Source organism: Burkholderia sp. AU18528 (assembly GCF_002223215.2).
Classification (GTDB): Bacteria; Pseudomonadota; Gammaproteobacteria; order Burkholderiales; family Burkholderiaceae; genus Burkholderia; species Burkholderia semiarida.
On the sequence record NZ_NKFC02000004.1, the window covers coordinates 903,300 to 1,812,948 of the forward strand.

Below are 909,649 nucleotides of genomic sequence, written 5' to 3' on the forward strand. Positions count from 1 at the left end.
ATTTCTGGAACCGGACGGGCGCCGAGCGTTTCATGGCGCTCAACAGCTTTTTCGAGCATCTCGGGCTGATCGCGGCACTCGTGCTCGCGACGGTGCTCGACGATGCGCGGCAATCGGCCGATGATGGCCGTTCCATTCGATGACGATGCAACAATCAGGAAATCCTTTGATGAAATCCATTCGTTCCCTGCTGCTCGCCGCGATGTTCGCGGGCGGTCTTGCCGGCGCGCCGACGGCGTTCGCGAAACCGCCGGTGCCGCCGGCAGTCACACCCACGGTGGCCGTCGGTCCGCAGTACGACACGACGCACGTGTGCGTCGCCCCCGAAGACTTCGACCGCTTCACCGACAGTTTCGTCGCGACGTTCGGCGGCAAGAAGTCGAAGGAGGGCGTGTTCCAGGTCACGCCGACGCCGAGCCAGACGATGTCGCAGCTCGTGCTGACGCCGGTCGGCACGATCTCGGTGTTCGGTTTCAAGACGCCGATCCCGTATCCGTTCTGCGAGGAGCGCACCGGCTATCTCGTCACCGACATGGACGTCGCGGTGAAGTCGGCGCGCGAGCACGGCGCCGACGTGATCGTCGACACGTTCCCCGACCCGATCGGCCGCGACGCGATCATCACGTGGGCGGGCGGCGTGAACATGCAGTTGTACTGGCACACGCAGGCGCCGCACTACGATGCATTGCAGACCATTCCCGAGAATCGCGTGTACGTGTCGCCGCAAAGCGTGCGCAAGTTCGTGCACGATTTCGTCAAGTTCTCGAAAGGCAAGGTGGTGTCCGACGACCCGAAGGCGCCGGGCATCGAAATCGGCCGGCCGGACGATACGTACCGCCGCATTCGCATCGAGTCGGGCTTCGGCAAGATGACCGTGCTGGTGACGGACGGCCACCTGCCGTACCCGTTCGGGCGCGAGATGACCGGCTACGAAGTGCCCGATCTCGCCGCGACGCTGAAGCAGGCCGAAGCCGCGGGCGTGACGGTGCTCGTGCCGCCGTTCAAGTCGGACGGGCGCGACGCGGCGCTCGTGCAGTTCCCGGGCGGCTACGTCGCCGAGATTCACGCGAGCGCGGCGCGATGAAGCACGAGGACACGATCCTTGCCGCGGTGGCCGGCTTCGTCGACACGCTGAGCTTCGTCGCGCTGTTCGGGCTGTTCACCGCGCACGTGACCGGCAACTTCGTGCTGATCGGCGCGGGCATCGCGGGCTTCGGCCAGGGCGTCGTGCTGAAGCTCAGCGTGTTTCCGGCGTTCGTGTGCGGCGTGATCGCGGCGAGCCTGATCGCGCGGTCGATGGCCGCGCGGCCCGCGTGGCACGGCATGCGCGTGCTGCACACGGTGCAGGCCGTGCTGCTGCTCGGCTTCTGCGCGGCCGGCGTGTGGGCGACGCCCGTCACGCAGCCCGACAGCCTGCCGGCGCTCGTGGCCGGCATCGTCGGCACGTTCGCGATGGGCGTGCAGAACGCGCATCCGCGCGTGATCGCGCGCGCGGGCGGCGTGCCGAACACGGTGATGACCGGCAACGTCACCCAGGCGATCCTCGACGTCGTCGACATGCTGTCCGCCCGCACGGCCGACGGTGCGCGGGCAACGGCGCGCGCGCGCTTCGCGAAGATGCTGCCGGCGATCGTCGCGTTCGCGCTGGGTGCGGCGGGCGGTGCGCTCGGGTTCCGCTACGTCGGGTTTCTGGCGTTGCTCGCGCCCGTGGGTGCGCTGGCCGTGCTTGCGCTGTGTGCGTCGCAGGCGGCCGGTACGACCACCCCGGAGCGCGCATGATCGAGCGGAGGCGAACGCGGTCCTGCAGCCGACGCGTCGAGCGGGCCGCGCGGTTGTCGATCGTCGCCGGGCTGCTGTTCGCGGGCGCCGATGCGGTTGCGGAAACGGCAGCCGCGTCGACCTCGACTACGTCGTCGGCGTCGACGCCTGCATCGACGTGCACCGTCAAACGCCCGACCGTCCTGTTCAACCGCTGGCAGGAAGACTGGTCGGTGCTCGCGAATCCGTGCGTGCCGCGCAAGCCGCTCGACGGGTTGAAGTACCTCCCGCTCGGCAACGATCCGCAGTCCTATCTGTCGCTCGGCGTGAACCTGCGCGAGCGGCTCGAGACCAACGACGCGCCGCTGTTCGGCATCGGCTCCGCGCAATCGGATACGTACGTGATCCAGCGCGTCGAAGTGCATGCCGATGCGCATCTCGGCCCGCACTGGCAGTTCTTCGTGCAATTGCAGGACGCGCGCGCGTTCGGCAAGAACACGGCGTCGCCCGTCGACAGGAATCCGCTCGATCTCGAACAGGCATTCGCGACCTACACGGGCGCGCTCGGCGGCGGCACGGTCAAGTTTCGCGTCGGCCGGCAGGAGATGGCGTTCGATCTGCAGCGCTTCATCGCCGCGCGCGACGGCCCGAACGTGCGGCTCGCGTTCGATGCGGTGTGGGCCGACTACGAATACGGGAAGTGGCGCTTCATCGGCTATGCAACGCAGCCGGTGCAGAACCGCAACGCGTCCGATTTCGACGACGTGTCGAATCGCGATCTCACGTTCAGCGGCGTGCGCTTCGAGCGGCAATCGGTCGGGCCGGGCGACCTGTCCGGCTACTGGTCGCGCTACAACCGCCGCAATGCGCGGTTCCTCGATGCGAGCGGCCCCGAGCATCGCGACGTGTGGGACGTTCGCTACGCGGGCACGCGCGGCCGCTTCGATTGGGATCTCGAAACGATGCTGCAGACCGGCACGGTCGGCAATGCCACGATCGGCGCGTGGGCCGTCGGATCGATCGCCGGCTACAGGCTCGACGCGCCGTGGTCGCCGCGCATCGCGCTGCAGGTCGATGCGGCATCGGGCGACCGGCATCCGCGCGACGGCCGCGTCGGCACGTTCAATCCGCTGTTTCCGAACGGCTATTACTTCACGCTGGCCGGCTATACAAGTTACGCGAACCTGATCCACGTGAAGCCGTCCGTGACGCTGAAACCGGCGGCGAACCTGTCGCTGCTCGGCGCGCTGGGCTTCCAGTGGCGCGAGACGACCGGCGACGCCGTCTATCAGCAGCCGAACATCCCCGTGCCGGGCACGGCAGGCAAGGGCGGCCTGTGGACGGGCATGTACGTGCAGTTGCGCGCGGACTGGACGATCGCCGCGAACCTGATCGGTGCGGTCGAGGCCGTGCACTTCCAGGTCGGCGACGCGATCCGGCAGGCGGGCGGGCTCAACGCGGATTACGTCGGTGTCGAGCTGAAGTACGGGTGGTGACGGCGGCGCGCGGCAACCCGCACGCGGCATGAAAAAGGGCAGCCCCGCGGGGCTGCCCTTCGTTCGTCCGGGGTCCGGGCCGGCCGTGCGACCGGCCCCGTTCGCGGTGGACGCGATGCGATTACAGGTTCGGCGACAGCGCGAGCGCGTTCGTCAGGTCGCCCATCGGCTGCGCGCCGTTCGCCTTCAGCGCGTCGTCGCGTTGCTGCAGGCCCGCGAGGCGCGGCAGCGAGAAGCGGCGCGTGATGAAGCGCAGGATCGAGCCCGTGTCGTACTGCGTATGATCGACGAAGCCCTTCTTCGCGAACGGCGACACGATCAGCGCCGGAATGCGCGTGCCCGGGCCCCAGCGGTCGGCGTTCGGCGGCGTCGCATGATCCCAGAAGCCGCCGTTTTCGTCGTACGTGACGATCACGACCATGTTCTTCCATTGCGGGCTGGCCTGCAGGTGCGCGATCACGTCGGCGATGTGCTGGTCGCCGGACGTGACGTCCGTGTAGCCCGGGTGTTCGTTCAGGTTGCCTTGCGGCTTGTAGAACGTGACCTGCGGCAGCGTGCCCGCATCGATCGCCTTGATGAACTCGGCGCCGTTCGCACCGCCGTCGAGCAGGTGCTGCGCGCGGCTCGCGGTGCCCGGCGCCTGGTTCGCGAAGTAGTTGAACGGCTGGTGGTGCGGCTGGAAGTTCGGCGTCGACAGGTCGGCGCCGTAGATCACGTTCGACGTGCCGTTCTGGCTCGCCTGCAGCGCCTGGCCCCATGCGCCCGCATACCACGCCCACGACACGCCCGCGTTGGTCATCAGGTCGCCGATGTTCGTCGCCGTCTGCGGCGGCATCGTCGACGGATTGGCCGGGTCGGCGAGCAGCGGGTCGCCGCCCGCGGCCGCCTTGTTGCCGCTCGGCTGATACGCCGGCTGCATCGTGTTGATGCCGTAGAAGTCGGGCGTGAGCGCGCCGTCGTTGACGAACTTCGGCGGGCCGCTCAGCGCGGAGGCCGGCGAGTTCGTCGCCACCTTCAGCGATTTGCCGTCGGCATTGAGCACGGCGATCTTGCCGGCCGCCGGGCTCTTGTCGGCGTTCGGGTAGTACGGTGCGCACGCGCAGATCAGGTACTGGTGGTTCAGGAACGAGCCGCCGAACGCGCCCATGAAGAAGTTGTCGGCCAGCACGTACTGCTGCGCGATCTTCCACAGCGGCAGCTTCGACGGATCGGCCGTGTAGTGGCCCATCGTCAGGCCGCCCGCGTCGGTCCATGCGGCGTACATGTCGTTCTTGCCGCCGTTGATCTGCATCTGGTCCTGGTAGAAGCGGTGCACGATGTCGCGCGTCGCGATGCTCATCGACTGGTTGAAGCCTTTCGGGTCGTCGATCGCGAACGGCGCGTTCGGCAGGTTCGCCGTCATCGCCTCGGTCACCGCCGGCGTGATGCCGGTCGCGGTCAGGCCGCCCCAGATCTTCGGCAGCGTCGCCATCGTCGAGCCGTCGCGATCCTTCTGCACCGAGTTCGCGGCCGTCGCGTTCTGCAGGCCGTTCGCGCCCGGGAAGTTGCCGTACAGGTTGTCGAAGCTGCGGTTTTCCGCGTAAATCACGACGACGTTCTTGACGGCCGACAGACCCTGCTGCGTGACGTCGTCGCCGCCGCAGGCGGTCAGGCCGAGCGCGGCCGCGAGGGCGATCGGCGTGTAGCGAATCCAGGCGTGCTTCTTCATGCGATGTTCTCTCTCATTCGTCGTTGGTCGCGTGTGGGAACCGGGGGCGGGAGGGCCGGCGCGCGAACCTCGCGGTATCGCCCGGCTGCGCGCATTATCTGGAACCGATTTGACAGCAGGGTGTAGGGGCGCTTTCAATTGACTGTCGGTGGAACGTCATTGAACGGTCACGGAACTGACATAAGCTCCGGCCGGTTGCCCACCGCTACCAGAACAACGACGATGCACACCCTTCTGAAATCCTGCGCGTCCGCGCGATCGCTGATCTCGGCCGCGGCTACGCTCGCGGTGGTCGGCGCGCTCGCGGCGTTCGCCGGTTGCGACGCGCGGCCCGGCACGACCGCATCGGCCGCGTCCGTCGTACCGGCGGCTCAGGCGGCCCCGGCCGCCCCGGCGGTCGCGCCGGCCACCCAGCCGCAGACGCGCGCGCAGGTGTTCGAGGGCGTGAAGCAGATGACGGCGCTCGGCAAGCAGTTGTTCTTCGATCCGTCGCTGTCCGGGTCCGGCAAGCTGGCCTGCGCGTCCTGCCACAGCGCCGAGCATGCGTTCGGGCCGCCGAATGCGCTGTCGGTGCAGCTCGGCGGCGACGACATGCACCGCACCGGCTTTCGCGCGGTGCCGTCGCTGAAGTACCTGCGCGGCATCCCGCCGTTCAGCGAGCACTTCCACGATTCGCCGGACGAAGGCGACGAAAGCGTCGACGCGGGTCCGACCGGCGGGCTGACCTGGGATGGCCGCGTCGATACGCGCGATGCGCAGGCGCGCATTCCGCTCACGTCGCCGTTCGAAATGAGCAGCTCGCCCGCGCGCGTGGCGAAGGCGGTGCGCGCCGCGCCGTATGCCGACGCATTCCGCAAGGCGTTCGGCGATCAGGTGCTCGGCGACGATCGCGCGACGTTCGATGCGGTGCTGCGCGCGCTCGACGCATTCCAGCAGCAGCCGGCGCTGTTCGATCCGTACACGAGCAAATACGACGCGTATCTGGCCGGCCACGCGCGGCTCACGCCCGCGGAGTTGCACGGGTTGCAGCTGTTCAACGACGAGAAGAAGGGCAACTGCGCGAGTTGCCACATCAGCCAGCGCACGCTCGAAGGCGGCCCGCCGCAGTTCAGCGATTTCGGGCTGATCGCGATCGCGGTGCCGCGCAACCGCGCGTTGCCCGTCAATCGCGACCCGCGCTTTTACGATCTCGGCGCGTGCGGGCCTGAGCGCACCGACCTGAAAGGGCGTGACGAATTCTGCGGGCTGTTCCGCACGCCGTCGCTGCGCAACGTCGCGCTGCGCAAGACGTTCTTCCACAACGGCGTGTATCACTCGCTCGAGGACGTGATGCGCTTCTACGTCGAACGCGACATCCATCCGGAGAAGTTCTATCCGGTCGTGCACGGCAAGGTGCGGATCTACGACGATTTGCCGAAGCGCTACTGGACGAACATCAACCGCGAGCCGCCGTTCGACCGCAAGCGCGGCGACCAGCCGGCGCTGAATGCGGCCGAGATCAAGGACGTGATCGCGTTCCTCGGCACGCTGACTGACGGATATCAGCAAACGGGCGCACCGGCGAAGCCCTAGGGTCTGTTTACATACGGAACGCACGTGCGTTGCCACGAGAACGGCCGCTCGCGAGGCGTGCGACGCCGCGAATACTGGACGTATTCGCAAGGAGCACAACGCGGCGAGCGGCCGTTCTCGTGGCAACCCCAAATTACAAAATCATTCCAGGGGAATGCCCGAAATCGCCCGCATGGCGGCGTCGCGCGTCACTTGTTTGGCTCGGCCAAACGGCGCTCCTTCCTCCTTGCCCTGCGAGCGATTTCGCGCATTCGCATGTGCGTTCCGTATGTAAACAGACCCTAGAAGGCATTCATCGCAGCACGCATGCTATGCTCGCTCGCTGACGGGCGTGGCGCGTGCCGGAGCGCCGGCCGCCGGAAGGCCGGCCGCCGGTTCGCCGGCATGCACCGCGCCGTTCGATCGAACATCCAAGGAGAAAAACATGTCGATGCGTGCATCCCTTTCCGTCGTCACGCGCGTGCTGGCCGGCGCCGCGTGCGCAGCCGCGATGCTGCCCGCCCATGCGCAGAACAACCTGAACTTCCTGAACGACACGCCGATCAGCTATTTCAGCAAGGCCGACCGCGCGTCGCTCTCGAAGGCGGTCGTGCAGGCGCGCGACGAAGGCAAGGACGGCGAAACCACGACGTGGCAGAGCAGCGGCCGCGGCACGCAGATCGACGCGAAGCTCACGCCGAGCACGACCGAGGCGGACGGCAAGACCTGCCGCGAAATCGCGACCGAAATCACGGCGAAGGGCCAGACGATGACGCTCAAGCCCGTCTACTGCAAGACGGCCGCGGGCAAGTGGCAGTTGCAGAAGCGCTGAGCACGCGCGTGACGAAGCGGGGCGGCGCGCCGCGCACGGTGTCATGCGGCGTCGTGATCCTCGATGCGGCCGGCCGCGTGTTCCTCGCGCACGCGACCGACACCACGCACTGGGACATCCCGAAGGGGCAGGGCGAGCCGGGCGAGACGCCGGCCGACGCCGCGCTGCGCGAACTGCTGGAGGAAACCGGCATCGAGCTGGACGCCGCGCGGCTGCTCGATCTCGGCCGCTTCGCGTACCGGCACGACAAGGACCTGCACCTGTTCGCGGTGCTGGCGGCCGAAGGCGAGATCGACCCCGCGCACTGCACGTGTACGTCGCTGTTTCCGAGCCGCCGCGACGGCTCGATGATTCCGGAGATGGATGCGTATCGCTGGACCGTGCCGGGCGACATCGATGCGTATGCGAGCCGCAGTCTCGCGCGGCTGTTTCGCACGAAGCTGTCGCTGGTGGAGCTGCATCGGCGGTTGTCGGGTGCGTGAACGGACGCTGCCGCGTTTCGCTTCGACTCACATGAAAAAACCGGCCCTGGAGCCGGTTTTTTCATGATCAGGCAACGGCGGTTTGCGAATCCGCATGCCGCCGCGCGGAACAGGCCGTCAAGCCGGCTTGCCCCAGCTGTCGCGCAACCCGACGATCCGGTTGAACACCGGCTTGCCCGGCTTCGAATCGACACGATCCGCAACGAAGTAGCCGTGGCGCTCGAACTGCACGCGCGTTTCCGGCGCGATGTCGCCGTTGCCCGGCTCGACGTACGCCTGCACGATCTTCTTCGAATCGGGGTTCAGCGCGTCGAGGAAGTTCGCGCCGCCCGCGTCCGGATGCGGCTCCTTGAACAGGCGGTCGTAGATCCGCACTTCGGCCGGCTGCGCGTGCTTCGCGCTGACCCAGTGGATGTTGCCCTTGACCTTGTAGTTGTTCGCGCCTTCCGTGCCCGACTTGCTGTCCGGGAAGTAGTTGCAGTGCACGGCCGTCACGTTGCCGTCGGCGTCCTTGTCGAAGCCCGTGCATTCGATCACGTAGCCGTAGCGCAGGCGTACCTTGTTGCCCGGGAACAGGCGGAAATAGCCCTTCGGCGGGTTCTCGACGAAATCCTCGCGCTCGATCCACAGTTCGCGCGAGATCGGGAACGTGCGCACGCCGCGGTCCGGATGATGCGGATGCACGGGCGCCGTGCAGGCTTCCTCGAGGTCTTCCGGATAGTTGTCGATCACGAGCTTCAGCGGATCGAGCACCGCGACCGTGCGCGCGGCCTTGTCGTCGAGGTCGTCGCGCAGCGCGCCTTCGAAGACGCTCATGTCGATCCACGAATCGATCTTCGTCACGCCAATCCGCTCGCAGAACAGGTGAATGCTCTCGGGCGTGAAGCCGCGGCGGCGCACGCCGACGATCGTCGGCATGCGCGGGTCGTCCCAGCCGTCGACGTGGCCTTCGGTGACGAGCTGCAGCAGCTTGCGCTTGCTGGTGATCGCGTACGTGAGGTTCAGCCGCGAGAACTCGATCTGCTGCGGCAGCGGGCGCGTGAACACGCCGGCTTCCGCGAGTTCGTTCAGCACCCAGTCGTACAGCGGGCGGTGATCCTCGAATTCGAGCGTGCACAGCGAATGCGTGATGCCTTCGAGCGCATCCGAGATGCAGTGCGTGTAGTCGTACATCGGATACACGCACCATGCGTCGCCGGTGCGGTAGTGGTGCGCGTAGCGGATCCGGTAGATCACCGGGTCGCGCATGTTCATGTTCGGCGAAGCCATGTCGATCTTCGCGCGCAGCACGTGCTCGCCTTCCTTGAACTCGCCGGCCTTCATCCGGCGGAACAGGTCGAGGTTTTCCTCCGGCGTGCGCTCGCGGAACGGCGACGGCTTGCCGCCTTCGGTCAGCGAGCCGCGGTTCGCGCGCATCTCGTCGGCGCTCTGGCTGTCGACGTACGCCTTGCCACGCTTGATCAGCAGCTCGGCGAACTCGTACAGCTTGTCGTAGTAGTCGCTCGCGAAATACTGGTGATCGACCGCGTCCTTGCGCCAGTCGAAGCCGAGCCAGCGCACCGCGTCGACGATCGAGTCGACGTATTCGACGCTTTCCTTTTCCGGGTTCGTGTCGTCGAAGCGCAGGTGGCACACGCCGCCGTAGTCGCGCGCGACGCTGAAGTTCAGGCAGATGCTCTTCGCGTGACCGATATGCAGATAGCCGTTCGGCTCGGGCGGGAAGCGCGTCTCGACGCGGCCGCCCCATTTGCCGGTGCGGTTGTCGTCGTCGATGATGTTGCGGATGAAATTGGAAGCCGCGGGGGCGTCGTTGCGTTCGGTGCTCATGCGGTTGGCGTCAGGGTTGTGTCGGCGCGTCGCGCCGGTTTAATCCTGTAATTCTACCTGACCGGGGTCCGTCCCGCGCGGCCTGCCGGTCGGCCGCGGTCCGTTCGCGATGCGTGTCGCAATATATCGAGTGTGTGTCGGCTGTAACACGACGTAAATCGGATTGCCCGCGCCGTTCGGCTTTTCCTATGATGGCTTTACCGATTCAACGCCGCCGGTCGCAATTTTGCGCGGTGGAAGGAAGCCAACAACCATGATGAAGAAGACCACTTTTCTCGTTCGTACCGCGGTGATCGTCGCGGCCCTGTCGCAACTCGGCGCATGCGCGATGACGCATACGCAGCGCAATGCCGGGATCGGCGCGGCCGCGGGCGGCGCGCTCGGCTACCTGATCACGGGCGGCCCGGTCGGCACGGTGGCCGGCGCGGCGGCAGGCGGCCTGGTCGGGGCCGGCGTACGCTGATCCACGCCGGCAGGCGCCCGCGATGCGGGCGCCCTGACCGCCGGCCGCGGTCGTGCGCCTGCCTGAACGCGTCACGACCCGCTCGAAGTTCAAGCACATCCCCCGGATTTTGACAGGCACCATCAGGGAGAGGCGGGTGTGCGACACTTCGTCGACGCTACTACATGACTCCATTCGTCGACGAATCCTTCCATGACCGACTCCGTCGTTTTCGTCTTGCCGGGTTACGCCAATTCGGGCTCGCTTCACTGGCAAAGCCGTTGGGAGCGCGCCGATCCGCGTTTCGTGCGGATTGCGATGCCGGACTGGAACCACGCGTTCCGCAATGGCTGGTGTCGTGCGGTCGAAGCCGCGCGCGGGCCCGTGCTCATCGCCGCCCATAGTCTCGGCACCCTGACCACCGCATGGTGGGCGACCCGCTACGCGCGGCCGGCCGCGCTCGCGAAAGTGCGCGGCGCATTGCTGGTCGCGCTGCCCGATCCTGCCGGGCCGGCGTTTCCGGCCGACGCGCACGGCTTCGGCCCGGTGCCGCACGAGCGAGTGCCGTTTCCGACCTGCGTCGTCGCGAGCAGCGACGATCCGTACGGTTCGCTCGCGTTCGCACGCGGCTGCGCGTACGCGTGGGGCAGCGCCTTTCACGACCTCGGCCCGCGCGGCCACATCAACGCGGACAGCGGGCTCGGGGAATGGCCGGAAGCGCGCGGCTGGCTCGAGGCGCTGGGGACGACGGGCCGACTGCCGGTCGTGGTTCACCGAATCGGACACATTTTTTAACCAAGCGCGAATTTCATGCGATGCGTCGCGGCGCGACGTGCGCCTTGCTGCGCGTCCGATTGTCTTGGGCGCGACGCGCAACCGACTGCGTGTTGTGACCAACCCCATGACTTTCTGATCGGCCGGGCCGATAAAGTGACGGCCTGTTCAATTCGATTGGAAGGAGGGGCCATGTCGAGCGGCGCAAGGCGGAATCAGCAGGTCGGTGGAAAAAATCGTCGGCGGCGAAACGAATCGTCGTCGACCTCTCGAGTCAGCGCGTGGAGGCGTTTGAGGGGGCAGCGAGGGTGTTCCGCTTCGATTGTGTGACGGGAGACAGCGAGCATCCGACCGATCGTGGGGCGTTCCGCATCAGGGAGAAATACCCGTCCTATCGCAGTCGTGCCTATAACGTGCAAATGGATTACGCGATGTTCTTCACGGAAGACGGCAAAGCGCTTCACCAGTACCACGGGCCGATGCCGCTGTCGCTCGTGAGAATGGCGCGCAATACCGTCAGCGACTGGTTCGGATCGCACGGCTGCGTGCGCCTGGCCGAGGCCGATGCGAAGCAACTGTTCGACTGGGCTCCGAGGGGAACCGTGGTGCAGGTATTATGAAGATCGCATCGGCAACGCGATTCGTGATCCCGTGTCTGGCGATGCTGGTCGGTCTGCTCGCCGGTTTCGGCTGGCGCAGCGTCGCCGACTGGACCGACAGCCCCATACGGATCGATCCCGGCACCGACTTGCTGAGCGTGCTGCCCGACGAGGTGATGTCACTGACCTTTACGACCGCCGCGCTGACGCTGACCGCGCAGCGCTCACAGCGCGCGGCGCGGTTCGCCGTGCAGGTGACTTATGCGGACGGCCGTGCCCCCCGGCAATGCGTGGCGTCGCCGGATCTGGCCGCGCATCTGGAGTCCCTTTCGACGATCGTCGCGCAACGACAGGTCGATCTGGCCGACGTCGCGCGCGAATTTCCACGGCAGATCGGGCGGCTGGATATCCGTGGTCGCATCGCGTCCGAGCCGCCGCCGGTCGTCTTCCTGGGCGCGGCGGATTCGGACGCGGTCGCCGTCGCCGTCGACGGTCTGTGGGCCGGGCACGGTGGCTACGCGGCAGTTGTGCGTTCGCCATCGCGCGCGGCGCTTGCGGCGCTGGCCGGCGGCTGCGATACGCTGGCCCGGCGCTGACCGGACGGCGGGCGCTCCCGTTCCGGCCCGCCGCCGCGCCGCTCAAATCGCCTGCTTCGCCTTCAACGCGGCGATCCGCTCGTCGTCGTAGCCGAGCATGTCGCGCAGCACGTCTTCCGTCTGCGCGCCGAGCAGCGGCGGGGCCGTGCGCGCGTCGGGCGGCGTCGCGCTCATCCGGATCGGGTTGCGCACGAGCTTCACGTCCGCGCCGCACGGATGCGGTAGCGACACCTGCATCCCGCGCGCGACCACCTGCTCGTTGTCGAACACCTCGCCGAGATCGTTGATCGGCCCGCACGGCACGCCGGCCGCTTCGAGCGCGCCAATCCAGTCGGCCTTGCCGCGCGCCTTCACCATCTCCGCGAGGATCGGCACCAGCGTGTCGCGATTGCGCACGCGCGACGGATTGGTCGCGAACCGTTCGTCGTCGGCCAGCTCGGGCCGGCCGCCGGCCTCGACGAACTTGCGGAACTGCCCGTCGTTGCCGACCGCGACGATGATCCAGCCGTCGCTCGTCTGGAACGTCTGGTACGGCACGATGTTCGGATGCGCGTTGCCCCAGCGCACCGGCGGCTTGCCGCTCGCGAGGAAGTTGGTGTTCATGTTCGCGAGCAGCGCGACCTGCACGTCGAGCAGCGCCATGTCGATGTACTGGCCTTCACCCGTGCGGTCGCGGTGCGCGAGGGCGGCGAGCACCGCGATCGTCGAATAGAGGCCGGTCGCGAGATCGGCGATCGCGACGCCGGCCTTCTGCGGGCCGCCGCCCGGCTCGCCGTCGCGCTCGCCGGTGATGCTCATGAAGCCGCTGATCCCCTGCACGATGAAGTCGTAGCCGGCGCGATGCGCGTACGGGCCGGTCTGACCGAAGCCCGTGACCGAGCAGTAGACGAGATCGGGCTTCACCGCGCGAAGGGATTCATAGTCGAGCCCGTATTTCTTCAACTGGCCGACCTTGTAGTTCTCGAGCACGACGTCGCTCTGCGCGGCAAGCTCGCGCACGATCTGCTGGCCCTCGGGCGTCGCGATGTCGACCGTCACCGAGCGCTTGTTGCGGTTCGCCGCGAGGTAGTACGCGGCCTCGGCGGTATCCGCGCCGTCCGCGTCCTTCAGGTACGGCGGCCCCCAGTGGCGCGTGTCGTCGCCGGCGCCCGGGCGCTCGACCTTGATCACGTCCGCGCCGAAATCGGCAAGGGTCTGCGCGCACCACGGGCCCGCGAGCACGCGGGTCAGGTCCAGCACGCGGATATGGCTCAGGGCACCCATCGTCGAATCGTCTCCTTTCATGGCGGGCCTGCGTTGTCGGGCAAGGCCGATTGGCATGCCGAGCATCTTAAGGCGAATCGGCCGCGCGGGTGGCCTGGAGCCTGTTATCAGCGGGAACAGGCTCCGACCAGTCGTCCGGATGGCCGAGCCGCCTCGCCGGCGCTTTGCCCGGAAGCCGGCCCCGATCCCGTATAATCGATCGTTTCCGAATCCATGCCGCCGCGCGCCCCGCCTGGAGCGCCGGCGTTTGAAGCCGTCTTTGCCAGACTGTCCCCGCACGCCATGAAAGCTGCCGAAATCCGCGAGAAATTCCTCAAATTCTTCGAATCGAAGGGCCACACGATCGTCCGCTCGTCGAGCCTCGTGCCCGGTAACGACCCCACGCTGATGTTCACGAACTCGGGCATGGTCCAGTTCAAGGACGTCTTCCTCGGCACGGACCCGCGCCCGTACTCGCGCGCCACGACGGCACAGCGCAGCGTGCGCGCGGGCGGCAAGCACAACGACCTCGAGAACGTCGGCTACACGGCGCGCCACCACACGTTCTTCGAGATGCTCGGCAACTTCTCGTTCGGCGACTACTTCAAGCAGGACGCGATCAAGTTCGCGTGGGAGCTGCTGACCACGGTCTACCAGTTGCCGAAGGACAAGCTGTGGGTGACCGTCTACCAGGAAGACGACGAAGCCTACGACATCTGGGCGAAGGAAGTCGGCGTGCCGACCGAGCGGATCATCCGGATCGGCGACAACAAGGGCGCGCGCTACGCGTCGGACAACTTCTGGACGATGGGCGACACCGGCCCGTGCGGCCCGTGCACGGAAATCTTCTACGACCACGGCCCGGACGTGTGGGGCGGCCCGCCGGGGTCGCCCGAAGAAGACGGCGACCGCTACATCGAGATCTGGAACCTCGTGTTCATGCAGTTCAACCGCGACGCGCAGGGCAACATGACGCGCCTGCCGAAGCAGTCGGTCGACACCGGCATGGGCCTCGAGCGTCTCGCCGCGGTGCTGCAGCACGTGCACAGCAACTACGAGATCGACCTGTTCCAGAACCTGATCAAGGCCGCCGCGCGCGTGACCGAGATCAACGACCTCACGAACAACTCGCTGAAGGTGATCGCCGATCACATCCGCGCGTGCTCGTTCCTGATCGTCGACGGCGTGATTCCCGGCAACGAAGGCCGCGGCTACGTGCTGCGCCGGATCGTACGCCGCGCGATCCGCCACGGCTACAAGCTCGGCCGCAAGGGCGCGTTCTTCCACAAGCTGGTGGCCGACCTCGTCGCCGAGATGGGCACCGCCTATCCGGAGCTGAAGGAAGCCGAACAGCGCGTGACCGACGTGCTGCGTCAGGAAGAAGAGCGCTTCTTCGAGACGATCGAGCACGGCATGTCGATCCTCGAGGCCGCGCTTGCCGACGTCGACGCGAAGGGCGGCAAGGTGCTCGACGGCGAGCTCGCATTCAAGCTGCACGACACGTACGGCTTCCCGCTGGACCTGACGGCCGACGTGTGCCGCGAGCGCGGGATGACGGTGGACGAGCCGGCATTCGACGACGCGATGGCGCGCCAGCGCGAGCAGGCGCGCGCGGCCGGCAAGTTCAAGGCCACGCAGGGCCTCGAATACTCGGGCGCGAAGACCACCTTCCACGGTTACGAGGAAATCGCGTTCGACGACGCGAAGGTCGTCGCGCTGTACGTCGACGGTTCGGCCGTCAACGAAGTGAAGGCCGGCCAGGATGCGGTCGTCGTGCTCGACCACACGCCGTTCTACGCGGAATCGGGCGGCCAGGTCGGCGACCAGGGCGTGCTGGCGAATGCCGCGACGCGTTTCTCGGTGGCCGACACGCTGAAGGTGCAGGCCGACGTGATCGGCCATCATGGCACGCTGGAGCAGGGCACGCTCAAGGTCGGCGACGTGCTGCGCGCGGAAATCGACGCGCATCGCCGCGCGCGCACGCAGCGCAACCACTCGGCCACCCACCTGATGCACAAGGCGCTGCGCGAAGTGCTCGGCGCGCACGTGCAGCAGAAGGGTTCGCTCGTCGACGCGGAAAAGACCCGTTTCGACTTCGCGCACAACGCACCGATGACCGACGACGAAATCCGTCGCGTCGAGCAGATCGTCAACGACGAGATCCTGGCCAACGCGCCGGGCATCGTGCGCGTGATGCCGTACGACGAAGCGGTGAAGGGCGGCGCGATGGCGCTGTTCGGCGAGAAGTACGGCGATGAAGTGCGCGTGCTCGATCTCGGCTTCTCGCGCGAACTGTGCGGCGGCACGCACGTGCACCGCACCGGCGACATCGGCCTGTTCAAGATCGTGATGGAAGGCGGCGTCGCGGCCGGCATCCGCCGCGTCGAGGCGATCACCGGCGACAACGCGGTGCGCTACGTGCAGGAGCTCGACGCGCGCGTGAACGAAGCGGCAGCGGCGCTGAAGGCGCAGCCGTCGGAACTCACGCAGCGCATCGCTCAGGTGCAGGAGCAGGTGAAGTCGCTCGAGAAGGAGCTGGGCGCGCTGAAGTCGAAGCTCGCATCGAGCCAGGGCGACGAGCTCGCGCAGCAGGCCGTCGAAATCGGCGGCGTGTACGTGCTGGCCGCGACGCTCGACGGCGCCGATGCGAAGACGCTGCGCGAAACGGTCGACAAGCTCAAGGACAAGCTGAAGAGCGCGGCGATCGTGCTGGCGGCCGTCGAAGGCGGCAAGGTCAGCCTGATCGCGGGCGTCACGCCGGACGCGAGCAAGAAGGTCAAGGCCGGCGAGCTCGTGAACTTCGTCGCGCAGCAAGTGGGCGGCAAGGGCGGCGGCCGTCCGGACATGGCGCAGGCGGGCGGCACCGAGCCGGCGAACCTGCCGGGCGCGCTGGCCGGCGTGAAGGGCTGGATCGAGGAACGGCTCTGATCGTTGCACGACCGACGCGATGCGGTCGCAATGACGACATCGCGTGAATCGAAAAACGACCCGATCGGCGGATGCCGGTCGGGTCGTTTTGTTTGTGCGGCCCATGCGCGTCGCTCGAGGCGGCGCGCGTGCGCACGGGTCACGCCGGCACGGTCGGGCTCGGCTGCGCCACGTTGCCGGACTGCCGCGCGGCGTCGGTGAGCGCATCGCGCAGCGCGGCGAGCGCCGCCGACGCATGACCGCGCCGCCACCCGAGCAGCGTGTCGATGCCTTCGAGTTCGGGAATCGTGTGCGCGGCGACGTTGCCTGTCTCGGGTTGCAGATCGAGCACCGAACGCGGCGCGACCGCGATGCCCGCGCCGGCCGCGACGCACGCGACGATCGCGTGATACGAGCCGAGCTCGAGCACGCGCGCCGGCTTCACGCCGTGCGCCGCATACCACTGCTCGACGTACTTGCGATACGCGCAGCCGCGCTCGAACGCGATCAGCGTCGGCAGGATCACGTCGCGCGGCGTACGCACCTGCGGATGGCCGCGCGGCGTGAGCAGCACGAGATCCTCACGGAAGATCGGCGCCGTCTCGAACGTGTCGGGCAGCGTGTCCGGCTCGGGCGGGCGCGCGAACAGCGCGGCGTCGATCTCGAAGTCGCGCACGCGGTCGATCAGGCACCCCGTCGTGCCCGTCACCAGTTCGAGCGACACGTCGGGCCATGCGTGGTGGTAGCGCGCGAGGATGGTCGGCAGCCGGCTCGCGGCCGTGCTTTCCATCGTGCCGAGCCGCAGCCGCCCGCGCGGCGTGTCCTCGCGCACCGCGTCGCGCGCCTCGTCGGCGAGCGCGAGCAGGCGCTCCGCATACGGCAGCAGCGTATGCCCGGCCGGCGTCAGCACGAGCCGGCGGCCGTCGCGCACGAACAGCGCCGCGCCGAGTTCCTCCTCCAGCTGCTTGATGCGCGTCGTGACGTTCGACTGCACGCGATTGAGCTTGGCCGCCGCGCGCGTCACGCCGTTCTCGCGCACGACCGCCCGGAAGATCGCCAGCGCCGACAGGTCCATGATTCTCTCCAGAGGATGAGTCGATTCTCAATTATTCATTTTTCGAGAACGTTTGGTCAAGCTAGGATGGATCCATTCCGATTTCCGATCGGCCGGCGCGCGACGTGCCGGCCCATGCCGCCATGTCCCGCTTCGATGCTTCGACCGCCGCCGCCCGCGCGTTTTCGTCCGACGAGGCCGACCGCCGCGCCCGCGCGGCCGCGCTCGCCTGCATGGTCGGCCTGGCCGTCGTGCTCGGTGTCGGCCGTTTCGCGTTCACGCCGCTGTTGCCGCTGATGCTCGCGGACGGCTCGATCGGGCTGAAGGCTGGCAGCTGGCTCGCATCGGCGAACTACGCGGGCTACTTCGCCGGCGCGGTCAGTTGCGCGGCGCTGCGCGTCGCGCCCGCGCGGATGGTGCGCTTCGGGCTCGCGGCGACCGTGCTGCTGACCGCGGCGATGGGCGTCGGCCACGGGTTGCCGGCGTGGCTCGTCGTGCGTTTCGTCGCGGGCGTCGTCAGCGCGTGGACGTTCGTGTTCATGTCGCAATGGGGGCTGCGGCGCCTGGCCGAGCTGCATGCGCCGGAATGGAGTGGGGTGATCTACGCGGGGCCGGGCGTCGGCATCGTGGCGACCGGGCTGATCGGCAGCGCGCTGGCCGGCCAGCGCGCGGCGGTGGGCTGGCTGGGCTTCGCGGCGTTGTCGGCCGTGCTGTCGGTCGCGATCTGGCGCACGTTCGGTGCGGCGCCGGCTTCGACCGCGGCCCCGCGCGCGCAGGCCATGCCGCCGGCCGCGGCGTCACATGCGGCGCTTGGCGCACCCGCCGCCCCGGCGGCGCGGGCCGGCACGCGAAGCCGTCGCGCGGACGCCGCGTGGCTCGTCATGCTGTACGGCGCGCCGGGCTTCGGCTACATCATCACCGCGACGTTCCTGCCGGTGATCGCGCGCGCCGCGCTGCCGGTCGGCTCGCCGTGGCCCGACCTGTTCTGGCCGATGTTCGGCGCGGCGCTGATCGTCGGCGCGATCACCGCCGCGCGGCTGCCCGGGCACTGGGACAACCGGCTGCTGCTGGCGGCCGGCTGCGCGACGCAGGCGCTTGGCATCGCGGCCGGGATCGTGTGGCCGAACGCGGCCGGTTTCTCGATCGGCAGCGCGCTGCTCGGCCTGCCGTTCACCGCGATCACGCTGTTCGCGATGCGCGAGGCGCGGCGCCTGCACGGCGAGCGCGCGGCCGGACTGATGGGCTACGCGACCGCGTCGTATGGCGTCGGGCAGATCCTCGGGCCGCTCGTCGCGGCGCCGCTGGCCGCGCGCTTCGGGTCATTTACGCCCGCGCTGTGGGTCGCGGCGGCCGCGCTGCTGGCGGGTGCGGCCGGTTTCGCGGCGACCGCCGCACGTGGGCGCCGGTCATCCTGACGCCAGCGGGGCCGGATCGTATCCGGCGCGGGCAAACTCGCTAGAATGAAGCCTTTCCCGCGCCGAGCGGGTGCCCGACGCGGCCTGCAGGCTACCGTCCGGCGCTCGCCATGCCCCATCGATGACCACCGCCGACTACCGTTTTTGCCCGCGCTGCGCGAGCCCGCTGACCGAGCGGGCCGATCCCGACCACGAAGGCGGCCGCATTCGCCAAGCCTGCCCCGACGATACCTGCGGCTACGTGCACTGGAACAACCCGCTGCCGGTCGTCGCCGCGATCGTCGAACTCGACGGCAAGATCCTGCTCGCGCGCAACGCGGCGTGGCCCGAGGGGATGTTCGCGCTGATCACCGGCTTCCTCGAAAACGGCGAGACGCCCGAGGACGGCATCGCGCGCGAGGTGTTCGAGGAAACCGCGCTGAAGGCCGAGCAGGTATCGCTCGTCGGCGTGTACGAATTCATCCGCAAGAACGAGCTGATCATCGCGTACCACGTGCGGGCGTCGGGCACGGTATCGCTGTCGCCTGAACTGCTCGAATACAAGCTCGTCGATCCGCCGCTGCTGCGCCCGTGGCGCGCCGGCACGGGCGTCGCGCTCGCCGACTGGATGCGCGCGCGCGGCCTCGATTTCGAATTCGTCGACCGGCCGGGGCAGTGACGGGCCGGCCTGCCCGCAGCGCGCCGTTCGCCGTGCCGCGTGCGATCGCGACGCGGCGCTGCGTTGCTGGCCGGCGCGCCGCGTGCTTCGGCCGCCGCGTGTCGTTCCAGTCGTCCCCATCGTCCGCATCGTTCCCTTCGCTTCCATCGTCCTGAGCGCCATCGCCATGTCCGACAAGCCGCAGCCCCGTCCGCGCGACGCCTATCGCCACTTCCTGCCGATCACGACCCGCTGGATGGACAACGACGTCTACGGGCACGTGAACAACGTCGTCTATTACAGCTACTTCGACACCGTCGTGAACGAGTACCTGATCCGCGCGGGCGTACTCGACGTCGAGCACGGGCAGACGATCGGGCTGGTCGTCGAGACGCAGTGCAACTATTTCGCGCCGCTCGTGTTCCCGCAATCGGTCGATGCGGGCCTGCGCGTCGTGAAGCTCGGCACGTCGAGCGTGCGCTACGAAGTCGGGCTGTTCGCGCAAGGCGATGCGTCGCCCGCCGCGCAGGGGCATTTCGTGCACGTGTACGTCGATCGCGGCACGCGCCGCCCGGTGCCGCTGCCCGACGCGCTGCGCGCCGCGCTCGAACCGCTCGCCGCCTGACGACGCGCGGTGCACGCGTTCGCGCTCCAGGCCTTCAACGGCCTCAGCTACGGCTTGCTGCTGTTCATGCTGTCGGCCGGCCTCACGTTGATCTTCAGCGTGCAGGGCGTACTCAACTTCGCGCATGCGAGCTTCTACATGCTCGGTGCGTACGTCGGCTACGGCATCGCGGCCCATGCGGGCTTCTGGCCCGCGCTCGTGCTCGCGCCGCTGGCGGTCGGGCTGCTCGGCGCCGGCTGCGAGCGCGTGCTGCTGCGCCGCGTGCAGGCGCGCGGCCATACGAGCGAACTGCTGCTGACCTTCGGGCTCGCGTACCTGATCGGCGAGGGCGCGAAACTCGCGTGGGGCCTCGCGCCGCTGCCGGCGCCCGTGCCGCCGCTGTTCGACGGCGCGCCGGCGAACGTGTTCGGTCTCGCGCTGCCGCGTTACCGGCTGTTCATGATGGCGATGTCCGCGACGATGCTGATCGCGCTCGGCGTGTTGCTGCGCGCGTCGCGCCTCGGGCTCGTCGTGCGCGCGGCGCTCACGCATCGCGCCGCGGTCGAGGCGCTCGGCTACGACGTGCCGCGCGTGATGACGGCGCTGTTCGGCGCGGGCACAGCGCTCGCGGCGCTGGCCGGCGTGATCGGCGCGCCGCTCGCGGTGATCGAACCGGCGCTGGCCGAGACCGTCGGGTCGGTCGTGTTCGCGATCGTCGTGATCGGCGGGCTCGGCTCGCTCGGCGGCGCGTTCGTCGCGTCGCTCGCGGTCGGCTTCGCGCAGACCTTCGCGGCCGCGAGCGACACGTCGCTGCGCGACCTCGCGCAATGGACGGGCCTCGCGTTGCCCGACAGCGTGGCCGCCGTGTCGATCGCGCAACTGGCGCCGCTCGTGCCGTACCTGCTGCTCGTCGCGGTACTGGTCGCGCGGCCGCGCGGGTTGTTCGGCGAGCGTGCCGATGCGTAGCCGCGCAGTGGCCAGATGCGCGCGCTGGGCGCTGTTCGCCGCCTGCTTCGCGCTGCCCGCGTGGCTGTGGCCGCACGGCGCGGTGCTCGGCTATCTCGCGCAGACGGCCGCGCTCGTCGTGCTCGCGCTGTCGTACAACCTGCAGCTCGGCACGACCGGGCTGCTGTCGTTCGGGCATGCGGCGTTCGCGGGCCTCGGCGCGTTCGCGGCCGCGCACTGGTTCAATCGCGTCGGCGGCCCGCTGCCGCTGTTGCCGCTCGTCGGCGGCGCGGCCGGCGCGGGCTTTGGGTGCGTCGCCGGGCTGCTGGCGACGCGCCGTTCCGGCACCGCGTTCGCGATGATCACGCTCGGGCTCGGCGAATGCGTCGCGGCGGCCGCATGGAGCGTGCCCGCGTGGTTCGGCGGGATCGGCGGCGTGCCGATCGACCGTGCGGGCGGCGCGCCGTGGGGCAACGGGTATTTCGGCGCGCCGGCGCACGCGTATGCGGTGATCGCCGCGTGGTGCATCGTGTCGGCGTGGGCGATGCATGCGCTCACGCGCACGCCGCTCGCACGGCTCGCGAACGCGGTGCGCGACAACCCGGCGCGCGTCGCGGCGCTCGGCACCGATCCGCGTCGCGTGCGGCTCGCGATGGTTGTCTGCGCATCGTTCTTCGCGGGTATCGCCGGCACGCTGACGCTGATCGACGTCGAGATCGCGACGCCCGACAGCGTGTCGATGGCGCGCTCGGCGACCGTGCTGATCGCCGCGGTGATCGGCGGCACCGGCGCATTCTTCGGGCCGGCGGCCGGCGCGGCCGTGCTGACCGCGCTGAGTATCGGCGTCGCGGCCGTGTCGCGCGCGTGGGCGCTGTATCTCGGCGTGCTGTTCGTCGCGATCGTCGTGGCCGCGCCGGGCGGGATCGCGGGTGTGGCACAGGCGCTCGCGCGGGTGCTGCGGCGCGGCGCGCCGGCGGTCGAGCGGTGGCGCGCGCTGTGCGGCGTCGCCGCGTGCGCGTTCTGGGGCGTTGCGATCGTCTGCGCGGCCGAGCTCGGTTATGCATGGCGCTTCGCGCAGGACGACGGCGCGCGCCTCGCGTTCGGCGCATGGGGCATCGACGCCGATACGCCGATCGGCTGGGCCGTCGCGGTTTCGGCTGCCGGCATCGGCACGCTGCTGTGGAGCTGGCGCGCGCGGCTCGTGCACGGCGCGGCGGTCGCCACGCGGGAGAACGCGCGATGAACGGCAACGCGATCGCGCTTCACGGCGTCGTGCAGCGCTTCGGCGCGCAGACCGTGCTCGACGGTGTCGACCTGAGCATCGCGGCCGGCGAGCGCCACGCGCTGATCGGGCCGAACGGCGCGGGCAAGTCGACGCTGTTCGGCGTGATCGCCGGCGCGACGCGGCCGACGCGCGGGCGCGTCGTGCTGCACGGTGTCGAACTGCGCGGGCGCGGGCCGGTCGTCGCGAGCCGCCTCGGCATCGGCCGCAGTTTCCAGCAGACGAGCGTATTCGCGCGCCTGAGCGTATTCGACAACCTGCGCTGCGCGGCGCGGCATGCGCCGGCCGAGCGGCGGCGCTGGTGGAACCGGCTGCGCGAATCGGCGTCGGTCGATCTCGCGGCCGCGCGCGTGCTGAACGACATCGGCCTCGACGCGCGGCGCGACACGCCGGCCGGCGAACTGAGCTATGCGGAGCAGCGCGCGCTCGATCTCGGAATCGCGCTCGCGAGCGGCGCGCGGACGCTGCTGCTCGACGAGCCGACGGCCGGCATGAGCCGCGCGCAGGCGGCGCGGATGATCGCGCTGATCCGTGCGACGACGCAGGGCCGCACGGTGCTGATGATCGAGCACGACATGGACGCGGTGTTCGGTTTCGCCGAGCGCATCACGGTGCTCGTGCGCGGCGCGGTCGTCGCGACCGGCGCGCCCGATGCGATCCGCGCCGATGCGCGCGTGCGTGCCGCGTACCTGGGCGAGGGCGCGACATGAGCGCCGTGCTCGACATTCGCGGGCTGCGCGCGTGGTACGGGATGCAGCCCGTGCTCGACGGCGTCGATCTCGCGCTGGCGCCGGGCGAGACGCTCGCGCTGCTCGGCCGCAACGGCTCGGGTCGCTCGACGCTCGCGAAGGCCGTGATGGGGCTCGTGCGCACGGCCGGCTCGGTGCGCGTCGCCGGTGCCGAATGCGTGGGGGCGCGCACCTTCGAGATCGCGCGGCGCGGCGTGGCTTACGTTGCCGAAAGCCGCGACGTGTTTCCATTGCTGAGCGTGCGCGACAACCTGCGGCTCGGTTTGCGCGGCGCGAGCGGCGCAGCCGAACGCACGGCGCTCGACCGCCTGTTCGAGCGTTTTCCGCTGCTGGCCGCGCGCGCGGAGGTGAAAGCCGGGCGGCTGTCGGGCGGCGAGCAGCAGGTGCTCGCGCTGGTGCGCGCGCTTGCCGGCCGCCCGCGCGTGCTGATCGTCGACGAACCGGCCGAAGGGCTCGCACCGCTCGCGGTCGACGAGGTCGGCGCGTGCCTCGCCGCGCTGCAGGCCGACGGCGTCGCGATCGTGCTGATCGAGCAGCGGCTGCAGCTCGCACCGCGGCTCGCGCGGCGCGTCGCGGTGATGGGGCGGGGACGGATCGTCTACGACGGCGCGCTCGACGGGCTGGACGACGAGGTCATGCACGCATGGCTGAGCGCGGGCTGACGGCGCCCGGTCGATTGTTCGGCAAACTCCGCCAGTCAATTCGCGTCGAGCCGCTTTATCGCTGCGGTGCGGCAACGTAAATTGCCAGTCAGGCCGGTCGCCATCGCAACGCAGCGATGCATCGACGCATCGTCGCGGCGACCGGCGCCATCCATCGAAGGTCTTCTGACTGAGGAATGAAATCATGAGCAAGCTGGCAGGCAAGGTCGCGATCGTCACGGGCGCATCGAAGGGCATCGGCGCGGCCATCGCGAAGGCACTGGCCGATGCAGGCGCGGCGGTCGTCGTCAACTACGCGAGCAGCAAGGCGGGCGCGGATGCGGTCGTGAGCGCGATCACCGAAGCGGGCGGCCGCGCGGTCGCGGTCGGCGGCGACGTGTCGAAGGCAGCCGACGTGCAACGCATCGTCGATACCGCGATCGACACGTATGGCCGTCTCGACGTGGTCGTCAACAACTCCGGCGTGTACGAATTCGCGCCGATCGAAGCGATCACCGAAGAACACTATCGCCGGCAGTTCGACACGAACGTGTTCGGCGTACTGCTGACGACGCAGGCGGCCGCCAAGCATCTCGGCGAAGGCGCGAGCATCATCAACATCAGCTCGGTCGTGACCAGCATCACGCCGCCGGCCAGCGCCGTATACAGCGGCACGAAGGGCGCGGTCGACGCGATCACCGGCGTGCTTGCGCTCGAGCTCGCGCCGCGCAAGATCCGCGTGAACGCGATCAACCCGGGGATGGTCGTGACCGAGGGCACGCACAGCGCGGGCATCATCGGCTCCGAGCTTGAAACGCAAGTGCTCGGCCAGACGCCGCTCGGCCGCCTCGGCGAGCCGAACGACATCGCGTCGGTCGCCGTGTTCCTCGCGTCGGACGATGCACGCTGGCTGACCGGCGAGCGCCTCGTCGCGAGCGGCGGGCTGCGCTGACCGGACCGTGCCGCCGCCCGGACCGCGGCGGTAGCGAAATCCCCGCACGCTGCGTCGAATCTGCTTCGGCAGATCGCGCGGCGTGTCGTCCATTGCCACGCAGCCTTCGCATTCGCTGCATGAACGGCACGTCTGCGATCCCGGTAGAGTCCCCCCTCTGATCCCGTGTCGCGGCGCGGCATAAAACCGTCATGCCGCGCGCGCGGTGACGCTGCGCGCCGCGCGCCGCGCCGACCGAAACCATCCTCCCGAATGCTGCGCATACGCCTGTCACGCAAGGCTGACGGGCGCATCCCGCCGTGCGCGGTCGGCTCGTCGTATGCCGTTCGCATGCGTGCCGCGCACATTCCCCATTCAAGTTGCGAATGTTTGCATCGCAACAATCCATTTCATTCGCGGCGATTGGAGCGGTATGGTGAACGCACGTTCGATATTCACCGACCGATGCCCATTCATCACGCGAAGACGCCATGAAAACGACTCACGATCGATCCGGCCGCGCGCCACGTGCGACCGCCGGCCGCGCGCCCGAAGGCGGCGGCGACCGACGCGACGCAGGCCTGCGCCTGCCGGCGAAGCTGGTGGGCCCGATCGTGCTCGGCACGCTGCTCAACGCGCTGAATTCGTCGATGATCGCGGTCGCGCTCGTGAGCATCCAGCAGGCGTTCGCGCCGGCCGACGCCGCGCACGCGCGCATCGATACGCTGTGGCTCGTGTCGGGGCTGTATCTGGCGACGGCCGCCGGCCAGCCGACGATGGGGCGCCTCGCCGATCGCTTCGGCGCGAAGCGGATCTTCTGCATCGGCCTTGCGATCGTGCTGTTCGCGTCGTCGCTCGCGCCGTTCGCGCCGACGCTCGGCTGGCTGGTCGCCTCGCGCGTCGCGCTCGGCATCGGCACGTCGGCCGCGTATCCGGCCGGCATGGCGATGATCCGCGCGTGGTCGCAGCGGCATGCGAACGGCGCGACGCCGACGGGCGGGCTCGGCGCGATCTCGATCGCGGCGCAGGTGGCCGTCGCGTTCGGCCCGCCGCTCGGCGGTGCGCTGGTGCAGTTCGCCGGCTGGCGCGCGATCTTCTGGATCAACGTGCCGATCGTGCTGGCCGCCTTCGTGTTCGCCTGGCTGTGGATCCCGGCCGACCCGGCCTATCGCGACGCACAGGCGCGCACCACGCTGCGCGCCACGCTGACGGAACTGGATCTGCCGGGCGTGGCGTTGTTCGTGCTGACGCTCGCGAGCCTGCTGCTGTTCCTGCAATCGGTGTCGCGCGAACCCGATTGGCTGCTGCTGGCCGCGACGCTCGTGCTGGCGCCGCTGTTGATCGGCCGCGAACGCCGGGCCGCGGCGCCGCTGATCGACATCCGGATGCTGGCCGACAACCGTCCGCTGCTCGGCACGTATCTGCGCTGCGTCGGCACCTATGCGGTGTTCTACGCGATCTTCTATGCGCTGCCGATGTGGCTGCAGGAGGCGAGGGGACTGTCGGCCGCCGACGCCGGCCTCGTGATGCTGCCGGTCGCCGGCATCGGCACGGTCACGACGATGCTCGCCACCCGCATCGTGCACCGCCACGGCGCGCGCCCCGTGCTCGTCATCGGTTCCGCGCTGCTCTGCATCGGCAGCGTCGTGATGAGCCAGCTGACGAGCAGCCTGCCGATCGCGGCGATCGTTGTGCTGTCGGTTGTGTTCGGTATTCCTAATGGTTTCAACAATCTCGGCAATCAGGCCACGCTCTACCAGAGCACGCCGCACGGCCGGATCGGTACGGCGTCCGGCCTGTACCGCACCGCGCAGTACGTCGGCGGCAGCCTGTCGTTCGCGCTCGTCGGTCTCGCGCTCGGCCATCCGGCGAGCGACCGCGGCCTGCGCGCGCTTGCCGTCGTCCTGGCGGTGATCAGCGTGCTGCTGTTGCTCAATGCCGTATCGAGCCGGCACCTCGACGCCGCCGTTTCTTCCGTTCCACAACAAAAGTGAGGGTGATACATGTCCATTCCGACGCTCAATCGCACCGCCGCGCTCGTCGCCATCGATCTGCAGAACGGCATCGTCGCGCTGCCGGTCACGCCTTATACCGGCGCGCAGGTCGTCGCGAAGACGGTCGGGCTGGCGGCGGCTTTCCGCGCGCGGGGGCTGCCCGTCATCTACGTGCACACGAGCTACCTGCCGGACGGCGGCGTGGCGCTGAAGGTGAAGACGGATGCGCCGTCGCAGCCGCCGAATCTCGATCCCGAATGGAGCGCGTTCGCGCCGGCGCTCGGCGTGTCGCCGTCCGACATCGTCGTGACGAAGCATCAGTGGGGCGCGTTCACCGGCACCGACCTGGACGTGCAGCTGCGTCGCCGCGGCATCACCGACGTCGTGCTGACCGGCATCGCGACCAACATCGGCGTGGAATCGACCGCGCGCCAGGCATACGAAAACAACTACAACGTCGTGATCGTGAGCGATGCGGTCAGCACGTCGTCGGCCGATGCGCAGACGTTCGCGCTGACCCAGATCTTCCCGAAGCTCGGGCAGGTCGCCGCGGCGGCGGACGTGGAGGCGGCACTCGAGCAGGCGCAGTCGCGCTGAAGCCGGCGATTCGTTCGGCGCGCTTTTTCACATACCAGTCGTTTACCGAGGAATGACGATGATCAAGACCGATGCATGGGTTCTCTACGCGGGCCCGGAACCGACCCGCCAGCAGCCGCCCGTCGCGGGCGAGCTGCGCCGCGAAACCTTCGAATTTTCCCCGCTCGAAGCCGACGAGGTGCTCGTCGAGCCGCTGTACGGATCGTGGGAAGCGAACCTCGACCATGCGCTGTCGCGCAATCCGGTCGACATCTGCCGCCAGCGCCGCGAGGACAAGATCGTGCTGGGCAACGGCGCGCTGGTGCGCGTCGTGGAGCGCGGACGCGCGGTCCACGCGCTGAAGGACGGCGAGATCTGCATGGTGATGCCGTTTGGCAAGCGCGACGAATACGGATTCGCCGAGCTCGTCTACGCGTACGACGCGCCCGGCACGATCGGCGTGATGGCGCAACGCACCAAGATGCGCGCCGACAACCTGGTGCCGGTGCCGACCGACAGCCGTCACTCGCTGCTGCAATGGGCGACCTACGGCCGCTACTTCACCGCGTGGGACAACTGGAAGGTCGCGTCGACGTGCTGGCGCTCGCAACTGCCGGACGTCGATCCGGCCGACTATCTTGTGTTCGGCTGGGGCGGCGGCACGACGCTGGCGGAGCTGCAGCTCGCGAAGCGCGAAGGCTTTCGCGTCGCGATGACGGCGAGCAACGACCGTCGCCTCGAGGATCTCGCGAAGCTCGGCATCACGCCGGTCGACCGGCGCAAGTTTCCGGATCTCGCGTACGACGAGGCGCGCTACCGGGCCGATCCGGACTACCAGGCACGCTACCGCGAGTCGGAGCGCGTCTTCGCCGAGACGATCGCCGAGCTGAGCGGCGGCCGCGGCGTCGCGATCTTCCTCGACAATCTCGGCGGCGCGCTGTATCGCGCGACGATGCGCGTGACGGGCCGCACCGGCATCGTCGCGACGGTCGGCTGGAAAACCGGGATGCGCCTGTGGAACCTGCGCGCGACGGAGTGCATCAACCGCCGCCTGCACATCCACACGCACGCGTGGCGCTACGACGACAGCATCACGATCCGCGACTTCCAGGAGTCGACCGGCTGGATCGGCCAGGAACCGACCGAAATCTTCGATTTCGACGACGTGCCGAAGCTTGCGTCCGATTACCTGAACGGAAAGATCGAGACGTATTTCCCGATCTATCGGATCAACGCGGTCTGAGCCGCCGGTCGCGCGTCATGCCTGCATCGTTGCATGATGATTAGTCATGCAAACGATGGCGGTGCATGGCGCGCCGTGCAACCTATCTGGCAGGAGAGCGCCATGGCTTCTGTGGAAACCGGGGAGGTCGATGCCGGCACGGCGTCGGACACCTCCAGCCGCGGGCCGCTCGGCGGCATTCGCGTGATCGACGCCGCGACGCTGTTTGCCGGCCCGCTCGCGGCGACGATGCTCGCCGACTACGGCGCCGACGTGATCAAGGTGGAACACCCGACGGGCGATCCGGCGCGCAAGTACGGCGCGCGTCGCGACGACGTGCCGTTGTGGTGGAAGGTGGTCGCGCGCAACAAGCGGGCGGTCACGCTGAATCTCGGCACGGCCGACGGCCAGCGGATCTTTCGCGAGCTGGCCGCGCAGGCCGACGTGGTGGTCGAGAATTTCCGGCCCGGCACGCTGGAGCGCTGGGGGCTCGGCTACGACGTGTTGTCCGCGATCAATCCGCGGCTCGTGCTGGTGCGGGTGACGGGGTTCGGCCAGTTCGGCCCGTATGCGCGCCGCCCCGGTTTCGGCACGCTCGCGGAGGCGATGAGCGGGCTGGCGGCCGCCACCGGCGAGGCGGACGGGCCGCCGCTGCTGCCGTCGTTTCCGCTCGCGGACACGGTGGCGGGGCTCACCGCCGCGTTCGCGATCATGACGGCGCTGAAGGCGCGCGAACGCACCGGACGCGGACAGGTGGTCGATCTCGCGATCATCGAGACGATGCTCGCGGCGATGGGCGCGCAGGTCGCGAGCTACGACCAGACGGGGCGCGTGCCCGAGCGCGCCGGCAACCGCTCGCCGAACAACGCGCCGCGCGGCGTGTATCGCACGTCGGACGGCAAGTGGGTCGCGCTGTCGACGTCGGCGCACAGCATCGCCGAGCGCGTGATGCGGCTCGTCGGCCGCGCGGACCTGATCGACCAGCCGTGGTTCGCGAGCGGCGTCGAGCGCGCGAAGCATGCGGACGAGCTCGACGCGGCGGTCGGCGGCTGGATCGGGCAGCGCACGCGCGACGAGGTGATCGACGCGTTCGAGCGCGCGGAGGCGGCCGTCGCGCCGATCTACGACGTCGCCGACGTGCTGCGCGATCCGCAGTACGCGGCGCTCGGCTCGATCGTATCGGTGCCCGACGCCGAACTGGGCGCATTCCGCACGCACAACGTGCCGTTCCGGCTGTCCGACACCCCCGGCGCGATCCGCTGGGGCGGGCCGTCGCGCGGCGCGCACAACGATGAAGTATTCGGCGCATTGGGCCTGGAATCGCGGGACCTCGCCGACCTGACCGAACGAGGTGTGATTTGAAACCGAGTGCAACCTGCCGCAGTTACCTGTACGTGCCCGCGCACAAGACGCAGGTGGTCGAGAAGGCCTACGCGAGCGAGGCCGACGCGATCGTGCTGGATCTCGAGGACGCCGTGCCGGCGAGCCACAAGGTCGACGCCCGCAAGGCCGCCGCCGACATCCTGGCGGGCGGCCCGCCGAAGCCGACCTACGTACGCGTGAACCCGATCGGGACGCCGTGGTGCCGCGACGACGTCGAGGCGATCGCGTTGCCCGCATTGCAGGCGCTGCGTTTGCCGAAATGCGATTTCCCCGCGCATATCCAGGAAGTCGCGGGCTGGCTCGACGCGCTCGGCAGCGACGCCGGGATCCAGATCCTGATCGAATCCGCCTATGGGGTGGAAACCGCTTATCAGCTCGCGACCGCGTCGCCGCGGCTCGAACGGATCGGGCTCGGCGAAAGCGACCTGCGCGCCGACCTGCGGATCGGCGTCGACAACTTCACGCTCGAAGTGTGCCGCGCGCGCTGCGTGGTGGCGTCGCGCGCGGCGGGGCTGAACGGGCCGATCCAGACGGTCTATCACACGCTCGGCGATCTCGACGGCCTGAAGGAATCGACGTTGCGCGCGAAATCGATGGGATTCGTCGGCCGTTTCGCGATTCATCCGTCGCAACTGCCGGTCATCAACGCGGTGTTCACGCCGTCGGACGAGGAAATCCGCGCGGCCGAGCGCGTGCTGGAGGCGGTCGATGCGGCGGACGATCAATCGTCGGTGTTCGTGCTGCCCGATGGCCGCGTGGTGGCGCCGCCGCTGATCGCGAACGCGCGCGTGACGCTGGCGCTGGCGACCCACCTGCGGCGCGATGGAGTCGCGGCATGAGCGCGCCCGATACGCTTTCCGCACCGGCCGTCGCCGCCAGGCCCACGAATCCGGACGGCATCGTCGGCGTGCTCGGCCGCTTCGCGTCGGCGGTGCGCGTCGACGGGCTCGATCGCACGCTGCGCGTGGAGGCCGCCGCCCGCGTGCTCGACCTCGTCGGCAACAGCCTGATCGCGCACGACGAACCCGTCGCGCAGTCCGTGCTGCAGGTCGCGCGGCGCTGGGGCGGGCACGGCCGCGCGAGCGTGATCGGCGCGGCCGACCGGCTGCCGGCCGCGAGCGCCGCGCTCGTCAACGGCACGCTCGCGCATGCGATGGATTTCGACGACTCGCACATGCTGTCGGTGCTGCATCCGAGCGCGTCGGTGATTCCGGCCGCGCTCGCCGCCGCGCAGGCGAGCGGTGCATCGGGCGCAGCGCTGCTCGATGCGATCACGGTCGGCACCGAGATCTGCATCCGGCTCGGCGTGGCGGCCTACAACGAGCGGCTCGGCAATTCGGTGTTCTTCGAGCGCGGCCAGCACGCGACGTCGATCTGCGGGACAGTGGGCGCGGCCGCGGCCGCGGCGATGCTGCTCGGGCTCGACGCCGCGCGGATCGCCGCGGCGCTCGGGATTGCCGCGAGCATGGGCGCGGGCCTGCTCGAGGCGAACCGCACCGGCGGCTCCGTGAAGCGGATTCACTGCGGCTGGGCCGCGCATGCGGGCGTGAGCGCGGCGGAACTGGCGGATGCGGGCGTGACCGCGCCGCCGACCGCGCTCGAAGGCCGCTTCGGCTTCTTTCACGCATGGTGCGGCGAGCTGGCCGACGTCGACGCGGTGCTGCGCGGCCTCGGTGACGACTGGGAGACGAGCCGGATCATCTTCAAGCCGTATCCGTGCAACCACTTCACGCATCCGGGCATCGACGCGGCGCTGCAACTGAAGGCGCAGGGCGTGACGGCCGACGACGTGGTGTCGGCCGAACTGCGGGTCGCGACGTCGACGCTGCGCACGATCGGCGAGCCTGCCGAATTGAAGGCCAGCCCGCCGAACGGTTACGCGGCCGCGTTCTCGGGGCCGTACACGATCGCGGCCGCGCTGCTCGGCGGGGGCGGGCTCGGCGTCTGGTTCGACGATTTCGACGATGCGCTCGTGCGGGACCCCGCGCGCCGCGCGCTGGCCGCGAAGGTGCGCTGCGTCGCCGATCCGTGGTGCGACGCGCGGTTCCCGCACAGCCTGCCTGCCGTGCTGCGCGTGACGCTGCGCGACGGGCAGACGCGCGAGGCGCGCGTCGAGTCGAGCAAGGGCACCCGTTCGCGGCCGCTGACCGAACAGGAACTCGTCGCGAAGTTCGTGCTCGCCGCGAGTTCGACGATCGGCACGCCGCGTGCGCTCGAGCTGCGCGACGCGGTGCAGGCGCTCGTCGACGACACGCCGCTGGATGCGCTGGCGGCGTTGACGTCCGACGTGCATCCGAACCGGAAAGGAGGAGAGCCATCTTGAACGCACCACGCTGGAAGAAGCGGCCGCCGGGCTCGAACTGGGGCGATTTCGGCCCGGACGATCAGCAGGGACGGTTGAACTGGCTGACGCCGGACAAGGTGCGGCAGGGCGTCGCCGAGGTGCGCGAAGGCCTGTCGTTCTCGCTGAGCCTGCCGCTCGACGTGCCGCGCGGCGGCGGGCTGAACGCGCGCCGTCGGCCGCCCGCGATCTTGCCGGCGCTGCTCGGCGGCAAGCCGTACTTCGGTTATCGCGCCGACGAACAGGTGGCGAACGCCACGGACGTCGTCTGCGACGATTCGTTCTGCATGCATTCGCAGTTCTCGACGCAATGGGACGGTCTCGCGCACGTCGGCGGCGTATTCGACGCGGACGACGACGGCGTGCCCGAAATCGTGTTCTACAACGGCTTCCGGATGGGCGAGCATCTGCGGGTGCCGCAGGAGGGCGACGCCACCGGCGGCGCGCTCGCGCTCGGCATCGAGGTGATGGCGCGCACCGGCGTGCAGGGGCGTGGCGTGCTGATCGACCTGCGGCATCACTTCGGCGACGCCCGCACGAAAGTGGGCTACGCGCAACTGATGCGCGTGATGGAAGCGGACGACGTGCACGTCGAGCAGGGCGACATCGTCTGCATTCACACCGGTTTCGCCGATCTGCTGCTGAACGACGAGCACGGTTCGCCCGCGACCGTCGCGAGCGCCTGCGTGCTGGACAGCAGCGACGCCCGGCTGCTGCAGTGGATCGACGAGTCGCGGCTCGCGGCGCTCGTGGCCGACAACCACGCGATCGAGGAGCGGCCGCGGCATGCGCAGCCGCTCGCGCGGCCGGGGGCGCTGATGCCGCTGCACGAGCTGTGCCTGTTCAAGCTCGGCATCCACCTCGGCGAGCTGTGGCACCTGACGCCGCTCGCGAACTGGCTGCGCGCGCATCGGCGAAACCGGTTCCTGCTGACCGCGCCGCCGTTGCATATCCGGGGGCTGGTCGGTGCGCCGGTGAACCCGGTCGCGACCGTTTGACGCGCAGGCCGCGGGCGCCGGCGCGCGCCCGGCCAGCGGGAACCGTTTCCATGCGTCGATCCGGGATCGTCGATTGAGCCGATTATCGAAAAAATGACTGAAAATCGGGTCGTTCAGATCGAAAAATAGAATCAATGGCGCGGGGTATATAAAAAATATTGAAACGTCAAGATTGGACTATTCTCATTTATTGCACTAAATATCAGGGGATTTCCCCATTGCGATAATCGCGAACCGGGGATGGCGATTAACCCGTTTAGTGGATGGTCACAATCATGAATCTACGTTCGATCGACTTGAACCTGCTGGTCATACTGGATGCGCTGCTGACGGAGAAACAGGTGACGCGGGCCGGGCTGAAGGTCGGTCTGACCCAACCGGCCGTCAGCAATGCGCTGTCGCGCCTGCGGTATCTGTTCAAGGACGAGATCCTGGCGCGCAGCACGATCGGGATGGAATTGACGCCGCGCGCGCAGGCGTTGATCGCGCCGGTGCGGCAAATCATGCAACAAATCGAAGAATTATTTGAATCGGATTATCAATTCAACCCTTTTACGTCGGAGCGTCATTTTACGATCCGGATGTCGGATCTCACCGAACTGCTTTTGCTGCCCGCCTTGCTGCGGCGCATGCGCACGACGGCGCCGAATATCAGCCTCGATGTCGTGCACCCGAGCGCGGCGAAGACGGCCGAAGCGCTCGAAGCCGGGCGGCTCGACATGGCGATCAGCGCGGGCCTCGAGCATTCCGGCTCGCTGTCGTCGGAAACCGTGTTTCACGACCGGATGGTGTGCGTGCTGAGCCGCAACCATCCCGATGCGGACAAGCCGCTGACGCTCGAACGGTTCCTCGCGCTCGACTTCCTCAACGTGTCGATCAACCCGGTCGACCACAGCCTGATCGACAACCTGCTCGCGAACATGGGCTGTACGCGCCGCATCGTGCTCAACGTGCCGCACTGGCTCGTCGTGCCGAACATGCTCGATGCGCTGCCGTACGCCGTGATCATGTCGGAGCGGCACGCGCTGAGCCTCGGCGATCCGCGTCTCGTGATCCGCGAACTGCCGCTCGCGATGGAACCCGTCACGTGGTCGCTGTACTGGCATCGCCGGTACGACGGCAGCAACGCGCACGGCTGGATGCGCCGCGCGATCCTCGCGGCCGCGGAATCCGTCGTGGACGACGTCACGGTGGACGCGTGCAGCGTGGGCTGAGCGCGATGTCGTGCGCCGCGGGCCGCTCGCGGTCAGCCGACGACGAGCAGCGGCGGCAGCGTCGCGACGTCGGGCTGCTCGTCGAGTCGCCACAGATAATCGAGTGCGGCCCGCATTCGCGCCGCGCTTCCGTGCCGCTGGCAATTCTTCGTGAACTTCGCTTCGTAGTCGGCGCGCTGCATCGGTTGCGTCGGTGAGCCCGGCAGATCGTCCACCTGCTTCGTATAGGTCGCGCCGTCGTCGCACACGGCCGTCACGCGATTCGGCGCATGCGCGGGATAGCGGGCCGTCAGCGCCGGGTCCGCGTCGACCGTGATTTTGCCGATCAGCGCGTGCAAGGCCGGGTCGCGCAACGCCGGGCCCGTATAGCTGCGGGTTGTGATGTCGCCGTCGAGCATCGCCCGCGCGACGATGTAGGGCAGGCTGTGGTCGGCGGTCTCGTGGGTCGACGGGGCCCATTTCTCCGGATCGCGGCCGGCCGTCACGTAGCCGACTTCGGTCGTGCGGACCTCGATGCGCCGAATGCGCCGCAGGTCGCCGACCTGCGCGGCGACCGCGAGCGCGGCCGGAATCGCCGTTTGCGTGAGCCCTTGCGCCGGATAGAACTTCACGAAGCACCGGCCGACCCGGAACGCGCCGTCGCGCCCGCCGAACGTGGCGGTGTCGAGCGCGAACGGCCCGGACACCTGCGCGAAAAACCCGGCCGCTCCCTCGAATATCGGCGCGGGGCCGGTGAGGCCGGCGCCGGCGAGTTCGGTCGAAAACACCGCGTTGCGCGCCGCGTCGGCGTCGGCGAGCGCCTTCCAGTTGGACAACTGCTGCACCCGCGTCTGGTTCAGCGCGAGATGGCTGTTGATCGACAGGTTGACCGCCTGCACGAGTTGCGGCGCGGGCAGGCCCATCAGCTTGCCCGCCGCGAGCGCGACGGCCGGCAGGCTGTAGCAGGTGTGATCCCAGCCGCGCGGGCTGACCGCGGCGGCGTCCATCAGCCGGCACGCGATCTCGTACGCGATCGCGATCGACAGGATCAGGTCGCGGCCGCTCGCGTGCCGCGCCTCGGCGACCGCGAGACACGCGGCGACGTTGTCGCTCGGATGGCCGGTTTCCTTGCCGGCATACGCATCGTTGAAATCGAAGTAGCGTAGCGCCGTGCCGGTCGCGAACGCGGCGAGATCGGCGCGCGTGCGGCGGTTCGTGCCGATCACGGTCGAGACGCCGCCGGGCGACGCGAGCGCCGCGTCGCGCGCGATCCGTACCGGCGCCTCATCGTGCGCGGCGATCGCGCAGCCCAGCGCGTCGATCAGATGCGCCTTGATCGTTTCGACGGTCGCCTCGTCGAGGTCGCGATACTGCAGCCCGGCTGCGTAGTCGGCGAGTTGCCGGGCGAGTTCCGGCTGGCCGGCGTTCTGCCTGTCGGCGGTCGCGGCGGCGCGGGCGCGAGCGAACGGCAGCGCGACGGCGGCGCCGGTCAGCGCGGAAAGAAAGTGGCGGCGATTCATGGTTCGGTCTCCGAATGTTTAAGGGGCGGGAAGGGGCGACGCTGTCAGAACGCCTTGCGCAGGCCGAGCGCGACGCCCGCGCTGCCGGAGCGGCCGGCCGCGAGCGAGTAGTGCAGAAAGTTGTAGTTGTCGTTGTCGAAATCGAGCGCGGCACGGTGCGCGTAGCCGGCCGCCAGGTACAGCGTCACCGTCTTCGACACGAAGTAGTTCAACTGCAGCGTGACCTGCTGCGGACTGACGGGCTGCGATGCCGGCGTTTGCGCATTCGCCGGATTCCGCGCGCGGATGTGTTCGTAATAGACGGCGCCGATCGCTTGCAGAAAATCGGTGATGCCATAGCGGACGCCGGCCCACCAGAACGTGAAGTTCGTCACGACCGACGGCGCGGCGATGTCGCTGTGCGCGTGCTCGACGCCGGCCAGCAGTTGCGCGCGCCCGAGCGGCACGAGCGCGGAAGCGGCGTAGCGGCGGAAGTGCGCGAAGCCGCCGGGCCGCGGCGTGTGGACGTCGTCGAACGCCGCGGCGAACGAGGACGCGCTGCCCGCGTAGTCGAAGCCCGCGCCGTACGCGGCGTTCGACTGGAACGCGCCCGCCGTGCCGCCGAACGCGTAGTGGGTTTCGAGCGTCAGCGCGCCGAGCTTCGCCAGATACTTGACGACGTTGTTCTCGCGATAATTGATGCCGACGATCGCGCCGTCCGGCTCGTACAGCGTCGAATAGGCGCCCGTCGGCGAATAGCGCTCCATGATGTCGAACAGCGTCGTGTACTGACGGCCGAGCCGCAGCGCGCCCCAGCGCTCGTGTTGCAACGCGACCCACGCGGAGCGGTCGAAGCCGCCGGCGCCGGCGCCGTTGGCGAGGTTGATGCTGCTTTCGACGCGAAACGCCGCCTGCCAGCCGCCGCCGAGATCCTCGACGCCCTTCAGGCCCCAGCGCGATCCGCTCTTGCCGCCCGACGCCATCCGCGCGAGCGACGCGGACGACTTGCCGTCGGGCCCGGCCTGGTTGGTGAGAAATTCGGTGTAGACGTCGGCGACGCCGTACAGCGTGAGGCTGGTCTGCGCGCAGGCGCCGGCCGATACGAGGCCCAGTCCGCACAATGCGGACATTCGCTTGCCCATGGGGCTGTCTCCTTGTTTTGGGGTTGTTGTTCGTCATGGGCGCCGCGCGGGTCGGCTCGCGCGGCGCGGCGTCGCTATCCGGGGCGGAAGGCGAACGGCGCGTGCCGTGCCGGGCCGCTCGCGTGCGTTGCGCGGCGCACGCGGGCGACGCCTGGCGGCTGGGTCACGCGGTCGGGCGTGCGCATCGTCGGTCAGCGTGCGCGGGCCCGCACGGCCGCGTCGCGCGCGAGTACGCGCGTGGCCTGTGCGACGCCCGCCGCGTCGACCATCCGGCCGTCGATGCGCAGCGCGCCGCGGCCGTTGGCGCGCGCGTCGTCGTACGCGGCGAGCACGGCGCGCGCGTCGCGCACCGCGTCGTCGTCCGGCCGGAACGCGCGGTTCAGCGCATCGACCTGCAGCGGATGAATGCAGGTCGCGCCCGCATAGCCGAATGCCGCGGACGCGCGCGCGATGCGCTCGAACGCATCGAGGTCGCGCAGTTCGTCGAGGCCGTCGAGCAGGCCGAGCGGCAAAACGCCGGCCGCGCGCGCGGCGATGATCAGCAACTGCTTCGGCACGCGCAGCACGTCGGCGCCGGTGCCGCTTTCGCAGTTCAGCGCGAAGTCGGCGCCGCCGAGCATCATCGCGACGACGCGCGGCGACGCACGCGCGATCCGCTCCATCGCCTGGAACGCACGCGGCGTCTCGATGATCGCGACGACGCGCGTGCCGCCGGGCGCGGCGCCGGCTTCATCCTCGAGCGTGGCCAGCAGTTCGTCGATCGCCTCGACGTGCGAGCCGCCGCGAACCTTCGGCAGCACGACGCCGTGCACGCCCGCCTGCACGGCCGCACGCAGGTCGGGCACCAGCAGGTCGAGCGGGCCGTTGGCGCGGACCAGCACGTCGTGGCCGGCGGCCCGCAACCTCGGCACGGCGTCGGCGAGGCCGTCTCGTGCGTCGCGCTTGCACGCGAACGGGACGCTGTCTTCCAGGTCGAGGATCAGCGCATCGGCCGCGCTGGTCGCGGCCTTCTCGACGAAACGGGGGACGTGGGCAGGCACGTAGAGCAGCGAGCGCCAGACCGGTTGGGAGGTGGGATTCATCGTTGTTCTCTAAAAATGAAAGTCACTTTTATTTTTGTGATCGATGGGGCCATTCGTCAAGATTATCGTTAACGCCTATATTTATGAGGAGTTGAAAGAAGTTGAACGAAGGAAGCGCTGCGGATTCATGTTGATGTCACGGCCATCCTGCGTATAATGAAAGTGACTTTCAATTTTTGTGAGCCCGGGCGCGCCGTTCGCGCCGCCCGGCACAGCGCGAGGCGGACATGAGCAAGGTGGAGACGACTAATCAGGCGGAAGGCGGCGTGGCCGCGGTCAATCGTGCGTTGACCGCGCTGCTGGCCTTCTCCGGCGCGCCCGGCGGGCTGATGCTCGCGCAGGTCAGCGACGCGACGGGGCTCAACATGAGCACGCTGCTGCGGATGTTCGAGTCCCTCGAACAATTCCGCTTCATCAAGCGCCTGCCCGACGGGCGCTACGTGTTGGGGCCGGCCGTGTTCCAGCTCGGCGTGATGTATCGCGAGTCGTTCCAGTTGCGCGAATACGTGATGCCGATCCTGTCGACGCTGTCGGCGCAGACCGGCGAGACCGCCGCGTTCTACGTGCGCGAAGGCGACCAGCGTGTCTGCCTGTTCCGCATCCAGGCGCAGCGCGCGGTGAGCACGCATCTGCGCGAAGGCGACCGCTTCGCGCTCGACGTCGGCGCGGCGGGGCGCGTGCTGCTCGCGTTTTCCGGCACGCGCGGCGGCGAGTACGAGAAGACGGCCGAGCAGGGCTATGCGGTGTCGATCGCCGAGCGCGATCCGGAGAGCGCGGCGATCGCGTGCCCGGCATTCGGTGTCGGCCGCGTGCTGAGCGGCGCGATTTCGCTCGGCGTGCCGCGCTATCGCTTCAACAAGAAAGTGCTGGCCGATTACCTGCCGCATGTGCAGGCCGCCGCCGCGGAATTGACGCGTGCGCTCGGCGGCGATCTGCCCGCGACGGGTGCGGCGTTTCCCGCGACCGACCGGCTCGGCGCATTGCTCGAGTAGCGCCGGCGCGCGACGCGCGCATGCCTGACTGACCGACAACTACCAGGAGACATCATGTCCGTACCCGACCCGCAGGCCGCTCGCGCGGCCGGCGCGCATCGTCGCGCGTCCACCGGCCCGATCCATCCGAAATCGTTCGATGCCAACGCCACCGGGCCGCTGTCCGGCGTGCGCGTGGTCGATCTGTCGCGCCTGATGGCCGGCAACATGCTGAGCGTGCAGTTGGCCGACTTCGGCGCGGACGTCGTGAAGGTCGAAAGCGAGCGCGGCGATACGTTGCGCGCGGTCGGCGCCGGCGGCATCAGCACGAACTGGAAGGTGTACGGGCGCAACAAGCGCAGCGTGTGCGTCGATCTGCGCACGCCGGAGGGCGTCGACATCGTGCGCCGGCTGGTGCGCGACGCGGACGTGTTCGTCGAAAGCTTCAAGCCGGGCGTCGCAGAGCGGATGGGGCTCGGCCCCGACGACCTGCTCGCGATCCGCCCGGAACTCGTGATCGCGCGGATCTCCGGCTGGGGACAGACCGGGCCGTATCGCCACAAGCCGGGCTTCGGCACGCTCGCCGAAGGCTATGCGGGTTTCGCGGCGATCAACGGGTTCGCCGATCGCGAGCCGGTGCTGCCGCCGATGTTTCTCGCCGACATGACGGCCGGGATGTCCGGCGCGCTCGCCGTGCTGGTCGCGCTGCATGCGCGCGGCGCGCAGCGGGCGGCCGGGCAGGTGATCGACGTGTCGCTGTTCGAGCCGCTGCTGTCGATCCTCGGGCCGGCCGCGGCGAACTACGTGATGACCGGCGAGATCAAGCCGCGCACCGGCAGCCGCTCGACGAACACCGCGCCGCGCAACGCGTATCGCACGCGCGACGGCAAGTGGCTGTGCCTGTCGAGTTCGACGCAGGCGATGGCCGAGCGGCTGTTCCGCGCGATCGGGCGCGCCGATCTGATCGACGATCCGCGCTATGCGACCAACGTACTGCGCGTGCGGCACGCGCAAGCGCTCGATGCGATCGTCGGCGAATTCATCGCCGCGCGCGATCTCGACGCCAATCTCGCGTTCTTCGAGGAGGCGGGCGTGACGGTCGGGCCGATCCAGGACATCGCGCAGATCGTCGCCGATCGCTACGTGATCGAGCGCGAGGCGCTGGTCGAGCTGCCCGACGACGACGTCGGCAGCCTGCCGATGCACAACGTCACGCCGCGCCTGTCGGGTACGCCCGGCGCCTTCCGCCGGCCCGCGCCCGCGCTCGGCGAACACAACCGCGAAATCCTGCAGCCGCTGCTCGGCGAGCACGAATACGCACGGCTCGCCGCGCTGGGCGTGATCCGCTCGCAGTAAGCGGGCCGCGCACCGGCAGAGACCGGATGCACCGCATAGTGGAGGAGGCACCATGAATCCGCGTTGGACCCACCGACCGCCCGGTTCGAACTGGGGCGATTTCGGCCCGGACGACCAGAAGGGGCGCCTGAACTGGCTGACGCCGGACGCCGTGCTGCGCGGCGTCGCGGAAGTGCGCGAAGGCCGCGTGTTCTCGCTGAGCCTGCCGCTCGACGTGCCGCGCGGCGGCGGACTGAACGCGAGACGGCGCCCGCCGGCGATCATGCCGGCGCTGCTGGGCGACAAGCCGTACTTCGGCTACCGCGCCGACGAACAGGTTGCGAACGCAACGGATGTCGTCTGCGACGACGCGTTCTGCCTGCATTCGCAGTTCTCGACGCAATGGGATGCGCTGTCGCACGTCGGCTCGCTGTTCGATCCGGCCGGCGACGGCGAAAAGACCCGCGTGTTCTACAACGGCTACCGGATGGACGAGCATATCCGCGTGCCGGAAGCGGGCGCCGCGCAAGGCGGCGCGCACGCGCTCGGCATCGAGGTGATGGCGCGCACCGGCGTGCAGGGGCGCGGCGTGATGGTCGACCTGCGCCGCCACTTCGGCGACGCGCGGCGCAAGATCGGTTTCGACGACTGGATGGCGGTGCTGCGCGCGGACGACGTGAGCGTCGAGCGCGGCGATATCGTCTGCGTGCACACGGGTTTCGCGGACCTTCTGCTCGCCGCCGACGCGCGCGGCGAGACCGGTGCGCCGCCAGCATGCTGCGTGCTGGACGGCGCCGACGAACGTCTGCTGAACTGGATCGACGCGTCGGGGCTCGCCGCGCTCGCGGCCGACAACCACGCGGTCGAGGAGCGCCCGCGCGACGCGCCGCCGCGCGCGCGGCCCGGCGCGCTGATGCCGCTGCACGAGCTGTGCCTGTTCAAGCTCGGCATCCATCTCGGCGAGCTGTGGCACCTGACGCCGCTGGCGGACTGGCTGCACGAACACCGTCGCAACCGCTTCCTGCTGACCGCGCCGCCGCTGCATCTGCGCGGGCTCGTCGGCTCGCCGGTCAATCCGGTCGCCACCGTGTGATTGCCTGCCGCGCGGCCCGCGCCGCGCGTTGATCGACGTCCCGCGCGGCGCGCGGGCGGACTACCGAGGACACGCCATGTCTGACTCTGTTGCGGCATCGCTCGCCGCGCGCATCGACCGCCTGCCCGCGACGGCGAGCATCTGGAAGCTCGTGCTGTTCCTGAGCGTGGGCGGCTTCTTCGAGGTCTACGACCTGTTCCAGATGACCTATCTGCCGCCCGGGCTGATTCGCGACGGCATCTTTCACACCGGCGCACGCGGCGTGCTCGGCATGTCCGACCAGGGCGCGCTCGGCGCGGCGACGTTCATCGGGCTGTTCGTCGGCGAGATGTTCGTGTCGCGCCTGGCGGACCGCTACGGGCGTCGCGCGCTGTTTACCGGCGCGCTGCTGCTCTATACCGTCGCGAGCCTGGCGATGTGCGTGCAGTGGAGCGCGATCGGCGTGCTCGCGTGCCGCTTCGTCGCGGGCTGCGGCGTCGGCGCGGAGCTGATCACGATCGGCGCGTTCCTGACCGAGCTGGTGCCGAAGGCGGTGCGTGGCCGTGCATTTGCCGTCTGCTTCGCCGTCGGGTATCTGGCCATGCCGGTGCTCGCGTTCGTATCGTGGCTCTGGGTCCCGCGCGATCCGCTCGGCTGGTCGGGATGGCGCTGGGTCGTGCTGCTCGGCGGAAGTGGCGCGGTGGTCGTCTGGTGGCTGCAGGCGCGCCTGCCGGAGTCGCCGCGCTGGCTCGTCGGCGTGGGCCGGGAAGCCGAGGCCGAACGCATCGTGGCGCGACTCGAACGGATCGTCGCGCGCGAATCGGGGCGGCCGCTGCCGGCGGTCCGGCCGCCGGCCGCCGACGTGCAGCCGGCGCCACGCGCGCCGTCGATGTGGGATGCGCGGCACCGCGGCCGCACCGCGATGCTGATCGCGTTCAACGGCTTCCTGAGCATCGGCTTCTTCGGCTTCAGCCAATGGCTGCCGACGCTGCTCGCCGCGCAGGGCGCGACCGTCGCGAAAAGCCTCGGCTATGCGTTCGTGATCGCGTTCGCGTATCCGGTGTCGCCGCTGGTCGCAGGCCTGCTCGCCGACCGGATCGAGCGCAAGTGGTTGATCGTCGCGTCGGCGTTCGGCGTCGCGCTGTTCGGCAGTGCGTTCGCGACGTCGGCGCAGGCGCCGTTCGTGATCGCGTTCGGCCTGCTCGTCACGCTGTCGAGCACGGTGCTCGCAAGCAACGGCACTGCGTACCAGTCGGAACTGTTTCCGACCGCGATCCGCGGGCGCGCGCTCGGCTTCGTGCATTCGATCGGCCGCCTGACCGGCGCGGCCAGCAGTTTCATCGTCGCGTTGCTGCTCGAGCGCGCGGGGGTGTCCGCGGTGTTCGCGCTGATCGGCGGCAGCATGCTGATCGTGATGCTGTCGATCGGCGCGTTCGGGCCGCGCACCAACAACCGGTCGCTCGACGATATCCCGGACGAGCAAGCTGACTCGGCCGTGGCGAACGGGCCGGCCGGCACGCTCGACGCGCTGCCGACGCGCCGTTCGTGACGGCCCGCGTGCGCTGGTGCGACGGCCGCTATGCGCTCATCGCCAGCGCGGTCGCGCCGACGTGCCACCGCAAGCATTCGACGACGAGCGCGTGATTGTCTTCGGAGCCGAGCCCCGCGATCGTCATCGCGCCGACGATGCCGGCGCCGGCGAGCCGCAACGGCACGCCGCCGCCGTCGAGCGCGTAATCGTCGTCGGACAGGCCTTGCGAGCGCAGCGACCAGCCGGCACGCCGAAAGCACGCGCCGACCGCGAGCGAACTCTGGCCGAAACGCAGCACCGTGTTCTGCCGGCGGCGGATCGCATCGCCGTCGCGCGCGTCGCTGCCGTCGAGCGCGCAATAGAACAGCGGCGCGTGCCCGCCGACGATGCCGACCGCAATCGGCAGTCCGCGTCGCGTCGCGAGGTTGACCGCGATTTCTCCGATGCGGCGCGCGACGGCTGCATTGAAGTGCGGCAGCGCCGGGTTCGACGCATCGTCGTCGAAGGCGTGGGGTTCGAGGCGAAAGGGGGGCGTCACCATGGCGGCTCCGTCGCATTGCCGGCGCTGCACGCGCGTGCCGGGCGTTGCATCGTCACGGGCCGCGCGCGGGCCCGTCTTCCGTTCGGTGCTTCGGCGTTTCAGTGCTTCAACGATGGGGCGCCGCGTCCAGCATCCACTCATGCGCGGGATCGTTCTTGAACGCCCACGCACGGCTTGGGCCCGCCATCACGTTCAGGTAGTACAGGTTGTAGCCGTGAGGCGCCACCACCGGGTGATAGCCGCGCGGCACCATCACGACGTCGTGGTTCTCGACCGCGCAGGCTTCGTCGAGGCTGCGGTCGTCCGTGTACACGCGCTGGAACGCGAAACCCTGCGGCGGATCGATCCGGTGATAGTAGGTTTCCTCGAGCGAGGTTTCGTCGGGCGCGGCGTCGCGGTCGTGCTTGTGCGGCGGATAGCTGCTCGAATGGCTGGCCGGCGTGACGACTTCGACGACGAGCAGCCGGTCGGCGGCCGGGTTGTCGCCCATCAGGATGTCGCATACGTAGCGCGTGTTGGTGCCTTGCCCGCGCACCGAGCGGCGCATCCGCTCGCCGTCGAGGCGCAGCACGCGCTTGTCGCCGCTCGCGTAGGGCGCGGTGCACAGCGCGACTTCCGCATCGCGCGTCGCGACCAGCGTCACCGTCTTGCCGCCCGGCACGTACAGCGCGTCCGGCGACACGTCCTCGAACACGCTGTCGCGCCTGCCGAGCGCGTCGTGGGTTTCGCCGTCGACTTCGGCGCGCACCGTGCCCGTCAGCACGACGACGCACAGTTCGCGCGTGCCGGTGTCGAGCGTCTCGGTGTCGCCGGCCTTCAGGCGCAGCGCGCGAAAGCCGACGTGTTTCCAGCCGGCCGATTCGGGCGTGACGTTGCAGATTTCGCGGTCGGCGGATGCCTTGACCAGCAGGGGAGAAATCGTCATGAGATGGGTCTCCGCAATAGGGTGGGGCGCGACCGCCCAGGCGCTTGCGCGCGTGCTCAAGCGCTCAACCGGTCGACGATCGCGCGCAGCGAGTCGTAGCCCTTCTTCGCATACGCATAGCTCGGCGCGACGGCCGGATCCTGCTCGGCCTCGACGACGAGCCAGCCTTCGTAGCCGGCGTCCTTCAGCGTGCGCAGCGTCGCGTCGTAGTCGAGCGCGCCGTCGCCCGGCACCGTGAAGGTGCCGTTGATCACGCCGTTCAGGAAGCTCCAGCCGTCGTTGCGCGCCTGGTTCACGACTTGCGGCCGCACGTCCTTGCAATGCACGTGCGCCACGCGCGATACGTGCTTCTTCAGCAGCGCCACCGGGTCGGCCGCGCCGCCGAAATACGCATGGCCGGTGTCGAACAGCAGGAACACCTTCGCCGGATCGGTCAGCGCCATCAGCCGGTCGACGTCGGCCGGCGATTCGACGTACGCGCCCATGTGGTGATGGTAGGCGAGCTTGATGCCGTACGTGTCGAGCAGGTGCGCGCCGAACGCGTCGAGGCGCGCCGCATAGCGCCGCCACGCTTCGTCGTCGACGAAACGCGGTCGCTTCGCCACCGGCGTGTCGATGCTGCCCTGGATCGTGCCCGCGCATTCGCCGTACACGACGACCTTCACGTCGTTGAATTGCAGCTTCGTCATGTGCGCGCGGCAGCGCTCGATCTCCGCCGCCACCGCATCGGCGTCCGTCATGCCCGGCGCGACTTCCGCGAGGAAGCCCGAATACCAGCCCGACACGCACACGAGCCCGAATTCGGCGAGCTTCGCCTTCAGTTCGGGGCCCGTCTTCGGAAACTTGTTGCCGAGCTCGAAGCCCGCGTAGCCGATCTCGGCGCCTTCCTTCAGCGCCGTTTCGAGCGGCGTCTCGCCGCCGAGCGACGGCAGGTCGTCGTTCATCCACGACAGGGGATTGATACCGATGCGGACGTTCCAGCTCATGACGTGCTTCCTTGGTTCGAATGTTGTTTTACCGGTGCGGCAGAGGCGCGGGGCAGGCGCGCTCAACGTCGCTGGCGCGTCTTCGCGTCGAGATACGCGCGGTGCGCCGCTTCGACGCCGGCGCGTCCGGATACCTGCGGCACCGCGACCTCCCACCACGCGCCGCCGTCGTCGGTCGTGCGATGGTGCGTGGTGTCGATCACGAGCACCTGGCTCTTCGTCGCCGCACGCGCGCGCTTCATTTCATCGCGCAATTCGCCGACGTCGCGCACGTGCACGGCTTCGGCGCCCATCGCGCGCGCATGCATCGCGAAGTCGATCGTCGAGCGTTCGCCGCCTTCGGGCACGCAGTCGTCGAGCATGTTGTTGAAGCTCGCGCCGCCGCAATGGCGTTGCAGCCGCTCGATGCAGCCGTAGCCGCGGTTGTCGAGGATCACGACGATCAGCTTGCGGCCGAGCATCACCGACGTCGCGAGTTCCGCGTTGAGCATCATGTACGAGCCGTCGCCGACGATCACGATCACTTCGCGCTCGGGGCGCGCGAGCTTCGCGCCGAGGCCGCCCGCGACTTCGTAGCCCATGCACGAATACGCATAGTCCATGTGGTAGTTGCCCGGCACGCCGCTGCGCCACAGTTTGTGCAGTTCGGCCGGCAGCGTGCCGGCCGCGCAGACGACGAGATCGTCGCGCGCGCTGTCGCGCCCCGCGTCGGCCGCGGAGTCGCGCACCGCGCCGATCACTTCCGCGTCGTACGGCAGCGTGTCCTTCGGAATCCGCGTGGTCAGCTCGGTCACGCGCGCGTTCCATGCGGCGGCCTGGTCGCGGTTCGCGGCGGTCCACGCCGCATCGGCGCGCCAGCCGGCCAGCGCGGCCGATAGCTGCCCAAGGCCCGTGCGCGCATCGGCCACGAGTTGCCGGCCGCGCTTCTTGCCCGCGTCGAACGGCTGCACGTTCAGGCTCAGCAGCGTCGCGTCGCCGTAGAGCGCGTGCGAGCCGGTCGTGAAATCCTGCAGCCGCGTGCCGACCGCGAACACGACATCGGCCTGCGCGGCCGCGCGGTTCGCGGCGGGCGAGCCCGTCACGCCGATCGAGCCGAGGTTCAGCGGATGATCCCACGCGAGGCTGCCCTTGCCGGCCTGCGATTCGGCGACGGGCACGCCGTGCGTGTCGGCGAACGCGCGCAGCGCGTCCCACGCCTGGCTGTACAGCACGCCGCCGCCGGCGACGATCAGCGGCTTCTTCGCGGCTTTCAGCACGTCGAGCGCGTCGGCGAGTTCGAGCGCGTCGGCCGGCGGCCGGCGCATCCGGATCACCGGCGGCGCGAAGAAATCCTCGGGCCAGTCGTACGCGAAGGTCTGCACGTCCTGCGGCAGCGCGAGACACACGGGCCCGCACTGCGCGGGATCGGTCATCACCTGGATCGCGCGCGGCAGCGCGACGAGCAGTTGCTCGGGCGACGTGATGCGATCGAAGTAGCGCGTGACGGGCCGGAAGCAGTCGTTCGCGCTGACGTCGCCCTGTTCGAAATCCTCGACCTGCTGCAGCACCGGGTCGGGCAGCCGCGACACGAACACGTCGCCGGGCAGCAACAGCAGCGGCAAGCGGCCGACGTGCGCGAGCGCGGCGGAGGTCAGCATGTTGGTCGCGCCGGGGCCGATGCTCGACGTCGCGGCCATCATTCGCTGGCGGAAATGCGCCTTCGCGAACGCGACGGCCGCGTTGGCCATCCCTTGCTCGTTGTGCGCGCGAAACGTCGGCAGCCGGTCCTTCTCCGCATGCAGCGCTTCGCCGAGACCGGCCACGTTGCCGTGGCCGAAGATCGCGAACACGCCGCCGCAATACGGCAGGATCTCGGTGCGCCCGTCGGGCTGGACGACTTCGGCGCGCAGGGCGGCCAGGTAGCGCACGAGTGCCTGGCTGACGGTCAGTCTTACGGTGGTGGTCATCGTCGATCGATAGAGAGGAGTCGGGTGGTCGTCACGAACACGGGGCATCAGGCCGCGGCGGCCCGCGCGGTGGCCCGGCGGCCGAGCCACGCGTCGACCAGTCGCGCGAAGTTGCCGGCCACTTCGTCGATCAGCGCCTGATCGTCGATCCGGCCCGCGAACCAGTTCAGCGACGCATCGGCCCACAGCGTGCGCCCGACCATGAAGCCCTTGACGATCGGGTTGGTCGCCGAGCGGAAGCTGTCGACCAGGTATTGCAGCGGCTGGTTCAGGCCGAGGATCACCGCGCCGCGGCAGTACGGGTCGCGCTCGGCGATCAGCGCGGCGAGCCGCGCCCAGCCGTCGGCGGTGAGCGGCGTGAGCTTCCACCATTCGGGCTTCACGCCGAGGTTGTAGAAGCGCGCGACCGTGCGCAGCACCGCGTCGTCCTCGGTGCCGGCCGGCGTGACCGCGCGCGGCGGAATCATTTCCAGCAGCAGCTCGTTGCCGCTCGCGCGCGTGGCTTCCCACAGTTCCAGCACGCGCTGCTCCTGCTCGACGCGCAGGTCGACGGGGTCGTCGGGGTGATAGTGAACGAGGCACTTCACGACCTGTTCGGTCGGCCAGTGCGTGAGCGACGAGCCGACCGAGCGCGTGTCGTCGAAACGCAGCGGCCGCGAGCCGGGCAGCTCGACCGGGCGGCCGACCCACCAGCCGCGCCCCGTGGCCGACGCGAGCGCGTCGCTGCCGTATGCGCCGCCGTCGATCAGCACGCCGACGTGGCCGGCGATCCCGCGATCGCGCTCGACCTGTTCGACCGCGCGCACGAGCAGGCGCTTCAACGTCTTGATCCGTGCTTCGTCCGCGCCGGCCTGCACTGCCAGCTCGTAGAACTGGCTGCGATGGTCGAACGCCATCACGCACAGGTCGTCCCAGTCGCGACGCGGCACCGTCACGCGATGCAGGTGCGCGAGCGTGCGATCGGCATCGACCGCCGGGTTGCGGCCGCCGTCGAACCAGTGCGCGAGTTCGGCCGGCGTCGGCATCGCGGCCGAGCATGCGTGGCGCGACACGACGATCGCGCCGCACGCGTTCGCGATGCGCGTCGATTCGGCCCAGTCGCGCCCGCGCAGCAGCCCCGACAGCAGGCCCGACAGGAACGCGTCGCCCGCGCCGAGCACGTTGAGCACCTCGACCCGCTCGCCGAGAAAGGTCGGCGCATCGTCGATGCGCGCGGGAACGTCGCCTTCGATCACGCAGCAGCCGAGCGCGCCGCGCTTGACCACCAGCGTCGCGTTCGTGATCGCGCGCACCGCCTGCAACGACGCGATCAGGTCGTGCGGCACGCCGCCCGCGATCAGGAATTCCTCCTCGGTGCCGACCAGCAGGTCGAATTCGCCGAGCACCTGCTGCAACTGCCGCGTCACCTGCGCGTCCGGCACATAGCGGTTTTCGCCGGCGCCGCGCGCGGTCAGCCCCCACAGCACCGGCCGGTAGTCGATATCGAGGATGCGCACGGCGCCGTGGCGGCGCGCATACGTCAACGCGGTCAGCGACGCCTCGCGCGTGCCCGGCGTCGACAGATGCGTGCCGGTGATCGCCAGCGCGCGGCAGCCGGCGATGAAGTCCTCGCTGATCTCGTCGGCGCGCACGGCCATGTCCGCGCAGTTCTCTCGCACGAACAGCAGCGGGAACGTGTCGCGATCCTTCAGCCCGAGCAGCACCAGCGCGGTCAGGCGCTCGCGGTCGGTCTGCAACTGGCTCGTGTCGCAGCCTTCGCGCTCGAGCGTCTCGCGCAGGAAGCGGCCCATCTGCTCGTCGCCGACGCGCGAAATCATCGCGGTCTTCAGGCCCAGCCGCGCGACGCCGAACGCGACGTTGCCCGACGAACCGCCGAGATACATCTGGAAGCTGCGCGCATCCTCGAGGCGGCTGCCGTACTGCTGGGCATAGAGATCCACGGCCACGCGGCCGAGGCAGGCGAGATCGATGGGGCGGTCACTCGGAAAGTTCAGGCTCATATCACGTGTCACGCTCGCGGCCGGCGTTCGGCGCTGCCGGCAGATTAGGGACCGATCCAGCGGCAGCTGTCCGCGGCACGTGCCGCACGACGCGAGGCTGCCTGCCGCCGGGAATCGGGCTACGGAACGGAGTCTAGACTTTTTGGAAATACAGTTCCCTAGGTGAAATCACGTAGAAATAAATTTCCAAATTTTCGAGGAAGTGATCTACAGTTTCATCCGGATGCTTCAGTCCCGATCGGACCAGATCGGACTCGGCCCGGCGGCGCGCAACGCGCCGTCTTCCGCCCCCGGAGATGAGGAGACAGATTGATCATGAAGACCAAGCTGATGGCCGTCGCGGCCGCCGCGATCCTGGCCGCGCCGCTCGCGCATGCCGAGAAGATCGGCGTGACGATGGCATCGTTCGACGACACGTTCCTGACCATCCTGCGCAACAGCATTGCCGATTCGGCGAAGAAGGACGGCGTGACCGTGCAGATCGAGGACGGCGGCAATGACGTCGGCAAGCAGTTGAGCCAGGTCCAGAACATGATCGCGCAGAAGGTCGACGCGATCATCGTGAACGCGGTCGATACCGACGCGACGCCGAAGATCACGAAGATGGTGACCGCCGCGAAGATCCCGCTCGTCTACGTGAACCGCAAGCCGGTCGATTTCGACAAGCTGCCGGCCGGCGTCGCGGTCGTCGCCTCCGACGAGAAGCAGTCGGGCACGCTGCAGGCGCGCCAGGTGTGCAAGCTGCTCGGCGGCAAGGGCGACATTCTCGTGCTGATGGGCGAGCTGTCCAACGAGTCGGCGCGCGCCCGCACCAAGGACATCGAGGACGTGATCGCGACGAAGGATTGCGCGGGCATGAAGATCGTCGACAAGCGCGAAGGCAAGTGGAGCCGCACGCAGGGCCAGGACATCACGATGAACTGGCTGAGCTCCGGGACGAAGTTCGACGCGATCGTGTCGAACAACGACGAAATGGCGATCGGCGCGATCAACGCGCTGAAGGCCGCGCGCAAGCTGACGCCGAAGACGGTCGTCGCCGGTATCGACGCGACGCCGGACGGGCTCGCGGCGATGAAGGCCGGCGAGCTGAAGGTGTCGGTCTACCAGAACGCGACCGGGCAGGGCGCGCAAGCGGTGGCCGCGGCGCTCAAGCTCGCGAAGAAGCAGCCGGTCGATCGCTACGTGAACGTGCCGTTCGAGCTCGTCACGCCGGAGAACATGAACCAGTACGCGAAGCACTGACCGGTTTTCCCGCTGAACTGCGCGGGCCCGGCGCGGCCGGGTTCGCGCGCGACTTTCGAGGAACGTCCATGTTTACAGCCAGGATCGCGCGCTCGATGGCCAGCGAAAGCGCGCCGGCCGCTTCGTCCGCCGCGCCCGGCGCGGCCATGGCCGACTGCGTGCTCGAGGTGCGCGGCGTCGGCAAGTCCTTTCCCGGCGTCGTCGCGCTCGATGGCGTGCAGTTCCGCGTGCGCCGCGGCACCGTTCATGCGCTGATGGGCGAGAACGGCGCCGGCAAGTCCACGCTGATGAAGATCATCGCGGGCGTCTACACGCCCGACCAGGGCGAAATCCTGATCAACGGCGAGCCCGTCGTGCTGAACGGGCCGCTCGACGCGCTCGATCGCGGGATCGCGATGATCCATCAGGAGCTCAACCTGATGCCTTACATGACGGTCGCGGAGAACATCTGGATCCGCCGGGAACCGAAGAACCGCTTCGGCCTGATCGATCACGCCGAGCTGCGCCGCCGCACGGCCGAGCTGTTCGAGCGGCTGTCGATCGACATCGATCCGGAAACCGACGTGCGCACGCTGACGGTCGCGAGCCGCCAGATGGTCGAGATCGCGAAGGCCGTGTCGTTCGACTCGGACGTGCTGATCATGGACGAGCCGACCTCCGCACTGACCGACAGGGAAGTCACGCACCTGTTCCGGATCATTCGCCAGCTGCGCGAGCAGGGCAAGGGCATCGTCTACATCACGCACAAGATGAACGAGCTGTTCGAGATCGCCGACGAATTCTCGGTGTTCCGCGACGGCAAGTACATCGGCACGCACGCATCGAGCGACGTCACGCGCGACGACATCATCCGCATGATGGTCGGGCGCGAGATCACGCAGATGTTCCCGAAGGAAGACGTGCCGATCGGCGACGTCGTGCTGTCGGTGAAGGATCTCTGCGTCGACGGCGTGTTCCGCGACGTGAGCTTCGAGCTGCGCGCGGGCGAGATTCTCGGTGTCGCGGGCCTCGTCGGCTCCGGGCGCTCGAACGTCGCGGAGGCGCTGTTCGGCGTCGTGCCGGCCACGTCGGGCGAGATCCGCATCGACGGCAAGCCGGTGCGCATTTCGACGCCCGCGCAGGCGATGCGGCACGGAATGGCGTTCCTCACCGAGGACCGCAAGGACTCCGGCTGCTTCCTGAATCTCGACCTGCTCGCGAACATGGAAGCGGCGGTGCTCAGCCGTCGCTACGTGAAGTTCAACTTCGTGCAGCACGCGCAGTTGAAGCGCGACTGCGAGGAAATGAGCCGGATGCTGCGCGTGAAGTCGCCCGGGCTGCACGAGACCATCCAGAACCTGTCGGGAGGCAACCAGCAGAAGGTGCTGATCGGCCGGTGGCTGCTCACGCAGCCGCGCATCCTGATCCTCGACGAACCGACCCGCGGCATCGACGTCGGCGCGAAGGCCGAGATCCACCGGCTCGTCAGCGCGCTCGCCGGCAAGGGCGTCGCGGTGCTGATGATCTCGTCGGAGATGCCGGAAGTGCTGGGCATGAGCGATCGCGTGATGGTGATGCACGAAGGGCGCATGACCGGCATCGTCGATCGCAAGGACGCCGACCAGGTCCGCATCATGGATCTCGCGTCGCGCTGAGCCGAAACAAGATTGGAGACAACTGAAATGGGCAACCTGAACCCGGTCGCGGATGCGCAGACCATGACACTCAAGTCGCGGCATGCGAAGTGGCCGCCCGAACTGAGCATCTTCCTCGTGCTGGTCGGCATCAGCCTGTTCTTCGAGATCGTCGGCTGGGTCGTCGTCGGCCAGAGCTTCTTGTTCAATGCCGAGCGGCTCGAGATCATCGTGCTGCAGATGGCCGTGATCGGCATCATCGCGGTCGGCGTGAACCTCGTGATCATCACCAGCGGGATCGACCTGTCGTCGGGGTCGGTCGTCGCGGCCGCCGCCGTCGTGTCGGCGAGCCTCGCGCAGGTGTCCGACTTCCCGCGCGCGGTGTTTCCGCACCTCACCGACCTGCCGGTCATCTGGCCGGTGCTGGCCGGCGTGTGCGTCGGGCTGCTGGTCGGCCTGCTGAACGGCACGCTGATCGCGATGACGGGCATCCCGCCGTTCATCGCGACGCTCGGCACGATGGTCGCCGCGCGCGGCTTCGCGAAGTGGTTCACCAACGGGATGCCGGTGTCGATGCTGACCGACCCGTTCGCGGCGATCGGTGCGGGCGCCAATCCGGTGATCATCTTCGTCGTGATCGCCGCGATCTTCCACGTCGTGCTGCGCTATACGCGCTTCGGCAAGTACACCTATGCGATCGGCGCGAACCGCCACGCGGCCGTCGTGTCGGGCATCAACGTCACGCGTCACCTGATCTTCGTCTATGCGATCGCGGGCCTCCTGAGCGGCATCGCGGGCACCGTGACGGCCGCGCGCGCGATCTCCGGCCAGTCGGGCATGGGCGTGATGTACGAGCTCGATGCGATCGCGGCCGTCGTGATCGGCGGCACGTCGCTGTCGGGCGGCCTCGGCCGCGTGACGGGCACCGTGATCGGCGTGCTGATCCTCGGCGTGATGACGTCGGGCTTCACGTTCATCCGCATCGACGCGTATTACCAGGAGATGGTGAAGGGCGCGATCATCGTCGCGGCCGTGATCGCCGACCAGTATCGCAACAAGAAGTCGCGCCGCTGAGCGATTCCGAAACTACCGAAACCACGAAACTGTCCGGGAAGAAGATGAAGATCGCGCTGGATCCCTACATGATTCGCCATCTGCCGCTCGACCGGCTGCCGCACGCGGTGGCCGAGCTCGGCTACGACCAGATCGAGCTGTCGCCGCGCAGCGACTTTCTCGACTGGTGGGTGATGCCGCGCGCGACGCGCGAACGCATGGCCGCATTCCGCCAGGCGATGCGCGCGAGCGGCGTCGGCCTCGCGTCGCTGCAGCCGATGTACCGCTGGGCGAGCCCGTTCGACGACGAGCGGCAGTGGGCCGTGCGCTGCTGGAAGAAGGCGATCGAGGTGGCGGTCGAGATGGAGTGCCCGCTGATGGTGTCGGAGTTCGGGCGCGGCGCGTCGCCCGAGCGCTCGGTCGGCGAGCGGCCGGGCGCGAACCCTCAGCCGCTGTGCGAGGCCGCGTGGTTCCGGTCGATGGACGAGCTGCTGCCGATCCTCGAGCGCGAGCGCATCGTGCTGTCGGTCGAGCCGCATCCGGAGGACTGGATCGAGCAGTTGCAGCCGGCGATCGACATCGTCACGAACATCGGCTCGCCGTCGCTGAAGCTGTCGTATATCGCGCCGCACACGTTCTACTACGGCGACGACATGGCCGCGATGATCGCGGCCGCCGCGCCGATCCTCGCGCACGTGCGCGTGGCCGACACGTTCGACCACCGCAAGAGCAGCCAGCTGCGCTACATCGTGAACCCGCCCGGCTCGAACCAGATCCGCGTGCACCAGCATCTCGACATCGGGCAGGGCGAGATCGACTGGGACGTATTCTTCCGCGCGCTCGGGGCCGCCGGCTTCGACGGCGTGATGTCGTCCTGCGTGTTCGCGTGGGAGGACCGCGCGGAAGCCTCGTCGCGCTACATGCGCGACACGATCCAGCGCTACGTCGATCGCCATTTCGACCGCACCGCGCGCTGACCGACGGATGACCGATTACCGACCGGCGCGGCATGGGCCGCGCCGCTGATGAACGAACCACCGGAGACAACTGCATGACCTTGCAAATCGGCGTGATCGGCTGCGGCGCGATCGGCCAGGACCATATTCGCAGACTGACCCGCACGCTGTCCGGCGCGCGCGTCGTGGCCGTCAACGACATCGATCCGCGGCAGGCGCGCGATGCGGTGACGAAATACGGGCTCGACGCCGAGATCTACGGCGACGGCCACGAAGTGGTCGCGGCCGCCGACGTGCAGGCCGTGCTCGTCACGTCGTGGGGGCCGACGCACGAAGCGTTCGTGCTCGACGCGATCGCGCACGGCAAGCCGGTGTTCTGCGAGAAGCCGCTCGCGGTCACGGCCGACGGCTGCATGCGGATCGTCGAAGCCGAGCTCGCGCACGGCAAGCGGCTCGTGCAGGTCGGCTTCATGCGGCCGTACGACGAAGGCTATCGCGCGTTGAAGCGCGTGATCGACAGCGGCGAAATCGGCGCGCCGCTGATGCTGCATTGCGCGCACCGCAACCAGTCGGTCGGCGAGCGCTACACGACCGACATGGCGATCACCGACACGCTGATCCACGAACTCGACGTGCTGCGCTGGCTGCTCGGCGAGGATTACACGAGCGCGCAGGTCGTCTATCCGAAGAAGACGCGCCATGCATCCGCGCATCTCGCCGATCCGCAGATCGTGCTGCTCGAAACCGCGAGCGGCGTGCGCATCGACGTCGAGATCTTCGTGAACTGCCAGTACGGCTACGACATCCAGTGCGAGGTGGTCGGCGAGCAGGGCATCGCGAAGCTGCCCGATCCGCCGGCCGTCGGGCTCAAGCATGCGGCGCGGCAGTTGGTCGAGATCATGACCGACTGGAAGGAGCGCTTCATCGCGTCGTACGACGTCGAGCTGCAGGCGTTCATCGACGGCGTGCGGCAGGGCGTGCTGACCGGGCCGTCCGCGTGGGACGGCTACGCGGCGGCGGTCGCGGCCGACGCGTGCGTGCGGGCGCAGAAAACCGGCGCGGTCGAGCCGATCGCGATGGCCGAGCGTCCCGCGTTCTATCGCGGCTGACCAGCGACCGCCCGCCGCTGACGTACCGGACCGACCGACATGACGATGAAGATAGGTTGCGCCCCCTGCTGCTGGGGCGTCGACGACGTGAACAACCCGCACCTGCCGCCGTGGCGGCACGTGCTCGCCGAGGCCGCGCAGGCCGGCTACTCGGGCATCGAGCTCGGGCCCTATGGCTACATCCCGCTCGACCTCGACGTGGTGAGCGCCGAACTCGAACGCCAGCGCCTGAGCATTACGGCCGGCACGATTTTCGACGATCTCGTGTCGCCGGAGAACCTGCCGAACCTGCTGCGCCAGACGCGCGACATCTGCGCGCTGATCACGCAGTTGCCGAAGCTGCCGACGCAGGACGGCCAGCGCTACGCGGCGCCGTACCTGGTCGTGATGGACTGGGGCCACGAGGAGCGCAACTACGCGGCCGGCCACGGCGATCGCGCGCCGCGGCTGTCCGACACGCGCTGGGCGCGGATGGTCGACCATATCCGGCAGATCGCGACGATCGCGCGCGACGAGTTCGGCGTGCGCGCGGTGATTCATCCGCATGCGGGCGGCTACATCGAATTCGCGGACGAGATCGACCGGATCGTTGCCGACATTCCGGCCGAGACGGCGGGCCTCTGTCTCGATACCGGCCACCTGTATTACTCGGGCATGGAGCCGGAAGCGTGGTTGCGCCGCCATGCGGCGCGTCTCGACTACGTGCATTTCAAAGACATCGACGCAGCCGTATACGACGCGGTGATGGGCGAGCACATCGCGTTTTTCGCCGCCTGCGCGCGCGGCGTGATGTGCCCGATCGGCGCCGGCGTGCTCGACTACCGCGCGATCCGCGAGGCGCTCGACGCCATCGGCTACGCGGGCTATATCACGATCGAGCAGGAACGCGACCCGCGCAGCGCCGGCACGAGCCTGCGCGACGTCGCGGCGAGCCGCGCGTTTCTCGCGTCAGCCGGTTTCGCATGACCCATGAACACGCACCAGGAACACCACCATCATGATTGACGGACAGATTCTGCTTGGACATTCGATTCGCTGGGGCATGGTCGGCGGCGGACTCGGCAGCCAGATCGGCTACAGCCACCGGTCGGCCGCGCTGCGCGACGGCAGCTTCCAGCTGGTTGCCGGCGCATTCGATATCGATCCCGAACGCGGCCGCCAGTTCGGCGTGAAGCTCGGCGTCGCGGCCGAGCGCTGCTATCCCGATTACGCGACGATGTTCGACGCCGAGGCGCGTCGCCCCGACGGCATCCGCGCGGTGTCGATCGCGACGCCGAACAACACGCACTTCGAGATCTGCCGCGCCGCGCTGAACGCGGGGCTGCACGTGGTCTGCGAGAAGCCGCTGTGCTTCACGACCGAGGAGGCCGAGGCGCTGCAACGGCTGTCGGTCGAGAAGAACCGGATCGTCGGCGTCGCGTACGGTTATTCCGGACACCAGATGATCGAGCAGGCGCGCGAGATGATCGCGCGCGGCGACCTCGGCGAGATCCGCATTGTGCAGATGCAGTTCGCGCACGGCTTCCACAGCGAGGGCGTCGAGGCCGCGAGCGCGGCCGCGCGCTGGCGCGTCGATCCGAAATTCGCGGGCCCGAGCTACGTGCTCGGCGACATCGGCACGCACCCGCTGTACATCTCGGAAGTGATGGCGCCCGAGCTGAAGATCCGGCGGCTGATGTGTTCGCGGCAGAGCTTCGTGAAGAGCCGCGCGCCGCTCGAGGACAACGCGTTCACGATCATGGAATACGACACCGGGGCGATCGGCTACGTGTGGTCGAGCGCGGTGAACGCCGGCTCGATGCACGGGCAGAAGGTGCGCGTGATCGGCTCGAAGGCGAGCGTCGAATGGTGGGACGAGCATCCGAACCAGTTGCGCTACGAAATCCAGGGGCAGCCCGCGCAGGTGCTCGATCGCGGGATGCCGTACCTGCATCCGCACGCATTGCGCGAAGACCGCATCGGTGCCGGGCATCCGGAAGGGCTGTTCGACGCATGGTCGAACCTGTACGCGCGCTTCGCGCTCGCGATGGACGCGGCCGATCGCGGCGACGCGACGGCATTGAAGACCATCCGCTTTCCGGACGTGCACGCGGGCGTCGAGGGCGTGCGCTGGGTCGAGAACTGCGTGCGTTCGGCCGATGCGGGCGGCGTGTGGGTCGACTATCGTTGAAGCGGGCAAGGCCGGCTGCGCCGCGTTTCGCCGCGGCGGCCGGCCTCGGTACACACCCCGATCTTTACGCCGCCGCGCGCGCGTTGGACAATCGGTTCCAGTCTTGCCGTGGAGCGTACGTCAACAGACCCTGGTGATGATCGAGCGCGTGGGAGCGAGCAGGTGGCACGGGCCGTGCCGCAAACGTGATTAAATTCGCCCTTCATGCATGTATCCAGTCGAGCCCCGGGCCGCGTCCGTCAGCCACGCGCGCGCATCGAGGCCGTCAACTTCGCGCTATCCGATGAGTTCATCCGAGAAACCTCCCGCCACCGTCGAGGCGTTCCTGCAGCACCTGACGCAGGAGTACGACAGCCTCAGCAATCGCCTGAAGGTGATCGCGCGCCACGTGGAAACGCATCGGGACCAGCTTGGGCTGGAAGGCATCCAGTCGCTTGCGGAGGCCTGCGGCGTCCAGCCGTCGGCCGTCGTGCGCTTCGCGAAGCACTTCGGCTTCTCCGGCTTCTCCGAGATGCAGCGGCTGTTCCGCGAAGGGCTCGCGCAGCAGATCGCGCCGGGGCGCGCATACAACCTGCGGCTGCGCGACGTGATCGAAGCCGGTTCGTCGAGCCTGCAGCCCGAACAGATCGCCGACGAATTCATCAAGGGCAGCATCGCCGGGATGCAGCAGTTGCGGCAGACGCTCGACTCGCAGGCGCTCGCGCGGGCCGTCGACCTGCTCGCCGATACGCAGGCGATCTGGATCGCCGGGTCGCGGCGCGCGTTTCCGATCGCCGTGTATCTGGACTATGCGCTGCAGCACACCGACAAGCGCATCGGGCTGTTCAGCGCGCTCGGCAGCATGCATCTCGGGCAGATCCGGTCGGTGCGCGAGGGCGACGTGATGATCGCGATCTCGTTCATGCCGTACGCGGACGAGACCGTGCAGGTCGCGCAGCAGGCCGCGCAGCGCGGCGCGCGGCTGATCGCGATCACCGACAGCCGGATGAGCCCGCTCGCGCGGGAGGCCGAGGTGACGCTGATGGTGCAGGACAGCGCGACGTTCGGGTTCCGCGCGCTGACCGCGACGATGGGCCTCGCGCAGAGCCTGTTCGTCGCGCTCGCGTACCGGCTCGAGCTGTCCTATATGCCGACCGCCGACGGCGCGCACGGCACGAAAGCCGGTTGATCTCGACGGGCTGCGCACCGCCCGCCGAACGGCTCGACGGGCTGCGCACCGGCCGGCTTACTTCGCGGTCGGCATTGCGAATTCGGCGCCCTTGCCGATGCTCGACGACCAGCGCTGCATCACCGACTTCTGGCGCGTGTAGAAGCGCACGCCTTCCTCGCCGTACGCGTGCATGTCGCCGAACAGGCTCTTCTTCCAGCCGCCGAAGCCGTGCCACGCCATCGGCACCGGGATCGGCACGTTGATGCCGACCATGCCGACCTGGATGCGCCGCGCGAATTCGCGCGCGATGCCGCCGTCGCTCGTGAAGCATGAAACGCCGTTGCCGAACTCGTGCGCGTTGATCAGGTCGACCGCTTCGCCGAAATCCTTCACGCGCACGCAGCCGAGCACCGGCCCGAAGATCTCTTCCTGGTAGATCCGCATGTCGGGGCGCACGTGATCGAACAGCGTGCCGCCGGTGAAGAAGCCGGCCTCGCGGCCCGGCACGCGCAGCCCGCGCCCGTCCACCACCAGTTGCGCGCCTTCGTTCACGCCCTGCTCGATATAGCCTTCGATGCGCTTGAGCGCTTCGCCGGTGACGATCGGGCCCATCTCGACTTCCGGCGACATCCCGTCGCCGATCACCAGCTTGCGTGCGCGTTCGGCGACCGCCGGCACGATCCTGTCGGCCACGTCGCCGACCAGCACCGCGATGCTGATCGCCATGCAGCGCTCGCCGGCCGAGCCGTACGCGGCGCCGATCAGCGCGTCGACGGCCTGCTCGATGTTCGCATCGGGCATCACGACGAGGTGGTTCTTCGCGCCGCCGAGCGCCTGCACGCGCTTGCCCGACTGCACTGCGCGCTGCTGCACGTACGCCGCGATCGGCGTCGAGCCGACGAAGCTGACGGCCTGCACGTCCGGGTGGTCGAGCAGCGCATCGACCGCGTCCTTGCCGCCCTGCACGACGTTGAACACGCCGGCCGGCAGCCCTGCCTGCGTGAGCAGGTCGGCGATGAACAGCGCGGCCGACGGGTCGCGCTCGCTCGGCTTCAGCACGAACGTGTTGCCCGTCGCGATCGCGACCGGGAACATCCAGCACGGCACCATGCACGGGAAGTTGAACGGCGTGATGCCCGCGACGACGCCCAGCGGCTGGCGCATCGTCCAGTTGTCGATGCCGGTGCTGACCTGGTCGGTGAAGTCGCCCTTCAGCAGTTGCGGCACGCCGCATGCGAATTCGACGATGTCGATGCCGCGCGCGACTTCGCCTTGCGCGTCCGAGAACACCTTGCCGTGCTCGGCGGTGATGATCGCCGCGAGCGTGTCGCGGTGCTCGTTCATCAGTTGCAGGAAACGGTGCAGCACGCGTGCGCGGCGGATCGGCGGCGTGTCGGCCCAGGCCGGGAACGCGCCGTGGGCGGCGGCGACGGCCTGCCGCACTTCGCTGTCGTCGGCCAGCGCCACGCGACGCACCGCGCGACCGAGCGCCGGATTGAGGACGTCCTGGAAGCGGCCGCTGCGGCCGGCGACGGGCGCGCCGTCGATGTAGTGGCCGACGTCGGCGTCGGACGTATACGCGGGAACCGTGGTCATGCGTGTCTCCTGGGGACGAGGGGGAACAGCGCCCAGTCTAGGGAAACCGGCAGGGCGGGAGAAGGCCGCCAAACTTGATTCACTGTTCAGAATTCTGAATAATCGGCGGATGAATCAGCAAAATGTCCAGGCGCTCTGGCCGCATATCCATTCGCTGACGGTGCTGGCCGCGGCGGGCAGTTTCACGGCTGCCGCGCAGCGGCTCGGCATCAGCAAGGCCGCGATGAGCCAGCGCATCGCCGATCTCGAAAAGGCGGCCGGCGTGCCGCTCGTGCGCCGCACCACGCGCAGCGTGCGGCTCACCGATGCGGGGCAGACGCTCGTCGACAGCACGCGCGACGCGTTCGAGTCGATCGGCCAGCATTTCGCGCGCGTGAAGGATCTCGCCGGCGAGCCGCGCGGGCTGCTGCGCGTGACGGTGCCGGTCGCGCTCGGGCGCCAGCAGGTCGTGCCGCACCTGCCGGATTTCCTGCGCCGGCACCCGGGCGTACAGATCGAGCTCGACCTGTCGGATCGCCTGCATTCGCTGACGCAGGAGGGCTTCGACCTCGCGATCCGCCATACGACCACCGCGCCGCAGACCCACGTCGCGTGGAAGCTGTGCGACACGCGTTCGCTGCTGGTCGCGAGCCGCGACTATCTCGACGCGCGCGGCGCGCCGCGCCACCCGGGCGAACTCGTCGATCACAGCTGCCTGTGCTACCTGCGCGAGAACGAGCCGGCCGCGTGGAGCTTCGAGCCGCACGGCCGCCGGCGCGAGCGCGTGAGCGTGCCGGTGCGCGGCAGTTTCGCGGCGAACAACAGCGAGGCGATGCGCGAGGCCGCGCTCGGCGGGCTCGGCATCGCGCTGCTGCCCGATTTCAGCGCGCGGCGCGATCTCGATGCCGGCCGCCTCGTCGCGCTGCTCGACGGCTGGCGGCCGTCGGGCGCGTTCGGCGACCATATTTTCGCGATCCGCCCGTACAGCCCCGTCGTGCCGAGCGCGGTGCGCGCGCTCGTGCGGCACCTGCGCGAACGGCTCGCGGGCGGTTTCTCCGGCGCATGAGCCGGATGCCGGCGGGCGCCGGGCCGTGGGCGCCCGGGCAGGCGCGGCGGCGCTGCGGTAAAATCGCGGCTTCCTCCCGCGCCAGGTGTGGCGCGTCATTCGAAGGTCGACAGCCGATGCAGATTCACAAGGAAGTGGACGCGCGCGGGCTCAATTGCCCGTTGCCGATCCTGCGTGCCAAGAAAGCGCTTGCCGATATGGAAAGCGGGCAGATCCTCAAGGTGCTCGCGACCGATCCGGGCTCGCAGCGCGATTTCGCCGCGTTCGCGAAGCAGACGGGCAACGAGATCGTCGAATCGACGACGCAGGACAAGACCTTCGTGTTCCTGATGCGCCGCCGCTGAAGGCGCGCATTCCCCATCCCGCCGCGGCAGGCTTCCGGCCGGCCGTGTCTTGCCGCTCCTTTCTGACAATTCTTAAACCTCGTCGCGCGACCGGCTGCGTATACTGAGCCGGCCGGTCGTCCGCTCCCAGCGGAGGCGCCGGCCACGGTACGTCGCACGGCGGGCTCGGGGGCCATGCCTGACGCTACCGTCGTACAACGGGGAGAGGACATGTCCTTCAGACCAGGGACCTTTGGAAGCCCGTCCGGAGCGGAAAGCATTGCGCCCGTGCGCACGTCGGAATTGAGCCGGATCGAGCTCGATCCGCAACAGGACCGCCACGCGCGTGCCGCGCTGGAGGCGTATGCGGATTCGGCCGCGGCCGAGATGCCGTGGCTGGCCGAGTGGCTAGACGAACGGCTGCGCGATGCCGCGCGGGACGACGGCTCGGGCCCGACCTACTGCGGCGCGACGATCGAGCGCGTGTTCGATCTGGCGCAGGCATGGGCGGCGGGCCAGCCCGACTACGCGGCCGGCGCGTGGGAGCGTGTGCGCGACCAGCTGCAGCGGATGCTTGCGCAACGGCCGCTGGCGGAGCCGCCGTCGCCGCGCGTGCCGACAGACGACTGTGCCGAGCCGGTGGCCGGCATCGCGGGCGCCGAATAGGCGTCCGGTTGCGCAACAGAAGGGATTATTCGAAGAAAGGGCGATAGTCCGCGCAATTTCTTGGCGAATTTCATACTACTATGATGAAATCGCCGGTTCGTCCGTGCCCCGTTTTTGAGATATTTAGCCGGGGTCGCCGGGGTGCGCAGGAGGCGCGAGCGGCGAACGACGGCTCGCCGGCCGGTATCCGGAACGCCGCGCGCATCCTGCGCGGCCGGGGCAGGCGCGGGAGCCGAATGGACGAACCGACTTCGATTTGCGGGGTGCTATGAGAATTGCTGTACTGGATGACGATCCGGCCCAGACGGATTTCGTCAGTCAAACGCTGACGGCCATCGGCCACACGTGCTACGCGTTCAAGGAAGGCAAGGCCCTGAAAAAGCGCCTGCAGCGCGAGACGTTCGATCTGCTGGTGCTCGACTGGAACGTGCCCGACATGTCCGGCGAGGAAGTGCTCAAGTGGGTGCGCGCCAACCAGACCGAGCACAGCCTGCCGATCATCTTCATGACGAGCCGCGACGACGAGGCGGGTATCACGCAGATCCTCAACGCCGGCGCCGACGATTACGTGGTCAAGCCCGTGTCGGGCCCGATCCTGCGCGCGCGCATCGGTTCGCTGCTGCGCCGCGCGTATCCGGTCAACGCCGAGGCGACCGTTCGCGAGTTCGACCAGTTCCGTTTCGACGTGAACCTGAAGCAGGCGTACGTCGGCGACAAGGCCGTGAGCCTCACGCAAAAGGAATTCGAGCTCGCGCTGCTGCTGTTCCAGCATCTCGACCGGCCCCTGTCGCGCGCGCACATTCTCGACCTCGTGTGGAAGCAGGCGACCGACATCCCGTCGCGCACGATGGATACGCACATTTCGATGCTGCGCACCAAGCTCGGCCTGCGGCCCGAAAACGGCTACCGTCTCGCGCCGATCTACGGGTACGGCTACCGGCTCGAACGGGTCGGCCAGGGGGAACCGGAGTGATCACGCGAATCGCGCCGCGCACGGCGAGCCTGCGTACGGCGGCGCTGCACGCAGCCTGCGCGGCGGCGTTGGCGTTCGCCGTGCAGCCCGCCGTCGCGCAGCCGCCCGCCGCCGCGGGAAAGATGGTCGTCTATCGCACGCAGGCGGGCGACACGCTGTACGACGTCGCCGCGCGCTACCTGCAAGGCGCGGACGACTGGCAACTGCTCCAGCAGATCAACGGCGTGCCGGCGCCGAAGCACCTGCAGCCCGGCATCGCGCTGAAGCTGCCGGTCGCGCGGCTGCGCAAGGAAAAGCTCACCGCACGCGTGGTCGCGGTGCAGGGCACGGCCGAGCGCGCGTCCGGCGGCGCCTTCGCGCCGCTCGCGAACGATGCGACGCTCGCCGAAGGCGACCGCGTGCGCACGGGCGCGAACGGCTTCGTGACGATCGAGCTGAGCGACGGCACGCACATGAGCCTGCCGCCCGACAGCCAGCTCGACCTGAAGTCGTTGCGCCGCACGGTGCTGACCGGCACGCTCGATCGCGAGTTCGAGCTCACGCGCGGCTCGGTCGACAGCGAAGTCACCCACCTGAAGAAACGCGACGACCGCTTCCAGATCCGCTCGCCGTCGGTCGTGGCAGGCGTGCGCGGCACGCGCTTTCGCGTGAACTACGACGCGGCCGGCAATGCGACGACGCGCGTCGAAGTGCTCGACGGCACCGTCGGCGTCGCGGGCGGCCGGCGGCCGGCCGACGCGACCCTCGTGCATGCGAATTTCGGCAGCGTCGCGACGTCGTCCGGCGCGGTCGGCGCGCCCGTCGAACTGCTGGGCGCGCCAACGCTCGCGCATCCCGACAAGGTGCAGGACGAGCCCGACGTCGCCTTCGACGTCGCGCCGCTCGCGCAGGCGCATGCGTATCGCGTGCAGCTCGCGCACGATGCGGGGCTGCTCGACCTGTTCCGCGAAACGCGTACCGATTCGCCGCGCGCGGTGTTCCGCGACGTGCCGAACGGGAATTACTTCGTGCGGATCGCCGCGATCGATGCGAACGGCCTCGAGGGGCGGCCGCGCACCTATGCGTTCGAACGCCGCGTGATGGGGCTCGACGCGAGCGCGTCGCAGGGCGCGGGCGGTTACGAGTTCCGCTGGTCGCCGAATGGCTCGGGCAAGAACGCGCGTTACCGCTTCGTGCTGTCGCGCTCGAAGGACCTGAGCGCGCCGGTCGTCGATCAGGTCGGCCTGCACGCGCGCCAGATCACCGTCGCGCACCTGCCGCCGGGCGACTATTTCTGGGCCGTGACCGTCGAGGATTTCGAAGGCGGCAAGTTCTACGAGAAGACCAGTCCGGTCAGCGCGTTCACGTTGTCGCGCTGACCCGCGGCGCATGAGACACGACTCCGTTTCTCCGCGGCGGCGCCTCGGCCGCCGCTTCCTGATCGAATGGATCGCGATCGGCTGCCTCGGGATCGCGGTGATCCTCGCATGCGCGCTCGGCCGCCTGTCGTCGAGCGTCGACGGGCTGATCTACGACCGGCTGCTGATGCTGCGCAGCCTGCCGCTGTCGCCCGACGTGGTCGTCGTCGACATCGACAACCAGAGCGTATCCGCGCTCGGTCGTTGGCCGTGGCCGCGCGACGTGCACGCGCGGCTGCTCGACACGCTCGCGCGCGCACAGCCGGCCGCCGTCGTCTACGACGTGCTGTTTACCGAGCCGTCGCCCGAGGATCGCGCGTTCGCGGACGCGATGAGCCGCGCGCCGACCTTTCTGCCGGTGCTGCTGAGCCCCGAGCAGGCGGACGGCGCGCGTTCCGTCGATCCGCCGGTCGCCGCGCTCGCCGCGCGTGCGACGGGGCTCGGCCATATCAATCTCGAAGTCGATCGCGACGGGATCGTTCGCAGCGTCGCGCTGTTCGAAAGCGACGGCCGCGTGCGCTGGCCGCAACTGATGGTGCCCGTGTACCGCGCGATCCAGGCCGGCCGGCTGCACCCGGTCGGCGGCGTGCCCGGCGCGAACGCGCACGACCTGTCGCGCGATGCGGCGGGCGAGGGCCGCTACCTGATTCCGTTCAGCCGCAACACGCCCGCGTATCCGACGCTGTCGTTCGACGACGTGCTCGAAGGGCGCGTGAAGCCCGACGCCCTGCGCGGCAAGATCGTCGTCGTCGGCGTGACCGCGTCCGGGCTGTACGATCGCTTCGCGACGCCGGTGTCCGGCGAGTTCGGTCCGCTCGCCGGCGTGTACATCCATGCGAACGTGCTCGACATGCTGGCGACCGGCAGCGCGATCTCGCCCGCGTCGCGCGCGGGATTGTTCATCGCGTCGCTGCTGCCGCTCGCCGTGTTGCTGGGCGGCTTCCTGATGCTGTCGCCGTGGCGCGCGCTGCTGCTGACGCTGAGCCTGGCCGCGCTCGCCGTGGTCGCGAGCGTGGCGCTGCTGTTCGAGGCGCGCATCTGGCTGACGCCGGCGCCGGCGATCTTCGGGCTGATCGCCGTCTACCCGATCTGGAACTGGCGGCGGCTGGAAATGACGATGTCGTATCTGCGTCGCGAGCTGCAGAAGCTCGCCGACGAGCCGCACCTGCTGCCCGAGGCGCCGCGCACGCGCAACGTCGGCGGCGACGTGCTCGAGCGGCAGATGGCGCTGATGGCGCAGGCCGCGCAGCGCGTGCAGGACATGAAGCGCTTCGTGTGGGACAGCCTCGACAGCATGCCCGAACCGATCTTCGTGACCGACCTCGCCGGTACCGTGCTGATCGCGAATCATGCGGCCAAACGCTACGGGTCGCGGCTCGCGCTGCCGCTGCCGGAAGGGCGGCCGCTGCGCATCGCGCTCGGCGAGCTGACGTTCATGAAGACGGTCGACGGCAACGCCGAGCACGACGCGGCGATCCGCGAGCACTGGCCGGCCGCGCTCGACCCGACGCTCGAGGCCGAGCACGACGCGATGGCGCGGGGCATCGAGGTGCGCGACCGGGACGGGCTCGACCATCTGCTACGCTACGCCGCGTGCACGAACGCGCAAGGTCGCGTGACCGGCTGGATCGCCGGCCTCGTCGACGTGACCGAGCTGCACGCGGCCGAGCGGCAGCGCGAGGAAGCGCTGCACCTGCTGTCGCACGACATGCGTTCGCCGCAGTCGTCGATCCTCGCGCTGGTCGAGATCGAGCGCGACCGCGTCGAGAGCGATGCGATGCGCGGGCTGCTTGCACGGATCGAGCGCTATGCGCACCGCGCGCTGTCGCTCGCCGACGAGTTCGTGCAACTGGCGCGCGCCGAGTCGCAGGCGTACCAGCTCGAGGTGACGAGCCTCGTCGACGTGCTGATCGATGCGAGCGACGAGGTGTGGCCGCAGGCGCAGGCGAAACACATCCGCATCGAGACCGACGTGGGCGCCGACATGTGCTGGGTGCGCGCGGACCGCTCGCTGATCACGCGCGCGTTCGTGAACCTGCTGAACAACGCGGTCAAATACAGTCCGTCCGACACGGTGATCACGTGTACGCTGACGGTCGAGCACGCAACGAAGCGGATGTTCTGTACGATTCGCGATCAGGGGTACGGCATCGCGCCGGAAGATCAGCGGCATCTGTTCGAGCGTTTCAAGCGGTTCCATGCCGGCGAGCGGCCCGAAATCTCGGGTTCCGGGCTCGGCATGGCGTTCGTGAAGACGGTCGTCACGCGCCATGGGGGCAGCGTGTCGGTCGACAGCGAAGTGGGTGTCGGAACCGCGGTGACGGTGTCGCTGCCCGCGATCGACGAGCCGTCCGCCTGACAGGGCCGGGCGCGACGGCAGGCATTTGGGGAAAGCCATGAGAAAGCAATGGGCGGCGGCCGCGCTGGCGGCGTCGCTGTTGGCGGGTTGCGCCGGCGTCACGAGCGGTGTGAGTGCGGTCGGGCAGCCGGATGCGTTCGCTTCCGGTGCGCACGGCTACGATTTCGTGCGGACGGCCGCGCAGGCGGGCGATGCCGAGTACCGGCAGATCGAGACGCTCGTGCGCGACGAGCTCGCGCGCCGCGGCTTCGATGCGCAGCCGCTCAAGGACGCGCGTTACCGGTTGTCGATCGCGTACGCGACCCAGCCGGCGGCGGTCGCGGCAAGCGCCGAGCGCTGCGGCGCGGCAAGCAGCGCCTGCGTGACGGTCGACGGGCCGGCGCCGCTTGCGCTGCCGTTCATGGGCCGCGTGTACCGCCACGTGCTGACGCTGCGGTTCGTCGATGCGAAATCGGGCGCCGACGTCTATCGCGTGTCGGCGTCGCTGCGCGATCGCGATCCGGGCACGCAGCAGGCCGCGCCGGCGCTCGTGAAGAGCGCGCTGGCGAAGGTCCCGTTCGGCGACGGCACCGGCTGGCTGGTCAAGACGAAAAAAGACGACGCGGGCGGCATGCCGGGCGTCGTCTCGGTGAAGCCGGCCGACGCGCGCTGAAGGCGCCGGCCGCAAGGTGAGGGCGGGCCCGCCGGGGCAGGCCCTTGCCGCGTTCAGACGGCCGGTTGGCCGCCGTCGCGGGTGCGCAGGTACGTTTCGAACTCCGCGCCGACTTCCGGGTGGCGCAGCGCGAATTCGACCGTCGCCTTCAGGTAGCCGAGCTTGCTGCCGCAGTCGTAGCGCGTGCCCTGATACTTGTAGGCCAGCACCTGTTCGTCGGCGAGCAGCGCCTGGATCGCGTCGGTGAGTTGCAGTTCGCCGCCCGCGCCCGGTTTCAGCGCGCGCAGGTGCTCGAAGATCCGCGGCTTCAGGATGTAGCGTCCGACCACGCCGAGGTTCGACGGCGCGACTTCCGGCGCCGGCTTCTCGACGATCGCCGACATCTTGACGATCGACTCTTCCCATTCCTTGCCGTCGACGATCCCGTACGATTTCGTCTCCGACGGCGGGATCTCTTCGACGCCGATCACCGAGCTGTGATAGTGGTCGAACACGTCGACCATCTGCTTCATCACCGGCGGGTTGCCGTCGAGCAGGTCGTCCGCGAGGATCACCGCGAACGGATTGTCGGCGACCAGCTTTTCCGCGCACAGCACCGCATGGCCGAGGCCGAGCGCTTCCGGCTGGCGCACGTAGAAGCAGTCGACATGGCTCGGCTTGATGCTGCGCACCAGCTCGAGCAGCTTTTCCTTGCCGCGCGCCTCGAGTTCGGCCTCGACTTCGTACGATTTGTCGAAGTGATCCTCGATTGCGCGCTTGCTGCGCCCGGTCACGAAGATCATCTCGGTGATGCCGGCAGCGATCGCTTCCTCGACCGCGTACTGGATCAGCGGCTTGTCGACGACCGGCAGCATTTCCTTCGGGCTCGCCTTCGTTGCCGGCAGGAACCGCGTGCCGAGACCGGCCACGGGGAATACCGCCTTGGTGACTTTCAACATGATCGAACCTTTATTCCTGTAATCGACTTGTCAGACGGTCTATGTTCACGTCCGCATTATAGTGAACGCAAATGACCTTACCCTTTGTTACGCAGGCAACCGATCGAGCTGAGCACGCAGTTTTTCGAGCGTGCTCTGGAATTCCGCGACGCGTTTTTGCTCCTGTTCGACCACGGCCGGCGGCGCTTTCGCGACGAAAGCCTCGTTGCCGAGCTTCGCGTTGCACTTCGCGATCTCGCCCGTCAGGCGCGTGATTTCCTTCGCCAGGCGCTCGCGTTCGGCCGCGACGTCGATTTCCACCTTCAGCACCAGCTTGTTCGGGCCGACGATCGCGATCGGCGCGCCGTGCGCCTGCTGGTCGAGCGACGCTTCGTCGGCCAGGATCTGCACTTCCGACAGGCGCGCGAGCGCCTGGACGTACGGCGCGAACGAGCGCAGGCGCTCGGCGTCGCCGGCGGCCAGCAGCGGCACCTTGGTGGCCGGCGACAGGTTCATCTCGCCGCGCAGGTTGCGGCACGCGTCGACGATCGCCTTCAGGTCGGCCGCCCACTGCTCGGACGCCTCGTCGAGCTTCTGCAGGTTCGCGATGGGGTAGGCCTGCGTCATCAACGACGCCTCGCCGTCGGCCTTGCCCTGCGGATAGCGGCCGGCGAGCGGCGCGACCTTCTGCCAGAGCGCTTCCGTGATGAACGGGATGACCGGATGCGCGAGGCGCAGCACCGTTTCCAGCACGCGCAGCAGCGTGCGGCGCGTCGCGCGCTGCTGTTCCGGCGTGCCGTTCTGGATCTGCACCTTCGCGAGTTCGAGATACCAGTCGCAGTACTCGTCCCACACGAACTTGTAGATGCTGCTCGCGATGTTGTCGAAGCGGTAATCGGCGAAACCCTTCGCGATGTCGGCTTCGGTGCGCTGCAGCAGCGACACGATCCAGCGGTCCGCCGCGGAGAAATCGAGGTAGCCGCCGGGGCCGCAGTCGCCCGCGCCGCACACTTCGGGCTTGTCGGCGCCGCAGTCATGGCCTTCGCAGTTCATCAGCACGAAGCGCGTCGCGTTCCACAGCTTGTTGCAGAAGTTGCGATAGCCTTCGCAGCGCGCGAGGTCGAAGTTCACGTTGCGGCCGAGCGTCGCCATCGACGCCATCGTGAAGCGCAGCGCGTCGGTGCCGAACGCCGGAATGCCGTCCGGGAATTCCTTGCGCGTCTTCTTCTCGATCGTGGCGGCCTGCTTCGGGTTCATCAGGCCCGTCGTGCGTTTCGCGACCAGCGTGTCGAGATCGATGCCGTCGACGATGTCGATCGGGTCGAGCGTGTTGCCCTTGCTCTTCGACATCTTCTGGCCTTCCGCGTCGCGCACGAGGCCGTGCACGTACACGGTGTGGAACGGCACCTTGCCGGTGAAGTGCGTCGTCATCATCACCATCCGGGCGACCCAGAAGAAGATGATGTCGAAGCCGGTGACGAGCACCGACGACGGCAGGAAGTGCTGCAGTTCGGGCGTTTCGTTCGGCCAGCCGAGCGACGAGAACGGCACGAGCGCGGACGAGAACCACGTGTCGAGCACGTCCTCGTCGCGCTTGAGCGCGCCCGCATAGCCCTTCGCCGCGGCCTGCGCACGCGCTTGCTCCTCGTCGCGCGCGACGAACACCTCGCCGTTCTCGCCGTACCACGCGGGAATCTGGTGACCCCACCACAGCTGGCGCGAGATGCACCAGTCCTGGATGTTTTCGAGCCACTGGTAGTAGGTGGTCGTCCAGTTTTCCGGCACGAACTTGATCTGGCCGCTGCGCACGACGTCGAGCGACGTTTCGGTGATCGACTTGCCCGGATTGAACGTGCCTTCCGGCGCCGGCTTCGTCATCGCGACGAACCACTGGTCGGTCAGCATCGGCTCGATCACGACGCCCGTGCGGTCGCCGCGCGGCACCATCAGCTTGTGCGGCTTCACCGAGTCGAGGAAGCCCTGCGCGTCGAGGTCGGCGACGATCGCCTTGCGCGCGTCGAAGCGATCGAGGCCGCGATACTGCTCGGGGCCGTTGTCGTTGATCTTCGCGTCCAGCGTCAGGATCTCGATCGGCGCGAGGTTGTGGCGCAGGCCGACCTGATAGTCGTTGAAGTCGTGCGCGGGCGTGACCTTCACGACGCCCGTGCCGAATTCGCGGTCGACGTAGTCGTCGGCGATCACCGGGATCTCGCGGCCCGTCAGCGGCAGCGTGACGAGCTTGCCGATCAGGTGCGCGTAGCGTTCGTCTTCCGGGTGGACCATCACAGCGACGTCGCCGAGCATCGTCTCGGGGCGTGTGGTCGCGACGGTCAGCGAGCCCGAACCGTCGGCGAGCGGGTAGCGGATGTGCCACAGGTGGCCGTTTTCTTCCTCGCTCACGACTTCGAGGTCCGACACGGCGGTGAGCAGCACCGGATCCCAGTTGACGAGGCGCTTGCCGCGATAGATCAGGCCCTGTTCATAGAGCGTGACGAACACGTCGCGCACGGCGGCCGACATCTTGTCGTCCATCGTGAAGTATTCGCGCGACCAGTCGGTCGACGCGCCGAGGCGGCGCACCTGGCCGGTGATCGTCGAGCCGGATTTCTGCTTCCATTCCCACACGCGCTCGACGAACTTCTCGCGGCCGAGGTCGTGGCGCGACACGCCCTGCGCGTCGAGCTGGCGCTCGACGACGATCTGGGTGGCGATCCCCGCGTGGTCGGTGCCGGGCACCCACAGCGTGTTCTCGCCGAGCATCCGGTGGTAGCGGGCGAGGCCGTCCATGATCGTCTGGTTGAACGCGTGGCCCATGTGCAGCGTGCCGGTGACGTTCGGCGGCGGCAACTGGATCGCGAAATCGGGGCGCGCCGGATCGAATGCCGGGGCGGCATAGCCGCGTTTTTCCCACTCGGGCCCCCATTGGGACTCGATGGTGTGGGGTTCGAAGCTCTTCGCCAGCGTGTTGTCGCTCATGGTGGAAATTTGCCGAAAAATGCGTGTTGGAGACTTGAACCCGACATTATAAATCGCCAGGCGTCGAGTGAGCCGTTCGCGGCCTGCGGTCAGTTCGTACGTGTCCAATTGCTGACGCGTGTTGCGAGCGCTAACTTGCGGGTCTGGCTGTGGATGTAAGTAGGGCCTTTTCGAGGTGCATGGGTGGAGTGACGCCAGCGGGCATGCGACGCTGTTCAATGGGCGCCAGCGCTACGACGCTTGTTATTTCAACGAGCCGGGGGCGAACTATCGCACTAGCCGCGCTTGTTTCTGGACGCTCAAATGAACGTTTTTCGGGCAGTCTGCGCCGTCGCGCTATGTTCGGCACTGTCTGCCGAAGCGGCCGATTCCGTCATGGCCGTGCGGCGCACCAATGCGGAGAATTACAAGGACAGGGCGTTGGCGGCCTGCCTGTCGATCGCTTACCGAGGATCGCCGGCAGGCAAGGATGCCGAAATGACCAAGAGTGCGTTCCTGGAATGGACTTATTACGATGACGAGAAGGGCGATCCGGCGGTCGAGCGCCTTGCTGAACACTATTTGCACCGCGATTACGGCAATCCCGTGGAAGGTTACGCCGGGGCCGAATTTGCTCTGCTGAAATGCCTGGACCTGTATCACGGCCCCGAGCTCGACGAACAAGTTCGCCGGTATGTCCGACATCCCGACTGGATCGGCGACAAACCCGCCAGGCGGCCCAGGAAATAACGCGGGTGACGGGCGCCGAAGCCGTCGCCGGCAGGAAAGTGGCATCGTCGGGACGCGATGCCACATCGGTCGGCCACGGCATTGCACGCGACGGACTTATAATGTCGGGTCCGCATTTTTCTCGCCCGTCAGCTGCCGCTCCATGCCCGATCTGCTCGCCAATCTGAACCCCGAACAACTCGCCGCCGTCACGTTGCCGAACGAACCGGCGCTGATCCTCGCAGGGGCGGGCAGCGGCAAGACCCGCGTGCTGATCACGCGCATCGCGTGGCTGATCCAGCAGGGCTACGCATCGCCGCCCACCGTGCTCGCCGTCACCTTCACGAACAAGGCCGCGCGCGAGATGATGGCGCGCCTGTCGGCGATGATGCCGATCGACACGCGCGGGATGTGGATCGGCACGTTCCACGGCCTGTGCAACCGGATGCTGCGCACGCACTGGCGCGACGCGGGCCTGCCGCAGACCTTCCAGATCCTCGACACGGCCGATCAGTTGTCCGCGATCAAGCGGCTGATGAAGGCGGCGAACGTCGACGACGAAAAGTACCCGCCGAAGAACGTCCAGTACTTCATCAACAACGCGAAGGAGCAGGGGCTGCGCCCGGACAAGGTCGACGCGACCGACAACTTCAACCGCAAGTTCGTCGAGCTGTACCAGGCGTACGACCAGCAGTGCCAGCGCGAAGGCGTCGTCGACTTCCCCGAGCTGCTGCTGCGCTGCTACGAACTGCTCGCGTACAACGCGCCGCTGCGCGCGCATTACCAGGCGCGCTTCCGGCACATCCTCGTCGACGAATTCCAGGACACCAACAAGCTGCAGTACGCGTGGCTCAAGATGCTCGCGGGCGGCGAGAACGCGATCTTCGCGGTCGGCGACGATGACCAGTCGATCTACGCGTTCCGCGGCGCGAACGTCGGCAACATGCGCGACTTCGAAGACGAATTCCGCGTGCGCAACCTGATCAAGCTCGAGCAGAACTACCGTTCGCACGGCAACATCCTCGACGCGGCGAACCAGCTGATCTCGAACAACGCGCACCGCCTCGGCAAGAACCTGCGCACCGACGCCGGCCACGGCGAGCCCGTGCGCGTGTACGAAGCCAGCACCGATTCGCAGGAAGCCGGCTGGATCGTCGAGGAAATCCGTTCGCTGATCAATACCGGGATGGCGCGCAGTGAAGTGGCCGTCCTGTACCGCAGCAACGCGCAGTCGCGCTCGATCGAGCACACGCTGATGTCGTCGGGCATTCCGTACCGCGTGTACGGCGGCCTGCGCTTTTTCGAGCGGCAGGAAGTGAAGCACGCGCTCGCGTACCTGCGCCTGATCGACAACCCGAACGACGACACCGCATTCGCACGCGTCGTGAACTTCCCGACCCGCGGAATCGGCGCGCGCTCGGTCGAGCAACTGGCCGACGCGGCGCGCCTGTACGGCTGCTCGATGGCCGCCGCGATTCCGTACGTGACCGGCAAGGCCGGCACGAGCCTCGGCGGGTTCGCGAACCTGATCGCGAAGATGCGCGCCGACACGCAGCACATGAACCTGCCCGACACCGTCGAGCACATCGTGCGCGCGAGCGGCCTCGCCGATTTCTACCAGGGCGAGCGCGAAGGCCAGGATCGCCTGGAAAACCTTCAGGAACTCGTGAACGCGGCCACCGCGTTCATCGCCGAGGAAGGCTACGGGCTCGACACGCCGGCTCGCTCGATCCCGCTGCGCGCGGGCGCGATCGCGGCGCCCGAGCTGGGCACGGCGACCGACGATCCGGCGCTCGACGTGCTCGATGCGGCGTCGCCCGCCGACCCCGCCCAGAACCCCGACACGATGACGCCGCTCGCCGGCTTCCTGTCGCACGCGTCGCTGGAGGCCGGCGACAACCAGGCGCAGGCCGGCCAGGACGCGGTGCAGCTGATGACCGTGCACGCGGCGAAGGGGCTCGAATTCTCGGCCGTGTTCATCACGGGGCTCGAGGAAGGGCTGTTCCCGCACGAGAACAGCGTGCTCGAATCGGACGGCCTCGAGGAAGAGCGCCGGCTGATGTACGTCGCGATCACGCGCGCGAAGGAGCGCCTCTACCTGTCGTTCGCGCAAAGCCGGATGCTGCACGGCCAGACCCGCTACAACGTGCGCTCGCGCTTCTTCGACGAACTGCCGGAGCACGTGCTGAAGTGGCTCACGCCGAAGGTCGAGGCCGGCTCGCGCTGGGGCGGGCGCTCGGACAACGCCGGTTACGGGCGCGACTGGTTCGCGCGCCCCGGCGGCGGCAGTCGCGAGCAGATCGTCGACGCGGCCGTGTCCGCGCCGCTGCCCGCGTTCGCGGACAAGCAGCGCGCGGCCGACGCCGGCTTCCGGGTCGGCCAGCAGGTATTCCATACGAAGTTCGGCGAAGGCACGGTCACCGCGCTCGAAGGCAACGGCACCGATGCGAAGGCGCAGGTGAAGTTCAAGCGCCACGGCGAGAAGTGGCTCGCGCTCGCGGTCGCGAAACTGCAGGCGGTGGAATGATGGACGTCGACCTGGGTGTTGCGCCTGCCGCGCGTCCGCTCGGCATTCTGGCCGCGCTGCCGGAGGAACTCGGCGACCTGATCGCCGCGATGCGCGCCGACGGCGCGATGAAGACGGTCACGCTCGGCCGCCGCGATTATCACGTCGGCACCGTGCACGGCGCGGCCTGCGTCGTCACGCTCGCGCGGGTCGGCAAGGTCGCGGCCGCCGCGACGGTCAGCGCGCTGATCCACGTGTTCGGCGTGTCGGGCGTGGTGTTTACCGGCGTCGCGGGCGGCGTGTCGCGCGCGGTGCGCGTCGGCGACGTCGTCGTGGCCGATACGCTGCTGCAGCACGATCTCGATGCATCGCCGCTCTTTCCGCGCTACGAGGTGCCGCTGCTCGGCATCACGCGTTTCGCGACCGACGCGGCGCTGACGGCCCGCTTGCGGGCCGCGTGCGCGCTGTTCGTCGACGAAGAGGGCGCGCGGTTCGCCGAGCGCTTCGGGCTCGCCGGCGCGGCGCTGCACGCGGGGCTCGTCATCAGCGGCGACCGCTTCGTGTCGAGCGAGCGGGAAGTGCTCGCGCTGCGCGACGCGCTGCCGGACGCGCTCGCGGTCGAAATGGAAGGCGCGGCGATCGCGCAGGTGTGCGCCGAACACGACGTGCCGTTCGCGCTCGTGCGCACGATCTCCGATACGGCCGACGACCACGCGACGCAATCGTTCTCGCACTTCCTGTCGGCGATCGCGGGCAGCTACTCGTCCGGCATCCTCAAGCGTTTCCTGACGCTGCATGCGACGACGGCGGCCTGAAGCCGCCGTCGAACCCTTCTCCATTCGAATCGGCCAGCCGCAGCGCGCGTGCCGCGGCCGGCCGGTTGTCATGCCTGCTTGCGTCGGCTGCCTTCGAGGTTCGGCAGAAATACCGTCAGCACGCCGATCAGCGGCAGGAACGAGCACACCTTGTAGACGAACGGGATGCTCGTCGCGTCCGCGAGCTGGCCGAGCACGGCGGCACCCACGCCGCCCAGGCCGAACGCGAAGCCGAAGAACAGGCCCGCGACCATCCCGACCTTGCCGGGCATCAGTTCCGTCGCATAGACGAGGATCGCGGCGAACGCCGACGCCAGCACGACGCCGATGATCACGGTCAGCACGCTCGTCCAGAACAGGTTCGCGTACGGCAGCAGCATCGTGAACGGCGCGACGCCGAGGATCGACACCCAGATCACGTACTTGCGGCCGATCCGGTCGCCGACCGGGCCGCCGATCAGCGTGCCGGCCGCCACCGCCGCGAGGAACACGAACAGGTGGATCTGCGCGGCCTGCACCGACAGATGGAACTTGTCGATCAGGTAGAACGTGAAATAGCTGTTGATGCTCGCGAGGTAGAAGTACTTCGAGAACACGAGCAACACCAGCACGCCGATCGCCCCCATCACGCGGCCGCGCGACAGCGTCGGGTGGCCGGCCGACGCGGTCTTCTTCTTCATCGACGGATGCTTCTTGTACCAGTGGCCGATCTGCGTGAGCACGATCATCGCGACGAGCGCGGCCGCCGAGAACCACGCGATGCTGTGCTGGCCGTGCGGAATGATCACGAGCGCGGCGAGCAGCGGCCCGAGCGCGGAGCCTGCATTGCCGCCCACCTGGAACACCGACTGCGCGAGCCCGTGCCGGCCGCCCGACGCCATCCGCGCGACCCGCGACGATTCGGGATGGAACACCGACGAGCCGCAGCCGACGAGCGCGGCGGCCACGAGCAGCATCGGGAAATTCGACGCCGCCGACATCAGCAGCAGCCCCGCGAGCGTGAAGCCCATGCCGACCGGCAGCGAATACGGCTTCGGCCGCTTGTCGGTATAGAGGCCGACGAGCGGTTGCAGCAAGGACGCGGTGATCTGGTAAGTGAGCGTGATCAGGCCGATCTGCGCGAACGACAGCGCGAACTGGCTCTTGAGCATCGGGTAGATCGCGAGGATCAACGACTGGATCATGTCGTTGAGCATGTGCGAGAAGCTGATCGCGCCGAGCACCGGGTAGACGGTGCGGGCAACGGGTGGTGCGGACGGCTGGGCGGCGGCTGCGCCGGCCCGGGAGTCGAGGCTGGTTTCCATGTGAGCTGAACGAGTTGAGGTGGCAGGCGCGCTCTGTTGGGGATCGGCGCGTGGGTTGATTCGTTGATGCGTCAATGAAGTGTAATGTGGCGTATCAAGAATGTCAGGCCAAGTTTTATCGCGAATCGGACATTCGTCGGACGGATCGGCTGCTGCGTGCTTTTTTGGACGGGTATAACGCTGGCGGCGCGTCCGCCCTTCGGCGGGGCCGCGCCGGGGCCCGGTGCGTGTTTTTCCGGACTCAAGAAACGGCGGTGGCGGCCGTAGAACGACCCAATGACGACACGCGCGCCGCGCCTGGCGCCGGCTACCCGCCGGGCGGGCGCAGGACGCGCGGCATGGCCTGCCATCGCGGGACAGCCGGACCGACCTTTCCGGCAGCGTGATCCATACGGGGATAGTTCGATGAAAGCAGCATCTTTGCATCCACAGCCCGGTGCGGCAGCCGCCGCATCCGACGTCGCCGCCGGTCGCGTCACGCGACGCGCGCGAGCGGCGCGCCGAGAGCGCCGGCCGTGGACCGTCAAGGCGACGTTGCGCGCCGCATTCGCGATCCTGCTGGCCGGTACGCTCGCGATCGGCGTGTTCTCGCTGTGGCAGATCAGCCGGCTGAACGCGTCGATCGCGTCGGTCTACGAGCAGGGCCACGTCGCGAGCCGGGCGGCGGCGGAGGTGCGGGCCGAGGTGCTGCGCGCGAGCCGCGCGCAGAAGATGCTGCTGACCGCGACCACCGCGAAGGAGCGTGACGAACTCGGCGCCGAAGTGAGCGCGGGGCTCGCGTCGATCGGCCAGGCGCTCGGCACGCTGCAGCGCTATGCGGATCCGGCCGACGCCGGCGATTCGGCGCGGCTGCGCGCGTTCTCGACGGCGGTCGGCACGTGGAGCGCGCATCTGCGCGATTTCGTCGCGCTGGTGCGCGCGCAGCCGCTCGACCTGTCGCAGATGAACTGGCAGGTCGGCACGCAGGACGTGTCGCTGCTGGTCGAAACCAGCAAGCTCGAAAAACTCGTCGCCGAACTCGTGAAGACGCGCGGCGAAAAGTCGAAGGCGACGCTCGATGCGTCCGCGACCATTTTTTCGTCGTCGTTCGCGATGATCGCGGCAATGACGGCCGCGCTGATCGTGCTGGCCGTCGCGATCGCCGAACGCGTCGTACGACGCCTCGCGTCGCAGCTCGGCGGCGAGCCCGCGCTCGCGAAGGAAATTGCCGCGGACATCGCGCGCGGCGACCTGACGCGGCCGATCACGCTCGGCCGGCACGATCGCGACAGCATGGTGCGCGCGCTGGCCGAGATGCAGACGGGGCTCGCGGCAACCGTGGGCGAGATCGCGGTGAGCGCCGAAGCCATCGCGGCCGCGTCCGGCGAGATCTCGACCGGCAATCTCGACCTGTCGCGGCGCACCGAGCAGCAGGCCGTCGCGCTCGAGCGCACCGCGGCCAGCATGGAGCAGCTCACGTCGACCGTGCGGCAGAACGCCGAGAACGCGCGGCAGGCGAGCACGCTCGCGGCCAATGCGTCGGCGGTGGCGGAGACGGGCGGGGAAGTCGTCGGGCGCGTGGTCGCGACGATGAGCGAGATCGACGACAGCGCGAAGAACATCCGCGACATCATCGGCACGATCGAGGGGATCGCGTTCCAGACCAACATTCTCGCGTTGAACGCGGCGGTCGAGGCCGCGCGCGCCGGCGAGCAGGGGCGCGGTTTCTCGGTGGTCGCCGGAGAGGTGCGGCTGCTCGCTCAGCGCTCGGCGACCGCGGCCAAGGAGATCCGGGAACTGATCGGCGCGTCGGTCGAGCGCGTGGCGAACGGTGCGGCGCTCGCGCACGACGCCGGCCGCACGATGGACGACGTGGTGCGTGCGGTCAAGCGCGTGACCGACATCATCGGCGAGATTTCGGCGGCGTCGGACGAGCAGAGCGCGGGGATCGACGAGATCGGCCGCGCGGTCACGCAGATGGACGCCGGCACCCAGCAGAACGCGGCGCTCGTCGAACAGGCGGCCGCGGCCGCGAACGCGCTCGACGAGCAAGCGCAGGCCTTGAAGGCGCTGGTCGGGCGCTTCCGCATCGCACACTGACCGTGCGGCGCGCCCCGCCGATTACCGCTTCTTCTGCTTGTCCGGATCGATGATGACCGTGCAGGTCGTGCCCGCCGACAGCACCACGTCGGCCGGCACTTCGTCGATCTTGATGCGCACCGGCACGCGCTGCGCGAGACGCACCCAGTTGAAGGTCGGGTTCACGTCCGCGACGAGGTCGCGGCTTTGCGGGTTGTCGCGATCGTAGATGCCGCGCGAGATGCTCTCGACGTGGCCCTTCATCACGCCGCCGCTCATCAGCCGCATTTCGGCCGGCGCGCCGATCTTCACGCGCGGCAGCTTGGTTTCCTCGAAGTAGCCGTAGACCCAGAACGAGTGGCTGTCGACGATCGCGAGCTTCGCCTGGCCGGCCACCGCGTAGTTGCCCTTGAAGGTCTGCAGGTTCGTGATGTAGCCGTCGACCGGCGAGACGACGCGCGTGCGTTCGAGGTTGAGCTTCGCGGCGTCGAGCGCGGCGAGCGCCTGCTGGTACTGTGCTTCGGCGCTCGATGCGCTGTGCGCCGCGTTCTCGCGGTTTTCCTTCGATACCACGAGCGCATCGAGGTCCGCGCGGCGGGCCGCATCGTCGCGGCGCATCTGCAGTTCCGCGCGGCGGGCGGCCACCGCCGCCTGCGCCTGCTCGACCGCGATCTGGTAGTGCGACGGATCGATCTGCATGATCAGGTCGCCTTTCTTCACGAGCTGGTTGTCATGCACGGGCAGCTCGACGATCGCGCCCGACACGTCCGGCGCGACGTTGACGATCTCCGCGCGCACGCGCCCGTCGCGCGTCCACGGATCGTCCATGTAGTGCACCCACAGCGAGCGCCCGATCAGGATCGCGACGAGAAGGATGACGGCGGTCGCGACGAAGCCGAAGAGTTTTCTGAGCATCATGATGGTTCGGAATCAACGGTAAACGGCAAGACTCAGTCCGCCGCAAATGCAGACGAGAAGGCAGGCCCTGAACAGCGACGGGTGCCAGACGAGACGGTAGAGGCCCGTGTAGGCGAGCAGGCGGTCGACGGCCCAGGTCGCGATCGCGCCGAGGACGAACATCAGCACCACCGTGGGCATGTAGGCATCGAGAATGGCGATTTCACGCGGCATCATGACGAGGCTCCTGGTTGGGGACGCACGGGGCGGTTGCGGTTGAGCGGCTCGAGCGGCGATTCCGGGTCGAGCAGCGCGGTCCGCACGAAATGCAGATGGCTCAGGATGCGCTGCAGCCGGTGGCGCTCTTCACGCGACGGCTCGACCGCGTCGAGCGTTTGCCGGGTCGCGTCGATCGCCGCATTGGTCGCGGCGAGCGTCGCGTCGAAGCGCGCGGCGCTCGGCTTCGAGAACAGCGCCGACAGCGCCGTGCGCATCGTCTCGATCGCGCGACGCCACGGCATCGTGCTCGCATAGCGCGGGTCGGGCGGCAGCGCCGCAAGCTCGTGACGCAGGTCGATCGTCGCGTTGCCGGCTTCGAGCACCGCGAACATCCAGCGCAGTGCGTCGCGCTGCACGTCGGGCTGGTCGGCCGACAGCGTATGCGCCTGGTACATCAGGTCGCGCGCGCCGCTTTCGAAGCGCGTGCGCAGGCCCGCGAGCCTTGCGTGGCCTGCCGCGACGACCTGATGGCGCAGATCGGCGAACAGCCGTTTCTTGAGCCACGGCGCGGTCGGCGGGAACAGTACCGCGAACGCGATCGCCGACACCAGCATCGACAGCACCAGTGCGAGCGCATCGTTCATGAAGCTCGTCGGGTCGTAGTGCGTGACGTTGTCCGGGCCGGCGAGGAAACAGAAGAAGATCAGGTAGCCCATCCCGTAGCCCGCGAGCTTCGGCTTCAACGACATGTAGATGCCGATGGCGAGCAGCGGCGCGAGCGCGACGCACAGCAGCGGGAAGCCGTCGATGTGCGGGTAGATGCCGAACATCAGCAGGAAACCCGTGCAGACGGCGAGTGCCGTGCCCATGCCCATCTGCGCGGCCATCGCGGTCGGGCGCGGCGCCGACGACGCGAGCGCGCAGGCCGACGCCGCCGTCAGCGTCATCGTCACGCCGCTTGGCCAGGCGGTCTCGATCCAGAACCAGCCGAGCACGAGGATCACGATCGCGGTGCGAATCGCCGCGATCGCCGTCGCCGTCGCGTTGGTGCGCGGCTCGTAGCGTTCGATCCAGCGTTCGCGCTCGTGCGTCGCGCTCGACAGCGACGCGTAGGTCGCCGCGTACTCGCGCAGGTCGGTGATGAAGCGGTACAGCAGCTCGGCGGCCGTATCGAAGTCGAGCAGCGGAAACGCCGGTTGCGTTTCGAGCGTCGCGCGCGTCGCGCGGATGCGGCGCGGCAGCGCGTCGCGCCACGCGAGCAGTTGCGCGGCCGCATGGCCGGCGTCGGCCGACGTGCGCACCGGTTCGCCGGCCGGCGTCAGCAGCAGCGGCGCGATCTCGCGGAAGTACGGCTCGATCGCGTCGATCGCGGCCTGCGCGCCGGCCGCATGCAGCCGGTTCATCAACTGGTGCAGCGCATGGAAACGGCTCGACGCGCTCATGAACTCGCTGTTCAGCCGCGCGAGGCGCCCGCTGCGCATCCGCGTGTCCGGATTCTCGAACACGGCCATGCTGCGCGCGGCCTCGAACCCGACCACGTCGGCGACGAAGCGCGTATGGATGGTTTCGATATGCGCACGGTCGAGCTGGCCCGAAAGCGTCGACGCGACGTAATCGACGAAGGTGCCGAAGCGCTTGCGTACCGTCGTGCGCATCTGCTCGCCCGTGTACTGCGGGAACACGAGTGCGCTGACGACGCCGGCCGACACGATCCCGACCATGATTTCGGCCACGCGCGTCAGCGCGCTCATGAACGCGCCGTCCGGGTGCTGCGACGCGGGCAGGCCGATCAGCGCGGTCGTGTAGCCGGCCAGCAGGAAGCCGTAGCTGCGGAAGTTGCGGTTGCGCGCGGCGCCCGCCGTGCACAGGGCGATCCACAGCGCGATCGCCAGCAGGAACAGTTGCGGCTGCTGCGGGAACAGCCCGACGAAGGTGAGCGTCGCGATCAGCCCGAAGATCGTGCCGGCGACCCGGTAGAAGCTCTTCGCGAGCACCGCGCCGCTTTGCGGCTGCATCACGATGAAGACGGTCGTCATCGCCGTTTTCGGCGCGGGCAGGTCGAGCCGCATCGACACGCCGGTCGCGATGAACGCGGCGAGCAGCGCCTTGAACAGGTAGAGCCACGCGGCGCCGTCGGTGCGGGCCCAGTCGCCGAACGCGGCGTACCAGGCCGCGAACGGGCCGCCGGCGGGCGTGGAAGCGGGGGAGGAGGCTGACATGGCGGCGCTCCGCGTTACCGTGCGTCCGGCGCGGCGGACGCGTCGGCGGTTGCGACCTGCGCGGGCCGGCCGACGGCGGCCGCGGGCTTCGTGCCCGATGCGGCGGCTGGCGCGGCGGCGCCGACGGCGGCTTCGTCCTTCGGCGGTGGGTCGCCCCGGCCGTCCGTGCCCGGTTCGACCCCGCCGCCGAGCGCGGCCATCAGCTGCGCGTGCGCGGCGAGGCGTTCCGCGTCGATGCGGGCGGCCGTCTCCTGCGCGCGCAGCAGTTGCTGTTGCGCGACCAGCACGTTCACGTAATCGGTCAGCCCGCGGCGGAAGCCTTCGCGCGACAACTGATAGCTGCGATTGTTGGCCGCCACCGAGCGCGCGGCGTCCTTCTTCTGCGTATCGAGCGAGCGGATCCGCACGACCTGGTCGGCGATGTCCTTGAGCGCGCCGACGATCGTCTGGTTGTAGCGCTCGACCGCCTGGTCGTAGCCGGCATTCGCGGCGCCGAGCTGCGCACGCAGCCGGCCGCCTTCGAAGATCGGCAGCGACAGCGCGGGGCCGGCCGTCCAGCCGCCGTTCATCGCGCGCAGGAAGTCGGTGAACGGCGCGGTCACGCCGAAGCCGCCGACCGTCGCGAGCAGGTCGATGTTCGGGTAGAACGACGCCTTCGCGACGTCGATGCCGCGCGCCTGCGCGTCGACCGTCCAGCGCGCCGCGACGACGTCGGGGCGGCGGCCGAGCAGGTCGGCCGGCAGCGCCGACGGCAGGCCGGCCGGCGCGTCGAGCGCGAGCTGCGGCCGCTTGATCGCGTCGCCGGCGCCCGGGCCCTTGCCGGCCAGCGCGGCGAGCTGGTGGCGCGCGAGCTGGATCGCTTCTTCATAGGTGTCGATCTGGCGCTCGTAGTCGGGCAGCGTCGATTCCGCCTGGCTCACGTCGAGTTGCGTGCCGATGCCGGCCTGCAGCCGCTTGCGCGCGAGATCGGCGAGCGAGCGCTGGCGTTCGAACGTTTCATGCGCGAGATCCAGCAGCGCGTAGTTCATCGACATGCCGACATACGCGCGCACCACGTTCACTTCAAGTTCGAGCTTCGCCGCCCGTGCGTCGGCGGCGGTCGCGTGCGCGGTGTCGAGCGCGCGTTCGGTTGTGTTCTTGTCCTTGCCCCACAGGTCGAGGTGGTACGACAGGCCGAGCGTGCCGGTATTGTTCCAGGTGTCGGCGTTCGCGAGCGGGCCCGGGCCGTAGTACACGTTGTCCGGCCAGTGCTCGCGCATCAGCGACAGATTGCCGTTGATCTGCGGCAGTTCGGCCGAACGGGCGACGCGCGCCATGGCCTGTGCTTCGCGCACGCGCGCTCTCGCCGCCGCCAGGGTGGGGTTGCCGGCCTGCGCGGCGGCGATCCATGCATCGAGCTGCGGATCGCGGTACGCGCGCCACCAGTCGGCGGCGGGCCAGCCCGCGTCGCGGTCCGCCGCGCGGATGGCCGCGCCGGCGTCGAGCGCGTTCGCTTCGATGCGCGTGGACTGGGTCCGGTTGTCGCCCATGCTCGCACAGCCGGCCATTATTAATGAGATTGCAAGAACCGCCAGTGCGAGCGTCCCTGTTTTTCCCCGAGACTGCACGATTTTCTCCCTTTCGGACATAGATGGGTCGGGGGGGATTATATTTTTCAGCGATTCCTGAATAAACCGGCAACGGCGAAACTCATTTTTACGAATCCTGGGATAATATTGGCTAGCGGATGTGCAACAATCCCTCCGCATTCAAACGGGTAGTGGGATGGATACGTTACAAAACATGCGGGTATTCGTCCGCGTGGTCGACGCGGGCAGCTTTACCGCGGCCGCCCAGCAGATGAATTCGACCACCGCCTACGCGTCGCGCGCGGTCTCGGATCTCGAGGCCCACCTGCGCACGCGTCTCCTGAACCGCACGACGCGCCGGATCGCGCTGACCGAGGCCGGCGAGCGCTATCTGCAGCGCTGCGAACAGATCCTCGCTTACGTCGACCAGGCCGAAGCCGAGGCCGGCGACGCGCATGCGCGCCCGTCCGGCAAGCTGAAGGTCCATTGCTTCACGAGCCTCGGCCAGCACTACCTGGTGCCGGCCATCTCGCGCTACCGCACGCGCTATCCGGACGTGCACGTCGAGCTCACGCTCGCGCAGCGCATGCCTGACCTGCTGGACGAGGGGTACGACGTCGCGATCGTCGTCGGCCGCGATCTGCCCGATTCGGGGCTCGTGTCGCAGCGGCTCGGCGAAAGCTACAGCGTCGTCTGCGCATCGCCCGGCTACATCGAGTCGCACGGCGTGCCGCAGCGGCCGGCCGACCTCGCGCAGCACGTGTGTCTCGGGATGGTTGCGCCGGGCTTTCACTTCGACGAATGGGCGCTGGCGGGGCCGAACGGCGACGAAGTCGTGCCGATCAAGGCGCCGCCGTTTCGCGTGAACGTCGCCGAGGCGCTCGCGGTGGCCGTGCGGGAAGGGATGGGCGTTGGCGGGCTGCCGCTCTATTCGGCGATCGGCTGGCTGCGCAGCGGGCACATCGTGCGCGTGATGCCCGAGTACCGGTCGCACGTGATGAACATCTACGCGCTGTATCCGTCGCGGCAGTACCTCGACGCGAAAATCCGGACCTGGGTCGATTTCCTGCGCGACGAGCTGCCGGTCACGCTCGAAGCGGACGAAGCGGCGCTCGAACAGTACACGCATGCGACATGACAGCGCGGTGGGCCGCAATCTGACGAGATTTGTCCTTCACGCAACATTTTTTTACGAACGCGTGTCGGACAGTTTGATACTGTTGGAATTAACGAGATACATCACACCGGAGTAGCGATGGATACGCACCTGATGATCGGCCTTGGCGTCCTGCTGGGCGCGGTTGCCGCCGCGGCGGCGAGCCGCGACCTGCTGCGTGCGATGAAGGCGAAGGCGCAAATGAAGCCCGTGCCGGTCCGTGTGCGCGAGCCGCGCCGCCCCGGCCGCTGATCCCGCCGTCACGCTTCTGGTCGGGAAGGCCGCGCCACGCGGCGGGCCGGGCTCGGCGCTCAGCCGAGCTCGACGACCTTGTCCCACGCGAACGCGGGGTTTTCCCATTCGCCGGTGCGCCGGTGAAAGTAGCCGCGCGGATTGCATACCACGCGCGTGCCGCTGTCCGTCACGTAATCGAATGACGTATGCGTGTGGCCGTGCAGCCACAGATCCACCGGCGGTCGCACCAGGTCCGCCATGTCCGTCACGAACCCCGCCGAAGCAAGATCGTCCGCATAGCGTTGCGCCAGCGAGCGCCGGTGCGGCGCATGATGGGTGACGACGATCGTCTTGCCCGCGAACGGCGCCGCCAGCTGCGCTTCCAGCCATGCGCGCCCTTGCCGGTGCAGCGCGATCGCGTCGGCCGGCGAGAAATCCCGGTCCGGTGCGTCCGGCGCACTCGCTGCCGCATGCAACGCCGCGTCGTGCGGCCAGGTTACCTGGATCAATCCCTTGAAATCGAGCATCACGCGCAGCGCGGCATCGATCGCGCGCGCGACGCTGGCTTCGTCTCGGCCGAACAGCGAGAAATCGGCCCAGAGCGTCGTGCCCAGCACGCGAAAGCGTTGCGCGGGATCGACGTAGACGCCGTTGTTCAAGTAGTGCACGTTGTCGAGCGCACGCGCCGCGTCGCGCATCGCCGTTTCCAGCGCGCCGAATTCCCCGTCGTAGTACTCGTGATTGCCGGGCACGTAGATCACCGGCACCGCGGGGTCGAACGTCTCGGCGGCCCAGCGCAGGCCTTCCGCGTGATTGTGGATGTCGCCGGCCAGCACGACGAGATCCGCGTCGGCATGCGCGATCGCGTCGGGCAGGTTGCTTTCGAGATGCAGGTCGGACAGGACGCGGACTTTCACGGGATTGGCTCCGGAGTAGGCGGCTTCAGCGCAGGACCTTGCCGGGATTCATCAGGCCGCGCGGGTCGAGCGCGGTCTTCAGCGTGCGCATCAGCGCCGTTTCGACCGGCGACTTGTAGCGTTGCGCGTCGTCGATCTTCAACTGGCCGATGCCGTGCTCCGCGCTGATCGTGCCGTGGTGGCGGTGCACGTTGTCGTAGACGATCCGGTTGATCGACGCCTGGAACGCGGCGAGGAACGCCTTCGCATCGCCGCCTTCGGGCATCTGCACGTTGTAGTGCAGGTTGCCGTCGCCGAGGTGGCCGAACGTGACCATCCGCGCGCCCGGCGCGGCCTGCTGGATCGCCGCGTCGGTCTCGTCGATGAAGCGCGCGATCGACGAGATCGGCACCGCGATGTCGTGCTTGATGTTGAGCCCTTCGTCGGCCTGCGCGAGCGGGATGTGCTCGCGCAGGTCCCAGAACGCACGCGATTGCGCGAGGTTCTCCGCGACCACCGCGTCGACCACGAGCCCGGCCTCGAACGCTTCTTCCATCAGCTTCTCGAACAGCGCGCGCGCATGTGCTTCGCTTTCGTTGTCGGACAGCTCCAGCAGTACCGTCTGCGCATGCGTTTGCGCGAACGGGTAGCGCAGTTGCGGATAGTGCTTGCCGACCAGCTGCATGCAGAAATCCGACATGAGCTCGAAGCCGGTCAGCAGCGGTCCGGCCGCGCGCAGCGCGAGCGCGAGGAAATCGAGCGCCGCGTGCGGCGATTCGAGCGCGGCCAGTGCCGTGACCTGCGCGGCCGGCAGCGGATGCAGCTTCATCACGGCCGCCGTGATAATCCCGAGCGTGCCTTCGGCGCCGATGAACAGGTCGCGCAGGTCGTAGCCCGTGTTGTCCTTGCGCAACCCGCGCAGCCCGTCCCAGATCTCGCCTTGCGGCGTCACGACCTCGAGCCCGAGGCACAGCTCGCGCGCGTTGCCGTAGCGCAGCACCGCGGTGCCGCCCGCATTGGTCGACAGGTTGCCGCCGATCGTGCAACTGCCTTCCGCCGCGAGGCTCAGCGCGAACAGCCGGCCGCCCTCGCGGGCGCGCGCCTGCGCGTCGGCGAGGATCACGCCGGCTTCGACGGTGATCGTGTTGTTGTGCGGATCGAGCGCGCGCACGCGGTTCAGGCGCGCGACGCTCAGCACGGCCTGGCTGCCGCTCGCATCGGGCGTCGCGCCGCCCGCGAGCCCCGTGTTGCCGCCCTGCGGCACGAGCGCGATGCCGTGCGTGTTGGCCAGCTTCACGAGTGCGGCGACTTCGGCCGTGTTCGCGGGCTTCAGCACCGCGCACGCCGCGCCCTTGTAGCGGCGGCGCCAGTCGGTGAGGAACGGTTCGGTATCGTGCGGATCGGTCAGCACGTGGTCGGCGCCGATCGCGTCGCGGCACGCGGAAACGAAAGCTTCGGAGGACATCATCACCTTGTCGCGTAAGGGTCAGGACGTGGCGCGCGGCTTTTTCGCCGCGCGCTTGAACGGCGCGACGTAAGCCAGCGCCGCGACGAAGAAGCCGACGGCAAGCGCGGTCTCGCACCAGCCCAGCGTCGCGGACAGCCCGCGATCGGACATGCCGCGCACGATGCCTTCGGCAAGATAGACGAGGATCAGCATGCTCGCCCACTGCATCGTATAGATGTTACGCCGCCAGACGCCGGGCAGCGCGAGCGCGAGCGGCACGGCCTTGAGCATCAGCGCGGAGCCGCCGGGGCGCAGCGGCGCGAGCCACAGCTCCCAGGCGAGCGACAGCGCGATCAGCGCGACGAGACACGCGGCGGCGGCCAGCGCGTAGTGCGGCCGGGCCGCGACGGCGGAGCGGGCGGGGGCGTTCATGCCGCCTCGGCGGCCTGGGCGCTGGAAAGGGCCGCGGCGGCGCGCGCGAGCCGTACGCCGAGCGCGGCCGCGAGCGCCTTCTCGTCCGCGGACAGTCCGCCGGGTGACGACCGATCGTGCTGCGCGACGTGCGACGCGCCGTACGGTGTGCCGCCGGTACGTGTCGTGCTGAGGGCGGATTCGGTGTACGGGATCCCGACGATCATCATCCCGTGATGCAGCAGCGGCAGCATCATCGACAGCAGCGTCGATTCCTGGCCGCCGTGCAGGCTGCCCGTCGACGTGAACACGCTCGCGGGCTTGCCGGTCAGCGCGCCCGACAGCCATTGCGGCGTCGTGCCGTCGAGGAAATACTTGAGCGGCGCGGCCATGTTGCCGAAGCGGGTCGGCGAGCCGAGCGCGAGGCCCGCGCATTCCTCGAGGTCGCGCAGTTCCGCGTAGGGCGGGCCGTCGGCCGGGATGTCGGGGGCGGTGGCTTCGCAGACGGCTGACACGGGCGGCACGGTGCGGACGCGCGCCTGCATGCCCGGCACGCTGTCGATGCCGTTCGCGATCGCGAGCGCGAGATCGCGCGTGGCGCCGTGGCGGCTGTAATAGAGGACGAGAATGTCTTTCATGGGCGACGGAGCCGCGTGCGGCCGCGCGCATGCCCGGTGCAGTCGGCCCCTGCTGGAATCGAGCGGCTATTATAGGGGCTGAAGCCGTCGCGCAGCGCGGCGGCGGCGCGCCGTGACGCGCGCGGCATCAAGAAGGAGAAGCCGTTTGCCGAAGTTGAGCGTTGATCTCGATACCATCAAGCGCCTCGCGCAGTTCGCGGCCCGGCGTAGCGCCGAGGATCGCATCCCGCAGGTGGCGGGCAGCCTGACCTTCACGACGCTGCTGGCGCTTGTGCCGCTGCTGACGGTCGCGTTCGCGTTGTTCACCGCGTTCCCGATGTTCGCGTCGTTCCAGATCTCGCTGCAGGGGTTCCTCGCCGATCACCTGATGCCCGCGCAGTTCAACATCCAGATCTTCAAGTACCTGAACCAGTTCGCATCGAAGGCCAAGGGGCTGACGACGGCCGGCCTGATCGTGCTCGTCGTCACGTCGGTGATGACGATGATGACGATCGAATCGGCGTTCAACCTGATCTGGCGCGTGCGCAAGCCGCGGCCGTTCGCGCAGCGCGTGCTCGCGTACTGGGCGCTGATCACGCTCGGGCCGTTGCTGTTCGGCGTGAGCCTGTCGATCTCGTCGTACCTGTTCACGCAATCGCTCGCGTTCACCGGCGCGGGGCCGTCCACGTCGATCGTCGAGTGGCTGCTCGCGCTCGCGTCGTTGCCGTTGACGGTGCTCGCGTTCACGCTGCTGTACGTGTACCTGCCGAACTGCGCGGTCGCATGGCGCGATGCGGTGATCGGCGGGCTGTTCGCGGCCATCGCGTTCGAGCTCGCGAAGCGCGGCTTCGGCTACTACGTCCGGCGCATTCCGACATATACGGCTGTCTACGGCGCGTTCGCGGCGCTGCCGGTGTTCCTGCTGTGGGTGTATTTGAGCTGGTTCATCGCGCTGCTCGGCGCGATGGTCGCGTCGGCGCTGCCGGCGATTCGGGTGGGCCAGTTCCACCGCATCCATTATCCGGGGAGCGACCTGCTCGACGCGCTCGAACTGCTCGCGCGGCTCGCCGAAGCGCGCGCGGCCGGCAAGCGCGGCTACACGGCGATGCGGCTCGCGACGATGCTGCGCTGCGACATGGAAACCGCGCAGCGCTTGCTGACGACGATGGAGGAGCGGGAATGGGTCGCGCGGCTCGAGGGCGGCGACGAGGCCACGCCGCGCTACATCCTGCTCGCGAACCCGGAGCAACTGACGCTCGCGCAACTGTTCGACGTGCTGGTGATCGACCGCGCGGAGTTGACCTACCAACTGGAGCGGCGCCGCAGCCACGTCGAAGGCGCGGCGCTGCTCGCGGTGCTGTCGAGCGACCGGTTCGACGTGACGCTCGCATCGCTGATCGCCGCGCACCGGCTCGCGGGCGGGCAGCCGGCCGGGAGCGCCGGCCCGGCGCCGCGCGTGGAGGATCCGCACGCGCGGCCGCCGCGGCCTGCGTGAAGGCGGGGCGGGCGGCTACAGCGGGATCTTGCCGGTGCAGATGTCCCTGAACATCACCCAGTCGCCCATCAGGCTGTAGATCGGGTGCCGGAACGTGGCCGGGCGGTTCTTCTCGAAGAAGAAGTGCCCGACCCACGCGAACCCGTAGCCGCACACGACCGCGGCCGGCAGCCACGGCCAGTGGCCGGTCGCGACCGCCATCGCGACGCAGCCGATCACGCCGAGCGAGCCGATGAAGTGCAGCCGCCGCGACGTCAGGTTCCGGTGCTCGTTCAGGTAATACGGGTAGAAGTCAGCGAAGCTGGCGAATTGCTCCGTATGCGTATGCGCCATGGCCGTCTCCTCGGGCCGCCGTTCACAAGGCCATTGTGCGGCGGGCGGCCGGCGTCCGCAAGCGGCGGCGGGCCGCCGCGCGGGCCCGTGCTTTCCTTTTGACATGCTTTCCGATAGGATCGAAAGAGATTTTGCATTCAAGCATGAGGGGACTACGATGCGCGTCAGCGATATTCTGAAAGTGAAGGGCAACACGCTGTTTACCGTGACGCCCGATAAGCCGCTGCGCGAAGCGGTCGATACGATGGCCGAACACGACATCGGTTCGCTCGTCGTGATGGAGTACGGCGATCTCGTCGGGATGCTGACGTTCCGCGAGATCATCCTGCGCCTGCGCGAAAATGGCGGCGCGATCGGCGACGTGCAGGTGCGCAAGGTGATGGACGAGCCGCTCACGTGCACGCCGGAAACGGACGTCAACGAAGTGCGCCGGATGATGCTCGAGCGTCACGCACGCTACATGCCGGTGCTCGACAAGAAGGTGCTGATGGGCGTCATTTCGTTCTACGACGTCGCGAAGACGGTTGTCGAGGCGCAGAGCTTCGAGAACCGGATGCTGAAGGCATACATCCGCGACTGGCCGGAATCGGAAGCCGAAGCGCACAAGCCGTGAATCACGCCGCGCCCGGCACGTCGATGCATGGGCGCCGCCATCCGGCACGCGGCGGCGCAGGCATGGCCTGCGCCGTTTTTTTTTCAACAACGACACGAGGCCCGCGCAGCTTCGCCCAGACGATGCGCGCGTATTCCGCATGAGCGATCACACGCAAGCCACTTCGGGGCGGCGCGACGAACGGCGCGCCCACGCATCGCAGTTCGACCTGCTGCGCGAGCGCCGCTTCGCGCCGTTCTTCACGACCCAGTTCCTCGGCGCGCTGAACGACAACGTCTTCAAGATCGGCTTCACGTCGCTCGTCACGTATCACACCGCACGGTTTTCCGGCGTCGATGCGAAGACGGCCGCGTTCCTGATTTCCGCGATCTTCATTCTGCCGTTCGTGCTGTTCTCGGCCACCTCCGGCCAGATCGCCGACAAATACGACAAGGCGACTCTCACGCGTTTCGTGAAATCGTTCGAGATCGTGCTGATGCTGGTCGGCGCGGCCGGCTTCGTCACGCACAGCGCGACGCTGCTGTATCTGTGCACGTTCATGATGGGCATGCACTCGACGCTGTTCGGGCCCGTCAAGTATTCGTACCTGCCGCAGCATCTCGGCGAACATGAGCTGGTCGGCGGCAACGGGCTCGTCGAGATGGGCACGTTCATCGCGATCCTGATCGGCACGATCATCGGCGGCGCGGCGGCCGGCATCGAAGGCAGCGGCGAACGCGTGCTCGCGGTGAGCGTCGTCGTCATCGCGCTGGCGGGGCGGCTCGTCGCGCAGCGCGTGCCGCCCACGCCCGCGCCGCAGCCCGACCTCGTGATCAACTGGAACCCGGTCAGCGAGACCTGGCGCAACCTGAAGCTCGCGCGCCAGAACCGCACGGTGTTCCTGAGCCTGCTCGGCATCTCGTGGCTGTGGTTCGTCGGCGCGACGTTCCTCACGTCGTTCTTCAATTTCGCGAAGGACGTGCTGTCCGCCAGCCCCGACGTCGTCACGATCCTGCTCGCGACCTTCTCCGTCGGCATCGGCCTCGGCTCGCTGCTGTGCGAGCGGCTGTCGCAGCGGCGCGTCGAGATCGGCCTCGTGCCGCTCGGCTCGATCGGCATCAGCGTGTTCGCCATCGAGCTGTATTTCGCGAGCCACGCGCTGCCGTCGCCCGGCCATCTGCTGTCGGTCGGCGAATTCCTGGCCGGTGCGCGCCACTGGCGGATTCTCGCCGACCTGTTCCTGCTCGCGATGTTCGGCGGCTTCTACAGCGTGCCGCTGTACGCGCTGATCCAGAGCCGCAGCGCGCCGACCCACCGCGCGCGGATCATCGCCGCGAACAACATCCTCAACGCGCTGTTCATGATCCTGTCGGCCGTGATGGCGATGGGGTTGACCAAGGCAGGCGTCGACATCCCGGGGCTGTTCCTCGTCACCGCGCTGCTGAACGTGGTCGTCGCGACGTATATCTACCTGCTCGTGCCCGAGTTCCTGCTGCGCTTCGTCGCGTGGGTGCTCGTGCACACCTTCTACCGGATTCGCCTCGTGCACGCGGAGCGGATTCCGGCGGAAGGGGCGGCGGTGCTCGTGTGCAATCACGTCAGCTACGTCGATGCGCTCGTGCTGGCCGCCGCGAGCCCCCGGCCGATTCGTTTCGTGATGGATCACCGGATCTTCAAGACGCGTTTCGCGAGCTGGGTATTCCGGCACGCGAAGGCGATCCCGATCGCGCCGCGCCACGAGGATCCCGCGATGCTCGCGCGTGCGTACGACCTGTGCGAGGCAGCACTGAAGGACGGCGAACTCGTGTGCATCTTCCCCGAGGGCAAGCTGACGAAGACGGGCGACATCAATACGTTTCACCACGGCATCACCGAGATCCTGAGCCGCACGCCGGCGCCGGTGATCCCGATGGCGCTGCGCGGGCTGTGGGGCAGCTATTTTTCGCGGCATGCCGATGCGCGGATGCCGCGGCCGATCAAGCGCGGCGTGATGAGCCGGCTGACGCTGGCGGTCGGCGAGCCGATCCCGGCGTCGATCGCGACGCCCGAAGCGCTGCAGGCGGCAGTGACCGAGCTGCGCGGCGCGCGGAAGTAGGCGGGGCGGCCGGGTGCGGGTTGCCGGTAACCGGTTGCCGCGCGGCGACGAGCGCGGCGAGCCGCACGGCCCGCCCGGCCCTGGTGCGGCCGAGCGACCGCAGGCCACGCCGCGGCCACGGCCTGCCCGGGTGATCTGAACGGTTCACACAGCCCGCGGGCCCGGGACGGCTGGCATAATAGCGGTTTACCTCTTTTTCGACCGGCAAACGATCGACCTGCCCGCGGCCCCGGCAGCGCATCGGTTTGCCCATTTCTCTTTGGGCGGTTCCATCATGTCCGGCAATACCCTCGGCACGCTTTTCACTGTCACGACCTTCGGCGAATCGCACGGTCCCGCGATCGGATGCGTGATCGACGGCTGCCCGCCGGGGATGGGGTTGACCGAAGCCGACATCCAGGTCGAACTCGATCGCCGCAAGCCGGGCACGTCGCGGCACGTGACGCAACGGCAGGAGGCCGACGAGGTCGAGATCCTGTCGGGCGTGTTCGAAGGCGTGACGACCGGCACGCCGATCGCGCTGCTGATCCGCAATACCGACCAGCGCAGCAAGGATTACGGCAACATCGTCGAGACGTTCCGTCCCGGCCACGCCGACTACACCTACTGGCAGAAATACGGCATCCGCGACTACCGCGGCGGTGGCCGCTCGTCCGCGCGCCTGACGGCGCCGATCGTCGGCGCCGGCGCGGTCGCGAAGAAGTGGCTGCGCGAGCGCTTCGGAGTCGAGGTGCGCGGCTACATGAGCGCCCTCGGCGAGATCGACGTGCCGTTCGTCGACTGGTCGCACGTGCACGAGAACCCGTTCTTCTCGCCGAACGCGGCGGTCGTGCCGGAGCTCGAAGCCTACATGGACGCGCTGCGCAAGGACGGCGATTCGATCGGCGCGCGCATCGACGTCGTCGCGTCGGGCGTGCCGGTCGGCTGGGGCGAACCGGTGTTCGACCGGCTCGATGCCGATATCGCGAAGGCGATGATGAGCATCAACGCGGTGAAGGGCGTCGAGATCGGCGCGGGCTTCGACAGCGTCGCGCAGCGCGGCTCGGTGCACGGCGACGAACTGACGCCGGCCGGCTTCGTCGGCAACCACGCGGGCGGCGTGCTCGGCGGGATTTCGACGGGCCAGGACATCACCGTGTCGATCGCGATCAAGCCGACGTCGAGCATCCGCACGCCGCGCCGCTCGATCACGAAGTCCGGCGAAGAGGCGACGGTCGAAACCTTTGGCCGCCACGATCCGTGCGTCGGCATTCGTGCGACGCCGATCGCCGAATCGATGCTCGCACTGGTGCTGATCGACCATGCGCTGCGCCATCGTGCGCAGTGCGGCGACGTCGAGACGTCGACGCCGAAGATCGCCGGCAGCGCGACCTGATACAAAGCAGGTGGGGGCGCGGCGCGTGTCGCCTCGTCCGGCAAACGATGAATGCAAGCGGGGCGCTGCGTGATGCAGCGCCCCGTTTCGTTTGCGGCGGTATGCCGTGACCCACGCAAAACGCGCCGCTCGTGGCGGCGCGTTCCGGTCGTTACATGTTCGGGTAATTCGGCCCGCCGCCGCCTTCGGGCGTGACCCACACGATGTTCTGCGTCGGGTCCTTGATGTCGCAGGTCTTGCAGTGCACGCAGTTCTGCGCGTTGATCACGAGCCGATCGCCGCCGTCGTCGTTCTTCACGAACTCGTACACCGCCGCCGGGCAGAAACGCGCCTCCGGCCCCGCGTACGTACGCAGGTTCACGTTCACCGGCACGCTCGCGTCCTTCAGCGTCAGGTGCGCCGGCTGGTTTTCCTCGTGGTTCGTGTTCGAGATGAACACCGACGAGAGGCGATCGAACGTCAGCTTGCCGTCCGGCTTCGGATAGTCGATCGGCTCGCATTGCGACGCCGGCTTCAGCATCTCGTGGTCCGCGTGCTGGTGATGCAGCGTCCACGGCACGTTGCCGCCCATCACCTTCTGCTCGAGCCCGACCATCAGCGTGCCCAGATACAGGCCCTTGGCCATCCACTGCTTGAAGTTGCGCGCGCGGTACAGCTCCGTGTACAGCCACGATTGCTTGAACGCGTCCGGGTACGCGTTCAGCTCGTCCGACTGACGCCCGGCCTGCACCGCGTCGAATGCCGCATCGGCCGCCAGCATCCCGGTCTTGATCGCCGCATGGCTGCCCTTGATCCGCGATGCGTTCAAAAAGCCCGCGTCGTCGCCGATCAGCGCGCCGCCCGGGAACACCGTCTTCGGCAGCGACAGCAGGCCGCCGGCCGTGATCGCGCGCGCGCCGTACGACACGCGCTTGCCGCCTTCGAGGAATGCGCGGATCGACGGATGCGTCTTGTAGCGCTGGAATTCCTCGAACGGCGACAGGTACGGGTTCGTGTAGCCGAGGCCCACGACGAAGCCGACCACCACCTGATTGTTGTCCATGTGATACAGGAACGAGCCGCCGTACGTATCGGACTTCAGCGGCCAGCCGGCCGTGTGGATCACGAGGCCCGGCTTGTGCTTGGCCGGATCGATTTCCCACAGTTCCTTGATGCCGATCCCGTACGCCTGCGGATCCGCATTCGCGTCGAGCTTGAACTTCGCGATCAACTGGCGGCCGAGGTGGCCGCGGCAGCCTTCGGCGAACAGCGTGTACTTCGCGTGCAGCTCCATGCCGAGCTGGAAGTTCTCGGTCGGCTCGCCGTCCTTGCCCACGCCCATGTTGCCGGTGGCGACGCCTTTGACCGAACCGTCGTCGTTGTAGAGGATCTCCGCGGCGGGGAAGCCCGGGAAGATTTCCACGCCCAGCGCCTCGGCCTGCTGGCCGAGCCAGCGCGTGACGTTGCCCAGCGAGATCACGTAGTTGCCGTGATTCTTGAAGTTGTCGGGCAGCGCCCAGTTCGGCGTCGTGACCGCGCTCTTCTCGGACAGGAACAGGAAGCGGTCTTCCGTCACCTCGACGTCGAGCGGCGCGCCGCGTTCTTTCCAGTCGGGAAACAGCTCGGTGATCGCCCGCGGGTCCATCACCGCGCCCGACAGGATGTGCGCGCCGATCTCGGAACCTTTCTCGAGCACGCACACGCCGATCTCGGCGCCTTTCTCGGCGGCCAGCTGCTTGAGCCGGATCGCCGCCGACAGCCCGGCGGGGCCGCCGCCGACGATCACGACGTCGTATTCCATCGATTCGCGCGGGCCGTATTGCTCGATGAGGCTTGCGGGGGTCATTGGCGTTCCTCTAACCGTTAGAATGCTTTTATTCGGGAGCGTATTGTCTGCGAAACGAAACGCTTGCCGCAACAACATGCAGGTAGATTAGCACGATCGTTCTATTTTTTGTGCTAGGGTAATGCCGCTCGGGCTGTGCCAGCCCGGGCTGGCGCAACGACATCGAAAGGGGATGTGCAAATGGGTCGATCGATCAATCTGGAAGGCAAGGTTGCGCTGGTCACGGGCGCGTCGAGCGGCCTCGGGCAGCGTTTTGCGCAGGTGCTGTCGCAGGCCGGCGCGAAGGTCGTGCTCGCGAGCCGCCGCGTCGAGCGCCTGAAGGAGCTGCGTGCGGAGATCGAGGCGGCGGGCGGTGCCGCGCACGTCGTGTCGCTCGACGTGACCGACGTCCAGAGCATCAAGGCGGCCGTCGCGCATGCGGAGACGGAAGCCGGCACGATCGACATCCTCGTGAACAATTCGGGTGTGTCGACGATGCAGAAGCTCGTCGACGTCACCCCGGCGGATTTCGAATTCGTGTTCGATACGAACACGCGCGGCGCGTTTTTCGTCGCGCAGGAAGTCGCGAAGCGGATGATCATGCGCGCGAACGGCGGCGGCAACGGCAAGCCGCCGTGCCGGATCATCAACATCGCGTCGGTGGCCGGGCTGCGCGTGTTTCCGCAGATCGGGCTGTACGCGATGAGCAAGGCGGCGGTCGTGCAGATGACGCGCGCGATGGCGCTGGAGTGGGGCCGCCACGGCATCAACGTGAACGCGATCTGTCCCGGCTATATCGATACCGAAATCAATCATTACCTGTGGGAAACCGAGCAGGGCCAGAAGCTGCAGTCGATGCTGCCGCGCCGGCGCGTCGGCAAGCCGCAGGATCTCGACGGGCTGTTGTTGCTGCTCGCGGCCGACGAGTCGCAGTTCATCAATGGCTCGATCATCTCCGCGGACGACGGCTTCGGCCTCGCGTGAGCGGATGACATTTCGCAACAAAGAAGACTGCAATGAGCGCAACAAGCGATTACTCTCCCGTTTTTGAGATGTCGATGCCGATCCGCTGGGGCGACATGGACGCGTTCGGCCATGTGAACAACACGGTCTATTTCCGCTACATGGAGCAGGCGCGGATCTCGTGGTTCGAGCAGCTCGGCATTGCGGGCGGCAACGGCGAGGGGCAGGGGCCCGTCATCGTCACCGCGTCGATGGAGTTCCTGAAGCAACTGCACTATCCGGGTGACGTGATCGCGAAGATGTCGGCTGCAAAGCCCGGCCGAAGCAGTTTCGACACCGGCTTCGAGCTCACGCGCGCGGACGATCCGCAGCATGTCTATGCACGCGGCAACGCGCGCTGCGTGTGGGTCGACTACGCGCTCGGCAAGTCGGTGCCGCTGCCGCCACTGCTGCGCGACACGATCGAGCGCGCGCTCGCGACGAAAGTCGGCTGAGCGCGGATACCGGCAGGCCTGCGCAAGGCCGCCGGTGGCGCGCCGTGCCCGATGTTTCCCCGGATCGGCCGCCGCGCGCGGCCGATCGTCATTCGCGCGTCGCGATGCTATGCAATGCGCGTTTACTGCCCGAGCAGGCGCTGCAGCAGTTCCGGCGTGTTGTTCGTCCCGTATTTGCGCATCAGCCGCGCGCGATAGATGTCGACCGTGCGTGAGCTGATGTCGAGCACGCGCCCGATCTGCTTGCTGGTCTTGCCGGTCGCGAGCTGGGCGGCGATCTCGCGCTCGCGCGGGGTCAGCTCCACCGCGACGCGGCGCGTCGCGCTCAAATCCTCGAAGGTCCAGACGCCCGCCGAGAGTGGCGCGGTGCGGTCGAGCGCGCGGCCCGTCACGTGGCACCAGAACAGCTCGCCGTCCGCGCGTTTCATGATTCTGTCATCCGAGTAGACGCCGTTCGCGACCATCACGCGGGCGATGCGCTCGCCGATGCGCTGGAATTCGTCCGTCGACGGGTAGAGCACCGCGTACGATTTCCCGATCAGGTCGGCCCGTGCGCAGCGGAAGATCGACGCGAGCGCGTCGTTGCAATCCTCGATCACCCGGTCGCGCGACAGCACGAGGCCGAGCGGCGCGAGGTGGAAGGCGGTCTGGTAATCGAGCTCGGGCATGGCGCAGGCAAGCGGAGGCAAATGCTTATGTATTTTTGCGTATTGTGCCGCATCGGCGTCACATCGTACCCTTTCAGGCATCTCGCGGCGGTGTGTCGCGACATAAAAACAGCGCGCTTCGACGCAGGCATCGCCGCGCATGCATAGAATGGTGCGGCGGGCTTGCGCCACGTGGCGCGTGAACCGGTTTTGCTGGTTTCCATAGAGGAAGGGACAACAGATGAACAAAGTCTATCCAAGCGCGGCTGCCGCGCTGGAGGGGATCGTCCGCGACGGACAGACCTTCGCGGTGGGCGGCTTCGGCCTGTGCGGCATTCCCGAGGCGCTGATCGCGGCGTTGCGCGATTCGGCCGTCAAGGGCATCACCTGCATCAGCAACAACGCGGGCGTCGACGGTTTCGGCCTTGGCCTGCTGCTGGAAACGCGCCAGATCAAGAAGATGATCTCGTCGTACGTCGGCGAGAACAAGGAGTTCGAGCGCCAGTATCTGGCCGGCGAGCTCGAGCTCGAATTCACGCCGCAGGGCACGCTCGCCGAAAAGCTGCGCGCGGGTGGCGCGGGCATTCCCGCGTTCTTCACGAATACCGGCTACGGCACCGTGATCGCGGAAGGCAAGGAAACGCGCCAGTTCGGCGATCGCCACTACGTGCTCGAGCCGTCGCTGACGGCCGACGTCGCGCTCGTCAAGGCGTGGAAGGCCGACAAGTCCGGCAACCTGATCTACCGCCGCACCGCGCGCAACTTCAACCCGATGTGCGCGATGGCCGGCAAGATCACCGTGGCCGAGGTCGAGGAGATCGTCGAGAACGGCGCGCTCGATCCGGACCACATCCATACGCCTGGCATCTTCGTGCAGCGTATCGTGCTGAACGCGACGCCTGAGAAACGCATCGAACAACGCGTCGTACGCGCGAAAGGAGACTGACATGGCCTGGAATCGTGACCAGATGGCCGCGCGCGCGGCGAAGGAACTGCAGGACGGCTTCTACGTGAACCTCGGCATCGGCCTGCCGACGCTCGTCGCGAACCACGTGCCGGAAGGCGTCGAGGTGTGGCTGCAGTCGGAGAATGGCCTGCTCGGCATCGGCCCGTCGCCGACCGAGGACGAAGTCGACGCCGATCTCATCAACGCCGGCAAGCAGACCGTCACGACGCTGCCGGGTTCGTCGATCTTCTCGTCGGCCGATTCGTTCGCGATGATCCGCGGCGGTCACATCAACCTCGCGATCCTCGGCGCGATGCAGGTCAGCAAGCAGGGCGACCTCGCGAACTGGATGATCCCGGGCAAGATGATCAAGGGGATGGGCGGCGCGATGGACCTCGTCGCGGGCGTGAAGCGCGTCGTCGTGCTGATGGAGCATGTCGCGAAGGGCGATCAGCACAAGATCCTCGACGAATGCAACCTGCCGCTCACGGGCGTCGGCGTGGTCGACCTGATCATCACCGATCTCGGCGTGATCGAGGTGACGCCGGCCGGGCTGAAGGTGCTCGAGCTCGCCGACGGCGTGAGCGTCGACGAGATCCAGGCGAAGACGGGCGCACCGCTCGACGTCAGTGCCGTGGCCTGACATTACCTCGTTGCGTCATCCTCGACGCCCCGCGTTCCCGACGGAACGCGGGGCGTTTTGTCATGACCGTATGTATCACGCAATCGCGCCGCCGCCGTCGATCAGCACCGTCGAGCCAGTCGCATAAGGCGTTGCCGCTAGGTACACGATCGCATTCGCGACATCCTCCGGCCGACCGACCCTGCGTGCCGGCAGCCGCTGCGCGGCGCCCGCATACATCGCGTCGCGTGCGTCGGGAGCGAGCTTGTCCCACAGCGGCGTCGCGATCAGGCCCGGCGACACGGTATTCACACGCACCGGCGCGAGCTCCAGCGCCAGCCCGCGGGCGAGCGCCTCGAGCGCCGCGTTGATCGCGCCTTGCAGGACCGACGACGCGCTCGGCCGCACGCTGAGGTAGCCCGACACGAACGTCAGCGAACCGCCGGGCGCGATATCGATCGCGCGGGCGATGCGGTAGGCGCCCCAGAACTTGCTGTCCATCGCCGCCTGCGCGTCGTCAAGCGGCAGCGCGCGGACCGGGCCTGTGGCCGTCTTCGCGGCAGAAATCACGACGTGATCGAACTGGCCGGCGCGGGCGCAGAATGCGTCGACGTTCGCCGTATCGATGATGTCGAGCGTTTCGGTTCGCACGTGCTCGCCCGGTATGGCGTCGATAGCGAACCTGCCCGGATCGCGCGACGCGATCGTCACGCGCGCGCCGCGTTGCGCGAATGCCGTCGCGGTGGCGGCGCCGATGCCGGAGCTTCCTCCGACGACGAGTACTTTCTTTCCGTGGAGCGGATCATTCATGAAGGTCTTTCCTGGGTGATGAGTTGAACGGCATCCGGTCAGATCGTTTCGGTTTCGCGCAGCGTCGACGGGCTATGCAGCGCGAAGCGCGCAATGTCGTCCTTGCGCATGAAAGCGACACCCGGGTGTGATCGCGCGTAGTGCAGGAAATCGTCCCACGCACGGACCATCTGCGGCGTGCCGCTGATCCGGTCGTGCGCACTGATCGACATCAGCCGCCGCCTGTGGCCGGCTTCCGCGTACAACTGGTCGAAATCGAGCTTGATCTGCTCGACGAACATCGTCGGCGAGTAGTTGCGGCCTTCGATCAGCAGGATGTCGTTGTTGCGCAGCGTGTACGGAACCACCGCGAAATCGCGACCATCGACGGTCTCGATGAACGGTTCGTCGCGACTGACGTCGTCGATGTGATACACGTAGCCGAGTTCGTGCAGCAGCGACAACGTATGCGGCCCGCGCCGCAGCCAGTTGCAGTTGTAGCCGGTCGGGCGCTGGCCGGTCACCGCTTCGACCATGTCGCGCGCTTCGGTCAGGAAGCGGCGCTCGTCGTCGCGGCTCATCGCGAATTGCGCGCGCCACGTCGGGCCGTGCGCGGCGGCTTCGTGGCCGCGCGACACGATCTCGCGCGCCAGTTCGGGGTGCCGGCGCGCGGCTTCCCCGATCATGTGCGACGTCACTTTCACGCCGTGTCGATCCCACAGATCGAGCAGGCGCGGAATGCCTTCCCGGTACCCATACGCGAACCAGGTGGCCGACGCGAGATCGATCGGCACCGACGGCGGAAACGCGACGGCCGGAAACGGGCTGTCCGCGCCGGTCGGAGGTTGTCCGCCCGCCTCGAACTGCATCGAGATCGAGATCACGAGCCGCGCGCCGTCCGGCCAGAACGGCGCGGCGCCCGGCGCCGCGGGCGCCGGCGTCGGCGCGGCGGTGGCAGGCAGGGGCGTGCCTGCGGCCAGCGCGACGCCGGCAGCGAGCCCGGCGCCGGCCTGGGCCAGGAACGTGCGGCGCGGCAGGGGTGTCGCGGGCGTGTCGTTATCGTGAGTCATCGTCCCCTCCGTCAGCCGACGAGCCCGAGCTGACGCATCAGCGTCAGGTTGTCCTCGATGTGCCAGTTTTCCGCGATCCGGCCGTGATCGATCCGGTAGATATCGGTCGCGATGAAGTCGATTGCCTGTCCGCGCCCGGCCGTTCCGTTGAATGCGCCGGTGAAATGCCCGCGGAAATGCAGGTGCACGACGACCCGGTCGCCTGCCACGATCATCTGTTCGATGTCGCAGCGCAGGTCCGGGATCGCGCCGCGCATCGTGCCGGAGGCCGCGATCGGCCCCGCGATGCCTTGTTCGCGGCCGGGCGGCAGGGTTTGGTCGGTGAAGTCGTCTGCGAGCGCCGCGCGGGCGAGGGCGGGGTCGCCGGTGTTCCAGAAGCTGCCGTAGCGGCGCGCGGCCAGGATTTGCGCGCGAGCCTGCGCGGCCGGCAAGCCTGCCGCGACGGTCAGGCTGTGCGGCGAGACGAGATCGGCGGCCTGGGACGCGGCGGGCCAGAGTGCCACGACGCAAGCGGCTGCCGCGAATGCGTGCGCGACGGGGCGGGCGGCCGAACGAAGGCGGATCGACATGATTTCGAGGGTCCTGTGAAGAGCGTCATGCGACGACGCGGAACAGGTATGGTAGGTTTCCGTTCTACATGCAAATACGGGCAAAAGGCGAATGGATTCTTCGAAAAAAGGAAAGATTGAAGCGAGGCTGGCACCATGACGCTCATCGACGATTTTCCGGCGCTCGATACCTTCGCGCGGATCGTGTCGGCCGGCAGCCTGTCGGCGGCGGCGCGCGAGCTCGACCTGTCGTTGTCCGTCGTCAGCAAGCGGCTCGCGCATCTCGAGTCGCGGCTCGGCGTGCGCCTGCTGCACCGGACGACGCGGCAGCAAACGCTCACCGACGACGGCGCGCAGTTTCACGCGCAGGTGCTGCGCATCCTGGCCGAGGTCGAGCATGCCGAAACGCTGATGCGCGATCGTCGCGGCACGGTCAGCGGCGTGCTGCGCGTGACGGCGCCCGGCGAGCTCGGCCGCCTGCGCATCGCGCCGCTCGTGGCGGCCTTTCAGCAGCGACATCCGCAATTGACCGTGCAGCTGGTGCTGACCGATGCGGTCGTCGATCTGCTCGCAGCCGACATCGACGTCGCCGTGCGAATCGGCAATCTTGCCGATTCGACGATGATCGCGCGCGAGCTGGCGCCGAATCATCGCGTGCTGTGCGCGTCACCGGGCTATCTCGCGGCGCACGGGCGGCCGGCTCATCCGGCCGAGCTCCGCGCGCACCGATGCATCGTGATGGGCGACCAGCCGCGTGCCGAATGGCGGTTCGACGGCGCGCAAGGCGACGTGGCGGTCGAGGTCACGGCCGCGCTGCTGACGAACGACGGCGGCGCGGCGCGCACGCTGGCGCTCGAAGGCGCGGGCATTGCATTGAAGTCGATCTGGGACGTCGGCGCCGATCTCGATGCCGGTCGGCTCGTGCGCGTGCTGCCGGCCTTCGAGGCGCCCGCGGCGCCGCTGCATGCCGTCTATCCCGGCGGCCGCCATGTGCCGTTGCGCGTGCGGACGTTCGTCGATTTCCTGCGCGAGCAGTTGCGTCACGCGTGGCGCCGCGACGCTTGAACCCGTCCCGGGCGGTGCGCCGGGCGCGTGGCGCCTCGTGATTCCGAAGCGGTTTACAATCGTTTGCATCGGGCGCCGCAAGCGTTGCCCTGCGCGTCGCCCCCGTTCGACAGGATGCCAACGATGCCAACGACCCCAGCGAATCCCGCGGTTCCCCGCCAGCGGCGCGTGCAGTGTGCAAGCGCGGCCGGCCTTCACCATGTCGCCTATACCGAGTGGGGCGATCCCGCGAATCCGCGCGTGCTCGTCTGCGTGCACGGCCTGACGCGCTCCGGGCGCGATTTCGACCGGCTTGCCGCTGCGCTGTCGGATACGTATCGCGTCGTCTGCCCCGATGTCGTCGGGCGTGGCCGGTCCGATCGGCTGGCCGATCCGCGGCTCTATGCGATTCCGCAGTACGTGGCCGACATGGTTACGCTGATTGCACGGCTCGACGTCGAATCGGTCGACTGGTTCGGCACGTCGATGGGCGGGCTGATCGGCATGGCGCTCGCCGGGCTGCCGGGTTCGCCGCTGCGCCGGATGATCGTCAACGACGTCGGCCCGCGCATCGAGCCCGATTCGCTGACGCGCATCGGCGAGTACCTCGGCGTGCAGCCGCGCTTTGCGACCGAGCAGGAGGGAATCGACTATCTGACGTCGCTGTCGCTGCCGTTCGGTGCGCTGAGCGCCGACGAGTGGCGCGAGATCAACGGGCCGCTGCTGCACGAATTGCCCGAAGGCGGCTGGACGATGCGCTACGACCCGCGCATCGCCGAGCCGTTCAAGGCGACGACGCCCGAGCTGGCCGCGCTCGGCGAGGCCGCGCTGTGGCGCGCGATCGAGACGACGGACGCGACGCTGCTCGTCGTGCGCGGCGAGACGTCCGACCTGCTGTCGCGCGAGACGGCGGATGAAATGGTGCGTCGCGGCCGGCATGTGACGCAGGTCGAGATTCCGGGCGCGGGCCACGCGCCGGCGTTCGTCAGCGCCGACCAGATTGCGCTCGCGCGGCGGTTTTTCGTCGAAGGCGACGCATAAACGCGTCATAATATGCGGTTCGGCGGCACGTGGGCCGTGCCGCCGCCCGATTCCTTACCCATCACGACCGGAACATTTCATGGCAGTCATTCGTCACCACGTCGGGGCCCGTCTCTCCGAAACCGCGATCCACAACGGTACCGTGTATCTGGCCGGCCAGATCGCCGAAGACACCACGCAGGACATCCGCGGCCAGACGCGCGAAGTGCTCGGCCACATCGATCGCCTGCTCGCCGAAGCGAACAGCGACAAGGCGCATCTGCTGTCGGTGCAGATCTACATCTCGGATCTCGCGAACTTCGAAGGCATGAATGCGGAGTGGGACGCATGGGTCGCACCGGGCAACACGCCGCCGCGCGCGACCGTCGAGGCGAAGCTCGCCGATCCGGCGCTGCTCGTCGAGATCGTGGTCGTCGCCGCGCAGCGGAGCTGAGCGTTATCCGACGATGACCGTATTCCGGCAGGCCGTGCCATGACCGAATCCGTTTCCGCTTCTCCCGTCGCGGCGCCGTCGTTCGACGACGTGCTCGCGTTCGTGCGCGAGCGGGCCGGCGACGCGCGCCTGTCGTCGGGCGAGCTGCTCGCCGATCACTCGGCGGGCACGGCGGCGATCATGCGCACGCTGAACGTCGATCCGCACGCGATGCAGGCCGCCGCGCTGTTCGTGCTGACGCCGCACCTGAGCGACCCCGAGCGCGAGCTGACCGAGCGTTTCGGCGACGAGGTCGCGCGGCTCGTGGCCGACGTGCGCAAGCTGTTGCGGCTCGGTACCGTCAGCCTGCGCGCCGCGCAGAACGCGAAGCCCGACGCCGGGCGCGACGCGGCGGAGGAGCGGCGCACGCAGATCGAGGCGCTGCGCAAGATGCTGCTCGCCTTCGCGCAGGACATCCGCGTGGTGCTGATCCGGCTCGCGTCGCGGTTGCAGTCGCTGCGCTACTACGCGGCCGCGAAGCTCGATCCGCCGCCCGACGTCGCGCGCGAGACGCTCGAGATCTATGCGCCGCTCGCGAACCGTCTCGGTATCTGGCAACTGAAGTGGGAACTCGAGGATCTCGCGTTCCGCTTCGAGGATCCCGTCACCTACAAGCGGATCGCGAAGCTGCTCGACGAAAAGCGCATCGAGCGCGAGGCGTACGTCACGCAGGCGATCGCGCGGCTGCAGCACGAGCTCGCGCAGGCGCACATCCAGGCCGACGTGAGCGGCCGGCCGAAGCATATCTACAGCATCTGGCGCAAGATGCGCGGCAAGGAGCTCGATTTCTCCGAGCTGTACGACGTGCGCGCGTTTCGCGTGATCGTGCCCGACATCAAGGATTGCTACGCGGTGCTCGGCATCGTGCATCACCTGTGGCAGCCGGTGCCGAAGGAGTTCGACGACTACATCTCGCGGCCGAAGCCGAACGGCTACAAGTCGCTGCATACGGTCGTGATCGGCGACGACGGCCGCGCGTTCGAAGTGCAGATCCGCACGCAGGAGATGCATCGTTTCGCGGAGTACGGCGTCGCCGCGCACTGGCGCTACAAGGAGGCCGGCGCGCGCGGCTATGGCGGCCAGTTCTCGGCGAGCGACAAGTACGACGAGAAGATCGCGTGGCTGCGCCAGTTGCTCGCATGGAAGGACGACGTCGAGGACGGCGCCGAAGTGTCGGGCGACCAGGCGTGGGCGCAATTGCGCGAGACGTCGCTCGACGACGACCACATCTACGTGCTGACGCCGCAGGCGCGCGTGATCGCGCTGCCGCAGGGCGCGACGCCGGTCGATTTCGCGTACCACCTGCACAGCGAGCTCGGCCATCGCTGCCGTGGCGCGCGCGTCGACGGGGCGATGGTGCCGCTGAACACGCCGCTCGCCAACGGCCAGACGGTCGAGATCGTTGCGGTGAAGGAAGGCGGGCCGTCGCGCGACTGGCTGAACCTGCAGCTCGGTTACCTGAAGAGTTCGCGCGCGCGGCAGAAGGTGCGTGCGTGGTTCAACTCGATCGAGCAGGAAGAAAACGTCGCGCACGGCCGCGCGCTCGTCGAAAAGACGCTGCAGCGCGAGGGCAAGACGTCGGTCAACCTGGACAACCTCGCCGCGAAGCTCGGCTTCAAGTCGCCCGAGGAACTGTTCTCGGTCGTCGGCAAGGAAGAGTTCAGCCTGCGCAACGTCGAGCACGCGCTGTCCGATGCGCCGCCGCCGGAACCGGCGCCCGAGGCGCCGGCCGATTTCGAGAAGCGCAGCAGCGGTGCGAGCGTCGCGCACGGCGCGTCGACCGGCGTGCTGGTGGTGGGCGTCGACGCGCTGCTGACGCAACTGGCGCGCTGCTGCCGTCCGGCGCCGCCCGATCCGATCAGCGGTTTCGTCACGCGCGGCAAGGGAATGTCGATCCACCGCAGCGACTGCCCGACGTTTCGCCGGATGGTCGAGCGCGCGCCGGAGCGCGTGCTGCAGACGACGTGGTCGGCCGACGTGCTGGGCGGGCGCGGCGCGTCCGTCTATCCGGTCGACCTGATGATCGAGGCGAGCGACCGGCAAGGGTTGCTGCGCGATATCTCCGAAGTGTTCGCGCGCGAAAAGATCAACGTCGTGGGCGTGAAGACCCAGAGCCGCCGCAATGCGGCGTTCATGCAGTTCACGGTCGAGGTATCGAATTCGGCGCAGGTGCAGCGCGCGTGCACGCTGCTCGGCGAGGTGCAGGGCGTCGTGCGGGCGGGGCGGAAGTCGTAATGGGGTTGGAACGGCGTCATTTTGCTGCGGCCGCATAAAACACTTGCCAAGCCGGCCGCCGCCCCATATAATCTCAGCTTCTCTAGGCTCGTAGCTCAGCTGGTTAGAGCACCACCTTGACATGGTGGGGGTCGTTGGTTCGAGTCCAATCGAGCCTACCAACGAATTGAGAATGCCCGGCCTCCGGGTGTTCGAAGCAGTACACAACTCAACGCGAACAAGGCGAATACGGTTATGACACCGCGAACGTTGACCGAAACCACTTCGGAGCGACGCTAGTCGAGGAACGTTTTCGCCCTTTCAGTTTGAGTGAAGTATCGAATGCGGCCCCTCGAAAGCGGGGCCGCATTTTTTTTGTCGCGAAATTTTCATGCGTGAGTTCGATCTCGCGTACCTGGTCTGCCGCCCACTGTCGGCATCACGGAGAGTGCTATGGTTTCGATACGCTTGCCTGACGGCTCAGTTCGACAATACGAGCATCCGGTGACAGTCGCCGAGGTTGCGGCCTCGATCGGTCCCGGTCTTGCGAAGGCTGCGCTTGGTGGCAAGCTCGATGGCGAGCTCGTGGATACGTCGACGGTGATCGACCGCGACGCGTCGCTCGCGATCGTCACCGACAAGGATGCCGACGGCCTCGACATCATCCGCCATTCGACCGCCCACTTGCTCGCGTATGCGGTGAAGGAACTGTATCCGGACGCGCAAGTGACGATCGGCCCGGTGATCGACAACGGTTTCTATTACGACTTCTCGTACAACCGCCCGTTTACGCCGGAAGATCTGGAAAAGATCGAAAAGCGCATGCAGGAACTCGCGAAGAAGGACGAGCCGGTCACGCGCCGTGTCGTGTCGCGCGACGAGGCGGCCGGTTACTTCCGCAGCATTGGCGAGAAGTACAAGGCCGAGATCATCGAATCGATTCCGCAAAGCGACGAAATCAAGCTGTACTCGCACGGCGGCTTCACCGATCTGTGTCGCGGCCCGCACGTGCCGTCCACCGGCAAGCTGAAGGTCTTCAAGCTGATGAAGGTCGCCGGCGCGTACTGGCGCGGCGATTCGAAGAACGAGCAGCTGCAGCGGATCTACGGCACGGCCTGGACGAAGAAGGAAGACCAGGACCAGTACCTGCACATGCTCGAGGAAGCGGAAAAGCGCGACCACCGCAAGCTGGGCAAGCAGCTCGACCTGTTCCACATGCAGGAAGAGTCGCCGGGCATGGTGTTCTGGCATCCGAAGGGCTGGGCGCTGTGGCAGCAGGTCGAGCAGTACATGCGCCGCCGCGTCAACGAAGCCGGCTATCTCGAGATCAAGACGCCGATGATCATGGACCGCTCGCTGTGGGAAGCGTCGGGCCACTGGCAGAACTATCGCGAGAACATGTTCACGACGGAGTCGGAGAAGCGCGACTACGCGATCAAGCCGATGAACTGCCCGGGCCACGTCCAGGTGTTCAAGCACGGCCTGCGTTCGTACCGCGATCTCCCGCTGCGCTACGCGGAATTCGGCTCGTGCCACCGCAACGAGGCGTCGGGTGCGCTGCACGGCCTGATGCGCGTGCGCGGCTTCGTGCAGGACGATGCGCACATCTTCTGCACGGAAGACCAGTTCATCTCGGAATCGATCGCGTTCAACACGCTGGCCATGAGCGTGTACAAGGATTTCGGTTTCGATCACATCGACATCAAGCTGTCGCTGCGCCCCGATCAGCGTGCGGGTACGGACGAGACGTGGGATCGCGCCGAGCAGGGTCTGCGCGATGCACTGACCGCCTGTGGCCTCACGTGGGAAGAGTTGCCGGGCGAGGGTGCGTTCTACGGCCCGAAGATCGAGTACCACATCAAGGATGCGCTCGGCCGTTCGTGGCAGTGCGGCACGCTGCAGCTCGACATGGTGCTGCCGGAGCGCCTGGGCGCCGAGTACGTGGCGGAAGACAACAGCCGCCGCCGGCCGGTGATGCTGCACCGTGCGATCGTCGGTTCGATGGAGCGTTTCCTTGGCATTTTGATCGAGCACCATGCTGGTGCAATGCCGGTTTGGCTCGCGCCGTACCAGGCAATTGTGCTCAATATCGCCGAAAGTCAGGCCGAATATGCGCAGTCTCTGGCCCAATCGTTGCAAAAACAAGGGGTTAGAGTGGCGGCCGATTTGCGCAACGAGAAGATTAGCTATAAAATACGCGAGCACACGCTGGAAAAGGTGCCTTATCTCCTCGTCGTGGGCGATAAGGAGCGTGATGCGCAAACGGTAGCCGTGCGTGCCCGTGGCGGCGTCGACCTTGGCGTTATGCCGGTCGAAGCCTTCGTTGAGCGTCTGCAGGAAGACCTGCGCTCGTTCAAGTAACCGCCCTGGCAGCGCGGCTCGTTTTTTTAATTTTTAGAGGAAACGTAACATCGCTACTGATAAGTCGTCGCACCGCATCAACGGTGAAATCACTGCGCCGGAAGTGCGCCTGGTCGGGATCGAGAATGAACCGCTCGGTATCGTAAAACTCGCTGACGCTTTCCGTAAATCGGAAGAACTGGATGTTGACCTGGTGGAAATCGCGCCGCAAGCGGTGCCGCCGGTTTGCCGTCTGATGGATTACGGCAAGTTCAAGTACCAGGAATCGAAGAAGCAGCACGAAGCGAAGCTGAAGCAGAAGGTCATCCAGGTCAAGGAAGTCAAGTTCCGTCCGGGTACCGATGACGGGGATTACAACGTCAAGCTCCGCAATCTCGTGCGCTTCCTCGAAGAGGGCGACAAGACGAAGATCACGTTGCGTTTCCGCGGCCGCGAAATGGCTCACCAGGAAATCGGTATGCGGATGCTCGAGCGTCTGCGCACGGATCTCGACGAAGTCGGCCAGGTCGAGCAGATGCCGAAGATGGAAGGGCGCCAGATGATCATGGTGCTCTCGCCGAAGAAAAAGAAGTAACGGGCCCGCGCGCATCGCGCGCAGGTTCGACAGTGGTTCGGCGCGTTGCCCGGTCAGGGCGGCGCGCCAGCAACGACGGCGGCTGCGCAAGCGGTTCGCCGTACACAAGTGGACTGGGTTTCGAAGGGCGGGTCAAGGGCGCAAGCCAACCGCACACCCATCGCCATCTAATAAACTGGAGTTGTTCGTCATGCCTAAGATGAAGACCAAGAAGAGCGCTGCAAAGCGCTTCGTGGTGCGTCCGGGCGGTACCGTCAAGCGCGGTCAAGCCTTCAAGCGCCACATCCTGACCAAGAAAACCACGAAGAACAAGCGCCATCTGCGCGGCGCAACGGCAGTTCACGATTCCGATCTGAACTCCGTCCGCGCGATGCTCCCGTTCGCGTAACCCCTCAACTGATACTCCAAGGAGAGAAACATGCCTCGAGTCAAACGTGGGGTAACCGCACGGGCCCGCCACAAAAAGATCATCAACCTGGCCAAGGGTTATCGCGGCCGTCGCAATAACGTCTACCGCATCGCCAAGCAGGCGGTGATGCGCGCTGGTCAGTACGCGTACCGCGATCGCCGCAACAAGAAGCGTGTGTTCCGCGCACTGTGGATCACGCGTATCAACGCGGCAGTTCGCCAGCACGACATGACCTACAGCGTGTTCATCAACGGCCTGAAGAAGGCGTCGATCGAACTCGACCGTAAGGTGCTGGCCGACATGGCGGTGTTCGACAAGGCTGCTTTTGCTGCGATCGTCAAGCAGGTGAAAGCCGCCGTTGCAGCCTAATTGCGAAATTAGCACTGCGTGGTTAGTTGCAGCGAGGTTCCGGTAGTCTCGGCCGCTGCAGCGAAAACGGGGCTCTTCCGAGCCCCTTTTTTGTTTGGTGGGTAGATTTTCTCGCCAAGACCGAATGACGTTGGAAATGATGGGATCTATGGATCTGGACCAGATTGTCGCCGACGCGCAGCAGTCCTTCGAACAGGCTGCCGACATCACCACGCTCGAAAACGAGAAAGCTCGATTTCTCGGTAAATCGGGTGCGCTGACCGAGTTGCTCAAGGGCCTCGGCAAGCTCGATCCCGAAACACGCAAGACCGAAGGCGCACGCATCAACGTCGCGAAGCAGCAGGTTGAAGCCGCGCTCACCGCCCGTCGCCAGGCACTGGCCGACGCGCTGCTGAATCAGCGCCTCACCGCCGAAGCGATCGACGTGACGCTGCCGGGCCGCGGCGCCGGCACAGGCAGCCTGCACCCGGTGATGCGCACGTGGGAGCGGGTCGAACGGATTTTCGGCTCGATCGGTTTCGACGTGGCCGACGGCCCCGAAATCGAGACCGACTGGTACAACTTCACGTCGCTGAACAGCCCGGAGAACCATCCGGCGCGTTCGATGCAGGACACCTTCTACGTCGAAGGCAAGGATGCCGACGGCCGCCAGCTGCTGCTGCGCACGCACACGAGCCCGATGCAGGTGCGTTATGCGCGCATGAACCGTCCGCCGATCAAGGTGATCGCGCCGGGCCGCACGTATCGCGTCGACAGCGATGCGACCCACTCGCCGATGTTCAATCAGGTCGAGGGGCTGTGGATCGACGAAAACATCAGCTTCGCCGATCTCAAGGGCGTTTATACCGACTTCCTGAAAAAATTCTTCGAGCGCGACGACATCCTCGTGCGCTTCCGTCCGTCGTATTTCCCGTTCACGGAACCGTCGGCCGAGATCGACATGATGTTCGAGCAAGGCAAGAACGCCGGCAAGTGGCTCGAAATTTCCGGCTCGGGCCAGGTGCATCCGACCGTGATCCGCAACATGGGCCTCGACCCCGAGCGCTACATCGGTTTCGCGTTCGGCAGCGGCCTCGAGCGCCTGACGATGCTGCGCTACGGCGTGCAGGATCTGCGGCTGTTCTTCGAGAACGATCTGCGTTTCCTGCGCCAGTTCGCGTAACGCTGCTCGCCGCGCCGACATGTGCCCGTGCATGCCCCCGCCGGATGTGTCCGACGGGGCCCGGGCGCCGATCTAACCTGTTTCGAACGTAGACATCCATGCAATTCCCTGAATCCTGGTTGAGAACCTTTGTCGACCCGCAGCTGACGACCGACGAGCTGTCGCACGCGCTGACGATGGCGGGGCTCGAAGTCGAATCGCTGAGCAAGGCGGCACCGCCGACGTCGAAGATCGTCGTCGGCCGCGTGCTCGAAGTCGTCAAGCATCCGGATGCGGACAAGCTCAATGTCTGCCAGGTCGACGCCGGCACCGGCGCGACGCTGAACATCGTCTGCGGCGCGCCGAACGTGGCGCCCGGCATCAAGGTGCCGGTCGCGCTGGTGGGCGCGGAACTGCCGCCGGCGGAAGAGGGTGGCAAGCCGTTCGCGATCAAGCTGTCGAAGCTGCGCGGCGTGGAGAGCCAGGGGATGCTGTGCTCGGCGCGCGAGCTGAAGCTGTCGGAAGACCACAGCGGGCTGCTGATCCTGCCGGAAGACACGCCGATCGGCCAGGACATCCGCGAGACCCTCAATCTCGACGACACGATCTTCGAAATCAAGCTGACGCCGAACAAGGCCGACTGCCTGTCGGTATTCGGCATCGCGCGCGAGACGGCCGCGATCACCGGCGCGCCGCTGACGCCGGTCGACATCCGCCAGGTGAACGTCGAGCTCGACGAAACGCTGCCGGTGCGCATCGCCGCGCCGGATCTGTGCGGCCGTTTTTCGGGCCGCGTGATCCGCGGCGTGAACGCGCGCGCGAAGACGCCGCAGTGGATGGTGGAGCGCCTCGAGCGTTCGGGCCAGCGCAGCGTGTCCGCGCTCGTCGACATTTCGAACTACGTGATGTTCGAGCTCGGCCGCCCGTCGCACGTGTTCGATCTCGACAAGATCCACGGCGGCATCGAGGTTCGCTGGGGCAAGCGCGGCGAATCGCTGAAGCTGCTCAACGGCAACACGGTCGAACTCGACGAAACGGTCGGCGTGATTGCGGACGACCGTCAGGTCGAAAGCCTGGCCGGCATCATGGGCGGCGACAGCACGGCCGTCACGCTCGATACGACCAACATCTACCTGGAAGCCGCGTTCTGGTGGCCGGACAGCATCCGCGGCCGCGCGCGCAAGTACAACTTCTCGACCGATGCGGCCCATCGCTTCGAGCGCGGCGTCGATTACGCGACGACCGTCGAACACGTCGAGCGCATCACGCAACTGATCCTCGAGATCTGCGGCGGCAAGGCCGGCCCGGTCGACGATCAGGCGGTGAACCTGCCGCAGCGCGCGCCGGTGAAGATGCGCGTGTCGCGCGCGAATCGCATCATCGGCGTGAAGATCGGCGCCGACGAGATCGCGAACATCTTCACGCGCCTCGGCCTGCCGTTCGAGCGTGAAGACGACGCGTTCCTCGTCACGCCGCCGTCGCACCGCTTCGACATCGAGATCGAGGAAGACCTGATCGAGGAAGTGGCGCGCATCTACGGCTTCGAGAAGATCCCCGCGCGGCCGCCGGTCGCGACGAGCGAAATGCGCGCGACCCACGAGACGCGGCGTTCGATCCACGACATCCGTCACGCGCTGGCCGCGCGCGACTACGCGGAAACCGTCAACTTCAGCTTCGTCGATGCGGAGTGGGAGCGCGATTTCGCGGTCAACGACAACCCGATTCGTCTGCTGAATCCGATCGCGAGCCAGCTTTCGGTGATGCGCACGACGCTGTTCGGCAGCCTGATCGCCGTGCTGCGCCACAACCTGAACCGGCGCGCCGATCGCGTGCGCGTGTTCGAGTCGGGCCGCGTGTTCGTCGCCGATCCGTCGGTGAAGGCCGGCGAGCTGGCGGTCGAGGGTCATGCGCAGCCGAAGCGCGTCGGTGCGCTTGCGTACGGTCCGGCACTCGACGAGCAGTGGGGCGTGGCGACCCGCGCGGTCGATTTCTTCGACGTGAAGGGCGATCTCGAAGCGCTGCTCGCGCCGGCGGTGGCACGCTTCGTGAAGGCCGAGCATCCGGCCCTTCATCCGGGCCGCAGCGCACGCATCGAGGTCGACGGCCGCGCGGTCGGCTGGATCGGCGAACTGCATCCGCGTCTGATGCAGAAGTACGAGCTGCCGCACGCGCCGGTGATGTTCGAGATCGACGCGGACGCGCTGATCGCACGTGCGCTGCCCGCGCCGACCGACGTGTCGAAATTCCCGCCGGTCCGTCGCGATATCGCCGTTGTCGTCGATCAGGCGGTCGAGGTACAGGCCCTTTTCGACGAAATGAAGAAGGCGCTTGCGGAAGACGCCTGCCGATTCGTTCAGAAGGTTGTACTCTTCGACGAATTTCGTGCAAAATCAAATACTTCCGGTGGCCTTGCCGCGAACGAGAAGAGCCTTGCCTTCCGCGTGACGCTGCAGGACGCGGCTGGCACGCTGCAGGACGAGGTCGTCGAGCAGGCGATCCAGACGCTGGTCGAGCGGATGGCGCATGCCGGTGCGCGTCTGCGCGGCTAAGGAGAGGGCCCGCCCTTTCACGGGCGGCTTTTTTCCATCGTAAGTTTTGATTCAACGCGCTGTATGGCAGATATGAACGACATGACCTCGAGTGAATTCGAAGCCCTCCTGACGGCGCAACGCAGCGCGATGAACCGCGACGCGTCGGCGCCGGCGTCCACCGAGACGCCGACGCTGACGAAGGCGGAACTGGCGGAGCTGTTGTTCGACAGCGTCGGGCTGAACAAGCGTGAAGCGAAGGACATGGTCGAGGCGTTTTTCGAAGTGATCCGCGACGCGCTCGAAAACGGTGAAAGCGTCAAGCTGTCGGGGTTCGGCAATTTCCAGTTGCGCGACAAGCCGCAGCGTCCGGGCCGCAATCCGAAGACGGGCGAGGCGATTCCGATCGCGGCCCGCCGGGTGGTAACCTTCCACGCGAGCCAGAAACTGAAGGCGCTGGTCGAAAACGGCGCGGAGTAACACGCGCCGGCGCCCCTGCGCGGCCCCGCGCATCCCTTACCGACGGTTAACCGACGATGACCACCACGGTTGAGAAAGTCGTTTTGCCTCCGATTCCCGCGAAGCGCTACTTCACGATCGGCGAAGTCAGCGAGCTGTGCGGGGTCAAGCCACATGTGCTGCGTTACTGGGAACAGGAATTCACTCAGTTGCGGCCGGTGAAGCGGCGCGGCAACCGGCGGTATTACCAGCATCACGAGGTGCTGCTGATCCGGCGGATTCGCGAGTTGCTGTACGAGCAGGGCTTCACGATCAACGGCGCGCGCAACCGGCTCGATTCGCCGGGCAGCGAGCGGGCCGCGGCGGAGCCGGTCGACTCCGACGCGCAGGCAAACGATGCGCGTGGGGCGGGCAAGCCCGGCGAAAACGTCGACGTCATCGCGTTGCGGCAGGCGTTGCTCGACGTGATCGACGGACTGAAACACGACTGAGTGCGCGCCGCGCAGGATGCATTGGAAAGCCCGGTTGGCGATCTGCCACCGGGCTTTTTTCATGCGGGCCGTGCTTGCTTGCGGATCAGCGCGACGCAAGCGGATTCTTCTGTCCGATGTCGACGACCAGCGTGCCGTCCGGCAGCATCCGCACCGAGCCCTGCGCGACCTGGCTGCGATAGTCGTACAGGTCGAACCGCATCGGCCCGGCCTCGGCCGAATTCCGGATCAGCGCGCGCACGTTCAGTTCGAGGACGTTGAACATCTTCATGTCGCCGCCTTCCATCCACATGTAGCTCGGCGCGTCGATCTGCGGCCGCTTCGGCACGGGCGCGCCCGCCGCGCGCCGGAACGTGAGACGCAGTCCATCGCGCTCGACGGTGGCCTGGGCGAGCTTGCCGTTCAGCACGGGCGGCGGGAACACGGTGTACTGGTCGAGCACGAGCGTGTCGCCGCGCAGTTCCGCGCCGCGTCGCCGCAACGGCGTCAGCGATGCGAGCTCGATGCCGAGCGAGCGCAGCAGCGTGGCCTGCGGGATGCCGAGCACCGACACCTGCGACGGCGTGAAGGCGAGATGCCGGTCGTCGAGCACCGTCAGCGAGCCCTTCATGTCGGTCGGCAGCCAGACACCCGGTACGTGATTCCACAGCTTGATGCCGCCCTGGACGCGCAGGTCCTGGCCGTCCGCGCTCAGTTGGAGGTCGTTCAGCGAGCGCGGCGAATAGTCGAGCAGGTAGTCGTTGAACAGCGCCGACATCGCCTTCCACGACTCGACGACCGTGCCGCCGAGAATGCGGATGTCGTACTGGTTCGGGTCGTCGAGATCGACGGGTTCGCCCGGGCGCTTCGACACGAGTTCCACGTCGAGATCGTCGACATGAAAGCCGATGTCACCGGACAGGTTGAAATCGACGTTGCGCAGATGGATCGTCGGGTTGCGGTTCGATACGTACCGTTCGTTGAACGGCGTCGTCGACGTGCGTCGCATCGCGACCTTCTGCATGCCGGGCCGCATCGCGTCCGCCGCGAGCGCGGACGCTTCCCAGTGCTGCCGCACGTCGCGCAGCGCATTCTGCTGCGCGGCGAGAAAACTGTCGTTCAGGCGCGCGGCCGCGTTGCCGAGCGCCGCGCCGCTGGCCGGGCCCGTATACGAAGGCATCCGGATCGTCATCGCGCCGCTTTCGTCGAAGTTGAAGTAGCCGGCCGATACCTGGTCGCGATAGTGATACAGGTCGAACACGAACGTCTGGTCGCGTTTCGACGGGTCGACCGGCCCGATCAGGATGTCCGCGTTCATCGGCATCGAGCGCATGAATTTCACGTCGCCGCCGCGGATGACCATCGCCTGCTGCGGCGCGTTCGCGGGCATCGCGAAGCCGGCATGCGTGCCGTCGTCGAGCTTCAGGTCGAGGCCGGCCGGCGTCACGCGCACGGCGGTGATCGTGAGTTTCAGGCGCGGCGGCGGCATCAGCTTGTCGACGGCCATCACGAGATCGTCGCCGGCGAGTTGCGCGATCGGTGTCTGAACCTTCAACAGGTCGGCCATTTTCACGTTGGCCGCGCGCATCACCGGCTGCGCGTCGAGGCCCGACACGCGTACGCCGGTCGGGTGGAACACGAGCTGGCTGCCGTCGCGGACCGCGAGCGTGCCGGTCAGCGAGAACGGTACCCAGCCGTCGCGCCGCATCTCGCCTTGCAGATGGATCACGCCGTCGCCGGCCGACACCGCGAGCTTGCGCAGCGGCGCGTTGCGATAGCCGAAGATGTAAGTGTTGAAGAGGGCGGTCAGCTTCGCGTTGTCGAGCGTGACCGTGCCTTCGTGCACGTCGATCTCGAAGCTGGTCGGATCGTCGAATACGATCGGCGCGCCGGCTTGCGTCGGCACGAGCGTGGCCGACAACTGATGGATGAAGAAGCCGAGATTGTTGACGACGCGGAAATCGACGTCGCGCAGGAACGTCATCGCGCCGTTCTGGCCCGAGTCGCGCAGCGTGAACGGGCGCGGCTGCGTGAGGCTGATCGACGCGAGCGACGGCACGGTGCGCGCGAGCTGCCGTTCGCGCGCGAGGCGCTCGGCCTTGGCGCGTTCGATCTTCGTGGATGCGATGGATGTGTTGCTGTCGCGCTGCGCGGCGGATTCCGCGCAGCCCGCGCAGAGCAGCGCGAGCGCCAGCGCGCCGCAGCCGAACAGGCGGGATGTCGTGTGCGACTGCGGGGCGGCCGTGCGTCGCCGGCCGGAAAACCAGTCGAAAATTGCCAAAGGCGAGCGATGGCCGCGCCGGACCGTATTCCGCATCGTCTGTCTCCATGTCTTGTCTTGATCGACGGCGGCGCGCCAGTGCCCGGCGCGAGCGTCGATGCCGTGCAGTGTGTCATAGCGCGCTAGAGCGGCGTCACCAAACAACGGGCGATCGCCCGCGGCGCGTCGAGCGACTGTCAGACAATGGAATCGGCGTGGAGGGGGCGCCGAATCAAACGCTCGTTTGGTTTGTTCCGGCGGTGGATCGGCATCTTTCGGGGCGAGCCCCGAAAACCTGCGGCCGGCCTTGGGCGGCGCGACTTTGACGGGATGAGCGCACCGTAGCGATTGGCCGTCAGGCGGTCACCGTCCTTTTCGATCGGGGGCGAATGTGCGTTGCCGGGGAGTCCGGGCATCGACGGATACGACAGACCACGACGGCGAGGTAAGATCCCGACGAGTGGCCGATTCGACATCACAACACGGCAGCCATCACGGGGAAGCGCCATGGACCTGAAGGAAGTCGACGTACTGGGTGCGGGGGTGGGCGATCACTGGTACTACGCGTCGAAGGCGAGCGCCATTCGCCGGTTTCTGGGCGCATCGGGCGCGAACCGGATACTCGACGTCGGTGCGGGTTCCGGCTTCTTCTCGAAGCATCTGCTCGAACGCACGCATGCGATAGAAGCATGGTGTGTCGATACGAGCTATGCCGACGACAGCGATGGCGAGGCGGCCGGCAAGCCGATCCACTTTCGGCGCGCCGTCGATCGATTCGATGCCGATCTCGTGTTGCTGATGGACGTGCTCGAACATGTTGACGACGATGTCGGGCTGCTGACGCAGTACGTGAAGGGCGCGCCCGCCGGCACCCGGTTCCTGATCACGGTTCCCGCGTTCCAGTTCCTGTGGAGCGGCCATGACGATTTCCTCGAGCACAAGCGCAGGTATACGCTCGGCGGCCTCGAGGACGTGGTTCGGCGTGCGGGGCTCGACGTCGAGCACGGCGCCTATTATTTCGGCCTCACGTTTCCGCTCGCGGCCGCATTGCGGCTCGGCGCGCGGGCACGTTCGCATCCGCGCGAGCCCGCGTCGCAATTGCGTCGTCATCATCCGTTCGTCAACGGCTTGCTCAAGACCCTCTGCCGCATCGAGTTGCCGATGTTCCGCTTCAATCGCGTTGCCGGCCTGACGGTCATCTGTGTCGCGCGCAAGCGGTGACGGCGACGGGGGCGGCGCCGTAGATTGCTCGCGTCGACGCCATCGCGCCAAAAAATTTCACGAGAACACGGACAAAATGCATGCGACCCGTTCTAAATCGGGAAACTGTCTGTTATAATTTTTTTCTTTCGGGGCGTAGCGCAGCCTGGTAGCGTACCTGCATGGGGTGCAGGTGGTCGGAGGTTCAAATCCTCTCGCCCCGACCAGACAAGAACCCGCGTCAGCTCAGGCTGACGCGGGTTTTTTCTTGGCCGTCGCTTTTTTGCACATCGCAGCGCGGCCCCGGTAAAATGCAAGGTTGATCCACGGAAAGCGCCGTGATTTAGCGGAAGAGGATTCCCCGAACATGACTGATCTTCGTCTTACCATGCGGTTCGCTGCAGTGCTCGCCACCGGCGCGCTCGTCGCCGGTTGCGGTACGTCGTCGCCCACGAAAGTGGACTACAAGAGCGATTCGAAATCGAAGGAAGCGTCGCTCGCAGTGCCGCCCAACATGCTCGACGAGACGGCCGATCAGCGTTCGCTGCCGCCCCAGGGCGGCGCGACTTCCCTGTCCGCGCTCCAGCAGGTCCAGCAGGCCGCGCCTGCGCTGGACACCGTCGCGCCGGCCGTGGCCGGCATGCATATCCAGCGCGACGGCACGGAAAGCTGGCTCGTGATCGACGGCAAGCAGCCGGCCGCGATCTGGCCGCAGGTTCGCCGTTTCTGGCAGGAGCAGGGCTTTCTGCTCGTGGTCGACCAGCGCGACAAGGGCGTGATGGAAACCGACTGGAACGAAACCCATCCGCAGATCAACGACGGCCTGATCCGCAGCGTGATCTCGAAGGCGATGGGCAATTCGTACGTGACGGCCGAGCGCAACAAGTACCGCACGCGTCTCGATTCGGCGCCGAACGGCGGCACCTATGTGTTCATCAGCCAGAAGGGCATGCGCGAGGCGATCACCGGCGCGAACAACGATTCGAGCAAATGGGAACCGAAGCCGAACGATCCGGCGCTCGAGACGGAATACCTGAAGCGGTTGATGGCCGTGCTCGCGCAGAACGAGCAGCGCGCGAAGAACGGCGAGGCTCCGATCGCGAACATCAAGGACAACGTGGTACCGAAGGACAAGAAGGCGGATACCGACGCGTCGTCGAAGGCTGCCGCGGCGATTGCGGCGCAGAACGTCTCGCGCACGTCGGCGCAAGGCAACGACGCGGCGGAAGCAGCCGTGCCGTCCGAAGTCACGCTCGGCGAGCCGTACGACCGATCGTGGCTGCACGTCGGTCTCGCGCTCGATCGCGCGAACTTCACGGTCGACGATCGCGATCGCTCGAAGGGCCTGTATTTCGTGCGCTATGTCGATCCGAAGGATTTGAGCTCGGCCGAGCAGGGCTTCTGGAGCCAACTGTTCCACGGCAAGAAGGAGAAGCAGGCGAAGCAGTATCGCGTCAACGTGAAGGCGCTCACGGCCGATCAGACGCGCGTCGCGGTCGTCGACGATTCGGGGGCGATCGACACGTCGTCGGCGGCTCGCCAGATCATGGGGTTGCTCGTGAATCAGCTTCGCTGATTCCGGCGTTTCCCGCACCCTTGAAAAGCCCGCCATTCGGCGGGCTTTTTTCATGGCCGCTCGCCGGCGCGGGCGCGCGTTCGGGTGGTTCGGCCCTGCCTCGTGACGTTACGTAACATCCGTCGCGTTACGGCGACAGAACACGTGTCACATTGTCGTCGATATAAAAATTATCCTTATGAATCAATGGGGTGAAGGTGGATTGGATGCTTGGCACGCAACCTGCTTTATATGTTCGAATCGTTAGAGCAGGGAGGATGGCGTCAGCGTCCGGAATGCGCCGCGAGCGCCTGAACAACGGTATCGACGCCTTTCAAATGCCGACGCGACGAGCGTCGGTCGACAGATGATGATCCGCGCCAGCGTGCGGATCTCGATGGCCCCGTCGCCTATCCTCGTAGGGCGACGGTTTCGCCCGCGCTTCTCTGAAGCGCGGGCTATTTTTTTTGTGCCGTCGTCATGCCTTATCGGCGTCGCCGGTGCGCGATGCGCGTATTCTCGGACTTTTTGAATGAAGGAGGCGGGAATGGCGGAAATCGCAGTCGTGGCGCTGATCGTGGCGAAGCCGGGCGCCGAGGAAAAACTGCGCGTCGTGCTCGAGGGAATCGTCGAGCTGACCCGCAACGAAGCCGGTGCGTTGCAGTATGACCTGCACCGGGATCTGAGGGAGCCCGCGCGATTCGTATTCGTCGAGCGTTGGGAGAGCGAGGAGGCGCTGGCCGCTCATGCGCGTTCCGCGCACATTCTCGCCTATCGCGAAGCGGCCGCGGACTGGATCGAGCGTTCCGAAATCCGCGTGCTGTCGAAACTCGTCTGAGCCGGAGTGCGGCGGAGTGGGGCGACCGGACGTGTCCGGTCGCGGCGGCGCGTCAGTGTGACGCGCTGGGTACGTCGAGGATCAGGATGATCGTCCAGTCGGCGTCGCCGTCGTGGTGATACTGGCGCTCGGCAACGATGAACGGTTGCTGCTTGCCTTGCGGGCCGAGGAACAGCACGTCGCCCTCCATCGGCAGACACTCGATCGGCGGCAGCGCGAGGAACGCGTCGTCCGAGCCGCGGGGCATCAGTTGCTTGATCTTGCGAGTGGCGGCTTCGGTCCACTCGATGTCGAGTTGAATGTTGCTCATGCTGTCCTCCGCACCGGGGTGCGCACGGGTGGAAAATTTCGGTGCGCGACTTTAGCACAGCGCGCGGGCGCCGCAACCAAAAAAGCCGAACCCGGTTGCCCGGATTCGGCTTTTCGCTGGAGCGGTGCCGCCGAACTTACTGGCTGGCAGCGTCTGCAGCCTTCGCCTTCTTGGCGGCCTTCTTCGCTGCTGCCTTGTGATGCGCAGCCTTCTTGCCGTGGTGATGCTCTTCCTGCGCCGCCGGCTGAGCCGCTTCGGCCGCTTGTTGCTGTTGCAGCGCTTGGGCGCGCTGCTCGATCTCGGCGATCTTGGCCGGATCGGTGATGGTCTGGATCTGCGTGCTCTCTTGCGCATACGCTGCGCCAGTCAGCGCCGACATCGCTACCAGGATAGCCAGGGACGTCTTCTTCATTGCTTTACCTCCGCTAAGTGGTGATGAACCCGAGTGTTGCCGTTTTGTCTGGCGACTGCAATCGAGTGCGTGTCGAGTGTAACAAAAGTGACGGATCAATGTGCACCGGATCGTCGCACGACGCAAGGCCCCGTTGAAGTCGCGCAACACTTCGCGTAGTTCGTCACGCGTCGGCCATCGAGGATGGTGCCGCGATTTTCGCGCCGATTTTGACGATGTCGTCAAAACCAGCCGAGCCAACGATATACGTGGAATTGCGCGATCCCGACCAGTTCGTGCAACGCCTGCTCGGCGTTGGCCACGTTGCGCCAGCGCGGCAGCCAGCCCGTTTGCGCGCGTCGGAGATTCGCATAAACGGGTTGTGGATCGATGCCGAAATGGCGGAAGTCGAGCAGGGCCCGGCGCATCTGGTACGACGACGTGACGAGAATGCGCGCGTCGTCACACTGTGGGCGTAGTATAGATGCAGTGAATTTCGCGTTTTCGTAGGTTGTGCGGCTGTTCGGTTCGAGCACGAGATCGGCCGGCGCCACGCCTTGCGCGACGAGCTGGCGCCCGTAGACGGCCGCCTCGGTGTCGCCGTGATGCTGCGGGTCGCCGCCCGACATCACCACGGTACAGCGTTCGGCCTGTTGCCGGCACGTGCGATAGAGCGCCGCAACCGTGCGGATGCGCGCGACGCCATCGGGCGGCGGCTGCAATCCGGTGTCGGTGCGGCGCGTGCCGGCGCCGATCAGGATCAGCGTGGTTCGCCCGTGCATGTCGGGATGTTCGACCGGCGTGACGCCGGCCTCGGTCCAGGCGATCAGCGGCGCCGCAAGCCAGCCCGTCGCCAGCAGCCAGAACAGCGCGACGGCGACGATCGAAATGGTTCTACGCTGCTTGCGGCAGAGCATGAAACCGATGAAGAGAAGTACAAATGAATCGAACAGAATCAATTTGATTGGGGTATGGTGTCTTTTTATGGAGGACTGACGATCTGGCCCTGACGCGACGCCGGAGAACGTCGGCCTCCAGAATCGGTGGCGGTTGGGGCGGGCGGAGACCCCGCCCGGCGCGCCGCTTCGCATTGTCGCTGCACTTTAAGAAAGAATCGAGATGGCCACGTATTCCAACGAAGCGGTGCTCGACGCATTGAGACGAGTGCAGTACCGCCAGGTACCGTGGGCACGCCGCCCGGGCGTGTTCGAGTATCTCCGTTCGCTCGGGCTGATGGACACGGTCCGGCAGAAGACCGTTGCCCCCGCACCGGGCTTCCATGCACCGGTCGACATTGCCGTACTGACCGACAGCGGTCGAGCCGAATTCTCGCGCCTCGAGCGCGAAGAGAAATTACTTTCCTGGACGGATCGCCGCATGGACGACTACGCGTTGAGCGAAGCGAGCGCCGTGGCGATTCTCGAAAGCCGTCTGTAGCGGTATTCCATCCCGCCCCGTGCATCGCCACGCGGGCCCGCGACGCAAAAAAAGCCCGTATCGCGAAGATACGGGCGTACCGGATACTTTTGCTGCTGCCACGCTGTGCTCATGGCAACGATGTTGACCCGCCGCATGCGGCGCAGTTCCCGGATGCGGACATTTTCTTTCGCGAAATCTCGAAATCGGCAGGACGTCTACGGATGGCGTGGCACGCCGGGCGACTGAGAGCCGATCCGCGCCCGCGCGTTGCTGGCGATGTCGCCGCGCAAGTCGCCGCGCGGCACGGTTTGCCGGCTGGACGGGTTGGCGGACGGCGGCTGGCGGAGGGTATTGCGGTGATCCTGCTGGCGATGGGGCGGCTTCACGCGATCGTCGGCATGGGCCGGAGCTGCGAGCGCCACGGAAACGACAATGCCGCATGCAACGAGCAGTGACATTGTTTTCATGGCGGGGCTCCCTTCAAGCCGTCCGTGCGGCCTGTTGATATGTCGCTAAGGTAAGCGTGGGAGTGCAGGCTTGCTGTAAATATTGGTAAATAGATGTTTCGCGGCACGACAACGGTAATCGACTGCAATGCATGCGGCGCAACAAGATCGCGTCGCAGAAAGAAACCGGGCGGCCGAAGCCGCCCGATCGAGCATTCGTTACGCCATCTTGACGGGCGCGCGCCAGGATTCCGGATTGGTCCAGAAGGCGCCGCGCAACCGATCGCGGCTCGGCGGCGCGGGTGGCTTCGCCGCGCTTGCGCCGATGCGTCCACGCAGCGAAATCTGCCGGCCGCTCGTGCCGAGTCGCTTCACGATTTCGGCGAGCGTACCGTCCGCCTGCCATTCGTCGAAGCGGCGGCGGCAGGTCGGCGGGGACGGATAGCGGCCCGGCAGTTTGGACCAGCCTTCGCCCGTCGACAGCACCCACAGCACGGCGTTGACCACCGAACGAGCTTCCACGCGAGGACGGCCGCGCCGCTCACTCCGTGCGGGTTCCGAGCAAAACAGACCCTCGACCAGCGCCCATTCGTTATCTCTCAAATCGTCGAACAGCATCATGTCCTCACCTCAGCGAAGCTAACTCCGGTGCGCTGCCCTGCGCCGCGCACTCTTCAAGCACTCGATCGTCGAGTGCCGGGTGGGGGCGTCCGGTTGGCCGGCAGCGGTGTTTCTGCTCTTCCGTCCGACGAAACCTGCACCCTGTGCGCAAGGTAATGCACGAAGCGTGCCATGTCGGAGGTGAATCCCTCGAGAGCCGCTTGGCAGCGAGCTAACGGCTAAGTCAGCTAGGGGCGTATAAGACGCCAAAATAACCCGTGAGCAAATCGGGACAATCACCAATCTTGTGCAATTCGCCCATGTCACGTGCGTTTGCGAACGTATTGCACCGCAGCGAAACATGGGCGAAGGACGCCGGATTCGTCACCGAAGCCGGTTTCGCGCATTAAAATCGCGCATCGATATCGACGATTGATGAGGTCAGGGGATGAACGTTACGCTGCGCCAGCTTCGCGTGTTCATCGAAGTCGCGCGGCTCAAGAGCTTCAGCCGGGCGGGTGACGAGATCGGGCTCACGCAGTCCGCGGTCAGCCGCTGCGTGCGCGAGCTCGAGGCCGAACTCGGGCTGAAGCTGATCGACCGCACGACGCGGGACGTGCAACTGACCGACGTCGGGGCGAACCTGATCGCGAGCGTGTCGCGCCTGCTCGACGATCTCGACGATACGCTGCGCGAGATCCGCGAGATCGGCGAGCAGCGCCGCGGGCGCGTGATCGTCGCGGCAAGCCCGACGATCGCATGCAGGCTGATGCCGCGCGTGGTGGCGTCGTGCGAGCGGCAGTTCCCGTTCGTGACGCTCGGCCTGCGCGACGACGTACAGAGCGACGTGTTGCGCAAGGTGAAGTCGAGCGAAGTCGATTTCGGCGTCGTGATCGGGCCGCTGACGGTCGCCGATCTCGTCTGCGAACCGTTGATGACCGATTCGTTCTGCCTTGTCGCGCGCGCCGACCATCCGCTCGCGGCGCGGTCCGAGGTGCCGTGGGCGGCGCTGGACGGCGAGCGCCTCGTGCTGCTCGACCATGCGTCGGGCAGCCGGCCGCTGATCGATGCGGCGCTGGCCACGCATCGCGTCAACGCGACGGTCATGCAGGAACTCGGGCATTCGGCGACCGTGTTCGGGCTGGTCGAGGCCGGTGTCGGCGTGAGCGTGCAGCCATGGCTATCGCTGCCGCTGCCCGCCGGCTCGACGCTCGTCGCGCGGCCGCTCACGCCGCGCACCGAACGCACCGTCGAGCTGGTGCGCCGCCGCGACCGGTCGTTGTCGCCCGCCGCGCAGGCGATCTGGGAGCTCGTGCGGCAGATGCCGGCGCGGGCCGAGGACCTCGATTGATGTGCATCGGCGTGAGCCGGCCCGGCTTGCCGGCCGGTACACTACGTGGATCGTGTTCGTTGGCGGTGGTTCTCGATGACGCATTCCGCAGGTTTTTTCCCGGTGAACGATGAGCCTGCGGCGCGCGCCGCGGTGCACGCGCTGCGCCCGTCGCTGATCCGCGAAGTCGCGAACGCCGGCTTCGGCGTGCCGGACGTGCTGCCGTTCTGGTTCGGCGAATCCGATCGCGTGACGCCGGATTTCATCCGTGACGCCGCAGCGGCGGCGCTGCGCGAGGGCGCGACCTTCTACACGCACAATCTCGGCACGGCGCCGCTGCGCGACGCGATCGCGGCCTATGTCAGCGCGCGTCACGGCGCGACGGCGGCCGGCACGGTCGCCGTGACGAGTTCGGGCGTGAATGCGCTGATGCTGGCTGCGCAGATGCTCGTCGGGCTGGGCGAGCGTGTCGTCGCGGTCACGCCGTTGTGGCCGAATCTCGTCGAGATTCCGAAGATTCTCGGCGCGCGGGTCGACTGCGTGCCGCTCGATTACGGCGACGCGGGCTGGCAGCTCGACGTCGGCCGGTTGCTCGCGGCGCTGACGCCCGATACGCGGATGCTGTTGATCAATTCGCCGAACAACCCGACCGGCTGGACGATGTCGCGCGACGATCAGCAGGCCGTGCTCGCCCATTGCCGTCGTCACGGCATCTGGCTGGTCGCCGACGAGGTGTACGAGCGGCTTGCATTCGGCGAGGGCGGTGCGCCGTCGTTCCTCGATATCGCGTCGCGCGACGAGCGCGTCGTGGTCGTGAATTCCTTCTCGAAGGCATGGGCGATGACGGGCTGGCGGCTCGGATGGCTGGTTGCGCCGACGTCGGTGATGGGCGAGCTGTCGAAGCTCGTCGAATACAACACGTCGTGTGCGCCGGGCTTCGTGCAGGCCGCGGCCGTGGTCGCGTTGCGCGACGGCGAGCCGTTCGTGCGGTCGTTCGTCTCGGCGCTGCGCGACGCGCGCGACCATCTGGTCGCCGCGCTGCGGACGTTGCCGGGCGTCGAGGTGCCGCCGCCGCCGGGCGCGATGTACCTGTTCCTGCGGCTGCCGGGCGCGGCCGATAGCCTGGCGTTCTGCACGACGCTGGTGCGCGAGGCAGGGCTCGGCCTTGCGCCCGGGCGCGCGTTCGGCCCCGAGGGGGAGGGGTTCGTGCGCTGGTGCTATGCGTGCGATCCGGCGCGACTCGACGCGGGCGTGGAGCGGCTGCGCCGGTTCCTGGCACGCGGCGCCGGCGCTCGCTGAAGCGGGGCCGGAGCGGGCATGCGGCCCGGGCGGCGGCCTGTTCCGCTCATCTTTACGCACCGGGCAATTTTGCGTAATATGGCGTTCAGTCACGCGGTTCCGTCGTTGAGCCGTGCTGTTCCGTCCGGTTTGGGCCTGGCCTGAAGTTGGTTCGCCGCCCCCGGTTCGTGCTCCCATCAATATGACCGATCAGAATCGGGCGAGCGCGTCTTCCGTTCCTTTCGTCTGTTTGTTGATCCGGTTCGTTTGACCACAGGGTCTGGCCTAGCTGCATGAATACCCAAGAGGCGAAGATCGTCCTCGAGACTGCTTTGATCTGTGCGCAGGAGCCGCTGAAGCTCGGCGATTTGCGCAAGCTCTTTGCCGACGGCGTGTCGGCTGACACGGTCCGCACGTTGCTCGAAGATCTGAAACAGGATTGGTCCGGTCGCGGTGTCGAACTGGTGGCGCTGGCGACCGGGTGGCGCTTTCAGAGCAAGCCGGCGATGCGTCATTATCTCGATCGCCTGCATCCCGAGAAGCCGCCGAAATATTCGCGCGCGGTACTCGAAACGCTCGCGATCATCGCGTACCGGCAGCCCGTCACGCGCGGCGACATCGAAGAGATTCGCGGCGTCACGGTCAATACGCAGGTGGTCAAGCAACTCGAGGATCGCGGCTGGATCGAGGTGATCGGTCATCGCGACGTGCCGGGGCGTCCGGCGCTGTATGCGACGACCAAGCAATTCCTCGACGATCTCGGCCTGAAGGCGCTCGACGACCTGCCGGCGCTCGAAGAGCCGGCCGCGAACATCGAGGCCGCGCTGCTCGCGCAGCAGGCCATGGATTTCGACGGCGACGTGCCGGTGACCGACGAGGCTGCGGCCGACGTGCCGCAGGCGCAGGCGGATGACATGCCCGCCGGCGAGTCGGCCGAGGTGCCGGGCGATGCCGTGGCCGACGTCGCGTCGACGCAGGAATTCCCGAGTCGCGATACGCTCGATGCTGATCGCGGGCACGCGGAACGGACGGAACAGGTCGGCGCCGAAGCCGTGTCGACCGATGTGCAGCCCGAGCCGCAGCGTGCGGATTCGAGCGAGGAAGATCGCAAGCCGGCCGCCGAAGCGGCTGCCGGAGACGGAGCGGAAGCGGCCGGCGACACGCCCGGCGAGGCCGATCAGGCCGACGCCCCCCGCTCCCGTCCTGCGGACGACGAGACGCTGGACGACACGTCCGACAGTCTCGCGGATGCCGTACGAAGCGCCAGTGCGCCCATCGGCGCCGACGCGCTGCCGGACGACGAAGCAGAACCCGAACAGCGTCGCGCCTGATCGCGGCCAACTTCTTGCCGCGCCCGCGCCGGGCGCGAGACCTGACATTTTGAGGTTGTTTTGACAGATATCCACGATATTGAATCGTCCGCGCCTGCCGTGCAGGCAGCGCGTGCCGACGATGCGCCGGAGCAGGATGCTTCGGCCGCGGGTGGCGACGAGCGTCCCCGCCGCGGTCTGCGGCGCGGTCCGCGCAGCCTGATCGCGCGGCGTCGCGCGGCGGCCAAGTCGAAGGGCGCCGAAGGCGAGCAGCAGGGTGCCGAGGGCGCGGATGCGCAGCCGGCCGAGGCTGCCGATGCGCAGCCGGCGCGTGCGCAGCGCAAGGAAGGCGCGGCCAAGGGCACTCGCAAGCCGGCCGGCAAGCGCGAAGGCGCGGCCAAGGGCGGCCAGGGCCGTCGCGGGGCATCGAAGGCAGAAGGTGGCTCGGCGAAACCCGTTGAAGGCGATGCGTCCCAGGACGAACTGTTCGCGTACGTGACGTCGCCCGCCTTCGATGCGGACAACTCCGCGGGCGGTAGCGGCGTACGTGCGCCGATGCTGCGCCGCGGGCGCAACCAGCCGGCGAACAAGCGCGTGCTGTCGCCGGACGACGACGCGCCGAAGCTCCACAAGGTGCTGGCGGAAGCAGGCATGGGTTCGCGCCGCGAAATGGAAGAGCTGATCGTCGCCGGCCGCGTGTCGGTGAACGGCGAGCCCGCGCACATCGGCCAGCGGATCATGCCGACCGACCAGGTGCGGATCAACGGCAAGCCGGTCAAGCGCAAGCTGCCGAACAAGCCGCCGCGCGTGCTGCTGTATCACAAGCCGACCGGCGAAATCGTCAGCCACGCGGATCCGGAAGGCCGTCCGTCGGTGTTCGACCGCCTGCCGCCGATGAAGACGGCGAAATGGCTTGCGGTGGGCCGCCTCGACTTCAATACCGAAGGTCTGCTGATGCTGACGACCTCCGGCGACCTCGCGAACCGCTTCATGCATCCGCGTTACAGCGTCGAGCGCGAGTACGCGGTGCGCGTCGTCGGCGAGCTGTCCGAAGGCATGCGGCAGAAGTTGCTGCACGGCGTCGAGCTCGACGACGGTCCGGCGAATTTCCTGCGTATCCGCGATGGCGGCGGCGAAGGCACGAATCATTGGTATCACGTCGCGCTGGCCGAAGGCCGCAATCGCGAAGTGCGCCGGATGTTCGAGGCGGTCGGCCTGATGGTGAGCCGGCTGATCCGTACGCGTCACGGCCCGATTCCGCTGCCGCGCGGCTTGAAGCGTGGCCGTTGGGAAGAGCTCGACGACGCGCAGGTGCGCAAGCTGATGGCGACCGTCGGGCTGAAGGCGCCGTCCGAGGAGAAGGGCAAGCGCGGCGCTGCCGGTCCGGCCGAGCGTCGCCAGCCCGATCCGATGCAGACGTCGATGGGCTTCATCAGCCGCGAGCCGGTGCTGACGACGCACGGGCAACTCGACCAGCCGCGTCGCGGCGGTGGCCGGCGCGGCGGCCCGGGGTTGCCGGGCCTGAGCGGCTACGGCAGCCTGCCGGTTGCGCCGTCGGGCTACGGCAATCGCACGGGCGGCGGCCGCGACGGCAACCGCATGGGGCGTGACGGCAACCGCGCCGGCGGCGGTCGCGATGTCGACGGCAATCGCGCGTCGTATGGCGCCGGTCCCAAGCGCGATGGCGCGGGCGGCAAGCGCGGCGGTGGCAAGGGCGGCGGCAATCGCAATCCGGGCGGCAATCGTGCCGACGGCGCAGGCAACGGCGGCCCGCGCGGCGGCCAGCGTCCGCAGCGCAGCCGCACGCGCAGCCGTTAAGTCGCTGTCGATTGGCGTCGTACGGCGGCGTAAAGCCGCCGGCTCGTCGGTCTGGCCGGCATCCGGCCGGTTGTGTCGACGCGACGCATTGTATTGACGGGGTTCGGCTGCATCGATGTCGCGTGCCGCGACAACGGCGATCACCGGTACGGCAGGGTGATATCGGTCGATCGGGCAGCCCGATTTCGCATTTTCGGTCCGTAAAGGCAGCCGACGCGCTGCTTTTACCGGCTGGCTTGGCGTTTGCGCCAAAAATCGCTATAATCGCGGAGTCGCTGGGCGTACGGATTCAATGTGCGGCTCAGGTGCGACCACCAGTAAGAAGATGGGCGTTCCGCCCATTTTTTTTTGCTGAAACGGTTAGGCATCTCGGGTAGCGCTTCCTGCGCCGGCTAAGGCGCGCGCCCGCGGGTGAATCGCGAGCGGCGGGCGCGAACACCTGAGAGGACACTGTGCAACTGACGGAACTGATAGAAACCACGGTCACCGGGCTCGGCTACGAGCTGGTGGATCTCGAGCGCACCGGGCGCGGCATGCTTTGCATCTATATCGATCAGCCTGCCGGCATCTCGCTCGAAGATTGCGAAAAGGTCACACGTCAGCTCCAGCACGTCTTGACGGTCGAAAACATCGATTACGAACGGCTCGAAGTCTCGTCCCCGGGGCTCGACCGCCCGTTGAAGAAGCTGGCCGACTTCGAGCGCTTCGCGGGCAGCGAAGCTTCCGTGACCTTGAAAAAGCCGCTGGACGGGCGCAAGACGTACCGGGGCATTCTGCACGCGCCGAATGGCGAAACGATCGGTTTGGAATTTGAGGGGAAGAAGGGCGAGGCAGCCATGCTGGATTTCACGCTGGCCGATATCGACAAAGCCCGCCTGATTCCGCAAGTTGACTTTAGGAGCCGCAAATAATGAGTCGCGAAGTGTTGATGCTGGTGGATGCGCTGGCGCGCGAGAAAAACGTCGACAAGGATGTGGTGCTGGGCGCCCTCGAGGCCGCGCTCGCTTCCGCTTCCAAGAAGCTGTTCGACGAAGGCGCCGAAATCCGCGTCCATATCGATCGCGAAAGCGGCGAGCACGAAACCTTCCGTCGCTGGCTCGTCGTGCCCGACGAGGCAGGCTTGCAGGAGCCGGATCGAGAGATCCTGCTGTTCGAGGCACGTGAGCAGAATCCCGACGTCGAAGTCGGCGAGTATGTCGAGGAACCCGTTCCGTCCATCGAATTCGGTCGCATCGGTGCGCAGGCCGCGAAGCAGGTGATCCTGCAGAAGGTGCGCGACGCCGAGCGCGAGCAGATCCTGAACGACTACCTCGAGCGCGGCGAAAAGATCATGACCGGCACGGTGAAGCGCCTCGACAAGGGCAACTTCATCGTCGAATCGGGCCGTGTCGAGGCGCTGCTGCGCCGCGATCAGCTGATCCCGAAGGAAAACCTGCGCGTGGGCGACCGCGTGCGTGCGTATATCGCGAAGGTCGACCGCACCGCGCGCGGCCCGCAGATCGAACTGTCGCGCACGGCGCCCGAATTCCTGATGAAGCTGTTCGAGATGGAAGTGCCGGAAATCGAGCAGGGCCTGCTCGAGATCAAGGCGGCTGCCCGCGACCCGGGCGTGCGCGCGAAGATCGGCGTCATCGCCTACGACAAGCGGATCGATCCGATCGGCACCTGCGTCGGCATCCGCGGCTCTCGCGTGCAGGCCGTACGCAACGAGCTCGGTGGCGAAAACATCGACATCGTGCTATGGTCGGAGGATCCCGCCCAGTTCGTGATCGGCGCGCTCGCGCCGGCAGCCGTCCAGTCGATCGTCGTCGATGAAGAAAAGCATTCGATGGACGTCGTCGTCGACGAGAACGAACTGGCTGTCGCGATCGGCCGCAGCGGTCAGAACGTTCGCCTTGCCGGCGAACTGACCGGCTGGCAGATCAACATCATGACGCCGGACGAATCCGCCCTGAAGCAGGGCGAAGAACGCGACCGGCTGCGTGCGCTGTTCATGGCGCGTCTCGACGTCGACGAAGAAGTTGCCGACATCCTGATCGACGAAGGCTTCACGAGCCTCGAAGAGATCGCGTACGTGCCGCTCAACGAAATGCTCGAAATCGAAGCGTTCGACGAGGACACCGTGCACGAACTGCGCAACCGCGCACGCGACGCGCTGTTGACGATGGCCATCGCGAACGAAGAAAAGGTCGAGAACGCGGCGCTGGATCTCAAGAGCCTCGACGGCATCACGCCGGAGCTGCTCGCGAAGCTGGCCGAACATGGCGTGCAGACGCGCGACGATCTCGCCGAGCTGGCTGTGGATGAACTGGTCGACATGACCGGGATGGAAGAGGATGCCGCTAAGGCGTTGATCATGAAAGCACGTGAACACTGGTTCCAGTGAGAAATGACCATGGCGCACTGATTTGATGGCGGCCGTATGGCCTGACCCGATGCTAACCGCAAGGAATCGGTCCTTGCACTAAGAGGAATGAATGGCGAGTAACAACGTAGCCCAATTTGCCGCGGAACTGAAAATGCCTGCTGGTGTGCTGCTCGAACAGCTGCAGGCAGCGGGCGTCCAGAAAGCGAGTGAAGACGATGCGCTGTCCGAAGCGGACAAGGCGCGTCTGCTCGATCATTTGCGCAAGTCGCACGGCGCAACCGACGGCGACAAGCGCAAGATCACGCTGACCCGCAAGCATACGTCGGAGATCAAGCAATCTGACGCGACGGGCAAGGCTCGCACCATTCAGGTCGAGGTTCGCAAGAAGCGTACGTTCGTCAAGCGCGACGACGTGGCCGACGGTGCGGAACAGGGTCAGGCGCAGGTTGCCGAAGCGGACGACGATGCGGAACTGAAGCGTCGCGAGGAAGAAGCGCGCCGCGAGGCCGAACTGCTCGAGAAGCAGGCGCAGGAACTGCGCGAGCGTCAGGAACGCCTCGAACGCGAGGAAGCCGAGCGTCGCGCCCGCGAGGAAGCGGCCGAGGCCGAGCGCCGTCGCGCCGAGGAAGAAGCGGCGGCGAAGCGTGCCGCGGCGGAAGCCGCCGCGGCGCAGCAGGCGGCAGCCCGGCAGGCCGCCGCGGCCGAGCAGGAAACGGCGCCGACGCAGTCCGCGCAGGACGAAGCGCGTGCAGCCGCGGAACGTGCGGCGCAGCGCGAAGCGGCGAAGAAGGCCGAGGACGCTGCTCGCGAGGCAGCCGACAAGGCGCGCGCCGAGCAGGAAGAGATCAGCAAGCGCCGCGCGGCGGCCGAAGCCGAGGCACGCGCGATCCGCGAAATGATGAACACGCCGCGCAAGGCCGTGGTCAAGGCAGTCGAGCCGCCGAAGCCGGCGGAACCGGCGAAGCCGGCCGAAGCGAAGGGCACGCTGCACAAGCCGGCGAAGCCGGAAGGTGCGCAGGCGCGTCCGGCCGTGAAGAAGCCGGCCGGCGCCGCGGCACCGGCCGCGACGCAGGCGCCGGCAGGCGCGGGCGACCGCAACAAGAAGCCGGGCGCAGGCAAGGGCGGCTGGCAGGACGACGCAGCGAAGCGTCGCGGCATCAAGACGCGCGGCGATTCGAGCGGCGGCGTCGACCGCGGCTGGCGCGGCGGCCCGAAGGGTCGCGGCCGTCACCAGGACAGCGCATCGTCGTTCCAGGCGCCGACCGAACCGATCGTCCGTGAAGTGCACGTGCCGGAAACCGTGTCGGTTGCCGATCTTGCGCACAAGATGTCGATCAAGGCCTCCGAAGTCATCAAGGTGATGATGAAGATGGGCCAGATGGTCACGATCAACCAGGTGCTGGACCAGGAAACGGCGATGATCATCGTCGAGGAGCTGGGCCACCGCGCGGTCGCCGCGAAGCTGGACGATCCGGAAGCGCTGCTCGTCGAGGGCGAAACCGGTACCGATGCGGAGCAACTGCCGCGTCCGCCGGTCGTCACGGTGATGGGTCACGTCGACCACGGCAAGACCTCGCTGCTGGATCACATCCGCCGCGCGAAGGTTGCCGCGGGCGAAGCGGGCGGCATTACGCAGCACATCGGCGCTTACCACGTCGATACGCCGCGTGGCGTCATCACGTTCCTCGATACGCCGGGTCACGAAGCGTTCACGGCAATGCGTGCACGCGGCGCGAAGGCGACCGACATCGTGGTGCTGGTGGTGGCGGCCGACGACGGCGTGATGCCGCAGACGAAGGAAGCCATCGCCCACGCGAAGGCGGGTGGCGTGCCGATCGTCGTCGCGATCAATAAGATCGACAAGCCGGAAGCGAACCCCGATCGCGTCAAGCAGGAGCTGGTCGCGGAAGGCGTCGTGCCGGAAGAATACGGCGGCGATTCGCCGTTCGTGCCGGTGTCGGCCAAGACGGGCGCAGGTATCGACGATCTGCTCGAAAACGTGCTGCTGCAGGCCGAAGTGCTGGAACTGAAGGCACCGGTCGAAGCGCCGGCCAAGGGCATCGTGATCGAAGCGAAGCTCGACAAGGGTAAAGGCCCGGTCGCGACGATCCTCGTGCAGTCCGGTACGCTGAACCGCGGCGATATCGTGCTGGCGGGTACGGCCTACGGCCGCGTCCGTGCGATGCTCGACGAGAACGGCAAGCCGACGAAGGAAGCCGGCCCGTCGATCCCGGTCGAGATCCAGGGTCTGTCGGAAGTGCCGGGCGCGGGCGAGGAAGTGATCGTGCTGCCGGACGAGCGCAAGGCGCGTGAAATCGCGCTGTTCCGTCAGGGCAAGTTCCGCGACGTGAAGCTCGCGAAGCAGCAGGCCGCGAAGCTGGAAAGCATGCTCGAGCAGATGGGCGAAGGCGAAGTGCAGAACCTGCCGCTCATCATCAAGGCAGACGTGCAGGGTTCGCAGGAAGCGCTCGTGCAGTCGTTGCTCAAGCTGTCGACCGACGAAGTGCGCGTGCAGATCGTGCACAGCGCGGTCGGCGGCATCAGCGAAAACGACGTCAACCTCGCGACGGCATCGAAGGCGGTCATCATCGGCTTCAACACGCGTGCGGATGCACAGGCGCGCAAGCTGGCCGAGGCGAACGGCATCGATATCCGCTACTACAACATCATCTACGACGCAGTGGATGAGGTGAAGGCGGCGATGTCGGGCATGCTGGCGCCGGAGAAGCGCGAAGTGGTCACCGGCATGGTCGAGGTGCGCCAGGTCTTCAAGGTACCGAAGGTCGGCACGGTCGCAGGCTGTATGGTCACGGACGGTATCGTCAAGCGCTCGTCGTCGGTGCGCGTGCTGCGCAACAACGTCGTGATCTTCACGGGCGAACTCGAATCGCTGAAGCGCTTCAAGGACGATGTGAAGGAAGTGAAGCAAGGCTTCGAGTGCGGTATGTCGGTGAAGAACTTCAACGACATCATCGAAGGCGACCAGTTCGAAGTCTTCGAAGTGACCGAAGTCGCGCGTACGCTGTAATCGTCGCGTATCGGCTCATGGGCGGGGCAGGCTTGGGCCTGTCCCGCCCATTTTCATGGTGGCGTGCCGAAAATGGCCGCCGCTTCATCCTGATAAACGGATCACGGATCGATCATGTCCAGGAAACGTACTTCCCCCAATCGCAACGTTCAGATCGCCGATCAGATTCAGCGCGATCTGTCCGAACTCATCATGCGCGAGGTCAAAGATCCGCGCATCGGTATCGTGACCATCCAGAGCGTGGAGCTCACGCCGGACTATGCGCACGCGAAGGTCTACTTCACGGCACTCACCGGCGATCCGGACAAGACGCAGGAGGCGCTGAACCACGCGTCGGGCCACCTGCACAACCTGCTGTTCAAGCGCCTGCACATTCATACGGTGCCGACGCTGCATTTCCATTACGACCAGACGATCGAGAAGGCCGTCGAAATGTCGCGCCTGATCAAGGAAGCGAACTCGACGCGCGCGAAGGACGACGACGAGGCCGATGCGCCTGCCAAGGACGATTGAGCTCGACCGGCCTATGACGAATGCAGCACCCCAACGTCCGCGCGTGCCCCGGCGCGTGCTGGACGGCGTTCTCCTGCTCGACAAGCCGGTCGGCCTGTCGAGCAACGATGCGCTGATTCGCGCAAAGCGCCTGCTTCTCGCGAAGAAAGCCGGTCACACCGGCACGCTCGATCCGCTGGCGTCGGGCCTGCTGCCGCTGTGCTTCGGCGAGGCGACCAAGTTCTCGCAGGATTTGCTCGACGCCGACAAGACCTATGAAGCGACGATGCGTCTCGGCCAGCGCACGGCCACCGGCGACGCGGAAGGCGACGTGATCGACACGCGGCCCGTCGAATGCGATCGTGCGGCGGTGGAAGCCGCGCTCGTGCGCTTCACCGGCGACATCGTGCAGGTGCCGCCGATGTATTCGGCGCTCAAGCGCGACGGCAAGCCGCTGTACGAATATGCGCGGGCCGGCCAGACGGTCGAGCGGGAAGGCCGCAACGTGACGATCCACGCGCTCGAACTGCTTGCCTGCGAGCTGCCCGACGTGACGTTTCGCGTGACCTGCAGCAAGGGCACGTATGTGCGCACGCTGGCGGAGGATATCGGCGAGGCGCTGGGTTGCGGCGCGCATCTGACGATGCTGCGTCGCACGGGCGTCGGCGCGCTGACGCTCGAGCATGCGGTGACGCTGGATGCGCTGTCGGACGCTACCGAGGCGGCGCGCGATGCATGGCTGCAGCCGGTCGATGCGTTGCTGTCGACGTTTCCCGCCGTTCGGCTCGACGACGCCTGCGCGAAGCGGTTTCTGCACGGCCAGCGCCTGCCGCTGTCGGCATTGGAGCCGATCGGCGCGGCCGAGGGCGAGCGCGTGCGCGTGTACGACGCAACGCGGTTGCTCGGCGTGGCACGCAAGGCGAATGGCGTGCTCGCACCGGAACGGCTTGTCGTGACGGCTCAATGACGCAGCAGCGCGCATGGCTGCACGCGGCGGAATAGGAAAAAGCCCGGTCGATTTCGACCGGGCTTTTTGTTTCGCGTGACCGCGCAGTGATGCGCTGCCGGGTAGTGCTCAGTGCGCCGCCGACGCCGCCGCACCGGCATCGCCGCCGCCCGCACGTTCGGGCTTGGTGATCCAGATCAGCGCGATCAGCAGCACGAAGATCACCGCCGAGATGTAGAACAGGTCGTTCACGCCGAGTTGCGCGGCCTGTTGCGTGGCCATGTTGTTGATGAGCCCGTGCGCCTGGTTCTGCGACAGCCCGAGATTGCCCATCTGCGTGACGGCCTGGTTGAACGTCGGGTTGTACGGGTTCGCCTGCTCGACCAGTTGCGCGTGATGGAAGTTGTTGCGGTGGTCCCACGCGGTCTGGAAGATCGACGTGCCGATGCCGCCGCACATGATCCGCACGAAGTTCGACAGGCCGGACGCCGCGGGAATGCGGTGGCCGGGCAGGCCGGACAACGTGATCGACACGAGCGGGATGAAGAAGCCCGCCATCGCGATACCCTGCACGAGCGTCGGCAGCGTCAGCGACCATTCGTCGACGCCCGTCGTGTAGCGCGAACGCATCCAGAAGCACAGCGCGAACGTCAGGAACGACGCCGTCGAGATGAAGCGCGGATCGGTGCGCGGCAGATACTTCCCGGTAAGTGGCGACAACAGGATGGCGAACAGCCCGACCGGCGCCATCACGAGGCCGGCGTCGGTCGCGGTATAGCCGATTTGGGTCTGCAGCCACAGCGGTAGCAGCACGAGATTGCCGAAGTACAGGCCGTATCCGATCGACAGCGCGACTGTCCCGCCGGTGAAGTTCCTGATGCGGAACAGCGACAGGTCGACGACCGGGTGCTCGGCGGTCAGCTCCCAGATCACGAAGAACGCGAACGCGATGACGGCGGTCAGCGCGAGCACGATGATGGTCGTCGACGCGAACCAGTCGAGATCCTTGCCCTTGTCGAGCATGATCTGCAGCGAGCCGACCCAGACGACCAGCAGCGCGAGGCCCACGCCGTCGATCGGCGCGCGACGCACGGCCGACTCCCGATTGCGATAGATCATCCACGTCGCGGCGGCGGCGGCGACGCCGACCGGGATGTTGACGTAGAAGATCCACGGCCACGAATAGTTGTCCGAGATCCAGCCGCCGAGAATGGGGCCCGCGACGGGTGCGATCAGCGTCGTCATCGCCCATAGCGCGAGCGCCATCGGTGCCTTTGCGCGCGGATAGCTCGACAGCAGGAGCGCCTGCGACAGCGGAATCATCGGGCCCGCGACCGCGCCCTGGAGCACGCGCGACCCGAGCAGGAACGGCAGGTTCGGCGACAGCCCGCACATCCACGACGAGATGACGAACAGGATGATCGACGCGAGGAACAGGCGCACTTGCCCGAAACGGTCGGTCAGCCAGCCGGTCAGCGGCACCGAGATTGCGTTCGCGACCGCGAACGACGTGATGACCCATGTGCCCTGGTCGGACGACACGCCGAGGTCGCCCGAGATGGTCGGGATCGCGACGTTCGCGATGGACGTGTCGAGCACGTTCATGAACACCGCGAGCGACACCGCGATCGTGCCGAGTATGAGTTGCCCGCCCTGCAGGGGCGGGTAGGAGGCGGGAGCCTGTGCCATGTCGGTTGCCTTTCCGAAGTCGGAACGGTTACATCATTTTCGCGGCGGTGCTCTGCTTCGCCGCGACCGGCGCCGATGCATTGCCGCCTGCGTTCTCGGCGATGATGCGCGCGATTTCGGCGTCGGCTTCGTCGCCGTATTTCGCGAACACGTTGGTCTCGTAGACGGTGTTCGGCGCGTTGACGAGCTGGTCGCCGCGTTCGTCCTTGATGTTGACGTCGACCTGCATCGACAGGCCGATGCGCAGCGGATGCTTGTCGAGATCCTTCGGGTCGAGCTCGATCCGCACCGGCAGGCGCTGCACGACCTTGATCCAGTTGCCGGTCGCATTCTGCGCCGGCAGCAGCGAGAACGCCGAGCCCGTGCCGGCCGAGAAGCCGACGACCTTGCCGTGGTACGTGACCGACGAGCCGTAGATGTCGGCCGTCATTTCGACCGGCTGGCCGATGCGCATGTGCTTCAACTGGACTTCCTTGAAGTTCGCGTCGACCCACACGGCATTGAGCGGCACCACCGACATCAGCGGGTTGCCGGGCGACACGCGCTGGCCGACCTGCACCGAGCGCTTCGCGACATAGCCGGTGACCGGCGCCGGCAGCACGTTGCGCGCGTTCGCGAGGTAGGCGTCGCGCACCTTCGCGGCGGCGGCCATCACGTTCGGGTGCGATGCGATCGTCGTGTTCGCGGTCAATGCGCGATTCGAGGCGAGCTGCTGCTGCGCGGCGTCGACCGATGCCTGCGCGGCCTTCACGGCGTCGCGGGCATGCGAGATTTCTTCCTGCGACACGGCGCCCGTCTGCGCGACGGCCAGGCGGCGGCGCAGGTCGTCCTGGGCCTTCGACAGGTCGGACTGGCGCAGCGCGACTTGCGCGCGGTACTGATCGTCGTTGACGAACAGGCCGCGCACCTGGCGCACGGTCTGCGCGAGGTTGGCTTCCGCCTGCTGCAGCGCGACCTGCGAATCGGCCGGGTCGAGCACGACGAGCGGATCGCCGGCCTTGACCGTTTGCGTGTCGTCCGCCTTCACGGCGATCACGGTGCCGGTGACCTGCGGCGTGATCTGCACGACGTTGCCGTTCACGTATGCATCGTCGGTGTCTTCATGGAAGCGGGCGACGAGGAAGTAATAGAGGCCGTATGCGATGGCCGCGATCACGATGACCGCGACGAGCAGCGTCATCATTCGCTTGCGCTTGCCGTTATTCTGCGGCTGCGCGCTGGCGGCGTTTTGTTGGTCGCTCATGGCGATTTTCTCCGTCCGTTATTTCGAGTGTCTGCGTAGTGGTGGCGCCGGATCAGTTGGCGGCCTGTTTGGTCGGCGCGGCGGCATCGGGTGCGGCGAGCGGCGTGCCGGTCGCGTCGAACCCGCCGCCGAGCGCCTTGATCAGGGCGAGCTGCATGTCGCGCCGGCGCATCTTCAGGTTGGTCACCGTCTGCTCCGAGGCGAGGCGGTTGCTGTCCGCCGTCAGCACCTGCAGTTGCGGCGACAGGCCGGCCTTGTAGCGGATGACCGCGAGATCGTACGCGCGCGTCGACGCGTCGAGCGCACGTTGGGCGTCCCCCATCTGGCGATCGACCGCGCGGATCGACGCGACCTGCGTCGCGACGTCGTTCAGCGCGCTGATCAGCGTCTGGTTGTAGTTCGCGACCGACAGGTCGAAGTCGGCATAGCGGCCCTTGAGCTGGGCGCGCAGCGCGCCGGCATCGAAGATCGGCAGGTGGATCGCCGGCCCGAACTGCGCCTGGCGGCTCGCGAAATTCAGGAATTTGCCCCAGCCGAACGCATCGAAGCCGAAACCGGCCGCGAGGTTCACGTCGGGGAAGAACTCGGCCTTCGCCTCCTTCACATCGTGCATCGCGGCTTCGACCTGCCAGCGCGCGGCGACGATGTCGGGGCGGCGCGACACGAGGTCGGCCGGCAGGTTGCCGGGCAGCGTGACGTCGCCGCTCGGGTTCATCACGGGCGCCGCGATCTGCAGCCCGCGATCCGGGCCCTTGCCGAGCAGCGCGGCGAGCTGGTAGCGCACCGTCGTGATCTGGCCGTCGAGGTCCGACAGCGAAGCCTGCGTCGTCGCGATGTTGCCGCGGGCCGTCTGGCGCTCGACGTTGGTGTCGAGGCCGGCCGATACGCGGCCGTCGGTGATCTTGCCGACCGTCTCGCGGTTGGTGATCTCGCGCTGCGCGATGTCGCGCAGCGCATAGAGCTGCGCGAGCGAGTTGTAGGTGCGCGCGACCGACGACGCGAGCGTGATGCGCGCCTGTTGCAGGTCGGCTTCGGCGGCCTTTTCCTGCGATACGGCCGTGTGCAGGCGTTCGCGGTTCTTGCCCCACAGGTCGAGTTCCCACGAGGCGCTCGCGAGCGCGTTGTTCTCGCTGTACCACTGGCCGCCGTACGGGGGCGGGAACAGCGCGTTCGACGAGTACAGTTCGCGCGTCCACGAATAGCTGGCTTCGGCCTTCGGCATCAGGTTCGAGCGCGACGACTCGATGTACGACGAAGCCTTCGCGATGCGCGCCTGTGCCTGCGCGATCGACGGATTGCCCTGCAACGCTTCGTCGATCAGCTTCGGCAACTGCGGATCGCCGAACTGGCTGGCCCAGTCGAGCGCGGGCCACTGGCCGCCCTGGGCCGGCAGGCTCTGGGCGGATTCGAATTGCGACGCGGGGGCAATCTGCTTGTCGCTCTTGATGCCGATGTAATTCGCGCAGCCCGCGAGCGCCAGCGCGGCGACCGCGGCGGCGACGGCGGCGCGGCACGACCCGGCGCGCACGGACAACGGGGAGGATTTCATCGCGCTAACCCCTGACTCGGAATGAATGATGGACACTGCAAGGATTTCCTTACATTAATCTGTCAAAAGTAATTGTTATGGCAACTATTACGTGACGCTACCGCCGGCCGTCTCGCAATAGTTGCTGAGAATGCGGCGCAGCATGCTCTTCAGGAACCCGACTTCTTCCGGCGTAAACCCGTCCAGCACCTGGTCGAGCACGCTGCGGAAAATGGGCGGCAGCCGTTCGGCCAGCGCACGGCCTTCGTCGGTGAGCTCGAGGCGCACGACGCGACGATCCTCGATGCTGCGCACACGCGACAGCAGGCCGCGTTTCTCGACCCGGTCGAGCAGGCGCGTGACCGCGCTGGCGTCGATCCCGTATTCGCGCGCGAGTTCGGCGGCCGTCGAGCACTTGCCGACCGCGATCATGAACAGCATGCTCGCCTGCGTGCCCGTGATGCCGAGTTCTTCCTGCGTGCGCTGCGTGACGAGGTTGGTCATCACCGACTTCACGCGGGACATCAGATAACCGACGCTATCGTTCATCTGATACGTAGACAGCGGCGAAACGGGCGGTGGGGTAGAAGAATCCGACATAAAACCCTGAAGCTGCAATAGTTGACTAGGCAGCAGTATAGGCACAATTGCTTGCCGCGGCAAATGTTAATCGAACGGCAAAACGCGTGCTGTGTCCCGCGAGAGTCCCTTGTCCGGGTAAGGTTTCTTCGCCGCACGGTGCCGGTGCGCCGGACCTTTGAGCAGTTCGGCAGCGCCGCGCGGCGCTCCCGTTTTGCTGCGTTGCAACGGGCGGGTCGGCTCTCGACACGCGCACGTGCTATAATTTGAGGCTTTCCAAGCTGCAACGCGCGCGCCCGTGAAAAACACGAGCGCGCGCGTTTGCGCGTTCAAACGATTTCCAGGTTTCTATGACCCGCGCCCTTCGCAATATCGCCATCATCGCCCACGTCGACCACGGCAAGACCACGCTCGTCGACCAACTGCTCCGCCAGTCCGGCACCTTCCGCGAGAACCAGCAGATTGCGGAGCGGGTGATGGACTCGAACGACATCGAAAAAGAGCGCGGGATCACGATTCTCGCGAAGAACTGCGCGGTCGAGTACGAAGGCACGCACATCAACATCGTCGACACGCCGGGGCACGCGGACTTCGGCGGCGAAGTCGAGCGCGTGCTGTCGATGGTCGACTCGGTGCTGCTGCTCGTCGACGCGGTCGAAGGCCCGATGCCGCAGACGCGCTTCGTCACGAAGAAGGCGCTCGCGCTCGGCCTGAAGCCGATCGTCGTCGTCAACAAGATCGATCGTCCGGGCGCGCGGATCGACTGGGTGATCAACCAGACCTTCGACCTGTTCGACAAGCTCGGCGCGACCGAAGAGCAGCTCGACTTCCCGATCGTCTACGCGTCGGGCCTGAACGGCTATGCGTCGCTCGATCCGGCCACGCGCGAAGGCGACATGCGCCCGCTGTTCGAAGCGATCCTCGCGCACGTGCCGGTTCGCCCGGCCGATCCGGAAGCCCCGCTGCAGCTCCAGATCACGTCGCTCGACTATTCGACGTACGTCGGCCGGATCGGTGTCGGCCGCATCACGCGCGGCCGCATCAAGCCGGGCCAGCCGGTCGTGATGCGCTTCGGCCCGGAAGGCGAGGTGCTGAACCGCAAGATCAACCAGGTGCTGTCGTTCAAGGGCCTGGAGCGCGTGCAGGTCGAGTCGGCCGAAGCGGGCGACATCGTGCTGATCAACGGCATTGAAGACGTCGGCATCGGCGCGACGATCTGCGCGGTCGACACGCCGGAAGCGCTGCCGATGATCACCGTCGACGAGCCGACGCTGACGATGAACTTCCTCGTCAACTCGTCGCCGCTCGCCGGCCGCGAAGGCAAGTTCGTGACGAGCCGCCAGATCCGCGACCGCCTGATGAAGGAACTGAACCACAACGTCGCGCTGCGCGTGAAGGATACCGGCGACGAAACGGTGTTCGAAGTGTCGGGCCGTGGCGAGCTGCATCTGACGATTCTCGTCGAAAACATGCGTCGCGAAGGCTACGAGCTGGCCGTGTCGCGTCCGCGCGTGGTGATGCAGGAGATCGACGGCGTGCGGCACGAGCCGTACGAGCTGCTGACGGTCGACGTCGAAGACGAACACCAGGGCGGCGTGATGGAAGAGCTTGGCCGCCGCAAGGGCGAAATGCTGGACATGGCGTCGGACGGCCGCGGCCGTACGCGTCTGGAATACAAGATCTCGGCACGCGGCCTGATCGGCTTCCAGAGCGAATTCCTGACGCTCACGCGCGGCACGGGCCTGATGAGCCACATCTTCGACTCGTACGCGCCGGTCAAGGAAGGCTCGGTGTTCGAGCGCCGCAACGGCGTGCTGATCTCGCAGGACGACGGCGCAGCGGTCGCCTACGCACTGTGGAAGCTGCAGGATCGCGGCCGCATGTTCGTGAAGCCGGGCGACGCGCTGTATGAGGGCATGATCATCGGCATCCACAGCCGCGACAACGACCTCGTCGTGAACCCGATCAAGGGCAAGCAGCTGACCAACGTGCGTGCGTCGGGTACCGACGAAGCCGTGCGTCTCGTGCCGCCGGTCCAGATGTCGCTGGAATACGCGGTCGAATTCATCGACGACGACGAACTGGTCGAAGTGACGCCGCAGTCGATCCGCCTGCGCAAGCGCTTCCTGAAGGAGCACGAGCGTCGCCGCGCGAGCCGCGAAGGCGCGGTCGACTGAGCATCGACCGTTCCCGAGCACGACGAAAAGGCTGCCTTCGGGCAGCCTTTTTCGCATCCGCGCATCGTGCAGCCGGATTGCCTGCAAAACACTGTTCCCGCGGGCCGCCGCAATCCGGCAAAACCCCGTCGCGCGGTGCTTTCACGCACATTTCGCCGCGAACTCCGGTATCGGTTCTGTGATATGCTGCGCGCACGCAAGTTTTAGGTCCTTCCAAGCAAGACTTGATTCGCAATCCGCTAAACGGTCAGGCCGTGTCGCGGAAGGTTGAGTAACCCGCTATTTCTCGAGAAGCTCGAAGAAAGGTGAGCGTAAAATGTCAGATGTAATGAAGCAGTTTCAGCTGAACTCCTATCTGTTCGGCGGCAATGCTTCGTACGTTGAAGAACTGTACGATGCATACCTCAACAATCCGGCGTCGGTGCCGGAGAACTGGCGAGAGTATTTCGACGCGCTGCAGAACGTGCCTGCAACGGACGGCTCGAACGCCAATGACGTCGCTCACTTCCCGATCGTCGAATCGTTCGCCGAGCGTGCGAAGGCCAATGCCTTCATCCCGCGCGAAAGCACCAGCAACCTCGCGACCGCACGCAAGCAGGTGCACGTCCAGTCGCTGATCAGCGCCTACCGCTTCCTCGGCTCGCAATGGGCCAATCTCGATCCGCTGAAGCGCCGCGAACGTCCCGCCATCCCCGAGCTCGAACCGGCTTTCTACGACTTCTCCGAGGGCGATCTCGACCAGACGTACAGCGCAAGCAACCTGTACTTCGGTTTCGACCAGGCGTCGCTGCGCGACATCGTCAAGGGTCTGCGCGACACGTACTGCGGCACGATCGGCGCCGAGTACATGTACATCAGCGATCCGGAACAGAAGCGCTGGTGGCAGGAGCGCCTGGAGTCGACCCGCGCGACGCCGTCGTTCTCGGCCGACAAGAAGAAGCACATCCTGAATCGCCTGACGGCCGCCGAAGGCCTCGAGCGCTACCTGCACACCAAGTACGTCGGCCAGAAGCGCTTCTCGCTCGAAGGCGGCGAAAGCTTCATCGCGGCGATGGACGAAGTCGTCCAGCACGCGGGCAAGAGCGGCGTGCAGGAAATCATCATCGGCATGGCGCACCGCGGCCGTCTGAACGTGCTGGTCAACACGCTGGGCAAGATGCCGGCCGACCTGTTCGCCGAATTCGAAGGCAAGCACGTCGACGACCTGCCGGCCGGCGACGTGAAGTACCACAAGGGCTTCTCGTCGGACGTGTCGACGGAAGGCGGCCCGGTCCACCTGTCGCTCGCGTTCAACCCGTCGCACCTCGAAATCGTGAACCCGGTGGTCGAAGGTTCCGCGAAGGCGCGGATGGACCGCCGCGGCGACGAGGACGGCCTGCAAGTGCTGCCGGTGCAGATCCACGGTGACGCGGCCTTCGCCGGCCAGGGCGTCGTGATGGAAACGCTGAACCTCGCGCAGACGCGCGGTTACGGCACGCACGGCACGCTGCACATCGTCATCAACAACCAGATCGGCTTCACGACGTCCGACCCGCGCGACGCGCGCTCGACGCTGTACTGTACCGACGTCGTCAAGATGATCGAAGCGCCGGTGCTGCACGTGAACGGCGACGATCCGGAAGCCGTCGTGCTCGCGATCCAGATCGCGATCGACTACCGGATGCAGTTCCACAAGGATGTCGTGATCGACATCGTCTGCTTCCGCAAGCTGGGTCACAACGAGCAGGACACGCCGGCCGTCACGCAGCCGCTGATGTACAAGAAGATCGCGCAGCACCCGGGCACCCGTGCGCTGTACGCCGAGAAGCTCGTGCAGCAGGGCGTGATCACCGCCGAAGACGCCGACAACTACGTGAAGGCGTACCGCAAGGCGATGGACGACGGCCACCATACCGTCGACCCGGTCCTGTCGAACTACAAGAGCAAGTACGCGGTCGACTGGGTGCCGTTCCTGAACCGCAAGTGGACGGACGCAGCCGACACGGCCGTGCCGCTCGCCGAACTGAAGCGCCTGGGCGAACGCATCACGACGGTCCCGGAAAACTTCAAGGTTCACCCGCTCGTCGAGCGCGTGATCAACGACCGCCGCAACATGGCGCGCGGCGACCAGCCGCTCGACTGGGGCATGGCCGAGCATCTCGCATTCGCGTCGCTCGTCGCATCGGGCTACTCGGTGCGCCTGACGGGCCAGGACTCGGGCCGCGGCACGTTCACGCACCGTCACGCGGTGCTGCACGACCAGAACCGCGAGCGCTGGAACGACGGCACGTACGTGCCGCTGCAGAACATCGCCGAAGGCCAGGCGAAGTTCACGGTGATCGACTCGGTGCTGTCGGAAGAAGCGGTGCTGGGCTTCGAATACGGTTACTCGACCGCCGAGCCGAACACGCTCGTGCTGTGGGAAGCGCAGTTCGGCGACTTCGTCAACGGCGCGCAGGTCGTGATCGACCAGTTCATCTCGTCGGGCGAAGTGAAGTGGGGCCGCGTGTCGGGTCTCACGATGCTGCTGCCGCACGGCTACGAAGGCCAGGGTCCGGAACACTCGTCCACGCGTATCGAGCGTTTCCTGCAGCTGTGTGCCGATCACAACATGCAGGTCGTCCAGCCGACGACGCCGGCGCAGATTTTCCATCTGCTGCGCCGCCAGATGATCCGCCTGTTCCGCAAGCCGCTGATCGTCGCGACGCCGAAGTCGCTGCTGCGCCACAAGGAAGCGGTGTCGGACCTGTCGGAACTCGCGAAGGGCTCGTTCCAGCCGGTGCTGGGCGAAATCGACGGCGGCATCGACGCGAAGAAGGTCAAGCGCGTGCTGGTGTGCTCGGGCCGCGTGTACTACGACCTCGTCGCGCACCGCCGCGAAGCGAAGGCGAACGACGTCGCGATCATCCGTATCGAGCAGCTGTATCCGTTCGCGCACAAGCAGTTCGAAGCCGAAATGAAGAAGTACGAGAACGCGACTGAAGTGGTCTGGGTGCAGGACGAGCCGCAGAACCAGGGCCCCTGGTTCTACGTCGAGCACCACCTGAAGGAAGGCATGAAGGAAGGGCAGAAGCTGGCGTACAGCGGCCGTCCGGCTTCGGCCTCGCCGGCGGTTGGCTACTACGCGAAGCACTACGAGCAGCAGAAGGCCCTGATCGAAGGTGCATTCGGCCGCCTGAAGAGCGCATCGATCGCGAAATAACCGACGTCAAGCGAAACGGGAAGGCGCACGGCGCTTTCCCGTTCCTTTTGGCCCGCCGGCGCGTGGCGCGCCGCACCGGCTGAAGGAATCGCACGAACCTCGTCATACCCCAGATTAAGCATCCAGGAAAATCACATGGCTATCGTAGAAGTCAAAGTCCCCCAGCTGTCGGAGTCGGTGTCGGAAGCCACCATGCTGCAGTGGAAGAAAAAGCCGGGCGAAGCAGTCGCGCAGGACGAAATCCTGATCGAACTCGAGACCGACAAGGTCGTCCTCGAAGTGCCGGCGCCGGCGGCGGGCGTGCTCGCGCAAGTGCTGCAGAACGACGGTGACACGGTGGTCGCCGATCAGGTGATCGCGACGATCGACACCGAAGCGAAGGCAGGTGCCGCCGAAGCCGCGGCAGGCGCCGCCGAAGTCAAGCCGGCGGCCGCGCCCGCCGCGGCCGCACCGGCTGCGCAACCGGCCGCCGCCACCGCATCGAGCTCGGCGGCTGCGTCGCCGGCCGCGGCCAAGCTGCTGGCCGAGAAGGGCCTGTCGACGGGCGACGTCGCGGGTTCGGGCCGCGACGGCCGCGTCACGAAGGGCGACGCGCTGGCGGCAGGCAGCGCACCGAAGGCTGCTCCGGCCGCCGCACCGGCGAAGACCGCCGCCGCGAAGCCGTCGCTGCCGGAAGTGAAGGTGCCGGCGTCGGCAGCGACCTGGCTGAACGACCGTCCGGAACAGCGCGTGCCGATGTCGCGCCTGCGTGCGCGTATCGCCGAGCGTCTGCTCGAGTCGCAGCAGACCAACGCGATCCTGACGACGTTCAACGAAGTGAACATGGCTCCGGTCATGGAGCTGCGTAACAAGTACAAGGACAAGTTCGAGAAGGAACATGGCGTGAAGCTCGGCTTCATGTCGTTCTTCGTGAAGGCGGCCGTCCATGCACTGAAGAAGTTCCCGCTGGTGAACGCGTCGATCGACGGCAACGACATCGTCTACCACGGCTACTTCGACATCGGTATCGCGGTCGGGTCGCCGCGCGGCCTGGTCGTGCCGATCCTGCGCAACGCGGATCAGCTGAGTCTCGCCGAGATCGAGAAGAAGATCGCCGAATTCGGCCAGAAGGCGAAGGACGGCAAGCTGTCGATCGAGGAAATGACGGGCGGTACGTTCTCGATCTCGAACGGCGGTGTGTTCGGCTCGATGCTGTCGACCCCGATCATCAACCCGCCGCAGTCGGCCATCCTCGGCGTGCACGCGACGAAGGAGCGCCCGGTCGTCGAAAACGGCCAGATCGTGATCCGCCCGATCAACTACCTCGCGCTGTCGTACGACCACCGCATCATCGACGGCCGCGAAGCCGTGCTGTCGCTCGTCGCGATGAAGGACGCGCTGGAAGATCCGGCACGCCTGCTGCTCGACCTGTAAGCCGAGTCTCACTGCATCGACCCGTTCTGCACGTTCGCGCCCACGCGCGAACGTGCAGGCGTACAAGTAGAAAGGATTGTCATGTCCAAGGAATTTGACGTCGTCGTGATCGGCGCCGGCCCTGGCGGCTACATCGCCGCGATTCGCGCCGCGCAGCTCGGCAAGACCGTTGCCTGTATCGAGAAGTGGAAGAACCCGGCCGGCGCGCTGAAGCTCGGCGGCACCTGCCTGAACGTCGGCTGCATCCCGTCGAAGGCGCTGCTGGCTTCGTCGGAAGAGTTCGAGAACACGTCGCATCACCTGGCCGACCACGGCATCACCGTCGACGGCGTGAAGATCGACGTCGCGAAGATGCTCGGCCGCAAGGATGCGATCGTCGAGAAGATGACGAGCGGGATCGAGTTCCTGTTCAAGAAGAACAAGATCACCTGGCTGAAGGGCCATGGCAAGTTCACCGGCAAGACCGATGCCGGCGTGCAGATCGAAGTGAGCGGCGAGGGCGAAGCCGAAGTCGTCACCGCGAAGAACGTGATCATCGCGACGGGCTCGAAGGCGCGTCATCTGCCGGGCATTCCGGTCGACAACAAGATCGTGTCGGACAACGAAGGCGCGCTGACGTTCGACTCGGTGCCGAAGAAGCTCGCCGTGATCGGCGCAGGCGTGATCGGCCTCGAGCTCGGCTCGGTGTGGCGCCGTCTGGGCGCCGAAGTGACGGTGCTCGAAGCGCTGCCGGCATTCCTCGGCGCAGCCGACGAAGCGCTCGCGAAGGAAGCGGCCAAGCTGTTCAAGAAGCAGGGCCTCGACATCCATCTCGGCGTGAAGATCGGTGACGTGAAGACGACCGCGAACGGCGTGTCGATCGCCTACACGGACAAGGACGGCAATGCGCAGACGCTCGACGCCGACCGCCTGATCGTGTCGGTCGGCCGCGTGCCGAACACCGACAACCTCGGCCTCGAGGCCATCGGCCTGAAGGCGAACGAGCGCGGCTTCATCGATGTGGACGACCACTGCCGTACGGCCGTGCCGAACGTCTACGCGATCGGCGACGTGGTGCGCGGCCCGATGCTCGCGCACAAGGCGGAAGACGAAGGCGTGCTGGTCGCGGAAGTGATCGACGGCCAGAAGCCGCACATCGACTACAACTGCATTCCGTGGGTGATCTACACGTACCCGGAAATCGCATGGGTCGGCAAGACGGAGCAGCAACTGAAGGCGGAAGGCCGCGAGATCAAGACGGGCAAGTTCCCGTTCTCGATCAACGGCCGCGCGCTCGGCATGAACGCGCCGGACGGCTTCGTGAAGATGATCGCGGATGCGAAGACCGACGAACTGCTCGGCGTGCACGTGATCGCCGCGAACGCGTCGGACCTGATCGCGGAAGCCGTGGTGGCGATGGAATTCAAGGCGGCGTCGGAAGACATCGCCCGCATCTGCCATCCGCACCCGTCGATGTCGGAAGTGATGCGCGAAGCGGCGCTCGCCGTCGACAAGCGCTCGCTGAACAGCTGAGCACGGTGTAGCGCCTGCCGGCCGTCGGCCGGCGCAGCCGTCTCATGACGAAGGCGGGCGGGGTTTCCCGCTCGCCTTCGTCCTTTCCGGTTTGCCCGATGAACGTCACCGAATACTACACGCGCGAGCTGACCACGCGCGGCTATCAGTCCGATCCCGCTCAGCGCGCGGCCGTCGATCGCCTGCAGCGCTGTTTCGACGAATGGGTCGAGTACAAGGCGCGCCGCTCGAACGCGTTCAAGAAGCTGATCAATCATCCGGATCTCCCGCGCGGCGTCTACATGTGGGGCGGTGTCGGCCGCGGCAAGAGCTTCCTGATGGACAGCTTCTACGCGGTGGTGCCCGTGCAGCGCAAGACGCGCCTGCATTTCCACGAATTCATGCGCGAAGTGCACCGCGAGCTCGAGGAGCTGAAAGGGCAGGCCGATCCGCTCGACGAACTCGCACGACGCATCGCGAAGCGCTACCGGCTGATCTGCTTCGACGAGTTCCACGTGTCGGACATCGCCGACGCGATGATCCTGTACCGGCTGCTCGATCGCCTGTTCAACAACGGCGTGCAGTTCGTGATGACGTCCAATTACGATCCCGACGACCTGTATCCGGACGGCCTGCATCGCGACCGCATGCTGCCGGCGATCGCGCTGATCAAGGAGAAGCTCGACGTGCTCAACGTCGATGCGGGCGTCGACTATCGCCAGCGCACGCTCGCGCAGGTGAAGATGTATCACACGCCGCTCGGCGCGGACGCCGATCGCGAATTGCGCCATGCATTCGGCAAGCTCGCGGCCGTGCCCGACGAGAGCCCGATCCTGCATATCGAGAAGCGTGAGCTCAAGGCGCTGCGCAAGGCGGACGGTGTCGTGTGGTTCGATTTCGCGACGTTGTGCGGCGGCCCGCGTTCGCAGAACGATTACCTCGAACTGGCGAGCCGCTTCCATGCGATCGTGCTGTCCGAGGTGCCGCAGATGTCGCCGCGGATGGCGTCCGAAGCGCGCCGCTTCACATGGCTCATCGACGTGCTGTACGATCACAAGGTCAAGCTGCTGATGTCCGCGGCGGTGCCGGCCGAGGCGTTGTACGTCGAAGGCCCGATGGCCAACGAATTCGCGCGTACGGTCTCGCGCATCGTCGAGATGCAGTCGAAGGAGTATCTCGAAACGCCGCGCCGTATCGTCGATACGTCGTTGACCTGAACCGGTTGCCGGTCGGGGAAGTGGCGGGGTTTAAACATCAATTTCGGTTAAATTTCGTCAATCTTCGGGTATTTTCGGATTTGTCTTATATTCATCGTTGAGGTGAGCGGATATTGTGGTGTCATGGTTATTAAGGCTGGAGATGTCCATGACACCGTATCGCGATTTGACCGACCACGAATGGCGCTGCGTCGCGCCGCTTCTGCCCGAAATGCAGCCGCGCACCGAGTTGCGCGGCCGGCCGTTAGCCAATACACGCGCCGTGCTGAACGGTGTGCTGTGGGTGATCTACAGCGGCGCAACGTGGTCGGCCATGCCGCGCCGTTACCCGTCGTATCAAACATGTCATCGCCGCTTCAAGGTATGGCACGAAACGGGCACGTTGATGAACGTGATGCGCGAGCTCTATGGCGACGCCGGCATGAATCTTTGCAATGAACTGTCCGCGCGGATGCGCAAGCACACGCAATCGAAGGCGGCGCAGGCGCGCAGCAACGCGGCGCCCGCATATCGCGCACCGGGCAGCTATGCACCGGATGCGATGAAGCACGCAGCGTGATGACCATCGGTTTCCGTTGTGCGCGCACCAAAAGCAATCGGCCTGGCGACGTCGTCGCAGGCCGATTTTTTATTGAGTCGTGCTAATCGCGCGTTCGGGCGCGTACCGCGTTATTGCTGGCGAACCCAGGTTTGTGACCGGCCCAGCAGCGACACGCCGATGTAGCCGCGCACCACGAGCTTCTGGCCGCCGTCTTCAAGCGTCATCTTGCACTTGTAGACCTTGCCGTTCTCCGGGTCGAGGATGTTGCCGCCGTCCCAGTGGTCGCCGTCCTTCTTCATCGCCTTGATGATCGTCATGCCCTTGATGAGCTGATCCTTGCGCTCGTCCGTGCACGCGGTGCAGCGACGATCGGGTGTATCGTTCGCGCCGAGTCCCTTGACGACCTTGCCCGTCAGCGAGCCGTCGCCGTCCTCGGCGATCTGTACCAGTGCCTTCGGTTGATGGGTGTTGTCGTCGATCGTCTGCCACATGCCGATCGGGCTGTCGGCCTGTGCGAACGTGGGCGCTGCGCTCGCGAGCAGGGCGCCGGCGATGGCGATTGCACGCAACGGGCGGGTCAGTTGAATCATTGTCTTCCTCCTTGTTTTGCATGTCTGTTCGATTCGCTCGCACGACCGTCTGCATGGGGCGGGCATGTTGCGAGCTTCGCCAGAATACGTGAAACAGCACGCTACGTTTGATAGAGGGGACTCTAATCGAAACAGCCGGCATCGCGCCGGCCGTTTCGTGGTTGGGGTGACCGATCAGTTGAGCTGATACGAGAACGCGGCGTTGATGCGCGGGCTGCGTGACGCGCTTTCGACCGGCGCATCGCCCACCGGTTTCGCGACGTTCAGATCGAGGCTGTAGTAGCGGCTGTCCGTGAGCCGCACGCCGACGGCGACCGACGACATGCGGTTCGGCGATGGCGTGCCCGCGTGCAGATACACGCGGGCCATGTCGTACGCGATGTACGGCGTGATCGATTTCAGATACGTCCAGCCCGGCGTGAAGCCGCGGTTGACTTCCAGCGACATCCCCCAGCCCGAGTCGCCCGACGTTTCGCCCGGCTGGTAACCGAGCGCGTAACGGGTCGAGCCGAACGATATCTGTTCGGACGTCGGCAGCGAGTCGGGACTGTATTGCCCGGTCAGCGAAACCGACGTGCCGATCCGGAACGGCCATTCGTTCGTCTGCGTGAACGTCGCGCCGGTGCGAACGAAAGTCAGCGAGATCGGGCTGTCCACCGAGGTCGTCGTCGTACCGACGGTAATGTCCTGCGCTTTCGATGCGCCGAGGATGTTGAAGCCCTTCGCGACGTTGACGCTCAGCTTCTGCACCTGTTTCGGCTGGACACTCGTGTAGTCGAGCTGCATCTGCAGCACGCGGACTTGCGAGCGCGTGTCGATGCTGTTGCCGTTGATCTTGCTCTGGTAACGATCTTCGTTGTGCGACGCATAGCCAGACACGGTGCCGAGCAGGCTGCGCTGGTTGTTCAGCAAGATCGGATAGGACGCCGAAAGACCGAGCTTCTCGTTCTTGACCGTGCGCTCGACTGACGACGGCAGGCCTGGGTTGTCGGTCGGCTTGCCGCGATACGTGCTCGCATCGAGACGCGTGATCAGGCCGCTGCTGCCGACCGGCAGCGCGCCGCTGAACGCGAAGTAGGTCTGCTTGTCGCGTCCCGGCGGTGCGAGCGCCGAGATGCTCAACTGCTCGCCGAACCGCGTAAGGCCGTTTTCGGTCGCGGTGATGAGACCCTGGACGCCCGGGTGGTTGAAGTCGACCCCCGTGCTGACGTTGAATGGCTTGCGATCGACTGCGAGCTCGAGCGTCGTCGCGCCGTCGGTGGTTTGCGGCGGCGGGACGTTCGCTTTCACCGTGAGGCCGGGCAGCAGGCCGAACGTGTTCACGTAGCGCTCGAACGTCGCCCGGCGCAGCGGACGATCGGCCGTGATGTGCGCGGCAATCGCGCGAATCTTCGGTTCCATCGCGCCGGGTTTGCCGGTGACCTTGACGTCCGACACATACCCTTCGACCACCGTGATGCGCACGACGCCGTTCTCGAACGTCTGCGCGGGAACGAACGCGAACGACAGCGCGTAGCCGCGTTCCTGATACAGCTTCGTCACGCCGTTGGCGGTTTCGATCAGCTCGCCGATCGTGATGTCCTTGCCGACGAGCGGCGTGAAGCGGCGCGTGATTTCCTCGAACGGTATCGACTTCACGCCTTCGACCTGGAACGTCTTCGGCGTCAGGTGCCGCGACAGCAGCTCCTGCAATTGCGGGGCCTGCGGCGCGACCTGAACGGTGACGTTCGGGCCCGTCTTCGGTGCGTTGATCTGGGGGAGGGAGTCGAGCGGGTTACCGCCGACGCGCGTTTGTGCCTGTGCCGTGCCTGCTGCCGCGATGGCGAGCAGCATCATCCATCTGTCGAGTCTGGATTTCATTGTTCTTCCTCGTAGGCCTTGCTTTTCGTCTTCTTTGTAATGCCGGCACGCGACACCAGGGTGTCGCGCGCCGCGTGCCGCCATGCCGGGCGTGTTGGTACGGCCGCGTCATTCGCTCCGGCTGCGATGACGCGACCGTCCTCCTTACTTGCCGACGCTACCCAGCGTACCCAGCAACCCCGTGACCGGCGCCAGCAGGCCCGTCGAACCGCTGCCGGACGATGCCGTACCCGACACGCTGCCGACCAGCGACGTGACGGGCGCGAGCGGGCTCGAGCCCCCGGACCCTGCCGCACTGCCCACTGCTCCGGTGACAGTATTCAGCAAACCGGTGACGGGCGCGAGAGGGTTTGCACTGCCTGCGCCACCCGTTGCGCCGCCGAGCGTGCCGGTGACCGTCGAGACGAGGCCCGTGACCGGTGCGAGCGGGCTGCTGCCCGAGCCGCCCGTTGCACCACCGAGCGCGCCCGTGAGCGAGCCGAGCGGCGTCGAGCCGAGACCCGACAACAGGCCGCCGAGCGGGTTCGTCGAACCGGAACCCGATGACGAGCCGTTCTGGACGGTTGCCGTCGAGCCGCCGACGAGGCTCGTGATCAGGCCGGGAATCGGTGCCGCGCCGTTCGGGCCGTTCGGATTGACGAGGCCGCCGGCGTTGGTCACGGTATTGCCGACCGCGGTCACGAGCTGGCCGACGTCGCCGACGAGCGGCTGGCTCGACGTTGCGCCGACCTGCTTGCCGGCCGAGCTGATGGCGCCGCCGATCTGGCCGAGCAGGCCCGAGACGGGTTGGCCGAGGCCGGTCGTTGTGCCGACCTGCTGCGTGACCTGGCCGGCGGTGATCACGAGCGGCGTGATCGCCGAGCTGATCGGCTGCGTGACCTGCTGCACGGCGCCCGACGACAGCGTCGAGCCGATCGTCGTGCCGGCGGCCGTCAGGCCGTTGGCGACCGTGTCCAGCACGGTGCCGACCGGCGTCGTGACCGGCGCGAGCGGTGCCAGCGGGCCCGTGCCCAGCGCCTTCACCGTGGAGCTCAGGCCGGACACCGTGTTGCTGGTGGCACCGACGACGTTGCCGAGACCGGCCACCGTGGTGCCGACCGGGTCCTTCGTCGAGCCGATCTGCCCGAGTCCGTTGCTCACCGCGTCGGCTGCCGCGCCGACGATCGTGCCGGTGCTCGCCAGTGTGCTGCCGACGCCCTTCGTCACGCCGTCGCCGAGGCCCGGCAGGCTGATGTTGCCGACCGTGCTGCCGAGGTCGCTGGCCGTCTGGCCGACCGTGCTGATGACGCCCTTGGTGCCGGTCGACGAGCCGCTGGTGCCGCTCGTGCCCGGCGTGCCGCTCGTGCTCGGGTTGTTGTTGTCGTTGCTGCTGGTCGGCGGCGAGCTGACGCCGCCGCCGCCGCAGGCGGCCAGCAGGCACGCCGCGGCGAAGGCGGTGAGGGGCACGCGCCACTGGCGCAGGGCGGCGGCCGTGATGGAACGTTGCTGGGACATGATGGACTCCTCGCTGTCTTTTCGATGAATGGATGTCGGATTACTTGCCGTGCGTGCCGCCGAGCAGGCCGCCGATCAGCGACGTGACGGGCGCAAGCAGATTCGACGACGAACCCGAGTTCGTGACGGCACCCGTGCCGCCGCTCAGTGCCGGTGCGCCAACCGTGCTGGTGACAGCGGGGACCGGAGCGGCAATCGGATTACCGCCGCCCGCTACGCTGCCGAGTGCGCCGGTGACCGCGGAGACGAGGCCCGTAACCGGGGCGAGCGGGCCGCCGTTGCCGCCTGCTGCGCCGCCGAGCGCGCCCGTCACGGTGGAGACCAGACCGGTAACCGGCGCGAGCGGACCACCGCTGCCGCCTGCTGCGCCACCCAGTGCACCCGTGACCGTCGAGACAAGGCCCGTGACCGGCGCGAGCGGACCACCGCTGCCGCCTGCTGCGCCACCCAGTGCACCGGTGACCGTGGACACGAGACCCGTGACCGGCGCAAGCGGGCCGCCGCTGCCGCCTGCTGCGCCACCCAGTGCACCGGTGACCGTGGAGACGAGACCCGTGACCGGCGCGAGCGGGCCGCTGCCGCCACCCGTTGCGCCGCCGAGGGCGCCGGTGACCGTCGAGACGATGCCGGTGAGCGGAGCGAGCGGGTTGGTCACGCCGCCGGTGCCGCCCGTGAGCAGGCCGCCGACCGCCTTCACGGTGTTGCCGGTCGACGAGACGGTGTTGCCGAGGCCCGTGGTGACCGGGTTGCCGCCCGTCGATGCGAGCAGGGCGCCGGCCTGGTTCAGGCCGTTGCCGACCGTGCCGAGCAGCGTGTTGACCGGTGCGCCGAGGCCGGTTGCCGAACCGATCGTCTGGGTCGTCTGGCCGACCATCGTCGTGATCGGCGTGATGGCCGAGCTGACCGTTTGCGTGACTTGCTGGATCGGGCCGGTCGACAGCGCGTTGGTGAGCGTGGTGCCGCCGTTCGAGACGGCGCCGCCGAGCGTCGAGACGAGGCCGCCGACGGCCCCCGTGACGGGCGCGAGCGGCGACAGCGGGCCGCTGCCGAGGCTCGTGACCAGGTTGCCCGTTTGCGTGACTGCGCCGCCGAGCTGATTGACCACGCCGCCGGTGCTGGCAACCGTGGTGCCGACCGGATCCTTCGTCGCGCCGAGCTGGCCGAGACCGCTGCCGAGGCCGTTGCCCAGGGCGGTAACCGCGCCGCCCACGCTTTGTACGATGCCGCCCGCGGCTTGCGTGGTGGCCGGATTGACGCCCGGCAGCGTCTGGCTGCCGATGACGGAGCCGAGGCCGGAGACGGTGCCGCCGGCATTCGTGATGATGTTGCCGGTGCTTGCGAGGACATTTCCCACTGGATTCGCCGATACACCCGACGTGCCGGACGTACCGCTCGTGCCCGAAGTTCCGCTGGTGCCCGACGTACCGCTCGTACCCGAGGTCCCGCTAGTGCCGGACGTGCCGCTCGTGCCCGAGGTGCCGCTGGTGCCGGACGTACCGCTCGTGCCCGACGTACCGCTCGAGCCATTGCCGCCCGACGTGGAGATCGTATCGCCGCCGCCCGAGCTCGAGCCGCCGCCGAGGCCCTGGCTGATGGAGCCGGAGCCGCCGCACGCGGAGAGGGAAAGCATGGCTGCAACGGTGGCCGCGATCAGAGTCGTCCGGAACACGCCATGAGGGATAACCTTAATGTCCATTTCGTCCTCGCATTAGAAGTGTGTTGTGAACTGCGTTGTGTTGAGTGGTGCGAGGACTACTCTGCAACTGTCGTGCCACTTCGATGCCCAACGGCTCGGCAACAGGTTTTAAACGAGGCAATTCCTTGTCGGAAAAGGAAGTTCCGGAAATTGAAAGATTGTTGAATCTGTTTAAGTGCAAGGGAATGAGAACGGTTTCGCCCGTTTCGTAACGTAACGTCACAACAATGGCGTTACGCGCGGGGCGTAACGCGGGGCCCACACGGGCTTGGTGGACGCAGCAATTGTTTTACTGGTGGATTAGGTGTGCACATCTAACCTATCGTAAATCCTATGTGTAAGTCGTACCGAAACGCCGTACAAATACGTTGTGCTCCTGGTCATTTTTTTCCGGCAGAGTGGTTAAAAGAGGTTGGAATTCAAATAGGATCGGATATAGAATCCGGAGCAGATGTAAGGGTATGTACGGTTCGGTACACTACGTTCGAGGAGGAGCGCTATCGCGAATGTTAACTTGCATCAAATCGTGAGCAATGCCCTTCGGGGCGACCTATAAAGAAAGCGCACCCGGTTGTCGTTACAGCAGATGTGGCGAACGGTCCGGGGCAAACGGCCAGATATGCGGGGACGTATACGTATAAAAGGCCAGAAAACGTAAATACAGGCACGAGGAATAAAATGAAAGCAATCATCAAGCGTTTCCTTAAGGAAGAAGACGGGGTTACCGCGATCGAGTATGGGCTGATCGCGGGTCTTATCGCTGTCGCGATCGTCGCCGGGGTGACGAACATCGGCAGCAGTCTCGGCAACATGTTCACCAATCTCGGCACGTGCGTGTCGTCTCCTTCGTCTACGAACTGTTCTGCCTCCGCGATTCGGGCAACCCCGACGACCTAAGCCGACTTCTTCTTTTCCGGAAGTCGTCGTGGCGCAGTAGCGGGCGGACTACCTCGGTAATCCGCCCGCCCTTGCATCTGCTGCGGATCGTGGTGCGATGGAACATCTCATTTTTAGCGGGATATTTCTGACCTGGGCTGGCTCGGTCGTGGTCAGCGATATTCGTTTCCGCCGTATTTCGAACACCCTTGTCGTGGCCGGATTAATCGGCGGGGTCGGCGCTGCATGCGTGGCCGCGAGTCCATTTGGCATTTCCGTGCATCAGGCAGTGGTCGGCATGCTGATCGGCCTGATCGGTTTGATGCCGTTTTTCCTTCTGCGCGTCATGGGCGCAGCAGACGTCAAAATTTTCGCCGTGCTCGGCATCTGGTGCGGTGCGCATGCGCTGCTTTGGCTCTGGGTGGCTGCCAGTCTGGCTGCAGGGCTGCACGCGCTCGTGCTGATGCTGTTGTCGCGCACGTCGCTCGGAGGCTTGTGGCGGCAGCGCGCGCCAGTGCTGGCAGTTGGCGGGTATCGCGCGACGCCTTATGCCGCATGCCTCGCGGTGCCGGCTGCCGCCTGGTTGGTCTATCTGGTCGCAATCGGGGGCGTGCGATGAAACGACAGAACGCATGCCGGAGATGGCGACGGCAACGTGGAGCGACAGCGGTGGAGTTTGCAATCGTGTTTCCGCTGTTCTTCGTGATTTTTTACGCGATTCTGAGTTTCGGGATGATTTTCCTTATTCAGCAGAGCTTGACGCTGGCTGCAAGCGAGGGCGCGCGTGCTGGGTTGGCTTATGCACCGGACCTCTCGACGCGCGTCGCGAACGCCAAGACGACCACGCAGAACGTTCTAGGTTGGCTGAACAGCAGTCCGCCCAACGTGGTGGCGCAGCAGTGCAACTACAACGGAACGCCTACGCCGTTGCTGTACTGCCTGACGGTCACGGTGAGCTATACGCCTGATAGCTGGATGACGATCATGCCGTTCCTCGGGACGATCATGACCAAACCACTGACGGGTACGGCAGTGGTGCAAATTCCGCAGTCGATGCTGTGAGTTGGGCATCATGATGCGATAGATCTGTCACGTGCAAATCGCGCGACAAGAAGAAACTGATTGGATTCAATCCGGCATCCATACGACAACATGGCCAACAACATAACGAAGATCATCGCGGGGCTGCTGATTGCGATCGCGGTTCTGCTCGGAATCTATGCATGGGTGCTTGGACGCAGCGTGTCAAGTCCCACGCCGGCACAGCCGATGGTGGCGGCAACGGCGGTGCCGATCGTCATTGCAACGCGTGCTTTGTCCGGTGGACAGCCGATCCCGGCCGATGCGCTGAAGATCCAGGCGACGGTGCCGGCACCGGCAGGCGCTTTCAGCGACCCCGCTGCGCTGGCTGGCCGCGTGCCGATTCGCGACATTCCGGCCTCGACCCCGGTCGTTGCGGATGCACTCGTGTCGGGGCTTGCCGAGGACGTGCAGCCCGGCGAGCGCGCGGTTGCGGTTCGGGTCGACGAAACGAACGCGGTCGGCAACCGCCTGCGGCCCGGAAATTTCGTCGACGTGTTCCTGAACCTGAAACGCGAAGTCGGCAGCACGATGCTTGACGGCGAGGTTTCGCAGACACAGGCGCGGCTTCTGTTGTCGAAGGTCAGGGTGCTGTCGTTCGGCGATGCGACCGCCGAGCGCGACAGCGGCAACAACAACGGTGGTAATGGGCAACCGACCGGCGCCCGCATCGCGGTGCTCGCGGTGCCGACCGCGCAGGTCGATGCGCTGACGCTCGGCGAGGCGACCGGCCGCCTGACCTTGGCATTGCGCAACCCGCGTGACGACGATCTTGCGCTGCAGACGGTCGCAGTACGTACGGATAACAAGCTGTCGCCGTCGGCGCTGGCCGCAGCAGGCGTCTCGCTGCAGCAACTGTCGGGCACACCGAGAACGCCCGTAGCCAGTACGAACCTGCCTCCGTTGCCGTCGCACCTGCCGCCGCCTGTACGGCCGAGCGGGGGGGGCGGCATCGAAGTGATTCGCGGCGGCCGGTCGGAAACGGTTGCTTATTGAACCAGGTCGACGGCCATCGATACCAGCGACGACAAGCAAAAGGCCGCGCGCCGGTCTACCAAACGATGAAAAACACTCTGATTGCATTCGCGATTGCCATCTGCATCATGACCTTCGCTTCGCTCGCAAGCGCGAGCGCTACGATCGAACTCGCCGTCGGCGCACAACGGCAGATTTCGGCGGGCCGCACGCTGCAGCGCGTCGCAGTCGGTGATCCGGCAATTGCCGACGTGCTGATCATGAAGGGTAGCCGCTCCGGTTCCGTGCTGCTCACTGCGAAGGCTCCCGGCGCAACCAACGTGATGCTGTGGGAGCGCGGGCACGATGAACCAAGGATCTGGAACGTCGCGGTGGTCGACGCGGCCGCGCAAGCCGTGCTCGACGGCGCTACGCCGCGCGTGAATGCATACGGCGGCACGGCCGTGCTGCAAGGCTCGGCCGCGTCGCTCGAGGCACATGCGCGTGCGGCCGCGGTCGGCAAGAACATGAGCGGCAAGGGCGCCGTGATCGACCGCTCGACGGTGCCCGGCAAGAGCGTCGTGCAAGTCGATGTGCGGGTCGTCGAATTCAGCCGTTCGGTGCTCAAGCAGGTCGGGTTCAATTTCTTCAAGCAAAGCAACGGCTTTTCGTTCGGATCGTTTTCGCCGGGCGGCGTGCAATCCTATAGCGGCGGGTCGGGCCCGGGGACCAGGGGATACGTTCCGACGCTCGGATCGCCAGTCGCGTCCGCATTCAACCTGGTCGTGAACGCGGCCGGACGCGGCATCTTTGCCGACCTGTCTCTGCTGGAGGCGAACAATCTCGCGCGCGTGTTGGCCGAGCCGACACTGGTCGCGCTGTCCGGGCAGAGCGCGAGCTTCCTCGCGGGAGGCGAGATTCCGGTGCCATCGCCGCAGGGGCTCGGTTCGACGGCGATCCAGTGGAAGCAATACGGCGTCGGGCTCTCGTTGACGCCGACGGTCTTGAGTCCGAGCCGGATCGCGCTGAAGGTCGCGCCCGAATCGAGTCAGCTCGACTTCGTGAACAGCGTGACGATCAGCGGCGTCGCAGTGCCCGGCATTACGACGCGCCGCGCGGATACGACCGTCGAACTGGGCGACGGCGAGAGCTTCGTGATTGGCGGGCTGATCGATCGCCAGACGATGTCGAACGTGAGCAAGGTGCCGTTGCTCGGCGATCTGCCGATCATCGGGTCCTTCTTCAAGAATCTGAGCTATCAGCAGAACGACAAGGAACTGCTGATCATCGTGACGCCGCATCTCGTTGCGCCGATTGCCAAGGGTGCAGTGTTGCCCGCGACGCCCGGCGAGTTGTCCGAGCAGCGCGACGGGCCGGTCTGGAAATCGTATCTGGGCGGAGTTGCGTCGCCCGACGCTGCTCCCGGATTTTCGAAATGAGTGGAATGTCTCGCGGCTTGCGATGCAACGCCACGCCTTGTGTAATCGGGGGTGTTCGACATGAATGCGCGAATTCAATCCTTGTGTGAACCCGCCGTGACCGACTATTTCGTTTGTGCGTCGCAGCATGAGGCACATGTCCGCTGGCTGGCCGATACGCTCGTATCGGCCGGCGCGGTCGAGGCCGCATCGCTCGATCCGGGTGTGCTGGCGCAACGCATTACGGGCCTCAATCCGACGCTCGTTTTTATCGATTTCTCCGACGGCAGCGCGGCGGCGAGCATTGCCGCGGCTGCGATTCGCGCCACGCATCCGGGGCTGCCCATTGTCGCGCTGGGTTCGCTCGCACAGCCGGAGAGCACGCTCGCTGCATTGCGCGCCGGCGTCCGCGATTTCATCGACGTGTCGGCTCCGGCGGAAGATGCTTTGCGCACCACGCGCGGGTTGCTGGAGAACGTCGGCGAGCCGGCGAGCCGCCACGGCAAGCTCGTTGCATTGCTCGGCGCGCGTGCGGGCATGGGGGTGAGCACGCTCGCGGCGAATCTGGCCGTATGGTTGCAGAAGCGCTCGGTGAGCCCGGACGGGAGCGGCGTGCCGAACGGCGGGACGCCGGCCGGTCGCCAGACCGCGCTCGTCGACCTCGGGTTACCAGCGGGTGATGGCGCGTTGTTCCTGAATACGCGCTGTGAATTCCATTTCATCGATGCGGTTCACAACCTGCGCCGCATCGACAGGACCTTCGTGAATACTGCGCTGACCCGGCATGAGAGCGGCGTTGCGTTGACGACGCTGCCGGCGGATCTTGGCGCGCTGCGCGACGTGTCGTACGCGTCGTGCGCCGGTTTGCTGAACCGGTTTCGCGCATTCTTCGATCAGCAGATCGTCGACCTCGGCGGTTTTTCGAATCGCGAATTCGTGGCACAAATCACGAGCTCCGCCGACGAAGCATGGCTCGTCTGCGATCAGGGCGTCGCGTCGATCGTATCGGCGGCCGATTTGCTCACCGGGCTGCGCGATGCGGGTGTCGAGACCGATCGCATGCGGCTCGTCGTCAACCAGTACGACCCCGCGCTCGATCTGACGCCCGGGCAGATCGCGGAGCGGCTAGGGCTGTCGCTGGCCGGCACGTTGCCGTCGCGCCGCGTCGCGATCGGTCATGCGGCCAACCAGGGGCGACTCATCGTCGATATGGCGGAGCGCGATCCGTACGTGCGCGCGCTCGAGTCGCTCGCCGCGCGGCTGCCGGGCGTGTCGATTCGTCCGGCTGCACCCGGTCCGGCGTCTGGATTGTCCGCGCTGAAGCGTTTCATTCAACCCTTGTCCAAGCGGTCGTAAGCGATGGCACACGACATTCAATTTGCCGACGGCGCAGCGCCGTTCTCCCAGACTCAGCAGTTCCACGACATCAAGAATGCCGCGCACGAACACTTGCTGACGCGCATCGAAGAATTGGGCGCCGAGTTCGGCAGATGGTCCCGCCAGGCGATCAACCAGTTCGTCGATCTCGAGATCGACAGCTTCGTGCGCCTGCGCCGCATTCCGCTCAATGAAAACGAGGTACGGACGATCGCGGAGGCGCTGACGAAGGAACTCGCGGGTTTCGGCCCGATCGAGGATTTGCTGGCGGACCCGGCGGTCGAGGACATCCTGATCAACGGCTACAACGACGTGTATGTGTCGCGTCACGGGATTCTTGCCAAGCTGCCGGTGCGTTTCACCGATAACGCGCACCTGTTGCGCATCGTGCGGCGGATACTCGCGCCGATCGGTCGCCGGCTCGACGAGTCGAATCCGATGGTCGATGCACGGCTGCCCGACGGCGGCCGCGTGAACGTCGTGATCGAGCCGCTGTCGATCGATGGTCCGGTCGTGTCGATCCGAAAATTCCGCAAGGATCCGCTGAAGCCGTCCGACCTGCTTGGTAACGGGACATTCAACGAAGAGATCAACACGTTGCTTCAGGCGGCGGTCGAGGCGCGCTGCAACATTCTCGTGTCGGGCGGTACGAGTTCCGGTAAAACCTCGCTGCTCAACGCGCTCGCGTTCCATATTCCGGAAATCGAGCGTGTCGTGACGATCGAGGATACGGCCGAGTTGTCGCTGAACCACCCGCACGTCGTGCGGCTCGAGAGCCGTCCGGGCGGGTTCGACGGCACCGGTATCGTGTCGATTCGCGACTTGCTGCGCAATACGTTGCGGATGCGTCCGGACCGGATCATCGTCGGCGAAGTACGCGGCGGCGAGGTGCTTGAAATGCTGCAGGCCATGAACACAGGCCACGACGGCTCGATGGGCACGGTGCACGCGAGTTCTCCACGCGAGTGTCTGTACCGTCTCGAGATGCTTGCCGGTTTTGCAGGTTTCCAGGGCACCGAGTCGAGCCTGCGTCGGCAGATCGCGAACGCCATCGACTTCATCGTGCAGATAGGACGCCTGTCGAACGGGCGGAGACGGATTCTGTCGATCACCGAAGTGACCGGGCTGTCCGACAACATCATCGCGACCCAGGAGCTTTACCGCTATGAAGCGCGTGTGACGCCGGAGGGCGAGGAAGTCGATCACTGGGAAACCCTGGGCATTCATCCGCATTCACCGAAGCTTGCGCGCTTCCGTCAGACGCTGACGAGCGGTGGGTTCGGCGATGCCGGATTCGGTGGCGGCGGCTTTGGCGGTGGCGGGTTCGGCCGCGGCGGCGGGGGCTTCAATGTATAGCGGGATGGTGTGGGCGCTGGCGCTCGCGATGCTGTGTGTCGCGGCTGCGATGATGCTGTGGCATCACGCGCAGACCCGGCGCGTACGGACCGACGCGAAGCGTTTCATCGACAGCCGGCTCGAGCCTGGCGCACGTGTCGACGCACCGGCGAAGCGTGCGCCGGCGGCTGGTGCAGTGCGTGCCGTACAGCAGCCGGGAGCGGCACGGCAGGTATCGTCGGATGCCTTTTGGGTGCACTGGTATGCGACCGCATCCGAATATCTGTCCAACCTCGCAAGCCGTGCGGGGATAGACGATGCGCGCGGCAAGGCGGTCGTCGCGCTTGCCGCGCTCGTTGCGGCTGCGGTCATCGCCGGCAGTCACGGCGGCATGCTGGCGTGTTGCGCGGCGATCATTTGCGGTAGCGCGATACTCGGTGTCTGGCTCGCGTCGCGGATCCAGCGGCGACGGCTGAAGATCGTCCGGCAGATCCCGTCGTTCCTCGACGGGATCGTGCGTCTCGTGACACTGGGCAACAGCGTACCGGCTGCTTTCCAGTCGTCACTGTTGACGACCGAGGAGCCGCTGCGCGGCTGTCTCGACGTCGTGTCGCGGATGCTGCGCGGCGGTATCGAGATCGACCGCGCCATGATGCACATCGCGAAGATCTACCGGACCGAAGAGTTTGAGCTCGTCGGGTCGGTGTTGCGTTTGTCGGTCAAATATGGCGGTCGTGCGGATGTGATGCTCGAGCGGATGGCCGTATTCATGCGCGATCTCGAGCAGGCCGAGCGTGAATTGACCGCGATGTCGTCGGAGACGCGGCTGTCCGCGTTCGTCCTCGTCATGCTGCCGATCGCAATCGGGAGCTTTGTCGTGATGACCAATCCGAAGTATCTGTACGGGATGTGGGGCGATCCGAGCGGGCGGTCGCTGCTCATGATCGCGTTCCTGGCTCAAGTGGTCGGCAGCATATGGTTGTATCGAATGGCTCGGCTCAGGTGACGCTATGACAGCAACTCAGATCGGGGCGATTGCGTTGGCCGTGGGCGCGCTCGGGGTGCTGCTCCTCGGGATGGCCGTGACGTTACGTGCGAATGCCGCGGCGCGGGCGGAACGAGCATTGGTCGATGCGCTGGATCGGCGAATGGCTGCACTGGAGGCGGCGAAAGCGCGGCCCGCGCAGGATGGCGATGCGCAGGCGAAAGCCAACGCGCGTCGCGGGCGGCGCGTCGAACGTTGGCTGGATCGCCTGTCGGCGGCAGGCATGCGCTGGCTGGACACCGGATTCGGCAAATATGCCGTCGCGGAAGAGGATCGTCGCCTGCTGGAGCAGTGCGGGTATGTCGATGCACGCACGCGTGGGCTATTTCTGAGCGCGCGGGTGGCATGCGGGATCGGGTTGCCGCTGCTGTTCGCGATTTTCGCGAGCGGGCGCATGAAAGGCAGTATCTGGATGGTCGGCATGTGCGCTGCCTTCGGGCTCGGCTTCATGCTGCCGAAACTCTACGTGCAGCGCCGCGCCGCGTCGCGGCGACAGCGCGTCGTCGACGAATTGCCGCTACTCGTCGACATGTTGCGCTTGCTGCAAGGCGTCGGCCTGTCGCTCGATCAAAGCCTGCAGGTCGTGACGAACGATTTTCGGGGGATGCTGCCGGTCTTGTCGTCGGAGGTGGGAATCGCGCAGCGTCAGTTCGCCGCGGGCCGTACGCGCGAGCAGTCGCTGCAGCGGCTGTCCAGTGGATTCGACAACGAGGATTTGCGCGCGATCGTGCGATTGATGATTCAGGTCGACAAGCATGGCGGTGCGGTGCAGGAACCGCTCAAGCAGTTCGGCGATCGTTTGCGCGAGACGCGTCGTGCGATGCTGCGCGAACGGATCGGCAGATTGACGGTAAAGATGACGGGCGTGATGGTGCTGACGCTGTTGCCGGCCTTGCTGATCGTGACGGCGGGACCGGGCATGCTGGCGGTGATGCGCGCGTTGTCGTCGCAGCATTGAAGGATGGAAGGACAGACGATGAAGCGAATCGGCGAAGCGGTAACCCGGGCGGGCATGCTGGCGGCGGCGCTGCTGCTCGGTGCATGCGCGACCAAGGAAAGCGGGTATGGCGTCGGCGCGCAGACCGAGCGTGCGGCACTGATGCAAGCAGCAGATCAGAAGCAGTCCGTGCCCGATACGCCGGGGATGTATCTCGGTCTGATTCAGCGCATGCAAGCGCAGGGACTCTATTACGCGTCGCTCGCGCACATCGATGCATATGACAAGACATACGGTGTCATGCCGGAATCGATCCTGTTGCGTGCGGACGCGCTGCGGATGACCGACCAGCCGGCCGCAAGTGCCGCTGTGTATGGACAATTGCTGAAGACGCCGCTCGCGGCACGCGGCTATCGCGGGCTGGGGTTGCTTGCGGGCGCCGCAGGCGATTTCAACCGTGCGGTGCAAGCGCTGACGCAAGCGTCGGAGCTCGCGCCGACGGATCCGTCGCTACTGTCCGACCTTGCTTATGCGAAGTTGCGCAGCGGCGACGTCGTCGGCGCGCGAGTGCCGCTGATGAAAGCTGCCGAACTCGATCAGCGCAATCCAAAAATCGTCAGCAACCTTGTGCTGTATCTGTTTGCGGCAGGACGTGCGCAGGATGCGCAACGGCTGATGAACCAGCAGCATCTGCCGCCGGAAATTCGCAAGGACATCAATGGTGATGCCGCGAAGATTGCCGCGGCAGTGCGTGCGCAGCAGCGCGCGATCGCGACGCCGCCGGTGGTGTCGCGGCCCGGCGCGACGACGGCGATCACGCCGATGGCGAACAACTTCGGTTACGACCAGACTGTGCCGCTGCTGCAACGGTTTGCGCAATGAACAGCTATCGGGGAACGATATGAACGACAACACACACAATCGAAGCGCACGCGCGGGGCGGATGGCGGCGCTGGCCGCTATCGTCTGCATCGTAACGGGTTCTGCTGCCGCATACGGTCAAGACGCCGTGACACTGGGTGCGTCCGAGGTCGGCCGCTCGACCAAAGACTGGCTCGCGATGCAACGCGACAACCGCGCGGCGGCTCCGACGCAACCTGTGTTCGGCGACGTCGCGTCGCTCGCGTACCAGCGCTATCTGGATTCGTTCAAGAACAAGATTCCGGATTCGATGAGTTCGCAGCTCGGCGCAGTGGGTGGCATGTCGGGCGGCGGGCAGGGCGCGCAATAAGCGGGATGACCATGCGCGCAGATCAATCGCACGCGGGGCGGCGGAGGAGCGCCGGCAGTCCCGGCGGAAGTCGCCAGCGCGGTGGCGTCGCGATCGTGGCGACGATCTGGGCGCTGGCCGCGATCATTATCCTGGGGGCGATCGACGTCGGTCATTTCTATGCCGAAAGACGCCGGATGCAAGCGGCGGCCGATCTGGCCGCGTTGTCGGCGGTCTCTCAGGTCACGACCGACTCGACTTGTCAGGCGGCGAGGACCGCAGCCAGTCAAATCGCGAACCCGGCGACGAATGCATTGCCGGCGGGTTCGAAAGTTTCCGTGTCGTGCGGCATCTGGACCGCGCCCCAGGGCAGTGGCAGCGCGCAGTTCACACCGGTGTCGGGTGACTCGATCAGCGGAAACCAGTGCGCGGGTCTATCGGCCGGAGCGGTCAATGGCCAGTCGATCAACGCCGTTTGCGTCACGGTGACCGAGCCGGTCGACGGGGTTTTTCGCGGTGGCGTCACGATTGGCGGATCTGCCATTGCCAAGAGCGTACCCACCGACACTTTTACGCTGACCACGTCGCTTGCAGCGTTGAACGGTGGATTGGCCAACCAATTGCTCAAGGCGCTGACCCGATCGAACGACAATGCGCTGAATCTTCAACTGGTCGACTATCAGGGGCTCGCACAAGTCAACTTGAAGCTGGCCGGCATTCTGGCCAATCTCCCGGTCGGCACCAGTACGGGCGTGCTGAACGGCACCGTGACGCTCGGTCAACTGGCCAATGCCGCGGTGCAGGCAGCGACGCAGCAAGGCGTGGCCGCGGCGAACCTGAAGGTGCTGAACGCACTGGTCATCGCCCTTTGTCCGGGCGGAGCCTGCGGCGGCCCGCAGATCGCGCTCGGTCAACTCGTTTCCGCCGCGACCGCGACGGGAAGCTCCGCCGTCAACGCCAGCGTCAATGCGCTCGGCTTGCTGTCGACGGCGTTGCAGATCGCGAACGGCACGAATTCCGTCGACATTCCGAGCGTCACGGTTCAGACGCCTACGGTGCTGTCACCGCTGCTGAACGTGACCGTCTCGGGTTCAGTCAAGTTGGGGGCCAATCCGCCGTCCACTGCGAGCGGTCAGCCCGGGCCATCGAATTGCGGAACATCCGATTGCACAACGAACACGTCGACCGCACAGGGCAACGTGTTCCTCAATACGTCGATCTCGCTGCTGTCGAGCTGCCCTACTGGCGGGTTGGTCTTTCCAGGTGGCAGTTGCCCGTCGGGTAGCGCGACGCCGCTTGCCGCCGTTCAATTGCCGATTACGGCATACGTGGCGCCCGCCACGGCCGGCTTGGCGTCTGTCAGTTGTTCTGCGAACGGTACGAAAAGCGCGACAGTGAACGTACAGACCGGCGTCGTCGCCGTCTATGTCGGTGGTTCTTCAAGTACGAAGATCAATCTCTCTGCGCCGTCGGGTTATTCGCCCGACAGCAGCGCGGCTCCGATTCAACTGGTGTCCGTCAATCTAAGCAGCCTGCTCAATCTGCTGAACCTTGGCGGGTTATCGTCCACGCTGGCGGTCTTGGTCAAGACCCTGACGCTCGGCATCGTCGACCTGAACGCAATTTCGGTCAACATCGGCCTGCGGCCCGGGCAAATGACGACAGTGCCCGTCGCTAACCAAAGTCCGACGCAGTTGCTGTTCTCGTATCCCGGGCCGCAGTCGTCCGCTGCGCCGAATCCGCCGGCGCCGTACACATTGGGCGTCGGAACGGACCAGTTTCTGTCGCCCGCAGTGACAGGCATCACGAATAATGGTCTGACCGTGTCGTTGACGCTGGGTGACAGTGGACTGCTTGCGGCGTTGAAGGCAGTTGGCATCGATCTGAGCGGAGTACTGAGTCAGGTGTTGAGTAAGCTGCTAGGTCCGCTTCTGAGCGCGCTCGGGAACACACTCGTTCCGCTGCTCCTGCAACCGATCGATTCGCTCCTGACTTCCGTCACGGGGCTCCTTGGCCTGAGCCTGGGGAATGCCTATGTCACCAACACACCGGATTCGATCAAATGCGGCGATCCCATGCTGGTTCAATGAACACCTGAACGTGCCGTTACCGAAGCAGGCGGTATGGCCGCCTGCATCCGGCTACTGGTCCGCCACGCCACGCAACCCGTCAATTACTGAAGCCGCACCCGAAACATGAGAACCACGCCCGCAATCGAAGAGCTCGACCTGTACGTCTGGGAAGGCAAGGCGGACATCGTCGACCGTGTCGCCCGATGCATGGCGAGCTTCGACGTCGAAGTGATCCGTGCCGACAACGCGACGGTCTCGCCCGAGCGCGCCGCGTTGCGGCGGTCGCTGGCGATCATCAGCGTGACGATGATCGAAGGCGGCGCGGCATTCCTGCGCGACTGGCAGGCCAACATCGGCATGCCGGTGGTCTGGGTCGGCGCCGCGCGCGACCACGACGCGTCGCAGTATCCGCCCGAGTATTCGCACATCCTGCCGCTCGACTTCACGTGCGCCGAACTGCGCGGCATGATCGGCAAGCTCGTCACGCAACTGCGCGCGCACGCGGCCGAAACGTTGCAGCCGTCGGAACTCGTCGCGCACTCCGAATCGATGCAGGCGCTGCTGCACGAAGTCGATACGTTCGCCGACTGCGACACCAACGTGCTGCTGCACGGCGAAACCGGCGTCGGCAAGGAGCGCATCGCGCAACTGCTGCACGAAAAGCATTCACGCTACCGGCACGGCGAATTCGTGCCGGTGAACTGCGGCGCGATTCCCGACGGCCTGTTCGAATCGCTGTTCTTCGGCCATGCGAAAGGGTCGTTCACGGGCGCGGTTGTTGCGCATAAAGGCTATTTCGAGCAGGCGGCCGGCGGCACGCTGTTCCTCGACGAAGTCGGCGATCTGCCGCTGTACCAGCAGGTCAAGCTGCTGCGCGTGCTCGAGGACGGCGCCGTGCTGCGGGTCGGCGCGACGGCGCCGGTCAAGGTCGATTTCCGTCTGGTCGCGGCGAGCAACAAGAAACTGCCGCAGCTCGTGAAGGACGGTCTGTTCCGCGCCGATCTGTACTACCGGCTCGCGGTGATCGAGCTGAGCATTCCGTCGCTGGAGGAGCGTGGTGCAGTGGACAAGATCGCGCTGTTCAAGTCGTTCGTCGCGCAGGTCGTGGGCGCGGAGCGGCTCGCCGAATTGTCCGATCTGCCGTACTGGCTCACGGATTCGGTCGCGGACAGCTACTTCCCCGGCAACGTGCGCGAACTGCGCAACCTCGCCGAGCGCGTCGGCGTGACGGTGCGGCAGACGGGCGGCTGGGATGCCGCGCGGCTGCAGCGGCTGATCGCGCACGCACGCAGTTCGGCCCAGCCGGTGCCGGCGGAGAGCGCGGCCGAGGTGTTCGTCGATCGCAGCAAGTGGGACATGAACGAGCGCAATCGCGTGATCGCGGCGCTCGACGCAAACGGTTGGCGGCGTCAGGACACGGCCCAGCAGCTCGGCATCAGCCGCAAGGTGTTGTGGGAAAAAATGCGCAAATACCAGATCTTCGACGAAGAGCCCGAGACCCGCGAAAGCGAGTAATTAATGAGATAAAATCGCGGTGAATTACAACGACTCGGGCGGGAATAAAACTTCATGAGCCATATGACGGGGTTGGGGCGGGTGAGCATGGTGCTCGCGATGGTGGGAGGCATGCACGGCGCGTTCGCGCAAGGGCTGGCAGGCAGCGATTCGTCGGCGGTGCAGCCGGCGTCGGCGCCGGTGGCCGCGATTCCGGTGATCGACTCGCAGGCTCAGACGTCGGTGCAGCCGCAGGCCGGCGAGACGACTGGGCCGAGCACGGTCGACGACTTGCAGCGGCAGATCCAGGCGCATTCGCTGACGGAAATGCGCACGAGCTACAACGGCAGCTATGGCGCGAGCCTGCTGTTCAACGTCAAGGACGGTGCGTACTTCGTCGCGCTGTTCCAGCAGAAGGCGTTCTGGCGCGTGATCAAGACTTACGACGAAACGCGGGCGGAAGCGATCTATCGCGATTTCTCGCGCCAGGCCGAGCGGCTGGCCGTCGACGAACTGCGGGCGGCGAAGCTGGAATCGCAGAAGGCGCAGATGGACAAGCAGATCGAAGTCGCGCAGAACCGCGCGCGGCGCCTGCAGGCGGACATCTCGATTGCCCGGCAGCAGCAGGCGGCGGTGGCGGATCGCCAGAAGAGCGTGCGGAGCGAAACGGCGGCGCTGCAGGCGCAACAGGCCCAGCTCCAGTCGCAACTGCGGGCGTTGCAGCAGCAGGTGCGTTCGCTGCAGCGCGAGGCCAACGCGGGCCTGCCGACGACGGCACGCTGAACGCGGTAGCGGCGGTGCGGCGACGTGCCGCGCCGGTCGTACAAGTGAAAAGGGCAAGCCGGTTGGCTTGCCCTTTTTGTTTTACTGGCCGTCCGGCACGATTCGCCGGCGGCGCGTCACGATGACCGGCCCGTTGCCGCCGCGGGAATCCGACGGTGCGGCGTTGCCGGATGCGTCGCCGGTATCGCGCGGCGCGCCGTAGCTTTCGCGCGGCTCACGCGGCGCGCCATAGCCTTCGCGCGGCTCACGCGAGCCGTAACCCTCGCGCGGTTCGCGCGAACCGTAGCCTTCACGCGGCTCGCGGGAGCCGTAGCCGCCGTCGCCGCGCGATTCGCGCGGGCCGCCGTGCGAGCCGTACGGGCTGTGACCGCCGCCTTCACGGCCGCCGGGGCGACCACCGGTGCGCGGGCCGCGGGGGCCGCCGCCCGGGCGCGAGCCGCCCGTGTCGAGCTGGATCGTGGAAATCGCACGCTTGTAGATGCCTTGCAGACCCACGGGGGTGCGCAGCATCACCAGATACTGGTCGAACGACTCGATACACCCCGTCAGACGAATGCCGTTGACGAGATAGATTTCAACACGCTTACGTTCCTTGCGCGCCGAATTGATGAAGTCGTTTTGCGGATGGGATTCTGCGGGATTGGCCATTGAGGTGCGGCAGGAGCCTGCGTCAGAGAATATGTTGTGCGTGTGTGTGGCGTGTTCGTCCACATGGTGTTTGGCGGAATTCTACCTTGTTCGATAGCGAAGCGCGCAGTCGTGATTGTGTCGAACCGTAACCCACTATAGACGTTCCCGCGCATTTTCGCGATTCGGCCGAACGGCGAAAGCCGTTCGGTTACGTCGCGTTACGACTCTCGCCGCCCCGTATCACCTTGGCGCGCACACCGCGCTTACATTGGTGGCGCGAGCCGGGCGGGCCGGCTTATCAGGGATGCGGAGCATGAACAAGAGGCAAGTGGCAGGGATGATCGGGAGCATGGCGTTGCTCGTTTCGGGCAGTGCAATGGCGGGCCATGTGGACCTGTCGGTCGGCATCGGCGTACCGGTCGCGCCGGTCTATGTCGAGCCGGCGCCGGTCTATGTGGCGCCGCAACCCGCCGTCGTCGCTTATCCGGGCTACGGGTACGGCTATTACGGCAATGACGACGACGATCGTTACCGCAAGTGGCGCAAGCACTACTACAAGCACCGGCATCGGCACCACGACGACGATGACGACTGAGCCCGACACCGGCCCCGCCAGCGCGCGTCAGAACGCGTAGTCGGGATTTTTCGGGTCGAATGCGGTGTCGTCGAGCGGCGTCGGCGCGATTTTCTCGATGACGATCCGCTCGAAGATCCTGCCGTCGTTGTCATAGGATTCGACGGTCCGGAAATAGGGTGCGTGCAAATCGAGCCCGAGCACTTCCTTTTTCGCATAGAACTGCGGCCGGCCGGTCGGCGTTTCGTAGGTGAGCGCGACGACGCGCACGCCGCCGATCGTCCTGGCTTCCACATCCGTCGGGCGCTGCACGCCGGCTTCCAGGTATTTCTTCCCTTCGGTCAGGTACAGGTTCGCGATGAATTCGGTGCCGAGATCCTTCACCTGATGATTCGACTGGGCGCGCGCCAGCGCGCCGTCGATCGCCGTCCACAGCGGAATCTTGCCGAGCAGGCCGCCGAGGTGGCCATACATCTCGTCCTTGCGCTGCGTCGTGTCGTAGATCGTCTCCTGTCCGGCATGCGCGCCGCCCGGCAGCCATTTCGCATACACGCGCAGCGGTTCGCGGGTCGTCTTCACGAGCATGCGGTCGGGCGTGTCGGACCATTTTCCGCTGATACGCTCCTGGCGCACCATCGTGAACTGGTAGGACGGATAGCCGTTCGGGCCGTTGCGGATGTAAAGCGGCACGGCGAGCGGGTCCAGCGCCTTGAAGAGCGCCGTGAGCGTCGCGTCGTCGAGTTGCGCGAGCGTGCCGCGCTGGGCCGCCGCGCGCAGCCAGCGCGCCTGTTGCGCGAGCGGCTCGTGCGTGACCTTCGCGAGCTCTGCCGGCAGCGCGACTTCCTGTGCCGCGCTCGCGGCGCCTGCCGTCTCCTGTGCGTGCAGTCCTGCCTGTGCGAGCGACAGCACGCCCGCGATGGCTGCCGCCGCGGCATGCCGCGCGCGGCGTTTCATTCCTTCGTTCATCGACGGCGTCTCCCGGAGCGATGGATCGTTCAGCTCTGCTTCGCGGCATTGAGTTTGGCGAGTTCCTCGTCGCGCAGCGCGCGGCGCAGGATCTTGCCGACGTTCGTCTGCGGCAGTGCGTCGCGGAACTCGACGAACTTCGGCATCTTGTAGCCGGTCAGGTTCTTGCGGCAGTGCGCGAGCACGTCCTCGGCCGTCAGCGACGGGTCGCGGCGCACGACGAACACCTTGATCCGCTCGCCCTGTACCGCGTCCGGAATGCCGATCGCCGCGGCCTCGCTGATGCCGGGATGCATCACGAGCACTTCCTCGATCTCGTTCGGATACACGTTGAAGCCCGACACGAGGATCATGTCCTTCTTGCGGTCGATGAGGCGGATGAAGCCGCGCTCGTCCATCACGCCGATGTCGCCGGTGGCGAGCCAGCCGTCGGCATCCAGCACCTTGGCCGTCTCGTCGGGGCGCTGCCAGTAGCCGCGCATCACCTGCGGGCCGTGCACGCACAGCTCGCCGGGCTCGCCGATGGCGGCCCAGGTGCCGTCCTCGCGGCGAAAGCGCACGAGGGTCGACGGCGCGGGCAGGCCGATGGAACCGCTGAACGCGGCCATGTCGTTCAGGTCCACGGGGTTCATCGTGACGATCGGCGAGCATTCGGTGAGGCCGTAGCCTTCGACCACCGGCCGGCCCGTCACTTGCTGGAAGCGCTCCGCGACCGCGCGCTGCATCGCCATCCCGCCCGCCATCGCGAGCTTGAGCTTCGAGAAGTCGCGCTTGCGGAATTCCTCGTTGTCGAGGAACGCGTTGTACAGCGTGTTGATGCCGGTGATTCCCGTGAACGTCTCGTGGCGGATGATCTTCATCACCATCTTCATGTCGCGCGGGTTCGCGATCAGGATGTTGCGCCCGCCGAGCCCCATGAAGATGAACGCGTTCACCGTCAGCGAATAGATGTGATAGAGCGGTAGCGGCGTGAGCACGGTTTCGACGTCGCCCGACACCTGGTCGGCGATCCAGGCCTTCGCCTGCAGCAGGTTCGCGATCAGGTTGCCGTGCGTGAGCATCGCGCCTTTCGCGACGCCGGTCGTGCCGCCCGTGTACTGCAGGAACGCGAGATCGTCGCGCGTGGTCGGCACCGGCTGCGGCTTGCCGCGCGCGCCGAGCGCGAGGGCGGAGCGCAGCCGGATCGCCTGCGGCAGGTGGTAGGCCGGCACGAGCTTCTTCACGTGCTTCAGCACGAAATTGATCAGGCGTCCTTTCGCGTTGAAGCCGTCGGCGAGCAGGTCGCCGAGCGCGGTGACGACGATGTGCTTCACCTGCGTTTCGGGCAGCGCGTCCTGCAGCGTGCGCGCGAAGTTCTCGAACACGACGATCGTCTGCGCGCCGCTGTCCTTCAACTGGTGCGCGAGCTCGCGCACGGTATAGAGCGGATTCACGTTGACGACGATCGCGCCGGCCTTCAGCGCGCCGAACAGCGCGACCGGATACTGGAACGTGTTCGGCAGCATGATCGCGACGCGGTCGCCGGGCTTCACGCCGAGGCTTTGCAGATACGACGCGAACGCGTCGACCTTCCGCGCGAGCGTGCGGTAGGTCATCGACGCGCCGGCGCTCACGTAGGCGACGCGCTCGGCGAAGCGGGTCGTGCATTCGTCGAAGAACTGCACGAGCGACGCGTATTGCGTGACGTCGATCTCGTGCGGGACGCCGGGCGGGTACGACGCGTACCAGATGCCGTCGGTGTTCGGCGGAAGCTGGGCCGAGGTGGGTGCTGCGGAAGATGACATGACGTGTCTCCGGTCTTGGCTCTCGGCGAGGGCCGCGCTTCGGCGCGTGCCCATGCCCCGTGCTTCGCGGCTGGCCGGCGCGGGCGTCTCGACGCCGCGCCTGACCGCGCGTATCAATCAAATCGTGAACAGGCAGCCGCGCGTTGGCCTCGCGCGCTCAGTTCGTGGAATGCAGCGTGGCCGTCTCGGCGGTCGTCGCCGCGCACGACTGCGGCAGCCCGAACGCTTCGCTTGCGCCCGCGTCGTCGAGCACGGCCGCGAAGATCGACAGTTGCGCGCTGTCGGGCATCGGCGCCTTCAGTGCGGCGACGATCAGCGACGACAGCCGCGCGATCATCTGCACGTCGTTCATCGTGCGGCCTTGCGAGAATTCGTCGATCAGGCTTTCCGTTTCGGCGCCCGCGAGCGCGCCGGACAGCGCGCCGATCGCGAAGTGCAGCCGCCAGCCGAGCTCGGTGCGCGGCAGATGCGGCAGCGCGCGCTGGAAGGCGTCGAAGAAGCGGCCCGCGACGCTCGCGTAGTGCGCGGTCAGGAAGTTGCGCACGAACGGCGAAGGGTCGGTGTATGCGCGGCCGATCAGCCGCAGGAACCCGGGCCCGCCGCGTTCGGGGTTGCGCGACGCCTTCAGCGCCGGAATGAACATCGCGCCGAGCACGTGCTCGCAGGTGATGTGCGCACCGAGCTGCGCGTCGAAGCGGTCGAGGATGCCGAGGCGTTCCTGGTTCAACTGATCGAGCCGGCGCGACAGCATCGCGTGGATCAGCGCCTCCTTGCTGCCGAAGTGGTAGTTGACCGCGGCGAGATTGACCGCCGCGCGCGACGTGATCTGCCGCATCGACATCGCCTCGAAGCCATGTTCGATGAACAGATCCTCGGCCGCATCGAGAATGCGGGCCTTCGTCCCGCCGGTCTGCCGCGTGCCGGATGACCGTGCCCCGGACGGCCGTCCCGAAGATGGCCGCCCCTCCTGACTTACTGCCATGTTCCGCCTCCCATGCCGGTTTCCCGGCCGCGAACAGGTGATTTTGATTGTTCGATTCAAACAGTCGTTTTTATTAAGATAAAAAAACGCGGGTGGAGGGGGCAAGCGCGGAATCTGGACCAATTCCTCTAGTTCGATGTGCGGGTGCGGAAAGCGCGGCACCGGCTCGCGGCCGGGCGGGGCGCGAGCGATGATGCGGTGCCGCAACACGCGGGTTCACCCGACGGTGCTACGCGTATTGACCGATTGCGTCATGTCGATGCCGCGCCGTTCGCGGCTGAACAGGATCAGCACGGCGATCGCGACGGCGACGATGCCGGCCACGAGCGCGAGCGCAAAGCCGTAATTGTTGCCGTTCGACACGGCGAGCGACGCCTGCATCGTCGCGTTGCCCGACGCGAGCAGGTTGCCGAGCTGGTAGACGACGCCGGGGAAGGTCGCGCGGATTTCGTCGGGCGAGATCTCGTTCAGGTGAACCGGTATCACGCCCCACGCGCCCTGTACCGAGATCTGCATCAGGAACGCGCCGGCGGCGAGCGCGATCGCGCCGCTCGAGAATGCCCACAGCGGCAGCACGGGCAGCGCGATCAGCGCGGCGATGAAGATCGCGCGGCGCCGGCCGATCCGCTCCGAGATCGCGCCGAACGCCAGGCCGCCGACGATCGCGCCGACGTTCAGCACGATCGTGATCCACGACACGGTATGCGGATCGAAGTGATGCTGTTCGCGCAGGAAGGTCGGATAGAGATCCTGCGTGCCGTGCGAGAAGAAGTTGAATGCGGTCATCAGCACGATCGCGTAGAGCGTGAGTTTCCAGTTCTGCTTCAGCGTGGCGCCGAGGCTCGGGCGCGCTCGCTTCTCCATCTGTTTCCACGCCGGCGATTCGGGCACGTGCGCACGCACGTACAGCACGAGCAGCGCGGGCAGCACGCCGACCATGAACATCCCGCGCCAGCCGATGTATTGGTAGAACAGGCCGAACACGACCGACGCGAGCAGATAGCCGCTCGGATAGCCGGCCTGCAGCAGCCCGGACACGACGCCGCGCGCGTGGGTCGGCACGGTTTCCATGGTCAGTGCGGACCCGACGCCCCATTCGCCGCCCATCGCGATGCCGAACAGCGCGCGCAGCACGAGCAGCGCGGTCAGGCTCGGCGCGAAGCCTGACGCAAGCTCGAGCAGCGAATAGCACGCGATGTTGACCATCAGCGTCGGGCGGCGACCGAAGCGATCGGCGAGCCGGCCGAAGATCAGCGCGCCGAGCGGGCGCATCGCGAGCGTGAGCGTGAGCGCGAACGCGACGGCGGGGATCGTCGACGCGAATTCAGCGGCAATGTCCTTCAGCACGAAAACCATCAGGAAAAAATCGAACGCATCGAGCGTCCAGCCCAGGTAGGCGGCGATCGTGACGTTGCGTTGCTCGCGGGTCCAGCTCATGTCCGGGTCTCCTCGTTGGCTTGCGCGCTCGCGACAGGCATGCGGATGCCGGCCCGCTCGCGCGCGATGCGGGGCGCACTGATCGAGTGTAGGCTTGCGCACCGCGCGACGTGGGGCGCGATACGCCCGAATCGGGAATAATCCCTACGAAATGCACTGTTTCGGAAACGGAAACGGCACCGCGCGAGGCACGCGACAGGTGCCTGTATCATTCTGGAAGGCTTTTTGTATCAGTTCTGTAATGCATTCGATGCGCATCGTCACCGAATCAGGAGTCCGGATGAACGACCATTCCGCCGCCCCGTTGCCCGCGCTCGAAACCGCGAGGCTGTGGCTGCGTCCACGTGTGCTGGCCGATCTCGATGCATGCCTCGAGATGGATCGCGATCCCGAGGTCACGCGGCATATCGCGGGCCCGTGGCACGACCCCGTCGAGCATCGCCGCTTCGTCACGCACCGGATCACGCGCGATTATCCGCCGGGCCTCGGTTACTGGTCGATCTTCGAGAAGGCCGCGCCCGAGGTGTTCGTCGGCTGGATCCTGCTGATTCCCGACTACAAGGACGGCTCGCGCGACGTCGAGATCGGCTGGCGGCTCGTGCGGGCGACGTGGGGGCGCGGCATCGCGAGCGAAGCCGCGGCGGCCGTCGTGCGGCACGCGTTCGATACCTTGCGCCTGCCGCGCGTGATCGCCGATATCGCGGAGGCCAACGGCGGCTCGCTGAACGTGGCGCGCAAGCTCGGCATGCGGCGTGTGAGCGTCGTGCACGATGGCATTCCTTACATTCGTCATCGCCTCGAACGCGACGATTTGCGCGCGTAGCGCGGCGTCGCGCACGTGGCGGATGTCGGAGATCGTCAACCGGATGCGTATCGCGGTCGTGATGGATCAACGGTTCGCGCGATCACGCGTAAGGCGCTGACGGGGCTCGAGGACGATCCGCCCCGACGCCGACTCGCCGCAGCCCGATCATTTCGCGGCGCTTGACGCACCGCCCGCGCCGCGCGTCGGCGCCGTCTATTGCGAAAGCGCGGCGCCGGCGCCGGCGCCGGTGCGCTCGATCATGCCGGCCACTTCCGCGGCCGTCGGCGCATAGGCGCCCGCATGCTCGCAGACGACGGCCGCGCACGCGGCCGCGTAGCGCAGATGCTCGGCGGCCGACGCGTCGGGCCGGGCGAGCTGGCTCGCGAGCCAGCCGCCGATGCTCGCGTCGCCACAGCCGACCGTGTCGGCGACCTCGGTCGGGAACGCGGGCTGGAACAGCACGGTATCGCGATGCAGCAGTTGCATGCCGGCTGCGCCGCGCGTGACGAGCATCGTCGCGTCGGGTGCCCATGCACGCAGTTGCGCGAGTGCGGCCGCTTCGTCGAGTTCGGGAAAGAGCCCGCGCAGGTCTTCGTCGGATACCTTGATCCAGTCGGCGAGCGCGCTCAGCTGGCGCAGCGTGTCGCGGTACGACGGCGTGGCCATCGGCGCGCGGAAGTTCGGATCGAACGAGATCCGCTTGCCGGCCGCCCGCGCGGCCTGCGCGAGTTCGATCAGGCGCGACGCGAGCGGCTCGCGCACGACGCCGAGCGAGCCGACGTGCACGATGTCGGCCGCGTCGAAGGCGCCGGCCGGCAAGTCGGCCGGATCGAACGCGAGATCGGCGCTGTTTTCGCCGATGAAGAAATAGTGGGGCGGCTGCTTCGACACGACCATCGCAAGTAGCGGTGCGCGGTCGACCTGCCGGATGAAGCGCATGTCGAGCCCCGCGTCGGCGCTCTTGCGCATCAGCTCGTCGCCGAAGGTATCGCGGCTGACCGTGCCGGCAAAGGCGGTCGGCACGCCGAGCCGCGCGCCGACGCGCGCGACGTTCCAGCACGAGCCGCCGGCGATGCTGCGCCAGTGCTGCGCGTCGTCGCGGATGAAGTCGGTCAGCGCTTCGCCGAACACGATCAGGCGGGGAAACGTCGTCGTCATGGGGAAACCTTGTGCCGCGGCATCGCACGCGGCCGTACAGCGGTTGATCTGAACAGGCGGGCAGTGCCGGCCGTCGCGCGCGCAGACGCGGCCCGGCACCGCCCGGCCTCGCGGGCGGGCGGCGCGGTCGCCGCGATCAGCGCGGGGAGCTCCAGCCCTTGTAGGTCTTCACGTTGTCGCGCGTGACGAGCGTCGGCTCGATCAGGATCATCGGATTGGCCGGCTTCTGGCCGTTCATGATCCCGTAGCCGACGTTGACCGCCTGCTGCGCCATCGCCCACGGATCCTGGCTCGACGACGCCTGCACGAGCGTGTTCGACTTCAGCGCCACCTCGATGTCGGGCGCGCCGTCGACCGACGTGATCACGATGTTCGGGCGGTTCAGCTGCTTCGCCGCGAGATCGGTGCCGATCGCCTGCGGGTCGTTGATCGTGAACACGCCGTCGAGCTTCGGAAAGCGCGTCAGGTAGCCCTGCATCGCATTCATCCCGCCTTCGCGCGAGCCCTTGCCGTCCTGGTCGCTCGACAGCAGCTTGATGCCCGGGTTCTTCGCGAGCACGGTCTTGCAGCCGTTCACGCGGTCGATCACGGCCGACACCTGCGGGCCGTTCTCGATGATCACGTTGCCCTTGCCGTTCAGCTTCTTCGCGAGGTAGTCGCACGCGAGTTCGCCGGCCTTCACGTTGTTGGTCTGCACGGTCGCGTTCGCGCCGGCCGCCGCGACGTCCACCGCGACGACCGTGATGCCGGCCGCCTGCGCCTTCTTCACCGCCGGCTCGATCGCCTTCGGGTCGGTCGCGTTGAGCAGGATCATGTCGACGTGCGCGGAGATGAAGTTGTCGATCTGCGTGAACTGCTTGTTCAGGTCGTAGTCGGCCGATACGGCCGTGACTTTCGCATTCGGGTTGAGCTGCTTCGCGCGCGCTTCGGCGCCCTTCACGATCGTGACGAAGTACGGATTGCCGAGCGACCCGACCGTGACGCCGATCGATTTCAGCGGCTTGTCGGCTGCCTGGGCGGCGGTGGCGCCGAAGGCGAGTGCGCAGGCGACGGCGGTCAGGGCGGCGGTGTGCTTGAACATGTCGTTGTGTCTCCGAGAGGTCTGTTGGCGAACGGGCGCAGGAGGACCTGCCTGCGCCGCGATGGTGGAACGGTAAGGAATGCGCGGTGAGGCAAGCGTGTCAGGTACGGGCCGAGTCGCGCTGGCGATAGCGGTCGAGCGCGACCGCGCCGATGATCACCAGCCCCTTGATGATGTACTGCCAGATGTCGGACACGCCGAGCAGCACAAGGCCGTTGGTCAGCACCGCGATGATCAGCGCGCCGATCAGCGTGCCGACGATCGAACCGACGCCGCCGACGAAGCTCGTGCCGCCGAGGATCACCGCGGCGATCGCATCGAGCTCGTACGACTGGCCGAGCTGCAGGCCGTTGGCCGCATACAGGCGCGCGGCCGACATCACCGCGCCGAGGCCGGCGAGCAGGCCCGACGCCGCATACACGAACATCTGGATCGCCCGCACGTTGATGCCCGACAGGCGCGCGGCTTCGGGGTTGCCGCCGACCGAATAGATGCGCATCCCGAGCACCGTGCGGCGCAGGATGAACCACGAGATCGCGATCACCGCGCACGCGATCACGACGAGCCACGGCACGCCTAGGATCGAGCCGTTGCCGATGAACGCGAACGGCAGTTGCGGATTGAACACGGTCGTGTCGTTGCCGATCAGGCGCGCGACGCCGCGTACGGCCGTCATCGCGCCGAGCGTGACGATGAACGGCGGCAGGCGCAGGAACGAGATCAGCCCGCCGTTGATCGCGCCGAACACGAGGCCGACGGCGAGCGCGAACGGCACGCCGAGCCAGCCCCAGCCGGGAATGGTCGACGCGATGAGCGCCGCGACGGCCGCGGCGGCGAGCACCGAGCCGACCGACAGGTCGATGCCGCCCGTCAGGATCACGAACGTCATGCCGGCGGCGAGCACGATGTTGATCGACGCCTGCTGCGTGACGATCGACAGGTTCTGCCACGTGAAGAAGCCGTCGGTCAGGAAGCCGAAGCCGACGCACAGGACCAGCAGCACCGGCAGCATGCCGGCCGTGCGGATCAGCGATTGCATGCGGGCGCGATGATCGGCGCCGCGCATCAGGGGCGTGCGGTTGGCGACCGGTTGGGCGGTCGCGGAAGCGAGGTTCCGCTGCTTGGTCGGGTTGATCATTTCGGTAGCCTGAAGGTAAGAGTGAAATGAAAAGGGCGGCTCAGTGCGCGTCGGCCAGTTCGGCCTGCGAGCCGGTGGCGAGCGCGATGATGGCTTCCTGCGTAATCGGCGTATGCGTGTGTCCGCCGAGTTCGCCCGCGATCTCGCCTTCGCGCATCACGAGCACGCGATCGGCGACGCCGATGATTTCCGGCAGCTCGCTGGAGATCACGATCACGCCCACGCCAGCGCGGGCCAGTTCGTTGATGATCCGGTAGATCTCGGATTTCGCGCCGATGTCCACGCCGCGTGTCGGTTCGTCGAGGATCAGCACGCGCGGCTTCGTCTCGAGCAGGCGCGACAGCAGCACTTTCTGCTGGTTGCCGCCCGACAGCGCGCCGACGTTGACGTTCGCGTGCGGGACGCGGATCGACAGCGATGCGATGGCGTCGCGCGCACGTTCGGCGCCGCGCGCGAGGTCGAGCGCGCCGAGCCGGGCATCGCGGTTGCACACCGAGATGTTGATGTTGTCGCGCACGCTCATGTCGAGGAACAGGCCCTGGCGCTTGCGGTCTTCCGTCAGGTAGACGAGGCCCGCGTCGATCGCGTCGCGCGGCGAGTGCGCGCCGAACGTGCGCTCGCCGAGCTTCACGTCGCCGCGCACGCGCGGCTCGGCCCCGAAGATCAGCCGCGCGAGCTCGGTGCGGCCCGCGCCGACGAGCCCCGCGATGCCGAGCACCTCGCCTGCGTGCAGATCGAGGCTGCAGCCGCGCACGCGCGCGCCGTCGGCGATGTCGCGGACCGACAGCAGCAGGTGGCCGGGGTCGTACGGTGCGTGTTCCTTCTTGTAGAAACCGGAGATGTCGCGGCCGACCATCATCCCGACGAGCCGGTCGGCCGACAGCGCCTCGCGCTCCAGCGTGCCGACGTACGTGCCGTCGCGCAGCACCGACACGCGATCGGACAGCTCGTAGATCTCCGCCATCCGGTGGCTGATGTAGATGATCGCGAGACCTTCCTCGCGCAACTGGCGGATCAGTCGGAACAGGTGTTCGGTTTCGCGCGACGACAGCGGCGTGGTCGGCTCGTCCATCACGAGGATCCGGGCGCGGGTGTGCACGGCGCGCGCGATTTCGACGAGCTGCTGTTCGGCGATCGACAGCGTGTCGACGAGCGTGTCGGGCCCGAACGGGGCGCCCAGGCGCGCGAGCACGTCCTGGCAGCCGCGCGCCATCGCCGCGCGGTCGATCGTGCCCCAGCGCCGGTTGCCGCGGCGCAGTTCGCGGCCGACGTAGATGTTTTCCGCGACGGTCAGGTTCGGCGACAGGCACAGCTCCTGGTAGATCACCGCGACGCCGGCATCGCGCGCGGCGAGCGGGCCGTCGATGTCGATGCGTTCGCCGTCGATCAGGATCTCGCCGCCGGCGTCGGCGCGGTATGCGCCCGACAGAATCTTCATCAGCGTCGACTTGCCTGCGCCGTTCTCGCCCATCAGCGAATGGATCTCGCCCGGATAGACGGTCAGGCTGACGTTGTCGAGCGCGCGTACGGCCGGGAACGTCTTGCTGATCCCGCGCATTTCGAGCAGCGGACGGGGCGACTCAGAACGCGACATGGTGGACCTCCTGCGAATCGGTGCGGGCGCCCTTGAGGATGCCGGCCCGCGGGGAGAAGTTGAAAAACATCGGCAGCGTGGCGGCGCCGATCGCGCCGGCGTCGGCGCCGAACGTGCCGCGTACGAGCACCGGCGTGCCGCGCGCCTCGGGCGCGGTGGCCACGAGCGCCGCGCGCAGGCGGGTCGTGACCGCGTCGAGCAGGCCCGCGTCGGTGTCGGCGTCGAGCACGACCACCGGCGCGTCGATCACGCACAGCACCGCGCGCAACGCCGGCGCGAGCGCGTCGACGCAGTCGTCGATCCATTCGTCGACGGCCGGCAGGCCGCGGGCGATGCATGCTTCGAGATCGGCGCGGTTCTCGACCGTCTCGCCGTGATGGCGCAGGTGGCGCACGAGCGCATGCAGCGATGCGCGTGCGAGCAGGATGTCCCACGGGCCGCGCGGCGGCGGCGCGGAGGCCAGCCGGCTCGGCGGCACCGGAATCACCGCGATGTCGCCCGCGTTGCCGGTCACGCCACGCAGGCAGTCGCCGTCGATCGCGATGCCGCCGCCGATCGCCGGCCCGATGAACAGGTAGACGAAGTCGTCGCACTGCCGGCCGTATCCGTAGAACAGTTCGGCGATCGCGGCCGCGTTGCCGTCGTTTTCGCCGAACACGGGCAGAGACAGCGTGCGGCCGAGGTCGGCCGCGAAATCGACGTCTTCCCAGGCGTGAAACGTGTCGGGCGCGAGACCGAGCTCGCGCATCCACGCGCCGAGGTTGTACGGCTGCGCGACGCCGACGCCGGTCAGGCGCGCGCGTTCATGGTCGGGGAGCAGGGCCTGCATCGCGTCGATGTCGCGACGCACGATTTCGAGCACGTCGGCGGGCGGGGGCAGCAGCGTGTCGTGCGAGCGGCGGCCGAGCACGTCGCCGGCGAAGTTGACGAGCGCCGTCTCGATGCGCATGCGGTCGAGATGGACGCCAATGCCGAACGCACCGCGCGGATCGAGACGGATCAGCGAAGCGGGTTGGCCGCGCTGGCCTTCGGTGCGGCCGGCGAACTGGATCAGCTTCGCGTCGGCGAGCGATGCGATGATGCTGCCGACCGCCGTACCCGTCATGCTCGCGAGACGGGCGAGATCGGCCTTCGATGCGCTGCCCGCGCGGCGCAGCGTCTTCAGCAGCAGGCGCTCGTTGTAACGGCGCACGTTGGCCGAATTGCTTCCCTGGCCGAAGTGCGGGCTTCTCATGGCGTCTCCTTCCATGGCGCGCCGTGCGGCGGCGCATTAAATAAATCACGTTGATTTATTTAACCGCGTGAGCGGCGACCTGTCAGCCTAGGGAAATCCCGGTTGCGGCCGGGAAGGCGCGCCGGGCAGGGCACACGCGGCTCGCCGCGAGGCCGGGAATTTCGAATTTGTCGGATGAATTTGCGGCTGGGTGCGCATCGCGATTGCCGCTCGGGCCTGCATGCGACGGCTAGCAGGCGCAGCCTTTCGAGTCCCCGCGCAAAGCGCGCAGGCGCTTTGCTTCCTGGGCTTGAAATGAAAAAAGGCCGGCTAGAAGCCGACCTTTTTTTAAAAATAGATGGTGCCCAGGAGAGGACTCGGTCACCCATGCGCGACCCCGGCTGCGCTTGCAAGCGCAGCCTTTCGAGTCCTCGCGCAAAGCGCGCAGGTGCTTTGCTTCCTGGGCTTGAAATGAAAAAAGGCCGGCTTAGAAGCCGACCTTTTTAAAAAACAGATGGTGCCCAGGAGAGGACTCGAACCTCCACGATGTTGCCACCGCTAGGACCTGAACCTAGTGCGTCTACCAATTCCGCCACCTGGGCACGTTTCGCTTGCTGCGATGCGAAAGACCGAAATTATAGCGCGCTGACTGAGCCTGTCAACATAATTTCATCCGCGACGATAAAAATATTGCGCCGCGAGGCCGTCACGCGCCGACCGGTTCCGCACGCTTCGCGGCGAAATTCCAGCGCTGCGCCTGGCTCGTATCGACGCGGGCGGGTAGCAGTCCAGCCGCCAGGAACGTATCGGCGATCTTCTGCTGTTCGCCGAAGTTTTGCGTGGTCACCGCGCGGACGAGGTAACTGCGTCGCGCATTCGCCCGCGCGATCGTCGCGGCATCGAGCCCCCAGATCGGTGCGAGCGTGTTCGCGGCCTCCTGCGGATGGTCGCGCAGCCACGCGCCGGCCAGCGACAGTTGGTTGAACAGAATCTGGACGACGTCGGGGCGCGCGGCGGCAAAGCTGCTCGATGCAAGGTAATAGCGCTGGTACGACGCGAGTCCGTTGCCGTCGGCCAGGATCCGCACGTCGGGATTCCGGTCGACCGACGCGACATAGGGGTCCCACGTGATCCATGCGTCCACGCTGCCGCGCTCGAACGCGGCGCGGCCGTCCGCGGGCGTCAGGTAATGGATCGCCGCCTCGGCGGGCGCGAGCTTCGCGCGTGCGAGCGCGGCAAGCAGCAGGTAGTGGCTGCCGGCCGCCTTGGTGACCGCGATACGCCCGCCCTTGAGATCGGCGAGCGTGCGCAGCGCGCTGTCCTGCTTGACGACGATCGCCTGGGCTTTCGGCGAAGGCGCCTCCTGTGCGACGTACACGAAACGCGCATGCGCGGCCTGTGCGAAGACCGGGACCGTATCGGCCACATCGGCACTGAAGTCGACGGCGCCGACATTGAGCGCTTCGGTCAGCGGCAATCCGCTCGCGAATTCATGCCATGACACGCGCAGGCCGAGCGGCGTCAGCGCCTGCTCGAGCGTGCCGCGCGTCTTGAGCAGCGTGATCAGCGTCGACGACTTCTGGTAGCCGATGCGCAAGGTGCCCGGCGCATTCTCGGCGTGCGCGCGGACGCCGGCGGCAGCGAGGCCTGCGGCCAGCATTGCGCGTGCGAATGCGCGGCGGTTCATCGAGGTCATGAAGGGTGCTCCTCGTTGGATGCGTTGAAAGCGAGGCGGCTAACGTACCAACGGGAGAGGGTGATTGATAACCGATATATTCTGCTATCGATCGGAGCGGCCGACATAAGGGCCGAAGACAGGCGCTTTGCTTCCTGGGCTTGAAATGAAAAAAGGCCGGCTTGGAAGCCGACCTTTTCGAAAACAGATGGTGCCCAGGAGAGGACTCGAACCTCCACGATGTTGCCACCGCTAGGACCTGAACCTAGTGCGTCTACCAATTCCGCCACCTGGGCACGTTTCGCTTGCTGCGATGCGAAAGACCGCAATTATAGCTGGTCCCGAGAGGCTGTCAACACAATTTCATCGGAGCCCCCAAAATATTCGCTCGCGCGCGATCGCCCGCTCGCACCTCGACGAATCGGAAGCGCCCAGTTGCGGCGAGGTTCCGGTCCCGTGGTTCCGTATCGACGCGAGCCGGCCCCGCGGTCCGTGGTCAGGACCGGCAATTCGGACCACGAACTATCGCATGTCGCGCTGCAGGTGATTCGTGTCGCGGGGATGTCGCTGCCGACCGCGGCCCTCTCGAACAACGGCGAGTTCAGGATCCGGAACGACGATCGCTTTTCCCGTGCACTCCACTGGATCTTCGCGGTCGTGATCCCGTGCACGATGGTGGCCGGATGCTCGCTGCTCTTCATTACCAGCCGGATGTCTGGCGTTTCGTGTCGACACGCAACGGGTTGCTCGCGTGCCGCCTGAGCCGATGAAAGGGAGGGCTGGCGCGCGACTGCGTACGGTACGGCCGGCGGCGTCCGCCGGGCAAACGAAAAAGGTCGGCTTTCTCTGACCTTTTTGAATGCCGGAAGCACTTTGCTTCTTGGGCTGGAAATGAAAAAAGGCCGGCTAGAAGCCGACCTTTTAAAAAACAGATGGTGCCCAGGAGAGGACTCGAACCTCCACGATGTTGCCACCGCTAGGACCTGAACCTAGTGCGTCTACCAATTCCGCCACCTGGGCACGTTTTGCAGGAGCTGCTTGCTGCAAAGAAGCGAAATTATAGCGCCCCAATTATCCCTGTCAACACTTTTTTGCGATGCATCGCAAACCGGCCGTCGCCGCGCCTGCGGGCGGCATTCCCGACATTTGGCGACACGGGCGGGTGATAGAATGACCCGCCGCCGTCAATATAGAACTGTCAGACGGACACCTCTATGTTGATGCCGTGCACCATCAGTCAACGCAACGAGAACAATCATCGACAAACCCTTGAGCAAATATCCGTACCCCATTCCGAGCCGTGAAGAAATTCTCGGCGTGCTGCGTACGAGCGACGCGCCGCTAGCCGCCAACGACATCGCCGAAGCCCTGTCGATCAAGCGTCAGGAGCGCGAGGGGTTCTTCCGACGGGTCGCCGCGATGGAGCGCGATGGCCAGATCCGCCTCGACAAGCGCGGCCACTATCAGTTGACCCATCCGTCGAATTTCGTCGCGGGGCGTGTGCAGGGGCATCGCGACGGCTACGGGTTCGTGATCCGCGACGACGGCCAGGACGACCTGTTCCTCCCGAACGGCGAAATGCAGAAGGTGATGCACAACGATCGCGTCCTCGCGCGGATCGTCGGCTACGATCGCCGCGGCCGCCCGGAAGGGCATGTCGTCGAAGTCACCGAGCGCGCGAACAAGCGCGTGATCGGCCGCCTGCTGAACGAGAACGGTGCGCTGATCGTCGCGCCGGAAGACAAGCGTATCGGCCACGATATCCTGATCACGCAGAACGTGAAGAAGGCGAAGGTCGGGCAGGTCGTCGTCGTCGAGCTGACCGATTTCCCGAGCCGCCATTCGCAGCCGCTCGGCCGTGTCGTCGAGGTGCTCGGCGATATCGACGATCCGGGCATGGAAATCGAGATCGCGGTGCGCAAGTACGGCGTGCCGCACGAATTCAGTCAGCCGGCGCTCGACGAAGCCGCCGCGCTGCCCGACAAGGTGCGGCCGGCCGACCTGCGTTTCCGCGTCGACCTGCGCGACGTGCCGCTCGTGACGATCGACGGCGAGGACGCGCGCGACTTCGACGATGCCGTCTACTGCGAGCCGGTCAAGGTCGGCCGCGGCGACGGCTACCGGCTGATCGTCGCGATCGCCGACGTGTCGCACTACGTCCAGCCGGGCAGCGGCCTCGATGCCGACGCGCTGGAGCGCAGCACGTCGGTCTACTTCCCGCGCCGCGTGATCCCGATGCTGCCGGAGAAGCTGTCGAACGGGCTCTGTTCGCTGAACCCGCAGGTCGACCGCTGCGTGCTCGCATGCGACATGGTGATCACCGCGCGCGGCGAGATCAAGGCATACCAGTTCTATCCGGCCGTGATCCATTCGGCGGCGCGCCTCACGTACACCGAAGTCGCCGCCGTGCTGTCGAACACGAAGGGGCCGGAGGCCGCGCGCCGCGCGGATCTGCTGCCGCACCTGCAGGATCTGTACGGCGTCTACAAGTCGCTGTTCGCCGCACGTCAAAAGCGCGGCGCGATCGATTTCGACACGACCGAGACCTACATCGTCTGCAACTCGCAAGGCAAGATCGAGCAGATCGTGCCGCGCCAGCGCAACGACGCGCACAAGCTGATCGAGGAATGCATGCTGGCCGCGAACGTCTGCGCGGCCGATTTCCTGAAGCGCAACAAGCATCCGGGCCTGTACCGCGTGCACGCGGGGCCGACGCCGGAGAAGCTCGAGAACCTGCGTGCGTTCCTGCGCGGCATGGGCCTGTCGCTCGGCGGCGGCGACAAGCCGCACGCGAGCGACTACGCGGCGCTGATGGCGCAGATCCGCGACCGGCCGGACGCGCAGATGCTGCAGCCGATGCTGCTGCGCTCGATGCAGCAGGCCGTCTACAGCCCGGACAACATCGGCCACTTCGGTCTCGCATACGAGGCGTACGCGCACTTCACGAGCCCGATCCGCCGCTACCCGGACCTGCTCACGCATCGCGCGATCTACGCGATCCTGTCCGGCAAGAAGTACGTGCCGAAGGCGCCGGAAGGCTTCGAGCTGAACACCGCGCTGTCGCCGCGCGCCCGCGCGATGCAGCAGGCCGACGACGAGGCGCGCGGCCGCTCGCGTTCGAACACGGCAATCTGGGAGGAGCTCGGCCTGCACTGCTCGGCGAACGAGCGCCGTGCGGACGAGGCGTCGCGCGACGTCGAGGCGTGGCTCAAGTGCTACTTCATGCGCGACAAGCTCGGCGAGGAGTACGGCGGGATGGTGAACGGCGTGACGTCGTTCGGCATCTTCGTGCAGCTCGACACGCTGTTCATCGAAGGGCTCGTGCACGTGACGGAGCTCGGCTCCGACTACTTCCAGTACGACGAGATCAAGAACGAGCTGCGCGGCGAACGCACGGGTATCCGTTATCGCCTGTCGGACCGCGTGCGCGTGCAGGTGAGCCGCGTCGATCTCGACGCGCGCAAGATCGATTTCCGCCTCGTGCGCGATACGCCGGTGAAAGCGCCGCGTCCCTCGCCCGCACCGGCTGCCGGCGTCGATCGCAACGGCAGCGGCCCGCGCGTGCGTGCGCTGCCGCCGGTGGAGGACACCGTGCCGCGTGGCAAGAAGGCCGCGAGCGCGCCGAGCGTCGCGGTGAAGGAAGCGCGCGCCGCACGTGGCGCCGCGAAGAAGAAGGGCGGCGGTGGCGGCGGCGCGCCGGCGAAGCCGACCGCGAAGAAGGCCCGCGCCCGCAAGAAGTACTGAGCGTTCAGGGCGGCGTGTGCGCACGCCCTGCAGTATCGAAAGACGCCGCGTTATCGGCCATCGGCCGGCCACGCGGCGCTTTCCTTTTCCATGGATCGCGGCTGCGCGAATCGCGCGGCCGCCTGTTTGATCGAAGGTTGTTCCAGTCATGTCACGTCTGAAGGTTCTTTACGGTTTTCATGCGGTGACCGCACGTTTGCGGCACGATGCATCGACGGTGGCGGAGGTGCTGTACGACCAGACGCGCCGCGACCGCCGCATGCAGGAGTTCCTGCACGCCGCGAAGGAAGCGGGCGTGCGGCTGATCGCAGCCGACGAAACGCGCCTGTGGGGCCTCGCGCATACCGAGCGCCACCAGGGCGTCGTCGCACGCGTCGAGGACATGCCGCTCGCGCAGAACCTGTCCGAGCTGCTCGACGGCATCAACGGGCCCGCGCTGCTGCTCGTGCTCGACGGCGTCACCGATCCGCACAATCTCGGCGCGTGCCTGCGGGTCGCCGATTCGGCCGGCGCGCACGCGGTCATCGCGCCGCGCGATCGCGCGGTCGGCCTGAACGCGACTGCCGCCAAGGTGGCGAGCGGTGCAGCCGATACCGTGCCCTACATCACCGTGACGAACCTCGCCCGTGCGCTGCGCGAGCTGAAGGAAGCCGGCGTGTGGATCATCGGGACGTCGGACGAGGCGCCGGCGACGCTCTACGAAACGAAGCTCGACGGCCCGGTCGCGCTCGTGATGGGCGCGGAAGGCGAAGGCATGCGCCGGCTCACGCGCGACACCTGCGACGAAGTGATGAGCATCCCGATGGCCGGCAGCGTGGAAAGCCTGAACGTGTCGGTCGCGAGCGGCGTGTGCCTGTACGAAGCCGTGCGCCAGCGGCGCGTGAAGGGCTGAGCCCCGGGCCCGCCCGTCCCGCGCGCGATGCGCGGGCGTCGAATCACCCAAGCGACGCGTGCCCCGATGCAAGGCGGCACGCGGCTACCCGGAACCCGCGACCGATGACCCTGTTTCGTGCCGGCATCTCCTGCGCCGTGCTCGGCCTGCTGGCGGCCTGCACGTCGCCGTCGCTCGTCGAGCGCGGCACCTACTACGCCGACACGAGCCTGCACGCGCGCGGCGCCGATTCGCGGATTCGCTTTCTCGTGATGCACTACACCGAAAGCGACGAGACGAAATCCTTGCGCACGTTGACCGGCGATTCGGTCAGCGTGCACTACGTGGTTCCGCCGCGGCCGCCCACCGAGCGCGGGATGCCCGTCGTCCACCAACTCGTTCCGGAAGCGCGGCGTGCATGGCACGCGGGCGTCAGCGAGTGGCAGGGCACGACCGAGCTGAACGCGGTGTCGATCGGCATCGAGAACGTGAACCGCGGCCCGCTCGACCCGCAGCAGCGCACCTGGCAGCCGTATCCACCCGAACAGGTCGACGCGCTGATCCGCCTGTCGAAGGACATCGTCGCGCGCTACGGGATTGCGCCGACGCGCGTGGTCGGGCACAGCGACATCGCGCCGCAACGCAAGATCGATCCCGGGCCGCTGTTCCCGTGGCATGCGCTCGCGCAAGCCGGCATCGGCGCGTGGCCGGACGACGCCACCGTTGCCGCGCGGCTCGGCGGCCGCGACCCGCACGCGCCGGTCGACGTGCGCGAACTGCAGCTCAAGCTCGCGCGCTACGGCTACGACGTGCCGACAGATGGCGTGCTCGACGCGCGTACGCGGCGCGTGTTCGCGGCGTTCCAGATGCATTTCCGGCCGTCCGACTACGCGGGCGACCCGGACGCGGAGAGCGACGCGATCGCGCAGGCGCTGCTCGACAAGTACTTCCCCGACGCGCAAACGACGGTCCCCGCTCCGGTGGCCGACACGCGCTGAATGCGCGGCGCATTGCACGCCGAAAAACGCGGGGGCGTCCCCGACTCCGGTAAACTGGCGGTTTTCAGCAATCCCGCAGCATTACCACGCCATGACTCAAGACGAACTCAAACGCCTCGTCGGCCAGGCCGCCGCCGATTACGTGATCCAGAACGTGCCGGAAGGCGCCGTGATCGGTGTCGGCACCGGCTCGACCGCCAACTGCTTCATCGACGCGCTCGCGGCCGTCAAGTCGCGCTATCGCGGCGCCGTGTCGAGCTCGGTCGCCACGACCGAACGCCTGAAATCGCACGGCATCAAGGTGTTCGACCTGAACGAGATCGACTCGCTGCAGGTGTACGTCGACGGCGCCGACGAGATCGACGCCGGCGGCGCGATGATCAAGGGCGGCGGCGGCGCGCTGACGCGCGAGAAGATCGTCGCGTCGGTGGCCGACACGTTCGTCTGCATTGCGGACGCGAGCAAGCGCGTGCCGGTGCTCGGCGCGTTCCCGCTGCCGATCGAGGTCGTGCCGATGGCGCGCACGGCGATCGGCCGGCGCGTGACCGCGCTCGGCGGCGTGCCCGTGCTGCGCGTGACGAAGGACGGCGCACCCTACATCACCGACAACGGCAACGAGATCATCGACGTGAAGGGCCTGCAGATCGCCGATCCGCGCGGTTTCGAGGCACAGGTGAACGCATGGCCGGGCGTCGTGACGGTGGGCCTGTTCGCCGAGCGCGGCGCGAATCTGTGCTTGCTCGGCACGGAAAACGGCGTTGAAACGATCGCTTATCCGGCTGGCTGAAACTGAATGAGAAGCAGTCCGTAACGGCGCGATATCGGTCGTCACGGATTGCATAGTTAAATCTTGTGGAAACCGGGGTCCGGCAGGCGCGGCGCGCTTCCCGGGCTTTTTTTTTAGCCGTATAAATCACCTCGTTCAAAAGAGGGATAACCCTGTCAGGTGTTTACCAGATAGCGAAATATCGTCGAACTCATCAACTTATAGATCATAAGAACAGAGTAGTAACCAGGGCCGGCGGAACTGCGGAGCAGGTGTTCGCAAATCGACGCACGGGGAGGTGTCATGGAGCAGGGCAAAGACCGGTCACTGGTCGCCAAAGTGATGGATGGGCTTGTCTCGGGTATCGTCGAGGACAAGTACGGCGGCATCTTGCCGCCGCAGGACGTGCTGTCGAAAGAATTCGACGTGAGCCGCACGGTGATGCGGGAGGCGTTGTCGATGTTGCTTGCGCGCGACATGCTCGACGTGCGTCCGAAAGTCGGGACGCGCGTGCGGCCGATGCGCGACTGGCGGATGATCGACGAAGACGTCGTGAGCTGGCGATTTCGGGCAAAGCCCGATCCGCAGTTCATGCGCGACGTCATCGAATTCCGGATGTTGATCGAACCACGCGCGACCGCGCAGGCGGCCGTGCGTGCGACGGCCGCCGACATCGCGGCCATTCGCGAAGCGTTCGATGCGTTCAAGGTGCTGCAGCCGGGCGATTCCGGCTACGACACGGCGGACGAGTTGCTGCATACGCGGATCGTCCAGGCAAGCGGCAACCAGTTCTTCCAGCAGATGGCGGCGATCGTGCGCGGCGCGGTGCGTCTCGTGAATCCGCGCGTCGTGCAGAAGGAAGGCGCGCACGACATCGCGGTGAAGGCGCATGCGCGCGTCGTCGATGCGATCGAGCGGCGCGACCCGCGCGAAGCCGAAGCGGCGTCGCTCGCGCTGATCGATTTCAGCGCGGACGAGATTTCGCGCGATTTCTCGGTCGACGTGCCGGTGCGGGCCTGACGGCGCGCGTGTCGTCCATCCGTGTGCCGCGGGGCCGTTTATCATGACGGCCGGCCGGCAGCGTGCCGGCAACCGCCATACGACCGACACGGAAGATCAGGATGAACGACAACGACCATCGCCCGGTGCGCTTCGGCATCGTCGGCGCAGGCAGCATCGCGCGCCGCTTCGCGCAGAGCCTCGCGCACGTGCCGGGCGCCACGCTCGCCGGCGCCTGGGCCCGCCGCGCCGACGCAACGGCCGCCTTCTGCGAGACATGCGGCGGCACGCCTGCCGCGAGCCTCGACGCGCTCCTCGCGAGCGATATCGACGCGGTCTACATCGCGACGCTCCATGACAGTCATGCGCAGTACACGCTGGCCGCACTGGCTGCCGGCAAGGCGGTGCTGTGCGAGAAACCCGCCGCGCTGAACGCCGCGCAACTCGACACGGTGCTGCACGCGGCGCGCGCTGCCGGGCGGCTCTTCATGGAGGCGATGAAGCCGCCATTCTTTCCGCTGTACCGTCAGTTGCGTGCGCACCTGCGTGACGATCCGATCGGCGAGATCCGGCTCGTGCGGGCGGGTTGCGCATCGTCGTCGGTGCCGGAGGCGCATTCCGTCTATCGGCTCGATCGCGCGGGCGGCGCGCTGCTCGACATCGGCATCTACGAGGCGTTCCTTGCCGTCGACTGGCTCGGCGCGGCGCGCGACGTGCAGACGCTCGGACGCGTCGGCGCGACGGGCGTCGACCTGTTCGCGAGCCTGAACAGCGTGCATGAGAACGGCGGGATCGCACAGCTCTTTTGCGGTCTCGACGTGATGGGGCGCGGCGACGCGCTGATCGCCGCGGCGGGCGGCCACGTGACGATACACGAGAAGTGGTGGAACCCCGCGCGTGCGACGATCCGCTACGCGGACGGGCGCACCGTCGAGCTCGATGCGCCGGTCGACGGCGGCGGGCTGAACTACGAAACCGAGCACTTCTGCGAGCTGCTGCGTGCGGGCGAGACCGAAAGCCCGATCATGACGCACGACCATTCGCGGCGGATGATCGCGATGACGGATGCGGCGCGCGCCGTGCTCGGCGTGCGCTATTCGGGCGAATAGACGGGAAGACGGGAAAGCGGGCGTCGGGCCGGCGAGCGCCGGCCCGGTGCAACCGCGTGGCTCAGTGCCGCGACGGCAGCGACAGGCGCTTTTCGTACCAGCGCTGCACCCATTCGAGGATCTGGCACAGGATCCAGTACACGGCCGCGGCGGCGAGATAGAGCGGCAGCGGCTGATAGGTCGCCGCGATCACTTCCTGCGCGCTGCGCAGCAGTTCGGTCACGGTGATCACGGACACGAGCGACGTGTCCTTGATCAGGCTGATCAGGCTGTTCGACAGGCTCGGCACCGCAATGCGCAGCGCCTGCGGGCCGATCACGTAGCGTAGCGTCTGCCCCCACGACAGCCCCAGACTGTACGCGGCGAGCCACTGGCCGCGCGCGATCCCGTTGATCGCGCCGCGCATGCTTTCCGACATGTAGGCCGCGACGTTCGCGGACAGCGCGATGACGCCGGCCGGCGTCGGGTCGAGCGAGATGCCGAGGCTCGGCAGCCCGTAATAAATGACGAAGATCTGCACGAGCAACGGCGTGCCGCGCATCAGGCTCACGTACGCGCGCGCCAGCCACGCGAGCGCGTTGACCCAGATGCGCTCGAAGCCGTCGAGCGCTTCGCTCTGCCGGATGCCCATCATCGCGAGCACGACGGCGCCAAGCAGGCCGAACACCATCGACAGCACGGCGAACTTGACGGTCAGCACGGCACCCTGGGCGAGCACCGGCAGCGATTGGACGAGCAGGGACGTTGTCGACATGGAATACGAAGCGAATGCGTGCGCGAAAGCGCAATCATAAACCGGACCGATAAAACAAAGGGCGGCATCGTTGCGGATGCCGCCCTTTCCGGCCCGCCGTCAGGCGGGAAATGCAGGCGTGCTTACTTGAGCGGTTTCGTCACGTCGATGCCGAACCACTTGTCGGAGATCTTCGTGAACGTGCCGTCGGCTTCGAGTTGCGCCATCGCGTCGTCGATCGCCTTCTGGAACTTCGGGTTGCCCTTCTTGAACGGGATGCCCGACGGGTTCGCCGAACCGACGTTCGCGCCCGGGCGCAGCGGCAGCTGCGAATTCTTCGTCAGGTACGCGAGCATCAGGCGGTCGTTGAGCGCCGCGTCGAGGCGCCCGGCCGCGAGATCGCGCAGGTACTCGGGCGCGCCCGGGTACGTCTTCACGTCGATGCCCGGCACCGATTTCGCCATGTCCATGTAGTTCGTGCCGAGCGCGACGCCGAGCTTCTTGCCCTTCAGGTCTTCCAGCGACTTGAATGCGCGCGTGTCGTCCTTGCGCTGGATCAGCTGCGCGGACGAGTACGTGTATGCGGGCGAGAAGTCGAGCGTTTCCTTGCGCTTGTCGGTGATGCCGACCTGGTTGACGATCACGTCGAACTTGCCGGCCTGCAGGCCCGCGATGATGCCGCTCCATTCGGTCGTCACGAATTCGGCCTTCACGCCGAGCTTCGCCGCGACGGCCTTCGCGATGTCGACGTCGAAGCCGACGAGGTCGCCTTGCGGGCTCTTCGAGTTGAACGGCGGGAACGTGCCTTCGAGGCCGACGCGCAGCGTGCCGCGTTGTTTGACCTGATCGAGGAGGTCGGCCGCATGCGCGGTTGCCGCGGCGAACGACATGCCGATCGCGCCGGCAACCAGCAGCTTCTTCAACAGCGGAAATTTCATCGTGTGTGTCCTTGCCCTGGTGGGGTCAATGGTTTTCATCATAAGACGATGATAGCAAAAATGCTATCGATAGCTAAATATACTTTGCTTATGGCTATATTACGCGCCGCGTTCGCTGGCGATCGCCTTCACGCATTCCGACACGAGCGCCGGGCCGCGATAAATGAAGCCGGTATAGAGCTGGACGAGCGCCGCGCCGGCCGCCAGCTTCGCACGGGCATCCTCGCCCGAGAAAATGCCGCCGACGCCGATGATCGGCACGTCGTTGCCGACTTCCGCATGCAGCTTGCGGATCACTTCGTTCGATGCGTCGAACACCGGGCGGCCCGACAGGCCGCCGGCTTCGTCCGCATGCGGCAGGCCCTGGACGGCCGCGCGCGACAGCGTCGTATTGGTGGCGATGACCGCTTCGATCTTGTGGCGCAGCAGCGTGTCGCCGATTTCCTTGACCTGTTCGTCGTCGAGATCGGGCGCGATCTTCAGTGCGAGCGGAACGAGCTTGCCGTGCAGGTCGGCGAGGCGCTGCTGCTTGTCCTTCAGCGCGGCGAGCAGCGCGTCGAGCTCGCCCGCGCCCTGCAACTGGCGCAGGTTCTTCGTGTTCGGCGACGAGATGTTGATCGTCACGTAGCTCGCGAACGGATACACGCGCTCGAGGCAGTACAGGTAATCCTCGGCCGCGCGCTCGATCGGCGTGTCGGCGTTCTTGCCGATGTTCAGGCCGAGGACGCCGCGATAGCGGGCGGCCTGGACGTTCTTCACGAACTGGTCGACGCCGTGGTTGTTGAAGCCCATCCGGTTGATCAGCGCTTCGGCCTGCGGCAGCCGGAACATTCGCGGGCGCGGATTGCCGGGCTGCGGGCGCGGCGTGACCGTGCCGACCTCGATGAAGCCGAAGCCGAGCGCCGCGAGGCCGTCGATGGCCGCGCCGTCCTTGTCGAGGCCGGCCGCGAGGCCGACCGGGTTGCGGAACGTGAGCCCCATCACGGTACGCGGCGCGTCGGGCACGCGCGCCGACAGCGCGCAGGCGAGGCCCGTACGGCCGGCCGCGCCGAGCGCGCGCAGCGTAAGGTGGTGAGCGTCTTCCGCATCCATCTTGAACAGGGATGCGCGGGCCAGCGGGTAGAGGGAACTGAACACGGGAATGGGGCGGACGGCCGGAATGAATGACAACCCGCTATTTTACCGGGAGTTGCGCGGCACGGGCGCGCTTCGCTTCGTAGCCGCCGCGGCGCACGTCAGCTCGACCCGGAATGCCCGCCCGGCAACGGCGCGCGCGCGAGCGCCGCGTCGACGGGCGGCAGGTCGACCCGTTCCGGATCGAGCGTCTTCCAGCGGCCGTCGATCAGCCCTTCGAGCGGATGGAAGTTCGCCTTGTAGGCCATCTTCGGGCTCTCGCGGATCCAGTAGCCGAGGTACACGTAGGGCAGCCCGAGGCTCTCCGCCTGCTCGATCTGCCACAGGATGTTGTAGGTGCCGTAGCTCGTGTGCCGGTCGTCGGGCTCGAAGAACGTATAGACCGACGACAGGCCGTCGCCGAGGATGTCGATCATGCTGACCATCCGCAGCTTGCCGGGTTCGCCGCCCGGCGCGTCGAGGTCGCGGAATTCGACGAGGCGCGAGTTGATCCGGCTTTGCAGCAGGAACTGTTCGTACTGGTCGCGGCTGTCGCGGTCCATGCCGCCGCCCGCATGGCGCGCGGACTGGTAGCGCATGTACAGCGCGTAGTGTTCTTCGTCGTAGTGCAGCGGCGACACCGTCGCGACCAGCGCGCGATGCCGTTTCCACATCCGGCGCTGCGTGCGCGTCGGCGCGAACGCGGCGACCGGCACGCGTACCGGCACGCATGCGCGGCAGCCGTCGCAGTACGGGCGGTACGTGAACACGCCCGAGCGGCGGAAGCCGGCCTTCACGAGCTCGGTGTAGATGTCGGAATTGATCAGGTGGCTCGGCGTCGCGACTTGCGAGCGCGCGATGCGGCCGTCCAGATAACTGCACGGATAGGGCGCCGTTGCATAGAATTGCAGCGCCGAAAGCGGTGAAAGCGGCAGCTCAGTCGGATGAGTCATGGGCAGCTCTCGATGCAGGGAAGGAGTGCCGCGCTAGCGCTCGGTCCCGGTGGGCGCCGCCGTTTCGGCGGGGCTCGTCAGCGCGGCGAGCACGCGCTTGTCGAAGTGCCACGGAATCGGCGGTTCGGCTACCGCGCGGCGCACGTGAGCGACAAAGGCCTTGCGTGCGATCTCGCGGCCGCCGAGCGACGCTAGATGCGACGTATTCTGCTGGCAGTCTATCATTTCCAGCCCGTGCTCGCGAAGGTGCGCGACGAGCGCGGCCAGCGCGATTTTCGACGCGTCGGTCACGTCCGCATACATCGACTCGCCGAAAAACATCCGGCCGAACGACACGCCGTACAGGCCGCCGACGCGGCGCCCGTCGTGCCACGTCTCGATGCTGTGCGCGTTGCCGGAGCGGTAGAGCGACGTATAGGCGTCGATGATCTCGGCGGTGATCCAGGTGCCGCGCTGCCCGCGGCGCGGCGCCTGCGCGCAGGCGCGCATTACGCCGGGAAAGTCGTGATCGACGCGCACTTCCCATTGAGGCTCGCGCAGCACGCGCTTGAGCGTCTTGCGCAGCGAAGGCGACACCTTGAATTCGGCCGGCACGAGGATCATGCGCGGGTCGGGGCTCCACCACAGCACCGGCTGGCCGTCCGAGTACCACGGGAAGATGCCGCGCAGGTAGGCGTCGATGAGGCGCGACGGCAGCAGGTCGGCGCTCGCGGCGAGCAGCCCGGGCGCACCCGTCGCGGGGCCGAGCGCGCGCTCGATGGGCGGGAACGGATCGTCCGGGCCGAGCCAGGGAACCATGGGGCGCGGCTCAGCCGTTGCGCAGCGAGCGGAAGATATCGCCGGTGTGCACGCCGTAGTCGCCGGCGGCGCGATCGGCGAAGAAGAACCGCAGGGTCTGGCTGACGGTCGGGAACGCGATCTCGTCCCACGGGATGTCCGCTTCGTCGAACAGTTTCACCTCGAGGCTTTCCTCGCCGGCTTCGAAGCCCGGGTCGGTGAGCCGTGCGAGGTAGAACAGGTGGACCTGGTGCACGTGCGGCACGTTCAGCAGCGTGAACAGGTTCTGCACCTCGACGCGCGCGCCGGCCTCCTCGAGGGTTTCGCGCGCGGCGGCTTCCGCGGTCGTTTCGCCCATTTCCATGAAACCGGCCGGCAGCGTCCAGAATCCGTAGCGCGGTTCGATCGCGCGGCGGCACAGCAGGATCTGGTCGCCCCAGACCGGCACCGTGCCGACGACGTTGCGCGGATTCTGATAATGGATCGTGCCGCAGTGATCGCAGACGAAGCGTTCACGATTGTCGCCCGGAGGAATGCGCGCGAGGACTTCGTGACCGCAGACGGAGCAGAATTTCATGTCGAGTGGAAGGGACGAGGTGATGCGAGTGTATCACCGGGCCGCGGCATTCTTGAACGCCTGCACATGCGGCGGCGTGTCGTGCGAAACGGCGGGTGCGCGAGCGAAGAGCGCGCGGCGCCCGGGCGCGCAAAAACAAAAAGCCCGACGCGAGGCCGGGCTTTTTGCGAAATTCTGGACGGTTGGTTGCGGGGGTAGGATTTGAACCTACGACCTTCGGGTTATGAGCCCGACGAGCTGCCAGACTGCTCCACCCCGCGTCCGTCGAAGAATTGAATTATAGGGGCTATCCCGAATGCGTGCAAGTGTTTTGTGACAATCGCATGGCGAGCGCTGGTGGGGCCGGTACGGGCAGGCACGTGCGCTAGAATCGAGCGGTTTGTGTCGTCATCCCGGCAGCGGCCCTGCGCGATCGCATCGGCGCCGTTGCGGTTCTCCTTACTGCATCGACGGATTCATGGACATCGCTCACGATCTGCAATCGATCGGCGCGCAGGAACAGGCGCTCGTGTTTCCCCATTTCGACCCGGCTCGCGCATGGGCGCTCGGCAACCGGATGCATGCGCTCGCGACGTCGCGCGGTCATGCGATCGCGATCGACATCGTCACGTTCGGCCAGCCGCTGTTTTACGCGGCGCTCGCCGGAGCCACGCCCGACAACGCCGACTGGGTGCGCCGCAAGCGCAACGTCGTCGCGCATTTTCGCCGCAGCTCGTACGCGATCGGCCTGCGCATGCAGCAGGCCGGCGCGACGCTCGCGGACAAGCACGGATTGCCGGTCGCCGAGTATGCGTCGCACGGCGGCTCGTTTCCGCTGACCGTCGCCGGCGCCGGCGTGATCGGCTCGATCACCGCGTCCGGGCTGCCGCAGCGCGCGGATCACGAGTTCGTTGTCGAGGCGCTGTGCGCCGAACTCGGCCACGACTACGCGGTACTGGCCCTCGCAAGGAGCTGAGCGATGCAACTGCCCGGCTACGCATGGCTCGCGATCGCGATCGTCGCGGAAGTGATCGGCACGTCCGCGCTGCGCGCGGCGGACGGTTTCACGCGCTTGTGGCCGTCGGTGCTCGTCGTCGCCGGTTACGGCGTCGCGTTCTACTGCCTGTCGCTCACGTTGCGCACGATGCCGGTCGGCATCATCTATGCAGTCTGGTCGGGCGCCGGCATCGTGCTGATCACGCTCGTCGCGATGCTGCTCTATCGTCAGGTGCCGGACGTGCCGGCGGTGATCGGCCTCGGGCTGATCGTCGCGGGTGTCGTGGTGCTGAACCTGTTCTCGAAGATGCAGGCGCACTGAGCGTGCGACTGCCGTTTGCCGGACGACCTTCATGACCGATTCCACTTCCGCCGCCGTTTCCGCCGTTTCCGCCGAATCCGCCCAGCCCGACGTGCGCGCGTATGTCGCGAACCGCATCGGCTTTCTCGAACTGAACCGGCCGAAGGCGCTGAACGCGCTGTCGGTCGGCATGATCCGGCTGATGCAGCAGGCGCTCGACGCGTGGCGTGACGATCCCGACGTCGTCGCGGTCGTCGTGCACAGCCCGCATCCGCGCGCGTTCTGCGCGGGCGGCGACGTGCGCTTCTTCCACGACGCGTGGCAGCGCGGCGACCGCGACGCGGTCGACACGTTCTTCATCGAGGAATACACGCTGAACCATGCGATCTTCACGTATCCGAAGCCGTACATCGCGCTGATGCACGGTGTCGTGATGGGTGGCGGCATGGGGATCTCGCAGGCGGCGCGGCACACGGGCGGCCTGCGCGTCGTGACCGATTCGACGAAGATGGCGATGCCCGAAACGCGCATCGGCCTGTTCCCGGACGTCGGGATGAGCTGGTTTCTCGCGCGTACGCCCGGCGCGATCGGCCGCTATCTCGCGGTGACGGGCGCGACGCTCGACGCGGCCGGCGCGCTGTACGCGCAACTCGCCGACGTCTATCTGCCCGATGCCGCGCTGCCGGCGCTGCTCGACACGCTGCGCGGCGCGCGCATCGACAGCGGCGCGCAGGCCGTCGCGTGCGTGACCGACGCGGCTGCCGCGCACAAGGTCGTGCCGACGCCCGATACGTCGGCGCTTGCCGATGCGCGCGCCGGGATCGACAGGCATTTCGCGCAACCCGACCTCGACGCGATCCTCGCGTCGCTCGACGCCGAGCCCGATTGCGCGGCGGTCGACGGGTGGATCGAGAAGGCGACCCATGCGATGCGCGAGCAGTTGTCGCCGCTGTCGATGGCCGTGTCGCTCCAAGTCGTCGAACGCGCGCGCGGCGCGACGATGGCCGATTGCCTGCGGCGCGATCTCGACCTCACGCGCTCGACCTTCGCGCACGGTGACGTGATCGAAGGCGTGCGCGCGCTGATCGTCGACAAGGATCATCAGCCGGTGTGGCGCTTCAAGTCGGCCGCCGACGTCGCGCGCGCCGACGTGCTCGCGATGTTCGACAGTCCGTGGACGCCCGACACGCATCCGCTGCGCAAGCTGAAGGACTGACGCCGATCGGGCTGGACAGCGCGGCCGACCGACGCGCGACACGGAAACGCAAAGGCCGCGTGCAGATGCACGCGGCCTTTTTCATGGAAGTCGGCTGGTCCCGAAGGACGCGTCGCCCGCGCCGGCGTTATTCGTCGCCCGCGTCGTCCGACATGAACGCGCGCATGAACACGAGCGCGCCGAAGCCCCACACCGCATTCGCCGCGAAGCCGGCCGCGAGCACGGGCAGCATGTTGCCCGACGGCCAGATGCCGCGCAGCGGATCGATCGCGAACACGCGGGCGGCCGTCAGCACGATACCGCCGAACACGAGCGCGCCGATCCACGATGCTTCGCGCTCGGGCGAGACGCGCAACAGCCACGCCATCGGAATCGCGCAGCACGCGCTGATCAGTGCGTTCGCGACAAATTCAGGAATGCCGAGCGGCGCGAACGGTTGTGTCGAGAAGCCGGTTGCGGCGATCAGGTCGGCCGTGTGGAGAAGGGCGAGCGTGGCCTCGCGGAAGAACAGGGCGGCCAGGAAGCCGGACAGGAAGGGCAGGATGACTTTCTGCATCGATGAGTGCACCGCAGGCGCGCACGGCCGGGGCCGGGCGCGCGGAGTTATTCGGATAGGTGCGCCATTATAGGGCCCGGCCGCGGCGATATTCGCTCCAGCGTCGCGCTAATCACGAAAGCGGAAAACCTAAGCTCAAAAAAATCGTTCCAAAGCCTGGTACCGATCCCTAGACTGATTTCCCAGAAACAGCCGTGCGATCGCGTCCTCGTCCGCTGCACGGCGTGACCGGCGAGCCATCCCGATTCGAATGCACACCATGCATGCGTCGCTCATCAGCGACGCGAGCAGGGCGATGTTTTTTTCAAATTTCGGCAGTGACAGTCAAGCAGGAGCAGCAGATGAATGTGTTCTGGTTTATCCCCACGCATGGCGACAGCCGCTATCTCGGCACGGCCGAAGGCGCGCGCGCCGCGGACTACGATTACTTCAAGCAGGTCGCCGTGGCGGCGGACACGCTCGGCTACGACGGCGTGCTGCTGCCGACCGGCCGCTCCTGCGAGGATGCGTGGGTCGTCGCGTCGAGCCTGATTCCCGCGACGCAGCGCCTGAAGTTCCTGGTCGCCGTGCGCCCCGGCATCGCTTCGCCGGGGCTCGCGGCGCGGATGGCCGCGACGTTCGACCGCCTGTCGGGCGGCCGCCTGCTGATCAACGTCGTCACGGGCGGCGATGCGGCCGAGCTGGAAGGCGACGGCCTCTTCGCCGATCACGACACGCGCTACGAGATTACCGACGATTTCCTGAACATCTGGCGCGGGCTGCTTGCCGCGTCGCACGACAACGGCGGGTTCGACTACATCGGCAAGCACCTGCAGTCGAAAGGCGGCAAGGCGCTTTACCCGCCCGTGCAGCGCCCGCATCCGCCGCTGTGGTTCGGCGGCTCGTCGCCGGCCGCTCACGCGATCGCCGCCGATCACATCGATACCTACCTGACCTGGGGCGAGCCGCCCGAGGCCGTCGCGAAGAAGATCGCCGACATCCGTGCCCGTGCCGACGCGCGCGGCCGCAAGATCAAGTTCGGCATCCGCCTGCACGTGATCGTGCGCGAGACCGAGGACGAGGCATGGCGTGACGCCGAGCGGCTGATCAGCCGGCTCGACGACGACACGATCGCACGTGCGCAGAAGGCGTTCGCGAACATGGATTCGGAAGGCCAGCGCCGGATGGCCGCGCTGCACGGCGGCAAGCGAGGCGGCCGCGAGGCGCTCGAGGTCTATCCGAACCTGTGGGCCGGCGTGGGGCTCGTGCGCGGCGGCGCCGGCACGGCGCTCGTCGGCAATCCCGAGCAGGTCGCGGAACGCATGCGCGAATACGCGGATCTCGGCATCGAGACGTTCATCCTGTCCGGCTATCCGCACCTCGAGGAGTCGTATCGCTTCGCCGAGCTCGTGTTCCCGCTGATCAAGGGCAAGGGCGTGGAGAGAGCGGCCGGCCCGCTGTCGGGGCCGTTCGGCGAGATCGTCGGCAACAACTATCTGCCGAAGACGAGCCAGAGCTGAGCGACGGAGGCCTGCGATGACAACGAAAACCTCGACGACGGGCGTCGCCGTGGCCGCCCGCGCGTGGCGCGGCGTCGCGCCGTGGCTCGTGCCGCTCGCGTTGCTGGTGGTATGGGAAGTCGGTGCGCGCACCGGGTGGCTGTCGACCCGCGTGCTGCCCGAGCCGGTGGCGGTCGTGCGCGCGGCGTGGTCGCTCGTGACGTCGGGCGAAATGTGGGCGAACGTGAAAGTGAGTACGTGGCGCGCGCTGTTCGGCTTCGCGATCGGCGGCGGCGTCGGCCTCGCGCTGGGGCTCGCGACCGGGCTGTCGAAGGCCGCCGAGGTCGCGCTCGACTCGACGATCCAGATGATCCGCAACATTCCGGCGCTCGCGATGATTCCGCTCGTGATCCTGTGGTTCGGCATCGACGAGAAGGCGAAACTGTTCCTCGTCGCGCTCGGCGTGTTCTTCCCCGTCTACATCAATACGTATCACGGGATCCGCTCGGTCGACGCGAATCTGATCGAGATGGCGAAGAGCTACGGCGTGCGCGGCTTCGCGCTGTACCGCGACGTGATCCTGCCCGGCGCGTTGCCGTCGATCCTCGTCGGCGTGCGTTTCGCGCTCGGGCTGATGTGGGTGATGCTGATCGTCGCGGAAACGATCTCCGCGCAGTCGGGCATCGGCTACATGACGATGAACGCGCGTGAATTCCTGCAAACCGACGTGGTGGTGGTCGGCATCCTGCTGTACGCGGTGCTCGGCAAGCTGGCCGATGTGCTGGCGAAATCGATCGAGCGCGTGACGCTGCGCTGGCACCCCGCCTATCAATCAGGAGCAAAGGCATGAGTGCGACGACTTCGGCGGCCGCCTACGGCCCGCTCGCCGGCGCAGACCTCGAGGCCGAGCTCGCGCAGGCCCGCGTCGCGGATGGCGACGCGCGCGATGCGGCGATCCTCGAACGCGACGGCAGCGCATCGGTCGTGCCGCTGGCACGGCGGCGCCCGGGCAGCCCGGCTCCCGACGACGCGGTCACGCTGTCGGGCGTCAGCAAGCGCTTCGGCGCCCGCACGGTGCTCGACAACGTCGAGCTCGGCATCGCGCGCGGCAGCTTCGTCGCGATCGTCGGCCGCAGCGGCTGCGGGAAGTCGACGCTGCTGCGTCTCGTCGCGGGGCTCGAGCAACCGAGCAGCGGCGCGCTCGTGACGCGCGGCGAGGGCGGCGGCGCGCTCGATACGCGGATCATGTACCAGGATGCGCGCCTGCTGCCGTGGAAGACCGTGCTGCAGAACGTGATGCTGGGGCTCGGCCGCGGCGCGCGCGACCAGGCCCGCGCGGTGCTCGACGAAGTCGGGCTGCTGGAACGCGCGAACGACTGGCCCGCGCAACTGTCGGGCGGCCAGCGGCAGCGCGTCGCACTGGCACGCGCGCTCGTGCACCGGCCGCAACTGCTGCTGCTCGACGAGCCGCTCGGCGCGCTGGACGCGCTTACCCGCATCGAGATGCATGCGCTGATCGAGCGCCTGTGGCGCGAACACCGGTTCACCGCGCTGCTCGTCACGCATGACGTGCAGGAGGCCGTCGCGCTCGGCGACCGCATCCTGTTGATCGAGCAGGGGCGGGTGGCGCTCGACCAGTCGGTGCCGCTCGACCGGCCGCGCGCCCGCGCGTCGGCCGCCTTCGCGGCGCTGGAGGACCGCGTGCTGAAACGCGTACTCGCCGGCGGCCACGGCGCGGGCGAGCACGACGCGGCGCATGAAGCAGACAAGGTTCGACCGGTCGGGCAGATCCGCTGGGCCGTTTAATTCCGGGCGGCTTCGGCCGCCCGTTCTGAGACTTTTTTCTTCGGAGCGATCATCCCGATGAGCATCACTGCAATCAACGTACGTAACCAGTTCAAGGGCAAGGTCAAGGAGATCATCCGCGGTTCCGTGGTCTCCGAAGTCGACGTCGAGACGCCGTTCGGCATCGTCACGTCGGTGATCACCACCCGTTCGGTGGACGAACTCGAACTGAAGGTCGGCGCCGAAGTCGTCGCGCTCGTGAAGTCGACGGAAGTCTCGATCGCGCGTCTCTGAGCGCGCGGGTCGCGCCTCGGTGCGGCGCCGCCGGGCAGCGTGCCCGCCGGCGCCGCATTGCATTTCGCGCGGCGCGTTTGCCACGGTATTCGGCTTCCGGGCGAAGTGCTAGGATGGAACGACACCGATGCCGGAGGCCAACGCATGACCCCCATCCTTTCCCCCGAAGCCATCGAGGCGCTGAAATGGATCGACCAGTTCGGCGACAGCCGGCCGGTTCCCGCCGCGTTCGACGACGTCGTCTACGCGTTGCTGAATGACGGGCTGATCTATCAGGCGACGGCCGACCGGGTCGATCTGACGGCCGATGGTCGGTCGTTTTTGTCCGACGAATACGATTGAGCGCGCGGCGCCGGCCGCGCGGGCGGCTTGGCGCGGCATCACCACGGAGCGTGCGATGGAACCGAGAGGGAGCGACCTCGGCGATTTCAGCGAGCCGTACCGCGGCTTCGAGATCGAGGTGAAGACCGAGCAGGTCTGGGACGGCGAGCGGGCGCACTATCGCGTGCTGCAGGGCGATGCCGTGCGGATCGACTGGCGGCTGGTCAAGATCGACGGGATGCTGCTCACCGAACGGCGCGTGATCGAGCGCGTGTTCGACGAGGCGCGCCGCGCGGTCGATGCTGAATTGGGCGGCCGGTAGTGCGCGTGTCGGGCGGGCAGGGCCGGTCTTGCGGTAAAATGTCGGGTTGTTCCGTGCCGTCTGGCCTGTACCCGAATTCCATGTCCGTTCCACCCTCGCTTCCTCCCCGCCGCGTATCCGTCGCGCCGATGCTCGACTGGACCGACCGCCATTGCAGGTCGTTCCATCGCACGCTGACGCGCAATACGTGGCTGTATACGGAGATGATCACGACGGGCGCGCTGCTGTTCGGCGACGCCCAGCGGCATCTTGCGTTCACGCCGAGCGAATCGCCGGTCGCGCTGCAACTGGGCGGCAGCGAGCGGGACGATCTCGCGCGCGCGGCGAAGCTCGGCGAGCAGTGGGGCTACGACGAGATCAACCTGAACTGCGGGTGCCCGTCCGAGCGCGTGCAGCGTGGCGCGTTCGGTGCGTGCCTGATGAACGAGCCGCCGCTCGTCGCCGACTGCGTGAAGGCGATGCGCGATGCAGTGTCGGTGCCGGTGACGGTCAAGCACCGGATCGGCGTCGACGCGGTCGAGGACTACGCGTTCGTGCGCGACTTCGTCGGCACGGTGGCCGAGGCCGGGTGCGAAACGTTCGTCGTGCATGCGCGCAACGCGATCCTGAAAGGGCTGTCGCCGAAGGAGAATCGCGAGATCCCGCCGCTCAAGTACGACTATGCGTATCGGTTGAAGCGCGATTTTCCGTCGCTGGAGATCGTGATCAACGGCGGCATCACGACGCTCGATGAGGTTGCGCGGCATCTCGAGCACGTCGATGGCGTGATGCTCGGCCGCGAGGCCTATCACAACCCGTACGTGCTGGCGGAGGTCGATGCGCGCTTCTACGGAGCGACCTCGGCGGTGCCGACGCGCGAAGAGGCCGAGGCGCAATTGATCGCGTATTGCGCGGCCGAGCTGAAGCGCGGCACCTACCTCGGCGCGATCGTGCGGCACGCGCTCGGGCTGTATCGCGGCATGCCGGGCGCGCGCGGCTGGCGTCGCGTGCTGTCCGACAACAAGAAGCTCGCACGCGGCGATCTGGCCGTGTTCGACGAGGCGCGTGCGCATCTGAACGCGGCCGAAGAAATTTTTGAAAAAAATGCTTTGCAAGATTCAAAAGACTTCGTATAATCTTGTTCTTCGCTGCTGAAACAAAACAGCGAAACGAAGCAAGCAGTATCAGTGGTGGCTGTAGCTCAGTTGGTAGAGTCCAGGATTGTGATTCCTGTCGTCGTGGGTTCGAGTCCCATCAGCCACCCCAACAAATTCAAGCAAAAAGCCCGGTTCGTTGAACCGGGCTTTTTGCTTTTCGGCGTTCGGATAGAGCCTCGGCGCGTCCTGCTCGCGGCGTCTTTAATGAAGCGGCATCCCGTATTCAACGAAGTGACCGCGATATCATGTCGGCCTCGCGCGCTTCGAAAGTGCGGTTGCGTAAATCGAGTCGCCCCGACGATATGGCTTCGATGTCGAGTATGAAATCGCGGACGAGGCGGACAGGTGTTGAAATCGGGCGCGCGATCGTGCGTGGTATTGACCGATGGCACCGCTTGTCTCGCATCGCCGACGGGGATGACGGAGATGGCGACGAGGCCTCGGGCCTGCTTCGTATCGCGCTTCCGTGTCGTTGCGCTGACAACGTTCGTACCCGTTTGCCCACGACGTTTTTCTTTCCCGCCTAAGGTTCCCGCGCGCCGTGCCGTTATCTTCTCTGGACAGCCCTCGTGCCTCGAATGCTGATCCGTTTTCTTGCCTGCTCGCGCCAAACGCGAGCAGGCTTTTTTCGTTTACGGCTGCGCATAACCGGCTGATTGGCGGAATCGAACAGGGGCTTGGCGCAAACCGACAAAGTGCAACAGTCTTGCATGCGTGTAATGTAGGACCTTCCTCGTGCCCTCATGCTTTGCAGGGCCGTTCGATCCCGATGACCGATGAAGGTGTCGGGATTTTTTTTGCCCGCACGCCGAGATCCCGACACCGCGCTGCATGAAATGCATCCCGCAAAGCACGGTATATTTTGCGATGACACATGCCGATCAAGAAAACCAGCACAAGGAGTTGCCGCCGATGCCGGGCACCCGGACCACACTGCGCGCCGCGACGGTGCACGACGCGAACCACATTGCTCGCCTGCACACGCTGAGCTGGCAAACCGCCTATAGCCATATCCTTCCGGCCGCCTATCTGACTGACGAGGTGCCGACGGAGCACGCGGTTCGGTGGCGCAAGTATTTCGATCGCGACGAGAGCGAGTGGGGCTTCGTGCTGATCGCCGAGTCGCACGGCGAGCCGGTCGGCTTCGTCAGCGCCGAGCGCCCCGTCGATCCGGCGCTTGGCGTGCTGCTCGACTGCCTGCACGTTCATCCTTCGCATCACGGCGGCGGCACGGGCAAGCGCATGATCGAAGCCGTTCGCGCGTGGGCCAGGTCGATCGGCGTGGGCAAGGTCCATCTGCAGGTGCTGGAGGGCAACGTGCGCGCGATCGGGTTCTACGAACACAACGGCTGGCGATTGGCCGGCGTCGAAACGTGTCGCCTCGGCCAAACGGAAGTCATTGACCGGATTTACGCGATCGAGGCTTGAACGCTTGCGGCTTCGGCGCGGGCGGCGGCACCCGGCCGCCATGGCATCGCGCGAGGGGAAAGCCGAACGGACATTGCGATCATTCGCCGCAATACCGCACAAGCAAATCGGCTTCGGTCTCGTGGATTTCGACGGGCAAGGTGGTCGCACCGGCATAGGCCAGATAGCGTGCGCGATGCTGGCCGTTACGGAACGACGCGACGCCGATTTTCGACAGGCCGGGAATACCGAGTAGCGTTCGCGTTCTCGTCTCGCGAAACGTGATGAACGGCATGTCCGGGATCCTGCTGCGGTTCGGATCGAGGAATTCGCGGATGCCGGCGGCTTTGCCGGGGGCCCAGTACTGAACCGACGGCAGTACGTAGTCGGTGGTGTCGCGATCGGCGCAGGCCAGCAATTTCTTCAGGTCGACCGTCACGACCCGATGCCGCGAGTCGTCGGACGAGAATATTCGCTTGAGGTGCGTGGAGGCATAGGGGGCGTGTCCAGGAAGCTGGACGATCCAGACATCTACGCCGCTTTGTTTTGCTTGAGCGAGCGTCATTATTTCCTCTGGTGGCGCGCGGTCGTTGTGATCCGAGTTTAGCAGCGCGACGACGGCCGCGGAGCAGGTCGACAACGGAAATGGCAAGGCGGGGCAACTTCCGGTGCCATCGGAAGGGCAAAAGGAATGAGAGCGGTCATATGGCTGCGGTCGATATCGACAGGTTGCGAGAATATCGTGATGCTGCCGGTGAAAATGAAGCACTGCGCTAAATTCACGCAAGATTCACACTGTGCCGCGAAGCCCGTCGGGTGCCGGGCGTCATAAAAATAGAGAGGGCGGATTGAGCGGAGAAGCCATGTCGTCGAAACTCGAGATCGAATATCTCGATTACTGTTTCACAGCAACGCTCGACATCACGGCGTCGGGCCGTACCGCCGTTGTCGACAGGCAACTCGAATCCGCGGTGCGAAGCAGGACGCTCGCGTGGATCGTGTTCGATCGCTTTCTGGAGCGCAATGATTTCGCCGATGCGGAAGACGCGCGCGCCAATATCATCGACTGGCTGGAGCGACTTGCCGATCCGAAGCCCGTCGCATCGACCGCGATTGCGAAGGCGAGCGCGGTGGCGACCGGCGCGGTGGCGGCAGATTCGTCGACGGCCGAAATCGTTGGCGACGCCGCTATCGAGATCGTCGGCGATGCCGCTGTCGAGATCGTCAGCAATCTCGACTGGGGCGATATGGTTACCGACTGGTTTTCCAGCGGCTCGTTGTAGTGAGGAACTCGTGTTTTCGTGACGCAGATCATTGCGCGCGTGAAATTCGTCGCAAAAAAATGAAGCGAAAATCACCTCGCGCCAAAAAATAGAATAATCCTGCTTTGACAATACCCGCGACTTACCGGAAACTGCGCGCGGTGCTGAAAAATTGAATTGAATTAAGACGGGATAAACCGCTGGATGGGCAGGCGAACGCTGTCGGCCGGCTCTTCGTCAGCGAAGTCCGCAAGCAATGCGTCGCGCTCGAACCATGACGGTATTCGTCGGCACGCGAGCATGCCGGTTATCGTCACATTGTCACCAAAGGGTGAGTTGCCGCACAGACCGTCGCGTGACCCGCGATCACAATTTGACCGGTTGACCGTTCTTCCCCGGCCCGGTCAACCGTTTCCCCGCTCGCTCGCGCAGGAGCGGGGGCTTTTTGCCCCCCGACGCCGGAAGGCTGCGTCGGCGGAACCGGACAGGCGTCCGGCGGGCTGCGCGACGGCATTCGTTCGCGTCCCCACATCCGTTCGCCTGATCCGTACGAATCGCTTTCCTCGTGCCTGAGCGAACCCTCAGGCCCATCGCCGGTTTTTGCCGGCGATGCCTTGATCCCGGCGGCGGGCAACATCGCTGCCGGGATGTTTTTTGCGTCGGATGGCGTGACGTCACATCGCGCGCCACGGGCATGGCGCTTCGCTCACCCCGCCTGTTCGACGCTGGTTTCCCATCCGTCGTAGTTTCCGCCGAGCGCACGTACCTCGCGATTGAGCGCGATCGTATGGCGCGTGATGTCGGCGAGCGCCATCGTGCCTTCGTGCGAAAACCGCACGGCCGACTTGCCGTCTTCGGTCGGCGCGACCGATTCGACCGGATAGCCTTTCGCTTCGGCCCAGTCCGCGAACTGGTGCGCGTCGCTCGGGTCGGGGAAGTACGCCCAGTGCATCACGCGCCGGCTCACGTCGGGGACGTCGCCTTGCTGCCGCAGCGCATCCAGCGTGCGCATGTCGCGCATGATCTGCCAGTCGTCGTCGGTCGGGTAGAGCGTCTGCCAGTAAGTGGCCTTGTCCGGGTCGTCCTGATGCGCGTACTGAAGTGCATAGGTCGTCTGGTCGGCCAGCGAATCGACGATCTCCGCGGCTGCCTCCTCGTCGAACGGCACGTAGAAAAGAAAATCCCGGTTGCCGTCGACGGTGATGCGGCCGACCTGCACGCCGCCTTTTGCGATGATCGCCGCGTCGAGCAGATCCTCGATCTTCGCGAGATCGGCGAATTCGTCGCCGGTCGGCAGGCCTTCGGGCGACGGGCGCGCGAACGGGACGCGCACGCTCAGCAGCGACGTGCGCGGATCGCCTTCGGCGATTTCCGCAAAGCCATGGTTGAAGCTGATGAAAGCCTGATGGTCGCCCATTCTGGCAGGGAAGGTTCCCCAGGCGTCGCTCATGTGTTTCTCCCGTACACGATTGTCTGTTGACGGTTGCAAAGCGTCCCAATGTATCATCGAAAATCGCGTTGGCCGGGCAAGCGCGCATGATCGCCGGCACGTGCGGGCCATGGTCGCGAGATCCGGCTGTCAGCCGCTTGCCGCGTGCAGGCGGCAGGCCGCAAAAATTCAAAGGAGATGCCGATGTCGACGTTTGCGGTGAATGGTGTACGGATCGATCCGCTCAGCGCGCGCGTGACGCACGTGCGCTGGGCGGCCGTGAACCCGGCCGATCGCTCGTGGGCGGAGACGCCGCGCGAGGCCCCGGTGGCGGACGTGGCGCGCGCGCTTGCGTCCGGTAACGATGTCCGCGCGATCTTCTCGGCATCGGATACCACCGCGATCGGGCCCAGGCTGAAACGCGTGCTGTATCGCGATGCGTCGGAAGGCATCGAGCTCGACATCGATGCAACGAGCGAGTCGCGCACGTTGCGCGATCTGCCGCAGATCTGACTGCGGGCCGTTACCCCAAACGAATCGAGCGAGCGCGTCCATGACCCTGTCCAGATTCTCCGTCGTCCCGTCGGCATTCGCGCTGTGTCTGACGCTTGCCGCCTGCCAGACCGCGTCCGGGCCGGCGCCCGTGCAACCGTCGCCGGAGACCGCGTCGACGACCGATCCTGCCTCGTCGTCGGCGGCCGCGCCGGATCGCGGCATGGGCCTCGCGCCTCGGTTGGCGGAGCAGACTCACCGGGCCACCGGTCAATGCACGACCAACGGTACCGTCAACGTATGCAATTGACCGATGTCGGCGCCGCGGCGCGTGATTCGCGCCATCGGTGTCGGAATCCTCGCATGCCGGCCGCGTCGATGGGCCGGCGGCCGTCGGCACGAGCGGGCGTGCAATGACCGACGAGCGGAAACCAACGGATTCCGGCCGGCACGTCGATCCCGACGCGGAAACGGTCATCGGTGCGTTGCCGGTCACGCTGGCAGTCGACAGCCGAAGCCTGAAAAGCAGGGCGATCGTGTGTGCGGGGCTGGCCGCGGCGAGCCTGTGCGGTTACGTGGCCGCGCCGGCGCTCTGGCCGGTGGCGGCGCTGGCCGCGTTGCTGGGGCTGGCTAGTGCGGCGTTGTTCGTGTCGTCGCGGCGCAGGATGGCGCTGCAGATCGACGAGACGGGCTTCCGGCTGATCGGCGCCGCGCGCGAAAAACCCGTCACGCCGTGGCGGGACGTCACCGAATTCCGGATCGTCAGCGTCGCCGGTAATCATTACATCGGCTACCAGTTCTCCGCGCATTCGTCGCGCACGAAGGTGCCGGGTGGCGTGATGCTGCCGATCGCCCGGTTTGCCGATTTTCCGCTCGGCGCGGTGGCCGGGTTGCTTGAAGCCTGCCGTCGTCAGTTCGGCCTGCCGGACGAGCAGGCCGAGCGAACGGGCCGATGACGCCCGAAGCCGCGTTGTCCCGCGCCCCTGTCACACGAGCAAACAAAAAAATCCCGGGCGCCATGTCGATTTTCGCCGGAGTCGTCCGTCGTAGCATCGGAGGCGTGCGCAACGCGCGTCCGTCCCGATTTTCGATACGACAACCGACTGAAGGAGCGACACCATGCCCACGTCCGTCAAGCCGATCCCGGAAGGGATGCGCACGCTGACCCCGCATCTGATCTGTGCGGGCGCGACCGCAGCCATCGATTTCTACAAGCGCGCATTCGACGCGACCGAACGATTCCGCCTCGCGATGCCCGACGGCCGGCTCGCGCATGCGTGCCTCGCGATCGGGGATTCGACGCTGATGCTGGTGGATGAAATGCCCGAGCACGGTGCGCTGGGGCCGAAGGCGCTGAAAGGCACGCCCGTCTGCCTGCATCTGTACGTGCCGGACACCGATGCGGCGATCGCGAAGGCGGTGGCAGCCGGCGCGACGGTCACGATTCCGGCCGCGGACATGTTCTGGGGCGATCGTTACGGGCAGGTCGAGGATCCGTTCGGGCATCGCTGGTCGCTGGCGACGCATCAGCGCGATCTGACACCCGAGCAGATCGCGGACGCCATGGCCAGCGCGCCGCCTTGCGGCAGTTGAACCGGCCCGCGTCGAACGACCGTGGGCGAGCGCGCTGCGCGGCGGCGCGATCTCGCCGCGGCCCGCGTGGCGCGTTCGCGGTCATGCGCCGGCCGTCTTGCCGTGCTGCTTGTGTTCGTACATCCGGCGATCGGCCGATGCCAGCAGGTCGGCGACGGTGCGATGGTGTGCGGGATCGTAGGCAACGTGCCCGACGCTGAACCGGATCGCGTAGCCGCGTGCGTCGGCGGCGTTGCGCTGCGCGAGCGCCTGCGTGACGCGCTCGACGGGCTCGGCGACGTCGGCCGGATCGGTGGCGCTCAACAGCACGACGAACTCGTCGCCGCCGAGCCGTGCGATGACGTCGCTGTCGCGCAGCGCGCCCGTCAACGTTTCGGCGAACGCCTTGAGCGCGCGGTCGCCTTCGGCATGGCCGAAGCGATCGTTGATCGCCTTGAAATCGTTCAGGTCGAAGAACAGCAGCACGGCATGACGGCCGACGCGATCGCACAGCCTCAGCACGTGGCGGGCGAGAAGCTCGAAGCCGCGCCGGTTCGTCAGTTGCGTGAGTTCGTCGGTGGTCGCGAAATGCAGCGCGGCGATCTCGCGCTCGGTCATGTGGGCGAGATCGCCCAGCAGCGCGAGTTCGTCGGGTTCGAGCGAGCGGGGCCGCGTGTCGATCAGGCACAACGTGCCGATGGGCGCGCCGTCCGGTGCGGCGAGCGGCCGGCCGGCGTAGAAGCGGATGCCGGGCGCGCCGGTGACGAGCGGATTGTCGTGGAATCGGTCGTCGTTCAGTGCGTCCTGGATCACCATCGTATCGGGCGCGAGCAGTGCGTGTGCGCAGAACGACACGTCGCGCGGCGTCTGTGCGGCGTCGAGGCCCGGATGACTTTTGAACCACTGGCGATTCTCGTCGACGAGGCTGACGAGGGCGATCGGGACGTCGAACAGCCGCCGCGCGAGACGTGTCAGGCGATCGAAACGCTCTTCGGGCGGCGTATCGAGGATCGAAAGCGAATGAAGCGTATCGAGCCGGGCCGCCTCGTCGGCCGATTTCGGTGCGATTTGCATGAGCGTTGCCTCTTGTCCCGGCCGTCGGGCCGGTGATGGGTCGTACGCGGAACAGTATCGCGCATTCGTCGATGCATCGCCACGCTGCATGTTCCGCCACGGCGGTGACCGGGTTCATGAGATTCGGTGTCGATGCCGTGAAAGGCGCGTGTCACCGGCCCGGGTTTCGCCCCGATGCGGAATCGGACAGGCGATAACCTCAAGGCGCGCGTCGCCGCGCCGTAAACAGGACAAGTCCAATCGTTCATCCCATCGCACCATGGTTCGAATCCTGTACGCGGGCTATCTCGCGTTCGCGCTGTATTTCCTTTACCCGCTGGTTCAGAACACACTGACGTTCAGTACCGGTTGCGTGCGCAGCGCGCTGCCGATGGGCGCCCACGGCTTGTCGGCGAATTCGGCAAGCGGTGCGGACGGGCACGCGAATCGCTGTGCGTCGAGCGCGCATGCCGGCGTCGCGACCGGCCGGGTGCCGGAGATCCATTGAGCATGGCGGCATCGCGCGTGACGGGTGCTTCGCGCGGCGGTGCACTGGCCATTCGGCCGAATTGAACATCGCGCCGCGCTCGCCGATCATCTGCACCACGGTGGCGGGAAGGCGAGCGGTCGAGCGTCGGGCGAAACCGCGTGCGGCGCGTCAGTAGCTGGAGCGGTACGGCGTGCCCTGATCGAAGCGGCTTTGCCAGTGCGTGAGGTAGCGCGACGCGAGTTGCGGATTGTTCCAGACCACGACGACGTTCTCGGAATTGCGGCTGGCGGCCGACGCACTGTAGTTGAACGAGCCTGTTTCGACGTGCTCGGCGTCGATCACGAGGTACTTGTCGTGATGGATCGCATAGGTGTCGATCGTGCGTGTCGGGATGCCCGCGTTGATGAGCAGGTTCAGTGCCTGCTTGCTGCTCTTTGCGCGGTTGCCCTTGTCGTCGACGACCACCGCGACATTGACGCCGCGGCGCTTGGCGGCAAGCAGTGCACGCGTGACGGGCGGCGACGTGAACGAGTAGGCGGCGACCCGGATCGAACTGCGCGCCGCGCCGATCGCTTTCAGCACGAGCGCCTCGGCGCCGCCGTCGGGCGAGAAGGCCGATTCGACGACCTGCGTCGCGGGGGCTTCATGAGTCGGAGCCGGCAACCATCGCGACACGAGATCGATCGCCTGCTGAAGCAGCGATTCGCTTTGCGTCTTGCCGAAGGCGGCGAAGGGTGTGGCGAGCAGGGAAGCGGCGAGACAGGCGGCAGCGAGGCGATTGCGCGACAACATGTTGGACAGCGAATGATTTCGAGACAGCGGGCCGTGAGTGTAACGCACGCGTGACGGCCCGGTCACGTGCGGATGCGAAGCGAGGGGCCACACGATGATCGGTAGGGGTGGAGAAGGGTGACGCAAAGTTGCATTGTGCGGTCGGTGTGCGATCGGCGATCAACGGACAGGAGTAGGCCCGACGATTGTGTGCGTTTTGCGTGTACCGTTGCAGAGCACGCGCGTGCGAGCAATGCGCGCGCCCGGTCGGACGGGCGCCCAATCAATGCGGCCCGCGGCTCAGGCGTACGTCTGGCGGGCATGCCGCTCGGGCATCCGCACGCAACGCATCGTCAATCCGCCGCTGCACGCGCCCCGGCTTCGTCGGGCGCGATCCAGCCGGGCCCGGGCTCGGGCTGCACGTCGCGAGCGTCGAGCGGTTCGCCGCAGGCCGAGCACACGGTGACCGCGTGCATCAGCTGCCCGCAGGCCCGGTGGCGCAATTGCACCGGCGGACCGTGGCCATCGTCCTTCCAGCGATCGCCCCACGCCATCAGCGCGAGCAGGGCCGGGTAGAGGTCGAGGCCCTTTTCCGTCAGCCGGTATTCGAAGCGCGGCGGGCGTTCCTGATACGCGCGCTTGACGAGCACGCCTTCGTCGACGAGCCGCGCGAGCCGTTCGGCCAGCACGTGGCGGGTCAGGCCGAGCTGGGCCTGGAACGCATCGAAGCGGCGGCAGCCGAGGAAGGCGTTGCGCAGGATCAGCATGGTCCAGCGGTCGCCCAGCACGGCGAGCGTGCGGGCGACCGAACAGTTCAGCGTGCCGACGTCATCCCATTTCATCGTCGAGTCTCTTGCCTCTTGCGGCGGTCTTGCGGCGGTTCAGCGAAATAGCGGGTTCGATTATAGAACCCGCCTTCGGTCGCAACGGGCGCAGCCGCGTTGACAACGGCCGGCGTCGTTGACAATAATGAGTTCCAATTTAGAACTTACTCGCGCGGCGACGCGCTTTCAACCCGGAGACAACCCGATGAATCCGCTTTCCCTGTCTGGCCTCGATCTGCTGCGTGCCGCCGTGTCGGGCGACGCGCCCCTCGCGTCGATTTCCGAGACGATCCCGATGCGTCCGCTCGACGTCGAGCTCGGTTACGTGAAGTTCTCGGCGCGAGCGGACGGCCGGCACCTGAATCCGCTGGGCGGCGTGCACGGCGGATTCGCGGCGACGGTGCTCGATTCGGTTACCGGGTGCGCGGTGCATTCGATGCTCGACGCGGGCGTCGGTTACGGCACCGTCGATCTGCACGTGAAGATGCTGCGGCCCGTGCCGCGCGACGTCGATCTGATCGCGGAAGGGCGGGTGATTCACCTGTCGCGGTCGCTGGGCGTCGCGGAGGGCACGCTGAAGACGCCGGACGACAAGATCGTCGCGCATGCGTCGGCGACCTGCTTCATCCAGCGGCCGCAGTAACGGAGTGTGGCCTCACCCTTGCCGGAGCGGGCGAAGGAGCGCAGGAGCGTGCCGGGCGGCACCGCAGGCCGCTTGTAAGCATGTGCCGCGCCCGTCTGAAGCAGTCGCTCCAATGTGATAGCGTTTCTGCTTTCCACCGACGCGACAGGAACAGCATGGAATACCGCACACTCGGCGATTCGGGTATCGAGGTCAGCCTGATCGGCCTCGGCACGATGACGTGGGGCGAGCAGAATTCGGAGCGCGACGCGCACGAGCAGATCGACTACGCGCTCGGGCAGGGCGTGACGCTGATCGACGCCGCGGAGATGTATCCGGTACCGCCGAAGCCCGACACCCAAGGCCGCACCGAACAATACATCGGCACCTGGATCGCGCGGCATCGCGCGCAGCGTGATCGCATCGTGCTCGCGACGAAGATCGCGGGGCCGGCGCGGCAGCCGCACAATCCACGCCATATTCGCGGCGAGGGCAACCAGTTCGACCGCAAGAACCTGACCGAAGCGCTCGACGGCAGCCTCAAGCGCCTGCAGACCGACTACGTCGATCTCTACCAGTTGCATTGGCCCGATCGCAGCACGACCACGTTCGGCCGGCCCGCGTATCCGTGGGTCGACGACGCGTACACGGTGCCGATCGAGGAAACGCTCGGCGTGCTCGCGGAATTCGTGAAGGCCGGCAAGGTGCGCGCGATCGGCGTGTCGAACGAAACGCCGTGGGGTGTCGCGCAGTTCCTGCGCGCGGCCGAAAGGCTCGGGCTGCCGCGCATCGCCAGCATCCAGAATCCGTACAGCCTGCTGAACCGCACGTTCGAGAACGGGCTGTCGGAGTTTACGCATCGCGACGGCGTCGGTCTGCTCGCGTATTCGCCGCTCGCGTTCGGCTGGCTGTCCGGCAAGTACGAGAACGGCGCGCGTCCGGCCGGCGCACGCATCACGCTGTTCGAGCGTTTCCAGCGCTACAGCAAGCCGCAGGCCGTCGAGGCGACGTCGCGCTATGTCGCGCTCGCGCGACGTCACGGGCTGTCGCCCGCGCAACTGGCGCTCGCGTTCGTCAACAGCCGCCCGTTCGTGCGCAGCAACCTGGTCGGCGCGACGTCGCTCGAGCAGTTGAAGGAGAACATCGGCAGCATCGACGTGAAGCTGTCCGACGAGATTCTCGCCGAGATCGACGCGTTGCACGAACGGCAGCCGAATCCGGCGCCGTAAGCGGCGCGCGGCCCGCGCGGCAGCGATGCCGCGACGGGCCGCATCGGGCGGTTTCGACGGCGCCGCGCCGCGCCGTCGTTGCTCGCGTCAGTGCATCTTCAGCCGCGTGCGTGCGACGAACAGCGCGGCGAGGCTCAGCAGCGCACATCCGATCAGATAGAGCGCCGGCGACAGCCGGTTGCCGGTCGCGCTGATCAGCCAGGTGATGACGAACGGCGCGAAGCCGCCGAACAGCGTGACGCCGGTGTTGTAGCTGACCGCGAGCCCGGTGGCGCGCGTCTGCGACGGGAACAGTTCGGCCATCAGTGCCGGCAGCGCGCCGCAGTACATCGCCTTCAGCGCGCCGATCCAGACCAGTGCGGCGAGCATCGTCGCGAACGACGCGTGGCGCGTGAGCCATGCGAACGTCGGCCACACGGTCAGGAGCATCAGCACGGCCGCGACCGCCATCATGCGGATCCGCCCGGTGCGGTCGGACAGATGGCCGACGACCGGCGTGACGAGCGTGAGCACGAAACCGGTCGCGAGCGTCGCCGCGAAGCCGGTCGATGCCGGCAGCCCGAGCTGCTTGATCGCATAGGTCGGCATGTACAGGATCATGTAGTTGATCGCGGTCGAGATCACGAGCACGCCGATCGACAGCAGCAGCCGCACCTTCTGGCCCGCGAACAGCTCGCGCACCGGGGCCTCGGAGCGTGCCTGCGTCTTGAATTCGACGCCTTCGTCGACGTAGCGGCGGATGTACAGCCCGACCGGGCCGATCGCCAGCCCGAACAGGAACGGCACGCGCCAGCCCCAGCTTTCGAGTTGCGCGGAGGTCAGCGTGGCCGTCAGCAGCGCGCCGAAGCCCGACGCGAGCAACGTCGCGAGGCCCTGGCTCGCGAACTGCCAGCTCGACATGAAGCCGCGCCGCTGCGGCGCGTGCTCGACGAGGAATGCGGTCGAACTCGCGAATTCGCCGCCGGCGGAAAAGCCCTGCATCAGCCGCGACAGCATGATCCCGAGCGGCGCGAGAATGCCGATCGATGCGTAGGTCGGCATCAGCGCGATCAGCAGCGTGCCGGCCATCATCATCGCGATCGACAGCAGCAGCGACGCCTTGCGGCCCGCGCGATCCGCGTACGCGCCGAGCACGAAGCCGCCGATCGGCCGGATCAGGTAGGACAGCCCGAACGTGCCGAGCGTCAGCATCAGCGACGTCGCTTCGCTCGTGGCGGGGAAGAACAGCTTGGCGATCGTCACAGCGAAGAAGCCGTAGACGATCAGGTCGAACCATTCGAGCGCGTTGCCGATCGACGCCGCGAAGATGATGCGCCGGATTTGCGCGGCGCTGGGGCGCGCGGCGTCCTGTGAGGTCAGGGTGGTCGTATTCATCGTGTGTGCAGGTCCCGTGAAAGGGGCGAAGCGCGTTACAGGGCGGCGCCGGCCGCGGCGGAGGCCGTGCGGCGAACGGGCGGCGCGTTCTCGCCGAGATCCCAGAAGAGGCCGGCCATCATCTGCAGCCCCTCGCTGACGACGCTCGCGAGCAGGTGCTCGTCGGGCGCGTGCTGCGAGCACGCCGGGTACGAGTGCGGCACCCACAGCGTCGGCAGCCCGAGCGTGTCGGCAAACACCTCGTTCGGCAGCGTGCCGCCGAGATTCGGCAGGATCGCGGGCTTCTTGCCGGTGGTGCGCGCGAGCGACGCGACGGCCCAGCGGACCCACGGATCGTCCGGCGGCACGCGCGTTGCCGGTGCGCCGCGTTCGACGTCGATCTCGATGTCGGCGAAGCCGTGCGCATCGAGATGCGCGCGCAGGTGTGCTTGCAGCGCTTCCCAGTCGGTGCCGACGACGAAGCGCAACTGGCAGTGCGCGTACGCGGCGGGCGGGATCGCGTTGACGGGATGCTCCGGATTGCCGGCCTTGAACGCGAGGATCTCGAACGTGTTCCAGCCGAACACGCGCTCGGCCGCGGACAGGCCGGGCTCGCCCCAGTCGGCGTCGAGCGCCGGGTCGCCGGGGCCGCCGCCGACGGAAAGATCGGCGAGCGCGTCGCGCACCGCGGCCGGGATCGGCGGCGGGCGCAACCCCTCGACGCGAATCGCGCCGCGCGCGTCGACGAGGCTCGCGAGCGCATGCGCGAGCACGATCGCCGGGTTGCGCAGCAGTCCGCCCCAGTTGCCCGAGTGATGCGCGCCGTCGCGGGCGCGCAGGCTCAGCTTGAAGTTGACCGAGCCGCGCGAGCCAAGAAATACCGTCGGGCGCGCGGCGGCAATGCGCGGGCCGTCGGACGCAATCAGCACGTCGGCCGCGAGCGCGTCGCGCTCCTGGTGGCACAGCGCGTCGAGGCCCGGAGACCCGGTTTCCTCGCCCATCTCGATCAGCAGCTTCGCATTGAAGCCGAGCCGGCCGCCGCGTGCTTCGAGCACGCTCGCCAGCGCGGCCAGGTTGATCGTGTGCTGGCCCTTGTTGTCGGCGCTGCCGCGGCCGTACCAGCGGTCGCCGTCGGCCGTCAGCGTCCACGGCGACAGCGGCGCGCGCCACTGCGCGTCGTAGCCGCGCACGACGTCGCCGTGACCGTAGATCAGCACGGTCGGCAGCGCGTCGTCTTCGTGGCGCGACGCGAGCAGGAACGGCCCGCCACCAGCGACGGGGTTGTCGACGATCCGCGACGTGAAGCCGAGGCGCGCGGCCTCGGGCGCGATCTCGTCGGTCAGATAGGCGCGCAGCGCGGCTTCGCTGCCGCTTTCCTGGCTTTCGGTGCGCAGGCCGACGCGGCGGCTCAGGGTCGTGAAGAACGCACCGGATTCGAACTGGTTCAGCGCGTGCTGGATGGCGGCGGTACGGCTCAAGTCGGGTCTCCTCGGTCGGGTTCGCCGTGCGCGGGCGCGCAGGCAGCGTGAAGTGCGATCGATTCTAGAAAGCCGGTTTTTTTGTCACAATGATCGAATTTCGAACCTTTCTTTGCCGAAAAGGCAAAGCAGCGCGGCCGGATGCGGCGCGGAGACAGAACGATGGCGGCTTTCCTGCATGGCCTGGCATTGCGATATTTCGTCGAGGTGGCGCGTACCGGGTCGATCAGCGACGCGTCCGCGCGGCTGCACGTGGCCGTATCGGCAATCAGCCGCCAGATCGCGAAGCTGGAGAGCGAGCTCGGCGCGCCGCTGTTCGAGCGGCGGCCGCGCGGGATGGCGTTGTCGGAGGCGGGAGAGCGGTTGCTGGCGTTCGCGCAGCGCAGCCTGCTGGAGGCCGAGCACGTGATGAAGGACATCGGCGGGCTCGACGCGCTGCACGGCAGCCTGCTGAAGATCGCGTGCTCGGAAGGGTTCGCGATCGATTTCCTGCCCGGCGTGCTCGCGAGCTTCAAGGCGCGCCACCCGGGCGTCGATTTCATCGTGTGGGTCGTGTCGCCGGCGGACGCGACCCGGCGCGTGCGCGACGGCGATGCGGACATCGCATTGACCTTCAGCCTCGCGCCGGAGAAGGGCGTGCGCGTCGACCACACCGAGCGCGCGCCGGTCTTTGCGCTGGTCCGGCACGATCATCCGCTCGCGGCGCGCGACGCGGTGTCGCTTGCCGATGTCGCCCGGTACGCGCACGTGCTGCCCGAGGCCGGCACGACGGTGCGGCAGCTGATCGACATCGCGTGCGCGCTCGACGGGCTGCTGCTCGAGCCCGAGCTGACGAGCAACAATACCGCGGCGATGTACGGCTACGCGCGGCGCACGGGCGCGGTGATGTTCACGGGGCTGTTGTCGGTGCGCGACCGCGCCGAGGCGGACGGCTTCGTCGTCGTGCCCGTGACCAATCCGCAACTGCGCGAACGCAGCATCCAGGTGCAGACGATGGCGGGGCGCGATCTGCCCGCGTCGGTGCGCGCGTTCCGCGACCATCTGATCGACGCGATGCAGGCCGCTTCGTCGCCGCCGATCGCCGCGCGAGGCCCGGGACGCCGGCCCGTGAGATAATCGTCAATCCGCCTTCCGCGCCCATGCGGCTTCTCGAGCCGCATCGCCCCTGTTCGACGCCAAATTGAAGAACCTGATTGTCACCCTCGATCGCGCCGGCGAGTTCGACGAGATCATCGACGTGCGCACGCCGCTCGAGTTCGCCGAGGACCATATCCCCGGCGCGCTGAACGCGCCCGTGCTCGGCAACGAAGAGCGCGTGCTCGTCGGCACGATGTACCGGCAGGTGTCGCCGTACGAGGCGACGCGCGTCGGCGCGGCAATGGTGGCGCGCAACATCGCGCGCCATCTCGACACGACGTTCGCTGACCGTCCGCGCAACTGGCGGCCGCTGATCTACTGCTGGCGCGGCGGCAAGCGTTCGGGCTCGATGACGACCTGGTTCAACCTGATCGGCTGGAAGGCGCGCCAGCTCGACGGCGGCTACAAGGCATACCGCCGGTCGGTGTGCGCGACGCTCGATTCGCTGCCTACACGCTTTCGCTACATCGCGCTCGTCGGCCATACGGGCTGCGGCAAGACGCGCCTGCTGAACGCGCTGCGCGACGTGGGCGCGCAGACGCTCGACCTGGAAGCGCTCGCGTGTCATCGCGGCTCGCTGCTCGGCGCGCTGCCGGGCAAGCCGCAGCCGGCGCAGAAGGGCTTCGATTCGGGGCTCGTCGAGGCGCTCGGACGCTTCGACCCCCAATGGCCGGTGTTCGTCGAGTCGGAAAGCCGCAGGATCGGGCTCGTGCAGTTGCCGATTGCGCTGATCGAGGCGTTTCACGCGGGACCGTGGGTTCAGGTCGAAGCCGCCCACGACGAGCGGATCGCGTTCCTTCTCGACGATTACGCCCATCTGTTCGACGCGCCGGACGCGTTCAAGGCGCAGCTTCATCGGCTGATCGGCCTGCACAGCCGCGAAGAGGTGACGCGCTGGAAGGGGCTGATCGATGCCGGCGCGCGAGCCGAATTGTTCACCGAACTGATCGACAGGCATTACGATCCCGCCTATGCGCGCACTTACCGCGCGACGTACAACAAGCCGAACCGGGCGCTGACGTTCACGTTCCGGCCCAACGCGGCCGACGTGCACGATCAGGCGCGCACGCTGCTGGCCGAACTCGCGCAAGCCGGGCTGCCCGCATCGGCCGCATTTGCGGCCGGCACGACATCCGAAATCGATAAAAACCACTCGACGACCATCACACGATGACGACCACACGCACCCAACCCAACCCGGCCCTCGGCTGGATGACCTTCCTGCTGATCGCGGTCGCGGGACTGTTCTACGTAAAATGGTTTCCGTACTACAACAAGGCGTTCGTTGCCGCCGAGCACCATTCGATCGGCCAGTCGATCCTGATGGGCACGTCGGCGGCCGCGCCCGAGCCGTCGCTGAAGGCGGCGCTCGACTACGCGTGGGCATACGGCAAGGCGATCTGGCAGGCGATGGTGCTGGGCCTGCTGCTCGGCTCGGCCGTGCAGGCGCTGCTGCCCGCGCACTGGGTGGCGCGCGTGCTCGGTCGCACGGGTTTCGGCAGCGTCGCCGCGGGCGGGCTGCTGTCGCTGCCCGGGATGATGTGCACGTGCTGCGCGGCGCCGGTCGTCGCGGGCCTGCGTGCGCGTCATGCGTCGCCGGGCGGCGCGGTCGCGTTCTGGCTCGGCAACACGGTGCTGAACCCGGCGGCGCTGGTGTTCATGGGCTTCGTGCTCGGCTGGCACTGGAGCGCGCTGCGCCTCGTGCTCGGCATCGCGATGGTGTTCGGGATCGGCTATCTGCTGAACCGCGTCGCACGTCCCGAAGACCGCAGCATCGACGATGCGCAGCTTGCCGCGCTGGCGGCCGAACAGGCCGCGGCCGGCAATCCGTTCGTCCGCTGGATGAAGCTGCTCGCACGCATGGCCGTGCGGCTCGTGCCCGAATACATCGTGCTCGTGCTGCTGCTCGGCGCCGCGCGCGCCTGGCTGTTTCCGCATATCGGCCCGGACATCGGCAATCAGCTCGGCTGGATCGTCGCATTCGCGGTCGCGGGCATGTTGTTCGTGATTCCGACGGCCGGCGAGGTGCCGATCATCCAGGCCATGCTGTCGCTTGGCATGGGCGTCGGTCCGGCCGCCGCGCTGCTGATGACGCTGCCGCCGATCAGCGTGCCGTCGCTCGCGATGCTCGCGCGTTCGTTCAAGCCGTACATGCTGGCGATCGTCGCGACGCTCGTCGTCGTATTCGGGATCGTGAGCGGCTTGCTCGCGATCGCGTTCGGGTTCTGACGCGCGCAACGGCGCGCCCGTCGCGCGCCATCGTCGTATTCACCCGGCGCCGCCGCTTCATGCGTGCGGCGCCCTTTACAAGAAGCAAACAGGAAAACGCATGACCCAACCGAAGATTCATCCTCGACTCGAAAAGGCGCTGACGCGCGGCGATCTCGCGATTCGTCAGGCCAATTCCGCGCGGGCGACGGCCGTGCTGCACGCACTCGGCACGATGATCATCGAGGCCTCCGCAACGATCGGTGTCGAGGCCAGCATCGACATTCCGCAGGGCGATCGCATTTACGATCCCGTCAACGGCCTGTGGCCGCAGAAGATGCTGGTGTCGTTCGACGGCCCGGTGGACGAAGCCGACAAGGAAGAGCTGCGCACGGTGTATCTGGTGGCCGACGATCCGGGCACGCAGTTCCGCGTGGAATGGCATCGCGCGGACGGCAAGCTCGGCCGCCACGAAGGCGGCCCGCTCGCGACCGTCGCGTTCCTGACCGACGTCGAAATTCCGTGGAGCGACGACGACGAGTAACGTCGTCGCATTTGGCCGGCGGCCGGTGCGTGGTGCCCGACGCGCCGGCCGTCAGCGCATCATCCGCCGCCGGAACAGCCACGCGGACAGCAGGAATCCGCCGACCGCGTAGCCGGCGAGCACCGCGACGTGCAGCGCGATGTCGGTCGCCGGCCGGCCGAGCATCGCGGGCCGGATCAGCTCGACCGCATTCGCGAGCGGCAGCGCCTGCGCCGCATGCTGCGCGATCGGCGGCAACTGCGTGATCGGGAAGAACACGCCCGATAGCAACAGCATCGGCGTCAGCACGAGCGTCTGATAGAACATGAAGAAATCGTAGGATGGCGCGAGCGCCGTGACGATCATCGCGATGCTGGCGAACGCGAGGCCGGCCAGCGCGATCACCGGCAGCACCGCGAGCATCGACGGAAAGCGTGCGTAGCCGAGCACGCCCGCGACGAGCATGATCGCGCCCCCCGACAGCATTGCCTTGCTGGCCGCCCAGACGATTTCGCCGAGCACGATGTCGCCGAGCGCGAGCGGCGTATGCATGATCGCTTCCCACGTGCGCTGCACGTGCATCCGCGAGAAACCCGAATACATCGACTCGAAGCTCGCGGACATCATCACGCTCGAGCCGACCGTGCCGGCCGCGAGGAATGCGATATACGACACGCCGTCGACATGGCCGAGCATCAGGCCGAGCCCGAAACCCAGCCCGAACAGATAGATCATCGGATCGGCAAGATTGCCGAACATCGACGCGAGCGCGAGCTTGCGCCACACGAGGTAATTGCGTCGCCAGACGGCGACCCAGTTGCCTGCATTGGCCGGCATTGCGATCGCGAAGCGTGATTCGCGCGGCGGGGCCGACGGCGTGGTGGCGGAATAGTTGCGGACGTCCATGGTCGTTCAGTCCTGCATCTCGCGGCCGGTGAGCCGCAGGAACACATCTTCCAGATTGGCCGGGCGATGCAGATAGCGCAATCCTGTGCGGCCCTTGAGGCGCGCGCTGAGCGGTTCGGGGTCGGTCACATAGCAGAACAGCGTCTCGCCGCTGATCTCGGTGCGCTTCGCGAAGGCCGACAACTCGTCGCGCAGCGCGGCCGGATCGGGCCCGTAGATCTCGATCACGTCGCAACCGATCTCCGATGCGATCAGGGCATGCGGCGCGCCTTCGGCGATCTTGCGGCCTTCCTCGATCACGCACAGCCGATCGCACAGACGCTCGGCTTCTTCCATGAAATGCGTGGTGATCAGGATCGTCTTGTCGCGCGCGAGCAGCGAACGCAGCCGCTCCCACATCAGATGCCGCGCCTGCGGATCGAGGCCCGTCGTCGGCTCGTCGAGCACGAGCACGTCGGGATCGTTGACGAGCGCGCGGGCGAGCGTGAGGCGACGCTTCATGCCGCCCGACAACTCGCCCACCTTCGCATCGGCCTTGTTCTCGAGCTTCGCGAATTCGAGCAGCGGCGGCACGAGCGCGCGTGCCGCCTGCGCCGACATCCCGAAATAGCGGCTGAACACGAGCAGGTTTTCCCGGACCGTGAAGTCCGGATCGAGATTGTCGAACTGCGGGACGACGCCGACGCGCTGGCGTGCATGTCGGGCACGCGATGGAACCGGTTCGCCGCACAGCGAAATGGTGCCGGCATCGGGATGCGCGAGGCCGAGCAGCATCTTCAGCGTCGTGGTCTTGCCGGCGCCGTTCGGGCCGAGCAGGCCATAGCATTCGCCGGCCTTCACGTGGAAGGACAGACCGTTGACGACGAGCTTGTCGCCATAGCGTTTTTCGACGTTGCGGAAATCGATCGGTGCGACGGACATGGGCGTCTTGTCGTTGTAAGCGGGCGTGTGCTGCTGCCCGGTGCGTGGCCGGTTTCCGAACGGATCGCGCGAATCCGTGTCACACGGGCGTGACCGAAGCGCACGATGCCGGCGCGACGCGGCTCGCTGGTGTACGAATGGGCCATTCTAGTGCATCGGCTGCGTCGCTTCAGGGCACGCCCGCCCGGTGCGATGCATGTGCGCACCGATCATGCACCGCATCATCGCGCACGCGCCACGCGTGGCGAATCAGCGTTTTCCATCTCTTGCGTCCTGGATTGCGGCGCACCATGATGAATGCGTCGGCTCGTTGTCGCGATAGGGAGGCTTCATGGCTAGCTACAACAAGATTTTGCTGTGTTACGATGGCACGCTCGAAGGGCGCAAGGCACTACGCTGCGGAGCCAATCTCGCAATGGACCTGAAGGCGGAAACGCATTTGCTGTCGGTCGTCGACATGCGTTCGAGCATTGCGCAAAGCGCCGGCTTGCTGACCGATGTCGCGTGCGGCCGCTTCGAGGAAACCGCGCGCGAAATCCTGCAGGAAGGCGTGAACTGGCTGCGCGAGCGCGGTGTGCAAGCCGAGGGCCATTTCGCCTTCGGTTATCCGATCGACGAAATCGCGAATCTCGCGTCGGAGCTGAAGGTCGACCTCGTCGTCGTCGGCCACCGGTGCCGCAGCGGATTGTCGAGATGGTGGATGGGCTCGGGCAATACGCAACTGCTCGATCGCGTGAACTGCAGCATTCTGGTGGCGTGTTCGTCGGCGGAAGAGCAGAAGGCCGAAATCGCGCGCGAGCGCGAGGCGGCCATGGCGACCGGCCAATGATCTAAAGACTGGATGACGACCTGACTGGCGATGCATGCCGGTCAGGCATCGCGCTGGATCGGCGGAGCGGGCGTCCAGCGCGGCCTGCTATGCATGCAGGTCGATCCCGGACAATTTCCACGAGAACAGCCCGAAGCGGTGAAAGATCGCCGCATAGCGCGTGCCGTCGGCGCCGCGCTGATACGTGACGACGAATTCATCGATATTTCGGTAGCCCGCGCTGGTTTGTTGCTGGCGCGGCGCTTGCGTTGCTTCGCTCGGGCTGGCCGGTGCGGCCGGCGCGGGGGCCGGCGACGATGCCGCCGAAGCGGCCGCGGTGCCGCCCGGTACGCCGTTACTTGCCGGCGCCGGATGGGCGGGTGGCGCGGCAGGCGCATTGCCCGCCGGTGGCTGATTCGACCAGTCAGGCGGCCGCTCGCCCGGATTGCCGCGCGGCGGCAATCCGCTCATCAACGCGGCGACGCCTTCCGGGGTCGCGTACGCATCGACGAGCGGGCCGATCAGCGCGGACCCGATCAGCGCGCCGATCACCGCGAACGGATTGTCCTTCTCTACGGCGTCGACGCGGCGCATCAATTCTTCCGTGACCTGCTGTTTCAGGCTGATGCGCAGCGACGGAAAGTCCACATATTCGCTGATCGCCTGCGCGTCGCGCGCATCGATCGCCGATTTCAGGCGGCCGAGCGCGAGATACGGCGACGCGTACCCATAGCCGAGCGCCGCAATGAAGGCGACGACGACCGCGACGATCAACAGGGGCTTGAGTCGCCATGCACGGCGCGACGAACCAGTCACGTTGCCTCCAGTGCCGGAAGGTTCCGCAATCAGAGACCGCCCGGCGTGGCCGATCGTTCCTCCGCGATGCAGCGATCGATCATCCGGCAAACGGCGTCGATCGTGCCCACCATGATCAGGCGCGAACGACCGTGATAGACGCGCACCGGCGCGCGACGCGCGGGTTCCGCGTGATTCAGGCCAGCGTTCAGCGATACGCGCGCGAACGCGGGGAGCGCTGACGGCAGCAGGGGCGCCTGCCGTTCGACTGCGACTTCTTCTTGCACGGGCGCCGCCGCGGACAGCGGAGCGCAGGGCGTGCGGCCGCGCAGATGACGCAGGCGACCGAATTGACGGAAAGGCAGCAGGCGGGCAAGGCGTTCCATGATGTTCTCCTAGCGAGACGGAATGTCAGAGTTCGCCCGAGCGGATCAGCCCGACGGCGATGCCTTCCAGCGCGAAATCCGCGCTGCCGGCCTTGACGAAGATGTTTTCGTAATCCGGGTTCTCCGCGATCAGCTCGAGGCCGCCGGGCCGGCGCATCAGGCGCTTGACCGTGACGTCGTCGCCCAGGCGCGCGACGATGATCTGGCCGTCCTTCGCTTCCGTGCGCTTCTGCACGGCGAGGAGGTCGCCGTCGAGAATGCCGGCGTCGCGCATCGACAGCCCGCGCACCTTCAGCAGGTAGTCGGGCTTGCTGGTGAACAGCGCGGGATCGCACGCGTAGTGCTGCGAGATGTGCTCCTGCGCAAGGATCGGGCTACCGGCCGCGACGCGGCCGACGAGCGGCAGCGACAGTTGCATCAGGCCGGCGTGCGGCAGCGTGAACTGATGCGGGGCGTCGTCGATCCCGAGCAGCCGGATGCCGCGCGATGCGCCCGCGGCCAGCTCGATCACGCCCTTGCGCGCCAGCGCACGCAGGTGCTCCTCGGCCGCATTCGGCGAGCTGAAGCCCAGTTCGGCCGCGATCTCGGCACGGGTGGGCGGGAATCCGGAGCGCTCGATCGCGCGGCGGATCAAGTCGAACACTTGCTGCTGACGGGCGGTGAGTTTGGTCATGGCTCAACTGTATGGATAGACAGTGAGCTGTATTTTTATACAGTACTTCGCGAATTTCAAGTGTTACTTGAGGTTCGACGCGATTGCGTCGATTCCGGCGCGATTTCGCGACGCCCGGACGCCGGTTTGTCCGCCGCAACCGTCCGTCCCGTATGCGTTAGCACTTTTGAGTATTAAAAAATGAGGAAGGATTATTTTTAATCATGTAACCCGTTCGATAGACTGGCCCGACATCGCAATACCGACAACACTGGAGAACCAAGGATGGGCAAGCGCAACACGGGGCTGGTGGGCGGAGTGGGCCGCCTGATCGCAACATTCGCGCTGGGCGCGGCGGCGGCGCTGGGCGTCGCGACGCATGCGCAGGCCGATACGACTTTCCTGAACGTGTCGTACGACCCGACGCGCGAGCTGTATCAGGATTTCAACCAGGCGTTCGGCAAGGAGTGGAAGGCGAAGACGGGCGAAACCGTCAACTTCAAGCAGTCGCACGGCGGTTCGGGCGCGCAGGCGCGCTCGGTGCTCGACGGCCTGCAGGCCGACGTCGTCACGCTGGCGCTGGCGTACGACATCGACGCGCTCGCGAACAAGGGGCTCGTGAACAAGGATTGGCAGAAGCGCCTGCCCGACAACGCGTCGCCGTACACGTCGACGATCGTGTTCCTCGTGCGCAAGGGCAATCCGAAGGGGATCAAGGACTGGGACGACCTGACCAAGCCGGGCATCTCGATCGTCACGCCGAACCCGAAGACGTCCGGCGGCGCGCGCTGGAACTACCTGGCCGCATGGGCGTACGCGCTGCACAAGCCGGGCGGCAACGAGCAGACGGCGAAGGACTTCGTCACGAAGCTCTACAAGAACGCGGGCGTGCTCGATTCCGGCGCGCGGGGCGCGACGACGAGCTTCGTGCAGCGCGGGATCGGCGACGTGCTGATCGCATGGGAGAACGAGGCGTTCCTGTCGGTCAAGGAATTCGGCACCGACAAGTTCGAGATCGTCGTGCCGTCGGTGAGCATCCTGGCCGAGCCGCCTGTCGCGGTGGTCGACAAGGTGGTCGACAAGAAGGGCACGCGCAAGCTGGCGGAGGCGTACCTGAATTACCTGTACAGCCCGCAGGGCCAGGAAATCGCGGCGCGCAACTACTACCGGCCGCGCTCGAAGAACGTGCCGGCTGAACTGACCAGGCAGTTCCCGAAGCTGAAGCTGTACACGGTCGACGACACGTTCGGCGGCTGGACGAATGCACAGAAGACGCATTTCGCGGACGGCGGCGTGTTCGATTCGATCTACAAGCCGCAGTAACGCACGCAGTCACACCATAACGACCAAGCGGCGCGCCACGACAGCGCGCCGCATCCCCGACGGGCCGCCGGCGCGATGCACTGCGCCGGCGTTTGCGTCGGACCCGTGAGCAGCATCGACCCAGCAAGAGCATCCGATGACGACGTACACCTTTCGCAAGCCGAGCGCGCTGCCCGGTTTCGGCGTGACACTCGGCATCACGGTGGCCTATTTGAGCCTCGTGGTGCTGATTCCGCTCGCCGCCACGTTCCTGAAGACCGCGACGCTGTCGTGGGACCAGTTCGTCACCGCCGTCACGTCGCCGCGCGTGCTCGCGTCGTACCGGCTGACGTTCTCGGCCGCGCTCGGCGGCGCGCTGATCAACGCCGTGTTCGGCTTTCTCGTCGCGTGGGTGCTGGTGCGCTACACGTTCCCGTTCAAGCGCCTCGTCGATGCGGTCGTCGACCTGCCGTTCGCACTGCCGACCTCGGTGGCCGGCATCTCGCTCGCGGCCGTCTACGCGACCAACGGCTGGGTCGGCCAGTATCTCGCGCCGCTCGGCATCAAGATCGCGTTCACGCCGGCCGGCGTGCTGGTCGCGCTGACCTTCATCGGGCTGCCGTTCGTCGTGCGCACCGTGCAGCCGGTGCTCGAGGATTTCGAGCGCGAGCAGGAAGAGGCGGCCGCGTGCCTCGGCGCGTCGCGCTGGCTGACGTTCCGCCGCGTCGTGCTGCCGGCCGTGCTGCCGGCGCTGCTCACCGGTTTCGCGCTCGCGTTCGCGCGCGCGCTCGGCGAATACGGATCGGTGATCTTCATCGCCGGCAACGTGCCGATGAAATCCGAGATCACGTCGCTCCTGATCATCACGAAGCTCGAACAGTACGACTACGCGGGCGCGACCGCGCTGGCGGTCGTGATGCTGGTGGTGTCGTTCCTGATGCTGCTGCTGATCAACACGCTGCAGTGGTATCTGCAGCGCAGGACGAGCAAGGGCGCGAGCGGTCCGGCGCCCGCCACCGTCACCGTCAACGCCGTCGCGGCAGGAGGCCAGCAATGAGCCAGGAGGCCACCGTCGTGCTGAAAACCCCGTCGTCCGCCGTGCGCGCCACGAAGCGGCTCGACCCTGTCAGCGAGTCGCGCGTCGTGCGCTGGCTGCTCACGGGCATCGCGCTCGCGTTCCTCGCGTTCTTCCTCGTCGTGCCGCTCGCCGCGGTGTTCGTCGAGGCGTTGCGCAAGGGCGTCGGCTTCTATCTCGAATCGCTGGCCGATCCCGATGCGTGGTCGGCGATCAAGCTGACACTGACCGTCGCCGTGATCGCGGTACCGCTGAACCTCGTGTTCGGCGTGTGCGCATCGTGGGCGATCGCGAAGTTCGAATTCCGCGGCAAGGCGCTGCTGACGACGCTGATCGACCTGCCGTTCTCGGTGTCGCCGGTGATCTCCGGCCTCGTGTACGTGCTGCTGTTCGGCGCGCAGGGCTGGTTCGGGCCGTGGCTGCAGGATCACGACGTGCAGATCATCTTCGCGGTGCCGGGCATCGTGCTCGCGACGATCTTCGTCACGTTCCCGTTCGTCGCGCGCGAGCTGATTCCGCTGATGCAGGCGCAAGGCACCGACGAGGAAGAAGCGGCGCGCGTGCTCGGTGCATCGGGCTGGCAGATCTTCCGCCGCGTGACGCTGCCGAACGTGAAATGGGGCCTGCTGTACGGCGTGATCCTGTGCAATGCGCGCGCGATGGGCGAGTTCGGCGCGGTGTCGGTCGTGTCCGGCCACATCCGCGGCGTGACCGACACGATGCCGCTGCACGTCGAGATTCTGTACAACGAATACAACTTCGCGGCGGCGTTCGCGGTGGCGTCGGTGCTGGCGCTGCTCGCGCTCGTCACGCTCGCGCTGAAGCTGATCGCCGAGCGTCATCTCGCCGCCGAACTGGCCGACGCCGTTCCCGCACATGCCGGCCCTGTCGGTGCCGTTTCGTCGAAATCGTAAAGAGGCAACCAGAATGGGTATCACCGTCCGTAACCTTCAGAAGCGCTTCGGCGATTTCACGGCGCTCGACAACGTATCGCTCGACTTCCCGCCCGGCGAACTGGTCGCGCTGCTCGGGCCGTCCGGCTGCGGCAAGACCACGCTGCTGCGCGTGATCGCGGGCCTCGAGCACGCGGACGCCGGCCAGGTCGTGCTGCAGGGGCTCGACGTCGCGTCGGTCGGCGCGCGCGACCGCCAGGTCGGCTTCGTGTTCCAGCACTACGCGCTGTTCCGCCACATGACCGTGTTCGAGAACGTCGCGTTCGGGCTGCGCGTGAAGCCGCGCCGCGAGCGGCCGTCGGAAGCCGCGATTCGCGAGAAGGTGCACGAGTTGCTCAAGCTCGTGCAGCTCGACTGGCTCGCGCAGCGTTACCCGTCCGAGCTGTCGGGCGGCCAGCGCCAGCGCATCGCGCTCGCCCGCGCGCTCGCGGTCGAGCCGAAGGTGCTGCTGCTCGACGAACCGTTCGGCGCGCTCGACGCGAAGGTCCGCAAGGAACTGCGCGGCTGGCTGCGTCGCCTGCACGACGACCTGCACATCTCGACGATCTTCGTCACACACGATCAGGAGGAGGCGCTCGAGGTGGCCGATCGGATCGTCGTGCTGAACCGCGGCCACGTCGAGCAGGTCGGCAGCCCGCAGGACGTCTACGATCATCCGCAAAGCGCGTTCGTGTACGAGTTTCTCGGCGCGGCGAACCGGCTGCCGGGCACGGTCGCCGGGCGCGGCTTCGTCGCCGACGGCGCGGCTGCGCCGATCGAGGTCGACGCCGATTTCGCGGGCCCCGCGAATGCGTACGTGCGGCCGCACGATCTGCAGCTGTGGCCGGCGGGCGAAGGGCACCGCGACGGCATCGCGGTGGACGTGCGGCGCGTGATTCCGCTCGGCGGTTCGGTGCGCGTGGAGCTGGAGGCACGCGCGGGCGGCGCGCTCGAGGCGGAACTCGACCGCGACGCCTGGCGGGCGCTCTCGCTGCAGGTCGGCGACGGCGCGACGGCCGTGCCGCGTGCCGTGCGGGTATTTCCCGCGCGTTGACGAGGCAATGTGGGGCAAAGGGCGGGATTCGCTCCGATTCGACAATCAAACAACGACAGCCTAAGAGGCATACCCATGAATTTTCAGCAATTGCGGTTCGTGCGCGAAGCGGTGCGCCAGAACATGAACCTGACCGAAGTCGCGAACGTGCTGTACACGTCGCAGTCGGGCGTGTCGAAACAGATCAAGGATCTGGAGGATGAACTGGGCGTCGACATCTTCATTCGGCGCGGCAAGCGGCTGACGGGGCTCACGGAGCCCGGCAAGGCCGTGCACCAGCTGATCGAGCGGATGCTGCTCGACGCCGAGAACCTGCGCCGCGTCGCGCGCCAGTTCGCCGATCAGGACAGCGGCCACCTCGTCGTCGCGACGACGCACACGCAGGCGCGCTACGCGCTGCCGAAGGTGATCCGGCAGTTCACCGAGGTGTTTCCGAAGGTGCATCTCGCGCTGCGCCAGGGCAGCCCGCAGCAGATCGCGCAGATGATCCTGAACGGCGAGGCCGATCTCGGCATCTCGACCGAGGCGCTCGACCGCTATCCGGACATCGTCACGTTCCCGTGCTATTCGTGGCACCACACGGTCGTCGTGCCGAAAGGCCACCCGCTCGTCGGCCGCGAGAACCTGACGCTCGAGGAAATCGCCGAGTACCCGATCATCACGTACGACCAGGATTTCACGGGCCGCTCGCACATCGACCAGGCATTCACGCAGGCGGGCGCCGTACCCGACGTCGTGCTGACCGCGATCGACGCGGACGTGATCAAGACCTACGTCGAGCTCGGGATGGGGATCGGCGTGGTCGCGGCGATGGCCTACGATCCGCAGCGCGACACGGGGCTCGTCGCGCTCGATACGCAGCACCTGTTCGAGGCGAGCACGACACGGGTCGGGCTGCGCAAGGGCGCATTCCTGCGCGCGTATGCGTACCGGCTGATCGAGATGTTCGCGCCGCACCTGAACGAAGCGGAAATCGCCGGGCTGTTGCGCGAAGCCGTCTGACCATTGCGCGTCGCGCGCCGTCCGGGCGGATGCCGCGGATGCCGCGCGACACGCGCCACGCTTACCTGGCCGTCCGACGCACCGGGCGGCGGCACGGGGAGGCGCCGTCACGATCGAAGCCTCGGCCGAGGTTTTCGATCCGGTGCTTCGCGCCAGACGGCGATCGATACACGTTCCCACGCCAACGGAAAAACAGGAACGACCTGCCGAACCTCGGCGCGGCACACGAAACCGGCAGTTTCCCCATTCACGCAACAGCGCCGTCCGACTCGCCGCTTCCGTCATGGTCGGCGACAGGTCGCGACGACGAATGCCCGCGCGCTGCGCGTCGATATCGTCGGCGCGAAGCGCGTTGTCCACGACGAACCGCGCCATCGTCGGCCGCTGCCCGCGAAGCGAGCGCTTCGGCGAGCCGCCGTCGCGAGTGTCGCATTTGCGCGTCGCGAAGCCCGCTCGCGCGCTCCGAATAAACCCTTAAATATTGATCAGACAGGTTGCGCGCCGAAGCGAATCGGTACAGCATAGCCTTCACTCCGCCGGCGTTCCGCTGGCGGTGGCGCGTCGACGACAGCACGCGCCAGGCAGTCGGCCGTCTGCCTCGCTTCCATTCCGTGGTACCGACAGCAGCATCGATGGCCATTGCCCGGGTAGTGTGGCGCAAACGTTTGCTCACATTAAAACAACAATCCGGCCTTCGGGCCGTCGCCAGGAGATGTGTATGAATGTCCGCTTTCGCCGTCGCTTCCTGACCGCCGCGCTCGCCGCCGTCGCGGTGGCCGCCGCACCGGTTGTCCACGCGCAGTCCGCGGCCAAGCCGAAGGTCGCGCTCGTGATGAAGTCGCTCGCCAACGAGTTCTTCCTGACCATGGAAACGGGCGCGAAGGAATACCAGAAACACAACGCGAACCAGTTCGACCTGGTCACCAACGGCATCAAGGACGAGACCGACACCGCGAACCAGATCCGCATCGTCGAGCAGATGATCGTGTCGAAGGTCGACGCGATCGTGCTCGCGCCGGCCGATTCGAAGGCGCTCGTGCCGGTCGTGAAGAAGGCCGTCGACGCCGGCATCGTCGTCGTGAACATCGACAACCGGCTCGATCCCGACGTGCTGAAGTCGAAGAACCTGAACGTGCCGTTCGTCGGCCCGGACAACCGCAAGGGCGCGCGCAAGATCGGCGATTACCTCGCGAAGCGGCTGAAGGCGGGCGACCAGGTCGGCATCGTCGAAGGCGTGTCGACCACCACCAACGCGCAGCAGCGCACGGCCGGCTTCCAGGACGCGATGAAGGCGGGCGGGATGAAGGTCGTGTCGGTGCAGTCGGGCGAATGGGAGATCGACAAGGGCAATGCGGTGGCCGCCGCGATGCTGAACGAATACCCGAACCTGAAGGCGCTGCTGTGCGGCAACGACAACATGGCGATCGGCGCCGTGTCGGCCGTGCGCGCGGCCGGCAAGCAGGGCAAGGTGCTCGTGGTCGGCTACGACAACATCAACGCGATCAAGCCGATGCTGAAGGACGGCCGCGTGCTCGCGACCGCCGACCAGTACGCGGCGAAGCAGGCCGTGTTCGGCATCGACACGGCGCTCAAGGCCATTGCCGAGCATCGCAAGCAGGCCGACATGTCCGGCGTGGTCGAGACGCCGGTGGATCTCGTGACGAAGTAACGCCGCACCGGTCCGGCCGCCGGCCTCAAGAATCCGGCGCGGCGGCCGTTATCCGGTGTGAGCGCGATCACGGCCACTGCATGCACATGCACTTGTGAGCGTCATACCCGCGCGCCGCGTGCGCGCGGCCGCAATCAGGATCGCGATGGAACCGACCTTCCAACCCTCCCGTTCAGCCCACCCCGTGCTGTCCGTCTCCGGCATCGGCAAGACCTATGCCGAACCCGTGCTCGCCGACGTCACGCTGACGCTCGATGCAGGCCAGGCGCTCGCGCTGACCGGCGAGAACGGCGCGGGCAAGAGCACGCTGTCGAAGATCATCGGCGGGCTCGTCGACCCGACTACCGGTACGATGCAGCTCGGCGGCGAGGCCTATGCGCCGGCGAGCCGCACGCAGGCCGAGGCGCTCGGCGTGCGCATGGTGATGCAGGAACTGAACCTGCTGCCGACGCTGACCGTCGCCGAAAACCTGTTCCTGAACCGCCTGCCGCGCCGCTTCGGCATCATCGATCGCGCGCGGCTGCGCGACGACGCGCGCGCGGCGATGGCGCAGGTCGGGCTCGACGCAGTCGACCCCGATACGCCGGTCGGCGCGCTCGGCATCGGCCACCAGCAGATGGTCGAGATCGCCCGCAACCTGATCGGCGACTGCCGCGTGCTGATTCTCGACGAGCCGACCGCGATGCTGACCGCGCGCGAAGTCGAGCTGCTGTTCGAGCAGATCGACCGGCTGAAGGCGCGCGGCGTCGCGATCGTCTACATCTCGCACCGGCTCGAAGAGCTCGCGCGCGTCGCCGAGCGCGTCGCGGTGCTGCGCGACGGCCGGCTCGTGCACGCGGGCGACATGGCGGCGACGACGTCCGACGGGCTCGTCACGCTGATGGTCGGGCGCGAGATCGGCGAACACATCGATCTCGGCGAGCGCCGTTTCGGTGCGCCGCGGCTCGCGGTGTCGGGCCTCACGCGCGGGACGGCCGTGCGCGATGTGTCGCTGGAGGTGCGCGCGGGCGAGATCTTCGGCATCTCCGGGCTGATCGGCGCAGGGCGCACCGAGTTGCTGCGGCTGATCTACGGCGCCGATACGCCGGACGCCGGGACGATCGCGGTCGGCCAGCCGCTGAAACCGGCGCGGATCGCGTCGCCCGTCGAGGCGGTGAAGCTGGGCATCGCGCTGATCACCGAGGATCGCAAGGGGGAAGGGCTGCTGCTGTCGCAGTCGATCACCGCGAACGTGTCGCTCGGCCAGCTCGACCGGCTCGCGCGCGGCGGCATCGTCGATTCCGCACGCGAAACGGCGCTCGCCGAGCAGCAGATCGAGGCGCTGCGGATCCGCACGCACGGCGCGGCGCAGGCGGTCGGCGAGCTGTCGGGCGGCAACCAGCAGAAGGTCGTGATCGGCCGCTGGCTCGCGCGCGACATGGGTGTGCTGCTGTTCGACGAGCCGACGCGCGGGATCGACGTCGGCGCCAAATTCGAGATCTACACTTTGATGGGCGCGCTCTCGCGCGAAGGCCGCGCGCTCGTGGTCGTATCGAGCGACCTGCGCGAGCTGATGCTGATCTGCGACCGGATCGGCGTGATGTCGGCCGGGCGCATGACCGCCGTGTTCGAGCGCGGCAACTGGACCCAGGATGCGCTGCTGGCCGCGGCGTTCGCCGGCTTCGGCCGCGAGACGCCGACCGCCGCCATGCAGCATCCGGACGCGGGGCAGGCGCGCGGCGCCGCTCCGGGCACTTCGACGACAGGACGACAGCAATGACCCAGCCTCCCGTATCCCCGACCGACGCAGGCGCGCAGCAGGACGTGACCGGGCGCCGCGCGCGCACGCTGTCCGGCACGCGGCTCGGCCTGTCGAACTATCTCGGGCTCGCCGGTGCGCTGGCCGCGATGATCGCGCTGTTCTCGGCGCTGAGCTCGCATTTCCTGACCTACGACACGTTCAGCACGATCGCGAACCAGATTCCCGATCTCGTCGTGATGTCGGTCGGCATGACCTTCGTGCTGATCATCGCCGGGATCGACCTGTCGGTCGGCTCGGTGCTGGCGCTCGCCGCGTCGATGGTCAGCGTCGCCGCGCTGAAGTGGCAGTGGGGGCCGCTGCCGGCCGCGCTGATCGGGATCGCGGTCGCGACCGCGACGGGCGCGCTGACCGGCGCGGTCACGGTCGGCTGGCGGATTCCGTCGTTCATCGTGTCGCTCGGCGTGCTGGAGGCCGCGCGCGGCCTCGCGTACCAGCTGACGAATTCGCGCACCGCGTATATCGGCGACGCGTTCGATTTCCTGTCGAACCCGATCGCGCTGGGCATCTCGCCGGCGTTCCTGATCGCGGTCGCGGTGATGATCGCCGCCCAGTTCGTGCTCACGCGCACCGTGTTCGGGCGCTATCTGGTCGGGATCGGCACGAACGAGGAAGCGGTCCGACTTGCAGGGGTTAACCCGCGGCCGTATAAAATCCTCGTATTCGCACTGATGGGCGCGCTCGCGGGGCTCGCGTCGCTGTTCCAGATTTCGCGGCTCGAGGCGGCCGATCCGAACGCGGGCGCGGGCCTCGAACTGCAGGTCATCGCCGCCGTCGTGATCGGCGGCACGAGCCTGATGGGCGGGCGCGGCTCGGTGATCAGCACGTTCTTCGGCGTGTTGATCATTTCCGTGCTGGCCGCGGGGCTGGCGCAGATCGGTGCGAACGAGCCGACCAAACGGATCATCACGGGCGCGGTGATCGTCGTGGCGGTCGTGCTCGATACGTATCGCAGCCGGCGTACGCGCGTGCGGTAAAAAGACAGACAGAACAGACCAGAGAGAAACGGGAAATGGCGACGATCAAGGATGTGGCGGCCATGGCGGGCGTGTCATTTACGACCGTCTCGCACGTGGTGAACAATTCGCGGCCGGTGTCCGCGGATGTGCGTGCGAAGGTCGAGGGCGCGATCCGCGAGCTGAATTACGTGCCGTCGGCCGTGGCGCGCTCGCTGAAGGCGCGGGCGACGGCGACGATCGGCCTCGTCGTGCCGAACAGCACGAATCCGTACTTCGCCGAGCTGGCGCGCGGCATCGAGGATCAGTGCGCGGCCAACGGCTATTGCGTGTTCTTCTGCAATTCGGACGACGATCCCGTGAAGCAGCGCAACTACCTGCGCGTGCTGCAGGAAAAGCGCATCGACGGGCTGATCGTCGCGTCGGCGGGCGAGGACGCGGTGCTCGCGCAGACGCTCGCCGATATCCATGCGCCGCTCGTCGTCGTCGATCGCAACATCGAGGGGCTCGCGGCCGATCTCGTGCAGATCGACCACGAGCGCGGCGCGTACCTGGCGACGCGCCACCTGCTCGAACTCGGGCACGCGAAGATCGGCTGCATCACCGGGCCGACCGACACCGCCGTCAGCGCGATGCGCGTGCACGGCTTCATCCGCGCGATGGCCGAGCGCGGGGTCGACATCGTGCCGGGCGCGATCGCGGAAAGCGATTTTTCGTGCCTGGGCGGCTATCACGCGGCGTCGCGGCTATTCGAATCGGTGCGGCCGAGCGCGATCTTCGCGGGCAACGACCTGATGGGCGTCGGCGCGCTGCGCGCGGCGGCCGAGCGCGGGCTGCGCGTGCCCGACGACTGCTCGATCATCGGCTTCGACGACATCGAATTTTCCCGCTACACGTATCCGGCGCTGTCGACGGTCGGCCAGTCGGTGCGCGCGCTCGGCGAAATGGCCGCGCAGACGCTGATCGAACGGATCGGCGGCGGTTCCACGGCCGTGCCAAGCCGTCGCCGCGTCGTGTCGCCGCGCCTCGTGCTGCGCGAATCGACGGCGGTCTATCGCGAGCCGGCCGCGCCGGGCGCTCGCGCATGACGGCGAGCGTAACGGGCGCCGGCCGCGTGACGGTGGTCGGCAGCCTCAACATGGATCTCGTCGTGCGGGCGCCTCGGCTGCCGCTGCCGGGGGAAACGCTCGCCGGACATGCGTTCGCGCAGGCGGCGGGCGGCAAGGGCGGCAACCAGGCCGTCGCCGCCGCCCGGCTCGGCGCGCAGGTCGCGATGATCGGCTGCGTCGGCGCGGATGCGCACGGCGCAGCGCTGCGCGCGGGCCTCGAGGCCGAGGGAATCGACTGCGCGGGGCTCGCGACGAGCGCGTCGGCGTCGACCGGCGTCGCGCTGATCGTCGTCGACGACGGAAGCCAGAACGCGATCGTGATCGTCGCGGGCGGCAACGGCGAGGTCACGACCGATACGATCGCGCGGCACGAGGCCGCGCTGGCGGCGGCCGACGTGCTGATCTGCCAGCTGGAGACGCCGCCGGACGCGGTGTTCGCGGCGCTGTCGGCCGGGCGCCGCCTCGGCCGCACGGTGGTGCTCAATCCGGCGCCGGCCGTCGCGCCGCTGCCGGACGGCTGGCTGCCGCTCGTCGATTACCTGATCCCGAACGAGGTCGAGGCGGCCGCGCTGACCGGGCTGCCGGTGCGCGATCCGGCACAGGCCGAAACCGCCGCGCGGGCGCTCCAGGCCGGTGGCGCGCGCAACGTGCTGATCACGCTCGGCGCGCGCGGCGTGCTTGCGCTGACGGCCGACGGCGCCGCGCGCCACTATCCGGCGCCCGTCGTGCAGGCCATCGACACGACGGCGGCCGGCGACACCTTCATCGGCGGCTTTTCCGCACGGCTCGCGGCCGGCGCGGACGTCGACACGGCCATCCGCTTCGCGCAACGCGCGGCGGCGCTGTCGGTCACGCGCGCGGGCGCGCAGCCGTCGATTCCGACGCGCGCCGAATTGGCCGACTAGGGCCGGATCCCCGGTTTTCCGGTTCCATCGCGCTGCCGGTCCGTCGCATGAGACGGCTGGCGGCGGCCCCGCAATGCTTGGCGTTTCCACTGGCCTTTGGCGATTCCCCATCCCGACCCGAATTCCGTCATTTATTCAGACTTATGAAATAAACAGACGAATAATTCGAAATAAACACGCTAAAACCATCAAGTTATGCGTCGTGCGGTCGTAAATGCACCAAGTGAAGCAATGCTTCGAGCCAACGGGCCAGGCCCGTTCATGACGACGCAACACAGGATGGATGATGGTGTTCAGGAACCTGACGATTCGGGCGCGCATCGGTTTCACGATGGCGTTTCTGGCGGTACTGCTGGCGGTCACCGGCGTGCTCGGTCTGCACGGGATGACGCGTTCGAACGATTCGACGCGCGAGATTTTCACGAACCAGATGCCGAGCGCGGTCGACGTGGCGATGGCGGAAATGTTCGCCGCGCGCGAGCGCCTCGCGCTCGACCGTGCCGCGCTGCTGGCCGGCACGCCCGACTCGGCGGCGGCCATCGAGCGCAGCCGCGCGATGCGGGCGCAATCGGACGCCTGGTGGCAGAAGTACCTTGCGCTGCCGCGCGACGCCGACGAGGACCGGCTCGCACAGGACGTCGTCGCCCGGCGCAAGGTGTTGCAGAGCAGTTGCGACGCGTTCGCGAGCGCGGTCGCGGCCGGCGACCACGAGCGGATCGGCGACGGCGCCAAGCAGCTTCAGGCGCGCTATACCGAGCTGGCCGCGGCCGGTGAAGCGCTGCGCGGCTTCCAGTTCACCAATGCGCAGGCGCGCTTCGATCAGGCCGAATCGGTGTTCGAGACGATGCGCGTGCTGTCGATCGTCGTGCTGCTGGTCGGCATCGGCGCTGCGGTGCTGTCGTGGCTGACGCTGAGCCGCGCGATCGGCCGCCCGATCGCCGACGCGCTGTCGCATTTCGACGCGATCGCCGCGGGCGACCTGCGCCGGCCGATCGTCGTGGACCGGCGCGACGAGATGGGCCAGTTGCTGGCAGGCCTCGCGAAGATGCAACGCGGGCTCGTCGACACGGTGCGCACCATGCGCGGCGGCAGCGAGTCGATCGCGACCGCGGCCCGCCAGATCGCGGCTGGCAACATCGACCTGTCGTCGCGTACCGAGGAACAGGCTGCTGCGCTGCAGGAAACCGCGTCCAGCATGGAGCAACTGACGGGCACCGTGAAGCAGAATGCGGACAATGCGCGTCAGGCAAGCTCGCTGGCGGCGAATGCGTCCGAAATTGCGAACAAGGGCAACACGGTGGTCGGCCAGGTGGTCGGCACGATGGGTGAGATCAACGACAGCTCGGCGAAAATCGCGGACATCATCGCGATCATCGAGGGAATCGCGTTCCAGACCAACATTCTGGCGCTGAATGCGGCCGTCGAAGCCGCACGGGCGGGCGAGGAAGGCCGCGGCTTCGCGGTCGTCGCGGGCGAAGTGCGCAGCCTCGCGCAGCGCTCGTCGAGCGCGGCGAAGGAAATCAAGGCGCTGATCGACGCGTCGGTGGAGCGTATCCGGACGGGCTCGACGCTGGTCGACGAGGCGGGACGCACGATGAGCGACGTGATCGGCGCGGTCCAGCGCGTGACGGACATCATGGGCGAGATCGCGGCGGCGTCCGAGGAGCAGAGCGGCGGGATCGACCAGGTGGCGCGCGCGGTCGCGCAGATGGACGAGGTCACGCAGCAGAATGCCGCACTCGTCGAGGAAGCCGCCGCCGCCGCGCAGTCGCTGGAGGAGCAGGCGGCCCGCCTGCGCGAAACGGCAGCGGTATTCCAGCTCGACGACGAGGCGGCACGTGCGGGCACCGTCGTTGCGGTTGCCGCACGTCATGCGCCGCGCGCGCCTTCCGCGCCGGCTGCTGCGCCCGCACCGGCTGCCGCGCGCGTCGAACGCGAGGCCGCGCCGAAACGCGCGAGCGCCGCGACGCCGGCGCGCAAGCCCGCCGCCGTGTCGGCCGCCCCCGCACCCGCGCCGGCAGCGGCGGCCGCCGGCGGCGACGACTGGGAGACGTTCTGATTCGCGTGCGCCGCGTATCTATCCCCATTTGGTGACGACGACGCCCGCGATCCGCGGGCGTTGCCGTTTCTGCGGCGGACGAAATGTGACGGCGCGGACGAGTCGATCGCTGATCGGCAGGTGTGCCGAGCGTCGCGCACCGAGAGATTCGCGGGAATGCGCTGCGTGCGCGTCATGTTCCCGCGTTCGTCGTACGGGTATGTCCGTAAGGGACTGCGAAAAAATTTGTAACGGTTCGCGCGGCGTGTCATCGCACGCGGCCGCTCGAACGTGAAGGGATGAAGGGAGAAGGTGGCGACGTCGGAGGTGTCCAACGCACGAGACGTTTCGGTGTTCGACGAGACGCGGCGGATGCAGTTTCTGCGGCTCGGGAGATCGATTGTAAAACGACGAAATGCGTTGTCCAAGCGGTGTTGTCGAGAATGACGAACTTCATACGAAGAGTTCGTGAAAAAAAATAAGAAAGGGTTTAGGATGAATTCGAACGCGCTTGCTTCTGCGCAGTCATACGAAGGCAGGCACGTCTTCAGACTCAGGCGAGGGAGGTAGCATGGATATTTACAGCAGCTTCGCGAACCGCTTCGAAAAAACGCGAGAGGAAGAGCTCTCGCTGGAGGAGTATCTCGCGCTCTGCAAGAACGATCCATCCGCGTACGCGACGGCTGGTGAACGCATGCTGGAAGCAATCGGGGAACCTGAACAGATCGATACCCGCAACGACCCGCGCCTGTCGCGGATCTTCGCGAACAAGGTCATCAAGGTGTATCCGGCATTCCGTGAGTTCTACGGAATGGAGGAGGTGATCGAGCAGGTGGTCGCGTACTTCCGCCACGCTGCGCAAGGTCTTGAAGAGAAGAAGCAGATCCTCTATCTGCTGGGCCCGGTGGGCGGCGGCAAGTCGTCGATCGCCGAGCGCCTGAAGCAACTGATGGAGCGCGTGCCGTTCTATGCGCTGAAGGGCTCGCCCGTCAACGAATCGCCGCTCGGGCTGTTCGACTACGACGAGGATGGTCCGATCCTCGAGGAACAGTACGGCATTCCGCGCCGCTACCTGAAAAGCATCCTGAGTCCGTGGGCCGTCAAGCGCCTGCACGAATACAACGGCGACATCCGCCAGTTCCGCGTGGTGCGCCGCTATCCGTCGATCCTGCGGCAGGTCGGCATCGCGAAGACGGAGCCGGGCGACGAGAACAACCAGGACATCTCGTCGCTGGTCGGCAAGGTCGACATCCGCAAGCTGGAGCAATACGCGCAGGACGATGCCGACGCGTACAGCTACTCGGGCGGCCTGTGCCTCGCGAACCAGGGTCTGCTCGAATTCGTCGAAATGTTCAAGGCGCCGATCAAGGTGCTGCACCCGCTGCTGACCGCGACGCAGGAAGGCAACTTCAAGGGTACCGAAGGTTTCGGCGCGATTCCGTTCGACGGCGTGATTCTTGCGCACTCGAACGAGTCGGAGTGGAAGGCTTTCCGCAACAACCGCAACAACGAGGCACTGCTCGACCGGATCTTCGTCGTGAAGGTGCCGTACTGTCTGCGCGTGTCGGAAGAGATCAAGATCTACGAGAAGCTGATCCGCAATTCGTCGCTGGCCGAGGCCGTATGCGCGCCGGGCACGCTGAAGATGATGTCGCAGTTCTCGGTGCTGTCGCGCCTGCACGAGCCGGAAAACTCGAGCCTGTTCTCGAAGATGCAGGTGTACGACGGCGAGAATCTGAAGGACACCGATCCGAAGGCGAAGTCGTACCAGGAGTATCGCGATTACGCGGGCGTGGACGAAGGGATGACCGGCGTGTCGACACGCTTCGCGTTCAAGATCCTGTCGCGCGTGTTCAACTTCGACACGAGCGAGGTCGCGGCGAACCCGGTGCATTTGATGTACGTGCTCGAACAGCAGATCGAACGCGAGCAGTTCCCGCCGGAAACCGAGCAGAAGTACCTGTCGTTCGTGAAGGACGTGCTCGCGTCGCGCTATGCGGAGTTCATCGGCAAGGAAATCCAGACGGCGTATCTCGAGTCGTATTCGGAGTACGGCCAGAACATCTTCGACCGCTACGTCACGTATGCGGACTTCTGGATCCAGGACCAGGAATTCCGCGATCACGACACGGGCGAGAGCTTCGATCGCGCCGCGCTGAACGCGGAGCTGGAGAAGATCGAGAAGCCGGCCGGGATCAGCAATCCGAAGGATTTCCGCAACGAGATCGTGAACTTCGTGCTGCGCGCACGGGCGGCGAACGCCGGCAAGAACCCCGTGTGGACGAGCTACGAGAAGCTGCGGGTCGTGATCGAGAAGAAGATGTTCTCGAATACCGAGGAACTGTTGCCGGTCATTTCGTTCAACGCGAAGGGCTCGGCGGAGGAGCAGCGCAAGCATGAGGACTTTGTGAACCGGATGGTCGCGAAGGGCTATACGCCGAAGCAGGTGAGGCTGCTTTGCGACTGGTACCTGCGCGTGCGCAAGTCGTCATGACACGCGCGGTATCGCGCCCGTACGGCGAGTCCGTACGGGCACTTTCAGAGGCGCCACCCGCATGACGGCAGACGGCATGCGCGGCGAGTGCCCCGGCAGATCGACTTTCGAGCGGGAGACCGGGAGTGCTTCATCAAATCATCGACCGCAGGCTGGCCGGCAAGAACAAGAGCATCGCCAATCGCGAACGCTTCCTGCGTCGCGTCAAGAACTACATTCGTCGTGCCGTCTCCGACGCGGTGCGCGACCGTAGCATCAAGGATATCCAGAGCACGCAGAGCATCACGATCCCGCGCAAGGACATCGCGGAGCCGAATTTCCGGCACGCGCCGGGCGGGCGTCGTGAATACGTGCACCCCGGCAACGAGGACTACGTGCGCGGCGACAAGATCCCGCGTCCGCAAGGCGGCTCGGGGGGCGGCGGCAGTCAGGCGAGCAACGAGGGCGAAGGGCAGGACGACTTCGTGTTCGAGCTGTCGCGCGACGAGTTCATGCAGTACTTCTTCGACGATCTCGAACTGCCGCGCCTCGTGAAGACGCACCTGCTGACGGTGCCGAGCTGGAAGAACGTGCGCGCGGGCTGGTCGGCGGAAGGCACGCCGAACAACATCGACGTCGTGCGTTCGCTGCGCAGCGCGCTCGGCCGGCGCATCGCGCTCGGCTCGCCGCTCGTCAACGAGTTGCGCGAGCTCGAGGCGCAGCTCGAAGCGCTGAAGAGCGACCCCGAAGACCGCCGCGCGGAAATCGCGACGCTCGAAGCCGAGATCCATCACCTGAAAGGGCGCATCTGGCGGATTCCGTTCATCGATCCGTTCGACCTGCGCTACATCAACCGCGTGAAGCAGCCGCAGCCGTCGAGCCAGGCCGTGATGTTCTGCCTGATGGACGTGTCGGGCTCGATGGACGAGCAGCGCAAGGATCTCGCAAAGCGCTTCTTCATCCTGCTTTACCTGTTCCTCAAGCGCAACTACGAGCGTATCGAAGTGGTGTTCATCCGCCACCACACGCGCGCCGAGGAAGTCGACGAGGACACCTTCTTCCATTCGACCGAAAGCGGCGGCACGGTGGTGTCGAGCGCGCTCGAATTGATGCGCAAGGTGATGGACGAGCGCTACTCGCCGACCGAGTGGAACATCTACGGCGCGCAGGCGTCCGACGGCGACAACTGGACTGACGATTCGCCCAAGTGTCGCAAAATCCTGGAAGAGGATATCCTCACGAAGACGCGTTACTTCGCGTATATCCAGGTCGCGCCGGAAGAGCAGAACCTGTGGCTGGAATACGCGCAACTGGCCCTGTCGCAACCGCATCTCGCGATGAAAAAAGTGGAATCGGCTGCGGACATTTACCCGGTGTTTCGCGAATTGTTCGAAAAGCAGGTGGAAATGTCATGACGAGCCGCCATCTGCACAACGAGTCGCGCGGCTACGAGCCGCGCCCTTCCGGCGACGACACGGCCGGCCCTGCCGCATCGCAGCAACGCGGGCAGGCCGAGCCGCCGCCGCCGGCCGCCGACTTGCCCGGTTCCGGGCAAAAGGAAGCGCGTATGAACGTTGCCGAACGCAAGCCGCTGCCGTGCCCGTCCGACTGGACGTTCGAATTGCTCGAGGAATACGACACGCACATCTCGCAGGTCGCCGAACAATACGAGCTCGACATCTACCCGATCCAGCTCGAACTGATCAGCGCCGAGCAGATGATGGACGCGTATGCGTCGGTCGGGATGCCCGTCAACTACCGTCACTGGTCGTTCGGCAAGCACTTTCTCGCGACCGAGAAGAGCTACCGCCGCGGGCAGATGGGCCTGGCCTACGAAATCGTCATCAATTCGAACCCGTGCATCGCGTATCTGATGGAAGAGAACACGATGACGATGCAGGCGCTCGTCATCGCGCATGCGGCGTACGGGCACAATTCGTTCTTCAAGGGCAACTACCTGTTCAGGCTGTGGACGGACGCGCACGCGATCATCGACTATCTCGTGTACGCGAAGAATTACGTCGCGGAATGCGAGGAGCGCTACGGCCTCGATCGCGTCGAGGAACTGCTCGACTCGTGCCATGCGCTGATGAACTACGGCGTCGACCGCTACAAGCGGCCGCAGAAGCCGTCGCTGTCGAAGGAAGCGGCGCTGCGGCGCGAGCGCGAGGCGTACCTGCAGTCGCAGGTCAACGAACTGTGGCGCACGCTGCCGGGCAAGAAGCCCGAACTGACGGAGGAGCAGGAAGACCGCTATCCGCCCGAGCCGCAGGAGAACCTGCTGTATTTCGCCGAGAAGAATGCGCCGCTGCTCGAACCGTGGGAGCGGGAGGTGATCCGTATCGTGCGCAAGATCGGCCAGTATTTCTATCCGCAGCGGCAGACGCAGGTGATGAACGAAGGCTGGGCGACGTTCTGGCACTACACGCTGCTCAATACGCTGTACAACCAGGGGAAGCTGGAAGACGGCTTCATGATGGAGTTCCTGCACTCGCACAGCAACGTGGTCTATCAGCCGCCAGTCACGAAGCCGTACTACAGCGGGATCAACCCGTATGCGCTCGGCTTCTCGATGATGAGCGACATTCGCAGGATCTGCGAAGCGCCGACGGAAGAGGACTACAAGTGGTTTCCGGAGATCGCGGGCACGCCGTGGCTGCCGGCGATGCACTACGCGATGCGCAACTTCAAGGACGAGAGCTTCATCGCGCAGTACCTGTCGCCGAACCTGATCCGCGAGATGCGGCTCTTCTCGGTGCTCGACGACGACATGCGCGATTCGCTCGAGGTATCGGCGATCCACGACGATTCCGGCTATCAGTACGTGCGGCAGGCGTTGTCGCGGCAGTACGACATCCATCACCGCGAGCCGAACATCCAGGTATGGGCCGTCAACACGCGCGGCGACCGCAGCCTCACGCTGCGCCACTTCATGACCGACAACCGCCACCTGTCGAACGACAGCGACGAAGTGCTCAAGCACATGGCGCGGCTCTGGCAGTTCGACGTGTACCTGGAAAGCGTCGACGAGGCCGGCACCGTGCGCAAGCGCTACGAGTGCCGCTACGTGCCGCCGGAGGTTCGCGTGTGATCGTCGCGGTCGAGCATGTTTGCATCCGACGCCAGCCTGCCGGCTGGCGTTTTCATATGACGAACGGGTGGCGGGAGAAAAATTTTCTACATCCGGACGAACCCGCAAAGCCTGTTACTTTACATTTCGCTAAAATCCCGTAGCGCCGTGCGCCGGAACCGGTGCCACGCGCGACCGCACGCGGCGGCCCCGGCCGTCTCGCCCAGAAAGTACTAAAAGGAACAGACCAACCCATGGACGTCCAGACCGACCAAGCTGCGCTGTCCGCGCATGACACCCGGCGGCGCGTGTTCGCCATCGTCGGCGCCTCATCGGGCAACCTCGTCGAGTGGTTCGACTTCTACATCTACTCATTCTGTGCGCTGTACTTCGCGCCGGCATTCTTCCCGAGCGGCAACACGACGACGCAGCTGCTGAACACGGCCGGCGTGTTCGCGGCCGGCTTCCTGATGCGTCCGATCGGCGGCTGGCTGTTCGGCCGCATCGCCGACCGTCATGGCCGGCGCGCGGCGATGATGATCTCGGTGCTGATGATGTGCGGCGGCTCGCTCGTGATCGCGGTGCTGCCGACCTATGCGCAGATCGGCGCGCTCGCGCCGGCGCTGCTGCTGGTGGCACGGCTGTTCCAGGGCCTGTCGGTGGGCGGCGAGTACGGGACGAGTGCGACCTACATGAGTGAAGTGGCGCTCAAGGGCCGTCGCGGCTTCTTCGCGTCGTTCCAGTACGTGACGCTGATCGGCGGCCAGCTGTGCGCGCTGCTGGTGCTCGTGATCCTGCAGCAGACGCTGTCGGCCGGCGAGCTGAAGGCATGGGGCTGGCGCATTCCGTTCGTGGTCGGCGCGGCGGCCGCGCTGATTTCGCTGTACCTGCGCAAGTCGCTCGACGAGACGTCGACGAGCGCGTCGCGCGACAAGAAGGACGCGGGCACGATCCGCGGCGTGTGGCAGCACAAGGGAGCGTTCTTCACGGTGGTCGGCTTCACGGCCGGCGGCTCGCTGATCTTCTACACGTTCACGACGTACATGCAGAAGTACCTCGTGAACACGGCCGGCATGCACGCGAAGACGGCCAGCAACGTGATGACCGTCGCGCTGCTCGTCTACATGCTGATGCAGCCGGTGTTCGGCGCGCTGTCGGACAAGATCGGCCGCCGCACGTCGATGATCCTGTTCGGCTCGTTCGCGGTGATCGGCACGGTGCCGCTGATGCATGCGCTGAAGGACGTGACGAGCCCGGTGGCCGCCTTCGTGCTGGTGACGGTCGCGCTGGCGATCGTCAGTTTCTACACGTCGATCAGCGGCCTCATCAAGGCCGAGATGTTCCCGCCGGAAGTGCGCGCGATGGGTGTCGGCCTGTCGTATGCGGTGGCGAACGCGATCTTCGGCGGCTCGGCCGAGTACGTCGCGCTGTGGTTCAAGTCGATCGGCAGCGAGGAAACCTTCTACTGGTACGTGACCGTGCTGTGCGCGATCTCGCTGATCGTGTCGTGGCGGATGCGCGATCCGAGCAAGGAAGGGTACCTGCGTCACGAGCCGTGATCGATTGCGCCGTGCGCGCATGTGCATCGTGACGAACGTCCCGCCAGCCGGCGGGACGTTTTCGTTGGTGCGCGCGATTCTGCCGGGGCGACGCGCGGTCGGGATCCGGTGCCGGAGCCTGGACAGGCGCGGGCATGAGCGTACGCCGTCATATCGATATGGAAATCGATTCGTTGCCTGTTGCGGGCGATTTCCTTACTCTGAACCTGTAGTTCGTGTGACACCTCCTTGACTGGGATTCGCGCCCGCTGCTTGCAGCGGGCGTTTTTTTGTGCGGCGGCAATGTGTTCTCGTAGCTCGCGCGCCTCATCACGAAACCCGCAGAGCAAAGCACCATTTGTTGGTTCGGATTCGCCGCACGCGCTGATACGTTAGCGGCTTCGCGACGACACACTTCGCCGCGATGTTTTTCGAACCGTGCCGCCGCGCGATCCGCGGCGGCCTCATAACAAATCAGGTCGTGCTCATGAAAATCAACACGCTCGCTACGTGGCTCGTCGGGGTCGCACTCATTACCGCAGGCACCGTCGCGCATGCGGACCGTCTCGACGACATCAGGAAGGCCGGTGTGCTGCGCGTCGCGACGTTCGACAGCAACCCGCCGTTCGGTTATGTCGACGCGAAAAGCAACCACATCGTCGGTCTCGACGTCGATTACGCGAAGGCGCTTGCCGACAAGCTCGGCGTGAAGCTGCAACTGCAGCCGACCAACCCCGCGAACCGCATTCCGTTCCTGACCTCCGGCAAGGTCGACCTCGTGCTCGCGAATTTCACGATCACCGACGAGCGCGCGAAGCAAGTCGACTTCAGCATCCCGTATTTCTCGTCGGGCCAGCAGTTTCTCGCGAAGAAGGGCGTGCTGAAATCGGCCGACCAGCTGAACGGCCTGCGCGTCGGCGCGGACAAGGGCACGACCAACGAAATCACGCTGCGCGAGAAATTCCCGAAGGCGACGATCGTCGCATACGACGACACGCCGTTCGCATTTGCCGCGCTGCGCGCGGGCAACGTGCAGGCCATCACGCAGGACGGCCCGAAGCTGATCGGCCTGCTCGCGAACGTGCCTGACAAGCAGAACTACGAGATCCCAGCGTTCACGATCTCGAACGACTACATGGGCGTCGGCGTGCCGAAGGGCGAGACGCGCCTGCTCGGCTTCGTCAACGACACGCTGAAGGGGCTCGAGGCGAGCGGCCGCGCCACGCAGATCTACGACGCATGGTTCGGGCCGACGACGAAGACGCCGCTCACGCGCATTTTCCGGATCGGCGACAAGACCTGACCGCTTCCGCACGCACGCCGCGACCGGCCGGAAGATCGGCCGCGCGGCGTTGTTCGTATACCTCCGATCGCGCGCTTCGTGCGCGCTTCCCAGCATGCTCGGGTTGGCTCCCAAATATCTGTCCTGGCTCTGGCAGGGCTTCCTGCTGACACTCGGCCTCGCGGCCGCGTCGGCCGTCGCCGCGACCGTCGGCGGGCTGCTGCTCGCCGTGATGCGGCATGCGCGCGGCAGGGCGCCGCGTGCGGCCGCCACCGCGTACGTGATTGCATTTCGCAACACGCCGTTGCTGGTGCAGTTGCTGTTCTGGTATTTCGGTGTCGCGTCGTTGCTGCCCGATACGTGGACGGCGTGGCTCAATGCGCGCCATGCGGTGAGCGTGGGCCCGTTCACGCTCGCGTGGCCGTCGTTCGAATTCGTGGCCGGGTGGGTCGGGTTGAGCGCCTATACGGCTGCCTTCGTCGCCGAGGAATGCGAAGCCGGCCTGCGCGGCGTGCGGCGTGCGCAACACGACGCGGCGGCCGCGCTCGGCCTCACGCCGATGCAGTCGCTGCGCTACGTGGTGCTGCCGCAAGCCGTGCGCATCGCGTTGCCGCCGTTGTTCGGCCAATACATGAATCTCGTGAAGAACTCGTCGCTCGCGATGGCGATCGGCGTCGCCGAGTTGTCGTATGCGTCGCGGCAGGTCGAGACCGAGACGTTCAAGACGTTCGCCGCATTCGGCGTCGCGACGCTGCTGTACGTCGCGGCGGTGGCCGCGATCGAAGCCGGCGCGTATGCGGCCACGCAATGGCGCGAACGGCTCGGAGCGGGGCGCTGACGATGGATCTTTCGCTGCTTTTCTCGAATCTGCCGTACCTGCTCGTCGGCGCGTTTCCGGACGGCCCGCTCGGCGGCGCCGCGCTGTCGCTGGTGCTGGCGCTCGCGTCCGCGATCGCGTCGGCCGCGCTCGGCGTGGTGCTCGGCGTCGCGATGGCGCTTGTACGCGGCCCGGCGCGCGTGCTGCTGCTCGCGTTCATCGGCTTCTTTCGCGCGATTCCGGTGCTGATGCTGATCTTCTGGACGTATTTCCTGATGCCGGTGCTGCTGCACATGGATGTGCCGGGGCTCGCGACGGTCGTGTGCGCGCTGGCGCTGATCGGTGGCGCGTATCTCGCGCATGCCGTGCATGCGGGGATCGTCGCGGCCGGCGACGGGCAATGGCAGGCCGGCCTGTCGCTCGGGCTCACGCGCTGGCAGACGGTGCGCTACGTGCTGTTGCCACAGGCGATCCGGATCATGACGCCGTCGTTCGTCAACCAGTGGGTCGCGCTCGTGAAGGACACGTCGCTCGCGTATATCGTCGGCGTGCCGGAACTGTCGTTCGTTGCAACGCAGGTGAACAACCGGCTGATGGTGTATCCGGCGCCGATCTTCCTGTTCGTCGCGGCGATCTATCTGGTGCTGTGCACGTCGCTCGACGGCGCGGCGCGGTGGTTGCTGTCGTGGCGGCCGCGGGGGCGGCGTGTCGAGAGCACGGCGGTTGAACGGATCAAATCCCTCCGATGATGTAATCCCGATACGCGGTTGCAAGGGAGCCGATTACTGGTCGCATGCCGATTCGAGTGACCCTGCTCCCGTTCCACGAATGCGATAGTCGAGGAAACACCGGACGGCAGTGCCAGAAACCGGTGAGCGGACGACAGGCGCGTGTCGGTGTGCCGGCCGGTCCTTGGTGGCGAGCAAATAGAAACTCACCGTGAACATTGCGACGAACGCGAGGCCCAGCCCGATCGACACAATGGTGGGGGGCAGCGATCGCGGAAACTCCTGTGGTAAGTGCGCCGATGCGGAAATGCATCGCCGGAGGTGCCGTATCTGGCCGCGCCGAGGAAGCTGATATGTGGCTGAAAGAAGGCTAATTTCAGGTCATGCGCCGATTCGCCCTCGCAATTCTGTCAGGGATTTTTGAGATGATGGGTGAGGTAATATTCGCGCGAATAGAGATCACCGGCTCGTCGCTTCTCGGCAACGCTTGACACTTGTTGACGCTGTTCGATCAGATTCCGTGCGATGTTCGAAGGCCGTGAGAGCGGATCGGACGAATCGCGAGTAGTTGCAAATCAGACAATTCAGCGAGCAGCCAATTTGCCAGAGGGAATGCAACAACAAATTGTGATTGATATACGCGGGCAAACAGTATCCCCCGCACAACGGACGGAGATTGTTCAAGGTATTGCTCAAAAGTCGAATGGCATAATTAGCCTGATTAATATTCAATTTAAGATAAAATGAGAACGATAGGCTTTCACGGTGGGCATACAATTTGTGAGCTTGGGCCGGCCCCTGATGTTAGATTGTTCTTCAAGTGTCTCGAACTGTATGCGGCACAAGATCATTCGGAACAAGATTGGAGCTTGTTAACGGATCGCCTATATCGCCGGTACCTTCGGAGGGAGGAGTTGGATAGCGCTCGCGCGTTGATGGCGAAAGCCCGCGAAATTTTTGCAGAAAAGCCAGCTGCAACGTCTGTTGAGTGGGATGCTGCAATGCTCGCAAATCCGGAGAAGAGCTGGCTGAATCCAGACCAATCGACACTGGCTGACGTATTTGGAAGGTTTTTTGAAAAATTCGTCGATGCCTGCGAGTCCGCAGAGTCATTCTTCGAGGCATTTAACATCTACCAGCCTGTTCGTGTTGTAATTTCAGATTTGTCTGGATTTACTCGAGATCAGAATAAACCTCTTTTTGAATACGACGCACTGGAAGGGGAGCCATTTTGGTTGAAATAATGACTCTCTTGGTTGAATTATGAAATAAAGGAATCGTCCGCAACGCGATTAAAAGAAGAGTTAGCGATCGCGTCCATTGCTAAATCGTCCAAGGTGATTACCATGATTTTTAGATCAAATTTTGACAAAAGGTATGGTCATCCCAATTTTGTGGTATCGCTGGATGGCGATTTTGAGTTCATGATAAGTGGCCTGTTTGAGTATTTTGAGGGCGAGATTCGACGAGGGGTGAGGTTCAATGCTGGTCAGACTATCCAGTTTGGCTGGATGATTTTGATGTTGAAAAAAGACGGACATGGCGATTTGGAGCTGTGGGAGCCAGATTTTCGTCGTATGCCAATAAATTGGGTGTTTTCGATAGACAAAACTTTCAAGGATTTGTATTTGCAAAGAGAGGTGTGCGATCAGGTGAATGTTGATCCGAATTTTCCATCCTTACTGGAGAGGGGGATTGTTTCTCCAGGATTTGGATCATGTCGAGAATTTTTTATAAACCGGGATTCATCGCAGAAAGGCGATTCAGGTTGGTTTTTTGTTGAGCGAGACAATAATGGCGGCGACGGAAAATTCTCCTCCTTGTTTGAGGTGGCGGTGAATTATCCGAGGGTTGTCCCATTCTTGGCCTTGCCATCTTGCACAATTGTTAAATATGTTGCGGGCAAGATCGAGGTAAGATTTCACGATCGGGTAATTTCTTCCTCGGAGAATAAATTCTTGCAAAGAATTTTGGATGGCTGGACGTCTGGTGGAACGTATCATTGAAATTTTTTGATGGGATGATTGTAAGTCCAAAAATGACATCGGGAAAGGAAAGGTAGCTGGGTAAACGAGAACGATACGATGAGATTAACGGCGCGCGATTACAATGATTCAGCCGCTGATGCGAGATCCGATCCAGGAATCTAGGCCGGGTTTGCACCTGCGTTGGAAGGAGCCCGACTTGATGGATTGGCTGCCTCGTAAAATGCGATTGCGTCGATGGCAAGGTGATAATTGAGCGAAAAATCCTGCCGTTATGGCGGATAGGGCTTACGATTAAGCCAGTCGTCAGTCACAGGTGCTCGCTCAAAATGGATTTGTTGAGCGATGCGGCATGCGAAATAAACAATAATCTGCGCGGGATAAAAGAAATGTTTCATATCCTTGGAATGGCCGGCATCACAGGGAAGGTTGTCTCGTCAAATGGAAAATAAGTACTTTGCAAGAGTAATTATTGATGTTTCGATATTTTTGGAATATTCTGGTGAGAGCGTCATTGATCTGGATGCATCCATGGAGTTACTGGAAAAAATCAGTAGCGGGTTGCAAGAGATGTCGGATTCTGAAAGAGCATCTTTGTCGAAAAGTATTCGCGAACTGGCACCGCAATACGGTTCGCGGTCGAGCTTCGTAACTGATCTCCCATCAAATTTGGGAATTTCGGAATAACGAGATCGGTATACCCACCACCATCACTGAATGGCCCGTATGTCACAATCGGCATGTAGGTGAATTTTAAATTGAGGCAGGCTAAGATCATCCTGATCAAATGAGGTGAAAATGGCGGGATCGATAGTTATTTCTAAAGATGTTCGCGTTCCGGTGAGTACGAGTCAGTTCGATTATTTGGTTGGCAGAATCGGTGATCAGTTTGGCTCGTCTGACATTTGGGTTAAGGATGAGGTTTGTCTTCCTATGGAAGAAGGAGGGATGAGCTTTATCTCAACGGAATCGTTGAATTCTAACGGGCTGTCAATTTTTCTGACGGCTGTGACGCGGGCTAGAACCGCTTCTCAGGCTGAGGATTCATTTCCGCTATACGAGAATGTGTGGGATCAATTGATTGAGAAGTTGCGGCAAGACACCCGGCTCGGAAATGCGGGGAATTGATTTAAACCGCGACTATAGTTGGGGCCCTGATGCGAATTGATGGCCAGTGCCATATCGATAACGGGGGATGTTTGCTGTCTATTCCCGTCAATCAAAAAATAATTAAATGAAAACGACCAGACGGCTGGCTGTTTTGCCAATCATTACTCTGATCACGCTTGCTGCGCAAGCACAACAGACCCCCACTCCGAACGACCAAGCCGCCGCTGCCCGCGCGAATGCCGAGCAGAATCAGCAAGTGCAGCAACGTCGCGACACCCAGCAGCGTGAGGCCACCGTGCAAGCGCCGGGCGTGCGCTCGGACGTGCCACGCCCGGAAGCCCATCCGGTGTTGCCCACGGAGACGCCGTGCTTCCGAATCGACCGCTTCACGCTCGACGTGCCCGACTCGTTACCGGCCACGTCAAAGGCGCAAGGCGCATCCACCTTGCCGATGGATCGCTTCGCCTTTGCGCGCGACTGGCTTGCGCACTACGCCGGCCAATGCGTCGGCAAGCAAGGCGTCGACCTGATCGTCAAGGGACTCTCGCAGGCCATCCTCGCACGCGGTTACATCACGACCCGCGTACTCGTGCCCGAGCAGGATTTGTCCACCGGCACATTGAAGCTTGCGCTGATTCCGGGCGTGATCCGCCACGTGCGTTTCGAGGACGAGAAGCTACGCGGAACGTGGAAGACCGCATTCCCGACGCGCGACGGCGACGTGTTGAACCTGCGCGACATCGAACAAGGGCTTGAGCAGATGAAGCGCGTCTCAAGCCAGGATGTGTCGATGCGGATCGCACCGGGCGATACGCCTGGCGAAAGCGATGTCGTACTCGACGTGAAGCGCGGCAAGCCATGGACCGTCGTCGCCTCCATCGACAATTCCGGCACGCGTGCGACGGGCAAACTGCAAGGCAACGTATCGCTTGGCATCGACAACCCGCTGGGCCTGAACGACATCCTCAACGTCGGCTTCAACCAGGATCTGGAATTCGGCGACAAGCGCTTCGGCTCGCACGGATGGAACGCGTTCTATTCGATCCCCTGGGGCTACTGGACCGGCACGCTCTCCGCCTACACCAACACGTACTTTCAACCACTTGCGGCCGTGAATCAGACGTTCGTTGCGAGCGGCAACATGAAGACGATCGATTTCAGGCTCAATCGTGTGCTGACGCGCAGCCGGAACGATGTGTTCGGCGCACAGGTTCGCCTGACGCGCCGTTTCGGCGACAGCTATATCGAAGGCACGACGATACCGTCGTCGCACCAGAACGCGACCTTTCTCGAACTCGGGTTGACTGACCGGCACTATTTCGGCTCGTCGCAGTTCGACGGCTCGCTTGCCTATCGTCAGGGCTTGGGCTGGCTCGGCTCGACCGATAGCATGTTCGCGGCAGAGGGAGGGCAGACGTACCGATTCAAGATGATCGTGCTCGATGCGAATCTGTCGACACCGTTTGCGATTGGGGCGCAGCCGTTCAAATACGTGACGACCTTTCATGGTCAGTACACCGGCAACACGGTTTCATACCTCGATAGCGTCACGATCGGCAGTCGTTATACCGTGCGGGGATTCGACGGTGAAACGCTGCTGGCGGCATCACGCGGGTTCTACTGGCGCAACGAATTGCAGGTACCCATCGCGCAGACCGGGGCATCGGCCTATGCAGGTCTCGACTACGGTCGGGTCTGGGGACCGGAGCCGGTTGCCTTGGTCGGCACGCAGCTCGCCGGTGCAGTGATTGGCTTCAAGGGCAGTGTCGCGACTCGGTTCGGCGGATACGGCTACGATCTCTTCGCGGGTACGCCTGTCTACAAGCCGTCGGGTTTTCCGACCGCGCGAGTGACGCTCGGTTTTCAGGTGACTGCTCAGTTCTGAAGACAATGAGCCAAGGTACTTCTCCGACACGTACACGTCGCAAGCCCGACGTTGCATATGCCCGTCTGGTCGAGATTGCCGCCGAACGGGGGCATACGCTTCTAACGCTCGAATGGCGAGGGCTGAAGTCCTACTATGAATTCCGCTGCGAATCGGGCCATGACTTCACGCGCATAGGCACTGTCGCGATGCGCGGCACGATAACCTGCCTCCAGTGCGAACAAGTGCGCGTGCAGCACCGCTTTCAGGAACTATTGAGTGAACGCGGTCTTGTTTGCCATGAAGGAACCTATCTCGGTCAAACGGCGCGGCAACATTTCACCTGTCGTTCTGGACACGAATGGACGACCGAGGCTCGCAAGATTCTAGACGGCCACGGGTGTCCGCGATGCGCAAAAATCGAGTTGGCCGCGTGTCTCCTACATTCCGATGGCTTGGAACGTCTTCATGAGGCGGCGGCGGAGCGCGGCGGTCGTTGTCTGACTGACACGTATATCGGTATCGCCGCGCATTACGAATGGGAGTGTGCCGAGGGCCATCGATGGACAGCCGTAGCTCACAGAATCGTCGACGGCGGATGGTGCCCGCACTGTGCTCGAATCAGGCATGGAGAACAGCAACGCGATCCGAACGGGCTCCAGCGATTGCAGGCCGCAGCGGCACTACGCGGTGGACAGCTTCTCTCGACGGAGTATCACGTGACAAATTCGAAGTACCGATTCCGATGCGCACGTGGACATGAATGGACGACGTGGGGGCATTTGGTGCTCGGCGGGGCATGGTGTCGGCATTGCGCCAATCTCGCGAAACGCCGAACGATAGAGGACATGCAGGCAATTGCCGCGGAGCGCGGTGGTCGATGCTTGAGTACCGAATATCACGGCAATCGAGTCAAATTGACGTGGCAATGCGCACACGGACATGTTTGGGACTCGATGCCGAACACGGTGGTCAATCGCGGTGCGTGGTGCCCGAACTGTTTTCGGTTGCGAATCACTCGGGATCCGGTATTGCGCCGGCGCTATGACCACGAGGGGATGTAGTGCGAGCCGCCTTCGGTATCAGGCGCAAGTCTGCTTTTACCCCGCGCCAAAACATCGGCTCAAGCCCGTGACCAGCGGACGGTGTAGAGAAGAGTGGCGGAGCACTTGACCGTACGCTCTTCCGCAACCACCAGGATCGTGTGCCCCCGAATCAGCTTCGCTCCGCCGAGTAGTGCGTATCGAAAACCGCACGCAGCGTCGACGGACCGGTCGCGAAATCGCCCCACAGCGGCCCGTCGTTCTGCGCGAACGCGAACGGCGTCGTCTTGATCGACGCAAGCCGGAAGCGCCATTGCGCGGCTTCCTGGCGGAACGCGGTGAGCTGCATGTCGGACAGCCCCGTCTGCGCGTTCGCGAGCGTGACGAGCGGATCGACCGGATCGTTCGCGACCCGCACCTCGAAATGCAGGTGCGGGCCGGTGGCTGCGCCCGTCATCCCGACCGACCCGATGCGCTGGCCCTGCTTCACCGTTTCGCCGACCTTCAGCCCGCGCGCGTACGCGGACAGGTGCGCGTAGTAGGTCGAATAGCCATCCGCATGGTCGACGATCACGTAGCGGCCATAGCCGCCCGGATCGGTGCCGACGAACGACACGACGCCATCGGCCGCCGCGTCGACCGGCGTGCCGCTCGGCGCGGCGAGATCGACGCCCGTATGGAACGCCATCGCCTGCGACAGCGGATGGATGCGCTCGCCGAAGAACGAGCTGATGCGCGTCCACTTGACCGGCATCGTGAACGCCGCGGCTTCGAGCGGCGAGCCGTCGAGCGTGTAGTACGCACCGTGTTCGGCGCCCGGCGCGTGGAACCAGATCGCGCCGAACGTGCGGCCGGCGACGCGCAGCTCGAGCGCGGTCAGGCGCGGCGTGCCGTCGTGCGTGTCGAACGCGAGGCGGTAATAGTCGCCGCGCTGCGCACTCGCGCGCATCGCGACCTTGCCGGTGACGAGATCGCCCAGCTGGATGCGCACTTCGGGCGGCACGTCGAGACGATTCAGCGTATCGGACAGCGTGAGCTCGATGTCGCCCGCGCGCATCCCTTGCCGGTGATCGGGCGACGCGAACTGGAACAGGCTCGCGTAGCCGAGCATGTCGTTGCGATGCGCGCTGAGCGGCGCGAACAGGCCCGGCTGCGGGCTGCGATCGTTGCGCTCGAGGTAGTCGTTGCGCTCGCCGAGCGTGCGTGCAAGCTCGCTCGTCACGAAATGCTGCGCGGTGGGAAACGGCGTATCGGACAGCACGCGCTGCGGCAGCGCGGCCGTGCCCGAGTCGACGGCGCCGGGCAGTTGCGATACGGCAGGCAGCGCGGCGGCGAGCCCGAAGGCGGCGAGGGCGCCGAGCACGGCGGCCGGCACGAGCGCGCGCACGAGGCGCTGCGCGCGGCCGGGCGCGAAAGCATCAGGGGTTGCGGCAGGCTTGACCAAAGGTGTCCACATCCAGGAAAGCGGTTCAAAGAGGTGTGGGCAGGAGCCGTCGGCGGTCCATGCGTCAGGGGGGCGACGGGCGTGCAACAAAACAGGCCCCGCCAGGGGCCTGTATCGTTCCCGTTCGACCCAACTCGCGGGGCGGGCCCCGCTTCGAACGGCGGCGTGCATGCCGGGTCGAACCCGGTTATCACGAAGACGCTAAAGAAAGATGACAGCGTCAGTCTACCGATGTTCCGCGAAACGTTAAAAATTTTAAAGAGGGTCAGCTCATTCGTTTCGCAGTGCGGTAAGTCGGGTTAAATCAGCATTTGTTACGACGATTTTCGTTAGTCCGGCAATTTTTGCGCGCGCCGGCGCAGCGCGGCCGACGTGCGGACGGCGTCGAAACCGGCGTCGAGCATCGCCTCGGCGTCGTTCCACAGGTTGCCGCGCAGCCGGTTGGTCCAGATCATCGACGCGAACACGCCTTCGAGCAGTGACACCAGATAGACGGCAGCCAGATGCACGTCGAGATCGGCGGCGATCTCGCCGGCTGCGATCGCGCGACGCAGCAGCGCCTTCGTGATCCGCAGCATCTGCAGCTCGAGCAGCATGCGGCGCCGCTGCAGCGCGCCGTTTTCCTCGCTCTGCTCGCACTTCGTATAAAGAATCACGAGCACGCGCTGCATCGGGCCTGGCTCGCCGCATTCCTGCAGGTAGTGCGACGCGGCGCGCCGCAGCGTCGCGAACGGCGGCAGGCCGTCGCCGGCGTCGAAACCTTCCGACGTGCGCGCGAACGCGCGGTCGCACATCGCCAGACAGACTTCCATCTTGTTGCGGTAATGGCCGTAGACGGCGCCCCGCGACATCCCGGCGGCCTCGGCCAGGTCCGCCATCGCGGTTTGCGCGACGCCTCGCTCGAGCAGCACGAGCTCGGCGGCGTCGAGGATCCGGTGCTTGATGGCGAGCGATTCTTCCCGGGTCTTGCGGGCCATGTCGTGAAATTCCTTACAGTTCGCTGTCGTTTTATTGAGACAGTGTGTCGGTCAGATTGAAGGAGCCTGTATTTAATCAGACATGACTGATTATAATCGGCCACCCTGAGCCGCCGCATTGTATCGGCGGCGAACGTTCCGAGGTCAGAACATGAATAACAAACGCACCCTGTGGCGCCGCACGCGGCTGGCGCCGTTCGCGCTCGCGGCCCTGCTGGCGGTGGGTGGATGCGGAAAGGGCGACGAGGACGCCGCGCCGGAGGCCGCGAAGCAGGCCGCCGTCGTGACGGTGCGCCCGACGGCGGTGCCGATGACCGTCGAACTGCCGGGCCGGCTGGACGCATACCGGCAGGCGGAAGTCCGCGCGCGGGTCGCAGGCATCGTCACCGCGCGCACCTACGAGGAAGGCCAGGAAGTGAAGCAGGGCGCGGTGCTGTTCCGCATCGATCCCGCACCGCTGAAGGCCGCCCGCGACGCCGCGCAGGGCGCGCTCGCGAAGGCGCAGGCCGCCGCGCTCGCGGCGACCGACAAGCGCCGCCGTTACGACGATCTCGTGCGCGATCGCGCGGTGAGCGAGCGCGACCACACCGAGGCCGTCGCGGCCGATACGCAGGCGAAGGCCGAGGTCGCTTCGGCGAAGGCGGAACTCGCACGCGCGCAACTGCAGCTCGACTACGCGACCGTCACCGCGCCGATCGCGGGCCGCGCACGGCGCGCACTCGTGACCGAGGGCGCGCTCGTCGGCCAGGACCAGGCGACGCCGCTGACGACCGTCGAGCAGCTCGATCCGATCTACGTGAACTTCTCGCAGCCGGCCGCCGACGTGGACGCATTGCGTCGCGCGGTGAAGAGCGGGCGCGCGACGGGCATTGCGCAGCACGACATCGCGGTGACGCTGCTGCGCGCGGACGGCACCGCGTATCCGCTGAAGGGCAAGCTGCTGTTCAGCGATCTCGCGGTCGATCCGACCACCGACACCGTCGCGATGCGCGCGCTGTTCCCGAATCCGGAGCGCGAGCTGCTGCCGGGCGCATATGTGCGGATCGCGCTCGACACGGCGGTCGACCAGCGGGCGATCCTCGTGCCGCGCGACGCGCTGCTGCGTACCGCCGACCGTACGTCGGTGCGTGTGGTGGGCGCGAACGGCAAGGTCAAGGACGTCGAGGTCACGGCCGACCAGATGAGCGGCCACGACTGGCGCATCACGCGCGGCCTCGCGGGCGGCGAGCGCGTGATCGTCGACGACGCCGCGCAGTTCGCGCCGGATACCACCGTCAAGCCCGTCGAAAAGGCGCCGCGGTCGAAGGCGGCGCCGGCAGCGGCCGCTTCGCGGGCGGCCGCCCGTCAAACCTGACCGGTTCAAACCAACATGGCACGTTTCTTCATCGATCGCCCCGTCTTCGCGTGGGTGATCGCCATCTTCATCATGCTCGGCGGCCTGTTCGCGATCCGCGCGCTGCCCGTGGCGCAGTACCCGGACATCGCGCCGCCCGTCGTCAGCATCTATGCGGCGTACCCGGGCGCGTCCGCGCAAGTCGTCGAGGAATCGGTGACCGCGCTGATCGAGCGCGAAATGAACGGCGCGCCGGGATTGCTGTATACGTCCGCGACGAGCAGCGCCGGGGCGGCGTCGCTGTACCTGACGTTCAAGCAGGGCGTGAACGCCGATCTCGCGGCCGTCGAAGTGCAGAACCGACTGAAGACGGTCGATGCGCGCCTGCCCGAGCCCGTGCGCCGCGACGGCATCCAGGTCGAGAAGGCCGCCGACAACATCCAGCTCGTCGTGTCGCTGACGTCCGACGACGGCCGGATGACCGACGTGCAGCTCGGCGAGTATGCGTCGGCGAACGTCGTGCAGGCGCTGCGCCGCGTCGAGGGTGTCGGCAAGGTGCAGTTCTGGGGCGCCGAATATGCGATGCGGATCTGGCCCGACCCGGTGAAGCTGGCCGGGCACGGCCTCACCGCGTCGGACATCGCGTCGGCCGTGCGCGCGCACAACGCGCGCGTGACGATCGGCGACATCGGCCGCAGCGCGGTGCCGGACAGCGCGCCGATCGCGGCGACCGTGTTCGCGGACGCGCCGCTGAAGACGCCGGCCGATTTCGGCGCGATCGCGCTGCGCGCGCGGCCGGACGGCTCCGCGCTGTTCCTGCGCGACGTCGCGCGCATCGAATTCGGCGGCAACGACTACAACTATCCGTCGTACGTGAACGGCAAGGTCGCGACCGGGATGGGCATCAAGCTCGCGCCGGGCTCGAACGCGGTGTCCACCGAGAAGCGCGTGCGCGCGACGATGGACGAGCTGTCGAAGTACTTTCCGCCGGGCGTGAAATACCAGATCCCGTACGAGACGTCGTCGTTCGTGCGCGTGTCGATGAACAAGGTCGTCACGACGCTGATCGAGGCCGGCGTGCTGGTGTTCCTGGTGATGTTCCTGTTCATGCAGAACCTGCGCGCGACGCTGATTCCGACGCTCGTCGTGCCGGTCGCGCTCGCGGGCACGTTCGGCGTGATGTACGCGGCCGGCTTCTCGATCAACGTGCTGACGATGTTCGGGATGGTGCTCGCGATCGGCATTCTCGTCGACGACGCGATCGTCGTCGTCGAGAACGTCGAGCGGCTGATGGTCGAGGAAGGGCTCGGGCCGTACGACGCGACCGTCAAGGCGATGCGGCAGATCAGCGGCGCGATTGTCGGGATCACCGTGGTGCTCACGTCGGTGTTCGTGCCGATGGCGTTCTTCGGCGGCGCGGTGGGCAACATCTATCGGCAGTTCGCGCTGTCGCTCGCGGTGTCGATCGGCTTCTCGGCCTTCCTCGCGCTGTCGCTGACGCCCGCGCTGTGCGCGACGCTGCTCAAGCCGGTGTCCGGCGACCATCACGAGAAGCGCGGCTTCTTCGGCGGGTTCAACCGCTTCGTCGCGCGGGCGACGCAGCGCTACGCGGCGCGGGTCGGCGCGATGCTGAAGAAGCCGGTACGCTGGCTCGTCGTGTACGGCGTGCTGACCGCGGCCGCCGCGCTGATGCTCACGCAACTGCCGACCGCGTTCCTGCCGGACGAGGATCAGGGCAACTTCATGGTGATGGTGATCCGCCCGCAAGGCACGCCGCTCGCGGAAACGATGCAGAGCGTGCGCGAAGTCGAGTCGGCCATCCGCCGCGACGAGCCGGCCGCCTATACCTATGCGCTCGGCGGCTTCAACCTCTACGGCGAAGGGCCGAACGGCGGGATGATCTTCGTCACGCTGAAGAACTGGAAGGCGCGCAAGGCCGCGCGCGATCACGTGCAAGCGATCGTCGCGCGCATCAACGAACGCTTCGCGGGCACGCCGAACACGACGGTGTTCGCGATGAATTCGCCGGCGCTGCCCGATCTCGGCTCGTCGAGCGGCTTCGACTTCCGGCTGCAGAACCGCGGCGGGCTCGACTACGCGACGTTCAGCGCCGCGCGCGAGCAACTGCTCGCGGCGGGCGGCAAGGATCGTGCGCTCACCGATCTGATGTTCGCGGGCACGCAGGACGCGCCGCAACTGAAGCTCGACATCGATCGCGCGAAGGCGTCCGCGCTCGGCGTGTCGATGGACGAGATCAACACGACGCTCGCGGTGATGTTCGGCTCCGACTATATCGGCGATTTCATGCACGGCACGCAGGTGCGGCGCGTGATGGTGCAGGCCGACGGGCGGCACCGGCTCGATCCGGACGACGTGAAGAAGCTGCGCGTGCGCAACGCGCGCGGCGAGATGGTGCCGCTCGCGGCGTTCACGACGCTGCACTGGACGCTCGGGCCGCCGCAGCTCACGCGCTACAACGGCTATCCGTCGTTCACGATCAACGGCTCGGCCGCGGCCGGCCACAGCAGCGGCGAGGCGATGAGCGCGATCGAGCGGATCGCCGCGAAACTGCCGGCCGGCATCGGCTATGCGTGGTCGGGACAGTCGTTCGAGGAGCGGCTGTCGGGCGCGCAGGCGCCGATGCTGTTCGCGCTGTCGGTGCTGGTCGTGTTCCTCGCGCTCGCGGCGCTCTACGAGAGCTGGTCGATTCCGTTCGCGGTGATGCTGGTCGTGCCGCTCGGCGTGATCGGCGCGGTGCTCGGCGTCACGCTGCGCGCGATGCCGAACGACATCTATTTCAAGGTGGGGCTGATCGCGACGATCGGGCTGTCCGCGAAGAACGCGATCCTGATCGTCGAAGTCGCGAAGGATCTCGTCGCGCAGCGCATGTCGCTCGTCGACGCGGCGCTCGAGGCCGCGCGCCTGCGGCTGCGGCCGATCGTGATGACGTCGCTCGCGTTCGGCGTCGGCGTGCTGCCGCTCGCGTTCGCATCGGGCGCCGCGTCCGGCGCGCAGACGGCGATCGGCACCGGCGTGCTCGGCGGCGTGATCACGGCGACCGTGCTCGCGGTGTTTCTCGTCCCGCTGTTTTTCGTGATCGTCGGCCGCCTGTTCGACGTCGGCCCGCGCCGGCGCGGCGGCGCGCAGCCGACGACGATGGAGGGTTCGCAACCATGATGTTCGCGCTGAATGTACGCGCCGCGCGGCGGCTTCCGGCGGCGCTCGCCGCCGCGCTCGCGCTCGCCGGGTGCTCGCTCGCGCCGCGTTACGAGCGCCCGGCGGCGCCGGTGCCGGCGACCTATGCGCCGGTCGACGGCAATACGACACCGGCCGGCGCGTCGGCCGCGGCGCAGGATACGGCGCTGCTCGACGACTGGCATGCGTATTTCACCGATCCGGCGCTGCAGGCGTGGATCGACGCGGCGCTCGCGAACAATCGCGACCTGCGGATCGCGGCCGGCCGGCTCGAGGAAGCGCGCGCGCTGTACGGCGTGCAGCGTGCGGACCTGATGCCGTCGGTCGATGCGAATCTCGGCTATGAACGCGCGCGCCAGTACGATCCGGTCGTGCGCGAAAGCGCGATCAGCGGGCTGTATCGCGCGGGCGTCGGCGTCAGCGCATACGAGCTCGACCTGTTCGGCCGCGTGCGCAACCTGTCCGACGCGGCGCTCGCCGAGTATTTCGCGACGGCCGACGCGCAGCGCACGGTCCGCATCGGCGTGATTGCCGAAGTGGCGGGCGCGTACGTTTCCGAACGATCGTTGCACGAGCAACTGGCGCTCGCTCAGCGCACGCTCGATGCGCGCGAGCGGATGGCCGCGCTCACGCAACGCCGCTATGCGGCCGGCACGAGCGATGCGATCGAGCTGCGCTCGGCCGAGATGCTGGTGGCGTCCGCGCGCGCGTCGCAGGCCGCGCTGCGGCGCGAGCATGCGCAGGCCGTACGGGCGCTGCAATTGCTGGCGGGCGACTTCGCGCGCAGCGTGCCCGGCGACGCGACCGCACTCGACGCGCTGTCGATCGCGCCCGTGGCGCCCGGTGCGCCGAGCGCATTGCTCGAACGGCGGCCGGACATCCGGCAGGCCGAGGCACGGCTGAAGGCCGCGAACGCGAACATCGGCGCGGCGCGCGCGGCGTTCTTCCCGCGCATCGCGCTGACGACGGACTACGGCTCGGTGAGCGACGCGTTCTCGAGCCTGTTCGCGGCTGGCACGAGCGTATGGACGTTCGCGCCGCGCATCACGCTGCCGATTTTCGCGGGCGGCCGCAATCGCGCGAACCTCGACGTCGCCAACGCACGCAAGGACATCGCCGTTGCCGAATACGAGAAGGCGGTGCAGACCGCGTTTCGCGAAGTGGCCGATGCGTTCGCCGCGCGCGACTGGATCGACCGGCAGCTCGCCGCCCAGCAGGAGGTATATGAGGCGGACGGCGCGCGGCTGAAGCTGGCGGAGCGTCGCTACGCGGGCGGCGTCGCGACTTATCTCGAACTGCTCGACGCCCAGCGCAGCACGTACGAGTCGGGGCAGGAACTGATCCGGCTCAGGCAGCTCAGGCTTGCGAACGCGATCGCGCTGTACCGCGCGCTCGGCGGCGGCTGGGCGCCGGCAACGGCGGAGGCCGCGGCTTCCGCGTGACGTGCGATTCGTCGCCCGACGCCGCGGCGTGTCGGGCGACTTCACGGCGGCCACGCGCTTCGACGTTCGGCCGCCGCTTCGACAGGGCGTACCGCCCGCCGTGCCGCCGATCGTCGTCGGCGCTTCCTTTCACCGTTCGGCGGACCGTCTCCGCGCTTTTCATTTCGCCCAATCCGGCATGCCAGCCGCGTTCCAGCGGCCGCGCGTGCATGCGGTTTCACGATCGGCAATTGACGATCGAATTAATCAATGAATTGGAATTAATGGCGGCGACAAAGTGTCGCGGTAAAACGTTTGTATGCTTTTCGCAATCGTTTGCGCGATAAATCCATGTCGATGGAATGCCGTCGTTAATTTCCTGTCAGTTGAAAATGGCGCGATATTCGCGTTGCGATATGACAACGGTGGCGGCTTTGGACAATGTTTTGTCTTTTGAATGGCGCTCCCATGCAAGCCAATGCAGGCAAGGGCTGGCGGCGCACCAGCGATTATCGGCAAGAAATTCCCTTAATCTTCAACCAGTTCCGAAAAATAAAAAAGGACTGCGGATGAAAATTCGATAATTGAAAATGAAAAGGAAAGAATGAGGGTTTAGAGGGGTAAATCGAACATTGTCAGGCGGATTTGACAATGATTTACAGAAATCTTTCATGGTTATCTCGATAATGCCGCCTCGTGACGGACGGGAGCCACCACACGCTGCCGTTTGCGTCCGCCACGTCATCCATTCCATTTGCACTCCTTACGGGAAACTTCATGAAAAAACCCATCCTGACCGCTGTCGCACTCGCGGCCCTGTCCACCTCGGCCTTCGCGGCGGGCACCGGCACGATCAACTTCACCGGCGAGATCGTCGCGGGCGCATGCGGCATCGACTCGGGCTCGGTCAACCAGACCGTGAACCTCGGCAAGGTGCCGACCAACGTGTTCAAGCAGGCCGGCGACAAGTCCACGCCGACCAACTTCGACATCAAGCTGACCGATTGCGACACCAGCGTCGCGAAGAACGCGTACTTCACGTTCACGGGTACGTCGAGCGCCGGCCAGCCGAAGCTGCTCGCCACGATCGGTTCGGCAACCAACGTCGGCATCCGCCTGCAGGCCGCGTCGGGCGAGTACCTCGACAACGGCGCCGAACAGAAGGCGCCGACGGTGCTGCAGAACGGCACGAACATCGCGCGCTTCGCGGCGATGTACGAAGCGACGGCAGCCGGCGTGACGCCGGGTACCGCGGACGGCGTCGCGAACTTCACGGTCCGCTACCAGTAAGCGTCCGTACCGGAGGAGGGAGGCGTGCATCCCTTCCTCCGTCATCTTTCCCCCGTTTTCCTTCTCCCTGGACTCCCGGTAGCGCCGCGTGCGAATCAGACATTCCTTCCTTTGCGTCTCCGTGCTGGTCGTCGGCAGCCAGAGCCAGGCGACGGAATTCAATTCGTCGTTCCTCGACATCGGCGGTACGAACAACGTCGACCTGTCGCAGTTCTCGCAGCCCGACTTCACGTTGCCGGGCGAATACATGCTCGACGTGCAGGTCAACGACCTGTTCTACGGGCTGCAATCGATCGAGTTCATCGCGCTCGACGCATCAGGCGCGGGCAAGCCGTGCCTGCGGCCGGAGCTCGTCGCGCAGTTCGGGCTGAAGCCGTCGCTCGTGAAGGATCTGCCGCGCTTCCAGGGTGGGCGTTGCGTCGACCTCGGCGCGATCGAGGGCGCGACCGTGCGTTACCTGAAAAGCGACGGGCGGCTCAAGATCACGATTCCGCAGGCGGCGCTCGAGTTCAACGATTCGACCTACCTGCCGCCGGCGCGCTGGTCCGAAGGCATTCCGGGTGCGATGCTCGACTATCGCGTGATCGCGAACACGAACCGCAACTTCGGCTCGGGCGGCGGGCAGACGAATTCGATCCAGGCCTACGGGACGGTCGGCGCGAACTGGGATGCGTGGCGCTTTCGCGGCGACTACCAGGCGCAATCGAACGTGGGGAACACCGCGTACGCGGACCGCACGTTCCGCTTCAGCCGGCTGTATGCCTTTCGCGCGCTGCCGTCGATCGAATCGACGGTGACGTTCGGCGACGACTACCTGAGCTCCGACATTTTCGACACGTTCGCGCTGACGGGTGCGTCGATCCGCAGCGACGACCGCATGCTGCCGCCGTCGCTGCGCGGCTATGCGCCGCTGATCTCGGGTGTCGCGCGCACCAACGCGACCGTGACGGTGTCGCAGGCCGGCCGCGTGCTGTACGTGACGCGCGTGTCGCCGGGCGCGTTCGCGCTGCAGAACATCAATACGAGCGTGCAGGGCACGCTCGACGTGGCGGTCGAGGAAGAGGACGGCAGCGTGCAGCGCTTCCAGGTGACGACGGCCGCCGTGCCGTTCCTCGCGCGCACCGGGCAGTTGCGCTACAAGGCGGCGGTCGGCAAGCCGCGCCTGTTCGGCGGCGCTGGCATCGCGCCGTTCTTCGGCTTCGGCGAGATCGCGTACGGGCTGCCGTTCGACATCACGGCCTATGGCGGCTTCATCGCTGCGTCGGGCTACACGTCGGTCGCGCTCGGCGTCGGCCGCGATTTCGGCGCGTTCGGCGCGGTGTCGGCCGACGTCACGCACGCGCGGGCGCGCCTGTGGTGGAACGGCGCGACACGCAACGGCAACTCGTATCGCATCAACTATTCGAAGCACTTCGACGGGCTCGATGCCGACGTGCGCTTTTTCGGCTACCGCTTCTCCGAGCGCGAGTACACGAACTTCGCGCAATTCTCGGGCGATCCGACCGCGTACGGCCTCGCCAACAGCAAGCAGCGCTATTCGGCGACGCTGTCGAAGCGCTTCGGCGACACGTCGACCTATTTCTCGTACGACCAGACGACCTACTGGGCGCGTGCGTCCGAGCAGCGGGTCGGCCTGACGCTCACGCGTGCGTTCTCGATCGGCACGCTGCGCAACCTGAACGTCAGCGTGTCGGCATTTCGCACGCAGAGCGCGGGCGCGAGCGGCAATCAGTTCTCGGTCACCGCGACGCTGCCGATCGGCGGCCGCCACACCGTCACGTCGAACCTGACGACGGGCAGCGGCAGCACCAGCGTGAACGCCGGCTACATCTACGACGATCCGGCAGGCCGCACGTATCAGGTCAATGCGGGCGAGACCGACGGGCGTGCATCGGCGAACGCGAGCTTCCGCCAGCGCACGTCGGCGTACCAGCTCACCGCGCAGGCATCGACGCTCGCCAATGCGTATGCGGCCGCGTCGCTCGAGGTCGACGGCTCGTTCGTCGCGACGCAGTACGGCGTGTCCGCGCACGCGAACGGCAATGCGGGCGACACGCGGCTGCTGGTGTCGACCGACGGCGTGCCCGACGTGCCGCTGTCGGGCACGCTTGCGCATACCGATTCGCGCGGCTACGCGGTGCTCGACGGCATCTCGCCGTACAACGTGTACGACGCGACCGTCAACGTCGAGAAGCTGCCGCTCGAAGTGCAGGTGACGAACCCGATCCAGCGCATGGTGCTGACCGACGGCGCGATCGGCTTCGTCGAATTCTCCGCCGCGCGCGGCAGCAATCTGTACCTGACGCTGACCGACCCGGCCGGCAAGCCGCTGCCGTTCGGCGCGTCGGTGCAGGACGCGGCGAACGGCAAGGAACTCGGCATCGTCGGCGAGGGCGGTGCGGCGTTCCTGACCCAGGTTCAGCCGAAATCCACGCTGGCGGTGCGGGCGGGCGAACGGACGCTCTGCACGATCGACGCACTGCCGAGCCAGCTCCAACTCGAAGGCACGCCGATTCCGGTGACGTGCCGGACGTCCGGCGAGTCGCATGCGGCGGCCGCGCGCGTCGAACGATGATTTCACGGATCCAGCGATGAACAATTCCTTTGCCCTTTCTTTCCCGCGGCGCGCGCTGTGCGCGCTCGCGACCGCCGGCGCGCTGCTCGCGGGCGCCGCCCATGCGGCGATCGTGCCCGATCGCACGCGCGTGATCTTCAACGAAGGCGAACAGGCCGCGATCGTGACGATCACCAACAAGAGCACGACGTATCCGTATCTCGTGCAGTCGTGGCTGGAGGACGCGAAGGGCAACAGGGTCACGTCGCCGCTGATGGTCGTGCCGCCGCTGCAGCGCATCGAGGCGAACGAGCGCAACGTGCTGCGAATCGCGAAGCTGCCGGGCGCCGAGCTGCCGGCCGATCGCGAAACGGTGTTCTATCTGAACATCCGCGAAGTGCCGCCGAAGACCGACACGCCGAACACGCTGCAGATCGCGCTGCATACGCAGATGAAGCTGTTCTACCGGCCGAAGGCCGTGCAGCCCGCCCGCGACGAGGACTGGACGCTGCCGATGACGCTGCGCGTCGACGCGGCCGCGCACAGGCTGGTGTTCGACAACCCGACGCCGTACCACGTGACGGTCGTCGACGTGAGCGCGGGCGCGCAGAAGACGCCGGTGCCGATCGACCCGGTGATGGTGAGCCCGATGAGCACGGCCGACGTGCCGTTCAAGGCGGCGACGCCGTCGACGCTGTTCGTCACGCATATCGACGATTACGGTGGCCAGGTGGCGGTCGAATATGCGTGCGACGCGGGTGTGTGCAAGAGCGTGAAGCGATGAGCGGGGGCATGCGTCAACGGGTGTCGCCGGCGGCATGGTTGCGCTGGGTCGTCCTCGCGCTGCTGGTCGCGGCGGTGCAGCCGGCGTGGGCGCTGCGCTGCCTGACCAACAGCGGCGCGACTTCGTTGACCGAGCCGATCGGCGGCGTGGCGTCGTACCCGACCGATGCGCCGGACGGCTATGTGATCTGGGTGTCGCCGGTGCGCACGACGTCGGGGTATTGCTACAAGGATCTGGGTGACGCCGGCAGCCTGAAGGTCGTCGACAACATTTACTTCTACGCGAATCCGAATCGCACGGACCCTGCCGCATGGGGGCTCGAGATCGGCATCCGCTACAAGGGCGTCGATTATTTCGACAAGACCAGCAATCGCGGCGGCGGGGTGTTTACCGGGTATGCGGTGCCGCCGTGCAGCCGGTACGACTTCGACCGCGGCCGTTGCCAGCGCACGAACATCAGCATCGACTACCAGGTCGTCGTGCGCAAGAAGGGCAACTGGGTCCAGCCGCCGAGCGATATCTACACGGTATTCCAGTTCGACGGCGAATTCGGACTGAATGCGTTCGGCACGAGTTTCCAGTACCGCCTGAGCGGCCTGCGCAACCTCAAGCCGACGCCGTGCTTCGTCGACGTGCTGGTGACGCCCGAACCGGGCATCGTCAATTTCGGACAGGTGCAGGCGGCCGGTAACGGCTTCCTGCCGGCGGTGCCGCGCAAGCGGTTCTCGTTGTCGTTGACCAAGAAGTGCAACGTCGCGGTGCGGGTGGACGGATATTTCGAAACGAGTTTTCCGGTCCAGAACGGTTTGCTGGTGCCGGCGAAGGACAGCAATTTCGGGGTCGGCATCGAGGACAGCCAGGGCAAGGCCATTCCGTTCAACCAGCAGTTCACGCTGGCTCAGTTCGCGTCCAACGTGATGAATCAGAGCGTGTTGATGGACGCGGTGCTGAAGTCGTTCGGTCCGCCGAAGATCGGACGATTCGACGCGACGGCGACGATTCGGTTGTTTATCTACTGACGGCGGCGGGCGCGGCCGAAGCGGCGGCACGCGGATCAAGGGAAACGCCGGCGTGTCGGCGTTTTTTCAAGCTCGCCGCCAGATGGTGCGGCCGGATGCGTCCCATCCGTCAAAACATGGATTCCGTCGATTGTTCAGACAAATCCCGACAACCGAAAGGGTCATCCTGTAATCGGATTGAGAATGATTTGCGTTTACGTTAAATTGCGCTATCTCGGAATTTGACGGAGCAGATCGATGGCGATGGCGGAAGTGCTCGACCGACCGGCGGCGGCAGCGGCGAACCCGTTCCTCGGCAGTTATCCGGACCTGCCGCCGCGCGCCGCGCCGCGTGCGCGCCGGGCGGCCGAGCCCCGTGCGCAGGGCGCGCTGCTCGATGTGCTGATCTCGCATCGCGCGATGCTCGTCAACGTCGCCCGCGGCTTCGTCGGCTGCGCGAGCCGCGCGGAGGACGTCGTGCACGACGTGTTCGTGAAGCTCGTCGAATTCCCGAACCAGGACGCGGTGCGTCAGCCGGTCGCGTACGTGACGCGGATGGTGCGCAATGCGTCGATCGACGCGTGCCGCCGGCAAAGCCTCGAAAACATCTATCACACGGAAGAGGACGACGGCTTCGACGTGCCGTCGCCCGAGCCGACGCCGGAAGCCGCGCTGATGACGCGCGACACGCTACGGCGCGTGTGGGCCGCGCTGGACGACCTGCCGGCGCGCAGCCGGGCCGCATTCGAGATGGTGCGGCTGCGCGAGGAGACGCTGCAGACCGCGGCGCGCGCGCTGAACGTGTCGCAGACGCTCGTGCATTTCATGGTGCGCGACGCGGAGCGCCACTGCGCGGAATGCCTTGACGCGTGCCATCGCGGCGTCGCCTGCCCGGTGTTCCTGGGCGGCCGCGCGCGGCGGCGGTAAAAAAACGCGCCGGCCAACCGTCTATCAGACAGGAGCGGCCCAATTCGCCGCTCCGCCTCCTTCAACCGCCCAGCGATTTCCGATCATGACGCAAGCCCCGACGCCTTCCGCCGACACCGACGATCTCGTCTATACGGTCGTCATCAACGACGAAGAACAGTATTCGATCTGGCCGACGTTCCGGCCCGTGCCGGCCGGCTGGCGCGAAGTGGGCGTGAGCGGCCCGAAGGCTGACTGTCTCGCGCACATCGAGACCGTCTGGACCGACATGCGCCCCGCGAGCCTGCGCCGCGCGATGGACGGCGAGCGCGCGACGCGCGCGTCGTGACCCGTTGCGCCGCATGCGCGGCGCGCCACCTGAAGAGGACGTTGCATGACCCTGCTTTCGTTGCCGACGCTCGACGACCTGCGTATCGAGCCGGGACTGCCCACCGTCGTGTCGCCGCGCGGCAACGACGGGATGTCGATCGACGAGGTCGCGCCGCTCGCGCGCGAGATCGCGGCCGACACGCTCGAGAGGGCGGGCGGCGTGCTGTTCACGGGCTTTCGCGTGCCGTCGATCGACGCATTCCAGCAATTCGCGGCCTCGTTCGGCGATCCGCTGATCGGCTATGAATACGCGTCGACGCCGCGCAGCCAGGTCGAGGGCGCGGTCTACACGTCGACCGAATACCCGCCGCACCGCGCGATTCCGCTGCACAACGAGCAGTCGTACACGCGCGAATGGCCGCTGCGCATCTGGTTCCACTGCGCGCTCGCCGCGCCGAAGGGCGGGGCGACGCCGATCGCGGACAGCCGCGCCGTGTATCGCGCGCTCGATCCCGCGCTCGTCGCGCGCTTCGAGAAGCGCGAGCTGCTGTATGTGCGCAATTTCGGGCAGGGCCTCGACCTGCCGTGGCAGCAGTCGTTCGGCACCGACGAGCCGGCCGAGGTCGAGCGGATGTGCGCGGCGCGCGGGATCGAATGCGCATGGCGCACCGACGACGACGGCGAATTGCTGCTGCGCACACGCGAACGCTGTCAGGCCGTCGCGCGTCATCCGCGCACGGGCGATCGCGTATGGTTCAACCAGGCGAACCTGTTTCACCTGTCGGCGCTCGACGACGACATGCAGGAAGCGCTCGTCGACGCGGTCGGGCTGGAGAACGTGCCGCGCAACGTGTATTACGGCGACGGCGAACCGCTCGAGGCCGACGTGCTCGCGCAGATCCGCGGCGTGCTCGACCAGCAGCGCATCGTGTTCCCGTGGCGCACCGGCGACGTGCTGATGCTCGACAACATGCTGACCGCGCATGCGCGCGACCCGTTCGAGGGGCCGCGCAAGGTCGTCGTCGCGATGGCGCAGAGTTATACGGTCCCGCGCGACCGAACGGAGGATTGATGACGCGTAGTACCGCCGCGCTTGCCGCGCGCGGGCTGTCGGTGGGATATCGCGACCATGTCGTGATCGACGGGCTGGACCTGTCGATCGCGGCCGGCCGCGTAACCGCGCTGTGCGGACCGAACGGCTGCGGCAAGAGCACGCTGCTGCGCACGCTGGCGGGCCTGCAGCCCGCGCGTGCCGGCCATGTCGAAGTGAACGGCCGGCCGCTCGCGTCGTTTCGCCGCCGCGCGCTCGCGCGCGAGCTGACGATGCTCGCGCAGTTCAACCAGATTCCGTCGGGCCTCACGGTGCGCGAGCTCGTCGCGTACGGGCGCTATGCGTACGGCGGCTTCCTGCGCGGCCTGTCGCGGGCCGATCATGCGGCGATCGACGAGGCGCTCGACACGAGCGGCCTCGCGGGCGACGCGGAGCGCGACGTCGGCGCGCTGTCGGGCGGCGAACGCCAGCGCGCGTGGATCGCGATGGCGCTCGCGCAGCAGGCGCCGATCGTGCTGCTCGACGAACCGACGACCTACCTCGACATTCATCACCAGCTCGACATCCTCGATGCGCTGCGTGCGCTGAACCGCGCGCGCGGGCTGACGATCGTGTGGGTGCTGCACGACCTGAACCAGGCGGCCGCGTACAGCGACGAGATCGTGCTGATGCGCGCGGGTCGCCTCGTCGCGCAGGGCACGCCCGACGCGATGCTCGATCCGGCGCGGCTGCGTGCGGCGTTCGGCGTCGAGATGCTGAAGCTCGCGCATCCGCAGACGGGCGCGCCGATGTGCGTGCCGGCCTACGGGCCGTCGACCGACGGCGCGCCGCAGGCGGCCGGCGTTTTCGACCGGGATCTCGCGGTATGACGACGTTCGCGATGCGCAAGCGCCTCGCGGCGACGGGCAAGCGGGCGACCGCAGGGCGGGCCGGCGCGATTGCGCTCGGCCTCGTCGTGCTGATCGCGCTGCTCGCCGCGCTACGGATCGCCCCCGATCTGCGCGTGTGGTGGGACGCGGCGCCCGGCAGCGATGCCGCCGCGCTCGCGCACGTGTTCCTGTTCGACCTGAATCTGCCGCGCGTCGCGGCCGCGCTCGTCGCGGGCGGCTGCCTCGGCATCGCCGGCGCGTTGTTTCAATCGCTCACGCGCAATCCGCTCGCGTCGCCCGACTTGCTCGGCGTGACGGGCGGCGCCCAGCTCGGCCTGCTCGCGGCGATGCTGGTGCCGGCGTTGGCCGGTGTCGCGTCGGTGCCGCTGCTGTTCGTCTGCGGGCTCGCTGCCGCCGCGTGCGCGATCGTCGCGGCGGGCGGCTGGCGCGCGACGCCGTTGCGGCTCGTGCTCGCGGGCAGCGTGTGCATGCTGCTGTTCGCGGCGCTGTCGACGCTCGTGCTTGCGTTCTTCGAGCAGAACATCGCGGGCGCCGCGCTGTGGACCAACGGCAGCCTGTACCAGCCGGGCGCGACGGGCCTCGCGCTCGCCGCGCGTTGGCTCGTCGTGCCGCTCGCCGCGCTGCCGTTCGTGATCCGGCCGCTGAATCCGCTTACGCTCGGCGACGATGCGGCGGCCGCGGCCGGCGTGCGCGTCGATGCGACGCGGCTTGCCGCGACGATCGTCGCGGTCGCGTTCACGAGCGTGGCCGTCAGCATCGCGGGCCCGCTGTCGTACGTCGGCCTCGTCGCGCCGAATCTGCTGCGCCAGATACGCGGCGCGCGCGCGGCGCGGCTCGGCGTGCTGGTGCCGCTGTCGGCGCTCGCCGGCGGCGCGCTCGTACTCGTCACCGACAGCGCGGTGCTCGCGTCGGGCCTCGACGCGACGCTGTCGACCGGCGTCGCGATCGCGCTGGTCGGCACGCCGCTGATGCTCGCGATGATCCGGCGCGGCGCCGCCTGGTCGGGCGTGCTGCATGCGGATGCCGAACGCGCGACGGGCGGCGGCTCGACGCGGCTCGTCGGCTGGCTCGAACGGCTCGGCTGGCCGCTGCGCACCGCGCTGTTCGTCGTGGCGGGCGTGCTGGTTGTTTTCGTCGGCGTGTCGGCCGGCCCCGAGTGGCTGTCGCCCGCGCGCTGGTCGGCCGCGCTGTCCGGTCACGATGCGCTCGCGCGCATGCTGATCGACCTGCGCATGCCGCGCCTGCTGTGCGCGCTGCTCGCCGGCGCGTTGCTGGCCGTCAGCGGCGTCGCGATGCAGAGCGTCGTACGCAATCCGCTCGCGGGCCCCGAAGTGCTCGGCGTCACGCAGGGCGCGGGGCTCGTCACGCTGTTCGCGCTGTCGACGTGGCCGCTGATGGGCCATGTGACGCTTGCCGCCGCCGCGCTGACCGGCGGCGGGCTGTCGCTCGCGATTACGCTCGCGCTGAATCACCGGCATCGCTACGCGCCGCTCGCGGTTGCGCTGACCGGCATCGTGATCGGCGCATTGTGGACCACGCTCGCGCAATGGCTGATCACGCAGGAAAGCGTGCAGCCCGCGCGCTTCGTCGTGTGGCTCGTCGGCGGCACGTATGGCCGCAGTTGGGGCGAGGTGTCGATGCTGCTGCCGTGGTGCGTGCTCGCGGTGCCGGTGTTCGCGTGGCTCGCGAAGCCGCTCGACATGCTCGCGCTCGGCGACGATCAGGCGGCCGCGCTCGGCCTGCCGGTGGCCGCGCTGCGGCCGCTCGCGCTGACGATCGCGACGCTCGCCGCGTGCGCGGCCGTCGCGGCGGTCGGGCCGGTCGGCTTCATCGGGCTGATGGCGCCGCACGTCGCGACGATGCTGGGCGCGCGCCGGCATCGCACACGGCTGTGGCTCGCGGCGGCGTGCGGTGCGCTGATCCTCGGCGTCGCGGATCTCGCGGCGCGCACGGTCGTCGCGCCGCGCGAAGTGCCGGCCGGCGTGCTGACCGCGCTGATCGGCGCGCCGTACCTGCTCGGGCTGCTGATTCTCGAGGGGCGCCGCGCCCGGCGCGCGGGGCGATGACGCCCGCGCTCGACGGCGCGCGCGCCACGCGCTTTTCGGCGTTCGCGCCGCAACCGTTCGCCGAACATCTCGACGTCGTCTGGCTCGGCATGCCCGACGATGCACACGTGCATGCGCCGGGCCGTATCGTCGTGCCCGTCGCCGAATTGCCCGCGCATCGCGACGCCGTGCTCGCCGCGATGGTCGACCATTACGGCGGTGATCCCGCGCAGCATGTGCGCGCGCTGATGTCGCAATGGAGCAAATACTATTTCGGCCGCGCGGCGCCGGCCGGCGTCGTCGCCGCGCTGACACTCGGCCGGCCGCTCGACATGACGCCCGAGCGCACGTTCGTCGCGCTCGACGACGGGATGCCGGCCGCGCTGTATTTCGCGAACGATGCGCTCGGCGCGCCGTGCGACGAACCGGAGCCGCGCTATGCGGGGCTCATCGCGCATCTCGGCGCGGTGATCGAGCGGCTCGCGGCGATGGGCCGCGTCACGCCGCGCGTGCTGTGGAGCAACGCGGGCAATCTGCTCGATTATCTGCTCGATACGTATCGTTCGCTGCCGTGCGCGGTGGATCCCGTCCGCGATGCGGACTGGCTGTTCGGTTCGACCTGCGTGCGCGGCGAACCGAATCCGCTGCGCCAGCCCGTGCGCGATGCGGTGCCGCGCTCGCCGCTGCTGCCGACGCCGTTTCGCGCGCGCCGCGTGTGCTGCCTGCGCTACGAAATTCCTGGAGAAACGCAACTGTGTGGAAGCTGCCCCCTGCTACTGACGATGGACGACGCGGCGCTGGCCGAGCAGGACGCGTGCCGGTGACGCACGCCGGCCGCCGTCACGCGCTCGGCACGCTCGCGGCGGCACTCGGCGCCGCATGCTGCGGCGCGCTTTCCGCATCGGCGGCCGCGGCTTCCGTCGCCGGCGATGCACGTGGTACACAGGGCGCCGTGTCGCTGGCCGGCAATCCCGTCGTGTCGCAGGCCAGCGCGAAGATGCCCGTGCGGCCGCAGCGCGTGGTCGCGCTCGACTTCATGTTCGCGGAAAGCGTGATTGCGCTCGACCTCGTGCCGGTCGGGATGGCCGATACCGCGTTCTACCCGGGCTGGCTCGGCTATCGCAGCGAGCAGCTCGCGCACGTGACCGACATCGGCTCGCGGCAGGAGCCGGGGCTCGAGGCGATCGCGGCGGTCAAGCCGGACCTGATCATCGGCGTCGGTTTCCGGCATGCACCGATCTTCGATGCGCTCGACCGGATCGCGCCGACGATCCTGTTCCAGTTCAGCCCGAACGTGTCCGAAGGCGGCGTGCCCGTCACGCAGCTCGACTGGATGCGCCAGATCTTCCGGACGATCGGTGCGGTCACGGGCCGCGACGCGCGCGCGCAGGCGGTCGAAGCGCAACTCGACGCCGGCATCGCGCGCAATGCGGCGCGGCTCGCGGCCGCGGGCCGCCACGGCGAGCGCGTCGCGCTGCTGCAGGATCTCGGCCTGCCCGACCGTTACTGGGCCTATACGGGCAACAGCACGTCGGCGGGCCTCGCGCGCGCGCTCGGGCTCGATCCGTGGCCGAAGAAGCCGACGCGGGAAGGGACGCTGTACGTGACGTCGGCCGATCTGCTGCGGCAGCGCGACCTGGCCGTGCTGTTCGTGACCGCGTCGGGGATGGACGTGCCGTTGTCGGCGAAACTCGATTCGCCGGTGTGGCGTTTCGTGCCCGCGCTGAAGGCGCACCGGATCGCGCTGATCGAGCGCAACATCTGGGGGTTCGGCGGTCCGATGTCGGCGCTGAAGCTGGCCGACGTGATGACCGATACGATGCTGAAGCTGCCGGCCGTGCGTTGAGCGCGCGGCGCGCGTCGAGCCACGGACGATGCTGCGTTTGACGGGCAGGGCGTTGCGACCGACCTCACGACGCGCGGTTTCCACCTTTCCTTTTCACCACGCGTCAGCAACATTCCCCGCTGAAACGACAATCGCCGACACACTGCCAATGAATGCAGCGTGCCGGCGATTTTTCTCGTCGACCGTCGTGTCGGGTTACGCGCTCAGCGCATCGACGCCATCCTGCGCACGCAGGCGCGCCGGTTGCGTATCGCTGACGATGCGTCCGTTGTCGAGCTTCAGCAGACGGTCGGCTAGATCGAAGTAGCGGTCGTCGTGCGTGATCACGATCACGGCCTTGCCGCGTGCGCGCAGCTCCGGCAGCAGTTGCTCGTAGAACACGGCCTTGAACGACGGGTCCTGATCGGCCGCCCATTCGTCGAACAGGTAGAACGGACGATCCTCCAGATACGCGACGACGAGCGCGAGCCGCTTGCGCTGCCCGGTCGACAGCGCGCGCGTGGAGAACGCGCCGTCGACGACCTTCACCTTGTGGTCGAGCGCGAGTTTCGCGACGAGCGCGTTGGCCCGCGCATCGGCCTGCGCGCGCGACGGGTCGTCGGGGTCGACGATGCCCAGCAGCGCATCGAACAGGTGAAAATCGTTGAACACCGCGCTGAAGCGCTGCCGGTAGGCCGCGCGCTCGCGCCAGCCGATCGTGCGGCCGTCGACCTCGATCGTGCCTTGCTCGGGCTCGTAGAGCCCCGTCAGCACCTTCGCGAGCGTCGTCTTGCCGCTGCCGTTGCCGCCGACGATGAACACGAGCTCGCCCGGCTTGATCGTCAGGTCGATCGGCCCGATGCTGAACATCCGTTCGTCGCGTTCGTGGAAATACGCATGCGTGACGCCGCGCAGCGTGACGGCGCCGGCCGGCGGCACGTCGGGCGCATCGGCCGCGGGCGGCACCGTGCGCAGCGCGCCGAATTCGGCCATCACGCCTTCGATCCGCGTGAGCGACACGCGCGCCGCGTTGACGGTCGGCAAGTTGTTCAGCAGGCCGTCGAGCGGCACGAGCATGAACAGGAACACGACGACGTAGCCGGCGGCCGCGGCCGGGTCGGCATGCACGCCGAGCTGCGGCCAGAACGACGCGACGCCGAGAAACACGTAGAACAGGAAGATGATCCAGCCGACCCCGACCGCATACGCGCTGAACGCGCGGCGGCGGTGGTCGCGCACCTCGCCGATCGCGGCGCCGAGCTGGCCGTCGACGAACTGGCGGGCGCGTGCATCGTGCAGCTTCAGTTCCTTCGCGCCAGAGAACAGCGAGCCGAGATAGCCGAACAGACGGTCCTGCGCCTGGCCGGCGGCTTCGAGCGCCGCGATCGCGCGGCGGTCGCCGGTGTGATAGCCGAGCGAGCCGGCGATGATCGCGGCCAGCGCCAGCAGGCACACGGGCCAGGACAGCCACGCCAGATAGCCGAGGCAGCCGAACACGATCGAGCCGTGCATGACCAGGTTCGGCAGCGCGAAGAACAGCATCGACACGTTGGTCGCGTCGTCGGTCAGCACCGACTGCACGGGCGCCGCGCCGATGCGCTCGATGTCGCGCAGTTCGGCCGCGCCGACGCGCCGCGCCAGATGCACGCGCAGCCGCGCCATCGTGTCCTGCGACAGCCGGGCGAACAGCGTGCCCGACACGATCCGCGTGACGAGCGCGATCACCGCGCACAGCGCGAAACGCCACGCGAGCGCCGCGTCGGCGGCGCCCGGTTGCGACAGCGCGCGGTTCAGCGTCGCGACGAGCAGCACGCTCGCGACGCCGTTCAGCACGCACGCGGTGAGCGCCAGCGTGAGCGACACGCGGCTTTCGCGCAGCAGCGCGAGGATCAGGCGCGCCGCAGGGCGGCCGGGGGAAGCGTCGAGGGACGGCGGGGAAGAAGGCTCGTGGGCGGCTGTCATCGGCAACGTCGGTAAAGGGAGGGCAGGCAATAACGCGAAAACGGCAAATCTGACGCGAAAGCGGCGGGCGGGGCGAGCCCCGTTGCGGCTTTCCTCCCTGATAGACGAACGGGCCGCGCAAATATTTAGTCCCATCGTCAAAAAAAGCGGTCGCACGCACTTTGCGCGCAAAACGGTAAAAAATCGGCTGCGTCGTTCGTCACACCAGTGAAGCCGCCCCTCGCGGCCCCGAGACTTGGCCGAAGCGGCCGGACCGAAGGACTTCACGCACATGACGAGTTTCCCGACTGCGCTGCATCACCGAATCCGCGAACTGGCGCGCCTCGCGCCCGACGCACCCGCCATCGCGGTGCCTTTCCAGAACGACCTGCGCCTGTCGCGCGGTGCGCTCGACGCACGTGCATCGCAACTCGCCCGGCAACTGCGCGCGGCCGGCGTCGGCGCCGAAGTGCGGGTCGGCGTGTGCGTCGAGCGTTCCGGCGAACTGTTCGTCGCGCTGCTGGCCGTGCTGAAGGCGGGCGGCGTGTTCGTGCCGCTCGATCCGCGCCATCCGGCCGCGCGCCTCGACTGGATCGTGCAGGATGCGCAACTGCGGCACGGCATCGTCGACGCCGCCGGCCGCGCGGCGCTCGGCACGCCGTTCGAACACGCGTTCGACGTGACGGCCGAAGCGTCGGGCGTCGCGCAGGTTCACGCGTTCGACGACGATGCCGTGGCCGTGCACCCGCGTTCGGCCGCGTACATGATCTATACGTCGGGCTCGACCGGCACGCCGAAGGCGGTGGTCGTCGAGCACGGGCCGCTTGCCGCGCACTGCGACGCGCTCGCGGCCGCGCTGCCGATCGAGGCGGGCGACCGTCTGCTGCATTTCGCGTCGGTCAACTTCGACGCCGCGCACGAATGCTGGCTCGCGCCGCTCGCGGTCGGCGCCGGCATCGTCGTGGCGCCGCCGCAGCCGTTCGCGCCGGACGCCGCGCATGCGCTGATGGTGCGCGAAGCAGTCAACGTCGCCGCATTTCCGCCTGCGTACCTGCGCGAGTTCGCAGCCGTCGCCGCACGCGACGGCGTGCCGCCGGCCTTGCGCGTGCTCGCGTTCGGCGGGGAAGCGCTGCCGCAGCAGGCATTCGAATTCGTGCGCCGCACGTTCCCGGCCGTGCGCCTGATCAACGGTTACGGGCCGACCGAAGCCGTGATTTCGCCGATGCTGTGGCCGGTGGAGCCGGGCGAGACGCCGGTGCTGGCCGCCGACGACGCGTATGCGTCGCTGCCGATCGGCCGCGCGATCGGCCCGCGCGTCGCGCGCATCGACGGCGCCGACGCCGACGGGGTGGGCGAACTGCTGCTCGGCGGCGTGTGCGTCGCTCGCGGTTATCACGGTCGCCCGGCGCTCACGGCCGAACGTTTCATTCCCGATGCGGACGGTGAGCCCGGCGCGCGCGTCTATCGCACCGGCGACCTCGCACGGCTGCGCGACGACGGCGCGTTCGACTATCTCGGCCGCCGCGACGATCAGGTCCAGGTGCGCGGCGTGCGCGTGGAGCCGGCGGAAATCGCCGCATGCCTGCGCTCGCACCCGGCCGTGGCCGACGCGGCCGTGCTGGCCGAAACCGCCAACGGGCCGACGCGGCTGATCGCGTGCGTCGCGCTGCGCGCGGCGGCCGACGATGCTGCATTGAAGGCGCACGTGGCCGCGCAATTGCCGGCCGCGTGGCAGCCGCACCGGTTCGTGCGTTGCGATGCGCTGCCGTACACGCTGAACGGCAAGCTCGACCGTGGCGCGCTGCGCGAGCGGATTGCCGCCCAGCGGATTGCCGCCCAGCAGGCTGCCGCCGCGCGCGACACGACGCAAGCCGCGGGCGATGCGCCGCGCACGCCGACCGAACAGCAGATCGCGGGCCTCTGGCAGACGCTGCTGAGCCTCGACGTCACGCCGTCGCGCGACGATCGCTTCTTCGCGCTCGGCGCCGATTCGCTCGCCGCGATGCAGTTGCAGGCCGCGATCCGTGCCGCCATCCGCGTGAACCTTCGGCTCGACACGCTGTTCGCCGATCCGGCGCTTGCCGAACTGGCCGAAACAGTCGATCGCGCGGAGCGCGAGACCGGCGAACCGCTGGCCACGATTGCCGCGCGCCGCACGCCGGCCGATGCGGCCGTATCGGGCGCGCCATACGTCGATCGCGCGGCATCGCTTGCCCAGCAACGCTTCTGGGTGCTCGCGCAGACGCGTGACGCGAGCGCCGCGTATCACATCGCCGCGCACTGGACGATCGACGGGGCGCTCGACCGCGACGCGCTGCAGCGCGCGCTCGATCACGTGATCGGCCGTCACGAAGCATGGCGCACGACGCTGGTCGACAACGACGACGGCGTCGTGATGCAGCGGATTCATGCGCATCTGCCGGTGTCGATCGCCGCCGTCGATCTGCGCGACCAGCCGCCGGCCGCCCGCGACGCGCAAGCCGCGCGTCTCGCCGAGCGCGACGCGGCCGCGCCGTTCGACCTCGCGCGCGGCCCGCTGCTGCGCGCGACGCTCGTCGTGCTCGCCGACCACCGTCACCGGCTGCTGCTGACCGCGCATCACGCGATCACCGACGGCTGGAGCTCGCGCTGCGCGTTCGACGAACTGTCGGCTGCGTATCGCGCCTATGCCGAAGGCCGCGAACCGTCGCTGCCCGACTTGCCGATCCAGTACGCCGACTACGCGGACTGGCAGCGCGACATGCTGGCCGGCGGCGAGGGCGAGCGCCAGCTCGACTACTGGCGCGGCGCGTTGCGCGACGTGCCGGGCCCGCTCGCGCTGCCGGTCGATCGCCAGCCGGGCGCCGCGCGTACGCTGCACGGCGCGCGCGTGTCGGTGCGCCTGCCCGATGCGGTCGCGGCCGACGTGCGGCAACTCGCACGCGACGCGCAGGCGACCGTCTTCACGGTGCTGCTGGCCGCGCTCGACGCATGGCTGGCGCGCGTGACCGGCGAAACGGACGTCGTCGTCGCGGTGCCGGTCGCGCATCGCCAGCGCCCCGAAACGCGTGCGTTGCTGGGCCTTTTCCTGAATACGGTCGCGCTGCGCGTGCGCGTGGCGCCGACGCTGCCGTTCCGCGCGCTCGTCGACGCGGCGCGTACCGCGGCGCTCGATGCGGTCGCGCATCAGGACGTGCCGTTCGAGCGCGTCGTCGATGCGGTGAAGCCGCCCGTCAAGCGCGGCGACGAATGGCTGCGCGTGAAGTTCGCGCAGCAGTTCGACGCCCGGCACGACAGCGTGCTGCCGGGCGCGACCGCGGTCGCGACGCCGGGGCCGGATCTCGCCGCGCGCTTCGACTTCGCGCTGGATTTCACCGACGACGCGAACGGGATCGAGCTGGTCGCGGCGTATGCGACCGACTGCATCGATGCCGACACCGCGCGCGCGTGGCTCGACAGCTATGCGGCGCTCGTCGCATCCGCCGCGCATGAACCGCACGCCACGACGGCCGCGCTGCCGTGCGATGCGTCGGCTGCGTCGCGTCAGCCGCGCGACGGCCGTGCGCTGCGCGTCGAACACGCCGACATCGTCGCCGCGTTCGCACGGCAGGCGGCCGCGTATCCGCATCGCGTCGCGCTTTCCGACGCATCGGCATCGCTGACGTTCGCCGAACTCGACGACGCGTCGAACCGCATCGCACGCGCGCTGGCGCAACGCGGCGTGGCCGCCGAAGCGGCGGTCGTCGTCTGCATCGAGCGTTCGGCGCGTTTCGTCGTCGGCCTGCTGGGCGCGCTGAAAGCCGGCGCGCTGGCCGTGCTGCTCGACCCCGCGCAGCCGGCCGCCCGCCTCGCCGCGGCCGCAGCCGACTGCGGCGCGCGCTGGGCGCTCGTCGCGCAGCCGGCCGCGTGGCCAGCCGGCATCGACGCGCAGCCGCTCGACGTCGACGCGCTCGCGCAGGACGCGACGCTCGCCCATGCGGCCGGCGTGCGCGTCGCGCCGCACCCGGAGCAGGGTGCGTACCTGATCTATACGTCGGGCTCGACCGGCACGCCGAAGGGCGTCGTCGTCTCGCACGGCGCGCTGGCCGATTACGTGCAGGGGATGCTCGACGAACTCGCGTTCGCGCCCGACGCATCGTTCGCGATGGTCTCGACGGTCGCGGCCGATCTCGGCCACACGACGCTGTTCGGCGCGTTGTGCGCGGGCCGCACGCTGCACCTGCTGCCGGCCGCGTGCGCATTCGATCCGGACCTGTTCGCCGACGAAATGCGCCGCCGTGAAGTGGGCGTGCTGAAGATCGTGCCGAGCCATCTGCAAGCGCTGCTCGACGCGCGCGTGCCGGCCGACGTGCTGCCGCGCCACGCGCTCGTGACGGGCGGCGAAACGCTCACGTGGGCGCTCGTCGCGCGCCTGGCCGCGCTCGCGCCGGCCTGCCGCGTGATCAACCATTACGGGCCGACCGAAGCGACGGTCGGCGCGATCGCGTGCGATACGGCGTCGATCGCCGCCGACGCGCGCGATCCCGCGAGCGGCGTGCCGCTCGGGCTGCCGCTGCCGAATGCGCGCGCGCTGGTGCTCGACGCGTTCGGCGCGTGCGTGCCGGCCGGTGCGACGGGCGAACTGTACCTCGGTGGGCCGGGCGTCGCGCGCGGCTACCTCGGGCGCCCCGCGCAAACCGCCGAGCGCTTCGTGCCCGATCCGTTCACGCCCGGCGCGCGGCTGTATCGCACGGGCGACCGCGTGCGGTTGCGCGCGGACGGCCGCCTTGCGTTCCTGGGCCGCATCGACGATCAGGTGAAGATTCGCGGCTACCGCGTCGAGCCGGGCGAGGTGAGCGCGGCCGTGCGCGCGGCCGGCCCGATCGCGCAGGCCGAAACGCTCGCGATCGAGCACGATGGCCGCCTGCGGCTCGCGACGTTCGTCGTGATGCGCGACGGCGCGGCGTTCGACGAAGCCGCGGTGCGCGCCGCGCTCGCCGCGACGCTGCCCGACTACATGGTGCCCGCACAGTTCGTCGCGCTCGCACGCCTGCCGGTGACGGCGAACGGCAAGATCGATCGCGCGGCATTGCGCGAACGGGCAGCGGTGCCGGTCGCGGCCGCGCCGGGCGATGCGCCGCAAGGCGCGGTCGAGACGGTGCTTGCCGACGTCTGGCAGGCCGTGCTGAAAGCGCCGAAGGTCGGCCGCGACGACAATTTCTTCGAGCTCGGCGGCGATTCGATCCTCGTGTTGCAGGTGATCGCCCGGGCGCGCAAGCGCGGCGTGCGCTTCACGCCGAAGCAACTGTTCGACGGGCCGACCGTCGCCGAACTTGCACGCGTCGCGAAAACGGACGACGCGGCCGGCGCCGCTCAACCTGTGGGCGCGGCGGTAGCGACCGCAACTGTCACGCCGGCCGCCACGCCGATCCTGACGCCCGCGCAACAACGCTTCTTCGCGCTCGATATTCCGCACCGCGGCCACTGGAACCAGTCGGTGTCGTTCGACGTGCGCGGTGCGTTCGACGCAGACGCATTCGCACGCGCCTTCGACGCGTTGCTCACCCATCACGACGCATTCCGCCAGCGCTTCGCACGCGGCGCCGACGGCACGTGGCACGCGAGCGACGCGGCGAAGCCGTACGACGCGCTGCCGTTCGTCGAAGTCGCCGCACGCGACGAAGCCGACGCGCTGGCCCGCTTCGACGCGCTGCAACGCCGTCTCGACCTCGGCAACGGGCCGCTCGCCTGCGCGTGCGCGGCGCGGCTGCCGGACGATTCGACGCGACTTTATCTCGCGATTCACCATGCGATCGTCGACGGCGTGTCGTGGCGCATCCTGCTTGACGACCTCGACACCGCCTACCGCGCGGCATGCGAACGCACGCCGGTTCGCCTGTCGCAGCCGGGCCTGCGTGCGGACGCCTGGGCGGCACGGCTCGCCCGCGCGGCAACGGAACCGGCGTCGCCGTTCTCGGGCGAAACCATCTATTGGGCTGGCATGGCGCAGGGCGAGGACATCGCGCCCGATCACCCCGACGCCGCGGCCACGAACGCCGATGCGGCCGTCGTCGTGCAGACGATCGACCCGGCATTGACCCGCGCCGCGCTGACCGACGCGCACGCGGCCTATCGCACGCAGACGATCGAACTGCTCGGCGCGGCGCTCGCATTGGCGCTGGCCGGCGCGCGCGGCGCCGCGTCGTGCCGGGTCGAACTCGAAGGGCACGGCCGCGAAGCGCTGTTCGACGACGCGGACGCCAGCCGCACGATCGGCTGGCTGACGAGCCATTACCCGGTGACGCTGCCGGTCACAGCAACGGCCCGCGACACGCTGTGCGCGGTCAAGGACACGTTGCGCGCGGTGCCGCACAAGGGGCTCGGCTCCGGCGTGCTCGCGCACTACGGCGATGCGGCCACGCGCACGGCGCTGGCCGCCGTGCCGCGCCCGCGCGTCACGTTCAACTATCTCGGCCAGTTCGACGCGCCGCGCGATGCGACGCTCGTCCCGCGTTTCGGCGGCACCGGCGTCGAGCGCGATCCGAACGGGCCGCTCGGCAATACGCTCGCGATCCATGCGTACCTCGACACGGATGGCGACGGCGCGCGCACGCTGAAGGTGCACTGGGTCTACGGTGCGCCGCAATTCCAACGCGCGACGATCGACGCGTTCGCCGCACGCTTCGCAAACGCGCTGCGCGAACTCGTCGAGGCATGCGCGTCACGCATCGCGCATCGCGGCGCCGGCGCGACGCCGGGCGATTTCCCGCTCGCGCAGGCCGCCGGCCTCACGCAGGCCGCGATCGAACGCGCACCGCTCGACTGGCGCGCGATCGACGACGTGTATCCGCTGTCGCCGATGCAGCAGGGCATCCTGTTCCATGCGCTGTTCGCGCCCGGCCACGCGAGCTACGTGAACCAGCTCGTCGCGACCGCAACCGCGCTGGACGCGGACAGGCTCGCGGCCGCGTTCGACGCGTCCGTCGCGCGTCACGACATCCTGCGCACGAGCGTGATGCCGGACGAAGCCGCGCCGCTGCAATGCGTGCATCGTCACGCGCGCATGCCGGTCGAGCAGCTCGACTGGCGTACGCGCGGCGACACGCTCGACGCCGAATTCGACGCGTGGCTCGCGGCCGACCGCACGCGTGGCTTCGACTGGCGCGAGCCGCCGCTGATGCGGCTCACGCTGATCCGCGTGACGGACGACGCGTGGCGCGTCGTCTGGACGCGTCACCACGTGCTGCTCGACGGCTGGAGCACCGCGCGCCTGCTCGCCGACGTGCTGCGCGACTATCGCGACCCGGATGCCGTGTCGCCGTTCGCGAGCCGCCCGGCGCTGCGCTATCGCGACTTCATCGCATGGCTCGGCACGCGCGAGCGCGACGCCGACGAACGCTTCTGGACCGAACGCCTCGCGCGCCTCGACGCACCGACGCTGATCGCGGAACGCACGGCCGATCGCGCGGAGGCCGAGATGGCCACGTGGCGCGCGCCGCTCGACGCCGACACGACGGCGCGCGTCGCGCAGACGGCCCGCGCGCTGAAGCTGACCGTCAACACGCTGGTGCAGGGTGCGTGGGCGCTCGCGCTGCAGCGGATGACGCACCAGCCGGCCGTCGCGTTCGGCGCGACCGTCGCCGGCCGTCCCGATGCGCTCGCGGACGTCGATTCGGTGCTCGGTCTCTTCATCAACACGCTGCCGGTCATCACCGCGCCGGCGCCGCAGCAACGCGCGGCCGACTGGCTGCAAACGCTGCAACGCGAGAACGCGGCGGCCGCCGAACACGCGCACACGCCGCTTGCCGACATCCAGCGCTGGGCGCGCGGATCGGGCGGCGCGTTGTTCGACACGCTGGTCGTGTTCGAGAACTATCCGGTGGACGACACGGCGCGTGATGCCGATCCGCGCGCGCTGGCGTTGAGCGACGTACGCAGCATCGAAGCGACCGATTTCGCGCTGACGCTCGTGATCGAAAGCGGCGCCGAACTGACGATCGACTACGGCTACGACACCGCGCGCATCGACGCACGTCAGATCGAGACCTGGCATCGCGCGTTCGCCTGCGCGCTCGACGCGCTGGCCCGTACGCCCGACGCGCTGCTCGGCACGCTGTCGATCGCCGACGATGCGACCCGCGACGCGCTGGCCCGCGCGCACGACACCGCACATGTCTGGCCGATCGAACGACGCCAGCCGCTACACCTGCAATTCGCCGACGCGGCACGGGCGACGCCCGACGCGATCGCGCTCGAATACGCGGACGCTCAAGGCCGCGTGCAGCGCGCGACCTATCGCGAACTCGACGCCGCCACGTCGCGCATCGCCGCCGCGCTGCGCCGGCGCGGCGTGCGGCCGGACACGCCGGTCGCGCTGTGCGTCGAGCGCTCGTTCGACATGGTGATGGCGCTCGTCGGCGTGCTGAAGGCCGGCGCCGCGTACCTGCCGGTCGATCCCGACTATCCGGCCGAGCGTATTGCGTACCTGCTGCGCGACGCGCGGCCGGCCGTCGCGATCACGCAGGCGCATCTGCGCGAGCAGGTCGAGGCCGCGCTGGGCGAGGGCGCCGATACGCGACTGCTGACGGTCGCCGACCTGCTGGCCGACGAAGCCGGCGATATCGATGGCGAAACCGCCGCGGTCGACGATGCGCAGCTCGCGTACCTGATCTACACGTCCGGCTCGACCGGCAAGCCGAAGGGCGCCGGCAACACGCATGGCGCGCTCGCGAACCGGATCGCGTGGATGCAGCACGCGTACCGGCTGACGCGCGACGACGTCGTGCTGCACAAGACGCCGTTCGGCTTCGACGTGTCGGTGTGGGAATTCGTGTGGCCGCTCGCGATCGGCGCGACGCTCGCGATCGCCGCGCCGGGCGACCACCGCGATCCGGCGCGTCTGGCCGCGGCGATCCACGCGCACGGCGTGACGGTGCTGCATTTCGTGCCGTCGATGCTCGCCGCGTTCGCCGCGCATCTCGACGATTTCTCGGCCGCCGCGCAATGCGACAGCGTGCGTCTGATCGTCGCGAGCGGGGAGGCGCTGGCGCCCGAACTCGTCGCGAAGATGGCGCGCCTGTTGCCGAACGCGACGCTCGTGAACCTGTACGGGCCGACCGAGGCCGCGATCGACGTGTCGCACTGGACCTGCGGCCCCGACGACGCGCAAGCGGTCGCGGTGCCGATCGGCCATCCGATCGCGAACCTGCAACTGCACGTGCTCGATGCCGCGTGGCAGCCGGTGCCGGCCGGCGCGACCGGCGAACTGTATCTCGCGGGCGCGGGCCTCGCGCGCGGCTATCTCGGCCGGCCGGCGCTGACCGCCGAGCGGTTCGTGCCCGATCCGTTCGTGCCGGGCGCGCGCATGTACCGCACCGGCGACCTCGCGCGCCGGCGCGCGGACGGCGCGCTCGACTACCTCGGCCGTGTCGACACGCAGGTGAAGCTGCGCGGCCAGCGGATCGAGCCGGGCGAGATCGAGGCGCTGCTGCGCGCGGCGCCGGGCGTGAACGATGCGGTCGTGATCGTGCGCGACGAGCAACTGATCGGCTATGTCGCGCGCGGCGACGCGGGCGCGCTCGACCGTGCGGCGCTGCTCGACGCGCTGCGCGCGCAACTGCCGGCGTACATGGTGCCGTCGCAATTGATCGAGCTCGACGCATTGCCCGTCACGCCGAACGGCAAGTGCGACCGCCATGCGCTGCCGGCGCCGGTTCGCGAAGCGGCCGAAGCCGTCGAGCTCGCGACCGATACCGAGCGTGCGCTCGCGGCAATTTGGCAGCGCGTGTTGCGCGTGGACGCGATCGGCCGCGACGGCGATTTCTTCCTGCTCGGCGGCCACTCGCTGCTCGCGACGCAGGCTCACGCGCAGGCGAACCTGCACTGGGGGCTCGCGCTGCCGCTGCGCACGCTGTTCGACACGCGCACGCTCGCGCGCTGCGCGCAAGCGATCGACGCGGCCTGCGCGGCGCGCGGCGAGACCGATGCGGCGAGCGCGATCGACGCGCTGCTCGGCGAACTGGAAACCCAATAAGGACGACGGATGACGAAGGTTCAACCCGACTGGCTCGCGCTCGCGACGCGTTTCGCGCAACTGCCCGACGCGCAGCGCGCGGTCTTCATCGACAAGCTCGGCGCGGCCGGCATCGACTTCCGCGTGCTGCCGATCCCGCCGCGCACGCCGCGCAGCGACCGCGTGCCGGCGTCGTTCGCGCAGACGCGTTTGTGGCTGCACGCGCGGCTGATCGATGCGCCGGACGCGTACCACATCACCGAGCGCCTGGCGCTGACGGGCCCGCTCGACGGGCATGCGCTGCGTCTCGCGTGCGATGCGCTGATCGCGCGCCATGAGGCGCTGCGCACCACTTTCGACGAAGCGAAGGACGGCGTCGCGCAAACGATCCACGCGCCGCTGCGCTGCCCGTGGCGCGAAACCGATCTCGAAGCGCTGCCGGACGCGCAGCGCGTGTCGCGCGCGGAAGCCGTCGCGGCGGCCGACGAAGCCGAACCGTTCGACCTCGGTACCGCGCCGCTCGTGCGTGCGCACCTGGTGCGCTTCGACGCGACGCATCACTGGCTCGCGCTCACCGTGCATCACATCGTGTCGGACGGCTGGTCGTCGGGCGTGATGCTGGAAGAGCTCGCGGCGTTCTATCGCGCGTATGCGTCGGGCGAGCCGGTGCCGCTCGCGCCGCTGCCGATCCAGTACGCCGACTACGCGTTGTGGCAGCGCCGCTGGCTCGATGCCGGCGAGCGCGACCGCCAGCTCGCGTTCTGGCGCGAGCGGCTCGATCCGCAGCGCGGCGTGCTGACGCTGCCGGGCGCGGCCGCACGGCCGGCCCGCCGCAGTGCGCGCGGCGCGCGTCACGTGTTTTCGCTCGACGCGCGCATCGGTGCGCAGTTGCGCGCGTTCGCGGCCGCGTCGGGCGCGACGCCGTTCGCGGTGCTGCTTGCCGCGCTCGACGCGCTGCTGGCGCGTGCGACCGGCGACGCGCGGATCTGCGTCGGCGTGCCGGCCGCGAACCGCGAGCGCGCGGAAGTCGCCGGCCTGATCGGCTTCTTCGTCAATACGCTGGCAATCGACGTCGACGTGCCCGCGCACGGCGATTTCTCGTCGCTGGTCGCGCGTACGCAGCGCGCGCTCGTCGACGCGCAGATGCACCAGGACGTCCCGTTCGAGCAGGTGGTCGACGCGCTTGGCGTGCCGCGCAGCGCGAGTCACCATCCGCTGTTCCAGGTGATGGCCGCGTATGGCGAACGCCGCGCGCTGCCGCCGCTCGGCGCGGCGTCGGCCGCGTTGCTGCCGTCGGGCACGCCGTCCGCGAAATTCGACCTGACGCTATCCGTCGAAGCGACGCCGGACGGCACGTTCGACGCGGCCTTCATCTACGCGCTCGACCTGTTCGACGCGGACGCGATCGCACGGCTGGCCGCGCGGTTCGTCACGCTGCTGACCGACGCGCTCGCGCGTCCTGACACGCCGATCGGCGATCTCGACTGGCTGCCCGCCGACGAACGCGCGCAGCTTTTCGCATGGAACGCGCCGGCCGGCGCGACCGATGCCGAGCCTTTCGTGCCGGTGCACGTGCGCATCGCCGCGCATGCGCACGCGCGGCCCGACGCACGCGGTGTCGCCGATATCGATCGCGCATTGACGCGCGGCGAAGTCGATGCGCGTGCGGCGCGCCTGGCGCGCCATCTGGTGGCGGCCGGCGTGCGGCCCGAGATGCGCGTGGGCGTCGCGCTGCAGCGCTCGGTCGATCTGCTCGTCGCGCTGATCGCGGTGCTGAAGTCGGGCGCCGCGTTCGTGCCGCTCGACCCGGCGCACCCGCGCGAGCGGCTCGCGCAGATCGTCGGCGATGCGAACATCGCGCACGTGCTGACCGACGCCGCGAGCGCCGCGTCGCTGCCCGAATTGCCGGAATTGCGCATCTGGCGCGCGGACGAAATCGATGCGCTCGACGAAGCCGCGCACGTCGCGCTGCCGGACGTGCTGCCCGGCCACGCGGCGTATGCAATCTACACGTCGGGCTCGACCGGCAAGCCGAAGGGCGTGATCGTCGACCACGCGTCGTTCGCGCTGCACTGCGCGGCGATCGCCGAGCGCTACGGCGCGGGCGAGAACGACGTGTTCCTGCTGTTCCAGTCGGTCAATTTCGACGGCGCGCACGAAGGCTGGTTTTCGCAATACATGTCGGGCGCCGCCGTGTCGGTGACGGCCGACGTGTTGTGGCCGCCCGCGCAGACCTGCGCGATGATGATCCGCGACGGCGTGACGATGACCTACGTGCCGCCGGGCTGCGCCGCCCAGCTTGCCGAATGGGCGCTCGCGCACGGCGCGCCGCCGACGCTGCGTTCGCTGACCGTCGGCGGCGAGGCGACGTCGCGCGAGGCGTTCGCGATGCTGCGCCGCGCGCTGCCGAACGTGCGCGTGGTCAACGGCTACGGCCCGACCGAAACGGTCATCACGCCGACGCTGTGGATGTTCCGTCCCGGCGACGATCTCGCGAAGCTCGGCGACGCCGCGTATCTGCCGATCGGCACGCTGGTCGGCGCGCGCACCGCGCACGTGCTCGACGCGCGGCTGCATCCGCTGCCGGTCGGCGTGATCGGCGAACTGTATCTGGGCGGCGAGGGGATCGGCGTCGCACGCGGCTACCTCGACCGCCCGGCGCTAACGGCCGAGCGTTTCGTGCCCGATCCGTACGGCGCGCCGGGCGCGCGGCTGTACCGTACCGGCGACCTCGTGCGGCGCCGCGCGGACGGCGTGTTCGACTTCATCGGCCGCGTCGATCATCAGGTGAAGCTGCGCGGCCTGCGCATCGAACTCGGCGAAATAGAGGCGCAGCTCGCCGCGCACGACGCGGTGCGCGAAGCCTGTGCGGTCGTGCACGGGCAGGGCGCGCTCGCGCAGCTCGTCGCGTACGTCGAGCTGACCGCCGAAGCGCGGGCGGCCGCGCAGCCGGTCGAAGCCGCGGCGCTCGACGCGCATCTGCGCCGCACGCTGCCCGACTATATGGTGCCCGCGCAACTGATCGTGCTCGATGCGCTGCCGCGCAACGCGAACAGCAAGGTCGACCGTGCACGGCTGCCGGCGCCCGTGCGTGTCGAACGCGCGTACGAGGCGCCGCGCGACGGCGACGAAGCCGCGCTCGCGGCGATCTGGTGCGACGTGTTGAACCTGGAACGCGTCGGTCGCGGCGATCATTTCTTCGATCTCGGCGGCCATTCGCTCGCGGCCGTGCGCGTCGCGACGCGCGTGGCCGAACGGCTCGGCCGCGACGTGCCGGTGCGCGCGCTGTTCGAGGCGCCCGTGCTTGCCCAGTACGCGCTGCAGGTGGCCGACGCGCCGCGCGCCGCGCAGTCGGGCGCCACGGCGCCGGGTATCGCCGTGGCCAAACCGGACGCGCATGGCGTGTGGCCGCTGTCGCCCGCGCAGCTCGGCCTGTGGTTCCTGTGGCGCGCGCAGCCGGACAGCGCCGCATACAACATTCCGGTCGCGCTGCGCGTGCGCGGCCCGCTCGACGTCGATGCGCTGCGCGCGGCGTTCTCGGATGCGGCGGCCGTGCATCCGGCGCTGCGCGCGCGGCTCGTCGCCCGCGACGGCGCGCTGCCGGGTCAGCGGATCGACGCGGACGTGGCCGTCGCGCTGCCGGTGATCGACCTGTCGGCCCGAGCCGATGCGCTGGCCCGCGCGGCCGCGCTGACCGACGAGGATGCGCTCGCGCCGTTCGACCTCTTGGCCGACGCGCCACTGTGGCGCGCTCGTGTGCTGCGGCTCGGTGCGAACGACCACGTGCTGTCGGTGACGATCCATCACATCGTGTCGGATGGCGAATCGATCGAGCTGTGGCTCGACGCGGTGCGCGCTCGCTATGTCGCCCGCGTGCAGCGCAGCGGCGCGCCGGCCGACGAAGCCGACCAAGCCGCCCGACCGGCCCTCCCGCTCGTGCTGCCCGCGCCGTGCCATCCGGCGCGCGTCGCGTACTGGCGCGACGCGCTCGCGGATCTGCCGTCGCGCGTGTTGCCGCAGCGCGCCGATGCGCCGGCCGTGCCGCAATGGCGCGCGGCCCGTATCGCGTTCGAATTCGACGCACAACTGATTCGCGCAGCGCGCGACGCCGCATCGGCCTCGCACGCGACGCTGCCGATGCTGCTGCACGCGGCGCTCAACACCGCGCTGTTCCGCGCGACGGGCGCGGCCGACCAGCCGGTCGGCGTGCTCGCGTCGACGCGCGAGCTCACGGGCGACGCGGCCCGCGCCGCGCTCGGCCTGTTCATCAACTCGGTCGTCGTGCGTACGCGGATCGACCCGTCGGCGCGCCGCGCGGACGTGCTCGCGCAAGTGCGCGACACGGCGCTCGCCGCGTATGCGCATGCCGACGTGCCGTTCGCCGACGTCGTGGCTGCGCTGCGTGCGCCGCGCGCCGCGCAGGCCAATCCGCTGTTCCAGGTGATGTTCAACTATCTGCGCCCGACCGGCGCCGCCGCACGCGACTGGGCCGGCCTGTCGCTGGCCGAATTCAACGACGTGCGCCATCGCGTCGTGTTCACGCTGGAGCTGGACGTCGTCGAGCATCCGGACGGCCGCGTGAGCGCCGCGTTCTCATATGCGGACGAACTGCTCGCGCGCGATTTCGTCGACGCGCTCGTCGAGCTGTATCACGACGAGGTCGCGCGTTTCGCCGGTGCGTCGGAGGCGGCGCTCGGCGCACCCGAGGCGCGCGCAGCCGTGCACGGTGCGTTCGGCACCCACGCTCACGCGGCAGCGCCGGTCGATGCAACGCCGTCGCATGCCGCCGCCGCGCTCGCCGCGCTGTGGTCCGACACGTTCGCGACGGCCGCGCCCGAGCCCGATGCCGACCTGTTCGAAGCCGGCGCGACGTCGTTCGACGTCGTGCGCTTCGTCGATGCGGCCGGCCGCGCCGGTCACGCGCTGACGGTCGCCGACGTGTTCGCGGCGCCGACGCTCGCGGCGCTCGCCGCGCGGCTCGACGCGCGAGCGGAAACGGGACAGGAGGCGCGCCATGCTGGCTGAAGTGCGTCCGGACGGATTCACGATGCTCGATACCTACCGGCTCGCGTTCGCGGACGGCCTGTTCGCCGTGCGCGACGGCGCGGAGATCCGTGTCGCGCACGGCGACGGCATCGGCGCGCAGTTGCTGCGCGCGCAGCTCGGCGACGACGGCGCGCTGCGCCTCGTCGCGTACAACCATCGCGCGGCGCCGGCCGACCAGCGGCGGGCGCTGCTGGCCGCCCTGGCCGCGGCGTTTTCGGACAGCGCGCGCCACGCGGCGGTCCGGCTCGACCCGGCTGCCTGGCCGGCCGTCGCGCTCGACGCGTTGCGCGCGAGCGGCGTCCTCGCCGACGGCGGCCGCTGCCTGCGCGACGGCTGGGCGCAACAGGCCGACCTGTGGCGCGTCGGCCCGGCTCTGCCGTGCGCGACGCTGCCGACGATCACCGACGGCCGGCGTCATCCGCGCCGGCCGCCCGCACCGCGCGGGGACGTCTATGCGCGCGACCTGCCGGCGCTCGGCGTGCACTTCACGCTGCGCGGCTGGCAGCCGGCCGAGGACGCCGAACGGCTCGCGCGCTGGTTCACGGAGCCGCGCGTGCGCGACGGCTGGCCGGGCGCCCAGCCTGACCAATGCGGTGCGCAAGGCCCGCAGGAAGCCGATCCGCACGTGACGCCGCTCGTCGGCTGTTTCGACGGTGAACCGTTCGCGTATTTCGAGGCGTTCTGGCTGAAGGAGGACGCGCTCGCGCCGCACGTCGCGGCGCGCGACTACGACCGCGGGCTGCGGATGCTGGTCGGCGAGTCGCGCTGGCGCGGCGCGCACCGCGTGGCCGGCTGGCTGCCGTCCGTCGTGCATTACCTGTTTCTCGACGACCTGCGTACCGAAGCGGTCGGCTGTGCCGTTCCGGCCGGCCACACGCGGGTTGCCGACCATCTCGCGCGGCATGGCTTCGCGCGGCAGCGCCGTCTCGCGCTGGCCGACGCGCAGCCGCTGTGGATGCGCACGCTGCGCGAGACGTTCTTCTCCGGCCGTCACGTCTGACGGGCCGGATTCACCGACAAGGGAGCTGAGACATGCAGAGAGAAACCGTATTCGACCTGATCGGCGTCGGCTTCGGGCCGTCGAATCTGGCGCTGGCCGTGCGCCTCGCGGAGCGCGGCGGCGCGCACACGCTCGCCCATTGCTTCATCGAGCGCCAGCCGGAATTCGGCTGGCATCGCGGGATGCTGCTCGACGACTGCCGGATGCAGATTTCGTTTCTGAAGGATCTCGTGACGATGCGCGATCCGAAGAGCCGCTACACGTTCATCAACTATCTGTTCGAACGCGGCCGCCTGAACGAATTCATCAACCTGAAGAATTTCTACCCGACCCGCGTCGAATTCCACGATTACCTGAGCTGGGTCGCCGACGCGTTCGACGATCGCGTCCATTACAGCGAGACCGTGCTGGGGATCGAACCGGTGCGCGGCGACGGCGCGAGGATCGACGCGCTGCGCGTGCTGTCGCGCGACGCGGCCGGCCACGAGCGTCAGCGCGTCACGCGCGCGCTGTCGATCGGCGTCGGCGGCACGCCGGCGATTCCGGATGCATTCGCCGCGCTCGGCCGCGACCGCGTGATCCATTCGTCGTCGTACCTGGCCGACATCGACCGGCTCGTCGCGTCGCCCGACGGCGAACGCCGCCGCGTCGCGGTGATCGGCGCGGGGCAGAGCGCGGCCGAGGTGTTCATCGACCTCGCGCGCCGCTTCCCGCACGTCGACGCGAGTCTCGTGATGCGCGCCGGCGCGTTGAAGCCGGCCGACGACAGTCCGTTCGTCAACGAAATCTTCAGCCCCGAATTCACCGACGTCGTCTATGCGCAGCCGCACGACGCACGTCGTGCGCTGCTCGAGCGCTATCGCGACACGAACTACGCGGTGGTCGACCGGCCGCTGATCGAGCAGATCTACGAAATGCTGTACCTGCAGCGCATCGACGGCACGCCGCGGCATGCGCTGCTCGCGAACAGCGCGATCGAGGCCGCGGTGCGCGCCGCCGACGGCCGCATCGAGCTGACGCTGCGCGACCGGATGAGCGGCGCCACGCGCGTCGAGCGTTTCGATGCGCTCGTGCTCGCGACCGGCTATCGCCGCGACACGCATTCGGCGCTGCTCGAAGGGCTCGCGCCGCATCTGGGCGATGCGCTCACGCGCGGCGACGTGACGCGCGACTACCTGCTCGCGACGCCCGAGCACTTCGCGCCGCGCATCTACCTGCAAGGCTGCTGCGAAGACAGCCACGGCCTGTCCGACACGTTGCTGTCGGTACTGGCGCGCCGCGCGGACGAAATCTGCGCGTCGCTCGAAGACGGGATCGCGTTCGCGCAGGACGACGGCGCGGCCCGGGCAACGCACGAAAAACGACCGAACAACGGGGTGAGCGCGGGCCGGATGGCTTTCGCTCTTTGACAAAGGCGCGGTCGGAGACCGCACGAAAAAGTGGAGCAGAAGAAGATGGAGTGGGCAACAGGCACGCGTTTGCGTGCGATCGCAGCCGCGGCAAGCGTGGCGTTCGGTACGGCGGCAGGGCACGCATACGCCCAGACGGCGCCGGCCGTGAACGCGGGCGCCGCGGCGTCGGCCAGCAGTGCGCAAAACGGCGCGACGGCGAATGCGTCGACCAGCGCGCAAAACGGCACGCTGCCGGCGATCACCGTCAACGCGGCCTCGGCAGGTGACGGCACGGTCGGGCTCGTCGCGAAGCGCAGCACGACCGGCACCAAGACCGACACGCCGCTCAACGAGATCCCGCAGACGATCAACGTCGTCACCGCGCAGCAGATCGAGATGACCGGCGCCACCGACGTGAACGCGGCGCTGCGCTACGTGCCGGGCTTCTCGTCGTACGGCTCGGACAACCGCTCCGACTGGTACGCGGCGCTGCGCGGCTTCACGCCGACCGCCTACGTGAACGGGCTGCAGGTGCCGAACACGATCAACCTCGCGAGCTGGCGCGTCGATCCGTACATGATCGACAGCATCAGCGTGCTGCGCGGGCCGACCTCGGTGCTGTACGGCGCGGGCGATCCGGGCGCGATCATCGACGTGCACACCAAGCTCGCCGACGGCGAGCGCGTGCGCGAAGCGGGCGTGCAGATCGGCGACTACGCGCGCAAGCAGTTCATGATCGACGTCGGCGACAAGCTCGATCCGGACGGCAAGTATGCGTACCGGTTCGTCGGCGTCGCGCGCGACGGCAACGCGCTGACGGGCCCGAACAACGACCAGCGCGTCGCGCTCGCGCCGTCGTTCCGCTGGCGCCCGGACGCGGATACGTCGCTGACGCTGTCCGCGACCTACCTGCAGGACTGGGGCGACATCTCGTCGAACTTCCTGCCCGCGCAGGGTACGGTGCTGCCGAACCCGAACGGCCAGATCAACAAGGACGTCTACGAAGGCGACGGCAGCTTCAACTACTACCGCAAGAAGCAGTGGTCGGTCGGCTACCAGTTCGAGCGCAACCTGACGCCGGCCTGGACGTTCCGCCAGAATACGCGGCTGATGCACCTGTCGCTCGACAACGGTTCGGTGTTCGGCAACGGCTTCGTCGACGGCAGCACGACCGACGTGTCGCGCTGGGCCGGCGTGTTCCAGATGAACTACAGCCGCTTCGACATCGACAACAACCTCGAGGGCCGTTTCGCCACGGGCCCGCTCCAGCACACGCTGCTGCTCGGCTTCCAGTACAACCGGCAGACCGCGACCGACAGCGAATGGCTGGCCGCCGCGCCGCCGCTGAACATCTACAACCCGGTGTACCAGCCCGTCACGACGGCGGTGTTCACGCCCGACGCGACGTTCCGCACCAACACGTACACGACGCTGAACACGTTCGGCCTGTACGCGCAGGACCAGATCAAGTGGAACCGCTGGACGCTGACGCTCGGCGGCCGCGAGGACTGGGTCAACCTGCGGCAGGACGACCGCGCGGCCGGCACGTCGACGAAGGCCGATGTGACGGCATTCACGGGCCGCGTCGGCCTCACGTACCAGGGCGATTACGGGCTGTCGCCGTACGTCAGCTACGCGACGTCGTTCAATCCGCTGATCGGCGTGAACCTGGTCGGCGGCGGGCTGCCGCAGCCGACGCGCGGCAAGCAGATCGAAGCCGGCCTGCGCTGGCAGCCGCCCGGCAAGAACCTGATGCTGAACGCGGCGATCTACCAGATCAACCAGACCAACGTGCTCACGTCGGCGCTGCCGAGCCAGGACCCGACCGGCACGAAGTCGGTGCAGACGGGCGAGGTGCGCTCGCGCGGGATCGAGCTGAGCGCGACCGGCAAGGTCACGCGCAACCTGTCGGTGATCGCGTCGTACGTCTATCAGGACGTGAAGAACGTGCAGGCCAACGACGTCTCGCTGAACAACTGGCCGGTCGATATCCCGCGGCCGCGCCAGATGGCGTCGCTGTGGACCGACTGGACGTGGCACACGGGGCCGCTCGCGGGCTTCGGCCTCGGCGGCGGCATTCGCTACCAGAGCGCGTCGGCCGGTGCGGCCGACAACTCGCTGACGGTATCGAGCGTCACGCTGTTCGACGCGGGCCTGCATTACGACATGCGTAACTGGCGCTTCGCCGTGAACGGGACGAACCTGTTCAACCGCCATTACATCAGCGGTTGCCAGTCGAACAACGTCTGCATTTTCGGGACCGACCGCACGGTTATCGCGACCGCGAAATACAACTGGTGACGTCGCGCGCCGCGGCTCGCCGGCCGGCCTTCGTGGCCGGCGCGGGCGGCCGCGGCGCCTTCGTCCGCTTTTCCACGACGCATCCATGCCGAAGAAAAATCTCGTCTACATCCAGTCGCTGCGCAACGGCGCGGCCGATCGTGCCGGCCAGCCGGTCGCTTATCGGGGCGGCACGCGCTACATGAAGGCGCCGCTCGAATTCCTCGTCGAGCGCCTGAACGATTCGCCGCTCGGCGAACGCTACACGCTCCAGGGCGTGATCGTCGACGACGACGAAGGCTCGCCCGCCGACCGCGCGAAAGTGGCCGACTACGGTTTCGCGCGCACCCCGGGCCGCCCGTGGATCCTGCCGGAAGGCCTGACGGTGCAGGGCAGGCCGGTCGACGAACTGTTCTGCACGATTGCGTCGACGTACCGGCGGCTGCCGCGCGACGCGCGCGAGCGCGTGGCCGGCAAACAGGCGTTCGAGCGCCGCGTGCTCGAACGCCTGCTCGAACTCGACGCCGACATCGTCGTGCTCGACGGGCTGCTCGTAATCCTCGACGAACTCGTGCGGCCGGGCGCGCGCTTTCACCGGCGCATCGCGAACATCCACCCGGGCATCACGGCCGACGATTCGCCATACCAGCGGCGCGGCGCGTGGGCGACGCTCGACGCGCTGCACGGCGCGCGCGGCGAACGCGTCGACTGGGCCACGGGCGCCACGTCGGCGGTCGAACCCGTGACGATGACGGGTGCGTCGTTCCACTACGTCGACAACGGTATCGATTCCGGCGAGGTGATCTGCGACGTGCTCGACACGCCGATCGCGCCGGACGACACGATTCTCGAACTGCGCTGGAACAACTTCCAGCGCAGCCTGTTTCCGGCGCTCGAGCGCGGGCTGCACGTCCTCGCCGACCGCCACGACGCGGGAGCATTGTGATGCAAGACACGCTGACGAAACCGGCCGGCGCCGCCGACGCGGTCGAAGGTGAAGCGGCCGCCGCGCTCGACGGCGCCGCGCAGGGGCAGGCGGGGGCCGTCGTCGAGCATGCGCTCGACGCATGGCGGCCCGACGACGCGCCCGACGCGCTGCTCGCGACGTTCGTCGCGCTGTTCAACACCGACACGCGGTACGACGCGGCGACGATCTCGGTGCCGCGCGGCGGCGCCGATGCGGCGGCCGTGGCGGCGTACGTCGCGCGTGCGGTGCGCGAGGGCGTGATCGACGGCGCGCAAGTCGCGGGCGACACGCTGCGGCTCACCGTGTCGCGCACGACGTTCTGGCAGAATCCGCGGCCGTGGCTGAAGGCGAGCGCGTCGGGCGGGATGCCGCTGCGCTACGCGATCACGAACGGCCATCGGCATCCGGTGCGGCCGCCGTCGCCGGCCGGCGAGATCTATGCGCGCCACATGCCGCAGGTCGGGATGACGTTCAGCCTGCGCACCGTCGACATCGATGCACACGCGGACCTGTTCAGCGGCTGGATGAACCTCGACCGTGTCGCGCACTTCTGGGACCAGCGCGGCACGCGCGACGAGCATGCGGCGTATCTCGCCGAACGGCTGGCCGACCCGCACATGCACCCGATGATCGGCTATTTCGACGACACGCCGTTCGGCTATTTCGAGTTCTACTGGGCGAAGGAGGACCGCCTCGCGCCGTTCTACGACGCGCACGACTACGATCGCGGGCTGCACCTGCTGATCGGCGATTCGCGTTTCCAGAGCGCGGGCAAGCTGCATGCGTGGTGGAGCGGGGTGCTGCACTACATGTTCGTCGACGAGCCGCGTACGCAGCGGCTCGTCGGCGAGCCGCGCGTGGATCACGTGCGGCATATCGCGTACATGCACCGGCTGGGGTTCTACACGCTGAAGGAATTCGATTTCCCGCACAAGCGCGCGGCGCTCACCGTGATCGAGCGCGATACGTTTTTTGACACTTTCCGGTTGCCTTGACGGGGCCGGGCACGCGGCGTCGCTGCGACGGTGCGCGCAGCCTTGCGATGCGCATGCATCGGCCGTCCGGTATATGGACCGCGCGGCCTGCGTCATGAAGAATGGGGCACTTCTCTCATCGACGACAGGCCGCCAGCATGAATCAGACATCCTCGACAACGTGGGACGCAACCGCGAGTTCGCCACCCGCCAAATTGACATATGCCGACATATGTCTAGAATGGGCGCATCGTACTTCCACGGAGTGGCTCATGCGCACCGTTTCCATTTTCAAGAACGCCCGTAACCAGGCAATCCGCATCCCGAAGGACATGGAGTTCGAGGGTGTCACGGAACTCGAGATCCGCCGCGAGGGCGATACGCTGCTGTTGCGGCCGGTACGTCCCACGTGGCTGTCGTTCGCGAACGAACCGCTGGCCGATGCCGATTTCCTTGCCGAACGTCCGGCCGTCATCGAGTCCGGTCGCTTCGATCTGTCCGGCGACGCCGACGCCCCGACGGAGTCCAACCGGTGACCACGCTCTACATGCTCGATACGAACATCTGTTCGTTCATCATGCGCGAGCGGCCACCCGTCGTGCTGTCGCGGTTGCAGTCGTGCGTCAACGCGCAGCACCGGATCGTCGTGTCGGCCGTTACCTACGCCGAGATGCGTTTCGGCGCGGTTGGCAAACGAGCGTCCCCGAAGCATGCGGAACTCGTGACGGCCTTCGTTTCCCGGCTGGATGGCGTGCTGTCGTGGGATGCCGCGGCAGTGGACGCCACGGCCGCGATTCGCGCGGCGCTCGCCGTACGCGGCACGCCGATCGGCGCAAACGATGCGTCGATCGCCGGGCATGCGATCGCGGCCGGTGCGGTGCTCGTCACGCACAACGGCCGCGAATTCGGCCGTGTCGCGGGGTTGTCGCTGGAGGATTGGGCGGCATGAACACGTCGGGCTGAAAGTGCGATGCCGTCGCCGCTGCTTGGCGCATCATGCGTGCGGCGGGGGCGAATCGACGAGAAACGCCCGGCGGAACGCGTCGAGATACCGTTCGGCGTCGTCGCTGAATTCGCCTGGCAGCAGCGCGAACGCGCGAGCGAGCAGATCCTGGCGGAGTGCCGCATAGGTTGCTTCGTCGGACAGCAATGCGCGGATGGCGTCGCGCGTTTGCGGCAGGGCGATGCGTTTCGCATCCCGCGCGAGCAACCCGGCCGCGGCAAGACCGGGCTGGAACGCATGTGTCTCGAGCAGATCGGCCGCCGCATCCCAGATGCGCTCGCGATTCCCGGCGTCATGATAGTGGCGCAGCAGAAACAGCAGGTCGTACGCGTCGCTGTTCTGGCGCGCGCGCCGATCTTTCCACGCGAGCAGCTTCAGCAGCGCGAGTGCGGGCAAACGGGCGACCGGCACCACGGTCCGCGCGTCGATCGATACCGGCTGCGCCGTGTCGACCGCTTCCTGGAAGCCGAGCACGTTCAGGACGAATTCACCGGCCGGCGGCCACGCGATTTCGCCCGGCGGCGCTTCGAGCGGCCCGAACGGCACGAGATCGAGCTCGGTGCGAAAGCCCGGCATGCCGCTTTCGAACAGCAGTTTCTGCTGTTGTTTCGGTGCTCGCGTGAATCGCCCGGTCGCGACGAGCGTATCGACGAGCTGCGCGTGGAACGGCCAGCTCACCGCGCATACGGCAACGTCGACGTCCCGCGTCGCGCGCGCCGGCCGGATGCCGTGGACATGCCACATCAGAATGTCGCGCGCGGTTGCGCCGGCCACGACGAAGGCCGCGTCTAGCTGCGCGCAGGTCGTGCCGACCGCTCGCAGCAGCGCGACCGCCGCCGGTTCGAGCGGCCGGCTCGCCTCGACTTCAAGCGGGCGGGTGGGTGAGGTATCGGTCATGGATTCGTTCGGCGGCAGCAAGGTTGCGGCTGTCCCCGGACGAGACGAGATCCGCATAGATCAGGAGCGGCGGCACGAGCGGCACATCCTGCTCGTGCCAGTCGAGCGCCGGCGAGCGCGGCCAGAACGCTTCGAGCAGCTCGACGTCGCCGTGCTCGTCCGGGCGCAGGCGCGCCTGCAGCAGCAGGCGGTTCGGCACGGCGCCGTGCGTATAGACGGTGATCGCCGCCGGCTTCAGATCGTGCGTCAGCAGATCCGCCGCCGCTTCGCCGCCGAGCCGCGCATCGAACGCGGCGAAATCGAAGCCGCGCCACCAGTCGGGTGCGATCGCGGCAAACCGCCGGGCCGGCAGTTTCGCGCGCAGGCGGCTCGGGTACAGCGCGACCCATTCCTGCAGGAAGCGCGGCCAGTCCGGCATCAGCCTTTCGCCGTTGCGCCGCTGCGCGACGAGGCCGCGCGCGATCAAGTCGTCCATCGCGAGATTGACCGTGCCGAGCGCGACGCCCGACGCGGCGGCGATCGCCCGGTACGGCTGGGCGACGAGGCCCGGCTGCGTCGCGAGCGCGAACATCACGGCGAGCCCCTTGGGCGTGGTCGCGCGCGACGCCTGACGGCGCGGCGTACGCGCAGGTTTCGGTCGGCCGGAGATCATCACGGTGGCCTCCGGCTGGATCAGGCTCGCATTGCCGGCGGTATCGAGAAACGGGATGTCGTGCTCGGTCAGGCGGGCTGCCAGTTCGGCAGAAAAATAAGGGGCGACCAGCATCAGCGGCCGCTCGCCCGGCACCGGTGGGCCGCCGCGGCGACGCAGCGCCGCGAGCGCTGCTTGCAGCGATTCGACGCCGACGCTCACGGCTGCCGGCATCTCGAAGGTGTGCCCGGCGATGTCGAAGCGGATCATGGCGTCGGCTCGCGCCTGGTACGCCTGCGGCACGCGCACGGGCCGCGCGGCGAAGCGCCGGGTCGCGCGTCCGAACGCGGCACAAGCCTCGTCGAGCACGTGCTGTTCCGGGATGGGGAGGGGGACGTTCGCGGGCATCACGGAGAATCGCTTGTTCACTGTTTTGTCAGCGTACACAAAAAATGTACAACCGTCAAAAAATGAACAAATCATTTCAACCCGTTGATGTAAAGAGATTATTCCGGGATGTTGGGCGACTGCCAACGATAACCTCCGTGTGAAAATCGAGCCGGAACACCCCGTGTCGGGCATGCCTGTCGCTAGCGGCAGTCGTTCGTATGGGATAGCCCATACGGGCGGCCGCGCTTTGCCCCGCGCCCTGCGTTCGACCGACAATCAACGGTTGCCACCGCGACAACTTTCCGTCTGTCCGGTTGTCGCTCAACGAACTATCCTTGCCTGCACGTTCCCCACTGGACAACAGGAGACGACACCGTGACGCACAGCGTGATCCCCGCAGGCCTTGCCGACGAAATGATCGAGATCCGGCATCGCATCCACGCCCACCCCGAACTGGGTTTCGAGGAATTCGCGACGAGCGATCTCGTCGCGGAGCAACTTCAATCATGGGGCTACACCGTGCATCGCGGGCTCGGCGGCACTGGCGTCGTCGCGCAGTTGAAAGTGGGCGACGGCCAGCAGCGCCTCGGGCTGCGCGCCGACATGGACGCGCTGCCGATCCACGAAACGACGGGCCTGCCGTACCAGAGCACGATCGCGGGCAAGATGCACGCGTGCGGCCACGACGGCCACACGGCGATGTTGCTCGCGGCCGCGAAGCACCTCGCGCGCGAACGCCGCTTCTCGGGCACGCTGAACCTGATTTTCCAGCCGGCCGAGGAAGGGCTCGGCGGCGCGAAGAAGATGCTCGACGACGGGCTGTTCGAGCAATTTCCCTGTGACGCGATCTTCGCGATGCACAACATGCCGGGCTTCCCGACCGGCACGTTCGGTTTCCTGCCGGGGCCGTTCATGGCGTCGTCGGATACGGTCGTCATCGACGTGCAGGGCCGCGGCGGACACGGCGCGGTGCCGCACCGCGCGATCGATCCGGTCGTCGTGTGCGCGCAGATCGTCGTCGCGTTGCAAACGATCGTGTCGCGCAACGTGTCGCCGCTCGACATGGCGATCGTCACGGTCGGCGCGATCCATGCGGGCGACGCGCCGAACGTGATTCCCGATCGCGCGCAGATGCGCCTGTCGGTGCGTGCGCTGAAGCCCGACGTGCGCGACCTGCTGGAGACGCGCATCAAGGAGGTCGTGCATGCGCAGGCAGCCGTGTTCGGCGCGACCGCGACGATCGACTACCAGCGCCGCTACCCCGTGCTCGTCAACGATATGGAGATGACGGCGTTCGCGCGCGGCGTCGCGCGTGAATGGGTCGGCGAAGCCAATCTGATCGACGGAATGGTGCCGCTCACCGGCAGCGAGGATTTCGCGTTCCTGCTCGAGAAGCGGCCGGGCTGCTACCTGATCATCGGCAACGGAGACGGGGAGGGCGGCTGCATGGTGCACAACCCCGGCTATGACTTCAACGACGCGGCGTTGCCGACCGGTGCGTCGTACTGGGTGAAGTTGGCCGAGGCGTTTCTGGTGTGACGGACGCGGCTAGACATGCAGCACCGGGCCGACCATCGGCTCGACTTCGTAGGGACCGAATGCGAGATGTACCAAACATTGGTATATGTTGGCCACATCTTTCGCTACCCCGCTGGATCTCACGTTGTGTTTTACCGTGAAACGGATGACGCGATCGATGTGATTCGGCTCCTGCATCAGCGAATGGACATCGAACGGCATCCGTAGCCGCGCACGTCGAATGCCGTAGTCGCTACAAAGCGACGCTCAATCCCCACAGGATGCCGCCTCGATGCAGGCGCGGCATTGATGCGTTCAGAACACGTCCCCGCTGAACAACGCAACGACCGCATCCGGATTCGACGGCCAGTACATGTGCATGTACGTCGCGACGATCGCGCCCGCGCGATAAACGGCTTCACCGCTGCCCGCCGCGCCATCGGGCCGCGCGGCGGTCGCGACCGGCACCAGCGGCGTATCCAGCCGCGAATAATGAAACGTATGCCCGCGCATCGGCCCCATGCGCGTATCGAGCTGCTGCATGCCGAGCGCCGCGAACCGGCGTTGCATCGTCGCGTGGCCCGGCAGCACGCCGAGCATCGGCGTCGTCGACCCATCCACATCGGTCAGCGATTCGCACAGATACACCATCCCCCCGCATTCCGCGACGATCGGCCGGCCGGCGGCCGCATGCGCGCGAATCGTCCGTGCGGTCGCGGCATTCCCGGCAAGCGTCGCCGCATGCAGTTCCGGATAGCCGCCCGGCAAAAACAGCGCGTCGCAATCGTCGGGCACGGGTTCGTCGGCGAGCGGCGAGAAGAATCGCAGCTCGGCACCGAGTGCGTCGAGCAACGCGAGATTCGCCGGATAGATGAACGAAAACGCCGCATCGCGCGCCACCGCGATCCGCTTGCCCGCGAGCGCGCGCGGCAGCGGCGCGGCCACGTCCGGTTCCGCGAATGTGACAGCAGGCGGCAACTCGGCGAGCGCGGTTTGCGCGAGCACGTCGGCCGCGCGGTCGAGCCGCGCATCGAGATCGTCGATATCGGCCGGCTGATGCAGGCCGAGATGCCGCTCCGGCAGCGCAATACCCGCATCGACCGGCACGTGCCCGAGCCAGCGCAGGTCGCCGGGTAACGCTTGTTGCAGCAACTCCGCATGCCGCGCCGAGCCGACGCGGTTGGCCAGCACGCCGTGAAACGGCAACCCCGGCCGGAACCGCGCGAGCCCGAAGGCGATCGCCGCGAACGTCTGCGCCATCGCCTTCGCCGAAATCACCGCGACGACCGGCACGCCGAACGCGGCCGCGAGATCGGCGCTGCTCGGCGTGCCGTCGAACAAGCCCATCACGCCTTCGATCAGGATCAGGTCCGCGTCGCGCGCGGCTTCGGCGAGCAGCGCGCGGCAGCCGGCCTCGCCGACCATCCCGAGGTCGAGCGCATGCACGGGTGCGCCGCTCGCGCGTTCGAGCAGCATCGGATCGAGAAAATCGGGCCCGGTCTTGAACACGCGCACGCGGCGGCCGAGCCGGCGGTGCAGCCGCGCGAGGGCGGCCGTCACCGACGTCTTGCCCTGGCCCGACGCGGGCGCGCTGACGAACAGCGCGGGGCAGGCCGGCATGCTCAGAATTCCACGCCGCGCTGCGCCTTCACGCCTTGCTCCTTGTACGGATGCTTGACGAGTCGCATTTCGGTGACGAGATCGGCCGCATCGATCAGCGCATCGGGCGCGTGCCGCCCGGTGACGACGACGTGCACCGACTCCGGTCGAGCCGTGAGCGTCGCGAGTACTTCGTCGAGCGGCAGGTATTCGTACTTCAGCACGGTGTTCAGCTCGTCGAGGATCACCATCGGGTAGTCGCCGCTTTCGATCATCCGGCGCGCCTCGTCCCAGCCTTTGCGCGCGGTCGCGATGTCGGCGTCGCGGTTTTGCGTGTTCCACGTATAGCCGTCGCCCATCGTCACGAAATCGCATTGTGCGACCGCACCGAGGAAGTCGCGCTCGGACGTGTGCAGCGCCCCCTTGATGAACTGCACGACGCCGAGCCGCATGCCGTGGCCGAGCACGCGCACGGCCATCCCGAACGCGGCCGTGCTCTTGCCCTTGCCGTTGCCGGTGTGGACGATCAGCAGGCCTTTCTCCTGCGTGGCGGCGGCCTGCTTCTTCTCGTGGCCGGCGCGGCGGCGTTCGGCCATCCGCTGATGGGATTCGGAATCGGTCTTCATCGGGAATCGTCCTGTCGAAAGCGAAACAATGGGTTCAAAGCGGGCCGGCGAGCGCGACCGTCACGCCGTCCCGGATGGATTTGGGGCCGAGCAGCCGGCCATGCGGCGCCGCGAGCCGCGCGCACGGCTCGGCCACGCCCGCGACGCCGAAGCGCGCCAGCACTGCGTCGGAAGGACCGCTCGCGGCCAGTTCCGGACGGCTCGCGAGTTGCGCCGCATCGAACGCGACGAGCGGCCAGCCACGGCGCGCGCACAGCGTGCGCAGCGCACGGGCGCGCGCCTTGTCGGCGAGCGTCGCGACGAGCGCTGGTTCGGCGCCCGGATGGCGCGCGAGCGCGGCGCGGATCGCGGCATCGAGTTGCGCGGGCGTGACACCCGCGCGGAAGCCGACGCCGAGCGCGACGCGCATCATGCGCGGCCGCCGAGCGCCGCGCGCACCGCCGGATCGTCGGCGAGCGCGGCTACACGGCCGATCACGACGATCGCCGGCGAACCGATGCCGGTTTCGCCGACGCGCGCGACGAGCGTATCGAGCGTCGCGAGTACGTGGCGCTGTTCGGCGCGCGTGGCGTTCTCGATCGCCGCGCACGGCGTGTCGCCGGGCAGGCCGCCGTCGCGCAGCGCCGCGGCGATCGCGTCGAGCCGGCGGATGCCCATGTAGATCACGATCGTCATGCGGGTGGCCGCGAGCGCGCGCCAGTCGGGCTCGTCGGCGCCCGCGCCGTGGCCCGTGACGAAGATCACGCCTTGCGCGTCGCCGCGGTGCGTGACCGGGATGCCGAGCGCGGCCGGCGCGGCGATGCCGGCCGTGATGCCGTTGACGACTTCCACCGGAAAACCCGCCGCGCCGAGCGCGATCAGTTCCTCGCCGCCGCGGCCGAACACGAACGGATCGCCGCCCTTGAGCCGTGCGACGCTGCGGCCCGCGCGCAGGTGCGCGAGCATCGCGGCGACGATCGTCTCCTGCGGCGTCGACGCATGGCCGCCACGCTTGCCGACGTGCTCGATCGACGCATCGGCACGCGCATGGCGCAACACGTCGGGGTTCACGAGATCGTCGACGAGCAGCACGTCGGCCGCGCCGATCGCGCGTACGGCCTTGAGCGTGAGCAGGTCGGCGTCACCGGGGCCGGCGCCGACGAGCCAGGCGCGGCTCATCGCGCGCGGCACGGCGCGCACCGTGTCGAAACAGTGGAACAGGGCAGGCGGGCGGCGCATCGGCGGCCGGCGGGCAGGCAGTGCATGACGGATCGGGCGAAACCCGCGCGGACGCGGGTGGAATGCGCACCCGATCCGTCCCCCGCGGATCGGGCGTTCGGCGAGCAGTGCGCTCGCCCCTTGCGTCGGCCGGTATCCGGGCTGGCCGCTTGCCAGGCCGCAGCCTTCCCGCCCGGCAGAAGGGCAGTGGCATCGCGGGCGGCCTGGGCGCACGCGCGGCAGAGCGCGTTGCGCGGGCGGCGTACCGTTGCGGGGACAGCACAGGCCGGGCGGATCTTCGCCTCCTGTTTCCCGTTTAACTGCATGCACGGAATGCGCATGCGAGCACCGAACGCGGCGCATACGATAGCACACGCGTGCGCCGCGCGAGCGGCCCCGGCGCGCCCGCTGCGCGGGGCGGCGGCACCATGCACGCGGTCAGAACTTGTACGTCGCCGTCAGCGTGAACGTGCGTGGCGCGCCGGGCATGATCTGCGCGACGCTCGTCGCATTCGCGTAGTAGTCGCGATCGGTCAGGTTGACGGCCGCCAGCGTCACCTCCAGGTCGCGCGTGCGATATCCGGCCTTGCCGTCCCAGCGCACGTAGGCGGGCAGTTCGAGCAGGTTGTCGCGATCGGCGTAGCGCGCACCTTCGTACACGAGCCCGAGTTCGGCGAAAAACCCGCGCAGCGGCGCATGGCCGACGAACAGGCTGCCGTTCGACGCCGACACGCCCGCCGACCGCTTGCCCGCGTACTTCAGTTCGGCGTCGACCACCCGCGCGTGTTGCCAGCCGATGCCGCCGCGGACGAACCAGTCGCCCGTGAGCCGGCCGGCGACGCCCAGTTCCATACCGCGATTGCGCTCGAGGCCGGTGAGATCGAAGAATCCCGGCCGAACCGGGTCGGCGACGCGGCGGTTGTACAGATCGAGCTGAAACAGCGCGAGCGTCGTGCTCAGCGCGCCGTCGCGCCAGTCGCTTTTCACGCCGATCTCGTATTGACGCGTGTATTGCGGGCCGAGATCGTTGGCGTTGCCGCGCGCGCCGGGCGTGATGCCGATCAGGTCGCCGCCGACCGGCGCGAAGTTCTTGCTGTACGACGCATACAGGCTGTGCGCGCTCACCGGCGACCACACGACGCCGAGCCGCGGGCTCCACGCCGTCGTCGTGCGCCGTGCATGCAGATCGTTCAGCGCGTTGGTCGAATCGACGTCGAAGCGTTCTCCCCGCACGCCACCGAGGAGCTTCCATGCTCGCCCGAAGTCGATGCGATCCTGCGCGAAGATCGCGTAATCGCTGACACGGTGGCGATTCATCGCATACGGACGCGGCGTCGAGCCGGCCAGGGCGAGACGATCCGGTCCGGTGATCGGGACCGGCGCCGCGTCGGCCTGCCAGAGCGTCGGGGCGCGTTTCTGCCAGCCGTATTCGATGCCGAACAGCAGGTGATGCACGCCCGGGCCGGTCGCGACCCTGCCGCCCAGTTCGACGCCGGTCTGCACGTTCAGATGCGTCATGTCCTGCAGGTAGCGCGCCCGTTGCACGCGCCGGTAGTCGCGCGGCTTCGTGACGTAGCTTTGCGTGACGTAGGTGTTGTCGAAAGTGCTGCGCAGATCCAGCACGCCCAGCGTATGGCGCAGTTCCCAGCCGCCATCGAACGCGTGCGTGAAGACCGAGCGCCAGTTCATGTTTTCGTCGCGGATCGTGTCGCGGCCCGCCGCGCCGAAGAAGGTCGCGCGCGGCGCGGACGGCAGCGCGTACGCGAGCGGCTTGCCGGCTGCATCGACCGCGGCGACCGACGCCGGCATGCCGCGATCGGGCACGCGCCGGTACGTGTCGTATTCGAACTGCAGCAGCCAGCTTCGCCGCGCGTCCTGCCATTTGATCGACGGCGCGACGTACTGGCGCGTGCCATCGACGTGGTCGCGGAAGCTGCCCGCGTGTTCGCGTCCGGCATTGAGCCGCACGCTCCATGCGCCCGACAGCATCCGGTTGAGATCGACCGACGCGCCGAGTCGTCCATAACTGCCGGTCGCCGCCGACACATGTCCGAAGTTTTCCGGCAGCGGCTGCTTGGTGATCCGGTTGATGACGCCGCCGCCGCTGCCGCGCCCGTACAGCGCCGCCGCCGGCCCCTTCAGCACTTCGACGCGTTCGATGTTGCCGAGACTGCGCACGTATTGCGCGTCGTCGCGCATGCCGTCGAGCAGCAGGTCGCCCGCGGCGGAAAAGCCGCGAATGCGGAACGAATCGAAGCGCGTGTCCGACGTATTGGACACACCCGGCACGCCGGCCAGCGCGTCGGCCAGCGTGCGGCCGCCATACGACAGCGTTTCCTCGACCGGCACGCTGTCGATCGTTTGCGGGACGTCGCGCGGATCGGTCGCGGTGCGCGTCGCCGTACTCACGCTTTCGGCGCGCGGATCGTTCGGATGACGGCGGCTGCGCACCTCGAGCGCGGGCAGTTCGTCGTCGAACTCGGCCGCCGGGGCAGGAAAGGAGGCAACGCCGGCGATCGAGCACAGCGACAGGGCGAGCACAGGAAAGCGCCGCCCGGATATCTGTCGTTTCGACATGGAAATTTAAGGATGACTGAGTGATTGCCTCACATTGCCGTTGCGCGGTGGTTGCGTTGTTATCGGGTGAAGTTTATCTCGCCCAGTTGAAAACGACAATCATTCGCGTTAGCTGCGCACCGCTCGCCTTGACGCTCCCGGCCCCGCCGCCTACACTCGCACGCGTTTTGGTGCTCGCGCGCGCCGCTCCGGCGCACGCAGTTAAACGGGAAACAGGGAGCCTGCCTGCACCGCAGTCGAGCCAACCTGTGCTGCCCCCGCAACGGTAAGCGAACGCGTCGCGCGCAAGCGCCACGCAGCGCCGCTTCGCCGCATGCCCTGCGCATGCGGACGACTGCCACTGGATGCCGCGCATCCGGGAAGGCGAAGCGGCGTGTTCGTCAGCCCGGATACCGGCCTAAACGTTGGGGTTCAGCGCCGCGGGGAGGCGGCGCATCGTCCACGGCCGCGGCAGGCCCGACGCCCGGTGTTTCCCGCTGTCACCTCCGATCCGCCGGCGCGCGAACGCGCCCGGCCGGCACGGCGAACGGCGCGACGCGGGCGGGGCAGGCGGCAGCCGTGTTGGCATTCACGATGTCGACCGTTCGCAAGGAAGCACCATGCCCGATTCGTTGTTCCGCCCGTCCCGCGGCTGTCCGGCCGGACTGCGCGGCGACCTTCGCGCGTACCGTCCCGTGAATGGCCGCGCCGCCACCGACGCGACGAGCCCGTCCTGATTCCCTCTTCGACACCGGACCTACCATGACCCTACGCAAGCTGCCCGTCACGATCGTCACGGGCTTTCTCGGCAGCGGCAAGACGACGCTGATGCGCCACATCCTGCAGCACGCCGAAGGCCGCCGCATCGCGGTGATCGTCAACGAATTCGGCGAACTCGGCATCGATGGCGAAATCCTCAAGGGCTGCGGCATCGGCTGCGACGAGGCTGACGGCGCGCAGGGCGAAGCAGCGGGCCAACTGTACGAACTCGCGAACGGCTGCCTGTGCTGCACCGTGCAGGAAGAGTTCTATCCGGTGATGGAAGCGCTCGTCGAGCGCCGCGCGGACATCGATCACGTGCTGATCGAGACGTCGGGCCTCGCGCTGCCGAAGCCGCTCGTGCAGGCGTTCAACTGGCCGACGATCCGCAACAGCTTCACGGTCGACGCGGTCGTGACCGTCGTCGACGGGCCGGCCGCCGCGAGCGGCCAGTTCGCGGAAAACCCGCAGGCCGTCGACGCGCAGCGCCGCGCCGATCCGAACCTCGACCACGAATCGCCGCTGCACGAACTCTTTGCCGATCAACTGTCGTCCGCCGATCTCGTGATCGTGAACAAGGCCGACCTCGTCGACGACGCCGAATTCGCGCGGGTCGAAACCGCGATCCGCGAAGAAATTCCGCCGCAGGTGAAGATCGTTCGCGCGACGCGCGGCGAGCTCGATCTCGCGATGCTGCTCGGCCTCGAATCGGCGTCGGAGGAAACGATCCACCTGCGTCACGACCATCACGGCTCGGCAGACGACGGCGATCACGATCACCATCACGACGATTTCGATTCGGTCGTGGTGTCGGGCGACGCCGGCACGCGCGAAGCGACGATCGCCGCGCTGCAGCGTGTGGTCGAAGCGCACACGATCTATCGCGCGAAAGGCTTCGCCGCGCTGCCCGGCGCGCCGATGCGGCTCGTGATCCAGGGCGTCGGGCGCCGTTTCGACAGCTATTTCGACCGCCGCTGGCAGGACGGCGAAACGCGCGCGAGCCGCTTCGTGCTGATCGGCGAGGATCTCGACGCGGCCGCGCTGCAACGCGCGTTCGACGCCGCGTGCGCGGCCGAGCCGCAACAGGCGTAACGCACGATGCATCTGCTGCGCACCACGCCGGGCGGCTTCGTCGACGATACGCAGGGCGTCGTCCGGATCGACCAGCAGCCGGCCGACATCGTGATCCTGAGTTCGGCCGACACGACGCTGTCGCTGCTCGCGAGCGTCGTGCCGCACTTGCCCGAAGGATTTCCGAGCGTGCGGCTCGCGAACGTCACGTTCCTGCGGCAGCCGGCGTCGGTCGATTTCTACGTCGACGACGTGTTGCGTCACGCGAAGACGGTCGTGATCGATCATCTCGGCGGCGAAGCATACTGGCCGTACGGGATCGAGCAGGCCGTGTCGCTCGCGTCGAAGCGCGGGCAGCAGCTCGCGATGTTCTCGGGCGACCTGCAGGAGGATCCGAACCTCGTCGCGAAGAGCACGGTCAGGCCCGACCTGTGCCGGCTGTGGTGGCGCTATCTGCGCGAGGGCGGCGTGCACAACGCCGACGCGCTGCTGCGCAGCATCGCGTTTCACACGCTCGGGTTCGGCGACGAGCCCGAACCGCCGCGCCCGCTGCCGGCCGCCGCGCTGTATCACCCGGCGCGCGACCGCGCGAGCGTCGACGACTGGCGGCCGCGCTGGACGCCCGGCGCACCGGTCGTCGCGATCCTGTTCTATCGCGCGCACTGGCAGGCCGCGAACACGGCCGTGTTCGACGCGCTGGCCGATGCGCTCGTGCGCGAAGGGCTCAATCCGCTGCCGATCGCGGTCACGTCGCTGAAGGACGCGGTGAGCCGCGAGGTCATCACGCAGCTGTGCGACACGCATGGCGTCGCGCTCGTGCTGAATACCACCGCGTTCGCGGCCGGCGCGATCGACAGCCCCGAGCACGACGTGCTCGCGGGCGACGCGCCGGTGCTGCAGGTGATCCTGTCCGGCGGCAATCGCGACGCGTGGCTCGCCGACAGCCAGGGCCTGCACGCCCGCGACATCGCGATGCACATCGCGCTGCCCGAGGTCGACGGGCGCATCGTCACGCGCGCGGTGAGCTTCAAGGGGCTCGCGTATCGTTGCCCGCATACCGAGGTCGACGTCGTGCGCTATCAGCCGGATGCCGAGCGGATCGCGTTCGTCGCGGCGCTCGCGCGCGGCTGGTGCCGGCTGCGCACGCTGGATAACGCCGACAAGCGCATCGCGCTGATTCTCGCGAACTATCCGCAAAGCGAAGGGCGGATCGGCAACGGCGTCGGGCTCGACACGCCGGCCTCCGCGCTGCGCGTGCTCGCGGCGCTGCGCGACGCGGGCTATACCGTGGCCGACCTGCCGCCCGACGGCGACGCGCTGATCGCGCGGCTCACCGAGGGCGTCACCAACGATCCCGCCGTGCGTACGCTGCGTCCCGCATTTCAGAGTTACGCGCTGGCCGACTACGTCGCGCGGTTCGCGCGGCTGCCGGCCGCCGTGCGCGATGCGCTGAACGAACGGTGGGGGCCGCCCGAAGCCGATCCGACGCTGCGGCAACGGCGTTTCACGATCGCCGGCTGGCGCGCGGGCAACGTGTTCGTCGGCATCCAGCCGTCGCGCTCGCGCGACGAGAACGACTACGCGAGCTACCACGATGCCGACCTCGTGCCGCCGCACGCGTATCTCGCGTTCTATTTCTGGCTGCGCGATGCGTATCGCGTCGACGCCGTCATCCATCTCGGCAAGCACGGCAATCTCGAATGGCTGCCGGGCAAGAGCGTCGCGCTGTCCGACGCGTGCTGGCCCGACCTGACGCTCGGGCCGCTGCCGCACCTGTATCCGTTCATCGTCAACGATCCGGGCGAGGGCAGCCAGGCGAAGCGCCGCGCGCAGGCCGTGATCGTCGATCACCTGATGCCGCCGCTCACGCGCGCGGAAAACTACGGGCCGCTGCAGGATCTCGAACGGCAGGTCGACGAATACTACGAAGCGCTGATGGTCGATGCGCGGCGCGCGAAGCTGCTGCGCAAGACGATCCTCGCGACGATCGCCGAGCATCGTCTGCACGACGAGCTGAGCGTGTCGCCGCCGCGCGATGCGGGCGACGAGGATGCGCTGCTCACGCGGGTCGACGCGTGGCTGTGCGAATTGAAGGAAGCGCAGATTCGCGACGGGCTGCACGTGTTCGGCGCGTCGCCGGTCGAGCGCCAGCGGCGCGACACGCTGCTCGCGCTCGCACGTTTTCCGGTTGGCGACGGCAAGGGCGAACGGGCGGGGCTGATCGGCGCGCTCGCGCGCGATCTTGCGCTCGGCGACGCGTTCGATCCGCTCGCGGCCGACTGGGCCGCGCCGTGGACGGGGCCGCGGCCGGCCATCCTGCAGACGCTTGACGCGTCGCCGTGGCGGCATGCGGGCGATACGCGCGAGCGGCTCGAACGGCTCGCGCAGCACTGGCTGGCCACTGTGTGCGGAACCGCTTCGGAGAATTCCGGTATCGACGTGCCGCCGCCCGGCGAATGGCCGCATACGCTCGCGGTGATCGAGCGCGTGCGGTCGACGCTGTTGCCCGCACTCGACGCGTGCGGCCGCGAGGAAATGCGTCAACTGCTGCGCGGGCTCGACGGGCGTTTCGTGCCGCCGGGGCCGAGCGGCTCGCCGTCGCGCGGCCGCCCCGACGTGCTGCCCACGGGCCGCAACTTCTACTCGGTCGATACGCGCGCGGTGCCGACGCAAGCCGCGTGGTCGCTCGGGCTGAAATCCGCGCAGCAACTGATCGAACGCCATCTGCAGGATCACGGCGACTATCCGCGCGCGATCGGGCTGTCGGTGTGGGGCACGGCCACGATGCGCACCGGCGGCGACGACATCGCGCAGGCGTTCGCGCTGATCGGCGTGCGGCCGAAATGGGCGCACGGCAGCCACCGCGTGACCGACTTCGAGATCCTGCCGATCGAGATCTTCGACCGGCCGCGCATCGACGTGACGCTGCGCGTGTCGGGCTTCTTCCGCGACGCGTTTCCGAACCTGATGCATCTGTTCGACGCGGCCGTGCAGGCGGTTGCCGCGCTCGACGAGCCGGAGGAGCTGAACCCGATCCGCGCGCGCATCGAGCGCGAACGCGAGAAGTGGGTCGCGCAGGGCATGGCGCCCGACGACGCGCGGCGCCGCGCCGGCTGGCGCGTGTTCGGCGCGCGGCCGGGCAGTTACGGCGCGGGCCTGCAGGATCTGATCGACCAGCGCCGCTGGCAGACCGACGCCGATCTCGCCGATGCCTACCGTCAATGGGGCGGCCACGCATACGCGCAGAACAGCGCGGGCGACGCGGCGGCCGACGTGTTCGGCGAGCGGCTCGCGACGATCGACGTCGTCGTGCAGAACCAGGACAGCCGCGAGCACGACATCCTCGATTCGAACGACTACTACCAGTTCCAGGGCGGGATGACGGCGGCCGTGCGCCATCTGTCGGGGCAGCAGCCGAGCATCTATCACGGCGACCATGCGAACCCCGTCGCGCCGAAGATGCGCACGCTGCGCGAGGAAATCGCGCGCGTGATCCGCTCGCGCGTCGTCAACCCGAAATGGCTCGACGGCGTAAAGCGTCACGGCTACAAGGGCGCGGCCGAGCTGGCCGCGACCGTCGACTACCTGTACGGCTATGACGCGACCGCGCGCGTGCTGTCCGATCACCAGTACGCACTCGTCGCCGACGCGTACCTGTTCGACGACGCCACCCGCGCGTTCCTCGAACGGCACAACCCGAAGGCGCTGCACGGCATCTGCGAACGCTTCGTCGAAGCGATGCAGCGCGGGCTGTGGCAGCAGCCGGGCCCTTATCGCGAGCGGATCGAAGCGGTCTGGCTCGCGAGCGAACAACGCCAGGAAGGAGGACCGCGATGACCGATCCGACGATGCACCGCGCCCGCGCGGTTTTTCCGTTTGCGGCGCTCGTCGCGCAGGACGCATTGCAGCAGGCGCTGCTGCTCGCCGCGATCGACCCGTCGATCGGCGGCGTGCTCGTCAGCGGCCCGCGCGGCACCGCGAAATCGACGGCCGCGCGCGGCCTCGCGGAGCTGTTGCCGGAAGGGCAGTTCGTCACGCTGCCGCTGTCGGCGAGCGACGAGCAGGTGACGGGCACGCTCGATCTCGCGCATGCGCTCGCCGAAAACGGCGTGCGCTTCCGGCCGGGCCTGCTGGCTCGTGCGCATCTCGGCGTGCTGTACGTCGACGAAGTGAACCTGCTTGCCGACGGGCTCGTCGATACGCTGCTCGACGTCGCCGCGAGCGGCGTGAACATCGTCGAGCGCGATGGCGTGTCGCACGCGCACGACGCGCGATTCGTGCTGGTCGGCACGATGAATCCCGAGGAGGGCGAGCTACGCCCGCAGTTGCTCGACCGCTTCGGGCTGATGGTCGAACTCGAGAACTGCTTCGACGCTGGGCAGCGCGAGCGGATCGTGAAGGCGCGTCTTGCGTTCGATCTCGATCCGGACGCGTTTCGCGCGCGTCATGCGGCTGCCCAGCGCGAACTCGCGGACCGGATTCACGCGGCGCGCGCGCGGCTGCCGGCGCTGGATTTCGACGATGCGGTTCATGCACGCGTCAGCGCGCTGTGCATCGATGCGGCCGTCGACGGGTTGCGCGCCGATCTCGTGATGCTGCGCGCCGCGCGCGCGCTGGCCGCGCTGGAGCAGGCCGACGCGGTGACGGTGTCGCACGTGGAGCGCGTGGCCGAAGCCGTCCTGCGGCACCGGCGCCATGCGGAGCCGCCGCATCAGTCGTCGCGCCAGTCGTCGCAACACGGCGGCGAACGCGACGATCGTTCGCCGCCGGATACGCGCCAGCAGCCCGGCGACCGATCGGGCGAAACACAGGCCGGCGCGTCGGCATCGCAGGGCGACTGGGGTTACCTGCCACCCGAACCGGCCGGGCTGCGCGACGTGAAAGGCGTGGTGCCGCTGCCGCTAAAAAAACGCTGAGCCATCGAGCCGGCGCCGCCGCGAACGCGATTCGCGGTCCTCGATGGCAATCAGGCGCAGCGGCGCGCGTGCCACGTACGTTGCGTGCCGGCACGGCCGTCGCGTGGCCGGCGACGCTCGCCGCGAAACGCGGCGACCCGCTGCGCCGCGACCATCTGCGCTTCGCGAAACGCGCGGGCACGCCGCACGCGCTGCATTGCTTCGTGCTGGATTGTTCGGCGTCGATGCTGTCGCACGAGCGGCTCGCGCTCGCGAAGGGGCTGATCGTCGCGTATTTCGATCAGGCCGCGCGTGAGCGTGCCGAAACCGCGCTGGTCTGCTTCGGCGGCAACGGCGCCGCGCGGCGCTTCGGCCCGGCCGTGCCGCGCTGGTGGAATGCGCGCTGGCTCGAGCCGGTCAACGGCGGCGGCGGCACGCCGCTGGCGGACGGCATCGCGGCCGCCGCGCAGTTGCTCGCCCGCGCGGCGCGCCGCGAGCCGGCCAGGCAGCGCTGGCTGTGGGTGCTGTCCGACGGGCGCACGCGCGAGATGCCGGCGAGACCGGCGGCAGCCGATCACGTCGTGTTCGTCGACTTCGACGATGCGGCCGTGCGGATCGGGCAGGGCCCGCGGCTTGCCGCGGCGTGGGACGCGCAGTGGGTGACGGCCGACGCGCTTCGCACGGATCTCGCGGGCTGATGGCCGCCCGGCGGTGCGCTATGATCACCGTTTCCGCTTCTGCTCCCTGGAAACTCCCGCCATGCAAGTATTGGTCGATGCCGACGCGTGTCCCGCCGTCATCAAGGACATGCTGTTTCGCGCCGCGCGTCGTGCCGAAATCTGCGTGACGCTGGTCGCGAACCAGTTTCTGCGCACGCCGCCGTCGCCGTTCATCAAGGCCGTGCAGGTGCCGGCCGGCTTCGACGTGGCCGATGCGCGCATCGTCGAGCTGGCGGAAGCCGGCGACCTCGTGATCACCGCCGACATCCCGCTGGCCGCCGCGGTGCTCGACAAGGGCGCGCATGCGCTCGACCCGCGCGGCAACTGGTTCAGTCGCGAAAACATCGAGGAGCGCCTGTCGACGCGCGCGATGATGGACCAGTTGCGTAGCGCGGGCATCGACACGGGCGGGCCGGCGCCATTCAGCGCACGCGACGGCAAGGCATTCGCATCGCAGCTCGACCGTTTTCTGGCGCGGCACGGCAAGCCGTAACGACACGTCGGCGCCCCCGCCGGGATGCAGGTTTGCGCCGACGCTGCTATCGTGTGGCGCGAACCCCCAGCACAGGAGCGCACGCGTGTCACCGACCCAACTTCTCGTTCCGACCTACACCCAGATGCTGCGCGCGCAGTCCGCGTGGCTCGACAAGGCCGTCGCGCACCGGCAAGCCGCGGGCGAGGAACCCGACGCGGCGATGACGCTGAGGCTGGCGCCCGACATGTATCCGCTCGCCGCCCAGGTGCGTTTCTCGTGTTTCCAGGCGATGGAGCCGGTCCACCGGCTGCGTGGCGAGCCGCTGCCGGCTGCCTTGCTGGCGCTGCGCGAGGCCGGCTGGAACGCCGATGCGCAACCCGGCTCGCCGGCCGACGCGCAGGCGATCATCGCCGGCACGCTCGCCTTTCTCGGCGCACTCCCGCCCGATGCGCTCGACGGCGGCGCGGCGCTGCCGATCTCGCTCGAGCTGCCGAACGGGACCGCGTTCGACATGACGGGCGAACAGTACGCGCGCGACTGGGCGCTGCCGCAGTTCTACTTTCACGCAATCGCCGCGTACGCGATCCTGCGCCATCACGGCGTCGAGCTCGGCAAGGCCGATTACGTGCCGCACATGCTCGCGTACGTGCGGCCGGGCACGATTCCGCAAGGCTGAGCGGGGCATCCCGGGGCGGCGCGAAGCGACATGACGCGCGCACTGTTCATCTGCAGCCGCAACCGGCTGCGCAGCCCGACGGCCGAAGCGGTATTCGCCGCGTGGCCGGGCATCGAGACCGATTCCGCGGGCCTCGCGCCCGATGCGGACGCGCGGCTCACCGCCGAGCAGCTCGACTGGGCGGACATCGTGTTCGTGATGGAGCGCGCACACAAGGCGCGACTGTCCGCGCAATTCGGCGCGCATCTGAAGCACCGGAAGATCGTCTGCCTCGACATCCCCGACCGCTACGCGTTCATGCAGCCCGAACTCGTCGCGCTGCTCGAACGCAAGGCCGGCCCGTTCCTGCGCGCGTAATCGCCGCGGTCGGTACCCGAGCCCGGGCCGGCGTCGAGCTCGGCGAAGCGGCTCGCTCGTGCACTCTGAAAAACAGTCGAGCCGCGGCAGTTCGATGATCTCGCGCGTCGGTACGCTCGCCCGAGCGTGTCGAGCCGGTCGACGGTGAATCACATGCAGCGCGCGATCTCGTTGCTCGCGCACGGCGTCAGGTTCGCCGGCACGTCGGCCAGGCCACCAACACGTGACGCAGCTTCGTCAGGCCGCCGAACCGCACCACGTAGTCGAGTGCGAGCCCCTCCGGCCGCGTTTCCTCCGCAAGCTCCCGCTGCGCGGCTTCGAGCGGCGTGTCGTGCGCCGCCCGGCGGCGACGGCATGCAGCCCGCAGCGCCGACGTGACCGGCCGTTCGTGACCGTTCCATGCGCCGCGGTCGCGCCCACGGACGACAGTTCACGCGTGCGTGTAGATTCCGCTGCGCGCGGGTTTCGCCCGGCGCGAATGGCGGCGCTTGTCAACGGCACGCCGGTGATGACGCGACGGCGCGGTGACGTGCCGGCGCGCGGGCGCGGGCCGCGCGGCCGGCCCCGCAGCATGCGGCGCGGCGCCCGGCATCCCGGTTTGTCCTTCGCCGAAGTGGAAAGTCTGGTTCTGCGCGTGCGCGACGCCCAGCGACGACACCAGCACGAAGGCCGCCAGCCACAACCGTTTCATGAATGTTCTGCCTTGTATGGATAGGGATGAAGGTTGCCCGCCAGCTTAGCGAAGCGCAGGGCGCCACCGCAACCGGCGAGCGTTCGGTGTCATCCCCACTTGCACGCGACGGCGTGATCCGGACGGCAAGCGGGTCCATCCGGGCTTGACAACATAATTCGCCAGTGTGAATATAAATTCACGCACAAGAATTATTCATCGAATCCGGACTGGCCGCGCGCAAGCACCGGCCCACCGGAACCGGCAGTCCGATCGACCGGAACCAGGAGCGAGACGCATGGCGGAACACGAGCAGCAGGGCGCGCTGGCGGGATTGCGCATCATCGATCTGTCGCGGGTGCTGGGCGGCCCGTACGCGACCCAGATCCTCGCCGACCACGGCGCGGAGGTGATCAAGGTCGAACCGCCTTCCGGCGACGAGACGCGCACGTGGGGGCCGCCGTTCGACGGCGACACAGCGTCGTACTTCCTCGGCGTGAACCGCAACAAGCTCGGCATCGCGCTCGACCTGACGCAGCCGGCCGATCGCGAGCGGCTGCTCGGGCTGCTCGAACACGCGGACGCGCTGGTCGAGAACTTCAAGATCGGCACGATGGAGCGCTGGGGGCTCGGTTTCGATGCGCTGCACGCGCGGTTTCCGCGCCTCGTTTATTGCCGCGTGTCGGGTTTCGGCGCGGATGGTCCGCTCGGCGGGCTGCCGGGCTATGACGCGGCGGTACAGGCGCTCGCGGGGCTGATGAGCGTCAACGGCGAAGCCGGCGGCGCACCGTTGCGCGTCGGTGTGCCGATCGTCGATCTCGTCACGGGGCTGAACGCGGCGCTCGGCGTGCTGATGGCGCTGCGCGAGCGCGATGCGAGCGGGCGCGGCCAGTTCGTCGAATCGACGCTGTTCGACTGCGCGCTGTCGATCCTCCATCCGCATACGCCGAACTTCTTCCATTCGGGCCAGGCGCCCGTGCGCACCGGCAACGCGCATCCGAACATCACGCCGTATGACAGCTTTCCGACGGCGGGCGTCGACATTTTCCTGGCGGTCGGCAACAACGGGCAGTTCGCCGCGCTGTGCGACGTGCTCGGCACGCGCGACTGGCTCGACGATCCGCGCTTCGCGGACAACCGCGCGCGCAGCCGGAACCGCGCCGCGCTGCGCACGCTGCTCGAAACGGCGCTGGCCGCGCACGACGGCGCGACGCTCGCCGAGCGACTGATGCACCGCGGCGTGCCGTGCGCGCACGTGCTCGCGCTCGACGCGGCGCTCGCCCATCCGCACGTCGCGCATCGGCGGATGAAGGTCGAGCTGGGCCGGCATCGCGGCATCGCGTCGCCGATCAAGCTCGGCCGCACGCCGGCCACGTACCGGCGGCCGCCGCCCGCGCTGAACGAACATGCGGCACAGGTGTTTGCGGATGACAACGGCAACGACGACAACCGCCGGACCTGACCGGCCTGGCCGCCGTCGGCCGTGCCGCCTTGCGGCGCACGGCCGCGCGCGCCGGCACACCAACAATTCGGACATCACGCCGGCCCGCGCATCGACACGCACCGACACGCGCACCGGCTGAAGAGGAGACGCATCATGCTCGCATGGATCGGCGCGATCGCCATCGTCGCGCTGTTCGGCCTGATCATCACGAAGCGGCTGTCGCCGCTCGTCGCGCTGATCGTCGTGCCGGTGGCCGCGTCGCTCGCGGCCGGCTTCGGCCTGCAGACCGGCAAGTTCGTCGTGCACGGCGTACAGAACATCGGCCCGATCGCCGGGATGTTCGTTTTTGCGATTCTATTTTTCGGTATCCTCACCGACGCGGGGATGCTCGATCCGATCATCGCCGGCGTGCTGCGCGTGATCGGCTGCCACCCGCCGCGCATCGTGATGGGCTCGGCGCTGCTCGCGCTGCTGATCCATCTCGACGGCTCGGGCGCCGTCACGTTTCTCGTCACGCTGCCCGCGATGATGCCGCTCTATACGCGGCTCGGGATGGATCGTCGCATCCTCGCGTGCGTCGCGTCGATGGCGGCCGGCGTCAATTTCCTGCCGTGGGTCGGCCCGATGCTGCGCGCGTCGGCCGCGCTGCACATTCCCGGCTCGGCGATCTTCACGCCGATGATCCCGGTGCAGATCGTCGGGCTCGTGTTCGTATTCGGCACCGCGTACGTGCTCGGCGTGCGCGAGGCGAAGCGGCTCGGGCTCGACCGCGCCGGCGCGGCCGCGCTCGCGATCGCACCGCGCGAGCTGACCGACGCCGAGCGCGCGTTGCGCCGGCCGGGCCGCTTCGGAATCAACGTCGCGCTGACGCTGCTCGTGCTCGTCACGCTGGTGTCGGGCATCGTCGACCCGATGGTGATGTTCATGCTCGGCACGGTCGCCGCGCTCGTGATCAATTATCCGGACGTGCACGCGCAGCGCGAGCGGATCGACGCGCATGCGAAGGCCGCGCTGATGATGGCGAGCGTGCTGCTCGCGGCCGGCGCGTTCACCGGCATCATGTCCGGCACCGGGATGCTGAAGGCGATGGCCGAGGTCGTCGTCGCGCACGTGCCGGTCGAGCATGCGCGCCACATGCCGTTCGTGCTCGGGCTGCTGTCGATGCCGCTCAGCCTGCTGTTCGATCCCGATTCGTTCTACTTCGGCGTGCTGCCGGTGCTCGCGGAGAGCGGCAAGCTGCTCGGCGTGCCACCGATCCAGATGGCGCAGGCCGCGCTGCTCGGCCAGATGACGACGGGTTTTCCGGTGAGCCCGCTCACGCCCGCGACGTTCCTGATCGTCGGCCTGACCGGCGTCGAGCTCGCCGAGCACCAGAAATTCACGATTCCGTTCCTGTTCGCCGCCACCGTGCTGATGGTCTTCGCCGCGGTCGCGACGGGCGTGTTTCCATTGTGAGCGGCGCGGCCGTTCACACTTGCCGGGAGAGCAGTCCATGCAGTTCGACCTGACCGACGACCAGCGCGCGATCGAAAGCGCGATCGAGAAAATCTGCGAGCGCTTCGGCGACGACTACTGGCTCGAACGCGATCGCGCGGGCGGGTTTCCGGCCGATTTCCACGCGGCGCTCGCCGAGGCCGGCTGGCTCGGCATCGCGATGGATCCGGCCTACGGCGGCGCCGGCCTCGGGATGACCGAGGCGGCGCTGATGATGCGCACGATCAGCGCGTCGGGCGCCGGGCTGTCCGGCGCGTCGGCCGTCCACATGAACATCTTCGGGCTGAATCCGGTGCAGGTGTTCGGCAACGATGCGCAGAAGGCGCGCTTCCTGCCGCCGCTGATCGCCGGGCGCGACAAGGCATGCTTCGCGGTGACCGAACCCGACGCCGGGCTCGACACCACGCACCTGAGCACGCAGGCGCGCCGCGACGGCGATCACTACGTGCTGAGCGGGCGCAAGATCTGGATCTCGACCGCGCAGGTCGCGAACAAGATGCTGATCATCGCGCGCACGACACCGCTCGATCAGGTCGCGAAACCGACCGACGGGCTGAGCCTGTTCTATACCGACCTCGACCGCTCGCGCGTCGAGGTGCGCGAAATCGAGAAGATGGGCCGCAAGGCGGTCGATTCGAACATGCTGTTCATCGACAATCTGCGCGTGCCGCGCGACGACCTGATCGGCAACGAAGGTGACGGCTTCCGCTATCTGCTGCACGGGCTGAACCCTGAACGGATCCTGATCGCCGCCGAGGCGATCGGGCTCGGGCAGGCCGCGCTGCGCCGCGCGACGCAGTATGCGTGCGAGCGCGTGGTGTTCGGCCGGCCGATCGGGGAGAACCAGTCGATCCAGCATCCGCTCGCGCAGGCATGGATGCAGCTCGAGGCCGCGTGGCTGATGGTGATGAAGGCCGCGACGCGCTACGACGCGGGCCAGTCGTGCGGCGCGGAGGCGAACGCGGCGAAATACCTCGGCGCGGAAGCGGCGTTCCAGGCGTGCCAGACGGCGATCGCGACGCACGGCGGGATGGGGTACGCGAAGGAATACCATGTCGAGCGCTACCTGCGCGAGTGTATGATTCCGAGGCTCGCGCCCGTGAGCCCGCAACTGATCCTGTGCTACATCGCGGAGAAGGTGCTCGGGCTGCCGAAGTCGTACTGACCGTACCGACCCGGCGGCCCGCCCGGCGCGCGGGTTCCCGTTCCGAATCAAGCGCTCGTCATGGACGTCAAACTCGTTGCCCGCACGCTCGACCTGTTCGAGCTGTTCGCCGCCGAACGGCGGCCGCTGCCGCTCACCGAACTCGCGCGCCTGCTCAACGTGCCGGCGTCGAGCTGCCTCGCGATGGCGCGCACGCTCGTGAGCCGCGGCTATCTGTACGAAGTGCGCAAGCGCGGCGGCTACTATCCGACGCGGCGCCTGCAGACGGTCGCCGCCGCGATCGACGCGACCGATCCGGTCGTCGACATCGTGCATCCGCACCTCGTCGCACTGCGCGACGCGAGCCGCGAAACAGCCGTGCTCGGCAAGATCCAGGGCGCGTCGGTCACGTACCTCGACGTCGTCGAATCGGAGCAGGCGATCCGCTATACGCGCCAGCCGGGCGAACTGCGGCCGCTGCATGCGAATTCGATCGGCAAGGCGATCTTCGCGGAACTCGCCGCCGATGCGCAGCAGGCGCTCGGCGCGCAACTGCCGTTCGAACGCTTCACCGACGCGACGGTGGCCGACCTGCCGGCGCTCGTCGGGCAGACCGCGCGGTTTCGCGAACTCGGGTGGGCGGAGAACTTCGGCGAAAGCGCGCCCGAACTGTCGGCGATCGCGGTCGCGCTGACGCTCGACGGCGACTGGTACGGGCTGTCGATCGTCGGGCCGACCGAGCGGATCCGCCAGCATCGCGACACGCATGCGGCGCTGCTCGTCGACGCGAAGGCGCGGCTGCTGGCCGAGCACGCGCGCGGGTAGGGCGCCGGCTGCGGGCCGTCGCCGGCGTGCGGTCCTGCCACGCCGGGAACGGCCCGCCGCGCGTCACGCGCGAGCGCGCCGCACCGTCACGACTTCACCCACACGCCGCCCGCGCTCGGGTTGTCGCCCTGCGTCCACCATTTCGCGCAATACTTCGCGCCCTGGTACGTCACGCACGTGCCGCCCTGGTACGCGGTCGTCGCCGACCACGCAGGCGTGCCGCCGCCGACCGGCTTCCACACGGCGGCCTGGCCGGGCACGTCGCCCTGCGTCCACCACTGCGCCTGATACGTCGTGCCCTGGTAGGTGACCGTCGCGCCGGCCGTATAGACCTGGCCGGCCGCCCACGGCGCACCCGGCTGAGGCGTGCCGCCGTCCGAGCCGCCGCCGTAGTTCGGGTCCTGCGTGACGCCCGCGCCCCACTTGCCGTCGAGCTTCCTGAAGATCGCCGCGAACGCGTACGGCTGCTGCGCGACGCCCGAGCAGGTCGGCGACGCATACGTGCCGCCGGACGGGCACGCCTGATCGCGGCCGACCGACCAGTTGCCGAAGAAGCCATAGCCGTTCGCGACCGCCGCGTTCAGCACGGTCTGCGCATTCGCGAGCGTGAAGGTTTCGCCCTGCACGTCGTTCACGCCGATCATCGGCGTGACGCCGACCATCTGCCACAGCTGCGCGTTGGTCTTCGGCTGGCCGGCGGACTTGAACGCCGTGTCGAGCTGCGAATACAGCGCCTGCGCGGCGCTGATCGCCGCGGCGCCCATGTCGATGTTCGCGGGGCCGTAATCCATCGCCATCACGTTGACCGCATCGAACGTGGTCTTGTTCGCGATGGCCGCGTTGACGACGTTCACGCCGTCCTGCGTGAGCCCGGTCGGCATCGTCGGCAGCGTCAGCGTCACGTGCAGCGGCTTGCCCTTCGCCGCGTAGTCGGCCTGCAGTTGCGCGACCGCCTGGAAGTTGCGCGCCACCGCCGCCGTATCCTGCTGCGACGCACCCTCGATGTCGAAATCGACATGCGTGAGGCCGTACGTATCGATCACCGTCTGGTATGCAGTCTTCAGCGCGGGAACCGTCGAGCACGCCTGCATCAGCGGCGTGCCGTTCGCGCCGCCGAACGACACGGCGACTTCGCCGCCTTTCGCGCGGTAGCTCGCGATCGACGTGGACAGCGCGGTCAGCAGGCCGCCGCTCGCGCCGTTGCCGATCGGCTGCACGCCGCCCCACGACGGCACGCAGCCGTTGCCCGCGACCACGAACGCGAGTGTGAACTGCTGGATGCCCTGGCGTACGCCGATCTGGTCGACCAGCGGTGTCGGATAAAGCGTCACGTCGACATACGGTGCATAGACGCCGGCACCGTGCGACACGCTCGCCATCGCGAGCAGACAACCCGCGGCAAACGCACGCGGAACGAAACGCGGCAACACATTGTTGTTCATTCTGTGTTCTCCAAGTGGAAGAGGGATACGCTGGCCTGCGTATCGCCGCCGGCGGGCAACGCAGGTGTCCCACCGGCGGCGTGCCTATCTTGGAGGATTCGCGTCGAATAGGGAATTTAGGTGTTCTTCTTTTTGCTATTCGATTCCCGATACGTAACGAACTTGCCGATTCGATCGCGTTTCGAAACGCGGGGCGGGCACTTTTTCCGACCGGTCGCGCGACGCAGTGCGCATGGACCGGTTCCAGAGAACCGGCGACGCGCCGGCATGCCGATTGCCGGTGCGCATGCATGCGCATTCACGCGAGCGTCGCCGGGGATGCGGTACGCGCCACGCCGCGCGCAGCCGCGTTCACCGATACCAGCGCGGCGTATAGACCCATTCGCGCGTGTTGCCGATCGCGAAACGCCGTGTCGTCGACGAGCCGACGATCATCATCGTGCGCATGTCGACCTGCTCGCCGCGCAGCGCGCCGAGCGTCGTCGTCGAGAGCGTCGCGCCCGGCCGGCCGATGTCGCGGCCGAGCACGACCACCGTATCGGCCGCGCGATGCGCGCGCACGATATCGAGCGCACGGTCGAGCTGCCACGGCCGCGCGCGCGAGATCGGGTTGTAGAACGCCATCACGAGATCGGCTTGCGCCGCGTGCCGCAGGCGCGTCTCGATCACGTCCCACGGCTTCAGGTTGTCCGACAGCGAGATCGCGCAGAAATCGTGGCCGAGCGGCGCGCCGGCCTGCGCGGCCGTCGCGAGCGACGCGGAGATGCCGGGCTCCACGCGCAGGTCGACCGTGGCCCATTGCGGGTCGCGTGCTTCGTCGAGCGCTTCGAGCACGGCCGCGGCCATCGCGAACACGCCGGGGTCGCCCGACGACACGACCGCGACGCGCCGGCCCTCGGCCGCGAGTTCGAACGCATGGCGCGCGCGCTGCATTTCCTCGCGATTGTCGGTGCCGTGCACGCGCTGGTCCGCCCGAAACGGGCCGGCCATGTTCACGTAGGTCGTGTAGCCGAGGATGTCGGTCGCGTCCGCGAGCGCCGCGCGCGCGGCCGGCGTGAGCCATGCGGCGCCGCCCGGGCCGAGGCCGAGCACCGTCAGGCGGCCGCGTGCGCGGCCGAGCGTGGCCGGATCGACCGGCTGCGATGCGACCGCGCACGCGAGACCGTTCGATGCGTCATGCAACGTATGCGTGACGCGCAATGCGCGGCCGAGCAGCGTGGCGGCCTCCGCGGGCGCGTCGCGGTCACGATCGCCACCGCTATCGACGAAACGCAGCGGCACGTCGAGCGTGCTCGCCGCTTCTTCCAGTGCGGCGTCGCCGATCGCCGACGCCGGCGCGACGATGGCCGCGAGCGCCAGCCGCGCGAGGCCTTGCGCGTCGAGCGCGGCTTCGATACGCACGGCCAGCGCTTGCGCTGCATGCACGGCATCCGCCGCCACGCCGACCACCACGCTGCGCGGATGAATCACGAGTTCGTCGCGCGCGCCGCGCCACGCATCGGGCGTCACGCGAATCGCATGCGCGGCCGCGGCATCGCGCGGCAACGCGACCCCGTCGAGCCACGGCGCGGCGCCGTCGATGCGCGTCGACGCGCCCGCGAGCAGGTCGGACACGAAGCGCTTGCCTTGCGCGAGGTCGGCGAGCGCATAGCCTTCCGGCGGATTGAGCACGCATGCGCCGAAGCGCAGTTCGCCGCTCGTCGTGATCGCCGGCGCGACGCCGACGCATGCGGCGATTTCACGCGCGATCACGTTGACGCCCGTCAGCCCGCCGAGCAGCGGCACGACGGCCGAGCCGTCCTCCGCGACCGCGAGCACCGGCGGCTCGACGCCCTTGTCGGCGAGCGCGGGCGCGAGGCAGCGGATCACGATGCCGGCCGCGCACAGCGCGACGATCGGCAAGCCGCGTGCATAGAGTTCGCGCAGGTGCGCGCCGAGTTCGTCGAACGACACGTCGGCGTCGACGCGCGAGGCAAGCCCGTGCACGCGGGCGCCCGGGTAACGCGCCTGGATACGCCGTGCGGTATCGAGCGCGCCCGCGCCGAGAATCACGATCGCGGGCGGCGTCGTCATCCTTGCCATTTTTCCCCCGGCACGACGAGCAGCGAGAAATACGGCGACGCCATCGGATCGACCTCGTCGAGCGGCACGATGCGCTGGTTCGCCATCGTCGCGCGCTCGACGTACAGCGCGCGCTTCGCGAGCCCGAGTTCGTCGAGCACGCGCCGCACCTTGTCGAAATTGCGGCCGAGCTTCATCACGACGGCCGCGTCGGCCCGCGCGAGCCGCTCGCGCAGTTCGTGCTCGGGCAGCACGCCCGACAGCACCGACAGGCTCTGGTTGCGATAGACGAGCGGCTGGCCGAGCACGGCCGTGCCGCCGAGCATCGCGCACACGCCGGGGATCACCTCGGTGTCGTAGCGCGGCGCGAGGCGGTCGTGCAGATACATGTACGAGCCGTAGAAGAACGGGTCGCCTTCGCAGATCACCGCGACGTCGCGGCCCGCATCGAGGTGCGCGGCGACGATCTCGGCCGCGGTGTCGTAGAAATCGGCGATCACCGTCTCGTAGCACAGCGGCGGCGGCAGCGCCTCGGTCGTCACCGGGTAGACGAGCGGCAGTTGCGTCTGCCCGTCGAGCAGGTGCGCCTCGACGATGCCGTACGCGTTGCCTTTCTTGCCTTTCGCGACGAAATACGCGACCACCGGCGCCGCCTGCAGCACGCGCAGCGCCTTGATCGTCATCAGTTCGGGGTCGCCCGGGCCGACGCCGACCCCGAACAGCCGTCCGCGCACCGTCGTCATTCGACCTCCGTTGCAAGCGCATTGACCGCGGCGGCGGCCATCGCGCTGCCGCCGCGCCGGCCGAGCAGCGCGACGTACGGCACGCCGCGGCTGTCGGCGTCGAGCATCGCCTTCGATTCGGCCGCGCCGATGAAACCGACCGGGAAGCCGAGGATCAGCGCGGGGCGTGGCGCGCCGGCGTCGATCATGTCGAGCAGATGAAACAGCGCGGTCGGCGCATTGCCGATCACGACGACGCTGCCCGCGAGATGCGGGCGCCACAGTTCGAGCGCCGCGGCCGAACGCGTGTTGCCCAGTTGCCGCGCGAGATCGGGCACCTCCGGCTCGCCGAGCGTGCAGATCACGCGATTGGCCGCGGGCAGCCGTGCACGCGTGATGCCTTCGGCGACCATCCTCGCGTCGCACAGGATCGGCGCGCCGGCCGCGAGCGCGGTACGGCCGGCCGTGCCGGCGCCGGCGGAAAAACGCAGGTCGTACACGATGTCGACCATCCCGCACGCATGGATCACGCGCACCGCGAGTTTCTCGAGATCGGGCGGGATCTGCGACAGGTCGGCCTCGGCGCGGATCGTCGCGAACGACTGGCGGTAGATTTCCTGCCCGTCGCGAATGTAGTCAAGCATCGGTGGTGTCCTGGGTGTGCCGCGCGTCCATGAGTCGGGCCGCGGCCTGGTCAATCGTCAGATGGCGCGCGAGCGGGGCGCCGAGGCCCGCGGCCGCGTCGCGCCGGTAAAGGTCGTAGTGCGCGGGCGCCACCGCGACGAGCGTATGCGCGGCGGGGTGCGGCAGCGCGCAGTGGCGTTCGCAACCGGTCAGATGCACGTCGAGCGGATGGCCGAGACGCGTGGCGAGCGCGCGCGCGTCGAGTTTCGTGTCGGCGTGCGCTTTCGCGCAGCCGGCGCTGCCGGTGCACGCGACGAGCGCCGCCAGCGGTTCGGACGACGCGCACACGAGGCCGAGCGACGCGAGTGCTTCGCGCATCGCGGCCGCACGCGCGTTCGGGACGCCGTGCATGAACACGCCTTGCCACGGCGTCATCGACAGCGTGCCGTCGCCGTCGGCTTCGGCCAGCGCGGCGAGCCGTTCCAGTTGCGCCGCGTCGAGCCGCCCGAGCGCGAATTGCGCGCCGACGCTGCAGCGCGCCGCGTCGCGCGACGGGTGTGCGCCGAAGCGCAACGCGGGGTCGGTGCGCGTGCGCCGCCAGTCGGCAAGCGCCGGATCGGCCGCGAGCGGGAAGGGCAGGTCGTGCTGCGCGCGTTCGAGCAGCGTGCGTTCGTCGCACGTCTCCAGCAACGCGCGCATCCGCGTGACCTCGGCCGGCGCGAGATCGAGGAACGCGCGCAGCAGCGCGCGAACCAGCGCGACGGCCTGATCGGGCGATACGTCGACCGAAGCCGGCCGGTCGCCGCGCGCAACCGGCGGACAGCCGGCCAGCCCCGCCGCGACACGCATCGCGCCGTCGCCGCGACGCCACGCCGCCAGCCAGATGTCGTGCGGATGATCAAGCGCCGCGACCGTTTCGCCGCCGTCGAGCTGGATCGAGAATTTCGGCGACAGTTCGCCGCGACGCGGCTCGCTCGCCAGCATGTCGAGCAGCGACTCGGCGAGCGCGCGGCTATCGACGAGCGCGGCCGGGTCGTGCCCGGCGAGCGGGCTCACCATCACGTTGCGGACGTCGTCGCTCGCCGCGAGCGCGGCTGCATCGAAGGTGGCGTTGTCGGCGCTTGCGCGGGGGCCGAGCCCCGCGTCGAGCAGCGCGTGCGCCAGCGCATCGGCCGCGCCGTCGCGAATGCCGCGCAGCTGGAGATTCGCGCGATTGGTCGCGTCGATCGCACCGGAGCCGTACAGGCGCGCGGCGGCGGCGATCGCGCGCGCCTGGCGCGCGTCGAGCCGGCCGCCCGGCAGCTTGATCCGGCACAGCCCGCCGTCGACGGCCGCGACCACGCGCACGAGCCCCGGGCAAGCCGACGGGCGCACGGCGGGCGACGCAGGAATCGAATCGGGAGCGGAATTCAACGGGATACCGGGACAGTGTGGCGCCGCGGCCAACGCATCGGTACACCCCGCCCGACGCCGACTGGCACGCACGCACTTTCTGGCCGGCAGGTCTCCTGGCTGACAGGTCGGCGCCGGCTCCCGGCCTTCCCGGTGAAACCAGTGGCATGAGGGGGAGATCGGCTCGCTGTCTACAGTTGCGGGGGCAGCCACAGCGGCGCTCGAGGCGCCCTGTGTTCCCTCTTCGGCCCCGAGGGGCACCGGCGAACGAACGGCCGTAGGATACCCGATTTCGGCCGCGATTCGCGACCGGCCGGCCGCTCGCGGCGGGCGAAGCGGGCAACGATCGGGCGCTGGCGGGCCGGCGGATGAAACGCCGGGTGGAACACGGTACCATGCCGTTTTTCGCAATGCGGACGGCTGCACCGGCGCTTTCACGGCCGCGCGGCGACACGATGGAATCGAACGATGGGGAAGGGTGCATGACGGCGTGGCTGACGGTAGTGGGCATCGGCGACGACGGTTACGCGGGGCTCGGACGCCACGCGCGGCGCGCGCTGCTCGACGCGACGCATGTGGTCGGCGCGAAACGGCATCTCGACATGCTGCCCGCCCGGCTGCGGGCCGCGCGCGAAGCTTGGCCGTCGCCGTTCGACCTGTCGGGGCTGCTCGCGCGCCGCGGCGCGCCCGTATGCGTGCTCGCGAGCGGCGACCCGATGCTGTTCGGCGTCGGCGCGACGCTCGCCCGCCAGCTTTCTCCCGACGAATGGCGCGTGCTGCCCGCGCCGTCGTCGCTGTCGCTCGCCGCCGCGCGCCTCGGCTGGGCGCTGCAGGACGTCGGCGCGGTGTCGCTCGTCGGGCGTCCGCTCGCGACGCTGGCGCGCCACCTGCTGCCGGGCCGGCGCCTGTTCGTGCTGAGCGCCGACGGCCGCACGCCGGCCGCCGTCGCGGCCGAACTCGCCGCACGCGGCTTCGGGCCGACGCGCGTCAGCGTGTTCGAGCATCTGGGCGGGCCGCTCGAGCGCCGTATCGACGGCCTCGCGCAGGACTGGAACGTCGACGAAACCGCCGCGCTCAATCTCGTCGCGCTGGACTGCCAGGCGGGGCCCGATGCGCCGCGCCGCGCGCTCACGCCCGGCCTGCCCGACGACGCATACCGCCACGACGGCCAGCTCACCAAGCGCGACCTGCGCGCGATGACGCTAGGTCGTCTTGCGCCGGCCCCCGGCGAACTGTTGTGGGACGTCGGCGCCGGCAGCGGGTCGATCGGCATCGAATGGATGCGCACGCATCCATCCTGCCAGGCGATCGCGATCGAAGCGCATGCGGAGCGGCAGCGCTTCATCGAACACAACCGCGATACGCTCGGCGTGCCGGGCCTGCAACTCGTCGCGGGCCGCGCGCCCGCTGCGCTCGCGGGGCTCGCCGCGCCCGACGCGATCTTCATCGGCGGCGGCGCAACGGCGCCGGGTGTGCTCGACGCGTGCTGGGCGTCGCTGAAACCCGGCGGGCGGCTGGTCGCGAACGCGGTCACGCTGCAGGGCGAGATCGCGCTCGCCGCGTGGCGCGATGCGCATGGCGGCACGCTCACGCGCGTGTCGCTCGCGCATGCCGAGCCGCTCGGCCGCTTCGACACGTGGCGGCAGCCGCTGCCCGTCACGCTGTACGACGTGCGCAAGCCCGACGCGACAGACGCGGCCGGCTCGTCGCATATGTCGAACACGTCGAACCCAATGGACGCGTGATGCGCGACGAAACCCCCGAACAGCCCGCGCCGCTACGCTTCGGCTACACGACCGGCAGCTGCGCGACCGCGACGTCGCTCGCGGCCGCGCGGCTGTTGCTCGCGGGTCACGCGGACGACGCGGTCGAGATCGTGCTGCCGAAGGGGCAGCGCGTGATGATGCGGCTCGAATTCTGCCGCGCCACGGCCGAGGGCGCCGAAGCCGGCACGATCAAGGATGCCGGCGACGATCCGGACGTCACGCACGGCGCGCTGATCTTCGCGCGTGTCGCGCTCGCGGCCGCGCCTGGCGTGCGCTTTCATGCCGGGCCGGGCGTCGGCACGGTCACGCGTGCGGGGCTGACGCTGCCGGTCGGCGAACCGGCGATCAACCCGGTGCCGCGCCAGATGATGACCACGCACCTCGAAGCGCTCGCCGCCGAACACGGCTACGCGGGCGGCTTCGACGTGACGATCGGCGTGGAAGGCGGCGAGGCGCTCGCGCTGAAGACGATGAACCCGCGCCTGGGCATCGTCGGCGGGCTGTCGATCCTCGGCACGACCGGCATCGTGCGGCCGTTCTCGTGTTCGGCCTATATCGCGTCGATTCATCAGGGCATCGACGTCGCACGGGCGAACGGCATCGCGCACATCGCCGCCTGCACGGGCAACGCGAGCGAGGACGCGATGCGCGCGCACTACCGTCTGCCCGACATGGCGCTCATCGAAATGGGCGATTTCGCGGGCGCGGTGCTCAAGCACCTGCGGCGCGCGCCGGTCGCGCGCCTGTCGATGTGCGGCGGCTTCGGCAAGCTCAGCAAGCTCGCGGCCGGCCATCTCGACCTGCACAGCCGCCATTCGAGCATCGATCTGCCGCTGCTCGCGCAGTGGGCGGCCGAGGCCGGCGCGAGCGATGCGCTGCAGGCCGCGATGCGCGCCGCGAACACGAGCCAGGAAGCGTTGAAACTCGCGCAGGCCGACGGCGTGCCGCTCGGCGATCTCGTCTGCGCGCATGCGTTGCGGGTGGCGCGCGACATCGTGCCGCCGTCGGTCGCGGTCGAGATGTTCGCGATCGACCGGCAGGGCCGTTTCGTCGGGGAGGCGCGATGAGCCCGCGCATCCTGCTGCTCGGCGGCACCGGCGATGCGCTGAAGATCGCGCGCGTGCTGGGCCCGCATCATGTCTACAGTCTCGCCGGTCTCGGCAAGACGCCAGACGATCTGCGCTGCGACGTGCGCGTCGGCGGTTTCGGCGGTGCAGCCGGGCTGACCGCGTATCTTCGCGACGCCGGCATGGGTCTCGTGATCGACGCAACGCATCCGTATGCCGCGCAAATCAGCGCGAACGCCGCGGCGGCAACGCGCGCCGCGGGCGTGCCGCTCTGGGCGCTGCGACGCGCGCCGTGGACGCCGCAACCGGGCGACGACTGGCGGATGGTCGACGACTGGGCAGGCATCGAGGCCGCGCTCGCGCCGTTCAGGCGCCCGCTGTTCACGCTCGGCCGCGAGCCGCTCGCACATCTCGACGCGATCCCGCCGCACCAGTTCTGGCTCGTGCGCTGCCTCGATGCGCACCCCGGCAACGCCCGCGCGCAGGTCGTCGCGGCGCGTGGGCCGTTCACGCCCGAAGGCGAGCGCGCGCTGTTCGCGCTGGCCGGCATCGACGTCGTCGTCAGCAAGAACAGCGGCGGCGCGGCCACCGAGGCCAAGCTCGACGTCGCGCGCGAACGCAGGCTGCCGGTCGTGATGCTGCGCAGGCCGCCGCCGCCCGATGCCGACCGCGCGTTCGACTCGGTCGCGGCGCTCGTCGACGCACTCGATCCGGCCGCGCGCGCGTGACGCAACGCAGCCGCTCATCCCACGAATTGACGGAGAAATTTCGATGACGGTGTACTTCATCGGCGCGGGCCCCGGCGACCCGGAGCTGATCACGGTAAAGGGCCAGCGCCTCGTGCGCACGTGCCCGGTGATCCTGTATGCGGGCTCGCTCGTGCCGGCCGCCGTGCTCGACGGTCATCGCGCGGAGCAGGTCGTCAACACGGCCGAGCTCGATCTCGACGCGATCGTCGCGCTGCTTGCCGCCGCGCACGCGAAAGGGCAGGACGTCGCGCGCGTGCATTCGGGCGACCCCTCGTTGTACGGCGCGATCGGCGAGCAGATCCGCCGCCTGAAAGCGCTCGGGATTCCATACGAAATCGTGCCGGGCGTGACGGCCACGGCCGCATGCGCGGCCACGCTCGGCGTCGAGCTGACGCTGCCCGGCGTCGCGCAGACGGTGATCCTCACGCGCTTCGCGGGCAAGACGACGATGCCGGAGGGCGAAGCGCTCGGCGCGCTCGCCGCGCATCGTGCGACGCTCGCGATCCATCTCGGCGTGCGCCATCTCGCGCGCATCGTCGACGAAGTGCTGCCGCATTACGGCGCCGATTGCCCGGTGGCGGTGATCTATCGCGCGAGCTGGCCCGACGAGGAGCGCGTGACGGGCACGCTGGCCGACATCGTCGGCAAGGTACAGGGCACGCAGATCGAGCGCACCGCGCTGATCCTGGTCGGGCGCGTGCTCGACGCCGAAGGGTTCGCGGATTCGACGCTGTACGCGAGCGCGGGCTGAGCGCGCCGGCCTTGGCATCGGCGCGCCCGGCCGGCAGGCCCGTCAGGCCCGGGCGATCTGCGGCATCTGCTTCGGCGCAAAGCCGGCCGCCAGCGCGAACAGCGCGATACACAGGCACGCCATCGCGATCCACGCGGGCGTGAGATCCGCCAGATGCTGGCGCACGATGCCGGCCGCGAACGGAAACAGGCCGGCGATCAGATAGCCGATGCCCTGCACGAACCCTGTCAGCGACGCGGCATCGGCCGGCGTGGCCGCGTGGTCGACCGTGACGATCAGCGACAGCGGAAACAGCGCGCCGATGCCCGCGCCGAGCAGCAGCGCGGCCGGCAATGCGAGCGCGTCGGGCGCGGCCAGCATCACCAGCAACCCGACGAGCAGCGACGCGATCGCCGCATGCAGCGCAGGCCGGCGATCGGGCAGGCGGTCGATCGTCGCGGAAACGGTCAGCCCCGCGACGACTTCCGCGAACGTCACGCCGCCGAGCAGGCTGCCCGCCGCGGTCGGCGACCAGCCGAGCCGTGTGTAGTATGGCGGCAGCCACGCGAGCACGAGCGTGTAAGCACCCGTCGCGATGCCGAAGAACAGTGCGAGCCGCCACGCCCGCGGCGAACGCGATGGCTGCGCACCCGATACCGACACCGGGCCGGAGGCAAGCGCGTCGCCGCCCCGGCTGGCCAGCGGCCAGGCCAGTGCGGCCAGCGCCGCCGGCAAAGCCCAGCCCGCGAGCGCGGCGAGCCAGCCCCAGCGCACCGCGGCGAACGGCGCGACGACGCTCGCGAGCACCGCGCCGCCCATGATCGACGTCGAATAGACGCCCATCGCGCCGCCGATGCGTGTCGCGAAATACGCCTTCACGAAGCCGGGTAGCAACGCCTGCACCATCGCGATCCCGACGCCCGCGCAGCACGCGCTCGCGAGCAGCAGCCATGCGTGCTGCGCCCCGACGCGCGACGCGCAGGCCAGCGCGATCAACGCGACGCCGAGCCACACGCCGCCCGCGATCCCGGTGAGGCGCTGCAGGCGCCGCGCGCTCAGCGCGCCGAGCCCCATCAGCAGGATCGGGATCGTCGTCAGCAGGCTCGCCGCGCCGTCGCCGATGCCCGTCGCGCGCTGGATCATGTCGAGCAGCGGACCGATCGCGGCAAGCGCCGGCCGCAGGTTCAGCCCGACGAGCACGATCGCGGCGAGCCGCCAGCCGGGGGAGGTGAAGCGATTCATTGCAAGGCCCTCGATATATCGGTGCGCGGCTGCCGGCGAGGCGCCGCGCGTTTTTCAGGTAAAGTATCTCGACATCAAGATATATGGCGATTTATCTTGACGTCAAGATAACTGGTGAGCCGAGGAGGGTTAATGGATCGAGCCGAGCACGCGCTCGCGCAATGGCGGGTTGAGCGCCCGGATCTCGACGCGACGTCGATGGTGGTGATGGGGCGGCTGCAGGAAGCCGCGCTCGTGATCGCGCGCGATCGTCTCAATCCGCTGTTCGCGCGCTACGGCATGCAGCCGGGGGAATTCGACGTGCTCGCGACGCTGCGGCGCAGCGGCGCGCCGTTCGCGCTGACGCCGACCGCGCTGTACGACGCGCTGATGATGTCGTCGGGCGGGATGACCGCGCGCATCGACCGGCTGCAGAAGGCCGGCTGGGTCGAGCGCCGGCCGAATCCGGCCGACGGGCGGGGGACGCTCGTCGCGTTGACGCATGCCGGGCGGGCGTTGATCGACGAAGCGGTCGTCGCGCATATCGATAACCAGCGGGCGGTGCTGGCTGCGTTGTCAGAGACCGAACAGGCGCAGTTGTCGCGGCTGTTGGGGAAGCTGCTGGCGGGGTTGGAAGCCGGAACGCCGGAAGGGGAGGAAGGGAACTCGCGTTGAACAATGCGTGATGGAAACGTACGCGGCGGGCAAAAAGTTCTTCGTGAATTCTCGTGGACGTCGCGTGTCGACCCATTGCGGTCGGTCGTAAGATCACGGTCCCTTCGTCGCTTCTTGAAGTACTTCGGTCATCCGACGGCCGGTCTTTTTGGTCGGGCATCGCCCAACACAGTGAACAGCTCCGCGGAACCTTGTCGACTCGGCGTACGCCGACTTCCGAGTCATTGGATTTGAGGAAGCCGCGTCAGAGAGAGATTGCGCCGGAAGCCGCTTGTATTGCCGCAGCAATCTCGTCTTCGCTGCGCCCCCCATTGATGGCAATGCTTTCCCCAAAGACAAAATGAGGAACCGAACGAACACCGGCATTCGCTGACTTGAACGCCTCCGCTTCGACGCGATGGTGCTGTTCAGGATCAAGAGCGATGGCACGCGCCTGATCGCGGTTAAAACCGTAGTCGGCGGCAATGTCAGCCAGCACATCCGCATCGGCGATGTTCTTCGCTGCGATGAAGTAGGCATCGGTGATTGCAACGGCGAGCCTGTGCTGCGTGTCACGCCCAGCGGCTGCCAGAATCACGGCATGAGCAGCCTGGGTCGGATAGGCCCAGAGCTGGCGACCAAGATCCAGGTCGAAGCCCGATGCGCGAGCTTCTCCCTCGGGGCGAGCAAAGGCGACCTTCGGATCGGTTATGCCGTAGCGCGAATGCAGCAAATCGGGAATATAGAGACCGCCTGACGGTGCATCTGGCAGCAGCAGGACTGGATGCTGCCGAATGTCAACGACCAGGTTGGGAAAACGCTCCGTCAGCACTTTGTCGAGACGGTGATGCCCGACGATGCACCACGGGCATGTGATTTCAGTATAGAGGTCTATTTGCATAACCCTGTTCTCGTGACCGGATCGCCGACAACGATTCGACCCTTCCCGCGAACGACGCGCGTTTCTTCACGTCGTCGCCGGGACACGTTGTAGCCCAGCTTCAAGGCTTCCTCGATGATGTGCCTTCAGGCCAGCCCGGTTGCACCGAAGCACCGAACGGCGCGAGGTTTTTTCCGGGCCATGAGGTCACGCAGCCTTCGCCAACAAGGCTTTGATGGCCGTTTCGGTGTTGGCGATTACGGCCTTCGCCGCATCGGGGCCGAAAACCGTGCCTTCGACACGCACCACTTCAACGTCGGTCAGGCCGATGAAACCGAGCAGGTGCAGCAAATAGCTGGTCTGAAAGTCGAACGGTGCCCATGCACCTTCCGAAAACACGCCACCGGCAGCGGTAACGAGATAGACCTTCTTGCCGGTCAGCAGCCCCTTCGGCCCAATATCGCCGTAACCGAAGGTGACGCCCGGCCAGGTGACGTGATCGAACCAAGCCTTTAGCTGCGACGACAGACTGAAGTTGATCATGCCCGAACCGAGCACGATCACATCGGCGGCCTTCAACTCATCGACCAACTCTTGCGCGACCTTCACCGCCTTGACCTGTTCCGGCGTGCGATCCGCGGGCGAGGCGACCCGACCCTGGATGTAGGCCGGTGCGATATGGGGCGGAGGATTCGCGGCAAGGTCGCGCACGGTCAGCGGGCCGCCCGCGCGGGCTTGGATGCCCTCTGCGATTTCGGTGGCAAAGCGGGTGGAAAGGCTGTCGGCCCCGCGCGGGCTGGACGTGACAAGCAGAGTGTGGCTCATAGCGGCTCCCAAGTATAAAATAAGAACCAAGTCGATTAAGTGACCTGACTTATGAATTCATACAAAGGATGGTATGGTTCCTGCCGTTTCCCCACAAGAAGGCACACGCATGTCACTTAGTCCCCCCGAGCTGCCTGCCGATATGCCTGCCCCTGACGCTGGCGGCTGCTTGGCAACTCGTGAAATCCTGGATCGCATCGGCGACAAGTGGAGCCTCTACATTGTCGCTATGCTGGCCGATGGCCCGCGGCGCTTCAACGAATTGAAGCGCCGCATCGAGGGCATTTCCCAGCGGATGCTGACACTGACCTTGCGCGGACTGGAACGCGACGGACTGATAACGCGAACGATGTATGCAACGATTCCGCCTCGCGTCGATTACGAACTCACCGACATGGGAAGAACGCTGTTGAAGCCTGTCATGGCGTTGGTCAATTGGGCGAGCGAGAATCAAGTCGCCATTGCCGAGGCGCATAAACGTTTTGACGAGAAGCCGGAGCCAGATCAGGTCTCGATTCAAGGCGTTGTCTACCAGCGTCGATAGACGAGTTTAGGCCGCAAGCTTGCGCAGACACAGCGGCGAAATTCAACTGCCAGCTCGCGTTGGGATCTGTCCCGACGCGGATCTTCGTTGGGTGCGCAGGCGCTGCATTTTGCGATCTATCCGACCAAGAGTCGGCCAGGGGCGATCGAAAACGTCTCATGGCATGACTTGGGTGTCCGTTCCCTGAACCAAACGGGACGCCTCGACGTCTCGCCGTCGACGCAAGCCGATGATGCTTCATGGCCGAATACCGACGGTCTCCCGGCGTTCCCCGGAGATCGGCAATGGTCAAAAAAAACCCGCCGCGCAATGCGGCGGGCGGCACAAATCATGGGCCGTGGCTCGCACGGCGCGTACCCGCGCAGCGGATCAACCCCGCGCCGGAATATTGAGCCCGCGCTCGACAGCCGGCCGCGCAACGAACGCGTCGAGCACCCGCTTCACGTTGCGGAATTCGCTGAAGCCCACCAGATCGCCCGCTTCATAGAAGCCAACCAGATTGCGCACCCACGGGAAGATCGCGATGTCGGCGATCGTGTACGCATCGCCCATCACCCACTGGCGGTTCGCGAGATGCGCGTCGAGCACGCCGAGCAGGCGCTTCGATTCGGCGACGTAGCGGTCGCGCGGACGCTTGTCCTCATAATCGCGGCCGGCGAACTTGTGGAAGAAGCCGACCTGGCCGAACATCGGCCCGATGCCGCCCATCTGGAACATCACCCACTGGATCGTCTCGTAGCGGCCCGCGAGATCCTTCGGGATCAACTGGCCCGTCTTGTCCGCCAGATAGATCAGGATCGCGCCCGATTCGAACAGTGGCAGCGGCTCGCCGTCTGGGCCGTTCGGATCGATGATCGCCGGGATCTTGTTGTTCGGGTTCAGCGACAGGAATTCAGGCGACAACTGGTCGTTCGTGTCGAAGCGCACGAGGTGCGGCTCGTACGGCAGGCCGGTTTCCTCGAGCATGATCGACACCTTGACGCCGTTCGGCGTCGGCAGCGAGTACAACTGGAGGCGGTCGGGATGCTGGGCCGGCCACTTTTGCGTGATCGGGAAGGCGGACAGATCGGGCATGAAGGTGCGTTCGTCGAAGTGAAAGATCCGCGCTGCGTTCGCGCCGCCGCGCTCGCGCACGGTTCGCGGCGCGGCGGCGGGGCGCAGCGCGCCGAAAGCGCCCACTGTAGCCGATCACCGGAATCGATGCAGGCGCCGGCTGCGCACGTGCCTGCGCCGCGTGGCCCGAAGCCGTCAGAAGTTGTGCCGGGGCCCGACCATCGCGGCCGTCGTACCGACGCCCGGCGCGACCGGCTGCCCATACATGAGCATCTGGTCCATCATGCGGCGATTGTTCACGTTGCCGAGCTGCGCGTAGACCTTCGTCCGCTTCGACGTGCTGTAGTCGGCCGCGAGGACGACCGCCGTCGACCGGTTTTCAGCATCGACCGCCTCGTCTGGTGCTATGATTTCGAGCGGTGCGGTGCCGCGTGAAAATGCGGACTAAGCCACTGATTTGTTATCGTTTTTAATGGAATGCCATCATGGCCCCAAAAAGAAAGGTGCTGTATGGGGTTGAACTGAAACCCCGCACGATTATTCGCCCCACGACCGAGGTCAAGGCTTCGACCGAAACCGAGAAAAGCGATGTCCTTCGAGCAGCCCGGAAAGTCATTTCCGAACACCGGGACGTGCTGATCGCATTGAAGGACCGCTGATTTGCTGGATCTCGATTACGTCATCACGATCCACGACGAAATCATTCGAGACCTCGGCGGTCTGAGCGGGTTTGCGCATGCCGGGCGTGGCGGTGTCGAAGCCGCCTTGCACCGGGTTGAAAATCACGTCCATTACGCCGGTCTCGACGACGTGTTCGGCATTGCGGCGACCTATGCCGTCGCGATCGCGCGCGGCCATGTATTCAATGATGCAAACAAGCGCACCGGGCTGACGTGTGCATTGACGTACATGGAGCGACAAGGCATCTCGATGCCCCGTTTGGCTGATCTCGAAGATCTCATGGTTGACGTTGCGGACGGCAGCGTCACAAGCGAAGAGCTGGCCGAGTATTTCAGTGCGGTCTGGGAAAGTTCGCTTTCTCGCTGAAGCGCCCCACTGATTCATTCTTCTGCGGTGCTGCCGCAGTAACTGCCCATCGGTCATTCCGCAGACTGTCGCTCGAAAGCATCACGCTCTCGCTGCTCATACGTTGACATATGACGTCTTAACAGCACTGACTGACATACCGGGGCTTCCTAGGCATGCTGTTACGGAAGCTTTTTGTCAGGGAAAGTCCCGCCCCGCATCCCGCGGTTTTTTGTTGACCGACATCGTATAACGCCGTCATGATTTCCTGACAAGAACGGTCCCATCCACCGACCGAAGTGAGGAGACATGAACACCACCCCGATCGCTCGCCGTGTCCGCCGGATCGCACTCGCACTGGGCTTCGCGCTGTCGGCCGCCGCGGCCGTTGCCGCCCCCGTATCGCTGAACATCGTCGACGTCGCAGGCAATCTGCAGCTCACGCAGAAGGCCATCGAGGCGTTCAAGGAGAAGAACCCGAGTCTCGTCGCGAACGTCACGTTCACGAACGCACCCGCGCCGCAGTTGCCGGGCAAGATCAAGGCGATGCAGGCGGCGGGGCGCGCCGACATCGATCTCGTGCTGACGGGCACCGACGCGCTGGCCGCCGGCATCGAACAGAACCTGTGGCAGAAGCTGCTGCCCGACAACGCGGCCGCGCTCCCCGGCGTGCTCGACAAATACGCGCCCGGCCCGCGCAAGATGCAGGATCTCGCGCAGGGCTTCGGCCTCGTAGTGACCTACATGCCGGCCGGCCCGCTGCTCGAATACAACCCGGCGAAGGTCAGCGACCCGCCGAAGACGCCCGAGCAGCTGCTCGCGTGGTGCAAGGCGCACCCGAACAAGCTGATCTATGCGCGCCCGGCGAACTCCGGCCCCGGCCGCACGTTCCTGATGGGGCTGCCGTACGTGCTCGGCGACAAGAATCCGCAGGACCCGATCAACGGCTGGGACAAGACCTGGGCGTTCCTGAAACAGTTGAACGAATGCGTGCCGTACTACCCGGGCGGCACGTCGGCGGTGATGAAGGAGCTCGGCGAAGGCACGCGCGACATGACCGTGACCGTCACCGGCTGGGATCTCAACCCGCGCGCGCTCGGCATCGTGCCGGCCGAATTCAAGATCCAGGCGTTCGACAACATGACGTGGGTCAACGACGCGCACTACATGGTGATCCCGAAGGGCGTGCCCAAGGAAAAGCTCGACGTGCTGTTCAAGCTGATGAACTTCCTGCTGGAACCGGCGCAGCAGGCGATGACCTACGACGACGGCTATTTCTATCCGGGCCCGGCGGTGAAGGGCGTGACGCTCGAGATGGCGCCAGCGCACAGCCAGGAAGTCGTGCGCAAGTTCGGCCGCCCCGAATACGCGAAGCTGCTCGCCGATCGTCCGCACGTGCAGCCGCTCAATGCGCAGGCGATGGTCGCCGCGTTCCAGAAATGGGATCGCGAGATCGGTTCGCAGAAATCGAAGTGACGCCTGAACCGGCGGGCGCCGCGGCGTCCGCGTCGATGGAGTTCGTGGAATGAAGCACAGTTTCGAACGGTTGCGGCTCGACGGCGTATGCCGCAGTTTCACCAATGCGCAAGGCGCGCAGGTCGCCGCGCTGGACGGGCTCGACCTCGAGATCCGGCGCGGCGAGTTCATCGCGCTGCTCGGCCCGTCGGGCTGCGGCAAATCGACCGCGCTGAACTGCATCGCGGGGCTGCAGCCGCTTACGCGCGGCGGTATCTGGCTCGACGACACGCGCATCGACGTGCTGCCGCCCGAGCGTCGCGGCTTCGGCATGGTGTTCCAGAACTACGCGCTGTTCCCGCACATGTCGGTGCTCGACAACGTCGGCTTCGGCCTCAAGATGCGCGGCGTGCCGAAGCAGGAAACGCGGCGGCGCGCGCAGCAGGCGCTCGAGCTCGTGCAGCTCGTCGGTCACGAAGGCAAGCTGCCCGGGCAGTTGTCGGGCGGGCAGCAGCAGCGCGTCGCGATCGCGCGTGCGATCGTGATCGAGCCGCCGCTCGTGCTGATGGACGAGCCGCTGTCGAACCTGGACACGAAGCTGCGCATCGAGATGCGCGCGGAGATCCGCCGCATCCACACGCAGCTCGAACGCGCGACGATCTACGTGACGCACGACCAGGACGAGGCGCTGTCGATGGCCGACCGTATCGTCGTGATGAAGGAGGGCGTCGTGCAGCAGGTCGCGTCGCCGAAGGACGTCTACACGCGCCCGCACAATCTGCATGTCGCGCGCTTCATGGGCTATCGCAACGTGCTGCCGTTCACGCTCGAAGGCATGGCCGGCGATTACGTGAACGTCGCGTCGGGCGGCGTGCGCCTCGCGGGCGTGCCGATGGCCGGCTTCGACGCGAAGGAGGTCGTCGTCGCGCTGCGCCCCGACGACATCGAGCGCGCGGAACAAGGCGCCGACAATGCATTCGACGCGACCGTCGAGACGGTCGAGTACGGCGGGCGCGACTCGCTGATCCGCGCGATCACGCCGTTCGGCGCGATCTGGGCGCGCGTGGCCGGCGAGTTCACGGAAGGCGAGCGCTTGAGGCTGCGCGTGGCGCCGGCGCGCACGCTCGTCTATGCGGGAGACGGGCAATGAACGGGCTGCGCCACGCGGCGCGCGCGGCGGCGTCCCGCCCGGAGGCCGCATGAGCACGCTCGCGACCGGCGGCGCGGCGCGCGACGCGAAAGCCTGGCTCGTCACGCCGGCGCTCGCGTTCATCGCCGCGCTGTTCATCTATCCGTTCGCGTACGGCCTCGTGCTGTCGTTCCAGCCGATGAACGGCGGCGGCGCGCTCGCGAACTACGTGCAGTTCTTCACCGACACGGCGATGTGGCCGACCGTGCTCGTCACGCTCAAGCTCGCGGTGCCGGCCACACTGCTCAACGTCGGCATCGCGGTGCCGGTCGCGTTCGCGCTGCGCCGCCATTCGCCGTACCAGAAGTTCGTCACGACGCTGCTCGTGATTCCCGTCACGCTCGGCACGGTGCTCGTCGCCGACGGGATGCTCACGTACTTCGGGCCGAACGGCTGGTTTCCGCAGGCGCTGCAGGGGCTGCACCTGTACACCGACGAAGTGCGCCTCACGCACAACTACTGGGGCGTGCTGCTGTCGCTGATCGTGTCGGGCTTTCCGTTCGCGTTCCTGCTGATGCTGTCGTACATCAGCGGCATCGACCCGACGCTCGCGCGCGCGGCCGCGACGCTCGGCGCGAACCCGTGGCAGCAGTTCCGGCAGATCTACCTGCCGCTGCTCGTGCCGGGGCTCACGATGGCCGCGTGCCTGTCGTTCGTGCAGGCGTTCTCGGTGTTCCCGTCGGCCGTGTTGCTCGGCGCGCCGGCCGGGCCGACGCGCGTGATCTCGATCGCGGCGGCCGAAGCCGCGTTCGAAAGCTACGACTATTCGCTCGCATCGGCGATCGCGATCGTGATGGGCTTCGCGCAGTTGCTGGTGGTCGCGTCGATGCTCGGCGCGCGCCGCTTCTTCTACACGGGTGCGGTAACGGGAGGCAAGGGCTGATGGCGACCGACAATCATGCCGCTCGCACGTGGCCGCCAAAGCACGACGCCCCCGATGCGCGGCCCGTCGATGCAAGGAAACCGCATCGGATGAAAAGCAATCTCGCCGGCCGCGCATGGAAGGCGCTCGTCTGGGGGCTGATGGCGTTCTTCCTGCTGAACGTGATGCTGCTGATCGCGACCGTCGCGGTGAACTCGGTCGCGACGCGCTGGTTCGGCACGCCGCTGCCGCAGGGCTTCACGCTGCATTGGTATGCGAAGGCATGGGAGGATTTCCAGCTCGCGAGCGTGCTGTGGGTGACCGTCGAGGTCGTCGGCGCGGTCGTGCTGCTGTCGATCGCGCTCGGCGTGCCGGCCGCGTATGCGCTCGCGCGCGTGCAGTTTCGCGGCAAGCGCTTCGCGCTGCTGGTGTTCCTGCTGCCGCTGATGGTGCCGCCCGTCACCTACGGGATCCCGATGGCGACCGTGATGTACAAGATCGGGCTCGCGGGCACGCTGCCGGGCGTGATCCTCGCGAATCTCGTGCCGGCGCTGCCGTTCGTGATCCTCGTGATGACACCGTTCATCGAGCAGATCGATCCGAACCTCGAAGCCGCCGCGCGCATCTTCGGCGCGAACACGTGGCGCTATTTCCGCTACGTGCTGCTGCCGCTGCTGGTGCCCGGCATGCTCGCGGCCGGGTTGCTCGTGCTCGTGCGCACGATCGGGATGTTCGAGCTGACGTTCTTCACCGCGGGCCCGAGCACGCAGACGCTCGTCGTCGCGCTGTATTACGCGGTGTTCTCGACCGGCGTGCGCGCGCCGCAGTCGATCGACGCGATGGCGATGATCTACATGGCGATCACGCTCGCGTGGGTCGTGATCGCGCTGCAGTTCGTCAGCCCGACGCAACTCGTGAGCCGCGTGAAGCAGGAACGGCAGTAGGCGAGGGCGTCGCACGATCGCGCGCGGCCGCCGTGCCGCCCAGCCGTCGTGCAATTGGTTACAAATGGATACCGCGCACGACACGCGGACGTTGCAGACTACGCGGCGTTCACCCGATCGACGGATATCCATGAAGTTTCAACTGCTGCTGACCCTCGCCGGCGCGTCGACGCTGCTGGCCGCCTGCAACCTGCTTCACGACGGTCCCGGATCGAGCGACGTCGACGCCGCCGTGCGCCGCGCGCTCGAAGCGGAAAACCACGGCGGGCTGAACGCGCTGTTCGGCCAGCCGCTGCCCGTATCGGCCGACGTCGTATCGGCGAAACCCGACGGCGACTGCAAGAAGCTCGGCGATCGCACGTACTCGTGCGACGTCGTCGTCACGTGGCGCAACGCCGATTACTCGCCGTCGCGCGCGAACCTGACCTTCGTGAAGGCGGCCGACGGCTCATGGCAGACGTCGGGCGTCGACGCGGCGCTCGTGACGGGCACCGCGAAGTCGCTGATCGACCATATCGGCAAGGCGTGGCCGGGCAATGCGGCGAGCGGCGCATCGGCGCCGCAGTGACGCGCCGGCGGCGAGCCTTCTTCTCCTTCCTCGCGTATGCGGCCCCATCCGCGCGGGCCGCGGCGACATGTTTTTGATGAAAGGGCGCGACCATCGCGCCTATCTTGATTTGAACGCATCCTCGGTATGCGGGCAGGGTTATAGGGAAAACCCTTATCTCAAGGTATAATTGCGGGCTGAGAGAAAGGTCAAGATCATGCCTGAACGTTTCCAAGCCCTTGAAAAATTTGTGTTTTCCCTCGTCGTGATGTCCGCGGTCGTGTGCTCGGCCTTCCTCGCGTACGAGCGTCACCCCGAGATCAAGATCGCGCTGCACGAAGGCGAGGCGCTGATGCGCGAGAGCGCCAAGTACTCGGTCATCTGTTCGCCGTCGAAGGTCGACCCTTGCGTCGAGATGTCCGCCTACTGAGCCGGCTTTCCGCTTTTCGGACTGGCCTGATATCGGCATCCTTGCCGGTCTGAACGCGTTGAAGTAGCGCCCATCAGATAGTCGGAAACCCGCCGCCAGACAGGGCCGAGGCACGAACCCTTCATGTGCCGGGTCGCTGGCGCAAGCAGCCCCGCATTCAGTCGGCCCCGCTTCGAGCAATCGAGCGGGGCCGTTCCGTTCGTGCGTGTCACACGACATGCCGCGGCTCGCCGCCGACGAACGCGGCGACGTTGTCCACGAGCTGATCGGCCAGCGTCTGCATCGCCTCGTCGCTCGCCCACGCGACATGCGGCGTCAGGATGAACGCCGGATGCGACAGGATCGCGTGAAACGGATGCGCGGCCGGCAGCGGCTCCTGCGTGACGACGTCGAACCCCGCACCCGCGATCTGCCCCGACTGCAACGCCTCGACGAGCGCGCTTTCGTCCACGAGCCCGCCACGTGCGGTATTGATCAGCAGCGGCCGGCGCGCCATCCGCGCGAATGCGCGGGCGTCGATCAGGTGCCGCGTCGCGGGCGTGAGCGGGCAGTGCAGCGTGATCACGTCGCTGTCGCGCAGCAGCGTGTCGAACGGTGCATGGCCGTCGCGCGCGGTGTCGCCGTGTGCCGCGAACAGCACGCGCATGTCGAGCGCCCGCGCGATGGCGGCCACCGCACGCCCGAGCACGCCGTCGCCGACGATCCCGAGCGTCGCACCGGCCAGGTCGCGAATCGGGTGATCGAAAAAGCAGAACTGTCCGCTGTCGAGCCAGCGCCCCGCGCGCACCGCGTCGCGATAAGCGACGAGGCTGCGGCGCAGCGCGAAGATCAGCGCGAACGTGTGCTCGGGTACCGTGCGCACCGCATAACCGCGAATATTGCTCACGACGATCCCGCGTGCCGCGCACGCATCGAGATCGACGATGTCGGTGCCGGTCGCGGCGATCGCGATCATCCGTATCTGCCGCGCATCGGCGAGGGCCGTCGCGTCGAGCCGCACCTTGTTCGTCACGACGATGTGCGCGTCGCGGATGCGCGCCGCGACCTCGTGCGCGGCCGTCCGGTCGAATGTCTGCAAGGCGTGCGGAAACGGAAATCGTTTCAGCACGGTCTGCGGCGACAGCGTCGCGCGGTCGAGAAACACGATCTTCGCGGGAGAAGAAACGGAAAACATGGCGGTCTCGCTGGCAAGCGCCCGATGGCGCGGAACGGCCCCGATTCTGCCGGCGGCGCGCGCGCCGTCGTTTGACCGTTGCGCGAGCGCGCTTTCCCGGACGGAAAGGCTGGCGCGTCCCGCTTGGCCGATACCGCGATCGCGCCGTCGCCCGCCTTTCCGTTTCGGAAAGGCAGGTTGACCATCGAGCGATTTTCGCCGGGCGCGAACGCCGTCATGATCGCCGTCATCGACAACGCGATTTCATCGGAGACAGTCATGACACGCCCCCTGGACGGCATCCGCGTGCTGGAACTCGGCCAACTGATCGCCGGGCCGTTCGCGGGCCGGATGCTCGCCGAATTCGGCGCGGACGTCATCAAGGTCGAGCCGCCCGGCGTCGGCGACCCGCTGCGCAAGTGGCGGCTGCTGCACGACGGCACGTCGGTCTGGTGGGCCGTGCAGTCGCGCAACAAGACCTCGCTCACGCTCGATCTGCGCACGCCCGAAGGGCAGGACGTCGTGCGCCGCCTCGTCGCGGAGACCGACGTGCTGATCGAAAACTTCCGGCCCGGCACGCTCGAAGGCTGGGGGCTCGGCTGGGACACGCTGTCCGCGCTCAACCCGGGGCTCGTGATGCTGCGCGTGTCGGGCTTCGGGCAGACCGGCCCGTATCGCGACCGCCCCGGCTTCGGCGTGATCGCCGAGGCGATGGGCGGGCTGCGCCACCTCACGGGCGAACCGGGCCGCACGCCGGTGCGCGTGGGCATCTCGCTCGGCGATTCGCTGTCGGCGCTGCACGGCGTGATCGGCGTGCTGCTCGCGTTGCGGCATCGCGAGCAGCAGGGCGGCAAGGGGCAGGTCGTCGACGTCGCGCTGTACGAATCGGTATTCAACATGATGGAAAGCCTGCTGCCCGAATATGCGGCATTCGGCGCGGTGCGCGGGCCGGCCGGCAGCAGCCTGCCGGGGATCGCGCCGACCAACGCGTACCGCTGCCGCGACGGCCGGTACGCGCTGATCGCCGGCAACGGCGACAGCATCTTCCGGCGCCTGATGGAACTGATCGGCCGGCCCGATCTCGGCAACGATCCGGCGCTCGCGCACAACGACGGGCGCGTCGCGCAGGTCGCGCGCATCGATGCGGCGATCGGCGAATGGAGCGCGCGCCACGACCTCGACGACGTGCTCGCCGCGCTGAACGACGCGCGCATTCCGTCCGGACGCATCTACGACGTGGCCGACATCGCGGCCGATCCGCACTACCGTGCGCGCGACATGATCGTCGACGCCGCGCTGCCCGACGGCACGCCCGTGCTCGTGCCGGGCATCGTGCCGAAACTCGATGCCACGCCCGGGCGCATCGAGCGGCCGGCCCCCGGGCTCGGCGCGGATACCGACGCGGTGCTCGAATCGCTCGGCATCGATGCGGCGACGCGCGACGACTGGCGCACGCGCGGCGTGATCTGAAACAGCCACCGGGACGAATACATGAACGCGCATCCGCAACGACTCCACATCCACGAAGTCGCGACCCGCGACGGTTTCCAGAACGAAGCGGCGTTCGTCGACACCGACGACAAGATCGCGCTCGTCGACGCGCTGAGCGCCTGCGGCTACGCGAAGATCGAGGTCACGTCGTTCACGTCGCCGAAGGCGATTCCCGCGCTGCGCGACGCGGAAGCCGTGATGCACGGCATCGCGCGCGCGCCGGGCGTCGTCTATACGGCGCTCGTGCCGAACGTGCGCGGCGCCGAGCGCGCGCTGTCGTGCGGCGTCGACGAGGTGAACCTCGTGATGTCGATGAGCGAGAGTCACAACCGCGCGAACCTGCGGATGACGCGCGAGCAATCGTTCGCGCAGTTGCGCGACGTGATCGACGCGGTGCGCGGCACGGGTGTCGCGATCAACGTGTCGCTGTCGACCGCGATGGGCTGCCCGATGGAAGGCGACGTGCCGGCCGAAACGGTGCTCGCGTGGATGCAGCGCTTCGCGGATCTCGGCGTGCACGGCTTCACGCTGTGCGACACGACGGGCATGGCGTTTCCGTCGCAGGTGCGCGACTTGTCCGGACGTGCGCGCGAGCGCTTCCCTGCGTTGCAGCTCACGCTGCACTTCCACAACACGCGCGGGATGGCGCTCGCGAATACGCTCGCCGCGCTCGACGCCGGCATCGACCGTTTCGACGCGTCGCTCGGCGGGCTCGGCGGCTGCCCGTATGCGCCGGGCGCGACCGGCAACGTCTGCACCGAGGAACTCGTGCACATGCTCGAACTCGACGGCTACGATACGGGCATCGACCTCGCGGCCGTGCTCGCCGCGGCCGCACGGCTGCCCGCGCTGATCGGGCATGACGTGCCGAGCCAGATCCTGAAGGCCGGGCGCCGCTCGGACCTTCATCCGCCGCCGCGCGCCGATGCCGGCGGCAAGCCCGCGCAACGCGCGTTCTCGTGAACAGCAACAGAAACATAAACAGGAGCGAATGCCATGGCGCTGATCGACCACCTCGATCATCTCGTGCTGACCTGCGTCGATCCGGAACGGACGAAGCATTTCTACACCGAGGTGCTGCAGATGCAGCTCGAAACCTTCGGCGCGGGCCGGCTCGCGTTCCGTTTCGGCAACCAGAAGATCAACCTGCACGTGCGCGGCGCGGAATTCGAGCCGAAAGCGCACGTGCCGGTGCCGGGCGCGCTCGACCTGTGCTTCATCGCGTCGGTCCCGCTCGACGACGTGATCGCGCACCTGCGGCGCGTCGACTGGCCGATCGTCGAAGGGCCCGTCGAACGCACCGGCGCGACGCAGAAAATCCGCTCGATCTACGTGCGCGATCCCGACCTGAACCTGATCGAGATTTCCGAGCCGATCTGACTTGCCGGGCTCGGTCGCCCGCGCGAGTGCCGGCCCGCCGCGCGCACGGCGTCGCAGTCCTTCGCCGAAAGCGGACAGGCACGCGCCGCGCCCGCCGATTCCGGATAGCCGTGCGCGGCCGCGCCGCGGATAATGGCGCAACGGCGTCGGCCCGACCGCCGCCTTCGCCGCGCGCACGGACAGACCTGCCGCGCGCATCCGCAACCCGATCCAGACGCTTCCCGAATGACGATCCTCTATCGCGGCATGGACCGTGCGGCGCTCGACGCCGCGTACCTGAACACGAGGGCTGTTCCCGATTTCCCCGCGCTGCTCGCGTCATGCCAGGCGCGCAGCGCGGCGCTGTACGCGGCGACGCCCGGCCGCCGCGACCTGCGTTACGGCGCGCAACCCGCGCAGCGCTTCGACTGGCTGCCGTGCGGGCAGCCCGACGCGCCGCTGTTCGTGTTCATCCACGGCGGCTACTGGCAACACTGCACGAAAGAGGATTTCGCGTATGCGGCGAGCGGGCCGCTCGCGTGCGGCTACGACGTCGTGCTCGCCGAATACACGCTCGCGCCGGTCGCGACGATGACCGATATCGTCGGCGAGATCGGCGCGCTGCTCGACCATCTCGCGGCCGACCGCGACGGCCTCGGCATCGCGGGGCGGCCGATCCATCTGAGCGGCCATTCGGCGGGCGGCCATCTGACGGCCATGCGTCGCGCGCATCCGGCCGTCGTGTCGGCACTCGCGATCAGTCCGCTCGTCGATCTCGAACCGATCGCGCTGTGCTGCCTGAACGACAAGCTGCAGCTCACCGCGCGGGAGGTCGACGCGTACAGCCCGTTGCGCCATGTCGGACCGGGCGCGGCGACCGTCGTGGCGGTCGGCGACGCCGAACTGCCCGAACTCGTTCGGCAGGCGGACGAATACGCGACGGCGTGCGAAGCCGCCGGCGAGCGGATCGCCCGCGCGTGGCTGCCCGGCATGCAGCACTTCGCGGTGCTCGACGATCTCGCGACGCCCGACGGCGCGATGCTCGCCGCATTGCACGCCATCGCGCCGCGCTAGCCGCGCCGTATCGTGCGTATCGCATGCGCACGGCCCGGCGTATGATCGGCGTCAGGCCGGCGCGATGACGACGTCCCCCGCACGGCCTTCCCAGGACCCCCGACATGGTGAACCCGCTTCATTTCGATCTGCAGTCGCTGCGCGTGTTCGCGCTCGTCGCCGAGCACGGCAGCCTGACGAAGGCGGCCGAACACGGCCAGCTCACGCTGTCCGCGGTCAGCAAGCGCATCGCCGAACTCGAAAGCGTGACCGGCAGCGCGTTGTTCGTCCGGCACGCGCGCGGCGTAGAGCTGACGCCCGCGGGCCGCGCGCTGCTCGATCATGCGGCGAAGGTGATCGAGCAGGTGAACCGGATGGCGCACGAGATGAGCGACTACGTCGCAGGCGTGCGCGGCCATATCCACGTATGGACCAACACGTCGGCGATCGTCCAGTTCCTGCCCGCCGATCTCGCCGCGTTCCTCACCGGCAACCCCGGCATCAAGGTGAGTCTCGAGGAGCGGCTGAGCCACGAGATCGTCGACGCGATCGCGTCGGGCAAGGCCGATCTCGGTGTATTCGCCGACAACGTGCCGGCGCCCGGCATCGACCGGCGGCTGTACCGGCGCGACGAGCTCGTGCTGCTCGTGCCGCGCGCGCACCGGTTCGCCGTGCGCGACAGCATCCGCTTCGCGGATACGCTCGACGAGGACTACGTGGGCCTGAGCGACGGCAGCTCGCTGCTCGCGCGCATGACCGACGCCGCGTTCGCGGCCGAGCGCTCGCTGAAGCTGCGGATCCAGGTATCGAATTTCGACGGCGTGAGCCGGATGATCGAGGCGGGGCTCGGCATCGGCGTGCTGCCGCGCGATGCGGTGACCGGCGAGCGCGCGGCGCGGCTCGGTGTCGTGAAGCTCGACGACGCGTGGGCGACGCGCACGCTATGGGTCGGCGTGAAGGCCGGCGCGGTGCTGACGACCGACGTCGCGAAGCTGTTCGATTTCATGTCGGCGCGCTGAATGCGATGAGGCGATGAAACGGCGACGCACGGGGCACGCGTGCGTGCGCCCCGTGCCGATCGCCGCGTCAAACCGGATTGATCTCGTCCTGGCTGCGCCGCGTGGTGAGCGGGCCGAGCACGCGCAGCGTGACGTCGACGATGCCGAGTGCGACCGAAATCACGCCGAACATCGCGCCCGCGCCGTAGTCGACGAGCACCGGCAGCAACACGAACGGCAGCGCGCCGCTGACGATGCGCGACAGCGCATAGGTGCTGCCGATCGCCGTCGAACGCACGCCGGCCGGGAAAATCTCGGCCTGGTACACGTGATACGCGTTGCTGAACACGTTGGACGCACACGTCGTCAGGAACCCGAAGCCGACGATCAGCACGGTATTGCCGGAATACGCGAAGCACAGCCCGAACACCGCGATCGACAGGATCGACACGATCACGAGCGTGCGGCGCTCGATCCAGTTGAGCAGCGGAATCGACAGCAGCGAGCCGATCGGATAGCCGATGAACGACAGCGCGATGAACAACGTGCTGTCCGTCACGTCGAAGCCGCGGCTTTTCACGACGGTGCCGGCCAGCGTGCCGAACCCGTAATAGCCGAAGCCCTGGAACAGGTGAAAGATCGCCAGCATCACGTAGCGCGCGCCGTACGGACGGCGACGCAGCAGCGCGATGCGCTCGCCGAGCCCGAGCGGCCGCTGCGGCTGGACCGGTTCCGCGAAATGCTCGGGCACGGGCACGCCGGCGCTTTGCGCGAAACGCCGCAGCGCCGCGTGCGCATCGGCCGTGCGGCCTTGCGCGAGCAGCCAGCGCGGGCTTTCCGGCAGCCGGTGCTGGACGAGCAGCACGTACACGGCGCCGAGGCTGCCGACCGCGAGGATGATGCGCCAGCCCGCGACGCCCGCCACATGCAGCGGGTTCAGCCACAGCGCGAGAAAGCCGACGAGCGGCACCGCGACATACGAAGTCGTGTAGGCCCACGCGGCGAGCCGCCCGCGCTTGTCCTTCGGCAGGATTTCGGACAGGAAGCTGTCGGCGACCGGATAGATCGCGCCGACGCCGATGCCGGTCAGGAACCGGCAGGCCACGAGCATGTCGGCACTCACCGAAAACGCACCGACCAGCGAGAACGCGCTGTACCACCCGAGCGTGAGCAGGAACGCCTTGCGCCGGCCGATGCGGTCGGCCAGGCTGCCGAGGCACATCGCGCCGACGAACATGCCGATGAACGCGGACGCCAGCAGCAGCTTGAAATCGGCGCTTTGCCGGCTCAGCCCGTATTCGTGCTGCAACGCGGAGCCGATCGTACTGACGAGAAAGATCTCGTACATGTCGAAGAACAGCCCGATGCCGATCACCCAGACGACGAAGCGGTGCAACGCACCGACCGGCAGATCGTCCATGAAATCGCCGAGCGTGACGCGGCGGGCGGGGAGGGTCGTTGCGTCGACGCCGGTGCCTGCGGAGGCAGCCGACGTGCGGGCGGATGCGCGTGCGCCCGCGTGGCCGTCGAGGTCGAGGGATTGGCTGTTCATCGTGTCTCCTGATTATCGATATGCGGTGGCGCGGGGCTGGCCGTTCTTAGCCGGCGTCACGCGTCGGCCGCACGATGCGACGCCAGGCATCGCCGGGCAGGCGCAAGAGGCGGCCATGCGGGCTGCGCCGATCGTCCGACACATGGTGGGCAAATCGGCGGCACGTGATAATTGAGGATGTTTCAAGCATCCTTTCCCGAGCAGAAAGGGTAGGGAGCGCGCGGTGGACACGATTCGCGCGGCAGGCCGTTGCAGCCTGCGTGGCGGGCGAGTGCGTATCGAAAACGATGCGCACCCGCGCCATCCGGCGAGGCCGGGAAAACCATGACGCCGGTGGCGTGGCCGCCGGCGCAACCGCCGCCGACGACCACACGGTCGTGCTCAATCGGCCGGCACGAACGCCGTCCCATGAAACACGCGCACGGGGTTCCCGCGCGCCAGCGCAAAGTGTTGCATCCGCCGCTGCCGGCGCGTGGCGGTCGGCCTCCCGCCGCACGCGCACCCGCAGCAATTCGTCGCGCGGGCCGCGGATTTGCAATGTCCTGTATCCGCCCCGACGGCCGATACAGTGCGATACACCGCCCGCGCGCGGCTTCGCTATAAAGCAGGCGTGACCTTTTTCGGAGCCCGTCATGTCTGCCACCCGGTTCAAAGGATCCTGCCATTGCGGGGCCGTCAAATTCGAAGTCAGCACGGCCATTGCGCCGGCCGTTCGCTGCAACTGCAGCCTGTGCCGCCGGCGCGGCGCGCTGATGAGCCCGATGTTCGCCGCCGCCAACCTGACGATCGTCGAAGGCGAGGGCGCACTGACGTGCTATCGCTTCAACACGCACACCGCACGTCACTATTTCTGCAGCCGGTGCGGCGTCTATCCGTTCCACCAGACCCGCAAGGACCCGGCATGCTGGCGCGTCAACCTCGGTTGCCTCGACGGCGTCGATCCGTACACGCTCGACGCGACGGTTGCCGATGGTGCGAGCCTCTCGGTCGTGGAGGACGCATGAAACGCTGGCTGATGATCCTGCTGTTTGCCGCGGGCGGGCTCGCGACCGAAATCGCGCATCCGGTACAGTGCACGTTGTTGTCGGTCAGCCGTCAGCACACCGGCAAGCGCCGCAAGCCGGGCTGAGCGCGGCGCGCGTCAGCCCATCGACCCCGATTATCATGCTTCCGATAAGATCGCATGCGATATATAATGCGATTGTCTGCGACCGTTCGCGTCGCTGGAGGAAGTCCATGAAACCGACCGAAACCCCGTCGCCCGCCGCGCCGAAGCTGTCCGAGTTCCTGTGCTTTGCGATCTACTCGGCGAATCTCGCGTTCGGCAAGGCGTACAAGCCGATCCTCGACGAGCTCGGCCTCACGTACACGCAATACATCACGATCATCGCGCTGTGGGAGCAGGACAACCAGACCGTCGGCCAGCTCGGCGAGAAGCTGTTCCTCGAATCCAATACGCTGACGCCGATCCTGAAGAAGCTCGAGGCAATGGGTTACCTGGAGCGGCACCGCGATCCGTCCGACGAACGCCAGGTGCTCGTCAGCCTGACGAAAAGCGGCCGCCGCGTGCGCGAGAAGGGGCTCGACATGAATCTGGTCGAAGCCACCGGGCTGAAGCCGGACGAGTTCGCGAAGGTGCAGAAGGCGATCGTCACGCTGCGCGGCAACCTGATCCGGTCGACCGAAGCATAAAGGCACTCAGGCATGACGAGCGGCCGGCGCGTGAATCGCGCCGGCCGCATTGTCACGCGTGCGCATCGCCCAGCACCAGCAGGTGCATGTCGCGCCGTACGACGAAACCGAGCGCGAGATAGCGCTCGATCGCCACCTGGTTCGTCGTGAGCACGTGCAGGAACGGCGTGTCCGATCGTGCGTCGATCGACGCAATCAGCGACCGGATCAACCTCGCCGCCAGCCCTTGCCGCCGAAACGCGGCATCCACGCACACGGCGCTGATTTCCGTATAGCCGTCCAACTGCATCCGCTCGCCGGCCATCGCGGCCAGCCGCCCTTCGCTGCGCACGCCGATGTAGCGGCCGAGCTCGAACGTGCGCGGACCGAACGGGCCCGGCTGCGCGGCGGCGGTCAGCGCAAGCATGTCCGGCACGTCGGCTTCGCCGAGCCGGACATGTTCCGATTCATGTGCCGGGTCGAACGTCCGTTGCCAGATCATTTGGAGCAGCGTCGCGCGCCGGATCACCGACCATCCCGCCGGTGGCGCGATCTCGTCCGGCGTGACGAGCGCGGCCGGCCCGTGTGCGGCGACCAGCGCGCGCAGCGCGTCGAACGACGCCGGGCTCGTGTCGGCGAGCGCGGCAAACGGTGCCACGGGCGCCGGAAACCGCCATGCGCGGTCATTGCCGAGCGCAAAGCGGTGCTGTTTGCCCGTCAGCGCGTTCCAGACAACGCGATCGAGCACGTGCGCATCGCTTGTCGCGTTTCCGGTCATGGCATCCGGCATCGGCGGCTCCTTCGTGAAAGATGGGGGTGCCGCACAGAATAATCGGGGATGGGCGGGGATGCAGGTTGCGGCAATGCAAATAAAAGCGCATGCGATTACATCGCATGCGCTTTATATGATGGACTTCAGCGACAGAATTCGCCGTACCACGCTCAATGCCCGAAATAGATCGAGCGCTCGGCCATGCGAATCGCGCCGCGGCTGCCGGACTGCGTGGCGCCGCCGGCATCACCGCCGTAACCGGCTGTCTGCGTATCGGCCGCGACGGCGCCATCGTCGCGAATCCTTTTCAGCGCCGCCTGGATATTGTCCGGATAGTGCGGATCGTTGGGGCGATTCGGCTGGTAGCCGGCTTGCTGCAACGCGGCCAGTTCGGCACGCACTTGCGCACGCGTGACGGTGCTTTCTCCGGCAAAAGCCGGCGCGGCGACGGCGGCCGACACGGCAACGAGCAGGGCGGCAATCAGTTGGGTCTTCATCATTCACCTCGACAGGGATTCAGGAATTCAGGGGGGCGCACCGCACGCCGGCCATCGGCGCCGTTCGCGCATTCGTTCAATGACCGAAGTAGATCGAGCGTTCGGCAACACGCATCGCCGGCCGGCTGCCCGACTGCGTCGCGGCGGCGGCATCGTTGCCGTAACCGGATGCCGATGCGTCGGCCGCCACCGCGTCGTTCGCATGAATGCGCGTCAACGCGGCCTGCAGGTCGTCCGGGTAATGCGGATCGTTCGCGCGGCCCGGCCGATAACCGGCTTGTTCCAGCTGGACGAGCTCGGCGCGTACTTGCGCGCGGGACACGACGGCTGCGTCGGCAAACGCCGGCGCGGCGGCAGAAGCGGAAACAGCGACGAGAAGGGCAGCGATCAGGCGGGTTTTCATCATTCACCTCGACAAAATGGAATCAGGAATAAAAGGACTCAGGGTTCACGTACCGGCGCGGTGCTCAGTGACCGAAGTACACCGAACGCTCGGCCACGCTTGCGACATCGCGGCGGCCGGATTGCGTCGCGGCGCCGCCGTCGCTGCCGTAGCCGGCAGCCGCTGCGTTGGCCGCGACGGCGTCGCCCGCGTGGATCCGCGTCAGCGCGGCCTGCAGATCGTTCGGGTAGGTGGCGTCGGTCGCGCGGTTCAGCGGATAGCCGGCTTGTTGAAGCTGTGCGAGTTCGGCGCGCACCTGCGCACGCGTCACGGTGGTTTCGTTGGCGAACGCCGGTGCGGCAACAGCGGCCGAAACAGCGACGAGCAGGGTAGCGATCAGTTGGGTTTTCATCATTCACCTCGATGGAAAAGGAATCGGGAATTCGGGAGGGCGGCGCTCGGCCGCCCGATGCAACGTTCAGACGATCCGGATGTCGACGTCGATGTTGCCGCGCGTCGCCTTCGAATACGGGCAGGTCTGGTGAGCGGCGTCGACGATGCGTTGCGCGACGTCGCGCTCGAGCCCCGGCACGCTCACGTTCAGCCGGGCCTGCAGGAAGTACGCGTTGCCCGCGGTGCCGAGATCCACTTCGGCATCGACCGCGAGGTCGGCCGGCAGCGTCACCTTCGCGGCACGCGCCGCAAGCTGCATCGCGCCGATGAAGCAGGCCGACCAGCCGGCTGCGAACAGTTGTTCCGGGTTGGTGCCGGTGCCGGCGCTGCCCGGCGACGACAACTGGATGTCGAGGCGGCCGTCGGAACTGCGCGCCGCGCCGTCGCGGCCGCCGGAAGTCGTATGCGTCTTGCCCGTGTACAGCACCTTGTCGATCTTGCTCATCATTTGCTCCGTCGGTTGGTTTGTCTCAGATGCGATTCGATCGCATGCGACGCAGTTTCCGCCTGACGACCATTCTCGTCAAGCGGATTCGATTAAATCGTATGCGATATTTTGTATTTCAATGTATCCGGATCGTGTAGCGCCTTTCCTGACAAGCTTTTCAGACGATCCAGCCCCCGATTGCACGGTGCGCCGACGTGCGTGCCGGATGCCGGGTAGGGCGCGCGAGAACACTTGCGGGACCGGATGCCGCCCCACACGTCCGGCCTGTCATCACGCCACCTCGATTTCGGCGATCACGACCAGGATCACGGCGGCGTTGGCCGGCAACTGGTGCTGGGAGAACGCCGAACGCGCATGTCCGGCCTTGGCGCCGAGCACGGCGGCGAACAGGTCGGACGCACCATCGATCACGGCCGGCTGTCCGAAAAAGCCGTCGGCAGAGCTCACGTGCCCCTCGACGCGCACGATCTTGCGCAGGCGATCGAACCCGCCCAGATGCTTGCGGATTTGCGCAAGCACGTTCAGTGCCGCCAGCCGCGCGGCATGCTTGCCGTCGTCGACGCTCAACTGCTCGCCGACACGGCCGGTATAAGCAAGCTTGCCGTCGGCGAGCGGCAACTGTCCCGACACGAACAGCAGGTTGCCGGCTTCGCCGACGGCCGTATAGCTGCCGAGCGGACTCGGCGGTTCCGGTAATGCGAGGCCGAGTTCGGCCAGGTTCTGTTCGACGCTCATGTCGTGCTCCTTGCGGTAAAAGGGATCGGGCGGCCGCATGGCCCGTGAATCACTGTAGTCACGCGGCCGAAGCCGGTAAATGCCGGCCGCGCAATTGAGTCGGGACGTCATGTAACGAATCGCGCCCGCCGCACCGGCTGGTTTCCCGCACGAGATTCATGCACACTCGTTGCTTCACCGCGTCCCCCATGGCCGAGACGGCAGGAATCGCCCCATGCAACGACAATTCGACGATCTGCTGCTGGGCAGCATCGAGCTGTTCTGTCTGGCTGCCGAGCTCGGCAGCTTCACGCTTGCGGCAAATGCGGCCGGCGTCACGCCGGCCGCGGTCAGCCGGTCGGTCGCACGGCTCGAGGAGCGTCTCGGCGTGCGCCTGTTCGTCCGCACGACGCGACAGATCCGGCTGACCGATTCCGGCCGGCGTTATTTCGAGCAATGCCGCGATGCGTTGTCGCAGCTCGTCGACGCGGAGCGCGAAGCCACGGGCCAGCAGGCCACGCCCGCCGGCCTGCTACGGATCAGCATGCCGACGCCGTACGGGCACTATCGCGTACTGCCGCTGCTGCCGGCGTTTCGCGAGCGCTACCCGGCGGTACGCATCGAAACTCACCTGAGCAACCGCAACGTCGACTTCGCCGAGGAAGGCTACGATCTCGCGATCCGCGGCCGCGCGCCGGCCGATTCGAGCCTGGTCGCGCGCAAGCTGGAGGACGCCGAACTCGTCGTCGTCGCGACGCCCGACTATCTGAAGCGCGCGGGCACGCCGACCGCGATCGCCGACTTGCACGCGCACGAATGCATCCAGTTCGAGCTGCCGAGCAGCGGACGGACGATTCCCTGGCTGTTCGACGACGGCGCCGATGAAATCGACGTCACGACGGCCGGCAGCTACGGCACGTCGGGCGACGTCCTGGCCGGCGTGACGCTCGCGCGCAGCGGCGCAGGGCTGTTCCAGACCTACCGCTTCATCGTCGAGCACGATCTGCGCGCCGGCACGCTCGTGGAAGTGCTGTCCGGCCTCGGCGGCCGGTCGCGGCCCTTCGTGCTGCTGTACCCGCATGCACGCTTTCTGTCGTCGCGCGTGCGGGTGTTCGTCGACTTTCTCGTCGAACAGTTGGCGCAGGCGCCTGCCAACCGGACAGCCGGCACACGCGGCACACGCGGCGGCGTATCGCGATAGACGCGCCGGCTCGCGGCTTCGACGCCGGTGCTCAATGCCCGGCGCTCTGACCGCCGTCCACGTGCAGGATTTCGCCGGTGACGAACGGCGCCGAATCGAGATACAGGATCGCACCGACGATATCGCTCATCTCGCCCATCCGGCCGACCGGATGCAGCGACGCGAGCGTCGCGTGCGTGTCGGCCGCATGCATCGGCGATTTGATGATGCCGGGCGACACCGCATTGACGCGAATGCCGGCCTTTGCATATTCGATCGCGAGCGACTTCGTCGCGGCATTCAATCCGCCTTTCGTCAGCGACGCCAGCACCGACGGTACATTGCTGTTCGCGTGATCGACCAGGCTCGTCGTGATGCTGACCACATGGCCCGTGCCGTGCTTCTGCATCGCGGCGATCGCACGCTGCGTGACGTGGAAGAAGCCGTTCAGGTTGACGTTCGTGATCCGCGCATAGTCGTCCGCGGTGTATTGCGTAAACGGCTTCGCGACGAAGATGCCCGCGTTGTTGACGAGCGTGTCGACACGGCCGAAATGTTCGATTGCCGCATCGACTACACGGTGCGCGACGGCCGGATCGCCGATGTCGCCCGCGACGGTGACGAGATCGGGACCGTGCGACGGGCCGATCGAACGGGACGTCGCGACGACACGATGGCCGCGTGCCCGGAATGCGTTGACCGTTTCCGCCCCGATGCCTTGCGATGCGCCAGTGACGATGATGACTTTGGATGCGCTCATGATGTACCTCGACAGGTGAATGGTGTTCGGCCTCGGTGCCGACCGGATCGATGAATCCGATGGGCAGACTGTAGGCGTGCCGGTCACGATTTCGAACACCCGCCATGGAGCAACAGTCTTGCGTCGCGGGAACAAATGACGGGAAAGGCGAGGTTCTGCGGCGATCGCCGCGCTGGAGTCGGGTACACCGCCGCGCCGGGTGCTCGCCAAGTCGGCGCGCTACGGGAGAATGTCGGCGCGGGGCGGGATCGTGCCTGATGGACCGATTTTCCGGGAGCTTGAAGCGTCGATTCGTTTGCCACGAAAACACGAGGTTGGATAACAAAATGCCTCTATCCGGATAACTTTTCTTATCACGATAGCACTATCGCAAATCCAAACTCACCACTTCAAAAACGCGTATGACGTCGAGCGCGTCGTCGAATCGAAGGGCAGGGAAGCGACCCGCCGTCACGCCGTCACGCCGTCACGCCGGCGCGTTCCTCCGCGCCAATAGCAGCGTCAACACCTCCGCCGTCGCGTGCGCGACATCGTGTGCGGTCGTATCGACCAGCGCATGCGCGCATTCGCGATACAGCGGGTCGCGCGTCCGGTACAGCGCGGCGAGCGTCTGCCGCGGTTCGCCCGCCTGCAGCAGCGGCCGCCGCCGCGTGTCGTCGCACGTACGCCGCCACAGCACATCGGGATCCGCATGCAGATAGATCACGCTGCCGCGCTCGCTCAGGCGTGCGCGGGTGTGCGGATTCAGGACCGAGCCGCCGCCGGTCGCCACGACCACGTTCGCGCGCTGCGTCAGCTCGTCGACGATATGCGCTTCGAGCAGCCGAAAGCCGCCTTCGCCGACCACGTCGAACAGCGCGGCGACCGAGCGGCCGGTGCGCCGCTCGATCTCGTCGTCGCTGTCGGCGAACGCCCAGCCGAGCGAAGCCGCGAGCGCGCGGCCAAGCGTCGATTTGCCCGCGCCCATCATGCCGACCAGAAACGCGCGCCCGCCGGCCGTCGCGACGGCGGTGCTCATAACCGTCGCGCGAGCGGCCATCCGGCCCGCGTCGCCAGGCACATCCGTCGCGCGCGCACCGCGTCCGACAGCGTGTCGAGCGCCGCGCCGGTCGACGCGTCATCGGCGTCGAGCAGCGCGCCGAGCACCTGCTCGTCCGGATCGCAGGCCGCGATGTGCTCGGCTGCATCCGCCGCGATGGTCCGCGGCGCGCGTTCAGGCGCCGCGTCGCGCTCGGGCCGCCGCCACCTGCCGTGCAGATCGCGCCATCGCACGACCAGCCCGTAGAGCAGCGCACCACCCGGCACGGCCGCGTCGTCGGGTGCCGCTGCCGGACCGTCGGCCGTCGTACACCGTGTGACCCAGCTCGCGAATTCGAGCAGCGACGCGTCGTGGGCAACCGTGGCCGCGTCGAGCGCCACGGCCACGCCGGCATCCCGCAGCCGGCCGAGCAGCGTCCGCACGCCGTCGTGCGCGCCGCCGCACGGCTGCAGCAGCACTTCCAGCTCGTCCTCGTGGCGGCATGCGAGCGCACGGTGCCGCTCGAGCGCGGCGGGCTCGAGCAGCGCCTGCGCCGCATGCCGGACGATCACGATCGCGCGATCGTCCCGCCGCTCGACGATCGCACCGATGCGGCGCCGGGCGCGCGCCACCGCGCAGCTCACGTGTCGCTCCCGAGCGCGCGCGCACGCATCACAGCGACCCCTGGAATTCGAGCACGCGCGTCTTGAATTCGTCGGGCACGGCCAGCGTCGTGTTGTTCGCGTAATCGAACATCACGTGCGTCGACACGCCGCGCGCGACGATGGTCTGGTCGTCGCGCTCCATCAGGTGTTCGAGATCGAAGCTCTTGCTGCCGAAGCGCACGATGCTCGAGCGGACGGTCAGGTTGTCGCCGAACTGGGCCGGTGCGAGGTACTCGCACTGCGTCTTCACCATGATGTGCGGCAGTTTCTCGGTGCGCGGCAGGCCGAGCAGATCGAACATGTAGCAGAGGTACGAATGCTGCAGATAGTCGTAATAGACGGGGCTGCTCACATGCCCCATCGAATCCGTATCGCGATACTTGACGTGAATGGGGGTTTCGTAATGCCGTTTCGACATGGTGACTCTCCGCAATGACTGGGTTGATTTATATTTTCGAGCCCGAATGGCCTGTCGGGCATCCGAAAATTAATCGAACGACTATCGGGCCGCCACTATCAGAACGAATAGCGAAGCGTGGCGGAAATCCGCATGCGGACGCATTCGCCGCTGCAAGATCACAGCCTGATTTCCGAGCGAAAACCCAATGAACGTTCCATTCGACACCCGCGAACAGGCATGACGACAGGATCCTCAATTATCGAATCCGACGCTTATTTACCTCATTCATAAGGTTATGAATTAGAAACTGATAACTATGTTAGTTGCGCGCCGAAAGCACCATTCAATACAGTCGCGCTGTAGTAAAAAGTCACGTTCATTATCGACAGGAGGGCAGTCCCCATGCATGCAAACGCCTGGACGACAAACCGCGACGCCGTGCTGCGCTTGCCGTCCCCTGCGGATCTGGCCGGCGCGCTGCCGCCGGCGTGGCGCGCGTCGCGCACCGTTCATACGACCCGCCGCGCGATCGTCGACGTGCTCGACGGCGCGGACGACCGGCTCGTGGTCATCGCCGGCCCGTGTTCGATACACGATCCCGACGCCGCGCGCGACTACGCGGCACGGCTCGCGCTGCAACGCGCGCGCTTCGCGGACGAGCTGGAAATCGTGATGCGCGTGTATTTCGAGAAGCCGCGTACGACGGTCGGCTGGAAGGGGCTGATCAACGATCCGCTGCTGGACGGCAGCGACCGGATCGACGTCGGACTGCATACGGCCCGCGCGCTGCTGTGCGACATCAACGGCGCGGAGATGCCGGCCGCGACCGAGTTGCTCGATCCGCTGTCGCCGCGCTACCTGGCCGATCTGATCGCCTGGGGCGCGATCGGCGCGCGCACCGTCGAGTCGCAGGTGCATCGCGAGCTCGCGTCGTCGCTGCCCATTCCGATCGGCTTCAAGAACGGCACCGACGGCAATGTCCAGGTCGCCGTCGACGCGATGCGCGCGGCGGCGCACGCGCACCGGTTCCTGTCGATCGATGCAGGCGGCCGGCTATGCGCGAGCGCGTCGCCCGGCAATCCGCATACGCACGTCGTGCTGCGCGGCGGACGCGAACCGAATTTCGACGCGGCCGCGGTGAACGCCGCCTGCGAACGCATGATGGCCGCGCACTTTGCACCGCGCGTGATGATCGACGTCAGCCACGGCAACAGTCGCCGCCAGTACCGGAACCAGCTCGCCGTCGGCGCGGAAGTCGCCGCGCAGGTGGCGGCCGGCGATACGCGCATCGTCGGCGTGCTGATCGAATCGAACCTGATCGAAGGGCGGCAGGATCTCGTGCCCGGCGTGCCGCCGCGCTACGGGCAGAGCATCACGGATGCGTGCCTGTCGTTCGCCGATACCGCGCAGTTGTTCGAGACGCTCGCGCACGCGGTGCGTACGCGGCGACGCGGCCACCCGCTGCCGCTCGGCGCCGAGTTCGCGCACGAGCCGCTGCTCGCCTGCTGCGCGTGAGCGGCCCGGCGCGACACGCTCAGATGGCGGCTTCGTCAAGGATGCGCGTCGCGTCGCCGGCCCACGCGTCGCGATAGCGGGCCAGCCAGTGCTCGGCCTGCGTGGGCGCCCCGGCGACGATCTCGCCGAGCGGCGCGAGATACATCGATTCATCGCGGCCCGCCGCATCCGTGCGCGCCCGCGCGCGCAGGCCGCGATGCGCGATCGCGAGCGCATCGGCCGCAATCGCGCGTAACGACCGGCCGCCGGCCGGCGTATCGAGCCCGGTACGCGGCACGTCGCGACGCAGCGCGAGCAGCGTACCGCGGTCGATCTCGGCAGCCAGCGTCCCGGCATCCGACAGCGCCGCCGGATCGTACAGCAGGCCGGTCCAGAACGCGGACAGCGCGACCATCATGTCGGGCGAGCCGGCATCGGCGCCGCGCATCTCGAGATAGCGCTTGAGCCGGACCTCGGTGAACACCGTCGTCAGATGGTCCGCGAAATCGCCCAGCGTCGGCGTCTCGCCTTCGAGGTGCGGAATGCGCCGCCGCATGAAATCGCGGAACGTGTGCCCGGTCGCGTCCGCATAACGATCGCCGCGCCGCACGAAATACATCGGCACGTTGTCGAGCAGCCAGCTCACGTAGCGCTCGAAGCCGAAGCTGCGCGACAGGAACAGCGCCGGCGCGCCGCAGCGATCCTCGTCGGTATCGAGCCACGTGTGCGCGCGCGTCGACAGCAGGCCCGACGGGCGGCCGTCGCGGAACGGCGAATTCGCGAACAGCGCGGTGGCGACCGGCTGCAACGCGAGCGACACGCGCATCTTGCGCGCCATGTCGCTTTCCGATGCGAAATCGAGGTTGACCTGCACGGTGCAGGTGCGCTGCATCATGTCGAGCCCGCGCGTGCCGACCCGCGGCATGTAGCGCCGCATGATCGCGTAGCGCTGCTTCGGCATCCACGGCAGCGCGTCGCGCGACAGGTGAGGGTGAAAACCGAGCGGCACGCAGCGCAGGCCGAGCGGATCGCATGCCGCGCGGGCCGCGGCGAGGTGCGCGTGCAGCTCGGCGTGCGTGTCGTGCAGCGTATCGAGCGGGGCGCCCGATAGTTCAAGCTGGCCGGCCGGCTCGAGCGAGATCGCGGCGCCGTCGCGCTGGATCACGCCGACGGTCTGCCCGGCATCGACGATCGGCGTCCCGTCGCCGCGCAGCCGCGCCAGCACCTCGGCGATGCCGGACGGCCCTTCATAACGCGCAGCCGCATGCGTCGCGCGGGAAACGACGAACTTCTCGTGCTCGGTACCGATCCGGAACTGCGCGGCCGGCTTGCAGCCGGCGGCCAGATGATCGGCGAGCTGCTGCTCGGAGACGATCGGCGTGTTGTCCGATCCGACGGCGTTCGACATCGACATCCTCCACAGGTCACATTGGGCGACCGACCGGCCGGTCGCACGGCGACTATAGCGACGTCGATGCGCGCGCAGTACTGGCAGGGGTGATAGGGGCGGTGCGAGGCCGCGCGACATTACGGCTGCTTGCGCTTCGCGAAGTAATGCGCGGGCGAATCGCCGAACGCGCGGCGGAACATCGCGATGAAATTGCTCGGCGTCGCATAGCCGAGCGCGTCGGCGATGTTGGCGACGCTGTCGCCGTTCGCCAGACGTTCGAGCGCATGCGTGAGCCGCGCCTGTTGCCGCCACTGCGCGAAGCTCGTGCCGGTTTCCGCGACGAACAGCCGGCTCAGCGTGCGGGCGGACAGCCCGGCCCACTCGGCCCACGCGTCGAGCGTGCGGCTGTCGTGCGGCTGCCCGAGGATCGCATTGGCGATCCGCAGCAACCGCCGGTCGTGCGGCATCGGCAAGTGCAGCGGTTCGTGCGGCGCGCGGCGCATCTCGTCGAGCAGCACGACGCTCATGCGCGCCTGTTCGATGTCGAGCCGGTCCTGGTCGGCCCACGACACCGCGCGCCGCACGAGCGCGCGCATCAGATCGGTGATCGCGATCACGCACGGCTGGTCGGGCATGCGGCGGCTCGCGGCCGGCGCGATCACGACGCTCCAGCCGCTCAACGCGCCGCTGATGCTGACCTTGTGCTGCTCGCCCGGCGGAATCCAGCCCGCGCGATGCGGCGGCAGCAGCCACGAACCGTGCGGCGTGCGCACGTGCGCGAACCCGCTTTCGACGCAGAACACCTGGCCGCGCAGATGGCTGTGCCAGTCGACCTCGCGCGTGCCGAGCTGGTAGGTATTGCTGCCGTCGTCCTCGCCCCAGACGGCGATCAGCGATGGGCCGTCCGCGCGTTCGCTCGGATCGGCGTCGGCGCGTTGCGCCGCGCGGGCGGGAGAGGCTTCTCGGATGGGCATGGCCGGAATTCATTATTTTTTGTCTAAACAACATTATCAGCTTTACCCGGGAGCGTCCAACAATGCGTGTCGTGTTCAAACCCAAACGAAGCAGAGGAACGCGATGCACGCAGCACTTGCTCCCTCGCCACGCGATGCCGTCGCGCGGCGCGTCCTGTCGCGCATGGCCGCAGTCGTGGCGCTCGTCATGCTCGGCGCATGCGCGAGCCGCGACGGGCTCACGCCGGCCGGCACGCTGCGCGGCGCCGATACGCTCGCCGCAGCGCGCAGCCTCGCGCATGCGCCGGCCGCCGACTGGCCGGCCGCCGACTGGTGGGTTGCGCTGAACGATGCGCAGTTGAATGCGCTGATCGACGAAGCGCTTGCCGGCAATCCCGATCTCGCGACCGCCGATGCGCGTGCGCGCGAGGCGCAGGCGCTCGTGATCGAAGCACAGGCTGCCCGCTTGCCGCATCTGGTCGGCCGCGCGGGCGCGAAAGGGGAACGCACGTCCGGCACGCAGTTCTCGAAAGGCGAGGGCGGCGGCGTCTTCAGCCACACGCGCGAAATCAATCTCGGCCTGAGCTGGGATCTCGATTTGTGGGGCGGCCGCCGCGCGGCGTGGGAAGCCGCGCTCGGCGAAGCGCGGGCCGCGCAGATCGATGCACGGGCCGCGCGCGTGCTGCTGTCCGTCAACGTCGCGCGTGCCTACGTGAATCTCGCCTATGCGTTCGATCAGCAGGACGTCGCGCGGGCCGAATACGAACGGGCCGACGAAGCACTGTCGCTGACGCGTCAGCGTGTCACGAAAGGCATCGACAACGTCGCGCAGCAGCGCCAGGCGGAAAGCGAAGTCGCGGCCGCGATGCGCGAGCAGGCACGCGCGGCGCAGGCGATCGACAGCGCGCGCATCGCGCTCGCGATCCTGCTCGGCGCAGGCCCCGATCGCGGCCTCGCGCTCGTGCGGCCCGCGCCACTGCCCACCGCCGCGCTCGCGGTGCCGGCCGACCTGCCGGCCGCGCTGCTCGGCCGACGCGCCGATCTCGTCGCCGCACGCTGGCGGGTGGAGGCCGCGAGCCACAACGTCGCGGCCGCCCGCGCGGACTTCCTGCCCGACGTGAGCCTCACCGCGCTGATCGGTCTCGCGACGCGCGGCGGCGCATCGCTGTTCCAGGCAGCGTCGCGCACCTACAACGTCAGCCCGGCCGTGAGCCTGCCGATCTTCGACGGCGGCGAACGGCGCGGCGTGCTGCGCAAGCGCGACGCGCAATACGACGTCGCGGTCGCCAGCTACAACAAGACGCTGATCGGCGCGATCGGCGAGGTGGCCGACGATCTCCACCGGCTGCATTCGCTCGCCGTGCAGGCCGATGCGCAGCAGCGCGCATTCGATTCCGCCACCGATGCATGGCGGCTCGCGGACGCGCGCTACCGCGCGGGCGTCGGCAGCTACCTCGACGCGCTCGTCGTGCGCCAGCAGCTCCTGATCGCGAGCCGCGAAGTCGCCGCGTTGCGCGCCCAGCGCGCGGACCAGTCGCTGCAGCTCGTTGCCGCGCTCGGCGGCGGCTTCCGCGCCGAGCCGGACGACGTCGCGCTCGCCGCCACTCCTTCCCACCGTCCTTGACATCGAACCATGAGCAGCGACAACACCCTGCAGACTCCCGCGCGGCCCGCAGCCGCCGATCCGGCCAGCGCCCGCCAGCAACCGTCGGCCGACCACACCGGCGCGCCGCGCGCGCCAGGCGGGTCGGACGCCCGCACGCAACCGGCACCGGGCGGCGCCGCACCGGCCACGCCGCCGCCCGCAAGACGCAAGCACCTCGTGCGTGCGCTCGTCGCCGCGTTCGCGCTCGGCATCGTCGGCTGGGGCATCTGGTACGGGCTCGTCGGCCGCTGGTACGAGTCCACCGACAACGCATACGCACAAGGCAACGTCGTCGAGCTGACGCCGCAGGTGACGGGCACCGTCGTGTCGATCGACGCGGACGACGGCGACCTCGTCCGCGCCGGCACGCCGCTCGTCCGTCTCGACGCGAGCGACGCGCAGATCGCGCTCGCGGCCGCGCAGGCCGACCTCGCGGCCACGGTGCGCAAGGTGCGCGGCCTGTACAGCAACGAGCGCGGGCTCGCGAACAGCATCGACGGCGCGCGCGCCGATCTCGACGCGCGGCGCACCGCGCTCGACAAGGCGAAGGCCGACTACCGGCGCCGCGAGGATCTCGGCCGCTCCGGCGCGATCTCGCGCGAGGAGCTCGCGCATGCGCTCGATACGCTGACGTCCGCGCAAAGCGCGTACGCCGCCGCGCAAAGCGCGCTCGCGACGTTGAGCGAACAGCACCAGACGAGCAAGGCGCTCGTCGACGACACCGCGGTCGCGTCGCATCCCGACGTCGAGGCCGCGGCCTCGCGGCTGCGCGCGGCCTATCTTGCCCGTGCGCGCACCGACATCGTCGCGCCGGTCACCGGCTATGTCGCCAAGCGCACGGTGCAGGTCGGGCAACGCGTGTCGCCCGGCGTGCCGCTGCTCGCCGTCGTGCCGCTGCGCGAGCTGTGGGTCGACGCGAACTTCACCGAAAAGCAGCTCGAGCACATGCGGATCGGGCAACCGGTCGAGCTGACGGCCGACCTGTACGGCGACGCCGTGCGTTATAAGGGCCGCGTGCAGAGCCTCGGCGTCGGCACCGGCAGCGCGTTCTCGCTGCTGCCCGCGCAGAACGCGACCGGCAACTGGATCAAGATCGTGCAGCGCCTGCCGGTGCGCATCGAGCTGACGGATCCATCGCAACTCGACGCGCATCCGCTGCGCATCGGCCTGTCGATGCACGCGCGCGTCGACCAGCACGACCGCAGCGGTGCGATGCTGTCGCGCCGCGCGCAGGACGCGCCGGTGTTCAGGACCGACGTGTACCGCGACGAGCTCGCGCGCGCCGACAGCCTGATCGCCGACGTCGTGCATGCGAACCTGCCGGCGGCGGTGCGTGCGGAGCGTGTGCGATGAGCGGCCCGATGCCGGCCGCGGACAGCGGTTTTCGCCCGTCGAGCGTCGCGCTGACGACGTTCGGCCTCGCGCTCGCGGTGTTCATGCAGGTGCTCGACGGCACCGTCGCGAACGTCTCGCTGCCGACGATCGCCGGCAACTTCGGCGTCAGCACGACGCAGAGCGCATGGGTCGTCACGACGTTCTCGGTCAGCAATGCGATCGCGTTGCCGCTGACCGGGTTTCTCGTCAAGCGTGTCGGGCAGGTCCGGCTGTTCGTGTGGGCGACGCTGGCGTTCACGTTCGCGTCGCTCCTGTGCGGCCTCGCGCAGAACCTGCCGCAGCTCGTCGCGTTCCGCGCGCTGCAGGGCCTCGTGGCCGGGCCGATGATCCCGACCACCCAGGCGCTGATGCTGTCGATCTACCCGCCGCAGCGGCGCGGCTTCGCGCTGTCGATGATCGCGATGGTCACCGTCGTCGCGCCGATCGCGGGCCCCGTGTTCGGCGGCTGGGTGACGGAACATTACTCGTGGCGCTGGGCGTTCCTGATCAATCTGCCGATCGGCGTGTTCGCCGCGATGTGCGTGCTCGCGCAGATGCGCGCGCGCGTCGAGACGACGGTCGCCGCGCGCGTCGACTATGTCGGGCTCGCCGCGCTCGTCGTCGGCGTCGGCGCGCTGCAGATCGTGCTCGACAAGGGCAACGAAGCCGACTGGTTCAATTCGACGTTCATCGTCGTGATGTCGGTGGTCGCCGCGTTCGGGATCGCGCTGTTCCTGATCTGGGAACTCAACGAGCCGAACCCGATCGTGAACCTGCGGCTGTTCGCGCATCGCAACTTCGCGGCCGGCACGCTGACGCTCGTGCTCGCGTACTCGGCGTTCTTCGCGGTCAACGTGATCGTGCCGCAGTGGCTGCAGCGCACGCTCGGCTATACGGCGTTCTGGGCCGGGTTGGCCGTCGCGCCGATGGGCGTGATCCCCGTGCTGATGACGCCGTTCATGGGCAAGTACGCGCCGCGCTTCAACATGCGCGTGCTCGTGTGCTGCGCGTTCGCGATCCTCGGCACGTCGTCGTTCCTGCGCGCGGGCTTCGTACCCGACGTCGACTTCACGCACATCGCGCTGATCCAGCTGCTGCAAGGCCTCGGCCTCGCGCTGTTCATCATGCCGATCAACAGCATCCTGCTGTCCGACCTGAAGCCGGACGAGATCGCCGCGGGCTCCGGCCTGTCGACGTTCCTGCGCACGCTCGGCGCGAGCTTCGCCGTGTCGATCACGTCGTTCCTGTGGGACCGGCGCGCGATCCTGCATCACGCGCAGCTCAGCGAACACCTGAGCAGGTTCGATCCGTCCGTTCGCGCCGAACTCGCGCAGCTGGGCGGCGGCGATCCGCAACGCGCGGCAGCGCTGCTCGGCAACCTGGTCGACGCGCAGGCGTACCAGATCTCGTTCAACGACGTGTCGTTCGCGCTCGGCTGCGTGTATCTCGCCGTGATCGCGGTGGTGTGGCTCGCCCGCCCGCCGTTCGGCCCCGGCGCTGCCGCGAAACGATGAAGCGGGTGCCGCGCGGCCCGTTCCGACCCATGCTGTTCAACTCGATGGAGACCGACCCGATGCCTACCCACCACGCTGGAAACGCGCCGTCCGCACTGGCGGCGCTCGCCGTGTTCGACGTCACGCAATTCCCGCTCGTCGTCGTGCGCAACGACGCCATTGCCTCCCGCGGCTACGCGCAGCGCTGGCTCGACGACATGCACGCGCTGATGCGGCACGGCGAGCCGTTTGTCATGATCTTTCCGCCGGCCCGCCCCGACGAGCCGCACGACGACCGCAAGGAGCGCGGCATGTGGCTCAAGCAGAACCGCGCCGCGCTCGCCGCGGTCTGCCGCGCGCTCGTGTCGGTCGAACCGGACCCGAACGAGCGTGAAGCGGCCATCGCGAACGCATCTGGCATCGAAAAGGCGTTCGGGATCCCGTTCGACGTGACGGCTTCGCTCGACGACGCGAAGCAGGCGGGTCGGCGACGTCTGACCGAGGCGGTCTAGCGCGGCCCGTTCGCGCGCAACGCCTCGAACCGGTTGCGCAAGTCCGCCTGATTGCAGATTCCAACTAATAAACGGGGTGGCTTGTATGAAAGGACTGGATTGTCTGAAATGGTTGGTACCCGGCGACACGGACGCGTCATGGCAGCGGATGACCGACGCGGCCGCCGGCATGGGGTTCGACAAGGTCGTGCTGATCGTGCTGCCGTTTGCCGGCGCATCGTTCGATCTCGCGCGCAAGTGGAGCAGCGGCGTGCCGGGCTGGACGGCGCTGTACCGGCAGCGGCAGTTCGACCGCATCGACCCGATGCTGCAGCATTGCTTCCGTTCGGCGCTGCCGCTCGTCTGGGACGGCGCGCTGTTCGGGCTGCCCGGGCAACGGCCATGCTACGAGGCGGCGGCCGCGTACGGCATGCGCAGCGGCGTCGTGTTGCCCGTGCGCGGCCCGAAGGGGGAGGTCGGCATGCTGTCGTGCGCGAGCGCGGACGATCTCGCCACCACGTGCGAGCGCTGCGACCGGCATCTCGCGGCGCTCACGCTGCTGCGCGACATCGCCTGCGAAGCGATCGCCGGCACGCGCTGCCACGCACCGCCCGACAGCGTGCCGCGTCTGAGTCGACGGGAGGTCGAGTGCCTGCGCTGGCATGCGGCCGGCAAGACCTCGTGGGAAATCGGCCACATCCTGAACGTGACCGAGTCGTGCATCAACTTCCACTTCATGAACATCCGCCGCAAGTTCAACGTGTCACGTCGGCACGAAGCCGTGCTGCGCGCGGTCGAGTGGGGGCTGATCAGCATCTCCGACGTGACCGTGCAGACCTGATGCCGGCGTCCCGTCGAGCCAGCGGTCGAGAAACGCGCTGAGCCACGCGGCCGTCGCGCGGTCGTGCCGACAGCCTTCGTTCGCCTGCGTCGCGAGATCCTGCGCGCCGGGCACCCCCAGCTTGTGCGCGGCCGCCGTGCTCCAGCGGCGCATCATCGGATAGCTCACTTCCGGATGGAACTGGACACCGTACGCGCGCGGCCCGTAACGGACGGCCTGGTTCTCGAAATGCTCGCCGGTGGCGAGGATCTCGAGCCCCGCGACGCGCTCGAAGCCCTCGCGATGCCACTGATACACGTGCGACGGCCATGAACCGAGCCGCCGGCCGGCCGGCGTCGCGGCGATCGGCCAGTAGCCGATTTCCGCGCGCCCGTCGCGATGCGCGTTCACGCGACCGCCCAGATGGCGGATCATCATCTGCGCGCCGAGGCAGACGCCGAGAAACGGCGCCGCCTCGCGCAGCGGCACGCCGATCCAGTCGATCTCGTCGCGGATCCAGCGATCGCCGTCGTTGGCGCTCATCGGGCCGCCGAACACCACGGCGCCCGCATGGTCGGCGAGCGTCGTCGGCAACGGATCGCCGAGCGGCGGGCGCCGGATGTCGAGCGGATGGCCGCGGGCGGCGAGCAGCCGGCCGATCCGGCCGGGGCTCGACTGTTCGCGATGCAGCACGATCAGGATCGGACGAAGGGCGGAATGCGTCATGTCGTGAGGTCGGTAGAAGGTCAGCCCGGCTGGCCGCGCAACGCGTCGAACGACACCATCACCTGTTCGCGGTAGGCGGGCCGTCGGCACAGGCGGGCGTACCAGGCCTCGACGTGCGGCAACGGCGGCCGCTCGACGTCGAGCGAGAAATAGCGGAACAGCGTCGCGCCGGCCGGGATGTCGGCCAGGCCCGGCGTCGCGCCGCCGAGAAACGGCTGGGTCGACAGCAGCCGGTCGAGCAGCCGGTAATGCGTCGCGCTGCGCGCGGCCTTGTCGCGCACGATCGCATCGTCGCGCCGCTCCGGCGGCGTTCGCACGAGTGCCCAGAACAACCCGGTCATCACGTCGGGTTCGAGCGCGGTCTGCGACCAGTCCATCCAGCGCTCCGCGCGCGAACGGGCGAACGTGTCGCGGCACCAGAACGGATTGTTCGGCACGCGCGCGGCCAGATAGCGCAGGATCGTGTGCGACTCCCACACGACGTCGCCGTCCCAGTCGATCACCGGGATCCGGCAGGTCGGATTCAGCGCCGCGAACGCGGGCGTCTGCAGCGAGCCGTGCTCGCCGCCGGCCGGAATATGCCGGTAAGGCAGGCCGAGCTCGCCGATGAGCCACAACACCTTCTGCACGTTGAACGACGTGCGGCGGCCCCAGACGGTCAGCATCGCGCGGCATCCTCGCAGGCGGCGGTCGACGCGCATGCCGCGTAGCGGTCGAGGCCCGCCGCCAGATCGGCGATCAGGTCGTCCGCATCCTCGAGTCCGATGTGCAGGCGCACGCCGCAACTGCCGGCCGGCCAGCGCGCCGCGAGGCCGTGCGCGTCCAGTTCGAACGGCAACGCGAGGCTCTCGTAGCCGCCCCACGAATAACCGAGCCCGAACAGCGCCAGATGATCGAGAAACGCGTCGATCGCGTGCGCGGGAGCCGGTTGCAGCACGATCGAGAACAGCCCCGACGCGCCACGGAAATCGCGGCGCCACAGCGCGTGGCCCGCGTCGCCCGGCAACGCCGGATACAGCACGCGCTGCACTTCGGCGCGCGTCGCGAGCCAGCTCGCGACCGCAAGCGCATTGCGCTGATGCTGCCGCAGCCGCACGCCGAGCGTGCGCAACCCGCGCAGCGCGAGATACACGTCGTCGGGGCCGGCGCACAGTCCGAGATCGCCATGCAGTTGCTTCAGCGCGGGCCATGCGCGCGCGTTGGCCGACACCGTGCCGAGCATCGCATCCGAGTGCCCGACCAGATACTTGGTGCCGGCCTGGATCGACAGGTCGATCCCGAACGCATGCGGCTGAAAGAACAGCGGCGTGGCCCAGCTGTTGTCCGCGAGGACCAGCGCACCGTGCGTATGCGCGAGCCGCACGAGCGCGGGAATGTCGTGCATGTCGAACGTGTAGGAGCCGGGCACCTCGACGTACAGTGCACGCGTGTTCGGACGAAACGCGGCTGCGACGGGCGTGCTGCCGTCGTACCACGTCGTCTCGACGCCGAGCCGCGCAAGCACGCCTTCGCATGCGTGACGCACCGGGCCGTAGACCGATGCGGTCATCAGCAGATGGTCGCCGGGCTTCAGGCACGACAGCAGCGCGAGCGTGCACGCGGACAGGCCCGACGGGCACAGCACCGCGCCGGCGCCGCCTTCGAGGCTCGTCACCGCGCGCTCGAGCGCGTCCGTCGTCGGCGTGCCGCGACGGCCGTAGATATACGGCTGCGTGCGGTTCAGCAGATCCGACACCGTCGGGCTGAGCACGGTCGACGCATGGTAGACGGGCGGATTGACGAAGCCGTGCCACGCGGCGCTGTCGCGGCCCGCGTGCGCGAGCCGCGTGTCGTCGTGCAGGCCGTCATGCGCGCCGTCGCGCGGCGGCGGCGGTTCGTCACGCTTCACGGCCATAGCGCACACCGTTCCCAGCGCGCGCCGGCGCGACGATAAGCCTGCCGCGCGAAACGGCGCGAACTGTCGGCTCGCCAGAACTCGACTTCGTCGGGGGCCAGCGCATACAGGTGCCAGTCGGGCGACACGAGCGCCGGATCGGCGGCCAGCCGTTCGAGCTGCGCGTCGATCGCACGCGTCAGGTCGGCCGGATCGTCGAGCCGTTCGCTTTGCCGTCCGGCCAGGATGCTCGCGCGCGACCGCTCGGGGCGGCTCGCGAAATCGGCATGGCCTTCGGCGTCCGGCAACCGCTCGACCGGGCCGCTCAGCCGGATCTGGCTCGCGATCGCGGGCCAGTAGAACGTCAGCGCCGCGAACGGCCGGTTCGCGAGCTGGCGGCCCTTCGGACTGCGCGCGTTCGCCGCGAAATGCCAGCCGCGCGCGTCGACATTCAGCAGCACGACGGAACGGGCATCGGGCCGTCCGTCCGGGCGGACCGTCGACAGCGTCGTCACCTGCGGTTCGAGCGCGCCGGCGGTCACGGCCTCGTCGAGCCAGCGTTCGAACTGCGCATGCGGCGTGTCGGCCCAGTGGTCGGCCGGCACGTGCGGCGCGGCATGCGCGAGGGTTTTCAGCGCCTTCAGGCGCGTGGCGATCGTATCCATGGCGATACTCACGCGATGCCGAATTGCGTCGCGCGGGCGATCAGCCGATGCGCGGCGAGATAGTCGGGGACTTCCGCGAGGAAGCCGTCGACGACGGCGGCGGCCACGCGGCGGCCGCCGGAGGCACGCCGCGCGTGATCGAACGCGTCGATCACGCGGCGGGCGAGGGCGACCTCGTCGGCCGTCGGCGTCAGCACGCGATTGACGACCGGCACGAATTGCGCGTTGACAATCGCTTTCGCCTGGTAGCCAAGGCCGCGCGACACGCGCATGTCGAGTTCCGCGCCTTCGTTGTCGGCATAGCTGTACGGGCAGTCGATCGCGGTCACGCCGACCGCCGCGCATTCGACGCGAAAGCGCGAGCGCACGTAGTCGAGCTCGCGGCCCGCACGGGTGCGCTCGGCGCCCATGTCGGCCACCATGTCCTCGGTCGCGACGAGCACGGCCGACACGCGCGGGCTCGAGCGCGCGATCGCCATCGTGTTCACGAGGCCGAGCGTCGTCTCGACGTTCGGCACCAGTTCGGTCGAGCCCGGCGCGATGTCGTATTCGCGCTCGAAGCGCGTGACGGCTTCGTCGAGCGCGACGACCTGCTCGGGCGTCGCGACGTACGACATCATCACGATGTCCGGGCGGCCGCGCATCGCGGCGCGCAGGTCGTCGATGCCGCCCGCGTCGAGCGGATTCACGCGCACGGACGCCAGCACGCCGGCATCGCGCCAGCCCGCGAGCACCCGCTCGCTCAGTTCGCGCGCGGCCGGGCGCCGGTCGGGCGGCGTAAAGGTTTCGAGTTCCTGGATCAGCACATCCGCACCGCTCGCGGTGCCGGCAACGAGCGCATCGTGATCGGCGCCGGCGAGAAACAGCCAGGAGCGGCGCAGGCGGGAAGGGCGTCGGTTCGTCGGTGTCATGCGTGGTTTCCTGTAAGGCACGCGGTGCGCGTGGCGATGGCGCGGGCGATCAGCCGGCGCGCATCATCTGGTTGAAGATGTTCTTGCGGTGCATTTCCTCGGTGCCGCCGACGCTCATGAAGCCCAGTGCGTCCGCCGCGAACGCGGCCACCGGCCCGGCCTGGTAGCCGAGGCTGCCGTACAGCCGCACAAGGCCGAGCGCGCTGTCGACGAGATCCTGAGCGCCGACGAGCTTCGCGATCGAGCATGTCATCAGCGCGTGCGGGTGATCCGTCAGCAACTGCGCGAGCGCGCCGCGCGCGAGCCACGTGCCGCGCTCGATGCCGATCTGCAAATCGACGAGGCGGCGCTGCACGTACTGGTGCACATCGATCGTGCTGTCGAAGCTGCGTCGCTCGCGGCAATAGCCGATCGCGTCGCGCAGATAGGGCGCCGTCACCTGGGCGGCGACGAGGCCGTAATAGAGCCGGCCGAGCGAGATGATGTCGATCAGGTTGCCGAGCCCGGCGCCCGGTTCGCCGAGCAGCTGCCCGCGCGTGATCGGACAGTCGTCGAAATGCAGCGCGCCGGTGGGCAGGTCGTCGAGGCCGAGCTTGCGGTCGGGCGGGCTCACCGTGATGCCCGGCTGGTCGCGATCGACGATCACGAGCGCGGTGTTGCGCCGGCCCGGCGTTTCGATGCGCGTGACGACGAGGATGAAACGCGCGAGCGGCGCATGCGCGATATTGAATTTGCTGCCGGTCAGCCTGTAGCCGTCTCCGTGCTCGGCGAGCGTCGTCGCGATGCTGCGCACGTCGGTGCCGGTGCCCGGCTCGGCAATCGCGGTCGCGCTCAGTTCGCCACGCAGGATCGCGCCGAAATAGCGGTCCTGCTGCGCGGCCGTGCCATACCGTTCGAGTGCGCGCACCATGCCGGCCTGCGCGATCACCGACAACAGCAGCGCCGGGCGGCGGATCGACGACGCAAGCCCTTCGAGCGCCGCGGAAAAGTGCCACCAGCCGTGACCGTCGCCGCCATACGTCTGCGGCACGATCATGTCCCACAGTCCTTCCTGCCCGAGCTTCATCCAGCCGGCTTCGTCGAATCCGGCGGGCGCGCGGCCGTCGCGTTCCACGGCGGCGGCGATTCCGGCGCCAATGTCGCGAAACCGCGCCCGCGTCGCGTGCTGCTCCTGCGTCCAGTCAAATGGCATCTGTCGTGTCTCCGGTCGAAGCGGCGCGGCCTTCGACGGCGCGCCAGCGATGACGACAAGGTTAAGGGGGCAGGGACAGCGCAGGTACTGGCAGTAGTGGTAGTTGCCGCGCCAATGACGGCGATGACACCGGCACATGGCGTGCCGGCTTCGCGTTGCCGGTCCATTGTTTCCGCACGACCAACTGTGAAGTCTTCTGCCAGGCATTTATCGGGTGGGCGGCCGTCCCGATAATCGATGCATAAGGTCAGGGCAGGGTACGCGGCGACCCGGTGGCGACGCGCCCGACCCGCAGGAAAAGGCGGAGGGCACGATGGATACGATGGCGCCCGAATGGGCGGCCTGCGTCACGGCCAGGCAGGATGCGCCGGCGCTCGGCGTCCGGCGCGTCTGGGACGCGCGGGACGGAACGCCGATCCTCCTGCGTGCGATCGAGCCCGGCGATCTCGACATCGAACGCGAACTGGTCGACCGGCTGTCGAGCCGCAGCCGCTACCTGAGGCTGATGTCCGCACGTAAGCCGACCGAAGACGAATTGATCCGATGGACCCGCATCGATCGCCGGCGGGAAGGCGCGGTGATCGCGACGATCCGCGCCGGCGGTCGCGAGCGTTTGATCGGCGTTGCACGTTATGCGATTGACGATGGAGCAACCGAGATCGTCGAATGCGCGATCGTGATCGACGACGCATGGCAGCGGCAAGGGCTCGGCCGTATGCTGCTGTCGAGCCTGATCGATCTCGCGCGGCGCTCGGGCATGCGGCAGATGGTCGGCACGATGCTGACCGAGAACGATGCGATGAAAGGCCTTGCGCGTTCCGTCGGATTCACGCTGTCGCGCCAGCCGGGGAGTGCATTCGTGACGGATCTGCGGCTCGACCTGGATACCGTTGGGGAGCCTGACGAAGGGCGCTTGCAGGCATCCGGGCCGTCAGGACACGCGGCAAATCACGTGGATTCACCCGCTCTTGCCGGATCGTAGAACAACGCAAAGAGCTCGGATTGCGACCCGACACCGAGCTTTGCGTAGATATGCTTTTTATGCGCACGCACGGTCTCGAACGAGATCGACAGCTTCTCGCCGATCGCGCGCGACGAGAACCCGCTCAACGACAACATCGCCACTTCGATTTCGCGCGTCGTCAACGCACCGCGTCCGCTCTTGCCGGTCAGCGTGCCGAAGCGCGCGTGCGGATCGGGCAGCTCGCTTTCCGTTGCACGCGGCGCCTCCTTCGCGGCGAACGTCTCGAAGCGCAGGCGCTGCTGCATCAACGACAGCACCCACGGCGTGTACAGCGTGAGCAAGGCTATCTCGCGCTCGTCGTACTTGCTCGTCTTGCCGAGCGAAAAACCCAGCGTGTGATCGCGATCGATCACGACGTTGAAATGCACTTCGTCGCCGACGATGTTCTTCTTGAAATAGCGCTGGTAGTACTCGGTCATCCGGAAGTTGTCCGGCGCGACGTCGGCCAGCGTGTAGAAGCCCGACGCCTGCGTTTCGAATGCGGCGAGATAGAACGGATCGAGCTGGTAGAGCGCGGCAAGGTAGTCCTGGAACATCAGGTCGATCTTGCCGTCCGGCATCGCCTGTTCGGCGAGCACGAGCGGCGCGCCATCGCGTGCGAAACGCAGCGCGACCCAGTTGTCGAAAGCCAGGTGCCGTTCGAGCACGCGCGTGAGGCGCGCCCAGAAATGCGGGCCATCGAGCGCGTCGATGGCCGAACCAATCTCTCGATGAAAAGCGAGATCTCGCCATTCGAGGTCCATCGTGTGCTCCGGTGAGGGTAACCCTGGTGGGGAATTTCTGGTCAAAAATAATAACCCGATAATCGACCTCACTTCGACAGGCGGCGGTGGAGGCTGCTTTGCTCGACGAAGCGTCGTATGCGCGATGCAATGGATACGACACGCGAATGAAAGGGTATTGGAAGGAGTGGGCTTCATGCAGGTAGAACTCGCACAACTCGCGCTGGTCGACGGCGACGTCGCACACAACACGCGCAAGGTGATCGACACGATCCGGCGCGTCGATGTGGCAGGCGGCACGAAGCTGGTCGTGTTCCCCGAAACGACACTGTCGGGCTTCCCCACGCGTGACAACGTCGCCGATGTCGCGCAGACGCTCGACGGTCCCGCGTTGTCCGCGGTACGCGATGCGGCACGACAGAAGGGCGTCGCCGTCGCGGTCGGCCTCGCGGAACGCGACGGCGGACGGTTCTACAACAGCACGGTGCTCGTCGACGATCAGGGCGAGCTCGTGCTGCGCTATCGCAAGACCCATCTGTGGGCGTCGGATGTCGGCGTGTTCACGCCGGGCGACCGTTTCGTAACCTGTCCGTGGAATGGCCTGACGGTGGGCCTGCTGATCTGCTACGACATCGAATTCCCCGAGACGGCGCGCGCGATCGGTGCGCTCGATGCCGATCTGTTGATCGTCACCAACGGCAACATGGATCCGTTCGGCCCCGTGCATCGCCGTGCCATCGCGGCGCGTGCGATGGAGAACCAGATGTTCGCGCTGATGGTGAATCGCTGCGGCTCCGGTGATGACGACCTGACATTCGCCGGCCAGTCCGCACTGGTCGATCCGTTCGGCGAGAGCAGGCTCGAACTCGGCCGGGACGAAGCCGTCGTGCAGACGAGCCTCGATCTGACGCGTCTCGAAGCAAGCCGCGAACACTACAGCTATCTGCACGACGCACGCGTGACGCTCGGTCTCGCGCCCATCGAGCAGCCGAACGGACGCCGCGCGCTGATGATCGACGCGCGCCGTCACCGCACCGGGTAATCCGTCTCACTCGCTGTTCCTCTGCGACATCGCGCGGGCGTCACGCCCGGCGGTGCCGGCTCATTCCATTGAAAGGCCTGCCACAGGCATTCGATCGGCCTCGAAGGCCCAGGAGATAACATGCAAGCGTCGTCATCCCACGAACCCGCGCGCCTGAAGCGCACGCTCGGCTTGCCCTCCGTGCTGCTGTTCGGCCTCGCCTATATGGCGCCGCTGATTGTCTACGGTACGTACGGCGTGCTCGCCAAGGCCAGCGACGACACGGCCGCGCTCGCGTACCTGCTCGCTCTGGTGGCCATTGCGTTCACCGCGCTCAGCTACGGCAAGCTTGCGCGGCTCTTTCCGGCGGCAGGTTCCGCTTACACGTACACGCGCAAGACGTTCAACCCGCATCTGGGCTTCATGATCGGCTGGGCGACGCTGCTCGACTATTTTTTCCTGCCGATGGTGATCTGGCTGATCGGCGCGGCCTATCTGAACGCGGCATTTCCGCATGTGCCGACGTGGATCTGGATCGTCGCGTTCATCGTGCTGACGAGCGGCCTGAACATCGTCGGCATCGAACTCGCGGCACGCTTCAACATCGTGCTGATGATCGTGCAACTGGCGATCGTCGCGATGTTCGTCGTGCTGTGCTGGCACTACGCGTCGGCGGCGGCAGGCGCGGGCGGTATCGCGATGGCGGAGCCGTTCTTCAAGCCGCATGTGCCGTTCGGCGCGACGATGGCCGGTGCCGCGATCGCCGCGTACTCGTACCTCGGCTTCGACGCCGTATCGACGCTGACCGAGGAAACGATCGATCCGAAAAAGAACATGCCGCGCGCGATCCTGCTGATTGCGCTGATCGGTGGCGCGATCTTCGTGATCGCTGCGTACACGATGCAGCTCGCACACCCCGGCGTCGAGTTCAAGGACACGGATTCGGCTGCATTCGAAGTCGCGAAGATGATCGGCGGCGACCTGTTCGTGACGGTGTTCCTGGCAGGCCTGATCCTCGCGCAGTTCGCGTCGGGCATCTCCGCGCAGGCGAGCGTCGGCCGGCTGCTGTATGCGATGGGCCGCGATGAAATCCTGCCGAAGCGGATCTTCGGGTTCATTCACCCGCGCTTCAAGACGCCCGCGATCAACATCACGCTGGCCGGCGTCGTCGGATTGATCGCGTTGAAGCTGGATGTCGCCACGTCGACGTCGTTCATCAACTTCGGTGCGTTCCTTGCCTTTACGGCCGTCAATCTGTGCGTGATTCGCGTGTACCTGTCGGGCAATCACGGCGACGAGCGCAGGATCGGCGTGCTCGGCGGCATCGTCTTTCCGGTGATCGGCGCGGTGGCCGATATATGGCTGCTCGTCAGCCTCGAGAAGACGGCGCTCGTGCTCGGCGTCGTGTGGTTCGCGCTCGGGCTCGTGTATCTGTGCTGGATTACGCGGCTGTTTCGGCAGGCACCGCCGGAAGTGGCGATTTGACGGGACGCGACGAAACCGATGACCAGCCGGCGCCCGGTTAGCTTACGCGGCCCGAAAGCGGACATCTCTATGTAGCCAAAAGCGGACATTTCTATCTAGCCGCTACAACGTGATGTCATACCCGGATTCAGATGTCGTAGCGCGAGCTAAATACAGATGTCGCATGTTTCATCGGCTTTCCATCCTTCAGCGTTGAAGTGCCAGGCCTGAAGCAGCAGGGCGCTTACGTTCACCCGCGGGCCTTCGCAGACCGCCGATTCGATTCAGATTGATGTGTTTGTGAAGCGACCTGCAAGATGGCTGCTTCGATATCAGCTTCCGTGAACGCACGCTGTTTCTTGGCACCGGGTAACGATGCCTTGGCTCGTACCGGTAGCCCTCGATTGGCTCGCGACGGGGAACCCGAGATCCGCCGGTTATCACGCTGCGCCTGAACCGCTTCAGCCACCTGCAGTGCGTGACTCAGACGCTTGTGCTCGATGATCGCGCCTTGATCGACCTCTGCCAGCTTGTCGTAAAGGCGACATCGCAATACCTCGCCATCGGTCCGTATTTCGACCCGGCCATCCGGGTACTCCCAGACGTCGATGTAGCGATGAATCAGCTTCCGATTCTCGAGCGTATCGTCCAACAGATACAGCACCCGGTCGTACAGCACCGTCAGCGACTTCGAAACTCGGCGCGTTTCGCGCCAGGTCAGCAATTGGTCCAGATTCTCGTCACCTCGCAGCGGCCGGTGCGCATTGAAGTCGCTGCGCGGTGGCTTGGCGAAGCGCGCGTTATACATGACGATGAAGGAGGGCACATAAGCATTGGCGTCGGCCACCGTGCTGATGCCGCGCAATCGCATCTCCTTGACCAGCCGGTCCTGCAGCGTCAGGTGTGCTCGCTCGACACGTCCCTTGGCCGAGCTGCTGTTCGCGCAGAACGTGTCGATGTTCAATTCATACATGGCCCGGCCAAACTGCGTCACGCTGCTGCCGGTCTTGCCCGCGGTTGCGCTGCGGAACACGCTGTACTTGTCGCTATAGAACGCCACCGGCTTGCCGTAACGCTCCAGATACGCCCGCGTGGCCTCGAAGTAGCTGAAGGTCGATTCGGTCGCCGTAAAGTGCAGATGCATCAACCGGCTCGTCGCGTCGTCGACGTACACCAGCAGCGTGCAGGCCGGCGCCCGTTCCTCGAACCATCGATGATCGCTACCGTCGATCTGGATCAGTTCGCCCAGGCAGGCCCGGCGCGCTCGCGGCTGGTAGACCTTGGGCGGCCGTTGCCGGCGCGGAATCCAGAGCCCAGCGTCTGTCATCAGCCTTCTGACCGTTTCCTTCGACAACTGCAGCCCATGGCACTCCCAGAGCTTCTCGCAGGCCAGCGTCGGCCCAAAATCGGCGTAGCGCTCACGAATCAGGCTCAAGGCGCGATGAGCGAGATCCTCAGGCAACTGATGGTTGCTGGCGTGGCCACGACGCTGCGAAACCAGCCCGACCGGGCCAGCGGCGCGATACCGGGCGACCAGCCGTTCAATCTGCCGTCGACTGATCCCAAGTCGCTCCGCGGCTCGCCAAGGCATCAGACGCTGCTCGATCACGGCTTCCACGACCTTCAGACGATCCAGCTCCCGCATGCTCATGGTGATCAGTCCAGGTTGGCCCACGATGCGCTCCGGCAGTTCGAACCGCCGCCAGCATGCGCCGAAACCCTCGAACTACGACATTTCAACTTTGCCCAGATGCGACATTACTACTTTGCTCTTACACGTGAACTATCGATAATTATGATTATGTCAAATACGATAAAGTCGACTGCACGGAGTGCTGCTAGCCAAGCATCCTCGCATTCGAACCTTGCACCTCCGCCCTTGCCTTGAGTAAAGCCGGCTACCAGTCCAGCTCATTCCTCGTCGTCCCGGCGCGGGCCGCGCGCCGGGACCGGTTGCCGCCTGGCGGTTTCCTCCCTGTCAGAACCGGTACGTCGCCCCGATCTGGAAGAAGCGGCCAAGGTCCGTGTAGAGCGACTGGTCATAGCCAGTGATGTCGGGCACGGCTTGCCACTCGACGTCGAACGGCGGCTTCTTGTCGAAAAGGTTCGTGATGCCGCCGTAAATCGTCCAATGCTTGAAGCCGCGATAGTTGAACATGAGGTTGAACTGGCTATACGACGCCACCGATCCCGTACCGCCGTCGCCGAATTCCGCGGCCACGGCGTTCGTATAGGGTCCCGTGTATTGCCAGGTCAGCGTGGTGGTCAGCTGCCGGTAGTCCCAGCTCAGGCTCGTGTTGCCCTTCCAGCGCGGGTTGCTCGCGCCGAACGGCTGCAGCAGCGCAAGGTTGTTGCCGGCGAAGTCCTGCGGTGCAGTTCCGGGGCTGTGCAGCTTGAAGTGCCACACATAAGCCCAGTCGCCTGCGAGCGTGAACGTGCCGTACTTCGTGCGTACCGCCTTGCGGAAGTTGAGATCGAAACCATCGGTGTCGAGCGCACCGAGGTTCACGAAATGCTGAACGAGGTAACGCACCGATCCGTCGGCGTTGCGCACGACGCGGGAGGGATCGTTGGCGACGAGCACCGCGTTCGGATCGTCGGTGCCGATGACGCCGTCGATGCGGACCTTATAGAACGCCGCGCCAATATCGGTCATCGCATCGGGCGAAAGCTGGAAGCCGATGTTGTAGTTCTTCGTGTGCTCGGGCTGAAGATTCGGATTGCCCGCGACTTGCTCCGTCGTGAAGTGCTTCGTCGGCACACCGCTCGGATCGTTCGGATCGACGAGGTTCTGGTGAGAGAGATAGACGGCCTGCGAGTTTTCGACGAGGGTCGGCGCGCGGAAGCCGCGACTGTACGATGCATACGTCGTGAGCATTTGCACCGGCTGGAAACGCAGCGCAAAACTCGGCGAAAACGCCCCGCCGAAGTCGCTGTAGTGATCGTAGCGGCCCGCCTGCGTGAACGTCAGGTTGCGCAGGATCGGAATGTCGACCTGGTAGAACGCGGCGGCGACGTTGCGCGACCCCTCCACCGTCTGCACGTTCGCGGGCGCGGATACGCCCTGCGACGCGAGCGTCTGCGGGTTGATCGTCGACGATTCGTGGCGGAACTCGGTGCCCAGGCCCAGGCCGACCGGGCCGCCGGGCAGCGTGAAGAGATTCGACGTCGAGGCCTTGGCTGTCACGCTGTCGATCTTCGAGATGGCCTGCTGATCGTCGTCCGTGAAAACGCCGTTCAGGCCGTTTGGCGTGGCGGCCGGGTTCGAGAAGTTGTAGGTGCCGTTCGCGAGCATGTTCTCGAGGCCCGCGACGTTGATCCGGTTGCGATACGTCGTATCGACCGTGCTCTGCGAATGGCCGTAATCGGCCGACCAGTCCCATGCGCCGAATCTGCCCGCATCGAACGAACCTTTGACGCCCGTGTTCGCCATCCAGAACGTCGATACCGTGTCCGCCCCCACGACGTTGCCCGGGAAGGTCAGGTTGATCGCCGTCGGCACGCCGAACGGGTTATAGGGGTTGCTCACCGGTACGGTGCGCGGCAGCGGCGAAACGGACCCGGTCGACGGGTTGTAGACGTTCGTCGTGCTTGAGATCGAGGCCGGTCCCTGCAACTGGACGGTTTCATCGCGGCTCACCCAGAAGCCCGCATAGGCCTGCGTGTTGTCGTCGATCTTGAAGGTGGCGCGCACCTTCGCGTTCAGGCGCGTCGTGGACGGAACGAGCGATGTCGACGCGGCCGGGTTGTACGTGCAATTGGTCGCGCTCGTCTTGCTGCCGGGCGGGCACGGCGAAAGCGGCACCTTGGAGCCGTCCGCCAGCGACCAGTACGATTGCTGGTTCGGCCCGAGCGGCGCTGCCAGCCCGCCGGGATATTGCGTGAAGTCTTGCGCCGACGTCATGTCGCGATCGCCGAGCGTCGAGCCCGAATCGCGGTAATAGCTGGCGGCCGCGGTGACGTTGAAGCGGTCCGAATTCAGATCGCCGAAGCCGGCCAGTACGCTGAAGTTACCCTGCCCGTCGCCCGGATGCTGCGCCTTGCCGAGTTGGCCGTCGATCTGCAGGCCCTGAAAGTTCTTCTTCGTAATGATGTTGACGACGCCCGCGATCGCGTCGGAGCCGTAGACGGATACCGCACCGGTCTTGACGATCTCGACGCGCTCCACCATGTTCAGCGGGATCGCGTTGACATCGAAGAACGTGTCGGTGAAGTTCACCGACTGCGCATAGTTCGCGACGCGCTGGCCGTCGACGAGCACGAGCGTGTATTTCTCGCTGAGCCCGCGCAACGCCATGCCGGCGCCGCCGGGGGCCGAGCTGTTCATCGTCGTCTGGCCCCAGCTGCTTGCGGAGTTGGCCGAGGTCGAACGCAGGAAATCGGCGACCGTCGTGTATCCGCTTTGCTGGATTTCCTTCGCGGTGATGACCTGCACTTCGGTGTGACCGACCTTGTCGGATGTGCGGATCAGCGAGCCCGTCACCTCGAACTTGTCGAGCTTCTTCACGCTCTGCCCGCCGGCGATGGCGCCAGATGCCGGCGCGGGCGCGGCGGCGGCAGCGCTGCCGGTTTGCTCGGCGGCGACGCTCCCGTCGACAGGCGTTGTCTGCGCGTAAGCGGAGGTACCCAAAGCCGCCGTCAACGCGACTTCAGCCCATACGATGCTGCGTATTGCCGATCCCAAAGCCGTTGGTTTCATAACACCCCTCTGTCGTCGCAAGGCCTGACCTTTTTGTATGCACGGAGATTCGCCGGCCTTTAAATAGCGCCGCCCCGCTTTCCTGATTCGTCACCTGGCGATCGCAACCATTCCGTTCGCCCGCTCATTTATTTCAACGTTATTTCTTCTGCCGACAAGCGGAATTAATTTGAAATACAAGAAACGGCATTCCCATAGAGTTAGGAGGCCTAATTACATGAATCGATCTTTCCGCGCACCGAACGGCTGCAAACAAGCTGCACCCTGGAACATTCGCACCATGGCGCCTCGTCAATTAGCGCGTACGCGTTGCCAGGAAAGGCAACCGCTCGTTGAATGACTGCTTTACGCCTTCACTTTGAAAGCCTTAATACACGGAATCTTCATTACCGTTTACTACCAAAGTTTTACGTTGGACGCGAACATAGCAGGACAGAATCTATGCGTCAAAAAATATTTGATGCCACATAACTTTGTTTAGGTGCATTGAGCGCACTCGGTTGGTGCCGAATGAAAGCGATATGGTTCACCAGCCGATACCGTTGTGTTGTCTTCCTTGTTTGGCTGCTTTTCACCCCCTCGCGAATGCGCCGCAATGGAGCACACGGCCGGTACTCGTCAGCCAAAACTTTTTTGTTTAGCAAAGAGCGGGCACTCATCCTGAGAACAGATCGGACTCTTGATGGAGCAGCCCTTCGCGCACGCGCGCGGCGTCGCGCACCGGCGAGTTGACAGCCTTCGTGTGGAACACCCGTCGCGACCATCAATCGGTCTCCAGATTCCCGGGCGTTTCCACGCGCTGCGCGTCGCGCTTCATCACCGCCGCATGCCGCCCGCGCCGGCCTATGGACACGACTACCCGAAACGCCACCGGCGCGAACACCAGCCCGAACACTGTCGCTGCCAGCACGCCCCCGAACGCGCCGGTTCCGATCGAACGCCGGCTTTCCGCACCCGCGCCGGTCGCCAGCACCAACGGCACGACGCCGAGCAGAAACGCCATCGACGTCATCACGATCGGCCGAAACCGCGCAGCCGCCGCCTCGACCACCGCCTGCCGCAGCGGCACGCCGCGCCCGACGAGCTCACGCGCGAACTGCACGATCAGAATTGCATTCTTCGCCGACAACCCGATCACGGTAATCATCCCGACCTTGAAGTACACGTCGTTCGGCATCCCGCGCGCGAGCGCCGCCGCCAATGCCCCCACGATGCCGAGCGGCACGATCGTCAGCACCGACAACGGAATCGTCCAGCTTTCGTACAGCGCGGCAAGCGCCATGAACACCGCGAGCACCGACAACCCGACCAGCAGCGGCGTCTGCCGCGCGGCGATCCGCTCCTCGCGCGCCGCGTCCACCCAGTCGTAGCCGATCCCGGACGGCAGCATCGCGGCAAGCCGCTCCATCTCCGCCATCGCCGCGCCCGAACTGGTGTGGGTCGCCGCCCGGCCGCTGACGTCGAGCGACGGATAGCCGTCGTAGCGATTCAGCATCACGGGGCCGACCGTCCAGTGCGGCGCGGCGATGGCCGACAGCGGCACCATGTCCCCCGTGCGGTTGGGCACCGTCAGCGCCATCAGTTGCGCGTCGGTCGCGCGTGCGGCCGGATCTGCCTCGATGATCACGCGGCGCATCCGGCCCGACGCCGGAAAATCGTTGATGTAGTTCGAGCCGAACGTACCGCCGAGCAGCCCCGCGATGCGCTCGAACGGCACGCCAAGCGCATACGCCTTCGCGCGATCGACGTCGAGCTCGATGCGCGGCGCATCGGGCAAGTCCTCGAAATGCACGGACGCGAGCGCCGGGTCCGCCTTCGCGCGCGCGGCCATCTGCTCGCGAGCGGCCTTCAGCGTGTCGAGCCCGACCCCGCCACGATCCTCGAGACGGAACGTGAAGCCGTCCGCGTGACCGAGGCCGGGCACCGATGGCGGCAGCGTCGCTTGTACGTCGCCGTCGAGAATCCCGTCGAAGCGCCGGTTGAGGCGATCACGCAACGTCATCGCATCGACGTCGCGCTGCGTCCAGTCCTTCAACTCGACGAATGCCATCGCGACGTTCTGTCCGCTGCCCGCGAAACTCCAGCCGATCACGCTCGTCACGTTCGCGACGGCCCGCTCCGCGCGCAGAATCGCCTCGACGCGCTGGACGACCGCCACCGTGCGCGCTTGCGTCGCGCCAGCCGGCAACTGGATCATCACCTGCAGTTGCCCCTGGTCTTCGGTCGGCAGGAAGCCGCCCGGCATCATCCAGGACAGCAGCCCGCACACGGCCACGAGTGCGGCATAGAGGCCCGCGACCGTGCCCGTGCAGCGTACCGCCGACACGGTCACGCGCCGATAGCCGGCCTCGGCCCGCGCGAACGCGACGCCGAAACGGTCGGCCAGGCGCGCGCCGAGGCTGCGTCGTGGCACGCGGGCGCCTTCGCGACGGCCGACCGGTTTCAGCAGATTCGCGCACAGCGCCGGCGTGAGCGACAGCGCCATGAACGACGACACGAGCATCGACGCGATCATCGACACCGCGAACTGCCGGTAAATGCCACCGACGCTGCCCGGGAAGAACGCCATCGGCACGAACACGGCCGTCAGCACCGCCGTCACGCCGACGATCGCCCCGCCGATCCGCTTCATCGCGAGGCGCGTCGCCTCGCGCGGCGACACGCCCTCCTCCATCACGCGGTGCACGCTCTCGACCACGACGATCGCATCGTCGACGAGAATGCCGATCGCCAGCACGAGGCCGAACATCGTGAATACGTTGATCGACAGCCCGAACGCCCACATCGCGACGAACGCGCCCATCAGCGTGACGGGAATCACGACGGTCGGCACGAGCGTGTAGCGCAGCTCGCGCAGAAACAGCCACATCACGCAGAACACCAGCACGACGGCCTCGACGAGCGTCAGCACGACTTCCCGAAGGGCGATCGTCACGAAATGCGCGCCGTCGAATGGAATCTCGACCGCGACGCCAGGCGGCAGTGTCTTCGACAGCTCGGCAAGCCGCGCCCGAATCGCGTTCGACGTCTGGAGCGCGTTGCCGCGCGGGCCGAGCTGGATCCCGACGGTGGCCGCCGGGCGGCCGTTCAGCCGGGAATAGAACGAATAGTCGTCGCGGCCGATTTCGACGCGGGCGACGTCGGCGACACGCACCACCGAACCGTCCTGCTTCGACTTCAGCACGATCCGGCCGAACTCCTCCGGCGACGTCAGTTGCCCCTTGACGACGATCGTCGCGGTGAGCTGCTGGCCGCGCTCGAACGGCGCATCGCCGATCGCGCCGGCCGTGACCGTCGCGTTCTGCACGCCGATCGCGGCGATCACGTCGTCGGCGCCGAGGTCGTATTCGCGCAACTTGTTCGGATCGAGCCAGACCCGCAGCGCCTCGTCGGCGTCCCACAGCTGGGCCGCGCCGACGCCCGGCGCACGCTTCAGTTCGCGCAGCACGTAACGGTTCAGATAGTCGCCGAGCTGGGCGGAGTCGCGCGTGCCGTCGGTCGACGTCAGCGTGACGAGCATCAGGAACGTGTTGGCGGCCTTGAACACGCCGATGCCCTGCTGCACGACCTGCTGCGGCAGCCGCGGCTCGACCTGCTTCAGCCGGTTGTTGACGTCGACGAGCGCGATGTCCGGATCCGTGCCGGGCGCGAACGTCACGTCGATCTCGAGATTGCCGTGACCGTCGCTGCTCGTTTCGTAGTACTGCAGCCCGTCGGCGCCGTCGAGGCTTTCCTCGATGATGCTGCCGACGGCGCCGTCGACCGTCTCGGTCGACGCGCCCGGATAGGCCGCCGTGATCACGACGCGTGGCGGCGCAAGGCGCGGATACTGCGCGACCGGCAATTGCGGAATGGCGAGCACGCCCGCGACGACGATCGCGAGCGCGACGATCCACGCAAACACCGGGCGGTCGATGAAGAACGACGGCATCGGCGTGCGTCAGCGAACGGTGCGGGCGCGCCGCGCCCGCTTCACGTCAATCATCCGCGTCCCCTTCCCGCTGCCGCGGCCCCGGTTCCGGCGCGAGCATCGACGACGCGAGCAGCGCCTGCGTATACGGGTGGGACGGCGCGTGCAACACGTCAAGCGTATCGCCCTCCTCGACCACGCGCCCCGCCTTCATCACGATGACCCGATGAGCCATCGCACGCATCACCGCGAGATCGTGCGTGATGAACAGATAGCTCAGTTCATACTTCTTTTGCAGATTCGTCAGCAGATTCAGCACCTGCTTCTGGATCGACACGTCGAGTGCGCTCGTCGGCTCGTCCAGCACCAGCAACTCAGGCTCCACCGCCAGCGCGCGCGCGATCGCGATGCGCTGGCGCTGGCCGCCGGAAAATTCGTGTGGATAGCGAAGCATCGCCTCGGCCGGCAGGCCGACCTCCTGCAGCAAGGCCGCGACGCGCGCGCGCCGCGCGGCGCCGGCCACCGTCGGCCGGTGCACGGCGAGCCCCTCGCCGACGATCTGCTCGACCGTCATGCGCGGCGACAGCGAGCCGAACGGATCCTGGAACACGACCTGCATGCGGCCGTACAGCGCGCGCCGGCCGCGTGTCGTGCGCAGCGACGCCAGTGGCATGCCGTCGATCTCGATGCCGCCCGACGCCGGCCGCTGCAGGCCGAGCACGGCCGCCGCCAGCGTCGATTTCCCCGACCCCGATTCGCCGACGATCCCGAGCGTCTCGCCGCGCCGCAGGCTCAGCTTCACGTCGTGCACGGCCCGGAACGCCGTCTTGCCGAACGCCGCGCGCCAACCCTTCGCCGCGATGCGGTAATCGACGGCAAGCTGCTGGACATCGAGGATCGTCCGCGCGTCGGCCGCGACCGGCTCGACCGCGCGTTGCGGCGCGCTGTCGAGCAGCCGGCGCGTGTACGCGTGCCGCGGCGCGGCGAACAGCGCGCCGGTCGTGTTCGTCTCGACGAGCACGCCCCGCTCCATCACGGCCACGCGCTGCGCGAAGCGCCGCACGAGATTCAGGTCGTGCGTGATCAGCAGCACGGCCATCCCGCGCGCGGCCGCCTCCTGCTCCTGCAGCTCGATCAGCAGGTCGACGATCTGCTGGCGCACCGTCACGTCGAGCGCCGTCGTCGGCTCGTCCGCGAGCAACAGCCGCGGCCGGCACGCGAGCGCCATCGCGATCATCGCGCGCTGCCGCTGGCCGCCCGACAACTGGTGCGGAAAACTGTCGATGCGCCGTTCCGGCTCCGGAATCCCGGTGCGCCGCAGCAGCGCGATGCCGCGCTCGCGCGCGTCGCCCGCTCGCAGCCCCTCGTGCAGCCGCAGGCTCTCGGCGATCTGCTTGCCGATCGTATACAACGGGTTGAGTGCCGTCATCGGCTCCTGGAACACCATCGCGATATCGGCGCCGCGGATGCCGCGCATCTGCTGCTCGGTCTTCGCGAGCAGATCCTCGCCGTCGAACAGCATCTGGCCCGACAGCGTCGCCTGCTGCGCGAGCCGCAGAATCGACAGCGCCGTCACGCTCTTGCCCGAGCCCGACTCGCCGACGAGCGCCACGCGCTCGCCGCGCGCGACCGCGAGGTCAAGGTCCTGCACGGCGGCTTTCGCGCCGAAGTGCGCGGAGAACTGGCGGATCTCCAACAATGGCGTCGTCATCGTTGCTCCCCGCCGAAGGCCGAGCCGCGCGCGCGCATGTCGAGCGCGTTGCGCAGCGCGTCGCCCATGAACGTGAGCAGCAGCAGCGTGACGACCAGCGCCGAGAACGCGGAAATCGAGATCCACCACGCGTCGAGGTAGTTCTTGCCTTCCTGCAGCAGCTCGCCGAGGCTCGGCGTCGGCGGCTGCACGCCGAGGCCGAGGAAGTCGAGGCTCGTCAGCGACAGGATCGCCGCGCTCATCCGGAACGGCAGGAACGTGATCACCGGCGTCAGGCTGTTCGGCAGCACGTGCCGCCACATGATCTGCCAGTTCGACAGCCCCATCGTGCGCGCGGCCTTCACGTAGTCGAGCGCGCGGTTGCGCAGGAACTCCGCGCGCACGTAGTCGGACAGCACGAGCCAGCCGAACATCGACAGCAGGATGAACAGCAGCCACAGCGACGGTTCGAAGATCGACGCGAAGATGATCAGCAGGTACAGGTCGGGCAGCGCGCTCCAGATCTCGATCAGGCGTTGCCCGACGAGATCGGTACGTCCGCCGTGGAATCCCTGCAGCGCGCCCGTCAGCACGCCGATCGCGACGCCCGAGACCGTCAGCGCGAACGCCATCAGCACCGACAGCCGAAATCCGTACAGTAGCCGCGCGAGCACGTCGCGGCCGAACTGGTCGGTGCCGAGCCAGTTGCTCGCGGACGGCGGCGCCGGGTACGGCCGCGACGCGAAATAATCGATCGTGTCGTAGCGGTAGCGGTTCGGCGGGTAGATCGCGAAGTTGCCGTGCGACTCGATCTTCGCGCGGATGTACGGATCGAGATAGTTGGTCTTCGCCGGGAAATCGCCGCCGAACTGCGTCTCCGGATAGTCCTTCACGATCGGGAAATAGAGGTGCCCGTCATAGCGCACCACGAGCGGCCGGTCGTTCGACAATCCGTCGGCCAGCAGGCTGAGTGCGAACAGCGTGGCAAAGATCACGAGGCTCCAGTAGCCGAGCCGCTGCGCGCGAAACCGCAGCCACGTGCGTCGCCACGGCGACGGCGACGCCGCGCACGCGACGGCGGCCGGATCAGTGGTCCAGGCGGCTGAACTGGATACGGGGGTCGACGAGGACATAGCAGATATCCGCGATAAGCTTGGTCAGCAGACCGATCAGGGTGAACAGGAATAGCGAGCCGAGCACGACCGGATAGTCGCGGCGGATCACCGAGTCGTACGACAGTTGCCCCATCCCGTCGAGCGAGAACAGCGTCTCGATCAGCAGGTTGCCGTTCAGGAACGCGCCGACGAATGCCGCCGGCAGCCCGGTGAGCAGCGGAATCGCCGCATTGCGCAGCACGTGCTTCCACAACACGTCGCGCTCCGGCGCGCCCTTCGCGCGCGCGGTCAGCACGTATTGCCGGCCGATTTCCTCGAGGAACGTGTTCTTCGTGAGAATCGTGACGATCGCGAAATTGCCGACGACCGACGCGGTGACCGGCATCGCGATGTGCCACAGATAGTCGAGGATCTGGCCGATCAGCGTCAGGTCGTCGAAGTTGTCCGACGTGAGCCCGCGCATCGGGAACACCTGCCAGAACGTGCCGCCGCCGAACAGCATCAGCAGCAGCACGCCGAGCACGAAGCCCGGCACGGCGTAGCCGGTCAGCACCAGCACGCTCGTCACGGTGTCGAACCGCGAGCCGTTGCGCACCGCCTTCGCGATGCCGAGCGGCACCGACACGAGATACGTGAGAATCACCGTCCACAGCCCGAGCGTGATCGACACCGGCAACTTCGAGCGGATCACCGCCCATACGCTGCGGTGCGCGAAATAGGATTGCCCGAGGTCGAACGTCGCGTAGCTTTTCAGCATCAGCGCGTAGCGTTCGAGCGGCGGCTTGTCGAAACCGAACTGCTTGCGGATCTGCTCGATCTGCTGCGGATCGACGCCCTGGCTGCCGTGGTAGCCGCCCCCGCCTCCGCCCGCGTCGCCTCCACGCGCGCTGCCGTGGCGCAACTGCGCGAGCACCTGCTCGACCGGGCCGCCCGGCACGAACTGCGTGACCGCGAACGTGATCGTCACCACCCCGATCAGCGTCGGAATCATCAGCAGCAGCCGCCTCACTATGTATGCCAGCATCGTTGCTCCCCCGTCAGGCCGCCGGAGCGGGTTGTGGTCGTGCGGCCGGCTTCTTCACGTACCAGTAGTCGACGATCCAGTCCTCGTACTGATAGGAAGCCGGCACGACCGCCGGATGGCCGAGCGTCGTCTTGTATGCGATCCGCGCGTTCGGCAGGTAGTACTGCGGGACCAGCACGTACAGGTTGATCAGCACGCGGTCGAGGGCGTGCGTGGCCGTCTCGAGATCGTCGAGCGTATCTGCCGTGAGCGCCGCGCGGATCAGCGCGTCGACGGCCTTCGACTTCACGCCCGGATAGTTCTCCGAGCCGGGCTGCGAGGCGGCCGCGCTGCCGAAGCGGCGCGTCAGCTCCGCGCCGGGGATCGTCACGGGCGAGTAGATATACGTCGTCATGTCGTACTCGAAATTGTCGAGCCGCTTCTGGTGGAGCGCGCTGTCGATCTCGTGCAGGTACGCATGAATGCCGAGCGTCGCGAGCGCCTGCGTGTACGGCAGGATCAGACGATCCATGCCGGGCTCGTCGTCGATGATCTCGATCGTCATCGGCGTGCCGTTCGCGTCGCGCAGCGCGCCGTCGCGATAGTGCCAGCCGGCCTGCGCGAGCAGGTCGCGCGCTTGCCGGAGGTTCGCGCGCAGCGAGCCGGGCGGCAGCGTCGACGGCTGTTTGACCATCGGGCCGAACACCTCCGGCGGCAACGTCGACCGGAACGGCTCCAGCAATGCGAGTTCCTTCGCGCTCGGCATGCCGGATGCCGCGAACGGGCTCGCCTCCCAGAAGCTGTTGGTGCGGCGATACTGCCCGTAGAACATCATCCGGCTCATCCAGTCGAAGTCGAATGCCAGCGCGAGCGCATGCCGCACGCGTACGTCCTGGAACATCGGCTTGCGCAGGTTCATCAGGAAACCCTGCATCTGCGCGGGGCCATCCGGGAATTCACCCTTCTTCAGCAGCCCGTTGCGGAAATTCTTGCCGACGTACTTGCGCGCCCACTGCGTCGAGCTGTACTCCACCCGCGCGTCCACGTCGCCGGCCTTGAACGCCTCGAGCGCCGTGTACTGGTCGAGGTACAGCTTGAAGGACACGCGTGCGAAGCGGAACATCCCGCGCCGCGACGGCAGGTTCGCGGCCCAGTAGTGCGGGTTGCGCACGTACGTGATCTGCTTGTCGTTCCTGCGCTGCTCGATCAGGTACGCGCCGCTCGCGATCGGCGGCACGTTCGCGATCTGGTCGAACGCCGGCCGCGTACCGTCCGCGCGCTGCCCCCACTTCGGCGAGAACACCGGCAGGTCGCCCGCGATCAGCGCCGCGTCGCGCTCCGCGTGCTGGAATTCGAAGCGGATCGCGTGCCGGTCGACCACCACCGCGCGCTTGATGATGGAGAACTGCGCGTTGTAGATCGGCGACGCCTGCGGGCTCGTCAGCGTGTCGAACGAATACTTGACGTCCGCCGCGGTGATCGCGTCGCCGTTCGAGAAGCGCGCGGCCGGATTGATGTGGAACGTGGCCGACAGCCCGTCGGGCGCCACCTCGACATCGTCGGCGATCAGCGCGTATTCGGACGCGAGCTCGTCCCAGCTGCGCTGCATCAGCGTGTCGAACATCAGGTTCTTGATGTCCGGCGCGGGCGAGCCGCGCACGAGGAACGGGTTCAGCGAGTCGTAGCTCTGCGCTGTGTCGTAGTTTTCGAAATTGAGCGTGCCGGTGTCCGGCGCGTCGGGATCGGCATAATCGAAATGCGCGAAATTGGTCGGGTACTTCGGCTGATCGTATTGCGCAATCGCCGACACCGCGAGCGCCGCACGTGGCATGGCGCTACCCGACACGAGCAGCACGACGCATGCGAACAGCGCCGCGCGCGGCACGCCTGTCCATTGCCATTTCAACAGTTTCATGGTCGGTCTGTCCGAAAGCGCGCGGGCGTGATGCCTGCGCGCGGTAGATGCCGGTGCAGGATGCCGCGTGCCACCTGCATCCCACTGGTTGTTCGTGCTGAAAACGCGCCTGCGAACTGCATCGCCGCACGTCCCGGTTGCAGGCCGTCGTGGCGCCAGGCGAAAAAGGGCCGCTCCAAAAAATGGGGAGGTGGACGTGGAGCGGCCGGTCTAAAGCCCATCCGTGCATCGCAATCGGCATCAGAACTTGTAGGTCGCGCCAACCTGCGCGAATCGACCGACATACGTGTACAGCGACGTGTCGTAGCCCGTCTGGTAGCTCGCGTTCATGAAAACCGGGTCGAACGGCGGCGCACGATTGAAGATGTTGTCGATGCCCGCGTAGATCGTCCAATGCTTGAAGCCGGTGTAGCTGACCATCAGGTTGAACTGGCTGTACGACGCCACGCTGTCCTGCATGTTCGGATATTGGCCCGGCGACAGGATGGCCTGGCTGTACGGTCCCGTGAACATCCACGTCAACGTCGCGTTCCATTGGTTGTGGTAGTTCCAGTTCAGACTCGTGTTGCCCTTCCAGCGCGGGAAGCTGCCGCCGAACGGCTCGTTCAGCGAACCGTTGTTGCCCGCGAAGTCGGTCGTCTCGCCGCCCACCGGCATCTTGAAGTGCCACACGTAGGCCCAGTCGCCCGACAGCGTGAAAGTACCGATCTTGGTCGACACCGATTGGCGGAAGGTGGTCTCGAAGCCGTCCGTATCGAGCGACGACAGGTTCATGTACGGCAGCACGACATACGCGATCGAACCATTCGGATTACGGATCACCTTCGACGGATCGTTCTGGTCCACCACCGTCTGGATATCTTCCGTGCCGATCACGTTGTCGATGTGGATCTTGTACCAGTCGAAGCCGAAATCGGTATTGCGGGTGGGCGACAGCTGGAAGCCGATGTTGTAGTTCTTGGTCCGCTCCGGCTGCAGCTTGCTGTTACCGGCCTGCACTTCCTCGACGAGGTTGTATGCGTTCGGATTGTTAGGATCGTTCGAATCGACCGCGCCCTGCGCGCCGTAGGTCCTCGACGAGGTGTTTTCGATCAGCGTCGGCGCGCGGAAGCCACGGTTGTACGAACCGTACATCGTCAGCTCGCGGATTGGCTGGAAGCGCAACGCGAAGCGCGGCGAGAACGCGCCACCGAAGTCGCTGTAGTGGTCGTAGCGCCCCGACTGGCTGAACGTCAGGTTCTTCAGGATGGGAATGTCGATCTGGTAGTAGACCGCCGCGACGTTGCGCTCGCCGTTGACCGATTGCAGCGACGGCTGGATGAGCGTGCCGTTCGCGTAGTCCGCGCCCGTCCCGATGTATTGGCTCTGGTGCGTGAATTGCGTACCGAGACCCAGGCCGACGTTACCCGTGGGCAACGTGAACAGGTTCGGCGTCGACAGCGTCGCATCGACGGCGTCGAGCTTCGTGATGGCCTGCGTCGACGTGCTTCCGTACAGCCCGTTCAACCCGTTCGGTGTCGACGATGGATTCGCGAAGTTGAATACGCCGTTCTGGACGATATTTTCGAGCGCGGCCGCGTTGATCAGGTTCGAATAGTTGTTCGACACCGTGTTCTGCGAATGCGTGTAGGACGCCGTCCAGTCCCAGTCACCCACGCGCGGCGTGCTGAACGATCCTTTCACACCCGTCGCGGCACGCCAGAAGTTGGAGCTCGTATGCACGGCCTGCGTGGCCGGGAATGTATAGACCAGCTTGGCCGGCACGCCAAACGGGTTATACGGGTTGCTGCCCGGCACGAGGTTCGAAATCGGGTTGAGACCGCCCGTCGCCGGATCATAGGTCTGCGTGCTGTTGCCGAGGCGGCCGACGAAGTTGTTCGTGACCGTCGTATTGTTGCTTTCCCAGAGATCGGCGAACGCCTGCATCGCGTCGCTGATCTTGAAGTCGGCGTGCACCTTCGCGCTCAGGCGTTCAGTCCACGGTGACAGCGACGATGCGTACGCGGTGTTGTTTGCGCAGACCGTGCCGGGACCGTTGACCTGCGCGACGGAGGTGCCCGGCACGGCCTGACCGCCGTTCGGACACGGGCTCAGCGGCACCTTCGCGCCGGTGGCCGGATTGCGCCAGTACGACACGCTCTGGTTCGACAGGCCGCCCGGGAAATTGGAGAAATCCTGGTTCTGCGTCATGTCGCGATCGGCGATCGAGATGCCGTTCGACTTGTAGTAGCTGAGCGCCGCCGTCACGTTGAAGCGGTCGGCGTTCAGGTCGCCGAAGCCGCCGAGGATGCTGAACTTCGTCGTGCCCTGGCCGCCTTCACCGTTCGTCGCACCGCCGTAGCTGCCTCCCAGCTCGAGACCCTGGAAGTTTTTCTTCGTGATGATGTTCACCACGCCCGCGATTGCGTCGGAACCATACTGAGACACCGCGCCTGTCTTGACGATTTCGATTCGGTCGATGATGTTCAGCGGCAGCGTGTTCAGGTCGAAGAACTGATCGCTGCCGTTCACCGCGAACGCATACGGTGACACCCGCATGCCGTCGATCAGCACCAGCGTGTACTTCTCGCTGAGGCCGCGCAATGCGATGCCTGCGCCGCCCGGCGCGAAGCTGTTCGTCGTCCCTTCGCTCCAGCTGCTTGCCGAATTCGCCGAGGTGCTGCGCAGGTAGTCCGCGACGCTGGTGTGGCCGCTGTTCTCGATGTCCTTGCTCGTGATGGTCTGAACCTGGTTGAAGCCGACCTTGTCGGCCTGCCGGATCAGCGAACCCGTCACTTCGAACCGCTTGATCTGCGCGACCTTCCCCTGTCCGTTCGCGCCGGGAGCGGCAGGCGTCGCCTCGGCTGCCGCACCGGATGCCGCTGCGCCCGTGGCGGCGACAGCGCCCGCCGTACCGTTCGCCTGCGCAACGGTCACGGGTGCGCCATTCGCGACCGCATCCGCGATCGATGCGGCGCCTGGCGCCGGCTGGCTCTGGGCAAACGCCGGCGGCACCAGCGCGGCCGTCAGCGCCAGTTCCGCCCAGACTATCCTCTTGATGGCCAACGCCAACACTCTCTGCTTCATCTCGTTCCCTCTCGCTCGTAGTAAGACCCCACCTGCTGTACGCCGGAACCTTGTGAATTCCTTGCGCGTCCTGGGCGCCCGTGTAACGGAACCCGCAATAGCCACCCTTCCGACCGCCACGACTCGAACGGATCGGCCTGGCACCCGTTCCGCCCGGCATCACCGTTTCTTTATATTTACTTCGTCATGCTTACTACATGTCATGATGGCACTTCCTGCTGCTTCCGGTTCGACATGCGGTGCCTGCCGCCTCCGCTAGAACAGCCTCGGCGTGCCGACCCAGACGATCACCGCTTCTTCGTCGGCCGTGTTGCGCCATGCATGCGGCATCGTCGATTCGTAGTGCGCGGTATCGCCCGCATTCAGCGTGAACGTGCAATCCTCGAGCGTCAGCGCGACCTGCCCGCGCATCACATAGACGAATTCCTCGCCCGCATGCGTCGTTATCTCGGACGGCGACTGCCCCGCCGGCATCCTGACGAGAATCGCGTCGAGCTTGCGGCCATCCACCAGGTTCGTCAGTCTGGCGAACAGGCTGGCCGAGTTCGCGAACTGGAAGTACTGCAGCGCGTTCCCGCGGCACACCGAACGCGCTTCCGTCGGCGTGTCGATGAAGTACTGCATCGTGACGCCCAGCGCGTGCGCGATCCGGACCAGCGACGTGATCGACGGCGTCGCGCGCCCACGCTCGACCTGAGACAGAAACGGCTTCGAAATACCCGCGATCCCGGCCGTCTCGTCAAGCGTGAGCTTCAGGCGCTGGCGCAGCGCCCGGATCTTGCGGCCCAGCGATACGGCGACCAGAACCGACTCATCAGGGGGCACAGTCATGGAAGTGCGGAGCCTCGCAGTCGAAACCGGTTTGATGTCGGCCATCCGTGGCCGATGCGATGACGCGGCCGACGCGGCGCGGCACCGTCGCCGCGCGCCCGCGAGTGTTTCGCCTATTTCATTCGTGTTACTAATTAATAACATTTCCCCTGTCTCTCTTCATGTCCGAACGTCAAGGACTTGTACTTCCATCGCGCCACGCTGCTCGTCGATTGCGTGCGCGTCGCATGCCGTCGCGGCTTTGCGTTGCGCTACCGGGACGCCACCGCCGTCCACAGCTTCGCCAGATCCGCCGACCCGTCGTTACCCTTCACCGTGCGCAGCACCTGGACCGCATGCGCCTTCTGGCCGGCCACGTAGTACGCCTCGCCGAGCCGCAGCCGCGCGGCATCGGGATGCTCGAGTCCGCCTTTCGCGATCACCTGCTCCATCATCGACAGCCCCTGCGCCGCATGGCCCGCGAACACCAGATTCATGCCGGCATCGATCGGCGCCACCGGGTTGGCGGCGTCCGCACCCGACTGCGCACGCTTGGCAGCCAGCGCCTGCAGCCGTTTCTCGCGCTCCGCCTGTGCATCCTTGCCCAGCACGCCGGACGCGAATCCCTGGTCGATCACCTGCCTGCCCTCGGCCGGCGTTCCCGCCACCAGCGCGAGCTGCGTCATCTCCATGTAGGCGTCGGCCGTCGTCAGCGAGCCCGTCGCCCTGCGCAACCGGTAGATGTCGAGGTCGAGCGACGACAGGTAACCGGGGCTGCCGCGAATGGCCGAGATCATGTCCTCCCAGTACGCGGGGCTCGGATGAAAAGCCACCAGCATGCCGAGCGCGTTACGATAGGCAACGGCGTCCTTGCTCTTTTGCGCACAGGTCGCCAGCATCTGCAGCTGGCCCTCGTCCGGCGCGTGGCCGGCCTTCGCCTGTGCCTCCGTGCTCGCCTTCAACTGGCTCACGACCTGGCCGCAATCGTTCGACAGGTAATACGACTGCGTGAGCAGCGTGCGCATGTCCGGATCCGTGCCGCCCGCCTTCAGGTAGCGCTGCGCGACGCGGATCGCCTGCGGATAGTTCTTCTGCTGGAAGTAGATTCCCGCGAGCGCCGCCGTCGTCCGCTGCTCGTCCGCGCCCGACAGGCGCCCCGAGTTCAGCACGGTTTCGTAGGCCTGCGCGGCCACGCCGGTATCGCCGGCCGCCATCGCCGCCGCGCCGCGCGTCGCTTCCGCCATGTAGGTTTCGTACGGCGTGCGGTTGGGCACGGCGGCCGCCTGCGCGATCTTGCCGAGCGCATCGCGATACCTGTGCGCGCGATACAGGTCCTGCGCCGCGGCCAGCGGCTTCGCCACGTCGGGCCGCAACGCATCGGCCGCCCACGCCGGCCGGCCGAGCACGCAGGCCGCACCGAGCGCCGTCAGCGCCATCATCCGTTTCCATCGTCGCTGGTTCATCGGTCCGCCTGTCCCGTCATTGCATGAACTGCTCGTTTCCGATCAGGCCGATCTTCGTCGCGCCCACGCGCTGCGCGGACGCCAGTACGGCCGCCACGTCCTTGTACGGCGCCAGCTTGTTCGCCCGCAGATGGATCTCCGCCTGCACGGGCTCGTGCGCGACCGCCGTCAGCTTCGCCTCGAGTGCCGCGCGGTCCGGCACCGGCGCGCCGTTCCACGTCGTCGTACCGTCGAAGTCAATGTCGATCTGCACCACTTCCGGCGGCGTGGCGGGCGGCGGCGGGTTGCCCACCGGCAGGTCCATCTTCACCGAATGCATCTGGATCGGGATCGTGATGATCAGCATGATCAGCAGCACCAGCATCACGTCGATCAGCGGCGTGGTGTTGATGTCGACCATCACGTCCGGCTCGCCGCCGCTCCCGCCCGAAGGCACGTTCATTCCCATCGTCTGCTCCTGTCGATGCCTGATCTGATCCCATGCGTCGTCGTCAATCGGAATCGGCGCGTATGCCGTTCCCATGCAAGGCTAACCACCCCGCGCCGGCGGTTCCGTAATGAACGACACCTTCGCGATACCCGCTCGCTCGCACATCGTGACGACCCGGCCGATGAACTCGTAGCGCGTGTTCTGGTCGCCCCGTACGTGCACGCTCGGCTGCGGCTGCTGCTGCGACACACCCTTCAGCTTCGCGAGCAACGCCGACGCATCCACCCGTTGTTCGCCCCAGAAGAAATCGCCGTCGCGATTCACCGCGATCTCGACGCTCTTCGGCGTGGTCTGCAGCGGCTGCACGACCTCCTTCGGCAACTGCAGCTGGATCGTGTGCGTGACGACCGGAATCGTGATCAGGAAGATGATCAGCAACACCAGCATCACGTCGACGAGCGGCGTCGTGTTGATGTTCGCGATCACCTCGTCGCTTTCGTCCTGCCCGACGTTCATGCCCATCGCGCGCCTCCGTCAGCCGGTCAGTTCACGAGCGACGCGGCGGGCGACGGCGCGCGCACCGCGCGCTTGCTCCCGGCCAGCAGCACGGTATGCAGCTGGGCGCCGAAGTTGCGGACGCGTTCCATCACCGACTTGTTGCGCCGGACGAGGAAGTTGTAGCCAAGTACGGCAGGTACCGCGACCGCCAGGCCGATCGCCGTCATGATCAGCGCCTCGCCCACCGGGCCCGCGACCTTGTCGATCGACGCCTGGCCCGCGATCCCGATCGCCGTCAGCGCGTGATAGATCCCCCAGACCGTGCCGAACAGCCCGACGAACGGCGCGGTCGAACCGACCGTCGCCAGGAACGCGAGCCCGTCCTGCAGGCGGTTCGACACGTTCGTGATCGAGCGCTCGACGGACACGTCGATCCACGTGTTGCGGTCCACGGCTTCGAGCAGCGCCTCGTCGTGATGCTCGCCCGCCTCGATCGCCGTTTCGGCGATGAAGCGGAACGGCGACGCCTCGTCGAGCAGCTTCGCGCCCTCGGCCAGCGACGGCGCGCTCCAGAGCTGCGCGTCCGCGATTTTCGCGCGGCGGTTTGCCCGCAATTGCTCGACGAACTTCGTGATCATGATGTACCAGCTGCCCATCGACATGATCACGAGCAGGATCAGCACGAAGCGCGCGACGAAGTCGCCGTTCTTCCAGAGCGCGCCGAGCCCGTACGGATTCTCGATCGCTTCGGTCGTAGCAGGCGCCGGTGGCGGGGCCGGCTCGGCCGCGGAAGGCGCCTGCGTGGGCGCCGCGGCCTGTTGCGACGCGTCGGATGCCGCCGCGGATCCGCTCGCCTGCGCGTAGGCGGGCTGCGGTGCAACGAGCCCGTCGATTGCAGCGACGGACATCAACAGGCTTGCCGCCAGCGCGGCCAGAGAACGCTTCGTCATACCCCACTCCAATTCTTTCGTTGAACTTACGATTAAGGTTCGAGCCGGTTTTCACCGGTCCGGCTCCCGCCGGACCGCCCACTGCATCAATTCAGGTTGAACGAGAACGGCACCTGCACCCGTACCGCCTGGCCTTGCGCCACGCATTTGAACCGCTTCACGGTGTTGTAGGCCGCACGATCGAGCACGGGGTCGGCCGACTGGGCCACGCGTTCGTTCGTGATGTTCCCTTCCGCATCCACGACGAACTCGATCGTCACGTCACCCGTGATGTTGTTTTCCTGCGCTTCCTTCGGGTACTGCATCGACGCGCGAATCGTGTCCGAATTCGGGCAGACGACACCTACTTCGTGACTGACCGGTTTGGCCGCCGGCGCGGGCGGTGCGATGACCGGCGCCTGCACGGCCGGCGCGGATGGCACCGGTGCCGACTGGTGCGTGATCGTCGCCTGCGGCGGCGCCTGCACCGGTACTTCCGGCGGCGGCACGAACGGCGGTGGCGGGGGCGCGAACTTCGGCGGCGGAAGCTTGACGACCGGCATCGGCGGGGGCGGCGGCGGCTTCACCGGCTCGATGATGCGGGTTTCGATCGGATGCTGGATCACCTGCACGACTTTCGTCGCGAGGCCGTTGAGCAATGCGTAGATCAGCACTGCATGCAACAGGAGGACGACTGCGATGCCGCCGAAACGGCGCACCGGATTCTGCTGCTTCTTGCCGAATTCCCGCGGACGGCCGAGCGTGGCCAGTCCGCTGTTCGAAGCAACCAGATGCTCTTCGACTTTCATGCCCACTATCCATCCCCCCAAGCGAATCGCCCAGTTTCGCGATGATGGCCGGCGCCGGAACCAGATCGGTTCCGCCTCCGCCTCAACCCGAAATTTCATTTTCAATGCAATTAGCAATCCGAATCGAAAGCATCGATTTCGGATCCGAATTCATTCAATTTCAAGGAATCGTTTCAACCACCACGGGATAGCCGCCCTATCCGGCGTCCGCCCCGCACCAGCGCGTTCAGGCAATTGTCAGCTTCGTCGGCGCAGGCGCGTTCTCGTATGACGATTGAATCTTCGTTACACGCCGACGTCAGCCAGGCCGTTCGTCTTGGGTGCAGAAGATAGCAAGGAAAAAATTTGGGCGTCAAACTTTATTTGATACCCAAATACAAAGTTTGGAGGCCTTACTCGAATAACAAGTTAGTAAGCTTCAACAAACATTTTCCATTAATTCGGTAATTATTTTGTAGGCTATCGCACTAATTCAGTGCCTCTCACAAATAATCACCGATTTAGTGCGGCGCACTGAATTGGCGCGTCTGGAATGAGCGCCGCCGGATGCGTCTGGTTGTCTCATGCAAGGATGGAAGCCGATTGACCGTTGTCACGCGGAGCCAGGGCCCGTTGACGCGATATTCCGAGGAGTCGCCCGCCGTTTATTTGAAAAGGATTCCGAATTAAAATAAGAAAACCTTTCTACCGGCCCGGTTTAAACGATCTTCTGCATAACGAATCTATTTTCCGAAACCGGATACCGCTGCGTCAGCGTGAATTCGTTACCCGCCCCTCTGCGCGCACGGGCATCTCCACTTCACCGAGCCCGGTGGGAAAAATGCCCGCGCATGCGTCATCGATGCACGGCCGGCATCGCTCAGGACAGCATCATCCCCTGCATACGATGCGAGAAATGCGCGCGCTCGGCCGTCTCCATCAGCGCCAGGAATTCGTCCTGCATCATGTGGATCAGCGCTTCGTGGTCGCCGGCCTCGAAATAGACTTCCGGCTGCTGCGCGAGGCGTTCCTCGAGGAACGTCTTCATCCCGTACGCCATGCACACGGGCGGCAGCGCGCCCATGTCGCAATCCTTGAACAGGTCGCGCAATTCGACCTCCCGGGCGAGCACGAGATGGCGTCCCGTCTTCACCCAGAGATCCGACAGACGCACGGCGTGCGTCGTCGGCAACACGGCGGCGACGTAGCCCTCGGCGTCCTCGAGGAGCACCGTTTTCGCGAGACGATCGCCGGGAATGTGCGCGGCGGCGGCCGTCTCCATGCTCGTATGGCTATAGGGGTGGTACACGACTTCGTACCGCGATGACTTCTGGCGCAGGCAATCCTGCAGGGTGGCTGAGACCGGCATGGCGCACCTCGTCTGGGCGAATCGGGCGAACGGCGTTCGCTCCGGATTCGTTCAGCATAGGTCGCATTCCGGCCCAATGGAAACACCCCTCGCACGCCCCCCGCCCCCCGGGCCGGCGCCTATCGTTTTCACCTGCTCCCCTGCCTCGCCGGCATGCGAAATCCGGACCCGGCATAGGCCGGCGGCCGTCGTTTCCTGTAGACCAATTCCACGCGGATCAGCCGTGGACGCGAAGCGCCCGGCAATTTGCCGATGTTTGGAAGCTCGACCGTTAGTTGCGTTTTTGAGGAAACCAGCGGGATATCGGCCGGGATGCGCGGGTCATGAAGCGCGCCCGGCCAATGCCCGCCATCGCGCCGGCAAACCACGCCGCCAAGGGCTTTCCCGCTGCCCTATACTGACCTGGCCGCCCACTATCCGAGGCGGAAACCGATTCCTGGAGCGATCATGCATTACCAGTTGATCTACGAACTCGTCGACGATTACCTGTCGCGCCGCGAACCGCTTCGTGCGGAGCATCTCGCGCTCGCGCAGGCGGCAACCGAGCGCGGCGAACTCGTGCTCGCCGGTGCGCTGGCCGACCCGGCCGACCAAGCCGTGCTCGTGTTCGAAGGCGATTCGCCGGAAGCGGCCGAATCGTTCGCGCGCGCCGATCCGTACGTGCAGAACGGCCTCGTGAAATCGTGGCGCGTGCGGCCGTGGCGCGTCGTGGTCGGCAAGCACGCGCCGCGGCCGGCGTGACGCCGCCCTACAGCCACCCTGCCCGCTTGAAACGCCACCACAGCGCGAGGTCGGCGGCGGCCATCACCGCGATGCAGCCGTAGAACCCGTATTTCAGGTGCAGTTCGGGCATGTTCGCGAAGTTCATCCCGTAGATGCCGGCGATCATCGTCGGTATCGCGAACAGCGCGGCGAACGAGCCGAGCCGCTTGGTCACCTCGTTCTCCGCGAGCGAGATCATTCCGAGGTTGACCTGGATCGCCGTGACGACCATCTCGCGCCGCCCTTCGATCGTTTTCACGATCCGCTGCAAATGGTCGTACACATCGCGGAAGTAGGCCGCCATCCCGCTGCAGACTTGCGGAACACGCCCGCCGGTGAGCTTCGCGAGCGGCTCCATCAGCGGCGCCGTGTGCTGGTACAGCAGCACGAGCCGGCGTTTCAGCGAATAGAGATCCTCGATGATCGCGCGCGACGACGCCGGCGTGGCCTTCGCGAAAATGCGGTCCTCGAGTTCCTCGAGTTCGGTGCCGAGCGTTTCGAGGATCGGGAAATACCGGTCGACGACCTGGTCCATCAACGCGTAGAACACGAACGCCGACCCCTCCCGCAGCAGATGCGGCTCCCGCTCGCAACGCTTGCGCACGTCGCGGAAATCGTGCTCGGTATGGTTGCGGATCGACAGCACGTAATTCGGGCCGACGAACACGTTCAATTCGCCGACCTTGAATTCGCCGTCCTCGTCGAGTTCGACCGTATGCAGCACCGCGAACAGCGAATCGCCGTATTCCTCGATCTTCGGCCGCTGATGGCCCTTGCGCGCATCCTCGAGCGCCAGCTCGTGCAACCCGAATTCCTCGCCCATCAGGTCGATTTCCTCGGGCGTCGGATCCTTCAGCGCGACCCAGACGAAGCATTCGGGCTTCGACACGTAATCGCTAATGGCATCGATGTCGATATCGGCCAGCTTGCGGCCGTCCTGGTAAGCAGCACAGTTGATCAGCATGTTGTTCACGATATTGCGGTTTGCGCATCAGTTTACCGGTTTGCTGCACGGACGGGCCGGCTTGCACGGCACGCCGATATTGGTCATGATCGGGCTGCGTGCATCGCAGCACGCGCTCCGTGCGCTTCGACAGGCTCGTCGGGCCTGCATTGCGCACTGCACAACGGCCGCGCGGCCCAATCGTCAAGGAGACAGACCTATGTGGTATTTCTCGTGGATACTCGGCATCGGCGTGGCGCTTGGCTTCGGCATCATCAACGCGATGTGGCTGGAAGCGGAAGTGTTCTCGCGCGGCGACACGTCGGGCCAGCGGTCGGGGAGCCGGCATTCGTGACGCACCTGGCGTTCTTCTGCGGTCACGCCGGCACCGGCAAGACCACGCTTGCGAAGCGGCTCATCGGGCCGCTGATGCGCGCGACCGGCCAGGCGTTCTGCCTGCTCGACAAGGACACGCTGTACGGCCGCTACAGCGCGGCCGCGATGGGGGCGCTCACCGACGATCCGAACGACCGCGACAGTCCGCTCTACCTGAAGCACCTTCGCGATGCCGAATACCAGGGCCTGCTCGACACGGCCCGTGAAAATCTCGCGCTCGGCATCGGCGCGCTCGTCGTCGGCCCGCTATCGCGCGAAGTGCGCGACCGGCGCATCCTCGATCGCGCGTGGCTCGGCATCGCGCCGGACGTCACGCTGACGGTCGTGTGGGTCCATACGTCGGAAGACGTCGCGCACCGGCGGATCGTCGCGCGTGCGAACCCGAACGATGCGTACAAGCTCGCGCACTGGGACGAATACCGGCAGCGCCGCTTCGTGCCCACCGGCCGCGAATGCGACGGCATCGTGATGTTCGACAACACCGCGCCGTCCGACGCGGACATCGACGCGCTGCTGTACCGCATCGTGCCGCCGCCGCAGCCGGCGACGATGGTCCCGCCGCTGCCGGCCTGATCCCGCGCCCCCGGCCCTTCCGCTTCTCCCCCAAAAAACAACGCCGGAAGCGCTGCTGCGCTCCCGGCGTCGTACGGCCCTCGTGCCAGTGGCTGGCGAATCGTCTGGTAACTACCGTCGGGCAACCGCGGTCAGGCAACCGCGTGCATGCGCTCCATCGTGCCGCCGTCGTACAGCTTGCCGAAACGATTCGACAGGAACGCCTTCAGCGACACCTTCTCCTGCGGGATGAAACCGCTCTGCGGCAGCTTCTTTTCGCGGAACAGATCCAGCACCGCGCACATCGCGCCGGCCGTCGTGATCTGGATCGCGCTCATGTGCATCCCGCACACATCCTTCGCGAAGATCTTGCGCGTGAACACGTCCTGAACCAGTTGGCCGTCCTTCACGCCCGTCACCGTGACGAACACGAGCACGACGTCCTGCTTCGTCGACGGCACCGCGCGGCGCATGATCGACTTCAGCGTGTCGCGGTCGGTCGACAGGCGCAGGTCCTCGAGCAGGAACTGCACGAGTTCGCGGTGGCCCGGGTAGCGCACCGACTTGTAGTCGAGCGTCTCGACCTTGCCCGACAGCGTCTCGCACAGCGTGCCGAGGCCGCCCGACGTGTTGAACGCTTCGTATTCGGTGCCGTCGAGCGAGAAGTGTTCGAGGCCCTCGAGCGGCTGCACCCACTGCTTGCGGCCGTCGCGGATCGCTTCGCACGGCTGGCAGTATTCGTTGATCAGGCCATCGACGCTCCACGTCAGGTTGTACTTCAGCGCGTTGGTCGGATATTCGGGCAGCGCGCCGACGCGCATCTTCACGTCGCGCACTTCGCTGAAGCCGTTCACGAGTTCGTGCGCGGCGATGCCGATGAAGCCCGGCGCGAGGCCGCATTGCGGCATGAACGCGCGGTCGGAGCCGTCGGCCAGCTCGCGGATCGCATGGGTGGCGCGCACGTCTTCGGTCAGGTCGAAGTAATGAACGCCGGCCGCCTTCGCGGCCGCGGCCACGTTGACCGCGAGGTAGTAAGGCAGCGCGTTGACGAGCGCATCGAAGCCCTTCACCGCTTCGCGAATCGCGTTCGCGTCGGCCGAATCGACCCGTTGCGTCGCGATGCCTTCGCGCGACAGCTTCGCGAGCGCATCCGCGTCGCGGTCGAACGCGACGACTTCGTAGTCGCCGGTTTCGCGCAGCATGTGAGCAATGGTGTGGCCGATCAGACCTGCGCCGACGATGGCGATTTTCATGCGCTTATCTCCTGATGATGGGTTTGGTGTTGTGAACGGCGTTGAGCCAATGAACACAGTGTAGGGACGCGCAAAATCAGTTCCAAGACGAAGAATGATGCGAAACGACCGATAATTTCGACGTTATGACGATAGATTTCGTCGAAACGACCGATTCACATAAAAATCGCGCATAGCCGCTGTCGCACGCCGGCCGTTGGCGGCGGCGCATCGCGAGGATGAAGACGACGCACGCCGTCGCACCGGACGCACGAACCGCACATGCATCTGGTACGACACGCCGGTCGAAGCTGAATACGAAAGGAGATTCTGGAAAGAAGCGCGCGAGGCGCGAAAGGACAACGGCGGGCGCCCGTGCCGATCACGAAGGACAGCGAAGGCCGATACGAATGCGTGCGGGCAGGTACCTCGGCTTCAATCCGGGCAGCCGTGACGCAGCGACGCCCGCGCGGCGCCGCATCCAACAGGTCAGCCGCCGATCGTTCCGCGATCGATCTTGCGCGACAGGATGATCGACGTCGTCGTGCGCTCGACGCCTTCGAGCGTGCCGATCTGGTCGAGCAGGTCGTTGAGCCGCTCCGGCGAATCGGCGCGCAGCCACGCGACGTAGTCGTACTCGCCGCTCACCGCGCACAGCAGCTGGACTTCCGGCATCCGGTCGAGCTTGCGCAATACGTCCTTGCCGAACTTCGGCGTGAGGATGATGCCGACGTACGCATAGATACTCGCGTCGAGCACGTCCTGCCCGAGTCGCACGCTGTACCCGGCGATCACGTTAGTGCGTTCGAGCCGCGCGATGCGCGCGACGACCGTCGTGCGCGCCACGTCGAGCTGGCGCGCGAGATCGGCGACGCTGGCGCGCGCATCGGCTTGCAGCAGCGCGACGAGTTGCCGGTCGAGATCGTCGAGTTGGTCGAGACGTGGTGGACGCATGACGCTGAGCCGGCGCGCGATGTGCCGGCGGAGTGGAAAGTGACGCGATGATAGCGCCGAACGCCGGCGCGCCCAACCGGCATGGCCCGGATTCGCACCTTCGATTTCGATTCGTATCGGATGTAAGCAAGTGTCGCATTCACTGCCGCGCGGCAGGCAACGTGCTACTAATAACGGGCGACGCGAGAGGCGCGCTGGCGGCGATGGCCGCCGCGCCCGCTCGCCAGACACCACCCCGGAGAGCCAACCATGAAGAAAATCTCGCTCACCCTCGCTACGCTCGCCGTTGCAGCCAGCGCGTTCGCGCAAACCCCGGCACAGCCGCAAGCGCCGGCAACGACGGCCGCGGCGTCGGCGCCGAGCGCCGAGCAGCGCGCGGCGCGCCACGAAGCGCGCATCGAGCAGCGCATCAAGTACCTGCACGACCAGTTGAAGATCACGTCGGCGCAGGAGCCGCAATGGAAGACGTTCGCCGACACGATGCGCGACAACGGCGCAACGATGGGCCGCCTCTACAGTGAACGGATGGCCAAACACGACGTGTCCGCGATCGACGACATGAAGCAGTACGCGGAACTGTCGCAGGCGAACGCCGACGGCGCGAAGAAGCTCGCCGACGCATTCGCGCCGCTCTACGAGAGCTTCCCGGCCGAGCAGAAGGCGCTGGCCGACACGACGTTCCGCAGTTGGCTGCACCACGGCGGCGAGCACCGCGGCAAGGGCAAGACGAAGGGCAAGGAAGGCAACGCGGCCGCCGCGCCGGCCGCGAGCGCGCCCGCGCAGCCCTGACGCCTTCCCCGCCGGCGCCGTGCCGGCCCACCCGGGCCGAACAGCACCGCGCGTCGACCGGCGACCGGCGCGTCACACGGCGCGCCGAATTCGGGATAAGCTCCCGGCTTTTCCCGCTTTCCCGCCCCTCCCCGCCATGCTCGAACTCAAGCAACTCGATCTGCGTACCGATCCGCAGGCCCGTCGCGTCGTCAAGGACGAAACCGTCGCCGTGTCCTTCGCGGACGCCGACGGCGAACTGATGAGCCTCGAAGGCCCGAACCGTTATGTGACGGGCGACGCATTGATCACCGGCTCGACCGGCGACCGCTGGGTCGTGTCGCGCGCACGTTTCGACGCCAAATACCTGCCCGCCGATCCGGCGCTCGCGCACGGCACGCCGGGCGCCTACCGCAACCGGCCGGCCGTCGTGCTCGCGCGCCGGATGGACGAGCCGTTCACGATCGCCCGCTCGGAAAACGGCGACACGCTGCGCGGCGTCGCCGGCGACTGGGTGATGCAATACGCGCCGGGAGACTACGGCGTCGTGCAGGCGCAGCGCTTCGCGCAGGTCTACCGCGACGCGTGACGCACCGCGCCGGCCCGCGGCCGGCGCCGCCGCTCACGCAAAGTCTTCGTCGAGTTCGAGTTCCGCGTCGCGCTCGACGGCCTCGCCGGCCGCGTGCCGCTCTTCGAGCGAGCCGAGCATCGCTTCCGTATACGCATGCAGCACCGCGTGGCTGCGCGCGCGCTGCATCGGCTTGAGCGCCAGGTAGCGCGCGAGCGCGGCCGGCACGATCCGGATGTCCAGCGTCATCCGCTTCGGCGTCGCGCCGAAACGCATCGCGAGCCACTGCACGGACAGGAATCGCCCGCGTTCGTCGCTGTTTTCGACAAAGCGCGTCTGCTCCGGAAAGAGTTCGCAGATCACGCGCGCAAGCGCGTCGAATTCCGCGCTCGGGCATTCGATCAGATAGTCGTCCATTGCGTCTCTCCGGTCAGGCCGTCGCACGCGACGGCCAGCACGTCTTCACCAGCACGGCCACCAGAATCGCGGCCAGCACGAAATACGCGGCCTCGACCCACGCGGCCGGCAGCACGCGCACCTGGTACAGCAGCGTGGGCGTCGCCGCGAGCGCATGCAGCACGATCGCGAGCGGCAACACGGCGATGCGGCCGGCACGCACGCCGCGCCACATCAGCACCGACAGCGCCAGTTGCACCGCGAACGCCGCGCAGCGTTCGAGCAGCAACAGCAGGATCGACTGGGCCGACAGTGTCGCGAGCATCATGTGCAGCCGCACCACGGTGTCGACCGGCAGGTCCGACAACTGCGTCTCGAGCTGGCCGCGGCTCGCGAGCCACGCGAGATACGACCACTGGCCCCACACGAGCACGCCGACGAACCACGCCTCGGCGCCACCGTGACCGATCCCGTAGCCGATTCCGCGGCCGTCGCCGGCCGATGCGCCATAGCGGCGGTTCAGCACGCGCATGCCGAGATAGCGGCCGATTTCCTCGAATACGGCGGTCGCGAGCGCGCTGTACGCGACGAACGCGAGCGGCTGCGTCAGCCAGCCGTCCTCGGGCGTGCGGCTCAGCACGAGCCCGTGGAACGCGCGCTCGACGATCATGGCAAACAGCGTGAAGACGGCGACGCCGACGATCGTGTCGCGGCGGTTGAGCGCAAGCGGCTTGCGCAGGAAGCGGTAGAGGACGAGCGGCAGCAGCGCGATGATCAGCGTGGCGGCAATCAGCGCCGCCAGCGTGACGGGAGCGACAGTCATGGAGTTCCTTGTTCGAGGCAGCGCACCTGGCGCGCTGCGTGCCCCGAATGATACTCAGCTTGCGGTCGACGCGCGCGCGATCAACTCGCCGGGCAGCATCGCGACGCGCACGTCGCCCGCCGCGCCGTCGATCCGCTCGTGCACGAATTCGACGGCCTTGTAGCCGATTTCGTAGGTCGGCTGACGGATCGTCGTGATGCCGATCAGCTCGGCCCATTCCGGATCGTCGATCGACAGCAGCGCCGCCTGCTGCTGCCATGCGGCGCCGAAGCGCGCGCGCAGGTGGCGCGCGATCGCCAGCGCGACCGGCGCATTCGCGGCGAACAGCGCCGCGCGCACGCCGCGCCGCGCCGCATCGTCGATGCGCGCATCGACGTCGGCAAGCGCCGCCGCGGCCGCGCCAGGTTCGTTCAGATCGAGCACGACCGTCGACGGCACCGCCAGCCCGCGCGCCGCCAGCGCCGCGCGGAACGCGGCCTCGCGCACGCGCCGCGAGCTCACGTGCTCGAACGGCTGCACGACGAAATGGATCGCGTCGAAGCCCTGTGCGACCAGATGCGCGAGCGCCGTCTCGATCGCATCGGTATTGTCGAGGCCGATCAGGTCGGCCTCGAAGCCCTCGACCGTCCGATCGACGAGCACGGCCGGAATGCCCGCGCCGCGCAGCGGGCGCAGCACGTCTTCCTCGGCGCCGAGCGCGTTGACGATCAGCCCTTCGACGCGGTAGGTCGTGAGCAGTTGCAGGAAGCGGCGCTCCATCTCGACTTCGTTCGCCGCGTGACAGATGAGCGGCATGTAGCCGAGCGCATGGCACGCGGCCTCGACGCCCTGCAGCACTTCGACGGTGTAGGGATTGGTCAGGTCGGCCGCGAGCATGCCGAGCAGCCGGTTGCGGCCGCGCTTGAGCCCGCGCGCCATCTGGTTCGGCCGGTAGTTGAGCCGCGCGATCGCCGCCTCGATCCGCTGGCGCAGATCGACCGACAGCACATGCGTCTCGCCGTTCAGGTAGCGCGAAACGCTGGTCTTGCCCGTGCCGGCCTCGCGCGCGACGTCGCTGATCGTCGCCGGACGCGTCGTGGAAGATTGCGAATCGGTCACTGTCGTGCCTCGCGACGTACGATCCGCGCCGCTTCGTGAGCAGACGGACCATTGTTGTTGGAAACGTAAGCCAGCCGGCGGCCTCCCCTGTTCTGGCGCGTCGGCGCCTGCGCCGGCCCGGTGCTTCACGCTCGAGCAGCGCCCGCCAATGGCGTTACAGCAGTCGGCCGCACCGGACCTGGCGCGGAAGCCCGTCGCGCGACGCCGCCGGCCGCGTGGCCGGCCGTCGATGCGACGAGCGCGGGCGATCATAACGCAGCCAGCCCTCGGGCACCAAGACCATCGACTCTAACCGCGCAGGGCGGTTATCGCAGGCGGCTCAGGCGTGCGCCAGCGCATCCGGGTTGACGAGATTCGCGCGCAGCGTGCCGGCCAGCGCGCCGACCAGGTTTTCCGCCGCGCAGCGCGCCATCGCATGGCGCGTCTCGTGCGTCGCCGAGCCGATATGCGGCAGCGCGACCACGTTCTTCATCCGCAGCAGCGGCGAATCGGCCGGCAGCGGCTCCTTCTCGAACACGTCGAGCCCCGCGCCGCGGATCGTCCCCGCACGCAGCGCGTCGATCAGCGCGGCCTCGTCGACCACCGGCCCGCGCGACGCGTTGATCAGGATCGCGCCGCGCTTCATCTTCGCGAACTCGGGCGCGCCGATCAGATGGCGCGTGTCGGGCGACAGCGGCACTTGCAGACACACGAAATCCGACTGCGCGAGCAACTCGTCGAGCGTCACGCGCCGGGCGCCGTACTGCGTCTCGGCCTCGGCATGCGCGGACCGGTTCGCGTACAGCACCTGCATCCGGAAGCCGAGCGCCGCGCGGCGCGCGACCGCGCCGCCGATGCGCCCGAGCCCGACGATGCCGAGCGTCTTGCCCTGCACGTCGGTGCCGTACAGGTCGGGGCCGATGCTGCGATGCCAATGGCCGGCTTTCACCCACTCGGCGAGCTCGACCACGCGCCGTGCGGAGGCCAGAATCAGCGAAAACACCGTATCGGCCGTCGACTCGGTCAGCACGTCGGGCGTATGCGCGAGCACGATGCCGCGCCGCGTGAAATCGGCGACGTCGAAGTTGTCGTAGCCGACCGAGATCGTCGACCACGCCTTCAGCCGCGGCGCACGGTCGAGCATCTGCGGCGTGATCTTCAGGCTCGCGCCGATCGCGCCGTCGGCGTCGCCGAGCGCGGCGGCGAGCGCGTCGGCGCCGTCGGCGTGCACGACGTCCGCATGCTCGCGCAGGTACGCGAGAACGTCATCGGGCAGCGGCTTGTACGCGACGATACGGGGCTTCATCGTTTCATTTTCCTTGCAGCGGCGCGGCGAGCGGATGCGCATCGCGCGCCTGGGGTTTGACGGACAGCGTGAGGATCACCGCGGCGACGAGCGCGGCGCTCATGAACGCGTACGACGCGACGGGCGACCCGGTCGCGCCGTTCAGGTAGCCGACGAAGTACGAGCCGACGAACGAGCCGAGCGCGCCCATGCTGTTGATCAGCGCCATCGCGCCGCCCGCGACGTTCTTCGGCAGCAGTTCCGGCACGATCGCGAAGAACGGGCCGTACGGCGCATACATCGCGGCGCCCGCGACGACCAGCAGCGCATACGAGATCCAGAAATGCGACGAGCCGAGCGCGTACGACGCGGCGAACGCGGCCGCGCCGACCAGCAGGAACGGCCACACGAAGCCGCGACGCGAGCCGACCTTGTCGGACGCCCACGACGCGGCGAGCATCGCGATCGTCGCCGCGAGGTACGGCAGCGCGGACAGCCAGCCGGTCGCGACCATCCCGAGATCGGAACCGTTCTTCACGATCGACGGCAGCCACAGCACGAAGCCGTACACGCCGATGCTCCAGCAGAAATACTGCGCGCACAGCTTGATCACGGCCGGCGAGCGGAACGCCTCGCCATAGTTGCGCACCGGCTTGATCGCCGCCTGCTCGGCCGCGAGCGCGGCGTCGAGGTCGCGCTTTTCCTGTGCGTTGAGCCACGGCGAATCGGCCGGCTTGTCCTGCACGAGGCACCACCAGCACACGGCCCAGATGACGGCCGGGATGCCTTCGGCGATGAACATGTGGCGCCAGCCGAATTCATGCACGAGATAACCCGACACGATCGACATCCACAGCACCGTGACCGGGTTGCCGAGGATCAGGAACGTGTTCGCGCGCGAGCGCTCGTTCTTCGTGAACCAGTTGCTGATGTAGATCAGCATCGCCGGCATCACGGCCGCCTCGACGACGCCGAGCACGAAGCGGATCGCCATCAGCGACGGGATGTTGCTGACCACGCCGGTCAGGGCCGCGCAGCCGCCCCACAGCACGAGGCTCGCGAACACGAGCTTCTTCACGCTGCGGCGTTCCGCATAGATTGCGCCGGGGATCTGGAAAAAGAAGTAGCCGAGGAAGAACAGCGCACCGATCAGCGACGACAGGCCCTTGCTGATCCCGAGATCCTGGTTGATGCCGGCCGCCGCCGCGAACCCGTAGTTCGCGCGATCGAGGTAGGCGAGGCTGTACGTGATGAAGACGATCGGCATGATCGTCCACCACCGGCGGGCTGCGAGATTGGCTGCCATGTGAGTGTCTCCGTATATGGACCGGAGTGGACGCGCTGGCGCCTGCCCGGCCTCGAACAAAACTGCTGTGCGTCGCGCACGAAATGGATCCGCGGATTGTGCCGTGTCCGGCCTCTCATTGCGCGGTGATGGTTTCCTCTAAGCGATCGGCGTCATTGCTGACATTTTCGAGCCGGTCGAGCGCGTCGCGGGTCGGCAACCCTTCCGAGTCGCCGATCACCTGGATCGCGAGCGCACCGATCCGGTTGCCGCGCGCGACCGCCTGCTCGACGCTGCGGCCTTCGAGCAGCGCGCTGACCACGCCGACCGCGAAGCCGTCGCCGGCGCCCACCGTATCGACGACCTTTTCAACGCGCTCGCCGGCAACGATGCCTTCGCGGCCGTCGGCCGTGCGGAAATACGCGCCCTGCTCGCCGAGCTTGATCACGACGCCGCGCGCGCCCTGCGCGAGATAGAAGCCCGCGATGTCGGCCGGCGTGTCGTGCCCGGTGAGCTGCCGCCCTTCGGCGAGGCCCGGCAGCACCCAGTCGGCGAGCGTCGCGAGCGCATTCAGCGTCTTCGCCATCACGTCGGCGGACGGCCACAGCGTCGGGCGCAGGTTCGGATCGAACGAGATCGTCTTGCCGGCCGCCCGCATCTCGCGTGCGAGCCGGAATGCCAGTTCGCACGACGTCGCCGAGATCGCCGGCGCGACGCCCGTCAGGTGCAGATGGCGCGCGCCGAGCACGTAGTCGGCCACGTAGTCGTCGCACGACAGGTGGCTCGCGGCCGAACCCTTGCGGAAATATTCGACGGTCGGGTCGCTGCCGTCGTCGTTGCGCGACTTCAGCTGGAAACCGGTCGGGTAACGCGGGTCGACGGTCACGCACGACGCGTCGATGCCCTCGCGTGCCAGCGTGTCGAGCACGTAGCGGCCGAACGAATCGCTACCGACCCGGCTCATCCAGCCGACCCGGAAGCCGAGCCGCGACAGGCCGATCGCGACATTCAGATCGGCGCCGGCGATCCGCTTCGCGAATTGCCCGGCGTGCGCGAGGTGACCGGGCTCCGTCGCGACGAACATCGCCATCGCTTCGCCGTAGGTCACGACATCGAGTGCTGCTTTCATGACTGAACTCCTCAGGATCCTGCTGCCGTCACGCGGTCGCGAGCCACGCGACACGCCGGCAGGCATCGCCGGCCAGGTCGGCCGCGTCGAACGGGAACTCGATGCCGCGGGGCGCATGCCGCGGCAGCGCCGCGAGCACGCCGGTCACGAGCGCATCGTCCGGCGCCGGCGCGACGGCGAAACGACGCGCGCCCTCGCCTTCGATGGTCTTGCAATGAATGTATTCCACGTGCGGCGCGAGCACCTGTGCGCAGTCGAGCGGCGCTTCGCCGCGCCACAGCCAGTTGCCGATGTCGAACGTCATGCCGAGCGCCTCGCGCATGCCGGCATCGGCCAGCGCATCGAACAGCGCGCGGAACTGCGCGAACGCGCCGCCGACCTCGAGCTGGCCGTTTTCCACCACCACGCGAGCCCGCGCGCCGCCCGACAGCGCGACGATCTCGGCCGCGTGCGCGTCGCCCGCGAAGCCGCCGAGCTGCAATTTCACGAAGCGCGCGCCGAGCGCATCGGCTTGCGCGAGCGCGTCGCGCAAAGCGTCGGCATCGAGCGCGCCCGTTTCCGTATACAGCGAGTCCGGGGTCGAATAGACCGACCACAGTCCGTGGCCGGCGATCTGCGCGCCGAGCGCGGCCAGCGCGCCGGGCGCCGTGTCGTCGTCCGACGCGAACAGTTCGCGCCGCACCTCGAACCCGGTCGCACCGGATGCCGCCACGGTCGCGATGAATGCACTGTGGCCCTCCTGGCGCACCCGGTCCATCCCGAATGCGCTCGCCACGATCACGATGTCTGCCATGTTGCCCTTTTTCAACCGGAATGGAACCGGTTCCATTTGCTTGAGACGGATGGTGCGCTTCGCTTCAGACCCACGCCATAGAGGAAATCCCTAAGGCCCGCTGGTCACACGAATACGCGTCCGAACGCATGCAACACCTGTTCCCGGCGCAGCGTCGAGCGTCTATGCGAGGCCCTGCGCGAGGCTCATTTCGAGGAATTGCGCGGCGATTCGCGACGGCGCGCCGCCGTGCGGCACGAGAATGGAGAAATGCCGCGTGAGCGGCGCGGGCGCCAGCGAGCGCGGCACGAGCGCCGCATCCTCGTGACGCAGCGACATCGCGGACACGAACCCGACGCCCATTCCCGCGCGCACGGCTTCCTTCACGGCCTCGACCCCGGCGATCTCGAACGCGACGCGCATCGGCGCGCCGCCGTGCGCGAACGCGCGCTCGACGAGCTGCCGCACCGCGGAGCCCGCCTCGCGCAGCACGAGCGGATGCGCGGCGAGCGCATCGAGCGTCACGCCCGCGTCGTGGCCAGGCGCCGCGAGCGGATGGCCGGCCGGCACGATCGCGACGATCTCGTCCTCGTGCCACGCGTGCACGGCCGTACCCGGCGGCAGCGCCTCGCCGGGCGGCCCTTCGATCAGCGCGATGTCGAGCGACGGCAGCGCCGCGACCACGTCGGCCGTATTGCCGCTCATCGTCTGGATCGCCACGCGCGGCGCGCGCGGCTGGAACGCCGCGATCAGGTACGGCAGCAGGTAGCTCGCGGGCGTCGTGCTCGCGCCGATGCGCAGCGTGCCGGCTTCCAGCCCGCGCACCGCGTCGCGAAACGCACGCGCCTGCGCGAACGTGTCGCGCTGCGCGTTCGCGTACTGCGCGAGCTGTTCGCCGACCGGCGTCAGGCGGATGCCGCGGCCGTCGCGCTGGTACAGCGGCTCGCCGAACTCGTCCTGCAGCAGCCGCAACTGGCCCGACACGGCAGGCTGCGACAGATGCAGCGCCACGGCGGCGCGGCTGATGTTCAGATGCTCGGCGACGGCGGCGAACGTTATCAGTTGATCCGGGGTCATGGCGATGAATTATCGGCTTTCCGGATAGTTTACGTCACAAATCACAATTTTTCATATCGATATAACGAAATTAGGATTACACCATCGCCACACGCTCCATCACGGTGCTCCCATGTCCACTGCTCCGACTCCCCCTCTCAGCCATGCCGCGCCGTCGATGCGCGGCCAGTTGAACGGCGTGCTGTTCGTCGCGCTGTTCGCCGCCGCCGTCACGAGCCTGTCCGAGCTCCCCGCGATCGCGGGGCTCGGCCTGTCGCCGCTGATCGTCGGCATCGTCGCCGGCGCGCTGTACGGCAACGCGTTGCGCGACGGCATGCCGGCCAGTTGGGCGGCCGGCGTCAATTTCTCCGCGCGCAAGCTGCTGCGCATCGCGGTCGCGTTCTTCGGCCTGCGCGTGAGCCTGCAGGAAATCGCGCAGGTCGGGCTGCCGGGCCTCACGGTATCGGTGCTGGTCGTCGTCAGCACGCTCGCGATCGGCACCTGGGTCGGCATGAAGCTGATGAAGCTCGACCGCGACGCCGCGCTGCTGACCGCCGCCGGCAGCGCGATCTGCGGCGCGGCCGCCGTGCTCGCGTTCGAGTCGACGCTGCAGTCGAAGCCGCACCAGAGCGCGATGGCCGTGGGCAGCGTCGTGCTGTTCGGGACGCTGTCGATGTTCCTGTATCCGCTCGCCTATCACGCCGGTCTGCTGAACCTCGATCCGGCGGGCCTCGGCCTGTTCTTCGGCGGCACGATCCACGAAGTCGCGCAGGTGGTCGGCGCGGCGAGCGACATCAGCCCGGAGGTCGTGCGCGTCGCGACGATCGTCAAGATGACGCGCGTGATGCTGCTCGTGCCGGTGCTGCTCGCGCTCGGCTGGTGGCTCGCCCGGTCCGCGCGCTCGGCGCATGACGCGGCCGGCGGCACGCAAGGCAGGCGCAAGGTGGCGGTGCCCTGGTTCGCGCTCGGCTTCCTCGGCTTCGTGATCGTCAACTCGCTGAACGTGCTGCCGGCGGACGTCACGCATACGCTGAACGTGCTCGATACCTTCGCGCTGACGATGGCCATGACCGCACTCGGCATCGAGACGCGCGTCGCGCAGATCCGCGCGGCCGGCCCGCGAGCGCTGATGACCGGCCTGATCCTGTACGTGTGGCTGATCGTCGGCGGCTACGGCGTCACCTGGGCCGTGCAGCACTGGCTTGGCTGAGCCGCACGTCCGCGACGGTTCGCGCGCCGCGCCCGACGGGAGAGTCCCGCGGGCGCGGCGCGGTGCTATGCTTCGCGTCGTTTTCCATCGCCCCCTTTCAGCCGTGCTCTCGTTCCTGCTGAAGCTGCGCACTCGCGCCCGAACGCTGCTCCGCCTGTCGGACGCCCATACGATGCTGATCTGGTCGGCCATCGTCGGCGTCGGCGGCGCCTTCGCGACGATCGCGTTCCGCGAAGGCATCGATCTGATGCAGCGCCTGATCTCGGGGCACAGCGGCAGCTTCGTGCAGATGGCCAGGAGCCTGCCGTGGTACGTGCGATTCTGGATGCCGGCCGCGGGCGGCTTCCTCGCCGGCTGCGTGCTGCTCTTCGCGACGCGCGGCGACAAGGAGGCGGCCAAGACCGACTACATGGAATCGGTCGCGCTCGGCAACGGCGTCGTGCCCGTGCGCCAGAGCCTGTGGCGCAGCGTGTCGTCGCTGCTGACGATCGGCAGCGGCGGCTCGATCGGCCGCGAAGGCCCGATGGTGCAGCTCGCGGCGCTCGCCGCGTCGCTCGTCGGCCGCTTCGCGCACTTCGACCCGCCGCGCCTGCGCCTGCTGGTCGCGTGCGGGGCGGCGGCCGGCATCACGTCCGCGTACAACGCGCCGATCGCCGGCGCCTTTTTCGTGTCGGAGATCGTGCTCGGCACGATCGCGATGGAGAGCTTCGGGCCGATGGTCGTCGCATCGGTCGTCGCGAACATCGTGATGCGCGAATTCGCCGGCTACCGGCCGCCGTACGAGATGCCGGTGTTTCCGGCCGTGACGGGCGCCGAGGTGCTGCCGTTCGTCGTGCTCGGCGCGCTGTGCGGCGTGCTCGCGCCGCAGTTCCTGCATCTGCTCGACGCGTCGAAGACGCAGTTCAAGCGGCTGCCGGTGCCGCTGCCCGTGCGGCTCGCGCTCGGCGGCCTCGTCGTCGGCGTGATCTCGGTATGGATTCCGGACGTGTGGGGCAACGGCTACAGCGTCGTGAACCACATCCTCCATTCACCGTGGACCTGGCAGGCGCTCGTCGCGGTACTCGTGTTCAAGGTGATCGCGACCGCCGCGACGGCCGGCTCGGGCGCGATCGGCGGCGTGTTCACGCCGACGCTGTTCGTCGGCGCCGTGTTCGGCTCGCTGTTCGGGCTCGCGATGGACGCGCTGTGGCCCGGCCATACGTCGGCCTATTTCGCGTACGCGATCGTGGGGATGGGCGCATTCATGGCGGGCGCCACGCAGGCGCCGCTGATGGCGATCCTGATGATCTTCGAGATGACGCTGAGCTATCAGGTCGTGCTGCCGCTGCTGGTGTCGTGCGTGTTCGCGTATTTCGTCGCGCGCGCGACGGGCACGACGTCGATGTACGACATCACGCAGCATCACTACCAGGACGCGCAGGAGCGGCAGCGGCTGCGCACCACGCAGATGCGCGCGCTGATCCAGCCCGCGCAGACGGTCGTGCCGCTCACCGCGAGCGTCGCCGACATGACGCGCGTGTTTCTCGAATATCCGGTGAAGTACCTGTACGTGACCGACGACGCCGGGCGCTTTCGCGGCGCGGTCGCGCTGAAGGACATCACGTCGGACCTGCTCGACAAGCGCGACACGACCGACAAGACGGCCGCGCACTACGCACATACGCCGTTTCCGCTGCTCACGCCCGACATGCCGCTCGCGACCGCGCTCGAACGCTTCATGGCGTTCCAGGGAGAGCGCCTGCCGGTGATCGAGAGCGAAGCCGAGCCGACGCTCGCGGGCGTCGTCTACAAGACGTCGCTGCTCGATGCGTACCGGCGGATGACCGGCGAGCGCTGACGCGCGCCGCCGCACCGCCCGCGCCGGTCAGTCCGGCGCGCGCCCCAGCACGACCCGCGCGAAGAACCCCGCGAGCGCCGCTTCGGCCACGTCGGCCGACACGTGCTGCGGATCGGCCGTGTAGTACGACTGCACGCCGTCGCACAGGCACATCAGCCCGAACGCGAGCGTGTCGGCCGGCAGCAGCAGCGGCGTGCCCGAGCGCTCGGCGAAGCGCTCGATGAATTCGGCCATCTGCACGCGCTTGCCGTGCAGGAACTGGTTGAAGCGCACGCGGAACTTCGCGTCGCGCGCGGCCTGCAGCTTCGCCTCGCCCCACAGCAGCGAATATTCGTCGTCGCGAAACAGCGTCCGGTAATACGCGAGCGCCATCGATTCCATCTGCTCGCGCGTGCCGCCGCCTTCGAAAATCGCCTCGAAGTCGGCCCGCACCTCCTCGTGATCGCGCTCCAGCAACTCCAGCAGCAAGTCGGACTTGCTGCGGAAATTCGAATAGAACGCGCCGCGCGTATAGCCGGCCGCCGCCGCGATGTCCTCGACGCTCGCGGCCACATAGCCCTTCTTCAGAAAAATGCGATGCGCGGCTTTCAGCAGACGTTCGCGCGTCTGGTCCCGGCTCTGCTCTCGAGTTAAGCGCTGTGGTTTCATGGCGCGCAGTCTAGCATCCTTTCCCTTTCAGATTCATCTTTGCATTCGGATACAGGTGTGTATTAGAATCCGCCACAGTTTCTGACAATGTTGTCCGTCTGTCCGCGTGCGCCGATGCCGGCGCCGTTTTGGGGCAAGCGCCCGTCGCGCTTGCCGGCTTCGTTCCGCTCCACCTCACCTGGGGGTTTCGTGAATCGCTCCGGTTCCCGCGCCGCGCTGCTGATCGGCGCCGCGCTCGTCCTTGCCGCCTGTCATCCGAAAGAATCCGCGCCGCCCGCCCCGCGCCCCGTCGTCGCGCTGCCCGCACGGGCCGACACCGCCGCGGCCGCGCGCACGCTGCCCGGCGACATCCAGCCGCGCTATGCCACCCCGCTGTCGTTCCGCATCGCCGGCAAGATCATCGAGCGCCGGGTGCGGCTCGGCGATACGGTGAAGGTCGGCCAGGTCGTCGCGCTGCTCGATCCGTCCGACGTCGAGAAGAACGCCGCGAGTGCGCAGGCGCAACTCGATGCCGCGACGCACAGCCTCGCGTTCGCGAAGCAGCAGCTCGACCGCGATCGCGCGCAGGCCCGCGAAAACCTGATCGCGACCGCGCAGCTCGAACAGACCCAGAACAGCTACACGTCGGCGCTCGCGCAGCGCGACCAGGCGCAGCAGCAGCTCGCGCTCGCGAAGAACCAGCTCCGCTACGCGACGCTCGTCGCCGATCACGCGGGCACCATCACCGCCGAACAGGCCGACACCGGCCAGAACGTGTCGGCCGGCCAGCCGGTCTACCAGCTCGCGTGGTCGGGCGACGTCGACGTGGTGAGCGACGTGCCCGAGGCCGCGCTCGCGTCGCTCGCGCCCGGTCATGCGGCCACCGTCACGCTGCCGTCGCTGCCGGGGCGTCAGTTCGCCGCGAAGGTGCGCGAAATCGCGCCGGCCGCCGATCCGCAAAGCCGCACCTGGCGCGTGAAGCTCACGCTCGGCACGCCCGATCCCGCGATCCGGCTCGGGATGACCGCGGACGTCGCGTTCGCCGGCGCGCCGGTTGCCGGCGACGCGCAGCCGATCACGCTGCCCGCCACCGCGCTGTTCCACGACGGCGCGCAGCCGGCCGTGTGGGTCGTGCGCACCAAGGACGACACGCTCGAGTTGCGCCGCGTCGACGTCGCGCGCTTCAACGAGCGCACCGTCACCGTGTCGCGCGGGCTGCAGCCGGGCGAGCGCGTCGTGCTGCAGGGCGTGCATACGGTCAGCGCGGGCGAGAAGGTGCGCGCGATCGCGCCGCTGCATCCGGAGGACTTCGCATCGTGAGCGTCTCCCACGAAGAAGGCCGCTTCAACCTGTCCGCCTGGGCGCTGCGCCACCAGGCGCTGGTCGTCTACCTGATCGCGCTCGCGACGCTCGCGGGCATCCTCGCGTACACGCGGCTCGCGCAATCCGAAGACCCGCCGTTCACGTTCCGCGTGATGGTGATCCGTACCTTCTGGCCCGGCGCGAGCGCGCGGCAGGTGCAGGAACAGGTGACCGACCGGATCGGCCGCAAGCTGCAGGAAACGCCGGCCATCGACTTCCTGCGCAGCTATTCGCGCCCGGGCGAATCGCTGATCTTCTTCACGATGAAGGATTCGGCGCCCGTGAAGGACGTGCCCGAGACCTGGTACCAGATCCGCAAGAAGGTGGGCGACATCGGCTATACGCTGCCGCCCGGCGTGCAGGGTCCGTTCTTCAACGACGAATTCGGCGACGTCTACACCAACATCTGGACGCTCGAGGGCGACGGCTTCACGCCCGCGCAACTGCACGACTACGCGGACCAGTTGCGCACCGTGCTGCTGCGCGTGCCGGGCGTCGGCAAGGTCGACTATTTCGGCGACCCCGACCAGCGGATCTTCATCGAGGTCAACAACGCGCAGCTCACGCGCCTCGGCATCTCGCCGCAGCAGCTCGGGCAGGCGATCAACGCGCAGAACGACATCTCGTCGGCCGGCGTGCTGACGACCGCCGACGATCGCGTGTTCGTGCGGCCCAGCGGCCAGTTCGACAACGTCGCCGCGATCGCCGACACGCTGATCCGCATCAACGGCCGCACGTTCCGGCTCGGCGATCTCGCGACGGTCAGGCGCGGCTACGACGATCCCCAGGTTACGCAGATGCGCGCGAACGGCCATGCGGTGCTCGGCATCGGCGTGACGATGCAGCCGGGCGGCGACGTGATCCGGCTCGGCAAGGCGCTCGACGCCGAATCGAAGGATCTGCAGGCGCAACTGCCGGCCGGCCTGAAGCTGACCGAAGTATCGAGCATGCCGCACGCGGTCTCGCACTCGGTCGACGACTTCCTCGAAGCCGTCGCCGAAGCGGTCGCGATCGTGCTGGTCGTGAGCCTCGTGTCGCTCGGGCTGCGCACCGGGATGGTCGTCGTGATCTCGATTCCGGTCGTGCTCGCGGTCACCGCCCTCTTCATGTACCTGTTCGACATCGGGCTGCACAAGGTGTCGCTCGGCACGCTCGTGCTCGCGCTCGGGCTGCTCGTCGACGACGCGATCATCGCGGTCGAGATGATGGCCGTGAAGCTCGAACAGGGCTACAGCCGCGCGCGCGCCGCCGCCTTCGCGTACACCAGCACCGCGTTCCCGATGCTGACGGGCACGCTCGTCACGGTATCGGGCTTCCTGCCGATCGCGCTCGCGAAATCGAGCACCGGCGAATACACGCGCTCGATCTTCGAGGTGTCGGCGATCGCGCTGATCGCGTCGTGGTTCGCGGCCGTCGTGCTGATCCCGCTGCTGGGCTATCACATGCTGCCCGAGCGCAAGCGGCACGCGCACGAGGCGCACCTGCCCGACGATCACGAGCACGACATCTACGACACCCGCTTCTACCGGCGGCTGCGCGGCTGGATCGACTGGTGCATCGAGCGGCGCTTCGTCGTGCTGCTGATCACGGGCGCGCTGTTCGTCGTCGCGCTGATGGGCTTCACGCTCGTGCCGCAACAGTTCTTCCCGAGCTCCGACCGGCCCGAGCTGCTGGTCGACCTGCGGCTGCCCGAAGGTGCGTCGTTCGCGGCGACGCTGCGCGAGACCGAGCGCCTCGAGAAGGTGATCGACAAGCGTCCCGAGATCGACCATGCGGTGAACTTCGTCGGCAGCGGCGCGCCGCGCTTCTACCTGCCGCTCGATCAGCAGTTGCAACTGCCGAACTTCGCGCAGTTCGTGATCACCGCGAAATCGGTCGAGGATCGCGAGAAGCTCGCGGCCTGGCTCGAAACCACGCTGCGCGACAAGTTCCCGGCCGTGCGCTGGCGGCTGTCGCGGCTCGAGAACGGCCCGCCGGTCGGCTATCCGGTGCAGTTCCGCGTGAGCGGCGACAGCATCGCGACGGTCCGCTCGATCGCCGAGAAGGTCGCGGCGACGATGCGCGGCGACGCGCGCACGGTCAACGTGCAGTTCGACTGGGACGAGCCGGCCGAGCGCTCGGTGCGCTTCGAGCTCGACCAGAAGAAGGCGCGCGAGCTGAACGTCACGTCGCAGGACGTGTCGAGCTTCCTCGCGATGACGCTGTCCGGCACGACCGTCACGCAGTATCGCGAGCGCGACAAGCTGATCGCCGTCGACCTGCGCGCGCCGCGCGCCGACCGCGTCGATCCGGCGAAGCTCGCGGGCCTCGCGCTGCCGACGCCGAACGGCCCCGTGCCGCTCGGCTCGCTCGGCCGCTTCACGCCGACGCTCGAATACGGCGTCGTGTGGGAGCGCGACCGCCAGCCGACCATCACCGTGCAATCCGACGTGCGCGCCGGCGCACAGGGCATCGACGTCACGCACGCGGTCGACGCGAAGCTGAACGCGCTGCGCGCGCAGTTGCCGGTCGGCTACCAGATCAACATCGGCGGCTCGGTCGAGGAAAGCGCGAAGGCGCAGGCATCGATCAACGCGCAGATGCCGCTGATGGCGATCGCCGTATTCACGCTGCTGATGATCCAGCTGCAAAGCTTCTCGCGCGTGCTGATGGTCGTGCTGACCGCGCCGCTCGGGCTGATCGGCGTGGCCGCGACGCTGCTGCTGTTCGGCCAGCCGTTCGGCTTCGTCGCGATGCTCGGCGTGATCGCGATGTTCGGGATCATCATGCGCAACTCGGTGATCCTGGTCGACCAGATCGAGCAGGACATCGCGGTCGGCCACGGCCGCGTCGACGCGATCATCGGCGCGACCGTGCGGCGCTTCCGCCCGATCACGCTGACGGCCGCGGCCGCCGTGCTCGCGCTGATCCCGCTGTTGCGCTCGAATTTCTTCGGGCCGATGGCGACCGCGCTGATGGGCGGCATCACGAGCGCCACCGTGCTGACGCTGTTCTACCTGCCTGCGCTGTACGCGACGTGGTTCCGCGTGAAGCGCGACGAACGCGACCCTCGGGACGGCCCGCCGCCAGGCGCCACGTCTGCCGCGCCGTCGGGAACCTGACCATGAATCGATCGATGACCCTGAAAACGAAAACCGTTCGGGCGCTCGCGGCGGCGAGCCTCGCCGGCCCGCTCGCGGGCTGCGCATGGTTCGCGCCGAGCGGCGAGCCGCCCGCGATGCCGTCGCCCGCGCACTACGGCGCCGCGCCGCAGGTCGAGCAGACCGTGTCCGCGCAAGGCGTCGCGCAGCAGTTCGAGGTCGGCGCACAGCCGGTGCCGGACTGGTGGAAACAGTACCGTTCCGATGCGCTGAACGCGCTCGTCGACGAAGGGCTGCGCAACAGCCCGACGCTGAGCGCGGCGTCGCATTCGCTCGATGCCGCGCGCGAACAGTTGCGCGGGCAGATCGGCAGCTCGATGCTGCCGTCGATCGACGCGGTCGGCCAGGCCGCGCGCCAGCGCGCGCTCGGCGTGCCGATTCCCGCGCTCGGCGCGCCGACGCTGCTGTACGACACGTTCGTCGGGCAACTGCAGGCGAGCTACACGGTCGACCTGTTCGGCGTGTCGCGCTTCGGGAACCGCGCGCTCGCGAAACGCGTCGACGTCAGCGCGTTCCAGCTCGAATCCGCGCGGCGTGCGCTGGCCGCGAACATCGTCACCGCGTCGATCACCGTGTCGGTGCTCAATGCGCAGATCGAGACCACCGAGCGGCTCGTCGCGCTCGCGAACGACCAGGCGCACGACGCCGAGCGCCGTTACGCGCTCGGTTCGGCATCGCGCAGCGACGCGCTCAATGCCCGGCAAAGCGCCGACACGTTCTCGGCGAGCCTGCCCGCGTTGCGCCAGCAGCGCGACTCGGCGCGCCATGCGCTCGCGGTGCTGGTCGGCCGTACGCCCGACCGGCCGCCGGCCGATCTCGCGCTCGCCGACCTGCACCTGCCCGAACAGGTGCCCGTCGTCGTGCCGTCGGACCTGCTGCAAAGCCGCCCGGACATCCAGGCCGCCGATGCGGGGCTGAAGGCCGCCGCCGCCGACGTGGGCCTCGCGACCGCGCAGATGTTCCCGCAACTGTCGCTGTCGGCGGCGATGGGCAAAGGCGGCTTCAGCTGGCCAACGATGCTGTCGGGCGCCGGCGCGATCTGGAACGTCGGCGCGTCGCTGAGCCAGCCGATCTTTCACGGCGGCGCGCTGCTCGCGCAGCGCCGCGCGGCGAAGGCGACTTACGAGGCCGCGGTCGACCAGTACAAGCAGGCGGTGCTCGGCGCGTTCCAGAACGTCGCCGATTCGCTCGCGGCGCTCGAGCATGACGCGCAAGCGCTCGACGCGTCGTCGCGCGCCGCGCTGTCCGCACGGGGCGCATACGACGACGCGGCCGCCCGCGTGCGGCTCGGCGCGCTGCCGCCGTCGGCCGCGCGCGCGAGCGAATTGCAGTACCGCAATGCGCGGCTCGACGAGATTCGCGCGACCGGTGCGCGGCTCGCGGATACCGCGCGGCTTTACCAGGCGATGGGCACGCCGCCGGCCGGCAAGGACGCGCCGTCCGACAAGGCCGGCAACGCCGCCGGTGACACTGCGACCGGCAAGGAAGCACGCGCCGCCGCGCCTTCGGCGCAATAACCGGCCCCCTCGGATCGGACGCGCGTGCGGCTACCCGCCACGCGCGTCCGATCGCCGATCTTCCGCTTGACCCTCACGTAGCGTAACGTTCGAGACTCCAGTGTGCGCACCGAACGGAGGAACGAATGCGGCTGAAAGTGGGAGAACTGGCGAAACGCAGCGGGCTGACCGTCCGCACGCTTCATCACTATCACGCCATCGGCCTGCTGACGCCTTCGGCGCGCGCCGACAACGGCTACCGGCTGTACGACCGCGACGACATCGCCCGGCTCCACCAGATCCAGGCCCTGCGTCGCTTCGGACTGTCGCTCGCCGAAATCGGCGACTACCTGAACCAGCCCGGCACCCCGCTCGTCGATCTCGTCGCGAAGCAGATCGCGTCGCTCGACCGCCAGCTCGCGCAAACCGCGCAGCTGCGCGAGCGGCTCGCGAGCCTGCATGCGCAGCTCGCGGCGGGCACCGAGCCGGAACTGGCCGATTGGCTCACCACACTGGAGTTGATGACCGTGTACGACAAATATTTCTCCGAGGAAGAACTCGCGCGCCTGCCGATGTACCAGAAGAGCCAGGCCGGCGACGCGGAATGGATCGCGCTCGTCGCGCAAGTTCGTGCGCTGCACGAGGCGGGCGTGCCCGCCGAGGACGAGCGCGTCCGTGCGCTCGCCGCGCGCTGGATGGCGCTGCTGGTACGCGACACGAACAACGATCCGCGGCTGCTCGCGAAACTGAACCTGATGCACGAGCAGGAGCCGTCGATGCAGTCGAAGTTCGGCATCTCGACCGCGTTGCGCGACTATGTGCTGCGCGCATCATCGGAAACGAAGATGCGGCTCTTCGAGAAGTACCTCACGCCGGACGAGATCCGCTTCATGCGGGCGCACTACGCCGAACGCGCGATGGAATGGCCGCAACTGATGGCCGACGTGCGCGACGCGATCGATGCGGGCACGCCGCCCGATTCGCCGCAAGGCCGCGCGCTCGCGCAGCGCTGGCTCGAGCTGTTCCGCAGCTACGCGGGCGACGATCCGGCCACGCACGCGAAATTCCGTCAGGCGTTGATGAACGAGCCAGCGCTGACGAAGGACTCGTGGACCGACGACACGCTGCTGGGTTTCATGCGCGCAGCGATGGCGCAGTTGGCGCCGGTGCGTTGATCGCATGACCGGCGGGCGGCGAGCGGTTTCCCGTTTGCCGCCCGTTTCACCATTGGCGGCCGGTATCGCGCGCCCAACGGCCGGGCGTCCGGCCAGCGCCCGTTCACGCCAATAACCCACCCTAGTCGCTGCGCATGCTGATGCCGCGCCAGCGCTTCGTCATGTAGCGCAGAAACGCGGGCTGCGCCTTCAGGTCCGCGTTCGGCACGGGCGCCGCGCCGCCGTCGACCAACTTGCCGTTGACCGTCACGGTTTCCTCGCCGCGCAGCACGTACTTCGTCCCCGCGTCGATCAGGAAATACTTGACCTGATCGGCACTCACGTCGCCGCGGCAACCGATCTTGTACGCGAACAGGAACTGCTTGCGGCCGGTGCCGAGCAGGTCGCGCATCTCGATCGATTTCGGCACGACGTCGAGAATCACGTCGACCGGGCAATCCTTCACGTAGTCGCGCACCGTCCAGTCGGGGCGACCGTCGAGCGTCGCGGATACCTTGAGCTCGACGTCGTCGCCGGATACGGTTCTGGCGAGCGTCACGGCATGCGCGCCGGCCGCGTCGGTCCACGTGTAATCGGCCGCCTGTACGGGACTGGACAGCGCTGCCGCCGTGAGAAACAGGCCAGGCAAAAGGAAGCGTATTTTCATCGGCGACGGGGTGGGAATCGAACGCGCCATTATCGACGAAGCCGCGCGCCGCCGACAGCCTCGCGCGACACCCGCCGTTCAGCGCTCCCGCGTACCGAGACCGAGCGCCTTCATCCGCCGGTACAGCGTCCGTTCGCTCAATCCGAGCCGCTCGGCGAGCGCCTTGCGCGTGCCGTCGAACGCGCGCGCGATGCGCACGAGCTCCGCGTCCGACACGCCGCGCGTGTCCGCCGCCTGCACGTGCGGCGCGGCCGCGGCCGCGACCAGCTCGGCCGGCAGGTGTTCGACGCGAATCGTCCCGTCGTCCGCGAACAGGCACGCGCGTTCGAGCACGTTGCGCAGCTCGCGGATGTTGCCGGGCCACGCATACGCGTCGAGGCATGCGCGCGCGCGCTCGGTCAAACTGAACGGCCGGGCATTCGCGTCGCCCGCCTTGCCGCGCGCGTTCGCGATGCGCCGCAGGATCGATTCGGCCAGCAGCGCGACGTCGCCCCGCCGTTCGCGCAGCGCCGGCAGCGGAATCGGAAACGCGTTGATCCGGTAGTAGAGATCCTGCCGGAACCGGCCGTCGTCGATCATCTCGCGCAGCGGCTTGTGGGTGGCCGCGACGAGCCGGAAATCGGCGCGCAGCGCCTCGACGCCGCCGACACGCCGGAACGTCCCGGATTCGATCAGCCGCAGCAGCTTCACCTGCATCGGCAGCGGCACGTCGCCGATCTCGTCGAGAAACAGCGTGCCGCCCTGCGCGGTTTCGACGAGGCCCGGCTTGCGCTGGTTCGCGCCCGTGAACGCGCCCTTCTCGTAGCCGAACAGCTCGCTCTCGAACAGCGTCTCGGCGATCCCCGAGCAATCGACGACGACGAACGGCCCCATCGCGCGGTCGCTCGCCTCGTGCAGCGCGCGGGCGAACAGCTCCTTGCCCGTGCCCGATTCGCCGAGCAGCAGCACCGGCAACGTCGAGGGTGCCACGCGCTGCAGCGCGCCGAGCGCCGCATTGAACGCGTCCGAGCCGCCGACGAGCCCTTCCGCGCTCGGCTGCGCGGACGCGCTGCGCACCGTCGTCAGCCGCTCGACATACGCGATCACGTTGCCGTGCGCATCGAAGATCGGCCGCAGTTCGACGTCGACATGCTCGGGGCCGCGCGGCGTGTGATGGATGTGCAGCACGCGGTTCAGCCCGCGCGATTCGAGCGCCTGCTTCATCGGGCAATGCTCGCCGGCCTGGTCGCACGGCACGTCGTAGTGATGCGACACCTGGAAACAGTGCCGGCCCACGTGCTCGACGCCGGCCACACCGAACTGGCGCCGGTACGCGTCGTTCGCCGCGAGGATCCGGTAGTCGGGATCGACCACGATCATCGGCTGCGGGTCCTGCTCGAGATACGCGACGAGTGCGCGTACGTCGGGCATCGCGTCGTGGCGCGGGGCGGGGACGATCGGAATGGTGTCGTGCGGATTCATGCGGCGGCTCGCTCGGCGAAGGGGTGCCCGGACGGACTGCCAGGCAGGCTGCCAATTCTGCCACGACACTGCCAGTTGTGGCAGTCATCGTCGTCAACCGGATGTCGACGCTGCCTTCGGCGGGCCGCCGATGCACCGAAAAACCGAGCCGAATCAAGTCTTTGCCACATCGGTGGACGTTGCACCGCAGGTTGGCACGCTTCTTGAAGCAAAGACCGCGATTGCAGATGCAGAACCCGATCGAGGACACCCCGTGAGCCACGCCCCCGCCCTGTCGGTCGAAGGTTTTTTCGACCCGGCGACCCACACCGTCAGCTATCTCCTGCTCGATACGGCGAGCCGCGCGTGCGCGCTGATCGACAGCGTGCTCGACTACGACCCGAAATCCGGCCGCACGCGCACCGCCAGCGCCGACCGGCTGATCGCGCGCGTCGCCGAACTCGGCGCGACCGTGCACTGGCTGCTGGAAACGCACGTGCACGCCGACCACCTGTCGGCCGCGCCGTACCTGAAAGCGCGGCTCGGCGGCCGGATCGCGATCGGCTCGCACGTGCGTCGCGTGCAGCACGTGTTCGGCACGCTGTTCAACGCGGGCCCCGGCTTCGCGGAAGACGGCCGCCAGTTCGACCGGCTCATCGACGACGGCGACACGCTCGCGCTCGGCGCGCTGACGATCCGCGCGCTGCACACGCCGGGCCACACGCCCGCGTGCATGACCTACTGCGTGGACGATGCGACACAGCGCGCGGCGTTCGTCGGCGACACGCTGTTCATGCCCGACTACGGCACGGCCCGCTGCGACTTCCCCGGCGGCGACGCGCGCACGCTGTACCGCTCGATCGCGCGCGTGCTCGCGCTGCCGCCCGACACGCGCCTGTATCTGTGCCACGACTACCAGCCGGGCGGCCGCGACGTGCAGTTCGTGACGACCGTCGCCGAGCAGCGCCGCGCGAACGTGCACGTGAAGGACGGCGTGACCGAGGACGATTTCGTCGCGATGCGCACCGCGCGCGACGCGACGCTCGACATGCCCGTGCTGATGCTGCCGTCCGTGCAGGTCAACATGCGCGCCGGCCACCTGCCCGAACCCGAGAACAACGGCGTGCGCTACCTGAAGATTCCGCTCGACGCGATCTGAGCCGCGCGCCTCGCCCATCCGGAGAACCCCGACATGACCATCCGCAAGCTGACCGACACGCTGTCGGTCTCGCCGCAGATCGCGGCGGCCGACCTGCCCGCGCTTCACGCGGCCGGCATCCGCGCGATCATCTGCAACCGGCCCGACGGCGAAGGCGCCGACCAGCCGACCGTCACCGAAATCCGCGCGGCCGCCGCGCCGCTCGGCATCGACGTGCATTACCTGCCGGTCGATACCGGCAAGGTAACCGACGACCAGGCCGCGCAGTTCGGTGCGCTGCTTGCGTCGCTCGACGGGCCCGTGCTCGCGTACTGCCGCAGCGGCACGCGTTCGGCCACGCTGTGGGCGCTGTCGCAAGCCGGCCTGCGGCCGCTGGACGACCTCGTGGCAGCCGCCGGCGCGGCTGGCTACGATCTGAGCGCACTCGCCTCCCGTATCGCGCCAGGCGGCCGCCAGACGGCGCCGACCGTGGACGCACGGCACGACGTCGTGATCGTCGGCGCCGGTGCGGCGGGCATCGCGGTCGCGTCGAGCCTGCTCGCGCGCGACGCGTCGCTCGACATCGCGGTGATCGATCCGGCCGACGTCCACTATTACCAGCCCGGCTGGACGATGGTCGGCGCGGGCGTGTTCCAGCCCGGCACCACCGCGCGGCCGATGACCGACGTGCTGCCGCGCGGCGTGCAGCGGATCCAGGCCGCCGTCGCGGGCTTCGAGCCCGACGCGCATGCGGTCGTGCTCGACGGCTGCCGGCGCATCGGCTATCGCAAGCTCGTCGTGTGCCCGGGGCTCAAGCTCGACTGGCACGCGATCGACGGCCTCGCCGACACGCTCGGCCGCAACGGCGTCACGTCGAACTACCGCTACGATCTCGCGCCGTACACGTGGGAACTCGTGCGGGCGTTCCGCGGCGGCAATGCGCTCTTCACGCAACCGCCGATGCCGATCAAGTGCGCGGGCGCGCCGCAAAAGGCGATGTACCTGTCATGCGACCACTGGCGGCGCGCGGGCCGACTCGCGGCCGCGAACGTCGAATTCCTGAATGCGGGCGGCGCGCTGTTCGGCGTCGCCGATTACGTGCCCGCGCTGATGGAGTACGTGAAAAGCTACGACATCGCGCTGTCGTTCGGCCACAACCTCGTCGCGATCGACGGGCCCGCGCGCCGTGCGACGTTCTCGCGCGCGCTGCCGGAAGGCGGCAAGGAAACCGTCGAGCGCGCGTTCGACATGATCCACGTCGTGCCGCCGCAGAAGGCGCCGGACTTCGTGCGCGCGAGCCCGCTCGCCGACGCGGCCGGCTGGATCGACGTCGATCCGGCGACGCTGCGGCACAAGCAGTTTCCCGACATCTACGCGCTCGGCGACGTCACCAACACGACCAATGCGAAAACCGCCGCGGCCGCCCGCAAGCAGGCGCCCGTCGTCGCGCACAACCTGCTCGCGTCGCTCGGCCGCGCGCACGGCGACGCGGTGTACGACGGCTACGGCTCGTGCCCGCTCACCGTCGAGCGCGGCAAGATCGTGCTCGCCGAGTTCCTGTACGGCGGCAAGGTCGCGCCGACCTTCCCCGCATGGCTGATCGACGGCAAGCGCCCGTCGCGGCTCGCATGGCTGCTCAAGGAGCGCGTGCTGCCGCCGCTCTACTGGAAGGCGATGCTCAAGGGTCGCGAATGGCTCGCGAAGCCCGCGATCGCACGTTGACCGGAGCGCGATGACGTCATGCTGATTTCCCTCGTGCTCGGCGGTTTCGTCGGCGCCGTGCTCGGCCTGACCGGCGCCGGCGGCGGCATTCTCGCGGTGCCCGCGCTCGTCGTCGGAATGAGCTGGCCGATGCAGCAGGCCACGCCCGTCGCGCTCGTCGCGGTGGCCGGCAGCGCCGCGCTCGGCGCGCTCGAAGGCTTTCGCCGTGGGCTCGTGCGCTATCGCGCCGCGCTGCTGATGACCGTGGCCGGCGTGCCGCTGACCACGCTCGGCGTGCGGCTCGCGCACGTGCTGCCGCAGCGCCTGCTGCTCACGCTGTTCGCGCTGACGATGCTGGTCGTCGCCGGCCGCCTGCTGCGACAGGCGCTGCGGCGGCAGGCGGCCGATGCGGACGCGTCGCCGCTGTGCGTCGGCCGCGTGAATCCCGATACGGGCCGGCTCGTGTGGTCGTGGCCCGTGGGCATCGCACTGGCGTCCACCGGCGCGGTCACGGGCTTGATGACGGGATTGCTCGGTGTCGGCGGCGGCTTCGTGATCGTGCCGATGCTGCGCAAGTTCACGAACGTGTCGATGCATGGGGTGGTCGCGACGTCGCTGATGGTGATCGCGCTGGTCGGCACCGGCGGCGTGTTGGCCACGCTCGTGTCGGGCACGCGCGCGCCGCTCGACGTGACGCTGTGGTTCACCGTCGCGACCGCGATCGGGATGGCGATCGGCCGCGGCGCGTCGCGCCACCTCGCCGCGCGGCACGTGCAGGCCGGGTTCGCGGCCGTGCTCGTGTGCGTCGCGCTGGGGTTGCTGGCGAAGGCGGCGTTCGGCGCATAGACGCCGGCGACGGGCCAGCGATCGTGACGCGCCGCCAAACAAAACGCCCGGCCCGACTCGTCGTCGGCACCGGGCGTTTTTCATGACGGCCGCAATCGGCCCGTCAGGCGGCGAACCCCGCCATCCGCTTGCGTTCCTGACGCAGCATCACGAAGTTCGCGATCACGACGCCGGCCGTCACCGCGATGATGAACAGCGTCGCGAGCGCGTTCATCTCCGGGTTCAGGCCGAGGCGCACGCGCGAGAACACGACGAGCGGCAGCGTCGTCGAGCCGGGGCCCGACAGGAACGCCGACAGCACGAGATCGTCGATCGACAGCGTGAACGACAGCAGCCAGCCCGCGATCAGCGCCTGCGAGATCAGCGGCAGCGTGATCGTGAAGAACACCTTCAACGGCGTCGCGCCGAGATCGAGCGCGGCTTCTTCCAGCGACGGATTCAGCTCGCGCACGCGCGACTGCACGATGATCGCGACGTAGGAAATGCACAGCATCACGTGGCCGAGCCAGATCGTGAACACGCCGCGCTCGGCCGGCCAGCCGATCCACTTCGCGAGCTCGATGAACAGCAGCAGCAGCGAGATCCCCTGGATCACCTCGGGGATCACGAGCGGCGCGTTGATCATCCCGCTGAACAGCGCGAAGCCGCGAAAGCGCCCCATCCGCGCGAGCACGAAGCCGGCCCACGTGCCGATGAACACCGACGCGAACGCGGTCAGCACGCCGATCTTCAGCGACAGCCACGCAGCCGTCAGCAACTCGTCGTCCTCGACGAGCGCCGCGTACCAACGGAACGAAAAACCCGACCACACGGTGACGAGCTTCGACTCGTTGAACGAATAGACGATCAGGCTGAGGATCGGGATGTACAGGAACGCGAAGCCGACGAACAGCGCCGCGAACTGCAGGTAGCGATTCGGCTTCATCGGCGGCCTCCCTGTTCCTTCGCCTGGAAGTGCTGGAACATCGCCATCGGCACGAGCAGCAGCAGCACCATCGCGCAGGTCACGGCCGACGCCATCGGCCAGTCCGCGTTGTTGAAGAACTCGTTCCACATCACGCGGCCGATCATCAGCGTATTCGCGCCGCCGAGCAGCTCCGGAATCACGTATTCGCCGACCGCCGGAATGAACACCAGCAGGCACCCCGCGATGATCCCGTTCTTCGACAGCGGCAGCGTGATCTGCACGAACGCCTTCCACGGCTTCGCGCCGAGGTCGTACGCGGCTTCGAGCAGGCGCAGGTCCATCTTCACGAGGTGCGCGTAGAGCGGCATCACGAGAAACGGCAGATACGAATACACCATCCCGATGTACACCGCGTAGTTCGTGCGGTACAGCTCGATCGGCGCATGGGTGAGCCCGATCCACATCAGGAAGTTGTTCAGCAGCCCGTTGTTCTTCAGGATGCCGATCCACGCGTACACGCGGATCAGGAACGACGTCCAGAACGGCAGCATCACGCCCATCATCAGCAGGTTGCGGGTGGCCGGGTTCGAGCGCGCGATGTAATACGCCATCGGATAGCCGAGCAGCAGGCACAGCAGCGTCGTGATCGCGGCCACCACCACCGAATTCACGTAGGTCGCGAAATACAGGCTGTCGGTCAACAGGAACGCGTAGTGCGACAGGTTCAGCGCGATGTGCACGACGCCGTCCGCGTACGACGTGAGTTCCGTATACGGCGGGATGCCGAGCTGCAGCTCCGCGAAGCTGATCTTCACGACCAGCACGAACGGCACGAGGAAGAACAGCACGAGCCACGTGAACGGGCCAGCCACGACCGCCGTGGCGCCCGTCAGGTTGAAACGCCGCACCGGCCACTCGAGCAGGGACTTGAACGCGTTCATGACGTCAGCACCACGCCGGCGGTCGCGCTCCAGCGCACGTAGATCTCGTCAGCGAGCGCCGGCGTGTCGAGTTCGGAAATCGCGAGGCTCGACACGTTCGCGATCACCGTCTTGCCCCCGTCGAGCTTCACGTGATACAGCGAATAGCCGCCCATGTACGCGACGTTGCTGATCCGGCCGCGCGCCCAGTTGAACGCGCCTTCGGGCGGCTTGCGCGTGAGCGCGATCCGCTCGGGGCGCACCGACACCGTGACCGGCATCCCGAGCGGGCCCGAGATCCCGTGGCTCACGTACAGCCGGCTCGGCAGCTCCGGCGATTCGATGTACACGTGATCGGGCTCGTCCTCGACCGTCACGCCGTCGAACAGGTTCGTCGAGCCGATGAATTCGGCCGAGAAGCGGCTGTTCGGGTATTCGTACACTTCGTTCGGCGAGCCGATCTGCACGATCTGGCCTTCGCTCATCACCGCGAGCCGGTTCGCCATCGTCATCGCCTCTTCCTGGTCGTGCGTGACCATGATGCACGTGACGCCGACCTTGTTCAGGATGTTGACGAGCTCGATCTGCGTGCGCTGGCGGATCTGCTTGTCGAGCGCCGACATCGGCTCGTCGAGCAGCAGCAGCTTCGGGCGCTTGACCAGCGAGCGGGCCAACGCGACACGCTGCTGCTGGCCGCCGGACAACTGGTGCGGCTTGCGCTTCGCATACTTGCCCATCTGCACGAGTTCGAGCGCGGACGCGACACGCGCCTTCAGTTCGGCCTTCGGCGTGCCTTCCTGCTTGAGCCCGAACGCGACGTTCGACTCGACCGACATGTGCGGGAACAGCGCATACGACTGGAACATCATGTTCACGGGCCGCTTGTACGGCGGCATCTGCGCGAGGTCCTCGCCGTCGATCAGGATCTTGCCCGACGTGACCGTCTCGAGGCCCGCGAGCATCCGCAGCAACGTCGACTTGCCGCAGCCCGAGCTGCCGAGCAGCGCGAACAGCTCGCCCTGGCGCACGGTCAGGTTGACGCTGCGCACGGCTTCGGTGTCGCCGAATTTCTTGACGACGTCGACGATCTGGATGAAGTTCTCGGCGCGCGCATCGGCGCCGGAGGAGGAAACGGAGAACGGCGCGCCCGCAACCGGCGCGCCCGACTGGCTATTCATGATGTGCTGCTTCTCTCCTGCGTTAGACGAACAAAGCCCCCGGGGGCACCAGGGGCTTCATGACCGCGGGTTCACTTCGGCTCGCGTCAGCGGCCCGACTTCAACTCGGTCCACAGACGCGTCTGCAGACGCTGGATTTCAGGCGGCAGCGGCTTGAGCAGGAACAGCGTCTTCACGACGTCGGCCGGCGGGTAGACGGCCGGGTCGTTCGCGACGTCGGGCCGCACGTACTTGCGTGCCTCGGCGTTGGCGCTCGGGTAGTACACCGCGTTGGTGATCGCCGCGTGCACCTTCGGATCCTCGATGTAGTTGATCCACTGCAGCGCGGCTTCCTTGTTCTTCGCGTCCTTCGGGATCGCCATCACGTCGAACCACACCGGCGCGCCGCCCTTCGGAATGTAGTACTCGACCTTGTACGGCTTCTTCGCCTCGATCGCGCGATGCTTCGCGATCACGACGTCGCCCGACCAGCCGAACGCGAAGCAGATGTCGCCGCCGACCAGGTCGTTGATGTAGCCCGACGAGTTGAATTGCGTGATGTACGGGCGGATCTTCTTCAGCACGTCCATCGCGGCCTTGTAGTCGGCCGGGTTCGTGCTCATCGGATCCTTGCCGATGTAGTGCAGCGTCGCCGCGAACATCTGGTCGGGGGCGTCGAGCACCGACACGCCGCAGGTCTTCAGCTTCGCGATGTTTTCCGGCTTGAACAGGATGTCCCAGTTGTCGAGCGGCACCTTGCCGAGCGCCTGCTGCGCCTTCGTCAGGTTGTACGCGAGACCGGTCGTGCCGTACGCCCAGGGCACCGAGTACTTGTTGCCCGGATCCGCGCCGGCGACGAGCGCCATCAGTTGCGGATCGAGGTACTTGAGGTTCGGCAGCTTCGACTTGTCGAGCGGCGCGAAGATGCCGGCGGCGATCTGCTTGCCCGCGTAGTTGCTGGTCGGCACGACGATGTCGTAGCCCGAGCTGCCCGTCAGCAGCTTCGCCTGCAGCGTGTCGTCGCTGTCGTAGTTGTCGTAGCGGACCTTGACGCCCGTCTGCTTCTCGAAGTTCGGGATCGTGTCCTTCGCAATGTAGTCCGACCAGTTATAGACATTGAGCTGCGTATCCTTCGCCGCTGCCGCCGATGCGCCCACGCACAGCGCGAGCGCCGCGAACCGGCCCACTACCTTTGCTTTCATCCCGTTCTCCCTTCGGCCGGACGCATTGCCCGGCTGCCGTCTGCCTCGTCATGGCGGCGCATTCCGGCGCGCCGCCCCTCGAAAACCCCGAAAACTACCATCATTCGCGCCCCGTCACAAAAAAATCATGCCGGTGTCGCGCAAACGGAACAGATTCCCGCCGCCGGTCGGTCGAGCCGCCCGTGCGGCGGGGCGTTCCGGGGGAATTCTATCGGGTAATCGGCGGTTGTCCACCGGCAAAAACGGACGACGGAGAATCCGCGTTTGCATGGCGCACGGCCCGTTCGACGGCCGCGCGCAACGCCGGGCAGTACTGTCGCGCTCCCGCGCCGGGACGGCATGCGGGCGGCAACGTCCGGCCGGGCCGCCGCGATGCATTAAAATGGCGGCTGACGATTCAACTGCGCGAACCCTGCCGATGGCCTCCAATCTTCACGACCTCCCCGACAGCCCCTGCATCGGCGTGTGCTCGACGCTTTTCGACGAAGTCTGCAAGGGCTGTGGCCGCACGGCCGCCGAAGTCTCGAACTGGGTGTTCCTGAGCGACGACGAAAAGCGGGCGGTGTGGGAACGCATCACGCGCGAAGGCACCGCGATGCGCTTCCAGTACGACAAGCTGTAAATCCGCGCGCACAAAAAAAGAGCGGCATGCCGACCGCCATGCCGCCAACCCCAACTCTGTTCTTTTACAGTCGCGTCTAGAACTTCATCCCGACGCCCACGCCGACGATCAGCGGATCGATGTGCAGCGTGCCGATGCCCTTGTCGCCCAACGTCGCATCGGTGCTCATCCAGATCTTCTTCACGTCGACGTTCATGAACACCTTCTTCGTCAACTGCACGTCCACGCCGAACTGCAGCGCGGGGCCGAAGCTGCTCTTGTTGATCGACACGCCCTCCCCGCCGACGTTGAGCCCGTTGTTGTAGAAGTACGTGTAGTTCAACCCGGCGCCGACGTACGGACGCACCTTGCCCGCATGGTTGAAGTGATACTGCAGCAAGAGCGTCGGCGGCAGCACGCCCACGCCGCCGAGATTGCCGAGGCTCGACGTCATCTGGTGCCGCGACGTGCCGAGAATCAGTTCCACGCCGAGGTAGTCGCGGATCATGTACGTGAAGTCGAGCTCGGGCACGATCGCGTTGTTCACGCCCGTGTTGATCGCGCCGAGCGTGTCGCTCGCGCGCTCGTTCGGCTGGATGCTGATCGCGCGAAGCCGAACCAGTACGTCACCCTGGTTGATGCCGTCCCCCGGCGATGCCGCGTACGACAGCGACGGCATCGCGAGGACGCTTGCCGCGACGGCGGCGGTGGTGACACAAGTTCGAATCGTTTTATGCATGGTACGGACCCCCAAAGAATGGTTTCCATTCTCCCTGTAGGGTCTTTTCGTCATCTTGATATTGGTCAAGCCAGCGTAAACGTGGGACGGTTTGCCGCAGGCTCGGTCGCACTGCCCGTCAGCAGCAGGTCGAGCAGATCGCGCACGCTGCGGATCGCGCGGCCGAACGGCAGCGCTTCGCGGCCGCGGAAGAACAGCCCGTTCGCGATGTCGCCGCGCAGCGCGGCCGCGAGCCGCGTGTCGATGCAGAAGTGGCCGAATTTCTCGATGCCGTCGCGCAGCCCGCATACGCTCAGGCATTCGAGCGCGGTCGGGCAACGCTGCCTGAACGCGCCGAGCTTGTTGCGAATGCGCGTCTCGTTGCGCAGGTAACGATCGAGCCACGGCGTCTTCACCGCGCGTGCCGGCAGCCCCGTCACGCTGACGAATTCGACGATGTCGTCGGGCGTCGCATCGGCAAGCACCCGCTTGAAACGCGGATGCGCATCGCCCTCTTCGGTCACCGCGAACGGCGTCCCGACCTGCACGCCGTTCGCGCCGGCCGCGAACGCCGCGCGCACCGTGTCGTGGCTGTTGATCCCGCCGGCCACGATCAGCGGGATCGTGTCGCGGGCGACACCGAGCGACGCCATCACCTGCGCGGTCTCGTCGAGCACGCGCGCGAAATCGAAGCGGCCGTCGTGCATGTCGTCGAGCTGCGTGACGCCGAGGTGGCCGCCGGCGTGCGCCGGATGCTCGATCACGATCGCATCGGGCAAACGGCCCTTCTTCATCCACTTCTTCAGCACCAGCGCGATGCCGCGGCTGTCCGACAGGATCGGGATCAGCGCGATGTCGCGCCCTTGCGTGAGGTCGGGCAGATCGAGTGGCAGGCCCGCGCCCATCACGATCGCGTCCGCGCCCTCGTCGCACGCGACCCGCACGTAGTCCGCATGCGCGCTCACCGCCTTCATCACGTTGACCGCGATCATCCCGCGCCCTTCGCTGTACGTTTTCGCGAGACGGATCTCGCGCGCGAGCGCGTCGAGGTTCGCCGCCTCGAGCGTCGCGCGATCGGGTTGCGCGCGGCAACGCGCGAGCAAATCCGCATGATGGTGGCGCAGGTCGATGCTCGCGATCGTGCCGACCGCGCCTTCGCGCGCGACGCTGCCCGCCAGCCGGTGCGCGGAGATGCCGACGCCCATGCCGCCCTGCACGACGGGCAGCAAGGTGCGGCCGCGGATCGTCAGCGGCGGAAAGGAGGTGCGTACGGTCATCTGAAACCTCGTCGGAACATCGGAACCGCGATGATCGACGATCCACCGCCGCGCACCTTGACGGCCGTCAAGAAAAAAACGGCACGCGAGCGTGCCGTTTCCGATTCGGGCCGCGAGCGGCGTTCAGGCCGGCTTCGCCGGCTTCAACTGTATCGACTTGTACTCGAGATACTCTTCGAGCCCGTACACGCCGTTCTCGCGGCCGTACCCCGACTGCTTGAAGCCGCCGAACGGCGCGGCGGCGTTCCACGTGCCGCCGTTGATGTCGACCTGCCCCGTGCGGAGGCGGCGCGCGACGCGCATCGCGCGCTCGTCGCTGCCTGCCCACACCGCACCGCCGAGCCCGTACGGCGAATCGTTCGCGATCCGCACGGCCTCGTCTTCATCGCGATACGTGATGATCGACAGCACCGGCCCGAAGATCTCTTCCTGCGCGATCGTCGATTTCGGATCGACGCGCCCGAACACGGTCGGCTTCACGAAGAAACCCTTTTCGAGCCCTGCCGGCAATCCGGTGCCGCCCGTCACGAGTTCCGCGCCTTCGTCGATGCCGCGCTGGATGTACGCCTGCACGCGCTGCTGCTGCGCGGCCGACGCCAGCGCGCCGAGGCGCGTCGCCTCGTGCCGCGGGTCGCCCGCGACGTACGACTCGGCCGCCGCCTTCGCGAGTTCGCGCGCCTCTTCGTAGCGCGCTTGCGGCACCAGCATCCGCGTATGCGCGGAGCAGGTCTGGCCCGCGTTCAGGTAGCACGCGTTGACCGTGCCCTTCACGGCCGTCGCGAAATCGGCATCGTCGAGGATCACCGACGCCGACTTGCCGCCCAGCTCAAGCGCGACGCGCTTGACGCTCGCGGCCGCCAGCTCGGCCACGCGCTTGCCCGCGCGCGTCGAGCCGGTAAACGACACCATGTCGACGTCCGGATCGCTGGCCAGCACCTCGCCGACGACGGGGCCATACCCGCACACCAGGTTGAACACGCCGGCCGGCAGCCCGGCCTCGTGGATCGCTTCGGCGAGCATGAATGCATTCAGCGGCGCGACTTCCGACGGCTTCAGCACCACCGTGCAGCCGGCCGCGAGCGCCGGCGCGACCTTCAGCGTGACCTGATTGAGCGGGTAGTTCCACGGCGTGATCGCCGCGACGACGCCGACCGGCTCGCGCACCACCAGCGAATTGCCGACCCGCGCGTCGAATTCGAACGATTCGGCGAGCTTCGCGTACGCCTTCCAGTTGTAGATCGGGCCGCCCACCTGGATCGCCCGCGACAGCTTGATCGGCATGCCGACTTCGCCGGTGATCGACTGCGCGAGTTCCTCGCTGCGCGCCTGCAGATGCTCGACGATCTTGCGCAGGTAACCCGCGCGCGTCGCGGCCGGCGTGGCCGCCCACGCGTCGAAGGCCGCGCGCGCCGCGCGGATCGCGGCCTGCGCGTCGGACGCGACGCCCTCGGGAATCCGGCCGATCACGGCTTCGGTGCCCGAATCGATCACGTCGATCGTGCCCGTGCCGGCCGGTTTGCGCCATGCGCCGTCGATGTAGAACTGGTCGTAGATTTTCATCGTGTTCCGCCTCCAGGGAAGCCGCCATTCTAGCGAGCGTTTCGGTGGCTGGTGTGACGAATGACAGCCGTCCGAAAGGACCGGCGAGGCCCCGCGCCGGTGCTCCGCCGCCCGCGCGCATGGCCGGCGGCGCCTTCGTCCGGCCAACGCCGCGTCAGCGTCCACCCGGGTGCGCGGCCGGGCCCGCATCGTGCTATGTTTTTACTATCGGCATCGGCCCGTTGCGGCCGGCGCCGCCCGGAATCGACGCACTTCGTGAGCGCTGCCATGTCCGACGCATCCCATACCCTCGGCTCGCAAGACCGCCTGGAGCTGCTTTGCTGGCTCACCTGCGGCAACCTCGGCGCGTTTTACCTCAACGAATCCTGGCCGGACGCCGCGTTCCAGGTCCAGGCCGCGCACCGCTGGCTCGACCGCCATCACCGCCAGGCCGACTGGCTCGCGGTCGCCAGGCTCGCGGCGCTCGCGCAGGACATCGCGAAGCGGCATGCGGGCTTCGTCGACGCGTCGTGGGCGCGCGACGCGGTCGAGGAAATCGTCGATACCGACGATCTCGACTATCGGGCCAAACTCGTGCAATGGGTGTACGAGGACTGCTGCAAGGCGCTCGCCGACAAGCGGCTGGCCGATTGAGCCGCGCAGAGGCGGCATGAGACGTCAGGCAGCGTGATATCGCGGCGGTTTGACGAGGCTCGACGGAGCGATTCCGCGCGGCGTCGCGGGGGCGGCAGGCGCACGACCGCCCTTCCGTGTCGCCGCCCCGCGCGAAGCGTCATAGAATCGTCGTCGCCGGCAGCTCGGCCGCTGCGACCCGACATCCCTCTCGAACATGAAGAACACGCGCGTGACGCTCGCCCATCGACTTCTGCTGATCGCCGGCGCCTCGATCGCGCCGATGGCCGGCGCGGGTACCGCCGGTGCGGCACCCGCGGCCTCGCCGGCCGCGGCCTGCGCCTCGCCTGCGTTCGACCGTTATCCGGCGCCGGCCGCCACCCGCGCGCCGCGCAAACCGGCTGCCGCGCCTCGGCTCGCCGGCAGCGAAGCGCGCCTGTACCGCACCGTCATTCGTGACGCATTCGCGCAGCCGGCCAATTTTGCCGGCCACTACCGCGTCGCGATCTGGGGTTGCGGAACGGATTGCCGAAACTTCGCGATCCTCGACAAGAACACGGGCGCGACGTACACGATGCCCGGCGTGACGGCCATCTCGGGCGTGATGGGCAACGACGACGAGCGCGTCGACTTCCGTGCCGGCAGCAGGCTGCTGATCGTCGCCGGCTGCTTTAACGACGATTGCGGCGACGGCCACGCGAAAGCGGCCCGCTTCTTCTACGAATGGACCGGCTCCCGGCTGCGTCCGGTCGGCACCTGCCCGCTGGCCATCGAGCCGGTTCAGTGAGCGACCCTGGCAATCATGACGTCCATTCACCTCAGTTTCGACGACGGCCCCGGCCCGTCGACGCCCGCGCTGCTCGACGTGCTGCGCGACGCCGCGTGCGCGGCGACGTTCTTCGTGCTCGGCCAGCACTTGCCAGGCGCGCTCGACGTCGCGACGAGAATCGCGCGCGAAGGCCACCGGCTCGGCAATCACACCTATTCGCATGCGAGGCCGGGCACGCTCACCGACGCCGCACTGATCGACGAGATCGATGCAACCGATGCGCTGATCCGCGACGTCTACCGCCGCGCCGGCCTTGCCGCGCCCGGCACGATCCCGCTGCGCCTTCCGTACGGGTTGATGCCGCACGACGATCGCGCGGCCGTGCTCGCGCGCCTGCGGCGCGAACACACCGGCTGGACCGCGATACTGGACGACTGGCAGCGGCCGCCCCCGTCACCCCAGGCACTGTTCGACGCGATGTGCGCGCATGTCGACGCCTGCACGGCGCGGCAGCGCGACGTGCTGTTCTGCCTGCACGACGGGTCGCGGCATGGCGAAGCGCGGCCCAACACGGTCGAAGCCGTGCGCCTGTTCCTGAACCGGCGGCGCGCCGACGCGACGCCCCGCTAGCCCGCGGGCACCGTCCCGTCCAGCAACTGGCGCCAGCCGCCAAGGAAACCGATCCCGGGCCCCGGCATCCACAGCCCGCGCTGCGCGGCCTCGAGATGGATCAGCGTCTGATCCGCGCAGAACAGCGTCATCAGCGCGTCGTGGTTGTCGCGCAGCCACGCCGGCGCCGCATCCGGCCGCGTCGCCGCATAAGCCTCCAGGCCGGCCGTCCATCGCCCGCGGTCGAACACGAAGCCATCGTCCCGGCCCGCATCGCGCGACAGCGCGAACGACGCAAAGGCCGCCTCGAGCCATTGCGCCCCCTGCCCCACGTCGTCGAAATCCAGCACGCCGTTCACCGCGTTGCCGACATACAGCAGGTTGCCCGCGTGATAGTCGCCGTGCAGCCAATGCACCGGCCCCGTCAACCACGATGCCGCCGCGTCGAGATGCGTGCCGATCCGCCGGATCACCGTGCCGTAGTCGTCGCTCAAGCCGGCCGGCAGCGACGGCATCGCGCGCGCCGCGACGCGCGCATGACGGGCCGACAGCCACGCCAGCGGCGCCGCTTCGCCGGCGGGTATCGCGGCCAGCGCCGCATGCAGATGCGCGAGCGTGCGCATCGCATCGATCGCGCCCGCATGCGGGTCGTCCGGCAGGCCGGGACGGCCGTCGATATGCTCGAACAGATGCAACCAGCTCCCGTCGGGCGTCTGCACGCCGGGTTGCGCGTCGACGGTCGGGCGCAGCCGCGGCAGCGCGGGCAGCGTCGACACCGTGCGCGCCTCGCCGAGACGCGCGAGTATCGACGCCTCGCGCCGCATCTGCGCGACCGGCTTGCCGGACCACGACACGCGCAGCACCGTGCGCCCCGCATCGCCCTCGACGAGATACGTTTTGTTAGTATGGCCCGACGCCAGCGCCTGCAGGCGCGCGGGCCCGGTATTCCAGTACCGGTGAAGCCACGATTCCAGCGTTTTCACGTCACTCCTACTCGTTGCATCGACCATGTCAGAGCGTCCTTCGGCCCGCATGCGGGACATCAACATCGAATGGCTGACGCGCGCCGCCGAATTCGGCCATCTGTTCCAGACCCGCTGGCTCGGCGAGCGCTTCTTCCATCTGCCCGGCGACATGCTCGCGCTGCAGGAACTCATCTGGCGCGAGCGTCCCGACTGCATCGTGCAGACCGGCATCGCGGCGGGCGGCGGCGTGGTGTTCACCGCGTCGATGCTGGAGCTGGCGGGCACCGATGGCCGCGTCGTCGCGATCGAGCCGCGCCTGCGCGACGAGGTCCGCCAGCGCCTGCACGCGCACCGGCTCGCCCACCGCATGGTGCTGATCGAGGGCGAATCGTGCGCGGCCGACACGCTCGCGTCGGTGCGCGCGCAGATCGGCGACGGCGCGCGCGTGATGGCGATTCTCGATCTCACGCATACGCACGCGCACGTGCTGCGCGAACTCGAATGCTATGCGCCGTTCGTGACGCCCGGCAGCTACGCGATCGTGATGGACACGATCATGGAGTACCTGCCCGAGTCGATGTTCGACGGCAAGCCGTACGGCCGAGGCAACAACCCGGCCACGGCCGCGCGCGAATTTCTTGGCCGCGACGACCGGTTCGAAATCGACCACGACATCGAGGACCGCGTGCTCATGACGCTGTCGCCAGGCGGCTTCCTGAAGCGAGTGCGCTGATCAGGCGGGCCGCTTGCGCGGAGCCGTCGCACGCGGCATAGCTGTCGCGGATCCGCGCCGCCTGCTCGCGCAACGATCCGGCACGCAACAGGCGTTCGAGCGCGTCGGTAATGGCCGCGACGCCGGCCTGCCGCAGATCGAGCACACAGCCCGCGCCGGCCCGCTCGACGAAATGCGCCGAATGGAACTGGTCGTTGCAGAACGGCGACAGCAGCATCGGCACGCCGCACGCGAGCGACTCCATCACCGAATTCGCGCCGCCGTGGCTGACGAACGCATGCGTGCGCCGCAGCAGCGCCAGTTGCGGCGCGTAACGTACCGCGATCACGCGTTCGTCGCCGGCCGGCAGCAGATCCGAATCGACCAGTTCGCCCACCGACAGCACCAGTTGCGCGGCCGTCGCACGCGTCGCGTCGATTACCTTCGCGAACAGGTCCGGGTGGTAGTAAAGCTGGCTGCCGAGCGACATGTAGACGAGCGGACGATCCGCGTCGAGGCGTTCCCATGGAAACACCGTCTCGTCGCCGCGCGGGCCCGACGGCATCGCGGGGCCGACCAGCTCGACGCCGGGCGGCGGCGCGCCGACCAGCGCGTCGGTCGTGAACGCGAGCGTCAGGTGCGGCGACAGCACGTCGCACCCGCGAAAGCGCGCGTCGAGGCCGTAGCGCGCGAACAGGCGCGTGCGTTCCGGTTCGAGCCATCGCACCGTGCGCAGCAATTCCGAATCGAGATCGTCCGGCAGCACCGGATTCAGCGAATTGGACATCGACACCCACGGCAGCCCTTCCAGCTCGGCGGCAATCGCCGCCGCATAGAGCAGCGGATCGATCACGACCACGTCGGGCTGCCATTCGCGCAGCACCGCGCGGATGCCGTCCACCTGCGCGGGCGCGAGATCGATCAGCAGCGTGCGGATCCAGTGCCGCAGCCAGTCGGCGTCGCGAATGTTCGCGGCGAAGCTCGCGCCGCGCGACAGGTCGTGGCGCTCGGGCGTCTCGCGCGGCCCGACGAACGCGAAGTCGCCCGCGCCGTCGAGCTGCGCGCTGATGTCGGCCGGCGCATAGAACGCGACGTCACAGCCGGCGGCGCGCAGATGCTGGGCCGGGCCGATGCACGGATTGACGTGGCCCTTCTCGGGCACCACGCAGAACAGGATGCGTTTCATGAGCGGCTCAGGTTGGGCGATGCGCGGCATCGCGGTGAAGGCGATCGAGATGATCGAGATGATCGAGAAGCAGTGTCAGCGTCGTCCACAGCACGCGTTCGGTATCCGCCTGCAACGTGGGCGCGGCCAGACCGAGCGTATCGGCCACTGCCTGCGTGCGGTCGCGATCGAGCAGCGTCGCGAGATTCATCGCCGGCGCGAGCCGCCCGCGCTTGGGGCCGTGCACGAGACGGTCCGGCAGATTCAGGCGCGCACCGAGATCGCGCAGGCACTGCTTGTTCGGGTCGGGCGCGATGCTCGTCAGATGCGCGACGACGGCGGCATCGACGAACGGCGGATGCAGGTCGACCGAGGCCTCGTCGAACAGCGCATGGCACAGCGGCAGATAGTTGGCCGAGCGGTCGCGGCGCAAGACCTGATCCGCGCCGTCGCCGGTAATCGCCACCTCGACGCCGTCCGCCGCCATCGCGTCGGCCAACAGCAGCTTCGCGACCGGATGCAGGTTGAACATCGGTTCCTCGACCGCATGGGTCGTTCGCGGCAGCGCCGCGACGAAATCGGCCTCGTTCGCGCGCACGATCTTCACGTTCGCCTGCATCTGCGCGGCCAGTTCGAGCGCCGCGTCGCGTTCGCAGTAATCGGGCATGTCGGTCGCAAGGATGTAGGCCGTCACGTGCCGCAACGCGCCGAGTTCGCGCAGCAACGCGAGCAGCAGCGCCGAATCGAGCCCGCCGCTCAGCGCCAGCGCGACCCGCTTGCCGCTGTCGAGCGCGCGCTGCAGCGACGCGCGCAGCACGGTGTCGAGATCGGCTGGCCGTGGCCGCTCGGGCGCCGGCCGCACCGTCAGCCCTTGCGGCGACCGGGTCAATGCATGACCGGGCGGCACCGCGCGCACGTCGCGCAGCACGGTACGGCCGACGAGACGCTCGCCGCTCAGGTAGCCCGCGATGGCGGCCGCGTCCGGCGCGCCGGCCGGTTGCCCCGACGCCCGCAATACGGCGCGGATGCCGGATGCCGACACGCCGCTGCGCGGATGGTAGTACAGCCGATCGAAACCGAACGGGTCGCGCGTGCCGACGATCATGGATAACGAGCCTTCAAGGTGTCCACTTCAATGCGTTTCAGGATGCGGTGCGGCGCGACCGGCGCACTGCCGCCCCGACAATGCAGGCATGCTTCGAGCGGCGTCTTGCGTTGCAGATACGCGAGCATCGCGTCGAGCATGCCGGCGTCGTCGCGCAGCGGCAGGCCGTCGGCCTGAAAGTCCTTCTCGCCCTTGTACAACGTATGGAAATGCGCGGGGCGCGTGCACGTGTAGAACATGCCGTCGCGAATCATATGGCAGCGCTCCCGGATCCAGCAATCGTGATAAAGGCGTCGGGCTTCGTCGCGATCCGTGCCCGGCTGTGCGCGGTTCATCGTCGTGAACACGTCCTGCACTTTCCAGTTCAGACGCACGTCGAAGCGTGCGGCCTGGCGCTCGACATGCGCGACCAGATCGGTGGAAAGCGCCGGCTTCGGATAGCGCGAGATCGTCAGCGCATCCACCGCTTGCCAGAACGCGTCGGGCATCTCGCCGAGTTTCAGGCCGTTCGTCGTGACCGAGATCACGGGCGCGATGCCGGTGCCGCGCGCGCGCTCGACGATTTCGACGAGCGCCGGATGCAGCAGCGGCTCACCGCCAACCAGCTTGAACATGCGCGGGCGCAACACCTTCGCGGCCTTGCGCAAATCGGCTTCGATCGATGCGGGGCTCGCATACCACTCGGGCAGGAGCGGCGACAGCGAGCAGCATTCCGCGCAAGTGAGGTTGCAGTGATCGACGATATGCGCTTCCAGCGAGCGCGTCTGGACGCGTCCGTCCTCGACGCGGTAATCGCGATCGAGCGGCGGCGGAAACACGTGCTGCCGCTCGCCGGCGCGTGGCCGATTCGGGATCTCGTTCGGGCTCGTACTCACATCAGCTTCCTGCTTCCACGCAACGGGAAAAGAAATCGATCAGATGGTCACGCGCGTCCACCATCGCGGACGCCATCGTCACCGCGCCGTTCAGGTGCGACGCGAAGCGCGACGGATCGTCGAGCCAGCCTTGCACGACCCACAGCTTCAGCGCGTGCTGCAAGCAGGCGGCATCGACCGCCCATGCGATGTTTGCCGGGTTCACCGGCTGCACTCGCTGGTACGCACGCACGAACGCTTCCGCGCGGTCCGGCGCCTCCAGCGGCAAATGATTCAGGCCTCGCACCAGTTCGTATTCGCGCGGCGCACCGATCGATGCTTCCCAGTCGAGGATCAGCGGCGGCAGCGTGCCCGTGAACAGATAGTTGAACTGGTTGTAGTCGTTGTGAATGGGATGCTGCGGGTCGTCGGCCGGAAACGCTTCGATGCTGCCGGGATAGTAGCGGTCGAGCATGCGCAGCGCGAGATCGACGTAGCGGCGCAGGTTCGCGGAGGCGGCAGCGTTCGCATCGGCTCGATCGAGTGCCTCCAGCAGGCTGCCGCGTACCGCATCCGCGTCGATGGAGGTCAGCCGCGCATGGATCGTGTCGAGCGACGGCAGATGCAGTTGTTCGAGACTCACGTGCAACGCGGCCAGACTGGCGCCGAGCGCATCCCATTCGGTTGTCGAGAACGTATCGTAGGTTTTGAATTGCCCGACTTCCCAGCGGGTCAGCATCGCATGGGAATTTTGTCCCGACCAAAGCGATGCGCCGGACGTCGTGCGCTTGAGCGTCTGCACATGGAAGCGCGTATCGACATGCGTTTCCAGATGTGCGAGGACGGTGGCTTCCTTGACCGCGCGCGCATGGTGGTCAAGCGCATAGCGCTTGACCGCCACGCCTGCGCTGCTGTCGGTCGGCAGATGCCACACCCGCTCGCTGACCTGCGTCGGCAGCCCGCCGCGGCCGAGCCCGTAGGCGTCGCGAATCTCGTCGAAGGTGGCGGCGAGCGTATCCATTCAGATGTGCTCGGCCGGCCCGTGCCGATACGGATGGCCGGTCAGGAACGTGTTGTGTCCGACGTAGCGCAGCTTGTACATCGCCGGTCGGAACAGCACCGACGGGTCGTTGTTCGCGATGCCGAGCAGCGGGTACAGGTCGCGCCGCACGAAGAACGCGTTGTTGCCCATGTCGTCGCAGCACACGAGTTCATAGCCCTTCTGCCTGCCAAGATGCACGAGCGATTCGAGGCTCGCGCCGTAATAGGTCGAGCCGTCCCATTCGTGGTCCGGATTGAAGCACATGACCCAGCGCTCGGGCGGCGTGTAGTACGGGTTGTATTCGATCACGACGATGCGCGGCCGGAACGCTTGCAGGCCGCGCCACACCCAGTAGTCGTTGCCGTCGATGTCGATCGACAGCAGGTCGAAGTCGGCCGGCACGTTCGCCTCGGTGAGCAGTTGATCGACCGTGTCGGGCTGGACGCGATCGTGATGCAAGCGGACGCGCTCCGCACCGGCGTAGTGCGCGGCAAGCTTGCCGAACCGGTATGCGCTGCCTTCCACCAGTACGCCGGCCCAATCCTGTTCGCGCAGCAGCCGCGCGGTATTGCTGTTGCGCAGGCCGTCGCTCGCGCCGATATCGACGCAGAAGCGGTGGGTCGGCGCGATCCGCTCCATCAGGCGCGACAGGATGCCCTCCTCGGTGCCCTGCGCGTACAGGCTGGGCGCAAGGCCGGACAGGTCGAGCGGGAGAGGATGGTCCTGCATCGAGGGCGGCTCCGGGGGTGAAATGGGGACGGTATTCGGAGCGTAATTTTGCCTCAAGTCGTTTCATGGGGAGTGAACCGTTACACGACCGATGCTGTCGATTTCGTCGCAAACGTCGGCGCGCGCATCTGCCCGCAAACGTTAAACGAATAAAGATACGGATATACGGCGAAAACAAATCCCCAAACTCCGAAAATCATGTGGCGCAGTCTGAAATTTGCGGATACACTAGGAACGGTCGATAAGGAGAAGTCTCATGAGTGACGTGCGCAAGAAGAGTCCACGGGCTCCAACACTGGCTCTGCCAGATGCCCTTGATCGCGTGGAAAAGATATACGCGCAAGAGGGCCGCCACGCGACACCTGCGGAAATCGTTGCTCAAGCACTCGGGTACAAAAGCGCCACGAATGGGTCTGCCGCGCAAGCGATCGCATCGCTGCGCTATTACGGCTTACTCGAACGCCCAAAAGATGGTGTTTTGGCAGTAGCCAAAGATTACGAAAATTACAAATATAGCCCGGATGAATCACAGCAGCGGGCATATTTGGTTGGGTGGTTGCGAACTCCAGCCGTCTTCTCAGCGCTACTGGACAAATATGACAGCCGCCTTCCATCGGACGCAAACATCAGGTTCGACCTCATCAGCATGGGATTCATCCCAGGCGGCGCCGACGCATATGTAAGCGCATTCCGCCGGTCCGTCGAATTCTCTCGCTTCTACGACAAGCCCCCCGCATCATGGGATGGCGGCGGCACTCTCGAAATCACAGGCTTCACGGAGCCGCCCCCTGAACAGCCGGAACTGGCTCCAGCCCCTGCTCAGCAAACGTCGCAGCCCCAGGCAACCTGGGGGCAACTGCCCCACGGAAACACGGCGCAGGTGGTTACCAATATCCCACATGCCACCACAACGAATAGCCCAGACGTAATTCGCGTTCCGGTACGCCTGCCGAAAGGTCGATGTGCGTGGCTTGAATTACCTATCCCCTTCTACGAAGCCGATAAGGACCGATTGAAGGCGTATATCGATATGCAACTCGCAGACGATACAGATGCAGAATAAACATCTGCCGCAAAGAAAAAGCCCCACACAGTTGGCGCTGTGTGGGGCTCTTGATCTCCCTGTGACAATGGTTCCGTCCGGAAGGGAGGCCGGGAACAATCCCCGACTTGGAAGCTCATTATTGGGTGGTGGATTGCCGGTGTCAAGTGGAGCCCTTGGCATGGAGTTCCATATATGGAAACCACCAACCGCCCCGCCCCGCCGGGTTATCGCTGGGTCTGCTGCAAGTGCTTCAAGCACTGGCGCACTGGCAAGCTTGTGTACCCAAAAAATGCGGACTGCTTCATGTTTTTAGTTCGCGCACGCTAATCGAGCGGCGCACTAACGACGTAACCGCCTGATAACATCCCCAGCAGCTCGGAGGAACTGCTGGGGATGTACTGTATTACACCCTTCTTTTGGTGAAGAGCTTCGCAAGCCGCCCAGCTTTGCACGCCCTCCGCCCATATCGCCCGCCCGCTTCGCGGTACGCCCAAAAAGCCCACTGAGTAGAACTCAGGGGCCGCTTTGGCACCTCAGACGCTACACTTACTCCTGCCCCTGACTCGTCAGGAACTCCTCATAATTCCCGCCGAAGTCGAACAGCGTGCCGTCCGTGCGCACTTCGATGATCCGGTTCGCCAGCCCGCTCACGAATTCGCGGTCGTGCGACACGAAAATCAGCGTGCCTTCGAACTGCTCGAGCGCGATCTGCAGCGACTCGATCGACTCCATGTCCATGTGGTTGGTCGGCTCGTCCATCAGCAGCACGTTGTGGCGGCCGAGCATCAGCTTGCCCCAGATCATGCGACCCTTCTCGCCGCCCGACAGCACCTTCACCGACTTCTTGATGTCGTCCGACGAGAACAGCAGGCGGCCCAGCGTGCCGCGCACCATCGTTTCGTCGTCGCCGTCCTTGCGGTACTGGTCGATCCAGTCCATCAGCGTGATGTCGTCCGGGAATTCCTCGTACGTGTCCTGCGGCATGTAGCCGACATTCGCGTTCTCGGCCCACTTCACCGTGCCGTGATCGAGCGGCAGGTTGCCGAGCAGCGAGCGCAGCAGCGTCGTCTTGCCCGCGCCGTTCTCGCCGATGATCGCGATGCGCTCGCCCGGCTGCACCGACAGGTTGAAGTTCTGGAAGATCGTGCGCTCGTACTTCTTCGTGATCTCTTCGGCGACCACCGCGACGTTGTGCAGCTTCTTCTCGAACTCGAAGCGGATGAACGGGTTCTGGCGCGACGACGGCTTGAATTCCTCGATCTTGATCTTGTCGATCTGCTTCGCGCGGCTGGTGGCCTGGCGCGCCTTCGACTTGTTCGCCGAGAAGCGGCGCACGAAGTCCTGCAGTTCGGCCACGCGCTCCTTCGCGCGGGCGTTCGCCGCGGCCTGGCGCTCGCGCGCCTGCGCCGATGCGAGCATGTAGTCGTCGTAGTTGCCCGGCCAGACCTTCAGCGTGCCGAAGTCCATGTCGGCCATGTGCGTGCACACCGAGTTCAGGAAGTGACGATCGTGGGAGATGATGATCATCGTCGAGTTGTACTCGTTGAGCGTGTGCTCGAGCCAACGGATCGAGTTGATGTCGAGGTTGTTGGTCGGTTCGTCGAGCAGCAGCACGTCCGGCTTCGAGAACAGCGCCTGCGCGAGCAGCACGCGCAGCTTCCAGCCCGGCGCGACGTCGGCCATCGTGCCGTTGTGGAACTTTTCCTCGATGCCGATGCCCAGCAGCAGCGCGCCCGCGCGCGCTTCGGCGTCGTAGCCGCCGTATTCGGCGAACTTGCCTTCGAGCTCGGCCGCGTGCATGTAGTCGTCGTCGGTCGCTTCCGGGTTCGCGTAGATCGCATCACGCTCGGTCATCGCGGCCCACATCTCGGTGTGGCCCATCATCACGACGTCGAGCACGCGCACGTCTTCGTACGCGAACTGGTCCTGGCGCAGCTTGCCCAGGCGCACGTTCGGCTCCAGCGCGACGTTGCCGGCGCTCGGCTCGAGGTCGCCGCCGAGGATCTTCATGAAGGTCGACTTGCCACAGCCGTTCGCGCCGATCAGACCGTAGCGGTTGCCCTCGCCGAATTTGACCGAGATATTCTCGAACAAGGGCTTCGGCCCGAATTGCATCGTGATGTTGGCAGTAGAAAGCACGGCAGGTCCCGTAAGAGAGAAATCGACGGAAAACCGTGTATTTTAGCAGGTGTCGGAGAAACTGCCGACCGCCCCGCCCCGGCAGCGCATTCCGGCCACGCCGGCCCGCCGCCCGGCGGCCCGTCAACACGACGGCACGCGCGTCACCGCCGTCCTACCGGAATCCCGCATGCTCGCCAGCCAGCTTCGCGAACGACTCGTCGGCGCGTGGCGCCTCGTGTCCTACGAAATCCGCCCGCGTGACGGCGGGACCATCACCTATCCGCTCGGCCGCGACGCGCGGGGCTGGATCCTCTATACGCCCGACGGCTACATGTCCGCGCAGCTGATGGCGGCCGGCCGCCCGCCTTACGCGGACGGCGACCTGCAGGGCGGCAGCGTCGAGGAGCGCGCGGCCGCGGCGCACGGCTACATTGCGTATTCAGGCCCCTTCAACGTCGACGACGACGGCACGTTGACTCATGAAATGGACGTCAGCCTGTATCCGAACTGGATCGGCAACGTCCAGCAGCGTGTCGTCAGCCTGGACGGCGACCGGTTGCAACTCGGCACCACCGCCCCGATCCGGATCGGCGGCCGGGAGGTCGAACCGGTGCTCGTCTGGGCCCGCGCGCGCCGCTGAACGCCCCCCGGCGGCGTCGCACAGCGGGCGCTCGAGCGCCGCAACCGCCCCGGGCGCACCAGAGCAAGCCGCTCCGGCGGCTGAGCATTACTTGCCGGCCTTCCTGGCCGCCTTCTGCGCGGCCTGCGCCTTCATCTGCCCGAACAACTCGGAGCACGGCACGTCCCGGTTGTTGCTCGGCGCGATCAGCGGGATCAGCGCCGCGAACGGGTTGATCAGCCCGAGCCCGACCATCGCGCCGGCGCGCAGCGCGAGCGCGCCCGCATCGACGCCGACCTTCGGGTTCTTGAACGTGCCCTTCGCATACAGCGGCGAGCGCAGCGAGAAGATCCGGAAGCCCTTCGTGTGCGGGTGGATCTTCAGGTCGAGCGATTCGTCGCGCAGGTTGATCGGGCCGTCGACGTTGATCAGCGCATCGTCGGTATCGAGCGCGAAGACCTTCGGGTCGAGCATGCCGTCGGTCGCGACGAAATCGATGGCCGCGCAGTTGATGTTGACGTCGCGGTTGCCGAACAGCTTCTCGTAGACGACGTTCGCGACGTTCAACCCCGCGGCCTCCATCAGCAAGCGGCTGATGCGGCCGTTGGTGATGAGCGCCTTCACTTCGCCGGTCGACGTCGCCGCCAGCGCGGCCGGCGAATTGCCGGTTGCCGACAGCGACGCGTCGCCGTTGATTTCGCCGAACGCCGTCTGCATCACCTTCTGCGTCGGGAACAGCTGCTTGAGCTTCAGATGCCGCGCGGCCAGCGTGAAGCGGCCCTTGAGCGGCGTGCGGCTGCCGTCGAGGCGCGCGTTCGTCGCGAGCGTGCCGCCCGCGACGCCGAACTGCAGCGGCTCGAGCGACAGCACACCGTCCTGCAGCAGGATGTGCGTGTACAGGTCGGTGATCGGCAACTCCGGGCTCTTGATCAGCTTGCGGCCGGTGAACTTCACGTCCGCATCGATCGCGCTCCAGCGTTCGGTACGGAACGTCGCGACCGGCAGCACGCGGCCGGGCGGCTGGCGCGTCGTGTCGCCGCGCTTGGCCTTGCTCGCGGCCGTATCCGCGCCGATCACCGGCGCGAGATCGGAGAATTGCAGCAGGTTCGACACGAGTTCGCCCGACAGCTTCGGACGCGGCTCGCGCTGCGCCCAGGTGAGCGTGCCGCCGAGATCGCTGCCGCCGACGCGGCCGTTGAAGTTCTCGTAGCGGAAGGTGCTCGCGTTCGGCTTGAAGTTGCCGATCAAGCGCCCTTCGGTCGCGTAAGGCGGCGTATCAGGCAGCGTGATGCCCGTGAGCTGGTAAAGGTGCGACATCGACGTGCCCTGCAGCCACAGCCGCAGGTTGAGCGCCGCGAGATGCGTCGGGTCGGTCAGCGTGCCGACGATCGCGAGGCGTGTGTCGCCGGCCTTCACGTCGGCCTGCAACGGGAACGGCCGCGACGTATCCTGGATCGCAAGCACGCCGCCGACCTTGCCCGTGCCGCTGATCGGCACGTTCTTGTAGCGGCCGTCGAACTTCAGCCCGAATGCATAGGTCGGGCCGGCGGGCTTCGCGGGTGCCGCGGCCCCGCTCGCGCCGGACGCGGCAGCCGCCGACGCGGAAGGCGCGGATGAAGCCGACGAACCCGACGAACCGGCAGCCGCCGAAGCGACGACACTCGCCGCCGACGCACCCGAGGCCGCAGCCGCACTTGCCGCCGACGCGCCCGACGCGGCTTGCGCATCGACCTTCGCGCCCAGTTGCGCGGCGCCGTGCTTGCCGACGCGCTGCGCCGAGGCCGCACGCGACGTCTGCTCCTGCTCCTTCAGCACGTCGCCGAGCGGGATAGGCTGGCCGAGCGTATCGATCGCGACGGTCAGATCGGCCTTCGTGATCGCGTCGCGATACGTGACGGTGCCCTTCGCGAAACCGAAACTGTCGAGCCGCACCTTCCAGCGCGACGGCTGCGACGATTGCTTGAACTGGAACGTCCACGTATTGCTGCCGTCCGCGCGCCGCTCGAGATCGACGGCGGGATTCACGACGTCGATCGACGGGATCACGATTTCATGCGCGAGCAGCGGCAGAATCGCGAGGTCGAAGTGCGCGGCGTCGAGCGTGACGAACTTGGGCGCCTGCGCCCAGTCGGGATTGCCGATCTCGAGCTGCGTGGCGGAGAAGCTCGGCCACGGCACCCATGCGCGCCAGCCGGTCTCGCCATCGGGACGACGCCAGCCGACCTTGAGATCGCCGTTGATCGCGAACGGACGGCCAAGTGCCGTACTCACCTGTTCGTTGACCCACGGTTTCGCGCGGTTCCAGTCGAACGTGAAGAGAAAGATGCCGGCCGCCGCGATGAGCACCGCGACGATACCGACAATCCATGCAGCCGATTTGCCGATGGTTCGGGCTAGCGTCATGGCGGTTCCGTTGTTGTTCTGAAGTGTTGCCGCACCATGCCGGGCCGCTTGCGTGGACGAACGGCGCACGACAACTGCGGCTTTTCAATCGGTATTATGGCGCACGAGATGGCGGCCTTTCGGCGCCATTAACGCTTTTTTTCATTTTTGACATGACCTCCCCCACCGGCCTCATCGACGCGCGGCACATCACGCGGCGCGACGCCAGCAGCGGCAAGACGCTGCTCGCCCCGACCGATTTCAGCCTCGCCGCGGGATCGCGAATTGCTATCACCGGACCGTCGGGGTCGGGCAAGAGCGTGCTGCTGCGCGCGCTCGCGCTGCTCGATCCGCTCGACGGCGGTCACCTCCTGTGGCGCGGCCGCCGGATCCGGCGCAGTGCGATCCCGCGTTACCGGCGCAGCATCGCCTATGTCCGCCAGCGCCCGGCGCAGATGGACGGCACCGTCGAATCGCAATTGCGCTACCCGTACTCGCTCGCGATCTATCGCGACGTCGCGTTCGATCGCGCGCGCGCCGAAGCGCTCGCCGCGCAGGCCGGCCGCGGCGCCGACTTTCTCGACAAGCGCGCGAGCGACCTGTCCGGCGGCGAAGCGCAGATTACCGCGCTGCTGCGCGTGCTGCAGCTCGACCCGGACGTCCTGCTGCTGGACGAGCCGACCTCCGCGCTCGATCCCGAATCGGCGCGCGCGATCGAGGCGCTCGTCGGCGCGTGGTTCGACGCGGCGCCCGACGCACGGGCCTACATGTGGATCTCGCACGATCCGGCCCAGGCCGCGCGGATCGGCACGATGCGACTCGTGATGCAGGCTGGCGTCCTGCACGCGGCCAACCCGACGGAGGCCGCGCAATGAGTCCGGCACTGCAGGATCTGAGCCTCGTCGACGTCGGCATCGCCGCCGCGCTCGTCGCCGTCAACGGCGCGATCTCGGCGGCGCTGTCGCTCGGCCTCGGCCGCAAGCTCGCGCTCGCGGCGGTGCGCACCGTGGTGCAGTTGCTGGCGATCGGCTACGTGCTCGGCTGGGTGTTCGGTCATCCGCACTGGTACGTCGTGCTGCCGCTCACCGCGCTGATGACGCTGATCGCCGGCTTCGCCGGCGCGGGGCGCGGCAAGCGCACGTACCGCGGCCAGCGCGTCGACAGCATCGCGTCGATCTGGTTCAGCAGCTGGTTCGTCGCGGCGGTCGGCCTGTTCGTCGTGATCCGCATCCATCCGTGGTACGCGCCGCAGTATGCGATCCCGATCCTCGGGATGATTCTCGGCAATACGCTGACGGGCGTCTCGCTCGGCGTCGAGCGGATGATGGAAGAACTCACGGCGCGCCGCGATCGCGTCGAAACCGCGCTCGCGCTGGGTGCGACGCGCTGGGAAGCCGCGCAGGACGCCGCACGCCAGGCCGTGCGCGCGGGCATGCTGCCGACGCTGAATCAGATGGCGGTGGTCGGCGTCGTGAGCCTGCCGGGGATGATGACGGGCCAGGTGCTCGCCGGCCAGTCGCCGCTGCAGGCCGTGCGCTACCAGATCGTGATCATGTTCCTGATCGCCGCGGCGTCCGCGCTCGGCACCGTCGGCGCGGTGCTGATGACCTATCGCCGGCTGTTCTCGGCCGATCACCGCTTTCTCGCGTCGCGGCTCGAAGAGCGCACGCAGTGACGCGCGGCGGCGACGGCGCGAGCCGTACCGCGAAGCGGGCAGCGGAGCGCATTGCAACGGCGGCACGGCGCGACTTGCTCGCGCGCCGCCCCGCTCGTTACGCCAATCGAACCGGTTGCGCGCGCACCGAAGAAGCTCCGGCTCGCGCGCACCGCTCAATGCTTGATCGACACCGTCACCTTGGTTCCGTCGCTCATCGTCACGGACTTCGACCCGCCGTTGGTCGGAATCGACACCCACTTCACCTGGCTCACCGACACGACGTCCGGACACTGCAGCGACTTGCCGCCGGCCGTCACGCTGCGCGTGCCTTTCGGTGCGGCCGCCTGGAAACTCAACTGCACGTTGGCGACGCCCTTCGCGTCGACCGACGGCGCGAGCCGCACCTGGGTCTGCCGCACCATCGCGCCGTTCGCGTCGCGCGGCAGGTTGTCGGCGTTCGGGCAGCCATCCGGCATCGCGACCGCGCCGCTCGGCGGCACCGATTTCCAGTTGAAATCGTCCGTCTCGCCCGAGCGAATCTTGCGGGTCTCCTGCGTGTTGCCGAAGGTCTTCGAGTCGACCTTGACGGTGTATTCGAGCTGTCCGGTACCGCCGCCCTTCAGGCTGCCCTTGACCGGCGGCGCCGCGAATACGCTCGCGCTGGCGCACGCCGCCGCGAACACGACCCACCACGATGCGGCGACCGACAAGCTGCGTTGGCTCATGCTGACCTCCTTGTCATGCGGCGGCACGCGCGTGCCGCGCGGTTTTAGATGCATGATGCGCTGCCAGTCTACCGCCAAGCGGGACGCAATGCGCCGCAAACGCATCGGGTGTTACCCCGCTTGCGTTCGCGGCGCCGCGACCTTAATCGCGCGTACCCGGCTCAGAACCCGCTCAGCACGAGCTTGCCGATCGCGCGCCCGCCCTCGAGCATCCGATGCGCGCGCCGCACGTTCTCGGCGTTGATCGTGCCGAGCTGTTCGCCGAGCGTCGTGCGCAGCGTGCCGCCGTCGACGAGCCGCGCGACTTCGCCGAGGATCCGGTGCTGCTCGATCATGTCCGGCGTCTCGAACATCGCGCGCGTGAACATGAATTCCCAATGAAACGCGGCGCTCTTCGCCTTCAGCAATTCGACCGGCACCGGCTTCGCGTTCTCGACGATCGTGCAAATGCCGCCCTGCGGCCGGATGACTTCCGCCGCGGCCGGGAAATGATGGTCGGTATCGTTGAAGATCAGCACGTAGTCGACCGTCGGATGCCCGAGCTCGCGCAACTGCGCCGGCAGGTCGCCGAAATGGTCGACCACCGCATCCGCGCCCAGCGCGCGCACCCATTCGGCCGACGCCGGGCGCGACGCGGTCGCGATCACGTGCAGCTTGCCGAGCGTCTTCGCGAGCTGGATCGCGATCGAGCCCACGCCGCCCGCGCCGCCGATGATCAGCACCGACTTGCCGGCGTCCGCGCCCTGCGGCGACACGCGCAACCGGTCGAACAGCGCTTCCCACGCGGTCAGCGCGGTGAGCGGCAGCGCGGCGGCCGCCGCGAAGTCGAGCGTGCGCGGCTTCAGCGCGGCGATCCGCTCGTCGACCGCGTGGAATTCGCTGTTCGCGCCGGGCCGCGTGATGCTGCCCGCGTAGAACACTTCGTCGCCGGTCCGGAACAGCGTGACGTCGGCGCCGACCGCGACGACCGTGCCGGCCGCATCCCAGCCGAGCACGCGCGGCGTCTCCTCGACCTGCGGCTTCGGCGCGCGCACCTTGGTGTCGACCGGGTTCACGGAAATCGCCTCGACCTTCACGAGCAGATCGCGCGGGCCCGGCACGGGCTGCGGCAGTTCGACGTCGAGCAACGCTTGCGGGTCGTCGATCGGCAGATAACGGGTCAATCCAACGGCTTTCATTTCGATACTCCTTTCAACGGAATTCGGACAGGCTGCGGCGCAACCTCCATGCGTGCCATCGTAGACACCCCGATCATTCGAGAAAACCGCTATATTTCCTGAAACATTTTCAGGAATTTCAGAATAATGACGTCCGATCCGATGCCTGCGCCCGACAAGCCGCTCGACCTGCTCGACGTCGCGCTGTTCGTGCGCGCGGCGCTACTCGCGAACGTCAGCGCGGCCGGCCGAGAATTCGGCGTGTCGGCCGCGGTCGCCAGCGCGCGCATCGCGCAACTCGAACGCCAGCTCGGCGCGCGGTTGCTGCATCGCACCACGCGCCGCATCAGCCTCACGCAGGACGGCGAAATCTTCATGGCGCGCGCCGACGCGCTGCTGGCCGCCGCCGACGCCGCGCGCGCATCGGTCGGCCGCGGCCGCAGCGAGCCGTACGGGCGGCTGAAGGTGTCGATGTCGTCGTCGTTCGGCCGCCAGCACGTCGCGCCCGTAATTCCGGCGTTTCTGCGCCGCTACCCGTCCGTATCGCTCGATCTGCGGCTATCCGACGAGATCGTCGATCTGGTCGACGACGGCTACGACGTCGCGATCCGCCTCGGCGCGCTGAAGGATTCGACGCTCGTCGCCCGCAAGCTCGCCGTTAACCGCCGCGTGCTGTGCTGCTCGCCCGCCTACCTCGCCGAACGCGGCACGCCGCGCCATCCGGCCGACCTGACCCAGCACGAGTGCGTGATCCTCGGCGACCAGCGCGACTGGTCGTTCGCGACGCCGCAGGGCCCGCTCACGGTGCGGGTCGGCGGCCGGCTCGTCGCGAGCAACGGCGAGGCGATCCGCGAAGCGCTCGTCGACGGCTTCGGGATCGCGATCAAGTCGACCTGGGACGTCGGCCCGCTGCTCGCGAGCGGCGCGCTCGTCACCGTGCTCGACGATTACCCGTTCGCGGAAGACGTCGCGATCTGGGCCGTCTATCCGAGCCGCGCGCACGTGCCGCTGAAAACGCTCGCGTTCATCGCGTTCCTGGCCGAGCATTTCGGCGATCCGCCGTACTGGGATCGCGCAAACGGGTGAGCGCCACCGCTGCGCGCACGGTTTCGCTCCGGCGCCGGGCGCCCTGCGCGGCCAACCGGCTACAATGGCGCGTTCGCGACACAACGGCCCGCAGCCGCACGGGGCCCGCGTTCGCAGGCGGCCGCCCGCGGGCCGCGCACGTCATTCATTCGCCTCCCAACCACTCGTCATGACCCACAATCTCGTCATCCAGAGTCTTGCGCCGCTGTCGGACGCCCATCACAAACCGCTGCTCGCGCTGTCGCGCGGCACCCGCGTCGTGCAGACCGACGATCACGCGCTGCGCATCGAAAACGCGAACCCGGCGCAACGCCTCGACATCGACGCGTACTGCGGCACGCATGCGCTCGACTTCGGCTTCGTCGAGGCCGGCCGCACGCTCGGCGATTTCGGGCTCGCGGTGATGGACATGGATTCGACGCTGATCACGATCGAGTGCATCGACGAGATCGCCGATTTCTGCGGGCTGAAAACGCAGGTCGCGGAGATCACCGAAGCGGCGATGCGCGGCGAGATCCGCGACTTCAACGAAAGCCTCACGCGCCGTGTCGCGCTGCTGGCCGGGCTCGACGCGCACGCGCTCGAGCGCGTGTACGAAGAACGGCTGCAACTGTCGCCGGGCGCCGAGACGATGCTGGCTGGCGTGAAGGCCGCCGGCCTGAAGACGCTGCTCGTGTCGGGCGGCTTCACGTTCTTCACCGAGCGGCTGAAAGCCCGCCTCGGCCTCGACTACGCGCATGCGAACACGCTCGAGATCGTCGACGGCAAGCTCACCGGCAAGGTGCTCGGCGAAATCGTCAACGCGGACGTGAAGGCGCGTCTGCTGCGCGAGACGTGCGCATCGCTCGGCCTCGAGCCGAGCCGCGCGATCGCGATGGGCGACGGCTCGAACGACCTGAAGATGATGGCCGAAGCCGGGCTGTCGGTCGCGTTCCACGCGAAGCCCGTCGTGCGCGATGCCGCCACCGTCGCATTCGACCATGTCGGCCTCGACGGGCTGCTGCGACTGTTCTGATCCCGCGGCACCGTCAATGAAAAACGCCGCCGCGATATCGCATCGCGCCGGCGTTTTGTTTTTGTGCCGGACGTTGCCGGCGTGCGATCAGCCGAGAGTGGCCTGCATCGCCCGCTCGATGTCGGCGCGCAGGTCGGCTTCGTCTTCCAGACCCACGTAGAAACGCACCAGCGTGCCGCGATGCGGCCAGTCCGGACGCATCGACGCGACGTCGTAAGGCATCGCGAGGCTGCACGCGCCGCCCCAGCTCCAGCCGATCGCGAACAGCTCGAGCGACTCGACGAAACGGTCGACCTGCTCCGCGCTGTAGCGCGCGTCGAACACCACCGAGAACAGCCCGCCCGCGCCCGTGAAATCACGCATGAACGACGCATGCCCCGGACAGTCGGCGATCTGCGGATGCAGCACCGCCGCGATCTCCGGTCGAGTCTTCAGCCATTGCGCGAGGGAGAGCGCGCTCTTGCCGTGCGCGTCGAAGCGCACCTGCATGCTCGGCAGGCTGCGCAGCACGAGCGAGCAATCGTCGACCGACACGCCGATCCCGCAGCGCATCCGCGCGAGCTTCAGCTTCGCGTGCAGTTCCGCGTTCGCGGTGATCGTCGCGCCCATCAGCACGTCGCTGCCGCCCGACTGATACTTGGTCAGCGCCTGCACCGAAATGTCGACGCCGTGCTCGAACGGCTTGAACGCGAGCCCCGCCGAAAAGGTGTTGTCGATCGCGGTGAGTACGCCGCGCGCTTTCGCGGCCGCCGTGATCGCCTGCACGTCGGGCACTTCCATCGTCACCGAGCCGGGCGCCTCGAGCCAGATCAGTCGCGTGTTCGGCTGGATCAGCCCGGCAATGCCGGCGCCGATCAGCGGATCGTAGAAGCGCACGGTCAGGCCGAAATCCTTCGCGAGCCAGTTGCCGAAATCGGCGTTCGGGCCGTACACGTTATGCGGAATCAGCACGTCGTCGCCCGCTTTCACGATCCCGAAGTAGACGTTCATGATCGCCGCGAGACCCGACGGCTGCAGCAGCGCGTGCGTGCCGCCTTCGATCTCGGCGAGCCGCTGCGCGAGCGCGAGCGACGTCGGCGTCGCGTGCAGCCCGTAGCGCCACTGGTTGTCGTCGTGCCAGACCAGCGCGCGCATCGTCGCGAGATCGGGGAACACGACCGTCGACGCGCGCGCGACCGGCGGCACGAACGAACGGAAGCCTTCCGGAATGACGTCGTCGGGTTGAACGATACGGGTTTGCAGTGCGCGCTTGGGAGTGGATGCAGTCATGACGGGGAGCCGGGCACGAGGCCGTTCGGTTGCGGAATATGTCGCTAGATTAGCCAAAATCGGTACGCTTGGCCCGGTACAATGCGCGCCGCGCACACCGAGCCAGCACGCGCTCAGTCGTCGGTACGCAGGTTGACGATGCCGCCCACCGTCTCGATTTCGTTCACGCGGCCGTCGCGCACCTGCAGCGCCGCGCGCTTGCCCGGCGCCAGACGCAGCACGACCGGCTGCGGATCCGATTCGTCCGAATTCATCCGGTCGGCCTTCAGGTCGCCCGTGGCGTCGAAGCGGCCAATCCACACGCCGGTGATGTTCGTGCCGTCGTTCGACTCCTCGATCTCGAGCGTATCGCCGTCGCGATCGCCGGCGAGCAGCACGACCTCGCCCGTGTCGGCGAACTGGTATTCGCCGTGCACGCCTTCCTCGTCCGTCTTCGGGCCGAGATGCACGACGATCGGCCGATCGCCGAGCGTGCCTTCGTAGCGCGGCAGGCGGGCGAACTCGGGATTCGGCTTCAGCGGCCGCGCCGGCGCCGGTTCATCCTGCTGCACGCCCGGTGCGACCGCCTGCGCCGCGACCACCGTCGGCATCGCGACGCCTACTGCCAGCGCACCCGCGACGACGAGCGCCCGTTGCCATTCCGAATATCGACCCACGTTGTGTTGCTCCTTGCTTCAGATTCGCCCGACAACCGCGGACCGTGCCGGGTCGAGACCCGGTTCCTGCGTGGCCGCGCGAACCGGCGCGGCCAATGCGCCGGCGTGCGCGTTTCGCGTCAGCCCTGCATCAGGCGTTCCACCGCATCGCGGTGCGGAATCGGCGCGACCGCGCCGTAACCGGTCGTCGACAGCGCCGCCGCCGCGTTGGCATAGCGCGCGGCCGCGAACGGATCGTCGCCCGCGACGATCCGCGCGACGAACGCGCCGCCGAAGCAGTCGCCCGCGCCGGTCGCGTCGACGGCCTCGACCGCGAAGCCCGGCACGACGCGCCGCTCGTTCGGCGTCGCGACATACGCGCCTTCCTTGCCGAGCTTCAGTGCGACGACCCGCGGCCCGTGTTCGAGCATCGCGTCGACGATCGCGTCGCGATCGTTCGCGCCCGTGAGCGCCGTGACGTCGTCCCAGCTCGGCAGGCAGATGTCCGTCTGCCGCAGCGCCTCGCGCATCACCGCGCGGGCACGCGGCAGCGGCCACAGCTTCAGCCGCAGGTTCGTGTCGAAGCTGACCTGCGCGCCGTTGCTGCGCGCATGATCGATCGCCGCGAATGCCGCGTCGCACGCGGCCGTGCTGATCGCAAGACTGATGCCCGACAAATGCACGGCCTTCGCGGCCGCGAGCGCGTCGAGCGGCAGATCGGCCGCTACATAGCGACTCGCCGCCGACCCCGCGCGCAGATAGTCGAACTGATGGCCGTCGGCGCCGTGCGTGACGAAATACACGCCGGTCGGCGCCGAACGGTCGATCCGCACGTACGTCGTGTCGACGCGTTCCGACGCCCACATGTCGGCCAGCAGGCGGCCGAACGGATCGTCGCCGATCGCCGACACGAAGCCCGTCGACGCGCCCTGGCGCGCCGCCGCGATGCAGAAGTTCGACGTATCGCCGCCGAAGCCCTGCAGGAATTCAGGACGCCCCGGCTGCGACTGGTTGAATTCGATCATCGCCTCGCCGAGCGCGAGAATCTCCGGGAATGCGGCGGCCATCGCTTACACCTCGCCCCACAGATCGTGCCCGTCGGCGCCCGTGATCTTCACGGACACGAAATCGCCGACCTTGTAGCGCTTCGATGCCTTCGCCGCCGGCTCGACGTAGACGACGCCGTCGATTTCCGGCGCGTCGGCTGCCGTGCGGCCGATGCCGCCTTCTGCGCTCACCTCATCGATCAGCACCTTGAGCGTCTTGCCGACCTTGCGCTGCATGCGGTTCGCCGATACTTCCTCGGCGACTTCCATGAAGCGTGCGCGGCGTTCCTCGCGGACTTCGTCCGGCAGCGCGCCATCGAGGTCGTTCGCGGTCGCGCCTTCGACCGGCGAATACGCGAAACAGCCGACGCGATCGAGTTCCGCTTCGCGGATGAAGTCGAGCAGCGTTTCGAACTGCGCTTCCGTCTCGCCGGGGAAGCCCGCGATGAACGTGCTGCGGATCGTCAGGTCCGGGCAGATCTCGCGCCACTTCTGCACGCGCTCGAGCACCTTCTCCGCGTTCGCCGGACGCTTCATGCGCTTCAGCACGTCCGGGTGCGCGTGCTGGAACGGTACGTCGAGATACGGCAGCACGTGGCCCTTGAACGGGCCTTCGGCCATCAGCGGAATCACTTCGTCGACGCTCGGATACGGATACACGTAGTGCAGGCGCACCCATGCGCCGTACTGCGCGGCGAGCTCGCCGAGCGCGCCGACCAGGTCGGTCATGCGCGTCTTGATCGGCTTGCCGTTCCAGAAGCCCGTGCGGTACTTCACGTCGACGCCGTATGCGCTCGTGTCCTGCGAGATCACGAGCAGTTCCTTCACGCCCGACTTGAACAGGTTCTCGGCTTCGAGCATCACTTCGGCGACCGGGCGCGAGACGAGGTCGCCGCGCATCGACGGGATGATGCAGAACGTGCAGCGGTGGTTGCACCCTTCGGAGATCTTCAGGTATGCGTAGTGACGCGGCGTGAGCTTGATGCCGGCCGCGGGCACGAGGTCGACGAACGGGTCGTGCGGCTTCGGCAGGTGCGAATGCACGGCCTGCATCACTTCGCCCACCGCGTGCGGGCCGGTGACGGCGAGCACCTTCGGGTGGACTTCCTCGATCAGGTTCGAGCCGCTTGCGCTCGACTTCGCGCCGAGGCAGCCGGTGACGATCACCTTGCCGTTTTCGGTCAGCGCTTCGCCGATCGCGTCGAGGCTTTCCTGCACGGCTTCGTCGATGAAGCCGCAGGTGTTCACGACGACGAGGTCGGCGCCGTCGTAGCTGCCGGAGATTTCATAACCTTCGGCGCGCAGTTGCGTGATGATCTGTTCGGAATCGACGAGCGCTTTCGGGCAGCCGAGGCTGACAAAGCCTACTTTGGGGGACTGAGACATCTGGGGTGTGGGGGCGTGGCGGCAAAAGCGTGAGTTTACAGCCGTTTAGGGACGGCGAGGCAAAATCCCGCAGCGCTAGCCGGCGCGCGCCCATGCCGGGTGCTCGTCGGCTCCGTGCCGGTCATTGACGATCGCGTCGGGGGGCGGACGGTCCGCATCCCCCGCCCCTCACGGCGCGGGCAAAGCGTGTTAATGGGGACAGAAAGCCGGAATTGCGGGCTTTATCCGGCCCCGGGCGCGCTGGCGCGAGGTCGAAACCTTCGGCCAGATCTTCACGACACCACGGCTCCTGATGGTGCCATTCCCGTTTATGCCGACAAGGCGATGTGTCGAAATATCGGGACGCCTCGACTTCTCGAAATTGCGCTGCGTTTCGATGCCGTCCGCGCGTAATTGGCTGTAATGGATCGACTGTTTTCCAGCATGTACGGTTTGTCGTGCGTGAGCATCGAACAGCACGCCGCAAATCCAGGAACACGGCCTTATATGCGCCTACCAGGAATGCGAACCATCTACTTACCGAGGAAATGAAATGTACAAGGGACCCAGCGTTGACGCCAGCATTCAGGAAATCACGTTACTCTCGGTTATTAATGCAGAAAAAGTAATAGAAGAAGCGAATGGGAAAGTGTCGTCCGACAAAAGCCGCCCCGTCCAGGTCGGGCACAATCACCAGTACCTGCTGTGCGACGACCCCTATCGCCCATCCGAAAACCAAGGGGCATGGAATATCAAGTTCTATGCAAAAAAGTTCGATTCCGTCAATTTTACCGGAACCACGATTCACACCAATTCACGCTACGCCGTCATTGTCTACGATCTTGTCCATCAGAGCGGCGATAACGTATTGGATTTGCGCCCGGGAATCGGGCTGACCCACCGCGGCTATACGTTGGCGCGGGCCGCGGAGCCCAATCCGGAGACGAAGGACGGCCTTGATGCGATTCATGTCCCGAGGTCGTTCTCGCTCTTCGACACGCGCGTCATTGGAAATGGAACGGAGAGTTTCTGGATCCGGTTTGCGTTGTATACGCTCGCGCCCGATGGGGAAACGCAAAAGTTCCATAGCTACTACGAATGGGATCCGACGATCACCACCTTGGCGCTGTGAGCCGAAGCGTGCGCGTTGCGTGACACGTGCTCGCTTCGGTCGAGTGGGCACGCCTGTCAGGGACCGTCACGCTCGACACCGCTGATCAGGCGGCAACCATTCATCAGCGTGTCGTCGCGCCACATTCGGGCGGCGGCGCGACGAGCACGCTGAGCGATTCTGCCCGGCACAACGGCTAACGCGCCATGGATACATCGCTTCCTGGCGACCCTGTTCTCTCATGCGTGCCACCGCCTGATGATCTGCTTCACCTTCTGCAAAGGCGACATGGCGCGCCACCGGCGCCACATGCCGCACCGAAATCGGCCCGAATCCAGCCGACCGCTATGCGAAAATCGAACCCTCCACCCTTTTCAATCGACCCAACGGGGTTCGCATGACCACGCACATCACGATCGAATTCACCGAGCACGCGGCGGAAGCCATCGGCGAGCAAACGAGCACCAGCTTTTCGTATGATCAGGGCGCGCACGTCCCGCAACCGGGCGACTTCGTCGAGCTCGAAAACTCCCGGCAGACGTTTCTCGTGATCGGCCGCGTGTTCTCGCTCAAGGCGAACTACAGCGCGGTCAAGCTCGTTCTCGATCTACCGCCGTCGGATGACGAACACGGGTTCGATCCGGAATCCTGACGCATCCAGTTCCGTGACGAAATCGCCAAAAATCCGCCGCAGCAGGCCCGTACTCGCTCCGATGCTCGCGCCGGATACGTGGCAGCCATCAAGCACCGGTTGAACCAGACCGCATCGTCGCCATCGCCGATCGACCACAGCGCCACGTCTCGTTGCGGTCGGCCGGTTGTCGGCGCAGGCGCGCGACTATCGCTATCGACCGTCCCCGCACGCACCCAGCCTGTACGCCACCGTTATCGCATGCCTGCGCGTCGCAGCACGCCGCCGGGCGAATCTTCCTGCCATCGCCTGTAGCGTTCCGAAACGCGCATACGAAACGTGCGCGCCCCGCGCATCGCCCGGTACGAAGTCGCCGTTGACGTCGAAGCCCGCCAACGGGCCGCCCGTCTATTTCCCGAGCACCGATGCGCGGCCCGCGCCAGCGCGATCAGCGCTTGCCCGACCGATCGGCCGGCACGGCGGCTCGCTCGTCGCTGGCCTCGGGTTTGTCGATGAATCGTATTCAAAAAATCCGACCAACAAAATAAAAATAGAAAAACAAACCACATGAAAATCACCAAACCACACCACGACTCAAAACCACAACTCAAAATAATCCATAAATTTATTTTTTACGACCACCCAATCACCGCATTCTTTGCAAACCATCACAACACACAATTCACAAAAATATTTTGAAATAGTCAATAATCCACAAAAATCATTTCCAAATCCGCCACCCCCATCCAACACCCGATCAATCTCCAATATATTCGACACCTATTCAGCCTGGCAACACTGAACCGCGCATTACCCGTACCACAACCAAGCAATCCATTCATCAAGGAAAGACCATGAGAAAACTCGCGGCCGCCCTCGTTTCGGCCATGATGCTTGCTGCATCCTCATACGCCTCCGCGGAATCGCTTTGCAAGGCAGGCAAGATCGACAAGATCGAAACCGATACGAGCGGCAATCTCCTCGTATCCATCAACGATGGCATTTACTCGTTCAGCGCCAAGGAAGTTTTTCCGATCATCTACTCGGCATTTTCCGAAAATAGAAATATCTTTATTTACGGAAACAACTGCTCGAACGGATCGGCGGCAAGCCGCTTCGCGGTTCGATAAGCCGGCCGAAAATCCGGCCATCGGCATCTTTTACAATCAGCGCTTTATCTGATATTCGGCCGACCGGGCTTTGCCGGTCGGCCTTTTTAATTTGCACTGATGCGCCACGGTACGACAACGCCCATGCACTCGCGGGCAATGCCACCGTGCGGACAATCGTTCCGCGAAACGGCCCGTTGCCGTCCCGCGCGATGCCGGCGCGACACTTTGCGCGCCCACGCCGGATCGCCGCTTACTTCTTCTCCGGTTCCGACGCTCCCGGCTGCTTGAACGGGAACGTGCTGAACATCGACTTCGCCTGGTTCTGCATCTGTTCCTGCATCTGCACGAACATGTTCTTCGACTGCTCGATGTAGCTCGTCATCATCCCTTGCATCATCGGCGCCTGCATGTTCATGAACTGCGACCAGACTTCCGGATTCATCGCGTTGCCTTCGTACAGGTTCTTCGATTGATCCGCGAGCTTGTTCTGGATGTCGATGAACGCCTGGATGTTCTTTTCCAGGTACGTGCCCATCATGCCCTGCATCGCATGACCGTAGAAACGGATGATCTGCGACAGCATCGACGACGAGAACATCGGCACGCCACCGCTTTCCTCTTCGAGGATGATCTGCAGGAGGATGCTGCGCGTCAGGTCTTCGTTGGATTTCGCATCGACGACCTTGAAATCCTCCTGCTCCAGCACGAGCTGCTTCACGTCGGTCAGCGTAATGTACGTGCTTGTCTCGGTATCGTAGAGCCGGCGGTTCGGATACTTCTTGATGAGCCGTTCGGCCGTCTTCTTTGTAGTAGTCATGTAACGCCTTTGAGTGCAGCGTAGCGCAAGTGACGAATCCCCGCCGCCCGAATCCGGGAGGCGGGGGCCTTCGGAAAACGCCCGGCCGCGCGGCCATCCGCCCGCGCGGCCCGGACGCTCAGCCCATGTGCAGGCCGCCGTTCAGCGAGAAGTCGGCGCCCGTCGCGAAACCGGAATCGTTCGACGCGAGCCACGCGACGATCGAACCGATTTCTTCCGGCCCGCCGAGACGCCGCACCGGAATCGTCGCGACGATCTTCTCGAGCACGTCCGGACGGATCGCCTTCACCATGTCGGTACCGATGTAGCCCGGCGACACGGTGTTGACCGTCACGCCCTTCGTCGCGACTTCCTGTGCGAGCGACATCGTGAAGCCGTGAATGCCGGCCTTCGCGGTCGAGTAGTTCGTCTGACCGAATTGCCCCTTCTGGCCGTTCACCGACGAAATGTTGATGATGCGGCCCCAGCCACGTTCGACCATCCCGTCGATCACCTGCTTCGTCACGTTGAACAGGCTCGTCAGGTTCGTGTCGATCACCGCCGTCCAGTCTTCATGCGTCATCTTGCGGAACACGACATCGCGCGTGATGCCCGCGTTGTTGACCAGCACGTCGATCTCGCCGACTTCGGCCTTCACCTTGTCGAATGCTGCCTTGGTCGAGTCCCAGTCGCCGACGTTGCCTTCCGACGCGATGAAGTCGTACCCGAGCGCCTTCTGGTCCTCGAGCCATTTCACCCGGCGCGGCGAGTTCGGGCCACAACCTGCGACCACCTTGAAGCCGTCCTTCGACAGACGCTGGCAAATGCTGGTGCCGATGCCGCCCATCCCGCCGGTTACGTACGCAATTCGCTGAGACATAAATCTCACTCCATTTTTTGGTTTCGAGAGCTGCCGGAGCCCCCTCTGACTTCACGTGACGCCGGCCGAAGCCGCAATCGGCCGGCGCACGGATTCGGTTCGCCGATGGCGAACGGCTGGTTACGGACGGCCGGTTACGGACGGCCGGTTACGGACGGCCGGTTACGGACGGCCGGTTACGGACGGCCGGTCACGGACGCTCGACCGCGAGCGCGACGCCCATCCCGCCGCCGATGCACAGCGACGCCAGCCCGCGCTTCGCGTCGCGCTTGGCCATCTCGTGCAGCAGCGTCACCAGGATCCGGCAGCCCGACGCGCCGATCGGGTGGCCGATCGCGATCGCCCCGCCGTTCACGTTCACCTTCGACGTGTCCCAGCCCATCTGCTTGTGCACCGCCAGCGCCTGCGCCGCGAACGCCTCGTTGATCTCCATCAGGTCCAGGTCGCCCGGCGTCCAACCCGCGCGCTCCAAGCACCGGCGCGAGGCCGGCACCGGACCCATGCCCATCACGCTCGGATCCACGCCCGCGTTCGCGTACGCCTTGATCCGCGCCAGCGGCGTCAGGCCCAGCGCCGCCGCCTTCTGCGCCGACATCACCAGCACGGCCGCCGCGCCGTCGTTCAGCCCCGACGCGTTTGCCGCCGTCACCGAGCCGTCCTTCGCGAACGCCGGCTTCAGCCCGGCCAGCGATTCCGCCGTCACGCCGTGACGCACGAACTCGTCGGTCGCGAACTGCAGCGGCTCGCCCTTGCGTTGCGGGATCGACACCGGCACGATCTCGTCGTCGAAGCGCCCGGCCTTCTGCGCGGCTTCCGCCTTGTTCTGCGACAGCGCCGCGAACGCGTCCTGCTCCTCGCGCGTGATCCCGTATTCCTTCGCGACGTTCTCCGCCGTGATGCCCATGTGGTACTGGTTGTACACGTCCCACAGGCCGTCGACGATCATCGTGTCGACCAGCTTCGCGTCGCCCATCCGGAAGCCGTCGCGCGAGCCCGGCAGCACGTGCGGCGCCGCGCTCATGTTCTCCTGGCCGCCCGCGATCACGATGTCCGCGTCGCCCGCGACGATCGCGTTCGCCGCCAGCATCACGGCCTTCAGGCCCGAGCCGCACACCTTGTTGATCGTCATGCCCGGCACGGCGCTCGGCAACCCCGCCTTGATCAGCGACTGCCGCGCCGGGTTCTGCCCGGAGCCGGCCGTCAGCACCTGGCCCATGATCACTTCGCTGACCTGCTCGGGCTTCACGCCCGCACGCTCCAGCACCGCGCGGATCACCGTCGCGCCCAGTTCAGGCGCGGCTACCTTCGCCAGCGAGCCGCCGAATTTGCCGACCGCGGTCCGCGCGGCCGATACGATCACTACGTCCGTCATTTCCCTTTCCTCCAGGCCCGCACGACACGGCGCATCGTTACCGGCCCTGTTAAAAAAAACTGCGGTGCGCCAGACAGCGTGCGCCGCTGTCCGGTTTTCGTCAATCGCGCTGCAACACGTAGCGCCCGGGCGCCGGCTCGATCACCGGGAATTGCGCGGAACCGGGCTGGGCCGGCGGCGCGATCTTGCGGCCGCCGTACACGTCGAGCCACTCGACCCACGTCGGCCACCAGCTTCCCGGCTGCTCGGTCGCCGCGGCGAACCAGTCGTCGGCCGATTCGGGCAGGTCGTCGTTGACCCAGTAGCTGCGCTTCTTCTTCGCCGGCGGGTTGATCACGCCCGCGATGTGCCCCGACGCGCCAAGCACGAACTTCAGCGGGCCCGACAGGATCGACGTCGATGCGTAGGCCGTCTGCCACGGCACGATGTGATCCTCGCGCGAACCGTAGATGAAGGTCGGCACGTCGATCAGCGACAGGTCGACCGATTCACCGCACACGGTCAGCGCCCCCGGCTCGCGCAGCTTGTTCTCGAGATAGGTATGGCGCAGGTACCACGCGTACATCGGGCCCGGCAGGCTCGTCGAATCGCTGTTCCAGTACAGCAGGTCGAACGGCGCGGGCGTGCGGCCCTTCAGGTAGTTGTCGACGACGTAGTTCCACACGAGATCGTTCGGCCGCAGGAACGAGAACGTGTTCGCGAACTCGACGCCGCGCATCAGCCCCGGTTGCGCGCCGTTCTTGCCGCCGATGGTCTGCTCGCGCATCTGCACGTGCGCCTCGTCGACGAACACGTCGAGGATGCCCGTATCGGTGAAGTCGAGCATCGCGGTGAGCAGCGTCATCGACGCCGCCGGATGTTCGCCGCGTGCGGCGAGCACCGCGAGCGCGGTCGCGAGCATCGTGCCGCCGACGCAGAAGCCCAGCGTGTTGATCTGCTCGCGGCCGCTGATCTGCTGCACCGCATCGATCGCGGCGAGCAGCCCTTCGTTCATGTAGTCGTCCCAGGTCTTGTGCGCGACCGACGCATCCGCGTTGCGCCACGACACGAGAAACACCTGATGGCCGTTCGACAGCGCGTGCGCGACGAGCGAATTCTCGGGCTGCAGGTCGAGGATGTAGAACTTGTTGATGCACGGCGGGACGATCAGCAGCGGCCGCTCGAACACCTTGTCCGTCTTCGGCGTGTACTGGATCAGCTGGATCAGGTCGTTCTCGTACACGACCGCGCCTTCGGTACACCCGAGGTTCTTGCCGACCACGAACTGCGATTCGTCGGTTTGCGAAATCTTGCCGCGCTGCAGATCGCCGAGCAGGTTCATCATCCCCTGCCGCAGGCTTTCGCCGTGCGTTTCGAGGATCGATTTCTGTGCTTCGGGATTGAGTGCGAGGAAGTTGCTCGGCGCGGCGGCGGCCGTCCACTGCTGGACCGTGAAACGGATGCGCTCGCGCGTCTTCGGATCGGTCTGCAACGCGTCGGCCAGCTCCTGCAGGTAACGCGCGTTGAGCAGATACCAGGCGGCCGCAAACGCATGCGCGGGCGACGCCTTCCACGCGTCGCCGCTGAAGCGGCGGTCTTTCAACTCCGGCGACTCGAGCTTCGCGGCGGCCGCCTGCTGCATCAGCGTCATGCAATCGCGCGCGTAGTCGGCCTGCAATGCGTGGAGCCGTTCGGGCGGAATCGCGGCAACCGGCAGCTTCAGCCCCGCGAACGGCGACGCCATCGCGCCTAGGTCGGGCATCGACGGCATCTGGAACGGAAACGACGTCGGGAACTGGAATGTCGCGAACGGATTGACGGAGGCCGACGCCGTCGCGGCGCGCGCCGGATCCGCAAAACCACGCCACGCGTTCAACCACGACTCGAACATCTGCTGCATCGGCTGGGCAGCCGGATCGAAACCGGTGCTGCCCGCGGAAGTGCCCGCATGCGCGGACGTCGACGAATTTTTCGATGCTGTCATTACCTGCCTTACCGGTGATTCGTGAGCGTCAATCGTGAAATCCTGCTCGCGCGCGGCGTGCCGGCTGCGAGCCGGGCCGTCATGCTCTGGAGAGGCGTCTCCAGATTCTGCCGCAGTGCGGTATTTTTATCATTATCGTTTTCCCCATGTGATGCGCGATCAAACCACTGAACATTTCTGCACGGAGATAATCCTCGCACAACAGACGGGACAAGGGTTCCGACAAAACATAAAACATTTTTTCTGGCTTGACGTCGGAATTTTTCATTCAGTCGCGCATGCAACGCCGCATTGCCGCCTCAATATCGAGATAAAGCGATTTCGCGGCGCAACAAAACCCGCGCATGCGCGTGCGATCAATCGGCGAGCCAGATTGCCGCGGCCATGCGGCCCGTCACGCGGTCGCGTCGATACGAATAGAAGCGCGTGCGTTCGGCGACCGTGCAAGCCGTCCCGCCGCTCACGTGCGCCACCCCCGCACGCGCGAGTCGCAGGCGCGCGAGCGCGTAGAGATCGGCGAGAAACTTGCCGGGCGCGCCGTCGATCGCGACGAACGCATGACGGGTTTCATCATGCTCCGACTGCGAAGCCGTGTCGAGAAACGCATCGCGCACGTCGGCGCCGACCTCGAACGCCTGCGGGCCGATCGCCGGCCCGAGATAGGCATGCAGCGTGTCCGCCGCGCCGCCCGCGAGCGCCGCGACGCGCGCCGCGGTCTGCTCGACGATGCCGGCCGCGAGCCCGCGCCAGCCCGCATGCGCGGCGCCGACCGCGCGACCCTGCGCGTCGCACAGCAGCACGGGCAGGCAATCGGCCACCATCACGACGCAGACGGCGCCTGGCTGGTCCGTGACGCTCGCGTCGGCCTGCACCGGCGCCGTGGCGGCAGGCGCCGCGGCGATCACCGCGTCCGCCTGCACGATCTGCGCGCCGTGAACCTGTTCGAGCCATGCGGCGCTCGACTGGCCCGCGAGCACGAGCACGCGCGCGCGATTGACGGCGACATGGTCCGGATCGTCGCCGGTATGCAGGCCGAGATTCATCCCGCCCGGCAGCGCGGCGCCGTCCTGCCAGCACCCGTACGGACCTTCGCTCACACCGCCGTTGCGCGTCGTGATCAGCGCACGCACGCGCGGCGACACCTGCCAGTCGGGCTGCACGCAGTCCCGCCACGTCAACGGCGCCAGGTTCGTCATCGGCACTCATTCCTCCTCATCGTCCAGATACGGCTCGTCGTCGTGATACTCGCCGCCGAAATCGTCATCGTCGTAGACACCGTCGTCGTCGTCGAATTCCTCGTCGCCCTGCCCGAAGCCGAGCGCCGCGACGAGCGCGTTCATGTCGTCCGGCAGCGGGCAGCGCCACTGCATCGCCTTGCCCGTGACCGGATGCACGAGGCCGAGCCGCCACGCATGCAGCGCCTGCCGTGCGAATCCGTCCGGCAGCGGCGTGACCGAACGCTTGCCGCGCGCATGCCCGTAGACCGGATCGCCGAGCAGCGGGTGCCCGGCGTGCGCGCAATGCACGCGGATCTGGTGCGTGCGGCCGGTCTCGAGATCGCACTGAATCGCGGACACCGGCTGACGTTGCCACAGGCATGTGTCAACCGTGCGGAAATGCGTGCGCGCGGGCTTGCCCGACGCCCCCGTGACGACGGCCATGCGCGTACGCTCGCGCGGGTCGCGGCCGATCGGCGCGTCGATCGTGCCCTCCTCCGGCATCGTGCCCCACACGAGCGCGAAATAGCGGCGCTTCACCGTGCGGGCCTGCAACTGGCGTACGAGGTCCGTCTGCGCGGCCAGCGTGCGTGCGACCACCATCAGGCCGGAAGTTTCCTTGTCGAGCCGGTGGACGATCCCTGCCCGCGGCAGGCCGGCCGCCGCGTCGCCGTAGCGGTGCAGCAGACCGTTGAGGATCGTGCCGCTCCAGTTGCCGGCGGCCGGATGCACGACGAGGCCGGCCGGCTTGTTGATGACGACGAGCGCGTCATCCTCGTAGATCACGTCGAGCGGCACGGGCTCCGGCGTGAACGCGAGCTGCTCGGGCAGCAGGTCGGGCACGAGCGCGATCTTCGCGCCGAGCGGCACCGGCTGGCGGATCTTCGCCGGCGCGCCGTCGACGAGCACGCGCTGCGCCTCGATCCAGCTCTGCAGGCGGCTGCGCGAGAATTCGGGGAACAGTTGGGCGAGCGCCTTGTCGAGCCGTTCGCCGGCGAGCGACAGCGGCACTTCGACGATGCGCGGCGCGTCGTCGCCCGCCGCGGACGGCACCACGGGCGGCTGCATGGCGTCGCCGGCCAGATCGTCATCGAGGGAATCCCCCGACGCAGCGTCGGCGGGCCGATCGCTTGGGCTATAATCTTCGCGATTTGGTGTGCCCGGCTGGGCATTCTGCGAACTTGAACGGGTCATTTAGACTGGGTCACCGAGACTTGAAGCTAGGACATGCGAGCATGATGAATTCGACCAAACGCACGGCCAGAACCGTCGCCGCCCGGGCTGCGGCGGTAGCGGCCGCGGCCCTCATCGCCGGCTGCCACGGCTTGCCGCAGAAGCAGGACGAGACGGCTACCTGGTCGAACAACAAATTATACTCAGAGGCCCAGGACGCACTGTCCGGCGGCGACTGGGGCAAGTGCGCGAAATATTTCGAATCGCTGCAGGGCCGCGATCCGTTCGGCCATTTCGCGCAGCAGGCGCAGATCAACGTTGCATACTGCAACTGGAAGGACAACGAAGCGGCAGCGGCCGACCAGGCCGTCGATCGCTTCATCCAGCTCCACCCCGATCACCCGGATATCCCGTACGCGTACTACCTGAAGGGGATGATCCACTTCAACGACGATCTCGGCCTGTTCGGGCGCTTCTCCGGCCAGGACATGAGCGAGCGCGACCCGCAGGCGCTGCGCGAATCGTACGATGCGTTCAAGGTGGTCGTCGACCGCTTCCCGAAGAGCAAGTACGCGCCCGATGCGGCCGCGCGGATGCGCTACATCGTCAACGCGCTCGCGTCGCACGAAGTGCATGCGGCCGACTACTACTACCGCCGCGGCGCGTATGTCGCGGCCATCAATCGCGCGCAGCTCGCGATCAAGGACTACAAGGGTGCGCCGGCGATCGAGGATGCGCTGCACATCATGATCCTGTCGTACGGCAAGCTGAACCAGCCGGAACTCGCCGAAGACACCAAGCGCGTGCTCGCGGGCACGTTCCCCGACAGCCCGTACGTGACGGGCCATTCGCGCCCCGGTACGAAGAAGTCGTGGTGGCAGTTCTGAAGCACGGCGCGACGTAACACCCCGGCGCGCACACAAAAAACCCGGCCAACGAGCCGGGTTTTTTATTGGCGCCGCATGCAGGCAGCGCCGGTGCGTTCGCGCGGCCAGCGCCGCGCATGCGGTCACGCGCGCTTGTCCGAGCGGTGCTCGTCGAAGAAATCCTGGACGACCGCGATCTCGCGCGTGCGCTTGAACGGCGGCAGGCTTTGCCAGATCCGGCGCCCGTACGGCTTGTCGACGAGCCGCGTATCGCAGATCATCAGCACGCCGCGATCCGTCTCGGCACGAATCAGCCGGCCCGCGCCCTGCTTCAGCGTGATCACGGCCTGCGGCAATTGATGCACCGCAAACGGGCTCAACCCCTTCTTCGTCAACGCATCGAGCCGCGCGGCCAGCACCGGATCGTCCGGCGGCGCGAACGGCAGCTTGTCGATCACGACCAGCGACAACGCATCGCCGCGCACGTCCACGCCTTCCCAGAAACTCTGGCTGCCGACCAGGATCGCATTGCCGTACGCGCGAAAGCGGTCGAGCAGCTCCGTGCGGCTTGCGTCGCCCTGCACGAGCAGCGGCGTGTTCCAGCCGCGCGATTCGATCACGTCGCGCAGCTTCGACGCGATCCGGTCGACCGCGCGCAGCGTCGTGCACAGCATGAACACGCCGCCGCCGGACGCCTCGATCGCCGGCAGCGCGGCATCGAACACGGCATCGGTGAACGCGGGCGAAGACGGCTGCGGCAGGTTGCGCGGCACGTACAGCAGCCCCTGCGACTGGTAATCGAACGGACTGGCGAGCGTCATCGAACGGCGCGAGCTCAAGCCCATCTGCGCCGCGTAGTGCGTGAAATCGCCGCGCACCGACAGCGTGGCCGACGTGAACACCCATGCGCGCGGCACGCCCGCACGCTGCTTCGCGAAAATCGGCGCGACCGACAGCGGCGTTTCGTGCAGTTGCACGGTATGCGCGAACACCTCGACCCAGCGAACCTTCTCGTTCGGATCGCCGTCGGATGCCACGTTGTCGCCGGCGGCTGCCGCATCGGCCTGCGCGGCCGCTTCCGCCGCGCCGGGCGCGACCCAGCCGGCCAGCAGGTCCTGCAGCTCGCGGGCGCGGCGCAGGCACGCACCGAGCGATTCCGCGCGCTCGGCCTGGCTCGCGAGCGCCGATGCGAGTGCATCGAGCGCGACGTCGAGCGCGTCGAGCGCACCGAACATCGGGTGATCGTCGCCGAGCTGCGCGAGCGACATGCGCACGATCTGATCGTTCGCGAACGCGAGGCGCAAGTCGCGCGCCGCGCGCTCGAGATCGCCGCCGAGCTTCACCCACTCGACCGCGTCGCGCGCGTGGCTCAGGCCTTCGGCCACGGTGTCGCGCGCCAGCTCGAGAATCTGCGTCGTCGACAGCGTCTCGCCGAAGAACAGCGTCGCCGTCTCCGGCAACTGGTGCGCTTCGTCGAAGATGATCGTGTTCGCGTTCGGCAGCAGTTCGGCCATCCCCGTGTCGCGCAGCATGATGTCCGCGAAGAACAGGTGATGGTTGACGACGACGATGTCGGCCTGCTGGGCCTCGCGCCGCGCCTGCATCACGAAGCATTCCTTGTAGTGCGGGCATTCCTGGCCGAGGCAGTTGTCGCGCGTCGACGTGACCATCGACCACACGGGCGCGTTTTCGGGCACGCTCGCGAGTTCGGCCTTGTCGCCGCTCTTCGTGATTTTCGCGAAGCGGACGATTTCCTGCAGATAGGCCGTGTCCTGCCGCGACGGCAGCCGGCCGTTGTCGGCCGTGCGTTGCAGGTAGTAGTGGCACAGGTAGTTGGCGCGGCCCTTGAGCATCGCGACCGACACCGGCACCGCGAGCGCGTTGCGCACGGTCGGGATGTCGCGCAGGAACAATTGGTCCTGCAGATGCTTCGTGCCGGTCGACACGATCACCTTGCCGCCCCACAGCATCGCAGGCACCAGATACGCGTAGGTCTTGCCGGTACCCGTGCCGGCCTCGACGATCAGCGTGTTGTCGCCCGCGTCGTGGTCGGATTCGGCGGCCGCGGCGTCGTCCGCGGCCGGCGCGGCCGTCTTGTCGGCGTCGCCCAGGCGGCGCGCCGGCCGCTTGCGGGTTTCGAAGATCTCGGGCTCGGGCATCCGGCGTGCGGATGCCTCCATCGCGGACGCGACCGCCCGCGCCATCTCGATCTGCGACGTACGCGGCCGGTAACCGTCGAGTGCGCGCGCCAGCAATCCGCCTTCGCCAAAGATCGTGTCGAGTTCGTCGACGCGCTTGCGGCTCAGCTCGAAAGTGCCTTCGGGCGCACGAGCGCGCCCGGCGGACGTCGTGTCACGCCGGGCATCGGGGGTGGCTTCAAGCGGTGAATTCAAGGCAAGCGTTCCTGTGTCCAGCGCCCGGGCGGCGCCGGCGCTTGCCAGGCCGCGCTCAGGCGCGCTTATCCGGTTCGAGCTGCGATTGCAGCAAAATGATTTTGTCCTTGGCTGCCAGCTTTTCCTTCTTCAGCCGGTGCAGCGTGATGTCGTCGATGTCGGAGTGTCCTTCCTTCAGCTCGATCTCCCGAGCGAGCTGCTGGTGCTGCTCCTGCAATGCAGCCAAACGGTTGTGCAATTCCTGCTGCTGTTCCGTGTGACGGTTTTGCATAGTTGCCTCCTCATCGAAGCAGCGCGACGGCTGGCGTGCCGACGCGCCCGAGACTGATCCCGATCAATTCAACACGTTACTGCCCCTGCTGTTGCTGCTGCCTGGCCTTCTCGGCCGCTTCCTGCTGACGCCGCTCGACATCGGCCTTGTGCTGCGCGGCTTCCTTCTGCTTCTGCTCGTAGCGCGCGGCGTTGTCCGCCCGCTCCTGCGCCTTCTGCGCCGCCTGCTGGTGCGCCTGGTCGAGCTTGCGCTGGAAATCCGCCTGCTTCTGGTCGTATGCCTGCTTGCTCGCCGCGCGTTGCGGCCCTTCCGCGCCGCGCTGCGCCTGCTTCAGTGCATTCTGCTCCTGCTTGTCGCGGAATGCAGCCGCGTTCGCCGCGTCGTTCGCCGCCCGCTGCGGCGCTTCCGCCGCGTTCTGCGCCTGCTTCAGCGCCTGCTGCTGGTCGCGCTGCTGCGCCCGCACAGCGCGCTGCTCGTCGTTGAGCGCGAGCTGCTCCTGGCGGATGCTCGCCCGCTCCTCGCGCATCCGGTCGCGCGCCTTGCCGAGACAGTGATTGACGAAGAATTTGCTGTAGCAATCGTGCTCCGCCACCGCATAACGATAATCGTTTTCCGCGGAGCGCTGATTGAGCACTTTTTGACGGGCGTCGAAATCCGGGGCGGCGGAGGCGGCAACGGGCGCGGACGCGGCGGCGTCCGAGGCCTGCGCGAATGCGCCGGAAGCCCCGGCAGACAAAGCCGCGGCGAGCGCTGCGCCGAGCGCGACGAGAGAAATACGGGAAGTTGGCAACGTCGTAGGAAAGCTGCGGGACATGTGTCAAATTCTATCACCCCCGGCTGGACGCTCCGCCATTTATGGCAAAATGCCCCGCTCCATTCACCCGCGGCCTTGCCCCGGCGGGCCCGCCGTGCAGTCCGCCGCTGCGGGCCTGCCGGCCCGCGCCGCGATTTCAGCAGGCAGACAGACCATCCACGACATGACGGAAACCGTAGCACTCAAGATCGTACAGCGCATCGCCACCGAACTGTCCGTCCAGCCGCGCCAGGTCGCGGCGGCCGTGCAACTCCTCGACGAAGGCTCGACCGTTCCGTTCATTGCCCGGTACCGCAAGGAAGTGACCGGCAACCTGGACGACACGCAGCTGCGCCAGCTCGAGGAACGCCTCCTGTACCTGCGCGAGCTCGAGGATCGCCGCGCCGCGATCCTGTCGAGCATCGACGAACAGGGCAAGCTGACCGACGAACTGCGCGCCGCGATCGACGCGGCCGACAGCAAGCAGGTGCTCGAAGACCTTTATCTGCCGTACAAGCCGAAGCGCCGCACGCGCGCGCAGATCGCCCGCGAAGCCGGCCTCGAGCCGCTCGCGCACGCGCTGCTCGCGAACCCGCTGCTCGACCCGCAGGCGGAGGCGGCCGCGTACGTCGACGCCGACAAGGGCGTCGCCGACGTGAAGGCCGCGCTCGACGGCGCGCGCGACATCCTGTCCGAACAGTTCGGCGAGACGGCGGAGCTGCTCGGCAAGCTGCGCGACTACCTGCACAACCAGGGCGTGGTGTCGTCGGCCGTCGTCGAGGGCAAGGAAAACGAGGAAGGCGAGAAATTCCGCGACTATTACGACTACGCGGAAACGATCAAGACCGTGCCGTCGCACCGCGCGCTCGCGCTGTTCCGCGGCCGCAACGCCGGCGTGCTGACGATCAAGCTCGGCCTCGGCGAGGAGCTCGACGCGCAGGTGCCGCACCCGGGCGAGGCGATGATCGCGCGCCATTTCGGGATCGCGAACCAGAATCGCCCGGCCGACAAATGGCTGTCCGACGTCTGCCGCTGGTGCTGGCGCGTGAAGGTGCAGCCGCACATCGAAAACGAACTGCTCACGCAGTTGCGCGAAACGGCCGAAACCGAGGCGATCCGCGTGTTCGCCCGCAACCTCAACGACCTGCTGCTGGCCGCGCCGGCCGGCCCGAAGGCGGTGATCGGTCTCGACCCCGGCCTGCGCACGGGCGTGAAGGTCGCCGTGGTCGACCGCACCGGCAAGCTGCTCGCGACCGACACGATCTACCCGCACGAACCGCGCCGCGACTGGGACGGCTCGATCGCGAAACTCGCGCGCATCGCCGCGCAGACGCAGGCCGAGCTGATCAGCATCGGCAACGGCACCGCGTCCCGTGAAACCGACAAGCTCGCGAGCGAATTGATCGCGAAGCACCCCGAACTGCGGTTGCAGAAGATCGTCGTGTCGGAAGCCGGCGCGTCGGTCTACTCGGCGTCCGAGCTCGCCGCGAAGGAATTCCCGGAGCTCGACGTGTCGCTGCGCGGCGCCGTGTCGATCGCCCGCCGCCTGCAGGACCCGCTCGCCGAGCTCGTGAAGATCGAGCCGAAGGCGATCGGCGTCGGCCAGTACCAGCACGACGTGAACCAGCGCGAACTCGCCCGCTCGCTCGACGCGGTCGTCGAGGATTGCGTGAACGCGGTCGGCGTCGACGCGAACACGGCGTCCGTCCCGCTGCTCGCCCGCGTGTCGGGCCTGAACGCGACGCTCGCGCGCAACATCGTCGACTACCGCGATGCGAACGGCCCGTTCCCGTCGCGCGAGCACCTGCGCAAGGTGCCGCGCCTGGGCGACAAGACCTTCGAGCAAGCCGCCGGCTTCCTGCGCATCAACGGCGGCGAGAATCCGCTCGACCGCTCGTCGGTGCACCCGGAAGCATATCCGGTCGTCGAACGGATGCTCGCGAAGATCAACAAGCGCATCGACGACGTGCTCGGCAACCGCGAAGCGCTGTCGGGCCTGTCTCCGATGGAATTTGTTGACGAACGTTTCGGCCTGCCGACCGTGCGCGACATCCTGGCCGAACTGGAAAAGCCGGGCCGCGATCCGCGTCCGGAATTCAAGACGGCCACGTTCCGCGAAGGCATCGAGAAGGTATCGGATCTCGTGCCGGGCATGACGCTCGAAGGCGTCGTGACGAACGTCGCCGCGTTCGGCGCGTTCGTGGATATCGGCGTGCACCAGGACGGCCTCGTGCACGTGTCGGCGATGTCGACGAAGTTCATCAAGGACCCGCACGAAGTCGTGAAGGCCGGCCAGGTCGTCAAGGTGAAGGTGCTCGACGTCGACGTGAAACGCCAGCGCATTGCGCTGACGATGCGCCTCGACGACGACGCGGCAGCGCCCGGCATGTCGTCGCGCGGCGGCCAGGATCGCGGCAACGCGGGGCGCGGTGCCGCTCGCCCGCAGCGTTCGCGCGAGCCGGAACCGGCAGGCGCGATGGCCGCGGCATTCGCGAAGCTCAAGCGCTGAGCGCGCGAAGGCGCCCGAAGCAATAAAAAACCCGCCTTCCGGCGGGTTTTTTATTGCTTCGGCGAAACGCGCAGCCTGGCCGGCATGGGCCGCTTGCGCGGCCCCACCGCACCGGTCAGATCTCGATCTTCGTGCCGAGCTCGACGACGCGGTTCGCCGGAATCGAAAAGAAGTCGGTCGGCTTCGCGGCGTTCTGATGCATCCACGCGAACACGCGCTCGCGCCAGATCGACATCCCCGGCAGATGCGTCGGCACGACCGTTTCGCGCGCGAGGAAGAACGACGTATCCATCAATTCGAACGTCATGTCGTGCGAGCGGCCGAATTCCTCGAGCACGGCCTTCACGTCCGGCGTCTCGTTGAAGCCGTACTCGGCCTTGACGATGTACAGCCCGCCGCCGGCATCGCGTGAGCTCAGGCGCTTGTCGTCGCGCACGTAAGGAAAATCGCGCGTGACGAACGTCAGGAAAATGGTTCGCTCGTGCAGCACCTTGTTGTGCTTCAGGTTGTGCAGCAGGCTGACTGGCACGAGCTTGTCGTTGCCGGTCAGGTAGATCGCGGTGCCCGACACCCGATGCGGCGGATGCGCGAGCAGCCCCTGCAGGAACGGCTCCAGCGGAATACCGTCGGCCGCCGTGCGCTCCTTGACGATGTGGCGCCCCTTGTACCAGGTCATCAGCAGGAAGAACAGCAGCGCGCCGATGCCGAGCGGCAGCCAGCCGCCCTGCGCGACCTTCAGCAGGTTCGCGCCGAAAAAGCCGAGGTCGATCGCGAGAAACACGGCGATGATCGCGCCCACCAGCAGCCGGTTCCAGTTCCACACCTTCACCATCACGACGCACGCGAGCACGGTCGTGATCACCATCGTCGCCGTCACCGCGATACCGTACGCAGCCGCGAGATTGTCCGAACTCTTGAAACCGACGACGATACAGAGGATCACGAACAGCAGCAGCCAGTTCACGACCGGCACGTAGATCTGACCGATCGCGAGCTCGGACGTATGCAGCACCTTCATGCGCGGCACGTAACCGAGCTGGATCGCCTGCGACGTCAGCGAATACGCGCCCGAGATCACGGCCTGCGACGCGATCACGGTCGCGACCGTCGACAGCACGACGAGCGGCAGCAGCCCCCATTCGGGCGCCAGCAGGAAGAACGGATTCTCGATCGCTTTCGGATTCTGGATCAGCAGCGCGCCCTGGCCGAAATAGTTCAGCACGAGCGACGGCATCACGAGCCCGTACGCGGCGTAGCGGATCGGCTTGGCACCGAAGTGGCCCATGTCCGCATAGAGCGCTTCCGCGCCGGTCAGCACCAGCACGACCGAGCCGAGCACGACGTAGGCCTGCAGCAGATGGTCGGCCATGAACGACGCCGCGTAATACGGATTGATTGCCGCGATGATGCCCGGCACGCGAACGATGTGGTACACGCCGAGCGCCGCGATCACGACGAACCACAGCACCATGATCGGGCCGAACAGCTTGCCGACCAGCGCGGTGCCGTGCCGCTGGATCCAGAACAGCGCGATCAGGATCACGATCGTGATCGGCAGCACGAGATGGGACAGGTGCGGCGTCGCGATCTCGAGACCTTCGACGGCCGACATCACGGAGATCGCCGGCGTGATCACCGCGTCCCCGTAGAACATGCACGCGCCGAATATCCCGAGTGCCATCAGCGCGCCCGCGACACGGGTTTTGGAATCGAGCGGCCGCAGCGACAGCGCCATCAGCGCGAGCACGCCGCCTTCGCCGTTGTTGTCGGCGCGCATCACGAACAGCAGGTATTTGACGCCGACCACCAGCACGATGGCCCAGAACAGCAGCGAGATCACGCCGAGAATCGATCCTTCGGTCAGCGGAATCCCGTGTGCGGGGCTGAACGCCTCCTTGAGCGAATACAGCGGGCTGGTGCCGATGTCGCCGAACACGACGCCGATGGCTGCTATCGCTAGCGCCCGCATCGAATGTTGTTGCGTCGAATGCGGCGCGTGTGCGGCGTCGGTCGCGTGAGTCGTGTCGTTCATATGAAGCGTAATAATCGGGTCCGGGTCGGACAAAACGAGCGCTATTCTACTCGCGCCCCCGTGAAACGCCGCCCTGCCGTGTTGCCGTGGAACCACGTGATCCACGCCGCGCATGCAATCCGGCGCCACCTGTGGCAGGGCTGCCATCATAGCCGGGACCGCGCCGCCTGCCTATCGGGGTGCGCAAGGCGCGCCGCGCGGCGCAACGCGCGCACCAACGAAAACGGCGCCGCAAGCGGCGCCGTACCAGGCTTTCCTTCGATCGGCCGGCCGCTTACGCGCCCGAACCGTCGCGCTGCGCGCGACCGCGCTTGATCCACGCCTCGAGGTTGTGCGGACGAACCGTGTCCCACTCCTCGAACGGCTGATGAATCCACGGATTCGTCGGCAGGAACTGCGTGTGATAGTCGGGCTTGACCTTCGAGCAACCCTTGTACCAGAGCACGGCCGAACGCACCGCCGTGACCGCCGGATAGCGCTCCTTCAGGTGCTCCTGCACGCGCGCGAGCGTGACGCCCGAATCGACGAGATCGTCGACCAGGAGCACGTTGCCCGCGAGATGGCCGCGCGTCATCGTGATGTACTGCGCGATGTCGAGCTCGCCCTGCTGGGTGCCGGCCGCTTCCCGGTACGAGCTCGTCGCGAGGATCGCGAGCGGCACGTCATAGATGCGCGACAGCTGGTCGCCGACGCGCAGGCCGCCGCGCGCGAGGCACAGGATCTGGTCGAACTTCCAGCCCGACGCATGCACCTGGAGCGCGAGCAGCTCGATCAGACGGTGATACTCGTCCCAGCCTACCCACAGGTTCTTGTCGTCGTTGCGCGGATCGGTCATCAAGTCTGCCGCCGTCATCGTGATTTGCTGCGTCATCTTGGGAATTACACCTTGAACGGATGGCGGAGCAGGATCGTTTCGTCGCGGTCCGGGCCCGTCGACACCATGTCGACCGGCACGCCAGCCACTTCCTGGACGCGGCTCAGGTAAGCCTGCGCGTTGGCCGGCAGCGCGTCCCACGTCTTGATGCCGACGGTGCTTTCCTTCCAGCCGGCGAACGTTTCGTACACCGGTTCGCAGCGCGCGACGTCGACCGCGCCACGCGGCAGAATGTCCACGTCCTTGCCGTCGACCTGGTAGCCGACGCACAGCTTGACTTCATCGAGACCGTCGAGCACGTCGAGCTTCGTCATGCACAGGCCCGACACGCCGTTGATCTGGATCGAGCGACGCAGCGCCGCTGCGTCGAGCCAGCCGGTGCGGCGCGGACGGCCGGTGACCGAGCCGAATTCCTTGCCGACGTTCGCGAGCGTGACGCCGACCTGGTCCTGACGCTGCGGGTTGTCCGCATCGTACAGTTCGCTCGGGAACGGGCCCGAGCCGACGCGCGTGCAGTACGCCTTCGTGATGCCGAGGATGTAGTTCAGCTTCTGCGGACCGACGCCGGCGCCGGCCGATGCCGCGCCCGCGACGCAGTTGCTCGACGTGACGAACGGATAGGTACCGTGGTCGATGTCGAGCAGCGTGCCTTGCGCGCCTTCGAACAGCAAGTTCTGGCCCGCGTTGTTCGCGTCGTACAGGCGGCGCGACACGTCGGCCACCATCGGCTTCAGGCGGTCGGCATAGCCGAGCATCGTGTCGAGCGTGGCCTGGAAGTCGACGGCCGCACCGCCCAAATATTGGGTCAGCACGAAATTGTGGAAATCGAGGTTTTCGCGCAGGCGATCGGCGAAGGTCTTCGCGTCGAACAGGTCCTGCACGCGCAGCGCGCGACGGCCGACCTTGTCTTCGTACGCGGGCCCGATGCCGCGGCCCGTCGTGCCGATCTTGCCCGCGCCCTTGCGCGCTTCGCGCGCCTGGTCGATCGCGATGTGATACGGCAGGATCAGCGTCGTGGCTTCGGAGATGAACAGACGGTCGCGCACGTTCACGCCGGCTTCTTCGAGCTCGCCGATTTCCTTGAACAGTGCTTCGGGGGACAGGACGACGCCGTTGCCGATGTAGCAGGCGACGCCTTCACGCATGATGCCCGACGGAATGAGGCGCAAGATCGTTTTCTTGCCGCCGATGATGAGGGTGTGGCCGGCGTTGTGACCGCCCTGGAAACGCACGACGCCCTGAGCGTGGTCCGTCAGCCAGTCGACGATCTTGCCCTTGCCTTCATCACCCCATTGCGTTCCCACGACGACGACATTGCGCCCGGGAGTCACGTTCACTGCGCTGGCAGACATGTTGATTCGTTAGCTGGTTAAAAACGTATTCTACCTATGTTCGCGGGCGATTCCGAATTTTTCCGTTTCGCTTCAACGATATGCACGCCGAAGCGCGACCCGCGAACGCCTGTTTATCGGGGTTCGACCACCCATGCGCCGTTGCGCTCCACGAGCGAGCGATCGCACGCGAATTCGTCGAGCACGTGGTCGTGGCCCGGGAGCGCCTGGATCACGACCTCGCCCGCATCGCGCAGCGCTGCGACAGCCGCGCCCAGCGCGTCGTCCTGCGCCCATGGCGCAAGGATCGCGGTGCCGCGCGCCTCGACCGGCGAAATCCGCGCGAGCTCGCGCAGGTCGAGCGAGAAGCCGGTTGCCGGACGCGCCCGGCCATAGGCCTGCCCCACGTGGTCGTAACGGCCGCCGCGCGCAATCGCGTTCGGCACGCCGTCGATGTAGGCGCTGAACATCGCGCCACTGTGGTACGCGTAGCCGCGCAGGTCGGCGAGATCGATCGCGACTTCGACGCCCTTCGCCTGCGACGCAAGCTGCGCGAGATCGTCGAGCGCCCGCGTGATTTCAGGCAGCACCGGCAGGCGCGTACGCGCCTCGGCGAGCACGCTCGCGTCGCCGTAGAGGTTCGGCAGCGCGCGCAGCGCGGCACGCGTATCGGCGCCGAGATCGTCGGTGAGTTCGTGCAGCAGCGGCACGTCCTTGCCCGACAGCGCGTCGTACAGCGACTCGCCGCGCTCGGCGGCCTGCGCGTCGCGCGCCAGCAGCGCCGCGAGCACGCCCGCGTGACCGAGGTCGAGACGGATGCGCGACAGGCCCGCGAGATGCAGCGCATCGAGCATCAGCTGCTGGATCTCGAGATCGGCTTCCAGCCCGGCGTGCCCGTAGATTTCGGCGCCGATCTGGATCTGCTCGCGCGTCGCGTGCAGGCCGCGCGGACGCGTATGCATCACGTGGCCCGCGTAGCAGAGGCGCGTCACGCCCTGTCGGTTCAACAGGTGCGCGTCGATCCGCGCGACCTGCGGCGTGATGTCCGCGCGCAGGCCGAGCGTACGGCCCGACAACTGGTCGACCAGCTTGAAGGTGCGCAGGCGCAGATCGGCGCCGCCGCTCGTCAGCAGCGACTCGAGATACTCGAGCAGCGGCGGCATCACCATTTCGTAGCCGTACGAACGGAAGCGATCGAGCAGCCTGCGGCGCAGCTCCTCGATCTTGCGCGCTTCCGACGGCAGCACGTCGGCGATATTCTCGGGAAGTAACCAGGTCGACATCGGTACGGTCCTACGACGGGAAACGGCGCGCGACACGCGCGCCGCGAGTTGAATCGGAACTTCGAAATCGGGCGGAACGAACGGCGGATGCGCCGTCCGGATCGGGGCGCCGGTCAGGTCGCGAGCAGCAGCAGCACGAGCCCGAGCACCATCACGATCAGCCCGCCGATCCGGATATGATGCGGCGGCCGCTCAGCTATTCTACGAAACGTGTCGCGCCAGGCGACGGGAAACACGAAAGGGAACGCCCCCTCGATGATCAGCATCAGCGCTACCGCGAGCAACAACGAGCCAGCCAGGTCCATGCGAGCGACGGCGCCGCTCGACGCGGCGCCCCAAGGTCAATGTTTGCGGGGAGCGGGCGCCGCCGGTGCGGCGCCGCCCGTCGGGCTGCGCATGAAGCGGAAGAACTCGCTGTCGGGATCGACGACGATGATGTCGTTGCGCTTGAACGTATTCCGGTAGGCCTGCAGGCTCGCGTAGAACTGATAGAACTGCGGATCGCGGCCGAACGCGTCGGCGGCGATCGTCGCGGCCTTCGCGTCGCCCTCGCCCTTGATCGTCTGCGCGGACTTGTACGCGTTCGCGAGCACGGCCTGCTGCTCGCGTTCGGCGTCGGCCTTGATCTGCTCGACGTCGGCCGCGCCTTGCGCACGCACCTGGGCCGCCTGATCGCGCAACGCGCCGATCATCCGTTGATAGACGGCGTCCGCCTGCGCGGCCGGCAAGTCGACACGCGTGAGCTGAACATCGACCACGTCGACGCCGAAACCGGACGCTTGCGCCTTCGCCGCATCGCGCGCGGCCTCGGCGATCGCGCGCTGGCCGCCGAGCGCATCGTCGAGCGCGCGCTTGCCGAATGCGTCGCCGAGCGCGCCCTTCAGCACGCCGGCCAGCCGGTCGGCGGCCGCCGCCGGGTCGCCGCCCGTCGCGGTGAAATACTTCATCGGATCGCTGATCCGGTACTTCGCCGCATACGCGACCAGCAGGTCGTGCTTGTCTTCGGTTGCCAGTTGCAGCGGATCGGACGACTCGAGCGACTGCACGCGCGTGTCGATCAGCGTGGCCGTCTGCAGCGGCGGCGGCAGCTTGAAGTGGACGCCGGGGCCCGCGAGCTCCGGTTGCGTACCGTCGCGGCCCGACAGCACGGCCGCATGGCGCGGATCGACGGTGAGGACCGTCGACGATGCCGCGAAGGCGACGATCACGATTGCGACGACGAGCGCAATGATTCGGTTCATGTTCTGCGCTCCCCGTTACTTCGTATCGTCTTCACGCGACCGGCTGCGAAACGCTTCGCGCGATCGCAGCACGTCGACGCCCGACGCGGTGGCGGCCGGTGCGGCGCTCGCCGGTGCCGGCGCGGCTGCCGCCGGCGTCGTGGCCGCCGGGGCCGACGCCGCATCGGGCGCGGACGCGCCGGTCGACGCCGCGGCGTTTTGCCGCCCCTGCTCGACGAGCTTGTCGAGCGGCAGATACACGACGCTGTTGCCGCCCTTGTTGCCGACGAACACCTTCGTCGCGTTCGAATAGATTTCCTGCATCGTCTCGAGATACATCCGCTCGCGGATGACCGCGGGCGCCTTCGAGTACTGCGCGTAGACTTGCTTGAAGCGGTCCGCATCGCCTTCGGCTTGCGTGACCACGCGATCGGCATACGCCTTCGCTTCGTCGACGAGCTTCGCCGCATCGCCCTGCGCCTTCGGCAGCAGGTCGCTCGCGTAGGCCTGCGCGGCGCGCTTCGCAGCCTCGCGCTCGTCGCGCGCCTTCGCCACTTCGGCGTACGCGGCCTGGGTCTGGTCGGGCGCCGCGACGCTCTGCATCGTGACGGCCGTCACCTCGAGCCCCGACTGGTAGCGGTCGAGATCACGCTGGATCGCGGTGGAAAGCTGCTCGCGCAGCGCATCGCGATCCTGATTCAGCATGTCGGCCGCACTGCGCGTGCCGACGATCGCGCGCACCGCGGCCTGCGCGGCCTGCGACACGCTGCGTTCGGGATCGACGCTGCGGAACAGGTAATCGGTGGCGGAACGGATCCGGTACTGGACGATGAAGCGCACGTCGACGATGTCGGCATCGCGCGTCAGCATCGCGGCCTCCTTCACGTTCGCGAGGCGCACGACGTTATTGCGGCCGATCTCGATCGAGCGGACCTGCGACGTGTCGACGATCTCGTGCGACGCGAACGGATACGGCGCGCGCCAGTGCACGCCCTGGCCGACCGTGCCCGACAGCTTGCCGAGCTGCAGCACGACGCCCGTCTGGCCTTCCTGCACGACGAACAGCCCGCTGCCCGCATACACCGCGACCAGCACGCCGATCACGATGCCGACGCCCACCCGTGCGGCCCGGCCGTTGTCGGGACGCAAGCCGTTACCGCCCTTGCCGCCGAACAGGCCGCTCAGGCGTCGATTGAAGTTGCGCCACATCTCGTCGAGATCGGGCGGACCGTCGCCGTCGCCGCCTTGCGGACGCTTCGATTCGTTCGCGCGGGGGCGGGATCCGTCCTTGCCATTGCCTTCGCCGCGTCCCCAGCGGGGATCGTTGATCGACAACAAGGCGCGCATCCGCCGCCAGGTACTCCGCTCGTTGTATTCGTTCACCAGAGTTTGTTCACCAGATTGGAAGCCGGCGAACCGGCCGGGGCCGGTTAGCGCCCGTGTTCGGAAATCGTGTGGTCTTCGTGCGGTTCAGCGGACGTGCCATCGAGCGCGTCGGACAAGGTCGCGCTGGAAAGGTGTTCCGCGGAGGCGATTTCGGCGATGGCGGCACGCAACGTATCAAGACCCTGACCGGTGCGCGCGCTCAAAAAGACGCGCGAAATATTACCATATTCGTCCCGCTCGACCGCGTCGCCGCGGGCCGCCAGCTCGGGCACGGCGTCGATCTTGTTGAACACCAGGACCTGCCGGACCGTGTCCGCACCGATCTCGTGCAGCACGCCGTTGACCTGCTCGATTTGCTCGAGCCGGACCGCGCTCGACGCATCGACCACGTGCAGCAGCAGATCCGCATGGATCGTTTCCTCGAGGGTCGCGCGGAACGCCGCGACGAGCTGGTGAGGCAGCTCGCGGATGAACCCGACCGTATCGGACACGACGATCTGCCCGACCTCGTCGCCGAGGTACACGCGCCGCGACGTCGTATCGAGCGTCGCGAAAAGCTGGTCGGCCGCGTAGGCCTGCGCTTTCGTCAGCGCATTGAACAGCGTCGACTTGCCCGCGTTCGTATAGCCGACGAGCGACACCGACATCGTGCCGCTGCGCGCGCGCTGCCGGCGCTGCGTGCTGTGCTGGCGGCGCAGCCGGTCGAGCCGCGACTTCAGCATCTTGATGCGTTCGCCGATCAGCCGGCGGTCGGTTTCGAGCTGGGTTTCGCCGGGGCCGCGCAGGCCGATACCGCCCTTTTGCCGTTCGAGGTGGGTCCACGCGCGAATGAGCCGGGTCGACAGGTATTGAAGCTGCGCGAGCTCGACCTGCAGCTTGCCTTCGTGGCTGCGGGCGCGCTGCGCGAAGATGTCGAGGATGAGGCTCGTGCGATCGACCACGCGCCTGTTAAGCGCCTGCTCCAGATTGCGTTGCTGGGCCGGCGCCAATGCGTGGTTGAAGATGACGATTTCGACGTTGTGCGCGTCGCAGGCGAGCCGCAGCTCTTCGGCTTTGCCGCTGCCGATGAACATCTTGGCATCGGGACTGGCGCGACGCCCCGTGAGGGTGACGGCGGGACGGGCTCCCGCGCTGGAGGCGAGAAGACTGAGTTCTTCGAGACTGGCTTCGAAATCGGTCTTGCCGAAATCGATGCCGACGAGCGCTGCGTTGATCAAATTATCGGGTGTCAAGATAAGGCGGCTGGCATCGGTCGCTCGCGGCGACCGGATGCCGGCCGCTGCGATAGGTTAGGACGAGGCTTCCGCGTCCGGGTGGAAATTCACCGGGCGCGCCGGCACGACCGTCGAGATGGCGTGCTTGTAAACCATCTGGGTCACCGTATTACGGAGCAACACGACGTACTGGTCGAACGATTCAATGTTCCCTTGAAGCTTGATGCCGTTGACGAGGTAGATCGAAACGGGAACGTGCTCTTTGCGCAGTGCGTTCAAAAACGGGTCTTGTAACAATTGCCCTTTGTTGCTCATGGCGTACTCCATCTTTTTTTGCAGGTTGATCTGGATTGGCGGCGAAGAAAAAGAGATCCGGCGCCAATCGCTACACTATAGCTGATTTTGCCTGCCCCGCCCGGTGCATAGGCCTTCCGGCCTAGCCGTGGCGGGCCATGCGTCAGCCCTTGTCCGCGTACGGATTGTTCGACGAACGGAACTCTATGCGCAATGGAGTCCCGGTCAGCGAGAAAGTTTCGCGGAACCGGTTTTCGAGGTAGCGCTTGTAGGTTTCCGTCACCGCGTCGAGCGCGTTGCCGTGAATCACGATGATCGGCGGATTCTGGCCGCCCTGGTGCGCGTAGCGCAGCTTCGGACGCACCGGGCCGCGACGGCGCGGCTGCTGGAATTCGACGGCCTCGATCAGCGCGCGCGTGAGCTTCGGCGTCGGCAGTTTCGCCATGGCCGCCGCGTAGGCGTCGTCGACCGAGCGCATCAGCGCGCCGATACCCGTCTTCTTCGCGGCCGAAATGAAGTGCGATTTCGCGAAGTCGAGGAATTTCAGCTTGCGGGTCAAATCCGCTTTCGCGCGGTCGCGCGCGTGGTCGTCGAGGCCGTCCCACTTGTTGACACCGATCACGAGCGCGCGGCCCTGCTCGACGACGAAGCCGGCGATGTGCGCGTCCTGGTCGGAAATGTCCTGCTGCGCATCCAGCAGAAGAATGACGACGTTCGCGTCGGAGATCGACTGCAGCGTCTTCACGACCGAGAACTTCTCGATCGCCTCGAACACCTTGCCGCGGCGGCGCAGGCCGGCCGTGTCGATCAGCGTGTATTTCTTGCCGTTACGCTCGAAGTCGACGTAGATCGAATCGCGCGTCGTGCCCGGCATGTCGAACGCGATCACGCGGTCCTCGCCGATCAGCGCGTTGACGAGCGTCGACTTGCCGACGTTCGGACGGCCGACGATCGCGATCTTGATGCCGCGCGACGGATCATCCTCGTCCGCTTCCTCGGGCTGGCCCGCGTACGCGACTTCGAGCGCCTCGTTGATCATGTCGGTCACGCCGTCGCCGTGCGCGGCCGAGATCGCGCGCGGATCGCCGAGCCCCAGCTCGTAGAACTCGGAGGCGACCGCCGTGTACTTCATCCCCTCGGCCTTGTTGACGACGAGGAAGATCGGCCGGCCGGTCTTGCGCAGGTAGTCGGCGATCGACTTGTCCTGCGGCGCGAGCCCGTTGCGGCCGTCGACGATGAACACGACGACATCGGCTTCCTCGACGGCCTGCCGCGTCTGGCGCGCCATTTCGTGCAGGATGCCGTCCTTCGCGACGGGTTCGAAGCCGCCCGTATCGACGACCAGGTAGGGCCGTTCGCCGACGCGCCCTTCGCCGTAATGGCGATCGCGCGTCAAGCCCGGCAAGTCGGCGACCAGCGCATCGCGCGAGCGCGTGAGCCGGTTGAACAGCGTGGATTTCCCCACATTGGGGCGCCCAACGAGGGCAATGACCGGTTTCATCTGTGTTTTCTACGGTGAAGCGCAGCAGCGGGAGGCCCGCTGCTGCGGGCGGCTGCGCTGAATGAAAATATCACGAATTCGCGCCGCGCCGGATGCGCGCGCCGGGCGCGCGTCGCGCGCCGTCGTCTTTCGTCTCGAACTGCCTTTCAAATACCGAGCGGCCGGGAACGCCGGCCGCCTTCAAGTCGCGGGGCCGCGGCGCGCGGGACCGGCCCGCCGCACCGCGGCCCCGCCTGTTTCCCGCGTGTCAGCGCGGACGGAACCCGTACAGGCCGCCGTCCTTCGTCTGCACGACGAGCGTATTGCCGGCGAGAACCGGCGCCGCCGTAATCGCGCTGCCGTCAGTCTTCATTCGCGCGATGAAGCTGCCGTCTTCGCGCGACAGGAAATGCACGAAGCCCTTGTAATCGCCCATCACGACCGCGTGCCCGAGCAGGTACGGCACGCCGACGTCACGGCTCTTCAGCTTGTCGTTGCGCCACAGCTGGTTGCCCGTGGCCGCGTCGTACGCGGTGACGACCGACCAGTCGTCGCCGCCGGCGACCACCGAATCGTCCTGCGCGAGGCCGCTGCGGCTCGAGAACGGTTTTTCCCACAGCGGACGGCCCGAGTTCGCATCGAAGCAGCCGAGCTGACCCTGGAACGTCACCGCGCAGGTTTCCGCGCCCACGAGCGTCGGCGGGCCGCTGACGTCGTTGATGCGCTCGACCTCGGTCACACCCTTCGGGAACGACACGGGGGTCTGCCAGAACGGCTCGCCCGTCTGCAGGTTGATCGCGACGAGACCGCCGCCCGGGAAGCCCGCGAGCACGGCCGCGTCGCCCGCGAACGTCATGCCGGCCGACACGCGCAGGTTCAGCGGCACCGCACGGTTGCGGTAGTTCCACTTCTGCTCGCCCGTCTGCGCGTTGAACGCGATCACCTGGCCGTCGATCGTGCGCACGATCACGAGACCATTGCCGACGAGCGGCGGCGAGAAGATCTCGCCCTGCACGGTGGTCTTCCACAGTTGCTTGCCGTCCGGACCCAGCACGAACACGCCGCCCTTCAACGCACCGACCGCGGTCAGGTTGCCGTCGCTGCCGACACCGGCCGACAGGTCCGAACCCACCTTCGAGCGCCACAGCGTCTGGCCCGTCTTCGCGTCGATCTTCTCGACCGAACCGTTTTCGCCCGCCGCATAGACGGCGTCGCCCACGGCCACCGGCGAGAACAGGTAGCGTCCGCCCTTGCCGACGCTCGCCTTCCAGACCTGTTGCACGTCCATCACGGGCTTGAACTCGGTGAGCGGCGTCGGCACGCGGCGCGCGTCCTTCGACGACGAGCAAGCCGCCAAAGCGAGGACAGCCGCCGCGCAGGCAACGGGCACAGCGTAACGTTTCAGCAAATTCATCGGTTAGCGAAGCAGAGTTAAGAGGTTGAGGGGGCCGGGATTCAGCCGCCGAGCGCGTCCAGCTTGAACTGCACGAGCTGGCGTGCCGACTGGTCGTCCTTCGACAGGCCGTCGAGCGCAAGCTTGTAAGCCGCGCGCGCATCGTCGGTCTTGCCTTGCGCGGCCAGCAGATCGCCGCGGCGGTCGGCCACGAGGCCCTTGAACGCATCGACCGGCGTACCCGACAGCAGCGCGAGGCCTGCATCGTACGCCTTCTCGTCGAGCAGCAGCGACGCGAGCCGCAGCTTCGCGATCTGCTTGTACTCTTCGTCCTTGGCGTGCTCGGCGGCCCATTGCAGCTGCGCCTTCGCGCCTGCCGCATCGCCGGTCGCGTACAGCGTCTTCGCGGCCGCGAGCGCCGTCATCTGCGCATACGGCGTGCTGCCGAACTTGTCTTCCATGTCGGCAGCCGCGCGGGCCATCGTCGCCTTGTCGTTCGCGGCGGCCGCCTTCTGAACCTGTTCGTACAGCCCGGATGCCTCGGCGGCCTGACGGCGCTGCCAGTAGTTCCAGCCGTTGAAACCGGCCGCGACGACGAGCGCCGCGAGCACGATCCACGTGGTGAGGTTGCCCCAGCGGGCCCACCACGCCTTGAGACTTTCAATCGATTCTTGTTCGTCGTGATAACTCATCGGCGAGCGATTCCTTCCTGTTCAGCTTTTCTTGTCGAGCGGATGCCAGCGCGATCAGTCGTCGCCGTCTTCGGCGGATGCAACCATCGCATTGATTAGGAATTCGGTCAAGCTTTCGACCGGTACGGTCTGCTGAACGTTCTTTTCCCCTTCCGCGCCCGCGCCGCGCAGCGCTTTCACGCCCACCGTGCCGTTCGCGACCTCTTCTTCGCCGAAGATCACCGCGAACGCAGCGCCGCTTGCATCGGCCCGCTTCATCTGCGACTTGAAGCTCGCCGGCGCGCCGTCGGCGCTGCAGTGGAAGATCACGTCGAGGCCCGTGTCGCGCAGGCGCTCGGCCGCGATGAACGCCTGTTCGCGCGCGGTTTCGCCCTGGTGCACGACGTATACGTCGACGCCTTCCTGCTCGGGCGCGAGATCCTCTTCCTTCAGCAGCTCGAGGATGCGCTCGATGCCCATCGCCCAGCCGCACGCGGCGGTCGGCTTGCCGCCGAGCTGCTCGATCAGCGGATCGTAGCGGCCGCCGGCCGCGACCGTGCCCTGCGCGCCGAGCTTGTCGGTCACCCACTCGAACACGGTCAGGTTGTAGTAATCGAGGCCGCGCACGAGACGCGGATTGATCTTGAACGGAATGTTGTTCGCGAGCAGCAGGCGCTGCAGCCCTTCGAAATGCGCGCGCGATTCGTCGCCGAGGAAATCGATCAGCTTCGGCGCGTTCTGCGCGATCTCCTGCAGCGCGGGATTCTTCGTGTCGAGTACGCGCAGCGGGTTCGTGTACAGGCGGCGCTTCGCGTCCTCGTCGAGCACGTCGGCGAACTGCTCGAGGTACTTGATCAGTTCGACGCGGTGCGCGGCGCGCTCTTCGGCGAGGCCGAGCGAGTTGATCTCGAGCTTGATGCCGGTCAGGCCGAGGTCGTCCCACAGGCGCTGGCACATCATGATGATCTCGGCATCCGCATCGGGACCCGCGAAGCCGAGCGCCTCGACGCCGACCTGGTGAAACTGGCGATAACGGCCGCGCTGCGGACGCTCGTGACGGAACATCGGGCCGATGTACCACAGGCGCTTCGGGCCGTCGTACAGCATGTTGTGCTCGATCGCCGCACGCACGACGGCCGCGGTGTTTTCCGGGCGCATCGTCAGGTTCTCGCCGTTCAGCGCGTCGGTGAAGCTGTACATCTCCTTCTCGACGATGTCGGTGACTTCGCCGATGCCGCGCGTGAAGAGCTGCGTATGTTCGACGATCGGCGTGCGGATGTTCTGGTAGCCGTACGCGCGCAGCAGCGATTTCACGGTAGCTTCGAAGAATTCCCACAGGCCGGCATCCTGCGGAAGGATGTCGTTCATGCCTTTGACGCCGGTGAGCTTCTCGATCTTGCGTTTCTGTTCAGTCATCGTTCGTGTGTGTGGACGAATTAGTTCAGGGCCTCGGTGCGGCCGTAATTGCGTGCGACGTAGTCGCTGACGATCTGCTGGAATTCCTCGGCGATCCGCTCGCCGCGCAGCGTCTTGACCTTTTCGCCGTCGATGAAGACGGGCGCGGCCGGGTTCTCGCCCGAGCCCGGCAGGCTGATGCCGATGTTCGCGTGCTTCGATTCGCCCGGGCCGTTGACGATGCAGCCCATCACCGCGACGTTCATCTTCTCGACGCCCGGATACTCCTTGCGCCAGACCGGCATCTGCTCGCGCAGATACGTCTGGATCTGCATCGCGAGTTCCTGGAACAGCGTGCTCGTCGTACGGCCGCAGCCCGGGCACGCGATCACCATCGGCGCGAACGAGCGCAGGCCCATCGTCTGGAGGATTTCCTGGCCGACGATCACTTCGCCCGTGCGCGACGCGCCCGGCTCCGGTGTCAGCGAAATGCGGATCGTGTCGCCGATCCCTTCCTGCAGCAGCACGCCGAGCGCCGCCGTCGACGCGACGATGCCCTTCGAGCCCATGCCGGCCTCGGTCAGCCCGAGGTGCAGCGCGAAGCCGCAGCGGCGGCCGAGTTCGCGGTACACGGCGATCAGGTCCTGCACGCCGCTGACCTTGCACGACAGCACGATGCGGTCGCGCCCCAGGCCAAGCTCCACCGCACGCTCGGCCGAGCCGATCGCCGACTGGATCAGCGCCTCGTACATCACGCTCTGCGCGTCCCACGGCTGCGCGCGCGCGGCGTTCTCGTCCATCATGCGCGCCAGCAGATCCTGGTCGAGGCTGCCCCAGTTCACGCCGATCCGCACCGGCTTGTCGTACTTCGCCGCAGCCTCGATCATCTGCGCGAACTGCGTGTCGCGCTTCGCGCCTTGGCCGACGTTACCGGGGTTGATCCGGTACTTCGACAGCGACTCCGCGCAGCCCGGGTAGTCGCGCAGCAGCAGGTGGCCGTTGTAGTGGAAATCGCCGACGAGCGGCACCGTCACGCCCATCCGGTCGAGCTGCTCGCGAATCGCCGGCACGGCGGCCGCGGCTTCGGGCGTGTTGACCGTGATGCGCACCAGCTCGGAGCCCGCATTCGCGAGTTCCTTGATCTGGATCGCCGTGCCGATCGCGTCGGCCGTGTCGGTATTCGTCATCGACTGCACGCGCACCGGCGCGTCGCCGCCGATCGTCACGAGTTGCCCGCCCCAGCGGACATCCACCGCATGCGATACGCGGCGCGGCTGATGCCCGCCGAACACCGGCTCGGTTGAACAAATCTGACTGCTGCGTGGGGATTGAGCTTCGGATTGCATCGATAGATCCATTTACGCGGAATGCGCCGCGACGCGGCGCATGAATTGAAAAAGCGCCGTGCCCTCACGGCCCGCCGATATCGACGGCAGGCCTTCGCCACGGCGCTTGACGTCAGGGCAGCGTGAACCGCGCCACGTTACCCCGCGCTGCCGAATATTTTGCCGGATCGACCGGTTTTCCGTCGAACGCAACCGCGTCGAGGCCGGCCTTGTTGCCGATCGTGACCTTGAACGGTCCGTCACCGGCGACCTGCTTCGTTTCGCCGGCGCGCACCAGCGCCGAGAACAGCTCCTTGCCATTCTTGTCGCGCACGCTGAACCAGCAATCCTGCTTGACCTTCAGTTCGACCATCGACTGGCCCGCCGCGACCGCGACGCTCGCCGGCTGGGCCGGCGCGGCCATGCTTGCCGCCGCCGTTGCCGCCACGGGCTGCGATGCCGCAGCCGTCGCGACCGGGGCGGCGGGCGCCGGGACAGCCGATGCAATCGCCTGCGCCGGGGCCGCCGACGCGGCAGCCGGGGCCGGAACCTCATTCGCCACCGCCGCCGACGCACCGTTCGGGGCCGCTTCTTCAGCGGAGGACGCTGCCGCCGCGCTCGCGGCCGACGCATGTTCGGCGTCGCCGCCCTTGAAGCGCGCGAGCAGGCTCGACGAATCGCCGCCAGTGTGCCACATCAGTGCGGCGACCACCGCGACGATGACGATCCCCGTTCCCCACAGCCAGGGATGGTGGCGCGACGAACCGCCCAGCGGAATCGACACGCGGCCGCGCGGCAGATCCGTGCCCGACGACGCAGGCATCGACAGGTCGACTTCCGGCACCCCGCGCTCGCGGCGCAGCGCCTGCGCGAACGGTTCCGGATCGACGCCGAGCATCTTCGCGTAGCTGCGCACGACGCCGAGCGCGAACGTCACGCCAGGCAAATGGCTGATGTCGCCGGCCTCGAGCGCCCGGAGTTTCTGTGGTGCGACCTTGAGTCGCGCCGACACGTCGTCGACCGACCAGCCCTTCGTCTCCCGAAGCTGCGCCAGCCGGCTGCCGACCTCCGCCAGCGATTCCAGTCCCGCCGGTGCCGGCTTCGCGGCATTCGTCTCTGCGCCGTTAGACGGCTGCGGCTCACTCATCCTTGTCCTCGCGTCGATTCTTCTTCACTGGCGGGTGCCGCCGGCTCCTGCCGGCCGGCACCCGCAACGGTTCATACCCTGCGCGGCGCCGAGGCGCCGCGACCGATCGCTATTCGCGTGTTGCACCGCCAAACGGTTCGGGCACCCTGGGCAGGTGCCCCGAACCAGGCGTCCCCGACTACGCGCCCCCGACTACGCGCCCCCGATTAGGCGTCCCCGACTGGGCGTCCCCGACTAGGCGTCCCCGTCAAACTGCCCGAACTTCGATGATCTTTCCTGCCGCGCCCGTCCGTTCCGCGAGGCGCGTGCGGTCCTTCACCGCGCCGGCCAGTTGCCCGCACGCGGCGTCGATGTCGTCGCCGCGGGTCTTGCGCACGGTCGTGACGACGCCCGCGTCGATGAGGACCTGCGCGAAACGCTTGATCTGCTCTGGCTTCGAACGGATCAGGCCAGATTCCGGAAACGGATTGAACGGGATCAGGTTGAACTTGCACGGCACGTCGCGCGTGACGGCCAGCAGTTCGCGCGCATGCGCTTCGGTGTCGTTGACACCGTCGAGCATGCAGTATTCGAACGTGATGAAGTCGCGCGGCGCGACTTTCAGATAACGCTGGCACGCAGCCATCAGCTCGCGAAGCGGATACTTCTTGTTGAGCGGCACCAGCTCGTCGCGCAGCGCATCGTTCGGCGCATGCAGCGAAACGGCCAGCGCGACCGGCAACTCGGCGCCGAGGCGGTCCATCATCGGCACCACGCCCGATGTAGACAGCGTGACGCGACGGCGCGACAGGCCGTACGCGTTGTCGTCGAGCATCAGCCGCATCGCGGGCACGACCGCGCTGTAATTCAGGAGCGGCTCGCCCATGCCCATCATCACCACGTTGGTGACGACCCGCTCGGCCTTGCCGTTCGGGCCGGGCGCGCGGCCCAGCGACGCTCGCAATGCAAATTCGGCCATCCGGAGCTGGCCGATGATTTCGGCTGTCGACAGGTTGCGGGAGAAGCCCTGCTTGCCCGTCGAACAGAAGCGGCAGTTCACCGCGCATCCGGCCTGCGACGACACGCACAGCGTGCCGCGCGTCTCTTCCGGGATGAACACGGTTTCGACCGCATTGCCGTTTCCGACGTCGATCAGCCACTTGCGTGTACCGTCGGTGGAAACGTGATCGCTGACGATATCCGGCATCACGATCGACGCGCGGCCCTTGAGCTTTTCCCTCAGGGACTTCGCGAGATCGGTCATGCCGTCGAAGTCGCCGGCGTTGTACTGGTGGATCCAGCGCTGCAACTGCTTGGCGCGGAACGGCTTCTCGCCCAGGCTGCCGCAGTACGCGACAAGACCCTCGGCGTCGAAGTCGAGAAGATTGACGGAAGTTTCGCTCGTCATGATGTGCTGCCTTGCCGCGTGCGCTGAATCCTGCCTACTTGCTGTCAGCCAGGGCTTAACGCGAGTAAACGTTCATTTCCGGGAAGAAGAACGCGATTTCGACCGCTGCCGTTTCCGCAGCGTCCGAGCCGTGCACGGCGTTCGCGTCGATGCTGTCGGCGAAGTCGGCCCGGATCGTGCCCTTTTCCGCCTTCTTCGGATCCGTCGCGCCCATCAGGTCGCGGTTCTTCAGGATCGCGCCTTCCCCTTCCAGAACCTGGATCATCACCGGGCCCGAGATCATGAAATCGACGAGATCCTTGAAGAACGGACGTGCCGCGTGGACTGCGTAGAACTTCTCTGCGTCAGCACGCGACAGGTGTGCCATGCGCGCTGCGACGATCTTCAGGCCGGCGCCTTCGAAACGGCTGTAGATCTGGCCGATCACGTTCTTTGCCACCGCATCCGGCTTGATGATCGACAGGGTGCGCTCGATTGCCATAAAAACTCCAAAAAATTAAGAAGTTACAGGTTCAAATGAATCCGCTATTGTAGCACGATCCCGTGTATCATTGCGATTGAACCCTTACACGAATGAAAGGTTCAGAATCCATATGTTTTGTTCCGCCGAGCCATTGAAACCTCGCGGCACGGAACGTATCTTAGCCATAGCTGCCCCGGTTTGCTGCGCCGCACATCGCGCGCGCCGAACCGGCCCCGGACGCCCACGCGTTCAATGTTAGGAGAAACCATGAACGACTATCCGTACAATTTCGGCCGCGGCGGTTCCGTCAGCACCGCCGAGGTTCGCAACCGCGTGCTGCGGAACACGTACTGGCTGCTCGCGCTGTCGATGGTGCCGACCGTGCTGGGCGCCTGGGTCGGCGTCGCGACGGGCTTCTCGCTGTTCGCGGCCACGAGCCCGATGATGAGCCTGCTCGCGTTCTTCGCGATCGCGTTCGGCTTCATGTTCGCGATCGAGCGGACGAAAAACAGCGCGGCCGGCGTGTTCGTGCTGCTCGGCTTCACGTTCTTCATGGGCCTGATGCTGTCGCGGCTGCTGAGCTTCATCCTCGGCTTCTCGAACGGCCCGTCGCTGATCATGCTCGCGTTCGGCGGCACCGGCATCATCTTCGCCGTGATGGCGACGATCGCCACCGTCAGCAAGCGCGACTTCTCGGGGCTCGGCAAGTGGCTGTTCATGGGCGTGATCGTGATCCTGCTGGCGTCGGTCGCGAACATCTTCCTGCAACTGCCGGCGCTGATGCTCACCGTGTCGGTGCTCGCGATCGCGATCTTCTCGGCCTACATGCTGTTCGACGTCCAGCGCGTCGTGAACGGCGGCGAGACGAACTACATCTCGGCCACGCTCGCGATCTACCTCGACCTGTACAACGTGTTCACGAACCTGCTCGCGCTGCTCGGCATCTTCGGCGGCAACCGCAACTGACGTTCGCTGCGCACCCATGAAAAAACCGGCCCGCGGGCCGGTTTTTTTACGTCCGACGCCCGGCTCAGTCGCGCTCGAACAGCGCCATCGATTCGACGTGCGACGTATTCGGGAACATGTTCACGACACCAGCGCCCTTCAAGCGGTAGCCGGCCTCGTGCACGAGCAGGCCCGCATCGCGCGCGAGCGTCGACGGGTTGCACGACACGTAGACGATGCGTTTCGGCAGCGGGCCTTCGCCGCTCTGCGCGATCTCGGCCAGCGCCTTCGACACCGCGAGCGCGCCTTCGCGCGGCGGGTCGATCAGGAACTTGTCGAATGCGCCGAGCGCGCGCAGATCGTCGCCCGTCACTTCGAACAGGTTGCGGCACGCGAACGTCGTGTGGCCGTCGACACCGTTCTCGCGCGCGTTCGCCAGCGCGCGCGTGGTCAGCGTGTCGCTGCCCTCGATGCCCATCACTTCGCGCGACAGCCGCGCGAGCGGCAGCGTGAAGTTGCCGATTCCACAGAACAGGTCGAGCACGCGGTCGTCGCGCGACGGCGCGAGCAGGCGCAGCGCGCGGCCCACCAGCACGCGGTTGATCTGGTGATTGACCTGCGTGAAGTCGGTCGGCTTGAACGGCATGCGGATGCCGAATTCCGGCAGCGTGTAATCGAGCGACACGTCGAGCGGATAGAACGGCGTTACCGTGTCCGGCCCCTTCGGCTGCAGCCAGAACTGCACCTTGTGCTCGTCCGCGAACGCGCGCAGCAGCGCTTCGTCGTCCGCGTTGATCGGCTCCAGCACGCGCAGCACGAGCGCCGTGACGGCCGAGCCGACCGCGAGTTCGATCTGCGGCATCCGGTCGCGAATCGACAGCCCCTCGACGAGCCGGCGCAGCGGCACGAGCATCGCCGACACGTGCGGCGGCAGCACTTCGCAGCTCGTCATGTCGGCGACGTAGCTGCTCTTCTTCTCGTGGAATCCGACCAGCACGCCGCCCTTCTTCGCGACGTTGCGCACGGTCAGGCGCGCGCGGTAGCGATAGCCCCATGACGGGCCGTGGATCGGCGCGAACATCGTTTCCGCGCGCAGCTTCGCCAGGTGCCACAGATTGTCTTCGAGCACGCGCTGCTTGACCGCGACCTGCGCGCGCATGTCGAGATGCTGCATCGAGCAGCCGCCGCAGGTGCCGAAGAACTTGCATTTCGGCTGCGTGCGCATCACGCTCGGGCGCAGAATGTCGACGACCGTCGCCTGCTCGTAGCTCGGCTTGCGGCGATAGCTCGAATAGGTCACGCGCTCGCCCGGCAGCGCGCCTTCGACGAAGATCACCTTGCCCGGCTGGCCGTCCTCGGTCACCGTGCGGCCGACACCGCGCGCTTCCATGTCGAGCGATTCGATCTCGAGAACCGGTGCAGGCCCGGGCGGAACGGGCGCATTTTTCGATTTGCGCGCAGAAGTGGGGACGGCTTCGGACACCAGCTTTTCCTGACAAACGTTGAAGAAGGCGAGATTGTAGACGACGCAGGCCCTCGCCGCGTGCTTTGGATGAGGCACGCATCGGGCACGCGGGCATAAACCATGCGGCGCGGGCCCGGACGGCCGCTCGACGCGGCTTTCCGATTCGCCCGCGGCCGGCGTGGGCCACGGAATCAGCCGAGGCAACGTCCGAGGCCCAACATCCCTACCCGCCCGACAGGAGGTTCGACCATGCGATTGATCGACTGGAACATCCAATGGGGCCGGGACGCGGACGGCGGCGTCGATCTTCCGCGCACCGTCGCAGCCATCCGCCGGCTCGGCGATTTCGACGTGCTGTGCCTGCAGGAAGTCACGCGCGGCTTCGACGCACTGCCCGGCCGGCCAGGCCCGGATCAGTTCGCCGAACTCGCGGCGCTGTTGCCCGGCTATACGATCGTCGAGGCCATCGGCGCCGACCTGCCTGCCATCCGGCCCGGTGGAGCACGCCGCCAGTTCGGCAATGCGATCGCGACGCGGCTGCCGGTCGGGCGCGTGCTGCGCCAATTGCTGCCGTGGCCCGCCGACGCCGGCGCGCCGTCGATGCCGCGCGTCGCGCTCGATATCGAGTTGCAGGCGCCCTTCGGGCCGTTGCGCGTGATCACCACGCATCTGGAGTATTACTCGGCGCGCCAGCGGCTTGCACAGGTCGACGCGTTACGCGCCCGGCATCGCGAGGCCTGTGCGCACGCGGACCACCCCGCGCCCGCCGAAACCGCCGACGGGCCGTTCAACGCGACCGGACAACCGCGCGACGCGATCGTCTGCGGCGATTTCAACAGCGCATTCGGCAGCGAGGCATACCGACGCTTTCTGGAGCCGATTGCCGACGCGCCGCGTTTCGTCGACGCGTGGGTCGCGCTGCATCCCGGTCGTACGCCGCCGCCGACGGCCGGCGTCTACGATACGGTGCAATGGTCGGACGGCCCGCTCGCGTGCGATTTCGTGTTCGTGACCGACACGCTGTTGCCGCGCGTCACCGGCTGCGAGATCGACGGCGACGTACGCGCGTCCGATCACCAGCCGGTGCTGCTCGAGCTGGCCTGAACGCGCAGGTTGCGGCGCCGCCGCCCGCGCTACGCGTCGAAGCCGGCCAGGTATTCGGCCCAGTGCGGCGCCGGCTCCAGCGCGAGCGCGTTCTTCACGAGCAGGATTTCGTCCGCGTACTCGCTCGGCGTCAGCCCGCCGCGCATCAACTGAAACCGGCAATACAGCAGGTAGGTGTTGACGACGTCGGTTTCGCAATAGTTGCGGATTTCGTCGATCCGGCCGTCGCGGAACGCCGGCCATACCTGGCTGCCGTCCATCCCGAGCTTGCCCGGGAAACCGCACAGCTTCGCCAGCGCGTCGAGCGGCGCGTTCGCGCGCGCCTGATACATCGCCAACACGTCCATCAGGTCGGTATGCCGCGAGTGATAGCGCGAGATGTAGTTGTTCCACTTGAATTCGCGGTCGTCCTCGCCGAGATCCCAGTAGCGGGTGGCGGGAATGCCGTGCACGAGCGCGCGGTAATGGAGCACCGGCAGATCGAAACCGCCGCCGTTCCACGACACGAGTTGCGGCGTGTATTTCTCGATCACGCGGTAGAACGACTGGATCAGCGTGGCTTCGTTGTCCTGCGGCGTCCCGAGCGAGCGCACGCGAAAACCGTTGTTGTCGCGGAACACGCACGAGATCGCCGCGATCCGCTGCAGATGGTGCGGCAGGAAATCGCCGCCGGTCTTCTCGCGGCGTGCGGCAAACGCATGTTCGGCCACTGCGGCATCGTCGAGCGTCGCGGGCAGGTCTTCCAGACGGCGGATGCCGTCGACATCGGGAATCGTCTCGATGTCAAAAACGAGAATCGGAGTCATCAGTTACAGAACGGCGTCCTTGCGCACGCCGTTGGAGGCGAAGAACCGCTTGAGGCGCACCAGCGCTTCCTGCTGGATCTGGCGCACGCGCTCGCGCGTGAGCCCCATCTCGTCGGCAAGCTCCTCGAGCGTCGCCGGTTCGATGTGGTTCAGGCCGAAGCGGCGCTCGATCACGTGCCGGTGCTTGTCGGACAGCCGCGACAGCCACGCGCGCGTCAGCGTTTCGAGCTCGCGGTGCTGCACCTCGGCGTCGGGCGACTGGCTCTGGTCGTCGGGCAGCAGGTCGAGCAGGCTGCTCGCGGGATCGAGGTCGAGCGGCGCGTCGAGCGATGCCGTGTGTTCGTTGAGCGCGAGGATATCGGTGACTTCCTCGGCGGTCTTGCCGGTGAGATAGGCGATGTCGTCGATACTGGCTTCGCGGCGCTCGGCCGCCTCGCCCGTCGACATCGAATTCTTTTCGAGGTGGCGCTTCGCGCGCAGCACCTGGTTCAGTTCGCGGATCACGTGCACGGGCAGGCGTACCGTGCGGGCCTGGTTCATGATTGCCCGCTCGATGCTCTGCCGGATCCACCACGTCGCATAGGTCGAGAAACGGAACCCGCGCGTCGGGTCGAATTTCTCGATCGCATGCATCAGGCCGAGGTTGCCTTCCTCGATCAGGTCGAGCAGCGGCACGCCGCGGTTCAGGTACCCCTTCGCGATGCTGACGACGAGACGCAGGTTGCGCTCGATCATCACCTGCCGCGCTTCGAATTCGCCGGCCTTCGCGAGGCGCGAATAGCGCTGCTCTTCCTCGACGGTCAGCAGCGGCTTCACGCTGATGCGGTTCAGGTAATGCTGGATCGTGTCGGCCGTGAGCTCGGCCTGCAGCAGCGTGCGGAAATCGTCGACGTCGGGAACTGCTTCCTGGCGGCCTTCGCGCTCGTCGTCGCCACCGTCCGCGTCGGCGTCGGCGTCGCGTGCCTCAAGATCGCGTTCGTTTTCCGCGACGTCGTCTTCGTCGTCCGTCGAAGCACCTGCTCGCCCCACCGATGCTTGCGTGGCACGACTGATCTTCTCAGACTCGGCTTGCGGCTCGTGGCGCTTCGATTTCGGCATGGTCGTCTCGGTTATTGAGGCGGCAAATACTTCAGCGGATCGACAGGCTTACCCTGCCGGCGAACCTCGAAATGCAGCATCACGCGGTCGGCATCGCTGTTACCCATCTCGGCGATCTTCTGCCCCTTCGTTACCGCGTCCCCCTCTTTTACCATCAAAGCGCGATTGTGTGCATACGCCGTGAGGTAAGTTGCATCGTGTTTGATGATAATGAGGTTGCCGTAACCACGCAGCCCGTTGCCGGAGTAAACGACGCGCCCGTCTGCTGCTGCCTTCACGGCCTCGCCGGCCGTCCCGCCGATATTGACGCCCTTGTTCTTCGCATCGTCGAACCCGTTCAGCACGGGGCCGCGCGCAGGCCACGCGAACGTCACGGGGCCGCTCGGGGCCGCGGCCGTATCGCTCGATCCGGTTGCCGCGGCCGGCGGCGTGGCGGCAAGCGCCGACGACGTGCCGGCAGCCGGCGTGGCCGGGCCGCTGCTCAGCGGCGCGGTCGCGACCGCACCACCGGCGATCGGTGCGGTGGCCGGCGCGCCCGCGACCGCGGCGCCGCCCGGCGGCGCGACACGCAGCAACTGGTCGACTTCGATCTGGTTCGGGTTCGCCAGATTGTTCCACGACGCGATGTCTCGATAGTTCTGCCCGTTCTCGAGCGCGATCCGGTACAGCGTGTCACCCGGCTTCACCCGATAGAAGCCGGGCGGCGGCGGGCCGAGCGGCACCGCGGGCTGCGCGGCGGTGCTCGTGCCGAGCGCCCCGGAGCGATCGACGACGGGCGCGTTGTCGAGCCGCGTCGCACAGGCGGCCAGCAGCGTGGAGAAAGCAGCCACACAGATCGCGCGCTGGGCGAGCGTGAGCGGTTCCCTGGATCGGTTGTTTTGCATCGCGCGCAACATACTCATCGGTTTCAAATCACTCCGGATTTTAAAGGGACAAAGAAAACGCGATCAAGCCGGGACTCTCGCCATTGCGCGTGCGCGACGCGCTCGACGAGCGTGAGCACCTGGTGCTGTCCGCTCTGCGCACCGACAGGCGCGACGAGCCGCCCGCCGATCGCGAGTTGCTCGAGCAGCGCGCGCGGCACGTCGAGCCCCGCCGCCGCGATCACGATCGCGTCGAACGGGGCCGCGGACGGCAGGCCGACACGCCCGTCGCCGTAGTGCAGACGGATGTTCGGCACGCGCAGCGGCCGCAGGTTCAGCTTCGCGCGCTCGTAAAGCGGCTTGATGCGTTCAATCGAATACACGTCGCGTGCCACGTGGCTCAGCACGGCGGCCTGATAGCCGCAGCCCGTGCCGATCTCGAGCACGCGCTCGAGCGTGCGGCCGGCCATCGCGAGCTCGATCATGCGCGCGACGACCGACGGCTTTGAAATGGTTTGCTGGTGGCCGATCGGCAGCGCCGAATCCTCGTAGGCCTGCGTCGCGAGCCCCGGATCCACGAACAGGTGGCGCGGCACCGCGGCCATCGCGTCCAGCACGCGCGCATCGGTCACGCCGTTCGCGCGCAGGCGTTCGACCATCCGCTCGCGCACACGTTCCGACGTAAGCGCGAACGCGCCGGCCGGCGCGACACTCGGCGCGGCCGGCTTCGGCAGCGCAGGCTTCAGTGCGGTAGGCTTCGGTGCGGTCGCCGGCTTCGCGGCGGCGATGCCCGGCTGCGGCGCACGCAAGGCGGCCGGCTTCACCGCAACCGGTTTCACCGCGACCGGTTTCAGCGCGGCCGCGGGTTTGTCGGCGGCCTTCGGCACCGCGCCCGCCGTCTGGCGTTCGCCGGCCCGGCCTTTTTCCGACTTGCGTGGCGCTCGCTTGAGATCTTCGAGCGCGAGCGGGAACCGCTTCGCGCGCTCGCCGCTCATGAAGCCCGCCCTCCGGCGCGCGCCCATTCGCGCGTCGCGGGCAGCATCTGCGTATGCGTGAGATCGAGCTGCAGCGGCGTGATCGACACGAAACCGTTCGCGACGGCATGGAAATCCGTGCCTTCGCTGGCGTCCAGCGCCTCTCCCGCGGCGCCGATCCAGTAGATCGGCTCGCCGCGCGGGTCGGTCTGGCGAATCACCGGCTGCGACGGATGACGCTTGCCGAGGCGCGTGACCTTCCAGCCCTTCAGTTGATCGTACGGCAGGTTCGGAATGTTGACGTTCAGCAGCGGCTGGCCCGGCAGCGGATGCGCGAGGTAGTGCGCGACGATTTCCGCGGCGACGCGCGCGGCGTCGGCCAGATGCGTCCAGCCCTTGTCGACCAGCGAGAACGCGATGGCCGGCACGCCGAACATGATGCCTTCGGTGGCGGCTGCAACTGTCCCCGAATAGAGCGTGTCTTCGCCCATGTTCTGGCCGTTGTTGATGCCGGACACGACGATGTCCGGCCTCGCATCGGCCATCCCCGTCAGCGCGACGTGCACCGAATCGGTCGGCGTGCCGTTCACGTAGAAGAAACCCGTACCCGCTGCGCGCTGCACCGACAGCGGCCGCGACAACGTGAGGGAATTCGACGCGCCGCTGCAGTTCTGCTCGGGCGCGATCACCGTAAGCTCGGCCAGCGGCTGCAGCGCTTCGCTGAGCGCGGCGAGACCAGGGGCGAGATAGCCGTCGTCGTTGCTGAGTAGGATTCGCATCCGGCGATTGTAACCGAGGAAGGATGGCGCGAGAGCGACAGTCCAGCCACCGCAGGCGGGCGGGTATACGCATGGGCGGGCGATGCGCCGCCGTACTGCGCGGCGGCGTTCCGCGCGCTGGGGAAAACACCGTGTCGCCCGATTTGCCGCCCCGACGAAAGTCTCGTCGACGGAATACCATCGTCGGGAAGCCCGGCGCGAAGCGCCGGGCCGGCTGCGCTCAGATCGCGCCCGCCTCGCGCAGTGCGGCAATCGCCTGCGTGTCGTAGCCGAGGCCGCGCAGCACCTCGTCGGTGTGCTCGCCGAGCTCGGGCCCGAGCCAGCGCGTTTCGCCCGGCGTGGCCGACAGCTTCGGCGTGATGTTCGGCAGCGGAATGTCGGTGCCGTCGGCCAGCTTGAACCGCTGGATCATCTGGCGCGCGACGAACTGCGGATCGGTGAACATGTCGGCCGCGCTGTAGATGCGTCCGGCCGGCACGTCGGCCGCGTTCAGCACGCCGAGCGCCTCGTCGATCGTGCGCGGCGCGAGCCACGCGGCGATCGCGTCGTCGATTTCCTGCGTGCGCGGCACGCGCCCGTCGTTCTGCGCGAGCGCGGGATCGTCGGCGAGGTCGTCGCGCTCGATCGCCTTCATCAACCGCTTGAAGATCGGGTCGCTGTTGCCGCCGATCACGATGCTGCCGTCGCGGCATGCATACGTGTTCGACGGCACGATGCCCGGCAGCGACGCGCCGGTGCGCTCGCGCACCATCCCGTACACACCGTATTCGGGCACCACGCTTTCCATCATGTTGAAGACGGCTTCATACAGTGCAACGTCGACCACCTGCCCCGCGCCGCCGTTGACCTTGCGGTGATGGAGCGCCATCAGCGCGCCGATCACGCCGTGCAGCGCGGCGATCGAATCGCCGATCGAGATGCCGATGCGCGGCGGCGGAAGATCCGGATAGCCGGTGATGTGGCGCAGCCCGCCCATCGATTCGGCGATCGCGCCGAAGCCGGGCCGGTCGCGGTACGGGCCCGTCTGCCCGTAGCCGGACAGGCGCACCATCACGAGGCCCGGATTGTCGGCCGACAGCACGTCGTAGCCGAGCCCGAGCTTTTCGAGCAGGCCCGGACGGAAGTTCTCGATCACGATGTCGGCCTCGCTCGCGAGTTGCCGCGCGATCGCCTTGCCGGCGTCGGCTTTCAGGTTCAGCGTGACCGATTTCTTGTTGCGCGCCTGCACGGACCACCACAGCGACGTGCCGCCCTGCTCCGGGTAGAGCTTGCGCCATTTGCGCAGCGGGTCGCCGCCGTTCGGATCCTCGATCTTGATCACTTCCGCGCCGAATTCGGCGAACAGCCGCGACGCGAACGGCCCCGCGATCAGCGTTCCGAATTCGAGCACTTTGACGCCCGCGAGCGGGCCCTGGCTGGTGCTCATGTGTCTCCCTGGCATGAGGAACGGCGCCGCTAGCAGGCGGCGCCCGGCTTACATCGTGCGGCGATCGAGCATCGCGCGGGCGATGGTGCCCGCGTCCACGTACTCGAGCTCGCCGCCCACCGGCACGCCGCGCGCGAGACGCGTGACCGCCAGCCCGCGCGCCTTGAGCGTCTGGCCGAGATAGTGGGCGGTGGCTTCGCCTTCGTTCGTGAAGTTGGTCGCGAGCACGACTTCCTTGACGACGCCGTCGGACGCGCGCCGCACGAGGCGGTCGAAATGGATTTCCTTCGGACCGATTCCGTCGAGCGGGCTCAGTCGCCCCATCAGCACGAAATACAGCCCGCGGTAGGTCATCGTCTGCTCGAGCATGATCTGGTCGGCGGGCGTCTCGACGACGCACAGCAGCGTCGGATCACGCTCCTCGTCGCTGCAGACCTCGCAGATCTGCGCTTCGGTGAACGTGTTGCATTTTTCGCAATGCTGCAGGTGCTCGGTCGCGAACAGCAGCGACCGGCCGAGCCGCTCCGCGCCCTCACGGTCGTGCTGCATCAGGTGAACCGCCATGCGCTGCGCGGATTTCGGCCCGACGCCGGGCAGCACGCGCAACGCTTCGACGAGAGCGGACAGGGCGGACGGCTGTTTCATACGGCGGCAAACGGTGCCAAGGACGCCAAGCTCAGAACGGCAGCTTGAAGCCCGGGGGCAGCGGCAGGCCCGACGTCATGCCGCTCATCTTTTCCTGCGACGTGGCTTCGGCCTTGCGCACCGCGTCGTTGAACGCAGCGGCGACGAGATCCTCGAGCATGTCCTTGTCGTCCGCGAGCAGGCTCGGGTCGATCGACACGCGGCGCACTTCGTTGCGGCACGTCATCGTCACCTTGACGAGGCCGGCGCCCGACTGCCCTTCGACCTCGATCACCGCAAGCTGCTCCTGCATCTTCTTCATGTTTTCCTGCATTTGCTGCGCTTGCTTCATCAGTCCGGCGAGGTTGCCTTTCAACATGGGAATACTCCTTCTCGATCGTGTGAAAACCGGCACGCGGCGCGTGCCGGCCAATGTGTGCGGGGCGTGATTGTGCCTGTCGCGGGGCGCTCAGTTCAATGGAGTGTAGGTGGCGCGCCGTCCGGCGCGGAATCGGCGAGCGGACGCACCGACCCCTCGACGATGCGCGCACCGAACTCGCGCACGAGCTGCTGGACGAACGGATCGCCGTGAATCTCCTGCTCGGCTTCACGCTGGCGTGCCGCGCGCGCGGCCGCATCGAGCGCCGCCGCGGTGCGCCGTGCGGGCCCGACCTCCACGGTCACCTCGACCGGCTTGCCGAGCGCATCGGCCAGCGCGGCCTTCAGCTTCGCCACCTGCGCGGCGTCCGCATACTGCGGCACGGGCACGGACAGTTTCAACGCGCTCGCATCGACGGCCGTCAGCTCGCTGTTGAACGCGAGCTGGTATGCAACACCCTTCAGCGGCAGCCGCGCGGCCAGCGCCGGCCATTCGCCGTCGAAGCCGATCGGATCGAGCGCGATCGCCGGCGGTAGCGGGCGCGTGTCGATCGGCGCGGCCGGACGTGCGTCCGCCGGCTTCGGCGTCACACGCACATCGTCGGGACCGCTGTCGAACACCGGCACGAAGCCGTCGTCGGAACCGCCGAACATTTCGTCGGCGCTGAGCGGCACGTAGTCGTCGGGCGGGATGTCCTCCCACGGCGGCGACGACTGGCGCGCGTCGGCGGCTTGCGGCGCGCGGGCGGCGGCACGCGGCGTCGGCACCTGCACGGCCGGCCGCGGCGCAGCCGGCTTCTCGGCGGCCGGCTGGGCCGCCGCCGGCTTGGCCGCAGCGCCTGCACGACCGCGGTCCGACGACACGCGCATCCCTGCATTGCGCAGCACGTCGAGCGCGGCGGCGGCACCGCCGGCGCGCGCCGCCGGACGCGCGGCGGCCGGCTCGGGCGACGCGGCGCGCGGCACCGGTTCGGCCTGCGGCGCCGGCTCGTCGTTTCGCTGCACGGCGGCAACGGCAGGCGGCTCGGGTTCCTTGCGGGCGGATGCCGGCACGTCGCCGGTGGGCGCTGCTTTCGTTTCCGGCTGCGGCGGCACGATGGCGTGTGCGTCGGCCGCGACCGGTGCCGGCGCTGCCGCCTCCGCCTCCGCCGGCGACGGGACGGCAGCCGGCTTGGCGGCCGACCGCCCGGCTTCGTCGCCCGACTGCGCCGGCGCCGAACGTGCGACCGGCACGGCAGGTGAGGCCGGCGTCGCAACTTGCGGACGCGCTGCGCTGGCGGGCGCGGCCGATACCGGCTTCGCCGCGGCGGCGGCGGCCGGCGCCGCGGCAGCACGCGGGGCCGGCACGGCACGCGGCGGCACGGACGGCTGGCCGCCCGGCGCACTGCCGGCGCCAACGGCCGGCTCGAACGCGAGCATCCGCAGCAGCGTCATCGTGAATCCGGCGTATTCGTCCGGCGCCAGGCCGAGCTCGGCGCGCCCGACCGTCGCGATCTGATAGAACAATTGGACTTGCTCGGGGCTCAGCGTCTGCGCAAAACGGCGCAGATCGGCCGCTTCCGGCCACTCGTCGAGCACCGAGCCCGGCGCGAACTGCGCCCACGCGATCCGGTGCAGCAGGCTCGCGAGATCCTGCAGCGCGGTCGAGAACGACAGGCTGCGCAGCGACATCTCGTCGGCAATCGCGAGGATTTCCGGGCCGCTGCCGGCCGCGAGCGCGTCGAGCAGGCGCACCATGTAGGTCTGGTCGAGCGCGCCGAGCATGCCCGACACCGCCGACTCGGTCACCTCGTTCGCCGAATAGGCGATCGCCTGGTCGGTCAGCGACAGCGCATCGCGCATGCTGCCTTGCGCGGCGCGCGCGAGCAGGCGCAACGCCTGCGGCTCGAACGTGATCCGCTCTTCGCCGAGGATCTGCACGAGATGCGACACGATGTGTCCGGCCGGCATCTGCTTCAGGTTGAACTGCAGACAGCGCGACAGCACAGTGACGGGGATTTTCTGCGGATCGGTCGTCGCGAGGATGAACTTGACGTGCGGCGGCGGCTCTTCGAGCGTCTTCAGCATCGCGTTGAACGCGTGGTTCGTCAGCATGTGCACTTCGTCGATCATGTAGACCTTGAAGCGCGCATCGACGGGCGCATACACCGCGCGCTCGAGCAGCGCGGCCATTTCATCGACGCCGCGGTTGCTCGCCGCGTCCATCTCGACGTAATCGACGAAACGGCCCTCGTCGATCTCGCGACAGGCGCGACACACGCCGCACGGCTGCGACGTGACGCCGGTTTCACAGTTGAGCGCCTTCGCGAAGATCCGCGACAGCGTCGTCTTGCCGACACCGCGGGTTCCGGTAAACAGATAGGCGTGATGGAGGCGCCCGCCATCGAGCGCGTGCGTGAGCGCCCTGACGACGTGCTCCTGGCCGACGATCGAAGCGAAATCCTTCGGACGCCACTTGCGTGCGAGAACTTGATAGGTCATCGGGAAATTGTATCAGTAACGCTGCGTCGCGCCGACACGCGAAACGGTGCGGAACACGGGCAACGCACAGGTCGAACGGAGTGTGACGCGGAAATAAAAAACGCCCGGCGAACGGGGCGAGAAGGAAGGTGACGAGCCCAACCCTCGGCACTGGCGGAAAACGATTGTGGCTGCTTCGTTCCCGACCTGACCAGGTTCACCGCCCCACCATGCGAGGAGGCCCGTCACGGCATATTCTATCACCGCTTCCGGACGAATGCGACCGTTTGTTCGCATCAATGCGAATGTCGCCGGGCAAACCGGCCCGTCGTCCATTCGGATACGTTGCATGCGGCGCGCCCCTTGCAATTGGCGAACCGGCCTCCACCTGCATGGCACGATGGTCGAACGTCGCGTCGTACCCCTACTCGCGTAGCGGCTACTATCGCCGCCCGCAGCGGATAGCAATTTAGGCTAATATGACGCCCGAACGACCCGCGAGCCGCGGATGCAGCGCTTACGCCCCTCCTTTCCGGAAAGGCGGAGTGACCTGCCGCGGCGGCCGGCAGCCTACGGCGGCCGGTTCGCCGCAACGCGCAAGCAGGCAGTCCCCGAACCGTAAGAGGTATTGACCCAATGAGCGAACAGATCAAACACATCAGCGACGCATCGTTCGAACAGGACGTCGTCAAGTCCGACAAGCCCGTACTCGTCGATTTCTGGGCCGAATGGTGCGGCCCGTGCAAGATGATCGCCCCGATCCTCGACGAAGTCGCGAAGGACTACGGCGACAAGCTGCAGATCGCGAAGATCAACGTCGACGACAACCAGGCCACGCCCGCGAAGTTCGGCGTGCGCGGCATCCCGACGCTGATCCTGTTCAAGAACGGCGCGGCTGCCGCGCAGAAGGTCGGCGCGCTGTCGAAGTCGCAGCTCACCGCATTCCTGGACAGCCACCTGTAATACCGGCAGATCCGCGGACGTGTTGTCAGTCGGCAACACGTCCGCCGCCAAGCCGCCGATCGCTCGCTCAAGCGCGAATCGGCCTATGCTAGAATTAAAAAACGTCGGCAAGACGCATTTAAGTCTCTGAGCGCTTCCGCTCGCCCTCCTCCCTTATTTTCTTTCGTCGCTTCTCCTCCCTGGCGGGTTCTCCGTATGCATTTATCCGAGCTCAAGTCTCTGCACGTGTCCGAACTGATCGAAATGGCCAATGGCCTGGAGATCGAAAACGCGAACCGCCTGCGCAAGCAGGAGTTGATGTTTGCCATTCTCAAAAAGCGCGCCAAGACGGGAGAGACGATCTTCGGCGACGGTACGCTCGAAGTGCTGCCGGACGGCTTCGGCTTCCTGCGCTCGCCGGAAATGTCGTACCTCGCGAGCACCGACGACATCTATATCAGCCCGTCGCAGATCCGCCGCTTCAACCTGCACACCGGCGACACCATCGAAGGTGAAGTCCGCACGCCGAAGGACGGCGAGCGCTACTTCGCGCTGGTGAAGGTCGACAAAGTCAACGGGCAGCCGCCCGAGGCCTCGAAACACAAGATCATGTTCGAGAACCTCACGCCGCTGCACCCGAACAAGCCGCTGGCGCTCGAGCGCGAGATGCGCGGCGAGGAAAACGTCACGGGCCGCATCATCGACATGATCGCGCCGATCGGCAAGGGCCAGCGCGGCCTGCTGGTCGCGTCGCCGAAGTCGGGCAAGACGGTGATGCTCCAGCACATCGCGCACGCGATCAAGCAGAACCACCCGGACGTCGTCCTGTTCGTGCTGCTGATCGACGAACGCCCCGAAGAAGTGACCGAAATGCAGCGCTCGGTCGCCGGCGAAGTCATCGCGTCCACGTTCGACGAGCCGGCCACGCGTCACGTGCAGGTCGCCGAAATGGTGATCGAGAAGGCCAAGCGCCTCGTCGAAATGAAGCACGACGTCGTGATTCTGCTCGACTCGATCACGCGTCTCGCACGCGCTTACAACACCGTGATCCCGGCATCGGGCAAGGTGCTGACGGGCGGTGTCGACGCGAACGCGCTGCAGCGCCCGAAGCGCTTCTTCGGCGCGGCGCGCAACATCGAGGAAGGCGGCTCGCTGACGATCATCGGCACCGCGCTGATCGAGACCGGCAGCCGCATGGACGACGTGATCTACGAAGAGTTCAAGGGCACCGGCAACATGGAAGTGCACCTCGAGCGCCGCCTCGCGGAAAAGCGCGTCTATCCGTCGATCAACCTGAACAAGTCGGGCACGCGTCGCGAAGAAATGCTGATCAAGCCCGAGATCCTTCAGAAGATCTGGGTGCTGCGCAAGTTCATCCACGACATGGACGAAGTCGAGGCAATGGAATTCCTGCTCGACAAGATCCGCCAGACGAAGAGCAACTCCGAGTTCTTCGACCTGATGCGCCGCGGCGGCTGATCGCCCTCGCCGCACGACACGGCCGCCCGCGCACTCCGCCTGGCGGCCGTTTTTCGATCCCAACCTATACGTGAACGTACACGTTGACCTATAATGGCGTCATCGTCCCGCCGAAATCCGCCACCTCCGATGCCGAACGACGCCTCCGCCCCGTTATTGACCGTCAGCGACGCCGCGTCGCGGCTCGGCGTCACGCCGCGCACGCTCAAATATTACGAAGAGCGCGGGCTCGTCACGCCGTCGCGCAGCGAAGGCCGCTACCGCCTCTACGACGAAACCGACCTCGAGCGCTTCGCGCGCATCCTGCGGCTGCGCGCGCTCGGGTTCTCGCTGCACGGCATCACCGAAATGCTGAAGCGCCCGCTGGAAGAAACCGGCGACGGCCGGCGCCGCTATTCGGATGCATCGCTGCGCGACATCCGCGCCGGCCTCGCCGAGCAGATCGATACGCTCGACCGGCGGATCGCGGCCGTCCAGCGCGAGCTGAAGGAAGCCGTCGCGCTGCGCAAGGAATTGCAGCACGACATCGACTACGTCGAGCGGCGCCTCGCCGGCGAAAACGCCGATGCGCTGATCGCGCAGCGGCGGGCGGAAGCCGGCGCGCGGCGCGCCCGCAAGGATCGCGAATGAACGCGGTGCCCGGCCGATCGCCGCTGTGGAGCCGCGCAAACCTGCGCGCGGACTTGTTCCCATGGGCGCTCGCGCTCGTCACGGGCATCGACTACTTCGACAACGCGGTCTTCTCGTTCTTCGCGAGCTACATCGCGGGCGGCATCAACGCATCGCCCGACGAACTCGTGTGGTCGTCGAGCGCCTACGCGGTCACGGCCGTGCTCGGTATCCTGCAGCAGCAATGGTGGGTCGACCGGCTCGGCCATCGCCGCTACGTCGCGGGCTGCATGCTGATGTTCTCGTTCGGCGCGGTCGCGTCGGCGCTGGCCGACACGTCGCTGGCGCTCGCGTTCGCGCGCGGTTTCCAGGGTTATTTCATCGGCCCGATGATGGGCGCGTGCCGGATCCTGATCCAGATCAGTTTCAAGCCGCAGGAGCGGCCGCCCGCGACCCGCGCGTTCCTGATCATGATCCTGCTCGGCAGCGCGCTCGCGCCGATCGTCGGCGGGCTGCTGGTCGCGCATTCGACGTGGCGCGCGCTGTTCGCGTGCACGGCGCCAGCCGGCATCGCGTTCGCGATCCTCGCGCTGCTCACGCTGCCCGATTCGGGCCGCGCGCCGGACGACGAACGCGGTTCCGGCCACTTCTGGCCGTACGTCCTGTTCGCGCTCGCGCAAGGGGCGCTGCAGATCGTGCTGCAGCAGGTGCATTACCAGCTCTACAGCGGCTCGCCGATGCTGATCGCGCTGACGATTGCCGGGCTCGGCGCGCTCGCGTGGTTCGCCTATCACCAGTGGCATCACCCGACGCCGCTCGTGCGGCTGCACGCGTTTCGCGAGCGGACGTTCCAGATCGGGCTGCTGCTCTACATGTTCTATTACTACGAGACGACGGGCTTCAGCTACCTGACGTCGCGGTTTCTCGAGGGCGGGCTCGGCTATCCGGTCGAGAACGCCGGGCGCCTGGTCGGCACGATGTCGCTGATCTCGGCCACCGCGCTGTTCGCCTATCTGCGCTACGCGAAATTCGTCACGCACAAGAAGTGGTTCGTCGTGCCGGGGTTCGCGATCGCGGTCACGGCCGCGCTGTGGATGACGCGGATGACGCCGCAGGTCGGCGAGGCGGCGCTGATCGTCCCGCTGCTGCTGCGCGGGTTGCTGCTGCTGTTCATCGTGCTGCCGGTCGCGAACCTCACGTTCCGCATCTTCGCGATCGACGAATACACGCACGGCTACCGGCTCAAGAACATCGTGCGGCAACTGACGATCTCGTTCGCGACGTCGTCGGTGATCATCGTCGAGCAGCACCGGCTGGCCGTGCACCAGACACGGCTCGTCGAGCGCGCGAACGTGTTCGACCCGCTGTTCCAGCAGACCGCCGATGCACTCACGCGCGGCTATGCGGCCGCCGGCCACGCGCTGAACGACGCGCACGGCCTCGCGATCGCGTCGATCGCGCGGATGGTGGCGCAACAGGCGTCGTTCCTCGCGTCGCTCGACGGCTTTTACTTCCTCGCGGGCGTGGCGCTCGTCGGCGGCCTCTTCGCGGCATGGCAAAAACAGATCGATTGAGTTAAAAGACAGGCTTTGGATTTTCGTCCGCAGCCTCCATGCTTTCGAAACTGACCCGCTGGTTCGACGACCGCCGCCGCGACCGCGCGCTGCGCAGCCATCCGATTCCCGACGCGCTATGGCGCGAAACCGTCGAGCGGCTGCCGTTCCTGGCCAATCTTCCGCCCGACGCGCTCAGCCGGCTGCGCGAGATGACGAGCCTGTTCGTCGCGAAAAAATCGTTTTCGACCGCGCACGGGCTCGAGCTGACCGACGCGATGATCGTCGCGATCGCCGCGCAGGCCTGCCTGCCCGTGCTGAATCTCGACCTGTCGCTGTACGACGGCTGGGTCGGCGTCGTCGTGTATCCGGGCGAATTCGTGATCCGCAAGACGGTGCAGGACGAGGACGGCGTCGTTCACGAAGTCGAGCAGGATGCGAGCGGCGAGGCATGGGAAGGCGGACCCGTGATCCTGTCGTGGGAAGACGCGCAGATGACGGACGGCCGGGATGCATACAACGTGGTGATCCACGAGTTCGCGCACAAGATCGACATGGTCAATGGCGCGGCCGACGGCTATCCGCCCCTTTTTCGCCGCTGGCATGCGCCGCGCCTCGACGCGCAGGCGTGGGCCGACGTGTTCGAACATGCGTACGACCAGTTCTGCGCGCGCGTCGACGCGGTGCCGGAGCGCGCGTGGGCGCGCTTCGAGCGGGACTCGCTGATCGATCCCTATGCGGCCGACCACCCGTCGGAATTCTTCGCCGTATGCAGCGAGGCGCTGTTCGTGCGGCCGAGAGCGTTCGAGTCCGAATTTCCGGAGCTGTACAGGCTGCTCGCGCGCTACTACCGGCAGGATCCGGCCGGCACCGGCGCGCTCGACGCACCATGAAAATTATTCGTCAACCGTCTGATTTTCTGGCATAATCGCCGTTTTTCGACCTTAGGCAAGTGGCTCGCGCCGGGCTTGACGTCAGCCGAAACGCTCCCATCGGGGCGGCACGGCCGGCCAAGCGGCGGGTTGGCTACCGCTATCACCAAGGAAAATCATGAAACCTGGCATTCACCCGGACTACCGCGAAGTCGTCTTCCAAGACATGTCGAACGGCTTCAAGTTCATCACGCGCTCGACGATCCAGACGCGTGAAACCATCGAGCACGAAGGCAAGACCTACCCGCTCGCCAAGATCGAAGTGTCGTCGGAATCGCACTCGTTCTACACGGGTCAGCAAAAGATTATGGACACGGCAGGCCGTGTCGAGAAGTTCAAGAACAAGTTCGGCGCACGCGCCAGCGGCAAGGTCGCGAAGTAAGCTTCGCACCGCATCCGGTGGTTGCAACGCACCGGTACCGCACGAAAGGGCAGCCCAGGCTGCCCTTTTTTGTCTCTGCTCGCCCGGAAAGGCGCCGCCCGGCGCCCGGGCAACGACCTGACGCACAACAGCGGGCGCGACTACAATGCCGGATGCTCGAAACCGGCTCCACCGCGCGCAGCCGCGCCGGCCGCCCGCCCATAACAAATCGCTCATCTGCATGAAGCCAGTCGTCCGTCTCACCGCCTCCGCCACGCGTGCGCTGCCGCGCTGGCTGCTGCTCACGCTCTGCCTCGTCTACGCGGCGTTCGGCCTGTTCGGCCGCGACCCGTGGAAAAACGAGGACGCGGCGGGCTTCGGCGTGATGTGGACGATGGCCAAGGGCGGCTGGCACGACTGGCTGCTGCCGAACCTGGTCGGCAAGTTCATCACGACCGACGGGCCGCTCGGCTACTGGCTCGGCGCACTGTCGATCCGCGGCCTCGGCCCGTGGGTCGACGCAAGCAACGCGTCGCGCGTCGATACCGGCGTGCTGTTCTGCGCCGCGTGCGCGTTCGTCTGGTACGCGGCCTACCTGCTCGGCCGGCGCGCCGAGGTTCAACCGTTCAAATACGCATTCGGCGGCGAGCCCGAGCCGCGCGACTACGGCCGCACGCTCGCGGACGGCGCGCTGCTGGTGCTCGTCGCCTGCTTCGGCCTCGCGGAACGCGGGCATGAAACGACGCCGCAACTCGCGCAATTCGCGTGGATCGCGATGCTCGTGTACGGGATCGTGCGCGGCATCGACAAGCCGCTGCAAGGCGCACTGTGGTGGGGCCTCGCGATGGGCCTCGTCGCGCTGTCCGGCAACCCGGTGCTGGTCGTCGCGCTGCTCGCGGGCACGGCCGCGCTGTGGCTCGTCACGCCCGAGATGCGCAACCTGCGCCTGCCGCTCGTCGGCCTGCCGCTCGCGGCCGCGATCTTCGCGCTGTGGCCGATCGCCGCCTTCGTCGCGGCGCCGGACGACGCCGCATGGTTCTTCAACCAGTGGATCCACGGCAGCCTGATGCGCTTTTCGGGCCCGCCGACGGCCGTGCTCGGCTATGCGGCGAAGAACCTGCCGCTGTTCACGTGGCCCGCCTGGCCGCTCGCGATCTGGGCGTGGTGGAGCTGGGCCGGCATGCGCCGTCGCGCGCACATCGCGATTCCGCTGTCGGTGGCCGTGCCGCTCGTCGCGCTCGTGATCCTGCAAAGCCAGCAGTCGAACCGCATGTACATGCTGCTGCTGCCGCCGCTCGCGGTGCTGGCGACGTTTGCGCTGCCGACCCTCAAGCGCGGCGCGATCAACGCGATCGACTGGTTTGCCGTACTGAGCTTCACGATCCTCGGCACCTTCGTGTGGCTGGTATGGCTCGCATCGCTCACCGGCTTCCCGCATCCGCTCGCGCGCAACCTCGCGCGCCTCGTGCCCGGCTACGAGCCGCATTTCAAGATCCTGTCGTTCATCTGCGCGGTGATCGTCACCGTGTGCTGGTGCTTCATCGTGCGCTGGCGCGTGTCGCGGCAGCCGAAGGTGCTGTGGCGCAGCGTCGTGCTGTCGGGCGCGGGCACGACGCTGATGTGGGTGCTGCTGATGACGCTGTGGCTGCCGATCGTCAACTACGGCCGGACCTATCGCGACGTCGCGCAACAGATCGCCGTGCACCTGCCGTCCGACTACGAATGCATCTCGCCGGTGCGGCTCGGCGACGCGCAGATCGCGACCTTCGCGTACTTCGGCAACATGCACTTCGATTTCTCCGGCGACTGCGACGTGATCCTGCGCCAGGACCGCGCCGACTTCGGCGAGCCGAGCGCGATGTCGCAATACGTGTGGCGTCTCGTCTGGGAAGGCCGCCGCGTCGCCGACCGCGACGAGCGCTTCCGCCTGTACGAGCGCATCGAACGGCCGAAGACGCCCGTCAAGCGGCGTCCGCCGCGCCGCCGGGCGGCCGATTGACGATGTTCGGCGACATCCGCCGGATCGTCGGTCTCGCGTGGCCGGTGCTGGTCGGCCAGCTCGCGATCATCGCGTTCGGCGTGATCGACACCGCGATGGTCGGCCGCTACTCGGCCGTCGATCTCGCCGCGCTCGGGCTCGGCTCGTCGATCTACGTATCGATCTATATCGGTCTAACCGGCATCCTGTCCGCGCTGCAGCCGATCACCGGGCAACTGTACGGCGCGCGGCGCTATGCGGAAATCGGCGAGGAAGTGCGCCAGGCGCTGTGGCTCGCGCTGCTGCTCGCGATTCCCGGCTTCCTGCTGCTGCATTTTCCCGAGCCGCTGTTGCGCATCGCGCATGCGCCCGCCGCGCTGCACGAGCGCACCGTCGACTACCTGCGCATCCTGTCGTACGGGCTGCCCGCGAGCCTCGTATTCCGCATCTACAACGCGCTGACCAACGCGGCCGGCAAGCCCCGGCTCGCGATGATCCTGCAGATCGGCGCGCTGCTGCTCAAGTTTCCGCTGAACGTCTGGTTCATCTTCGGCGGCTTCGGCGTGCCGGCGCTCGGCGGCCCCGGCTGCGGGCTCGCGAGCACGCTGATCAACTGGGCGCTCGCGCTGATCGGCTACACGCTGCTCGCGAAGCTCGACGTGTTCGCGCCGCTCGCGATCTTCTCCCGCTTCTGCTGGCCCGTCTGGGCACGCCAGAAGGCAATCCTGAAGCTCGGCGTGCCGATGGGCCTGTCGTATCTGATCGAGGTCACGTCGTACACGTGCATGGCGCTGTTCATCGCGCAGTTCGGCACGACGACGCTCGCCGGCCACCAGATCGCCGGCAACATCGGCGCGGTGCTGTACATGACGCCGCTGTCGATCGGCGTGGCGGCGTCGACGCTGGTCGCGCGCGCGCTCGGCGCCGGGCACGCCGAGGAAGCCCGGCTGCTCGGCCGGCACAGCGTGATGTTCGCGTGCGGCGTGGCGGCTGCCTACGGCGTGCTCGTGTTCGCGCTGCGCCCGCTGATCATCGGCGGCTACACGCCGAACCCGGCCGTCGCCGCGGCCGCGATGCCGCTCGTCGCGATCGTCGCGTGCTACCACGTGTTCGATGCGCTGCAGGTCACGTCGGCGTTCGTGCTGCGCGCGTACAAGGTGGCGGTCGTGCCGACCGTGATCTATGCGGTCGCGCTGTGGGGCGTCGGACTCAGCGGCGGCTACCTGCTCGGCTTCGACGTCGGCGGGATCGCGCCCGCGTGGCTGACCGGCGCGCGCGGCTTCTGGTTCGCGAACACGGTCAGCCTGATGCTGGCGGGCGCGGGGCTCGTGCTGTACCTGCGCCGCATCGGCCGCGCGCACGCCGCCACAGCCTGACGCCACGCGCGCTACACGCCCTCCAGCACGTCGGCTGCGTGATAGGAGGACCGCACGAGCGGGCCGGCGACCACTTCCCTGAAACCGAGCGCAAGCGCCTCGTCGCGCCACGCGGCGAACGCGTCCGGGCTCACGTGGCGCCGCACCGGCAAATGGTGCGCCGACGGCGCCAGATACTGGCCGAGCGTCAGCACGTCGACCTCGTGCGCGCGCAGGTCGCGCAGCGTGTCGCGCACCTCGTCGTCGCGCTCGCCGAGCCCGAGCATCAATCCCGATTTCGTCACGAGCGTCGGCCGCGCGGCCTTCGCCTGCGCGAGCAGTTCGAGCGAGCCGCGATAGTCGGCGCCCGGCCGCGCCGCCCGATACAGCGACGGCACCGTCTCGATGTTGTGGTTGAACACGTCGGGCCACGCCGATGACAGTGCATCGAGCGCCCGTGCCGTGCGGCCGCGGAAGTCGGGCGTCAGCACCTCGACGCCGATGCCCGGCACGCTCGCGCGCACCGCCGCGATGCACGCGGCGAAATGCGCGGCGCCGCCGTCGCGCAGATCGTCGCGGTCGACCGACGTGATCACGACGTAGCGCAACCCGAGCGCCGCCGCCGCGTCGGCCAGCCGCGCGGGCTCGTCGGGATCGAGCGGCTCCGGACGGCCGTGCGCGACGTCGCAGAACGGGCAACGCCGCGTACACAGCCCGCCCATGATCATGAAGGTCGCGGTGCGCTGCGCGAAGCATTCGCCGATGTTCGGGCACATCGCCTCCTCGCAGACGGAATGCAGCCGATGCTCGCGCAGCACGGCGGCCATGTCGGCCACCGCCGCGCTCATCATCGGCCGCGCGCGCAGCCACGGCGGCTTCGGCAGCGCCGCGCCGGCCGCGGGCTCGACGCGCACCGGAATGCGCGCGAGCTTGTCGCGACTTCTCGCGCCGGGCTGGCCGAGCGCCGTGAGGCTGGGTCGTTCGAGCGCGGCGGCCATCGTCAGTCTCCGAGGAACGCGACGATCAGGCGGTTCACGTCGGCGGCCGCCTCCATCTGCACCATGTGGCCGCCGCCGGCGATCACCTCGGCGCGCACGCCGTCCGGCAAGCCCTGCGCGTGCCGCGCGGGAATCACCTGGTCGCGCTCGCCCCAGATCACGAGCGTGCGCGGCGCAAGCGACGCGAGCCGGTCGCGGAATACGCGCCGCTGCGCGGCGCCGTCGAACGCGGCGTCCGCGATCTTCTCCAGCGCGGCCTGCACGCCTTCGAGCCGCTTGTACTTGACGAGATCCTCGACGAGCTGCCGCGTGACCAGCGCGTCGTCCGCGAACAGCGCGCCGAGGTGCGGCTTCAGCGTGTTGCGGCTGTTGCCGGCGACGAAGCCGTCGATGTATGCACGGTTGATGTCGGCGCCGAGCCCCGCGCTCGCGATCAGCGTGAGCGACGCCACGCGCGCCGGCGCGCTGTCGGCCAACGTCATCGCCACCGCGCCGCCCATCGAATGGCCGATCAGGTGCGCACGCTCGATGTGCTGCGCATCGAGCAGCGCAAGCACCGCGTCGGCCAGTTCGTCGAGACTGCCGGTCTCGACGGTCTTCTCCGACTCGCCGTGGCCGGGCAGATCGAGCGCCCACACCGGCCGGTGCGCGGCGAGTTCCGCATGGTTGAACAGCCAGTTGTTCAGGTCGCCGCCGAAGCCGTGGATCAGCACGGCCGGTGTGCCCGAACCGTCGCCGAGCTTCAGGAAGCGGATCGTGCGTCCGCCGATCCGCGCCTTCTCCGGCTGCGGGCCGGCCGCCTCGTCGGACGCCGCGCTCGGCACGAAATCGCGCTGGAAGTCGGCGATCGCCGCATCGATGTCGGCGTCGCTCGTGTCGGCGGCCGCGACCACGCCGAGCAGCGCGCCGACGGGCAACGTCTCGCCCTCCTGCGCGATCTGGCGGCGCAGCGTGCCGTCGAACGCGCATTCGACGCCCGACGAGATCTTGTCGGTCTCGACGTCGAGCACCTCGTCGCCCTTCGCCACGCGTTCGCCGATCGCCTTCAGCCAGCCATTGACCTGCCCCTGCTCCATCGACAGCCCCCACTTGGGCATCGTGATCATGTGAATCGACATCGTGTCAGCTCCTCGTCTTCAGGACCGCCCGCGCAATCGCATCGGCGGACGGGATATACAGGTCTTCCAGCACGCCGGCGAACGGCGCGGGCGTATGCGGCGCGGTGACGAGCTCGATCGGCGCCTTGAGCGAGCGGAACGCGCGCTGCGCGACGAGCGCGGCGATGTCGGTCGCGATCGAGCAGCGCGGGTTCGCTTCGTCGACCACCACCACGCGCCCCGTGCGCTCGGCGCTTTCGAGGATCGTTTCCTCGTCGAGCGGCGACGTCGTGCGCAGGTCGATCACGTCGCACTGGATGCCGTCCTTCGCGAGCGTCGCGGCCGCGTCCATCGCCAGATGCACCATCCGGCCGTACGTGACGATCGTCGCGTCGTCGCCGTCGCGCAGCACGTTCGCCTCGCCGAACGGAATCGCATAGGATTCCTCCGGTACGTCGCCCTCACGCGTATAGAGCAGCTTGTGTTCGAGGAAGATCACGGGATCGTTGTCGCGGATCGCCTGAATCAGGAGCCCCTTCGCGTCGTACGGCGTCGACGGGCACACGACCTTCAGCCCCGGGATGTGCGTGAACAGCGACGTGAGCATCTGCGAGTGCTGCGCGGCCGCGCGCAGGCCGGCGCCGTACATCGCACGGATCACGACCGGCGTCACGGCCTTGCCGCCGAACATGTAGCGGAATTTCGCCGCCTGGTTGAAGATCTGGTCGAAACACACGCCCATGAAATCGATGAACATCAGTTCCGCGACGGGCCGCATCCCGCACGCGGCAGCGCCGACCGCCGCGCCGATGTAGCCGCCCTCCGACAGCGGCGTATCGAGCACGCGGCCCGGAAACTTGTGGAACAGCCCCTTCGTCACGCCGAGCACGCCGCCCCATGCGTCGTCCTCGCCGGGCGCACCCGCGCCGCCCGCGTTGTCCTCGCCCATCACGATCACGCTGTCGTCGCGCGCCATTTCCTGCGCGAGCGCCTCGTTGATCGCCTGCGAATAGGTAATCTTCCTTGCCATGTCTGTCTCCTGGAATGTTCGGTTCGCCGTGCCGGCTGCTCGGTCAGGCCGAGTTCACGGATACGACACGTAGACGTCGGCGAGCAGGTCGGCGGCATCCGGCAGCGGCGCCGCCTTCGCCTGCGCGACCGCGTCGTCGATCAGCGCCTTCACCTGGGCGTCCACCGCGCGCAGGTCGGCCGTCGTCAGCGCTTCGGCGCGCACGACGCGCGTTTCGAAATGCTTCAGGCAGTCCTTCTCGTCGCGCAGCTTCTGCACTTCGCCCGGCGCGCGATAGGTTTGCGCATCGCCCTCGAAGTGGCCGAAATAGCGCGTGAACTTCACCTCGACGAGCGTCGGGCCGCCGCCGTTGCGCGCGCGGTCGACGGCTTCGCCGAGCGCCTCGTGCACCGCGAAGAAGTCGAAGCCGTCGACGATCACGCCCGGCATCCCGAACCCGTTCGCCCGATCGGCGATGTTGTCGGTCGCGACCGACCAGCTCGACGACGTCGCTTCCGCATAGCCGTTGTTTTCGGCGACGAAGATCGCGGGCAGCCGCCACACCGACGCGAGGTTCATCGATTCGAAGATCACGCCCTGGTTCGACGCGCCGTCGCCGAAGAAGCACACGCCGACGCCGCCGGTTTTCCTGTACTTGGCCGCGAGCGCCGCACCGCACACGAGCGGGCCGCCCGCGCCGACGATCCCGTTCGCGCCGAGCATCCCCATCGACAGGTCGGCGATGTGCATCGAGCCGCCCTTGCCGTGGCAGACGCCTGTCTTCTTGCCGTAGATCTCGGCCATCATCCCGTGCACGTCGACGCCCTTCGCGATGCAATGGCCGTGGCCGCGGTGCGTGGTGGCCACGTAGTCGTCGAGGCCGAGGTGCAGCATCGTGCCGACGGCGGACGCCTCCTCGCCCGCGTACAGGTGAACGAAGCCGGGTATCTCGCCGGTCGCGAATTCGACGTGCAGGCGTTCCTCGAATTCGCGGATCGTGCGCATCAGCCGATAGGCGTCCAGCAGCTTGTCCCTGCCGAGCTGTGTCGAAGCGGTCATGTGTGTCTCCTGGGTAGGTCTGACTGCGAATGCCGCCCCGGCCATGCCGTGGCGGCGGATTGCACGGCCTGCGGCCGTCAGTGAAACGTGAAGCCGCCGTCGACGTTCACGGCCTGGCCCGTCACGTTGTCCATCGTCGCGAAGAACAGCGCGAGCCGGCCCATGTCTTCCGGCGTCTGCGCGCGGCCCTGCGGAATCAGCGTCAACTGGTGCCGCTGCCACGACTCCTCGACCGATTCGCCGTCGGTCTTCCATTCGTCGGACAGCCGGTCCCACATGTAGGTACGGACGATGCCGGGGCAGATCGCGTTGACGGTCACGCCGTCGCGCGCGAGCTCCTTCGCCAGCGCGTTGGTGAAGCCGACGACCGCGAATTTCGATGCGCTGTAGTGCGCGAGATTCGGGAAGCCTTCCTTGCCCGCGATCGACGCGACGTTGATGATCCGGCCGCGCCGCTGCGCCTTCAGATGCGCGAGCGCCGCGCGGCAGCCGAGGAACGTGCCCTTTGCGTTCACGTCCATCACGAAATCCCAGTCGCGCTCGGTCAGTTCGGCAACCGGACGGATGCTGATCACGCCCGCGCAGTTCACGAGGATGTCGAGCCCGCCGAGGTCGCCGAGCGCCTGCGCGACCATCGCGTCGACCTGCGCGGCCTGCGTGACGTCGACCTTCGCGATCGCCGCGCGGCGGCCGAGCGCGCGCACCTCGCCGGCGGTCGCGTCGAGCGCGTCGTCGAGCAGGTCGGCCAGCAGGATGTCGGCACCGGCGCCGGCGAGCGTCAGCGCGATGCCGCGGCCGATGCCGCGCGCGCCGCCCGTGACGATGGCGACCTGTCCTTCGAGAGAGGCTGTCATGGCGATGTCTCCTTGATGATCGTGATGGATGTCGAAACGTCTTCGTGAAACCGGTGTATCAGTCGTGCCACGCACCGGCATCGCGCAGCAGTTGCCGTGACGACGCGTAGCGCAGCGTGCGGCCGACGTCGACCGTCAACGGTCCGCCCCAGTCGAGTGCGATCTCGTAGCGATCGCCGCGCGCGACCTCGATCTCGCGCTCGCCGTCGAACGCGAGCGTGCCGCGCTCGAACGGAATCGCGTGCCACGCGCCCGGCTCGAGCCGCTCGCAACTGCGCATCACGACGCGGTCGACGCGCCCCGGCGCGATCGGCGCGACGAGCGGCGTGCCGGCCGTCTTGCCGGCATCCGCGAAGCGCATCGCGAGCCCGTGCGGCGCGCTGCGTTCGAGCGGCGCCCACGCGCCGCCGAGCGCGGACAGGCCGATGCCGTCCGGTTCCGCGAACGTCAGATAGAGGGTGTCGATGTCGTCCGAGCCGGAGATCGCGCGCGCGCCGACGAAGCGCTGCCGCGCGGCGCACACATCGACGAGCGCGATCTCCTCGCGCCCGGGCTGCGCGCCCGCGACGCAGCGCACGACGAGCCGCTTGTTGCGCACGAACGCGACCTCGGCCGGCACGGCGCCGGTCGCGACGAGCCCCGCGGCGACGCCGGCGACGGTCGCCTCGCGATGTTCGGGAAACGCGTTGTTGGTGCCGGTGGACAGCGCGACGAGCGGCGTCGCGCCGCAATGCGCGGCCACCGCGCGATGGGTGCCGTCGCCGCCGAGCACGACGATCAGCGACACTTCCATCCGATGCAGATAGGCGGCGCCAGCCTGCGTGTCGGCGACGCTGTCGGTAATCGGCAGGTCGACGAATTCGACCTGGGGCCAGCGCTCGTGCGGCGCGACCGCGCGATGCGTGTCGATCGCGCGCAGCAGCAGCGTCGCGATGCCCGTGCGGTCGCGCAGCGTCAGCACGCGCTCGACGCCCATCGCGCCGAGGCCGGCCAGCAGGCGCACGATCATGTTCGCCTTCTCCGCGGTCGGGAACACGGATGCATGCGTCGTGAGGCGGCGGATGTCGCGCCCCGATGCGGGGTTCGCGATCACGCCGACGGTAACGGGCGTCGTCACGGGTTTGTCTCCATCCAGTCGGCAGGGCCGGCGTATTGCGCGCGCCGCCCTCGCCTGTTTCGTCCGCTGCCATCGAGGGGCAGCGGATCGTCGTCGCCGACGCAATCGCGCCGGCTTGCCCGTCATCTCTGCAAGCGGCGTGCCATCGTGCATGCGATGCCCGCGAAACCCGCGTCCGCGCTGGCGCGGCGGGCATGCGCGGGTTCGCAATGCGCGGTCGTGACGGCGCGGCGCGCGTCGGATTCGCCGGCACGTCTCATGCCGTCGATACGGCGACGCGATCGTCGCGGCGCGCGCGCATGCGCGGCGCTCCGCCCGCAAACCCTGCGTTCGCGCGGCGCCGCGCGCGCGACGCCCCGCCTGACGACCGTCGCGCCGCGCGCGGGCGGCCGTCTCAATCGCGCGAGACGCATCGGATACCGGTGAGACGACCGTCTCACGCGCGCCGCGTGCTGCAATGCAGTGTGATCCGCCGGACCGGATGTGCTACAAGAACAGCGACATCCCCGCCGTACCCGGAGCCGACCATGCCCTACGCCGTCCCCCAGGCCCAGCACGCCGACCGCATACTCGGCGCGCTCGCCGGGCGCCTGCCCGCGCCGGCCGATTCCGCGCGCCTCGTGTCTTCGTGGCAGCGATCGCTGGAGCGCTATCGCCTCGACCCCGCTTCGTCGATCGGCCCGCGCGTGCTGACCGCGGCCGAGCTGCGCGAAGTGCGCGACAAGGAAGAGGCCTTCCTGCGCGCGTCGGGCCAGTGCCTGACGCGGCTGCACGACATGATCCGCGTCGCCGACTACTGCGTGATGCTGACCGACGCGCACGGCGTGACGATCGACTACCGGATCGACCGCGAGCGCCGCAACGACTTCCGTCATGCGGGGCTGCACATCGGCTCGTGCTGGTCGGAAAGCGAGGAAGGAACCTGCGGCGTCGCGAGCGTGCTGACCGATCTCGCGCCGATCACCGTGCACAAGACCGATCACTTTCGCGCGGCGTTCACGACGCTCACGTGCAGCGCGGCGCCGATCTTCTCGCCGGGCGGCGAGCTGATCGGCGTGCTCGACGCGTCGGCCGTGCATTCGCCCGACGGCCGCGACAGCCAGCGCCTCGTCTACCAGCTCGTGCGGCAAAGCGCGGCGCTGATCGAGGACGGCTACTTCGTGCACAGCACCGCGCAGCACTGGATATTGTTCGGGCATCCGAACCGTCACTACGTCGAAGCGCAGCCCGAGTGGCTGATCGCGTTCGACGAATGCGGCAACATCGTCGCCGCGAACCGGCACGCGCGCGACGCGCTGCCGGCGCTGCGCGAGCCGCGCCATATCGACGAGATCTTCGATGCGACCGAGATGCCGCTGCGCGACGCCGCGCGGCTCGACGCGATCGTCGCGCTGCGGCTGCGCGCGACCGGCGCCCCGCTCTTCGCGCGGCTGCGCGCGCCGCTACGCCGCGCCGGCCGCGAACCGGGCGCGGCCCGGGCCGCCACGGCATCGCGCCGCCCGGGCACCGCCGCGCCGCGTCACGTCGGCGCGCTGACGCCGTTCCTGCACAGCAGCGATGCGCGCATCGCGCAACAGGCCGAACTCGCGCTGCGCGTCGCGAGCAAGCGGCTGCCGATCCTCGTGCTCGGCGAAACCGGCGCGGGCAAGGAAGTGTTCGCCCGCGCGATCCACGACGCCGGCGCGCGGCGCGCGCGGCCGTTCGTCGCCGTGAACTGCGGCGCGCTGCCGGAAGCGCTGATCGAGAGCGAACTGTTCGGCTATGCGGCCGGCGCGTTCACCGGCGCACGCAAGCACGGCGCGCGCGGCAAGATCGCGCTCGCCGACGGCGGCACGCTGTTTCTCGATGAAATCGGCGACATGCCGCTCGCGCTGCAGACGCGCCTGCTGCGCGTGCTGGCCGACGGCGAGGTCGTGCCGCTCGGCAGCGATACGCCGGTGCGCGTCGATCTCGACGTGATCTGCGCGACGCACCGCGATCTTGCGCGGATGGTGGCCGACGGCACGTTCCGCGAGGATCTGTACTACCGGTTGAGCGGCGCGACGTTCGAGCTGCCGCCGCTGCGCGAACGCGCGGACGTGCGCGACGTGATCGCCGCCGTGTTCGCCGAGGAAGCGCAGGCGACCGGCCACGTGCTGACGCTCGATGCGACGCTCGCCGAACAGCTCGCGGCCTACCCGTGGCCGGGCAACGTGCGGCAACTGCGCAACGTGCTGCGCTATGCGTGCGCGGTGTGCGACGCCGCGCGCGTGACGCGGCACGACCTGCCGGCCGAGCTCGCCGCGCAACTCGGCGGCGCCCCGGCGGGCGTGCTGCCCGACGACGAACGCGGGCGCATCGTCGCCGCGCTCACCGCGCATCGCTGGCGGCCCGACGCGGCCGCCCGCGCGCTCGGCATGTCGCGCGCGACGCTGTACCGGCGCATCGCGAAGCACCGGATCGTCGCGCCGCACCGCGCATGACACGCGCCGTCATGCGGGCTGCCCGGCCGCTTCGTTCGCGTGGTCTGCCTCGCCGGCCGCTTCGTCGCGCCGCTTGAACACCTCGTGCGCGGCGAACAGCGCGTTGAGCGCGGCCGGCATCCCCGCATACACGGCCATCTGCATGAACACCTCGACGATCTCGTCGCGCGTGCAGCCGACGTTCAGCGCGGCCTCGATATGCACCTTCAGTTGCGGCTGCGCGTTGCCGAGCGCGGCCAGCGCGGCGATCGTCGCGATTTCGCGCGCCTTCAGGTCGAGTTGCGGCCGGCTGTAGATGTCGCCGAAGCTGAATTCGACCAGGAGCCGCGCGAAATCCGGCGCGATCGGCGCAAGCGCCGCGATCACGCGTTCGCCCGCTTCGCCGTCGATTTCCTTGAGCTTGTTCCAGCCGCGCGTGTAGCGATCCTCAACGAGTCGTTCCATCTTGTCCGTCCTGTTCCGATAAAGAGTGAGAAAGATTCGCCCGTCGTTCCGTTTCCCGTTCCTGCGCCTCGTAGTACGCGATCTTGGCGCCGATCGCATCGAGGCTCGCCTGCAGCTCCGCGATATGCGCGCGCACCGCGTCGCGATGCGCGACCAGCAAGTCGCGCCGCGCGCGGAACGTCGACTCGCCCTGCTCGCGCAGCACCGCGAACGCCTGCATCTGCGCGATCGGCATGCCGGTCGCCTTCAGGCGCATCACGAAGGCCAGCCAGTCAAGGTCGGCCGGCGCATAGAGCCGGTGCCCGGCCGCCGTGCGCGAAATCGCGCGCAGCAGGCCGGCCTGCTCGTAATACCGCAACGTGTGCGTCGACACGCCCGTCAGTTCGGCGACTTGCCCGATCGTCAGCGGACCGGCGGCGGAGGGTTGGGATACGGTTTTCGACATGGCAGGAACAAGGTTAGGAGTTAGAGTTCACTCTAAGTCAAGCATTGTCTGACGGCCAGTGCGGCGTTCGCCCGCGATCCCCCTGCGACACCGTAAAGAATGGTCAAAATCGCCCGCCGCGACCGCTTTCGGCCTTTACAGCACCGCAAGCCTTCAGCAAGATGCGATCAGCCTGTCTCAAAAAGGGCACGCATTTGTCCTATGCTTAACGGCGACGCCCGGCCAGTTCGTGGGCCGCCGTCCGTTGCAACAACCATTCATCCGTCAGAACCAGGGAGCCCTTGCCATGCTGAAAAAGCTGCTGATGCTGTTCGTCGCGCTGTCGCTGTCGCTCGCCGCCGGCCTTGCCGCGGCCGTCGATGTCAACTCGGCCGACCAGGCCGCGCTCGAATCCGTGAAGGGTCTCGGGCCCGTGAAGTCGAAGGCGATCATCGACGAACGCACCAAGAACGGCCCGTTCAAGGACGCCGACGATCTCGCGAACCGCGTGAAGGGTCTCGGCACGAAGTCGGTCGGGCATCTCGAGGAAAACGGCCTGACGATCGGCGGCTCGTCGACGCCGCCGAAGGGCGTGAAGCCGTCGAAGCCGGCCGCGACGACGTCGGCGACCCCATCGACCACGACGTCGGCAGGCACCGCATCGACGTCCGCGACCGCGACGGCCGGCACGACGGCCACGGCCCCCGCGCCGGCGGCGAGCGCACCGGAAGCAGCCGCCAAGCCGGCCAAGACCAAGCGCGCATCGAAGAAGGAAAAGGCGGCAGCGGCGGCAGCGGCATCCGCCGACACGGGTGCGAGCGCACCGGCGGCCGCATCGTCCACGAAGGCGGCGAAGGGTTCGAAGAAGAAGAGCAAGAAGGACAAGGCAGCCTCCGCCGCCGCGGCGTCGGGCGCCTGATGTGCGCCGCGCGCGCGACGGCGTGCGCGCGGCATTCGTTCAACGGGCGCCGTCGTCACGGCGCCCTTTTCAGTGAAGGTGAAGAACCATGGGTCTCCTCGACATCGTCGGCGGTCTGATCGGCGGCCAGGCCGGCGGCAACTCGCAAAGCGCGCTGATCACGACCGCGCTCGAATTCATCAACAACCAGCCGGGCGGCCTGAACGGGCTGATCGAGAAGTTCAAGGCCGGCGGCGCCGGCGAGATCATCGGTTCGTGGGTCGGCACCGGCGAAAACCAGCCGATCTCGCCGGATACGCTGCAGAACGTGCTCGGCTCGGACGTCGTCGGCTCGCTCGCGAGCAAGGTGGGCATCGATCCCGCGCAGGCCTCGTCGATCCTCGCGCAGGTGCTGCCGCACGTCGTCAACGGCGCGACGCCGAACGGCGAAGTGCCGGCCGGCGGCCAGGTCGACACGTCGAACGTGCTCGGCACGCTCACGCAGCTCGCCGGCATGTTCGGCGGCAACAAGCAGGGCTGAGCCCGCGCCGCGACCGGGCGGCCCGTTCGGCCGCTCCATAAGCAAACACCCCGCCGAGGCGGGGTGTTCGTTTTTGCGCGCCCGGCGTGAGCCGGGCACGCGGCCGATGGCGGACGATCAGTGAACGACGCGGTCGAACACGAACTGGCCGTCGTTCACGTCGACCGGGATCACGTCCTTCGGACCGAAGCGGCCCGCGAGGATCAGCTTCGCGACCGGGTTCTCGATCTCCTGCTGGATCGCGCGCTTCAGCGGCCGCGCGCCGAACACCGGATCGTAGCCGACCTTCGCGATCTGTTCGAGCGCCGCCGGCGACACGTCGAGCGCCATGTCGAGCTTCGCGAGCCGGTCATGCAGGCGCGCCAGCTGAATCTTCGCGATCGACTCGATGTTGCTGCGGTCGAGCGCGTGGAACACGACGACGTCGTCGATCCGGTTCAGGAACTCGGGGCGGAAATGCTGCTTCACCTCGAGCCACACGGCGTCCTTGATCTCGTCCTGGGGCGAGCCCGTCATGGCCTGGATCACCTGCGAGCCGAGGTTCGACGTCATCACGATGACCGTGTTCTTGAAGTCGACCGTACGCCCCTGCCCGTCCGTCATGCGGCCGTCGTCGAGCACCTGCAGCAGCACGTTGAACACGTCCGGATGCGCCTTCTCGATCTCGTCGAGCAGGATCACGCTGTACGGCTTGCGGCGCACGGCTTCCGTCAGGTAGCCGCCTTCCTCGTAGCCGACGTAGCCCGGCGGCGCGCCGATCAGCCGCGCGACGCTGTGCTTCTCCATGAACTCGCTCATGTCGATGCGGATCAGGTGCTCTTCCGAATCGAACAGGAACGACGCCAGCGCCTTGCACAGCTCGGTCTTGCCGACACCGGTCGGGCCGAGGAACAGGAACGAGCCGTACGGACGGTTCGGATCGGCGAGCCCCGCGCGCGACCGACGGATCGCATCGGCCACCGCGCTGATCGCCTCGTCCTGGCCGACCACGCGCTCGTGCAGCTTTTCCTCGATGTGCAGCAGCTTCTCGCGTTCGCCCTGCATCATCCGCGACACGGGAATGCCCGTCGCACGCGACACGACTTCCGCGATTTCCTCCGCACCGACCTGCGTGCGCAGCAGGCGCGGACGCGTCGGGTTGTGCTGCTCCTGCTCTTCGGCCTGCGTGACCTGCTTCAGTTGCGCCTCGAGTTGCGGCAGCTTGCCGTACTGCAGTTCGGCGACCTTCTCCAGCTTGCCTTCGCGCTGCAGCCGCGCGATGTCCGCCCGCACCTTCTCGATCTCTTCCTTGAGCTGCGCGCTGCCCTGCACCGCGGCCTTCTCGGCGGTCCAGATCTCTTCCAGATCCGCATATTCGCGGCCGAGGCGATCGATCTCTTCCTCGATCAGTTGCAGGCGCTTCTGCGACGCTTCGTCCTGCTCCTTCTTCACCGCTTCGCGCTCGATCTTCAGCTGGATCAGACGACGGTCGAGCTTGTCCATCTCTTCCGGCTTCGAATCGATTTCCATCTTGATCTTCGAGGCGGCTTCGTCGATCAGGTCGATTGCCTTGTCGGGCAGGAAGCGGTCGGTGATGTAGCGATGCGACAGCTCGGCCGCGGCGACGATCGCCGGGTCGGTGATGTCGACACCGTGGTGCAGTTCGTACTTCTCCTGCAGCCCGCGCAGGATCGCGATCGTCGCCTCGACGCTCGGCTCGTCGACGAGCACCTTCTGGAAGCGGCGTTCGAGCGCGGCGTCCTTCTCGATGTACTTGCGGTATTCGTCGAGCGTGGTCGCGCCGATGCAGTGCAGCTCGCCGCGCGACAGCGCCGGCTTCAGCATGTTGCCCGCGTCCATCGCGCCTTCGGCCTTGCCCGCGCCGACCATCGTGTGAATTTCGTCGATGAAGACGATCGTCTGGCCTTCGTCCTTCGCGATGTCGTTGAGCACGGCCTTCAGGCGTTCCTCGAACTCGCCGCGATACTTCGCGCCGGCGAGCAGCGCGGCCATGTCGAGCGACAGCACGCGCTTGCCCTTCAGCGTCTCGGGCACCTCGCCGTTGACGATCCGCTGCGCCAGCCCTTCGACGATCGCGGTCTTGCCGACGCCCGGCTCGCCGATCAGCACCGGGTTGTTCTTCGTGCGGCGCTGCAGGATCTGGATCGAGCGGCGAATTTCGTCGTCGCGGCCGATCACCGGGTCGAGCTTGCCCGCGCGGGCGCGCTCGGTCAGGTCGACCGTGTATTTCTTCAGCGCCTCGCGCTGGCTTTCGGCGTCCTGGCTGTGCACCTGCGAGCCGCCGCGCACCGCGGCGATCGCGGCTTCGAGCGCCTTGCGCGTGAGACCGTGCTGGCGCGCGAGCTTGCCGGCGTCGCCCTTGTCGTCGGACACGGCGAGCAGGAACATCTCGCTCGCGATGAACGTGTCGTTGAGCTTCTGCGCTTCCTTGTCGGCCTGATTCAGCAGGCCGGCCAACTCACGGCCGATCTGGATGTCGCCGCCCGTGCCCGTTACTTGCGGCAGGCGCGAAATGGCTTCGTTCAGCGCGCCCTGGAGCGCCTGCACGTGCACGCCCGCGCGCGACATCAGCGAGCGAGCCGAGCCGTCGTGCTGCGCGACCAGCGCCGCGAGCACGTGAACGGGTTCGATGTATTGATTGTCGCGGCCTGCCGCGAGGCTTTGCGCGTCCGCGAGTGCTTCCTGGAACTTGGTGGTGAGCTTGTCGATTCTCATTTGGTTGAGACCTCCAATTTTCGATTAACACCAAGATGAGGATGGTTATGCGGCTTTCAAGCGAAATTCGGGTTGATTCAGCGCAAAAATTGCCGGATAGCCTGAAAACGGTCCGGCGGCGTGATGGCGCGAGCGGGCAGCGCGCGGCGCCCCGCGCATCAGGGGGCCTTGGACGACGTCTGTTCAACTGCCGGCGCTTCGTCCGGCGACGGCGCGGCACGCACGAGCGCGACCGGACGAATGCCGAGCAACGCCGCGAGCGGCGATGCGGGCACGGCCAGCTCGCCGAGCGTGTGACGATCGAGCTCCGCGAAGAACGCATCGCGCGCGGCCGCCAGCACGCTTTTCAGCCGGCACTGCGGCTCGATCACGCAGCCGCGCGGCTCGCTGCCGTCAGGCGAAAAGCAGCCGACCAGCGCGAAGTCGTTTTCGGTCGCCCGCACGACCTGGCCGACCGTCAGCCGCAGCGAATCGGCGAACAGCCGCAGCCCGCCGTTGCGGCCGCGCACGGTGTCGACCCAGCCCAGTTCGCCGAGCCGCTGGACGACTTTCATCAGATGGTTCTTCGAGATGCCGTAGGCGTCCGAGATCTCCTGGATCGTCGCGAGCCCCTCACCGCGCACGGCCAGATACAGCATCACGCGCAGCGAATAGTCGGTGTAGTCGGTGAGTCTCATGAGCGAATACAGAAAAGGTCGATCGTGCCCCGCTCGGATGAACCGGGCCGATCGCGAGGCGTGCAGGGCCGATAGACGGTGCCGTGGCGCGGCCCCGGGTTGCCGGGATCGCGTGCGCGCAATAAGATGCGGGATATCTACACGTTTTCCAGGGGTTATTGGACGCTATTTTGCGTCAAAATCCGACCGGCGTCCTGCCCGTCGCCGGCGCCGTCGCGCCGTCACCGCCCCGCTCTACCGGCCCTTTTCGTCATGACTGCCCAACCCGTCTCGCCCGATACCGTACCGGCCCGCCCCCGCGACGCCGAGCCGACCGAAGACAACATCCGCGATCTCGTCTACGCGTTCTACGACCGCGTACGCGCCGATCCGCTGCTGGGGCCCGTATTCGACGCGAAGCTGGCCGGCCGCTGGGACGACCATCTGCCGAAGATGGTGACGTTCTGGTCGAGCCTCGTGCTCGGCACCAAGGGCTATCGCGGCAACGTGCAGCAGGCGCACCAGCCGCTCGACAGGATCGAGCCGGCCCATTTCAGCCGCTGGCTGTCGCTGTTCCTGAACACCGTCGAAGCGCGCTACGCGCCGCCCGCGGCGGTTCGTTTCATGGAGCCCGCGCTGCGGATCGCGCAGAGCCTGCAGTTGAGCCGGTTCGGCTGGAACTACCGGATTCCGCCCGAGCAGCAGGCGCTGCTCGACGCTATCGCGCCGCGCCGCCGCGACGCGGGCGACGATTCGCACGCGTTGCCGTCGCGCGCCCGCGGCGAGCCTTTTCCGACGAAGATCATCGGGCGCGGCGTCGACCCGGACGCGTAACGCCCTTTACACGCGACGACCGCACGCACGCGGCACTTCGCTGCATCGCCCGCGTGCCGCGCTCAGCGCGGCGCGTTGCCCGACTCGACGCCCCAGCGCGCGAGCGCGGCGTCGTCGGTACTGCGCGCATCGACCCAGCGCTCGCCGTCCGGCGTCGTTTCCTTTTTCCAGAACGGCGCTTCGGTCTTCAGATAATCCATCACGAACTCGCACGACGCGAACGCGTCGCCGCGGTGCGACGCGACCGTCGCGACCATCACGATCTGGTCGAGCGGCAGCAGCCTGCCGACGCGGTGCACGATCGCGACGTCGACACCCGGCCAGCGCCGGCCGGCCTCGGCCGCGATCTTTTCGAGCGCCTTCTCGGTCATTCCGGGATAGTGCTCGAGCTCCATCGCGGCGACCGTATCGCCTTCGTTCAGGTCGCGCACCGTGCCGACGAAGCACGCGAGCGCGCCGATCTTCGGGTTGCGCGCCCGCAATGCCGCCACTTCGGCCTTCAGATCGAAATCGTCGGTCTGGACTCGTACCGTTGCCATCGCCTCCCCCCTCAACCGCCCGTGACGGGCGGGAAGAACGCGACCTCGCAGCCTTCGGTGAGCCGCGTGTCGGGGTCGGTCATCTCGTGGTTGCACGCCATGCGCAACGCGCGCCCTTCGGCGAGCGTGTCGGCCCACGCGCCGCCGCGCGCGCGCAGCCACGCGCGCACGTCGCCGACGGTCGTCACGCCGTCCGGCACGTCGGCTTCTTCATCGGCCACGCCCAGCGCTTCGCGCACGCTTGCAAAAAATTTCAGTTGAATCTTCATGGTTCGGGGAGCCGCCGCGTCACGACAGCAGTTCGGAAAACGGGATGAAACGCACGGTCTCGCCTGCGCTGATCGCGTGCTGCGGCGGATTGTCGATCAGGCCGTCGCCCCAGACCGTCGACGTGAGCACGGCCGAGCTCTGGTTCGGGAACAGGTCGAGGCCGCCGGCCGCATTGACGCGCGCGCGCAGGAATTCGTTGCGCCGGTCGCCCTTGCTCTGCGAAAAATCGGCACGCAGCGACAACGCGCGCGGCGCGACGTCGCGCACGCCGGACAGGCGCAGCAGGAACGGCCGCACGAACAGTAGGAACGTGACGAAGCTCGAGACCGGGTTGCCGGGCAGCCCGATGAAATGCGCGTCGGCGCGCTCGTCGCCGCGGCGCACCGCGCCGTACGCGAGCGGCTTGCCGGGCTTCATCGCGATCTGCCACAGCGCGAGCCGGCCTTCGGCCTCCACGGCCGGCTTCACGTGATCCTCGTCGCCGACCGACACGCCGCCGCTCGTCAGGATCACGTCGTGATCGCGGGCGGCCTCGCGCAGCGTGTCGCGCGTCGCGGCCAGCGAGTCGGGCACGATGCCGTAATCGGTCACGTGGCAGCCGAGCCGCTCGAGCAGCCCGCGCAACGTGAAGCGGTTCGAGTTGTAGATCGCGCCGGGCTTCAGCGGCTCGCCGGGCATCGTCAGTTCGTCACCGGTGAAGAACACCGCGACGCGAATCCGCCGCGCGACCGCCAGTTGCGCGCAGCCGACCGACGCGGCGAGACCCAGCGCCTGCGGCGTGAGCCGCGTGCCGGCCGGCAGGATCACCGAACCCTGACGGATGTCCGCGCCCTGCGCGGTGATCCATTCGCCGGCCTTCGGCGTGTGCAGGATCTCGACCGCGTCGCCGTCGGCCGATGCCTGCTCCTGCATCACGACGGCATCGGCGCCCGGCGGCACCGTCGCGCCGGTGAAAATCCGCGCGGCCGTGCCGGCCGCGAGCGGCGCGGCCGGATGCCCGGCCGGAATGCGCTGCGACACCGGCAGGCGCCGGTCGCCGTGCAGCAGGTCGGCGACACGCACTGCATAGCCGTCCATCGCGCTCGTATGCATCGGCGGCACGTCGAGCGGCGAGCTGACGTCGGCCGCCAGCACGCGGCCGAGCGCGTCGAGCGTGGCGACGGTTTCGGCGCCGGGCAGCGGCTTCGCGGCGTCGAGCAGCGCGGCGAGCGCCTCGGCGGTCGACAGCATCGGCGCGCGCGGCGCCGCGGGATTCGGGTTCGACATCGATGGAATCGGGGATCGTTGGAATCAATACGTCATTGTAGCGACGACGCCACGCGGACGCGCGATATGGCGGGCATGCGAAAACTGTGATCGGCGCGAACGCGCGGGTCTGGCACCTGTTTCGCGCGGCGTATGATGCCCGCGCGCCAAACGAAACGGCCGGAACCCCGATCCGTTCGACGAATCGGCATTCCGGCCGTCCCGCGCGACCGGGCCCGCGGGCCCGGCCGTGCGTCATGCGCCCGTATGGGCGGCGATGAAGTCCTTCACCTGCTGCGCGTCGGCCTTCACGACCTCGAAGCGCTGCGGCAGCGCCTCGAGCCCGTCGAAAGCGGCCGGACGCTCGGCTTCGCGATCGAGCGCCTCGCGGATCGTCTCGCCGAACTTGATCGGCTGCGCCGTCTCGAGCACGACCATCGGCACGCCGGCCTCCAGATGCTCGCGCGCGACCTTCACGCCGTCGGCCGTATGCGTATCGATCATCGTGTCGTAGCGCGAGAACACGTCGCGGATCGTCGCGATGCGGTCGGCGTGGCTGCTGCGGCCGGACACGAAGCCGAATTCGGCCACACGCGCGAAATCGCCGCTCGCCGCGAGATCGAAGCCGCCCTTCTCCTCGACGTCGCGGAACAGTTGCATCACGCGCGCCGGATCACGGCCGAGCAGGTCGAACACGAAGCGCTCGAAGTTCGACGCCTTCGAGATGTCCATGCTCGGGCTGCTCGTGTGATAGGTGTTCTCGGCGCTGCGCACGCGGTACGCGCCGGTACGGAAGAACTCGTCGAGCACGTCGTTCTCGTTGGTCGCGACCACCAGCTTCGCGATCGGCAGCCCCATCATCCGCGCGATGTGGCCCGCGCAGACGTTGCCGAAGTTGCCCGACGGCACCGTGAACGACACGCGCTCGTCGTTGGACTGCGTCGCCGCGAAATACCCCTTGAAGTAGTACACGACCTGCGCGACGACGCGTGCCCAGTTGATCGAGTTGACGGTGCCGATCTTGTGCCGCGCCTTGAACGCGTGATCGTTCGACACGGCCTTCACGATGTCCTGGCAGTCGTCGAACACGCCTTCGACCGCGAGGTTGAAGATGTTCGGATCCTGCAGGCTGAACATCTGCGCCGTCTGGAACGCGCTCATCTTCTTGTGCGGCGACAGCATGAACACGCGCACGCCGGCCTTGCCGCGCATCGCATACTCGGCCGCGCTGCCGGTGTCGCCCGACGTCGCGCCGAGGATGTTCAGCGTTTCGCCGTGCTTCGCGAGCGTGTACTCGAACAGGTTGCCGAGCAGTTGCATCGCCATGTCCTTGAACGCGAGCGTCGGGCCGTTCGACAGTTCGAGCAGCGACAGCGCCGCGCCGTTCTCGGTGCCGAGCGCCTTCAGCGGCGTGATGTCGGACGCGTTCTCGCCGTGGCGCGTGTTGCTGTACACGGCGGCCGTGTAGGTGCGGCGCGTGATCGCGCGCAGGTCGTCGGCCGGCACGTCGTCGCAGAACTTCGACAGGATCTCGAACGCGAGATCCGCGTACGACAGCGTGCGCCAGCGCGCGAGCTCGTCGGCGGACACCTTCGGATACTCGGCCGGCAGGTAGAGCCCGCCGTCCTTCGCGAGCCCGCCGAGCAGGATGTCGGAGAACGTATGGCGCTCGCCGATGCCGGCGCCGCGCGTGGAGATGTAGTTCATGTCGTTCCTGGTCCTCAGTTCAGCGCTTCCATGCGCAGCTTCGTTACCTTCGAGACCACCGTCGCGAGGCTCTCGATCTGCGCGATCGCCGCGTTGACGTTCTTCTCGACCGTCTCGTGCGTGATCAGGATGATGTCGGTCTCGCCGTTCGCGCCGTCGATCTGCTCCGATTCCTTCTGCAGCAGCGCGTCGATCGAGATGCCCGACTCGGCGAGGATGCGCGTGATGGCGGCCAGCACGCCGGTCTGGTCGGCGACGCGCAGGCGCAGGTAGTAGCCGCTCGTCACTTCCTCGATCGGCAGGATCGGCGTGTTCGACAGGCTGTCCGGCTGGAACGCGAGGTGCGGCACGCGATGCTCGGGGTCGGCCGTATGCAGGCGCGTGACGTCGACGAGATCCGCGACGACGGCCGATGCGGTCGGCTCCGCGCCCGCGCCCTTGCCGTAGTACAGCGTCGTGCCGACCGCATCGCCGTGCACGACGACCGCGTTCATCGCGCCCTCGACGTTCGCGAGCAGGCGCTTTTCCGGGATCAGCGTCGGGTGCACGCGCAGCTCGATGCCGTTCGCGGCGCGGCGCGCGATGCCGAGCAGCTTGATCCGGTAGCCGAGCTCTTCCGCGTAGCGGATGTCGGTCGCGTCGAGCTTGCTGATGCCCTCGACGTACGCGCGGTCGAACTGCACCGGCACGCCGAACGCGATCGCGCTCATGATCGTCGCCTTGTGCGCGGCGTCGACGCCTTCGATGTCGAAGGTCGGATCGGCTTCCGCGTAGCCGAGTTCCTGCGCGGCCTTCAGCGCGGTCGCGAAATCGAGGCCGCGGTCGCGCATTTCCGACAGGATGTAGTTCGTCGTGCCGTTGATGATGCCCGCGATGTACTGGATGCGGTTCGCGGTCAGGCCTTCGCGCAGCGCCTTGATGATCGGGATGCCGCCGGCGACGGCCGCCTCGAACGCGACCATCACGCCCTTCTCGCGCGCGGCTTCGAAGATCTCGGTGCCGTGCACCGCGAGCAGCGCCTTGTTCGCCGTGACGACGTGCTTGCCGTTCGCGATCGCGCGCAGCACGAGCTCGCGCGCGATGCCGGTGCCGCCGATCATCTCGGCGACGATCGCGATCGACGGATCGTCGACGACCGCGTTGAAGTCGTCGGTGATCTGCGCGGCCGCGGCGTCACCGCCGAGCGCGGCTTGCGCCTTGGCCGGGTTGCGCACGGCAATGCGCGCCACCTCGATGCCGCGCCCCGCGCGTCGCTTGATTTCTTCCTGGTTGCGGCGCAGCACCGTGAAGGTGCCGCTGCCGACGGTGCCGAAGCCCAACAGGCCAACTTTGATCGGTTCCATGCTGCGTGTGATCGATGAGTAAGAAGTAGTGAGTTCCGTGTGGCGCTGCCCGCTCAGACCGAATGGCGCTTGCGGTAGCCGTCGAGAAAGCGCGCGATCCGGTTGATCGAATCGGCCAGATCGTCGAGGTTCGGCAGGAAGACCACGCGGAAGTGGTCCGGCGTCGCCCAGTTGAACCCCGTGCCCTGAACCAGCAGCACGCGTTCCTCGAGCAACAGGTCGAGAATGAACTGCTGGTCGTTCTGGATCGGGTAGAGCTTCGGGTCGAGGCGCGGGAACATGTACAGCGCGGCCTGCGGCTTCACGCAGGTCACGCCCGGGATCGACGTCAGCATGTCATACGCGAGTTCGCGCTGCTTGTACAGGCGCCCGTTCGGCACGATCAGCTCGTTGATGCTCTGGTAGCCGCCGAGCGCCGTCTGGATCGCGAACTGGCCGGGCACGTTCGCGCACAGGCGCATCGACGACAGGATGCCGAGCCCTTCCAGATAATCCTTCGCGCGCCGGCGGTTGTCGCCGCCGAGGCCCGATACGGCCATCCAGCCCGCGCGATAGCCGCACGACCGGTAGCTCTTCGACAGACTGTTGAACGTGACGGTGATCACGTCCTCCGACAGCGCGCCCAGCGCCGTGTGCTCGAGGCCGTCGTAGACGATCTTGTCGTAGACCTCGTCGGCGAACACGATCAGCCCGTGCTGGCGCGCGATCTCGAGCAGCTCGAGCAGCAATTCGTCGGAATAAAGCGCGCCGGTCGGATTGTTCGGGTTGATCACGACGATCGCCTTCGTGTTCGGCGTGATCTTGCCGCGGATGTCGTCGAGGTCGGGCATCCACGCGTTCTGCTCGTCGCACACGTAGTGCACGGGCGTGCCGCCCGACAGGCTCACGGCCGCCGTCCACAGCGGGTAGTCGGGCGCGGGGAGCAGCACTTCGTCGCCGTCGTTCAGGAGCGCCTGGGTCGCCATCACGATCAGCTCGGACGCGCCGTTGCCGATGTAGATGTCGTCGAGGCCGACGCCGACGACGCCCTTTTCCTGCGTGTAGTGCATCACGGCCTTGCGCGCCGAGAACACGCCCTTCGAATCCGAATAGCCGGACGACGCCGGCAGGTTGCGGATCATGTCCTGGATGATTTCGTCCGGCGCGTCGAAACCGAACGGCGCGAGGTTGCCGATGTTCAGCTTGATGATGCGGTGGCCTTCTTCCTCGAGGCGCTTGGCGTGCTCGAGCACCGGGCCACGGATGTCGTAGCAGACGTTGAGCAGCTTGTTCGACTTCTGAATCGGTTTCACGACGACACGGTTCCTGGGTTGGCCTTGCGGCCGGGGGGACGGGATCAAAACTGGAAAGCGGCCGGTCTGTGCGCGCTGTCTAGGCTGGGAAAAAGCGGCGGCCGGACGCGGCTTGTGGCGACGCACGACGCAAGTGGCGCCCGGGGGCGACCAAAAAGTTATAATTTAGCGGATTTTGGCCGACTTTCGCAATGCACCATAGCCGCGCCGGGCCCGCGCCGTCAGGCGTCCGCGCGTGCCGGAGCGCGCGAAACCGGCCCGCCGGGCCCCACGGCCCTGCCAATCCATTCCCCTACGGAACCGCGGAATACCGATTTGAAACTGCACCAGGACACGAGCGGCGCGCTCAACACCGTCACCGGCTACGGCCCCGATTATGTCGACGTCAACCTCGAACGCCATGAAACGAGCGTCATCGTCCTGCCCGGCGCGCCGGTCCAGGCCTGGCCCGTGGCGTCGTTCGACGCGCTCGCGCCCGAGCATTTCGCGATGCTGCTCGACCCCACGCCCGAACTCGTGATCTTCGGCAGCGGCGCGCGGCTGCGCTTTCCGCACCCGCGGCTCGTCGCGGCGCTCACCGCGAAACGGATCGGCGTCGAGACGATGGATTTCCAGGCCGCCTGCCGCACCTACAACATCCTGATGGCCGAGGGCCGCAAAGTCGCCGCCGCGCTCTTGATTGAACGTTAATCCCCGATGCGGTAAAACACGGGCCGGCGCAGCGGGTCGATCCCCGGATCGCCGCGGCCAGGCCGCCCGCCCCCGGCGCACCGCGCCGGCGGCCCGTCACAACAACCAACAGGCTGAAAACCCATGAACGATACGCCGTCGAGGCTACCGCTCAATCGCATCACGCTCGTCCTCCTCGTCGTCGCGCTCGCGATCGTCTGGTTCGCGCCGCTCGGGCTGCGCCACCTGATCCCGAGCGACGAAGGCCGCTACGCGGAGATGGCGCGCGAGATGTTCGTCACCGGCGACTGGATCACGCCGCGCTACAACGGCTACAAGTACTTCGAGAAGCCGCCGCTGCAGACCTGGCTGAACGCGCTCACCTTCGCCTGGTTCGGCATCGGCGAATGGCAGGCGCGCCTCTATACCGCCGTCGCGAGCTTCGCCGGCGTGCTGCTCGTCGGCTACACCGGCGCGCGCCTGTTCAACCCGCTGTCGGGCTTGCTCGCGGCCGTCGTGCTGGCCAGCTCGCCGTACTGGAACCTGATGGGCCACTTCAACGCGCTCGACATGGGGCTCGCGTTCTGGATGGCGCTGTCGCTCTGCTCGCTGCTGCTCGCGCAGCAGCCCGGGCTGCGCCCGGCCGCGGTACGCGGCTGGATGTGGGCGTGCTGGGCCGCGATGGCGTTCGCGGTGCTGTCGAAGGGCCTCGTCGGCCTGATCCTCCCGGGCGCCGTGCTCGTGCTGTATACGCTGATCGCGCGCGACTGGGCGCTGTGGAAGCGCCTGTACCTCGTCAGCGGCCTCGTGATCTTCTTCGCGATCGTCGCGCCGTGGTTCCTGCTCGTCCAGCAGCGCAACCCCGAGTTCTTCAACTTCTTCTTCGTCGTCCAGCAGTTCCGCCGGTACCTGACCCCGGAACAGAACCGCCCGGGCCCGCTGTACTACTTCGTGCCCGTGCTGCTGGTCGGCTTCCTGCCGTGGCTGTCGGTCGCGTGGCAGAGCATCCGCCATGCGCTGCGCATGCCGCGCCAGCCGAACGGCTTCTCGCCGATGCTCGTGCTGCTGATCTGGAGCGCGTTCATCTTCCTGTTCTTCAGCGCGTCGCATTCGAAGCTGATCTCGTACGTGCTGCCGGTCGCGCCGGCGCTCGCGCTGATCATCGGCGCGTACCTGCCGCTGATGACGGCCGAGCGCTTCCGCCGCCACCTGCTCGGCTATCTCGTGTTCTTCGTCGCCGCCGCGTTCGGGATCATCTTCCTCGCGTACCAGGGCGACGCCCGCACGCCGAACGCGCTGTACCGCGCATTCCAGATGTGGCTGTACGCCGGCCTCGCGGTCTCGGCCGCGCTGACGCTCGCGGCCGCGTGGCTGAACCGCCGGGCGGGCGCGGCCGCCGCGCTCGCCGCGTTCGGCGCCGCGTGGCTCGCGTTCGGCACGATCGGCGGCACCGGGCACGACGAGTTCGGCCGCTACAGCTCGGGCGCGCTGCTCGCGCCGGCCGTGCGCGCCGAGCTGGCGAAGCTGCCGCCCGACACGCCGTTCTACTCGATCGAAATGCTCGACCACACGTTCCCGTTCTACGTGGGCCACACGACGATCATGGTCCAGCGCCAGGACGAGCTCGCATTCGGGATCTCGGTCGAGCCGAACAAGTGGATCCCGACCGTCGGCGAATGGATCACGCGCTGGAAGCAGGACACCCATGCGCTCGCGATCATGCCGCCCGGCCAGTACGACGCGCTGGCCAAGGAAGGCGTGCCGATGCGCGTGATCGCGCGCGACAACCGCCGCGTGATCGTCGAGAAACCGCAATCGTAAGGACGTCCCCCGCATGAATCCCGTTTCGTTCGTCTGCATCGTCACCGGCGTGATGCTCAACGCCTGTGCGCAACTTTTGCTGAAAGCCGGCGTCAACGCCGTTGGACACTTCGAATTCAGCCGTGCGAACATCATTCCGGTCGGATTCAAGATCGCGACCCAATTGCCGATCATCGGCGGCCTCGGCTGCTACGTGCTGAGCGTCGTCGTATGGATCGTCGGGCTGTCGCGGGTCGACGTGTCGATCGCGTACCCGATGCTGTCGCTCGGCTACGTCGTCAACGCGTTCGCGGCGTGGTACCTGTTCGGCGAAGTCCTGTCGATGCAGCGGCTCGTCGGCATCGGCATCATCCTGATCGGCGTGCTCGTGCTCGCGCGCAGTTGAGCACGGCGCGCGGCGTTAAGCGTCCGCCTACAAAAAATCACGGTACGAATCGGCCAACCGGTGTCTAATGCCGGTTTCGGACGGATCGCCCGACCCTTTTATTACACGCCATTACAGGCCCAACGCGTTCATGAGCCAGACTACCGCTCCGTTTCTGCCGTTCACCCGCCCCGAGATCGACGAGGAAACCATCCAGGGCGTCGTCGACGTGCTGCGCTCGGGCTGGATCACGACCGGCCCGCAGTGCCAGAAATTCGAAGCCGCGCTGTCGGAGTACTGCGGCGGCCGCCCGGTCCGCGCGTTCAATTCGGGTACCTGCACGCTCGAGATCGGCCTGCGCATCGCGGGCGTCGGCCCCGGCGACGAGGTGATCACGACGCCGGCGTCGTGGGTCTCTACCAGCAACGTGATCATCGAAACGGGCGCGACGCCCGTATTCGCGGACATCGATCCCGTCACGCGCAACATCGATCTCGACAAGCTCGAGCAGGCGATCACGCCGCGCACGAAGGCGATCGTCCCCGTGTTCCTGTCCGGCCTGCCGGTCGACATGGACCGCCTGTACGCGATCGCCCGCGCGCACAAGCTGCGCGTGATCGAGGATGCCGCGCAGGCATTCGGCTCGACGTGGAACGGCAAGCGCATCGGCGCGTTCGGCGACCTCGTGTCGTTCAGCTTCCACGCGAACAAGAACCTGACGACGATCGAAGGCGGCGCGCTCGTGCTGAACGACGAGGACGAAGCCGTGCTCGCGCAGAAGTACCGGCTGCAGGGCATCACGCGCACCGGCTTCGACGGGATGGACTGCGACGTGCTCGGCGGCAAGTACAACCTGACCGACGTCGCCGCGCGCGTCGGCCTCGGCCAGTTGCCGCACCTCGAGCGCTTCACCGCGCAGCGCCGCGCGCTCGCCCGCGCGTATTTCGCCGCGTTCGACGGCGGCGCGGCCGTGAAGCTCGGCCTCGGCCTGCCGGTCGCCGAATTCGAGAACGGCAACTGGCACATGTTCCTCGTCACGCTGCCGCTCGAGCGGCTGACGATCACGCGCGCCGAATTCATGGCGCAGATGAAGGAACGCGGCATCGGCACCGGCATCCACTACCCGGCGATCCATCTTTTCACGCTGTACCGTGCGCGCGGTTTCAAGGAGGGGATGTTCCCCCACGCCGAACGGTATGGCGCGTCGACCGTCACGCTGCCACTGTTTACGCAGATGACGGAAGGCGACGTGCGTCGCGTGGTCGACGCCGTCAATCAGATTTGCGAACAATACGGAAAATAAGCGTACATGAGTCACCTTGAAGCACGCGCCGGGCATCCGGGCGCTGGGCACCCGGGCGCCGCGCATCCGGACGCCGGCCGGCCCGAAGTCTCGGTCATCATCCCCGTGTACAACGAGGAAGACGGCCTCGCCGCGCTGTTCGCGCGACTGTATCCGGCGCTCGACGCACTCGACACGCCGTACGAAGTGATCCTGATCAACGACGGCAGCCGCGACCGCTCGGCCGCGATGCTCGCCGATCAGTTCCACGTACGGCCGGACACGACACGCGTCGTGCTGCTCAACGGCAACTACGGCCAGCACATGGCGATCCTCGCGGGCTTCGCGCAGTCGCGCGGCGAGATCGTCATCACGCTCGACGCCGACCTGCAGAATCCGCCCGAGGAAATCGGCAAGCTGATCGCGAAGATGCGCGAGGGCTACGACTACGTCGGCTCGATCCGCAAGCAGCGCCAGGACAGCCTGTGGCGGCGCAAGGCGTCGCAGATGATGAACCGGCTGCGCGAGCGCATCACGCGCATCAAGATGACCGACCAGGGCTGCATGCTGCGCGCGTACAGCCGCCGCATCATCGACACGATCAACGTGTGCGGCGAAGTCAACACGTTCATCCCCGCGCTCGCGTACACGTTCGCGCAGAACCCGACCGAAATCGAGGTCGCGCACGAGGAACGCTTCGCGGGCCAGTCGAAGTATTCGCTGTACAGCCTGATCCGGCTGAACTTCGACCTCGTGACGGGCTTCTCGGTCGTGCCGCTGCAGTGGCTGTCGTTCATCGGCGTGATCCTGTCGCTCGGCTCCGCCGCGCTGTTCGTGCTGCTGCTCGTGCGCCGCTTCATCGTCGGCGCGGAAGTGCAAGGCGTGTTCACGCTGTTCGCGATCACGTTCTTCCTGCTCGGCGTGATCATCTTCGCGCTCGGCCTGCTCGGCGAATACGTCGGCCGCATCTACCAGCAGGTGCGCGCGCGGCCGCGCTACCTGATCCAGGCCGTGCTCGAGCAGCACGATGGCGTGCCGCCGGTGCCGGCCGCCGCGCACCGCCCGGGAGCCGTGCAATGAAGCCGCGCGCGGTCGTCTTCGCGTATCACAACGTCGGCGTGCGGTGCCTGCAGGTGCTGCTCGCGCGCGGCGTCGACGTCGCGCTGGTCGTCACGCACGAGGACAATCCGAACGAGAACATCTGGTTCGGCAGCGTCGCGTCCGTCGCGGCCGAGCACGGCATTCCGGTGCTCACGCCGGCCGATCCCGCCGATCCGGCGCTGCGCCGCGCGGTGTCCGACGCGCGGCCCGATTTCATCTTCTCGTTCTACTACCGCCACATGCTGCCGGTGGACCTGCTCGCGATCGCGCCGCGCGGCGCGTACAACATGCACGGTTCGCTGCTGCCGAAATACCGGGGTCGGGTTCCGACCAACTGGGCCGTGCTGAACGGCGAGACCGAGACCGGCGCGACGCTGCACGAGATGGCCGCCAAGCCCGACGCGGGTGCGATCATCGGCCAGACCGCGGTGCCGATCCTGCCGGACGACACGGCCGCGCAGGTATTCGACAAGGTCACCGTGGCCGCCGAGCAGACGCTGTGGCGCGTGCTGCCCGCGCTGCTCGCGGGCGAGGCGCCGCACCTGCCGAACGATCTCGCGACCGGCAGCTACTACGGCGGGCGCAAGCCCGAGGACGGCCGCGTCGACTGGTCGAAGCCGGCCGCGCAGGTCTACAACCTGGTGCGCGCGGTCGCGCCCCCGTATCCGGGTGCATTCACGGACGTCCACGGCGCGCGCTTCGTGATCGCGCGCGCGCGCCTCGCGGCGCCCGGCAGCGCGATGGCGGCGGCCGCCGCGGATTTGCCGCCCGGCCTGCACGTAAGCGATAATGCGCTATTCGGCGTCTGCGGCGACAGCCGCGCCCTATCCATTCTCGAGCTCCGGCAACAGCGCGACGGCGGTGAAACCGTCGTGACGCCCGCGGAATTCGCGCAGTTCATTCATTCTTCCCGTCATTCATGAAAGCAAAAAAAGTCCTGATCCTGGGTGTGAACGGCTTCATCGGCCATCACCTGTCGAAGCGCATTCTTGAGACCACCGATTGGGAAGTGTTCGGCATGGACATGCAGACCGACCGGCTGGGCGACCTCGTCAACCACGAGCGGATGCATTTCTTCGAAGGCGACATCACGATCAACAAGGAGTGGGTCGAGTATCACGTGAAGAAGTGCGACGTGATCCTGCCGCTCGTCGCGATCGCGACGCCGGCCACCTACGTCCAGCAGCCGCTGCGCGTGTTCGAGCTCGACTTCGAGGCGAACCTGCCGATCGTGCGCTCGGCCGTCAAGTACGGCAAGCACCTCGTGTTCCCGTCGACCTCCGAGGTCTACGGCATGTGCTCGGACGAGCAGTTCGACCCGGATGCCTCCGCGCTCACCTACGGCCCGATCAACAAGCCGCGCTGGATCTACGCGTGCTCGAAGCAGCTGATGGACCGCGTGATCTGGGGCTACGGGATGGAAGGCCTGAACTTCACGCTGTTCCGCCCGTTCAACTGGATCGGCCCGGGCCTCGACTCGATCTACACGCCGAAGGAAGGCAGCTCGCGCGTGGTCACGCAGTTCCTCGGCCACATCGTGCGCGGCGAGAACATCAGCCTCGTCGACGGCGGCTCGCAGAAGCGCGCGTTCACCGACATCGGCGACGGCATCAGCGCGCTGATGAAGATCATCGAGAACAAGGGCGGCGTCGCGTCGGGCAAGATCTACAACATCGGCAATCCGAAGAACAACTTCTCGGTTCGCGAGCTCGCGCACAAGATGCTCGAACTGGCCGCGGAATTCCCCGAGTACGCCGATTCGGCCAAGCAGGTGAAGCTCGTCGAAACGACGTCCGGCGCCTACTACGGCAACGGCTACCAGGACGTGCAGAACCGCGTGCCGAAGATCGACAACACGATGCAGGAGCTCGGCTGGGCGCCGCAAGCGACGTTCGACGACGCGCTGCGCAACATCTTCGAAGCGTATCGCGGCCACGTCGCCGACGCGCGCGCGCTCGTCGAACAGCAAGGCTGAGCGGGACGTTCGCTTGGCTCGCATCGTCCTCAAGATCGACGTCGACACGCTGCGCGGCACGCGCGAAGGCGTGGCGAACCTCGCGCGCATCTTCGATCGCTTCAATGCGCGCGCGACCTTCCTCTTCAGCCTCGGGCCCGATCACACGGGCTGGGCGCTGCGGCGCGTGTTCCGCCCGGGCTTCCTGAAGAAGGTGTCGCGCACGTCGGTCGTCGAACACTACGGCGTGAAGCAGCTGATGTACGGCGTGCTGCTGCCCGGCCCCGACATCGGCCGCCGCGCGATCGCCGACATGCGCGCGATTCACGAGGCCGGCTTCGAATGCGGGGTCCACACGTGGGATCACGTGGTCTGGCAGGACAACGTGCGCGTGCGCGATCGCGACTGGACCGCGCGTGAAATGCAGAAGAGCCATGCGCGCTTCATCGAGATCTTCGGCGCGCCGCCCGTGACGCACGGCGCGGCCGGCTGGCAGATGAACGATGCCGCGTTCGAGCAGATCGACGCGTGGGGGATGCGCTACGCATCCGACGGTCGCGGCCACTCGCCGTACCTGCCCGTCGTCGGCGGCCGCACGCTGTCGCACGTGCAGATGCCGACCACGCTGCCGACGCTCGACGAAGTGCTCGGCGTCGACGGCATCGACACGCACAACGTCGCCGCGCACATCCTCAAGTTCACCGAAGCCAATCCGCACGACCAGGTGTTCACGCTGCATGCGGAACTGGAAGGCCAGAAGCTCGCGCCCGTGTTCGAGCACCTGCTCGCCGGCTGGCGTGCGCAAGGCCACACGTTTGCGACGATGGGCGACTACCACGCGACGCTGGACCGCGACTCGCTGCCATCGTACCCTGTCGCGTGGGGCGAAATCCCCGGCCGCTCCGGCGAACTGATCGTCCAGCCCGACTGAGTTCGCGCGCGAGCCGGCGTCGCCGCTCCCGCCCTCGCGGCGCGTTGCCGCGACGCCCCGCCGAACCGCGCCGCCGCAGCGGCGCCCTTCCATAACAACAGGAGAAACACGTGTCTGTCGAAGTTGACCGTCAAGTTCCCGATTTCACCGCACCGGCCACGGGCGGCGACATTTCGCTGTCCGACCTGAAGGGCAAGAAGCTCGTACTGTACTTCTATCCGAAGGACAACACGCCGGGCTGCACGACCGAAGGGCTGCAGTTCCGCGATCTCTATCCGAAGTTCAAGAAAGCCGGTGCGGAAGTCATCGGCGTGTCGCGCGACAGCCTGCGCTCGCACGACAACTTCAAGGCCAAGCTCGAACTGCCGTTCCCGCTGATTTCCGATGCCGACGAAGCGCTGTGCGCGTTGTTCGATGTCATCAAGATGAAGAAAATGTATGGCAAGGAAGTGCGCGGAATCGAGCGCTCGACGTTCCTGATCGACGCGGACGGCGTGCTTCGCCACGCATGGCGCGGCATCAAGGTACCGGGTCACGTGGACGACGTGCTAAAGGCTGTACAAGCGCTTTGAGGCGCGTTATATTGGGCCGCAATGAATGCCCGTTCGCCCCATATTTCTCGTAGCTGCGCCGGTGCCCGTTGCGATGCTTGCCGGCACCTGACGCGCATCACGACGGCATCAGCCGAGCCGCATGTCCCTGTCGACGGGGCAGCGGCTTTTTTTATGGAACGCGCGCCGGCCCTCCCCGGTCCGGCCCTTACCGCATCGAGGAGCTGATCGACACTTAGGCGAACCGGCTAGACGAAATTCCTGTGCGCCACCGCGCGCAAACTGCATGCGTCTACGTCACGCAGGATGCGATCAGCGGCGCACGCCATGCGACACGATTCCTCCCGAGGGACACCATGCCTTTGCCTACTCCCCCCAGCAAGCTCGGCAGCCTGCTGCCGCCCGACGAATACAAGGCGAAAGCGCGGCCCGCGAAAGCCGCGAAGAAATCCGCCGAAGGGGACGCATCCACAGCCGGTGACTATGGTCCGGCCAGCGTGGCCCAACCGATGATCGAAGCCGCGAACACGGCCGCGCCGCTGCGCGCCGTCGTGTCTTCGGCGCCCGATGCCCCGAGCGCGCCCGCGCGCGGCCGCAAGACCAGGCAGACGGCCGCGCTGCTGCAGCCGATGCCGGCGCCCGCCGAACCCGCGGCGCCCGTCGTGGCACGCAACGACAAGCCGGCCGCAGATAAATCTGGCGGAGCGGCCGCGGCACCCGCGCGCGATGCCGGCGCCGCGACGAAGTCGCGCAGCCGCAAGCCCGCCGACGCCGAACTGCAGAAACTGTTCGTGCTCGACACCAACGTGCTGATGCACGACCCGAGCAGCCTCTTCCGCTTCGAGGAACACGACGTCTATCTGCCGATGATGACGCTCGAGGAACTCGACAACCACAAGAAGGGGATGTCCGAAGTCGCACGCAACGCGCGCCAGGTCAGCCGCACGCTCGACGCGCTCGTCGCCGACGGCGGCCCGATCTCGGCCGGCATCCCGCTGTCGCGCCTCGGCAGCCGCGACGCGCTCGGCCGCCTGTACTTCCAGACGAAGCTGGCCGATATCGCGCCGGTGGAAGGTTTGCCCGAAGGCAAGGCCGACAATCAGATCCTCGGCGTCGTGCGCGCGCTGCAGCGCGACCGGCCCGACCGCCAGGTCGTGCTGGTGTCGAAAGACATCAACATGCGGATCAAGGCGCACGCGCTCGGCCTGCCCGCGGAAGACTACTTCAACGACCAGGTGCTCGAGGATTCGGATCTCCTGTACAACGGCGTGCGCGAACTGCCGCAGGATTTCTGGACCAAGCATGCGAAGGGCATGGAGAGCTGGCAGGACACGAAGACGGGCACCACGTACTACCGCGTGACCGGCCCGCTCGTCGCGTCGATGCTCGTCAACGAGTTCGTCTATCTCGAGCCGCAGAACGGCGAGCCGACGTTCCACGCGATCGTCCGCGAGCTGAACGGCAAGACGGCGCTGCTGCAGACGCTGCGCGACTACAGCCACCACAAGAACAACGTGTGGGGCATCACCGCGCGCAATCGCGAGCAGAACTTCGCGCTGAACCTGCTGATGAACCCCGAGATCGACTTCGTCACGCTGCTCGGCCAGGCCGGCACCGGCAAGACGCTCGTCGCGCTCGCGGCCGGCCTCGCGCAGGTGCTCGACGACAAGCGCTACAACGAGATCATCGTGACGCGCGCGACCGTGCCCGTCGGCGAGGACATCGGTTTCCTGCCCGGCACCGAGGAAGAAAAGATGCAGCCGTGGATGGGCGCATTCGACGACAACCTCGAAGTGCTGCAGAAGACCGACGACGCGGCCGGCGAATGGGGCCGTGCGGCGACGCAGGAGCTGATCCGTTCGCGCCTGAAGGTGAAGAGCATGAACTTCATGCGCGGCCGCACGTTCGTCGACAAGTACCTGATCATCGACGAGGCGCAGAACCTGACGCCGAAGCAGATGAAGACGCTCGTCACGCGCGCGGGCCCCGGCACGAAGATCGTGTGCCTGGGCAACATCGCGCAGATCGACACGCCCTATCTGACCGAGGGCAGCTCGGGCCTGACCTACGTCGTCGACCGCTTCAAGGGCTGGGGCCACAGCGGCCACGTGACGCTCGCGCGCGGCGAACGCTCGCGGCTCGCCGACTACGCGTCGGACATTCTGTAACGCGCTGGCCGGCCGATCGGCCGGCTGTCGACGCCACGCGGCGCTCCGTTTCCGGAGCGCCGTTTTTATTTGGGGTCGAAGACAAAGGTAACGCGTCGTCACGCAACCACGCAGTTTACGCGCGAAACTTCAAGTAAATTCTCAAGAATGGTTGCTTAAGCCCCGCCGGAGCGTCTACCATCGGGTCTGTCTGTTGTCATACGATTCGCGAGTGCACCGCTCGCCCGCCTTGCCATGCTTCGAATCTGGGTTCCCGTCGCCGTCGTCTCCCTGCTTGCGGCCTGCTCCAGCGTGCCGCCGCAATCGGCATCGCGTTCCGCGTCGGGCATGAAGATCACGACGCCGCGTGCGTTCCCGGCGCCGGCCAATTTCCCCAAATTCGTCGACCACAGCGTCGGCCAGGAAGAGATCTCGATCCAGGCAATGAGCCTCGTCGGCGTCCCGTATCGCTGGGGCGGCAACACGCCGGCGAGCGGCTTCGACTGCAGCGGGCTCGTGCGCTACGTGATCGGCCGCGCGGCCGACGTGAACCTGCCGCGTACGACCGCCGACATGAGCAGCCGCGGCGTGTCGATCGAGCCCGACGAGATCGCGCCGGGCGACCTGATCTTCTTCAATACGACCGGGCGGCCGCATTCGCACGTCGGCATCTATGTCGGCAAGCTGCGCTTCGTCAACGCACCGTCGACGGGCGGCACCGTGCGGCTCGACTACCTGACGAACCCGTACTGGGCGAAGCGCTTCGACGGCATTCGCCGCGTCGCGCCGCCGCGCTCCGCCCCGACGCCGTTCGATGCGCCGACCTACGAGGCCAAGCGCGACGAGCCGCGCAATCCGCCGGCGCTCGCGGCTGCTCCGGCGGTCGTGACGGCTGCCGCCGCGCCGCGACAGCCGGCGGCGTATGCGTCTTCACGAGCAAGAGCGACGCAGGCGCCGGCTCCGGCCATCCCGACCACGCCGGTCGTGACGGCCACCGCAACCGCACGGGCAGCACCGGCCGCCGATCCGTATGAACCGCCGCCACCGCGGATGCAGGCGGCCCAGCAGCAAGCCACGTCGGTGAACGACGGCGCGACCGCGATGACCGCCAACGCAGCACCGACCGCCCCGTCGGAAGTCGGCACGCAGATTCCGACGACCGCCCTGACGGCCGCCGAGGCCGCCGCCTTCGATGCCGAGCCGCCGCCCGCCGCCGGCACGCCGCCGCGCACCATCGAGCCCGTGCAGGTGTTGCGTGCGTCGACGCAATCCGCGCCCATCAGCCCGCGCACCAGTACGGCAGACGATCCGATCGCACGGTTCGCGAACGGCAGCTACTGAGCCGTTGCTCGAACCGCGACCGTCGACGACGTCGACAACATGCTCCGCTGGCCTCCAAAAGAAAATGCGCCGCGGCCTTTCGGCTTGCGGCGCATTTCGCGTCGATCAGGAAGTGTCGGCGATCAGAAGATCTGATGCCCGAGCCACCAGCCGCCAGCCGCGAACAGCGCGGCCGCCGGCAACGTCAGCACCCACGCCCACACGATGTTGCCGGCGACGCCCCAGCGCACGGCCGACAGCTTCTGCGTCGCGCCGACACCGACGATCGCACCGGTAATCGTGTGCGTGGTCGACACGGGAATGCCAAGGAACGATGCGACGAACAGCGTGATTGCCCCGCCGCTTTCCGCGCAGAAACCGCCGACCGGCTTGAGCTTCGTGATCTTCTGGCCCATCGTGCGCACGATGCGCCAGCCGCCGAACAGCGTGCCGAGGCCCATCGACAGGTAGCACGCGCCGATCACCCACGCCGGCGGCGCATCGGCGGTGGCCGACGCGTAGCCGCTCGCGATCAGCAGCATCCAGATGATACCGATCGTCTTCTGTGCGTCGTTGCCGCCGTGGCCCAGGCTGTACAGCCCCGCCGACAGCAGCTGCAGCCGGCGGAAACGCCGGTCGACCTTGCTGGGCGCGGTACGGAAATACAGCCACGACACGCCGAGCATGAACAGTGAACCGAGGATGAAACCGAGCAGCGGCGAAATGAAGATGAACGCGATCGTCTTCAGCAGCCCGTCGATGTTCAGCGAGCTCCAGCCCGACTTCGCGAGCGCCGCGCCGACGAGGCCGCCGATCAGCGCGTGCGACGAGCTCGACGGAATCCCGTAGTACCACGTGATCACGTTCCAGCCGATCGCGCCGACCAGCGCGCCGAACACGACGTAGTGGTCGACGATCTCGGGATCGATCGTGCCTTTACCGACGGTCTGCGCGACTTTCAGGTGGAAGATGAAATACGCGATCACGTTGAACGCGGCCGCGAACACCACGGCCTGCTGGGGCTTCAGCACCCCGGTCGACACGACGGTGGCGATCGAGTTCGCCGCGTCGTGAAAGCCGTTCATGAAGTCGAATACGAGCGCGACGAGCACGAGCGTCGCGACCATCCATAGGGCGAGTTGTATCGAATGCATGTGGTCCGCTCAGGCGTTTTCCAGCACGATGCCTTCGATGATGTTCGCGACGTCCTCGCACTTGTCGGTGATCTCTTCCAGCAGCTCGTAGATCGCCTTCAGCTTGATGAGCGTCTTCACGTCGTCTTCCTCGCGGAACAGCTTCGACATCGCCGCGCGCAGCACGCGGTCGGCTTCCGACTCCCAGCGATCGATTTCCTCGCACTGCTTGAGGATCTGCGCCGACTGCTTCATGTCGGACAGCAGGCCGACGGCCTGCTGCACGTGTTGCGCCGACTGCGTGACGATATGCGCGAGCTGGCTCGCCTCGGACGTGACGGACTGCACGTCGTACAGCGACACGGCCGTCGCGACGTCCTCCATCAGGTCGAGGATGTCGTCCATCGTCGTGATCAGCTTGTGGATCTCGTCACGATCGAGCGGCGTGATGAAGGTCTTGTGCAGCAGATCGATCGCCTCGTGCGTGAGCTTGTCGGCGGCCTTCTCGGCGATTTGCACGTTTTGCTTGTGAATCTCGGCGTCGACGAGATTGTCGATCAGCAGTTCGAGCTCGCGGCCACCGGAAACGATGTGCTTCGCGTGCGAGTTGAAGAGTTCAAAGAACTTGCCCTCGGTGGGCATGAATCGACCGAACATGGGATTCCTGAGAGATTGTCAAACTACTGTCACGAAAACGGGCGACATTGTACCGGTTCCGGTCGCGACGCGACGTGCGCATATGCGCACGCCGGGATTGGATACAACATTTGGCGAAATAGGTGTTTACAACCGGCTTTACTCGCCGTAGAAGGTCTGCGCCCCGGCAAAATTGTCGAACTTCGTGTATTGCCCCAGGAACGTGAGCCGAACGGGCCCGATCGGGCCGTTACGCTGCTTGCCGATGATGATTTCGGCCGTCCCCTTGTCAGGGCTGTCGGGATTGTAGACCTCATCTCGATAAATGAACAGGATCACGTCCGCATCCTGTTCGATTGCGCCCGATTCGCGCAGATCCGACATCACCGGCCGCTTGTTCGGGCGCTGTTCGAGGCCGCGGTTCAGCTGCGACAGCGCGATCACCGGCACGTCGAGCTCCTTCGCGAGGCTCTTCAGCGATCGCGAGATTTCCGAAATTTCGGTCGCGCGGTTCTCGCCCTGCGACGAACCCGACATCAGCTGCAGGTAGTCGACGATGATCAGGCCGAGCTTGCCGCATTGTCGCGCGAGGCGCCGCGCGCGCGAGCGCAATTCCATCGGATTCAGGCCGCCCGTCTCGTCGATGAAGAGCTGCGCCTCGCTCATCTTCTGCACCGCGTGCGTCAGCTTCGGCCAATCCTCGTCCGTCAGGCGGCCGGTACGCATCCGGTGCTGGTCGAGCCGGCCGATCGAGCCGAGCATACGCATCACGAGCTGGGTGCCCGGCATTTCCATCGAGAACACCGCGACCGGCAACCCGTACTCGACCGCGACGTATTCGCCGATGTTCATGGAGAAGGCCGTATTGTGGGTCACGACGTAATCGTCGGTCACGTACAGCCGCGACGGATGCGAGACCGAAATGCATTGCGTGGCCGTCCGGCGCGTCGGCTCGATGCCGGCGATGACCGGCATCTTGCGACGCACACGCCCGCCCGTCAGCCGGTCGCGCTTGCCCTGGAACAGGAACAGGCTCTGCGGATCCGGATGACTGATCGTGCAAACGTAAGCCGTCGCACCGGCCTTGCGTTCGCCGTCGACCGTGAAGCTCGTCGCCTTTTCGGCAATCTGGCACCACGCACCGAGCGAACGCGCCAGTTCGCGCACGTCGCTCGCCAACTGCGCGCTGGCGGTCGAATAACGCACCGCCCCCCACGATTCGACCCAGCCGTCCGTGTCGAGCAGCCCGCGCAACAAATCCAGCCGCGCGTCCTTGTCCGCATCGAGGTAGAGGCGCGGGATGAACTTGTCGTAGCTCGTCCTCCCCCACACACCGAGCTGCTCGAGAGCAGCCTTGAGCGGGTTGGCGGACGGCCGGGCTTCCGCGGCCGTCGACGGCCGGCGCTTGATGCGCCAGTCGTGCTGGCCCGCGTATTCGAGCTCGAGCGACGCGTCGACACGCGCGCGCATCCGGCTCAACGTTTCCTCGGCCTTCACGCTGAAACGCACGGCAGTCCCGCCGAGCGCACCGTCGCCCAGCAGCGCGCCGAGCACCCACGGATCGATCGGCAGCGCCTCGCGATGACCGAACTCGCCGCTCGGCATGTCGATCCACAGCCGGTTCCGGTAGCGTTCGCGCGTCAGCAACGTGCGAATCTCCGCGGTCGACAGTACGCGCGGCTTTTCCCACTCACGGAAATGGACGCACCACAGGTGCTCGTCGCAGCATTCGGCCGAACGCCCATCCGAAAAGCGGACCCGATACACCTGGCGTTCGCCCTGCGGGTAGATCCCGGTCACGATCGACGCTGCGCCGTCGACCGAAGCAAGTGCATCACCGACTGCCAGCTCACCCATCGGCTTCCAGCCCGTCAGCGTCTTGACGCGCGCATCGAGCGGCTGGGCCTTACCCATCGACGGTCTTCCGGCCACGATGATCAGCTCGCCGCCGTGCATCCCGGACGTCATCCGGTCGAGGTCGACGAAGCCGGTCGGCGTGCCGGTGACGTCGCTCGGGTTCGCGGTGTGGTACAGCGTGTCGATGCGCTCGACCACCTGGGTAAGCAGCGGGCCGATCTCGAGGAAACCCTGGTTGCCGCGCGCGCCCTCCTCGGCGATCGAGAAGACCTTCGATTCGGCTTCGTCGAGCAGCTGGCGGACTTCCTTGCCCTGCGGATTGAAGGCGTCGGCCGAGATCTCGTCGGCGACCGACACCAGCCGGCGCAGCACCGCGCGGTCGCGCACGATTTCCGCGTAGCGGCGGATGTTCGCCGCGCTCGGCGTGTTCTGCGCGAGGGCGTTCAGGTACGCGAGCCCGCCGACGTCGTCGGCCTTGCCGGACGTGGTCAGCGCTTCGTACACGGTCACGACGTCGGCCGGGCGCGTCGACGCGATCAGGCGGCCGATGTGCTCGTAGATGATCCGGTGGTCGTAGCGGTAGAAGTCGCCCTGCGACAGGAAATCGGCAATCCGGTCCCATGCCGCGTTGTCGAGCAACAGGCCGCCGAGCACCGACTGCTCGGCTTCGACCGAATGCGGCGGGACTTTCAGCGATTCGATTTGGGGATCTTGCGGCGCGTTCATGGGTTGGGATTATCGCGAATAGATGGCGGCAGCGCTACCACCGCTTGCCGGCGATCGGGCAATAAAAAAGGCAGGCCCCGGTTGCCCGGGCGCCTGCCCTTGTCCGGACGACGGAAGCCGCCCGGCAAGCTTGCATACGCTTACGCGTGGTCGCCGATCACGTTGATCGTGACGTCGACGACGACGTCCGTGTGCAGCGCGACTTGCACGTTGTGCTCGCCGATCATCTTCAGCGGGCCTTCCGGCATGCGCACTTGCAGCTTCTCGACTTCGTAGCCTGCCTTCTTCAGCAGTTCCGCGACGTCGCCGTTCGTGACCGAGCCGAACAGACGGCCGTCGACGCCCGACTTCTGCGTGATTTCGAACGACTGGCCGTTCAGCTTCTCGCCGACTGCCTGCGATGCTGCCAGCTTTTCAGCGGCGATCTTTTCGAGTTCAGCGCGGCGCACTTCGAATTCGGCGATCGCTTCCTTCGTTGCACGGCGAGCCTTGCGGTTCGGGATCAGGAAGTTGCGAGCGTAACCGTCCTTGACCTTGACGATATCGCCGAGGTTGCCCAGATTGGCGACTTTTTCCAACAGAATGATTTGCATTCGAATTCTCCTTATTGCGTCGCCTGATTACGCCTTGTGCTGATCGGTGTACGGCAGCAGCGCGAGGAAACGCGCACGCTTGATGGCCGTATCCAGCTGACGCTGATAGTGCGCCTTCGTACCCGTCAGACGAGCCGGCGTGATCTTGCCGTTTTCGCCGATGAAGTCCTTCAGCGTTTCCGTGTCCTTGTAGTCGATCTGCTCGACGCCTGCAGCCGTGAAACGGCAGAACTTCTTGCGCTTGAAGAGCGGGTTTTGTTGCTGACGACGCTTGTCGAATTTCTTACCAGTCGGGCGGGCCATGATTTCAGTCCTTTCCTGTGTCCTGCAATGCAGTGATGTGAAACACCAAGGTTCTCGCGTTGCGGCTTTTCTTGGCCAGAAAGCCCGTGAACAGCGTCTCGACGCCCATTTCACGACTTTCCAGCTTGCCGCTCGCCTCACCGGCCGCCACCGCCTCGATCGTCATTTCGACCTGACGGGGAATGCCTGCTTCGACGACTTCCGTGCGGTGATGCAATGTGGCGCTTGCGATCGGAACACCGGCCGGCGTATATCGCACCGGTGCGCGTTCGACGACGCTCGCCGTCAATTGCAACCTGTTCACGTGAGTGGCGCGCTCCTTGATGGCTTAATAAGTGACGAACTTAAGCCTGCGCTTCGGCCGGCTGAGCAGCAGCCGCCTTCTTGGCTTCTTCGCGCTGAACTTCCTTCATCATCGGCGACGGGCCGGTTTCGGCCTTCTTCATCTTGACGATGAGGTGACGCAGCACGGCGTCGTTGAACTTGAACGCGTGTTCGAGTTCGTCGAGCGTCGCCTGGTCGCACTCGATGTTCATGCAGACGTAGTGAGCCTTCGCGAGTTTCTCGATCATGTAGGCCAGCTGGCGACGGCCCCAGTCTTCGACACGGTGGATCTGGCCGCCGTGCGACGTGATCGTGGACTTGTAGCGCTCGATCATCGCGGGCACTTGCTCGCTTTGATCCGGGTGCACGATGAATACGATTTCGTAATGACGCATTACACACTCCTTGTGGATTAAAGCCACCCGGGCGTCTGAACCGGTGTGGCAAGTGAGAAGCCGAAGATTCTAACCCGGTTACGGGGCGCATGCAAGGCCAATCGACGATCGGCAGACGGATTCGGCCGTGTTTTCAAAGACTTGAGCAGGCATGCGGGCGGCCGCGGCCGACATGCGGGCGGCCGCGGCCGACATCCGGCCCTTCCACGGCCGGGGTCGGAACACGCGTGCGCCGCCCCTCGGCCGCGCCGTCATTCGCTGCGCGCGCCGGCAAGCCGCGCGCCCAGGGCCGTCCGGAACGCCGCGAGCGCCGACGGCTCGGCGTCGGTCACGGCCCACCACGTCATCCCGGCCGCGTTCCAGCGGTCGAGCGCATAACCCTGCGACACGGTCGTGTACGGGGCCGCCGGCCGTTCGCCGGCCGGCTGCACGTAGACGTCGACCACGTGCTGCCGGTGGCGGTAGACGAGCACCGCGACACGGCGACGCCCGACGTAGTCGAGCCGGCCGCCGACCAGCGCGAAGCCGTTCTTGGCGAGATCCTCGACCGGCGGCGCATAGTCGAGCCGGCCGTTGAACCACGGCTTGACCGTGTGCTGGTCGGTCGAGATCACGTCGATGGCGCGCGCCGACAGGTCGGCCCGTACATGGCTCGCGACGAGTTCGTCGACCGTTCGCTCGGTGTCGGCGTGGCGGGCCGACCACGCCATTCCGCCCGCCGCCGCGAGCGCCATCAACAGCGCGACGCCCCAGCCGAGGCCCGGCAACGCGGCCACGCGCGGCCACGCGCCGGTCGATACCGGGCGTGCCGACCCGCCCCGCCCGGTCAGCCAGGAGAACCAGTCGCGTGCGCGTGGCCGCCGTGGCGGCGGTGACTGCCGTTCAGGCCGGGGCGCGGCCCGCGATGGTTCACGGGCAGGCGCATCGGCCGCGGCCGGCAGGCTCGCAAGAATGCTCGCCCGCAGCGCGTCCGGCGCGCGGTGATAATCGGCCTGCCGCACGGCCTGCACCAGCGTGACGATCCGCGCGCGTTCGCGGCGGCACGCGTCGCACCCGTCGACATGCTGCTGGACCCGCAACGCATCGGGCGCCGACAGCTCGCGGTCGACGTCCGCGTCCAGCAACGCTCGCGCTTCGTTACAGTCCATCGATAGCCTCCGATGCGGTTCCGCCCGCCGGCGTCCGGCCCGGCCGGCCTTCGGTCGTCGGCGCCGGCGCGGCGCCCAGCAGCGCGGCGAGCTTGCGCCGGCCGCGCGCGAGCCGCGACATCACCGTGCCGACCGGCACGTCCGCGATCGCCGCGATCTCGCGGTAGCTGAGGTCCTCCATCTCGCGCAGCACGAGCACCTCGCGGTATTCGGTCGGCAGCTTCGCGAGCGCCGCATTCACGAGCCGCACGTTCTCGCCGCGCAGCAGATGCGCGAGCGGGTCCTCCGTCGCCGGCTGCCAGTCGTCGGGCACGTCCGCGTCGTCGAGCGTGTCGGGCAGCGCCACCTCGTGCGCATGCGTGCGCCGCCGCCACTCGGTGTACCAGGTGTGGCGCACGATCGTCAGCAGCCACGGCCGCGCGTTGTCGCCGCGACACGAATCGACGAAGCGCAGCGCGCGCATGCACGCGTCCTGCACGACGTCGTCCGCATCGCCGGCGCTGCCGCTCAGCCAGCGCGCGAGGTTGTACGCGGCGTCAAGATGCGGCAGCACGAGCATGCGAAACCGCTCGCCGCGCGCGGCTGCATCGTCCGCCGCCCGTTCATCGACCGCCTGTCCGGCTTGCCCCACATGGCCTCCCTGGTCCCGGCGGCCGACGCCGCGCCCGTTCCGCGCCCGGCGCCCGGACAGACCGGCAACGTGCGCGCTCGATGACCTTACCGCTGCTGCGTCGAGTTTATTCCCGCGCCGCACGCATGCAGCGTAAAAAATCGCAGGCGGCCGGGCGCGCCGGCCGTTACGGCGTGGTGCTCCAGTAACCGGGGCGCGCATACGCTTCGCGCAGGTAGTCGATGAAGTAACGCACGCGCGCCGGCACGTAGCGCTGCTGCGGGTAGACGGCGAGGATGTCGTAGTCGGGCAGCGCGTATTCGTCGAGCACGGTCTCGAGTTCGCCCGTTTCGAGCTGCGCGGCGATCTCCCACGTCGAGCGCCAGCCGAGCCCGAGCCCCTCGGCCACCCAGCGGTGCAGCAGCTCGCCGTCGTTGCAGTCGAGATTGCCGGTCACGCGCATCGTCGCGATCTTGCCGTGACGCTGGAAATACCAGCCGCGGTTCTGCCCGCCCTGCAGGTTGAACGCGAGACAGTTGTGCTTGAGCAGGTCGTCGAGCGATTTCGGCCGGCCGTGCCGGCGGAAATAGTCGGGCGTGCCGCACACCACGCGCCGGTTCGACGCGAGCTTCACAGCGACGAAGTTCGGATCGACCGCGCCGCCGATCCGGATCGACAGGTCGTAGCCTTCGCGCACGAGATCGACGACGCGGTCGGTCAGGTTGAACGACAGCTGCATCTCCGGCTTGTCGGCCAGGAAGCCGGGCGCGTGCGGCGCGACGTGCTTGCGGCCGAACGCGGCCGGCGCCGACACGATCAGGTGCCCGCTGACCGCGCGCCGGCCGGCAGCCAGCTCGTTCTCGGCCTGATCCCATTCGGACAGCAGCCCGCGGCAGCGCTCGAGGAACGCGGCGCCCTCCTCGCTGACCACCAGCCGCCGCGTCGAGCGGTACATCAGCTTCACGCCGAGGCGCTTCTCCAGCGCGTCGATGCGCCGCCCCAGCACCACCGGCGACACGCCCTCCTCCAGCGCCGCCGCCGCGAGGCTGCCGGCATCGGCCACGCGCACGAACGTCTCGATCTGCTTGAAGCGGTCCATCTCCCGTCTCCGTCTTGGCTCCGACACCGGCGGGAAGCCCCGTCCGGCCGTCATTCCATACTTTTAGTTTCGAAATAAGCGACTTCGGCTGATCTTATCAAACCTTTCCTGCATCCCTAAAGTGTCCCCAACAGACCGATTCGCACGATCCGCCATATTCAAGGAGACATTCATGGCCAAGATGAGAGCCGTCGACGCAGCCGTACTCGTGCTCGAGAAGGAAGGCATCCAGACCGCGTTCGGCGTGCCGGGCGCGGCGATCAACCCGTTCTACTCGGCCATGCGCAAGTCGGGCGGCATCAGCCACGTGCTCGCGCGCCACGTCGAGGGCGCATCGCACATGGCCGAAGGCTTCACGCGGGCGGCGCCGGGCAACATCGGCGTGTGCATCGGCACGTCGGGCCCCGCCGGCACCGACATGATCACCGGCCTCTACTCCGCATCGGCCGACTCGATTCCGATCCTCGCGATCACGGGCCAGGCGCCGCGCGCGCGCCTTTACAAGGAAGACTTCCAGGCCGTCGACATCGAATCGATCGCGAAGCCGGTCACCAAGTGGGCCGTCACCGTGCGCGAACCGGCGCTCGTGCCGCGCGTGTTCCAGCAGGCGTTCCACCTGATGCGCTCGGGCCGCCCGGGCCCGGTGCTGGTCGACCTGCCGATCGACGTGCAGCTCGCCGAAATCGAGTTCGACATCGACACGTACGAACCGCTGCCGGTCTACAAGCCCGCGGCCACCCGCGCGCAGATCGAGAAGGCGCTCGCGATGCTCAACGACGCGGACAAGCCGCTGATCGTGTCGGGCGGCGGCGTGCTCAACGCGGCGGCCGAAGACCTGCTCGTGCAGTTCGCCGAAACGGTCGGCGTGCCGGTGATCCCGACGCTGATGTCGTGGGGCGCGATTCCCGACGATCACCCGCTGATGGCCGGCATGGTCGGCCTGCAGACGTCGCACCGCTACGGCAACGCGACGATGCTCGCGTCCGACTTCGTGCTCGGCATCGGCAACCGCTGGGCGAACCGCCACACGGGCAGCGTCGAGGTCTACACAAAGGGCCGCAAGTTCGTGCACGTCGACATCGAGCCGACGCAGATCGGCCGCGTGTTCGGCCCGGATCTCGGCATCGTGTCCGACGCGAAGGCGGCCCTCGAGCTGTTCGTCGCGGTCGCACGGGAATGGAAGGCCGCCGGCAAGCTGAAGGACCGCGGCGAGTGGGTGTCCGAGTGCCAGGCGCGCAAGCGCACGCTGCAGCGCAAGACGCACTTCGACAACGTGCCGGTCAAGCCGCAGCGCGTGTACGAAGAGATGAACAAGGTGTTCGGCCGCGATACCTGCTACGTCAGCACGATCGGCCTGTCGCAGATCGCCGCCGCGCAGTTCCTGCACGTGTTCAAGGCACGCAACTGGATCAACTGCGGCCAGGCCGGCCCGCTCGGCTGGACGATCCCCGCCGCACTCGGCGTGCGTGCGGCCGACCCGAGCCGCCCGATCGTCGCGCTGTCCGGCGACTACGACTTCCAGTTCATGATCGAGGAGCTCGCGGCCGGCGCGCAATTCAAGCTGCCGTACGTGCACGTCGTCGTGAACAACTCGTACCTCGGGCTGATCCGCCAGGCGCAGCGCGCGTTCGACATGGACTACTGCGTGCAGCTCGCGTTCGACAACGTGAACGCGCCCGAACTGAACGGCTATGGCGTCGACCACGTGGCCGTCGCGGAAGGCCTCGGCTGCAAGGCGCTGCGCGTGTTCAAGCCGGAAGAGATCGAGCCGGCGCTGCGCCAGGCGCAAACGCTCGCGGAAGAGTTCAGCGTGCCGGTGGTCGTCGAGGTGATCCTCGAGCGCGTGACGAACATCTCGATGGGCACCGAGATCGACGCGATCAACGAATTCGAGGAGCTCGCCGAAAAGGCCGAGCACGCACCGACCGCGATCTCGATGCTCGACTGAACCGCACGACATTTTTGACCGACCGAAGAGGCTTAGCTCATGCCGAAGTTTGCTGCAAACCTGACCATGCTGTTCAACGAAGTGCCGTTCCTCGACCGCTTCAAGGCGGCCGCGGACGCGGGCTTCGACGCCGTCGAGTTCCTGTTCCCGTATCCGTACGCGAAAGAAGAACTCGCCGAGCGGCTCGAGACGCACGGCCTGCGCCTCGTGCTGCACAACCTGCCCGCCGGCAACTGGGACCAGGGCGAGCGCGGCATCGCGTGCCTGCCCGATCGCGTCGGCGAATTCCAGGAAGGGGTCGGCCGGGCGATCGACTACGCGAAGACGCTGAAGGTGCCCCAGCTAAACTGCCTCGTCGGCATCCCGTCGGCGAGCACCGCGCGCGACAAGACGTTCGTGACGATCGTCGACAACCTGCGCTTCGCCGCCGATGCGCTGAAGCGCGAAGGCATCCGCCTGCTCGTCGAGCCGTGCAACCGCTTCGACATCCCGGGCTTCGCGCTGAACCGGTCGTCGGAAGGCCTCGACGTGATCCGCGCGGTCGGGTCGGACAACCTGTTCCTGCAGTACGACATCTATCACATGCAACGCATGGAAGGCGAACTGGCCGCGACGATCGAACGCAACCTCGCGTCGATCGGCCACGTCCAGCTCGCGGACAACCCGGGCCGCAACGAGCCGGGCACCGGCGAGATCAACTACGCGTTCCTGTTCGCGCTGCTCGACCGGCTCGGCTATGCCGGCTACGTCGGCTGCGAATACAAGCCCCGCACCACCACGACGGAAGGCCTCGGCTGGCTGCAAAGCGTGGCCGGTTGCGCACCGGCCTCGGCGCGTCGCGCCGCCTGAGTCGCACCCTTTCCGTTTTCAGCCCCACAGGAGACTTTCACATGGCAACCATCGGTTTCATCGGCCTCGGCATCATGGGCGCGCACATGGCGCGCAACCTGCTCAAGGGCGATCATCAACTTGTCGTGAACGGCGCGTTTCCGATCCCGGACGATCTGCGCGGCAGCGCCAAGGTCGTCGCGAACTCGACCGAAGTCGCGCGGCACGCGGACATCATCATCTCGATGGTGCCGGACACGCCGGACGTGCGTAACGTGCTGTTCGCCGACGACGGCGTCGCGAAGGGCCTGAGCGCCGGCAAGCTCGTGATCGACATGAGCTCGATCTCGCCGCTCGACACGCAGGCATTCGCGAAACAGATCAACGCGCTCGGCTGCGACTACCTCGACGCGCCGGTGTCCGGCGGCGAAGTCGGTGCGCGCGAAGCGACGCTGACGATCATGGTCGGCGGCCCCGAGAAGGCGTTCGAGCGCGCGAAGCCGCTGTTCGAGAAGATGGGCAAGAACATCACGCTCGTCGGCGACAACGGCGCGGGCCAGACCTGCAAGGTCGCGAACCAGATCATCGTCGCGCTGAACATCGAAGCGGTCGGCGAAGCGCTGCTGTTCGCCGCACGTTCGGGCGCCGATCCGGAACGCGTGCGCCAGGCGCTGATGGGCGGCTTCGCCGCGTCGCGCATCCTCGAAGTGCACGGCGCGCGCATGACCAAGCGCACGTTCGACCCGGGCTTTCGCATCGAGCTGCACCAGAAGGACCTGAACCTCGCGCTCGACGGCGCGCGCAAGCTCGGCCTCGCGCTGCCGCACACCGCGAGCGCGCAGCAGTTGTTCAGCGTGTGCGCGTCGCACGGCGGCAAGGCATGGGATCACTCGGCACTCGTGCGCGCGCTCGAGATCATGTCGAACTTCGAGATCGGCCAGACGCCGGCCGCGTAACGCGGCCGCAGCAACGCGCGTTTGTGCTGCGATGGCGGACGCGCGCGACGAATGATTGCGATCCGGCCGCGGCCGGTCGCATCGATGCGCGGCGCACATGCGCATCACGGTGGGGCGCCCCGCCCTGCATCGCCAACGGCATGCGGGACGGGGCGAAAAACGCCGCTCTGGGCTGAGAGCGGCGTGGTGGGGTCCGCAGCGGCACCCGGCGGCGCCGGGGAAGCCTTGGTCGGTCAGACGTCGTCGTCGGGTGTCCGCCTGTCGGATTTCGCGTATTACATTTCTTTACGTTCGAGCGTGCGATTTTTCATGCAATCGTCGCGTTGAACGCCTACACTTTCGCCACGCCTTTCGAGAAAACCGCCGCGCCTGCGTTTCCCTCTGGAGACCGCACCCAGCGCGGTGTTTTTTTCGCCACTTCACGGCGCGTTTTCTTTTCAACCACCTAAGGAGTGCAACGATGGGTCTTCTTTCGTTTATTAAAGAGGCGGGTGAAAAACTGCTGGGTCACGCCGATGCACAGGCAGCGGAAGATCCGAATGCCGCGAACCAGACCGCGGCCGATGCGATCAAGAACTACATCAACTCGCAAGGTCTCGACACGTCGAACCTGACCGTCGCGTTCGACGGCGCGTCGCGCACCGTCACGCTGTCGGGCAGCGTCGCCGATCTCGACACGAAGGCGAAGGTCAAGGTCGCGGCCGGCAACGTGCAGGGTGTCGCGGGCGTCAACGACGACGGCCTGCAGCCGGACGATCCGGAAGTGCGGTACCACGACGTGAAGCCGGGCGACACGCTGTCGGCGATCGCCAAGGAAGTGTACGGCGACGCGAACAAGTACCCGGCGATCTTCGAGGCGAACAAGCCGATGCTGTCGAGCCCGGACCGGATCTACCCGGGCCAGAAGCTCGTGATTCCGCCGCAGTCCTGAGCATTCACGCAGCGCTGATGCAAAAAAGGCAGGCCGCTCGGCCTGCCTTTCTTCATGGGCGACGCGCACCGCGCGATCGGCGCGTGTCGATCATCCCGTCATCGAATCACAGCGTATCGAACGCGCGCTGCAATGCGTCGCGATCGTGAATGCCGTTCGCGAGCGCGAGCATCAGCAGCACGCGCGCCTTGAACGGGTGCAGCGAGCCCGCGCTCACGAAACCGAGTGCATCGTCGCTCGCGGCGCCGTTGCGCATCACGTGCCCCGACCCGACGCGCGACGCACGGACCACCGCCACGCCCGCATTGACCGCATCGGCGAGCGCCGCCTGCAGCGTCGCATGAATCGACCCGTTGCCGGTGCCCGCGACGACGAGGCCGCGCACGCCGGCCCCGACGAGCGCATCGACGGCCGTGCGCGTCACGCCCGCATAGCTCGCGACGACCTCGACCGGCGGCCAGCTTGCCGCGATCGCCAGTTGCGTGTCGCGCGTGCGCGTGATGCGGCGCGCGAATTCGACGCGGCCGTCCTGTACCCAGCCGAGCGCCCCGAGCTCCGGCGACTGGAACGCGTCGACCGCATAGGTGCTCGTCTTCACGACGTCGCGCGCGCCGTGGATCCGGTTGTTGAACGCGACCAGCACGCCCTGCCCGCGCGCGGCCGGATGGGCGGCCACCGTCACCGCGTTCAGCAGGTTCAGCGGGCCGTCGGACGACAGCGCGGTCGCCGGCCGCATCGCGGCCGTCAGCACGACCGGCTTGTCGCCCCGGACGACCAGATGCAGCGCGTACGCCGTTTCCTCGAGCGTATCGGTGCCGTGGGTGATCACGATGCCGTCGATCGCGGGATCGGCCATCAGCGCGTCGATCCGCGCGGCGAGCGTGTTCCACAGCGGCAGCGCGAGATCCTTGCTGTCGATGCTGGCGATCTGCTCCGCGTCGATGCGCGCGACCGACGCGAGCGCCGGCACGGCGTCGACCAGGAAACTGACGCCGAGCGCGCCGGCCTGGTAGCCGGCCGTGCTGGCCGCGTCGGGCGCGGCGCCGGCGATCGTGCCGCCGGTGGCAAGTACGGCGATGCGCGGCAATGTCGCCGCGGACGAAGGGGATGCGGTGTTCGATGTATTCATGGCCGCGATTGTAATGGCTCGCGGCCGCGAGCCGACAGGTTCCGGCGCGACGGGCCGGCGCCGGCCGCCGCGCGTCATGGTTTGTCCCGATCTCCTGGCCGCGTGCGCCGTCAACGGCCATGGCGTCCGCAACGTTATAGAAAGTGCCGTTTTGGTGTTTTCACCTTGATTTGCCATAATCGGAACGCGTGGTGCGATGTGGCCCTGTCCACGTCGCGTCGAGCTTCATGACGGCGTCGATCACGCGCAATTCACCCCATGGGAGTGTCGAAATGAAAATCCAATCGCTCGTAGCCGCACTGCTTCTCGGCGGCATGCTGGCTTCCCCCGCCTTCGCGGCGAACAGCCAGCAGGACAAGATGAAGGCCTGTAACACGCAGGCAGCCGGCAAGACGGGCGACGAACGCAAGGCGTTCATGAAGGACTGCCTGTCGGCGAAGCCCGCGAAGGCGATGACGCAGCAGGAAAAGATGAAGGCGTGCAACACGCAGGCCACCGGCAAGAAGGGCGACGATCGCAAGGCGTTCATGAAGAGCTGCCTGAGCAATCAGCCGGCCGCCTGAGTTCCGGCGCTCCCGTCTCGAATGCCGCGCACCGCTTCGGCGGGCGCGGCATTTTCATTTTCGTTGCACGCGCATCGACGCGCACACACCGCCTCCCTCCCCGTTTTCCGGCCCGCCGTCCCGACGCCGCCACAGGGGCGGTAATTCGGGTGCGGCAATTCGCCGCGTTTTCTTCTATGATGGCTGCAACGCGGCCCACCCAAGACCAAGAAGCGCCATCGGGCCGCCCTCGAGACGAACGCGCACGCGCGTCAAACGGAGGCCTGGATGGCATGGAGACAACACCGCTGGTTTCGCCGCTGGCTGATCGTGATCGTGTTCTGGGCCGTGCCCGTCGCGATCGTCGCCGTGCGCGAGATCCGCGAGGAAATGGCCTACAACAAGGCCGACCTGCAGCTCGCGCTGACCACCTGGCAGCTCACCGACGCGCAGCAGGCCGCCGGCGCCGCCGCGAAGTGCCGCGGGGATGCCGACGAGGCGCGCGCGGCCGGTTGCCCGGCCGATGTGCTGGCCGCCAACGCGCCGCGCCAGCAGGCGGCTCGCGACGAATACGTCGTGCGCCGCAATACGCTCGCCGGCTACCTGTGGCATGCGTTCGTCGGCTACTGGGTCGTCCCGGCCGCGTTCCTGTTCGCGTGCGGCGTCGTGATCGCGCTGATCCGTCGCGCGCTGCGCCGCCCGCCGATCAAGCCGCCCGTTCCCCCCGTCACGCACTGACACCGGCGCGCCGCGGGCGCCGCCCCCGCAATCGCCCGCACGTTCCCGCACGACGCCCCTGTGCGAGGCATGCGTCGCGCGGGCGCCGCTTCGTCCGTTGGCGCGCCGCGACACCCGCGCGCGATTTGACGCTTTTTCACGTGGCAACGAAAAGTGGCCCTGATCCGCTGTGATATAACTGCCGACGTGATCCGCTCCTTGAGCGAGACTCACTCCGAACATCATCCGATGGAGAACAACGATGCAAAAACGGACTCTTGTGCTCAAAGCCGCCGCCGCGCTCATCGTCGGTAGCCTCGCGCTCACCGGTTGCACCACCACCCCGGACAAGCCGGACAATGCCGCCACCAACGCGTCGAAGCGTCAGTCGATCGACGCGAGCGTCGACGCCACGCTGTCGCGCATGTACTCCACCGTCAAGGGCTCGCGCGAGCTCGTCGCGAAATCGCGCGGCGTGCTGGTCTTCCCCGAAGTGCTCCAGGCCGGCTTCATCGTCGGCGCCCAGTCCGGCAACGGCGCGCTGCGCGTAGGCGGCAGCACCGTCGGCTACTACAACACGTCGTCGCTGTCGGTCGGCCTGCAGGCCGGCGCGCAGTCGAAGGCGGTCGTGTTCCTGTTCATGACGCAGCAGGCGCTCGACGAATTCCGCAGCTCGGACGGCTGGGCAGCCGGCGCCGGCGCATCGGTCGCGCTCGTGAAGATGGGCGCGAACGGCGCGGTCGATTCCAACACGGCCACCGCGCCGATCCAGGTCGTCGTGCTGACGAACGCCGGCCTGATGGGCGACGTGTCGATCAACGGCACCAAGGTCACGAAGCTCAAGATCTGACGTTGACGCACTGCCCGGGCGCTGCGCGCCGGGCATGCGCAAACGGCGATGTCCTCGCGGGCATCGCCGTTTTTTTATCCGCCCGCGCCGCGCGCCAGGTCGGCCAGGCCGCTCAGGTCGTCGAGTCGATCACCTTGAAGCGCGAGCGCTTCTGCGCGCGGATCACCGACTGGTACACGTCCACGTACTGCTGCGCCATCCGGCGCGACGTGAAGCGCTCCTCGAAGCGCTGCCGTACGCGCGCACGCGGCAGCAGGTGCAGCCGGTTCACCGCGGCCACCGCGCTGATTTCATCCTCGACGATGAACCCCGACACGCCCTCGTCCACCACTTCGGGCACCGCGCCGCGGTTGAATGCGATGACCGGCGTGCCGCACGACATCGCCTCGATCATCACCAGGCCGAACGGCTCCGGCCAGTCGATCGGAAACAGCAGCGCATGCGCGCCCGACAGGAATTCGGCCTTCTCGTGATCGGCGATCTCGCCGATGTACTCGACGTGCGGCAACGCGAAGAGCGGCTTGATCTCGCGGTCGAAGTATTCCTGGTCGGCCGCGTCGATCTTCGCGGCGATCCGGATCGGCAGCCCGCACTGGCGCGCGATGCGGATCGCGGTATCGACGCGTTTTTCCGGCGAGATGCGGCCGAGGAACGCGAGATAGCGCGGCTCGACGGGCTGCGGCATGTACAGCGTATCGGGCAGCCCGTGATAGACGGTCGTCAGCCATTTCGCCTGCGGCAGCGGCTGGCGCTGTGCATTGGAGATCGAGATCACCGGCGCGGTGTTGAAGGTGTCGAACACCGGCTGCTGCTCGGGCAGGTCGAGCCGGCCGTGCAGCGTCGTCACGTAAGGCGTTTCCTGCCGGTTGAAGACCGAGAACGAGTAGTAGTCCATGTGGAAATGGAGCACGTCGAAATCCTTCGCGCGGCGCGCGACCGTCTCCATCAGCAGCATGTGCGGCGCGACCCGGTCGCGGATCGACGAATCGAGCCGCAGCGCGCGCGGCCACACGGCCTCGAGCGTCGCCCGCGTCGTCGAATCGCCGCTCGCGAACAGCGTCACATCGTGGCCGAGGTCGACGAGCGCCTCGGTGATGTAGGACACGACGCGCTCCGTGCCGCCGTACAGCTTCGGCGGCACGGATTCGGTCAGCGGGGCGATCTGGGCAATTCTCATGGTCCACGTCTCCTGTGTCCTGTCCGTTGCGGTACGGCCGGCGGGATGGCGCGCTTGCGTACGCCCGCCGTGCGTCCATGCGGCGCCGGCCGGCGTGGCGCCAGCCGAATATCTCATTATTATTCGCGATCCCGATGAGCGGAACCGCTGGTCTTTCATTTTTTGGGGGTTGTTACAGACCGGATACATTCGGCCGACCGGTCACGGCCGCGTCGCAGCGGGGCCCGGCCGGGCCGATCACGCCCCAGGCGCACCGTCAGGCTGTCAACGCGACGGCCACTTCCAGGCCGGCAGGTCGCGCGAGTCGGCATCGACGAGCGCGGTCGCGCCGAGCTGCTTGTCGAGCACCAGCGATTCGCAGCCGGCCTCGCGCTCGAGCGTCGCGATGAGCCGCGCCGCGTGCGACACGACCAGCACCTGGGAACGCCGGGCGGCCTGCGCGATCAGGCGGCCGAGCGCCGGCAGCAGATCGGGATGCAGGCTCGTCTCCGGTTCGTTCAGCACCATCAGCGCCGGCGGCCGCGGCGTCAGCAGCGCGGCCGCGAGCAGCAGGTAACGCAGCGTGCCATCCGACAGCTCGGCCGCCGACAGCGGCCGCAGCAGCCCCGGCTGGCGCATCAGCACGTCGAAACGGCCGCGGCCGCCCGGGTTGTCGATCTCGACCGACGCACCGGGAAACGCGTCGTCGATCGCCGCGTCGAGCGCCGCGGCATCGCCGATTTCGCGGATCGTCTGCAGCGCGGCGGCCAGGTCGGCGCCGTCGTCCGCGAGCACCGGCGTATGCGTGCCGATGTGCGACTGGCGCGCCGGCGCGTGCGCATCGGTCCGGAAATGGTCGTAGAAGCGCCACGAGCGAATCCGTTCGCGCACCGCGATCATCTCGGGCGCGCCGGTCGGATCGGCGAATTCGGTCATCATGCTGTCGAAGCTCGCGACCGGCTGCGGGATCGTCAGCCAGTCGCCCGACGCGGTACGCGCGCGGATCTGCGCGCCCTGCCGGTCGACCAGCAGCGTGGACGGGCGCAGCACCGCGCCGCCCCAGATGCACTCGCGCTTGACCACCGGGTCGAGCGCGAACTGCGAACGGCTCGGCAACGGCAGGCCGAGATCGATCGCATAGCCGAAATCGTCGCACGCGAAACCGAGCTTCAGGCTCACCGGGCCCTTGCGCACCGTGCCCGTCACCGGCACCTCGCCGGCCAGCATCGCGCGCGAGAAGCGCTCGGGGCCGGCCCACAACGTCGACGGCAAGCCGCCCTCGCGCGCGAGCGACGGGATCACGCGACCCTGTGCGGTGTCGGCGAGCAGCCGCAGCGCGCGGTACACGCTCGACTTGCCGCTGCCGTTCGGGCCCGTGACGACGTTGAGCGCCGCGAGCGGCACGATCAGCTCGCGCAGCGAGCGGTAATTGGCGATGGCAAGCGTCTTCAGCGCGGTCATGGGAACGGGAAATGGCAAGCAGGGGCCGGGCCGCGCTCAGCGGCCTTCGACGGCCTGCGGGTCGGCGGCGGTGTTGGCCGCCGTGCTGGCGGCAGGCGAGCGCACGTGCGGCCGTTCGCGATTCGGCGCATCGGGCGCCGCGTCGTGCGGATACAGCTCCATCCGGCTGCGCGGCAGGCATTGCGGATAGCGGTCCTGCAGATAGGCGATCAACCCTTCGCGCACGCGGCAGCGCAGATCCCAGCACGACGACGAATCGGCCGCGCTGACGAGCGCGCGCAACTGCATCGTGCGCTCCGTCGCGTCGGTCACCTGCAGCACCTGCACGCGGCCGTCCCACTCGGGCGCGGCGTGGACGAGCCGCGCGAGTTCCTCGCGCAGCGGCGCGAGCGGCGTGCGGTAATCGACCGACAGGTAGACGGTGCCGATGATCTCCGCGCTGCTGCGCGTCCAGTTCGTGAACGGGTTCTCGATGATCCACTGCAGCGGCACGACGAGGCGCCGCTGGTCCCACAGCCGCACCGACACGAACGAGCCGGTGATTTCCTCGATACGCCCCCACTCGCCCTGGATCACGACCACGTCGTCGAGCCGGATCGGCTGCGTGAGCGCGATCTGCAACCCGGCAATCAGGTTGCCGAGCACCGGCCGTGCGGCGATACCGGCGACCAGCCCCGCGACGCCGGCCGACGCCAGCAGGCTCGCGCCGATCTGGCGCACGTTCGGGAACGTCATCAGCGCGGCGCCGGTGCCGATGATCACGATCAGCACCATCACGGTCCGCACGAGCACCTTGGCCTGCGTATGGACGCGCCGTGCCTGCAGATTGTCGGCCGTATCGATCGGATGGGCCTGGATGATCGCGTCGCCGACGCCGGCCGCGAGCCGCACCAGCAGCCACGTGAGCGACACGATCGAGCCGACCGCGGCCGCGGTGCGCATGCCGCGCACGAACGACATGCCGTCGTCGGCCTGGACCCACAGGAATTCGAGCGCCAGCAGCGCCAGCACGACGAGCGACGGCTTGTCGATGTAACGCAGGATCGCGCTCATCAGCGGATACGGCTGCGCGATGCGCTTGACGATGCGTGCGCCGAGGCGGTGCACGACCGTGACGACCAGTATGACGATGACCGACACGCCCAGCGTGCCGAGCCACGAATGCAGCGGCGCATCGGCGATGCGCTGCAGTTCCTCGATTGAAATCATCGGCGCCCTCGAGTGATGAAGCCCACTGGCTTCGTCCTGGATGCGTCGGCGACGCCCGGGCCGCGCACGCGCCCGGACACGGCGTCAGATCAGCTGCCGTTCCTGCAGGGAAACGCCTTGCCGAGACCGAGCGACACCGCGGTGCTCGCGTTGTAGTCGGCCAGCTTCGGATTTTCCGCGATGTACTTGCGCACCGCGTCCGTCATCTGTTGCGCCCGGATGTCGGGCGGCAGGCAGAAATACTGGCCGACGCGCGGCCCCGTGGTGCCGCCGATCGCATCGATCGTGTTGTAGACGCCGTCGGCGGCGCCTTCGATATAGGCCGCGCACGACGCCCGCGACTTGACGTCCGTCTTCGCGCACAGCCGGTCGAGATCCGCGCCCGTGAAAGCCGCCGCCGACAACGGCACGGCAAACGCCGCGGCACAAAACATTGCGCGCAACATGGTGTTCCTTCTTATGTCAAGGCGGCCCGAGACCGCCTGCTGCGTTGGCCGGTGCGGCAACGGATGCCCTGCTCCGCCCGGAAGCCGGCTGGCCGGACAGGCGCCGCCGCACCAAAAACCGTTATTTTGCACTCTTTTGAGCATCTGCCGGCGTGCCCGCACCGATACGCGTCGTCCGCTTGCTCAGGATCTCGATCGCGTCCGGCGCGTTGTAGTGCTTCGCGAACTCGAGCGCGGTGATGCCGAGCTGGTTCTTCACCTGCGGATCCGCGCCCTGGTCGAGCAGCAGCGTGACCGTCGACGCATGATTGCCGCGCGCGGCCATCATCAGCGGCGTCGTGCCGTTCGGCGATGCGGTGTCGATGTACGCGTCGTGGTCGAGCAGCACCTTGACGACCGCGTCCTGGCCGTTGGTCGCCGCGTAGTGAAGCGGCGCCCAGCCCTTCTTGCTGACTTCCGCGCCCTTGTCGATCAGCAGCTTGACGAGGCCGAGGTCGCCGTTCAGCGATGCGAGCATCAGCGCGTTTTCGCCGGCCTTGTCTTCCTTCTCGAGGTCGACGTTCGGCGTCGTCGCGATCGCGGCCGCGACCTTGTCGGACTTCTCGCGCGCGGCGATCACGAGGATCGGGTCGCCGTTCGGCGCGAGCGTGTTCGGATCGAGCTTGCCGCTCTTGAGCTGCTTGCCGATATCGGCGATGTCGTCGAACTTGACGGCCTTGACGATCGCGTCGAGCGACTCGGCATGCGCGCCGGCGGCGGCGAACAGGCCGCTCGCGACGAATGCGGCGGCAACGAGGGCGCGTTTGGGCAGATGGTTGGTCGGCTTCGTCATTGTTGTGGGCTCCTTCCCTGGGTTGTCGGCTGCGCGCGCGTCGTTAGCGGGCGATCTTGAACAGCCGGAAAAAATTCTGCGTCGTCGCATCGGCGAGCGCCTCGACGGCGATCCCGCGCTCGGATGCGATAAAGCGTCCGACATGGCTGACGTACGCAGGTTCATTCGGCTTGCCGCGATACGGCACCGGCGCGAGGTACGGCGAGTCGGTCTCGATCAGCAGCCGGTCGAGCGGCACGCGCCGCGCGACGTCCTGCACGTCGGTCGCGTTCTTGAACGTGACGATGCCCGACAGCGAGATATGGAAGTTCTGCGCGAGCGCCTGCTCGGCCACCGGCCACGGCTCGGTGAAGCAGTGCATCACGCCGCCCGGCACGTCCGCGCGCTCCTCGGCCATGATCCGCAGCGTGTCTTCCGACGACGCGCGCGTGTGGATGATCAGCGGCTTCATCGTCGCGCTCGCCGCGCGGATGTGCGTGCGAAAACGCTCGCGCTGCCATTCCATGTCGGCGATCGAGCGGCCTTCGAGGCGGTAGTAGTCGAGGCCGGTTTCGCCGATCGCGACGACCTTCGGGTGCGCGGCCAGCTCGACGAGCTCCGCGAGCGTCGGCTCGCTCGCGTCCTCGTGATCGGGATGGACGCCGACCGACGCGTACACGTTGTCGTGCGCTTCGGCGATCGCGAGCACGTCCGGCAGCGTCTCGAAATCGACCGACACGCACAGCGCATGCGTGACGTCGTGCTCGCGCATGTTCTCGAGAACGGCCGGCAGGCGGTCGGCCAGGCCCTTGAAATTGATGTGGCAGTGAGAGTCGACGAACATCGTGTTTCCTGAATACGTGAGACGGGCGCTCATGCGCCCGCCGGCTGGCGGCACCGGGCGACGTGCGCGGGCCGGGCGGCCACGGCCGCGTCGCCGCGGGACCCGTTCATCGTTTCGCAACCCATCGGAAACAATGCCGGATCAAGCGAACATTTCCCGATATCCGAGAAACAATTCCTCGAATACGAGCCGCGCGTTGAGCGGATGATTCTCGACCGTCCGCTGCCGCGTCACGGCTTTCATGAAGCGCGCGAATGCGTTCGCGTCGACCGCTTCCGCGCAGCGCGCCAAGGCGGCCGCGTGCGTCGGGAAGTAGCGCGGCGCGCCGGCCATCCGCTGCGCGAGCAGATCGTACAGCCAGCGCTGCAGCCAGCCGAGCACCAGCGGCACCGGCAGCTTCTGCAGCGTCTCGCCGCATGCGAACGGGTCGCAGGCCGCTCCGGCCGCGAGTTGCCCGAGCGTGTAGTCGCGCAGCGGGCGGTTCTCGTCGCTCGCGAGCGCCAGCGCGGCGAGCGGCGCGCCGCCGGCTTCGGCGAGCAGCGCGCTGGCGTCGTCGACGCCCTGCGCCGCGAGCCACGCGGCGGCCGCCTCCGGCGCCGGCACGGTCATCGGCCACTGGCGGCAGCGGCTGATGATCGTCGGCAACAGGCGGTCGATGCGCGCCGACACGAGCAGGAACACGACGCCGGGCGGCGGCTCCTCCAGTGTTTTCAGCAGCGCGTTCGACGCGGCGACATTGAGCGCCTCGGCCGGATACAGCACGACGACGCGCGCGCCGCCGCGGTGCGAGCCGACCCCGCAGAAGTCGAGCAGCGCCCGCACCTGCTCGATCTTGATTTCCTTGCTCGGCGCCCGCGTCTTCTTGCCGCCTTCGTCCGCGTCGGCCGGCTTCGCGTCGTCGGCCGCGCCCGGCGCCTCCCCCGCCAGCGCCTCGGGCAGCACGATCCGGTAGTCCGGATGGTTGCCCTGCGAGAACCAGTTGCAGGCCGCGCAGGCGCCGCACGGCTCGCCGTTCGGCTGCGGCGATTCGCACAGGAAGCCCTGCGCGAGATGCTGCGCGAACTGCAGCTTGCCGATCCCGGCCTGACCGTGCAGCAGCAGCGCATGCGGCCATTGCGCGCGCAGTTGCTGCAGGCGGTTCCAGTCGTCGGTTTGCCACGGATAGATCATGGGGTGCGTTCCTTGCGGGTTACAGCGCGGCGAGCACGCGTTCGAGCTGCTGGCGGATCTCGGGAATCGATCGCGTCGCGTCGACGATCGCGAAGCGGTGCGGCGCCTCCTCCGCCCGCCGCAGGTATTCGGCGCGCGTACGCGAGAAGAACGCATCGGATTCGCTTTCGAACTTGTCGGGCATGCGCGCGGCGCCGCGACGCTCGCTCGCCACCTGCGGCGCAACGTCGAACAGCACCGTGAGATCGGGCTGGAAACCGCCCTGCACCCAGCGCTCGAGCGTCTCGAGCTTGTCACGCGGCAGCCCGCGCCCGCCGCCCTGGTACGCGAACGTCGCGTCGGTGAAGCGATCGGACACGACCCAGTCGCCGCGCGCGAGCGCCGGCTCGATCACGAGCGCGAGGTGCTCGCGACGCGCGGCGAACATCAGCAGCGCTTCCGTCTCGAGATCCATCGGCTGGTTCAGCAGGATCTCGCGCAGTTTCTCGCCGAGCTGCGTGCCGCCCGGCTCGCGGGTGACGACCACTTGCCGGCCGGCCGCGGCCAGTCGACCCTGGAGGCGTTCGCAGAACCATTGCAGGTGGGTGGTCTTCCCCGCCCCGTCGATGCCTTCGAACGTGATGAATTTACCGCTCGCCATTATTGACCTCGTATGTACTTGTCCACGGCCTTGTTGTGGTCGCCGAGCGTGTCCGAGAACACGCTCGTGCCGTCGCCCTTCGCGACGAAATAGAGCGCGCTCGTCGGGGCCGGATTGATCGCCGCCTGCAGCGCGGCGACACCCGGCAACGCGATCGGCGTGGGCGGCAGCCCGCGTCGGGTGTAGGTATTGTAGGGAGTGTCGGCCTGCAGGTCGCGCTTGCGCAGACGGCCGTCGTACGCGTCGCCGAGCCCGTAGATCACCGACGGATCGGTCTGCAGCGGCATGCCGATGCGCAGCCGGTTCGCGAACACGGCCGCGACGAACGCGCGATCGGCCGCATGGCCGGTTTCCTTCTCGACGATCGACGCGATCGTCAGCATTTCGTAAGGCGACTTGTACGGCAGCCCCGGCGTGCGCGCGGCCCAGGCCTCGTCGACGCGGGCCTGCATCAGGCGGTATGCGCGCCGGTAGATGTTCAGGTCGCTCGTGCCCTTGTCGAACAGATAGGTGTCGGGGAAGAACAGCCCCTCGCCGCTGCCGCGCTGCACCGCGCTCTCCGGCGCGCCGATCGCGCGCAGCAGCTCGGCGTCGCTCATGCCGGCCGTCGCGTGCGTGAGATCGGGGTTCGCGTCGAGCTCCGCGCGCATCCGCTTGAAGGTCCAGCCTTCGATGACGGTCGCGACGTACTCGTTCACGTCGCCGCGCGCGATCTTCTGCAGCACGTCGTACGGCGTGATGCCGGTCTTGAATTCGTAGTTGCCCGATTTGAGCCGGCTCGACAGCCCGAGCACGCGCGTCATCGCGACGAACGCGAACGGCTCGACCGGCACGCCGCCGCGCTCGAGCTGCAGCGCGACGCTCTTCACGCTGCTGCGCGGCTTGATCGTGACGTCGAGCGATGCCGAGCCCAGCAACAGCGGCCGGGTCGCCCAGTAATACCCGCCGCCCGCGCCGGCAGCGGCCACAACGACGGCCAGCGCCACGATCGTCGCGGCGCATTTCTTCAGTAGGGACATGGAAACGTGACTCAGGTAAGACCCATATAATACTTGCTCGCCTCCGTCAAAGTCAGGGTTGACTGTTCCCTCATTCCATGAGCACACCGTTCGCTTCACCGGCTGCCCAGGCCGCATCCGCCTCGCTCCCCATTTTCCCCCGCCCGTCGGCCGCCGATTTCGATGCGCCGGCCGCCTGCATGCCGCTGCCGCAGTTCGGCGTGATCGACGTGGCCGGCGACGACGCCGCGACGTTCCTGCACAGCCAGCTCACCAACGACGTCGAGCATCTCGATGCCGGCAGCGCGCGGCTGTCCGGGTACTGCTCGCCGAAGGGCCGGCTGCTCGCGTCGTTCCTCGCGTGGCGCGCCGGCCACGACGTGCGCCTGCTCGTGTCGAAGGACGTGCAGCCGGCGGTGCAGAAGCGGCTGTCGATGTTCGTGCTGCGCGCGAAGGCGAAGCTGACGGACGCGAGCGACACGCTCGCGGTGGCCGGCTTCGCGGGCGACGTGCGCGACGCGCTGTCGGGCATCTTCGATGCGCTGCCCGACGGCGTGCACGTGAAGGTCGACGGCCCGGCCGGCGCGCTGATCCGCGTGCCCGATGCGGCCGGCCGCAAGCGCTATGTGTGGATCGGCCCGCGCGCCGAAGTCGACGCGCGCGTCGCCGCGCTCGCCGGCACGCTGCCCGTCGTGTCGCCCGCCGTGTGGGACTGGCTCGACGTTCGCGCGGGCGAGCCGCGCATCACGCAGCCGGCCGTCGAACAGTTCGTGCCGCAGATGGTCAACTTCGACGTGATCGGTGCCGTTAACTTCAGGAAAGGGTGCTACCCGGGCCAGGAAGTGGTGGCGCGCAGCCAGTACCGCGGCACGATCAAGCGCCGCACCGCGCTCGCGCACGTCGCCGGCGAGACCGATACCGTGCATGCCGGCGTCGAGCTGTTCCACAGCGACGACCCGGGCCAGCCGTGCGGGATGATCGTCAACGCGGCGGCCGCGCCGGCGGGCGGCGTCGACGCGCTCGTCGAGATCAAGCTCGCCGCGCTCGACAGCGGCTCGGTGCACCTCGGTTCGGCCGACGGCCCGGCGCTCGCGTTCGACGCGCTGCCGTACGCGTGGCCGACCGAAGCCTGATGCACTGACAACCCGTTCGCGCGCCGGCTCGCGAGTCGCAGCCGGCGCGCGACGTTTCCTGCGAGAGATTCGCCCGATGTGTCTGATTGCCTTCGACTGGCAGCCCGATGCCGCCGCCGGTCCCGTCTTTACCCTCGTGGCCAATCGCGACGAGTTCTTTCGCCGGACCAGCGCGCCGCTCTCGTGGTGGGAAGACGTGCCGGGCGTACTGGCCGGCCGCGACCTCGAGGCAGGCGGCACGTGGCTCGGCGTCTCGCGCGACGGCCGCTTCGCCGCGCTGACCAACTACCGCGCGCCGTTCGACATCCGCGCGGGCGCGCCGACCCGCGGCAAGCTGGTATCCGATTTTCTCGGCGGCACGCCGGTCGCGCCGCTCGACTATCTCGCTCAGCTTGCCGAGCATGCGGCCGTCTACAACGGCTTCAACCTGCTCGTCGGCGACTGGCGCCGGCGCGAACTCGCATGGTTCTGCAACCGCGCGCCCGAGGGCGAAAGCCGGGTCGCCGCGCCCGTCGCGATCGCGCCGGGCGTGCATGCGCTGTCGAATGCACGGCTCGATACGCCCTGGCCCAAAGTGGTGCGCAAGCGCGCGGAGCTCGGCACGCTGCTCACCGACAATCCGACCCCGTCGCTCGACGAACTGATCGCGCTGATGCGCGACCCGCACGTCGCGGACGACGACGCACTGCCGCACACGGGCATTCCGATCGAGCGCGAGCGCGCGCTGTCGGCCGCGTTCATCGAGACGCCCGAATACGGCACGCGCGGCACGACCGCGCTGCGCGTCACGATGAAGGAAGGCGTGCGGCTGACGGTCGAGGTCAAGGAGCGCAGCGACGACGACGGCTCGCACCGCACCGTGCGCCCGGGCGCGTTCGAGCGCGCGTTCACGTTCGATATCGACGCGGCGCGCCCGCGCTGAACGCACGCGTGGCGTGCTACGGCGCGCGCGCCATCTCGACGTGCGGCACGCCGGCTTCGACGAACGGTTCGCCCACCGCCGCGAAGCCGTGCCGCAGATAGAACGACACCGCCGAATCCTGCGCGTACAGCCGCACGACGGCTTCGCCGCGGCGCCGCGCGGCGTCCAGCAGCGCATTCAGCACGGCCGACCCGACGCCCTGCCCGCGCACGTCGGCCAGCACCGCGACGCGGCCGATCGTGCCGGACGGCAGCAGCCGCCCCGTCGCGACCGCGCGGCGCAGCCCGGTCGCCGCGTCGGTCCGGTACGCGACCGCATGCAGCGACAGCGGATCGTCGTCGTCGAGTTCCCATTCCGGCGGAATCTGCTGCTCGCGCACGAACACCGCGTCGCGGATCCGCGCAGCGTCGCCGCCCAGTTCCGTCCAGTCGCCCGTTTCCACCCTGCCCACGCCGTTCGTCATCGCCATCCTCCCGCGGCGTGCGCGCCGTCAGGCGCTCGCCGTCAAACCTCGTCGAATGCGGCCTTCAGCGCCGCGACCGCATCGGCATGCGCGGCCCGCACCTCGGCCACGTAGCCGCCCATCTTGAAGAATTCGTGGATCATCCCTGGATAGCAGACCAGCGTGACCGCGTTGCCGGCCGCGCGCAACTTGTCCGCGTACGCGGCGCCCTCGTCGCTCAGCGGATCGTACTCGGCCGTCGCGATCCACGCCGGCGCGACACCGGCGAACGACGGCGCGCCGCGCGTACCGTCGAGCGGCGCGAAACGCCAGTCGTCGCGATCGGCCCGATCGCGCACGTATTGCGTGAAGAACCACTCGATCGTGTCCTGCGTCAGCAGGTAGCCGCTCGCGAGCCGCGCGTGCGATTCGGTGTCCTGGTGGCCCGTCACGCCCGGGTAGATCAGCAGCTGCAGCGCAAGACGAATGCCCGCGTCGCGCGCGAGCACCGCGCAGACCGTCGCGAGCGTGCCGCCCGCGCTGTCGCCGCCGACCGCCAGCCGCGCGGCGTCGATGCCGAACGTGGCGGCCTCGCGATGCAGCCACTGCAATGCGTCGTCCGCGTCGTTCACCGCGGTCGGAAACTTGTGTTCGGGCGCGAGCCGGTAGCCGACCGACAGCACCGCGCATTGCGCGTCGTGCGCGAACATCCGGCACAGCGCATCGTGCGTATCGACGCTGCCGACCGTGAAGCCGCCGCCGTGGTAGTACACGAGCGCGGGCAGCGGCTCGGCCAGGCTCGGCGCGACCGGCAGATACAGCCGCGCGCCGATCGTGCGGCCGTCGCGCGTCGGCACGATGCATTCCTCCACCGCATGCATCGGCGCCGGCGCGACGTCGAGGATCGGCGCGCTCTTCTCGTACGCGGCGCGCGCCTGCTGCGGCGTCTGATGGTGATACGACGGGCGTTTCGCGCGCTCGATCATGTCGAGCACCTGGGCGATCTTCGGATTCAGCGGCATCGGTGTGGACGGCGCCGGTGCGGCGTCGTGAACGGACAAGCGTCACATGATGCCACGCGCGCGCCGGGCAGGCGCGCCGTGCCATGTACCGCCATCCCGTGCTCCAAAACGAAACGGCCCTGCCGCATCGAAGAGACAGGGCCGTGCGTGGCGGATGCTTACGCGTCGCTCGGGCCGGGTTGCGCGTCCGGCGCCGTGCGCGAGCGTTGCCGCTTGATGTCCCGGCCGACCGCGAGCCGGCGCATGTACTTGAACGTGCCGAGCGCCTTCGCGACGAAATTGCCGTCGCTGTCGCGCACTTCGCCTTCGCAGTAGGCCATCGTCGTCGAGCGGTGCATCACGCGCCCGTAAGCGCGCAGCTCGCCGCGGCCCGGCTGCATGAAGTTCACCTTCATCTCGACCGTGACGACGCCGACGCCGTCGTCGGTCAGGCTGCGCGCCGCCATCGCGAGCGCGATATCGGCGAGCGTCATCGTCACGCCGCCGTGCGCGATGCTCCACGTGTTCATGTGCCGCTCCTCGAGCGGCAGCACGATCTCGCTCGCGCCATCCTTCGCAGACACGAGTTGCACGCCGAGCAGATCGACGAACGGGCTTTCGATCGACGGGCCTTCCGTCGGGGTTGCCGCGTCGCTCATCACGCGTTGTCGACGATGTAGTCGACGCACTCGCGCGATTCGGCCACCGCGACGACGAATTTCTTCACTTCCTGGTGAACCGGATGCACCTGGTATGCGTCGAGCGCGGCCTTGTCGGCGAAATCGGAGACGAGCACGATGTCGGCGGTCGCATCGAGGCCCGGCGTCGCCACGCCGACGTCGATCTGCAGGGTGCCCGGCACGAGGTCGCGGCAGCCTTCGAGCTTTTCCTTCAGCTTCAGCGCGTTCTGCGCGCGCGTCGCGCCTTCGGCCGATTCCTTCAACTTCCACATGACAATATGTCTGATCACTTCGTTCGCTCCTGTTCGTGTTGGTTCGGCGATTGGCCTGTCGTCCTTGGCAGCCGGGCACTTTACACCCTTCCGCCTTTCGCTCACGGTCACCCTCCTGCCCGGCATCAGGATCCGACAAGCTCGCGCAGGCGACAAGCCTACCAAACTTGCCGATGGCAATGGACGGTATCTTGGGGCGGGCCCGTCCGCTGCCTCGCTCCGACGCCTGTCGCCTCGGTTCGCGTTCCGGCGCCCCAATGCAAAAGCCCCGAGCGCGCTCGCACCCAGGGCTTTGACAGCGTCACATTCGACCACGCCGAACTAATCCCAAACCAGGTTCTCGAACGGCGTGAACCATCCATACGTTCTTGAGCTGACCACGACTTTCCCGCCGTACACGCCGTAGCAAACGTCCTTGCTATCCACGTTTCCCACCACGGGCGCGCCACTGTCACCCGGTTGGGTCTGCGCATCTCCGTCCAGGTTGAGCAGGACGACGTTCTTGACCTTATCGTTGGTGCCAGGCACCGTGATATCCGCATCCGCCTCGGCAACCGAGCAATTCACGAGACCGGAGAGCGCACCCTGCAACCACAAACGCTGGCCCTTTACGGGACGAACGTTTGAGCCGAACTCCACCGGTTTTTTACCACTGTCCGTCCATATCTCATTGGCCGTTGCCTTGACTCCCGACAACACCGTCACGAGGGCGATATCCTGATTTTCCTCGAGGAAGTTGACGAGCAAATCGCCAACGTGGTTTGCGTCATCGGGCTGACCCACCTTCACATCCTTCTTTCCGAACACATGGCCCGCCGTCGCAAAGCACGGGCCGCCGTCATATTCCACGACCAGACCTAAAGTGCCGATCTTGCTGGGGGTCACGATTTTGATCCCGCCGACCAAAGGACGAACTTTGAGATTGTTTGCAGGCATCACGGGCTCCGCTAACGGTTGAAAAAAGCGATTGATCATTGCCGGATGACTATCAAGAACGTTGAAACATGACGCTTGTGAACCTTGGACTGTCTAGCGATCCATCGACGATCCGTCGCCGTGCGGCACACGCGCAGGAACACGGTTTGCTCGGCCTCGCGCGTGCCGCGATTTGCATATCGGCCTGTCTCGACACTGCCCGACACAACGCGGCGATTCATTTCCTGTTGGGCATCAATGCCCGGCCCGGCATCGTATTTCCGGTCGTTTTGTCACCGGATATCCGGAGTACGTTAATTCGAATCCATTGAATCGCACATTTTACCGAAGCGACTGGCAATAATTTCATCCCATTTTTCAATTCAACATTAGAAAACAAAAACATTATTGACTTCGACTTTCCCGTAAATTTAGAATCGCCTACGACGGCTTACGCATCATTTTCCGCGCCGCCCCGGATTCGCCGCTCACCCGCGCGAAGGCCGGTCTCATCGCCTTTCCCGCGGGGCATCGACGCACACCTCTGCCGTTTTCGGCTTTCGGCATTTATCGGCCAACCGGTTATTTGCCAACCTGTTTCCCTTTAGAAGAAGCGCAACACCCCGATTAATTCCCGCCATTCGCCGGAGTGAATGCAAAACAGGATCAGACGGACCCAAGATCCGCCGATTGGAACATCCAGATAAAAAATCGCGAGTCATCAGGAGGGACATCAACATGCATCGCCTTGCGAAGTCGCTGGGTCTCGGGCTCGTCTGCGCCGGCCTGCTGTCGGCCTGCAACGACGACGACGTCAAATCGAACAACCCGCCGTCGAACACCGCCGCGTTGTCGTTCCGCATGGACACCGGCGGCCAGATCAACGCGTTCTACCGGCAGGACAAGGTCGCCGCGCATCTGCTGGTGCGCTCGTCCACGAAGCCGCGTCTGCTCGTGGTCTTCCCCGCCGGCAATAGCGGCACCGGACTGTGGTTCGACGACACCGCGCAGCCGGTGAACTGGAGCCTCGACACGCCGCCGGCCGCACTGTCGGCCCCGGACGCGCACGGCCGTCCGCTGTACGGCATCGGCGCCGACGTGTCGGTCGACACCGCTACGCTGACGATCCGCCAGGGCGTGCTCAGCAACGTGCGCTTCCTGCGCGACTTCAACGGCGGCGCGACGATTCCGCCGCAGATCCTCACCGCGCCGACGGTCCAGGGCAGCACCGCGCAATGGCAACGCGACCGGCTCGACGGCGCGCCCGGCTATGCGCTGCGCATCACGCTGCGCGACGGCGGCAGCATCGCGCCGGCGGCCGGCGGCAAGCTCGTGCTGAACGCACCGGCCGGCTCGCACACGCTGAAGCTGCACATCGATGCGCTGTCGGGCGAGACGCCGCTGTCGCCGATCACGCACGCCGACCTGTTCGCGCCGTCCGTGAACCCCGACCCGGTCAGCCAGAACGTGCTCGAATTCCTGAGCTTCAACGACAAGCTGCTGGCCGGCTCGTGGCAGTACGACACGTACTTCGGCCGCGACACGCTGATCTCGGTCCGCATGCTGATGCCCGTGCTCGAACCGGCGGCGATCGAGGCCGGGCTGTCGTCGGTGCTGAGCCGCCTGTCGGCCGACGGCAAGGTCGCGCACGAGGAAGGCATCGGCGAATTCGCGCTGGTCGACAACCAGAAGAACGGGCGGCCGAACGATGCGACACCGACCTACGACTACAAGATGATCGACAGCGACTACCTGCTCGCACCGATCGCCGCCGCGTGGCTGATCGACGATACGCGCGGCCAGGCCCGCGCGGCCGCGTACCTGGCGCAGCGCGGCAGCGACGGGCAGACCAACGGCAGCCGCCTCGTCGTCAACCTGCTGCACGTCGCGACGACCGCGCAGCCGTTCGCACAGCAACCGTCGGTGGCAAACCTGATTCACCTGCGGCCCGGCGAAATCGTCGGCAACTGGCGCGACAGCACCGACGGCCTCGGCGGCGGCGTCTACCCGTACGACGTGAACGCGGTGCTCGTGCCGGCCGCGCTGCGCGCGGCGAATGCGTTCCTCGCCCGCGGCCTGCTCGATCCGTATCTCGATGCGCAGCAACGCGCGACGCTCGCCAACACGGCGAACGAAGCGGCCACATGGGAAACGCAGGCGCCGCCGCTGTTCCAGGTCAGCGTGCCGGCCGCGCAGGCGGCCACCGACGTGTCGGCCTATGCGCCATCCGCCGGCGTGCCGGCCGGCGCCGCGCCCAACGCACCGCTGGCCTTCTACGCGCTGTCGCTCGACCAGCAGGGCAACCCGATTCCGGTGATGCATTCGGACGGCGGCTTCGCGCTGTTGTTCGGCACGCCGCCGGACGATCAGCTCCAGCGGATCGTCGGCGACGTCACGCGGCCGTTCCCGACCGGGCTCGTGACCGATGCCGGGATGCTGATCGCGAACCCCGCGTATGCGAGCCCGTCGCTGTGGCCGAAGTTCACGAGCTCCGCGTATCACGGCACGGTAGTCTGGTCGTGGCAGCAGGCGATGTGGGTGGCCGGGCTCGATCGCCAGCTGGCGCGCCAGGACCTGTCGGCCACGACACGCACGCTGCTCGCGCAGGCGCGGCAGACGATCTGGCAGGTGATCTCGAACGGACGCGACATGCGCACGTCGGAAATGTGGACGTGGTCCTACGTGAACGGCAAGTACCAGACCGACGCATTCGGCACGCGCAGCGCCGATGCGACCGAAGCCAACGCGGCGCAACTCTGGAGTACGACGTATCTCGCGATCCGCGACCCGCAGCAGCGCGCGGGCAAATACTGGTGGCAGGCGTCGCAGCCGATGCAGGACGAACGATCGAAGCAGGCGACGGCCGTGGCGTCGCGCTAGCGCGCGTCGCCACGCGCGTGCATGCCGGCACCGGCGCCGGCATGCGGACTAGCGCGTCACCACGCGGTTGCGCCCTTCCCGCTTCGCCTGGTACAGCCGCTCGTCGACCACCCGCAGCAGCGCATCCACCGTGCCACCGTCGACGCCGTATTGCGCGACGCCGACGCTGACCGTCACCTGCACGCGCTTGAAGTCGAGCCCGAACGGCGCACTCGCGATCGACGAACGCACGCGCTCGGCCGTCATCCGCGCGCCCTCGAGCGGCATCTCGGGCAGGAGCGCCATGAACTCCTCGCCGCCGACCCGCGCGAGCGCGCCCGCCGGCCGGATCGCCTCGAGGCACTGGCGCACGACGCCGCGCAGCACTTCATCGCCGATCTGGTGCCCGTAGGCATCGTTGATGTTCTTGAAATTGTCGAGATCGAGCGCGAGCAGGCAGAACGGCGTGCCGTCGCGCTCGGCCCGCACGATCTCGCGCTCGACCTGCGCGATGAACTGGCGGCGGTTCGACGCGCCCGTCATCGGGTCGGTCGCGGCCATGTACTCGAGCTTCTGGTTCGTGCGCCGCAGCTCCTGCAGCGCGCTTTCGGTGCGCGCCATCGATTCGGACAAGCGGCTCATCAGGTCTTCCTGGCTGTAGATCGCCGAGAACGAGCGCGTCGTCTGCAGCGCCTGCACGACGCCGTAACTGAGCAGGAAGAACCCGCCCGCGAAGATCGCATGCGCGAGCCACCACATGTGATTCCACGGCTTGCCGAGGATGAACGCGAGCGACGACAGCGCGAACGCCATGATCGACATGCCGTAGATCACCATCAGCGGCGAGCGGATCCGCCGCGCGAGCAGCAGGCACACGTTCAGCAGCGAGAACACCAGCGCGCCGCCTTCCATCGACAGCCGCGTGCCGAGTGCACCGGCAACCGGCGAATACGCGATGTACGCGACCACCACGTCGACGATCAGGAAGAGCACGATCCAAGGCAGCCACGTCCGTGCGCTCGTGCGCTTGTCGACCCGGTCGGGCGGACGCGAATACGACAGCAGGCCCGTGAGCAGCAGCACGGACATCGCCAACCGCGACGCGGGCCCGTACAGCAGGAACAGCCAGATATTGTGATGCGCCATCCCGGTGAACGCGCCGTGCAGCGCATAGATCATCGCGAAACCGAGAAAGCCGAGCGTCAGCCAGCGCAGCAGCGGCTCGCCGGACGACCGGTAGCACACCCACGTCACATAGGTGACGAACGCGCCTTCGATCGTCGCCGCCGCGATCGCGATTTCATGGAAAGCGTGGTTCTCGAATACGACGCTCCGGTCGCTGAAGAACCACAGATAGGCAATCAGATACGCAGGCAGCAACGCGAATCCGACCAGCAGGCATTTCGCGTAGAGCCTTGCGGCCGCACTGACGACGCGCGGCGGTTCCCCGGCTGCATAGGTCGTACTCATTCGGTCCCCGGTCGGTCTGCTGCGTTGATTGGAGTCTTCGCGGCACGGATCGCGCAACGCATGATCTGACCCATCGTGCCGAAAGGCAAATGTCAGAGCAAGTATAGGTGGGGTAATTCGTTTGACAAGTCAGGGGAAACGGCATTGCCGGGTGCATGCCTTTTGCTTCCCCGTCGTTGCGAATCGCGCATCGGTCGCGCCGATTCATCGCGGCGGCGTGCGGTGACGCCGAAGCGCCACCGCGGCCGGTCAAAGATCAGAGGATTTCGAACAGGCCGGCCGCGCCCTGCCCGCCGCCGATGCACATCGTGACGACCACGTACTTCACGCCGCGCCGCTTGCCCTCGATCAGCGCATGGCCGGTCAGGCGCGCGCCCGACACGCCGTACGGATGGCCGACCGCGATCGCGCCGCCGTTCACGTTCAGGCGCTCCTCAGGAATCCCGAGCGTGTCGCGGCAGTACAGCACCTGCACCGCGAACGCCTCGTTCAGCTCCCACAGGCCGATGTCGTCGACTGTCAGCCCGGCCTGCTTCAGCAGCTTGGGCACCGCGAACACCGGGCCGATGCCCATTTCGTCCGGTTCGCAGCCGGCCACCGCGAAGCCGCGGAACGCGCCCAGCGGCTGCAGCCCTTCGCGTTGCGCGGCGTCGGCGCTCATCACCACGCATGCCGACGCGCCGTCCGAGAACTGGCTCGCATTGCCCGCGGTGATCACGCCGCCCGGCACGGCCGACCGGATCTTCGACACGCCTTCGAGCGTCGTGTCGGGGCGAATGCCTTCGTCGGCCGAGACCGTCACTTCCTGCGTGTACAGGCGGCCCGTCGCCTTGTCGGCGATGCCCGCGAGCACGGTGATCGGCACGATCTCGTCGCGAAAGCGCCCGGCTTCCTGCGCGGCCGCGGCACGCAGTTGCGACTGCACGCCGTATGCGTCCTGCCGCTCCTTCGAGATGCCGTAGCGCTTCGCGACGTTCTCCGCAGTCTGCAGCATGTTCCAGTAGATCTCGGGCTTGTGCTGGACGAGCCAGCCTTCCTGGATCATGTGCCGGTTCATCTCGTTCTGCACGCACGAGATCGATTCGACGCCGCCGGCCACATAGATCTCGCCTTCGCCCGCGACGATCCGCTGCGCGGCCAGCGCGATGGTCTGCAGCCCCGACGAACAGAAACGATTCACCGTCATCCCCGGCACGCTCACCGGCAATCCCGCGCGCAGCGCGATCTGCCGCGCGATGTTCGCGCCCGTCGCGCCTTCGGGATTCGCGCAGCCCATGATCACGTCCTCGACGCGCGCCGGATCGAGCTTCGCGCGTTCGAGCGCGGCCGCGACCACGTGGCCGCCGAGCGTCGCGCCGTGCGTCATGTTGAATGCGCCGCGCCAGGACTTCGCGAGCGGCGTGCGTGCGGTCGATACGATTACGGCTTCGGTCATGCGAGTCTCCTTCGGTCCTGCTTCATGTCCTGAATCGGATGGGAAATGCGCTACGCCGCCGGGCGCGCGCCGGCGGACGTCACATGCGCGACGCCCGCTGCCTGCATCTGCTGCCATGCGTGCGCGAGCGACCCGTTCAGGTCGATCGCACGGCACGCATCGTTGATCACCGCGGCTTCGAAACCGGCCGCGCGCGCATCGAGCGCCGACCATGCGACGCAATAGTCGGTCGCGAGCCCGCAGCACCACACGCGCTTCGCGCCGAGTTCGCGCAGGTAGCCCGCGAGCCCCGTGCGCGTCGTGCGGTCGGCCTCGACGAACGCGGAATAGCTGTCGACCTGCGCGTCGCCGCCCTTGCGGATCACGAGCCGCGCGTGCGGGATGTCGAGGTCGCGATGCAGCGCCGCGCCGTCGGTGTCCCGCACGCAGTGCACGGGCCACAGCACCTGCTCGCCGTACGGCAGCGACAGCGTGGAAAACGGCTCGCGGCCCGGATGGTTCGCCGCGAACGACACGTGCTCGCGCGGGTGCCAGTCCTGCGTGAGCACGACCTGGTCGAAGCGTTGCGCGAGCGCGTTGATCACCGGCACGACCGCATCGCCGTCGGGCACCGCGAGCGCGCCGCCCGGCATGAAGTCGTATTGCACGTCGATCACGAGCAGGACGTCGTCGGTGCGTTTCATTTCAATTCTCCTGGGTGAATCGGGCGCGCCGTCGTGCGAGATCGTCAGCCGTTGAACCCGCGGCCGGCCTTGGCCAGTTCCGCGATCGACGGCGCGAGCTGCCACGCGTCGCCGTTCGGCGCCGCCGCATAGCGGCGAATCGCGCGCTCGACGTTGTAGAGGCCGACCGTATCCGCGTACAGCATCGGGCCGCCGCGCCACAGCGGGAAGCCATAGCCGGTCAGATAGACCATGTCGATGTCGGACGCCTTCGACGCGATCTTCTCCTCGAGGATCTTCGCGCCTTCGTTGACGAGCGCGAACACGAGCCGCTCGACGATCTCGTCGTCGCCGATCTTGCGCCGCTCGACGCCGCGCTCCTTCGAGTACGCGACAACCATCTCGTCGACGAGCGCCGACGGCTTGGCCTTGCGATCGCCCGGCACGTAGTCGTACCAGCCGGCGCCCGTCTTCTGGCCGAAGCGGCCCTGCTCGCACAGGCGGTCGGCGATCTTCGAATAGTGCAGGCCAGGCTGCTCGACGTAGCGCCGCTTGCGGATCGCCCAGCCGATGTCGTTGCCGGCGAGGTCGCTCATCCGGAACGGCCCCATTGCGAAGCCGAACTTCTCGATCGCGCGATCGACCTGCGCGGGCAGCGCGCCTTCCTCGAGCATGAACAGCGCCTGGCGGATGTACTGCTCGATCATCCGGTTGCCGATGAAGCCGTCGCACACGCCCGACACGACCGCCGTCTTGCGGATCTTCTTCGCCACCGCCATCACGGTCGCGAGCACGTCCTTCGCGGTCTGCGCGCCGCGCACGACCTCGAGCAGCTTCATCACGTTCGCCGGGCTGAAGAAGTGCATGCCGACCACGTCCTGCGGACGCTTCGTGAACGCCGCGATCTTGTCGACGTCGAGCGTCGACGTGTTCGACGCGAGGATCGCGCCCGGCTTCGCGACCTCGTCGAGCTTCCTGAACACCTGCTCCTTCACGCCGAGTTCCTCGAACACGGCTTCGACGATCAGGTCGGCGTCCTTCAGGTCGTCGTAGGACAGCGTCGGCGCGATCAGCGCCATGCGCGCGTCGAGCTTCTCCTGCGAGAGCTTGCCCTTCTTCACCTGCGCGTCGTAGTTCTTGCGGATCGTCGCGAGGCCGCGCTCGAGCGCGTCCTGCTTCGTCTCGAGCAGCGTGACCGGCAGCCCGGCGTTGACGAAGTTCATCGCGATCCCGCCGCCCATCGTGCCCGCGCCGATCACGCCGACCCGGCGGATCTCGCGCAACGGCGTATCGGCCGGCACGTCGGGAATCTTGCTCGCCGCGCGCTCGCCGAAGAATGCATGGCGCAGCGCGCGGCTTTCCGGCGTCATCATCAGCGCGACGAAACCCTCGCGCTCGGCGATGCTGCCCTTGTCGAAGCCGTTCAGCACGCCGGCCTCGATCGCGTCGATGCACTTGTGCGGCGCGGGGAAATTCGGCGCGGCGGCCCGCGCGGAATTGCGCGCGAACTGGATGAAGCCCGCCGCGTTCTCGTGGACGATCTTGCGATCGCGCACGCGCGGATGCGGCCCCTTCTGCGCGCCAACCTTGCGCGCGAACGCAACGGCCGCGTCGAGCAGGTCGCCGTCGGCCATTTCGTCGAACAGCCCGCTCTTCGCGAGTTGCTCCGACGGCACCGGCGCGCCCGACACGATCATGTTCAGCGCGGTTTCGAGCCCGACCGCGCGCGGCAGGCGCTGCGTGCCGCCCGCGCCCGGCAGCAGCCCGAGCTTCACCTCGGGCAACGCGACCTGCGCGCCGGGCGCGGCGACCCGGTAATGCGCGCCGAGCGCGAGCTCGAGGCCGCCGCCCATCACGACGCTGTGCAGCGCCGCGACGACCGGCTTCGCGCTCGCCTCCACCGCGCGGATCACGGTGTGCAGCGTCGGCTCCTGCAGCGCCTTCGGCGTATTGAATTCGGTGATGTCGGCCCCGCCCGAGAACGCGCGGCCCGCGCCGGTCAGCACGATGGCCGTGACCGACGGATCCTGCGCGGCGCGATCGAGCGCGTCCATGACGCCCTGGCGGGTCGACAAGCCAAGCCCGTTGACGGGCGGATTGTTGAGCGTGATGACGGCCACGCCGTCGCGAGTCGAGTAATCCACTGCCATCTGCCTGCCTCCATGCATCGCGCGCCGGATTGGCTGCGCTTCATTGTGCGCGGTCGAACGGCCGCATGTCCGGATGAACGCAGGCAGCATACAACGAAAAAGCACGATCGTTCAATTTGAATTGCGTTCCCGATTCGGGGACGGAGCGGGGGCGACCGGCGTCGGGCGACCGGCGTCGGGCGACCGGCATCGGGCGATCGGCATCGCGTGCCGGCGGCTGCCCGGGCGCGAGGGCTTACGGCGCGCCCACCGCCGTCGGCAACACGTAATCGCGGAACGTCTCGCGCAACTTCAGCTTCTGCAGCTTGCCGGTCGCGGTGTGCGGCAGCGACTCGACGAACACGACGTCGTCGGGAATCCACCACTTCGCGACCTTGCCCTCGTAGAACGCGAGCAGCGCGTCGCGGCTCAGGTTCGCGCCTTCGCGCGGCACCACGACGAGCAGCGGCCGCTCGGTCCATTTCGGGTGCGCGCACGCGATGCAGGCGGCCTCGGCCACGCCCGGATGCGCGATCGCGACGTTCTCGATGTCGATCGAGCTGATCCACTCGCCGCCCGACTTGATCACGTCCTTGCTGCGGTCGGTGATCTGCAGGAAGCCGTCAGGGTCGATCGTCGCGACGTCGCCGGTCGGGAACCAGCCGTCCGCCAGCGGCGATTCATTGCCGCGAAAGTAGTGGTCGATCACCCACGGCCCGCGCACCTGCAGTTCGCCGAACGCGACGCCGTCCCACGGCAGCTCGCGGCCGTCCTCGCCGACGATGCGCATGTCGACGCCGCAGATCACGCGCCCCTGCTTCTCCAGCAGCCGGCGCTGCGCGTCGAGCGGCCGCCGCGACTGCGCCCAGTTGAGCTTCGCGAGCGTGCCGAGCGGCGACAGTTCGGTCATCCCCCACGCATGGATCACGCGCACGCCGTATTCGTCCTCGAACGTGCGCAGCATCGCGGGCGGGCACGCGGAGCCGCCGATCACCGTGCGGTTCAGCGTCGAGAAACGCACGCCGGCTTCGCGCATGTAGTTCAGCAGGCCGAGCCACACGGTCGGCACGCCCGCGGAGAACGTCACGCGCTCGGCCTCCATCAGCTCATACAGCGATTTCCCGTCGAGATCCTTGCCGGGCAGCACCAGCTTGCCGCCTGTGAGCGGCACCGCGTACGGCAGCCCCCATGCGTTGACGTGGAACATCGGCACGACGGGCAGCACGGCGTCCATCGCGGAAAGGTTCATCGCGTCGGGCAGCGCGGCGCCGTACGCATGCAGCACGGTCGAGCGATGCGAATACAGCACGCCCTTCGGGTTGCCGGTCGTCCCCGACGTGTAGCAGAGCCCCGACGCCTGCTGCTCGTCGAGGCGCGGCCAGTCGTAGCGACCGTCCTCGGCGTCGACGAGCGTTTCGTAGCAGAGGAACGGCGTGGCGCCGGACGGCAGGTGCGCGGCGTCCGTCATCGCGATCCAGCCCTGCACGTGCGGACATTGCGGCGCGATCGCATCGACGAGCGGCGCGAAATTGATGTCGAAGAAGACGTAGCGGTCTTCCGCGTGATTGACGATGTACGCGATCTGTTCGGGGAACAGGCGCGGATTGATCGTGTGGCACACGGCGCCCATCCCGCCGATCCCGTAATACGCTTCCAGATGCCGGTAGCCGTTCCACGCCAGCGTGCCGACGCGGTCGCCGGTGTCGACGCCGAGCCGCGCGAGCGCCTGCGCCAGTTGCTTCGCGCGGCGTTCGCAATCGCGGTACGTATAGCGATGCAGGTCGCCCTCCACGCGCTTCGACACGATCTCCGTGTCGCCGGCGTGCCGCGCGGCATGCGAAATCAGCGACGACACGAGCAACGGCACATCCATCATCTGGCCCAGCAACGGCTTACCCATCGTCTTGTTCTCCGTGAAGGATGCGAATCGGTGACCGGCTCCCGCGGCGCGCCCGTCGGCGGCCCGGACGGACGCTGCGCGCGGTGCGCGGGCCGCCATGCGGGCGGCGCGGCGCCGCCTTACAATATCGGCTTACCCAGAGGCGCTCAACATGTCGTTTTCCCGAAGCGCAGCCGATGCGGCTGACACCCTGCCCGACCTCGCCGCGACGCTCGGCGCGCCCGCCGAACGCGCGTTCGTGACGCTCGGCGACGCGTTTCATACGCGGCTGCCGGCCGCGCCGCTCGCCGCGCCGTACGTCGTCGGCTTTTCCGACGAAGTCGCGCGACTGCTCGACCTGCCGCCGTCGATCGCCGCGCGGCCCGGCTTCGCCGAGCTGTTCGCCGGCAACCCGACGCGCGACTGGCCCGCGCACGCGATGCCGTACGCATCGGTCTATTCCGGCCATCAGTTCGGCGTGTGGGCCGGCCAGCTCGGCGACGGCCGCGCGCTGACGATCGGCGAACTGCCCGGCGCCGACGGCCGGCGCTACGAATTGCAGCTCAAGGGCGGCGGCCGCACGCCGTATTCGCGGATGGGCGACGGCCGCGCGGTGCTGCGCTCGTCGATCCGCGAATTCCTGTGCTCGGAAGCGATGCATCACCTCGGCATCCCGACCACGCGCGCGCTGACGGTGATCGGCTCCGACCAGCCGGTGGTGCGCGAGGAGATCGAGACGGCGGCCGTCGTCACGCGCGTGTCGGAAAGCTTCGTGCGCTTCGGCCACTTCGAGCACTTCTTCTCGAACGATCGCCCCGACCTGCTGCGCCAGCTTGCCGATCATGTAATCGACCGCTTCTATCCGGCCTGCCGCGACGCGGACGATCCGTACCTCGCGCTGCTCGAAGCCGCGACGCTGCGCACGGCCGAGCTCGTCGCGCAATGGCAGGCCGTCGGCTTCTGCCACGGCGTGATGAACACCGACAACATGTCGATCCTCGGCGTGACGATCGACTACGGTCCGTTCGGCTTCGTCGACGCATTCGACGCGAACCACATCTGCAACCACTCGGACACCGGCGGCCGCTATGCGTACCGGATGCAGCCGCGCATCGCGCACTGGAACTGCTATTGCCTCGCGCAGGCGCTGCTGCCGCTGATCGGGCTGCAGCACGGCATCGCCGACGACGATGCGCGCGCCGAGCGCGCGGTGGACGATGCACAGGCCGTACTCGCGACATTCCCCGAACGCTTCGGTCCCGCGCTCGAACGCGCGATGCGCGCGAAGCTCGGCCTCGAGCTCGAGCGCGAGAACGACGCCGAACTCGCGAACAAGCTGCTCGAGACGATGCACGCGAGCCACGCGGATTTCACGCTGACGTTCCGCCGGCTCGCGCAGCTCTCGAAGCACGACGCGAGCCGCGACGCGCCCGTGCGCGACCTCTTCATCGACCGCGAAGCATTCGACGCATGGGCGAACCTCTACCGCGCGCGGCTGTCCGAGGAAACGCGCGACGACGCGGCACGCGCGGTTGCAATGAACCGCGCGAACCCCAAATACGTGCTTCGCAACCATCTGGCCGAAGTCGCGATCCGGCGCGCGAAGGAAAAGGATTTTTCGGAAGTCGAGCGGCTCGCGCGGATCCTGCGCCGCCCGTTCGACGAACAACCGGAGCACGAAGCATACGCGGCGTTGCCGCCCGACTGGGCGGGCTCGCTCGAAGTGAGCTGCTCGTCGTAAGCCCGCAACCCGCGCATCTCGACCGACCGATCAGGAGAACCCCATGTCCCACGATTCCGACGACAAAACCTACCCGTACCAGAAGGACGACGCCGAGCTGCGCCGCCGGCTCACGCCGATGCAGTACGAGGTCACGCAGCACGCGGCGACCGAGCGCGCGTTCACCGGCGAATACACCGACACCGAGGATGCCGGCATCTACAAGTGCGTCGTCTGCAGCACACCGCTGTTCGAATCCGGCGCCAAGTTCCACTCGGGCTGCGGCTGGCCCAGCTACTTCAAGCCGCTCAACGGCGAGGTGATCGACGAGAAGGTCGACTACTCGCACGGGATGGTGCGCGTCGAGGTGCGCTGCAACCACTGCGGCGCGCATCTGGGCCACGTCTTCGAGGACGGCCCGCGCGACAAGACCGGTTTGCGGTACTGCATCAATTCGGCTGCGTTAAACTTCGAGTCCCGACCCGAAAACGAATGAGCGGCGCCGGGCGGATCTGCCGGGCGGCCAGCCTCGAGCCGGACCGCCCCGATCCGCGACGGCGATGCCTGGTGGGTCCCTACAACGGTGACGGGCCGCAGGAGCGGCCCGTCACGCAGCTGCGAGCGCCATGAAATTCCTGTTCGATCTGTTTCCGATCATCCTGTTTTTTGTCGCCTTCAAGGTCTGGGGCATCTTTACCGCCACCGCCGTCGCGATCGTCGCGACGCTGGCCCAGGTCGCGTGGGTCGCCTTCCGGCACCGGAAGGTCGACACGATGCTGTGGGTCAGTCTGGGCGTGATCGTCGTGTTCGGTGGCGCCACCCTCGTCCTGCATGACGAGAAATTCATTCAATGGAAACCGACCGTGCTGTACTGGCTGTTTGCGATCGGGTTGCTCGCCGCGCGTTATGCGTTCAGCAAGAACCTGATCGAGAAGATGATGGGCAAGCAGCTCACGCTGCCGTCCCCCGTGTGGGACAAGCTGAACGTCGCGTGGGCGCTGTTCTTCGCGGTGCTCGGCGTCGCGAACCTGTACGTGGTGCACAACTTCACCGAATCGCAATGGGTGAACTTCAAGCTGTTCGGTACGACGGGCGCGATGGTCGTATTCATCATCCTGCAGAGCCTGTGGCTCACGAAGTACCTGAAGGACGAATGACATGAGCGACGCCTTTCTCCACGCCTCCGCCGACGAACGCATCGCGCTGATCGAAGCGCGCCTCACCGCGTCGCTCGCGCCGCTGTCGCTCACCGTGCGCGACGACAGCGCGCAGCACGCAGGCCACGCGGGCGCGGCCGCCGGCGGCCATTTCACGGTCACGATCGTATCGTCCGCGTTCGCGGGCAAGCCGCGCGTCGCGCGGCACCGGCTGGTGTATGATGCGCTCGCTGATGCGATGCAGCGCGGCATTCACGCGCTCGCGATCGTGGCTTACACGCCCGAAGAATTCAACGAATCTTCAATCTAGTCTCATTAGGAATTCCCGATGATCCTGAAATCCCCCCGCCTGTGGGTCGCGGCGGCTGCCTTTGCAGCGGCGCCGGCATTCGCCCAGAACATCGCCGTCGTCAACGGCACGCCGATTCCGAAATCGCGCGCCGACGCGATGGTCGCGCAGCTCGTCCAGCAAGGCCAGACCGACGGCCCGCAACTGCAGCAGGCCGTGCGCCAGGAACTCGTGAACCGCGAAATCCTGATGCAGGAAGCGATCCGCGAAGGCATCCCGAATCGTCCGGACGTGAAGGCGCAAGTCGCCGTCGCGCAGCAGACCGTCGTGCTGCGCTCGATGATCGAGAGCTTCCTGAAGAAGAACCAGCCGACCGACGCCGAAGTGAAGGCGCGCTACGACGAACTCGTCAAGGGCGTGGGCGGCAACCGCGAGTATCACCTGCACCACATCCTCGTCGAGAGCGAACAGCAGGCGAAGGACCTGATCGCGAAGATCAAGGGCGGCGCGAAATTCGAGGATCTCGCGAAGCAATACTCGAAGGATCCGGGTTCGGGCAAGAACGGCGGCGATCTCGACTGGTCGGACCCGAAGGCGTACGTGCCGGAATTCGCGGCGGCCGCGCAGAAGCTGCAGAAAGGCCAGATGACCGACGCGCCGGTGAAGACGCAGTTCGGCTGGCACATCATCCGCGTCGACGACATCCGCGACATCGCCCCGCCGCCGTTCGACCAGGTGAAGGCGCAGATCGCGCAGCAGCTCGTGCAGCAGAAGCTGCAGGCGTTCGAGGAAGGTCTGCGCCAGCAGGCGAAGATTCAGTAACGCCGGCGCGCGTCATACGCGCATCGCAAAGCCGCTCTTCGGAGCGGCTTTTTCTTTTGGCGCGCGCGAACATGTGTCTCGCGATGCGGCGACGCGCGACCGACGTGCAATAAAAAACCGCTCCGAAGAGCGGCTTTGCCATGCCAGGTGTGACCGCACACCGCGTTCGCTACGCGGCGGGATAGAACACGTCGTGGTAACGCACGTTACCTGACGGCACCGGTGCCGATTCGTCGAACGACAGCGCGAGGAAATACTCGGCCGGCACGCCCGGAAACACGATGCCGCCGTGCGGTTCGAACCCGAAACGCGCGTAATACGCCGGCTCGCCGAGCACGACGCAGCCACGCGCGCCGAGCCGCCGCAACGCGTCGAGCCCCGTGCGCACGAGCCCCGCGCCGATGCTTTGCCGCTGGCATTCGGGCCGCACCGCGAGCGGCGCGAGCCCGTACCACTGCTGGCTGGCGGCCGGCTCGCCGCCGATCGCAACCGGCGAGAACGCGACGTGCCCGACGATACGCCCGTCGCGCTCCGCGACGAGCGACACGCTCAGCGCACCGTCGGCGCGCAGCGTGTCGACGATGCGCTGCTCGAACTGCCCGCCCTGCGGCTCGCCCGCGAACGCCGCGCGGATCACGCGGCCGATCGCGTCGGCCTCGCTCGCACGCGCGTCACGCAGCGTGACGACCTCGACCGGCGCGTTCGGGTCGAACATCATCCCCGGATCAGCCGATCCAGCGGCGTGCGTTGCGGAACACACGCATCCACGGGCTCGCCTCACCCCAGCCTTCCGGGTGCCAGCTCATCGTGACCGTGCGATGCACGCGCTCCATGTGCGGCATCAGCACCGAGAAGCGGCCGTCGGCCGTCGTGACCGACGTGATGCCGGCGGGCGAGCCGTTCGGGTTGAACGGATAGCGCTCGGTCGCTTCGCCGCGGTGGTCGACGTAACGCATCGCGACCGCGACGCGCTCGATGTCGCCCTGCTGCGAGAAGTCCGCATAGCCTTCGCCGTGCGCGACCGCGACCGGAATCCGCGAGCCTTCCATCCCCGCGAAGAAGATCGACGGCGACTTCTCCACTTCGACGAACGAGAAGCGTGCCTCGAACTGCTCGGACTTGTTGCGCGTGAACTTCGGCCACGCCTCCGCGCCCGGGATCATCGACGCGATGCTCGACAGCATCTGGCAGCCGTTGCAGATGCCGAGTGCGAACGTATCGGGACGCGCGAAGAACGCCGAGAACATGTCGGCGAGGTTCGCGTTGAAACGGATCGTCTTCGCCCAGCCTTCGCCGGCGCCCAGCACGTCGCCGTACGAGAAGCCGCCGCATGCGACCGCACCCGCGAAATCGGCCAGCGTCGCGCGGCCCGCGAGCAGGTCGCTCATGTGCACGTCGTGCGCATCGAAGCCTGCGCGGTCGAACGCGTACGCCGTTTCCAGATGCGAGTTCACGCCCTGCTCGCGCAGGATCGCGACGCGCGGCCGAGCGCCCGTCGCGATGAACGGCGCGGCGATGTCGTCGGCCGGATCGAACGTCAGCACCGGCGAGATGCCCGGATCGGCCGCGTCGAGCAGCGCGTCGTATTCGGCATCCGCGCAGGCGGGGTTGTCGCGCAGGCGTGCGATGCGCCAGCTTACTTCGCTCCATGCGCGATGGAGTTCGGTCCGCGGCGCGTCGAAGATCTTCTTCGCATCGCGGTACACCTCGATCACGTCACGGTCGTTGACCGAGCCGATCACGTGCGAGCACGTCGACAGGCCGAACTCGCGCAGCGCGCCGAGCACCGCGTCGCGGTCGGACGCGCGCACCTGCACGACGGCGCCGAGTTCTTCGGAGAACAGCGCGCGCAGCGTGCGGTCGTCGCGACGGCCGCTCGTCTGCTTCGCCCAGTCCTTCGCGTCGCCGTAGTCGGATTCGTGGTTCGGGTCGAGCGTCAGCATGTCGACGTTCAGCGACACGCCCGCGTGGCCCGCGAACGCCATTTCGCACACGGTCGCCCACAGGCCGCCGTCCGAGCGATCGTGGTACGCGAGCAGCAAATCTCGCGCATTGAGCGACTGGATCGCGTTGAAGAAGCGCTTCAGGTCTTCCGCGTCGTCGACGTCCGGCGTCGTGTCGCCAACCTGCTGCGTGACCTGCGCGAAGATGCTGCCGCCCATCCGGTTCTTGCCGCGGCCGAGGTCGATCGCGATCAGCACGCTGTCGCCCGCATCCGCCACGCGGCGCAGTTGCGGCGTGAGATGGCGGCGCACGTCCTCGACCGGCGCGAACGCGGAGATGATCAGCGACACCGGCGACACCACTTCCTTCGCGACGCCCTGCTCGTCCCACTTCGTCTTCATCGACAGCGAGTCCTTGCCGACCGGGATGCCGATCCCGAGTGCCGGGCACAGCTCCATGCCGATCGCCTTGACCGTGTCGAACAGCGCGGCGTCTTCGCCGGCCGTGCCGCACGCGGCCATCCAGTTCGCCGACAGCTTCAGCTTGTCGAGCGACGCGATCGGCGCGCTCGCGATGTTCGTGATCGCTTCGCCGACGGCCATGCGGCCCGATGCCGGCGCATCGATGACCGCGAGCGGCGTACGCTCGGCCATCGTCATCGCCTCGCCCTTGAAGCCGGCGTAGTCGAGCGCGGTGATCGCGCAGTCGGCCACCGGCACCTGCCACGGGCCGACCATCTGGTCGCGCACCGACGTCCCGCCGACCGAACGGTCGCCGATCGTGATCAGGAACGACTTGCTGCCGACCGTCGGGTGCTTCAGCACGTCGAGTGCGACTTCCGACAGCGCGATGCCCGTCACGTCGACCGGCGCGCGCTCGGTCTTCACGCGCACGACGTCGCGGTGCATGCGCGGCGGCTTGCCGAGCAGCACTTCCATCGGCATGTCGACCGGGTATTCGCCGGCGCCCGTCGCTTCGTCGTCGACGAGCTTCAGCTGGCGCTCGTCGGTCGCGACACCGACCACCGCGAACGGGCAACGCTCGCGCGCGCAGATCGCCTCGAAGCGCGGCAGGTCGGCCGGCGCGATCGCCAGCACGTAGCGCTCCTGCGCCTCGTTCGACCAGATTTCGCGCGGCGACAGGCCCGATTCCTCGAGCGCGACCTTGCGCAGCTCGAAGCGCGCGCCCTTGCCCGCGCCGTCGACGATTTCGGGGAACGCGTTCGACAGGCCGCCCGCGCCGACGTCGTGGATGCTCAGGATCGGGTTTTCCGCGCCGAGCTGCCAGCAGCCGTTGATCACTTCCTGCGCGCGACGCTCGATTTCCGGGTTGCCGCGCTGCACCGAGTCGAAGTCGAGCTCGGCCGTGTTCGCGCCGGTCGCCATCGAGCTCGCGGCGCCGCCGCCCATGCCGATCCGCATGCCGGGGCCGCCGATCTGGATCAGCAGCGAGCCCGCCGGCACGTCGTGCTTGTGCGTGTGCTGATCCGCGATGTTGCCGAGGCCGCCCGCGATCATGATCGGCTTGTGATAGCCGTGCACCGTGCCGCCGACGTTCTGTTCGTACACGCGGAAGTAGCCGCCGAGGTTCGGGCGGCCGAATTCGTTGTTGAACGCGGCGCCGCCGAGCGGGCCGTCGATCATGATCTGCAGCGGCGACGCGATGCGGTCCGGACGGCCGTACGGGCCGTGCGCTTCGTTCGGGTTGCGCTCGGCCATCGGCTGCGCGGCGTCGCGATCGTTTTCCCACGACCGGCGGGCGTCAGGCAGGTCGAGGTTCGACACGGTGAAGCCCGTGAGGCCGGCCTTCGGACGCGCGCCGCGGCCCGTCGCGCCTTCGTCGCGGATCTCGCCGCCCGCGCCGGTCGCCGCCCCCGGGAACGGCGAGATCGCCGTCGGGTGGTTGTGCGTCTCGACCTTCATCAGCGTGTGCGTGAGCTCGGTGTGGCGGCCATAACGTTCACCCGGCTCGCCCGCGGCACCCGACTTGCGCGGGAACCAGCGCTCGGCTTCGGCACCGACCATGATCGACGAGTTGTCCGAATACGCGACGATCGTGCCCTGCGGGCTCAGCTTCTCGGTGTTGCGGATCATCGCGAACAGCGACATGTCCTGCGCTTGCCCGTCGATCGTCCACTGTGCGTTGAAGATCTTGTGGCGGCAGTGTTCGCTGTTCGCCTGCGCGAACATCATCAGCTCGACGTCGGTCGGATTGCGTTCGAGCTTGCGGAACGCGTCGACCAGGTAGTCGATCTCGTCGTCGGCGAGCGCGAGGCCCAGCTCGACGTTCGCCTGCTCGAGCGCGGCGCGGCCGACACCCAGCACGTCGACGGTCGACAGCGGCTTGGCCGGCAGCTCGTCGAACAGATGCTTCGCGTCGTCGCGGGCCGCGACCACGCTTTCGGTCATCCGGTCGTGCAGCGCGGCCGCGACGGCCGCACGGGCGTCGTCCGACAGCGCCTTCTTGCCGCCGAGCAGGCCCGACTTCAGCGTGACCGTGAATTCGACGCCACGCTCGATGCGGCGCACGTGCGTGAGGCCGCAGTGCTGCGCGATGTCGGTCGCCTTGCTCGCCCACGGCGAGACCGTGCCGAAGCGCGGCAGCACGACGAAGGTCTCGGTCGCGCCCTTCTCGCCCGCCGGCTGGAACGGCTCGCCGTAGTGCATCAGCGCGTCAATGCGCGCGCTGTCGTCGGCTGACAGCGGCTCGGCCGCATTGACGAAGTGCAGGAACTGGCCGCGCACCGCGACGATGTTGGCGTCGATTTGCCTGAGCGTGTCGAGCAGACGGGTTTGACGGAAATCGGAGAGGGCCGAAGCGCCGGGAAAACACGAGAAGTGAGCCATGGGCTGGACTGACGTCGAAGAGTCGCGCGAGGTGGCGACGTGGGGCGAAAGGAAGGCCGTAATTATACCCGGAAGTCGGGCGTCCCAGACCGGCCGATCGGTGCGCCTCATGCACCGCACCGGTGCCCGCGCGCGGGGCGCGCACGGCCGCCCGCCTAGCCGGCCCGAGCAGCCCGTGCGCCGCGCCGTCGTGGCGCGCCCGCACGACCCATGCTCGGCCGGCGCCGGCTCGCGCACTTTTGGCGCTATCATTCCGGGTTCACCGGGCCCGGGCCCTCAGCGAATTCTCACCGGGCGGCGTGCGCGCCGCCCGTCATCGAAGCAATCCATGGATGTGATCGTCATCGGCGGCGGGATCAGCGGCGTCGCCACCGCCTACCAGCTGCGCGCGGCCGGCCATCGCGTGTGCGTGGTCGAACGCCACGCGACCGTCGCGCAAGGCGCGACCTACGGCGACGGCGGCGCGCTGCTGCCGAGCCCCCTCGACGTCTGGTTCGGCCCGACTTTCATGCGCCAGCGCCAGCCGCGCGACAGCGGCATCGTCTACAAACCGGGCTTGAACGGCGGCGTGCGCCGCTTCGTCAAGCAGCTCGGCGCGCTGCGCGAGCCCGACGCGTTCGCCGCGCAGTACGCGCGGCTGCGCCCGCTGATCGACGTGTCGCGCGACACGCTCGCCGATATCGAGACGCGCCTCGAGCTCGAATTCGAGCAGAAGCCGGGCATCCTGCACGTCGTGCGCGATCCGCGCGACTGGGACGCGCTGCAACCCGCGCTCGACCTGCTGCGCACGCTCGACCAGCCGTACCGCACGCTCACCGCCGACGAATGCACGGCGCTGGAGCCGTCGGTGCCGGCCGAACCCGGCTTTGCGGGCGGCGTGCTGCTCGAAACCGAGCGCACCGGCAACTGCCCGCTGTTCGCGAAACTGGTCAAGCAGACGCTCGACGAGCACGGCGTGCAGTTCCGCTTCGGCGCGGACGTCGCCGCGATCCGCGTCGACGACGGCCGCGCCGCGGTCGAACTCGTGCCGCCGGGCAATGGAAACCCGGCGAAGGCGCGCGAGGTCGACGTGATGTCCGCCGACGCGATCGTGGTCGCGGCCGGCGCCGGCAGCCTCGCACTGCTCGAACGGCTCGGCTGGCGCCTGCCGCTGCACCCGGTGCGCACCCACACGCTCACCGCGCCGGTTGCATACGAAGAGCATGCGCCACACCTGAGCGTCGTCGATTCGATCAAGCGGATCTCGATCACGCGCACCCACCAGCGGCTGCGCGTGGGCGGCGCCGCCGTGCTGCAGAGCCTGGCGGACACCGCGAAGCCGCTCGCCGAGCCGCTGTCCGAGGCCGCGCTCGCGCTGCTCGGCCAGGCCGTCCACGATTGGGTACCCGGCGCGGCGCGGATTTCGGCCGCGCTGTCGTGGCAAGGCATGCAACTGCTGTCGCCGGACGGCCTGCCCGTCGTGGGTCCGACCCCGCATCCACGCGTGTTCGTCAATTTCGGCCATGGCCCGGCCGGCTGGGGGCTCGCGTGCGGGTCTGCTAAAGTGGTGGCCGACTATCTGGGCGGCAACGTCCAGCACTGGCCCGCCGACACGCTGGCCGCGCTGAGCGCCGGCCGCTTCACGACCTGACCGCCGCGGGGCGTCCCGTGGCGGCATCCTTGCCAGCCGCCACGATCCCGCGATGACCGCTACCCACCCGCTTCCCGATTCCGATCCGATCGCGCTGCTGCGCGTCGCCGACCTGCGCGCGGCCGAAGCCGACGCCACCGCCGCGCTGCCGCCGCACACGCTGATGGGTCGCGCCGGCGCCGCCGCCGCACATTGGCTGTCCGAGCGCATGGCCGGCGACGACCGCCCCGTCTGGTTCGCGGTCGGCCCCGGCAACAACGGCGGCGACGCACTGGTGGCCGCCGCGCAGCTCCAGCAGCTCGGCGTCGCGACGCATGCGTGGATGCCGGTGCCGGTCAAGCCGGACGACGCGCAATGGGCGCTCGGTCTCGCGCGCTCGGCCGGCGTGCCGTTGTCGGCCACCGCGCCCGCGTCGCTGGATGGCTACGCGTGGCTCGTCGACGGGCTGTTCGGCATCGGTCTCGGCCGCGCGCTCGACGGTCCGTTCGCCGAGCAGGCCGCGCGCATCGCCGCCCATGCGCGCGGCGGCGGCCGCGTGCTCGCGCTCGACGTGCCGAGCGGGCTCGACAGCGACACGGGCCAGATCGTCGGCGCGGGCGTCGCCGTCGCGGCCACCCACACGCTCACCTTCATCGGCGCGAAACCCGGCCTCTACACGGGCGACGGCCGCGACCTCGCCGGCGAGATCCACGTCGCGTCGCTCGACGTCGCGCCGCCCGCCGCGCCGGCCATCGTGCTGAACGCAGTCGCCCGGTTCGCCGCGGCGCTGCCCGTGCGCGCGTTCGCATCCCACAAGGGCACGTACGGCAGCCTCGCGTTGCTCGGCGGCGACACGGGCATGTGCGGCGCGCCGATCCTCGCCGCCCGCGCCGCGCTGTTCGCCGGCGCCGGCAAGGTGCACGTCGGCTTCCTTGGCGCGGGTGCACCGCCGTACGATCCGCCCTTTCCCGAACTGATGCTGCATCCGGCCGACACCCTCGACCTCGGCGCGATGACCGCGATCGCGGCCGGTTGCGGGCTCGGCACGCGCGAGGCCGCGGCGACGCTCGTGCGCGACGTGCTCGCGCACGACACCGCCACGCTGCTCGATGCCGACGCGCTGAATCTCGTCGCGACGCACGCGGACCTCGCGGCCGCGGTCGCCACGCGCGGCGCACGTGGCAATCCATGCGTGCTGACGCCGCATCCGCTCGAAGCCGCACGCCTGCTCGACAGCGACACCGCCGCCGTGCAACGCGATCGTGTCGCGGCCGCACAGGCGCTCGCCGCCCGTTACGCGGCCATCGTCGTGCTGAAAGGCTCGGGTACGGTGATTGCGGCGCCCGACGGCCGCGTGACGATCAATCCGACCGGCAACGCGGCGCTCGCCACCGGCGGCACCGGCGACGTACTCGGCGGCCTGATCGGCGCGCTGCTCGCGCAGCGGGTCGCGCCGTACGAGGCCGCGCTGGCCGGCGTCTACCTGCACGGCCTCGCGGCCGACACGCTGACCGCGAACGGCACCGGACCGGCCGGGCTGACCGCGGGCGAGCTCGCGCCGATGGTGCGCACGCTGATCAATCGCCTTTTTTATCCATCGCCGCGCGCCGACACGTAACGCCGCTATACTGACTGCCCCGCCGCACGGCGGGCCTTCTCGTCCGCCGGCTTTCCGATCCCGATGAGCCGGCGCGGCATTCATCCCGATTCACGCTTCACTCGAACCGCCATGACGCTGAAATCGCTCCCCGCCTGGACTGCCCTTCAATCCCACTTCGAACAGATCCGCCACGCGCGGCTGCGCGACTGGTTCGCGCCGGAAAACGACCGCGCGCCCACCCGCGCCGAGCGCTTCACGATTGCCGGCGGCGGTCTCGCGGCCGATTTCTCGAAGAACCGTATCGACGACGAAACGGTACGTCTGCTGGTGCAGCTCGCGCGCGACGCGGGCGTCGAAGCGCGCCGCGACGCGATGTTCGCGGGCGAGATCGTCAACCCGACCGAAGGCCGCGCCGCACTGCACACCGCGCTGCGCGCGACCGACCCGCAGGCGCCGTTTCACGCGCAGGTGAGCGCCGAGCGCGCGAAGATGGCGACGTTCGCGCGCGCCGTGCGCGGCGGCACGTGGACGGGCTATACGGGCAAGCGCATTCGCCACGTGATCAATATCGGCATCGGCGGCTCCGATCTCGGGCCGAAGATGGTCGTGCATGCGCTGCACCACGTCGCGACGCCCGAGATCTCGACCCACTTCGTGTCGAACGTCGATGGCGCCGATCTCGCGCGCGTGCTCGAACAGGTCGATCCCGAGGAAACGCTCGCGATCATCGTGTCGAAGACGTTTACGACGCTCGAGACGATGACCAACGCACGCTCGCTGCGCGACTGGTTCGTCGCGCGCGGCTGCCCCGAGGACGCGCTCGCGAAACACTTCGTCGGCGTGTCGGCGAACCCGGCCGAAGTCGTGAAGTTCGGCATCGCCGCGGACAACGTGTTCGAAATGTGGGACTGGGTCGGCGGCCGCTATTCGCTGTGGTCGGCGGTCGGCCTGTCGATCATGATCGCGGTCGGCCCTGAACGGTTCGACGAGCTGCTGGCCGGCGCGAACGACATGGACCGCCACTTCCGCGAAGCGCCGCTCGAGCGGAACCTGCCGGTGCTGCTCGGCCTGATCGGCATCTGGTACCGGAATTTCTTCGGCTCGCAGAGCTATCTCGTCGCGCCGTATTCGGAAGCGCTGCACTACCTGCCGTCGTACCTGCAGCAGCTCGAAATGGAGAGCAACGGCAAATCCGCGCGCCTGGACGGCACCTTCGTCGACTACCCGACGTCGGCCGTCACGTGGGGCGAGCCGGGCACCAACGGCCAGCATGCATTCTTCCAGATGCTGCACCAGGGGCCGACGATCGTGCCGATCGATTTCATCGCGGTGCTGACGCCCGAGCATCCGCTGGCGAGCCATCATCCGAAACTGCTCGCGAACTGCTTCGCGCAGAGCGAGGCGCTGATGCTCGGCCGCACGCTCGAAGAAGCGCGCAAGGTGGCCGGGCCGGGCAAGGAAGCGCTCGCGCCACACCTGACGTTCCCCGGCAACCGCCCGACCACGACGCTGCTCGTCGATGCGCTGACGCCGCGCACGCTCGGCGCGCTGATCGCGCTTTACGAGCACAAGGTGCTCGTGCAGGCGACGGTGTGGGACATCAATCCGTTCGACCAGTGGGGCGTCGAGCTCGGCAAGATTCTCGGCAAGGTCGTCGAAGCCGACCTGTCGGCCGAATCGGTCGATCCGACGAAGCACGATTCGTCGACCACGGCGCTGATCGAGCGCGCCCGTGCGGCGCTCAAGCGTTGAAGAAGAACTGACGCGACGGCGTCGCACCCGTGCCGGCCGCGCAATTCACCATGCGCGGCCGGCACGGATATTCACGCGTCACGCGGAGCGATTGTGTGCGGCGCGACGATGCGCCCGGCGTCGATGGTGACTGTCGTCGCGCAGCGGCGCGCGAGTTCGGTATCGTGCGTGACGAGCACGAGCGTCGCGCCATGCGTGCGGTTCAGCTCGAACATCAGGTCGATGACCGCGTGGCCGGTGGCCGCGTCGAGGCTGCCGGTCGGCTCGTCGGCGAACAGGATCGCCGGGCGCGTGACGAACGCGCGGGCGAGCGCGACGCGCTGCTGTTCGCCGCCCGACAGCAGCTTCGGATAATGCGCGGTGCGTTCGCCGAGACCGACCTGCACGAGCAGCGCGCGGGCGCGGTCGGCCGCGTCACGCGCGCTGATGCCGCCCTGCAGTTCGAGCGGCAGCATCACGTTCTCGAGCGCCGTCAGGTGCGGCATCAACTGGAACGACTGGAACACGAATCCGACCGCGCCGTTGCGCAGCGCCGCGCGTTCGTCCTCGTCGAGCGGGTCGAGCGCGCGGCCGAGCAGGCGAACCGTGCCGCTCGTCGCGCTGTCCAACCCCGCGAGCAGGCCGAGCAGCGTCGATTTGCCCGAGCCCGACGCGCCGACGATCGCGAGGCTGCTGCCCGGCTGCACGGCGAGCGTGATGCCGTCGAGGATCGTCAGCTCGCCCGTTGCATCGGCAACCCGCTTGCACACGTCATGGACTTCGATGATCGGATCGGTAATCTTGAACATGGACACGACATTTCGCTGGAAAAGACGCGCGACGGCCGCCGCGCTGCTGGGCACGCTGCTGGCCGTCACCGTACCCGCACGCGCCGCGACGGCGCCGGCATCGAGCCCGCCCGTGATCGTCGTGCTCGGCGACAGCCTGTCGGCCGAATACGGATTACCGCGCGACACTGGCTGGGTGGCGCTGCTGCGGCAACGGCTCGCCACCGAGCGAATCGATTATAGCGTCGCGAACGCCAGCGTCAGCGGCGACACCACGAGCGGCGGCCGTGCGCGGCTGCCGGCGGTGCTGCAGCGGCTCAAGCCGTCGATCGTCGTCGTCGAACTCGGTTCGAACGACGCGCTGCGCGGCGTGCCGCTCGCGACGACCGAGCAGAACCTGCGCGACATCATCGCCGGCGCACGGCGTGCACAGGCAAAGGTCGTGCTGGTCGGCATGTACGTGCCGCCCAATTACGGCCCCGACTACACGCAGAAGTTCCACGCGCTCTATACGCGGCTGTCGAAGGACCTCGGCGTGCCGCTCGTGCCGTTCCTGCTGGCCGGCATCGAGAACAAGCCCGAGATGTTCCAGGCCGACCAGATGCATCCCGCGCAGCAGGCCCAGGGCATTCTGCTCGACAACGTGTGGCCGACATTGAAGCCGCTGCTCGGCAAGCCGCGCGGCTGACCGCAGCCGACGCACCGGAAAACGAAAAGCCCCGCTTCGAGCGGGGCTTTTCGATGGTTGCGGGCGAAACGACGCTCAGTTGTCGCCGTCCTGCTGCTGGCTGGCCGTCGTGCTGCCGTACAGCTTCACCTTCGAGCGATCGCGCAGCGCGGCGAGGTACGCCTCGCCTTCGCTTTGCGCGTCGACCTGGGCCATCTGCTGCTGCGCGGCCGCCAGTTGCTGCGGATCGACCGCCGAACCCGGAATGACCGCGTTCACGCGATAGATCGCATAGCCGTCCGCGCCGAGGTCGACACCGACGTAAGCCGGCAGCGTCTTCGCATCGACCTTGTAGACGGCGCTCAGCGCAGCCGGCGTCAGGCCCTGCGACTGCGTGCGCGACACCTTCTGCGCGGCCGTAAAGCCGTCCGTCGACTTCGACTTCTGCAGTTCGGCCAGCTTCGCCGCACCGTCCTTCTTCGCGAGTTCCGCGGCCTGCTCGGCGATGACCTTCTGGCGCACGACATCCTTGATCGCGTCGAGCGCGGGCACCGCGGCCGGCTTGTGCTCGGTCACGCGCGCCGAGATCAGCGTGTTGTTGCCGACGTCGATCGCCTGCGTGTTGTTCTGGTTCTTCACCGCGTCGTTCGCGAACACGGCGGCCAGGAACTTCGGATTGTTCAACGGGCTCGTCGGCGGCAGTTGCGGATTCGGCGTCGGCGTGACCGTGGCCGTCTGGATCGTCAGCTTGTACTTGTCCGCGGCCGGCTGCAGCGTCTTCGCCTTTTCATAGACGGTCGACGTGAAGCCTTCCGCGTTGTCCGAGAACGCCTTCGATGCGTACTGCTGCTTCAGGTCTACCGCGATCTGGTCCTTCACTTCCGCGAACGGCTTGACGACGGCCGGCTTCACTTCGGTCGCCTTCAGGATGTGGAAACCGAGATCCGACTGCACGATACCGCTGACGTCGCCCTGCTTCAGCGAGAACGCGGCATCGTCGAACGCCTTGCCGCCCGCGGTCGAACCGCGCGTGATGAAGCCGAGGTCGCCGCCCTTCGCCGCCGACGGCGCATCCTGCGAGTTCTTCTGCGCGATCTGCGCGAACTGGTCCGGATGCGCCTTCACGTCGGCGAGCAGTTGCTCGGCCTTCGCCTTCGCGGCTGCCTTGTCGGCCGCGCTCGCGTTGCCCGGCGCGGCGATGAAGATGTGGCTCACGCGCACCTGCGCTTCGGTACGGAAGTGCGTCGGGTTGTCGTCGTAGAACTTCTTGATGTCCGCCTCGGTCGGCTGCGCGCTCGCGGCCGCCGCTGCCGGCGAATAGACGAGGTACTGGATCGTCGCGGTTTCCGGCGTCGCAAAGCTCTGCTTGTGCGCGTCGTAGTACGCGGCGAGCTGCGCGTCGGTCGGCTGGACCTTCGCAGCGAAGTCGCTCGTCTTCAGCACGAGCGCCTGCACTTCGCGCTGTTGCGCAGCGAGTTCGGACAGGCGTTGCGCGAGGCTCTTCGGCGTGAACGCGCTCGACACGATGCTTGCGGGAATCTGCTGCAGCGCGAGGCTGTAGCGCACGCGCTCCTGGTACTGCTCGGGCGTCATCCCCTGGAACGACAGCAGTTGCGCATAGCGTTCGACGTCGATCGTGCCGTCGGGCTTCTTCAGCGACGCGATCATCGGGTCGCTCATCAGCGCGTCGCGCACGGCGTTGTCGGAGGCGGTCAGGTGCAGACGTTGCGTCTCGTCGGCCAGCACGCGTTGCTGGATCAGGCCGTCGAGCACCTGCTTGCGATGCTCGGGCGTATCGAACATCTTGATGTCGAACTGCCCGCCGAGCGCCTGGCGCGCCTGGTCGATCTGCTGGCGGAACGCGCCGTCGAATTCGACCCGCGTGATCTTGTGTCCGTTGACCGCCGCAACGTTCGCACTGTCGTCGAAGAAGCCGCGGAAGCCTTGGATCCCGACGAAACCCAGCCCCGGCAACACGATCAGGAGCAGGAGCGCCATCATCAGGCGCTGGTGATTACGGAAGAAATCGAGCATGCGTGACGGGAAAATTGGACAAAACGTCCGATATTACAACATACGGGGTGGGACGGGATAAAACGCAGGCGGCTTCCTCCACTCCGCAATCACGCGCCCGCCAGCGGGCGCAAAACCACAACGCACAAACAACAATGCCCGCACAAGGCGGGCATTGTTGTTTGCTTGGCGGAGCGGACGGGACTCGCCTACATCCCGCAGGCCGCGGCTGCGCTTGCAAGCGCAGCCCTTCGAGTCCCGCCGGAAGCCGCGCAGGCGGCTTCCTCCACTCCGCAGTCACGCGCCCGCCAGCGGGCGCAAAACCACAACGCACAAACAACAATGCCCGCACGAGGCGGGCATTGTTGTTTGTTTGGCGGAGCGGACGGGACTCGAACCCGCGACCCCCGGCGTGACAGGCCGGTATTCTAACCGACTGAACTACCGCTCCTTGGTCTGGCTGAATCGTGAAACTGGTGGGTGCTGAGGGGTTCGAACCCCCGACCTACGCCTTGTAAGGGCGCCGCTCTACCAGCTGAGCTAAGCACCCGTTTCCGATTCGTTCCGACTGCGATCTGCGTTTCCGCATCAACAATCAGCGAGCCCGCAAGTTTAATTCATCCCCGATCATTTTGCCAAGCCCGTGCGTGAATTTTTTTAACGCCCGCGCTCGCACGATGCCGACGCGCATAAAAAAACCCGCGGGCATCGCCGCGGGTTTCGTGAACAACCGTCAACAACGACGGTCGTCAGGGTCTCAGTGCTTGACGACTTCCGTCGAGCCGGCATCCTTCGCCGCCTCGCCGACCGGCGCCGCTGCCTTCGCTTCTTCTTCCGGCGGCAGCGGAGTCGGCGAACGCTCGAGCGCGAGCTCCAGCACCTTGTCGATCCAGCGGACCGGCACGATCTCGATCGCGTTCTTCACGTTGTCCGGAATGTCCGCGAGATCCTTCACGTTCTCTTCCGGAATCAGCACGAGCTTGATGCCGCCGCGATGCGCCGCCAGCAGCTTCTCCTTCAGCCCGCCGATCGGCAGCACTTCGCCACGCAGCGTGATTTCGCCCGTCATCGCGACGTCGGCCCGCACGGGAATACCCGTCAGCACCGACACCAGCGCGGTCGTCATCGCACCGCCGGCGGACGGACCGTCCTTCGGCGTCGCGCCTTCCGGCACGTGGATGTGGATGTCCTGCTTCTCGAACGCTTCGTCCTTGATGCCGAGACGCCGCGAACGCGAGCGCACGACCGAACGCGCAGCCTCGACCGACTCCTTCATCACGTCGCCGAGCGAGCCCGTACGAATCACGTTGCCCTTGCCCGGCATCACCGCGGCTTCGATCGTCAGCAGGTCGCCGCCGACTTCCGTCCACGCGAGGCCCGTCACCTGACCGACCTGGTTTTCCTTCGCCGCGAGGCCGAAGTCGTACTTGCGCACGCCGAGGAACGTGTCGAGGTTCTCGCCATCGACCTTGATCGCACCCGATGCCTTCTTCAGCAACAGCATCTTCACGACCTTGCGGCAGATCTTCGACACTTCCCGCTCGAGCGAACGCACACCGGCTTCGCGCGTGTAGTAGCGGATGATGTCGCGGATCGCCTGTTCGGTGACCTCGACCTCGCCGTCCTTCAGCCCGTTGTTCTTCTTCTGCTTCGGCAGCAGGTAACGCTGGGCGATGCTGACCTTCTCGTCTTCCGTGTAGCCCGACAGACGGATCACTTCCATCCGGTCGAGCAGCGGCGGCGGGATGTTCAGCGAGTTCGACGTCGCGACGAACATCACGTCCGACAGATCGAAATCGACTTCGATGTAGTGGTCGGCGAACGTGTGGTTCTGTTCCGGATCGAGCACTTCGAGCAGCGCCGACGACGGATCGCCGCGGAAATCCATGCCCATCTTGTCGACTTCGTCGAGCAGGAAGAGCGGATTGCGCACGCCGACCTTCGCGAGGCTTTGCAGGATCTTGCCCGGCATCGAGCCGATGTACGTGCGGCGGTGGCCGCGGATCTCGGCTTCGTCACGCACGCCGCCGAGCGCCATCCGGACGAACTTGCGGTTCGTCGCACGGGCGATCGACTGGCCGAGCGAGGTCTTGCCGACGCCCGGAGGCCCGACGAGGCACAGGATCGGCGCCTTCACCTTGTCCACGCGCTGTTGCACCGCGAGATACTCGAGGATCCGTTCCTTGACCTTCTCGAGGCCGAAGTGATCCTCGTCGAGTACCTGCTCGGCGTTCGACAGGTCGTTGTTGACCTTGCTCTTCTTGCGCCACGGCAGGCCGATCAGCGTGTCGATGTAGTTGCGCACGACGGTCGCTTCCGCCGACATCGGCGACATCAGCTTCAGCTTCTTCAGCTCGGCGTCGGCCTTCTTCTTGGCTTCCTTCGGCATGCGCGCGGCGTTGATGCGCTTCTCGAGTTCCTCGAGATCCGCGCCCTCCTCGCCCTCGCCCAGCTCCTTCTGGATCGCCTTGACCTGTTCGTTCAGGTAGTACTCGCGCTGGCTCTTTTCCATCTGGCGCTTCACGCGCCCACGGATGCGCTTTTCGACCTGCAGGATGTCGATCTCGGCTTCGAGCTGCGCGAGCAGATGCTCGAGGCGCTCGATGACGGGGAACATCTCGAGGATGTGCTGCTTCTGGTCGAGCTTGAGCGGCAGGCGCTCGGCGATCATGTCGGCGAGACGGCCCGCTTCGTCGATGCCCGACAGCGACGTGAGGATCTCCGGCGGGATCTTCTTGTTCAGCTTCACGTACTGGTCGAACTGCGACACGATCGCGCGGCGCAGCGCTTCCGTTTCAGCGCTGTCGGCGTGATCGGGCTCGAGCGGCATCACGTCGCAGGAGAATTGCGTCTCCTGTTCCTCGATGGACAACGCCTTCGCGCGCTGCAGGCCTTCGACGAGCACCTTCACGGTGCCGTCCGGCAGCTTCAGCATCTGCAGAATGTTGGCAATACAACCGACCTCGTACATGTCCTTTTCGGTCGGTTCATCCTTGGCCGCGGTTTTCTGGGCGACGAGCATGATGTGCTTGCCGCCTTCCATCGCTGCTTCGAGGGCCTTGATCGATTTCGGCCGGCCCACGAAGAGCGGAATGACCATGTGCGGGAAAACGACGACATCCCGCAGCGGCAGCAGCGGGAGCGTGATGCGTTCCGGCGGGAGAAGTTGGGTGCCTGACATTTCATTTCCCCATGAGTGGAATCAATTGTTCGGTAATTGAGGCCGCCACAACGAATTGCAAGCCTTCAAGTGCGGGAAATATTCGGTAAGAAAGTAACCACCGCGTGTCGAGTCAGAGTTACCCACAAGATAAACGAAAAAAAGCCGCCCACGGACTCATGAACGGCCTTTTTCGATGAACATCGTCGGCAAGCCGGTCAGTTCGAACCCGCCACCTTCGGCGTGTCCTCGTAGATCAGCAAGGGCTTGCCGTCCCCATCGATGACGTTCTCGTCGATGATGACCTTGCTGACCCCTTTCATCGTCGGCAGCTCGTACATCACGTCGAGCAACGCCTGTTCGATGATCGAACGCAAACCGCGCGCGCCGGTCTTGCGGCGGATCGCCTTGCGGGCGACTGCCTGCAACGCGCCCGGCCGGATTTCCAGCTCGACGCGCTCCATTGCGAACAGCTTGTGATACTGCTTGACGAGCGCATTCTTCGGCTCGACCAGGATCTTCATCAGCGCGGCTTCGTCGAGCTTGCCGAGCGTCGCGACCACCGGCAGGCGGCCGATCAATTCGGGGATCAGACCGAATTTGATCAGGTCTTCCGGTTCCGTTTCGCGCAGCACCTCGCCCGCGTCGCGTTCCTGCTTGCTCTTGACCGTCGCGCCGAAGCCGATGCCGGTTTTCTCGGTACGATCGGTGATCACCTTTTCGAGACCGTCGAACGCGCCGCCGCAGATGAACAGGATATTGGTCGTGTCGACCTGGATGAAATCCTGGTTCGGGTGCTTGCGGCCGCCTTGCGGCGGCACCGACGCCATCGTGCCCTCGACGAGCTTCAGCAGCGCCTGCTGGACGCCCTCGCCCGACACGTCGCGCGTGATGGACGGGTTGTCCGACTTGCGGCTGATCTTGTCGATTTCGTCGATGTAGACGATCCCGCGCTGGGCCTTGTCGACCTCGTAGTTGCAATTCTGCAACAGCTTCTGGATGATGTTCTCGACGTCCTCGCCGACGTAGCCGGCTTCGGTCAGCGTCGTCGCGTCGGCGATCACGAACGGCACGTTGAGCAACCGCGCGAGCGTCTGAGCGAGCAGCGTCTTGCCGGAGCCCGTCGGGCCGATCAGCAGGATGTTGCTCTTCGACAGCTCGACGTCGTCCTTCTTGTCGAGGTGCTTCAGGCGCTTGTAGTGGTTGTACACGGCCACCGCGAGGATTTTCTTCGCGCGCTCCTGGCCGATCACGTACTGATCGAGGATGTCGCGAATTTCCTGCGGGCTCGGCAGATCCGACCGGGACAAGCTGGCCTCGACGCCGGCGGCAGCCGCCTCGTCGCGAATGATTTCGTTGCAGAGGTCGATACATTCATCGCAGATGAACACCGACGGGCCCGCAATGAGTTTTTTCACCTCATGCTGGCTCTTTCCGCAAAACGAGCAATACAACAGCTTTTCGCTGTTCGAACCTTTTTTGTCCGCCATGAATGTAGAGCCTCCGGACAGGTAGATGACATGATACGCCGATTGCTCCGGACGCCGCGCCTAGGGCGCGACCGGAGCCGGCTGGATGCGCTTGCCGCAGATGCTCAGGGCACTCGGGACGTTTGAGGGCGCCGGCCCGAATCGGGGCGGCACCCCGTTTAAGCTCACGGGCGCTTCAGCAGCACCTGATCGATCAGCCCGTACGCCTTCGCGTCCTCGCTCGACATGAAGTTATCACGGTCGGTGTCGCGCGCGATGCGCTCGACGTCCTGGCCCGTGTGCTGCGCGAGCAGGTTGTTCAACCGCTCCTTCAGGTAGAGGATCTCGCGTGCCTGGATCTCGATGTCGGATGCCTGGCCGCGCGCGCCGCCGAGCGGCTGGTGAATCATCACGCGCGAATTCGGCAGCGCGAAGCGCTTGCCCTTCGCACCCGACGCGAGCAGGAACGCGCCCATGCTGGCCGCGAGGCCCATGCACAGGGTCGACACGTCCGGCTTGATGAACTGCATCGTGTCGTAGATCGCCATGCCGGCCGACACCGAGCCGCCCGGGCTGTTGATGTAGAGGCTGATGTCCTTGTCGGGATTCTCGCTCTCGAGGAACAGCAATTGCGCGACCACGAGGTTGGCGGTCTGGTCGTTCACTTCGCCGACCATGAACACCAGGCGCTCCTTCAGGAGACGCGAATAGATATCGTACGAACGCTCGCCGCGGCCGCTCGTTTCGACGACGATCGGCACTAGCCCCAGCGCTTGCGCCTCGAAACCCTGCGGCGCGTTCGAAGCAAGCATGTCCAGCAATTCAGCGCGAGTGATCATTCAATGAACCTTGTTCGATTGGAAAATTGAACGGAAGGAAGCCGCCCGCTCAATCGCCATATTAATGGCAACCGTGCGCTTGACGTAAAAACGGCGTGCGGGCCGTCGCTCCGACAGCCGGCACGCCGCAAGAGCGACAGTTACGCTTGCGCCGATGCGCTCGCGAGTGCCTCGAAGCTCACTTCCTTGTCCGTCACCTTTGCCTTGCCCAGCACGAAGTCGACGACGTTGCTTTCAACGACGAACGCTTCCATCTCGGCGAGGCGCTGCTGGTTGGAATAATACCAGCGGACCACTTCCTTCGGGTCTTCGTAGCTCTTCGCGAACTCGTCGACTTCCGCGCGGATCTGCTCCGGCTTCGCTTCCAGGCCGTTCGCCTTCACCAGCTCGGCCAGCACGAGGCCCAGCTTCACGCGGCGCTCGGCCTGCTCGGCGAACATTTCGGCCGGGATCGGTGCATCCTTCGCGTTCGGCACGCCGCGCTGCGCCAGATCCTGGCGAGCCATTTCGACGAGACGTTGCTGGTCCTGCTCGATCAGCGCCTTCGGCACGTCGAGTTCGGAAATCTTCAGCAGCGCGTCCATCACCTGGTTCTTGACGATCGACTGCGTGCGGCGCTTCGCTTCGCGCTCGAGGTTTTCCTTGATCTCGGCGCGCATCTTCGTGAGATCGCCGTCTTCGATGCCGAGCGACTTCGCGAATTCCGCGTCGATTTCCGGCAGGTGCGGCCATTCGATCTTCTTCATCGTGACCGTGAACTGCGCCGTTTTACCGGCGACGTCCTTGCCGTGGTAGTCGTCCGGGAACTTGAGGTCGAACGTACGCTGTTCGCCGACCTTCAGGCCGAGCGCCGCCGTTTCGAATTCCGGCAGCATGCGGCCTTCGCCGAGCACGAACGGGAAATCTTCGGCCGTGCCGCCCTGGAACGCGACGTCGTCGATCTTGCCGACGAAGTCGACCGTCACGCGGTCGCCGTTCTTCGCCGCGGTGTCCGCGCCGCCGTCGCCGTGCTCGCCGGCTTCGCCGCGTGCGTGGTAGTGCACGCGCTGCTTGCGCAGGATGTCCAGCGTGCGGTCGATTTCGGCGTCGCCGATCGTCGTGGTCGAGCGCTCGACTTCAGCGGTCGCCAGATCGCCGATCTTCACTTCCGGGTAGACCTCGAACGTCGCGTCGAACGCGTATGCGTCCTCGGCCTGCTCCTGCTTCGGCTCGAAGCTCGGCTGGCCGGCGACGCGCAGGTTTTCCGCGCGGCTGATCGTGAAGAATTCCTGGCCGATCTTGTCGCTCAGCACTTCCGCCTCGACCTGACCCGCGTACTGTTGCGCGACCATCTTCAGCGGCACCTTGCCCGGGCGGAAACCCGGCATGCGCACGTTCTTCGCGAGTTTCTGGATGCGGGCGTCGATTTCCTTCTGCACGGTGTCTTTCGGCAAAGAAATCGTCACACGGCGTTCAAGCTTGCCGAGGTTCTCAACAACGTTAGCCATGGCTTCAATCGTCCTAAAATTATTCGAGCGAATCGGGTTTTCCTTGCCGTGCCTGCCTGCGGCGCGAGGTGCGCACACTCACACGCCGCGCCGGGGCGCCACGCCATCCCTGCACGCGCCGGATGGCTAGCGCAAGCGGCTCGGAGCACGGCTTTGGCCGGAAGAATCGACTATTCTAGCAAACAATTTTCCTCATACCGCCAGATCGGCGCGACACAGGTTGTCCCGGCCCTGTCGGCGGCCCGTCGCACGCCCCTGCACGCGGATCGCCGCTATGCCGAACGGCGTATCCTCCCCGGCCCCGCCATCCTGTAAGCTCCGATAACGTGCGAGCCACCGTCGTGGCCCGACCTTCATACCAATCACGCCTTTCGGAGACACCATGCCGCACCGCCCGTCCGCGCCTGTCGTCGTCATCGCGCCCGATTCGTTCAAAGGCTCGCTTTCCGCCGAGCAGGTCGCGGACGCGATCGCCACCGGCATTCGCCGTGCCCGGCCCGACGCCGTCGTGCGCTGCTGCCCGATGGCCGACGGCGGCGAAGGCACGCTCGATGCGATGCTGGCGGGCGGCGGTACGCGGCGCACGCTGCGGGTGGCCGGCGCGTCGCTCGCGGCGCGCGATGCGGCGGTCGGCGTGATCGACGCGCGAACCGCGATCGTCGAGACGGCGGAGATCGTCGGTATCACCGACCCGGTCGGCATGAGCGTGCCGGTCGATGCGCGCAGCACGCGCGGGATGGGCGAAGCGATCCGCCTGCTGCTCGACGAAGGCGTGCGCCGCTTCTTCGTCGCGCTCGGCGGCAGCAGCACCAACGACGCGGGCGCGGGGCTTCTCGCGGGCCTTGGCCTGCAGTGCCTCGACGCGAATGGCCAGCCGGTCGAGCCGGTGCCGTCGCGGCTCGCCGACGTCGCGCGCATCGACGCATCGGGGCTCGATCCACGACTGAAGGAAACCGAATTCATCGGCATGTCCGACGTCGACAATCCGCTGACGGGCGCGCATGGCGCCACCGCGGTGTTCGGTCCGCAAAAGGGCGTGACGGCAACGCAGGTCGCGACCCTCGATGCCGCCCTTGCCCGCTTCGCCGATCTGCTCGAGGCCGCGCTCGACCGCGGCGGCCGCGATCTGCCGGGCGCGGGCGCCGCGGGCGGCCTCGGTTTCGCGCTGCACATGCTCGGCGCACGCTTCGAGGCAGGCGCCGAAGTGGTCGCGCGCCAGGTCGGGCTCGACGCCGCACTGGCCGGCGCCGACTGGCTGATCACCGGCGAAGGCCGCTCCGACGTGCAGACGCTGCACGGCAAGGCGCCGTTCATCGCGTGCCGGCACGCGCGGGCCGCCGGCGTCCCCGCGTCGCTGCTGTCGGGCGCGGTCGATCCGGCCGCGCTGCCGCGCCTGTCCGAGCATTTCTCCGGCTGCTTCTCGCCCGCTCCCGGGCCGATCACGCTCGACGTCGCGATCCGCGATGCGGCGAATCTGCTCGCGAACGAAGCAGAACAGTTGACACGGCTGAAGTACGGCGCACACTGACCGTTGACCCGAGCGCGCGATACAGGAACAATCGGGCCCGCCCTTTTTCTTCAGGATTCGACATGAAAGGCCGCCAAGCCGGGCTCGATCAGTTTCTGACCTATCGCCTCCATGTGCTCACGAAGCACTCCGACCGCGGAATCGGCGAGGTGTACCGGCACAAGCTCGACATTTCGCTGCCCGAGGCGCGCGTGATCGCCGCCGTCGGCGCGTTCGGTCCGTTCTCGATCATGGATCTCGCACGCCACACCAATCTCGACAAGAGCCAGGCGAGCCGCGCGGCCGAAGCGCTGCTGCGCCAGGGGCTGCTCGAGCGCGGCGCGAGCGAGGAGGACGGCCGGATCGTGCTGATCGCGCTGACTGCCGACGGCCGCGCGCTGTATCGCAAGATCATGCCGATCGTGCGCAAGTGGAACGACGGCTTGCTCGCATGCCTGTCCGACAGCGAACGTCAGACGTTCGAGCGGCTGCTCGACAAGGTCGTCGCGCACGCAGTCGAACGCGACGACTGAGCGTCGCGTCGGCCCCGGCATCGCCGGACGGCCGCTTGCCGCGGGCCGCATTGATCCGATGAATCAGACTGGCCGCACGGGGTCGCGTCACACGCGATCCGGTCGGCCCGTTTTGCATCACGCGGCGATCTCGCGCGAAGCGCGCGTTGCCGGCAGCCGCGCATTCGCGCCGGCCTGGCGCACACTACAACCCGCTGTTCGTCGCGCGCTGACGCAACAATCCGAGCACTGCGTCGCAGTACGGGGTCGGCACGCCAAGCTTGCGCCCGAGTTCCGGAAACACGCCGAGAATCGGCCCGATCTCGAGCGGGCGCCCCGCTTCGAAATCCTGCAGCATCGACGTCTTGAACGCGCCGAGCTTGCGCGTGACCGCGATCCGCTCGGGACCGCTCATCCCGGTGGACAGGCCGAGCTTCGCGCCGATCGCGGCCGCCTCCTCCATCATCCGCAACGCGAGATCCTGCGTGAACGGATCATCGAGCAACTGCTCGGCCGTTGAACCGGTCAGCGCGCTCAGCGGATTCATGTTCATGTTGCCCCAGAGCTTCGTCCAGATCTCGGTCCGGATCGCGGGCGTCGACTCGACGTCGAAACCGCCGGCCGAGAGTGCCGCGGCGAACCGCGCCGTGGGCACGTCGAGCCGCGGATCGGGGGTGCCCACGATCAGCCGGTTGCCGCGCCCGCGCCGCACGACGCCCGGCGCGTCGGTACTCGACGACAGGTGCACGACGCAGCCGATCGCCCGCGCGGGCGGCAATGCCGCCGATACCGCGCCGGCCGGATCGACCGCCTCGAGCGGCACGCCGTCGAGCGCTCCTTCGAGCCCGTGCGTGAACCACCACGGCAACCCGTTCATCGCCGCGACGATCACGGTGTCGGGCCCGACCAGCGGCGCAATGCGCGCGGCCAGCGCCGGCAGCGCCTGCGCTTTCAGCGCGATCACCACGTAGTCCTGCACGCCGAGCGCGGCCGCATCGTCGCTTGCCCGCACCGGCACCGACGACGTTGCGCCCGCCTCGTCGATCACGCGCACGCCGTGCGTATTCAGCGCATCGAGCGTCGCGCCGCGTGCGTACGCGCTCACGGTCATGCCGGCTCTGGACAACGCGGCCGCGAGCAATCCGCCGATCGCGCCGACCCCGACCACCGCCGCGCGCACCGACCCTGAATTCGTGTCGTTCATGATGGGATTCCGTCTTCCGAGAGCAGACGAGCATAACGCTCAATGGTTGCGGGCACAACCATTCCGACAACGTCGGCCGCTCCCTGCGGCACCCGGTCATGCGTGCGCGTCAGCGCGGCATGCCGCCGGCTTCCACCGCCTCGTCGTCGGCCGTACCGCCCGTCGTCGCACCGAGCACGCCGGCGATCTGGCTCTTGTCGTGCATGCCGAGCTTGCGGTACGCGCAGCGCAGGTAGTGGCGCACGGTCGTCGGCGAGATCGCCATCTGCTGCGCGACTTCCTTGTGCGAGCGCCCGGCCCCGTAATAGCGGATCGCCGCGAGTTCGCGCGGGCTGAGCCGGTCGAGCAGCGAGCGCGGCCGTGCCTCGATCTGGAACAACCCGGCGACGGGCACGCACTGGATGCGCAGCGCGTCGCCGACAAACGGCTGGCCCGACTGGCGTCGCAGGTGCGCGACGAGCGCCTCCGGCACGCGCGGGCCCGCCCAGGCCGGCCACTCGGCGCGCAGCACGTCGTCGAAACCGGGGTCGGCATGGTGCAGCACGCCGAAGTTGTCGCACAACGCTCGCGCGGCCGGGGCGACCGTGTCGGCGCGCTCGCGTTCGCGCGTGAGCTGCGCGGCGCGATTGATCGTCAACGCCGCCGCGAGGTGCGGAATGAGTTCCTCGAAACGATGTGCGTCGTTGTCGCCGAACGGCCGATTCAGGCCCTGGCGGTAAATCGACACGAACGTCGTCAGGCCGAAGCGGCGATCGATCGTACAGACGAACATCAGTTGCGCGAGCCCGTACTTCACGCACCAATCGCGAAATCGTGCATCGAGCCCCGGCTCGATGACCGTCAGCCGCACCGCGCGACCGTGCGCGCCGTGCAGCGTGCGGTGCGCGAGCGGATCGCAATCGCGCACACGCTTCCAGTCGGTGAAGAACGCGTGCGGCAACCGGTACAAAAAGCTGTTGTGCATCACGGGGCCGGTCGGCACGTGGGTCGCGACGCCCGTCCACGCGGCATCGAACGGAATGAGGGCCTGCAGCAGCGAAAAGAACCGGTACTCGAATTCGCCGATGGCGGACTGCGCGGCCACCGCGTACAGGTCGAGCAGCATCAGGCCGAGTTCGCGCTGCGGCGCGTCGCCACGCGTGACGCCGTCGAAATCGGCGCGCCGGGACGGCCGCGTCGGCCACGCGAATTCGTCGAGCACGATGGCGGCCGGCACGTCGCGCAGCGCGTCGAGGTCCTGCCCGATATCCGTCGTGATCCTCACTTTCCGCTCCCCTGCCCGGTCGGGCTGCTGATGTGCGCAACGACACCGGCCGATTATAGCGAGCCGCTTTTTTGGCGGGCCACGGTGCCGGAACGCTCGTCAACCCCATCCATTTGAACGGTGCACCGCGCATTGCTGCTGCGCAGCACCGCGCGCGCCGGCATCGCACGGCGTTCATGCGGGGCACCGCGGGTTTTCCGCACCGTTCATCTGGACGACTGTTCGAAGGTTTTCCCGCTACGGACACTGCGTCGCGACGATACCAACGACAAATCGATGCAGCACGGTATGGAGAACCCCACGTGACGACACCCCGCTTCATCCGCATGGCCGCGGCCGCCGCGACGCTCGCCGCATGCGGCGGCGCCGCGCACGCGCAGTCCGCGCTCACGCTGTACGGCGCGCTCGACGCCGGCGTGCAGTACCTGACGCACGCCGACGGACATCAGTCGGCCGTGCGATTGCAAAACTACGGCATCCTGCCTTCGCAGATCGGGATCAAGGGCCACGAGGATCTCGGCGGCGGCTGGCGTGCGCTGTTCAAGCTCGAACAGGGCCTCAACCTCAACGATGGCACCGCGACCGTGCCCGGCTATGCGTTCTTTCGCGGCGCATACGTGGGGATCGCGGGGCCGGTCGGCACCGTCACGCTCGGCCGCCAGTTCAGCGTGCTGTTCGACAAGACGCTGTTCTACGACCCGCTCTGGTATGGGTCGTACAGCGGCCAGGGCGTGCTCGTGCCGATGAACGCGAACTTCATCGACCACTCGGTCAAATACCAGTCGCCGACCTTTGCCGGCTTCGACGTCGAGGTGCTCGCCGCGACCTCCGGCGTCGCCGGCAATACGCGCGCCGGCCGCGTGCTCGAGCTCGGCGGCCAGTACACGAGCAACGGCCTGTCGGTCGGCGCGGTGCTGCACCAGGCGCACGGCGACGTATCGGCGGCCGGCGACGCGTCCGCGCGGCGTCGCGAACTCGGCACGCTCGCCGCACGCTATGCGTTCGCGACGCTGCCGCTCACCGTCCATGCGGGCGTCGAACGCCTGACCGGCGACCTCGACGCGGCGCGCACGATCGTGTGGGGTGGTGCGCGTTACCTGATGTCGAACGGGATTGGCCTGAACGCCGGCGTCTACCACACCGATTCGCGCACGCCGGCGATCGGCCACCCGACGCTGTTCATCGCGAGTACCACGTATGCGCTGTCCAAACGCACCGTCGCCTACGTGAACCTCGGCTATGCGCGCAACGGCGGCCAAAGCTCGCAGACCGTCTACGAATACGACCCGACACCGCTTGCCGGCGCGTCGCAGTTCGGCGCGATGGTCGGCATGTACCACCTGTTCTGATTCCCTCGACGAGATCCCGCCATGAAAATCCTGTCCCCGGATGCCGCCCGCTCGCCCGACGGCCGCGCGTCGACGTTCGCACGCTCGACCCTCGTCGCGCTCGTCGTGTTCGCGGCCATCACGCCGCTGTTGCTGCTCGTCGCGCCCGCCGTCGCCGGCCAGCTCGCGACGCAGCTCGGCTTGACCGCATCGCAGATCGGCACCTACTTCTTCGTCGAACTCGGCGCGTTCAGCCTCGCGACCGCGCCGTCGTACCTGTGGCTCGGCCGGATCGACGCGCGCCGCGTCGCCGCGTTCGCCATCGCGCTGTTCGGCACGGGCAACCTGCTGACCGCGCTGTGGATGCCCGGTTTTGCCGCGCTGCTCGCGCTGCGCGCCGTCACCGCGCTCGGCGGCGGCTCGCTGATGGTGCTCTGCATGACGAGCGCCGCGACGAGCGGAAACAGCGACCGCGTGTACGGCCTGTGGGTCGTCGGCCAGTTGATCGCGGGCGCGATCGGCCTGTTCGTGCTGCCGCACGTGTTCGCCGCGTTCGGGCTGCGCGCGCTGTACGTCGCGCTCGCCGTGCTCGCGCTGCTCGCGGCGCCGCTGTCGCGCGGGTTTCCGTCGTCGCTCGGCATGCGAACGGCATCCGCGCGCACCGCGCACGGCGACGCGCCCCAGACGCCCCGAAGCTTCGTGGTGCTCGCCATCGGCGCGGTGCTGACGTTCTATCTCGCGATCGGCAGCGTATGGACGTTCGCGAGCCGCGCGGCGGCCGAGGCCGGGCTCGATCCGCAGTCGACCGGCAACGTGCTCGCGATCGCGAGCGTGATGGGCATCGCCGGCGCGGCGCTCGCATCGTGCGCGGGCGGCCGGCTCGCGCGGCGCGCGATGCTCGCGGCCGGCTACGCGCTGCTCGCGGCATCGCTCGTCGCGCTCGCCGCGATGCGCCACGGCGGCAGCTACAGCGCGGCGATCTTCGCGTTCAAGTTCGCATGGACCTTCGTGCTGCCGTTCATTCTCGCGACGGTCGCGCAGATCGACACGTCTGGGCGGCTCGTCGCGACGCTCAACTTCGTGATCGGCGCGGGGCTCGCCGCGGGCCCGCTGCTGGCCGGCCTGATGCTCGACGCCGGCGGCACGATGCGCGCGCTGTTCGTGGCCGCGACGGCCGTCGCGATCGCGTCGTTCGCCGCGCTGCGCCACATCGATCGCCGCGCGCGCCCCTCCGTTTCCTCCCAACCGTGACAGGTCAAGCACCCATGAATCGCACTGCCTTCTTCACCGACGAACGCACTTTCTGGCACACCGGCGGCACGCACGCGCTGTTCCTCCCGGTCGGCGGCTGGGTCCAGCCGCCGTCGAGCGCGGGCTACGCGGAATCGCCCGATTCGAAGCGCCGCCTCCTGTCGCTCGTGCAGGCGTCGGGGCTGGCCGCCCGGCTCGACCTGCGCGGCGCGGCACCCGCGACGACAGCCGACCTGCTGCGCATTCACCCGGCGCACTATCTCGACGCGTTCCGCGCGCTGAGCGACGCGAGCGGCGGCGACCTCGGCGATCTCGCGCCATTCGGCAAGGGCAGCTACGAGATCGCCGCGCTGTCGGCCGGCCTCGCGATCGCGGCGGTCGACGCGGTCGTCGGCGAGCGCGCGGCGAATGCGTTCTCGCTGTCGCGTCCGCCCGGCCATCACTGCCTGCGCGACCGCCCGATGGGCTTCTGCCTGCTCGCGAACATCCCGATCGCGATCGAGGCCGCGCGCGCGAAGCACGGCATCGAGCGCGTCGCGGTGATCGACTGGGACGTGCATCACGGCAACGGCACGCAGTCGATCTACTACGACGATCCGGATACGTTGACGATCTCGCTGCACCAGGATCGCTGCTTTCCGCCCGGCTACAGCGGCGCGGACGATCGCGGCGAAGGCGCGGGCATCGGCGCGAACCTGAACGTGCCGCTGCTCGCGGGCAGCGGCGACGATGCCTACCGGTATGCATTCGAGCGGATCGTGCTGCCGGCGCTCGCCCGTTTTCGCCCCGAGCTGATCGTCGTCGCGAGCGGCCTCGACGCGAGCGCGGTCGATCCGCTCGCGCGCATGCAGCTGCATACCGACAGCTACCGGTTCATGACCCGCGCGGTGAAGGACGCCGCGCAGCGCCATTGCGGCGGGCGGCTCGTGATCGTTCACGAAGGCGGCTATTCGGAGGCGTACGTGCCGTTCTGCGGGCTCGCGATCGTCGAGGAACTGGCCGGCATTCGCACCGAGGTCGCCGATCCGATGCTCGACCTCGCGATCGCGCAGCAGCCAGGCGAGCGGTTCGTCGCGTTTCAGCGCGAACTGCTCGACGAACTGGCCGCGTCGTTCGGGTTGTAACGGGCGGGAACGGACGTGGCGGGGCCGGTCCGCGCCGGCCCTTGCGCGATCCGCGCGGATGGGGTTTCCTGTGCCTTTACCCTTGTTCCGGCACGAGGCCGCACTCTTCCGATGAAATCGTCCCCGCGCGATCACGACGACAACACCAAAACGCGCCGCCAGCCGTCGAAGCTGGCCTTGAACATCGCCGCCGTGACGGTCGGCCTGATCACGTTCGCGATCGGTGCGGCATGGGTGATCTATAGCTGGGTCGTCGATCGCGAAGCACAGTATTTCGCGATTCCGCTGGTGTTCTCGGTGCCGGTGATCGTGGCCGTCGCGATCCGCAGCTTCTGGGAATAGGCGTGGCGGAAACGACGAAGCGGCGCGCTCGGGCGACGCGCGGCGCTTGCTTGTCGAACGACGCAGCGCTCATCTACGAGCCATTTGCAGGCCGGCATGCGGTTCCGGATTGTTGCAGCCTGCCCTTCGATACAACACTGAGCGCGGACACGGCCAGCACCGTACCGACCGATTTCAGCACGGACTCCGCGGAAGGACGCTCGCCGCCCGCGATCCGCCACCCCGCAGAAGTGGAAGTGGAAATGGACGTGGGGCAGTCCAGCGGCTTCCGGGCGGTCGGCCCGGGTCCCGTGCTCCACGCCACGTTGTCGGCAGGCGTGGCCGCGACAGCCGGTATCGCCAGCATCAGCGCCAGAACGCCGATCGTGCGTACGGTGTTGGTCATCGACGGTCCCCGGTTGAACAGCCCGCGTGCATGAATGGTTGCGTCATATTACACATCGCCGATTTACCGTGCCTGCGCAAACGGCATCATCGCCGCTGAGGGTCATCAACAAAAAAGCGCTGCGGTCAGCCGACCGGCAGCGCTTTTTCGCGAACGGCCCGTGACGGGACACGTTCGACTTCTGGTGCGTGAGGCCGGACTCGAACCGGCACACCCTTGCGGGCGTCAGGACCTAAACCTGGTGCGTCTACCAATTTCGCCACTCACGCGCATTCCGTCGCCTGACCGCGCGGCACGCAAGATGCGTGCTCCACGCGCCCGGGACTTCACGCCGGCCCGAAAACCGGCACGCCGATCAGGCGAGCGCGAGATTCTACCCGATCCCTGCGGTCTTGTCTCGCCCTGCCGGCGCCCGTCGTGCCGCGGTGCTAGAATGCCGCGCTCGACGTTTCGGCAACGCGCCGCCGCGCGTCCCCCGAACCCGCCCCACCCGATTCAGCCCGTGAACTTCGACGACTACTGTCAGCAAAAGGCCGCCCCCGCAGGCTCCAGCGCCTACTACGCGCTGCGCCAGGCGCCGCTCGCCACGCAGCCGCGCCTGACCGCGCTGTTCGCGCTGCGCCGCGAACTCGAGGAAACCGTCAAGGAAACCAGCGATCCGACGGTCGGCCACACGAAGCTCGCGTGGTGGCACAAGGAACTCGCGGCACTGGCCGACGGGCAGCCGTCGCACCCCGTCACGAAGGCGCTCGCGCAGCATCACCCGGCGATCGCCGCCGAAGCCGACGCGTTGCGCACGCTCGTCAACGGTTACGGGATGGATCTCGAACAGGCGCGCTACCTCGACTTCGCGAACCTGCAGCGCTATATCGCGCAGGTCGGCGGCACCTTCGCGTCGCTGGTCGCGCGCGCCAGTTCGGCGAATCCGGCCGCACCGCAACCGTGGGCCGCGGACGTCGGCCGCGCGCTGATGCTCGCGCAATTCGTGCAGGAACTCGGCAACGACGCGCGCCACGGCCGTATCTATCTGCCGATCGATGAACTGCAGCGCTACAACGTGACCGCGGCCGATCTGCTGAACCGCCGCTACAGCCCCGCCTTCACCGAATTGCTGCAATTCCAGACGACCCGTGCGCGCGACGCGCTCGCGGCGGCCGATGCGGCGATCCCCGCCGCCGAACGCCGCGCGCAACGCACGCTGCGTGCGCAGATCGCGCTGGCCGGCGCGCTGCTCGACGAAATCGCGCGCGACGGCTACCAGGTGCTGCACCAGCGCATCGCGCTGACGCCGATCCGCAAGCTGTGGATCGCGTGGCGCGCCGCGCGCCGCCGCTGAGCAGCGCGCATCACGCCTTCAGCAGCGGCAGCGTGTCGAAGCGCTGCTGCAGCACGCGCGTCGCATCGAGCCCCCACCAGGACCCAAGCACGGTCGCGTAAAGCTGGCGGAAATCGACCGCGACCGGCAGATTGCCGTTGCCGTCGAGCCGCCCGAGCGCCGGCGGCGCGCCGTACAGCCCGCCGGCCACGCGGCCGCCCATCACGAAGTGCGGCGCGGCCGTGCCGTGATCGGTGCCGTTGCTCTGGTTCTCGCGCACGCGCCGCCCGAACTCCGCATACGTCATCACGAGCGTCTCGTTCCAGCGCCCGAGTTCGATCAACGCGGCACGCATCGCGCTCATCCCTTCCGCGAACTGCTTGAGCAGCGCGGCGTGCTGCGCCGGCTGGTTCTGGTGCGTGTCGAAGCCGTTGAGCGTCAGGCGCAGCACCGCGACACCGTCCTGCACGCCGGGCCCCGACGCTTCGCACGCGGCCAGCACCTGCATCGCGGTCTTCACCGACGTGCCGAATGCGCCGGCCGGAAAGGTCGTCCTGAATTCACGCATCCCGCCGCGCGGGCGCAGCCGGTCGGCCGCTTTCACGATGTCGTTCTCGACGTCGATGATGTGCGCGAGCGCCGGGTTCTGCTCGCGCAGCGACGACGGCTCGGCGAGCCGGGCCGCACGGATGAACTGCGCGGGATTGACGAGTGCGATCGCGCGCGCGCCGTTCGACAACGGCCCCATCTCGGCGCTACCGAGCACGACGCCGTCCGCCGCGAAACCGGGCGGCACGGGCGCCTGCGCGAACGTGCGCGTGAGCCAGCCTTCGTGCAGGTACTGATCCGAGCGCGACGCGGTGTCCCAGATCTCGATCGAGCGGAAATGCGACAGGTTCGGCTGCGGATAGCCGACGCCCTGCACGACCGCGACCTGACCGTCGCGCCACAGCGGCATCAGCGGCGCGAGCGACGGATGCAGCCCCGTCTGCGCGTCGAGCTGCAGCACCTGGTCGCGCTTGATGCCGATGCTGCGCCGGCACTGGTAGTACAGCGGATCCGCGTACGGCACGACCGTGTTGAGGCCGTCGTTGCCGCCCTTGAGCTCGACGAGAATCAGCACGTTCGCATACCCGGTCGCCGGCTTTCGCCCTGCCTGCGTCGCGCCAGCCGCCGTCGCGGGCGCCTGCCACATCGACACGCCGGCGGCGGCCGCGGCACCGGTCAGCGTCAGAAAATCACGTCGGTTCATCGCACATCCTTCGGTTTTCCGCCCGGCGCCTTGGCCGCGGCGGCTGCCCACTTCGTCATCGTTCGCATCATTTCAGTTGATAGGCCGGATCCATCAGCAGCGCCTCGAGATACGCGCTGCCGGTCGAATCCGTGTCGATCGCGGCGACCGGCGAGAGTTGCAGCACCGCATGCTGCAACTGCAGCTCGGTCGACAATCCCGCGATCGCCTGCGGCCGCGCACGATACTGGGCCAGCCAGCGCTCGAGATCGAACCGCAGGCCGCCGCGCGCCGGCTTCGGTGGCGTGCCGCGCATGCCGGCCGACGCCGCGTCGGCCACCGGCATCGCCTGTGCCCGCGCGTTCGGCGGCGTCGGGACCGCACGGGCCGGCGGCCGCATGCCGGCCGTCTCGGTCGCGCGGAACAGTTGCTCGACGAACTGCTTGCGCGACAGCAGCGTGGTGCTGTTGATCCACAGCGCGCCGCCCGGCCAGCCCTTCACGTTCGGCGGATAGAACAGGTTCTGCCCGAGCGTGCGCACGGTGTTCGCGAGCATCAGCGGATCGCCGTACGCGACGTCGAACAGCCGCACCGAGCCGACGACGAATTCCACCGGCGACTTGACGAGCACGCCGCGGTTGCGCGGATCCCAGAACGCGTCGATCGACCACAGCGCCGCGAGCGCCGCGCGAACGTCGTAGCCGCTCGCGCGAAACCGGTCGGCCACCGCATCGAGCGCACCCGGCTCCGGCGTATCGGACACGAACTCGCGCCACAGCTTGCCGGCGATGAAGCGCGCGGTGTCCGGCCGCTTCAGCAGGATGTCGAGAAAGCCGTCGCCGTCGAACGGCCCGGTTTCGCCGAGGATCGTCTTGTCACCGGCATCGTGCCAGTCGGGCCGCACCGCGAAGCGCAGCGTGTCGGGATCGACCGTCCAGCCCGTCATCGCGCGCGCGGCTTCGGTCACGTCGTGTTGCGTGTAGCGCCCTTCGCCGAGCGTGAACAGCTCCATCACCTCGCGCGCGAAATTCTCGTTCGGCCGCCCCTTGCGATTGCTCGCGCCGTCGAGATACTGCAGCATCGCCGGATCCTTCGCGACCGCATGCAGCAGCGTGCCGAAGTTGCCGAGCGCCTCGCGGCGAAACAGCGCGTTCTGCGCGGCCATCGTCTGCGGGTAAGGCACCTTGTCCTGCCCGGACGTGAAGTGCCCGTGCCAGAACAGCGTCATGCGCTCGGTGAGCGGCGACGGCGTCGCGACCATCTCGTTGATCCAGGCCGCCCGCAACGCATCGTAGCGGCGATTGCGCTCGCGCTGCTCGTCGCGCCGCATGTCGGGCGTGAGCGCCTGGCGCTGCGCGCGCGTCGGCGGCGGCTCGGCGAGCCAGTCGGGCCACGTCGTGACGGGCTCGCGTCGCGCATTGCCGAGCGTGTCGGCCACGACCTGCGCACGCGTCATGCCGACGATGCGCGCGACCTCGGCGGGTGCGGGAGAGAAACCGGTGCGGCTGAGGAAAAACAGCGCGTCGTCGGCATCGAGCGGCGACTGCATGGCAGGCGACGGCGCCGGTGCGGCAGCGTTCGCTTTCATCGTCATGGACTCCCGGAACGCACCGGCGGTGCGGATGCCCGTACAACGGCATTCGGCGGCCGAAAGTTGACGGAAAAAGTGCTACGAATTCTTTCCGCGCGGGCATTTCCGCGCAGGAAAAACGACGGCACGCATCAGCGCTTGTACAGCTCGCGAACGGCGTCTTCGATGTGTTGGCGCAACAGGTGCCGCTCTTCGGGCGTCATGTGCCCGTCGCGGCGGCGCTGTTCGAGATCGGGAGGCACGGCGGAACGGGCCGTCATGTCGGCGGCGCGATCGGGTTGCGACGCTTTGCCGCGCGGCAGCTTGCGCGACGGTGCGCCCTGCTCGGGGCGCTGCGCATACGCGAAGTTCGACGCATACGGACCGGCAAGCGCGATCGTCAGCATCAGTGCAATCCGGGCAGATCGCATGACCGTCCTCGCTTCTTTGGTCGATTTGTTCCCTTCGTCACGCGGCAACCGGCTACCTCTGGTACTTGAAAAACCCTGCGGAATTCGGGTGTGCAAAGATGAAAGATGGAGTGCAGGGGAGTATCTACCGAATTTCGGCTTCGAGTAAAGGAATCTATATAGCCTGCCTTTACTCGGCGCGACACTACGGGTAAATTTTGTAACCGACTGTAACGCACGAAAATACGCGGCCGTGCGTCAATTCCCATTCGCGATAAGATGCCGATCATGGAAACGAAAAACCCCTCCAAGATTCTCGTCGTCGACGACGACCCTCGCCTGCGCGATCTGCTGCGCCGCTACCTCGGCGAGCAGGGTTTCAACGTCTACGTCGCGGAAAACGCGACCGCGATGAACAAGCTCTGGGTACGCGAGCGTTTCGACCTGCTCGTGCTCGACCTGATGCTGCCCGGCGAAGACGGCCTGTCGATCTGCCGCCGCCTGCGCGGCAGCAACGACCGCACGCCGATCATCATGCTCACCGCGAAGGGCGAAGACGTCGATCGCATCGTCGGCCTCGAGATGGGCGCCGACGATTACCTGCCGAAGCCGTTCAACCCGCGCGAGCTGGTCGCGCGCATTCATGCGGTGCTGCGCCGCCAGGCGCCGGCCGAACTGCCGGGCGCGCCGTCGGAAACCACCGAGGTGTTCGAGTTCGGCGAATTCTCGCTGAACCTCGCCACGCGCACGCTGACGAAGTCCGGCCAGGAAATTCCGCTGACCACCGGCGAATTCTCGGTGCTGAAAGTCTTCGCGCGTCATCCGCGCCAGCCGCTGTCGCGCGAAAAGCTGATGGAGCTCGCGCGCGGCCGCGAATACGAAGTGTTCGACCGCAGCCTCGACGTGCAGATCTCGCGCCTGCGCAAGCTGATCGAACCGGATCCGGGCAGCCCGCGCTTCATCCAGACCGTCTGGGGCCTCGGCTACGTGTTCATCCCGGACGGCGCCGCCTGAGTTTTTTCTTCCCGGTTTCGCCCCGCCCACGGCCCGTCCCATGCGTATCGACCGGCGCCTTCTGCAGCTCGCGTTCGGCGGGCTGTTCTGGCGCACCTTCCTGCTGATCGCGCTGCTGATCTCGGTCAGTCTCGCCGCGTGGTTCCAGAGTTTTCGCGTGATCGAGCGCGAGCCGCGTGCGCAGCGCGTCGCGCTCCAGCTCGTCGCGGTCGTGAAGCTCACGCGCACCGCCCTGCTCTATTCCGATCCCGACTTGCGGCGCGCGCTGCTGCAGGATCTCGAGAGCAACGAGGGCGTGCGCGTGTACCCGCGCGAGAAAACCGACAAGTTCAAGCTGCAGCCCGACGAATCGCTGAACCGCCTGATCGAGCACGACATCCGCAGCCGCCTCGGCGACGATACCGTGATCGCGCAGTCGGTCAACGACATTCCCGGCGTATGGATCAGCTTCAAGATCGACGACGACGATTACTGGGTCGCGCTCGACCGCGACCAGCTCGACAACGTCACGGGCCTGCAGTGGGCCGGCTGGGGGCTGTTCGCGCTCGCGCTGTCGCTGTTCGGCTCCGCGTTCATCACGAGCCTCGTGAACCGGCCGTTCTCGCGGCTCGCGCTCGCCGCGCGCCAGGTCGGTTCGGGCCAGGCGCCCGAGCCGCTGCCCGAGCGCGGGATGGGCGTCGCGGCCGAAACCAACCGCAGCTTCAACCAGATGGTGCGCGACCTCGAACAGCTCGAGGCCGATCGCGCGCTGATGCTCGCGGGCATCTCGCACGACCTGCGCACGCCGCTCGCGCGGCTGCGGCTCGAAACCGAGATGAGCCCGTCCGACCAGGCGACGAAGGATGCGATGGTCGACGACATCGAGCAGATGGACCGCATCATCGCGGCCTTCATCGACTACGCACGCCCGTCGCAGCGCAAGCCCGAACCGGTCGACCTGTCGTCGATCGCGCACGAAGTCGCCGCGCGCGTGTCGGGCGAGGACGGCGTCGAGATCCGCACGCGGCTCGCGCCGAGCGCGATCATCGAAGCCGACGAGACCGACATGCGTCGCGTGATCGGCAACCTCGTCGAGAACGCGCGCAAGTACGGCCAGAGCAAGCAGGACGGCATCTCGCGCATCACGCTCGAGACGCGCGTGTCGCATGCGCGTGTCGAACTGGCGGTGAGCGACGAAGGCCCCGGCATCCCGGAGGATCAACTGCCGCTCGTGATGCGGCCGTTCTACCGCGTCGACACCGCGCGCACCAAGGCGGACGGCACGGGCCTCGGGATGGCGATCGTGCTGCGGCTCGTCAGCCGTTATCGCGGCGCGCTGCGCCTGCGCAACCGCCACCCCGAAGCGGGCCTGGAAGTCACGCTCGAGTTCCCGGGCGCCGGCAAGGCGCGTGCGACCGCGTGACACGCTCGCGCACGCATCTTGCGCGTCACACTATCGGCCCGGTTGATAAAAGCTATGAGGGTCGTTAGTCAAAATCTATTGAAGTGTCTTATTAATAGTGTTATAGTCTTCGGCATGCTGTCACATCATCGTTGCAGCACCGAGGTAGCTTGACTCAGTCTTCTTCCCAACTCACACAGGAGTATCCGCATGAAAACCGTGGGCGATAAACTCGAAGCATTCACCGTCGTAGCCGCGAAGCCGGGCTTCAACAATCATGAGGAAAACGGCCAGTCGGCGTTCGAGACGATCACCGAAGCGTCGTTCCCGGGCAAGTGGAAGATCATCTACTTCTATCCGAAGGATTTCACGTTCGTGTGCCCGACGGAAATCGTCGAATTCGCGAAGCTCACGAAGCAGTTCGAAGAGCGCGACGCCGTCCTGCTCGGCGGCAGCTCGGACAACGAATTCGTCAAGCTCGCATGGCGCCGTGAGCACAAGGATCTCGACAAGCTGAACCACTACTCGTTCGGCGACGTCAAGGGCGAACTGATCGACCAGCTCGGCGTGCGCGACAAGGAAGCCGGCGTGGCCCTGCGCGCGACGTTCATCGTCGATCCGGACAACACGATCCAGCACGTTTCGGTGAACAACCTGAACGTCGGCCGCAGCCCGGAAGAAGTCCTGCGTATTCTGGACGGCCTGCAAACGGACGAACTCTGCCCGTGCAACCGTGCAGTCGGCGGCGCAACGCTGTAAGCGCATCGATGCACGAAGCCCGCGGCGCACGTCCTGCCTGCGGGCTTTTTTAACGGCCAACCCATAGGAGATATCAATGGAATTCATCGACTCGATTAAGGCACGTATCCCCGACTACGCGAAGGACATTCGCCTGAACCTCGACGGCACGATCTCGCGCTCGTCGCTCGAAGGCACCGACGCGGTCGGCGTGGCGCTGGCGGCGGCCATCGCGGCGAAGAGCACGGTGCTCGTGAAGACGATCCGCGAAGCCGGCGTGCTGTCGCCCGAAGAGACGAACGCCGTGCTGACGGCGGCCGCGCTGATGGGGATGAACAACACGTGGTATCCGTATGTCGAGATGGCCGACGACGCCGACCTGAAGACGCAGCGCGCCGAATTGCGGATGGGCGCGTATGCGACGCACGGCGGCGTCGACAAGCGCAAGTTCGAGATGTACGCGCTTGCCGCGTCGATCGTCGGCAAGTGCCACTTCTGCGTGAAGTCGCACTATGCGCTGCTGAAGAACGAGCAAGGGATGACCGTCACGCAACTGCGCGACGTCGGCCGCATCGCGTCGGTGATCAACGCCGCCGCGCAGGTGATCGCCGCCGAAGGCGAATGAGCGAATGAGCGAATGAGCGGTTGCGCGGCGCTCGCCATACGCGGCGCCCGCCTCCAACGAAAATGCCACGCATGCGCGTGGCATTTTTCATTTCGGCGGCGCGGCGTGCGACGCGAACCGCACGCCGCCACGGCCGGACGTCAGCCGCCCTGCTTCACCAGCAGCGCGGCGGCCTGCGCCTCGATCCCCTCGCCGCGGCCGAGATAGCCGAGCCTCTCGTTGGTCTTCGCCTTCACGTTCACGCGCTCGAGCGGCAGCCCGAGATCCTCGGCGATGTTCGCGCGCATCCCGTCGATATGCGGCGCGAGCTTCGGCGCCTGCGCGATCACGGTGCTGTCGACGTTCTGGATCGCGAAGCCGGCCGCCTTCACGCGCTCGGCGCACGCGCGCAGCAGCACGCGGCTGTCGGCGCCCTTGAACGCCGCGTCGGTGTCGGAGAAATGGCGGCCGATGTCGCCGAGCGCCGCCGCGCCGAACAGCGCGTCGGTGATCGCGTGCAGCAGCACGTCCGCGTCCGAGTGGCCGAGCAGGCCGCGCTCGTACGGAATCGTCACGCCGCCGATGATGAGGGGGCGCCCTTCGACGAGCTGGTGCACGTCGTAGCCTTGTCCGATTCTGAAATCCATGCGTGTTCCGATTGAGAGAAGTGAAAGTCAGGAAGCGTTTTCGGGGCGCGCGAGGATCGCCTCCGCGAGCGCGAAATCTTCCGGGTACGTGACCTTGAAGTTGCGCAGGCTGCCCTGCACGACGCGCGGCGTATGGCCGGCCCATTCGATCGCGCTCGCTTCGTCGGTCAGGTCGTGCCCTTCGCGCTGCGCGCGCAGGATCGCTTCGCGCAGCATGCCGATACGGAACATCTGCGGCGTCTGCGCCTGCCACAGCGCGTCGCGCGGCTCCGTGCGGGCGATCGCGTCGCCGCCGGCCGGCACGCGCTTGAGCGTATCGGCCACCGGCAGCGCGACGATCCCGCCGACCGGGTCGTCCTTCAGCGTCGCGACGAGCGTGCGGATCAGCGCCGGCGTGATGCCCGGGCGCGCGGCGTCGTGCACGAGCACCCAGTCGTGGTCGGTCGCGCCGAATTCCGCCAGCTCCAGCAGCCCGTTGAGCACCGACGCCTGCCGCGAGCCGCCGCCGCAGCGGCGCACCGCGAAGCGCAGGCCCGCGAAGCGGCGCGCGTCGAAATGGGTATCGTCGGGCGCGAGCACGACGAGCGTCTGCGCGAACTCGCTGCACGCGTCGAACGCGGCGAGCGTGTAGTGCAGCAGCGCGCGGCCGGCCAGCGTGCGGTATTGCTTCGGCACGGCCGAACCGGAACGGCTGCCCGTGCCGGCACAGGGAATCAGGGCGAAAAGTCGGGGAGTCACGAAGGGAAACGCCGGAAAGGTGAAATCGAGAAGCGGATTTTATAATAGGTCTTTCGTCTCGACCGGCGCACCGCGATGCGCCCGTGCACGCCACCCCTGTCGTCCCTATGCCAGATAACGCTTCCACCCCGTCCGCTTCACCCGTTGCCCGCGTCAAGCCCGGCCAGCGTTTCGCCTTCGACGGCGCGCACGGCTCCGCCGACGCGCTCGCCATCGCCCGTTATCTCGCCGACAACCGCCAGGACGTGCCGCTCCTCGCGGTGATCTGCGCGAACGCGGTCGACGCGCAGCGGCTGTCGCAGGAAATCCGCTACTTCTCGCCCGACGCGCGCGTGCGCCTGCTGCCCGACTGGGAAACGCTGCCGTACGACACGTTCTCGCCGCACCAGGACCTCGTGTCCGAGCGGCTGGCGACGCTGCACGACCTCGGCGAGGGCCGCTGCGACATCCTGCTGGTGCCCGCGACCACCGCGCTGTACCGGATGCCGCCCGCGTCGTTCATGGCCGCGTACACGTTCGCGTTCGCGCAGGGCGAGCGGCTCGACGAGGCGAAGCTGAAATCGCAGCTCACGCTGGCCGGCTACGAGCACGTGAGCCAGGTCGTGCGGCCCGGCGAATACTGCGTGCGCGGCTCGCTGATCGACCTGTACCCGATGGGCTCGCCGCTGCCGTACCGGATCGATCTGTTCGACGACCAGGTCGACTCGATCCGCGCGTTCGATCCCGACACGCAGCGCAGCCTGTACCCGGTGCGCGACGTGCGCCTGCTGCCCGGCCGCGAGTTCCCGTTCGACGAGGCCGCGCGCACGGCGTTTCGCAGCCGCTGGCGCGAAACCTTCGAGGGCGACCCGAGCCGCGCGCCGATCTACAAGGACATCGGAAACGGCGTGCCGTCGGCCGGCATCGAGTATTACCTGCCGCTGTTCTTCGACGAGACGGCCACGCTGTTCCACTACCTGCCGCAGGACGCGCACCTCGTGTTCACCGGCGATCTCGAAGCGTCGATCCGCCGCTTCACGGCCGATACGAAGCAGCGTCACGCGTTCCTCGCGCACGATCGCGAGCGGCCGATCCTCGAGCCGCAGCGGCTGTTCCTGTCCGACGAGGATTTCTTCGCGTTCGCGAAGCCGTTCGCGCGCGTCGTGTTGCCCGCGCAGCCCGCCGGCGGCTGGGCGACCGCGCTGCCCGAGCTCACCGTCGACCGCCATGCGGAGGATCCGCTCGCGTCGCTGCGCACGTTCGTCGAATCGTCGGGCAAGCGCGTGCTGCTCACCGTCGAATCGGCCGGCCGTCGGGAAACGATCCTGCAACTGCTCGCGGAACATCACCTGCGGCCATCCTCGAACGACGATTTCGCGAGCTGGCTCGCGAGCGACGCGCGCTTCGCGCTCGGCGTCGCGCCGCTCGCGAACGGTTTCGCGGTGCCGGGCGAAGGCTACGCGATCGTCACCGAAACGGAGCTCTACGGCGCGCTCGGCCGCCGCGCGGGCCGCCGCCGGCAGGAACAGGCGAGCAACGTCGACGCGATGGTGCGCGACCTGTCCGAGCTGAAGGTCGGCGACCCGGTCGTCCACGCGCAGCACGGCATCGGCCGCTACATGGGCCTCGTGTCGATGGATCTCGGCGAAGGCGAGACCGAATTCCTGCACCTCGAATACTCGGGCGACAGCAAGCTCTACGTGCCCGTCGCGCAACTGCACGTGATCTCGCGCTACAGCGGCGCCGATCCCGACAGCGCACCGCTGCACGCGCTCGGCTCCGGCCAGTGGGAGCGCGCGAAGCGCAAGGCCGCGCAGCAGATCCGCGACACGGCCGCCGAGCTGCTGAATCTGTACGCGCGCCGCGCGGCCCGCGAGGGCCACGCGTTCGCGCTCGACCCGCGCGACTACGTGAAATTCGCGGAAAGCTTCGGCTTCGAGGAAACGCCCGACCAGGCCGCGGCGATCGCGGCCGTGATCGGCGACATGACGAGCGGCAAGCCGATGGACCGCCTCGTGTGCGGCGACGTCGGCTTCGGCAAGACCGAGGTCGCGCTGCGCGCCGCGTTCATCGCGGTGATGGGCGGCAAGCAGGTCGCGCTGCTGTCGCCGACGACGCTGCTCGCCGAGCAGCACACGCAGACCTTCGCCGACCGCTTCGCGGACTGGCCGGTGCGCATCGTCGAGCTATCGCGCTTCAAGACCGCGAAGGAAGTGAACGCGGCGATCGCGCAGATCAACGAAGGCAGCGTCGACATCGTGATCGGCACGCACAAGCTGCTGTCGTCGGACGTGCAGTTCAAGCGCCTCGGCCTCGTGATCATCGACGAGGAGCACCGCTTCGGCGTGCGCCAGAAGGAAGCGCTGAAGGCGCTGCGCGCGGAAGTCGACGTGCTGACGCTCACCGCGACGCCGATCCCGCGTACGCTCGGCATGGCGCTCGAAGGGCTGCGCGATTTCTCGGTGATCGCGACCGCGCCGCAGAAGCGGCTCGCGATCAAGACCTTCGTGCGCCGCGAGGAAGAAAGCGTGATCCGCGAGGCGATGCTGCGCGAGCTGAAGCGCGGCGGCCAGGTGTACTTCCTGCACAACGAGGTCGAGACGATCGAGAACCGCAAGGCGATGCTCGAGGCGCTCGTGCCCGAGGCGCGCATCGTGATCGCGCACGGCCAGATGCACGAGCGCGAGCTCGAACGCGTGATGCGCGATTTCGTCGCGCAGCGTGCGAACGTGCTGCTGTGCACGACCATTATCGAGACCGGCATCGACGTGCCGAGCGCGAACACGATCATCATGCACCGCGCGGACAAGTTCGGCCTCGCGCAGCTTCACCAGTTGCGCGGCCGCGTCGGCCGCTCGCACCACCAGGCGTATGCGTACCTGCTGGTGCACGATCCGCAGTCGCTGACCAAGCAGGCGCAGCGCCGACTGGAAGCGATCCAGCAGATGGAGGAACTGGGCTCGGGCTTCTATCTCGCGATGCACGACCTCGAGATCCGCGGCACCGGCGAGGTGCTCGGCGACAAGCAATCGGGCGAAATCCACGAGATCGGCTTCCAGCTCTATACGGACATGCTGAACGACGCGGTGAAGGCGCTGAAGAACGGCAAGGAGCCCGACCTCACCGCCCCGCTCGCCGCGACGACCGAAATCAACCTGCATGCGCCCGCGATCCTGCCGGCCGACTACTGCGCGGACGTGCAGGAGCGGCTGTCGCTGTACAAGCGGCTCGCGAACTGCGAGCACGGAGACGCGATCGACGGCATCCAGGAGGAGCTGATCGACCGCTTCGGCAAGCTGCCGCCGCAGGCGCACGCGCTCGTCGAGACGCACCGGCTGCGGATCGCCGCGAAGCCTCTCGGCATCGTGAAGATCGACGCGAGCGAGGCCGCGATCGGGCTGCAGTTCGAGCCGAACCCGCCGATCGATCCGATGCGGATCATCGAGATGGTGCAGAAGCATCGCCACATCAATCTCGCGGGCCAGGACAAGCTGCGCATCGAGACGCGCTCGCCCGACCTCGCGATCCGCGTGTCGACGATCAAGGAAACGCTGCGCGCGCTTGCCCCGAAACAGGGGGCGGCCGTCGCGGCCCGTTGATCCAGCGCCGACGCGGCGCCGATGCGATCCTGACGGGCGCGACGTTGCTGCACCGCATCGCGCCCGGCGAAGGCGGCCGGGCGCGTTTTTGAGTATGATTTCTCATTCATCAGACGGAGTTTTGCCATGTCCACTCTCGACGCGACGGCGCCGTCCGCCGCCACCGAAGGCGATGCATCGCTCGTCAGCCTGCCCTGGGTCAAGCAACTCGTGTCGATGGACACGACGAGCCGCGTGCCGAACCTCGGCCTGATCGAGACGGTGCGCGACGCGCTCGCCGCGAAGGGCATCGCGTCGACGATCACGCACGATCCGCGCGACGGCTGGGCGAACCTGTTTGCCACCGTGCCCGCGCACGACGGTTCGACGAACGGCGGCATCGTGCTGTCGGGCCATACCGACGTCGTGCCGGTCGACGGCCAGCAATGGGACAGCAACCCGTTCGCGCCGGAAATCCGCGACGGCCGCCTGTACGGCCGCGGCACCTGCGACATGAAGGGCTTCATCGGCGCGGCGCTTGCGCTGCTGCCCGAGATGCAGGCGACGAAGCTCGCGCAGCCGATCCATTTCGCGCTGTCCTACGACGAGGAAATCGGCTGCGCGGGCGCGCCGCTGATGATCGCCGATCTCGTGAAGCGCGGCGTGCAGCCGTCCGGCTGCATCGTCGGCGAGCCGACCAGCATGCGGCCGATCATCGCGCACAAGGGCATCAACGCGTACCGCTGCTGCGTGCGCGGCCACGCCGCGCATTCGTCGCTGACGCCGAAGGGGCTCAACGCGATCGAGTATGCGGCGCGCCTCATCTGCCACATCCGCGACATCGCCGAGCGCTTTCGCGCCGAAGGCCCGTTCGACGAACTGTACGACGTGCCGTTCACGACCGCGCAGACGAGCACGATCCAGGGCGGCAACGCGATCAACACCGTGCCGGCCGAGTGCCGCTTCGACTTCGAATTCCGCAACCTGCCGACGCTCGATCCCGAACAGATCTTCGCGCGCATCGAAGCCTACGCGCAGGAAACGCTGCTGCCGCAGATGCTGCGCGAGCATCCGGGCGCCGCGATCGAGTTCTCGAAGATCGCCGCGGCGCCCGGCCTCGACGCGACCGAGCAGGCGGCGATCACGCAGCTCGTGCGCGCGCTGACGGCCGACCAGGACAAGCGCAAGGTCGCGTACGGCACCGAGGCCGGGCTGTTCGCCCGCGCGGGCATCCCGAGCGTCGTGTGCGGACCCGGCAACATCGAGCAGGCGCACAAGCCGAACGAATATGTCGAACTCGCGCAGCTCGCCGGCTGCGAGCAATTCCTGCGCAAGTTCATCCGCAGCATGTCGGTCGACGCGCACTGACTGCCTCCCGCCACGCCGGCCCGCGTGCGCGGGCCGGCCCACTCCGCCACCCGCCACGTCATGTCGACTGAACAACAGGGCACGGCCCATACGACGATCGACGGCGAGCCGATTCCGACGCTCGACGAAATCGCCGCGCAGCATTTCGCGTTGTCGCCGTGGGTCGCGCGCACGCCCGTATTCGAGCGCGCCGACCTGCCCTCCCTCGAAGGCACGCACGTCAACTTCAAGTTCGAGCTGCTGCAGGCGAGCGGCAGCTTCAAGGCGCGCGGCGCGTTCACGCACGTGCTCGCGCTCGACGAAGCCCGCAAGAACGCGGGCGTCACCTGCGTGTCGGCCGGCAATCACGCGGCGGCCGTCGCGTACGCGGCGATGCGGCTCGGCAGCAGCGCGAAAGTCGTGATGTTCCATACCGCGAGCCCGACGCGCATCGCGCAGTGCAAGCGGTACCGCGCGGAAGTCGTGCTCGCGGGCAGCGCGTCGCAGGCATTCGACCTCGTGCGGCGCATCGAGGCCGAGGAAGGCCGCTTCTTCATTCATCCGTTCAACGGCTATCACACGATTCTCGGCACCGCGACGCTCGGCTACGAATGGGCGACGCAGACGCCGGACCTCGACGCGGTGATCGTGCCGATCGGCGGCGGCGGGCTCGCGGCCGGCATGGCGACCGCGCTGCGGCTTGCGAATCCGCGCGTGCATGTGTACGGCGTCGAGCCGGAAGGCGCCGACGCGATGAGCCGCAGCTTCGCGGCCAATCACACGATCAAGATGAGCGCGATGCAGTCGATCGCCGATTCGCTGATGGCGCCGCATACCGAGGAATACAGCTATCAGCTGTGCCGGCGCCATCTCGATCGCATCGTCACCGTCTCCGACGATGCACTGCGCACCGCGATGCTGTTCCTGTTCTCGCACCTGAAACTGTCGGTGGAGCCGGCCTGCGCGGCCGCGCTCGCGGCGCTCCTCGGCCCGCTGCGCGAAACGCTGCAGGGCAAGCGCGTCGGCGTGCTGCTGTCGGGCACGAACACCGATCCCGCCACGCTCGGCATGCACCTCGCGCACGCGCAACTGCAGCACTGACCACGCGTCGTGCGTGCGCGGACCGACCCGGGGTTATCCCCAGATTATGTTGACAGCCCTGTTGATAACCCGCCGGACAAGCGCGCAAGTGGTTGAGCGGGCGGCGTTTTGCGCGCGCGAAGGTCGATCGTCACGAAATGGGCAGATGCGGCGGCTGGCCGCATGCGCGGCGGTGCTCGCCCTGCTCGCCGGTTGCGCGGCGCCACCCTCGTCCACCTCCACCGCGCAATCTGCGTCCTGCGCGCGGCCGGGCGAAAGCCGCATGCTGCAGGCCGACCTGCTGTTCGGGCGCGACATCGCCGGGGGCGGCCCCGTCACCGATGCCGAACGCGCGGCATTCCTCGCCGACACGGTCACGCCACGCTTCCCCGACGGCCTCACGTACTGGGACACGCACGGCCAGTGGCGCGACCGCGCGAGCGGCGCGATCACGCGCGAAGACAGTTTCGTGATCCGTATCATCGCCGACGATACGCCGGACACGCGCGCACGGCTCGCCGCGATCCGGCAAGCGTACGCCCGGCGATTTCATCAGCAATCGGTCGGCATGACCGTCGTGCCGGCCTGCGCGTCGTTCTGATTCACCGTCTTTGTTGCCCGGCCGCACGCAAAAAAAACGGGCGCCCGAAGGCGCCCGTCGCATGCGCGGAGAACGGCGTATCGCTTACTTGCTCTCGAACATGTCCATGATCTGCTGCTTCTCCTGCGGCGTGACGGGCGGCGGCGCCAGCCCTGCCGCGCCGGCGGAACCGAGTGCGTCGTTCGCGCTGATCGCGTTCTCGGCCGGGTTGATGTCGACGTTCGCGACGAAGCCGTTGCCCGGCGTGCGATCGGCGTAGTACAGCTCGCCGTCGATCGTGGTCAGGCCGTCCGGCATCGGCATCTGCTGCTCGGGCACGCCGTTCAGCGCGGTGCGCATGTAGTTCACCCAGATCGGCAGCGCGAGCTGCGCGCCGAATTCGCGGCTGCCCAGGCTCTTCGGCTGGTCGAAGCCCATCCAAGCCACCGCGACGAGCGACTGCTGGTAGCCGGCGAACCAGCCATCCTTCGCATCGTTCGTCGTACCCGTCTTGCCCTGCAGGTCGTTGCGGCCCAGCGCGTTGGTGCCCGCGCCCGTGCCGGCCGTCGCGACCGAATGCAGCAGGCTGTTCATCACGTACGCGTTGCGGCCTTCGATCGTGCGCGGCGCCGTGCTGCCCGCGACCACCGGCTGCGACTTCTGCATCGGCTGGCCGCGCGCGTCGTCGACTTCGGCGATCAGGTACGGGTCGACCTTGTAGCCGCCGTTCGCGAACACCGCGTAGCCGGTGGCGAGCTGCAGCGGCGTGACGAGCCCCGCGCCGAGCGCCATCGGCAGGTACGGCGGCGTCTTCGCCGGATCGAAGCCGAAGCGCTGCGTCACGTACTGCTGCGCGTACTGCGTGCCGATCGACGCGAGGATCCGGATCGACACGAGGTTCTTCGAACGCTGCAGGCCGGTGCGCATCGTCATCGGGCCGTCCGGCTGGTCGTCGTCCTTCGGCTCCCACGCGGTGCCGCCCGGCACGCTCGGCGGGAAATACAGCGGCGCGTCGTTGATCATCGTCGCCGGCCCGAGCCCCTTGTCGAGCGACGCCGAGTAGATGAACGGCTTGAACGACGAGCCCGGCTGCCGCCACGCCTGCGTCACGTGGTTGAACTTGCTCTTGTTGAAGTCGAAGCCGCCGACGAGCGAGCGGATCGCGCCGTCCTGCGGCGCGATCGCGACGAGCGCGCCTTCGACCTGCGGCAGCTGCACGACCTGCCAGCCCGTCTTGCCGTCTTTCAGCACGCGCACGACCGAGCCCGGCTTGATGCGCAGCGCGTTGTTCGCGCGCGGGCCCAGCGCGGCCGACACGAAACGCAGCCCGGCCGGGCCGATCGTCGTGGTCGCCCCGCCGACGAACTGCACCTCGACCGCGTTCGGCGATGCCGACAGCACGACCGCCGATTGCAGGTCGCCGTTGTCCGGGTGATCGGCGAGCGCGTCGTCGATCGCCTCGTCGCGCTCGTCGCCGGCCGCGGGCAGGTTGATCGACGCTTCAGGGCCGCGATAGCCGTGGCGGCGCTCGTAGTCGAGAATCCCGCGACGCACGGCCTGGTATGCGGCTTCCTGGTCGGCCGAATTGATCGTCGTCGTGACGGTCAGCCCGCGCGTGTAGGTTTCGTCCTTGTATTGCTCGTACATCATCTGCCGCACCATCTCGGCCACGTACTCGCCGTGCACCGCGTATTGATTGCCCGGCGTGCGCACGTGAATCTCTTCCTTGATCGCTGCGTCGTACTGCGGCTGCGTGATGTAGCCGATGTCGAGCATGCGCTTCAGGATGTATTCCTGACGCACCTTCGCGCGCTTCGGATTGACGACCGGGTTGTACGCGGACGGCGCCTTCGGCAGCCCCGCGAGCATCGCCGCTTCCGCGAGCGTGATGTCCTTCAGGTCCTTGCCGAAGTACACGCGCGCGGCGGCCGCGAAGCCGTACGAACGCTGGCCGAGATAGATCTGGTTCATGTACAGCTCGAGGATCTGGTCCTTCGTCAGGGCCTTCTCGATCTTGTACGCGAGCAGCATTTCGTAGATCTTGCGCGTGTAGGTCTTCTCGCTCGACAGGAAGAAGTTGCGCGCGACCTGCATCGTGATCGTACTCGCGCCCTGGCGCGCGCCGCCGTGCATCAGGTCGGCCACGCCCGCGCGCAGGATGCCGAGGAAATCGACGCCGCCGTGCTCGTAGAAGCGGTAGTCCTCGATCGCGAGCACGGCCTTCTTCATCACGTCGGGAATGTCCTGGAAGCGCACGAGGCTGCGGCGCTCCTCGCCGAACTCGCCGATCAGCACGTGGTCGGCGGTGAACACGCGCAGCGGCACCTTCGGCTGGTAATTCGTCAGCGCATCGAGCGACGGCAGTTGCGGCGCCATCACGACGAGCGCGTAACCGACGATCAGCGCGCCGACGACCGCGAGCGTCGCGATGAGGCCGACGAACCACAGCGCGACGCGCGAGCCGAACGTGCGGCGGCGCCCTCCGCCACCGCGCTGCTGCGCACGGCGGCCGTCGTCGCGATCGTCGTCATCGGGGTAATAGGCTCCGGACGGCGAACGGCGCAGCGTGTAGTGGGGTTCGTTCCTGTCGGAAGAAGAAGGCGGTCGTTTGATAATTGGCATGTCGGAATGGCGGGCGGTCGTGGCGCCCTCGGACGCATGCGGAAATGCAAGCGGATGAATCAGAGTGGGTGCATCGAGATGCGGCTGTCACGTCGACAGACCCCGCCGCGCGGCGATCCGTTCCCGCGACGTGACAGCGCATTTTAATGAAATCGACCGGGGGCCTTCGCGATTTTTTGTAAAAATTCCCGCAATGGCGTGATTTCCGGCACGTATTGTCGGCATCCTCGGCCTATGATGGACACGCGACACGGCGCGTGCGCACGCGTTTCTTTCAGCCGCGAAAGGTTGGGCATCCTGATGCACGAGCCGCTTGAACTCGCGCGTTTAAGCCGTATTTAAGTGAACCGGTGGTGTAATATCCGCCGGCTCACGCGGGCCGGAACCGAAGCGGGACCGTAGCGGAACCGTAGCGGGACCAGCTCGCAGCGGGCATTGCCGCGGTCACGCGGCGCCTTTCAACCACGGAGGATTTCATGTCGCTTTTCGACTCTATTTCGCGCACGATCAAAGGCCTGCTGAACGATGCGGCCGATTCGGTACAGGATCCGTCGCGCGACGCACGGCAGATCGTGCGGGAGCTCGACGACAGCATCGGCCGTGCCGAGAATTCGCTGATCGAGATCGAGGCACAGGTCGCCACCCAGCGCAGCAAGCGCGATGCGGCCGACGACAAGGTGAAGAAGTACGAGGACGGCGCGAAGCGTGCGCTGCAGGCCGGCGACGAAGCGCTCGCCCGCGAGGCGCTCGCCGCACAGTCCAACGCGGAAGCCGAGCGCGATGCGCTCGCGGCCGAACTGGCGACGCTCGAGCCGTCGGTCGACAAGCTGAAGGGGCAGATCGCCGACATGCGCCAGCGCCGCAACGACCTCAACGCGCGCTCGAACATCCTGCAGGCCAAGCAGGAAATCGCGCAGGCGAAGGACGTGGCCGCCAGCGCGCTGGGCGGCATCGGCGGCAAGAACCTGTCCGAGGATTTCCAGAAGCTCGAGGACAAGGTCGCGCTGCAGAACGCCCGCTCGGACGCGCGCCTCAATTCGGCCGACACGTCGAGCGGCAAGGCGCTCGAGGACAAGCTCGCCGCGTTGAACAAGGGCCCGTCGGTCGAAGATCGTCTCGCCGCGCTGAAGAAGCAGCTCGATACGCCCGCGCAGTAACCGCCGCCGCGAGCCCCCGCGTCGCGCCCCGGCCCGGGCGCGCGGCGCGAACCGATCGTCAGGAGACGGGCGCGTCGCGCCCGGTTCGACCATGAAGAAATCTCTCGCCGCACTCGGCCTCTCGCTGATGTTGCTGTCGTCCGCCGCGTTTGCGGTCCCGTCGCTGCAGCAGGTCGAGCAATCGATCGCGCAGCGCAACTGGCAGCAAGCCGACACGCAGTTGTCGCAAGTCATCGACGCCCATCCGAACAACGCGCACGCGCGCTACCTGTATGCGCAGGTGCTGGACCGCGAAGGCCGCGCGTCCGACGCGCTCGCGCAACTGCAGCGCGCGAAATCGCTCGATCCGCAACTGAAGTTCACCGACGCGTCGCGCTTCGCGCAGACGGAGTCGCGCATTCGCGCCGATGCCGCGCGCGTGAGCGGCAACACGCCGTCGGCCACGCAGGCGGGCACCCTGCAGCCGGGGCTCGCTCCCGCCGTCGCGCCGGCCGAAAAACACGGCCCGTCGACCGGCATGTGGATCGGCCTCGGGCTGATCGTCGCCGTGATCGCGCTGGTGCTGCGCTGGACGCTGCGACGCGCGCGCACGGCCGACGACGGCCGCGCCGACGACGAACGCCGCACGCAGCTCAAGCGCGCGACCGACGTGCTGAACGACATCCGGCCGCTGAAGCTCGATGCGAAGCTGTCGACGGCGCCCGGCGCCGCGGCGCTGACCGGCGAGCTCGAAGCGATCGAGAACGACGCGCGCACGCTCGTCGAGACGCTCTCGAGCGGCAAGAATCCGGTGCCGCCGTATCGCGTCGATGAACTCGAACAGCGCCACGCCAGCGTGAAGGCGCGCGTCGAAGGCCGTCCCGACCCGGCGGCGCCGCCCGCGGCGCCGGCGAACGGCAGCGGCTCCGTGTACGCGCAGGAAGCCGACCGCATGACGGGCGCCCAGGGCCAGCCGTATCAGCAGCAGCCCTACCCGCCGCAACAGCCCTATCCGCAACAGCAGCCGCCCGTCGTGATTCAGCAAGGCGGCGGTTTCGGCGGCGGGATGGGCGGGCTCCTGACCGGCGTGCTGCTCGGCGAAGCGATGTCGGGCGGCCGCGAGCGCGTGGTCGAACGCGACGTGATCGTCGACGGCGAACGCCACCGGCAGGAGGCCGACCCGGGCTTCGACCTCGGCCGCGGCGACGATTCGAGCTGGAGCGACGGCAATGGTGGCGGTGGGGGCATGGACCTCGGCAGCAACGACGACGGTTGGACCGACGACAACACCTGAAGCACCGACGGCCAGGCGTCGACGTCCGTCTCGACGCCCGGCCGCGCACGCCGCGCGCTGCCGCATGGCCGCCCGCTGCCGACGCGCGGATTTGTCAATCATTTCAAGATGGACTACCGGCAATGGGGCACGTTCGCTATCATGCGGCCATCGGCGTGCCACCGACCCTCATTCGACGCAAGGCAATCCTGCGCGTCGCGGCACGCCTCCCCCGCCCCAAACAGGAGAAAGCCGCTCATGAGCATCATCAAGGAATTCAAGGAGTTCGCCGTCAAGGGCAACGTGATGGATCTCGCCGTCGGCGTGATCATCGGCGGCGCGTTCTCGAAGATCGTCGACTCGGTCGTGAAGGATCTCATCATGCCGGTCATCGGCGTGCTGACCGGCGGCCTGGATTTCTCGAACAAGTTCATTCTGCTCGGCACCATCCCCCCGTCGTTCAAGGGTAATCCCGATTCGTTCAAGGACCTGCAGGCCGCGGGCGTCGCCGCATTCGGCTACGGCTCGTTCATCACCGTGGCGATCAATTTCGTGATCCTCGCGTTCATCATTTTCCTGATGGTGAAATTCATCAACAAGCTGCGCAAGCCGGAAGAAGCCGCGCCGGCCGCGACGCCGGAAGACATCGTGCTGCTGCGCGAGATCCGCGATTCGCTCAAGCAGCGCTGATCGCGCCGCGCTTCGCGTGCCAGGCCCGCCCCGTGCGGGCCTTTTTATTGCGCATGCGATGCACCGCCGCATGCGGCCCATCTCACTTTTTTGTGACGGGCGAATGCACGCGCGGGAAAAGCAGGTCTATGATGGAGACTAAACGACAGTACGGGCGCCAAGACGCTGGCTGTGTCGATCATGGCGAGCAGGTCGACGGGAGACATTGATCGTCGTACTGCACGAATGCAGCATTTTCGTGTGCTATAAAGGATCGACATGCGGCGTACATAGCCGGGAGTGGGTCGCATGAAAGTGCCGCATTTCTTGCAATTGTTTTTGAGGCGAGTGTTTATGTCCTTCCCGAAAAAACGTCGGCGTGCGCCGCAGGATGGCCAGGAGTCGTTCCTCGCGGTCTTGCGCCACTCGAAGCCGTTTGCCCAGCTCGACACCAAGATTGCCCGCGCCCGCGCGCAGGACGAGCCCGTCCTCTATGCGCACGTGCTGCCCGGCCTCGACGTGCTCCTGTGCAGCGTGCGCGGCGCGCAGCCGCCCTATCCGGCCATCGCCGAGCTGCGCAAGCGCTGCATCGAATCGATCGCCAACGCGCTCGAGCAACCGCTCGACGGCCTCGAGAACGGTGGTTACTGGTACGAAGCGAACGGCTTCGGCTTCCTCGTGTTCGCCAGCCGCGCGCGTGCGCGCATCCTGCCCGAGTTTGGTGCGGGCACGAAAGCGAGCCTGCGCGGCGGCCTCGGCCGCCAGAACGCCGGCGATACGACACCCCGCTCGCTCGGCTGATCCCCCAGTCATTCGATGGGCCGCCTCCGGGCGGCCCATCTGCCATTCACGCGCCCTGCTTGCCCGTCACGGCGCCTGCCGGCGACCGTTTCCCGGCCGCACGATGTCGATGAACGCGGCGAAATCGGCGCCGGCCAGCCCCTGCGCGGCGCCGAGCCTCAGCACCTGCTGCACGGTGGCCGACACGGGCATCACCGCGCCCGTGTCGCGCGCGGCGTCCGCGATGGCGTCGACATCCTTTTGAAACGTACTCAGCGCGCCGATCGCAGGATGGCCGCCCGACGTCATGCGCGGCACGAAGGTCTGCAGCAGCACCGAATCGGCCCATCCGCCCGCCAGCGCCTCGGCCAGACGCGCGGCGTCGATGCCGCTCGCCTGCGCCAGGCCGACCGCCTCGGCGATCGCGGCGATCGTCGCGGTGACGATCGCCTGGTTGCACAGTTTCGCCGTCTGGCCCGCCCCCGCGTCGCCCATGTGCGTGATGCGCGACGCGTACGTATCGATCAACGGGCGCACCGCGTCGAGATCGGCCGCGCGGCCGCCGGCCATCACCGCGAGCGTGCCGGCCTGCGCGCCCGGCACGCCGCCGGACACCGGCGCATCGACCCAGCCGACGCCGAGCGCGGCCGCACGCGCCGCATAGTCGCGCGTGACGGCGGGCGGAATGCTCGAATGATCGACGATGCGCCGCACGCGACGCGCGCTCGCGTCACCGGAAAGCAGCCCGTGCTCGCCGAACACGACGTCGCCGACCGCCCGGCCGTCGAGCACGCACACGAACGCCGTCTCGACGCGCTCGGCCAGCTCGCGCGGCGTGCCGACCACCTGCGCGCCGTCCTTCACCAGCGCCTCGGCCTTCTCGCGCGAGCGGTTCCACACGCTCACGCGATGCCCGGCCGCCAGCAAATGCCGAATCATCGGCGCGCCCATCAATCCCGGTCCGCAAAATCCGACTTCCACGTTCGTCGTCTCCGATATGGGTTGCAGTTGCCGCCCATCATACCTATCACTCAAGAAGCCGGGCACGCACGCGGAACCAAAGCGGGACCGCCTCGGGACCGCGCCTTGCACCGGCAAAACAGATCGATATCCCAGGGAGGCATCATGAGCGACCACGTGTACAAGATGATCGAGCTGACCGGATCGTCGCGGCAATCGAGCGACGACGCGATTCGCAACGCGATCTCGAAAGCCGGCAAGACGCTGCACAACCTGCACTGGTTCCAGGTGACCGAAACCCGCGGCCACATCGAAGGCGATCAGGTCGTGCACTGGCAGGTCACGCTGAAGGTCGGCATGCGCATCGACGACTGACGCACCCGTCGCCAGCCGCCGCGCCGCGGTCCGGATCCGCGCAATACGGATCCGCGCGGCGCCGCGCGCCCATCCGTTCAGGCCCCTTGTCGCGGCCCGGCCGGCGGATACCTGCGGGTATCCATCTCTTGACGCTGATTTTCGTTCATATTAAAAACGATATACCCCACCCACTCCTCGATCAGCCCAGCCATATAACCCGGAGATAACATGAGTCAGCAACGCGAGGCGATCGACACGTACCTCTTGCGCGTCTTGCACACCTTGTTGATGGAGCGCAGCGTCACGCGCGCGGCCGTCAAACTGAACCAGTCGCAACCGGCGATCAGCGCCGCGCTGCGGCGCCTGCGCGACATCACCGGCGATCCGCTGCTGGTGCGCGGCAAGTCCGGCATGGTGCCGACCGAATACGGGCTGCGCCTGCTCGAGCCCGTGCAGAACGCACTACGTGAAATCGAGCGCATCAAGTTCCAGCAGCACAACTTCGACCCGGCCACGTCGATCCGCTGCTACCGGATCGGCTGCCCCGACTACCTGAACGTGCTGTTCGTGCCGACCGTCGTCGAACGCTTTCGCCTGGCCGCGCCGAATGCGACGCTCGAGTTCCACTCGCTCGGCCCCGCGTTCGACTACGAGCTCGCGCTGGAAGACGGCAAGCTCGACATCGTCGTCGGCAACTGGCCCGAGCCGCCCGAGCAACTGCACCTGTCGAACCTGTTCGTCGATGAAATCGTCTGCCTGATGAGCAACACGCACCCGTTCGCGAAGCGCGGCGGGCTCACGCTCGACCAGTACCTGAACGCGCCGCATCTCGCGCCGACGCCGTACTCGGTCGGCCAGCGCGGCGCGATCGACGTGCATCTCGCGCGCGAACGGCTCAAGCGCCACGTGGTCGTCACGCTGCCGTACTTCAACCTCGCGCCTTACGTGCTCGTGAAGTCGGACCTGATCTTCACGACCACGCGGCTGTTCGCCGATCATTACGCGAAGTTCCTGCCGTTGTCGGTCGTGCCCGCGCCGCTCGACTTCCCGCCGATGCAGTACTACCAGCTGTGGCACGAGCGCTGCCATTACTCCGACGAAGTGCGCTGGCTGCGCAGCCTCGTCGCCGAAGCCACCCGCACGCTGATCGAGGCGTAAGCGCACAGGGCGCGCCCCGCGCGCGCGCCGGTCACGCCGTTGCGCGTGGCCGCGGCGGGTTGCGCGGCGGGCGGTGGCCGCCACGGCCGCGCACCCGATCCGCAACGTGCTGCGCGACCTCCGCGCCGACGCGTCAGCGCGACGCTTCCACGAGCGCGTGCGCAAGCGCGTTGTGACGCTCGATCACGGGCGGCAGATCGAGCGTCGCCAGCCGCCCTTCGCGCACCACCACCTTGCCGTTCACCACCGTGTACGCCGTCTGCGACGGCGCGCAGAACACGAGCGCCGCGACCGGATCGTGCAGCGCGCCCGCGAACAGCGGCTGACGCAGGTCGAACGCGGCGAAATCCGCGGCCATGCCGGGTTTCAGCGCGCCGATGTCGTCGCGGTTCAGCACCTTCGCGCCGCCGAGCGTCGCGATCTCGAGCGCCTCGCGCGCGGTCATCGCGTCGGGCCCGAAGCCGACGCGCTGCAACAGCAGCGCCTGGCGTACCTCGGCGACCATCTGCGCGCCATCGTTCGACGCGGAACCGTCGACGCCGAGCCCCACCGGCACGCCCGCGAGCCGCATCTTCTTCACCGGCGCGATGCCGGACGCGAGCCGCATGTTCGAGCACGGGCAATGCGCGACACCCGTGCCGGTGCGCGCGAACAGGCCGATGCCCGCATCGTCGAGCTGCACGCAGTGCGCATGCCACACGTCGTGACCGACCCAGCCGAGGTCTTCCGCGTATTCGGCCGGCGTCATCCCGAACTTCTCGCGGCTGTATGCGATGTCGTTGACGTTCTCCGCGAGGTGCGTGTGCAGCGACACGCCGTATTCGCGCGCGAGCACGGCCGCGTCGCGCATCAACTCGCGGCTCACCGAGAATGGCGAGCACGGCGCGACCACCACGCGCAGCATCGCGTAGCGCCCTTCGTCGTGATAGGTCTCGATCAGGCGCTGCGTGTCGCGCAGGATATCGGGTTCGCGCTCGACGACCGAATCGGGCGGCAGCCCGCCGTCGCGCTGGCCGACGCTCATCGCGCCGCGGCTCGCGTGAAAGCGCATGCCGATCCGCCGCGCGGCGCCGATGCTGTCGTCGAGCCGGCTGCCGTTCGGATAGATGTACAGATGGTCGCTCGACGTCGTGCAGCCCGACTGCAGCAGCTCGGCCATCGCGGTGAGCGTCGACACCTCGATCATCTCGGGCGTCAGGTGCGCCCAGATCCGGTACAGGTTCGTGAGCCAGCCGAACAGTTCGGCGTTCTGCGCGGCCGGCACCGCGCGCGTGAGGCTCTGGTACATGTGGTGATGCGTGTTCACGAGCCCCGGGATCACGAGGTGGCCGCGCAGGTCGAGCACTTCGTCGGCCGTGTCGGGCAGCTCGGCGCTCGGGCCGACCGCGACGATCCGGTTGTCTTCGATGTAGAGCCCCGCGTCGCGCAGCTCGCGGCGCGTGTCGTCCATGGTCACGAGCACGTCGGCGTGCTTGACCAGCAGGGTCGTCGGGCGGGATGAGGTGGGGTTCGGCGCGCGTGCGCCGGCGTGCTGCTCGAGATTCATGCGTTCTCCGCGTCGGTCTGCCTCCCGGGTTGCCCTGGAGGCGGTCACACAGCCGTTCGAACGCTGAATCGCGGCACGCCCCGGTGCCTGCGTCCGTTCGAACGCCCTGGCCCGGTTACCCGGCGTGCTCGCCGTCTTCGGGGTACGCGCGGGCCACGGGCCGACGCGCACGGCGGGAGGATCGCCCAAGCGCGCGCCGCGCACAATGCGCGATCCCGAATACCGTCCTTCAGGGATTCGGTATGGTACGCCGCCCGCCACCCCGCCGGGCGCCCGGCATCCACGCGCGAAGCCCTGTCGGGCGGGCCGTCGACAGCCGCTCATGCGCGGCGCATTATCTTCGATATCGCGCACGTATTTGCACGGGGAACCTTTTTACAATGCCTGCACGGCGCTCGCTTCACGCTCGCCGACGGGTATGTAGCCACGTGACGTGGAGCCTCGATCCGCCGCACAGTCATGGATCGGGTCGCCGCCGAACCTCGCATTCACACAAGGACACAACGAATGGGAAAGCTCACTACCCACGTACTCGATACGGCGCACGGCCGTCCCGGCGCGGCCGTCAAGGTCGACCTCTACGCGCTGGACGGCGAATCGCGCCGCGCGATCAAGACCGTGCTGACCAATAGCGACGGCCGCTGCGACGAACCGCTGCTCGAAGGCCCCGCACTCGCCGCCGGCGAATACGAACTCGTGTTCCATGCCGGCGACTACTTCGCGTCGCTCGGCGTGAAGGTGCCCGAACCCCGCTTCGTCGACCGCGTCGTGCTGCGCTTCGGCATCGCCGACACCGGCGCGCACTACCACGTGCCGCTGCTCGTGTCGCCGTGGTCGTACAGCACCTATCGCGGCAGCTGACACACGAATCGGCGCCTGCATCAAGACAAACGATCTGAGTCTGGAGGAGTTTCATGGAAGGCTTCATCACCGACTGGCTGAACCTCGCGCTGCGATGGCTGCACGTCATCGTCGCCATCGCGTGGATCGGCGAGTCGTTCTATTTCGTCGCGCTCGACAACAGCCTGAAACCGCCGACCGACGCGAACCAGCGCAAGCGCGGCGTGTTCGGCGAGCTGTGGCACGTCCACGGCGGCGGTTTCTACAACATGCAGAAGTACACGGTCGCCCCGCCGGAAATGCCGGACGACCTGCACTGGTCGAAGTGGCCGTCGTACACGACGTGGCTGTCGGGCTTCACGCTGTTCTTCGTGCTGTACCTGCTCGCCCCGAACACGTACCTGATCGACAAGAACGTGCTCGACATGGGCCCGGTCGTCGCCGTCGCCTCCGCGCTCGGCTTCCTCGCGGCCGGCTGGATCGTGTACGACTCGCTGTGCCGCATCCTCGGCACCAACGACCGCGTGCTCGGCATCTGCGTGGGCCTCTACGTCGTCGCCGCCGCGTACCTCGCATGCCACATCTTCTCGGGCCGGGCCGCCTACCTGATCGTCGGCGCGATGCTCGCGACGATCATGTCGGCGAACGTGTTCTTCGTGATCATCCCGGGCCAGCGCAAGATGGTCGACAAGATGCTCAAGGGCGAGGAACCGAATCCGATCTACGGCAAGCGCGGCAAGCAGCGCTCGGTGCACAACACGTACTTCACGCTGCCGGTCGTGTTCGCGATGCTGTCGAACCACTATGCGATGACGTACACGAACAAGTTCAACTGGGTCGTGCTCGTGCTGATCATGCTGGCCGGTGCGCTGATTCGCCAGTTCTTCGTGATGCGCCACCGCGGCAAGCAGCTGTGGTACCTGCCGATCGGCGGCGTCGCGCTGCTGTCGGGCGCGCTGGTGTGGACGATGCCGAAGCCGGTGGCGCCGGAAGCGCAAGCGGCCAACGCACCGAAGATCGTGATCAACGACATCATGCCGATCCTGCAGCAGCGCTGCGTCGCGTGCCACTCGGCCAAGCCGACGCTGATGGGCAGCGCGCCCGCCGGCGTGATGTTCGACACGCCGGAAGAAGTGTCGAAGAACGCACAGCGCATCTACGACCAGGCCGTGCGCCTGAAGGCGATGCCGATCGGCAACGTCACGCACATGACCGACGACGAGCGAACGAAGCTCGCCGCGTGGTTCGAGGGCGGCGCGGTCAAGTAAGCCGCCCGCCGGGCACCGGAAATCATTCACCGGCGCCAGCCTCTTCGTTCTCGGGCCCGGTGACGGGCCCGTTTTTTTGCCCGCGCGGGGGCTGAATGCGCTTCGCGCGTCAGTCGGGCGAGTGGACGTGCCGACCCCGTTCGCGCGCCTGATCCTGATCCCGGCGCTACCCGCGTTTCATGCGCGCCATCCGGACATCCAGCTCGACATGGGCGTGAGCGACCGCGTGGTCGACGTGATCGGCGAGAACGTCGATTGCGTCGTGCGCGGCGGCGAGCCGACCGACGGCGCGCTGGTCGCACGCCACATCGGCGACCTGCGGCTCGGCGTGTACGCATCGCCCGCCTATCTCGCGCGCGCCGGCACGCCGTCGCATCCGGCCGAGCTCGAAGAAACGCATCACCGGGTCGTCGGCTTTCTGTGGGCGCGCACCGGCAAGACGCTGCCGTTCGCGATGGCACGCGACGGCGAGCAGGTCAACGTGCGCGGGCGCTACGTGCTCGCGGTCGACGACGGCAATGCGTACCTCGAAGCCGGCCTCGCGGGGCTCGGCATCCTGTGGCTGCCGGACTACATGGCCGCCGCGCATCGCGCGAGCGGCGAGCTGGTGCCGCTGTTCGAGCAGTGGCAACTCGAACCGATGCCGATGTATGTCGCCTTCCCGCCGAACCGGCACGTCAGCGCGAAGCTGCGCGTATTCGTCGACTGGGTGGCCGAGCTGATGGCGCGGCATGCGCCGGTCGCGAGCCGCCGCCGCGGTCAGGGTGCGCGCGATACGCGCAAGGGCACGGCGGCCTGATTCGCCTGAAAACAACGCGCATGAAAAAACCCGCGCGAATCGCGCGGGTTTCGATCGACGGACGATCGGCCCGACTCAGGCCGTCAACGCATGCAGCGCGTCGTCGGTGAGCCACAGCGATTCCGGCAGATCCTGCTCGTTCAGGTTCAGGCCGTCGCCGCCACGATCGACGACGATGAAGTCGCTGACGCCGCCGAGCGCGATCAGCGGGTGATGCCACACGCCCTTCGCGTAGTTCACGCCCTGCCAGCCGCTCGTGACGAACGCGCGGATCTTCGCCGGATCGAGATCGCCCGCCGGCGCGACGACGACGAGATACGGCCGGTCGTTCAGCGGCACGAACGCCTGACTGCCGAGCGGGTGCCGCTCCAGCATCTTCACTTCGAACGGCAGCGTGCGCGGCTGGCCGCGAAACAGGTTGACGAGCGGGCGGCCGCCTTCGTCGGCCACGTCGACTTTCGCGAGATCGTGAAAGCGGATCGTCGTGCCGAGGTTGATCGGGATCTGCTTCGCCCCTTCCGTTTCGATCACGTCGCCGAACGGCGCGAAGGCTTCCCTGGTCAGCGGTTCGATGGCAAGCGTCTTCATTTGTCGAGCGTCCCCCACAGGCGCAGGCGCGACACGCCGCCGTCCGGAATGATGTTCAGCCGCACGTGCGTGACCGGGCCGAGCGACGCGATCTCATGTTCGAAGTAGTGCTGCTTGTCCATCTGCAGCTTCTGCTCGCCGAGCAGCACCGGCCAGAACATCGACTGCGTGATCAGCGAGCTGTCGGTGCCGCCCGACACGTACGCGGCCTGGATCGAGCAGCGGTCCGGGTAGTTGCCCTTGAAGAACGCGGTATCGACTTCGATCTTGCGGATCACGCCCGGCTGCGCGAGCGCGATGATCGCCCAGTCGTTGCCGGGCTCGCGGCGGCGGCGGGTTTCCCAGCCGTCGCCCATGTTCACGCCGCGGCCCGGCAGCAGCAGGTTCGACGCGACGCCGAAGTGCTGGTTGTTCGCGGCCACCACGTAGCCGCCGTTTTCCATCGCCGCGAGATCGAACTGCTCGGTCGCGCTCGCGCCGGCCCAGTCGAGCTGCGGCTGGCCATACACGCGCAGGCGCGCGATGCCGCCGTCCGGGTAGATGTTCACGCGCAGGTGCGTGAACGCACGCGCGTCGCTCGCCTCGACGTAGTGATGGCTGTTGCCCTGCAGCGTCGTCGACGGCACGATCTCGACCCAGTCGGTCGCCTGCGTCGGCGCGCCGTCGGCCACGAACGCGGCCTCGATCGACGCGGCCGGCGGGAAGTTGCCGGTGAAGTGGCTCGTGTCGATGTCGAAGCCCTTGATCACGCCCGGCCGCGCGAGCTTGACGATGCACCAGTCGTAGCCGGTCGTACGCTTGCGGCGCGTTTCCCAGCCGTCCATCCACTTGCCGTGATCGTCGTACTTGCCGGGAATGAAGACGGCCGGCTCGGGGTTCAGCATCCGCTCCTTCGGCGCGAAGAAATCGTCGCTGGCCTCGAGCGCCTGCGCACCGAGACGCGGGTCGGCAAGGTTCACGTAGCGCCGCGTGAAATCGGGTGCGTTCGGATCGAGAAGCGGAACAGCCATGATGTTTCCTTGTTTCAGTGAAGCGATCGGGCCGCCGCGACGCGGCGGCCCAGAGTGCGGTGTCAGGCGTCGATCAGGTCGTCGAGGCGAAAGCGCGCGATCCGGTAGATCTGGTCGAGGCTCGCGCGCAGCTCCTCGTCGCGCGAATGATTCACGCGCGACTCGAAGTTCGCGATGATGCCGTGCCGGTCATAGCCGCGCACCGCGAGGATGAACGGGAAGCCGAATTTCTCGCGATACGTGCGGTTCAGCGTCAGCAGCTTGTCGAATTCTTCCTGCGTGCACTGGTCGAGGCCCGCGCCGCTCTGCTCGCGGGTCGACTCGGCCGTCAGCTCGCCGCGCACGGCGGCCTTGCCGGCCAGCTCCGGGTGGGCGTTGATCAGGGCGAGCTGGCGCGCTTCGCCACCGGTTTCCACCGCATCCGACATCGTCTCGTGCAGCGCGTCGATGCTCGCGAACGGCCGCTTGCCCGCGGCGACCTCGGCCACCCACGGCGAATGTTCGAAGATGCCCGACAGCGCCGCGACGAATGCGCCGGGCGCCATCGTGTTCAGTTGCTCCAACGTGTAACGCATCGCCTTCATGCTTTCCCTTCGTTTCGATGATTGGGCTGATACGGATGATGTTCACGCCAGTGACGCGCGATATCGACACGGCGCGTCACCCATACGCGATCGTGCTGCTCGATGTGGTCGAGAAAACGCTGCAGCCCGCGGAACCGGCCCGGCCGGCCGAGCAGCCGGCAGTGCATGCCGATCGACAGCATCTTCGGCGCCTCGTCGCCCTCCGCATACAGCACGTCGAAGGCGTCGCGCAGGTACTGGAAGAAGTGGTCGCCGGTGTTGAAGCCCTGCGGCGTCGCGAAACGCATGTCGTTCGTGTCGAGCGTGTACGGCACGATCAGTTGCGGCGACGTGCGGCCGCCCGACACCTCGACGTCCATCCAGAACGGCAGGTCGTCGCCGTAGTTGTCGGAGTCGTACAGGAAGCCGCCGTATTCGGCGACCAGGCGGTGCGTATTGGGGCTGTCGCGGCCCGTGTACCAGCCGAGCGGACGCTCGCCCGTCACGCGCTCGATCGCCTCCATCCCGAGGCGCATGTGCTCGGCTTCGAGCTCCGGCGTCATGCTCTGGTAGTGGATCCAGCGCCAGCCGTGGCACGCGATTTCATGGCCGAGCTCGACGAATGCGCGCGCAAGCTCCGGATGACGCTCGATCGCCATGCCGACGCCGAATACCGTCAGCGGCAATCCGCGCTTCTCGAACTCGCGCAGGATGCGCCACACGCCGGCCCGCGACCCGTATTCGTAGATCGACTCCATGCTCATGTGGCGGTCCGGGTACGCGGCCGCGCCGACGATTTCGGACAGGAACTGCTCGGAGCCCGGATCGCCGTGCAGCACGCAGTTCTCGCCGCCCTCCTCGTAGTTCAGCACGAATTGCACGGCGACGCGGGCGCGCCCCGGCCAGTTCGCCTGCACGGGATGGCGGCCGTAGCCGATCAGGTCGCGAGGATAGTTGGGATCGAGTGGCATGGGTTCGAGGTGCGGCGAAAGCCTTGCTGAAGTAATGGGTTCGCATCGGCTGCACGGCGCCCCGAGGCCGGCCGCACGAGCCGATGCGATGACGGCCCAGTGTAGCGAAAACGCTCATACGCGCCCATACAGCGGCGCAGATAGTGCGTGTCAGACGGTGTGTATGTGCGGTTGCGGCAAATTCGGGCCCGGCTGCGCCGCCTCGCCGTCCGGCGGGCTGAAGCGGGCGAACGCGCCGTCGTAGCGCTTCGGCAGCGGGCGCGCGTAGTCGCCGCGCTTCGCGGTCGCGAGGCCCAGCGCGACGAGCGCCTCGGCCCACTTCACGGCCGCCGTGACGCCCTCGACCACCGGCGCGCCGATCTGCTGCTCGATCTCGTGCGCGAATTCGGCCATTCCCGCGCAGCCGAGCACGATCGCGTCGGCGCCGTCCTCGTCGAGCGCGCGCCGGCATTCGTCGACGATGATCCGGCGCGCGGCCGAGCCGGGCCGGTCGAGTTCGAGCACCGCGACGTCGGTCGCGCGCACGTTGCGGCAGAACCGCTTCATCCCGTAGCGTTCCGCGAGGTGCCACGCCATCCCGCAGGTACGCGCGAGCGTCGTGACGACCGAGAAGCCCGGCGCCAGCACGCTCGCCGCATGCATCGCGGCCTCGGCGATGCCGATCACCGGCCCGCGCGCGAGCTCGCGCGCCGCATACAGGCCCGGATCGCCGAAACACGCGATCACGTACGCGTCGCAACCGTCGCGCTCGCCTTGCGCGATCTCGGCAAGCAGCCCCGGCGTCGCGAGCGCCTCGTCGTAATACCCTTCGATCGACGGCGGCCCCATCGGCGGGCTCACGGCCACGATCTCCGTGCCTGCGGCCGCGACCTCGCGCGCGCACCGGCCCATCGCGTCGGTCATCCGCTGCGTCGTGTTCGGATTGATCAGTCGGATCTTCATCGCACGCTCCTTACGCCTTCGCACTCGCGAGCATCCGGTAGAACACGAAGCCGAGCCCCGCGCCGATGAACCACGAGAAATTCGCGACGCCCTCCCAGCCCGGCACCATCACGCAGGCGACCGCGATCACCGCGGCCGGCAGCAGCGCGGCGAGCGCGCGGCGATTCACGCCGCCCGTATACCAGTAGGCGCCGCTTTCCGACATCGTGTACAGGTCGTCGCGCACGAGGCGGCCGCGCTTGACGAGATAGAAGTCGGCGATGAGCACGCCGTACAGCGGCCCGATGAACGCGCCAAGCACGTCGAGCGTGTAGTGGATCACGGCCGGGTTGTTGAACAGGTTCCACGGCGTGATGAAGATCGACGCGACGGCGGCGAGCATCCCGCCCGCGCGCCAGCTGATCAGGCGCGGCGCGACGTTCGAGAAATCGAACGCGGGCGACACGAAGTTCGCGACGATGTTGATGCCGATCGTCGCGATCGTGAACGTCAGCGCGCCGAGGATCACCGCGGTCGGATGGTCGATGCGGCCGACCGTCTCGACCGGGTCCGTGATGAGCTGGCCGAACACCGGCAGCGTCGCGGCGGTGGTGATCACCGTGACGAGCGAGAACGCGAGGAAGTTGACCGGCAGCCCCCAGAAATTGCCGCGCTTCACGTCGCCGAACGAGCGGCAGTAGCGCGAGAAATCGCCGAAGTTCAGCATCGGCCCGGAGAAGTACGACACGACGAGCGACACGGCGGTGATCATCACCGGAATCACTTCCGCGCCGTGATACTTGACGCCGCCGAGGTTGATGCCGATGTTGCGCCAGCCCGCGCGCCACACCATGTAGCCGGCGAGGATGAACATCACGACGTAGACGGCCGGGCCCGCGAAATCGATGAACTTCTTGATCGTCTCCATCCCGTTCCAGAACACGAACGCCTGGAGCACCCACAGCAGCATGAAGCCGGCCCAGCCGACCGCCGACAGCCCGAGAAAGCCGTAGCGATGGACGTCCGCGTACGGCAGCCATTGCGGGAAGAATTTGAGCACGACGATCACGAGCGCGCTCGACGCCAGATACGTCTGGATCCCGTACCACGCGATCGCGATCAACCCGCGGATCACGGCCGGCACGTTCGCGCCGAGCACGCCGAACGTCGCGCGGCACGCGACCGGATACGGCACGCCGATCTGCTGGCTCGGCCGCGCGATCAGGTTGCACAGCGCGTTCACGAGGCCGATGCCGACGATCAGCGCGATCAGCACCTGCCAGCTCGTCAGCCCGAGCGCGAACAGGCTGCCCGCGAACACGTAACCGCCGACGCTGTGCACGTCCGACATCCAGAACGCGAAGATGTTGTACGCACCCCATGTCTGATTTCTAAGGGGTGCCAAATCTTCGTTGTACAGACGTTCGCTGTAACCATCCGGCAGTGCCGGACCACCGCCCTCGCCGCCTTCTTCCGCCGGATAGGCGCTGTCGTGCGCCACACTGAACTGAGCCATGACTTCTCCTTGACGCGGCCGCAAGGCCGCTCCACCGTCATCGATATCGCCCCGGATCGTCGCCCGGAGTCGGACCAGCGGCCCGCGGCAAACGCCGCGGGCCTGCATTTCGCTCGTTCTGTGGCGCGCGGCCGGGTTCGCGTCGCCGCTCAGGCGCCGCCGAACACTTCGCGCAAATCGACCTGCCCTTGCGCGGGCCGGTCCAGCATCTTCAGTTCGACATGCTGCAGGTGGCGCGCCATCAGCGTCACCGCCTGCTTCGGATCGCCCGCCTCCAGCGCGGCGAGGATCTCGTCGTGGTCGTCGCACGAGCACGGGCTGCGCCCGTGCGATTCGTACAGCGCCGACATCAGCGTCGAGCGTGCGACGAGCCCTTCGAGGCACTCGCTGAGCGTCGCATTGCCCATCAGCGCGGCAAGCGCCGTATGGAATTCGCCCGACAGCCGGATCCACGCCGCGAAGTCGTGCCGCTCGAACGCCTTGCGTTCCTTGTCGATCAGCGCGGCGACGCCCTTCAGCCGCCTGGCGCCGGGGCCGCTCGCGAGCCGCTCGACCACGGCCAGCTCGATGATCCGGCGCATCTCGAACACTTCGTGCACGTCCTGCAGCGTCGGGCTCGCGACGAACGCGCCGCGGTTCGGCTCGAGCTCGACCAGCTTGTCGGTCGCGAGCTGCGCGAGCGCCTGGCGGATCGTTCCGCGCTTCACGCCGAACACGTCGCAGAGCTGCGCCTCCGTGAGCTTCGCGCCGGGCGCGAGCCGATGCTCGAGGATCGCGGTGCGGATCCGCTCGGCGATCGCTTCAGGGCTGGCCGCACCGGACGGAGGGGAATCGGGCTCGTTCATGATCGGCATCGTGTGATGGTCCTCATCCTAGGGTGGACATAAAGATTGTCAACAATTCTTTTGAAGGATTTCGCACAATCGGCGTGCGCCGGCGTGCCTACATTCGGTGCAACGCGCACGAAATCCATGCATATCAAGCCTCACAGGCAAGACTGAGGCCCTTCTCGTCGTATACCCGTGCGGCCATTTTGTTGACAAAAATGGTGCAAAACCGGGCGAAACTCAGGTCGGCGTCAACCAAAAATATCGACTGTTAGTTGCGCATTTGCATAAAGAAAAAGGCGGGAGCTGAACTGACCCCGCAAAGTTGGACAGTTAAAGGCTAGGCGCCCAAGGGCTGAGTCCTGTATTGCACGGGACTCAGCCCTTTCAACTTGAGCTTGATGCGTTCGTGGTTGTAGTAGTGGATGTAGCGCTCGAGCGTGTCGCGCAAATGCTCCACGCAAGTGAAGCGATGTCCCTTGTAGCACTCGGACTTGAGCGTGCCGAAGAAGCTTTCCATCGCAGCATTGTCGAGGCAGTTCCCCTTGCGCGACATGCTTTGAGTCAGCTTGCGTCGCTTCAATTGCCGACGAAACGCCGGCATTCGGTATTGCCAGCCTTGGTCCGAATGCAATAACGGTCTGTCCGTGCGTTTGAGTTTGGCCAATGCCTTCTTCAGCATGCTGCTGACCAGCTCGAAGCTTGGGCGTCGGTCCATCTGGTAGGCCACGATCTCGCCGTTGTACAGATCCATTACCGGCGACAGATACAGCTTCTGCCCGCCGACGTTGAATTCCGTCACATCCGTTACCCACTTCTGGTTGGCCTGCGTGGCGCTGAACTGACGTTGCAACAGGTTGGGCGCGACTTTGCCGACCTCACCTCGCCACGAACGATATTTCTTCGGGCGCAGCAGGGACTTCAGCTGCAATTGCTGCATCAGCCGCTGCACAGCCTTGTGGTTGACGAGATGCCCGGTTTGCCGAATCGCAGCCGTGACGCGTCGATAGCCGTAGCGGCCCTTGTGATGGTCGAACACCGCCCGGATCCTCGCCTTGAGATCGGCATGGCGATCGCCAACGTTCAGCGTCCCGAGTTGGTAATAGAACGTGCTGCGCGCCAGACCGGCCGCCTTCAGAAGTGCCGCTACCGGATGGTGTTGCCTAAGCTCGCGCACTATTTGCGCTTTTTCTTTTGCGCTGCCTGCTTCTTCGCCAGCAGCGCATCGAGCTTTTTTAGGTAGGCCACCTCCGCACGCAGATACTCGTTTTCCTTGAGCAATTCCTCGCGTGTGCGTTCATCCGGTGAGCCGGTTTCAGTGGGTTTGGGCGGAAGTGAAGTGGCCATCTTTCGGGGGCGCCCTCGTCGGCGAGGGGACAGTGCATCGATACCGCCCTCATGATACAGGCGCTCCCAGCCGGCGACGCAGCCCGCGCCACGAATGTCGAACAAGGCCGACACCTGGCCGTATGACAACTCGTCTCGCCACATGCGCTGCAGTACCGATAGCTTGAACTCAGCATCGTAGCAAACGTGTTTCTTGCGCAACCCCGCGTTGCCATGCTCCCTGTAACTTGCCACCCAGCGCCGGATCACCGTACGCCCCACGCCGTGCCGGGCAGCCAGGGACTGGATGCCAATTCCACCGGAAAAATACTCGTCAACGATGCGTTGCTTGAACTGCTCGTTGTACTTCGTCATGAAAAACACCCCAAAGGTTGGACGGGTGTCCAACTTTTGGGGTGCAGTTCAAGCCCCGCCTTTCGATCGATCGCGCCGGCATCGCCGGCGTCAGCCGAGATGCGGATAGTCCGACAGCGTAAGCCGGAACCCGTGCGCATTCGCGACCAATTGCGCCTGTGCGCCGAACGGCAGCGTCAACAGGTCAGGCACATGGCCGAACTGGAGCCCCGTGACGACCGGAATCCCGACCACCGCCCGTACCTGGTCGATCATCGCCTGCATGTCGTAGCCGTTGTCGTACTCGAACGGCCGCGCGCCGGTGAACTGGCCGAGCACGAGCGCCTGCTGGCGCGCGAGCAGCCCCGACAGGTGCAACTGATAGATCATCCGCTCGATCCGGAACGGCTGCTCGTTGACGTCTTCGATGAACAGGATGCCGCCCTCGATGTCGGGCATGTATGGCGTGCCGACCAGCGACGTGAGGATCGCGAGGTTGCCGCCCCACAGCGTGCCCGTCACGTTCACCGCCTGCGCCTGCGGGGCGTCGGCCACGATCGTCGTGCTCGGCTGCGTCAGCGTCTGCCAGAAATGCTGCATCGTGAAGTCGCTCGGCGTTTCCGCGCCGAAATCGGCCGACAGCATCGGGCCGCCGAACGTCTTGATGCGCGCCTTCGCGTACAGCGCCAACTGGATCGCCGTGAAGTCGCTGTGACCGACGAGCGCGACCGGCTGGTCGCGCAGCCGGCGTTCGAGCCCGCGATAGTCGAGCCCGTGCAGGATGCGCGCGGCGCCGTAGCCGCCGCGCACCGCGAGCCCGATGTCCGGCAACGGCCGTGCGGGATCGGCGAGGCGGTTCAGGTCGCCTGCCCGCTCGCCGTCGGTGCCGCCGAAACGCTGGAAGCGGCGCTGCGTCGCCTCGATGTTCTCGATGCGCTGCTGCGCGGTGCTCAAGCGCTCGAGCGCGCGATTGATCGCGTCGGGGTCGTGCGGATAGCCGGACGGCGCCAGCAGGCGAATGGTGTAGGACGCGGCGGGCTGGAAGGACATGGCGGAAGGTGTCGGAGGTCGTCAAACCTGCTTAGAGGGTCCGAACCGTGGGCGGTTCACGAAACCATACGCGCCCACAACGACGGGCGCGGCGGCGACGCGCCTATGACGCGCCGGATTCGGCGTCGCGGGCAAGCCGTGCTTCGCGCAGCGCGCGTCGGCGCTCGGCGAAGAACGACTTCAGCGCGGCGCCGCATTCGTCGGCGAGCACGCCGCCCGTCACTTCGGTGTGGTGGTTCAGTTGCGGATTCGCGAATGCGTCGATCACGCTGCCGCACGCGCCCGTCTTCGGGTCGGCCGCGCCATAGACGACCCGCGCGATGCGGGCATGCATGATCGCGCCCGCACACATCAGGCACGGCTCGAGCGTCACATACAGCTCGCAGCCGGGCATCCGGTAATTCCGCAGGTGCTGCGCGGCCATGCGCAGCGCGGCCATTTCGGCATGCGCGGACGGGTCGTGCCCGCCGATCGGATGGTTGAAGCCGCGCGCGATCACTTCGTCGCCGCGCACGAGCACCGCGCCGACCGGCACTTCGCCGGCCGCGCGCGCCTCTTCGGCGGCGGCCTGCGCAAGACGCATGAAATGCAGATCGCGCGCCGAGATGGGCGCGGCTTCCTGAACGGGAGAATCGGCGACGGGTTCGGCGCCCGAGGCGGCTGCCGCAAGGCCAGCAGGGGCTGCGTCGGGCAGCGCGCCGGACGTCACATCGGCCCCGCTTCGGCGGGCGCTTCGTCGAGCCCGCGCTCGCACAGGCGTTCCGCGATACGCCGGCAGTAGTCGCGCGGCATCACCATCGGGCCACCGCGCAGCGATTCGAGCGCCATGTCGAGCGCGAGGATCTTCGCTTGCAGCCGGCAGCGCGCAGCGCGGTCGCTGACCGCCTGCACCTCGTCGTGCAGGTTGCGCAGCGCGCGCAGTTGTTCGACGGCCGGCGGCACGAAGCCCGCATTCTTCAGGATACGGTTGGCCACCCGCACCTCCTCGGGCACGAGCAGGTCGTCATCCAGCGCCTGCGGCGCGCCGGTACCCGGCAAATCGTCGAACTCGCCCCGCGCGGCGGCGGCGGCAATACGTTGTTCGACCAGAGCGTCAAGCAATCTCATCAGTCAATCGGAACAATGCGGCAGGCCGAATTCTATCAGGGTGACGCCGGTATGACAGGCCCTTCGAATACATGCTCGATATTGTGCTTTTAGGGGCCGAATCGCAGCGCATGCGCGCCGATCGCAGCCACTTGCCGCGCTGCTGCGCCGCAGCAGGCCGAGCGCCGTTCGACCGCGTCCGAACGGGCGCGATGTCCGACCCATGTTTTATCCGAGCCAGGCGCTGGCCACTGCCCGCCCCGAGAAAACGCGAGGCGCCCCACTCCCCGCCCGATTACGCAGCCACCGTTTCCTGTCGCGCTTTCGCGAACGGGCGGAACAGCGTCGCGATCAGGAACGCACCGATCCCGATCGCGAACGAGCCGAGGTACAGCCAGCCGTAGCTGCCGAGCGCATCGACGATCAGCCCGCCGGCCACCGGGCCCGCGGCCATCCCGAGGCTGCCGGCCATCGCGCAGCCGCCGATCACCGTGCCCATCATGCGCAGCGGGAAATTCTCGCGCGCGAGCACCGAATACAGCGGCATCACGCCCGCATAGATGAAGCCGAACAGCGTCGCGACCGCGTAGAAGCCGTCGAGCGTGCGCACGAAGTAGTAGCCGAGCGCGCCGAACGCCTGCGCGAGCAGTCCGGCGACCAGCATGCGCTTGGCGCCGAGGCGGTCGCCGAGTATCCCGAACGCGATCCGGCCGCCCATGCCGGCCAGTCCTTCGACGCTGTAGATCGACACGGCGACGATCAGCGGAATCCCGCAGGTCACCGCGTAGCTGACCGTATGGAAGATCGGGCCCGAATGCGTCGCGCAACAGAAGAAGTTGGTCAGCACCAGCACCATGAACTGCGGCGAGCGCAGCGCATCCGCGACCGACATCGTCGGGGCCGGCGCGCCGGCAGGCGCCGACTCGGCCGCCGCCTGCGCGGGCGCGTGCTCGAGCGCGGGCGCCCGGCGCACCAGCAGCGACACCGGAATCATCACGACGGCCGCCAGCACGGCGATCAGCAGCATCGACGTGCGCCAGTCTCGCACCGACACGAGCCACGCGGCCAGCGGCGCCATCGTCATCGGCGCCATTCCCATGCCGGCCGACACGAGCGACACCGCAAGGCTGCGGTGCGTGTCGAACCAGCCGGTCACGCACGCCATCATCGGTGCGAATATCGCGGCCGTCGCGCTGCCGACGGCCAGCCCGAAGGTGAGCTGGAACACCAGCAGCGATGGCGCGCGGCTCGCGAGCGCCAGGCTGGCCGACAACAGCACGGCCCCCGCGATGACGACGGGCCGCGTGCCGACGCGGTCCGACAGGCTGCCCCACGCCATGCTCGCAAACGCCATCGCGATGAAGCCGAGCGTCATCGCCGCGGAAATGCCGGTCATCGACCAGCCCGTATCGTGCGCGATGGACCGCAGGAACACCGGCAACGAAAACATCGCGCCGATCGCGACGCACCCCATCAGGCCGCCCGCGGCGACAATGACCCAGCGGTATCGGGAATCCGGCATGTGGCGTGTCATGGGGTCTCTCCTCGTTCGTTGCGCCATTCGCGGAAAACCGGGGTGCCGGCCGCATGGCGCGGCGCACTGCCCGGTCGATATCGATACGACGGGCGACGCATCCGGGAATCGACATGCGGCGCGCATCGGGCCACGCCTTTTATTGTCGGCGATCCCGCTCGGCTCGCAAGGGTCGGTTCACCCGCTCGCGCCGCCGCCTGCCGCCGCCCCCTTTTTCCGCCACGGGAAATCGAAATCAGAAATGCTTGGTTGGGGCGCGCCCTTGCGCTGGCTACACTCGCCTCATCTTGTCATAACAAGTTGACCGATGCCCCCACCCAACGTCGTGCCGCTGTCAGCGGCCCCGCTCTACGTGCAGATCAAGGACACGCTGCGCGCGCGCATTCTCGACGGCACCTATGCGCCGCACAGCCGGATGCCGTCCGAGCACGAACTGTGCGCGATGTTCGACGTCAGCCGCATCACGGTGCGCCAGGCGCTCGGCGACCTGCAGAAGGAAGGCCTGCTGTTCAAGCTGCACGGCAAGGGCACGTTCGTGTCGAAGCCGAAGGCCTTCCAGAACGTGACGTCGCTGCAAGGGTTCGCCGAGGCGATGTCGTCGATGGGCTACGAGATCGTCAACCAGTTGCGCAGCCTGCGCACCGTGAAGGCCGATCGCCATCTCGCGACGAAGCTGAACGTGCCGGAAGGCGCGCCGCTCGTCGAGATCCATCGCGTGCGGCTGCTGAACCGCGAACCCGTGTCGCTCGAACAGACCTGGGTGCCGGAGGCGCTCGGCAAGCGGCTCGCGGGTGCCGATCTCGCGACCCGCGACATCTTCCTGATCCTGGAGAACGACTGCGGCATCCCGCTCGGCCACGCCGACGTGTCGATCGACGCGATCCTCGCCGACGACGACATCGTCGACGCACTGCACGTCGAGGAAAGCAGCCCCGTGCTGCGCATCGAGCGCCTCACGCACGACGCGTCGGGGGCGCCGATCGACTACGAACACCTGTACTTCCGCGGCGACGCCTTCCAGTACCGGTTGCGCGTCGACCGGCAGAAGGCGCGCAAACCTGCAAGGAACCCACGATGAACACCCATGTGCACGAATACGACATCGTCGTGGTCGGCGGCGGCACGGCCGGGCCGATGGCGGCCATCAAGGCGAAGGAGCGCGATCCGTCGCTGCGCGTGCTGCTGCTCGAGAAGGCCAACGTCAAACGCAGCGGCGCGATCTCGATGGGGATGGACGGCCTGAACAACGCGGTGATTCCCGGCCATGCGACGCCCGAGCAGTACACGCGCGAGATCACGATCGCCAACGACGGGATCGTCGATCAAGCGGCCGTGTACGCGTACGCGGCGCACAGCTTCACGACGATCGAGCAGCTCGACCGCTGGGGCGTGAAGTTCGAGAAGGACGGCACCGGCGACTACGCGGTGAAGAAGGTCCATCACATGGGCTCGTACGTGCTGCCGATGCCGGAAGGACACGACATCAAGAAGGTGCTGTACCGGCAACTGAAGCGCGCGCGCATCGCGATCACGAACCGGATCGTCGCGACGCGCGTGCTGACCGACGCGCAGGGCCGCGCGAGCGGCGTGCTCGGCTTCGACTGCCGCACCGCCGAGTTCCACGCGATCCGCGCGAAGGCCGTGATCCTGTGCTGCGGCGCGGCCGGCCGCCTGGGCCTGCCGGCATCGGGCTACCTGATGGGCACGTACGAGAACCCGACCAACGCGGGCGACGGCTACGCGATGGCCTATCACGCGGGCGCGGCGCTCGCGAATCTCGAATGCTTCCAGATCAATCCGCTGATCAAGGACTACAACGGCCCGGCGTGCGCGTACGTGACGGGGCCCCTTGGCGGATTCACCGCGAACGGCAAGGGCGAACGCTTCATCGAATGCGACTACTGGAGCGGCCAGATGATGTGGGAGTTCTACCAGGAACTGCAAAGCGGCAACGGCCCGGTATTCCTGAAGCTCGACCATCTCGCGGAAGAAACGATCCAAACCATCGAGCAGATCCTGCATACGAACGAACGGCCGAGCCGCGGCCGCTTCCATGCGGGGCGCGGCACCGACTACCGCCGCCAGATGGTCGAGATGCACATCTCCGAAATCGGCTTCTGCAGCGGCCACAGCGCATCCGGCGTGTACGTGAATGCACGCGCGGAGACGACCGTGCCGGGGCTTTACGCAGCGGGCGACATGGCGGCCGTCCCGCACAACTACATGCTCGGGGCGTTTACGTACGGCTGGTTCGCCGGGCAGAACGCGGCCGATTACGTGGCCGGCCGCGACCATGCGCCGGTGGACGACGAACAGGTCGACGCCGAGCGCACCCGCGTGCTCGCACCGCTGCTGCGCGAGCGCGGCCTCGCGCCGGCGCAGGTCGAGTACAAGCTGCGCCGCATGGTGAACGACTACCTGCAACCGCCGAAGGTGACGCGCAAGATGGAAATCGGGCTGCAACGCTTTGACGCCATTACCGAGGATATCGAAGAGATCAAAGCAAACCATCCGCACGAGCTGATGCGCGCGGCCGAAGTGCGCGCGATCCGCGACTGCGCGGAAATGGCCGCACGTGCATCGCTGTTCCGCACCGAAAGCCGCTGGGGGCTGTACCACCATCGCGTCGATTTTCCGCATCGCAACGATGCCGAATGGTTCTGCCACACCTGGCTGCGCAAGGATGCCGCGGGCGCGATGCGCAGCGAGAAGCGGCCGGTCGAGCCGTACGTCGTGCCGCTTGCCGACGACGAACGCGGCGCCTACGCGCAATTGCGCATCCGCGAACCGGCCGCGCTCGCGGCCGCCCTTTGAGGAACCTTGCCATGCCGCATACCCCGCACGACATCTTCCAGCGCAGCAGCGCGCCCGTGACGATCGACGAGTCGCTGTGCATCGCCGACAAGGGCTGCACCGTGTGCGTCGACGTATGCCCGCTCGACCTGCTCGCGATCGACGTCACCAAGGGCAAGGCCTACATGCAGTTCGACGAATGCTGGTACTGCATGCCGTGCGAACGCGATTGCCCGACCGGCGCGGTCAAGGTCGACATCCCTTACCTGCTGCGCTGACACGGCGCGCGGCCCCGCACCGGCGACGGCACGACCGAGCCGGCTTTCGTCGACATCGAGCGCCGCTGTCTCGCGCTATTGTGCGAACGTCGCATCAGTACGCATGCCGGCCCGTCCACCGCACCGACTTTATCCATGACCGCTTCTTCCTCCGCTTTTCCGCTGCCGGGCGTGCCGGCCGGCGATCACGCCGATCACGCCGTGCTCGTCGCGCGCCTCGCCGCAGCCGATGCATCGGTGCGCCGCATCGCGCTGCTCGAACTCGCCGACCTCGAAGCGCCCGAACTCGTGCCGTCGTTCGTCGCGGCGCTGCGCGACGATGCGTCGGCCGATGTGCGCCGCGAGGCTGCACGCGTGCTCGACGCGTGGGAGCAGCCCGATGTCGTCGACGCGCTGTGCCACGCGCTGCTCGATCCGGACGGCGGCGTGCGCGCGACCGCCGCGCAAAGCCTGTCCGAACTGAAGAGCGCGGCATCGGGCGCCGCGCTGTGCCGCTGGGCCGACCGGCCCGAGCCGTTCGTGCGCGCCGCCGTGCTGCGCGGCTTGCGCGAGTTGCGCGACCCCGATGCGTTCGCGCCGGCGCTGCGCGCGCTCGATGCAAGCGATGCGAACGTCCGCGCCGAGGCGGTCGTCGTGCTCGGCTGGCTCAAGGACGGCCGCGCGCTGCCGCCGCTCGCGCGCGTCGCGACCACGGACACCGATGTGGACGTGCGCCGCGCCGCGGTCGGCGCAATCGGATTTGCTTCGGCGAGCGATGCGGCCGTCGTCACCGCATTGCTCGCCGCGCTGCGCGACGCCGCATGGCAGGTACGCGAGGAAGCCGCTGCCACGCTCGGCAAGCTGCGCGCCGCCGTTGCGCGCGACCCGCTCGTCGCCGCGCTCGACGACGATTACTGGCAAGTGCGCGTGCGCGCCGTCCGCGCACTCGGCCAATTGCGCGATGCGGCCGCGGCATCGGCCGTCGTCGCGCTGCTCTCGCATGCGATCAGCAATCTGCGCAAGGAAGCCGCACTCGCGCTCGGCGAATTGCGCGACCGGGAGACGCTGCCCGCGCTGCACGGCGCACTCGACGATCGCGACCCCGAAGTACGCAAGGCCGCGCGGATCGCGATCGGACAGATCGACGAGGCGTCGCGATGATCGCGCCGACCGAAATTGCACTCGATCACCCCGCGCATGCACTGACGTTGCACTGGCCCGGCGGCGTCACGCAACGCATCGGCTATGCGCGGTTGCGCGGCGATTGCCCGTGTGCGCAATGCCGGAGAATCCGCTTCGATGGCGGCCATATCGACGCGCGGGCCAGCCTGACGTTGGACGGCGTGGAAGCGCTCGGCTACGGCGTGCGCTTCCTGTTCGGCGACGGCCATGCACGCGGCATCTATCCGTGGCCGTACCTGGCGGAGATCGCGTCGCGGCGATGACGCGGCTGCCGCGGTCGCGCGGGCCGGATGGCAGGCATGCGCAAACGCTGCGATACTGACGCCCACGATCGCATCACCCACCGTGGGAGCAGCATCATGCAAACCGCAGTCGGATTCATCGGCCTCGGCGTGATGGGCACGCCGATGGCGCTCAATCTCGCGCGCGCCGGCACGCCGCTCGTCGTGTGGAGTCGTTCGCACCGCAGCGACGATGCACTGCGCGACGCCGGCGCACGGGTGGCCGACGGCATCGACGACGTATTCGCGTCCTGCCGCACCGTGATCCTGATGCTCGCGAACGACGCGGCCATCGATGCCGCTCTCGCCCGCGGCACACGTGCTTTTGCCGCGCGGGTCGGTGGACACACGATCGTCAACATGGGCACGAATGCGCCCGAGTATTCTCGCGCGCTCGCCGACGACATCGCCGCCGCATCAGGCCGCTACGTCGAGGCGCCGGTATCAGGCTCGCGCAAGCCGGCCGAAGCCGGTCAGCTCGTCGTGATGCTGGCCGGCGCGCCGGACGATGTCGATGCCATCCGCACGCTCGTGAAGCCGCTGTGCCGCGACAGCTTCGTGTGCGGCGACGTGCCGGCGGCGCTGACGATGAAACTCGCCGTCAACCTGTTCCTGATCACGATGGTCACCGGTCTCGCCGAAGCCACGCACTTCGCGCAACGTCACGGCATCGACCTCGCGCGCTTCGCCGACGTGCTGAACGCCGGCCCGATGGCGAGCGACGTGTCGCGCGTGAAGCTCGGCAAGTTCGTCACGGAAGATTTCTCGGTGCAGGCCGCGATCAGCGACGTGCTGAAAAACGCGCGCCTCGTCGCCGAGTCCGCGCGCGGCATCGGCATCGCGTCGCCGCTGCTCGACATCTGCCATGCGCTTTACGGCGAAACCGAACAGGCCGGACATGGCGCGGCCGATATGGTCGCCGTGATTCGTGCGATCGAACGGCGTACCGGGGACATGCCATGAGCGGCGTGCACACTCACCTATTCGTTCGCAGCGGCAGGTAGGCACAACCATGTCCGCAACCGGCACGTCCGCAACCGGCAACGCTGCACCCTTGCGCCCCGTTCCCGCCGTGATCGGCATCGTGCTGCGCGAGCGCGACGTGCTGCTCGTGCGCCGCGCGAACCCGCCCGATGCCGGCTGCTGGGGCTTCCCCGGCGGCAAGATCGAGCCGGGAGAGCCGCTTGCCGAGGCGGTCGTGCGCGAGATCGCGGAAGAAACGACGATCGACGTGGAGGCGCTCGACGCCTTTACCGCGCTGGACGCGTTCGATTACGATGCGCACGGCGCCGTGCGCCAGCATTTCATCATGGTCGCGGTGCTGTGCAGATGGCTGCGCGGCACGCCAGCCGCCGGCGACGACGCGCTCGACGCGCGCTGGTTCGGCCTCGACGAACTCGACCGCGACGATTTGCCGATGAGCGCGGGCGTGCGCGATGTCGCGCGACGGGCGATCGAGCGGGCGGTGGTGCTGGAGCACGCGCGGCAGCCATCCGCGTGACACTTCGCTGTCGCTTGTGCATTACCGCGACGCGTTCGCTCCGCCACCGAGGCGGCCCCCGGCGAGCGCCAAGTCATCCCATATCAAACCATGATCAAAATTCGACAATCCACCGAGGCCGACGGCACACGCGTACTGGACATCTGGCGCCAAGCCGTCGATGCCACGCATCACTTCCTGAGCGAAGACGATCGTCGCGCGATCGAATCCGAAGTCGTCGCGTTCCTCCCGGGCGCACCGCTCGATCTGGCCGTCGACGAAACCGATCGCCCGATCGGCTTCATGCTGCTCGACGGCAGCCACATGGAAGCGCTGTTCGTCGATCCCGCCCACCATCGCGCGGGGGTCGGGCGGCTGCTCGTCGACGAGGCGATCAAGCGCCATCCCGACCTGTCGACCGACGTCAACGAACAGAACGAAGCGGCGGCACGATTCTATGAACGGCTCGGATTCGAGCGCTGCGGGCGATCGGAGCTGGATGGACAGGGGCGGCCTTATCCGCTGATTCACCTTCGTTATCGCGGGTGCGGTCGAGACTGAAAATCATCCCGACGGGCTGAGATTTTCATTATCGTCAATCGGCAGCCTGCCCACTCGCCGCTCGACGAACCCGCCGTTCGCGCGCCCGAAGATGCTACCCTCTCGGCCACACTCGACATCTTCTAATGAAGCACCCGAATTCAACATGCAAACCGTCGCGGTACTGGACTTCGAAACAACCGGGCTGTCGCCGAATCTGGGCGACCGTGCAACCGAAATTGCCGTCATCCTGCTGCGCGACGGGCAGGTCGTCGACCGTTTCCAGAGTTTGATGAATGCAGGCCGACGCATCCCGTCCGACGTCGTCGCGCTCACGGGCATCACGAACGACATGATCGCGGCGGCGCCCCCGGCTTCCGAAGTCATGAAGAAAGCGGCGGCGTTCGTCGGCCAGCATGCGGTCGTGGCCCACAACGCCGGTTTCGACAAACGCTTCTGGCAGTCGGAACTCGGGATGCTCGGCATGTCGGCCGACCATGCATTTGCGTGCACGATGCTGGTGGCGAGACGGATCTACCCGGACGCGCGCAGTCACCGTCTGTCGAGCCTGGCCGAGATGCTGCGGCTGCCGCAAACGGGCCGTGCGCACCGCGCGATGGTCGATGCGGAGATGGCCGGCCATCTGTGGTGCCGGTTGCAGCAGGATATTTCGCGCACTTATGGGCTGGATCGCATCGATCATGCGCTGATGTCGCGGGTTCAGGCGACGACCAAGGCGAAAGTGCCGATGTATCTGCGGTCGCTCGGGCGGGCGCATGTGTGACGTATCCGGTCGCGGAACGGAAAACGCCACGCTCACCGATTTCATGCGTTAACGCAAAACGGCCTGGCAATCCATTGCCAGGCCGCTTCTTGCCCCTGCGTGAGCCGGGGCAGCAAGCCAACCGAATCGGTCATCCGCTTGCGAACTATCGCGACATCAAGCGATGCGCCACGACACAAGCGGAATCGAACGCCGATTTAGCCGAAATGCTCACTCCCACTCAATCGTCGCCGGCGGCTTCCCCGAGATGTCATACACCACGCGGTTGATCCCGCGCACTTCATTGATGATCCGGTTCGACGCACGGCCGAGCAGCGCATACGGCAGATGCGCCCAATGCGCGGTCATGAAGTCGGTCGTCTGCACGGCCCGCAACGACGTCACATAGTCATACGTCCGCCCATCGCCCATCACGCCGACCGACTTCACCGGCAGGAACACCGCGAACGCCTGGCTCGTCAGGTCGTACCAGCTCTTGCCGACGTCGGCGTCGCCGCACAGGCCGGCCGCCGCATCCTGCGCGGTCGCGACCGTGCCGCGCAGTTCCTCGATGAAGATCGCGTCCGCGCGGCGCAGCAGATCCGCGTACTCGCGCTTCACTTCGCCGAGAATCCGCACGCCGAGGCCCGGGCCCGGGAACGGATGGCGGTACACCATCTCCGGCGGCAGGCCGAGCGCGACGCCCAGCTCGCGCACTTCGTCCTTGAACAGGTCGCGCAGCGGTTCGAGCAGCTTCAGGCCGAGCGTTTCCGGCAGGCCGCCGACGTTGTGGTGGCTCTTGATCGTCGTCGCCTTCTTCGTCTTCGTGCCGCCCGATTCGACCACGTCCGGGTAGATCGTGCCCTGCGCGAGCCACTTCGCCTTCGACAGCTTCTTCGCTTCCGCCTGGAACACCTCGACGAACTCGCGGCCGATGATCTTGCGCTTCGCTTCCGGATCGGTCACGCCGGCCAGATGGCAGAGGAACTGGTCGGACGCGTCGACGTGCACGACCTTCGCATGCAGGCGGCCCTCGAACATGTCGAGCACCATCTTGCCTTCGTTCAGGCGCAGCAGGCCGTGGTCGACGAACACGCACGTCAGTTGATCGCCGATCGCACGATGGATCAGCGCGGCCGCGACGCTCGAATCGACACCGCCCGACAGGCCGAGAATCACTTCCTCGTCACCGACCTGCTCGCGAATCTTCGCGACGGCTTCCTCGATGTGGTTCTTCATGATCCAGTCGGGCTTCGCGCCGGCGATCTGCAGCACGAAGCGTTCGATGATCTGCCGGCCCTTCACCGTGTGCGTGACTTCCGGGTGGAACTGCACCGCGTAGTAGCCGCGCGCCTCGTCGGCCATGCCGGCGATCGGGCAGCTCGGCGTCGACGCCATCAGCGCGAAGCCCGGCGGCAACTCGGCCACCTTGTCGCCGTGGCTCATCCAGACCTTCAGCATCCCGTGGCCTTCGGCCGTCGTGAAATCCTCGATGCCGTCGAGCAGGCGCGTATGGCCGTGCGCACGCATTTCCGCGTAACCGAATTCGCGATGATCGCTCCACTCGACCTTGCCGCCGAGCTGCACGGCCATCGTCTGCATCCCGTAGCAGATGCCGAGCACCGGCACGCCGAGATCCCACACGGCCTGCGGCGCACGCAGCTGGTGGTCTTCATACGTGCTCGCGTGGCTGCCCGACAGGATCACCGCCTTCGGCGCGAACTCGCGGACGAAGTCGTCGGACACGTCGTTCGGGTGAATTTCGCAGTAGACGTGCGCTTCGCGCACGCGGCGCGCGATCAGTTGGGTGACTTGCGAACCGAAGTCGAGAATCAGGATTTTGTCGTGCATGGCTGCGGACGGGATGAAGAGAATAAGAAAAGCAGCGCATCGAGCGCTGCGTCAAAAGCATGGACAGCGGCGTCGGGCGGCAGGCGGCTCGCGCGACGCATCGCCGGTCAATCCTGCGACGGCGGGCGCGCGTCGAACGCGACGCTGCCTGACGCACGGTCGGATGCGGCCGACGGGGTAGCCGCGGCCGGCGCCGCAGGCGCCACCGGACGGCTGACGACCGGCTCGACTCGCGGCTGCGCCACGGAGGCCGGCGCCGGTTCGACCGGACGCTTCGCATCGCGGCCCTCGAGCGCCTGCGCCCTGTCGGCCCTTTCGCGCCGGCGCACGGCCGATGCGAGCCGCACGCCGCCGAGGCCGAGCACGATCAGCGCGACGCCGGCCACGGCCGACAGCACCCGGCCGGCGGCCGCGAGCGCCGGCCCGCTGCCGGTGCCGATCGACCACACGACCGTCAGCACGCCGGTCAGCCAGTACACGTGGCCGACCGGGCGCGCGACGGGCGCCGTGAGATCGCCGTTGAACGCCGCATGAAACGCGAGCCACGCGAGCCCGAGCAGCGCGATGCCGAACGCCTGGCCGAGCATCGCGGGCTGGATGTTCGCCAGTTGCAGCGCATTGAACAGCGCCTGCCAGGGCGTCAGCACGAACAGCGCGCCGAACGCCAGCAGCAACACGGCATCGACGATCAGCACGGCTCGCAGCAGCGGTTTCATCGGCGATCAGTCCACGTGGTAGTTCGGTGCTTCCTTCGTGATCTGCACGTCGTGCACGTGCGACTCGCGCATGCCCGCCGCGGTGATCTGGACGAATTCCGCCTTCTCGTGCAGCTCGTCGATCGTGCGGCAGCCGCAGTAGCCCATGCTCGCGCGCACGCCGCCGACCAGCTGGAACAGGATCGCGTTGACCGAACCCTTGTACGCGACGCGGCCTTCGATGCCTTCCGGCACGAGCTTGTCGATGTTCGCCGAGTTGTCCTGGAAGTAGCGGTCAGCCGCGCCGTCCTTCATCGCACCGACCGAACCCATGCCGCGGTACGACTTGTACTGGCGGCCCTGGTACAGGAACACGTCGCCCGGCGCCTCTTCGGTGCCCGCGAACATGCTGCCCATCATCACCGCGTTCGCGCCGGCCGCGAGCGCCTTCGACACGTCGCCCGAGAAGCGCACGCCGCCGTCGGCGATGCACGGCACGCCGGTGCCCTTCAACGCTTCCGCGACGTTCGCGATCGCGCTGATCTGCGGCACGCCGACGCCCGCGACGATGCGCGTCGTGCAGATCGAGCCCGGGCCGATACCGACCTTGACCGCGTCCGCGCCGTATTCGACGAGCGCCTTCGCGGCGGCGGCCGTCGCGATGTTGCCGCCGATCACCTCGACGTGCGGGAAGTTCTGCTTGACCCAGCGCACGCGCTCGAGCACGCCCTTGCTGTGGCCGTGCGCGGTATCGACGACGATCACGTCGACGCCGGCCTGCACCAGCAGCTCGACACGCTCTTCGTTGTCCGGGCCGACGCCGACCGCCGCGCCTGCGCGCAGCTTGCCGTGTTCGTCCTTGCACGCGTCCGGGTGCTCGGTCTGCTTCGTGATGTCCTTGACGGTCATCAGGCCGCGCAGCTCGAACGCGTCGTTGACGACCAGCACGCGCTCGAGGCGGTGGCTGTGCATCAGCGCCTTCGCTTCGGCGAGCGGCGTGCCTTCCTTGACCGTGACGAGGCGCTCGCGCGGCGTCATGATCGACTTGACCGGCTCGTCGAGGCGCGTTTCGAAACGCAGGTCGCGGTTCGTGACGATGCCGACGAGCTGCGGGCCTTCGACGACCGGGAAGCCCGAGATGCCATGCTGGCGCGACAGCGCGATCACGTCGCGCACCTTCATTTGCGGCGGCACCGTGATCGGGTCGCGGACGACGCCCGACTCGAAACGCTTGACCTTCGCGACTTCGCGGGCCTGCTCGGCCGGCGTGAGGTTCTTGTGGACGATACCGACGCCCCCCTGCTGCGCCATCGCGATCGCGAGGCGACCTTCGGTGACCGTGTCCATCGCGGCGGACACGAGCGGCATGTTCAGGGAGATGTTGCGGGTCAGCTTGGTCTTGAGGCTGGTGTCGCGCGGGAGAACGTCGGAGAAGGCGGGAACGAGGAGCACGTCATCGAAAGTGAGTGCTTTTTGGATCAGACGCATGGCAAATCCTATGGGCGCAAAAGCGAATTATACGCGAAGCGCCGTGATTTTTCACAACACGAACAACGGCTTAGCCGGTTTCGGCGGTTCGGGGGCCGAATCGTTCGGATCGCCGTTCGGTTCGTTTTCGATCGACTTTCGTTTCACCGCTGCGTCGAGCCATTCGCGCAGCCGGCGGCCGGACGGCACGTGCGCGTGTCGCGGCGAGGCGACACGGGCGCGACGGCGGCGGCCGCGCACGGCCCGGCGACCCGCCGCCGAAGCGGCTTGCCTGCCCGACCTCACGCCAGACCGGCCGCACGGGCGATCATCGCGATGCCGCCCGCCACCGTCCCGCAACCGACGATCCGCCACACGCGCCAGCCGGCAGGCGCAACGCGTTCGGCGGCGATCGCGACCGTCACGGCGGCCATCACGCGCAGGTCCATCATGCCGGCCGCCAGCGCGACCGCCATCAGGTTCCCGCAACACGCGCCGCATCGGATCGCGGCGTGCACGCCGTACCGCCATGCCGTGACGGCCGCTGCCCGTGGCCGATGCACGTCGTGCGCCGTCGGGTGCCGGCAGCACGCGAGCCGCCGCGCCTTCCATTCGGTGAATTGCAACGTGCCCGCGGCCAGCACGACGGCGCCGGCCACGAACGGCATCGCCCCGGCGAGCGCCGGCAGACGGGCAGCGGCCGCCGTCAGCGCAGCGCCGGCCGGCAACACGAGCGCCCCGAGCACCATCCAGACCGAGAAATATCCCGCCCCCGCGACGACGACGAGCCAGACCGACCGCGCCGCCGCCTGCGGGCCGATGCGCCACCGGTAATGCCAGAGCTGCGGCGCGAGCACCGGCAGCATCATCGTCACCGTCATCGCGCCCCACATTCCGGCGAAGGCCGCGAATGCGCGGCCGGCGCCCTGGCCGCACGGCCGCAGCCATACGGCCGAAGCCATCCAGCCGCCGGGCATCGGTTCGCCGCCCATCGCACCCATCGACGCGTGCTGCGCTAGCGTCGCCATCGCGGCGAGCGCGAACACGGCGGTGGCCGCCACGCCGAATGCCCACGGACCGGGGGCCGCCTCGCCGGTTGCCGTTCGTGTCATCGCGCGCTCCCGCCCGTGCCCGGCCCGCTCAGCCACGCGCGTATTCGTCGTGACGGCGCCACCACGGGCCGGCCTCGTTGCGTCCGCGCGGCGCGCGATCGAGCCACTGGTACATCCCCCACAATCCGTCGAGGCCGCGCGCGTAGGTCGAATACGTGTGATAGACGGCGCCGTCCTCGCGCACGAACGCGCTCATCCCCGGCCGATCGAGCGCATACGTGACCGAATCGGTGCCGCACGTGGCCGCGAACTGCACGACGGGCGCCGGCGGCGGATCCATGTCCATCGCGTGTCCAGCCTTTGCATAGTTGTATTCGACGTCGCCCGCGCGCTGCTGCGCTTCGGTGAACGACACGTTGAAGTCGAAGTTGAAATCGCTGCCGACCGACGACGCCCACGGGAACGTCCACCCCATCCGCTGCCGGTACGCGAGCAGTTTCGCGAGCGGCGCGCGCGACACGGCCGCGAGCGTCACGTCGTGATGCGCCAGATGCACGGCAAAGCCGTCGAAGCCGTCGGCGAGCGCGGAGCACGACGGGCAGCCGGCCTTGTAGTCGGGGCCGAACATGAAGTGATAGACGAGCAGTTGCGAACGGCCGCCAAACAGGTCGTCGAGCGTCGCCTGCCCTGCTTCGGTGTCGAACCGGTAGGTCTTGTCGACGCGCACCCACGGCAGCGCCTGGCGCTGCCGCGCGAGTTCGTCGCTGTGCCGCGTCAGCGCCTTTTCCGCGTCGAGCAGCGCGCGGCGCGCGGCCAGCCATTCGTCGCGGGTGCCGGTGAGATGGGTCGTCATGGTGGGGTCCTCCTTCCGATGGGTATCCGGGCACGGCGTACGGGCCGTGTGCGTGGTGCTAGATTAGTGGCGGGCATCGGACCGAAGGGAGTGACAAGTGTGTCGGGATTCGAATGGATTCGCTGATCACGGCGGCCGCGCACGCGCTCGCGGCCGGTGACGCGCTCGGCGCGCTGAACCGCGTCGCGCTGCGCGACGATGCGCCGGCGCTCGCGCTGCGCGGGATCGCGCTGGCGCAGCTCGGCGATTTCGAACGGGCACGGTCGCTCGTGCGCGGCGCCGCACGCGCATTCGGCGCGAAGGAAGCGGTCGCACGGGCGCGCTGCGTCGTCGCGGAAGCGGAAATCGCGCTCGCGTCGCGCGACCTGCGTTGGCCGACGCGCGCGCTCGACGCGGCCTGCGCGACGCTCGACGCGCATGGCGACCGTGCGAACGCCGCGCATGGCCGCTATCTCGGCGTACGACGCTTGCTGCTGATCGGCCATCTCGACGAGGCCGAGCGGCTGCTCGCGCATCTCGACCCCGCGCCGCTGCCGCCCGCGTCGCGCGCCGCCCATGAATTGATCGCGGCCGGCATCGCGATGCGCCGCATCCGCACGCACGCGGCCCGCGCGGCGCTCGACCGCGCACGGACAGCCGCCCGCGCCGCCGGCATCGCCGCGCTGGCGGCCGAGGTCGACACCGCGGCGCGCGTGCTCGACGCACCGGCCGCGCGGCTCATCGCGCGCGGCACGTCGCGGCTCGTGCCGCTCGACGAAGTCGAGACGCTGTTCGAGTCGAATGCGCTCGTCGTCGACGCGTGCCGCCACACGGTGCGCGATGCGCGCACGACCGTGTCGCTCGCGCGACGCCCGGTGCTGTTCGTGCTCGCCCGTGCGCTCGGCGAAGCCTGGCCGGCCGACGTGTCGAGAAACGCGCTCGTCTACGCCGCGTTCCGCGCGAAACCCGCCGACGAATCGCATCGCGCGCGGCTGCGTGTCGAGATCGGCCGGCTGCGCGCGGTGCTGCGCCCGCTCGCGAACGTCGTCGCGACACCGCGCGGCTTCGCGCTCGAACCGCTCGGCGTGCGCGAAACCGTCGTCCTCGCGCGGCCGGTCGACGATCGGCACGCGGCCGTGCTCGCGCTGCTCGCCGACGGCGAAGCGTGGTCGAGCTCCGCGCTGGCGCTCGCGCTCGGCGCCAGCCAGCGCACCGTGCAGCGCGCGCTCGATGCGCTCGCGCAAACCGGCAAGGTGCAGGCACTCGGCCGCGGACGCGCGCGCCGCTGGCTCACGCCGCCGCTGCCCGGATTCGCGACGACCTTGTTACTCCCGCTTGCGCTGCCGGGCGATTAGGATGGCCCCATCGAACGACGAGGTGACGAACATGAAGCGCTCCACCGCAGACATCCTTCACGAGTACGGCCCGTTTCCGGGCGTCGACGGCGTGCACGGCGTCACGTTCGACGGGCGGCACGTGTGGTACGCGTCCGGCGACAAGCTGAATGCGCTCGACCCCGAGCGCGGCACGATCGTCCGCTCGCTCGACGTCGCCGCGCACGCGGGCACGGCGTTCGACGGCCGCCACCTGTTCCAGATCGTCGAGGACCGCATCGAGAAGATCGACCCCGAATCGGGCCGCGTGCTCGCGACGATTCCGGCGCCCGGCGGCGGCGCCGATTCGGGGCTCGCGTGGGCGGAAGGCACGCTGTGGGTCGGCCAGTACCGCGAGCGCAAGATTCATCAGGTGGATCCGCAATCGGGCGCCGTGCTGCGCACGATCGAGTCGAACCGCTTCGTCACCGGCGTGACGTGGGTCGACGGCGAGCTGTGGCACGGCACGTGGGAAGCCGACCGCAGCGACCTGCGGCGCATCGATCCGCGCACGGGCGAAGTGCTCGAGCAGGTCGACATGCCGCCCGGCGTCGGCGTGTCGGGCCTCGAATCCGATGGCCGCGACCGCTTCTACTGCGGCGGCGGCAACAGCGGCAAGCTGCGTGCCGTGCGCCGCCCGACGCGCACGGATGCTGCCGGCGACGGCACGCGGCCAACCCCCGATTCGGCGGACGAATGATTCGCCGCCCGCCGAAGCCGCGTGACGGCCGCACCCGGCCGCGAGTGCAGGAATGAACAAGACGCCGCCGCGCCGGCATCGCTAAGATGCGCGCACCTCAGTCATTCGTTCGGAGCGGTCGATGCAGCGCGGCGTGGTGTACGGTGTCCTGGCAGGCGCCCTGTGGGGCATGGTGTTTCTGGTTCCGCGGCTGCTGACCGATTTCTCGCCGCTGCTGCTGAGCGCCGGCCGCTACACGATGTACGGCCTCGTGTCGCTCGCGGCCGCGCTGCCGGCCGCCCGCTCGCTGCTCGATCGGCTGACCCGCGCGGATCTCGTCGCACTGGTGAGGCTCGCCGTCATCGGCAACGTCGCGTACTACATGCTGCTGTCCGGCGCCGTGCACCTGATCGGCATCGCGCCCAGTTCGCTGATCGTCGGCGTGCTGCCGGTGACCGTCACGCTCGCGGGCCTCGGCGACCACGGCGCAATGCCGCTGCGGCGGCTCGCCGCCCCGCTCGCGCTTGTGATCGCGGGCATCGTGTGCATCAACGTCGATCTGTTTACGTCCGAAGCCGCGCACGCGACGACGCTCGCCCAGAAGCTTGCGGGTATCGCCTGCGCGGCGGGCGCGCTCGCGAGCTGGACCTGGTATGCGGTGGCAAACACACGCTACCTGCAGCGCCATCACCGCTTCGGCGGCAACGAATGGTCGGTGCTGTGGGGTGTCGTGACGGGCCTGATCGGCGGGCTCTGCTGGCTGGCGATCCTCGCGCTGCCCGCCGGGACGGTACAGGCGGCCGTCCCCGCCTCGCGCTGGCAATTGTTCTGGCTGCTGAACCTCGTGCTTGCGATCGGTGCGTCGTGGCTCGGTAACGGACTGTGGAATGCCGCGTCGAAGCGGCTGCCGCTCACGCTGTCGGGCCAGTTGATCGTGTTCGAAACCGTGTTCGCGATGCTGTATGCGTTCGTGTACGACCAGCGGATGCCGCGCGCACTCGAGATCGCCGCGCTCGTGCTGCTGCTCGCGGGCGTATACGGCTCGGTGCGACGGCACGGCGACACGCCGGGCGGCGCGCCCGCAAACGCAAACGCCGCGGCCCACTGAGCGCCGCGGCGCTTGATCAGATCAATCGGAACGAAAAGCGCATCAGCGCGCGTCCTTGTGCATCCACTTGCGGCCCTCGATCGAGCCGTCGCGGCGGGATTTGTCGACACGCCGCTGGCGTGCGAGCTTCGGATCGACGATCAGCGGACGATAGATCTCGACGCGGTCGTGATCGACGAGCGGCGCATCGAGCGGCGCGAGCTTGCCGTAGACGCCCGTCTTCGCGTGCGCGAGATCGATCTCCGGGTGCAGCGCGAGCACGCCGCTCGCGTCGATGGCCGAGCGCACGGTCGCCCCTTCGGGCAGCGACAGCGGAATCAGCGTCTGGCGGTCCGGCAATGCGTAGCAGACTTCGATCGACAGCATCGCGTCACCCCTTTCCGTACCGCTGGTCCGCGCGCTTCACAAACGAATCGACGAACGTGTTCGCGATGTGGCTGAACACCGGCCCGATGATCTTCTCGAGCAGGATGCTCGAAAATTCGTAGTGCAGCGCGAATTCGATCTTGCACGCGTCGGCGCGCAGCGGAATGAAGCGCCACGAACCCGTGAACTTCTTGAACGGCCCGTCCGCGAACTCCATGTCGATGCGGGTCGGGCGCTGCTGCGTGTTGCGCGTCGCGAAATGCTGCTTGATGCCCTTGAAGTTGATGTCGATGCGCGCTTCCATTCCGCTCTCGTCCTGACGGCGAACCTCGACACCGCCGCACCAGGGCAGGAAATTGGGGTAGTCGGCCACGTCGGTGACGAGGTCGAACATCTGTTCCGCCGAATGGCGAATCAATACGGTTTTCTGGACATCTGCCATAAATCGCGCGGCATCGCTGAAAGTGGAAACGCCAAGCCGGGCAATTGCCGCCCCGCTTTGCTAAAATCGTGATTTTAAACGAGTTGGCCCAATCCTTTCATGAGCATCATCGACAACAGGAAAGCGCACTTCGATTATCACATCGAGGAACGCTACGAAGCGGGGCTCGTGCTGGAGGGCTGGGAAGTCAAGGCGCTGCGCGCCGGACGCGGCCAGATCAAGGAAGGCTACGTCGTGGTGAAGAACGCCGAGATCTTTCTGATCGGGACCCATATCAGCCCGCTGCCCGAGGCTTCGACGCACATCAAGCCCGACCCGGTTCGCACGCGCAAGCTGCTGCTGCACCGCGAGGAAATCAAGAAACTGATCGGCAAGGTCGAGCAGCGCGGCTACACGCTCGTGCCGCTGAACTTCCACTACAAGGGCGGCCGCGTGAAGTGCGACATCGCACTCGCGAAAGGCAAGAAGCTGCACGACAAGCGCGAAACCGAAAAGAAGCGCGACTGGGAACGCGAGAAGGCGCGCATCATGCGCGCCGGCACCTGACGCCCACGCCATTCATCGCAAACGACACGGCCCGCTCGAAGCGGGCCGTGTTGCTTTGGACGTTGTGAATCGCGCCTGCCAGTGACCTGGCCGCGCGACGATTCGCCGCACGACGATGCGCACGCGGCAGCCGCGCGCGCATCGATATCGGCTCAGCCCTTCGCGCCCGACGCCGCGCCCGCGCTCTTGACGATCGTCAGCGCCGACGAGATCGCGGTGCCGAGATCCGACAGGTTCGACGGCACGATCAGCGTGTTGCCCTGCTTCGCGAGATTCGCGAACGCGCCGACATACTGCTCGGCGACCTTCAGGTTCACGGCATCCATCCCGCCTTGCGACTGGATCGCGCTCGCGATCTTCTGGATCGCCTGCGCGTTCGCCTCGGCCACCGCCAGAATCGCGGCGGCTTCGCCCTGCGCCTGGTTGATCGCGGCCTGCCGCTCGCCTTCGGACTTCTGGATCGCCGCTTCGCGCGCACCCGACGCGAGGTTGATCTGTTCCTGCTTGCGGCCTTCGGAGGCGGCGATCAGCGCGCGCTTTTCGCGCTCGGCGGTGATCTGCGCCTGCATCGCATGCAGGATTTCCTTCGGCGGCGTCAGGTCCTTGATCTCGTAGCGCAGCACCTTCACGCCCCAGTTCGCCGCGGCCTGATCGAGCGCCGACACGATGTTGTGGTTGATGAAATCGCGTTCCTCGAACGTCTTGTCGAGTTCGAGCTTGCCGACCACCGAGCGCAGCGTGGTTTGCGCGAGCTGCGTGATCGCCAGCACGAAGTTGCTCGACCCGTACGACGCCTTCATCGGATCGGTCACCTGGAAGTACAGCACGCCGTCCACCTGCAACTGCGTGTTGTCGCGCGTGATACAGACCTGGCTGGGCACGTCGAGCGGAATTTCCTTCAGCACGTGCCGGTACGCGATCCGATCGACGAAAGGCAGCACGATATTGAGGCCGGGCGACAGCGTCGCGTGATAGCGCCCGAAGCGCTCGAGCACCCATGCATGCTGCTGCGGCACGATCTTCACCGTCTTCGACACGATCACGATCGCGATGACGAGCAGGACAACCCAGATGATCAGCGAATCCATGAAATATTCCCTCCTTGTTGTATTGGCGGACGATCAGCCCGCGGGTTTCGCCACGACCACGAGACAATTGCCGCGCACGGCGCTCACCTGGTACACGTGCGCATCGTCGCGCTCGCCGTGCGCGAGCTCGACGTCCCAGTCGGCGCCGCGATACTGCACGCGCGCGCGGCCGTCACGCCACGCGTCGACCGTGACGGTCGAGCCGATATCGAGATTGACGTCGGGATTCGCCGACGTGTCGCGCTTCTGCTTGCGGCCGAGCCCCGACCGGCGCAGCACGATCATCGCGACGATCGCCACCGCGGCCGCCGCGCCGAACTGCACGTGCGGCGCGAAACCGGCCAGTTGCAGCAAGCCGCCCGCGAGAAAGCCGAGTGCGATCATCAACAGATAGAACGTGCCCGTCAGCAACTCGGCGACGACCAGCACGCCCACCGCGACCCACCAGAACAGATGCCCCGACATCATTGTGGTCTCCCGAAAAACGCCCCCGATGCTCACTATATTCGCCGCGCTCGCAACTGGGCGAAGCGGCCGGCGCGTACCGACGAAAAAAAACACCCCGGTGCTTACCGGGGTGTTTATAGCATGAACCTTGCATTTTGCCTTCAACGAAAGCGCGGTGGACCGCCCTTTCGCCGAAGTTGCATGACGGATCGTTACTTCCGGTTGGCGAGCGCCTGCCACGTATCGATGATCGTGTCCGGGTTCAGCGAGATCGACGCGATGCCTTCGTCGGTCAGCCATTGCGCGAAATCCGGGTGATCGGACGGGCCCTGGCCGCAGATACCGACGTACTTGCCCATCTTGCGGCAGGTATCGATCGCACGCTTCAGCAGGAACTTGACGGCCGGGTCGCGTTCGTCGAAGTCGACTGCGAGCAGTTCCATGCCCGAATCGCGGTCGAGGCCGAGCGTGAGCTGCGTGAGGTCGTTCGAGCCGATCGAGAAACCGTCGAAGTGTTCCAGGAACTCTTCGGCGAGGATCGCGTTGGTCGGGACTTCGCACATCATCACGAGGCGCAGGCCGTTTTCGCCGCGCTTCAGGCCGAACTTCTCGAGCAGGCCGACGACGCGCTCCGCCTGCTTCACGGTCCGCACGAACGGCACCATGATCTCGACGTTGGTCAGGCCCATCTCGTCACGCACGCGCTTCAGTGCACGGCATTCCATCTCGAACGCCTGCGCGAAGTCGTCGGCGATGTAGCGCGACGCGCCGCGGAAGCCCAGCATCGGGTTTTCCTCGTCCGGCTCGTAGCGCGAACCGCCGATCAGCTTCTTGTACTCGTTCGACTTGAAGTCGGACAGACGCACGATCACGGGCTTCGGATAGAACGCCGCCGCGATCGTCGCAACGCCTTCCGTCAGCTTGTCGACGTAGAACTGACGCGGCGACGCGTGGCCGCGCGCGACGCTCTCGACCGCCTTCTTCAGGTCCTGGTCGATGTTCGGGTACTCGAGAATCGCCTTCGGGTGCACGCCGATGTTGTTGTTGATGATGAACTCGAGACGCGCGAGGCCAACACCACCGTTCGGCAGTTGCGAGAAGTCGAACGCGAGCTGCGGATTGCCGACGTTCATCATGATCTTGACCGGGATTTCCGGCAGTTCGCCGCGCTGCACTTCCGTGACTTCCGTCTCGAGCAGACCGTCGTAGATCTTGCCTTCGTCGCCTTCCGCGCACGACACGGTGACGAGCGCGCCGTCCTTCAGGATGTCGGTCGCATCGCCGCAGCCGACCACCGCCGGCACGCCGAGCTCACGCGCGATGATCGCCGCGTGGCAGGTGCGGCCGCCGCGGTTCGTGACGATCGCCGCCGCGCGCTTCATCACCGGCTCCCAGTTCGGGTCGGTCATGTCGGCCACCAGCACGTCGCCCGGCTGCACGCGTTCCATTTCCGACGGATCCTGGATCACGCGCACGGGGCCCGCACCGATCTTCTGGCCGATCGCACGGCCCGTCGCGAGCACCTGCGACTGACCCTTCAGCTTGAAGCGCTGCTCGGCCTTGCCGGATGCCTGGCTCTTCACCGTTTCCGGGCGTGCCTGCAGGATGAAGATCTTGCCGTCGCGGCCGTCCTTGCCCCACTCGATGTCCATCGGACGCTGGTAGTGCTTCTCGATGATGACCGCGTACTTCGCGAGCTCGATCACGTCTTCGTCGGTGATCGAGTAGCGGTTGCGCTGCTCGTGCGGCACGTCGACCGTCTTCACGCGGCCCGGCTCGCCCGGCTGCGTGAATTCCATCTTGATCAGCTTCGAGCCGATCGAGCGGCGGATGATCGGATACTTGTCCTGCGCGAGCGTCGTCTTGAACACGTAGAACTCGTCCGGGTTCACCGCGCCCTGCACGACGGTTTCGCCCAGGCCGTAGCTCGACGTGATGAACACGGCGTCCTTGAAGCCCGATTCGGTATCGATCGTGAACATCACGCCGGCGGCGCCGACGTCCGAGCGGACCATGCGCTGCACGCCGGCCGACAGCGCGACTTCGGCGTGCGTGAAGCCCTTGTGCACGCGGTACGAGATCGCGCGGTCGTTGTACAGCGACGCGAACACGTGCTTCATGCGGTCGAGCACGTCGTCGATGCCGACGACGTTCAGATACGACTCCTGCTGGCCCGCGAACGATGCGTCGGGCAGGTCTTCCGCGGTCGCCGACGAGCGCACGGCGAACGACAGCTCGCTCGGCGAGCCGTTCTTCAGCACTTCGAACTGCGCGCGGATTTCCTGCTCGAGGCGCGGCTGCAGCGGCGCGTCGACGATCCACTTGCGGATTTCGGCACCAGCTTCGGCGAGCGCCTTCACGTCGTCGATGTCGAGCAACTCGAGACGCTTGGCGATGCGATCGGTGAGGTCGTTGTGCTTGAGGAAATCGCGGAATGCGAGCGCGGTCGTGGCGAAACCGGTGGGTACGCGAACGCCTGCTTCGGAAAGCTGGCTGATCATCTCGCCGAGCGACGCATTCTTGCCGCCCACGATTTCCACATCGGTCATCCGCAACTGCTCGAACGGAATTACATACGCCTGGTCCTTTGCGACGTTTGCTGCGTTAGTCATACAAGCCCCTAAGTGTGAAAAAAATGCTCGATCGCGCAAGTGGGCTCGAACGCGGGCGCTTGCAAAAAGGCGCGGCGCGTCTTGCGCAACCTGTTAGATAAGCATTCGCAGCGGCGAAAATGTTCCGACCCGATTTGCAAAAATCCCGGCAGAAGGGCGATATTTGCAGACAAATCGCCAGACTTGCCGGGAATTCTGAAATCGTGCGGCCCAGCTACGGGCCGCCGTTCACGCCCCGCCCCGCAATTGCTTATCCAACAGGTTGCCGCTATTCTACCGTGCCGGCTGCCGGATGTGGCGCGACCTTGTCACTGCGTGTGGAGGCGAACCTCCAGCGGTCCGCGCAACCGCCCTTCACGCTCGACGTCCAGATTCATGCTGCCTACCGTATTCATCGTCTCCGACGGCACCGGGATCACTGCCGAAACCTTCGCGCACTCGATCCTCTCCCAGTTCGACCAGAAATTCCGCCTCGTGCGCGTGCCGTTCGTCGACTCGCTCGACAAGGCCTACGCGACCGTCGAGAAGATCAACGAGGCCGCCGTGCACGATGGCCGTCGCGCGATCGTGTTCACGACGCTCGTCGACAGCGAGTCGAACGACATCGTCAAACGCTCGAACGCGCTCGTGCTCGACATGTTCCAGCGCTTCGTCGAACCGCTCGAGCAGGAACTGGAACTCAAGTCGAGCCACGCGATGGGCCGCGGCCACCAGAACGCGGACACCGAGGAATACAAGACGCGGATCGAGGCGATCAACTTCTCGCTCGCGCACGACGACGGCCAGTCGAACCGCAACCTGTCGGAGGCCGACGTGATCCTGGTGGGCGTGTCGCGCAGCGGCAAGACGCCGACGAGCCTGTATCTCGCGATGCAGTACGGCGTGAAGGCCGCCAACTATCCGCTGATTCCGGAGGATTTCGAACGCGGCAAGCTGCCGTCGGCGCTGGCGCCGTACAGCGAGAAGCTGTTCGGGCTGTCGATCGACCCGCAGCGCCTGTCGGAGATCCGCAACGAACGCCGGCCCGGCAGCAAGTACGCGGCGCCCGAGAACTGCCGCTACGAGATCAACGAGGCCGAGGCGATGATGCGCCGCGAAGGGATCAAGTGGCTGTCGTCGACGCACAAGTCGATCGAGGAAATCGCGACGACGATCCTGCAGGAAATCCGCCTCGACCGGCAGTCGTACTGAGCGCGGATGCGCGGGCGGCTGTCCAGCCGCCGCCGAAAGCAACAAGGCCGCGTCGAACGCGGCCTTGTTTCGTTTTACGGTAATCAATTGCGCGCGTGCGGCGTCACGCGGGCCGCTGCTGCCGCACCTGCTCGAACAGGCACACCGCGGCGGCGGCCGCGACGTTCAGCGACTCCATCCCGCCCGGCTGCGGAATCGTCACGCGATGCGTGGCCGCGTCGCGCCAGAATGCCGACACGCCGGCGCCTTCATTGCCGAACACCCATGCGACGGGCCCCGACAGATCGCAGTCGTAGACCGCCCGCGCGCCGTGCGAATCGGTCAGCGCGACCGGTACGTCGAGGCGTTCGGCAAGCGCCGCGGCTTCGACGTCCTCATGGATCGACAACAGGAAATGCGCGCCCATGCCCGAGCGCAGCACCTTCGACGACCACGCATAGGCCGTCCCCGGCGCGCAGAACACGTGACGCACGCCGGCCGCCGCCGCGCTGCGCAGGATCGAGCCGACGTTGCCGGCATCCTGCACGCCGTCGAGCACGACCGACGTATGCGTCACGCGCGCGGGCAGCGGGTGCACCGGCCGGTCGACCAGCAGCAGGAAGCCGACGCCGTTGACGACGTTCGACAACTGCCCGAACAGCGCGTCCGGCAGCGAGACGACCCGCTGCGCGTCGATGCGCGCGACGATCGCCTGCGCCTCCGCGTGGCCGAGCGCGCCTTCGGTCGTGACGCACAGCTCCGGCGTCGCGCCCGTATCGAGGTACGCGCTCGCGAGATGGAAACCTTCGAGCAGCGCCTGGCCGCTGCGGCGCTGCTGGGGCGTCGAACCCGCGAGCGCCTTCAGGCGCTTGTACAGCGGGTTGTCGCGGGAAGTGATGCTTTTCATCGAATCAGATCGAGCGCCGCACGAACCGGCGCGAACGAGCGCCGGTGCGCTTCGCACGGGCCGTGCTCGCGCAGTGCGGCAAGATGTTTCGCGGTGCCGTAGCCGGCATGTACGTTGAAGCCGTACACCGGGAAGCGTTCGTGCAGGTCGACCAGCATGCGATCGCGCGTGACCTTCGCGAGGATCGACGCGGCCGAGATGCTCGGCACGAGCGCGTCGCCGCTGACGATCGCCTCGGCGCGCACGCTCAGCGTCGGGCAGCGGTTGCCGTCGATCTGCGCAAGCGTCGGCAGCACCGACAGGCCCTCGACGGCCCGCTTCATCGCGAGCATCGTCGCGTGCAGGATGTTCAGCGTATCGATCTCGTCGACACTCGCCGACGCGACGCAATACGCGTGCGAACGCGCGACGATCAGCTCGTACAGCATGTCGCGCTTCTTCGCGGACAGCGCTTTCGAATCGTCGAGCCCGTCGATCGGCCGAGCCGGATCGAGGATCACCGCGGCGGCCACCACCGGCCCCGCGAGCGGGCCGCGGCCGGCTTCGTCGACGCCGCAGACGATCTCGTCCGGGCGGCTGAAATCGAAACCGCCCTGCACGTCGGCCGACGCGTTGCGACGTGGCGCACGGACTGCGGTCATGCGCGCCCCTTGCGTTGTTCGAGCACGCGCACGACGGCCTCGGCCGCCTTCGCGGCCGTGTTCTGCCGCAGCGAAAGATGCATTTCAGTAAACACTTCGGTCAGCGTGCGGCGGTTCGCGTCGTCGCGCAGTTGCGTGAGCGTCGCATCGGCGAGCGCCTCGGGCGTCGCGAAATGCTGCAGCAGCTCCGGCACGACGAAGCGCCCCGCCAGGATGTTCGGCAGGCCGACATACGGCAGGTAGCCCTGCCGGCGCATGATCTGCCCGGTCAGCCAGGGCACCTTGTACGAGATCACCATCGGCTTTTTCAGCAGCGCGGCTTCCAGCGTGACGGTGCCGCTCTTCACGAGGATCGCGTCGGCGGCCGTCATCGCGACCTGCGAACGGCCGTCGGTGATCGTCAACGCGAGCTGCGGATGCGCGTCGACGAGCGGCTGCAGCAGTTCGCGCAGCGCGGGCGTCGCGGCCGGCATCACGAATCGCACGCCCGGCTCGCGCTGCTGCATCAGCGCCATCGCCGCGAAGAACGTCGGGCCGATCAGCGCGATCTCCGAGCGCCGGCTGCCCGGCAGCACCGCGATCACGGGGCCGTCGGCCGGCAGGCCGAGCGCAATGCGCGCGCCGTGCGTATCGGGTTCGAGCGGGATTTCGTCGGCGAGCGGATGACCGACGTAGGTCGATGCGACGCCGGCCTTGTCGAGGATCGCCGGTTCGAACGGGAACAGGCACAGCATGTGGTCGACGGATTTCGCGATCTTCTTGATCCGGCCGCCGCGCCACGCCCAGATCGACGGGCACACGAAGTGGATCGACGGGATGCCTGCGTCGCGCGCGGCCTGTTCGACGTTGAAGTTGAAATCGGGCGCGTCGACGCCGATGAACGCGTCCGGCCGCTCGGCGAGCAGTTGGCGCTTCAGTTCGCCGCGAATCCGCAGGATCTCGGGAATCTGGCCCAGCGCCTCGACATAGCCGCGCACGGTCAGCTTGTCCATCTGCCAGTGCGAGTCGAAGCCCTGCGCGATCATCCGCGGCCCGCCGATCCCGTAATACTGGGCCGATTCGGGCAGCCGCTCGCGCAGGCCGCCGAGCAGCGAGGCCGCGAGGAGGTCGCCCGACGGTTCGCCGGCCACCATCGCGAGCCGGAGCTGGTTGGTCGGAAGCGGCATCGCTTAGCGGATGATGCCGCGTTGCGACGCGTCGATGAACTCGACGAGCGCCTTCACCGGTGCATCGCCGTCGCCGCCCGCTTCCGCGAGCTCGCGCAGTTGCACCTTCGCTTCCTCGAGCGACAGGCTGTTCTTGTACAGCACGCGGTACGCGCTGCGCAGCGCCGAGATCGCGTCGGCCGAGAAGCCGCGCCGGCGCAGCCCTTCGACGTTGATCCCGTGCGGCTCGGCCTTGTTGCCCGCCGCGATCACGAACGGCGGGATGTCCTGCACGAGCGCCGACGCGCCGCCCAGCATCGAATGCGCGCCGATGCGCACGAACTGGTGCACGCCCGACATGCCGCCGATGATCGCAAAGTCGCCGATCTCGACGTGGCCGGCCATCTGCGCGTTGCTCGACAGGATCACGTTGTTGCCGACGCGGCAGTCGTGGCCGATGTGCACGTAGGCCATGATCCAGTTGTCGTCGCCGAGCGTCGTCACGCCGACGTCCTGCACGGTGCCCGTGTGGATCGTCGTGAATTCGCGGATCGTGTTGCGGTTGCCGATCACGAGCTTCGTCGGCTCGTCCTTGTACTTCATGTCCTGCGGACGCCCGCCGACCGACGCGTAATGGCCGATGCGGTTGTCCTCGCCGAGCGTCGTATGGCCTTCGATCACGCTGTGCGAGCCGATCGTCGTGCGCGCGCCGATCGTGACGTGCGGGCCGACGATCGCGTACGGGCCGATCTCGACCGATTCGTCGATCTGCGCGCCCGGCTCGACGATCGCGGTAGGATGAATCCTGGTCATGCGCCGTTGCCTCTCGATATCATGTGTCGCGTTGCTCGCGTTATGTTGCCCATGCGTGCCGCGTCGCTCAGGGCGCCGCGTCGGCCGTCTTGACCGTGCACATCAGCTCGGCTTCCGCCGCGACCTTGCCGTCGACTTCCGCCACCGCCTTGAACTTCCAGATGCCGCGGATGTAGCGCTCGAACGTCACGTTCAGGATCAGCTGGTCGCCCGGTTCGACCACGCGCTTGAAGCGCGCGCCGTCGATCCCGACGAAGTAATACAGCGTGTTCTCCGGATCCTTCGGCTGCTCTTCCGAGAACGTCAGCAGCGCCGCGGCCTGCGCGAGCGCCTCGAGGATCAGCACGCCCGGCATCACCGGCCGCTTCGGGAAATGCCCCTGGAAGAACGGCTCGTTGATCGACACGTTCTTCAGCGCTTTGATCCCTTTGTGCGGTTCGAGTTCGAGCACGCGGTCGACGAGCAGAATCGGGTAGCGATGCGGCAGCAGCGTGAGGATCTTGTGGATGTCGAGATTGATTTTTTCAGTGCTCATGATGGTTCGTCTCACGCAGAGGCTGCGCGGTGGTGATGCAAAGGCTGAAGCGGGCCGCCGCGCGGCCCAGTCTGACGAACCGGGCCGGTTGCGCTGGCCGTGCCCGGTTCATGGTCTCGCATGATGCGCTCAGGCGTGGGTGCCGCCCTGGGCGGCGAGCGCGGCTTCGAGCGCCTTGATGCGCTCGCGCAGCTTGTCGAGGTTGCGCACGAGCGCGGCGCTCTTGTTCCACTCGCCGTGGTCGACGGCCGGGAATGCGCTGGTATAGATGCCGGCCTTCGGCAGCGACTTCGATACGCCCGACTTCGCGGTGATGATGACATAGTCGCCGAGCGTCACGTGGCCGGCGATCCCGGCCGCGCCGCCGATCATGCAATGGCGGCCGATCGTCGTGCTGCCCGCGATGCCGGCGCTGCCGGCGATCACCGTGTACGCGCCGATCCGGCAGTTGTGGCCGATCTGGACCTGGTTGTCGATCTTCACGCATTCCTCGATGACGGTATCCGCCATCGCACCGCGGTCGATCGTCGTGTTCGCGCCGATTTCGACGTCCGGGCCGATCGTCACGCCGCCGACCTGCGGAATCTTGACCCAGCTGCCGGTACGCGCGTCGCCGTCGCCGACGAAATCCGGCGCGAAGCCGAAGCCGTCCGAGCCGATCACGGCACCCGCATGGACGATCGCGCGCGGGCCGATCTTGCAGCCGTGGTACACCGATGCGTTCGGATAGAAGTGCGAGCCGGCGCCGATCGTCGTGCCGCGGCCGACGAATACGTTCGCGTCGAGCTGCACGCCGTCTTCGATCACCGCGCCGGCCTCGACCGTCACGTGCGGGCCGATCACCGCGGTCGCGGCGACCTTCGCGGCCGGATCGATCGTCGCGCTCGGATGCACGCCGGCCGCGCGCGGCGGCGTGGCGAGATCGATGAACATCTGCGCGACGCGCGCGAAGTACGCGTACGGATTCGGCGTCACGATGAAGTTGCGACCCTTCGCGGCCGCGCCCAGCTTTTCCAGATCCTTCGGCGCGATCAGCACCGCGCCGGCGCGGGTCGTCTCGACCTGCGACAGGTACTTCGGGTTCGCGAGGAACGCGAGCTGCTGAGGGCCTGCCTGGTCGAGCGGCGCGAGGCCGCCGACCGTGCACTGTGCGTCGCCGGCGATCTCGCCGCCGAACCGCTTTACGAGTGCCTCAAGCGTCAATGCCATTCGTCGTCTGCTCCGTTCAGTTCGTCGAGCCGGACGCGAGCGCCTTGAGCACCTTGTCGGTGATGTCGATGCGCGGGCTGACGTACACGGCTTCCTGCACGATCAGGTCGTAATTCTGCTGCTCGGCGATCTGCTTGATGACCTTGTTCGCCCTTTCCAGCACGGCCGCCAGCTCTTCGTTGCGCCGCTGGTTCAGGTCTTCGCGGAACTCGCGCTGCTTGCGCTGGAAGTCGGTGTCGAGCTGCGCGAGATCGCGCTGCTTCTGCGCGCGATCGGCCGCCGACAGCGACGTGCCGTTCTTGTCGAGCGAATCGGACATCGACTTCAGACGGGCCGCCAAGTCCTGCAGATCCTTGTCACGCTTCGCGAACTCGGCTTCGAGCTTCGTCTGCGCCGCCTTCGCGGGCGCCGACTCGCGCAGGATCCGATCCGAATTGACCGCCGCGATGCGGGCGACGTCCTGTGCGTGCACCGTTGCCGCGCCCAAGGCCAGCGCAACGGTCAGCGCGCACATCACTCGTTTCGAAAACTTACCGGTTAGCAAAATTACCCTCTCGTTGCTGTTGTCATGCGTTCGGTCAGAACGCCGTCCCGATCTGGAACTGGAATTTCTGGTACTGGTCGCCTTCGTGCTTCTGCAGCGGGAAGCCGAGGCTCAGCTTCAGCGGGCCGATCGGCGAGATCCACGCGAGACCCACACCATAGCCGTAGCGCAGGCCGTTGGCGCCCGTACTCGTGCCGCCCGGCGCGTTGCCCCACACGTTACCGCCGTCGAGGAACGTGAACACGCGCAGCGTGCGGTCGTAGCCGGTGCCCGGCAGCGGGAACGTCAGCTCGATGTTGCCGACCAGCATCTTCGAACCGCCGATCGGATCGTTCGTCTTCGTGTCGCGCGGGCCCAGCGAGCTCGGCTCGTAGCCCCGCACGGAGCCGATACCGCCCGCGTAGTAGTTCTTGAAGATCGGGTACGGGTTGCCGATACCGTTACCGTAGCCGCCTTGCAGGTTCAGGCCCAGGATGAAGCCGCGCGAGAACGAATAGTAGTACTGCGCCTGCAGGTCGGCCTTGTAGTACTGGATCTTGCCGACCGGCACGCCGTACTCCATGTTCGCCTGCGTGAAGTAGCCGCGGCTCGGAATCAGCGCGCTGTCACGCGCGTCGCGCGACCATGCCACCGTCAGCGGCACCGTGTTCGACACGCGGCCGAACTCGTTCACGTAATCCTGGTAGCTCTGCGGCGTGTTCGAATCGACGTCGAGGCGGTTCTGTTCGAAGCCCGCGCCGAAGTAGACGGTGTCGACTTCCGAGAACGGAATGCCGAACTTCAGGTTGCCGCCCGCGCTGATGATCCGGAAGCTCGAGCTCGTCGAATAGTAGAGCGGCTGGTACGTGCGGTAGTACACGTCGGTGATCCGCTTGATGCCGTCGACCGTGAAGTACGGATCGACCTGCGTGACGGTCAGCGTGCGGTAGCTCTTCGCGGTGTTGACGTTCACCGACAGGCTCGTGCCCGAGCCGAACACGTTGTCCTGCGACACGCCGGCCGACAGCACGACCTTGTCCGTCGACGAGAAGCCGGCGCCCAGCGTGATCGCGCCGGTCGGTTTTTCGTCGACCTTCACGTTCACGTCGACCTGGTCGTTCGTGCCTTCGACCGGCACCGTCGTCACGTCGACGTTGGTGAAGTAGCCGAGGCGGTTCACGCGGTCCTTCGACAGCGCGAGGCGGTTCGAGTCGAACCACGAGCTTTCGAGCTGGCGCATTTCGCGGCGCACCACTTCGTCGCGCGTACGCGTGTTGCCGACCACGTTGATGCGGCGCACGTACACGCGGCGGCTCGGATCGACGACGAGGTTCAGGTTCACCTTGTGGTTCGCCTGGTCGATGTCCGGCTGCGCGTTGACGGTCGCGAATGCGTAGCCGTATTCGCCGAGCTTGTCGACGATCGACTTGGTGGTCTGCTGCAGCTTTTCGGCTGAGAAGCGGTCGCCCGGCTTGATCTTGATCAGCTTGTTGAGTTCGGCCTCGCGATCGAGCAGGTTGCCCGACAGCTTGATGCCCGACACCGTGTACGGCTCGCCTTCGTGCAGCGTGACCGTCAGGTACATGTCCTTCTTGTCCGGCGAGATCGACACCTGGGTCGACTCGATGTTGAACTCGAGGTAACCGCGGTTCAGGTAGTACGAGCGCACGGCCTCGAGGTCGCCCGTGAGCTTTTCCTTCGAGTACAGGTCGTTCTTCGTGTACCAGGAGAACCAGTTCGGCGTCGACAGCTGCATCTCGTCGCGCAGCGTGCTCGTGCTGAACGCCTTGTTGCCGATGAAGTTGATCTGGCGGATCTTCGCGCTCGGGCCTTCGGCCACCGCGAACAGGATCGACACGCGGTTCGCGTCGACCGGCGTGATCGTCGTCTTGACTTCGGCCGCATAGAAGCCGCGCGTCAGGTACTGGCGCTTGAGCTCCTGCTCCGCCTTGTCGACGAGCGCCTTGTCGTAGTAGCGGCCGTCGGCGAGGCCGACCGCACGCAGCGCCTTCGTCAGGTTGTCCTTGTCGAATTCCTTCGTGCCGGTGAAGTCGATCGACGCGATGGCCGGCCGCTCCTGCACCTGCACGATCACGACGTTGCCCTGCGTGGCGACGCGAACGTCGTTGAAAAAGCCCGTCGCGTACAACGCGCGGATTGCTTCGGATGCCTTGTCGTCCGTGAAGGTATCGCCCTGCTTGATCGGCAGATAGGCGAACACCGAACCCGCTTCGACGCGCTGCAGCCCCTCGATCTTGATGTCTTGCACCACGAACGGTGCCGCTGCATGCGCCGCGAGGCCGTGCGCGGCGAGCGCGGCCGCTGCAACTGTCTTAGGTACAAAGCGATGAGGTTTGAACAACATGCATCCCCAATATTTAGCTGCATCAAATCGGGCGGCTGGCCAGCGGCCGCCGCCTGACGCTTCAGAAATGGATTAACCGAGCCAGATCGTTGAACAGCGCGATCGCCGACAACGCGACGATGCAGATCAACCCGGCTCTTTGCAGAATCAGCTGCCAGCGCTCCGATACGGCTTTCCCGGTCGCGGCTTCAACCGCATAATATAACAGATGCCCCCCGTCCAAAACGGGAATCGGCAACAAGTTCAGGACGCCAAGGCTAATGCTGACAAGGGCGAGGAACGACAGGAACGCCGACGGACCGAGCCGTGCGCTCTTGCCCGCGTAGTCGGCGATCGTCACCGGGCCCGACAGGTTCTTCAGCGACGCGTTGCCCGTGATCATCCGCCCGAACATCTTCAGCGAATACACGGAAATGTCCCACGTGCGGTGCGCGCCGAGCCGCAGGCTCTCGATCGGCCCGTAGCGCACGTCCACCGACGGCGCGTGCATCGACAGCGCCGCGCCGATGCGGCCGACCTGCTGCCCCGATTCGTCGTCGCGCTGCATCTGCGGCACGATCGACACCGTCCGCGCGGCGCCGTTGCGTTCGATCTGCAGCGCGAGCGGCTCGCCCGCATGGTGCTTCACCGTATCGATGAAGCGCGACGCACCGCCGAGCGGCTTGCCGTCGAGCGCGACCAGCTTGTCGCCGGCCTTCAGGCCCGCCTGCTCCGCCGCGCTGCCCGGCTGCACCGACGCGACCGACAACGTGCCGCCGCCGGCCTCGAAGCCCAGATGGGCCATGAAGTCGTCGTCGAGCTGGCTGTCGGGCACGTTGCGCAGGTCGACACGGAAATCGAACGTCGCATTGCCGTCGCGCGCGCCGAGCACGACCTCGCGATGGTCGAGCGCGGCCGACAGCAGCTTCCAGCGCAGGTCCGACCACGATCGCACCGGCTCCGACTCGCCGCCCTGCGCGTCGCCCACGCGCACGTCGCGGATCGACACGACCGTCTCGCCGCCGTCGAAGCCCGCGCGAGCCGCCACCGTGCCGGCGGCCGGCGGCGCGACGATCGCGGTCGGCTCGGTCACGCCGGTGGCGAATATGGCGGAGAACAGCACGATTGCCAGCAGGAAGTTCGCAATCGGTCCGGCCGCGACGATCGCGATGCGCTTGTAGACCGACTGGCGGTTGAATGCCTGCCCGAGTTCCTCGGGCGGAATGCCGCCCGGGCCTGGATCGCGCTCGTCGAGCATCTTCACGTAGCCGCCGAGCGGCAGCGCGGACAGCGTCCACTCGGTGCCCGTCCTGCGGCTGACCCAGCGCGCGACGGGCTGGCCGAAGCCGATCGAGAAACGCAGCACCTTCACGCCGCACCAGCGCGCGACGCGATAGTGTCCATACTCATGCACGACGACCAGCACCCCGATCGCCACCGCAAACGCGACCAGTTCGACCAGTACGTTCATGAGCACTCCATTCAGACCGCACGCTCCACGCGTGGCGCAGGCGCTTTGGCAATGATCGCGGCGGCGAGGCGGCGAGCCTCGGCATCCGCCGCGAGGACGTCGTCGAGCCCGCCGGGCGCGCGGTTCGGCAGCGTGTTGAGCACGGCGTCGACCGTCGCCGCGATCGCCATGAAGCCGATCCGGCGCTCGAGAAATGCTTCGACCGCCACTTCGTTCGCCGCGTTCAATGCGGCGCTCGCGATACCGCCTTCCTCGAGCGCCTTCAGCGCGAGCGCGAGGCACGGGAAGCGCGCGTAATCGGGCTTCTCGAACGACAACTGGGCGATCTGCGCGAGGTCGAGCTGATCGACGCCCGCGTCGACGCGCTCGGGAAACGCGAGCGCGTGCGCGATCGGCGTGCGCATGTCGGGGTTGCCGAGCTGCGCGAGCACCGAGCCGTCGCGATACGACACGAGCGAATGGATCACGCTCTGCGGATGGATCAGCACGTCGATCCGGTCGCCCGGCAGCCCGAAGATCCAGTGCGCCTCGATCACCTCGAGGCCCTTGTTCATCATCGTCGCGGAATCGACCGAGATCTTGCGGCCCATCACCCAGTTCGGGTGCTTGCACGCCTCGTCCGGCGTCACGTCGACGAGCGTGGCCGGCTCGCGCGTGCGGAACGGGCCGCCCGACGCGGTCAGGATGATCTTCGAGATCCCGCCGTGCTCGGCCGCGTCGCGCGGCATGCACTGGAAGATCGCGTTGTGTTCGCTGTCGACCGGCAGCAGGATCGCGCCATGGTCGCGCACGGCGTCCATGAAGATCGCGCCCGACATCACGAGCGCTTCCTTGTTCGCGAGCAGGATCCGCTTGCCGGCGCGCGCGGCCGCCAGGCTCGGCGCAAGGCCGGCCGCGCCGACGATCGCCGCGACCACCGTGTCGCAGCCGTCGCTCTTCGACACGTCGACGAGCGCCTGCGGCCCGTGCAGCACGACCGTCTTGCTGCCCGCCGCGCGCAGTTTCGCGTCGACGTGCGCGGCCGTCGCGGCATCGCCGACCACCGCCACTTCAGGCGCGAAGCGCAGACACTGCTCGACGAGCTTGTCGCCGTTGCGGTGCGCGGTCAGCGCGTAGACCGAGAAGCGCTCGGGATGGCGCGCGACCACGTCGAGCGTGCTGTCTCCGATCGAGCCCGTGGAACCGAGCAATGTCAGGCGTTTTTGCATAACAGAAATAATGGTTTAACCAAGCAGCAGCATCGCGAGCGGCAGCACCGGCAGCAGCGCGTCGACACGATCGAGCACGCCGCCGTGGCCCGGCAGCAGTCCGCTCGAATCCTTCACGCCCGCCTGCCGCTTCAGCAGCGACTCGAACAGGTCGCCGATCACGCTGTATGCAACCAGCAGCGTCAGTGCGGCCCACGCGCCGGGCATTCCGTAGCGCGCGGCGAGCGCGGAAAACAGGGTCGGTTCGAAAGCGTGTACGGCCATCGCGACACCGGCGACGACCATCACCGCGAACCAGCCGCCGATCGCGCCTTCCCAACTCTTGCCGGGGCTGATCGTGATGGCCAGTTTACGCTTTCCGAAGGCCTTGCCGGCGAAGTATGCGCCGATATCGGCCAGCCAGACGACCAGAAGCAGCGACAGCACGAACGGCACGCCCTGCGCGCGGGCTGCCACGAGCGCGTGCCAGCAGGCGGCGAACACGACGAGGCCGGCGGCCAGCAGGAACGGTCGCCACACGCCGCCCGCGAGTTCGGGCTTGCGCCGCAGCGCGAACGGGCCGACCAGCAGCCAGAACACGCCAGCCGCCATGAAAAGGGGACGGGACGAAGCCGCGTCGACGCCGAGCGGCGCGGTGGCCGCGAGCGCGAGCGCCGCGACGAGCGCATAGACGACCGGCGCGGCGCCGCCGAGCTTCAGCAGGCGCGCCCACTCCCACGCGGCGAACACCAGCACGACGCCGATCAGCGCGCCGAACCCGGCGAGCGGCGCGAACAGCGTCACCGGCAGCAGCACGGCCAGCATCACGATCGCCGTGATCACACGGGTTTTCAGCATGAAAGGGAGTCGGCGTTCTGCGATTGCGGTTCGAGCTGCGCACTCGTGCGCCCGAAACGGCGCTCGCGCTCGGTATACGACGCCATCGCGTCGGCCAGTGCCGCGCCGTCGAAATCCGGCCAGTACTTGTCGGTGAAATAGAATTCGGCGTAAGCGAGCTGCCACAGCAGGAAGTTGCTGACGCGCTGCTCGCCGCCCGTGCGGATGAAGAGATCGGGCTCCGGCGCATAGGCCATCGCCAGGTGCGGCGCGAAAGCGTCCTCGGTCACTTCGATCTCGCGACCTTCGCGCACGGCCTGCTCGACGAGCTTCTTCGTCGCCTGCAGGATGTCCCACCGGCCGCCGTAGTTGGCCGCGATGGTGAGCGTCAGACGGGTATTGCGCGCCGTCTTGGTTTCGGCGCGGCGAATCAGTTCACGGATGCGCGGCTCGAAACGGTCGAGATCGCCGACGACACGCAGGCGGATCCCGTTCGCATGCAGCTTGCCCACCTCGCGCTCGAGCGCGGTGATGAACAGCCGCATCAGGAACGACACTTCGTCGTTCGGCCGGCGCCAGTTTTCCGAACTGAACGCGAACAGCGTCAGGTATTCGACGCCGGCGCGCGCGCAGCCTTCGACCACCGCCCGCACGGCATCGACGCCGCGGGTGTGCCCCGCGACGCGCGGCAAGCGGCGTTCGGTCGCCCAACGGCCATTGCCGTCCATGATGATCGCGATGTGACGCGGCACGACACCGACGTCAGGCACGCGAACGGTAGAGCTGGTATAGGTCATGGCCGTTGAGACAGTAATGCGGGAAGAAGGCGGCGCGCGAGGACGGTCGTCAGACCGTCATGATCTCGGCTTCCTTGGTCTGCACGAGCTTGTCGACTTCGGCCACGTGCTTGTCGGTCAGCTTCTGCACGTCGTCGCTTGCGCGGCGCTCGTCGTCTTCCGAGATTTCCTTGTCCTTCACGAGCTTCTTCAGCGCTTCGTTCGCGTCGCGGCGCAGGTTGCGGATCGCGACCTTGGCCGTTTCGCCTTCGCTCTTCACGACCTTGGTCAGCTCGCGGCGGCGCTCTTCCGTGAGCGCGGGCATCGGCACGCGGATCAGGTCGCCGGCCGTGGCCGGATTCAGGCCCAGATCGGCTTCGCGGATGGCCTTCTCGACCTTCGCGACCATGTTCTTTTCCCACGGCTGCACGCCGATCGTGCGCGCGTCGACGAGCGTCAGGTTCGCGACCTGCGAGATCGGCACCATCGAGCCGTAGTAGTCGACCTGAACGTGATCGAGCAGACCGGTGTGTGCACGGCCCGTACGGATCTTGGCCAGATCGTTCTTGAACGCTTCGATCGAGCGCTGCATCTTTTGCTCGACGCCCTTCTTGACATCAGCGACACTCATTTCAACCTCCGAACCTTCAAACCTTCAAAGAACGCGAGCGCCGACCGGCGCATGTCGCGCGCCGCGGCCGGCAACCCGCAGCCAGTCGCACATAGCCGGTGGCCCGCCGTCAGTCGCCCGCATCCGCGGGAGTTTACACGTGGACGAGCGTACCTTCGTCCTCGCCCAGCACGATGCGCTTGAGCGCACCCGGCTTGTTGATCGAAAACACGCGAATCGGCAGCTTCTGGTCGCGGCACAGCGCAAACGCCGTCGCGTCCATCACCTGCAGGTTGCGGCTGATCGCCTCGTCGAAGCTGATCGTCGTATAGCGCGTAGCCGACGGATCCTTCTTGGGATCGGCAGAATATACGCCATCGACCTTGGTCGCCTTCAGCACGACTTCGGCGCCCACTTCCGAGCCGCGCAGCGCGGCCGCGGTATCCGTCGTGAAGAACGGGTTGCCGGTGCCGGCCGCGAAGATCACGACACGGCCTTCCTCGAGCTGACGGATCGCGCGGGGCCGGATGTACGGCTCGACGACCTGGTCCATCCGCAGCGCCGACTGCACGCGCGCCTCGATGCCCGCGTGGCGCATCGCGTCCTGCAGCGCCAGCGCGTTCATCATCGTCGCCAGCATCCCCATGTAGTCGGCCGTCGCGCGGTCCATGCCGGCCGCGCCGCCCGCGACGCCGCGGAAAATATTACCGCCACCGATCACGACCGCGAGCTGCGTGCCGAGGCGCACGACTTCTGCGATATCCGCCACCATCCGCTCGATCGTCGCGCGATTGATGCCGAAGGCGTCGTCGCCCATCAGCGCTTCGCCGGAGAGTTTGAGGAGGACGCGTTTATAGGCATTGGACATAGGGGCTTCCGAGCGACGAGAGGATGACAACCACGAACTGTAGGGGCGAAATACTGATTCGGGCAAGCGCCGACGACCGGGCCGGGGTACCCGGCCGGCCGGCGGCGCCGCCGGCCGCGGCGGAGCGGACGCCCGCCGCGGTTACTGCCTGACTGCTTACTGCTGCTTTGCTGCGGCGACTTGCGCGGCCACTTCGGCGGCGAAGTCGTCCTGGCGCTTCTCGATGCCTTCGCCGACGACGAACAGCGCGAACTTCTGCACCGCGGCATTCGCTGCCTTCAGCATCTGCTCGATCGTCTGCTTGTCGTTCTTCACGAACGTCTGGTTCAGCAGCGACACTTCCTTCAGGTACTTCTGGACGCTGCCGTCGACCATCTTCGCGACGATTTCGGCCGGCTTGCCCGATTCCGCGGCCTTCTGCTCGGCCACGCGGCGTTCCGTCTCGATCAGTTCCGCCGGCACGTCGGCCGACGACAGCGCGACCGGCTTCATCGCCGCGATGTGCATCGCGACGTCCTTGCCGACCTGCTCGTCCGCGCCCGTGTACTCGACGATCACGCCGATACGCGCGCCGTGCAGGTACGTGGCGATCTTGTTCGCGGTTTCGAAACGGACGAAACGGCGGATCGACACGTTCTCGCCGATCTTGCCGATCAGCGCCAGACGCACTGCGTCGACGGTCGAGCCGTCGAGCGGCAACGCCGACAGTGCCGCCACGTCGGCCGGGTTTTGCGTCGCGACGAGTTCCGCCACCGTCTTCGAGAACGCGAGGAAGTCGTCGTTCTTCGCGACGAAGTCGGTTTCGCAGTTCAGTTCGACCAGCGCGCCTGCGTTGCCGCCGACGAACGATGCGACGACGCCTTCCGCCGTCACGCGCGACGCGGCCTTGCTCGCCTTGTTGCCGAGCTTGACGCGCAGCAGTTCTTCAGCCTTGGCCAGATCGCCGTCGGCTTCCGTCAGCGCCTTCTTGCACTCCATCATCGGTGCGTCGGTCTTTGCGCGCAGTTCTGCCACCATGCTTGCGGTAATTGCCGCCATCATTCGCTCCTTGAGTCTGTATTCACAACGCCGCCCGCTTGGACGCGAACGGCCGAGATTCGTTTCCGGACCCGCGCCGATTCGGCGCGATCAGGTCCGGCGCACAAGCTTAAAAAAAGGGGGCCTGTTGAGAGCCCCCTTTTTGCGCCGGCTCGGGGCCAGTTACGCGTTTTCCTCGACGTACTCGTCGTCGCCGCGTGCAGCCTGGACCACTTCGTTGACCGCATTCGCACGGCCTTCGAGGATCGCGTCGGCCACGCCTTCCGCGTACAGCGCGACTGCCTTGCTCGAGTCGTCGTTACCCGGGATCACGTAATCCACACCTTCCGGCGAGTGGTTCGTATCGACCACGGCGATGACCGGCACGCCCAGCTTGTTCGCTTCCGTGACGGCGATCTTGTGGTAGCCGACGTCGACGACGAAGATCGCGTCCGGAATGCCGCCCATGTCCTTCACGCCGCCGATCGACTTCTGCAGCTTGGCGATTTCGCGCTCGAACAGCAGCGCCTCCTTCTTGCTCATCTTCTCGAGCTCGCCTGCCTCGACAGCCGCTTCCATGTCCTTCAGGCGCTTGATCGACACCTTCAGCGTCTTGAAGTTGGTCATCATGCCGCCGAGCCAGCGTGCGTTGACGTACGGCATGCCCGCACGCTGCGCTTCCTGGGCGATCGTGTCACGCGACTGGCGCTTCGTGCCGACGAACAGGATCGTGCCGCGGTTCGCTGCCAGCTGGCGCACGTACTTCTGTGCGTCCGTGAACATCGGCAGCGTCTTTTCGAGGTTGATGATGTGAATCTTGTTGCGGTGACCGAAAATGAACGGAGCCATCTTCGGGTTCCAGAAGCGCGTCTGGTGACCGAAGTGGACACCCGCTTCCAGCATTTGGCGCATCGTGACTGCCATGTAAATTCTCCACGAGGGTTGGGTCTTAAGCCGGCTGCCGTACCGCCGCGCGAACCCGCCCGAAGGGCGCGGATGCCGCGCGGCCGGCACCCTGGTTGCGCCGGCTTGCGATTCGGCACGTGCAAAACGCCCGTGCCGTAAGCCTTTCATCGCGATGCCGCCCCAAGACGGGGAAAATTCGGCATTTGGATATCGACTTAGCCAGAGAGTATAGCACGCGGAATTGTCCGCTCTCAAGTCGCGCGGCACTTTCGCGTGCCGTGCGGCAGCGGGCCGGACAATCCGCGAAAACCCGCATCCGCGCGGCCCGCAGGGGCTGCGAGGCCCGCCATAAGGTGCGATAATCCGTCAATTCACCGCATTGCAGGCATACCTCGATGGCTATTACGCTCAAAAACGAACACGATATCGCCCAGATGCGCGTCGCCTGCCGTCTCGCGAGCGAAGTGCTCGACTTCATCACGCCGCACGTCGTCGCGGGCGTCACGACCGCCGAACTCGACCGCCTCTGCCACGAGTACATGCTCAACGAGCAAGGCACGATCCCCGCGCCGCTGAACTACCAGCCGCCCGGCTATCCGCCGTACCCAAAGGCCACCTGCATTTCGGTCAACGACGTGATCTGCCACGGCATTCCCGGCGAGAAGGTGCTCAAGAACGGCGATGCGCTGAACATCGACATCACCGTGATCAAGAACGGCTATTTCGGCGACACCAGCCGGATGTTCATCGTCGGCGAGGGGTCGATCCTCGCGAAGCGCCTCGTGCAGACCACCTACGAATGCATGTGGCTCGGCATCGACCAGGTCAAGCCCGGCGCGCACCTCGGCGACATCGGCTACGCGATCCAGAAGCACGCGGAAGCGCAAGGCTACAGCGTCGTGCGCGAATACTGCGGCCACGGCATCGGCACGGTGTTCCACGAGGATCCGCAGGTCGTCCACTACGGCCGCCCGGGCACCGGCGTCGAGCTGAAGGCCGGCATGATCTTCACGATCGAGCCGATGATCAACGCCGGCAAGCGCGACATCCGCACGATGCCCGACCAGTGGACGGTCAAGACGCGCGACCGCAGCCTGTCCGCGCAGTGGGAGCACACGGTGCTCGTCACCGAAACCGGCTACGAAGTGCTGACCGTGTCGGCCGGCACGCCGGCGCGCCCCGTGTTCGCGCAACCGGCCGCCGCCGTCTGAGCGACGTCACGCCAGCCCGCCCCACTTTCGCACCTGAACGGCTGCCCATGAGCGCTCACGCTGCCCCCTCGCCCGAAGCGCTGTCGCGGCGCGCCGAATTCAAGGCCGCCAAGACGGAAATGCTCGAGCGTTTTCGCCGCGCGGCGAACGTCGCGTCGCTGATGCACGCGCTGTCGAAACTCACCGACGACGCGTTGAAGCGCGTGTGGGACGAATGCGGGCTGCCCGCGACGCTCGCGCTCGTCGCCGTCGGCGGCTACGGGCGCGGCGAGCTCGCGCCCTATTCCGACGTCGACATCCTCGTGCTGCTGCCCGATGCGCACGACGCGGCGCTCGACGCGCGCATCGAGCGCTTCATCGGGATGGCCTGGGATCTCGGCCTCGAGATCGGCAGCAGCGTGCGCACGGTCGCGCAGTGCATCGAGGAGGCGTCGCAGGACGTCACGGTGCAGACCTCGCTGCTCGAAGCGCGCCGCATCGTCGGCAGCACCGCGCTGTTCGAGCGCTTCACCGTGCGCTACCACGAAGCGCTCGACGCCCGCGCGTTCTTCACCGCGAAGGTGCTCGAGATGCGCCAGCGCCATGCGAAGTTCCAGGACACGCCGTACAGCCTCGAGCCGAACGTCAAGGAAAGCCCGGGCGGGCTGCGCGACCTGCAGACGATCCTGTGGATCGCGCGCGCGGCCGGCTTCGGCAGCAGCTGGCGCGAACTCGACACGCGCGGGCTCATCACCGACCGCGAAGCACGCGAGCTGCGTCGCAACGAAGGCTTCCTGAAGACGCTGCGCGCGCGGCTGCACGTGATCGCCGGGCGCCGCCAGGACATGCTCGTGTTCGACCTGCAGACGCAGGCCGCCGAGAGCTTCGGCTACCAGCCGACGCAGGCCAAGCGCGCGAGCGAGCAACTGATGCGCCGCTACTACTGGGCCGCGAAGGCCGTCACGCAGCTCGCGACGATCCTGATCCAGAACATCGAGGCGCAGCTCTTCCCCGCGACGAGCGGCATCACGCGCGTGCTGTCGGCCGATCGCTTCGTCGAGAAACAGGGCATGCTCGAGATCGTCGACGACGGCGTGTTCGAGCGCCATCCCGACGCGATCCTCGAAGCGTTCCTGCTGTACGAGACGACGCGCGGCGTGAAGGGCCTGTCCGCCCGCACGCTGCGGGCGCTGTACAACTCGCGCGAAATCATGAACAACGCGTGGCGCCGCGATCCGCAGAACCGCCGCACGTTCATGCGGATCCTGCAGCAGCCCGAAGGCATCACGCATGCGTTCCGGCTGATGAACCAGACGAGCGTGCTCGGCCGCTACCTGCTGAATTTCCGCCGCATCGTCGGCCAGATGCAGCACGACCTGTACCACGTGTACACGGTCGACCAGCACATCCTGATGGTGCTGCGCAACATCCGCCGCTTCGCGGTGGCCGAACATGCGCACGAATACCCGTTCTGCAGCCAGCTGATCGGCAACTTCGAGCGGCCGTGGGTGCTGTACGTCGCGGCGCTGTTCCACGACATCGCGAAGGGCCGCGGCGGCGATCACTCGACGCTCGGGATGGCCGACGCGCGGCGCTTCTGCCGCGAGCACGGGATCGACGGCGACGACGCGGCGCTGATCGTGTGGCTCGTCCAGCATCACCTGACGATGAGCCAGGTCGCGCAGAAGCAGGACACGAGCGATCCCGAGGTCATCAAGCGCTTCGCCGAAGTCGTCGGCAACGAACGCTACCTCACCGCGCTCTACCTGCTGACCGTCGCCGATATCCGCGGCACGAGCCCGAAGGTATGGAACACGTGGAAGGGCAAGCTGCTCGAGGATCTGTACCGCATCACGCTCGCGGTGCTCGGCGGCGCGAACCCCGACGCGCATTCGGAGCTGAAGTCACGGCAGGAGCAGGCGCTCGCGCTGCTGCGCCTGGAAACCGTGCCCGACGACGCGCACCGCGCATTGTGGGATCAGCTCGACGTCGGCTTCTTCCTGCGTCACGACGCGGCCGACATCGCGTGGCAGACGCGCGTGCTGTACCGGCACGTGAACGCCGAAACCGCGATCGTCCGCGCGCGGCCGTCGCCGATCGGCGACGCGCTGCAGGTGCTCGTGTACGTGAAGGACCGCCCCGACCTGTTCGCGGGCATCTGCGCGTATTTCGACCGCAACGGGCTGTCGGTGCTCGACGCGCGCGTCAGCACGACGCGGCACGGCTATGCGCTCGACAACTTCATCGTCACGCAGACCGAACGCGACGTGCGCTACCGCGACATCGCGAATCTCGTCGAGCAGCAGCTCGCGACGCGGCTGGCGGAAACCGCATCGCTGCCGGAGCCGTCGAAGGGCCGCCTGTCGCGGCTGTCGCGGACGTTTCCGATCACGCCGCGCGTCGACCTGCGGGCCGACGAGCGCGGTCAGTACTACATCCTGTCCGTGTCGGCCAACGACCGGCCGGGCCTTCTCTATTCGATCGCGCGCGTACTCGCCGAACATCGGATCGGCGTCCATGCGGCGCGGATCAATACGCTCGGCGAGCGCGTCGAAGACATCTTCCTGCTCGCGGGTGCCGGCCTGTCCGACAACCGCCTGCAGATCCAGCTCGAAACCGAATTGCTGCGTGCGATCGCAGTCTGAATGAATCCCAGCGTTTATGCGCACCAAATTAACCGTCAAGAATCCGAAGCCGGCGTCGCCGACTCGCGCCCCCGTCCGCTCCGGCAGCCTCGTCGCCCGCAAGGCGGTACGCCCCGCCGCGCCGCCCGCGGCGGACAAGCCGGCCCGCCCGAAGAAGGCGCCCGCCGCGGCCGCCACCGGCGAGCGCTCGTTCAAGCCGCGCGGCGCCGCCGGCGCCGAACGCCCCGGCGCGGATCGCGCACCGGCCAAGCGCGCGCCGTATCGCGACAATGCGGCCGGCGAAGGTGCGAAGCGCAGCTTCGGCGATCGTCGCACGTCGTCGGATCGCCCGCCGCGCCGCAACGATGACGATGCGCGGCCGCGCCGTGCCGGTGGCGACGAAGGCAAGCGTCCGTCCTATCGTGACAACGCGGCCGGCGAAGGCGCGAAGCGCAGCTTCGGCGAGCGTCGCACGTCGTCGGATCGCCCGCCGCGTCGCGATGACGACGCACGTCCGCGTCGCACGGGTGGCGACGAAGGCAAGCGCCCGTCCTATCGCGACAACGCGGCCGGCGAAGGCGCGAAGCGCAGCTTCGGCGAGCGTCGCACGTCTTCCGACCGCCCTCCCCGCCGTGATGACGACGCCCGTCCGCGTCGCGCAGCAGGCGGTGACGACAGCAAGCGCCCGTCCTATCGCGACAAGGCCGCCGGCGAAGGTGCGAAACGCAGCTATGGCGACCGCAAAACGTCATCGAATCGCCCGCCGCGCCGCAGCGACGACGATACGCGTCCGCGCCGTGCAGCGGGCGGTGACGACAGCAAACGCCCGTCCTATCGCGACAAGGCCGCCGGCGAAGGCGCGAAGCGCAGCTATGGCGACCGCCGCCCGTCGTCCGATCGCCCGCCCCGTCGTGATGACGACGCACGCCCGCGCCGCACGGCAGGCACCGACGACGGCAAACGCCCGTCCTACCGCGACAAGGCCGCCGGCGAAGGCGCGAAGCGCAGCTTCGGCGATCGCCCGGCCCGCCCCGCGCGCGACGGCGAGCGCCGTTCGTTCGGCGCGGTGAAGACCGCGCAACCCGTCAAGCGCGCGGCGGCGGCCGATGTCGACTACGGCGACGAAACGGGCCTGATGCGCCTGTCGAAGCGGATGTCCGAGCTCGGCATGTGCTCGCGCCGCGAAGCCGACGAATGGATCGAAAAGGGCTGGGTGCTCGTCGACGGCGAACGCATCGACACGCTCGGCACCAAGGTACGCGCCGATCAGAAGATCGAGATCGACGAGCGGGCGAGCGCCGCGCAGGCCGCGCAGGTGACGATCCTGCTGCACAAGCCGGTCGGCTACGTGTCGGGCCAGGCGGAAGACGGCTACGAGCCGGCGTCCGTGCTGATCACGCGCGCGAACCGCTGGAGCGGCGATCATTCGCCGCTGCGCTTCTCGCCGCAGCATCTGCATGCGCTTGCGCCGGCCGGCCGTCTCGACATCGACTCCACCGGCCTGCTCGTGCTGACGCAGAACGGCGTGATCGCGAAGCAGCTGATCGGCGAACAGTCGGACATCGACAAGGAATACCTGGTGCGCGTGCGCTTCGGCGAACGACTGATCGACATCGACCAGCACTTCCCGGCGGAATCGCTCGCGAAGCTGCGCCACGGCCTCGAGCTCGATGGCGTTCCGCTGAAGCCGGCGATGGTGAGCTGGCAGAACGGCGAACAGTTGCGCTTCGTGCTGCGCGAAGGCAAGAAGCGCCAGATCCGCCGCATGTGCGAACTGGTCGGCCTCGACGTGATCGGCCTGAAGCGCGTGCGGATGGGCCGCGTGATGCTCGGCGCGCTGCCGCAGGGCCAATGGCGCTACCTGTCGGCCGACGAGACGTTCTGACCTCGGGCACGCGCGACGTGCGCCCCGCCATGACGAAGCCCGCTTGCGCGGGCTTTTTCGTTTCCGCGCAAAGCGCGGACGATCAGTCGTCGTCGGCCGGATCGAGCCCCGGGAACAGCACCTCGGTGAAGCCGAAGCGCGTGAAGTCGGTAATCCGCATCGGATACAGCTTGCCGATGAGGTGATCGTATTCGTGCTGGACCACGCGCGCGTGGAATCCTTCGGCGACGCGATCGATCTTCTGGCCGAACTGGTCGTAACCGCTGTAGCGCACCTTCGCGTAGCGGCTGACGACGCCGCGCATGCCCGGCACCGACAGGCAGCCTTCCCAGCCCTCTTCCATGTCCGGCGGCAGGTACTCGATCTTCGGGTTGATCAGCACGGTCTCGGGCACCGGCGGCGCGTCCGGATAGCGGTTGTTGTTGCCGAAGCCGAAGATGATGATCTGCAGCCCGATGCCGATCTGCGGCGCGGCCAGCCCAGCGCCGTTCGCGTGATGCATCGTCTCGAACATGTCCGCGACGATCTCGTGCAGCTCGGGGGTATCGAACCGCTCGACCGGTTGGGCGATTTCGAGCAGGCGCGGATCGCCCATCTTCAGGATCTCGCGAATCATGGCGTATTGCCCTCCAGGAGTTGGTGCAGACCGTCTTCGTCCAGCACTGGGATGCCGAGTTCCTCGGCCTTCGCGAGCTTGCTGCCGGCTTCGGCGCCCGCGACCACGTAATCCGTCTTCTTCGACACCGAACCGGCCACCTTGGCGCCCGCCGCTTCGAGCATCTCCTTCGCCGCATCGCGCGTGAGAGTCGGCAGCGTCCCCGTCAGCACGACCGTCTTGCCGGCCAGCACGCCCTGCGGCGCCTTCGGCGCGGGCGGGCCTTCGGGCCACGTGACCTTGCCCGGCGCGCGCAACTGCTCGATCACGGTCCGGTTGTGCTCTTCCGCGAAGAACTGGTGAATCGACTCGGCGACGATCGGCCCGACGTCGTTGACTTCGAGCAGTTCCTCGATCGACGCGTCCATGATCGGCGTCAGCGAGCCGAAATGCTTCGCGAGATCCTTCGCGGTCGATTCGCCGACATGGCGGATGCCGAGCCCGTAGATGAAGCGCGCGAGCGTCGTATGCTTCGCCTTCTCGAGCGAATCGAGCAGATTCTGCGCGGATTTCTCGGCAAACCGGTCGAGTTCGGCCAACGTCGCGAAGCCGAGATTGAACAGGTCGGCCGGCGTGCGCACCAGATTCAGCTCGACGAGCTGATCGATGATCTTCTCGCCGAGGCCGTCGATGTCGAGCGCGCGGCGCTGCGCGAAATGCCACAGCGCCTGCTTGCGCTGCGCCGGGCAGAACAGCCCGCCCGTACAGCGCGCGATCGCCTCGTCCGGCAGGCGCTCGATCTTCGAGCCGCACACCGGGCATTCGGTCGGCATCACGAATTCCGCCGCATCCGCCGGGCGCCGGTCGAGCAGCGCGCCAACCACTTCCGGAATCACGTCGCCCGCGCGGCGCACGATCACGGTGTCGCCGATCCGGATGTCCTTGCGGCGCACTTCGTCCTCGTTGTGCAGCGTCGCGTTGGTCACGGTCGCGCCGCCGACGAACACCGGCTCGAGACGCGCGACCGGCGTGATCGCGCCGGTGCGGCCGACCTGCACGTCGATCGCGACGAGCTTCGTCAGCGCTTCCTGCGCGGGGAACTTGTGTGCAAGCGCGAAGCGCGGCGCGCGCGACACGAAACCGAGGCGCTCCTGCTCGTCGCGCCGGTTGACCTTGTAGACGACGCCGTCGATGTCGTACGGCAGCGACTCGCGCTTCTCGCCCACCTTGCGGAAGAAGTCGAGCAGGCCTTCGGCGCCGTGCACGACCGCGCGCTCGCGGTTCACCGGCAGGCCGAGCGACTCGTACCAGTCGAGCAGCGCGCTGTGCGTGTCGGGCATCGGCATCCCGTCGAGCACGCCGATCCCGTATGCGAAGAACGACAGCGGCCGCTGCGCGGTGATCTTCGAGTCGAGCTGGCGCAGGCTGCCGGCCGCCGCGTTGCGCGGGTTCGCGAATTCGCGCTGCTCGGCCGCGCGCTGGCGTTCGTTCAGGCGCGCGAAATCGCGCTTGAACATCAGCACCTCGCCACGCACGTCGAGCACGGCCGGCACGTGCTTGCCCTTCAGCCTCAGCGGAATCGAGCGGATCGTGCGCACGTTCTCGGTCACGTCCTCGCCGGTCGTCCCGTCGCCGCGCGTCGCCGCCTGCACGAACACGCCCTGCTCGTAGCGCAGCGAAATCGCGAGGCCGTCGAACTTCAGTTCGCACGCGTATTCGACGGGGTCCGTCACCGAGCCGGCGAGATCGGTCGTCTTGGCGAGCGCGTCGGCCACGCGCTTGTCGAACGCGACGATGTCCTCGTCGGCGAAGCCGTTGTTCAGCGACAGCATCGGCGCATCGTGGACGACCGGCGTGAAGCCGCCGGCCGCTTCGCCGCCGACGCGCTGCGTCGGCGAATCGGGCGTCACGAGTTCGGGATGGTCGGTTTCGAGCTGCTGCAACTCACGGAACAGCCGGTCGTATTCGGCGTCGGGCAGATCCGGCTGATCGAGCACGTAATAGGCGTGGTTCGCCCGCTCGAGTTGGTCGCGCAACCACGCGGCGCGCGCGTCGGGCTGGCTGGCTGGCGGTTCGGCTTGGGTTCGGGCCATGCTGGCGGCAGATTCGTTCTGAAAAAATCGGATGTCCGATTATCTCAGTTTGACGCCGCGGCGGGGTGCGCAATGCGGGCCCGATGGCATGCTGCGGCGCACACCGAGCGGTGTGCGCCGCGGCGACGAACGACGGCGCCAGGGGCCGCCGTCCGCGCGATCGCGTTACTGGCTGAAGAGGCGGCGCGTGACCGGCGAACCGGCCGGAATGCCGGCTTCCTCGAGCTTCGCGTACAGCTTCATCAACTGCTGCTCGATCGCGAGCAGCGTCGACTCCGGCAGCGGCCGGCGCGAATCGTCGACGACGCGCGCGCCGATCCGCTCGGACAGCGACTTCGCGTAATCGCACATCAGCCGGAACGGCAGGATGTCCTCTTCGGCCACCGGCACGTCGAGCACCAGCGTGATCATGTTGCCGCCCTTGTACGTCAGGTCGTCGCGCAGGAAGTTCGTATCGCCGAACTGCAGCATGAACACCGGATTCTGTTTCGCGTCGAGCTTCACGAAGCGCGTGCCGTCGCGCGACAGCAGCAGCCCGTCCTGCGACGCGACCGCCTGCACGTAGTTCGCGGACCACGGCGCGCCGTCCGACATCACGTTGATCGACAGTTGCGCATCGCACTGCGCGGCAAACGCGTCGAGCTCGCGCGCCATCGCGACCGTTTCCATCATGTCCGGGAATTCCGGCGCGCCGTCGATCGCATCGGCGAACTGCTGGACGCCCGTCACGAATTCGGAGAATTCGAGCTCGTTCAGCGCGCCGCCGCGGTTCGCGAGCTGCGCGGCCGCGCGCAGCTCTTCGTAGCGCACGCCGTTTTGCAGCAGCTCCCATTGGCCGCCTTCCGGCTTGCCTTCGATGTGCACGGGCTTGCTGCCCGCGCGGCGCAGCCGCTGCGCGACCGGCAGGATCTTGTCGCCCGGCAGCGGCCCAGTGAGACGGATCGGCACGATGCAGTCGATCCGGCGATCGACGATCGCGGGCGGCGCCGACGAGATCGTCGTCGCGGCCGGCAACACCGGCTCGGTCGGCTCGGCCGCCGCCTCGTGCGTGGCGGCGGGCACGGCTTCCTCGCCCGCGGCCGGTTCGGTCGGTTGGGCCGACGTGTCGACGCCCGTCGCCTCGGCCTGCAGGTCGGCCGGCGTATCGGCCGGCGCGACGCCGCCCGCGGCTGCACCAAAGGTCGGCTCGACGCGCGCGGCTTCGGCCGTGGCCGCCGTACCCGCGGAGACCGGCGCCGCGGGCTCGCGACGCACCGGCTGACGCACCGGCTCGATGAACGGCGGCTCTTCGTCGCGCTCGGGGCGGTTCATCGCCTCGGCCGCTTCCTCCGGCATCGGGCGCGGCATCCTGCGCCGCACTTTCGCGCCCTGCCATGCGTTGTAGACCACGACGCCGCCCACCACGACGGCGCCCGCGCCGATCAAACCGAGTGTCAACTCGTCCATGCACGCTCCATCAGCAATTCTTTTTCGTCGGGACCGCGAACGGGCGCCATGCGCCGCGCGAACGCGGTCCGGTTTCGTCAAACGTCAATTCTGGGCAAAACCCGCGGCGGTTTCCATGTCCACCGCGACGATCCGCGACACGCCCTGCTCCTGCATCGTCACGCCGATCAGCTGCTGCGCCATTTCCATCGCGATCTTGTTGTGCGAGATGAACAGGAACTGCGTCTTGTCGGACATCGCGCGCACGAGATTCGCGAAACGCTCGGTGTTCGCGTCGTCCAGCGGCGCGTCGACCTCGTCGAGCAGACAGAATGGCGCCGGGTTCAACTGGAACATCGCGAACACCAGCGCGGTCGCGGTCAGCGCCTTCTCGCCGCCCGACAGCAGGTGAATCGTCGCGTTCTTCTTGCCCGGCGGCTGCGCCATCACCTGCACGCCGGCATCGAGAATCTCGTCGCCCGTCATGATCAGCTTCGCCTGCCCGCCGCCGAACAGGCGCGGGAACAGATCGCTGAAATGACGGTTGACCTCGTCGAAGGTGCCCTGCAGCAGCGTTCGGGTTTCCTGGTCGATCTTGTGGATCGCGTCCTCGAGCGTCGTGATCGCGTCGATCAGGTCGGCCGACTGCGCATCGAGGAACACCTTGCGTTCGCTCGCGGCCTTCAGCTCGTCGAGCGCGGCCATGTTCACCGGCCCGAGCGCGTTGATCGCATTGTTCAGGCGCGTGACTTCGCCCTGCAGGTAAGACGGCTTGAGATCCGGCGTCAGCTTCGCGGCCAGCGCGGCCTCGTCGACCTCGGCGGCCGCGAGCTGCTCGGCGAACTGCTCGACGGACAGGCGCGCGGCCTGCTCCTTCAGTTGCAGCTCGGTGATACGGTCGCGCAGCGGCTGCAACGAACGCTCGGCGACGAGCCGTTGCTCGTCCGACGCGCGCAGCTTCGCGGTCAGGTCGTCGAGCTCGATGCGCGCGGCCTGCAGCGCTTCCTCCTTCACCGCGCGAATCTCGAGCGCGTCCTGCAGGCCCGTGTGCGCGGTCTGCTCGTTGATCGTCTCGAGTTCGGCGCGCGCGTCTTCCAGCGACGCGGCGACGCGCTCGCTCTGCTCGTGCGCGACCTGGATCGTGCGCTTGAGTTCGTCGATGCGGGTCGCCGCGTTGCGTGCGGCAAAGCGCGCGTCGTTCGCGCCGCGCTCCAGGTCGCGCGCTTCCTGACGCGCCTGCGTCAGCGATTCGTCGAGCGACTCGAACGCGAGCTGGTTGTCCTCGAAGCGCGCCTGCAGTTCCGCGAGCTCGCCGTCGAAGCGCTCGAAATTCGCTTCCGACTCCGCGCGCAATGCACGCTGCTCCTCGATCTGCGCGCCGATTTCCTCGAGTTCCTCGCGGATCTGCGTGCTGCGCTGCGTATAACGCTCGTGCGCCTGCGCGAGCTTCAGCACGTCCATCTGCAGCGCATGCACGCGCTGCGTCGCGCGCTCGGCCTGCGCGCGCACGTCGCCGAGCGCCTGCGTGGCCTGCGTGTGCGCGGCTTCCGCCCGCACGGCCGCCGTGCGCGCCTCGTCGGCGAGCAGCGCCTGCGCGCGCACCTGGCGCGTCAGGTTTTCGATTTCCTGCTGGCGGGCCAGCATCCCGGCCTGCTCCGAATCGGCCGCGTACAGCTGCACGCCGACGCGCGTGACGATGTGGCCGGCCTTGACGACGAACGCGCCGCCTGTCGGCAACTGCGTGCGCGTGGCGAGCGCCTGCGCGACGTCGTCGGCGACGTACACGTTGCCGAGCCAGTCGTTCAGCACCGCGCGGATACCGGCGTCGTCGATGCGCACGAGCGACAGCACCGGCCGCAGCCCGGCCGCCGCGGCGGGCGGCTCGCCGGCCGCGGGCGGCGCGTAGAACGCGAGCTTCGCGGGCGGCGCGTCGGCCGCGAATGCCTTCACCCAGTCGAGATTCGACACTTCGAGCGCGGCGAGGCGCTCGCGCAGCACGGCCTCGAGCGCCGCTTCCCAACCAGCCTCGACGTGCAGCTTCTTCCACAGCCGCGGCAGCGCGCCGAGCTCGTGCTTGTCCAGCCACGGCTGCACCTTGCCTTCGGTCTGCACGTTCTCCTGCAGCTGCTTCAGCGCGGCGAGGCGCGCCTCGAGCTGGTGGATCTGCGCGGCTTCGGCCTGCACGCGCTCCTGCGCGGCACGGCGTTCGCCGTCGAGGCGCGGCACCGTTTCCTGCGCGTCCGCGAGGCGTGCCTGCGCTTCAGCGAGAATCTCTTCCTGCTCGGCCAACTGCATGCGCAGCTCTTCGAGCTGCGTCTCGTCCGGCGCGTCGAGCCCGCCCGCTTCGCTCTTCAGGCGCTCGTGGCGCTGCTGAAGCTGCTGGAGCTGCTGGTCGGCGTTGCGCTGGTGCGCGGCTTCGAGCTTCAGCGACTGCTCGGTCTGCGCGATCCGCGCGCGCTCGTCGTTGAGCTGCGCCTGCGCGTCGCGCCACTTCGCTTCGAGCGCCGGCAGCGCATCGTGCTTCGCGGCCGCGTTGTCTTCGGCGAGCGCGGCCTTCTCGTCGGCCATCGCGCGCGCCTCTTCGGCTTCCTCGAGCTCGTCCTGCGACTTCTCGGCCTGCGCGCGCCACTGCTCGCGCTGCGCGTTCAGCGCGGCGATCTGCGCCTGCACGCGATTGCGCGATTCGACGATGAACTTGATTTCCGCTTCGAGGCGGCTCACCTCGGCGTTCGCCTCGTAGAGCGCGCCCTGCGCGCCCTGCATCGCGTCGCTCGCCGAGTAGTGCGCGACGCGCAGCGTCTCGAGCTGCGCCTCGACTTCGCGCAGCTTCGCCGTCTGCGCCTCGAGGTCGATCTGCGCCTGTTCGATCGCACGCTGCTGCTTCTGCTGCTCGCCCGCGGCCTCGTTCTTGCGCAGCAGCCACAAGAGGCGCTGCTTCTCCTCGCCGTCGGCGACGAGCTCCTTGTACTTGGTCGCGACCACCGCCTGCGCCTCGAGCTTTTCGAGGTTCGCGCCGAGTTCGCGGACGATGTCCTCGACGCGCGTCAGGTTCTCGCGCGTGTCGTGCAGACGGTTCTCGGTTTCGCGGCGGCGTTCCTTGTACTTCGACACGCCGGCGGCTTCCTCGAGGAACACGCGCAGCTCTTCGGGCTTCGCCTCGATGATCCGCGCGATCATGCCCTGCCCGATGATCGCGTACGCGCGGGGCCCGAGGCCCGTGCCGAGGAAGATGTCCTGGATGTCGCGGCGGCGCGCCGGCAGGTTGTTGATGTAGTAGCTCGACGTGCCGTCGCGCGTCAGCACGCGCTTCACGGCGATTTCGCCGTACTGGCCCCACTGCCCGGCCGCACGGCCGTCGGAGTTGTCGAAGATCAGTTCGACGCTGGCCCGGCTGCCGGGCTTGCGGGCGGTCGAACCGTTGAAGATCACGTCCTGCATCGATTCGCCGCGCAGCTCGGACGCGCGCGACTCGCCGAGCACCCAGCGCACGGCATCGATGATGTTGGACTTGCCGCATCCGTTCGGGCCGACCACGCCGACGAGCTGGCCCGGAACCTGGAAATGCGTGGGATCGACGAAGGATTTGAAGCCAGCGAGTTTGATCGAGCTCAGACGCACGGCGGTATCGGATGTGAAGAAGGTGTGAGACGGACGGGGCCGCACGGCGCGGGGCCGGAGAGCCCCTGCGCGCCACGCGCCCCGGAATTCAAAAACGGGGCCGCGCGCATCCAGCGTTGGGCCCCGCAAACGGCGTCCATCATACCATCGCGCGTGCGCCGTCCCGACCGGCGTCGGGTTTGTCCGGCGCCGGCGCGGCACGATGGACCCGGCTCGACAGCAGCGTCGCCAGCACGATGCACGCGCCGCCCGCCCACTCGCGCGCGCTCGGCAGCTCGTTCGCGAACACCCACGCGGACAGCGCGGTGATCACGATCTCGAACAGCATGATGATCGATGCACGGTTCGCCGGCACGCGCGCGAGTCCGTACTGGACGAGCAGGTTGTTCGACGCCATCGTCACGCCGATCGCCGCGATGATCAATGCGGCCACGCCAAGCTGGCCGCTCGCCGGCGCAGCCGGCAGCCCCTCGAACAGCGACGCGATCGCGCCGAACACGGCCGCGCCGCCGAACAGCGTCGCGGTGCGCATTTCCGCGCGCATGTCAGGCAGCTCGCGGCTCGCCTTGATCACCAGCACGTTGCTCATCGCGAAGCTCAGGCCGGCCGCGAGGCCCGCCCATTCGGCCGGGTTGGCCGGCAGCGGCAAGCCGAGCGCCGGCGACCACAGCATCAGCATCGCGCCGCCGATCGACAGCGCCGCGAGCCCCGCGCCGGCCCAGGTCAGCCGCTCGCGCAGCAGGAAGTGCGCGTAGATCGCGGTCCAGGCCGGCGTCAGGTAGAACAGCAGCATCACGCGCAGCACCTCGCCGTGGATCGTGCCCCACACGAAACCGAGGTTCGTCACGCCGGCCGTCACCGCGATGCCCGGCAGCACCCAGTGCCAGCGCAGCGTCGCGATCGTGCGGCGCCGCGCGACGATCACGAACAGGAATGCGACGAGGCTCGTCAGCGCGCTCGCCAGCGTGCCCGTCACGCCGAGCGACGCGAGGATCCGCAGCGGATACCAGATCAGGCCCCATACCGACGCGCCGATCAGGATGGCCAGCGTCGGCAGGCTGCCGCGTACCGCGTTGTTCATCAGAATTTGCTCCGAGAAACCCCGCCATTGATGGCGGGAAGGAAAGGCGTGCTGTTGACAGGCAGCTTTTCCCACAGGTTAGGATCACCGGCATGATCCTTGTCTACCGCTACCGGGTGAAATCGCTCAACGGACTGCTTAACAAGCAGAGCCGCGCGGTGAACTACGTCTGGAACTTCTGCAATGACACGCAGAAGCACGCGCTCAAGTGGAGCAAGAAGTGGCCGACGGGGTTCGATCTGAACGTGCTGACGACGGGGAGCAGCAAGGAACTCGGCATCCACTCCGGCACGATCAACGCGACGTGCGAGCAATATGCGAAGTCGCGCAGTCAGCACCGACGGCCCTACCTGCGCTATCGCGGCAGGAAATCGCTGGGCTGGGTGCCGCTGAAGGGCCGTGACCTGAAGCGCGAGGGTGACGCGTTCCGTTTCGCCGGCAACACGTTTCGCGTGTTCAACAGCCGACCGCTTCCCGAAGGCAAGATCAAGGACGGGACCAACTTTGCGCAGGATGCGCGCGGCAACTGGTTCCTGAACATCGTGATCGAGATGCCCGATGTGCAGGCCCGCCCGATCCGTTCCGGCGTCGGCATCGATCTCGGTCTGAAAGACTTCGCCACACTTTCGACCGGCGAGAAGCTGCCCAATGAACAGTTCGGTCGACGGGCGGCGGAAAAGCTGGCGAAAGCGCAACGGGCGCGAAAGCACAAGCGTCATATCGCGAAGTTGCACGCCAAGGTCGCGAATGCCCGTGCCGATTTCCAGCATAAGCTCGCGCTCGATCTGGTGCGGCGTTTCGATTACATCGCTGTCGGCGACGTATCTGCCGTCAAACTTGCCAGAACCAGGATGGCGAAGAGCGTCTACGACGCATCCTGGTCGTCCTTCCGAAACAAGCTCCGCTACAAAGCGATCGCGCACGGGGCCACGTTCGAGGAAGTCGACGAAAGCGGTTCGACCCAGTCCTGTTCGTCGTGCGGGTCGCAAGACAGCACGACGCGGCCGAAAGGTATCGCGGGACTGCGAATAAGAGAGTGGACCTGCAGTGACTGTGGTGTCGAACATGATCGTGATATCAACGCTGCGCTGAACATTCTCCGATGCGGACGTGCATCGCCAGGTGTGGGAATCCTCCGCCTTTAGGCGGACGAGGACGTCAATTGGTTCGATACCCTTTATTCGAGCGGCCCCGGCCGCCGCGCCGGCAGGCCGTGACCGCATTCCGTCACGCTATAATCATCCGCTGCGACCCGCGCGCCCGAGGCGCCGCTCGCAGCCGCGCGGCGCGCCCGCCGCTTCTTTCGCTCCAACCGGCCGCGATGGCCGCTTCGCCCGTGAACCCTCGACTCGACTCGCTCCAGCCCTATCCCTTCGAAAAGCTGCGCGCCCTGTTCAAGGACGTGACGCCTTCCGGCGACCTGAAACCGATCAGCTTCGGCATCGGCGAGCCCAAACACGCGACGCCGGCGCTGATCCGCGACGCCGTGGTGGCCGCGCTCGACGGCCTCGCGTCGTATCCGGCCACCGCCGGCTCGGACGCGCTGCGCACGTCGATCGCACGCTGGCTCGAGCGCCGCTACGGGCTGCCGGCCGTCGATCCGGCCACGCAGGTGCTGCCGGTGTCGGGCTCGCGCGAGGCGCTCTTCTCGCTCGCGCAGACCGTGATCGACACGCGCCTGACCGCGGACGGCAAGAAGGCGATCGTACTCTGTCCGAATCCTTTCTATCAAATTTACGAAGGCGCGGCGCTGCTGGCCGGTGCCGAACCCTATTTCGCGAACAGCGACCCGGCCCGCAACTTCGCGTGCGACTACGCGGCCGTGCCCGACGACGTGTGGGCGCGCACGCAGCTGCTGTACGTGTGCTCGCCGGGCAACCCGACGGGCGCCGTGCTGACGCTCGACGACTGGCGCGAGCTGTTCGCGCTGTCCGACCGCCACGGTTTCGTGATCGCGTCCGACGAGTGCTATTCGGAAATCTATTTCGACGAAGCCGCGCCCCCGCTCGGCGGCCTCGAGGCCGCGCACCGCCTCGGCCGCGGCTTCGAGCGCCTCGTGATGCTCTCGAGTCTGTCGAAGCGCTCGAACGTGCCGGGCATGCGCTCGGGCTTCGTCGCCGGCGACGCCGCGCTGCTCAGGAAATTCCTGCTGTACCGCACGTACCATGGCGCCGCGCTGTCGCCGGTGTGGCAGCACGCGAGCATCGCCGCGTGGAACGACGAGGCGCACGTGCGCGAAAACCGCGCGCTGTACCGGCAGAAGTTCGATACGGTCACGCCGATGCTCGCCGACGTGATCGACGTGAAACTGCCCGACGCCGCGTTCTACCTGTGGGCCAACGTGTCGCGCACCGGCCTGTCGGACACTGAGTTCGCCCGCCGCCTGTACGCCGACTATAATGTGACGGTTCTGCCCGGCTCGTACCTCGCGCGCGATGCGCACGGCGCGGACCCGGGCCGCGATTTCATCCGGATCGCGCTCGTCGCGGGCACCCCCGAATGCGTCGAGGGCGCGCAACGCATCGTCGATTTCTGCCGGGCTCTCGCGCGGTAAGACGTCCATCCCGATCAATTCCATCCATCTCCTGCGAAAACGAACATGTCGCAACAACTTCAGCAAATCATCGATACCGCCTGGGAAAACCGCGCCGAGCTGTCGCCGAAGGCCGCGCCCGCCGACGTCCGCGAGGCCGTCGCTCACGCGATCGAGCAACTCGACAAGGGCGCGCTGCGCGTCGCCGAGAAAATCGACGGCAACTGGACGGTCCACCAGTGGCTGAAGAAGGCCGTGCTGCTGTCGTTCCGCCTGGAGGACAACGCGCCGATGCCGGCCGGCGGCTACTCGCAGTTCTACGACAAGGTGCCGTCGAAGTTCGCGAACTACACGGCCGAGGATTTCGCCGCGGGCGGCTTCCGCGTCGTGCCGCCGGCCATCGCGCGCCGCGGTTCGTTCATCGCGAGGAACGTCGTGCTGATGCCGTCGTACACCAACATCGGCGCGTACGTCGACGAAGGCACGATGGTCGACACGTGGGCGACGGTCGGTTCGTGCGCGCAGATCGGCAAGAACGTGCACCTGTCGGGCGGCGTCGGCATCGGCGGCGTGCTCGAGCCGCTGCAGGCGAACCCGGTCATCATCGAGGACAACTGCTTCATCGGCGCGCGCTCGGAAGTCGTCGAAGGCGTGATCGTCGAGGAAAACTCGGTGATCTCGATGGGCGTGTACCTCGGCCAGAGCACGAAGATCTACGATCGCGAGACGGGCGAGGTCAGCTACGGCCGCATCCCGGCCGGCTCGGTCGTCGTCGCCGGCAACCTGCCGTCGAAGGACGGCTCGCACAGCCTGTACTGCGCGGTGATCGTCAAGAAGGTCGACGCGAAGACGCGTGCGAAGGTCGGCCTGAACGAGCTGCTGCGAGGCGACTGATGGCGAAGCCGCACACCGTGGTCGTCTACGGCATTCCGAACTGCGACACCGTGAAGAAGGCCCGCGTGTGGCTCGACGATCACGGCGTCGAATTCGAATTCCACGATTTCAAGAAGCTCGGCGTCAGCGCGCCGCTGATCGAAGACTGGCTGAAGGACGTGTCGCTCGACGCGCTCGTGAACAAGCGCGGCACGACGTGGCGCGGCCTGGACGACGCGATGAAGGCGGCCGCCGAAACGAAGACCGGCGCGGTCGCGCTGATGATCCACAAGCCGTCGGTCATCAAGCGCCCCGTGCTCGTCGTCAACGGCCGCGTGAAATCGCTCGGCTTCGCGGCCGACCAATACGCGGCGCTGTTTGCCGCATAGGGCCGCCCGCGCCGCGCCTGCGGGCGGGCCTGTTCACGCTAATAACGGGCTTGCGCTGGCCCGACGCCCTGTCGCTGCCGGCCACCGCGCCGGCATTTTTTATCGAAAGTGGTCCGAACCATGTCCGCCACCCTAGCCCTTACCGAACAGCTGATCGCCCGCGCGTCCGTGACGCCCGACGACCAGCACTGCCAGCAGATCATGACCGAGCGCCTCGCCGCGCTCGGCTTCGAATGCGAGACCATCGCGTCGCACGGCGTGACCAACCTGTGGGCCGTCAAGCGCGGCACCGACGGCCGTGACGGCAAGCTGCTCGCGTTCGCGGGCCACACCGACGTCGTGCCGACCGGCCCGCTCGAACAGTGGACCTCGCCGCCGTTCATCCCCGCCCATCGCGACGGCAAGCTGTACGGCCGCGGCGCGGCCGACATGAAGACGTCGCTCGCGGCGTTCGTCGTCGCGTCCGAGGAATTCGTCGCGGCCCATCCCGGCCACCGCGGCGCGATCGCGTTCCTGATCACGAGCGACGAGGAAGGCCCGGCCACCGACGGCACCGTGAAGGTCGTCGAGCTGCTGCAGGCACGCGGCGAGCGGCTCGACTACTGCATCGTCGGCGAACCGACGTCGACGGCCGAGCTCGGCGACGTCGTCAAGAACGGCCGCCGCGGCTCGATGTCCGGCGAACTGGTCGTCAAGGGCGTGCAAGGCCACATCGCGTATCCGCACCTCGCGAAGAACCCGATCCACCTGCTCGCGCCGGCGCTCGCCGAGCTCGCCGCCGAGCAGTGGGACGCCGGCAACGAATACTTCCCGCCGACCACCTGGCAGGTGTCGAACCTGCACGCCGGCACCGGCGCGACCAACGTGATCCCCGGCCACGCCGACCTGCTGTTCAACTTCCGCTTCTCGACCGCGAGCACGGTCGAGGGCCTGCAGGCCCGCGTGCATGCGATCCTCGACAAGCACGGCCTCGAATACACGCTGAAGTGGTCGGTGAGCGGCCTGCCGTTCCTCACCCCGCGCGGCGAACTGTCGGGCGCGCTGGAAACCGCGATCCGCGCCGAGACCGGCATCACGACCGAGCTGTCGACGACGGGCGGCACGTCGGACGGCCGCTTCATCGCGCGCATCTGCCCGCAGGTGATCGAGTTCGGCCCGCCGAACGGCAGCATCCACAAGATCGACGAGCACATCGAGCTGCGCTTCGTCGACCCGCTGAAGAACGTGTACCGACGCGTGCTCGAACAACTGATCGCCTGACGGAGCCTCGCATGACGACACCTTTTGCCACGGTCCGCGACCTGCTGCGCTACGCGGTCACGCGCTTCTCGAAAGGGAAGCTCGCGTTCGGCCACGGTTCCGACAACGCGTACGACGAAGCGGCCTACCTCGTGCTGCATACGCTCGACCTGCCGCTCGACACGCTCGAACCGTTCCTCGACGCGCGCCTCTTGCCCGACGAAATCGCGGCCGTGCTCGCGGTGATCGAACGACGCGCGACCGATCGCGTGCCGGCCGCGTACCTCACGCATGAAGCATGGATGCACGGCCACCGCTTCTACGTCGACGAACGCGTGATCGTGCCGCGCTCGTTCATCGGCGAACTGCTCGACGACGGGCTGCAGCCGTATGTCGCCGATCCCGAGCAGGTTGGCGCGGTGCTCGAACTGTGCACCGGCTCCGGCTGCCTCGCAATCCTCGCGGCGAGCGCGTTCCCGAACGCGGAGATCGACGCGGTCGACCTGTCGGACAAGGCGCTCGAAGTCGCGGCAATCAACGTGCGCGACTACGGCCTCGAAGACCGCATCGGGCTGCACCGCGGCGACCTCTACGCCCCGCTGCCCGCGTTCCGCACCGATCCCGGCTCGCGCTACGACGTGATCCTGACGAACCCGCCGTACGTCAATGCCACGTCGATGGCCGCGCTGCCGCCCGAATACCGGCACGAGCCGGAAATGGCGCTCGCCGGCGGCGACGACGGGATGGACATCGTGCGGCGCATCGTCGCCGACGCGCACCGCTGGCTGCATGACGACGGCGTGCTCGTCGTCGAGATCGGCAACGAACGCGAGAACGTCGAAGCGGCGTTCGGCGGCCTCGAGCTCACGTGGCTGCCCACCAGCGCGGGCGACGACGCGGTGTTCCTGATCCAGGCATCGGACCTGCCGCGCAAGGCCTGAGCGTGTGCGGGCCATCCGCCGTGCGGCGCACCGTTGCGCCGTACGGTTGGGTAAGATGCGCGTAGGCGGCTGCCCGGCCGCACGACCTGCGGAATCCCTTCGGGAGCTCTCCCGGCAGTCCCTCGGCAGTTCTTTACGCACTCATGACCCTCGACTGGCTACATCTCGGCACCCTGATCCTGATCATCCACGTGCTCGGGATCGTCGCGGCGTGCCACGCAATCATGAACACGCGCACGTCGCAAGGCGCGATCGCGTGGGCCGTCTCGCTCACGGCCATGCCGTACCTGACGCTCGTTCCGTACCTGTTCCTCGGCCGCAGCAAATTCTCCGGCTACGTCGACGCCCGGCGCCACGAGCTGGAAATGTTGCGCACGCACACGCCTCGCTCGCCGTGGCGCACCGCCGACGCGACCGACGGGCCGGCCGCGGACGCGCTGGGACAGGCCGCCGTGCTCGCGCTCACGCGGCTCGGCGGCATGCCGTTCCTCGGCGGCAATTCGGTGCGCACGCTCGTCAACGGCGACGCGACGTTCTCGGCCATCCTGGCGGCGATCGACGCCGCGCGCGACTACGTGCTCGTCCAGTTCTTCATCGTGCGCGACGACGCGCTCGGCCGGATGCTGCGCGACTCGCTGCTCGCGCGTGCGGCGGCCGGCGTGCGCTGCTGCGTGCTGTACGACAGCATCGGCAGCTTCGACCTGCCGCACCGCTACGTCGACGCGTTGCGCCGGGGCGGCGTCGAAGTCCATCCGTTCGCGACCAACCGGAAATTCGTCAACCGCTTCCAGCTGAACTTCCGCAACCACCGCAAGATCGTCGTCGTCGACGGCAATCGCGCGTTCGTCGGCGGCCACAACGTCGGCGTCGAATATCTCGGCGCGAATTCTCGGCTGTCGCCATGGCGCGACACCCACATCGAGATCCGCGGCCCCGTGGTGGCGAGTATTCAATACGTGTTCGCCGAAGACTGGCACTGGGCGACGCAGAAGCTGCCGCCCATCGCGCTGCCGCCGCCCGCGCAGCCTGGCGACGGCATGCATTGCCTCGCGGTGCCGATGGGGCCGGCCGACAAGCAGGAAACCGGCTCGCTGTTCTTCGTCGAATCGATCAATGCCGCCCGCGAACGGGTCTGGATCACCACGCCGTACCTCGTGCCCGACGAAGCCGTGGTCTGCGCGCTGAAGCTCGCCGTGATGCGCGGCGTCGACGTGCGCATCCTGATCCCGAGCCGGCGCGATCACTACGTCGTGTTCGAGGCGTCGAAGCTTTACGCACGCGAGCTCGTCGATGCGGGCGTGAAGGTGTTCCGCTACCGGCCCGGCTTCCTGCACCAGAAGGTCGTGCTGATCGACCGCATCGCGGCGGCGGTCGGCAGCGCGAATCTCGACAACCGCTCGTTCCGCCTCAATTTCGAGGTCATGGTCATGACCGTCGATCGCGCGTTCGCCGACGAGGTGGAAACGATGCTCGATGCCGACTTCGCGCAGGCATACGAGGTCGATGCGGACGAATACCGTCGGTCGCCCGCCTGGCGGCGCATCGCGATGCACGTCGCGCGGCTGTTCGCGCCGATCCTGTAACGGCCGCGGCGCATGCCGCGCGTCGCCGTCAAAGCAGCTTGTCGATGTCCGCGGCGATTTCTTCGGGCTTGGTGGACGGCGCGTAGCGCTTGACGATGCGCCCTTCGCGGTCGATCAGGAATTTGGTGAAATTCCACTTGATCGCCTTGAGGCCGAGAATGCCGGGCGCCTCGTCGGTCAGGTAGCGATACAGCGGATGCGCATGGTCGCCCTTCACGTCGATCTTCGCGAACATCGGGAACGTGACGCCGTAGTTGCGCTCGCAGAACGCACCGATCTGCGCGGCGTCGCCCGGCTCCTGCCTGCCGAACTGGTTGCACGGGAAGCCGAGCACGAAGAAGCCGCGCGCCGCGTACTGGTCGTACAGCTTCTGCAGGCCAGCGTACTGCGGCGTGAAACCGCACTCGCTCGCGGTATTGACGATCAGCAGCACCTTGCCGCGATACACGTCGAGCGATACCGGCGCACCGGCGAGCGTCTCCGCGCTGAACGAATACAGGGTGGACATCGGGCACTCCTTTTACGAAACCGGATCGACGTGGAGTCTAGGCGAAATTGCGCCGTTGCGGCATCCGCCGATCGGCCGATGCCCGACGCACGCGGCGCGCAGTCTAGAATAGCGGTTTTGGCCAGCCATTTCCGCCGTGATCCGTTTCAATCAGTTCAGCCTTGCGCGCGGCACCAAGCCGCTGTTCGAGTCGGCCTCGTTCGTGCTCAATCCCGGCGAGAAAGCCGGCCTGATCGGCGCGAACGGCGCCGGCAAGTCGACGCTGTTTTCCGTCCTGCGCGGCGAGCTGCATTCCGACGGAGGCGATTTCTCGATGCCGCCGTCGTGGCGGATCGCCCACGTGTCGCAGGAAACGCCCGCGGTCGACCGCTCGGCGCTCGACTACACGCTCGACGGCGACACCGCGCTGCGCGAGATCGAGGCGCGTATCGCCGCCGCGTCGGCCGCGCATGACGGCGCGGCCGAAGCCGACGCGCACGCGGCGTTCGCCGATGCCGACGGCTACACCGCGCCGGCCCGCGCCGAAGCGCTGCTGCTCGGCCTCGGCTTCACGCTCGCGCAAACGCGCGAATCCGTCGCGAGCTTCTCCGGCGGCTGGCGCATGCGCCTGAACCTCGCGCAGGCGCTGATGTGCCGCTCCGACCTGCTGCTGCTCGACGAACCGACGAACCACCTCGACCTCGACGCGATCGTCTGGCTCGAAGACTGGCTGCACCGCTACGCCGGCACGCTCGTCGTGATCTCGCACGATCGCGAGTTCCTCGATTCGATCTGCAACGTCACGCTGCATCTGGAAAATCGCCAGGTGAAGCGCTACGGCGGCAACTACTCGCAGTTCGAGGTGCTGCGCGCGCAGCAACTGGCGCTGCAGCAAAGCGCCTACGAAAAGCAGCAGAAGACGATCGAGCACCTGCAGAGCTTCGTCGACCGCTTCAAGGCCAAGGCGACCAAGGCCAAGCAGGCGCAAAGCCGGATGAAGGCGCTCGAGAAGATGGAGCTGATCGCGCCCGCGCACATCGCGTCGCCGTTCACGTTCGAATTCCGCACGCCCGACGCCGCGCCGAACCCGATGATGGTGATGGAGGACGTCCGCTGCGGCTACCACGCCGACGACGGAACGGACATCCCGATCGTCGAGCGCGTCGCGCTGTCGATCCAGAACGGCCAGCGCATCGGCCTGCTCGGTGCGAACGGCCAAGGCAAGTCGACGCTGATCAAGACGCTGGCCGGCACGCTCGCGCCGCTGTCGGGGCACGTGCGCGACGGCAAGGGGCTGACGATCGGCTATTTCGCGCAGCACCAGCTCGAAACGCTGCGCGAGGACGATTCGCCGCTCGCGCACCTGGCGCGGCTCGCACCCGACACGCGCGAACAGGAATTGCGCGACTTCCTCGGCGGCTTCAATTTCTCGGGCGACATGGCGACCAGCCCGGTGGGGCCGTTCTCGGGCGGCGAGAAAGCCCGCCTCGCGCTGGCGCTGATCATCTGGCAAAAGCCGAACCTGCTGCTGCTCGACGAACCGACGAACCACCTCGACCTCGAAACGCGCCACGCGCTGACGATGGCGCTCGCGCAATTCGAAGGCACGCTGATCCTCGTGTCGCACGATCGCCACCTGCTGCGCGCGACGACCGACCAGTTCATGCTGGTCGCGAAGCACCGGCTGCAGCCGTTCGACGGCGACCTCGACGACTACCGCGACTGGCTGCTGCAGCATGCGGCCGAGCAACGCGCGGCCGCGAAGGCCGACAGCGCGGCAGCCGCGGGCGCCGATCCGGGCATCAACCGCAAGGATCAGAAACGCCTGGCCGCCGAGGAACGCCAGCGGCTGTCGCAACTGAAAAAGCCGCTGCAGAACCGCATCACGAAGCTCGAAAAGGAAATGGAAACGCTGCACGCGGAGAAAGCGCGCCTCGACGCGTTCGTCGCCGATCCGGCGAGCTACGAGGCCGCGCGCAAGACGGAGCTGACCGACGCGATCCGCAAGCTCGGCGAAGTCACGACTCGGCTCGATACGGTCGAGGCCGACTGGCTCGCCGTGCAGGAAGAACTCGAGCAGATCGGCTGAACGCGGCCCGGGCGCCGTAGCCGATCGCTTCATCGGCGGCGGGTGCGCCGCGGCGGTCGGGTGTCGACGCCCCACGAACCCGCCTGGCCGCGCCCCGCCCCCGGAAACGACGAGGCCGGGCGCGCTGGCCCGGCCTCTTTGTCACGGCTGCGTTCGACGCGGCTGCGGCGGCCGGCCCTTATGCCCGCCGCACCATCCGCTCAGCGGCGCGGCAGCGTGTCGCGCGGCATCTGCTCGTCGTCGCTCATCAGGTGCCGGCGCCCTTTGATCGGCCGGCGGATCGCCGCGGCGACTTCCGCTTCCGTCACGTCCTCGGACACGACCTTGCGCGCCAGCCGCCCTTCTTCGTCGATCCATTCGACGATCCGGCATCCGCCGCCCCACGGCTGGCGGATCGGCTCCGACACGCGGCAGCCGCGCAGGTTGTAAAGGCGTCCGCCAGGCGCTTCCCCATACGATTTCAACATAGGTTCCCTTCGCATTGCGCGGTTCGACAATCCGGCCAAGGATAGGGAAAAGCGATGTCCGGCGGGTTACATCAGCCTACATATTGTTTACAGCGAATTACGCGACAGATCGCCCGGCTCGATACGGCCCATGCACGGGCCGGGCCGCTCATTCAAGATCGCGCACGCGGTCGATCGCCTGCTCGAGCCGCTCGACGGCCATCACGTTCAGCCCTTCGATCGGCTGCTTCGGCGCATTCGCCTTCGGAATCAGCGCGGACGTGAAGCCGAGCTTCGCCGCTTCGCGCAGCCGCTCCTGCCCGCGCGGGGACGGCCGGATCTCGCCCGCCAGACCCACCTCGCCGAACACGATCAGCCCTTTCGGCAGCGCCTTGTTGCGCATCGACGAGTGAATCGCGAGCAGCACCGCGAGGTCGGCGGCCGGCTCGGTGATCTTCACGCCGCCCACCGCGTTGAGGAACACGTCCTGATCGAAGGCCGCGATGCCCGCGTGCCGGTGCAGCACCGCGAGCAGCATCGCGAGCCGGTTCTGCTCGAGGCCGACCGCGAGCCGGCGCGGGTTCGGCACGTGCGCCGTATCGACGAGCGCCTGGATCTCGACGAGCAACGGGCGCGTGCCTTCCTGCGTGACGAGCACGCACGAGCCGGGCACGACCTGCTCGTGCTGCGACAGGAACAGCGCGGACGGGTTGGCTACGCCGCGCAGCCCGCGCTCGGTCATCGCGAACACGCCGAGCTCGTTGACCGCGCCAAAACGGTTCTTGAACGCACGCACGAGCCGGAACGACGAATGCGTGTCGCCCTCGAAGTACAGTACCGTGTCGACGATGTGCTCGAGCACGCGTGGGCCGGCAAGGTTGCCCTCCTTCGTCACGTGCCCGACCATGATGATCGCGGTGCCCGACTGTTTCGCGATGCGCGTGAGCTGCGCCGCGCATTCGCGCACCTGCGCGACCGAACCGGGCGCCGACGTGAGCGCCTCGGAATAGACGGTCTGGATCGAGTCGATCACGGCCACGTCCGGCCGCTCCGCATCGATCGCGGCCTGGATCTTCTCGAGCTGGATCTCGGCGAGCAGCTTCAGTTCGGCCGCCGGCGCGCCGCCGTCGAGCAGCGCGAGCCGTTGCGCGCGCAACGCGATCTGCGCGGCCGATTCCTCGCCGCTGATATAGAGCGCGCGCCGCTCGCTCGCGACATCCGCGAGCGACTGCAGCAGCAACGTCGACTTGCCGATGCCCGGATCGCCGCCGATCAGCACGACGCCGCCCGGCACCAGCCCGCCGCCCAGCACGCGATCGAATTCGCCGATGCCGGTCGAGAAGCGCGGTACGTCGGCGGCCTCGATGTCGACGAGGCGCTGCACCGGCGCGCGCTTCGCGAGCGACTGGAAACGATGGGCGGCCGGCGACTCGGCAACCGATTCGACGAGGGTGTTCCACGCCTGGCACGACGGGCACTGGCCCTGCCATTTCGGGGTCTGTCCGCCGCACTCGCTGCAGACGTATACGGTTTTCTGTTTGGCCACGCGCGACGCCCTTATTCCGCTCGCACCGGCACGCGGGCAGCGACCGCGCACATCAGCTCGTAGCCGATCGTCCCGCAATGGCGCGCGACGTCGTCGATCGGCAGCGCATTGCCCCACAGCTCGACGCGCGCGCCGACGCCGGCCTGCGGGCACGGCGTCAGGTCGACGGTGATCATGTCCATCGACACGCGGCCGACGATCCGCGTGCGGATGCCGTCGACGATGACCGGCGTGCCTTCGGGCGCCACGCGCGGATAGCCGTCCGCGTAGCCGCACGCGACGACGCCGATGCGCATCGGCGCCTGCGCGGAGAACGTCGAGCCGTAGCCGATCGCCTGCCCCTTTCCGATCGTCTGCACCGCGATCAGCTCCGACGCGAGCGTCATCGCCGGCTTCAGCCCCGTGTCCGCGACGTCGGACGACAGCCCGGACGGCGACGCCCCATACAGCACGATCCCCGGCCGCACCCAGTCGAAGTGCGTATCCGGATGCCACAGCACGGCCGCCGAATTCGCGAGACTGCGCGCGCCGGCAATGTTTTCCGCGCCGCGCTCGAACGTCGCGAGCTGCTCGGCGACGCCGCGCTCGTTGTCCGCGTCCGAAAAATGGGTCATCAACGTGATCTGGCCGATGCCGGGGCACGCGCGGGCACGCTCCCAAGCGGCGCGGTATTTCTCCGGCACGTAACCGAGCCGGTTCATCCCGCTGTTCATCTTGAGCTGCACGTTGACGGGCTTCGACAGCCGCGCCGTTTCCAGCATCCGCATCTGCTCGTCGTTGTGGACCGTCGTGGTCAGGCTGTAGCGGTCGATCACGTCGATGTCGGTCGAGCGGAAGAAGCCTTCGAGCAACAGGATCGGGCCGGCCCAGCCGAGCTCGCGCAGCTTCACGGCCTCGTCGAGGTCGAGCAGGCCGAAACCGTCGGTGCCGCGCAGGCCCGGAAACACGCGGGCGAGACCGTGGCCGTACGCGTTGGCCTTGACGACCGCCCAGACCTTGGACGGGCCGGCAAAGCGGCGGACGACGGAGAGATTGTTCGCGAGAGCGGCGGTGTGGATGGTGGCGGAGATCGGGCGCGGCATGGGAAATTTACGTAAAGACGCTTGCGAATCATCAGCTTACCGCGCCTTTTGAGCACCGAAGCCGACAATTTGCGGAACGATCGGGGAATCTTGCTAGTCCGAATTCGCGTATTTTCATGTTATAAAGCCGTGCGCACAACCCATTTCGAACGGAATAAGCCGATCGCATACCAGGCGGCCTACGCGGCCCTGCCGCAGCGACGAAAGCATCGCATCAGATGAAAAAAGGTTTTTACACCATCATGGCCGCGCAGTTTTTTTCGTCGCTGGCCGACAATGCGCTCCTCATCGCCGCCATCGCCCTGCTGAAAGATCTCCACGCCCCCAACTGGATGACACCGCTGCTGAAGCTGTTCTTCGTGTTGTCGTATGTGGTGTTGGCGGCGTATGTCGGTGCGTTCGCGGATTCGCGTCCGAAGGGCCGCGTGATGTTCATCACGAACTCGATCAAGGTGATCGGCTGCCTGATCATGCTGTTCGGCGCCCACCCGCTGATCGCGTACGGGATCGTCGGCTTCGGCGCGGCAGCCTACTCGCCGGCCAAGTACGGCATTCTCACCGAGCTGCTGCCGGCCGACCGGCTGGTCGCCGCGAACGGCTGGATCGAAGGCACGACCGTCAGCTCGATCATCCTCGGCACCGTGCTCGGCGGCGCGCTGATCAGCCCGCACATCGCGTCCCACGTGATCGCGCACACGCCCGCCTGGATCGGCACGCCCGCCGAAGCGGCGATGGCGATCATCATGGCGATCTACGTGGTCGCCGCACTGTTCAACCTGCGCATTCCCGACACGGGCGCCCGCTATCCGAAGCAGGAGCGCGGCCCGGTCAAGCTGCTCACCGATTTCGCCGACTGCTTCATGGTGCTCTGGCGCGACAAGCTCGGCCAGATCTCGCTCGCGGTCACGACGCTGTTCTGGGGCGCGGGCGCGACGCTGCAGTTCATCGTGCTGAAGTGGGCCGAGGTATCGCTCAACATGTCGCTGTCCGAAGGCGCGATCCTGCAGGCCGTGGTCGCGGTCGGCGTCGCGGCCGGCGCGATCGCCGCCGCCGCCCGGATCCCGCTGAAGAAGTCGCTGACCGTGCTGCCCGTCGGCATCATCATGGGCATCGCGGTGATGCTGATGGCGTTCTACACGCGCGACCTGTTCCCGTCGCACTGGGCCGTGCATGTCGGCCACCTGCGCCTGCCGTTCTACCTGATCGTCGCCTACATCTTCCTGATCGGCGTCGGCGCGCTGTCCGGCTACTTCGTCGTGCCGATGAACGCGCTGCTGCAGCATCGCGGCCACGTGTTGCTGTCGGCCGGCCATTCGATCGCGGTGCAGAACTTCAACGAGAACCTGTCGGTGCTCGTGATGCTGTGCCTGTATGCGGTGCTCGTGTGGCTCGACGTGCCGGTCGGCGTCGTGATCGTGCTGTTCGGCACGTTCGTCTGCCTGACGATGTGGCTCGTGATGCGCCGCCATCAGGCGAACCAGCGTCAGTTCGACTCGGTCGCGCTGATCGGCGAATCGCGGCACTGACGCTACACTGTCCGTTTCCGTCCGCCGGCGCCGGGCCTCGAACCGGCGCATTGCCCTCATGACGCACCCGATACCCAACATCCTGACGATCGCCGGCTCCGATTCGGGCGGCGGCGCGGGCATCCAGGCCGACCTGAAGACGTTTTCCGCGCTCGGCGCGTATGGCGCGAGCGTGATCACCGCGCTGACCGCGCAGAACACGCGCGGCGTGACGGGCGTGCATGCGCCGGACGCCGCCTTCGTGACCGCGCAGCTCGACGCGGTGTTCGGCGACATCCGCATCGATGCGGTCAAGATCGGGATGCTCGCGAACGCGGCGATCGTGCAGGCGGTGGCCGACGCGCTGCGCCGTTACGCGCCGCGCTTCGTCGTGCTCGACACGGTGATGATCTCGAAGAGCGCGCACGCGCTGCTCGCGCCCGATGCCGTCGACGCGCTGCGCGACACGCTGCTGCCGCTCGCGACGGTCGTCACGCCGAACCTGCCCGAAGCGGCCGCGCTGCTCAACGACGCACCCGCCACCACCGAAGACGACATGGTCCGGCAAGGCCGGGCCTTGCTGCAGACGGGCGCACGCGCCGTGCTGATGAAGGGCGGCCACCTGCCCGACGCGTCCGCGAGCCCCGACTGGCTCGTCGAAACGACGCGCACCGTGCGGCTCGACGGCACGCGCGTGCCGGTCAGCAACACGCACGGCACCGGCTGCACGCTGTCGTCGGCGATCGCGGCGCTGCTGCCGCAGCAGCCCGACCTCGAAAGCGCGGTACGCGAGGCCAAGACCTACCTGACCGGCGCAATCGCCGCGAGCGCCCACCTCGACGTCGGCCACGGCGTCGGCCCGGTCCACCACTTTCATCGCTGGTGGTGAGCGGCCGCTCGCGCGGCGTCAGCGATCCTGTGCGGCGAACGCCTGCGCGCGCGCCGGCCAGTCGTCGGGCACGACGAAACCGCGCGCCGTCTCGCGCCACGTGCCGTCGCCGGTCCTTTCGTGGATCGCGATCAGGTCGGGCGCTCCGCGCGCCGCCAGCACGGCCGGCAACTCCGGTGCGCTCGCCAGCGGCTCGGGCTCGAAACCGGCGCCGGCGACGGCACGCCGCTGCGCCAGCCACGCCAGTCGCGGCAACACGCTCCATGCGGCGCCGTCACGCTGCGCGGCCGCCCACGCCGGCCACTGCGCGTGCGTGAGCCAGAAACCGCGCGGGTGATCCGGCGCGATTTCGGCGGATACTGGCAACACCGGCGCGCCGTGCGGATGGAACAGCCAGCCCTTGATGAACATCTGCGCGTCGGACGGCGCGCCGTAGCCGAGCCGGGCAAAAGCGTCGTGCTGGCCGAGCCGCAACTGGTGGTCGAGCAGCCGGCTGCGCTTGCGGTCGAAGCGGTCGACGAGATTGGGGCCGACGAAGTCGGCGAGCGCCGCGCCGCCGCGCACCGGCGCGCACAGATAGCACTTCACCGCGAGTTCCCAGTGCAGGCGCCGGCCGTCCGGCGCATCGACCAGAAAATCGACTTCACCGAGCGTGCGGCCATTGCTGCGCAGCGGCAGATTGGCCGCGACGAGCCGCAGCGCCGGCCCGTGCGTCAGAAAGTATTCGAGCAGGCATTCGGCGTAGCGGCCGAGCCGCGTGGGCCGGAACCCGTCGAGCGCGCGATGCAGCGGCCCGGGGTGCGCATCGAGCGCGGCAAGCCAGGCTTCGACGGCCGCTTGGCCCGCCGCATCCGGCCACGGGCGCGCGAGCGGCGCGCCCGGTACCGCGGTGAGCAGGCTCGGGCTGGCCAGCAGCCAGCCCAGATCGCGCACCGCGACGTCATGCAGCGTATCGACGAACGCGTACGCCGCGCCGGTCGTCATGGCCCGGCCGGACCGTTCGCGTCGGCGCCTTGCGCACGCCGGAACGTGTCGCGCGCGAGGCACAGGTCGGCCCACGCCTTTGCCTTGTCCTGCAGGCTGCGCAACAGGTAGGCCGGGTGGTACGTGACGATCACCGGCACGCCCTCGTACGCATGCACGCGGCCGCGCAGCGACGCGATGCTCGCGTCCGTCTTCAGCAGCGTCTGCGCCGCGAAACGGCCGAGCGCGACGATCAGCTTCGGCTTCACGAGCGCGACCTGGCGCTGCAGATACGGCTCGCAGCGCGCGACCTCGTCCGGCTCCGGATTGCGGTTGCCGGGCGGCCGGCACTTGATCACGTTCGCGATATAGACGTTGTCGCCGCGCTTGAGCGACAGCGACCGCAGCATGTTGTCGAGCAGCTTGCCGGCCTGGCCGACGAACGGCTCGCCCTGCTTGTCCTCGTTCTCGCCCGGCGCTTCGCCGATCAGCATCCAGTCCGCTTCGCGGTCGCCGACGCCGAATACGGTGTTGGTCCGCTTCTCGCAGAGGCGGCACAGCGTGCAGCCGGCCACGCGCTCGGCCAGCGCATCCCAGTCGAGCGCGGCGACCGGCATGCCGGCGGGGCGCGATTCGACGGCCGGCACGGGCACGGATTCGCCCGGCGGTGCCGCGTCGAACCACGCGAAATCGTCGTCACCTGCCGGCGGCGCGTCACCCTTCGGCGGCATCGTATCGGGCGATGCCTCCGATGCGGTCGATGCGGCCTGCGCGGGCGGGCGATCGCGATCGACGACGCCGTGCGCCGCCGGCGACTCGCGAGCCGGCACACCGCCGGCCGCGCCATGCGCGACGGCCGCGGGCGCATCGTCCCGCACCGGCGCCCGCGCGACGCGCACCGGCCGCGCGGCCGCGACGGCGCGACCATCGTCGGCCGTCGCGGCCTGTACGACGGCCGGCGCGTCGGCGGCCGCGCCTTCGTCCGCGCGCTGCCCGCGCCGCACCCAGATTTGCGCGAGACCCAGTTCCTCGAGCGCCGCTTCAGCCCACGCCATGCGTGTCCCCCTCGTCCTTGTTCAGCGTCAGACGCATCACGATCGCGTCCTCCCGGCTGCGATGCTTCGCCGGATAGTAATTCTTGCGCCGGCCGATCGTCACGAAGCCGAAGCGCTCGTACAGATGAATCGCGCGCGAATTGGTCGGCCGCACTTCGAGCAGCACGCCGTCGAGCCCCTCCGCGCGCGAAATGCGCACCGCCTCGCGCAGCAGCGCGAGGCCCGCGCCCGCGTGCTGCGCGGCCGGCGCGACGCACAGGTTCAGCAAATGCATCTCGTCGATCACGGGCATCAGCACGCAATAGCCGACGAGCGACCCCGTCACGTGCCGCAGGCACACGCCCAGATAGCCGTTGCGCAACGAATCCTCGAAGTTGCCGCGGCTCCACGGAAATTCGTACGCGACGTGCTCGATCGCGACGACCTCGTCGAGATCGGCGTCCGTCATCGGCGCCAGATAGCGGTCGCTCAGCAGGACGCCCGTCATCCCTTCGCCCCGCCCGTCTGTGCCGCTCGTGCCGCGACGCGCTCGGCCGTCGTCTGCGCGACCTTGTCGCGCACGTACTCGGGCGCGGCCTGGTCGGCCGGCACCGCACGCCCGGCGCGAAACGCGCGCAGCGCGGCATGCACGACCGCCAGCGCATGCGGCAACGCATCGCCGTCGATCGAGGCCGCCCGCGCGGCGGCCGGCAATTGCGCGCCGAACGCCGCGGCCGCATTGCCGGCGAGCGTGAACGGCGCGTCGGGCACGCCGACGGCGCCCGGTGCGTCGAGCGACGCCGGATGCCGCGTGCGCCAGTCGCCGGCGGCGGCGTCCCATTCGAAATCCGCCCAGTAGGCTTCGTCCATCCGCGCGTCGAGCGCGGCGAGCACGCGGGTCGTACCGGGCGTACGCAGCCGCGCATGTTCGGCGCACGCAAGCAGCGTGCCGATCGGCACGACCGGCAGCCCGGCGCCGAACGCGAGGCCCTGGGCAATGCCCGTCGCGGTCCGCAGGCCCGTGAACGAGCCCGGGCCCGCGCCGAACGCGATCGCGTCGCAGTCGGCGAGCGTCAGCCCGGATTCGGCGAAGAGTTCCTGGATCGCCGGCAGCACGCGCGTGCTCGACACGGCGCCCGTCAGCTCGTGACGGACCCAGGTTTGCGGGGGGGAAACGGCGTCATCGGCGTGGGCCGAGCGCAGCAACGCGACCGAGCAGTATTCGGTCGACGTATCGATGGCGAGGAGCACTGTTTGCGTCATGGGCGACATTGTAATGCGCCGCCCCGCTCCCACGGGCGATCGGGCCCGATCTGTCGCGCGTGCGGCGTCGCCCGCGGTTTGGAAGGATCGCTCGACCCCGCGCGGCGGTCCGCTTGTTAAGATCGGCCGACCTGAAACCCTTACGGAGACACCCGATGAGCGACCTCACCGCGCAATTCGACCAGGCCCAGATCGACGTCAAGCAACTGACCGAACGGCCGGGCAACCTGACCCTGCTGCGCCTGTATGCGCTCTTCAAGCAGGCGACCGACGGCGATGCGCACGGCGACAAGCCCGGCTTCACCGACATCGTCGGCAAATACAAGTACGATGCCTGGGAAGCCCTGAAGGGCACGTCGCAGGACGCGGCGAAGCAACAGTACGTCGAACTCGTCGAATCGCTGAAAAACGGCACGGCGTCCTGACCGAATCACGGTCATCGCAATAGGCAATCAAATCAGTGGCGCAGCGCAGCAAATTTCTTTATAATGCTGCCTGCGTCATCTCCCGCGCTCGGCTCGCAAGCCGTTCCGGCCCGACGCCTCGTAGCGTTAAGCTCCAATCCGGTTTAGAACCTGTCCCCTCCTGCTTCGACCCTTGCGGTCGTCAACTAGGCTGGCGGCCCCGCTCCTGAAGCGCGCCGCACCCAAAACAGCTTCTAATGCCTCATCCGCCGACGGTTCGGCGGATTGCACCCGTTTCCCGATTTGCTCGCTGAATCCGACGACTTGGGTATGCGCGATTGGCGCCGACGTTTCACCCACTGTGTTTCAAGGATTGTTATGACTTCGAGCATCAACACCAGCCCGCTCAACGCGATCGCCGACCAGGCGCTCGGTCTCGACGACGCCGCCGCACCGGCCGCGGTCGAACCGGCGTCGGACGAGCCGAGCTTCGCGTCGCTCGGGCTGTCGCCGGAGATCGTCTCCGCGCTGCAGGCCGCCGGCTACGTGAAGCCGACGCCGGTCCAGCAGCGCGCGATTCCGGCCGGCATCGCCGGCCGCGACCTGCTGGTGTCGAGCCCGACCGGTTCGGGCAAGACGGCCGCATTCATGCTGCCCGCGATCGAACGTTTCGCGCAGCTCCAGAAGACGCAGGCGCAGCAACCGCGCGCGCCGCGTGAACCGAACCAGGGCGATCGCCGCGCGCGCCGCCCGCAACCCGTCGCGCGCCCGGGCCTGCTCGTGCTGACGCCGACCCGCGAACTCGCGATGCAGGTCACGACGGCCGCGTCGACGTACGGCAAGCACCTGAAGCGCCTGCGCACGGTCAGCATCCTCGGCGGCGTCGCCTATGGCCAGCAGCTGATGCTGCTCGCGAAGAACCCGGAAATCCTGGTTGCCACGCCGGGCCGCCTGCTCGACCACCTCGAGCGCGGCCGCATCGACCTGTCGGAACTGAAGATGCTGGTGCTCGACGAAGCCGACCGCATGCTCGACATGGGCTTCATCGAAGACATCGAAACGATCGTCGCCGCCACGCCGGAATCGCGCCAGACGATGCTGTTCTCGGCCACGCTCGACGGCAAGATCGGTTCGCTGACGAGCCGCCTGCTGAAGGATCCGGAACGCATCGAGATCCAGCAGCGCCTCGAATCGCGCGCGAACATCGCGCAGACCGTCCACTACGTCGACGACCGCGATCACAAGGATCGCCTGCTCGATCACCTGCTGCGCGACGACGCGCTCGACCAGGCGATCATCTTCACGGCGACCAAGATCGACGCCGACCAGCTCGCCGGCCGTCTCGCCGACGCAGGCTTCGAATCGGCCGCGCTGCACGGCGACCTGCCGCAGGGCGCGCGCAACCGCACGATCCGTGCGCTGCGCGAGCGCCGCGTGCGCGTGCTGGTGGCCACCGACGTCGCGGCACGCGGCATCGACATCCCGGGTATCACGCACGTGTTCAACTACGACCTGCCGAAGTTCGCGGAAGACTACGTGCACCGTATCGGCCGTACCGGCCGCGCAGGCCGTTCGGGTATCGCGGTGAGCCTCGTGCATCACGCCGAGCAAGGCGCGCTCAAGCGCATCGAGCGCTTCGTGCGCTCGCCGCTGCCGGTCAACGTGATCGAAGGCTTCGAGCCGCGCAAGGCGCCCCCGCGTAACGGCGGCACCGGCGGCCGCGGCCGTCCGGGCGGCGGTAACGGCGGTCGTCGTTTCGGCGGCAAGCCGGGCGGCGGTTATGGCGGCAGCGGCAACGGCCGCAGCTACGGCGGCGGCAATGGCGGCGGCTGGAGCGGCAAGCCCGGCGGCAGCCGCGACGGCGGCCCGCGTCGCGACGGCCAGCGCAGCGGCGGCCCGCGCCGCAGCAATTCGGCATCGTAAGCACACACGGGCGGCCGTCGGCCGCCCAGCGGATCGGCAACCCGCCCATCCAGCCGACCGGCGCATCCGCGCCGGTTTTTTTTCGTCCCTTCCGTATATTTCACAATACGGAAAAAATTTTTGTGTCGTAAAAAATCATGCTGCACGGCACAACCCACGCGATTGCAGGATAGGAAAATGCATTTCTTATCTCGAAACTACGCACGCAAGCCATTGATTCAAAACAATTAAAAAATTACGCACGTCACGAACCGGCCCCTGTTTCACTCCCGTCGATTTGCCTAGACTCTTATACAAGACTTCGCGAAACGGAACACACTGCTTCCCCGCTTCGCGAACAGCATCACCGTCAGATTCGGCAGGCATACATCGCATCAAGGAGCTCATCATGTCGCGTCAGCAACAGGCACAGGAACTGCAACAGCAATGGGAAACCGATCCGCGCTGGAAGGGCATCAAGCGCAGCTACTTGGCTGAGGACGTGGTCCGCCTGCGCGGCTCGGTCCCCATCGAACACACGCTGGCCAAGCGCGGTGCGGAAAAACTGTGGAGCCTCGTCAACAACGAGCCGTTCGTCAACGCACTCGGCGCGCTGACCGGCAACCAGGCCATGCAGCAGGTGAAGGCCGGCCTGAAGGCCATCTACCTGTCCGGCTGGCAAGTGGCCGGCGACGCCAACGTCGCGGGCGAAATGTACCCGGACCAGTCGCTGTATCCGGCGAACTCGGTGCCGCTCGTCGTGAAGCGCATCAACAACACCTTGACGCGCGCCGACCAGATCCAGTGGTCGGAAGGCAAGAACCCGGGCGACGAAGGCTACGTCGACTTCTTCGCGCCGATCGTCGCCGATGCGGAAGCCGGTTTCGGCGGCGTGCTCAACGCGTTCGAGCTGATGAAGGCGATGATCGAGGCAGGCGCATCGGGCGTTCACTTCGAGGACCAGCTCGCGTCGGTGAAGAAGTGCGGCCACATGGGCGGCAAGGTGCTCGTGCCGACGCGCGAAGCCGTCGCGAAGCTGTCGGCCGCGCGTCTCGCGGCCGACGTGATGGGCACGCCGACCGTGCTGATCGCGCGCACCGACGCGGAAGCGGCCGACCTGATCACGTCCGACGTCGACGACAACGACAAGCCGTTCCTGACGGGCGAGCGCACGGTGGAAGGCTTCTTCCGCACGAAGCCGGGCCTCGAGCAGGCGGTCTCGCGCGGCCTCGCGTATGCGCCGTACGCGGACCTGATCTGGTGCGAAACGGGCAAGCCGGATCTCGAGTACGCGAAGAAGTTTGCTGAAGCGATCCACAAGCAGTTCCCGGGCAAGCTGCTGTCGTACAACTGCTCGCCGTCGTTCAACTGGAAGAAGAACCTCGACGACGCGACGATCGCGAAGTTCCAGAAGGAACTCGGCGCGATGGGCTACAAGTTCCAGTTCATCACGCTGGCCGGCTTCCATGCGCTGAACTACTCGATGTTCAACCTCGCGCACGGCTATGCCCGCACGCAGATGAGCGCGTTCGTCGAACTGCAGCAGGCCGAGTTCGCGGCCGCCGACAAGGGCTTCACGGCCGTCAAGCATCAGCGCGAGGTCGGTACGGGCTACTTCGACGCGGTCACGCAGACGGTCGAACGGGAAGCGTCGACGACCGCGCTGCACGGGTCGACCGAGGACGAACAGTTCTTCGACGGCAAGAAGGTCGCATAACGCGCGCAGGCGCTACGCCGATGCCCGCCGCGTCTCGCGACGCCGCGGCGTCGGCCACCGGAACAACAATCAGGGAGGAGACGGCAGGCGCGCGAGTCCCATCGCGCGACCGGCCGCGCGGCCTGCGGGCCGCCAGCAACGATGCGCGCCGGCTTGGTCCGGCGCGCCCTTTTTCCGCGGTGCAGCCGCCCGGCCACGGCCGGCGCTGCCCTACCGATAGACGATCACCGGAATTTTCGTATGGGTCAGCACGCGCTGCGTCTCGCTGCCGATCAGCAGGCTGCCGAGCCCGCGGCGTCCGTGGGACGCCATGAAGATCACGTCGCACCCGCCGCGTTCGGCCGCCTCGATGATGCCGAGATACGGCGACGGATGCACGCTCGTCCACGTGTCGCACGCGACCCCGGCCGCCTTCGCGGCCGCTTCCACCTCGTCGAGATGCGCACGCGCCTCGCGCTCGCTGCGCGCGCGGAAATCCGCGGGCGGCTCGATGATCACTTCGGAAAACGGCGAGTACGGGTATTGCGGCAGGCACGCGTAGGCCGTCACGCGCGCGCCGACCGCGCGAGCCAGGTCGATCGCACCGTCGATCGCCTTTTGCGACAGTTCGGAACCGTCGGTTGGAACGAGGATGTGCCGGAACATCGCGCCCTCCTTCGTCGATTGCACGCCACGCGCCGCGGCGCCGGCCGAGCCGGCCGCGACACGGCGCGCATGCCTCTTACGATTGTAGTGCGCGAAACCGCGCACGCCGCGCCGCCAGCGGGTTCGCCCTCATATCGGAAACACGCGGGCGCGTGTCGCCTACCCGCCCCAATAGCCGGGCCGCTCGTACGTATGCTTCAGGTAATCGAGAAACAGGCGCACGCGCAACGGCAGATGCCGGCGCTGCGGAAACACCGCATGGATGCCGATCGGCGGCGCGGCGAATGCATCGAGCACGCTGACGAGCCGGCCGGCCGCGATGTCCTCGCCGACTTCCCACCACGAGCGCCACGCCAGGCCATGGCCGGCGAGGCACCACTCGTGCAGCACCGCGCCGTCCGAGCATTCCATCGTGCCGTTCACGCGGATCGACACGACCTTGCCGTCTTCCTGGAACGTCCAGCCGCGCTGCTGGTTCGCGTTCGCCGCGAGCGCGAGGCAGTTGTGCCGCGCCAGTTCCGCGAGCGTGACCGGCATGCCGCGCCGCTCGAGATACGCGGGAGACGCGACGCACACGCGGCGATTCTCGCCGAGCTTCAGCGATACCAGCGACGAGTCGGGCAGCTCGCCGAGCCGCACCGCGCAATCGAATCCTTCGTTGACGAGATCGACCATCCGGTCGGACAGGTCGAGCGTGACCGACACGTCCGGGTGCGCGCCGCTGAATTCGGGCACGAGCGGCGCGACGTGCCGCCGGCCGAAGCCGGCCGGCGCGGAAATGCGCAGGTGGCCGCTGGCCTTCACGCCGCCGGCGGACACGCTCGCTTCCGCGTTCTGCATGTCGTTGATGATGCGCTGGCAATCCTCGAGGAACGCCGAACCCTCGAACGTCAGCGTGAGCTTGCGCGTCGTGCGCACCAGGAGCTTGACGCCGAGCCGCTCCTCGAGCGCGTCGAGGCGGCGGCCGATGATCGCCGGCGCGACCCCTTCCGCATGCGCGGCCGCCGACAGGCTGCCTTTTGCCGCGACCGCGGCGAACGTTTCGATCTGTTTGAACCGGTCCATGACGCTCGCGAGAAGACGGCATCGCCGCCCTTCAAATAGCTTGGGCCGCTCAGATTAGGTATATGAAAGTAAAAGATCAAGTGATGTTTAGCGTATTTTTTAGCATCTTCTATCACGAATACAATCGACCCGACCTCTGAAACTGGAGCGCAAGGCTATGTCGGCCACAACGACACTCTCCTCTCCCGACGCCATTCTCTTCGACGCATTCGGCACGTTGTTCGACGTGCGTGCCGTGCTGGCCGCGGCAGAGCAGATGTTCCCCGGACACGGGGAACGGTTGTCGCAGCTGTGGCGACGCAAGCAGATCGAATACTCGCAGCTGCGCACGCTCGCCGATCCGGCCGGCGCGCACTACCGCCCGTTCCGGGACATCACGCTCGATGCGCTGCGGTTCGCCGCGCGCCGGCTCGGGCTCGTGCTGAACGGCGCGGCCGAGAAGCGGCTGATGGACGAATACGCGTGCCTGTCCACCTATCCCGATACGGTGCCCGCGCTGCGCAAGCTGCGCGCGCTCGACCCGCGCCGGCCGCTCGCGATCCTGTCGAACGGCACCCCGCAGATGCTCGACATCGCGATCAAGAGCGCGGGCATGTCCGGCCTGTTCGATCGCGTGCTGTCGGCCGACACCGTGCGCGCGTACAAGCCGAGCCCGGCCGCCTATGCGCTCGGCACCGCCGCGTTCGGGGCGAACCCGCGCGACATCGTGTTCGTGTCGTCGAACGCGTGGGACGTCGCCGGCGCGACCTGGTTCGGCTACACGACGTTCTGGCTCAACCGCACGGGCGCGCCCGCCGAGGAACTCGGCGCGCCGCCCGACGGCACCGGCACCGGCATGGCAGACCTGCTCGCCTTCCTCGCCGCACCCGCCCCGGCTCCGTCCGGCAGACCCGCGAACCGCACGCGCCCCGGCCCGGGTGCATGACGCTCGCGGATGCCGCCTTCCCCCTTCACCGAAACCGCAACTGACCGACCAAGGAGATGAGACTCATGAGCACCCCGATCACGCTGCCGCAAGGCATGACGATCACCGGCGAAATCAAGCCGGGTTACGAAGCGATCCTGACGCCCGACGCGCTGGCACTCGTCGCGGCGCTGCACCGCACGTTCGAATCGCGTCGCCAGGCGCTGCTGCAGGCCCGCGTCGAGCGCACGAAGCGCCTCGACGCGGGCGAACGCCCTGATTTCCTCGCCGAGACGAAGGCGATCCGCGAAGGCGACTGGAAGGTCGCGCCGCTGCCGGCCGACCTGCAATGCCGCCGCGTCGAGATCACGGGCCCCGTCGAGCGCAAGATGATCATCAACGCGCTGAACTCGGGCGCCGATTCGTACATGACGGACTTCGAGGATTCGAACGCGCCGAGCTGGACGAACCAGATCGACGGCCAGATCAACCTGAAGGACGCGGTGCGCCGCACGATCTCGCTCGAACAGAACGGCAAGTCGTACAAGCTGAACGACAAGGTCGCGACGCTGATCGTGCGCCCGCGCGGCTGGCACCTCGACGAGAAGCACGTGACGGTCGACGGCCAGCGCGTGTCCGGCGGCATCTTCGATTTCGCGCTGTTCCTGTTCCACAACGCGAAGGAACTGCTCGCGCGCGGCTCGGGCCCGTACTTCTACCTGCCGAAGATGGAAAGCCATCTCGAGGCGCGCCTGTGGAACGACATCTTCGTCGCCGCGCAGGAAGCGGTCGGCGTGCCGCGCGGCACGATCCGCGCGACGGTGCTGATCGAGACGATCCTCGCCGCGTTCGAGATGGACGAGATCCTGTACGAGCTGCGCGAGCACAGCTCGGGCCTGAACGCCGGCCGCTGGGACTACATCTTCTCGGCGATCAAGAAGTTCAAGAACGACCGCGACTTCTGCCTGGCCGACCGTTCGAAGATCACGATGACGGTGCCGTTCATGCGTGCATACGCGCTGCTGCTGCTGAAGACCTGTCACAAGCGCAACGCGCCGGCGATCGGCGGGATGAGCGCGCTGATTCCGATCAAGAACGATCCGGAAGCGAACGACAAGGCGATGGGCGGCGTGCGCTCGGACAAGCAGCGCGACGCGACCGACGGCTACGACGGCGGCTGGGTCGCGCACCCGGGCCTCGTGCCGATCGCGATGGAGGAATTCGTCAAGGTGCTCGGCGACAAGCCGAACCAGATCGCGAAGCAGCGCGACGACGTGCAGGTCGAAGCGAAAAACCTGCTCGACTTCCAGCCGGAAGCGCCGATCACCGAAGCCGGCCTGCGCAACAACATCAACGTCGGGATCCACTACCTCGGCGCGTGGCTCGACGGCAACGGCTGCGTGCCGATCCACAACCTGATGGAAGACGCGGCGACGGCCGAGATTTCCCGCTCGCAGGTGTGGCAATGGATCCGCTCGCCGAAGGGCGTGCTCGACGACGGCCGCAAGGTCACGGCCGAGCTCGTGCGCGAATTCGCGAAGATCGAACTCGACAACGTGAAGCGCGCGGTCGGCGGCAACACGCAGCCGTACGAACGCGCCGCGGCGATCTTCGAGCAGATGTCGACGTCGGAAGGCTTCACCGAATTCCTGACGCTGCCGCTGTACGAGGAAATCTGACGGCACGTCCGTTGCGATCGGCGGCCGGCCCCACGCCGCACCGCCGGCCGCATGGAGGACGGCATGAAAGAAGCGCCCCGCGGGGCGCTTCCTTTTTGCGGCGATGCCAGCCGCCGCCGGCAGGCACGCTCAGGCGGCGGCTTCCTGCTCGCGCCGGTGCTGGACCCAGTCGCCCGACGTGATACGCGGGCGCCCGGCTGCCGCGTGCGCGGCGACCGGATAATACAGGCAGGCATACTGCCGGCCGCCGAGCTCGACCGTTACCTCCTGCGGCTTGAACAGCGAGTCGACGCCCGGATAGACGCGCTCGATCTCGTCGAGCACCGGGACGAGCCGCTCGTCGACCTCGTAGACGTCGCCCCACACCAGCGACTTGCCGACCGTCCCGGCAATCATGCCCGGATACGTGCCGAAATCGTACAGCTCACCCGGCAGCGCGGCCGCGCCCAGCAGCGTCGGCGCGGCGATGCCGTGGCGGGCGGCCGCATGGCCGATGTCGTTGGCCTGTCCGGCTCTCAAGGTGCCATAGACGAATACGTGGCGCATCGTGGTTCTCCTCTTCAATTCGTGTGTTGCCGTGTTTGCGTGCGATCGGTGCGCGATGGGCGCGATCTGGCGCACGCATCGATAGACCGCGATACCGGCCCGATGGTTCGAACGGTCGGCGCGCGCGGCTGCGGCGCTGCTCCGGATTCGCCGATGCCCACACAAAGTTCATTTGAACCCGGCATGATGACCCGACAAACCGCCGCATGCGCACGCGCTGCGCCTTCTAAAATGACGGCATCGCCGCCGCGCCGCCCGAACCGTTCATGAATCCGCCCACTCCAGCCGACGTATCGAACCCGTACGACGTCATCGACATCCCGCCGGAATTCGCGCCGACCGCCGTTCATCCGATGCGCGTGCGCGCACGGCAGGTCGATGCCGGCCACCGCATTCCGCTGCACACGCATGCGTGGGCGCAACTCGCATACGCATCGCGCGGCGTGCTGCGCGTGGCGACGACCGGCACGACCTGGATGGTGCCGCCGTCCCGCGCGATCTGGGTGCCGCCGCACGTGACGCACGAAGTCACAATCGTCGAAGAGGCCTACTTGCGCACGCTGTACATCGACGAATCGATCGTGCCGGGCGGCCTCGATGCGTGCCGCGTCGTCGAGGTGACGGGGCTGCTGCGCGAACTGATCGTCGCACTCGACGCGCGCGAACTGAGCACCGCGCGCGAGCACCTGCTGTGCGGGCTCGTGCTCGACGAACTGAGTCATGCCGAACCGTTGCCGCTCGCAGTGCCGATGCCCGACGAGAAACGGTTGCGTCTTCTGTGCGAATCGGTACTCGCGCACCCCGCGCATGCGGAATCGCTCGAACACTGGGCGAGCGAGGTCGGGGCGAGCACGCGCACGATCTCGCGGCTCTTCAAGCAGGAACTCGGGGTGAGCTTTTCGCAGTGGCGTCAGCAGGCGCTGCTCGCACGGGCGATCCCGCTGCTGAACCAGGGGCGCCCGCTGTCGCATATCGCGCGCGAACTCGGCTACCAGAGCCAGAGCGCGTTCTCGGCCATGTTCCGCCGGGCATTCGGCGAAAGCCCGCGTGCGTTCATGCTGCGCGGCTACGAACATCGAGGCCCGGAAGGCCGCGGCGCGGACGACGACGCGCGGGACGGCGACGGCGCGATCGACACGGTGCGCTGATCCTCGCGCGCCGGCGCGCCGGGCCGTCAGACCGGCCGCACCATGTGGCGGATCGAGCCGAGTTGCGCGAGCCGCGGGCCGGTCACCTGGTAGCCCATGCGCAGGTACAAACGCGCGGCAGGGTTATCGACGAACACGCGCAACTGCAGTTCGTGCAGCCCGCGCGCACGTGCCCAGCGATGCGACATCTCGAGCATGTAGGTGCCGGCGCCCTGCCCGCGATGGCCGGCCGCGATCTGCACGTCGCGAATATGCAGCGAATCGCCCTCCTCGGTCACGCGCAGCACGCCGATGCGCTCGCCGTCGGCCTCGAGGATGAAGTTTTCGGATTCGCGCCAGCTCGCATAGAACAGGTCGCTGCGCCATACGAGCCCATGACGCTTGTAGTAGCCGCCCATGTTGCCGTGCGTCAACGCTTCGGCATACGGAAAATCATCGGGCTCCGCGGGCCGGAGCTGATACAGGAGTCGCAGGTCGGTCGGATCGAGCATCGCGCAGGAGTCGGAAACGCATCCCGCCACGATAGCGCAGTCGCGTACGGATGCAATCGCGAATTTCTCGTAGGGGCGCGGTGCTCGGTGCAGCATGCGGGACCACAAAGCACAAACAACAATGCCCGCACGAGGCGGGCATTGTTGTTTGTTTGGCGGAGCGGACGGGACTCGCCCACATCCTGCAGGCCGCGGCTGCGCTTGCACGCGCAGCCCTTCGAGTCCCGCCGGAAGCCGCGCAGGCGGCTTCCTCCGCTCCGCAGTCACGCGCCCGCCAGCAGGCGCAAAACCACAACGCACAAACAAGAATGCCCGCACGAGGCGGGCATTCTTGTTTGTTTGGCGGAGCGGACGGGACTCGAACCCGCGACCCCCGGCGTGACAGGCCGGTATTCTAACCGACTGAACTACCGCTCCAGTCTTGCTACTTGCCTGGCAGGCGTCGGTTACCTCCTGCCGGCACGTCGTTTGTTCGAACGACGCCGAAATCTGGCGTCCCCTAGGGGATTCGAACCCCTGTACTCACCGTGAAAGGGTGATGTCCTAGGCCTCTAGACGAAGGGGACAACGTACTGCTTACATCCTTAACGAGAAAGCCCGTTCAAAAAACGCTTTTGAACGGGCTTCGTTCTGGCGGAGCGGACGGGGCTCGAACCCGCGACCCCCGGCGTGACAGGCCGGTATTCTAACCAACTGAACTACCGCTCCAGCTTTCTGCACTACCGCCTGCAGGATCTCGTCACGTTCCTGCACGCGTTGCGGCACTTCCATGAAACGCCGCTGAATCTGGCGTCCCCTAGGGGATTCGAACCCCTGTACTCACCGTGAAAGGGTGATGTCCTAGGCCTCTAGACGAAGGGGACAACGTACTGCTTACATCTTTAATACAAAAGCCCGCTCAAAAACGTCTTGAACGGGCTTCGTTCTGGCGGAGCGGACGGGACTCGAACCCGCGACCCCCGGCGTGACAGGCCGGTATTCTAACCGACTGAACTACCGCTCCAGCTTTCTTACCCAACCTGCAGGACGTCGGTTACGTTCCTGCAAGCCTCGCGACACTTCTACGAAACGCCGCTGAATTTGGCGTCCCCTAGGGGATTCGAACCCCTGTACTCACCGTGAAAGGGTGATGTCCTAGGCCTCTAGACGAAGGGGACAAAATCTTTTCAGATTTGTCTGACTTTCGCTATTTACTTCCAGTCAACAGCGAAGGCCGGAATTCTAACTGCTTTGAATCATTTTGTGAAGCATTTATTACTACCGCTGCTTCGCCAATCAATTCGGTTTGTTCTGATGGTGGAGGTAAGCGGGATCGAACCGCTGACCTCTTGCATGCCATGCAAGCGCTCTCCCAGCTGAGCTATACCCCCTTGCAGAACAGAAATGAGATTATATGGACCTACTTTGATCTTGTAAATACCCTTTTTGCGATTCGTGCGAAATTTTTTGCGAAGCTGCCGCGCGCTCACGCGCAGACAGCTTCAATGACGCACGAACTCAGGCCAGCGCGGCCTCGATGCGCGACACCACGACGTCGCGACCGAACAGCACGAGCACCGCGTCGATCGACGGCGTATGCGTCGTGCCCGCCACCAGCAGACGCACCGGCATCGCGAGCTGCGGCATCTTGAGCTTGTGCGCGGCGAGCGTCGCCTTCAGCGCGGCGGACACCGCCTCCTTCGTCCACTCGGCCGCCTTCAGCGCGGCGACGAGATCCGCCAGCGCCGGCCGTACCGCATCGGTCACGTGCTGCGCGAGCGCGTCCGCGTCGGGCGCCGGCACACGGTAGAACATCGTCGCGCCTTCCGCGATCTCCTTGACCGTCGTCGCACGATCCTTCATCAGGCCGACCACCGCATCGAGCGCCGGGCCCGTCGCGATCGCCGCGTCGTCGATGCCGAGCGCGTCGAGAAACGGCTTCGCGAGTTCCGCAAGGCGTGCGTTGTCGGCTTCCTTGATGTAGTGCGCGTTCAGCCAGCTCAGCTTGCTGTGGTCGTACTGCGCGGGCGACTTGCCGAGATGCTCGAGATCGAACCATTCGACGAACTGCTCGCGCGAGAAGATTTCCGCATCGCCGTGCGACCAGCCGAGACGCGCGAGATAGTTGACCACGGCTTCAGGCAGGAAGCCCGCATCGCGGTACGCCATCACGCTCATCGCGCCATGCCGCTTGCTCATCTTCTCGCCCTGCTCGTTCAGCACGGTCGGCAGGTGCGCATAGACGGGCGGCTCGCCGCCGAGCGCCTTCAGGATGTTGATCTGGCGCGGCGTGTTGTTCACATGGTCGTCGCCACGGATCACGTGCGTGATGCCCATGTCCATGTCGTCCACCACCACGCAGAAGTTGTAGATCGGCGTGCCGTCCGGGCGCGCGATCACGAGGTCGTCGAGTTCCTCGTTCGAGATCTCCACACGCCCCTTCACCGCGTCGTCCCACACGACCGTACCCGTCAGCGGATTGCGAAAGCGCAGCACCGGCTTCACGCCGGCCGGCGGCTCCGGCAGCACCTTGCCGGGCTCCGGACGCCACGTACCGTCGTAGCGCGGCTTCAGGCCGGCCTCGCGCTGGCGTTCGCGCAGCGCGTCGAGTTCCTCGGCCGACATGTAGCACGGATACGCGAGGCCCTTCTCGAGCATCTGCGCGAGCACTTCGCGATAGCGGTCCATCCGCTGCATCTGGTAGATCGGACCTTCGTCGAAATCCAGCCCGAGCCATTGCATCCCTTCGAGGATCGCATCGACCGCTTCCTGCGACGAGCGCTCGACGTCGGTATCCTCGATGCGCAGCACGAACGTGCCTTTCATCTTGCGGGCGAACGCCCACGGATAGAGTGCGGAGCGGATGTTGCCGAGGTGGATGAAGCCGGTGGGACTCGGCGCGAAGCGGGTACGGACAGGACGGGTCATAAAAGGTAACTCGAACGCCTGGGGCGCATGAATGATTCGACGCGGGACGGTGGCGGCAGCGTGGACAGCAACGGAGCCGGCGACGCCCGGAACGGGAAAGAAGCCGGAATTATACTCGCGCCGGACATCGCGCCAAGCGCGCCGCTTGCTTTATGATGTGCGCGCCGCGGCCGCCAGCCGGCGCCGCGCCGGCCGCACGGAACCCGCCGCGCGGCCTCGGAAACCATCGCAGCCGCGGGCCGCACGACCCGCCGCGCCAAGCCGCCGGAGAACCATTCGATGTCGTCCCCTCGCCTGTCGCGCCGCCACTTCACGATCGCGTGCGCGTCCGCCAGCCTCGCCGCCTGTACGTCCATCGGCGACAAGTCCCGCCCCGGCACGGCATTGCCGCAGGAGAAGCCGGTGAAGATCGGCATCGCGCTCGGCGGCGGCGCCGCGCGCGGCTTCTCGCACATCGGCGTGCTGAAGGCGCTCGAGGCGCGCGGCATCCCGATCGAGATCGTCGCCGGGACGAGCGCGGGCTCGGTGGTCGGCGCGCTCTACGCGTCGGGCATGAACGCGCTGCAGATCAACAAGATCGCCCTCGACATGGACCAGGCGTCGATCAGCGACTGGGCGTTGCCGTTCCGCTCGCGCGGCCTGCTGCAAGGCGTGGCGCTGCAGAATTTCCTGAACAAGACACTCAACAACCGGCCGATCGAGAAGATGGCGAAGCCGCTCGGCATCGTCGCGACGGACCTCCAAAGCGGCCAGCCGATCCTGTTCCAGCAAGGCAACACGGGGCTCGCGGTGCGCGCGTCGTGCAGCGTGCCGTCAGTGTTCGAGCCGGTGAAGATCGGCAGCCGCGAATATGTGGACGGCGGCCTCGTGAGCCCGGTGCCCGCATCGTTCGCGCGCAAGATGGGCGCGAGCTTCGTGATCGCGGTCGACATCTCGGCCCGGCCCGACGGCGCGGCGACCAACAACCCGATCGAGATGCTGTTGCAGACCTTCACGATCATGGGTCAGACGATCAAGACCTACGAACTCGACAAGTATGCGGACGTCGTGATTCGTCCGAACCTCGCGGCGATGGGCGGCAGCGACTTCAACCAGCGCAACGCGGCGATCCTCGCGGGCGAGGAAGCAGTCGCGCGCATCATGCCGGAACTGCAGCGCAAGCTCGCGGCGGCGCGTGGCGTGACTGCCGCCGCATAACACGATGGGCGGGAGGCCGCGGCACACGCGCCTGCCGGTGGCCGACGGAACGATTTCCGCCTCGTCCGTCGTCCGTGCCGGCCTCAAAACAAAAAACCCTGCCGCCTTCCGGTGACAGGGTTTTTTATTGTCCGGCCTGACCGACCGGCCAACGTCAGTTGCTGCCGTTCGCCGAATCGTCGCCGAGCGTCGCGCGCACGCGCTGACGCAGGTCTTCGGGCTTCATCGGGAATTCCGATTCGATCCGGCGCGCGCCGGTGAAACGCTTTTCCCAATAGCCGCTGTCGAGATCGTCGACGCGGACGGTGCTGCCCGTCGACGGCGAATGCACGAACTTGTTGTCGCCGATGTAGATGCCGACGTGCGAGAACGTGCGGCGCATCGTGTTGAAGAACACGAGATCGCCCGGCTTCAGGTTGCTCATGCTCACCTTTTCGCCGACACGGCTCATTTCTTCCGCGCGACGCGGCAGCGACATGCCGAGCGTGTCCTGGAACACGTAGCGCACGAAACCGCTGCAGTCGAGGCCCGAATCCGGCGAGTTGCCGCCCCAGCGATACCGCACGCCGATCATGTTCAGCGCGCCGACCACCACGTCGCCTGCCTTGCCCGCCATGCCGGCAAGGAACGACTTCGCGCCGCCGGACGGCTGCACGCTGGCCTGCTGGAGGGAGGAACCCGACCCGATCTGAGTCGAATTGGTGACATTCTGGTTAAAACTGCTGACTTCGTCGGCGAACGCGCCGGGAGCTGCTGCGAACAGGGCGCCGATGAATAGCCCGGCGATGGTGCGCGCGCATGCCTGGGTCAGGGATCGATGCTGCATTGGTCGATGGAATGTGCTTAAAAATCAGCTGATTGGCGGAAAATTTCGGTCGATACTAGCCAGCGCGTAATCGTTTGTCAAAACAAATTAAAAAATACAATCGAGATGGTCAGACCATTGGACGCCTATCACGCTTTCCAGACCGCTTTCAACAGCTTTTGTGTGTAAGGATGTGACGGTCTCGTGAAGACGTCGGCCACCTCCCCCGACTCGACGACGGCGCCGTCCTGCATCACCGCGACGCGGTGCGCCATCGCGCCGATCACCTCCAGGTCGTGGCTGATGAAGACGTAGCCGAGGTTGTATTTCTGTTGCAAATTCGCGAGCAGCTTCAGCACCTGCTGCTGGATCGACACGTCGAGCGCCGAGGTCGGCTCGTCGAGGATCAGGATGCGCGGCTCCAGCACCAGCGCGCGCGCGATCGCGATCCGCTGGCGCTGGCCGCCCGAGAATTCGTGCGGATAACGGTGCAGCACCGTGCGGTCGAGGCCGACTTCGCGCAGCACCGCGAGCGATTTCGCGCGGCGCGCATCGGGCGTCATGTCCGGGCGGTGCAGCTCGAGCCCCTCGCCGACGATCCGCTCGATCGTGTGACGCGGCGAAAGCGAACTGAACGGATCCTGAAAGACCACCTGCATGTTCGAGCGCAGCGCGGTCTGCTCGCGGCCGCGATAGGTCGACAGCGCGCGTCCCTGGAATTCGATCTCGCCGCCGGCCGTCTTCTGCAGCCCGAGCAGCGCCATCGCAAGCGTCGACTTCCCCGATCCCGATTCGCCGACGATCCCGAGCGTTTCGCCCTGCCGCACCGACACCGACACGTCGGCCACGGCCGTCACCGGCACCGTGCCGAACCAACCCGCGAAGCCCGGCCGCTTGCGCGCGAACTGCACGCTCACGTGGCGCGCGTCGAGCACGACGGGCGCGATCGGCATCACCGGCGTGACCGCCCGCTGCGGCCGGCTGTTCAGCAGCCGCTGCGTATACGGATGCTCGGGCGCCGCGAAGATCCGCTCGACGGGCCCGCTCTCGACCAGCCGGCCGTGCTCCATCACCGCGACGCGCTGCGCGAAGTGCCGCACGAGATTCAGGTCGTGCGTGATCAGCAGGATCGCCATCCCGCGCTTTTCCGCTTCCTCGCGCTGCAGTTCCAGCAGCAGATCGACGATCTGCGCGCGGATCGTCACGTCGAGCGCGGTGGTCGGCTCGTCGGCGAGCAGCAGGCGCGGCCGGCACGCGAGCGCCATCGCGATCATCGCGCGCTGCCGCTGGCCGCCCGACAACTGGTGCGGGTAGCTGTCGACGCGCTTGTCCGGCTCCGCGATGCCGGTGCGCGCGAGCAGCGCGATCGCCCGCTTGCGCGCCTCCACGGCCGATACGCCGTCGTGCAGCACGATCGTCTCGCCGATCTGCACGCCGATCGTATACAGCGGATTGAGCGCCGTCATCGGCTCCTGGAAGATCATCGCGATGTCCGAGCCGCGCAGCCCGCGCATCTCGCGCTCGCTCCTGGCCGCCAGATCCTGCCCCGCGAAGCGGATCGCGCCCGTGACCTCGGCGTCGCGCAGCAACCGCAGGATCGACAGCGCGGTCACGCTCTTGCCGGACCCCGACTCGCCGACGAGCGCGACGCGCTCGCCGCGCCCGATCGCGAGCGTCACGTCGTCGACCGCGACCGTGTCGCCGAAACGGACGTGCAGACGCTCGAGCGACAGCAGCGGCTCGTGTTGCGTCGATACGGTCGACTCGCTCATCGCTGCCCTCCCGCCGCGCGCACCGAATCGGCGATCCGCGTGTCGAGCGCGTTGCGCAGCGCATCGCCCATGAAGGTCAGCAGCAGCAGCGTCGCGACCAGCACGCCGAACGTCGACAGCGAGATCCACCACGCATCGAGATTGCCCTTGCCCTGCGCGAGCAGCTCGCCCAGGCTCGGCGTCGGCGGCGGTACGCCGAGGCCGAGGAAATCGAGGCTGGTGAGCGCGAGGATCGAGCCGCTCATCCGGAACGGCAGGAACGTGATCACCGGCGTCAGACTGTTCGGCAGCACGTGGCGCCAGATGATCTGCCAGTTCGTCAGCCCCATCGCGCGGGCCGCGCGCACGTAGTCCTGCGTGCGGTTGCGCAGGAATTCCGCGCGCACGTAGTCGGCGAGCCCGATCCAGCCGAACAGCGACAGCAGCACGATCAGCAGCAGGAAGCTCGGCTCGAAGATCGACGCGAAGATGATCAGCAGGTACAGCTCCGGCAGCGAGTTCCAGATCTCGATCAGCCGCTGCCCGACGATGTCGATGCGCCCGCCGAAGAAGCCCTGCACCGCGCCCGCGGCGATCCCGAGCAGCGTGCCGATCGCGGTCAGGATCAACCCGAACTCGACCGACACGCGGAACCCGTACACGAGCCGCGCGAGCAGGTCGCGGCCCTGCGCATCGGTGCCGAGCCAGTTCTCGCGCGACGGCGGCGCCGGATTCGGCACGTTCGAGAAGTAGTTCAGCGTGTCGTAGTAATAGCGGTTCGGCGGATAGACGACGAAGTTGCCGGGCGCCTCGAGCCGCTTGCGCACGTACGGATCGAGATAGTCGGCCGGCGTCGGGAAATCGCCGCCGAAGGTCGTCTCCGGGTACGCATGGAACATCGGGAAATAGGTCTGGCCGTCGTAGCGCACGACGAGCGGCTTGTCGTTCGACCACAGCGGCGCCGCAAGGCTCGCGGCAAAGGCCACGACGAAGATCACGAAGCTCCAGTAGCCGAGGCGCTGCTGCCTGAAGCGCTGCCACACGCGGCGCGCGGGCGACGGCGACACGCGCGCGCGCGCGGCATCGATGCGGGGGGATGCGACGGCCCGGTTCATCGCGCGCCTCGCCCGATGACGCCGGGCATGCGAACGGCTCGTTTCATGTCAGCGCTCCAGGTTGTCGAATTGAATGCGCGGATCGACCCACACATAGCAAAGATCGGAGATCAGCTTGGTCGCGAGCCCGATCAGCGTGAACAGGTACAGCGTGCCGAGCACGACCGGGTAATCGCGCCGCACGACCGACTCGTACGACAGCAGGCCCAGGCCGTCGAGCGAGAACAGCGTCTCGATCAGCAGGCTGCCGGTGAAGAACGCGCCGATGAACGCGGCCGGAAAGCCGACGATCAGCGGCAGCATCGCATTGCGGAACACGTGCTTCCACAGCACGCTGCGCTCGGAGAGCCCCTTCGCGCGCGCGGTCAGCACGTATTGCCGGCGGATCTGGTCGAGGAACGCGTTCTTCGTGAGCATCGTGACGACCGCGAAGCTGCCGACGACCGACGCGGTGATCGGCAGCGCGATGTGCCACAGGTAGTCGAGCACCTTGCCGGCGAGCGACAACTGCGCGAAGTTGTCCGACGTGAGGCCGCGCAGCGGAAAGAGCTGCCAGAACGAGCCGCCGCCGAACAGCACGAGCAGCAGCACGCCGAGCACGAAGCCCGGAATCGCGTACCCGACGAGCACGACGAGGCTCGTCGCGACGTCGAACGGCGAACCGTTGCGCACGGCCTTCGCGATGCCGAGCGGCACCGAGATCAGGTACGTGAGGAAGAACGTCCACAGCCCGATGCTGATCGACACGGGCAGCTTCTGCACGACCAGCGCCCACACGCTCTGGTGGCGGAAGTAGCTGTCGCCCAGATCGAAGCGCGCGAAGCGCTTCAGCATCAGCCAGTAGCGTTCGAGCGGCGGCTTGTCGAAGCCGTACAGCGCCTTCAGTTGCGCGAGCTGCTGCGCGTCGACGCCGGTGTGCGCACGCATCCCGAACGGCGTCGCGCCCTGCTCCGTCGCGCCCTTGCGCAACTCCTGCACGGCCTGCTCGACCGGGCCGCCCGGCACGAACTGGATCACCGCGAACGTGAGCGTCAGCACGCCGACGAGCGTCGGGATCATCAGCAGCAGGCGTTTGAGGATGTAGCTCCACATAGGGCGTCGACTCGTGATCGGGTGGTGGGTTGGACGAAGGGCCGGCGCGGGTCAGTGATCGGGCTTCGCCCACCAGGTCGACACGACCCAGCCCTCGGCCGAATAGTACAGCGGCAGCGTCCGCGGATAGGCGAGCGTGCGCTTGTACGCGATGCGGTGCGTCGTGCTGTACCACTGCGGGACCGCGTAGTAGCCGTGCATCAGCACGCGGTCGAGCGCGTGCGTCGCGTCGAGCAGCTCCTCGCGCGTCTGCGCGGCGCCGAGCGCGTGCAGCAGCGCGTCGACGGCCGGCGATTTCAGCCCGATGAAGTTGTCGGAACCCGGCTCGTCGGCGAACTTGCTCGCGTAACGCGAGTATTGCTCGGCGCCCGGCACCTGCACGCCCGGCAGGCGGATCGTCGTCATGTCGTAGTCGAACGCATCGAGACGCTTTTGCAGCAGCGCGTAATCGGCCGTGCGAAACCGCACGTCGATGCCGAGCTTCGCCAGGTTGCGCTGGTAGGCCGTCACGATGCCCTCCATCGCGCCGCCCGCGTCGTCGAGGATCTCGAACGCGAACGGCTCGCCCTTCGCATTGCGCAGCGCGCCGTCGCGATAGGTCCAGCCGGCCTGCGCGAGCAGCGCGCGTGCCTTCAGCAGGTTCGCGCGCAGCGAGCCCGGCAGGTTCGTGTCCGGCTGCGTGACCATCGGGCCGAACACGGCCGGATCGAGCTGCGCGCGCAGCGGCTCCAGCAGCTTCAGCTCGCCTTCGCCAGGCGTACCGGTCGCCTGCAGGTCGGTATCGGCGAAATAACTGTTGAGGCGCGTGTACGCGCTGTAGAACAACTGGCGGTTCAGCCATTCGAAGTCGAACGCGAGGTCGAGCGCCTGGCGCACGCGCACGTCGCGGAACAGCGGCCGGCGCAGGTTCATGAAGAAGCCCTGCATGCCGGCGCCGTTATGCTGGCGGAATTCGCGCTTGATCAGTTCGCCGCTGTCGAAGCGCTTGCCGACGTCGCGCCGCGCCCAGTTGCGCGCGATGTACTCGACGAGCACGTCGTATTCGCCGGCCTTGAACGCCTCCAGCCGCGCGACGCCGTCGCCGTACAGCTTGTAGACGATCCGCTCGAAGTTGTGGGTGCCGACCCGCACCGGCAGGTCGGCGCCCCAGTACGCGGGGTTGCGCCGGTAGGTGATCGTGCGGCCGTTGTCGTAGCGCTCGATCACGTAAGGGCCGCTGCCGATCGGCTGCTCGAACGCGAGCTGGTCGAACGGGATGCGCGAGCCGTCCGCCCGCAGGCCCCATTTGCGCGAGAACACGGGCACGCCGCCGGCGATCAGCGGCAGCTCGCGATTCGCGCTGCGGAACTCGAAACGCACGATCGCCGGATCGACGACCACGGCCTTCGCGATCTCCGCGAAATACGCGCCGAACTGCGGCGCGGCCTGCTTGCTCTTCAGCGTATCGAACGAAAACTTGACGTCGTCCGCCGTGACGCGATCGCCGTTCGAGAAGCGTGCGCGCGGATTCAGGTGGAACGTGACCGAACGGCGGTCCGGCGCGACGTCGATGTCGTCGGCCAACAGCCCGTATGCGGACGCCGGTTCGTCGGAGCTGCCCGTCGTGAGACTCTCGAACAGCATGTCGATGCCGGGCGCGGCGTTGCCGCGCATCGTGAACGGATTGAACTTGTCGAACGACGTCAGCCGGTTCGGGTTCGCCAGCACCAGCGTGCCGCCCTTCGGCGCGTCGGGATTCACGTAGTCGAAATGCTTGAAGCCCGGCGGATACTTCGGCTCGCCGTACTGCGCAATCGCATAGGCCGCGTGCGCGGCCGGCGCGGCGAGCGCCGCGTGCAGCGCCAGCACCGCGGCCACGCGGCCGGCAGCCCGCAGCACGCCGAAGCGGGCGCGCGTGGCGGCGGCCCGGGGCGAACCCTTCGTCATAGAGGCCCTGTCGTCGAATGAGGGTAGTAACGTGGAGCGATTCTACCCATTCATCCGTCGAGCCAAAAGAAAACCGCCAACGCGGGCGGTCTTCTTCGCGAGCAGTTGTCGCGCACGCGGCACGCATGCGCGAGCCGCCCGTCAGCGCCAGCCGTTGTGGCGGCCGTGATCCCAGTGACCGCGATCGCCCCAGCCGCGACCATGGTGGCGATACCATTCGTCGCGGCCCCAGTAGCGGCGGCCGTCCCAGTAGCGGTCGCCGTGCCAGCCGATCACGATCGCCGGCGCCGGCCCGTACACGGGCGCCGGCGCATAGACCGGCGCCGGCTGGTAGACGACCGGCGGCGGAGGCGGCGGCGCATACACGGGCGCGGGCGCGACGTAGACCGGTGCCGGCACGCCGACGTTGATCCCGACATTGACTCCCGCCATTGCTGCGCCCGACACGAGCAAGGCCGTCATACCGGTCAGGAGCGAGGCAACACGCAAAGTCTTCATGGATTCCTCTTCTGGTTGTGTCATGTGTGATTCGACTATAGCGGCAAGCGCCGCGCCCGCATATTTCAAGTTTGTAAGAACTGATGCGCGGCATCGCAACGGGAAGCCCGCGCTAACGTCTTGTAACAATCGGCGCCCGCCCCCGTCCCCCGCTCTTTCCTCCCTTGAACATCTTTCATCCCGCGTCGCGCCCGGCGTCAAGCGGCCCCACGCCCTCCGGGCGGGCCGGACCGGGGCCCGTCAAACCCCTTCTTGCCGAGCGCCGATATCCGTCACCCCCCCGTATCGAACCGGAAACCGAATCTCGCAACCGTTTCGATCCGGGCGGAGAACGCGTGTGCGACCAGCTTGCGCCGTAACCGCACGACCAGCGCATTGACCGTCTCGGGTTCGATGTCGGCATCGTCCCACGCATAACGCAGCACGGCGTCGCGGCCGACCGGCCGCCCCGCTTCACGTAGCAGGCATTCGACCACGCGAAATTCCCGCGCGGTGAGCGCGAGCCGCCGGCCATGCTCCTCGAGCGCGCGCGTGGCCGTATCGAGTCGAACCGATTCACGCGTGGCGACGACGCCCGCGCGGCGCCACAGCGCGCGCAACCGCTCGTGCAGTTCGACGAACGAACACGGATGGGCAAGACATACGTCGCAGCCGGCCTTCAGCATTTGCGCGCGCCGGGCGGGCGTGGCGCCGGCGACGATCGCGGCAATCGTCGCGCCGCCGGCCGACGCGGCGAGCCGCGGTAATCCTTCGAGGATCGCCGGGCGCGCGGCGGCATCGGTCGCGACGATCACGATCGCGTCGAACCGGCCCTGCGTCGCCGCAAAACAGCCATCGCGCCATTCGTCGACGCGCTCGACGCCGTGCATGCTTTCCCGAAACGCCTTGTCGAGCCGCGACGCGCCCGGGTTCGGCGGCGCAATCAGCAGGATGCGCATCGATCGGGTTCCTGCGCCGTCACGCGAGCGAGCGCGGCCAGCATTCGACCGTGATCGCCGCACCGGCCGGCCGCGCATCGCCGATTCGCAGCGCGAAATCGTGCACGCGCATCACCGCCGACACGACGCTCAACCCGAGCCCGGAGCCGTTCACATGACGCGTGCGTTCGCCGCGATAGAAGCGTTCGAGCACTGCATTGCGCTCGGCGGGCGGGATACCGGGCCCGGTGTCCTCGAACCGGACGAGCGGACCGTGCGGCGTCGCCTGGAGCACGACGCGCACACGGCCGCCCGGCGGCGTGAACTTGATCGCGTTGTCCGCGAGATTGCTGAACGCCTCGAACAACAACGCGCGGTCGCCATGGATGCCGTCGACCGCGGCCGCCTCGAGCGCGAACGACACGTCGACGGCCTCGGCCAGCGGTTCGTAAAGCTCGCACACATCGCGCAGCAAGGCCGCGACGTCGACCGCGGCAAAACCGCCGCGCCGGCTCAGCGTGCCGATCTCGGAGATGCGCAGCATCGCGCGAAAACGTTCGAGCAGCCGGTCGGTCTCGTCGCGCGCCGACGCCAGCAGCGCCGCCGACGCGGGATCGTGTGCGCAGAACGGCTGGCCCGAGAGCCGCGCCAGCATCGTATGCACGCGTGCGAGCGGCGTGCGCAGGTCGTGCGCGATCCCGTCGCAGGTATGCCGCACCTCGCCCATCAACCGCTCGACTTCGTCGAGCATGTGGTTCACGAGATGCGCGAGCAGATCGAGTTCGTCGTAGCCGCCCACCGGCAGCCGCTTGCCGAGATCGCCTTCGGCGATCTGCCGCGTGACGCGCCGGATCGCGGCGACGCGGCGCATCTGCCGCATGCCGAGCATGCTGCCGCCCGCGACGCCCGCGATCAGGATCATCACGCCGCCGATCACGAGCCCGCGAATCGCGACGTCGCGGATCTGGATGAAATGCGACAGGTCGCGCGCGACCACCAGCGTCATCCCGTTGTCGCGGCGCACGGCCATCGCGCGCGCGATCGGCGACGATTGGCCGTCGAGCAGCACGAGCGTGCGGTTCAGCGTGCGGCCGTGGCGATCGGTGCGCAGCGCGGGCGGTGTCGTGATGTCGCCCGCCACGCGGCGCCCGCTCGCATCGAACAGCCCGTAGAAATTCGTGTGCATGTGCTCGTGCTCGAGCCGCCGATGGATCGCGAGCGGCAGTTCCGCATCGGGAATCGAATCGAAATAGATCAGTTGCCACGCGAGCACCTCGTCGGTGTCGCGCGTCATCGTGTGGGTCGCGGCCACGCTGATCACGCCCGCGAGCAGCAGCAGCGACACCGAGAAGATCGCCGCGTACGCGCACAGCCAGCGAAACGTCGTCGTATGCCAGCGGCGCGCGAAGTTCGCCGCGCGGGCTGCGTCCATCCGTGCCTCCGTCAAGCGAGCATGTAGCCCGATCCGCGCACCGTCTGGATCATCGGGTTCGCGCCGGGCGGATCGATCTTCTTGCGCAGCCGGCCCATGTGGACGTCGATCAGGTTGGTGCCGGGATCGAAGTGATAGCCCCACACGGCCTCGAACAGCATCGTGCGCGTGATCGTCTGGCCTGCATTGCGCATCATGAATTCGAGTACGCGGAACTCGGTCGGCAGCAGCGCGATCTCGTCGGCGCCGCGGCGCGCGCGGCGCGAAATGAGGTCGAGCTCGAGCGCGCCGACCTTCAGCAGCGTCTGCTGCGGCACGCCCGATGCCTGCCGGCGGCGCAGCAGCACTTCGATGCGCGCGCTCAGTTCGCCGGAATCGAACGGCTTCGTCAGATAATCGTCGCCGCCCGCGCGCAGCCCGCGAATGCGCTCGTCGACGTCGCCGAGCGCGCTCAGCATCAGCACCGGCGTGTCGATGCCGACCGTGCGCATCGCGGTCACGATCGCGAGACCGTCCGCGCCCGGCAGCATCCTGTCGAGCGTGATCGCGTCGTACGACGCGCTCATCGCGCGCATCATCCCTTCGCGGCCGTTGTCGATCCAGTCGACCGCGAAGCCGCGTGCGGTCAGTTCGCCGACGATTTCGTTCGCGGTCACCGCATCGTCCTCGACCGTCAGTACTCGCATGGTTGCCCTCGCAATGAACTTCGAGACGGGCGCATACGACGCGCCCGCCACTATCGTAAGCGCCGCGATCGCCGTGCGGCGCAAGATGAAAATAGCTTCATCCGGCATCGTGGCAAGCGCGCGTGAAAAATGTTTCATCCGTCCGTCGCCTGCCCCGCGACCGCGGCCGTCTACGCTGACATCGTGCGGCAACGGGCCGCGAAACCAGGAGCTACCGGATGAAACTGTCGACCACCCTCGCCTGCATGCTGCTCGCATGCGCCAGCACCGCCGCGCTCGCGGGGCCCCACCTCACCCCGCAGCAATGCAACGCGTACCCGTTCGTGCACACGGGCAGCGGCGTCACGCGCGCGGACCTCGTGCGCGAGCTGACCGAACTCGAACAGGTCGGCTACGAGCCGGCCCACGCCAGCCCGTATTACCCCGACGATCTCGCCGATGCGAAGCATCGGCTCGCCGCCGAATACCGCGCCGACTGCACGCACGCGCTGACGGCCGACGCGGGCGCGCACCACTGACCGCACGGCCGGCGCAACGCAGCCGGAAAGCAAAAAGGCGGCACGCGCGTGCCGCCTTTCTTCACGAATGCGCATCGACGTGGACGCGACGCGCCACGCCGGCGCTCAACGCGACATCATGTTCATGCTGACGTTGTGCATCACCCACAGCGTGCCGACGATCAGGATCGCCGCGGTCAGCACCGTATAGCTGAACGCCATCACGTTCCAGCGCTGGCCCGACGAGCCGTTCATGTGCAGGAAGTACACGAGGTGCACGACGATCTGCACGAACGCGAGCACGGCGAGCCCGATCAGCGACGCATGCGGCGACAGCACGCCGCCCATCACGAGGCCGAACGACGCGGCCGTGAGCAGCACCGACAGGATGAAACCGGCGACGTAGCCGCCGACGCTGCCGTGCCCTTCTTCGAGTTGAGACGAATGCGAATGGGCCATTTAGATCACGCTCGCGAGATAGACAAAGGAAAACACGCAGATCCACACGATGTCGAGGAAGTGCCAGAACAAGCTCAGGCACGTCAGGCGCCGCAGGTCGCGATCGGTCAGGTCGCCGCCGCGCGACATGATCTGCGCGGCGAGCACGATCATCCACAACAGGCCCGCCGTCACGTGCAGCCCGTGCGTGCCGACCAGCGTGAAGAACGCCGACAGGAACGCGCTGCGCTGCGGGCCGGCGCCTTCCGCGATCAGGTGCGAGAACTCGCGCAGCTCCATCGCGAGAAACGCCGCGCCGAGCACGAACGTCACCGCGAGCCAGGCGAGCAGCGCGCCGCGCCGCTGCTTGTACGCCGCGAGCATCGCGAAACCGTACGTGATGCTCGACAGCAGCAGCGCGGCGGTTTCCACCGCGACGCCCGGAATGTCGAACAGGTCCTTCGCGGTCGGACCGCCCGCGTACTGATTGCCCAGCACCGCGAACGTCGCGAACAGCGCCGCGAAGATCACGCAGTCGGTCATCAGGTACAGCCAGAACCCGAACACCGAATGCGACGGCGGATGGTCGTCGTGCTCGAGCAGGGTCGCGCTCAAGGTTTTCTGCAACATCAGTTGGCCTCCAGTTCCACGTCGTCGACGCGCGCGACCGTGCGCCGCGTCGGCTGCTTGTCTTCGGTCTTGCGTACCGTCGACGCAGGGATGTAATAGCCGTCGTTATCGCGCGAGCTGTAGATCACGAGCGTCGCGATGATGCCCACGAGCCCGCCGATCGCCATCCACCAGATGTGCCACACCAGCGCGAAGCCGAGCACCAGGCTGAAGATCGCGATCACGAGGCCCGCACACGTATTCGACGGCATGTGGATGTCGCGAATCGCCGCCGGGTTCGGCCGGCCTTCGCCGCGCGCCTTCATGTCCGCGTACGCGTCGAGCGTGCGCACCTGCGGGATCACCGCGAAGTTGTAGTCGGCCGGCGGCGACGACGTCGCCCACTCCAGCGTGCGGCCGCCCCACGGGTCGCCCGTCGTGTCGCGGTACGCGGGCAGGTTGCGATTGCGGATGCTGACCACCAGTTGCAGCAGCTGGCACGCGATGCCGATCGCGATCAGCACGGCGCCGAACGCGGCGACCAGCAGCCACGGATGCCATGCCGGGTTGTCGTAGTGGTTCAGGCGGCGCGTCATGCCCATGAAACCGAGCACGTAGAGCGGCACGAACGCGACGTAGAAGCCGACCTGCCAGAACCAGAACGCGGCCTTGCCGAGCTTCTCGTTCAGCTTGAAGCCGAACGCCTTCGGGAACCAGTAGTTGAAGCCCGCGAGATAGCCGAACAGCACGCCGCCGATGATCACGTTGTGGAAGTGCGCGATCAGGAACAGGCTGTTGTGCAGCACGAAGTCCGCGCCCGGAATCGCCATCATCACGCCGGTCATGCCGCCGAGCGTGAACGTGACCATGAAGCCGATCGTCCACAGCACGGGCGTCGTGAACTCGATCCGGCCGCGATACATCGTGAACAGCCAGTTGAATACCTTCACGCCGGTCGGGATCGCGATGATCATCGTCATGATCCCGAAGAACGCGTTCACGTTCGCGCCCGAGCCCATCGTGAAGAAGTGATGCAGCCACACGAGGAACGACAGCACCATGATCGCGCAGGTCGCGTACACCATCGTCTTGTAGCCGAACAGCGGCTTCTTCGCGAACGTCGCGATGACCTCCGAGAAGATCCCGAACGCCGGCAGGATCAGGATGTACACCTCCGGATGGCCCCACGCCCAGATCAGGTTCAGGTACAGCATCGCGTTGCCGCCGGCTTCGTTCGTGAAGAAGTGCATGCCGAGGTAACGGTCGAGGCCGAGCAGCGCGAGCGTCGCGGTCAGGATCGGGAACGATGCCATGATCAGCACGTTCGTGCAGAGGGCCGTCCACGTGAACACCGGCATCTTCATCAGCGTCATGCCCGGCGCGCGCATCTTGATGATCGTCACGAAGAAGTTCACGCCGGTCAGCAGCGTGCCGACGCCGGAGATCTGCAGCGCCCACAGGTAGTAGTCGACCCCTACCCCCGGGCTGAACTGCAGCTCCGACAGCGGCGGGTACGCGAGCCAGCCCGTCTGCGCAAACTCGCCGATCACGAGCGACACGTTGATCAGGATCGCGCTGACCGCCGTCATCCAGAACGACAGCGAGTTGATGAACGGGAACGCGACGTCGCGCGCACCGATCTGCAGCGGCACGACCAGGTTCATCAGGCCGACCATGAACACCATCGCCATGAAGAAGATCATGATCACGCCGTGTGCCGTGAAGATCTGGTCATAGTGGTGCGGCGGCAGGTAGCCGGGCGCGTTGTACGCGAGCGCGAGCTGCATGCGCATCATGATCGCGTCGGCGAAGCCGCGCAGCAGCATGATCAGCGCGACGATGATGTACATCACGCCGAGTCTCTTGTGGTCGACCGTGGTCAGCCATTCCGTCCACAGCCATTTCCAGCGGCCGGTGATCGTCAGCGCGGCGAGAATGCCCAGCACGACCAGCCCCATGAAGGCGCCGGCCCCCATGATGATGGGCTGATCGAACGGGATCGCCGAAAGTGTGAGTTTGCCGAACATGCGTTACCCCTTCGTGCCGCAGGCGGCGTCCTTCAGGTCGAGGACGTGGCCATCGTTGTATTTCGCGATGATGTTGTGGAAGAGCCGCGGATCGACCGACGAGAAATAGCGCACCGGCGCCTTCTCGCTCGGCTGCGCGACGGTGCCGTACACCGTCGCGTCGAGCCGTTCCGGCGACGCCTTCACCTTCTGCACCCACGCATCGAACTGCTCGCGCGGCTCGGCGAGCGTGCGGAACTTCATGTCGGAGAAACCGCGGCCGCTGAAGTTGGCGGACGTGCCCGCGTAGTTGCCCGGCTCGTCGGCGATCAGGTGCAGGCGCGTCTGCATGCCGGCCATCGCATAGACCTGGCCGCCGAGCTGCGGGATGAAGAACGAATTCATCACCGAATCCGACGTGATGCGGAAGTTCACCGGCGTGCCGACCGGAATCGCGAGCTGGTTCACCGACGCGATGCCAAGCTCCGGATAGATGAACAGCCACTTCCAGTCGAGCGCGACCACCTCGACGTCGATCGGCTTCACGGCCGATTCGAGCGGCTTGTACGGATCGAGCTCGTGCGTGGTCTTCCACGTGAGCACGCCGAGGAACAGGATGATCAGCGTCGGCACCGTCCAGATCACGACCTCGATCGCGGTCGAGTGCGACCAGTTCGGCGCGTACGCGGCGTTGCGGTTCGACGCGCGGTAACGCCACGCGAACCACAACGTGAGCAGGATCACCGGCACGACGACGATCAGCATCGCCCAGGTGGACGTCGCGATCAGCGCCTTTTCGGCCGCGCCCACGCTCCCTTTCGGATTTAGTACATCTAAATTACAACCTGACAGGCTCAACGCCGCGCCGATTGACATCAGCGCCGCCCAGCCTCTTGAAGCTCTTCTTCTCATCACACAGCCCCGCGGGTCATTGAATCCGTTTGCGTATGCCCGATGCGCATTCGATTCACGAAATTGGCCGAATCATACGTCGCGCGAGTGCGATGAAAAACCGGTGCATGCGGCAAATCATCATTGCAAAATCTGCCGTGAGTCACATTGTCGCGGGGCAATTTCACGCAGCCGGAAGCGGGCCCGGCACTTGCCGTGCCGGGCTGCGGATCGATGCGCGCGCAACCATGCGCGCCGCGCGATGCGGCGGGCTTGCGCGGCGTGGCGCGGCTCGACGTGCCGCGATCAGTCGTGCGTCGACGCCATGTACGACGGCAGCGCCGGCGCGGGAGCGTCCCCTGCCGGCACCTTCGAATGGCTCGCTTCCTGGATCAGCTTGCCGACGGTCGGATCGATCGCATCGGTGAACGGCTTCGGATCGATGCCGACCGCCAGCACGATCAGCGCGAGCGACGCGAACATCACGATCTCGCGACGGTTCAGGTCGGCGAGCTTCGCGATCTGCTGGCTCGCGACCTTGCCGAACACGACGCGCTTGAGCATCCACAGCGTGTACGACGCGCTGAGGATCAGCGTGAGCGCCGCGATCGCGCCGATCCAGAAGTTGAAGCGGATCGCGCCCATGATCACCATGAACTCGCCGACGAACCCCGACGTGCCTGGCAGGCCGACGTTGGCCATCGCGAACAGCAGCGTGAAGGTCGCGAAACGCGGCATCACGCCCGCCACGCCGCCGTACGCGGCGATCTCGCGCTGGCGGGTGCGGTCCACGAGCACGTTCACGCACAACAGCATCGCGCCCGCCACGAAGCCGTATGACACGAGCTGCACGATCGCGCCTTCCACGCCGATCCGGTTGAACAGGAACAGCCCGAGCGTGACGATTCCCATGTGCGCGACCGTCGAATACGCGAGCAGCTTGCCGAGGTCGGTCTGTGCAAGCGCGATCAGGCTCGCGTAGACGATCGCGAACAGCGACAGCGCGATCACGGCCGGCGCGAAGAAATGGCTCGCGTCGGGCGTGATCGGCAGCGCGAAGCGCAGGAACCCGTACCCGCCGAGCTTGAGCATCGCGAGCATCAGCGCGGCGCCCGTCGGGCCGTCGGTGTACACGTCGCTCAGCCACGTGTGGACCGGCCACATCGGCACCTTGACCGCAAACGCGGCGAAAAAGCCGACGAACACCAGCAACTGCGGCGCGAAGCCGAGCTGCAGCGTGCGCCACACGGCCATGTCGAACGTATGCGACTGCGCGTACAGGTACAGCATCGCCATCAGCAACAACAGCGAGCCGGCGAACGAGATGAAGAAGAACTTCACGGCCGCATACACGCGGCGCTCGCGCCCCCACGTGCCGATCAGCAGGTACAGCGGGATCAGCGTCGCCTCGAAGAAGATGAAGAACAGCAGCCCGTCCTGCGCGGCGAACACGCCGACCATCAGCCCCGACAGGATCAGGAACGACGCGTAGTACTGCGCGACGCGCACCGTGACCGATTCCCACGACGCGACCACCACCACGAGCGTCGTGAACGCGGTCAGCACGACGAGCCACAGCGACGCGCCATCGATGCCGACCCGCCATCCGGCATTGAACGCCGCGAGCCAGTCGCGTCTTTCGACGAACTGCATCGCAGCCGAATGCGCGTCGAAGCCGGCAACCAGCGGCACGACGGGCGCCAGTCCGGCGATCGCACCGACCAGCGCGATCAGCCGTATTCGCCGTGAATGCTGATCGGAACCGGCGCGCAGCAGGCCCGCGCCGAACAGTATCGGAACCCAGATGGCCAGGCTCAGGAAGGGAAAATCATGCATGTCAACAACGCCTTGAGGAAGTCGCACCCTGCATCGGGGACAGGCGCGACGAAAGGAACGAAATCAAATCGACAGGTAGATTTCGTGAATCGCCAATGTTGGCTAAATGTAAAGCGACATCAGCGAAAAACTTGATGCCGCTCAAACGCGATCGGGTTAACCAGCATAAGGCGATTGAATATTTTCTGCAGCGCAGCAGAACGTTGTTTTTTGGCGTCGGCGTAGTTCGCTGATTTTTATGAGTAATTTTTTGTATTGCCGGGCACTCTGCACGGCAAGAATAGACGCAGCGCCGCATTTTTGATGTTGACCGGTCATTTGGAAGGGTCGGAACGGCATGGTCGGCATTCCGCGATCTCACGATCGCACGGCACACCATTCCTTACGGGCGTGCTTTCATTTCCACTTCATTCGATTCGTGTAGCGCATATCGGGAGAAGAGTCGCCTTCGCCCGCCGCTTCTCGCCCGGCCCCTCCTAACGCGGATAAGTCGAGCGGTCCCATACACGCATCGTCACCGCGCGAGAGTGATCGACGGTCTGGAGTGACGGTGTCTTAATCGATTCGATCGCCGGGGCGCGGCCGCTCATGGCGCGCCAGGCGCCCGGAATGACGAGACGTGAACGGGGCGCCGGCGCCGGATTACGACTTCCGTTACGTAACGGCGTTCGTCGACGATGCCGAACGGCCCCAGCGCTGCGCTGCCGCGATCGGCTTCGACGCGTTCCACGCCATCACCAGATTCGCCCTCGCGAGCGCCTGCGCAAGCAGGTCATCTCGCTCTGAACCTCCGGTTTCGAATCACACCGACCGTGCTTCATCACGCATTACTTCAGGCGCGGCTTCACGTCGCCCTCCCGCGTTCGCCCGGCACTCGCGGGCTTCTGATGCTCTGCACCTCAGAGCGACACGGCCTTCGGCCTTCCTACTCGCTTGGCCTTTCGCCCACAACCGGCAGCGACTACAACCTGTGCTGACTTCTCGCTCCGGCTTGCCACCGTCGCCCTTTCAGGCATGAGGCGAGATCTCCCCATTGGGTAAGAACGCACTCCTTCGCTGCACAACCGCCGGATTTACGCCACTTCGCTTTGATCACAAGAGCTTCGCGGCTCTTTGCCTGGTCGCCCTGCTCGGCAGCGCCTTCTATCCGATTCTTGTCCATCGGCTCGCAGCTTACGCTCCACGCTTCCTCCCTACGCTCGGTCACCCTCCCGCGATTGCGCTTCGCTTCATTCGCTGCGATCAACTCATGGCGAAACTTTCACTCGCAGGAGTTCGCCCATGCTGGGCGCACAAAGAAAAAGCCCCGCAAGTCCGAGAACTTGCGGGGCTTTGTCACCGCTTTTGGCGGAGACGGAGGGATTCGAACCCTCGATCCAGGTTTTGGCCCAGATGCTCCCTTAGCAGGGGAGTGCCTTCGACCTCTCGGCCACGTCTCCCAAACTTTCGCTCGCACCAGGGAGGCAGTGCGACGAGAACGAGATAATATAGGGTTTCGAACCGTACGTCAAATTCCGTGATGCATTTTCTTCAATGCATCACGAAAAATTCACGATGCCTGGTCGAGTTCGAAAGCCTTGTGCAGCGCGCGGACGGCCAGCTCCATGTATTTCTCGTCGATCAGCACCGAGATCTTGATTTCGGACGTCGAGATCATCTGGATGTTGATGCCCTCTTCCGAGAGCGTACGGAACATCTTGCTCGCGACGCCCACGTGCGAACGCATGCCGACGCCGACGACCGATACCTTCGACACCTTCGGATCGCCCTGCACGCGCTCGGCGCTCACATGGCCCTGCACCTGGTTGGTTAGGATGTCCATCGCCTTCTGGTAGTCGCCGCGACCGACCGTGAACGTGAAGTCGGTTTTGCCTTCGACGCTCTGGTTCTGGATGATCATGTCGACGTCGACGTTCGCATCGGCCACCGGGCCGAGGATCTGATATGCGATACCCGGCTTGTCGGGCACGCCCATCACCGCAATGCGTGCTTCGTCGCGCTGGAACGCGATGCCGGAAATGACTGCCTTTTCCATGGTCTCGTCTTCTTCAAAAGTAATCAGGGTGCCCGAGCGCATTTCTTCGTCGAGCGCAATCAGCGGATCGGTCAGGCTCGACAGCACACGTGTCTTCACCTGGTATTTGCCGGCGAATTCGACCGAGCGGATCTGCAGGACCTTCGAGCCGAGGCTGGCCATTTCCAGCATCTCCTCGAACGTCACGCGGTCGAGGCGGCGCGCCTCTTCGACGACACGCGGATCGGTCGTGTAGACGCCGTCGACGTCGGTATAGATCAGACACTCTTCGGCACCGAGCGCAGCCGCCACCGCCACCGCCGACGTGTCCGAGCCGCCACGGCCCAGCGTCGTGATGTGACCGTCCGGATCCACACCCTGGAAGCCCGTGATGATCACGACCTTGCCCGCGTTCAGGTCGTCCTTCACGCGCTCGTCGTCGATCGAGTGGATGCGTGCTTTCGTAAACGCGCTGTCGGTCTTGATCGGCACTTGCCAGCCGGCATAGCTCACGGCCTCGACACCGATTTCCTGCAGCGCGATCGACAGCAGGCCGACGCTGACCTGCTCGCCGGTCGACGCGATCATGTCGAGCTCACGCGGGCTCGGCTGGCTCGAAATCTCTTTCGCAAGACCGAGCAGACGGTTGGTTTCGCCGGACATCGCCGAAGGCACGACCACCATCTGGTGCCCGGCCTGATGCCATTTTGCGACGCGTTTCGCGACGTTCTTGATGCGCTCGACCGAGCCCATCGAAGTGCCGCCGTATTTGTGTACGATGAGTGCCATTGTCGTTCTGAACTGGAGGAGAAGCCGCACGGGCGCGCTGGGCAGGCCGCATAGCCGTTCGGTCACGCGGCTTGTGGCTGTGGACGGACGACAAGGGGAACGGCTGGGACGCAACACGCAAGCGTGACGGATTTTGCCCGGAAGGCCGATCAGGCCGCGCAAACCGGGTACGTCACGCGGAAAACCTGCACAAAACGCTCAAAAATCGAGCCGAGCAAACGACCGAGCGTACCCGATAGAAGCCCGCTTGACAAGCCGCGCGCCGTGTCGGCGGCCGTTCCGGCGCTGTTTACCAAATGGTGAAAATGGGCGCGCCATCGCGCCGCCGGAAGCGTGCCGCCGTTACGCGATCAGCAGGTCGGGACGCCACTCGATCCGGCGCCATGCGGCGGCGCCGGGCGCCGCCCCGTCAGGCATGCCGATGTCGCGATTGACACCCAGCCGCGGCACGTAGATCAGCCGGTCGCCCGCGAACAGCAGCGGCACGTCGCGTTGCCAGGCCGGCACCCCGCGCTCCTGGAACAGGTTCTTCAGCGTTCGGCCCGGCCCGCCCGGCGACGTCCGCATCCGTTCGCCACCGGCCCGGGCGCGCGCCGCCAGCCGCGCACCGCGCAGCAGCTCCTCCGGCACCGCGTCGGCGCTGCCCGCGTCGGCGGGCGCAAACACGAACGTGCCGCGCCATTGCGGCAGGTGCCACACTTGCTGTCCGTCCCATGCGAGCGCCGCCTCCGGTTGCGGCGTACCCGTACCGTCGTCGGCCGGTTCGCTGCTGTCGCCGGCTTCCCAGTAGACGACGTCGCGATAGAGCCGCAGGCACTGCCCCGCGTGATCGACGCGCAGCGCATGCGCGTCGTGCGCCGCGCGCAGTTGTCGCATCATGTTGGCGAGCCGGGCGGCCGACGCGCCCGGCAAACCGAGCCGGCGCATCCAGAAGCGCAGCAGGTTCGCGCCGCGCGTGTCGTCGAATCCGATCAGCGCGTCGCGCGACAGCGCCTGCCCGTCATCGCGCGCGGCGACGGCGAAATCCAGCTCGGCCAGATCGTCGAGCAGCCGCTGAGCCGCCGCCGCGTGCTGCGCCGCGCGACCGAGCGCATCGCGAAAGCCCGGGAAATGCACGGCCAGCGCCGGCAGCACGTCGACGCGCAGCGCATTGCGCGCATAGCGCGTGTCGCCGTTCGATTCGTCGTCGATCCACGCGAGCGCGTGCTGCTCCGCATAGCGCTCGAGTTGCGCGCGCAACAATCGCAGCAATGGGCGCACGCGCTCGATGCTCACGCCGTCGGGGCGATAACGCGGCGCCATCGCGGCAAGCCCCGCGATTCCCGCACCGCGCAACAGTTGCAGCAGCACCGTCTCGGCCTGATCGTCCGCATGTTGCGCGAGCCACAGCGCCGCCACGCCGTGGCGTTCGCCCATCGCGTCGAGCGCCGCGTAGCGACGCTCGCGCGCCGTCGCCTCGATACCGAGCCCGCTGTCGCGCGGCACGTCGACGCGCATCGATTCGAATGCGACGCCGAGCCGCGCCGCCTCCGCTTCGGCATGCGCGACCCATGCGTCGGCATTCGCGCTCAGGCCGTGATGCACGTGCAACGCGACGCAGCGCGATGCGCCCGCGACGCGCACGGCCGCATCGAGCAGCACCGTCGAATCGAGGCCGCCGCTGTAGGCGATCGCGATGCGCGCATCCGGCGGCAGGCCGGAAAGCGCAACGCCGACCGCGTCGAGGACGACACGGTCGGCGGAGAATTCGGTGGGCGGGATCACGAGCGGGACGCGCGCGCCGCGGCGCGCGCATTGAATACACGGCCGGTCATGCGCCCGGCGTGGTTTCCTTGAACTTGCCGTAGGCCATCAGGCGCTCGAAGCGGCGCTCGCGCAGCGCATCGATGCTCATGCCCTGGAACTGGCGCAGCGAATCGGCCAGCGCACGGCGCAGCAGCGCGGCCATGCCCTTCGGATCGCGATGCGCGCCGCCGAGCGGCTCGTTGATGATCTTGTCGATCAGGCCGAGCGCCTTCAGGCGGTGCGCGGTCAGGCCCAGCGCTTCCGCGGCTTCGGGCGCCTTCGCGGCGCTCTTCCACAGGATCGACGCGCAGCCTTCCGGCGAGATCACCGAGTAGGTCGAGAACTGCAGCATCATCACGGTATCGGCCACGGCGATCGCCAGCGCGCCGCCCGAACCGCCCTCGCCGATCACCGTCGTGATGATCGGCGTCTTCAGCTCGGCCATCACGTACAGGTTGCGACCGATCGCCTCCGACTGGCCGCGCTCTTCCGCGCCGATGCCGGGGTACGCGCCCGGCGTGTCGACGAACGTGAAGATCGGCAGCCCGAACTTCTCGGCCAGACGCATCAGGCGCTCGGCCTTCCGATAGCCTTCCGGACGCGGCATCCCGAAGTTGCGCGCGGCGCGCTCCTTCGTGTCGCGGCCCTTCTGGTGACCGATCACCATGCACGGATGGCCGCCGAAGCGCGCGAGACCGCCGACGATCGACAGGTCGTCCGCGAACGCGCGGTCGCCATGCAGTTCGTGAAAATCGGTAAACAATTCCGCGACGTAATCGAGCGTGTACGGACGCTGCGGGTGCCGCGCGATCTGCGAAACCTGCCACGGCGTCAGGTTCGCGTAGAGGTCCTTCGTCAGTTGCTGGCTTTTCTTCGACAGCCGCTCGATTTCTTCCGAAATATCGACAGCCGAGTCGTCCTGCACGAATCGCAGCTCTTCGATCTTGGCCTCGAGTTCGGCGATCGGCTGTTCGAAATCCAGAAACGTGGTCTTCATGTGTTCGAATCCTTGGGTCTTGCGGCAGCGCGTATTCTACCCGCGCGGGCGGCGCGCAAAACCGGCTCTCAACTATTGATGTTCAAAACTCGATAGCCTGCACTCAGGCGTCGACGTCGGGCGCATCGAGGCTGCGCCACATGTACCAGGTCGCGACGGTGCGCCACGGCTCCCAGTTGGCCGCGACCTCGCGCGCCTCGCTGCGCGTGACGGGTTCGCCGCTGAAGTAATTGACGCTGATCGCACGGATCAGGCCCGGGTCGTCGAGCGGCAGCACGTCCGGCCGCGACAGGTTGAAGATCAGGAACATCTCGGCGGTCCAGCGGCTGATGCCGCGGATCTGCGTGAGTTCCGCGATCACGTCCTCGTCGTCCATCGACGTCCATTTGTCGACGTGCAGCGCCCCCGACACGAAATGCTGCGCAAGATCGAGGATGTATTCCGTCTTGCGCTTCGACAGCCCGCACGCGATCAGCTTGTCCGCGCCGAGCCGGATCACCGGTTGCGGCGCGAGCTTCGGGCAGGCGTCCTCGATGCGCGCCCACAGCGACTGCGCGGACGGCACCGAAATCTGCTGGCCGACGACCGAGCGCGCGAGCGTGACGAACGGGTCGCCGCGTTTCACGAGATGCGCGGGACCGAACTTCGGAATCAGCTTCTTCAGGATCCGGTCGCGCTTGACGAGGTCCGCGCATGCCTTGTCCCAATAGGCGGGACGCACGACGACCTCCTCGCCCTCCGCTTCGGACGCACGTGTCTTGCGGGCCGCGTCGGCGGCCGGCGGCGCGGCCGCCGGCTGCGCATGACCGTTCAGCGCGCCGTTCGGCACGGCGCGTGTCGCGTCCGCCTTCGCCGCCGGTACGCGCTTGGCTGCCGGACGCGCGGCGACCGGGGTCGCGCGCCTGACCGGCGCTTTTCTGGCCGTTGCCATCTTGCCTCCTACCTGACGGATCGGTCAGTGGAACGCACCGCGCTCATACGCGACGCCATTCGGTCGATCCGCCCGGTTTGTCTTCAAGTGCGATGCCGGCTTCGAGCAATTCCGCCCGGATCCGGTCCGCTTCGGCATAGTCCTTCGCTTGCTTCGCCGCGACGCGCGCGGCGATCTTCGCTTCGATCTCGTCGGCCGCGAGCCCGCCCGCCTGCGCGGCGCCGGACGCCTGCTGCAGGAACGCGCGCGGTTCGCGGCCCAGCAGGCCGAGCAGGCCCGCCAGCTGTTTCAGTTGCCGTGCGAGCGACGCGTCGCGCGTGCGGTTGACTTCACCCGCCAGCTCGAACAGCGTCGCCACCGCGACCGGCGTGTTGAAATCGTCGTTCATCGCGGCCGCGAAACGCTGTGCGTGCGCCTCGTTCCAGTCGAGCGCGAGCGTGTCGGGCTCGACGTCCTTCAGCGCGGTGTACAGACGCGTGAGCGATGCGCGTGCATCGTCGAGATGCACGTCGCTGTAATTGAGCGGCGAACGGTAATGCGTGCGCACGATGAAGAAGCGCATGACTTCCGCGTCGTAACGCTCGAGTACTTCCCGGATCGTGAAGAAGTTGCCGAGCGATTTCGACATCTTCTCGTTGTCGACCTGCACGAAGCCGTTGTGCATCCAGTAATTGACGAACGTCTCGCCGGTCGCGCCCTCGCTCTGCGCGATCTCGTTCTCGTGGTGCGGGAATTGCAGATCCTGCCCGCCGCCGTGGATGTCGAAATGATTGCCGAGCAGCGAGCAGCCCATCGCCGAGCATTCGATGTGCCAGCCCGGACGGCCCATCCCGTACTTCGACGCCCACGACGCGCCTTCCGGATCTTCCGGCTTCGCGCGCTTCCACAGCACGAAGTCGAGCGGATCCTGCTTCGCATCGTTCGCGGCGACGCGCTCGCCCGCGCGGAGGTCGTCGAGCGACTTGCCCGACAGCTTCCCGTAGCTTGCGAACTTGCGCACCGAGTAATTGACGTCGCCATCGGCCGCCTGATACGCGTAGCCGTTCGTCTCGAGCGTCTCGATCATGCCGAGCATCTGCGGGATGAACTGCGTCGCGCGCGGCTCGATGTCGGGCCGCTGGATGCCGAGCGCGGCCTCGTCCTCGTGCATCGCGCCGATGAAGCGATCGGTCAGCGACTTGATCGTCTCGCCGTTCTCGACCGCGCGGCGGATGATCTTGTCGTCGATGTCGGTGATGTTGCGCACGTACGTGACCCGGTAGCCGATCGCACGCAGCCAGCGCTGGACGAGGTCGAACACGACCAGCATGCGCGCGTGGCCCACGTGACAATAGTCGTAGACGGTGATCCCGCATACGTACATCCGCACTTCGCCGGGCTGGCGCGGCACGAAAACTTGCTTGTCACGCGCGAGCGTGTTGTAGATGCGCAGTGATTCCATAGAGATGAACCGTGAGCCGAAGGAAACCGCCCTGGCGAAGCTCGCCCAGCATGTGAAACGGACGGACCATCTGCTGCGGCGCCGGGCCGCGCGTCCTCGTTATCACATGGGGCGGTCAGGCTGCAAGCACAGCGGTGACGGCCACGAGAGGCTAAGAAAGACTGTCTGCCGCTCGCCGGAACGCGCAGACGTTTTGTTAGAATGGCTCGGAGTATAACATTCCGATTTACGCCTATGAAACCTCATCGCGGCCGCGCGCCGAGCGCTGCGACCCTCGTTGCGACCACCGTCATGGGCGTCGCGCTGACGCTTTTCGCGGCACCCGCGGCGCATGCGCAGAAAGCCCCGGCGGTCGCCGACGGCACGCCCGAAATCGACGCGTCGATCGGCGGCAAGCAGTGGAAGCAGGCGCTCGCGCAGCTCGACGCGCGCATCGCGTCGAACCCGCACGACGTGCAGGCGCAGTTCAAGCGCGGCACCGTGCTGGCCCGCCTGAACCGCGACGACGACGCGATCCAGCAGTTCGTCGCGATCACGCAGGCGTACCCCGAGCTGCCCGAGCCGTACAACAACCTCGCGGCGCTCTACGCGAAGCACGGCCGCTATGACGAAGCGCGCACCGCGCTCGTCACCGCGACGCAGTCGAACCCGAGCTACACGCTCGCGTACGAGAACCTCGGCGATCTCTACCTGCGCCTCGCGGCCGAATCGTACAAGCGCGCGCAATCGCTCGGCCGCACGAGCGGCGCGACCGCGCAGCGCCTCGCCGATCTGCAGAAGATCGTGTCGCCGTCGAAAGCCGCGCCGAACGCGCGCGCGACGACGCCCGCCACGCGCGATTACACCGAGCGCGCCGCCGCGAACGTGAGCACCACCACGCTGCCGATGTCGCCGACGTTCCAGTTCAGCGGTCCGTCGGGCGCACTGGCGGCGCCGTACGTCGCGCCGTCGCGCTAAGCGGCGCGGCCTTCCTTCCCTCCCAACCTGAGGATCGCAATGAAACGTCTGTTGCTGGCGCTTGGCGGCGCCGCCCTTCTCGCGACCGCGCCCGCATTCGCGCAATCGGCCACCGCGCACCCCGTCGTGCAGCTGAAGACCTCGCAGGGCGACATCCGCGTCGAGCTCTACCCGGAGAAGGCGCCGAAGTCGGTCGCCAACTTCCTCGATTACGTGAAGGCCGGCCAGTACAACGGCACGATCTTCCATCGCGTGATCAAGGGCTTCATGATCCAGGGCGGCGGCTACAAGACCAACTTCGAGGAAAAGCCGACCCGCGCGCCGATCCCGCTGGAGAGCCGCAATGGTCTGAAGAACCTGACGGGCACGATCGCGATGGCCCGCACGAGCGACCCGAATTCGGCCACCGCGCAGTTCTTCATCAATACCGTCGACAACGGCGGCCTCGACTACCCGAACCCGGACGGCAACGGCTATGCGGTGTTCGGCAAGGTCGTGTCGGGACTCGACGTCGTGAAGAAGATCGAAGGCGTGGCGACGACCTCGCGCGGCCCGATGCAGGACGTGCCGGCGCAACCGGTCGTGATCGAATCGGCGAGCATCGTCTCGAAGTAAGCACCTGCCGGCACGTCCGGCGCCTCACGCGGCCGCGTCGCACGACCGGCCGCGTGCCATTTAAACTGCCTCACCGAAGGAATTCATCATGGTTGAACTGCACACGAACCACGGCGTGATCAAGCTCGAGCTCGACGCCGCGAAGGCACCGAAGACGGTCGAGAACTTCCTGAACTACGTGAAGAAGGGCCATTACGACGGCACCGTGTTCCATCGCGTGATCAACGGCTTCATGATCCAGGGCGGCGGCTTCGAGCCGGGCCTGAAGCAGAAGCCGACCGACGCGCCGATCGACAACGAGGCGAACAACGGCCTGAAGAACGACAACTACACGATCGCGATGGCGCGCACGAACGATCCGCACTCGGCGACCGCCCAGTTCTTCATCAACGTGAACGACAACGACTTCCTGAACCACTCGTCGCCGACGCCGCAGGGCTGGGGCTACGCGGTGTTCGGCAAGGTCGTCGAAGGCCAGGACGTGGTCGACAAGATCAAGGGCGTCAAGACGGGCAACGCCGGCTTCCATCAGGATGTGCCGACCGACGACGTCGTGATCGAAAAGGCCGTGGTGGTCTGACACACCAGCCGTTACGGAGGCACTTCGATGTTGCAGGAGAGTCCGCCGCGAAGCGTCTCCGCGGGCGTGCCGGGCGAGCGCGAGTACGCGCAAGCCGCACGCCCGTTCCTGTTTCTGTCCGATCTGCATCTGAGCGAGGCGATTCCGAAGACGGTCGCCGCGTTCGAGCATTTCGTCAAATACACCGCCGACAGCGCCGATTCGGTGTTCATCCTCGGCGACCTGTTCGAATACTGGATCGGCGACGACGTCCTCGACGACGATCCGTTCGCCGCACGCATGGCCGCGCTGATGCACACGTTCTCGGAACGCGGCATCGCGCTCTACGTGATGCACGGCAACCGCGATTTCCTGCTCGGCCGGCGCTTCATGAAGGCCGCCGGCGCGATGCTGCTGCCCGACCCTTCGCTGATCATGGCGTTCGGCCAGCGCATCGTGCTCGCGCACGGCGACGCGCAATGCACGGCCGACCGCGGCTACCAGGTATTCCGTCGCTTCGCGCGCAACCGCGTCGCGCAATGGCTGTTTCTCGCGTGGCCGTTCCGGTGGCGCCGCGCGCTCGCGCAGCGCATGCGCTCGAGCAGCGAAGCGGGCCGCATGCGCCCTGCGTCGGCCATCTACGACGTCACGCAAGAAGGCGTGGCCGCGCTGTTCCGGAAGAGCCGCGCGAGCGTGATCATTCACGGCCACACGCACCGCCCCGCGCGCCACGCCGAGCCGGGCGGGATCCGCTGGGTGCTGCCCGACTGGGATCTCGATCACGGCACGCCGCGCGGCGGCTACCTGCGCGTCGACGCGGAAGGCATCCACCCGATGCCGCTCGACTGACGCCGCCGCTGCTATCGCACTGACGGCAGCGATCGGCGTCGATCGCGTTCGTTACGTCTGGCGTTCGACCGTCTTGCCTTCGAGCACCGCCGACAGCCTGCGCAGGTCGAGGCGCGCCGCGTCGGCGCCCTGCAGCGTTTCCAGATGCGTGCCGAGCCGCTCGAGCGCCGCGACGATCTCGTCGACGCGGCGGCTTTCCTTCGCCGCGTGATCGATCAGACCGTGAATCGCGAGCGACATCGGATCGTCGGCGTTCGGCGTGATCCCGTATGCGCTGAACGCCGCACGCTCGGCCTGCGGCTTCGGCTGCGCCGGCATCACGATGCGCGCCGGGTTGCCCACCGCCGTGCCGCCCGCCGGCACCGGCTTGACGACCACCGCGTTCGAGCCGATCTTCGCGCCCGCACCGACCGTGAAACCGCCGAGCACCTTCGCGCCGGCACCGACGATCACGCCGGCCTCGAGCGTCGGATGGCGCTTCGCGCCGCGCGTGAGCGACGTACCGCCCAGCGTCACGCCCTGATAGATCGTGCAATCGTCGCCGATGATCGCCGTCTCGCCGATCACGACACCCATGCCGTGATCGATGAACACGCGCCGGCCGATCGTCGCGCCGGGATGGATCTCGATTCCGGTCAGGAACCGGCCGGCCTGCGACACGAACCGCGCGAGCCAGTAGCGTTTCGCGCGCCAGCATGCGTGCGCGAATCGGTGCAGCACGAGCGCGTGCAGCCCCGGATAACAGGTCAGCACTTCCCACGCACTGCGAGCGGCGGGATCCCGCTCGCGAATCGTTGCAACGTCTTCGCGCAGTCTCGTGAACATGATGTGGTTTGGGAAAAGGCCGGCGCGCATCGCCGGCAATGCCGGCCGTTATCGCGCCGGGTCATTTGCTTATGACGTCCGGCGATTGTAGGGCCAGTCGCGCGCGGCCGCACGCGGCCGCGCGTTCACCCCGCCGTCGGCGCGGGTATTCGACCGGGACGCTTGCCGTGGCGGCGTTTGCAGGGTGTGTCGGTCGGGAGAAATAGAAGCTTCGACGCTTCCGGTGGGTCGAGGCACGGCCTGCCACCGGATTCCCCGCGCCCGGCAATCGGAGCGTCGGCCGCTTACGCGTCGCCGCCCGGCTGGCCCGACTTCAGCAGGATGTGCTTCGCGATGCCGCGCAGGATATTGACCTCCTCGCGCTCGAGGCCGGTGCGCGCGAACAGGCGCCGCAGCCGCGGCATCAGCTTCTTCGGATTGCGCGGATCGAGGAAGTCGAGCGCGATCAATGCGTTTTCGAGGTGCACGTACATCCGCTCGATCTCGTCGCTCTGCGCGAGCGTGCCGGCTTCGGCCGGCGGCTGCGCCGACGGCTCGCTCGCCTGTTCGAGAAACGCGACGCGCAACTCGTATGCGAGCACCTGCACGGCCTGCGCGAGGTTCAGCGAACTGTAGGCCGGGTTGGCCGGAATATGCGCGAGCGCGCGGCACTGGTCGACATGCTCGTTCGCGAGACCGGTGCGCTCGTTGCCGAACACGAGCGCGATGTCGCCCGCGCCGACCTGCGCGCTCGCCTGCGCGGCGGCCGCGCGCGGTGCAAGACGCGGCGGCCCGTATTCGCGCGTGCGCGCGGTCAACGCGATCGACCAGTGAACGCCGGACAGCGCTTCGCCGAGCGTCGGCACGACATGCGCGGACGCGAGGACGTCGTCCGCGCCGCTGGCCATCGCGATCGCCTCGGGGTCGCGCTGCACGTGCGGCACGCGCGGCGCGACCAGCACGAGGCGCGAGAAGCCCATCGTCTTCAGCGCGCGGGCAGCCGCCCCGACGTTGCCGGGATGGCTCGGCTCGACGAGCACGAAGCGGGTGGACGTGAAGCCGCCGGACGGCGGCGCGGACGAGGCTGCGCCCGATTCGGACGGCGCGGCGGTGTTCTGCGGGGTTTCCACTACGATACGACTCGGTTCATCAGAATGGCCGTATGGTATCGCCATCGCCCGCGCAAACCCACTCGTCCGGACGGCCAGTGGGGGTTTCCCCGCATGCCGGTCGCCTGAAACCGCCGAAAATCGGGTAAAATCATGCCTTTACGCGTTGCGCCCGGCGCAGCGCGGGTCGTACCCCGCTCTTTGTCAATTCGCGTCTCACCTCGCCCCGGCACGCTTGCGCCGTTCCGGGCGGTTGTCCCACTTCGTGGCGGCCCCGTGCCGCCGGCTACAGGATCCAGGCTCATGCATCCCATGCTCAACATTGCTGTCAAGGCTGCGCGCCGCGCCGGACAGATCATCAATCGCGCGTCCCTCGATCTCGACCTGATCGAGATCCGCAAGAAGCAGCAGAACGACTTCGTCACCGAAGTGGACAAGGCCGCCGAAGACGCGATCATCGAGACGCTGAAGACCGCCTACCCCGATCACGCGATCCTCGCGGAGGAATCGGGCGAATCGGAGAACGAATCCGAATTCAAGTGGATCATCGATCCGCTCGACGGCACGACCAACTTCATCCACGGCTTCCCGTACTACTGCGTCTCGATCGCGCTCGAGCACAAGGGCGTCGTCACGCAGGCCGTCGTCTACGATCCGAACAAGAACGACCTGTTCACGGCCACCCGCGGCCGCGGCGCGTACCTGAACGACCGCCGCATCCGCGTCGGCCGCCGCGACCGCCTGTCGGACGCGCTGGTCGGCACGGGCTTCCCGTTCCGCGAGAAGGACGGCCTCGACGCCTACGCGCGCCTCTTCACCGAAATGACGCAGGCCTGCACGGGCCTGCGCCGCCCGGGCGCGGCGGCGCTCGATCTCGCGAACGTCGCGGCCGGCCGCCTCGACGCGTTCTTCGAGCAAGGCATCAACGTGTGGGACATGGCGGCGGGCAGCCTGCTGATCACCGAGGCCGGCGGCCTCGTCGGCAACTACACGGGCGACGCCGATTTCCTGCATCGCCATGAAATCGTCGCCGCGAACCCGAAGATCTACGCGCAGATGATCCCGATCCTGAACCGCTACAGCCGCGTGCATCCGGCAGCGGAGTAAGCCCGGCCGCGCCCGCGCGGCGCGGCTTTCGCGCAAACCGCTCGCGCAACATCGTCACGATGGCGCGCCGATCGTCTGGCGCACGGATAAATCTTCCGTGCACACGGATCGCTTCGTGCGCCTATCCTGAAGTTGCTCGCGCGGCGCGTGCGGGTCGGCGTATTGCCGCTCGCTCCGCTTCTGCCGCAACGACGGCGAATGGTTTGCGTCCGGCATGCGCGCGCGGCGAACGAGGCCGCCAGCATGCCGGCCCCGCCTGTATCAACACCGCCACGGCGCCGTGGCAATCGCATCCGAGTCCCCATGTTACGGCTAAGCGAAATCAAACTCCCCCTCGACCACCCCGAGAGCGCACTCGAGGCCGCGATTCGCGCGCGCCTCGCTGAGCTCGGCGTGGCGCCAGACGGGTTGCTCCGTTACACCGTGTTCCGCCGCGCGCACGACGCGCGCAAGCGTGCCGACATCAAGCTCACGTATATCGTCGACGTCGAAGTCAAGGACGAGGCGGCCGCGCTCGAGCGCATCGCCGGCAAGCCGCATTGCGGCGTGACGCCCGACATGACGTACCACTTCGTCACCAAGGCGCCCGAGCACGCCGATTTCCTGCGCCCGGTCGTCATCGGCATGGGCCCGTGCGGGCTGTTCGCAGGGCTGATCCTCGCGCAGATGGGGTTCCGTCCGATCATCCTCGAACGCGGCAAGGCCGTGCGCGAGCGCACCAAGGACACCTTCGGCCTGTGGCGCAAGAGCGTGCTCAATCCCGAATCCAACGTGCAGTTCGGCGAAGGCGGCGCGGGAACGTTTTCCGACGGCAAGCTGTACAGCCAGATCAAGGATCCGAACCACTATGGCCGCAAGGTGCTGGACGAATTCGTCAAGGCCGGCGCACCCGACGACATCCTGTACCTGAGCCGCCCGCACATCGGCACGTTCCGCCTCGTCAGCATGGTGGAAAAAATGCGCGCGTCGATCCACGAACTCGGCGGCGAAGTGCGCTTCGAAACCCGTGTCGACGACATCGAAATCGACCAGGGCAAGGTGCGCGCGCTCAAGCTGTCGAACGGGGAAACATTGCGGTGCGACCGCGTGGTGCTGGCCGTGGGCCACAGCGCGCGCGATACGTTCCAGATGCTGCACGACCGCGGCGTCTATATCGAAGCCAAGCCGTTCTCGCTCGGGTTCCGGATCGAGCATCCGCAAGGCGTGATCGATCGCAGCCGCTTCGGCAAGTTCGCGGGCCACAAGCAGCTCGGCGCAGCCGACTACAAGGTGGTCCACCACGCAAGCAACGGGCGCGCGGTCTACAGCTTCTGCATGTGCCCGGGCGGCACGGTGGTCGCCGCGACCTCGGAGCCCGGCCGCGTGGTCACCAACGGAATGAGCCAGTATTCCCGCGCCGAGCGCAATGCGAACGCGGGCATCGTCGTCGGCATCACGCCGGACGACTATCCGGGCGGCCCGCTCGCCGGCATCGCGTTCCAGCGTAAATGGGAAACGCGCGCGTTCGAACTCGGCGGCGGCGATTACCGCGCGCCCGGCCAGCTGGTCGGCGACTTCATCGCGGGCCGGCCGTCGACGTCGCTCGGTGCGGTGGAGCCGTCGTACAAGCCCGGCGTGACGCCGACCGATCTCAGTACCGCGCTGCCGGACTACGTGATCGAAGCGATCCGCGAAGCGCTGCCCGAGATCGACAAGAAGATCGCCGGCTTCGCGATGCACGATGCCGTGCTCACCGGCGTGGAGACGCGTACGTCGTCGCCGATCCGGATTCGGCGCAAGGACGACTACCAGAGCATGAACGTCGAAGGCCTGTATCCGGCCGGCGAAGGCGCCGGCTATGCCGGCGGCATCTATTCGGCGGCGATCGACGGTATCGAAGTCGCGCAAGCGGTCGCGCTCGATCTGGTGTCGACGCAGAGGTCCTGATCAGTTCGGCAGGTCCGGCGGGCGCAGCTGCGTGCTGCCGGGTGATATCGGCTTTTCGACACCTGCTCGGGAACAATCGCCGCATCAAGCGACAGCTGCTGATCTCGACCTCCGGCAATCGGCCGAGCGGCATACTTCGCTTTCCCACAGCAGCCATATCCAAAGCCCGAGTGCGCCTCGTGCAGCGCTGGCCTTCGGTATTTCTACGAGCCGATGCCCGCTCGAAATTGAGGTCGTTAGCGAAGGCTTGTTCTCTGAATCGGCCGAATTTCATCTGCACGAACCTTCACGCACAAGTTCCCTGCCGTTGCCCATAGTGCAGCCCTCTTCCTCTCCCCGCCATTGGTCCATGCAGCAGAATCCGCAAGGGAAAACGGGAACCAGTCCTTACACATCAGCAAGACGTTGTTGAAACTGAAACGCGTGTAGGCATAAGCAAAATATGCCTGCGGCTGCCCATCCATTTTGGCACTGGAAGGTGTTACTTTGATACGTACCGCTCTCAACGCGGCAACGAGATCTGGCTTGAGAATCTGATATATGCGGGGCTTGTCTTCAATCGCACCCGTTGATCGCAGAATGAAAGTCGTCACTGGCGCAAAGTACACAACGCCCATCAGAACGGCGTAACCCACCAGGGTACATACGATCATCGTAAGCTTCGAGGCGCGCATCGTAGATTCTCCCGCGACCTTCGCAAGCAGATAGGCCAGCCCTGGGGCCATGCCAACCATGCTCCCCACACCCACCACTTCAAATACGGCGAAGGACGCCCATTTTCCGGTAATTGATCCGTCGAATAGCTCCAGACCCATTAGCATGGGCAAAAAAAGTGAAATCGCGGTCAAGGTAGGCAGAAACGCAAGAGCCAGAGTCGGCCCCCAGTATTTGAATGACTTCCGCAGGAGCCGGCTGCCCCACCAGCAAACCGATAGTATGCGACTCCGAGACATGTCCAGTGCATGACATCGGCTGGCTGGCGCTTCCTTCTCCTGTTGCCGCAGAAAAATATCTCGCCGCAATGTCACGTATCCTGCCGCCACGACGTACGTAATCAAAATACCTGCGACGACGCTTATTCCTGGCGGCAATTCTAACGCGATTACAGTGACATTGAGCGTAGTAATCCAGACCAACGGCACCATGAGGTACAACACCCTCACAGCCCGGCGCATCGACTTCCTGATCGGAAGATCGAGATCAGTCCCCCGATGTATCTCTTCGTGAATGGCGGCGGCGGGTCCGGAAAATAAGGATGGAAGAAAGAACTGCAGGAAAACGGCCAGCAATAATACGACCGCCGCCACGATCATCACGACAAATCCGGAGATGGACACGACCGACTCGGCGAAGAGAGGCTCCCAACCAATCTTGCGAAGATAGCTCCATAGCAACATGGCGGGGAAGAACAAGCAGACCGGAGCAAACTTCCATGCGACATCCAACGAATCCTGCGCAATAGACAACCCGGCCGTATAGAGGCTTAGCACGCGTTTGATGCTCACCTTCAATTCGCTTGTTGCGCCGCCCCTGCCCTCTGTACTCGTCAAATTTTCGATCGCCCCCGAACAGGTACCCGCGGGCACCATCCCGTCATTGCCGGATTGCCTTGATTTTTCCACGGTCGAATCCCCTGTATCCATTTCTAATATTTCCCTCGAAGTTTATTCTTGTAGAAAAATGCACATGCGAAACATGCTTACTGCGCCATCTCGAGAGCGTCATTATTCCGGGCTTACCGTGACTATTGCGCTCAACGCTACTGACCGCCTTCCACTGCTGCGCTCGCATTCACGCCGGCCGCCACGATCAGTAAAGGCAAAATCGACCATTGATATCGCCACCCGACGCGTCGACCAAGTACCCCGTAACGACCCTGACCCGTCGAAATTCCAGACCCGACGGATCAGTCAATTCATCGTCCGATCGGCAAACATCAGTCGTAACCACCAAAGCCACTGGTAAACTCAGGCAACCCAAGCAACAACTTCATGCCTGACCGATGACCACGCTGTCGCCCGAGGCCTTTGCCGGCCACACCCCGATGATGCAGCAGTACTGCGCCTTATCTGACAAGGCACGGCACATAAACCTACGCTGAGACCTACGCCTGCCCTTTTCGGGATCGACCGTTATCCAAACCACGGAACCGAATCAAAATGTGCGTCGTTTTGATTGCTCGGGAACGAAGTAACGATTAGTTCAATCGATGGGGAGCTTGCATTTTCCGTAGGCGACGCGAGTTGTCGCAACGTTAATCGGTGCGGACCGGGCGACACGGGCATCCTGAGATGATGGTTTCTCATGGGCAGTTCATCGCGGAATTGCGCGGCCATCGTTAGCTGTGTGTAGTCGGTTAGCCACAGGCCCTGCTCCCCGACGTTTACAACTCCAGACACCTCGCGCAACACCGTAGCCGGCAGCGGAGCGTCAGAGATGCGAAGAACTCGGTCAGCAAAATCATGGCCAGGGTATGCGATGAACAGCGCCGCGTTATTCATCTGTTCGGCAAATCGCGCGAGAACTTGATCAAGCGTCCAGTTTTCATCGACGTATCCCGAGTACATATCGGGACACACCAACGCGACAAATCCATCTGCATCAACCGTTGCCTGCAGCTCCAGTTCTGGTCCAATCAGTTGAAGGAAGGTTGCGAAATCGTCAGCGACTCGCTGGACCGATCCCTCAGGATCGACGCCGTCGAACGCCACCACTGGCAATGGCGCAGCGCCCGTCAAATCAAAAGCAAAGAGCTCAAGCCCACCGTTCCCACCGAACACAAACCACCCGGGATAAAGCCCGGATAGCGCGACGCTCCCCGCAGTCTCCGCATCGTCTAAGCAAAAAACTCCCCAAGGCTCGCACAACGGCCCTTCTCCACCGTTGCTAAACCTCAGGAACTCCACGTATTCCGCGGGTAGGTCAAATCCGGCTGCACGCCGAAGACTCGCGATCGCAGCCTCTGACGCTCCACCTACTCTGTACCAACTCTTCAGCACTCGATCCTGCATCGCCACCCCGATCGGTCTTTTCAGGCAAATGTATTTCGTCAGAGAATTGTCGCAGATCGCGCCCTCGCCGCACAAAACAGGTCGAAATCGAAAGATCAAATGAGGCGCGGAATGGCCGTTGGTCACGAGTCGTGATCACCGGCAACTGGCCGAACGGCGAACTTCGAGCGGTCGCGTCCGGCCCACTGGTAAACTCGGGCAGCCAAAGCAACTTTTCCCGGTCACATGAGCATGCAACCCACCGCAGCACCTGCACCCGTCACTCCAATGATGCAGCAGTACCTGCGCCTTATCTGACGCGGGTCAGCGAAAAAACCTACGCCAAGACTTACGCCTGCTGTTTTAAGAAGCCATTAGCTCAGTCCATCAAGAATCTAGATTCTGGACAAACCCACGGCCGGCCATTACCGATGAAGAAGATGTAGCGAGTGCCTTGTTCTGAAATCGAATTTCTAGCATCCGGCCTTCGCAAGAAACGAATTTTAACCGCCTTAGCAACAACACCCACCTCTGCTTTCAGGGTTGCACTTTCCGGGCTTCCTTCGACTGCTTCAAGGCGACCAAATCTGTATCCAATTGCCATGTAGAAGTGGGCAACCGCGATAACGAATAAGCAAATACCCGCGCCCCCAAACGCTATTCCTCCTACTGAATCACCAGTGATGCCAAAGTACGCAATAGCGCGCTCCAATGCATAGCTACCCAGCAAGGTAGATCCCAGGCCCATGATCGCGTAAGCATTTGCGCGTGACTCTGGTCTCATTTGTAGCCTCACTGAACCGTGATTGATAATTTCAAGAAGCACACCGCCCCCTGATGCGTCCCTGGCTATCGACGAACCCAAACAGTCATAATCTAGGCGATCTAGTAGAGTCGTCCAACGGGAAGTGGTCGCGTTGCGCGTCGTCGCCCCCCGTTTCACTCGGACGCGTCCTCGATAGCCTTCAAAATTATTTGCTGGTCGTCAATTACACTCTCATCTCCGGAAAAGCGGGACATTTCCATATGTCCATCGTCGAACACGTCGATCTCGATACGCTCGCCTGGCACAGTTATGGAAATCAGAATGGTGTCCGGGCGATGCCGGCCCAATGTATAAAAGAGGCGGCGTTCGTCCAGGTTGCTAAGCAATTCGTACAAAGGATGCGTCATATATCCTCCGTCACGGTCAGCAGATCACGACAAAGCCGAAAATGACGCGGTAGATCGATTCGTTCACGTAGCGGTCTCCGGTCGACATATCGAGGAAATGGACAGAACGTCCGATGCTCGATCAATGAACCCTTACAGTCACAATCTAGACTGTCGACCGCAACTGGCGTGTCGGGGTTAGCACTATGTGGCGGGTTGTGCCCGCAGCGCTACGCGCGTGAGGCAGGACAGGCCCCTGACGCTGCCGAGTCCCCCTACAGCTGGCCAAACGGCCAACTTCGCGCGTTCACGTCGATGCCACTGGTAAACTCGGGCAACCCAAGCAACAACTTCATGCCTGACCTATGACCACGCTGTCGCCCGAAGCCTTCGCAGGCCACACTCCAATGATGCAGCAGTACCTGCGCATCAAGGCCGATCATCCGGACACGCTCGTCTTCTACCGGATGGGCGACTTCTACGAGCTGTTCTTCGAGGATGCGGAAAAAGCGGCACGCCTGCTCGACCTGACCCTCACGCAGCGCGGCGCGTCGGCCGGCACGCCGATCAAGATGGCCGGCGTCCCGCATCACGCGGTCGAGCAATATCTGGCGAAGCTCGTGAAGATGGGCGAATCGGTTGCGATCTGCGAGCAGATCGGCGATCCGGCCACGTCGAAGGGCCCGGTGGAGCGCAAGGTCGTGCGCGTCGTCACGCCCGGCACGCTGACCGATGCCGCGCTGCTGTCCGACAAGAACGACGTCTACCTGCTCGCGATGTGCACCGGCCACAACAAGCGCGGCGTCGCGGTCAACATCGGCCTCGCGTGGCTGAACCTCGCGAGCGGTGCGCTGCGGCTCGCCGAAATCGAGCCCGAGCAGCTCGCCGCCGCGCTCGAACGCATCCGGCCGGCCGAAATCCTGACGCCTGACGGGGCAACCGACGCCATTCCCACCGGCGCGGGCGCAACCAAGCGCGTGCCGGCCTGGCACTTCGACATCGCATCGGGCACGCAGCGTCTGTGCGATCAGCTCGACGTCGCGAGCCTCGACGGTTTCGGCGCGCATTCGCTGACGAGTGCGTGCGGCGCGGCCGGCGCGCTGCTGCTTTATGCCGCGGCCACGCAAGGCCAGCAACTGCGGCACGTGCGCAGCCTGAAGGTCGAGAACGAAACCGAATACATCGGGCTCGATCCGGCCACGCGCCGCAATCTCGAACTGACCGAGACGCTGCGCGGCACCGAGTCGCCCACGCTGTATTCGCTGCTGGACACCTGCTGCACGACGATGGGCAGCCGCCTGCTGCGTCACTGGCTGCATCATCCGCCGCGCGCATCGGTCGCCGCGCAGTCGCGCCAGCAGGCAATCGGCGCGCTGCTCGATGCGCCGGCCAGCGCGAGCCTCGATGCGCTGCGCTGCGCACTGCGCCAGATCGCCGACGTCGAACGGATCACCGGGCGGCTCGCGCTGCTGTCCGCGCGCCCGCGCGACCTGTCGAGCCTGCGCGACACGTTCGCCGCGCTGCCGGCGCTGCGCGAGCGCATCGGCGCGATCGTCGCGAACGCGGATGCGCTCGCGCGCGTCGACGCGGCGCTCGCACCGCCCGCCGAATGCCTCGACCTGCTGACGAGCGCGATCGCCACCGAGCCGGCCGCGATGGTGCGCGACGGCGGGGTAATCGCGCGCGGCTACGATGCCGAGCTCGACGAGCTGCGCGACATTTCGGAGAACTGCGGGCAGTTCCTGATCGACCTCGAAGCGCGCGAGCGCGCGCGCACCGGCATCGCGAACCTGCGCGTCGAATACAACAAGGTGCACGGCTTCTACATCGAGGTCACGCGCGGCCAGACCGACAAGGTGCCCGACGACTACCGCCGTCGCCAGACGCTGAAGAACGCCGAGCGCTACATCACGCCGGAACTGAAGACCTTCGAGGATAAGGCGCTGTCCGCGCAGGAGCGCGCATTGGCGCGCGAGCGCGCGCTGTACGACTCGGTGCTGCAGGCGCTGCTGCCGTTCATCCCCGAATGCCAGCGCGTCGCCTCGGCCCTCGCCGAGCTCGACCTGCTCGCCGCCTTCGCCGAACGTGCACGCGCGCTCGACTGGGTCGCGCCCACCTTCACCGACGAGATCGGCATCGAAATCGAACAGGGGCGCCATCCGGTCGTCGAAGCGCAGGTCGAGCAGTTCATCGCGAACGACTGCCGGTTCGGCCCCGAGCGCAAGCTGTTGTTGATCACCGGGCCGAACATGGGCGGTAAGTCGACGTTCATGCGGCAGACCGCACTGATCGCGCTGATGGCGTACGTCGGCAGCTACGTGCCGGCGAAGTCCGCGTGCTTCGGCCCGATCGACCGGATCTTCACGCGCATCGGCGCGGCCGACGATCTCGCGGGCGGCCGCTCGACCTTCATGGTCGAGATGACCGAGGCCGCGGCGATTCTCAACGACGCGACGTCGCAAAGCCTGGTGCTGATGGACGAGATCGGCCGCGGCACGTCGACCTTCGACGGCCTCGCGCTCGCCTGGGCCATCGCGCGCCACCTGCTGGCGCACAACGCGTGCTACACGCTGTTCGCGACGCACTACTTCGAGCTGACGCAACTGCCGGCCGAATTCCCGCAAGCGGCCAACGTCCATCTGTCGGCGGTCGAGCACGGCCACGGCATCGTGTTCCTGCACGCGGTCAACGAAGGCCCGGCGAACCAGAGCTACGGTCTTCAGGTCGCGCAGCTCGCGGGCGTCCCGGCGCCGGTGATCCGCGCCGCACGCAAGCACCTCGCGTATCTCGAACAGCAGTCGGCCTCCCAGCACACGCCGCAACTCGATCTCTTCAGCGCGCCGCCGGCGGCCGTCGACGATCTCGAATGCGCGGATGCGCCGGCGCTGCCCGACACGCCGCACCCGGCGCTCGAAAAACTGCGCGACATCGATCCCGACGATCTCAAGCCGCGCGAGGCGCTCGACCTGCTGTACGAACTGCGCACGCTGGTCCGGTCGCACGATGCCGACGGGCACGCGTAAGCGCATTGCGCGGGGCCTGCCGGCCCGCGCCGCCGCCGCGCTCGTCGCGGCGGTTGTTGCGTTCGCGCAGGCCGGTGCGCTGGCCGCGCCGCCCAAGCGCAGCGCCGCGCCCTACTCGTTCGCGGTCGTGTCGGGCGTCATCAACGCCCCGGCGGACGAACCGGCCGCGCAGCGGCTGCTCGATGCGATCGCACGGGAGCGCAACCTCGCGTTCGTCGTCTATGCGGGCGATCTCAAAGGCTCGAAGGAAGCATGCCGCGACACGCTGTATTCGCAGCGCGGCGCGATTCTGGATTCGGCGCGCGTGCCGCTCGTGTTCATTCCCGGCCACGACGACTGGATCGCTTGCAACACCGCGGCGGGAGGCGGCTACGACCCGGTCGAGCGGCTCGATTTCCTGCGGCAGACGCTGCTCGCCGATTCCGCGCTGCCCGACCCCCGTGCGCTGCAGATTACGCGGGAGAGCGAAGTCGCACGGTTCCGGCCGTATCGCGAGAACGCACGCTGGATGCGCGACGACATCGTCTACGTCGCGCTCAACGTGCCGGCGCCGAACAACCATTATTTGACGGCGGGCGGCCGCAACGGCGAATTCGAGGACCGCGTGATCGCGAACAGCTTCTGGATCGACCACGCGGCCGAATATGCGAAGCGGCGCGAAGCGCGCGCGATGGTCGTGATTTTCGAAGGCGATCCGCAGTTCGAACGTTATGAACGCTCGGAGCGCTTCGCGTGGCTGCGCTTCAACCGGCCGCGCGTGCGCGACGGCTTCCGCGAGCTGAAACGAACGCTGGTGAAGGCCGCGGGGGCGTTCCGGGGCCCGATACTGGTGGTGCACGCGAGCGGCGAACCGCTGGCGAACGGCTTTCTGATCGACCGTCCGCTGCATGGCGACGACGGTGAGCTGGTAGGAAACGTGACGCGCGTCGCGATCGGACCGCGCCATCCGGGGAATCAGTGGGTGAAGGTAAGCGTATCGCCAGCACGGCAGACGATCTTCAACGTCAGCCTGCAGGAAGTACCGAAGAACCTGCCGGTGCCGCCCACGCTGCCGCTCGTGCCGCGCGACGACGTGCCGCTGCCGCAGATGCCGGAAATCCCCGCGCTGCCGGCGCTGCCCGATGCGTCGTCGGTCGCGCCGCCGTTGCAGGGCGACGGCGCCGCACCGGGCGGCGCGTCGTGGCCGGCACCGCCCCCTGCATCGGGGCCGGCGCCGGGCCTGCCGGCAAGCTCAGTGCAGGGTGCGCCCTGACGGCGCTTCGCCGTCTTCGTCGTCGTCCTCGTCGAGGATCTCGAGCCCTTCCGCGCCATGCGCGTGCTCGTGCTCGATTTCGTCTTCGGTGGCTTCGCGCACGTCCTTCACGGTCAGCGCGAAACGCAGCGCCATGCCCGCCAGCGGGTGGTTGCCGTCGAGCACGACCTTGTCTTCGGCGATATCGGTGACCGTATAGATTAGCGAGTCGACTTCCTCGTCACCGTCTTCCGGCGTGCCTTCGAACTGCATGCCCACTTCGAGCGGCTCGGGAAAACGGTCGCGCGGCTCGATCTTCACGAGTTCGGGATCGTAGTCGCCGAACGCGTCCTGCGGCTCGAGCTGGATCTGTGCCTGGTAGCCCGCCTCGTGGCCGTCGAGCTGTTCCTCGATCTTGGGGAACGTGCCATCATAGCCGCCGTGCAGATAGACCATCGGCTCGTCGCTTTCCTCGATCAGGTTGCCCTGTGTGTCCGACAGCTTGTAAGTGACCGACACGACGGTGTTTTTTGCGATTTTCATCCAATTCTCCCAAATACAAGTCTCATTATACGATGCGCAACCGGTCTCAAGCCGAACCGCGGCAAGCCGCTGCCGCCCCGCTCGGCGCGCCGCCCCCCGATCTTCCCACGCCGCTGCTCGGCGGCCTTACGCCGGCGCAATTCATGCGCGGCTACTGGCAAAAGAAGCCGCTGCTGATCCGCCAGGCGATTCCCGGCGTCGCGTCGCCGGTCACGCGCGATGCATTGTTCGAGCTCGCCGCCGACTATGACGCGGAATCGCGATTGATCACCCATTTTCGTAACAAGTGGCAACTGGCGCACGGTCCGTTCGAACCCGATTCGCTGCCTGCGGTCACGCGCAAATCCTGGACCCTGCTCGTGCAGGGGCTCGATCTGCACGTCGACGCGGCGCGCGCGCTGCTCGACCGCTTCCGCTTCATCCCCGACGCGCGGCTGGACGATCTGATGATCTCGTACGCGACGGACGGCGGCGGCGTGGGCCCGCACTTCGATTCGTATGACGTATTCCTGCTGCAGGTCGAGGGCCGGCGCCGCTGGCGGGTCGGCGCGCAGAAGGATCTGTCGCTGCAGGCGGACGTGCCGCTGAAGATCCTCGAAAACTTCGAGCCGAGCGACGAATGGGTGCTGGAGCCCGGCGACATGCTGTATTTGCCACCGCACATCGCGCATGACGGCGTCGCCGAGGGCGAGTGCATGACCTGCTCGATCGGCTTCCGGGCGCCGTCCGCGGGCGAGCTGGGCGCCCAGTTCCTGTACTACCTCGCGGAGCGCGGCGGCCTGCGCGACGCGGGCGGCGACGATCTCTACCGCGATCCGAAGCAGCCGGCCGTCGATGCGCCCGCGCAACTGCCGCCGGCCATGGTCGAACGTGTCGCCGAGATCGTCGACGCGATCCGCTGGCGCAAGCGCGACGTCGCCGAATTCCTCGGCTGCTACCTGAGCGAGCCCAAATCGAACGTCGTTTTCGACCCGCCCGAGCGCCCGCTGTCCGAGGCGGCGTTCGTCGCGCAGGCATCACGCCGCGGCGTGCGTCTCGACAGAAGAGCCGCATTGATGTATAACGCGCGCTCGTACTTCATTAATGGCGAGGAAGGACCACTCGAGCAAGCCGATGAATGGCTGCCCGAACTGGCCAATCAACGCCAGATGGAGGCGAAACGGTTTGTAACACTATCCCGGGTTCCCTCGATGACAGCCTTGTTGCACGAGTGGTATCGTGCGGGCTGGATACGGGTCGGATGCCGGAATTAGTGTGAGTCGCCCCGTATGCCCGTACAGATCAAATTCTGTATGGGAAAGACAACGTATTGACCCCGCATTTGTCGACGGTCGATAGGAAAGTGCATATAATTTCCGCCCAAGCCGTAGGGAAGATTCACGCTCTAAGAAGTGCATCTCCACCAGCGGCCCAGGTCGGTGTTGGAGCACATTACCGGTATTGTTTCGCGCTGTTGCTTACCTTTAACCATAAAAGGACGTGATCATGAAGAAATCCCTCCTCGTAGCTTCCCTGTTGGCTGCTGTTGCACTGGCTGCTTGCAACAAGAGCGCTGATCAAGCTGCTTCGTCGGCTGCAAGCGACGCGGCTGCTGCTGCTTCGTCGGCTGCTTCGGCAGTTGCTGGTGCTGCGAGCGACGCTTCGGCTGCTGCTTCGTCGGCAACGGCTGCTGCGAGCGACGCTGCTGCTGCAGTGGCGTCGGCTGCTTCGGCAGCGACGGCTGCTCCGGCTTCGGGCGCAAGCCAGTAAGCCTTCAGCGTCAGCTGAAAAAAACCGGCCCGAGGGCCGGTTTTTTTACGTCTGCCGCTTTCGAATCGAGCGCCCGGCAGTCGCTTCGGGCCGCCGCGGCGGCCCCGCCCTGCTCATCCGAGCGTCAGCCAGTCGAAGCCCGCGTCCTGCGAGGCCACGATCACGTCTTCCCCGTCCGTCCCGAGCACGCCGCCAAACGCCTGGCGAGCCAGTTCCGGCAGATTGTTCTGCTGGCTCAGATGGGCCGCGACCAGGTGCTGGAGACGGCTGCGTTCGAGCGACGCGAGGATGTCGGCCGCCGCGTCGTTGCTCAGGTGGCCGTGGTTGCCGCCGATCCGCGCCTTCAGCGACTGCGGATAGCGGCTGGCGGCCAGCATCGCGGTATCGTGGTTGGATTCGAGCACCAGCGCGTCACAGCCGCTCAGGACGGCCGTGATGTGCGGCGTGGCCATCCCGACGTCCGTCAGCACGCCGAGCCGGCGGCTTCCGTCCATGAACACGAACTGGAGCGGTTCCCGCGCATCGTGGGGCACCGTATAGGGCATCACGGCCAGATCGCGTATCGCGGCCGTCTCGTCGCCCCACAGCACGTGCAGATCGACATCGGCCTCGTCCGCGCCGACCGCGCGCGCGGTGCCCCAGCTCATGTAGAGCGGCAGCGACGCGCGGCGCGCGAGCGTCAGCGCGCTGCCGACGTGGTCGCTGTGTTCGTGGGTAATGAGGATCGCATCGAGATCGGCGATGCAGAGATTCAGTCGGCCGAGCCGGCGCTCGACCTCCTTGGCGGAAAAGCCGCAGTCGAGCAGCACGCGGGTGGTCGTCGTGCCGCTCGAGGCCTCGACGACCAGCGCGTTGCCTTCGCTGCCGCTTCCGAGGCTGGCGAATCGCACGCGTTCAGTTCAGTTGCGCGTGCAGCAGCGAGATGATCCGCTGCGCGTCCGACGAGTTGTCGATCTGGCCATTCGCGCCGATCACCGCGACCTGCGTGCCGCCGGTGCCTTGCGCGCGCACGTTGACGAGGAACTCCTTGCCCGGCTTCGCCGCCGACGGGCCGCCGTAGAACAGCTTGCCGAACAGGCCGTCACGCTTGAGCTCTTCCATCGAATTCGCATAGCGCACGGTGTACACGCCCTTCTCGCGGTCGCGATTGTCGACCGTGAAGTTGGTCCGGTCGAGCGCGAGGCCCACGCGCAGCCAGGCGCGATCGAACGACTCGGCCAGTTGCAGCGTCGCCGCGCCGCCGCTCGTGTCGCTGACCTGCGCCGGCGCCGTCGCGGGGCGCGCATCGGTCAGCAACTGCTTTGCCTGCGCGTCGGTCAGCCCGAACTTCTGCATCAGCTTCGACAGGAACACGGCTTCGAGCACCGGGTTGCGCGGCCGCTCTTCCCAGCGCGACGACGTGCCGCCCTGCGGGCCGACCATCATTTCTTCCATCGCGCTGTGCGTGATCGAGATGTCGGTGTTGCCGTCCGGCGTGCGGTTCACGAGCGTGCGGAAGCGGTCGCGCGTACCCGACGAATACGCGAAATCGATGACCTTGCCGATCGTGCGGCGGAACCAGTCGTCCGGAATGTTCGCGCGGTTCTCGGCCCAGTCGGTGGCCATGATGCCCGTCGACGGCGCATCGGTCTTCAGCGAGAAGCCGTTCTCCTGCCAGAACTCCTTCAGGATCGGCCACAGCTGCTCGGGCGTGCGGCCGTCGACGACGAGCCAGCGGCGGTCGCCGTCGCGCTCGATGTGCATGCCGAGCGGATCCTGCGCGCTCGGGATGCCGTCGGTCGCGTTGCCGGCCTTCGTCGTGGCCCGCGGCGGCAGCGTGCCGAGCCCGGCGTTGGTCGGCGGCGCGACGAACTGCTGCGTCGTCGGCACCGGCTTCAGGTCGCTCGGCACCGCGAGCGGCGGCGCCGAACCGGTGTTCTTGTAGTTGACCCGGTCGGGGGCCAGGTAATCGTTCAGCGTATCGCAGCCAGCGAGCGCGCCCAGCGCCAGCGCCACCACCGACAACTGGATGGCGCGAGAGGAAAAGGCGAAACGTTTCATGAAATCCTTCGTCTTGCTAGAACGCTCGTCAGGAGCGGCGCCGGACGGAGCCGGCCGGTGCGGGTTGATCAGGGGTCGAGCCGGCGGCCGCAGGACGCGGCCGCCTTGCCATCAGAGAACGCCGGCCTCGACGAGGGCCGAACGCACGGCATCGTGGCAGCGCTCGTCGAGCGCCGTGAGCGGCAGCCGGATACCGCCCTGCATCTTGCCCATCGCCTGCAGCGCCCACTTCACCGGGATCGGGTTCGCTTCGATGAACAGGTTCTTGTGCAGCGACAGCAGCTTCATGTGCAGCGTGCGGGCCGTCTGCACGTCGCCGGCCAGCGCCGCGCGGCACAGCTCGCTCATCGCGCGCGGCGCGACGTTCGCGGTCACAGAGATGTTGCCGTGGCCGCCGAGCAGCATCAGCGCGATCGCGGTCGGATCGTCGCCGCTGTAGATCGCGAAATGCTTCGGCGCGGCCTTGATCAGGTGCGCGGCGCGATCGATGTTGCCGGTCGCTTCCTTCACGCCGATGATGCCCGGGACTTCCGCGAGGCGCAGCGTCGTCTCGTGCGCCATGTCCGCGACCGTCCGGCCCGGCACGTTGTACAGGATCACCGGCAGGTCGACCGCTTCGGCGATCGTCCGGAAGTGGCGGTACATGCCTTCCTGCGTCGGCTTGTTGTAGTACGGCACGACCTGCAGCGTCGCGTCCGCGCCGACGGCCTTCGCGTGCTTCGTCAGCTCGATCGCCTCGGCGGTCGAATTGCCGCCCGCGCCCGCGATGATCGGGATGCGTTTCGCCGCATGCTCGACCGCCGTGCGGATCATCAGGATGTGCTCTTCGACGTTGAGCGTTGCCGACTCGCCGCTCGTACCGACGACGACGAGCGCATCGGTGCCTTCCGCGATGTGCCAGTCGATCAGTTTGCGAAACGCCGGCAGGTCGAGACTGCCGTCTTCGAGCATCGGGGTGACGATCGCGGGGATGCTGCCGCGGATTTGAATGCCGTCTTGGGTGCCGTTAGCCATGAAACGCGATTGATTGTGTACCGGTAAACGTTGAGATTGTAGCGGATTAGCCGGGCAGTTCGTAACGTGGAATTCCCGCCCCCGCCTTCGGGGTCGCGCCCTCGCGCACCGCGCAAAGACGCTGGACGAACGCCTCGCGCGGCGCGGCGACGAAACCGTCCTCGTATGCGACCACCCGCAGGTGCCCGCGCACGGCGTCCAGCAACTCGCCCGGAGCGAGCAGGAACGCGGGGTTGGACGGCTTCCCGACCGTTTCGTTTCCTTGCGCGAAGGTTTCGTAGACCAGCACACCGCCCGGCGCCACGGCATCGAATAGATGGGGCCAGAGCGGGCGATGCAGATAGTTCGTAACGATCACGGCCGCGAACCGCTCGTCGGCCGACAGCGGCCATGGCGCGCCTTCGAGATCGGCCACGCGGGCGTCGACGCCGGCAATCGCGCGCAACGCGGCCAGTGCGACCGGATCGCGGTCGAGCGCGACGACCGGATGGCCGCGCGACGCGAACCAGCGTGCATGGCGGCCGCCGCCGGCGGCAACGTCGAGCACCGCACCGCCGGCCGGCACGAGCCGCGCCCATTGCGCGACCCACCGCGACGGCTCGGCCTGGCCGACGTGGCCGCCCGCGGCGGCGATGACGGATTCGCTCATGCGCCGGATCAGTTGTACGACAGGCCCATCGCGTCGCGCACGTCGCGCATCGTTTCCGTCGCGTACTTGCGCGCCTTGTCGCAACCGTCCGCGACGATCGCACGCAGCAGCGACGGGTCGTCCATGTACTTCTGCGCGCGCTCGAGCATCGGCTGCTGTTCGCGCAGGATGCCCTCGACGACCGGCTGCTTGCAGTCGAGACAGCCGATGCCCGCCGAGCGGCAGCCCTTCTGCACCCACTCGTGCGTCGCTTCGTCCGTGTAGACCTGGTGAAGCTGCCACACCGGGCACTTGTCGGGATCGCCCGGATCGGTGCGGCGCACGCGCGCGGGATCGGTCGGCATCGTGCGGACCTTCTTCGTGATCGTCTCGGCGTCTTCGCGCAGGCCGATCGTGTTGCCGTACGACTTCGACATCTTCTGCCCGTCGAGGCCCGGCATCCGCGACGCCTCGGTCAGCAGCGCCTGCGGCTCGACCAGGATGATCTTGCGCGCGCCTTCGAGATAGCCGAACAGGCGCTCGCGATCGCTCATCGACAGGCTTTGCGATTCCTGCAGCATCGCGCGCGCCTGTTCGAGCGCCTCGTCGTCGCCTTCCTGCTGATACGCGTTGCGCAGCTCGTGATAGAGCTTCGCGCGCTTGCCGCCGAGCTTCTTCGCGGCTTCGAGCGCCTTCTCCTCGAAACCGGGCTCGCGGCCGTACAGGTAGTTGAAGCGGCGCGCGATCTCGCGCGTCATCTCGACGTGCGGCACCTGATCCTCGCCGACCGGCACGAGCGAGCCGCGATACAGCAGGATGTCGGCGGCCATCAGCACCGGGTAGCCGAGGAAGCCGTAGGTGGACAGGTCCTTGTCCTTCAGCTTCTCCATCTGCTCCTTGTAGGTCGGCACGCGTTCGAGCCAGCCGAGCGGCGTGCTCATGCCGAGCAGCAGCGCGAGTTCCGCGTGCTCGGGCACCTTGCTCTGGATGAACAGCGTCGCCTGCGCCGGATCGATGCCGGACGCGAGCCAGTCGATCAGCACGTCCCATACGTTCTTCTCGATGACCTCGGGCGTCTCGTAGTGCGTCGTCAGCGCATGCCAGTCGACGACGCAGAAGAAGCACGGGTACTCGGACTGCAGCTTCACCCAGTTTTTCAGCACGCCGTGGTAATGACCGAGGTGCAGCGATCCGGTGGGTCGCATGCCGGAGAAAATACGTTCTGGGAACATGATTGTCGTTAGAAAAGCGAGGCGAAGGGAGACAGGATGGCGCTCAGCACGGCATAGCCGACATTGACGAGCGGACGCAGCCAGAAGTTCGTCAGCACGCCCGTCGTGACGAGCACGAGGACGATGATGAAACCGTACGGCTCGATGCGCGACAGCGCGATCGATTGCCTGGTCGGCAGCAGCGCCGCCAGGATGCGGCCGCCGTCGAGCGGCGGCAGCGGAAAGAGGTTCAGCACGCCGAGCACGAGGTTCGCGCTGACGCCGGCCAACGCCATGCGCGTGAAGAACGGCTCGTCGACGCCGACGGCCGGCAGCACGAGGGTCAGCACGCCCCAGACGAGCGCCTGCACGAAGTTGCAGGCCGGGCCCGCGAGGGCGACCCACAGGCTGCCCCAGCGCGGATTGCGCAGGTTGCCGAACGACACCGGCACCGGCTTCGCATAGCCGAACAGGAACGCGCCGCCGGTGAGGAAGTACATCGCGAGCGGAATGGCGATCGTGCCGAGCGGATCGATGTGACGCATCGGATTGAACGACACGCGCCCCATCGCATAGGCGGTATTGTCGCCGAGCAGACGCGCGGCATAGCCATGCGCGGCCTCGTGCAGCGTGATCGCGAAGATCACGGGTAGCGCGTAGACGGCGATGGTCTGTATCAGGGAAGCATCCATATCGCGTTATTGTAACAAGCGCACTCGCGCAAAAATGGCACGGCGCGTCATGCGGCCGAGAGCCCGAAGGGTTCGAGGGAGCCGCGCCCCGCGCGGATGAGTTCGGGCGCATCGCCGGTCAGGTCGATCACCGTCGACGGCTCGCGCGGGCACGCGCCGCCGTCGATCACGAGGTCGACCTGTTTCTCGAGCCGCGTGCGGATTTCCTCGGGATCGTTCAGCGGTTCGTCGTCCGGCGGCAGGATCAGCGTCGTGCCGAGCAGCGGCTGGCCGAGCGACTCCAGCAGCGCGAGCGTGATCGCGTGATCGGGCACGCGCAGCCCGATCGTCTTGCGCGACGGGTGCGACAGCCGGCGCGGCACTTCCTTCGTCGCCTGCAGGATGAACACGTACGGGCCCGGCGTCACCGACTTGATCTGCCGGTACTGGCGGTTGTCGACCATCGCGAAATTGGCGAGCTCCGACAGGTCGCGCACGAGCAGCGACAGATGCTGCTTTTCGTCGAGGCCGCGAATCCGGCGCACGCGCTCGACCGCGTCCTTGTCGTCGAGATGGCACGCGAGCGCATAGCTCGAATCGGTGGGCATCGCGATCACGCCGCCCTTGCTGACGATCTCCACCGCCTGCTTGATCAGGCGCGGCTGCGGATTATCCGGATGAATCCTGAAGAACTGGGACATGGGGACACGTAAAGAGGGAGAAGTCGGATGCGCGCAACGGCGGCGACACGGGCGGCCCGAAGCCGCCCGGCGTCAGAGCCAGCGCTCCCAGACCGGCGTCAGGTCGGGCGGCAGCGGCGGCAGGCTGCCGAGCTCGATGCGGCCCTCGCCCGGCGCATGGAAATCCGAGCCGCGCGATACTTCGAAGCCGAAGCGGCGCGCGACGTCCGCGTATTCGCGGTACTGGTCGGGCGTGTGGCTGCCCGTGATGACCTCGATCGCGCGGCCGCCGAGATCGATGAACTCGCCGAAGAACGCGTCGAATTCGACCGGCGTATAGCGATAGCGGCCCGGATGCGCGACCACCGCTTCGCCGCCTGCCGCGCGGATCCAGCCGACCGCGTCGGACAGCGACGCCCAGCGATGCGGGACGAAGCCGGGCTTGCCGTCGCCCAGCAGGCGGTCGAACACGTCGGACGTCGACTCGGCATGGCCGTTTTCGACGAGAAAGCGGGCGAAGTGCGTGCGCGAGATCAGGTCGGGATTGGACACGTATTTCAGCGCGCCTTCGTAGGCGCCGGGAATGCCGAGCGTCGCGAGCTGCTCCGCGATCGCCAGCGCGCGCGCCGCGCGGCCGTGGCGCGTGCGGTACAGGCCGTCGACCAGCGCCGGATGGGCGGGATCGATGTTCAGACCGACGATGTGCACGGTGCGCGACGCCCACGTGACCGAAATCTCGACGCCGCTCAGGTAGCGCATGCCGAGCGCTTCCGCCTCGCTGCGCGCCGCCGCCTGGCCGCCGATCTCGTCGTGGTCGGTCAGCGCCCACAGGGTCACGCCGCCCGCATGCGCGCGGCGCGCGACGTCGGCAGGCGACAGCAACCCGTCGGAAACATTGGAATGGCAGTGGAGATCGGCGTTCATTATCAGCATCGCAGGTAAGGCCTCATTCTACTGCAACGCCGCAATTGCGCCGCCCGCGTGCCCTGCCGCCGGCGCCACGCGCCTATGCGCAGAACGCCTCGATCAGCGCCGCGATCTGCTCGGGCTGGTCGTGATGCACCATGTGGCCGGCATCCTCGACGAGCTTCTCGCGCCAGTCGGGGAATGCATTGAAGCGCGCCTTGAATTCGGGCAACGGGATGTCGCCGGCAAGGTGCGCAAGCGTCGGCGAATTGACGGCCTCGACGTGCAGCACCTTCGCACGCACCTGCTTCCAGATGGCCATGACTTCGTCGAGCCGGTACAGCAGCGGGCCCGGCATCTTGTGCGCCGGGTCCGCCAGCAGATGGTAGAGGCCGTCGTCGCCGCGTTTCGACCAGTGGGCGGCCAGAAACGCGGCGCGGCGCGGGTCGAGCCGCGGATTGGTCTTGATCAGGCGCGCCGCCACGTCGTCGAGCGATGCGTACGGCCGCAGCGCGGGCGGCTCGCGCAGTTCGTCGAGCCAGCCGCGCAGCCGGCGCGGCGCCTGGTCGGCTCGCGCCGGCGCGAGCCCGAAACCTTCGAGGTCGACGACGCGCCGCACGCGTTCCGGCCGCGCGCCGGCATACAGGCACACGACGTTCGCGCCCATGCTGTGTCCGACCAGGTTGATCTCGCCGGTCGGTGCGTAGCGGTCGACGAGCGCATCGAGGTCGCCCAGGTATTCGTGGAACCAGTAGTGACCGCCGCCCTGCCTCGCGACCGGCCAGTCGGACAGCCCGAAGCCGCGCGCGTCGGGCGCGATCACCTGCCAGTCGCCGGCGAGCGCATCGACGACGAACTGGAACGACGCCGCGACGTCCATCCAGCCGTGCAACATGAACAGCGTCGGCGCGTCGGGCCGGCCCCAGCGCCGCACATGCAGCCGGACGCCGCGCACCGTGACGAAATCGGAAACAGAACTCGAGGCACTCATCGCAGCCGCCAAAAAAAAGAATGGTCGTTCGATTATAGCGGCGACGCCCCGGTTCCGGCGGCCGGCAATCGAGGTGCCGCTCTAGCGGCGAGGTCGTTCGAGGGCCGGCCGGCAGACACCATCGGCGAGACGCGCGAGCCGGCCCACGACCACCCGGACGCGGCCGAACGCGATCCGGCTAATGCGCGGTGCGCCCGTCCGCCGCGTCCTGCGCGGCCAGTTCGTCGAGTTCGGCCTGCTCGAAGCCGGCATCGCGCCGCGCATCGAAATTGAACGGGCCACGCAGCCGCGGCGCGTGGTACTGCTCGGCGAGCTGCCGATAGGTCGGCACGGGGTCGCGCCCGGCTGCGTCGCACAGATGGCGGAACCAGCGGTTGCCGATCGCGACATGGCCGATTTCGTCGCGCAGAATCACGTCGAGGATCGCGGCCGACGCATCGTCGCCCGCCTGCACGAGCCGCGCGCGGATCGGCGGCGACGCGTCGAGCCCGCGGGCCTCGAGCGTGCGCGGCACGAGCGCCATGCGCGCCAGCACGTCGCCCTTGGTCCGCTCGCACATCTCCCACAGCCCGTTGTGCGCGGGAAAATCGCCGTATGCATGCCCGAATGCCGCGAGACGATCGGACAGCAGCGTGAAGTGATAGGCCTCCTCGGCCGCGACCTTCAGCCAGTCCTCGTAGAACGCGTCGGGCATGCCCGCGAAGCGCCAGACCGCGTCGAGCGCCAGGTTGATCGCATTGAACTCGATATGGGCAAGCGCGTGCAGCAGCACGGCGCGCCCTTCGGGCGATCGCATGCTGCGCCGCTGCAACTCGCGCGGCTCGACGAGCGGCGGCCGCGCCGGGCGCCCGGGCAGATCGGCCGGTTCGCGCAGTTGAAGCAACGGCACGATCGCGGCCTGCCCGGCCCGCAGCGCATCGTGCAGCGCGCGTACCTGCGCGGCTTTCGCCGCCGGCTCGGCAGCTCGCAGCGCATCGAGCGCCACGCTGCGCACGCAGGCGGGCGCCGTGCCGAAAGAAGAAGACGCGATGCTCATAAACAGGGACACCTTGCGTACGCGGCGTGGGAGCACAGGCACGCGACGGTTTACAATATGCGTTTGTTCCGCGGCGCCAGGCGCCGGGCAAACCGGACGCGCCATTCTACCGGCGCCCGTCATCGAAGATCACCAAGGAGACTCCGTGACGATCTACAAGCTGGGCGATACGGCCCCGACGATCCACGAAAGCGTATTCGTCGCCGATACGGCGGCCATCATCGGCAAGGTCGTGCTCGAGGAAAACGCGAGCGTATGGTTCGGCGCGACGATTCGCGGCGACAACGAGACGATTGCGGTCGGCGCCGGCAGCAACGTCCAGGAAGGCGCGGTTTTGCATACCGACCCGGGCTTTCCGCTGACGATCGCCGAGAACGTGACGATCGGGCACCAGGCGATGCTGCATGGCTGCACGATCGGCGAAGGTTCGCTGATCGGGATTCAGGCGGTGGTCTTGAATGGCGCGGTCATCGGCCGCAACTGTCTGGTTGGTGCCGGCGCGGTCGTGACGGAAGGCAAGACGTTCCCGGACAACTCGCTGATTCTCGGCGCACCGGCGAAAGTCGTGCGCGAGCTGTCGGCCGAAGACATCGCGCGGCTGCGCGCAAACGCGAAGACGTATGTCGAGCGGCGCGCGCATTTCAAGGAGCAACTCGTGCGGATCGGGTGATTCGCACGGATTTCAAGGAAGAAGAGTGAGCGACCAGTTACAGAAATTCATGTTCAATGCGGCGCCCGTGCGCGGCGAGATCGTTTCGCTGCGCAACACGTGGCAGGAGGTGCTCGCCCGCCGCGACTACCCTGCCCCCGTGCGCACGGTGCTCGGCGAGATGATGGCCGCGTGCGCGCTGCTGTCGGCGAACCTGAAATTTCACGGCACCCTGATCATGCAGATCTTCGGCGACGGGCCGGTCCAGATGCTGGTCGTCCAGTGCGGGTCCGATCTGTCGATGCGTGCGACCGCGAAGTTCTCGGGTGACGCCGCGCAGACGATCGGCGACGACACGCGCTTCGCGTCGCTCGTCAACGCGAGCGGCCACGGCCGCTGCGTGATCACGCTCGACCCGGCCGACAAGCTGCCGGGTCAGCAGCCGTATCAGGGCATCGTGCCGCTGAACGGCGTCGACGGCCCGCTCGAATCGGTGTCGCAAGTGCTCGAGCAGTACATGCGCCACTCGGAACAGCTCGACACGCGGCTGTGGCTCGCCGCCGATCGCGACCGCGCGGTCGGCATGCTGCTGCAGAAGCTGCCGGGCGACGGCGGCATCGTGCCGCGCAACGCCGAAACCGATATCGACACGTGGGAACGCGTGTGCACCCTCGGCGGCACGCTGTCCGCGAAGGAACTGCTGGAGGTCGAACCGGAAGTGGTGTTCCGGCGGCTGTTCTGGCAGGAAAACGTCCAGCACTTCGAACCGGCCGGCACGCGCTTCCAGTGCTCGTGTTCGCGCGAGAAGGTCGGTGCGATGCTGCGCATGCTCGGTCGTGAAGAAGTCGACAGCGTGATCGTCGAGCGCGGCCACGTCGAGATCCACTGCGAATTCTGCAACCAGCGCTATGAATTCGATCCGGTCGACGTCGCGCAACTGTTCGCGGCGCCCGGTGTCGAAACCGGTATCGCGCCCGCGACCGACCAGCGTCACTGAGCCGCGCGTGGGCCGAGCGCCCGTGCCCGCCACCGGCGCGGCACGGGCGCATAATGACGCACGAGCGCCGCATGCGCGGCTCAGGCGCCGGAGGTTCGGCCTTCGGCACAAGCCGCTTTCCACGGTCGGCGCACCGCAGGAGAAACACATGAATCGCCGCCCCTTTTGCGCCATCCGCACCATCGTCCTGACGAGCATGGCCGCCGGCACGCTCGCGCTTGCCGGCTGCGCGATGCCGCCGCCGACTTCCACGATCCTGAGCCGCCTGCCCGAACCGGGCGCGTCGGGTGGTCAGCCGCCCGTGCTGTCGAGCGCCGAACGCAAGCGCTACGACGAGATCGATCGGCAAGTCCTGCGCGAGCAGAACAGCGCGATGGCGGCGGAAGCGGCCGCGCGCGCGTGGGCTTATTACTCGCCGCCGCCCGTGACGGTCTACGGCGGATATTACGGCGGCGGATGGGGCAATCGCTGGGGCTCGGGCATCAGCTACGGCTACCCGGGCTGGTGGTGGTGAGCAGGCATCGCCCGATCGATTGACGACTGGCAGGAAATAAAAAAGCGCGGCATTTCCCGCGCTTTTTCAATGGGTTCGAGGTATCGCGCTCAGTGATGCGCGGCCTTGCCCTTGTCGCCGCCATGATGCCGCGACGGCTTCGCGATCGACTGCGGATTCGGCACGACCCGCACGGGCGCCGCCGAGACGGTACCGCGCGTCGACGTATTCGCCGGCGTGTTGTTCGTCGGCCCCGCAGGCGCATTCGGCGATACGAACTGCACGAATACTTCGCCGTCCTTGACCATGCCCATCTCGTAGCGTGCACGCTCCTCGATCGCCGCGGTGCCGCTCTGCAGATCCTGCACTTCGCCGGCGGTGCGCTCGTTGCGCAGCTTCTCGTCCGCGTTCTTCCGGAGCTGGTCGTCGAGCTGCTGACGCAATTCATGCACCCGCAGCCAGCCGCCGTGTCCCCACCATAGGGGGTACTGAATGAGCGCCAGCAAGGCAATCAGGACGACAGTGACAAGCCGCATGTAAGAGACGCAGATATAAGAAGCGCCGCTCCGCGCACAGGCACAGAGCGGCGTCGAGATGACGAACCCGATAGTAGCGCGTTAGCGCAGGTTATAGAAAGCCGATTTACCCGGGTAGCTCGCGATGTCGCCGAGGTCTTCCTCGATGCGCAGCAGCTGGTTGTACTTCGAGATACGGTCGCTGCGCGACAGCGAACCCGTCTTGATCTGGCCGGCATTCAGGCCGACCGCGATGTCCGCGATCGTCGAATCTTCGGTTTCGCCCGAGCGGTGCGAGATCACGGCCGTGTAGCCCGCGCGCTTCGCCATTTCGATCGCCGCGAACGTTTCGGTCAGCGTACCAATCTGGTTGATCTTGATCAGGATCGAGTTCGCGATGCCCTTCTCGATGCCTTCCTTCAGGATGCGCGTGTTCGTGACGAAGAGATCGTCGCCAACGAGCTGCACCTTCTTGCCGAGGCGGTCGGTCAGCAGCTTCCAGCCGTCCCAGTCGCTTTCGTGCATGCCGTCCTCGATCGACACGATCGGGAACTTGTCGGCGAGCGTCGCGAGGTAGTCGGTGAATTCGGCCGACGACAGTTGCAGGCCTTCGCCCGCGAGCTGGTACTTGCCGTCGTGGTAGAACTCGGATGCCGCGCAGTCGAGCGCGAGCAGCACGTCTTCGCCCGCACGGTAGCCGGCCTTCTCGATCGCCTGCAGGATCGTCGACAGGCACTCGTCGTTGCTGCCGAAGTTCGGCGCGAAACCGCCTTCGTCGCCGACCGCCGTGCTCATGCCGCGGTCGCTGAGGATCTTCTTCAGCGCGTGGAACACTTCGGCGCCGCAACGCAGCGCTTCACGGAACGTCGGCTGGCTGACCGGGACGATCATGAATTCCTGGATGTCCAGGCTGTTGTTCGCGTGCGCGCCGCCGTTGACGATGTTCATCATCGGCACCGGCAGTTGCATCGCGCCCGAGCCACCGAAGTAGCGGTACAGCGGCAGGCCGGCCTCTTCGGCGGCGGCCTTCGCGACGGCCATCGACACGGCCAGCATCGCGTTCGCGCCGAGGCGCGACTTGTTGTCGGTGCCGTCCAGCTCGAGCAGCGTCTTGTCGAGGAACGCCTGTTCCGACGCGTCGAGGCCCATGATGGCTTCGGAGATTTCGGTGTTGATGTGCTCGACCGCCTTCAGCACGCCCTTGCCGTTGTAGCGGCCGGCTTCGCCGTCGCGCAGCTCGATCGCTTCACGCGAGCCGGTGGACGCGCCCGACGGCACCGCCGCGCGGCCCATCGTGCCCGATTCGAGCAGCACGTCGCATTCGACGGTGGGGTTGCCGCGCGAATCCAGAATCTCGCGGCCGATGATATCTACGATTGCACTCATGGGTTTCCTCTGAGAATGACGATGGATTCTTCAAACTGCGACGGCGTGCGTGCCGGAACCGCTTTCGCTACAGACGCGCGAAGCCGTCGCAAGGTTCATTCGATCTTTAATTGAAATCGTTTTCCAGGAACGGATTGCGCTTCACCGCCTGGTCGAGCGTGACGAGGGTCTCCAGCAGCGCGCTCATCCGGTTCAGCGGCACCGCGTTCGGGCCGTCCGATTTCGCCTCGGCCGGATTCGGGTGCGTTTCCATGAAGAGGCCCGCGACGCCCGTCGCGACCGCCGCACGGGCGAGCACCGGCACGAATTCGCGCTGGCCGCCCGAGCTCGTGCCCTGCCCGCCCGGCAACTGCACCGAGTGGGTCGCATCGAACACGACCGGCGCGTTCGTCTCGCGCATGATCGCGAGCGAACGCATGTCCGACACGAGGTTGTTGTAGCCGAACGAGACGCCGCGCTCGCACGCCATGAAGCGGTCTTCCGACAGCCCGGCTTCACGCGCCGCGTCGCGCGCCTTGTCGATCACGTTCTTCATGTCGTGCGGCGCGAGGAACTGGCCCTTCTTGATGTTCACGGGCTTGCCCGAGCGCGCGCACGCATGGATGAAATCGGTCTGGCGGCACAGGAACGCCGGCGTCTGCAGCACGTCGACGACCGACGCGACCTGCTCGATCTCGTCGATCGAATGCACGTCGGTCAGCACCGGCAGGCCGAGCTGGCGCTTCACCTCGCCGAGGATCCGCAGCCCCTCGTCCATTCCGAGGCCGCGAAACGACTTGCCCGAACTGCGGTTCGCCTTGTCGTAGGACGACTTGTAGATGAACGGAACGTTCAGCTTCTCGCAGATTTCCTTCAGGCGGCCGGCCGTGTCGATCGTCATTTGCTCCGATTCGACGACGCAGGTACCCGCGATCAGGAAGAACGGTTGATCGAGACCGACCTCGAAATCGCACAGCTTCATGCTTGCACTCCGCGCGCTTGCTTGTTGGCGAGCGCGGCTTCGACGAACGACTTGAACAGCGGATGACCGTCACGCGGCGTGGACGTGAATTCCGGGTGGAACTGGACGCCGACGAACCACGGGTGCATCGAACGCGGCAGCTCCATCATCTCCGGCAGATCCTCGCTCGGGGTACGGGCGCTGATGATAAGGCCGCCGGCTTCGAGCTGGGGCACGAAGCGGTTATTGACTTCATAACGGTGGCGATGGCGCTCGTTCACGTCCTTGCCGTAGATTTCCTCGGCCATCGTGCCCGGCTTGATCGGGCAGCGCTGCGAACCCAGACGCATCGTGCCGCCGAGGTCGGATTCCTCGGTGCGCGTCTCGACCTTGCCTTCGCGGTCGTACCATTCGGTGATCAGCGCGACCACGCGCTCGGGCGTGTCCGGATCGAATTCCGTGCTGTTCGCCTGCTTCAGGCCGACGACGTCGCGCGCGAATTCGATCACCGCGAGCTGCATGCCGAGACAGATGCCGAGATACGGCACCTTCGACTCGCGCGCGTAGCGAACCGCGGCGATCTTGCCTTCCGTGCCGCGACGGCCGAAACCGCCCGGCACCAGCACGGCGTCGAGATGCTTGAGGCTGTCGACGCCGTTCGTCTCGAGCTCTTCCGAGTCGATGTATTCGATGTTGACCTTGGTCGACGTGTGGATCGACGCATGGCGCAGCGCCTCGATCAGCGACTTGTACGACTCGGTCAGGTCGACGTACTTGCCGACCATGCCGATCGTCACTTCGTGCTGCGGGTTTTCGAGCTTTTCGACGAGCGTCGACCACATGCTCAGGTCGGCGTCCTTCGGCGACAGCTTCAGCTCCTCGCAGATGATCCGGTCGAGGCCCTGGTCGTGCAGCATCTGCGGAATCTTGTAGATGCTGTCGGCGTCCCACACCGAGATCACGGCGTCTTCCGGCACGTTCGAGAACATCGAGATCTTCTTCGATTCGTCGTCGGGAATGCGGCGGTCGGCACGGCACAGCAGCACGTGCGGCAGGATGCCGATCTCGCGCAGCTTCTGCACGCTGTGCTGGGTCGGCTTCGTCTTCAGCTCGCCGGCCGTCGCGACGTACGGCACGAGCGTCAGGTGCACGAAGCATGCGCTGTTGCGGCCGAGGCGCAGGCTCATCTGGCGTGCGGCCTCGAGGAACGGCAGCGACTCGATGTCGCCGACCGTGCCTCCGATCTCGACGATCGCGACGTCCGGCTCGCCGCAGGTGGCCGATGCCGCCCCGCGCTCGATGAACGCCTGGATTTCGTTCGTGATGTGCGGAATGACCTGCACGGTCTTGCCGAGATAGTCGCCGCGGCGTTCCTTGCGGATCACCGATTCGTAGATCTGGCCGGTCGTGAAGTTGTTGGCCTTGCGCATCTTCGTGCTGATGAAGCGCTCATAGTGGCCGAGGTCGAGGTCGGTCTCCGCTCCGTCTTCCGTCACGAACACTTCGCCGTGCTGGAACGGGCTCATCGTGCCGGGGTCGACGTTGATGTAGGGATCGAGCTTGAGGAGGGTGACTTTCAGACCGCGCGATTCGAGGATCGCGGCGAGAGAGGCGGCGGCAATACCCTTGCCGAGGGAAGAAACTACGCCGCCGGTGACGAAAACATATTTGGTCATCGCTGGATGCTCGCGGGAAAAACGGATTATACCGTAAAGCCCGCCCTTTTCTCAGCAATTGACGCGATGATCGCGCCCTTTCGTACCGCCCCGCGCGGCGGTGCGCGCCGGCGCGAACCGGCCGGCCGGTCGGCGCCACGCGCATGCGCCGGCCGGCGCTCGGCGCACCGGACGAAACGTCAGGCGCGCCTCGCGAGCGGCGCGCCGGCCTGCGAAATGCCGCCCGAAATGCCGCCCTCTTCCGCCTTCAGCGAATTCAGCATCCGCTGCAATGCGCGGGCGGTCTCGATCGGCCGCTCCATCGGGAACAGGTGACTGCCTTCCAGCCATTCGATGCGCCCGCGCGTCGCACGGCGCGTCGCGTCGAGCCCGACCTGCCGCACCTCGCGCGAGCGCGTGCCGGCGAGAAAGCCGAGCGGCACCGGCGCGCCGTGCGCGAGCCGCGGGCCGAGCGTGTGCGGCAGCGTCCGGTAGATCAGGTATTCGACCTGCCGGTCGAACGCGAGCGCGCGTGCGCCGTCGGGGCCGGCCTGCGGGATGCCGTAGTCGATATAGTCGGCGAGCATCCGTTCGTCCCAGCGCGCGAACGCGGGCTTCTCGCGGAAGTGCCGCCAGACTTCGTCGCGGCTCATCCAGCGCGTGCGCCGGTTGCGCGTCGCCGCGGCGGGCGACAGCCGCTCGTCGAGCCCCGCCCACTGGCTCGCGCGCAACGCGCCGGCACGCCAGCCCGCGATGATCGGCGAATCGATCATCACGACGCCGCGCACCCACTGCGGCTTCTTCAGCGCGGCCATCAGCGACAGGTAGCCGCCGAGCGAATGGCCGACGAGCCAGACCGGGCGCTCGTAGCGGCTGCCGATATCGTCGAGCAGTTGTTCGACGAGATGCGGCCAGTCGCGCGTCACCGGGTAGCGGCGGTCGTGGCCGATCCGTTCGATGTAGCGCAGCTCGTAGTCGTCGGCGAGTTCGGCGAAGATCGTCCGGTACGTCGACGCCGGGAAGCCGTTCGCGTGCGAGAAGTGGAGGATGTCCTTCAAATGCCGGTGTCTCCTTTGTCGACGAGAGTTAGCGCTTTAGCGCCTACTCTCGTCCCATGCTTCGCGGTCGACGAGAGTTAGCGCTTTAGCGCCTACTCTCGTCCCATGCTTCGCGGTCGACGGGAGGGGGTGCGTCAGCGCTTGTGCCATTCCCATGCGTCATATTTCTGTCGGAACCGGGCTTCGGCACGGCACGCCGGCCGTCGCCACGCTTACCGGTCCATCCAGTACCGGCGCCGTTCGTCGCGATAGCGCGCGAATGCGAACCCGCCGCCGGCCGGCGCGACGTCGAACCGCACGGCGCCGTCGCGATCGGTGCGCGGCAGCGGAATCCCGCGCGCCTCGTAGCGGGCGAGCACGGTCCGGTGCGGATGCCCGAAACGATTGCGATAGCCTACAGGAAATACCGCGACGCGCGGCCCGACCGAATCGAGGAAAGGTTCGACCGACGACGTGCGGCTGCCGTGATGCGGAACGACCAGGATCTGCGCGGGCAGCGCATCGCGCGCATCGGCCACCAGCCGGCGCTCGGCGGCCGCCTCGATGTCGCCCGTCAGCAGGGCCGACGTGCCGCCCGCGTCGATGCGCAACACGCACGATTGCCCGTTCGACGAACCCGTGCCCACCCCGTCCGGCGGCCACAGCATCGTAAAGACGACGCCGTCCCAGGTCCAGCGCTGCCCGGCCGCGCACGGCAGCCGATCGGCCACGCCGGCCGCCTGCGCCTCGCGCCACAGCCGGTGCCGCGGCGCGATGCCGGCCAGCAGCTGGCGCACGTCGGTCGCCGCATAGACGGCCGAAGCACCGCCTGCATGATCGGCATCCGCATGACTGAGCACGAGCGAATCGATCGCCGCGATGCCGCGCGCCCGCAACGCCGGCGCGACGATCCGCGTACCGGCATGCGTCGATTCCGCGCCGGGCCCCGCATCGAACAGCAAGATCCGCCGCGCGGTTTCGACCAGCACCGCCGCGCCCTGCCCGACGTCGAGCACGGTCAGCCGGAAGCCGCCTGCCGGCGGCGCGTCGGGCGCCGGCGCGACGAGCGGCAGCCACGTGAGCGGCGCCGCCCAGCGCAACGGCCAGCCGCGCGGCATCAGCGCCCACGCGACGCCCGCGCATGCCAGCGCCAGTACCGGCCACTCGGGCATGCGCAGCCAGAGCACGCCGGCCGGCCAGTCGGCCAGGTGCCCGAGCAGCGTCATCATCGGTGCGAGCGCCGCATGGGCGAGCATGAACGCACCGGCATCGAACGGCGCCGGCAACGCGATGCCGGCCAGCACGACGGGCGTGACGACCGAGCTGACCCACGGAATCGCGAACGCATTGCCGAACGGGCCCGACAGGGAAACCTGCGCGAACCATGCGGCGGTGAGCGGCGCGAGACCGATCGTCACCGCGTACTGCACGCGCGTGGCCTCGGCGATGCGGCGCCGGCAGCGCGTCGCCCACCCGCGCAATCGCCTCCGCAAGCCGGCCGTGCGGCTTTCCGCGCCCGTTTCGTCGTTCTCGTCGATCCCGTCGTTCTCATCGAGTTCCCGCACCGCGCGCCAGCCGGCGACGGCCAGCAGGATCACGGCGACCGCGCCGAACGACAGCCAGAACCCGGCCGACAGCACGGCCCACGGATCGGCGAGCAGCACGCCGCCGAGCGCCGCACACAGCACCGCGGAAGTCGGCACGCTGCGGCCGGCCAGATACGCGATGCCGCCGCCCGCGATCATCCACCACGCGCGCTGTGCCGGCACGTTGAAGCCGGCGAGCGCGGCGTAGCCCGCAGCAGCGACCAGCGCGGCAAGCGCGGCCGCGTACGGCGCCGGCAACACGAGCGTCGCGGCCCGCGCGCGCCAGCGCACGCGGCGCCAGACCAGCGAGACGAGCCAGCCGGCAATCGCGCCGACCAGCCCGACATGGAGACCCGAAATCGCGACCAGGTGGCTCGTGCCCGTATTGCGCAGGACGCGCCAGTCGTCGTCGCCGATGCCCGACTGGTCGCCGATCGCCAACGCGGCGACGATGCCGCGGTGCGCCGCATCGGTGCCGAGCACCTCGCCGATGCGTGCCCGCAGCGCGTCGCGCGCCCGGTCGATCGATGCACGCCATCCCGCCGCGCGCGCATCGAGCAATACGGCCCGACGCGGCGCACTGACATAGCCGATCGCGCGAATGCCTGCCGCGAGCCACGCCGCCTCGCTGTCGCGCACGCCGGGATTGGCCTCGGCATGCGGACGCTTGAGACGCACGACGAAACGCCAGCGCTGGGCCGCGCGCAAATCGGGAAGCGCATCGCGTGTCGCGGGTGCGCCGTATGCGCGCCACGACAAGCGGATCAATGGCGGAAAACGGGCGAGCCCCGCATCGTTCGATTCGACCGCGAACAGCAGCCGCGCCCCCGTCTCGTCGACGACCGGCAATCCGCGGATCACACCCGTGACGACGATGTCGCGCCCTTCCCACTCCGGCGGGAGGCTGTCGCCGAGCCGCCACTCGGCCCGCGCGGCCGCATAGCCGAACCCCGCGACGCAGGCCGCGAACACACACAGCATCCAGCCGCATGCCACGACCGCACGCGTGCGCCGTCGACGCATGCACCACGCGCCCAGCGCCGCGCAGCCCGCGAGCACGGCTGCTCCGACCGTCCATGCGATCGCCCCCGGCAACGCCGCCTGCCGCTGCAGCACGACGACGCCGAGCGCGAACGCGATCCACCACACGCGCATTCCGCCTCCTCGTCGACCCGGCGCCAGCCCTGCCCGGGCGGCGCCTTCCGGCAACGATTATGCGGACGAAAGTGCGAGTCGCGGCAGCGCGGCGAGCGCGTTAGCCGAAGTGCATACAGCCAGTTCGCCAGTATCGAGCCCGCGCAATTCGGCGAGCACGCCGCCGATGCGCGGCACCTGGTCGGGTGTGTTGCGGGATTTGTATGCCCATTCGGGCGCGATGTCGGGCGCGTCGGTTTCGACGACGAGCGCGTCGAGCGGCAACTCGGTGGCGAGCCGGCGGATCTGCCGCGCGCGCGTGAAGGTCACGTTGCCGCCGAAGCCGAGATGCAGGCCTTGCGCCAGATACGCTTCGGCCTGCTGGAAACTGCCGTTGAACGCATGCGCGATGCCGCGCCGCACGCCGAAACGGCGCAGCCCGGCCAGCACGCGGTCCTGCGACTTGCGCACGTGACACAGCACCGGCAAGTCGAATTCCCGCGCGAGCCTGAGCTGGCCCTGGTAGAAGAACTGTTGGCGCTCTTCATCGAGCCCCGGCACGAAATAATCGAGCCCGATCTCGCCGATCGCGACGAAACGCGGATCGTCGAGACTCGCCTCGATCTCCATGCGCAGCCGGTCGAGATCCGCGTCGCGCGCCTGCGGCGTATACATCGGATGGATGCCGAGCGCGTACGCCGCGCCGGGCGTGCGCTGCGCGAGTTCGCGCACCGTCGTGAAGTTGTCGCGCCCGATGCTCGGGATCACGACGCGCGACACGCCGGCCGCGCGCGCGGCGTGCGCGACCGCGTCGCGGTCGGCGTCGAATTCGGCGGCATCGAGATGGCAATGCGTGTCGATCCACATGGCAGCGGTCCTGCGCCGTTGCGCCGTGCCGCGGCGAGCCGGCACGGCCAACGGCGTGGCTTTTTTACACCGGCAGCGCCGGCTCCTCGTGCAACACGCCGTCGCGCAGCCGCATGATGCGGTCGCAGCGCGCGGCGAGATCGGGGTCGTGCGTGACGATCACGAAACTCGTTTCGAGCGTCTCGGACAGTTCGAGCATCAGGTTGAACACCGTGTCGGCCGTCGTGCCGTCGAGGTTGCCGGTCGGCTCGTCGGCGAGCACGCACGCGGGCTTCGTGACCAGCGCACGCGCGATCGCGACGCGCTGCCGTTCGCCGCCCGACAACTCGCCCGGCCGGTGCTTCGCACGCGGGCCGAGACCGACGCGTTCGAGCATCGCCTGTGCCTGACCGCGTGCGTCCTCGGTCGTCATCCGGCGGATGCGCAGCGGCATCGCGACGTTGTCGAGCGCCGTGAACTCGGGCAGCAGGTGATGGAACTGGTAGACGAAGCCGAGCGCGCGGTTGCGCAGCTCGTTGCGCTCGCGCTCGGCGAGCTGCGTAAACGGCTTGCCGAGCAGCGACACTTCGCCGGCGCTCGGCTCGTCGAGCCCGCCCAGCACGTGCAGCAGCGTGCTCTTGCCGGAGCCCGACGCCCCGACGACCGCGAGCTTCTCGCCGCGCCGCACCGTCAGCTCGGTGTTGTTGAGCACCTGCACGTTGAAGCCGCCCTGCACGAACGCCTTCGTGATCCCGCGCGCCTGAAGCACGTATTCCTGCATACCTGCCGAATCCTGTCCGTTGTGTTGTTGTCGTGAATCCGCGAATGCGGCCGCGCGGTCATTCATAGCGGAGCGCCTCCGCCGGCTTCACCTTCGCGCCGCGCCAGCTTGGATAAAGCGTCGCGACGGCCGACAGCGCGAACGCGATCAGCCCGATCCGGATCACGTCGCTCGCGACGAGTTCGGACGGCAGCTCGCTGATGAAGTACACCGACGGCGGCAGGAACTGCACGCCGAACAGGTGCTCGATCATCGGAATCAGCCACGGGATGCTCCACGCGATCAGGCAGCCGAGCGCGACGCCGGACGCGGTGCCGACGAAGCCGATCGTCACGCCCTGCACGACGAAGATCTTCATGATCGACCCCGGCTGCGCGCCGAGCGTGCGCAGGATCGCGATGTCCGCCTGCTTGTTGGTCACCGTCATCACGAGCGACGACACGAGGTTGAACGCGGCCACCGCGATGATCAGCGTGAGGATGATGAACATCATCCGCTTCTCGATCTGCACGGCCGAGAACCAGGTCTTGTTCTGCTGGGTCCAGTCGCGGATGTACAGGCTGCCCGACAGCGTATGCGACAGCTCGAGCGCGACCTGCGGCGCCTTCTGCATGTCGGTGAGCCGCAGCCGCACGCCGGTCGGCGCGCTCATCCGGAACAGCGCCTCGGCGTCGCGGATGTTGATCATCGCGAGCGTGCTGTCGTATTCGTAGTGGCCCGATTCGAACACACCGACGACCGTGAACTGCTTCAGGCGCGGCATCATGCCGGCCGGCGTGATCGAGCCTTCGGGCGCGACCAGCGTGATCTTGTCGCCGACCGTCACGCCGAGGTTGCCGGCGAGCGCGTCACCGAGCACGATGCCGAACTGGCCGGGCACAAGCGCGGCCAGCTGCCCCGCCTTCATGTCCTTGCCGATGTCCGACACCTGCGGCTCGAGCGTCGGCTCGACGCCGCGCAGCATCACCCCGCTCACCGCGTCCTGGCGCGTGAGCAGCGCCTGCGCGTCGACGTACGGCGCCGCGCCGATCACCGACGGATTGCGGCGCGCTTCCTGTGCGGTCAGTTGCCAGTCGGGCATCGAGCCCGTCGGCGAGAACACCTCGACGTGCGCGAGCACCGACAGCATGCGGTCGCGCACCTCCTTCTGGAAGCCGTTCATCACCGACAGCACGACGATCAGCGCCGCGACGCCGAGCGCGATCCCGAGCATCGATACGAGCGCGATGAAGGAAATGAAGCCGTTGCCGGTCGTGCGTTTGCCGGCGCGCGTGTAGCGCCAGCCGATCTGCCATTCGTACGGAAGTTTCAAGCGAATCCTTTCTGCTGGTTACGGCGGACAGGCGAACCGCGGCCGGACCGCCGCCGGGTAGTGGCCAGTAGCGGCCGGCAGCCCGGGCACGGTCGAAAAACGGCCGCCGGACGCGAACGGGCCGTCAGCCGGCCCGATCACGCGCGCAGTTTGCCATACAATGCGCACCATCATGCACGACCGACGCCTCCATTTTCTCGTTCCGTTCGCGCTGCCGTCGGCGGCCGATGCGGCCTCGTCCCTGCACACGCTGGACAGCCCCGCGCTTCAAAAGTTGCTCGCCCGCGCAAGCCTCGTCGAGCGCGTGGCCGGCGAGGACTTCCAGCGCACGCTGCCGCACGAGCGCTGGCTGGCAAGCCGGTTCGGCGCCACGCAGGGCAACGCCGCGGACGAGGCGCCGCTCGCGCCCTACATGCTGCTGGCCGACGGCGGCGACCCCGGCACGCACGCGTGGGCATGCGTCGAGCCCGTGCACGTCGAAATCGCGCACGATCACCTGGTGCTCGTCGATCCGGCCGCCCTCGCGCTCGACGACGGCGACGCGGCCGCGCTGCTCGCGGTCGCGCGGCCGCTGATCGAGGAGCTCGGCGTGCGGCTCGAAGCGCCGAACCCGGCGCGCTGGTACCTGTCGAGCGACCAGCTCGCGCGCCTCGCCGGCGCCGCGCCGCTGCGCGCCAGCGGCCGCAACATCGAGATCTGGCTGCCGCACGAGGCCCATACGGGCGAGCGCTCGCGGATGTGGATGAAACTGCAGAACGAAGTGCAGATGGCGTGGTTCCAGCATCCGGTCAACGAAGCCCGCGAGGCGCGCGGCCTGCCGGCCGTCAATTCGATCTGGTTCCATGCGCAGGGTACGCTGAAGCCGGTCGGCAAGCCGTTCGCGCGCGTGCTGTCCGCGTCGCCCGCCGCGCTCGGCCTCGCGCGCGCCGCGCAAACCGAAGCCGGCCGCCCGCCCGCGACGTTCGGCGCGCTGCCCGCCGCCGACGGCGCGACGCTCGTCGATCTGCCGGCGCTGACCACCCCGTTCATCGAGCAGGACTGGGCGCGCTGGCACGACGGCCTCGCCGCGCTCGAGCGCGACTGGTTCGCGCCGGCGCTCGCCGCGCTGCACAACGGCGAGCTGGCGAGCGTCGATTTCACGCTGTGCGGCGACACGAGCTCCGTGACGCTGCACGCGACGCGCGGCGACCTGCGCAAATTCTGGCGCCGCCGCGCGCTCGCCTCCCTGTTCGAATAACCAGCCACCCCGTATGACCCGGATCGTTACCCGCCCCGTCGCGCCCGCCGACGCCGAAGTGCTCGCGCGCCACGGCCTGCACCCCGTCCTCGCGCGCCTGTACGCGTCGCGCGGCGTGCAGTCGCCCGCCGACATCGAGACCGCGCTCGCGCGCCTCGTTCCGCCCACCGAGCTGAAAGGCTGCGCCGATGCGGCGTCGCTGCTCGCCGACGCGATTGCCGACAAGCGGCGCCTGCTCGTCGTCGCCGACTACGACTGCGACGGCGCGACTGCCTGCGCGGTCGCGGTGCGCGGCCTGCGGATGTTCGGCGCGCAGATCGACTACCTGGTGCCGAACCGCTTCGAATACGGCTACGGCCTCACACCGGAGATCGTCGAACTCGCGGCCGCGCGCAAGCCCGACCTGCTGATCACCGTCGACAACGGGATCGCGAGCGTCGCCGGCGTCGAAGCCGCGAACGCGCGCGGCATCGACGTGCTCGTGACCGACCACCACCTGCCCGGCGACGCGCTGCCCGCCGCGCGCGCGATCGTCAACCCGAACCAGCCCGGCTGCGCGTTCCCGAGCAAGCACCTCGCCGGCGTCGGCGTGATGTTCTACGTGCTGCTCGCGCTGCGCGCCGAGCTGCGCCGCCGCGGCGCGTTCGCGAGCAGGGAAGCCGAGCCGCGTCTCGACGGCCTGCTCGACCTCGTCGCGCTCGGCACCGTCGCCGACGTCGTGCGGCTCGACGGCAACAACCGCGTGCTCGTGGCGCAGGGCCTGCAGCGCATCCGCAACGGCCGCATGCAGCCGGGCGTCGCCGCGCTGTTCCGCGCCGCCGCGCGCGAAGCGCGCACCGCGTCCGGGTTCGATCTCGGCTTCGGCCTCGGTCCACGCCTGAACGCGGCCGGCCGGCTGTCCGACATGTCGCTCGGCATCGAGTGCCTGATCACCGACGACATCGGCCGCGCGTGGGATCTCGCGCAGCAGCTCGACGTGATGAACCGCGAACGCCGCGAGATCGAGGCCGGCATGCAGCAGCAGGCGCTCGCCGATCTCGCCGACGTCGATCCGGCCGACGCGTGCACGATCACGCTGTTCAATCCCGCGTGGCACCAGGGCGTGATCGGCATCGTCGCCGGCCGGCTCAAGGAGAAATTCCACCGTCCGTCGTTCACGTTCGCGCACGCCGACGACGAAGGCCGGCGCGTCAAGGGTTCCGGCCGGTCGATCGCCGGCTTCCACCTGCGCGACGCGCTCGATCTCGTGTCGAAGCGCGAACCGGACCTGATCGTCGCGTTCGGCGGCCATGCGATGGCGGCCGGCCTCACGCTCGACACCGAAAACGTGCCGCGCTTCGCGGCCGCGTTCGAGGCCGTCGCGCGCGAATGGCTGTCCGACGACGCGCTGGCCCGCGTGATCGAGACCGACGGCGAGCTCGAGGATGCGTACTTCACGCCGCAGTTCGTCGGCCTGCTGGACGAAGCCGTGTGGGGGCAAGGGTTTCCGGCCCCGCTTTTCTCGGGCGAATTCGACGTCGTGTCGCAGTCGCTCGTGAAGGAAAAGCACCTGAAGCTGCAGCTCGCGCGCGGCCGCCAGCGCTTCAACGCGATCTGGTTCAACCATACCGAGCCGCTGCCGGCGCGCGCGCTGGTCGCGTACCGGCTCGTCGCCGATACGTGGAACGGCGTCACGCGCGTGCAGCTGATCGTCGAACACGCGGCCGGCTGAGCCGGCGACCGTCCCGCGACGCGCCGCCGCACGCTCGCGCGCCGCGTTGGACGGGCCGTCCACGCATGCGCGAGCACCGTTTGCGTCACCGGGCAAGTTTGCCGATCGGCTATAATTCCGCTTTTTTACGAAGCCGGAACAGCGAACGATCATGGAAGCGGAACGTCTCAACGCGATCGAAAGCTCCCTGCTCGACCTGCGCAATCGCGCGGGCGAGCTTCGGGGGTATCTTTGACTACGACGCCAAAGCTGCGCGTCTGACCGAAGTCAACAAGGCACTCGAAGACCCGAACGTCTGGAACGATTCGAAGAACGCCCAGGCGCTCGGCCGCGAGAAGAAACTGCTCGAAGGCGTCGTCATGACGCTCACCGCGCTCGATAGCGACCTGCGCGACGCGCTCGACCTGTTCGAGCTGGCACGCGAGGAAGGCGACGAGGACACGCTTCTCGCGTCGGAAGAAGACGCCGCGAAGCTCGAGGCGCGCGTCGGCGACATCGAGTTCCGCCGGATGTTCTCGAACCCGGCCGATCCGAACAACTGCTTCATCGACATCCAGGCCGGCGCCGGCGGCACCGAGGCGTGCGACTGGGCATCGATGCTGCTGCGCCAGTACCTGCGCTACTGCGAACGCAAGGGCTTCAAGGCCGAAGTGCTCGAAGAGTCCGACGGCGACGTCGCCGGCATCAAGAACGCGACGGTCAAGGTCACGGGCGAATACGCGTACGGCTTCCTGCGCACCGAAACGGGCATCCACCGCCTCGTGCGCAAGTCGCCGTTCGACTCGTCGGGCGGCCGCCATACGTCGTTCTCGTCGGTGTTCGTCTATCCGGAAATCGACGACTCGATCGAAGTCGAGATCAACCCGGCCGACCTGCGCATCGACACGTACCGCGCATCGGGCGCGGGCGGCCAGCACATCAACAAGACCGACTCCGCGGTGCGGATCACGCACATGCCGACCGGCATCGTCGTGCAGTGCCAGAACGACCGCTCGCAGCACCGCAACCGCGCGGAAGCGATGGCGATGCTGAAGTCGCGCCTCTACGAAGTCGAAATGCGCAAGCGCCAGGCCGAACAGGACAAGCTCGAATCGAGCAAGACCGATGTGGGCTGGGGCCACCAGATCCGCTCGTACGTGCTCGACCAGAGCCGCGTGAAGGATCTGCGTACGAACGTCGAAATGAGCAATACGCGTGCGGTGCTCGACGGCGACCTCGACGACTTCATCAGCGCGAGCCTCAAACAGGGCGTGTAAGCGCCGCGGCGCGGCCTGCCCCGCGCCGCCCTTTCCGTTTGCGTTGCCGCACCCCACTCCGAATTCCGACCATCATGACCGAACCGACCCAAACGCAGCCCGCCGTCACGGCGGACGAAAACCAGATCATCGCCGAGCGCCGCGAGAAGCTGCGCGCGTTGCGCGAGCAAGGCGTCGCCTATCCGAACGACTTCCGGCCCGAGCACCACGCAGCCGACCTGCAGGCGAAATTCGCCGATTCGGACAAGGCCGCGCTCGAAGCGAACCCGGTCGAGGTGTCGGTGGCCGGCCGCATGATGCTCAAGCGCGTGATGGGCAAGGCGAGCTTCGCGACGGTGCAGGACGGCTCGGGCCAGATCCAGTTCTTCGTGACGCCGAACGACGTCGGCGCCGACACCTACGACGCGTTCAAGAAGTGGGACCTCGGCGACATCGTCGCCGCGCGCGGCGTGCTGTTCCGCACCAACAAGGGCGAGCTGTCGGTCCAGTGCAAGGAGTTGCGCCTGCTGTCGAAGGCGCTGCGTCCGCTGCCGGACAAGTTCCACGGCCTGTCCGACCAGGAAATGCGCTACCGCCAGCGCTACGTCGACCTGATCGTCACGCCGGAAACGCGCGACACGTTCCGCGCCCGCACGAAGACGATCGCGTCGATCCGCAAGTTCATGGACAACGCCGACTTCATGGAAGTCGAGACGCCGATGCTGCACCCGATCCCGGGCGGCGCGGCCGCGAAGCCGTTCGTCACGCATCACAATGCGCTCGACATGCAGATGTTCCTGCGCATCGCGCCGGAGCTGTACCTGAAGCGCCTGATCGTCGGCGGCTTCGAGCGCGTGTTCGAGATCAACCGCAATTTCCGGAATGAAGGCGTGTCGCCGCGGCACAACCCGGAATTCACGATGATGGAGTTCTACGCCGCGTACACCGACTACCGCTGGCTGATGGACTTCACCGAGCAACTGATCCGCCAGGCGGCGATCGACGCGCTCGGCACCGCGACGATCCAGTATCAGGGCCGCGAACTCGACCTCGCGAAGCCGTTCCATCGCCTGACGATCACGCAGGCGATCCAAAAGTACGCACCGGACTACACCGACGGCCAGTTGTCGGACGACGCGTTCCTGCGCACCGAGCTGAAGCGCTTCGGCGTCGACGTGTCGCAGCCGGCGTTCCTGAACGCGGGCATCGGCGCGCTGCAGCTCGCGCTCTTCGAGGAAACGGCCGAAGCGCAGCTGTGGGAACCGACGTTCATCATCGACTACCCGGTCGAGGTGTCGCCGCTCGCACGCGCATCGGATACGGTGCCGGGCATCACCGAGCGTTTCGAGCTGTTCATGACCGGCCGCGAGATCGCGAACGGCTTCTCGGAGCTGAACGATCCGGAAGACCAGGCCGCGCGCTTCAAGAAGCAGGTCGAGCAGAAGGATGCAGGCGACGAGGAAGCGATGTTCTTCGACGCCGACTACATCCGCGCGCTCGAATACGGGATGCCGCCGACCGGCGGCTGCGGGATCGGCATCGACCGTCTCGTGATGCTGCTGACCGACAGCCCGACGATCCGCGACGTGCTGCTGTTCCCGCATCTGCGCCGCGAGGACTGACAGCCGCAACCGCGTGTGCGCCGCGCCCCGTGGCGCGCACGCGTCGCCTTTGTAACGACGCGTAAATCCCGCCAGCCGGCGTCCGCCGGCCGTCGATCCTCCCCCGTTTTATTCCCTCGTCGCGACGCCCTTCTACGGGTTTTCCCGGAAACCGCCGCCGACGCCCCGCTGCAATTCGTTACACCTTGATACGGCGCGCGCCTGGGCCGTGGACGACACTCCTGTTGCGTCACCACGCATGACCACGGGACCAGAACGAGGCGCAGGAACGCCAAGTCTGATCGCTCCCGAGCGTGGGATCCAGCTCCGGCGCCACGCGCCGATCCGGATCGACATTGGAGAAAAAAATGGACAACCAGAATCAGACCACGCCGCAAAAGCAACGCCTCCACCCGCTGATCGCCACCGCGGCGGGCGCCGTCATCGTCGCCAGTCTCGCGGCGACGGCAGCGATCACGGGCGTCTTCCCGAAAGCCACCAGCAGCAGCGAACAGAACGGCCAGACCCAGGCCGCGCTGATCGCGTCGCAGCCGGCGGTCGATACGGCCGCGGCCGCCAGCGCCGCGCTGGCCGCGCAAGCGCAGCGACAGGCCGCGGAACAGGCCGCCGCGCAGCAGAAGGCCGCCGTCGCGCAGGCCGAGCCGAAGCCCGCGCCGCGCCCGGCTGCGCCGCACCGCCGTCACACGACCGCCCCGCAGCCGCCGCAATATGCGCAGCAGCCGTCGGCGCCTGCGCAAGCCTACTGCCAGAGTTGCGGCACGGTCGTCTCGATCACGCAAACGCGCACGCCGGGCCAGAGCTCGGGCATCGGCGCCGTGGGCGGCGCGGCGGCCGGCGGCCTGCTCGGCAACCAGTTCGGCCACGGCAACGGTCGCACCGCGATGACGATCATCGGCGCGCTGGGCGGCGGTCTCGCCGGCAACCAGGTCGAGAAACAGGTCCGCGCGGAAACCGACTATCAGGTGCAAGTGCAGATGGAAAGCGGCGCGATGCGCACGTTCACGTACCACAACCCGCCGCCGTTCGGCCAAGGCCAGCGCGTGCGGATCGAGAACGGCACGCTGGTCGGCGCGTAAGCTCACGATCGCGTCATCGCCGGCGTCGCTGCCCACGCGTCGCGCGCGGGCACTTCGCCCAAAACGAAAACGGCTCGCGAGCAGGCGCTCACGAGCCGTTTTTTCATTGGCGCGGCGTACACCATTGCAGCGTACGCCGTGGCCCCGACCGGGTCGGTCAGTCCTCGTCGTCGAAGTCGGATTCGTCGATCCAGTGCGCCTGGATCGCCTCGAGGATCTTCTCGCCCGAGTGCGCCGGATCGTCGTCGAAGCCGTCGAGCGCGAGCACCCATTGGCGCAGGTCGACGAAGTTGATCCGCTGCGGGTCGATGTCCGGGTGCTTGTCCGCCAGTGCAATGGCTATTTCACGCGAATCGGTCCATTTCATCGCCTGCCTCCGGTTTCGGTCAGTGATTTTCCTTCGCGTGGTTGATCGAGTACTTCGGAATCTCGACCACCAGGTCCGAATCTTCCTTCACGATCGCCTGGCACGACAGGCGCGACGTCGGCTCGAGGCCCCACGCCTTGTCCAGCAGATCGTCCTCGTCCTCCTCGGACGGCGCGAGATCGTTGAAGCCTTCGCGGATCACCACGTGGCACGTCGTGCATGCGCACGACTTCTCGCATGCGTGCTCGATCTCGATCCCGTTGTCGAGCAGGTTGTCGCAGATACTCTTGCCGGGCGTCGCGTCGATCACCGCGCCATCCGGGCACAGTTCGACGTGAGGCAGCACCACCAGTTGAGGCATGTCCGTTCCGTCAGTCAGGGTGCGGCGCCAGGCGCCGCGTGGTTCATTAGCGCGCGGGCCGTGGCCGGCCGATGCGCGGTTCGTGGGTTCAGATCTCGTCGAGCCGGCGGCCCGACAGCGCGCGCTTGATGCTCTTGTCCATCCGGCGCGCCGCGAATTCGTCGGTACCGTCAGCCAGCGCCTTGGTCGCCGCTTCGATCGCATTCGTATCGTCGCCCTGCGCGACCGCGCGCAGCGCGGCAGCCAGCGCGTCGACCCGCGCGCGCTCGCCGGCACCGAGCAGTTCGCCGTCAGCCGCCAGCGCGGCCTGCGTCGCCTCGAGCATCCGCTCGGCCTCGACCTGCGCTTCGCGCAGCGCACGGGCGCGCATGTCGATTTCGGCGGTCTTGAAACTGTCTTCCAGCATCTTCGCGATGTCGTCGTCGGCAAGGCCGTACGACGGCTTCACGACGACCGATGCCTCGACGCCCGACAACTGCTCGCGCGCAAACACCGACAACAGGCCGTCCGCGTCGACCTGATAGGTCACGCGAATGCGTGCGGCGCCCGCCGTCATCGGCGGAATGCCGCGCAGCTCGAAGCGCGCGAGCGACCGGCAGTCGGCGACGAGCTCGCGCTCGCCCTGCACGACGTGGATCGCCATCGCGGTCTGGCCGTCCTTGAAGGTCGTGAATTCCTGCGCACGCGCGATCGGAATCGTCGAGTTGCGCGGAATGATCTTCTCGACGAGGCCGCCCATCGTCTCGACACCCAGCGACAGCGGAATCACGTCGAGCAGCAGCCAGTCGTCGCCGGTGCCGCGATTGCCCGCGAGCAGATCGGCCTGGATCGCCGCGCCGAGCGCGACCACCTGATCCGGATCGAGGTTCACGAGCGGCGGCTGGCCAAAGTATTTGGCGACCGCGTCGCGGATCACCGGCATGCGCGTCGCGCCGCCGACGAGCACGACGCCCTTGATGTCGGCCGGCGTGACCTGTGCATCGCGCAGCGCCTTGCGGGTCGGCGTGAGCGTACGCTGCACGAGCGGCTCGACGAGCGACGCGAACGTGTCGTGCGAAATCGTCTGCACGAGGCGTGCGCCGCTCGACAGCGTCACGTCGAGCGCCGCCTCGGGCGCGGACGACAGCGCTTCCTTCAGCACGCGCACGCGATCGAGCAGCAAGCGCACGTCCTCGGGCGCGAGCGTCTTCGCGTCGATACCGGCCTGCGCGAGCACGTGATCGAACAGCGCGTGGTCGAAATCGTCACCGCCGAGCGCGGAATCGCCGCCCGCGGCCAGCACTTCGAACACGCCCTTCGTCAGCTTCAGGATCGACAGGTCGAACGTGCCGCCGCCGAGGTCGTACACCGCGTACAGGCCTTCGGCCGCGTTGTCGAGACCGTAGGCGATCGCCGCGGCGGTCGGTTCGTTCAGCAGGCGCAGCACGTTGAGGCCGGCGAGGCGCGCGGCGTCCTTGGTCGCCTGGCGCTGCGCGTCGTCGAAGTAGGCGGGCACCGTGATCACCGCGCCGACCAGCTCGTCGCCGAGCGTGTCTTCCGCGCGATAGCGCAGCGTCGCGAGAATCTCGGCCGACACTTCGACCGGGCTCTTCACGCCGTCGATCGTGCGGATCTGCACCATGCCCGGCGCGTCGACGAATTCGTACGGCGCGTTCGCCGCGCCTTCGACCTCGGCCTTGCCGCGGCCCATGAAGCGCTTGACCGACACGATCGTATTGCGCGGATCGGTCGCGGCCTGCTCCTTCGCTTCGTGGCCGATGCGGCGGCCGCCCTTCTCGAGGTAACGGACCACCGACGGCAGCAGCAAGCGGCCGGCTTCGTCCGGCAGGACTTCGGGCACGCTGTTGCGCACGGCGGCGACGAGCGAGTTCGTCGTGCCGAGATCGATCCCGACGGCGAGTCGCCGCTGGTGCGGCGCCGGCGCCATGCCCGGTTCGGAAATTTGCAGTAAAGCCATCTTGGTTCGTTCGGGCGCTCGGCCCGTTTGCTGCGCGTGCCGCAAGGCACGCGGTTAAGTTTCGAGGCGCTCGATCTGCGCGCCCACTTCCGACGCGACCCGTTCGATGAACATCAGCTGACGCACGGCTTCCGCGGCGGCCTGGTCGGAACCGCTGTCGAGCAGCGTGCCGAGGCGCTCGACGCGCACGCGCTTCTCGTCGCGCAACTCGGCGAGCAACGCATCGAGCGCGTCGACGTTGCGGGCGGCCGCGGCATCCTCGATGCCCTCGCGCCACTCCATCTGCTGCATCAGGAACGCCGGCTCCATCGCCGTGTTGTTTTCCGCGCCGATGTCGACGCCGCGCAGCGACAGCAGATAGGACGCGCGCTTCAGCGGATCGCGCAGCGTGCGGTACGCCTCGTTCGCGCGCGTGGCCCATTGCATCGCGATGCGCTTTTGCGCATCGCCGGCCGCCGCGAAGCGGTCCGGGTGCACCTGCGTCTGCACCGTCCGGTAGGCGGCGTCGAGCGCCGTCTCGTCGAGCGCGAATTGCGCCGGCAGGTGAAACAGGTCGAAATGGCTGTCTTTCAGCGAAACCATCGTCGCGTTCAATTCCGGTTCGTCGCGCGGCAAACGCCGCACATTAAAAAGGCGGCCCGTGCCGCCTCTTGCCCGCATCGCGCGGAGGGAGCCGCGTCACACGCGGAACGATTCCCCGCACCCGCACTCGTCCTTCACGTTCGGGTTGTTGAACTTGAACCCTTCGTTCAGGCCTTCGCGGGCGAAGTCGAGCTCGGTGCCGTCGATATAGGCGAGGCTCTTCGGATCGACGACGACCTTCACGCCATGGCTCTCGAACACCTGATCCTCGGGAGCCAGCTCGTCGACATACTCGAGCTTGTACGCGAGCCCCGAGCACCCGGTCGTGCGAACGCCAAGCCGCAGGCCCACACCCTTGCCGCGGCGGACGAGGTATTTCTGGACGTGTTGTGCTGCTTTTTCGGTCAGTGTAATTGCCATGATGTCCTTGCCGCGGGGCGCCTGGACGACGCACCGCGTTCCTTCACAACGCTCGATGCCGCTCAGGCTGCTGCCTGATCGCTTTCCTTGGTGTCGTGGCGCTTCTTGTAGTCGGCCACGGCTGCCTTGATCGCGTCTTCCGCGAGGATCGAGCAGTGAATCTTCACCGGCGGCAGCGCGAGTTCCTCGGCGATCTGCGTGTTCTTGATCGACAGTGCCTCGTCGAGCGTCTTGCCCTTCACCCATTCGGTGACGAGCGAGCTCGATGCGATCGCCGAACCGCAGCCGTAGGTCTTGAACTTCGCGTCTTCGATCACGCCGTCCGCGCCGACGCGGATCTGCAGCTTCATCACGTCGCCGCACGCCGGCGCGCCGACCATGCCCGTGCCGACCGTGTCGTCGTCCTTCGCGAACGAACCGACGTTGCGCGGGTTTTCGTAGTGATCCAGAACCTTGTTGCTGTAAGACATGACTCAGACTCCTTGACTCGTTACGTCTGCGTGCGTCAATCCGCCCGCGGTTGCATTCAATGCGGTATCAGTGCGCGGCCCATTCGATCGTCGACAGATCGATGCCTTCCTGGTGCATTTCCCAGAGCGGCGACAGTTCGCGCAGCTTCGCGATCTTGCTGTTCAGCAGATCGATCACGAAGTCGACTTCCTGCTCCGTCGTGAAGCGGCCGACCGTGAAGCGGATCGAGCTGTGCGCGAGCTCGTCGTTGCGGCCGAGCGCGCGCAGCACGTACGACGGCTCCAGCGACGCCGACGTGCACGCGGAGCCCGACGACACCGCGACGTCCTTGATCGCCATGATCAGCGACTCGCCTTCGACGAAGTTGAAGCTGATGTTCAGGTTGTGCGGGACACGGTGGTCCATGTCGCCGTTCACGTAGGTTTCCTCGATCTGCGACAGGCCGCGCAGCAGCTTGTCGCGCAGCATGCGGATGCGCTCGTTCTCGGTCGCCATTTCCTCGCGCGCGATGCGGAACGCCTCGCCCATGCCGACGATCTGGTGCGTCGGCAGCGTGCCCGAACGCATGCCGCGCTCGTGGCCGCCGCCGTGCATCTGCGCTTCGATGCGCACGCGCGGCTTGCGGCGCACGTACAGCGCGCCGATGCCCTTCGGGCCGTACGTCTTGTGGGCCGAGAACGACATCAGGTCGACCTTCAGCTTCGCGAGGTCGATTTCGACCTTGCCGGTCGACTGCGCGGCATCGACGTGGAACACGATGCCCTTCTCGCGGCAGATTTCGCCGATCGTCTCGATGTCCTGGATCACGCCGATCTCGTTGTTCACGTGCATCACCGACACGAGGATCGTGTCGGGGCGCAGCGCGGCCTTGAGCACGTCGAGATCGATCAGGCCGTCTTCCTTCACGTCGAGGTAGGTGACTTCGAAACCGTCGCGCTCGAGCTCGCGGCACGTGTCGAGCACGGCCTTGTGCTCGGTCTTCACCGTGACGATGTGCTTGCCCTTGCCCTTGTAGAAGTTCGCGGCGCCCTTGATCGCGAGGTTGTCCGACTCGGTGGCGCCGGACGTCCAGATGATCTCGCGCGGATCGGCGTTCACGAGTGCGGCCACCTGTTCGCGCGCTTCCTCGACCGCACGCTCCGCGTCCCAGCCATAAGCGTGGCTGCGCGACGCCGGGTTGCCGAACTGCTCGCGCAGGTACGGCACCATCTTGTCGACCACGCGCGGATCGACGGGCGTCGTCGCGCTGTAATCCATATAGATGGGCAGGTGGAGAGTCTCTTGGGTCATCTGTCGCTCCGGGTATTCTGTGCAGGGACTATGTGCGTTATGGGGTGTGACGGGCGCCTTCGCGCTCACGAACTCGCGATGTTGAACACCGAATTGGGGCCGAGCGGCATCGTGCGCACGGGCTCGGCCGGTGCGGCGACGGGCTCCGGCGCGCGACGGTCGCGCAGCACCGCAGGGGCGCCCTCGCGTGCGCGCTGCTGATCGACGAGATCCTGCAGCGACACCGAATCGAGGTATTCGACCATTTTCTGGTTCAGCGTCGACCACAGCTCGTGCGTCATGCAATGGCCGTCGGGCTGCTTCGAGCCGTCGCACGTGCCTTTGCCGCCGCACTGCGTGGCGTCGAGCGGTTCATCGACCGCGATGATGATGTCGGCAACGGTGACGTCCTGCGCGCGACGCGCGAGGTTGTAGCCGCCGCCCGGGCCGCGCACGGATTCGACGATTTCATGCCTGCGCAGCTTGCCGAACAGCTGTTCGAGATACGAGAGCGAAATCCGCTGGCGCTGGCTGATGCCTGCAAGCGTCACCGGGCCCTGCTCCTGGCGCAGTGCCAAGTCAATCATCGCCGTGACGGCGAAACGGCCTTTGGTGGTGAGTCTCATGGTGTCTAGGGGACTGCAATCTTGACGATTTTGGTCAAGTATAAATATTTGACGATTTTAGTCAAGTATCCATGTCTTCGACAGGGTATTCGCAGACCGCTGAATTTCCCGTGTCGATCAGCGCGCGGCGCGGCTGCGCAGCGTGTCCAGCAGGCCCGCGCACGCGCGCTCGACCTGATCGAGCACCTGTTCGAAGCCCTGCTCGCCGCCGAAATAAGGATCGGCCACTTCGGTCTCGGCCGCGCCCGGCGCGAATTCCATCAGCAGGCGCACCTTGTCGCGATGCGCCGGCGGACAGCGCCGGCGCAATTCCGCGAGGTTGGCTTCGTCCATCGCCAGCAGCAGGTCGAAACGCTCGAAATCCGCCGCGCTCACCTGCCGCGCCCGCAGCGCCGACAGGTCATAGCCGCGGGTGCGGGCCGCCGCCTGCGCGCGCGAGTCGGGCGGCTCGCCGACGTGCCAATCGCCGGTGCCGGCCGAATCGATCGCGATCCGGTCGGCCAGCCCGGCCGCGCCCACCTGGTGGCGCATCACGCCTTCCGCCGTGGGCGAACGGCAGATATTGCCGAGACAGACGAAACAGATCGCTACGCGGGTCATCGCACTATCGGAAAACCGCGGCGAACCGCGTGGGAAGAAGAACGCGCCATTATACAAAGGCGCCCGAAATCGCGCCGCCGCGCGAAGCGACGGCGACGTGCCTTACAGCGCCTTGGGCGCAGCGATCACGACGTCGCCGGATGCGGCCGGCAGCGGCTTCGCCGCGTCGTCGACCAGCCCGAACGACACCGCGCGCGCCAGTTCGGCGGACGCCTGATGAGCCGCGAGCGGGCCGCGCGACGGCGCGTCGGCCACCGCATGCAGATAGGCAGCCGCCGCCAGCGGAACCACGATTGCCAGCGGCCAGTACATCGATATTGTCTTTTTCATGATGCGTACCTCCTTGACCTCGTACCCCGAAACCCGATTCCGGGGACTACAGCCGAGATTCTATAGATCGCATCTATCGAGATAAATATGCGAATAGCGAACGCACTGTTGCTGCTCGCTGAACAGTGTCAGCCGAGGTGGCTTTGCGACGCCGCGTACAGTTCGCGGAACGTGCGCCCGGTCGGTGTGGGCATGTCGCGCGTGTCCATCCAGCCGCCCATCAACGGCAGGCGCCGCAGCATGCCGCCATTGCCGCCCAGCCGCTCGAGGACGCGCACCGCGAGCTTGGTCGTCAGCGCATACAGCATCGGCCGCCGGGCGAGGAAACCCCATGCGGCGAGCGCCGCCCGCTCGCGCCACGGCCGCAGATGGCGCTCGACCTGCTTCTCGCGCAGCGTGCGCAACAGGTGCGACAACGGAATCCCGACCGGACATACGCTGTCGCATTCGCCGCACAGCGTCGCCGCCTGCGGCAGGTCGAGCGCGCGATCGAGCCCGACGTAGCTCGGCGTCAGCACCGATCCCATCGGCCCCGGATAGACCCAGCCGTACGCATGACCGCCGACCTTCTGGTATACCGGGCAATGGTTCATGCACGCGCCGCAGCGGATGCAGCGCAGCATCTCCTGGAATTCGCCGCCGATCAGGCCCGTACGGCCGCCGTCGACGAGCACCACGTAGTTGTGCTCGGGGCCGTCCTCGTCGCCGGGCCCGCGCGGCCCGGTCAGCAGCGAGAAATAGTTCGACGTCTTCTGCCCGGTCGCGGAACGCGGCAGCAGCCGCATCGCGGTCGCGAGATCCTCGAGCGTCGGCAGTACCTTCTCGATGCCCGTCACCGCGACATGCACGCGGGGCATGACCGTGCACATGCCCTCGTTCCCTTCGTTCGTCACGATCGCGACCGAACCCGTCTCGGCGATCACGAAGTTGCCGCCCGTCACGCCCATGTCGGCCGACATGAAATGCGGGCGCAGCACCTCGCGCGCCTCGCGCGTCATGTCCGGAATCTCGGTGAGCCGCTCGCGCCGGTGCGTGCGCGCGAACAGGTCGGCGATCTCGTCCTTGTCCTTGTGCACGACGGGCGCAATGATGTGGCTCGGCGGCTCGTTGTCGTTGATCTGCAGGATGTATTCGCCGAGGTCCGTCTCGATCGACTGCACGCCCATCTCGGCGAGCACCGCGTTCAGCCGCATTTCCTCGGACACCATCGACTTGGTCTTGATGACCTTCTTCACGTCGTGCCGGCGCGCGATGTCGGCCACGAGCCGCGCGGCGTCCGCGGTCGTTTCGGCGAACAGCACCGTCGTGCCGCGCCGCGTCGCCTCGCGCTCGAATGCCTCGAGCCACACGTCGAGATTCTCCAGCGCGCGGTTGCGGCGCGCCTTGAGCGCGGCGCGCGTGGCCGGGAAGTCGATCAGGGTCATCGCGTCGGCGCGGGCGGACACGAACTTCGTCGACAGTTTCTTCAGGTTCTGCTGCAGGCGCTGGTCGGCCAGCTTCTGGCCGGCGCGCGCCTTGAAATGCATCGATTGGACTTGCATCGCGGTATCGGGGAAAGTGAGCGGAACCGGGCGTCAGACGTCGCCCGCCAGCACCTGCGCGACGTGCAGCACGCGCGTGTCGCGGTCGCCGGTGCGGCGCAACCGCCCTTCGATGTTCAACATGCAGCCGAGATCGCCGAGCACGACCGTGCCCGCGCCCGACGCGCGCACGTTCGCGCATTTCTCGTCCGCGATGGCCGCCGAGATGTCGCCGTACTTGACCGCGAACGTGCCGCCGAAGCCGCAACAGTGCTCGCAATCCTTCATCTCGGTCACCGCGACGCCGCGCTGCGCGAGCAGCGCGCGCGGCTGCGCCTTCACGCCGAGCTCGCGCAGGCCCGAGCACGAATCGTGATAGGTGACCGGCCCGGCGAACTCGCCCGGCGCGAGCGACACCTTCGCGACGTTCGCGAGGAAGTCGGTCAGTTCGTGGACTTTCTGCTGGAAGCACGTGTAGCGCCCCATCAGTTCGGGATCGTCGCGAAACAGGTCGCCGTAGTGCGCGCGGATCATCCCGCCGCACGAACCCGACGGCGCGACGACGTAATCGAACTGCTCGAACTCGCGCAGGGTCTTTTCCGCGAGGTCGCGCGCCAGCGCGCGGTCGCCCGAGTTGTAGGCCGGCTGGCCGCAGCAGGTCTGCGCGGGCGGCACGATCACCTCGTAGCCGGCGTCGCGAATCAGCTTGAGCGCCGAAAAACCGATTTCGGGGCGCATCAGGTCGACCAGGCAGGTCACGAACAAACCGACTCGCATACGTGCTCCTTCGAGAAAACGGCTCTCATTATCCGACGTTTGACCGGCAAGACCAACGCCGGCCCGCGCGCAAGCCCGCGGCGCACGAAACGAGGACTTCCTCGAACGGCGTTCGCTTTTTTCACGATACGAGATACAATCGGTCCAACACCGCCTGACGCGTCAATCGATTCCTCCCCCGACATGAGCCAACCCACCCCCGATTCAAAAACGTCGATCCAGGTGATCGAACGCATGATGCGGTTGCTGGACGCGCTCGCCGCGCACAGCGACCCCGTTAGCCTGAAGGAACTCGCGCAGCGTACGGAGCTGCACCCGTCGACCGCGCACCGCATCCTCAACGACATGGTGACCTGCCGCCTCGTCGACCGCTCCGATCCCGGCACCTACCGCCTCGGCATGCGGCTGCTCGAGCTCGGCAATCTCGTGAAGGCGCGCCTGTCGGTGCGCGACGCGGCGCTGATGCCGATGCGCGAGCTGCACCGCCTCACCGGGCAGACCGTGAACCTGTCGGTGCGCCAGGGCGACGAGATCGTCTATATCGAGCGCGCGTACTCCGAGCGCTCGGGAATGCAGGTCGTCCGCGCGATCGGCGGCCGCGCGCCGCTGCATCTCACGTCGGTCGGCAAGCTATTCCTCGCGGCCGACGAGACGTCGCGCGTGCGTGCCTATGCCACGCGCACGGGGCTGTCCGGCCATACGCAGAACAGCATCACCGATATCGCGAAGCTCGAACGCGAGCTGACGATCGTCCGCCAGCAGTCGTGCGCGCGCGACAACGAGGAGCTCGAACTCGGCGTGCGCTGCATCGCGGCCGGCATCTACGACGATTCCGGGAAGCTCGTTGCCGGCCTGTCGCTGTCGGCGCCGGCCGACCGGCTGCAGGACGCATGGCTTGGCCAGTTGAGCCGGACGGCGCTCACCATCTCGGAATCGCTCGGCTACCGGCCGGCGCCCGAGAAAGACGTGGACGGGCTGCAGCGGCAGGCGTAAGCCTCGCCGTCGGTCCGGCACCGGCCCCGCCCGGATTCGCCGGACAAAAAAGCCCCGCGATTGCGGGGCTTCTTCGTTGCGGCGATCGGCATGGCGGCGAACCGCCGTGGACGATCAGGTACCGCCGTTCGGCGTGTTGGCCGCCGTCAGGCGCTCGCCGCCGCCGGCATCGAGCCAGTTGCGCAGGCGCGAGGCGTCGGCGAAGCGCGAGTACTTGCCGAACGAATCGAGCAGCACCATCACCATCGGCCGGCCGTGGATCGTCGCCTGCATCACCAGGCATTCACCCGCTTCGTTGATGAAGCCCGTCTTCTGCAGGCCGATGTCCCACGAGCCGTTGCCGCGGATCAGCGCGTTGGTGCTGTTGTAGACCAGGTTGCGCTTGCCCGTGTACACCTCGTAGGTGCGATCGGTCGAGAACTGACGGATCATCGGGTACTGGTACGCCGCATTGACCATCTTCACGAGGTCGCGCGCACTCGACACGTTCGAGCTCGACAGGCCGGTGGAATTCTCGAAGTGCGTGTCGGTCATGCCGAGCGACTTCGCCTTCGCGTTCATCGCCGCGATGAACGCCGGACGGCCGCCCGGGTAGTAACGCGACAGCGCTGCCGCCGCGCGGTTTTCCGACGCCATCAGCGCGATGTGCAGCATGTCCTCGCGCGACAGCACCGAGCCGACCGACAGGCGCGAGCCCGTGCCCTTCTCGTAGTCGCGGTCTTCGTCGGTGACTTCGATCTGGTCGGCCATCGGCGCTTTCGAGTCGAGCACGACCATTGCCGTCATCAGCTTCGAGATCGACGCGATCGGCACGACCGCGTGCGAATTCTTGTCGAACAGCGGCTCGCCGGTATTCTGGTCGACGACGTACGCGACGCTCGAGCGCAGCGCGAGCGCGTCGGGCGTGTCGTGCAGGCCGAACGCCTGGCCGACCGTCGGGCGGCGCGGCTGGAACGCGACCTTGCGCACCGCGCCGCGATGGCCGCCGTGCACGTTGTTCGCCGCGAGCGTCACGCGCTTTCGCGACGCCTTCGCGCGCGGCGCATCGGCCGAGGCGACCTTGGCGGATTTGTCGGAGGTCGCCCCGGCCGACTTCTTCTTCGCGGACGAAGCAGGAGCGACGGCCTTTTTCTTGGCGGCTTGGGTCTTCGCAGTGGCGGCGAAGGCGTCAGCAGGCGTGACGGACGCGGTGGTCGCCAGCAACGCGACTGCGACCGACACAGCGGTGCCGAGCGTCATGCTCTGCAACAATCTGCGCGGTGAAAACGATTCGGCTTTCATTGGGGTCTGGACAAAGCGGGCGGGAGGTTTCCGCAAGTGTAGTTAAAGCTGAAAAAAAGAGCAATATTAGGCACTTACCGATCGTCTTTAAACCGGAATGTAAGAGTCGGCCCACCTCTGGCCAATCGACTCTCCCGCTCCCATCGAAAAAATCCATGGGACGCACTGCCCGACAGCGCCCGTCTCCCGATTACCGCACGGTTAATTGAGATAACGTCACTTTGGAGGCGATTTAAAGCGGGGAAACTACGTATCCGGGGCTCGGCGTGCCAAGGGCGCCGGTCTCGACCGTGGCGGCGGCACGTCGCCACGGCACGCGCATCGAAACGGCGCGTTTTTCGACAGGAACAGAAGGATAACGTTCCATGGGCCTGTCAGGTTTACCTGTGCATGATCATGGTGCGACGCGTTTGCCCCGCCGCCGTGCGCACCATGTGGGAACGCGCCTGAAACCGATTCCGAACGGGCGCGATAACTCGTTGTTTTATCGATAATTTGTCGCGATTGTGCAACGCACAAAAAATGCTTGACATCCGCTTTCTCTGCCCTAAAATAGGCCTCATTGCTGCGTTGCACAAAGCACGCGGCGCCGAAGTTCCCCAGCGTAGTGCCCTTTATCCTGCGATCGACGCGATCGCTTTTCAGGAGCCTGACATGTCCTTGCTGACCCCCGAGCAAATCGCCGCCGCCCAAAAAGCCAACCTCGAAAGCCTGTTCGGTCTGACGACCAAGGCGTTCGAAGGCGTCGAGAAGCTGATCGAACTCAACCTGCAAGTCGTGAAGTCGACGCTGGCCGAAGGCCAGGAAAATGCACAGCGCCTGCTGTCGGTGAAGGACGCGCAGGAACTGATCGCGCTGCAGGCGAGCCTGTCGCAGCCGGTCGCGGAAAAGGTGCTGTCGTACGGCCGTCACCTGTACGAAATCGCATCGTCGACGCAAGCCGAATTCGCGAAGGTTGCCGAAGCGCAATTCGACGAGCAGAACAAGAAGGTCCAGGCGCTCGTCGACAACGTCGCGAAGAACGCCCCGGCCGGTTCGGAAACGGCCGTCGCCGCACTGAAGTCGGCGCTGAACGCTGCGAACACCACGTACGAAACGGTTCAGAAGGCCACGAAGCAAGCAGTGGAAATCGCTGAAACGAACTTCAACGCCGCTGCCGCCGTCGCCACGAAGGCTGCCACCGCCGCTGCCGCACGTCGTTCGAGCAAGCCGGCCGCGTAAGCGTCCCCTGCTCCTGAAAGAGCCGCGCGCAGCGCGGCTTTTTCGTTTCCGGCGCCGGAGCGCGCGCGGGCGGCGAACTGCCCGCCACAACGAACCCGTCGCACGCCCCGCAAAAGAAAACGCCGTCGGCCGGATGACCCGGGCGACGGCGTTTTTTCACGGCCGGCGCGTGGCCGGCCGTACCGCTCGCGTTACTTCTTGCGCTGCGGCGGCAGGTCCGTACAGACGCCTTCGTACAGTTCGGCGGCCATGCCGATCGATTCGCCGAGCGTCGGGTGCGGATGGATCGTCTTGCCGATGTCTTCCGCGTCCGCGCCCATCTCGACCGCGAGGCACACTTCGCTGATCAGGTCGCCCGCGTTCAGGCCGACGATGCCGCCGCCGATCACGCGATGGGTTTCCTCGTCGAAGATCAGCTTCGTGAAGCCTTCGTCGCGGCCGTTCGCGATCGCGCGGCCCGACGCGGCCCACGGGAACACGGCCTTGCCGTACTTGATGCCTTCGGCCTTGCACTGGTCTTCCGTCTTGCCGGCCCACGCCACTTCCGGATCGGTGTACGCCACCGACGGGATCTGCAGTGCGTCGAAATACGCCTTCTCGCCGTGCGCGGCTTCCGCGGCGACGTGGCCTTCGTGCACGGCCTTGTGCGCGAGCATCGGCTGGCCGACGATATCGCCGATCGCGAAGATGTGCGGCACGTTCGTGCGCATCTGCTTGTCGACGTCGATGAAGCCACGATCCGTGACCGCGACGCCGGCCTTGTCGGCGCCGATCTTCTTGCCGTTCGGGCTGCGGCCCACCGCGACGAGCACGAGGTCGTAGCGCTGCGCTTCCGCGGGCGCCTTCTCGCCCTCGAACTTCACGTAGATGCCGTCTTCCTTCGCTTCCGCGCCGACCGTCTTGGTCTTCAGCATCACGTTGCCGAAGCGCTTCGCGTTGTACTTTTCCCAGACCTTCACGAGATCGCGGTCGGCGCCCATCATCAGGCCGTCCATCATTTCGACGACGTCGATCTCCGCGCCGAGCGTCGCGTACACCGTGGCCATTTCGAGGCCGATGATGCCGCCGCCGATCACGAGCATGCGCTTGGGCAACTGGCGCAGTTCGAGCGCGCCCGTCGAATCGACGATGCGCGGGTCTTCCGGCATGAACGGCAGTTTCACCGCTTGCGAGCCGGCGGCGATGATCGCCTGCTTGAACTTGACGACCTTCTTGCCGTTTTCGCCCTGCACTTCCATGTGGAACGGATCGACGAACGCACCGACGCCGGTGACCACTTCGACCTTGCGCGCCTTCGCCATGCCGGCGAGACCCGTCGTCAGTTTCTTGACGACGCCGCCCTTGAAGTCGCGCAGTTTGTCGAGATCGACTTGCGGCTTGCCGAACGTGATGCCGTGCGACGCGAGCGCCGCGGCTTCGTCGATGACGAGTGCCGTGTGCAGCAGCGCCTTCGACGGGATGCAGCCGACGTTCAGGCACACGCCGCCGAGCGTCGAATAGCGTTCGACGAGCACGGTCTTCATGCCGAGATCGGCGGCGCGGAACGCGGCCGAGTAGCCGCCGGGGCCGGCGCCGAGCACGAGCATGTCGCACTCGATGTCGGCGGCACCTGCGTAGCTGCCGGCTTGCGGCGCGGGTGCCGGCGCGGCTGCGGCCGGCGCCGGTGCGGCGGCTACGGGCTTCGGCGCTTCGGGTGCTTTCGCGGGAGCGGCTGCGCCTGCCGATGCTTCGACGATGGCGATGATGGTGCCTTGCGAGACTTTCTCGCCGGCTTTGACCTTGACTTCCTTGACGGTGCCGGCGACGTCGCTGGGCACTTCCATGGAGGCTTTATCGGATTCGAGCGTGATGAGCGTTTGTTCTTTTTCGATCACGTCGCCGGGTTTGACGTTGACTTCGATGACATCGACGCCGCTGAAATCGCCGATATCCGGAACCTTGACTTCGATGAGACTCATGACTGTCCCCTTCTTGATTGACTGCGGAGAGAGAGGGAGGGGCTGGCGAAAAAGCGGATCCTGACGCCATGCGGCCTGACAAGAGCACGGGACGTTGGGCAGGACCACCTTTGCCGTCCGCCCAAGGACGCGCCTTTCTTTTGGTTACTTTTCTTTGGAAGACAAAGAAAAGTGACCGCCGCCCCGCGCAGGGGCGACGCTAGCAGACCGTTGGCAAAACAGGTTCAACGAAAGGGCGTGGAGCACCAAAAACAAACCCACGCCCCCGCGAGCCCCCTCCCCGCTCATCAAAGAATGATGCGACGGAAATCGGCGAGCAACGCCCCGAGATACGCATTGAACCGCGCGGCCTCGGCGCCATCGATCACGCGATGGTCATACGACAGCGACAGCGGCAGCGTGAGCCGCGGCACGAACTGCTTGCCGTCCCACACCGGCTTCATCTGGCCGCGCGACAACCCGAGGATGGCGACTTCCGGCGCATTGATGATCGGCGTGAAGTTCGTCCCGCCGATGCCGCCGAGCGACGAGATCGAGAAGCAGCCGCCCTGCATCTGGTCCGGCTTCAGCTTGCCGTCGCGCGCGGCCTTCGACAGCTCGGCCATTTCCTTCGCGATATCGACGAGCCCCTTCTTGTCCGCATCGCGGATCACCGGCACGACGAGACCGTTCGGCGTGTCGGCTGCAAACCCGATGTGGTAGTACTGCTTGAACACCAGGTTGTCGCCGTCGAGGCTCGCGTTGAAGGTCGGGAACTTCTTCAGCGCGGCGACGACTGCCTTGATCACGAACGCGAGCATCGTGAACTTCACGCCCGCCTTCTCGTGTTCCTTGTTCAACTGGACGCGCAGCGCTTCGAGCTCGGTGATGTCCGCTTCGTCGTTGTTCGTGACGTGCGGGATCATCACCCAGTTGCGATGCAGGTTCGCGCCCGAGATCTTCTTGATGCGCGACAGCGGCTTCGCCTCGAACGGGCCGAACTTCGAGAAGTCGACCTTCGGCCACGGCAGCAGGTTCAGCTCGCCGCCGCCTGCCGGCGCGGCTGCCGCGGCCGGTGCCGCGCGCTGGCCGGTCATCACGCCCTTCACGAAACCCGTGATGTCTTCCTTCGTGATGCGGCCCTTCGGACCGCTACCCTGCACGCGCGCGACTTCGACGCCGAGTTCGCGTGCGAACTTGCGCACGGACGGCGACGCGTGGCTCGCGCGGTATTCACCCGACGGCGCAGCGGCCGGCGCGGCAGCAGCCGGTGCGGGCGCGGCCTGCGCGGGCGCCGGTGCGGCAGCAGGCGCGGGCGCCGGCGCGGCAGCGGCCGGAGCCGGTGCACTGGCCTGCGGTGCGGCGGCAGCCGGTGCGCCCGCGGCTTCGAGCAGCACGATCAGCGTGCCTTCCGACACCGAATCGCCCACCTTCACCTTGATGTCCTTCACGACGCCGGCGGCCGGGCTCGGCACGTCCATCGTCGCCTTGTCCGATTCGAGCGTGACGAGCGACTGTTCCTTCTCGACCGTGTCGCCGACCTTCACGCCGATCTCGATCACCGGAACGTCCTTGTAGTCGCCGATGTCGGGCACCTTCACCTCGAGCGTACCGCCGGCGGCTGCCGGGGCGGCGGCGGGCGCCGCGGCGGCCGGTGCCGGCGCTGCTGCCGGAGCCGGAGCCGCGGCCGGCGCAGCCGCGCCGTTCGCCTGGGCGCCTGCGCTACCTTCGAGCAGCACGATCAGCGAACCTTCCGACACGGAATCGCCGACCTTGACCTTGATTTCCTTCACGACGCCGCCGACCGGGCTCGGCACGTCCATCGTCGCCTTGTCGGACTCGAGCGTGACGAGCGACTGCTCGGGCTCGACCGTATCGCCGACCTTCACGCCGATCTCGATGACCGGCACGTCCTTGTAATCGCCGATATCCGGCACCTTCACTTCGATCGCTTGACTCATCTGTTTCTGTCTCCATGGCCGCGCGCGCTCCTCGCGGGAGCGGCGCGCGGCATTACACGGCGTGTGCGTTTAAACGGTCATCGGGTTGGGCTTGGACGGATCGAGGTTGTACTTGGCGATCGCGTCCGCGACCACCTTGCGCTCGATCGTGCCTTCGTCGGCCAGCGCGTTGAGCGCGGCGACGGTGACCCAGTGACGGTCGACCTCGAAGAAGTGACGCAGCTTCTCGCGGGTGTCCGAACGACCGAAGCCGTCGGTGCCCAGCACGACGAAGCGGCGGTCGATCTGGCCGCGGATCTGGTCGACCAGCGCACGGACGTAGTCGGTCGACGCGATGACCGGGCCCTGCGTGTCCTTCAGGCACTTCTGCACGTGCGACAGGCGACGCTCCTCGGTCGGATGGAGCAGGTTCCAGCGCTCGACGTCGTGGCCTTCGCGCGCGAGCTCGGTGAAGCTCGGCACGCTCCACAGGTCGGCGGCGACACCCCAGTCGTTCTTCAGCAGGTCGGCGGCGGCGATCACTTCGTTGAAGATCGTGCCCGCGCCAAGCAGCTGGACTCGCGGCGCCTTCTTGTCGGCGTCGGCCTTCCTGAACGCGTACATGCCCTTGATGATGTCGGCCGCCACGTGCTCGCCCTGCGGAATCGCCGGGTGCTCGTAGTTCTCGTTCATCACCGTGATGTAGTAGTACACGTCTTCCTGGTCCTGCACCATGCGGCGCAGGCCGTCCTGGATGATCACCGCGAGTTCGTAGCCGAACGTCGGGTCGTAGCTCACGCAGTTCGGCACCGATGCCGCCCACAGCAGCGAGTGGCCGTCTTCGTGCTGCAGGCCTTCGCCGTTCAGCGTCGTGCGGCCCGCCGTGCCGCCGAGCAGGAAGCCGCGCGAGCGCATGTCGCCCGCGGCCCAGGCGAGGTCGCCGATCCGCTGGAAGCCGAACATCGAGTAGAAGATGTAGAACGGCACCATGATCTCGCCGTGCGTCGAATACGACGTCGCCGCCGCGATCCAGTCGCACATGCCGCCCGCTTCGTTGATGCCTTCCTGCAGGATCTGGCCGGTCTGCGATTCCTTGTAGAACATCAACTGGTCGGAATCTTCCGGCACGTACTTCTGGCCCTCCTGGTTCCAGATACCGATCTGGCGGAACAGGCCTTCCATGCCGAACGTACGCGATTCGTCCGGAACGATCGGCACGACGCGCTTGCCGAGCGCCTTGTCCTTCAGCAGGATGTTCAGGATCCGCACGAACGCCATCGTCGTCGAGATCTCGCGGCCTTCGCCCGTGCCCTTCAGGAGCGGCTCGAACGCGTCGAGCGCCGGCACCGGCAGCGACGTCGCCTTCTCGCGGCGGTGCGGCAGGTAGCCGCCGAGGTCCATGCGCTTCTGGCGCATGTATTCGAGTTCCTTCGAGCCTTCCTCGAACTTCAGGTACGGCACGTCGGCGATCTGCTCGTCGGTGATCGGCAGGCGGAACTGGTCGCGGAACTTCTTCAGTTGCTCGACCGGCAGCTTCTTCTGCTGGTGCGTGATGTTCATCGCCTGGCCCGACTCGCCCATCCCGTAGCCCTTGATGGTCTTCGCGAGGATGACGGTCGGCGCGCCCTTCGTGTTCGTGGCTTCGTGGAACGCCGCGTAGATCTTGTGCGGATCGTGGCCGCCGCGGTTCAGCGCCCAGATGTCGTCGTCCGACCAGTCGGCGACGAGCGCCTTCAACTCAGGCGTGTTGAAGAAGTGCTCGCGAACGTACGCGCCCGACTCCGACTTGTACGTCTGGTATTCGCCGTCGACGCACTCCATCATGCGGCGCATCAGCGCGCCCGACTTGTCGCGCGCGAACAGCGCATCCCAGCGGCTGCCCCAGATGACCTTGATCACGTTCCAGCCGGCGCCGCGGAATTCCGATTCCAGTTCCTGGATGATCTTGCCGTTGCCGCGCACCGGGCCGTCGAGACGCTGCAGGTTGCAGTTGATCACGAACACGAGGTTGTCGAGCTTCTCGCGGCTCGCCATGCCGATCGCGCCGAGCGATTCCGGCTCGTCCGTCTCGCCGTCGCCGAGGAACGCCCACACCTTGCGGCCTTCCGTCTTCGCGATGCCGCGCGACTCGAGGTACTTCATGAAGCGTGCCTGGTAGATCGCCATGATCGGGCCGAGGCCCATCGACACGGTCGGGAACTGCCAGAAGTCCGGCATCAGCCACGGGTGCGGATACGACGAGATGCCCTTGCCGTCGACTTCCTGGCGGAAGTTGTCGAGCTGCTCTTCCGACAGGCGGCCGAGCAGGAACGCGCGCGAGTACACGCCCGGCGACGAATGGCCCTGCACGAACACGAGATCGCCGCCGTGCTGGTCGGACGCCGCGTGCCAGAAGTGGTTGTAGCCGACGTCGTAGAGCGTCGCGGCCGATGCGAACGATGCGATGTGGCCGCCGACGTTCGTGTCCTTGCCTGCACGCAGCACCATCGCGAGCGCGTTCCAGCGCGTGTACGAACGGATGCGGTGCTCGATGTCCTGGTCGCCCGGAATCTTCGCCTGGGCTTCGACCGGAATCGTGTTGATATACGGGGTATTGGCGGAGAACGGCAGGTGTTCGCCGTGCATGCGGGCGAATTCGATCTGCTTTTCGATCAGGTAGTGCGCGCGGCCAGTGCCCACGGAGGAGATCACGCCATCGAGCGACTCGAGCCACTCGACGGTTTCTTGCGGGTCGTCGTCACGTTCGGCGGCGACATATTTCATCACTTCGTTCGGTACAGCGGACATTCTCGTCTCCTGGGTCCTGGAATGTGAGGATCGCTCTCGTGCAGACGACGCGACGCGACCGGCTGCGGGCAAGCTCCGACGGATTGTAATGAGCGTGGACGGGCCTGCGCAACAAAATTTTCGAATTGTGAGATCTTTTCTCGCCATGCGGAATATTGCTGCGCTGCACCCTTGTTTCGGGGCTCCGCGGCCCGTCTCGTCGGAACAAAACCGTTTCCGTTCAACATATCCGGTAGCGGTTTTCCATGTATTGCGCTGCGCTACAATCCTGCCATGTTGACCGATCGGCTTTTCGCACGCTCGGCGCGACCGCCGGGCCCGCCGGCGGAGTCGCAGCCGTCCCGTTGGCACCACGGACCGTGGTGGTCCAACTCCTATCTGCTGACGCCGCTGCTGTCGATCCTGGTGTTCCTCGTCGTGATGAGCCTCATCCTGTGGAGCCTCAACCGGCGCGAACAGCAGCAGCAGGAAGACACCCTCTTTCGCAACGTCGCGTGGGCCCAGCAGCAGATCCGCCTGTCGATGACGGGCGCGCAGGAACAGTTGCAGGCGCTGTCGCGCGACCTCGCATCCGGCCGGCTCGACCAGAACGCATTCCAGATGGCCGTCGCGGACGTCATGCAGACGCATCCGGAAATCCTCTACCTGAACTGGTACACCGCGCCCGGCGTGCAGCGCTGGCCGACCGTGCATCCGCCGCTGCTCGGCCAGCGGCTCGCGAAGCCCGGCGACGCGCAGATGCAGGAGGCCGTGCGCGGCGCGTACGACGAGGCGCGCAGCACGCGCCGCCAGGCCTATTCGCCGCTGATCTACGACGACTTCGGCAACGGCTTCATCACGTTGCAGACGCCCGTGATGCGCGGCGACCGCGAATATCTCGGCGCGATCGCCGCGGTGTTCTCGGTCGAAGGGATCCTGAAGCACGACATCCCGCAGGAATTGTCGTCGAAGTACAAGATCTCGATCACCGATTCCAACAACCGCGAGCTATCGTCCACGTCGACGCGCCCGCGCCTGCCGCGCGACTCGCACTACGACCTGCCGCTCGATCCGCCCGGCCAGGGGCTGACGGTGCGTGTGTATGCGTTCCCGCAGCTCACGAACCTCACCAACAACACGCTCGTGTGGCTCGTCGCCGGCCTGTCGTGCTTCGTGCTGTGGAGCCTCTGGAGCCTGTGGAAGCACACACGCCAGCGCTTCGAGGCACAGCAGGCGCTGTACGCGGAGGCGTTCTTCCGCCGCGCGATGGAAAACTCGGTGCTGATCGGCATGCGGGTGCTGGACATGCACGGCCGCATCACGCACGTGAACCCGGCGTTCTGCCGGATGACGGGCTGGGACGAAACCGATCTCGTCGGCAAGGTCGCGCCGTTCCCCTACTGGCCGCGCGACGCGTACCCGGAAATGCAGCGCCAGCTCGACATGACGCTGCGCGGCAAGGCGCCGAGCTCGGGCTTCGAGCTGCGCGTGCGGCGCAAGAACGGCACGCTGTTCCATGCGCGCCTGTACGTATCGCCGCTGATCGACAGCTCGGGCCGCCAGACCGGCTGGATGTCGTCGATGACCGACATCACCGAGCCGAAGCGCGCGCGGGAGGAACTCGCCGCCGCGCACGAGCGCTTCACGACGGTGCTCGAAAGCCTCGACGCCGCGGTGTCGGTGCTCGCCGCCGACGAAGCCGAGCTGCTGTTCGCGAACCGCTACTACCGCCACCTGTTCGGCATTCGCCCGGACGGCCATCTGGAGCTGTCGGGCGGCGGCTTCGACCGCGCGCAGGCGTCGTCCGACTCGATCGACATGGTCGACGCGTTCGCGGGCCTGCCGGCCGCCGCGCTGACGAGCAGCACCGCCGACGCGCAGGAGGTGTACGTCGAGAGCATCCAGAAGTGGTTCGAGGTGCGCCGCCAGTACATCCAGTGGGTGGACGGCCACCTCGCGCAGATGCAGATCGCGACCGACATCACGACCCGCAAGAAGGCGCAGGAGCTCGCGCACCAGCAGGAAGAAAAGCTGCAGTTCACGAGCCGATTGATGACGATGGGTGAAATGGCGTCGTCGATTGCTCACGAATTGAATCAGCCGCTCGCCGCGATCAACAACTACTGCTCGGGCACGCTCGCGCTCGTGAAGAGCGGCCGCGGCACGCCCGAGACGCTGCAGCCCGCGCTGGAAAAGACCGCGCAGCAGGCGCTGCGCGCGGGGATGATCGTCAAGCGGATCCGCGAATTCGTGAAGCGCAGCGAGCCGAAGCGCCAGCCGGCGCGGGTCGCGGACATCGTCGCCGACGCGGTCGGGCTCGCCGAAATCGAGGCCAGAAAGCGCAGGATCCGGATCGTCACGGAAATCCTCGCAAGAATGCCTATTATTTATGTCGACCCCGTGCTGATCGAGCAGGTGCTGGTGAACCTGATGAAGAACGCAGCCGAGGCGATGGCCGACGTGAAGCCGGCGTCGGTGGACGGCGTGATCCGCGTCGTCGCCGACATCGATGCGGGCTTCGTCGACATCCGTGTGATCGACCAGGGCCCGGGCGTCGACGAAGCGACCGCCGAGCGCCTGTTCGAACCGTTTTACAGCACCAAGTCCGACGGCATGGGCATGGGGCTGAACATCTGCCGTTCGATCATCGAATCGCATCGGGGGCGTCTGTGGGTGGTCAACAACGTCGAGCCGGATGGCCGCATTTCCGGCGCGACGTTCCACTGCAGCCTGCCCATTGGGGAACCCGCTGATCTCGGCCAAGGGGGGCGCGAGGCATCGGCATCACATACCGTTACGGGAGAACTATGAATAGCCCTGTCACCACCACTCAGGAAACCGTCTTTGTCGTCGACGACGACGAGGCCGTACGGGACTCGCTGCGCTGGCTGCTGGAGGCGAACGGCTATCGCGTGCAATGCTTCTCGAGCGCCGAGCAGTTCCTCGATGCGTATCAGCCGGCGCAGCAGGCCGGCCAGATCGCGTGCCTGATCCTCGACGTGCGGATGTCGGGCATGAGCGGCCTCGAGCTGCAGGAACGCCTGATCGCCGACAACGCCGCGCTGCCGATCATCTTCGTCACCGGTCACGGCGACGTGCCGATGGCCGTGTCGACGATGAAAAAGGGTGCGATGGACTTTATCGAGAAACCGTTCGACGAAGCCGAGCTGCGCAAGCTCGTCGAGCGGATGCTCGACAAGGCCCGAAGCGAAAGCAAGAGCGTGCAGGAGCAGCGTGCCGCGAGCGAACGCCTGTCGAAGCTGACCGCGCGCGAGCAGCAGGTGCTCGAGCGGATCATCGCGGGCCGCCTGAACAAGCAGATCGCCGACGATCTCGGCATCAGCATCAAGACGGTCGAGGCGCACCGCGCGAACATCATGGAAAAGCTCAACGTCAACACGGTGGCCGACCTGCTGCGCCTCGCGCTGTCGAAGAAACAGGCCTGAGCATGTTTCCGGGCCGCGGCGGCAGCGCCGCCCGGCCCGCAACCGGCGCTTGCCGCCCCGCGCGATGCGGCCCACTCGCGCGGCGGCACGCCGTTTTTCCCGGCGCGCGCGCCGCGGCCATGACGCTTCCCGTTGATTCGCTGTCGGACGGCAGCAGGCGAACGGTATAATTACGTGCTTTGCTACGGCGCTTTCGGGCGCCGTACGCCCGCATCCCAACTTCCCGGCAGAACCCACCACCATGACAGCCCTCCTCATCGACGGCAACGCCCTTTCGAAGACCCTGCGCGCCCAGGCCGCCGAACGCGCCGCCGCGCTGACCGCACGCGGCCACCAGCCCGGTCTCGCGGTGATCCTCGTCGGCGCCAACCCGGCGAGCGAAGTCTACGTGCGCAACAAGATCAAGGCGTGCGAGGACAACGGCTTCTTCTCGCAGAAGGATGCCTACCCGGACACGCTGTCGGAAGCCGACCTGCTCGCGCGCATCGACGAGCTGAACCGCGATCCGAAGATCCACGGCATCCTCGTCCAGCTGCCGCTGCCCGCGCACATCGACAGCCACAAGGTGATCGAGGCGATCGCGCCGGAAAAGGACGTCGACGGTTTTCACGTCGCGAACGCGGGCGCGCTGATGACCGGCAAGCCGCTGTTCCGCCCGTGCACGCCGTACGGCGTGATGAAAATGTTCGAAGCGCACGGCATCGCGCTGCAGGGCGCGAACGCGGTCGTGATCGGCCGCTCGAACATCGTCGGCAAGCCGATGGCGATGATGCTGCTCGACGCCGGCGCGACCGTGACGATCTGCCACAGCAAGACGCGCGACCTCGCCGCGCATACGCGCCAGGCCGACGTCGTGGTCGCCGCGGTCGGCAAGCGCAACATCCTGACCGCCGACATGGTGAAGCCGGGCGCGACGGTGATCGACGTCGGCATGAACCGTGACGACGCAGGCAAGCTGTGCGGCGACGTCGATTTCGCGGGCGTGAAGGAAGTCGCCGGCTACATTACGCCGGTGCCGGGCGGCGTCGGCCCGATGACCATCACGATGCTGCTGATCAACACGATCGAATCCGCCGAACGCGCGGCTGCCGCCGCGGCCTGACGCACTACCCGCTCAGCCGGCGCGCGCTTGCGCGCGCCGGTGTCCCGCCAGCCGCGCTCGCCCCGGCTGCGCCGCCCCGGCCCGCGGCGGCCTACCGTCGGGCCGCCGGCCGCCGAATGCCGTTCCCGGCCACGCCCGTCGCTGCGCATCCGACCCTGCGTCAATCGCGTCATTAGAAACTAACGATTGGAAAGCGCACGATGCGCCCCAATAATGTCGGTACCGGGCGCGCTCGCGCCCAGCCGCCGTTACCCTTTTCATCCCGGTTCATCCGGCAACAGACAGGGAGTCTTATGTCCGCCAGCGCCCATACCAATCCGCTCCTCGACTTCTCCGGCCTGCCCCGTTTCGGCGAGATTCGCCCGGAACACGTGACGCCCGCGCTCGATACGCTGCTCGATGCCGCCAACCGCGCAGTCGAAGCCGCGAGCGCCAGCGAGACGCCGGCGACCTGGGCCGCCGTCGTCGAGACGGTCGAGCAGGCCACGGAGCCGCTCGGCCGCGCATGGGGCATCGTCGGCCACCTGAACGCGGTCGCCGACACGCCCGAACTGCGCGCTGCCTACGGCGAAAACCTGCCGCGCGTGACCGAGTTCTGGTCGAGCGTCGGCCAGAATCTCGCGCTGTACGAAAAGTACAAGGCGATCGCCGCGAGCGCCGAATACGCGACGCTGTCCGCCGAGCGCAAGAAGATTCTCGACAACGCGCTGCGCGACTTCCGCCTGTCGGGCGCCGAGCTGCCCGAGGAGCAGAAGCCGCGCTTCGCGGAGCTGCAGGAACAACAGGCCGCGCTGTCGAAGGCGTTCTCCGATCACGTGCTCGACGCGACCAACGCGTACGCGTACTTCGCGAAGGACGAAGCCGAACTGGCCGGCCTGCCCGGCGATGCGATCGAGGCCGCCCGCGAGGCCGCGCAGAAGGACGGCAAGGAAGGCTGGAAATTCACGCTGCATTTCCCGTCGTATTTCCCGGTGCTGCAGTACGCGAACAACCGCGCGCTGCGCGAGACGCTCTATCGCGCTTATGCGACGCGCGCGTCGGAACTCGGGCCGCAATACGGCGACGGCAAGGCCGAATGGGACAACACGGCGATCGTCGCCGACGCGCTCAAGCTGCGCCGCGAAGAGGCGCAGATGCTCGGCTACCGCAACTTCGCCGAAGTGTCGCTCGCGCCGAAGATGGCCGAATCGCCGCAGCAGGTGATCGCGTTCCTCGAGGATCTCGCGACGCGCGCCCGCCCGCACGCGGAGAAGGACTGGGACGAGCTGCGCACGTTCGCCGCGAAGGAGCTCGGCCTCGCCGAACTCGCACCGTGGGACGTCGCGTACGCGGCCGAAAAGCTCCGCCAGCAACGCTATGCGTTCTCGGAAAACGAGGTCAAGCAGTACTTCCCGGAACCGGCCGCGCTGAAGGGCCTGTTCACCGTCACCGAAACGCTGTTCGGCGTGAAGATCAAGCCGGACGACGCGCCGGTGTGGCACAAGGACGTGCGCTTCTTCCGCGTCGAGAACCGCGACGGCTCGCTCGTCGCGCAGTTCTATCTCGACCTGTACGCCCGCGAAGGCAAGCGCGGCGGCGCGTGGATGGACGACGCGCGCTCGCGCGCGAAGCGCGGCAGCGACGTGCAGACGCCCGTCGCGTACCTGACCTGCAACTTCTCCGCGCCGGTCGGCGGCAAGCCCGCGTGCTTCACGCACGACGAAGTCATCACGCTGTTCCATGAATTCGGCCACGGGCTGCACCACATGCTCACGCGCGTCGACGAGCTCGGCGTGTCGGGCATCAACGGCGTCGAATGGGATGCGGTCGAACTGCCGTCGCAGTTCATGGAAAACTTCTGCTGGGAATGGGACGTGCTGTCGTCGATGTCGTCGCACGTCGATACGGGCGCCGCGCTGCCGCGCGAGCTGTTCGACAAGATGATCGCCGCGAAGAACTTCCAGAGCGGGCTCGGCACGCTGCGCCAGATCGTGTTCTCGATGTTCGACATGCTGCTGCACGTCGATTTCGACCCGGCCGGCGCCACCGGCGTGACCGCGTTCGCGCGCGAGATCAACGAGCGCTATCACGTGATCCCGCAGGCGGCGTTCTCGCGCTGGCCGAACACGTTCAGCCATATCTTCGCGGGCGGCTATGCGGCCGGCTACTACAGCTACAAGTGGGCCGAGGTGCTGTCGGCCGATGCGTACGCGGCGTTCGAGGAAGCCGCCGCCGCCAGCGGCAGCGTGCTCGATGCGGCAACCGGCACCCGCTATCGCCGCGAAATCCTCGAGGTCGGCGGCAGCCGCCCCGCGATGGAATCGTTCAAGGCGTTCCGCGGCCGCGAGCCGCAGATCGACGCGCTGCTGCGCCACAACGGGATGGCGGCGTCCGCGCACTGAGCGCGCTGCCCGCTTCGTCCGGCTGCATCGACAGGCACCGCTTCGGCGGTGCCTTTTTTCATGGCGCGGGCGTGTCGTCGCCCACTTCGTCGTCGAACAGCAGGAATTGCCCGTGGCGCTCGGCCGTGTCCTCGTCGATGCGCACGCCGACGCCGAGCAGCCGCACCGGCTGCGCGCGCCGCAACAACCCCTTCGCGAGCAGCGTGACGGCCGTCTCGGCATTCGTCGCGTCGGCCACGCACTCGACCGTCGTGCGCTGGAAATCGGCGAAGCGGATCTTCACGTACAGCTTGCGAATCGATCGCGCGGCGCCCGCGCGCTCGATCCGCGCGTCGAGCTGCACGACGAGGCGGCGGATTTCGTCCGCGCATTGCTCGAGCGTCGTCAGGTCGGTCACGTAGGTCGTCTCGACACTGACCGACTTGCGCTCCTGGTCGGCCTGCACGGGCCGTTCGTCGATCCCGCGCGACAGTTCGTACAGGCGCCGCCCGAACGCGCCGAATTCGCGGTGCAGGTCGATCAGCGGCCAGTCGCGCAATTGCGCGCAGGTCTGGATGCCAAGCCGGTCGAGCCGCGCGGCCGTCACCTTGCCGACGCCGTGCAGCTTGCGCACCGGCAGCGCCGCGACGAACGCGTCGATCTCGTGCGGCCGCACGACGAACAGCCCGTCGGGCTTGTTCCAGTCGGACGCGATCTTCGCGATGAACTTGTTCGGCGCGACGCCCGCCGACACGGTCACGCCGACCGTGTCGCGCACCCGTTCGCGGATCTCGCGCGCAATCAGCGTCGCACTGCCCTGGCAACGCGACGACCCGCTGACGTCGAGGTACGCCTCGTCGAGCGACAGCGGCTCGACGTCGGGCGTGTAGTCGCGATAGATCGCCATGATCTGTCGCGACGCCGCGCGATACTTGTCCATCGCGGACGGCAGGATCAGCAGGTCCGGACACTTGCGCATCGCCAGCGCCGACGACATCGCCGAATGCACGCCGTAGCGCCGCGCCTCGTAGTTGCAGGTCGCGATCACGCCGCGCTGGTCGGGGCGGCCGCCGACCGCGAGCGGCCGGTTGCGCAGCGACGGGTCGTCGCGCATCTCGACCGACGCGTAGAAGCAGTCGCAGTCGCAATGAATGATCTTGCGCATGCGCGGCGGCGCGTCGCCGGACGGTGCGTGCGGATCGGCAGGCGGGATGGTGGTCGGGTTCACGGTGCCGATACTGTACAAAAACACAGTGCCGGTTTCAACTGCCGCGTACGTCCGGGGCCGGCTGCGCGAACCGGCCGTCCGGCAGCGGCCCCCTCGCCCGTCGCCTCAACCGGCCGTCCGGCAGCGGCCCTCCGCCAGCGGCTGCGCCGTACCGGCCCGGTTTGTGCGGATCGTACCGGCCAGGCACGGGCGGCCGCACCTATACTCGTCTGCCGCGATACACGAAACGCAAAGGTGACAGATGAAGACGATCGGACTGATCGGCGGCATGAGCTGGGAATCGTCGGCCGAGTACTACCGGATGATCAACCGGCACTCGAAGGCATTGCACGGCGGGCATCACAACGCGAAGAGCGTGCTGGTCACGGTCGACTTCGCCGAAATCGAAGCGCTGCAGCGCACGCACGACTGGGCCGCGCTCGGCGAACGGATGGTCGACGCCGCCCGGCAGCTCGAAGCGGCCGGCGCCGATCTCGTGGTCCTGACGACCAATACGATGCATCGCGTGCACGACGCGATCGAAGCCGCGGTGACGCTGCCGTTCCTGCACATCGCCGACCCGACCGGCAGCGCGCTGCGCGACGCGGGCGTCGAGCGCGTCGCGCTGCTCGGCACGCGCTACACGATGGAGTTGCCGTTCTATGCGGCGCGGCTGCGCGAAAAGTTCGGGCTCGACGTGCTCGTGCCGGACGAGCGCGGGCGCGACGACGTGCACCGCATCATCTACGACGAGCTGTGCCACGGCGTCATTTCGGCGGAATCACGCACGACGTATGTGTCGATCATCGACGCACTGGCGAAGCGCGGCGCGCAGGCCGTGATCCTCGGCTGCACGGAAATCACGCTGCTGATCGGCGCGGACGACTCGCCGCTGCCGGTCTTCGATACGACCGCGCTGCACGCGAAGGCGGCCGTCGAGTGGGCGGCGCGCTGAACGACGCGCGCCGGCGCGGATCGACAATTGCCGCCCGAGAGCATCGCCGCATTGTTCCGTGCGGCAGGATTCACGCTCCCGGCGGGCGCGTCGCCGCGCGCCCCGCCCGCGAATCACGCGACTCGCTTCACGCGGGCGCACCGAAATAACGGGCGGGCGCGGAAAACAAAAAACCCGGCATGGAGCCGGGTTTTTCGTAGACGAAGTGCGCATCGGTCAATTGCGCGGCACATCGTCTGGTGTGCTTGGTTGCGGGGACAGGATTTGAACCTGTGACCTTCGGGTTATGAGCCCGACGAGCTGCCAGACTGCTCCACCCCGCGTCACAGAAATAAATTATAGGGTGAGGAAGTACTCACGTCAATACCTTTGTCACAGTTTCTGCTTCCGCTGCCCGGGCGACGATGCGCGGCCCCAGGCACGCATCGCATGACGCGCGCGTTCGCACCCCATGCTCGCGGTAAGATGGCGGCCTTCGCATTCACGCCGCACGCACTCTCCCGTTCATGAAAATCGCCACCTGGAACGTCAACTCGCTCAACGTCCGCAAACAGCACGTGCTCGACTGGCTCGCGCAAAGCGGAGCCGACGTACTGTGCCTGCAGGAACTGAAGCTGCCGGACGAGAAATTCCCGCGCGCCGATCTCGAGGCGATCGGCTACCGCAGCTGGTTCGCCGGCCAGAAGACCTACAACGGCGTCGCGATCCTCGTGCGCGACACGCTCGCCGTCGACGAATCGGACGTCGTGCGCAACATCCCCGGCTTCGACGATGCGCAGCAGCGCGTGATCGCCGCGACGGTCGACGGCGTGCGCATCGTGTCCGCGTACTTCCCGAACGGCCAGGCGCTCGACTCCGACAAGTTCGTCTACAAGATGCAATGGCTCGACGCGCTGCAGGCGTGGCTGCGCACCGAGCTGCAACGCTATCCGAAGCTCGCGCTGCTCGGCGACTACAACATCGCGCCGGAAGACCGCGACGTGCACGATCCCGCGAAATGGGAAGGCCAGAACCTCGTGTCGCCGCAGGAGCGCGCGCACTTCAAGCAGTTGATCGAACTCGGCTTCGTCGATGCGTTCCGCCGCTTCGAACAGCCGGAAAAAACCTTCACGTGGTGGGACTACCGGATGATGGCGTTCCGCCGCAACGCGGGGCTGCGCATCGACCACATCCTGCTGTCGCCGGCGCTCGCGGCGACCTGCGCGTCGTGCGAAGTCGATCGCACGCCGCGCACGTGGGAACAGCCGTCCGACCACACGCCCGTCGTCGCGATCGTCGGCTGATCGCGCACGCGCCCGCGCGCGATCAGCGCCGCGCGGGCGCCGGCCCGAGATGGGCCCACAGGAAACCGAATTCGGCTGCGTCGGCTTCCGCACGTTCGAGATCGTCCGCAGTGCCGTGGCCACCGTCGGTGTTCTCCCAGTACCACACCCGTTCGTGACCGAGCGCCTGCATGCGCGCGGCCATCTTGCGCGCATGCGCGGGATGCACGCGGTCGTCGCGCGTCGACGTCGTCAGCAACAACGGCGGGTACACGACACCTTCGCGCACGCGGTGATACGGCGAATACGCGGCCAGAGCCGCGCCCTCGCGCGGATCGTCCGGGTCGCCGTATTCGTCGAGCCATGCGGCGCCCGCGTGCAGCTTCGGATAGCGCTGCATGTCGAGCAGCGGCACGCGGCACAGCACCGCACCGAACAGCTCCGGCCGCTGCATCATGCACGCGGCGACCAGCAACCCGCCGTTGCTGCCGCCCTCGATTCCGAGCTGCGCGGCGGTCGTCACGCCGGTCGCGGCCAGATCCTCGGCGACCGCGATGAAATCGTCGAACGAACGCTGCCGGTGTTCGCGCTGCGCGTCGACGTGCCAGCGCGGCCCGAATTCGCCGCCGCCGCGGATGTGCGCGAACGCCATCACGCCGCCGCGTTCGAGCCAGCCGATGCCGAACGCATCGCTGTAACCCGGCAGGTTCGGGATCGCGAAGCCGCCGTAGCCCGACAACAGGCACGGCCGCGCGACCCGCGCCATGCCCTCCGTCGGGTCGAGCGCATCGCGCGGCCCAATCAGCGTGTACGGCACCACCGTGCCGTCCCGCGAACGCGCGCTCGCGCGGCGTACGACGAGCCCGGCCGCATCGAACTGCACCGGCGGCCGGTCGAGCAGCACGCGGCGCGCGCCCGCATCGTCCGCGCGGTCGGCCAGGTCGGCCAGCCAGCATTCGGGCGGATCGAGATACGTATCGACGTCGACGTACACCTCGTCGTTCAGCGTCGCTTCGACGGGCTCGACGTCGATTTGCGCATCGCCCGGCCATTCGAACGGCCGCGCATCCCACGTCCACGACCCGTCGTCGCGCTGCCGCGGCTGCCACAGCATCGTGCGGTTGTGCACGTCGTCGAGCCAGCTTGCGATCAGCGTCGTGCGCGTGTGCGTCCACGTACAGGCGGACGTCGTCGGCTGCGGCGCGAACAGCGTCGTGAAGTCGCGCGCGCCGGCGAGGAACGCCTGCTCGCGGATCGCGAGCAGCGAGCCGCCCGCGTGGCGCGCGCCGTCGCAATCCCAGTCGAGGCGCGGCTCCAGCACGAGCCAGCCTTCCCAGAACCCGACCTCGACGTGCGTCGGCACGTCGTAGCGCGCCCATTCGCCCGCGTCGGTCAGCCGGTACGCGTGTGCATCGAAGAAATCGACGCTGCGCCACGCGACGTGGCGGCCGTCGATCGGATCGAACCACGCACCCGCGCTGATGTCGTCCGGCTCGCCCTTGAACACGACCGGCGCGTCGGCGAGCGCCGTACCGCGCACCCAGCGCCGCGCTTCATACGGATAACCGGCCGCGGTCGCATGCGCTTCGCCGCGATCCCAGCTCACGTAAACGGTGTCGCGATCGATCCAGCCGACCGTGTGATGGCCCGGTTCGTCGATCGTGAAGCCGCCATCGACGAACCGGCGCTCGACGAGATCGAATTCGCGCACGACGACCGCGTCGGCGCCGCCCGGCGACAGCGACAGCAGCGCGCGATCGCCGTCCGGATACAGGATCGCCTCCTGCTCGAACACCCACGACTCGCCCTCTTCGGCGCCGAGGGCGTCGATATCGAGCAGCGTTTCCCAGTCGGGACGGCCGGCACGCCAGTCGTCCCAGCGCGTGCGGCGCCACAGCCCCTTCGGGTGGAGATCGTCCTGCCACAGGTCGTACGCCCAGTCGCGCCAGCGGGTCGGAATCACCGGGCGTTCGCGCGGCAGATACGCTTTCGCGAGACGCGCGGTCAGCGCGCGATAGGCATCGTCGTCGCGCAGCGCGGCGCGCGTGCGCGCATTCTGCTCGTCGACCCACGTGCGGGCGCGCTTGCTGTCGAGCGCTTCGAGGAAACGGAACGGGTCGGCCCCGGCGGGCCAGCGGAAGGAATCGGACATGGAGGAGCGGCGGAATGGCAAACTGCGTGCAAACCGCGATTATGTCCGATCGCGGCATGCGCGGGCCCGCGCATGCCATGAATCGAGCTCAGGGCTCCAGATGGAGTTCCTGGATCTTGCGCGTGATCGTGTTGCGGCCGATGCCGAGCCGCTCCGCGGCCTCGACCTTGCGGCCGCGCGTGAAGTCGAGCGCCTCGCGGATCACGGCCGCCTCGAAGCGGCGCGCGAGCTCGTCCATCACGTCGGCCGAGTTCTCGCGCAACAGCCGCGCGACTTCGGTGCGCAACCCGTGCTCCCACACCGGGTAGCCGGCAGGCGCACCGCCGTTCGCCGCGCTCGCGACGGGCGCGGACGCCGCCGGCGCGGCACCGACCGCGGCAGGCACGGCCGCAGCATGGCCGCCGCTGCCGAGCGCTTCCGTGCCGTCGCCCGTCGCGGCGGCCGGCGCAGCGGGCGCGCCGGCCGGCACGAGATCGGGCGGCAGATCCTTGATCTCGACCGTCTGCGCGGGCGCCATCACGGTCAGCCAGTTCGCGAGGTTCTCGAGCTGCCGCACGTTGCCGGGAAACGGCAGCGAGCTCAGGTACGCGAGCGCGTCGTCGGACACGCGCTTCGGCTCGACGCCGAGATCGCGCGCGCTTTTCTGCAGGAAGTGGCGCGTGAGCAGCGCGATGTCCTCGCTGCGTTCGCGCAGCGGCGGCAGGCGCAGCCGGATCACGTTGAGCCGGTGGTAAAGGTCCTCGCGGAACAGCCCCTGCCGCACGCGCGACTCGAGATTCTGGTGCGTCGCGGCGATCACGCGCACGTTCGCGCGCAGCGGATTGTGGCCGCCGACCCGATAGAACTGCCCGTCCGACAGTACGCGCAACAGGCGCGTCTGCAGGTCGAACGGCATGTCGCCGATTTCGTCGAGGAACAGCGTGCCGTTCTCGGCCTGCTCGAAGCGGCCCTGCCGCGTCGTCTGCGCGCCGGTGAACGCGCCGCGCTCGTGGCCGAACAGTTCGGATTCGAGCAGATCCTTCGGAATCGCCGCCGTGTTCAGCGCGATGAACGGCCCGTTCGCGCGCGGGCTGTGACGGTGCAGCGCCCGGGCGACGAGCTCCTTGCCGGTGCCCGACTCGCCGGTGATCAGCACGGTCGCCGCCGAATGCGACAGCCGGCCGATCGCGCGAAACATGTCCTGCATCGCGGGCGCCTGCCCGAGCATCTCGGGCGCCTCGGCCACGCGCTCGTCCTGCGGCGCGCCGCCGCGCAGACTTTCTTCCACCGCGCGGCGGATCAGCTCGACGGCCTTGTCGACGTCGAACGGCTTCGCGAGGTATTCGAACGCGCCGCCCTGGAACGCCGCGACGGCGCTGTCGAGGTCGGAGAACGCCGTCATGATGATGACGGGCAGGCCCGGCAGGCGCTCGTGCATCGCCTGCAGCAACTCGAGGCCCGAGCCGCCCGGCATCCGGATGTCGGACACGAGCACCTGCGGCGTCTCGTGGTCGAGCGCGGCCAGCGCGTCGCGCACGTTCGCGAAGCTCTTCGTCGCGAAGCTGTCCCGGGCGAGTGCCTTCTCAAGCACCCAGCGGATCGATTGGTCGTCGTCTACTATCCAGATCGGCTTCATAGGTCGGTCAGGTATGGGTGAATCGCATGTCGCCGCTCAATGGTCGAGCGGCAACAGAATCTGAAATTCGGTACGGCCGGGCCGGCTTTCGACCTCGATCATCCCGTCGTGCTGCTGCACGAACGTCTGGGCGAGCGTGAGGCCGAGGCCGCTGCCGTCGTCGCGCCCGGACACGAGCGGATAGAAGATCCGGTCGCGGATCTCTTCCGGAATGCCGGGCCCGTTGTCGATCACGTGCAAGTCCAGTGCCAGCCGGTACAGGCGCTTGGCGATCGTCACCTTGCGCGCGATGCGCGTGCGCAGCTCGATCTTCGCGTCGCCCTGCGCGATCCGTTCGCGCAGCGCCTGCGCGGCGTTGCGCACGATGTTCAGCAGCGCCTGGATCAACTGCTCCTTGTCGCCGCGCAGGTCCGGCACGCTCACGTCGTAGTCGCGCTCGATCGTGAGCCCGCGCGGGAATTCCGCGAGCATCACCGCGCGCACGCGTTCGCACACTTCATGAATGTTCACGTCGCCGACGATATGCGGATGCCGGTGCGGCTCCAGCAACCGGTCGACGAGCGTCTGCAGGCGGTCGGACTCCTTGATGATCACCTGCGTGTATTCGCGCAACTCGCCGCGCTCGCGCTCGCCCAGTTCGAATTCGAGCAGCTGGGCTGCGCCGCGAATGCCGCCGAGCGGGTTCTTGATCTCGTGCGCGAGGTTGCGGATCAGTTGCTTGTTGACCGCGGTCAGGTCGTGGATGCGCTCTTCGCGGTCGGTGCGCGACTGCCGTTCGTTCTCGAACAGCTCGACGAGCACGAAATCGGGCGCGTTCTCGAGGAAGCCGACGATCGCATGCACATGCAGCGGTTCGCGGCCGGGCCGGTCGAGCACGGTATCGAGGTGCGTCGCGTGAAAGCGTTCCTGGCCGATCGCGGTGATCGTCGACGCGAGCTCGTTCGCGTTCGGGAAAATCTCGCCCCACGGCCGCTGCGCGAGCTGCCGCCGCGAGATGTCGAGCATCGCCTCCGCGGACGGGTTCGCGAACGCGACCCGCAGCGTCTTGCGGTCGAGCACGATCACGACCGTCGGCAGTGCTTCGAGCCCCGCCAGCAGACCCGAGCGCGCGAGCCGCTCGTCGTCCGTCAGTCGTTCGGGCTGCCCCGTTTTCGCCTTGATCAGATTCTTCAGAACCATCTGCGTGCTTGTCGCGCCTCACCGGGCCAGAAAATGAAAATCGTCGGAACAAAAAAGGGACGGCCGGACGCCGTCCCCTTTCAGACTCCGCCGTTCCCGCCGCAAGCCGCGCGACGGGAACGAACCGGCATGACGGCGCTGAATCGAAGCGCCATCGCCGATTAGAGCGAGTAGTACATCTCGAACTCGATCGGGTGCGTCGTCATGCGGAACTTCGCCAGCTCCTGCTCCTTCAGCGCGAGGTACGCGTCGATCATGCCGTCCGTGAACACGCCGCCGCGCGTCAGGAACTCGCGATCCTTGTCGAGCGCTTCGAGTGCCTGGTCGAGGCCCGCGCACACGGTCGGGATCTTCGCATCCTCTTCCGGCGGCAGGTCGTACAGGTTCTTGTCCGCTGCTTCGCCCGGATGGATCTTGTTCTGGATCCCGTCGAGGCCGGCCATCATCAGCGCCGTGAAGCACAGGTACGGGTTCGCCATCGGATCCGGGAAGCGCGTTTCGATACGGCGGCCCTTCGGGTTCGACACGTGCGGAATGCGGATCGATGCCGAACGGTTACGCGCCGAGTACGCGAGCTTGACCGGTGCCTCGAAGTGCGGGACCAGACGCTTGTACGAGTTCGTCGTCGGGTTCGTGATCGCGTTCAGTGCACGAGCGTGCTTGATGATGCCGCCGATGTAGAACAGCGCCAGTTCCGACAGGCCGGCGTAGCCGTTGCCCGCGAACAGGTTCTGGCCGTCCTTCCAGATCGACTGGTGAACGTGCATGCCCGAACCGTTGTCGCCGACGACCGGCTTCGGCATGAACGTCGCCGTCTTGCCGTACGAGTGGGCGACGTTATGGATGATGTACTTCGACCATTGCGTCCAGTCGGCGCGCTGAACCAGCGTCGAGAACTTCGTGCCGATTTCGTTCTGGCCCTGGCCCGCCACTTCGTGGTGGTGCACTTCGACCGGGATGCCGAGCTGTTCGAGCAGCAGGCACATTTCCGAACGCATGTCCTGGAACGTGTCGACCGGCGCGACCGGGAAATAGCCGCCCTTCGTGCCCGGGCGGTGGCCCGTGTTGCCGCCTTCGAATTCCTTGCCTGCCGACCACGGCGCTTCTTCCGAGTTGATCTTCACGAAGCAGCCCGACATGTCCGTGTTCCACTGGACCGAGTCGAAAATGAAGAATTCCGGTTCCGGACCGAAGTAGGCCGTGTCGCCGATGCCCGTGCTCTTCAGGTACGCTTCGCCGCGCTTCGCGAGCGAACGCGGATCGCGCTCGTAGCCCTTGCCGTCGGCCGGCTCGACCACGTCGCAGGTCAGCACGAGGGTCGACTCTTCGTAGAACGGGTCGACGAACGCTGCGTTCGGGTCCGGCATGAGCAGCATGTCCGACGCCTCGATGCCCTTCCAGCCCGCGATCGACGAACCGTCGAATGCATGCCCGCTTTCGAACTTGTCTTCGTCAAACGCCGAAACCGGCACCGACACGTGCTGCTCCTTGCCGCGCGTATCCGTGAAGCGGAAATCGACAAACTTGACGTCCTCGTCCTTCACGAGCTGCATGACGTCGGCGACGGTTTTACTCATAACCTCTTCTCCTGATTGAACAATTCCGGCGGACTGGGAAACCGCCTCGTTTATCGAGCTGACCGGGGTCTTGCTTTGGCGCAGCGCGCCCCGATTCGACCGAATTCTATATAGCAGCTTCCGTGCCAACCATCGCAAAACCGACGCGGATCACGCCAGCCCGCGCCGTGGCGGGGCTCGCCTGCGCAATTGCAGGGCTCTCCGCCGTACTGGCGCTGGCGGGGGCGCACCGAAATGGTGCGCTCGTATGGATACGGCGGCGCAACCGAATCATCCTGGTGCATTCGCGCCATTTTGCACTTTTTTGGTGAACGCGTGGTCCGTGCCTGCACCACCGCTCACGCCGGCATCCGCGCGACGCCGCCGCGCTAGAATGCTCGTTTGACCGATACGGAGACCCTGCCATGAGTACGCTCGACCAGCTTTACGCGAAGGCCGACGAACGCCGCGCACAAGGCGCGCTCAACTACGCCGGCGCGCTGCTGCCGGTCGAGGCGTTCGAACTGCTGCAGCTCGACCCGTCGGCGCGCCTCGTCGACGTGCGCACGCGCGCCGAGCTCGACTGGGTCGGCCGCCCGCTCGTCGGCGACGGCCAGTACCTGCACGTCGAATGGACGCGCTACCCGGGCGGCGTGCCGAACGCCGAATTCGTCAACGAACTGAAGGCGGCCCTCCCGGCCGATACACCCATCCTGTTCCTGTGCCGCAGCGCCGCGCGCTCGAAGCTCGCCGCGGTCGCGTCCGCGCAGGCCGGTTTCACGAAGGCCTTCGACCTGCTGGAAGGCTTCGAGGGCGCCAAGGACGCCGAAGGCCACCGCAAGACGGTCGACGGCTGGTGCTTCCGCAAACTCCCGTGGATCGGCGCCTGACGGCGCGCCGCGCCCGCCGGTTGCGACAGCCTCATCGTCGAGCCGGGCGATGACATGCCGATGACGGGCCGCATTGCGCGGCCCGTTGTTTTTGGTACGGCCCCGTTGCAGGCCGCTCAGGCGCGCGGCGTATCGGGCTCGACGACGTCGCCGCCGAGCAGGTGCACGCCTTCGCGCAGCTTCACGAACGCGGCCGCGACCGCTTCCGGCTCGCCCTTCACGCCGAGATCGATGTGACGGCGCGCGTAGATGCCGCCGCGCTCTGCGTCGCCGACGCTCGGCAGGCTGAATACGCGCACGCCGGGGAAATCGCGCTCGATCTTCTCCATCAGCGGCGTCAGCGTCGATTCCGGCAACTCGAACACGACCAGCGAGCGCTCGGCATGCGGCGTCGCGTGATGCAGATGCGCGTACTTCGTATCGAGCACCCATTCGATCATCGGCCACGCCATCACCGGGAAGCCCGGCACGAAGTGGAGATGGCCGACCGAGAAGCCGGGAATCCGGTTGTAGCCGTTCGGGATGATCGTCGCGCCCGCCGGAAACACGCCCATGTTGAAGCGATGCTGGTTCTCCGGCGATTCGAAATCGACCGGCGTGGCCGGGTCGGCGTGCGTCTCGCGAATGCGTTCCGAAATCAGCGCCTTCGCTTCCGGATGCAACTCGAGCGGCACGCCGAGCGCGGCGGCCGCGCACTGGCGCGTATGGTCGTCGGGGGTCGCGCCGATCCCGCCCGTCGAGAACACGATGTCGCCCGACGCGATCGCACGCGCGAGCGTCGCGGTGATGCGCGCCGGATCGTCGCCGACGTATTCGGCCCAGTCGAGCGCGAGGCCGCGCGCGCCGAGCAGCTCGATGACCTTCGCCAGATGCTTGTCCTGCCGGCGGCCCGAAAGGATTTCGTCGCCGATGATGATGATGCCGATGCTCATGCCTGCCCCATGTCGATTGCGGTGGCGCGCGCGCTGGCGCGCAGGTCCTCCAGCGCGCGCAGGCAGTAGTGCCCGAACCACAGCGCCGAGAAGACGAGGATGAAAGCGTATACCCAGATCATGGCGGCCGCGACGAACGGGAACAGCACCATCATCCAGACCGACGAAACCCACACGAAGGTCGGCACGGTGCCGAGCAGCCCGGTCGCGACGCCGATGCCGATCAGCGGCCAGCGGTGCCGGCGCACGAGCGCGCGGCGCTCGTCGCGGCTCGCGTGCAGCGCGAGCGCGTCGTAGGTCATCACGCGATACGTGAGCCAACCCCAGATCACCGGCGGCAGCAGCGCGAAGAACGGCGGAATCAGCCACAGCGGGATCGTGACGACGAGCAGCACGACGCCGACGATCGCCGCGCCGAGCGAATTGACCACGCTGCCGAAGAACGTGCCGCCCCGCTTCGGCTCGAGCGCCGCGAACTGCCGGTTCGACAGGTGCTTGATCACGACCGGCATCGAGATCGTCGCGATCAGCAGCAGCACGGTCAGCACGATCAGCGGAATCGCAAGCGACACGACCACGAACGGCGCGACGACCGCGTGCAGTTGCGACATGCCGATCGCATCGAACGCGCGATACAGCGCGGCCGTCAGCACGAAGCCGTCGAGCGCGCCGCGCGCGACGTCGATCAGCGTCTGCCACGAGAACCACAGCACGGCGCCCCACAGCAGCGCCGAGACGACGAACGGCATCAGCGTGAGCCACAGCATGCGCGGGTGCAGCGCGCTGGCGAACGCCCGGACGAAGGAACGCAGCAAGTCGTTCATGCGAGCCTATGCAGTATGGATTGACGGAGAAAAACGGGGAAAGGATAAACCACGCGGCCCGCCTGCGCCAAAGCGCCTGCGGGCCGCGTGGAAGCGTCGCTCGACGGGAGACAGGCCGGAATCGGGATCAGGCCGACGCCGCGCCGCGTTTCGCGGGAAACAGGCGCCGGAAGATCCGCACGAACGCCAGGCCGTGCTGCGACCAGAAGCCGTCGCCGTAGGACACGCCCTCGACCTGCTCGCGGATGCCGGTCGGCTCGACCGTGCGGTTCCACGACGCGGTGCCGAACATCATGTCCCACCACGGGAACAACACGCCGAAGTTGCAGCCGTACTTGGTGCCTTCGTGGCCGTAGCCGACCGCATGGTGCCGGCGGTGGAAGATCGGGCTGACAAGCAGGCGCTCGCCGATGCGGCCGTACGACAGCCGCGCATTCGTATGCTGGATGCTCTGCAGGAAGTTCGTGACCGCGGTCAGCACGACGAACTGCGACGGCGTCACGCCGATCACGAGCGCGATCGCCGCGAAGAAGCACGACTGGATCACGTCGTCGAGCAGGTGGTTGCGGTCGTCGCACCACAGCGACATCTGACGCTGGCTGTGATGAACCGCGTGCAGCTCCCACCAGATGCCGAACTTGTGCTGCCAGCGGTGATACCAGTAGCCGGCGAAATCGAGCACGACGAGGTAGATCGCGAACGCGACGATCGGCTGCGAGGTCACGCCCGGCCACAGGTAGTCGAGGTTGACGTTCGACACGCCATGCAGGCGCAGCCACGCCTGGAAGTTGTCGAACACCGGCTGCAGCGCGAAGAAGAAGAACAGCGTGTAGATGCCGAGCTTCGAGATCGCCGTGTAGATCACGTCGACCCGCACCGCACGGCGGTTCTTCCAGCGCTCGACCGGCAGCAACGCCTCGAGCGGGCGCAGCAGCGCGAACATCAGCACCATCTGCAGCGCGCCGATGATCACCCAGTACAGCGCGTCGTAGGTGTCCTCGTCGTAGTCCATCAGGTTGAACTTGAAGAGGAGCGGCTGCACGACGTCGACGTACAGCCAGGTCTGGATGTCCGACACGAACGCATCGATCAGGTGCAGCATCGTCCGCCTCCGCCCGTCACGCGCCGTTCGCCGCCTTCCACGGCGCGCGGTCGTAGAAGTAGATCCCGTGCGGCGAGCGGCCGACGGCGATCGTCTGCACCAGCTTGCGCGAGGCCAGATCGATGATCCCGACCTTCTTCGCGAAACGGAACGTCACCCACAGCGTCTTCTTGTCGGCGGACAGCTCCATGTCGTCGGGGCCCGGCAGCAGGCCGGTGATGTCGCCGACGTTGGTGAGCGCGTTCTCGTCGATGATGCTGATCGTGTTCGCGACGCGGTTGGTGACCGCGACGTGCGTGCCGTCGGCGAGCGAGCGGAAGTTGTGCGCGCCCTTGCCCGTGTAGATCTGCTTGACGACCTTCTGGTTGCGCCAGTCGACGACCGCGACGTAATCCGCGCCGGTCATCCCGACCAGCAGGAACTTGTCGTCGGGCGTGAGCCACAGGCCGGCCGGCACCTTGCCGACCTTCATCTTCCACTTGACCGTCTGCGTCGGCAGATCGATCGCCGCGATCTCGCCGGACACCTGCAGCGACACGAGCAGCGTCTTGCTGTCCTTCGTGAACGCGAGGTGGCTCGGCATCACCGCGAGCGGCACGCGCTTCACGAGCTTCAGGTCGCGGCCGTCGTAGCCGTAGATGTCGACGCGATCGAGCCGCAAACCGGCCGCCGCGAACCACTTGCGGTCGGGCGAGAAGCCGAGCTGGTAAGGATCGTCGATCCCTTCGACGGTGCGCTGCAGCTTGCCCGTCTTCGGATCGAGCAACATCAGGCTGTTCGAGACCGAATTCGCGACGATCAGCGACGCATTGTCGGGCGTCGCCATCAAATGGTGCGGCTCCTTGCCGGTCGGCATCGTGGAAACGACTTCGCGGGTCTGCTGGTCGATCAGGGAAAGCGTCGCTTCGGCCGAATTCAGGACGATCACGTTATTCGCGTGTGCGGCGGGCGCCAGCACGGCGGCGGCCAGCGCAAGCGTGCGGCCGAAGGAAAGGAAAGTGCGCATGAAGACTCACGTCGTGGAACAGCAGTGATTGTAGAACGTTCGGCGGGCCCCTCCGGTTGACCCATGCCGGGATTGCGCCGCTTTTGCGCCACCTTGCCGCACGCCGGGCGGCCGCACGGGCCGCCGCGGCGCGGGCCCGGGCTGTCCGTGCAGGCCCGGCCGACCGATGTCGCGCTAGCGCTGCATCGACTCCCAGACCTTGTGCAGACGCTTGACAGAGACCGGCATCGGCGTGCGCAGTTCCTGCGCGAACAGCGAAATCCGCAGTTCCTCAAGCAGCCAGCGGAATTCCGCGAGCCGCGCATCGGCGACGCCGCCGCGCTGCGACACCGCGCGCTGGTACTGCTGGACGAGCGGCAGCAGCTCGGCCGACTGCTTCGCGTCGCGCGCCGGATCGGCCTTCAGCTTGTCGATCCGCAGCGCGATGCCTTTCAGATAGCGCGGGAAATGCGCAAGCTGCGCGTAAGGCGTGTCGATCACGAAGCGCTTGCCGACCAGCGCGGCCAGTTGCTGCTGCAGGTCGGCATGGGCCTGCGCGAACGGCTTCGCCTGCGCGAGCTTCTTCACGAGGCCCGCGTATTCGGCCAGGATCTGCCCGACGAGCCGTGCGATTTCCTGCGCGAGCAGGTTCAGCCGGCTCCTGCCCTCGTCGCGGCGCGTGTGGAAGCTCGCGTCATCGTCGGGCAGCGGGTCCTGCAGGCACGCGCGGTCGAGCGCCGTGTCGATCAACTGGTCGCGCAGCTCGTCCTGCGTGCCGAGCGACATGTACTGCATCGCCATCTCGCGCAGGCCCGGCAGGTTCTTTTCCAGGAACTTGATCGGCTCCTTCAACTGCAGCGCGAACAGCCGCCGCAAGCCGGCCCGGTGGATGCGCGCGGCCTCCTCCGGCGAATCGAACACCTCGACGTCGCAATGCGTGCCGCGGTCGACGAGCGCCGGATAGCCGTACAGCGTCTGGCCGCGCCGGCGGATTTCCAGCAGCTCGGGCAGCTTGCCGAAATTCCACGTCGTCAGGTTCTCGTACAACGCCGTCGCGCCGGTTTCCGTCGGGGCGGCCATCCGTGGGGCGGCCGTCTGCGGCGCGGCGCCCTTGCCCGGCTTGCCGCCCTTCGCGGCCGAAGCCTGCGCGGCGGCCGGCGCCGGCGCGCCGACTGCATCGCCCGCGCCGGCGTCGCCGCCCGGCGCGAGCGTCGACGCCGCCGCGATCTTCTGGAACTGCTGCTGCGCCTGCGCGCCGAGCTCCTGGCGAAGCTGCGCGAGATTGCGCCCCATCGCGAGCTGGCGGCCGTGCTCGTCGATCACCTTGAAATTCATGAACAGATGCGCGGGCAACGTCTCGAGCTTGAAATCGGCCGACTTCATCGCGACCTGCGTCTCGCCGCGCACGTCGGCGATCAGCGCCTCGACGAGCCCGCCCGCGCCAAAGCGCTCGCGCCCCATCCGCTCGACGAAGCCCGCCGCGTACTCGGGCAGCGGCACGCAGTGCCGGCGCAGCTTCTGCGGCAGCGACTTCAACAGCAACTGCACCTTTTCCTTCAGCATCCCCGGCACGAGCCACTCGCAGCGGCGCGCATCGACCTGGTTCAGCGCGAAGAGCGGCACCGCGAGCGTCACGCCGTCGCGCGGCGTGCCGGGCTCGAAGTGATACGTGAGCGCCATCTCGACGCCGGCCATCGTCGCGCGCTTCGGGAACAGATCGGTCGTCACGCCGGCCGCCTCGTGGCGCATCAGGTCGTCGCGCGACAGGTACAGCAGCCGCTGCTTGTCGTCGGGCTGGCCGGCCTTCTTCACCTCGTCGCGATACCAGCGCTCGAACGCGGCGCCCGTATGGATGCCTTCCGGAATCGCATGGTCGTAGTACGCGTAGATCAGCTCGTCGTCGACCAGCACGTCCTGGCGGCGCGACTTGTGTTCGAGCTGCTCGATGTCGGCGAGCAGCTTGCGGTTGTGCGCGAAGAACGGCAGCTTCGTGTCGAATTCGCCCTCGACCAGCGCGCCGCGGATGAACAATTCGCGTGCGCGCGCCGGGTCCTGCTTGCCGAACGCGACGCGCCGCCGGTGGTAGATCGGCAACCCGTACAGCGTCGCGCGCTCGAACGCGCTCACCTGCGCCGGACGCTTTTCCCAGTGCGGCTCCGACAGCGATTTTTTCAGCAGATGCGCGCCGATCTTCTCGACCCACTCGGGCTCGATCTTCGCGAGGCAGCGCGCGTACAGCCGGCTCGTCTCGACGAGTTCGGCCGCCATCACCCAGCGGCCGGCCTTCTTCGCGAGCGCGGAGCCGGGCCACAGGTAGAACTTGATGCCGCGCGCGCCGAGGTAATGCGGATCGTCGTCCGCTTTCATCCCGATGTTGCCGAGCAGGCCCGTCAACAGGGCCAGATGAATCTGTTCGTAGGTGGCCTCGACTTCGTTGAGTCGCCAGCCGTGCTCGCGCACGACGGTCAGCAGTTGCGAATGCACGTCGCGCCACTCGCGCAGCCGCAGGTGCGACAGGAAATTCTGCCGGCAGGCGTCGCCGAGCTGGCGATTCGACTTCTTGTGCGCGACGGCTTCCTCGAACCACGCCCAGATCTTCAGCCACTGCAGGAATTCGGAGCGCTCGTCGGCGAACCGGCGGTGCGCCTGGTCGGCCTGCTCCTGCGCTTCGATCGGGCGATCGCGCGGATCCTGCACGGACAGCGCGCTCGCGATGATCAGCACCTCGCGCAGCGACTGCTGGTCGCGCGCGGCCAGAATCATCCGGCCGACGCGCGGGTCGAGCGGCAGCCGCGCGAGCTCGCGGCCGAGCGGCGTCAGCGCGTTGTCGTCGTCGACCGCGCCGAGCTCGTTCAGCAACTGGTAGCCGTCCGCGATCGCGCGGCCGGGCGGCGGCTCGAGGAACGGGAACGATTCGATCGCCGTCAGGTGCAGCGACTTCATCCGCAGGATCACCGACGCGAGCGACGAACGCAGGATTTCCGGATCGGTGAAGCGTGCGCGCGCCTGGTAGTCGCTTTCCTCGTACAAGCGGATGCACACGCCGTCGGCCACGCGGCCGCAACGGCCCGCGCGCTGGTTCGCGGCCGCCTGCGAGATCGACTCGACCTGCAACTGCTCGACCTTGTTCCGGTACGAATAGCGCTTCACGCGCGCGAGACCGGTGTCGACCACGTAGCGGATGCCCGGCACCGTCAGCGAGGTTTCGGCCACGTTGGTCGCGAGCACGATCCGGCGCGCGTTCGACGCCTTGAACACCTTGTCCTGGTCGGCCGCCGACAGCCGCGCGAACAGCGGCAGGATCTCGGTGTGCGGCGGATGGTGCTTGCGCAGCGCCTCGGCCGCCTCGCGGATCTCGCGCTCGCCGGGCAGGAACACCAGCACGTCGCCGGGGCCTTCGCGGCACAGCTCGTCCACCGCGTCGACGATCGCGTCCATCAGGTCGCGCTCGGCTTCGCGCGCGGTCTTCACGCGATCGCGGCCGCCCGTGCCTTCCGCGTTCTTCACCGCCGGGCGATCCTCGGCCACAGGGCGGTAACGCATCTCGACCGGATACAGCCGCCCGCTCACCTCGATCACGGGCGCCGGACGCTCGTCGGTGCCGAAATGGCGCGCGAAGCGGTCGGCGTCGATCGTCGCGGACGTGACGATCAGCTTCAGGTCCGGCCGCCGCGGCAGGATCTCCTTCAGATAGCCGAGCAGGAAGTCGATGTTCAGGCTGCGCTCGTGCGCCTCGTCGATGATCAGCGTGTCGTACGCCTTCAGCAACGGGTCGGTCTGAGTCTCGGCGAGCAGGATGCCGTCCGTCATCAGCTTCACGGACGCGCCCGGCGCGAGATTGTCGGTAAAGCGCACCTTGTAGCCGACCACCTCGCCGAACGGCGTGCCGAGTTCCTCGGCGATCCGGCGGCCGGTGGACGATGCGGCCAGGCGCCGCGGCTGCGTATGGCCGATCAGGCCCGTGCCGCCGGCGCCGAGCCCGCGGCCGAGATCGAGACAGATCTTCGGCAACTGCGTGGTCTTCCCCGAGCCCGTTTCACCGCAGACGATGACGACCTGGTGGCCGGCGATCGCGCGCGCGATTTCGTCGCGCTTGCCCGACACGGGCAGGCTTTCGGGGTACGTGATCGGCGGGACGGGGTTCGGTGCGACGGCGGCCCGCGGCGCACGCTCGCGGCGCGGGGCACGCTCGCCCGCGGCCTGCGGCGCGCCCTTCGCGGCCGGCTGGCGCGCGTCGCCGCGCCGTTCGTCATTGCGCGGCCCGCGCGGCGCATGTGCCAGCGTGCCCGCCGGCTTGTCCTGCTGCCGGCGCGGCGGCTGGCCCTGCTGCTCGCGCGCGTCGGCCGCACCATCCGGGTGCTTCGCCGACGGCGTATTGGCCCGCGTCGGCGCGGGACTTTTAGAAACATTCGACATGGGGGCGCATTATAATCCCGGCCATGAATTCCCAAACCGACCTCCCTCCCGCTCAGACCGGCGCCGCGACGCCGCCGGCCGCCGACGATTCGGCCGCCAGCCACGCGCAGTTCGTCGACTGGATGCGCTCCGTCGCGCCCTATATCCACAAGTTCCGCAACAGCACGTTCGTCGTGGGGTTCGGCGGCGAGGTGGTGCAGCAGGGGCTGCTGAACGCGCTCGTATCGGACATCGCGCTGTTGCAGGCGATGGGCATCCAGATCGTGCTGGTCCACGGCTCGCGCCCGCAGGTCGAGGAGCAGTTGAGCCTGCACGGTGTCGAATCCGAGTTTTCGCACGGGCTGCGCATCACCGATGCGCGCGCGCTCGAATCCGCGAAGGAAGCGGCCGGTGAAGTGCGTCTCGACATCGAGGCCGCGATCAGCCAGGGTCTGCCGAACTCGCCGATGGCGCACGCGCACATCAGCGTCGTGTCGGGCAACTTCGTGACCGCGCGGCCGGTGGGGATTCTCGATGGAGTCGATTTCGCGCACACGGGCATCGTGCGCAAGATCGACGCCGAATCGATCCGTCATTCGCTCGCGAGCCGCAAGCTCGTGCTGCTGTCGCCGCTCGGGTTCTCGCCGACCGGCGAGGCGTTCAACCTGTCGATGGAGGACGTCGCGTCGGCGGCCGCGATCGCGCTGCGCGCCGACAAGATCATCTTCCTGACCGAAGGGCCCGGCATCGTCGACGACGAAGGCGACCTGGTGCGCGAAATGTCGCTCGACGCGGCCGCCGAGCTGCTCGATTCCGGCAACATCCAGGGCGACGACGCATTCTTCCTCAAGCATTCGATCCGCGCGTGCCGCGGCGGCGTGACGCGTGCGCACCTGATTCCGCAATCGCTCGACGGCAGCATGCTGCTCGAACTGTTCCTGCACGACGGCGTCGGCACGATGATCTCGTACGAGAACCTCGAAAGCCTGCGCGAAGCGACGCCGGACGACGTCGGCGGCATCCTGTCGCTGATCGAGCCGCTCGAATCGGACGGCACGCTGGTGCGGCGCGGCCGCCACCAGATCGAACGCGACATCGACCACTTCTCGGTGATCGAGCACGATGGCGTGCTGTTCGGCTGCGCGGCGCTGTACCCGTACCAGCAGGAGAAGATCGGCGAGATGGCGTGCCTGACGGTCGCGCCGGAAGCGCAGGGCTCGGGCGACGGCGAACGCCTGCTCAAGCGCATCGAGCAGCGCGCCCGCGCGCGCGGCCTCACGCACATCTTCGTGCTCACGACGCGCACCGAGCACTGGTTCCTCAAGCGCGGCTTCGTCAAGGTCAGCGTCGACGACCTGCCAGAAGACCGCCGCAAACTCTATAACTGGCAGCGCAAGTCGCTCGTGCTGATGAAGCAGCTCTGAGCACCGGCACGACTGCCCTTCCCCCCAGACACCGATTACAGGAGAAGTACACGATGGCTCGAATGATCCAATGCGCGAAGCTCGGCAAGGAAGCCGAAGGCCTCGATTTCCCGCCGCTGCCGGGCGAACTCGGCAAGCGCATTTACGAGAGCGTCTCGAAGGAAGCGTGGCAAGGCTGGCTCAAGCAGCAAACGATGCTGATCAACGAAAACCGCCTGAACATGGCCGACCCGCGCGCGCGCCAGTATCTGATGAAGCAGACGGAGAAGTACTTCTTCGGCGACGGCGCGGACCAGGCGTCCGGCTACGTACCGCCGACGGAAGGCTGAGCGACGACGCGACTCGCGACGGCCGGCCATGCCGGCGGCGTCGCGAGGTGAAGCAAAAGCCCCAAGCAAACGGCACCGTGTATCGCACGGTGCCGTTTGCTTTTGGGACGCCTGATCTGGCGCGAGCGAAGGCAAACAAGACGCGCGGCCCGCCCGGCGCCCGATGCCGCGGAATCGCCGCGCCGCCGCCTCGGCGCATCGCGCCGGCCTGCCGGCTCAACCCGCGGGTTTCAACGTGCCGCGATCGTCGGGTGGCGCGGCTTCGCCGCCCGGGTTCCCTGCGCCCGTATGCTCGGTGCCCCACTCGGCCGCATCGCTGCGCTCGGCGCTCGACAGTTCGTCGGCGCGATGTCCGGTGCGATTGAGCAGCGCCACCATGCAGACAAGCGACACGAGCGCATAGAGACCCGACGCGATCGCGACGCCGACGATGCTGCCCGTCGCATTGAGGATCGCCTGCGCGAGCACCGGCGTGCCGCCGCCGACGACGAGCGCGCTCAACTGATACGCGAGCGACAGGCCCGTGTAGCGGATGTTGGCCGGGAACACGCGCGCGAGCACGCCGCCGACCGCGCCATAGAACATCGCCGACGGAATCGTCGAGATGCACATCCCCGCGACGGCGACCCAGTACGAACCCGTCGCGAGCGCATGAAACATCACGGGCATCAGCACGATTTCCGGGATCAGGATCCAGCACATCGCGCGCCGCATGTCGACCTTCGACACGAACCACGCGCCGACCGGCTGCATCAGGAACTGCACGACGAGCGAGATCGACAGGATGCCGAGGAACGTACCCTGCGCATAACCGAGTTCCTTGGTCGCCCACGACAGCGCGAACGTGCTGCGGAAATACGTGACGTTGATCACCGGCAGCGTGCCGGCCGCGAGCAGCACGACGACCCAGTGGTCGCGCACCACGTCGCGCAGCGGCAGCTTCACCGTGCGCTTGCGCGCGAGCACGCGCTGCATGTCGACCGATTCCTCGAGCTTCAGCCGGATCACCATCCCGATGATCACGAGCACGGCCGACAGCAGGAACGGAATGCGCCAGCCCCACATCAGGAACGACGGCGTCGGCAGCGCGCTCAGCGCGAAGAACGCGGCCGTGGCCAGCAGGTTGCCGGTGGGCGAGCCCTGCTGCGCGAACGCCGCATACAGGATGCTGCGATGCTTCGGCGCATTCTCGCTCGCGATCAGCACCGCGCCGCCCCACTCGCCGCCGACCGCGATACCCTGCAGCACGCGCAGCACGACGAGGCCCGCCGGCGCCCACACGCCGATCGACGCATAGCCGGGCAGCAGCCCGATGCCGGTCGTCGCGAGCCCCATCATCACCAGCGTGATCACGAGCGCCGTCTTGCGGCCGACGCGATCGCCGAGATGCCCGAACACGATCCCGCCGAGCGGCCGCGCGGCGAAGCCGGCCCAGAACGTGACGAACGCGAGCAGCGTCGCGACGCCGGGGTCCATCGTGCTGGAAAAGAACACCTTGCCGAACACGAGCGCCGCGGCCGTGCCGTAGATGTAGAAGTCGTACCACTCGATCGTGGTGCCGACGAACGCCGCGAGGGCAGCGCGGCCAGGCCGCGGCTGCGCGGCGCTCGAGAATTGCGGACGGCTCATCGATGTCTCCATGATTGTGATCGGCGGCGCGACGGTCGCGCGCGTTGCCGGAGGGCCAGCCTTGCGCCGCCGGCTGGCGGGGTTGCGCTACGTTGCGTTGCTTGATGTCGGCGTCGGTCCGTTCGGGACGACGTTCGTTTGCGGGCGCCCTCGGCCCGTCACGTCTCGTGCGGCCCGACCTTCAGCACGCCGGCGTCGAGCAGTTGCTGCTGAAGCGCGCGATCGACGCCGAGCCGATCGAGCACCGCGCGCGTGTCGCGGCCGAGCGCGGGCGGCGCCGACCGGTAGGTGGCCGGCGTGCGCGACAGCTTCACCGGCGACGCGGTGCCGCGATACGCGCCGATCTCGACGAACAGCTCGCGATGCAGCGCATGCGGATCGTGCGCGACGTCGGCCACCGTGCGCACCGGCCCGCACGGCACACCGGCCGCCATCAGGTCGCGCGCGAGCGGCTCGCACGCGTGCGCGGCGAGCCGCGCTTCCAGTTCCGCCTTCAGCTCCGGGCGATGCGCGCAACGGCTGCGGTTGTCGACGAAGCGCGGATCGCCGGCGAGCGCCGGTGCGCCGAGATGCGCGACGAGCCGCGCGAACTGCCGGTCGTTGCCGACCGCGAGGAAGATCGGCACGGTCGCCGTGCGGTAGCTGTCGTACGGCGCGATGTTCGGATGCGCGTTGCCGCTGCGTTCCGGCACGCGGCCCGACCCGAAGAAATTCGGCAGGTGCGGATGCAGCAGCGACACGCCGCAGTCGTACAGCGCCACGTCGATCGACTGCCCGCGCCCGCTCTTCTCGCGCTCCGCGAGCGCCAGCAGGATGCCGGCGAGTGCGTTCAGCCCCGTGACCATGTCGACGATCGGCAGGCCGATGCGGGTCGCGTCGCCGTCGCGTTCGCCGTTCACGCTCATCAGCCCGGCCATCGCCTGGATCACCGCGTCGTAGCCCGGCAGCCCGCCGAGCGGACCGTCGTCGCCGAAGCCCGTCACCGCGCAGTGGATCAGGCGCGGAAAGCGCGGCTGCAGGTCGCGTGCGTAGTCCATCCCCCAGCGCGCGAGCGTGCCCGGCTTGAAATTCTCGACGAGCACGTCGGCTTCTTCGAGCAGGCGCCACAGGATCGCGCGCCCTTCTTCGCGCGACAGGTCGAGCGCGAGCCCTTCCTTGTTGCGGTTCACGCCCATGAAGTACCAGGCCGTGTCGCCGAGGAACGGCGGCCCCCAGCCGCGCGTCTCGTCGCCGGCGGGCGGCTCGATCTTGACCACCGTCGCGCCGTGATCGGCGAGCGCCTGCGTGCAATACGGGCCGCCGAGCACCCGGCTCAGGTCGACGACCTTCAGGCCGTCCAGTGCGCCACGCGTCGCGTTCATCGCTCGACCTCCGGCAGCAGGTCGAGCGCCGTGTCGAGCGCGACCGGCAGGCCGCGCAGCAGCGCGTCGGACGCGACCGATTCGTCGTCGCGCGGCGCCGGCGCGAGCGGATCGACCGGCAGCAGCTTGTGACGCACGATCAGGTGCGCGAGCGCGAGACGCCTGAAATCCGGTGCGAGCCGTGCGCCCTCGCAGGCCATCAGCACGGCCGCGCTCGCGTAATACAGCGCGGACGCGGCCTGCCGCACGCGCGCGTCGTCGCCTTCTCCGGCCACCCTCGCGAGCGCATCGCACGCCCGCGCGAGGATGCGCCGCAGCGCCGTGCGGCTCGCGTCGGGCAGCGGCGCCGCGCCCAGACGATCGCCGAGGAACGTGCGCAGCGCGTCGAGCGCATGCTCGCGCTGCGCGGCGCGCGCGACGTCGAGCGCGACGATGTTGCTCGTGCCTTCCCAGATCGAACCGAGGTGCGCGTCGCGCACGAGCCGCGCGTCGCTCCATTCCTCGATATAGCCGGTGCCGCCGCGCACTTCCATTGCGTCGCCCGTCACGCGGCGCGCGTCGCGACAGGCGCGGAACTTGATCAGCGGCGTCAGGATCCGCACGCAGCGCGCCGCCTGCTCGTCGCCCGCGTCGGCCTGCGGCAACAGCAACGCGATCTGCATGAACATCGCGCGCGCGGCTTCGGCCGGCAGCAGCATCTTCATCAGTTGGCGCTGCATCAGCGGCATCTCGATCAGCTTGCGCCCGAACGCCTCGCGATGCGCGGCGACGTGCAGCGCCTCGTTCAGCGCGCGCCGCATCAGCCCCGCCGCGCGCACGCCGTTCGACAGCCGCGACATGTTGATCATGTCGGCCATCTGGTGAAAACCGCGGCCAATCTCGCCGATCAGCCAAGCCTGCGCGCCTTCGAGCACGATCTCGCCGCTCGCCATCGAACGGCTGCCGAGCTTGTCCTTCAGGCGCACGATCCGGTAGCGGTTGCGTGCGCCGTCCGGCAGCGTCTTCGGCAGCAGGAACAGCGCGAGGCCCTTGATGCCGTCCGGCGCGCCGTCGGGCCGCGCGAGCACCATCGCGAGATCGGCGTCCGCGTTCGAGCAGAACCACTTGTCGCCGGTCAGGCGCCAGACGGCCTCGCCGTGCGCGTCGGTTTCGCGGGTCGCGCGCGTCGCGATCCGGCCGACGTCGGAGCCGGCCGCCTGCTCGGTCATGAACATCGCGCCCTGGTACAGCGTGTCGAAGTCGCGCGACGCGAGCCTCGGCAGATAGCGCGCGACGAGCGCCGGATCGCCGAAGCGGCGCAGCGTGCGCGTCAGCGAATCGGTCATGCTGACCGGGCAGCACAGCCCGAATTCCGCCTGCACGAACAGGAACGTCAGCGCGTACTTGACGAGCGGCGGCACGGTTTCGGATCCGTGGCTGAGCGACGCGAGCCCGAGTTCCGCATACGCGACGCGTTCGAGCGCGACGTAGGCCGGATCCTTGTCGATCCGCTGCACGGCCTCGCCGCGCCGATTGCGGTGCTCGAGCACGGGCGGATGCTTGTCCGCGCGCGACGCCCATTCGTCGAGTTCGCCCGATACGCGGGCGCCGAGCGCGCGCAGCCGCGGCTCGAGTTCGGCATAGCACGCGTCGCCGAGATGCAGCTTCAGCAACGCGCCGAGATCGGGATCGACGGTGAAGAAATTGAGGCCCCGGCTGTCGGGGATATTGGATGCGCCGGTGTCCGGCGTGCGAGCGGTATCGTTCATGCGTGCGTCTCCTGGGTTGCCCGCGCATTGGCCGGGCCGGATGTCGCGGCATCGGCCGGCCCTGCGTCAAGCCTCCCGCAGAGCGTAGGCGCGCGATCGATAAGCGTCCAATACAGGATTTGTCCGGTACGATAGATGTCGCTTATCGATGCCGCCGCCGGGAGGAGACACCATGGAACTGAGGCAGTTGCGCTACTTCGTGGCCGTTGCCGAGGAGCTGCATTTCGGGCGCGCGGCGAAGCGCCTGTTCATCTCGCAGCCGGCGCTGAGCTTCGACATCCGCAAGTTCGAGGACGCGCTCGGCGTGCAGCTCTTCTCGCGCACCAACAAGACGGTCGCGCTGACCAACGCGGGCGAGGTGCTGCTCGGCGAGGCGCGCCGGCTGCTGCTGCAGGCGGACGAAGCCGAGCGCCTGACGGTGCGCTCCGCGTCGGGGCTCGCGGGCCGGCTGCGGATCGGCTTCGTCCACTCGATGCTGTATCGCGGGCTGCCGGACGCGGTGCGGCGCTTCGAGGCCGACTATCCGGGCGTCGAGGTCGTGTTGAGCGAGATGAACACGCACGCGCAGGTGCAGGCGATCCAGCGCGGCCAGATCGATCTCGGCTATGCGCACTGGGGCCACTTCCCGCCCGACGTCGAATCGGCGCCCGTCTATGCGGAGCCGTTCGTGTGCTGCCTGCCGGCCGCGCATCCGCTCGCGCGGCGCAGGCAGGTCGCGCTCGCCACGCTCGCGACGGAACCGTTCATCCTGTTTCCGCGCGACGCCGCGCCGCACTATCACGACCTGATCATCGCGCAGTGCGTGAACGCGGGGTTCAGTCCGCTGATCCGCCACGAGGCGCGGCTGTGGCAGACGATCCTGTCGATGATCGAGTTCGGAATGGGCATCGCGCTGGTGCCGCAGGTGCTGCAGCGGGCGAAAAGCGATCGGCTCGCGTTCGTGCCGCTGAAGGATGCGTCGCTCGAATCGCGCACGCTCGCGCTGAAACGCAGCGGCACCGCCGAACCGGTGGCGCTGCGCTTTGCCGGCTACGTGCGCGCATCGATCGACGCGCTGCCCGCGCTCGCGGGCTGAGCGCGCGGCGCGTGCAGTGGCGTTGGCCGCTGTTTGAAAAAAATTTGCACAAAGGGCTTTACGAACCCCAAAAGCTCTGACATAATTTGATTCTTCTTTGGGCGGTTAGCTCAGCGGTAGAGCACTGCCTTCACACGGCAGGGGTCACTGGTTCGATCCCAGTACCGCCCACCAAAGAATTCAAGGGCCTGCGTCTCACGACGCGGGCCCTTTTCGTTTTGGCGTCGCGCGTGTCCTGCACGACGCGGCGCCACGTCATGCGCCGCCGCGTCCGCTCGCAGGTAACGCCTTACCGCACGTCCCCCACCCGCTGCGCCGTCGCATCGAATGCACGCTTCGCCTTGTCGACGATCTCGTCGACCTCCGCCTCGCGAATCACGAGCGGCGGCGACAGCAGCATCCGGTCGCCGGTCGCGCGCATGATCAGGTTGCCGTTGAAACAGAAGTCGCGGCAGATCGTGCCGATATCGACACTCGCATCGAACCGCTCGCGCCGCTCACGATCGCGCGCAAGCTGAACGCCCGCGACGAGCCCTGCCCCGGCAATCTCCCCGACGATCGGATGATCGCCCAGCGCGGCACGCAGCCGGCGCTGGAAATACGGGCCGATATCGGTCCTCACGCGCTCGACGATTCCCTCGTCGCGCAGCAACTTCAGGTTCGCGACCGCGACGGCCGCCGCCACCGGGTGGCCCGAATACGTGAGGCCGTGGTTGAATTCGCCGTTGTCGATGATCGGGCGCGCGACGCGCTCGTGGATGCCCACCGCGCCCATCGGTACGTAGCCCGACGTCAGGCCCTTCGCCATCGTGATCAGGTCCGGCTCGAAGCCGAAGTGCTGATGCGCGAACCATTCGCCGGTGCGCCCGAACCCGCCGATCACCTCGTCGGCCACCAGCAGGATGTCGTACTTGCGGCAGATCCGCTGGATTTCCGGCCAGTACGTCGACGGCGGGAAGATCACGCCGCCCGCGCCCTGGAACGGCTCGCCGATGAACGCGGCGACGTTGTCCGCGCCGAGTTCGAGAATCTTCGCCTCGAGCTGCTGCGCACGCGCGAGGCCGAACGCTTCGGGCGTCTCGCCCGGCTGTGCTTCGCCGAAGAAATACGGCTGGTCGATATGCACGATGTGCTCGACCTTCGACGGCATCTGCTCGTGCATGTAGCCCATCCCGCCGAGCGTGCCGCCCGCGATCGTCGAGCCGTGATAGCCGTTCCTGCGCGAGATCACGTATTTCTTCTGCGGCTTGCCCTGCACGCGCCAGTACTGGTGCACGAGGCGCAGCACGGTGTCGTTGCCTTCCGAGCCGCTGTTGCAGTAGAAGAAGTGGTTGAAACCGGCGGGTGTCACTTCCGCGAGCATCGCGGAAAGCTCGATGATCGGCGGGTGCGTGGTCTTGAAGAACGTGTTGTAGAACGGCAGTTCCTGGATCTGGCGATACGCGGCGTCGGCGAGTTCCTTGCGGCCGTAGCCGACGTTCACGCACCAGAGGCCGGCCATCCCGTCGATGATCTTGTTGCCGTCCGAGTCCCACAGGTAGACGCCGTCGGCCTTCACGATCACGCGGCTGCCGGCGCGGTTGAGCGCGCCCATGTCCGAGAACGGGTGGATGTGGTGCGCGGCGTCGAGCGCGCGGTATTCGGCGGTCGAGTACTGCGAAAGTGCTTCGTTTCGATCGGTCATGTTTTCTCCGTCAAACAGCGCCGCACGCTTACACGTGCAGCAGCAGGTGCCTGCGTTCCCACGAGCTGATCACGCGGAAGAACGCTTCGTATTCGGTTTCCTTCAACGCCAGATAGGCCTTCACGAACTTGTCGCCGAGGATGCCGGCAAGCGGCTCGCACGCGGCCATCAGCGAGATGCCTTCCTCGAGGTTGCGCGGCAGTTGGTACGGCAGGTCGTAGCCGTCGGATGCGATCGGCTCGGTCGGCGCGAGCTGTTGCGTGATGCCGAGATAGCCGGCGGCGAGCGTCGCCGCGAACGCGAGGTACGGGTTGCAGTCGACACCCGGAATCCGGTTCTCGATGCGTCGCGCGACGGGGCTCGACTGCGGAATGCGAAAGCCCACCGTGCGGTTGTCGTACCCCCACTGCACGTTGATCGGCGCGGCCATGAAGCGCGACAGGCGGCGATACGAATTGATGTAAGGCGCGAAGATCGGCATCAGCGCCGGGGTGTACTTCTGCAGCCCCGCGAGATAGCTGTGAAACAGCGGCGACACGGCCCCGCCTTCGTCGGCGAACAGGTTGCGGCCTGTTCGCGCATCGGCGAGACTCTGATGGATGTGCATCGCGGAGCCCGGCTCGCCCTCCATCGGCTTGGCCATGAACGTCGCATACATGTTGTGGCGCAGCGCGGCCTCGCGCACGGTGCGCTTGAACAGGAACACCTGGTCGGCCAGCGACAGCGCATCGCCATGCACGAAGTTGATCTCCATCTGCGCGGCGCCGACTTCGTGAATCAGCGTCTCGATATCGAGGCCCTGCATTTCGCAGTACTCGTAGATGTCCTCGAACAGCGGATCGAACTCGTTGACGGCCTCGATCGAATACGACTGGCGGCCCGTTTCCGCCCGTCCCGTGCGGCCGACGGGCGGACGCAGCGGCAAGTCGGGATCGGCGTTCATGTCGACCAGATAGAACTCCAGCTCGGGTGCGACGACGGGCGTCCAGCCCTTCGCCTTGTACAGGTCGAGCACGCGGCGCAGCACGTAGCGCGGCGAGATCTCGACCGGCGAGCCGTCGAAGTGCACGCAGTCGTGGATCACCTGCGCGGTCGGGTCGACGGCCCACGGGATCAGGCAGATCGTCGACGGATCGGGCACGCACACCATGTCGGGGTCGGTCACGCCGGTGAGCGACCCGTCTTCCGGATAGTCGCCGGTGACGGTCTGCACCATGACGGCCTGCGGCAGGCGCATCGACTCGCCGGATTCGAACTTGTTGCGCGGAATGATCTTGCCGCGCGCGATGCCGGCCATGTCGGGAATGATCGCCTCGACTTCGGTAATGCGGTGCTGACGCAGGAATTCGCTCAGTTCGGGTTGCATGATCGGTCTCGTTAGTCGATATCGATGTCGGATGCGGCCGGCGACGGTGTCGCGCCGCCGGCCGCATGAAGGCGGTGCGTCATCCGCGCGCGGCACGCCGCGCCGAATGCCGCGAAGATGTCGCGCGACAGCGGCTGCTCCGCGTAGCGCCATTCGGGATGCCACTGCACGCCCAGCGCGAACGCACGCGCGCCGCGCACGCTGACGGCCTCGACCAGCCCGTCGGGCGCGCTCGCTTCGACGGCAAGCCCTGCGCCCAGGCGCGCGATGCCCTGGTCGTGCAGCGAATTGACCGTCGCCTCGCGCGCGCCGCGCGCGATCCGCTGCAGCAGGCCGTCCGGCGCGAGCCGCACGACGTGCGCGGGACCGTACTGCCGTTCGAGCGGATCGGCCGGCCGTTCGCGATGGTCGTCGAAGCCGGTCGTCGCATGCAGCCGCTGATGCAGCGTGCCGCCATACGCGACGTTCAGTTCCTGCATGCCGCGGCAGATCGCGAGCACGGGTACGCCCGCGTCGATCGCCGCACGGATCAGCGGCAACGCGGTCGCATCGCGCGCCGGATCGTGCAGCGTATCGGGCGCGCTCGCGGCGCCGCCGTAATGATGCGGCTCGACGTTCGAATAGCTGCCGGTCAACAGCAGCCCGTCGACCGCCGCGACGATTGCCTCGGCCGGCTGCCGCGCGCCGAGCGCGGGCAGCACGAACGCCAGCGCGCCGGCGCCGTCGACGAGCGCGGTGAGGTACTTCTCGCCCGCCGCGTGGTTCGGATGGGCGCCGCGCAGGATGCGGTCGGCGGTGACGGCTACGATCGGTCGCGCACGCATCGGCGTCTCTCCGGTAATCGTGCACGACACGCTCGTGCGCGCAACGACGCAGGTTCACGGGTACGCCGCACGCGCGTGCAATCGCGCCGCGCCAGCGCAGGCACAGACGCGGTCCCGCCGCGCGGACGGTGCGGCAACAGGCGGTACGGCCCGGGACGGGAGCGGAAAGGGACGCTAGGGCAACAACGACGCGCTGCCGTCGCACTGCACCGCGCTGAACAGGTGCGCGGTCACGAGATTGAAGCGGCGCGGGCCGCGATGGGAAATGGCGAAGAAACGAGGCTCGCGTAACGGGGCGGCGCGCGTGCCGCGATCAGCATGCCGGTTCGGCCCGGCCTGAGGCGGCGCGCCCGCCGACGGACTTCGCGTCCGGCGTATCGAAGGGCTGGCGGCTTTCACGATCGTACTCGACTGACTGATGGAGGCAGGACACGTGTCGCAATGCCGCGTGGCGACACGTCAGCAAGATGTCTCGCGCGCATTCCGGCGCAGGCCGGCCATCGTCGAGGGCCTCGCCGCCGGTGCGCGCATGACGACTTCCTGACATTCAGCTTATATCACCTAAAAATTGCGTCAACTTTTCAGGGGGCGATGACGACACCGATCAGATGAAAAAAACGGCATCGATCCGCGCGATCGATGCCGTTTTGTGCATTGCATCGGCTTGCCGGCTACGGGCCGGCGGGGCAGGACGTGCCCTCGCGCCGCGCCGCCGCATCGTGGCGGCTCGTGCTCAGCGATGCGCGAGCGCGGTTTCGACGAGCGTCCGCAGCAGCGGCACGATCCGCGCGGCACGCGCTTCGTCGTACGCGTACGGACGCGTCTCTTCCATGTAGGTGATCTGCGACAGTTCGAGCTGCACGGCCTCGACGCCGGTCTCGGGCATGCCATAGTGACGCGTGATGTAGCCGCCCTTGAAGCGCCCGTTCGCGACGGCCGTGTAGCCGCCGTACGCGAGCACGCGCGCAGCCAGCGCCTCCGCGAGACCGGGCGCCGCGCTTGCGCCGCTCGACGTGCCGAAATTGAAGTCCGGCAGGCGGCCGTCGAAGAAACGCGGCACGTGCGAGCGAATCGAATGCGCTTCCCACACGAGCACGCGGCCGTGTTCGCCCTTCAGGCGCGCGATCTCGCGTTGCAGCGCGTCGTGATACGGCACCCAGTAACGGTCGCGGCGACGCATGATCTCGTCGTTGCCGGGCAGCGCGTTCGCCGGATACAGCGGCGCCTTGTCGAACGTATCGACCGGCACGAGCCCCGTCGTGTCCTGCCCCGGATACAGGTTCTCGTTGTCGGGCGGACGGTTCAGGTCGACGACGTAACGCGCGTGCGACGGCACGAGGATCGATGCGCCGAGTTCGGCCGCGAAGCCGTACAGCCGCTCGAGATGCCAGTCGCAATCGTCGACGAAGCGCGCGTCGGGCGTCATCGTCGCGGCGATGTCGTCGGGAATGTGCGTGCCCGCGTGCGGAATCGAGATCAGCAGCGGCAGCGTGCCCTGCTTCAGCGTGAATACAGCCGGTTGTTCAGTCATGTCGCCTCACCGTAAGAGTCTGCCGGCGCGCGCATGCGGCGCGCCGGTTGCCGCGCGTCAGCGCAGCAATTGCGCCAGCGCGGCGCGGTAGTCGGCATACGCGGCGGCTTCGTCGCGATGGCGGCGGCCGCTCACGACGCGCTCGCCGCCCGTATAGACGTCGAGCACCGGCGTCTCGCCGTGCTCGGCGAACACGATGCCCGACAGCCAGGCCGCGCTGCCGTGTTCGGCGATCGCCGGATGGTCGGGATCGAGCACGAGCCAGTCGGCGCGACTGCCTGCGCGCAGCGCGCCGATGCGCCGCCCGCTCGCCTGCGCGCCGCCCGCGAGCGACGCGTCGAACAGGCGATCGGCGACGTGCGCCTGCGATTCGCTCGCCAGCACGTTGCGCGCGCGATGCACGAGCCGCTGCCCGTATTCGAGCAGGCGCAGCTCCGAGCGCCACTCGACCGATGCGTGGCTGTCCGAGCCGACGCCGATCACGCCGCCTTGCGCGAGATAGTCGACGGCAGGGAACACGCCGTCGCCGAGGTTCGCTTCGGTCGTCAGGCACAGCCCGGCGACCGCGCGACGCTTCGCGAGCGCCGCCGTCTCGGCCGCATCGACGTGGGTCGCGTGCACGAGGCACCAGCGCGCATCGACGTCGAAGCGATCGAGCAGCCATTGCACGGGGCGTGCGCCGTAGGCGCGCACGCAGTCGTCGACTTCGGCCGTCTGCTCGGCGATGTGGATATGCACCGGCGCATCGTCGGGCAACCCGTCGAGCAGCGCACGCAGCCCGTTCTCGGACACCGCGCGCAGCGAATGCGGCGCGACGCCGTAGCGCAGCCCGCCATGCTCGGGCGCCGCGCGACGCATCGCGTCGAGCAGTTCGAGCACGCCTTCGGGCGTGTTGATGAAGCGGCGCTGGTCGTCGCGCGGCGGCTTGTTGCCGAAGCCGGCGAACTGGTACGACACGGGCAGCATCGTGATGCCGATGCCGGCCGAGCGCGCGGCGTCGACCACGCGCGTGCCGAGCTCCGCGATCCGCGGATAGCGCGAGCCGTCCTGCGCGTGATGCACGTAGTGGAATTCGCACACCGACGTGTAGCCGCACTTGAGCATCTCGACGTACAGCCAGCGTGCAATCGCCGCGAGCGCGTCGGGCGTGATCTTCAGCGCGAAGCGGTACATCAGGTCGCGCCAGCTCCAGAAGCTGTCGGCGGGATTCGCGCGGTATTCGGTGAGCCCCGCCATCGCGCGCTGGAATGCGTGCGAATGCAGGTTCGGCATGCCGGGCAGCACCGGCCCGGCCGCGCGCGCGACGCCCGCCGGGGCGTCGGTGTCGGGCGTCACGTCGGTCAGCGTGCCGGCCGCGTCCCAGCGCAGCAGCACGTTGCGGCGCCAGCCATCGGGCAGGTAGGCATGGTCCGCGAACAACATCGTGTCGGTCATTGCGAGTCCTCATCGACCGGATCCAGCACGCAAGCGTGTCGTCCGGCCCGGTACCGCGGCCGGCAGGCGCGAGCGCATCGCGCCCGCCCCTGCGTCGCGGCGATCGACCGGAGGGCGCGCTGGCGCGCCGGGCCCGGTCCCATGCAAGGCGTCGGCCGGGCCCGGTCCGTCACGACCCGGCCCGGCCGACGTGAAACTTATCCGTTCATCCGGCGAAACACGGTCGTGCCGCCGCGGACGACCTGCTCGCACAGCGGCCGGCCGATCCAGTACGCGAGCTCGGCCAGCGAGCCGACCGACCACGCGGCGAAGTCGGCCTGTCGACCGACTTCGAGCGCGCCGTGACGATCCGCGCGGCCGAGCGCCGCGGCCGCATGGCGCGTGACGCCCTGCAGCACCTCGGGCACAGTCATGCGGAACAGCGTGCAGCCCATGTTCAGCGTCAGCAGCAGCGATTCGAGCGGCGACGTGCCGGGGTTGTGATCGGTCGCGAGCGCGATCGGCACGCCGTGCTTGCGCAGCAGCTCGATCGGCGGCAGTTGCGTTTCGCGGATGAAGTAGTACGCGCCGGGCAGCAGCACGGCGACCGTGCCGGCCGCCTTCATCGCCTCGATGCCCGCTTCGTCGAGAAATTCGAGGTGATCGGCGGACAGCGCACGGTAGCGCGCGGCGAGCGCCGTGCCGCCCGCATTCGACAGTTGCTCCGCATGCAGCTTCACCGGCAGCCCGCGCCGCGTCGCGGCCTCGAACACGCGCTCGGTCTGCGCGAGCGAAAAGCCGATGCGTTCGCAGAACACGTCGACCGCGTCGACGAGCCCTTCGTCGGCCAGCGTCGGCAGCATCCGGTCGCACACTTCGTCGATGTACGCATCCGCGCGGCCCGCATATTCGGGCGGCAGCGCATGCGCGCCGAGGAAGGTCGTGTAGACGCTGACCGGGAAGCGCTCGCCGAGCTGGCGCGCGACGCGCAGCATCTTGCGCTCGCTCGCGAGGTCCAGCCCGTAGCCGGATTTGATCTCGATCGCGGTCACGCCTTCGGCGAGCAGCGGCTGCAGGCGCGCGGCAGCCTGCACGAACAGCGTCGTCTCGTCGGCCGCGCGCGTCGCGCGCACCGTCGACACGATTCCGCCGCCCTGCCGCGCGATTTCCTCGTAGCTGACGCCCGCGAGGCGCTGCGCGAATTCGTCGGCACGCGTGCCGCCGTACACGAGGTGCGTATGGCAGTCGACGAGGCCCGGCGTCACCCACGCGCCGTGCAGGTCCTCGCGCCGCCAGTGCGCGTAACCGTGCGGCAGCGCGGACAGCGCGCCGAGCCACGCGATCGTGCCGGTTTCGTCGACGGCGATCGCCGCGTCGTCGATCGTCTCGTCGGGATGGCCGTGCGGACACAGCCTCAGGTGATGCCAGACAGTCGGTTTCATGCGTTCAGTCTCGTTCGCCGACGGCAAGCGTGACGGCGAGCAGCGCGCCGCTTCCGCTCACGACGACGTCAAACGCACGCGGCGGCCCGTCGAGCCGCAACGTGTCCATGTCTTCCAGCGCGTAGTGCATGCCGTCGATGTCGACGCCGACCGCACCGGCCGCGCAGAACAGCAGCACGGTATCGGCCGGCGCAAGACGGTGCGCGCCCGCGCGCCACACGTCGAGCGCGCCACGCGCGGCGCAACGGCGCGTCATCAGGTTGAAGTCGCGCGTCGCGCCGTCGTGCAGCGTCGCATCGATCGCCGTCTCGCCCGCGAAATCCGCGCGGGCCAGCGGCGCGTCGAGCACGTGCCGCGCGCCGCCCGCTTCGGCGAGCGTCATGCCCGCGCCGGACAGCAGCACGAGCGTGCGGTCGACGCCGTCGAAACGCGAGAACGGCCCGGCCGTGGCGACGTCCGCGACGCTCACGCGCCACGCGAACGCATCGAGTGCCGCGCCGGGCGGGAACGCGCCGATTTCGCGCGTCACGCCGCCGCCGTTCTTCCACGGCGACGCAACGAGATCCGCCGCGCGGATCACCACGACGGCCGGTGTTGCGTTCGCCGGCGCCTGATCGAGCGCCGTCATGCTCAGCGGCCGAGCATCGGCAGCTTGAGGCCGGCTTCGCGAGCCGTCTGCTGCGCGAGTTCGTAGCCGGCATCCGCATGGCGCATCACGCCCGTCGCCGGATCGTTCAGCAGCACGCGACCGAGACGCTCGTGCGCGTCGGCCGTGCCATCGGCGACGATCACGACGCCCGAGTGCTGCGAGAAGCCCATGCCGACGCCGCCGCCATGGTGCAGCGACACCCACGATGCGCCGCCTGCCGTGTTCAGCAGCGCGTTCAGCAGCGGCCAGTCGCTGACGGCGTCCGAGCCGTCCTTCATCGATTCCGTCTCGCGGTTCGGGCTCGCGACCGAACCGGTGTCGAGGTGGTCGCGGCCGATCACGATCGGCGCCTTCAGCTCGCCATTCTTCACCATCTCGTTGAACGCCTGGCCGAGGCGATAGCGATCCTTCACGCCGACCCAGCAGATCCGTGCAGGCAGGCCCTGGAACGCGATGCGCTCACGCGCCATGTCGAGCCAGTTGTGCAGGTGCGGATCGTCGGGGATCAGCTCCTTCACCTTCTGGTCGGTCTTGTAGATGTCTTCCGGATCGCCGGACAGCGCGACCCAGCGGAACGGGCCCTTGCCTTCGCAGAACAGCGGCCGGATGTACGCCGGCACGAAGCCCGGGAAGTCGAATGCGTTCTCGACGCCCATTTCCAGCGCCATCTGGCGGATGTTGTTGCCGTAGTCGAGCGTCGCCGCGCCGCGTTCCTGCAGCGCGAGCATCGCGCGCACCTGGACGGCCATCGACTGCTTCGCGACCTTCACGATGCTCTGCGGATCGACCTTTTGCGCTTCGCGCCATTGCGCGACGGTCCAGCCTTGCGGCAGGTAGCCGTTGATCGGGTCGTGCGCGCTCGTCTGGTCGGTCACGCAGTCCGGCGTGATGCCGCGCGTGACGAGTTCCGCGAACACGTCGGCCGCGTTGCCGAGCAGGCCGACCGACACCGGCTTGCCGTTGCGCTTCGCTTCGTCGATCATGCCGAGCGCCTCGTCGAGCGTCGTCGCCTTCTTGTCGACGTAGCGCGTCTTCAGGCGGAAGTCGATGCGCGTCTCGTCGCATTCGACCGCGATCATCGAGAAGCCGGCCATCGTCGCGGCGAGCGGCTGCGCGCCGCCCATCCCGCCCAGGCCGCCCGTCAGGATCCAGCGGCCCGACGGATCGCCGTTGAAGTGCTGGTTCGCGACCGAGAAGAAGGTTTCATAGGTGCCCTGCACGATGCCCTGGCTGCCGATGTAGATCCAGCTGCCGGCCGTCATCTGGCCGTACATCATCAGGCCCTTGCGGTCGAGCTCGTGGAAGTGATCCCAGTTCGCCCAGTGCGGCACGAGGTTCGAGTTCGCGAGCAGCACGCGCGGCGCATCCTTGTGCGTGCGGAACACGCCGACCGGCTTGCCCGATTGAATCAGCAGCGTTTCGTTTTCCTCGAGATCCTTCAGTGACGCCAGGATCTGGTCGTAGCATTCCCAGTTGCGCGCCGCGCGGCCGATGCCGCCGTACACGACGAGCGCGTGCGGATGCTCGGCGACTTCCGGGTCGAGGTTGTTCTGGATCATCCGGTAGGCCGCTTCGGCCAGCCAGGTCTTGCACGTCTTCTCGCTGCCGCGCGGCGCGCGGATCGTGCGCGTCGGATCGAGACGGGGATCGATGTGTTTCGGATGGTTCATGACGACTGCTCCCGAGGGAAATTGAGATCAATAAGGAATCAGAAATGCCCGGTGAAGCGATAACGGCTGCCGGGATGCCACAGATTCGCCACCGAGGCGACGACGCCCTGCGACCAGGTGCGCCGATGTAAAACGAGACACGGCTCGACGTCGTCCATCCGCAGCTGCTCGCGCCGCTCCGGCGCCGGGGCCGCCGCTTCGATCCGGTACTCGACGCGCTGCAGCGGCGCCGCGCGCATCAGGTACAGGTTCGGCGTCGTGTTCGTGAAATCCTGCTCGGCGTAACCCGGCGCGACCGCCGGATTCACCCATCGTTCTTCGAGCTGCACGGGCTCGTCGTTCTCGAAGTGCAGCACCTGCGAATGAAACAGCTTCGTGCGTACGGCCACCTGCATCTCGTCGGCGAGGGCCTCGTCGGCGCGGATCGTGTCGAGGCCGAGCACACTGGCGCGGTATGCATGCCCGCGCGCGCCGACTTCCTCGGAGATGCTGCGGATCGCCACCAGCGTCGACTCGTACTTCGGCCGCGCGACGTAGGTGCCCGCGCCCTTCATGCGCGTGAGCACCTGCTCGGCCGTCAACTCGCGCAATGCGCGGTTGACGGTCATGCGCGCCACCTTGAACTCGCGCGCCAGCTCGTTCTCGGACGGCACCTGGTCGCCCTCCTCCCACTCGCCGGCGTGAATGCGGGCCAGGATGAAATCCTTGATCTCCTGGTAGACCGGCGCGCTCATCGGCTTACTGTTCCGATGCGAACGAGAACGGCGCGACCTTCGCGAACGCACGCTCGCCGACGAGCTTTGCGATCGCCGCGATGTCCGGCGCGAAGTAGTGGTCGAGTTCGTAGTGCGCGACCTGGCTGCGAATCGTCTCCATCACCGGCGCGAGCTTCGGGCTCGTGTGGTACGGCGCACGCAGGTCGACGCCTTGCGCGGCGGCCAACAGCTCGATCGCGAGGATGTGCTTCGTGTTGTCCGCGATGTCGGCGAGCTTGCGCGCGGCGAACGTCGCCATCGACACGTGGTCTTCCTGGTTCGCGGAGGTCGGCAGCGAGTCGACCGACGCCGGGTGCGCGAGCGTCTTGTTTTCCGATGCGAGTGCGGCCGCCGTCACGTGCGCGATCATGAAGCCGGAGTTCACGCCGCCGTCCTTCACGAGGAACGGGGGCAGGCCCGACAGCGTCGCGTCGATCAGGAGCGCGATGCGGCGTTCGGCCAGCGCGCCGATTTCCGCTGCGGCGAGCGCGAGGTTGTCGGCGGCGAACGCGACCGGCTCCGCGTGGAAGTTGCCGCCCGACAGCACTTCGCCGGTGTCCGGGAAGATCAGCGGGTTGTCCGACACGGCGTTCGCTTCGACGAGCAGCACGTCGGCCGCGTGGCGCATCTGGTCCAGGCACGCGCCCATCACCTGCGGCTGGCAGCGCAGGCTGTACGGATCCTGCACCTTGTCGCAGTCGCGATGCGACTGGTTGATCGGCGAGCCTTCGAGCAGTTCGCGGTACGACGCGGCCGCATCGATCTGGCCTTGGTGGCCGCGCAGTTCGTGGATGCGCGCGTCGAACGGCTTCACCGAGCCGGCCGCCGCGTCGACCGACAGCGCGCCGGCGACGAGCGCGGTGCGGTACAGGTCTTCGATCGTGAACATGTTGTCGAGCGCGAGCGCGGTCGACGCCTGCGTGCCGTTCAACAGCGCGAGGCCTTCCTTCGCTTGCAGCGTCAGCGGCGCGAGGCCCGCGACGCGCAGACCGTCGAGCGCGCTCGCGCGCTCGCCGCGGATGAACACTTCGCCGACGCCGAGCAGCACGGCCGACATGTGCGCGAGCGGCGCGAGGTCGCCCGACGCGCCGACCGAGCCCTTCACCGGGATCAGCGGCAGCACGTCGGCGTTGAACAGCGTGATCAGCGCGTCCATCACTTCACGACGGATGCCCGAGTGGCCGCGGCCGAGGCTCGACAGCTTCAGCGCCATCAGCAGGCGCACCGACGAACGCGCCATCGGCTCGCCGACGCCGACCGCGTGCGACAGCACGAGGTTCTTCTGCAGCAGTTCGAGCTGGTCGTGCGGGATGTGGGTGCTCGCCAGGCGGCCGAAGCCCGTGTTGATGCCGTAGGCCGGCTCGCCCTTCGCGGCGATGTCGGCGACGGCCTTCGCGCCGGCGTCGATCTTCGCGAAGCTGGCCGGGTCGAGCTTCAGTTGCACGGATTCACGTGCGATCCGGCGCAGTTGCGGGAGCGTCAGGTGGCCGGGGGTCAACGTAATCATGTGAGCAATCCTGTCTAGACAAGTTCGGAATGGATTGAAGTGTAGCCATCCACACTTGTCTAGACAACCCGTTTTTCATTATTCCGACTCGGGAGTTTCCCTGATGCCCGGCAGGCCCGCCGGGCCGGTCGCCGCGATCCGACTCTTAACATCTGTTGCGGTTATTTTATTTTTGGCAACATACGAATCATCACTCGCCACGGAGACCGTCATGCCCTTCCCGTCACGATTCGCCGCCCGCCTCGGCTTCCCCCTGCTCGTCGCCGCGTGCGCGCTCGCGCACGGTGCGTCCTTCGCGGCGGAGCCGCTGTCCGGCACGCTCGACAAGATCCGCCAGGCCAACCTGATTTCGATCGGCCATCGCGAAACGTCGGTGCCGTTCTCCTATGTCGATGCCAGCGGCAAGGTCGTCGGTTTCTCGCAGGACCTGTGCGACCGCGTGATCGCCGCGGTGAAGGCGCGCACCGGCAAGCCCGACCTGCAGGTGCGCTTCATTCCGGTCACGTCGCAGAACCGCATTCCGCTCGTGCAGAACGGCACCGTCGATCTCGAATGCGGCGTGACCACCAACCTCGCCGCGCGCCATGCGCAGGTCGCGTTCTCGACCACCTTCTTCGTCGCGACGACGCGCCTGCTCACGCGCACGAGTTCGGGTATCCGCGACTTCCCCGATCTCGCCGGCAAGACGGTCGTGACGAACCAGGGCACGACGTCCGAACGCCTGCTGCGCAAGATGAACGAAGAAAGGAAGATGGGCATGCAGATCATCGGCGCGAAGGACTACGGCGAAGGACGCCTCACGCTCGAATCCGGCCGCGCGGCCGCGTACATGATGGACGACGTGCTGCTCGCGGGCGTGCGCCAGCTCGCCGCGAAACCGGCCGACTGGCGGATCGTCGGCACGCCGCAATCGTCGGAAGCGTACGGGTTCATGCTGCGCAAGGACGATCCGCAATTCAAGGCGCTCGTCGACGGCGTGCTCGTGCAGTTGATGAAAAGCGGCGAGATCGACGCGCTGTACGACAAGT

At 67.3% G+C, this 909,649-nt stretch carries 799 protein-coding genes, 20 tRNA genes, 1 other RNA gene, 6 pseudogenes and 3 riboswitches (2 of these 829 only partly in view); of the genes and pseudogenes, 400 read left to right on the plus strand and 426 right to left on the minus strand.

Going from position 1 to position 909,649, the window contains the following annotated elements:
- The 4 genes in view from CFB52_RS06950 to CFB52_RS06965 are tightly spaced (at most 26 nt apart) and all read left to right on the plus strand, a layout consistent with a single transcriptional unit that may run on beyond the window.
- A protein-coding gene (locus CFB52_RS06950) for a DoxX family protein (protein ID WP_099316306.1) crosses the window boundary here: on the plus strand, positions 1–143 show its final stretch. 319 nt of this gene lie to the left of the window's left edge; the window shows 143 of its 462 coding nt (coding positions 320–462); the start codon falls outside the window, past its left edge; its stop codon occupies positions 141–143.
- A gap of 26 nt (positions 144–169) precedes the next feature.
- Positions 170–1,084, plus strand: coding sequence for a VOC family protein (locus CFB52_RS06955; RefSeq protein WP_099316307.1), 915 nt, complete (start codon positions 170–172; stop codon positions 1,082–1,084).
- Positions 1,081–1,779, plus strand: a complete 699-nt coding sequence (locus CFB52_RS06960) for a YoaK family protein (protein WP_059575955.1) — start codon at positions 1,081–1,083, stop codon at positions 1,777–1,779. Before CFB52_RS06955 ends, CFB52_RS06960 begins: the two co-directional genes overlap by 4 nt.
- Positions 1,776–3,254 carry an alginate export family protein gene (locus CFB52_RS06965; protein WP_059575953.1) on the plus strand — a complete coding sequence of 493 codons (1,479 nt, stop codon included), beginning with the start codon at positions 1,776–1,778 and terminating at the stop codon, positions 3,252–3,254. The genes CFB52_RS06960 and CFB52_RS06965 overlap by 4 nt, the downstream gene beginning before the upstream one ends.
- Positions 3,255–3,375: 121 nt before the next feature.
- On the opposite strand, the gene CFB52_RS06970 is transcribed toward CFB52_RS06965, so the two are convergent.
- Positions 3,376–4,962 carry an acid phosphatase gene (locus CFB52_RS06970; RefSeq protein ID WP_059575951.1) on the minus strand — a complete coding sequence of 529 codons (1,587 nt, stop codon included), beginning with the start codon at positions 4,960–4,962 and terminating at the stop codon, positions 3,376–3,378.
- 222 nt (positions 4,963–5,184) lie between these two features.
- Between CFB52_RS06970 and CFB52_RS06975 the strand changes: the two genes are divergently transcribed.
- From CFB52_RS06975 to CFB52_RS06985, 3 genes are all read left to right on the plus strand, one after another.
- Positions 5,185–6,534: a cytochrome-c peroxidase gene (locus tag CFB52_RS06975; RefSeq protein WP_099316308.1), complete on the plus strand. Its 1,350-nt coding sequence runs from the start codon at positions 5,185–5,187 to the stop codon at positions 6,532–6,534.
- A 424-nt stretch (positions 6,535–6,958) separates the two neighbouring features.
- On the plus strand, positions 6,959–7,345 hold the full coding sequence (locus CFB52_RS06980; RefSeq protein ID WP_059575947.1) for a hypothetical protein: 387 nt from the start codon (positions 6,959–6,961) through the stop codon (positions 7,343–7,345).
- Between the two features lie 8 nt (positions 7,346–7,353).
- A complete protein-coding gene (locus tag CFB52_RS06985) occupies positions 7,354–7,827 on the plus strand; it encodes an NUDIX hydrolase (RefSeq protein WP_059575946.1) in 474 nt (157 codons plus the stop codon).
- A gap of 117 nt (positions 7,828–7,944) precedes the next feature.
- Here CFB52_RS06985 and CFB52_RS06990 read toward each other — a convergent pair whose 3' ends face one another.
- Complete coding sequence (locus CFB52_RS06990; protein ID WP_060010106.1) at positions 7,945–9,654, minus strand: glutamine--tRNA ligase/YqeY domain fusion protein; 1,710 nt, start codon at positions 9,652–9,654, stop codon at positions 7,945–7,947.
- A gap of 253 nt (positions 9,655–9,907) precedes the next feature.
- Between CFB52_RS06990 and CFB52_RS06995 the strand changes: the two genes are divergently transcribed.
- From CFB52_RS06995 to CFB52_RS07010, 4 genes are all read left to right on the plus strand, one after another.
- Positions 9,908–10,117, plus strand: coding sequence for an ornithine acetyltransferase (locus tag CFB52_RS06995; RefSeq protein WP_006497729.1), 210 nt, complete (start codon positions 9,908–9,910; stop codon positions 10,115–10,117).
- Between the two features lie 192 nt (positions 10,118–10,309).
- On the plus strand, positions 10,310–10,891 hold the full coding sequence (locus CFB52_RS07000) for an alpha/beta hydrolase (protein WP_099316309.1): 582 nt from the start codon (positions 10,310–10,312) through the stop codon (positions 10,889–10,891).
- Positions 10,892–11,151: 260 nt separating this feature from the next.
- Positions 11,152–11,490, plus strand: coding sequence for a L,D-transpeptidase (locus CFB52_RS07005; protein ID WP_257220046.1), 339 nt, complete (start codon positions 11,152–11,154; stop codon positions 11,488–11,490).
- Complete coding sequence (locus CFB52_RS07010) at positions 11,487–12,065, plus strand: hypothetical protein (protein ID WP_099316311.1); 579 nt, start codon at positions 11,487–11,489, stop codon at positions 12,063–12,065. Before CFB52_RS07005 ends, CFB52_RS07010 begins: the two co-directional genes overlap by 4 nt.
- Before the next feature lie 42 nt (positions 12,066–12,107).
- On the opposite strand, the gene CFB52_RS07015 is transcribed toward CFB52_RS07010, so the two are convergent.
- The gene (locus CFB52_RS07015; RefSeq protein ID WP_099316312.1) at positions 12,108–13,328 is read right to left on the minus strand and encodes a CaiB/BaiF CoA-transferase family protein; all 1,221 of its coding nucleotides are present in this window, start codon (positions 13,326–13,328) and stop codon (positions 12,108–12,110) included.
- A 282-nt stretch (positions 13,329–13,610) separates the two neighbouring features.
- Between CFB52_RS07015 and alaS the strand changes: the two genes are divergently transcribed.
- Positions 13,611–16,235, plus strand: coding sequence for an alanine--tRNA ligase (gene alaS, locus CFB52_RS07025; RefSeq protein WP_059575939.1), 2,625 nt, complete (start codon positions 13,611–13,613; stop codon positions 16,233–16,235).
- Between the two features lie 139 nt (positions 16,236–16,374).
- Here the strand turns inward: alaS and CFB52_RS07030 are convergent, their stop codons facing one another.
- The gene (locus tag CFB52_RS07030) at positions 16,375–17,289 is read right to left on the minus strand and encodes a LysR family transcriptional regulator (protein ID WP_060010096.1); all 915 of its coding nucleotides are present in this window, start codon (positions 17,287–17,289) and stop codon (positions 16,375–16,377) included.
- 122 nt (positions 17,290–17,411) lie between these two features.
- Here CFB52_RS07030 and CFB52_RS07035 point away from each other — a divergent pair, with 122 nt between their 5' ends.
- The 16 genes from CFB52_RS07035 to CFB52_RS07110 all read left to right on the plus strand — a co-directional run bounded on the left by CFB52_RS07035 (position 17,412) and on the right by CFB52_RS07110 (position 34,200).
- Positions 17,412–18,683: a YbfB/YjiJ family MFS transporter gene (locus tag CFB52_RS07035; RefSeq protein ID WP_099316313.1), complete on the plus strand. Its 1,272-nt coding sequence runs from the start codon at positions 17,412–17,414 to the stop codon at positions 18,681–18,683.
- A gap of 121 nt (positions 18,684–18,804) precedes the next feature.
- Complete coding sequence (locus tag CFB52_RS07040) at positions 18,805–19,341, plus strand: NUDIX domain-containing protein (RefSeq protein ID WP_059575932.1); 537 nt, start codon at positions 18,805–18,807, stop codon at positions 19,339–19,341.
- A 166-nt stretch (positions 19,342–19,507) separates the two neighbouring features.
- Complete coding sequence (locus tag CFB52_RS07045; protein WP_027787751.1) at positions 19,508–19,945, plus strand: thioesterase family protein; 438 nt, start codon at positions 19,508–19,510, stop codon at positions 19,943–19,945.
- A 9-nt stretch (positions 19,946–19,954) separates the two neighbouring features.
- Entirely contained in the window at positions 19,955–20,890 is a 936-nt protein-coding gene (locus CFB52_RS07050) for a branched-chain amino acid ABC transporter permease (RefSeq protein WP_059575930.1), read from the plus strand.
- Complete coding sequence (locus CFB52_RS07055) at positions 20,883–22,112, plus strand: branched-chain amino acid ABC transporter permease (protein ID WP_099316314.1); 1,230 nt, start codon at positions 20,883–20,885, stop codon at positions 22,110–22,112. Before CFB52_RS07050 ends, CFB52_RS07055 begins: the two co-directional genes overlap by 8 nt.
- Complete coding sequence (locus CFB52_RS07060; protein WP_099316621.1) at positions 22,109–22,861, plus strand: ABC transporter ATP-binding protein; 753 nt, start codon at positions 22,109–22,111, stop codon at positions 22,859–22,861. Before CFB52_RS07055 ends, CFB52_RS07060 begins: the two co-directional genes overlap by 4 nt.
- Positions 22,858–23,562, plus strand: coding sequence for an ABC transporter ATP-binding protein (locus CFB52_RS07065; RefSeq protein ID WP_099316315.1), 705 nt, complete (start codon positions 22,858–22,860; stop codon positions 23,560–23,562). The genes CFB52_RS07060 and CFB52_RS07065 overlap by 4 nt, the downstream gene beginning before the upstream one ends.
- A 184-nt stretch (positions 23,563–23,746) precedes the next feature.
- Positions 23,747–24,493: a glucose 1-dehydrogenase gene (locus CFB52_RS07070; RefSeq protein WP_059575924.1), complete on the plus strand. Its 747-nt coding sequence runs from the start codon at positions 23,747–23,749 to the stop codon at positions 24,491–24,493.
- Between the two features lie 470 nt (positions 24,494–24,963).
- Complete coding sequence (locus CFB52_RS07075; RefSeq protein ID WP_059575922.1) at positions 24,964–26,466, plus strand: MFS transporter; 1,503 nt, start codon at positions 24,964–24,966, stop codon at positions 26,464–26,466.
- A gap of 9 nt (positions 26,467–26,475) precedes the next feature.
- The gene (locus tag CFB52_RS07080) at positions 26,476–27,063 is read left to right on the plus strand and encodes a hydrolase (RefSeq protein WP_059575920.1); all 588 of its coding nucleotides are present in this window, start codon (positions 26,476–26,478) and stop codon (positions 27,061–27,063) included.
- Between the two features lie 58 nt (positions 27,064–27,121).
- A complete protein-coding gene (locus tag CFB52_RS07085) occupies positions 27,122–28,285 on the plus strand; it encodes a zinc-binding dehydrogenase (protein ID WP_059575974.1) in 1,164 nt (387 codons plus the stop codon).
- Positions 28,286–28,387: 102 nt separating this feature from the next.
- The gene (locus tag CFB52_RS07090) at positions 28,388–29,626 is read left to right on the plus strand and encodes a CaiB/BaiF CoA-transferase family protein (protein WP_180278195.1); all 1,239 of its coding nucleotides are present in this window, start codon (positions 28,388–28,390) and stop codon (positions 29,624–29,626) included.
- On the plus strand, positions 29,623–30,486 hold the full coding sequence (locus CFB52_RS07095) for a CoA ester lyase (RefSeq protein WP_059575917.1): 864 nt from the start codon (positions 29,623–29,625) through the stop codon (positions 30,484–30,486). Before CFB52_RS07090 ends, CFB52_RS07095 begins: the two co-directional genes overlap by 4 nt.
- Entirely contained in the window at positions 30,483–31,970 is a 1,488-nt protein-coding gene (locus tag CFB52_RS07100; protein ID WP_059575915.1) for an MmgE/PrpD family protein, read from the plus strand. Before CFB52_RS07095 ends, CFB52_RS07100 begins: the two co-directional genes overlap by 4 nt.
- Positions 31,967–32,986: a cyclase family protein gene (locus tag CFB52_RS07105; RefSeq protein WP_099316316.1), complete on the plus strand. Its 1,020-nt coding sequence runs from the start codon at positions 31,967–31,969 to the stop codon at positions 32,984–32,986. Before CFB52_RS07100 ends, CFB52_RS07105 begins: the two co-directional genes overlap by 4 nt.
- A gap of 275 nt (positions 32,987–33,261) precedes the next feature.
- On the plus strand, positions 33,262–34,200 hold the full coding sequence (locus tag CFB52_RS07110) for a LysR family transcriptional regulator (protein WP_059575972.1): 939 nt from the start codon (positions 33,262–33,264) through the stop codon (positions 34,198–34,200).
- Positions 34,201–34,232: 32 nt separating this feature from the next.
- Here CFB52_RS07110 and CFB52_RS07115 read toward each other — a convergent pair whose 3' ends face one another.
- From CFB52_RS07115 to CFB52_RS07125, 3 genes are all read right to left on the minus strand, one after another.
- Positions 34,233–35,699 carry an MmgE/PrpD family protein gene (locus tag CFB52_RS07115; protein WP_099316317.1) on the minus strand — a complete coding sequence of 489 codons (1,467 nt, stop codon included), beginning with the start codon at positions 35,697–35,699 and terminating at the stop codon, positions 34,233–34,235.
- Positions 35,700–35,743: 44 nt separating this feature from the next.
- The gene (locus CFB52_RS07120; protein ID WP_099316318.1) at positions 35,744–36,820 is read right to left on the minus strand and encodes a porin; all 1,077 of its coding nucleotides are present in this window, start codon (positions 36,818–36,820) and stop codon (positions 35,744–35,746) included.
- 191 nt (positions 36,821–37,011) lie between these two features.
- Positions 37,012–37,902 (minus strand): CoA ester lyase, encoded by an 891-nt coding sequence (locus tag CFB52_RS07125; RefSeq protein WP_099316319.1) that lies wholly within the window; start codon positions 37,900–37,902, stop codon positions 37,012–37,014.
- A 227-nt stretch (positions 37,903–38,129) separates the two neighbouring features.
- Here CFB52_RS07125 and CFB52_RS07130 point away from each other — a divergent pair, with 227 nt between their 5' ends.
- The 4 genes from CFB52_RS07130 to CFB52_RS07145 all read left to right on the plus strand — a co-directional run bounded on the left by CFB52_RS07130 (position 38,130) and on the right by CFB52_RS07145 (position 42,829).
- Positions 38,130–38,894 carry an IclR family transcriptional regulator gene (locus CFB52_RS07130; protein ID WP_059640647.1) on the plus strand — a complete coding sequence of 255 codons (765 nt, stop codon included), beginning with the start codon at positions 38,130–38,132 and terminating at the stop codon, positions 38,892–38,894.
- A 54-nt stretch (positions 38,895–38,948) separates the two neighbouring features.
- Positions 38,949–40,229 (plus strand): CaiB/BaiF CoA-transferase family protein, encoded by a 1,281-nt coding sequence (locus tag CFB52_RS07135; RefSeq protein WP_059575901.1) that lies wholly within the window; start codon positions 38,949–38,951, stop codon positions 40,227–40,229.
- Positions 40,230–40,281: 52 nt separating this feature from the next.
- Positions 40,282–41,301: a cyclase family protein gene (locus tag CFB52_RS07140; protein WP_059640649.1), complete on the plus strand. Its 1,020-nt coding sequence runs from the start codon at positions 40,282–40,284 to the stop codon at positions 41,299–41,301.
- A gap of 76 nt (positions 41,302–41,377) precedes the next feature.
- Positions 41,378–42,829, plus strand: coding sequence for an MFS transporter (locus CFB52_RS07145; RefSeq protein ID WP_099316320.1), 1,452 nt, complete (start codon positions 41,378–41,380; stop codon positions 42,827–42,829).
- Positions 42,830–42,857: 28 nt separating this feature from the next.
- On the opposite strand, the gene CFB52_RS07150 is transcribed toward CFB52_RS07145, so the two are convergent.
- The 5 genes from CFB52_RS07150 to iolC all read right to left on the minus strand — a co-directional run bounded on the left by CFB52_RS07150 (position 42,858) and on the right by iolC (position 49,209).
- A complete protein-coding gene (locus CFB52_RS07150; protein ID WP_059575896.1) occupies positions 42,858–43,352 on the minus strand; it encodes a heme-degrading domain-containing protein in 495 nt (164 codons plus the stop codon).
- A gap of 106 nt (positions 43,353–43,458) precedes the next feature.
- Positions 43,459–44,277: a 5-deoxy-glucuronate isomerase gene (iolB, locus tag CFB52_RS07155; protein WP_059575895.1), complete on the minus strand. Its 819-nt coding sequence runs from the start codon at positions 44,275–44,277 to the stop codon at positions 43,459–43,461.
- A gap of 56 nt (positions 44,278–44,333) precedes the next feature.
- Positions 44,334–45,263, minus strand: coding sequence for a myo-inosose-2 dehydratase (iolE, locus tag CFB52_RS07160; protein ID WP_099316321.1), 930 nt, complete (start codon positions 45,261–45,263; stop codon positions 44,334–44,336).
- A 62-nt stretch (positions 45,264–45,325) separates the two neighbouring features.
- Positions 45,326–47,209: a 3D-(3,5/4)-trihydroxycyclohexane-1,2-dione acylhydrolase (decyclizing) gene (iolD, locus tag CFB52_RS07165; protein ID WP_060316294.1), complete on the minus strand. Its 1,884-nt coding sequence runs from the start codon at positions 47,207–47,209 to the stop codon at positions 45,326–45,328.
- A 47-nt stretch (positions 47,210–47,256) separates the two neighbouring features.
- Positions 47,257–49,209, minus strand: coding sequence for a 5-dehydro-2-deoxygluconokinase (gene iolC, locus CFB52_RS07170; RefSeq protein WP_099316322.1), 1,953 nt, complete (start codon positions 49,207–49,209; stop codon positions 47,257–47,259).
- A gap of 315 nt (positions 49,210–49,524) precedes the next feature.
- On the opposite strand from iolC, the gene CFB52_RS07175 reads away from it, so the two are divergent.
- The 8 genes from CFB52_RS07175 (at position 49,525) to CFB52_RS07210 (ending at position 58,520) form a co-directional block, all read left to right on the plus strand.
- Positions 49,525–50,451, plus strand: coding sequence for a sugar ABC transporter substrate-binding protein (locus CFB52_RS07175; RefSeq protein ID WP_059575888.1), 927 nt, complete (start codon positions 49,525–49,527; stop codon positions 50,449–50,451).
- A 68-nt stretch (positions 50,452–50,519) separates the two neighbouring features.
- Entirely contained in the window at positions 50,520–52,085 is a 1,566-nt protein-coding gene (locus CFB52_RS07180; protein WP_059575886.1) for a sugar ABC transporter ATP-binding protein, read from the plus strand.
- A 27-nt stretch (positions 52,086–52,112) separates the two neighbouring features.
- Entirely contained in the window at positions 52,113–53,138 is a 1,026-nt protein-coding gene (locus CFB52_RS07185; protein WP_059575884.1) for an ABC transporter permease, read from the plus strand.
- A gap of 44 nt (positions 53,139–53,182) precedes the next feature.
- Complete coding sequence (locus CFB52_RS07190) at positions 53,183–54,094, plus strand: sugar phosphate isomerase/epimerase family protein (RefSeq protein ID WP_099316323.1); 912 nt, start codon at positions 53,183–53,185, stop codon at positions 54,092–54,094.
- 74 nt (positions 54,095–54,168) lie between these two features.
- The gene (locus CFB52_RS07195) at positions 54,169–55,182 is read left to right on the plus strand and encodes a Gfo/Idh/MocA family protein (RefSeq protein ID WP_099316324.1); all 1,014 of its coding nucleotides are present in this window, start codon (positions 54,169–54,171) and stop codon (positions 55,180–55,182) included.
- 39 nt (positions 55,183–55,221) lie between these two features.
- On the plus strand, positions 55,222–56,148 hold the full coding sequence (locus CFB52_RS07200; protein ID WP_099316325.1) for a TIM barrel protein: 927 nt from the start codon (positions 55,222–55,224) through the stop codon (positions 56,146–56,148).
- Between the two features lie 31 nt (positions 56,149–56,179).
- Entirely contained in the window at positions 56,180–57,352 is a 1,173-nt protein-coding gene (locus CFB52_RS07205) for a Gfo/Idh/MocA family protein (protein WP_099316326.1), read from the plus strand.
- 283 nt (positions 57,353–57,635) lie between these two features.
- Entirely contained in the window at positions 57,636–58,520 is an 885-nt protein-coding gene (locus CFB52_RS07210) for a MurR/RpiR family transcriptional regulator (RefSeq protein WP_099316327.1), read from the plus strand.
- Between the two features lie 57 nt (positions 58,521–58,577).
- Here the strand turns inward: CFB52_RS07210 and CFB52_RS07215 are convergent, their stop codons facing one another.
- Positions 58,578–60,098: a CoA-acylating methylmalonate-semialdehyde dehydrogenase gene (locus CFB52_RS07215; protein WP_099316328.1), complete on the minus strand. Its 1,521-nt coding sequence runs from the start codon at positions 60,096–60,098 to the stop codon at positions 58,578–58,580.
- 109 nt (positions 60,099–60,207) lie between these two features.
- On the opposite strand from CFB52_RS07215, the gene CFB52_RS07220 reads away from it, so the two are divergent.
- The 7 genes from CFB52_RS07220 (at position 60,208) to CFB52_RS07250 (ending at position 67,513) form a co-directional block, all read left to right on the plus strand.
- Positions 60,208–61,143 (plus strand): LysR family transcriptional regulator, encoded by a 936-nt coding sequence (locus CFB52_RS07220; protein WP_059575872.1) that lies wholly within the window; start codon positions 60,208–60,210, stop codon positions 61,141–61,143.
- Positions 61,144–61,259: 116 nt separating this feature from the next.
- Positions 61,260–61,487 (plus strand): sulfurtransferase TusA family protein, encoded by a 228-nt coding sequence (locus tag CFB52_RS07225; RefSeq protein ID WP_006402122.1) that lies wholly within the window; start codon positions 61,260–61,262, stop codon positions 61,485–61,487.
- A 210-nt stretch (positions 61,488–61,697) separates the two neighbouring features.
- The gene (locus tag CFB52_RS07230; RefSeq protein ID WP_099316329.1) at positions 61,698–62,132 is read left to right on the plus strand and encodes a peptidase; all 435 of its coding nucleotides are present in this window, start codon (positions 61,698–61,700) and stop codon (positions 62,130–62,132) included.
- A 268-nt stretch (positions 62,133–62,400) separates the two neighbouring features.
- Positions 62,401–63,105 carry a response regulator transcription factor gene (locus CFB52_RS07235; protein WP_027784223.1) on the plus strand — a complete coding sequence of 235 codons (705 nt, stop codon included), beginning with the start codon at positions 62,401–62,403 and terminating at the stop codon, positions 63,103–63,105.
- Positions 63,102–64,463 (plus strand): FecR domain-containing protein, encoded by a 1,362-nt coding sequence (locus CFB52_RS07240; protein WP_099316330.1) that lies wholly within the window; start codon positions 63,102–63,104, stop codon positions 64,461–64,463. The genes CFB52_RS07235 and CFB52_RS07240 overlap by 4 nt, the downstream gene beginning before the upstream one ends.
- A gap of 10 nt (positions 64,464–64,473) precedes the next feature.
- Complete coding sequence (locus CFB52_RS07245; RefSeq protein ID WP_099316331.1) at positions 64,474–66,861, plus strand: CHASE2 domain-containing protein; 2,388 nt, start codon at positions 64,474–64,476, stop codon at positions 66,859–66,861.
- A 37-nt stretch (positions 66,862–66,898) separates the two neighbouring features.
- On the plus strand, positions 66,899–67,513 hold the full coding sequence (locus CFB52_RS07250; RefSeq protein ID WP_059575864.1) for a DUF4136 domain-containing protein: 615 nt from the start codon (positions 66,899–66,901) through the stop codon (positions 67,511–67,513).
- A gap of 53 nt (positions 67,514–67,566) precedes the next feature.
- Here the strand turns inward: CFB52_RS07250 and galU are convergent, their stop codons facing one another.
- Together galU and CFB52_RS07260 are read right to left on the minus strand one after the other, a co-directional pair.
- The gene (galU, locus tag CFB52_RS07255; RefSeq protein ID WP_059575861.1) at positions 67,567–68,451 is read right to left on the minus strand and encodes a UTP--glucose-1-phosphate uridylyltransferase GalU; all 885 of its coding nucleotides are present in this window, start codon (positions 68,449–68,451) and stop codon (positions 67,567–67,569) included.
- A gap of 87 nt (positions 68,452–68,538) precedes the next feature.
- On the minus strand, positions 68,539–71,406 hold the full coding sequence (locus CFB52_RS07260; RefSeq protein ID WP_099316332.1) for a valine--tRNA ligase: 2,868 nt from the start codon (positions 71,404–71,406) through the stop codon (positions 68,539–68,541).
- Positions 71,407–71,709: 303 nt separating this feature from the next.
- Between CFB52_RS07260 and CFB52_RS07270 the strand changes: the two genes are divergently transcribed.
- From CFB52_RS07270 to CFB52_RS07280, 3 genes are all read left to right on the plus strand, one after another.
- Positions 71,710–72,135: a type VI secretion system amidase immunity protein Tai4 gene (locus CFB52_RS07270; protein ID WP_059575857.1), complete on the plus strand. Its 426-nt coding sequence runs from the start codon at positions 71,710–71,712 to the stop codon at positions 72,133–72,135.
- 142 nt (positions 72,136–72,277) lie between these two features.
- On the plus strand, positions 72,278–74,641 hold the full coding sequence (locus tag CFB52_RS07275; protein ID WP_059575855.1) for a UvrD-helicase domain-containing protein: 2,364 nt from the start codon (positions 72,278–72,280) through the stop codon (positions 74,639–74,641).
- Positions 74,641–75,435, plus strand: a complete 795-nt coding sequence (locus CFB52_RS07280) for a 5'-methylthioadenosine/adenosylhomocysteine nucleosidase (protein WP_373680922.1) — start codon at positions 74,641–74,643, stop codon at positions 75,433–75,435. Before CFB52_RS07275 ends, CFB52_RS07280 begins: the two co-directional genes overlap by 1 nt.
- Positions 75,436–75,503: 68 nt before the next feature.
- On the opposite strand, the gene CFB52_RS07285 is transcribed toward CFB52_RS07280, so the two are convergent.
- Positions 75,504–76,739 (minus strand): MFS transporter, encoded by a 1,236-nt coding sequence (locus tag CFB52_RS07285; RefSeq protein WP_099316334.1) that lies wholly within the window; start codon positions 76,737–76,739, stop codon positions 75,504–75,506.
- Between the two features lie 405 nt (positions 76,740–77,144).
- Here CFB52_RS07285 and CFB52_RS07290 point away from each other — a divergent pair, with 405 nt between their 5' ends.
- Positions 77,145–78,818, plus strand: a complete 1,674-nt coding sequence (locus CFB52_RS07290; protein ID WP_059575849.1) for a methyl-accepting chemotaxis protein — start codon at positions 77,145–77,147, stop codon at positions 78,816–78,818.
- 21 nt (positions 78,819–78,839) lie between these two features.
- On the opposite strand, the gene CFB52_RS07295 is transcribed toward CFB52_RS07290, so the two are convergent.
- The 4 genes from CFB52_RS07295 to CFB52_RS07310 are packed head-to-tail and all read right to left on the minus strand — an operon-like array spanning position 78,840 to position 83,760.
- A complete protein-coding gene (locus tag CFB52_RS07295) occupies positions 78,840–79,715 on the minus strand; it encodes an HlyD family secretion protein (protein ID WP_059575847.1) in 876 nt (291 codons plus the stop codon).
- A 12-nt stretch (positions 79,716–79,727) separates the two neighbouring features.
- Entirely contained in the window at positions 79,728–79,931 is a 204-nt protein-coding gene (locus CFB52_RS07300) for a DUF1656 domain-containing protein (protein ID WP_006476212.1), read from the minus strand.
- A complete protein-coding gene (locus CFB52_RS07305; protein WP_099316335.1) occupies positions 79,928–82,132 on the minus strand; it encodes an FUSC family protein in 2,205 nt (734 codons plus the stop codon). The genes CFB52_RS07300 and CFB52_RS07305 overlap by 4 nt, the downstream gene beginning before the upstream one ends.
- 14 nt (positions 82,133–82,146) lie before the next feature.
- A complete protein-coding gene (locus CFB52_RS07310; RefSeq protein ID WP_144029727.1) occupies positions 82,147–83,760 on the minus strand; it encodes an efflux transporter outer membrane subunit in 1,614 nt (537 codons plus the stop codon).
- 136 nt (positions 83,761–83,896) lie between these two features.
- Between CFB52_RS07310 and CFB52_RS07315 the strand changes: the two genes are divergently transcribed.
- Both CFB52_RS07315 and CFB52_RS34570 read left to right on the plus strand, forming a co-directional pair.
- Positions 83,897–84,838 (plus strand): LysR family transcriptional regulator, encoded by a 942-nt coding sequence (locus tag CFB52_RS07315; protein ID WP_059575842.1) that lies wholly within the window; start codon positions 83,897–83,899, stop codon positions 84,836–84,838.
- 117 nt (positions 84,839–84,955) lie between these two features.
- Positions 84,956–85,108, plus strand: coding sequence for a hypothetical protein (locus CFB52_RS34570; protein ID WP_167351608.1), 153 nt, complete (start codon positions 84,956–84,958; stop codon positions 85,106–85,108).
- A gap of 59 nt (positions 85,109–85,167) precedes the next feature.
- On the opposite strand, the gene CFB52_RS07320 is transcribed toward CFB52_RS34570, so the two are convergent.
- Genes CFB52_RS07320 through wrbA form a run of 4 tightly spaced genes read right to left on the minus strand, consistent with a single transcriptional unit; the run spans position 85,168 to position 88,482 of the window.
- Positions 85,168–86,007 (minus strand): metallophosphoesterase, encoded by an 840-nt coding sequence (locus CFB52_RS07320; RefSeq protein ID WP_099316337.1) that lies wholly within the window; start codon positions 86,005–86,007, stop codon positions 85,168–85,170.
- A gap of 25 nt (positions 86,008–86,032) precedes the next feature.
- Positions 86,033–87,454, minus strand: a complete 1,422-nt coding sequence (locus tag CFB52_RS07325) for an FAD-binding oxidoreductase (protein ID WP_099316338.1) — start codon at positions 87,452–87,454, stop codon at positions 86,033–86,035.
- A gap of 18 nt (positions 87,455–87,472) precedes the next feature.
- On the minus strand, positions 87,473–87,865 hold the full coding sequence (locus CFB52_RS07330) for a DUF2069 domain-containing protein (RefSeq protein WP_059575836.1): 393 nt from the start codon (positions 87,863–87,865) through the stop codon (positions 87,473–87,475).
- Entirely contained in the window at positions 87,862–88,482 is a 621-nt protein-coding gene (gene wrbA, locus CFB52_RS07335) for an NAD(P)H:quinone oxidoreductase (protein ID WP_059575834.1), read from the minus strand. The genes CFB52_RS07330 and wrbA overlap by 4 nt, the downstream gene beginning before the upstream one ends.
- Before the next feature lie 145 nt (positions 88,483–88,627).
- On the opposite strand from wrbA, the gene CFB52_RS07340 reads away from it, so the two are divergent.
- Complete coding sequence (locus CFB52_RS07340; protein WP_059575832.1) at positions 88,628–89,956, plus strand: YihY family inner membrane protein; 1,329 nt, start codon at positions 88,628–88,630, stop codon at positions 89,954–89,956.
- Between the two features lie 15 nt (positions 89,957–89,971).
- Here the strand turns inward: CFB52_RS07340 and CFB52_RS07345 are convergent, their stop codons facing one another.
- Complete coding sequence (locus CFB52_RS07345) at positions 89,972–90,289, minus strand: Mpo1-like protein (protein WP_059575830.1); 318 nt, start codon at positions 90,287–90,289, stop codon at positions 89,972–89,974.
- 157 nt (positions 90,290–90,446) lie between these two features.
- On the opposite strand from CFB52_RS07345, the gene CFB52_RS07350 reads away from it, so the two are divergent.
- The 3 genes from CFB52_RS07350 to aroC all read left to right on the plus strand — a co-directional run bounded on the left by CFB52_RS07350 (position 90,447) and on the right by aroC (position 94,351).
- Positions 90,447–90,902 (plus strand): CBS domain-containing protein, encoded by a 456-nt coding sequence (locus CFB52_RS07350; protein ID WP_034207093.1) that lies wholly within the window; start codon positions 90,447–90,449, stop codon positions 90,900–90,902.
- A gap of 139 nt (positions 90,903–91,041) precedes the next feature.
- Entirely contained in the window at positions 91,042–92,976 is a 1,935-nt protein-coding gene (locus CFB52_RS07355) for an MFS transporter (RefSeq protein ID WP_099316339.1), read from the plus strand.
- Between the two features lie 274 nt (positions 92,977–93,250).
- A complete protein-coding gene (gene aroC, locus CFB52_RS07360; RefSeq protein ID WP_059575828.1) occupies positions 93,251–94,351 on the plus strand; it encodes a chorismate synthase in 1,101 nt (366 codons plus the stop codon).
- 151 nt (positions 94,352–94,502) lie between these two features.
- Here the strand turns inward: aroC and CFB52_RS07365 are convergent, their stop codons facing one another.
- Entirely contained in the window at positions 94,503–96,176 is a 1,674-nt protein-coding gene (locus CFB52_RS07365) for an electron transfer flavoprotein-ubiquinone oxidoreductase (protein WP_060965947.1), read from the minus strand.
- 180 nt (positions 96,177–96,356) lie between these two features.
- Between CFB52_RS07365 and CFB52_RS07370 the strand changes: the two genes are divergently transcribed.
- Together CFB52_RS07370 and CFB52_RS07375 are read left to right on the plus strand one after the other, a co-directional pair.
- Entirely contained in the window at positions 96,357–97,139 is a 783-nt protein-coding gene (locus CFB52_RS07370; protein WP_011545236.1) for an SDR family oxidoreductase, read from the plus strand.
- Positions 97,140–97,171: 32 nt separating this feature from the next.
- On the plus strand, positions 97,172–97,612 hold the full coding sequence (locus CFB52_RS07375; RefSeq protein ID WP_059575825.1) for a thioesterase family protein: 441 nt from the start codon (positions 97,172–97,174) through the stop codon (positions 97,610–97,612).
- Positions 97,613–97,734: 122 nt separating this feature from the next.
- Here the strand turns inward: CFB52_RS07375 and CFB52_RS07380 are convergent, their stop codons facing one another.
- Entirely contained in the window at positions 97,735–98,280 is a 546-nt protein-coding gene (locus CFB52_RS07380; protein ID WP_059575823.1) for a LuxR C-terminal-related transcriptional regulator, read from the minus strand.
- A 220-nt stretch (positions 98,281–98,500) separates the two neighbouring features.
- On the opposite strand from CFB52_RS07380, the gene CFB52_RS07385 reads away from it, so the two are divergent.
- Together CFB52_RS07385 and CFB52_RS07390 are read left to right on the plus strand one after the other, a co-directional pair.
- A complete protein-coding gene (locus CFB52_RS07385) occupies positions 98,501–99,205 on the plus strand; it encodes a CoA transferase subunit A (protein ID WP_059638825.1) in 705 nt (234 codons plus the stop codon).
- Between the two features lies 1 nt (position 99,206).
- Positions 99,207–99,848 (plus strand): CoA transferase subunit B, encoded by a 642-nt coding sequence (locus tag CFB52_RS07390; RefSeq protein WP_059575820.1) that lies wholly within the window; start codon positions 99,207–99,209, stop codon positions 99,846–99,848.
- Between the two features lie 75 nt (positions 99,849–99,923).
- Here CFB52_RS07390 and CFB52_RS07395 read toward each other — a convergent pair whose 3' ends face one another.
- From CFB52_RS07395 to CFB52_RS07405, 3 genes are read right to left on the minus strand one after another with little or no spacing between them, the layout of a single operon-like run.
- The gene (locus CFB52_RS07395; protein ID WP_099316340.1) at positions 99,924–100,637 is read right to left on the minus strand and encodes an SDR family oxidoreductase; all 714 of its coding nucleotides are present in this window, start codon (positions 100,635–100,637) and stop codon (positions 99,924–99,926) included.
- 38 nt (positions 100,638–100,675) lie between these two features.
- Positions 100,676–101,686: a polysaccharide deacetylase family protein gene (locus CFB52_RS07400; protein WP_099316341.1), complete on the minus strand. Its 1,011-nt coding sequence runs from the start codon at positions 101,684–101,686 to the stop codon at positions 100,676–100,678.
- 11 nt (positions 101,687–101,697) lie between these two features.
- Positions 101,698–102,255, minus strand: a complete 558-nt coding sequence (locus CFB52_RS07405; protein ID WP_099316342.1) for an ester cyclase — start codon at positions 102,253–102,255, stop codon at positions 101,698–101,700.
- Positions 102,256–102,390: 135 nt separating this feature from the next.
- Here CFB52_RS07405 and CFB52_RS07410 point away from each other — a divergent pair, with 135 nt between their 5' ends.
- The 13 genes from CFB52_RS07410 (at position 102,391) to CFB52_RS07475 (ending at position 115,337) form a co-directional block, all read left to right on the plus strand.
- The gene (locus CFB52_RS07410; RefSeq protein ID WP_099316343.1) at positions 102,391–103,299 is read left to right on the plus strand and encodes a LysR family transcriptional regulator; all 909 of its coding nucleotides are present in this window, start codon (positions 102,391–102,393) and stop codon (positions 103,297–103,299) included.
- Between the two features lie 123 nt (positions 103,300–103,422).
- On the plus strand, positions 103,423–104,319 hold the full coding sequence (locus CFB52_RS07415) for an alpha/beta fold hydrolase (protein ID WP_060318229.1): 897 nt from the start codon (positions 103,423–103,425) through the stop codon (positions 104,317–104,319).
- 79 nt (positions 104,320–104,398) lie between these two features.
- Entirely contained in the window at positions 104,399–104,752 is a 354-nt protein-coding gene (locus tag CFB52_RS07420; protein WP_006486103.1) for a RidA family protein, read from the plus strand.
- 39 nt (positions 104,753–104,791) lie between these two features.
- Positions 104,792–107,026 (plus strand): bifunctional (p)ppGpp synthetase/guanosine-3',5'-bis(diphosphate) 3'-pyrophosphohydrolase, encoded by a 2,235-nt coding sequence (locus CFB52_RS07425; protein WP_059575806.1) that lies wholly within the window; start codon positions 104,792–104,794, stop codon positions 107,024–107,026.
- A gap of 84 nt (positions 107,027–107,110) precedes the next feature.
- Positions 107,111–107,187, plus strand: a tRNA-Val gene (locus CFB52_RS07430).
- Positions 107,188–107,458: 271 nt separating this feature from the next.
- Entirely contained in the window at positions 107,459–109,366 is a 1,908-nt protein-coding gene (thrS, locus tag CFB52_RS07440; protein ID WP_006486105.1) for a threonine--tRNA ligase, read from the plus strand.
- 49 nt (positions 109,367–109,415) lie between these two features.
- The gene (infC, locus tag CFB52_RS07445) at positions 109,416–109,940 is read left to right on the plus strand and encodes a translation initiation factor IF-3 (protein ID WP_081066449.1); all 525 of its coding nucleotides are present in this window, start codon (positions 109,416–109,418) and stop codon (positions 109,938–109,940) included.
- A gap of 190 nt (positions 109,941–110,130) precedes the next feature.
- The gene (gene rpmI, locus CFB52_RS07450; protein ID WP_004191477.1) at positions 110,131–110,328 is read left to right on the plus strand and encodes a 50S ribosomal protein L35; all 198 of its coding nucleotides are present in this window, start codon (positions 110,131–110,133) and stop codon (positions 110,326–110,328) included.
- Between the two features lie 30 nt (positions 110,329–110,358).
- Entirely contained in the window at positions 110,359–110,718 is a 360-nt protein-coding gene (gene rplT, locus CFB52_RS07455) for a 50S ribosomal protein L20 (RefSeq protein WP_004192938.1), read from the plus strand.
- Positions 110,719–110,866: 148 nt separating this feature from the next.
- Entirely contained in the window at positions 110,867–111,880 is a 1,014-nt protein-coding gene (pheS, locus tag CFB52_RS07460) for a phenylalanine--tRNA ligase subunit alpha (RefSeq protein WP_180278204.1), read from the plus strand.
- A 98-nt stretch (positions 111,881–111,978) separates the two neighbouring features.
- Positions 111,979–114,408, plus strand: a complete 2,430-nt coding sequence (gene pheT / locus CFB52_RS07465) for a phenylalanine--tRNA ligase subunit beta (RefSeq protein ID WP_099316344.1) — start codon at positions 111,979–111,981, stop codon at positions 114,406–114,408.
- A 72-nt stretch (positions 114,409–114,480) separates the two neighbouring features.
- On the plus strand, positions 114,481–114,867 hold the full coding sequence (locus CFB52_RS07470; protein WP_006486093.1) for an integration host factor subunit alpha: 387 nt from the start codon (positions 114,481–114,483) through the stop codon (positions 114,865–114,867).
- Positions 114,868–114,923: 56 nt separating this feature from the next.
- Positions 114,924–115,337 (plus strand): MerR family transcriptional regulator, encoded by a 414-nt coding sequence (locus CFB52_RS07475; RefSeq protein WP_060318240.1) that lies wholly within the window; start codon positions 114,924–114,926, stop codon positions 115,335–115,337.
- An 85-nt stretch (positions 115,338–115,422) separates the two neighbouring features.
- Here the strand turns inward: CFB52_RS07475 and CFB52_RS07480 are convergent, their stop codons facing one another.
- Positions 115,423–117,633 carry a hypothetical protein gene (locus CFB52_RS07480; RefSeq protein WP_099316345.1) on the minus strand — a complete coding sequence of 737 codons (2,211 nt, stop codon included), beginning with the start codon at positions 117,631–117,633 and terminating at the stop codon, positions 115,423–115,425.
- Positions 117,634–118,083: 450 nt separating this feature from the next.
- Between CFB52_RS07480 and CFB52_RS07485 the strand changes: the two genes are divergently transcribed.
- From CFB52_RS07485 to CFB52_RS07500, 4 genes are all read left to right on the plus strand, one after another.
- Positions 118,084–118,797: a bifunctional 2-polyprenyl-6-hydroxyphenol methylase/3-demethylubiquinol 3-O-methyltransferase UbiG gene (locus CFB52_RS07485; RefSeq protein WP_099316346.1), complete on the plus strand. Its 714-nt coding sequence runs from the start codon at positions 118,084–118,086 to the stop codon at positions 118,795–118,797.
- 129 nt (positions 118,798–118,926) lie between these two features.
- Positions 118,927–119,003, plus strand: a tRNA-Pro gene (locus CFB52_RS07490).
- 140 nt (positions 119,004–119,143) lie between these two features.
- Positions 119,144–120,352 carry an outer membrane protein assembly factor BamC gene (gene bamC, locus CFB52_RS07495; RefSeq protein WP_059575791.1) on the plus strand — a complete coding sequence of 403 codons (1,209 nt, stop codon included), beginning with the start codon at positions 119,144–119,146 and terminating at the stop codon, positions 120,350–120,352.
- 526 nt (positions 120,353–120,878) lie between these two features.
- Entirely contained in the window at positions 120,879–121,169 is a 291-nt protein-coding gene (locus CFB52_RS07500) for a putative quinol monooxygenase (RefSeq protein ID WP_099316347.1), read from the plus strand.
- A gap of 52 nt (positions 121,170–121,221) precedes the next feature.
- Here CFB52_RS07500 and CFB52_RS07505 read toward each other — a convergent pair whose 3' ends face one another.
- The 3 genes from CFB52_RS07505 to CFB52_RS07515 form a co-directional block, all read right to left on the minus strand.
- Positions 121,222–121,479: a hypothetical protein gene (locus CFB52_RS07505; protein WP_006486090.1), complete on the minus strand. Its 258-nt coding sequence runs from the start codon at positions 121,477–121,479 to the stop codon at positions 121,222–121,224.
- Between the two features lie 136 nt (positions 121,480–121,615).
- Entirely contained in the window at positions 121,616–121,891 is a 276-nt protein-coding gene (locus CFB52_RS07510) for a hypothetical protein (RefSeq protein ID WP_059575785.1), read from the minus strand.
- Positions 121,892–122,112: 221 nt separating this feature from the next.
- Positions 122,113–122,829: a YdcF family protein gene (locus tag CFB52_RS07515; protein WP_099316348.1), complete on the minus strand. Its 717-nt coding sequence runs from the start codon at positions 122,827–122,829 to the stop codon at positions 122,113–122,115.
- A 160-nt stretch (positions 122,830–122,989) separates the two neighbouring features.
- Between CFB52_RS07515 and CFB52_RS07520 the strand changes: the two genes are divergently transcribed.
- Positions 122,990–123,307, plus strand: coding sequence for a hypothetical protein (locus CFB52_RS07520; protein ID WP_059575782.1), 318 nt, complete (start codon positions 122,990–122,992; stop codon positions 123,305–123,307).
- Between the two features lie 197 nt (positions 123,308–123,504).
- Here the strand turns inward: CFB52_RS07520 and CFB52_RS35005 are convergent, their stop codons facing one another.
- On the minus strand, positions 123,505–123,756 hold the full coding sequence (locus tag CFB52_RS35005) for a hypothetical protein (RefSeq protein ID WP_060965968.1): 252 nt from the start codon (positions 123,754–123,756) through the stop codon (positions 123,505–123,507).
- 201 nt (positions 123,757–123,957) lie between these two features.
- A pseudogene (locus tag CFB52_RS07530) lies at positions 123,958–124,353 on the minus strand (transposase); the annotation flags it as partial.
- Between the two features lie 430 nt (positions 124,354–124,783).
- On the opposite strand from CFB52_RS07530, the gene CFB52_RS07535 reads away from it, so the two are divergent.
- The 9 genes from CFB52_RS07535 to truB all read left to right on the plus strand — a co-directional run bounded on the left by CFB52_RS07535 (position 124,784) and on the right by truB (position 136,926).
- The gene (locus CFB52_RS07535; RefSeq protein ID WP_060318259.1) at positions 124,784–125,686 is read left to right on the plus strand and encodes a LysR family transcriptional regulator; all 903 of its coding nucleotides are present in this window, start codon (positions 124,784–124,786) and stop codon (positions 125,684–125,686) included.
- Between the two features lie 75 nt (positions 125,687–125,761).
- Positions 125,762–126,964, plus strand: a complete 1,203-nt coding sequence (locus tag CFB52_RS07540; protein WP_099316349.1) for a pyridoxal phosphate-dependent aminotransferase — start codon at positions 125,762–125,764, stop codon at positions 126,962–126,964.
- Positions 126,965–127,236: 272 nt separating this feature from the next.
- Positions 127,237–128,274 carry an SMC-Scp complex subunit ScpB gene (gene scpB, locus CFB52_RS07545; protein WP_099316350.1) on the plus strand — a complete coding sequence of 346 codons (1,038 nt, stop codon included), beginning with the start codon at positions 127,237–127,239 and terminating at the stop codon, positions 128,272–128,274.
- A 60-nt stretch (positions 128,275–128,334) separates the two neighbouring features.
- The gene (gene rluB / locus CFB52_RS07550) at positions 128,335–130,071 is read left to right on the plus strand and encodes a 23S rRNA pseudouridine(2605) synthase RluB (RefSeq protein ID WP_099316351.1); all 1,737 of its coding nucleotides are present in this window, start codon (positions 128,335–128,337) and stop codon (positions 130,069–130,071) included.
- 452 nt (positions 130,072–130,523) lie between these two features.
- Complete coding sequence (rimP, locus tag CFB52_RS07555; protein ID WP_059575772.1) at positions 130,524–130,982, plus strand: ribosome maturation factor RimP; 459 nt, start codon at positions 130,524–130,526, stop codon at positions 130,980–130,982.
- Positions 130,982–132,457 carry a transcription termination factor NusA gene (gene nusA / locus CFB52_RS07560; RefSeq protein WP_059499058.1) on the plus strand — a complete coding sequence of 492 codons (1,476 nt, stop codon included), beginning with the start codon at positions 130,982–130,984 and terminating at the stop codon, positions 132,455–132,457. Before rimP ends, nusA begins: the two co-directional genes overlap by 1 nt.
- Positions 132,458–132,548: 91 nt before the next feature.
- Entirely contained in the window at positions 132,549–135,467 is a 2,919-nt protein-coding gene (gene infB, locus CFB52_RS07565; RefSeq protein WP_059575770.1) for a translation initiation factor IF-2, read from the plus strand.
- A 114-nt stretch (positions 135,468–135,581) separates the two neighbouring features.
- Positions 135,582–135,980: a 30S ribosome-binding factor RbfA gene (rbfA, locus tag CFB52_RS07570; RefSeq protein WP_006495346.1), complete on the plus strand. Its 399-nt coding sequence runs from the start codon at positions 135,582–135,584 to the stop codon at positions 135,978–135,980.
- A gap of 13 nt (positions 135,981–135,993) precedes the next feature.
- Complete coding sequence (gene truB / locus CFB52_RS07575) at positions 135,994–136,926, plus strand: tRNA pseudouridine(55) synthase TruB (protein WP_099316352.1); 933 nt, start codon at positions 135,994–135,996, stop codon at positions 136,924–136,926.
- A gap of 108 nt (positions 136,927–137,034) precedes the next feature.
- Here truB and CFB52_RS07580 read toward each other — a convergent pair whose 3' ends face one another.
- From CFB52_RS07580 to CFB52_RS07595, 4 genes are all read right to left on the minus strand, one after another.
- Positions 137,035–138,594, minus strand: coding sequence for a DHA2 family efflux MFS transporter permease subunit (locus tag CFB52_RS07580; RefSeq protein ID WP_059575763.1), 1,560 nt, complete (start codon positions 138,592–138,594; stop codon positions 137,035–137,037).
- 28 nt (positions 138,595–138,622) lie between these two features.
- Positions 138,623–139,837, minus strand: a complete 1,215-nt coding sequence (locus CFB52_RS07585; protein ID WP_059575761.1) for an HlyD family secretion protein — start codon at positions 139,835–139,837, stop codon at positions 138,623–138,625.
- 52 nt (positions 139,838–139,889) lie between these two features.
- Positions 139,890–141,386: an efflux transporter outer membrane subunit gene (locus CFB52_RS07590; protein WP_059575759.1), complete on the minus strand. Its 1,497-nt coding sequence runs from the start codon at positions 141,384–141,386 to the stop codon at positions 139,890–139,892.
- A gap of 87 nt (positions 141,387–141,473) precedes the next feature.
- A complete protein-coding gene (locus tag CFB52_RS07595) occupies positions 141,474–141,965 on the minus strand; it encodes a MarR family winged helix-turn-helix transcriptional regulator (protein WP_059575757.1) in 492 nt (163 codons plus the stop codon).
- A gap of 329 nt (positions 141,966–142,294) precedes the next feature.
- On the opposite strand from CFB52_RS07595, the gene typA reads away from it, so the two are divergent.
- From typA to CFB52_RS07630, 6 genes are all read left to right on the plus strand, one after another.
- A complete protein-coding gene (gene typA, locus CFB52_RS07605) occupies positions 142,295–144,121 on the plus strand; it encodes a translational GTPase TypA (protein WP_059575756.1) in 1,827 nt (608 codons plus the stop codon).
- A gap of 316 nt (positions 144,122–144,437) precedes the next feature.
- Positions 144,438–147,302, plus strand: coding sequence for a 2-oxoglutarate dehydrogenase E1 component (locus CFB52_RS07610; protein WP_059575755.1), 2,865 nt, complete (start codon positions 144,438–144,440; stop codon positions 147,300–147,302).
- 135 nt (positions 147,303–147,437) lie between these two features.
- Positions 147,438–148,715: a 2-oxoglutarate dehydrogenase complex dihydrolipoyllysine-residue succinyltransferase gene (odhB, locus tag CFB52_RS07615; protein WP_059575753.1), complete on the plus strand. Its 1,278-nt coding sequence runs from the start codon at positions 147,438–147,440 to the stop codon at positions 148,713–148,715.
- Positions 148,716–148,796: 81 nt separating this feature from the next.
- Complete coding sequence (lpdA, locus tag CFB52_RS07620; protein ID WP_059575751.1) at positions 148,797–150,227, plus strand: dihydrolipoyl dehydrogenase; 1,431 nt, start codon at positions 148,797–148,799, stop codon at positions 150,225–150,227.
- Positions 150,228–150,325: 98 nt separating this feature from the next.
- Entirely contained in the window at positions 150,326–151,423 is a 1,098-nt protein-coding gene (zapE, locus tag CFB52_RS07625) for a cell division protein ZapE (RefSeq protein ID WP_059575749.1), read from the plus strand.
- Between the two features lie 148 nt (positions 151,424–151,571).
- A complete protein-coding gene (locus CFB52_RS07630) occupies positions 151,572–151,982 on the plus strand; it encodes a transposase (protein WP_059575747.1) in 411 nt (136 codons plus the stop codon).
- A 110-nt stretch (positions 151,983–152,092) separates the two neighbouring features.
- On the opposite strand, the gene CFB52_RS07635 is transcribed toward CFB52_RS07630, so the two are convergent.
- From CFB52_RS07635 to CFB52_RS07650, 4 genes are all read right to left on the minus strand, one after another.
- Positions 152,093–152,554, minus strand: coding sequence for a DUF2147 domain-containing protein (locus CFB52_RS07635; RefSeq protein WP_059575745.1), 462 nt, complete (start codon positions 152,552–152,554; stop codon positions 152,093–152,095).
- A gap of 174 nt (positions 152,555–152,728) precedes the next feature.
- The gene (locus CFB52_RS07640; RefSeq protein ID WP_059575744.1) at positions 152,729–154,414 is read right to left on the minus strand and encodes a ShlB/FhaC/HecB family hemolysin secretion/activation protein; all 1,686 of its coding nucleotides are present in this window, start codon (positions 154,412–154,414) and stop codon (positions 152,729–152,731) included.
- A gap of 144 nt (positions 154,415–154,558) precedes the next feature.
- Positions 154,559–155,908, minus strand: a complete 1,350-nt coding sequence (locus tag CFB52_RS07645) for a collagen-like triple helix repeat-containing protein (protein ID WP_059575742.1) — start codon at positions 155,906–155,908, stop codon at positions 154,559–154,561.
- A gap of 40 nt (positions 155,909–155,948) precedes the next feature.
- A complete protein-coding gene (locus tag CFB52_RS07650) occupies positions 155,949–157,604 on the minus strand; it encodes a collagen-like triple helix repeat-containing protein (RefSeq protein ID WP_059575740.1) in 1,656 nt (551 codons plus the stop codon).
- A gap of 678 nt (positions 157,605–158,282) precedes the next feature.
- Between CFB52_RS07650 and CFB52_RS07660 the strand changes: the two genes are divergently transcribed.
- The 14 genes from CFB52_RS07660 to CFB52_RS07725 all read left to right on the plus strand — a co-directional run bounded on the left by CFB52_RS07660 (position 158,283) and on the right by CFB52_RS07725 (position 172,185).
- On the plus strand, positions 158,283–158,501 hold the full coding sequence (locus CFB52_RS07660; RefSeq protein WP_059575738.1) for a Flp family type IVb pilin: 219 nt from the start codon (positions 158,283–158,285) through the stop codon (positions 158,499–158,501).
- Between the two features lie 97 nt (positions 158,502–158,598).
- Entirely contained in the window at positions 158,599–159,099 is a 501-nt protein-coding gene (locus tag CFB52_RS07665; RefSeq protein WP_059575735.1) for a prepilin peptidase, read from the plus strand.
- Complete coding sequence (locus CFB52_RS07670) at positions 159,096–159,542, plus strand: TadE/TadG family type IV pilus assembly protein (protein ID WP_059575733.1); 447 nt, start codon at positions 159,096–159,098, stop codon at positions 159,540–159,542. Before CFB52_RS07665 ends, CFB52_RS07670 begins: the two co-directional genes overlap by 4 nt.
- 90 nt (positions 159,543–159,632) lie before the next feature.
- Positions 159,633–160,556 carry a Flp pilus assembly protein CpaB gene (gene cpaB, locus CFB52_RS07675; RefSeq protein ID WP_059575732.1) on the plus strand — a complete coding sequence of 308 codons (924 nt, stop codon included), beginning with the start codon at positions 159,633–159,635 and terminating at the stop codon, positions 160,554–160,556.
- Between the two features lie 65 nt (positions 160,557–160,621).
- Positions 160,622–161,953: a type II and III secretion system protein family protein gene (locus tag CFB52_RS07680; RefSeq protein ID WP_059575966.1), complete on the plus strand. Its 1,332-nt coding sequence runs from the start codon at positions 160,622–160,624 to the stop codon at positions 161,951–161,953.
- 60 nt (positions 161,954–162,013) lie between these two features.
- Positions 162,014–163,288 (plus strand): fimbrial protein, encoded by a 1,275-nt coding sequence (locus CFB52_RS07685; protein ID WP_059575730.1) that lies wholly within the window; start codon positions 162,014–162,016, stop codon positions 163,286–163,288.
- Positions 163,289–163,291: 3 nt separating this feature from the next.
- Positions 163,292–164,665: a CpaF family protein gene (locus CFB52_RS07690; RefSeq protein WP_059575728.1), complete on the plus strand. Its 1,374-nt coding sequence runs from the start codon at positions 163,292–163,294 to the stop codon at positions 164,663–164,665.
- Positions 164,658–165,650, plus strand: a complete 993-nt coding sequence (locus tag CFB52_RS07695) for a type II secretion system F family protein (RefSeq protein ID WP_059575726.1) — start codon at positions 164,658–164,660, stop codon at positions 165,648–165,650. The genes CFB52_RS07690 and CFB52_RS07695 overlap by 8 nt, the downstream gene beginning before the upstream one ends.
- Before the next feature lie 4 nt (positions 165,651–165,654).
- A complete protein-coding gene (locus tag CFB52_RS07700; protein WP_059575724.1) occupies positions 165,655–166,647 on the plus strand; it encodes a type II secretion system F family protein in 993 nt (330 codons plus the stop codon).
- Positions 166,648–166,665: 18 nt separating this feature from the next.
- Entirely contained in the window at positions 166,666–167,508 is an 843-nt protein-coding gene (locus CFB52_RS07705) for a tetratricopeptide repeat protein (RefSeq protein WP_059575964.1), read from the plus strand.
- Between the two features lie 19 nt (positions 167,509–167,527).
- Positions 167,528–167,857: a DUF3613 domain-containing protein gene (locus CFB52_RS07710; protein ID WP_059575722.1), complete on the plus strand. Its 330-nt coding sequence runs from the start codon at positions 167,528–167,530 to the stop codon at positions 167,855–167,857.
- A gap of 11 nt (positions 167,858–167,868) precedes the next feature.
- Entirely contained in the window at positions 167,869–169,926 is a 2,058-nt protein-coding gene (locus CFB52_RS07715; RefSeq protein WP_179231730.1) for a pilus assembly protein TadG-related protein, read from the plus strand.
- A gap of 105 nt (positions 169,927–170,031) precedes the next feature.
- Entirely contained in the window at positions 170,032–171,423 is a 1,392-nt protein-coding gene (locus tag CFB52_RS07720; protein WP_059575720.1) for a sigma 54-interacting transcriptional regulator, read from the plus strand.
- Between the two features lie 54 nt (positions 171,424–171,477).
- Positions 171,478–172,185 (plus strand): DUF2968 domain-containing protein, encoded by a 708-nt coding sequence (locus tag CFB52_RS07725; protein ID WP_059575718.1) that lies wholly within the window; start codon positions 171,478–171,480, stop codon positions 172,183–172,185.
- Between the two features lie 81 nt (positions 172,186–172,266).
- On the opposite strand, the gene hfq (CFB52_RS07730) is transcribed toward CFB52_RS07725, so the two are convergent.
- A complete protein-coding gene (gene hfq, locus CFB52_RS07730) occupies positions 172,267–172,833 on the minus strand; it encodes an RNA chaperone Hfq (protein ID WP_012492570.1) in 567 nt (188 codons plus the stop codon).
- A 295-nt stretch (positions 172,834–173,128) separates the two neighbouring features.
- Between hfq (CFB52_RS07730) and CFB52_RS07735 the strand changes: the two genes are divergently transcribed.
- Positions 173,129–173,410 (plus strand): hypothetical protein, encoded by a 282-nt coding sequence (locus CFB52_RS07735; RefSeq protein ID WP_059575716.1) that lies wholly within the window; start codon positions 173,129–173,131, stop codon positions 173,408–173,410.
- 27 nt (positions 173,411–173,437) lie between these two features.
- Here the strand turns inward: CFB52_RS07735 and CFB52_RS07740 are convergent, their stop codons facing one another.
- The 4 genes from CFB52_RS07740 to CFB52_RS07755 all read right to left on the minus strand — a co-directional run bounded on the left by CFB52_RS07740 (position 173,438) and on the right by CFB52_RS07755 (position 178,558).
- The gene (locus CFB52_RS07740) at positions 173,438–174,355 is read right to left on the minus strand and encodes a DUF1571 domain-containing protein (RefSeq protein WP_059575714.1); all 918 of its coding nucleotides are present in this window, start codon (positions 174,353–174,355) and stop codon (positions 173,438–173,440) included.
- A 29-nt stretch (positions 174,356–174,384) separates the two neighbouring features.
- On the minus strand, positions 174,385–176,139 hold the full coding sequence (locus CFB52_RS07745) for an AMP-binding protein (protein ID WP_060010068.1): 1,755 nt from the start codon (positions 176,137–176,139) through the stop codon (positions 174,385–174,387).
- Positions 176,140–176,296: 157 nt separating this feature from the next.
- Positions 176,297–177,121: a TetR/AcrR family transcriptional regulator gene (locus CFB52_RS07750; RefSeq protein ID WP_059575710.1), complete on the minus strand. Its 825-nt coding sequence runs from the start codon at positions 177,119–177,121 to the stop codon at positions 176,297–176,299.
- 216 nt (positions 177,122–177,337) lie between these two features.
- Positions 177,338–178,558 carry an MFS transporter gene (locus CFB52_RS07755; RefSeq protein WP_099316353.1) on the minus strand — a complete coding sequence of 407 codons (1,221 nt, stop codon included), beginning with the start codon at positions 178,556–178,558 and terminating at the stop codon, positions 177,338–177,340.
- Between the two features lie 280 nt (positions 178,559–178,838).
- Between CFB52_RS07755 and CFB52_RS07760 the strand changes: the two genes are divergently transcribed.
- A complete protein-coding gene (locus CFB52_RS07760) occupies positions 178,839–179,381 on the plus strand; it encodes a GNAT family N-acetyltransferase (protein WP_060010065.1) in 543 nt (180 codons plus the stop codon).
- Positions 179,382–179,576: 195 nt separating this feature from the next.
- Here the strand turns inward: CFB52_RS07760 and CFB52_RS07765 are convergent, their stop codons facing one another.
- From CFB52_RS07765 to CFB52_RS07805, 9 genes are all read right to left on the minus strand, one after another.
- A complete protein-coding gene (locus tag CFB52_RS07765; protein ID WP_059575704.1) occupies positions 179,577–180,521 on the minus strand; it encodes a carbohydrate kinase in 945 nt (314 codons plus the stop codon).
- 136 nt (positions 180,522–180,657) lie between these two features.
- The gene (locus CFB52_RS07770; protein WP_059575703.1) at positions 180,658–181,602 is read right to left on the minus strand and encodes an ABC transporter substrate-binding protein; all 945 of its coding nucleotides are present in this window, start codon (positions 181,600–181,602) and stop codon (positions 180,658–180,660) included.
- Between the two features lie 100 nt (positions 181,603–181,702).
- Positions 181,703–182,740 carry a ribose ABC transporter permease gene (locus CFB52_RS07775; RefSeq protein ID WP_059575701.1) on the minus strand — a complete coding sequence of 346 codons (1,038 nt, stop codon included), beginning with the start codon at positions 182,738–182,740 and terminating at the stop codon, positions 181,703–181,705.
- A 40-nt stretch (positions 182,741–182,780) separates the two neighbouring features.
- Positions 182,781–184,334: a sugar ABC transporter ATP-binding protein gene (locus CFB52_RS07780; protein ID WP_059575699.1), complete on the minus strand. Its 1,554-nt coding sequence runs from the start codon at positions 184,332–184,334 to the stop codon at positions 182,781–182,783.
- Entirely contained in the window at positions 184,321–185,568 is a 1,248-nt protein-coding gene (locus tag CFB52_RS07785) for an ROK family protein (protein WP_059638833.1), read from the minus strand. Before CFB52_RS07785 ends, CFB52_RS07780 begins: the two co-directional genes overlap by 14 nt.
- A gap of 494 nt (positions 185,569–186,062) precedes the next feature.
- Positions 186,063–186,149: transfer RNA gene (locus tag CFB52_RS07790), tRNA-Leu, on the minus strand.
- Between the two features lie 104 nt (positions 186,150–186,253).
- On the minus strand, positions 186,254–187,243 hold the full coding sequence (locus CFB52_RS07795) for an aliphatic sulfonate ABC transporter substrate-binding protein (protein WP_099316354.1): 990 nt from the start codon (positions 187,241–187,243) through the stop codon (positions 186,254–186,256).
- Positions 187,244–187,431: 188 nt separating this feature from the next.
- Positions 187,432–187,518 (minus strand) — tRNA-Leu (locus tag CFB52_RS07800).
- Positions 187,519–188,155: 637 nt separating this feature from the next.
- Positions 188,156–188,242, minus strand: a tRNA-Leu gene (locus CFB52_RS07805).
- Positions 188,243–188,491: 249 nt separating this feature from the next.
- On the opposite strand from CFB52_RS07805, the gene rnr reads away from it, so the two are divergent.
- The 6 genes from rnr (at position 188,492) to CFB52_RS07835 (ending at position 195,709) form a co-directional block, all read left to right on the plus strand.
- The gene (rnr, locus tag CFB52_RS07810; RefSeq protein WP_059584327.1) at positions 188,492–190,966 is read left to right on the plus strand and encodes a ribonuclease R; all 2,475 of its coding nucleotides are present in this window, start codon (positions 188,492–188,494) and stop codon (positions 190,964–190,966) included.
- Positions 190,967–191,114: 148 nt separating this feature from the next.
- Positions 191,115–191,858: a 23S rRNA (guanosine(2251)-2'-O)-methyltransferase RlmB gene (gene rlmB, locus CFB52_RS07815; RefSeq protein WP_006484150.1), complete on the plus strand. Its 744-nt coding sequence runs from the start codon at positions 191,115–191,117 to the stop codon at positions 191,856–191,858.
- Positions 191,859–191,962: 104 nt separating this feature from the next.
- The gene (locus tag CFB52_RS07820) at positions 191,963–192,835 is read left to right on the plus strand and encodes an N-acetylmuramoyl-L-alanine amidase (protein ID WP_099316355.1); all 873 of its coding nucleotides are present in this window, start codon (positions 191,963–191,965) and stop codon (positions 192,833–192,835) included.
- Between the two features lie 91 nt (positions 192,836–192,926).
- Positions 192,927–193,622 carry a ribose-5-phosphate isomerase RpiA gene (gene rpiA / locus CFB52_RS07825; RefSeq protein WP_059584323.1) on the plus strand — a complete coding sequence of 232 codons (696 nt, stop codon included), beginning with the start codon at positions 192,927–192,929 and terminating at the stop codon, positions 193,620–193,622.
- Positions 193,623–193,904: 282 nt separating this feature from the next.
- Positions 193,905–194,621, plus strand: a complete 717-nt coding sequence (locus tag CFB52_RS07830; RefSeq protein ID WP_059638776.1) for a FadR/GntR family transcriptional regulator — start codon at positions 193,905–193,907, stop codon at positions 194,619–194,621.
- Between the two features lie 101 nt (positions 194,622–194,722).
- A complete protein-coding gene (locus CFB52_RS07835) occupies positions 194,723–195,709 on the plus strand; it encodes a Gfo/Idh/MocA family protein (protein WP_099316356.1) in 987 nt (328 codons plus the stop codon).
- Between the two features lie 61 nt (positions 195,710–195,770).
- On the opposite strand, the gene CFB52_RS07840 is transcribed toward CFB52_RS07835, so the two are convergent.
- The 7 genes from CFB52_RS07840 to CFB52_RS07870 all read right to left on the minus strand — a co-directional run bounded on the left by CFB52_RS07840 (position 195,771) and on the right by CFB52_RS07870 (position 201,060).
- A complete protein-coding gene (locus CFB52_RS07840) occupies positions 195,771–196,463 on the minus strand; it encodes an amino acid ABC transporter permease (RefSeq protein WP_006484207.1) in 693 nt (230 codons plus the stop codon).
- A 122-nt stretch (positions 196,464–196,585) separates the two neighbouring features.
- The gene (locus CFB52_RS07845; RefSeq protein WP_059584318.1) at positions 196,586–197,380 is read right to left on the minus strand and encodes a cystine ABC transporter substrate-binding protein; all 795 of its coding nucleotides are present in this window, start codon (positions 197,378–197,380) and stop codon (positions 196,586–196,588) included.
- Between the two features lie 99 nt (positions 197,381–197,479).
- Entirely contained in the window at positions 197,480–198,517 is a 1,038-nt protein-coding gene (locus CFB52_RS07850) for a quinone-dependent dihydroorotate dehydrogenase (protein ID WP_063892440.1), read from the minus strand.
- Between the two features lie 98 nt (positions 198,518–198,615).
- Complete coding sequence (locus CFB52_RS07855; protein ID WP_099316357.1) at positions 198,616–199,446, minus strand: arginyltransferase; 831 nt, start codon at positions 199,444–199,446, stop codon at positions 198,616–198,618.
- 33 nt (positions 199,447–199,479) lie between these two features.
- A complete protein-coding gene (aat, locus tag CFB52_RS07860) occupies positions 199,480–200,244 on the minus strand; it encodes a leucyl/phenylalanyl-tRNA--protein transferase (protein ID WP_059584314.1) in 765 nt (254 codons plus the stop codon).
- Between the two features lie 10 nt (positions 200,245–200,254).
- The gene (locus CFB52_RS07865) at positions 200,255–200,800 is read right to left on the minus strand and encodes an NUDIX hydrolase (protein WP_006476111.1); all 546 of its coding nucleotides are present in this window, start codon (positions 200,798–200,800) and stop codon (positions 200,255–200,257) included.
- A gap of 183 nt (positions 200,801–200,983) precedes the next feature.
- A tRNA-Met gene (locus tag CFB52_RS07870) sits at positions 200,984–201,060 on the minus strand.
- Positions 201,061–201,257: 197 nt separating this feature from the next.
- Here CFB52_RS07870 and CFB52_RS07875 point away from each other — a divergent pair.
- From CFB52_RS07875 to CFB52_RS07885, 3 genes are read left to right on the plus strand one after another with little or no spacing between them, the layout of a single operon-like run.
- Complete coding sequence (locus tag CFB52_RS07875; RefSeq protein ID WP_006476110.1) at positions 201,258–201,755, plus strand: heme-degrading domain-containing protein; 498 nt, start codon at positions 201,258–201,260, stop codon at positions 201,753–201,755.
- A gap of 9 nt (positions 201,756–201,764) precedes the next feature.
- Positions 201,765–202,097: a multidrug efflux SMR transporter gene (locus CFB52_RS07880; RefSeq protein WP_373680924.1), complete on the plus strand. Its 333-nt coding sequence runs from the start codon at positions 201,765–201,767 to the stop codon at positions 202,095–202,097.
- Between the two features lie 31 nt (positions 202,098–202,128).
- The gene (locus tag CFB52_RS07885) at positions 202,129–203,292 is read left to right on the plus strand and encodes an enoyl-CoA hydratase/isomerase family protein (RefSeq protein WP_099316359.1); all 1,164 of its coding nucleotides are present in this window, start codon (positions 202,129–202,131) and stop codon (positions 203,290–203,292) included.
- Positions 203,293–203,419: 127 nt separating this feature from the next.
- Here CFB52_RS07885 and CFB52_RS07890 read toward each other — a convergent pair whose 3' ends face one another.
- Positions 203,420–203,848 carry a hypothetical protein gene (locus CFB52_RS07890; protein WP_059584310.1) on the minus strand — a complete coding sequence of 143 codons (429 nt, stop codon included), beginning with the start codon at positions 203,846–203,848 and terminating at the stop codon, positions 203,420–203,422.
- A gap of 341 nt (positions 203,849–204,189) precedes the next feature.
- On the opposite strand from CFB52_RS07890, the gene ssuD reads away from it, so the two are divergent.
- From ssuD to CFB52_RS07935, 9 genes are all read left to right on the plus strand, one after another.
- Complete coding sequence (gene ssuD / locus CFB52_RS07895) at positions 204,190–205,347, plus strand: FMNH2-dependent alkanesulfonate monooxygenase (RefSeq protein WP_099316360.1); 1,158 nt, start codon at positions 204,190–204,192, stop codon at positions 205,345–205,347.
- Between the two features lie 16 nt (positions 205,348–205,363).
- Entirely contained in the window at positions 205,364–206,176 is an 813-nt protein-coding gene (gene ssuC / locus CFB52_RS07900; protein ID WP_059584307.1) for an aliphatic sulfonate ABC transporter permease SsuC, read from the plus strand.
- On the plus strand, positions 206,173–207,132 hold the full coding sequence (locus tag CFB52_RS07905) for an ATP-binding cassette domain-containing protein (RefSeq protein ID WP_099316361.1): 960 nt from the start codon (positions 206,173–206,175) through the stop codon (positions 207,130–207,132). Before ssuC ends, CFB52_RS07905 begins: the two co-directional genes overlap by 4 nt.
- 57 nt (positions 207,133–207,189) lie before the next feature.
- A complete protein-coding gene (locus CFB52_RS07910) occupies positions 207,190–207,405 on the plus strand; it encodes a molybdopterin-binding protein (protein ID WP_006476104.1) in 216 nt (71 codons plus the stop codon).
- A 144-nt stretch (positions 207,406–207,549) separates the two neighbouring features.
- The gene (locus CFB52_RS07915) at positions 207,550–207,747 is read left to right on the plus strand and encodes a hypothetical protein (protein ID WP_006484168.1); all 198 of its coding nucleotides are present in this window, start codon (positions 207,550–207,552) and stop codon (positions 207,745–207,747) included.
- Positions 207,748–207,802: 55 nt separating this feature from the next.
- Positions 207,803–208,048 carry a hypothetical protein gene (locus CFB52_RS07920; protein ID WP_059584304.1) on the plus strand — a complete coding sequence of 82 codons (246 nt, stop codon included), beginning with the start codon at positions 207,803–207,805 and terminating at the stop codon, positions 208,046–208,048.
- Between the two features lie 128 nt (positions 208,049–208,176).
- Positions 208,177–209,163 carry a tRNA dihydrouridine(20/20a) synthase DusA gene (gene dusA, locus CFB52_RS07925; protein WP_059584302.1) on the plus strand — a complete coding sequence of 329 codons (987 nt, stop codon included), beginning with the start codon at positions 208,177–208,179 and terminating at the stop codon, positions 209,161–209,163.
- A gap of 54 nt (positions 209,164–209,217) precedes the next feature.
- A tRNA-His gene (locus CFB52_RS07930) sits at positions 209,218–209,293 on the plus strand.
- 803 nt (positions 209,294–210,096) lie between these two features.
- Entirely contained in the window at positions 210,097–210,612 is a 516-nt protein-coding gene (locus CFB52_RS07935) for a GNAT family N-acetyltransferase (RefSeq protein WP_099316624.1), read from the plus strand.
- Positions 210,613–210,691: 79 nt separating this feature from the next.
- On the opposite strand, the gene CFB52_RS07940 is transcribed toward CFB52_RS07935, so the two are convergent.
- The gene (locus CFB52_RS07940) at positions 210,692–211,156 is read right to left on the minus strand and encodes a hypothetical protein (RefSeq protein ID WP_099316362.1); all 465 of its coding nucleotides are present in this window, start codon (positions 211,154–211,156) and stop codon (positions 210,692–210,694) included.
- Positions 211,157–211,454: 298 nt separating this feature from the next.
- On the opposite strand from CFB52_RS07940, the gene CFB52_RS07945 reads away from it, so the two are divergent.
- Entirely contained in the window at positions 211,455–211,874 is a 420-nt protein-coding gene (locus CFB52_RS07945; RefSeq protein ID WP_099316363.1) for a hypothetical protein, read from the plus strand.
- A 685-nt stretch (positions 211,875–212,559) separates the two neighbouring features.
- On the opposite strand, the gene CFB52_RS07950 is transcribed toward CFB52_RS07945, so the two are convergent.
- Positions 212,560–213,303 (minus strand): DUF695 domain-containing protein, encoded by a 744-nt coding sequence (locus tag CFB52_RS07950; RefSeq protein WP_059584173.1) that lies wholly within the window; start codon positions 213,301–213,303, stop codon positions 212,560–212,562.
- Between the two features lie 183 nt (positions 213,304–213,486).
- Here CFB52_RS07950 and CFB52_RS07955 point away from each other — a divergent pair, with 183 nt between their 5' ends.
- From CFB52_RS07955 to CFB52_RS07970, 4 genes are all read left to right on the plus strand, one after another.
- Entirely contained in the window at positions 213,487–213,795 is a 309-nt protein-coding gene (locus CFB52_RS07955; RefSeq protein WP_059584348.1) for a hypothetical protein, read from the plus strand.
- A 40-nt stretch (positions 213,796–213,835) separates the two neighbouring features.
- Positions 213,836–214,084: a hypothetical protein gene (locus tag CFB52_RS07960; protein ID WP_099316364.1), complete on the plus strand. Its 249-nt coding sequence runs from the start codon at positions 213,836–213,838 to the stop codon at positions 214,082–214,084.
- A 103-nt stretch (positions 214,085–214,187) separates the two neighbouring features.
- Positions 214,188–214,730 carry an aspartyl-tRNA synthetase gene (locus tag CFB52_RS07965; protein WP_099316625.1) on the plus strand — a complete coding sequence of 181 codons (543 nt, stop codon included), beginning with the start codon at positions 214,188–214,190 and terminating at the stop codon, positions 214,728–214,730.
- Between the two features lie 163 nt (positions 214,731–214,893).
- Positions 214,894–215,367 carry a VOC family protein gene (locus CFB52_RS07970; RefSeq protein WP_059584167.1) on the plus strand — a complete coding sequence of 158 codons (474 nt, stop codon included), beginning with the start codon at positions 214,894–214,896 and terminating at the stop codon, positions 215,365–215,367.
- An 81-nt stretch (positions 215,368–215,448) separates the two neighbouring features.
- Here CFB52_RS07970 and CFB52_RS07975 read toward each other — a convergent pair whose 3' ends face one another.
- Positions 215,449–216,420, minus strand: coding sequence for a diguanylate cyclase (locus CFB52_RS07975; RefSeq protein WP_059584166.1), 972 nt, complete (start codon positions 216,418–216,420; stop codon positions 215,449–215,451).
- A 259-nt stretch (positions 216,421–216,679) separates the two neighbouring features.
- Here CFB52_RS07975 and CFB52_RS07980 point away from each other — a divergent pair, with 259 nt between their 5' ends.
- Positions 216,680–216,907 (plus strand): hypothetical protein, encoded by a 228-nt coding sequence (locus CFB52_RS07980; RefSeq protein WP_099316365.1) that lies wholly within the window; start codon positions 216,680–216,682, stop codon positions 216,905–216,907.
- A 150-nt stretch (positions 216,908–217,057) separates the two neighbouring features.
- On the opposite strand, the gene CFB52_RS07985 is transcribed toward CFB52_RS07980, so the two are convergent.
- Positions 217,058–217,681 carry a phospholipase D family protein gene (locus tag CFB52_RS07985; RefSeq protein WP_059638683.1) on the minus strand — a complete coding sequence of 208 codons (624 nt, stop codon included), beginning with the start codon at positions 217,679–217,681 and terminating at the stop codon, positions 217,058–217,060.
- 332 nt (positions 217,682–218,013) lie between these two features.
- Positions 218,014–218,502 (minus strand): helix-turn-helix domain-containing protein, encoded by a 489-nt coding sequence (locus tag CFB52_RS07990; RefSeq protein WP_099316366.1) that lies wholly within the window; start codon positions 218,500–218,502, stop codon positions 218,014–218,016.
- Positions 218,503–218,689: 187 nt separating this feature from the next.
- Here CFB52_RS07990 and CFB52_RS07995 point away from each other — a divergent pair, with 187 nt between their 5' ends.
- Positions 218,690–219,127, plus strand: a complete 438-nt coding sequence (locus tag CFB52_RS07995; protein WP_006484216.1) for a PaaI family thioesterase — start codon at positions 218,690–218,692, stop codon at positions 219,125–219,127.
- A gap of 155 nt (positions 219,128–219,282) precedes the next feature.
- The gene (locus tag CFB52_RS08000) at positions 219,283–220,335 is read left to right on the plus strand and encodes an NADP(H)-dependent aldo-keto reductase (protein ID WP_099316367.1); all 1,053 of its coding nucleotides are present in this window, start codon (positions 219,283–219,285) and stop codon (positions 220,333–220,335) included.
- Positions 220,336–220,422: 87 nt separating this feature from the next.
- Here CFB52_RS08000 and CFB52_RS08005 read toward each other — a convergent pair whose 3' ends face one another.
- Together CFB52_RS08005 and CFB52_RS08010 are read right to left on the minus strand one after the other, a co-directional pair.
- A complete protein-coding gene (locus tag CFB52_RS08005) occupies positions 220,423–221,709 on the minus strand; it encodes an MFS transporter (protein WP_099316368.1) in 1,287 nt (428 codons plus the stop codon).
- Positions 221,710–221,744: 35 nt separating this feature from the next.
- The gene (locus tag CFB52_RS08010) at positions 221,745–223,166 is read right to left on the minus strand and encodes a M20 family metallopeptidase (protein WP_099316369.1); all 1,422 of its coding nucleotides are present in this window, start codon (positions 223,164–223,166) and stop codon (positions 221,745–221,747) included.
- Positions 223,167–223,328: 162 nt separating this feature from the next.
- On the opposite strand from CFB52_RS08010, the gene CFB52_RS08015 reads away from it, so the two are divergent.
- The 4 genes from CFB52_RS08015 to CFB52_RS08030 all read left to right on the plus strand — a co-directional run bounded on the left by CFB52_RS08015 (position 223,329) and on the right by CFB52_RS08030 (position 227,055).
- Positions 223,329–224,282: a LysR substrate-binding domain-containing protein gene (locus tag CFB52_RS08015; RefSeq protein ID WP_099316370.1), complete on the plus strand. Its 954-nt coding sequence runs from the start codon at positions 223,329–223,331 to the stop codon at positions 224,280–224,282.
- Positions 224,283–224,346: 64 nt separating this feature from the next.
- Positions 224,347–225,477 carry a tRNA 2-selenouridine(34) synthase MnmH gene (mnmH, locus tag CFB52_RS08020; RefSeq protein ID WP_099316371.1) on the plus strand — a complete coding sequence of 377 codons (1,131 nt, stop codon included), beginning with the start codon at positions 224,347–224,349 and terminating at the stop codon, positions 225,475–225,477.
- A complete protein-coding gene (locus CFB52_RS08025) occupies positions 225,474–226,532 on the plus strand; it encodes a permease (protein WP_059584152.1) in 1,059 nt (352 codons plus the stop codon). Before mnmH ends, CFB52_RS08025 begins: the two co-directional genes overlap by 4 nt.
- Before the next feature lie 100 nt (positions 226,533–226,632).
- A complete protein-coding gene (locus tag CFB52_RS08030; RefSeq protein WP_059584150.1) occupies positions 226,633–227,055 on the plus strand; it encodes a hypothetical protein in 423 nt (140 codons plus the stop codon).
- 51 nt (positions 227,056–227,106) lie between these two features.
- Here the strand turns inward: CFB52_RS08030 and CFB52_RS08035 are convergent, their stop codons facing one another.
- Both CFB52_RS08035 and nodI read right to left on the minus strand, forming a co-directional pair.
- Entirely contained in the window at positions 227,107–227,940 is an 834-nt protein-coding gene (locus tag CFB52_RS08035; protein ID WP_059638670.1) for an ABC transporter permease, read from the minus strand.
- A gap of 6 nt (positions 227,941–227,946) precedes the next feature.
- Positions 227,947–228,861 carry a nodulation factor ABC transporter ATP-binding protein NodI gene (gene nodI, locus CFB52_RS08040; RefSeq protein WP_059638668.1) on the minus strand — a complete coding sequence of 305 codons (915 nt, stop codon included), beginning with the start codon at positions 228,859–228,861 and terminating at the stop codon, positions 227,947–227,949.
- A gap of 331 nt (positions 228,862–229,192) precedes the next feature.
- Between nodI and CFB52_RS08045 the strand changes: the two genes are divergently transcribed.
- A complete protein-coding gene (locus CFB52_RS08045; RefSeq protein ID WP_059584146.1) occupies positions 229,193–229,690 on the plus strand; it encodes a universal stress protein in 498 nt (165 codons plus the stop codon).
- 87 nt (positions 229,691–229,777) lie between these two features.
- Here the strand turns inward: CFB52_RS08045 and CFB52_RS08050 are convergent, their stop codons facing one another.
- From CFB52_RS08050 to lexA, 3 genes are read right to left on the minus strand one after another with little or no spacing between them, the layout of a single operon-like run.
- A complete protein-coding gene (locus CFB52_RS08050) occupies positions 229,778–230,485 on the minus strand; it encodes a DUF2939 domain-containing protein (RefSeq protein ID WP_099316372.1) in 708 nt (235 codons plus the stop codon).
- Positions 230,486–230,514: 29 nt separating this feature from the next.
- Complete coding sequence (locus CFB52_RS08055; protein ID WP_099316373.1) at positions 230,515–230,850, minus strand: hypothetical protein; 336 nt, start codon at positions 230,848–230,850, stop codon at positions 230,515–230,517.
- 25 nt (positions 230,851–230,875) lie between these two features.
- Positions 230,876–231,523, minus strand: coding sequence for a transcriptional repressor LexA (gene lexA / locus CFB52_RS08060; protein ID WP_006476077.1), 648 nt, complete (start codon positions 231,521–231,523; stop codon positions 230,876–230,878).
- 264 nt (positions 231,524–231,787) lie between these two features.
- Here lexA and CFB52_RS08070 point away from each other — a divergent pair, with 264 nt between their 5' ends.
- The 22 genes from CFB52_RS08070 (at position 231,788) to CFB52_RS08180 (ending at position 260,230) form a co-directional block, all read left to right on the plus strand.
- On the plus strand, positions 231,788–232,825 hold the full coding sequence (locus CFB52_RS08070; protein ID WP_060966071.1) for a sulfate ABC transporter substrate-binding protein: 1,038 nt from the start codon (positions 231,788–231,790) through the stop codon (positions 232,823–232,825).
- Between the two features lie 136 nt (positions 232,826–232,961).
- Positions 232,962–233,861: a sulfate ABC transporter permease subunit CysT gene (cysT, locus tag CFB52_RS08075; protein WP_099316374.1), complete on the plus strand. Its 900-nt coding sequence runs from the start codon at positions 232,962–232,964 to the stop codon at positions 233,859–233,861.
- On the plus strand, positions 233,858–234,793 hold the full coding sequence (gene cysW / locus CFB52_RS08080) for a sulfate ABC transporter permease subunit CysW (protein WP_059584141.1): 936 nt from the start codon (positions 233,858–233,860) through the stop codon (positions 234,791–234,793). The genes cysT and cysW overlap by 4 nt, the downstream gene beginning before the upstream one ends.
- Before the next feature lie 13 nt (positions 234,794–234,806).
- Positions 234,807–235,865: a sulfate/molybdate ABC transporter ATP-binding protein gene (locus tag CFB52_RS08085; RefSeq protein WP_059584139.1), complete on the plus strand. Its 1,059-nt coding sequence runs from the start codon at positions 234,807–234,809 to the stop codon at positions 235,863–235,865.
- Positions 235,866–235,940: 75 nt separating this feature from the next.
- Entirely contained in the window at positions 235,941–236,867 is a 927-nt protein-coding gene (locus CFB52_RS08090) for a CysB family HTH-type transcriptional regulator (RefSeq protein ID WP_034186954.1), read from the plus strand.
- 718 nt (positions 236,868–237,585) lie between these two features.
- Positions 237,586–238,536, plus strand: coding sequence for a sugar ABC transporter substrate-binding protein (locus CFB52_RS08100; RefSeq protein WP_099316375.1), 951 nt, complete (start codon positions 237,586–237,588; stop codon positions 238,534–238,536).
- 145 nt (positions 238,537–238,681) lie between these two features.
- Complete coding sequence (locus tag CFB52_RS08105) at positions 238,682–240,295, plus strand: sugar ABC transporter ATP-binding protein (RefSeq protein ID WP_099316376.1); 1,614 nt, start codon at positions 238,682–238,684, stop codon at positions 240,293–240,295.
- Positions 240,292–241,311, plus strand: a complete 1,020-nt coding sequence (locus CFB52_RS08110; protein ID WP_059584134.1) for an ABC transporter permease — start codon at positions 240,292–240,294, stop codon at positions 241,309–241,311. Before CFB52_RS08105 ends, CFB52_RS08110 begins: the two co-directional genes overlap by 4 nt.
- Positions 241,312–241,346: 35 nt before the next feature.
- Positions 241,347–242,378 carry a LacI family DNA-binding transcriptional regulator gene (locus CFB52_RS08115; protein WP_050012587.1) on the plus strand — a complete coding sequence of 344 codons (1,032 nt, stop codon included), beginning with the start codon at positions 241,347–241,349 and terminating at the stop codon, positions 242,376–242,378.
- Entirely contained in the window at positions 242,375–243,304 is a 930-nt protein-coding gene (gene rbsK / locus CFB52_RS08120) for a ribokinase (protein WP_059584132.1), read from the plus strand. The genes CFB52_RS08115 and rbsK overlap by 4 nt, the downstream gene beginning before the upstream one ends.
- Positions 243,305–243,590: 286 nt before the next feature.
- Positions 243,591–245,363: a methyl-accepting chemotaxis protein gene (locus CFB52_RS08125; protein WP_099316377.1), complete on the plus strand. Its 1,773-nt coding sequence runs from the start codon at positions 243,591–243,593 to the stop codon at positions 245,361–245,363.
- A gap of 550 nt (positions 245,364–245,913) precedes the next feature.
- Positions 245,914–247,836 carry a PrkA family serine protein kinase gene (locus CFB52_RS08135; protein WP_027784391.1) on the plus strand — a complete coding sequence of 641 codons (1,923 nt, stop codon included), beginning with the start codon at positions 245,914–245,916 and terminating at the stop codon, positions 247,834–247,836.
- A gap of 125 nt (positions 247,837–247,961) precedes the next feature.
- Entirely contained in the window at positions 247,962–249,230 is a 1,269-nt protein-coding gene (locus CFB52_RS08140) for a YeaH/YhbH family protein (protein ID WP_006476064.1), read from the plus strand.
- Positions 249,227–250,906, plus strand: a complete 1,680-nt coding sequence (locus tag CFB52_RS08145; RefSeq protein WP_060318426.1) for a SpoVR family protein — start codon at positions 249,227–249,229, stop codon at positions 250,904–250,906. The genes CFB52_RS08140 and CFB52_RS08145 overlap by 4 nt, the downstream gene beginning before the upstream one ends.
- A gap of 233 nt (positions 250,907–251,139) precedes the next feature.
- Positions 251,140–252,444 (plus strand): MFS family transporter, encoded by a 1,305-nt coding sequence (locus CFB52_RS08150; RefSeq protein WP_059584128.1) that lies wholly within the window; start codon positions 251,140–251,142, stop codon positions 252,442–252,444.
- A 466-nt stretch (positions 252,445–252,910) separates the two neighbouring features.
- Positions 252,911–253,726, plus strand: a complete 816-nt coding sequence (locus tag CFB52_RS08155) for an ABC transporter substrate-binding protein (RefSeq protein WP_059584343.1) — start codon at positions 252,911–252,913, stop codon at positions 253,724–253,726.
- Between the two features lie 94 nt (positions 253,727–253,820).
- Positions 253,821–254,543, plus strand: a complete 723-nt coding sequence (locus tag CFB52_RS08160; protein ID WP_099316378.1) for an amino acid ABC transporter permease — start codon at positions 253,821–253,823, stop codon at positions 254,541–254,543.
- Between the two features lie 2 nt (positions 254,544–254,545).
- Entirely contained in the window at positions 254,546–255,271 is a 726-nt protein-coding gene (locus tag CFB52_RS08165) for an amino acid ABC transporter permease (RefSeq protein ID WP_099316626.1), read from the plus strand.
- Positions 255,272–256,164: 893 nt separating this feature from the next.
- A complete protein-coding gene (locus CFB52_RS34580) occupies positions 256,165–256,494 on the plus strand; it encodes a hypothetical protein (protein WP_257220076.1) in 330 nt (109 codons plus the stop codon).
- Positions 256,495–256,506: 12 nt separating this feature from the next.
- Entirely contained in the window at positions 256,507–257,256 is a 750-nt protein-coding gene (locus CFB52_RS34170; RefSeq protein ID WP_144029728.1) for a hypothetical protein, read from the plus strand.
- Positions 257,257–257,676: 420 nt separating this feature from the next.
- On the plus strand, positions 257,677–257,922 hold the full coding sequence (locus tag CFB52_RS08175; protein ID WP_099316379.1) for a hypothetical protein: 246 nt from the start codon (positions 257,677–257,679) through the stop codon (positions 257,920–257,922).
- 547 nt (positions 257,923–258,469) lie between these two features.
- Positions 258,470–260,230, plus strand: coding sequence for a ShlB/FhaC/HecB family hemolysin secretion/activation protein (locus tag CFB52_RS08180; RefSeq protein ID WP_099316380.1), 1,761 nt, complete (start codon positions 258,470–258,472; stop codon positions 260,228–260,230).
- A gap of 1,194 nt (positions 260,231–261,424) precedes the next feature.
- Here the strand turns inward: CFB52_RS08180 and CFB52_RS08190 are convergent.
- Together CFB52_RS08190 and CFB52_RS08195 are read right to left on the minus strand one after the other, a co-directional pair.
- On the minus strand, positions 261,425–262,708 hold the full coding sequence (locus tag CFB52_RS08190) for a M23 family metallopeptidase (protein WP_180278198.1): 1,284 nt from the start codon (positions 262,706–262,708) through the stop codon (positions 261,425–261,427).
- Positions 262,709–263,025: 317 nt separating this feature from the next.
- A complete protein-coding gene (locus CFB52_RS08195) occupies positions 263,026–263,673 on the minus strand; it encodes a TetR family transcriptional regulator (protein ID WP_059584121.1) in 648 nt (215 codons plus the stop codon).
- Between the two features lie 151 nt (positions 263,674–263,824).
- Between CFB52_RS08195 and CFB52_RS08200 the strand changes: the two genes are divergently transcribed.
- From CFB52_RS08200 to CFB52_RS08270, 14 genes are all read left to right on the plus strand, one after another.
- Positions 263,825–265,027, plus strand: coding sequence for a MexX/AxyX family multidrug efflux RND transporter periplasmic adaptor subunit (locus CFB52_RS08200; protein ID WP_099316382.1), 1,203 nt, complete (start codon positions 263,825–263,827; stop codon positions 265,025–265,027).
- A 15-nt stretch (positions 265,028–265,042) separates the two neighbouring features.
- The gene (locus tag CFB52_RS08205; protein WP_099316383.1) at positions 265,043–268,183 is read left to right on the plus strand and encodes a multidrug efflux RND transporter permease subunit; all 3,141 of its coding nucleotides are present in this window, start codon (positions 265,043–265,045) and stop codon (positions 268,181–268,183) included.
- Positions 268,183–269,643: an efflux transporter outer membrane subunit gene (locus CFB52_RS08210; RefSeq protein WP_099316628.1), complete on the plus strand. Its 1,461-nt coding sequence runs from the start codon at positions 268,183–268,185 to the stop codon at positions 269,641–269,643. Before CFB52_RS08205 ends, CFB52_RS08210 begins: the two co-directional genes overlap by 1 nt.
- A gap of 756 nt (positions 269,644–270,399) precedes the next feature.
- A complete protein-coding gene (locus tag CFB52_RS08220) occupies positions 270,400–270,912 on the plus strand; it encodes a fimbrial protein (RefSeq protein WP_099316384.1) in 513 nt (170 codons plus the stop codon).
- Positions 270,913–271,033: 121 nt separating this feature from the next.
- Positions 271,034–273,487 carry a fimbria/pilus outer membrane usher protein gene (locus CFB52_RS08225; protein ID WP_099316385.1) on the plus strand — a complete coding sequence of 818 codons (2,454 nt, stop codon included), beginning with the start codon at positions 271,034–271,036 and terminating at the stop codon, positions 273,485–273,487.
- A gap of 16 nt (positions 273,488–273,503) precedes the next feature.
- Complete coding sequence (locus CFB52_RS08230) at positions 273,504–274,250, plus strand: molecular chaperone (RefSeq protein ID WP_099316629.1); 747 nt, start codon at positions 273,504–273,506, stop codon at positions 274,248–274,250.
- Positions 274,247–275,269 (plus strand): fimbrial protein, encoded by a 1,023-nt coding sequence (locus CFB52_RS08235; protein WP_099316386.1) that lies wholly within the window; start codon positions 274,247–274,249, stop codon positions 275,267–275,269. Before CFB52_RS08230 ends, CFB52_RS08235 begins: the two co-directional genes overlap by 4 nt.
- Before the next feature lie 237 nt (positions 275,270–275,506).
- Positions 275,507–276,175 carry an RNA polymerase factor sigma-70 gene (locus CFB52_RS08240; RefSeq protein WP_059584111.1) on the plus strand — a complete coding sequence of 223 codons (669 nt, stop codon included), beginning with the start codon at positions 275,507–275,509 and terminating at the stop codon, positions 276,173–276,175.
- A gap of 85 nt (positions 276,176–276,260) precedes the next feature.
- Complete coding sequence (locus CFB52_RS08245; RefSeq protein ID WP_006476052.1) at positions 276,261–276,503, plus strand: MbtH family NRPS accessory protein; 243 nt, start codon at positions 276,261–276,263, stop codon at positions 276,501–276,503.
- Between the two features lie 45 nt (positions 276,504–276,548).
- Positions 276,549–277,556 carry a TauD/TfdA family dioxygenase gene (locus tag CFB52_RS08250; RefSeq protein WP_059584109.1) on the plus strand — a complete coding sequence of 336 codons (1,008 nt, stop codon included), beginning with the start codon at positions 276,549–276,551 and terminating at the stop codon, positions 277,554–277,556.
- Positions 277,556–278,404, plus strand: a complete 849-nt coding sequence (locus tag CFB52_RS08255; protein WP_059584107.1) for an ABC transporter ATP-binding protein — start codon at positions 277,556–277,558, stop codon at positions 278,402–278,404. Before CFB52_RS08250 ends, CFB52_RS08255 begins: the two co-directional genes overlap by 1 nt.
- Positions 278,401–280,491, plus strand: a complete 2,091-nt coding sequence (fhuB, locus tag CFB52_RS08260; RefSeq protein WP_099316387.1) for a Fe(3+)-hydroxamate ABC transporter permease FhuB — start codon at positions 278,401–278,403, stop codon at positions 280,489–280,491. Before CFB52_RS08255 ends, fhuB begins: the two co-directional genes overlap by 4 nt.
- Positions 280,488–281,294, plus strand: coding sequence for a siderophore-iron reductase FhuF (fhuF, locus tag CFB52_RS08265; RefSeq protein WP_099316388.1), 807 nt, complete (start codon positions 280,488–280,490; stop codon positions 281,292–281,294). Before fhuB ends, fhuF begins: the two co-directional genes overlap by 4 nt.
- A complete protein-coding gene (locus CFB52_RS08270) occupies positions 281,291–282,316 on the plus strand; it encodes an ABC transporter substrate-binding protein (protein WP_099316630.1) in 1,026 nt (341 codons plus the stop codon). The genes fhuF and CFB52_RS08270 overlap by 4 nt, the downstream gene beginning before the upstream one ends.
- A 195-nt stretch (positions 282,317–282,511) precedes the next feature.
- On the opposite strand, the gene CFB52_RS08275 is transcribed toward CFB52_RS08270, so the two are convergent.
- A complete protein-coding gene (locus CFB52_RS08275) occupies positions 282,512–284,257 on the minus strand; it encodes a cyclic peptide export ABC transporter (RefSeq protein ID WP_059643301.1) in 1,746 nt (581 codons plus the stop codon).
- A gap of 271 nt (positions 284,258–284,528) precedes the next feature.
- Between CFB52_RS08275 and CFB52_RS08280 the strand changes: the two genes are divergently transcribed.
- The 9 genes from CFB52_RS08280 (at position 284,529) to CFB52_RS08320 (ending at position 306,813) form a co-directional block, all read left to right on the plus strand.
- Complete coding sequence (locus CFB52_RS08280; RefSeq protein ID WP_099316631.1) at positions 284,529–294,227, plus strand: non-ribosomal peptide synthetase; 9,699 nt, start codon at positions 284,529–284,531, stop codon at positions 294,225–294,227.
- A gap of 9 nt (positions 294,228–294,236) precedes the next feature.
- Positions 294,237–299,231, plus strand: a complete 4,995-nt coding sequence (locus CFB52_RS08285) for a non-ribosomal peptide synthetase (RefSeq protein WP_099316389.1) — start codon at positions 294,237–294,239, stop codon at positions 299,229–299,231.
- A complete protein-coding gene (locus CFB52_RS08290) occupies positions 299,221–300,252 on the plus strand; it encodes a GNAT family N-acetyltransferase (protein WP_099316390.1) in 1,032 nt (343 codons plus the stop codon). Before CFB52_RS08285 ends, CFB52_RS08290 begins: the two co-directional genes overlap by 11 nt.
- A 32-nt stretch (positions 300,253–300,284) precedes the next feature.
- Positions 300,285–301,661 (plus strand): lysine N(6)-hydroxylase/L-ornithine N(5)-oxygenase family protein, encoded by a 1,377-nt coding sequence (locus tag CFB52_RS08295; protein WP_099316391.1) that lies wholly within the window; start codon positions 300,285–300,287, stop codon positions 301,659–301,661.
- Between the two features lie 45 nt (positions 301,662–301,706).
- A complete protein-coding gene (locus tag CFB52_RS08300) occupies positions 301,707–303,944 on the plus strand; it encodes a TonB-dependent siderophore receptor (protein ID WP_099316632.1) in 2,238 nt (745 codons plus the stop codon).
- Positions 303,945–304,029: 85 nt separating this feature from the next.
- The gene (locus CFB52_RS08305) at positions 304,030–304,869 is read left to right on the plus strand and encodes a N(5)-hydroxyornithine transformylase PvdF (protein ID WP_059584096.1); all 840 of its coding nucleotides are present in this window, start codon (positions 304,030–304,032) and stop codon (positions 304,867–304,869) included.
- Positions 304,869–305,885 carry a GNAT family N-acetyltransferase gene (locus CFB52_RS08310; RefSeq protein ID WP_099316392.1) on the plus strand — a complete coding sequence of 339 codons (1,017 nt, stop codon included), beginning with the start codon at positions 304,869–304,871 and terminating at the stop codon, positions 305,883–305,885. The genes CFB52_RS08305 and CFB52_RS08310 overlap by 1 nt, the downstream gene beginning before the upstream one ends.
- Before the next feature lie 251 nt (positions 305,886–306,136).
- A complete protein-coding gene (gene vapB / locus CFB52_RS08315; protein ID WP_059584333.1) occupies positions 306,137–306,400 on the plus strand; it encodes a type II toxin-antitoxin system VapB family antitoxin in 264 nt (87 codons plus the stop codon).
- Positions 306,397–306,813, plus strand: a complete 417-nt coding sequence (locus CFB52_RS08320; RefSeq protein WP_081059271.1) for a PIN domain-containing protein — start codon at positions 306,397–306,399, stop codon at positions 306,811–306,813. The genes vapB and CFB52_RS08320 overlap by 4 nt, the downstream gene beginning before the upstream one ends.
- Before the next feature lie 45 nt (positions 306,814–306,858).
- On the opposite strand, the gene CFB52_RS08325 is transcribed toward CFB52_RS08320, so the two are convergent.
- On the minus strand, positions 306,859–307,764 hold the full coding sequence (locus CFB52_RS08325; RefSeq protein WP_059643318.1) for a nucleotidyl transferase AbiEii/AbiGii toxin family protein: 906 nt from the start codon (positions 307,762–307,764) through the stop codon (positions 306,859–306,861).
- The gene (locus CFB52_RS08330) at positions 307,733–308,803 is read right to left on the minus strand and encodes a type IV toxin-antitoxin system AbiEi family antitoxin (RefSeq protein ID WP_099316633.1); all 1,071 of its coding nucleotides are present in this window, start codon (positions 308,801–308,803) and stop codon (positions 307,733–307,735) included. Before CFB52_RS08330 ends, CFB52_RS08325 begins: the two co-directional genes overlap by 32 nt.
- Before the next feature lie 357 nt (positions 308,804–309,160).
- On the opposite strand from CFB52_RS08330, the gene CFB52_RS08335 reads away from it, so the two are divergent.
- Positions 309,161–310,324, plus strand: coding sequence for a M20 aminoacylase family protein (locus CFB52_RS08335; protein WP_059584093.1), 1,164 nt, complete (start codon positions 309,161–309,163; stop codon positions 310,322–310,324).
- 66 nt (positions 310,325–310,390) lie between these two features.
- Positions 310,391–310,531, plus strand: a complete 141-nt coding sequence (locus tag CFB52_RS34585; protein ID WP_257220180.1) for a type II toxin-antitoxin system RelE/ParE family toxin — start codon at positions 310,391–310,393, stop codon at positions 310,529–310,531.
- A gap of 87 nt (positions 310,532–310,618) precedes the next feature.
- Here CFB52_RS34585 and CFB52_RS08345 read toward each other — a convergent pair whose 3' ends face one another.
- The 5 genes from CFB52_RS08345 to CFB52_RS08365 all read right to left on the minus strand — a co-directional run bounded on the left by CFB52_RS08345 (position 310,619) and on the right by CFB52_RS08365 (position 316,302).
- Entirely contained in the window at positions 310,619–311,923 is a 1,305-nt protein-coding gene (locus tag CFB52_RS08345) for a cobyrinate a,c-diamide synthase (protein WP_099316393.1), read from the minus strand.
- A gap of 2 nt (positions 311,924–311,925) precedes the next feature.
- Positions 311,926–312,528 (minus strand): cob(I)yrinic acid a,c-diamide adenosyltransferase, encoded by a 603-nt coding sequence (gene cobO, locus CFB52_RS08350; protein WP_099316394.1) that lies wholly within the window; start codon positions 312,526–312,528, stop codon positions 311,926–311,928.
- 34 nt (positions 312,529–312,562) lie between these two features.
- Positions 312,563–312,940: a cobalamin biosynthesis protein gene (locus CFB52_RS08355; protein ID WP_099316395.1), complete on the minus strand. Its 378-nt coding sequence runs from the start codon at positions 312,938–312,940 to the stop codon at positions 312,563–312,565.
- Entirely contained in the window at positions 312,937–313,746 is an 810-nt protein-coding gene (gene cobA / locus CFB52_RS08360) for a uroporphyrinogen-III C-methyltransferase (protein WP_257220078.1), read from the minus strand. Before cobA ends, CFB52_RS08355 begins: the two co-directional genes overlap by 4 nt.
- Before the next feature lie 109 nt (positions 313,747–313,855).
- Positions 313,856–314,093, minus strand: a riboswitch (cobalamin riboswitch).
- Positions 314,094–314,163: 70 nt separating this feature from the next.
- Positions 314,164–316,302 (minus strand): TonB-dependent siderophore receptor, encoded by a 2,139-nt coding sequence (locus CFB52_RS08365; protein ID WP_099316396.1) that lies wholly within the window; start codon positions 316,300–316,302, stop codon positions 314,164–314,166.
- A gap of 151 nt (positions 316,303–316,453) precedes the next feature.
- A riboswitch (cobalamin riboswitch) is annotated at positions 316,454–316,718 on the plus strand.
- Between the two features lie 325 nt (positions 316,719–317,043).
- Between CFB52_RS08365 and cobW the strand changes: the two genes are divergently transcribed.
- The 7 genes from cobW to CFB52_RS08400 all read left to right on the plus strand — a co-directional run bounded on the left by cobW (position 317,044) and on the right by CFB52_RS08400 (position 325,233).
- On the plus strand, positions 317,044–318,132 hold the full coding sequence (gene cobW / locus CFB52_RS08370) for a cobalamin biosynthesis protein CobW (protein ID WP_099316397.1): 1,089 nt from the start codon (positions 317,044–317,046) through the stop codon (positions 318,130–318,132).
- A 6-nt stretch (positions 318,133–318,138) separates the two neighbouring features.
- The gene (gene cobN / locus CFB52_RS08375; protein WP_099316398.1) at positions 318,139–321,948 is read left to right on the plus strand and encodes a cobaltochelatase subunit CobN; all 3,810 of its coding nucleotides are present in this window, start codon (positions 318,139–318,141) and stop codon (positions 321,946–321,948) included.
- On the plus strand, positions 321,945–323,027 hold the full coding sequence (locus CFB52_RS08380) for an ATP-binding protein (RefSeq protein ID WP_099316399.1): 1,083 nt from the start codon (positions 321,945–321,947) through the stop codon (positions 323,025–323,027). Before cobN ends, CFB52_RS08380 begins: the two co-directional genes overlap by 4 nt.
- 68 nt (positions 323,028–323,095) lie before the next feature.
- Positions 323,096–323,704, plus strand: coding sequence for a VWA domain-containing protein (locus CFB52_RS08385; protein WP_099316400.1), 609 nt, complete (start codon positions 323,096–323,098; stop codon positions 323,702–323,704).
- A 61-nt stretch (positions 323,705–323,765) separates the two neighbouring features.
- Positions 323,766–324,218: a YaiI/YqxD family protein gene (locus CFB52_RS08390; protein WP_021160082.1), complete on the plus strand. Its 453-nt coding sequence runs from the start codon at positions 323,766–323,768 to the stop codon at positions 324,216–324,218.
- An 85-nt stretch (positions 324,219–324,303) separates the two neighbouring features.
- Positions 324,304–324,876 (plus strand): DUF1993 family protein, encoded by a 573-nt coding sequence (locus CFB52_RS08395; protein ID WP_059584078.1) that lies wholly within the window; start codon positions 324,304–324,306, stop codon positions 324,874–324,876.
- Between the two features lie 30 nt (positions 324,877–324,906).
- A complete protein-coding gene (locus tag CFB52_RS08400) occupies positions 324,907–325,233 on the plus strand; it encodes a low molecular weight protein tyrosine phosphatase family protein (RefSeq protein ID WP_059584077.1) in 327 nt (108 codons plus the stop codon).
- Positions 325,234–325,275: 42 nt separating this feature from the next.
- On the opposite strand, the pseudogene CFB52_RS35010 reads toward CFB52_RS08400, so the two are convergent.
- Positions 325,276–325,564: pseudogene (locus CFB52_RS35010) on the minus strand (NUDIX domain-containing protein); the annotation flags it as partial.
- A gap of 99 nt (positions 325,565–325,663) precedes the next feature.
- On the minus strand, positions 325,664–325,924 hold the full coding sequence (locus CFB52_RS08410) for a hypothetical protein (protein WP_059584075.1): 261 nt from the start codon (positions 325,922–325,924) through the stop codon (positions 325,664–325,666).
- A gap of 277 nt (positions 325,925–326,201) precedes the next feature.
- Here CFB52_RS08410 and CFB52_RS08415 point away from each other — a divergent pair, with 277 nt between their 5' ends.
- From CFB52_RS08415 to CFB52_RS08430, 4 genes are all read left to right on the plus strand, one after another.
- Entirely contained in the window at positions 326,202–327,365 is a 1,164-nt protein-coding gene (locus CFB52_RS08415) for a CaiB/BaiF CoA-transferase family protein (RefSeq protein ID WP_099316401.1), read from the plus strand.
- Positions 327,366–327,500: 135 nt separating this feature from the next.
- Entirely contained in the window at positions 327,501–328,802 is a 1,302-nt protein-coding gene (locus CFB52_RS08420; protein ID WP_099316402.1) for a CitMHS family transporter, read from the plus strand.
- A 37-nt stretch (positions 328,803–328,839) separates the two neighbouring features.
- Positions 328,840–330,006, plus strand: coding sequence for an acyl-CoA dehydrogenase family protein (locus tag CFB52_RS08425; RefSeq protein WP_099316403.1), 1,167 nt, complete (start codon positions 328,840–328,842; stop codon positions 330,004–330,006).
- A 60-nt stretch (positions 330,007–330,066) separates the two neighbouring features.
- Entirely contained in the window at positions 330,067–330,810 is a 744-nt protein-coding gene (locus CFB52_RS08430; protein ID WP_059584062.1) for an IclR family transcriptional regulator, read from the plus strand.
- 86 nt (positions 330,811–330,896) lie between these two features.
- Here the strand turns inward: CFB52_RS08430 and CFB52_RS08435 are convergent, their stop codons facing one another.
- The 5 genes from CFB52_RS08435 to cobG form a co-directional block, all read right to left on the minus strand.
- The gene (locus tag CFB52_RS08435; protein ID WP_059584060.1) at positions 330,897–332,252 is read right to left on the minus strand and encodes a chitinase; all 1,356 of its coding nucleotides are present in this window, start codon (positions 332,250–332,252) and stop codon (positions 330,897–330,899) included.
- Positions 332,253–332,603: 351 nt separating this feature from the next.
- Entirely contained in the window at positions 332,604–334,325 is a 1,722-nt protein-coding gene (gene cobJ, locus CFB52_RS08440; RefSeq protein ID WP_099316404.1) for a precorrin-3B C(17)-methyltransferase, read from the minus strand.
- The gene (locus tag CFB52_RS08445; protein WP_059584057.1) at positions 334,322–335,056 is read right to left on the minus strand and encodes a precorrin-2 C(20)-methyltransferase; all 735 of its coding nucleotides are present in this window, start codon (positions 335,054–335,056) and stop codon (positions 334,322–334,324) included. The genes cobJ and CFB52_RS08445 overlap by 4 nt, the downstream gene beginning before the upstream one ends.
- Complete coding sequence (locus CFB52_RS08450; RefSeq protein WP_059584056.1) at positions 335,053–335,679, minus strand: precorrin-8X methylmutase; 627 nt, start codon at positions 335,677–335,679, stop codon at positions 335,053–335,055. Before CFB52_RS08450 ends, CFB52_RS08445 begins: the two co-directional genes overlap by 4 nt.
- On the minus strand, positions 335,672–337,072 hold the full coding sequence (cobG, locus tag CFB52_RS08455; protein ID WP_059584054.1) for a precorrin-3B synthase: 1,401 nt from the start codon (positions 337,070–337,072) through the stop codon (positions 335,672–335,674). The genes CFB52_RS08450 and cobG overlap by 8 nt, the downstream gene beginning before the upstream one ends.
- 67 nt (positions 337,073–337,139) lie before the next feature.
- A riboswitch (cobalamin riboswitch) is annotated at positions 337,140–337,331 on the minus strand.
- A gap of 202 nt (positions 337,332–337,533) precedes the next feature.
- Here cobG and cbiE point away from each other — a divergent pair.
- The 4 genes from cbiE to cobM are packed head-to-tail and all read left to right on the plus strand — an operon-like array spanning position 337,534 to position 341,384.
- Positions 337,534–338,796, plus strand: coding sequence for a precorrin-6y C5,15-methyltransferase (decarboxylating) subunit CbiE (gene cbiE, locus CFB52_RS08460; protein WP_099316406.1), 1,263 nt, complete (start codon positions 337,534–337,536; stop codon positions 338,794–338,796).
- Positions 338,796–339,884 carry a cobalt-precorrin-5B (C(1))-methyltransferase gene (locus tag CFB52_RS08465; RefSeq protein ID WP_059584051.1) on the plus strand — a complete coding sequence of 363 codons (1,089 nt, stop codon included), beginning with the start codon at positions 338,796–338,798 and terminating at the stop codon, positions 339,882–339,884. The genes cbiE and CFB52_RS08465 overlap by 1 nt, the downstream gene beginning before the upstream one ends.
- Entirely contained in the window at positions 339,881–340,612 is a 732-nt protein-coding gene (locus CFB52_RS08470) for a cobalt-precorrin-6A reductase (protein ID WP_059584049.1), read from the plus strand. The genes CFB52_RS08465 and CFB52_RS08470 overlap by 4 nt, the downstream gene beginning before the upstream one ends.
- 43 nt (positions 340,613–340,655) lie before the next feature.
- On the plus strand, positions 340,656–341,384 hold the full coding sequence (cobM, locus tag CFB52_RS08475; RefSeq protein ID WP_059584048.1) for a precorrin-4 C(11)-methyltransferase: 729 nt from the start codon (positions 340,656–340,658) through the stop codon (positions 341,382–341,384).
- A 42-nt stretch (positions 341,385–341,426) separates the two neighbouring features.
- Here cobM and CFB52_RS08480 read toward each other — a convergent pair whose 3' ends face one another.
- The gene (locus tag CFB52_RS08480; protein WP_059584046.1) at positions 341,427–342,605 is read right to left on the minus strand and encodes an MFS transporter; all 1,179 of its coding nucleotides are present in this window, start codon (positions 342,603–342,605) and stop codon (positions 341,427–341,429) included.
- A 132-nt stretch (positions 342,606–342,737) separates the two neighbouring features.
- Between CFB52_RS08480 and CFB52_RS08485 the strand changes: the two genes are divergently transcribed.
- Positions 342,738–343,259: a MarR family winged helix-turn-helix transcriptional regulator gene (locus tag CFB52_RS08485; RefSeq protein ID WP_059584044.1), complete on the plus strand. Its 522-nt coding sequence runs from the start codon at positions 342,738–342,740 to the stop codon at positions 343,257–343,259.
- Between the two features lie 244 nt (positions 343,260–343,503).
- Here the strand turns inward: CFB52_RS08485 and CFB52_RS08490 are convergent, their stop codons facing one another.
- Together CFB52_RS08490 and CFB52_RS08495 are read right to left on the minus strand one after the other, a co-directional pair.
- Positions 343,504–344,139 (minus strand): DsbA family protein, encoded by a 636-nt coding sequence (locus tag CFB52_RS08490; RefSeq protein WP_099316407.1) that lies wholly within the window; start codon positions 344,137–344,139, stop codon positions 343,504–343,506.
- A 186-nt stretch (positions 344,140–344,325) separates the two neighbouring features.
- Positions 344,326–344,943 (minus strand): FMN-dependent NADH-azoreductase, encoded by a 618-nt coding sequence (locus tag CFB52_RS08495; RefSeq protein WP_099316408.1) that lies wholly within the window; start codon positions 344,941–344,943, stop codon positions 344,326–344,328.
- Positions 344,944–345,052: 109 nt separating this feature from the next.
- Between CFB52_RS08495 and CFB52_RS08500 the strand changes: the two genes are divergently transcribed.
- A complete protein-coding gene (locus CFB52_RS08500) occupies positions 345,053–345,487 on the plus strand; it encodes a helix-turn-helix domain-containing protein (protein WP_059584039.1) in 435 nt (144 codons plus the stop codon).
- A gap of 369 nt (positions 345,488–345,856) precedes the next feature.
- Here the strand turns inward: CFB52_RS08500 and CFB52_RS08505 are convergent, their stop codons facing one another.
- Together CFB52_RS08505 and CFB52_RS35015 are read right to left on the minus strand one after the other, a co-directional pair.
- Complete coding sequence (locus CFB52_RS08505) at positions 345,857–346,561, minus strand: glutathione S-transferase N-terminal domain-containing protein (protein ID WP_099316634.1); 705 nt, start codon at positions 346,559–346,561, stop codon at positions 345,857–345,859.
- A 174-nt stretch (positions 346,562–346,735) separates the two neighbouring features.
- A pseudogene (locus CFB52_RS35015) lies at positions 346,736–346,918 on the minus strand (porin); the annotation flags it as partial.
- 107 nt (positions 346,919–347,025) lie between these two features.
- Here CFB52_RS35015 and CFB52_RS34590 point away from each other — a divergent pair.
- The 8 genes from CFB52_RS34590 (at position 347,026) to CFB52_RS08545 (ending at position 352,993) form a co-directional block, all read left to right on the plus strand.
- Positions 347,026–347,199 (plus strand): hypothetical protein, encoded by a 174-nt coding sequence (locus CFB52_RS34590; protein WP_167351613.1) that lies wholly within the window; start codon positions 347,026–347,028, stop codon positions 347,197–347,199.
- Position 347,200: 1 nt separating this feature from the next.
- Positions 347,201–347,587, plus strand: a complete 387-nt coding sequence (locus tag CFB52_RS08515) for a type II toxin-antitoxin system death-on-curing family toxin (RefSeq protein ID WP_060966110.1) — start codon at positions 347,201–347,203, stop codon at positions 347,585–347,587.
- Between the two features lie 288 nt (positions 347,588–347,875).
- On the plus strand, positions 347,876–349,042 hold the full coding sequence (locus CFB52_RS08520) for an ABC transporter substrate-binding protein (protein WP_059585333.1): 1,167 nt from the start codon (positions 347,876–347,878) through the stop codon (positions 349,040–349,042).
- 49 nt (positions 349,043–349,091) lie between these two features.
- Entirely contained in the window at positions 349,092–350,171 is a 1,080-nt protein-coding gene (locus tag CFB52_RS08525; protein WP_059643397.1) for an ABC transporter ATP-binding protein, read from the plus strand.
- Positions 350,172–350,220: 49 nt separating this feature from the next.
- Positions 350,221–351,093 (plus strand): ABC transporter permease, encoded by an 873-nt coding sequence (locus tag CFB52_RS08530; RefSeq protein WP_059585335.1) that lies wholly within the window; start codon positions 350,221–350,223, stop codon positions 351,091–351,093.
- Positions 351,093–352,016 (plus strand): ABC transporter permease, encoded by a 924-nt coding sequence (locus CFB52_RS08535; protein WP_099316409.1) that lies wholly within the window; start codon positions 351,093–351,095, stop codon positions 352,014–352,016. The genes CFB52_RS08530 and CFB52_RS08535 overlap by 1 nt, the downstream gene beginning before the upstream one ends.
- A 130-nt stretch (positions 352,017–352,146) precedes the next feature.
- Positions 352,147–352,584: a hypothetical protein gene (locus CFB52_RS08540; RefSeq protein WP_059643406.1), complete on the plus strand. Its 438-nt coding sequence runs from the start codon at positions 352,147–352,149 to the stop codon at positions 352,582–352,584.
- Between the two features lie 196 nt (positions 352,585–352,780).
- Positions 352,781–352,993, plus strand: a complete 213-nt coding sequence (locus tag CFB52_RS08545) for a hypothetical protein (protein ID WP_059585338.1) — start codon at positions 352,781–352,783, stop codon at positions 352,991–352,993.
- Between the two features lie 208 nt (positions 352,994–353,201).
- On the opposite strand, the gene CFB52_RS08550 is transcribed toward CFB52_RS08545, so the two are convergent.
- On the minus strand, positions 353,202–354,167 hold the full coding sequence (locus CFB52_RS08550) for a D-2-hydroxyacid dehydrogenase (protein ID WP_059585339.1): 966 nt from the start codon (positions 354,165–354,167) through the stop codon (positions 353,202–353,204).
- A 258-nt stretch (positions 354,168–354,425) separates the two neighbouring features.
- On the opposite strand from CFB52_RS08550, the gene CFB52_RS08555 reads away from it, so the two are divergent.
- The 5 genes from CFB52_RS08555 (at position 354,426) to CFB52_RS08575 (ending at position 359,068) form a co-directional block, all read left to right on the plus strand.
- Positions 354,426–355,616 (plus strand): CaiB/BaiF CoA-transferase family protein, encoded by a 1,191-nt coding sequence (locus CFB52_RS08555; protein ID WP_059585372.1) that lies wholly within the window; start codon positions 354,426–354,428, stop codon positions 355,614–355,616.
- 21 nt (positions 355,617–355,637) lie between these two features.
- Complete coding sequence (locus tag CFB52_RS08560) at positions 355,638–356,600, plus strand: hydroxymethylglutaryl-CoA lyase (protein ID WP_059585340.1); 963 nt, start codon at positions 355,638–355,640, stop codon at positions 356,598–356,600.
- Between the two features lie 33 nt (positions 356,601–356,633).
- On the plus strand, positions 356,634–357,017 hold the full coding sequence (locus CFB52_RS08565) for a VOC family protein (RefSeq protein WP_059585341.1): 384 nt from the start codon (positions 356,634–356,636) through the stop codon (positions 357,015–357,017).
- A gap of 225 nt (positions 357,018–357,242) precedes the next feature.
- Entirely contained in the window at positions 357,243–358,070 is an 828-nt protein-coding gene (locus CFB52_RS08570; RefSeq protein WP_099316410.1) for an alpha/beta hydrolase, read from the plus strand.
- 104 nt (positions 358,071–358,174) lie between these two features.
- Positions 358,175–359,068 carry a LysR family transcriptional regulator gene (locus CFB52_RS08575; RefSeq protein WP_059585343.1) on the plus strand — a complete coding sequence of 298 codons (894 nt, stop codon included), beginning with the start codon at positions 358,175–358,177 and terminating at the stop codon, positions 359,066–359,068.
- 67 nt (positions 359,069–359,135) lie between these two features.
- On the opposite strand, the gene CFB52_RS08580 is transcribed toward CFB52_RS08575, so the two are convergent.
- Positions 359,136–360,599, minus strand: a complete 1,464-nt coding sequence (locus CFB52_RS08580; protein WP_099316411.1) for an MFS transporter — start codon at positions 360,597–360,599, stop codon at positions 359,136–359,138.
- Positions 360,600–361,231: 632 nt separating this feature from the next.
- On the opposite strand from CFB52_RS08580, the gene CFB52_RS08590 reads away from it, so the two are divergent.
- The 3 genes from CFB52_RS08590 (at position 361,232) to CFB52_RS08595 (ending at position 362,291) form a co-directional block, all read left to right on the plus strand.
- The gene (locus CFB52_RS08590; protein WP_059585349.1) at positions 361,232–361,603 is read left to right on the plus strand and encodes a GFA family protein; all 372 of its coding nucleotides are present in this window, start codon (positions 361,232–361,234) and stop codon (positions 361,601–361,603) included.
- Positions 361,600–361,728, plus strand: a complete 129-nt coding sequence (locus CFB52_RS35020; protein WP_256939970.1) for a hypothetical protein — start codon at positions 361,600–361,602, stop codon at positions 361,726–361,728. Before CFB52_RS08590 ends, CFB52_RS35020 begins: the two co-directional genes overlap by 4 nt.
- A gap of 107 nt (positions 361,729–361,835) precedes the next feature.
- The gene (locus tag CFB52_RS08595; RefSeq protein WP_006482257.1) at positions 361,836–362,291 is read left to right on the plus strand and encodes a MarR family winged helix-turn-helix transcriptional regulator; all 456 of its coding nucleotides are present in this window, start codon (positions 361,836–361,838) and stop codon (positions 362,289–362,291) included.
- A gap of 52 nt (positions 362,292–362,343) precedes the next feature.
- Here CFB52_RS08595 and CFB52_RS08600 read toward each other — a convergent pair whose 3' ends face one another.
- From CFB52_RS08600 to CFB52_RS08625, 6 genes are all read right to left on the minus strand, one after another.
- A complete protein-coding gene (locus CFB52_RS08600) occupies positions 362,344–363,060 on the minus strand; it encodes a GNAT family N-acetyltransferase (RefSeq protein WP_099316412.1) in 717 nt (238 codons plus the stop codon).
- Positions 363,061–363,212: 152 nt separating this feature from the next.
- Entirely contained in the window at positions 363,213–363,542 is a 330-nt protein-coding gene (locus tag CFB52_RS08605; protein WP_060009577.1) for a DUF4148 domain-containing protein, read from the minus strand.
- Positions 363,543–363,615: 73 nt separating this feature from the next.
- Entirely contained in the window at positions 363,616–363,942 is a 327-nt protein-coding gene (locus CFB52_RS08610; RefSeq protein ID WP_059585374.1) for a DUF4148 domain-containing protein, read from the minus strand.
- A gap of 64 nt (positions 363,943–364,006) precedes the next feature.
- Positions 364,007–364,333 (minus strand): DUF4148 domain-containing protein, encoded by a 327-nt coding sequence (locus CFB52_RS08615; RefSeq protein ID WP_060009813.1) that lies wholly within the window; start codon positions 364,331–364,333, stop codon positions 364,007–364,009.
- Between the two features lie 66 nt (positions 364,334–364,399).
- The gene (locus CFB52_RS08620; protein WP_059585376.1) at positions 364,400–364,819 is read right to left on the minus strand and encodes an organic hydroperoxide resistance protein; all 420 of its coding nucleotides are present in this window, start codon (positions 364,817–364,819) and stop codon (positions 364,400–364,402) included.
- A 273-nt stretch (positions 364,820–365,092) separates the two neighbouring features.
- Positions 365,093–365,557, minus strand: coding sequence for a RidA family protein (locus CFB52_RS08625; protein WP_059585377.1), 465 nt, complete (start codon positions 365,555–365,557; stop codon positions 365,093–365,095).
- A 214-nt stretch (positions 365,558–365,771) separates the two neighbouring features.
- Here CFB52_RS08625 and CFB52_RS08630 point away from each other — a divergent pair, with 214 nt between their 5' ends.
- On the plus strand, positions 365,772–366,737 hold the full coding sequence (locus CFB52_RS08630; protein WP_060009580.1) for a LysR family transcriptional regulator: 966 nt from the start codon (positions 365,772–365,774) through the stop codon (positions 366,735–366,737).
- 31 nt (positions 366,738–366,768) lie between these two features.
- Here CFB52_RS08630 and CFB52_RS08635 read toward each other — a convergent pair whose 3' ends face one another.
- The 4 genes from CFB52_RS08635 to CFB52_RS08650 form a co-directional block, all read right to left on the minus strand.
- Entirely contained in the window at positions 366,769–367,476 is a 708-nt protein-coding gene (locus CFB52_RS08635) for an SDR family NAD(P)-dependent oxidoreductase (protein ID WP_060009583.1), read from the minus strand.
- A 466-nt stretch (positions 367,477–367,942) separates the two neighbouring features.
- A complete protein-coding gene (locus tag CFB52_RS08640; protein WP_060009585.1) occupies positions 367,943–368,494 on the minus strand; it encodes a shikimate kinase in 552 nt (183 codons plus the stop codon).
- Entirely contained in the window at positions 368,491–369,138 is a 648-nt protein-coding gene (locus CFB52_RS08645) for a hypothetical protein (RefSeq protein WP_099316414.1), read from the minus strand. The genes CFB52_RS08640 and CFB52_RS08645 overlap by 4 nt, the downstream gene beginning before the upstream one ends.
- 28 nt (positions 369,139–369,166) lie before the next feature.
- Complete coding sequence (locus CFB52_RS08650; RefSeq protein ID WP_059585355.1) at positions 369,167–369,577, minus strand: thioesterase family protein; 411 nt, start codon at positions 369,575–369,577, stop codon at positions 369,167–369,169.
- A 384-nt stretch (positions 369,578–369,961) separates the two neighbouring features.
- On the opposite strand from CFB52_RS08650, the gene CFB52_RS08655 reads away from it, so the two are divergent.
- Positions 369,962–371,074, plus strand: coding sequence for a 3-deoxy-7-phosphoheptulonate synthase (locus CFB52_RS08655; RefSeq protein WP_099316415.1), 1,113 nt, complete (start codon positions 369,962–369,964; stop codon positions 371,072–371,074).
- A gap of 19 nt (positions 371,075–371,093) precedes the next feature.
- Here the strand turns inward: CFB52_RS08655 and CFB52_RS08660 are convergent, their stop codons facing one another.
- On the minus strand, positions 371,094–372,461 hold the full coding sequence (locus tag CFB52_RS08660; RefSeq protein WP_099316635.1) for a glutamate--cysteine ligase: 1,368 nt from the start codon (positions 372,459–372,461) through the stop codon (positions 371,094–371,096).
- 119 nt (positions 372,462–372,580) lie between these two features.
- Positions 372,581–373,417: a helix-turn-helix domain-containing protein gene (locus CFB52_RS08665; RefSeq protein ID WP_059585357.1), complete on the minus strand. Its 837-nt coding sequence runs from the start codon at positions 373,415–373,417 to the stop codon at positions 372,581–372,583.
- Positions 373,418–373,580: 163 nt separating this feature from the next.
- Between CFB52_RS08665 and CFB52_RS08670 the strand changes: the two genes are divergently transcribed.
- The 5 genes from CFB52_RS08670 (at position 373,581) to CFB52_RS08690 (ending at position 379,240) form a co-directional block, all read left to right on the plus strand.
- On the plus strand, positions 373,581–375,020 hold the full coding sequence (locus CFB52_RS08670; protein WP_257220079.1) for an efflux transporter outer membrane subunit: 1,440 nt from the start codon (positions 373,581–373,583) through the stop codon (positions 375,018–375,020).
- A gap of 9 nt (positions 375,021–375,029) precedes the next feature.
- On the plus strand, positions 375,030–376,394 hold the full coding sequence (locus CFB52_RS08675) for an efflux RND transporter periplasmic adaptor subunit (RefSeq protein WP_081059345.1): 1,365 nt from the start codon (positions 375,030–375,032) through the stop codon (positions 376,392–376,394).
- Complete coding sequence (locus CFB52_RS08680) at positions 376,391–377,929, plus strand: DHA2 family efflux MFS transporter permease subunit (RefSeq protein WP_099316417.1); 1,539 nt, start codon at positions 376,391–376,393, stop codon at positions 377,927–377,929. Before CFB52_RS08675 ends, CFB52_RS08680 begins: the two co-directional genes overlap by 4 nt.
- A 59-nt stretch (positions 377,930–377,988) precedes the next feature.
- The gene (locus CFB52_RS08685) at positions 377,989–378,420 is read left to right on the plus strand and encodes a hypothetical protein (protein WP_099316636.1); all 432 of its coding nucleotides are present in this window, start codon (positions 377,989–377,991) and stop codon (positions 378,418–378,420) included.
- An 85-nt stretch (positions 378,421–378,505) separates the two neighbouring features.
- The gene (locus CFB52_RS08690; protein WP_059608823.1) at positions 378,506–379,240 is read left to right on the plus strand and encodes an autoinducer binding domain-containing protein; all 735 of its coding nucleotides are present in this window, start codon (positions 378,506–378,508) and stop codon (positions 379,238–379,240) included.
- Here CFB52_RS08690 and CFB52_RS08695 read toward each other — a convergent pair.
- The 6 genes from CFB52_RS08695 to CFB52_RS08720 are packed head-to-tail and all read right to left on the minus strand — an operon-like array spanning position 379,163 to position 384,586.
- On the minus strand, positions 379,163–379,945 hold the full coding sequence (locus CFB52_RS08695; RefSeq protein ID WP_099316418.1) for a glutamine amidotransferase: 783 nt from the start codon (positions 379,943–379,945) through the stop codon (positions 379,163–379,165). The genes CFB52_RS08690 and CFB52_RS08695 overlap by 78 nt on opposite strands.
- 20 nt (positions 379,946–379,965) lie before the next feature.
- Complete coding sequence (locus CFB52_RS08700) at positions 379,966–380,610, minus strand: glutathione S-transferase family protein (RefSeq protein ID WP_063892451.1); 645 nt, start codon at positions 380,608–380,610, stop codon at positions 379,966–379,968.
- Positions 380,604–381,839: a cystathionine beta-lyase gene (gene metC, locus CFB52_RS08705; RefSeq protein ID WP_099316419.1), complete on the minus strand. Its 1,236-nt coding sequence runs from the start codon at positions 381,837–381,839 to the stop codon at positions 380,604–380,606. Before metC ends, CFB52_RS08700 begins: the two co-directional genes overlap by 7 nt.
- A complete protein-coding gene (locus tag CFB52_RS08710) occupies positions 381,830–382,483 on the minus strand; it encodes a pyridoxal 5'-phosphate synthase (RefSeq protein ID WP_059585364.1) in 654 nt (217 codons plus the stop codon). Before CFB52_RS08710 ends, metC begins: the two co-directional genes overlap by 10 nt.
- Positions 382,484–382,491: 8 nt before the next feature.
- Positions 382,492–383,394, minus strand: a complete 903-nt coding sequence (locus CFB52_RS08715) for a CoA ester lyase (protein WP_099316420.1) — start codon at positions 383,392–383,394, stop codon at positions 382,492–382,494.
- A 49-nt stretch (positions 383,395–383,443) separates the two neighbouring features.
- A complete protein-coding gene (locus tag CFB52_RS08720) occupies positions 383,444–384,586 on the minus strand; it encodes an acyl-CoA dehydrogenase family protein (RefSeq protein WP_059585366.1) in 1,143 nt (380 codons plus the stop codon).
- A gap of 214 nt (positions 384,587–384,800) precedes the next feature.
- Between CFB52_RS08720 and CFB52_RS08725 the strand changes: the two genes are divergently transcribed.
- Positions 384,801–385,568, plus strand: a complete 768-nt coding sequence (locus tag CFB52_RS08725) for a GNAT family N-acetyltransferase (RefSeq protein WP_144029729.1) — start codon at positions 384,801–384,803, stop codon at positions 385,566–385,568.
- Here CFB52_RS08725 and CFB52_RS08730 read toward each other — a convergent pair.
- A complete protein-coding gene (locus CFB52_RS08730) occupies positions 385,535–386,353 on the minus strand; it encodes a response regulator transcription factor (protein ID WP_099316421.1) in 819 nt (272 codons plus the stop codon). The genes CFB52_RS08725 and CFB52_RS08730 overlap by 34 nt on opposite strands.
- Positions 386,354–386,528: 175 nt before the next feature.
- On the opposite strand from CFB52_RS08730, the gene CFB52_RS08735 reads away from it, so the two are divergent.
- Positions 386,529–387,374: a carbon-nitrogen hydrolase family protein gene (locus CFB52_RS08735; protein ID WP_099316637.1), complete on the plus strand. Its 846-nt coding sequence runs from the start codon at positions 386,529–386,531 to the stop codon at positions 387,372–387,374.
- 120 nt (positions 387,375–387,494) lie between these two features.
- On the plus strand, positions 387,495–388,838 hold the full coding sequence (locus tag CFB52_RS08740) for an APC family permease (RefSeq protein ID WP_099316422.1): 1,344 nt from the start codon (positions 387,495–387,497) through the stop codon (positions 388,836–388,838).
- Positions 388,839–389,067: 229 nt separating this feature from the next.
- Here the strand turns inward: CFB52_RS08740 and CFB52_RS08745 are convergent, their stop codons facing one another.
- The 15 genes from CFB52_RS08745 to CFB52_RS08820 all read right to left on the minus strand — a co-directional run bounded on the left by CFB52_RS08745 (position 389,068) and on the right by CFB52_RS08820 (position 412,502).
- The gene (locus tag CFB52_RS08745; RefSeq protein ID WP_059578342.1) at positions 389,068–390,468 is read right to left on the minus strand and encodes an ISNCY family transposase; all 1,401 of its coding nucleotides are present in this window, start codon (positions 390,466–390,468) and stop codon (positions 389,068–389,070) included.
- Between the two features lie 327 nt (positions 390,469–390,795).
- Positions 390,796–393,516, minus strand: a complete 2,721-nt coding sequence (locus CFB52_RS08755) for a TonB-dependent siderophore receptor (protein WP_099316423.1) — start codon at positions 393,514–393,516, stop codon at positions 390,796–390,798.
- Between the two features lie 763 nt (positions 393,517–394,279).
- A complete protein-coding gene (locus CFB52_RS08760; protein ID WP_099316424.1) occupies positions 394,280–397,447 on the minus strand; it encodes a multidrug efflux RND transporter permease subunit in 3,168 nt (1,055 codons plus the stop codon).
- 46 nt (positions 397,448–397,493) lie between these two features.
- Positions 397,494–399,137 carry an ABC transporter ATP-binding protein gene (locus tag CFB52_RS08765; RefSeq protein ID WP_059583403.1) on the minus strand — a complete coding sequence of 548 codons (1,644 nt, stop codon included), beginning with the start codon at positions 399,135–399,137 and terminating at the stop codon, positions 397,494–397,496.
- Positions 399,134–400,249 carry an ABC transporter permease gene (locus tag CFB52_RS08770; protein WP_059645838.1) on the minus strand — a complete coding sequence of 372 codons (1,116 nt, stop codon included), beginning with the start codon at positions 400,247–400,249 and terminating at the stop codon, positions 399,134–399,136. The genes CFB52_RS08765 and CFB52_RS08770 overlap by 4 nt, the downstream gene beginning before the upstream one ends.
- A complete protein-coding gene (locus tag CFB52_RS08775) occupies positions 400,203–401,255 on the minus strand; it encodes a microcin C ABC transporter permease YejB (RefSeq protein ID WP_059645841.1) in 1,053 nt (350 codons plus the stop codon). Before CFB52_RS08775 ends, CFB52_RS08770 begins: the two co-directional genes overlap by 47 nt.
- A 13-nt stretch (positions 401,256–401,268) precedes the next feature.
- Entirely contained in the window at positions 401,269–403,149 is a 1,881-nt protein-coding gene (locus CFB52_RS08780) for an extracellular solute-binding protein (RefSeq protein WP_099316425.1), read from the minus strand.
- A gap of 240 nt (positions 403,150–403,389) precedes the next feature.
- Positions 403,390–406,215, minus strand: coding sequence for a TonB-dependent receptor (locus CFB52_RS08785; RefSeq protein ID WP_099316426.1), 2,826 nt, complete (start codon positions 406,213–406,215; stop codon positions 403,390–403,392).
- Between the two features lie 255 nt (positions 406,216–406,470).
- The gene (locus CFB52_RS08790; RefSeq protein ID WP_099316427.1) at positions 406,471–407,046 is read right to left on the minus strand and encodes a helix-turn-helix domain-containing protein; all 576 of its coding nucleotides are present in this window, start codon (positions 407,044–407,046) and stop codon (positions 406,471–406,473) included.
- Positions 407,047–407,297: 251 nt separating this feature from the next.
- Positions 407,298–408,488: a tetratricopeptide repeat protein gene (locus CFB52_RS08795; protein WP_099316428.1), complete on the minus strand. Its 1,191-nt coding sequence runs from the start codon at positions 408,486–408,488 to the stop codon at positions 407,298–407,300.
- Between the two features lie 16 nt (positions 408,489–408,504).
- A complete protein-coding gene (locus CFB52_RS08800) occupies positions 408,505–408,936 on the minus strand; it encodes a biopolymer transporter ExbD (protein ID WP_099316638.1) in 432 nt (143 codons plus the stop codon).
- An 81-nt stretch (positions 408,937–409,017) separates the two neighbouring features.
- Positions 409,018–409,440, minus strand: a complete 423-nt coding sequence (locus tag CFB52_RS08805) for a biopolymer transporter ExbD (RefSeq protein WP_059645854.1) — start codon at positions 409,438–409,440, stop codon at positions 409,018–409,020.
- A gap of 20 nt (positions 409,441–409,460) precedes the next feature.
- Positions 409,461–410,366: a MotA/TolQ/ExbB proton channel family protein gene (locus CFB52_RS08810; RefSeq protein ID WP_099316429.1), complete on the minus strand. Its 906-nt coding sequence runs from the start codon at positions 410,364–410,366 to the stop codon at positions 409,461–409,463.
- An 86-nt stretch (positions 410,367–410,452) separates the two neighbouring features.
- Positions 410,453–411,154, minus strand: coding sequence for an energy transducer TonB (locus CFB52_RS08815; RefSeq protein WP_059583418.1), 702 nt, complete (start codon positions 411,152–411,154; stop codon positions 410,453–410,455).
- A gap of 859 nt (positions 411,155–412,013) precedes the next feature.
- Positions 412,014–412,502 carry an aminoacyl-tRNA deacylase gene (locus CFB52_RS08820; RefSeq protein ID WP_060318656.1) on the minus strand — a complete coding sequence of 163 codons (489 nt, stop codon included), beginning with the start codon at positions 412,500–412,502 and terminating at the stop codon, positions 412,014–412,016.
- Between the two features lie 447 nt (positions 412,503–412,949).
- Between CFB52_RS08820 and CFB52_RS08825 the strand changes: the two genes are divergently transcribed.
- The gene (locus CFB52_RS08825; protein WP_059583421.1) at positions 412,950–413,243 is read left to right on the plus strand and encodes a YciI-like protein; all 294 of its coding nucleotides are present in this window, start codon (positions 412,950–412,952) and stop codon (positions 413,241–413,243) included.
- Between the two features lie 7 nt (positions 413,244–413,250).
- Here the strand turns inward: CFB52_RS08825 and corA are convergent, their stop codons facing one another.
- Positions 413,251–414,228 (minus strand): magnesium/cobalt transporter CorA, encoded by a 978-nt coding sequence (gene corA, locus CFB52_RS08830; protein WP_059583422.1) that lies wholly within the window; start codon positions 414,226–414,228, stop codon positions 413,251–413,253.
- A gap of 199 nt (positions 414,229–414,427) precedes the next feature.
- Here corA and cydX point away from each other — a divergent pair, with 199 nt between their 5' ends.
- Both cydX and CFB52_RS08840 read left to right on the plus strand, forming a co-directional pair.
- Positions 414,428–414,562 (plus strand): cytochrome bd-I oxidase subunit CydX, encoded by a 135-nt coding sequence (gene cydX, locus CFB52_RS08835; RefSeq protein ID WP_027810184.1) that lies wholly within the window; start codon positions 414,428–414,430, stop codon positions 414,560–414,562.
- Positions 414,559–415,176 carry an ATP-binding protein gene (locus CFB52_RS08840; RefSeq protein ID WP_099316430.1) on the plus strand — a complete coding sequence of 206 codons (618 nt, stop codon included), beginning with the start codon at positions 414,559–414,561 and terminating at the stop codon, positions 415,174–415,176. The genes cydX and CFB52_RS08840 overlap by 4 nt, the downstream gene beginning before the upstream one ends.
- A gap of 131 nt (positions 415,177–415,307) precedes the next feature.
- Here CFB52_RS08840 and CFB52_RS08845 read toward each other — a convergent pair whose 3' ends face one another.
- Complete coding sequence (locus CFB52_RS08845) at positions 415,308–416,408, minus strand: saccharopine dehydrogenase family protein (RefSeq protein WP_059583425.1); 1,101 nt, start codon at positions 416,406–416,408, stop codon at positions 415,308–415,310.
- Between the two features lie 468 nt (positions 416,409–416,876).
- Positions 416,877–417,341 carry an Lrp/AsnC family transcriptional regulator gene (locus CFB52_RS08850; RefSeq protein WP_006481526.1) on the minus strand — a complete coding sequence of 155 codons (465 nt, stop codon included), beginning with the start codon at positions 417,339–417,341 and terminating at the stop codon, positions 416,877–416,879.
- Positions 417,342–417,590: 249 nt separating this feature from the next.
- Here CFB52_RS08850 and CFB52_RS08855 point away from each other — a divergent pair, with 249 nt between their 5' ends.
- Complete coding sequence (locus CFB52_RS08855) at positions 417,591–418,130, plus strand: Spy/CpxP family protein refolding chaperone (protein WP_060009782.1); 540 nt, start codon at positions 417,591–417,593, stop codon at positions 418,128–418,130.
- 136 nt (positions 418,131–418,266) lie between these two features.
- Positions 418,267–418,698, plus strand: a complete 432-nt coding sequence (locus CFB52_RS08860) for a PGDYG domain-containing protein (protein WP_059583428.1) — start codon at positions 418,267–418,269, stop codon at positions 418,696–418,698.
- Between the two features lie 33 nt (positions 418,699–418,731).
- Here CFB52_RS08860 and CFB52_RS08865 read toward each other — a convergent pair whose 3' ends face one another.
- From CFB52_RS08865 to CFB52_RS08900, 8 genes are all read right to left on the minus strand, one after another.
- Positions 418,732–419,094, minus strand: a complete 363-nt coding sequence (locus CFB52_RS08865; protein ID WP_059583430.1) for a DUF3022 domain-containing protein — start codon at positions 419,092–419,094, stop codon at positions 418,732–418,734.
- 13 nt (positions 419,095–419,107) lie between these two features.
- Positions 419,108–419,896 carry a YhfC family intramembrane metalloprotease gene (locus CFB52_RS08870; protein ID WP_099316431.1) on the minus strand — a complete coding sequence of 263 codons (789 nt, stop codon included), beginning with the start codon at positions 419,894–419,896 and terminating at the stop codon, positions 419,108–419,110.
- A gap of 54 nt (positions 419,897–419,950) precedes the next feature.
- Positions 419,951–420,994, minus strand: coding sequence for a LacI family DNA-binding transcriptional regulator (locus CFB52_RS08875; protein WP_059583434.1), 1,044 nt, complete (start codon positions 420,992–420,994; stop codon positions 419,951–419,953).
- A gap of 319 nt (positions 420,995–421,313) precedes the next feature.
- On the minus strand, positions 421,314–422,279 hold the full coding sequence (locus tag CFB52_RS08880; RefSeq protein ID WP_059583521.1) for an NAD(P)-dependent oxidoreductase: 966 nt from the start codon (positions 422,277–422,279) through the stop codon (positions 421,314–421,316).
- Between the two features lie 4 nt (positions 422,280–422,283).
- Positions 422,284–423,564 carry an MFS transporter gene (locus CFB52_RS08885; RefSeq protein WP_059583435.1) on the minus strand — a complete coding sequence of 427 codons (1,281 nt, stop codon included), beginning with the start codon at positions 423,562–423,564 and terminating at the stop codon, positions 422,284–422,286.
- 115 nt (positions 423,565–423,679) lie between these two features.
- Entirely contained in the window at positions 423,680–424,672 is a 993-nt protein-coding gene (locus CFB52_RS08890) for a sugar kinase (RefSeq protein ID WP_059645878.1), read from the minus strand.
- Positions 424,673–424,700: 28 nt separating this feature from the next.
- Entirely contained in the window at positions 424,701–425,465 is a 765-nt protein-coding gene (locus tag CFB52_RS08895) for a TIM barrel protein (RefSeq protein WP_099316432.1), read from the minus strand.
- Positions 425,466–425,627: 162 nt separating this feature from the next.
- The gene (locus tag CFB52_RS08900; RefSeq protein WP_099316433.1) at positions 425,628–426,521 is read right to left on the minus strand and encodes a LysR family transcriptional regulator; all 894 of its coding nucleotides are present in this window, start codon (positions 426,519–426,521) and stop codon (positions 425,628–425,630) included.
- Between the two features lie 112 nt (positions 426,522–426,633).
- On the opposite strand from CFB52_RS08900, the gene CFB52_RS08905 reads away from it, so the two are divergent.
- Together CFB52_RS08905 and CFB52_RS08915 are read left to right on the plus strand one after the other, a co-directional pair.
- The gene (locus CFB52_RS08905; RefSeq protein ID WP_060318675.1) at positions 426,634–427,710 is read left to right on the plus strand and encodes a YeiH family protein; all 1,077 of its coding nucleotides are present in this window, start codon (positions 426,634–426,636) and stop codon (positions 427,708–427,710) included.
- 103 nt (positions 427,711–427,813) lie between these two features.
- Positions 427,814–429,547, plus strand: coding sequence for a ClcB-like voltage-gated chloride channel protein (locus CFB52_RS08915; RefSeq protein ID WP_196493644.1), 1,734 nt, complete (start codon positions 427,814–427,816; stop codon positions 429,545–429,547).
- Positions 429,548–429,574: 27 nt separating this feature from the next.
- On the opposite strand, the gene CFB52_RS08920 is transcribed toward CFB52_RS08915, so the two are convergent.
- A complete protein-coding gene (locus tag CFB52_RS08920; protein ID WP_059583446.1) occupies positions 429,575–430,195 on the minus strand; it encodes a TetR/AcrR family transcriptional regulator in 621 nt (206 codons plus the stop codon).
- A gap of 189 nt (positions 430,196–430,384) precedes the next feature.
- Between CFB52_RS08920 and CFB52_RS08925 the strand changes: the two genes are divergently transcribed.
- The 4 genes from CFB52_RS08925 (at position 430,385) to CFB52_RS08940 (ending at position 437,347) form a co-directional block, all read left to right on the plus strand.
- Complete coding sequence (locus CFB52_RS08925) at positions 430,385–431,494, plus strand: efflux RND transporter periplasmic adaptor subunit (protein WP_059583447.1); 1,110 nt, start codon at positions 430,385–430,387, stop codon at positions 431,492–431,494.
- Entirely contained in the window at positions 431,491–434,637 is a 3,147-nt protein-coding gene (locus tag CFB52_RS08930) for an efflux RND transporter permease subunit (RefSeq protein WP_059583449.1), read from the plus strand. Before CFB52_RS08925 ends, CFB52_RS08930 begins: the two co-directional genes overlap by 4 nt.
- Before the next feature lie 2 nt (positions 434,638–434,639).
- Complete coding sequence (locus CFB52_RS08935; protein WP_099316434.1) at positions 434,640–436,193, plus strand: efflux transporter outer membrane subunit; 1,554 nt, start codon at positions 434,640–434,642, stop codon at positions 436,191–436,193.
- Positions 436,194–436,318: 125 nt separating this feature from the next.
- The gene (locus CFB52_RS08940) at positions 436,319–437,347 is read left to right on the plus strand and encodes a MerR family transcriptional regulator (protein WP_099316435.1); all 1,029 of its coding nucleotides are present in this window, start codon (positions 436,319–436,321) and stop codon (positions 437,345–437,347) included.
- 121 nt (positions 437,348–437,468) lie between these two features.
- On the opposite strand, the gene CFB52_RS08945 is transcribed toward CFB52_RS08940, so the two are convergent.
- Positions 437,469–437,993: a M949_RS01915 family surface polysaccharide biosynthesis protein gene (locus CFB52_RS08945; protein WP_099316639.1), complete on the minus strand. Its 525-nt coding sequence runs from the start codon at positions 437,991–437,993 to the stop codon at positions 437,469–437,471.
- Positions 437,994–438,071: 78 nt separating this feature from the next.
- The gene (locus CFB52_RS08950) at positions 438,072–439,454 is read right to left on the minus strand and encodes a sigma-54-dependent Fis family transcriptional regulator (protein WP_099316436.1); all 1,383 of its coding nucleotides are present in this window, start codon (positions 439,452–439,454) and stop codon (positions 438,072–438,074) included.
- Positions 439,455–439,707: 253 nt separating this feature from the next.
- On the opposite strand from CFB52_RS08950, the gene CFB52_RS08955 reads away from it, so the two are divergent.
- The 3 genes from CFB52_RS08955 to CFB52_RS08965 are packed head-to-tail and all read left to right on the plus strand — an operon-like array spanning position 439,708 to position 443,118.
- A complete protein-coding gene (locus CFB52_RS08955) occupies positions 439,708–440,592 on the plus strand; it encodes an MBL fold metallo-hydrolase (RefSeq protein WP_099316437.1) in 885 nt (294 codons plus the stop codon).
- Positions 440,593–440,625: 33 nt separating this feature from the next.
- Entirely contained in the window at positions 440,626–442,293 is a 1,668-nt protein-coding gene (locus CFB52_RS08960; RefSeq protein ID WP_099316438.1) for a bifunctional protein tyrosine phosphatase family protein/NAD(P)/FAD-dependent oxidoreductase, read from the plus strand.
- A gap of 18 nt (positions 442,294–442,311) precedes the next feature.
- Positions 442,312–443,118, plus strand: a complete 807-nt coding sequence (locus CFB52_RS08965) for a sulfite exporter TauE/SafE family protein (RefSeq protein ID WP_099316439.1) — start codon at positions 442,312–442,314, stop codon at positions 443,116–443,118.
- Between the two features lie 103 nt (positions 443,119–443,221).
- Here CFB52_RS08965 and CFB52_RS08970 read toward each other — a convergent pair whose 3' ends face one another.
- From CFB52_RS08970 to CFB52_RS08985, 4 genes are all read right to left on the minus strand, one after another.
- On the minus strand, positions 443,222–444,043 hold the full coding sequence (locus tag CFB52_RS08970; RefSeq protein WP_059583461.1) for an ABC transporter permease subunit: 822 nt from the start codon (positions 444,041–444,043) through the stop codon (positions 443,222–443,224).
- The gene (locus tag CFB52_RS08975; protein WP_059583463.1) at positions 444,040–444,966 is read right to left on the minus strand and encodes an ABC transporter permease subunit; all 927 of its coding nucleotides are present in this window, start codon (positions 444,964–444,966) and stop codon (positions 444,040–444,042) included. Before CFB52_RS08975 ends, CFB52_RS08970 begins: the two co-directional genes overlap by 4 nt.
- Complete coding sequence (locus CFB52_RS08980) at positions 444,963–446,123, minus strand: ABC transporter ATP-binding protein (protein WP_059583465.1); 1,161 nt, start codon at positions 446,121–446,123, stop codon at positions 444,963–444,965. Before CFB52_RS08980 ends, CFB52_RS08975 begins: the two co-directional genes overlap by 4 nt.
- Before the next feature lie 86 nt (positions 446,124–446,209).
- On the minus strand, positions 446,210–447,304 hold the full coding sequence (locus CFB52_RS08985; protein ID WP_059583467.1) for a polyamine ABC transporter substrate-binding protein: 1,095 nt from the start codon (positions 447,302–447,304) through the stop codon (positions 446,210–446,212).
- A 418-nt stretch (positions 447,305–447,722) separates the two neighbouring features.
- Between CFB52_RS08985 and CFB52_RS08990 the strand changes: the two genes are divergently transcribed.
- Positions 447,723–447,926: a DUF1289 domain-containing protein gene (locus CFB52_RS08990; protein WP_006493160.1), complete on the plus strand. Its 204-nt coding sequence runs from the start codon at positions 447,723–447,725 to the stop codon at positions 447,924–447,926.
- A gap of 76 nt (positions 447,927–448,002) precedes the next feature.
- Here the strand turns inward: CFB52_RS08990 and CFB52_RS08995 are convergent, their stop codons facing one another.
- The 3 genes from CFB52_RS08995 to CFB52_RS09005 all read right to left on the minus strand — a co-directional run bounded on the left by CFB52_RS08995 (position 448,003) and on the right by CFB52_RS09005 (position 451,460).
- Positions 448,003–448,644 (minus strand): OmpW family protein, encoded by a 642-nt coding sequence (locus tag CFB52_RS08995; protein ID WP_059583469.1) that lies wholly within the window; start codon positions 448,642–448,644, stop codon positions 448,003–448,005.
- Between the two features lie 65 nt (positions 448,645–448,709).
- The gene (locus CFB52_RS09000) at positions 448,710–449,900 is read right to left on the minus strand and encodes a nitronate monooxygenase family protein (protein ID WP_059645920.1); all 1,191 of its coding nucleotides are present in this window, start codon (positions 449,898–449,900) and stop codon (positions 448,710–448,712) included.
- A gap of 123 nt (positions 449,901–450,023) precedes the next feature.
- Positions 450,024–451,460: an aldehyde dehydrogenase family protein gene (locus CFB52_RS09005; RefSeq protein WP_099316440.1), complete on the minus strand. Its 1,437-nt coding sequence runs from the start codon at positions 451,458–451,460 to the stop codon at positions 450,024–450,026.
- 267 nt (positions 451,461–451,727) lie between these two features.
- Here CFB52_RS09005 and CFB52_RS09010 point away from each other — a divergent pair, with 267 nt between their 5' ends.
- The 3 genes from CFB52_RS09010 to CFB52_RS09025 all read left to right on the plus strand — a co-directional run bounded on the left by CFB52_RS09010 (position 451,728) and on the right by CFB52_RS09025 (position 453,471).
- Positions 451,728–452,093, plus strand: coding sequence for a hypothetical protein (locus tag CFB52_RS09010; RefSeq protein WP_027784520.1), 366 nt, complete (start codon positions 451,728–451,730; stop codon positions 452,091–452,093).
- 211 nt (positions 452,094–452,304) lie between these two features.
- Positions 452,305–452,859 carry a hypothetical protein gene (locus tag CFB52_RS09020; protein WP_099316640.1) on the plus strand — a complete coding sequence of 185 codons (555 nt, stop codon included), beginning with the start codon at positions 452,305–452,307 and terminating at the stop codon, positions 452,857–452,859.
- Between the two features lie 15 nt (positions 452,860–452,874).
- Positions 452,875–453,471 carry a polysaccharide deacetylase family protein gene (locus tag CFB52_RS09025; RefSeq protein WP_099316442.1) on the plus strand — a complete coding sequence of 199 codons (597 nt, stop codon included), beginning with the start codon at positions 452,875–452,877 and terminating at the stop codon, positions 453,469–453,471.
- Here the strand turns inward: CFB52_RS09025 and CFB52_RS09030 are convergent.
- Positions 453,468–454,433, minus strand: coding sequence for a phosphotransferase (locus CFB52_RS09030; RefSeq protein ID WP_099316443.1), 966 nt, complete (start codon positions 454,431–454,433; stop codon positions 453,468–453,470). The genes CFB52_RS09025 and CFB52_RS09030 overlap by 4 nt on opposite strands.
- 25 nt (positions 454,434–454,458) lie before the next feature.
- On the opposite strand from CFB52_RS09030, the gene CFB52_RS09035 reads away from it, so the two are divergent.
- A complete protein-coding gene (locus tag CFB52_RS09035; RefSeq protein WP_060966161.1) occupies positions 454,459–455,148 on the plus strand; it encodes a cephalosporin hydroxylase family protein in 690 nt (229 codons plus the stop codon).
- Here CFB52_RS09035 and CFB52_RS09040 read toward each other — a convergent pair.
- From CFB52_RS09040 to CFB52_RS09060, 5 genes are read right to left on the minus strand one after another with little or no spacing between them, the layout of a single operon-like run.
- Positions 455,105–456,313: a glycosyltransferase gene (locus tag CFB52_RS09040; RefSeq protein ID WP_099316444.1), complete on the minus strand. Its 1,209-nt coding sequence runs from the start codon at positions 456,311–456,313 to the stop codon at positions 455,105–455,107. The two genes, CFB52_RS09035 and CFB52_RS09040, sit on opposite strands and share 44 nt — an antisense overlap.
- A gap of 7 nt (positions 456,314–456,320) precedes the next feature.
- A complete protein-coding gene (locus CFB52_RS09045; protein ID WP_099316445.1) occupies positions 456,321–457,397 on the minus strand; it encodes an asparagine synthase-related protein in 1,077 nt (358 codons plus the stop codon).
- A complete protein-coding gene (locus CFB52_RS09050) occupies positions 457,394–458,272 on the minus strand; it encodes a 4Fe-4S cluster-binding domain-containing protein (RefSeq protein ID WP_099316446.1) in 879 nt (292 codons plus the stop codon). Before CFB52_RS09050 ends, CFB52_RS09045 begins: the two co-directional genes overlap by 4 nt.
- 1 nt (position 458,273) lies before the next feature.
- Entirely contained in the window at positions 458,274–459,272 is a 999-nt protein-coding gene (locus CFB52_RS09055; protein ID WP_099316447.1) for a phosphotransferase enzyme family protein, read from the minus strand.
- A complete protein-coding gene (locus tag CFB52_RS09060; protein ID WP_099316448.1) occupies positions 459,273–460,022 on the minus strand; it encodes an FkbM family methyltransferase in 750 nt (249 codons plus the stop codon). It lies immediately after the preceding gene.
- Between the two features lie 256 nt (positions 460,023–460,278).
- On the opposite strand from CFB52_RS09060, the gene CFB52_RS34180 reads away from it, so the two are divergent.
- Positions 460,279–461,085, plus strand: coding sequence for a hypothetical protein (locus CFB52_RS34180; RefSeq protein ID WP_144029730.1), 807 nt, complete (start codon positions 460,279–460,281; stop codon positions 461,083–461,085).
- A 528-nt stretch (positions 461,086–461,613) separates the two neighbouring features.
- On the opposite strand, the gene CFB52_RS09065 is transcribed toward CFB52_RS34180, so the two are convergent.
- On the minus strand, positions 461,614–463,206 hold the full coding sequence (locus tag CFB52_RS09065; protein WP_060318733.1) for an ABC-F family ATPase: 1,593 nt from the start codon (positions 463,204–463,206) through the stop codon (positions 461,614–461,616).
- 169 nt (positions 463,207–463,375) lie between these two features.
- On the opposite strand from CFB52_RS09065, the gene CFB52_RS09070 reads away from it, so the two are divergent.
- The gene (locus tag CFB52_RS09070; protein WP_059583495.1) at positions 463,376–463,828 is read left to right on the plus strand and encodes a lipocalin-like domain-containing protein; all 453 of its coding nucleotides are present in this window, start codon (positions 463,376–463,378) and stop codon (positions 463,826–463,828) included.
- Between the two features lie 87 nt (positions 463,829–463,915).
- On the opposite strand, the gene CFB52_RS09075 is transcribed toward CFB52_RS09070, so the two are convergent.
- Complete coding sequence (locus CFB52_RS09075) at positions 463,916–466,210, minus strand: AsmA family protein (RefSeq protein WP_099316449.1); 2,295 nt, start codon at positions 466,208–466,210, stop codon at positions 463,916–463,918.
- Positions 466,211–466,362: 152 nt separating this feature from the next.
- Here CFB52_RS09075 and CFB52_RS09080 point away from each other — a divergent pair, with 152 nt between their 5' ends.
- Positions 466,363–467,064 carry an ATP-binding cassette domain-containing protein gene (locus CFB52_RS09080; RefSeq protein ID WP_099316450.1) on the plus strand — a complete coding sequence of 234 codons (702 nt, stop codon included), beginning with the start codon at positions 466,363–466,365 and terminating at the stop codon, positions 467,062–467,064.
- On the plus strand, positions 467,061–467,864 hold the full coding sequence (gene fetB, locus CFB52_RS09085) for an iron export ABC transporter permease subunit FetB (protein ID WP_059583499.1): 804 nt from the start codon (positions 467,061–467,063) through the stop codon (positions 467,862–467,864). The genes CFB52_RS09080 and fetB overlap by 4 nt, the downstream gene beginning before the upstream one ends.
- A gap of 155 nt (positions 467,865–468,019) precedes the next feature.
- Here the strand turns inward: fetB and CFB52_RS09090 are convergent, their stop codons facing one another.
- Together CFB52_RS09090 and CFB52_RS09095 are read right to left on the minus strand one after the other, a co-directional pair.
- A complete protein-coding gene (locus CFB52_RS09090; protein WP_099316641.1) occupies positions 468,020–468,571 on the minus strand; it encodes a DUF6013 family protein in 552 nt (183 codons plus the stop codon).
- A 161-nt stretch (positions 468,572–468,732) separates the two neighbouring features.
- Positions 468,733–469,749 carry a zinc-binding alcohol dehydrogenase family protein gene (locus CFB52_RS09095; RefSeq protein WP_089464796.1) on the minus strand — a complete coding sequence of 339 codons (1,017 nt, stop codon included), beginning with the start codon at positions 469,747–469,749 and terminating at the stop codon, positions 468,733–468,735.
- 126 nt (positions 469,750–469,875) lie between these two features.
- Here CFB52_RS09095 and CFB52_RS09100 point away from each other — a divergent pair, with 126 nt between their 5' ends.
- Positions 469,876–470,814, plus strand: coding sequence for a LysR family transcriptional regulator (locus CFB52_RS09100; protein ID WP_059583504.1), 939 nt, complete (start codon positions 469,876–469,878; stop codon positions 470,812–470,814).
- Between the two features lie 169 nt (positions 470,815–470,983).
- Complete coding sequence (gene serB / locus CFB52_RS09105; RefSeq protein WP_059583505.1) at positions 470,984–471,829, plus strand: phosphoserine phosphatase SerB; 846 nt, start codon at positions 470,984–470,986, stop codon at positions 471,827–471,829.
- 87 nt (positions 471,830–471,916) lie between these two features.
- Here the strand turns inward: serB and CFB52_RS09110 are convergent, their stop codons facing one another.
- The 5 genes from CFB52_RS09110 to CFB52_RS34185 form a co-directional block, all read right to left on the minus strand.
- A complete protein-coding gene (locus CFB52_RS09110) occupies positions 471,917–473,098 on the minus strand; it encodes a cystathionine beta-lyase (protein WP_099316451.1) in 1,182 nt (393 codons plus the stop codon).
- Between the two features lie 113 nt (positions 473,099–473,211).
- Positions 473,212–473,754, minus strand: coding sequence for a hypothetical protein (locus CFB52_RS09115; RefSeq protein ID WP_089464799.1), 543 nt, complete (start codon positions 473,752–473,754; stop codon positions 473,212–473,214).
- A 119-nt stretch (positions 473,755–473,873) separates the two neighbouring features.
- Positions 473,874–474,800 carry a sugar kinase gene (locus tag CFB52_RS09120; RefSeq protein WP_089464800.1) on the minus strand — a complete coding sequence of 309 codons (927 nt, stop codon included), beginning with the start codon at positions 474,798–474,800 and terminating at the stop codon, positions 473,874–473,876.
- A gap of 3 nt (positions 474,801–474,803) precedes the next feature.
- Positions 474,804–476,165 (minus strand): 30S ribosomal protein S12 methylthiotransferase RimO, encoded by a 1,362-nt coding sequence (gene rimO, locus CFB52_RS09125; protein ID WP_089464801.1) that lies wholly within the window; start codon positions 476,163–476,165, stop codon positions 474,804–474,806.
- A gap of 189 nt (positions 476,166–476,354) precedes the next feature.
- The gene (locus CFB52_RS34185) at positions 476,355–476,624 is read right to left on the minus strand and encodes a hypothetical protein (RefSeq protein ID WP_143328705.1); all 270 of its coding nucleotides are present in this window, start codon (positions 476,622–476,624) and stop codon (positions 476,355–476,357) included.
- Between the two features lie 73 nt (positions 476,625–476,697).
- Between CFB52_RS34185 and CFB52_RS09130 the strand changes: the two genes are divergently transcribed.
- From CFB52_RS09130 to CFB52_RS09140, 4 genes are all read left to right on the plus strand, one after another.
- Entirely contained in the window at positions 476,698–477,276 is a 579-nt protein-coding gene (locus CFB52_RS09130; protein ID WP_059583513.1) for an inclusion body family protein, read from the plus strand.
- A gap of 376 nt (positions 477,277–477,652) precedes the next feature.
- Positions 477,653–477,907: a hypothetical protein gene (locus tag CFB52_RS09135; RefSeq protein WP_059583515.1), complete on the plus strand. Its 255-nt coding sequence runs from the start codon at positions 477,653–477,655 to the stop codon at positions 477,905–477,907.
- Positions 477,908–478,262: 355 nt separating this feature from the next.
- Positions 478,263–478,457 carry a hypothetical protein gene (locus tag CFB52_RS34190; protein WP_143328706.1) on the plus strand — a complete coding sequence of 65 codons (195 nt, stop codon included), beginning with the start codon at positions 478,263–478,265 and terminating at the stop codon, positions 478,455–478,457.
- 283 nt (positions 478,458–478,740) lie between these two features.
- Positions 478,741–479,016 carry a hypothetical protein gene (locus tag CFB52_RS09140; protein WP_081059350.1) on the plus strand — a complete coding sequence of 92 codons (276 nt, stop codon included), beginning with the start codon at positions 478,741–478,743 and terminating at the stop codon, positions 479,014–479,016.
- A gap of 232 nt (positions 479,017–479,248) precedes the next feature.
- Here CFB52_RS09140 and phaR read toward each other — a convergent pair whose 3' ends face one another.
- The 6 genes from phaR to CFB52_RS09170 form a co-directional block, all read right to left on the minus strand.
- Positions 479,249–479,815: a polyhydroxyalkanoate synthesis repressor PhaR gene (gene phaR / locus CFB52_RS09145; RefSeq protein ID WP_006485265.1), complete on the minus strand. Its 567-nt coding sequence runs from the start codon at positions 479,813–479,815 to the stop codon at positions 479,249–479,251.
- A gap of 118 nt (positions 479,816–479,933) precedes the next feature.
- On the minus strand, positions 479,934–480,674 hold the full coding sequence (locus CFB52_RS09150; protein WP_059583517.1) for a 3-ketoacyl-ACP reductase: 741 nt from the start codon (positions 480,672–480,674) through the stop codon (positions 479,934–479,936).
- A 190-nt stretch (positions 480,675–480,864) separates the two neighbouring features.
- Positions 480,865–482,046 (minus strand): acetyl-CoA C-acetyltransferase, encoded by a 1,182-nt coding sequence (locus tag CFB52_RS09155; RefSeq protein WP_099316452.1) that lies wholly within the window; start codon positions 482,044–482,046, stop codon positions 480,865–480,867.
- Between the two features lie 100 nt (positions 482,047–482,146).
- Positions 482,147–484,009 carry a class I poly(R)-hydroxyalkanoic acid synthase gene (gene phaC / locus CFB52_RS09160; RefSeq protein ID WP_099316453.1) on the minus strand — a complete coding sequence of 621 codons (1,863 nt, stop codon included), beginning with the start codon at positions 484,007–484,009 and terminating at the stop codon, positions 482,147–482,149.
- Positions 484,010–484,365: 356 nt separating this feature from the next.
- A complete protein-coding gene (pgeF, locus tag CFB52_RS09165; RefSeq protein WP_099316642.1) occupies positions 484,366–485,205 on the minus strand; it encodes a peptidoglycan editing factor PgeF in 840 nt (279 codons plus the stop codon).
- Positions 485,206–485,211: 6 nt separating this feature from the next.
- On the minus strand, positions 485,212–486,420 hold the full coding sequence (locus CFB52_RS09170) for an RluA family pseudouridine synthase (RefSeq protein WP_099316454.1): 1,209 nt from the start codon (positions 486,418–486,420) through the stop codon (positions 485,212–485,214).
- Positions 486,421–486,461: 41 nt separating this feature from the next.
- On the opposite strand from CFB52_RS09170, the gene CFB52_RS09175 reads away from it, so the two are divergent.
- On the plus strand, positions 486,462–487,286 hold the full coding sequence (locus CFB52_RS09175; protein ID WP_046545840.1) for an outer membrane protein assembly factor BamD: 825 nt from the start codon (positions 486,462–486,464) through the stop codon (positions 487,284–487,286).
- A gap of 122 nt (positions 487,287–487,408) precedes the next feature.
- Here the strand turns inward: CFB52_RS09175 and CFB52_RS09180 are convergent, their stop codons facing one another.
- The 3 genes from CFB52_RS09180 to CFB52_RS09190 form a co-directional block, all read right to left on the minus strand.
- Positions 487,409–489,658 (minus strand): ATP-dependent DNA helicase, encoded by a 2,250-nt coding sequence (locus CFB52_RS09180; RefSeq protein WP_099316455.1) that lies wholly within the window; start codon positions 489,656–489,658, stop codon positions 487,409–487,411.
- Between the two features lie 55 nt (positions 489,659–489,713).
- Positions 489,714–489,929: a YdcH family protein gene (locus tag CFB52_RS09185; RefSeq protein ID WP_006478692.1), complete on the minus strand. Its 216-nt coding sequence runs from the start codon at positions 489,927–489,929 to the stop codon at positions 489,714–489,716.
- Between the two features lie 76 nt (positions 489,930–490,005).
- Entirely contained in the window at positions 490,006–490,743 is a 738-nt protein-coding gene (locus CFB52_RS09190; RefSeq protein ID WP_059585320.1) for a hypothetical protein, read from the minus strand.
- Positions 490,744–490,906: 163 nt separating this feature from the next.
- Between CFB52_RS09190 and CFB52_RS09195 the strand changes: the two genes are divergently transcribed.
- Complete coding sequence (locus CFB52_RS09195) at positions 490,907–493,231, plus strand: Tex family protein (protein ID WP_099316456.1); 2,325 nt, start codon at positions 490,907–490,909, stop codon at positions 493,229–493,231.
- Between the two features lie 115 nt (positions 493,232–493,346).
- Here the strand turns inward: CFB52_RS09195 and CFB52_RS09200 are convergent, their stop codons facing one another.
- The 17 genes from CFB52_RS09200 to ndk form a co-directional block, all read right to left on the minus strand.
- Entirely contained in the window at positions 493,347–495,263 is a 1,917-nt protein-coding gene (locus tag CFB52_RS09200) for a potassium transporter Kup (protein ID WP_059585318.1), read from the minus strand.
- Positions 495,264–495,537: 274 nt separating this feature from the next.
- Positions 495,538–496,134, minus strand: coding sequence for a phosphoribosyltransferase (locus CFB52_RS09210; RefSeq protein ID WP_059585317.1), 597 nt, complete (start codon positions 496,132–496,134; stop codon positions 495,538–495,540).
- 8 nt (positions 496,135–496,142) lie between these two features.
- Positions 496,143–497,489: an adenylosuccinate synthase gene (locus CFB52_RS09215; protein WP_059585316.1), complete on the minus strand. Its 1,347-nt coding sequence runs from the start codon at positions 497,487–497,489 to the stop codon at positions 496,143–496,145.
- Positions 497,490–497,602: 113 nt separating this feature from the next.
- Positions 497,603–498,751: an ATP phosphoribosyltransferase regulatory subunit gene (locus tag CFB52_RS09220; protein ID WP_099316457.1), complete on the minus strand. Its 1,149-nt coding sequence runs from the start codon at positions 498,749–498,751 to the stop codon at positions 497,603–497,605.
- Between the two features lie 113 nt (positions 498,752–498,864).
- Complete coding sequence (locus CFB52_RS09225) at positions 498,865–499,056, minus strand: DUF2065 domain-containing protein (protein ID WP_006478685.1); 192 nt, start codon at positions 499,054–499,056, stop codon at positions 498,865–498,867.
- Between the two features lie 36 nt (positions 499,057–499,092).
- Positions 499,093–499,992: a protease modulator HflC gene (gene hflC, locus CFB52_RS09230; protein WP_059645746.1), complete on the minus strand. Its 900-nt coding sequence runs from the start codon at positions 499,990–499,992 to the stop codon at positions 499,093–499,095.
- Positions 499,993–500,007: 15 nt separating this feature from the next.
- Positions 500,008–501,354: an FtsH protease activity modulator HflK gene (gene hflK, locus CFB52_RS09235; protein WP_099316458.1), complete on the minus strand. Its 1,347-nt coding sequence runs from the start codon at positions 501,352–501,354 to the stop codon at positions 500,008–500,010.
- Between the two features lie 47 nt (positions 501,355–501,401).
- Entirely contained in the window at positions 501,402–502,574 is a 1,173-nt protein-coding gene (hflX, locus tag CFB52_RS09240; protein WP_179231732.1) for a GTPase HflX, read from the minus strand.
- A 72-nt stretch (positions 502,575–502,646) separates the two neighbouring features.
- Positions 502,647–502,886, minus strand: a complete 240-nt coding sequence (hfq, locus tag CFB52_RS09245) for an RNA chaperone Hfq (protein WP_006399927.1) — start codon at positions 502,884–502,886, stop codon at positions 502,647–502,649.
- A 142-nt stretch (positions 502,887–503,028) separates the two neighbouring features.
- The gene (gene der, locus CFB52_RS09250; RefSeq protein WP_059585312.1) at positions 503,029–504,366 is read right to left on the minus strand and encodes a ribosome biogenesis GTPase Der; all 1,338 of its coding nucleotides are present in this window, start codon (positions 504,364–504,366) and stop codon (positions 503,029–503,031) included.
- Between the two features lie 247 nt (positions 504,367–504,613).
- On the minus strand, positions 504,614–505,759 hold the full coding sequence (bamB, locus tag CFB52_RS09260; RefSeq protein WP_059645732.1) for an outer membrane protein assembly factor BamB: 1,146 nt from the start codon (positions 505,757–505,759) through the stop codon (positions 504,614–504,616).
- A gap of 41 nt (positions 505,760–505,800) precedes the next feature.
- Positions 505,801–506,430 carry a tetratricopeptide repeat protein gene (locus tag CFB52_RS09265; protein WP_099316459.1) on the minus strand — a complete coding sequence of 210 codons (630 nt, stop codon included), beginning with the start codon at positions 506,428–506,430 and terminating at the stop codon, positions 505,801–505,803.
- Between the two features lie 54 nt (positions 506,431–506,484).
- Positions 506,485–507,825, minus strand: coding sequence for a histidine--tRNA ligase (gene hisS, locus CFB52_RS09270; protein WP_059645729.1), 1,341 nt, complete (start codon positions 507,823–507,825; stop codon positions 506,485–506,487).
- A 20-nt stretch (positions 507,826–507,845) separates the two neighbouring features.
- Positions 507,846–509,150, minus strand: coding sequence for a flavodoxin-dependent (E)-4-hydroxy-3-methylbut-2-enyl-diphosphate synthase (ispG, locus tag CFB52_RS09275; RefSeq protein ID WP_059585331.1), 1,305 nt, complete (start codon positions 509,148–509,150; stop codon positions 507,846–507,848).
- A gap of 112 nt (positions 509,151–509,262) precedes the next feature.
- Positions 509,263–510,276: a RodZ domain-containing protein gene (locus CFB52_RS09280; RefSeq protein WP_099316460.1), complete on the minus strand. Its 1,014-nt coding sequence runs from the start codon at positions 510,274–510,276 to the stop codon at positions 509,263–509,265.
- A gap of 247 nt (positions 510,277–510,523) precedes the next feature.
- Positions 510,524–511,663, minus strand: coding sequence for a 23S rRNA (adenine(2503)-C(2))-methyltransferase RlmN (gene rlmN, locus CFB52_RS09285; protein ID WP_027812035.1), 1,140 nt, complete (start codon positions 511,661–511,663; stop codon positions 510,524–510,526).
- 55 nt (positions 511,664–511,718) lie between these two features.
- Positions 511,719–512,144, minus strand: a complete 426-nt coding sequence (gene ndk, locus CFB52_RS09290) for a nucleoside-diphosphate kinase (protein ID WP_040144283.1) — start codon at positions 512,142–512,144, stop codon at positions 511,719–511,721.
- Between the two features lie 249 nt (positions 512,145–512,393).
- On the opposite strand from ndk, the gene CFB52_RS09295 reads away from it, so the two are divergent.
- Positions 512,394–513,092, plus strand: a complete 699-nt coding sequence (locus CFB52_RS09295; RefSeq protein ID WP_059585309.1) for a Bax inhibitor-1/YccA family protein — start codon at positions 512,394–512,396, stop codon at positions 513,090–513,092.
- A gap of 64 nt (positions 513,093–513,156) precedes the next feature.
- Here CFB52_RS09295 and rlmD read toward each other — a convergent pair whose 3' ends face one another.
- Positions 513,157–514,461, minus strand: a complete 1,305-nt coding sequence (gene rlmD, locus CFB52_RS09300; protein WP_264160244.1) for a 23S rRNA (uracil(1939)-C(5))-methyltransferase RlmD — start codon at positions 514,459–514,461, stop codon at positions 513,157–513,159.
- Positions 514,462–514,785: 324 nt separating this feature from the next.
- On the opposite strand from rlmD, the gene CFB52_RS09305 reads away from it, so the two are divergent.
- The gene (locus CFB52_RS09305; protein ID WP_059585307.1) at positions 514,786–515,640 is read left to right on the plus strand and encodes an endonuclease/exonuclease/phosphatase family protein; all 855 of its coding nucleotides are present in this window, start codon (positions 514,786–514,788) and stop codon (positions 515,638–515,640) included.
- Positions 515,641–515,669: 29 nt separating this feature from the next.
- Here CFB52_RS09305 and CFB52_RS09310 read toward each other — a convergent pair whose 3' ends face one another.
- From CFB52_RS09310 to ffs, 10 genes are all read right to left on the minus strand, one after another.
- Complete coding sequence (locus tag CFB52_RS09310) at positions 515,670–516,446, minus strand: 3'-5' exonuclease (RefSeq protein WP_059645787.1); 777 nt, start codon at positions 516,444–516,446, stop codon at positions 515,670–515,672.
- Positions 516,447–516,449: 3 nt separating this feature from the next.
- Entirely contained in the window at positions 516,450–517,544 is a 1,095-nt protein-coding gene (gene rpoS, locus CFB52_RS09315; RefSeq protein ID WP_060316434.1) for an RNA polymerase sigma factor RpoS, read from the minus strand.
- Between the two features lie 11 nt (positions 517,545–517,555).
- Positions 517,556–518,446, minus strand: a complete 891-nt coding sequence (locus CFB52_RS09320; RefSeq protein WP_059585304.1) for a peptidoglycan DD-metalloendopeptidase family protein — start codon at positions 518,444–518,446, stop codon at positions 517,556–517,558.
- A gap of 5 nt (positions 518,447–518,451) precedes the next feature.
- Positions 518,452–519,402 (minus strand): protein-L-isoaspartate(D-aspartate) O-methyltransferase, encoded by a 951-nt coding sequence (locus tag CFB52_RS09325; protein ID WP_059585330.1) that lies wholly within the window; start codon positions 519,400–519,402, stop codon positions 518,452–518,454.
- Positions 519,399–520,160: a 5'/3'-nucleotidase SurE gene (gene surE / locus CFB52_RS09330; RefSeq protein ID WP_059585303.1), complete on the minus strand. Its 762-nt coding sequence runs from the start codon at positions 520,158–520,160 to the stop codon at positions 519,399–519,401. The genes CFB52_RS09325 and surE overlap by 4 nt, the downstream gene beginning before the upstream one ends.
- A gap of 220 nt (positions 520,161–520,380) precedes the next feature.
- The gene (locus CFB52_RS09335) at positions 520,381–521,586 is read right to left on the minus strand and encodes a CaiB/BaiF CoA-transferase family protein (RefSeq protein ID WP_059585302.1); all 1,206 of its coding nucleotides are present in this window, start codon (positions 521,584–521,586) and stop codon (positions 520,381–520,383) included.
- 48 nt (positions 521,587–521,634) lie between these two features.
- Complete coding sequence (gene recR / locus CFB52_RS09340; RefSeq protein WP_006478665.1) at positions 521,635–522,231, minus strand: recombination mediator RecR; 597 nt, start codon at positions 522,229–522,231, stop codon at positions 521,635–521,637.
- A 31-nt stretch (positions 522,232–522,262) separates the two neighbouring features.
- The gene (locus tag CFB52_RS09345) at positions 522,263–522,589 is read right to left on the minus strand and encodes a YbaB/EbfC family nucleoid-associated protein (protein WP_099316461.1); all 327 of its coding nucleotides are present in this window, start codon (positions 522,587–522,589) and stop codon (positions 522,263–522,265) included.
- Between the two features lie 95 nt (positions 522,590–522,684).
- Positions 522,685–525,069 (minus strand): DNA polymerase III subunit gamma/tau, encoded by a 2,385-nt coding sequence (locus CFB52_RS09350; RefSeq protein WP_099316462.1) that lies wholly within the window; start codon positions 525,067–525,069, stop codon positions 522,685–522,687.
- A gap of 127 nt (positions 525,070–525,196) precedes the next feature.
- An RNA gene (gene ffs / locus CFB52_RS09355) (signal recognition particle sRNA small type) lies at positions 525,197–525,295 on the minus strand.
- A gap of 389 nt (positions 525,296–525,684) precedes the next feature.
- On the opposite strand from ffs, the gene trxA reads away from it, so the two are divergent.
- The 8 genes from trxA (at position 525,685) to CFB52_RS09400 (ending at position 534,278) form a co-directional block, all read left to right on the plus strand.
- Positions 525,685–526,011, plus strand: a complete 327-nt coding sequence (gene trxA, locus CFB52_RS09360; RefSeq protein WP_006402348.1) for a thioredoxin TrxA — start codon at positions 525,685–525,687, stop codon at positions 526,009–526,011.
- 195 nt (positions 526,012–526,206) lie between these two features.
- Positions 526,207–527,469 carry a transcription termination factor Rho gene (gene rho, locus CFB52_RS09365; protein WP_006753675.1) on the plus strand — a complete coding sequence of 421 codons (1,263 nt, stop codon included), beginning with the start codon at positions 526,207–526,209 and terminating at the stop codon, positions 527,467–527,469.
- Between the two features lie 129 nt (positions 527,470–527,598).
- Positions 527,599–528,099 carry a MerR family transcriptional regulator gene (locus CFB52_RS09370; RefSeq protein ID WP_059585300.1) on the plus strand — a complete coding sequence of 167 codons (501 nt, stop codon included), beginning with the start codon at positions 527,599–527,601 and terminating at the stop codon, positions 528,097–528,099.
- Positions 528,096–529,652: an MFS transporter gene (locus CFB52_RS09375; protein WP_089464813.1), complete on the plus strand. Its 1,557-nt coding sequence runs from the start codon at positions 528,096–528,098 to the stop codon at positions 529,650–529,652. Before CFB52_RS09370 ends, CFB52_RS09375 begins: the two co-directional genes overlap by 4 nt.
- 38 nt (positions 529,653–529,690) lie before the next feature.
- Positions 529,691–530,524, plus strand: coding sequence for a zinc-dependent peptidase (locus tag CFB52_RS09380; RefSeq protein ID WP_099316463.1), 834 nt, complete (start codon positions 529,691–529,693; stop codon positions 530,522–530,524).
- A gap of 157 nt (positions 530,525–530,681) precedes the next feature.
- A complete protein-coding gene (locus CFB52_RS09385; protein WP_040144297.1) occupies positions 530,682–530,945 on the plus strand; it encodes a type B 50S ribosomal protein L31 in 264 nt (87 codons plus the stop codon).
- A gap of 145 nt (positions 530,946–531,090) precedes the next feature.
- A complete protein-coding gene (locus tag CFB52_RS09395; RefSeq protein WP_099316464.1) occupies positions 531,091–532,923 on the plus strand; it encodes a glycosyltransferase family 39 protein in 1,833 nt (610 codons plus the stop codon).
- 2 nt (positions 532,924–532,925) lie between these two features.
- Positions 532,926–534,278, plus strand: coding sequence for an MATE family efflux transporter (locus CFB52_RS09400; RefSeq protein WP_060011029.1), 1,353 nt, complete (start codon positions 532,926–532,928; stop codon positions 534,276–534,278).
- A gap of 11 nt (positions 534,279–534,289) precedes the next feature.
- On the opposite strand, the gene lipA is transcribed toward CFB52_RS09400, so the two are convergent.
- From lipA to CFB52_RS09430, 6 genes are all read right to left on the minus strand, one after another.
- Positions 534,290–535,255: a lipoyl synthase gene (lipA, locus tag CFB52_RS09405; RefSeq protein WP_099316465.1), complete on the minus strand. Its 966-nt coding sequence runs from the start codon at positions 535,253–535,255 to the stop codon at positions 534,290–534,292.
- Between the two features lie 2 nt (positions 535,256–535,257).
- Positions 535,258–536,373, minus strand: a complete 1,116-nt coding sequence (locus CFB52_RS09410) for an acetoin dehydrogenase dihydrolipoyllysine-residue acetyltransferase subunit (RefSeq protein ID WP_099316466.1) — start codon at positions 536,371–536,373, stop codon at positions 535,258–535,260.
- A gap of 4 nt (positions 536,374–536,377) precedes the next feature.
- Positions 536,378–537,382 carry an alpha-ketoacid dehydrogenase subunit beta gene (locus CFB52_RS09415; protein WP_059585293.1) on the minus strand — a complete coding sequence of 335 codons (1,005 nt, stop codon included), beginning with the start codon at positions 537,380–537,382 and terminating at the stop codon, positions 536,378–536,380.
- Positions 537,383–537,436: 54 nt separating this feature from the next.
- Complete coding sequence (locus tag CFB52_RS09420) at positions 537,437–538,420, minus strand: thiamine pyrophosphate-dependent dehydrogenase E1 component subunit alpha (RefSeq protein ID WP_059645684.1); 984 nt, start codon at positions 538,418–538,420, stop codon at positions 537,437–537,439.
- A gap of 77 nt (positions 538,421–538,497) precedes the next feature.
- Complete coding sequence (locus CFB52_RS09425; RefSeq protein WP_099316467.1) at positions 538,498–539,274, minus strand: SDR family NAD(P)-dependent oxidoreductase; 777 nt, start codon at positions 539,272–539,274, stop codon at positions 538,498–538,500.
- A gap of 58 nt (positions 539,275–539,332) precedes the next feature.
- Positions 539,333–540,391 (minus strand): ATP-NAD kinase family protein, encoded by a 1,059-nt coding sequence (locus CFB52_RS09430; RefSeq protein ID WP_099316468.1) that lies wholly within the window; start codon positions 540,389–540,391, stop codon positions 539,333–539,335.
- A 527-nt stretch (positions 540,392–540,918) separates the two neighbouring features.
- Here CFB52_RS09430 and CFB52_RS09440 point away from each other — a divergent pair.
- The gene (locus CFB52_RS09440; protein ID WP_099316470.1) at positions 540,919–542,853 is read left to right on the plus strand and encodes a sigma-54-dependent Fis family transcriptional regulator; all 1,935 of its coding nucleotides are present in this window, start codon (positions 540,919–540,921) and stop codon (positions 542,851–542,853) included.
- A gap of 9 nt (positions 542,854–542,862) precedes the next feature.
- On the opposite strand, the gene CFB52_RS09445 is transcribed toward CFB52_RS09440, so the two are convergent.
- Both CFB52_RS09445 and CFB52_RS09450 read right to left on the minus strand, forming a co-directional pair.
- Positions 542,863–543,297: a carboxymuconolactone decarboxylase family protein gene (locus CFB52_RS09445; RefSeq protein WP_089464824.1), complete on the minus strand. Its 435-nt coding sequence runs from the start codon at positions 543,295–543,297 to the stop codon at positions 542,863–542,865.
- The gene (locus CFB52_RS09450; RefSeq protein ID WP_059645674.1) at positions 543,281–543,742 is read right to left on the minus strand and encodes a MerR family transcriptional regulator; all 462 of its coding nucleotides are present in this window, start codon (positions 543,740–543,742) and stop codon (positions 543,281–543,283) included. The genes CFB52_RS09445 and CFB52_RS09450 overlap by 17 nt, the downstream gene beginning before the upstream one ends.
- 286 nt (positions 543,743–544,028) lie before the next feature.
- On the opposite strand from CFB52_RS09450, the gene CFB52_RS09455 reads away from it, so the two are divergent.
- Both CFB52_RS09455 and CFB52_RS09460 read left to right on the plus strand, forming a co-directional pair.
- Positions 544,029–544,640 carry a helix-hairpin-helix domain-containing protein gene (locus tag CFB52_RS09455; RefSeq protein WP_099316471.1) on the plus strand — a complete coding sequence of 204 codons (612 nt, stop codon included), beginning with the start codon at positions 544,029–544,031 and terminating at the stop codon, positions 544,638–544,640.
- Positions 544,641–544,728: 88 nt separating this feature from the next.
- Positions 544,729–545,160 carry a YidB family protein gene (locus tag CFB52_RS09460; RefSeq protein WP_099316472.1) on the plus strand — a complete coding sequence of 144 codons (432 nt, stop codon included), beginning with the start codon at positions 544,729–544,731 and terminating at the stop codon, positions 545,158–545,160.
- A gap of 117 nt (positions 545,161–545,277) precedes the next feature.
- Here CFB52_RS09460 and clpB read toward each other — a convergent pair whose 3' ends face one another.
- The gene (gene clpB, locus CFB52_RS09465; RefSeq protein WP_089464826.1) at positions 545,278–547,875 is read right to left on the minus strand and encodes an ATP-dependent chaperone ClpB; all 2,598 of its coding nucleotides are present in this window, start codon (positions 547,873–547,875) and stop codon (positions 545,278–545,280) included.
- 158 nt (positions 547,876–548,033) lie between these two features.
- The gene (locus CFB52_RS09470; RefSeq protein ID WP_089464827.1) at positions 548,034–548,552 is read right to left on the minus strand and encodes an Rrf2 family transcriptional regulator; all 519 of its coding nucleotides are present in this window, start codon (positions 548,550–548,552) and stop codon (positions 548,034–548,036) included.
- A gap of 252 nt (positions 548,553–548,804) precedes the next feature.
- Between CFB52_RS09470 and CFB52_RS09475 the strand changes: the two genes are divergently transcribed.
- On the plus strand, positions 548,805–549,365 hold the full coding sequence (locus CFB52_RS09475; RefSeq protein WP_099316473.1) for a group III truncated hemoglobin: 561 nt from the start codon (positions 548,805–548,807) through the stop codon (positions 549,363–549,365).
- 62 nt (positions 549,366–549,427) lie between these two features.
- Here CFB52_RS09475 and CFB52_RS09480 read toward each other — a convergent pair whose 3' ends face one another.
- From CFB52_RS09480 to CFB52_RS09505, 6 genes are all read right to left on the minus strand, one after another.
- Positions 549,428–549,904, minus strand: a complete 477-nt coding sequence (locus tag CFB52_RS09480) for a molybdenum cofactor biosynthesis protein MoaE (RefSeq protein ID WP_099316474.1) — start codon at positions 549,902–549,904, stop codon at positions 549,428–549,430.
- Positions 549,905–549,915: 11 nt separating this feature from the next.
- Positions 549,916–550,173: a molybdopterin converting factor subunit 1 gene (gene moaD / locus CFB52_RS09485; RefSeq protein ID WP_059585279.1), complete on the minus strand. Its 258-nt coding sequence runs from the start codon at positions 550,171–550,173 to the stop codon at positions 549,916–549,918.
- Between the two features lie 19 nt (positions 550,174–550,192).
- Entirely contained in the window at positions 550,193–551,440 is a 1,248-nt protein-coding gene (glp, locus tag CFB52_RS09490; protein ID WP_059585278.1) for a gephyrin-like molybdotransferase Glp, read from the minus strand.
- 234 nt (positions 551,441–551,674) lie between these two features.
- Positions 551,675–553,126, minus strand: a complete 1,452-nt coding sequence (thrC, locus tag CFB52_RS09495) for a threonine synthase (protein WP_059645654.1) — start codon at positions 553,124–553,126, stop codon at positions 551,675–551,677.
- 14 nt (positions 553,127–553,140) lie between these two features.
- Positions 553,141–554,469, minus strand: coding sequence for a homoserine dehydrogenase (locus CFB52_RS09500; protein WP_059585276.1), 1,329 nt, complete (start codon positions 554,467–554,469; stop codon positions 553,141–553,143).
- 53 nt (positions 554,470–554,522) lie between these two features.
- Positions 554,523–555,761, minus strand: a complete 1,239-nt coding sequence (locus CFB52_RS09505; protein ID WP_059585275.1) for a pyridoxal phosphate-dependent aminotransferase — start codon at positions 555,759–555,761, stop codon at positions 554,523–554,525.
- Positions 555,762–556,076: 315 nt separating this feature from the next.
- On the opposite strand from CFB52_RS09505, the gene CFB52_RS09510 reads away from it, so the two are divergent.
- The 9 genes from CFB52_RS09510 (at position 556,077) to CFB52_RS09550 (ending at position 564,455) form a co-directional block, all read left to right on the plus strand.
- Positions 556,077–556,451, plus strand: a complete 375-nt coding sequence (locus tag CFB52_RS09510) for an Mth938-like domain-containing protein (protein WP_059645648.1) — start codon at positions 556,077–556,079, stop codon at positions 556,449–556,451.
- Between the two features lie 123 nt (positions 556,452–556,574).
- Positions 556,575–558,251, plus strand: a complete 1,677-nt coding sequence (locus CFB52_RS09515) for a glycosyltransferase family 39 protein (protein WP_099316475.1) — start codon at positions 556,575–556,577, stop codon at positions 558,249–558,251.
- Between the two features lie 13 nt (positions 558,252–558,264).
- Positions 558,265–558,636: an EamA family transporter gene (locus CFB52_RS09520; protein WP_059585272.1), complete on the plus strand. Its 372-nt coding sequence runs from the start codon at positions 558,265–558,267 to the stop codon at positions 558,634–558,636.
- A 130-nt stretch (positions 558,637–558,766) separates the two neighbouring features.
- Positions 558,767–559,918 carry a DegT/DnrJ/EryC1/StrS aminotransferase family protein gene (locus tag CFB52_RS09525; RefSeq protein ID WP_059585271.1) on the plus strand — a complete coding sequence of 384 codons (1,152 nt, stop codon included), beginning with the start codon at positions 558,767–558,769 and terminating at the stop codon, positions 559,916–559,918.
- 6 nt (positions 559,919–559,924) lie between these two features.
- Positions 559,925–560,977 (plus strand): glycosyltransferase, encoded by a 1,053-nt coding sequence (locus tag CFB52_RS09530; RefSeq protein ID WP_099316476.1) that lies wholly within the window; start codon positions 559,925–559,927, stop codon positions 560,975–560,977.
- On the plus strand, positions 560,974–561,921 hold the full coding sequence (locus CFB52_RS09535) for a formyltransferase (RefSeq protein WP_099316477.1): 948 nt from the start codon (positions 560,974–560,976) through the stop codon (positions 561,919–561,921). Before CFB52_RS09530 ends, CFB52_RS09535 begins: the two co-directional genes overlap by 4 nt.
- Entirely contained in the window at positions 561,918–562,973 is a 1,056-nt protein-coding gene (locus tag CFB52_RS09540) for a bifunctional UDP-4-keto-pentose/UDP-xylose synthase (RefSeq protein WP_006478632.1), read from the plus strand. The genes CFB52_RS09535 and CFB52_RS09540 overlap by 4 nt, the downstream gene beginning before the upstream one ends.
- 13 nt (positions 562,974–562,986) lie before the next feature.
- Complete coding sequence (locus tag CFB52_RS09545; RefSeq protein WP_099316478.1) at positions 562,987–563,883, plus strand: polysaccharide deacetylase family protein; 897 nt, start codon at positions 562,987–562,989, stop codon at positions 563,881–563,883.
- A gap of 110 nt (positions 563,884–563,993) precedes the next feature.
- Positions 563,994–564,455 carry a peroxiredoxin gene (locus tag CFB52_RS09550; RefSeq protein ID WP_059645625.1) on the plus strand — a complete coding sequence of 154 codons (462 nt, stop codon included), beginning with the start codon at positions 563,994–563,996 and terminating at the stop codon, positions 564,453–564,455.
- Positions 564,456–564,653: 198 nt separating this feature from the next.
- Here the strand turns inward: CFB52_RS09550 and CFB52_RS35025 are convergent.
- Positions 564,654–564,895: pseudogene (locus CFB52_RS35025) on the minus strand (hypothetical protein); the annotation flags it as partial.
- On the opposite strand from CFB52_RS35025, the gene CFB52_RS09560 reads away from it, so the two are divergent.
- Entirely contained in the window at positions 564,791–566,602 is a 1,812-nt protein-coding gene (locus tag CFB52_RS09560) for a PhoH family protein (protein WP_099316479.1), read from the plus strand. The pseudogene CFB52_RS35025 and the gene CFB52_RS09560 overlap by 105 nt on opposite strands.
- A gap of 234 nt (positions 566,603–566,836) precedes the next feature.
- A complete protein-coding gene (locus CFB52_RS09565) occupies positions 566,837–567,922 on the plus strand; it encodes a C40 family peptidase (protein ID WP_099316480.1) in 1,086 nt (361 codons plus the stop codon).
- Positions 567,923–568,044: 122 nt separating this feature from the next.
- Here CFB52_RS09565 and CFB52_RS09570 read toward each other — a convergent pair whose 3' ends face one another.
- The 10 genes from CFB52_RS09570 to CFB52_RS09615 all read right to left on the minus strand — a co-directional run bounded on the left by CFB52_RS09570 (position 568,045) and on the right by CFB52_RS09615 (position 576,725).
- Complete coding sequence (locus tag CFB52_RS09570) at positions 568,045–569,055, minus strand: inorganic phosphate transporter (protein ID WP_059585265.1); 1,011 nt, start codon at positions 569,053–569,055, stop codon at positions 568,045–568,047.
- 9 nt (positions 569,056–569,064) lie between these two features.
- On the minus strand, positions 569,065–569,691 hold the full coding sequence (locus CFB52_RS09575; RefSeq protein WP_059585264.1) for a DUF47 domain-containing protein: 627 nt from the start codon (positions 569,689–569,691) through the stop codon (positions 569,065–569,067).
- Between the two features lie 138 nt (positions 569,692–569,829).
- The gene (gene dnaB, locus CFB52_RS09580) at positions 569,830–572,253 is read right to left on the minus strand and encodes a replicative DNA helicase (protein WP_099316481.1); all 2,424 of its coding nucleotides are present in this window, start codon (positions 572,251–572,253) and stop codon (positions 569,830–569,832) included.
- 140 nt (positions 572,254–572,393) lie between these two features.
- The gene (rplI, locus tag CFB52_RS09585; protein WP_006486256.1) at positions 572,394–572,846 is read right to left on the minus strand and encodes a 50S ribosomal protein L9; all 453 of its coding nucleotides are present in this window, start codon (positions 572,844–572,846) and stop codon (positions 572,394–572,396) included.
- Positions 572,847–572,873: 27 nt separating this feature from the next.
- Positions 572,874–573,149, minus strand: coding sequence for a 30S ribosomal protein S18 (gene rpsR / locus CFB52_RS09590; protein ID WP_004193360.1), 276 nt, complete (start codon positions 573,147–573,149; stop codon positions 572,874–572,876).
- A gap of 4 nt (positions 573,150–573,153) precedes the next feature.
- Positions 573,154–573,453 carry a primosomal replication protein N gene (gene priB, locus CFB52_RS09595; RefSeq protein WP_011549649.1) on the minus strand — a complete coding sequence of 100 codons (300 nt, stop codon included), beginning with the start codon at positions 573,451–573,453 and terminating at the stop codon, positions 573,154–573,156.
- A 40-nt stretch (positions 573,454–573,493) separates the two neighbouring features.
- The gene (gene rpsF, locus CFB52_RS09600) at positions 573,494–573,868 is read right to left on the minus strand and encodes a 30S ribosomal protein S6 (RefSeq protein WP_099316482.1); all 375 of its coding nucleotides are present in this window, start codon (positions 573,866–573,868) and stop codon (positions 573,494–573,496) included.
- A 251-nt stretch (positions 573,869–574,119) separates the two neighbouring features.
- Positions 574,120–575,016 (minus strand): anti-sigma factor, encoded by an 897-nt coding sequence (locus CFB52_RS09605; RefSeq protein ID WP_099316483.1) that lies wholly within the window; start codon positions 575,014–575,016, stop codon positions 574,120–574,122.
- Positions 575,006–575,647: an RNA polymerase sigma factor gene (locus tag CFB52_RS09610; RefSeq protein WP_099316484.1), complete on the minus strand. Its 642-nt coding sequence runs from the start codon at positions 575,645–575,647 to the stop codon at positions 575,006–575,008. The genes CFB52_RS09605 and CFB52_RS09610 overlap by 11 nt, the downstream gene beginning before the upstream one ends.
- A gap of 166 nt (positions 575,648–575,813) precedes the next feature.
- The gene (locus CFB52_RS09615; RefSeq protein WP_059585260.1) at positions 575,814–576,725 is read right to left on the minus strand and encodes a LysR family transcriptional regulator; all 912 of its coding nucleotides are present in this window, start codon (positions 576,723–576,725) and stop codon (positions 575,814–575,816) included.
- Between the two features lie 172 nt (positions 576,726–576,897).
- Here CFB52_RS09615 and gcl point away from each other — a divergent pair, with 172 nt between their 5' ends.
- The 4 genes from gcl to lysM all read left to right on the plus strand — a co-directional run bounded on the left by gcl (position 576,898) and on the right by lysM (position 581,388).
- The gene (gcl, locus tag CFB52_RS09620; RefSeq protein WP_059585259.1) at positions 576,898–578,673 is read left to right on the plus strand and encodes a glyoxylate carboligase; all 1,776 of its coding nucleotides are present in this window, start codon (positions 576,898–576,900) and stop codon (positions 578,671–578,673) included.
- A gap of 39 nt (positions 578,674–578,712) precedes the next feature.
- A complete protein-coding gene (gene hyi / locus CFB52_RS09625; protein WP_059585258.1) occupies positions 578,713–579,522 on the plus strand; it encodes a hydroxypyruvate isomerase in 810 nt (269 codons plus the stop codon).
- A 41-nt stretch (positions 579,523–579,563) separates the two neighbouring features.
- A complete protein-coding gene (locus tag CFB52_RS09630; RefSeq protein WP_059585257.1) occupies positions 579,564–580,457 on the plus strand; it encodes a 2-hydroxy-3-oxopropionate reductase in 894 nt (297 codons plus the stop codon).
- 460 nt (positions 580,458–580,917) lie between these two features.
- Positions 580,918–581,388: a peptidoglycan-binding protein LysM gene (gene lysM, locus CFB52_RS09640; RefSeq protein WP_059585256.1), complete on the plus strand. Its 471-nt coding sequence runs from the start codon at positions 580,918–580,920 to the stop codon at positions 581,386–581,388.
- Between the two features lie 106 nt (positions 581,389–581,494).
- On the opposite strand, the gene CFB52_RS09645 is transcribed toward lysM, so the two are convergent.
- On the minus strand, positions 581,495–582,517 hold the full coding sequence (locus CFB52_RS09645; RefSeq protein ID WP_059585255.1) for an asparaginase: 1,023 nt from the start codon (positions 582,515–582,517) through the stop codon (positions 581,495–581,497).
- 272 nt (positions 582,518–582,789) lie between these two features.
- On the opposite strand from CFB52_RS09645, the gene CFB52_RS09650 reads away from it, so the two are divergent.
- The 3 genes from CFB52_RS09650 to CFB52_RS09660 all read left to right on the plus strand — a co-directional run bounded on the left by CFB52_RS09650 (position 582,790) and on the right by CFB52_RS09660 (position 584,626).
- On the plus strand, positions 582,790–583,080 hold the full coding sequence (locus CFB52_RS09650; protein ID WP_059585254.1) for a PsiF family protein: 291 nt from the start codon (positions 582,790–582,792) through the stop codon (positions 583,078–583,080).
- Between the two features lie 267 nt (positions 583,081–583,347).
- The gene (locus tag CFB52_RS09655) at positions 583,348–583,797 is read left to right on the plus strand and encodes a hypothetical protein (protein ID WP_059585253.1); all 450 of its coding nucleotides are present in this window, start codon (positions 583,348–583,350) and stop codon (positions 583,795–583,797) included.
- A 241-nt stretch (positions 583,798–584,038) separates the two neighbouring features.
- Positions 584,039–584,626, plus strand: a complete 588-nt coding sequence (locus tag CFB52_RS09660) for a YSC84-related protein (protein ID WP_059585252.1) — start codon at positions 584,039–584,041, stop codon at positions 584,624–584,626.
- A 112-nt stretch (positions 584,627–584,738) separates the two neighbouring features.
- Here CFB52_RS09660 and CFB52_RS09665 read toward each other — a convergent pair whose 3' ends face one another.
- The 9 genes from CFB52_RS09665 to mltG all read right to left on the minus strand — a co-directional run bounded on the left by CFB52_RS09665 (position 584,739) and on the right by mltG (position 593,382).
- Positions 584,739–585,803: a glycosyltransferase family 4 protein gene (locus CFB52_RS09665; RefSeq protein WP_060316529.1), complete on the minus strand. Its 1,065-nt coding sequence runs from the start codon at positions 585,801–585,803 to the stop codon at positions 584,739–584,741.
- Positions 585,804–586,067: 264 nt separating this feature from the next.
- Positions 586,068–587,243 carry an AAA family ATPase gene (locus tag CFB52_RS09670; protein WP_089464836.1) on the minus strand — a complete coding sequence of 392 codons (1,176 nt, stop codon included), beginning with the start codon at positions 587,241–587,243 and terminating at the stop codon, positions 586,068–586,070.
- Between the two features lie 36 nt (positions 587,244–587,279).
- Positions 587,280–588,452, minus strand: a complete 1,173-nt coding sequence (locus CFB52_RS09675; RefSeq protein WP_059585249.1) for a mechanosensitive ion channel family protein — start codon at positions 588,450–588,452, stop codon at positions 587,280–587,282.
- Between the two features lie 89 nt (positions 588,453–588,541).
- The gene (locus CFB52_RS09680; RefSeq protein WP_059585248.1) at positions 588,542–588,898 is read right to left on the minus strand and encodes a Rap1a/Tai family immunity protein; all 357 of its coding nucleotides are present in this window, start codon (positions 588,896–588,898) and stop codon (positions 588,542–588,544) included.
- A 121-nt stretch (positions 588,899–589,019) separates the two neighbouring features.
- Positions 589,020–589,730, minus strand: coding sequence for an ankyrin repeat domain-containing protein (locus tag CFB52_RS09685; protein ID WP_059645577.1), 711 nt, complete (start codon positions 589,728–589,730; stop codon positions 589,020–589,022).
- Between the two features lie 43 nt (positions 589,731–589,773).
- Positions 589,774–590,553, minus strand: a complete 780-nt coding sequence (locus tag CFB52_RS09690) for a TatD family hydrolase (protein WP_099316485.1) — start codon at positions 590,551–590,553, stop codon at positions 589,774–589,776.
- A gap of 141 nt (positions 590,554–590,694) precedes the next feature.
- A complete protein-coding gene (locus CFB52_RS09695) occupies positions 590,695–591,723 on the minus strand; it encodes a DNA polymerase III subunit delta' (protein WP_099316486.1) in 1,029 nt (342 codons plus the stop codon).
- 19 nt (positions 591,724–591,742) lie between these two features.
- Positions 591,743–592,363, minus strand: a complete 621-nt coding sequence (gene tmk, locus CFB52_RS09700) for a dTMP kinase (protein WP_006478605.1) — start codon at positions 592,361–592,363, stop codon at positions 591,743–591,745.
- Positions 592,363–593,382 (minus strand): endolytic transglycosylase MltG, encoded by a 1,020-nt coding sequence (gene mltG, locus CFB52_RS09705; RefSeq protein WP_099316487.1) that lies wholly within the window; start codon positions 593,380–593,382, stop codon positions 592,363–592,365. The genes tmk and mltG overlap by 1 nt, the downstream gene beginning before the upstream one ends.
- A 77-nt stretch (positions 593,383–593,459) precedes the next feature.
- On the opposite strand from mltG, the gene CFB52_RS09710 reads away from it, so the two are divergent.
- Positions 593,460–594,494: a folate-binding protein YgfZ gene (locus tag CFB52_RS09710; protein WP_099316488.1), complete on the plus strand. Its 1,035-nt coding sequence runs from the start codon at positions 593,460–593,462 to the stop codon at positions 594,492–594,494.
- A gap of 76 nt (positions 594,495–594,570) precedes the next feature.
- Positions 594,571–595,416, plus strand: coding sequence for an NRDE family protein (locus CFB52_RS09715; protein WP_089464840.1), 846 nt, complete (start codon positions 594,571–594,573; stop codon positions 595,414–595,416).
- 16 nt (positions 595,417–595,432) lie between these two features.
- On the opposite strand, the gene CFB52_RS09720 is transcribed toward CFB52_RS09715, so the two are convergent.
- The 5 genes from CFB52_RS09720 to CFB52_RS09740 form a co-directional block, all read right to left on the minus strand.
- The gene (locus CFB52_RS09720; RefSeq protein ID WP_099316644.1) at positions 595,433–595,879 is read right to left on the minus strand and encodes a GNAT family N-acetyltransferase; all 447 of its coding nucleotides are present in this window, start codon (positions 595,877–595,879) and stop codon (positions 595,433–595,435) included.
- A gap of 41 nt (positions 595,880–595,920) precedes the next feature.
- Positions 595,921–596,880 carry an alpha/beta hydrolase gene (locus tag CFB52_RS09725; protein WP_099316489.1) on the minus strand — a complete coding sequence of 320 codons (960 nt, stop codon included), beginning with the start codon at positions 596,878–596,880 and terminating at the stop codon, positions 595,921–595,923.
- 158 nt (positions 596,881–597,038) lie between these two features.
- Positions 597,039–597,518 (minus strand): PaaI family thioesterase, encoded by a 480-nt coding sequence (locus CFB52_RS09730; protein WP_006483907.1) that lies wholly within the window; start codon positions 597,516–597,518, stop codon positions 597,039–597,041.
- Complete coding sequence (locus tag CFB52_RS09735; protein ID WP_059585240.1) at positions 597,518–597,829, minus strand: Dabb family protein; 312 nt, start codon at positions 597,827–597,829, stop codon at positions 597,518–597,520. The genes CFB52_RS09730 and CFB52_RS09735 overlap by 1 nt, the downstream gene beginning before the upstream one ends.
- Positions 597,830–598,132: 303 nt before the next feature.
- Positions 598,133–598,747: a trypsin-like peptidase domain-containing protein gene (locus CFB52_RS09740; RefSeq protein ID WP_144029731.1), complete on the minus strand. Its 615-nt coding sequence runs from the start codon at positions 598,745–598,747 to the stop codon at positions 598,133–598,135.
- Between the two features lie 68 nt (positions 598,748–598,815).
- On the opposite strand from CFB52_RS09740, the gene CFB52_RS34195 reads away from it, so the two are divergent.
- Positions 598,816–599,058: a hypothetical protein gene (locus tag CFB52_RS34195; RefSeq protein WP_144029732.1), complete on the plus strand. Its 243-nt coding sequence runs from the start codon at positions 598,816–598,818 to the stop codon at positions 599,056–599,058.
- 406 nt (positions 599,059–599,464) lie between these two features.
- Positions 599,465–601,606: a hypothetical protein gene (locus CFB52_RS09745; protein WP_099316491.1), complete on the plus strand. Its 2,142-nt coding sequence runs from the start codon at positions 599,465–599,467 to the stop codon at positions 601,604–601,606.
- A 48-nt stretch (positions 601,607–601,654) separates the two neighbouring features.
- Here the strand turns inward: CFB52_RS09745 and CFB52_RS09750 are convergent, their stop codons facing one another.
- The 5 genes from CFB52_RS09750 to CFB52_RS09770 all read right to left on the minus strand — a co-directional run bounded on the left by CFB52_RS09750 (position 601,655) and on the right by CFB52_RS09770 (position 609,181).
- Positions 601,655–603,055: a GGDEF domain-containing protein gene (locus CFB52_RS09750; RefSeq protein ID WP_059585196.1), complete on the minus strand. Its 1,401-nt coding sequence runs from the start codon at positions 603,053–603,055 to the stop codon at positions 601,655–601,657.
- Between the two features lie 256 nt (positions 603,056–603,311).
- The gene (locus CFB52_RS09755; protein ID WP_059585195.1) at positions 603,312–604,490 is read right to left on the minus strand and encodes an acetyl-CoA C-acyltransferase; all 1,179 of its coding nucleotides are present in this window, start codon (positions 604,488–604,490) and stop codon (positions 603,312–603,314) included.
- Between the two features lie 50 nt (positions 604,491–604,540).
- The gene (gene pncA, locus CFB52_RS09760; RefSeq protein WP_060316572.1) at positions 604,541–605,173 is read right to left on the minus strand and encodes a bifunctional nicotinamidase/pyrazinamidase; all 633 of its coding nucleotides are present in this window, start codon (positions 605,171–605,173) and stop codon (positions 604,541–604,543) included.
- A gap of 44 nt (positions 605,174–605,217) precedes the next feature.
- Positions 605,218–607,302, minus strand: a complete 2,085-nt coding sequence (locus CFB52_RS09765; RefSeq protein ID WP_099316645.1) for a 3-hydroxyacyl-CoA dehydrogenase NAD-binding domain-containing protein — start codon at positions 607,300–607,302, stop codon at positions 605,218–605,220.
- A 235-nt stretch (positions 607,303–607,537) separates the two neighbouring features.
- Positions 607,538–609,181, minus strand: coding sequence for a 3-(methylthio)propionyl-CoA ligase (locus CFB52_RS09770; RefSeq protein ID WP_059585193.1), 1,644 nt, complete (start codon positions 609,179–609,181; stop codon positions 607,538–607,540).
- 151 nt (positions 609,182–609,332) lie between these two features.
- Here CFB52_RS09770 and CFB52_RS09775 point away from each other — a divergent pair, with 151 nt between their 5' ends.
- The 5 genes from CFB52_RS09775 (at position 609,333) to CFB52_RS09795 (ending at position 613,148) form a co-directional block, all read left to right on the plus strand.
- Positions 609,333–610,901, plus strand: coding sequence for a YdiU family protein (locus tag CFB52_RS09775; RefSeq protein ID WP_059585192.1), 1,569 nt, complete (start codon positions 609,333–609,335; stop codon positions 610,899–610,901).
- 43 nt (positions 610,902–610,944) lie between these two features.
- A complete protein-coding gene (msrB, locus tag CFB52_RS09780) occupies positions 610,945–611,376 on the plus strand; it encodes a peptide-methionine (R)-S-oxide reductase MsrB (RefSeq protein ID WP_059585191.1) in 432 nt (143 codons plus the stop codon).
- 130 nt (positions 611,377–611,506) lie between these two features.
- Positions 611,507–612,037: a septation protein A gene (locus CFB52_RS09785; RefSeq protein ID WP_059585190.1), complete on the plus strand. Its 531-nt coding sequence runs from the start codon at positions 611,507–611,509 to the stop codon at positions 612,035–612,037.
- A 1-nt stretch (position 612,038) separates the two neighbouring features.
- A complete protein-coding gene (locus CFB52_RS09790) occupies positions 612,039–612,347 on the plus strand; it encodes a BolA family transcriptional regulator (protein WP_050013273.1) in 309 nt (102 codons plus the stop codon).
- An 18-nt stretch (positions 612,348–612,365) separates the two neighbouring features.
- Entirely contained in the window at positions 612,366–613,148 is a 783-nt protein-coding gene (locus CFB52_RS09795; RefSeq protein WP_050013274.1) for a peptidylprolyl isomerase, read from the plus strand.
- 169 nt (positions 613,149–613,317) lie between these two features.
- Here CFB52_RS09795 and CFB52_RS09800 read toward each other — a convergent pair whose 3' ends face one another.
- Together CFB52_RS09800 and purL are read right to left on the minus strand one after the other, a co-directional pair.
- Positions 613,318–613,866, minus strand: a complete 549-nt coding sequence (locus CFB52_RS09800) for a GNAT family N-acetyltransferase (protein ID WP_059585188.1) — start codon at positions 613,864–613,866, stop codon at positions 613,318–613,320.
- Between the two features lie 7 nt (positions 613,867–613,873).
- On the minus strand, positions 613,874–617,938 hold the full coding sequence (gene purL, locus CFB52_RS09805; protein WP_099316492.1) for a phosphoribosylformylglycinamidine synthase: 4,065 nt from the start codon (positions 617,936–617,938) through the stop codon (positions 613,874–613,876).
- A 328-nt stretch (positions 617,939–618,266) separates the two neighbouring features.
- Between purL and CFB52_RS09810 the strand changes: the two genes are divergently transcribed.
- The 3 genes from CFB52_RS09810 (at position 618,267) to pgi (ending at position 622,899) form a co-directional block, all read left to right on the plus strand.
- Positions 618,267–619,568 carry an FAD-dependent oxidoreductase gene (locus tag CFB52_RS09810; protein ID WP_099316493.1) on the plus strand — a complete coding sequence of 434 codons (1,302 nt, stop codon included), beginning with the start codon at positions 618,267–618,269 and terminating at the stop codon, positions 619,566–619,568.
- A gap of 52 nt (positions 619,569–619,620) precedes the next feature.
- A complete protein-coding gene (locus tag CFB52_RS09815) occupies positions 619,621–621,165 on the plus strand; it encodes an NAD(P)H-hydrate dehydratase (protein ID WP_099316494.1) in 1,545 nt (514 codons plus the stop codon).
- 111 nt (positions 621,166–621,276) lie between these two features.
- The gene (pgi, locus tag CFB52_RS09820) at positions 621,277–622,899 is read left to right on the plus strand and encodes a glucose-6-phosphate isomerase (RefSeq protein ID WP_099316495.1); all 1,623 of its coding nucleotides are present in this window, start codon (positions 621,277–621,279) and stop codon (positions 622,897–622,899) included.
- Between the two features lie 71 nt (positions 622,900–622,970).
- On the opposite strand, the gene CFB52_RS09825 is transcribed toward pgi, so the two are convergent.
- Entirely contained in the window at positions 622,971–623,687 is a 717-nt protein-coding gene (locus CFB52_RS09825) for an ABC transporter ATP-binding protein (RefSeq protein ID WP_059645536.1), read from the minus strand.
- Between CFB52_RS09825 and CFB52_RS09830 the strand changes: the two genes are divergently transcribed.
- A complete protein-coding gene (locus CFB52_RS09830; protein ID WP_060316593.1) occupies positions 623,686–624,354 on the plus strand; it encodes an arylesterase in 669 nt (222 codons plus the stop codon). The genes CFB52_RS09825 and CFB52_RS09830 overlap by 2 nt on opposite strands.
- Positions 624,355–624,429: 75 nt before the next feature.
- On the opposite strand, the gene CFB52_RS09835 is transcribed toward CFB52_RS09830, so the two are convergent.
- The 7 genes from CFB52_RS09835 to tig form a co-directional block, all read right to left on the minus strand.
- Positions 624,430–626,367, minus strand: a complete 1,938-nt coding sequence (locus CFB52_RS09835; protein WP_099316496.1) for a SurA N-terminal domain-containing protein — start codon at positions 626,365–626,367, stop codon at positions 624,430–624,432.
- A 353-nt stretch (positions 626,368–626,720) separates the two neighbouring features.
- Positions 626,721–626,797: transfer RNA gene (locus CFB52_RS09840), tRNA-Asp, on the minus strand.
- Between the two features lie 23 nt (positions 626,798–626,820).
- Positions 626,821–626,896, minus strand: a tRNA-Val gene (locus tag CFB52_RS09845).
- Between the two features lie 207 nt (positions 626,897–627,103).
- Positions 627,104–629,527, minus strand: coding sequence for an endopeptidase La (lon, locus tag CFB52_RS09850; RefSeq protein WP_099316497.1), 2,424 nt, complete (start codon positions 629,525–629,527; stop codon positions 627,104–627,106).
- Between the two features lie 197 nt (positions 629,528–629,724).
- A complete protein-coding gene (gene clpX / locus CFB52_RS09855; RefSeq protein WP_006489345.1) occupies positions 629,725–630,996 on the minus strand; it encodes an ATP-dependent Clp protease ATP-binding subunit ClpX in 1,272 nt (423 codons plus the stop codon).
- 164 nt (positions 630,997–631,160) lie between these two features.
- Positions 631,161–631,814: an ATP-dependent Clp endopeptidase proteolytic subunit ClpP gene (clpP, locus tag CFB52_RS09860; protein WP_006496351.1), complete on the minus strand. Its 654-nt coding sequence runs from the start codon at positions 631,812–631,814 to the stop codon at positions 631,161–631,163.
- Positions 631,815–631,954: 140 nt separating this feature from the next.
- Entirely contained in the window at positions 631,955–633,301 is a 1,347-nt protein-coding gene (gene tig / locus CFB52_RS09865; RefSeq protein WP_059585179.1) for a trigger factor, read from the minus strand.
- Between the two features lie 382 nt (positions 633,302–633,683).
- On the opposite strand from tig, the gene CFB52_RS09870 reads away from it, so the two are divergent.
- Positions 633,684–634,829, plus strand: coding sequence for a glycerate kinase (locus CFB52_RS09870; protein WP_059585178.1), 1,146 nt, complete (start codon positions 633,684–633,686; stop codon positions 634,827–634,829).
- A gap of 62 nt (positions 634,830–634,891) precedes the next feature.
- A complete protein-coding gene (locus tag CFB52_RS09875) occupies positions 634,892–635,341 on the plus strand; it encodes a MarR family winged helix-turn-helix transcriptional regulator (protein WP_059585177.1) in 450 nt (149 codons plus the stop codon).
- 184 nt (positions 635,342–635,525) lie between these two features.
- Here CFB52_RS09875 and CFB52_RS09880 read toward each other — a convergent pair whose 3' ends face one another.
- Positions 635,526–636,524, minus strand: a complete 999-nt coding sequence (locus CFB52_RS09880) for a 2-dehydropantoate 2-reductase (protein ID WP_089464854.1) — start codon at positions 636,522–636,524, stop codon at positions 635,526–635,528.
- A 109-nt stretch (positions 636,525–636,633) separates the two neighbouring features.
- Complete coding sequence (locus tag CFB52_RS09885; protein WP_060316608.1) at positions 636,634–637,788, minus strand: LuxR C-terminal-related transcriptional regulator; 1,155 nt, start codon at positions 637,786–637,788, stop codon at positions 636,634–636,636.
- Positions 637,789–638,090: 302 nt separating this feature from the next.
- Here CFB52_RS09885 and CFB52_RS09895 point away from each other — a divergent pair, with 302 nt between their 5' ends.
- From CFB52_RS09895 to CFB52_RS34595, 5 genes are all read left to right on the plus strand, one after another.
- Entirely contained in the window at positions 638,091–639,137 is a 1,047-nt protein-coding gene (locus CFB52_RS09895; protein WP_099316498.1) for a porin, read from the plus strand.
- Between the two features lie 21 nt (positions 639,138–639,158).
- Complete coding sequence (locus CFB52_RS09900; RefSeq protein WP_099316499.1) at positions 639,159–640,367, plus strand: MFS transporter; 1,209 nt, start codon at positions 639,159–639,161, stop codon at positions 640,365–640,367.
- Between the two features lie 14 nt (positions 640,368–640,381).
- The gene (locus CFB52_RS09905; RefSeq protein WP_099316500.1) at positions 640,382–641,491 is read left to right on the plus strand and encodes a class II histone deacetylase; all 1,110 of its coding nucleotides are present in this window, start codon (positions 640,382–640,384) and stop codon (positions 641,489–641,491) included.
- A gap of 111 nt (positions 641,492–641,602) precedes the next feature.
- Positions 641,603–641,833 (plus strand): hypothetical protein, encoded by a 231-nt coding sequence (locus CFB52_RS09910; RefSeq protein ID WP_059585171.1) that lies wholly within the window; start codon positions 641,603–641,605, stop codon positions 641,831–641,833.
- Positions 641,834–641,883: 50 nt separating this feature from the next.
- Positions 641,884–642,252: a hypothetical protein gene (locus CFB52_RS34595; RefSeq protein WP_180278200.1), complete on the plus strand. Its 369-nt coding sequence runs from the start codon at positions 641,884–641,886 to the stop codon at positions 642,250–642,252.
- Between the two features lie 148 nt (positions 642,253–642,400).
- On the opposite strand, the gene CFB52_RS09920 is transcribed toward CFB52_RS34595, so the two are convergent.
- Positions 642,401–642,487: transfer RNA gene (locus CFB52_RS09920), tRNA-Leu, on the minus strand.
- Positions 642,488–642,720: 233 nt separating this feature from the next.
- On the opposite strand from CFB52_RS09920, the gene hpnD reads away from it, so the two are divergent.
- Complete coding sequence (gene hpnD, locus CFB52_RS09925; RefSeq protein WP_099316502.1) at positions 642,721–643,554, plus strand: presqualene diphosphate synthase HpnD; 834 nt, start codon at positions 642,721–642,723, stop codon at positions 643,552–643,554.
- Positions 643,555–643,564: 10 nt separating this feature from the next.
- On the opposite strand, the gene CFB52_RS09930 is transcribed toward hpnD, so the two are convergent.
- The 3 genes from CFB52_RS09930 to CFB52_RS09940 all read right to left on the minus strand — a co-directional run bounded on the left by CFB52_RS09930 (position 643,565) and on the right by CFB52_RS09940 (position 646,765).
- A complete protein-coding gene (locus CFB52_RS09930; protein ID WP_089464894.1) occupies positions 643,565–644,785 on the minus strand; it encodes a DUF1501 domain-containing protein in 1,221 nt (406 codons plus the stop codon).
- A 67-nt stretch (positions 644,786–644,852) separates the two neighbouring features.
- Positions 644,853–646,352: a DUF1800 family protein gene (locus CFB52_RS09935; RefSeq protein ID WP_099316646.1), complete on the minus strand. Its 1,500-nt coding sequence runs from the start codon at positions 646,350–646,352 to the stop codon at positions 644,853–644,855.
- Between the two features lie 134 nt (positions 646,353–646,486).
- A complete protein-coding gene (locus tag CFB52_RS09940) occupies positions 646,487–646,765 on the minus strand; it encodes a hypothetical protein (protein ID WP_059585169.1) in 279 nt (92 codons plus the stop codon).
- Positions 646,766–647,023: 258 nt separating this feature from the next.
- Here CFB52_RS09940 and ompR point away from each other — a divergent pair, with 258 nt between their 5' ends.
- From ompR to CFB52_RS09965, 4 genes are all read left to right on the plus strand, one after another.
- Positions 647,024–647,758 carry a two-component system response regulator OmpR gene (gene ompR, locus CFB52_RS09950; protein ID WP_006478565.1) on the plus strand — a complete coding sequence of 245 codons (735 nt, stop codon included), beginning with the start codon at positions 647,024–647,026 and terminating at the stop codon, positions 647,756–647,758.
- 40 nt (positions 647,759–647,798) lie between these two features.
- Positions 647,799–649,160 (plus strand): ATP-binding protein, encoded by a 1,362-nt coding sequence (locus CFB52_RS09955; protein ID WP_059585168.1) that lies wholly within the window; start codon positions 647,799–647,801, stop codon positions 649,158–649,160.
- Positions 649,161–649,349: 189 nt separating this feature from the next.
- A complete protein-coding gene (locus CFB52_RS09960; RefSeq protein WP_034207560.1) occupies positions 649,350–649,898 on the plus strand; it encodes a peroxiredoxin in 549 nt (182 codons plus the stop codon).
- 76 nt (positions 649,899–649,974) lie between these two features.
- Complete coding sequence (locus tag CFB52_RS09965) at positions 649,975–650,502, plus strand: carboxymuconolactone decarboxylase family protein (protein WP_006478562.1); 528 nt, start codon at positions 649,975–649,977, stop codon at positions 650,500–650,502.
- Positions 650,503–650,642: 140 nt separating this feature from the next.
- On the opposite strand, the gene ispF is transcribed toward CFB52_RS09965, so the two are convergent.
- Positions 650,643–651,128, minus strand: a complete 486-nt coding sequence (gene ispF, locus CFB52_RS09970; RefSeq protein WP_099316503.1) for a 2-C-methyl-D-erythritol 2,4-cyclodiphosphate synthase — start codon at positions 651,126–651,128, stop codon at positions 650,643–650,645.
- A 27-nt stretch (positions 651,129–651,155) separates the two neighbouring features.
- Positions 651,156–651,866, minus strand: coding sequence for a 2-C-methyl-D-erythritol 4-phosphate cytidylyltransferase (ispD, locus tag CFB52_RS09975; RefSeq protein WP_059585166.1), 711 nt, complete (start codon positions 651,864–651,866; stop codon positions 651,156–651,158).
- A 107-nt stretch (positions 651,867–651,973) separates the two neighbouring features.
- On the opposite strand from ispD, the gene mfd reads away from it, so the two are divergent.
- From mfd to CFB52_RS09995, 4 genes are all read left to right on the plus strand, one after another.
- Positions 651,974–655,444, plus strand: coding sequence for a transcription-repair coupling factor (mfd, locus tag CFB52_RS09980; protein ID WP_099316504.1), 3,471 nt, complete (start codon positions 651,974–651,976; stop codon positions 655,442–655,444).
- Positions 655,445–655,570: 126 nt separating this feature from the next.
- Positions 655,571–656,791 (plus strand): acetylornithine deacetylase, encoded by a 1,221-nt coding sequence (gene argE, locus CFB52_RS09985; RefSeq protein ID WP_060316642.1) that lies wholly within the window; start codon positions 655,571–655,573, stop codon positions 656,789–656,791.
- A gap of 60 nt (positions 656,792–656,851) precedes the next feature.
- Complete coding sequence (locus CFB52_RS09990) at positions 656,852–657,871, plus strand: threonine/serine dehydratase (protein ID WP_099316505.1); 1,020 nt, start codon at positions 656,852–656,854, stop codon at positions 657,869–657,871.
- A 145-nt stretch (positions 657,872–658,016) separates the two neighbouring features.
- The gene (locus CFB52_RS09995; protein ID WP_099316506.1) at positions 658,017–658,451 is read left to right on the plus strand and encodes a DUF3574 domain-containing protein; all 435 of its coding nucleotides are present in this window, start codon (positions 658,017–658,019) and stop codon (positions 658,449–658,451) included.
- Positions 658,452–658,535: 84 nt separating this feature from the next.
- Here the strand turns inward: CFB52_RS09995 and CFB52_RS10000 are convergent, their stop codons facing one another.
- The gene (locus tag CFB52_RS10000) at positions 658,536–661,052 is read right to left on the minus strand and encodes a penicillin-binding protein 1A (RefSeq protein WP_099316507.1); all 2,517 of its coding nucleotides are present in this window, start codon (positions 661,050–661,052) and stop codon (positions 658,536–658,538) included.
- Between the two features lie 476 nt (positions 661,053–661,528).
- On the opposite strand from CFB52_RS10000, the gene CFB52_RS10005 reads away from it, so the two are divergent.
- The 4 genes from CFB52_RS10005 (at position 661,529) to CFB52_RS10020 (ending at position 664,931) form a co-directional block, all read left to right on the plus strand.
- Entirely contained in the window at positions 661,529–662,209 is a 681-nt protein-coding gene (locus CFB52_RS10005; protein ID WP_059585160.1) for a PspA/IM30 family protein, read from the plus strand.
- 91 nt (positions 662,210–662,300) lie between these two features.
- A complete protein-coding gene (locus CFB52_RS10010; protein ID WP_099316508.1) occupies positions 662,301–663,482 on the plus strand; it encodes a tetratricopeptide repeat protein in 1,182 nt (393 codons plus the stop codon).
- A 237-nt stretch (positions 663,483–663,719) separates the two neighbouring features.
- Complete coding sequence (mscL, locus tag CFB52_RS10015) at positions 663,720–664,151, plus strand: large conductance mechanosensitive channel protein MscL (protein ID WP_059585158.1); 432 nt, start codon at positions 663,720–663,722, stop codon at positions 664,149–664,151.
- 333 nt (positions 664,152–664,484) lie between these two features.
- Positions 664,485–664,931: a hypothetical protein gene (locus CFB52_RS10020; protein WP_006488003.1), complete on the plus strand. Its 447-nt coding sequence runs from the start codon at positions 664,485–664,487 to the stop codon at positions 664,929–664,931.
- Positions 664,932–664,997: 66 nt separating this feature from the next.
- Here the strand turns inward: CFB52_RS10020 and CFB52_RS10025 are convergent, their stop codons facing one another.
- Complete coding sequence (locus CFB52_RS10025; RefSeq protein WP_099316509.1) at positions 664,998–665,891, minus strand: NAD(P)-dependent oxidoreductase; 894 nt, start codon at positions 665,889–665,891, stop codon at positions 664,998–665,000.
- Positions 665,892–666,035: 144 nt separating this feature from the next.
- Here CFB52_RS10025 and CFB52_RS10030 point away from each other — a divergent pair, with 144 nt between their 5' ends.
- On the plus strand, positions 666,036–666,245 hold the full coding sequence (locus CFB52_RS10030; RefSeq protein WP_006493215.1) for a dodecin: 210 nt from the start codon (positions 666,036–666,038) through the stop codon (positions 666,243–666,245).
- Positions 666,246–666,455: 210 nt separating this feature from the next.
- Entirely contained in the window at positions 666,456–667,385 is a 930-nt protein-coding gene (locus CFB52_RS10035; RefSeq protein WP_006478550.1) for a LysR substrate-binding domain-containing protein, read from the plus strand.
- 133 nt (positions 667,386–667,518) lie between these two features.
- Here CFB52_RS10035 and CFB52_RS10040 read toward each other — a convergent pair whose 3' ends face one another.
- Complete coding sequence (locus CFB52_RS10040; protein ID WP_059585156.1) at positions 667,519–668,931, minus strand: 8-oxoguanine deaminase; 1,413 nt, start codon at positions 668,929–668,931, stop codon at positions 667,519–667,521.
- A 507-nt stretch (positions 668,932–669,438) separates the two neighbouring features.
- Here CFB52_RS10040 and uraH point away from each other — a divergent pair.
- The 3 genes and pseudogenes from uraH to CFB52_RS10060 form a co-directional block, all read left to right on the plus strand.
- Complete coding sequence (uraH, locus tag CFB52_RS10050; protein WP_099316510.1) at positions 669,439–669,792, plus strand: hydroxyisourate hydrolase; 354 nt, start codon at positions 669,439–669,441, stop codon at positions 669,790–669,792.
- 53 nt (positions 669,793–669,845) lie between these two features.
- Positions 669,846–671,039, plus strand: coding sequence for a urate hydroxylase PuuD (locus CFB52_RS10055; RefSeq protein ID WP_099316511.1), 1,194 nt, complete (start codon positions 669,846–669,848; stop codon positions 671,037–671,039).
- Between the two features lie 118 nt (positions 671,040–671,157).
- Positions 671,158–671,838 (plus strand): annotated as a pseudogene (locus CFB52_RS10060) (LysR substrate-binding domain-containing protein); the annotation flags it as partial.
- A 75-nt stretch (positions 671,839–671,913) separates the two neighbouring features.
- Here the strand turns inward: CFB52_RS10060 and CFB52_RS10065 are convergent.
- The 12 genes from CFB52_RS10065 to CFB52_RS10120 form a co-directional block, all read right to left on the minus strand.
- Entirely contained in the window at positions 671,914–672,426 is a 513-nt protein-coding gene (locus CFB52_RS10065; protein ID WP_059585151.1) for an ureidoglycolate lyase, read from the minus strand.
- Positions 672,423–673,436 (minus strand): allantoicase, encoded by a 1,014-nt coding sequence (alc, locus tag CFB52_RS10070; protein ID WP_059609106.1) that lies wholly within the window; start codon positions 673,434–673,436, stop codon positions 672,423–672,425. The genes CFB52_RS10065 and alc overlap by 4 nt, the downstream gene beginning before the upstream one ends.
- Positions 673,437–673,498: 62 nt before the next feature.
- The gene (gene uraD, locus CFB52_RS10075) at positions 673,499–674,020 is read right to left on the minus strand and encodes a 2-oxo-4-hydroxy-4-carboxy-5-ureidoimidazoline decarboxylase (RefSeq protein ID WP_059585149.1); all 522 of its coding nucleotides are present in this window, start codon (positions 674,018–674,020) and stop codon (positions 673,499–673,501) included.
- Positions 674,017–674,970, minus strand: a complete 954-nt coding sequence (gene puuE, locus CFB52_RS10080; protein WP_059585148.1) for an allantoinase PuuE — start codon at positions 674,968–674,970, stop codon at positions 674,017–674,019. Before puuE ends, uraD begins: the two co-directional genes overlap by 4 nt.
- Positions 674,971–675,120: 150 nt before the next feature.
- Positions 675,121–675,912: an aspartate/glutamate racemase family protein gene (locus CFB52_RS10085; RefSeq protein WP_099316512.1), complete on the minus strand. Its 792-nt coding sequence runs from the start codon at positions 675,910–675,912 to the stop codon at positions 675,121–675,123.
- A gap of 10 nt (positions 675,913–675,922) precedes the next feature.
- Positions 675,923–677,407, minus strand: coding sequence for an NCS1 family nucleobase:cation symporter-1 (locus tag CFB52_RS10090; RefSeq protein WP_059645464.1), 1,485 nt, complete (start codon positions 677,405–677,407; stop codon positions 675,923–675,925).
- Positions 677,408–677,556: 149 nt separating this feature from the next.
- On the minus strand, positions 677,557–678,261 hold the full coding sequence (locus CFB52_RS10095) for a GntR family transcriptional regulator (protein ID WP_099316513.1): 705 nt from the start codon (positions 678,259–678,261) through the stop codon (positions 677,557–677,559).
- 313 nt (positions 678,262–678,574) lie between these two features.
- Positions 678,575–679,935 (minus strand): IS3 family transposase gene (locus tag CFB52_RS10100; protein WP_099316614.1). Its coding sequence is split into 2 segments (ribosomal slippage): positions 678,575–679,473 and positions 679,473–679,935, totalling 1,362 coding nucleotides; the frame shifts between segments, so codons are not numbered across the junction.
- Between the two features lie 90 nt (positions 679,936–680,025).
- Positions 680,026–680,964, minus strand: coding sequence for a muramoyltetrapeptide carboxypeptidase (gene ldcA, locus CFB52_RS10105; protein ID WP_099316514.1), 939 nt, complete (start codon positions 680,962–680,964; stop codon positions 680,026–680,028).
- Between the two features lie 103 nt (positions 680,965–681,067).
- Positions 681,068–681,658: a tRNA adenosine(34) deaminase TadA gene (tadA, locus tag CFB52_RS10110; protein ID WP_373680926.1), complete on the minus strand. Its 591-nt coding sequence runs from the start codon at positions 681,656–681,658 to the stop codon at positions 681,068–681,070.
- Between the two features lie 11 nt (positions 681,659–681,669).
- Positions 681,670–682,071: a DnaJ family domain-containing protein gene (locus CFB52_RS10115; protein ID WP_012328731.1), complete on the minus strand. Its 402-nt coding sequence runs from the start codon at positions 682,069–682,071 to the stop codon at positions 681,670–681,672.
- 274 nt (positions 682,072–682,345) lie between these two features.
- Entirely contained in the window at positions 682,346–683,572 is a 1,227-nt protein-coding gene (locus CFB52_RS10120; protein WP_059573732.1) for an MFS transporter, read from the minus strand.
- A gap of 319 nt (positions 683,573–683,891) precedes the next feature.
- Between CFB52_RS10120 and CFB52_RS10125 the strand changes: the two genes are divergently transcribed.
- The 9 genes from CFB52_RS10125 to CFB52_RS10165 all read left to right on the plus strand — a co-directional run bounded on the left by CFB52_RS10125 (position 683,892) and on the right by CFB52_RS10165 (position 690,901).
- Positions 683,892–684,662, plus strand: a complete 771-nt coding sequence (locus CFB52_RS10125) for a GntR family transcriptional regulator (protein ID WP_059573723.1) — start codon at positions 683,892–683,894, stop codon at positions 684,660–684,662.
- Complete coding sequence (locus CFB52_RS10130; protein WP_060316695.1) at positions 684,659–686,398, plus strand: fumarate reductase/succinate dehydrogenase flavoprotein subunit; 1,740 nt, start codon at positions 684,659–684,661, stop codon at positions 686,396–686,398. Before CFB52_RS10125 ends, CFB52_RS10130 begins: the two co-directional genes overlap by 4 nt.
- 11 nt (positions 686,399–686,409) lie before the next feature.
- Positions 686,410–686,655: a ferredoxin family protein gene (locus CFB52_RS10135; protein ID WP_006490846.1), complete on the plus strand. Its 246-nt coding sequence runs from the start codon at positions 686,410–686,412 to the stop codon at positions 686,653–686,655.
- A gap of 135 nt (positions 686,656–686,790) precedes the next feature.
- Entirely contained in the window at positions 686,791–687,795 is a 1,005-nt protein-coding gene (locus tag CFB52_RS10140) for a HEAT repeat domain-containing protein (RefSeq protein WP_099316516.1), read from the plus strand.
- On the plus strand, positions 687,792–688,079 hold the full coding sequence (locus tag CFB52_RS10145; protein ID WP_059573720.1) for a gamma-butyrobetaine hydroxylase-like domain-containing protein: 288 nt from the start codon (positions 687,792–687,794) through the stop codon (positions 688,077–688,079). The genes CFB52_RS10140 and CFB52_RS10145 overlap by 4 nt, the downstream gene beginning before the upstream one ends.
- Positions 688,080–688,115: 36 nt before the next feature.
- On the plus strand, positions 688,116–689,060 hold the full coding sequence (locus CFB52_RS10150; protein WP_144029733.1) for an NAD(P)-dependent oxidoreductase: 945 nt from the start codon (positions 688,116–688,118) through the stop codon (positions 689,058–689,060).
- Between the two features lie 49 nt (positions 689,061–689,109).
- Positions 689,110–689,598 (plus strand): NUDIX hydrolase, encoded by a 489-nt coding sequence (locus tag CFB52_RS10155; RefSeq protein ID WP_099316518.1) that lies wholly within the window; start codon positions 689,110–689,112, stop codon positions 689,596–689,598.
- Between the two features lie 90 nt (positions 689,599–689,688).
- Positions 689,689–690,138 (plus strand): acetyltransferase, encoded by a 450-nt coding sequence (locus CFB52_RS10160; RefSeq protein WP_059573717.1) that lies wholly within the window; start codon positions 689,689–689,691, stop codon positions 690,136–690,138.
- Positions 690,139–690,283: 145 nt separating this feature from the next.
- Positions 690,284–690,901 carry a PolC-type DNA polymerase III gene (locus CFB52_RS10165; RefSeq protein ID WP_059608798.1) on the plus strand — a complete coding sequence of 206 codons (618 nt, stop codon included), beginning with the start codon at positions 690,284–690,286 and terminating at the stop codon, positions 690,899–690,901.
- A 210-nt stretch (positions 690,902–691,111) separates the two neighbouring features.
- Here CFB52_RS10165 and guaA read toward each other — a convergent pair whose 3' ends face one another.
- From guaA to CFB52_RS10195, 5 genes are all read right to left on the minus strand, one after another.
- The gene (gene guaA / locus CFB52_RS10170; RefSeq protein ID WP_099316519.1) at positions 691,112–692,731 is read right to left on the minus strand and encodes a glutamine-hydrolyzing GMP synthase; all 1,620 of its coding nucleotides are present in this window, start codon (positions 692,729–692,731) and stop codon (positions 691,112–691,114) included.
- Positions 692,732–692,838: 107 nt separating this feature from the next.
- Complete coding sequence (locus CFB52_RS10175) at positions 692,839–693,447, minus strand: hypothetical protein (protein ID WP_060966264.1); 609 nt, start codon at positions 693,445–693,447, stop codon at positions 692,839–692,841.
- Positions 693,448–693,453: 6 nt separating this feature from the next.
- Entirely contained in the window at positions 693,454–694,914 is a 1,461-nt protein-coding gene (gene guaB / locus CFB52_RS10180; RefSeq protein WP_034207642.1) for an IMP dehydrogenase, read from the minus strand.
- A 281-nt stretch (positions 694,915–695,195) separates the two neighbouring features.
- Positions 695,196–696,005 (minus strand): DUF2182 domain-containing protein, encoded by an 810-nt coding sequence (locus tag CFB52_RS10190; protein ID WP_099316520.1) that lies wholly within the window; start codon positions 696,003–696,005, stop codon positions 695,196–695,198.
- 28 nt (positions 696,006–696,033) lie between these two features.
- Positions 696,034–696,798 (minus strand): DUF899 domain-containing protein, encoded by a 765-nt coding sequence (locus CFB52_RS10195; protein ID WP_099316521.1) that lies wholly within the window; start codon positions 696,796–696,798, stop codon positions 696,034–696,036.
- Between the two features lie 113 nt (positions 696,799–696,911).
- Here CFB52_RS10195 and CFB52_RS10200 point away from each other — a divergent pair, with 113 nt between their 5' ends.
- The 3 genes from CFB52_RS10200 to CFB52_RS10210 all read left to right on the plus strand — a co-directional run bounded on the left by CFB52_RS10200 (position 696,912) and on the right by CFB52_RS10210 (position 699,937).
- The gene (locus tag CFB52_RS10200; protein ID WP_099316522.1) at positions 696,912–698,132 is read left to right on the plus strand and encodes a helix-turn-helix domain-containing protein; all 1,221 of its coding nucleotides are present in this window, start codon (positions 696,912–696,914) and stop codon (positions 698,130–698,132) included.
- 31 nt (positions 698,133–698,163) lie between these two features.
- A complete protein-coding gene (locus CFB52_RS10205; RefSeq protein ID WP_059573731.1) occupies positions 698,164–698,850 on the plus strand; it encodes a glutaminyl-peptide cyclotransferase in 687 nt (228 codons plus the stop codon).
- Between the two features lie 121 nt (positions 698,851–698,971).
- Complete coding sequence (locus CFB52_RS10210) at positions 698,972–699,937, plus strand: DMT family transporter (protein ID WP_059573710.1); 966 nt, start codon at positions 698,972–698,974, stop codon at positions 699,935–699,937.
- 42 nt (positions 699,938–699,979) lie between these two features.
- On the opposite strand, the gene CFB52_RS10215 is transcribed toward CFB52_RS10210, so the two are convergent.
- Together CFB52_RS10215 and CFB52_RS10220 are read right to left on the minus strand one after the other, a co-directional pair.
- The gene (locus CFB52_RS10215; RefSeq protein ID WP_050012887.1) at positions 699,980–700,303 is read right to left on the minus strand and encodes an RnfH family protein; all 324 of its coding nucleotides are present in this window, start codon (positions 700,301–700,303) and stop codon (positions 699,980–699,982) included.
- Positions 700,304–700,307: 4 nt separating this feature from the next.
- Complete coding sequence (locus CFB52_RS10220; RefSeq protein ID WP_006478512.1) at positions 700,308–700,745, minus strand: type II toxin-antitoxin system RatA family toxin; 438 nt, start codon at positions 700,743–700,745, stop codon at positions 700,308–700,310.
- A gap of 99 nt (positions 700,746–700,844) precedes the next feature.
- On the opposite strand from CFB52_RS10220, the gene smpB reads away from it, so the two are divergent.
- Complete coding sequence (gene smpB, locus CFB52_RS10225) at positions 700,845–701,291, plus strand: SsrA-binding protein SmpB (RefSeq protein ID WP_006478511.1); 447 nt, start codon at positions 700,845–700,847, stop codon at positions 701,289–701,291.
- Between the two features lie 152 nt (positions 701,292–701,443).
- Here smpB and CFB52_RS10230 read toward each other — a convergent pair whose 3' ends face one another.
- The 3 genes from CFB52_RS10230 to ppsA form a co-directional block, all read right to left on the minus strand.
- Positions 701,444–702,379: an SPFH domain-containing protein gene (locus tag CFB52_RS10230; RefSeq protein ID WP_059573709.1), complete on the minus strand. Its 936-nt coding sequence runs from the start codon at positions 702,377–702,379 to the stop codon at positions 701,444–701,446.
- A 33-nt stretch (positions 702,380–702,412) separates the two neighbouring features.
- Positions 702,413–702,847, minus strand: a complete 435-nt coding sequence (locus CFB52_RS10235; RefSeq protein WP_060316775.1) for an NfeD family protein — start codon at positions 702,845–702,847, stop codon at positions 702,413–702,415.
- Between the two features lie 191 nt (positions 702,848–703,038).
- The gene (gene ppsA / locus CFB52_RS10240) at positions 703,039–705,438 is read right to left on the minus strand and encodes a phosphoenolpyruvate synthase (RefSeq protein WP_099316523.1); all 2,400 of its coding nucleotides are present in this window, start codon (positions 705,436–705,438) and stop codon (positions 703,039–703,041) included.
- A gap of 375 nt (positions 705,439–705,813) precedes the next feature.
- Between ppsA and CFB52_RS10250 the strand changes: the two genes are divergently transcribed.
- Positions 705,814–706,629, plus strand: coding sequence for a pyruvate, water dikinase regulatory protein (locus tag CFB52_RS10250; protein ID WP_011549549.1), 816 nt, complete (start codon positions 705,814–705,816; stop codon positions 706,627–706,629).
- 103 nt (positions 706,630–706,732) lie between these two features.
- Here the strand turns inward: CFB52_RS10250 and CFB52_RS10255 are convergent, their stop codons facing one another.
- From CFB52_RS10255 to rpsB, 16 genes are all read right to left on the minus strand, one after another.
- Complete coding sequence (locus CFB52_RS10255) at positions 706,733–707,515, minus strand: RNA methyltransferase (RefSeq protein WP_099316524.1); 783 nt, start codon at positions 707,513–707,515, stop codon at positions 706,733–706,735.
- Complete coding sequence (rnhB, locus tag CFB52_RS10260; RefSeq protein ID WP_060316782.1) at positions 707,512–708,156, minus strand: ribonuclease HII; 645 nt, start codon at positions 708,154–708,156, stop codon at positions 707,512–707,514. Before rnhB ends, CFB52_RS10255 begins: the two co-directional genes overlap by 4 nt.
- Positions 708,153–709,322: a lipid-A-disaccharide synthase gene (gene lpxB / locus CFB52_RS10265; RefSeq protein WP_059573704.1), complete on the minus strand. Its 1,170-nt coding sequence runs from the start codon at positions 709,320–709,322 to the stop codon at positions 708,153–708,155. Before lpxB ends, rnhB begins: the two co-directional genes overlap by 4 nt.
- A gap of 3 nt (positions 709,323–709,325) precedes the next feature.
- Entirely contained in the window at positions 709,326–710,114 is a 789-nt protein-coding gene (gene lpxA / locus CFB52_RS10270; RefSeq protein ID WP_059573703.1) for an acyl-ACP--UDP-N-acetylglucosamine O-acyltransferase, read from the minus strand.
- A 67-nt stretch (positions 710,115–710,181) separates the two neighbouring features.
- Positions 710,182–710,649, minus strand: coding sequence for a 3-hydroxyacyl-ACP dehydratase FabZ (gene fabZ / locus CFB52_RS10275; RefSeq protein ID WP_006402657.1), 468 nt, complete (start codon positions 710,647–710,649; stop codon positions 710,182–710,184).
- A 129-nt stretch (positions 710,650–710,778) separates the two neighbouring features.
- On the minus strand, positions 710,779–711,858 hold the full coding sequence (lpxD, locus tag CFB52_RS10280; protein ID WP_060966269.1) for a UDP-3-O-(3-hydroxymyristoyl)glucosamine N-acyltransferase: 1,080 nt from the start codon (positions 711,856–711,858) through the stop codon (positions 710,779–710,781).
- A 16-nt stretch (positions 711,859–711,874) separates the two neighbouring features.
- Positions 711,875–712,372 (minus strand): OmpH family outer membrane protein, encoded by a 498-nt coding sequence (locus CFB52_RS10285; RefSeq protein WP_048248617.1) that lies wholly within the window; start codon positions 712,370–712,372, stop codon positions 711,875–711,877.
- 64 nt (positions 712,373–712,436) lie between these two features.
- Complete coding sequence (gene bamA / locus CFB52_RS10290) at positions 712,437–714,746, minus strand: outer membrane protein assembly factor BamA (protein ID WP_059573701.1); 2,310 nt, start codon at positions 714,744–714,746, stop codon at positions 712,437–712,439.
- Between the two features lie 61 nt (positions 714,747–714,807).
- Positions 714,808–716,196, minus strand: a complete 1,389-nt coding sequence (rseP, locus tag CFB52_RS10295) for an RIP metalloprotease RseP (protein WP_099316525.1) — start codon at positions 716,194–716,196, stop codon at positions 714,808–714,810.
- A gap of 11 nt (positions 716,197–716,207) precedes the next feature.
- Positions 716,208–717,404, minus strand: coding sequence for a 1-deoxy-D-xylulose-5-phosphate reductoisomerase (locus CFB52_RS10300; protein ID WP_059573699.1), 1,197 nt, complete (start codon positions 717,402–717,404; stop codon positions 716,208–716,210).
- A 15-nt stretch (positions 717,405–717,419) separates the two neighbouring features.
- On the minus strand, positions 717,420–718,241 hold the full coding sequence (locus CFB52_RS10305; protein ID WP_059573698.1) for a phosphatidate cytidylyltransferase: 822 nt from the start codon (positions 718,239–718,241) through the stop codon (positions 717,420–717,422).
- Complete coding sequence (gene uppS / locus CFB52_RS10310; protein WP_034201584.1) at positions 718,235–719,017, minus strand: polyprenyl diphosphate synthase; 783 nt, start codon at positions 719,015–719,017, stop codon at positions 718,235–718,237. Before uppS ends, CFB52_RS10305 begins: the two co-directional genes overlap by 7 nt.
- A gap of 49 nt (positions 719,018–719,066) precedes the next feature.
- Positions 719,067–719,627, minus strand: a complete 561-nt coding sequence (gene frr, locus CFB52_RS10315) for a ribosome recycling factor (protein WP_006483822.1) — start codon at positions 719,625–719,627, stop codon at positions 719,067–719,069.
- 133 nt (positions 719,628–719,760) lie between these two features.
- Positions 719,761–720,474, minus strand: coding sequence for a UMP kinase (gene pyrH / locus CFB52_RS10320; protein ID WP_006402648.1), 714 nt, complete (start codon positions 720,472–720,474; stop codon positions 719,761–719,763).
- 156 nt (positions 720,475–720,630) lie between these two features.
- On the minus strand, positions 720,631–721,512 hold the full coding sequence (tsf, locus tag CFB52_RS10325) for a translation elongation factor Ts (RefSeq protein ID WP_006483826.1): 882 nt from the start codon (positions 721,510–721,512) through the stop codon (positions 720,631–720,633).
- Positions 721,513–721,674: 162 nt separating this feature from the next.
- Entirely contained in the window at positions 721,675–722,415 is a 741-nt protein-coding gene (gene rpsB / locus CFB52_RS10330; RefSeq protein WP_006483818.1) for a 30S ribosomal protein S2, read from the minus strand.
- 377 nt (positions 722,416–722,792) lie between these two features.
- Between rpsB and map the strand changes: the two genes are divergently transcribed.
- Genes map through CFB52_RS10350 form a run of 3 tightly spaced genes read left to right on the plus strand, consistent with a single transcriptional unit; the run spans position 722,793 to position 728,096 of the window.
- On the plus strand, positions 722,793–723,608 hold the full coding sequence (gene map / locus CFB52_RS10340) for a type I methionyl aminopeptidase (protein ID WP_059573697.1): 816 nt from the start codon (positions 722,793–722,795) through the stop codon (positions 723,606–723,608).
- Between the two features lie 47 nt (positions 723,609–723,655).
- Positions 723,656–726,232, plus strand: coding sequence for a [protein-PII] uridylyltransferase (locus CFB52_RS10345; protein WP_059573696.1), 2,577 nt, complete (start codon positions 723,656–723,658; stop codon positions 726,230–726,232).
- Between the two features lie 16 nt (positions 726,233–726,248).
- Entirely contained in the window at positions 726,249–728,096 is a 1,848-nt protein-coding gene (locus CFB52_RS10350) for a pseudouridine synthase (protein ID WP_099316526.1), read from the plus strand.
- 82 nt (positions 728,097–728,178) lie between these two features.
- On the opposite strand, the gene def is transcribed toward CFB52_RS10350, so the two are convergent.
- The 5 genes from def to CFB52_RS10375 all read right to left on the minus strand — a co-directional run bounded on the left by def (position 728,179) and on the right by CFB52_RS10375 (position 736,908).
- Positions 728,179–728,712 carry a peptide deformylase gene (def, locus tag CFB52_RS10355; protein WP_059573695.1) on the minus strand — a complete coding sequence of 178 codons (534 nt, stop codon included), beginning with the start codon at positions 728,710–728,712 and terminating at the stop codon, positions 728,179–728,181.
- Positions 728,709–730,784, minus strand: coding sequence for an NAD-dependent DNA ligase LigA (gene ligA, locus CFB52_RS10360; RefSeq protein WP_099316527.1), 2,076 nt, complete (start codon positions 730,782–730,784; stop codon positions 728,709–728,711). The genes def and ligA overlap by 4 nt, the downstream gene beginning before the upstream one ends.
- 165 nt (positions 730,785–730,949) lie before the next feature.
- Positions 730,950–732,230, minus strand: a complete 1,281-nt coding sequence (locus tag CFB52_RS10365; RefSeq protein WP_099316528.1) for a cell division protein ZipA C-terminal FtsZ-binding domain-containing protein — start codon at positions 732,228–732,230, stop codon at positions 730,950–730,952.
- Between the two features lie 84 nt (positions 732,231–732,314).
- Positions 732,315–735,827 (minus strand): chromosome segregation protein SMC, encoded by a 3,513-nt coding sequence (smc, locus tag CFB52_RS10370; RefSeq protein ID WP_060316802.1) that lies wholly within the window; start codon positions 735,825–735,827, stop codon positions 732,315–732,317.
- A gap of 139 nt (positions 735,828–735,966) precedes the next feature.
- Positions 735,967–736,908: a DMT family transporter gene (locus CFB52_RS10375; protein WP_099316529.1), complete on the minus strand. Its 942-nt coding sequence runs from the start codon at positions 736,906–736,908 to the stop codon at positions 735,967–735,969.
- A 92-nt stretch (positions 736,909–737,000) separates the two neighbouring features.
- On the opposite strand from CFB52_RS10375, the gene CFB52_RS10380 reads away from it, so the two are divergent.
- The 7 genes from CFB52_RS10380 to cls all read left to right on the plus strand — a co-directional run bounded on the left by CFB52_RS10380 (position 737,001) and on the right by cls (position 744,466).
- Entirely contained in the window at positions 737,001–738,053 is a 1,053-nt protein-coding gene (locus CFB52_RS10380) for an RNA-guided endonuclease TnpB family protein (protein ID WP_059573690.1), read from the plus strand.
- Between the two features lie 176 nt (positions 738,054–738,229).
- The gene (gene dapC, locus CFB52_RS10385; protein WP_099316530.1) at positions 738,230–739,462 is read left to right on the plus strand and encodes a succinyldiaminopimelate transaminase; all 1,233 of its coding nucleotides are present in this window, start codon (positions 738,230–738,232) and stop codon (positions 739,460–739,462) included.
- A 45-nt stretch (positions 739,463–739,507) separates the two neighbouring features.
- Entirely contained in the window at positions 739,508–740,335 is an 828-nt protein-coding gene (gene dapD / locus CFB52_RS10390; RefSeq protein WP_059573688.1) for a 2,3,4,5-tetrahydropyridine-2,6-dicarboxylate N-succinyltransferase, read from the plus strand.
- On the plus strand, positions 740,335–740,703 hold the full coding sequence (locus CFB52_RS10395) for an ArsC family reductase (RefSeq protein WP_034207673.1): 369 nt from the start codon (positions 740,335–740,337) through the stop codon (positions 740,701–740,703). The genes dapD and CFB52_RS10395 overlap by 1 nt, the downstream gene beginning before the upstream one ends.
- Before the next feature lie 120 nt (positions 740,704–740,823).
- Positions 740,824–741,963 carry a succinyl-diaminopimelate desuccinylase gene (gene dapE, locus CFB52_RS10400; protein WP_060316822.1) on the plus strand — a complete coding sequence of 380 codons (1,140 nt, stop codon included), beginning with the start codon at positions 740,824–740,826 and terminating at the stop codon, positions 741,961–741,963.
- Positions 741,964–741,974: 11 nt separating this feature from the next.
- Complete coding sequence (gene prmB / locus CFB52_RS10405) at positions 741,975–742,883, plus strand: 50S ribosomal protein L3 N(5)-glutamine methyltransferase (protein WP_099316531.1); 909 nt, start codon at positions 741,975–741,977, stop codon at positions 742,881–742,883.
- Between the two features lie 143 nt (positions 742,884–743,026).
- Positions 743,027–744,466, plus strand: a complete 1,440-nt coding sequence (gene cls / locus CFB52_RS10410; RefSeq protein ID WP_060010433.1) for a cardiolipin synthase — start codon at positions 743,027–743,029, stop codon at positions 744,464–744,466.
- Between the two features lie 28 nt (positions 744,467–744,494).
- Here the strand turns inward: cls and CFB52_RS10415 are convergent, their stop codons facing one another.
- The gene (locus CFB52_RS10415) at positions 744,495–744,974 is read right to left on the minus strand and encodes a glutathione peroxidase (protein WP_089464919.1); all 480 of its coding nucleotides are present in this window, start codon (positions 744,972–744,974) and stop codon (positions 744,495–744,497) included.
- Between the two features lie 136 nt (positions 744,975–745,110).
- On the opposite strand from CFB52_RS10415, the gene CFB52_RS10420 reads away from it, so the two are divergent.
- Positions 745,111–747,042, plus strand: coding sequence for an ATP-binding cassette domain-containing protein (locus tag CFB52_RS10420; protein WP_099316532.1), 1,932 nt, complete (start codon positions 745,111–745,113; stop codon positions 747,040–747,042).
- A gap of 200 nt (positions 747,043–747,242) precedes the next feature.
- Here the strand turns inward: CFB52_RS10420 and CFB52_RS10425 are convergent, their stop codons facing one another.
- The 3 genes from CFB52_RS10425 to alr form a co-directional block, all read right to left on the minus strand.
- Positions 747,243–747,509: a DUF2866 domain-containing protein gene (locus CFB52_RS10425; RefSeq protein ID WP_060966280.1), complete on the minus strand. Its 267-nt coding sequence runs from the start codon at positions 747,507–747,509 to the stop codon at positions 747,243–747,245.
- Between the two features lie 148 nt (positions 747,510–747,657).
- Positions 747,658–749,034: a DNA repair protein RadA gene (gene radA / locus CFB52_RS10430; RefSeq protein ID WP_099316533.1), complete on the minus strand. Its 1,377-nt coding sequence runs from the start codon at positions 749,032–749,034 to the stop codon at positions 747,658–747,660.
- 11 nt (positions 749,035–749,045) lie between these two features.
- On the minus strand, positions 749,046–750,116 hold the full coding sequence (gene alr, locus CFB52_RS10435) for an alanine racemase (RefSeq protein WP_089464921.1): 1,071 nt from the start codon (positions 750,114–750,116) through the stop codon (positions 749,046–749,048).
- A 218-nt stretch (positions 750,117–750,334) separates the two neighbouring features.
- Between alr and lplT the strand changes: the two genes are divergently transcribed.
- Positions 750,335–751,642, plus strand: coding sequence for a lysophospholipid transporter LplT (gene lplT / locus CFB52_RS10440; protein WP_059573680.1), 1,308 nt, complete (start codon positions 750,335–750,337; stop codon positions 751,640–751,642).
- 58 nt (positions 751,643–751,700) lie between these two features.
- The gene (gene thiD, locus CFB52_RS10445; protein WP_059573679.1) at positions 751,701–752,510 is read left to right on the plus strand and encodes a bifunctional hydroxymethylpyrimidine kinase/phosphomethylpyrimidine kinase; all 810 of its coding nucleotides are present in this window, start codon (positions 751,701–751,703) and stop codon (positions 752,508–752,510) included.
- Positions 752,511–752,528: 18 nt separating this feature from the next.
- Here the strand turns inward: thiD and CFB52_RS10450 are convergent, their stop codons facing one another.
- Genes CFB52_RS10450 through tsaB form a run of 4 tightly spaced genes read right to left on the minus strand, consistent with a single transcriptional unit; the run spans position 752,529 to position 755,779 of the window.
- On the minus strand, positions 752,529–753,494 hold the full coding sequence (locus CFB52_RS10450; RefSeq protein ID WP_099316534.1) for a DUF1853 family protein: 966 nt from the start codon (positions 753,492–753,494) through the stop codon (positions 752,529–752,531).
- The gene (locus CFB52_RS10455) at positions 753,491–754,528 is read right to left on the minus strand and encodes a uracil-DNA glycosylase (protein WP_099316535.1); all 1,038 of its coding nucleotides are present in this window, start codon (positions 754,526–754,528) and stop codon (positions 753,491–753,493) included. Before CFB52_RS10455 ends, CFB52_RS10450 begins: the two co-directional genes overlap by 4 nt.
- Positions 754,515–755,015, minus strand: a complete 501-nt coding sequence (gene rimI, locus CFB52_RS10460) for a ribosomal protein S18-alanine N-acetyltransferase (RefSeq protein ID WP_059573676.1) — start codon at positions 755,013–755,015, stop codon at positions 754,515–754,517. The genes CFB52_RS10455 and rimI overlap by 14 nt, the downstream gene beginning before the upstream one ends.
- Positions 755,012–755,779 (minus strand): tRNA (adenosine(37)-N6)-threonylcarbamoyltransferase complex dimerization subunit type 1 TsaB, encoded by a 768-nt coding sequence (gene tsaB, locus CFB52_RS10465; RefSeq protein WP_099316536.1) that lies wholly within the window; start codon positions 755,777–755,779, stop codon positions 755,012–755,014. Before tsaB ends, rimI begins: the two co-directional genes overlap by 4 nt.
- 146 nt (positions 755,780–755,925) lie before the next feature.
- Here tsaB and CFB52_RS10470 point away from each other — a divergent pair, with 146 nt between their 5' ends.
- The 3 genes from CFB52_RS10470 (at position 755,926) to aceA (ending at position 759,793) form a co-directional block, all read left to right on the plus strand.
- Positions 755,926–756,195 carry an acyl-CoA-binding protein gene (locus CFB52_RS10470; RefSeq protein WP_011885170.1) on the plus strand — a complete coding sequence of 90 codons (270 nt, stop codon included), beginning with the start codon at positions 755,926–755,928 and terminating at the stop codon, positions 756,193–756,195.
- Between the two features lie 357 nt (positions 756,196–756,552).
- Positions 756,553–758,097: a DEAD/DEAH box helicase gene (locus CFB52_RS10475; RefSeq protein ID WP_099316537.1), complete on the plus strand. Its 1,545-nt coding sequence runs from the start codon at positions 756,553–756,555 to the stop codon at positions 758,095–758,097.
- A gap of 388 nt (positions 758,098–758,485) precedes the next feature.
- Positions 758,486–759,793: an isocitrate lyase gene (gene aceA, locus CFB52_RS10480; RefSeq protein ID WP_059645325.1), complete on the plus strand. Its 1,308-nt coding sequence runs from the start codon at positions 758,486–758,488 to the stop codon at positions 759,791–759,793.
- A gap of 210 nt (positions 759,794–760,003) precedes the next feature.
- On the opposite strand, the gene CFB52_RS10485 is transcribed toward aceA, so the two are convergent.
- Positions 760,004–760,438 (minus strand): universal stress protein, encoded by a 435-nt coding sequence (locus tag CFB52_RS10485; protein ID WP_011549516.1) that lies wholly within the window; start codon positions 760,436–760,438, stop codon positions 760,004–760,006.
- A 159-nt stretch (positions 760,439–760,597) separates the two neighbouring features.
- A complete protein-coding gene (locus CFB52_RS10490; protein ID WP_089464927.1) occupies positions 760,598–761,503 on the minus strand; it encodes a LysR family transcriptional regulator in 906 nt (301 codons plus the stop codon).
- A gap of 157 nt (positions 761,504–761,660) precedes the next feature.
- On the opposite strand from CFB52_RS10490, the gene CFB52_RS10495 reads away from it, so the two are divergent.
- Positions 761,661–762,428 (plus strand): haloacid dehalogenase type II, encoded by a 768-nt coding sequence (locus CFB52_RS10495; RefSeq protein WP_099316538.1) that lies wholly within the window; start codon positions 761,661–761,663, stop codon positions 762,426–762,428.
- 65 nt (positions 762,429–762,493) lie between these two features.
- On the plus strand, positions 762,494–764,086 hold the full coding sequence (gene aceB, locus CFB52_RS10500; RefSeq protein WP_059573729.1) for a malate synthase A: 1,593 nt from the start codon (positions 762,494–762,496) through the stop codon (positions 764,084–764,086).
- Between the two features lie 129 nt (positions 764,087–764,215).
- On the opposite strand, the gene CFB52_RS10505 is transcribed toward aceB, so the two are convergent.
- Complete coding sequence (locus tag CFB52_RS10505) at positions 764,216–764,632, minus strand: gamma-glutamylcyclotransferase (RefSeq protein WP_099316539.1); 417 nt, start codon at positions 764,630–764,632, stop codon at positions 764,216–764,218.
- A 266-nt stretch (positions 764,633–764,898) separates the two neighbouring features.
- Here CFB52_RS10505 and CFB52_RS10510 point away from each other — a divergent pair, with 266 nt between their 5' ends.
- Positions 764,899–765,780: a helix-turn-helix domain-containing protein gene (locus CFB52_RS10510; RefSeq protein WP_099316540.1), complete on the plus strand. Its 882-nt coding sequence runs from the start codon at positions 764,899–764,901 to the stop codon at positions 765,778–765,780.
- 26 nt (positions 765,781–765,806) lie between these two features.
- Here the strand turns inward: CFB52_RS10510 and CFB52_RS10515 are convergent, their stop codons facing one another.
- The 9 genes from CFB52_RS10515 to gltX all read right to left on the minus strand — a co-directional run bounded on the left by CFB52_RS10515 (position 765,807) and on the right by gltX (position 769,178).
- The gene (locus CFB52_RS10515; RefSeq protein WP_059573669.1) at positions 765,807–766,271 is read right to left on the minus strand and encodes a GNAT family N-acetyltransferase; all 465 of its coding nucleotides are present in this window, start codon (positions 766,269–766,271) and stop codon (positions 765,807–765,809) included.
- A gap of 340 nt (positions 766,272–766,611) precedes the next feature.
- Positions 766,612–766,688, minus strand: a tRNA-Asp gene (locus CFB52_RS10520).
- Between the two features lie 73 nt (positions 766,689–766,761).
- A tRNA-Glu gene (locus tag CFB52_RS10525) sits at positions 766,762–766,837 on the minus strand.
- A gap of 65 nt (positions 766,838–766,902) precedes the next feature.
- A tRNA-Asp gene (locus CFB52_RS10530) sits at positions 766,903–766,979 on the minus strand.
- A 79-nt stretch (positions 766,980–767,058) separates the two neighbouring features.
- A tRNA-Glu gene (locus tag CFB52_RS10535) sits at positions 767,059–767,134 on the minus strand.
- A gap of 63 nt (positions 767,135–767,197) precedes the next feature.
- Positions 767,198–767,274: transfer RNA gene (locus tag CFB52_RS10540), tRNA-Asp, on the minus strand.
- 78 nt (positions 767,275–767,352) lie between these two features.
- Positions 767,353–767,428 (minus strand) — tRNA-Glu (locus CFB52_RS10545).
- 137 nt (positions 767,429–767,565) lie between these two features.
- Positions 767,566–767,641, minus strand: a tRNA-Ala gene (locus tag CFB52_RS10550).
- Between the two features lie 127 nt (positions 767,642–767,768).
- Positions 767,769–769,178, minus strand: coding sequence for a glutamate--tRNA ligase (gltX, locus tag CFB52_RS10555; protein WP_060310058.1), 1,410 nt, complete (start codon positions 769,176–769,178; stop codon positions 767,769–767,771).
- Positions 769,179–769,457: 279 nt separating this feature from the next.
- Between gltX and CFB52_RS10560 the strand changes: the two genes are divergently transcribed.
- Positions 769,458–770,375, plus strand: a complete 918-nt coding sequence (locus CFB52_RS10560) for a patatin-like phospholipase family protein (RefSeq protein WP_099316541.1) — start codon at positions 769,458–769,460, stop codon at positions 770,373–770,375.
- A gap of 154 nt (positions 770,376–770,529) precedes the next feature.
- Here CFB52_RS10560 and CFB52_RS10565 read toward each other — a convergent pair whose 3' ends face one another.
- From CFB52_RS10565 to CFB52_RS10605, 9 genes are all read right to left on the minus strand, one after another.
- Positions 770,530–771,201, minus strand: coding sequence for a C40 family peptidase (locus CFB52_RS10565; protein WP_089464930.1), 672 nt, complete (start codon positions 771,199–771,201; stop codon positions 770,530–770,532).
- A gap of 128 nt (positions 771,202–771,329) precedes the next feature.
- Entirely contained in the window at positions 771,330–772,952 is a 1,623-nt protein-coding gene (locus CFB52_RS10570; protein WP_059573666.1) for an ABC transporter ATP-binding protein, read from the minus strand.
- The gene (locus CFB52_RS10575) at positions 772,949–774,046 is read right to left on the minus strand and encodes an ABC transporter permease (protein WP_089464931.1); all 1,098 of its coding nucleotides are present in this window, start codon (positions 774,044–774,046) and stop codon (positions 772,949–772,951) included. Before CFB52_RS10575 ends, CFB52_RS10570 begins: the two co-directional genes overlap by 4 nt.
- Positions 774,047–774,094: 48 nt before the next feature.
- On the minus strand, positions 774,095–775,138 hold the full coding sequence (locus CFB52_RS10580; RefSeq protein ID WP_059573664.1) for a microcin C ABC transporter permease YejB: 1,044 nt from the start codon (positions 775,136–775,138) through the stop codon (positions 774,095–774,097).
- Positions 775,139–775,189: 51 nt separating this feature from the next.
- Positions 775,190–777,064 carry an extracellular solute-binding protein gene (locus CFB52_RS10585; RefSeq protein ID WP_089464932.1) on the minus strand — a complete coding sequence of 625 codons (1,875 nt, stop codon included), beginning with the start codon at positions 777,062–777,064 and terminating at the stop codon, positions 775,190–775,192.
- 141 nt (positions 777,065–777,205) lie between these two features.
- Positions 777,206–777,562 (minus strand): hypothetical protein, encoded by a 357-nt coding sequence (locus CFB52_RS10590; protein WP_060310064.1) that lies wholly within the window; start codon positions 777,560–777,562, stop codon positions 777,206–777,208.
- 272 nt (positions 777,563–777,834) lie between these two features.
- Positions 777,835–778,500: a response regulator transcription factor gene (locus CFB52_RS10595; RefSeq protein ID WP_059643980.1), complete on the minus strand. Its 666-nt coding sequence runs from the start codon at positions 778,498–778,500 to the stop codon at positions 777,835–777,837.
- A 19-nt stretch (positions 778,501–778,519) separates the two neighbouring features.
- Entirely contained in the window at positions 778,520–779,911 is a 1,392-nt protein-coding gene (locus CFB52_RS10600) for a HAMP domain-containing sensor histidine kinase (RefSeq protein WP_099316542.1), read from the minus strand.
- Positions 779,912–779,922: 11 nt separating this feature from the next.
- The gene (locus tag CFB52_RS10605) at positions 779,923–780,597 is read right to left on the minus strand and encodes a response regulator transcription factor (RefSeq protein ID WP_059573726.1); all 675 of its coding nucleotides are present in this window, start codon (positions 780,595–780,597) and stop codon (positions 779,923–779,925) included.
- Between the two features lie 218 nt (positions 780,598–780,815).
- Here CFB52_RS10605 and CFB52_RS10610 point away from each other — a divergent pair, with 218 nt between their 5' ends.
- Positions 780,816–781,115: a DUF4148 domain-containing protein gene (locus CFB52_RS10610; RefSeq protein ID WP_099316543.1), complete on the plus strand. Its 300-nt coding sequence runs from the start codon at positions 780,816–780,818 to the stop codon at positions 781,113–781,115.
- Positions 781,116–781,220: 105 nt separating this feature from the next.
- Here CFB52_RS10610 and cyoD read toward each other — a convergent pair whose 3' ends face one another.
- The 11 genes from cyoD to cysS form a co-directional block, all read right to left on the minus strand.
- The gene (gene cyoD / locus CFB52_RS10615) at positions 781,221–781,553 is read right to left on the minus strand and encodes a cytochrome o ubiquinol oxidase subunit IV (RefSeq protein WP_059573658.1); all 333 of its coding nucleotides are present in this window, start codon (positions 781,551–781,553) and stop codon (positions 781,221–781,223) included.
- On the minus strand, positions 781,554–782,162 hold the full coding sequence (cyoC, locus tag CFB52_RS10620; RefSeq protein ID WP_059573657.1) for a cytochrome o ubiquinol oxidase subunit III: 609 nt from the start codon (positions 782,160–782,162) through the stop codon (positions 781,554–781,556).
- Complete coding sequence (cyoB, locus tag CFB52_RS10625; protein WP_099316544.1) at positions 782,162–784,168, minus strand: cytochrome o ubiquinol oxidase subunit I; 2,007 nt, start codon at positions 784,166–784,168, stop codon at positions 782,162–782,164. Before cyoB ends, cyoC begins: the two co-directional genes overlap by 1 nt.
- Before the next feature lie 3 nt (positions 784,169–784,171).
- Entirely contained in the window at positions 784,172–785,059 is an 888-nt protein-coding gene (cyoA, locus tag CFB52_RS10630; RefSeq protein WP_059608796.1) for a ubiquinol oxidase subunit II, read from the minus strand.
- Positions 785,060–785,344: 285 nt separating this feature from the next.
- Positions 785,345–786,874, minus strand: a complete 1,530-nt coding sequence (locus tag CFB52_RS10635) for a NuoM family protein (protein WP_099316545.1) — start codon at positions 786,872–786,874, stop codon at positions 785,345–785,347.
- 1,345 nt (positions 786,875–788,219) lie between these two features.
- Positions 788,220–788,313 (minus strand) — tRNA-Ser (locus CFB52_RS10650).
- 110 nt (positions 788,314–788,423) lie between these two features.
- Positions 788,424–789,677 (minus strand): aspartate kinase, encoded by a 1,254-nt coding sequence (locus CFB52_RS10655; protein ID WP_012492698.1) that lies wholly within the window; start codon positions 789,675–789,677, stop codon positions 788,424–788,426.
- 342 nt (positions 789,678–790,019) lie between these two features.
- Positions 790,020–791,441 (minus strand): tRNA lysidine(34) synthetase TilS, encoded by a 1,422-nt coding sequence (gene tilS, locus CFB52_RS10660; protein ID WP_099316547.1) that lies wholly within the window; start codon positions 791,439–791,441, stop codon positions 790,020–790,022.
- A gap of 46 nt (positions 791,442–791,487) precedes the next feature.
- Positions 791,488–792,459 carry an acetyl-CoA carboxylase carboxyltransferase subunit alpha gene (locus CFB52_RS10665; RefSeq protein WP_006401892.1) on the minus strand — a complete coding sequence of 324 codons (972 nt, stop codon included), beginning with the start codon at positions 792,457–792,459 and terminating at the stop codon, positions 791,488–791,490.
- A gap of 103 nt (positions 792,460–792,562) precedes the next feature.
- On the minus strand, positions 792,563–793,390 hold the full coding sequence (locus CFB52_RS10670) for a DNA-3-methyladenine glycosylase (protein ID WP_099316548.1): 828 nt from the start codon (positions 793,388–793,390) through the stop codon (positions 792,563–792,565).
- Between the two features lie 43 nt (positions 793,391–793,433).
- A complete protein-coding gene (cysS, locus tag CFB52_RS10675; protein ID WP_089464935.1) occupies positions 793,434–794,831 on the minus strand; it encodes a cysteine--tRNA ligase in 1,398 nt (465 codons plus the stop codon).
- A 234-nt stretch (positions 794,832–795,065) separates the two neighbouring features.
- Here cysS and CFB52_RS10685 point away from each other — a divergent pair, with 234 nt between their 5' ends.
- The 4 genes from CFB52_RS10685 to CFB52_RS10700 all read left to right on the plus strand — a co-directional run bounded on the left by CFB52_RS10685 (position 795,066) and on the right by CFB52_RS10700 (position 797,811).
- Positions 795,066–795,788 (plus strand): tetratricopeptide repeat protein, encoded by a 723-nt coding sequence (locus CFB52_RS10685; RefSeq protein ID WP_059608914.1) that lies wholly within the window; start codon positions 795,066–795,068, stop codon positions 795,786–795,788.
- A 39-nt stretch (positions 795,789–795,827) separates the two neighbouring features.
- Entirely contained in the window at positions 795,828–796,403 is a 576-nt protein-coding gene (locus tag CFB52_RS10690; protein ID WP_059583382.1) for a peptidylprolyl isomerase, read from the plus strand.
- Positions 796,404–796,491: 88 nt separating this feature from the next.
- Positions 796,492–796,983: a peptidylprolyl isomerase gene (locus CFB52_RS10695; RefSeq protein ID WP_006483987.1), complete on the plus strand. Its 492-nt coding sequence runs from the start codon at positions 796,492–796,494 to the stop codon at positions 796,981–796,983.
- A gap of 27 nt (positions 796,984–797,010) precedes the next feature.
- Complete coding sequence (locus CFB52_RS10700; RefSeq protein WP_089464936.1) at positions 797,011–797,811, plus strand: UDP-2,3-diacylglucosamine diphosphatase; 801 nt, start codon at positions 797,011–797,013, stop codon at positions 797,809–797,811.
- Positions 797,812–797,862: 51 nt separating this feature from the next.
- Here the strand turns inward: CFB52_RS10700 and cysE are convergent, their stop codons facing one another.
- Together cysE and CFB52_RS10710 are read right to left on the minus strand one after the other, a co-directional pair.
- Entirely contained in the window at positions 797,863–798,636 is a 774-nt protein-coding gene (cysE, locus tag CFB52_RS10705) for a serine O-acetyltransferase (protein ID WP_059583378.1), read from the minus strand.
- Between the two features lie 284 nt (positions 798,637–798,920).
- Complete coding sequence (locus tag CFB52_RS10710; protein WP_099316549.1) at positions 798,921–799,745, minus strand: RNA methyltransferase; 825 nt, start codon at positions 799,743–799,745, stop codon at positions 798,921–798,923.
- A gap of 282 nt (positions 799,746–800,027) precedes the next feature.
- Here CFB52_RS10710 and CFB52_RS10715 point away from each other — a divergent pair, with 282 nt between their 5' ends.
- Together CFB52_RS10715 and CFB52_RS10720 are read left to right on the plus strand one after the other, a co-directional pair.
- On the plus strand, positions 800,028–800,831 hold the full coding sequence (locus tag CFB52_RS10715; RefSeq protein WP_059608913.1) for an inositol monophosphatase family protein: 804 nt from the start codon (positions 800,028–800,030) through the stop codon (positions 800,829–800,831).
- A 303-nt stretch (positions 800,832–801,134) separates the two neighbouring features.
- Positions 801,135–802,757, plus strand: a complete 1,623-nt coding sequence (locus CFB52_RS10720; protein WP_099316550.1) for an NAD(P)/FAD-dependent oxidoreductase — start codon at positions 801,135–801,137, stop codon at positions 802,755–802,757.
- Positions 802,758–802,993: 236 nt separating this feature from the next.
- Here CFB52_RS10720 and CFB52_RS10725 read toward each other — a convergent pair whose 3' ends face one another.
- The 4 genes from CFB52_RS10725 to CFB52_RS10735 all read right to left on the minus strand — a co-directional run bounded on the left by CFB52_RS10725 (position 802,994) and on the right by CFB52_RS10735 (position 806,920).
- Complete coding sequence (locus CFB52_RS10725; protein ID WP_144029734.1) at positions 802,994–804,400, minus strand: hypothetical protein; 1,407 nt, start codon at positions 804,398–804,400, stop codon at positions 802,994–802,996.
- A 489-nt stretch (positions 804,401–804,889) separates the two neighbouring features.
- Complete coding sequence (locus CFB52_RS10730) at positions 804,890–805,894, minus strand: SMI1/KNR4 family protein (RefSeq protein WP_144029735.1); 1,005 nt, start codon at positions 805,892–805,894, stop codon at positions 804,890–804,892.
- 232 nt (positions 805,895–806,126) lie between these two features.
- Complete coding sequence (locus tag CFB52_RS34200; RefSeq protein ID WP_144029736.1) at positions 806,127–806,573, minus strand: hypothetical protein; 447 nt, start codon at positions 806,571–806,573, stop codon at positions 806,127–806,129.
- Between the two features lie 113 nt (positions 806,574–806,686).
- Complete coding sequence (locus CFB52_RS10735; protein WP_099316553.1) at positions 806,687–806,920, minus strand: hypothetical protein; 234 nt, start codon at positions 806,918–806,920, stop codon at positions 806,687–806,689.
- 344 nt (positions 806,921–807,264) lie between these two features.
- On the opposite strand from CFB52_RS10735, the gene mutS reads away from it, so the two are divergent.
- Positions 807,265–809,922 (plus strand): DNA mismatch repair protein MutS, encoded by a 2,658-nt coding sequence (gene mutS, locus CFB52_RS10740; protein WP_099316554.1) that lies wholly within the window; start codon positions 807,265–807,267, stop codon positions 809,920–809,922.
- Complete coding sequence (locus CFB52_RS10745) at positions 809,903–811,174, plus strand: hypothetical protein (RefSeq protein ID WP_180278201.1); 1,272 nt, start codon at positions 809,903–809,905, stop codon at positions 811,172–811,174. The genes mutS and CFB52_RS10745 overlap by 20 nt, the downstream gene beginning before the upstream one ends.
- Here the strand turns inward: CFB52_RS10745 and CFB52_RS10750 are convergent.
- Complete coding sequence (locus CFB52_RS10750) at positions 811,154–811,696, minus strand: peptidylprolyl isomerase (protein ID WP_059643952.1); 543 nt, start codon at positions 811,694–811,696, stop codon at positions 811,154–811,156. The two genes, CFB52_RS10745 and CFB52_RS10750, sit on opposite strands and share 21 nt — an antisense overlap.
- A gap of 32 nt (positions 811,697–811,728) precedes the next feature.
- On the opposite strand from CFB52_RS10750, the gene CFB52_RS10755 reads away from it, so the two are divergent.
- The 3 genes and pseudogenes from CFB52_RS10755 (at position 811,729) to CFB52_RS10765 (ending at position 813,445) form a co-directional block, all read left to right on the plus strand.
- A complete protein-coding gene (locus tag CFB52_RS10755) occupies positions 811,729–812,949 on the plus strand; it encodes a cupin domain-containing protein (RefSeq protein WP_099316555.1) in 1,221 nt (406 codons plus the stop codon).
- Between the two features lie 56 nt (positions 812,950–813,005).
- Positions 813,006–813,252, plus strand: a pseudogene (locus CFB52_RS35290) (hypothetical protein).
- On the plus strand, positions 813,182–813,445 hold the full coding sequence (locus tag CFB52_RS10765; protein WP_021162672.1) for a hypothetical protein: 264 nt from the start codon (positions 813,182–813,184) through the stop codon (positions 813,443–813,445). Before CFB52_RS35290 ends, CFB52_RS10765 begins: the two are co-directional and overlap by 71 nt.
- Positions 813,446–813,558: 113 nt before the next feature.
- Here CFB52_RS10765 and CFB52_RS10770 read toward each other — a convergent pair whose 3' ends face one another.
- From CFB52_RS10770 to CFB52_RS10815, 10 genes are all read right to left on the minus strand, one after another.
- Positions 813,559–814,335 carry an MBL fold metallo-hydrolase gene (locus tag CFB52_RS10770; protein ID WP_059583365.1) on the minus strand — a complete coding sequence of 259 codons (777 nt, stop codon included), beginning with the start codon at positions 814,333–814,335 and terminating at the stop codon, positions 813,559–813,561.
- Between the two features lie 4 nt (positions 814,336–814,339).
- Complete coding sequence (bamC, locus tag CFB52_RS10775) at positions 814,340–815,485, minus strand: outer membrane protein assembly factor BamC (protein ID WP_059583363.1); 1,146 nt, start codon at positions 815,483–815,485, stop codon at positions 814,340–814,342.
- 111 nt (positions 815,486–815,596) lie between these two features.
- A complete protein-coding gene (gene dapA, locus CFB52_RS10780) occupies positions 815,597–816,499 on the minus strand; it encodes a 4-hydroxy-tetrahydrodipicolinate synthase (RefSeq protein ID WP_059583362.1) in 903 nt (300 codons plus the stop codon).
- Positions 816,500–816,545: 46 nt separating this feature from the next.
- Positions 816,546–817,148, minus strand: a complete 603-nt coding sequence (locus CFB52_RS10785) for a bifunctional 2-polyprenyl-6-hydroxyphenol methylase/3-demethylubiquinol 3-O-methyltransferase UbiG (RefSeq protein WP_059583360.1) — start codon at positions 817,146–817,148, stop codon at positions 816,546–816,548.
- Positions 817,149–817,156: 8 nt separating this feature from the next.
- Positions 817,157–818,359 (minus strand): tryptophan--tRNA ligase, encoded by a 1,203-nt coding sequence (locus tag CFB52_RS10790; protein ID WP_006487046.1) that lies wholly within the window; start codon positions 818,357–818,359, stop codon positions 817,157–817,159.
- Between the two features lie 8 nt (positions 818,360–818,367).
- Entirely contained in the window at positions 818,368–819,030 is a 663-nt protein-coding gene (locus tag CFB52_RS10795; protein ID WP_059583358.1) for a site-2 protease family protein, read from the minus strand.
- Positions 819,031–819,077: 47 nt separating this feature from the next.
- Positions 819,078–819,710 carry an L-threonylcarbamoyladenylate synthase gene (locus tag CFB52_RS10800; RefSeq protein ID WP_059583357.1) on the minus strand — a complete coding sequence of 211 codons (633 nt, stop codon included), beginning with the start codon at positions 819,708–819,710 and terminating at the stop codon, positions 819,078–819,080.
- Positions 819,711–819,782: 72 nt separating this feature from the next.
- Entirely contained in the window at positions 819,783–820,613 is an 831-nt protein-coding gene (locus tag CFB52_RS10805) for a 3',5'-nucleoside bisphosphate phosphatase (RefSeq protein WP_041492088.1), read from the minus strand.
- 82 nt (positions 820,614–820,695) lie between these two features.
- A complete protein-coding gene (locus CFB52_RS10810) occupies positions 820,696–821,586 on the minus strand; it encodes an alpha/beta fold hydrolase (RefSeq protein ID WP_059583355.1) in 891 nt (296 codons plus the stop codon).
- Between the two features lie 178 nt (positions 821,587–821,764).
- Positions 821,765–822,622 carry a ferritin-like domain-containing protein gene (locus CFB52_RS10815; RefSeq protein ID WP_059583353.1) on the minus strand — a complete coding sequence of 286 codons (858 nt, stop codon included), beginning with the start codon at positions 822,620–822,622 and terminating at the stop codon, positions 821,765–821,767.
- A gap of 145 nt (positions 822,623–822,767) precedes the next feature.
- Between CFB52_RS10815 and CFB52_RS10820 the strand changes: the two genes are divergently transcribed.
- The 3 genes from CFB52_RS10820 to CFB52_RS10830 all read left to right on the plus strand — a co-directional run bounded on the left by CFB52_RS10820 (position 822,768) and on the right by CFB52_RS10830 (position 824,782).
- Complete coding sequence (locus CFB52_RS10820) at positions 822,768–823,292, plus strand: gamma carbonic anhydrase family protein (RefSeq protein WP_034183575.1); 525 nt, start codon at positions 822,768–822,770, stop codon at positions 823,290–823,292.
- 25 nt (positions 823,293–823,317) lie between these two features.
- The gene (gene hslO, locus CFB52_RS10825; protein ID WP_059583351.1) at positions 823,318–824,268 is read left to right on the plus strand and encodes an Hsp33 family molecular chaperone HslO; all 951 of its coding nucleotides are present in this window, start codon (positions 823,318–823,320) and stop codon (positions 824,266–824,268) included.
- A 148-nt stretch (positions 824,269–824,416) separates the two neighbouring features.
- A complete protein-coding gene (locus CFB52_RS10830; RefSeq protein WP_059583350.1) occupies positions 824,417–824,782 on the plus strand; it encodes a hypothetical protein in 366 nt (121 codons plus the stop codon).
- An 89-nt stretch (positions 824,783–824,871) separates the two neighbouring features.
- On the opposite strand, the gene ftsB is transcribed toward CFB52_RS10830, so the two are convergent.
- The 9 genes from ftsB to CFB52_RS10875 all read right to left on the minus strand — a co-directional run bounded on the left by ftsB (position 824,872) and on the right by CFB52_RS10875 (position 835,953).
- Positions 824,872–825,297 carry a cell division protein FtsB gene (gene ftsB / locus CFB52_RS10835; protein ID WP_059583348.1) on the minus strand — a complete coding sequence of 142 codons (426 nt, stop codon included), beginning with the start codon at positions 825,295–825,297 and terminating at the stop codon, positions 824,872–824,874.
- 81 nt (positions 825,298–825,378) lie between these two features.
- Positions 825,379–826,662 carry a phosphopyruvate hydratase gene (gene eno / locus CFB52_RS10840; RefSeq protein ID WP_006478406.1) on the minus strand — a complete coding sequence of 428 codons (1,284 nt, stop codon included), beginning with the start codon at positions 826,660–826,662 and terminating at the stop codon, positions 825,379–825,381.
- A 106-nt stretch (positions 826,663–826,768) separates the two neighbouring features.
- Positions 826,769–827,623, minus strand: coding sequence for a 3-deoxy-8-phosphooctulonate synthase (gene kdsA, locus CFB52_RS10845; protein WP_059583346.1), 855 nt, complete (start codon positions 827,621–827,623; stop codon positions 826,769–826,771).
- Positions 827,620–829,278 carry a CTP synthase gene (locus CFB52_RS10850; protein WP_034207739.1) on the minus strand — a complete coding sequence of 553 codons (1,659 nt, stop codon included), beginning with the start codon at positions 829,276–829,278 and terminating at the stop codon, positions 827,620–827,622. Before CFB52_RS10850 ends, kdsA begins: the two co-directional genes overlap by 4 nt.
- Before the next feature lie 179 nt (positions 829,279–829,457).
- Entirely contained in the window at positions 829,458–830,315 is an 858-nt protein-coding gene (locus CFB52_RS10855; protein WP_099316556.1) for an alpha/beta fold hydrolase, read from the minus strand.
- Positions 830,316–830,527: 212 nt separating this feature from the next.
- On the minus strand, positions 830,528–833,035 hold the full coding sequence (locus CFB52_RS10860; protein WP_099316557.1) for a DNA internalization-related competence protein ComEC/Rec2: 2,508 nt from the start codon (positions 833,033–833,035) through the stop codon (positions 830,528–830,530).
- Positions 833,036–833,092: 57 nt separating this feature from the next.
- Positions 833,093–833,881 carry a TatD family hydrolase gene (locus CFB52_RS10865; protein ID WP_099316558.1) on the minus strand — a complete coding sequence of 263 codons (789 nt, stop codon included), beginning with the start codon at positions 833,879–833,881 and terminating at the stop codon, positions 833,093–833,095.
- Between the two features lie 64 nt (positions 833,882–833,945).
- Positions 833,946–834,641: a lipoprotein-releasing ABC transporter ATP-binding protein LolD gene (gene lolD, locus CFB52_RS10870; protein ID WP_059583336.1), complete on the minus strand. Its 696-nt coding sequence runs from the start codon at positions 834,639–834,641 to the stop codon at positions 833,946–833,948.
- Between the two features lie 58 nt (positions 834,642–834,699).
- Positions 834,700–835,953 carry a lipoprotein-releasing ABC transporter permease subunit gene (locus CFB52_RS10875; RefSeq protein ID WP_099316559.1) on the minus strand — a complete coding sequence of 418 codons (1,254 nt, stop codon included), beginning with the start codon at positions 835,951–835,953 and terminating at the stop codon, positions 834,700–834,702.
- 160 nt (positions 835,954–836,113) lie between these two features.
- Between CFB52_RS10875 and CFB52_RS10880 the strand changes: the two genes are divergently transcribed.
- From CFB52_RS10880 to CFB52_RS10900, 5 genes are all read left to right on the plus strand, one after another.
- Complete coding sequence (locus CFB52_RS10880) at positions 836,114–837,190, plus strand: hypothetical protein (protein ID WP_059583333.1); 1,077 nt, start codon at positions 836,114–836,116, stop codon at positions 837,188–837,190.
- Between the two features lie 13 nt (positions 837,191–837,203).
- Positions 837,204–838,901 carry a single-stranded-DNA-specific exonuclease RecJ gene (gene recJ / locus CFB52_RS10885; RefSeq protein ID WP_099316560.1) on the plus strand — a complete coding sequence of 566 codons (1,698 nt, stop codon included), beginning with the start codon at positions 837,204–837,206 and terminating at the stop codon, positions 838,899–838,901.
- Between the two features lie 151 nt (positions 838,902–839,052).
- A protein-coding gene (prfB, locus tag CFB52_RS10890) for a peptide chain release factor 2 (protein WP_099316561.1) occupies positions 839,053–840,157 on the plus strand; the annotation gives its coding sequence in 2 pieces (ribosomal slippage) (positions 839,053–839,133 and positions 839,135–840,157; 1,104 coding nt in all).
- Between the two features lie 74 nt (positions 840,158–840,231).
- Positions 840,232–841,758 carry a lysine--tRNA ligase gene (gene lysS, locus CFB52_RS10895; protein WP_006478395.1) on the plus strand — a complete coding sequence of 509 codons (1,527 nt, stop codon included), beginning with the start codon at positions 840,232–840,234 and terminating at the stop codon, positions 841,756–841,758.
- A gap of 347 nt (positions 841,759–842,105) precedes the next feature.
- Complete coding sequence (locus tag CFB52_RS10900; protein WP_099316562.1) at positions 842,106–842,834, plus strand: glycine zipper 2TM domain-containing protein; 729 nt, start codon at positions 842,106–842,108, stop codon at positions 842,832–842,834.
- A gap of 157 nt (positions 842,835–842,991) precedes the next feature.
- Here CFB52_RS10900 and iscX read toward each other — a convergent pair whose 3' ends face one another.
- The 12 genes from iscX to CFB52_RS10960 all read right to left on the minus strand — a co-directional run bounded on the left by iscX (position 842,992) and on the right by CFB52_RS10960 (position 852,114).
- Complete coding sequence (iscX, locus tag CFB52_RS10905) at positions 842,992–843,201, minus strand: Fe-S cluster assembly protein IscX (protein WP_060310132.1); 210 nt, start codon at positions 843,199–843,201, stop codon at positions 842,992–842,994.
- Between the two features lie 19 nt (positions 843,202–843,220).
- On the minus strand, positions 843,221–843,562 hold the full coding sequence (fdx, locus tag CFB52_RS10910; protein ID WP_059583325.1) for an ISC system 2Fe-2S type ferredoxin: 342 nt from the start codon (positions 843,560–843,562) through the stop codon (positions 843,221–843,223).
- Between the two features lie 88 nt (positions 843,563–843,650).
- Complete coding sequence (gene hscA, locus CFB52_RS10915) at positions 843,651–845,519, minus strand: Fe-S protein assembly chaperone HscA (protein WP_099316563.1); 1,869 nt, start codon at positions 845,517–845,519, stop codon at positions 843,651–843,653.
- A gap of 54 nt (positions 845,520–845,573) precedes the next feature.
- Positions 845,574–846,101 (minus strand): Fe-S protein assembly co-chaperone HscB, encoded by a 528-nt coding sequence (gene hscB / locus CFB52_RS10920; protein ID WP_099316647.1) that lies wholly within the window; start codon positions 846,099–846,101, stop codon positions 845,574–845,576.
- Positions 846,102–846,197: 96 nt separating this feature from the next.
- Positions 846,198–846,521 (minus strand): iron-sulfur cluster assembly protein IscA, encoded by a 324-nt coding sequence (gene iscA, locus CFB52_RS10925; protein ID WP_011885413.1) that lies wholly within the window; start codon positions 846,519–846,521, stop codon positions 846,198–846,200.
- 62 nt (positions 846,522–846,583) lie between these two features.
- Complete coding sequence (iscU, locus tag CFB52_RS10930; RefSeq protein ID WP_006478389.1) at positions 846,584–846,991, minus strand: Fe-S cluster assembly scaffold IscU; 408 nt, start codon at positions 846,989–846,991, stop codon at positions 846,584–846,586.
- A gap of 67 nt (positions 846,992–847,058) precedes the next feature.
- On the minus strand, positions 847,059–848,282 hold the full coding sequence (locus CFB52_RS10935) for an IscS subfamily cysteine desulfurase (protein WP_059583323.1): 1,224 nt from the start codon (positions 848,280–848,282) through the stop codon (positions 847,059–847,061).
- 65 nt (positions 848,283–848,347) lie between these two features.
- On the minus strand, positions 848,348–848,887 hold the full coding sequence (iscR, locus tag CFB52_RS10940; protein WP_006401955.1) for a Fe-S cluster assembly transcriptional regulator IscR: 540 nt from the start codon (positions 848,885–848,887) through the stop codon (positions 848,348–848,350).
- A gap of 117 nt (positions 848,888–849,004) precedes the next feature.
- Positions 849,005–849,487, minus strand: a complete 483-nt coding sequence (locus tag CFB52_RS10945; RefSeq protein WP_059583321.1) for a low molecular weight protein-tyrosine-phosphatase — start codon at positions 849,485–849,487, stop codon at positions 849,005–849,007.
- 102 nt (positions 849,488–849,589) lie between these two features.
- A complete protein-coding gene (locus tag CFB52_RS10950) occupies positions 849,590–849,817 on the minus strand; it encodes a hypothetical protein (protein WP_060966331.1) in 228 nt (75 codons plus the stop codon).
- 128 nt (positions 849,818–849,945) lie between these two features.
- Positions 849,946–851,358: a lactate utilization protein B gene (locus CFB52_RS10955; RefSeq protein WP_099316564.1), complete on the minus strand. Its 1,413-nt coding sequence runs from the start codon at positions 851,356–851,358 to the stop codon at positions 849,946–849,948.
- Positions 851,359–851,391: 33 nt separating this feature from the next.
- Positions 851,392–852,114, minus strand: a complete 723-nt coding sequence (locus CFB52_RS10960; RefSeq protein WP_099316565.1) for a (Fe-S)-binding protein — start codon at positions 852,112–852,114, stop codon at positions 851,392–851,394.
- Between the two features lie 183 nt (positions 852,115–852,297).
- Here CFB52_RS10960 and CFB52_RS10970 point away from each other — a divergent pair, with 183 nt between their 5' ends.
- Positions 852,298–853,107, plus strand: a complete 810-nt coding sequence (locus CFB52_RS10970) for an IclR family transcriptional regulator (RefSeq protein WP_006478384.1) — start codon at positions 852,298–852,300, stop codon at positions 853,105–853,107.
- A 114-nt stretch (positions 853,108–853,221) separates the two neighbouring features.
- On the opposite strand, the gene pbpG is transcribed toward CFB52_RS10970, so the two are convergent.
- Complete coding sequence (gene pbpG, locus CFB52_RS10975) at positions 853,222–854,388, minus strand: D-alanyl-D-alanine endopeptidase (protein ID WP_099316566.1); 1,167 nt, start codon at positions 854,386–854,388, stop codon at positions 853,222–853,224.
- Between the two features lie 654 nt (positions 854,389–855,042).
- Here pbpG and CFB52_RS10980 point away from each other — a divergent pair.
- Complete coding sequence (locus tag CFB52_RS10980; protein ID WP_034188948.1) at positions 855,043–855,609, plus strand: phasin family protein; 567 nt, start codon at positions 855,043–855,045, stop codon at positions 855,607–855,609.
- Positions 855,610–855,800: 191 nt separating this feature from the next.
- Here the strand turns inward: CFB52_RS10980 and lpdA (CFB52_RS10985) are convergent, their stop codons facing one another.
- The 3 genes from lpdA (CFB52_RS10985) to aceE all read right to left on the minus strand — a co-directional run bounded on the left by lpdA (CFB52_RS10985) (position 855,801) and on the right by aceE (position 862,273).
- The gene (lpdA, locus tag CFB52_RS10985; protein ID WP_099316567.1) at positions 855,801–857,567 is read right to left on the minus strand and encodes a dihydrolipoyl dehydrogenase; all 1,767 of its coding nucleotides are present in this window, start codon (positions 857,565–857,567) and stop codon (positions 855,801–855,803) included.
- 287 nt (positions 857,568–857,854) lie between these two features.
- Positions 857,855–859,507 (minus strand): dihydrolipoyllysine-residue acetyltransferase, encoded by a 1,653-nt coding sequence (gene aceF / locus CFB52_RS10995; RefSeq protein WP_099316568.1) that lies wholly within the window; start codon positions 859,505–859,507, stop codon positions 857,855–857,857.
- Between the two features lie 69 nt (positions 859,508–859,576).
- A complete protein-coding gene (aceE, locus tag CFB52_RS11000; RefSeq protein ID WP_059583310.1) occupies positions 859,577–862,273 on the minus strand; it encodes a pyruvate dehydrogenase (acetyl-transferring), homodimeric type in 2,697 nt (898 codons plus the stop codon).
- Positions 862,274–862,546: 273 nt separating this feature from the next.
- Here aceE and fixL point away from each other — a divergent pair, with 273 nt between their 5' ends.
- The 4 genes from fixL (at position 862,547) to CFB52_RS11020 (ending at position 869,181) form a co-directional block, all read left to right on the plus strand.
- A complete protein-coding gene (gene fixL, locus CFB52_RS11005) occupies positions 862,547–865,063 on the plus strand; it encodes an oxygen sensor histidine kinase FixL (RefSeq protein ID WP_059583309.1) in 2,517 nt (838 codons plus the stop codon).
- Positions 865,060–865,698, plus strand: coding sequence for an oxygen response regulator transcription factor FixJ (gene fixJ / locus CFB52_RS11010; protein ID WP_006493245.1), 639 nt, complete (start codon positions 865,060–865,062; stop codon positions 865,696–865,698). Before fixL ends, fixJ begins: the two co-directional genes overlap by 4 nt.
- Before the next feature lie 241 nt (positions 865,699–865,939).
- Positions 865,940–866,800 (plus strand): bifunctional methylenetetrahydrofolate dehydrogenase/methenyltetrahydrofolate cyclohydrolase FolD, encoded by an 861-nt coding sequence (gene folD / locus CFB52_RS11015; RefSeq protein WP_059583307.1) that lies wholly within the window; start codon positions 865,940–865,942, stop codon positions 866,798–866,800.
- A 293-nt stretch (positions 866,801–867,093) separates the two neighbouring features.
- Positions 867,094–869,181 (plus strand): M3 family metallopeptidase, encoded by a 2,088-nt coding sequence (locus tag CFB52_RS11020; RefSeq protein ID WP_059583305.1) that lies wholly within the window; start codon positions 867,094–867,096, stop codon positions 869,179–869,181.
- A 58-nt stretch (positions 869,182–869,239) separates the two neighbouring features.
- Here the strand turns inward: CFB52_RS11020 and dinB are convergent, their stop codons facing one another.
- Positions 869,240–870,412 (minus strand): DNA polymerase IV, encoded by a 1,173-nt coding sequence (gene dinB, locus CFB52_RS11025; RefSeq protein WP_059583303.1) that lies wholly within the window; start codon positions 870,410–870,412, stop codon positions 869,240–869,242.
- A 217-nt stretch (positions 870,413–870,629) separates the two neighbouring features.
- Between dinB and CFB52_RS11030 the strand changes: the two genes are divergently transcribed.
- Positions 870,630–871,322 (plus strand): aspartate/glutamate racemase family protein, encoded by a 693-nt coding sequence (locus tag CFB52_RS11030; protein ID WP_099316569.1) that lies wholly within the window; start codon positions 870,630–870,632, stop codon positions 871,320–871,322.
- A gap of 246 nt (positions 871,323–871,568) precedes the next feature.
- Here the strand turns inward: CFB52_RS11030 and CFB52_RS11035 are convergent.
- Positions 871,569–871,645 (minus strand) — tRNA-Met (locus CFB52_RS11035).
- A gap of 183 nt (positions 871,646–871,828) precedes the next feature.
- Here CFB52_RS11035 and xth point away from each other — a divergent pair.
- A complete protein-coding gene (xth, locus tag CFB52_RS11040) occupies positions 871,829–872,605 on the plus strand; it encodes an exodeoxyribonuclease III (protein ID WP_099316570.1) in 777 nt (258 codons plus the stop codon).
- Between the two features lie 22 nt (positions 872,606–872,627).
- On the opposite strand, the gene CFB52_RS11045 is transcribed toward xth, so the two are convergent.
- From CFB52_RS11045 to glnA, 4 genes are all read right to left on the minus strand, one after another.
- Positions 872,628–874,736 (minus strand): prolyl oligopeptidase family protein, encoded by a 2,109-nt coding sequence (locus CFB52_RS11045; protein WP_059583297.1) that lies wholly within the window; start codon positions 874,734–874,736, stop codon positions 872,628–872,630.
- An 88-nt stretch (positions 874,737–874,824) separates the two neighbouring features.
- Positions 874,825–876,351: a nitrogen regulation protein NR(I) gene (gene ntrC / locus CFB52_RS11050; protein WP_059583296.1), complete on the minus strand. Its 1,527-nt coding sequence runs from the start codon at positions 876,349–876,351 to the stop codon at positions 874,825–874,827.
- Between the two features lie 36 nt (positions 876,352–876,387).
- Positions 876,388–877,530: a nitrogen regulation protein NR(II) gene (glnL, locus tag CFB52_RS11055; RefSeq protein WP_059583294.1), complete on the minus strand. Its 1,143-nt coding sequence runs from the start codon at positions 877,528–877,530 to the stop codon at positions 876,388–876,390.
- Positions 877,531–877,691: 161 nt separating this feature from the next.
- Entirely contained in the window at positions 877,692–879,107 is a 1,416-nt protein-coding gene (gene glnA / locus CFB52_RS11060; RefSeq protein WP_059583292.1) for a type I glutamate--ammonia ligase, read from the minus strand.
- A gap of 404 nt (positions 879,108–879,511) precedes the next feature.
- Here glnA and CFB52_RS11065 point away from each other — a divergent pair, with 404 nt between their 5' ends.
- Entirely contained in the window at positions 879,512–879,976 is a 465-nt protein-coding gene (locus CFB52_RS11065; RefSeq protein WP_059583291.1) for a rhodanese-like domain-containing protein, read from the plus strand.
- Between the two features lie 116 nt (positions 879,977–880,092).
- On the opposite strand, the gene CFB52_RS11070 is transcribed toward CFB52_RS11065, so the two are convergent.
- The 5 genes from CFB52_RS11070 to hrpA form a co-directional block, all read right to left on the minus strand.
- Positions 880,093–880,908 carry a molybdopterin-binding protein gene (locus CFB52_RS11070; protein ID WP_059583289.1) on the minus strand — a complete coding sequence of 272 codons (816 nt, stop codon included), beginning with the start codon at positions 880,906–880,908 and terminating at the stop codon, positions 880,093–880,095.
- A complete protein-coding gene (locus CFB52_RS11075; RefSeq protein WP_099316571.1) occupies positions 880,905–881,732 on the minus strand; it encodes an EI24 domain-containing protein in 828 nt (275 codons plus the stop codon). The genes CFB52_RS11070 and CFB52_RS11075 overlap by 4 nt, the downstream gene beginning before the upstream one ends.
- Before the next feature lie 127 nt (positions 881,733–881,859).
- Positions 881,860–882,834, minus strand: coding sequence for a sterol desaturase family protein (locus tag CFB52_RS11080; RefSeq protein WP_059583286.1), 975 nt, complete (start codon positions 882,832–882,834; stop codon positions 881,860–881,862).
- Positions 882,835–882,850: 16 nt separating this feature from the next.
- Positions 882,851–883,840 (minus strand): beta-propeller fold lactonase family protein, encoded by a 990-nt coding sequence (locus CFB52_RS11085; protein WP_099316572.1) that lies wholly within the window; start codon positions 883,838–883,840, stop codon positions 882,851–882,853.
- 174 nt (positions 883,841–884,014) lie between these two features.
- A complete protein-coding gene (gene hrpA / locus CFB52_RS11090; protein WP_099316573.1) occupies positions 884,015–888,235 on the minus strand; it encodes an ATP-dependent RNA helicase HrpA in 4,221 nt (1,406 codons plus the stop codon).
- Between the two features lie 23 nt (positions 888,236–888,258).
- Between hrpA and argA the strand changes: the two genes are divergently transcribed.
- Together argA and CFB52_RS11100 are read left to right on the plus strand one after the other, a co-directional pair.
- Positions 888,259–889,638 carry an amino-acid N-acetyltransferase gene (gene argA / locus CFB52_RS11095; RefSeq protein WP_059583282.1) on the plus strand — a complete coding sequence of 460 codons (1,380 nt, stop codon included), beginning with the start codon at positions 888,259–888,261 and terminating at the stop codon, positions 889,636–889,638.
- A gap of 53 nt (positions 889,639–889,691) precedes the next feature.
- A complete protein-coding gene (locus CFB52_RS11100; RefSeq protein WP_006478357.1) occupies positions 889,692–889,967 on the plus strand; it encodes an oxidative damage protection protein in 276 nt (91 codons plus the stop codon).
- Positions 889,968–890,183: 216 nt separating this feature from the next.
- Here CFB52_RS11100 and CFB52_RS11105 read toward each other — a convergent pair whose 3' ends face one another.
- From CFB52_RS11105 to CFB52_RS11115, 3 genes are all read right to left on the minus strand, one after another.
- Complete coding sequence (locus CFB52_RS11105) at positions 890,184–891,596, minus strand: MFS transporter (RefSeq protein ID WP_060310163.1); 1,413 nt, start codon at positions 891,594–891,596, stop codon at positions 890,184–890,186.
- A 158-nt stretch (positions 891,597–891,754) separates the two neighbouring features.
- The gene (locus CFB52_RS11110) at positions 891,755–892,957 is read right to left on the minus strand and encodes a CaiB/BaiF CoA-transferase family protein (protein ID WP_099316574.1); all 1,203 of its coding nucleotides are present in this window, start codon (positions 892,955–892,957) and stop codon (positions 891,755–891,757) included.
- Entirely contained in the window at positions 892,954–894,705 is a 1,752-nt protein-coding gene (locus tag CFB52_RS11115) for an acyl-CoA dehydrogenase family protein (protein ID WP_099316575.1), read from the minus strand. The genes CFB52_RS11110 and CFB52_RS11115 overlap by 4 nt, the downstream gene beginning before the upstream one ends.
- Before the next feature lie 172 nt (positions 894,706–894,877).
- Here CFB52_RS11115 and CFB52_RS11120 point away from each other — a divergent pair, with 172 nt between their 5' ends.
- Both CFB52_RS11120 and CFB52_RS11125 read left to right on the plus strand, forming a co-directional pair.
- A complete protein-coding gene (locus tag CFB52_RS11120) occupies positions 894,878–895,780 on the plus strand; it encodes a LysR family transcriptional regulator (protein ID WP_059643863.1) in 903 nt (300 codons plus the stop codon).
- Positions 895,781–895,879: 99 nt separating this feature from the next.
- Positions 895,880–895,954 (plus strand) — tRNA-Val (locus tag CFB52_RS11125).
- A gap of 115 nt (positions 895,955–896,069) precedes the next feature.
- Here CFB52_RS11125 and CFB52_RS11130 read toward each other — a convergent pair.
- The 10 genes from CFB52_RS11130 to hutH all read right to left on the minus strand — a co-directional run bounded on the left by CFB52_RS11130 (position 896,070) and on the right by hutH (position 908,621).
- Entirely contained in the window at positions 896,070–897,464 is a 1,395-nt protein-coding gene (locus CFB52_RS11130; protein ID WP_099316576.1) for an aspartate aminotransferase family protein, read from the minus strand.
- 28 nt (positions 897,465–897,492) lie between these two features.
- Complete coding sequence (locus tag CFB52_RS11135) at positions 897,493–898,830, minus strand: glutamine synthetase family protein (protein ID WP_099316577.1); 1,338 nt, start codon at positions 898,828–898,830, stop codon at positions 897,493–897,495.
- A gap of 11 nt (positions 898,831–898,841) precedes the next feature.
- Positions 898,842–899,654 carry a gamma-glutamyl-gamma-aminobutyrate hydrolase family protein gene (locus tag CFB52_RS11140; protein ID WP_089465005.1) on the minus strand — a complete coding sequence of 271 codons (813 nt, stop codon included), beginning with the start codon at positions 899,652–899,654 and terminating at the stop codon, positions 898,842–898,844.
- 733 nt (positions 899,655–900,387) lie between these two features.
- Entirely contained in the window at positions 900,388–901,185 is a 798-nt protein-coding gene (hutG, locus tag CFB52_RS11150; RefSeq protein ID WP_099316578.1) for an N-formylglutamate deformylase, read from the minus strand.
- Between the two features lie 57 nt (positions 901,186–901,242).
- Complete coding sequence (locus CFB52_RS11155) at positions 901,243–902,619, minus strand: formimidoylglutamate deiminase (RefSeq protein WP_099316579.1); 1,377 nt, start codon at positions 902,617–902,619, stop codon at positions 901,243–901,245.
- 197 nt (positions 902,620–902,816) lie between these two features.
- Positions 902,817–904,040: an imidazolonepropionase gene (gene hutI / locus CFB52_RS11160; protein WP_059578324.1), complete on the minus strand. Its 1,224-nt coding sequence runs from the start codon at positions 904,038–904,040 to the stop codon at positions 902,817–902,819.
- 4 nt (positions 904,041–904,044) lie between these two features.
- On the minus strand, positions 904,045–904,668 hold the full coding sequence (locus CFB52_RS11165) for a HutD family protein (RefSeq protein WP_099316580.1): 624 nt from the start codon (positions 904,666–904,668) through the stop codon (positions 904,045–904,047).
- Between the two features lie 2 nt (positions 904,669–904,670).
- Positions 904,671–906,359, minus strand: a complete 1,689-nt coding sequence (gene hutU / locus CFB52_RS11170) for a urocanate hydratase (protein ID WP_099316581.1) — start codon at positions 906,357–906,359, stop codon at positions 904,671–904,673.
- A 38-nt stretch (positions 906,360–906,397) separates the two neighbouring features.
- Positions 906,398–907,093, minus strand: coding sequence for a histidine utilization repressor (hutC, locus tag CFB52_RS11175; RefSeq protein ID WP_099316582.1), 696 nt, complete (start codon positions 907,091–907,093; stop codon positions 906,398–906,400).
- Between the two features lie 4 nt (positions 907,094–907,097).
- Entirely contained in the window at positions 907,098–908,621 is a 1,524-nt protein-coding gene (gene hutH / locus CFB52_RS11180) for a histidine ammonia-lyase (RefSeq protein ID WP_059640055.1), read from the minus strand.
- Between the two features lie 211 nt (positions 908,622–908,832).
- On the opposite strand from hutH, the gene CFB52_RS11185 reads away from it, so the two are divergent.
- Positions 908,833–909,649: the 5' portion of a glutamate/aspartate ABC transporter substrate-binding protein gene (locus tag CFB52_RS11185; protein WP_099316583.1), read on the plus strand. The gene runs 104 nt beyond the window's last position; the window shows 817 of its 921 coding nt (coding positions 1–817); it begins with the start codon at positions 908,833–908,835; the stop codon falls past the right edge of the window.

Excerpts from the sequence above, each read along its gene's own strand:
- CFB52_RS07275 (WP_059575855.1), top strand. The coding sequence starts at position 72,278 with ATGCCCGATCTGCTCGCCAATCTGAACCCCGAACAACTCGCCGCCGTC.
- CFB52_RS07485 (WP_099316346.1), top strand. The coding sequence starts at position 118,084 with ATGGACCTGAAGGAAGTCGACGTACTGGGTGCGGGGGTGGGCGATCAC.
- CFB52_RS10575 (WP_089464931.1), bottom strand. The coding sequence starts at position 774,046 with ATGAACCGGGCCGTCGCATCCCCCCGCATCGATGCCGCGCGCGCGCGC.
- CFB52_RS08195 (WP_059584121.1), bottom strand. The coding sequence starts at position 263,673 with ATGGCCCGCAAGACCCGGGAAGAATCGCTCGCCATCAAGCACCGGATC.
- CFB52_RS07120 (WP_099316318.1), bottom strand. The coding sequence starts at position 36,820 with ATGGGCAAGCGAATGTCCGCATTGTGCGGACTGGGCCTCGTATCGGCC.
- rbfA (WP_006495346.1), top strand. The coding sequence starts at position 135,582 with ATGTCCAGGAAACGTACTTCCCCCAATCGCAACGTTCAGATCGCCGAT.
- CFB52_RS07720 (WP_059575720.1), top strand. The coding sequence starts at position 170,032 with ATGAGAACCACGCCCGCAATCGAAGAGCTCGACCTGTACGTCTGGGAA.
- CFB52_RS08790 (WP_099316427.1), bottom strand. The coding sequence starts at position 407,046 with ATGACTGTGCCCCCTGATGAGTCGGTTCTGGTCGCCGTATCGCTGGGC.
- phaC (WP_099316453.1), bottom strand. The coding sequence starts at position 484,009 with ATGACAGCATCGAAAAATTCGTCGACGTCCGCGCATGCGGGCACTTCC.
- hyi (WP_059585258.1), top strand. The coding sequence starts at position 578,713 with ATGCCGAAGTTTGCTGCAAACCTGACCATGCTGTTCAACGAAGTGCCG.
- cyoD (WP_059573658.1), bottom strand. The coding sequence starts at position 781,553 with ATGGCCCATTCGCATTCGTCTCAACTCGAAGAAGGGCACGGCAGCGTC.
- CFB52_RS09990 (WP_099316505.1), top strand. The coding sequence starts at position 656,852 with ATGTCGACTGAACAACAGGGCACGGCCCATACGACGATCGACGGCGAG.
- nodI (WP_059638668.1), bottom strand. The coding sequence starts at position 228,861 with ATGTCCGTCGCACCGATCGATTTCCGCAACGTCGAAAAACGCTATGGC.
- CFB52_RS10455 (WP_099316535.1), bottom strand. The coding sequence starts at position 754,528 with ATGGCGTGGGCTGAAGCGGCGCTCGAGGAACTGGGTCTCGCGCAAATC.
- CFB52_RS07635 (WP_059575745.1), bottom strand. The coding sequence starts at position 152,554 with ATGATTCAACTGACCCGCCCGTTGCGTGCAATCGCCATCGCCGGCGCC.
- CFB52_RS07425 (WP_059575806.1), top strand. The coding sequence starts at position 104,792 with ATGACCGAATCCGTTTCCGCTTCTCCCGTCGCGGCGCCGTCGTTCGAC.
- CFB52_RS09460 (WP_099316472.1), top strand. The coding sequence starts at position 544,729 with ATGGGTCTCCTCGACATCGTCGGCGGTCTGATCGGCGGCCAGGCCGGC.
- CFB52_RS07935 (WP_099316624.1), top strand. The coding sequence starts at position 210,097 with ATGCCGGGCACCCGGACCACACTGCGCGCCGCGACGGTGCACGACGCG.
- CFB52_RS07380 (WP_059575823.1), bottom strand. The coding sequence starts at position 98,280 with ATGCCCGAGCTCGATTACCAGACCGCCTTCCACCTCGCGCCGCTCGGC.
- CFB52_RS09650 (WP_059585254.1), top strand. The coding sequence starts at position 582,790 with ATGAAAATCCAATCGCTCGTAGCCGCACTGCTTCTCGGCGGCATGCTG.
- CFB52_RS10395 (WP_034207673.1), top strand. The coding sequence starts at position 740,335 with ATGGCGAAGCCGCACACCGTGGTCGTCTACGGCATTCCGAACTGCGAC.
- CFB52_RS10505 (WP_099316539.1), bottom strand. The coding sequence starts at position 764,632 with ATGCGCCACGTATTCGTCTATGGCACCTTGAGAGCCGGACAGGCCAAC.
- CFB52_RS10765 (WP_021162672.1), top strand. The coding sequence starts at position 813,182 with ATGAAGAAATCCCTCCTCGTAGCTTCCCTGTTGGCTGCTGTTGCACTG.
- xth (WP_099316570.1), top strand. The coding sequence starts at position 871,829 with ATGAAAATCGCCACCTGGAACGTCAACTCGCTCAACGTCCGCAAACAG.
- CFB52_RS09685 (WP_059645577.1), bottom strand. The coding sequence starts at position 589,730 with ATGACGAAGCCGACCAACCATCTGCCCAAACGCGCCCTCGTTGCCGCC.
- CFB52_RS10470 (WP_011885170.1), top strand. The coding sequence starts at position 755,926 with ATGAGCGACCTCACCGCGCAATTCGACCAGGCCCAGATCGACGTCAAG.
- CFB52_RS09755 (WP_059585195.1), bottom strand. The coding sequence starts at position 604,490 with ATGACCGAAGCCGTAATCGTATCGACCGCACGCACGCCGCTCGCGAAG.
- CFB52_RS09225 (WP_006478685.1), bottom strand. The coding sequence starts at position 499,056 with ATGGACCTGGCTGGCTCGTTGTTGCTCGCGGTAGCGCTGATGCTGATC.
- glnL (WP_059583294.1), bottom strand. The coding sequence starts at position 877,530 with ATGGTTCTGAAGAATCTGATCAAGGCGAAAACGGGGCAGCCCGAACGA.
- CFB52_RS08770 (WP_059645838.1), bottom strand. The coding sequence starts at position 400,249 with ATGTCCTCGTCGACCCCCGTATCCAGTTCAGCCGCCTGGACCACTGAT.
- CFB52_RS07130 (WP_059640647.1), top strand. The coding sequence starts at position 38,130 with ATGAGCAAGGTGGAGACGACTAATCAGGCGGAAGGCGGCGTGGCCGCG.
- CFB52_RS08595 (WP_006482257.1), top strand. The coding sequence starts at position 361,836 with ATGAAACCGACCGAAACCCCGTCGCCCGCCGCGCCGAAGCTGTCCGAG.
- CFB52_RS10655 (WP_012492698.1), bottom strand. The coding sequence starts at position 789,677 with ATGGCACTCATCGTACACAAATACGGCGGCACTTCGATGGGCTCGGTC.
- CFB52_RS07840 (WP_006484207.1), bottom strand. The coding sequence starts at position 196,463 with ATGTCGACAACGTCCCTGCTCGTCCAATCGCTGCCGGTGCTCGCCCAG.
- CFB52_RS10565 (WP_089464930.1), bottom strand. The coding sequence starts at position 771,201 with ATGCAGCATCGATCCCTGACCCAGGCATGCGCGCGCACCATCGCCGGG.
- CFB52_RS07420 (WP_006486103.1), top strand. The coding sequence starts at position 104,399 with ATGGCAGTCATTCGTCACCACGTCGGGGCCCGTCTCTCCGAAACCGCG.
- CFB52_RS10745 (WP_180278201.1), top strand. The coding sequence starts at position 809,903 with ATGCCGACGGGCACGCGTAAGCGCATTGCGCGGGGCCTGCCGGCCCGC.
- CFB52_RS06955 (WP_099316307.1), top strand. The coding sequence starts at position 170 with ATGAAATCCATTCGTTCCCTGCTGCTCGCCGCGATGTTCGCGGGCGGT.
- CFB52_RS34590 (WP_167351613.1), top strand. The coding sequence starts at position 347,026 with ATGGCCCCAAAAAGAAAGGTGCTGTATGGGGTTGAACTGAAACCCCGC.
- metC (WP_099316419.1), bottom strand. The coding sequence starts at position 381,839 with ATGGCCGTGAAGCGTGACGAACCGCCGCCGCCGCGCGACGGCGCGCAT.
- ntrC (WP_059583296.1), bottom strand. The coding sequence starts at position 876,351 with ATGAAGCCGATCTGGATAGTAGACGACGACCAATCGATCCGCTGGGTG.
- CFB52_RS08620 (WP_059585376.1), bottom strand. The coding sequence starts at position 364,819 with ATGAGCAAGATCGACAAGGTGCTGTACACGGGCAAGACGCATACGACT.
- lexA (WP_006476077.1), bottom strand. The coding sequence starts at position 231,523 with ATGACCAAACTCACCGCCCGTCAGCAGCAAGTGTTCGACTTGATCCGC.
- thrS (WP_006486105.1), top strand. The coding sequence starts at position 107,459 with ATGGTTTCGATACGCTTGCCTGACGGCTCAGTTCGACAATACGAGCAT.
- cobN (WP_099316398.1), top strand. The coding sequence starts at position 318,139 with ATGCATCTGCTGCGCACCACGCCGGGCGGCTTCGTCGACGATACGCAG.
- CFB52_RS09370 (WP_059585300.1), top strand. The coding sequence starts at position 527,599 with ATGCCGAACGACGCCTCCGCCCCGTTATTGACCGTCAGCGACGCCGCG.
- CFB52_RS08870 (WP_099316431.1), bottom strand. The coding sequence starts at position 419,896 with ATGACTGTCGCTCCCGTCACGCTGGCGGCGCTGATTGCCGCCACGCTG.
- CFB52_RS08400 (WP_059584077.1), top strand. The coding sequence starts at position 324,907 with ATGACGCGCGCACTGTTCATCTGCAGCCGCAACCGGCTGCGCAGCCCG.
- cobM (WP_059584048.1), top strand. The coding sequence starts at position 340,656 with ATGACGGTGTACTTCATCGGCGCGGGCCCCGGCGACCCGGAGCTGATC.
- hutI (WP_059578324.1), bottom strand. The coding sequence starts at position 904,040 with ATGAAACCGACTGTCTGGCATCACCTGAGGCTGTGTCCGCACGGCCAT.
- CFB52_RS09080 (WP_099316450.1), top strand. The coding sequence starts at position 466,363 with ATGACCTCCCCCACCGGCCTCATCGACGCGCGGCACATCACGCGGCGC.
- CFB52_RS09795 (WP_050013274.1), top strand. The coding sequence starts at position 612,366 with ATGATCCTGAAATCCCCCCGCCTGTGGGTCGCGGCGGCTGCCTTTGCA.
- CFB52_RS07295 (WP_059575847.1), bottom strand. The coding sequence starts at position 79,715 with ATGATGCTCAGAAAACTCTTCGGCTTCGTCGCGACCGCCGTCATCCTT.
- hfq (WP_012492570.1), bottom strand. The coding sequence starts at position 172,833 with ATGGCCAATCCCGCAGAATCCCATCCGCAAAACGACTTCATCAATTCG.
- CFB52_RS10160 (WP_059573717.1), top strand. The coding sequence starts at position 689,689 with ATGATCAAAATTCGACAATCCACCGAGGCCGACGGCACACGCGTACTG.
- CFB52_RS08425 (WP_099316403.1), top strand. The coding sequence starts at position 328,840 with ATGCAGTTCGACCTGACCGACGACCAGCGCGCGATCGAAAGCGCGATC.
- CFB52_RS09305 (WP_059585307.1), top strand. The coding sequence starts at position 514,786 with ATGCGATTGATCGACTGGAACATCCAATGGGGCCGGGACGCGGACGGC.
- CFB52_RS09415 (WP_059585293.1), bottom strand. The coding sequence starts at position 537,382 with ATGGCAAGGAAGATTACCTATTCGCAGGCGATCAACGAGGCGCTCGCG.
- CFB52_RS09445 (WP_089464824.1), bottom strand. The coding sequence starts at position 543,297 with ATGGAACGACTCGTTGAGGATCGCTACACGCGCGGCTGGAACAAGCTC.
- CFB52_RS08810 (WP_099316429.1), bottom strand. The coding sequence starts at position 410,366 with ATGACGAAGCGTTCTCTGGCCGCGCTGGCGGCAAGCCTGTTGATGTCC.
- CFB52_RS09060 (WP_099316448.1), bottom strand. The coding sequence starts at position 460,022 with ATGCAGGACCATCCTCTCCCGCTCGACCTGTCCGGCCTTGCGCCCAGC.
- CFB52_RS07375 (WP_059575825.1), top strand. The coding sequence starts at position 97,172 with ATGAGCGCAACAAGCGATTACTCTCCCGTTTTTGAGATGTCGATGCCG.
- clpB (WP_089464826.1), bottom strand. The coding sequence starts at position 547,875 with ATGAGAATCGACAAGCTCACCACCAAGTTCCAGGAAGCACTCGCGGAC.
- CFB52_RS08980 (WP_059583465.1), bottom strand. The coding sequence starts at position 446,123 with ATGAATAGCCAGTCGGGCGCGCCGGTTGCGGGCGCGCCGTTCTCCGTT.
- scpB (WP_099316350.1), top strand. The coding sequence starts at position 127,237 with ATGAATACCCAAGAGGCGAAGATCGTCCTCGAGACTGCTTTGATCTGT.
- CFB52_RS08885 (WP_059583435.1), bottom strand. The coding sequence starts at position 423,564 with ATGGCAGCCAATCTCGCAGCCCGCCGGTGGTGGACGATCATGCCGATC.
- CFB52_RS10190 (WP_099316520.1), bottom strand. The coding sequence starts at position 696,005 with ATGACACGAACGGCAACCGGCGAGGCGGCCCCCGGTCCGTGGGCATTC.
- lysS (WP_006478395.1), top strand. The coding sequence starts at position 840,232 with ATGACCGAACCGACCCAAACGCAGCCCGCCGTCACGGCGGACGAAAAC.
- trxA (WP_006402348.1), top strand. The coding sequence starts at position 525,685 with ATGAGCGAACAGATCAAACACATCAGCGACGCATCGTTCGAACAGGAC.
- hutC (WP_099316582.1), bottom strand. The coding sequence starts at position 907,093 with ATGAGCGCGCCGGTCTACCAGGAGATCAAGGATTTCATCCTGGCCCGC.
- CFB52_RS10715 (WP_059608913.1), top strand. The coding sequence starts at position 800,028 with ATGCATCCCATGCTCAACATTGCTGTCAAGGCTGCGCGCCGCGCCGGA.
- ligA (WP_099316527.1), bottom strand. The coding sequence starts at position 730,784 with ATGGCCCGAACCCAAGCCGAACCGCCAGCCAGCCAGCCCGACGCGCGC.
- CFB52_RS09140 (WP_081059350.1), top strand. The coding sequence starts at position 478,741 with ATGAGAAAACTCGCGGCCGCCCTCGTTTCGGCCATGATGCTTGCTGCA.
- CFB52_RS11135 (WP_099316577.1), bottom strand. The coding sequence starts at position 898,830 with ATGCAACCCGAACTGAGCGAATTCCTGCGTCAGCACCGCATTACCGAA.
- CFB52_RS09440 (WP_099316470.1), top strand. The coding sequence starts at position 540,919 with ATGCCCTACGCCGTCCCCCAGGCCCAGCACGCCGACCGCATACTCGGC.
- CFB52_RS08250 (WP_059584109.1), top strand. The coding sequence starts at position 276,549 with ATGACCCTGCTTTCGTTGCCGACGCTCGACGACCTGCGTATCGAGCCG.
- CFB52_RS10040 (WP_059585156.1), bottom strand. The coding sequence starts at position 668,931 with ATGAATCTCGAGCAGCACGCCGGCGCACGCGCGCCGAACCCCACCTCA.
- CFB52_RS08540 (WP_059643406.1), top strand. The coding sequence starts at position 352,147 with ATGAAGTTTCAACTGCTGCTGACCCTCGCCGGCGCGTCGACGCTGCTG.
- CFB52_RS10600 (WP_099316542.1), bottom strand. The coding sequence starts at position 779,911 with ATGGACGCAGCCCGCGCGGCGAACTTCGCGCGCCGCTGGCATACGACG.
- CFB52_RS08775 (WP_059645841.1), bottom strand. The coding sequence starts at position 401,255 with ATGCTGGCATACATAGTGAGGCGGCTGCTGCTGATGATTCCGACGCTG.
- CFB52_RS08935 (WP_099316434.1), top strand. The coding sequence starts at position 434,640 with ATGAATCGATCGATGACCCTGAAAACGAAAACCGTTCGGGCGCTCGCG.
- CFB52_RS07660 (WP_059575738.1), top strand. The coding sequence starts at position 158,283 with ATGAAAGCAATCATCAAGCGTTTCCTTAAGGAAGAAGACGGGGTTACC.
- CFB52_RS08920 (WP_059583446.1), bottom strand. The coding sequence starts at position 430,195 with ATGAAACCACAGCGCTTAACTCGAGAGCAGAGCCGGGACCAGACGCGC.
- CFB52_RS08235 (WP_099316386.1), top strand. The coding sequence starts at position 274,247 with ATGAGCGGGGGCATGCGTCAACGGGTGTCGCCGGCGGCATGGTTGCGC.
- CFB52_RS09025 (WP_099316442.1), top strand. The coding sequence starts at position 452,875 with ATGACGTCCATTCACCTCAGTTTCGACGACGGCCCCGGCCCGTCGACG.
- CFB52_RS09665 (WP_060316529.1), bottom strand. The coding sequence starts at position 585,803 with ATGAGAATTGCCCAGATCGCCCCGCTGACCGAATCCGTGCCGCCGAAG.
- CFB52_RS09120 (WP_089464800.1), bottom strand. The coding sequence starts at position 474,800 with ATGGCCGCCGCATTCCCGGAGATTCTCGCGCTCGGCGAGGCGATGATC.
- CFB52_RS07180 (WP_059575886.1), top strand. The coding sequence starts at position 50,520 with ATGTTTACAGCCAGGATCGCGCGCTCGATGGCCAGCGAAAGCGCGCCG.
- lolD (WP_059583336.1), bottom strand. The coding sequence starts at position 834,641 with ATGCAGGAATACGTGCTTCAGGCGCGCGGGATCACGAAGGCGTTCGTG.
- CFB52_RS09265 (WP_099316459.1), bottom strand. The coding sequence starts at position 506,430 with ATGAGTTATCACGACGAACAAGAATCGATTGAAAGTCTCAAGGCGTGG.
- CFB52_RS07845 (WP_059584318.1), bottom strand. The coding sequence starts at position 197,380 with ATGAAATTTCCGCTGTTGAAGAAGCTGCTGGTTGCCGGCGCGATCGGC.
- CFB52_RS08820 (WP_060318656.1), bottom strand. The coding sequence starts at position 412,502 with ATGCCGGTCTCAGCCACCCTGCAGGATTGCCTGCGCCAGAAGTCATCG.
- CFB52_RS10560 (WP_099316541.1), top strand. The coding sequence starts at position 769,458 with ATGTCGTCCCCTCGCCTGTCGCGCCGCCACTTCACGATCGCGTGCGCG.
- CFB52_RS10035 (WP_006478550.1), top strand. The coding sequence starts at position 666,456 with ATGAGTCAGCAACGCGAGGCGATCGACACGTACCTCTTGCGCGTCTTG.
- rpsF (WP_099316482.1), bottom strand. The coding sequence starts at position 573,868 with ATGCGTCATTACGAAATCGTATTCATCGTGCACCCGGATCAAAGCGAG.
- CFB52_RS08450 (WP_059584056.1), bottom strand. The coding sequence starts at position 335,679 with ATGCTTGACTACATTCGCGACGGGCAGGAAATCTACCGCCAGTCGTTC.
- CFB52_RS08205 (WP_099316383.1), top strand. The coding sequence starts at position 265,043 with ATGGCACGTTTCTTCATCGATCGCCCCGTCTTCGCGTGGGTGATCGCC.
- CFB52_RS09720 (WP_099316644.1), bottom strand. The coding sequence starts at position 595,879 with ATGACGAACGGCGTGGGCAGGGTGGAAACGGGCGACTGGACGGAACTG.
- CFB52_RS09870 (WP_059585178.1), top strand. The coding sequence starts at position 633,684 with ATGCCGCACCGCCCGTCCGCGCCTGTCGTCGTCATCGCGCCCGATTCG.
- CFB52_RS08125 (WP_099316377.1), top strand. The coding sequence starts at position 243,591 with ATGGTGTTCAGGAACCTGACGATTCGGGCGCGCATCGGTTTCACGATG.
- CFB52_RS09470 (WP_089464827.1), bottom strand. The coding sequence starts at position 548,552 with ATGAGACTCACCGACTACACCGACTATTCGCTGCGCGTGATGCTGTAT.
- CFB52_RS07875 (WP_006476110.1), top strand. The coding sequence starts at position 201,258 with ATGGACATCGCTCACGATCTGCAATCGATCGGCGCGCAGGAACAGGCG.
- CFB52_RS09310 (WP_059645787.1), bottom strand. The coding sequence starts at position 516,446 with ATGACTCCGATTCTCGTTTTTGACATCGAGACGATTCCCGATGTCGAC.
- CFB52_RS08765 (WP_059583403.1), bottom strand. The coding sequence starts at position 399,137 with ATGACGACGCCATTGTTGGAGATCCGCCAGTTCTCCGCGCACTTCGGC.
- CFB52_RS07150 (WP_059575896.1), bottom strand. The coding sequence starts at position 43,352 with ATGGTGACGCCCCCCTTTCGCCTCGAACCCCACGCCTTCGACGACGAT.
- CFB52_RS09670 (WP_089464836.1), bottom strand. The coding sequence starts at position 587,243 with ATGACCGCGCTGAAGACGCTTGCCATCGCCAATTACCGCTCGCTGCGC.
- CFB52_RS07270 (WP_059575857.1), top strand. The coding sequence starts at position 71,710 with ATGAACGTTTTTCGGGCAGTCTGCGCCGTCGCGCTATGTTCGGCACTG.
- rplT (WP_004192938.1), top strand. The coding sequence starts at position 110,359 with ATGCCTCGAGTCAAACGTGGGGTAACCGCACGGGCCCGCCACAAAAAG.
- CFB52_RS10595 (WP_059643980.1), bottom strand. The coding sequence starts at position 778,500 with ATGCGCATCCTGCTGATTGCGCCGCCGAACCCGGGCGCGTCGCGGCTC.
- iolB (WP_059575895.1), bottom strand. The coding sequence starts at position 44,277 with ATGACGATTTCTCCCCTGCTGGTCAAGGCATCCGCCGACCGCGAAATC.
- CFB52_RS07245 (WP_099316331.1), top strand. The coding sequence starts at position 64,474 with ATGAGACACGACTCCGTTTCTCCGCGGCGGCGCCTCGGCCGCCGCTTC.
- CFB52_RS10865 (WP_099316558.1), bottom strand. The coding sequence starts at position 833,881 with ATGTGGATCGACACGCATTGCCATCTCGATGCCGCCGAATTCGACGCC.
- CFB52_RS10065 (WP_059585151.1), bottom strand. The coding sequence starts at position 672,426 with ATGAAGACGCTTGCCATCGAACCGCTGACCAGGGAAGCCTTCGCGCCG.
- CFB52_RS08165 (WP_099316626.1), top strand. The coding sequence starts at position 254,546 with ATGGATCTTTCGCTGCTTTTCTCGAATCTGCCGTACCTGCTCGTCGGC.
- CFB52_RS10980 (WP_034188948.1), top strand. The coding sequence starts at position 855,043 with ATGTCCTTGCTGACCCCCGAGCAAATCGCCGCCGCCCAAAAAGCCAAC.
- CFB52_RS09930 (WP_089464894.1), bottom strand. The coding sequence starts at position 644,785 with ATGAACCGACGTGATTTTCTGACGCTGACCGGTGCCGCGGCCGCCGCC.
- CFB52_RS09515 (WP_099316475.1), top strand. The coding sequence starts at position 556,575 with ATGAACGATACGCCGTCGAGGCTACCGCTCAATCGCATCACGCTCGTC.
- CFB52_RS10450 (WP_099316534.1), bottom strand. The coding sequence starts at position 753,494 with ATGACGACCGGCGCGGCGTACGCGTTCGTCGATACGCTGCATGACGTC.
- hfq (WP_006399927.1), bottom strand. The coding sequence starts at position 502,886 with ATGAGCAACAAAGGGCAATTGTTACAAGACCCGTTTTTGAACGCACTG.
- CFB52_RS07350 (WP_034207093.1), top strand. The coding sequence starts at position 90,447 with ATGCGCGTCAGCGATATTCTGAAAGTGAAGGGCAACACGCTGTTTACC.
- phaR (WP_006485265.1), bottom strand. The coding sequence starts at position 479,815 with ATGACTACTACAAAGAAGACGGCCGAACGGCTCATCAAGAAGTATCCG.
- CFB52_RS08880 (WP_059583521.1), bottom strand. The coding sequence starts at position 422,279 with ATGAAGCCCCGTATCGTCGCGTACAAGCCGCTGCCCGATGACGTTCTC.
- CFB52_RS08900 (WP_099316433.1), bottom strand. The coding sequence starts at position 426,521 with ATGACCCCGGATCAACTGATAACGTTCGCCGCCGTCGCCGAGCATCTG.
- hutG (WP_099316578.1), bottom strand. The coding sequence starts at position 901,185 with ATGACTGAACAACCGGCTGTATTCACGCTGAAGCAGGGCACGCTGCCG.
- recJ (WP_099316560.1), top strand. The coding sequence starts at position 837,204 with ATGACCCGGATCGTTACCCGCCCCGTCGCGCCCGCCGACGCCGAAGTG.
- CFB52_RS10010 (WP_099316508.1), top strand. The coding sequence starts at position 662,301 with ATGAAGAAATCTCTCGCCGCACTCGGCCTCTCGCTGATGTTGCTGTCG.
- CFB52_RS10790 (WP_006487046.1), bottom strand. The coding sequence starts at position 818,359 with ATGTTCCCAGAACGTATTTTCTCCGGCATGCGACCCACCGGATCGCTG.
- CFB52_RS06995 (WP_006497729.1), top strand. The coding sequence starts at position 9,908 with ATGATGAAGAAGACCACTTTTCTCGTTCGTACCGCGGTGATCGTCGCG.
- CFB52_RS08940 (WP_099316435.1), top strand. The coding sequence starts at position 436,319 with ATGCGGCTGAAAGTGGGAGAACTGGCGAAACGCAGCGGGCTGACCGTC.
- CFB52_RS09790 (WP_050013273.1), top strand. The coding sequence starts at position 612,039 with ATGAGCGACGCCTTTCTCCACGCCTCCGCCGACGAACGCATCGCGCTG.
- CFB52_RS10115 (WP_012328731.1), bottom strand. The coding sequence starts at position 682,071 with ATGAGATTGCTTGACGCTCTGGTCGAACAACGTATTGCCGCCGCCGCC.
- CFB52_RS10005 (WP_059585160.1), top strand. The coding sequence starts at position 661,529 with ATGTCGCTTTTCGACTCTATTTCGCGCACGATCAAAGGCCTGCTGAAC.
- CFB52_RS07585 (WP_059575761.1), bottom strand. The coding sequence starts at position 139,837 with ATGAGCGACCAACAAAACGCCGCCAGCGCGCAGCCGCAGAATAACGGC.
- CFB52_RS08030 (WP_059584150.1), top strand. The coding sequence starts at position 226,633 with ATGACCCAACCGAAGATTCATCCTCGACTCGAAAAGGCGCTGACGCGC.
- hscB (WP_099316647.1), bottom strand. The coding sequence starts at position 846,101 with ATGGTTTCGCTGAAAGACAGCCATTTCGACCTGTTTCACCTGCCGGCG.
- CFB52_RS10055 (WP_099316511.1), top strand. The coding sequence starts at position 669,846 with ATGGAAGGCTTCATCACCGACTGGCTGAACCTCGCGCTGCGATGGCTG.
- CFB52_RS10425 (WP_060966280.1), bottom strand. The coding sequence starts at position 747,509 with ATGTTGAAATCGTATGGGGAAGCGCCTGGCGGACGCCTTTACAACCTG.
- CFB52_RS08700 (WP_063892451.1), bottom strand. The coding sequence starts at position 380,610 with ATGCTGACCGTCTGGGGCCGCCGCACGTCGTTCAACGTGCAGAAGGTG.
- CFB52_RS09940 (WP_059585169.1), bottom strand. The coding sequence starts at position 646,765 with ATGCGATCTGCCCGGATTGCACTGATGCTGACGATCGCGCTTGCCGGT.
- CFB52_RS08565 (WP_059585341.1), top strand. The coding sequence starts at position 356,634 with ATGGCGCTGATCGACCACCTCGATCATCTCGTGCTGACCTGCGTCGAT.
- CFB52_RS07855 (WP_099316357.1), bottom strand. The coding sequence starts at position 199,446 with ATGACTCATCCGACTGAGCTGCCGCTTTCACCGCTTTCGGCGCTGCAA.
- CFB52_RS09560 (WP_099316479.1), top strand. The coding sequence starts at position 564,791 with ATGCCTTTGCCTACTCCCCCCAGCAAGCTCGGCAGCCTGCTGCCGCCC.
- CFB52_RS08245 (WP_006476052.1), top strand. The coding sequence starts at position 276,261 with ATGACGCAAGCCCCGACGCCTTCCGCCGACACCGACGATCTCGTCTAT.
- CFB52_RS09750 (WP_059585196.1), bottom strand. The coding sequence starts at position 603,055 with ATGAGTACGACCTATGCAGCCGGGGAACCGCCGCGCGTCGTCAGTGCG.
- CFB52_RS08550 (WP_059585339.1), bottom strand. The coding sequence starts at position 354,167 with ATGTTTTCCGTTTCTTCTCCCGCGAAGATCGTGTTTCTCGACCGCGCG.
- CFB52_RS08890 (WP_059645878.1), bottom strand. The coding sequence starts at position 424,672 with ATGAAAGCAGCACTCGATGTCGTGACCTACGGCGAAGCGATGGCGATG.
- truB (WP_099316352.1), top strand. The coding sequence starts at position 135,994 with ATGACGAATGCAGCACCCCAACGTCCGCGCGTGCCCCGGCGCGTGCTG.
- CFB52_RS08380 (WP_099316399.1), top strand. The coding sequence starts at position 321,945 with ATGACCGATCCGACGATGCACCGCGCCCGCGCGGTTTTTCCGTTTGCG.
- CFB52_RS07725 (WP_059575718.1), top strand. The coding sequence starts at position 171,478 with ATGAGCCATATGACGGGGTTGGGGCGGGTGAGCATGGTGCTCGCGATG.
- CFB52_RS08600 (WP_099316412.1), bottom strand. The coding sequence starts at position 363,060 with ATGCCGGATGCCATGACCGGAAACGCGACAAGCGATGCGCACGTGCTC.
- CFB52_RS07990 (WP_099316366.1), bottom strand. The coding sequence starts at position 218,502 with ATGAAATGGGATGACGTCGGCACGCTGAACTGTTCGGTCGCCCGCACG.
- CFB52_RS10215 (WP_050012887.1), bottom strand. The coding sequence starts at position 700,303 with ATGCTGTCGATCGAAGTCTGCTACGCATTGCCGGACCGCCAGACGCTG.
- CFB52_RS09630 (WP_059585257.1), top strand. The coding sequence starts at position 579,564 with ATGGCAACCATCGGTTTCATCGGCCTCGGCATCATGGGCGCGCACATG.
- clpX (WP_006489345.1), bottom strand. The coding sequence starts at position 630,996 with ATGGCGGACAAAAAAGGTTCGAACAGCGAAAAGCTGTTGTATTGCTCG.
- CFB52_RS07905 (WP_099316361.1), top strand. The coding sequence starts at position 206,173 with ATGAGTGCGACGACTTCGGCGGCCGCCTACGGCCCGCTCGCCGGCGCA.
- CFB52_RS08055 (WP_099316373.1), bottom strand. The coding sequence starts at position 230,850 with ATGGAACGCCTTGCCCGCCTGCTGCCTTTCCGTCAATTCGGTCGCCTG.
- CFB52_RS07145 (WP_099316320.1), top strand. The coding sequence starts at position 41,378 with ATGTCTGACTCTGTTGCGGCATCGCTCGCCGCGCGCATCGACCGCCTG.
- rpmI (WP_004191477.1), top strand. The coding sequence starts at position 110,131 with ATGCCTAAGATGAAGACCAAGAAGAGCGCTGCAAAGCGCTTCGTGGTG.
- CFB52_RS09410 (WP_099316466.1), bottom strand. The coding sequence starts at position 536,373 with ATGTCGATTCACATGATCACGATGCCCAAGTGGGGGCTGTCGATGGAG.
- CFB52_RS09385 (WP_040144297.1), top strand. The coding sequence starts at position 530,682 with ATGAAACCTGGCATTCACCCGGACTACCGCGAAGTCGTCTTCCAAGAC.
- tsaB (WP_099316536.1), bottom strand. The coding sequence starts at position 755,779 with ATGTCGCCCATGACGCAAACAGTGCTCCTCGCCATCGATACGTCGACC.
- CFB52_RS08535 (WP_099316409.1), top strand. The coding sequence starts at position 351,093 with ATGGCGACCGACAATCATGCCGCTCGCACGTGGCCGCCAAAGCACGAC.
- CFB52_RS08860 (WP_059583428.1), top strand. The coding sequence starts at position 418,267 with ATGCTCGAACTCAAGCAACTCGATCTGCGTACCGATCCGCAGGCCCGT.
- CFB52_RS10195 (WP_099316521.1), bottom strand. The coding sequence starts at position 696,798 with ATGACGACCCATCTCACCGGCACCCGCGACGAATGGCTGGCCGCGCGC.
- recR (WP_006478665.1), bottom strand. The coding sequence starts at position 522,231 with ATGAAACAGCCGTCCGCCCTGTCCGCTCTCGTCGAAGCGTTGCGCGTG.
- CFB52_RS09570 (WP_059585265.1), bottom strand. The coding sequence starts at position 569,055 with ATGCATTCGATACAACTCGCCCTATGGATGGTCGCGACGCTCGTGCTC.
- CFB52_RS07715 (WP_179231730.1), top strand. The coding sequence starts at position 167,869 with ATGCGCGCAGATCAATCGCACGCGGGGCGGCGGAGGAGCGCCGGCAGT.
- CFB52_RS10000 (WP_099316507.1), bottom strand. The coding sequence starts at position 661,052 with ATGCCAATTATCAAACGACCGCCTTCTTCTTCCGACAGGAACGAACCC.
- CFB52_RS11105 (WP_060310163.1), bottom strand. The coding sequence starts at position 891,596 with ATGAGCCGTCCGCAATTCTCGAGCGCCGCGCAGCCGCGGCCTGGCCGC.
- rimI (WP_059573676.1), bottom strand. The coding sequence starts at position 755,015 with ATGACGGGCGTCCTGCTGAGCGACCGCTATCTGGCGCCGATGACGGAC.
- CFB52_RS10200 (WP_099316522.1), top strand. The coding sequence starts at position 696,912 with ATGGATTCGCTGATCACGGCGGCCGCGCACGCGCTCGCGGCCGGTGAC.
- CFB52_RS07305 (WP_099316335.1), bottom strand. The coding sequence starts at position 82,132 with ATGTCAGCCTCCTCCCCCGCTTCCACGCCCGCCGGCGGCCCGTTCGCG.
- CFB52_RS09450 (WP_059645674.1), bottom strand. The coding sequence starts at position 543,742 with ATGTCGAAAACCGTATCCCAACCCTCCGCCGCCGGTCCGCTGACGATC.
- CFB52_RS07345 (WP_059575830.1), bottom strand. The coding sequence starts at position 90,289 with ATGGCGCATACGCATACGGAGCAATTCGCCAGCTTCGCTGACTTCTAC.
- cysS (WP_089464935.1), bottom strand. The coding sequence starts at position 794,831 with ATGGAATCACTGCGCATCTACAACACGCTCGCGCGTGACAAGCAAGTT.
- CFB52_RS06990 (WP_060010106.1), bottom strand. The coding sequence starts at position 9,654 with ATGAGCACCGAACGCAACGACGCCCCCGCGGCTTCCAATTTCATCCGC.
- CFB52_RS09090 (WP_099316641.1), bottom strand. The coding sequence starts at position 468,571 with ATGAGCCAACGCAGCTTGTCGGTCGCCGCATCGTGGTGGGTCGTGTTC.
- CFB52_RS07115 (WP_099316317.1), bottom strand. The coding sequence starts at position 35,699 with ATGAATCGCCGCCACTTTCTTTCCGCGCTGACCGGCGCCGCCGTCGCG.
- CFB52_RS07415 (WP_060318229.1), top strand. The coding sequence starts at position 103,423 with ATGCCAACGACCCCAGCGAATCCCGCGGTTCCCCGCCAGCGGCGCGTG.
- folD (WP_059583307.1), top strand. The coding sequence starts at position 865,940 with ATGACAGCCCTCCTCATCGACGGCAACGCCCTTTCGAAGACCCTGCGC.
- CFB52_RS07055 (WP_099316314.1), top strand. The coding sequence starts at position 20,883 with ATGCGTAGCCGCGCAGTGGCCAGATGCGCGCGCTGGGCGCTGTTCGCC.
- CFB52_RS10020 (WP_006488003.1), top strand. The coding sequence starts at position 664,485 with ATGTCCTTCCCGAAAAAACGTCGGCGTGCGCCGCAGGATGGCCAGGAG.
- uraH (WP_099316510.1), top strand. The coding sequence starts at position 669,439 with ATGGGAAAGCTCACTACCCACGTACTCGATACGGCGCACGGCCGTCCC.
- CFB52_RS07500 (WP_099316347.1), top strand. The coding sequence starts at position 120,879 with ATGGCGGAAATCGCAGTCGTGGCGCTGATCGTGGCGAAGCCGGGCGCC.
- CFB52_RS10165 (WP_059608798.1), top strand. The coding sequence starts at position 690,284 with ATGCAAACCGTCGCGGTACTGGACTTCGAAACAACCGGGCTGTCGCCG.
- CFB52_RS09815 (WP_099316494.1), top strand. The coding sequence starts at position 619,621 with ATGACCGCTACCCACCCGCTTCCCGATTCCGATCCGATCGCGCTGCTG.
- CFB52_RS07390 (WP_059575820.1), top strand. The coding sequence starts at position 99,207 with ATGGCCTGGAATCGTGACCAGATGGCCGCGCGCGCGGCGAAGGAACTG.
- CFB52_RS08730 (WP_099316421.1), bottom strand. The coding sequence starts at position 386,353 with ATGGACCTCGAATGGCGAGATCTCGCTTTTCATCGAGAGATTGGTTCG.
- CFB52_RS07200 (WP_099316325.1), top strand. The coding sequence starts at position 55,222 with ATGACGATGAAGATAGGTTGCGCCCCCTGCTGCTGGGGCGTCGACGAC.
- cyoB (WP_099316544.1), bottom strand. The coding sequence starts at position 784,168 with ATGTTCGGCAAACTCACACTTTCGGCGATCCCGTTCGATCAGCCCATC.
- CFB52_RS08745 (WP_059578342.1), bottom strand. The coding sequence starts at position 390,468 with ATGAGCATGCGGGAGCTGGATCGTCTGAAGGTCGTGGAAGCCGTGATC.
- CFB52_RS10605 (WP_059573726.1), bottom strand. The coding sequence starts at position 780,597 with ATGCGAGTACTGACGGTCGAGGACGATGCGGTGACCGCGAACGAAATC.
- hflC (WP_059645746.1), bottom strand. The coding sequence starts at position 499,992 with ATGAACCGAATCATTGCGCTCGTCGTCGCAATCGTGATCGTCGCCTTC.
- ispF (WP_099316503.1), bottom strand. The coding sequence starts at position 651,128 with ATGGATTTCAGAATCGGACAAGGCTACGACGTGCACCAGCTCGTCGAA.
- dapA (WP_059583362.1), bottom strand. The coding sequence starts at position 816,499 with ATGGCTAACGGCACCCAAGACGGCATTCAAATCCGCGGCAGCATCCCC.
- CFB52_RS08280 (WP_099316631.1), top strand. The coding sequence starts at position 284,529 with ATGACGAGTTTCCCGACTGCGCTGCATCACCGAATCCGCGAACTGGCG.
- lpdA (WP_059575751.1), top strand. The coding sequence starts at position 148,797 with ATGTCCAAGGAATTTGACGTCGTCGTGATCGGCGCCGGCCCTGGCGGC.
- CFB52_RS08575 (WP_059585343.1), top strand. The coding sequence starts at position 358,175 with ATGGTGAACCCGCTTCATTTCGATCTGCAGTCGCTGCGCGTGTTCGCG.
- CFB52_RS07480 (WP_099316345.1), bottom strand. The coding sequence starts at position 117,633 with ATGCGGAATACGGTCCGGCGCGGCCATCGCTCGCCTTTGGCAATTTTC.
- CFB52_RS08410 (WP_059584075.1), bottom strand. The coding sequence starts at position 325,924 with ATGAAACGGTTGTGGCTGGCGGCCTTCGTGCTGGTGTCGTCGCTGGGC.
- ppsA (WP_099316523.1), bottom strand. The coding sequence starts at position 705,438 with ATGACTAACGCAGCAAACGTCGCAAAGGACCAGGCGTATGTAATTCCG.
- CFB52_RS08310 (WP_099316392.1), top strand. The coding sequence starts at position 304,869 with ATGCAAGACACGCTGACGAAACCGGCCGGCGCCGCCGACGCGGTCGAA.
- CFB52_RS09520 (WP_059585272.1), top strand. The coding sequence starts at position 558,265 with ATGAATCCCGTTTCGTTCGTCTGCATCGTCACCGGCGTGATGCTCAAC.
- msrB (WP_059585191.1), top strand. The coding sequence starts at position 610,945 with ATGTCCCACGATTCCGACGACAAAACCTACCCGTACCAGAAGGACGAC.
- CFB52_RS07410 (WP_099316343.1), top strand. The coding sequence starts at position 102,391 with ATGACGCTCATCGACGATTTTCCGGCGCTCGATACCTTCGCGCGGATC.
- CFB52_RS10725 (WP_144029734.1), bottom strand. The coding sequence starts at position 804,400 with ATGGATACAGGGGATTCGACCGTGGAAAAATCAAGGCAATCCGGCAAT.
- ompR (WP_006478565.1), top strand. The coding sequence starts at position 647,024 with ATGCCGATCATGGAAACGAAAAACCCCTCCAAGATTCTCGTCGTCGAC.
- CFB52_RS35020 (WP_256939970.1), top strand. The coding sequence starts at position 361,600 with ATGAAACGCTGGCTGATGATCCTGCTGTTTGCCGCGGGCGGGCTCGCG.
- CFB52_RS08390 (WP_021160082.1), top strand. The coding sequence starts at position 323,766 with ATGCAAGTATTGGTCGATGCCGACGCGTGTCCCGCCGTCATCAAGGAC.
- CFB52_RS07640 (WP_059575744.1), bottom strand. The coding sequence starts at position 154,414 with ATGAAATCCAGACTCGACAGATGGATGATGCTGCTCGCCATCGCGGCA.
- CFB52_RS08420 (WP_099316402.1), top strand. The coding sequence starts at position 327,501 with ATGCTCGCATGGATCGGCGCGATCGCCATCGTCGCGCTGTTCGGCCTG.
- tig (WP_059585179.1), bottom strand. The coding sequence starts at position 633,301 with ATGGCTAACGTTGTTGAGAACCTCGGCAAGCTTGAACGCCGTGTGACG.
- CFB52_RS09345 (WP_099316461.1), bottom strand. The coding sequence starts at position 522,589 with ATGTTGAAAGGCAACCTCGCCGGACTGATGAAGCAAGCGCAGCAAATG.
- CFB52_RS08570 (WP_099316410.1), top strand. The coding sequence starts at position 357,243 with ATGACGATCCTCTATCGCGGCATGGACCGTGCGGCGCTCGACGCCGCG.
- CFB52_RS10580 (WP_059573664.1), bottom strand. The coding sequence starts at position 775,138 with ATGTGGAGCTACATCCTCAAACGCCTGCTGCTGATGATCCCGACGCTC.
- CFB52_RS08465 (WP_059584051.1), top strand. The coding sequence starts at position 338,796 with ATGCGCGACGAAACCCCCGAACAGCCCGCGCCGCTACGCTTCGGCTAC.
- CFB52_RS08970 (WP_059583461.1), bottom strand. The coding sequence starts at position 444,043 with ATGAAGCCGAATCGCTACCTGCAGTTCGCGGCGCTGTTCGTCGGCTTC.
- CFB52_RS08610 (WP_059585374.1), bottom strand. The coding sequence starts at position 363,942 with ATGAAAACCCGCCTGATCGCTGCCCTTCTCGTCGCTGTTTCCGCTTCT.
- CFB52_RS34180 (WP_144029730.1), top strand. The coding sequence starts at position 460,279 with ATGAGTGACGTGCGCAAGAAGAGTCCACGGGCTCCAACACTGGCTCTG.
- CFB52_RS09185 (WP_006478692.1), bottom strand. The coding sequence starts at position 489,929 with ATGCAAAACCGTCACACGGAACAGCAGCAGGAATTGCACAACCGTTTG.
- fixL (WP_059583309.1), top strand. The coding sequence starts at position 862,547 with ATGTTGACCGATCGGCTTTTCGCACGCTCGGCGCGACCGCCGGGCCCG.
- CFB52_RS08490 (WP_099316407.1), bottom strand. The coding sequence starts at position 344,139 with ATGCAAATAGACCTCTATACTGAAATCACATGCCCGTGGTGCATCGTC.
- cysE (WP_059583378.1), bottom strand. The coding sequence starts at position 798,636 with ATGTTCACGAGACTGCGCGAAGACGTTGCAACGATTCGCGAGCGGGAT.
- CFB52_RS11100 (WP_006478357.1), top strand. The coding sequence starts at position 889,692 with ATGGCTCGAATGATCCAATGCGCGAAGCTCGGCAAGGAAGCCGAAGGC.
- lysM (WP_059585256.1), top strand. The coding sequence starts at position 580,918 with ATGGGTCTTCTTTCGTTTATTAAAGAGGCGGGTGAAAAACTGCTGGGT.
- CFB52_RS07000 (WP_099316309.1), top strand. The coding sequence starts at position 10,310 with ATGACCGACTCCGTCGTTTTCGTCTTGCCGGGTTACGCCAATTCGGGC.
- CFB52_RS08985 (WP_059583467.1), bottom strand. The coding sequence starts at position 447,304 with ATGAAAGCAAAGGTAGTGGGCCGGTTCGCGGCGCTCGCGCTGTGCGTG.
- CFB52_RS09900 (WP_099316499.1), top strand. The coding sequence starts at position 639,159 with ATGAAAATCCTGTCCCCGGATGCCGCCCGCTCGCCCGACGGCCGCGCG.
- CFB52_RS07785 (WP_059638833.1), bottom strand. The coding sequence starts at position 185,568 with ATGAGAAGCCCGCACTTCGGCCAGGGAAGCAATTCGGCCAACGTGCGC.
- CFB52_RS08525 (WP_059643397.1), top strand. The coding sequence starts at position 349,092 with ATGAAGCACAGTTTCGAACGGTTGCGGCTCGACGGCGTATGCCGCAGT.
- CFB52_RS11110 (WP_099316574.1), bottom strand. The coding sequence starts at position 892,957 with ATGAACGCGACGCGTGGCGCACTGGACGGCCTGAAGGTCGTCGACCTG.
- CFB52_RS09730 (WP_006483907.1), bottom strand. The coding sequence starts at position 597,518 with ATGAGCGACGCGGCAACCCCGACGGAAGGCCCGTCGATCGAAAGCCCG.
- CFB52_RS07140 (WP_059640649.1), top strand. The coding sequence starts at position 40,282 with ATGAATCCGCGTTGGACCCACCGACCGCCCGGTTCGAACTGGGGCGAT.
- CFB52_RS06980 (WP_059575947.1), top strand. The coding sequence starts at position 6,959 with ATGTCGATGCGTGCATCCCTTTCCGTCGTCACGCGCGTGCTGGCCGGC.
- CFB52_RS10120 (WP_059573732.1), bottom strand. The coding sequence starts at position 683,572 with ATGCCGGATTCCCGATACCGCTGGGTCATTGTCGCCGCGGGCGGCCTG.
- CFB52_RS07370 (WP_011545236.1), top strand. The coding sequence starts at position 96,357 with ATGGGTCGATCGATCAATCTGGAAGGCAAGGTTGCGCTGGTCACGGGC.
- mfd (WP_099316504.1), top strand. The coding sequence starts at position 651,974 with ATGCCAGATAACGCTTCCACCCCGTCCGCTTCACCCGTTGCCCGCGTC.
- CFB52_RS09725 (WP_099316489.1), bottom strand. The coding sequence starts at position 596,880 with ATGCCGCTGAATCCGAAGATCGCCCAGGTGCTCGACATGATCGAGCGC.
- hscA (WP_099316563.1), bottom strand. The coding sequence starts at position 845,519 with ATGGCTTTACTGCAAATTTCCGAACCGGGCATGGCGCCGGCGCCGCAC.
- cysT (WP_099316374.1), top strand. The coding sequence starts at position 232,962 with ATGACGACGTACACCTTTCGCAAGCCGAGCGCGCTGCCCGGTTTCGGC.
- alr (WP_089464921.1), bottom strand. The coding sequence starts at position 750,116 with ATGCCGCGCCCGATCTCCGCCACCATCCACACCGCCGCTCTCGCGAAC.
- corA (WP_059583422.1), bottom strand. The coding sequence starts at position 414,228 with ATGCTGATCAACTGTGCTGCTTACCAGGACGGCCGCAAGCTGGCCGAT.
- CFB52_RS08675 (WP_081059345.1), top strand. The coding sequence starts at position 375,030 with ATGAGCAGCGACAACACCCTGCAGACTCCCGCGCGGCCCGCAGCCGCC.
- CFB52_RS07940 (WP_099316362.1), bottom strand. The coding sequence starts at position 211,156 with ATGACGCTCGCTCAAGCAAAACAAAGCGGCGTAGATGTCTGGATCGTC.
- CFB52_RS07400 (WP_099316341.1), bottom strand. The coding sequence starts at position 101,686 with ATGACTCACGATAACGACACGCCCGCGACACCCCTGCCGCGCCGCACG.
- dusA (WP_059584302.1), top strand. The coding sequence starts at position 208,177 with ATGCTCGACTGGACCGACCGCCATTGCAGGTCGTTCCATCGCACGCTG.
- infB (WP_059575770.1), top strand. The coding sequence starts at position 132,549 with ATGGCGAGTAACAACGTAGCCCAATTTGCCGCGGAACTGAAAATGCCT.
- CFB52_RS07995 (WP_006484216.1), top strand. The coding sequence starts at position 218,690 with ATGAATCCGCTTTCCCTGTCTGGCCTCGATCTGCTGCGTGCCGCCGTG.
- cls (WP_060010433.1), top strand. The coding sequence starts at position 743,027 with ATGACCCTCGACTGGCTACATCTCGGCACCCTGATCCTGATCATCCAC.
- CFB52_RS09800 (WP_059585188.1), bottom strand. The coding sequence starts at position 613,866 with ATGATGTTCGACCCGAACGCGCCGGTCGAGGTCGTCACGCTGCGTGAC.
- CFB52_RS10795 (WP_059583358.1), bottom strand. The coding sequence starts at position 819,030 with ATGGATGCTTCCCTGATACAGACCATCGCCGTCTACGCGCTACCCGTG.
- CFB52_RS07205 (WP_099316326.1), top strand. The coding sequence starts at position 56,180 with ATGATTGACGGACAGATTCTGCTTGGACATTCGATTCGCTGGGGCATG.
- CFB52_RS07705 (WP_059575964.1), top strand. The coding sequence starts at position 166,666 with ATGAAGCGAATCGGCGAAGCGGTAACCCGGGCGGGCATGCTGGCGGCG.
- CFB52_RS10495 (WP_099316538.1), top strand. The coding sequence starts at position 761,661 with ATGTCGGCCACAACGACACTCTCCTCTCCCGACGCCATTCTCTTCGAC.
- bamB (WP_059645732.1), bottom strand. The coding sequence starts at position 505,759 with ATGAATTTGCTGAAACGTTACGCTGTGCCCGTTGCCTGCGCGGCGGCT.
- CFB52_RS08135 (WP_027784391.1), top strand. The coding sequence starts at position 245,914 with ATGGATATTTACAGCAGCTTCGCGAACCGCTTCGAAAAAACGCGAGAG.
- CFB52_RS08710 (WP_059585364.1), bottom strand. The coding sequence starts at position 382,483 with ATGGATACGATCGCCACGCGCCTGAAGGCGCTGAAAACCCTCGCGCAT.
- CFB52_RS10345 (WP_059573696.1), top strand. The coding sequence starts at position 723,656 with ATGAGCGCTCACGCTGCCCCCTCGCCCGAAGCGCTGTCGCGGCGCGCC.
- cobW (WP_099316397.1), top strand. The coding sequence starts at position 317,044 with ATGACCCTACGCAAGCTGCCCGTCACGATCGTCACGGGCTTTCTCGGC.
- CFB52_RS09825 (WP_059645536.1), bottom strand. The coding sequence starts at position 623,687 with ATGTTCAAGATTACCGATCCGATCATCGAAGTCCATGACGTGTGCAAG.
- cobA (WP_257220078.1), bottom strand. The coding sequence starts at position 313,746 with ATGCGCCGCCCGCCTGCCCTGTTCCACTGTTTCGACACGGTGCGCGCC.
- CFB52_RS10205 (WP_059573731.1), top strand. The coding sequence starts at position 698,164 with ATGAAGCGCTCCACCGCAGACATCCTTCACGAGTACGGCCCGTTTCCG.
- CFB52_RS09035 (WP_060966161.1), top strand. The coding sequence starts at position 454,459 with ATGTCAGAGCGTCCTTCGGCCCGCATGCGGGACATCAACATCGAATGG.
- CFB52_RS08685 (WP_099316636.1), top strand. The coding sequence starts at position 377,989 with ATGCCTACCCACCACGCTGGAAACGCGCCGTCCGCACTGGCGGCGCTC.
- CFB52_RS09690 (WP_099316485.1), bottom strand. The coding sequence starts at position 590,553 with ATGTTCGTCGACTCTCACTGCCACATCAATTTCAAGGGCCTGGCCGAC.
- serB (WP_059583505.1), top strand. The coding sequence starts at position 470,984 with ATGACCCACAATCTCGTCATCCAGAGTCTTGCGCCGCTGTCGGACGCC.
- CFB52_RS07070 (WP_059575924.1), top strand. The coding sequence starts at position 23,747 with ATGAGCAAGCTGGCAGGCAAGGTCGCGATCGTCACGGGCGCATCGAAG.
- CFB52_RS08305 (WP_059584096.1), top strand. The coding sequence starts at position 304,030 with ATGCCGAAGAAAAATCTCGTCTACATCCAGTCGCTGCGCAACGGCGCG.
- CFB52_RS08660 (WP_099316635.1), bottom strand. The coding sequence starts at position 372,461 with ATGTCGAACGCCGTCGGATCGGACAACACGCCGATCGTCTCCGAGCAG.
- CFB52_RS08680 (WP_099316417.1), top strand. The coding sequence starts at position 376,391 with ATGAGCGGCCCGATGCCGGCCGCGGACAGCGGTTTTCGCCCGTCGAGC.
- CFB52_RS09170 (WP_099316454.1), bottom strand. The coding sequence starts at position 486,420 with ATGACCCGTTCAAGTTCGCAGAATGCCCAGCCGGGCACACCAAATCGC.
- CFB52_RS10960 (WP_099316565.1), bottom strand. The coding sequence starts at position 852,114 with ATGCGAGTCGGTTTGTTCGTGACCTGCCTGGTCGACCTGATGCGCCCC.
- CFB52_RS08210 (WP_099316628.1), top strand. The coding sequence starts at position 268,183 with ATGTTCGCGCTGAATGTACGCGCCGCGCGGCGGCTTCCGGCGGCGCTC.
- odhB (WP_059575753.1), top strand. The coding sequence starts at position 147,438 with ATGGCTATCGTAGAAGTCAAAGTCCCCCAGCTGTCGGAGTCGGTGTCG.
- bamC (WP_059575791.1), top strand. The coding sequence starts at position 119,144 with ATGACTGATCTTCGTCTTACCATGCGGTTCGCTGCAGTGCTCGCCACC.
- CFB52_RS35005 (WP_060965968.1), bottom strand. The coding sequence starts at position 123,756 with ATGAAAACAATGTCACTGCTCGTTGCATGCGGCATTGTCGTTTCCGTG.
- CFB52_RS07290 (WP_059575849.1), top strand. The coding sequence starts at position 77,145 with ATGAAAGCAGCATCTTTGCATCCACAGCCCGGTGCGGCAGCCGCCGCA.
- CFB52_RS08655 (WP_099316415.1), top strand. The coding sequence starts at position 369,962 with ATGCATGCAAACGCCTGGACGACAAACCGCGACGCCGTGCTGCGCTTG.
- CFB52_RS07665 (WP_059575735.1), top strand. The coding sequence starts at position 158,599 with ATGGAACATCTCATTTTTAGCGGGATATTTCTGACCTGGGCTGGCTCG.
- CFB52_RS10830 (WP_059583350.1), top strand. The coding sequence starts at position 824,417 with ATGAATCGCCGCCCCTTTTGCGCCATCCGCACCATCGTCCTGACGAGC.
- CFB52_RS08695 (WP_099316418.1), bottom strand. The coding sequence starts at position 379,945 with ATGACGCATTCCGCCCTTCGTCCGATCCTGATCGTGCTGCATCGCGAA.
- CFB52_RS09475 (WP_099316473.1), top strand. The coding sequence starts at position 548,805 with ATGACTGCCCAACCCGTCTCGCCCGATACCGTACCGGCCCGCCCCCGC.
- CFB52_RS10610 (WP_099316543.1), top strand. The coding sequence starts at position 780,816 with ATGAAACTGTCGACCACCCTCGCCTGCATGCTGCTCGCATGCGCCAGC.
- CFB52_RS07110 (WP_059575972.1), top strand. The coding sequence starts at position 33,262 with ATGAATCTACGTTCGATCGACTTGAACCTGCTGGTCATACTGGATGCG.
- dapD (WP_059573688.1), top strand. The coding sequence starts at position 739,508 with ATGTCGCAACAACTTCAGCAAATCATCGATACCGCCTGGGAAAACCGC.
- CFB52_RS09280 (WP_099316460.1), bottom strand. The coding sequence starts at position 510,276 with ATGAGTGAGCCGCAGCCGTCTAACGGCGCAGAGACGAATGCCGCGAAG.
- CFB52_RS10635 (WP_099316545.1), bottom strand. The coding sequence starts at position 786,874 with ATGCATGATTTTCCCTTCCTGAGCCTGGCCATCTGGGTTCCGATACTG.
- CFB52_RS08520 (WP_059585333.1), top strand. The coding sequence starts at position 347,876 with ATGAACACCACCCCGATCGCTCGCCGTGTCCGCCGGATCGCACTCGCA.
- CFB52_RS10125 (WP_059573723.1), top strand. The coding sequence starts at position 683,892 with ATGCCCCCACCCAACGTCGTGCCGCTGTCAGCGGCCCCGCTCTACGTG.
- hutH (WP_059640055.1), bottom strand. The coding sequence starts at position 908,621 with ATGATTACGTTGACCCCCGGCCACCTGACGCTCCCGCAACTGCGCCGG.
- CFB52_RS07680 (WP_059575966.1), top strand. The coding sequence starts at position 160,622 with ATGAAAAACACTCTGATTGCATTCGCGATTGCCATCTGCATCATGACC.
- thrC (WP_059645654.1), bottom strand. The coding sequence starts at position 553,126 with ATGAACTACATCTCCACGCGCGGCGCCGGCATCGGCGAGCGCCATACG.
- CFB52_RS08780 (WP_099316425.1), bottom strand. The coding sequence starts at position 403,149 with ATGAAACTGTTGAAATGGCAATGGACAGGCGTGCCGCGCGCGGCGCTG.
- hrpA (WP_099316573.1), bottom strand. The coding sequence starts at position 888,235 with ATGTCGAATGTTTCTAAAAGTCCCGCGCCGACGCGGGCCAATACGCCG.
- CFB52_RS09375 (WP_089464813.1), top strand. The coding sequence starts at position 528,096 with ATGAACGCGGTGCCCGGCCGATCGCCGCTGTGGAGCCGCGCAAACCTG.
- CFB52_RS10475 (WP_099316537.1), top strand. The coding sequence starts at position 756,553 with ATGACTTCGAGCATCAACACCAGCCCGCTCAACGCGATCGCCGACCAG.
- CFB52_RS08785 (WP_099316426.1), bottom strand. The coding sequence starts at position 406,215 with ATGAAGCAGAGAGTGTTGGCGTTGGCCATCAAGAGGATAGTCTGGGCG.
- guaA (WP_099316519.1), bottom strand. The coding sequence starts at position 692,731 with ATGCACGACAAAATCCTGATTCTCGACTTCGGTTCGCAAGTCACCCAA.
- CFB52_RS09965 (WP_006478562.1), top strand. The coding sequence starts at position 649,975 with ATGGAATTCATCGACTCGATTAAGGCACGTATCCCCGACTACGCGAAG.
- CFB52_RS09320 (WP_059585304.1), bottom strand. The coding sequence starts at position 518,446 with ATGAGTATGTTGCGCGCGATGCAAAACAACCGATCCAGGGAACCGCTC.
- CFB52_RS09040 (WP_099316444.1), bottom strand. The coding sequence starts at position 456,313 with ATGAAACGCATCCTGTTCTGCGTGGTGCCCGAGAAGGGCCACGTCAAT.
- alc (WP_059609106.1), bottom strand. The coding sequence starts at position 673,436 with ATGGCTGTTCCGCTTCTCGATCCGAACGCACCCGATTTCACGCGGCGC.
- CFB52_RS08605 (WP_060009577.1), bottom strand. The coding sequence starts at position 363,542 with ATGATGAAGACCCAACTGATTGCCGCCCTGCTCGTTGCCGTGTCGGCC.
- CFB52_RS08160 (WP_099316378.1), top strand. The coding sequence starts at position 253,821 with ATGCTCGGGTTGGCTCCCAAATATCTGTCCTGGCTCTGGCAGGGCTTC.
- rseP (WP_099316525.1), bottom strand. The coding sequence starts at position 716,196 with ATGAACGTACTGGTCGAACTGGTCGCGTTTGCGGTGGCGATCGGGGTG.
- CFB52_RS10415 (WP_089464919.1), bottom strand. The coding sequence starts at position 744,974 with ATGTCCACCCTGTATTCGTTCAGCGCGGAGACGCTCGCCGGTGCGCCG.
- lpxD (WP_060966269.1), bottom strand. The coding sequence starts at position 711,858 with ATGGCATTGACGCTTGAGGCACTCGTAAAGCGGTTCGGCGGCGAGATC.
- aceF (WP_099316568.1), bottom strand. The coding sequence starts at position 859,507 with ATGAGTCAAGCGATCGAAGTGAAGGTGCCGGATATCGGCGATTACAAG.
- CFB52_RS10950 (WP_060966331.1), bottom strand. The coding sequence starts at position 849,817 with ATGAAAAAGACAATATCGATGTACTGGCCGCTGGCAATCGTGGTTCCG.
- CFB52_RS08825 (WP_059583421.1), top strand. The coding sequence starts at position 412,950 with ATGCATTACCAGTTGATCTACGAACTCGTCGACGATTACCTGTCGCGC.
- ssuC (WP_059584307.1), top strand. The coding sequence starts at position 205,364 with ATGACAACGAAAACCTCGACGACGGGCGTCGCCGTGGCCGCCCGCGCG.
- CFB52_RS08275 (WP_059643301.1), bottom strand. The coding sequence starts at position 284,257 with ATGACAGCCGCCCACGAGCCTTCTTCCCCGCCGTCCCTCGACGCTTCC.
- CFB52_RS07945 (WP_099316363.1), top strand. The coding sequence starts at position 211,455 with ATGTCGTCGAAACTCGAGATCGAATATCTCGATTACTGTTTCACAGCA.
- CFB52_RS10030 (WP_006493215.1), top strand. The coding sequence starts at position 666,036 with ATGAGCGACCACGTGTACAAGATGATCGAGCTGACCGGATCGTCGCGG.
- CFB52_RS07755 (WP_099316353.1), bottom strand. The coding sequence starts at position 178,558 with ATGAGCTGGACCCGCGAGCAACGCAACGTCACGATCGCCGCCTACCTG.
- CFB52_RS09810 (WP_099316493.1), top strand. The coding sequence starts at position 618,267 with ATGGATGTGATCGTCATCGGCGGCGGGATCAGCGGCGTCGCCACCGCC.
- prmB (WP_099316531.1), top strand. The coding sequence starts at position 741,975 with ATGACGACACCTTTTGCCACGGTCCGCGACCTGCTGCGCTACGCGGTC.
- CFB52_RS08740 (WP_099316422.1), top strand. The coding sequence starts at position 387,495 with ATGCAAGCGTCGTCATCCCACGAACCCGCGCGCCTGAAGCGCACGCTC.
- CFB52_RS09455 (WP_099316471.1), top strand. The coding sequence starts at position 544,029 with ATGCTGAAAAAGCTGCTGATGCTGTTCGTCGCGCTGTCGCTGTCGCTC.
- CFB52_RS07735 (WP_059575716.1), top strand. The coding sequence starts at position 173,129 with ATGAACAAGAGGCAAGTGGCAGGGATGATCGGGAGCATGGCGTTGCTC.
- def (WP_059573695.1), bottom strand. The coding sequence starts at position 728,712 with ATGATTCGCGAGATCCTGAAGATGGGCGATCCGCGCCTGCTCGAAATC.
- CFB52_RS08670 (WP_257220079.1), top strand. The coding sequence starts at position 373,581 with ATGGCCGCAGTCGTGGCGCTCGTCATGCTCGGCGCATGCGCGAGCCGC.
- CFB52_RS07920 (WP_059584304.1), top strand. The coding sequence starts at position 207,803 with ATGGAACCGAGAGGGAGCGACCTCGGCGATTTCAGCGAGCCGTACCGC.
- CFB52_RS07215 (WP_099316328.1), bottom strand. The coding sequence starts at position 60,098 with ATGACCACGGTTCCCGCGTATACGTCCGACGCCGACGTCGGCCACTAC.
- argE (WP_060316642.1), top strand. The coding sequence starts at position 655,571 with ATGTCCACTCTCGACGCGACGGCGCCGTCCGCCGCCACCGAAGGCGAT.
- CFB52_RS07060 (WP_099316621.1), top strand. The coding sequence starts at position 22,109 with ATGAACGGCAACGCGATCGCGCTTCACGGCGTCGTGCAGCGCTTCGGC.
- CFB52_RS09420 (WP_059645684.1), bottom strand. The coding sequence starts at position 538,420 with ATGACCGCTTCGACACAGCTCGGCAGGGACAAGCTGCTGGACGCCTAT.
- CFB52_RS07885 (WP_099316359.1), top strand. The coding sequence starts at position 202,129 with ATGACCGATTCCACTTCCGCCGCCGTTTCCGCCGTTTCCGCCGAATCC.
- CFB52_RS07030 (WP_060010096.1), bottom strand. The coding sequence starts at position 17,289 with ATGGACCTGTCGGCGCTGGCGATCTTCCGGGCGGTCGTGCGCGAGAAC.
- CFB52_RS08155 (WP_059584343.1), top strand. The coding sequence starts at position 252,911 with ATGAAAATCAACACGCTCGCTACGTGGCTCGTCGGGGTCGCACTCATT.
- CFB52_RS10670 (WP_099316548.1), bottom strand. The coding sequence starts at position 793,390 with ATGGCAACGGCCAGAAAAGCGCCGGTCAGGCGCGCGACCCCGGTCGCC.
- CFB52_RS08560 (WP_059585340.1), top strand. The coding sequence starts at position 355,638 with ATGAACGCGCATCCGCAACGACTCCACATCCACGAAGTCGCGACCCGC.
- CFB52_RS08845 (WP_059583425.1), bottom strand. The coding sequence starts at position 416,408 with ATGAAAATCGCCATCGTCGGCGCAGGTCTGATCGGCCACACCATTGCT.
- CFB52_RS07285 (WP_099316334.1), bottom strand. The coding sequence starts at position 76,739 with ATGGAAACCAGCCTCGACTCCCGGGCCGGCGCAGCCGCCGCCCAGCCG.
- CFB52_RS09325 (WP_059585330.1), bottom strand. The coding sequence starts at position 519,402 with ATGAGCGGCGAGCGCGCGAAGCGGTTCCCGCTCGCGCTCGAAGATCTC.
- CFB52_RS08045 (WP_059584146.1), top strand. The coding sequence starts at position 229,193 with ATGGCTAGCTACAACAAGATTTTGCTGTGTTACGATGGCACGCTCGAA.
- CFB52_RS06970 (WP_059575951.1), bottom strand. The coding sequence starts at position 4,962 with ATGAAGAAGCACGCCTGGATTCGCTACACGCCGATCGCCCTCGCGGCC.
- CFB52_RS09335 (WP_059585302.1), bottom strand. The coding sequence starts at position 521,586 with ATGAGCACCAGCCAGGGCCCGCTCGCGGGCGTCAAAGTGCTCGAATTC.
- CFB52_RS08290 (WP_099316390.1), top strand. The coding sequence starts at position 299,221 with ATGCTGGCTGAAGTGCGTCCGGACGGATTCACGATGCTCGATACCTAC.
- CFB52_RS07695 (WP_059575726.1), top strand. The coding sequence starts at position 164,658 with ATGTATAGCGGGATGGTGTGGGCGCTGGCGCTCGCGATGCTGTGTGTC.
- CFB52_RS07750 (WP_059575710.1), bottom strand. The coding sequence starts at position 177,121 with ATGGCAGTAAGTCAGGAGGGGCGGCCATCTTCGGGACGGCCGTCCGGG.
- zapE (WP_059575749.1), top strand. The coding sequence starts at position 150,326 with ATGAACGTCACCGAATACTACACGCGCGAGCTGACCACGCGCGGCTAT.
- CFB52_RS08650 (WP_059585355.1), bottom strand. The coding sequence starts at position 369,577 with ATGTCGAAACGGCATTACGAAACCCCCATTCACGTCAAGTATCGCGAT.
- CFB52_RS07100 (WP_059575915.1), top strand. The coding sequence starts at position 30,483 with ATGAGCGCGCCCGATACGCTTTCCGCACCGGCCGTCGCCGCCAGGCCC.
- CFB52_RS09500 (WP_059585276.1), bottom strand. The coding sequence starts at position 554,469 with ATGGAACCGATCAAAGTTGGCCTGTTGGGCTTCGGCACCGTCGGCAGC.
- CFB52_RS10380 (WP_059573690.1), top strand. The coding sequence starts at position 737,001 with ATGATCCTTGTCTACCGCTACCGGGTGAAATCGCTCAACGGACTGCTT.
- CFB52_RS08485 (WP_059584044.1), top strand. The coding sequence starts at position 342,738 with ATGGATCGAGCCGAGCACGCGCTCGCGCAATGGCGGGTTGAGCGCCCG.
- CFB52_RS10810 (WP_059583355.1), bottom strand. The coding sequence starts at position 821,586 with ATGAGTGCCTCGAGTTCTGTTTCCGATTTCGTCACGGTGCGCGGCGTC.
- ssuD (WP_099316360.1), top strand. The coding sequence starts at position 204,190 with ATGAATGTGTTCTGGTTTATCCCCACGCATGGCGACAGCCGCTATCTC.
- lpxB (WP_059573704.1), bottom strand. The coding sequence starts at position 709,322 with ATGCCGCTTCCGACCAACCAGCTCCGGCTCGCGATGGTGGCCGGCGAA.
- ndk (WP_040144283.1), bottom strand. The coding sequence starts at position 512,144 with ATGGCAATCGAGCGCACCCTGTCGATCATCAAGCCGGATGCGGTGGCA.
- CFB52_RS09425 (WP_099316467.1), bottom strand. The coding sequence starts at position 539,274 with ATGACAGCCTCTCTCGAAGGACAGGTCGCCATCGTCACGGGCGGCGCG.
- purL (WP_099316492.1), bottom strand. The coding sequence starts at position 617,938 with ATGGCTCACTTCTCGTGTTTTCCCGGCGCTTCGGCCCTCTCCGATTTC.
- CFB52_RS09710 (WP_099316488.1), top strand. The coding sequence starts at position 593,460 with ATGAGCACACCGTTCGCTTCACCGGCTGCCCAGGCCGCATCCGCCTCG.
- rlmN (WP_027812035.1), bottom strand. The coding sequence starts at position 511,663 with ATGACGAGCGAAACTTCCGTCAATCTTCTCGACTTCGACGCCGAGGGT.
- CFB52_RS07190 (WP_099316323.1), top strand. The coding sequence starts at position 53,183 with ATGAAGATCGCGCTGGATCCCTACATGATTCGCCATCTGCCGCTCGAC.
- CFB52_RS07065 (WP_099316315.1), top strand. The coding sequence starts at position 22,858 with ATGAGCGCCGTGCTCGACATTCGCGGGCTGCGCGCGTGGTACGGGATG.
- CFB52_RS10735 (WP_099316553.1), bottom strand. The coding sequence starts at position 806,920 with ATGACGCATCCTTTGTACGAATTGCTTAGCAACCTGGACGAACGCCGC.
- CFB52_RS07795 (WP_099316354.1), bottom strand. The coding sequence starts at position 187,243 with ATGACCTCGATGAACCGCCGCGCATTCGCACGCGCAATGCTGGCCGCA.
- CFB52_RS08430 (WP_059584062.1), top strand. The coding sequence starts at position 330,067 with ATGGACGTCAAACTCGTTGCCCGCACGCTCGACCTGTTCGAGCTGTTC.
- CFB52_RS11120 (WP_059643863.1), top strand. The coding sequence starts at position 894,878 with ATGGAACTGAGGCAGTTGCGCTACTTCGTGGCCGTTGCCGAGGAGCTG.
- uraD (WP_059585149.1), bottom strand. The coding sequence starts at position 674,020 with ATGAAGGCGATGCGTTACACGTTGGAGCAACTGAACACGATGGCGCCC.
- CFB52_RS07540 (WP_099316349.1), top strand. The coding sequence starts at position 125,762 with ATGACGCATTCCGCAGGTTTTTTCCCGGTGAACGATGAGCCTGCGGCG.
- CFB52_RS08000 (WP_099316367.1), top strand. The coding sequence starts at position 219,283 with ATGGAATACCGCACACTCGGCGATTCGGGTATCGAGGTCAGCCTGATC.
- mltG (WP_099316487.1), bottom strand. The coding sequence starts at position 593,382 with ATGTCCCTACTGAAGAAATGCGCCGCGACGATCGTGGCGCTGGCCGTC.
- lpdA (WP_099316567.1), bottom strand. The coding sequence starts at position 857,567 with ATGAGTCTCATCGAAGTCAAGGTTCCGGATATCGGCGATTTCAGCGGC.
- iscR (WP_006401955.1), bottom strand. The coding sequence starts at position 848,887 with ATGAGACTCACCACCAAAGGCCGTTTCGCCGTCACGGCGATGATTGAC.
- CFB52_RS10365 (WP_099316528.1), bottom strand. The coding sequence starts at position 732,230 with ATGGACGAGTTGACACTCGGTTTGATCGGCGCGGGCGCCGTCGTGGTG.
- CFB52_RS08220 (WP_099316384.1), top strand. The coding sequence starts at position 270,400 with ATGAAAAAACCCATCCTGACCGCTGTCGCACTCGCGGCCCTGTCCACC.
- CFB52_RS11155 (WP_099316579.1), bottom strand. The coding sequence starts at position 902,619 with ATGACCGACACGATGTTGTTCGCGGACCATGCCTACCTGCCCGATGGC.
- CFB52_RS08635 (WP_060009583.1), bottom strand. The coding sequence starts at position 367,476 with ATGAGCGCATCCAAAGTCATCATCGTCACTGGCGCATCGCAAGGCATC.
- rnhB (WP_060316782.1), bottom strand. The coding sequence starts at position 708,156 with ATGACCGCAGTCCGTGCGCCACGTCGCAACGCGTCGGCCGACGTGCAG.
- CFB52_RS09220 (WP_099316457.1), bottom strand. The coding sequence starts at position 498,751 with ATGTCGACCTGGTTACTTCCCGAGAATATCGCCGACGTGCTGCCGTCG.
- eno (WP_006478406.1), bottom strand. The coding sequence starts at position 826,662 with ATGAGTGCAATCGTAGATATCATCGGCCGCGAGATTCTGGATTCGCGC.
- iscA (WP_011885413.1), bottom strand. The coding sequence starts at position 846,521 with ATGGCAATTACACTGACCGAAAAAGCAGCACAACACGTCCAGAAATAC.
- CFB52_RS08495 (WP_099316408.1), bottom strand. The coding sequence starts at position 344,943 with ATGAGCCACACTCTGCTTGTCACGTCCAGCCCGCGCGGGGCCGACAGC.
- CFB52_RS08665 (WP_059585357.1), bottom strand. The coding sequence starts at position 373,417 with ATGCCCATCCGAGAAGCCTCTCCCGCCCGCGCGGCGCAACGCGCCGAC.
- CFB52_RS07965 (WP_099316625.1), top strand. The coding sequence starts at position 214,188 with ATGACCGACGAGCGGAAACCAACGGATTCCGGCCGGCACGTCGATCCC.
- CFB52_RS09835 (WP_099316496.1), bottom strand. The coding sequence starts at position 626,367 with ATGCTCGATTTCTTCCGTAATCACCAGCGCCTGATGATGGCGCTCCTG.
- CFB52_RS09010 (WP_027784520.1), top strand. The coding sequence starts at position 451,728 with ATGTCCGACGCATCCCATACCCTCGGCTCGCAAGACCGCCTGGAGCTG.
- CFB52_RS09935 (WP_099316646.1), bottom strand. The coding sequence starts at position 646,352 with ATGAAAGCGAACGCTGCCGCACCGGCGCCGTCGCCTGCCATGCAGTCG.
- CFB52_RS10220 (WP_006478512.1), bottom strand. The coding sequence starts at position 700,745 with ATGGCAGATGTCCAGAAAACCGTATTGATTCGCCATTCGGCGGAACAG.
- CFB52_RS08720 (WP_059585366.1), bottom strand. The coding sequence starts at position 384,586 with ATGCCATTTGACTGGACGCAGGAGCAGCACGCGACGCGGGCGCGGTTT.
- CFB52_RS07090 (WP_180278195.1), top strand. The coding sequence starts at position 28,388 with ATGGCTTCTGTGGAAACCGGGGAGGTCGATGCCGGCACGGCGTCGGAC.
- CFB52_RS09660 (WP_059585252.1), top strand. The coding sequence starts at position 584,039 with ATGCAAAAACGGACTCTTGTGCTCAAAGCCGCCGCCGCGCTCATCGTC.
- CFB52_RS10585 (WP_089464932.1), bottom strand. The coding sequence starts at position 777,064 with ATGACGAAGGGTTCGCCCCGGGCCGCCGCCACGCGCGCCCGCTTCGGC.
- CFB52_RS07175 (WP_059575888.1), top strand. The coding sequence starts at position 49,525 with ATGAAGACCAAGCTGATGGCCGTCGCGGCCGCCGCGATCCTGGCCGCG.
- typA (WP_059575756.1), top strand. The coding sequence starts at position 142,295 with ATGACCCGCGCCCTTCGCAATATCGCCATCATCGCCCACGTCGACCAC.
- CFB52_RS09155 (WP_099316452.1), bottom strand. The coding sequence starts at position 482,046 with ATGACGGACGTAGTGATCGTATCGGCCGCGCGGACCGCGGTCGGCAAA.
- CFB52_RS09655 (WP_059585253.1), top strand. The coding sequence starts at position 583,348 with ATGGCATGGAGACAACACCGCTGGTTTCGCCGCTGGCTGATCGTGATC.
- CFB52_RS07865 (WP_006476111.1), bottom strand. The coding sequence starts at position 200,800 with ATGAAATTCTGCTCCGTCTGCGGTCACGAAGTCCTCGCGCGCATTCCT.
- CFB52_RS07085 (WP_059575974.1), top strand. The coding sequence starts at position 27,122 with ATGATCAAGACCGATGCATGGGTTCTCTACGCGGGCCCGGAACCGACC.
- CFB52_RS07590 (WP_059575759.1), bottom strand. The coding sequence starts at position 141,386 with ATGAAATCCTCCCCGTTGTCCGTGCGCGCCGGGTCGTGCCGCGCCGCC.
- CFB52_RS07185 (WP_059575884.1), top strand. The coding sequence starts at position 52,113 with ATGGGCAACCTGAACCCGGTCGCGGATGCGCAGACCATGACACTCAAG.
- CFB52_RS10210 (WP_059573710.1), top strand. The coding sequence starts at position 698,972 with ATGCAGCGCGGCGTGGTGTACGGTGTCCTGGCAGGCGCCCTGTGGGGC.
- CFB52_RS07520 (WP_059575782.1), top strand. The coding sequence starts at position 122,990 with ATGGCCACGTATTCCAACGAAGCGGTGCTCGACGCATTGAGACGAGTG.
- CFB52_RS07315 (WP_059575842.1), top strand. The coding sequence starts at position 83,897 with ATGGATACGTTACAAAACATGCGGGTATTCGTCCGCGTGGTCGACGCG.
- CFB52_RS07955 (WP_059584348.1), top strand. The coding sequence starts at position 213,487 with ATGTCGACGTTTGCGGTGAATGGTGTACGGATCGATCCGCTCAGCGCG.
- CFB52_RS08800 (WP_099316638.1), bottom strand. The coding sequence starts at position 408,936 with ATGGGAATGAACGTGCCTTCGGGCGGGAGCGGCGGCGAGCCGGACGTG.
- CFB52_RS11085 (WP_099316572.1), bottom strand. The coding sequence starts at position 883,840 with ATGCGCACTTTCCTTTCCTTCGGCCGCACGCTTGCGCTGGCCGCCGCC.
- CFB52_RS07960 (WP_099316364.1), top strand. The coding sequence starts at position 213,836 with ATGACCCTGTCCAGATTCTCCGTCGTCCCGTCGGCATTCGCGCTGTGT.
- CFB52_RS08150 (WP_059584128.1), top strand. The coding sequence starts at position 251,140 with ATGGACGTCCAGACCGACCAAGCTGCGCTGTCCGCGCATGACACCCGG.
- CFB52_RS08735 (WP_099316637.1), top strand. The coding sequence starts at position 386,529 with ATGCAGGTAGAACTCGCACAACTCGCGCTGGTCGACGGCGACGTCGCA.
- CFB52_RS08990 (WP_006493160.1), top strand. The coding sequence starts at position 447,723 with ATGGCCTCCAATCTTCACGACCTCCCCGACAGCCCCTGCATCGGCGTG.
- CFB52_RS08755 (WP_099316423.1), bottom strand. The coding sequence starts at position 393,516 with ATGAAACCAACGGCTTTGGGATCGGCAATACGCAGCATCGTATGGGCT.
- CFB52_RS07330 (WP_059575836.1), bottom strand. The coding sequence starts at position 87,865 with ATGAACGCCCCCGCCCGCTCCGCCGTCGCGGCCCGGCCGCACTACGCG.
- CFB52_RS08240 (WP_059584111.1), top strand. The coding sequence starts at position 275,507 with ATGGCGATGGCGGAAGTGCTCGACCGACCGGCGGCGGCAGCGGCGAAC.
- CFB52_RS07325 (WP_099316338.1), bottom strand. The coding sequence starts at position 87,454 with ATGATGTCCTCCGAAGCTTTCGTTTCCGCGTGCCGCGACGCGATCGGC.
- CFB52_RS07365 (WP_060965947.1), bottom strand. The coding sequence starts at position 96,176 with ATGACCCCCGCAAGCCTCATCGAGCAATACGGCCCGCGCGAATCGATG.
- cobO (WP_099316394.1), bottom strand. The coding sequence starts at position 312,528 with ATGAAGACCGATTCCGAATCCCATCAGCGGATGGCCGAACGCCGCCGC.
- CFB52_RS07300 (WP_006476212.1), bottom strand. The coding sequence starts at position 79,931 with ATGATGCCGCGTGAAATCGCCATTCTCGATGCCTACATGCCCACGGTG.
- rpiA (WP_059584323.1), top strand. The coding sequence starts at position 192,927 with ATGACTCAAGACGAACTCAAACGCCTCGTCGGCCAGGCCGCCGCCGAT.
- aroC (WP_059575828.1), top strand. The coding sequence starts at position 93,251 with ATGTCCGGCAATACCCTCGGCACGCTTTTCACTGTCACGACCTTCGGC.
- CFB52_RS09955 (WP_059585168.1), top strand. The coding sequence starts at position 647,799 with ATGCGTATCGACCGGCGCCTTCTGCAGCTCGCGTTCGGCGGGCTGTTC.
- CFB52_RS07645 (WP_059575742.1), bottom strand. The coding sequence starts at position 155,908 with ATGTCCCAGCAACGTTCCATCACGGCCGCCGCCCTGCGCCAGTGGCGC.
- CFB52_RS09135 (WP_059583515.1), top strand. The coding sequence starts at position 477,653 with ATGACCACGCACATCACGATCGAATTCACCGAGCACGCGGCGGAAGCC.
- CFB52_RS07280 (WP_373680922.1), top strand. The coding sequence starts at position 74,641 with ATGGACGTCGACCTGGGTGTTGCGCCTGCCGCGCGTCCGCTCGGCATT.
- CFB52_RS08640 (WP_060009585.1), bottom strand. The coding sequence starts at position 368,494 with ATGAGCACCGCCGTCGCGACGGCCGGCGGGCGCGCGTTTCTGGTCGGC.
- gltX (WP_060310058.1), bottom strand. The coding sequence starts at position 769,178 with ATGACCCGTCCTGTCCGTACCCGCTTCGCGCCGAGTCCCACCGGCTTC.
- CFB52_RS08850 (WP_006481526.1), bottom strand. The coding sequence starts at position 417,341 with ATGCGTCCACCACGTCTCGACCAACTCGACGATCTCGACCGGCAACTC.
- aceA (WP_059645325.1), top strand. The coding sequence starts at position 758,486 with ATGTCGCGTCAGCAACAGGCACAGGAACTGCAACAGCAATGGGAAACC.
- CFB52_RS10375 (WP_099316529.1), bottom strand. The coding sequence starts at position 736,908 with ATGAACAACGCGGTACGCGGCAGCCTGCCGACGCTGGCCATCCTGATC.
- CFB52_RS06975 (WP_099316308.1), top strand. The coding sequence starts at position 5,185 with ATGCACACCCTTCTGAAATCCTGCGCGTCCGCGCGATCGCTGATCTCG.
- CFB52_RS07745 (WP_060010068.1), bottom strand. The coding sequence starts at position 176,139 with ATGTCATCTTCCGCAGCACCCACCTCGGCCCAGCTTCCGCCGAACACC.
- CFB52_RS09645 (WP_059585255.1), bottom strand. The coding sequence starts at position 582,517 with ATGAATACATCGAACACCGCATCCCCTTCGTCCGCGGCGACATTGCCG.
- CFB52_RS07630 (WP_059575747.1), top strand. The coding sequence starts at position 151,572 with ATGACACCGTATCGCGATTTGACCGACCACGAATGGCGCTGCGTCGCG.
- rpsR (WP_004193360.1), bottom strand. The coding sequence starts at position 573,149 with ATGGCCCGCCCGACTGGTAAGAAATTCGACAAGCGTCGTCAGCAACAA.
- CFB52_RS10935 (WP_059583323.1), bottom strand. The coding sequence starts at position 848,282 with ATGACCCAAGAGACTCTCCACCTGCCCATCTATATGGATTACAGCGCG.
- rlmB (WP_006484150.1), top strand. The coding sequence starts at position 191,115 with ATGTCACGTCTGAAGGTTCTTTACGGTTTTCATGCGGTGACCGCACGT.
- CFB52_RS10785 (WP_059583360.1), bottom strand. The coding sequence starts at position 817,148 with ATGAGCGAATCCGTCATCGCCGCCGCGGGCGGCCACGTCGGCCAGGCC.
- CFB52_RS10140 (WP_099316516.1), top strand. The coding sequence starts at position 686,791 with ATGACCGCTTCTTCCTCCGCTTTTCCGCTGCCGGGCGTGCCGGCCGGC.
- CFB52_RS09000 (WP_059645920.1), bottom strand. The coding sequence starts at position 449,900 with ATGACCGTACGCACCTCCTTTCCGCCGCTGACGATCCGCGGCCGCACC.
- CFB52_RS34585 (WP_257220180.1), top strand. The coding sequence starts at position 310,391 with ATGTACCAAACATTGGTATATGTTGGCCACATCTTTCGCTACCCCGCT.
- CFB52_RS08300 (WP_099316632.1), top strand. The coding sequence starts at position 301,707 with ATGGAGTGGGCAACAGGCACGCGTTTGCGTGCGATCGCAGCCGCGGCA.
- CFB52_RS09770 (WP_059585193.1), bottom strand. The coding sequence starts at position 609,181 with ATGGGTAAGCCGTTGCTGGGCCAGATGATGGATGTGCCGTTGCTCGTG.
- rpsB (WP_006483818.1), bottom strand. The coding sequence starts at position 722,415 with ATGGCAGTCACGATGCGCCAAATGCTGGAAGCGGGTGTCCACTTCGGT.
- CFB52_RS10900 (WP_099316562.1), top strand. The coding sequence starts at position 842,106 with ATGGACAACCAGAATCAGACCACGCCGCAAAAGCAACGCCTCCACCCG.
- CFB52_RS08415 (WP_099316401.1), top strand. The coding sequence starts at position 326,202 with ATGGCGGAACACGAGCAGCAGGGCGCGCTGGCGGGATTGCGCATCATC.
- CFB52_RS08285 (WP_099316389.1), top strand. The coding sequence starts at position 294,237 with ATGACGAAGGTTCAACCCGACTGGCTCGCGCTCGCGACGCGTTTCGCG.
- pbpG (WP_099316566.1), bottom strand. The coding sequence starts at position 854,388 with ATGAAAGCCGAATCGTTTTCACCGCGCAGATTGTTGCAGAGCATGACG.
- CFB52_RS10485 (WP_011549516.1), bottom strand. The coding sequence starts at position 760,438 with ATGTTCCGGCACATCCTCGTTCCAACCGACGGTTCCGAACTGTCGCAA.
- CFB52_RS08545 (WP_059585338.1), top strand. The coding sequence starts at position 352,781 with ATGCCTGAACGTTTCCAAGCCCTTGAAAAATTTGTGTTTTCCCTCGTC.
- CFB52_RS07010 (WP_099316311.1), top strand. The coding sequence starts at position 11,487 with ATGAAGATCGCATCGGCAACGCGATTCGTGATCCCGTGTCTGGCGATG.
- CFB52_RS10955 (WP_099316564.1), bottom strand. The coding sequence starts at position 851,358 with ATGCAAGTCCAATCGATGCATTTCAAGGCGCGCGCCGGCCAGAAGCTG.
- CFB52_RS09765 (WP_099316645.1), bottom strand. The coding sequence starts at position 607,302 with ATGGCAGTGGATTACTCGACTCGCGACGGCGTGGCCGTCATCACGCTC.
- CFB52_RS07395 (WP_099316340.1), bottom strand. The coding sequence starts at position 100,637 with ATGAATGATCCGCTCCACGGAAAGAAAGTACTCGTCGTCGGAGGAAGC.
- CFB52_RS07710 (WP_059575722.1), top strand. The coding sequence starts at position 167,528 with ATGAACGACAACACACACAATCGAAGCGCACGCGCGGGGCGGATGGCG.
- cpaB (WP_059575732.1), top strand. The coding sequence starts at position 159,633 with ATGGCCAACAACATAACGAAGATCATCGCGGGGCTGCTGATTGCGATC.
- CFB52_RS08180 (WP_099316380.1), top strand. The coding sequence starts at position 258,470 with ATGAAAACGACCAGACGGCTGGCTGTTTTGCCAATCATTACTCTGATC.
- CFB52_RS10970 (WP_006478384.1), top strand. The coding sequence starts at position 852,298 with ATGAGCCAACCCACCCCCGATTCAAAAACGTCGATCCAGGTGATCGAA.
- ispG (WP_059585331.1), bottom strand. The coding sequence starts at position 509,150 with ATGCAATCCGAAGCTCAATCCCCACGCAGCAGTCAGATTTGTTCAACC.
- CFB52_RS09960 (WP_034207560.1), top strand. The coding sequence starts at position 649,350 with ATGAAAACCGTGGGCGATAAACTCGAAGCATTCACCGTCGTAGCCGCG.
- CFB52_RS08115 (WP_050012587.1), top strand. The coding sequence starts at position 241,347 with ATGGCGACGATCAAGGATGTGGCGGCCATGGCGGGCGTGTCATTTACG.
- CFB52_RS07580 (WP_059575763.1), bottom strand. The coding sequence starts at position 138,594 with ATGGCACAGGCTCCCGCCTCCTACCCGCCCCTGCAGGGCGGGCAACTC.
- nusA (WP_059499058.1), top strand. The coding sequence starts at position 130,982 with ATGAGTCGCGAAGTGTTGATGCTGGTGGATGCGCTGGCGCGCGAGAAA.
- CFB52_RS10805 (WP_041492088.1), bottom strand. The coding sequence starts at position 820,613 with ATGAACGCCGATCTCCACTGCCATTCCAATGTTTCCGACGGGTTGCTG.
- CFB52_RS07690 (WP_059575728.1), top strand. The coding sequence starts at position 163,292 with ATGGCACACGACATTCAATTTGCCGACGGCGCAGCGCCGTTCTCCCAG.
- CFB52_RS08965 (WP_099316439.1), top strand. The coding sequence starts at position 442,312 with ATGCTGATTTCCCTCGTGCTCGGCGGTTTCGTCGGCGCCGTGCTCGGC.
- CFB52_RS10695 (WP_006483987.1), top strand. The coding sequence starts at position 796,492 with ATGGTTGAACTGCACACGAACCACGGCGTGATCAAGCTCGAGCTCGAC.
- clpP (WP_006496351.1), bottom strand. The coding sequence starts at position 631,814 with ATGATCACTCGCGCTGAATTGCTGGACATGCTTGCTTCGAACGCGCCG.
- map (WP_059573697.1), top strand. The coding sequence starts at position 722,793 with ATGGCTATTACGCTCAAAAACGAACACGATATCGCCCAGATGCGCGTC.
- CFB52_RS08255 (WP_059584107.1), top strand. The coding sequence starts at position 277,556 with ATGACGCGTAGTACCGCCGCGCTTGCCGCGCGCGGGCTGTCGGTGGGA.
- CFB52_RS07405 (WP_099316342.1), bottom strand. The coding sequence starts at position 102,255 with ATGTCGATCCGCCTTCGTTCGGCCGCCCGCCCCGTCGCGCACGCATTC.
- CFB52_RS07505 (WP_006486090.1), bottom strand. The coding sequence starts at position 121,479 with ATGAGCAACATTCAACTCGACATCGAGTGGACCGAAGCCGCCACTCGC.
- fhuF (WP_099316388.1), top strand. The coding sequence starts at position 280,488 with ATGACGCCCGCGCTCGACGGCGCGCGCGCCACGCGCTTTTCGGCGTTC.
- CFB52_RS09095 (WP_089464796.1), bottom strand. The coding sequence starts at position 469,749 with ATGAAAGCCGTTGGATTGACCCGTTATCTGCCGATCGACGACCCGCAA.
- aceE (WP_059583310.1), bottom strand. The coding sequence starts at position 862,273 with ATGTCCGCTGTACCGAACGAAGTGATGAAATATGTCGCCGCCGAACGT.
- dapC (WP_099316530.1), top strand. The coding sequence starts at position 738,230 with ATGGCCGCTTCGCCCGTGAACCCTCGACTCGACTCGCTCCAGCCCTAT.
- CFB52_RS09875 (WP_059585177.1), top strand. The coding sequence starts at position 634,892 with ATGAAAGGCCGCCAAGCCGGGCTCGATCAGTTTCTGACCTATCGCCTC.
- pgeF (WP_099316642.1), bottom strand. The coding sequence starts at position 485,205 with ATGACGAACCTGGCGCCGTTGACGTGGCGGGACTGCGTGCAGCCCGAC.
- mutS (WP_099316554.1), top strand. The coding sequence starts at position 807,265 with ATGACCACGCTGTCGCCCGAAGCCTTCGCAGGCCACACTCCAATGATG.
- mscL (WP_059585158.1), top strand. The coding sequence starts at position 663,720 with ATGAGCATCATCAAGGAATTCAAGGAGTTCGCCGTCAAGGGCAACGTG.
- CFB52_RS11165 (WP_099316580.1), bottom strand. The coding sequence starts at position 904,668 with ATGACGGCGCTCGATCAGGCGCCGGCGAACGCAACACCGGCCGTCGTG.
- CFB52_RS07760 (WP_060010065.1), top strand. The coding sequence starts at position 178,839 with ATGAACGACCATTCCGCCGCCCCGTTGCCCGCGCTCGAAACCGCGAGG.
- CFB52_RS08580 (WP_099316411.1), bottom strand. The coding sequence starts at position 360,599 with ATGAACAGCCAATCCCTCGACCTCGACGGCCACGCGGGCGCACGCGCA.
- CFB52_RS10880 (WP_059583333.1), top strand. The coding sequence starts at position 836,114 with ATGCGCACCATCATGCACGACCGACGCCTCCATTTTCTCGTTCCGTTC.
- CFB52_RS07740 (WP_059575714.1), bottom strand. The coding sequence starts at position 174,355 with ATGAACGAAGGAATGAAACGCCGCGCGCGGCATGCCGCGGCGGCAGCC.
- CFB52_RS06960 (WP_059575955.1), top strand. The coding sequence starts at position 1,081 with ATGAAGCACGAGGACACGATCCTTGCCGCGGTGGCCGGCTTCGTCGAC.
- CFB52_RS07610 (WP_059575755.1), top strand. The coding sequence starts at position 144,438 with ATGTCAGATGTAATGAAGCAGTTTCAGCTGAACTCCTATCTGTTCGGC.
- ftsB (WP_059583348.1), bottom strand. The coding sequence starts at position 825,297 with ATGCGGCTTGTCACTGTCGTCCTGATTGCCTTGCTGGCGCTCATTCAG.
- fixJ (WP_006493245.1), top strand. The coding sequence starts at position 865,060 with ATGAATAGCCCTGTCACCACCACTCAGGAAACCGTCTTTGTCGTCGAC.
- CFB52_RS08085 (WP_059584139.1), top strand. The coding sequence starts at position 234,807 with ATGGGTATCACCGTCCGTAACCTTCAGAAGCGCTTCGGCGATTTCACG.
- CFB52_RS10235 (WP_060316775.1), bottom strand. The coding sequence starts at position 702,847 with ATGATGTCGGGGCATCTGTTCTGGTGGGTCGCGGTGGGCGTGCTGGTC.
- CFB52_RS07230 (WP_099316329.1), top strand. The coding sequence starts at position 61,698 with ATGTCCTTCAGACCAGGGACCTTTGGAAGCCCGTCCGGAGCGGAAAGC.
- hutU (WP_099316581.1), bottom strand. The coding sequence starts at position 906,359 with ATGAACCATCCGAAACACATCGATCCCCGTCTCGATCCGACGCGCACG.
- CFB52_RS08905 (WP_060318675.1), top strand. The coding sequence starts at position 426,634 with ATGTCCACTGCTCCGACTCCCCCTCTCAGCCATGCCGCGCCGTCGATG.
- rimO (WP_089464801.1), bottom strand. The coding sequence starts at position 476,165 with ATGTCTCAGTCCCCCAAAGTAGGCTTTGTCAGCCTCGGCTGCCCGAAA.
- smpB (WP_006478511.1), top strand. The coding sequence starts at position 700,845 with ATGAGCATCATCGACAACAGGAAAGCGCACTTCGATTATCACATCGAG.
- CFB52_RS10685 (WP_059608914.1), top strand. The coding sequence starts at position 795,066 with ATGAAACCTCATCGCGGCCGCGCGCCGAGCGCTGCGACCCTCGTTGCG.
- CFB52_RS11080 (WP_059583286.1), bottom strand. The coding sequence starts at position 882,834 with ATGCTGCACCTGATCGATGCGTTCGTGTCGGACATCCAGACCTGGCTG.
- CFB52_RS08950 (WP_099316436.1), bottom strand. The coding sequence starts at position 439,454 with ATGAATCCGCACGACACCATTCCGATCGTCCCCGCCCCGCGCCACGAC.
- CFB52_RS08015 (WP_099316370.1), top strand. The coding sequence starts at position 223,329 with ATGGCGGCTTTCCTGCATGGCCTGGCATTGCGATATTTCGTCGAGGTG.
- cyoC (WP_059573657.1), bottom strand. The coding sequence starts at position 782,162 with ATGTTGCAGAAAACCTTGAGCGCGACCCTGCTCGAGCACGACGACCAT.
- CFB52_RS07975 (WP_059584166.1), bottom strand. The coding sequence starts at position 216,420 with ATGCAAATCGCACCGAAATCGGCCGACGAGGCGGCCCGGCTCGATACG.
- iscX (WP_060310132.1), bottom strand. The coding sequence starts at position 843,201 with ATGAAATGGACCGATTCGCGTGAAATAGCCATTGCACTGGCGGACAAG.
- CFB52_RS09200 (WP_059585318.1), bottom strand. The coding sequence starts at position 495,263 with ATGAACGACACGACTCACGCGACCGACGCCGCACACGCGCCGCATTCG.
- CFB52_RS09880 (WP_089464854.1), bottom strand. The coding sequence starts at position 636,524 with ATGAACGACACGAATTCAGGGTCGGTGCGCGCGGCGGTGGTCGGGGTC.
- CFB52_RS10590 (WP_060310064.1), bottom strand. The coding sequence starts at position 777,562 with ATGAAGACTTTGCGTGTTGCCTCGCTCCTGACCGGTATGACGGCCTTG.
- CFB52_RS09695 (WP_099316486.1), bottom strand. The coding sequence starts at position 591,723 with ATGATCTATCCGTGGCAAACCGACGACTGGAACCGCCTGCAGCAACTG.
- CFB52_RS09675 (WP_059585249.1), bottom strand. The coding sequence starts at position 588,452 with ATGATTTCAATCGAGGAACTGCAGCGCATCGCCGATGCGCCGCTGCAT.
- CFB52_RS09395 (WP_099316464.1), top strand. The coding sequence starts at position 531,091 with ATGCCGGATGCTCGAAACCGGCTCCACCGCGCGCAGCCGCGCCGGCCG.
- CFB52_RS07980 (WP_099316365.1), top strand. The coding sequence starts at position 216,680 with ATGGTTCGAATCCTGTACGCGGGCTATCTCGCGTTCGCGCTGTATTTC.
- CFB52_RS10665 (WP_006401892.1), bottom strand. The coding sequence starts at position 792,459 with ATGAAGACCACGTTTCTGGATTTCGAACAGCCGATCGCCGAACTCGAG.
- CFB52_RS09480 (WP_099316474.1), bottom strand. The coding sequence starts at position 549,904 with ATGGCAACGGTACGAGTCCAGACCGACGATTTCGATCTGAAGGCCGAA.
- lon (WP_099316497.1), bottom strand. The coding sequence starts at position 629,527 with ATGTCAGGCACCCAACTTCTCCCGCCGGAACGCATCACGCTCCCGCTG.
- CFB52_RS08855 (WP_060009782.1), top strand. The coding sequence starts at position 417,591 with ATGAAGAAAATCTCGCTCACCCTCGCTACGCTCGCCGTTGCAGCCAGC.
- CFB52_RS08715 (WP_099316420.1), bottom strand. The coding sequence starts at position 383,394 with ATGACACCGACGAACCGACGCCCTTCCCGCCTGCGCCGCTCCTGGCTG.
- CFB52_RS09830 (WP_060316593.1), top strand. The coding sequence starts at position 623,686 with ATGGACACGACATTTCGCTGGAAAAGACGCGCGACGGCCGCCGCGCTG.
- CFB52_RS07915 (WP_006484168.1), top strand. The coding sequence starts at position 207,550 with ATGACCCCCATCCTTTCCCCCGAAGCCATCGAGGCGCTGAAATGGATC.
- pyrH (WP_006402648.1), bottom strand. The coding sequence starts at position 720,474 with ATGTCCAATGCCTATAAACGCGTCCTCCTCAAACTCTCCGGCGAAGCG.
- CFB52_RS09575 (WP_059585264.1), bottom strand. The coding sequence starts at position 569,691 with ATGTTCGGTCGATTCATGCCCACCGAGGGCAAGTTCTTTGAACTCTTC.
- CFB52_RS10800 (WP_059583357.1), bottom strand. The coding sequence starts at position 819,710 with ATGTCCCAGTTCTTCAGGATTCATCCGGATAATCCGCAGCCGCGCCTG.
- CFB52_RS08145 (WP_060318426.1), top strand. The coding sequence starts at position 249,227 with ATGACGAGCCGCCATCTGCACAACGAGTCGCGCGGCTACGAGCCGCGC.
- CFB52_RS10490 (WP_089464927.1), bottom strand. The coding sequence starts at position 761,503 with ATGGACCGGTTCAAACAGATCGAAACGTTCGCCGCGGTCGCGGCAAAA.
- CFB52_RS07700 (WP_059575724.1), top strand. The coding sequence starts at position 165,655 with ATGACAGCAACTCAGATCGGGGCGATTGCGTTGGCCGTGGGCGCGCTC.
- lipA (WP_099316465.1), bottom strand. The coding sequence starts at position 535,255 with ATGGCCGCCGCGCTCGAACGACCCAGCCTCACGGCGCTCGGCCAGCCC.
- CFB52_RS08630 (WP_060009580.1), top strand. The coding sequence starts at position 365,772 with ATGCAACGACAATTCGACGATCTGCTGCTGGGCAGCATCGAGCTGTTC.
- ldcA (WP_099316514.1), bottom strand. The coding sequence starts at position 680,964 with ATGTCCTTCCAGCCCGCCGCGTCCTACACCATTCGCCTGCTGGCGCCG.
- CFB52_RS10090 (WP_059645464.1), bottom strand. The coding sequence starts at position 677,407 with ATGGCTCAGTTCAGTGTGGCGCACGACAGCGCCTATCCGGCGGAAGAA.
- tsf (WP_006483826.1), bottom strand. The coding sequence starts at position 721,512 with ATGGCGGCAATTACCGCAAGCATGGTGGCAGAACTGCGCGCAAAGACC.
- rlmD (WP_264160244.1), bottom strand. The coding sequence starts at position 514,461 with ATGGAAGCGCGCGGTGTCGGCCGCACGGTGACCGAGGACGGCCAGCCG.
- CFB52_RS11065 (WP_059583291.1), top strand. The coding sequence starts at position 879,512 with ATGAGTACGCTCGACCAGCTTTACGCGAAGGCCGACGAACGCCGCGCA.
- CFB52_RS08190 (WP_180278198.1), bottom strand. The coding sequence starts at position 262,708 with ATGTGGACACCTTTGGTCAAGCCTGCCGCAACCCCTGATGCTTTCGCG.
- CFB52_RS08625 (WP_059585377.1), bottom strand. The coding sequence starts at position 365,557 with ATGAGCGTCGAACAGAACCTGGCCGAACTCGGCCTCGCATTACCGGAA.
- CFB52_RS10095 (WP_099316513.1), bottom strand. The coding sequence starts at position 678,261 with ATGCCGATCATGAACGAGCCCGATTCCCCTCCGTCCGGTGCGGCCAGC.
- CFB52_RS08995 (WP_059583469.1), bottom strand. The coding sequence starts at position 448,644 with ATGCATAAAACGATTCGAACTTGTGTCACCACCGCCGCCGTCGCGGCA.
- thiD (WP_059573679.1), top strand. The coding sequence starts at position 751,701 with ATGACGCACCCGATACCCAACATCCTGACGATCGCCGGCTCCGATTCG.
- kdsA (WP_059583346.1), bottom strand. The coding sequence starts at position 827,623 with ATGAAGCTGTGCGATTTCGAGGTCGGTCTCGATCAACCGTTCTTCCTG.
- vapB (WP_059584333.1), top strand. The coding sequence starts at position 306,137 with ATGCGCACCGTTTCCATTTTCAAGAACGCCCGTAACCAGGCAATCCGC.
- CFB52_RS07910 (WP_006476104.1), top strand. The coding sequence starts at position 207,190 with ATGAGCATCACTGCAATCAACGTACGTAACCAGTTCAAGGGCAAGGTC.
- CFB52_RS08505 (WP_099316634.1), bottom strand. The coding sequence starts at position 346,561 with ATGCCCGATCTGTCCGCCTTCCCGATCACGCAAAAGTGGCCGGCCCAG.
- CFB52_RS08760 (WP_099316424.1), bottom strand. The coding sequence starts at position 397,447 with ATGCCGTCGTTCTTCATCGACCGCCCGGTGTTTGCGTGGATCGTCGCG.
- CFB52_RS07830 (WP_059638776.1), top strand. The coding sequence starts at position 193,905 with ATGGAGCAGGGCAAAGACCGGTCACTGGTCGCCAAAGTGATGGATGGG.
- CFB52_RS10510 (WP_099316540.1), top strand. The coding sequence starts at position 764,899 with ATGAATCCGCCCACTCCAGCCGACGTATCGAACCCGTACGACGTCATC.
- CFB52_RS08795 (WP_099316428.1), bottom strand. The coding sequence starts at position 408,488 with ATGAACCAGCGACGATGGAAACGGATGATGGCGCTGACGGCGCTCGGT.
- CFB52_RS09905 (WP_099316500.1), top strand. The coding sequence starts at position 640,382 with ATGAATCGCACTGCCTTCTTCACCGACGAACGCACTTTCTGGCACACC.
- CFB52_RS08975 (WP_059583463.1), bottom strand. The coding sequence starts at position 444,966 with ATGAACGCGTTCAAGTCCCTGCTCGAGTGGCCGGTGCGGCGTTTCAAC.
- CFB52_RS34570 (WP_167351608.1), top strand. The coding sequence starts at position 84,956 with ATGGATACGCACCTGATGATCGGCCTTGGCGTCCTGCTGGGCGCGGTT.
- cyoA (WP_059608796.1), bottom strand. The coding sequence starts at position 785,059 with ATGAGAAGAAGAGCTTCAAGAGGCTGGGCGGCGCTGATGTCAATCGGC.
- CFB52_RS08365 (WP_099316396.1), bottom strand. The coding sequence starts at position 316,302 with ATGTCGAAACGACAGATATCCGGGCGGCGCTTTCCTGTGCTCGCCCTG.
- CFB52_RS08325 (WP_059643318.1), bottom strand. The coding sequence starts at position 307,764 with ATGACCGATACCTCACCCACCCGCCCGCTTGAAGTCGAGGCGAGCCGG.
- CFB52_RS07470 (WP_006486093.1), top strand. The coding sequence starts at position 114,481 with ATGAACGACATGACCTCGAGTGAATTCGAAGCCCTCCTGACGGCGCAA.
- fetB (WP_059583499.1), top strand. The coding sequence starts at position 467,061 with ATGAGTCCGGCACTGCAGGATCTGAGCCTCGTCGACGTCGGCATCGCC.
- CFB52_RS11030 (WP_099316569.1), top strand. The coding sequence starts at position 870,630 with ATGAAGACGATCGGACTGATCGGCGGCATGAGCTGGGAATCGTCGGCC.
- CFB52_RS08090 (WP_034186954.1), top strand. The coding sequence starts at position 235,941 with ATGAATTTTCAGCAATTGCGGTTCGTGCGCGAAGCGGTGCGCCAGAAC.
- CFB52_RS10700 (WP_089464936.1), top strand. The coding sequence starts at position 797,011 with ATGTTGCAGGAGAGTCCGCCGCGAAGCGTCTCCGCGGGCGTGCCGGGC.
- pncA (WP_060316572.1), bottom strand. The coding sequence starts at position 605,173 with ATGAAACGCACCGACGACGTCCTGCTCGTGATCGACGTGCAATACGAC.
- CFB52_RS09995 (WP_099316506.1), top strand. The coding sequence starts at position 658,017 with ATGCGGCGGCTGGCCGCATGCGCGGCGGTGCTCGCCCTGCTCGCCGGT.
- CFB52_RS09680 (WP_059585248.1), bottom strand. The coding sequence starts at position 588,898 with ATGTTGCGCGCAATGTTTTGTGCCGCGGCGTTTGCCGTGCCGTTGTCG.
- cydX (WP_027810184.1), top strand. The coding sequence starts at position 414,428 with ATGTGGTATTTCTCGTGGATACTCGGCATCGGCGTGGCGCTTGGCTTC.
- CFB52_RS11140 (WP_089465005.1), bottom strand. The coding sequence starts at position 899,654 with ATGCGTGCGCGACCGATCGTAGCCGTCACCGCCGACCGCATCCTGCGC.
- CFB52_RS07035 (WP_099316313.1), top strand. The coding sequence starts at position 17,412 with ATGTCCCGCTTCGATGCTTCGACCGCCGCCGCCCGCGCGTTTTCGTCC.
- CFB52_RS09175 (WP_046545840.1), top strand. The coding sequence starts at position 486,462 with ATGATGAATTCGACCAAACGCACGGCCAGAACCGTCGCCGCCCGGGCT.
- CFB52_RS11075 (WP_099316571.1), bottom strand. The coding sequence starts at position 881,732 with ATGAACGACTTGCTGCGTTCCTTCGTCCGGGCGTTCGCCAGCGCGCTG.
- CFB52_RS09540 (WP_006478632.1), top strand. The coding sequence starts at position 561,918 with ATGAAAGCAAAAAAAGTCCTGATCCTGGGTGTGAACGGCTTCATCGGC.
- CFB52_RS08025 (WP_059584152.1), top strand. The coding sequence starts at position 225,474 with ATGACGACCACACGCACCCAACCCAACCCGGCCCTCGGCTGGATGACC.
- CFB52_RS09910 (WP_059585171.1), top strand. The coding sequence starts at position 641,603 with ATGAAATCGTCCCCGCGCGATCACGACGACAACACCAAAACGCGCCGC.
- CFB52_RS10570 (WP_059573666.1), bottom strand. The coding sequence starts at position 772,952 with ATGAGCGAGTCGACCGTATCGACGCAACACGAGCCGCTGCTGTCGCTC.
- CFB52_RS10230 (WP_059573709.1), bottom strand. The coding sequence starts at position 702,379 with ATGGATTCGCTGATCATCTGGGTTGTCCTGCTCGTCATCGCGATCGTG.
- CFB52_RS09535 (WP_099316477.1), top strand. The coding sequence starts at position 560,974 with ATGAAGCCGCGCGCGGTCGTCTTCGCGTATCACAACGTCGGCGTGCGG.
- CFB52_RS07890 (WP_059584310.1), bottom strand. The coding sequence starts at position 203,848 with ATGCAGAAAGTCATCCTGCCCTTCCTGTCCGGCTTCCTGGCCGCCCTG.
- CFB52_RS10860 (WP_099316557.1), bottom strand. The coding sequence starts at position 833,035 with ATGCGCGTGTGGTGGATCGCGTTCGCGCTCGGCGTCGTCGTGCTGCAG.
- CFB52_RS07510 (WP_059575785.1), bottom strand. The coding sequence starts at position 121,891 with ATGAAGAAGACGTCCCTGGCTATCCTGGTAGCGATGTCGGCGCTGACT.
- moaD (WP_059585279.1), bottom strand. The coding sequence starts at position 550,173 with ATGAAGATTCAACTGAAATTTTTTGCAAGCGTGCGCGAAGCGCTGGGC.
- CFB52_RS07765 (WP_059575704.1), bottom strand. The coding sequence starts at position 180,521 with ATGACGACGACGTTTCCCCGCCTGATCGTGTTCGGCGAAGCGCTGACC.
- CFB52_RS10145 (WP_059573720.1), top strand. The coding sequence starts at position 687,792 with ATGATCGCGCCGACCGAAATTGCACTCGATCACCCCGCGCATGCACTG.
- iolD (WP_060316294.1), bottom strand. The coding sequence starts at position 47,209 with ATGACCACCACCGTAAGACTGACCGTCAGCCAGGCACTCGTGCGCTAC.
- CFB52_RS09130 (WP_059583513.1), top strand. The coding sequence starts at position 476,698 with ATGTACAAGGGACCCAGCGTTGACGCCAGCATTCAGGAAATCACGTTA.
- dapE (WP_060316822.1), top strand. The coding sequence starts at position 740,824 with ATGTCCGCCACCCTAGCCCTTACCGAACAGCTGATCGCCCGCGCGTCC.
- CFB52_RS08530 (WP_059585335.1), top strand. The coding sequence starts at position 350,221 with ATGAGCACGCTCGCGACCGGCGGCGCGGCGCGCGACGCGAAAGCCTGG.
- CFB52_RS07195 (WP_099316324.1), top strand. The coding sequence starts at position 54,169 with ATGACCTTGCAAATCGGCGTGATCGGCTGCGGCGCGATCGGCCAGGAC.
- rho (WP_006753675.1), top strand. The coding sequence starts at position 526,207 with ATGCATTTATCCGAGCTCAAGTCTCTGCACGTGTCCGAACTGATCGAA.
- iolE (WP_099316321.1), bottom strand. The coding sequence starts at position 45,263 with ATGAGCTGGAACGTCCGCATCGGTATCAATCCCCTGTCGTGGATGAAC.
- CFB52_RS08005 (WP_099316368.1), bottom strand. The coding sequence starts at position 221,709 with ATGAATACGACCACCCTGACCTCACAGGACGCCGCGCGCCCCAGCGCC.
- wrbA (WP_059575834.1), bottom strand. The coding sequence starts at position 88,482 with ATGAAAGACATTCTCGTCCTCTATTACAGCCGCCACGGCGCCACGCGC.
- cysW (WP_059584141.1), top strand. The coding sequence starts at position 233,858 with ATGAGCCAGGAGGCCACCGTCGTGCTGAAAACCCCGTCGTCCGCCGTG.
- CFB52_RS34195 (WP_144029732.1), top strand. The coding sequence starts at position 598,816 with ATGACGCTTGTGAACCTTGGACTGTCTAGCGATCCATCGACGATCCGT.
- CFB52_RS08230 (WP_099316629.1), top strand. The coding sequence starts at position 273,504 with ATGAACAATTCCTTTGCCCTTTCTTTCCCGCGGCGCGCGCTGTGCGCG.
- CFB52_RS10130 (WP_060316695.1), top strand. The coding sequence starts at position 684,659 with ATGAACACCCATGTGCACGAATACGACATCGTCGTGGTCGGCGGCGGC.
- CFB52_RS09745 (WP_099316491.1), top strand. The coding sequence starts at position 599,465 with ATGCATCGCCTTGCGAAGTCGCTGGGTCTCGGGCTCGTCTGCGCCGGC.
- CFB52_RS07475 (WP_060318240.1), top strand. The coding sequence starts at position 114,924 with ATGACCACCACGGTTGAGAAAGTCGTTTTGCCTCCGATTCCCGCGAAG.
- CFB52_RS09350 (WP_099316462.1), bottom strand. The coding sequence starts at position 525,069 with ATGACCTATCAAGTTCTCGCACGCAAGTGGCGTCCGAAGGATTTCGCT.
- CFB52_RS07015 (WP_099316312.1), bottom strand. The coding sequence starts at position 13,328 with ATGGGTGCCCTGAGCCATATCCGCGTGCTGGACCTGACCCGCGTGCTC.
- rplI (WP_006486256.1), bottom strand. The coding sequence starts at position 572,846 with ATGCAAATCATTCTGTTGGAAAAAGTCGCCAATCTGGGCAACCTCGGC.
- CFB52_RS07685 (WP_059575730.1), top strand. The coding sequence starts at position 162,014 with ATGAATGCGCGAATTCAATCCTTGTGTGAACCCGCCGTGACCGACTAT.
- CFB52_RS07045 (WP_027787751.1), top strand. The coding sequence starts at position 19,508 with ATGTCCGACAAGCCGCAGCCCCGTCCGCGCGACGCCTATCGCCACTTC.
- CFB52_RS07250 (WP_059575864.1), top strand. The coding sequence starts at position 66,899 with ATGAGAAAGCAATGGGCGGCGGCCGCGCTGGCGGCGTCGCTGTTGGCG.
- CFB52_RS09775 (WP_059585192.1), top strand. The coding sequence starts at position 609,333 with ATGTCGTTTTCCCGAAGCGCAGCCGATGCGGCTGACACCCTGCCCGAC.
- alaS (WP_059575939.1), top strand. The coding sequence starts at position 13,611 with ATGAAAGCTGCCGAAATCCGCGAGAAATTCCTCAAATTCTTCGAATCG.
- CFB52_RS07780 (WP_059575699.1), bottom strand. The coding sequence starts at position 184,334 with ATGTCGCGTTCTGAGTCGCCCCGTCCGCTGCTCGAAATGCGCGGGATC.
- CFB52_RS10755 (WP_099316555.1), top strand. The coding sequence starts at position 811,729 with ATGCGCAACCGGTCTCAAGCCGAACCGCGGCAAGCCGCTGCCGCCCCG.
- CFB52_RS07225 (WP_006402122.1), top strand. The coding sequence starts at position 61,260 with ATGCAGATTCACAAGGAAGTGGACGCGCGCGGGCTCAATTGCCCGTTG.
- CFB52_RS10350 (WP_099316526.1), top strand. The coding sequence starts at position 726,249 with ATGCGCACCAAATTAACCGTCAAGAATCCGAAGCCGGCGTCGCCGACT.
- CFB52_RS10690 (WP_059583382.1), top strand. The coding sequence starts at position 795,828 with ATGAAACGTCTGTTGCTGGCGCTTGGCGGCGCCGCCCTTCTCGCGACC.
- CFB52_RS10815 (WP_059583353.1), bottom strand. The coding sequence starts at position 822,622 with ATGAGCATCGCGTCTTCTTCTTTCGGCACGGCGCCCGCCTGCGTGCGC.
- CFB52_RS08105 (WP_099316376.1), top strand. The coding sequence starts at position 238,682 with ATGGAACCGACCTTCCAACCCTCCCGTTCAGCCCACCCCGTGCTGTCC.
- rbsK (WP_059584132.1), top strand. The coding sequence starts at position 242,375 with ATGACGGCGAGCGTAACGGGCGCCGGCCGCGTGACGGTGGTCGGCAGC.
- aceB (WP_059573729.1), top strand. The coding sequence starts at position 762,494 with ATGAGCACCCCGATCACGCTGCCGCAAGGCATGACGATCACCGGCGAA.
- puuE (WP_059585148.1), bottom strand. The coding sequence starts at position 674,970 with ATGCCACTCGATCCCAACTATCCTCGCGACCTGATCGGCTACGGCCGC.
- CFB52_RS09045 (WP_099316445.1), bottom strand. The coding sequence starts at position 457,397 with ATGATCGTCGGCACGCGCGACCCGTTCGGTTTCGATCGGCTGTACTAC.
- CFB52_RS08960 (WP_099316438.1), top strand. The coding sequence starts at position 440,626 with ATGACCATCCGCAAGCTGACCGACACGCTGTCGGTCTCGCCGCAGATC.
- CFB52_RS08070 (WP_060966071.1), top strand. The coding sequence starts at position 231,788 with ATGGGCAAGCGCAACACGGGGCTGGTGGGCGGAGTGGGCCGCCTGATC.
- CFB52_RS07220 (WP_059575872.1), top strand. The coding sequence starts at position 60,208 with ATGAATCAGCAAAATGTCCAGGCGCTCTGGCCGCATATCCATTCGCTG.
- pheT (WP_099316344.1), top strand. The coding sequence starts at position 111,979 with ATGCAATTCCCTGAATCCTGGTTGAGAACCTTTGTCGACCCGCAGCTG.
- lplT (WP_059573680.1), top strand. The coding sequence starts at position 750,335 with ATGAAAAAAGGTTTTTACACCATCATGGCCGCGCAGTTTTTTTCGTCG.
- CFB52_RS09565 (WP_099316480.1), top strand. The coding sequence starts at position 566,837 with ATGCTTCGAATCTGGGTTCCCGTCGCCGTCGTCTCCCTGCTTGCGGCC.
- CFB52_RS10135 (WP_006490846.1), top strand. The coding sequence starts at position 686,410 with ATGCCGCATACCCCGCACGACATCTTCCAGCGCAGCAGCGCGCCCGTG.
- CFB52_RS09075 (WP_099316449.1), bottom strand. The coding sequence starts at position 466,210 with ATGACGCTAGCCCGAACCATCGGCAAATCGGCTGCATGGATTGTCGGT.
- iolC (WP_099316322.1), bottom strand. The coding sequence starts at position 49,209 with ATGAGCCTGAACTTTCCGAGTGACCGCCCCATCGATCTCGCCTGCCTC.
- CFB52_RS08295 (WP_099316391.1), top strand. The coding sequence starts at position 300,285 with ATGCAGAGAGAAACCGTATTCGACCTGATCGGCGTCGGCTTCGGGCCG.
- CFB52_RS07210 (WP_099316327.1), top strand. The coding sequence starts at position 57,636 with ATGAGTTCATCCGAGAAACCTCCCGCCACCGTCGAGGCGTTCCTGCAG.
- CFB52_RS09525 (WP_059585271.1), top strand. The coding sequence starts at position 558,767 with ATGAGCCAGACTACCGCTCCGTTTCTGCCGTTCACCCGCCCCGAGATC.
- galU (WP_059575861.1), bottom strand. The coding sequence starts at position 68,451 with ATGTTGAAAGTCACCAAGGCGGTATTCCCCGTGGCCGGTCTCGGCACG.
- pgi (WP_099316495.1), top strand. The coding sequence starts at position 621,277 with ATGACGCTGAAATCGCTCCCCGCCTGGACTGCCCTTCAATCCCACTTC.
- CFB52_RS08500 (WP_059584039.1), top strand. The coding sequence starts at position 345,053 with ATGTCACTTAGTCCCCCCGAGCTGCCTGCCGATATGCCTGCCCCTGAC.
- CFB52_RS09530 (WP_099316476.1), top strand. The coding sequence starts at position 559,925 with ATGAGTCACCTTGAAGCACGCGCCGGGCATCCGGGCGCTGGGCACCCG.
- tmk (WP_006478605.1), bottom strand. The coding sequence starts at position 592,363 with ATGGCGAGCGGTAAATTCATCACGTTCGAAGGCATCGACGGGGCGGGG.
- CFB52_RS07235 (WP_027784223.1), top strand. The coding sequence starts at position 62,401 with ATGAGAATTGCTGTACTGGATGACGATCCGGCCCAGACGGATTTCGTC.
- CFB52_RS10175 (WP_060966264.1), bottom strand. The coding sequence starts at position 693,447 with ATGAAACCGCTGCTGCGAGCCGTGCTGATCGTCGATGCCGTGTTGCTG.
- CFB52_RS07125 (WP_099316319.1), bottom strand. The coding sequence starts at position 37,902 with ATGAATCCCACCTCCCAACCGGTCTGGCGCTCGCTGCTCTACGTGCCT.
- CFB52_RS08175 (WP_099316379.1), top strand. The coding sequence starts at position 257,677 with ATGGAAAATAAGTACTTTGCAAGAGTAATTATTGATGTTTCGATATTT.
- CFB52_RS09715 (WP_089464840.1), top strand. The coding sequence starts at position 594,571 with ATGTGTCTGATTGCCTTCGACTGGCAGCCCGATGCCGCCGCCGGTCCC.
- CFB52_RS09150 (WP_059583517.1), bottom strand. The coding sequence starts at position 480,674 with ATGTCTCAGCGAATTGCGTACGTAACCGGCGGGATGGGCGGCATCGGC.
- gcl (WP_059585259.1), top strand. The coding sequence starts at position 576,898 with ATGGCCAAGATGAGAGCCGTCGACGCAGCCGTACTCGTGCTCGAGAAG.
- CFB52_RS08480 (WP_059584046.1), bottom strand. The coding sequence starts at position 342,605 with ATGAATCGCTTCACCTCCCCCGGCTGGCGGCTCGCCGCGATCGTGCTC.
- CFB52_RS09380 (WP_099316463.1), top strand. The coding sequence starts at position 529,691 with ATGCTTTCGAAACTGACCCGCTGGTTCGACGACCGCCGCCGCGACCGC.
- CFB52_RS08355 (WP_099316395.1), bottom strand. The coding sequence starts at position 312,940 with ATGATGCGCGTCGCGCTCGGCGTCGGCTTCCGCGCGGGTGTCACGCCC.
- CFB52_RS08615 (WP_060009813.1), bottom strand. The coding sequence starts at position 364,333 with ATGAAAACCCAACTGATCGCTACCCTGCTCGTCGCTGTTTCGGCCGCT.
- CFB52_RS08690 (WP_059608823.1), top strand. The coding sequence starts at position 378,506 with ATGAAAGGACTGGATTGTCTGAAATGGTTGGTACCCGGCGACACGGAC.
- CFB52_RS07260 (WP_099316332.1), bottom strand. The coding sequence starts at position 71,406 with ATGAGCGACAACACGCTGGCGAAGAGCTTCGAACCCCACACCATCGAG.
- CFB52_RS08110 (WP_059584134.1), top strand. The coding sequence starts at position 240,292 with ATGACCCAGCCTCCCGTATCCCCGACCGACGCAGGCGCGCAGCAGGAC.
- CFB52_RS08445 (WP_059584057.1), bottom strand. The coding sequence starts at position 335,056 with ATGACGACGGTGCGCGGACGGCTGTTCGGGGTCGGCGTCGGCCCGGGC.
- CFB52_RS09400 (WP_060011029.1), top strand. The coding sequence starts at position 532,926 with ATGTTCGGCGACATCCGCCGGATCGTCGGTCTCGCGTGGCCGGTGCTG.
- CFB52_RS09215 (WP_059585316.1), bottom strand. The coding sequence starts at position 497,489 with ATGTCTGCCAGCGCAGTGAACGTGACTCCCGGGCGCAATGTCGTCGTC.
- CFB52_RS10750 (WP_059643952.1), bottom strand. The coding sequence starts at position 811,696 with ATGAAAATCGCAAAAAACACCGTCGTGTCGGTCACTTACAAGCTGTCG.
- CFB52_RS07040 (WP_059575932.1), top strand. The coding sequence starts at position 18,805 with ATGACCACCGCCGACTACCGTTTTTGCCCGCGCTGCGCGAGCCCGCTG.
- CFB52_RS08555 (WP_059585372.1), top strand. The coding sequence starts at position 354,426 with ATGACACGCCCCCTGGACGGCATCCGCGTGCTGGAACTCGGCCAACTG.
- iscU (WP_006478389.1), bottom strand. The coding sequence starts at position 846,991 with ATGTCTTACAGCAACAAGGTTCTGGATCACTACGAAAACCCGCGCAAC.
- CFB52_RS11130 (WP_099316576.1), bottom strand. The coding sequence starts at position 897,464 with ATGACCGATCGAAACGAAGCACTTTCGCAGTACTCGACCGCCGAATAC.
- CFB52_RS08815 (WP_059583418.1), bottom strand. The coding sequence starts at position 411,154 with ATGAAAGTCGAAGAGCATCTGGTTGCTTCGAACAGCGGACTGGCCACG.
- CFB52_RS09615 (WP_059585260.1), bottom strand. The coding sequence starts at position 576,725 with ATGGACCGCTTCAAGCAGATCGAGACGTTCGTGCGCGTGGCCGATGCC.
- CFB52_RS11070 (WP_059583289.1), bottom strand. The coding sequence starts at position 880,908 with ATGAGCATCGGCATCATCATCATCGGCGACGAAATCCTTTCGGGCCGC.
- bamC (WP_059583363.1), bottom strand. The coding sequence starts at position 815,485 with ATGAAACGTTTCGCCTTTTCCTCTCGCGCCATCCAGTTGTCGGTGGTG.
- glnA (WP_059583292.1), bottom strand. The coding sequence starts at position 879,107 with ATGAGTAAAACCGTCGCCGACGTCATGCAGCTCGTGAAGGACGAGGAC.
- CFB52_RS08100 (WP_099316375.1), top strand. The coding sequence starts at position 237,586 with ATGAATGTCCGCTTTCGCCGTCGCTTCCTGACCGCCGCGCTCGCCGCC.
- CFB52_RS10250 (WP_011549549.1), top strand. The coding sequence starts at position 705,814 with ATGCTGCCTACCGTATTCATCGTCTCCGACGGCACCGGGATCACTGCC.
- CFB52_RS08200 (WP_099316382.1), top strand. The coding sequence starts at position 263,825 with ATGAATAACAAACGCACCCTGTGGCGCCGCACGCGGCTGGCGCCGTTC.
- surE (WP_059585303.1), bottom strand. The coding sequence starts at position 520,160 with ATGCGAATCCTACTCAGCAACGACGACGGCTATCTCGCCCCTGGTCTC.
- CFB52_RS10300 (WP_059573699.1), bottom strand. The coding sequence starts at position 717,404 with ATGCAAAAACGCCTGACATTGCTCGGTTCCACGGGCTCGATCGGAGAC.
- CFB52_RS09070 (WP_059583495.1), top strand. The coding sequence starts at position 463,376 with ATGCTCGCCAGCCAGCTTCGCGAACGACTCGTCGGCGCGTGGCGCCTC.
- uppS (WP_034201584.1), bottom strand. The coding sequence starts at position 719,017 with ATGACCTATACCAGCTCTACCGTTCGCGTGCCTGACGTCGGTGTCGTG.
- frr (WP_006483822.1), bottom strand. The coding sequence starts at position 719,627 with ATGAGTGTCGCTGATGTCAAGAAGGGCGTCGAGCAAAAGATGCAGCGC.
- fhuB (WP_099316387.1), top strand. The coding sequence starts at position 278,401 with ATGACGACGTTCGCGATGCGCAAGCGCCTCGCGGCGACGGGCAAGCGG.
- CFB52_RS07595 (WP_059575757.1), bottom strand. The coding sequence starts at position 141,965 with ATGTCGGATTCTTCTACCCCACCGCCCGTTTCGCCGCTGTCTACGTAT.
- CFB52_RS11045 (WP_059583297.1), bottom strand. The coding sequence starts at position 874,736 with ATGTCCGATTCCTTCCGCTGGCCCGCCGGGGCCGACCCGTTCCGTTTC.
- CFB52_RS07385 (WP_059638825.1), top strand. The coding sequence starts at position 98,501 with ATGAACAAAGTCTATCCAAGCGCGGCTGCCGCGCTGGAGGGGATCGTC.
- CFB52_RS07670 (WP_059575733.1), top strand. The coding sequence starts at position 159,096 with ATGAAACGACAGAACGCATGCCGGAGATGGCGACGGCAACGTGGAGCG.
- CFB52_RS09195 (WP_099316456.1), top strand. The coding sequence starts at position 490,907 with ATGACGGAAACCGTAGCACTCAAGATCGTACAGCGCATCGCCACCGAA.
- dnaB (WP_099316481.1), bottom strand. The coding sequence starts at position 572,253 with ATGAACGCGCCGCAAGATCCCCAAATCGAATCGCTGAAAGTCCCGCCG.
- CFB52_RS10150 (WP_144029733.1), top strand. The coding sequence starts at position 688,116 with ATGCGCAAACGCTGCGATACTGACGCCCACGATCGCATCACCCACCGT.
- CFB52_RS07355 (WP_099316339.1), top strand. The coding sequence starts at position 91,042 with ATGAGCGATCACACGCAAGCCACTTCGGGGCGGCGCGACGAACGGCGC.
- CFB52_RS08895 (WP_099316432.1), bottom strand. The coding sequence starts at position 425,465 with ATGGCAGACATCGTGATCGTGGCGAGCGCATTCGGGATGGACCGGGTG.
- CFB52_RS07985 (WP_059638683.1), bottom strand. The coding sequence starts at position 217,681 with ATGTTGTCGCGCAATCGCCTCGCTGCCGCCTGTCTCGCCGCTTCCCTG.
- CFB52_RS08470 (WP_059584049.1), top strand. The coding sequence starts at position 339,881 with ATGAGCCCGCGCATCCTGCTGCTCGGCGGCACCGGCGATGCGCTGAAG.
- CFB52_RS11115 (WP_099316575.1), bottom strand. The coding sequence starts at position 894,705 with ATGAACGATACCGCTCGCACGCCGGACACCGGCGCATCCAATATCCCC.
- bamA (WP_059573701.1), bottom strand. The coding sequence starts at position 714,746 with ATGTTGTTCAAACCTCATCGCTTTGTACCTAAGACAGTTGCAGCGGCC.
- glp (WP_059585278.1), bottom strand. The coding sequence starts at position 551,440 with ATGTCGAACCCGAATCCCGCGGCGCCGCGCGCGCCGATGCTGTCGACC.
- CFB52_RS09100 (WP_059583504.1), top strand. The coding sequence starts at position 469,876 with ATGACGTCCGATCCGATGCCTGCGCCCGACAAGCCGCTCGACCTGCTC.
- CFB52_RS07080 (WP_059575920.1), top strand. The coding sequence starts at position 26,476 with ATGTCCATTCCGACGCTCAATCGCACCGCCGCGCTCGTCGCCATCGAT.
- CFB52_RS07310 (WP_144029727.1), bottom strand. The coding sequence starts at position 83,760 with ATGTCCGAAAGGGAGAAAATCGTGCAGTCTCGGGGAAAAACAGGGACG.
- CFB52_RS10285 (WP_048248617.1), bottom strand. The coding sequence starts at position 712,372 with ATGTGCGCGCTGACCGTTGCGCTGGCCTTGGGCGCGGCAACGGTGCAC.
- CFB52_RS08590 (WP_059585349.1), top strand. The coding sequence starts at position 361,232 with ATGTCTGCCACCCGGTTCAAAGGATCCTGCCATTGCGGGGCCGTCAAA.
- CFB52_RS07535 (WP_060318259.1), top strand. The coding sequence starts at position 124,784 with ATGAACGTTACGCTGCGCCAGCTTCGCGTGTTCATCGAAGTCGCGCGG.
- argA (WP_059583282.1), top strand. The coding sequence starts at position 888,259 with ATGAATTCCCAAACCGACCTCCCTCCCGCTCAGACCGGCGCCGCGACG.
- fdx (WP_059583325.1), bottom strand. The coding sequence starts at position 843,562 with ATGCCTCAACTGGTGGTGCTGCCTCACGTCGAACTGTGCCCGGATGGC.
- guaB (WP_034207642.1), bottom strand. The coding sequence starts at position 694,914 with ATGCGTCTGATCCAAAAAGCACTCACTTTCGATGACGTGCTCCTCGTT.
- CFB52_RS09740 (WP_144029731.1), bottom strand. The coding sequence starts at position 598,747 with ATGCCTGCAAACAATCTCAAAGTTCGTCCTTTGGTCGGCGGGATCAAA.
- CFB52_RS10515 (WP_059573669.1), bottom strand. The coding sequence starts at position 766,271 with ATGCTCGATCCGACCGACCTGCGACTCCTGTATCAGCTCCGGCCCGCG.
- CFB52_RS09055 (WP_099316447.1), bottom strand. The coding sequence starts at position 459,272 with ATGGATACGCTCGCCGCCACCTTCGACGAGATTCGCGACGCCTACGGG.
- hisS (WP_059645729.1), bottom strand. The coding sequence starts at position 507,825 with ATGACTGAACAGAAACGCAAGATCGAGAAGCTCACCGGCGTCAAAGGC.
- CFB52_RS08435 (WP_059584060.1), bottom strand. The coding sequence starts at position 332,252 with ATGAACAACAATGTGTTGCCGCGTTTCGTTCCGCGTGCGTTTGCCGCG.
- CFB52_RS09110 (WP_099316451.1), bottom strand. The coding sequence starts at position 473,098 with ATGACTGCATCCACTCCCAAGCGCGCACTGCAAACCCGTATCGTTCAA.
- CFB52_RS09005 (WP_099316440.1), bottom strand. The coding sequence starts at position 451,460 with ATGAAAATCTACGACCAGTTCTACATCGACGGCGCATGGCGCAAACCG.
- CFB52_RS11020 (WP_059583305.1), top strand. The coding sequence starts at position 867,094 with ATGTCCGCCAGCGCCCATACCAATCCGCTCCTCGACTTCTCCGGCCTG.
- CFB52_RS08330 (WP_099316633.1), bottom strand. The coding sequence starts at position 308,803 with ATGCCCGCGAACGTCCCCCTCCCCATCCCGGAACAGCACGTGCTCGAC.
- CFB52_RS07835 (WP_099316356.1), top strand. The coding sequence starts at position 194,723 with ATGAACGACAACGACCATCGCCCGGTGCGCTTCGGCATCGTCGGCGCA.
- CFB52_RS08805 (WP_059645854.1), bottom strand. The coding sequence starts at position 409,440 with ATGGGCATGAACGTCGGGCAGGACGAAAGCGACGAGGTGATCGCGAAC.
- CFB52_RS07775 (WP_059575701.1), bottom strand. The coding sequence starts at position 182,740 with ATGATCAACCCGACCAAGCAGCGGAACCTCGCTTCCGCGACCGCCCAA.
- CFB52_RS10720 (WP_099316550.1), top strand. The coding sequence starts at position 801,135 with ATGTTACGGCTAAGCGAAATCAAACTCCCCCTCGACCACCCCGAGAGC.
- CFB52_RS06965 (WP_059575953.1), top strand. The coding sequence starts at position 1,776 with ATGATCGAGCGGAGGCGAACGCGGTCCTGCAGCCGACGCGTCGAGCGG.
- lpxA (WP_059573703.1), bottom strand. The coding sequence starts at position 710,114 with ATGACCAGGATTCATCCTACCGCGATCGTCGAGCCGGGCGCGCAGATC.
- CFB52_RS09295 (WP_059585309.1), top strand. The coding sequence starts at position 512,394 with ATGAACGACTATCCGTACAATTTCGGCCGCGGCGGTTCCGTCAGCACC.
- CFB52_RS10085 (WP_099316512.1), bottom strand. The coding sequence starts at position 675,912 with ATGAAGATCCGACTGATCAATCCGAACACGACGCAGCGGATGACCGAC.
- CFB52_RS09210 (WP_059585317.1), bottom strand. The coding sequence starts at position 496,134 with ATGACGCAGCAAATCACGATGACGGCGGCAGACTTGATGACCGATCCG.
- CFB52_RS07970 (WP_059584167.1), top strand. The coding sequence starts at position 214,894 with ATGCCCACGTCCGTCAAGCCGATCCCGGAAGGGATGCGCACGCTGACC.
- CFB52_RS07135 (WP_059575901.1), top strand. The coding sequence starts at position 38,949 with ATGTCCGTACCCGACCCGCAGGCCGCTCGCGCGGCCGGCGCGCATCGT.
- CFB52_RS07820 (WP_099316355.1), top strand. The coding sequence starts at position 191,963 with ATGACCCTGTTTCGTGCCGGCATCTCCTGCGCCGTGCTCGGCCTGCTG.
- fabZ (WP_006402657.1), bottom strand. The coding sequence starts at position 710,649 with ATGAGCACTGAAAAAATCAATCTCGACATCCACAAGATCCTCACGCTG.
- CFB52_RS10945 (WP_059583321.1), bottom strand. The coding sequence starts at position 849,487 with ATGACCCGCGTAGCGATCTGTTTCGTCTGTCTCGGCAATATCTGCCGT.
- CFB52_RS09605 (WP_099316483.1), bottom strand. The coding sequence starts at position 575,016 with ATGGACTGTAACGAAGCGCGAGCGTTGCTGGACGCGGACGTCGACCGC.
- CFB52_RS09190 (WP_059585320.1), bottom strand. The coding sequence starts at position 490,743 with ATGTCCCGCAGCTTTCCTACGACGTTGCCAACTTCCCGTATTTCTCTC.
- CFB52_RS10155 (WP_099316518.1), top strand. The coding sequence starts at position 689,110 with ATGTCCGCAACCGGCACGTCCGCAACCGGCAACGCTGCACCCTTGCGC.
- CFB52_RS10305 (WP_059573698.1), bottom strand. The coding sequence starts at position 718,241 with ATGCTGAAAACCCGTGTGATCACGGCGATCGTGATGCTGGCCGTGCTG.
- aat (WP_059584314.1), bottom strand. The coding sequence starts at position 200,244 with ATGGTTCCCTGGCTCGGCCCGGACGATCCGTTCCCGCCCATCGAGCGC.
- rpoS (WP_060316434.1), bottom strand. The coding sequence starts at position 517,544 with ATGCCGAAATCGAAGCGCCACGAGCCGCAAGCCGAGTCTGAGAAGATC.
- CFB52_RS07650 (WP_059575740.1), bottom strand. The coding sequence starts at position 157,604 with ATGGACATTAAGGTTATCCCTCATGGCGTGTTCCGGACGACTCTGATC.
- CFB52_RS08865 (WP_059583430.1), bottom strand. The coding sequence starts at position 419,094 with ATGGACGACTATCTGATCGAATGCCCGAGCGCGGAATTCGACGCGCTT.
- cobJ (WP_099316404.1), bottom strand. The coding sequence starts at position 334,325 with ATGACGACGCCGCCCGCGATCGTGATTCTCGGCGCGGGCGCGCTCGAT.
- CFB52_RS07770 (WP_059575703.1), bottom strand. The coding sequence starts at position 181,602 with ATGTTCAAGCACACCGCCGCCCTGACCGCCGTCGCCTGCGCACTCGCC.
- pheS (WP_180278204.1), top strand. The coding sequence starts at position 110,867 with ATGGATCTGGACCAGATTGTCGCCGACGCGCAGCAGTCCTTCGAACAG.
- der (WP_059585312.1), bottom strand. The coding sequence starts at position 504,366 with ATGAAACCGGTCATTGCCCTCGTTGGGCGCCCCAATGTGGGGAAATCC.
- CFB52_RS10850 (WP_034207739.1), bottom strand. The coding sequence starts at position 829,278 with ATGACCAAATATGTTTTCGTCACCGGCGGCGTAGTTTCTTCCCTCGGC.
- CFB52_RS08345 (WP_099316393.1), bottom strand. The coding sequence starts at position 311,923 with ATGCCGGCCTGCCCCGCGCTGTTCGTCAGCGCGCCCGCGTCGGGCCAG.
- CFB52_RS09785 (WP_059585190.1), top strand. The coding sequence starts at position 611,507 with ATGAAATTCCTGTTCGATCTGTTTCCGATCATCCTGTTTTTTGTCGCC.
- cbiE (WP_099316406.1), top strand. The coding sequence starts at position 337,534 with ATGACGGCGTGGCTGACGGTAGTGGGCATCGGCGACGACGGTTACGCG.
- CFB52_RS08035 (WP_059638670.1), bottom strand. The coding sequence starts at position 227,940 with ATGGACGTCCGCAACTATTCCGCCACCACGCCGTCGGCCCCGCCGCGC.
- CFB52_RS07950 (WP_059584173.1), bottom strand. The coding sequence starts at position 213,303 with ATGAGCGACGCCTGGGGAACCTTCCCTGCCAGAATGGGCGACCATCAG.
- CFB52_RS07075 (WP_059575922.1), top strand. The coding sequence starts at position 24,964 with ATGAAAACGACTCACGATCGATCCGGCCGCGCGCCACGTGCGACCGCC.
- CFB52_RS08945 (WP_099316639.1), bottom strand. The coding sequence starts at position 437,993 with ATGAAAATACGCTTCCTTTTGCCTGGCCTGTTTCTCACGGCGGCAGCG.
- CFB52_RS10255 (WP_099316524.1), bottom strand. The coding sequence starts at position 707,515 with ATGAAAAGCATCACTTCCCGCGACAACCCGCTGTACAAGCGCCTGAAG.